Annotated in this window: 781 protein-coding genes, 4 tRNA genes, 1 other RNA gene, 5 pseudogenes and 2 riboswitches (1 of these 793 only partly in view); of the genes and pseudogenes, 318 read left to right on the top strand and 473 right to left on the bottom strand. The window is 47.5% G+C overall.

Annotated elements, in window-relative coordinates; translation table 11 throughout:
• Positions 1-224: 224 nt before the first annotated feature.
• The 7 genes from TSUB_RS07495 to TSUB_RS07465 all read left to right on the top strand — a co-directional run bounded on the left by TSUB_RS07495 (position 225) and on the right by TSUB_RS07465 (position 9,769).
• Positions 225-851: a DUF2760 domain-containing protein gene (locus TSUB_RS07495; RefSeq protein ID WP_087017773.1), complete on the top strand. Its 627-nt coding sequence runs from the start codon at positions 225-227 to the stop codon at positions 849-851.
• Entirely contained in the window at positions 848-2,656 is a 1,809-nt protein-coding gene (locus TSUB_RS07490; protein ID WP_087017775.1) for an Hsp70 family protein, read from the top strand. Before TSUB_RS07495 ends, TSUB_RS07490 begins: the two co-directional genes overlap by 4 nt.
• A 347-nt stretch (positions 2,657-3,003) precedes the next feature.
• The gene (locus tag TSUB_RS07485) at positions 3,004-5,769 is read left to right on the top strand and encodes an Hsp70 family protein (protein ID WP_087017777.1); all 2,766 of its coding nucleotides are present in this window, start codon (positions 3,004-3,006) and stop codon (positions 5,767-5,769) included.
• 404 nt (positions 5,770-6,173) lie between these two features.
• Entirely contained in the window at positions 6,174-7,628 is a 1,455-nt protein-coding gene (locus TSUB_RS07480; RefSeq protein WP_087017778.1) for an alanine/glycine:cation symporter family protein, read from the top strand.
• A 317-nt stretch (positions 7,629-7,945) separates the two neighbouring features.
• Positions 7,946-9,007 carry a 3-deoxy-7-phosphoheptulonate synthase gene (locus TSUB_RS07475; RefSeq protein ID WP_087017780.1) on the top strand — a complete coding sequence of 354 codons (1,062 nt, stop codon included), beginning with the start codon at positions 7,946-7,948 and terminating at the stop codon, positions 9,005-9,007.
• A gap of 13 nt (positions 9,008-9,020) precedes the next feature.
• Positions 9,021-9,506 carry a YajQ family cyclic di-GMP-binding protein gene (locus TSUB_RS07470; RefSeq protein WP_087017782.1) on the top strand — a complete coding sequence of 162 codons (486 nt, stop codon included), beginning with the start codon at positions 9,021-9,023 and terminating at the stop codon, positions 9,504-9,506.
• 186 nt (positions 9,507-9,692) lie between these two features.
• Positions 9,693-9,769, top strand: a tRNA-Pro gene (locus TSUB_RS07465).
• 1 nt (position 9,770) lies between these two features.
• Here TSUB_RS07465 and TSUB_RS07460 read toward each other — a convergent pair.
• On the bottom strand, positions 9,771-12,017 hold the full coding sequence (locus TSUB_RS07460) for a GGDEF/EAL domain-containing response regulator (protein WP_087017784.1): 2,247 nt from the start codon (positions 12,015-12,017) through the stop codon (positions 9,771-9,773).
• Complete coding sequence (locus TSUB_RS07455; RefSeq protein ID WP_087017786.1) at positions 12,017-14,062, bottom strand: sensor histidine kinase; 2,046 nt, start codon at positions 14,060-14,062, stop codon at positions 12,017-12,019. The genes TSUB_RS07460 and TSUB_RS07455 overlap by 1 nt, the downstream gene beginning before the upstream one ends.
• Positions 14,063-14,295: 233 nt before the next feature.
• On the opposite strand from TSUB_RS07455, the gene TSUB_RS07450 reads away from it, so the two are divergent.
• Genes TSUB_RS07450 through TSUB_RS07425 form a run of 6 tightly spaced genes read left to right on the top strand, consistent with a single transcriptional unit; the run spans position 14,296 to position 22,356 of the window.
• Positions 14,296-15,690, top strand: a complete 1,395-nt coding sequence (locus TSUB_RS07450) for an HlyD family type I secretion periplasmic adaptor subunit (protein ID WP_087017788.1) — start codon at positions 14,296-14,298, stop codon at positions 15,688-15,690.
• Positions 15,691-15,693: 3 nt separating this feature from the next.
• A complete protein-coding gene (locus TSUB_RS07445; RefSeq protein ID WP_087017790.1) occupies positions 15,694-17,007 on the top strand; it encodes a TolC family outer membrane protein in 1,314 nt (437 codons plus the stop codon).
• A gap of 10 nt (positions 17,008-17,017) precedes the next feature.
• Complete coding sequence (locus TSUB_RS07440) at positions 17,018-17,614, top strand: OmpA family protein (RefSeq protein ID WP_087017792.1); 597 nt, start codon at positions 17,018-17,020, stop codon at positions 17,612-17,614.
• A gap of 42 nt (positions 17,615-17,656) precedes the next feature.
• The gene (locus tag TSUB_RS07435; protein WP_087017793.1) at positions 17,657-18,307 is read left to right on the top strand and encodes a transglutaminase-like cysteine peptidase; all 651 of its coding nucleotides are present in this window, start codon (positions 17,657-17,659) and stop codon (positions 18,305-18,307) included.
• Between the two features lie 6 nt (positions 18,308-18,313).
• Positions 18,314-20,242, top strand: coding sequence for a bifunctional diguanylate cyclase/phosphodiesterase (locus tag TSUB_RS07430; RefSeq protein WP_087017795.1), 1,929 nt, complete (start codon positions 18,314-18,316; stop codon positions 20,240-20,242).
• Positions 20,242-22,356, top strand: a complete 2,115-nt coding sequence (locus TSUB_RS07425) for a type I secretion system permease/ATPase (RefSeq protein ID WP_087017797.1) — start codon at positions 20,242-20,244, stop codon at positions 22,354-22,356. Before TSUB_RS07430 ends, TSUB_RS07425 begins: the two co-directional genes overlap by 1 nt.
• A gap of 28 nt (positions 22,357-22,384) precedes the next feature.
• Here TSUB_RS07425 and TSUB_RS07420 read toward each other — a convergent pair whose 3' ends face one another.
• Positions 22,385-22,978 carry a TetR/AcrR family transcriptional regulator gene (locus TSUB_RS07420; protein WP_087017799.1) on the bottom strand — a complete coding sequence of 198 codons (594 nt, stop codon included), beginning with the start codon at positions 22,976-22,978 and terminating at the stop codon, positions 22,385-22,387.
• Between the two features lie 109 nt (positions 22,979-23,087).
• Here TSUB_RS07420 and TSUB_RS07415 point away from each other — a divergent pair, with 109 nt between their 5' ends.
• Positions 23,088-24,167, top strand: coding sequence for an efflux RND transporter periplasmic adaptor subunit (locus TSUB_RS07415; RefSeq protein WP_087017801.1), 1,080 nt, complete (start codon positions 23,088-23,090; stop codon positions 24,165-24,167).
• Positions 24,164-27,268: an efflux RND transporter permease subunit gene (locus TSUB_RS07410; RefSeq protein ID WP_087017805.1), complete on the top strand. Its 3,105-nt coding sequence runs from the start codon at positions 24,164-24,166 to the stop codon at positions 27,266-27,268. The genes TSUB_RS07415 and TSUB_RS07410 overlap by 4 nt, the downstream gene beginning before the upstream one ends.
• A 55-nt stretch (positions 27,269-27,323) precedes the next feature.
• Here TSUB_RS07410 and TSUB_RS07405 read toward each other — a convergent pair whose 3' ends face one another.
• Complete coding sequence (locus TSUB_RS07405) at positions 27,324-28,439, bottom strand: hypothetical protein (RefSeq protein WP_087017807.1); 1,116 nt, start codon at positions 28,437-28,439, stop codon at positions 27,324-27,326.
• A 154-nt stretch (positions 28,440-28,593) separates the two neighbouring features.
• Between TSUB_RS07405 and TSUB_RS07400 the strand changes: the two genes are divergently transcribed.
• From TSUB_RS07400 to TSUB_RS07385, 4 genes are all read left to right on the top strand, one after another.
• On the top strand, positions 28,594-29,322 hold the full coding sequence (locus TSUB_RS07400; RefSeq protein ID WP_087017811.1) for a 5-oxoprolinase subunit PxpA: 729 nt from the start codon (positions 28,594-28,596) through the stop codon (positions 29,320-29,322).
• 21 nt (positions 29,323-29,343) lie between these two features.
• Entirely contained in the window at positions 29,344-30,015 is a 672-nt protein-coding gene (locus TSUB_RS07395) for a 5-oxoprolinase subunit B family protein (protein WP_087017812.1), read from the top strand.
• Positions 30,009-30,935, top strand: a complete 927-nt coding sequence (locus tag TSUB_RS07390) for a 5-oxoprolinase subunit C family protein (RefSeq protein WP_087017814.1) — start codon at positions 30,009-30,011, stop codon at positions 30,933-30,935. Before TSUB_RS07395 ends, TSUB_RS07390 begins: the two co-directional genes overlap by 7 nt.
• 119 nt (positions 30,936-31,054) lie before the next feature.
• Positions 31,055-31,137: riboswitch (glycine riboswitch) on the top strand.
• 2 nt (positions 31,138-31,139) lie between these two features.
• Positions 31,140-31,221: riboswitch (glycine riboswitch) on the top strand.
• Positions 31,222-31,314: 93 nt separating this feature from the next.
• Complete coding sequence (locus TSUB_RS07385) at positions 31,315-32,679, top strand: alanine/glycine:cation symporter family protein (RefSeq protein ID WP_087017816.1); 1,365 nt, start codon at positions 31,315-31,317, stop codon at positions 32,677-32,679.
• An 82-nt stretch (positions 32,680-32,761) separates the two neighbouring features.
• On the opposite strand, the gene TSUB_RS07380 is transcribed toward TSUB_RS07385, so the two are convergent.
• Positions 32,762-71,329 carry an Ig-like domain-containing protein gene (locus TSUB_RS07380; protein WP_221274571.1) on the bottom strand — a complete coding sequence of 12,856 codons (38,568 nt, stop codon included), beginning with the start codon at positions 71,327-71,329 and terminating at the stop codon, positions 32,762-32,764.
• A gap of 471 nt (positions 71,330-71,800) precedes the next feature.
• Between TSUB_RS07380 and TSUB_RS07375 the strand changes: the two genes are divergently transcribed.
• A complete protein-coding gene (locus TSUB_RS07375; RefSeq protein ID WP_087017818.1) occupies positions 71,801-72,094 on the top strand; it encodes a high-potential iron-sulfur protein in 294 nt (97 codons plus the stop codon).
• 39 nt (positions 72,095-72,133) lie between these two features.
• On the opposite strand, the gene TSUB_RS07370 is transcribed toward TSUB_RS07375, so the two are convergent.
• The 5 genes from TSUB_RS07370 to ihfA form a co-directional block, all read right to left on the bottom strand.
• Entirely contained in the window at positions 72,134-72,742 is a 609-nt protein-coding gene (locus tag TSUB_RS07370) for a DsbA family protein (RefSeq protein ID WP_087017819.1), read from the bottom strand.
• A 23-nt stretch (positions 72,743-72,765) separates the two neighbouring features.
• Positions 72,766-73,518 carry an ATP-binding cassette domain-containing protein gene (locus TSUB_RS07365; RefSeq protein WP_087017821.1) on the bottom strand — a complete coding sequence of 251 codons (753 nt, stop codon included), beginning with the start codon at positions 73,516-73,518 and terminating at the stop codon, positions 72,766-72,768.
• Positions 73,505-74,506, bottom strand: a complete 1,002-nt coding sequence (gene btuC / locus TSUB_RS07360; RefSeq protein ID WP_087017822.1) for a vitamin B12 ABC transporter permease BtuC — start codon at positions 74,504-74,506, stop codon at positions 73,505-73,507. Before btuC ends, TSUB_RS07365 begins: the two co-directional genes overlap by 14 nt.
• Positions 74,507-74,623: 117 nt before the next feature.
• A complete protein-coding gene (locus TSUB_RS07355; RefSeq protein ID WP_087017824.1) occupies positions 74,624-75,625 on the bottom strand; it encodes a succinylglutamate desuccinylase in 1,002 nt (333 codons plus the stop codon).
• Positions 75,626-75,775: 150 nt separating this feature from the next.
• On the bottom strand, positions 75,776-76,072 hold the full coding sequence (ihfA, locus tag TSUB_RS07350) for an integration host factor subunit alpha (protein ID WP_087017826.1): 297 nt from the start codon (positions 76,070-76,072) through the stop codon (positions 75,776-75,778).
• 650 nt (positions 76,073-76,722) lie between these two features.
• Between ihfA and TSUB_RS07345 the strand changes: the two genes are divergently transcribed.
• Complete coding sequence (locus TSUB_RS07345) at positions 76,723-77,448, top strand: metallophosphoesterase family protein (protein WP_087017828.1); 726 nt, start codon at positions 76,723-76,725, stop codon at positions 77,446-77,448.
• Positions 77,449-77,503: 55 nt separating this feature from the next.
• Here the strand turns inward: TSUB_RS07345 and pheT are convergent, their stop codons facing one another.
• Complete coding sequence (gene pheT / locus TSUB_RS07340) at positions 77,504-79,909, bottom strand: phenylalanine--tRNA ligase subunit beta (RefSeq protein WP_087017830.1); 2,406 nt, start codon at positions 79,907-79,909, stop codon at positions 77,504-77,506.
• 18 nt (positions 79,910-79,927) lie between these two features.
• Positions 79,928-80,911: a phenylalanine--tRNA ligase subunit alpha gene (gene pheS / locus TSUB_RS07335; protein WP_087017832.1), complete on the bottom strand. Its 984-nt coding sequence runs from the start codon at positions 80,909-80,911 to the stop codon at positions 79,928-79,930.
• A 324-nt stretch (positions 80,912-81,235) separates the two neighbouring features.
• Between pheS and TSUB_RS07330 the strand changes: the two genes are divergently transcribed.
• Positions 81,236-82,546 (top strand): polysaccharide deacetylase family protein, encoded by a 1,311-nt coding sequence (locus TSUB_RS07330; RefSeq protein WP_087017834.1) that lies wholly within the window; start codon positions 81,236-81,238, stop codon positions 82,544-82,546.
• A 54-nt stretch (positions 82,547-82,600) separates the two neighbouring features.
• On the opposite strand, the gene rplT is transcribed toward TSUB_RS07330, so the two are convergent.
• The 5 genes from rplT to TSUB_RS07305 form a co-directional block, all read right to left on the bottom strand.
• Positions 82,601-82,954 carry a 50S ribosomal protein L20 gene (rplT, locus tag TSUB_RS07325; RefSeq protein ID WP_086937851.1) on the bottom strand — a complete coding sequence of 118 codons (354 nt, stop codon included), beginning with the start codon at positions 82,952-82,954 and terminating at the stop codon, positions 82,601-82,603.
• A 40-nt stretch (positions 82,955-82,994) separates the two neighbouring features.
• The gene (rpmI, locus tag TSUB_RS07320) at positions 82,995-83,189 is read right to left on the bottom strand and encodes a 50S ribosomal protein L35 (protein WP_087017836.1); all 195 of its coding nucleotides are present in this window, start codon (positions 83,187-83,189) and stop codon (positions 82,995-82,997) included.
• 99 nt (positions 83,190-83,288) lie between these two features.
• Complete coding sequence (gene infC / locus TSUB_RS07315) at positions 83,289-83,840, bottom strand: translation initiation factor IF-3 (protein ID WP_087017837.1); 552 nt, start codon at positions 83,838-83,840, stop codon at positions 83,289-83,291.
• A gap of 3 nt (positions 83,841-83,843) precedes the next feature.
• A complete protein-coding gene (thrS, locus tag TSUB_RS07310; protein ID WP_087017839.1) occupies positions 83,844-85,775 on the bottom strand; it encodes a threonine--tRNA ligase in 1,932 nt (643 codons plus the stop codon).
• Between the two features lie 544 nt (positions 85,776-86,319).
• Positions 86,320-86,520 (bottom strand): hypothetical protein, encoded by a 201-nt coding sequence (locus tag TSUB_RS07305; protein ID WP_159064815.1) that lies wholly within the window; start codon positions 86,518-86,520, stop codon positions 86,320-86,322.
• A 293-nt stretch (positions 86,521-86,813) separates the two neighbouring features.
• Between TSUB_RS07305 and TSUB_RS07300 the strand changes: the two genes are divergently transcribed.
• Positions 86,814-87,677: a fructosamine kinase family protein gene (locus TSUB_RS07300; protein ID WP_087022715.1), complete on the top strand. Its 864-nt coding sequence runs from the start codon at positions 86,814-86,816 to the stop codon at positions 87,675-87,677.
• A gap of 557 nt (positions 87,678-88,234) precedes the next feature.
• Entirely contained in the window at positions 88,235-88,438 is a 204-nt protein-coding gene (locus TSUB_RS07295; protein WP_087025465.1) for a CPXCG motif-containing cysteine-rich protein, read from the top strand.
• 109 nt (positions 88,439-88,547) lie between these two features.
• On the opposite strand, the gene TSUB_RS07290 is transcribed toward TSUB_RS07295, so the two are convergent.
• Positions 88,548-89,159, bottom strand: a complete 612-nt coding sequence (locus TSUB_RS07290; protein WP_087025468.1) for a riboflavin synthase subunit alpha — start codon at positions 89,157-89,159, stop codon at positions 88,548-88,550.
• Between the two features lie 190 nt (positions 89,160-89,349).
• On the opposite strand from TSUB_RS07290, the gene TSUB_RS07285 reads away from it, so the two are divergent.
• Positions 89,350-90,720, top strand: a complete 1,371-nt coding sequence (locus tag TSUB_RS07285) for an MATE family efflux transporter (RefSeq protein WP_087025470.1) — start codon at positions 89,350-89,352, stop codon at positions 90,718-90,720.
• Between the two features lie 36 nt (positions 90,721-90,756).
• Here the strand turns inward: TSUB_RS07285 and TSUB_RS07280 are convergent, their stop codons facing one another.
• Both TSUB_RS07280 and TSUB_RS07275 read right to left on the bottom strand, forming a co-directional pair.
• The gene (locus tag TSUB_RS07280) at positions 90,757-91,392 is read right to left on the bottom strand and encodes a lipase family alpha/beta hydrolase (protein WP_087025473.1); all 636 of its coding nucleotides are present in this window, start codon (positions 91,390-91,392) and stop codon (positions 90,757-90,759) included.
• Positions 91,393-91,406: 14 nt separating this feature from the next.
• Positions 91,407-91,562, bottom strand: a complete 156-nt coding sequence (locus tag TSUB_RS07275) for a hypothetical protein (protein ID WP_159065026.1) — start codon at positions 91,560-91,562, stop codon at positions 91,407-91,409.
• A gap of 335 nt (positions 91,563-91,897) precedes the next feature.
• On the opposite strand from TSUB_RS07275, the gene TSUB_RS07270 reads away from it, so the two are divergent.
• Positions 91,898-92,404 carry a LabA-like NYN domain-containing protein gene (locus TSUB_RS07270; RefSeq protein ID WP_087025476.1) on the top strand — a complete coding sequence of 169 codons (507 nt, stop codon included), beginning with the start codon at positions 91,898-91,900 and terminating at the stop codon, positions 92,402-92,404.
• A gap of 91 nt (positions 92,405-92,495) precedes the next feature.
• Positions 92,496-93,317, top strand: coding sequence for a UDP-2,3-diacylglucosamine diphosphatase (locus tag TSUB_RS07265; RefSeq protein ID WP_087025479.1), 822 nt, complete (start codon positions 92,496-92,498; stop codon positions 93,315-93,317).
• 75 nt (positions 93,318-93,392) lie between these two features.
• On the opposite strand, the gene ydiJ is transcribed toward TSUB_RS07265, so the two are convergent.
• On the bottom strand, positions 93,393-96,434 hold the full coding sequence (gene ydiJ, locus TSUB_RS07260) for a D-2-hydroxyglutarate dehydrogenase YdiJ (RefSeq protein ID WP_087025483.1): 3,042 nt from the start codon (positions 96,432-96,434) through the stop codon (positions 93,393-93,395).
• A 447-nt stretch (positions 96,435-96,881) separates the two neighbouring features.
• Between ydiJ and TSUB_RS07255 the strand changes: the two genes are divergently transcribed.
• On the top strand, positions 96,882-98,123 hold the full coding sequence (locus tag TSUB_RS07255; RefSeq protein WP_087025485.1) for an outer membrane protein transport protein: 1,242 nt from the start codon (positions 96,882-96,884) through the stop codon (positions 98,121-98,123).
• 60 nt (positions 98,124-98,183) lie between these two features.
• Here TSUB_RS07255 and TSUB_RS07250 read toward each other — a convergent pair whose 3' ends face one another.
• The gene (locus TSUB_RS07250; protein WP_087025488.1) at positions 98,184-99,143 is read right to left on the bottom strand and encodes a heme-binding protein; all 960 of its coding nucleotides are present in this window, start codon (positions 99,141-99,143) and stop codon (positions 98,184-98,186) included.
• 337 nt (positions 99,144-99,480) lie between these two features.
• Between TSUB_RS07250 and TSUB_RS07245 the strand changes: the two genes are divergently transcribed.
• Together TSUB_RS07245 and TSUB_RS07240 are read left to right on the top strand one after the other, a co-directional pair.
• Entirely contained in the window at positions 99,481-101,427 is a 1,947-nt protein-coding gene (locus TSUB_RS07245; RefSeq protein ID WP_087025491.1) for a flavin monoamine oxidase family protein, read from the top strand.
• Between the two features lie 10 nt (positions 101,428-101,437).
• Complete coding sequence (locus tag TSUB_RS07240; RefSeq protein ID WP_202819780.1) at positions 101,438-103,228, top strand: alpha-keto acid decarboxylase family protein; 1,791 nt, start codon at positions 101,438-101,440, stop codon at positions 103,226-103,228.
• Positions 103,229-103,285: 57 nt separating this feature from the next.
• On the opposite strand, the gene TSUB_RS07235 is transcribed toward TSUB_RS07240, so the two are convergent.
• Entirely contained in the window at positions 103,286-103,759 is a 474-nt protein-coding gene (locus TSUB_RS07235; protein WP_087025497.1) for a DUF2947 domain-containing protein, read from the bottom strand.
• 543 nt (positions 103,760-104,302) lie between these two features.
• Between TSUB_RS07235 and potA the strand changes: the two genes are divergently transcribed.
• The 10 genes from potA to TSUB_RS07185 all read left to right on the top strand — a co-directional run bounded on the left by potA (position 104,303) and on the right by TSUB_RS07185 (position 114,622).
• Positions 104,303-105,424 carry a spermidine/putrescine ABC transporter ATP-binding protein PotA gene (gene potA / locus TSUB_RS07230; RefSeq protein WP_087025503.1) on the top strand — a complete coding sequence of 374 codons (1,122 nt, stop codon included), beginning with the start codon at positions 104,303-104,305 and terminating at the stop codon, positions 105,422-105,424.
• Positions 105,421-106,278 (top strand): spermidine/putrescine ABC transporter permease PotB, encoded by an 858-nt coding sequence (gene potB / locus TSUB_RS07225; protein WP_087025505.1) that lies wholly within the window; start codon positions 105,421-105,423, stop codon positions 106,276-106,278. The genes potA and potB overlap by 4 nt, the downstream gene beginning before the upstream one ends.
• Positions 106,278-107,069 (top strand): spermidine/putrescine ABC transporter permease PotC, encoded by a 792-nt coding sequence (potC, locus tag TSUB_RS07220; RefSeq protein WP_087025508.1) that lies wholly within the window; start codon positions 106,278-106,280, stop codon positions 107,067-107,069. The genes potB and potC overlap by 1 nt, the downstream gene beginning before the upstream one ends.
• Positions 107,070-107,103: 34 nt before the next feature.
• Positions 107,104-108,114 (top strand): extracellular solute-binding protein, encoded by a 1,011-nt coding sequence (locus TSUB_RS07215; protein ID WP_246616448.1) that lies wholly within the window; start codon positions 107,104-107,106, stop codon positions 108,112-108,114.
• An 887-nt stretch (positions 108,115-109,001) separates the two neighbouring features.
• The gene (locus tag TSUB_RS07210; RefSeq protein WP_087025514.1) at positions 109,002-110,030 is read left to right on the top strand and encodes an amino acid ABC transporter substrate-binding protein; all 1,029 of its coding nucleotides are present in this window, start codon (positions 109,002-109,004) and stop codon (positions 110,028-110,030) included.
• A gap of 73 nt (positions 110,031-110,103) precedes the next feature.
• A complete protein-coding gene (locus TSUB_RS07205; protein WP_087025518.1) occupies positions 110,104-111,318 on the top strand; it encodes an amino acid ABC transporter permease in 1,215 nt (404 codons plus the stop codon).
• Position 111,319: 1 nt separating this feature from the next.
• Positions 111,320-112,417: an amino acid ABC transporter permease gene (locus TSUB_RS07200; protein WP_087025520.1), complete on the top strand. Its 1,098-nt coding sequence runs from the start codon at positions 111,320-111,322 to the stop codon at positions 112,415-112,417.
• Positions 112,418-112,441: 24 nt separating this feature from the next.
• On the top strand, positions 112,442-113,209 hold the full coding sequence (locus TSUB_RS07195) for an amino acid ABC transporter ATP-binding protein (protein WP_159065027.1): 768 nt from the start codon (positions 112,442-112,444) through the stop codon (positions 113,207-113,209).
• Between the two features lie 319 nt (positions 113,210-113,528).
• Positions 113,529-114,194: a Bax inhibitor-1 family protein gene (locus TSUB_RS07190; protein WP_087025523.1), complete on the top strand. Its 666-nt coding sequence runs from the start codon at positions 113,529-113,531 to the stop codon at positions 114,192-114,194.
• 98 nt (positions 114,195-114,292) lie between these two features.
• Positions 114,293-114,622 carry a TusE/DsrC/DsvC family sulfur relay protein gene (locus TSUB_RS07185; RefSeq protein WP_087025526.1) on the top strand — a complete coding sequence of 110 codons (330 nt, stop codon included), beginning with the start codon at positions 114,293-114,295 and terminating at the stop codon, positions 114,620-114,622.
• A 39-nt stretch (positions 114,623-114,661) separates the two neighbouring features.
• Here TSUB_RS07185 and yccX read toward each other — a convergent pair whose 3' ends face one another.
• Positions 114,662-114,934, bottom strand: coding sequence for an acylphosphatase (yccX, locus tag TSUB_RS07180; protein ID WP_087025528.1), 273 nt, complete (start codon positions 114,932-114,934; stop codon positions 114,662-114,664).
• A gap of 109 nt (positions 114,935-115,043) precedes the next feature.
• Between yccX and TSUB_RS07175 the strand changes: the two genes are divergently transcribed.
• The 4 genes from TSUB_RS07175 (at position 115,044) to TSUB_RS07160 (ending at position 120,687) form a co-directional block, all read left to right on the top strand.
• On the top strand, positions 115,044-116,438 hold the full coding sequence (locus tag TSUB_RS07175) for a methyl-accepting chemotaxis protein (RefSeq protein ID WP_087025531.1): 1,395 nt from the start codon (positions 115,044-115,046) through the stop codon (positions 116,436-116,438).
• A gap of 137 nt (positions 116,439-116,575) precedes the next feature.
• Positions 116,576-117,334 carry a phosphatase gene (locus tag TSUB_RS07170; protein ID WP_087025533.1) on the top strand — a complete coding sequence of 253 codons (759 nt, stop codon included), beginning with the start codon at positions 116,576-116,578 and terminating at the stop codon, positions 117,332-117,334.
• Between the two features lie 232 nt (positions 117,335-117,566).
• Entirely contained in the window at positions 117,567-118,688 is a 1,122-nt protein-coding gene (locus TSUB_RS07165; RefSeq protein ID WP_087025536.1) for an ABC transporter substrate-binding protein, read from the top strand.
• Between the two features lie 7 nt (positions 118,689-118,695).
• Positions 118,696-120,687 (top strand): PAS domain-containing sensor histidine kinase, encoded by a 1,992-nt coding sequence (locus TSUB_RS07160; RefSeq protein WP_087025540.1) that lies wholly within the window; start codon positions 118,696-118,698, stop codon positions 120,685-120,687.
• On the opposite strand, the gene TSUB_RS07155 is transcribed toward TSUB_RS07160, so the two are convergent.
• The 3 genes from TSUB_RS07155 to TSUB_RS07145 all read right to left on the bottom strand — a co-directional run bounded on the left by TSUB_RS07155 (position 120,684) and on the right by TSUB_RS07145 (position 125,099).
• Positions 120,684-120,911 (bottom strand): SH3 domain-containing protein, encoded by a 228-nt coding sequence (locus TSUB_RS07155; RefSeq protein WP_087025543.1) that lies wholly within the window; start codon positions 120,909-120,911, stop codon positions 120,684-120,686. The genes TSUB_RS07160 and TSUB_RS07155 overlap by 4 nt on opposite strands.
• A gap of 442 nt (positions 120,912-121,353) precedes the next feature.
• Positions 121,354-123,462, bottom strand: a complete 2,109-nt coding sequence (locus TSUB_RS07150) for an ATP-binding protein (RefSeq protein ID WP_087025546.1) — start codon at positions 123,460-123,462, stop codon at positions 121,354-121,356.
• Between the two features lie 2 nt (positions 123,463-123,464).
• The gene (locus TSUB_RS07145) at positions 123,465-125,099 is read right to left on the bottom strand and encodes an ABC transporter substrate-binding protein (RefSeq protein ID WP_159065028.1); all 1,635 of its coding nucleotides are present in this window, start codon (positions 125,097-125,099) and stop codon (positions 123,465-123,467) included.
• 262 nt (positions 125,100-125,361) lie between these two features.
• Between TSUB_RS07145 and TSUB_RS07140 the strand changes: the two genes are divergently transcribed.
• The 4 genes from TSUB_RS07140 (at position 125,362) to TSUB_RS07125 (ending at position 128,109) form a co-directional block, all read left to right on the top strand.
• Positions 125,362-126,087, top strand: a complete 726-nt coding sequence (locus TSUB_RS07140) for a glycerophosphodiester phosphodiesterase family protein (RefSeq protein ID WP_087025553.1) — start codon at positions 125,362-125,364, stop codon at positions 126,085-126,087.
• Between the two features lie 63 nt (positions 126,088-126,150).
• On the top strand, positions 126,151-126,756 hold the full coding sequence (locus TSUB_RS07135) for an LON peptidase substrate-binding domain-containing protein (protein WP_159065029.1): 606 nt from the start codon (positions 126,151-126,153) through the stop codon (positions 126,754-126,756).
• A gap of 103 nt (positions 126,757-126,859) precedes the next feature.
• Positions 126,860-127,441, top strand: coding sequence for a sigma-70 family RNA polymerase sigma factor (locus TSUB_RS07130; protein WP_246616416.1), 582 nt, complete (start codon positions 126,860-126,862; stop codon positions 127,439-127,441).
• Positions 127,438-128,109, top strand: coding sequence for a ChrR family anti-sigma-E factor (locus TSUB_RS07125; protein ID WP_087025559.1), 672 nt, complete (start codon positions 127,438-127,440; stop codon positions 128,107-128,109). Before TSUB_RS07130 ends, TSUB_RS07125 begins: the two co-directional genes overlap by 4 nt.
• Positions 128,110-128,238: 129 nt before the next feature.
• On the opposite strand, the gene TSUB_RS07120 is transcribed toward TSUB_RS07125, so the two are convergent.
• The 7 genes from TSUB_RS07120 to TSUB_RS07090 all read right to left on the bottom strand — a co-directional run bounded on the left by TSUB_RS07120 (position 128,239) and on the right by TSUB_RS07090 (position 134,859).
• The gene (locus tag TSUB_RS07120) at positions 128,239-128,946 is read right to left on the bottom strand and encodes a class I SAM-dependent methyltransferase (RefSeq protein WP_087025580.1); all 708 of its coding nucleotides are present in this window, start codon (positions 128,944-128,946) and stop codon (positions 128,239-128,241) included.
• A 74-nt stretch (positions 128,947-129,020) separates the two neighbouring features.
• On the bottom strand, positions 129,021-130,205 hold the full coding sequence (locus TSUB_RS07115; protein WP_246616415.1) for a hypothetical protein: 1,185 nt from the start codon (positions 130,203-130,205) through the stop codon (positions 129,021-129,023).
• Complete coding sequence (locus TSUB_RS07110) at positions 130,202-130,885, bottom strand: ABC transporter ATP-binding protein (RefSeq protein WP_087025582.1); 684 nt, start codon at positions 130,883-130,885, stop codon at positions 130,202-130,204. The genes TSUB_RS07115 and TSUB_RS07110 overlap by 4 nt, the downstream gene beginning before the upstream one ends.
• On the bottom strand, positions 130,885-132,120 hold the full coding sequence (locus TSUB_RS07105) for an ABC transporter permease (RefSeq protein ID WP_221274570.1): 1,236 nt from the start codon (positions 132,118-132,120) through the stop codon (positions 130,885-130,887). The genes TSUB_RS07110 and TSUB_RS07105 overlap by 1 nt, the downstream gene beginning before the upstream one ends.
• Positions 132,110-133,342 carry an ABC transporter permease gene (locus tag TSUB_RS07100; RefSeq protein WP_087025588.1) on the bottom strand — a complete coding sequence of 411 codons (1,233 nt, stop codon included), beginning with the start codon at positions 133,340-133,342 and terminating at the stop codon, positions 132,110-132,112. Before TSUB_RS07100 ends, TSUB_RS07105 begins: the two co-directional genes overlap by 11 nt.
• 23 nt (positions 133,343-133,365) lie before the next feature.
• The gene (locus tag TSUB_RS07095; protein ID WP_087025591.1) at positions 133,366-134,103 is read right to left on the bottom strand and encodes an outer membrane lipoprotein-sorting protein; all 738 of its coding nucleotides are present in this window, start codon (positions 134,101-134,103) and stop codon (positions 133,366-133,368) included.
• A 69-nt stretch (positions 134,104-134,172) separates the two neighbouring features.
• Complete coding sequence (locus TSUB_RS07090) at positions 134,173-134,859, bottom strand: TetR/AcrR family transcriptional regulator (protein ID WP_087025594.1); 687 nt, start codon at positions 134,857-134,859, stop codon at positions 134,173-134,175.
• Positions 134,860-135,267: 408 nt separating this feature from the next.
• Here TSUB_RS07090 and TSUB_RS07085 point away from each other — a divergent pair, with 408 nt between their 5' ends.
• Complete coding sequence (locus TSUB_RS07085) at positions 135,268-137,172, top strand: methyl-accepting chemotaxis protein (RefSeq protein WP_087025600.1); 1,905 nt, start codon at positions 135,268-135,270, stop codon at positions 137,170-137,172.
• Between the two features lie 59 nt (positions 137,173-137,231).
• On the opposite strand, the gene TSUB_RS07080 is transcribed toward TSUB_RS07085, so the two are convergent.
• From TSUB_RS07080 to TSUB_RS07050, 7 genes are all read right to left on the bottom strand, one after another.
• Positions 137,232-137,933, bottom strand: coding sequence for a hypothetical protein (locus TSUB_RS07080; RefSeq protein WP_087025603.1), 702 nt, complete (start codon positions 137,931-137,933; stop codon positions 137,232-137,234).
• Between the two features lie 186 nt (positions 137,934-138,119).
• A complete protein-coding gene (locus TSUB_RS07075) occupies positions 138,120-138,917 on the bottom strand; it encodes a hypothetical protein (protein ID WP_087025606.1) in 798 nt (265 codons plus the stop codon).
• A 381-nt stretch (positions 138,918-139,298) separates the two neighbouring features.
• The gene (locus TSUB_RS07070; protein ID WP_087025609.1) at positions 139,299-140,222 is read right to left on the bottom strand and encodes an arginase family protein; all 924 of its coding nucleotides are present in this window, start codon (positions 140,220-140,222) and stop codon (positions 139,299-139,301) included.
• A 351-nt stretch (positions 140,223-140,573) separates the two neighbouring features.
• Positions 140,574-141,710: a GGDEF domain-containing protein gene (locus TSUB_RS07065; RefSeq protein WP_087025612.1), complete on the bottom strand. Its 1,137-nt coding sequence runs from the start codon at positions 141,708-141,710 to the stop codon at positions 140,574-140,576.
• 124 nt (positions 141,711-141,834) lie between these two features.
• Entirely contained in the window at positions 141,835-142,959 is a 1,125-nt protein-coding gene (locus TSUB_RS07060) for a GGDEF domain-containing protein (RefSeq protein WP_087025615.1), read from the bottom strand.
• Between the two features lie 70 nt (positions 142,960-143,029).
• Positions 143,030-144,469 (bottom strand): sensor domain-containing diguanylate cyclase, encoded by a 1,440-nt coding sequence (locus TSUB_RS07055; RefSeq protein ID WP_087025619.1) that lies wholly within the window; start codon positions 144,467-144,469, stop codon positions 143,030-143,032.
• A gap of 4 nt (positions 144,470-144,473) precedes the next feature.
• Complete coding sequence (locus TSUB_RS07050) at positions 144,474-145,604, bottom strand: FIST signal transduction protein (protein WP_159065030.1); 1,131 nt, start codon at positions 145,602-145,604, stop codon at positions 144,474-144,476.
• A gap of 164 nt (positions 145,605-145,768) precedes the next feature.
• Between TSUB_RS07050 and TSUB_RS07045 the strand changes: the two genes are divergently transcribed.
• On the top strand, positions 145,769-146,578 hold the full coding sequence (locus TSUB_RS07045; RefSeq protein WP_087025624.1) for a sterol desaturase family protein: 810 nt from the start codon (positions 145,769-145,771) through the stop codon (positions 146,576-146,578).
• Positions 146,579-147,267: 689 nt separating this feature from the next.
• Positions 147,268-148,131 carry a lipase family protein gene (locus TSUB_RS07040; RefSeq protein WP_087017060.1) on the top strand — a complete coding sequence of 288 codons (864 nt, stop codon included), beginning with the start codon at positions 147,268-147,270 and terminating at the stop codon, positions 148,129-148,131.
• A gap of 51 nt (positions 148,132-148,182) precedes the next feature.
• On the opposite strand, the gene TSUB_RS07035 is transcribed toward TSUB_RS07040, so the two are convergent.
• Together TSUB_RS07035 and TSUB_RS07030 are read right to left on the bottom strand one after the other, a co-directional pair.
• Positions 148,183-149,109 (bottom strand): hypothetical protein, encoded by a 927-nt coding sequence (locus TSUB_RS07035; RefSeq protein ID WP_087017062.1) that lies wholly within the window; start codon positions 149,107-149,109, stop codon positions 148,183-148,185.
• Positions 149,110-149,269: 160 nt separating this feature from the next.
• Positions 149,270-149,947, bottom strand: coding sequence for an ArsR/SmtB family transcription factor (locus tag TSUB_RS07030; RefSeq protein WP_087017064.1), 678 nt, complete (start codon positions 149,945-149,947; stop codon positions 149,270-149,272).
• A 66-nt stretch (positions 149,948-150,013) separates the two neighbouring features.
• Here TSUB_RS07030 and TSUB_RS07025 point away from each other — a divergent pair, with 66 nt between their 5' ends.
• The 3 genes from TSUB_RS07025 to fghA all read left to right on the top strand — a co-directional run bounded on the left by TSUB_RS07025 (position 150,014) and on the right by fghA (position 153,022).
• Positions 150,014-150,496: a DUF2938 domain-containing protein gene (locus tag TSUB_RS07025; RefSeq protein ID WP_087017066.1), complete on the top strand. Its 483-nt coding sequence runs from the start codon at positions 150,014-150,016 to the stop codon at positions 150,494-150,496.
• 412 nt (positions 150,497-150,908) lie between these two features.
• Positions 150,909-152,039, top strand: a complete 1,131-nt coding sequence (locus TSUB_RS07020) for an S-(hydroxymethyl)glutathione dehydrogenase/class III alcohol dehydrogenase (protein ID WP_087017068.1) — start codon at positions 150,909-150,911, stop codon at positions 152,037-152,039.
• A 143-nt stretch (positions 152,040-152,182) separates the two neighbouring features.
• Positions 152,183-153,022, top strand: coding sequence for an S-formylglutathione hydrolase (fghA, locus tag TSUB_RS07015; protein ID WP_087017070.1), 840 nt, complete (start codon positions 152,183-152,185; stop codon positions 153,020-153,022).
• A 19-nt stretch (positions 153,023-153,041) separates the two neighbouring features.
• On the opposite strand, the gene TSUB_RS07010 is transcribed toward fghA, so the two are convergent.
• The 4 genes from TSUB_RS07010 to TSUB_RS06995 form a co-directional block, all read right to left on the bottom strand.
• Positions 153,042-153,653, bottom strand: coding sequence for an HAD family hydrolase (locus tag TSUB_RS07010; RefSeq protein ID WP_087017072.1), 612 nt, complete (start codon positions 153,651-153,653; stop codon positions 153,042-153,044).
• A 101-nt stretch (positions 153,654-153,754) separates the two neighbouring features.
• Positions 153,755-155,806, bottom strand: coding sequence for an EAL domain-containing protein (locus tag TSUB_RS07005; RefSeq protein WP_087017074.1), 2,052 nt, complete (start codon positions 155,804-155,806; stop codon positions 153,755-153,757).
• Positions 155,807-156,014: 208 nt separating this feature from the next.
• Positions 156,015-156,758, bottom strand: a complete 744-nt coding sequence (locus TSUB_RS07000; RefSeq protein WP_087017076.1) for a hypothetical protein — start codon at positions 156,756-156,758, stop codon at positions 156,015-156,017.
• Positions 156,759-156,816: 58 nt separating this feature from the next.
• Positions 156,817-157,737 (bottom strand): SdiA-regulated/phytase-like domain-containing protein, encoded by a 921-nt coding sequence (locus TSUB_RS06995; protein WP_159064788.1) that lies wholly within the window; start codon positions 157,735-157,737, stop codon positions 156,817-156,819.
• Between the two features lie 154 nt (positions 157,738-157,891).
• On the opposite strand from TSUB_RS06995, the gene TSUB_RS06990 reads away from it, so the two are divergent.
• From TSUB_RS06990 to TSUB_RS06970, 5 genes are all read left to right on the top strand, one after another.
• A complete protein-coding gene (locus TSUB_RS06990) occupies positions 157,892-159,706 on the top strand; it encodes an extracellular solute-binding protein (RefSeq protein WP_087017079.1) in 1,815 nt (604 codons plus the stop codon).
• On the top strand, positions 159,706-160,794 hold the full coding sequence (locus TSUB_RS06985; RefSeq protein ID WP_087017081.1) for a microcin C ABC transporter permease YejB: 1,089 nt from the start codon (positions 159,706-159,708) through the stop codon (positions 160,792-160,794). Before TSUB_RS06990 ends, TSUB_RS06985 begins: the two co-directional genes overlap by 1 nt.
• A 9-nt stretch (positions 160,795-160,803) precedes the next feature.
• On the top strand, positions 160,804-161,820 hold the full coding sequence (locus TSUB_RS06980) for an ABC transporter permease (RefSeq protein ID WP_087017083.1): 1,017 nt from the start codon (positions 160,804-160,806) through the stop codon (positions 161,818-161,820).
• Between the two features lie 9 nt (positions 161,821-161,829).
• A complete protein-coding gene (locus TSUB_RS06975) occupies positions 161,830-163,416 on the top strand; it encodes an ABC transporter ATP-binding protein (RefSeq protein ID WP_087017085.1) in 1,587 nt (528 codons plus the stop codon).
• A 175-nt stretch (positions 163,417-163,591) separates the two neighbouring features.
• Positions 163,592-164,227, top strand: coding sequence for a DedA family protein (locus tag TSUB_RS06970; protein WP_087017087.1), 636 nt, complete (start codon positions 163,592-163,594; stop codon positions 164,225-164,227).
• 65 nt (positions 164,228-164,292) lie between these two features.
• Here the strand turns inward: TSUB_RS06970 and queE are convergent, their stop codons facing one another.
• The 6 genes from queE to TSUB_RS06940 all read right to left on the bottom strand — a co-directional run bounded on the left by queE (position 164,293) and on the right by TSUB_RS06940 (position 170,925).
• Positions 164,293-164,991 (bottom strand): 7-carboxy-7-deazaguanine synthase QueE, encoded by a 699-nt coding sequence (gene queE / locus TSUB_RS06965; protein WP_087017089.1) that lies wholly within the window; start codon positions 164,989-164,991, stop codon positions 164,293-164,295.
• On the bottom strand, positions 164,988-165,344 hold the full coding sequence (queD, locus tag TSUB_RS06960) for a 6-carboxytetrahydropterin synthase QueD (RefSeq protein WP_087017091.1): 357 nt from the start codon (positions 165,342-165,344) through the stop codon (positions 164,988-164,990). Before queD ends, queE begins: the two co-directional genes overlap by 4 nt.
• 420 nt (positions 165,345-165,764) lie before the next feature.
• Positions 165,765-165,974 carry a hypothetical protein gene (locus TSUB_RS06955; protein ID WP_087017094.1) on the bottom strand — a complete coding sequence of 70 codons (210 nt, stop codon included), beginning with the start codon at positions 165,972-165,974 and terminating at the stop codon, positions 165,765-165,767.
• A gap of 345 nt (positions 165,975-166,319) precedes the next feature.
• On the bottom strand, positions 166,320-168,368 hold the full coding sequence (locus TSUB_RS06950) for a putative bifunctional diguanylate cyclase/phosphodiesterase (protein WP_087018566.1): 2,049 nt from the start codon (positions 168,366-168,368) through the stop codon (positions 166,320-166,322).
• A complete protein-coding gene (locus tag TSUB_RS06945) occupies positions 168,365-168,886 on the bottom strand; it encodes a YfiR family protein (protein ID WP_087018568.1) in 522 nt (173 codons plus the stop codon). The genes TSUB_RS06950 and TSUB_RS06945 overlap by 4 nt, the downstream gene beginning before the upstream one ends.
• 2 nt (positions 168,887-168,888) lie before the next feature.
• Positions 168,889-170,925: a TonB-dependent receptor plug domain-containing protein gene (locus TSUB_RS06940; RefSeq protein ID WP_159064850.1), complete on the bottom strand. Its 2,037-nt coding sequence runs from the start codon at positions 170,923-170,925 to the stop codon at positions 168,889-168,891.
• Between the two features lie 182 nt (positions 170,926-171,107).
• Between TSUB_RS06940 and TSUB_RS06935 the strand changes: the two genes are divergently transcribed.
• From TSUB_RS06935 to TSUB_RS06910, 6 genes are all read left to right on the top strand, one after another.
• Entirely contained in the window at positions 171,108-171,890 is a 783-nt protein-coding gene (locus TSUB_RS06935; protein WP_087018572.1) for a ParA family protein, read from the top strand.
• A gap of 375 nt (positions 171,891-172,265) precedes the next feature.
• Complete coding sequence (locus TSUB_RS06930; RefSeq protein WP_087018575.1) at positions 172,266-173,087, top strand: phosphate ABC transporter substrate-binding protein; 822 nt, start codon at positions 172,266-172,268, stop codon at positions 173,085-173,087.
• A gap of 76 nt (positions 173,088-173,163) precedes the next feature.
• Positions 173,164-174,078, top strand: coding sequence for a phosphate ABC transporter permease subunit PstC (pstC, locus tag TSUB_RS06925; RefSeq protein ID WP_087018577.1), 915 nt, complete (start codon positions 173,164-173,166; stop codon positions 174,076-174,078).
• A 5-nt stretch (positions 174,079-174,083) separates the two neighbouring features.
• A complete protein-coding gene (gene pstA, locus TSUB_RS06920; protein ID WP_087018579.1) occupies positions 174,084-174,929 on the top strand; it encodes a phosphate ABC transporter permease PstA in 846 nt (281 codons plus the stop codon).
• 12 nt (positions 174,930-174,941) lie between these two features.
• Positions 174,942-175,691, top strand: a complete 750-nt coding sequence (gene pstB / locus TSUB_RS06915; RefSeq protein ID WP_087018581.1) for a phosphate ABC transporter ATP-binding protein PstB — start codon at positions 174,942-174,944, stop codon at positions 175,689-175,691.
• Between the two features lie 473 nt (positions 175,692-176,164).
• Complete coding sequence (locus TSUB_RS06910; RefSeq protein WP_087018583.1) at positions 176,165-176,611, top strand: META domain-containing protein; 447 nt, start codon at positions 176,165-176,167, stop codon at positions 176,609-176,611.
• Positions 176,612-176,619: 8 nt separating this feature from the next.
• On the opposite strand, the gene TSUB_RS06905 is transcribed toward TSUB_RS06910, so the two are convergent.
• Positions 176,620-178,227, bottom strand: coding sequence for a sensor domain-containing diguanylate cyclase (locus TSUB_RS06905; RefSeq protein ID WP_159064851.1), 1,608 nt, complete (start codon positions 178,225-178,227; stop codon positions 176,620-176,622).
• 427 nt (positions 178,228-178,654) lie between these two features.
• Here TSUB_RS06905 and TSUB_RS06900 point away from each other — a divergent pair, with 427 nt between their 5' ends.
• From TSUB_RS06900 to artM, 9 genes are all read left to right on the top strand, one after another.
• Positions 178,655-178,993: a hypothetical protein gene (locus TSUB_RS06900; protein WP_087018587.1), complete on the top strand. Its 339-nt coding sequence runs from the start codon at positions 178,655-178,657 to the stop codon at positions 178,991-178,993.
• A 248-nt stretch (positions 178,994-179,241) separates the two neighbouring features.
• On the top strand, positions 179,242-181,377 hold the full coding sequence (gene lpdA / locus TSUB_RS06895; RefSeq protein ID WP_087018591.1) for a dihydrolipoyl dehydrogenase: 2,136 nt from the start codon (positions 179,242-179,244) through the stop codon (positions 181,375-181,377).
• 96 nt (positions 181,378-181,473) lie between these two features.
• On the top strand, positions 181,474-182,628 hold the full coding sequence (locus tag TSUB_RS06890; protein WP_414718367.1) for an ABC transporter substrate-binding protein: 1,155 nt from the start codon (positions 181,474-181,476) through the stop codon (positions 182,626-182,628).
• Positions 182,629-182,633: 5 nt separating this feature from the next.
• A complete protein-coding gene (locus TSUB_RS06885) occupies positions 182,634-184,313 on the top strand; it encodes an ABC transporter permease (RefSeq protein ID WP_087018593.1) in 1,680 nt (559 codons plus the stop codon).
• The gene (locus TSUB_RS06880) at positions 184,279-184,902 is read left to right on the top strand and encodes an ATP-binding cassette domain-containing protein (RefSeq protein WP_087018595.1); all 624 of its coding nucleotides are present in this window, start codon (positions 184,279-184,281) and stop codon (positions 184,900-184,902) included. Before TSUB_RS06885 ends, TSUB_RS06880 begins: the two co-directional genes overlap by 35 nt.
• Positions 184,903-185,146: 244 nt before the next feature.
• Positions 185,147-185,875, top strand: coding sequence for an arginine ABC transporter ATP-binding protein ArtP (gene artP / locus TSUB_RS06875; RefSeq protein ID WP_281422930.1), 729 nt, complete (start codon positions 185,147-185,149; stop codon positions 185,873-185,875).
• A gap of 17 nt (positions 185,876-185,892) precedes the next feature.
• Complete coding sequence (locus TSUB_RS06870; RefSeq protein ID WP_087018599.1) at positions 185,893-186,609, top strand: arginine ABC transporter substrate-binding protein; 717 nt, start codon at positions 185,893-185,895, stop codon at positions 186,607-186,609.
• Position 186,610: 1 nt separating this feature from the next.
• Positions 186,611-187,291, top strand: a complete 681-nt coding sequence (gene artQ / locus TSUB_RS06865; protein WP_087018601.1) for an arginine ABC transporter permease ArtQ — start codon at positions 186,611-186,613, stop codon at positions 187,289-187,291.
• A complete protein-coding gene (artM, locus tag TSUB_RS06860; RefSeq protein ID WP_087018603.1) occupies positions 187,288-187,956 on the top strand; it encodes an arginine ABC transporter permease ArtM in 669 nt (222 codons plus the stop codon). Before artQ ends, artM begins: the two co-directional genes overlap by 4 nt.
• A gap of 38 nt (positions 187,957-187,994) precedes the next feature.
• On the opposite strand, the gene TSUB_RS06855 is transcribed toward artM, so the two are convergent.
• From TSUB_RS06855 to TSUB_RS06820, 8 genes are all read right to left on the bottom strand, one after another.
• Positions 187,995-188,963, bottom strand: coding sequence for a GGDEF domain-containing protein (locus TSUB_RS06855; protein ID WP_087018605.1), 969 nt, complete (start codon positions 188,961-188,963; stop codon positions 187,995-187,997).
• Between the two features lie 174 nt (positions 188,964-189,137).
• Positions 189,138-190,799, bottom strand: coding sequence for an ABC transporter substrate-binding protein (locus TSUB_RS06850; RefSeq protein WP_087018607.1), 1,662 nt, complete (start codon positions 190,797-190,799; stop codon positions 189,138-189,140).
• 357 nt (positions 190,800-191,156) lie between these two features.
• Entirely contained in the window at positions 191,157-191,675 is a 519-nt protein-coding gene (locus TSUB_RS06845) for a GNAT family N-acetyltransferase (RefSeq protein ID WP_087018609.1), read from the bottom strand.
• An 89-nt stretch (positions 191,676-191,764) separates the two neighbouring features.
• The gene (locus TSUB_RS06840) at positions 191,765-192,883 is read right to left on the bottom strand and encodes a dihydrolipoamide acetyltransferase family protein (protein WP_087018610.1); all 1,119 of its coding nucleotides are present in this window, start codon (positions 192,881-192,883) and stop codon (positions 191,765-191,767) included.
• Between the two features lie 22 nt (positions 192,884-192,905).
• The gene (locus TSUB_RS06835) at positions 192,906-193,877 is read right to left on the bottom strand and encodes an alpha-ketoacid dehydrogenase subunit beta (RefSeq protein ID WP_087018684.1); all 972 of its coding nucleotides are present in this window, start codon (positions 193,875-193,877) and stop codon (positions 192,906-192,908) included.
• A 52-nt stretch (positions 193,878-193,929) separates the two neighbouring features.
• On the bottom strand, positions 193,930-194,997 hold the full coding sequence (gene pdhA / locus TSUB_RS06830) for a pyruvate dehydrogenase (acetyl-transferring) E1 component subunit alpha (RefSeq protein WP_087018612.1): 1,068 nt from the start codon (positions 194,995-194,997) through the stop codon (positions 193,930-193,932).
• A 169-nt stretch (positions 194,998-195,166) separates the two neighbouring features.
• Positions 195,167-196,123: an electron transfer flavoprotein subunit alpha/FixB family protein gene (locus TSUB_RS06825; RefSeq protein WP_087018615.1), complete on the bottom strand. Its 957-nt coding sequence runs from the start codon at positions 196,121-196,123 to the stop codon at positions 195,167-195,169.
• On the bottom strand, positions 196,120-196,878 hold the full coding sequence (locus TSUB_RS06820) for an electron transfer flavoprotein subunit beta/FixA family protein (protein ID WP_087018617.1): 759 nt from the start codon (positions 196,876-196,878) through the stop codon (positions 196,120-196,122). Before TSUB_RS06820 ends, TSUB_RS06825 begins: the two co-directional genes overlap by 4 nt.
• Before the next feature lie 249 nt (positions 196,879-197,127).
• Between TSUB_RS06820 and TSUB_RS06815 the strand changes: the two genes are divergently transcribed.
• Entirely contained in the window at positions 197,128-198,771 is a 1,644-nt protein-coding gene (locus TSUB_RS06815; RefSeq protein WP_087018619.1) for an electron transfer flavoprotein-ubiquinone oxidoreductase, read from the top strand.
• A 49-nt stretch (positions 198,772-198,820) separates the two neighbouring features.
• Here the strand turns inward: TSUB_RS06815 and uxuA are convergent, their stop codons facing one another.
• The 3 genes from uxuA to TSUB_RS06800 form a co-directional block, all read right to left on the bottom strand.
• Positions 198,821-200,005 (bottom strand): mannonate dehydratase, encoded by a 1,185-nt coding sequence (uxuA, locus tag TSUB_RS06810; RefSeq protein ID WP_087018620.1) that lies wholly within the window; start codon positions 200,003-200,005, stop codon positions 198,821-198,823.
• 130 nt (positions 200,006-200,135) lie between these two features.
• Positions 200,136-200,918, bottom strand: coding sequence for an FCD domain-containing protein (locus TSUB_RS06805; protein WP_087018622.1), 783 nt, complete (start codon positions 200,916-200,918; stop codon positions 200,136-200,138).
• A 111-nt stretch (positions 200,919-201,029) separates the two neighbouring features.
• Entirely contained in the window at positions 201,030-202,010 is a 981-nt protein-coding gene (locus tag TSUB_RS06800; protein WP_087018624.1) for a TRAP transporter substrate-binding protein, read from the bottom strand.
• A gap of 278 nt (positions 202,011-202,288) precedes the next feature.
• Between TSUB_RS06800 and TSUB_RS06795 the strand changes: the two genes are divergently transcribed.
• The 5 genes from TSUB_RS06795 (at position 202,289) to TSUB_RS06775 (ending at position 207,911) form a co-directional block, all read left to right on the top strand.
• Positions 202,289-202,795, top strand: coding sequence for a TRAP transporter small permease (locus TSUB_RS06795; protein WP_087018626.1), 507 nt, complete (start codon positions 202,289-202,291; stop codon positions 202,793-202,795).
• Between the two features lie 73 nt (positions 202,796-202,868).
• The gene (locus TSUB_RS06790; RefSeq protein WP_087018628.1) at positions 202,869-204,170 is read left to right on the top strand and encodes a TRAP transporter large permease; all 1,302 of its coding nucleotides are present in this window, start codon (positions 202,869-202,871) and stop codon (positions 204,168-204,170) included.
• A gap of 108 nt (positions 204,171-204,278) precedes the next feature.
• Positions 204,279-205,748, top strand: a complete 1,470-nt coding sequence (locus TSUB_RS06785) for a fructuronate reductase (protein WP_087018630.1) — start codon at positions 204,279-204,281, stop codon at positions 205,746-205,748.
• Between the two features lie 53 nt (positions 205,749-205,801).
• Entirely contained in the window at positions 205,802-207,220 is a 1,419-nt protein-coding gene (uxaC, locus tag TSUB_RS06780; RefSeq protein WP_087018632.1) for a glucuronate isomerase, read from the top strand.
• A 58-nt stretch (positions 207,221-207,278) separates the two neighbouring features.
• Positions 207,279-207,911, top strand: coding sequence for a hypothetical protein (locus TSUB_RS06775; RefSeq protein WP_087018634.1), 633 nt, complete (start codon positions 207,279-207,281; stop codon positions 207,909-207,911).
• A 145-nt stretch (positions 207,912-208,056) separates the two neighbouring features.
• Here the strand turns inward: TSUB_RS06775 and TSUB_RS06770 are convergent, their stop codons facing one another.
• Positions 208,057-209,226, bottom strand: a complete 1,170-nt coding sequence (locus TSUB_RS06770) for a nucleotide sugar dehydrogenase (protein ID WP_087018685.1) — start codon at positions 209,224-209,226, stop codon at positions 208,057-208,059.
• A 100-nt stretch (positions 209,227-209,326) separates the two neighbouring features.
• Positions 209,327-210,391: a hypothetical protein gene (locus tag TSUB_RS06765; protein ID WP_087018637.1), complete on the bottom strand. Its 1,065-nt coding sequence runs from the start codon at positions 210,389-210,391 to the stop codon at positions 209,327-209,329.
• 476 nt (positions 210,392-210,867) lie between these two features.
• Between TSUB_RS06765 and TSUB_RS06760 the strand changes: the two genes are divergently transcribed.
• A complete protein-coding gene (locus tag TSUB_RS06760) occupies positions 210,868-211,254 on the top strand; it encodes a tautomerase family protein (protein WP_087018639.1) in 387 nt (128 codons plus the stop codon).
• 130 nt (positions 211,255-211,384) lie between these two features.
• Positions 211,385-212,020: a DUF1287 domain-containing protein gene (locus TSUB_RS06755; RefSeq protein ID WP_087018641.1), complete on the top strand. Its 636-nt coding sequence runs from the start codon at positions 211,385-211,387 to the stop codon at positions 212,018-212,020.
• Here TSUB_RS06755 and TSUB_RS06750 read toward each other — a convergent pair.
• From TSUB_RS06750 to TSUB_RS06720, 7 genes are all read right to left on the bottom strand, one after another.
• Positions 212,017-212,769: an SDR family oxidoreductase gene (locus tag TSUB_RS06750; RefSeq protein WP_087018643.1), complete on the bottom strand. Its 753-nt coding sequence runs from the start codon at positions 212,767-212,769 to the stop codon at positions 212,017-212,019. The two genes, TSUB_RS06755 and TSUB_RS06750, sit on opposite strands and share 4 nt — an antisense overlap.
• Positions 212,759-213,688 (bottom strand): 3-hydroxyisobutyrate dehydrogenase, encoded by a 930-nt coding sequence (gene mmsB / locus TSUB_RS06745; protein WP_087018645.1) that lies wholly within the window; start codon positions 213,686-213,688, stop codon positions 212,759-212,761. The genes TSUB_RS06750 and mmsB overlap by 11 nt, the downstream gene beginning before the upstream one ends.
• On the bottom strand, positions 213,685-214,851 hold the full coding sequence (locus TSUB_RS06740; protein ID WP_087018647.1) for an enoyl-CoA hydratase/isomerase family protein: 1,167 nt from the start codon (positions 214,849-214,851) through the stop codon (positions 213,685-213,687). The genes mmsB and TSUB_RS06740 overlap by 4 nt, the downstream gene beginning before the upstream one ends.
• Before the next feature lie 78 nt (positions 214,852-214,929).
• A complete protein-coding gene (locus tag TSUB_RS06735) occupies positions 214,930-215,706 on the bottom strand; it encodes an enoyl-CoA hydratase (protein ID WP_087018687.1) in 777 nt (258 codons plus the stop codon).
• A gap of 44 nt (positions 215,707-215,750) precedes the next feature.
• Positions 215,751-216,923 (bottom strand): acyl-CoA dehydrogenase family protein, encoded by a 1,173-nt coding sequence (locus tag TSUB_RS06730; protein WP_087018649.1) that lies wholly within the window; start codon positions 216,921-216,923, stop codon positions 215,751-215,753.
• Positions 216,924-216,969: 46 nt separating this feature from the next.
• The gene (locus tag TSUB_RS06725) at positions 216,970-218,478 is read right to left on the bottom strand and encodes a CoA-acylating methylmalonate-semialdehyde dehydrogenase (RefSeq protein WP_087018651.1); all 1,509 of its coding nucleotides are present in this window, start codon (positions 218,476-218,478) and stop codon (positions 216,970-216,972) included.
• On the bottom strand, positions 218,475-219,638 hold the full coding sequence (locus TSUB_RS06720) for a thiolase family protein (protein ID WP_087018653.1): 1,164 nt from the start codon (positions 219,636-219,638) through the stop codon (positions 218,475-218,477). Before TSUB_RS06720 ends, TSUB_RS06725 begins: the two co-directional genes overlap by 4 nt.
• A gap of 145 nt (positions 219,639-219,783) precedes the next feature.
• Between TSUB_RS06720 and TSUB_RS06715 the strand changes: the two genes are divergently transcribed.
• The 5 genes from TSUB_RS06715 to TSUB_RS06695 all read left to right on the top strand — a co-directional run bounded on the left by TSUB_RS06715 (position 219,784) and on the right by TSUB_RS06695 (position 224,711).
• Positions 219,784-220,155, top strand: a complete 372-nt coding sequence (locus tag TSUB_RS06715) for a MerR family transcriptional regulator (RefSeq protein ID WP_087018655.1) — start codon at positions 219,784-219,786, stop codon at positions 220,153-220,155.
• 22 nt (positions 220,156-220,177) lie between these two features.
• Positions 220,178-221,335 carry an acyl-CoA dehydrogenase family protein gene (locus tag TSUB_RS06710; RefSeq protein ID WP_087018657.1) on the top strand — a complete coding sequence of 386 codons (1,158 nt, stop codon included), beginning with the start codon at positions 220,178-220,180 and terminating at the stop codon, positions 221,333-221,335.
• A gap of 176 nt (positions 221,336-221,511) precedes the next feature.
• Entirely contained in the window at positions 221,512-223,041 is a 1,530-nt protein-coding gene (locus TSUB_RS06705; protein ID WP_087018659.1) for an acyl-CoA carboxylase subunit beta, read from the top strand.
• A gap of 7 nt (positions 223,042-223,048) precedes the next feature.
• Entirely contained in the window at positions 223,049-223,798 is a 750-nt protein-coding gene (locus TSUB_RS06700) for an enoyl-CoA hydratase-related protein (protein WP_159064852.1), read from the top strand.
• On the top strand, positions 223,785-224,711 hold the full coding sequence (locus TSUB_RS06695; RefSeq protein WP_087018664.1) for a hydroxymethylglutaryl-CoA lyase: 927 nt from the start codon (positions 223,785-223,787) through the stop codon (positions 224,709-224,711). Before TSUB_RS06700 ends, TSUB_RS06695 begins: the two co-directional genes overlap by 14 nt.
• Positions 224,712-224,755: 44 nt before the next feature.
• Here the strand turns inward: TSUB_RS06695 and TSUB_RS06690 are convergent, their stop codons facing one another.
• From TSUB_RS06690 to TSUB_RS06665, 6 genes are all read right to left on the bottom strand, one after another.
• A complete protein-coding gene (locus tag TSUB_RS06690; RefSeq protein WP_087018666.1) occupies positions 224,756-225,052 on the bottom strand; it encodes a hypothetical protein in 297 nt (98 codons plus the stop codon).
• 383 nt (positions 225,053-225,435) lie between these two features.
• Complete coding sequence (locus TSUB_RS06685) at positions 225,436-226,908, bottom strand: lytic polysaccharide monooxygenase (protein ID WP_087018668.1); 1,473 nt, start codon at positions 226,906-226,908, stop codon at positions 225,436-225,438.
• Between the two features lie 620 nt (positions 226,909-227,528).
• Complete coding sequence (locus TSUB_RS06680) at positions 227,529-228,554, bottom strand: IS110 family RNA-guided transposase (protein ID WP_087018670.1); 1,026 nt, start codon at positions 228,552-228,554, stop codon at positions 227,529-227,531.
• A 153-nt stretch (positions 228,555-228,707) separates the two neighbouring features.
• Positions 228,708-229,277, bottom strand: coding sequence for a class I SAM-dependent methyltransferase (locus tag TSUB_RS06675; RefSeq protein ID WP_087018672.1), 570 nt, complete (start codon positions 229,275-229,277; stop codon positions 228,708-228,710).
• A 91-nt stretch (positions 229,278-229,368) separates the two neighbouring features.
• Positions 229,369-229,824, bottom strand: a complete 456-nt coding sequence (locus TSUB_RS06670) for a MarR family transcriptional regulator (RefSeq protein ID WP_087018674.1) — start codon at positions 229,822-229,824, stop codon at positions 229,369-229,371.
• Positions 229,825-229,919: 95 nt separating this feature from the next.
• Positions 229,920-230,600 carry an NUDIX hydrolase gene (locus TSUB_RS06665; RefSeq protein WP_246616414.1) on the bottom strand — a complete coding sequence of 227 codons (681 nt, stop codon included), beginning with the start codon at positions 230,598-230,600 and terminating at the stop codon, positions 229,920-229,922.
• Between the two features lie 312 nt (positions 230,601-230,912).
• On the opposite strand from TSUB_RS06665, the gene TSUB_RS06660 reads away from it, so the two are divergent.
• From TSUB_RS06660 to TSUB_RS06645, 4 genes are all read left to right on the top strand, one after another.
• The gene (locus TSUB_RS06660; protein WP_087018678.1) at positions 230,913-231,917 is read left to right on the top strand and encodes an SPFH domain-containing protein; all 1,005 of its coding nucleotides are present in this window, start codon (positions 230,913-230,915) and stop codon (positions 231,915-231,917) included.
• 9 nt (positions 231,918-231,926) lie between these two features.
• Positions 231,927-232,844, top strand: coding sequence for a diacylglycerol kinase catalytic domain-containing protein (locus TSUB_RS06655; protein ID WP_087018680.1), 918 nt, complete (start codon positions 231,927-231,929; stop codon positions 232,842-232,844).
• Between the two features lie 463 nt (positions 232,845-233,307).
• Complete coding sequence (locus TSUB_RS06650) at positions 233,308-234,417, top strand: SPFH domain-containing protein (protein WP_087017470.1); 1,110 nt, start codon at positions 233,308-233,310, stop codon at positions 234,415-234,417.
• Positions 234,418-235,551: a TFIIB-type zinc ribbon-containing protein gene (locus TSUB_RS06645; RefSeq protein ID WP_087017468.1), complete on the top strand. Its 1,134-nt coding sequence runs from the start codon at positions 234,418-234,420 to the stop codon at positions 235,549-235,551.
• A gap of 108 nt (positions 235,552-235,659) precedes the next feature.
• On the opposite strand, the gene TSUB_RS06640 is transcribed toward TSUB_RS06645, so the two are convergent.
• From TSUB_RS06640 to TSUB_RS06630, 3 genes are all read right to left on the bottom strand, one after another.
• Positions 235,660-236,091 carry a hypothetical protein gene (locus tag TSUB_RS06640; RefSeq protein WP_246616413.1) on the bottom strand — a complete coding sequence of 144 codons (432 nt, stop codon included), beginning with the start codon at positions 236,089-236,091 and terminating at the stop codon, positions 235,660-235,662.
• Between the two features lie 859 nt (positions 236,092-236,950).
• On the bottom strand, positions 236,951-238,051 hold the full coding sequence (locus TSUB_RS06635) for an alkene reductase (RefSeq protein WP_087020299.1): 1,101 nt from the start codon (positions 238,049-238,051) through the stop codon (positions 236,951-236,953).
• 175 nt (positions 238,052-238,226) lie between these two features.
• Positions 238,227-239,108 carry a LysR family transcriptional regulator gene (locus TSUB_RS06630; protein ID WP_087020302.1) on the bottom strand — a complete coding sequence of 294 codons (882 nt, stop codon included), beginning with the start codon at positions 239,106-239,108 and terminating at the stop codon, positions 238,227-238,229.
• Positions 239,109-239,182: 74 nt separating this feature from the next.
• On the opposite strand from TSUB_RS06630, the gene TSUB_RS06625 reads away from it, so the two are divergent.
• The gene (locus TSUB_RS06625; protein WP_087020305.1) at positions 239,183-239,422 is read left to right on the top strand and encodes a Rho-binding antiterminator; all 240 of its coding nucleotides are present in this window, start codon (positions 239,183-239,185) and stop codon (positions 239,420-239,422) included.
• 6 nt (positions 239,423-239,428) lie between these two features.
• Here TSUB_RS06625 and TSUB_RS06620 read toward each other — a convergent pair whose 3' ends face one another.
• The 9 genes from TSUB_RS06620 to TSUB_RS06580 form a co-directional block, all read right to left on the bottom strand.
• Positions 239,429-240,376, bottom strand: coding sequence for a thioredoxin fold domain-containing protein (locus TSUB_RS06620; RefSeq protein ID WP_087020308.1), 948 nt, complete (start codon positions 240,374-240,376; stop codon positions 239,429-239,431).
• A 7-nt stretch (positions 240,377-240,383) separates the two neighbouring features.
• Positions 240,384-240,836, bottom strand: a complete 453-nt coding sequence (locus TSUB_RS06615; RefSeq protein WP_087020311.1) for a hypothetical protein — start codon at positions 240,834-240,836, stop codon at positions 240,384-240,386.
• Between the two features lie 37 nt (positions 240,837-240,873).
• The gene (locus TSUB_RS06610; RefSeq protein ID WP_088510816.1) at positions 240,874-250,584 is read right to left on the bottom strand and encodes an Ig-like domain-containing protein; all 9,711 of its coding nucleotides are present in this window, start codon (positions 250,582-250,584) and stop codon (positions 240,874-240,876) included.
• Positions 250,585-250,747: 163 nt separating this feature from the next.
• Positions 250,748-251,212 carry a hypothetical protein gene (locus TSUB_RS06605; protein ID WP_087020314.1) on the bottom strand — a complete coding sequence of 155 codons (465 nt, stop codon included), beginning with the start codon at positions 251,210-251,212 and terminating at the stop codon, positions 250,748-250,750.
• A gap of 28 nt (positions 251,213-251,240) precedes the next feature.
• Complete coding sequence (locus TSUB_RS06600; RefSeq protein WP_087020317.1) at positions 251,241-251,855, bottom strand: hypothetical protein; 615 nt, start codon at positions 251,853-251,855, stop codon at positions 251,241-251,243.
• Positions 251,852-252,502, bottom strand: a complete 651-nt coding sequence (locus TSUB_RS06595; RefSeq protein ID WP_087020320.1) for a hypothetical protein — start codon at positions 252,500-252,502, stop codon at positions 251,852-251,854. The genes TSUB_RS06600 and TSUB_RS06595 overlap by 4 nt, the downstream gene beginning before the upstream one ends.
• A 10-nt stretch (positions 252,503-252,512) precedes the next feature.
• Complete coding sequence (locus TSUB_RS06590) at positions 252,513-256,496, bottom strand: carboxypeptidase regulatory-like domain-containing protein (RefSeq protein WP_087020323.1); 3,984 nt, start codon at positions 256,494-256,496, stop codon at positions 252,513-252,515.
• Positions 256,497-256,867: 371 nt separating this feature from the next.
• Positions 256,868-258,460, bottom strand: coding sequence for an AbgT family transporter (locus TSUB_RS06585; RefSeq protein WP_087020326.1), 1,593 nt, complete (start codon positions 258,458-258,460; stop codon positions 256,868-256,870).
• Between the two features lie 515 nt (positions 258,461-258,975).
• Complete coding sequence (locus tag TSUB_RS06580) at positions 258,976-262,278, bottom strand: M66 family metalloprotease (protein WP_087020328.1); 3,303 nt, start codon at positions 262,276-262,278, stop codon at positions 258,976-258,978.
• 923 nt (positions 262,279-263,201) lie between these two features.
• Here TSUB_RS06580 and TSUB_RS06575 point away from each other — a divergent pair.
• On the top strand, positions 263,202-265,106 hold the full coding sequence (locus tag TSUB_RS06575; RefSeq protein WP_087017376.1) for a methyl-accepting chemotaxis protein: 1,905 nt from the start codon (positions 263,202-263,204) through the stop codon (positions 265,104-265,106).
• A 64-nt stretch (positions 265,107-265,170) separates the two neighbouring features.
• Here TSUB_RS06575 and TSUB_RS06570 read toward each other — a convergent pair whose 3' ends face one another.
• Positions 265,171-265,644 carry a peroxiredoxin family protein gene (locus TSUB_RS06570; RefSeq protein WP_087017378.1) on the bottom strand — a complete coding sequence of 158 codons (474 nt, stop codon included), beginning with the start codon at positions 265,642-265,644 and terminating at the stop codon, positions 265,171-265,173.
• Between the two features lie 335 nt (positions 265,645-265,979).
• Between TSUB_RS06570 and TSUB_RS06565 the strand changes: the two genes are divergently transcribed.
• From TSUB_RS06565 to TSUB_RS06555, 3 genes are all read left to right on the top strand, one after another.
• Entirely contained in the window at positions 265,980-266,486 is a 507-nt protein-coding gene (locus TSUB_RS06565) for a hypothetical protein (protein ID WP_159064803.1), read from the top strand.
• Positions 266,479-266,925: a GNAT family N-acetyltransferase gene (locus tag TSUB_RS06560; protein WP_087017383.1), complete on the top strand. Its 447-nt coding sequence runs from the start codon at positions 266,479-266,481 to the stop codon at positions 266,923-266,925. Before TSUB_RS06565 ends, TSUB_RS06560 begins: the two co-directional genes overlap by 8 nt.
• A 261-nt stretch (positions 266,926-267,186) precedes the next feature.
• Positions 267,187-269,091, top strand: a complete 1,905-nt coding sequence (locus tag TSUB_RS06555; protein WP_087017385.1) for a methyl-accepting chemotaxis protein — start codon at positions 267,187-267,189, stop codon at positions 269,089-269,091.
• Between the two features lie 90 nt (positions 269,092-269,181).
• Here TSUB_RS06555 and TSUB_RS06550 read toward each other — a convergent pair whose 3' ends face one another.
• Positions 269,182-270,393: an MFS transporter gene (locus TSUB_RS06550; protein WP_087017387.1), complete on the bottom strand. Its 1,212-nt coding sequence runs from the start codon at positions 270,391-270,393 to the stop codon at positions 269,182-269,184.
• Positions 270,394-270,473: 80 nt separating this feature from the next.
• Here TSUB_RS06550 and TSUB_RS06545 point away from each other — a divergent pair, with 80 nt between their 5' ends.
• On the top strand, positions 270,474-271,406 hold the full coding sequence (locus TSUB_RS06545) for a LysR family transcriptional regulator (protein WP_087017390.1): 933 nt from the start codon (positions 270,474-270,476) through the stop codon (positions 271,404-271,406).
• Between the two features lie 31 nt (positions 271,407-271,437).
• On the opposite strand, the gene hmpA is transcribed toward TSUB_RS06545, so the two are convergent.
• On the bottom strand, positions 271,438-272,616 hold the full coding sequence (gene hmpA / locus TSUB_RS06540; protein ID WP_087017392.1) for an NO-inducible flavohemoprotein: 1,179 nt from the start codon (positions 272,614-272,616) through the stop codon (positions 271,438-271,440).
• Between the two features lie 252 nt (positions 272,617-272,868).
• Between hmpA and norR the strand changes: the two genes are divergently transcribed.
• Positions 272,869-274,467: a nitric oxide reductase transcriptional regulator NorR gene (gene norR, locus TSUB_RS06535; protein WP_087017394.1), complete on the top strand. Its 1,599-nt coding sequence runs from the start codon at positions 272,869-272,871 to the stop codon at positions 274,465-274,467.
• A 129-nt stretch (positions 274,468-274,596) separates the two neighbouring features.
• Positions 274,597-275,160, top strand: coding sequence for a sugar O-acetyltransferase (locus TSUB_RS06530; protein WP_087017395.1), 564 nt, complete (start codon positions 274,597-274,599; stop codon positions 275,158-275,160).
• A 257-nt stretch (positions 275,161-275,417) separates the two neighbouring features.
• Here TSUB_RS06530 and TSUB_RS06525 read toward each other — a convergent pair whose 3' ends face one another.
• Entirely contained in the window at positions 275,418-276,320 is a 903-nt protein-coding gene (locus TSUB_RS06525) for a hypothetical protein (protein WP_087017397.1), read from the bottom strand.
• Between the two features lie 349 nt (positions 276,321-276,669).
• Between TSUB_RS06525 and TSUB_RS06520 the strand changes: the two genes are divergently transcribed.
• Positions 276,670-277,191 (top strand): hypothetical protein, encoded by a 522-nt coding sequence (locus TSUB_RS06520; protein WP_221274569.1) that lies wholly within the window; start codon positions 276,670-276,672, stop codon positions 277,189-277,191.
• 175 nt (positions 277,192-277,366) lie between these two features.
• Here TSUB_RS06520 and TSUB_RS06515 read toward each other — a convergent pair whose 3' ends face one another.
• Positions 277,367-278,125, bottom strand: coding sequence for an HD domain-containing protein (locus TSUB_RS06515; protein ID WP_087017399.1), 759 nt, complete (start codon positions 278,123-278,125; stop codon positions 277,367-277,369).
• A gap of 89 nt (positions 278,126-278,214) precedes the next feature.
• Between TSUB_RS06515 and TSUB_RS06510 the strand changes: the two genes are divergently transcribed.
• On the top strand, positions 278,215-278,583 hold the full coding sequence (locus tag TSUB_RS06510; protein ID WP_087017402.1) for a winged helix-turn-helix transcriptional regulator: 369 nt from the start codon (positions 278,215-278,217) through the stop codon (positions 278,581-278,583).
• A 36-nt stretch (positions 278,584-278,619) separates the two neighbouring features.
• Positions 278,620-279,090, top strand: coding sequence for an NUDIX domain-containing protein (locus TSUB_RS06505; protein WP_087017404.1), 471 nt, complete (start codon positions 278,620-278,622; stop codon positions 279,088-279,090).
• A 47-nt stretch (positions 279,091-279,137) separates the two neighbouring features.
• Here TSUB_RS06505 and TSUB_RS06500 read toward each other — a convergent pair whose 3' ends face one another.
• Positions 279,138-279,593, bottom strand: coding sequence for a GNAT family N-acetyltransferase (locus tag TSUB_RS06500; RefSeq protein ID WP_087017406.1), 456 nt, complete (start codon positions 279,591-279,593; stop codon positions 279,138-279,140).
• A gap of 127 nt (positions 279,594-279,720) precedes the next feature.
• Between TSUB_RS06500 and TSUB_RS06495 the strand changes: the two genes are divergently transcribed.
• Positions 279,721-280,338, top strand: a complete 618-nt coding sequence (locus TSUB_RS06495; protein ID WP_246616412.1) for a fumarylacetoacetate hydrolase family protein — start codon at positions 279,721-279,723, stop codon at positions 280,336-280,338.
• Positions 280,339-280,350: 12 nt separating this feature from the next.
• Here the strand turns inward: TSUB_RS06495 and TSUB_RS06490 are convergent, their stop codons facing one another.
• A complete protein-coding gene (locus TSUB_RS06490; protein WP_087017408.1) occupies positions 280,351-281,673 on the bottom strand; it encodes an ABC1 kinase family protein in 1,323 nt (440 codons plus the stop codon).
• Between the two features lie 218 nt (positions 281,674-281,891).
• Here TSUB_RS06490 and TSUB_RS06485 point away from each other — a divergent pair, with 218 nt between their 5' ends.
• Positions 281,892-282,671, top strand: a complete 780-nt coding sequence (locus tag TSUB_RS06485; RefSeq protein ID WP_087017409.1) for a substrate-binding periplasmic protein — start codon at positions 281,892-281,894, stop codon at positions 282,669-282,671.
• A 33-nt stretch (positions 282,672-282,704) separates the two neighbouring features.
• On the opposite strand, the gene TSUB_RS06480 is transcribed toward TSUB_RS06485, so the two are convergent.
• Positions 282,705-283,421 carry a Dph6-related ATP pyrophosphatase gene (locus tag TSUB_RS06480; RefSeq protein ID WP_087017411.1) on the bottom strand — a complete coding sequence of 239 codons (717 nt, stop codon included), beginning with the start codon at positions 283,419-283,421 and terminating at the stop codon, positions 282,705-282,707.
• Between the two features lie 375 nt (positions 283,422-283,796).
• Here TSUB_RS06480 and TSUB_RS06475 point away from each other — a divergent pair, with 375 nt between their 5' ends.
• Positions 283,797-284,639 carry a PLAT/LH2 domain-containing protein gene (locus TSUB_RS06475; RefSeq protein ID WP_087017413.1) on the top strand — a complete coding sequence of 281 codons (843 nt, stop codon included), beginning with the start codon at positions 283,797-283,799 and terminating at the stop codon, positions 284,637-284,639.
• A 62-nt stretch (positions 284,640-284,701) separates the two neighbouring features.
• Here TSUB_RS06475 and TSUB_RS06470 read toward each other — a convergent pair whose 3' ends face one another.
• On the bottom strand, positions 284,702-286,216 hold the full coding sequence (locus tag TSUB_RS06470; RefSeq protein ID WP_087017415.1) for a fumarate hydratase: 1,515 nt from the start codon (positions 286,214-286,216) through the stop codon (positions 284,702-284,704).
• 154 nt (positions 286,217-286,370) lie between these two features.
• Between TSUB_RS06470 and pabB the strand changes: the two genes are divergently transcribed.
• On the top strand, positions 286,371-287,738 hold the full coding sequence (gene pabB / locus TSUB_RS06465; protein WP_087017417.1) for an aminodeoxychorismate synthase component 1: 1,368 nt from the start codon (positions 286,371-286,373) through the stop codon (positions 287,736-287,738).
• A 223-nt stretch (positions 287,739-287,961) separates the two neighbouring features.
• Here the strand turns inward: pabB and TSUB_RS06460 are convergent, their stop codons facing one another.
• Positions 287,962-288,729, bottom strand: a complete 768-nt coding sequence (locus tag TSUB_RS06460) for an HAD-IIB family hydrolase (RefSeq protein ID WP_087017418.1) — start codon at positions 288,727-288,729, stop codon at positions 287,962-287,964.
• A gap of 133 nt (positions 288,730-288,862) precedes the next feature.
• Between TSUB_RS06460 and TSUB_RS06455 the strand changes: the two genes are divergently transcribed.
• The 3 genes from TSUB_RS06455 to TSUB_RS06445 all read left to right on the top strand — a co-directional run bounded on the left by TSUB_RS06455 (position 288,863) and on the right by TSUB_RS06445 (position 290,641).
• Positions 288,863-289,699 carry an AraC family transcriptional regulator gene (locus tag TSUB_RS06455; RefSeq protein ID WP_087017420.1) on the top strand — a complete coding sequence of 279 codons (837 nt, stop codon included), beginning with the start codon at positions 288,863-288,865 and terminating at the stop codon, positions 289,697-289,699.
• A 104-nt stretch (positions 289,700-289,803) separates the two neighbouring features.
• Entirely contained in the window at positions 289,804-290,241 is a 438-nt protein-coding gene (locus TSUB_RS06450; protein ID WP_087017422.1) for a DUF3429 domain-containing protein, read from the top strand.
• 13 nt (positions 290,242-290,254) lie between these two features.
• Positions 290,255-290,641: a thiol-disulfide oxidoreductase DCC family protein gene (locus TSUB_RS06445; protein ID WP_087017424.1), complete on the top strand. Its 387-nt coding sequence runs from the start codon at positions 290,255-290,257 to the stop codon at positions 290,639-290,641.
• 60 nt (positions 290,642-290,701) lie between these two features.
• On the opposite strand, the gene TSUB_RS06440 is transcribed toward TSUB_RS06445, so the two are convergent.
• A complete protein-coding gene (locus TSUB_RS06440; RefSeq protein WP_087017426.1) occupies positions 290,702-291,181 on the bottom strand; it encodes a nuclear transport factor 2 family protein in 480 nt (159 codons plus the stop codon).
• 121 nt (positions 291,182-291,302) lie between these two features.
• On the opposite strand from TSUB_RS06440, the gene TSUB_RS06435 reads away from it, so the two are divergent.
• A complete protein-coding gene (locus tag TSUB_RS06435) occupies positions 291,303-291,707 on the top strand; it encodes a winged helix-turn-helix transcriptional regulator (RefSeq protein ID WP_087017428.1) in 405 nt (134 codons plus the stop codon).
• 74 nt (positions 291,708-291,781) lie between these two features.
• On the opposite strand, the gene TSUB_RS06430 is transcribed toward TSUB_RS06435, so the two are convergent.
• The 4 genes from TSUB_RS06430 to TSUB_RS06415 form a co-directional block, all read right to left on the bottom strand.
• Positions 291,782-292,489 (bottom strand): SDR family oxidoreductase, encoded by a 708-nt coding sequence (locus tag TSUB_RS06430; RefSeq protein WP_087017430.1) that lies wholly within the window; start codon positions 292,487-292,489, stop codon positions 291,782-291,784.
• Positions 292,489-294,027 carry a cryptochrome/photolyase family protein gene (locus tag TSUB_RS06425; protein ID WP_087017432.1) on the bottom strand — a complete coding sequence of 513 codons (1,539 nt, stop codon included), beginning with the start codon at positions 294,025-294,027 and terminating at the stop codon, positions 292,489-292,491. Before TSUB_RS06425 ends, TSUB_RS06430 begins: the two co-directional genes overlap by 1 nt.
• 19 nt (positions 294,028-294,046) lie before the next feature.
• Positions 294,047-295,417 (bottom strand): DASH family cryptochrome, encoded by a 1,371-nt coding sequence (locus TSUB_RS06420; protein ID WP_202819730.1) that lies wholly within the window; start codon positions 295,415-295,417, stop codon positions 294,047-294,049.
• 163 nt (positions 295,418-295,580) lie between these two features.
• Positions 295,581-296,780, bottom strand: coding sequence for a quinone-dependent dihydroorotate dehydrogenase (locus TSUB_RS06415; protein ID WP_087017434.1), 1,200 nt, complete (start codon positions 296,778-296,780; stop codon positions 295,581-295,583).
• A 132-nt stretch (positions 296,781-296,912) separates the two neighbouring features.
• Between TSUB_RS06415 and TSUB_RS06410 the strand changes: the two genes are divergently transcribed.
• Entirely contained in the window at positions 296,913-297,608 is a 696-nt protein-coding gene (locus TSUB_RS06410; RefSeq protein WP_087017436.1) for a hypothetical protein, read from the top strand.
• A 97-nt stretch (positions 297,609-297,705) separates the two neighbouring features.
• Here TSUB_RS06410 and phnE (TSUB_RS06405) read toward each other — a convergent pair whose 3' ends face one another.
• From phnE (TSUB_RS06405) to phnD, 4 genes are read right to left on the bottom strand one after another with little or no spacing between them, the layout of a single operon-like run.
• A complete protein-coding gene (phnE, locus tag TSUB_RS06405; protein ID WP_087017438.1) occupies positions 297,706-298,515 on the bottom strand; it encodes a phosphonate ABC transporter, permease protein PhnE in 810 nt (269 codons plus the stop codon).
• Between the two features lie 9 nt (positions 298,516-298,524).
• Positions 298,525-299,340: a phosphonate ABC transporter, permease protein PhnE gene (phnE, locus tag TSUB_RS06400; RefSeq protein ID WP_414718366.1), complete on the bottom strand. Its 816-nt coding sequence runs from the start codon at positions 299,338-299,340 to the stop codon at positions 298,525-298,527.
• Positions 299,319-300,116, bottom strand: coding sequence for a phosphonate ABC transporter ATP-binding protein (phnC, locus tag TSUB_RS06395; RefSeq protein WP_087017442.1), 798 nt, complete (start codon positions 300,114-300,116; stop codon positions 299,319-299,321). Before phnC ends, phnE (TSUB_RS06400) begins: the two co-directional genes overlap by 22 nt.
• A gap of 22 nt (positions 300,117-300,138) precedes the next feature.
• On the bottom strand, positions 300,139-301,089 hold the full coding sequence (phnD, locus tag TSUB_RS06390; protein WP_087017444.1) for a phosphate/phosphite/phosphonate ABC transporter substrate-binding protein: 951 nt from the start codon (positions 301,087-301,089) through the stop codon (positions 300,139-300,141).
• Between the two features lie 539 nt (positions 301,090-301,628).
• On the opposite strand from phnD, the gene TSUB_RS06385 reads away from it, so the two are divergent.
• The 3 genes from TSUB_RS06385 to TSUB_RS06375 all read left to right on the top strand — a co-directional run bounded on the left by TSUB_RS06385 (position 301,629) and on the right by TSUB_RS06375 (position 305,270).
• The gene (locus TSUB_RS06385) at positions 301,629-302,228 is read left to right on the top strand and encodes an NUDIX hydrolase (RefSeq protein ID WP_087017445.1); all 600 of its coding nucleotides are present in this window, start codon (positions 301,629-301,631) and stop codon (positions 302,226-302,228) included.
• Between the two features lie 189 nt (positions 302,229-302,417).
• Complete coding sequence (locus TSUB_RS06380) at positions 302,418-303,671, top strand: aromatic amino acid transport family protein (RefSeq protein ID WP_087017464.1); 1,254 nt, start codon at positions 302,418-302,420, stop codon at positions 303,669-303,671.
• A 237-nt stretch (positions 303,672-303,908) separates the two neighbouring features.
• The gene (locus tag TSUB_RS06375; RefSeq protein ID WP_087017447.1) at positions 303,909-305,270 is read left to right on the top strand and encodes an L-serine ammonia-lyase; all 1,362 of its coding nucleotides are present in this window, start codon (positions 303,909-303,911) and stop codon (positions 305,268-305,270) included.
• Positions 305,271-305,432: 162 nt separating this feature from the next.
• Here TSUB_RS06375 and TSUB_RS06370 read toward each other — a convergent pair whose 3' ends face one another.
• The 4 genes from TSUB_RS06370 to TSUB_RS06355 all read right to left on the bottom strand — a co-directional run bounded on the left by TSUB_RS06370 (position 305,433) and on the right by TSUB_RS06355 (position 309,154).
• Positions 305,433-305,792, bottom strand: a complete 360-nt coding sequence (locus tag TSUB_RS06370; protein WP_221274568.1) for a hypothetical protein — start codon at positions 305,790-305,792, stop codon at positions 305,433-305,435.
• Between the two features lie 371 nt (positions 305,793-306,163).
• On the bottom strand, positions 306,164-307,174 hold the full coding sequence (locus tag TSUB_RS06365; RefSeq protein ID WP_087017449.1) for a hypothetical protein: 1,011 nt from the start codon (positions 307,172-307,174) through the stop codon (positions 306,164-306,166).
• Positions 307,175-307,240: 66 nt separating this feature from the next.
• Entirely contained in the window at positions 307,241-307,966 is a 726-nt protein-coding gene (nfsA, locus tag TSUB_RS06360; RefSeq protein WP_087017451.1) for an oxygen-insensitive NADPH nitroreductase, read from the bottom strand.
• 18 nt (positions 307,967-307,984) lie between these two features.
• On the bottom strand, positions 307,985-309,154 hold the full coding sequence (locus TSUB_RS06355; protein ID WP_087017453.1) for an iron-containing alcohol dehydrogenase: 1,170 nt from the start codon (positions 309,152-309,154) through the stop codon (positions 307,985-307,987).
• Positions 309,155-309,526: 372 nt separating this feature from the next.
• Here TSUB_RS06355 and TSUB_RS06350 point away from each other — a divergent pair, with 372 nt between their 5' ends.
• The 5 genes from TSUB_RS06350 to TSUB_RS06330 all read left to right on the top strand — a co-directional run bounded on the left by TSUB_RS06350 (position 309,527) and on the right by TSUB_RS06330 (position 315,543).
• Complete coding sequence (locus TSUB_RS06350; RefSeq protein WP_087017454.1) at positions 309,527-309,790, top strand: GrxA family glutaredoxin; 264 nt, start codon at positions 309,527-309,529, stop codon at positions 309,788-309,790.
• A gap of 232 nt (positions 309,791-310,022) precedes the next feature.
• A complete protein-coding gene (locus TSUB_RS06345) occupies positions 310,023-311,705 on the top strand; it encodes an aspartate:alanine antiporter (protein ID WP_087017456.1) in 1,683 nt (560 codons plus the stop codon).
• Positions 311,706-311,929: 224 nt separating this feature from the next.
• Positions 311,930-312,604, top strand: coding sequence for a response regulator (locus TSUB_RS06340; protein WP_087017457.1), 675 nt, complete (start codon positions 311,930-311,932; stop codon positions 312,602-312,604).
• Positions 312,601-313,959 (top strand): ATP-binding protein, encoded by a 1,359-nt coding sequence (locus TSUB_RS06335; RefSeq protein WP_087017459.1) that lies wholly within the window; start codon positions 312,601-312,603, stop codon positions 313,957-313,959. The genes TSUB_RS06340 and TSUB_RS06335 overlap by 4 nt, the downstream gene beginning before the upstream one ends.
• Positions 313,960-314,106: 147 nt before the next feature.
• The gene (locus TSUB_RS06330; RefSeq protein ID WP_221274547.1) at positions 314,107-315,543 is read left to right on the top strand and encodes an IS1182 family transposase; all 1,437 of its coding nucleotides are present in this window, start codon (positions 314,107-314,109) and stop codon (positions 315,541-315,543) included.
• A 142-nt stretch (positions 315,544-315,685) separates the two neighbouring features.
• Here TSUB_RS06330 and TSUB_RS06325 read toward each other — a convergent pair whose 3' ends face one another.
• The 6 genes and pseudogenes from TSUB_RS06325 to TSUB_RS06300 all read right to left on the bottom strand — a co-directional run bounded on the left by TSUB_RS06325 (position 315,686) and on the right by TSUB_RS06300 (position 324,828).
• Entirely contained in the window at positions 315,686-316,408 is a 723-nt protein-coding gene (locus TSUB_RS06325) for a YebC/PmpR family DNA-binding transcriptional regulator (protein ID WP_087020467.1), read from the bottom strand.
• A 99-nt stretch (positions 316,409-316,507) separates the two neighbouring features.
• A pseudogene (locus TSUB_RS06320) lies at positions 316,508-317,838 on the bottom strand (IS4 family transposase).
• Positions 317,839-317,968: 130 nt separating this feature from the next.
• Positions 317,969-319,171: an enoyl-ACP reductase FabV gene (gene fabV / locus TSUB_RS06315; RefSeq protein WP_087022793.1), complete on the bottom strand. Its 1,203-nt coding sequence runs from the start codon at positions 319,169-319,171 to the stop codon at positions 317,969-317,971.
• Positions 319,172-319,467: 296 nt separating this feature from the next.
• Positions 319,468-321,729: an acyl-CoA dehydrogenase gene (locus TSUB_RS06310; RefSeq protein WP_087022790.1), complete on the bottom strand. Its 2,262-nt coding sequence runs from the start codon at positions 321,727-321,729 to the stop codon at positions 319,468-319,470.
• Between the two features lie 20 nt (positions 321,730-321,749).
• Positions 321,750-322,424 carry a TetR family transcriptional repressor PsrA gene (gene psrA, locus TSUB_RS06305; RefSeq protein WP_087022787.1) on the bottom strand — a complete coding sequence of 225 codons (675 nt, stop codon included), beginning with the start codon at positions 322,422-322,424 and terminating at the stop codon, positions 321,750-321,752.
• A gap of 532 nt (positions 322,425-322,956) precedes the next feature.
• Positions 322,957-324,828 carry a winged helix-turn-helix domain-containing protein gene (locus tag TSUB_RS06300; protein ID WP_159064942.1) on the bottom strand — a complete coding sequence of 624 codons (1,872 nt, stop codon included), beginning with the start codon at positions 324,826-324,828 and terminating at the stop codon, positions 322,957-322,959.
• Positions 324,829-325,030: 202 nt separating this feature from the next.
• Here TSUB_RS06300 and TSUB_RS06295 point away from each other — a divergent pair, with 202 nt between their 5' ends.
• Complete coding sequence (locus tag TSUB_RS06295; RefSeq protein WP_087022781.1) at positions 325,031-325,816, top strand: alpha/beta fold hydrolase; 786 nt, start codon at positions 325,031-325,033, stop codon at positions 325,814-325,816.
• A gap of 178 nt (positions 325,817-325,994) precedes the next feature.
• Here TSUB_RS06295 and TSUB_RS06290 read toward each other — a convergent pair whose 3' ends face one another.
• Entirely contained in the window at positions 325,995-326,786 is a 792-nt protein-coding gene (locus tag TSUB_RS06290) for an NAD-dependent epimerase/dehydratase family protein (protein WP_087022778.1), read from the bottom strand.
• A gap of 315 nt (positions 326,787-327,101) precedes the next feature.
• Here TSUB_RS06290 and TSUB_RS06285 point away from each other — a divergent pair, with 315 nt between their 5' ends.
• The 3 genes from TSUB_RS06285 (at position 327,102) to TSUB_RS06275 (ending at position 330,093) form a co-directional block, all read left to right on the top strand.
• Positions 327,102-327,956, top strand: coding sequence for a MurR/RpiR family transcriptional regulator (locus TSUB_RS06285; protein WP_087022775.1), 855 nt, complete (start codon positions 327,102-327,104; stop codon positions 327,954-327,956).
• Positions 327,957-328,067: 111 nt separating this feature from the next.
• Positions 328,068-329,513 (top strand): pyruvate kinase, encoded by a 1,446-nt coding sequence (gene pyk / locus TSUB_RS06280; RefSeq protein ID WP_087022771.1) that lies wholly within the window; start codon positions 328,068-328,070, stop codon positions 329,511-329,513.
• A gap of 235 nt (positions 329,514-329,748) precedes the next feature.
• Positions 329,749-330,093, top strand: coding sequence for a hypothetical protein (locus tag TSUB_RS06275; protein ID WP_087022768.1), 345 nt, complete (start codon positions 329,749-329,751; stop codon positions 330,091-330,093).
• A gap of 276 nt (positions 330,094-330,369) precedes the next feature.
• Here the strand turns inward: TSUB_RS06275 and TSUB_RS06270 are convergent, their stop codons facing one another.
• The 8 genes from TSUB_RS06270 to pspA all read right to left on the bottom strand — a co-directional run bounded on the left by TSUB_RS06270 (position 330,370) and on the right by pspA (position 337,145).
• Positions 330,370-330,957 (bottom strand): HD domain-containing protein, encoded by a 588-nt coding sequence (locus tag TSUB_RS06270; RefSeq protein ID WP_087022799.1) that lies wholly within the window; start codon positions 330,955-330,957, stop codon positions 330,370-330,372.
• A gap of 4 nt (positions 330,958-330,961) precedes the next feature.
• A complete protein-coding gene (gene rimJ, locus TSUB_RS06265; protein WP_087022764.1) occupies positions 330,962-331,558 on the bottom strand; it encodes a ribosomal protein S5-alanine N-acetyltransferase in 597 nt (198 codons plus the stop codon).
• A gap of 1 nt (position 331,559) precedes the next feature.
• Positions 331,560-333,122 carry a transcriptional regulator TyrR gene (gene tyrR / locus TSUB_RS06260; protein WP_087022761.1) on the bottom strand — a complete coding sequence of 521 codons (1,563 nt, stop codon included), beginning with the start codon at positions 333,120-333,122 and terminating at the stop codon, positions 331,560-331,562.
• A 245-nt stretch (positions 333,123-333,367) separates the two neighbouring features.
• Complete coding sequence (locus TSUB_RS06255) at positions 333,368-334,393, bottom strand: YcjF family protein (RefSeq protein WP_087022758.1); 1,026 nt, start codon at positions 334,391-334,393, stop codon at positions 333,368-333,370.
• The gene (locus TSUB_RS06250; RefSeq protein ID WP_087022755.1) at positions 334,393-335,787 is read right to left on the bottom strand and encodes a YcjX family GTP-binding protein; all 1,395 of its coding nucleotides are present in this window, start codon (positions 335,785-335,787) and stop codon (positions 334,393-334,395) included. The genes TSUB_RS06255 and TSUB_RS06250 overlap by 1 nt, the downstream gene beginning before the upstream one ends.
• Before the next feature lie 63 nt (positions 335,788-335,850).
• On the bottom strand, positions 335,851-336,249 hold the full coding sequence (gene pspC / locus TSUB_RS06245; protein ID WP_087022752.1) for an envelope stress response membrane protein PspC: 399 nt from the start codon (positions 336,247-336,249) through the stop codon (positions 335,851-335,853).
• Entirely contained in the window at positions 336,246-336,473 is a 228-nt protein-coding gene (gene pspB / locus TSUB_RS06240) for an envelope stress response membrane protein PspB (protein ID WP_087022796.1), read from the bottom strand. The genes pspC and pspB overlap by 4 nt, the downstream gene beginning before the upstream one ends.
• A gap of 6 nt (positions 336,474-336,479) precedes the next feature.
• On the bottom strand, positions 336,480-337,145 hold the full coding sequence (gene pspA, locus TSUB_RS06235; protein ID WP_087022750.1) for a phage shock protein PspA: 666 nt from the start codon (positions 337,143-337,145) through the stop codon (positions 336,480-336,482).
• A 171-nt stretch (positions 337,146-337,316) separates the two neighbouring features.
• Here pspA and pspF point away from each other — a divergent pair, with 171 nt between their 5' ends.
• The 9 genes from pspF to TSUB_RS06190 all read left to right on the top strand — a co-directional run bounded on the left by pspF (position 337,317) and on the right by TSUB_RS06190 (position 347,483).
• Positions 337,317-338,336 (top strand): phage shock protein operon transcriptional activator, encoded by a 1,020-nt coding sequence (pspF, locus tag TSUB_RS06230; RefSeq protein WP_087024425.1) that lies wholly within the window; start codon positions 337,317-337,319, stop codon positions 338,334-338,336.
• Positions 338,337-338,433: 97 nt separating this feature from the next.
• Positions 338,434-339,951: an ABC transporter substrate-binding protein gene (locus TSUB_RS06225; protein ID WP_246616411.1), complete on the top strand. Its 1,518-nt coding sequence runs from the start codon at positions 338,434-338,436 to the stop codon at positions 339,949-339,951.
• A gap of 3 nt (positions 339,952-339,954) precedes the next feature.
• Entirely contained in the window at positions 339,955-340,917 is a 963-nt protein-coding gene (locus TSUB_RS06220; protein ID WP_087024417.1) for an ABC transporter permease, read from the top strand.
• On the top strand, positions 340,904-341,791 hold the full coding sequence (sapC, locus tag TSUB_RS06215) for a putrescine export ABC transporter permease SapC (RefSeq protein WP_087024418.1): 888 nt from the start codon (positions 340,904-340,906) through the stop codon (positions 341,789-341,791). The genes TSUB_RS06220 and sapC overlap by 14 nt, the downstream gene beginning before the upstream one ends.
• On the top strand, positions 341,791-342,795 hold the full coding sequence (locus TSUB_RS06210; RefSeq protein WP_087024421.1) for a peptide ABC transporter ATP-binding protein: 1,005 nt from the start codon (positions 341,791-341,793) through the stop codon (positions 342,793-342,795). Before sapC ends, TSUB_RS06210 begins: the two co-directional genes overlap by 1 nt.
• A complete protein-coding gene (locus TSUB_RS06205) occupies positions 342,792-343,610 on the top strand; it encodes a peptide ABC transporter ATP-binding protein (RefSeq protein ID WP_087024423.1) in 819 nt (272 codons plus the stop codon). The genes TSUB_RS06210 and TSUB_RS06205 overlap by 4 nt, the downstream gene beginning before the upstream one ends.
• A 630-nt stretch (positions 343,611-344,240) precedes the next feature.
• Complete coding sequence (locus TSUB_RS06200; protein ID WP_087017851.1) at positions 344,241-344,786, top strand: DUF4123 domain-containing protein; 546 nt, start codon at positions 344,241-344,243, stop codon at positions 344,784-344,786.
• A gap of 191 nt (positions 344,787-344,977) precedes the next feature.
• Entirely contained in the window at positions 344,978-346,702 is a 1,725-nt protein-coding gene (locus tag TSUB_RS06195) for a chitinase (protein ID WP_107924966.1), read from the top strand.
• 262 nt (positions 346,703-346,964) lie between these two features.
• Positions 346,965-347,483, top strand: a complete 519-nt coding sequence (locus tag TSUB_RS06190; protein WP_087017853.1) for a DUF3833 domain-containing protein — start codon at positions 346,965-346,967, stop codon at positions 347,481-347,483.
• A gap of 66 nt (positions 347,484-347,549) precedes the next feature.
• Here TSUB_RS06190 and pyrF read toward each other — a convergent pair whose 3' ends face one another.
• The 8 genes from pyrF to TSUB_RS06150 form a co-directional block, all read right to left on the bottom strand.
• Positions 347,550-348,248: an orotidine-5'-phosphate decarboxylase gene (gene pyrF, locus TSUB_RS06185; RefSeq protein ID WP_087017878.1), complete on the bottom strand. Its 699-nt coding sequence runs from the start codon at positions 348,246-348,248 to the stop codon at positions 347,550-347,552.
• Between the two features lie 130 nt (positions 348,249-348,378).
• Positions 348,379-349,548, bottom strand: coding sequence for a lipopolysaccharide assembly protein LapB (gene lapB / locus TSUB_RS06180; protein ID WP_087017855.1), 1,170 nt, complete (start codon positions 349,546-349,548; stop codon positions 348,379-348,381).
• Between the two features lie 7 nt (positions 349,549-349,555).
• Positions 349,556-349,867, bottom strand: a complete 312-nt coding sequence (locus tag TSUB_RS06175; RefSeq protein ID WP_087017857.1) for a LapA family protein — start codon at positions 349,865-349,867, stop codon at positions 349,556-349,558.
• Positions 349,868-350,172: 305 nt separating this feature from the next.
• On the bottom strand, positions 350,173-350,451 hold the full coding sequence (gene ihfB / locus TSUB_RS06170) for an integration host factor subunit beta (protein ID WP_087017859.1): 279 nt from the start codon (positions 350,449-350,451) through the stop codon (positions 350,173-350,175).
• Between the two features lie 73 nt (positions 350,452-350,524).
• Positions 350,525-352,195, bottom strand: coding sequence for a 30S ribosomal protein S1 (gene rpsA / locus TSUB_RS06165; RefSeq protein ID WP_087017861.1), 1,671 nt, complete (start codon positions 352,193-352,195; stop codon positions 350,525-350,527).
• Between the two features lie 117 nt (positions 352,196-352,312).
• Positions 352,313-352,996 (bottom strand): (d)CMP kinase, encoded by a 684-nt coding sequence (gene cmk, locus TSUB_RS06160; protein ID WP_087017863.1) that lies wholly within the window; start codon positions 352,994-352,996, stop codon positions 352,313-352,315.
• A gap of 445 nt (positions 352,997-353,441) precedes the next feature.
• Positions 353,442-354,725, bottom strand: a complete 1,284-nt coding sequence (gene aroA / locus TSUB_RS06155; protein ID WP_087017865.1) for a 3-phosphoshikimate 1-carboxyvinyltransferase — start codon at positions 354,723-354,725, stop codon at positions 353,442-353,444.
• A 237-nt stretch (positions 354,726-354,962) separates the two neighbouring features.
• Complete coding sequence (locus TSUB_RS06150) at positions 354,963-356,207, bottom strand: DUF5666 domain-containing protein (protein WP_087017868.1); 1,245 nt, start codon at positions 356,205-356,207, stop codon at positions 354,963-354,965.
• Between the two features lie 99 nt (positions 356,208-356,306).
• Here TSUB_RS06150 and TSUB_RS06145 point away from each other — a divergent pair, with 99 nt between their 5' ends.
• Together TSUB_RS06145 and TSUB_RS06140 are read left to right on the top strand one after the other, a co-directional pair.
• Entirely contained in the window at positions 356,307-356,975 is a 669-nt protein-coding gene (locus tag TSUB_RS06145; RefSeq protein ID WP_087017870.1) for a response regulator transcription factor, read from the top strand.
• 11 nt (positions 356,976-356,986) lie between these two features.
• Entirely contained in the window at positions 356,987-358,204 is a 1,218-nt protein-coding gene (locus TSUB_RS06140; protein ID WP_087017872.1) for a sensor histidine kinase, read from the top strand.
• Positions 358,205-358,214: 10 nt separating this feature from the next.
• Here the strand turns inward: TSUB_RS06140 and TSUB_RS06135 are convergent, their stop codons facing one another.
• The gene (locus TSUB_RS06135; RefSeq protein WP_087017873.1) at positions 358,215-359,192 is read right to left on the bottom strand and encodes a pentapeptide repeat-containing protein; all 978 of its coding nucleotides are present in this window, start codon (positions 359,190-359,192) and stop codon (positions 358,215-358,217) included.
• 368 nt (positions 359,193-359,560) lie between these two features.
• Here TSUB_RS06135 and TSUB_RS06130 point away from each other — a divergent pair, with 368 nt between their 5' ends.
• Entirely contained in the window at positions 359,561-362,299 is a 2,739-nt protein-coding gene (locus TSUB_RS06130) for a M16 family metallopeptidase (protein WP_087017875.1), read from the top strand.
• Between the two features lie 154 nt (positions 362,300-362,453).
• On the opposite strand, the pseudogene TSUB_RS06125 reads toward TSUB_RS06130, so the two are convergent.
• The 3 genes and pseudogenes from TSUB_RS06125 to TSUB_RS06115 form a co-directional block, all read right to left on the bottom strand.
• A pseudogene (locus tag TSUB_RS06125) lies at positions 362,454-363,888 on the bottom strand (IS1182 family transposase).
• Between the two features lie 112 nt (positions 363,889-364,000).
• Positions 364,001-364,510 carry a DUF4234 domain-containing protein gene (locus TSUB_RS06120; RefSeq protein ID WP_221274567.1) on the bottom strand — a complete coding sequence of 170 codons (510 nt, stop codon included), beginning with the start codon at positions 364,508-364,510 and terminating at the stop codon, positions 364,001-364,003.
• A 257-nt stretch (positions 364,511-364,767) separates the two neighbouring features.
• Positions 364,768-365,169, bottom strand: coding sequence for an NUDIX hydrolase (locus tag TSUB_RS06115; RefSeq protein ID WP_087024039.1), 402 nt, complete (start codon positions 365,167-365,169; stop codon positions 364,768-364,770).
• A 384-nt stretch (positions 365,170-365,553) separates the two neighbouring features.
• On the opposite strand from TSUB_RS06115, the gene TSUB_RS06110 reads away from it, so the two are divergent.
• Positions 365,554-366,420 (top strand): DMT family transporter, encoded by an 867-nt coding sequence (locus tag TSUB_RS06110; RefSeq protein WP_087024037.1) that lies wholly within the window; start codon positions 365,554-365,556, stop codon positions 366,418-366,420.
• Positions 366,421-366,452: 32 nt separating this feature from the next.
• Here the strand turns inward: TSUB_RS06110 and TSUB_RS06105 are convergent, their stop codons facing one another.
• The 3 genes from TSUB_RS06105 to TSUB_RS06095 form a co-directional block, all read right to left on the bottom strand.
• Positions 366,453-366,995: a GNAT family N-acetyltransferase gene (locus tag TSUB_RS06105; RefSeq protein ID WP_087024035.1), complete on the bottom strand. Its 543-nt coding sequence runs from the start codon at positions 366,993-366,995 to the stop codon at positions 366,453-366,455.
• A 50-nt stretch (positions 366,996-367,045) separates the two neighbouring features.
• The gene (locus TSUB_RS06100) at positions 367,046-367,327 is read right to left on the bottom strand and encodes a hypothetical protein (protein ID WP_087024033.1); all 282 of its coding nucleotides are present in this window, start codon (positions 367,325-367,327) and stop codon (positions 367,046-367,048) included.
• Positions 367,328-367,534: 207 nt separating this feature from the next.
• A complete protein-coding gene (locus TSUB_RS06095; RefSeq protein ID WP_221274566.1) occupies positions 367,535-368,413 on the bottom strand; it encodes a DMT family transporter in 879 nt (292 codons plus the stop codon).
• A gap of 129 nt (positions 368,414-368,542) precedes the next feature.
• Here TSUB_RS06095 and TSUB_RS06090 point away from each other — a divergent pair, with 129 nt between their 5' ends.
• Positions 368,543-369,451 (top strand): LysR family transcriptional regulator, encoded by a 909-nt coding sequence (locus TSUB_RS06090; protein WP_087024029.1) that lies wholly within the window; start codon positions 368,543-368,545, stop codon positions 369,449-369,451.
• A 164-nt stretch (positions 369,452-369,615) separates the two neighbouring features.
• Here the strand turns inward: TSUB_RS06090 and TSUB_RS06085 are convergent, their stop codons facing one another.
• From TSUB_RS06085 to TSUB_RS06070, 4 genes are all read right to left on the bottom strand, one after another.
• The gene (locus TSUB_RS06085; protein WP_087024027.1) at positions 369,616-370,140 is read right to left on the bottom strand and encodes a DinB family protein; all 525 of its coding nucleotides are present in this window, start codon (positions 370,138-370,140) and stop codon (positions 369,616-369,618) included.
• 231 nt (positions 370,141-370,371) lie between these two features.
• On the bottom strand, positions 370,372-371,454 hold the full coding sequence (serC, locus tag TSUB_RS06080; protein WP_087024025.1) for a 3-phosphoserine/phosphohydroxythreonine transaminase: 1,083 nt from the start codon (positions 371,452-371,454) through the stop codon (positions 370,372-370,374).
• A 184-nt stretch (positions 371,455-371,638) separates the two neighbouring features.
• On the bottom strand, positions 371,639-372,841 hold the full coding sequence (locus TSUB_RS06075) for an ammonium transporter (protein WP_087024023.1): 1,203 nt from the start codon (positions 372,839-372,841) through the stop codon (positions 371,639-371,641).
• 404 nt (positions 372,842-373,245) lie between these two features.
• Entirely contained in the window at positions 373,246-374,145 is a 900-nt protein-coding gene (locus TSUB_RS06070; protein WP_087024020.1) for a LysR family transcriptional regulator, read from the bottom strand.
• Positions 374,146-374,259: 114 nt separating this feature from the next.
• Between TSUB_RS06070 and TSUB_RS06065 the strand changes: the two genes are divergently transcribed.
• A complete protein-coding gene (locus TSUB_RS06065) occupies positions 374,260-374,745 on the top strand; it encodes a GNAT family N-acetyltransferase (RefSeq protein WP_087024018.1) in 486 nt (161 codons plus the stop codon).
• A gap of 131 nt (positions 374,746-374,876) precedes the next feature.
• On the opposite strand, the gene TSUB_RS06060 is transcribed toward TSUB_RS06065, so the two are convergent.
• The 6 genes from TSUB_RS06060 to gyrA all read right to left on the bottom strand — a co-directional run bounded on the left by TSUB_RS06060 (position 374,877) and on the right by gyrA (position 380,281).
• Positions 374,877-375,266 carry a hypothetical protein gene (locus TSUB_RS06060; protein ID WP_087024016.1) on the bottom strand — a complete coding sequence of 130 codons (390 nt, stop codon included), beginning with the start codon at positions 375,264-375,266 and terminating at the stop codon, positions 374,877-374,879.
• A 4-nt stretch (positions 375,267-375,270) separates the two neighbouring features.
• A complete protein-coding gene (locus tag TSUB_RS06055) occupies positions 375,271-375,660 on the bottom strand; it encodes a zinc-ribbon domain-containing protein (protein WP_087024014.1) in 390 nt (129 codons plus the stop codon).
• Positions 375,661-375,723: 63 nt separating this feature from the next.
• Complete coding sequence (locus TSUB_RS06050; RefSeq protein WP_087024012.1) at positions 375,724-375,984, bottom strand: hypothetical protein; 261 nt, start codon at positions 375,982-375,984, stop codon at positions 375,724-375,726.
• 91 nt (positions 375,985-376,075) lie between these two features.
• Entirely contained in the window at positions 376,076-376,549 is a 474-nt protein-coding gene (locus tag TSUB_RS06045; RefSeq protein ID WP_221274565.1) for a hypothetical protein, read from the bottom strand.
• A gap of 176 nt (positions 376,550-376,725) precedes the next feature.
• The gene (locus tag TSUB_RS06040; protein ID WP_221274564.1) at positions 376,726-377,361 is read right to left on the bottom strand and encodes a hypothetical protein; all 636 of its coding nucleotides are present in this window, start codon (positions 377,359-377,361) and stop codon (positions 376,726-376,728) included.
• Positions 377,362-377,644: 283 nt separating this feature from the next.
• Entirely contained in the window at positions 377,645-380,281 is a 2,637-nt protein-coding gene (gene gyrA / locus TSUB_RS06035) for a DNA topoisomerase (ATP-hydrolyzing) subunit A (protein ID WP_087019988.1), read from the bottom strand.
• 393 nt (positions 380,282-380,674) lie between these two features.
• On the opposite strand from gyrA, the gene ubiG reads away from it, so the two are divergent.
• From ubiG to yfaE, 5 genes are all read left to right on the top strand, one after another.
• Complete coding sequence (gene ubiG / locus TSUB_RS06030; protein ID WP_087019991.1) at positions 380,675-381,382, top strand: bifunctional 2-polyprenyl-6-hydroxyphenol methylase/3-demethylubiquinol 3-O-methyltransferase UbiG; 708 nt, start codon at positions 380,675-380,677, stop codon at positions 381,380-381,382.
• Positions 381,383-381,505: 123 nt separating this feature from the next.
• On the top strand, positions 381,506-382,156 hold the full coding sequence (locus tag TSUB_RS06025; RefSeq protein WP_087019995.1) for an HAD family hydrolase: 651 nt from the start codon (positions 381,506-381,508) through the stop codon (positions 382,154-382,156).
• 403 nt (positions 382,157-382,559) lie between these two features.
• On the top strand, positions 382,560-384,824 hold the full coding sequence (gene nrdA, locus TSUB_RS06020; RefSeq protein WP_087019998.1) for a class 1a ribonucleoside-diphosphate reductase subunit alpha: 2,265 nt from the start codon (positions 382,560-382,562) through the stop codon (positions 384,822-384,824).
• Positions 384,825-384,890: 66 nt separating this feature from the next.
• A complete protein-coding gene (nrdB, locus tag TSUB_RS06015) occupies positions 384,891-386,024 on the top strand; it encodes a class Ia ribonucleoside-diphosphate reductase subunit beta (protein ID WP_087020001.1) in 1,134 nt (377 codons plus the stop codon).
• Positions 386,021-386,296: a class I ribonucleotide reductase maintenance protein YfaE gene (yfaE, locus tag TSUB_RS06010; RefSeq protein WP_246616410.1), complete on the top strand. Its 276-nt coding sequence runs from the start codon at positions 386,021-386,023 to the stop codon at positions 386,294-386,296. The genes nrdB and yfaE overlap by 4 nt, the downstream gene beginning before the upstream one ends.
• A 115-nt stretch (positions 386,297-386,411) precedes the next feature.
• Here yfaE and TSUB_RS06005 read toward each other — a convergent pair whose 3' ends face one another.
• Positions 386,412-387,677, bottom strand: a complete 1,266-nt coding sequence (locus TSUB_RS06005; RefSeq protein WP_246616409.1) for a molybdopterin-binding protein — start codon at positions 387,675-387,677, stop codon at positions 386,412-386,414.
• 420 nt (positions 387,678-388,097) lie between these two features.
• Between TSUB_RS06005 and TSUB_RS06000 the strand changes: the two genes are divergently transcribed.
• Both TSUB_RS06000 and TSUB_RS05995 read left to right on the top strand, forming a co-directional pair.
• On the top strand, positions 388,098-389,279 hold the full coding sequence (locus TSUB_RS06000) for an aromatic amino acid transport family protein (protein WP_087020006.1): 1,182 nt from the start codon (positions 388,098-388,100) through the stop codon (positions 389,277-389,279).
• 256 nt (positions 389,280-389,535) lie between these two features.
• Positions 389,536-390,465, top strand: coding sequence for a DUF3943 domain-containing protein (locus TSUB_RS05995; protein WP_087020009.1), 930 nt, complete (start codon positions 389,536-389,538; stop codon positions 390,463-390,465).
• Positions 390,466-390,515: 50 nt separating this feature from the next.
• On the opposite strand, the gene TSUB_RS05990 is transcribed toward TSUB_RS05995, so the two are convergent.
• The 4 genes from TSUB_RS05990 to cysB form a co-directional block, all read right to left on the bottom strand.
• Positions 390,516-391,235, bottom strand: coding sequence for a sulfite exporter TauE/SafE family protein (locus TSUB_RS05990; RefSeq protein ID WP_087020012.1), 720 nt, complete (start codon positions 391,233-391,235; stop codon positions 390,516-390,518).
• A 52-nt stretch (positions 391,236-391,287) separates the two neighbouring features.
• Positions 391,288-392,487: a methyltransferase gene (locus tag TSUB_RS05985; protein ID WP_087020015.1), complete on the bottom strand. Its 1,200-nt coding sequence runs from the start codon at positions 392,485-392,487 to the stop codon at positions 391,288-391,290.
• 171 nt (positions 392,488-392,658) lie between these two features.
• Positions 392,659-393,483: an EAL domain-containing protein gene (locus TSUB_RS05980; RefSeq protein ID WP_087020018.1), complete on the bottom strand. Its 825-nt coding sequence runs from the start codon at positions 393,481-393,483 to the stop codon at positions 392,659-392,661.
• A gap of 64 nt (positions 393,484-393,547) precedes the next feature.
• Positions 393,548-394,522: an HTH-type transcriptional regulator CysB gene (cysB, locus tag TSUB_RS05975; protein ID WP_087020021.1), complete on the bottom strand. Its 975-nt coding sequence runs from the start codon at positions 394,520-394,522 to the stop codon at positions 393,548-393,550.
• Between the two features lie 305 nt (positions 394,523-394,827).
• Here cysB and TSUB_RS05970 point away from each other — a divergent pair, with 305 nt between their 5' ends.
• The 4 genes from TSUB_RS05970 (at position 394,828) to TSUB_RS05955 (ending at position 400,610) form a co-directional block, all read left to right on the top strand.
• A complete protein-coding gene (locus TSUB_RS05970) occupies positions 394,828-395,589 on the top strand; it encodes a DNA repair protein (protein ID WP_087020024.1) in 762 nt (253 codons plus the stop codon).
• Between the two features lie 255 nt (positions 395,590-395,844).
• Positions 395,845-396,615 carry a tRNA isopentenyl-2-thiomethyl-A-37 hydroxylase MiaE gene (gene miaE, locus TSUB_RS05965; protein WP_087020027.1) on the top strand — a complete coding sequence of 257 codons (771 nt, stop codon included), beginning with the start codon at positions 395,845-395,847 and terminating at the stop codon, positions 396,613-396,615.
• 294 nt (positions 396,616-396,909) lie between these two features.
• The gene (locus TSUB_RS05960) at positions 396,910-398,532 is read left to right on the top strand and encodes a methyl-accepting chemotaxis protein (RefSeq protein ID WP_087020030.1); all 1,623 of its coding nucleotides are present in this window, start codon (positions 396,910-396,912) and stop codon (positions 398,530-398,532) included.
• A gap of 671 nt (positions 398,533-399,203) precedes the next feature.
• A complete protein-coding gene (locus tag TSUB_RS05955) occupies positions 399,204-400,610 on the top strand; it encodes an EAL domain-containing protein (protein ID WP_159064886.1) in 1,407 nt (468 codons plus the stop codon).
• On the opposite strand, the gene TSUB_RS05950 is transcribed toward TSUB_RS05955, so the two are convergent.
• Together TSUB_RS05950 and topA are read right to left on the bottom strand one after the other, a co-directional pair.
• The gene (locus TSUB_RS05950; RefSeq protein ID WP_087019837.1) at positions 400,604-401,221 is read right to left on the bottom strand and encodes a CDP-alcohol phosphatidyltransferase family protein; all 618 of its coding nucleotides are present in this window, start codon (positions 401,219-401,221) and stop codon (positions 400,604-400,606) included. The two genes, TSUB_RS05955 and TSUB_RS05950, sit on opposite strands and share 7 nt — an antisense overlap.
• A 117-nt stretch (positions 401,222-401,338) precedes the next feature.
• Positions 401,339-403,975, bottom strand: coding sequence for a type I DNA topoisomerase (topA, locus tag TSUB_RS05945; protein WP_087019835.1), 2,637 nt, complete (start codon positions 403,973-403,975; stop codon positions 401,339-401,341).
• Between the two features lie 375 nt (positions 403,976-404,350).
• Between topA and TSUB_RS05940 the strand changes: the two genes are divergently transcribed.
• Positions 404,351-404,605, top strand: coding sequence for a DUF2498 family protein (locus TSUB_RS05940; protein ID WP_087019832.1), 255 nt, complete (start codon positions 404,351-404,353; stop codon positions 404,603-404,605).
• Positions 404,606-404,776: 171 nt separating this feature from the next.
• Here the strand turns inward: TSUB_RS05940 and sohB are convergent, their stop codons facing one another.
• On the bottom strand, positions 404,777-405,835 hold the full coding sequence (gene sohB / locus TSUB_RS05935) for a protease SohB (RefSeq protein ID WP_087019828.1): 1,059 nt from the start codon (positions 405,833-405,835) through the stop codon (positions 404,777-404,779).
• Between the two features lie 268 nt (positions 405,836-406,103).
• Here sohB and TSUB_RS05930 point away from each other — a divergent pair, with 268 nt between their 5' ends.
• Positions 406,104-406,844 carry a YciK family oxidoreductase gene (locus TSUB_RS05930; protein WP_087019825.1) on the top strand — a complete coding sequence of 247 codons (741 nt, stop codon included), beginning with the start codon at positions 406,104-406,106 and terminating at the stop codon, positions 406,842-406,844.
• 80 nt (positions 406,845-406,924) lie between these two features.
• Here TSUB_RS05930 and TSUB_RS05925 read toward each other — a convergent pair whose 3' ends face one another.
• From TSUB_RS05925 to rnm, 4 genes are all read right to left on the bottom strand, one after another.
• Positions 406,925-408,892, bottom strand: a complete 1,968-nt coding sequence (locus TSUB_RS05925) for a CHASE3 domain-containing protein (protein ID WP_087019822.1) — start codon at positions 408,890-408,892, stop codon at positions 406,925-406,927.
• A gap of 706 nt (positions 408,893-409,598) precedes the next feature.
• Positions 409,599-410,549, bottom strand: a complete 951-nt coding sequence (gene rluB, locus TSUB_RS05920; protein ID WP_087019848.1) for a 23S rRNA pseudouridine(2605) synthase RluB — start codon at positions 410,547-410,549, stop codon at positions 409,599-409,601.
• 186 nt (positions 410,550-410,735) lie between these two features.
• Positions 410,736-411,356 (bottom strand): L-threonylcarbamoyladenylate synthase, encoded by a 621-nt coding sequence (locus TSUB_RS05915; protein WP_087019820.1) that lies wholly within the window; start codon positions 411,354-411,356, stop codon positions 410,736-410,738.
• 10 nt (positions 411,357-411,366) lie between these two features.
• Positions 411,367-412,236 (bottom strand): RNase RNM, encoded by an 870-nt coding sequence (gene rnm, locus TSUB_RS05910; RefSeq protein ID WP_087019817.1) that lies wholly within the window; start codon positions 412,234-412,236, stop codon positions 411,367-411,369.
• A gap of 309 nt (positions 412,237-412,545) precedes the next feature.
• Between rnm and aroF the strand changes: the two genes are divergently transcribed.
• The 14 genes from aroF to TSUB_RS05840 all read left to right on the top strand — a co-directional run bounded on the left by aroF (position 412,546) and on the right by TSUB_RS05840 (position 427,924).
• Positions 412,546-413,559: a 3-deoxy-7-phosphoheptulonate synthase gene (aroF, locus tag TSUB_RS05905; RefSeq protein ID WP_087019814.1), complete on the top strand. Its 1,014-nt coding sequence runs from the start codon at positions 412,546-412,548 to the stop codon at positions 413,557-413,559.
• Positions 413,556-415,130: an anthranilate synthase component 1 gene (locus TSUB_RS05900; RefSeq protein ID WP_087019811.1), complete on the top strand. Its 1,575-nt coding sequence runs from the start codon at positions 413,556-413,558 to the stop codon at positions 415,128-415,130. The genes aroF and TSUB_RS05900 overlap by 4 nt, the downstream gene beginning before the upstream one ends.
• Entirely contained in the window at positions 415,127-415,726 is a 600-nt protein-coding gene (locus TSUB_RS05895; protein ID WP_087019808.1) for an aminodeoxychorismate/anthranilate synthase component II, read from the top strand. Before TSUB_RS05900 ends, TSUB_RS05895 begins: the two co-directional genes overlap by 4 nt.
• Before the next feature lie 11 nt (positions 415,727-415,737).
• A complete protein-coding gene (gene trpD / locus TSUB_RS05890) occupies positions 415,738-416,742 on the top strand; it encodes an anthranilate phosphoribosyltransferase (RefSeq protein WP_087019805.1) in 1,005 nt (334 codons plus the stop codon).
• Positions 416,743-416,744: 2 nt separating this feature from the next.
• Positions 416,745-418,106 (top strand): bifunctional indole-3-glycerol-phosphate synthase TrpC/phosphoribosylanthranilate isomerase TrpF, encoded by a 1,362-nt coding sequence (gene trpCF, locus TSUB_RS05885; RefSeq protein ID WP_087019802.1) that lies wholly within the window; start codon positions 416,745-416,747, stop codon positions 418,104-418,106.
• A 10-nt stretch (positions 418,107-418,116) separates the two neighbouring features.
• Positions 418,117-419,307, top strand: a complete 1,191-nt coding sequence (gene trpB / locus TSUB_RS05880) for a tryptophan synthase subunit beta (RefSeq protein WP_087019799.1) — start codon at positions 418,117-418,119, stop codon at positions 419,305-419,307.
• On the top strand, positions 419,307-420,110 hold the full coding sequence (gene trpA / locus TSUB_RS05875; RefSeq protein ID WP_087019796.1) for a tryptophan synthase subunit alpha: 804 nt from the start codon (positions 419,307-419,309) through the stop codon (positions 420,108-420,110). Before trpB ends, trpA begins: the two co-directional genes overlap by 1 nt.
• Positions 420,111-420,348: 238 nt before the next feature.
• Complete coding sequence (locus TSUB_RS05870; RefSeq protein ID WP_414718374.1) at positions 420,349-421,659, top strand: dicarboxylate/amino acid:cation symporter; 1,311 nt, start codon at positions 420,349-420,351, stop codon at positions 421,657-421,659.
• A 262-nt stretch (positions 421,660-421,921) separates the two neighbouring features.
• Entirely contained in the window at positions 421,922-422,470 is a 549-nt protein-coding gene (locus tag TSUB_RS05865) for a septation protein A (protein WP_087019791.1), read from the top strand.
• 15 nt (positions 422,471-422,485) lie between these two features.
• Positions 422,486-422,875, top strand: a complete 390-nt coding sequence (gene yciA / locus TSUB_RS05860) for an acyl-CoA thioester hydrolase YciA (RefSeq protein ID WP_087019788.1) — start codon at positions 422,486-422,488, stop codon at positions 422,873-422,875.
• Between the two features lie 28 nt (positions 422,876-422,903).
• A complete protein-coding gene (locus tag TSUB_RS05855) occupies positions 422,904-423,203 on the top strand; it encodes a YciI family protein (protein WP_087019786.1) in 300 nt (99 codons plus the stop codon).
• A 1-nt stretch (position 423,204) separates the two neighbouring features.
• The gene (gene gspS2, locus TSUB_RS05850) at positions 423,205-423,579 is read left to right on the top strand and encodes a type II secretion system pilot lipoprotein GspS-beta (RefSeq protein WP_087019783.1); all 375 of its coding nucleotides are present in this window, start codon (positions 423,205-423,207) and stop codon (positions 423,577-423,579) included.
• Between the two features lie 468 nt (positions 423,580-424,047).
• Positions 424,048-426,948, top strand: coding sequence for an Lcl C-terminal domain-containing protein (locus tag TSUB_RS05845; RefSeq protein ID WP_087019780.1), 2,901 nt, complete (start codon positions 424,048-424,050; stop codon positions 426,946-426,948).
• A gap of 13 nt (positions 426,949-426,961) precedes the next feature.
• Positions 426,962-427,924: an Lcl domain-containing protein gene (locus TSUB_RS05840; protein WP_087019777.1), complete on the top strand. Its 963-nt coding sequence runs from the start codon at positions 426,962-426,964 to the stop codon at positions 427,922-427,924.
• Positions 427,925-427,996: 72 nt separating this feature from the next.
• On the opposite strand, the gene TSUB_RS05835 is transcribed toward TSUB_RS05840, so the two are convergent.
• The 3 genes from TSUB_RS05835 to TSUB_RS05825 form a co-directional block, all read right to left on the bottom strand.
• Positions 427,997-428,929 (bottom strand): class I SAM-dependent methyltransferase, encoded by a 933-nt coding sequence (locus tag TSUB_RS05835; protein ID WP_087019774.1) that lies wholly within the window; start codon positions 428,927-428,929, stop codon positions 427,997-427,999.
• Position 428,930: 1 nt separating this feature from the next.
• The gene (locus TSUB_RS05830) at positions 428,931-429,647 is read right to left on the bottom strand and encodes a TIGR01621 family pseudouridine synthase (protein WP_087019770.1); all 717 of its coding nucleotides are present in this window, start codon (positions 429,645-429,647) and stop codon (positions 428,931-428,933) included.
• 159 nt (positions 429,648-429,806) lie between these two features.
• On the bottom strand, positions 429,807-431,156 hold the full coding sequence (locus tag TSUB_RS05825; protein ID WP_087019767.1) for a sodium-dependent transporter: 1,350 nt from the start codon (positions 431,154-431,156) through the stop codon (positions 429,807-429,809).
• Positions 431,157-431,597: 441 nt separating this feature from the next.
• Between TSUB_RS05825 and cls the strand changes: the two genes are divergently transcribed.
• The 3 genes from cls (at position 431,598) to TSUB_RS25185 (ending at position 434,801) form a co-directional block, all read left to right on the top strand.
• Positions 431,598-433,052, top strand: coding sequence for a cardiolipin synthase (gene cls, locus TSUB_RS05820; RefSeq protein ID WP_087019764.1), 1,455 nt, complete (start codon positions 431,598-431,600; stop codon positions 433,050-433,052).
• A gap of 182 nt (positions 433,053-433,234) precedes the next feature.
• Complete coding sequence (locus TSUB_RS05815) at positions 433,235-433,702, top strand: putative pterin-binding protein (RefSeq protein WP_087019761.1); 468 nt, start codon at positions 433,235-433,237, stop codon at positions 433,700-433,702.
• Entirely contained in the window at positions 433,692-434,801 is a 1,110-nt protein-coding gene (locus TSUB_RS25185; RefSeq protein WP_087019758.1) for a GGDEF domain-containing protein, read from the top strand. Before TSUB_RS05815 ends, TSUB_RS25185 begins: the two co-directional genes overlap by 11 nt.
• An 18-nt stretch (positions 434,802-434,819) precedes the next feature.
• Here TSUB_RS25185 and TSUB_RS05805 read toward each other — a convergent pair whose 3' ends face one another.
• Together TSUB_RS05805 and TSUB_RS05800 are read right to left on the bottom strand one after the other, a co-directional pair.
• Positions 434,820-435,197 (bottom strand): VOC family protein, encoded by a 378-nt coding sequence (locus TSUB_RS05805; RefSeq protein ID WP_087019755.1) that lies wholly within the window; start codon positions 435,195-435,197, stop codon positions 434,820-434,822.
• 451 nt (positions 435,198-435,648) lie between these two features.
• Positions 435,649-436,086 carry an Lrp/AsnC family transcriptional regulator gene (locus tag TSUB_RS05800; RefSeq protein WP_087019752.1) on the bottom strand — a complete coding sequence of 146 codons (438 nt, stop codon included), beginning with the start codon at positions 436,084-436,086 and terminating at the stop codon, positions 435,649-435,651.
• A 139-nt stretch (positions 436,087-436,225) separates the two neighbouring features.
• Between TSUB_RS05800 and yjeH the strand changes: the two genes are divergently transcribed.
• Entirely contained in the window at positions 436,226-437,479 is a 1,254-nt protein-coding gene (yjeH, locus tag TSUB_RS05795) for an L-methionine/branched-chain amino acid transporter (protein ID WP_087019749.1), read from the top strand.
• Positions 437,480-437,610: 131 nt separating this feature from the next.
• On the opposite strand, the gene TSUB_RS05790 is transcribed toward yjeH, so the two are convergent.
• The 3 genes from TSUB_RS05790 to TSUB_RS05780 all read right to left on the bottom strand — a co-directional run bounded on the left by TSUB_RS05790 (position 437,611) and on the right by TSUB_RS05780 (position 440,102).
• Positions 437,611-438,384, bottom strand: coding sequence for a phosphotransferase (locus TSUB_RS05790; protein WP_087019746.1), 774 nt, complete (start codon positions 438,382-438,384; stop codon positions 437,611-437,613).
• A gap of 147 nt (positions 438,385-438,531) precedes the next feature.
• Positions 438,532-439,410, bottom strand: coding sequence for a LysR family transcriptional regulator (locus tag TSUB_RS05785; RefSeq protein ID WP_246616441.1), 879 nt, complete (start codon positions 439,408-439,410; stop codon positions 438,532-438,534).
• 362 nt (positions 439,411-439,772) lie between these two features.
• On the bottom strand, positions 439,773-440,102 hold the full coding sequence (locus TSUB_RS05780; RefSeq protein WP_087019740.1) for a hypothetical protein: 330 nt from the start codon (positions 440,100-440,102) through the stop codon (positions 439,773-439,775).
• 303 nt (positions 440,103-440,405) lie between these two features.
• On the opposite strand from TSUB_RS05780, the gene TSUB_RS05775 reads away from it, so the two are divergent.
• Positions 440,406-441,089: a hypothetical protein gene (locus tag TSUB_RS05775; protein ID WP_087019737.1), complete on the top strand. Its 684-nt coding sequence runs from the start codon at positions 440,406-440,408 to the stop codon at positions 441,087-441,089.
• Positions 441,090-441,111: 22 nt separating this feature from the next.
• Here TSUB_RS05775 and TSUB_RS05770 read toward each other — a convergent pair whose 3' ends face one another.
• The 5 genes from TSUB_RS05770 to TSUB_RS05750 form a co-directional block, all read right to left on the bottom strand.
• Positions 441,112-442,083 (bottom strand): helix-turn-helix transcriptional regulator, encoded by a 972-nt coding sequence (locus TSUB_RS05770; protein ID WP_087019733.1) that lies wholly within the window; start codon positions 442,081-442,083, stop codon positions 441,112-441,114.
• Between the two features lie 5 nt (positions 442,084-442,088).
• A complete protein-coding gene (locus TSUB_RS05765; protein ID WP_246616408.1) occupies positions 442,089-442,679 on the bottom strand; it encodes a hypothetical protein in 591 nt (196 codons plus the stop codon).
• 28 nt (positions 442,680-442,707) lie between these two features.
• Positions 442,708-443,433 carry an SDR family NAD(P)-dependent oxidoreductase gene (locus tag TSUB_RS05760; protein WP_087019729.1) on the bottom strand — a complete coding sequence of 242 codons (726 nt, stop codon included), beginning with the start codon at positions 443,431-443,433 and terminating at the stop codon, positions 442,708-442,710.
• Complete coding sequence (locus TSUB_RS05755) at positions 443,434-444,147, bottom strand: hypothetical protein (RefSeq protein WP_087019727.1); 714 nt, start codon at positions 444,145-444,147, stop codon at positions 443,434-443,436.
• Positions 444,148-444,317: 170 nt separating this feature from the next.
• Positions 444,318-444,839, bottom strand: a complete 522-nt coding sequence (locus TSUB_RS05750; protein WP_087019724.1) for a lipocalin family protein — start codon at positions 444,837-444,839, stop codon at positions 444,318-444,320.
• Positions 444,840-445,110: 271 nt separating this feature from the next.
• Here TSUB_RS05750 and TSUB_RS05745 point away from each other — a divergent pair, with 271 nt between their 5' ends.
• The gene (locus TSUB_RS05745) at positions 445,111-446,709 is read left to right on the top strand and encodes a BCCT family transporter (RefSeq protein WP_087019721.1); all 1,599 of its coding nucleotides are present in this window, start codon (positions 445,111-445,113) and stop codon (positions 446,707-446,709) included.
• Positions 446,710-446,933: 224 nt separating this feature from the next.
• Positions 446,934-447,278, top strand: coding sequence for a hypothetical protein (locus TSUB_RS05740; protein WP_087019718.1), 345 nt, complete (start codon positions 446,934-446,936; stop codon positions 447,276-447,278).
• A gap of 259 nt (positions 447,279-447,537) precedes the next feature.
• Here TSUB_RS05740 and TSUB_RS05735 read toward each other — a convergent pair whose 3' ends face one another.
• Complete coding sequence (locus TSUB_RS05735; RefSeq protein WP_087019715.1) at positions 447,538-448,194, bottom strand: N-acyl amino acid synthase FeeM domain-containing protein; 657 nt, start codon at positions 448,192-448,194, stop codon at positions 447,538-447,540.
• Positions 448,195-448,448: 254 nt separating this feature from the next.
• On the opposite strand from TSUB_RS05735, the gene TSUB_RS05730 reads away from it, so the two are divergent.
• The 4 genes from TSUB_RS05730 to secF (TSUB_RS05715) all read left to right on the top strand — a co-directional run bounded on the left by TSUB_RS05730 (position 448,449) and on the right by secF (TSUB_RS05715) (position 453,386).
• A complete protein-coding gene (locus tag TSUB_RS05730; protein WP_159064884.1) occupies positions 448,449-450,014 on the top strand; it encodes an FAD-binding oxidoreductase in 1,566 nt (521 codons plus the stop codon).
• Between the two features lie 129 nt (positions 450,015-450,143).
• Complete coding sequence (locus tag TSUB_RS05725; RefSeq protein ID WP_087019709.1) at positions 450,144-450,566, top strand: hypothetical protein; 423 nt, start codon at positions 450,144-450,146, stop codon at positions 450,564-450,566.
• 109 nt (positions 450,567-450,675) lie between these two features.
• Positions 450,676-452,490: a protein translocase subunit SecD gene (gene secD / locus TSUB_RS05720; RefSeq protein WP_087019706.1), complete on the top strand. Its 1,815-nt coding sequence runs from the start codon at positions 450,676-450,678 to the stop codon at positions 452,488-452,490.
• A 2-nt stretch (positions 452,491-452,492) separates the two neighbouring features.
• Positions 452,493-453,386, top strand: coding sequence for a protein translocase subunit SecF (gene secF, locus TSUB_RS05715; protein ID WP_087019703.1), 894 nt, complete (start codon positions 452,493-452,495; stop codon positions 453,384-453,386).
• An 80-nt stretch (positions 453,387-453,466) separates the two neighbouring features.
• Here the strand turns inward: secF (TSUB_RS05715) and TSUB_RS05710 are convergent, their stop codons facing one another.
• The 12 genes from TSUB_RS05710 to TSUB_RS05655 all read right to left on the bottom strand — a co-directional run bounded on the left by TSUB_RS05710 (position 453,467) and on the right by TSUB_RS05655 (position 468,760).
• Complete coding sequence (locus TSUB_RS05710; RefSeq protein WP_087019700.1) at positions 453,467-454,159, bottom strand: hypothetical protein; 693 nt, start codon at positions 454,157-454,159, stop codon at positions 453,467-453,469.
• A 211-nt stretch (positions 454,160-454,370) separates the two neighbouring features.
• Positions 454,371-455,585 carry a phosphoribosyltransferase family protein gene (locus TSUB_RS05705; RefSeq protein WP_087019697.1) on the bottom strand — a complete coding sequence of 405 codons (1,215 nt, stop codon included), beginning with the start codon at positions 455,583-455,585 and terminating at the stop codon, positions 454,371-454,373.
• A gap of 153 nt (positions 455,586-455,738) precedes the next feature.
• Positions 455,739-456,362, bottom strand: a complete 624-nt coding sequence (locus tag TSUB_RS05700; RefSeq protein WP_159064883.1) for a CbrC family protein — start codon at positions 456,360-456,362, stop codon at positions 455,739-455,741.
• Between the two features lie 414 nt (positions 456,363-456,776).
• On the bottom strand, positions 456,777-457,328 hold the full coding sequence (locus TSUB_RS05695; RefSeq protein WP_202819745.1) for an HNH endonuclease: 552 nt from the start codon (positions 457,326-457,328) through the stop codon (positions 456,777-456,779).
• Between the two features lie 7 nt (positions 457,329-457,335).
• Positions 457,336-457,632: a hypothetical protein gene (locus TSUB_RS05690; protein ID WP_202819744.1), complete on the bottom strand. Its 297-nt coding sequence runs from the start codon at positions 457,630-457,632 to the stop codon at positions 457,336-457,338.
• Positions 457,632-459,050 (bottom strand): AAA family ATPase, encoded by a 1,419-nt coding sequence (locus tag TSUB_RS05685; protein ID WP_246616407.1) that lies wholly within the window; start codon positions 459,048-459,050, stop codon positions 457,632-457,634. Before TSUB_RS05685 ends, TSUB_RS05690 begins: the two co-directional genes overlap by 1 nt.
• Positions 459,051-459,289: 239 nt before the next feature.
• A complete protein-coding gene (locus TSUB_RS05680) occupies positions 459,290-459,970 on the bottom strand; it encodes a M48 family metallopeptidase (RefSeq protein WP_087019691.1) in 681 nt (226 codons plus the stop codon).
• Positions 459,970-463,956 (bottom strand): type I restriction endonuclease subunit R, encoded by a 3,987-nt coding sequence (locus TSUB_RS05675; protein ID WP_087019688.1) that lies wholly within the window; start codon positions 463,954-463,956, stop codon positions 459,970-459,972. The genes TSUB_RS05680 and TSUB_RS05675 overlap by 1 nt, the downstream gene beginning before the upstream one ends.
• A gap of 62 nt (positions 463,957-464,018) precedes the next feature.
• Positions 464,019-465,266 carry a restriction endonuclease subunit S gene (locus TSUB_RS05670; RefSeq protein WP_087019684.1) on the bottom strand — a complete coding sequence of 416 codons (1,248 nt, stop codon included), beginning with the start codon at positions 465,264-465,266 and terminating at the stop codon, positions 464,019-464,021.
• Entirely contained in the window at positions 465,259-467,928 is a 2,670-nt protein-coding gene (locus TSUB_RS05665) for a type I restriction-modification system subunit M (RefSeq protein ID WP_087019681.1), read from the bottom strand. The genes TSUB_RS05670 and TSUB_RS05665 overlap by 8 nt, the downstream gene beginning before the upstream one ends.
• An 86-nt stretch (positions 467,929-468,014) precedes the next feature.
• On the bottom strand, positions 468,015-468,194 hold the full coding sequence (gene mads1 / locus TSUB_RS05660; protein WP_087019678.1) for a methylation-associated defense system helix-turn-helix domain-containing protein MAD1: 180 nt from the start codon (positions 468,192-468,194) through the stop codon (positions 468,015-468,017).
• Positions 468,195-468,370: 176 nt separating this feature from the next.
• On the bottom strand, positions 468,371-468,760 hold the full coding sequence (locus TSUB_RS05655) for a helix-turn-helix domain-containing protein (protein ID WP_087019675.1): 390 nt from the start codon (positions 468,758-468,760) through the stop codon (positions 468,371-468,373).
• A gap of 131 nt (positions 468,761-468,891) precedes the next feature.
• Between TSUB_RS05655 and TSUB_RS05650 the strand changes: the two genes are divergently transcribed.
• Entirely contained in the window at positions 468,892-469,374 is a 483-nt protein-coding gene (locus TSUB_RS05650; RefSeq protein WP_087019672.1) for a lecithin retinol acyltransferase family protein, read from the top strand.
• Between the two features lie 92 nt (positions 469,375-469,466).
• Here TSUB_RS05650 and TSUB_RS05645 read toward each other — a convergent pair.
• The 9 genes from TSUB_RS05645 to bioB all read right to left on the bottom strand — a co-directional run bounded on the left by TSUB_RS05645 (position 469,467) and on the right by bioB (position 483,599).
• Positions 469,467-469,554, bottom strand: a tRNA-Ser gene (locus TSUB_RS05645).
• Positions 469,555-469,744: 190 nt separating this feature from the next.
• On the bottom strand, positions 469,745-470,188 hold the full coding sequence (locus TSUB_RS05640; protein ID WP_281422928.1) for an L-alanine exporter AlaE: 444 nt from the start codon (positions 470,186-470,188) through the stop codon (positions 469,745-469,747).
• 218 nt (positions 470,189-470,406) lie between these two features.
• Positions 470,407-473,079 carry a S8 family serine peptidase gene (locus tag TSUB_RS05635; protein ID WP_087019666.1) on the bottom strand — a complete coding sequence of 891 codons (2,673 nt, stop codon included), beginning with the start codon at positions 473,077-473,079 and terminating at the stop codon, positions 470,407-470,409.
• A 97-nt stretch (positions 473,080-473,176) separates the two neighbouring features.
• Entirely contained in the window at positions 473,177-475,870 is a 2,694-nt protein-coding gene (locus TSUB_RS05630; protein ID WP_087019663.1) for a hypothetical protein, read from the bottom strand.
• 26 nt (positions 475,871-475,896) lie between these two features.
• Complete coding sequence (locus TSUB_RS05625; RefSeq protein ID WP_192867838.1) at positions 475,897-479,319, bottom strand: carboxypeptidase-like regulatory domain-containing protein; 3,423 nt, start codon at positions 479,317-479,319, stop codon at positions 475,897-475,899.
• 611 nt (positions 479,320-479,930) lie between these two features.
• Positions 479,931-480,626, bottom strand: coding sequence for a dethiobiotin synthase (bioD, locus tag TSUB_RS05620; protein ID WP_087018689.1), 696 nt, complete (start codon positions 480,624-480,626; stop codon positions 479,931-479,933).
• The gene (gene bioC / locus TSUB_RS05615; protein WP_087018691.1) at positions 480,619-481,398 is read right to left on the bottom strand and encodes a malonyl-ACP O-methyltransferase BioC; all 780 of its coding nucleotides are present in this window, start codon (positions 481,396-481,398) and stop codon (positions 480,619-480,621) included. The genes bioD and bioC overlap by 8 nt, the downstream gene beginning before the upstream one ends.
• A 36-nt stretch (positions 481,399-481,434) precedes the next feature.
• Positions 481,435-482,550, bottom strand: coding sequence for an 8-amino-7-oxononanoate synthase (locus TSUB_RS05610; RefSeq protein WP_087018693.1), 1,116 nt, complete (start codon positions 482,548-482,550; stop codon positions 481,435-481,437).
• Positions 482,547-483,599, bottom strand: coding sequence for a biotin synthase BioB (gene bioB / locus TSUB_RS05605; protein WP_087018695.1), 1,053 nt, complete (start codon positions 483,597-483,599; stop codon positions 482,547-482,549). The genes TSUB_RS05610 and bioB overlap by 4 nt, the downstream gene beginning before the upstream one ends.
• Positions 483,600-483,716: 117 nt before the next feature.
• Between bioB and bioA the strand changes: the two genes are divergently transcribed.
• Both bioA and TSUB_RS05595 read left to right on the top strand, forming a co-directional pair.
• Positions 483,717-484,991 carry an adenosylmethionine--8-amino-7-oxononanoate transaminase gene (bioA, locus tag TSUB_RS05600; RefSeq protein ID WP_087018701.1) on the top strand — a complete coding sequence of 425 codons (1,275 nt, stop codon included), beginning with the start codon at positions 483,717-483,719 and terminating at the stop codon, positions 484,989-484,991.
• A 230-nt stretch (positions 484,992-485,221) separates the two neighbouring features.
• Positions 485,222-485,800 (top strand): LON peptidase substrate-binding domain-containing protein, encoded by a 579-nt coding sequence (locus tag TSUB_RS05595; protein ID WP_087018697.1) that lies wholly within the window; start codon positions 485,222-485,224, stop codon positions 485,798-485,800.
• 70 nt (positions 485,801-485,870) lie between these two features.
• Here TSUB_RS05595 and mlc read toward each other — a convergent pair whose 3' ends face one another.
• Positions 485,871-487,100: a sugar metabolism global transcriptional regulator Mlc gene (gene mlc, locus TSUB_RS05590; protein WP_087018699.1), complete on the bottom strand. Its 1,230-nt coding sequence runs from the start codon at positions 487,098-487,100 to the stop codon at positions 485,871-485,873.
• Between the two features lie 633 nt (positions 487,101-487,733).
• Here mlc and asnS point away from each other — a divergent pair.
• Both asnS and TSUB_RS05580 read left to right on the top strand, forming a co-directional pair.
• Positions 487,734-489,137 (top strand): asparagine--tRNA ligase, encoded by a 1,404-nt coding sequence (gene asnS, locus TSUB_RS05585; protein WP_087018772.1) that lies wholly within the window; start codon positions 487,734-487,736, stop codon positions 489,135-489,137.
• Between the two features lie 287 nt (positions 489,138-489,424).
• A complete protein-coding gene (locus TSUB_RS05580) occupies positions 489,425-490,615 on the top strand; it encodes an amino acid aminotransferase (protein ID WP_087018810.1) in 1,191 nt (396 codons plus the stop codon).
• A 73-nt stretch (positions 490,616-490,688) separates the two neighbouring features.
• On the opposite strand, the gene TSUB_RS05575 is transcribed toward TSUB_RS05580, so the two are convergent.
• Positions 490,689-491,003, bottom strand: coding sequence for a hypothetical protein (locus tag TSUB_RS05575; RefSeq protein WP_087018774.1), 315 nt, complete (start codon positions 491,001-491,003; stop codon positions 490,689-490,691).
• 254 nt (positions 491,004-491,257) lie between these two features.
• Complete coding sequence (locus TSUB_RS05570) at positions 491,258-491,653, bottom strand: MarR family transcriptional regulator (RefSeq protein WP_087018776.1); 396 nt, start codon at positions 491,651-491,653, stop codon at positions 491,258-491,260.
• A 621-nt stretch (positions 491,654-492,274) separates the two neighbouring features.
• Here TSUB_RS05570 and TSUB_RS05565 point away from each other — a divergent pair.
• A complete protein-coding gene (locus tag TSUB_RS05565; RefSeq protein ID WP_246616343.1) occupies positions 492,275-493,243 on the top strand; it encodes an IS110 family RNA-guided transposase in 969 nt (322 codons plus the stop codon).
• A gap of 255 nt (positions 493,244-493,498) precedes the next feature.
• Positions 493,499-494,212: a DUF2982 domain-containing protein gene (locus TSUB_RS05560; protein ID WP_221274562.1), complete on the top strand. Its 714-nt coding sequence runs from the start codon at positions 493,499-493,501 to the stop codon at positions 494,210-494,212.
• Positions 494,213-494,315: 103 nt separating this feature from the next.
• Here the strand turns inward: TSUB_RS05560 and TSUB_RS05555 are convergent, their stop codons facing one another.
• The 12 genes from TSUB_RS05555 to cmoM all read right to left on the bottom strand — a co-directional run bounded on the left by TSUB_RS05555 (position 494,316) and on the right by cmoM (position 511,040).
• On the bottom strand, positions 494,316-494,969 hold the full coding sequence (locus tag TSUB_RS05555; protein ID WP_087018780.1) for an MBL fold metallo-hydrolase: 654 nt from the start codon (positions 494,967-494,969) through the stop codon (positions 494,316-494,318).
• Between the two features lie 86 nt (positions 494,970-495,055).
• Positions 495,056-496,702, bottom strand: a complete 1,647-nt coding sequence (locus TSUB_RS05550) for a L,D-transpeptidase family protein (protein ID WP_087018782.1) — start codon at positions 496,700-496,702, stop codon at positions 495,056-495,058.
• A gap of 102 nt (positions 496,703-496,804) precedes the next feature.
• Complete coding sequence (locus TSUB_RS05545) at positions 496,805-497,896, bottom strand: DUF1513 domain-containing protein (RefSeq protein WP_087018784.1); 1,092 nt, start codon at positions 497,894-497,896, stop codon at positions 496,805-496,807.
• 6 nt (positions 497,897-497,902) lie between these two features.
• Positions 497,903-498,889 carry an imelysin family protein gene (locus TSUB_RS05540; RefSeq protein WP_087018785.1) on the bottom strand — a complete coding sequence of 329 codons (987 nt, stop codon included), beginning with the start codon at positions 498,887-498,889 and terminating at the stop codon, positions 497,903-497,905.
• A 10-nt stretch (positions 498,890-498,899) separates the two neighbouring features.
• A complete protein-coding gene (locus TSUB_RS05535; protein ID WP_087018787.1) occupies positions 498,900-500,285 on the bottom strand; it encodes a di-heme oxidoreductase family protein in 1,386 nt (461 codons plus the stop codon).
• Between the two features lie 84 nt (positions 500,286-500,369).
• Positions 500,370-501,608 (bottom strand): imelysin family protein, encoded by a 1,239-nt coding sequence (locus TSUB_RS05530; RefSeq protein ID WP_246616440.1) that lies wholly within the window; start codon positions 501,606-501,608, stop codon positions 500,370-500,372.
• Positions 501,609-501,992: 384 nt separating this feature from the next.
• Positions 501,993-502,763, bottom strand: coding sequence for a tetratricopeptide repeat protein (locus TSUB_RS05525; protein ID WP_159064857.1), 771 nt, complete (start codon positions 502,761-502,763; stop codon positions 501,993-501,995).
• Positions 502,764-503,059: 296 nt separating this feature from the next.
• Complete coding sequence (locus TSUB_RS05520; RefSeq protein WP_087018792.1) at positions 503,060-503,551, bottom strand: fasciclin domain-containing protein; 492 nt, start codon at positions 503,549-503,551, stop codon at positions 503,060-503,062.
• 175 nt (positions 503,552-503,726) lie between these two features.
• The gene (gene mukB, locus TSUB_RS05515) at positions 503,727-508,202 is read right to left on the bottom strand and encodes a chromosome partition protein MukB (RefSeq protein ID WP_087018794.1); all 4,476 of its coding nucleotides are present in this window, start codon (positions 508,200-508,202) and stop codon (positions 503,727-503,729) included.
• Positions 508,202-508,909 carry a chromosome partition protein MukE gene (mukE, locus tag TSUB_RS05510; protein ID WP_192867831.1) on the bottom strand — a complete coding sequence of 236 codons (708 nt, stop codon included), beginning with the start codon at positions 508,907-508,909 and terminating at the stop codon, positions 508,202-508,204. Before mukE ends, mukB begins: the two co-directional genes overlap by 1 nt.
• On the bottom strand, positions 508,890-510,212 hold the full coding sequence (mukF, locus tag TSUB_RS05505) for a chromosome partition protein MukF (RefSeq protein WP_087018798.1): 1,323 nt from the start codon (positions 510,210-510,212) through the stop codon (positions 508,890-508,892). Before mukF ends, mukE begins: the two co-directional genes overlap by 20 nt.
• A 12-nt stretch (positions 510,213-510,224) precedes the next feature.
• Positions 510,225-511,040 carry a tRNA uridine 5-oxyacetic acid(34) methyltransferase CmoM gene (gene cmoM, locus TSUB_RS05500; protein WP_107924976.1) on the bottom strand — a complete coding sequence of 272 codons (816 nt, stop codon included), beginning with the start codon at positions 511,038-511,040 and terminating at the stop codon, positions 510,225-510,227.
• Positions 511,041-511,133: 93 nt separating this feature from the next.
• Here cmoM and elyC point away from each other — a divergent pair, with 93 nt between their 5' ends.
• A complete protein-coding gene (gene elyC, locus TSUB_RS05495; RefSeq protein WP_087018800.1) occupies positions 511,134-511,931 on the top strand; it encodes an envelope biogenesis factor ElyC in 798 nt (265 codons plus the stop codon).
• A 65-nt stretch (positions 511,932-511,996) separates the two neighbouring features.
• On the opposite strand, the gene TSUB_RS05490 is transcribed toward elyC, so the two are convergent.
• Positions 511,997-512,581 (bottom strand): TfoX/Sxy family DNA transformation protein, encoded by a 585-nt coding sequence (locus tag TSUB_RS05490; RefSeq protein ID WP_087018802.1) that lies wholly within the window; start codon positions 512,579-512,581, stop codon positions 511,997-511,999.
• A 247-nt stretch (positions 512,582-512,828) separates the two neighbouring features.
• Here TSUB_RS05490 and TSUB_RS05485 point away from each other — a divergent pair, with 247 nt between their 5' ends.
• Both TSUB_RS05485 and TSUB_RS05480 read left to right on the top strand, forming a co-directional pair.
• Positions 512,829-513,398 carry an LON peptidase substrate-binding domain-containing protein gene (locus TSUB_RS05485; protein ID WP_087018803.1) on the top strand — a complete coding sequence of 190 codons (570 nt, stop codon included), beginning with the start codon at positions 512,829-512,831 and terminating at the stop codon, positions 513,396-513,398.
• A 104-nt stretch (positions 513,399-513,502) separates the two neighbouring features.
• Positions 513,503-514,423 (top strand): HDOD domain-containing protein, encoded by a 921-nt coding sequence (locus TSUB_RS05480; RefSeq protein WP_087018805.1) that lies wholly within the window; start codon positions 513,503-513,505, stop codon positions 514,421-514,423.
• 472 nt (positions 514,424-514,895) lie between these two features.
• On the opposite strand, the gene ptsG is transcribed toward TSUB_RS05480, so the two are convergent.
• From ptsG to yceD, 14 genes are all read right to left on the bottom strand, one after another.
• On the bottom strand, positions 514,896-516,332 hold the full coding sequence (ptsG, locus tag TSUB_RS05475) for a PTS glucose transporter subunit IIBC (protein WP_087018807.1): 1,437 nt from the start codon (positions 516,330-516,332) through the stop codon (positions 514,896-514,898).
• A gap of 474 nt (positions 516,333-516,806) precedes the next feature.
• Positions 516,807-517,580 (bottom strand): TatD family hydrolase, encoded by a 774-nt coding sequence (locus tag TSUB_RS05470; protein ID WP_087018172.1) that lies wholly within the window; start codon positions 517,578-517,580, stop codon positions 516,807-516,809.
• Positions 517,570-518,571: a DNA polymerase III subunit delta' C-terminal domain-containing protein gene (locus TSUB_RS05465; protein WP_087018170.1), complete on the bottom strand. Its 1,002-nt coding sequence runs from the start codon at positions 518,569-518,571 to the stop codon at positions 517,570-517,572. Before TSUB_RS05465 ends, TSUB_RS05470 begins: the two co-directional genes overlap by 11 nt.
• The gene (gene tmk / locus TSUB_RS05460) at positions 518,553-519,179 is read right to left on the bottom strand and encodes a dTMP kinase (protein ID WP_087018168.1); all 627 of its coding nucleotides are present in this window, start codon (positions 519,177-519,179) and stop codon (positions 518,553-518,555) included. Before tmk ends, TSUB_RS05465 begins: the two co-directional genes overlap by 19 nt.
• A 6-nt stretch (positions 519,180-519,185) precedes the next feature.
• Positions 519,186-520,199, bottom strand: coding sequence for an endolytic transglycosylase MltG (gene mltG, locus TSUB_RS05455; protein ID WP_087018166.1), 1,014 nt, complete (start codon positions 520,197-520,199; stop codon positions 519,186-519,188).
• Between the two features lie 19 nt (positions 520,200-520,218).
• Positions 520,219-521,040: an aminodeoxychorismate lyase gene (gene pabC / locus TSUB_RS05450; RefSeq protein ID WP_087018163.1), complete on the bottom strand. Its 822-nt coding sequence runs from the start codon at positions 521,038-521,040 to the stop codon at positions 520,219-520,221.
• A gap of 60 nt (positions 521,041-521,100) precedes the next feature.
• Positions 521,101-522,339: a beta-ketoacyl-ACP synthase II gene (fabF, locus tag TSUB_RS05445; protein WP_087018161.1), complete on the bottom strand. Its 1,239-nt coding sequence runs from the start codon at positions 522,337-522,339 to the stop codon at positions 521,101-521,103.
• An 83-nt stretch (positions 522,340-522,422) separates the two neighbouring features.
• Complete coding sequence (gene acpP / locus TSUB_RS05440; protein ID WP_002541727.1) at positions 522,423-522,659, bottom strand: acyl carrier protein; 237 nt, start codon at positions 522,657-522,659, stop codon at positions 522,423-522,425.
• Positions 522,660-522,817: 158 nt separating this feature from the next.
• Positions 522,818-523,552 carry a 3-oxoacyl-ACP reductase FabG gene (fabG, locus tag TSUB_RS05435; protein WP_087018159.1) on the bottom strand — a complete coding sequence of 245 codons (735 nt, stop codon included), beginning with the start codon at positions 523,550-523,552 and terminating at the stop codon, positions 522,818-522,820.
• 16 nt (positions 523,553-523,568) lie between these two features.
• A complete protein-coding gene (gene fabD, locus TSUB_RS05430; RefSeq protein WP_087018157.1) occupies positions 523,569-524,492 on the bottom strand; it encodes an ACP S-malonyltransferase in 924 nt (307 codons plus the stop codon).
• A 13-nt stretch (positions 524,493-524,505) separates the two neighbouring features.
• A complete protein-coding gene (locus TSUB_RS05425) occupies positions 524,506-525,465 on the bottom strand; it encodes a beta-ketoacyl-ACP synthase III (protein WP_087018155.1) in 960 nt (319 codons plus the stop codon).
• A gap of 5 nt (positions 525,466-525,470) precedes the next feature.
• The gene (gene plsX, locus TSUB_RS05420; protein WP_087018153.1) at positions 525,471-526,496 is read right to left on the bottom strand and encodes a phosphate acyltransferase PlsX; all 1,026 of its coding nucleotides are present in this window, start codon (positions 526,494-526,496) and stop codon (positions 525,471-525,473) included.
• Between the two features lie 9 nt (positions 526,497-526,505).
• Positions 526,506-526,676, bottom strand: coding sequence for a 50S ribosomal protein L32 (gene rpmF / locus TSUB_RS05415; protein WP_087018151.1), 171 nt, complete (start codon positions 526,674-526,676; stop codon positions 526,506-526,508).
• A 5-nt stretch (positions 526,677-526,681) separates the two neighbouring features.
• A complete protein-coding gene (yceD, locus tag TSUB_RS05410) occupies positions 526,682-527,212 on the bottom strand; it encodes a 23S rRNA accumulation protein YceD (protein WP_087018149.1) in 531 nt (176 codons plus the stop codon).
• Positions 527,213-527,467: 255 nt separating this feature from the next.
• On the opposite strand from yceD, the gene TSUB_RS05405 reads away from it, so the two are divergent.
• On the top strand, positions 527,468-528,055 hold the full coding sequence (locus TSUB_RS05405) for a Maf family protein (protein WP_087018174.1): 588 nt from the start codon (positions 527,468-527,470) through the stop codon (positions 528,053-528,055).
• 68 nt (positions 528,056-528,123) lie between these two features.
• On the opposite strand, the gene rluC is transcribed toward TSUB_RS05405, so the two are convergent.
• Positions 528,124-529,071 carry a 23S rRNA pseudouridine(955/2504/2580) synthase RluC gene (rluC, locus tag TSUB_RS05400; protein ID WP_087018147.1) on the bottom strand — a complete coding sequence of 316 codons (948 nt, stop codon included), beginning with the start codon at positions 529,069-529,071 and terminating at the stop codon, positions 528,124-528,126.
• Positions 529,072-529,488: 417 nt separating this feature from the next.
• Between rluC and rne the strand changes: the two genes are divergently transcribed.
• Both rne and TSUB_RS05390 read left to right on the top strand, forming a co-directional pair.
• Positions 529,489-532,473: a ribonuclease E gene (rne, locus tag TSUB_RS05395; RefSeq protein WP_087018144.1), complete on the top strand. Its 2,985-nt coding sequence runs from the start codon at positions 529,489-529,491 to the stop codon at positions 532,471-532,473.
• Between the two features lie 118 nt (positions 532,474-532,591).
• Positions 532,592-534,026, top strand: a pseudogene (locus TSUB_RS05390) (IS1182 family transposase).
• A gap of 169 nt (positions 534,027-534,195) precedes the next feature.
• On the opposite strand, the gene TSUB_RS05385 reads toward TSUB_RS05390, so the two are convergent.
• Positions 534,196-534,645, bottom strand: coding sequence for a low molecular weight protein-tyrosine-phosphatase (locus TSUB_RS05385; RefSeq protein ID WP_087021262.1), 450 nt, complete (start codon positions 534,643-534,645; stop codon positions 534,196-534,198).
• 82 nt (positions 534,646-534,727) lie between these two features.
• On the opposite strand from TSUB_RS05385, the gene cobO reads away from it, so the two are divergent.
• Both cobO and TSUB_RS05375 read left to right on the top strand, forming a co-directional pair.
• Complete coding sequence (cobO, locus tag TSUB_RS05380) at positions 534,728-535,321, top strand: cob(I)yrinic acid a,c-diamide adenosyltransferase (protein WP_087021259.1); 594 nt, start codon at positions 534,728-534,730, stop codon at positions 535,319-535,321.
• Between the two features lie 16 nt (positions 535,322-535,337).
• Positions 535,338-535,775: a phosphate-starvation-inducible PsiE family protein gene (locus TSUB_RS05375; RefSeq protein ID WP_087021256.1), complete on the top strand. Its 438-nt coding sequence runs from the start codon at positions 535,338-535,340 to the stop codon at positions 535,773-535,775.
• Positions 535,776-535,885: 110 nt separating this feature from the next.
• On the opposite strand, the gene TSUB_RS05370 is transcribed toward TSUB_RS05375, so the two are convergent.
• A complete protein-coding gene (locus tag TSUB_RS05370) occupies positions 535,886-537,211 on the bottom strand; it encodes an anaerobic C4-dicarboxylate transporter (protein ID WP_087021253.1) in 1,326 nt (441 codons plus the stop codon).
• Between the two features lie 294 nt (positions 537,212-537,505).
• Here TSUB_RS05370 and TSUB_RS05365 point away from each other — a divergent pair, with 294 nt between their 5' ends.
• The gene (locus tag TSUB_RS05365) at positions 537,506-537,955 is read left to right on the top strand and encodes a CBS domain-containing protein (RefSeq protein ID WP_087021250.1); all 450 of its coding nucleotides are present in this window, start codon (positions 537,506-537,508) and stop codon (positions 537,953-537,955) included.
• 38 nt (positions 537,956-537,993) lie between these two features.
• Here TSUB_RS05365 and TSUB_RS05360 read toward each other — a convergent pair whose 3' ends face one another.
• The 3 genes from TSUB_RS05360 to apbC all read right to left on the bottom strand — a co-directional run bounded on the left by TSUB_RS05360 (position 537,994) and on the right by apbC (position 542,406).
• Positions 537,994-540,129 carry an AsmA family protein gene (locus TSUB_RS05360; protein ID WP_087021247.1) on the bottom strand — a complete coding sequence of 712 codons (2,136 nt, stop codon included), beginning with the start codon at positions 540,127-540,129 and terminating at the stop codon, positions 537,994-537,996.
• Positions 540,130-540,600: 471 nt separating this feature from the next.
• Complete coding sequence (udk, locus tag TSUB_RS05355) at positions 540,601-541,245, bottom strand: uridine kinase (protein ID WP_087021244.1); 645 nt, start codon at positions 541,243-541,245, stop codon at positions 540,601-540,603.
• A gap of 114 nt (positions 541,246-541,359) precedes the next feature.
• Positions 541,360-542,406, bottom strand: a complete 1,047-nt coding sequence (gene apbC / locus TSUB_RS05350) for an iron-sulfur cluster carrier protein ApbC (protein ID WP_087021241.1) — start codon at positions 542,404-542,406, stop codon at positions 541,360-541,362.
• 224 nt (positions 542,407-542,630) lie between these two features.
• On the opposite strand from apbC, the gene metG reads away from it, so the two are divergent.
• Entirely contained in the window at positions 542,631-544,679 is a 2,049-nt protein-coding gene (gene metG, locus TSUB_RS05345) for a methionine--tRNA ligase (RefSeq protein WP_087021238.1), read from the top strand.
• A gap of 116 nt (positions 544,680-544,795) precedes the next feature.
• Here metG and TSUB_RS05340 read toward each other — a convergent pair whose 3' ends face one another.
• The 3 genes from TSUB_RS05340 to znuA all read right to left on the bottom strand — a co-directional run bounded on the left by TSUB_RS05340 (position 544,796) and on the right by znuA (position 548,696).
• Positions 544,796-546,184, bottom strand: a complete 1,389-nt coding sequence (locus tag TSUB_RS05340) for a serine hydrolase domain-containing protein (RefSeq protein ID WP_087021235.1) — start codon at positions 546,182-546,184, stop codon at positions 544,796-544,798.
• 285 nt (positions 546,185-546,469) lie between these two features.
• Positions 546,470-547,813 carry a murein DD-endopeptidase MepM gene (gene mepM / locus TSUB_RS05335; protein ID WP_246616406.1) on the bottom strand — a complete coding sequence of 448 codons (1,344 nt, stop codon included), beginning with the start codon at positions 547,811-547,813 and terminating at the stop codon, positions 546,470-546,472.
• A complete protein-coding gene (gene znuA, locus TSUB_RS05330; protein ID WP_087021232.1) occupies positions 547,806-548,696 on the bottom strand; it encodes a zinc ABC transporter substrate-binding protein ZnuA in 891 nt (296 codons plus the stop codon). Before znuA ends, mepM begins: the two co-directional genes overlap by 8 nt.
• 86 nt (positions 548,697-548,782) lie before the next feature.
• On the opposite strand from znuA, the gene znuC reads away from it, so the two are divergent.
• Both znuC and znuB read left to right on the top strand, forming a co-directional pair.
• The gene (znuC, locus tag TSUB_RS05325; RefSeq protein WP_087021229.1) at positions 548,783-549,568 is read left to right on the top strand and encodes a zinc ABC transporter ATP-binding protein ZnuC; all 786 of its coding nucleotides are present in this window, start codon (positions 548,783-548,785) and stop codon (positions 549,566-549,568) included.
• On the top strand, positions 549,565-550,350 hold the full coding sequence (gene znuB / locus TSUB_RS05320; RefSeq protein WP_087021227.1) for a zinc ABC transporter permease subunit ZnuB: 786 nt from the start codon (positions 549,565-549,567) through the stop codon (positions 550,348-550,350). The genes znuC and znuB overlap by 4 nt, the downstream gene beginning before the upstream one ends.
• A gap of 77 nt (positions 550,351-550,427) precedes the next feature.
• Here the strand turns inward: znuB and TSUB_RS05315 are convergent, their stop codons facing one another.
• Complete coding sequence (locus tag TSUB_RS05315) at positions 550,428-551,660, bottom strand: sugar efflux transporter (RefSeq protein ID WP_087021221.1); 1,233 nt, start codon at positions 551,658-551,660, stop codon at positions 550,428-550,430.
• 216 nt (positions 551,661-551,876) lie between these two features.
• Here TSUB_RS05315 and TSUB_RS05310 point away from each other — a divergent pair, with 216 nt between their 5' ends.
• The gene (locus tag TSUB_RS05310) at positions 551,877-552,767 is read left to right on the top strand and encodes a helix-turn-helix transcriptional regulator (RefSeq protein ID WP_087021218.1); all 891 of its coding nucleotides are present in this window, start codon (positions 551,877-551,879) and stop codon (positions 552,765-552,767) included.
• Between the two features lie 44 nt (positions 552,768-552,811).
• On the opposite strand, the gene TSUB_RS05305 is transcribed toward TSUB_RS05310, so the two are convergent.
• On the bottom strand, positions 552,812-553,450 hold the full coding sequence (locus TSUB_RS05305; RefSeq protein WP_087021216.1) for a hypothetical protein: 639 nt from the start codon (positions 553,448-553,450) through the stop codon (positions 552,812-552,814).
• A gap of 330 nt (positions 553,451-553,780) precedes the next feature.
• Here TSUB_RS05305 and TSUB_RS05300 point away from each other — a divergent pair.
• Positions 553,781-553,978: pseudogene (locus TSUB_RS05300) on the top strand (helix-turn-helix domain-containing protein); the annotation flags it as partial.
• Between the two features lie 77 nt (positions 553,979-554,055).
• Here TSUB_RS05300 and TSUB_RS05295 read toward each other — a convergent pair.
• On the bottom strand, positions 554,056-554,301 hold the full coding sequence (locus TSUB_RS05295) for a hypothetical protein (protein WP_087021209.1): 246 nt from the start codon (positions 554,299-554,301) through the stop codon (positions 554,056-554,058).
• A 354-nt stretch (positions 554,302-554,655) separates the two neighbouring features.
• Positions 554,656-555,912 carry a hypothetical protein gene (locus TSUB_RS05290; protein WP_159064913.1) on the bottom strand — a complete coding sequence of 419 codons (1,257 nt, stop codon included), beginning with the start codon at positions 555,910-555,912 and terminating at the stop codon, positions 554,656-554,658.
• Between the two features lie 192 nt (positions 555,913-556,104).
• Between TSUB_RS05290 and TSUB_RS05285 the strand changes: the two genes are divergently transcribed.
• Together TSUB_RS05285 and TSUB_RS05280 are read left to right on the top strand one after the other, a co-directional pair.
• The gene (locus TSUB_RS05285; RefSeq protein ID WP_087016426.1) at positions 556,105-557,313 is read left to right on the top strand and encodes a TonB-dependent receptor; all 1,209 of its coding nucleotides are present in this window, start codon (positions 556,105-556,107) and stop codon (positions 557,311-557,313) included.
• A complete protein-coding gene (locus TSUB_RS05280; RefSeq protein WP_087016427.1) occupies positions 557,303-558,193 on the top strand; it encodes a metal ABC transporter solute-binding protein, Zn/Mn family in 891 nt (296 codons plus the stop codon). The genes TSUB_RS05285 and TSUB_RS05280 overlap by 11 nt, the downstream gene beginning before the upstream one ends.
• 10 nt (positions 558,194-558,203) lie before the next feature.
• Here TSUB_RS05280 and TSUB_RS05275 read toward each other — a convergent pair whose 3' ends face one another.
• The 9 genes from TSUB_RS05275 to sdhC form a co-directional block, all read right to left on the bottom strand.
• A complete protein-coding gene (locus TSUB_RS05275) occupies positions 558,204-559,394 on the bottom strand; it encodes a GGDEF domain-containing protein (RefSeq protein WP_159064757.1) in 1,191 nt (396 codons plus the stop codon).
• 151 nt (positions 559,395-559,545) lie between these two features.
• Positions 559,546-560,418, bottom strand: a complete 873-nt coding sequence (gene sucD / locus TSUB_RS05270) for a succinate--CoA ligase subunit alpha (protein ID WP_087016429.1) — start codon at positions 560,416-560,418, stop codon at positions 559,546-559,548.
• Positions 560,418-561,584, bottom strand: coding sequence for an ADP-forming succinate--CoA ligase subunit beta (gene sucC / locus TSUB_RS05265; protein ID WP_087016430.1), 1,167 nt, complete (start codon positions 561,582-561,584; stop codon positions 560,418-560,420). Before sucC ends, sucD begins: the two co-directional genes overlap by 1 nt.
• A gap of 134 nt (positions 561,585-561,718) precedes the next feature.
• Positions 561,719-562,927, bottom strand: coding sequence for a 2-oxoglutarate dehydrogenase complex dihydrolipoyllysine-residue succinyltransferase (gene odhB, locus TSUB_RS05260; RefSeq protein WP_087016431.1), 1,209 nt, complete (start codon positions 562,925-562,927; stop codon positions 561,719-561,721).
• Positions 562,928-562,939: 12 nt separating this feature from the next.
• The gene (sucA, locus tag TSUB_RS05255) at positions 562,940-565,765 is read right to left on the bottom strand and encodes a 2-oxoglutarate dehydrogenase E1 component (protein WP_087016432.1); all 2,826 of its coding nucleotides are present in this window, start codon (positions 565,763-565,765) and stop codon (positions 562,940-562,942) included.
• Positions 565,766-565,873: 108 nt separating this feature from the next.
• Positions 565,874-566,587: a succinate dehydrogenase iron-sulfur subunit gene (locus TSUB_RS05250; RefSeq protein ID WP_087016433.1), complete on the bottom strand. Its 714-nt coding sequence runs from the start codon at positions 566,585-566,587 to the stop codon at positions 565,874-565,876.
• A gap of 13 nt (positions 566,588-566,600) precedes the next feature.
• Positions 566,601-568,367 carry a succinate dehydrogenase flavoprotein subunit gene (sdhA, locus tag TSUB_RS05245; RefSeq protein ID WP_087016434.1) on the bottom strand — a complete coding sequence of 589 codons (1,767 nt, stop codon included), beginning with the start codon at positions 568,365-568,367 and terminating at the stop codon, positions 566,601-566,603.
• Positions 568,368-568,715, bottom strand: coding sequence for a succinate dehydrogenase, hydrophobic membrane anchor protein (sdhD, locus tag TSUB_RS05240; protein ID WP_087016435.1), 348 nt, complete (start codon positions 568,713-568,715; stop codon positions 568,368-568,370).
• Positions 568,709-569,089 carry a succinate dehydrogenase cytochrome b556 subunit gene (sdhC, locus tag TSUB_RS05235; protein ID WP_087016436.1) on the bottom strand — a complete coding sequence of 127 codons (381 nt, stop codon included), beginning with the start codon at positions 569,087-569,089 and terminating at the stop codon, positions 568,709-568,711. Before sdhC ends, sdhD begins: the two co-directional genes overlap by 7 nt.
• Before the next feature lie 410 nt (positions 569,090-569,499).
• Between sdhC and TSUB_RS05230 the strand changes: the two genes are divergently transcribed.
• Positions 569,500-570,789, top strand: coding sequence for a citrate synthase (locus TSUB_RS05230; RefSeq protein ID WP_087021087.1), 1,290 nt, complete (start codon positions 569,500-569,502; stop codon positions 570,787-570,789).
• Between the two features lie 81 nt (positions 570,790-570,870).
• On the opposite strand, the gene TSUB_RS05225 is transcribed toward TSUB_RS05230, so the two are convergent.
• The 3 genes from TSUB_RS05225 to TSUB_RS05215 form a co-directional block, all read right to left on the bottom strand.
• Positions 570,871-573,624, bottom strand: a complete 2,754-nt coding sequence (locus TSUB_RS05225; protein ID WP_087021084.1) for a cation-translocating P-type ATPase — start codon at positions 573,622-573,624, stop codon at positions 570,871-570,873.
• 392 nt (positions 573,625-574,016) lie between these two features.
• On the bottom strand, positions 574,017-574,775 hold the full coding sequence (locus tag TSUB_RS05220) for a Nif3-like dinuclear metal center hexameric protein (protein WP_087021682.1): 759 nt from the start codon (positions 574,773-574,775) through the stop codon (positions 574,017-574,019).
• Positions 574,776-574,904: 129 nt separating this feature from the next.
• On the bottom strand, positions 574,905-575,105 hold the full coding sequence (locus TSUB_RS05215) for a DUF2517 family protein (RefSeq protein WP_087021685.1): 201 nt from the start codon (positions 575,103-575,105) through the stop codon (positions 574,905-574,907).
• A gap of 120 nt (positions 575,106-575,225) precedes the next feature.
• Between TSUB_RS05215 and TSUB_RS05210 the strand changes: the two genes are divergently transcribed.
• Complete coding sequence (locus TSUB_RS05210; RefSeq protein WP_087021690.1) at positions 575,226-576,005, top strand: DUF1853 family protein; 780 nt, start codon at positions 575,226-575,228, stop codon at positions 576,003-576,005.
• Between the two features lie 31 nt (positions 576,006-576,036).
• On the opposite strand, the gene pgm is transcribed toward TSUB_RS05210, so the two are convergent.
• Entirely contained in the window at positions 576,037-577,683 is a 1,647-nt protein-coding gene (gene pgm, locus TSUB_RS05205) for a phosphoglucomutase (alpha-D-glucose-1,6-bisphosphate-dependent) (protein ID WP_087021693.1), read from the bottom strand.
• Between the two features lie 40 nt (positions 577,684-577,723).
• A complete protein-coding gene (gene seqA, locus TSUB_RS05200) occupies positions 577,724-578,272 on the bottom strand; it encodes a replication initiation negative regulator SeqA (protein ID WP_087021811.1) in 549 nt (182 codons plus the stop codon).
• Between the two features lie 102 nt (positions 578,273-578,374).
• Here seqA and TSUB_RS05195 point away from each other — a divergent pair, with 102 nt between their 5' ends.
• The 4 genes from TSUB_RS05195 (at position 578,375) to fur (ending at position 580,931) form a co-directional block, all read left to right on the top strand.
• On the top strand, positions 578,375-579,145 hold the full coding sequence (locus TSUB_RS05195) for an alpha/beta fold hydrolase (protein WP_087021696.1): 771 nt from the start codon (positions 578,375-578,377) through the stop codon (positions 579,143-579,145).
• Between the two features lie 96 nt (positions 579,146-579,241).
• Positions 579,242-579,460: a DUF2788 domain-containing protein gene (locus TSUB_RS05190; protein ID WP_087021699.1), complete on the top strand. Its 219-nt coding sequence runs from the start codon at positions 579,242-579,244 to the stop codon at positions 579,458-579,460.
• Positions 579,461-579,632: 172 nt separating this feature from the next.
• Entirely contained in the window at positions 579,633-580,154 is a 522-nt protein-coding gene (gene fldA, locus TSUB_RS05185; protein WP_087021703.1) for a flavodoxin FldA, read from the top strand.
• A gap of 324 nt (positions 580,155-580,478) precedes the next feature.
• Entirely contained in the window at positions 580,479-580,931 is a 453-nt protein-coding gene (gene fur / locus TSUB_RS05180) for a ferric iron uptake transcriptional regulator (RefSeq protein WP_087021706.1), read from the top strand.
• 47 nt (positions 580,932-580,978) lie between these two features.
• Here fur and glnS read toward each other — a convergent pair whose 3' ends face one another.
• Both glnS and nagE read right to left on the bottom strand, forming a co-directional pair.
• Positions 580,979-582,643, bottom strand: a complete 1,665-nt coding sequence (gene glnS / locus TSUB_RS05175; protein WP_087021718.1) for a glutamine--tRNA ligase — start codon at positions 582,641-582,643, stop codon at positions 580,979-580,981.
• 351 nt (positions 582,644-582,994) lie between these two features.
• Positions 582,995-584,485, bottom strand: coding sequence for an N-acetylglucosamine-specific PTS transporter subunit IIBC (gene nagE / locus TSUB_RS05170; RefSeq protein WP_087021721.1), 1,491 nt, complete (start codon positions 584,483-584,485; stop codon positions 582,995-582,997).
• A gap of 250 nt (positions 584,486-584,735) precedes the next feature.
• Between nagE and nagB the strand changes: the two genes are divergently transcribed.
• The 5 genes from nagB to asnB all read left to right on the top strand — a co-directional run bounded on the left by nagB (position 584,736) and on the right by asnB (position 592,168).
• Positions 584,736-585,536: a glucosamine-6-phosphate deaminase gene (gene nagB, locus TSUB_RS05165; protein ID WP_087021724.1), complete on the top strand. Its 801-nt coding sequence runs from the start codon at positions 584,736-584,738 to the stop codon at positions 585,534-585,536.
• 9 nt (positions 585,537-585,545) lie between these two features.
• Complete coding sequence (nagA, locus tag TSUB_RS05160; protein WP_087021727.1) at positions 585,546-586,682, top strand: N-acetylglucosamine-6-phosphate deacetylase; 1,137 nt, start codon at positions 585,546-585,548, stop codon at positions 586,680-586,682.
• A gap of 2 nt (positions 586,683-586,684) precedes the next feature.
• Positions 586,685-587,905, top strand: coding sequence for a DNA-binding transcriptional regulator NagC (gene nagC / locus TSUB_RS05155; RefSeq protein ID WP_087021730.1), 1,221 nt, complete (start codon positions 586,685-586,687; stop codon positions 587,903-587,905).
• Between the two features lie 310 nt (positions 587,906-588,215).
• Positions 588,216-589,793 carry a cation:proton antiporter family protein gene (locus TSUB_RS05150; RefSeq protein ID WP_087021735.1) on the top strand — a complete coding sequence of 526 codons (1,578 nt, stop codon included), beginning with the start codon at positions 588,216-588,218 and terminating at the stop codon, positions 589,791-589,793.
• Between the two features lie 707 nt (positions 589,794-590,500).
• Complete coding sequence (gene asnB, locus TSUB_RS05145; protein WP_087021738.1) at positions 590,501-592,168, top strand: asparagine synthase B; 1,668 nt, start codon at positions 590,501-590,503, stop codon at positions 592,166-592,168.
• A gap of 69 nt (positions 592,169-592,237) precedes the next feature.
• On the opposite strand, the gene TSUB_RS05140 is transcribed toward asnB, so the two are convergent.
• The 4 genes from TSUB_RS05140 to htpG form a co-directional block, all read right to left on the bottom strand.
• Complete coding sequence (locus TSUB_RS05140) at positions 592,238-593,542, bottom strand: inosine/guanosine kinase (RefSeq protein ID WP_087021741.1); 1,305 nt, start codon at positions 593,540-593,542, stop codon at positions 592,238-592,240.
• Between the two features lie 116 nt (positions 593,543-593,658).
• On the bottom strand, positions 593,659-594,624 hold the full coding sequence (gene hemH, locus TSUB_RS05135; protein WP_087021744.1) for a ferrochelatase: 966 nt from the start codon (positions 594,622-594,624) through the stop codon (positions 593,659-593,661).
• A gap of 102 nt (positions 594,625-594,726) precedes the next feature.
• Positions 594,727-595,371, bottom strand: a complete 645-nt coding sequence (gene adk, locus TSUB_RS05130; RefSeq protein WP_087021748.1) for an adenylate kinase — start codon at positions 595,369-595,371, stop codon at positions 594,727-594,729.
• A 134-nt stretch (positions 595,372-595,505) separates the two neighbouring features.
• A complete protein-coding gene (gene htpG, locus TSUB_RS05125; protein WP_192867848.1) occupies positions 595,506-597,413 on the bottom strand; it encodes a molecular chaperone HtpG in 1,908 nt (635 codons plus the stop codon).
• 208 nt (positions 597,414-597,621) lie between these two features.
• Between htpG and TSUB_RS05120 the strand changes: the two genes are divergently transcribed.
• Positions 597,622-598,449, top strand: a complete 828-nt coding sequence (locus tag TSUB_RS05120; RefSeq protein WP_087021756.1) for a winged helix-turn-helix domain-containing protein — start codon at positions 597,622-597,624, stop codon at positions 598,447-598,449.
• Positions 598,446-598,994: a regulatory protein ToxS gene (locus tag TSUB_RS05115; protein WP_087021759.1), complete on the top strand. Its 549-nt coding sequence runs from the start codon at positions 598,446-598,448 to the stop codon at positions 598,992-598,994. The genes TSUB_RS05120 and TSUB_RS05115 overlap by 4 nt, the downstream gene beginning before the upstream one ends.
• Before the next feature lie 41 nt (positions 598,995-599,035).
• Here the strand turns inward: TSUB_RS05115 and recR are convergent, their stop codons facing one another.
• From recR to TSUB_RS05090, 5 genes are all read right to left on the bottom strand, one after another.
• Positions 599,036-599,635, bottom strand: a complete 600-nt coding sequence (recR, locus tag TSUB_RS05110) for a recombination mediator RecR (RefSeq protein WP_087021762.1) — start codon at positions 599,633-599,635, stop codon at positions 599,036-599,038.
• Positions 599,636-599,637: 2 nt separating this feature from the next.
• Entirely contained in the window at positions 599,638-599,967 is a 330-nt protein-coding gene (locus tag TSUB_RS05105; RefSeq protein WP_087021765.1) for a YbaB/EbfC family nucleoid-associated protein, read from the bottom strand.
• A 34-nt stretch (positions 599,968-600,001) separates the two neighbouring features.
• Positions 600,002-602,191, bottom strand: coding sequence for a DNA polymerase III subunit gamma/tau (gene dnaX / locus TSUB_RS05100; RefSeq protein ID WP_087021768.1), 2,190 nt, complete (start codon positions 602,189-602,191; stop codon positions 600,002-600,004).
• Between the two features lie 261 nt (positions 602,192-602,452).
• Complete coding sequence (gene apt / locus TSUB_RS05095; protein WP_087021771.1) at positions 602,453-602,998, bottom strand: adenine phosphoribosyltransferase; 546 nt, start codon at positions 602,996-602,998, stop codon at positions 602,453-602,455.
• A gap of 89 nt (positions 602,999-603,087) precedes the next feature.
• Entirely contained in the window at positions 603,088-603,480 is a 393-nt protein-coding gene (locus tag TSUB_RS05090) for a YbaN family protein (RefSeq protein WP_246616405.1), read from the bottom strand.
• A gap of 327 nt (positions 603,481-603,807) precedes the next feature.
• Here TSUB_RS05090 and TSUB_RS05085 point away from each other — a divergent pair, with 327 nt between their 5' ends.
• Entirely contained in the window at positions 603,808-604,161 is a 354-nt protein-coding gene (locus TSUB_RS05085) for a TraR/DksA C4-type zinc finger protein (RefSeq protein WP_087021777.1), read from the top strand.
• A 95-nt stretch (positions 604,162-604,256) separates the two neighbouring features.
• On the opposite strand, the gene TSUB_RS05080 is transcribed toward TSUB_RS05085, so the two are convergent.
• On the bottom strand, positions 604,257-604,886 hold the full coding sequence (locus TSUB_RS05080; protein WP_087021781.1) for a YccT family protein: 630 nt from the start codon (positions 604,884-604,886) through the stop codon (positions 604,257-604,259).
• Between the two features lie 81 nt (positions 604,887-604,967).
• Positions 604,968-605,966: a porin gene (locus TSUB_RS05075; protein WP_087021784.1), complete on the bottom strand. Its 999-nt coding sequence runs from the start codon at positions 605,964-605,966 to the stop codon at positions 604,968-604,970.
• A gap of 545 nt (positions 605,967-606,511) precedes the next feature.
• On the opposite strand from TSUB_RS05075, the gene dinG reads away from it, so the two are divergent.
• The 5 genes from dinG to rsmS are packed head-to-tail and all read left to right on the top strand — an operon-like array spanning position 606,512 to position 611,084.
• Entirely contained in the window at positions 606,512-608,587 is a 2,076-nt protein-coding gene (gene dinG / locus TSUB_RS05070; RefSeq protein WP_087021817.1) for an ATP-dependent DNA helicase DinG, read from the top strand.
• Positions 608,588-608,627: 40 nt separating this feature from the next.
• Positions 608,628-609,401 carry a sulfite exporter TauE/SafE family protein gene (locus TSUB_RS05065; protein WP_087021788.1) on the top strand — a complete coding sequence of 258 codons (774 nt, stop codon included), beginning with the start codon at positions 608,628-608,630 and terminating at the stop codon, positions 609,399-609,401.
• Between the two features lie 8 nt (positions 609,402-609,409).
• On the top strand, positions 609,410-609,955 hold the full coding sequence (locus TSUB_RS05060; protein ID WP_087021790.1) for a primosomal replication protein: 546 nt from the start codon (positions 609,410-609,412) through the stop codon (positions 609,953-609,955).
• Positions 609,948-610,874 (top strand): histone deacetylase family protein, encoded by a 927-nt coding sequence (locus tag TSUB_RS05055; protein WP_087021793.1) that lies wholly within the window; start codon positions 609,948-609,950, stop codon positions 610,872-610,874. Before TSUB_RS05060 ends, TSUB_RS05055 begins: the two co-directional genes overlap by 8 nt.
• Before the next feature lie 42 nt (positions 610,875-610,916).
• The gene (gene rsmS, locus TSUB_RS05050; RefSeq protein ID WP_087021796.1) at positions 610,917-611,084 is read left to right on the top strand and encodes a pleiotropic regulatory protein RsmS; all 168 of its coding nucleotides are present in this window, start codon (positions 610,917-610,919) and stop codon (positions 611,082-611,084) included.
• A 577-nt stretch (positions 611,085-611,661) separates the two neighbouring features.
• Here rsmS and TSUB_RS05045 read toward each other — a convergent pair.
• On the bottom strand, positions 611,662-612,792 hold the full coding sequence (locus tag TSUB_RS05045; RefSeq protein WP_246616404.1) for a sensor domain-containing diguanylate cyclase: 1,131 nt from the start codon (positions 612,790-612,792) through the stop codon (positions 611,662-611,664).
• A 201-nt stretch (positions 612,793-612,993) separates the two neighbouring features.
• Positions 612,994-613,440 carry a GNAT family N-acetyltransferase gene (locus TSUB_RS05040; RefSeq protein ID WP_087021800.1) on the bottom strand — a complete coding sequence of 149 codons (447 nt, stop codon included), beginning with the start codon at positions 613,438-613,440 and terminating at the stop codon, positions 612,994-612,996.
• A 183-nt stretch (positions 613,441-613,623) separates the two neighbouring features.
• On the opposite strand from TSUB_RS05040, the gene TSUB_RS05035 reads away from it, so the two are divergent.
• Positions 613,624-614,895, top strand: coding sequence for an O-acetylhomoserine aminocarboxypropyltransferase/cysteine synthase family protein (locus TSUB_RS05035; RefSeq protein ID WP_087021803.1), 1,272 nt, complete (start codon positions 613,624-613,626; stop codon positions 614,893-614,895).
• 48 nt (positions 614,896-614,943) lie between these two features.
• On the opposite strand, the gene TSUB_RS05030 is transcribed toward TSUB_RS05035, so the two are convergent.
• Positions 614,944-616,812: a methyl-accepting chemotaxis protein gene (locus TSUB_RS05030; RefSeq protein ID WP_087021805.1), complete on the bottom strand. Its 1,869-nt coding sequence runs from the start codon at positions 616,810-616,812 to the stop codon at positions 614,944-614,946.
• A gap of 242 nt (positions 616,813-617,054) precedes the next feature.
• Positions 617,055-618,923, bottom strand: coding sequence for a methyl-accepting chemotaxis protein (locus tag TSUB_RS05025; RefSeq protein WP_087021808.1), 1,869 nt, complete (start codon positions 618,921-618,923; stop codon positions 617,055-617,057).
• 698 nt (positions 618,924-619,621) lie between these two features.
• On the opposite strand from TSUB_RS05025, the gene TSUB_RS05020 reads away from it, so the two are divergent.
• From TSUB_RS05020 to TSUB_RS05005, 4 genes are all read left to right on the top strand, one after another.
• A complete protein-coding gene (locus TSUB_RS05020) occupies positions 619,622-621,016 on the top strand; it encodes a cytochrome-c peroxidase (protein ID WP_414718365.1) in 1,395 nt (464 codons plus the stop codon).
• A 193-nt stretch (positions 621,017-621,209) separates the two neighbouring features.
• The gene (locus tag TSUB_RS05015; protein WP_087017960.1) at positions 621,210-621,743 is read left to right on the top strand and encodes a DMT family transporter; all 534 of its coding nucleotides are present in this window, start codon (positions 621,210-621,212) and stop codon (positions 621,741-621,743) included.
• Between the two features lie 47 nt (positions 621,744-621,790).
• A protein-coding gene (locus TSUB_RS05010) for an IS630 family transposase (RefSeq protein ID WP_221274585.1) occupies positions 621,791-622,826 on the top strand; the annotation gives its coding sequence in 2 pieces (ribosomal slippage) (positions 621,791-622,249 and positions 622,251-622,826; 1,035 coding nt in all).
• A 9-nt stretch (positions 622,827-622,835) separates the two neighbouring features.
• Complete coding sequence (locus TSUB_RS05005; RefSeq protein WP_087019874.1) at positions 622,836-623,240, top strand: EamA family transporter; 405 nt, start codon at positions 622,836-622,838, stop codon at positions 623,238-623,240.
• Positions 623,241-623,259: 19 nt separating this feature from the next.
• Here TSUB_RS05005 and ffs read toward each other — a convergent pair.
• Both ffs and TSUB_RS04995 read right to left on the bottom strand, forming a co-directional pair.
• An RNA gene (gene ffs / locus TSUB_RS05000) (signal recognition particle sRNA small type) lies at positions 623,260-623,356 on the bottom strand.
• Positions 623,357-623,479: 123 nt separating this feature from the next.
• On the bottom strand, positions 623,480-624,211 hold the full coding sequence (locus TSUB_RS04995) for a VP0952 family biofilm-associated protein (RefSeq protein ID WP_087019877.1): 732 nt from the start codon (positions 624,209-624,211) through the stop codon (positions 623,480-623,482).
• A gap of 188 nt (positions 624,212-624,399) precedes the next feature.
• Between TSUB_RS04995 and TSUB_RS04990 the strand changes: the two genes are divergently transcribed.
• Positions 624,400-624,717, top strand: coding sequence for an MGMT family protein (locus tag TSUB_RS04990; protein ID WP_087019977.1), 318 nt, complete (start codon positions 624,400-624,402; stop codon positions 624,715-624,717).
• Here the strand turns inward: TSUB_RS04990 and TSUB_RS04985 are convergent.
• Positions 624,700-625,119: a YbaY family lipoprotein gene (locus TSUB_RS04985; protein WP_087019881.1), complete on the bottom strand. Its 420-nt coding sequence runs from the start codon at positions 625,117-625,119 to the stop codon at positions 624,700-624,702. The two genes, TSUB_RS04990 and TSUB_RS04985, sit on opposite strands and share 18 nt — an antisense overlap.
• A 142-nt stretch (positions 625,120-625,261) precedes the next feature.
• Here TSUB_RS04985 and tesB point away from each other — a divergent pair, with 142 nt between their 5' ends.
• Entirely contained in the window at positions 625,262-626,134 is an 873-nt protein-coding gene (tesB, locus tag TSUB_RS04980; protein ID WP_087019885.1) for an acyl-CoA thioesterase II, read from the top strand.
• 9 nt (positions 626,135-626,143) lie between these two features.
• On the opposite strand, the gene TSUB_RS04975 is transcribed toward tesB, so the two are convergent.
• Positions 626,144-626,602: an Lrp/AsnC family transcriptional regulator gene (locus TSUB_RS04975; protein ID WP_087019980.1), complete on the bottom strand. Its 459-nt coding sequence runs from the start codon at positions 626,600-626,602 to the stop codon at positions 626,144-626,146.
• A 128-nt stretch (positions 626,603-626,730) separates the two neighbouring features.
• Here TSUB_RS04975 and TSUB_RS04970 point away from each other — a divergent pair, with 128 nt between their 5' ends.
• Both TSUB_RS04970 and queC read left to right on the top strand, forming a co-directional pair.
• Positions 626,731-627,777, top strand: a complete 1,047-nt coding sequence (locus tag TSUB_RS04970) for a PLP-dependent cysteine synthase family protein (RefSeq protein WP_087019888.1) — start codon at positions 626,731-626,733, stop codon at positions 627,775-627,777.
• A 53-nt stretch (positions 627,778-627,830) separates the two neighbouring features.
• On the top strand, positions 627,831-628,517 hold the full coding sequence (gene queC, locus TSUB_RS04965; RefSeq protein ID WP_087019892.1) for a 7-cyano-7-deazaguanine synthase QueC: 687 nt from the start codon (positions 627,831-627,833) through the stop codon (positions 628,515-628,517).
• 107 nt (positions 628,518-628,624) lie between these two features.
• Here the strand turns inward: queC and TSUB_RS04960 are convergent, their stop codons facing one another.
• The 9 genes from TSUB_RS04960 to TSUB_RS04920 form a co-directional block, all read right to left on the bottom strand.
• Positions 628,625-628,924 carry a ComEA family DNA-binding protein gene (locus TSUB_RS04960; protein WP_087019895.1) on the bottom strand — a complete coding sequence of 100 codons (300 nt, stop codon included), beginning with the start codon at positions 628,922-628,924 and terminating at the stop codon, positions 628,625-628,627.
• Positions 628,925-629,130: 206 nt separating this feature from the next.
• On the bottom strand, positions 629,131-630,978 hold the full coding sequence (gene ppiD / locus TSUB_RS04955; protein WP_087019898.1) for a peptidylprolyl isomerase: 1,848 nt from the start codon (positions 630,976-630,978) through the stop codon (positions 629,131-629,133).
• Positions 630,979-631,222: 244 nt separating this feature from the next.
• The gene (gene hupB / locus TSUB_RS04950; protein ID WP_087019902.1) at positions 631,223-631,495 is read right to left on the bottom strand and encodes a nucleoid-associated protein HU-beta; all 273 of its coding nucleotides are present in this window, start codon (positions 631,493-631,495) and stop codon (positions 631,223-631,225) included.
• Between the two features lie 168 nt (positions 631,496-631,663).
• The gene (gene lon / locus TSUB_RS04945) at positions 631,664-634,036 is read right to left on the bottom strand and encodes an endopeptidase La (protein WP_087019904.1); all 2,373 of its coding nucleotides are present in this window, start codon (positions 634,034-634,036) and stop codon (positions 631,664-631,666) included.
• 137 nt (positions 634,037-634,173) lie between these two features.
• Positions 634,174-635,454 carry an ATP-dependent protease ATP-binding subunit ClpX gene (gene clpX / locus TSUB_RS04940; protein WP_087019907.1) on the bottom strand — a complete coding sequence of 427 codons (1,281 nt, stop codon included), beginning with the start codon at positions 635,452-635,454 and terminating at the stop codon, positions 634,174-634,176.
• A 98-nt stretch (positions 635,455-635,552) separates the two neighbouring features.
• Positions 635,553-636,182 carry an ATP-dependent Clp endopeptidase proteolytic subunit ClpP gene (gene clpP / locus TSUB_RS04935; RefSeq protein ID WP_087019910.1) on the bottom strand — a complete coding sequence of 210 codons (630 nt, stop codon included), beginning with the start codon at positions 636,180-636,182 and terminating at the stop codon, positions 635,553-635,555.
• 96 nt (positions 636,183-636,278) lie between these two features.
• On the bottom strand, positions 636,279-637,580 hold the full coding sequence (gene tig / locus TSUB_RS04930) for a trigger factor (RefSeq protein ID WP_087019982.1): 1,302 nt from the start codon (positions 637,578-637,580) through the stop codon (positions 636,279-636,281).
• Between the two features lie 364 nt (positions 637,581-637,944).
• Positions 637,945-638,901 carry a hypothetical protein gene (locus TSUB_RS04925; RefSeq protein WP_087019913.1) on the bottom strand — a complete coding sequence of 319 codons (957 nt, stop codon included), beginning with the start codon at positions 638,899-638,901 and terminating at the stop codon, positions 637,945-637,947.
• A gap of 251 nt (positions 638,902-639,152) precedes the next feature.
• Positions 639,153-639,229 (bottom strand) — tRNA-Arg (locus tag TSUB_RS04920).
• A 335-nt stretch (positions 639,230-639,564) separates the two neighbouring features.
• On the opposite strand from TSUB_RS04920, the gene folD reads away from it, so the two are divergent.
• A complete protein-coding gene (gene folD, locus TSUB_RS04915) occupies positions 639,565-640,425 on the top strand; it encodes a bifunctional methylenetetrahydrofolate dehydrogenase/methenyltetrahydrofolate cyclohydrolase FolD (protein ID WP_087019916.1) in 861 nt (286 codons plus the stop codon).
• Positions 640,426-640,506: 81 nt separating this feature from the next.
• Here the strand turns inward: folD and galU are convergent, their stop codons facing one another.
• From galU to TSUB_RS04900, 3 genes are all read right to left on the bottom strand, one after another.
• Entirely contained in the window at positions 640,507-641,409 is a 903-nt protein-coding gene (gene galU, locus TSUB_RS04910) for a UTP--glucose-1-phosphate uridylyltransferase GalU (RefSeq protein WP_087019919.1), read from the bottom strand.
• Between the two features lie 27 nt (positions 641,410-641,436).
• On the bottom strand, positions 641,437-641,925 hold the full coding sequence (gene rfaH, locus TSUB_RS04905; protein ID WP_087019922.1) for a transcription/translation regulatory transformer protein RfaH: 489 nt from the start codon (positions 641,923-641,925) through the stop codon (positions 641,437-641,439).
• 129 nt (positions 641,926-642,054) lie between these two features.
• Positions 642,055-643,104, bottom strand: coding sequence for a response regulator (locus tag TSUB_RS04900; protein ID WP_087019925.1), 1,050 nt, complete (start codon positions 643,102-643,104; stop codon positions 642,055-642,057).
• Between the two features lie 336 nt (positions 643,105-643,440).
• Between TSUB_RS04900 and TSUB_RS04895 the strand changes: the two genes are divergently transcribed.
• Together TSUB_RS04895 and TSUB_RS04890 are read left to right on the top strand one after the other, a co-directional pair.
• Entirely contained in the window at positions 643,441-644,319 is an 879-nt protein-coding gene (locus TSUB_RS04895; protein ID WP_087019929.1) for a LysR family transcriptional regulator, read from the top strand.
• A 235-nt stretch (positions 644,320-644,554) separates the two neighbouring features.
• Complete coding sequence (locus tag TSUB_RS04890; protein WP_087019932.1) at positions 644,555-645,154, top strand: Yip1 family protein; 600 nt, start codon at positions 644,555-644,557, stop codon at positions 645,152-645,154.
• Between the two features lie 72 nt (positions 645,155-645,226).
• Here TSUB_RS04890 and purF read toward each other — a convergent pair whose 3' ends face one another.
• The 12 genes from purF to TSUB_RS04830 all read right to left on the bottom strand — a co-directional run bounded on the left by purF (position 645,227) and on the right by TSUB_RS04830 (position 657,647).
• Positions 645,227-646,747: an amidophosphoribosyltransferase gene (purF, locus tag TSUB_RS04885; RefSeq protein ID WP_087019935.1), complete on the bottom strand. Its 1,521-nt coding sequence runs from the start codon at positions 646,745-646,747 to the stop codon at positions 645,227-645,229.
• A gap of 36 nt (positions 646,748-646,783) precedes the next feature.
• Positions 646,784-647,272: a CvpA family protein gene (locus TSUB_RS04880; protein ID WP_087019937.1), complete on the bottom strand. Its 489-nt coding sequence runs from the start codon at positions 647,270-647,272 to the stop codon at positions 646,784-646,786.
• A 64-nt stretch (positions 647,273-647,336) separates the two neighbouring features.
• Entirely contained in the window at positions 647,337-647,939 is a 603-nt protein-coding gene (locus tag TSUB_RS04875; RefSeq protein ID WP_087019940.1) for an SPOR domain-containing protein, read from the bottom strand.
• Between the two features lie 8 nt (positions 647,940-647,947).
• Entirely contained in the window at positions 647,948-649,198 is a 1,251-nt protein-coding gene (gene folC / locus TSUB_RS04870) for a bifunctional tetrahydrofolate synthase/dihydrofolate synthase (protein WP_087019985.1), read from the bottom strand.
• 72 nt (positions 649,199-649,270) lie between these two features.
• On the bottom strand, positions 649,271-650,200 hold the full coding sequence (accD, locus tag TSUB_RS04865; RefSeq protein ID WP_087019943.1) for an acetyl-CoA carboxylase, carboxyltransferase subunit beta: 930 nt from the start codon (positions 650,198-650,200) through the stop codon (positions 649,271-649,273).
• A 317-nt stretch (positions 650,201-650,517) separates the two neighbouring features.
• Positions 650,518-651,303 (bottom strand): tRNA pseudouridine(38-40) synthase TruA, encoded by a 786-nt coding sequence (gene truA, locus TSUB_RS04860; RefSeq protein ID WP_087019947.1) that lies wholly within the window; start codon positions 651,301-651,303, stop codon positions 650,518-650,520.
• Positions 651,304-651,396: 93 nt separating this feature from the next.
• Positions 651,397-652,080, bottom strand: a complete 684-nt coding sequence (locus TSUB_RS04855) for an ABC transporter permease (RefSeq protein ID WP_087019952.1) — start codon at positions 652,078-652,080, stop codon at positions 651,397-651,399.
• Between the two features lie 2 nt (positions 652,081-652,082).
• The gene (locus tag TSUB_RS04850; protein ID WP_087019955.1) at positions 652,083-652,823 is read right to left on the bottom strand and encodes an ABC transporter permease; all 741 of its coding nucleotides are present in this window, start codon (positions 652,821-652,823) and stop codon (positions 652,083-652,085) included.
• A 64-nt stretch (positions 652,824-652,887) separates the two neighbouring features.
• Positions 652,888-653,661, bottom strand: coding sequence for an ABC transporter substrate-binding protein (locus tag TSUB_RS04845; protein ID WP_087019958.1), 774 nt, complete (start codon positions 653,659-653,661; stop codon positions 652,888-652,890).
• A gap of 72 nt (positions 653,662-653,733) precedes the next feature.
• The gene (locus TSUB_RS04840) at positions 653,734-654,504 is read right to left on the bottom strand and encodes an ABC transporter ATP-binding protein (RefSeq protein ID WP_087019963.1); all 771 of its coding nucleotides are present in this window, start codon (positions 654,502-654,504) and stop codon (positions 653,734-653,736) included.
• 403 nt (positions 654,505-654,907) lie between these two features.
• The gene (locus TSUB_RS04835) at positions 654,908-656,422 is read right to left on the bottom strand and encodes a hypothetical protein (RefSeq protein ID WP_087019966.1); all 1,515 of its coding nucleotides are present in this window, start codon (positions 656,420-656,422) and stop codon (positions 654,908-654,910) included.
• A gap of 145 nt (positions 656,423-656,567) precedes the next feature.
• Positions 656,568-657,647, bottom strand: a complete 1,080-nt coding sequence (locus tag TSUB_RS04830; RefSeq protein WP_087019969.1) for a hypothetical protein — start codon at positions 657,645-657,647, stop codon at positions 656,568-656,570.
• A 645-nt stretch (positions 657,648-658,292) separates the two neighbouring features.
• Here TSUB_RS04830 and TSUB_RS04825 point away from each other — a divergent pair.
• The 6 genes from TSUB_RS04825 (at position 658,293) to TSUB_RS04800 (ending at position 667,015) form a co-directional block, all read left to right on the top strand.
• Complete coding sequence (locus TSUB_RS04825) at positions 658,293-659,837, top strand: DUF3360 family protein (RefSeq protein ID WP_087019972.1); 1,545 nt, start codon at positions 658,293-658,295, stop codon at positions 659,835-659,837.
• Between the two features lie 198 nt (positions 659,838-660,035).
• On the top strand, positions 660,036-662,312 hold the full coding sequence (gene pflB, locus TSUB_RS04820) for a formate C-acetyltransferase (RefSeq protein ID WP_087019974.1): 2,277 nt from the start codon (positions 660,036-660,038) through the stop codon (positions 662,310-662,312).
• A gap of 255 nt (positions 662,313-662,567) precedes the next feature.
• Positions 662,568-663,308, top strand: a complete 741-nt coding sequence (gene pflA, locus TSUB_RS04815; RefSeq protein WP_087023008.1) for a pyruvate formate lyase 1-activating protein — start codon at positions 662,568-662,570, stop codon at positions 663,306-663,308.
• A gap of 133 nt (positions 663,309-663,441) precedes the next feature.
• Positions 663,442-663,879 (top strand): hypothetical protein, encoded by a 438-nt coding sequence (locus tag TSUB_RS04810; RefSeq protein WP_087023006.1) that lies wholly within the window; start codon positions 663,442-663,444, stop codon positions 663,877-663,879.
• On the top strand, positions 663,857-664,978 hold the full coding sequence (locus tag TSUB_RS04805) for a hypothetical protein (RefSeq protein WP_087023004.1): 1,122 nt from the start codon (positions 663,857-663,859) through the stop codon (positions 664,976-664,978). The genes TSUB_RS04810 and TSUB_RS04805 overlap by 23 nt, the downstream gene beginning before the upstream one ends.
• A 282-nt stretch (positions 664,979-665,260) precedes the next feature.
• Positions 665,261-667,015 (top strand): formate--tetrahydrofolate ligase, encoded by a 1,755-nt coding sequence (locus TSUB_RS04800; protein WP_087023002.1) that lies wholly within the window; start codon positions 665,261-665,263, stop codon positions 667,013-667,015.
• Positions 667,016-667,078: 63 nt separating this feature from the next.
• On the opposite strand, the gene TSUB_RS04795 is transcribed toward TSUB_RS04800, so the two are convergent.
• Entirely contained in the window at positions 667,079-667,711 is a 633-nt protein-coding gene (locus TSUB_RS04795; RefSeq protein ID WP_087023000.1) for an energy-coupling factor ABC transporter permease, read from the bottom strand.
• 155 nt (positions 667,712-667,866) lie between these two features.
• Between TSUB_RS04795 and TSUB_RS04790 the strand changes: the two genes are divergently transcribed.
• The 11 genes from TSUB_RS04790 to TSUB_RS04740 all read left to right on the top strand — a co-directional run bounded on the left by TSUB_RS04790 (position 667,867) and on the right by TSUB_RS04740 (position 682,281).
• Positions 667,867-668,367, top strand: a complete 501-nt coding sequence (locus TSUB_RS04790) for a YfbU family protein (RefSeq protein ID WP_087022998.1) — start codon at positions 667,867-667,869, stop codon at positions 668,365-668,367.
• Positions 668,368-668,511: 144 nt separating this feature from the next.
• Positions 668,512-670,854, top strand: a complete 2,343-nt coding sequence (locus TSUB_RS04785) for an ATP-binding protein (RefSeq protein ID WP_087022996.1) — start codon at positions 668,512-668,514, stop codon at positions 670,852-670,854.
• Positions 670,841-672,115 (top strand): sigma-54-dependent transcriptional regulator, encoded by a 1,275-nt coding sequence (locus TSUB_RS04780; RefSeq protein ID WP_087022994.1) that lies wholly within the window; start codon positions 670,841-670,843, stop codon positions 672,113-672,115. The genes TSUB_RS04785 and TSUB_RS04780 overlap by 14 nt, the downstream gene beginning before the upstream one ends.
• Before the next feature lie 141 nt (positions 672,116-672,256).
• Entirely contained in the window at positions 672,257-673,066 is an 810-nt protein-coding gene (gene rlmA, locus TSUB_RS04775) for a 23S rRNA (guanine(745)-N(1))-methyltransferase (RefSeq protein ID WP_087022990.1), read from the top strand.
• 358 nt (positions 673,067-673,424) lie between these two features.
• The gene (locus TSUB_RS04770) at positions 673,425-674,363 is read left to right on the top strand and encodes an ABC transporter substrate-binding protein (protein WP_414718373.1); all 939 of its coding nucleotides are present in this window, start codon (positions 673,425-673,427) and stop codon (positions 674,361-674,363) included.
• A gap of 60 nt (positions 674,364-674,423) precedes the next feature.
• Positions 674,424-675,311, top strand: coding sequence for an ABC transporter permease (locus tag TSUB_RS04765; RefSeq protein ID WP_087021270.1), 888 nt, complete (start codon positions 674,424-674,426; stop codon positions 675,309-675,311).
• A gap of 8 nt (positions 675,312-675,319) precedes the next feature.
• On the top strand, positions 675,320-676,114 hold the full coding sequence (locus TSUB_RS04760) for an ABC transporter ATP-binding protein (protein WP_087021273.1): 795 nt from the start codon (positions 675,320-675,322) through the stop codon (positions 676,112-676,114).
• Positions 676,115-676,247: 133 nt separating this feature from the next.
• Positions 676,248-677,063: a substrate-binding periplasmic protein gene (locus TSUB_RS04755; protein WP_087021276.1), complete on the top strand. Its 816-nt coding sequence runs from the start codon at positions 676,248-676,250 to the stop codon at positions 677,061-677,063.
• Positions 677,064-677,179: 116 nt separating this feature from the next.
• Entirely contained in the window at positions 677,180-678,478 is a 1,299-nt protein-coding gene (locus tag TSUB_RS04750; protein WP_087021279.1) for an efflux RND transporter periplasmic adaptor subunit, read from the top strand.
• Positions 678,478-681,609 (top strand): efflux RND transporter permease subunit, encoded by a 3,132-nt coding sequence (locus TSUB_RS04745; RefSeq protein WP_087021282.1) that lies wholly within the window; start codon positions 678,478-678,480, stop codon positions 681,607-681,609. Before TSUB_RS04750 ends, TSUB_RS04745 begins: the two co-directional genes overlap by 1 nt.
• A gap of 60 nt (positions 681,610-681,669) precedes the next feature.
• Positions 681,670-682,281 (top strand): TetR family transcriptional regulator, encoded by a 612-nt coding sequence (locus TSUB_RS04740; protein ID WP_087021285.1) that lies wholly within the window; start codon positions 681,670-681,672, stop codon positions 682,279-682,281.
• 72 nt (positions 682,282-682,353) lie between these two features.
• On the opposite strand, the gene yfbV is transcribed toward TSUB_RS04740, so the two are convergent.
• Entirely contained in the window at positions 682,354-682,803 is a 450-nt protein-coding gene (gene yfbV, locus TSUB_RS04735; RefSeq protein ID WP_087021612.1) for a terminus macrodomain insulation protein YfbV, read from the bottom strand.
• A gap of 331 nt (positions 682,804-683,134) precedes the next feature.
• Between yfbV and TSUB_RS04730 the strand changes: the two genes are divergently transcribed.
• The gene (locus tag TSUB_RS04730; RefSeq protein ID WP_087021287.1) at positions 683,135-684,331 is read left to right on the top strand and encodes an acetate kinase; all 1,197 of its coding nucleotides are present in this window, start codon (positions 683,135-683,137) and stop codon (positions 684,329-684,331) included.
• 98 nt (positions 684,332-684,429) lie between these two features.
• Positions 684,430-686,583, top strand: coding sequence for a phosphate acetyltransferase (gene pta, locus TSUB_RS04725; protein ID WP_087021290.1), 2,154 nt, complete (start codon positions 684,430-684,432; stop codon positions 686,581-686,583).
• A 183-nt stretch (positions 686,584-686,766) separates the two neighbouring features.
• Here pta and TSUB_RS04720 read toward each other — a convergent pair whose 3' ends face one another.
• The gene (locus TSUB_RS04720) at positions 686,767-687,423 is read right to left on the bottom strand and encodes a LuxR C-terminal-related transcriptional regulator (RefSeq protein WP_159064914.1); all 657 of its coding nucleotides are present in this window, start codon (positions 687,421-687,423) and stop codon (positions 686,767-686,769) included.
• Between the two features lie 286 nt (positions 687,424-687,709).
• Between TSUB_RS04720 and TSUB_RS04715 the strand changes: the two genes are divergently transcribed.
• The 8 genes from TSUB_RS04715 to TSUB_RS04680 all read left to right on the top strand — a co-directional run bounded on the left by TSUB_RS04715 (position 687,710) and on the right by TSUB_RS04680 (position 694,904).
• Positions 687,710-688,204 carry a hypothetical protein gene (locus TSUB_RS04715; RefSeq protein WP_221274561.1) on the top strand — a complete coding sequence of 165 codons (495 nt, stop codon included), beginning with the start codon at positions 687,710-687,712 and terminating at the stop codon, positions 688,202-688,204.
• A 104-nt stretch (positions 688,205-688,308) separates the two neighbouring features.
• Complete coding sequence (locus TSUB_RS04710) at positions 688,309-688,794, top strand: hypothetical protein (protein WP_087021300.1); 486 nt, start codon at positions 688,309-688,311, stop codon at positions 688,792-688,794.
• 62 nt (positions 688,795-688,856) lie between these two features.
• Positions 688,857-689,564 carry a fimbrial biogenesis chaperone gene (locus TSUB_RS04705; RefSeq protein ID WP_087021303.1) on the top strand — a complete coding sequence of 236 codons (708 nt, stop codon included), beginning with the start codon at positions 688,857-688,859 and terminating at the stop codon, positions 689,562-689,564.
• Between the two features lie 27 nt (positions 689,565-689,591).
• Positions 689,592-690,350: a fimbrial biogenesis chaperone gene (locus TSUB_RS04700; protein WP_159064915.1), complete on the top strand. Its 759-nt coding sequence runs from the start codon at positions 689,592-689,594 to the stop codon at positions 690,348-690,350.
• An 8-nt stretch (positions 690,351-690,358) separates the two neighbouring features.
• A complete protein-coding gene (locus TSUB_RS04695) occupies positions 690,359-692,860 on the top strand; it encodes a fimbria/pilus outer membrane usher protein (protein WP_087021308.1) in 2,502 nt (833 codons plus the stop codon).
• A complete protein-coding gene (locus TSUB_RS04690) occupies positions 692,850-693,719 on the top strand; it encodes a hypothetical protein (protein WP_087021311.1) in 870 nt (289 codons plus the stop codon). Before TSUB_RS04695 ends, TSUB_RS04690 begins: the two co-directional genes overlap by 11 nt.
• 146 nt (positions 693,720-693,865) lie before the next feature.
• Positions 693,866-694,627 (top strand): sulfite exporter TauE/SafE family protein, encoded by a 762-nt coding sequence (locus TSUB_RS04685; RefSeq protein WP_087021314.1) that lies wholly within the window; start codon positions 693,866-693,868, stop codon positions 694,625-694,627.
• 1 nt (position 694,628) lies between these two features.
• Positions 694,629-694,904 carry an Rdx family protein gene (locus tag TSUB_RS04680; protein ID WP_087021317.1) on the top strand — a complete coding sequence of 92 codons (276 nt, stop codon included), beginning with the start codon at positions 694,629-694,631 and terminating at the stop codon, positions 694,902-694,904.
• An 86-nt stretch (positions 694,905-694,990) separates the two neighbouring features.
• Here TSUB_RS04680 and yfcE read toward each other — a convergent pair whose 3' ends face one another.
• From yfcE to TSUB_RS04655, 5 genes are all read right to left on the bottom strand, one after another.
• On the bottom strand, positions 694,991-695,536 hold the full coding sequence (yfcE, locus tag TSUB_RS04675; RefSeq protein WP_087021320.1) for a phosphodiesterase: 546 nt from the start codon (positions 695,534-695,536) through the stop codon (positions 694,991-694,993).
• A gap of 69 nt (positions 695,537-695,605) precedes the next feature.
• Positions 695,606-696,031, bottom strand: coding sequence for a CBS domain-containing protein (locus tag TSUB_RS04670; RefSeq protein ID WP_087021323.1), 426 nt, complete (start codon positions 696,029-696,031; stop codon positions 695,606-695,608).
• Positions 696,028-696,378, bottom strand: a complete 351-nt coding sequence (locus TSUB_RS04665; protein ID WP_087021327.1) for a P-II family nitrogen regulator — start codon at positions 696,376-696,378, stop codon at positions 696,028-696,030. The genes TSUB_RS04670 and TSUB_RS04665 overlap by 4 nt, the downstream gene beginning before the upstream one ends.
• Positions 696,368-697,153, bottom strand: a complete 786-nt coding sequence (locus TSUB_RS04660) for a DUF1538 domain-containing protein (protein ID WP_087021331.1) — start codon at positions 697,151-697,153, stop codon at positions 696,368-696,370. Before TSUB_RS04660 ends, TSUB_RS04665 begins: the two co-directional genes overlap by 11 nt.
• Positions 697,150-697,887, bottom strand: a complete 738-nt coding sequence (locus TSUB_RS04655) for a DUF1538 domain-containing protein (RefSeq protein ID WP_087021334.1) — start codon at positions 697,885-697,887, stop codon at positions 697,150-697,152. Before TSUB_RS04655 ends, TSUB_RS04660 begins: the two co-directional genes overlap by 4 nt.
• A gap of 281 nt (positions 697,888-698,168) precedes the next feature.
• Between TSUB_RS04655 and TSUB_RS04650 the strand changes: the two genes are divergently transcribed.
• Entirely contained in the window at positions 698,169-699,068 is a 900-nt protein-coding gene (locus tag TSUB_RS04650) for a TIGR01777 family oxidoreductase (RefSeq protein WP_087021337.1), read from the top strand.
• Positions 699,069-699,388: 320 nt separating this feature from the next.
• Here the strand turns inward: TSUB_RS04650 and TSUB_RS04645 are convergent, their stop codons facing one another.
• Together TSUB_RS04645 and TSUB_RS04640 are read right to left on the bottom strand one after the other, a co-directional pair.
• On the bottom strand, positions 699,389-701,794 hold the full coding sequence (locus tag TSUB_RS04645) for an ABC transporter permease (protein ID WP_202819755.1): 2,406 nt from the start codon (positions 701,792-701,794) through the stop codon (positions 699,389-699,391).
• 1 nt (position 701,795) lies between these two features.
• Positions 701,796-702,482, bottom strand: a complete 687-nt coding sequence (locus tag TSUB_RS04640) for an ABC transporter ATP-binding protein (protein ID WP_087021344.1) — start codon at positions 702,480-702,482, stop codon at positions 701,796-701,798.
• Here TSUB_RS04640 and TSUB_RS04635 point away from each other — a divergent pair.
• The 5 genes from TSUB_RS04635 to TSUB_RS04615 all read left to right on the top strand — a co-directional run bounded on the left by TSUB_RS04635 (position 702,481) and on the right by TSUB_RS04615 (position 706,920).
• Positions 702,481-703,083, top strand: coding sequence for an arylesterase (locus TSUB_RS04635; RefSeq protein ID WP_087021347.1), 603 nt, complete (start codon positions 702,481-702,483; stop codon positions 703,081-703,083). The two genes, TSUB_RS04640 and TSUB_RS04635, sit on opposite strands and share 2 nt — an antisense overlap.
• A 9-nt stretch (positions 703,084-703,092) precedes the next feature.
• On the top strand, positions 703,093-703,920 hold the full coding sequence (locus TSUB_RS04630; RefSeq protein ID WP_087021350.1) for an SDR family oxidoreductase: 828 nt from the start codon (positions 703,093-703,095) through the stop codon (positions 703,918-703,920).
• 534 nt (positions 703,921-704,454) lie between these two features.
• Positions 704,455-705,309 carry a thioredoxin family protein gene (locus tag TSUB_RS04625; protein ID WP_087021356.1) on the top strand — a complete coding sequence of 285 codons (855 nt, stop codon included), beginning with the start codon at positions 704,455-704,457 and terminating at the stop codon, positions 705,307-705,309.
• A gap of 218 nt (positions 705,310-705,527) precedes the next feature.
• Positions 705,528-706,466 (top strand): SPFH domain-containing protein, encoded by a 939-nt coding sequence (locus TSUB_RS04620; RefSeq protein WP_087021359.1) that lies wholly within the window; start codon positions 705,528-705,530, stop codon positions 706,464-706,466.
• Positions 706,459-706,920, top strand: a complete 462-nt coding sequence (locus TSUB_RS04615) for an NfeD family protein (protein ID WP_087021362.1) — start codon at positions 706,459-706,461, stop codon at positions 706,918-706,920. Before TSUB_RS04620 ends, TSUB_RS04615 begins: the two co-directional genes overlap by 8 nt.
• Positions 706,921-706,996: 76 nt before the next feature.
• On the opposite strand, the gene cueR is transcribed toward TSUB_RS04615, so the two are convergent.
• Positions 706,997-707,419 carry a Cu(I)-responsive transcriptional regulator gene (gene cueR, locus TSUB_RS04610; RefSeq protein WP_087021365.1) on the bottom strand — a complete coding sequence of 141 codons (423 nt, stop codon included), beginning with the start codon at positions 707,417-707,419 and terminating at the stop codon, positions 706,997-706,999.
• A gap of 62 nt (positions 707,420-707,481) precedes the next feature.
• On the opposite strand from cueR, the gene TSUB_RS04605 reads away from it, so the two are divergent.
• A complete protein-coding gene (locus TSUB_RS04605; protein WP_087021368.1) occupies positions 707,482-710,223 on the top strand; it encodes a cation transporter in 2,742 nt (913 codons plus the stop codon).
• A 181-nt stretch (positions 710,224-710,404) separates the two neighbouring features.
• Here TSUB_RS04605 and TSUB_RS04600 read toward each other — a convergent pair whose 3' ends face one another.
• On the bottom strand, positions 710,405-711,163 hold the full coding sequence (locus TSUB_RS04600; protein ID WP_087021371.1) for a BUD32 family EKC/KEOPS complex subunit: 759 nt from the start codon (positions 711,161-711,163) through the stop codon (positions 710,405-710,407).
• 611 nt (positions 711,164-711,774) lie between these two features.
• On the opposite strand from TSUB_RS04600, the gene TSUB_RS04595 reads away from it, so the two are divergent.
• The 8 genes from TSUB_RS04595 to TSUB_RS04560 all read left to right on the top strand — a co-directional run bounded on the left by TSUB_RS04595 (position 711,775) and on the right by TSUB_RS04560 (position 718,005).
• The gene (locus TSUB_RS04595; RefSeq protein ID WP_087021373.1) at positions 711,775-712,656 is read left to right on the top strand and encodes a TraB/GumN family protein; all 882 of its coding nucleotides are present in this window, start codon (positions 711,775-711,777) and stop codon (positions 712,654-712,656) included.
• A 172-nt stretch (positions 712,657-712,828) separates the two neighbouring features.
• Entirely contained in the window at positions 712,829-713,713 is an 885-nt protein-coding gene (locus tag TSUB_RS04590; protein ID WP_087021376.1) for a metal ABC transporter substrate-binding protein, read from the top strand.
• The gene (locus TSUB_RS04585; protein WP_087021379.1) at positions 713,706-714,536 is read left to right on the top strand and encodes a metal ABC transporter ATP-binding protein; all 831 of its coding nucleotides are present in this window, start codon (positions 713,706-713,708) and stop codon (positions 714,534-714,536) included. The genes TSUB_RS04590 and TSUB_RS04585 overlap by 8 nt, the downstream gene beginning before the upstream one ends.
• Positions 714,517-715,383: a metal ABC transporter permease gene (locus TSUB_RS04580; RefSeq protein ID WP_087021382.1), complete on the top strand. Its 867-nt coding sequence runs from the start codon at positions 714,517-714,519 to the stop codon at positions 715,381-715,383. The genes TSUB_RS04585 and TSUB_RS04580 overlap by 20 nt, the downstream gene beginning before the upstream one ends.
• Complete coding sequence (locus tag TSUB_RS04575; protein WP_087021385.1) at positions 715,380-716,291, top strand: metal ABC transporter permease; 912 nt, start codon at positions 715,380-715,382, stop codon at positions 716,289-716,291. Before TSUB_RS04580 ends, TSUB_RS04575 begins: the two co-directional genes overlap by 4 nt.
• Positions 716,292-716,347: 56 nt before the next feature.
• Entirely contained in the window at positions 716,348-716,788 is a 441-nt protein-coding gene (locus tag TSUB_RS04570) for a DUF1499 domain-containing protein (protein ID WP_087021388.1), read from the top strand.
• A 136-nt stretch (positions 716,789-716,924) separates the two neighbouring features.
• Entirely contained in the window at positions 716,925-717,548 is a 624-nt protein-coding gene (locus TSUB_RS04565) for a superoxide dismutase (protein WP_087021391.1), read from the top strand.
• A 13-nt stretch (positions 717,549-717,561) separates the two neighbouring features.
• A complete protein-coding gene (locus TSUB_RS04560) occupies positions 717,562-718,005 on the top strand; it encodes a DUF2753 family protein (RefSeq protein ID WP_087021394.1) in 444 nt (147 codons plus the stop codon).
• Between the two features lie 88 nt (positions 718,006-718,093).
• Here TSUB_RS04560 and TSUB_RS04555 read toward each other — a convergent pair whose 3' ends face one another.
• The 3 genes from TSUB_RS04555 to TSUB_RS04545 all read right to left on the bottom strand — a co-directional run bounded on the left by TSUB_RS04555 (position 718,094) and on the right by TSUB_RS04545 (position 719,275).
• Entirely contained in the window at positions 718,094-718,693 is a 600-nt protein-coding gene (locus TSUB_RS04555) for an HAD-IB family hydrolase (RefSeq protein ID WP_087021396.1), read from the bottom strand.
• Positions 718,694-718,699: 6 nt separating this feature from the next.
• Complete coding sequence (locus TSUB_RS04550) at positions 718,700-718,861, bottom strand: hypothetical protein (protein WP_159064916.1); 162 nt, start codon at positions 718,859-718,861, stop codon at positions 718,700-718,702.
• A 69-nt stretch (positions 718,862-718,930) separates the two neighbouring features.
• Positions 718,931-719,275: a hypothetical protein gene (locus TSUB_RS04545; protein ID WP_087021398.1), complete on the bottom strand. Its 345-nt coding sequence runs from the start codon at positions 719,273-719,275 to the stop codon at positions 718,931-718,933.
• A 208-nt stretch (positions 719,276-719,483) separates the two neighbouring features.
• Here TSUB_RS04545 and TSUB_RS04540 point away from each other — a divergent pair, with 208 nt between their 5' ends.
• Positions 719,484-719,666 (top strand): hypothetical protein, encoded by a 183-nt coding sequence (locus TSUB_RS04540; RefSeq protein ID WP_087021401.1) that lies wholly within the window; start codon positions 719,484-719,486, stop codon positions 719,664-719,666.
• Positions 719,667-719,927: 261 nt separating this feature from the next.
• Positions 719,928-720,116, top strand: a complete 189-nt coding sequence (locus tag TSUB_RS04535; RefSeq protein WP_159064917.1) for a hypothetical protein — start codon at positions 719,928-719,930, stop codon at positions 720,114-720,116.
• 22 nt (positions 720,117-720,138) lie between these two features.
• Here TSUB_RS04535 and fadJ read toward each other — a convergent pair whose 3' ends face one another.
• Both fadJ and fadI read right to left on the bottom strand, forming a co-directional pair.
• Positions 720,139-722,262, bottom strand: a complete 2,124-nt coding sequence (gene fadJ, locus TSUB_RS04530; protein ID WP_087021406.1) for a fatty acid oxidation complex subunit alpha FadJ — start codon at positions 722,260-722,262, stop codon at positions 720,139-720,141.
• On the bottom strand, positions 722,259-723,575 hold the full coding sequence (gene fadI / locus TSUB_RS04525) for an acetyl-CoA C-acyltransferase FadI (RefSeq protein WP_087021409.1): 1,317 nt from the start codon (positions 723,573-723,575) through the stop codon (positions 722,259-722,261). Before fadI ends, fadJ begins: the two co-directional genes overlap by 4 nt.
• Positions 723,576-724,180: 605 nt before the next feature.
• Between fadI and TSUB_RS04520 the strand changes: the two genes are divergently transcribed.
• The 3 genes from TSUB_RS04520 to TSUB_RS04510 all read left to right on the top strand — a co-directional run bounded on the left by TSUB_RS04520 (position 724,181) and on the right by TSUB_RS04510 (position 726,971).
• Positions 724,181-724,750: a sigma-70 family RNA polymerase sigma factor gene (locus TSUB_RS04520; protein ID WP_087021412.1), complete on the top strand. Its 570-nt coding sequence runs from the start codon at positions 724,181-724,183 to the stop codon at positions 724,748-724,750.
• Positions 724,737-725,462 carry a DUF3379 family protein gene (locus tag TSUB_RS04515; RefSeq protein ID WP_087021416.1) on the top strand — a complete coding sequence of 242 codons (726 nt, stop codon included), beginning with the start codon at positions 724,737-724,739 and terminating at the stop codon, positions 725,460-725,462. Before TSUB_RS04520 ends, TSUB_RS04515 begins: the two co-directional genes overlap by 14 nt.
• A 243-nt stretch (positions 725,463-725,705) precedes the next feature.
• Positions 725,706-726,971 (top strand): outer membrane protein transport protein, encoded by a 1,266-nt coding sequence (locus TSUB_RS04510; protein WP_087021418.1) that lies wholly within the window; start codon positions 725,706-725,708, stop codon positions 726,969-726,971.
• 58 nt (positions 726,972-727,029) lie between these two features.
• Here TSUB_RS04510 and TSUB_RS04505 read toward each other — a convergent pair whose 3' ends face one another.
• Complete coding sequence (locus TSUB_RS04505) at positions 727,030-727,239, bottom strand: DUF2798 domain-containing protein (RefSeq protein ID WP_087021420.1); 210 nt, start codon at positions 727,237-727,239, stop codon at positions 727,030-727,032.
• Positions 727,240-727,351: 112 nt separating this feature from the next.
• On the opposite strand from TSUB_RS04505, the gene TSUB_RS04500 reads away from it, so the two are divergent.
• Positions 727,352-728,254 carry a LysR family transcriptional regulator gene (locus tag TSUB_RS04500; protein ID WP_087021423.1) on the top strand — a complete coding sequence of 301 codons (903 nt, stop codon included), beginning with the start codon at positions 727,352-727,354 and terminating at the stop codon, positions 728,252-728,254.
• Positions 728,255-728,287: 33 nt separating this feature from the next.
• On the opposite strand, the gene TSUB_RS04495 is transcribed toward TSUB_RS04500, so the two are convergent.
• The 10 genes from TSUB_RS04495 to ccmA form a co-directional block, all read right to left on the bottom strand.
• Complete coding sequence (locus TSUB_RS04495) at positions 728,288-729,040, bottom strand: MlaA family lipoprotein (protein WP_087021426.1); 753 nt, start codon at positions 729,038-729,040, stop codon at positions 728,288-728,290.
• A gap of 75 nt (positions 729,041-729,115) precedes the next feature.
• Positions 729,116-730,327, bottom strand: coding sequence for a c-type cytochrome biogenesis protein CcmI (gene ccmI / locus TSUB_RS04490; protein ID WP_087021429.1), 1,212 nt, complete (start codon positions 730,325-730,327; stop codon positions 729,116-729,118).
• Positions 730,324-730,812 carry a cytochrome c-type biogenesis protein gene (locus TSUB_RS04485; protein WP_414718364.1) on the bottom strand — a complete coding sequence of 163 codons (489 nt, stop codon included), beginning with the start codon at positions 730,810-730,812 and terminating at the stop codon, positions 730,324-730,326. Before TSUB_RS04485 ends, ccmI begins: the two co-directional genes overlap by 4 nt.
• Entirely contained in the window at positions 730,809-731,366 is a 558-nt protein-coding gene (locus TSUB_RS04480) for a DsbE family thiol:disulfide interchange protein (protein WP_087021432.1), read from the bottom strand. Before TSUB_RS04480 ends, TSUB_RS04485 begins: the two co-directional genes overlap by 4 nt.
• On the bottom strand, positions 731,363-733,342 hold the full coding sequence (locus tag TSUB_RS04475; RefSeq protein ID WP_087021436.1) for a heme lyase CcmF/NrfE family subunit: 1,980 nt from the start codon (positions 733,340-733,342) through the stop codon (positions 731,363-731,365). The genes TSUB_RS04480 and TSUB_RS04475 overlap by 4 nt, the downstream gene beginning before the upstream one ends.
• On the bottom strand, positions 733,342-733,824 hold the full coding sequence (gene ccmE / locus TSUB_RS04470) for a cytochrome c maturation protein CcmE (RefSeq protein WP_087021439.1): 483 nt from the start codon (positions 733,822-733,824) through the stop codon (positions 733,342-733,344). Before ccmE ends, TSUB_RS04475 begins: the two co-directional genes overlap by 1 nt.
• Entirely contained in the window at positions 733,821-734,027 is a 207-nt protein-coding gene (ccmD, locus tag TSUB_RS04465) for a heme exporter protein CcmD (RefSeq protein WP_087021442.1), read from the bottom strand. Before ccmD ends, ccmE begins: the two co-directional genes overlap by 4 nt.
• A gap of 7 nt (positions 734,028-734,034) precedes the next feature.
• Positions 734,035-734,766: a heme ABC transporter permease gene (locus tag TSUB_RS04460; protein ID WP_087021445.1), complete on the bottom strand. Its 732-nt coding sequence runs from the start codon at positions 734,764-734,766 to the stop codon at positions 734,035-734,037.
• A 13-nt stretch (positions 734,767-734,779) separates the two neighbouring features.
• Entirely contained in the window at positions 734,780-735,445 is a 666-nt protein-coding gene (ccmB, locus tag TSUB_RS04455; protein ID WP_087021447.1) for a heme exporter protein CcmB, read from the bottom strand.
• Entirely contained in the window at positions 735,442-736,068 is a 627-nt protein-coding gene (gene ccmA, locus TSUB_RS04450; RefSeq protein WP_087021451.1) for a cytochrome c biogenesis heme-transporting ATPase CcmA, read from the bottom strand. The genes ccmB and ccmA overlap by 4 nt, the downstream gene beginning before the upstream one ends.
• Positions 736,069-736,493: 425 nt before the next feature.
• Here ccmA and TSUB_RS04445 point away from each other — a divergent pair, with 425 nt between their 5' ends.
• Positions 736,494-737,273, top strand: a complete 780-nt coding sequence (locus tag TSUB_RS04445; protein ID WP_221274560.1) for a hypothetical protein — start codon at positions 736,494-736,496, stop codon at positions 737,271-737,273.
• Positions 737,270-737,545 carry an EscU/YscU/HrcU family type III secretion system export apparatus switch protein gene (locus TSUB_RS04440; RefSeq protein ID WP_202819756.1) on the top strand — a complete coding sequence of 92 codons (276 nt, stop codon included), beginning with the start codon at positions 737,270-737,272 and terminating at the stop codon, positions 737,543-737,545. Before TSUB_RS04445 ends, TSUB_RS04440 begins: the two co-directional genes overlap by 4 nt.
• Before the next feature lie 14 nt (positions 737,546-737,559).
• On the opposite strand, the gene TSUB_RS04435 is transcribed toward TSUB_RS04440, so the two are convergent.
• The 49 genes from TSUB_RS04435 to TSUB_RS04195 form a co-directional block, all read right to left on the bottom strand.
• The gene (locus TSUB_RS04435) at positions 737,560-737,991 is read right to left on the bottom strand and encodes a DUF2802 domain-containing protein (RefSeq protein ID WP_087021460.1); all 432 of its coding nucleotides are present in this window, start codon (positions 737,989-737,991) and stop codon (positions 737,560-737,562) included.
• Positions 737,991-738,488 (bottom strand): chemotaxis protein CheW, encoded by a 498-nt coding sequence (locus TSUB_RS04430; protein ID WP_087021465.1) that lies wholly within the window; start codon positions 738,486-738,488, stop codon positions 737,991-737,993. Before TSUB_RS04430 ends, TSUB_RS04435 begins: the two co-directional genes overlap by 1 nt.
• Positions 738,489-738,509: 21 nt before the next feature.
• The gene (locus TSUB_RS04425) at positions 738,510-740,132 is read right to left on the bottom strand and encodes a chemotaxis protein CheW (RefSeq protein WP_246616403.1); all 1,623 of its coding nucleotides are present in this window, start codon (positions 740,130-740,132) and stop codon (positions 738,510-738,512) included.
• The gene (locus TSUB_RS04420) at positions 740,122-740,901 is read right to left on the bottom strand and encodes a ParA family protein (protein WP_087021468.1); all 780 of its coding nucleotides are present in this window, start codon (positions 740,899-740,901) and stop codon (positions 740,122-740,124) included. Before TSUB_RS04420 ends, TSUB_RS04425 begins: the two co-directional genes overlap by 11 nt.
• A gap of 9 nt (positions 740,902-740,910) precedes the next feature.
• On the bottom strand, positions 740,911-742,038 hold the full coding sequence (locus tag TSUB_RS04415) for a protein-glutamate methylesterase/protein-glutamine glutaminase (RefSeq protein WP_087021470.1): 1,128 nt from the start codon (positions 742,036-742,038) through the stop codon (positions 740,911-740,913).
• A gap of 21 nt (positions 742,039-742,059) precedes the next feature.
• A complete protein-coding gene (locus TSUB_RS04410) occupies positions 742,060-744,342 on the bottom strand; it encodes a chemotaxis protein CheA (protein WP_087021473.1) in 2,283 nt (760 codons plus the stop codon).
• Positions 744,343-744,352: 10 nt separating this feature from the next.
• A complete protein-coding gene (locus TSUB_RS04405) occupies positions 744,353-745,084 on the bottom strand; it encodes a protein phosphatase CheZ (RefSeq protein ID WP_087021476.1) in 732 nt (243 codons plus the stop codon).
• Positions 745,085-745,120: 36 nt separating this feature from the next.
• Positions 745,121-745,492: a chemotaxis response regulator CheY gene (cheY, locus tag TSUB_RS04400; RefSeq protein ID WP_087021478.1), complete on the bottom strand. Its 372-nt coding sequence runs from the start codon at positions 745,490-745,492 to the stop codon at positions 745,121-745,123.
• Positions 745,493-745,549: 57 nt separating this feature from the next.
• Positions 745,550-746,272 carry an RNA polymerase sigma factor FliA gene (locus TSUB_RS04395; protein WP_087021481.1) on the bottom strand — a complete coding sequence of 241 codons (723 nt, stop codon included), beginning with the start codon at positions 746,270-746,272 and terminating at the stop codon, positions 745,550-745,552.
• The gene (locus TSUB_RS04390) at positions 746,265-747,155 is read right to left on the bottom strand and encodes a MinD/ParA family protein (RefSeq protein ID WP_087021484.1); all 891 of its coding nucleotides are present in this window, start codon (positions 747,153-747,155) and stop codon (positions 746,265-746,267) included. The genes TSUB_RS04395 and TSUB_RS04390 overlap by 8 nt, the downstream gene beginning before the upstream one ends.
• Complete coding sequence (flhF, locus tag TSUB_RS04385; RefSeq protein ID WP_087021487.1) at positions 747,148-748,743, bottom strand: flagellar biosynthesis GTPase FlhF; 1,596 nt, start codon at positions 748,741-748,743, stop codon at positions 747,148-747,150. The genes TSUB_RS04390 and flhF overlap by 8 nt, the downstream gene beginning before the upstream one ends.
• A 48-nt stretch (positions 748,744-748,791) precedes the next feature.
• On the bottom strand, positions 748,792-750,885 hold the full coding sequence (gene flhA, locus TSUB_RS04380; RefSeq protein ID WP_087021489.1) for a flagellar biosynthesis protein FlhA: 2,094 nt from the start codon (positions 750,883-750,885) through the stop codon (positions 748,792-748,794).
• A 127-nt stretch (positions 750,886-751,012) separates the two neighbouring features.
• Positions 751,013-752,149, bottom strand: a complete 1,137-nt coding sequence (flhB, locus tag TSUB_RS04375; protein ID WP_087021492.1) for a flagellar biosynthesis protein FlhB — start codon at positions 752,147-752,149, stop codon at positions 751,013-751,015.
• Positions 752,150-752,159: 10 nt separating this feature from the next.
• Positions 752,160-752,942, bottom strand: coding sequence for a flagellar biosynthetic protein FliR (gene fliR / locus TSUB_RS04370; protein WP_087021495.1), 783 nt, complete (start codon positions 752,940-752,942; stop codon positions 752,160-752,162).
• 32 nt (positions 752,943-752,974) lie between these two features.
• The gene (fliQ, locus tag TSUB_RS04365) at positions 752,975-753,244 is read right to left on the bottom strand and encodes a flagellar biosynthesis protein FliQ (RefSeq protein ID WP_087021498.1); all 270 of its coding nucleotides are present in this window, start codon (positions 753,242-753,244) and stop codon (positions 752,975-752,977) included.
• Between the two features lie 27 nt (positions 753,245-753,271).
• Complete coding sequence (gene fliP / locus TSUB_RS04360; protein WP_414718372.1) at positions 753,272-754,081, bottom strand: flagellar type III secretion system pore protein FliP; 810 nt, start codon at positions 754,079-754,081, stop codon at positions 753,272-753,274.
• Between the two features lie 40 nt (positions 754,082-754,121).
• Entirely contained in the window at positions 754,122-754,508 is a 387-nt protein-coding gene (gene fliO, locus TSUB_RS04355; RefSeq protein WP_414718363.1) for a flagellar biosynthetic protein FliO, read from the bottom strand.
• 1 nt (position 754,509) lies between these two features.
• Complete coding sequence (gene fliN, locus TSUB_RS04350; protein ID WP_087021501.1) at positions 754,510-754,905, bottom strand: flagellar motor switch protein FliN; 396 nt, start codon at positions 754,903-754,905, stop codon at positions 754,510-754,512.
• A 16-nt stretch (positions 754,906-754,921) separates the two neighbouring features.
• Entirely contained in the window at positions 754,922-755,974 is a 1,053-nt protein-coding gene (gene fliM / locus TSUB_RS04345) for a flagellar motor switch protein FliM (protein WP_087021504.1), read from the bottom strand.
• A gap of 9 nt (positions 755,975-755,983) precedes the next feature.
• Complete coding sequence (fliL, locus tag TSUB_RS04340) at positions 755,984-756,487, bottom strand: flagellar basal body-associated protein FliL (protein WP_087021507.1); 504 nt, start codon at positions 756,485-756,487, stop codon at positions 755,984-755,986.
• Positions 756,488-756,572: 85 nt separating this feature from the next.
• Positions 756,573-759,479: a flagellar hook-length control protein FliK gene (locus TSUB_RS04335; RefSeq protein WP_087021510.1), complete on the bottom strand. Its 2,907-nt coding sequence runs from the start codon at positions 759,477-759,479 to the stop codon at positions 756,573-756,575.
• Positions 759,480-759,586: 107 nt separating this feature from the next.
• Positions 759,587-760,033, bottom strand: coding sequence for a flagellar export protein FliJ (fliJ, locus tag TSUB_RS04330; RefSeq protein ID WP_087021513.1), 447 nt, complete (start codon positions 760,031-760,033; stop codon positions 759,587-759,589).
• Between the two features lie 41 nt (positions 760,034-760,074).
• The gene (gene fliI / locus TSUB_RS04325) at positions 760,075-761,403 is read right to left on the bottom strand and encodes a flagellar protein export ATPase FliI (protein WP_087021515.1); all 1,329 of its coding nucleotides are present in this window, start codon (positions 761,401-761,403) and stop codon (positions 760,075-760,077) included.
• Positions 761,400-762,203, bottom strand: coding sequence for a flagellar assembly protein FliH (fliH, locus tag TSUB_RS04320; protein WP_087021518.1), 804 nt, complete (start codon positions 762,201-762,203; stop codon positions 761,400-761,402). The genes fliI and fliH overlap by 4 nt, the downstream gene beginning before the upstream one ends.
• A gap of 11 nt (positions 762,204-762,214) precedes the next feature.
• Positions 762,215-763,261 (bottom strand): flagellar motor switch protein FliG, encoded by a 1,047-nt coding sequence (gene fliG / locus TSUB_RS04315; RefSeq protein WP_087021521.1) that lies wholly within the window; start codon positions 763,259-763,261, stop codon positions 762,215-762,217.
• On the bottom strand, positions 763,254-764,996 hold the full coding sequence (fliF, locus tag TSUB_RS04310; protein ID WP_087021524.1) for a flagellar basal-body MS-ring/collar protein FliF: 1,743 nt from the start codon (positions 764,994-764,996) through the stop codon (positions 763,254-763,256). Before fliF ends, fliG begins: the two co-directional genes overlap by 8 nt.
• Before the next feature lie 51 nt (positions 764,997-765,047).
• A complete protein-coding gene (fliE, locus tag TSUB_RS04305; RefSeq protein WP_087021527.1) occupies positions 765,048-765,359 on the bottom strand; it encodes a flagellar hook-basal body complex protein FliE in 312 nt (103 codons plus the stop codon).
• Positions 765,360-765,477: 118 nt separating this feature from the next.
• The gene (locus TSUB_RS04300) at positions 765,478-766,869 is read right to left on the bottom strand and encodes a sigma-54-dependent transcriptional regulator (protein WP_087021530.1); all 1,392 of its coding nucleotides are present in this window, start codon (positions 766,867-766,869) and stop codon (positions 765,478-765,480) included.
• Entirely contained in the window at positions 766,866-767,834 is a 969-nt protein-coding gene (locus TSUB_RS04295; protein ID WP_087021627.1) for a sensor histidine kinase, read from the bottom strand. Before TSUB_RS04295 ends, TSUB_RS04300 begins: the two co-directional genes overlap by 4 nt.
• A gap of 235 nt (positions 767,835-768,069) precedes the next feature.
• A complete protein-coding gene (locus tag TSUB_RS04290) occupies positions 768,070-769,530 on the bottom strand; it encodes a sigma-54 dependent transcriptional regulator (protein WP_087021533.1) in 1,461 nt (486 codons plus the stop codon).
• 347 nt (positions 769,531-769,877) lie between these two features.
• Complete coding sequence (gene fliS, locus TSUB_RS04285; protein WP_087021631.1) at positions 769,878-770,282, bottom strand: flagellar export chaperone FliS; 405 nt, start codon at positions 770,280-770,282, stop codon at positions 769,878-769,880.
• A gap of 25 nt (positions 770,283-770,307) precedes the next feature.
• The gene (locus TSUB_RS04280; protein ID WP_087021537.1) at positions 770,308-770,601 is read right to left on the bottom strand and encodes a hypothetical protein; all 294 of its coding nucleotides are present in this window, start codon (positions 770,599-770,601) and stop codon (positions 770,308-770,310) included.
• Positions 770,602-770,604: 3 nt separating this feature from the next.
• Positions 770,605-771,981 carry a flagellar filament capping protein FliD gene (fliD, locus tag TSUB_RS04275; protein ID WP_087021540.1) on the bottom strand — a complete coding sequence of 459 codons (1,377 nt, stop codon included), beginning with the start codon at positions 771,979-771,981 and terminating at the stop codon, positions 770,605-770,607.
• 21 nt (positions 771,982-772,002) lie between these two features.
• Positions 772,003-772,452 (bottom strand): flagellar protein FlaG, encoded by a 450-nt coding sequence (locus TSUB_RS04270; protein ID WP_087021543.1) that lies wholly within the window; start codon positions 772,450-772,452, stop codon positions 772,003-772,005.
• Between the two features lie 72 nt (positions 772,453-772,524).
• Positions 772,525-773,688: a flagellin gene (locus tag TSUB_RS04265; protein ID WP_087021546.1), complete on the bottom strand. Its 1,164-nt coding sequence runs from the start codon at positions 773,686-773,688 to the stop codon at positions 772,525-772,527.
• Between the two features lie 411 nt (positions 773,689-774,099).
• Entirely contained in the window at positions 774,100-775,269 is a 1,170-nt protein-coding gene (locus TSUB_RS04260) for a flagellin (protein WP_087021549.1), read from the bottom strand.
• Between the two features lie 289 nt (positions 775,270-775,558).
• Positions 775,559-776,749, bottom strand: a complete 1,191-nt coding sequence (gene flgL / locus TSUB_RS04255) for a flagellar hook-associated protein FlgL (protein ID WP_087021552.1) — start codon at positions 776,747-776,749, stop codon at positions 775,559-775,561.
• A 10-nt stretch (positions 776,750-776,759) separates the two neighbouring features.
• On the bottom strand, positions 776,760-778,637 hold the full coding sequence (gene flgK / locus TSUB_RS04250; RefSeq protein ID WP_087021555.1) for a flagellar hook-associated protein FlgK: 1,878 nt from the start codon (positions 778,635-778,637) through the stop codon (positions 776,760-776,762).
• A 110-nt stretch (positions 778,638-778,747) separates the two neighbouring features.
• Entirely contained in the window at positions 778,748-779,728 is a 981-nt protein-coding gene (flgJ, locus tag TSUB_RS04245) for a flagellar assembly peptidoglycan hydrolase FlgJ (RefSeq protein WP_087021557.1), read from the bottom strand.
• A gap of 8 nt (positions 779,729-779,736) precedes the next feature.
• Positions 779,737-780,834 (bottom strand): flagellar basal body P-ring protein FlgI, encoded by a 1,098-nt coding sequence (locus TSUB_RS04240; protein WP_087021560.1) that lies wholly within the window; start codon positions 780,832-780,834, stop codon positions 779,737-779,739.
• Between the two features lie 37 nt (positions 780,835-780,871).
• Positions 780,872-781,642 (bottom strand): flagellar basal body L-ring protein FlgH, encoded by a 771-nt coding sequence (gene flgH, locus TSUB_RS04235; protein ID WP_087021563.1) that lies wholly within the window; start codon positions 781,640-781,642, stop codon positions 780,872-780,874.
• A gap of 12 nt (positions 781,643-781,654) precedes the next feature.
• The gene (gene flgG / locus TSUB_RS04230; RefSeq protein ID WP_087021566.1) at positions 781,655-782,443 is read right to left on the bottom strand and encodes a flagellar basal-body rod protein FlgG; all 789 of its coding nucleotides are present in this window, start codon (positions 782,441-782,443) and stop codon (positions 781,655-781,657) included.
• Between the two features lie 18 nt (positions 782,444-782,461).
• Positions 782,462-783,211 (bottom strand): flagellar basal-body rod protein FlgF, encoded by a 750-nt coding sequence (gene flgF / locus TSUB_RS04225; protein WP_087021569.1) that lies wholly within the window; start codon positions 783,209-783,211, stop codon positions 782,462-782,464.
• Between the two features lie 191 nt (positions 783,212-783,402).
• Entirely contained in the window at positions 783,403-784,710 is a 1,308-nt protein-coding gene (gene flgE / locus TSUB_RS04220) for a flagellar hook protein FlgE (RefSeq protein ID WP_087021572.1), read from the bottom strand.
• 21 nt (positions 784,711-784,731) lie between these two features.
• Positions 784,732-785,445, bottom strand: a complete 714-nt coding sequence (gene flgD, locus TSUB_RS04215) for a flagellar hook assembly protein FlgD (protein WP_087021575.1) — start codon at positions 785,443-785,445, stop codon at positions 784,732-784,734.
• 16 nt (positions 785,446-785,461) lie between these two features.
• Positions 785,462-785,878: a flagellar basal body rod protein FlgC gene (gene flgC / locus TSUB_RS04210; RefSeq protein WP_087021578.1), complete on the bottom strand. Its 417-nt coding sequence runs from the start codon at positions 785,876-785,878 to the stop codon at positions 785,462-785,464.
• A 3-nt stretch (positions 785,879-785,881) separates the two neighbouring features.
• Entirely contained in the window at positions 785,882-786,280 is a 399-nt protein-coding gene (gene flgB, locus TSUB_RS04205) for a flagellar basal body rod protein FlgB (protein ID WP_087021581.1), read from the bottom strand.
• Positions 786,281-786,550: 270 nt separating this feature from the next.
• Positions 786,551-787,381: a CheR family methyltransferase gene (locus TSUB_RS04200; RefSeq protein ID WP_087021584.1), complete on the bottom strand. Its 831-nt coding sequence runs from the start codon at positions 787,379-787,381 to the stop codon at positions 786,551-786,553.
• Between the two features lie 11 nt (positions 787,382-787,392).
• The gene (locus TSUB_RS04195; protein ID WP_087021588.1) at positions 787,393-788,319 is read right to left on the bottom strand and encodes a chemotaxis protein; all 927 of its coding nucleotides are present in this window, start codon (positions 788,317-788,319) and stop codon (positions 787,393-787,395) included.
• A gap of 127 nt (positions 788,320-788,446) precedes the next feature.
• Between TSUB_RS04195 and flgA the strand changes: the two genes are divergently transcribed.
• The 3 genes from flgA to TSUB_RS04180 all read left to right on the top strand — a co-directional run bounded on the left by flgA (position 788,447) and on the right by TSUB_RS04180 (position 789,996).
• A complete protein-coding gene (gene flgA / locus TSUB_RS04190; RefSeq protein WP_192867847.1) occupies positions 788,447-789,166 on the top strand; it encodes a flagellar basal body P-ring formation chaperone FlgA in 720 nt (239 codons plus the stop codon).
• Positions 789,167-789,240: 74 nt separating this feature from the next.
• Positions 789,241-789,558, top strand: a complete 318-nt coding sequence (gene flgM, locus TSUB_RS04185; protein ID WP_087021593.1) for a flagellar biosynthesis anti-sigma factor FlgM — start codon at positions 789,241-789,243, stop codon at positions 789,556-789,558.
• Positions 789,559-789,573: 15 nt separating this feature from the next.
• On the top strand, positions 789,574-789,996 hold the full coding sequence (locus TSUB_RS04180) for a flagella synthesis protein FlgN (protein WP_087021595.1): 423 nt from the start codon (positions 789,574-789,576) through the stop codon (positions 789,994-789,996).
• A gap of 163 nt (positions 789,997-790,159) precedes the next feature.
• Here TSUB_RS04180 and TSUB_RS04175 read toward each other — a convergent pair whose 3' ends face one another.
• Positions 790,160-790,588, bottom strand: coding sequence for an LPP20 family lipoprotein (locus tag TSUB_RS04175; protein WP_087021634.1), 429 nt, complete (start codon positions 790,586-790,588; stop codon positions 790,160-790,162).
• Positions 790,589-790,602: 14 nt separating this feature from the next.
• Positions 790,603-791,250, bottom strand: coding sequence for a FlgO family outer membrane protein (locus TSUB_RS04170; protein WP_087021598.1), 648 nt, complete (start codon positions 791,248-791,250; stop codon positions 790,603-790,605).
• A gap of 212 nt (positions 791,251-791,462) precedes the next feature.
• Between TSUB_RS04170 and TSUB_RS04165 the strand changes: the two genes are divergently transcribed.
• Complete coding sequence (locus tag TSUB_RS04165; protein ID WP_087021600.1) at positions 791,463-792,596, top strand: flagellar assembly protein FlgT; 1,134 nt, start codon at positions 791,463-791,465, stop codon at positions 792,594-792,596.
• A 68-nt stretch (positions 792,597-792,664) separates the two neighbouring features.
• Positions 792,665-792,740 (top strand) — tRNA-Arg (locus tag TSUB_RS04160).
• Between the two features lie 142 nt (positions 792,741-792,882).
• Here the strand turns inward: TSUB_RS04160 and TSUB_RS04155 are convergent.
• The 17 genes from TSUB_RS04155 to zipA all read right to left on the bottom strand — a co-directional run bounded on the left by TSUB_RS04155 (position 792,883) and on the right by zipA (position 811,179).
• Entirely contained in the window at positions 792,883-793,803 is a 921-nt protein-coding gene (locus tag TSUB_RS04155; RefSeq protein WP_087021603.1) for a competence protein CoiA family protein, read from the bottom strand.
• A gap of 191 nt (positions 793,804-793,994) precedes the next feature.
• Positions 793,995-794,318, bottom strand: a complete 324-nt coding sequence (locus TSUB_RS04150; protein ID WP_087021606.1) for a hypothetical protein — start codon at positions 794,316-794,318, stop codon at positions 793,995-793,997.
• Positions 794,308-794,820, bottom strand: coding sequence for a hypothetical protein (locus TSUB_RS04145; protein WP_159064918.1), 513 nt, complete (start codon positions 794,818-794,820; stop codon positions 794,308-794,310). The genes TSUB_RS04150 and TSUB_RS04145 overlap by 11 nt, the downstream gene beginning before the upstream one ends.
• Positions 794,821-795,274: 454 nt before the next feature.
• The gene (locus TSUB_RS04140; protein ID WP_221274559.1) at positions 795,275-796,156 is read right to left on the bottom strand and encodes a hypothetical protein; all 882 of its coding nucleotides are present in this window, start codon (positions 796,154-796,156) and stop codon (positions 795,275-795,277) included.
• On the bottom strand, positions 796,156-796,950 hold the full coding sequence (locus TSUB_RS04135; RefSeq protein ID WP_221274558.1) for an AAA family ATPase: 795 nt from the start codon (positions 796,948-796,950) through the stop codon (positions 796,156-796,158). The genes TSUB_RS04140 and TSUB_RS04135 overlap by 1 nt, the downstream gene beginning before the upstream one ends.
• Before the next feature lie 139 nt (positions 796,951-797,089).
• Positions 797,090-797,374 carry a hypothetical protein gene (locus TSUB_RS04130; RefSeq protein WP_221274557.1) on the bottom strand — a complete coding sequence of 95 codons (285 nt, stop codon included), beginning with the start codon at positions 797,372-797,374 and terminating at the stop codon, positions 797,090-797,092.
• 96 nt (positions 797,375-797,470) lie between these two features.
• The gene (locus TSUB_RS04125; protein ID WP_221274556.1) at positions 797,471-797,818 is read right to left on the bottom strand and encodes a hypothetical protein; all 348 of its coding nucleotides are present in this window, start codon (positions 797,816-797,818) and stop codon (positions 797,471-797,473) included.
• 745 nt (positions 797,819-798,563) lie between these two features.
• Entirely contained in the window at positions 798,564-801,005 is a 2,442-nt protein-coding gene (locus TSUB_RS25000) for a VapE domain-containing protein (RefSeq protein ID WP_246616402.1), read from the bottom strand.
• Between the two features lie 205 nt (positions 801,006-801,210).
• Complete coding sequence (locus tag TSUB_RS04115; RefSeq protein ID WP_202819724.1) at positions 801,211-801,423, bottom strand: helix-turn-helix domain-containing protein; 213 nt, start codon at positions 801,421-801,423, stop codon at positions 801,211-801,213.
• Positions 801,424-801,584: 161 nt separating this feature from the next.
• Complete coding sequence (locus tag TSUB_RS04110; RefSeq protein ID WP_087017045.1) at positions 801,585-802,271, bottom strand: hypothetical protein; 687 nt, start codon at positions 802,269-802,271, stop codon at positions 801,585-801,587.
• Positions 802,258-803,577, bottom strand: coding sequence for a tyrosine-type recombinase/integrase (locus TSUB_RS04105; RefSeq protein WP_246616401.1), 1,320 nt, complete (start codon positions 803,575-803,577; stop codon positions 802,258-802,260). Before TSUB_RS04105 ends, TSUB_RS04110 begins: the two co-directional genes overlap by 14 nt.
• Before the next feature lie 224 nt (positions 803,578-803,801).
• A complete protein-coding gene (locus TSUB_RS04100; RefSeq protein WP_192867817.1) occupies positions 803,802-803,978 on the bottom strand; it encodes a hypothetical protein in 177 nt (58 codons plus the stop codon).
• A 153-nt stretch (positions 803,979-804,131) separates the two neighbouring features.
• Positions 804,132-805,556 carry a glutamate--tRNA ligase gene (gene gltX, locus TSUB_RS04095; RefSeq protein WP_087017043.1) on the bottom strand — a complete coding sequence of 475 codons (1,425 nt, stop codon included), beginning with the start codon at positions 805,554-805,556 and terminating at the stop codon, positions 804,132-804,134.
• A gap of 122 nt (positions 805,557-805,678) precedes the next feature.
• Positions 805,679-806,365 carry a DUF2057 family protein gene (locus TSUB_RS04090; protein WP_087017041.1) on the bottom strand — a complete coding sequence of 229 codons (687 nt, stop codon included), beginning with the start codon at positions 806,363-806,365 and terminating at the stop codon, positions 805,679-805,681.
• Positions 806,366-806,550: 185 nt separating this feature from the next.
• A complete protein-coding gene (locus TSUB_RS04085) occupies positions 806,551-807,624 on the bottom strand; it encodes a porin (RefSeq protein ID WP_087017039.1) in 1,074 nt (357 codons plus the stop codon).
• 517 nt (positions 807,625-808,141) lie between these two features.
• Positions 808,142-810,151: an NAD-dependent DNA ligase LigA gene (gene ligA, locus TSUB_RS04080; protein ID WP_087017037.1), complete on the bottom strand. Its 2,010-nt coding sequence runs from the start codon at positions 810,149-810,151 to the stop codon at positions 808,142-808,144.
• Between the two features lie 65 nt (positions 810,152-810,216).
• Positions 810,217-811,179, bottom strand: a complete 963-nt coding sequence (gene zipA / locus TSUB_RS04075) for a cell division protein ZipA (RefSeq protein WP_192867818.1) — start codon at positions 811,177-811,179, stop codon at positions 810,217-810,219.
• A gap of 301 nt (positions 811,180-811,480) precedes the next feature.
• Between zipA and cysZ the strand changes: the two are divergent.
• The 7 genes and pseudogenes from cysZ to TSUB_RS04040 form a co-directional block, all read left to right on the top strand.
• Positions 811,481-812,218: pseudogene (cysZ, locus tag TSUB_RS04070) on the top strand (sulfate transporter CysZ); the annotation flags it as partial.
• A gap of 118 nt (positions 812,219-812,336) precedes the next feature.
• Positions 812,337-813,305 (top strand): cysteine synthase A, encoded by a 969-nt coding sequence (gene cysK / locus TSUB_RS04065; protein WP_087017033.1) that lies wholly within the window; start codon positions 812,337-812,339, stop codon positions 813,303-813,305.
• 311 nt (positions 813,306-813,616) lie between these two features.
• Positions 813,617-813,874: a phosphocarrier protein Hpr gene (ptsH, locus tag TSUB_RS04060; protein WP_087017050.1), complete on the top strand. Its 258-nt coding sequence runs from the start codon at positions 813,617-813,619 to the stop codon at positions 813,872-813,874.
• Positions 813,875-813,924: 50 nt separating this feature from the next.
• A complete protein-coding gene (gene ptsI / locus TSUB_RS04055) occupies positions 813,925-815,646 on the top strand; it encodes a phosphoenolpyruvate-protein phosphotransferase PtsI (RefSeq protein WP_087017031.1) in 1,722 nt (573 codons plus the stop codon).
• Positions 815,647-815,684: 38 nt separating this feature from the next.
• A complete protein-coding gene (gene crr / locus TSUB_RS04050; RefSeq protein ID WP_087017029.1) occupies positions 815,685-816,194 on the top strand; it encodes a PTS glucose transporter subunit IIA in 510 nt (169 codons plus the stop codon).
• Positions 816,195-816,200: 6 nt separating this feature from the next.
• On the top strand, positions 816,201-816,395 hold the full coding sequence (locus tag TSUB_RS04045) for a hypothetical protein (protein WP_159064787.1): 195 nt from the start codon (positions 816,201-816,203) through the stop codon (positions 816,393-816,395).
• A gap of 143 nt (positions 816,396-816,538) precedes the next feature.
• Complete coding sequence (locus tag TSUB_RS04040; RefSeq protein WP_087017027.1) at positions 816,539-816,988, top strand: DUF4174 domain-containing protein; 450 nt, start codon at positions 816,539-816,541, stop codon at positions 816,986-816,988.
• Between the two features lie 86 nt (positions 816,989-817,074).
• On the opposite strand, the gene TSUB_RS04035 is transcribed toward TSUB_RS04040, so the two are convergent.
• From TSUB_RS04035 to TSUB_RS04020, 4 genes are all read right to left on the bottom strand, one after another.
• Positions 817,075-819,729 carry a beta-N-acetylhexosaminidase gene (locus TSUB_RS04035; RefSeq protein ID WP_087017025.1) on the bottom strand — a complete coding sequence of 885 codons (2,655 nt, stop codon included), beginning with the start codon at positions 819,727-819,729 and terminating at the stop codon, positions 817,075-817,077.
• A gap of 504 nt (positions 819,730-820,233) precedes the next feature.
• Positions 820,234-821,130 (bottom strand): Dyp-type peroxidase, encoded by an 897-nt coding sequence (locus TSUB_RS04030; protein WP_087017023.1) that lies wholly within the window; start codon positions 821,128-821,130, stop codon positions 820,234-820,236.
• Positions 821,131-821,281: 151 nt separating this feature from the next.
• Positions 821,282-821,677, bottom strand: coding sequence for a hypothetical protein (locus TSUB_RS04025; protein WP_087017021.1), 396 nt, complete (start codon positions 821,675-821,677; stop codon positions 821,282-821,284).
• 12 nt (positions 821,678-821,689) lie between these two features.
• Positions 821,690-822,187 (bottom strand): DUF2919 domain-containing protein, encoded by a 498-nt coding sequence (locus TSUB_RS04020; RefSeq protein ID WP_159064786.1) that lies wholly within the window; start codon positions 822,185-822,187, stop codon positions 821,690-821,692.
• Positions 822,188-822,516: 329 nt separating this feature from the next.
• Between TSUB_RS04020 and TSUB_RS04015 the strand changes: the two genes are divergently transcribed.
• Positions 822,517-822,864, top strand: coding sequence for a DUF2956 domain-containing protein (locus tag TSUB_RS04015; RefSeq protein WP_087017017.1), 348 nt, complete (start codon positions 822,517-822,519; stop codon positions 822,862-822,864).
• A gap of 44 nt (positions 822,865-822,908) precedes the next feature.
• On the opposite strand, the gene napC is transcribed toward TSUB_RS04015, so the two are convergent.
• From napC to napF, 5 genes are all read right to left on the bottom strand, one after another.
• Positions 822,909-823,514 (bottom strand): cytochrome c-type protein NapC, encoded by a 606-nt coding sequence (gene napC / locus TSUB_RS04010; protein WP_087017015.1) that lies wholly within the window; start codon positions 823,512-823,514, stop codon positions 822,909-822,911.
• An 8-nt stretch (positions 823,515-823,522) separates the two neighbouring features.
• Positions 823,523-823,960 carry a nitrate reductase cytochrome c-type subunit gene (locus tag TSUB_RS04005; RefSeq protein WP_246616399.1) on the bottom strand — a complete coding sequence of 146 codons (438 nt, stop codon included), beginning with the start codon at positions 823,958-823,960 and terminating at the stop codon, positions 823,523-823,525.
• 76 nt (positions 823,961-824,036) lie between these two features.
• Complete coding sequence (gene napA / locus TSUB_RS04000; RefSeq protein ID WP_087017013.1) at positions 824,037-826,523, bottom strand: nitrate reductase catalytic subunit NapA; 2,487 nt, start codon at positions 826,521-826,523, stop codon at positions 824,037-824,039.
• Positions 826,524-826,525: 2 nt separating this feature from the next.
• Positions 826,526-826,792 carry a chaperone NapD gene (locus tag TSUB_RS03995; RefSeq protein WP_087017011.1) on the bottom strand — a complete coding sequence of 89 codons (267 nt, stop codon included), beginning with the start codon at positions 826,790-826,792 and terminating at the stop codon, positions 826,526-826,528.
• On the bottom strand, positions 826,789-827,274 hold the full coding sequence (gene napF / locus TSUB_RS03990) for a ferredoxin-type protein NapF (RefSeq protein ID WP_087017009.1): 486 nt from the start codon (positions 827,272-827,274) through the stop codon (positions 826,789-826,791). Before napF ends, TSUB_RS03995 begins: the two co-directional genes overlap by 4 nt.
• Before the next feature lie 180 nt (positions 827,275-827,454).
• On the opposite strand from napF, the gene TSUB_RS03985 reads away from it, so the two are divergent.
• From TSUB_RS03985 to TSUB_RS03975, 3 genes are read left to right on the top strand one after another with little or no spacing between them, the layout of a single operon-like run.
• Complete coding sequence (locus TSUB_RS03985; RefSeq protein WP_159064785.1) at positions 827,455-829,110, top strand: ATP-binding protein; 1,656 nt, start codon at positions 827,455-827,457, stop codon at positions 829,108-829,110.
• Between the two features lie 4 nt (positions 829,111-829,114).
• Positions 829,115-829,729, top strand: coding sequence for a response regulator (locus TSUB_RS03980; RefSeq protein WP_087017006.1), 615 nt, complete (start codon positions 829,115-829,117; stop codon positions 829,727-829,729).
• Positions 829,726-830,049 carry a DUF4156 domain-containing protein gene (locus TSUB_RS03975; RefSeq protein WP_087017005.1) on the top strand — a complete coding sequence of 108 codons (324 nt, stop codon included), beginning with the start codon at positions 829,726-829,728 and terminating at the stop codon, positions 830,047-830,049. Before TSUB_RS03980 ends, TSUB_RS03975 begins: the two co-directional genes overlap by 4 nt.
• 58 nt (positions 830,050-830,107) lie before the next feature.
• Here the strand turns inward: TSUB_RS03975 and TSUB_RS03970 are convergent, their stop codons facing one another.
• Positions 830,108-830,389, bottom strand: a complete 282-nt coding sequence (locus TSUB_RS03970) for a winged helix-turn-helix domain-containing protein (RefSeq protein ID WP_087017003.1) — start codon at positions 830,387-830,389, stop codon at positions 830,108-830,110.
• A gap of 263 nt (positions 830,390-830,652) precedes the next feature.
• On the opposite strand from TSUB_RS03970, the gene TSUB_RS03965 reads away from it, so the two are divergent.
• From TSUB_RS03965 to TSUB_RS03950, 4 genes are all read left to right on the top strand, one after another.
• On the top strand, positions 830,653-831,000 hold the full coding sequence (locus TSUB_RS03965; RefSeq protein WP_087017001.1) for an ArsC family reductase: 348 nt from the start codon (positions 830,653-830,655) through the stop codon (positions 830,998-831,000).
• 9 nt (positions 831,001-831,009) lie between these two features.
• A complete protein-coding gene (dapE, locus tag TSUB_RS03960; protein ID WP_087016999.1) occupies positions 831,010-832,137 on the top strand; it encodes a succinyl-diaminopimelate desuccinylase in 1,128 nt (375 codons plus the stop codon).
• The gene (locus tag TSUB_RS03955; RefSeq protein WP_221274555.1) at positions 832,134-832,793 is read left to right on the top strand and encodes a M15 family metallopeptidase; all 660 of its coding nucleotides are present in this window, start codon (positions 832,134-832,136) and stop codon (positions 832,791-832,793) included. The genes dapE and TSUB_RS03955 overlap by 4 nt, the downstream gene beginning before the upstream one ends.
• 199 nt (positions 832,794-832,992) lie before the next feature.
• Positions 832,993-833,160, top strand: a complete 168-nt coding sequence (locus TSUB_RS03950; protein ID WP_159064784.1) for a DUF2897 family protein — start codon at positions 832,993-832,995, stop codon at positions 833,158-833,160.
• Between the two features lie 150 nt (positions 833,161-833,310).
• Here the strand turns inward: TSUB_RS03950 and TSUB_RS03945 are convergent, their stop codons facing one another.
• The 7 genes from TSUB_RS03945 to TSUB_RS03915 form a co-directional block, all read right to left on the bottom strand.
• On the bottom strand, positions 833,311-834,567 hold the full coding sequence (locus TSUB_RS03945; protein ID WP_087016992.1) for a glutamate-5-semialdehyde dehydrogenase: 1,257 nt from the start codon (positions 834,565-834,567) through the stop codon (positions 833,311-833,313).
• Between the two features lie 298 nt (positions 834,568-834,865).
• A complete protein-coding gene (locus TSUB_RS03940; protein ID WP_221274520.1) occupies positions 834,866-835,891 on the bottom strand; it encodes an IS110 family RNA-guided transposase in 1,026 nt (341 codons plus the stop codon).
• 86 nt (positions 835,892-835,977) lie between these two features.
• Positions 835,978-837,084 carry a glutamate 5-kinase gene (gene proB, locus TSUB_RS03935; RefSeq protein WP_087024933.1) on the bottom strand — a complete coding sequence of 369 codons (1,107 nt, stop codon included), beginning with the start codon at positions 837,082-837,084 and terminating at the stop codon, positions 835,978-835,980.
• An 85-nt stretch (positions 837,085-837,169) separates the two neighbouring features.
• A complete protein-coding gene (gene crl, locus TSUB_RS03930; protein WP_087024931.1) occupies positions 837,170-837,571 on the bottom strand; it encodes a sigma factor-binding protein Crl in 402 nt (133 codons plus the stop codon).
• Positions 837,572-837,695: 124 nt separating this feature from the next.
• Positions 837,696-838,952, bottom strand: coding sequence for an esterase FrsA (gene frsA / locus TSUB_RS03925; protein WP_246616398.1), 1,257 nt, complete (start codon positions 838,950-838,952; stop codon positions 837,696-837,698).
• Positions 838,953-839,101: 149 nt separating this feature from the next.
• Positions 839,102-839,563, bottom strand: coding sequence for a xanthine phosphoribosyltransferase (gpt, locus tag TSUB_RS03920; protein WP_087024929.1), 462 nt, complete (start codon positions 839,561-839,563; stop codon positions 839,102-839,104).
• 63 nt (positions 839,564-839,626) lie between these two features.
• Complete coding sequence (locus TSUB_RS03915) at positions 839,627-840,916, bottom strand: NCS2 family permease (RefSeq protein WP_087024927.1); 1,290 nt, start codon at positions 840,914-840,916, stop codon at positions 839,627-839,629.
• A 1,463-nt stretch (positions 840,917-842,379) separates the two neighbouring features.
• On the opposite strand from TSUB_RS03915, the gene TSUB_RS03910 reads away from it, so the two are divergent.
• Positions 842,380-843,840, top strand: a complete 1,461-nt coding sequence (locus TSUB_RS03910) for an aminoacyl-histidine dipeptidase (protein WP_087024287.1) — start codon at positions 842,380-842,382, stop codon at positions 843,838-843,840.
• A 40-nt stretch (positions 843,841-843,880) separates the two neighbouring features.
• Here the strand turns inward: TSUB_RS03910 and TSUB_RS03905 are convergent, their stop codons facing one another.
• Both TSUB_RS03905 and dinB read right to left on the bottom strand, forming a co-directional pair.
• Positions 843,881-845,083, bottom strand: coding sequence for an EAL domain-containing response regulator (locus tag TSUB_RS03905; RefSeq protein WP_087024288.1), 1,203 nt, complete (start codon positions 845,081-845,083; stop codon positions 843,881-843,883).
• Positions 845,084-845,317: 234 nt separating this feature from the next.
• Entirely contained in the window at positions 845,318-846,397 is a 1,080-nt protein-coding gene (dinB, locus tag TSUB_RS03900; protein WP_087024290.1) for a DNA polymerase IV, read from the bottom strand.
• 122 nt (positions 846,398-846,519) lie between these two features.
• Between dinB and TSUB_RS03895 the strand changes: the two genes are divergently transcribed.
• Positions 846,520-847,731, top strand: a complete 1,212-nt coding sequence (locus tag TSUB_RS03895) for a response regulator (protein WP_087024292.1) — start codon at positions 846,520-846,522, stop codon at positions 847,729-847,731.
• A 55-nt stretch (positions 847,732-847,786) separates the two neighbouring features.
• Here TSUB_RS03895 and nqrM read toward each other — a convergent pair whose 3' ends face one another.
• The 10 genes from nqrM to bolA all read right to left on the bottom strand — a co-directional run bounded on the left by nqrM (position 847,787) and on the right by bolA (position 856,868).
• Positions 847,787-848,008, bottom strand: coding sequence for a (Na+)-NQR maturation NqrM (gene nqrM, locus TSUB_RS03890; protein ID WP_087024294.1), 222 nt, complete (start codon positions 848,006-848,008; stop codon positions 847,787-847,789).
• Positions 848,009-848,019: 11 nt separating this feature from the next.
• Positions 848,020-849,036, bottom strand: coding sequence for an FAD:protein FMN transferase (locus TSUB_RS03885; RefSeq protein ID WP_087024296.1), 1,017 nt, complete (start codon positions 849,034-849,036; stop codon positions 848,020-848,022).
• 73 nt (positions 849,037-849,109) lie between these two features.
• The gene (nqrF, locus tag TSUB_RS03880; RefSeq protein ID WP_087024298.1) at positions 849,110-850,333 is read right to left on the bottom strand and encodes an NADH:ubiquinone reductase (Na(+)-transporting) subunit F; all 1,224 of its coding nucleotides are present in this window, start codon (positions 850,331-850,333) and stop codon (positions 849,110-849,112) included.
• Between the two features lie 21 nt (positions 850,334-850,354).
• Positions 850,355-850,951: an NADH:ubiquinone reductase (Na(+)-transporting) subunit E gene (nqrE, locus tag TSUB_RS03875; RefSeq protein WP_087024300.1), complete on the bottom strand. Its 597-nt coding sequence runs from the start codon at positions 850,949-850,951 to the stop codon at positions 850,355-850,357.
• Positions 850,952-850,958: 7 nt separating this feature from the next.
• On the bottom strand, positions 850,959-851,591 hold the full coding sequence (locus TSUB_RS03870) for an NADH:ubiquinone reductase (Na(+)-transporting) subunit D (RefSeq protein ID WP_087024302.1): 633 nt from the start codon (positions 851,589-851,591) through the stop codon (positions 850,959-850,961).
• Positions 851,584-852,360, bottom strand: coding sequence for a Na(+)-translocating NADH-quinone reductase subunit C (locus TSUB_RS03865; protein ID WP_087024304.1), 777 nt, complete (start codon positions 852,358-852,360; stop codon positions 851,584-851,586). Before TSUB_RS03865 ends, TSUB_RS03870 begins: the two co-directional genes overlap by 8 nt.
• Positions 852,350-853,591 carry an NADH:ubiquinone reductase (Na(+)-transporting) subunit B gene (locus TSUB_RS03860; RefSeq protein WP_087024306.1) on the bottom strand — a complete coding sequence of 414 codons (1,242 nt, stop codon included), beginning with the start codon at positions 853,589-853,591 and terminating at the stop codon, positions 852,350-852,352. The genes TSUB_RS03865 and TSUB_RS03860 overlap by 11 nt, the downstream gene beginning before the upstream one ends.
• A gap of 2 nt (positions 853,592-853,593) precedes the next feature.
• Positions 853,594-854,934: a Na(+)-translocating NADH-quinone reductase subunit A gene (locus TSUB_RS03855; protein WP_087024308.1), complete on the bottom strand. Its 1,341-nt coding sequence runs from the start codon at positions 854,932-854,934 to the stop codon at positions 853,594-853,596.
• A gap of 393 nt (positions 854,935-855,327) precedes the next feature.
• Complete coding sequence (locus TSUB_RS03850) at positions 855,328-856,374, bottom strand: TRAP transporter substrate-binding protein (RefSeq protein WP_159064989.1); 1,047 nt, start codon at positions 856,372-856,374, stop codon at positions 855,328-855,330.
• Positions 856,375-856,547: 173 nt separating this feature from the next.
• Positions 856,548-856,868, bottom strand: coding sequence for a transcriptional regulator BolA (gene bolA / locus TSUB_RS03845; protein ID WP_087024367.1), 321 nt, complete (start codon positions 856,866-856,868; stop codon positions 856,548-856,550).
• 222 nt (positions 856,869-857,090) lie between these two features.
• Here bolA and TSUB_RS03840 point away from each other — a divergent pair, with 222 nt between their 5' ends.
• The 7 genes from TSUB_RS03840 (at position 857,091) to TSUB_RS03810 (ending at position 864,110) form a co-directional block, all read left to right on the top strand.
• Complete coding sequence (locus tag TSUB_RS03840; RefSeq protein ID WP_087024312.1) at positions 857,091-858,242, top strand: methyltransferase; 1,152 nt, start codon at positions 857,091-857,093, stop codon at positions 858,240-858,242.
• Positions 858,239-858,814: a YajG family lipoprotein gene (locus tag TSUB_RS03835; protein ID WP_087024314.1), complete on the top strand. Its 576-nt coding sequence runs from the start codon at positions 858,239-858,241 to the stop codon at positions 858,812-858,814. The genes TSUB_RS03840 and TSUB_RS03835 overlap by 4 nt, the downstream gene beginning before the upstream one ends.
• Positions 858,815-859,369: a peptidylprolyl isomerase gene (locus TSUB_RS03830; protein ID WP_087024316.1), complete on the top strand. Its 555-nt coding sequence runs from the start codon at positions 858,815-858,817 to the stop codon at positions 859,367-859,369.
• A 449-nt stretch (positions 859,370-859,818) separates the two neighbouring features.
• Positions 859,819-861,339 carry an AmpG family muropeptide MFS transporter gene (locus TSUB_RS03825; RefSeq protein WP_087024318.1) on the top strand — a complete coding sequence of 507 codons (1,521 nt, stop codon included), beginning with the start codon at positions 859,819-859,821 and terminating at the stop codon, positions 861,337-861,339.
• A gap of 393 nt (positions 861,340-861,732) precedes the next feature.
• Positions 861,733-862,464, top strand: a complete 732-nt coding sequence (locus tag TSUB_RS03820) for an outer membrane protein OmpK (RefSeq protein WP_087024319.1) — start codon at positions 861,733-861,735, stop codon at positions 862,462-862,464.
• Positions 862,465-862,590: 126 nt separating this feature from the next.
• Positions 862,591-863,475, top strand: coding sequence for a ketopantoate reductase family protein (locus TSUB_RS03815; protein ID WP_087024321.1), 885 nt, complete (start codon positions 862,591-862,593; stop codon positions 863,473-863,475).
• On the top strand, positions 863,472-864,110 hold the full coding sequence (locus TSUB_RS03810; RefSeq protein ID WP_087024323.1) for a DJ-1 family glyoxalase III: 639 nt from the start codon (positions 863,472-863,474) through the stop codon (positions 864,108-864,110). Before TSUB_RS03815 ends, TSUB_RS03810 begins: the two co-directional genes overlap by 4 nt.
• A gap of 83 nt (positions 864,111-864,193) precedes the next feature.
• On the opposite strand, the gene thiI is transcribed toward TSUB_RS03810, so the two are convergent.
• The 3 genes from thiI to pomA all read right to left on the bottom strand — a co-directional run bounded on the left by thiI (position 864,194) and on the right by pomA (position 867,457).
• Positions 864,194-865,642: a tRNA uracil 4-sulfurtransferase ThiI gene (gene thiI / locus TSUB_RS03805; protein ID WP_087024325.1), complete on the bottom strand. Its 1,449-nt coding sequence runs from the start codon at positions 865,640-865,642 to the stop codon at positions 864,194-864,196.
• Positions 865,643-865,756: 114 nt separating this feature from the next.
• Positions 865,757-866,680 carry a flagellar motor protein MotB gene (locus tag TSUB_RS03800; protein ID WP_087024327.1) on the bottom strand — a complete coding sequence of 308 codons (924 nt, stop codon included), beginning with the start codon at positions 866,678-866,680 and terminating at the stop codon, positions 865,757-865,759.
• Between the two features lie 12 nt (positions 866,681-866,692).
• Positions 866,693-867,457, bottom strand: a complete 765-nt coding sequence (pomA, locus tag TSUB_RS03795) for a flagellar motor protein PomA (RefSeq protein ID WP_087024328.1) — start codon at positions 867,455-867,457, stop codon at positions 866,693-866,695.
• Positions 867,458-867,759: 302 nt separating this feature from the next.
• Between pomA and xseB the strand changes: the two genes are divergently transcribed.
• The 3 genes from xseB to dxs are packed head-to-tail and all read left to right on the top strand — an operon-like array spanning position 867,760 to position 870,774.
• Positions 867,760-867,996 (top strand): exodeoxyribonuclease VII small subunit, encoded by a 237-nt coding sequence (xseB, locus tag TSUB_RS03790; protein ID WP_087024330.1) that lies wholly within the window; start codon positions 867,760-867,762, stop codon positions 867,994-867,996.
• A complete protein-coding gene (ispA, locus tag TSUB_RS03785) occupies positions 867,959-868,885 on the top strand; it encodes a (2E,6E)-farnesyl diphosphate synthase (RefSeq protein WP_087024332.1) in 927 nt (308 codons plus the stop codon). Before xseB ends, ispA begins: the two co-directional genes overlap by 38 nt.
• A 26-nt stretch (positions 868,886-868,911) precedes the next feature.
• The gene (dxs, locus tag TSUB_RS03780; RefSeq protein ID WP_087024334.1) at positions 868,912-870,774 is read left to right on the top strand and encodes a 1-deoxy-D-xylulose-5-phosphate synthase; all 1,863 of its coding nucleotides are present in this window, start codon (positions 868,912-868,914) and stop codon (positions 870,772-870,774) included.
• Positions 870,775-870,821: 47 nt separating this feature from the next.
• Here dxs and TSUB_RS03775 read toward each other — a convergent pair whose 3' ends face one another.
• From TSUB_RS03775 to glyA, 10 genes are all read right to left on the bottom strand, one after another.
• Positions 870,822-872,837: a hypothetical protein gene (locus tag TSUB_RS03775; protein WP_087024336.1), complete on the bottom strand. Its 2,016-nt coding sequence runs from the start codon at positions 872,835-872,837 to the stop codon at positions 870,822-870,824.
• A 135-nt stretch (positions 872,838-872,972) separates the two neighbouring features.
• On the bottom strand, positions 872,973-873,452 hold the full coding sequence (gene pgpA / locus TSUB_RS03770; protein WP_087024338.1) for a phosphatidylglycerophosphatase A: 480 nt from the start codon (positions 873,450-873,452) through the stop codon (positions 872,973-872,975).
• Positions 873,442-874,410: a thiamine-phosphate kinase gene (thiL, locus tag TSUB_RS03765; protein WP_087024340.1), complete on the bottom strand. Its 969-nt coding sequence runs from the start codon at positions 874,408-874,410 to the stop codon at positions 873,442-873,444. The genes pgpA and thiL overlap by 11 nt, the downstream gene beginning before the upstream one ends.
• A 63-nt stretch (positions 874,411-874,473) precedes the next feature.
• The gene (gene nusB / locus TSUB_RS03760) at positions 874,474-874,938 is read right to left on the bottom strand and encodes a transcription antitermination factor NusB (RefSeq protein ID WP_087024342.1); all 465 of its coding nucleotides are present in this window, start codon (positions 874,936-874,938) and stop codon (positions 874,474-874,476) included.
• Positions 874,938-875,408, bottom strand: coding sequence for a 6,7-dimethyl-8-ribityllumazine synthase (gene ribH / locus TSUB_RS03755; protein ID WP_087024344.1), 471 nt, complete (start codon positions 875,406-875,408; stop codon positions 874,938-874,940). Before ribH ends, nusB begins: the two co-directional genes overlap by 1 nt.
• A gap of 177 nt (positions 875,409-875,585) precedes the next feature.
• Positions 875,586-876,698: a bifunctional 3,4-dihydroxy-2-butanone-4-phosphate synthase/GTP cyclohydrolase II gene (ribBA, locus tag TSUB_RS03750; RefSeq protein ID WP_087024346.1), complete on the bottom strand. Its 1,113-nt coding sequence runs from the start codon at positions 876,696-876,698 to the stop codon at positions 875,586-875,588.
• A 32-nt stretch (positions 876,699-876,730) separates the two neighbouring features.
• Positions 876,731-877,387: a riboflavin synthase gene (locus tag TSUB_RS03745; RefSeq protein WP_087024347.1), complete on the bottom strand. Its 657-nt coding sequence runs from the start codon at positions 877,385-877,387 to the stop codon at positions 876,731-876,733.
• A gap of 82 nt (positions 877,388-877,469) precedes the next feature.
• Entirely contained in the window at positions 877,470-878,588 is a 1,119-nt protein-coding gene (gene ribD, locus TSUB_RS03740; RefSeq protein WP_087024349.1) for a bifunctional diaminohydroxyphosphoribosylaminopyrimidine deaminase/5-amino-6-(5-phosphoribosylamino)uracil reductase RibD, read from the bottom strand.
• A 9-nt stretch (positions 878,589-878,597) separates the two neighbouring features.
• Complete coding sequence (gene nrdR / locus TSUB_RS03735) at positions 878,598-879,047, bottom strand: transcriptional regulator NrdR (protein ID WP_087024351.1); 450 nt, start codon at positions 879,045-879,047, stop codon at positions 878,598-878,600.
• A gap of 260 nt (positions 879,048-879,307) precedes the next feature.
• Positions 879,308-880,558, bottom strand: coding sequence for a serine hydroxymethyltransferase (gene glyA / locus TSUB_RS03730; protein WP_087024353.1), 1,251 nt, complete (start codon positions 880,556-880,558; stop codon positions 879,308-879,310).
• Between the two features lie 390 nt (positions 880,559-880,948).
• Between glyA and TSUB_RS03725 the strand changes: the two genes are divergently transcribed.
• Positions 880,949-881,566 carry a YitT family protein gene (locus TSUB_RS03725; protein ID WP_087024355.1) on the top strand — a complete coding sequence of 206 codons (618 nt, stop codon included), beginning with the start codon at positions 880,949-880,951 and terminating at the stop codon, positions 881,564-881,566.
• A 71-nt stretch (positions 881,567-881,637) separates the two neighbouring features.
• On the opposite strand, the gene glnB is transcribed toward TSUB_RS03725, so the two are convergent.
• Both glnB and purL read right to left on the bottom strand, forming a co-directional pair.
• Positions 881,638-881,976: a nitrogen regulatory protein P-II gene (gene glnB / locus TSUB_RS03720; protein WP_087024357.1), complete on the bottom strand. Its 339-nt coding sequence runs from the start codon at positions 881,974-881,976 to the stop codon at positions 881,638-881,640.
• A 261-nt stretch (positions 881,977-882,237) separates the two neighbouring features.
• Positions 882,238-886,131 (bottom strand): phosphoribosylformylglycinamidine synthase, encoded by a 3,894-nt coding sequence (gene purL / locus TSUB_RS03715; protein WP_087024369.1) that lies wholly within the window; start codon positions 886,129-886,131, stop codon positions 882,238-882,240.
• 310 nt (positions 886,132-886,441) lie between these two features.
• On the opposite strand from purL, the gene mltF reads away from it, so the two are divergent.
• Positions 886,442-887,953, top strand: coding sequence for a membrane-bound lytic murein transglycosylase MltF (mltF, locus tag TSUB_RS03710; protein WP_087024359.1), 1,512 nt, complete (start codon positions 886,442-886,444; stop codon positions 887,951-887,953).
• Positions 887,954-888,121: 168 nt separating this feature from the next.
• The gene (locus tag TSUB_RS25180) at positions 888,122-888,256 is read left to right on the top strand and encodes a hypothetical protein (RefSeq protein ID WP_281422924.1); all 135 of its coding nucleotides are present in this window, start codon (positions 888,122-888,124) and stop codon (positions 888,254-888,256) included.
• 46 nt (positions 888,257-888,302) lie between these two features.
• Here TSUB_RS25180 and tadA read toward each other — a convergent pair whose 3' ends face one another.
• From tadA to guaB, 6 genes are all read right to left on the bottom strand, one after another.
• Complete coding sequence (gene tadA, locus TSUB_RS03705) at positions 888,303-888,830, bottom strand: tRNA adenosine(34) deaminase TadA (protein ID WP_087024361.1); 528 nt, start codon at positions 888,828-888,830, stop codon at positions 888,303-888,305.
• A gap of 150 nt (positions 888,831-888,980) precedes the next feature.
• Positions 888,981-890,999, bottom strand: coding sequence for a methyl-accepting chemotaxis protein (locus TSUB_RS03700; protein ID WP_159064990.1), 2,019 nt, complete (start codon positions 890,997-890,999; stop codon positions 888,981-888,983).
• Positions 891,000-891,192: 193 nt separating this feature from the next.
• The gene (locus TSUB_RS03695; RefSeq protein ID WP_087024365.1) at positions 891,193-892,752 is read right to left on the bottom strand and encodes an AbgT family transporter; all 1,560 of its coding nucleotides are present in this window, start codon (positions 892,750-892,752) and stop codon (positions 891,193-891,195) included.
• A gap of 446 nt (positions 892,753-893,198) precedes the next feature.
• Positions 893,199-894,758 carry an AbgT family transporter gene (locus tag TSUB_RS03690; RefSeq protein WP_159064943.1) on the bottom strand — a complete coding sequence of 520 codons (1,560 nt, stop codon included), beginning with the start codon at positions 894,756-894,758 and terminating at the stop codon, positions 893,199-893,201.
• Between the two features lie 402 nt (positions 894,759-895,160).
• Positions 895,161-896,714 carry a glutamine-hydrolyzing GMP synthase gene (gene guaA, locus TSUB_RS03685; protein WP_087022804.1) on the bottom strand — a complete coding sequence of 518 codons (1,554 nt, stop codon included), beginning with the start codon at positions 896,712-896,714 and terminating at the stop codon, positions 895,161-895,163.
• Between the two features lie 108 nt (positions 896,715-896,822).
• Positions 896,823-898,286 carry an IMP dehydrogenase gene (gene guaB / locus TSUB_RS03680; protein WP_087022806.1) on the bottom strand — a complete coding sequence of 488 codons (1,464 nt, stop codon included), beginning with the start codon at positions 898,284-898,286 and terminating at the stop codon, positions 896,823-896,825.
• A 285-nt stretch (positions 898,287-898,571) separates the two neighbouring features.
• Between guaB and xseA the strand changes: the two genes are divergently transcribed.
• On the top strand, positions 898,572-899,936 hold the full coding sequence (gene xseA / locus TSUB_RS03675; RefSeq protein WP_087022808.1) for an exodeoxyribonuclease VII large subunit: 1,365 nt from the start codon (positions 898,572-898,574) through the stop codon (positions 899,934-899,936).
• Between the two features lie 37 nt (positions 899,937-899,973).
• Here xseA and TSUB_RS03670 read toward each other — a convergent pair whose 3' ends face one another.
• The 22 genes from TSUB_RS03670 to trmJ form a co-directional block, all read right to left on the bottom strand.
• Positions 899,974-900,207, bottom strand: coding sequence for a zinc ribbon domain-containing protein (locus TSUB_RS03670; RefSeq protein ID WP_087022810.1), 234 nt, complete (start codon positions 900,205-900,207; stop codon positions 899,974-899,976).
• A gap of 332 nt (positions 900,208-900,539) precedes the next feature.
• Positions 900,540-901,436: an alanyl-tRNA editing protein gene (locus TSUB_RS03665; RefSeq protein ID WP_246616396.1), complete on the bottom strand. Its 897-nt coding sequence runs from the start codon at positions 901,434-901,436 to the stop codon at positions 900,540-900,542.
• Between the two features lie 145 nt (positions 901,437-901,581).
• Entirely contained in the window at positions 901,582-903,078 is a 1,497-nt protein-coding gene (gene der, locus TSUB_RS03660; RefSeq protein WP_087022814.1) for a ribosome biogenesis GTPase Der, read from the bottom strand.
• Positions 903,079-903,190: 112 nt separating this feature from the next.
• Positions 903,191-904,348: an outer membrane protein assembly factor BamB gene (gene bamB / locus TSUB_RS03655; RefSeq protein WP_087022816.1), complete on the bottom strand. Its 1,158-nt coding sequence runs from the start codon at positions 904,346-904,348 to the stop codon at positions 903,191-903,193.
• A 15-nt stretch (positions 904,349-904,363) separates the two neighbouring features.
• Positions 904,364-904,966 carry a YfgM family protein gene (locus TSUB_RS03650; protein WP_087022818.1) on the bottom strand — a complete coding sequence of 201 codons (603 nt, stop codon included), beginning with the start codon at positions 904,964-904,966 and terminating at the stop codon, positions 904,364-904,366.
• Between the two features lie 13 nt (positions 904,967-904,979).
• Positions 904,980-906,248 carry a histidine--tRNA ligase gene (gene hisS, locus TSUB_RS03645; protein WP_087022820.1) on the bottom strand — a complete coding sequence of 423 codons (1,269 nt, stop codon included), beginning with the start codon at positions 906,246-906,248 and terminating at the stop codon, positions 904,980-904,982.
• A gap of 48 nt (positions 906,249-906,296) precedes the next feature.
• A complete protein-coding gene (ispG, locus tag TSUB_RS03640; RefSeq protein ID WP_087022822.1) occupies positions 906,297-907,418 on the bottom strand; it encodes a flavodoxin-dependent (E)-4-hydroxy-3-methylbut-2-enyl-diphosphate synthase in 1,122 nt (373 codons plus the stop codon).
• A 9-nt stretch (positions 907,419-907,427) separates the two neighbouring features.
• On the bottom strand, positions 907,428-908,366 hold the full coding sequence (gene rodZ / locus TSUB_RS03635; protein WP_087022824.1) for a cytoskeleton protein RodZ: 939 nt from the start codon (positions 908,364-908,366) through the stop codon (positions 907,428-907,430).
• Positions 908,356-909,111: a type IV pilus biogenesis/stability protein PilW gene (gene pilW / locus TSUB_RS03630; RefSeq protein ID WP_087022826.1), complete on the bottom strand. Its 756-nt coding sequence runs from the start codon at positions 909,109-909,111 to the stop codon at positions 908,356-908,358. Before pilW ends, rodZ begins: the two co-directional genes overlap by 11 nt.
• A 58-nt stretch (positions 909,112-909,169) precedes the next feature.
• Positions 909,170-910,294: a dual-specificity RNA methyltransferase RlmN gene (gene rlmN / locus TSUB_RS03625; RefSeq protein ID WP_087022828.1), complete on the bottom strand. Its 1,125-nt coding sequence runs from the start codon at positions 910,292-910,294 to the stop codon at positions 909,170-909,172.
• Between the two features lie 234 nt (positions 910,295-910,528).
• The gene (ndk, locus tag TSUB_RS03620; protein ID WP_087022830.1) at positions 910,529-910,957 is read right to left on the bottom strand and encodes a nucleoside-diphosphate kinase; all 429 of its coding nucleotides are present in this window, start codon (positions 910,955-910,957) and stop codon (positions 910,529-910,531) included.
• A 59-nt stretch (positions 910,958-911,016) separates the two neighbouring features.
• Complete coding sequence (gene pepB / locus TSUB_RS03615; protein WP_087022877.1) at positions 911,017-912,297, bottom strand: aminopeptidase PepB; 1,281 nt, start codon at positions 912,295-912,297, stop codon at positions 911,017-911,019.
• 3 nt (positions 912,298-912,300) lie between these two features.
• Positions 912,301-913,590, bottom strand: a complete 1,290-nt coding sequence (gene pepB, locus TSUB_RS03610; RefSeq protein WP_087022832.1) for an aminopeptidase PepB — start codon at positions 913,588-913,590, stop codon at positions 912,301-912,303.
• A gap of 343 nt (positions 913,591-913,933) precedes the next feature.
• Positions 913,934-914,134: a Fe-S cluster assembly protein IscX gene (iscX, locus tag TSUB_RS03605; protein ID WP_087022834.1), complete on the bottom strand. Its 201-nt coding sequence runs from the start codon at positions 914,132-914,134 to the stop codon at positions 913,934-913,936.
• A 35-nt stretch (positions 914,135-914,169) separates the two neighbouring features.
• Positions 914,170-914,508, bottom strand: a complete 339-nt coding sequence (gene fdx / locus TSUB_RS03600; RefSeq protein ID WP_087022836.1) for an ISC system 2Fe-2S type ferredoxin — start codon at positions 914,506-914,508, stop codon at positions 914,170-914,172.
• 1 nt (position 914,509) lies between these two features.
• On the bottom strand, positions 914,510-916,360 hold the full coding sequence (hscA, locus tag TSUB_RS03595) for a Fe-S protein assembly chaperone HscA (protein WP_087022838.1): 1,851 nt from the start codon (positions 916,358-916,360) through the stop codon (positions 914,510-914,512).
• A gap of 20 nt (positions 916,361-916,380) precedes the next feature.
• Entirely contained in the window at positions 916,381-916,896 is a 516-nt protein-coding gene (gene hscB, locus TSUB_RS03590) for a co-chaperone HscB (protein ID WP_087022840.1), read from the bottom strand.
• A 38-nt stretch (positions 916,897-916,934) separates the two neighbouring features.
• On the bottom strand, positions 916,935-917,258 hold the full coding sequence (gene iscA / locus TSUB_RS03585) for an iron-sulfur cluster assembly protein IscA (protein WP_087022842.1): 324 nt from the start codon (positions 917,256-917,258) through the stop codon (positions 916,935-916,937).
• A 24-nt stretch (positions 917,259-917,282) separates the two neighbouring features.
• Positions 917,283-917,663, bottom strand: a complete 381-nt coding sequence (gene iscU / locus TSUB_RS03580; protein ID WP_087022844.1) for a Fe-S cluster assembly scaffold IscU — start codon at positions 917,661-917,663, stop codon at positions 917,283-917,285.
• Positions 917,664-917,690: 27 nt separating this feature from the next.
• A complete protein-coding gene (locus TSUB_RS03575) occupies positions 917,691-918,905 on the bottom strand; it encodes an IscS subfamily cysteine desulfurase (protein WP_087022846.1) in 1,215 nt (404 codons plus the stop codon).
• Positions 918,906-918,932: 27 nt separating this feature from the next.
• Complete coding sequence (gene iscR / locus TSUB_RS03570; protein WP_087022848.1) at positions 918,933-919,448, bottom strand: Fe-S cluster assembly transcriptional regulator IscR; 516 nt, start codon at positions 919,446-919,448, stop codon at positions 918,933-918,935.
• 111 nt (positions 919,449-919,559) lie between these two features.
• Positions 919,560-920,291, bottom strand: a complete 732-nt coding sequence (trmJ, locus tag TSUB_RS03565) for a tRNA (cytosine(32)/uridine(32)-2'-O)-methyltransferase TrmJ (RefSeq protein WP_087022850.1) — start codon at positions 920,289-920,291, stop codon at positions 919,560-919,562.
• 282 nt (positions 920,292-920,573) lie between these two features.
• Between trmJ and suhB the strand changes: the two genes are divergently transcribed.
• Positions 920,574-921,377, top strand: a complete 804-nt coding sequence (gene suhB, locus TSUB_RS03560) for an inositol-1-monophosphatase (RefSeq protein ID WP_087022852.1) — start codon at positions 920,574-920,576, stop codon at positions 921,375-921,377.
• Positions 921,378-921,622: 245 nt separating this feature from the next.
• Positions 921,623-922,348, top strand: a complete 726-nt coding sequence (locus TSUB_RS03555) for a GGDEF domain-containing protein (protein ID WP_159064944.1) — start codon at positions 921,623-921,625, stop codon at positions 922,346-922,348.
• Between the two features lie 128 nt (positions 922,349-922,476).
• On the opposite strand, the gene secF (TSUB_RS03550) is transcribed toward TSUB_RS03555, so the two are convergent.
• Positions 922,477-922,746, bottom strand: partial view of a protein translocase subunit SecF gene (secF, locus tag TSUB_RS03550; protein ID WP_087022856.1) — the final stretch only. Its footprint extends 675 nt past the window's final position; only the last 270 of its 945 coding nucleotides appear in the window; the start codon falls outside the window, past its right edge — the gene reads right to left on this strand; the stop codon is at positions 922,477-922,479.

The following is a 922,746-nucleotide window of genomic DNA, read 5'->3' as shown; positions in this document are numbered from 1 at the left end:
ACCTTTACGCCTTCAATGTCACTGGTCATATTCATTGAAGGCGTATCACAACTTCAGACTTCAATTTGCGTGCAGGCTTTAACCAATAAACGTACGCAAATGCTGCTAAAACCCCCATTCAACAAGGAAATTCATGTTAATACAGTATCCATTTAGGCCTTCTGTGTTAACATCGCGTGCATACATATGTCACTGACTGACGAATACTTAGAGAAGATATAGTTATGACTCTGGATTTTTCCCTGATTCCTACTGTTCTCGACGCTGGCCACGCGGGTTTAGCTGGTTTGAGCGTCATCCTACTTGCCCTTTATTTAGGTAAGAAAGGCAAAACGATTGAAGTTGAAAAAGTGGTTGAGAAGCCCGTCGAAAAAATCGTTGAAGTTGAAAAAGTCGTCGAGGTTGAGAAAGTCGTTGAAGTTGAAAAAGTCGTCGAGAAAATCGTCGAGGTTGAACCTCAAGTAAAAACGACGTCTCCTGACTCTGCGTTACAACTGATTGCGCTTTTACAGCAAGAAGCTCGTTTTATCGACTTTGCTCAAGAAGACCTCACCGGATTCCAAGATGCAGAAATTGGTGCCGCTGCGCGTGTCATCCACGAAGGTAGCCAGAAAGTGCTAAAAGAGTACTTCTCGCTTTCACCCATTCGTAACGAAGATGAAGAATCACGTATTACACTGCCAGAAGGTTTTGATAGCCAAGCAGTTCGCCTGAGTGGCAATGTCGTCGGTCAAGCGCCATTTACAGGTACACTACTACACCGTGGTTGGAAGGTTGATAACGTGAATCTCCCTAAGATTGCTGACAGTCATAATACAGCCATCGTTGCCCCGGCAGAGGTTGAGCTATGAGTGAGCGTCAATTCAGTGTTGGTATCGACTTAGGTACGACCCATAGTGTGATCTCCTATTCAATGTTGGATGATGAAGATCATGCGGTTGAAACCCTCGCGATTCCTCAACTGACGGCATTAGGCCAAGTTGAAAGTCGCGCTCAGCTACCTTCATTTATCTACCAATACCACGAAGCTGAAGTGGCCGAAGGCGATCTACGTCTTCCATGGTCAAGCGAGAGTCGTTATCTCACGGGCGCACTAGCGCGCACACTCGGTGCTAAAACCCCTATTCGCTTGGTCGCGAGTGCGAAGAGTTGGCTCTGTCATGGTGGCGTTAACCGTCGTGAAGCCTTCCTTCCTCAAGGTAGCCCAGAAGAAGTCAGCAAGATTTCTCCTTTTGATGCAAGCTTTGCCTATCTAGAGCACATCAAAGCCGCGTGGGAACAAGAATTTCCTGACGCCCCTCTTGCGCAACAAGACGTGACACTAACAGTGCCTGCTTCTTTTGACCCTGCTGCGCGCGATCTTACCGCTGAAGCGGCACGACGCCTAGGTTTACAACACCTGACTCTGCTCGAAGAGCCTCAAGCAGCAGTGTATAGCTGGATCAAAAATCAAGAAGAGAGCTGGCGTGACCAAGTATCAGTGGGTGACACCCTCTTGGTTGTCGATGTTGGCGGCGGCACCACTGACCTCTCTTTGGTGGCAGTAACAGAAGAAGAAGGCAATCTAAGCCTCAACCGAATTGCTGTTGGCGACCATATCCTGCTTGGCGGCGATAACATGGACCTAGCCCTTGCATACCGCCTAAAAATGAAACTGGCGCAAGAAGGCAAGCAACTCCAACCATGGCAAGTGCAAGCAATGACTCAAGCGTGTCGTGATGCGAAAGAAACGCTGCTAGCCGATAACGACGTACAGCGTGTACCGATCGTGGTTCCAAGCCGTGGCTCGAAGTTAATTGGTGGGACATTGCAAACCGAGTTAACTCGCGAAGAAGTCTCCCAATCGCTTGTTGAAGGCTTCTTCCCACGTAACGCGGTTAATGAGCACCCTCAAGAAACGCGTCGTGGTGCCTTAACACAAATGGGTCTGCCCTACGCACAAGATGCTGCAGTCACTCGCCATATTGCAGGTTTCTTAAGTCGACACGCGAGCGCAGTCGAAGGTAGTGAAGAACACGGTTTTGTGCAGCCGACAGCCATATTGCTTAACGGTGGCGTACTCAAGTCAAATCAACTCGCAGAACGTTTGGTTGATACGATTAATAGCTGGCTCTCTGCGGTTGGTGCTACACCGGCAAAACGATTGACAGGAATTGACCTTGACCTGGCTGTATCTTCAGGTGCCGCTTATTTTGGTAATGTTCGCCAAGGTAAAGGCGTACGTATTCGCGGTGGTATTGCCAGTGCCTACTATGTCGGTATTGAAAGTGCTATGCCTGCTATTCCGGGTATGGCGCCACCAATGGAAGCACTGTGTGTTGCCCCATTTGGCATGGAAGAAGGCACATACATTGAGGTGCCGAGCCAAGAGTTTGGCCTCGTCATTGGACACCCTGTGCATTTCCAATTCTATGGTTCAACAACGCGTCGCGAAGATGGAGAAGGTACTCATCTCGATTTTTGGCAGCCAGAAGAGTTAGAAGAGTTACCTGAAATTCAAGTGACCTTACCTGCTTCAGAAGGCCGGAACGAAGGGGACGTAGTGCCAGTGAGACTCGCCTCTTACGTCAGTGATATCGGGACACTGCGCTTAGAAGCCATTGCCATCGATAATGGCCAAAAATGGCAAGTCGAATTCGACGTTCGCGAAGCCTAACGCAACCCTTTAACAAGCGGCCTTTCGAGGCCGCTTGTTTTTATCTAAAACAACCCCAATTACATATATACTCAAACCACCTTACGATGCTTGTTCAGCGAGAATTTATAAGCTTTCAGCAAGGCACTGTTTTGAAGGTCTCGTTGGCGATATCAAAAAACAGTAACGACGGTGGCGAGCCTGTTTCAAGATGCTTTTCAACATAGCTTGTATCCTATTCGCCGCTGCCTATTTTGCTTGGTGTGTCCGTAACATCAATAACAGCATCGCGAATAAGTGCATCTTGACATATTTTGACTATACCGCTTTTTTCTCAGCCTCTGCGCTGATTGAGTCTGGAGCTTTCAATGTCCTCTACTACCCAGTATTTCGTCGGAATTGACCTCGGTACCACGCACTCCGTGATTGCATTCAGCCGTATCGATGATCCGCAGCAAACTATTTCCATTTTTCCGATAGACCAACTTGCTGGTCCCGGTGTTGTGGTGCGCAAGCCTTTGCTACCCAGCTTTCGCTATCACCCCTCTCAGGATGAAATTCGGAAAGAAGACATCGCCTTGCCGTGGCAAAAACAACCCGTTAAGGGAGACTTTGACCACGTCATCGTTGGCGAGTGGGCAAGGGAATTAGGCACCAAGGTTAGCGGTAGGCAGGTCACCAGTGCCAAAAGTTGGCTTTCACATCAAGGCGTAGACCGACAGGCCGCTATTCTACCTTGGAACAGTATCGATGACGTCACCAAAGTATCACCCGTTATTGCGAGTGCCAGTTACCTAAAACATATACACCAGTGCTGGAACTATCATCACGGCGAAACGCCGCTTGCCGATCAGTTCGTTGTCATCACTGTACCGGCCTCATTTGATGAAGCAGCGCGACAGTTTACGCTCGAAGCCGCAAGGCTCGCAGGTTTATCAAAAGTCCATTTACTCGAGGAGCCTCAAGCCGCGTGCTACGACTGGTATCAAAGACACCAAGACAGTGCGCAATCGCAGCTCGCCGAGCATCCACTGGTATTAATTTGCGATGTGGGTGGCGGAACGACCGACTTAAGCCTTATTGCCGCAACGACGGATGATGATGAACAACTGGCCCTTACCCGTATCGGTATCGGCGAGCATTTAATGTTGGGTGGCGATAATATTGACTTAAGTATTGCGCATCATGCAGAGATGTCGATTGCCAATGGTAAGCCTGTCAACGCTGCAAATCTCGCAAAACTGATTCAGCAGACGCGGAAATGTAAAGAGACCCTGCTTAAAATCGATGCCCCAGCCACCAGCAGCATCACCATGCTTGGTCGAGGCGCTAAACTTATTGGCGGAACAAAAACCGTAGAGTTAGATCGCGATACCGTGCAGCCTCTCATCTTGGATGGCTTCATGCCGCCTTGCGAACTGACGGAATATGAAAATAGCAGTCGCTCTGCAATGCAGAACTTTGGGTTGCCCTACGCAGCTAACCCTGCGATCAGTCAACACATTGCTAATTTCTTACTTGCTCACCAAAATGCCGCGAAAGCAGCCCTAGGGCTTGAAAGCGACGAGCTAGTGATGCCGAGTGCGGTCATCTTCAACGGTGGCTTCTTCAATAGCACGCTGCTCAAAGAGCGAACCCTCTCGTGCTTGAATCAGTGGCAAGCCGACCCCATGACAGAGTTGGATAACCCCCACCCTGATCTCGCAGTGGCGAGAGGTGCGGTCTGTTATGGTTTTGCACGCCAAGGACAACTGCTTAAAATCGGCGGCGGTTCAGCGCTCAACTATTTCTTAGAAGTGGAAACGAAGCAAGGAGAGAAGAAAGCGCTGGCCCTGCTAGCGAAAGGCAGCGAAGAAGGGGTGGAATTCCACCTCTCCGGGCGTCAGTTTGCCCTCTCGCTCGGCCAACCCATCAAGTTCAACATTATGACGTCGCGAGACGACTCCCCTATTCAAACCGGTACCTTGACTGAGATAGATGATAGCTTCCACTATCTTCCCCCCTTGATTGTAAGCCTAGAAGATGAGAAAGCCGCACAATCGAGTCAAGACTACCATGAACCCGTCACCCTCGTGAGTCACTACGACGAACTCGGGCTCGTAAAAGTCGCGTGCGTCAGCACCCAAAGAAATGCCAGATGGTTGCTTGAGTTTGAAATTCGCCACAAAGAGGAGAGCCAGCAAAGCGAGAGTAATCCTCAACTCAGTCATAGCTTGGCCTTGATTGACGCTGTGTATGGCGACCGCAACGATACTGACCCAAAAGCGATTAAAACGTTAAGACAACAACTTGAAAAGCAACTCGGCCAACGTGACGAGTGGGACATGGTGACATTGCGCGAATTAGCAACACCACTGCTTGCAGGCAAGAAACGCCGCCGACGTAGCGCGCAACATGAACGCAACTGGTTCAAACTGGCAGGCCAGTGCTTACGACCTGGATTCGGCTTTCCAGCGGATGAATGGCGAATGAAAGAAACATGGAACCTTTATCAACAAGGCATCCAGTTTGCTTCCAGCCAGACGTGGGCAGATTGGTGGGTATTTTGGCGCAAAGTGAGCGGCGGTCTCAATGCTCAACAGCAGAAGCAGATATTTAAAGACATTCGTAAGTATTTGCAGCCGGGAGCAGGTCGCAACAGTAAACTCGCAGCCGAGCGCCAAGAACGCGCTTACGAAGAGATGGTGCGCCTAGCGGCATGCCTTGAGAAAATTGATCTTGATGACAAGATGACAATGATAGAGTGGCTCTTCGGTCATTTACAAAAGTCACAATATCAACAAGCACACTGGTGGGCTATCGGAAGAATTGCATCACGTAGCGCGCTATCCGGCGAGGCGGATAAGCTGATGTCAGCCGCACATACTGAATTTGTGCTCACAGCGTTACTTGAAGAAGACTGGCTAAAGGAGCCTTACATTGGGTTTGCGGCGGTCATGATGAGCCGTAAAACGGGGGATCGTCATCTCGATATTGGTGAAGAGATTCGCCAAGCAGTTATCGCAAAACTAGAAAAGGCGAAAGCACCTGCCTCTTGGGTGACGTTAATTTCAACAACAGGAGAGTTGAGTCAGGCACAATCGCAGCACCTATTTGGCGATAGTTTGCCTACTGGGCTAAAACTTATCGGCTAACCCTCATTATCAAAACTAATCGCCCGGATTACTTTTTTTGTTATTCGGGCATTTTTCAACCTGTGTCACACTCTTTTTCACTTATTCTGGCACGTAAAATAATTGTTAACACGGATTTAGTTTTACGTAAATTCAAGCCCTCTCTTTCTAGATCTAAAGCAAAAATCACAGAAATAATACGCACACGATCCCACAAGCCGCTGTTAACGCGACATACAAATTTATAACAACGTACAATCCATAATCAGAATTGTTAACTGGTTGATCCTTGATTTTTCAAAATTTCATGCTAATTTTCAGCATCGATTACAGATAGTCACCGCTCGGATTAGTTTTATTATTCCGAACATTTTTCGTCCGATTTCGAGTGACTGCGAATTCAAATTGAAAAACAGGAATTGTTTATGAACGCTTTAAGTTCTTCCCTGGTTTCCGTTGTTGATTTTCTTAACGGTATGCTTTGGGGCCACGTGTTGGTTTATCTACTGGTAGGTACAGGTATCTATTTCACCGCCCGACTTGGCTTCATTCAGCTTCGCCAATTTGGCCATGCGGTCAATATTTTGAAAAATGGCAAAGAAGCGGGTACTGGCATTAGCTCATGGCAAGTCTTCTGTACGTCAATGGCTGCACGTGTCGGTACAGGTAACATGGCAGGTGTCGCTGTAGCGATTACTGCGGGTGGTCCAGGCGCGATTTTCTGGATGTGGGCAATTGCGTTACTGGGTATGGCAACCGCGTTTGTTGAGTCGACCCTCGCTCAAGTTTATAAAGAGAAAGACGCCGATGGTCAGTACCGCGGTGGTCCAGCCTACTACATGGAAAAAGGCCTAGGCCAACGCTGGATGGGAACCCTATTCTCCATCTGCTTGATTGTCGCCTTTGGTCTTGTTTTTAACGCTGTACAAGCCAATACCATCGCCGATGCGCTTCACCACTCTTTTGGTATCAACGAAAAAGTTCTTGGCGGTATCCTTGTAGCGGCGTCAGCTTTCTTCATCATGGGCGGTATTAAGTCTGTCGCGAAAGCCTCTTCGAAAATCGTACCCGTGATGGCAATCAGCTACCTTGTACTTGCTCTGATTGTCGTTGTAATGAACATCAGCGCCCTACCAGCGGCACTATCACTGATTGTGAAAAGTGCATTTGGTTGGACTGAAGCAGCGGCTGGTGGTCTTGGTTTCACCGTTGCTCAAGCAATGCGCAGTGGTATCGCACGTGGTTTGTTCTCGAACGAAGCGGGTATGGGTTCAGCAGCAAACATCGCGGCATCAGCAACTCCAAACCCAAACCACCCTGCATCACAAGGTTTTGTTCAAATGCTCGGTGTTTTCGTTGATACTATGGTCATTTGTACAGCGTCTGCCGCAATCATTATGGTTTCTGGCGTACTCGACATGGGTACAGAAGCGCGCGGTATCAGCTTAATCCAACTTGCACTAACTAACGAGCTTGGTGCATGGACCCAGTACTTCATGGCATTTGCGATTATTCTGTTCTGCTTCAGCTCTATCATTGCAAACTACAGTTATGCTGAAACAAACGTCCTCTTCCTCAGTGGCAACAAAAAAGGCGGTCTTCTCCCTTTCCGTGTTGCCGTACTGGGTATGGTGATGTTCGGTTCTGTCGCTTCTTTGCCTGTGGTATGGGACTTGGCCGATGCTTCTATGGGTGTGATGGCAGTGGTGAACATCGTGGCAATGATCTTGCTTTCTGGCCTGGCGATTCGTGTCATCAAAGATTACGAAATGCAGCACAAGGCAGGTAAAGTCCCAACGTTCGACCCAGCTAAGTTCCCTGAGTTAAACGGCGTTAAAGAAGACGCTTGGACAGGTCAACTTGCATCAAGCAAAGAGTAATCCTCGACCTATCTAAACAAGCCGGCGTCAATGCCGGCTTTTTCGTTCTCTATGTATCGAAAAATCAATATACTCAAGCAGCGCGTGCTTTTTCCAAACTTTGTGCTTGATATCCATCCCTTGCCGTGACATTGTCACAACTTAATAATCGACACAAAGCAAGATAACCGCGAGCGTTGTCACTTATTGTCCATAATCTCAGTTATATCTCATGCAAGTCAGATGTAATGGATTTCGCCCCAAACGGCTATTTACCGTTTATTCGTTGCCTAATATTCGGTATCTTATGCGGGTCTTAATTTTCCCATGGCCATAATATGCCTATAAAAACCGATGAATTACGTACACAGGCGATAGAGCGCCTACCGAGCCCGGCTCAACTTATTCAACAGTTGCCTATTGATGATGACACTGCTGCATTTATTAACACGCGACGTGAAGCTGTTGAACGTATTTTGACGGGCGAAGATAACCGACTTCTCGTGATTGTCGGTCCTTGCTCTGTCCACGACACCAAAGCCGCGATGGATTACGCAGCCCGCCTCAGTGCAGTGCAAGCACAATATGAGGATAGCCTGCTGATCGTAATGCGTACCTATTTTGAAAAACCACGCACCGTTGTCGGATGGAAGGGGTTGATTTCAGATCCGCATCTCGATGAGAGTTTCGACATGGCCAGTGGTCTGCGCCAAGCTCGCGAGCTACTTCTCAATATCAATAAAATGGGACTCGCAACGGCGACAGAGTTCCTCGACATGGTCACCGGCCAGTATATCGCTGATCTCATTAGCTGGGGTGCGATCGGTGCACGAACCACTGAATCGCAGATTCACCGCGAAATGGCGTCTGCACTATCCTGCCCAGTCGGCTTTAAGAATGGTACTGACGGCAACGTCCAAATTGCGATCGATGCAATCCGTTCCTCCCGCGCAGCCCATATTTTCTGCTCGCCGGATAAAGAAGGTCAGATGACGATTTATCGTACATCAGGCAACCCGCATGGACATGTTATTCTGCGTGGTGGTAAAGCGCCAAACTTTGATGCTGCCTCAATCGAAGCCTGCTGCGAAGTGTTGTCGCAATTTGATTTGCCAACTCGCTTAGTGGTCGATTTTAGCCATGGCAATTGCTTGAAACAACACGATCGTCAGTTGAATGTTTGTGACGATATTTGTGAGCAAATCGTCTCAGGCTCTAACCATATTGCTGGTATTATGGCAGAAAGCTTTATCGAAGCCGGCAATCAGCCAATTGGGCCTAAAGATACGCTTACCTACGGTAAGTCTATCACCGACCCTTGTTTAAGCTGGGAAAACACTTCGCTACTATTAGACAAACTCGCTTCAGCCCAACGCACACGTTACGCTGAAGCAAAATAAGGACACCACAGTTATGCCATCATTTGACATTATCTCTGAAGTAAACACGGTTGAACTTCGCAACGCAATTGACAACTCCGTTCGTGAGTTATCGACGCGCTTTGATTTTCGCGGTGTAGAAGCCGAAATCAAGTTAGACCAAGAGATTGTTAAACTGACTGCAGAAAACGATTTTCAAGTCGATCAGCTAATTACCATCGTACGTGGAAACTTGGCAAAACGTAACGTCGATCCACGTTCTATTGATAGTCAAGCAACGTCACGTTCAGGGAAGCATTTCCACAAAGATCTTGTCTTCAAGCAAGGTATCGATACCCCTACGGCGAAGAAAATCGTCAAACTGATCAAAGATAACAAGATGAAGGTGCAAGCTTCTATCCAAGGCGACAAAGTGCGTGTAACGGGTAAAAAGCGTGATGACCTGCAAACTGTTATCGCCTTTCTACGTGGCAATGAAGACATTGAACTGCCGTTGCAGTTTGAAAACTTCCGCGACTAAGTGATCAATGAGAACAATAAAGCCTTGCGAATTCGCAAGGCTTTTCATTTTCAGACAAAAATGTCTTGTTCATGTCACAGAAACAACCAACCAGTGATGCCCATTTAGCCACTCGCACTGATCCAGCGCAAAAGAAGTTGACAGCGAAAGCTCCAATTTTCTATAGTGTTTTCAAGAGCTAATTGGCGGGGTATAGCGCAGTCTGGTAGCGCACTTCGCTGGGGGTGAAGTGGTCGCAGGTTCAAATCCTGCTACTCCGACCAATTAGCTCTGCTTTTTCATCAAATCAACAGCTTCTTCCAATTTCATTGGCTTGTAAAATAGATAACCCTGTGCCACGTCTGCACCTGCATCCATCGCGAACGCTTTCTGAGAATCTGTTTCTACCCCTTCAACAATGACCTTTTTGTCCAAATCTTTACAGATAGAAATAATACCCTTGAGTAGAACAGCCGCGTTGTCACTATCATGTAATTGAAGCAAAAACGATCGGTCAATTTTAATCGCGTTTAATGGCATATCAAGCAAATATGAAAGTGAAGAATACCCTGTCCCGAAATCATCTAAGTGGATAAGCCAACCTTTTGATTGCAAGCGCTCCAAGGTGTCGATGACTATGCCTCCTTTTGCCATGGAGTTTTCAGTAATCTCCATCACAATAGCGTCATGCGTGACGCCGTAGCGAGCTAAAAGATTTTCAAGGTCATCAACAAGTTCAGGACGATTCAACGAGTTGGCCGATAAGTTAAAAGCAATACGGGTAAGTTCACTGTGCTCAGAAAGGATTTTACAACACGCCTCTACTACATACATATCAAGCTCGTAGTAAAGTCCTGAACGCTCTGCGACAGGGACAAAGTCATTCGGCGGTATCATCCCTTTTTCTTTGTGCGGCCAACGTACTAGCGCCTCAAAACCCACCACAGTGCCTTCCTCAATCAGGCTCACTTTGGGTTGTAAATACATCACCAACTCGTGGCTTGCTAATGCCTCACGTAACTCACCAAGTAGCTGAATACGCCCTCGACTCTCTGTTGCAAGCGAAGGTGTAAAGGCCTGCCCTCCCCCACGACGTACTTCTTTAGCCAGCTTCAGCGCAATTTCAGCTTGTCGTAACAGCTCTTCCCCAGACAAGTTGTCTTCTGGTAAGAATTGGGATACCCCAACGGAAACGCCAAATCTGAGCTTATCACCATCGACGTGAATGGCTTCGGCACATTGCTTAGCAATAAACTCCATGTCGAGCGGTTTATCGTCAAATACCACCACCGCGAACACATCGCTATGTAAGCGCGCAAAGACGCTATCTGCTGGCAAGATGCTCTGGATTCGATTTGCAAAACTCACAAGCACCTTGTTGCCATACTCAAACCCAAGCGACTCAGTCACTTCATGAAAGTAATCGATATCAAGGATACAGACAGAGAAGATTTCGCCGTTTTTCACCGCGGTATTTAAGCAGCGATCGATAACACCATGTCGTGTGTAGAACTGGGTGAGCATATCGTAATATGCCATCTGGGTTAGCTGGGTAAAGAACTTGGTGTTTTCTAAACCTAAAGAAACATTCATCGCGAAGACAGAAAGCAACTCATAATCGAGCCGTTCTTCATCAATATCTCCCTTGATGAATATCGCCCCCTCCCATTGCGAAGGGGTATTGAGAAACAGACAAATGTACTTGTTAGTAAACTGATGCTCTTTCGACGCTAGCGTACGATGTAATGTCTGCTTGGTCGTAATGTCATCAATATCATCAATCGCTTTTCCAAAATAACTCTTGAAGATATCAGTTGCCGCGACAATGCGATGTTGTTCTGCTTCAAGCGGTGCGACGATCATATCTCTGTCACCCGCAAGGGGGCCAGATGATATGCAAAATATCCCTTCACTGTGAATATTAAACAGTGCGTTAATTTGCAATAGCGCACCTTCTGAAAATTCGCGAATCGAACGCTCTTGGAATAGACTCGCCGACGAATCAATGATCTTTTGCAAACCCAGTTTGCTCTGCTCCATGGCGACAAGATGCTGATAAGTACGTAACGACGTATAGATAGTGCTGAATAATTTCGTTCGGGTAAGCTCGCTTTTCGTTTTGTAATCGTTTATCTCATATTCCGTAATGACGACCTCTTCAGGCGCGTAACCCGGCTGCCCCGTACGGAGAATAATTTGTGTATTATGGTTGCCCAGCTCTTGCCGGATCCGTCGCGCTAGCTGCAAGCCCGCTTCTGGGTTTTCCATCACCACATCAAGTAACACGACGGCAATTTCATCATCGCTACTCAGCAGCTCAAACCCTTCTTTTGCCGAGTAGGCACTAAGGAATTCAATCGGCCGTCCAAGGATTACCATGGAGGACAGCGCCAAACGAGTGACCTGATGGATGCTCTCTTCATCATCAATTATTGCTATCTTCCAAGTCGACGAACTGCCCGATACAACCTCAGCTTCTTGACCTTGGTCCGCACCATCATCATCAATAATATCGATAAAAAAATCGCTCACTACGCAACCTCTTGCTCACTTTGTGGTGCAATGCGTGGGATAGTTATATCAAACAAGACACCAACCTTGCTTTCTACCGAAATGGAACCACCTAAAACCCCTGTAACGATGTTGTGCAGTATATGCAGCCCCATACCAGACCCGCCCTTGCCCAACTTGGTGGTGAAAAATGGATCAAAAATGCGTTTTAAGTTCTCTTGTGGAATACCGTTCCCATCATCAGTATAGATGATGCGCACATCGCTGTGCCCTTCAGTGCGTACCTTTATTTGAATATTCCCGCTATCTTTACCTTCAAAACCATGCAGTAAGGAGTTGTTAATCAAGTTCGTCAGCACTTGGCCTAGTGGCCCGGGATAGCTTTCCAGCATGATATCTTCTGGACAATCAACGCGAATGTTGTAGTTAGTGTTTTTCACTTTATGTTTCAAGGTGACATACACTTCATCAATGTGTTGCTGAAGATCAAAACTGCGACGTTGCTCACTGGTTTGATCGGATGCCACTTGCTTAAAGTTGGCGATCAATTCACTCGCCGAGTTAAGCGACTTCTTCAAGACATCCACAGACTCACCAGACTGCGCTGAAAACGCCTCTAGGTCGGTCTTCTTGATCTGGCCGCTATTCACTTTATCGAGGAACTGCTTGAGGTTATGCTCAAGGGTCGTCGACATGGTCACCGCAACGCCAATCGGGGTGTTTATTTCATGTGCCACGCCCGCAACGAGACTACCCAATGCAGCCAGTTTTTCAGATGCCACCAGCTTTTCTTGCGTCGCTTGCAACGTTTCTAATGTTTCTGAGAGCCTATCTCGCTCGCTCGACAAATGCGCTTGTTGCTTCTCATTGCGTTCACGTAATGCATCCAGCTCAGCAAGTTCAGATTGGAAATCTTTCAAGCTTGCCAATACCCTGCCTAATTCATCATCGCCACTGGAGTTAAACTCGACATCTCGATCACCTGCACGTAGTTTGTCGATCGAGCTAGTAATATCCTGCAAAGGAAGGAAGACGTTACGTCGCACTGAAATATAGATGGAGGCCATCAGCAACAAGCCAACAGCGGCAATCGCCAACATGGTACGGGTGGTGGTGTTAGCCAAACTCTGCAGGCCCTCACTCCGTTCTATCAAGGCATTACTGGATTTGAGCGAGATCTTTTCTAACAGATCTTCCAAAACCCTCAGTTCATTGTGTTCAAAGGAATCGATAAAGCGTAGTGCGTTTTGGCGCTGTAAGTTGTTGTAGGTATCGAATACATCTTCTGCGGTCGTTTTTAGTACATTGAAAAGCCGTTGCACCTCTTTAATCTTCACAATTTCAGCGGGCTTTTGTTCCAGCGGGATTAGTTGGGAGAGGTAGAGTTCGAACTCCAAGGCGTCTTCGAAAAAGGTTTTCTTTGCCCCTGTATCACCGAGCACATATCTGTCTAGCGCCGCTAGCATGTCCCCGACTTCATCTACCAGCTCAAGGTAAAATCGTACTCCCGGTAAGTCATCATTAATAATCTCATCGGTATCTCCTGACGTACCCGCGTCATTGAGCTCTTCGATCTTTAACTCTTCCAACAGATCTTCAAGCGGCCCACCGACTTCGACCAGCAATCGCTCTATCTCCGCACGAGCGCGTGCTTCTATGGTCGGATCATACGTATCAAATACGTTTTTATTCGCGTTTTCCAACATAGCCGAGGAAAGGCGGATAATTTTCGCCAACTCAAAGTCGAACTCTGTATGGTCAGGTACTTTCGCTTGGAAGTACTTTAGTTCGTTGTAATTCTCAACAAACTCTTGACGCTCCTCATATTCACCCTGAGAATACTCCAACAGATTAGCATTCATATCTCCAAGCTCATCCAGCATGGCTAGCGCATTTAACGATGTAGGTAAGTCAATATCACTGAGTTGTGCACTCGATTCTTGAATTCGATTACCAATCGAGATAACGACGACGGTGATAGTGACAATGATGGCGGCAAGAAGTATTAAGATTAAGTTTAAGCGAGTCGCGATACTTTTTGACCCGAAATGCTTATTCAGGAACACAGCTAACCCTTTCAATTCGGAAATATTATCTGTGAGTATAGTGAACTTTCTCAAAAGTGACTTTTTTCTCATTGTTGTTTTTATCACCAAATTAGTGCTGATCTAAAGTAATAATATGTGGAATCAATGTCTCAGTTCTAATAAATCACTTTATTGGGTTTCAAAAGGGTGGCGAATTGAATTAACATTAAGCTATACAGTTAGTTAGCTTTTAATACACGGTCCCTTTTCTAATGACAAAGTCATCATTTAAAAGTGTGAGCGGCCAACAGTCCGATTATATCGACGACAAAACGGCAGCGCTCTTGCTTAACACACCAACGCATGCACGCTTTATGCTGTGGATGATGGTGTTATTTCTTGTCGTGGCTGTCGTTTGGGCCTCGTGGGCTCAGCTCGATAAAGTGACCGTCGGTGCGGGTAAGGTCATTCCGTCAAGCCAACTACAGATTGTACAAAACTTAGAGGGCGGTATCGTTAAAGAGGTGTTAGTCGCGGAAGGGCAAGTCGTTAAAGAAGGTCAACAACTTTTATTAATCGATGATACGCAATTTCAAGCTAACTATCGCGAGACCGCTCAAGAATTGGCTGGCATCCAAGCAGACTCTATTCGACTGCATACCCTAATAGAAGCCGTTCAAGTTAACGACGAACTGGTACAAACAAACTGGCGCCAAAGTGTCTCTATTAGTGAAGAGCCGTTGGCATTTACTGAAGAATTCGAAATTAATAACCCCCGACTTGTCAGACGGCAGCGCTCTGAGTATCGCGGCAAATTGAGTAATCTTCGTAATCAATTGCAATTGCTTGGTCAACAAATTAGTCAGAAAGAACAAGAACTGATTGAAGTGAATGCCCGCGTTCGTAACTTGCGAACGAGCTACGATTACGCGGCAAAAGAGTTGGCAATTACCCGCCCGCTCGCTGAAGAAGGCGTCGTTCCTCGTATAGAGCTTTTGAAGCTTGAGCGTCAGGTTAACGATACTAAACGCGAGTTAACCTCTAGCCGTTTACAGGTACCACTATTGAATGCCGCTATTCAAGAAGCGGTTTTAAAGCGCGTCGATACCGCGCTTCAGTTTCGTTCAGAGCTACAATCTCAGTTGAACGAAACCGATGACCAGTTAGCCGCTATCTCTGAAAGCCGAGTGGGTTTAGCTGATCGCGTGAAGCGGACTGTCGTAACCTCACCCGTATCAGGGACGATTCAGAAGATCCACGTCAATACCCGAGGTGGTGTTATTCAACCCGGTATGGATTTGGTCGAAATTGTACCCAACGAAGATAACTTGTTAGTAGAGGCCAAAATTGCGCCTCAAGATATCGCCTTTCTTCGTCCTGGTTTAACCGCCGTGGTCAAGTTTACCGCTTATGACTTCACCCGCTATGGTGGACTCAACGGTGAGCTTGAACACATCAGCGCCGATACTGAAGAAGATGAAGAAGGTAACAGTTTCTATTTGGTTAGGGTTAGAACCCAAGTCAACCAGTTAGGCACAGAGAGCGAACCTCTGCCTATCATTCCCGGAATGACGACTTCCGTCGACATCATTACCGGAAAGCGCACGGTATTGGACTATTTATTGAATCCGGTACTTCATGCACGTAGTAACGCACTGAGAGAGTAATAGATGTATAGCAAATTTAAGCAGCCACTCATTGCTATTGCACTGAGCTTCTCTGCGGCGCCGAACCTTGCGTCAGCCTATTCATTAGAGCAAGCCGTGGCACAAGCACTGGCCGATCACCCAGAGATCCGCAGCGCCTATCATGATTATCGTTCCCGCGTGGAAGAGGTCGGGATTGCAAAAGGGGACTATCGCCCAAGCATAGATCTTAATGCGGGTGTTGGCGTAGAGAAGTACAATAACGCCAATAACAAAGGCGACTTTGAACCATATGACGTCACCCTCACCTTTCGACAGTTATTGTGGGATGGCTGGGCAACCTCCGCCAACATTGATCGCACCGAGTGGGAAGCTGAAGCGCAACGTTATCAATTGATCGCCGATGCAGAAGATAAAGCCCTGCGCGTGGCCGAAGTCTACATCGAGTCACTCAAAACACGTGAACTACTAGAGCTCGCTGAAGCAAATTTTAAAGTGCACCGACGTATCTACAATGACATTCGCCGCCGTACAGAGTCAGGTATCGGTTCGGTGGCTGACCAAGTTCAAGTCGAAGCCCGTGTCGCTCGCTCTCAAAGTAATCTGCTTGCGGCGAGAAACAATTTGCTTGATAGCGAGAGTAACTATTTGCGCGTCGTTGGACGTCGTCCGCTCGCTGTCGTCAACCCTGAGGTCGATGCCACTAAGTTGCCCGTCTCTTTAGAGGAAGCCCTCTATCTCGCGGAGGAATTTCATCCCCGAGTGAAAGTGGCGACGACTGACATTGAGGCTGCACTTAGTCAGTATGAATCTCGACGTGGTGTGATGATGCCAACCTTCACCATTGAAGCGACTCAACAATGGGGTGAAGATCTTAACGGCAGTGCAGGACGCACAGACGAAACGAGTGCCATGTTACGGATGAACTTCAACCTCTATAATGGCGGTTCTGATAGTGCGCAATCCAAGCAAGCCGCTTACCAAATCGATAAGTCAAAAGATGTTCGAGATAACACATTGCGAATGTTAACAGAAGGCGTCCGCCTGTCTTGGAGTGCATTAGAACTCACCCTTGAACAACGGATATTTTTAGAAGAGCACGTTGATGCAGCGGCAGAAACCGTTATTGCTTACGAAAAGCAATTTAGAATCGGCAAACGTACGCTTCTTGATGTACTCAACACAGAAAACGAGCTATTTGAAGCACGTCAGTCATACATCAACGCATACTACGACGAATTACTTGCCAAGTATCGCGTACTAAACTCAACAGGACGACTCCTTGCATCACTTCGTGTGAAGCTACCCGAAGAGTGGTCAGAATCTGTTGTTGATTAAGGAGTAAGGAATGAAAGGCATAGCATTATTGTTGTCGGTATTCCTGCTAGCTGGATGCAGCTCTAATCAGGAAATTGCCCCCTACAGCTTTTCTAAGCAGCAGAGCGACCTGCGTGATTTTGATAATGACGGCGTAATCAATGAGCGTGATAAGTGCGAAGAAACACCGTCTGAAGCCATTGTAGACAATGATGGCTGTCCTAGCATGGTGCAGGTACAAGAGTCATACAAGTTGCAAGTTTTGTTTGGTAACGGGCAGACTGAGATACCCTCTCAGTATGTTTCTGAAATAAAGCAAATGGCGAACTTTTTACTAAGCTACAGTGATACATCTTTGGAAATTCAAGGATATGCTAGCCCAACAGGCAGCCCAGAACTCAACCTTGAGCTATCCAAAAAGCGAGCTGAAGCCGTTCGTTTGCAACTGATGCGATTTGGCGTGAAACCGAGCCGACTCACCATTGTGGGTTACGGCGACGCAAACCCAATCAACTTAGAAGATAGTGAAGCGGCTCATGCGTTGAGCCGACGTGTGGTAGGCACAGTGGTTGGATTCCGAGGTGATATAGAGAAAGAGTGGACTATTTTTAGTCGCAGGGAAATATAAGCGCTTAGGAACCACGTGCAAAAATACAAACATTGGCGATCAATGCTGTTTTTATTGATCATTTTATGCTCTCAAAGCTCTGCGCTTTCCACCGGCGAGCAAGAGATGATTCGCCAAGTACGAGACTTTTATGGGGAACGGGCCGCCAAGCGTGTAAACGCTTGGCGCCAACTCGTTTCTGAGACACAAGGAAAGTCAGAGGACGCCATTTTAGAAGCAACCAATCGCTTCTTTAACCAGATGTTCTTTGTCGATGATATTCATTTATGGGGAACAAAAGACTATTGGGCAACACCGTTAGAGTTTTTGGGAAGTAGTGCGGGTGATTGTGAAGACTTCAGTATTGCGAAGTATTTCACCTTGAGAGAGTTAGGCATTTCAGATAACAAACTACGTTTAGTTTACGTTAAGTCTCTGACTCTTAACCAGTTTCACATGGTGGTTGCATATTACCCCACCCCGAGTGCCGAGCCTTTGCTGCTTGATAACATAGACGGGGAAATCAAATATGCATCGAAAAGAAAGGACTTGCTACCTATTTACAGCTTCAATGGTAGTAAACTTTGGCTAATGAAAGAACAAGGCTCAGGTCAGGTCGCGGGCAACGCGTCGCGCCTTAGCCTTTGGAATGATTTAAGAGCACGGAATGATGGAAGTCGTCTTAAACGACCACAGATTAACTATGATGAGTAGCGGATTATGACCTTGTATAAGCAGTTGCTGACATGGATGCTTGTAGTATTTTTCTTGCTTATGTCAGCCGTATTTTTTGTCGACCTCACAACAACGCGAAACTTCTTGCTTTCGCAACAAGCGGTCGAAATTTCTAATGCTTCAACCGCAGTCGGGCTTGCCTTATCCCCGTATTTAGAAGCAGGTGATAAAGTGGCAGCCGAATCGGTCATCAATGCCATGTTTGATGGCGGGCTCTACAGCAATGTGACGCTCACCTTCTTGCGTGACAATGAGGTCATTGCCCTCGAGTATGCAACCCAATTTAGCGACGTCCCCTCATGGTTTTCTTCGCTCAATATTTTCTCGCCGTATACCCACACTCAAGTGTTAACAAGCGGATGGTTACAGCTTGGTGAGATCTCAATTACTGGCCATCCAGGCTATGCCTATCGCCAACTTTGGCAGGCGCTTGTCCAACTTTCAATCAGTTTCTTAGTGATCTTTGGGGTGACATCTGTTGTCCTTGCAGCGCTTCTTAGCGTTATATTGCGCCCACTTGAGTCCATTCGCCATCGAGCTAACGAGATGGCAAGAAACAAGTTTGGTGAAGCGCTTGAGTTACCAAAAACGATTGAGTTGCGTGCGGTTGTTAATGCCTTCAACCACATGTCGAATCAGCTTAAGCAATACTTCGAAGAGCAGGCGCGTGAAGCCGATAAGCTTCGCGTTCGCGCCTACCAAGATCAAGTGTCTGGTTTGGGCAATCGAAGCTTTCTCATTAGCCAGCTAGAACCGTGGGCAGCGGACTCGCAAACAGGCGGATTCGCTATTCTCAGCGCCGACCTTATTGAAGAGAGCTATATTAATCACGGCTATGAAGAAGGCGATAAACTCGTTGTGAAGCTAGCTGAGCAACTGGGGCAACTCGTTGAAGCTGAGTACACCATTGCGCGATTATCCCAAAAAGAGTTCGCGATCATTGCACCAAACATTGGCACAGAAGAGCTCCGTTTCTTGGGTCAATCGATGCTTCACATGGTACTCGAACTGCAAAACGACCCGCTTGGTGTTAGTCCACCGCAAGCGGCAGTGGGTTTGGTGCTCAAGGCCAATAAACAGTTACCCGGCGAAATCCTCGCTGAGGCTGATAATGCACTATCGAAGGCACGTCAAACGCCATCTGAACCTATCGCGATGGTGACGGGAAGCGAAAACAAAGCCGATACCCTTGGTAAGCAAGAGTGGAAAGCGCTACTCGAAGAAGCGATTGCCAACCAGTTGTTTACATTTAAATACCAAAAGGCCTGCAACCAAACGGGAGACACGCTGCACCGTGAAGTCTTTGCCAGTATCGAAAAGCAAGGCAAAGTGTACAGTGCAGGGCAATTCTTAGGGGCGGTAGAACAGCTCAACATCGGTGCTGAACTTGACACTCACATCATTAAGGTGATGATCGATAAACTGAAACGCGAACCTGAAACTGGCCCGATCACTGTCAATCTGACGGTAAGTAGCGTCTGTGACACCTCATTCATGCACTGGCTAGCCAATACCATGCGAGCCAACAAAGCGCTTGCTGGCAAGCTGATGTTTGAACTACCCGAAATTGTCTTCGTCAAATACTCTTCTGATGCCACATTGCTGTGTGAAATCATTCATCAAAATGGCTTCCAGTTCGGTATTGACAACTATGGTCATCACTTTAGCTCGCTCGACTATCTTACCAAACTGCGCCCAAGTTATGTGAAGCTCGATTTTGCCTATACCACGCAACTGGATAATCAAACCAAAGCAGACGTATTGGCATCGGTATCGCGCACCGCAATGCAGTTAAACATTATGACGATTGCAACACGCGTTGAGACAGAGAAACAGCTCAACAAACTCTCAGATTTATTCATTAATGGTTTTCAGGGCTTCGTCTTCGAGCGCCCAGAAACTAACGAGGTATAATGAAAGATCCTTTACTGCAGTCACTGGTTTATGTCAGTAAATTTTATGGGTTAGCCAATTCACCCGATGCGTTAATCAGTGACCTCCCCTTGGCTGACGGCTTGCTAACACCGTTTTTGTTTCCGCGAGCCGCGGACAAAGCCGGGCTGCAAGTCACCATGTCAAAAACAAAAGTGGAGCATTTATCTCCACTTTTATTCCCTGTCATCGCCTTGATGAAAGACGGCCAAAGTTGTGTCGTACTCGGTTGTGATCTAGAAAAAGACACCATCGACATCGTGTTACCGCAAAGCGAAGGCATGGAGCAGACCACACCGCTTGCCGATTTTAACAATGAGTACATGGGCGATGTATTCCTCGTTAAGAAGAAGTTCCGTTATGACGAACGTTCGCCAGAAGTCTTAAAAACACGCAAGGGACATTGGTTCTGGTCAACGATATGGCAATCACGCTCGATCTACCGTGACGTACTTATCGCCTCGATTTTGATTAACCTTTTTTCGATTGCCGCACCTCTCTTTTCACGCTTGGTGTATGACAAAATTGTCCCTAACTTGGCGTTCGACTCGCTATGGGTGCTGGCCAGCGGGATCCTCGTCATCTTCCTGTTTGACTTAATCCTGAAATCATCACGTAATTACTTTATCGATATTGCAGGAAAAAAATCGGACATCCTTATTTCATCAAAAATCTTCAGTAAGGTGATGGGAATAAGAATGGAAGCACGTCCCCCTTCCGTGGGAGCGTTTGCCAAACACATGCAAGAGTTTGAGTCGATACGCGAGTTTTTTACCTCAGCAACGGTGTCAGCCCTCATAGATCTCCCTTTCGCACTCTTATTTATGTTTGTCATTTGGTGGGTTGCTGGACCATTGGTTTGGGTGCCTGTCGCTGCGGTGACCTTGTTGATTCTCTATAGTATACTCATCCAGAGGCCGATGCGTGAGTCGATTGAAGAAGGCTCTCGATTAGCCGCTCAGAAACATGCCAACCTGATTGAAAGCTTGTACGGCTTAGATACCGTTAAGTTATTTGGTGCTCAAGCACAATTTCAACACCGCTGGGAAGAAGCCGTCGCACACATGGCAAACTGGGGGTTGAAGACTCGCCGTTTTTCAGACAGCGTCCAAAACACGGCTGGCTTTCTTCAACAAGTCTCTTCTGTGGCGATGATCATTGGTGGTGTTTATCTCATTTCTGAAGGCGATTTAACTATGGGTGGCTTGATTGCGGCCTCAATGTTAACCGCCAAGGCAATTGGCCCACTGGTACAACTCTCTTTGTTGTCAACACGCTATAACCAAGCTAAATCGGCGATGACCATTATCGATGAGATGATGCAGTTACCTACCGAGCAGGAAGAAGACAAACGCTACCTGCACCGCCCTATGATTAAGGGCAAAGTCAGCTTTAATCGAGTCAGTTTCAAATATCCCAACAGTGAGCATGCCGCCTTACGCGACGTCAGCTTTACCGTAAACCCAGGCGAAAAGGTTGGCATCATTGGGCGTATTGGTTCTGGAAAATCAACGATTGAACACTTGATCATGGGGCTCTATCGTGCCACCGAAGGCTCTGTGGCCATTGATGACACGGATGTAAACCAAATCCACCATATTGATGTACGACGTAACATCGGCTGCGTACCACAAGACATCATGCTATTTTTTGGCTCTATCCGTGACAACATCACACTCGGACGTCCATTGAGTGATGACAAAGATGTGCTCAACGCCGCGAGCCGAGCCGGTGTCACTTTCTTTACACAGCAAGATTCAGCCGGTCTAGACCGCCAAGTCGGCGAACGCGGCGCGGCATTGTCTGGCGGTCAACGACAATCTGTCGCCATTGCGCGTGCATTTTTGGGTCGGCCTCCCGTCTTGTTGTTCGATGAGCCAACCAGTAGCATGGACAACCGCTCTGAAGGGTACATTAAACAGCAGTTAGGTAATATGGCGGCGGACGAAACGCTCATTCTAATTACCCATAAGACGTCAATGTTAGAGGTTGTTGATCGGCTTATTATTTTAGAGCAAGGCAGTATCATTGCTGATGGCCCTAAAGATCTTGTCATGCAAAAGCTGCGTGAAGGAAAAATCAATACCGCCGCATAAGCCCTAACCTATTTTAGACCTCACGCATTCAAGCGCCATAATAAGCAAGAAACATGTTTACACACTCTTGTATATAATGGCGCTTTTCTTTATCTGACTCTTTGAGCGTTTGTCCAATTTGGCGATGGATCACCGCTCTCCCGTGACACATCAACAGAAACTGTACCGACGCCTGATGAGTATCAATCCCTTCTCTAAGTTCACGTGCGGCTTGTCGTCGTGTTAGAAACTCAGCAAACCGTTGCCCTGTTCGCTCAGGCCCAGCATTTAAGTAGGCCTTCGCTAAGTTCGGATGAGACTCTTGTTGTGAAACCGCCGCTTTGAATGTCGACTGTGCTTCGTAAGAAAGCATAAACTTATGAAATGCGAGGCCAAATTCAAAAAGGACTTCAGGTAGCAATCGCTCATCACCAAATGCCTCCTCCATGAGATAAATCTGTTGGCACTTATCTGCAATACACACTTCATACAAACTATCTTTATTAGAGAAATGGCTATAAACCGTTTGCTTTGAAACACCAGCTTGTTTTGCAATGTTATCCATAGACACGCCATATCCGTGTTCAATAAAGAGCTTTGTCGCTGCTTCAAGGATAAGCTCTCGCTTCGATTTTGGTTTCAACGCGCACCTCCATTACATCTTAATAACAATCAAACTGGACAGTCTAGTTTGATTGCATTATAGTCATCTGAAACTGTAATGCCAATTGAAAACTTGCTTTTGGTGCCTTATGAAAAAACTACTCGTAATCTCTGTCTGCTCTGCTTTGCTCTTTGGCTGCAACAGTGCCGGACAGTCCGCTTCAACTGACGCCCAAGTCTCTATTCCTGTCGCCAACGTCGCTGCACTAACAGCATCCGATAGTTATGTGATTACCAAAGAGTTCACTGGGATGGTTGAAGCGGCAAATCAAGCCTCACTGGGATTTGAACTCGGTGGCAAAGTCGATAAAGTGTGGGTTAGCACTGGGGACCGCGTCGCTGTGGGTGAGCCACTGCTGCGCCTAGATACCGCGATTTTGCAAACCGAGCAAGCGCAAATTATCGCGCAGAAGAACCAATTAGATGCGCAACTTAATCTTATTGATGCAAATCTAAAGCGCCAACGCACGCTTAAATCCAAAGGGTTCAGTGCTGAAGCAGAAATCGATTCACTGACAAGTGAACGCCGAGTCCTAATTGCCAGCCAAAACCAGTTAGATGCCTCATTAGCGACGGTCAATTTGCGTATCGAAAAATCCACACTTTACGCGCCTTACTCTGGCTTAGTTGCTAACCGTTTTGTCTCTATTGGTGATGTGGTGAATGTCGGGCAAAGTGCCATTTCACTGCTGTCTTCAGAGCAACTTGAAGCGAGTATCGGCTTACCCACAGAGTTGATTGCGAATGTGTTGGGTCAAGATAGTTTTAATCTGCGCATCAATGGCAGCGACTACCCAGCGCAACTGATCCGTCAAGCCGCGCAAATTGATCGGCTCTCGCGTACCCAGATACTCAAGTTCAGTCTGCCTCATGACCAAGGTCTGTTAAATGGCCAACTCGCTTATCTGGCTGTCAAAGAAACGAAAAAGGTGCCCGGCTATTGGGTGCCAGTTTCCGCACTCACTGATGGAGTACGCGGTGTTTGGAACGTGTTTGCCCTAGATAATGACAACAGAATTGAGCGTCGTACGGTCAATGTCATACACGCTAACCAACACAAAGCCTATATTACAGGGGCAATTCATGACGGTGACCAACTGGTCGTTAATGGTCTCCACCGTTTAGTCCCCGGACAGATCATTGAGCCGCGCAGGGAAAGTGACCAATGAACAAAATTCTTGCGAACAGTCGACTACTGATCCTCTGCATCGGTATGCTGTTGGTCTCCGCGCTTGGCGCGATTCAAGCGCTGCCAAGGGCCGAAGATCCCAAGCTTGTCAATCGCTGGGGAAGTGTTTCAACTTACAACCCAGGGAGTAAGCCTGAGCACATTGAAGCTTTGATCACCGAACCCATTGAACTTGCGTTACGTGAGCTAGACGAGATCAAGCTTATCGAGTCTGTATCACGTACTGGCATATCGATTATCAACATCGAGCTCAACGAGACACTGTCCGACACTGAAGCCGCTTGGTCCAAGGTCCGAGATAAGCTTAATGACATCGACGGCAGCCTTCCTGCTGGCACCTCCAAACCCGACTTTGATAACAGCAAGTCACAAGCTTTTACGTCAATTACCGCGCTAAAGTGGGCGCAAGACTCGCCTCCAGATCTCCTCGTGCTTTCTCGTTATGCAGATGAGCTTGCTAATCAACTTCGCAACCTACCCGGCACTGAGTATGTTGAAGTTTATGGCGCGCCGGAAGAAGAGATCATGGTTGAGTTCGATTTAGAAAAAGCAGCCAGCCTTGGGCTCACTGCGGATTCTATTTCGCGCTTGATTCAATCTTCTGATACCAAAACCAGTGCGGGCGAACTCTTCAATGATAGCTACCGATTTCAAGTTGAGTTCTCACAGTCTCTCGATAGTGTCGAAACCGTCCTCAATGCACCTTTACTCACACTTGGTAGTGGCCACCGTGTGACCGTTGGCGATGTCGCAAAGGTTTATCGCAAAGCGAAAACCCCTGATGAACAACGCGCACTTGTCGATGGTGAACCCGCTGTGGTGGTTGCGTCTCGCATGCAGTCAACACTGCGAGTTGACCTATGGACAGACAGAATACACCGTAAATATACTGATTTTCAGGCCGAGTTACCTAGCAATATCAAGATGGTGACACTGTTCGAGCAAAATGGTTACACCACACAGCGGCTAACCGAGTTGCTGAAAAATATGGGAATGGGCTTTGCGCTCATCGTTGTCGTACTGCTCATTACGCTTGGATTGCGCTCAGCCTTTATTGTCGCCATGTCCTTGCCGCTCACTTCGGCATTTACACTGGTGTTGATGAACTTGTTCGATATTCCGATCAACCAAATGTCAGTCACCGGTCTTATCGTAGCTTTGGGAATTATGGTGGATAATGCCATTGTTATGGTCGATACCATTCAAGAAGAGCGAAAAGCAGGGAAAGGTAACTTAGAGAGTGCACTCCATGCTATCCATCATCTGTGGATCCCTCTTCTTGGATCAACATTAACGACGATTCTTGCCTTTGCGCCCATCTTCTTAATGCCGGGCTCTGCAGGCGAGTTTGTCGGCGCTATCGCAATCACGGTTTCCTTCTCTCTCGTCGGTTCTTACCTCATTTCACACACCCTAGTCGCAGGCTTTGCTGGCCGAGTGATTGCGAGCAAAGACATTGACCCACGCTGGTATCACAGTGGTGTTCATCTGCCAAGACTGTCAAATGCCTTTCGACGTTTAGTGATGAAGGCGGTGCAATATCCTATTTTGACCGTTCTCCTGGTCTCATCAGTACCGGGCGTCGGTTTTTGGTCAATTAGCCAACTCACTGAGCAATTTTTCCCCCCTTCTGACCGCGACATGTTTCAAATTCAACTTCATTTGCCATCAAATGCCAGCATTGATGCTACCCACCTTGTCGTTAATCAGGCATCAGAGATTATCCATGAGTTTGAGGGAATTGAAGGTTTGAATTGGGTCATCGGTCGCGACTTTCCGTCGTTTTACTACAATCTCGTCGGCCGACACCAAGGGTCAGCGAACTTTGCTCAAGCGATGGTGAAAACAGATACCTTCAACACGGCAAACACCTTGATACCGAAACTGCAGGTTGCACTTGATACACGCTTACCCCAAGCACAAGCCTTAGTCAGAAAACTAGAACAAGGTCCCCCCTTTAACGCCCCGATCGAAATTCGCGTTTCCGGCCCCAACCTCGATAAGATTCGTAGCCTAAGTGAAGAGATCCGCAGTGTCTTAGCCACTACGCCGTATGTCGTACACACGCGTGAAACTATGCTGCCTGGTGTGCCAACCGTCAACGTGGATGTCAATCTTCATGAAGGCCAAATCAACGCCATGTTGCAGTCAGATATTGCCCGCTACCTTAACGCAAGTCTTTCAGGCGTGACCGGCGGCTACTTAATTGAAGCTACCGAACAAATCCCGATTCGAGTGAGGCTAAGTGCTCAGCAGCGAACGGGCATTGAATCGGTCGATAACATTAAGTTCCCTACTGCAGAACAAGGTAATGGCCAGTTTCAGCCGCTCAGTGCGATAGCACAAACCGAACTTATTCCTGGTATTGGTGCCATACCTCGTCGTGATGGGCGTCGTGTCAACGTCATTGAAGGTTATCTGCAAGCCAATATTCTGCCGCAAACCGCACTCGATATATTCGTAGAGCGTTTAGCCGCCAAAAACATCACTATCCCACCGGGGTACACACTCGAGCTTGGTGGTGAGTCAGCAGAGCGTAACGAATCGGTCAATCAATTGATGTCTAACTTGTTCGTCGTTTTCACTTTGTTGATCGGCGTGGTTGTGCTGTCCTTCAATTCCTTCCGCCTGAGCATCATTATTTTCTTAGTCGGGGGGCAAGCGGCGGGGCTCGGTTTGTTGTCAGTGTGGCTGTTCAACTACCCCTTTGGTTTTACGGTAATCATTGGCTTACTGGGTTTGGTTGGTCTCGCGATTAACGCTGCGATCGTTATCATCGCGGAGTTACGCACTCGTCCACTGGCATTGCAAGGTGACAGAGAAGAGATCGTATCAAGTGTTATGAGTTGCACTCGACATATTACATCGACAACGATTACCACCGTCGGTGGCTTCTTGCCGCTCATCATTGGCGGCGGTGGATTCTGGCCACCGTTTGCTATCGCTATCGCTGGCGGCACTGTGTTTACCACCCTAGTGTCATTCTTCTTTGTCCCCGCTGCATTTAAGTTAGCCCTATTCAAACGTCCTCTGACGATGGCAACATCGGATGTCGCAACTCAGATGAACAACACACAGTAACCCGCATTGAGCCATCGATAAACCTGCCGCATCAATACGATGCGGCAATGTCAAACTAGCGGTTTGTGGCTAAACAGGTTTGCGTATGACGGTTGATTGCTTGAGCAAAATTGGCGTTTGCAAATGATTCCCCATTGATCAGCAGACTGTTACTGTCAAACCAGTTATCCAATGCCGAACCATTTCCATATTGGATCTCGTAGACATGAAAGTTCTCTTGCTGACGGCGATAGGACAAGTTTGGAGAAACTCGTAGCGGTTTGTTAGGCGAATTAAGGTAGAAGTAAAAATTCCCTTCACACCCACGAACAACGTACGACCCTTTCTTACTTTTCACCGCTATGTATGGACGTGCACTTTCTTGATAGCGAAAGTTACCCCACATACCAGCTTGATTGATCGGGTGGATATCAAAGAATTCAGTTGGCAACGTAATCACCTCTGGTTGGGTCTCACTCAACGGTTCCAACTCAATGATGTCGTTTTCAACTGGCTTTTGTGGCCTTACAATTGTTACTGCGCGTTCTTCCTTTGCCTCTTTAGGGGCAATTAACGCCGCAATTTTCTCGCTCACACCCGGCATCGAGCCCAACATGGCGACAACCAAAATGATCCCCAACAGAACCAGTAACCCACTGGCACGCTTTGGACCTCGACGTCTCTGCGGTTCACCCTCTACGGCAACCGCATGTTCACGCTTCTCACGATAGCTATTGTATTCAGCCTCGAGTTTCGCGAACTCTTTTTCTTTGTCTTTAATCTGACGTTTAAGCCGCTTCAACTCGTCATCCGTTTGATGAGAGGCTCGGTCATGGCGACGCTGCTGCGTAAACTGTTCAGCAACTTGATCTTTTAGTTCTTCTTTTAGCTTGTCATTCTCTTTTTGTACTCGGTCGTACGCTTCCTTAAGCTGGCGGTTTTCCTTCTCCAATAAGCGGACTTTCGCTTGCAGTTTACTGACATCCCCTTTTTCAACCGTGACACTATTAAAGACTTCTTTGTTACCATCACCTTTCAATACAAAGTTATAGGACTGCGTCACGATACGCATCAATGCATCAGACCCTCCTTTATCGGGGTGGACGCGCGTCGATATCGATTTATAGCGCTTTTTTACCTCCGTCGCTGACATACTATCGTCGGTACCGAGCATTTCATGAAAGGTTGTCATTGATTGTTATCTTCTCATTGTTTCGTTGATCGTCATTGCCATGTTAGTCATCGCCCAAAAGTGCTAACACTTTAATTTTAGTCTGGATTTCGAGTTTGCTATTTCTCATTGCACTGGTATTGTGAACAAAAAGTAACAAGGGCGTGTTAGCAAAATGAAAATTAACAGCGATGTCGGTGAAAGTTATGGCCCATGGACGCTCGGTAATGATGAAGCACTCTTTCCTTTTCTCAATCAAGCCAACATTGCCTGCGGCTTTCACGCATCTGACCCAGCAACCATGGCGACAACGGTTAAACTGGCCGTGAAGCACCAATTGCTGATAGGTGCTCACCCCGGCTATGACGACAAAGTGGGATTTGGGCGTCGTGCCATACCCCACTCTCTCGATGAGATAAAGGCACTCATCACCTATCAAGTAGGCGCATTGCAAGCATTTTGTCTGCTAGAGAACACCACCGTAGCCTATATAAAGCCCCACGGTGCCTTGTATAATTTAATGATGGAAGACCATGAGGTATTTGAAGCGATAGCATCGACATCTGCGGGGTTAGGATTACCCTTGATGGCACTCGCGACAGAAGAATACCGCGATTACCAACAACTTGCGGATAAACATCAATGTGCACTCATCTACGAAGCATTTGTCGATCGCCACTATGCAGATAATGGCCGTCTACTGCCACGCCAACATGCAGAGGCATTACTCATCTCGGATATTGAGCTGAAATCACGCATTGACGATTTAAAGCAAGGATTTATCACCTCGCATTCTGGAAAGCGTCTGAATTTCCCAATCCATTCACTTTGTGTACATGGCGATACCCCAAAAGCGATCGAGATGGTGAGACAAGTCTCGCACTGGCTAAAATCAGATCAATAGCTTAGGACTCGAAGCAACGCAATGGAACTACAGCAAGTTAACGAAAATAGCGTCCTCATCAAGTTTGGTAATGACATTGATGTCGGTTTACCAAGTCAGATTCAATCTGCTTGCTCAGCCATCAAGCAGCGCTTTGTGCGCAATGTACGTGACCTCACCCCTTCCTATACAACCTTGCTCGTTGAGTTTGTAGAAGTGCCCGACTTGACTGAGCTACGCACTGTCTTAGTCGATGTAGCACAAGCGACTCCAATATCGCCACATTCCCCGCCAGTTGTGATCCCCGGATACTATCACCAAGCAGCCTACACCGATCTTGATAAGACTGCGGCTTCGCTAAAGCTGACCCCCGCGGAACTGATCCATCTACATACGTCTACCCACTACACCGTTTGTGCAATAGGTTTTATGCCGGGATTTGGTTTTATGGCCGAGCTACCTCCCTCGCTTGTTTTGCCGAGGTTATCTACACCAAAGCGTGTTAACGCAGGCAGCATTGCGATCGCTGATCGCCAAACGGCAGTCTATCCTAGCGAGTCGCCCGGAGGCTGGCACGTACTAGGGCTATGCCCACTGCCGCTATTCGACAAACAGAGTCCACAAGATTCGTTACTCAAAGTCGGTATGCAAGTAAGGTTTGAATCTATTTCACGTGAGCAATATTTTGAGCGCTTGGAGGCAGAGAAATGTTAACCGTCCTCCGTGCTGGACCCTCGATTCTTCTGCAAGATCTTGGCCGCTATGGTGTCGCCCACTTTGGGTTAAGCCAAGGTGGTCCTATGGATCTTCACGCATTTTGCTGGGCGAATACCTTACTCAACAACCCACCGAATGCGAGTTGTTTAGAGATCACCTTAGGATTATGTGCTTTTCAATTTCAATCGCCTACAGATTTTACGCTCTGTGGCGCAGACGCAAACAGTAAGCTCAATGACGCCAGCATCCAGCACTGGCAAACTCACCGCGCAAATGCAGGGGATGTGTTAACAATTAGCGGTTTCAAGTCAGGTAATTACCTTTATCTGGCGGTGAAAGACGGGTTTAAAGTTCCTAACACCCTAAACAGCCAGAGTACTGTGATCCGCAATCAATTGGGGGGCTTGTATGGTGATGGCTTGGCCTTGCAAAACCAAGATGAGTTGCCGTACCAAATACATACCCAACCTCTTAAGATGAAAGCGCTCTCCACGCGTCACATACCAAATTACAATGCAAATCTAACGCTTCATGTATTGCCAAGCTATCAGTTCCATCAATTTGAAGCGGAAGCCAAAGCGACTTTTTTTCAATCAGGTTACACCGTCACTCAAAAATGTAATCGTATGGGCTACTGCTTAAATGGCGCCCCCATTAACAGCCACTTAAACGGTGTAATATCTGAAGGTATTGTCCTCGGTGCAATACAAATCACTAACGCTGGCCAACCGATTGTCTTGATGTCTGATCGTCAAACAATCGGCGGCTACCCTAAGATGGGTGTTGTGATGAAAACCGATCTTTTTCGCTTCTCTCAAGCACGCTTCGGACAACAGATTCACTTTAAGCAGGGGCATTTTGACGTGGCTAATTTAAAGTGGCGAAAATTCAGGCAGTTCTTTGGCGTGCAATGTTAATATTTTGCAATAAGGCAGATAATAGTTAGTTAATTAAAAATAAATATGAGATTTATATCTAGTTTTTGAAGACAAGGCGTGATCTTTTTATTACTATCCTCTCGACAATTTGCGTTCCGATGAAGACAGCAGGAGAGAGCATTCGCTCGCCGAAGAAGTAAATCTTTCAGGCGCCTGAAAAGGCAAGGACTGTTGTTGGAGGAACCTCTGGAGAGATCCGTTAAATCGGACGCCGAAGGAGCAAGCCTAGTGATTTAGGTGAAACTCTCAGGCAAAAGGACAGAGGGGATAAGAGCTGGTGTTAATACACCGGATCTCGCCGATCTATTTTCACCAGATCTCTGTCTCCTCCTTTCAAGATGTTTATAAAGGAGGATATGTGCAACAACTACACTCACTTCTCGTTGCTTTCGACAATCTCGTTTGGGGCCCACCACTACTCATCCTACTCGTAGGGACAGGTATCTACCTCACTGTTCGCTTGGGTGCGATTCAAATTCGCCACTTACCCACAGCGTTGAAGTTGGTATTCTCAAAAAATAGTGGAGGTCAGGGCGATGTTTCTAGCTTTGCCGCTTTATGTACTGCGCTTTCGGCAACCATTGGAACAGGTAACATTGTCGGTGTCGCCACTGCAATTAAGCTTGGCGGACCGGGTGCACTGTTTTGGATGTGGCTTGCGGCGTTGTTTGGGATGGCTACCAAATATGCCGAGTGCCTACTCGCCGTAAAATACCGCCAAAAAGATGCCAATGGTGCCATGATTGGTGGCCCAATGTTCTTTATCGAACAGGGTATCGGTAACAAATGGCTCGCTAAGCTTTTTGCGTTCTTCGCACTAGGTGTCGCCTGTTTTGGTATTGGTACTTTCCCACAAGTAAACGCGATTGTGGACGCGGCAGAGCTGGCCTTTTCCGTTCCTAAGTGGATGACAGCGATCGTTCTCACTTGCTTAGTCGCTGCTGTGACGCTTGGTGGCATCCAATCTATTGCCAAAGTCGCGAGTAAAGTCGTTCCATCAATGGCAGTTTTCTATATCGTTGCCTGTCTTATCGTGTTAATTAGCAATGCATCTGCGGTACCAGCAGCAATCAGCCTCGTTATCAGCAGTGCATTTACACAGACAGCAGCAACGGGGGGTTTTCTTGGTGCAGGTATCATGTTAGCCATCCAAGCGGGTGTTGCTCGTGGCGTATTTTCTAATGAATCCGGGTTAGGCAGTGCACCAATGGCTGCAGCGGCTGCGCAAACTTCCTCTCCGGCACGCCAAGGCCTGATCTCCATGACTGGGACATTCTTTGACACCATCATTATTTGTACCATGACGGGACTAACCTTGGTGTTAACGGGTGCTTGGCAGAGTGACTATGCGGGTGCGTCGATGACGACCTATGCATTTGCAGTCGGCTTAAACGCGAACTACTGGGGCCCTCTTTTGGTTTCTATTGGGTTGAGCTTCTTCGCTTTCACGACGATATTAGGCTGGAACTACTATGGTGAGCGTTGCGTCGTTTATCTCTTTGGTATTAAGGCAGTGAAATTCTACAAACTCGTTTTTATTGTTTTAATTGCCTTAGGCGCGTTCTTGCAACTCGATATGATTTGGGTGATCGCCGATATTGTCAATGGTTTAATGGCTATCCCTAACCTGCTCGGCCTGATTATGCTTCGCCATGTCATTGTTGCAGAAACTGAGCTGTTTTTTAATGACCGAAAATCTGCTGCACAAAGCATCAATATATAAGCCAAACCAGTTTAACAAAGCCCAATAGAAAAAGCCGGATATCATCACTATGATATCCGGCTTTCTTTTAGGTCTCAGATCCCTATTTCTCTATTAAACCCGGGTTCGTTGGGTCATAAAGATAATTGGTTAAATCTGCGCTAGACACCCCTTCAAACTCGACAGTGAAAGACTCACCACCTTTATTGACAGTAACCACGGCATTGCCGTCAGCGTCGTCACTAATGTTCAAGTAATTGCTCACCGGATCATTCGGCTGCAAATCAGAGAACAAGTCTGAAAGGTCGAGCTTGTCACCTTCAAGGATACTAAAGTCGGTAATCACATCCGCATCGCCTGTATTACTCGCCCCTAGGCTTCCCAATTCGAAGACAAAGGTATCACTACCCTCTCCGCCAGTGAGAATATCGTTACCCAAGCCACCAAGCAGCAAATCATCGCCTTCACCGCCAATGAGGATATCCGCACCTAAACCACCATCTATAGTATCATCGCCTTGATGACCTAAGATAATGTCGTCTTGGTTTGTTCCCTCGATGACATCATCGCCTGTAGAGGCATTTACCGTATTCAGCACGGCGGCATTTGCTTCATACGATGGGCTAATGTTGACTGACAACAATTGTTCACTCTCATTACCATTGCTGTCAGCGACGGTATAAAGAATTTCCAACCCTACTGCTTCACCTGAATCGATGACAGGCGCACCAGAAATAGGCTGGAAGTAGTAGCTGCCATCTGACTCGATAAGCAAATCACCGTACTGCGTTTCAACTTTCAACTGGCCGTTGATCTCTGAAATAACTGGCTGATTCGAAATATCGTTGCCATTGTTGTCGATCATTTTCAACACTGAGAGCTTATCGACATCGATAACCACTGAAGCCGCGTCTTGACCTGTAATACCAGATGTCAACTGTCCTGCTTGGCCAATGGTTGGCACAAGCTTAGGTAACTCAGTTTTAATCTCTGAATCACTTAAGTAAGTCACGTTGCTAGAGATCAGTGACAGATCATCAAGGCCAGATTTATCTTGGTCATCACGTACGATGCCAACAGCTTGTACATCTTTACCCGCAATGAACTCTTCCCATTCATCTCTCGGCCCAGTGCTGCCGCCACCCCAGCCACCATTACTTTCCCCATCGCTGAGGAAGTAAATCACATCGTTAGTTTCACCCTCAATGCTTGTGATTGTGGTGGACTCGTAGCCACCCATGACAGCATATGCGGCCTCTTCATAATCGGTACCACCTTGAGGTTTGAAGACCCCGGAGTAGTTGTCACCATAAGCAGCAAGCTGATCTTTTGCCGTCGTCAAGGTACTGATAGCATCGTTAACACTGTACCAACCTAGCGAGGTTGCTGATGAATCAGACGAATCACTGTAACGGTCATCGAAATCAACCAGTTGAACAAGTACATCTTCCCAACCTTCTTGCGTTTTGAGGTTCTCAAGCATCGCAATACTTGCTTCTAGAACGATCTCAATCCGCATCTTGTCTTCATCAGGGTGATTATCGACATCATCATAAGGTTCAAAGTCCATACTGCCAGAGGAGTCGATCACTAGAGTAACCAGTGTCGTCGGTGTAGAGCCGCCTTGGTCGACAAAAATGTCATGTGCTGCAGCAGCTTCTTCACTACTTGATGCGGTAGACTCGCTGGCAGTGCCTTGCGTTGATGTTTCGATAGAAGTCGCCGTCACAGTGATATCAACATTCGCATCTTCTGGCGCTCTGACTGCTAGGCCAGAAATAGATACCGACTGCTGTCCATTAACAATCGGGATTGTCCAATTGCCATTACCGTCTGCGCTGCCAACAACATTGCCATTGGCATCAACAATAGATGCCCCATCTGGCAGGCCTGTAATCACGATGCTATCGATCACTTCGCTACCATCGGTGTCCGTCACCGATGCATCGATATCAATGGGGTAATCCAAGAAGGTTTCGGTTGCAAGAACCCACTCACCATTCACATTATGATAAACACCATCGGCAAACTGCAGATACTCAATATCATGCAACGTATCGGTACCTTCGTCATATTCTGAGGTATTGAGATCCGTGACGGTAAACGAGGTCGAACTATAGGTTGTTGGTTTGATCTCATAGTCGGCAAAATTACCCGCATAAACGGCTGTATCGATACCCTCATCACCATACAAGGCATCCCAGCCCTCTTCACCAATCAATATATCGTTCCCAGCGCCAGCATCGAGTGTATCGTTAACCGATATACCAGTGTCGTTATTGCCTAAGATACCGTCATCACCAATCAGGACATCATCCGTAACATTCGCGTGGGTAATCTGAATCGTGTCATTCATGCCGTGGCCAATGTAAAGAATGCCTGTGCTTGAGACACCATCCACCATGTGGTTTTGATTATCGTCACCTTCACGTTTTAGACGGCCATACTCATTCTTAACCGTCGCGAGATCCGTGTAGGTTCGACCCTCAGTGTTACCTGTATATATTTCAACCGTGGTTGGGTTACCAATTGTGATTGAAACATCCGGTGCATCAGCAACAGCAGCAATATCGATATTTGCTGTCGTTTCAACCGAGTGCAATCCATCTGAAATCGTGACATTGAACTCAACTGGCGCACCATCGGCTGTGTGAATATCTTTCGCCGGGGTGAACACTGCACCCGTAATTTGTCCATTCGACTCAGTTAAGGTTAGCTCGCCATATTGCGCATCAACCGTTAGGCCAGTAATGACAATCTCGTCACCATCGGCATCTTGAGCTGCTGAAATGATCTCATTGAGGTCGAGTGTGATCGCAGTGTCTTCTTGAGCAGAATCACTAAACGCGACCACTCCAATTGTCGGTGCATCATTCAAGGCGTCCTTAGTGCTATCGACATCGATAGTTACTGTAGAGCTATGCTCACCTCCATCACTGTCTTTGGCTGTGTAGTCGATAACTTCACTCACCTCAGCATCAACAATATCGATACCTTGGAAAGTAATATTACTGTTCTTACCTGAATCAGCATTAGACGCATCACCCTGTTCTGTGTAGATGCGGATTTCATCAAAACCGTTGCTCGAGGTGACATTAGCGACAAACTCACCAGAACCGTCGTAGTAACCTAGGTCACTATCGTCGAAAATCACTTTCTCGTACTGATTTGTCTCATTGTTAATCAGTAAGACGACAACTTGCGCGTCTGCAACATGACCATCTTCATAGTGAGCCCAAACGCTACCAAAGCTGACATTCGCTTCTGTCACCATGACACCATCTGCGAATTCCACCGCAATGTAGTCTTTCTGCGTGACATCGATTTCTGCGTCGCCAACACCCAAGCCCGTTTCATTGTCTGCGCCATCGTAGTAGAGCTCTTTCGAAGATAAACCGGAACCATAAGGTTCTTGACCTGTAAATCGACCACCGGAAATAACGGTGCCGTTATCCAACGAAATGGTTGATGTCGCTCCATTAACGAAGCCTGCTGGCAGATCTTCTGATGCATCAAAGCTCAAGTAATCGTGGAGGTCATCACGAAGTTGATACTCAACCACAGCGTCATCGTCTAGGACAGTATTTGCATCTATCGGCGTACGCTGATCACCGTCGACGATGTAAAGCGAACCAAACTGACCATCTTCGATATCGACAATGGTTGTCTCCTTCGCGTCGGTGCTGCTGCGATCATCTTCTACATCACTAACATGCTCATCAAACGTAAACTGCACTGAGCCGTCATTGGTGAGTGTTTCGATAAAGGCTTCAGCCGTTGGATTATCATTGGTACCTGTTATGTCGATATGAATGACTTGCTGAACAGTGCCACCTTCTCCATCTGATACTTCGACGGTCACTGAAATACGCTGAGTTTCATTCACCGCCATCGCATCATAGGCAACATCGGTAGTATCGAAGCTCCAATTCCCATCCGCGTCCAGATTGAAACCTGCTGGCGTATTGCCAACAATCGTAAAGGTGAACGCGCCACTATCGACATCAGTAACAGACACTGCTCCGGTTAGACTGCCATTGTCTTCAACCGCATCAAACTCTACGGTTGGTGTGACTACCGGTGTGTCATTCACCGGACTCACGGTCACCGCGATGGTCGCCGTGTCCGTGCCGCCCTTACCATCACTGATGGTGTACGTGATGGTGTCGCTGCCGTTGTAATCGCCGTTTGGCGTGTAGTTTAGCGTGCCGTCGGCGTTGATGGTCACCGTGCCATTTTCGGCGCTTGCGCCTGTCACCGTCAGGGTGTCGCCGTCCGCATCTGTGTCATTGCCCAACACATTGATATTGCTGACTGTAGTGTCTTCCTCTGTGGTGATCGCCGTATCGTCATTCGCCACCGGTGCGTCATTCACCGGATTCACGGTCACCGCGATGGTCGCCGTGTCCGTGCCGCCCTGACCATCACTAATGGTATACGTGATGGTGTCGCTGCCGTTGTAGTCGCCGTTTGGCGTGTAGTTCAGCGTACCGTCGGCGTTGATGGTCACCGTGCCGTTTTCGGCGCTCGCACCTGTCACCGTCAGGGTGTCGCCGTCCACATCCGTGTCATTGCCCAACACATTGATATTGCTGACTGCAGTGTCTTCGTCTGTGGTGATCGCCGTGTCGTCACTCGCCACCGGTGCGTCATTAACTGCAACAACGTTAACCGTCACCGTCGCTGTTGCGCTATCGCCATGCTCATCTGTGATTGTATAGGTGAAATCTGCAACACCATTAAAATCATCATTAGGTGTAAATAGCACATTGCCGTTGCTGTCTAACTCAACCGACCATTGTGCATTAGCTGGTGCTTGTACACTTGTGATGGTAATGGTGTCGCCATTTGGATCACTGTCATTAGCGAGTAACGTTGCTGAATCAATCGTTAAGGCATTGTCTTCATCGGTTGTGAGGACGTTATTCGACAACGTGTATTCATTTAGTGGTTTATAAACAGTGCCGCTCTCTTCGACTTTACCCAGTTCTGGTTTAAAGACATAAGCGCCACCTTGATCGAAATAGATGATCTCGATGTTGTAATAGCCATCTGAAGCAATATCGAATACACCGTGCTCTCGTGTCGTCTGGCTCTGAGTGCCATCATAAATCGCCACGGTTTCACCGTTGATGACAATGGCATAGCCGTCATCCGCAGTGACAGAGAACTTGTAGTCACCTGATTCTAGATAGATCGCGCCTTCTAAATGAATAAACGCATCAGATGTATCACTTGGGTCATTACTCAATGTCGCAGCGTCATCACCAAGGAAGTCTTGCAGACTATCACCTGTACCTAGATTATCTTCGCCACGTTCATAGCTGACTTCCTTAGCGTTAAAGGTAGCGTCAGCTTCGTTTGCCGCCAGATAATCTCGAGCTTCTTGAATAGAGTCTAAATTACTGCCTTGTACCGACTGTTCCCAACCATAGTAGCTACCTTGAAGCCCGAAGGTATCGTTGTTAGCTACAGGCGCATCATTAATTTCGACAGAGTCTTGTGCTGACGCACTTGTGAAGCCTTGATATTGAATCTCTGCCTCAACCGTGAAGTTGTCGAGAGTTGTATTAATCGAAGAGCCATCGACTTCTCGTTCGATACTTCCGTTTTGAATGTCTGCATCTGTCAATGTATAGGGTGCTTGTTCAACGCCATTTAGACTTAATATCAATACGGCACCCGCGACAGCACCTGGTGGCAAACCGATGGTGTACTGCACTTTACCTTCTAGCTCAGTCAACGACAGTGTGTCATCGTCATCACTGATAGTAACAGTAGGAGCGAACAGCTCATCTTTTGTCTTACTACCGTCCGTGAACTCAAAGACTTCAAACTCAATGAAGGTGTTAATATCATTGGAGCCAGTAGTTTCGGTAATAATGATTTCACCATTCGCACCCAGAGTGATTGTTGCATCTGATGAAGCGAAGTTTAGTACCGCGGTGTCAGTACCAGCACCGCCATCAGCAGTGAGCTGGTCATTACTATCGTCATCATTGACATACAGTTTGTCGTCACCCTCACCAAACAACGCATAATCATCTGAGACATCTGTCTGCGCTGGGTTGTAATCACCATGGAAATAGTGGGTTTTGTCTGTTCGGTCGCTCTCATTACCTGCCGCGTCAACCTGTGTGGCTGTGAAGAACTCATTATCATTATCCGGCGTATTCACCAAATCCGAGATATCGTAAGTCCAAGTGCCGTCTGCTGCGACAGTGATCGTCACCGGGCTTCCAGAGCTATCAACATTTACGAGATTATTGTCTTCATCGTAAATGTTAATCGTATTACCAGGCTCACCTGTACCATGCATTGTGACCAGTGAGTAGTCATTAGCAACCGAGTCATCGGTAATGTTTGTGATAGCTGGAGGGGTTGGCGCCTCTGTGTCCGCTGCCAACGCTGTCTCGCTCGCTTCGTCAGAGACGTTACCCGCCGCATCGGTGATTTGTGCGGTCACGGTGCCTTCTGGCGCCACTTCGACTGTCACTTTGCCATCGACGATGTCATCCGCAGACACGGTTTCACCGTTGATGGTCAACGTGTCGGTTTCCGCATTGAAGTCGTCTGGCAAGCTGATGGTCGCCGTCACGGTGCCATCTGTTCCAAGTTCTTCTGCGTTGTACACACCATCGTTATTGGTATCGCCTGCGATGGTGATCGTCGGTGCTTTCACTTCTGTGTCCGCTGCCAACGCTGTCTCGCTCGCTTCGTCAGAGACGTTACCCGCCGCATCGGTGATTTGTGCGGTCACGGTGCCTTCTGGCGCCACTTCGACTGTCACTTTGCCATCGACGATGTCATCCGCAGACACGGTTTCACCGTTGATGGTCAACGTGTCGGTTTCCGCATTGAAGTCGTCTGGCAAGCTGATGGTCGCCGTCACGGTGCCATCTGTTCCAAGTTCTTCTGCGTTGTACACACCATCGTTATTGGTATCGCCTGCGATGGTGATCGTCGGTGCTTTCACTTCTGTGTCCGCTGCCAACGCTGTCTCGCTCGCTTCGTCAGAGACGTTACCCGCCGCATCGGTGATTTGTGCGGTCACGGTGCCTTCTGGCGCCACTTCGACTGTCACTTTGCCATCGACGATGTCATCCGCAGACACGGTTTCACCGTTGATGGTCAACGTGTCGGTTTCCGCATTGAAGTCGTCTGGCAAGCTGATGGTCGCCGTCACGGTGCCATCTGTTCCAAGTTCTTCTGCGTTGTACACACCATCGTTATTGGTATCGCCTGCGATGGTGATCGTCGGTGCTTTCACTTCTGTGTCCGCTGCCAACGCTGTCTCGCTCGCTTCGTCAGAGACGTTACCCGCCGCATCGGTGATTTGTGCGGTCACGGTGCCTTCTGGCGCCACTTCGACTGTCACTTTGCCATCGACGATGTCATCCGCAGACACGGTTTCACCGTTGATGGTCAACGTGTCGGTTTCCGCATTGAAGTCGTCTGGCAAGCTGATGGTCGCCGTCACGGTGCCATCTGTTCCAAGTTCTTCTGCGTTGTACACACCATCGTTATTGGTATCGCCTGCGATGGTGATCGTCGGTGCTTTCACTTCTGTGTCCGCTGCCAACGCTGTCTCGCTCGCTTCGTCAGAGACGTTACCCGCCGCATCGGTGATTTGTGCGGTCACGGTGCCTTCTGGCGCCACTTCGACTGTCACTTTGCCATCGACGATGTCATCCGCAGACACGGTTTCACCGTTGATGGTCAACGTGTCGGTTTCCGCATTGAAGTCGTCTGGCAAGCTGATGGTCGCCGTCACGGTGCCATCTGTTCCAAGTTCTTCTGCGTTGTACACACCATCGTTATTGGTATCGCCTGCGATGGTGATCGTCGGTGCTTTCACTTCTGTGTCCGCTGCCAACGCTGTCTCGCTCGCTTCGTCAGAGACGTTACCCGCCGCATCGGTGATTTGTGCGGTCACGGTGCCTTCTGGCGCCACTTCGACTGTCACTTTGCCATCGACGATGTCATCCGCAGACACGGTTTCACCGTTGATGGTCAACGTGTCGGTTTCCGCATTGAAGTCGTCTGGCAAGCTGATGGTCGCCGTCACGGTGCCATCTGTTCCAAGTTCTTCTGCGTTGTACACACCATCGTTATTGGTATCGCCTGCGATGGTGATCGTCGGTGCTTTCACTTCTGTGTCCGCTGCCAACGCTGTCTCGCTCGCTTCGTCAGAGACGTTACCCGCCGCATCGGTGATTTGTGCGGTCACGGTGCCTTCTGGCGCCACTTCGACTGTCACTTTGCCATCGACGATGTCATCCGCAGACACGGTTTCACCGTTGATGGTCAACGTGTCGGTTTCCGCATTGAAGTCGTCTGGCAAGCTGATGGTCGCCGTCACGGTGCCATCTGTTCCAAGTTCTTCTGCGTTGTACACACCATCGTTATTGGTATCGCCTGCGATGGTGATCGTCGGTGCTTTCACTTCTGTGTCCGCTGCCAACGCTGTCTCGCTCGCTTCGTCAGAGACGTTACCCGCCGCATCGGTGATTTGTGCGGTCACGGTGCCTTCTGGCGCCACTTCGACTGTCACTTTGCCATCGACGATGTCATCCGCAGACACGGTTTCACCGTTGATGGTCAACGTGTCGGTTTCCGCATTGAAGTCGTCTGGCAAGCTGATGGTCGCCGTCACGGTGCCATCTGTTCCAAGTTCTTCTGCGTTGTACACACCATCGTTATTGGTATCGCCTGCGATGGTGATCGTCGGTGCTTTCACTTCTGTGTCCGCTGCCAACGCTGTCTCGCTCGCTTCGTCAGAGACGTTACCCGCCGCATCGGTGATTTGTGCGGTCACGGTGCCTTCTGGCGCCACTTCGACTGTCACTTTGCCATCGACGATGTCATCCGCAGACACGGTTTCACCGTTGATGGTCAACGTGTCGGTTTCCGCATTGAAGTCGTCTGGCAAGCTGATGGTCGCCGTCACGGTGCCATCTGTTCCAAGTTCTTCTGCGTTGTACACACCATCGTTATTGGTATCGCCTGCGATGGTGATCGTCGGTGCTTTCACTTCTGTGTCCGCTGCCAACGCTGTCTCGCTCGCTTCGTCAGAGACGTTACCCGCCGCATCGGTGATTTGTGCGGTCACGGTGCCTTCTGGCGCCACTTCGACTGTCACTTTGCCATCGACGATGTCATCCGCAGACACGGTTTCACCGTTGATGGTCAACGTGTCGGTTTCCGCATTGAAGTCGTCTGGCAAGCTGATGGTCGCCGTCACGGTGCCATCTGTTCCAAGTTCTTCTGCGTTGTACACACCATCGTTATTGGTATCGCCTGCGATGGTGATCGTCGGTGCTTTCACTTCTGTGTCCGCTGCCAACGCTGTCTCGCTCGCTTCGTCAGAGACGTTACCCGCCGCATCGGTGATTTGTGCGGTCACGGTGCCTTCTGGCGCCACTTCGACTGTCACTTTGCCATCGACGATGTCATCCGCAGACACGGTTTCACCGTTGATGGTCAACGTGTCGGTTTCCGCATTGAAGTCGTCTGGCAAGCTGATGGTCGCCGTCACGGTGCCATCTGTTCCAAGTTCTTCTGCGTTGTACACACCATCGTTATTGGTATCGCCTGCGATGGTGATCGTCGGTGCTTTCACTTCTGTGTCCGCTGCCAACGCTGTCTCGCTCGCTTCGTCAGAGACGTTACCCGCCGCATCGGTGATTTGTGCGGTCACGGTGCCTTCTGGCGCCACTTCGACTGTCACTTTGCCATCGACGATGTCATCCGCAGACACGGTTTCACCGTTGATGGTCAACGTGTCGGTTTCCGCATTGAAGTCGTCTGGCAAGCTGATGGTCGCCGTCACGGTGCCATCTGTTCCAAGTTCTTCTGCGTTGTACACACCATCGTTATTGGTATCGCCTGCGATGGTGATCGTCGGTGCTTTCACTTCTGTGTCCGCTGCCAACGCTGTCTCGCTCGCTTCGTCAGAGACGTTACCCGCCGCATCGGTGATTTGTGCGGTCACGGTGCCTTCTGGCGCCACTTCGACTGTCACTTTGCCATCGACGATGTCATCCGCAGACACGGTTTCACCGTTGATGGTCAACGTGTCGGTTTCCGCATTGAAGTCGTCTGGCAAGCTGATGGTCGCCGTCACGGTGCCATCTGTTCCAAGTTCTTCTGCGTTGTACACACCATCGTTATTGGTATCGCCTGCGATGGTGATCGTCGGTGCTTTCACTTCTGTGTCCGCTGCCAACGCTGTCTCGCTCGCTTCGTCAGAGACGTTACCCGCCGCATCGGTGATTTGTGCGGTCACGGTGCCTTCTGGCGCCACTTCGACTGTCACTTTGCCATCGACGATGTCATCCGCAGACACGGTTTCACCGTTGATGGTCAACGTGTCGGTTTCCGCATTGAAGTCGTCTGGCAAGCTGATGGTCGCCGTCACGGTGCCATCTGTTCCAAGTTCTTCTGCGTTGTACACACCATCGTTATTGGTATCGCCTGCGATGGTGATCGTCGGTGCTTTCACTTCTGTGTCCGCTGCCAACGCTGTCTCGCTCGCTTCGTCAGAGACGTTACCCGCCGCATCGGTGATTTGTGCGGTCACGGTGCCTTCTGGCGCCACTTCGACTGTCACTTTGCCATCGACGATGTCATCCGCAGACACGGTTTCACCGTTGATGGTCAACGTGTCGGTTTCCGCATTGAAGTCGTCTGGCAAGCTGATGGTCGCCGTCACGGTGCCATCTGTTCCAAGTTCTTCTGCGTTGTACACACCATCGTTATTGGTATCGCCTGCGATGGTGATCGTCGGTGCTTTCACTTCTGTGTCCGCTGCCAACGCTGTCTCGCTCGCTTCGTCAGAGACGTTACCCGCCGCATCGGTGATTTGTGCGGTCACGGTGCCTTCTGGCGCCACTTCGACTGTCACTTTGCCATCGACGATGTCATCCGCAGACACGGTTTCACCGTTGATGGTCAACGTGTCGGTTTCCGCATTGAAGTCGTCTGGCAAGCTGATGGTCGCCGTCACGGTGCCATCTGTTCCAAGTTCTTCTGCGTTGTACACACCATCGTTATTGGTATCGCCTGCGATGGTGATCGTCGGTGCTTTCACTTCTGTGTCCGCTGCCAACGCTGTCTCGCTCGCTTCGTCAGAGACGTTACCCGCCGCATCGGTGATTTGTGCGGTCACGGTGCCTTCTGGCGCCACTTCGACTGTCACTTTGCCATCGACGATGTCATCCGCAGACACGGTTTCACCGTTGATGGTCAACGTGTCGGTTTCCGCATTGAAGTCGTCTGGCAAGCTGATGGTCGCCGTCACGGTGCCATCTGTTCCAAGTTCTTCTGCGTTGTACACACCATCGTTATTGGTATCGCCTGCGATGGTGATCGTCGGTGCTTTCACTTCTGTGTCCGCTGCCAACGCTGTCTCGCTCGCTTCGTCAGAGACGTTACCCGCCGCATCGGTGATTTGTGCGGTCACGGTGCCTTCTGGCGCCACTTCGACTGTCACTTTGCCATCGACGATGTCATCCGCAGACACGGTTTCACCGTTGATGGTCAACGTGTCGGTTTCCGCATTGAAGTCGTCTGGCAAGCTGATGGTCGCCGTCACGGTGCCATCTGTTCCAAGTTCTTCTGCGTTGTACACACCATCGTTATTGGTATCGCCTGCGATGGTGATCGTCGGTGCTTTCACTTCTGTGTCCGCTGCCAACGCTGTCTCGCTCGCTTCGTCAGAGACGTTACCCGCCGCATCGGTGATTTGTGCGGTCACGGTGCCTTCTGGCGCCACTTCGACTGTCACTTTGCCATCGACGATGTCATCCGCAGACACGGTTTCACCGTTGATGGTCAACGTGTCGGTTTCCGCATTGAAGTCGTCTGGCAAGCTGATGGTCGCCGTCACGGTGCCATCTGTTCCAAGTTCTTCTGCGTTGTACACACCATCGTTATTGGTATCGCCTGCGATGGTGATCGTCGGTGCTTTCACTTCTGTGTCCGCTGCCAACGCTGTCTCGCTCGCTTCGTCAGAGACGTTACCCGCCGCATCGGTGATTTGTGCGGTCACGGTGCCTTCTGGCGCCACTTCGACTGTCACTTTGCCATCGACGATGTCATCCGCAGACACGGTTTCACCGTTGATGGTCAACGTGTCGGTTTCCGCATTGAAGTCGTCTGGCAAGCTGATGGTCGCCGTCACGGTGCCATCTGTTCCAAGTTCTTCTGCGTTGTACACACCATCGTTATTGGTATCGCCTGCGATGGTGATCGTCGGTGCTTTCACTTCTGTGTCCGCTGCCAACGCTGTCTCGCTCGCTTCGTCAGAGACGTTACCCGCCGCATCGGTGATTTGTGCGGTCACGGTGCCTTCTGGCGCCACTTCGACTGTCACTTTGCCATCGACGATGTCATCCGCAGACACGGTTTCACCGTTGATGGTCAACGTGTCGGTTTCCGCATTGAAGTCGTCTGGCAAGCTGATGGTCGCCGTCACGGTGCCATCTGTTCCAAGTTCTTCTGCGTTGTACACACCATCGTTATTGGTATCGCCTGCGATGGTGATCGTCGGTGCTTTCACTTCTGTGTCCGCTGCCAACGCTGTCTCGCTCGCTTCGTCAGAGACGTTACCCGCCGCATCGGTGATTTGTGCGGTCACGGTGCCTTCTGGCGCCACTTCGACTGTCACTTTGCCATCGACGATGTCATCCGCAGACACGGTTTCACCGTTGATGGTCAACGTGTCGGTTTCCGCATTGAAGTCGTCTGGCAAGCTGATGGTCGCCGTCACGGTGCCATCTGTTCCAAGTTCTTCTGCGTTGTACACACCATCGTTATTGGTATCGCCTGCGATGGTGATCGTCGGTGCTTTCACTTCTGTGTCCGCTGCCAACGCTGTCTCGCTCGCTTCGTCAGAGACGTTACCCGCCGCATCGGTGATTTGTGCGGTCACGGTGCCTTCTGGCGCCACTTCGACTGTCACTTTGCCATCGACGATGTCATCCGCAGACACGGTTTCACCGTTGATGGTCAACGTGTCGGTTTCCGCATTGAAGTCGTCTGGCAAGCTGATGGTCGCCGTCACGGTGCCATCTGTTCCAAGTTCTTCTGCGTTGTACACACCATCGTTATTGGTATCGCCTGCGATGGTGATCGTCGGTGCTTTCACTTCTGTGTCCGCTGCCAACGCTGTCTCGCTCGCTTCGTCAGAGACGTTACCCGCCGCATCGGTGATTTGTGCGGTCACGGTGCCTTCTGGCGCCACTTCGACTGTCACTTTGCCATCGACGATGTCATCCGCAGACACGGTTTCACCGTTGATGGTCAACGTGTCGGTTTCCGCATTGAAGTCGTCTGGCAAGCTGATGGTCGCCGTCACGGTGCCATCTGTTCCAAGTTCTTCTGCGTTGTACACACCATCGTTATTGGTATCGCCTGCGATGGTGATCGTCGGTGCTTTCACTTCTGTGTCCGCTGCCAACGCTGTCTCGCTCGCTTCGTCAGAGACGTTACCCGCCGCATCGGTGATTTGTGCGGTCACGGTGCCTTCTGGCGCCACTTCGACTGTCACTTTGCCATCGACGATGTCATCCGCAGACACGGTTTCACCGTTGATGGTCAACGTGTCGGTTTCCGCATTGAAGTCGTCTGGCAAGCTGATGGTCGCCGTCACGGTGCCATCTGTTCCAAGTTCTTCTGCGTTGTACACACCATCGTTATTGGTATCGCCTGCGATGGTGATCGTCGGTGCTTTCACTTCTGTGTCCGCTGCCAACGCTGTCTCGCTCGCTTCGTCAGAGACGTTACCCGCCGCATCGGTGATTTGTGCGGTCACGGTGCCTTCTGGCGCCACTTCGACTGTCACTTTGCCATCGACGATGTCATCCGCAGACACGGTTTCACCGTTGATGGTCAACGTGTCGGTTTCCGCATTGAAGTCGTCTGGCAAGCTGATGGTCGCCGTCACGGTGCCATCTGTTCCAAGTTCTTCTGCGTTGTACACACCATCGTTATTGGTATCGCCTGCGATGGTGATCGTCGGTGCTTTCACTTCTGTGTCCGCTGCCAACGCTGTCTCGCTCGCTTCGTCAGAGACGTTACCCGCCGCATCGGTGATTTGTGCGGTCACGGTGCCTTCTGGCGCCACTTCGACTGTCACTTTGCCATCGACGATGTCATCCGCAGACACGGTTTCACCGTTGATGGTCAACGTGTCGGTTTCCGCATTGAAGTCGTCTGGCAAGCTGATGGTCGCCGTCACGGTGCCATCTGTTCCAAGTTCTTCTGCGTTGTACACACCATCGTTATTGGTATCGCCTGCGATGGTGATCGTCGGTGCTTTCACTTCTGTGTCCGCTGCCAACGCTGTCTCGCTCGCTTCGTCAGAGACGTTACCCGCCGCATCGGTGATTTGTGCGGTCACGGTGCCTTCTGGCGCCACTTCGACTGTCACTTTGCCATCGACGATGTCATCCGCAGACACGGTTTCACCGTTGATGGTCAACGTGTCGGTTTCCGCATTGAAGTCGTCTGGCAAGCTGATGGTCGCCGTCACGGTGCCATCTGTTCCAAGTTCTTCTGCGTTGTACACACCATCGTTATTGGTATCGCCTGCGATGGTGATCGTCGGTGCTTTCACTTCTGTGTCCGCTGCCAACGCTGTCTCGCTCGCTTCGTCAGAGACGTTACCCGCCGCATCGGTGATTTGTGCGGTCACGGTGCCTTCTGGCGCCACTTCGACTGTCACTTTGCCATCGACGATGTCATCCGCAGACACGGTTTCACCGTTGATGGTCAACGTGTCGGTTTCCGCATTGAAGTCGTCTGGCAAGCTGATGGTCGCCGTCACGGTGCCATCTGTTCCAAGTTCTTCTGCGTTGTACACACCATCGTTATTGGTATCGCCTGCGATGGTGATCGTCGGTGCTTTCACTTCTGTGTCCGCTGCCAACGCTGTCTCGCTCGCTTCGTCAGAGACGTTACCCGCCGCATCGGTGATTTGTGCGGTCACGGTGCCTTCTGGCGCCACTTCGACTGTCACTTTGCCATCGACGATGTCATCCGCAGACACGGTTTCACCGTTGATGGTCAACGTGTCGGTTTCCGCATTGAAGTCGTCTGGCAAGCTGATGGTCGCCGTCACGGTGCCATCTGTTCCAAGTTCTTCTGCGTTGTACACACCATCGTTATTGGTATCGCCTGCGATGGTGATCGTCGGTGCTTTCACTTCTGTGTCCGCTGCCAACGCTGTCTCGCTCGCTTCGTCAGAGACGTTACCCGCCGCATCGGTGATTTGTGCGGTCACGGTGCCTTCTGGCGCCACTTCGACTGTCACTTTGCCATCGACGATGTCATCCGCAGACACGGTTTCACCGTTGATGGTCAACGTGTCGGTTTCCGCATTGAAGTCGTCTGGCAAGCTGATGGTCGCCGTCACGGTGCCATCTGTTCCAAGTTCTTCTGCGTTGTACACACCATCGTTATTGGTATCGCCTGCGATGGTGATCGTCGGTGCTTTCACTTCTGTGTCCGCTGCCAACGCTGTCTCGCTCGCTTCGTCAGAGACGTTACCCGCCGCATCGGTGATTTGTGCGGTCACGGTGCCTTCTGGCGCCACTTCGACTGTCACTTTGCCATCGACGATGTCATCCGCAGACACGGTTTCACCGTTGATGGTCAACGTGTCGGTTTCCGCATTGAAGTCGTCTGGCAAGCTGATGGTCGCCGTCACGGTGCCATCTGTTCCAAGTTCTTCTGCGTTGTACACACCATCGTTATTGGTATCGCCTGCGATGGTGATCGTCGGTGCTTTCACTTCTGTGTCCGCTGCCAACGCTGTCTCGCTCGCTTCGTCAGAGACGTTACCCGCCGCATCGGTGATTTGTGCGGTCACGGTGCCTTCTGGCGCCACTTCGACTGTCACTTTGCCATCGACGATGTCATCCGCAGACACGGTTTCACCGTTGATGGTCAACGTGTCGGTTTCCGCATTGAAGTCGTCTGGCAAGCTGATGGTCGCCGTCACGGTGCCATCTGTTCCAAGTTCTTCTGCGTTGTACACACCATCGTTATTGGTATCGCCTGCGATGGTGATCGTCGGTGCTTTCACTTCTGTGTCCGCTGCCAACGCTGTCTCGCTCGCTTCGTCAGAGACGTTACCCGCCGCATCGGTGATTTGTGCGGTCACGGTGCCTTCTGGCGCCACTTCGACTGTCACTTTGCCATCGACGATGTCATCCGCAGACACGGTTTCACCGTTGATGGTCAACGTGTCGGTTTCCGCATTGAAGTCGTCTGGCAAGCTGATGGTCGCCGTCACGGTGCCATCTGTTCCAAGTTCTTCTGCGTTGTACACACCATCGTTATTGGTATCGCCTGCGATGGTGATCGTCGGTGCTTTCACTTCTGTGTCCGCTGCCAACGCTGTCTCGCTCGCTTCGTCAGAGACGTTACCCGCCGCATCGGTGATTTGTGCGGTCACGGTGCCTTCTGGCGCCACTTCGACTGTCACTTTGCCATCGACGATGTCATCCGCAGACACGGTTTCACCGTTGATGGTCAACGTGTCGGTTTCCGCATTGAAGTCGTCTGGCAAGCTGATGGTCGCCGTCACGGTGCCATCTGTTCCAAGTTCTTCTGCGTTGTACACACCATCGTTATTGGTATCGCCTGCGATGGTGATCGTCGGTGCTTTCACTTCTGTGTCCGCTGCCAACGCTGTCTCGCTCGCTTCGTCAGAGACGTTACCCGCCGCATCGGTGATTTGTGCGGTCACGGTGCCTTCTGGCGCCACTTCGACTGTCACTTTGCCATCGACGATGTCATCCGCAGACACGGTTTCACCGTTGATGGTCAACGTGTCGGTTTCCGCATTGAAGTCGTCTGGCAAGCTGATGGTCGCCGTCACGGTGCCATCTGTTCCAAGTTCTTCTGCGTTGTACACACCATCGTTATTGGTATCGCCTGCGATGGTGATCGTCGGTGCTTTCACTTCTGTGTCCGCTGCCAACGCTGTCTCGCTCGCTTCGTCAGAGACGTTACCCGCCGCATCGGTGATTTGTGCGGTCACGGTGCCTTCTGGCGCCACTTCGACTGTCACTTTGCCATCGACGATGTCATCCGCAGACACGGTTTCACCGTTGATGGTCAACGTGTCGGTTTCCGCATTGAAGTCGTCTGGCAAGCTGATGGTCGCCGTCACGGTGCCATCTGTTCCAAGTTCTTCTGCGTTGTACACACCATCGTTATTGGTATCGCCTGCGATGGTGATCGTCGGTGCTTTCACTTCTGTGTCCGCTGCCAACGCTGTCTCGCTCGCTTCGTCAGAGACGTTACCCGCCGCATCGGTGATTTGTGCGGTCACGGTGCCTTCTGGCGCCACTTCGACTGTCACTTTGCCATCGACGATGTCATCCGCAGACACGGTTTCACCGTTGATGGTCAACGTGTCGGTTTCCGCATTGAAGTCGTCTGGCAAGCTGATGGTCGCCGTCACGGTGCCATCTGTTCCAAGTTCTTCTGCGTTGTACACACCATCGTTATTGGTATCGCCTGCGATGGTGATCGTCGGTGCTTTCACTTCTGTGTCCGCTGCCAACGCTGTCTCGCTCGCTTCGTCAGAGACGTTACCCGCCGCATCGGTGATTTGTGCGGTCACGGTGCCTTCTGGCGCCACTTCGACTGTCACTTTGCCATCGACGATGTCATCCGCAGACACGGTTTCACCGTTGATGGTCAACGTGTCGGTTTCCGCATTGAAGTCGTCTGGCAAGCTGATGGTCGCCGTCACGGTGCCATCTGTTCCAAGTTCTTCTGCGTTGTACACACCATCGTTATTGGTATCGCCTGCGATGGTGATCGTCGGTGCTTTCACTTCTGTGTCCGCTGCCAACGCTGTCTCGCTCGCTTCGTCAGAGACGTTACCCGCCGCATCGGTGATTTGTGCGGTCACGGTGCCTTCTGGCGCCACTTCGACTGTCACTTTGCCATCGACGATGTCATCCGCAGACACGGTTTCACCGTTGATGGTCAACGTGTCGGTTTCCGCATTGAAGTCGTCTGGCAAGCTGATGGTCGCCGTCACGGTGCCATCTGTTCCAAGTTCTTCTGCGTTGTACACACCATCGTTATTGGTATCGCCTGCGATGGTGATCGTCGGTGCTTTCACTTCTGTGTCCGCTGCCAACGCTGTCTCGCTCGCTTCGTCAGAGACGTTACCCGCCGCATCGGTGATTTGTGCGGTCACGGTGCCTTCTGGCGCCACTTCGACTGTCACTTTGCCATCGACGATGTCATCCGCAGACACGGTTTCACCGTTGATGGTCAACGTGTCGGTTTCCGCATTGAAGTCGTCTGGCAAGCTGATGGTCGCCGTCACGGTGCCATCTGTTCCAAGTTCTTCTGCGTTGTACACACCATCGTTATTGGTATCGCCTGCGATGGTGATCGTCGGTGCTTTCACTTCTGTGTCCGCTGCCAACGCTGTCTCGCTCGCTTCGTCAGAGACGTTACCCGCCGCATCGGTGATTTGTGCGGTCACGGTGCCTTCTGGCGCCACTTCGACTGTCACTTTGCCATCGACGATGTCATCCGCAGACACGGTTTCACCGTTGATGGTCAACGTGTCGGTTTCCGCATTGAAGTCGTCTGGCAAGCTGATGGTCGCCGTCACGGTGCCATCTGTTCCAAGTTCTTCTGCGTTGTACACACCATCGTTATTGGTATCGCCTGCGATGGTGATCGTCGGTGCTTTCACTTCTGTGTCCGCTGCCAACGCTGTCTCGCTCGCTTCGTCAGAGACGTTACCCGCCGCATCGGTGATTTGTGCGGTCACGGTGCCTTCTGGCGCCACTTCGACTGTCACTTTGCCATCGACGATGTCATCCGCAGACACGGTTTCACCGTTGATGGTCAACGTGTCGGTTTCCGCATTGAAGTCGTCTGGCAAGCTGATGGTCGCCGTCACGGTGCCATCTGTTCCAAGTTCTTCTGCGTTGTACACACCATCGTTATTGGTATCGCCTGCGATGGTGATCGTCGGTGCTTTCACTTCTGTGTCCGCTGCCAACGCTGTCTCGCTCGCTTCGTCAGAGACGTTACCCGCCGCATCGGTGATTTGTGCGGTCACGGTGCCTTCTGGCGCCACTTCGACTGTCACTTTGCCATCGACGATGTCATCCGCAGACACGGTTTCACCGTTGATGGTCAACGTGTCGGTTTCCGCATTGAAGTCGTCTGGCAAGCTGATGGTCGCCGTCACGGTGCCATCTGTTCCAAGTTCTTCTGCGTTGTACACACCATCGTTATTGGTATCGCCTGCGATGGTGATCGTCGGTGCTTTCACTTCTGTGTCCGCTGCCAACGCTGTCTCGCTCGCTTCGTCAGAGACGTTACCCGCCGCATCGGTGATTTGTGCGGTCACGGTGCCTTCTGGCGCCACTTCGACTGTCACTTTGCCATCGACGATGTCATCCGCAGACACGGTTTCACCGTTGATGGTCAACGTGTCGGTTTCCGCATTGAAGTCGTCTGGCAAGCTGATGGTCGCCGTCACGGTGCCATCTGTTCCAAGTTCTTCTGCGTTGTACACACCATCGTTATTGGTATCGCCTGCGATGGTGATCGTCGGTGCTTTCACTTCTGTGTCCGCTGCCAACGCTGTCTCGCTCGCTTCGTCAGAGACGTTACCCGCCGCATCGGTGATTTGTGCGGTCACGGTGCCTTCTGGCGCCACTTCGACTGTCACTTTGCCATCGACGATGTCATCCGCAGACACGGTTTCACCGTTGATGGTCAACGTGTCGGTTTCCGCATTGAAGTCGTCTGGCAAGCTGATGGTCGCCGTCACGGTGCCATCTGTTCCAAGTTCTTCTGCGTTGTACACACCATCGTTATTGGTATCGCCTGCGATGGTGATCGTCGGTGCTTTCACTTCTGTGTCCGCTGCCAACGCTGTCTCGCTCGCTTCGTCAGAGACGTTACCCGCCGCATCGGTGATTTGTGCGGTCACGGTGCCTTCTGGCGCCACTTCGACTGTCACTTTGCCATCGACGATGTCATCCGCAGACACGGTTTCACCGTTGATGGTCAACGTGTCGGTTTCCGCATTGAAGTCGTCTGGCAAGCTGATGGTCGCCGTCACGGTGCCATCTGTTCCAAGTTCTTCTGCGTTGTACACACCATCGTTATTGGTATCGCCTGCGATGGTGATCGTCGGTGCTTTCACTTCTGTGTCCGCTGCCAACGCTGTCTCGCTCGCTTCGTCAGAGACGTTACCCGCCGCATCGGTGATTTGTGCGGTCACGGTGCCTTCTGGCGCCACTTCGACTGTCACTTTGCCATCGACGATGTCATCCGCAGACACGGTTTCACCGTTGATGGTCAACGTGTCGGTTTCCGCATTGAAGTCGTCTGGCAAGCTGATGGTCGCCGTCACGGTGCCATCTGTTCCAAGTTCTTCTGCGTTGTACACACCATCGTTATTGGTATCGCCTGCGATGGTGATCGTCGGTGCTTTCACTTCTGTGTCCGCTGCCAACGCTGTCTCGCTCGCTTCGTCAGAGACGTTACCCGCCGCATCGGTGATTTGTGCGGTCACGGTGCCTTCTGGCGCCACTTCGACTGTCACTTTGCCATCGACGATGTCATCCGCAGACACGGTTTCACCGTTGATGGTCAACGTGTCGGTTTCCGCATTGAAGTCGTCTGGCAAGCTGATGGTCGCCGTCACGGTGCCATCTGTTCCAAGTTCTTCTGCGTTGTACACACCATCGTTATTGGTATCGCCTGCGATGGTGATCGTCGGTGCTTTCACTTCTGTGTCCGCTGCCAACGCTGTCTCGCTCGCTTCGTCAGAGACGTTACCCGCCGCATCGGTGATTTGTGCGGTCACGGTGCCTTCTGGCGCCACTTCGACTGTCACTTTGCCATCGACGATGTCATCCGCAGACACGGTTTCACCGTTGATGGTCAACGTGTCGGTTTCCGCATTGAAGTCGTCTGGCAAGCTGATGGTCGCCGTCACGGTGCCATCTGTTCCAAGTTCTTCTGCGTTGTACACACCATCGTTATTGGTATCGCCTGCGATGGTGATCGTCGGTGCTTTCACTTCTGTGTCCGCTGCCAACGCTGTCTCGCTCGCTTCGTCAGAGACGTTACCCGCCGCATCGGTGATTTGTGCGGTCACGGTGCCTTCTGGCGCCACTTCGACTGTCACTTTGCCATCGACGATGTCATCCGCAGACACGGTTTCACCGTTGATGGTCAACGTGTCGGTTTCCGCATTGAAGTCGTCTGGCAAGCTGATGGTCGCCGTCACGGTGCCATCTGTTCCAAGTTCTTCTGCGTTGTACACACCATCGTTATTGGTATCGCCTGCGATGGTGATCGTCGGTGCTTTCACTTCTGTGTCCGCTGCCAACGCTGTCTCGCTCGCTTCGTCAGAGACGTTACCCGCCGCATCGGTGATTTGTGCGGTCACGGTGCCTTCTGGCGCCACTTCGACTGTCACTTTGCCATCGACGATGTCATCCGCAGACACGGTTTCACCGTTGATGGTCAACGTGTCGGTTTCCGCATTGAAGTCGTCTGGCAAGCTGATGGTCGCCGTCACGGTGCCATCTGTTCCAAGTTCTTCTGCGTTGTACACACCATCGTTATTGGTATCGCCTGCGATGGTGATCGTCGGTGCTTTCACTTCTGTGTCCGCTGCCAACGCTGTCTCGCTCGCTTCGTCAGAGACGTTACCCGCCGCATCGGTGATTTGTGCGGTCACGGTGCCTTCTGGCGCCACTTCGACTGTCACTTTGCCATCGACGATGTCATCCGCAGACACGGTTTCACCGTTGATGGTCAACGTGTCGGTTTCCGCATTGAAGTCGTCTGGCAAGCTGATGGTCGCCGTCACGGTGCCATCTGTTCCAAGTTCTTCTGCGTTGTACACACCATCGTTATTGGTATCGCCTGCGATGGTGATCGTCGGTGCTTTCACTTCTGTGTCCGCTGCCAACGCTGTCTCGCTCGCTTCGTCAGAGACGTTACCCGCCGCATCGGTGATTTGTGCGGTCACGGTGCCTTCTGGCGCCACTTCGACTGTCACTTTGCCATCGACGATGTCATCCGCAGACACGGTTTCACCGTTGATGGTCAACGTGTCGGTTTCCGCATTGAAGTCGTCTGGCAAGCTGATGGTCGCCGTCACGGTGCCATCTGTTCCAAGTTCTTCTGCGTTGTACACACCATCGTTATTGGTATCGCCTGCGATGGTGATCGTCGGTGCTTTCACTTCTGTGTCCGCTGCCAACGCTGTCTCGCTCGCTTCGTCAGAGACGTTACCCGCCGCATCGGTGATTTGTGCGGTCACGGTGCCTTCTGGCGCCACTTCGACTGTCACTTTGCCATCGACGATGTCATCCGCAGACACGGTTTCACCGTTGATGGTCAACGTGTCGGTTTCCGCATTGAAGTCGTCTGGCAAGCTGATGGTCGCCGTCACGGTGCCATCTGTTCCAAGTTCTTCTGCGTTGTACACACCATCGTTATTGGTATCGCCTGCGATGGTGATCGTCGGTGCTTTCACTTCTGTGTCCGCTGCCAACGCTGTCTCGCTCGCTTCGTCAGAGACGTTACCCGCCGCATCGGTGATTTGTGCGGTCACGGTGCCTTCTGGCGCCACTTCGACTGTCACTTTGCCATCGACGATGTCATCCGCAGACACGGTTTCACCGTTGATGGTCAACGTGTCGGTTTCCGCATTGAAGTCGTCTGGCAAGCTGATGGTCGCCGTCACGGTGCCATCTGTTCCAAGTTCTTCTGCGTTGTACACACCATCGTTATTGGTATCGCCTGCGATGGTGATCGTCGGTGCTTTCACTTCTGTGTCCGCTGCCAACGCTGTCTCGCTCGCTTCGTCAGAGACGTTACCCGCCGCATCGGTGATTTGTGCGGTCACGGTGCCTTCTGGCGCCACTTCGACTGTCACTTTGCCATCGACGATGTCATCCGCAGACACGGTTTCACCGTTGATGGTCAACGTGTCGGTTTCCGCATTGAAGTCGTCTGGCAAGCTGATGGTCGCCGTCACGGTGCCATCTGTTCCAAGTTCTTCTGCGTTGTACACACCATCGTTATTGGTATCGCCTGCGATGGTGATCGTCGGTGCTTTCACTTCTGTGTCCGCTGCCAACGCTGTCTCGCTCGCTTCGTCAGAGACGTTACCCGCCGCATCGGTGATTTGTGCGGTCACGGTGCCTTCTGGCGCCACTTCGACTGTCACTTTGCCATCGACGATGTCATCCGCAGACACGGTTTCACCGTTGATGGTCAACGTGTCGGTTTCCGCATTGAAGTCGTCTGGCAAGCTGATGGTCGCCGTCACGGTGCCATCTGTTCCAAGTTCTTCTGCGTTGTACACACCATCGTTATTGGTATCGCCTGCGATGGTGATCGTCGGTGCTTTCACTTCTGTGTCCGCTGCCAACGCTGTCTCGCTCGCTTCGTCAGAGACGTTACCCGCCGCATCGGTGATTTGTGCGGTCACGGTGCCTTCTGGCGCCACTTCGACTGTCACTTTGCCATCGACGATGTCATCCGCAGACACGGTTTCACCGTTGATGGTCAACGTGTCGGTTTCCGCATTGAAGTCGTCTGGCAAGCTGATGGTCGCCGTCACGGTGCCATCTGTTCCAAGTTCTTCTGCGTTGTACACACCATCGTTATTGGTATCGCCTGCGATGGTGATCGTCGGTGCTTTCACTTCTGTGTCCGCTGCCAACGCTGTCTCGCTCGCTTCGTCAGAGACGTTACCCGCCGCATCGGTGATTTGTGCGGTCACGGTGCCTTCTGGCGCCACTTCGACTGTCACTTTGCCATCGACGATGTCATCCGCAGACACGGTTTCACCGTTGATGGTCAACGTGTCGGTTTCCGCATTGAAGTCGTCTGGCAAGCTGATGGTCGCCGTCACGGTGCCATCTGTTCCAAGTTCTTCTGCGTTGTACACACCATCGTTATTGGTATCGCCTGCGATGGTGATCGTCGGTGCTTTCACTTCTGTGTCCGCTGCCAACGCTGTCTCGCTCGCTTCGTCAGAGACGTTACCCGCCGCATCGGTGATTTGTGCGGTCACGGTGCCTTCTGGCGCCACTTCGACTGTCACTTTGCCATCGACGATGTCATCCGCAGACACGGTTTCACCGTTGATGGTCAACGTGTCGGTTTCCGCATTGAAGTCGTCTGGCAAGCTGATGGTCGCCGTCACGGTGCCATCTGTTCCAAGTTCTTCTGCGTTGTACACACCATCGTTATTGGTATCGCCTGCGATGGTGATCGTCGGTGCTTTCACTTCTGTGTCCGCTGCCAACGCTGTCTCGCTCGCTTCGTCAGAGACGTTACCCGCCGCATCGGTGATTTGTGCGGTCACGGTGCCTTCTGGCGCCACTTCGACTGTCACTTTGCCATCGACGATGTCATCCGCAGACACGGTTTCACCGTTGATGGTCAACGTGTCGGTTTCCGCATTGAAGTCGTCTGGCAAGCTGATGGTCGCCGTCACGGTGCCATCTGTTCCAAGTTCTTCTGCGTTGTACACACCATCGTTATTGGTATCGCCTGCGATGGTGATCGTCGGTGCTTTCACTTCTGTGTCCGCTGCCAACGCTGTCTCGCTCGCTTCGTCAGAGACGTTACCCGCCGCATCGGTGATTTGTGCGGTCACGGTGCCTTCTGGCGCCACTTCGACTGTCACTTTGCCATCGACGATGTCATCCGCAGACACGGTTTCACCGTTGATGGTCAACGTGTCGGTTTCCGCATTGAAGTCGTCTGGCAAGCTGATGGTCGCCGTCACGGTGCCATCTGTTCCAAGTTCTTCTGCGTTGTACACACCATCGTTATTGGTATCGCCTGCGATGGTGATCGTCGGTGCTTTCACTTCTGTGTCCGCTGCCAACGCTGTCTCGCTCGCTTCGTCAGAGACGTTACCCGCCGCATCGGTGATTTGTGCGGTCACGGTGCCTTCTGGCGCCACTTCGACTGTCACTTTGCCATCGACGATGTCATCCGCAGACACGGTTTCACCGTTGATGGTCAACGTGTCGGTTTCCGCATTGAAGTCGTCTGGCAAGCTGATGGTCGCCGTCACGGTGCCATCTGTTCCAAGTTCTTCTGCGTTGTACACACCATCGTTATTGGTATCGCCTGCGATGGTGATCGTCGGTGCTTTCACTTCTGTGTCCGCTGCCAACGCTGTCTCGCTCGCTTCGTCAGAGACGTTACCCGCCGCATCGGTGATTTGTGCGGTCACGGTGCCTTCTGGCGCCACTTCGACTGTCACTTTGCCATCGACGATGTCATCCGCAGACACGGTTTCACCGTTGATGGTCAACGTGTCGGTTTCCGCATTGAAGTCGTCTGGCAAGCTGATGGTCGCCGTCACGGTGCCATCTGTTCCAAGTTCTTCTGCGTTGTACACACCATCGTTATTGGTATCGCCTGCGATGGTGATCGTCGGTGCTTTCACTTCTGTGTCCGCTGCCAACGCTGTCTCGCTCGCTTCGTCAGAGACGTTACCCGCCGCATCGGTGATTTGTGCGGTCACGGTGCCTTCTGGCGCCACTTCGACTGTCACTTTGCCATCGACGATGTCATCCGCAGACACGGTTTCACCGTTGATGGTCAACGTGTCGGTTTCCGCATTGAAGTCGTCTGGCAAGCTGATGGTCGCCGTCACGGTGCCATCTGTTCCAAGTTCTTCTGCGTTGTACACACCATCGTTATTGGTATCGCCTGCGATGGTGATCGTCGGTGCTTTCACTTCTGTGTCCGCTGCCAACGCTGTCTCGCTCGCTTCGTCAGAGACGTTACCCGCCGCATCGGTGATTTGTGCGGTCACGGTGCCTTCTGGCGCCACTTCGACTGTCACTTTGCCATCGACGATGTCATCCGCAGACACGGTTTCACCGTTGATGGTCAACGTGTCGGTTTCCGCATTGAAGTCGTCTGGCAAGCTGATGGTCGCCGTCACGGTGCCATCTGTTCCAAGTTCTTCTGCGTTGTACACACCATCGTTATTGGTATCGCCTGCGATGGTGATCGTCGGTGCTTTCACTTCTGTGTCCGCTGCCAACGCTGTCTCGCTCGCTTCGTCAGAGACGTTACCCGCCGCATCGGTGATTTGTGCGGTCACGGTGCCTTCTGGCGCCACTTCGACTGTCACTTTGCCATCGACGATGTCATCCGCAGACACGGTTTCACCGTTGATGGTCAACGTGTCGGTTTCCGCATTGAAGTCGTCTGGCAAGCTGATGGTCGCCGTCACGGTGCCATCTGTTCCAAGTTCTTCTGCGTTGTACACACCATCGTTATTGGTATCGCCTGCGATGGTGATCGTCGGTGCTTTCACTTCTGTGTCCGCTGCCAACGCTGTCTCGCTCGCTTCGTCAGAGACGTTACCCGCCGCATCGGTGATTTGTGCGGTCACGGTGCCTTCTGGCGCCACTTCGACTGTCACTTTGCCATCGACGATGTCATCCGCAGACACGGTTTCACCGTTGATGGTCAACGTGTCGGTTTCCGCATTGAAGTCGTCTGGCAAGCTGATGGTCGCCGTCACGGTGCCATCTGTTCCAAGTTCTTCTGCGTTGTACACACCATCGTTATTGGTATCGCCTGCGATGGTGATCGTCGGTGCTTTCACTTCTGTGTCCGCTGCCAACGCTGTCTCGCTCGCTTCGTCAGAGACGTTACCCGCCGCATCGGTGATTTGTGCGGTCACGGTGCCTTCTGGCGCCACTTCGACTGTCACTTTGCCATCGACGATGTCATCCGCAGACACGGTTTCACCGTTGATGGTCAACGTGTCGGTTTCCGCATTGAAGTCGTCTGGCAAGCTGATGGTCGCCGTCACGGTGCCATCTGTTCCAAGTTCTTCTGCGTTGTACACACCATCGTTATTGGTATCGCCTGCGATGGTGATCGTCGGTGCTTTCACTTCTGTGTCCGCTGCCAACGCTGTCTCGCTCGCTTCGTCAGAGACGTTACCCGCCGCATCGGTGATTTGTGCGGTCACGGTGCCTTCTGGCGCCACTTCGACTGTCACTTTGCCATCGACGATGTCATCCGCAGACACGGTTTCACCGTTGATGGTCAACGTGTCGGTTTCCGCATTGAAGTCGTCTGGCAAGCTGATGGTCGCCGTCACGGTGCCATCTGTTCCAAGTTCTTCTGCGTTGTACACACCATCGTTATTGGTATCGCCTGCGATGGTGATCGTCGGTGCTTTCACTTCTGTGTCCGCTGCCAACGCTGTCTCGCTCGCTTCGTCAGAGACGTTACCCGCCGCATCGGTGATTTGTGCGGTCACGGTGCCTTCTGGCGCCACTTCGACTGTCACTTTGCCATCGACGATGTCATCCGCAGACACGGTTTCACCGTTGATGGTCAACGTGTCGGTTTCCGCATTGAAGTCGTCTGGCAAGCTGATGGTCGCCGTCACGGTGCCATCTGTTCCAAGTTCTTCTGCGTTGTACACACCATCGTTATTGGTATCGCCTGCGATGGTGATCGTCGGTGCTTTCACTTCTGTGTCCGCTGCCAACGCTGTCTCGCTCGCTTCGTCAGAGACGTTACCCGCCGCATCGGTGATTTGTGCGGTCACGGTGCCTTCTGGCGCCACTTCGACTGTCACTTTGCCATCGACGATGTCATCCGCAGACACGGTTTCACCGTTGATGGTCAACGTGTCGGTTTCCGCATTGAAGTCGTCTGGCAAGCTGATGGTCGCCGTCACGGTGCCATCTGTTCCAAGTTCTTCTGCGTTGTACACACCATCGTTATTGGTATCGCCTGCGATGGTGATCGTCGGTGCTTTCACTTCTGTGTCCGCTGCCAACGCTGTCTCGCTCGCTTCGTCAGAGACGTTACCCGCCGCATCGGTGATTTGTGCGGTCACGGTGCCTTCTGGCGCCACTTCGACTGTCACTTTGCCATCGACGATGTCATCCGCAGACACGGTTTCACCGTTGATGGTCAACGTGTCGGTTTCCGCATTGAAGTCGTCTGGCAAGCTGATGGTCGCCGTCACGGTGCCATCTGTTCCAAGTTCTTCTGCGTTGTACACACCATCGTTATTGGTATCGCCTGCGATGGTGATCGTCGGTGCTTTCACTTCTGTGTCCGCTGCCAACGCTGTCTCGCTCGCTTCGTCAGAGACGTTACCCGCCGCATCGGTGATTTGTGCGGTCACGGTGCCTTCTGGCGCCACTTCGACTGTCACTTTGCCATCGACGATGTCATCCGCAGACACGGTTTCACCGTTGATGGTCAACGTGTCGGTTTCCGCATTGAAGTCGTCTGGCAAGCTGATGGTCGCCGTCACGGTGCCATCTGTTCCAAGTTCTTCTGCGTTGTACACACCATCGTTATTGGTATCGCCTGCGATGGTGATCGTCGGTGCTTTCACTTCTGTGTCCGCTGCCAACGCTGTCTCGCTCGCTTCGTCAGAGACGTTACCCGCCGCATCGGTGATTTGTGCGGTCACGGTGCCTTCTGGCGCCACTTCGACTGTCACTTTGCCATCGACGATGTCATCCGCAGACACGGTTTCACCGTTGATGGTCAACGTGTCGGTTTCCGCATTGAAGTCGTCTGGCAAGCTGATGGTCGCCGTCACGGTGCCATCTGTTCCAAGTTCTTCTGCGTTGTACACACCATCGTTATTGGTATCGCCTGCGATGGTGATCGTCGGTGCTTTCACTTCTGTGTCCGCTGCCAACGCTGTCTCGCTCGCTTCGTCAGAGACGTTACCCGCCGCATCGGTGATTTGTGCGGTCACGGTGCCTTCTGGCGCCACTTCGACTGTCACTTTGCCATCGACGATGTCATCCGCAGACACGGTTTCACCGTTGATGGTCAACGTGTCGGTTTCCGCATTGAAGTCGTCTGGCAAGCTGATGGTCGCCGTCACGGTGCCATCTGTTCCAAGTTCTTCTGCGTTGTACACACCATCGTTATTGGTATCGCCTGCGATGGTGATCGTCGGTGCTTTCACTTCTGTGTCCGCTGCCAACGCTGTCTCGCTCGCTTCGTCAGAGACGTTACCCGCCGCATCGGTGATTTGTGCGGTCACGGTGCCTTCTGGCGCCACTTCGACTGTCACTTTGCCATCGACGATGTCATCCGCAGACACGGTTTCACCGTTGATGGTCAACGTGTCGGTTTCCGCATTGAAGTCGTCTGGCAAGCTGATGGTCGCCGTCACGGTGCCATCTGTTCCAAGTTCTTCTGCGTTGTACACACCATCGTTATTGGTATCGCCTGCGATGGTGATCGTCGGTGCTTTCACTTCTGTGTCCGCTGCCAACGCTGTCTCGCTCGCTTCGTCAGAGACGTTACCCGCCGCATCGGTGATTTGTGCGGTCACGGTGCCTTCTGGCGCCACTTCGACTGTCACTTTGCCATCGACGATGTCATCCGCAGACACGGTTTCACCGTTGATGGTCAACGTGTCGGTTTCCGCATTGAAGTCGTCTGGCAAGCTGATGGTCGCCGTCACGGTGCCATCTGTTCCAAGTTCTTCTGCGTTGTACACACCATCGTTATTGGTATCGCCTGCGATGGTGATCGTCGGTGCTTTCACTTCTGTGTCCGCTGCCAACGCTGTCTCGCTCGCTTCGTCAGAGACGTTACCCGCCGCATCGGTGATTTGTGCGGTCACGGTGCCTTCTGGCGCCACTTCGACTGTCACTTTGCCATCGACGATGTCATCCGCAGACACGGTTTCACCGTTGATGGTCAACGTGTCGGTTTCCGCATTGAAGTCGTCTGGCAAGCTGATGGTCGCCGTCACGGTGCCATCTGTTCCAAGTTCTTCTGCGTTGTACACACCATCGTTATTGGTATCGCCTGCGATGGTGATCGTCGGTGCTTTCACTTCTGTGTCCGCTGCCAACGCTGTCTCGCTCGCTTCGTCAGAGACGTTACCCGCCGCATCGGTGATTTGTGCGGTCACGGTGCCTTCTGGCGCCACTTCGACTGTCACTTTGCCATCGACGATGTCATCCGCAGACACGGTTTCACCGTTGATGGTCAACGTGTCGGTTTCCGCATTGAAGTCGTCTGGCAAGCTGATGGTCGCCGTCACGGTGCCATCTGTTCCAAGTTCTTCTGCGTTGTACACACCATCGTTATTGGTATCGCCTGCGATGGTGATCGTCGGTGCTTTCACTTCTGTGTCCGCTGCCAACGCTGTCTCGCTCGCTTCGTCAGAGACGTTACCCGCCGCATCGGTGATTTGTGCGGTCACGGTGCCTTCTGGCGCCACTTCGACTGTCACTTTGCCATCGACGATGTCATCCGCAGACACGGTTTCACCGTTGATGGTCAACGTGTCGGTTTCCGCATTGAAGTCGTCTGGCAAGCTGATGGTCGCCGTCACGGTGCCATCTGTTCCAAGTTCTTCTGCGTTGTACACACCATCGTTATTGGTATCGCCTGCGATGGTGATCGTCGGTGCTTTCACTTCTGTGTCCGCTGCCAACGCTGTCTCGCTCGCTTCGTCAGAGACGTTACCCGCCGCATCGGTGATTTGTGCGGTCACGGTGCCTTCTGGCGCCACTTCGACTGTCACTTTGCCATCGACGATGTCATCCGCAGACACGGTTTCACCGTTGATGGTCAACGTGTCGGTTTCCGCATTGAAGTCGTCTGGCAAGCTGATGGTCGCCGTCACGGTGCCATCTGTTCCAAGTTCTTCTGCGTTGTACACACCATCGTTATTGGTATCGCCTGCGATGGTGATCGTCGGTGCTTTCACTTCTGTGTCCGCTGCCAACGCTGTCTCGCTCGCTTCGTCAGAGACGTTACCCGCCGCATCGGTGATTTGTGCGGTCACGGTGCCTTCTGGCGCCACTTCGACTGTCACTTTGCCATCGACGATGTCATCCGCAGACACGGTTTCACCGTTGATGGTCAACGTGTCGGTTTCCGCATTGAAGTCGTCTGGCAAGCTGATGGTCGCCGTCACGGTGCCATCTGTTCCAAGTTCTTCTGCGTTGTACACACCATCGTTATTGGTATCGCCTGCGATGGTGATCGTCGGTGCTTTCACTTCTGTGTCCGCTGCCAACGCTGTCTCGCTCGCTTCGTCAGAGACGTTACCCGCCGCATCGGTGATTTGTGCGGTCACGGTGCCTTCTGGCGCCACTTCGACTGTCACTTTGCCATCGACGATGTCATCCGCAGACACGGTTTCACCGTTGATGGTCAACGTGTCGGTTTCCGCATTGAAGTCGTCTGGCAAGCTGATGGTCGCCGTCACGGTGCCATCTGTTCCAAGTTCTTCTGCGTTGTACACACCATCGTTATTGGTATCGCCTGCGATGGTGATCGTCGGTGCTTTCACTTCTGTGTCCGCTGCCAACGCTGTCTCGCTCGCTTCGTCAGAGACGTTACCCGCCGCATCGGTGATTTGTGCGGTCACGGTGCCTTCTGGCGCCACTTCGACTGTCACTTTGCCATCGACGATGTCATCCGCAGACACGGTTTCACCGTTGATGGTCAACGTGTCGGTTTCCGCATTGAAGTCGTCTGGCAAGCTGATGGTCGCCGTCACGGTGCCATCTGTTCCAAGTTCTTCTGCGTTGTACACACCATCGTTATTGGTATCGCCTGCGATGGTGATCGTCGGTGCTTTCACTTCTGTGTCCGCTGCCAACGCTGTCTCGCTCGCTTCGTCAGAGACGTTACCCGCCGCATCGGTGATTTGTGCGGTCACGGTGCCTTCTGGCGCCACTTCGACTGTCACTTTGCCATCGACGATGTCATCCGCAGACACGGTTTCACCGTTGATGGTCAACGTGTCGGTTTCCGCATTGAAGTCGTCTGGCAAGCTGATGGTCGCCGTCACGGTGCCATCTGTTCCAAGTTCTTCTGCGTTGTACACACCATCGTTATTGGTATCGCCTGCGATGGTGATCGTCGGTGCTTTCACTTCTGTGTCCGCTGCCAACGCTGTCTCGCTCGCTTCGTCAGAGACGTTACCCGCCGCATCGGTGATTTGTGCGGTCACGGTGCCTTCTGGCGCCACTTCGACTGTCACTTTGCCATCGACGATGTCATCCGCAGACACGGTTTCACCGTTGATGGTCAACGTGTCGGTTTCCGCATTGAAGTCGTCTGGCAAGCTGATGGTCGCCGTCACGGTGCCATCTGTTCCAAGTTCTTCTGCGTTGTACACACCATCGTTATTGGTATCGCCTGCGATGGTGATCGTCGGTGCTTTCACTTCTGTGTCCGCTGCCAACGCTGTCTCGCTCGCTTCGTCAGAGACGTTACCCGCCGCATCGGTGATTTGTGCGGTCACGGTGCCTTCTGGCGCCACTTCGACTGTCACTTTGCCATCGACGATGTCATCCGCAGACACGGTTTCACCGTTGATGGTCAACGTGTCGGTTTCCGCATTGAAGTCGTCTGGCAAGCTGATGGTCGCCGTCACGGTGCCATCTGTTCCAAGTTCTTCTGCGTTGTACACACCATCGTTATTGGTATCGCCTGCGATGGTGATCGTCGGTGCTTTCACTTCTGTGTCCGCTGCCAACGCTGTCTCGCTCGCTTCGTCAGAGACGTTACCCGCCGCATCGGTGATTTGTGCGGTCACGGTGCCTTCTGGCGCCACTTCGACTGTCACTTTGCCATCGACGATGTCATCCGCAGACACGGTTTCACCGTTGATGGTCAACGTGTCGGTTTCCGCATTGAAGTCGTCTGGCAAGCTGATGGTCGCCGTCACGGTGCCATCTGTTCCAAGTTCTTCTGCGTTGTACACACCATCGTTATTGGTATCGCCTGCGATGGTGATCGTCGGTGCTTTCACTTCTGTGTCCGCTGCCAACGCTGTCTCGCTCGCTTCGTCAGAGACGTTACCCGCCGCATCGGTGATTTGTGCGGTCACGGTGCCTTCTGGCGCCACTTCGACTGTCACTTTGCCATCGACGATGTCATCCGCAGACACGGTTTCACCGTTGATGGTCAACGTGTCGGTTTCCGCATTGAAGTCGTCTGGCAAGCTGATGGTCGCCGTCACGGTGCCATCTGTTCCAAGTTCTTCTGCGTTGTACACACCATCGTTATTGGTATCGCCTGCGATGGTGATCGTCGGTGCTTTCACTTCTGTGTCCGCTGCCAACGCTGTCTCGCTCGCTTCGTCAGAGACGTTACCCGCCGCATCGGTGATTTGTGCGGTCACGGTGCCTTCTGGCGCCACTTCGACTGTCACTTTGCCATCGACGATGTCATCCGCAGACACGGTTTCACCGTTGATGGTCAACGTGTCGGTTTCCGCATTGAAGTCGTCTGGCAAGCTGATGGTCGCCGTCACGGTGCCATCTGTTCCAAGTTCTTCTGCGTTGTACACACCATCGTTATTGGTATCGCCTGCGATGGTGATCGTCGGTGCTTTCACTTCTGTGTCCGCTGCCAACGCTGTCTCGCTCGCTTCGTCAGAGACGTTACCCGCCGCATCGGTGATTTGTGCGGTCACGGTGCCTTCTGGCGCCACTTCGACTGTCACTTTGCCATCGACGATGTCATCCGCAGACACGGTTTCACCGTTGATGGTCAACGTGTCGGTTTCCGCATTGAAGTCGTCTGGCAAGCTGATGGTCGCCGTCACGGTGCCATCTGTTCCAAGTTCTTCTGCGTTGTACACACCATCGTTATTGGTATCGCCTGCGATGGTGATCGTCGGTGCTTTCACTTCTGTGTCGGTAATGATTATCAACCGCTCTGCTTCACTAACATTACCCGCATCATCAGTCACCTTCACAGTTACGTTGTAGGTACCATCCGCAAGGTCGCTAATAGGAGTGAATGACCAACTACCATCTTGGGATTGAGTAGCATCGCCCAACTTAGTATCGCCATCGAATACTTCTACAGTAACAACATCACTATCAATGTTTCCTAACGTAAACGTCGGCGTTGTATCGTTGGTCAAATTATCTGTATCACTACTACCACTGTCGCTAGAAGAAACTAAATCAATCGTTGGCTTAGAAACACTAAAATCGTTAACAGTAGGCGTTGCACTGTCAGTCGAGCTGGTATTGCCATCGCTCACGGTTAGATCAACTGCTGGCAGGCTGCCGCCACCATTCACATGGTTCGCACCCGCTTCAGTCAGTGTCACTGTGCCGTTTGGATTGACTTGGTAATAGCCGTTTGGATCGCTACCGTCAGTAATAGTGACCGTTAGCGCGTCGTTCTCTTCATCGCTTGTGACATACGTCGCAACGGTATCACCCGCGTTGGTCGCATCTTCAGTAACACTGCCACCTGTCACCGTGATGGTTGGGGTGTCATTGTTTGCCGTCACTGATGGCGTGGCAGCATCGGTTGAACTGGTATTGCCATCGCTCACGGTTAGATCAACTGCTGGCAGGCTGCCGCCACCATTAACATGGTTCGCACCGGCTTCAGTCAATGTCACTGTGCCGTTTGGATTAACTTGGTAATAACCGTTTGGATCGCTGCCTTCGGTAATAGTGACGGTAACCGCTTCGTTCTCTTCGTCACTGGTGACATACGTTGCTACTGTGTCACCTGTATTGGTCGCATCTTCAATAACACTGCCGCCTGTCACCGTGATGGTTGGGGTGTCATTGTTTGCTGTCACTGATGGCGTTGCACTGTCAGTCGCGCTGGTGTTGCCATCCGTCACGGTTAAATCGACTGCCGGCAACGTGCCGCCGCCATTAACATGGTTCGCACCCGCTTCGGTTAACGTGACTGTTCCATTTGGATTGACTTGGTAATAACCGTTTGGATCGCTGCCATCAGTAATAGTGACCGTTAGCGCGTCGTTCTCTTCATCGCTAGTGACATACGTCGCGACGGTATCACCCGCGTTGGTCGCATCTTCGGTGACAGAACCACCGGTTACCGTGATGGTTGGGGTGTCATTGTTTGGCGTCACCGCTGGCGTTGCACTGTCAGTCGAGCTGGTATTGCCATCCGTCACAGTTAGATCTACTACTGGCAGGCTGCCGCCGCCATTCACATAGTTTGCACCTGCTTCGGTTAACGTGACTGTGCCGTTTGGATTGACTTGGTAGTAGCCGTTTGGATCGCTGCCGTCAGTAATAGTGACCGTTAGCGCGTCGTTCTCTTCATCACTTGTGACATACGTCGCGACGGTATCACCTGCGTTGGTCGCATCTTCAGTAACACTGCCACCTGTCACCGTGATGGTTGGGGTGTCATTGTTTGCTGTCACTGCAGGCGTCGCAGCATCGGTTGAGCTGGTATTGCCATCGCTCACGGTTAGATCAACCGCTGGCAGGCTGCCGCCACCATTGACATGGTTCGCGCCCGCTTCAGTCAGTGTCACTGTGCCGTTTGGATTAACTTGGTAGTAGCCGTTTGGATCGCTGCCGTCAGTAATAGTGACCGTTAGCGCGTCGTTCTCTTCATCGCTAGTGACATACGTCGCGATGGTATCACCCGCGTTGGTCGCATCTTCGGTAACAGAGCCACCGTTTACCGAGATGGTTGGGGTGTCATTGTTTGGCGTCACCGCTGGCGTTGCACTGTCAGTTGAGCTGGTGTTGCCATCAGTCACGGTTAAATCAACCGCCGGTAACGTGCCGCCGCCATTCACATGGTTCGCACCCGCTTCAGTCAGTGTCACTGTGCCGTTTGGATTGACTTGGTAATAGCCGTTTGGATCGCTGCCGTCAGTAATAGTGACCGTTAGCGCGTCGTTCTCTTCATCGCTAGTGACATACGTCGCCACCGCGTCACCCGCATTAGTGGCGTCTTCAGTAACACTCCCACCTGTCACCGTGATGGTTGGGGTGTCATTGTTTGCTGTCACTGCTGGCGTTGCGCTGTCGGTCGAGCTGGTATTGCCATCCGTCACAGTTAGATCAACGGCTGGCAGGCTGTCGCCGCCATTAACATGGTTCGCACCTGCTTCAGTCAGTGTCACTGTACCGTTTGGATTAACTTGGTAGTAGCCGTTTGGATCGCTGCCTTCGGTGATGGTGACGCTAACCGATTCGTTCTCTTCATCGCTAGTGACATACGTCGCGACGGTATCACCCGCGTTGGTCGCATCTTCGGTGACAGAACCACCGGTTACCGTGATGGTTGGGGTGTCATTGTTTGGCGTCACCGCTGGCGTTGCACTGTCGGTCGAGCTGGTATTGCCATCCGTCACAGTTAGATCAACCGCTGGCAGGCTGCCGCCACCATTCACATGGTTCGCACCCGCTTCGGTTAACGTGACTGTGCCGTTTGGATTGACTTGGTAATAACCATTTGGGTCGCTGCCTTCGGTGATAGTGACGGTAACCGCTTCATTTTCTTCGTCACTGGTGACATACGTTGCTACTGTGTCACCTGTATTGGTCGCATCTTCGGTGACAGAGCCACCTATCACCGTGATGGTTGGGGTGTCATTGTTTGGCGTCACCGCTGGCGTTGCACTGTCAGTCGAGCTGGTGTTGCCATCCGTCACGGTTAAATCGACTGCCGGTAACGTGCCGCCGCCATTCACATGGTTCGCACCTGCTTCAGTCAGTGTCACTGTGCCGTTTGGATTGACTTGGTAATAGCCGTTTGGATCGCTGCCTTCGGTAATAGTGACGGTAACTGCGTCGTTCTCTTCGTCACTGGTGACATACGTTGCGACGGTATCACCTGCATTAGTGGCGTCTTCAGTAACACTGCCACCTGTCACCGTGATGGTTGGCGTATCATTGTTTGCCGTCACCGCTGGCGTTGCACTGTCGGTTGAGTTGGTATTGCCATCCGTCACAGTTAGATCAACGGCTGGCAGGCTGCCGCCACCATTCACATGGTTCGCACCCGCTTCAGTCAGTGTCACTGTGCCGTTTGGATTAACTTGGTAGTAGCCGTTTGGATCGCTGCCTTCGGTAATAGTGACGGTAACCGCGTCGTTCTCTTCATCGCTTGTGACATACGTTGCTACTGTGTCACCTATATTGGTCGCATCTTCAGTAACACTGCCACCTGTCACCGTGATGGTTGGCGTGTCATTGTTTGCTGTCACTGATGGCGTGGCAGCATCGGTTGAGCTGGTATTGCCATCGCTCACGGTTAGATCAACTGCTGGCAGGCTACCGCCACCATTCACGTGGCTCGCACCTGCTTCGGTTAACGTGACTGTGCCGTTTGGATTGACTTGATAATAACCATTTGGGTCGCTGCCTTCAGTGATGGTGACGGTAACCGCTTCGTTCTCTTCATCGCTAGTGACATACGTTGCTACTGTGTCACCTGTATTGGTCGCATCTTCCGTAAGACTACCGCCTGTCACCGTGATGGTTGGGGTGTCATTGTTTGGCGTCACCGCTGGCGTTGCACTGTCAGTCGAGCTGGTGTTACCGTCTGTTACGGTTAAATCAACGGCTGGCAGGCTGCCGCCGCCATTAATATGGTTCGCACCTGCTTCGGTCAATGTCACTGTGCCGTTTGGATTGACTTGGTAATAACCGTTTGGATCGCTGCCTTCGGTGATAGTGACGGTAACCGCTTCATTTTCTTCGTCACTGGTGACATACGTTGCTACCGTGTCACCTGTATTGGTCGCATCTTCCGTAAGACTGCCACCTGTCACCGTGATGGTTGGCGTGTCGTTGACTAAGTTGGTTGTTGGTGTCGCTGAAGCTTCACCCGTCAAAGTACCATCTGAAACAACGAGCGAAATTTCAGGTAGCGTACCACCACCATTAACGAAATCGGCGCCCGCTTGAGTCAAGACAACATTGCCATCAGCATCAAGCGCGTAATATCCATCGGCATTGGTACCATCGGCAAAACTTACCGTTAATGTTGCCCCTGCATCCGGATCGTTTGTTGTGACATTTGCAACAACGTCATCTTCAGCAGCATCATTTTCAGTTACACTTTGAGGAGCAATTGAAATCGTAGGTGCATCATTGACAAATACGGTAAAGGTATCTTGCGCAGTAACCGTTCCGGCATCACCAGCACCAGCTGACACAGTGACGGTAAAGTCACCATCAGCCAAAGCTGAATCCTCAGGCAATGTAAATGACCATGTACCATCAGCATTAGGGGTTACGGTGAACTCCTGCTCATTATTATCGGCATCAGTAATCGTCAGCGTAATATCACCAGAAATATTGTCACTGGTACCGGAGAAAGTTGGCGTGTCGGTATCGACAGTATCAGTGTCATCAATGGCAATGGTCGGATCTTCGGAACCTGGCTCCGTTGTGCTAGCTCCAACAATGAGTGCATCAAAGCCAAAATCGATCAGTGAGGTAAACTGCTGCTCTGAGAAACCTAAGTTACTAATGGCCGCCGTATCAAAACCAGCTTCTGCCAATGTGGCTTGACCTGTACGCACAAGTTCAGCCGCAGCAATCAGGCTTGAGCCCTGATTTTCACCCGCCGCTGCAGCGAACTCATCACCCTGCTGCGTCGGGTCCTGTCCCGCCTCAATCGCGGCGATAATTGCCTGTACATCATCCGTAATATCAACCTGACCTGCATCAGTGACACTTTCGATAACAATGTTATCACCGTCAGTTTCAACAATAATGTCACCTTGAATAGCGCCCAGATTGACATCCAAGATGTCCCCTTCCTGGGTAATAATTGCGCGGCTAACATCATTGTTTGCTGTTGATTGGTTCAACTCAGCCATAAGTTTGTACTCCGACACCTAAAATACGCATTGATACACTCAATAGTATACGTGACATTGAGCCCAAAAACATAACAATAAAGCCACAAATAGCAGATTTAAGACTGTTTTTTGACGCTATGTCTCATGTGTGAAACCCGCTCTAACTTAATGAGTAACAAAATAATTTTCAGATCCAAGATCCAACGTAAGGATCTTAGTGACCCTTAACATGTCTGTTTTCTGTCACTTACCAGTTTTCAGTACGAAATACATTCTGTTAACAACAATTAATTCAACAAAGGTGTCATGACAACAAGGCAAAAGCGTGTAATTTTTACTCATCTCACCTTTGCTTCAATGAGAACCGTTATTTTTGCACATGAGCCCGACTCTCTAGACGTGTTCATAAGAAGCAATATGCAAGAAATTTAATCGCTTACTCATGCCTTTCGTATACTTATGAAGAATACAACAATAAAGGAAGTTGCAATGGAAAAGAGCAAGCGCGCATTCTTAAAATATGCATTAGGTAGCGTCATCATTGTCGGTACAGGTGGGTTATCCAGCCAAAAGGCTGTTGCTAGTCCCGCGAAAATCAGCCTTGATGACGCACAAGCCAAGTCCTTGAAATACGTACATAGCTCGAAAATTGAAGGACGAAACTGCGCAAACTGCGCATTAATCCAAGGAAGTGACGGAGATGAATGGCGGCCTTGTGCCATCTTTCCCGGTAAACTCGTTTCTGCAGAGGGATGGTGTTCAGCATGGGTAGCTAAACCTTAGTGATAATAGCGGCTTACCACTCTCAGTAAGCCGTTAATTTTAAAGCAGTACTTCGACCTGATTCAAAATAACTCGCGGCTCTTCATAATTTATCAATAGCGGAAATGCCGTTTGATCTTTTACTAACATTAACGAAGGAAAGCCACTGACATTCGCCTTCTGATAAAAAGCGACCTCCTCAGCCAGTAACGCATCAAGCTCATCACTTTCCATATGCTCTTCGAAAAGTGCTTGATCAAGCCCCAATTCCTCAGCCAGTAAAAGTAAGACTCTGAGCTCAGAAGGGCTTAGTGCGCGCAAGTAGTAGGCCGATTGAATCGCTTCAATCATCTCTTCTTCTTTTCCTTGTACACTTGCAGCGATAACAGCGCGACACGCAGGGTACGTTGATCGCTTGGGAACACAAACATCCCAAAACTGATGATTAAAAGGTCGCCCTAACTGAGCTTCAATCTTTTTCCAAGTTGCGCGAATATAGCCTTCAGTTTCTGTACTCATGCGGACATCAGAATCCGGTGCAAGTCCTCCAAGAATATTCACCACCTCAACCGATTCAGGGAGCGCCTGTTTCACTTGCTCCCAAACAGGTTTAAAACCCCAACACCAACTGCACATTGGATCATGGAAATAGTAGAGTTTTGTTGTCATAGCTTCTCGCTTATAATCAAAATTCACCAAATGAGGTGTGGGCATTCGTTAATCGAGATGCGTTCCGCATCAACGCCAAACACTTGCTTAACTAATGACGGTGTCAACACATCCAAAGGTCTACCATCGGTTATAACACGCCCCGCCTGTAATGCGACGATTTGATGTGCACTTTTGAGCGACTGGTTTATATCGTGGTTAGCAACCACAACCGTACAACCGCTATTTGCCAACTCACCAATCAAATATTCAACATTACACTGGTGCAAAATATCGAGTCCCGTCATAGGTTCATCAAGTAACGCGTAACGAATGTGCTTGTTTAAGCTTGGCCAAACTTGCATAAAATGCGCCAATAATCTTACGCGTTGCCATTCACCGCCTGACAATTGACTCACTTTCTTGTCCAATAATGGCAGGATATGAAGGTATTCATCAAAAAATGGCAACTTTTGATGGTATGCTTGCGCGTTTTCCGGACCAATGCGACTAATGACGGTACTTAAATACTGGTGTACTGACAGATCAAAGGCAGGCTTTGCGTCTTGAGGAAAGTAACCGCGATAAGAAGATAGCTCACTCGCGCTCCAGTTTTTTATGTTCTCCTTAGCCCACTCTACCTTTCCCGAATGGTCAACTAAACCAGAAAGACAAAATAACAAAGAACTTTTGCCACTCCCATTTGCACCGATCAAATGCGTCACTTTGCCAGAAGGAAAAGCTAGACACGCTGAATCGACCCTTCCGAATAATGTAACAGAATCAGCGACTAACATCCGCTTCCCCCCTTAAAAGCAGCCATACAAAGACGGGGGCGCCAATAGAGGCCGTAATAACACCCACGGGTAACTCTGTTGAAGACATCAGAATTCGAGATAATGTGTCAGAAAGGGTTAATAGTCCCGCCCCAGCAACTGCACTCGCAATAACTAAAAAGCGGTGTGAAGGACCAAAGCTCAACCGCAATATGTGTGGGACAACCAGACCAATGAAACCAATAACCCCAGCAAGCGCAACACTTCCCCCAACCAATAAGGCGATAACACCGATCAATTTTATTCGTGTTCGATGGGTATCAATACCAAGTTGCGCGGCTGTCACGTCACCTAACATCAGAAAGTCGAGCACCTTTCCTTGCATACAGAGCCAAACTAATATTGGTACAAGGAAGATTAAAATACTGAGTTGCTGCCATGTCACACCAGAAACACTACCCATCAACCAATACAGCAACTGGCGCAAGTTCATATCGTTGGAAAAGTAGAAAACCCAAGTGACTACCGAGCTGGAAAGTATTCCCAATGCGATACCAATCAGTAACATATTTGGTGTAGATAGCCGACGCCATAAACTCAAGCCAACCAGCAATAGGGTAAACAGCAATGCCCCTATCACAGCAACAGCCATCAGCACGTACGGGTGCGCTACGCTAGGAAATAAAAACAGCAGCAAAATAACAAAAAGACTAGCTCCCCCAGATACCCCTAGAATACCTGGTTCGGCGAGAGGATTGCCCAACACAACCTGAAGAGATACACCCGATGCCGCGAGCATTGCACCAATCGCGACAGTTGAGAGCGCTCGCGGTAATCGCAGCTCCCAAAGTAACATATGCTCAAACTTACTCAACTCACCCAGAGGTAAAAACCATACTTCACCAGCACTCAATGAGAACAGCACTGACAAAAAAAGTAACACGAATAGAACCGCCAACAGTCGACTCCAACGTCTTGACTGACGCTGCTCTAACCCAAGTAAATCCATAAAAAGCCTATCATTTCCAATCGGTATAACCTTACCAGACCTAAAGACAGACTCAATAGCAAGTCATAGAGAATAGGGCAGAAATATGGGCCTTCGCTACGCCACAAACCTGTATACTCAGTTGTCTACTTCGACGACTAATAACGCTGCCCGCTGACCAATAGGCACGTTGGCATTTGGAAAAATTAATCTCTCACCTATCTGTGAGGAAATAGGTTGTTCATGTTCATAGGCAATCACCTCTCCCCCATCAAACAAGGTGAAGTTGGCAGTAGACGCTGGAAAAACAAATCGAAAACTGTCGTCCTGCTTATTCAACACTCGATTCACGCGATACTGTTTAACCTTGAAGCTACCTTGTTCAAGACTGAAAGGGGCATCATTCAATAGGGCAACCAATGCTGCTTTGAACGATTTAATTTCTTGGTGATTATTCTCGCCAAATCTCGCAACACGCCCCAATTCAACGGTTAACGCATTAGCCTGATGATAATGTGCGCTATACCAACTGAATGTTGAGGAAGGTGACTGAGAATGAAGAACGGCAGAGACCCGCCCTTTTGATAACAAGCTCATCAATGGCTGCTTAGCGATCTCAGGCTCTGTGAACGGGCGAACAGCAAAGGCAAAATACTTTGAGTCGCGTATAGCGCTATGCACATCTAAGTGCCATTTCAGCCCTTCCCCTTCGAAGAAAAAGTTGCTAACAACACTATCCAACTGGCGCGCAATATTGAATTCAAGACTGCCATCGTCATCAACTTCTCGCTCAAAAAGGCGATTTAAGTTTGTATCGATAAAACGCTTTCCAGCTTGGATGGCTTGCGGGTGTGCAATGATAAATAATACGCGCGCGCCCAGTTGGTATTTGCCTTGAATCAGCTCAGAAACAAGCTGATTTACCATTTCAATAGGCGCAGTTTCGTCTCCATGAATGCCAGAAGAGATAACGACTCGCTGCGACCAATGAAGCGGAATCACTTCGAGTATACCGGGTTGATGGTAAACAAAGTCACAACCATCAAGTGAGAAATACTGAGGTGAGCTAAAAGTGGTATTGAGTGTTATACCAAGAAAGCCCAAAGCATGAAATTGTTCCACAAAAGAAGCTGTTTGCATACAAAACCTCCATAAAGGCAATATACACAAAGCAGAAACACAAAAATCACATATTGATCACATCGGGTAACTTAGCAAAAGCAAAAATGAATGAGCGGTAGCAGTGATCTCCAAATACAAAAAAGCTCTGCGTCTGCAGAGCTCTTCTAATTAATCATCCAACTTGATATTTTCGACTCGGGCTTTCAGTTTCTGCCCTGGTCTAAATGTCACCACACGACGAGCAGAAATTGGAATGTCCTCGCCGGTCTTGGGATTTCGACCCGGCCTTTCATTTTTTTCTCGTAGATCGAAGTTGCCAAACCCGGAAAGCTTAACTTGCTCTCCATTTTCAAGCGCCTTACGAATCTCTTCAAAGAACACTTCTACCGTCTCCTTGGCGTCCCGTTTGTTCAATCCAACTTTCTCAAACAGGTTCTCAGCCAAATCGGCTTTAGTGAGCGCCATAGATGTTTCCCTCAAGACAATGTTGAACATATGCGCTATCAAGGAGCGCGACTCGTGTTAGCCAGTGTGCAATTGATTTACTAAATAGTTATTCAGCAACAATTTTAACCCACCAGACAACAACTTAACTCAAGTTTATGCCAACCAGCTGATTTCCGCCAACTTTTTTCATCGCCTCTGGTCAAAAAAAACTGATAAATATCAGTGATATCGCTCACAGCAAATGCAAAAAGTTGTACAGCCCGCCCGCGTTTAATGAAATATGATTCTGTCAATGGTGTATATATAGCTAATTTGACTGCATGATTTACACAATCCAGTTAAATTAACCAATTTATCAATATCTTACTGAAAAATGCATTTTAGGCTAAAGAAAGAACGTATTTTCTCGATTATTTCTTCAGAATCAGGCATGTAGTCACTGAATTTTGAGGGGGCTGTATATACACATAAGCCAAATTACGCATTACTCAGTATGCGTATTGGGTGTAGGCTAGTCATTAGAAACTTATCCAAGAAGCCATAAATCAATCCCCCTCTTTCTATATCAAGACACCACTCAGGAAATCAAAACCAAGTTAGAATCCACTCACCAACCAGTGATAGAATCTTCCCAATACACCTCTTCATCAGTCAGCCCTTGAGCAACAATGAGTACAATCTATCAAATCAGTGACTGTCACCTCCATGACGAAACCAGCTATCATCATTTGGCAAAAGCGCTAACACTGGCTAACAACGACAAAGCATCAACTCATATTCTCTTCACCGGTGACATTTGCTGTGGTCCTGTATCAGGCTGCTACCGCACATTCGCTAAATTCGTCTCACAATATGCTCAACAGCAAGCCATGTATGCGATTCCCGGTAATCATGACGACAACCGGCTCATGCAATCTGAGTTAAGAGATACTGCTATCAATGTGACACAAAAGGTAAGAATAGATGAGAGAGACTTTTGCTTCATCGATACAAGCGATAAACCGCTGAGCCCCAGACTTCCACTAGGCTCTGGCCGTGTAAATCGTCGAGAATTGAGCCGTTTACGCAAACAGCTTCAACGCGCAATAAAGCCTGTCGTTGTTCTCCACCACCCTGTATTGCCAGTTGGTGCAGATTGGATGAAAGCGATCCGCCTCGAGAACGATGAGACACTATTAAAAGTATTAGCTAAGTACAGTGTAAAAGAAGTGATATGTGGCCATGGGCATGCCAGCATCGTAGAAAAACGTCACAACGTCACCCAATACATGGCCCCTTCTACCGCCTTTGGGTTTGATCATAGCATTCGCCAATACAACAGAAATGACCGGATTGGTGTTCATAAGATCAACCTAGGTCAAGATGCACTACAGGTAGAATTTATTTCAATTTAAAAAAAACCCTGCCAAATACGCAGGGTTTTTAACTTTCATCTTTATAGTAAAGTGATTAGTCGCGTAGCGTAGCACCAAACTTCTCAGAGACGTGTGCAACAATTGCGTCAACCGCACCCGCGATGTCCGCATCTTCAAGCGTGCGCTCTACTGACTGCAGCGTCAGTGCGATTGCTAGGCTCTTCTTACCTTCTTCAACGCCCTTACCAACGTAAACGTCGAACAGCTTCGCATCTTGTAAGAACTCGCCACCTTGCTCTAGACATGCTGCAACGATGTCGCCAGAAGCGACTGCTTCATCAACAACTACCGCGATGTCACGACGGTTTGATGGGAACTTAGAAAGCTGAACCGCTTCTGGAATCACTTTAGTATTGATTGCAGACCATTCCACTTCGAATACGATAGTGCGACCGTTTAGGCCAAACTTACGCTCAAGCTCTGGGTGAACGGTACCAATCACACCAACTTGCTTGCCATCTACAACGATTGCTGCAGATTGACCAGGGTGAAGCGCTGGGTTCGCTGCTTTATCTTCAGCAGAAAGCGCAGCAAAAGCGTATGCGTTTTTGTTTGCTGTAAGCTCAAGAACCGCTTCTAGATCGCCTTTTAGATCAAAGAAATCAACAGTGTTGGTTTCGATATCCCAATGCTCTTCGCTGCGAGTACCAGCGATAACACCCGCAAGCATAGGCTCTTGGCGCATCCCATTTTCCGCAGACTCACATGGAATGAAACGTAGGCCGTATTCGAATAGACGAACGCGTGGCTGTTGACGTTTCTGGTTGTGAACCACAGTGTTTAGTAGACCTTGGATTAGGCCTAGGCGCATAGCTGACATATCCGCAGAGATTGGGAATGGCAGGATTAGCGGCTCAACACCTGGAACAACAAGCTTTTGCTGCTCTGGCTCAACGAAGCTGTAAGTGATCGCTTCTTGGTAACCACGGTCAACAAGTAGATTACGCACGCGTTTTAGCGGAATGTTCGCTTCAACGTGGTCGTGCATCTTAAGTGCTGCCGCTGGGTTTTGGTTAGGGATGTTATCGTAACCGTAAATACGACCGACTTCTTCAATGAGGTCTTGCTCGATTGCGATATCAAAACGCCATGTTGGTGCTGTCGCTGTCCAACCTGCCTCTGTCGTTTCTACAGTTAGGCCAAGACGCTCAAGGATCTCAACAACATCGCTGTCTGCAATGTGGTGGCCCAGTAGGCTGTCTAGCTTAGTACGACGTAGTGATACTGTGTTTGCTTTTGGTAGGTCAGCTTCTGACTCTACTGCAACAACAGGCGCTACTTCACCGCCACAGATCTCAACTAAAAGCTCTGTTGCACGCTCCATTGCGCTTGTTTGTAGTGCGAAATCGACACCACGCTCAAAACGCATTGAAGAATCCGTGTGTAGACCGTAGCTACGCGCACGGCCACGGATGTGGTCTGGTGCAAAGAACGCACATTCAAGTAGCACGTCTTTAGTCTCAGTGGTTACACCTGACTCTTCACCACCGAAGATACCTGCGATAGCAAGGGCTTTGTTGTGATCTGCGACAACTAGCGTATCTGCGTTTAGCTCAGCTTCGTTACCATCTAGAAGCGTTAGCTTCTCGCCCTGCTCTGCCATACGCACTACGATGCCACCTTCAATCTTAGCAAGATCGAATGCGTGCATTGGCTGGCCTTGCTCTAGAAGAACAAAGTTAGTGATGTCTACAACTGGGTCGATAGAGCGGATACCACAGCGGCGCAGTTTCTCTTGCATCCAAAGTGGTGTTTCAGCTTGAACGTTTACGTTCTTAACCACACGGCCAAGGTAACGTGGACATGCAGCTGTCGCTTTCACTTCGATAGAAACAGTGTCATCGATAACTGGTGCTACTGCGTTTACCGCAGGCTCAGTGACGTCAGCACGGTTTAGAACGCCAACTTCACGCGCCATACCACGGATGCTGAAACAGTCCGCGCGGTTAGCGGTTAGGTCTACGTCTACTGTTACGTCGTCAAGACCTAGGAATTCGCGGAAATCAGTACCGATCGCTGCGTCTTCAGCTAGTTCCATGATGCCATCAGATTCAACGTCGATGCCTAGTTCAGAGAATGAACACAGCATGCCGTGTGATGGTTGACCACGTAGTTTTGCTTTTTTGATTTTGAAATCGCCTGGTAGAACGGCACCAACAGTCGCAACCGCAACTTTGATACCTAGGCGGCAGTTCGATGCGCCACAAACGATGTCTAGAAGTTCTTCAGCGCCAACATCTACTTTAGTTACACGTAGTTTGTCAGCGTCTGGGTGTTGACCACACTCAACCACTTTACCCACTTTAACGCCAGTGAAAGAACCAGCAACAGGTAGTACGTCGTCTACTTCTAGACCCGCCATTGTGATTTGGTGTGTAAGTTCGTCAGTCGATACCGCAGGGTTTACCCACTCACGAAGCCAAGATTCGCTAAATTTCATAGTGATGGTTCCCCTGGATTACTTGAACTGTTTTAGGAAACGAAGATCGTTCTCGAAGAACGCACGAAGATCGTTTACGCCGTAACGAAGCATAGTCAGACGCTCAACGCCCATACCAAATGCGAAGCCAGAGTATTTCTCAGGGTCAATGCCTACGCTGCGAAGTACATTCGGGTGAACCATGCCACAGCCCAGTACTTCAAGCCATTTGCCATTCTTACCTTTCACGTCGACTTCTGCTGAAGGCTCTGTGAATGGGAAGTAAGAAGGACGGAAACGCACTTCCACTTCTTCTTCAAAGAAGTTACATAGGAAGTCGTGCAGGATGCCTTTTAGCTGCGCGAAGTTGACGTTTTCGTCTACTAGCATGCCTTCAACTTGGTGGAACATTGGCGTGTGCGTTTGGTCGTAGTCGTTACGGTAAACACGGCCCGGTGCAATGAAGCGGAATGGTGGTTTGCCATTTTCCATGGTACGGATCTGAACACCAGATGTATGAGTACGAAGCATGAGATCTGGGTTAAAGAAGAACGTGTCGTGGTCAGTACGCGCTGGGTGATCTTCTGCGATATTTAGTGCATCAAAGTTGTGGAATGCATCTTCAATCTCAGGACCAGACTCCGTGTTAAAGCCAAGCTCACCAAAGAACTGTTCAATACGCTCAACAGTACGAGTCACAGGGTGTAAACCACCGTTCTCGATACGACGACCCGGTAGGGTAACGTCGATGGTTTCTGCTGCTAATTTCGCTTCAAGTTCCGCACGTTGTAATGCGTCTTTGCGCGCTGCGATAGCTTGTTGAACCGCACCTTTCGCTTTGTTGATCTCTTGACCAGCAGAGCGACGTTCTTCAGGTGGCAATTTACCTAAACCTTGAAGTTGAAGCGTTAGTTCACCTTTTTTCCCCAGGTACTGGACTCGGACTTCGTCCAGAGTGACCAGCGACTCTGCCTGCTCAATAGCAGTCGTTGCGTTGGCTAAGATCTCGTCTAGTTGTAGCATCATTTCCTCGTCCACTCAGAAGGTGGCATCCATTGGGAGTTTATTTTTTACTTAGCGTTACATAGTAAATAAAAGAGTCGAGTAATCCAAACCGAATCTCAGAAAATTCACCAGTTTGGATAAAAAAAGCACCGCTGAAACAAACAGAGATACGTAAACCACGTGATCGCTATTCCTAATGCGTTGAAAACAGCCGCTGGCATAAAACACAAGAACAATAATTATCTCGCAGCATTGAACACCCCTCCCCCAAATGGAACCTGCTACTCCACTAACACTTCCTACACTCACCCATGCATTCAAACTACAGGGAATTAGATCACTATGCTTCGTAAGACGTTTTCACGCACACAGAGAATTGCCTTTTCGCTCGCAAGTACACTCGTAGCGAGTGCGGCGGTGAGTGGACAAGAAAATGCACCTTTCTATGCGAGTCAAGAGAGCCCCATAGCAACGGTAGTCACACCACAGTTCATTGCCTTGGGATTTGATGACAATGCAGACTATGAGGGCATGATGTTTGTTCGCTCCATCTTATACCGATATCGAAATCCCAGAGGCGATGATAGCCACGCAGGCCAAAGACTCTCTGCAACCTTTTTTAATCATTGTGGAGCGAATGACACAGACCCTACCCTACTTGGTTTATGGTCAGCACTTGTCCATGAAGGTCACGAGGTCGCTAACCACTCACAAACCCATCCTGATGACAAGATCAATTGGGATCCTCTCAACAACTGGATGACCTACGACGACTGGTACGCAGAAATAGCCCAATGTCAAAATCTCATCGAGCAAGTTTATGCCTTCGGTGGAAAACCGATGCCGAACCATACTGGTTTTAGGGCGCCTTATCTCACCTACAGTGATGCCACGTTTGAAGCGCTGATCGCAAATGGCCTCAACTACGATGTCAGCCTACCCGCAGGCATCACCCCCGAAGAAGATGGAACAAACAACTATTGGCCGCACACCCTTGATGACGGTAGCCCTTCACAATGGTTAGCCGGTGGTGTATGGAAACAACCGATAAATACTTATCCCGGCTTTTGGGAAATTCCACTCACGAGTCTGATTGTGCCACCAGATGACTTGATGACTGAGTTCGGGCTTCAGTATTCACTGCGAGACAAAATTGCGAGTCGCGTTAGCTATTTCGATCCGGTATCAGGGAAAGGCGATAACTTCGATTGGAATCTGTATTTCACGCCAGATTGGGGCGCAGCAGGTTTAAACCGAGATGATGTTTTGGCTATCTATAAATACAACCTACAACTTAGACTACAAGGTAACCGTTCGCCGTTAGTACTAGGGCTCCACTCAAATTTATACGGCTTAGTGAATGGCAGTGAAACCTTTGGTACACCAGAGACAACAACGGCGGATCGACAATATGTACTCACCGAGTTTATCGAGTATGCACTCTCCTTCCCTGAGGTACGGTTTGTCACTCATACTGACATGATTGACTGGATGATATCGCCAGAGCCTATCATTTCAGATTGGCAAATGCAGCGACCATATCACGCAGGTGATACTGTATTTTTTAGCGATGAAGTCTGGGAAGCAAACTGGTGGAGTTATAACGAACAACCGACTGCGACAATTCATAGCCCTTGGCGTATCGCAAACTAAACAAACGAAAAAAGGAGCCCGAGGGCTCCTTTCTGAATACCGAACTGTAATAAATTACAGAGCAGCTTTCGCTTTCTCAACAAGTACTGTGAAAGTCGCTTTGTCGAATACTGCGATGTCTGCAAGGATCTTACGATCGATTTCGATAGACGCTTTCTTCAGACCATTGATGAAACGGCTGTAAGACAGACCGTTCTGGCGCGATGCAGCGTTAATACGTGCAATCCACAGTTGACGGAACTGACGCTTACGTTGACGACGGTCACGGTAAGCATATTGACCAGCTTTAGTAACTGCTTGGAACGCTACGCGATACACGCGTGAACGCGCACCGTAGTAACCTTTAGCTTGTTTAAGAACTTTTTTGTGACGTGCACGAGCTTGTACACCACGTTTTACGCGAGCCATGTGAAACTCCTAACTAATTATGTGTAAGACTAAAAACGAATTATGCGTATGGAAGCATACGTGCTACTGCTGCAACTTCACACTTAGGTAGAATTGCATTTGGACGCAGTTGACGTTTGTTCTTAGTAGTACGCTTAGTCAGGATGTGACGTTTGGTTGCGTGCTTGAACTTAAAACCACCACCGGTTTTTTTGAAGCGCTTAGAAGCGCCTTTGTTGGATTTCATCTTAGGCATGATGAGACTCCGCATTGTTAATAAAGTTAATACCAATATAATTAGGCGAAACAAAGGCCTGCTCTTTCAAGCAGGCCTTTATCTACTTGGATGCACTAATTACTTCTTTTTCGGGGCGATAACCATGATCATCTGACGGCCCTCAATGCGCGTCGGGAAGCTTTCAACAACTGCAATTTCAGCTGTGTCTTCCTTCAAACGATTAAGAACGTCAACACCGATGTCTTGGTGCGCCATTTCACGGCCGCGGAAGCGAATCGTTACTTTGACTTTGTTGCCCTCTTCAATGAAGCGAACCAGGTTGCGCAGTTTTACCTGATAGTCGCCCACATCTGTGCCCGGACGGAATTTCACTTCCTTCACTTGGACTTGTTTTTGCTTTTTCTTTTGCTCTTTAGCAGCCTTGCTCTTTTCAAAGAGATATTTGCCATAGTCCATCACGCGACAGACTGGTGGCTCGGCATTAGGACTGATTTCTACCAAATCAACGCCAGCATCATACGCTGCATTCATCGCTTCTTCAATAGACACGACACCGATAGCTTCGCCGTCGACCCCAGTTAGACGTACTTCACGTACACCACGGATCTCTTCATTTAAGCGATGTGCATTTTGTTTTGCTGGCTGTTGGCCTCTTCTTGCGCCTTTAATATCTTATTCCTCCGAAATATTCAGCGTACGACTGCTAACTTCCTGCTGCAGGTGAGCAATAAAGTCATCAATCTTGAATTTACCCAGGTCTTTACCTTTACGGGTACGCACTGCGATTTCCCCAGCTTCTACTTCTTTGTCACCACAAACAAGCATATAAGGGACACGCTTTAATGTGTGTTCGCGAATTTTAAAGCCAATCTTCTCATTTCTCAAGTCTGCATTGACTCTAAATCCAGCTTTTTGCAGTTTTTTCGCCACTTCATGCGCATAATCACCCTGACTATCGGTGATATTCATCACAACAGCTTGCTGAGGCGCTAACCAAGTTGGGAAGAAACCTGCATATTCTTCCATCAAAATACCGATGAAACGCTCAAGTGAACCAAGAATAGCACGGTGAATCATCACAGGTACGTGACGCTCATTATCTTCACCCACGTAAGAAGCACCTAGGCGACCCGGCATAGAGAAGTCTAGCTGGATAGTACCACATTGCCATGCGCGATCTAGGCAGTCGTACAATGTGAACTCAATCTTAGGTCCATAGAACGCACCCTCACCCGGCTGCAATTCAAACTCGAGATTGTTTGCTTTGAGCGCATCTTCCAACGCTTGCTCTGCTTTATCCCAAACCTCTTCTGAACCGACACGCTGCTCTGGACGCGTCGACAACTTAATATCCACATTGTCGAAGCCAAACGTCTTATAGGTATCAAAGACCATCTCAATACAAGAAGAAACCTCTTGTAAAATTTGTTCCTCAGTACAGAAAACGTGTGCGTCATCTTGCGTGAAAGATCGCACACGCATTAGGCCGTGTAGAGAGCCTGAAGGCTCGTTACGGTGAACTAAACCAAACTCCGCCATGCGGTATGGAAGATCACGGTACGACTTTAGACCCTGATTGAAGATCTGCAGATGGCCAGGACAGTTCATCGGCTTAACTGCATACGTGCGCTTCTCAGACTCCGTTGAGAAAATCATATCGCCGTACTTATCCCAGTGACCCGATTTTTCCCACATGCTGACATCTAGGATCAATGGTGCGCGAACTTCTTCGTACTCAAACTTAACAAGTTGGTCGCGAATAAAGTTTTCAAGCGTCTTATAGATTGTCCAACCATCATTGTGCCAGAACACCATACCCGGTGCTTCTTGCTGCATGTGGAATAGGTCTAACTGCTTACCGATTTTACGGTGGTCACGCTTTGCGGCTTCTTCAAGACGCGTTAAATGCGCTTTTAGCGCTTTCTTATCATGGAAAGCGGTACCGTAGATGCGCTGCAGCATTTTATTATCACTGTTGCCACGCCAGTATGCACCAGCCACATTAAGCAGCGTAAAATGCTGACAGAAGCCCATATGTGGAACATGAGGGCCGCGACACATATCAATGTATTCTTCGTGATGGTACAGACCAGGACGATCGTCGCGTGCAACGTTTTCGTCTAAAATTTCAACCTTGTAGGTTTCTCCACGCGACTCGAATGTGTCACGCGCTTCCTGCCAGCTTACCTGTTTCTTGATAACTTGGTATTTGGTCTTCGCAAGCTCTTTCATGCGCTTTTCGATCTTCTCAAGATCTTCTTGCGTCAATGACTCGTCAAGATCAATGTCATAGTAGAAACCATTATCGATCGTCGGACCGATGGCCATTTTCGCTTGCGGATAAAGTTGCTTTAGCGCGTGACCAAGAAGGTGCGCGCAAGAGTGGCGAACGATTTCCAGACCATCAACTTCATCTTTTGCGGTAATGATTTCAAGACTTGCATCGTCTTCGATTAAATCACAAGCATCAACACGGTTGCCGTTAACACGGCCAGCGATCGTCGCTTTTGCAAGACCTGGACCGATTGATTGCGCGACTTCCATTGTAGATACAGAGTTGTCAAATTGACGCTGACTGCCGTCAGGAAGAGTAATTACAGGCATGTAAATATCCTTACAGTGGTGCCACATACCAAGTAGCACATATAATTAATTGTTTTGAAAGGCTTACAGAAGAGTCCTTTCATACTGATTTGCTTGATGGAAAACTTGGCACAAATCAAATTTGCATCACCAAGCAAGGGGATCAATGTTACCTAACTCACAAAAAAATTAAACCCGAAAATCCCCTTTTTCTTAAGATATTCTCTGGTTGCGGTCATGCTATCGAAAGGACCATTCCAGAAGCACGATAAATTGCTCAATCCAACGCCACTAATTAAGAAGGGCGATATAGCCAAGTTACCTAAGGAAGATGGTCATGACAGTGCCAACACTGGTTAATAGCCACAACTTAAACAGCCTGAAAAGCTCGGGGAGTTGGTTGGTATAGAGAAGCAATCACTCACGTCAAACAAACGATATTTGACGAATGAGAACCACAAGCTAACTCTTACAGATTCGCACGGGAAGTTTTTCTAAAGCAGAACAGTCTCTGCACCCAACAAAATCACAATCAGGCGAGGAGAAAAAATAAAGGCCATTTCACTTACTGAAGAAGACTCACCAAACAGTAAGACTTTTCTTCGTCTGAAAGGAAAGGGTTACTCATCACCGAGTCTTTTAGTCGACGCATTGAACTAGGATTAAACTGCTTCGACTGGCTAGAACGCCATCCCATCCATTTGATGTGGTCATCAAAGTAAGCGACGGCTTCCATCAGGGGCATGTCAGGACGATATTGTTGCACTCTACTCACCTAATCTTTGTTTCTTTCAAATCCATTTAATTCGTATTTGATATTAATGCTTATATGAAATTTATCAAGGCAAATAATGTTTGTTTATTGGTATTCTTATCAATCTAGTCAATGATTCTCATTTATTCCAAATAATCAATTATTGAGATCTTAATTGATCAAAATGGATCCCAACTCTAATACAGCTGTATATTTCACTTGAAACGTGGGCAACTGCACAGTCTAGAATAATTGAAATAGACTACTATATAAGCAAGTCCTTTGACTTCCTGAGGGGTGTACATATGTGGCAAGCCGTAGCTCAACAGATCAGCGACGTAACGGGTTTTCCTTTTTCTATCAAAGAGAAAGAAACACTCAGTGGCGAACTAAATGATTGCTATTGCGTAGGCGATGGGGCAACAGCTCGCTATTTTGTCAAACTCAATGTTAAAGCGCACCTCTCTCATTTCGAAGCAGAAGCCGAAGCATTAAAGCAGATCAAACAAACCCACTCAATCATCACACCGAATGTTATCCACGTGGGGACGTGTAAAGAATGTGCCTTCATCGTTCTGGATTATCTCCCAATGCGTTCGTTAGAGCCAGAAAGCGCATTCTATCTTGGACAACAGTTAGCACACATGCATCAATGGGGTGACCAAGCCGATTTTGGCTTTGATAGTGATAACTATATAGGTACGACGATTCAACCTAACAGCTGGCAACGTAAATGGTGCCGCTTCTTCTCAGAGCAGCGTATTGGTTGGCAATTACAACTTGCTAAAGAAAAAGGCTACGACTTCGGTGACATCAACATGATCACCGAAAACGTCCATCAAAGACTATGCCATCATCAACCGAAGCCTTCTCTTCTACACGGTGATTTGTGGATTGGAAACTGCGCATTATCTGTCGATGGTCCCGTCATTTTTGATCCCGCTTCATATTGGGGCGATAGAGAATGCGATATCGCCATGACAGAATTATTCAGCGGATTTCCAGAAGCATTTTTAAACGGCTATAACAGCGTATGGCCGCTCGATAAAGATTACGAGGAACGACGAGATCTCTACAATCTTTACCACTTACTCAATCACCTCAACCTATTTGGGGAAGAGTACCTAGGGCAAGTTCAACGCACCTTTGCCAAATACACTCTCACTTGATAGCAAACCTAGCGGAGCACTGGGCAAGCCTCTTGAGAGGCTTAACATAAAAGTGCCCCATCGGATGCATTCGGTCACATTCGACTCACCAGTTGCCTTCCACATTCAGTTATTAATTAAATATATTGTTTTTGATTTAGTCCACTAGATCTTCAAAACAGTGTCTTGTTGACAAGCCTAGAAACTCTCGCTGAACAAGCATCTTGAGGTGGTTTGAGTATACTTAACTCGTAAAGAAAAATAATCCGCTCCCAACCATCCCCTATAAGCATTATGCCAGTCGTTAAAGACATTAAGAAAAGGCACCTCTACAATAGAAAGTGACAAAACACATAATATGTACATTTTATAACCATTCCGTACATAATAAAAAAGGCAAAAATAACCCACTTTGTTTCATCAACTGAACACAATCGTGACCCGCACTACATGAGACAATCTTTTTTGAGAAAACAGGCAGAAAATGGAGTTATTTTCAGACACAAAACAGCGCCAGCCACTAATATGAAAGTAAGCCCGTTATTCATATTGATAAAAGTGCAAACTAAGGAGTGGTTGTGAATAACTTTAAAGATCAGAGTGTTACGTGCCCACATTGTGGATATAGCATTCGCATGACGTTAGACGCGAGTGCAGGTAGTCAGGATTTTTATGACGATTGCCCTTCCTGCTGCAACGCCATCCATTTACATCTAACCGTGAATGAGGCTCAGAGAAGTATCCAGCTTTTTGTGGATGCTGACGACGAGCAAATTTTCTAACCCTCAACCACTTATACTCAAACTACCGATTAAAAAGCCAGCGCAATTTCGCACTGGCTTTTCTGTTAGCTCTAAACGACGGTGAACCAATAGACTCAATGGGCTGCGGTTAGACGCTTCTTGCATCCATAACGCGCTCAACCGTGTCGACTACGGCTTGCGTCTGAGGATCAATTTCCAAATTAATCTTATCCCCTACTTGCCACTCACCAATATTGGTACGCGCGATGGTCTCTGGAATAATGTGCAAGCTAAACTGATTCTCTTCAACACGCCCGACAGTTAAACTGATTCCATTTACGCCAACAAACCCTTTCGGCAATATATATTTTGCCCAACAAGGTGCAACACGCAAAACGACTTCAAGATTGTTCTCAGAAGGCACGACGGAAACCACTGTTGCCACATCAATAATATGGCCGGACATCAAATGGCCACCAATCTCATCGCCGAACTTTGCGGCTCGTTCAATATTAATGGCGCTACCCACAGTGACCGCGTCCAAGTTCGTTTTTTCAAGCGTTTCATCAATGAGGTCGAAACTTACTCTACTTCCAGAAATCTCGGCAACGGTCAAACAGCATCCATTGTTGGCGACAGATGCACCTAACACGAGCCCTTCCAATAACTCATCACTAAAGTCGAAAGCATGACGACGAAAGTCAGCTTTCTCTTCAATCGCTGCAATAGGCACAGCGCTGTGAACAATACCAGTAAACATCCAGTAACTCCTTGAGCATTAACTGAAACAGATAATCGCTCGCCTAAACAGCAATTTCAAGCGGTGTTGCAAATCCGCGACTTGCAACACCATCTTATTAACAAATTGCTCATGTCATCACGGACAAACTCACAGTACACTTGTGCTCAAGCCACCCTCGCCGTTCGACAAGTCATTAACAGGATACACTTTGCAAAACTACATCATTGAGTCAAAAAAAATTCTCAAACTCTCCGCACCTCTCTTCATCGCACAAGTTGCGCAGACATCAATGGGATTCGTTGATACGGTCATGGCTGGCGGTGTCAGTGCAACAGACATGGCTGCGGTCGCCGTTGCCACAAGCATCTGGCTTCCTACTTTACTATTTGGGTTAGGTGTACTCATGGCATTAACACCTATCATTGCGCAGCTTAACGGCGCAGGAAAACAACAAAAGATACCGTTTCAGGTTCAGCAAGGTGTTTTTCTTTCACTCCTACTCTGCATTCCACTGATGTTGTTACTCGGAAACGCTGTCGTTATTGTCGATTTAATGGATATTGAAACCGTGTTGCGCGATAAGACACTCGGCTATCTTGACACGGTTGTTTGGGCTCTACCTGGCGTTTATCTCTTCACTGTTTTGCGGGGCTATTGTGAGGGACGCTCATTCACAGCGCCCGCCATGTATATCGGTTTTTTAGGTCTACTTGCTAACATCCCACTCAACTGGATCTTTGTTTATGGTGAGTTTGGTGCGCCTCAGCTAGGCGCAGTAGGCTGTGCTGTTGCGACCGTTATTGTCTATTGGTTAATGACCGTCGCCCTTTTCTTTTTTATCCACTTCAATCCGCAGCTAAGTAAATTAAAGCCCTTTTCTTGTTGGCAGAAGCCGCAATACAACACGATAAAACGCCAGTTTTTGCTCGGGCTCCCTGTCGCGCTATCGCTCTTTTTCGAAGTAACGCTGTTTGCTTGTATTGCGATTTTTCTTGCACCTTTGGGTGCGATCGTCGTCGCGGCTCACCAAGTTGCCATGAACTTCTCATCATTGATCTTTATGATTCCATTAAGCATTGGTATGGCAGTGAGCATTCGTGTAGGCCATCAAGTGGGTGAAGAGCGTTTACAAGGGGCAAAAGTTGCTTCCTTCGCTGCGATTGCCATCGGTGTTGCAATCAGTATTGTCACGGCATTTTTCAGTATTACATTTCGTGAGTCCATCGCATTAATCTACAGTGACAACGCCGAAGTGGTGCTGCTCGCTGGGCAACTGATGATCATGGCCGCTATCTATCAGTTCAGCGATGCGATTCAGGTCATTGCTGCTGGTGCACTGCGAGGCTATAAAGATATGAACGCGATTTTCTTGCGCACTCTTTTCGCTTACTGGGGCGTTGGTTTGCCTCTTGGTTACATACTTGGCCGAACTGATTTACTCGTCGAAAGAATGGGCGTCTATGGGTTCTGGGTAGGTACGATAATCGGTCTCACCGTCGCAGCGATACTTTTGGGGCAAAGGCTTCTTTGGTTGCAGCATCGCGACAAAGCATTCTTTGCAACTTTGGCGCAAAAGTAACGGGAAAGGAAAAGGGAAGTTCGCACTTCCCTTTTTTTACATTGACATTTCAGGATTAGGCAAAGGCGACATGTTTGACTCTCGAAAGAGAACGTCAATCACCCAATCAGCCACTTCTTTTGATACCAGCATACTCTCGTGATTTTGGGCGACGACTTTATGCTCCCACATCCCATCTATTTTTGTTTCATCCAATAGCACAGTCCCGTCAGACGCACGTTCAGTACCTTGGAGAATAATGGGCAACACACCAAATGGCAGCCTTCCTGCTAGACTATAGAGCCTCGCTTTATGATGCCATTTTACTTTGCGCGGCATCAAGTAAGGTGCACTTCCACGCAACATCACGTTTCTCAATCCAATGTTGTGGATATATTTTGCAATTTTTGCCCCTTGATGCGGCGTACCTAAAGTCACAACAGCAAGGATGTTTTCATCTTCGGTCGCTTCCAAATATTGGCGCGACATAACACCACCCATGGAGTGACCCACTAAGACCGTTGGCGTATCGCCAGCAAACTCGCGGATCTCAGCAAACATCGCATCCGTGTCCGGTTCAATCGTATTGTACGAAAGGTTAAGCACCTCAAAGCCTGCTTGCTTGATCCGGTTACACAGCGGCATCATCACTAAGCCATTCATGTAGAGACCATGAATAACAACAACCTTCATATCTCACCTTTAGATCAACGAATCAACTCAGAAACCACCAGCACACCGACGCCTAACAGCATCAAACCTAACACAGAGACGAACACCTTTTTTTGCTGAGTGCCACTTAACCGCTTTGTGCCGTAATAGCTGAGCATCAATAGCAGGATAATCACAACTGCTTTTAACATCTTACTCCTCCATTATTAAACACTCACTTTTGATGACATATCACCATAAGCCAGTACCAGTAACGTTTGTTCAAACTGAGCGAATCTCGTCTTACACGTCACTTGTTCATTTGAACCTTGCAAGTCGCAAAAGCGTTTCACAAATTCTTTTCAGCCCCTTTTTCCTTTATACCCTTTTTTTTAGATCACTAACATGGAAACCGAAATCCAACATACTGAAACTAAACAAATCGCAAGTTTGCGAACTCAAAACCACCTAGACTCAGTATATCGCTTTTCGTAAGTCCTTTTTTTGTCTACTATTGTTGGATTAACCATCCGCCTGAAGAGTTCACGTGTCCCATCCTAAAACTAACCAATCACGGCCTCGAGCCGCTATTCTCGTCGATGTTCAAAACATCTATTACACGACGAGAGAACAATATCGAGCCAATTTTGATTACAACGCATTTTGGGCTGAAGCTGCTTCACAGTATGACATTACTTATGCATACGCTTATGCGATCCATAAAGGTGATGAAAAGCAGCGTCAATTCCAAAACATTCTTCGCGGAATAGGCTTTGAAGTAAAACTCAAACCCTTTATTCAACGCTCAGATGGCTCTGCGAAAGGCGATTGGGATGTGGGAATCACGATTGACGCGATACAGTGCGCAAAAGATGTCGATAAGATCATCTTATTGTCCGGAGACGGCGATTTCTCTTTATTGATCGAACACCTGCAAGATGAGCACAGTATTGAGGTTGAAGTTTATGGTGTGCCCAATTTAACCGCCACCAGCCTGATTAGCCAGTGTGATAGATTCAGAGAAATTGAAGACACACTCTTGCTGAGACGCTAGTAACAATTGACACAATCCCTTCACTTTAGCGACAAGCCAACGTCATAAAGCCCTTTTAGTGTGGTATAAACTCACTTCAATCACGTGGCTTATGAAAAAAGTACGCACTTTATGGTTGTCCGATATTCATCTCGGCAACCGTGACTGTAAGACCAACTTCCTGTTGGATTTCCTCCACCATCATCATGCGGAAACCATTGTCTTGGTTGGTGACATCGTTGACCTCTGGGCATTGGAAAAGCGCCACCATTGGCCTGAGAGCCATAATGATATCATTAGCCTTCTCCTTGAACGGGCTCATCAAGGTACCCGTGTCGTTTACGTGCCGGGCAATCATGATGCAACCGTTCGCCAGTTCATCAAGTTCGACTTTGGCAGAATTGAAGTAAAACAGCGCTTTGTGCAAGAGTCCGCCGCGGGTAAAACCATCATGGCGATGCATGGAGACGAATTTGACAGCTATGTGTGCCATTCCAAACTGCACTCTATGATAGGTGACGTTGGCTACGATTTCTTGCTGCTGCTCAATCGCTGGTGGGCAAAGTGTCGACGCGCTGCAGGTCTCCCCTATTGGTCCCTATCTGGTTATCTAAAAAAGCGCGTTGATAAAGCCAATGAAGCTATTGAACGTTTTAAAACCGCCTCCTTTGACTTCGCGGAAAGGCGCAACATTGATGCGATCGTCTGCGGTCACATTCACCACCCAGAAATCGCTGAGCGAGATGGCATACTTTATCTAAACGATGGAGACTGGGTTGAAAACTGTACTGCCCTTGTCGAACAGCTCAATGGGGAAATTAACTTAGTACAGTGGACAGAAACAGAAAAGGTGCTCGATTCAACCCTTGCACTCGGTATTGTCAATGATGACAATTACACCTCTGAATTCATAAAGCCTCACCGTGTCGCTTAACGTATCTCAGGTCGGAACACGCCATCAATAACAAAGGGCAGCGTCAAACGCTGCCCTTTTTCTTTTCATTGCTCACTATGCGAGTCGCAACAGTACCTGAACAGGATGCTTGAGTTTCGCCCCTTCTAAGCGCTTCACTTGACTTCGACAAGAGTAGCCCGTGATCATGGCACGATTGTGTTGCAGCTCCTCCAAGCGAGGTTTCCAACTCAGACCATAGATATCTTTCGACATTTCATAGCGGTTAGCCTCATGACCGAACGTGCCCGCCATACCACAGCAGCCCACCGGCACGCTTTTCATTGACGCGCCAAAATGCTGAAAAATATCGCCCCAAACCTTCTCGGCATTAGGGATTTTGGTTTTTTCTGTACAGTGAGCGAAAAGGAACCAAGGGGCTTCTTCGCGATCTGGGTATGGTTGCCGCTCTTCGAGCACCTTAACTAGCCACTCATGCGATAGCTGTACTTCAAACTCCCCTCGCTCTTCACCCAGTACCTCGTTATATTCATCTCGGTAACAGAGAACAAGCGCTGGGTCGACACCCACCATAGGAATGTTCAGCTCCGCTAGCTGATTCAAAAAGGCTGACGTGTTTTCGGCTGTTTTAGCAAACTCTCGCAAGAAGCCTTTGATATGTTGCGCCTTTCCATTGGGCTTAAATGGCACCAAAATGGGTTTCTTGCCCAACTTCTCAGCCAAATAGACAAAATCACTCACAACCTCTGCATCGTAGTAACTGGTGAAAGGATCTTGAACAATCAATACATAGCGCGCGCGCTCTTCAATCGAAAGCGCTTGCAGCCAAGTCAAATCAAAGCGTGAGGCATGATGGCTCTCAAGCGTCTTCTCCAACGTCGGCACAGAGAGCGCTGGCGTATCACGGTAACCAATGGTTTTTGAAACAATCAATTCTGACCACTTGTTGGTCGCCACTGCATTCACGACATTTGGCACCTTAGCCATCCAAGGCAGTAAGGTTTCTATGTTCGCAACGAGATAATCTTTAACAGGACGCTGGTATCGGCTGTAATAGAGATTAATAAAACGTGAACGGAAACTCGGCACATCAACCTTAATCGGACACTGACTCGCGCATGCTTTACACGCTAGACAACCACTCATCGCGTCCATCACTTCATGAGAAAAGTCGTAGTCTTTTTCCAGATAAGTATTTCTTAACCGTTCAATGAGTTGCTTCACGGACGGCGACGTTTCAATGACTTGTTTTTCGAGTTGCAGCACATCAACATTTTGTTCCGAGAGCTGCCTCAACCATTCCCTGACTAGCCCTGCGCGCCCTTTTGGTGAATGGCGACGGTCAGCGGTCACTTTCATGGAAGGACACATCGGCGAACTCGTGTCGTAGTTAAAACACAAGCCATTACCGTTACATCCCATCGCAACAGAGAAACTATCGCGCACCTCGACATCAATCTGACGATCAAAATAACCGCGCTTAATCGCATCGACCTTAACCAGTTCAGCCTCTGAATCAAGCGGCGTACAAATTTTACCCGGATTCATCTGGTTGTAGGGGTCAAATGCCGCCTTCACACGACGTAATTCGTCAAACAAACGCTCGCCAAAAAACTCAGGTCCGTACTCAGAGCGGTACCCCTTACCATGCTCACCCCACATCAAACCACCATATTTTGCCACTAAGGCAACCACTTGGTCTGAAATGGTCTTCATCAGTTTTTCTTGTTCCGGATCGCACATATCCAGCGCGGGTCTGACATGTAATACGCCAGCATCGACGTGACCAAACATGCCATAATGTAAACCATAGCCATCCAGTAACGCGCGAAACTCAACGATGAAGTCAGCAAGATTTTCCGGCGGCACACAGGTATCTTCTGCGAAAGCGATCGGCTTAGCGTGCCCTTCAGTCGCCCCCAGCAGACCAACCGCTTTTTTGCGCATACCATAAATCTTGTTGATGCCAGCAAGATCATCACAGATCTGAAACCCTAGAATCCCCGCTTCTTCCTTCTCAATCAACGCATTTAAGCGCTCACACAGTGCATCAACTGCCTGTTTGTTTTCATCCGCATCTTGGCTAGCAAACTCTACTATGTTGATGCCTTGAAGCACTTTGCCGGGCACATCGGTGATCAAGTCTTTCACTGTGTGCCAAACAATGTCTTGTTTTGCTAAGTTAAGCACTTTTGAATCGATGGTTTCCACCGACAAGGCATTGGCTTCCACCATCATCGGCGCATTTCGCAACGCCGCATCAAAGCTATCGTACTTAATGTTAACCAGGGTACGCGACGTCGGGATCGGCGTGATATTCAACTTAGCTTCAGTTATAAAACCGAGTGAGCCTTCCGCGCCGCAGAGAATGCGGGTGATATCAAACTGGTCTTCATCAGGAAGATAGGCGTTTTTGAGGTCGTAGCCTGTGAGAAAGCGATTCAGTGGTGGAAACTTAGCGTCGATGTCAGCACGCTTTTCCTTACACACACGCGCGGATACCTGCATTGCTTGCTTCGCATAACCGTGACATTGCGTCTCTTCGAGGGCATCAGCACTCAACGGCTCTGTTTCTAACAACGAGCCATCCGCCAATACCGCCTGCAATGACAGTACATGATCAGACGTCTTACCATATTTCAACGAACCTTGGCCTGATGCGTCAGTATTGATCATGCCGCCAATCGTCGCACGGTTACTGGTAGAGAGATCGGGAGAAAAGAAGAAGCCATGCGGACGTAATGCGTCATTCAATTGGTCTTTCACAACGCCTGTTTGCACTCGGACCCACCCTTGATCAGGGTTCACTTCAAGAATTTTGTTCATGAAGCGCGAGAGGTCAACCACCACGCCGGGGGTTAACGATTGACCATTGGTGCCCGTACCGCCACCTCGTGCAGAAAAACTCACCTCCGTATATTTGGCGGCGAGTTTACCGATTGCGATAACATCGTCGGTTGTTTTTGGAAAGATAACCGCTTGAGGCAACTGCTGATACACACTGTTATCTGTGGCAACAGATAAACGGCTGGCGTAGGTTATGTCCGTTTCACCAGAAAACGAAGTTTGCGATAGGCTATCGAGAAAGCGCAATACAGCCTCATCGACTGTCGCTTGATAGGGAAGAACCGGTAACATTGCTATCCTTTATGCTCAAATGCCATCCTTTGGCATTGTTGATCAAATTCACATTGCTGCCACAAATTTACCCCAAATTGCCCTCTTTCACCAAGCAACAATCTAGTTAAACATCACTTAAACCCCTGTCACAGCGCCGCTTTGAGAACAGTTATCACTTAGAGCCTGATTTTTTAGAGTTTGTACTCAAATATTTGCTTTCATTTCTTACAGTTTGGATCATTATTCATCTTTGCCCCATAACCATGCTCACCCTCACACATCACAGACCCACCACACAGCAATAACAGCATTAACAATAAACCTTACAAAACTGACTAACTTGCTTGATCTAGCGCCAACTTTCAACTGGTCTGAGTTCTAGTAAAAAAACCACTCAATAGACTTGCAGCATCAAATCACCGCACAGAACGGTGATTCCATTACACATACTGAAGTAAGAAGAATATGAATAAGAAGCGTCTGTTAAGCCAAGCGATTGTCGCAGCTCTGGCTATGAGTTCTACCTCTGCCCTCGCGGCAGGTTTTCAACTAAATGCCCAATCAGCAACAGGCCTAGGCCGTGCTTTTGCGGGCGATGCTGTGATTGCAGACAATGCCTCAACGATTGCGCGCAACCCAGCAGCGGCAGCACTGTTTGATCAAAAAGAGATGTCATTAGGTTTCACCGTGATTGATACGGATGTCAACGTAACCAATGGCTCCTGTTCAGGAATGCTATGTCCAAGAGAGGACGGATCGGGACATTTACCTGGACCTATAAAAAGTATTTCTGACCAAAATGATATCGGCTCAACTGCCTTTGTACCCAACTTTTACTTTGTTGCGCCGATCAATGAACAGTGGTCTTGGGGTGTTTCTGCCTACTCTAACTTTGGCACTGGTACAGAATTCTCAGAAGACTTTGAGATCGGCCTATTAGGTGGCAAGACTGACGTGATGAGCATGAACTTCGGTGGTGTCGTCGCGTATCGTATCAACGAGCAATGGAGTTTTGGTGGTGGCCTAGATATTATTTACGGCCAAGGTGAGCTGATGCGCCCAGGCGCTCTCAACGCAGATGCTGATGGTATCGCTGTTGGCTTTAACTTAGGTACGACATTTGAGCTCAATGAAAATCATCGCTTTGGCTTAAGTTACCGTTACAGTCCAACCGTCAAAGCAAAAGGTGATGTGACTAAAGTTGGTGTGACTGCACACGATGACACATTACATCTAGCGCTGCCAGATATGGTTGAGTTCTCTGCTTACCACAAAGTGGCAGAACAATTTGCTGTTCACTACTCAGCACAATGGGTGGGATGGAGCTCATTTGAAAGTGTCGATTCTGATGCTTTTGGTTCGCTGAAAACCTACGAATGGAAAGATGCTGGTCACATCTCTCTTGGGGGTACTTACTACCTGAACAGCAACTGGACGCTGCGCGCTGGCTACATGTATGACATCGCCGCCGTTGACGAGCGTACATCGCTATCTATCCCAGATTCAGATCGTCAATGGTTCTCTGCGGGTGCCAGCTACCACATTAACAGCAACTCATCTGTTGATTTTGGTATTACCATGCTGCGTGGCAAAGATGAGCTTGTCACCGAAGAGATCATTGAAGGCATGCCAATAGGTGGGACAATCACTGCCACTACCCGTGCTGACGCGCTTCTCTTCGGCCTACAGTACAGCCGTAAGTTCTAATTACATTTAGCGTACTGAGATCGATAAACAGCCTGCCGATGCAGGCTGTTTTCGTTTCCGCTAGTCAGTGACTTTCACTAAGGTATTGATACTGACATGTGGCCAACGAATGAGACCGGGCACACCATCAGTCCGCTTAAAGAACTCTAGAAAGACAGTTTGCGAGTACTGTAAACGTAATTTAGGGTTGCCGTTGGCGTCTTTCTCTTTAAGCTCTTGAATCCAAAAGGTCGCATTCAGCTGCGTTGCGTTTGCTTGCTTCGTCACGAAAGGAATGTTGGCGATGCCTCCCGTTTCTACCGTAGTATCAACCGGTAACACCGTCACTTTCTCTATCTCTACGCCTTGATTTGCTTCATTTAGCAACGCGTTCGGATGAACAGGGTCAAACACACCTTCAAATGGGTCACTATGAAAACGCTGATACGGGGCAAAATAAGCATCCTCCAGCGTATCCCCCGTACCAATCGGCAGCCCACTTATGTCTGGCACGCGTGGCATTTCCGGCAACTGACCGCTTCGACCTAAGGCAAGGACAGAATCACCATGAGGGATGGTCGATAGACGCGCAATGTCGACATGGTTCGTTGTCTTGTTCAGCATGTTAAGCCACAAGCCGGGCTCATGGTGAATGATCGAGCCATTAGGGTTCAGCAAATCGCTGCGAGGAAAGTCATCTGTTGCTATCTGTTCAATACGCTGGTCATAAGCCAAAGCAGTAAGAAACTGGTCATCTTCGCGATCATCATTAGACGTCGCTATGCCGCGGTTTGGCACCCCTTTATCTACCAAGTCAAAAGTGAGGGTCTCGTTGTATTGGTTTAACAACAAGCGGTACCCTAAATTGTCACCACCAAACGGAACGGCAATCATGTTCCAGCCACGTCCCGGTAGCTCGGGTTCATTCTTCCATGTCCCCACAAGTTGGCTCAGTGGACCAAGCGTCGATTCCACCTCAGCGCTTGCTTGAGTGATCTGTCTTCCTGCCGCTTTTACTTCGCGAATTAGATTATTGCTCATCGTGTTTTCCTGTCTTTGTTCAGGCAACAACGGAACCACTACTCCTACCTTGATTTAATTATTCACCCAATCTATTGAATTGAGTGCAAGCCTGACTATAAAAACGTGTTTTCTCAGTATTCAAAACCTGTCCAACTGGACAGGTGAAAACAAAAATCAATAAATACAAAGGGTTAAAGCGCAAGTATTTTTACAACTCTATAACATTTGACCAAATTTACAGACATCACTCACAAAAATAGATCATCTAGATTTTGTCTCTTTTACACACACTATAGTTACCTAAACACGGTCAGTCATGACCAAATAGGCAGGCAGAACTCTAAGGGAAGATAAAATGTATAACGTCGATCTTAACCTCATGCGTAAACAACGTTGTATTCCATCAAAAGCCAAAGTGCTCGTGGTAGGTGCTGGCGTCTCTGGGCTATACAGTACATACCGATTGCTTGAAGAAACCGATATTGATGACATTGTTATTCTTGAAAAGAGCAACCGAACGGGTGGTCGCTTAGACTCAGACTTGATTGAGTTTCCAAATGGGCATGTGGTTAAAGAAGAAGAAGGCGGCATGCGTTTTCTGTTCGAGAACATGGACAATTTGATGTCGCTTTTCATGGAGCTAGACTTGGTCAATGACATCGTCCCCTTCCCCATGAACAGCAACGGAAACAATCGTTTATGTTTCCGCGGGGAAAGCTTCACAGCCGAAGAAGCCAAAAGCAACAATTTCGAGATCTGGAGTGAACTCTACAATCTCGCACCCGCCGAGCAAAACATTAATCCTAAACAGATCATCGATACGGTTTTTAATCGCATTCTACAAGCGAACCCGCAGTTTACTGACAGACCCAAAAACAAAGGCCCAGAGTTTTGGCAGAAATTCCGTCTCGATTGCTGCTGGCAAAACGTCCCTCTATACCAATGGTCACTTTGGGATCTGCTCACTGAGATGGGGTATACCAACGAGGCAATTACCCTACTCTATCGCCTACTCGGCTTTAACGGTACTTTCCTATCAAAAATGAATGCGGGTGTGGCTTATCAACTGCTTGAAGATTTCCCTGCCGATGCAGAGTTCCGAACATTTAAAGAAGGCTTTAGTACTCTGCCAAACGCATTGGTAGAGAAAGTTGGCGAAGAGCGTATCCACCTCAATACTTTGGTCACCAATATCAAAGCTACTGACAATGGCGGCTACGTAGTCACTTACCAGTACACGAATCCAGAAGACTGTGCCGAGCCCCAACACTTCACTATCGAGGCTGAAAAGGTCCTGCTGTGTCTACCTCGACTCGCGCTTGAGAAACTCTTCGCACGTTCTGATGCCTTTAATGCACTCCCCGCGGAAAAAGCAGCAAACCTTTGGGACACCCTGCAATCAACGACCAATCAACCACTATTAAAAATTAACCTGTACTATGACTACGCGTGGTGGGGGAACAAACTCAGCAATCAACCTGTTGTTGAATTTGGCCCTAACTTCGCAGACCTCCCCACGGGTTCTATCTATCCATTCTACTCCATCAGTAATGAAGTCACCGCAGGACTACAATACGAGCAAAGTGGCGCTTCACCTAGCCCTGAATTGGAAGCCAAACTCACTAAGATCAGCAACAGTAAGTTTAAGGCACCGGCTGCTTTAACCATCTACTGCGACTACCTCAATATTAACTACTGGAGTGCGCTACAAAATAAAGGCGACAAATACCAGTCACCACTACAAAACAAATATAGCGACAAACAGCCGCAAACAATCTTCCCTGCGTCTCTTGCCGTGGTCAAAGAAGCCACCCGCTACTTTAAGTCCATCTTCAACACCCATTTCGTGCCAGAGCCAGTAATGACCAGTGCGCGAATTTGGGAGGGGTCAGTCAGTTTTGATACCAAGCTTTCTCAACAGTTTGGTTACGGTGTTCACCAATGGGCGATAGGTGCCAATGACCGAGAAGTAATGGCAACCCTCACCGAGCCACTCGATAATCTCTACACCTGTGGTGAAGCCTTCTCTGACTATCAAGGTTGGGTAGAAGGTGCACTGCGCTCTACCGATCTAGTACTAGAAAAAGGCTTCGGTTTGCAGAAGTTCTCAGAGAAGTTCATTAAAGATCATGGAGAGCAACCTTCCTGTGCAATTAAAGAAGCCTATCAAGAAGTGGCCACTGCCTCTATTCGTGAATACATCGACTGCCAATATGAGCCTACAGAGCGCAATCACTGTGATGCTGAGCTCGAGATAGATGAAACCATGTCAATTCGTCTTAGCTACTTCGACAAAGAATAAGGTGATGACTATGACCACTGTCGCATCTTATTTAAAGCAACGCTTAGAAGAGCTAGGACTTGAGCAAATGTTTGGGGTAGCGGGAAACTACACCGCCCCTTTCTTAGACACCATCTTAGCTGACCCCTCCTCACCGATAAAAATCGGAGGTAACGCCAATGAACTCTGTGCGGGTTACGCCGCTGACGCCTATGCTCGCTTTAAGGGCATTGGGGCTGTCTATGTCACCTATAGTGTGGGGGCATTTAGCCTACTTAACACCATTGCAGGCTCGTATGTTGAAAAAGTCCCTGTCGTGTTGATTAATGGCGCCCCGACCAATAAAGAGGATGCTATAGAGAAAAACACCGGACTACTCTACTCACATACCACCGGATACCAGTTAGTCGATATCCATATGTTCCGCCCTGTCACCGCCGCGGCTGAACGCATTACCAATGCCCAGCAGGCGCCTTACCAAATTGATTCAGCGTTAACGGCCATGTTGACTAAGCATCAGCCCGTCTACCTCGAAATCAGTGAAGATGTATGGCGCGAGTGTTGTCACACCCCACAAGGTACACTCGCTTCGGGCACCGGCAAGCAAGTTACTGTCAGTGATGCCGATATCGCCGCACAAGCAACACTGGCACTGATTGAAAAGAAATCCAATGTCTTACTCTGGGCAGGTATCGAGTTGCAGCGCTTTGGTCTACAAGATAAGTTTCTTGCCCTGCTGGAAGCACTCAACACGCACAATCAATCCGACAAACCGATCAAGTTTGTCACCTCTGCCCTGAGTAAGTCCGTGGTAAGTGAGTCGCATCCTGCTTTCGAAGGCTGTGTGACCTTGTCGCAATCAACGTTAAAAGAGCTTGTTGGTGACGATGGCTGTCTCATCGGAATTGGGGCATGGACAACGGGTAAAGATACCAGTAACCAAGACATCCGCAGCGAGCACACCATTTTGGCCGCCCATCAAGGTGTCATTGCGGGTGCCAGCTATTTTCCTTCCGTCGAACTCGATGACTACCTCGATAAAATGATCGAGCTCGTTGAAAAACGACCAGCAATGCGACTAAAAGGGTTGCGTCTTAACGCCTCACTCAAAAAATATCAGTCAGCACCGAAATCACACATTATCAATGAGTCTCTGACTGGCGAAGTCAACTATGACTCACTCTATCGCACACTGGGTCAATGGATTAACCAAGATGATATCTTGGTGGTGGATGCAGGGTTCCCGCTTATCGGCGCTCAATCTGTGCCCATCGAAGCGAGAAACGGATTTGTCGCCCAAGCATCTTGGCTTTCGATTGGTTACTCCGTCGGTGCAGGAACAGGGGTTGGTTTAGCAAACCCAGATAAGCGAGCGATTGTTGTTGTCGGAGATGGCGCGTTTCATGAAACTTGCCAAGCGGTCGCTGATCAGCATGCCTATGGCCTAAACACCGTGGTCTTTGTGATCGCTAACGGCATCTATGGCATAGAGCAATACTTGGTGAACCCCAACCCATTTAGAGAGCCGCCAAAAGATTATAAAGATCCGTTGCTCGATAACGTCTACCAGTATAATAAGCTGCCAAACTGGCAGATTGCCAAGCTCACTGATGGCTTTGGCGGAGAAGGACGCAAAGTTGAAAACCTCGGCCAATTACTTGCCGTCATGGAAGAGATTCGTGCCACGCCAGACAAAAACTTTTTAGTTGAAGTCGTGGTCCCTGAAACTTGCGTACCTGCTGCGATTGCCAAAGAAGCCAACGACGCGGTTGGAGAAGATGAAATAGAGAACCCCAACTGGCCACCAGCCGGTAAGTTCTAATGATCAAAAACGGCCTTGTATCAACAAGGCCGTTTGGCAAACAAGACTCTAAATGCCTTATTCTCGTAGCCCTAACTGCACATAACCTTCAGAGTCAAACCACAAAGCTTCTTTTTTACGACGTCCAATTAGAATCGGCCCATCATCGAAAAACAGGAAATTTTTCCAAGCTTGTTTGAACACGCCCCAGGTAGTCTCTATCACATTGTATTTCTCATAACAGAAATAAACGGGGGTATTATCTTCCCAAGTGATAAACGCAAGTACCTCTTCCGGTAGTTCAGGCTCGTCACTCTCCCATGCCTCTTGCCAAAGCACCGACTCTTTCCAACTCTCTTCTTTTCCTGCCCAGTCATCACTGGCCAAACGATCTGCATCTGGACTCATCGCACTGATATGTTCACGCCAAAGCTGAGAAGAACGCGCTTGAGTAAAAGGCTTAATACTGGCAAGTATGCCCTCAGGAAGCGGCATCGACGCATGGGTGAAGATCCATTTTCGAGGGTATTCATCTAAAGAAAGGTGGTTCATAGGACTCTCTATAATACAGTTCTGACCATATTGTAACTGAGTCATACAACAATCACAGTGTTTAATACGTCTCAAAGTTTTTGGCGCGCACTTTCTGCGCAACCATATTCAAACGATGTCGAGAAGCCGCATTCAAAGCCAGTTAGCGCATCGAGTAAAAAGAAAATGTGGACGAAAGGGAAAAGCTAATCCTTCACACCTTTGCCTTGAACTCGCCGCGCTAGTCTGCTTCTAAACCCTGCACTTTACATGATGATTAATAATAAAATCAGAACGATACCTAACCCTAAAGCAATGAATTTCAATTTCCCGCAACATGACGGCAATTGTCGCTTTTCAAAGTGAAAACAAAACACTACAATGCGCGCCCTCACACAAAAATCTGGGTCTGATTCGACTACACTTTGTGCGTAATACCCTAAAGCTTTTAGCGCATTTCATCGATGGCTTTGGAGTGCAACAAGTCACAGCAACACCAAAGAAACACGCTAGGTTGTCACGGCGCTACAGTAAATTATTTGTTTTTATCAGGAGTCAGGGCCCTTGAACGCAAATCGCCCCCTAACCCCGCCGCTTGTTTCTCTCACAGGATTAACAAAGGCATTTGACGGTAAAACCATCATCCATCAATTCGATCTCGACGTGGGCCACGGTGAATTTGTCACTATTTTGGGTCCGTCGGGATGTGGTAAAACCACTATTCTAAGATTGTTAGCTGGATTCGAAACCGCAGACTCGGGGCAAATTTTACTCGATGGCCAAGATGTGACTCACATGCCATCAGAAAAACGTCCGGTGAACACAGTATTTCAAAGCTATGCCCTTTTTCCTCACATGAGCGTCTTCGACAATGTCGCGTTCGGTTTAAAGATGCAGAATGTGCCCGCGGCAGAGATTCCCAACCGAGTCTTAGACGCATTGAGCATGGTGCAACTCGCTGACTTCGCCAATCGCAAACCGCACCAGCTCTCTGGTGGACAACAGCAACGCGTTGCGATAGCCCGTGCTGTCGTAAATAAACCGAAAGTACTGCTCCTCGATGAATCGCTTTCGGCACTGGATTACAAATTGCGTAAGCAGATGCAGCTTGAACTCAAGCAATTGCAAAGACAACTGGGTATCACCTTTATCTTTGTCACCCACGATCAAGAAGAAGCGCTATCGATGTCTGATCGCATCATCGTAATGCGTGAAGGAAACATCGAGCAAGACGGCTCACCCAAAGCCATCTACGAAGAGCCTAAAAACCTCTTTGTGGCACGTTTTATCGGTGAGATAAACGTTTTCAAGGGCAAAGTCTTAGCGCGTTTAGACGAAAAACGTATTCGTGCCGAGGTCGAAGGGACAGAAACCATACTGCATACCACGCTTGATGTTGCAGAAAGCGATGCCATTAGCGTGCTATTGCGCCCCGAAGATATTCGTTTAGAAGAGATATCTGATGATGCCAAAGTAAACGGAATCACGGGTGCCGTTAAAGATCGTACCTATAAAGGTATGACCCTCGACTCCATTGTTGAACTAGATAGTGGTCAACAGGTGATGGTAAGCGAGTTTTTCAACGAAGATGATCCGGACGTTGATCACTCGTTAGAGCAGCGTGTCGCAGTCACTTGGGTAGAGAGCTGGGAAGTGGTACTTAAAGAGCAGGATATGCGACCATGAGCGAACGTCTCTCACTGAAATCCATCATTCTCACCCTCACAGTGGGGTGGTTATTGGTCTTTGTTTTTATTCCAAATGCCATGATTGTCGTCACCAGTTTTTTAACACGTGATGAAACTAACCTGATAGCGATGACCTTCACGCTAGACAACTACACACGCTTGTTCGACCCCCTATACGCAAAAGTGGTCTGGCACTCTTTTTATATGGCGATCGTGGCCACCCTACTCTGCCTGCTAATAGGCTATCCCTTTGCGTATGCCGTTGCAAAGCTCCCAGAACGGACGCGCCCCTTTATGCTGTTCCTGGTCATCGTCCCCTTTTGGACCAACTCATTAATAAGAACCTATGGTTTGAAACTGTTGTTGGGAACGAAAGGGCTATTAAACAGCACCCTGCTATCCATTGGCCTCATCGATAAGCCATTGCGAATTATGTACACTGAAAACGCCGTCATGATAGGTCTCGTATACATCCTGCTGCCGTTTATGATCTTACCGCTCTACTCCGCCATCGAGAAACTCGACCGGGCGTATATCGAAGCTGCGAGAGATCTTGGCGCCAACGCGCTACAAACGTTTTTCAAGGTCATTCTACCGCTTACTATGCCCGGTATTATTGCAGGTTGCCTGCTAGTACTGCTTCCAGCCTTGGGGATGTTTTATGTCTCTGATCTACTCGGGGGTGCAAAGAACCTCCTTATCGGGAATGTCATTAAGAGCCAAGTACTGAATGCCCGTGATTGGCCTTTCGGCGCTGCAACAAGTATTGCGTTAACGATGGCGATGGCCATCCTACTCTATATCTATTATCGAGCAGGTAAGCTCATGAACCAGAAAGGAGAATGGCAATAATGATGCGCTATCTTCGTCATGGCTACATGGGACTGGTCTACGCTTTCTTGTATATCCCAATCATTGTGTTGATCGTCAACTCTTTTAACGCTAGCAAATTTGGTTTTCGCTGGGACGGCTTTACCTTCAAGTGGTATGAGCAACTGTTTGCTAATGCCGGGCTCATTCAAGCAGCAAAGCACTCGCTCACTATCGCTGTGTTTTCAGCCACGATTGCCGCCGTCATGGGCACGCTGATGGCGATCGCTCTCTTTAGGTATAAGTTCCAGGGAAAAGGCTTCGTTCAAGGTATGCTTTTTATTGTCATGATGTCTCCTGACATCGTCATGGCACTGTCACTGTTGGCCCTTTTTCTCTTTATGGGCGTACAGCTCGGCTTTCTCTCACTACTTGTCGCCCATATCACCTTTTGCTTACCGTTTGTAGTTGTCACTGTCTACAGTCGATTAAATGGTTTTGATGTAAGAATGTTGGAAGCGGCCAAAGATCTCGGCGCGAATGAATGGGTCATATTAAAATCGATCATCCTGCCCCTCGCTAAACCAGCCATTGCCAGCGGTTGGTTGCTCAGCTTTACGCTTTCACTGGATGACGTCATTATCAGTTCATTCGTCACCGGGCCGGGATATAAAATATTACCGTTGAAAATCTACTCTATGGTACGCGTTGGCATCTCACCTGAAGTGAATGCGCTTGCAACCTTAATGTTAATAGTCTCTCTTGTGTTGGTGGCTCTGTCACAATGGATCGCAAGAGAAAAACCTGTCCGGCAATTTGCCGAGCAACCCTAAGGAAAGAGATAAGATGTCACCATTTAAACTATCCATGATTGGCGCCATGTCTTTGGCTTCTGTATCTTTTGTGCAAGCTGAAGAGCTGTACTTCTACAATTGGTCTGAATACATTCCAGCTGAAGTCCTTCAAGAGTTTCAGAAAGAGACAGGTATTAAAGTCATTTACTCGACATACGAGTCAAATGAAACCATGTATGCACGTTTAAAAACACATGGCAGCGGTTACGACCTTGTTGTTCCTTCCACTTATTACGTGTCAAAGATGCGCAATGAAGAGATGCTTCAGAAAATAGATAAGAGCCAATTATCTCACTTTGCGGAACTCGACCCGAACTACCTCAATAAGCCGTTTGATCCCGGTAACGATTACTCTATTCCCTACATTTGGGGTGCAACGGGCATAGGTGTAAACCGCGACTTCGAAGACGGCAACCCCGTCAACGCTTGGGCAGGGCTATGGAATGAAGGCTTCGAAGGTCAGCTAATGATGATGGATGACGCACGTGAGTTTTTCCATATCGGTCTACGTAAACTGGGTTACTCAACCAACACAACCAATGAGACGGAAATTCGTGCCGCCTACGAAGAGCTGAAAAAGCTCATGCCGAATGTCCTTGTATTCAACTCAGACTTCCCCGCCAACCCCTACATGGCGGGTGAAGTGAGTCTGGGTATGCTTTGGAATGGTTCAGCCTATATGGCCCGTCAAGATGGTGCAAACGTTGATATCATCTGGCCAGAGGATGGCGCCATTTTTTGGATGGATAGCCTCGCAATTCCTGCACAAGCGAAAAATGTGGAAGCGGCCCATAAAATGATCGACTTTTTACTTCGTCCTGAAAACGCGGCAAAGATTGCTTTAGAGATTGGCTACCCAACGCCAGTGAAAGGTGCAGTGAGTTTATTGCCTGACGAGTTCAAGAACGATCAAGCGATATTTCCGCCTCAAGACGTATTGGACAAAGGAGAATGGCAAGATGATGTCGGCGCAACGAGTGTCCTCTACGAAGAGCTCTTCCAACGTTTAAAAGCGAACATGTAATCTCGGAAAAGGAGCGCGTTAAGCGCTCCTTATTACTCTACCTTTCATCATCCTCGATAAACGCCATTTTACTGATAAATCAGTTATCTACTACCAACATGCGACACAAAACTGTCTATATATTCGGCAGATGAGTTTTCGTCAAATACCCTTTAGGAACGGAAAATTGCTGAAAACAGCTAAAAAGCACTAATTAATCTTGTGCTTTATGTCACGTTTTAGTTATTTCAGTGAATTCAGCTCTGTAAAAAGCCTCATTTTTCATCGTCAATTGAGACAATTAAATAAGGTAAATCAATCGATTACCCTGCACCAATCCAGCGCATCCCTGCACCACGATTAAACAATAACATTTATGCAACATTTAGATTGCTAGCATTATTCACCAGCTAAAGTAACATTCACAGCATCCTAGCCTGTCGAATAATTTAGGCGACGCTTATCCCATCTAGGGATAAGTCACTATAAAACCCTCCGCTTACGCCGGCGGTAATAAATTCACACCCTACCAACCAAAACAGCAAGTCGAGTCAAATACAACCAATAAAGCAGTGGAAAAGATGACAATTTCCTTAAATTGTCGACTTATTCACTGGTTGAATGCAGCGAACTTTGTTGACTAATCGTGCAACTTTTCATCATTTCTAGTCAATTTCACGCTCACAGAGAATGAAACATGAGAGCTGGTACGTAACTTGCTCAACCGTGAGTGCGCTTTAGAATCGAAGCCAGATAGCAAAAGCTAACGTGACGTTTTGAATTCTCTTTCTATACTCAAAAGGTTACTTGCTTACTGGTCGCATAATTTCTTTCGCGATTAATAAGTTATCTAGCAATCACAACATCAGACCCTTATGGGGAATAAGCTAAAGATAAGGAATCATCAAATGGCGAATAAAGTAAAAGCTGTACTTACTACGCTTGCTGCATCTGTGGCGCTGTACTCTGCTTCTAGTGTCGCAGCTGAAGGCACACTCGATAAAGTGATGAAGCAAGGTTATGTCCAATGCGGTGTAAGTACTGGTCTTCCAGGCTTCTCTAACCCAAACGCGAAAGGTGAATGGGAAGGTTTGGATGTCGAATTCTGCCAAGCTATTGCCGCCGCGACCCTCGGTGACAAATCAAAAGTTAAGTACATCCCTTTGACAGCAAAAGAGCGCTTCACTGCATTGCAATCAGGCGAAATCGACGTTCTTTCACGTAACACAACTTGGACGCTACAACGTGACACCGCACTTGGCTTAAACTTCGCGGGCGTTAACTACTACGACGGCCAAGGCTTCATGGTGAAAAAAGAGCTCGGTGTAACTAGCGCAAAAGAACTTGACGGTGCTGCAGTCTGTGTCCAATCAGGTACGACAACCGAACTTAACCTCGCAGATTACTTCCGTACTATGGGTATGAAGTATGAGCCTGTTGTGTTTGATACCGCCGCTCAAACATCAAAAGGTTTTGACGCCGGCCGTTGTGACGTACTAACAACAGACCAATCAGGCCTTTATGCACTGCGTTTAACCCTTTCTGATCCAAATTCTGCCGCAGTTCTTCCAGAAGTCATCTCTAAAGAACCGCTAGGCCCTGTTGTTCGTCAAGGCGACGACCAGTGGTTCAACATTGTTAAGTGGACGCTGAACGCAATGATTGCTGCGGAAGAGTTCGGCGTTACCTCAGCCAATGTTGACAGCATGAAGAGCTCAAATAACCCAGATATTAAGCGTCTCATCGGACTCGATGGCCCTAAAGGGTCTGGCTTAGGTATCCGAGATGATTGGGGTTACCAAGTGATCAAGCAAGTGGGTAACTACAGTGAAAGCTTCGAGCGTACTGTTGGTTTGGACTCACCACTGCAAATCAGCCGTGGCCTCAATGCGCTATGGAACAACGGCGGTATCCTATTCGCGCCACCAATCCGCTAAACATTATTGAGAAATAGGGGTAGTGCTTGCACTGCCCCACTTTTCATAACAATAAAGGAACTGAGGTTGTTGTATGGCTCCTAAATCACCACACACCCCCACGACACCGGATGTTGAGGCCGCGCCGAAGAAGCACCAAAACCTTTTTTATAATCCCTTATTTCGGGCGGTTGCTTTTCAGATCATTGTCATCGCTGGTTTACTCTTCTTTTTCTATACCATTGTTAATAACGCGCTCAGCAACTTGGATGCGCGTGGGATTGCAACCGGTTTTGACTTTCTAAAACAAGAAGCCGGATTTGGTATTTCACTCACACTTATCGACTATGACGAAACATACAGCTATGGCCGTACTTTCTTCATCGGTTTACTGAACACTGCACTGGTCTCTGTCATCGGGATTATTTTAGCGACCGTGCTGGGTTTTCTTATCGGTATTGCGCGCCTGTCTTCCAACTGGTTGGTCAGCCGTTTTGCTGCCGTCTATATCGAGACATTTCGCAATATCCCACTCCTATTGCAGATATTCTTCTGGTACTTTGCTGTCTTGCAAGCGCTACCCTCGCCACGCCAGAGCCTAAGTCTCGGTGAAGCCATCTTTCTAAATGTGCGAGGCCTCTATCTCCCAGGACCTATCTTTGAGAAAGGCGCTTGGCTCATTGGCGCAGGGCTGATTGTTGGCATCATTGTGACGCTAGGCTATCGCCACTGGGCACATAACAAACAAAAAATAACCGGTCAGCAATCACCAATCGGATTGGTGAGTATCCTTGCACTTATTGGTTTTCCGCTACTCGGGTACTTACTTGGCGGTATGCCAGTAAGCGTTGAATATCCTGCTTTAAAAGGGTTCAACTTTCGCGGTGGTATTACCATCTTACCTGAGTTAGCAGCCTTAGCTCTCGCGCTAACGATTTATACTGCATCATTTATTGCCGAAATCGTTCGTTCAGGCATCAATGCTGTCAGCCATGGACAGACAGAAGCCGCGATGGCGTTGGGGTTACCACGCAGCAAGACGCTCAACCTTGTGGTTATCCCACAAGCATTGCGCATTATCATTCCACCACTTACTAGCCAATACCTCAATTTAACCAAGAATTCCTCCTTGGCGATGGCGATTGGGTACCCTGACCTCGTCTCCGTGTTTTCCGGCACGACACTCAATCAGACAGGACAGGCCATCGAAATCATTGCCATGACAATGGCGGTCTATCTAACGCTGAGCTTATTGACCTCCCTCATCATGAACATCTATAACCGCAAAGTAGCACTGGTGGAGCGATAATATGCGTGTACATAAATTTCAGCCAGATTTGCCGCCACCCGCCAACACCACAGGTGTGATCGGTTGGTTAAAAAAGAACCTCTTTTCCGGTCCAGTCAACTCTATCGTTACCTTGATACTCGCATACTTTGCCATCACGGGGCTCTGGGCTGTCTTTGATTGGACAATTCTTAAAGCTGATTGGATTGGCGAGACCCGAGACGCTTGCAGCCGTGAAGGGGCTTGTTGGGTCTTTATTAATGTTCGCTTTGAGCAGTTCATGTTTGGGTTTTACCCGTCAGAAGAACTCTGGCGGCCAAAACTCTTTTACGCTACATTGGCTATTTTTATCACCTTGCTAGCCGTTGAAAAAACGCCCGGTAGAAAATGGATTTGGCTGTTCTTCGTCAATATCTATCCATTTATTGCCACAGCGTTGCTGTATGGCGGCATTCTAGGTCTACCCGTTGTAGAAACCCACCTTTGGGGTGGCTTGCTCGTTACGCTGGTTATCGCCATCGTCGGCATCGTCGTCTCTCTACCTATAGGTATCGTGCTCGCCCTAGGCCGTCGCTCTGAAATGCCCATTATTCGCAGCTTATGTACTGTTTATATTGAGTTTTGGCGTGGCGTCCCGCTAATTACCGTACTGTTTATGGCTTCCGTCATGCTGCCGCTTTTCCTTCATGCCGAGGCAGAAACAGATAAGCTCCTTCGCGCATTGATCGGTGTTGTCATGTTCAGTGCAGCCTACATGGCAGAGGTCATTCGCGGTGGCCTTCAAGCGATTCCCAAGGGCCAATACGAAGCCGCTGATGCACTCGGCCTCACTTATTGGAAAAAAATGTATCTGATCATCTTGCCACAAGCCTTGAAGATCACCATTCCTTCGATTGTTAACACCTTCATTGGCCTATTTAAAGATACCAGCTTGGTGTTAATCATTGGGATGTTCGATGTACTGGGTGTCGGTCAAGCAGCAAACACCGACCCGGAATGGCTCGGATTCGCCACTGAAAGCTATATCTTTGTCGCCTTAGTGTTTTGGGTGTTCTGTTTCACTATGTCGCGATACAGCATCTATCTAGAAAACAAACTTCACACCGGACACAAGCGTTAGTCGGACCCAACAAAGGAAAGTAATATGTCAGAAGTTAGCCAAACAATTCAGGAAAATGAAGGGCCGATGATTGAGTTGATCGATATGAACAAGTGGTACGGTCAATTTCATGTTCTCAAAAACATCAACTTGTCCGTGCGTCGCGGTGAAAAAATCGTCATTTGTGGCCCTTCTGGGTCTGGTAAGTCAACCATGATCCGTTGTATCAACCGTCTTGAAGAGCATCAGAAAGGTCGCATCATCGTTTCAGGGACAGAACTGACTGATGATCTTAAGAATATCGAGTTAGTGCGTCGCGAGGTTGGCATGTGTTTTCAGCACTTCAACCTTTTCCCCCACCTCACCGTATTACAAAACTGTACTCTTGCGCCAATCTGGGTCAAAAAAATGCCTGAGAAAGAGGCCACGGAAATCGCGATGAAGTACCTTGAGCGCGTTAAAATCCCCGATCAAGCGCATAAGTACCCCGGGCAATTATCTGGCGGACAACAACAACGCGTTGCCATTGCGCGCTCACTTTGCATGAACCCACAGGTGATGCTGTTTGATGAACCCACTTCGGCACTCGACCCGGAAATGGTCCGAGAAGTGCTTGATGTTATGGTTGAACTTGCAGGGGAAGGGATGACGATGCTTTGCGTCACCCATGAGATGGGCTTTGCTCGTGAGGTAGCAGATAGAGTGATCTTTATGGATGCAGGTGAAATCATCGAAGAAAACAACCCAACTGAATTCTTCGATAACCCGCAATCCGACCGTACTCAGCTTTTCTTGAGTCAAATTTTGCACTAGTAACCGTATCACGCTGATCAGGGGCAGGTGACTCTGCCCCTTTCACACACCGCTGCCTACCCAGTGATCGACATGCCGTTGCAAAAAGTAGTATTAAGTGAGTCGCATCACCACACCCAAGCGGTTAACATATGGTTACACATTGTTAATGTACTACAGTTCAATCAACGGTCTGTGTATAATCAGGTGCTTAAGGGCTTAATTAACGCTGAATAAAACGGAAAATTTATCAATTCACAGTTGAAGTTCGGAACAATTTAACCCATATATACTCATAACGATAACGTGTATCGAGATTCAACATCCTAAGGGAGAGAACATGAACGATCCAATGGTTAGCCGCAACCCCTCGTATTCCAGTGCATTGGAAACGAACAAGGTACTGCGCAATACATATTTCTTGCTATCGCTGACACTCGTCTGGTCCGCGATTGTGGCAACGACCTCTATGGTAATGGGACTTCCACATCCCGGCCTCATCATTACACTTGTCGGTTTCTATGGTCTTATGTTCTTGACTGAGAAAAACCGCAACAACAGCATGGGTCTGGTATTTACCTTCGCCTTTACTGGCTTTATCGGTTATACCCTTGGTCCAATTCTAAACGCGTATATTGGTGCAGGAATGGGCTTTGCCATCGTTCCAGCCTTGGGCGGAACTGCGCTAACCTTTATGGTTTGTTCATTCTACGCGTTAACCACTAAGCGTGATCTTTCGTTCCTAAGCGGTATGTTAATGGCAGGTTTCGTCGTGATCCTTGTTGGCTTCGTCGCTAACCTGTTCCTACAGATGCCTATTATTCACTTAGCGCTATCTGGGATTTTCGTGCTCTTTTCTAGCGGCGCGATTCTACTCACGACGCAGAGCATCATTCGTGGTGGCGAGACAAACTACATCTCTGCAACGATCACGCTGTATGTTTCTATCTACAACCTATTCCTAAGCCTACTTCATATCCTAGGCGTAATGGGTGGTGACGACTAATAGATAGTCAAACAGACAAAAAAAGCCGCTCGATAGCGGCTTTTTTTTCGTTTTGCTTTTATGATTAGCACAACTAACGATTGATATAGAAAGACAACATGCTCGAGTTTAATGGTAAACAGATCGAAACCGATAAGCAGGGGTACCTGCTAGACATTAATGACTGGCAAGAAGAGATGGTGCCTTTGCTGGCGCTAGAAGAAGGCATTGAGCTCACTGAGGCGCATTGGGAAGTTGTGCACTTTGTCAGAGAGTTCTACGTCGAATTCAACACTTCACCGGCTATTCGCATGTTAGTGAAAGCAATGGCGAAGAAATATGGCGAAGAAAAAGGCAGTTCCAAGTACCTCTTCAAGCTCTTCCCAAAAGGTCCCGCCAAACAAGCGACAAAGCTTGCTGGTTTACCTAAACCCGCGAAGTGTTTGTAACGCCCCGCTCACTCTATGGACACATAGGGTGAGCCTATTTTAATGCATGGCAAAACCCTCGTAATGTTGCCAAGGTAGTTCTTCTTTTATACAACTATCCACTCTCGCCATCTTCGGCCCTTCCTGCAACCACAATGCTAATCGTTCAATGGATGCTTGACTGCCACAAGCGACAACCTCGACATCACCACTCGGTAAATTTCGAGCATATCCAGTCAGTGTTAACCTAAGTCCTTCATGTGCCGTATGAAATCGAAAACCGACCCCTTGCACTCGTCCCTTTATCAAAAATTTTGCACAATATTGTGACATTGATCACCTCTATAATCGGGTTTTGATACGAATAACCTGTAGAATTGACACAAAATCGTCGTATTAGTAACTCGACAGCAACATTAAAGCCGCATCAGGAAGTCCCATTATGAAAGAAGTCGCTTTTCGATGGATAGACAAATATCTCATTCATCTGAAACTTCAGGAAAAATTTTCTCTTCTCTTTATTTTGCCTATTCTCGCTATTCTCGCTACCACTTTGGTTGTGATCAGTGCTGCAAACAGTCAACGCAGTGAGCTAGCAAATCACGAAGTGGAAACCATTGCGCACCTTTTTAAAGCGCAAAATATCAGCGAGAGCGACGCGAGACGTTTCTTGGCGAGCAGTCCTGTTATGGTGGGTCCGGGTGATTATCAACATGCCGTAGACGGTTACTCACTATCACTTAAGCAACCACCGCATGTGTTGAGCTACTTAGACAATACACATTTAATCATCTTGGCGATTGTACTGGGTGTCATCTTTCTATCGATCTACTACATCATGACCTTTATCGGCGGTGCCATGTATGCAACGCACACCGCACTGCAAAAGCTCGCCCAAGGTGATCTCACCAACCGCTTGAACTACTTCAAAGTGCGTGATGAGTTCAGCACCATTGCGATCACTATCGATCAAGTTGCTGAACGCGAACACCAGTTGGTGATGGCAACTCAAAAAACCACAGCGCTTATTCAGCAGTTGAGTAGCCAACTGCGTCAGCAAAGCGGTCATAGCGAAGCGCTATCTGAACATCAGCGTCAACACCTCGATAGCTTAGCCAGCGCATCCGAAGAGATGGCCTCTTCTATTCGTGAAGTGGCCCAACATGCCCTGACGACCTCGACAGATACGCAGGCAGCTAACACCATGACCGTTAACGGCCAAGCCAAAGTACAAGATACACAGCAATCTATTCAGCAACTGAGCCTTGATGTCAACAATGCCTCTGACGCTGTTAATAATCTTGATAACAGTACGTCTCGCATTGATGAAGTTGTTTCAACAATCAACAGTATCTCAGAACAGACCAACTTACTGGCGTTAAACGCTGCCATTGAGGCTGCGCGCGCAGGTGAGCAAGGGCGAGGGTTTGCCGTCGTCGCTGACGAAGTTCGCACCCTCGCGGGAAGAACCCAAGATGCGACAGTCGAAATCCAGCAGATGATTGAAACTCTCCAAAATGACAGCAAATCACTCTTACAGGTGATGGAGACAACCGTCGAACGAGCACAAAGCAGCGAAAACTTGATATTGGCGGTGGGGAAAGAAATTTCCGATATCGCAGAAAAAAACCAGTATGTTGCTGACCGAAGCACCGAGATTGCCACAGCGGCCGAGCAACAAGGCAGTGTTGCCGATAGCATTGCAAGCAGTGTCGAGCAGGTACGAGAACAAGCCTCTCAAGTCTCGGCTATCATTGCTCAATCTTCTGAAGAGATCGCTCAACTCAACCAACAAGCGCAAGAGCTTGAAGGCTTAATGTCTGCACTTAAAGTGTGATTTCGCTGAGCGTTGCCCACTCTGACTATTTCTCAGAAGTGTGATTTCATTAAAAGTTAACCCCTCTGACTGTTTCTCAGAGGGGAAACGCGATAGTCTAGCTCCTCCCTCCCCCTGATGTTTACATTACTAGACTCATGAAAATACGCGTTGATACTCACAGCCACACCATCGCCAGCACTCACGCATACAGTACTGTTCACGACTATATTGCCATCGCTAAACAAAAAGGCATTGAGCTATTTTGCATTACCGATCATGCCCCCCCTATGCCTGATGCCCCCCACTGGTGGCATTTTGGCAACCTGAAAGTGATCCCACATGTTCATCAAGACATTGCCATCTTGCGAGGCATTGAAGCCAATATCCAAGCCCCTGAAATCGGCTTAGGTTTACCCGATGAACTGAAATGGCGACTTGATTTGGCCATCGCAAGTTTTCACGAACCTGTTTTTCCTCCTGCCTCTTTGGAGCAAAACACGGAAGCCATGATTGCCGCAATTGAGTCTGGTGATTGTCAGATCATTGGTCATCCGGGCAACCCCAACTATCCCATAGACCAAGAAGCCGTTGTGTTGGCCGCGAAAGCGAACAATGTTGCCCTCGAGATAAACAACAGCTCATTTGTCCATTCTCGTACGGGTAGCAAGCCACACTGCGAAAGCTTGCTGCAGCTCATTAAACGGCATAAAGCGCTCATCTCTATTGGCTCAGATGCGCATATCGCTTTTGACCTTGGTGAAGTCAGCGAAAGTCTGCGTGCGATTCAAAAAGCCAATATTGACGAAGCACAGATTGTCACAGCATCGCCGGCCAAGTTCATCGCTTTCCTCACGTCACACGATCGAAAACTCAGCCCAGAATTACTTCAATGGGCGAGCCATCGGCAAGAATGACGTTGGCCAACGTCGTTCACTTTCCCACCGCAATATAAGCTTCATTCACTGCACTGAAACCTAAAAAAGCGGACAGATAATCTCATAATCTGTCTCGCTTTTTCACCTTTGTGTTGCTGTCTTAGTTCGTAAAAAAATTCTTAATTGGTATTCAATGTAACGATCATGAAAAGAACGTCTACTATTAGAATTATCTGAGAACTAGTTACAATGCGAATAGAGAAGCCGTTCTATGTATTTCAAAACACTTCTGTTGCTGTGCGCTATCTTCCTCACGGGCAACGCGATTGCTGATTCCCACAAGTCTGATCTTCACTTCGTTCTGATCACTCAACGTGCTGAAAATGACGCATTCTGGGGACCAACTGAGGAGTTCGCGCGGGCAGTAAATAATAATCTCAACATCACCATCACCATCATGTATGCCCGTAGTAGCAAAGCGAAGATGCTAGAAAATCTGCATAAAGCAAAAAGAATGGGCGCTGATGGCGTTATCTTCCCCAACCTTAAGCGCAGTGCGCTTGATATGCTTGAGCTGGCAGAAGAGCTCGAAATACCGGTTATCCTCTTTAACGCAGACATCAGCGATGAAAACCAAGCATTAGCGGGTAATCCTCAACAAAAATTCAAATACTGGGTCGCCCGGGTGATGCCGGATGACGAAGGCGCGGGCTATTTACTCGCCAAAAGCTTGATTGCGCAGGCAAGACATAAAGGGCTTGCTGACGCCGATGGCCACGTAAAAATTGTTGCGATAAACGGCACCATTACTGATAGCCCTGCTATTCTGCGGGCCGAAGGGCTTTATCGCGCCGTAAAAGAAGACGGGAACGCATCTGTGGTGCAACACGTCCATGCCTTTTGGGAGCAAGATACGGCGCGTTTTAAGGCCGCACGACTCCAAACTCGTTTTCCTGATAGCCGAGCCTACTGGGCTGCAAGTGATTTGATGGCTATCGGGATTAATGAAGCGCTGAACGATCTAGGTTGGCGACAAGGCGCAGATTATGTCACAGGCGGCATTGATTGGTCACAAGAAGGCCTATCTGGTGTGAGTGACAAATCCTTGCATACCTCGATTGGCGGACAATTTACTGAGGCTGCGTGGTGCGCAATTATCTTGCACGACTACCTTCATGATGCGCAGCTTAAAAGTCAAAGTGGCGACTACAACTACCGTTCTCGTATGGAGAACATCGAGCCCGCTCAAGCCGAGCTTCTGCTCCCGCGCATCACCAACAAAGACTGGCAGGGCTTAGACTTTAGATCTCGTTCCGCTAAGTTTAATAGTGATATCAGCCACTATGAACTCGACCCAGCCAGTATCTTTGCTGAACTTCAACCCTTAGAGTAAGGCGTCTATGACACCACTATTGCCGTCCAAATTTAAGGATAGTTTATCACTCCGCCTACTTGGCTACATTCTGCTATGTAGCAGTATCTTGGCTGTGTTGATCACTGCTGTTCAGTTGTTATGGGATTACCGACAAGACGTAGGCGAAATCAAATCGAACATACGCCAAATAGAGGTCAGTTTTGTCGAATCCGTCGCTGTGAGTCTTTGGAACCTCAACGAGAAGCAGCTAGAAGCGCAAATCGATGGAATCATGAACTTACCCAATCTTCAATACGCCGTTGTGAAAGAGAAGATTGGGGACAGTATCTCCGTGATTGTCGAGCAGGGAAATTACAGCAGCACTTATGAGATTCAGCGTCAGTTTGAGTTAACCAACAACGATGAAGTCATCGGTTATCTTGAAGTTTCCGCTTCACTCGAAAAAGTGTACAAACGACTTATCGAAAAATCAGCATTAATCTTAATTACGCAAATCATTAAAACAACGTTGGTATCGTCATTCATTCTCGCCATTATTTACTACATGGTAATCCGACACCTAAACAGGATATCGGCCTATACCAAGCAGTTTGATTTAAATGGAGCCATGCCTCCGCTCACGCTGGAAGGCCGCAAAGAAAACAACGGCACCGAAGACGAACTCGATAACTTATGTACCACCCTCAATCAAATGCAACGACGAATAAGTGCAGAGTTCGCTGCCAGATTAGAGATGAACGAAAAGCTCGAAAATGAACGCGACTTTTCTTCGACCATCATTCATGCCTCTAGTACGATAATCTGTTGCCTTAACCCAGACTATCGTGTCCAAACCATCAACAAGGCAGGCACAGATCTGATCGGAATGAGTGAAACTGATGCTGTTGGCGTGAGCTGGATGAATCTATTTGTAAAGGCAGATCAACACTACGAGTTTGAGCAGGTATTACAAGAAAATCCTTTTCACGAAGAGTATGAATTAGAAATGTTCAACATTGAAGGCAGGACCAAGACGCTCATCTGGCACTTTGTCCCCTTTAGTGAAGGCAGCTCTTTGCGCTACGTTATCGCGTTTGGCTACGATGTCACAGCGCTAAAAGGGATCGAAACTGAGCTTCTCAAACTCAATGAAGACCTCGAAGAGAAAGTCCAGGATAGAACGGCCAGTTTAAATCAAAGCAATGCTGAGCTAAGAAGTGCGTATGCAGAGCTCAAGGAGACGCAAAAGTCATTGCTTGAAGCGGAGAAAATGGCGTCTTTAGGTAGTTTGGTCGCCGGCATTTCTCACGAGATCAACACACCAATTGGCATCAGTGTCACCTCTTCCTCTTTTATGAAAGAAGAAGCCATCAAGCTACAGAAAAGTGTCTCTACCGGAAAAATTTCTAAGAGTGCCTTAGACACCATGGTAGAAAACATAAGTAGCTCGGCAGATCTAGTGTTAAACAGTTTGGAAAAAGCCGCGAAGCTGATCGAAAGCTTCAAGCAAGTTGCCGTCAACCAGACCAACGAACAGCGTGTCTCTTTCAATCTCTCTGACAATATTGAACAGGTGTTAAACTCACTCCAATATCGACTTGTACAGGACAGTGTCGAAGTTAGCCTTAACTGTGACTCAACACTCGTGATCGATAACTACCCCGGACGATTACAACAGGTCTTTACTAACCTTGTCATGAATAGTCTGATCCATGGCTTCAGTAATTGGCATGGCCCTCATCAAATTACCATTACTGTCAACATCGATACTGAGAGTGACATGTTAGCGATTGAATACCACGATAACGGTCGTGGTATTGAGAAAGAAATCAGTGACCGCATCTTCGATCCTTTTGTCACCAGCAAGCTTGGTCAAGGCGGCAGTGGATTGGGGACGCATATTATCTACAATCTTATCGTGCAACTGATGCAAGGTTCTATTGAATGCGACTCTGAACCGGGACACGGCGCGACATTCAAGATGCTCATTCCACTCGATGCCGCCGATGATGGCTTTGTCGATAGACAACAAGCCTAGACAGGGCTTCTTAGGCGAGAGTGAGAGTTCTCGTCTTGTTCAAAAATTTGTATCGGTACCCAACCTGATTTTCCGGATTCTGAACGACAAAAAAACCAGTTATCCCAATCTTCTTCTCCTTCATATCGTTCACCAACATGCAGTTTTTCTCCAGCAGAGAAACAGATCGGATCTGGGTATTCACTGCGATGATTCGCGATTGCGATATAGATACTCACTGGCATAACTTAAGCTCCTTGTCAGTTCGAAAGCAATGATAAAAATACGCTACCCCATAATGCGTTTGCCACGAAGGTTGGATTCAGATGTACGTGATAAGAGATAACACGCTAACCCTTTCCCGCATCATAAGATTGCAAGAGTATATACTCAAGTCACCTCAAGATGCAGGATTCAGAAGCTGACTAGCGCGTCGAGTTCAAGGCAAAGGTGTGAAGGAATGGCTCTCCCCTTTCAAACACATTTAACGCAGAAATCGGTGCGCTAGTCGCTTCCCGAAGGGCGAGTTTTCTAGGCTCGCCACCTTTGTTACTGCTTTTTGATGTAGTCCACTAGATCTTCAAAGCAGTGCCTCGATGGCAAACCTAGAAACTCTCGCTGAACAACCATCTTGAGGTGACTTGAGTATATAAATCAGTAATCGAAGCAACGCTCGCAGATGAAGACTTAAGCAACGACCTCAGGTTCAAGACGCGGAATGGCAATTAAAAACTTCGTTCCCACTCCTTCATAGCTCTCACAATGGATTTGGCCTTCTAACGTGACGTTCACCAAGTTATAGACAATATGCATACCAAGACCACTTCCCCCTTGTCCTAACTTGGTAGTGAAAAACGGGTCAAAAATACGCTCTGCAATGGTCGGCGGCATGCCACGACCATTGTCTCGGTAGTCGAGGACAATATCTCCTCCATCATCAAAAATGGAGATACTTATTTCTCCTCCCGTCCTGTCATCAAAGCCATGCAGTACCGAATTCATTACGAGGTTAGTGACAATTTGAGCAAGTGCGCCAGGATTAGAATAGAGCGTGAGTCCTTCCGGGCAATGAATAGCTAAGGTGTGGCACCCTTTTTTCAAATTAGGTTTCAGACTTGCCACGATTTCTTCGACATACTCTTTAATATCAAACGTGCGGTGATTATCTACCGATTGATCAACAGAGACTTGTTTAAAACTCTGCACAAGGCTAGAAGCACGCTGCAAGTTCGTCATCACCAGTTTAAGCCCTTCTTCAGTATCCTCTAAGTAGCTATTTAAGTAGCTCTTACTTAGACGTCCTTCTTGGCAAGCTTTATGAAACTGCTTAAATATCTCTTGCATATGAGATATCGCGGTCACACCGACGCCAATCGGGGTGTTTATTTCATGAGACACGCCCGCCACAAGCCGTCCAAGCGAAGCCATCTTCTCAGTCGCGACCAGCTGCTGTTGAGTCTCTTTCAAATCATCTATGCTTTGAGAAAGCGCAACCGTGCGTTGCTCTACGCGTTCTTCAAGTTCCGCCTTATGTTGTTTCAACGCTTCGTTAAGTTCTGCTAATCGCTGCTCTTGTTGTTTGCGGCGCGTGATATCACGAATGACGACAACCATACCTTGATTATTCTCATCGAGCGCCAATATAGGTGACAGTGTCACCAGCACAATATAAGACTCTCCTTCCTTGGGTTCTAGTCGAGCTTCGTGAGTAATACTGCCTTCTTCACCTTGCATCAACTCAATAAACTGAATAATTCCTATCTGGGTCTCGTCATTCAAGTCATGTAAGACCATGACATCATCAATCTTTTCATTGCGAACAGATTGACCAGTCCACCCATTTAGCTTTGCCGCAACGGGGTTGTACAATTGAATGCAACCGTGCAGATCGACACTCACGAGGCCATCACCAATGGAATTCATGGTGGTCTGTAAACTTTCCTGCTTATTCTTCAAGGTCGACATGACCGTCGATAAACGTTGTACCGTTTTACGAAATGCTGACGCGAGCGCACCCACTTCGTCTTTCGCATGCACGTCAATGTTGACAGACGCACCTGCTGCGAGAAACTCGGTAATGTTTTGCACTTGACGCGATAAGCGCGTAATAGGATTCGTCAGTTTAACTACGAAACAATAAGCCAAAATGAGCCCGACCAGTAGAATCATGAGTAAATTAGCGAGTAGCTTAGAGCCCACGTTGAAAATATGATCGTTAATGTCTTGCGCGCTGATATTCGCAGATACTATCCAGCCCCATGGGTAAAACAACTCAGAGTAAGACCAGTGTGTCTCTTTTGTCTCTTGGCTCCACTTAGCAACCCAGTCATATTCCAGTAAGGTTTCTTCCTCTTTGAGCGCTGCATTCAGAATCATCTCAAACGGAAACTCGGCTTCGGCATCACCTCTCCCCTCCATCAATGACCGCCCTTCCATATGAGGAAAAGCCGGATAGAGCACCGCTTCCCCTTCAATGTTAAGAATGAATATCTGTTTACTCTCCGCAAACTCTAAGTGACGCAGATAGTCCAATATCTTCTGTTTCGCTTCTCGGCGACTGCGAGGGAAGTCAGGGTCACTGCGCCAGCGAGCCTCTCGAATACCGCGCTCATAGTAATCCATCACTGACACGGCGCTATGAACAACAGAACTTAACGTTGATGTCCGCTCTTCTCGCAGACTTTTCTCTAAGGCGGGTATATAGACCCAATAAATGATGGCAATGAGAACCACGCCAGTGAGAAACACAATACTGGCTAACTTAACGCGAATACTGCTCTGCCATTTCACAATCATGCTTATTGATGCTCCAAGGCTTGCTCGAGTTGCCGATAATCAATGGTTTTGCCTCTCTCCTCTTTAAATAAAGGGGGTGCGGATAGTTCGCTGGCATTCAATCGCGACTCATTTAACGTTTCAATCAACTTACTGACAACGTCCCTAGGTGGCGTCAGTTGGGTAATCAAGGTGTTTTCAATTTGCCACCACTGGTCAACGGTGGTCTGGTAGTCATGAATTTCAAGGCTCTCAGTTAACATTGCGTCTTCATCAAAAGTACGCAGCAACTTAACTAATCCGCCTAGCGCCGTATCCAGAGAGGTCGCTAAATCCGAATGCAGCGTACTCTCTCGGACATAGGATTGGGACACTTGAAACTTTTTTAACGCAACCGACTTAGACGTGACGAACTGCATCCACAACCAGACCGCTCGCTTCTTGTCTGGTGTTAAAGATGAAGGCATGGTCCAGTTCCCGCTTAGCCGGTACCCTTTCGCACTGCCATTTTTCCAAGCGGGCCCTTTGGGCAACGGGGCCGTGCGCCAAACTGGGTCGCCATCTCGCGAGGTTACAGGGCTACTGAGAAGTCGATAGGCCTTCACTTTGGGGTAATATGCTGGCGTCCAATACCAACTTTGCGCCACCTTACCCGCGGCCAAATGTCGACCATGTTCTAGCCACGACTGTTGCGTATACTTTTCCGCCAAGTAGTGCTCAAACAGTGATTGCCAAAAAGCCAAAGCATGGTAAACAATGTGATGATCTTCTGTACGTCCCACGCCCTCAGATAGTGCAAGTCCCCAGCTATCTATACCTGACGAGCCCGACAACTGAGTTGAGTCACTCTTCACTAGTCCAGCGATAGCCAATAACCCGCCAGCAAGTCTCGGTAAATGGGTTTGTGTTATTAACGTAAAGTCTGCATGCCCCTCTGCGTCGACTTCCGTATCATTTGGATTCCTTAACGCTCTGCCATGAAAAAACTCGGCAATGTCAGCGTAAGCAGCCCAATTGACTGGCACACCCAGTGGGTAATCATATTGCGCCTCAAAAGATGCCTGAAGTTCAGGGTTACTGAACCAGTCGTATCGGAACCAATAAACGACCGGATAAGAAAAACCGGGAAGTTGCCAAAGCTCACCTTTTGGCAATTGGGAGGCAGAGAGGAAATCAAAATCATCCAAGTCAAGGTAAGGTGATAAGCTCGATTTACCTTCGTTCTTCATATACTGCGTTAACGAGACAAACTTACCTTGTGGGACAAAAGTGCTCAGTAAGTTGCCATCAATAAGAAAGGCGTCATACTCCTCGACCCCTCGCTCTAACTGCGTGTAGAGTCGGGCAATCAACTCTTCGCGATCAACCACATCATAAGTGACAGAAATACCAGTGATTTCTTCAAAGACGCGCGACAGAAACTGGCTTTCATAATACGTAGCTTCGTTCGCTTCACCGACCACATACAGACGCTGATTGGACAACTCAGCCGAGACATCATGAAACCATGTAAACTCTTCTTTGCGCTGCGATAATGAGAGGACCGATGGCTCAAAGGCTTGTGCCCATTTCTGCACCTCGTCACCCTTTTGCTCAAACGCCTCTACGGAAAAAAGAAACCATGACAGCATTAACCCGACACAAACGCTCTGCCGCATAAGAGGCCCTATCCCCAACATGAACAAATATATTCCTTAATAGCATAGACAGAATATGCGTATCAGAAAACTAATCCGCTGATAAGGCTTATACTCAAGCTAACTTAGACAGAGAAGCGCTATACTCAGGTGGCTTCAAATGATGGAAAAGCTGTTTCATCGGGGCTGTCTTGAAAAAACAATGGCATTATTTGTACAGTGAATCCAGCAATGCTCTTAAAACTATGCTCGAAAAACGATGCTCGGAAAGGAGTGGAAAAGCATGAAGCCAAGAATTATTGGTCATAGAGGCGCAGCAGGCACACATCCAGAAAACACGCTCTCTGCGATAAATGAAGCCATTCGGCTAGGCTTGCATTGGGTAGAAGTTGACATTCAGATGACCGCCGACAAGGTACTCATCGTGTGTCATGACTTCACCGTTGATCGTTGTAGTAACGGTCAAGGGCGAGTCGATAGCTTGACACTTGAAGCGCTGAGACGTTTAGATTTCGGACGCTGGTTTCATCAAGACTTTAAAAATGAGCCGCTTCTTACCTTAGAGATGTTGTTGAGCCTGGGTAAACGACATCGCTTGCGTTTAAATCTCGAACTGAAAACCGACCAAACGGACAATCAAATCTTCATCGATCTCGTCAGCCAGCAGCTTGCTCAGTCGACAATGGACCCTGCTCAAATCTTGCTTTCTAGCTTTGACCACGACCTGATCGAAGCCATCGGACAGCGTTGTCCACAATTTAGACGCGGTTTGATCAGCGACCATTTCAACGAAACCTTACTCAATAGACTTGAACAAGTGGGCGCGTTTAGTTGCCACTTAAATTACAGCCATCTCGATAACGTCGCACTCAAACAACTCCAAGATCACGGTTATGAAGTCTGGTGTTACACGGTCAACAACGCCGATGATTTTCCACTTCTCAAAGAGGTCGACGCTATCTTTACTGACTATCCCGCCACTTTTATCAATACTAACTTGCCAACCTAATTTGATCGCCTTTTCTTCCTCAGTCGTAAAACCCCGTAAACAACAAGACTGAGGAAGCACTAAGTGACGTCGTATAACCCCCTGCTCATGATCCCATTAAAGACCTTGGTTTTGCCCAAAGGGCGACTAAAGTTGCGCTTGCCGTCTGAAGCGTTGCGTCACCATATCACAACGATGATGGCGTCAGGGCAGCCTTTGGTCATTGGGTTAATACTGAGGGGCAACAACAGAACACCGCGAAAATTGGCTAATCATGCAACGTTGGCAAAAGTAATTGATTTTTCAGTTGATGAGAATGGGGCTCTCGCCATCATTGTTGAAGGACAACAGCGGGTGAGTTTAGACACGCACTGGCAGGACACAGATCACCTCTTCTGGGCAGAAACATCGCTACAACCTAACTGGGAGCCCATCATGGTTAACGACCATCACTATCGCTATCTACCTGCAAAACTGCAGCAAGTTGCCAGCGCCTATCCTCAACTGTTGAGCCTCTACGACGAGCACCAATTCGATGATCTCAGTTGGGTTTGCCAACGTTGGTTGGAGCTGTTACCTATTGAAGCTGATACCTTGCCAAGCCTTATTGAGCAAGACAACCTATTACCAGCGATGAGCTTTCTCTTTCAGTACATCCCCAAGTACCGTCAACCCATCACCCTGCATTAGACTATAACGCAGCCTTCAGACCTTTTTATCTGATCTTTTTCTGGGCGACGCGCGTATCAAGAGAGTAGACTAAACAATAACTTTAAAGGCGAGCGACGCTGTTATGGAAAGTGATACAGAAACCCCTGCACATGGGTGGAAAGCCGTCATGTTGCGCATCCAACAAGGCGATAGACAAGCATTTAGCCAGCTATTTAGCTATTACGCGCCACGCTTGAAGCACTATGTGTTTAAACACATCAAGGACGAAGAAGTCGCTGCTGAAGTGGTTCAAGAGACGATGTCCAAAGTATGGCAGAAAGCGAATCAGTTTGACCCTGACAAAAGTAGTCCTTCGACTTGGATATATACGATTGCTCGTAATTTAAGCTATGACCTACTTCGCAAACAACAGAGTCAAGGTAAGACCATATCAACGGACGACATCTACCCGCTCGAGGAGCACTACAAGGAGGAACTTTCTGACCCTTACGCACCCGAGCAGGCGTTGATGCAAGCGAAACTCCGACAATGGTTAGAGGTGCTGCCGGACAACCAAAAAGATGTGGTGAAAGCGGTTTATCTAGAGGATATTCCTCAACAGCAAGTCGCTGAAATGTTTGATCTACCGTTAGGTACGGTGAAGAGCCGATTGCGACTCGCCGTTGAAAAATTACGCGTAACTATGAAGGTGAAATCATTATGAAGCGTCATCCTAGTCTCGCCTTATTGAACGCATACGTCAAAGGCGAGTTGAGCGGCCCTCAAGCGCTCTCAATCACAACCCATATTGAATCGAGCCAGTATTGTAAAGATATCGTCTCCGAGCTAGAAATAGCAGCAGCTGAAGAGGCGTTTTCAGCGCCAGATGAGGTGTTAGCGAGCAGTGACGACGATATGCTGGCCGCCATCCTTGCCTTGCCACAAGAGCAAATTGCTAAGCCGCAAGAAGCTGTCGCGGAGGAGCCAGTCACTATTGAAGTTAACGGTAAATCGTTTGCGGTGCCGAAATCATTGCACAATGTCATGCCGAAGCTGCAAGCATGGAAGAATTACGGTGGACGAGTTTATAGCGCATCGTTTGATACTGATGAAAGCGATAAAATGAGCTTACTTTACATAAAAGCCGGTGTGAAAGTACCTCAACACACCCATAAAGGGCTTGAAACAACGCTTATCTTGCACGGCAGCTTTAAAGACGAGGACGGTGAATACCAAGCAGGTGATTACCTTGTTACCGATGGTGAGGTGAAACATACACCAGAAACAACCACTGAGGATTGCTTGTGTCTCATCGTGATGACAGATCCAATGATCTTCACTCAAGGTTTAGCGCGAGTCTTCAACCGCTTTGGGCAGGGTATGTACCCTTAACGCTTGAAGACGACAGTGGTTTCCGTTTGTGCGCTCCAACGGGTGTTACGCGATAACGGGTCTACGTTGTTGCAGGCTTTCGCCTACTTTCCATGGACAAACGGCGCTCAAAAGGCGCCGTTTTTATAATTAAGCCAACGGTTTAAGACAGCGTACAAAGATAAAGTTTGGATTTGTTGATAGATGTCGATAACGTGCTTCGTCTACTTCTTTCATCGCCTCTGCTGGCTTACCTTCAGTGAGGCCTGAAACCAACATGCCTGCTTCAAACACAGATTGCAAAAGACTTGTCAGTGAACGACGATAGAACTGCACCTCGACGGGCTTGCCAATCGTATCCCACTCTTCGACAATACGCTCAACAGAAAAGTAGTTCCCCGAAGGCGAAACTTCAAAATCAACCAAGGGGTGATGGGTAGAGAAAACGAAGATCCCTCCCGGTTTGAGCACTCTTTCAATCGATACCATTATTGGCGACAAATCTTCCAGATAATGCACCGCGAGCGGACAAATTACACAATCGTACTGGCTATCCGCTTCCTGAGGTAAACCAACGGAAAGATCTTGAGCATATAGCAGCACCGATTCCGGTAATCGTGTCCGCGCCACAGCTAACATAGACTCAGATAAATCTATCCCTGTCACGTGCTTCGCACCGCTGTCTAACAAATACTGTATATAAATCCCAGAACCACACCCGAGATCCAGTACCTTTTTATCCTTTACACAACCTAACAGCGCTTGCAGCGAAGGGCGCTCTAATAGCGCGTTATAAATATTGTCTTGTATTGCTTGATCATACTCGCCTGCATAGCGACTATACATTTCACCACTCATGAGCCATCTCTTTTTCTACGATATTCAAGCCAACTGTGAAGGCCTGATTATACTCAAACGCCATGGTTTTACGCTTAATAGCTCCACTTAATTTGAAAATGCACTGACGTGTTCGCTGTTTGCCCAAATGCTGAATCATCGTCACCATCAAAGTGCTGTAACACCACGCTGGAGGTCCAGTTTTCTGAGAGCGAATAGTGACCATTTAAACCGACATAATAAGACCCATCATCATAATATGTTACTGACGTGGTAACGCGACTCAACGGGTTCAGGTCAAATCCCAGATCCGCATAAGCAGTCCAACGGGTAAAGCTCAGTGTTCTCGCGGTCAATGGCAGCGTTGTCTGCTGGGTTTGTACCGCCATCGGGTGGGAAATATACAGCAGGGCTGTTCGCGTCACCCAGTTTCGACGCCCACCTAAACTGTAATCAACTTCCAATGTTGCAACGGTACTTTCCGTCATTGACACCCCCTGCCATTCATCACGGGTCGGCGAAAAATGGCTTATTTCACCTCGAAATCCCGCGCCTTTTACATCCCCCGCAAACCCAGCGCCTAAAGCATGATCTAAGCCCGTTTTACCTATCAGAACCTGCCAATCCCAGCCCCGATTGTTGCCCAAATACCTTACGGCATAGCGATCTAGCTCACTCTTCTTCGCAGGGCTGAATACCCCTTCAACACCGCTGGCAAAACCCAGTTTCTTTGATAGCATCACCGCGTCACTACCGGCACGCTCTTGATAGTCAAAATCATAAATCGAATAAGCATTGAACCAGTCGTTAGGATTCCATAATGTCGCCATGGCCCAGTTAATACGAAACCGCCCTGCCCGTGCTTGCCAATCTTCTTGATGCCAGGTGATATTCAAACGATCGAGTTGGCTATTTAGTACTCGATTATCGTCCTCGATCCAATTTGTTGTCAGGTCAAAGTAACCACCATCAACATTGAACTGTTTCGCAAAGTCAGGGGTATCAAAGCTATCTCCCCAGAGTAGTCGATTCCGCATGCCGAGGTTAAATCGCCAGTTCACCTCTGACCGATACTCAACGTTCAAACGATGGTGAATCATATTATCCTGCTGACGTTGACGCTGTTTCTGCTCTGACAAGGTGTGCATCGCCGTCACATAGCCGTCGAAATCCCACGCTTTTTCTGGTTCCAGACCGGGGATAGCGGCTGCGATATTTGTACTACTTAGTCCACACAGCAACACGAGGAGGAAGCTGTAACCGTGTCGAGCCGATGTCACTGCCTTCTATCCTCTTTTAAGCATCCATGTTCAAACACAATGACACGCTTCGCACGCTTAATGACACGCGGATCATGAGTAGAGAAGATAAATGTGGTTTGCTCCTTCTCATTAAGCTGCTGCATTATATCGAGTAACTCAGAAGTACTTTGCGCATCAAGGTTTGCAGTCGGTTCATCCGCCATGACAAATCGCGGTCTGGATGCCAATGCGCGTGCGACCGCCACTCGTTGCTGCTGCCCCCCAGATAACTTCGATGGCCGCTTATCTTTCTGAGCAGCCAATCCAACTTGGTCTAACAAGGTGTTGGCGCGCTCTTGGCACTCGGCAGCATGTCGACCTTGCAACTGCATCACAAACTCAACGTTTTCTCTCGCAGTAAGCACAGGTAGCAAACTATAGTCTTGGAAAATAAAGCCAATGTTATCGCGGCGGTAAGCAATCAATGCCCTATCATCAAGTTCAGTCAGTACAACATCATCAATGGTGACAGAACCACTTGTGGGCACATCAATCCCACCAAGCATATTCAATAGGGTCGTTTTGCCGGAACCAGAAGGGCCCATAATGGCAACAAACTCGCCTTTTTCAATTGAGAGATCTAAGGACTGCACCGCGTGTACCGGAAAGTCAGTCTCTTGGTTATACACTTTTCTTAACTGAGAAATTTGAATCGTCATTAATGTTTCTCCGCCATCGCGTCTACGGGACGCTGTTTCAAGACTAGCCTTGCGGGATAAATCGCAGCGATTGCTGCAGCAGTGATCACACTGAAGGTCACTAGGCGATAATCAGCTAAGGTCACATGCGGGTAGATGGTCGTATCGGCACCAAAGGCACCCAGCCCCTCCGCTAACGCGCCAAGCGGTAAGCCATGATTGGCGAGATAAGCGCTGACTAACGCACTGACAGACAACCCTAAACCCACCCCCAAGCCCCCCAAAAATGTCGTCTCAAGTACAATCAAGCTGAAGATGCGATGTTTTTGCATGCCGACGGCCATCAACACACCAAACTCACGCGTGCGTTCGAACACCGACATCAACATGATATTGATGATGCCAAACATCATTGCCACAATGAAAATACCGACCATCACTAGCATGCTGACGCCTGTTTGCGACAGTAGCGAGGCCAACAATGGCTGAATCGTTTGCCAATCGCGAATAAGCAATGATGTACCCTCTTGCCTCTCGCGGTGCTCGATAGCAAATGTACGGCTCTCCTCGCTGTCATTGAGCAAAATCGCAATCTCATGAGCCACTTGCCCCTCTTCACCAGCCAATCCGGTTAGGGCAAACAAGTCGCTACGACGCACAAACACTTGCGACTCATCGAAACCACTCGAGGGCGTCGTGAACAAACCCGCAACACGGAACGCCGCCCCTGAGACTTCTCCACTCACATCACTAAAGGTGAGCACCACTTTCGAACCAAGTCGAAGCTTCAAGCGACTTGCCAACAGTTGAGAAATCAATATCGGGTTACGCCCCGTTTCCGGTAGCCATGTCCCCTCTACAAAGCGGCCATGCACTGGGGTCACTTCGGCCTCTCGATGCGCGTCGACACCATTAATTCTCACTCCGCGAGCACTGCGAGCTGAGGCGATCATGCCATTTGCCAGCAATCTTGGTGTCCATGCCAGTACCCGAGGGTCACTCTCTAACCACGCTTCGACTTCTTGATAGTCAGGCAGCACGTCTGACATTGTCGGGTCGGCAACATACGCTTTGTGATGCAGTTGAACATGGCTCGTTTGAAAGGCAATTGCATTGTTCACCATGCTGTGAATCATGCCTTGCATAAAGCCCACCATCAGCATCACACCCACGAGGCCAAAGATCATCGCGCCAAGCATAATGCTAGTGCGAAGTCGATTACGCCATAAATTACGCCACGCCAATTTAATGAGCATGCGCGCCTCCTTTCAAACTACTCACCACATCTAATCGGTAGGCACGCCAGAGTGGATAGAGAAGACACACAACCACAAGCACACTCACGGTGAAAATCTGTTCCGCAAACAAACCAAACGATAGATGCACAGGGACAATGGGCTCCCAACCCATCTCGAGCATCATCTGGGCATTATCTCCTGTAAACTCGATAGGATTGAAATAGAGCCAAGTTAAGATTGGGAGAGCAAGCAAGGCGCCAGCACCCATGCCAATTGCGGCGATCAGGCTCGACTCAAGCACTAACAATCTCAACAACGTGCAACGAACCATACCGGTTGCGAGCATAACTGCAAACTCACGTTGTCGTTCAAGGGTCATCATTATCAGCGTCGCGAATAGTCCAAATCCGACAATGCCGTAAAGCAAGGACATGACGAACGTATTCCCGACCCTATCCAACGTCATTTGCTGCGCCAACTGCGGTGATAAAGACTGCCAATCCCGCACGTTAACACGTTCACCAAAGACGGTTTGCAGCCGTTGAGTTATCGCCGCAACCTGTGCCACAGTGTCAACATGCAGCACCCAGGCAGTGATCTGATCTTCTGTACTAAAAAGCTGCTGTGCCGCGGGTAAAGATAGGTAGACTAACTGTTTATCCATCTCCGGCATCGGGAAGCGAACAATACCAGCAATGGAGTAAAGACCCGCTGCCGTTTGGCCGCGATAACCTTGCCCGTATAACACCAGCTCATCACCAACCTCAAGACCAAAGCTCCGCGCAAGCCCTTCGCCTACCACCGCACTGGTTGTATCATCATCTTGCATGAATGTTCCCGCTATCAAACGGGAGTCAATACCGGAGTAGGCGATTTCTAAAGACGGCGTCATCCCAAAAATCATCGCACCTTTTGAACGTTCTCCCGCAGCCGCCAAGGCAAATGATTCAATACGGGGTAACCGATGTGTCACCGCCGCCTCTTGCAGCGTCGGCGCGATGAAAGCGTCATCCATACTGACAAGGTCATCGATACTATTACTGTCAGCAAAATCTGGATGCTGCAATTGAATCAATCCCGTGTGAAATCGTGCCGAGTTATCAATATTGGCGCTATAAGATCCTTCCTGCAGACCACGCATCAGCAGGACAAGCAGAAGTGTTGTCGCGATGGAACCCGCCGTCAAAAGTGTCCGACGCTTTTGACGCCATATATTTCGCCAAGCAAGTTTGCATAACATGCTCGCTCTCCTTCCCTAAACAGTTAATCGCGCAGTGCTTTCATCTGTTGCTGTGAGAAAAAATCATCGCTAATATCAAAATCAAACTGCGCGGCATGGGTGATCATCTCTGTCTTTTGATCGGGCTTGTCTGCTGGCACCATCTCCATACGTGTCGCAATCAATCGCCCGCCCATCTCCTGAACGTCATAGGTGCTCATGGTATTCACCAGCTCATCAAACTCATCATAAAAGGCAACTTTACGCTGCAAATAAGAGCTCTCTGAAATCCATAACCTGACGCGCGACCAAACCACAGGCGCGTCCTCTTTTGCAAATGCATCAATCACATACATTACTTCCCCATCAAACGCTTCTTTCTCCACTATCTGATGGTGATAGTCCACGACGATGGATGACTGATTGATTAAGTCGTCATTGGTAAAATCCGAACCCATCCAAGACTGCCCAAGCATAGACGGGGCAATTTTCACGACACGCTCAATACTCGGTAACCAGTTCCACATTTCACGGTATCGCTTGAGCGACGCACTGCCTTTGTCTTTAGCTGGCGCGGTAATTAACACCAAAGAGAGATCTTGCCCTTTGGTCCAACTCTTCATGCTCATCGAACGTGTCCAAGTTGGGCGAACAATCTTCATCGTCGACTCGGTATAGCTGGACTCACCACGCATCTGCTGGTCAGAACGTTCAACAACCTCAAAGGCCGTTAATGCTTCATTGGCATGGGCGTTTGCAGTAAGGCAAGTCAATACAAACATCGATACGAGAACTCGCTTAACACGGTATCTAACTCTAAACATCTCTCTCTCCAAACTGATGGATATCCATTACTCAAACCAAACATCAAGTAGATTTAGATCAACGAGAGGCAAACTGCCCTTCGGCGCGTCGAGGACACGCTCAATCGCCTTCTGGCTTGCATCCACTTTCCTTTTTATGTTTTCAATAACGAGCGTGTTGTTCCCTTCTTGGCAAAGGTAAAAAAGAAAGTCTTCATTGAAAGCATTGAGTATCGCGATAACAATCGCAGCGCTCTCTTGCAGAAACTCAACATCAAAATGCCCTTCATCAATCCCTCGTTGAATAAACTCTGTGAGGTATGGGTTAAACGCTGCGGCACTCTTAGCAACAATCTTTTTGGCAAGGAGTACGTTTTCCTCTTTATGCATGACTTGTGCAAATAGCTTGATGCTCTCTTTTTGCTTCAAATCCATCCGGTGTGTTGTCTCTAGCAACGCTTTCCACAATCCAAAGGTCCCTAAACTTTTATCCGCCATGACCGGGACCAATAGCGCATGATACTGCGCAATCATTCCATCCACTAAGGCTTCAAGGACAGCTTGCTTGCTCTCAAAGTGATGATAGAAGGCCCCTTTTGAGACACCAACGCTCTGAATGATGTCATTCACTGATGTCTCTGCATAACCTCGACTAAAAAACAGCCCCATTGCTGCTTGAACGAGTTCTTGCTTTCTTTCCTCGGCGCTTTTTTTAACACGTTTACTTTCTGTCATGACTACCCATTTCAAACCGACCGTCGGTATGTATTGGAAATAGATTAACGCAATCGTTGAGTTAAAACCGTTCAGACTGAGTAATTAATTGTTAGAATCTGTATACAACTGCAGCCAATCCTTGCCAGCGAAAGACACCCAGGGTGATTCAGGTCACATAAATATTAATTCTTTGAACAAGTAGCACATTTTAAAAAAGAGCCATATCACGAAACAACCAGCTGTTTTAACAAAACTTATCATTTCCCCGCCAGCACAAAACTGCCTGTATACCTCACCAGCTTGGTCTTGATAAATAGGAATACCTTGACCACTTTTAAATAGCGGTTTGACTAGAAAAATCCACAATTCAAACCGAGACATCGCTAGGTACTGTTGGCTGGGTAGAACAAGTAGGAAGAGGTCACTATGAATCTGGGTTTTAAAGCTAGAATTTATCTGTGCGTGGGTTTATTGATATCGCTCGCGTTGATCACCCTCATGATCGTCAATGCCTCCATCATGCGTGAAAAAATGGTACAAGGACTAACCCAGTCGACTGCGAATAAACTCGAGTATCATGTCAATGAAATCCAAGCTTGGATGCAGAGCAACTACTTCGCCGTTGATGCTGCCAGCAAGCAGTTTTCGCAGACATTATCTAGCGCTGAAAATCAACTACGTATTGATCTACTCCAAACCACCACACAGTTATCGAATGTGGCTGTTGTCTATGAAAACGGTGAGCAATACGTTTCACTCGCAAGTGGTCAAACAACCCTCACAACCAATCTGCGTACCAGGCCGTGGTACCGCGCAGTAAAAGTTGATAATCGCACCCAAATCAGTGAAATATATAATGATATTGTATCTGGCTCTCAGGTGATCAGTATTGCTGCGCCTCTGATTGAAAATGGCCAGTTTACTGGTGTTTTGGTCGGTGATGTGTTGTTGACAGATGTGATTGAGCAAGTTAATAACATGCGTTTTGCTGGTGGTGCCGCTGTACTCGCTGACCACAATCATGTTCTTTTTGCCAGCGATGACCCTTCCGATATAGGTCGCACCCCTGCGCAAATCAGTCCGGTCTTTGCACCCATTGAAGCGTCGTTTAAACAAAACGAATCAGGTTTGATTTCATTCCCGTATTTGGGTATCGACTTTGATGGCTACCACAAACGTATCCAATTGAGTGCCGACATGTTTTGGACCCTGATGGTCTTCATTGATAAAGAGACGGCCATGACACCCGTCTGGTCAGCGATCAAGTACAGCGCCGGGGTTGGGCTAGGGTTACTTTGTGTTAGTCTGGCAGCCGTTTACAGTGTTATCCACAACGCTTATCGCCCCCTAATTCGCTTGAAAGAAGCGGTGATTGACCTCTCCTCAGGTAAAGGTGATCTCACCCGTCGGCTCGATGCCAATGGTCATGATGATTTGGCACAAATCAGTCAAGGGTTCAATCGATTCATCGCCGACTTGCAAGAGATGATGCAGCATGTCGCGGAGGCTAGCCGCCATATCCACACCGACGTTGATCAACTCTCCGATACTGCAGTTGATAACGAAAAAATGCTTAAATCCCATCAAGGGGAAACTGAACAGGTCGTTACCGCGATAACAGAAATGGCGGAATCAGCAAAATCTGTTTCAGAAAATGTCGCGACTTCTAATCAGCATACAGAATCAGCCAATAGCGAAGCACAAACCTCCGAAGAGATTGTCAGTAATGCTGTTTCAACCGTCTCGTCACTGGTCGCTGATGTCGAAATGATGTCGGATCGTATCCAAGTCATGAACACCGATGCCAACCAAATCAGCGATGTACTGAATGTCATCGAAGAGATTTCCGAGCAAACGAATCTATTAGCGCTCAATGCAGCGATTGAGGCTGCGCGAGCTGGTGAACAAGGGAGAGGGTTCGCTGTTGTTGCCGATGAAGTCCGTGCTCTCGCCGCCCGCACACAACAAAGCACCACCGATATTTCAGCCATGTTGGCGAAACTTCTCGATGGAACAGAAAGCGTTGTCAACGCCATGGAACTCACCAAACAGCAGTGCAAAACGACTGCCGAGAAAACATCTGAAGTGTCAGTAAGCCTCTCAGCCATGCGCGGCGCGGTTGCTGACATCGACATGCTGACCAGTCATATCGCGACGGCAACCGATGAACAAACATCAGTGACCACGGAAGTTTCGCAAAACATGCTCGCCATTCGCGACATTGTCGCTAGTCTCGTGGCCAGTGGCCAACAGACGGTCTCGGTGACCCAGTCACTCGCTCAAGCCAATCAAGACCTCGATAAGATGGTCGCTAAGTTTAAAATTGCTTAACGCTTCAGCATCGTGCGTCACTAGCAACATACGTAAGCGGACTCTGACCGGAGTCTGCTCTAATTGGAATGGCCTGAGCTGCGTTGAGGATAAAAGCCTTTTAAGCCGGAAAGCAGTAATAAGAAAGTCACAAAGCCGACAACGAGTACAACCATATACTGACCAACACTTCTCAAAACAGCTTTTAATACATGCAAGTAGCTATAACTCACCGACAAAGTGTAAGGGAACCGTTTAGATGCGGCGGTAACCGTTAAACGCTGATTCAGCCAATCGATAGAAGAGTTTGTGGCCTCCTGAGTTCGCGAATAGAGTGCATCATCTTCACCTAACAGAAAGAAGTCGTAGTCTGCTGCTGATAATACTGGCTCAATCCACCCACCTAAAACATGCCTGGGATTGACGTAGCCAAATTCCATCAAAGGACCTGTCCGCTTGCCGATAAAGAACGAAGTCTCCGGAAAATACGCTAGGCTCAAACTCGTGCCGATATAGTAGTTATTCACCTTTTTATAGTGCCAGTTTCGCTCTACGCTACTCGTTTTAACATCTCCAAAGATACTGCACACTTGAAGGCTGTCACGAGCGATATACGCAAAGCCCAACGCCCTCAAGTGGTCGTGTCGGTAAACCACATTTTCATAGTAAGAGATCAACTCTTGATTACACTGCGCCGACATCGAGACTTGGCTCAGTTCATTGATCACCTTTTCTATATGCGAATCAATACTATTGCTCGCTTTTTTTAAGTGATGCTCCATTTCCGCTCTCATTTCACTGACGGAGTAATACAGGCCAGTAAAAAAAAGAAAGATTGATAAGGCAAATACGCCGCGATAACTAATTTCTCTTTTATATATTAAATCCATCTGGTTAGGATATGACTAATTGTCATTTATCTCCGCATGCTGTTAGAAATGATTCATCCCACGAATCTATTCTCTGGGTTACTTGCTGTAAATTTCCCTTTTAGCAGAACCAAACTGAATTAAACCAATCACTGCAATCAATGCCACTAGAATAAGCACTGCAATCACCTTAACCAATCGCTGAGCAAACTCTATGATATGTTCGGCTATTATACCGTAAGACATAGAAACGCTGACACTGTATGGATACTTTTCGGAAGAAAAGTCATTGGTAATTTCTCTGTGACTGAACCCATGCCTGCGGCTTGGCTGTGCTTGCGCCGCTCTTGATAAAATTGGGTGAGAACGATCATCTAAATAGAGCCGGATAGACACGGTTTTTTGAAAAGGTTCTAACCAACGACCTAGCATGATCCGTGGGTTCACTATACCTAAGGTTACGGCCTCGCCGTGGTATTGCCCTATAGCAACAGAAGGATCATCTCGATAAGCGGTCACTTTCAAGAGCCCCATAACATAATCGTCTTTTACCGCAAAATGCCAGAAGTTTGAGTCCAACCGCTGACTGTAACTCCCCAACCCCCCACAAAAGTTTGGAAACTCACCTTCTGGATATCCTACCACTATTGAGCGTAAATCTAGACTGGTATATACCTGACGTTGCGCCCTCAAACGAAACTCGCTACTACATACATCTGGCACGTCACGAAAACCTTCAAGTTCAGCAAACATCGCATCTAGACGTTTATCAATTTCCAAGACCGCAACTTCACCTTGCGCATCTATATCTCGCCAACTAAGAAGAACCTGATATAAAGCACCGAGCAGCAATGTATAAAAAATAATAAGTGTAAAATTGACTAACTTTGAACGCATCTATTAAATACTCATTGTTTTTACACAAGCAGCCACACTCGTTAAAACCTTTATGTCGACAACACAAGAAACTTAACAAGTATAGTACGCGAACAATGTAAGATTCACCATCAGTATTAAGAATGAAATGGTACTCAGTTCAAACTTAACAACTTCTATAACTATAACTAATAACCCTGTGAATTGTTCACAAAGAAATATAACCGAGTGTGAATACATTACAGATTAGGTAACTGTCCACCCAGAAGCGATGTTCAAGCGTTAATGCTTATACTCAAGCCACTTCAACGTGAGGGACTTCAAAGTGGCCTAGCATGTCGAAGTCAAGGTAAAGACACCAAGGTAAAGATGTGAAGGATTGACTTTCCCTTTCAAGCACCTTTAACGTCGAAACCCCCATACAGCATCGATTAGTTTAATAACGCTATGTTTACCCACGCCATTATCATCTAGCTCTGGAAGGTATTCGACAATATCAAAGCCAACGCATTTCTCATCTGATGCTAGCCTATGTACCGCCGTTAATGCTTCACGGAGCGTCATTCCACCGACATTCGGTGTCGCACAAGCGCGATGCTCAATACCATCAAGTACATCGTAATCAAAACTGATATAGAAGCGATCATACTCTTGCAGCTTTAACAATAACTCATCAATCACTGCATTGATCCCACGCGCATCTAACGTTTCCATATCGTAGAAATTCGTCTCGTAGCGTTCAACAACCTCTCGCTCGCTCAGCATCAAGTCTCGAAGACCGATATGAAAAAGGTCTTCCATCTTCAATATTGCGCGACTACTTGGCAGCCAGTCTGACGATTTTTCGTTCAAATTGGTCATGATAGCTAAAGGCTTACCGTGTAAGTTGCCACGCGCTTGGCGGTTCAAGTCGCCATGGGCATCAAACCAAATGACGGCAACCCTCTCGTTGTTATCGGACTGGTAGTAATCCAGTGCAGCCTGTACAGAGCCTAATGCAATACTGTGATCGCCACCGATGATGATCGGAAACTGCCCATTTGCATAGCATTGATACGCCGCATCTCGCAACTGCTGCATATAGTGGTTGGCTCCCTTATCAACCTCGCCAGCAACAAGCAGCGACGCCACATTATCGTCAATATGCAGATCCCCGATATCTTCAATATCCGATTGCCAGTTCCGCGTTCTCACGGCAATCCACTCCTCCAAACAATACCAATCATCGCCATCACAGCGTCGAAGAGGCTCTACCGTATTATTTGCTGTGGGCCGATGCGACGTACGATTAAAAGGTGCGCCCAAAATACGGTACTTTCTCGTCATGCTGATCTCCTCATTGGTATTGATGATTCATGTATACTCAAGCCACCTCAAGATGCAGGCTTCAGAAGCAGACTAGCGCATTGAGTTCAAGGCAAAGGTGTGAAGGAATGGCTTTCCCCTTTCGAGCGCCTTTAACGCAGAAATCGGGGCGCTAGTCGCTTCCCGAAGGGCGAGTTTTCTAGGCTTACTGCCAAGCCTTAATATTTTCGCTGAATGAATTGGCACCTTGAAATTACTTGGATAAACAATCAGTGGAGGAAATGCAACTTAGATTAACGTACTAAACGAAGAGATTATTTTAATTTCGGCGGACTTCACGTTAGGAGAAGTAATTGAAAAGCATTAGCATGCTTACTGAACTGACACAAACGGCGTATCGACCACCTCAAGCCGTGTTTTCACGAGGTCCAAATGACCATCTTGCTCAATCGCCAGTTGGCCTCGGCCATTTCGTTTCGCAAAATACAAGGCGTTGTCTGCCGCATTAAAAAGCCGCACTAAATTCCGTCGCTTTGAGTCTGTCGTCATACCAGCGCTCACCCTCACATGAAAATCACGCACCTGCGTTTCTTTGGGTAAGTTAACGGCGGAAATCACATGCTGTGCCACGCGCATAGCTTGCGTAGAGGATGACGATAGCCAGAACAAACAAAACTCGTCGCCACCAAATCGCCCGAATAACCCTTCCGTGGGCATGGCGGAGTTCACACGTCTGACAATTTCTCTTAGCGCATCGTCCCCGGCAGCGTGACCATAGTTGTCATTTATCTCTTTAAAATAGTCTATGTCGAGAATTAACAGCGAATGGTATTGGTCAGTGCCCTTTTCACGCAGTTTCGTTTGAAGTTCATCTTCAAAGAAGTTGCGATTATAGATACCAGTTAATGAGTCCATGTTTGCTTGGACTTCAAGTCGCGATTTATAACGCATCATTCCATCAATAAACTGCTTTGAAGCCAATATTTGAATGACAATGCTGGTGAAAAACACACTAATGTTCATCAAATACTGCTGCGACTGATCAAGAGTGAATAAAGGTTTGGCCTCAACAACCATATTTAAGGCGAAAAATAGTGTTGTAATGCAGAACAGGCTGAACCTCAGCGTGGAGTTCTTTTCAGGCCAAAACAAGAACCCGATGGGATAGGCCAATAGCAATAGCCAACAAAACCCTGTTTCTATACCGTACAAAAAGAGGCACGTAAACGTCACATAAAGTGAGAACACAGAAATGACCCAGACCTTCGCAAGATCATGCAAACAGATTGCATTAAACCCTATGGTCACACCAAACAGGCTTGCCACGATCAACCAAAACGTGAAAGAAAGTTGGGCGCTCATGTCTACAATTGAATATTGAAAAAGCAAGTTCACAGCAATAACGGGAATGGCGACAAGCGCGAGCATGTTGCACACCTTAATAGACTGCGCTTCAATTTCCGCCGATTTATCAGCTCCAATCATCAATAATGACGAAATAACGGCCATTAATGCCTCACTCGCAACGTACAGCTCTACTGCCTATATGGAAGTATAGACTCCATCATTAGAAAGTGTTTAGTTGCTGAGACTAATCTCAATTAGTACTCACACAAAATGAAGCACTATTGCGTCAAACATTTGATTCTTCGTAATTATCACTCACGTTGACCAAGGTGATTATTTTTCCCTCAGAAACAGCTAAGCAACCACGGCCGCTTCTTTTGGCACGGTACAAGGCATCATTACTCGCATTGAACAGTCGCGCTAGGTCTTTTCTTTGACGTTCGGTCGTCAAACCGGCGCTGATTTGCAATGGAAAAAGCTGGTTGTTGAACTCTACCGACGCGAGATTAATGTTTCTTGCTATATGACTCGCGGTTAACACAGCCTCTTCTTCGGTGTCATTCAACCAAAAGAGACAAAATCGATCGGCATACAAGCGGCCAAGCAATACATCTTCAGGTTTCACCGCCAATATACCATCAACCAGAGATGTTAACGCCTTGTCCCCACCTTCATGGCCAAACTGTTCGTTAATCTGCCTAAAACGATCAAGATCGATGACCATCAGGCTATGACACTCATCACTTCCCTTCCAGCGTAAGGCCTCTTTCATTTTAAATTCAAACTGGACTTTACTTAATACCCCTGTCAATTGGTCGGCATCAGCCTCCTCATCCACCATCTCGCGAAACACCGCGATATCTTGAGTAAACTGCCAAGCCATCAATGATAAGAAGAGTGTAACATTGATAAAGGCAAGTAGATTCACAAATTCACCGGGTTGCTTCACCACTGGTTCAATAGAGTAACTGACTAAGGAGCTACCGATAAACAAAACAAGCACAACGGTTAAAACGATGACTCTGAATCTTTGTTGCTCTCTTCCCCAAATTAAAAACAATAGCGGATAGACGACGACAATATTCCAAATGTAATTACCATGACTGGAGAAAATAAATAAATGCGAAGCAAACACCGTCGATGTATAAATACTAATTAGCCATAATTGAGCAATAAAATTCAGGCCAACACCATTAAGCACTAGCGTCAATCCGAATAAAGAGAACAAAGCAAATAGTCCAACCACGGTCAATGGCATAGGCAGATGATAATGAAAATAAAACAGGACAACATTAACCATAAAAGCAGACATCATAACCAAGCTATATAAATTGGTCATTTTGATACCTTGCAATACGGTAGAAGACTTATTGTGTGTTCCTAATGAGAGTACAACCTGAAAGACTGACATGCTACACCTTAAGACAGCATACGACTAATATCAGTATATAACTAATATACCCAAGCCACCTGCGGAGGCATCATGGATTTAGCTTTCTCACCACCTCATTGGAATGAAGTGCCACAACACGGTTTCTACCTTGGTTCTTAGCAAGATAAAGATTCTTGTCGGCAACTAAAATTAAAGGCTCTAATCTCATCACCCCTTGCTCAGTAGAGGAGACACCAAAACTTGCGGTAATATTGACTGATTGATTCTCGCCCACGGCTATCGCATGTCCTTCAATGGCGGCTCTCAACCTTTCCGCTATCCGTGTTGCACTAATATGTGATGTGTCAGGCAAACCAACAATAAACTCTTCGCCACCATAGCGCCCGAAGAGATCTTGGCTGCGCAACTCTTTAAGCACCACGTTGACGGCAGCCACAATGACATTGTCACCCACCGAGTGGCCATAATTATCATTCACCTGCTTAAAGTGATCTAAATCCATCATGATAATTGCACACGCATGGTGTTGATCAGCGAGAAAAACGCTCATCTTCTCATCAAAAGATCGACGATTATAAATGCCTGTTAAGGGATCCGTTGTCGCCATAATGCGCAACTGCCCTTCCATTGCTATTCGATCGGTGATATCTGTGAAGGTCTGAATGATTTGCTCTTTGTTATCGAACATCACTTTGCTTAAAGACAGACTGACCATAAAGCCAACTTCAGATAAGGCTCTCATCGAGACATCTAACGAACAAGCGGATTTTCCGTCAGAGAGATTTTGCAACTGTTCGAAATACTTCGCTCGGTGCTGAGAAATCAATAACTGCAATGCCGGTATGCCCACTAACTCCTGCTCGGATCGCCCCAATCGGTTGGCCGCATACTGATTCACAAGCGTAATACGATAATTCATGTCTAAAATGACGATACCAACGGGTGCCGCATCAATGACGTCTTGCAGTTGCCGTTGAGAGCGTTGCGATTGAATCAACGCCTGGGCCCGCAGTTGCTCGGCGACAAAATGATCAGTCACATCACGGAATGTCAACAACAAGCTCAGTTTATCAATTCGCCGACAACGCACTTCAACAAACACCGACAACTCATCGTTGACGATACGAATCACCGTATCTTGCGAATCCCCGGTCCTCACCACTTGCTTAACAAGTAGGATGAGATTTTCACTATGCTGAATCAAGATGTTATTCGACATGACTGAATCAACCTCAACCTGTCGAAATACGTTTTTCAGCTCGGATGTGATACGGAAATCATTGATGTAAAGGCTCTCACTGATCAGTAAATAGCTATCAGGAATGGCCTGAAGCACCATCTGTAGATAGTGATTTCGGTCATTCAGCTCTTTCAGACTAATATCAAGCGAGCGCTCTAAAATGGTATGAGCTTCGTCATAATCACTGTAGGCCTGACCGACTAAGTCAATCAGGCGCTGCATCTCATTAGAAACAGGCTCATTAGCAAGACCAATGCGCTTTAGCTGTCGCTTCAATAACCGATGCATTGGTTCAAGACTCTTTGAGGGTCGTAATGGTCATGGTTTGATTGTGAAGCTGTGCATGTTCACCCTTGGCATGCGGCGCAATCTCTCCGTAGGAATAGAAACCCGTTAACATGGTCTCTTCGCCAAGCACATCTTGGACGGCCTCTAACTCATCTTCTACCAATTGCTTGAGCACGTGCTTTCTACCGACACAACTAATCAGAAGCGCGACATCGACATCATCACTGTGATGCTGCATAGCCTGTTTGGCCGCACTTTCAGCACCTTCCACCAGCGAATCAACCGTCGCTTTCATCAACTGAACACTTGCCCCTTTTGGCATCTCCCCTGCGTAGTAAATACTCCCTTTCTCCTCATCCAAACCAACCAAAGTGCGGACAACTGAAGAGGCTTTTTCAGGCGAAAACAGCTGCATGGGATACCTCAAGCCAGAGAAAGGCAATCCTTCGCTCAATGCGCCCAAATAATTCTTATAAACAGAGAGCGCTGGCTCCCCATCAAGGGATATCAGCTCGTTATTTTCAGAGTCAGAAATACGTCGCACAGGACCAAATGCAGACCAACCACCACAGGATCCTACCCCGACTTCCAATACATCACTGTATAAGCCTAGTGCAACAACCTGCTGCGACGCTATCACCTCATTGTGCGCCGTCTTCGTTGTCGAGAAGCGGATATCATCGCCCGCTAACCCGCCAGTAAGGAGGACGTCACTTTTCAGTACTTCATGACACCCTCTAACAAGCTCGCTACCATTAATCACGATCCCTTCTGACAGAATGAAAACCGCTTTGAGTCTGCTATCTTCCAACTGACTGATGAGTTCTCGACCAATTTGGCGAAAGTCACTGCTCGGCTCAACAGCAACACTGATTGTCTTGATCTGTGTCTTTTCAAATTCAATAACCGTCACAACAAGTTCATTCTCTAACGCATCAACACCTTCAATCTCGCCTGCCGTGGTCGCCCCAATAATATGTGCCGTAGGCAATAGCTGTCTCAGTCCCTGTATCGCATGCGGATTATCACCAAGATCACCAAATACCAGCGCTAAAGTATGTTCACCGTCCACCCCTTCAAGTTTTGCCCCCAAATGCCACTCATCACTCTTCCAACGGCTTTGTACTACTTTCATGTTTACCTGCCCCCTAAACTGGTAAATTAATTGTAGGTGAAAAACCTTCATATGCAGGGGTTTGTAATAAAAAGGTGGTAATGAGGTCTAACTATATTCAAGCGCCTCTATGCCACTTACGTACATACATTTACGCGGTTTACCTTCACAAGGAAGCGAAAATAATGCATCAATGGATAGTGACTCACGCCGACACGTTAAGACTGGCCTGTTTTCTCTCACTGTTTCTCCTATTTGCAGTCTTAGAAACCTATTTTGAGCGGCGCCGTCCCCATGTAAAGAAAACCCAGCGCTGGCCGGCCAATCTATCGATTGTGGTGCTCAATAGTCTCGTTCTGAAACTCGCCTTCCCTCTCCTCGCTATTGATGCCGCTTACGTCGCGCAACAATACCAATGGGGTCTATGGCATCAGCTCACGTTTTTGCCGCTTTGGTGGGTTGTCATCGTGACTATTTTACTTATGGATATGGCTATCTACTTTCAGCATCGACTCTTTCATCGGGTTCCTTTGCTATGGCGTTTACATCGCGTTCACCATACCGATGTTGACCTCGATGTGACGAGCGGTGCGCGATTTCATCCCCTTGAAATCCTCCTTTCAATGCTGATTAAAATCGGCTTGGTGTTTCTATTGGGCGCCCCCATCATTGCCGTCATACTGTTTGAAATCGCCCTAAATGGTGCGGCGATGTTTAATCACGCCAATATACGCATTTCAAGCAAGCTAGAACGATTGCTGCGCCCAGTGGTTGTCACCCCTGACATGCATCGTATACACCACTCGATTCTCGGTTATGAAACCCATAAAAATTTTGGCTTTTTCTTGAGTTGTTGGGACAGGTGGTTTCACAGTTATGTCGCACAACCAGAACAAGGGCATCAAGATATTGTGCTTGGACAACAAGACTGTAGGAGAAAAAAAGATATGAAACTTGCAGCATTATTACTGCAACCTTTTAAGTATAGAAATTAGTACAAAGATATAATCATCACTGTGGTGTGTTAGTAAATTTCACAAGCGCACATTGTGAAACGACAAAATACAAGCCCGTTGTATTTTCGGTGCCTCTTTCCCGAGTATTAAATAAGTATCATACTAAAAAGCTCATTTATTAATCTTGCCAAGTTCAAACGTTGCCACCTAGGGCGTTTTCCTATAAATATACTTATCATTACTTATGTGAATATGTGCACAATTTATTATCTATTCCATACAAAAACGTGATTTGACTCCCTTAATAACGTAATTGTTAAACTTAACATCTAGCATTGAGGTAATGAAATTTAGTATTGTAGATCTCATAAATGTTACACTTTTCGCACGAATGAATATTGTAAGGGATTCCATGATACGGATGTATGCAAAATTTTCACAAAATCACCCATGGCTTCATGTCCTACTCTTGTTACTCAGTGCTATGGTGTTTTTTGCTAGCACTTTCATGCTCTTAGTAGAAGAACAAATCATGTTTGGTATTGGTTTACTTAGCCTTTGTTTCCCTCTGTTTCTTTTTGCGAAAGCATCAGACTACAGACGAAAGTTTCTTTCACATCAATAAAGTCCGATGTCGTCACAGCGCACGCAGCAGCTCAGAGCTACGTAAATAGTTCACATTTAAGCTGTAGGATGGATCGAATGGCTCGGTCTGAATACTTAATTTTGTGAAAAATCTAAAGCGATACCAATATGAACGCTATGCAATATTGTGTTTGGCTTCTTACCCAACAACGTTTAACCATTTAAAGTACGGTTTTTCCAGACAAGGCAGAACCGATATAAAGGACAGAGAAGGCAAAACAATCATTCGCGTCCTTTGGTCAGAGACCGGCGATGTGATAGTCGTCTTTAAGGGTTCGCATTCGATGAAAGATTGGCTTATCAATGCAGCCATCTTTCCAAAACGTATCTCAATGGGAAAGGACCGCAAAAAAACGGGGTTTGTACATTTTGGCTTTCACTTTCTCCTCTTCCAACCCAGTTTAAGTCCTCCGCTTAACTTTCAACACACCATCAAAGACATCCCTTCGACATCAACCCACGAACTATTGCTTCATCACTATAGCAATGGCGACGAAAAAATTACTGTCTATCAACAACTGAAGGAGGCGCTCGATCCTCTCATCTCGATGGGCAAACGCGTCTCTTTTACTGGCCATTCATCTGGAGGCGCAATGGCTGTGATTGCTGCTGAACTTTTACAGCATCACTACCCCGATAAAATCAAACGCGTCGTCACCTTTGGTCAACCCGCCATGGGCTTTTGGAGTTTTCGTCAGCATTACTCGCTAGAGAAAAAGACATACCGAATCAGTTGTGATGTTGACATCGTGACCTTTCTACCCGGCATCCCCTTTCTGTTTTGGCATGTCGGGAAACTACTTTGGTTACACAACGATAAGATCTACGAAAACATTCCTACCCCTAAACGCCTCTACATGACATTACGAAGCTGGTTATTTAGGCCTATTGCCTACCACTACATGGAAAAGTACATTCGCCGCAAAAACTACTTTGATCACCACTAATAAAAAAGCCAGTCGAAGATGACTGGCTTTGAATGAAAGATGAACCATCAACTATACAATATCAGTTTGCTTATACTTGTTTTCACTATCAGCGATGATTTTTAGCTGAGCCACTTCAAGCTCTCTTTCCGCAGTTTCCGCTCGAACACTTGCGCGTGCCAGTGCTTGATTGGACGAGTTTAGCGTTGCTTCTAAGGCCGAAAGTTGGGACTGCAATCCCTCAATCACGGCTTCTTTTTCTTCAAGTCGCGCCTCTAACTTCGTCACTTGAATGCTACCCAACTTCTGATACTCGTTTTGCAACGCAGTAATCTGCTGATTGTGCTTCTCTGAATGCTCTTTGCGATCAGCGCGGTGGCGCATGTCTTGGCTCTCCAAATGTGACTGCAAGCTATCTAGCTTTTTCTGTCTATCCGCGAGACTCTCAACAAAGTGATTACACTGCTCTTCCATCTCCGCAATACGCTCACGCTCTTCAACTAACTGAAAACTCAGAGAGTCGGCACGTTTCGTCGCTTCAATTCGCTGCGAATCAATACGCTCAACATTTTCTTTTAAATCCGCTATCACACCCAAGTGATTTCGGATTACTTCCTCAAGCTCACCACGAACACGCGCAAACTCTGCTTCCCGCAAAGCAATTTGTTCTTGCACTTCACTATCGAGTACACCTTTTATTTGTTGAAGTGCGGATTTCATAATGCCTGTTATAGCATCAGGTTTGGCGAGCGTGGCTTCTTGTTGACGCTCAGCTTCCCCTTCTTGCGCTCGACGTTTCGCAAGTTCGTCATTACGACAAGATTCAAGGGCTGCGCGAGCGACAATCACGTCACCGCCTAACACTTGTACAAGATCTTCTTCAGAGATCATTTCAAGGGGACGTTCCTCTCTCATCCAAGCTTGGATTTGTTCAACATAATCCGCCTGAGTAAGCTCTTTCTTATTTGCACGCCCTTTTAACGACAACGGTATTTTCATCGCCCAGTCCTAGCCTAAAATTAACACGCTATCCCCGAAGGGGACGCACGACAATCCCAACCCCAAGGAATTGCGACAGACTTGGCGTTACCAACCAAGTTATCAATGTTTTGCATCGCGAAATATCGAACCCATCATTGTTACCTGTTGCACATACCCGTTAACGTTCGTCACACCGATTAATCGGTAGCCCAGCCTCCTCCCAGCGTAAATAGCCACTTTGCAAGCGCGATACAACATAGCCATCATTGTGAAGCAATTTAGCGGCTTGCTCTGAAAGTCGGCAATAAGGTCCATGGCAATAGGTCACAACCTCTACATCATCAGGCAACTCTGCAAGGCGTTGTGATAGCTCTTCCAAAGGAACATTCATTGCATTCGGCAGGTGTCCCAACCTGTACAAGGTGTTTTCCCGTACATCGAGCAGAATAATCTTTTTTTCTCTTAACTTAGATTCAAGATCACTGCGAGAAATAGCCTTCACTTCTGGCCGATGCTCAAACGCGGCGTCCGACAAAATCTGCAAGCTGTCATCATGGTAAGCACCAAGAGCACATGCTGCGCGAATCAGCTGCGCAATAGGGCCTTCTCCTACCGCATAGACAACATTTTTTCCTTCTCGATGGCTACAAACTAAACGAGCACGCTTTAAGTGCTGAAGGTGCTGAGAGGCATTCGCGATAGTCAATCCTGAGAGCTCGGCAAGTTGTTCAACCGAACGAGGCTGTTCAACAATCATCGACAACAACCCCAAGCGATGGGCGTGTCCAAGTGGCTTTAGTAACTCAGCAAGCGCGGCAAAGCCCGTCAATACCTCTTCACTTTTCATGGTTGACATCAAAGTTACACCCCGTCATCATTCAATTAATCAATTGAATGATAGATTAAATATTAAGGAGATGCGATGAGTTTACTTATTGATGTCATTGTTCTTGGTGTTATCGCGACATTCGTTATGGATAGCTGGGCATGGATTCAGTTAAAACTATTTAACATTCCTTCGTTGAGCTATCCCATGGTTGGGCGCTGGCTGGGGCACCTACCGCAAGGACGCCTCATTCACAACACCATCGCAGACGCTAAGCCGATTCAGGGCGAATCAATCATCGGTTGGACTGCACACTACCTCATTGGTGTTCTCTTTGCCGGACTCTATGCTTGCTGGCTAACCCCTGCTGGGCTGGCCGCTGCCTCTTTTTCTCATGCATTAGGATTTGGTATCGTCACGGTTATTGCACCGTACTTTCTTTTGCAACCTTGTCTCGGTGTTGGCTTAATGGCTCGACGCACGCCAAGACCCAACATCATGCGTTTACGCAGCTTGGTCGCTCACGCTAGTTTCGGGTGTGGCTTATACATTGGCGCAAAGATCCTCGCCCTGTATTAACCTATTAAGCGCTACCTAGCGGCACACCATTGTCGCACCCGCCAGACTCAGGCTTAGATATCAGACATCGATTTACTTTCATGCGCTAAACCCTTGAACATCTACCTATACTCTATACTCAAGCAACCTCAACATGCTTGTTCAGTGAGAAGTGTTAGACATGGCATAAAACGACTGTTTTATACGACCTAGCAAGCCCCTCTAGAAACCGTAAAGAGCGGCAGCGCGTATAGAAAACGCGTTTGACGGGAAAGGCTAAGTCCCCACCATTTCTGCTAGAGACACGTTTGAAAGGGGATCGCCACTCTGCTGCCTTTCGCTCAATGTGCTAGCCCGCATTTGAACTCGGCATCATGAGGTCGCTTGTCTCCATCTCTCTTTTTTAGATGATCGCTGGGTTTAAGGACAGATTATGAGTGAGCAATTTATAAAATCTAAAGCAGCTGTCGCATGGGAAGCAGGCAAACCGCTCTCTATTGAAACAATCGACGTCATGTTACCCAAAGCAGGGGAAGTTTTGGTGCGCATTCTTGCTACGGGGGTTTGCCACACCGATGCGTTTACCCTATCAGGTGACGATCCTGAAGGTGTTTTTCCAGCCGTACTCGGCCATGAAGGTGGCGGCATTGTTGTTCAAGTCGGAGAAGGCGTCACCAGTGTGGCAGTTGGAGACCATGTTATCCCCCTTTACACCCCAGAATGTGGCGAATGTAAGTTTTGTCTATCCGGCAAAACCAATTTATGTCAAAAGATAAGAGAGACACAAGGCAAAGGTTTAATGCCTGATGGCACCACGCGTTTCTACAAAGATGGCCAGCCGATTTATCACTACATGGGCACTTCGACTTTCTCCGAATTTACAGTATTACCTGAAATCTCGTTAGCAAAGATCAACCCAGAAGCCCCCCTCGATGAAGTCTGTCTGCTCGGATGTGGCGTAACAACGGGTATGGGAGCGGTACTCAAAACAGCCAAAGTACAACCTGGTGATTCTGTCGCCATTTTCGGCCTCGGTGGTATTGGCCTATCGGCAATTATTGGTGCAAAGAAAGCAGGGGCAAGTACCATACTGGGTATTGACATTAACACCGATAAATTTGCGCTCGCAGAACAGCTTGGGGCAACACAGTGCATTAATCCCAAAGACCATGACAAGCCCATCCAAGACGTCATTGTTGATATGACCGATGGCGGGGTCGACTTTTCCTTTGAATGCATTGGTAATGTCGATGTGATGCGCTCAGCCTTAGAGTGCTGTCACAAAGGCTGGGGCGAGTCTGTGATTATCGGTGTGGCCGGTGCAGGCCAAGAAATATCAACACGCCCCTTCCAATTAGTGACTGGCCGCGTTTGGCGAGGCTCTGCGTTTGGCGGCGTCAAAGGACGCTCTGAGTTACCTAGTATTGTCGAAGACTACCTTGCGGGCGAGATCCCACTGCAAGCCTTCATCACTCACACCTTGCCATTAGAAGAGATAAATCGCGCTTTTGACCTCATGCATGAAGGCAAAAGTATCAGATCTGTCATAAAGTACGATATATAAACTAAACTCAAGCCACCTTGATTACTGCATTTTGATGTCGTCGACAAGAGCGTCAAAGCAGTACCTCGATAGCAGACCTAGACATTCTTGCTGAGCTAGCATCTTGAGGGGGCTTAAGTATCAACATGTGATTAGAGGTTTTCATGGAGCTCCTTTCTGTACAGCGTTGCCATAGCGGCGAGCAACACCGTTATCAGCATCAATCAGATACGCTTAACTGTGCGATGACCTTCTCCATTTATTTGCCTCAATGTGCAAGTATGGACCACCCAGTACCCACCCTTTACTGGCTCTCTGGTTTGACTTGCAGCGATGAAAACTTTTCAACCAAAGCCGGTGTGCAGCGTGCCGCCAACGAACTCGGTATAGCGCTTGTGATCCCGGACACCAGCCCCCGCGGTGACGATGTCCCTGACAACGAAGCTTATGACCTTGGCCAAGGTGCGGGCTTCTATATCAATGCGATTCAACAACCTTGGGTACACAACTACCAGATGTACGATTACATCGCCGTTGAGCTGCCACATTTGATTGAGTCGCACTTTCCCGTAAACCATCTTCGTAGCATTGCCGGTCATTCAATGGGCGGCCACGGGGCATTGATCATTGGGCTTCATAATCCCCATCGTTACTGCTCTATCTCCGCCTTTAGCCCGATTTGCAATCCAAGTAAAACACCATGGGGACAAAAAGCTTTTCGCCATTACTTGGGCGACGATACCTCGCTATGGGAGGAGTTTGACGCCTGTTGTTTAATCAGTAACGCCAACGCACAAACCCCAATACTGGTTGATCAAGGCGATAAAGATGAGTTCCTCGACACCGAGCTGCACCCTGAGCGTTTAGTCCAAGCTGGTAAACAATACCCTTCTCTCACCGTGCGAACCCAGCATGGCTACGATCACAGCTACTACTTTATCGCCAGCTTCATTGAAGAGCACCTGCACTTTCATGCGAAGTATTTAGATGTGACAGAGAAGTAGTCACAAGGCTATACACTGCTTATGACACCGCTTCACCCGCTTTAATAAAGCGGCTAATCTCGCCATGCTCAACCAAATAGCAGTCCATGCCCGCGGCTTGTGCGGCGCGCACACCAAGTAAGGTGTCTTCAAACACCACACACTTTGCTGGCGCTACTCCCATGTTGTCCGCTGCTTGCAAAAAGGTATCGGGAGCAGGTTTATGGTTCTCAACGTCGTTTGCAGTGACGATGGCATCAAAATGGTCAATCACGCCATTGCTGCTCAGTAGTTCATCGGCATGAATGCGGCGACTCCCTGTACCGATGGCGACCTTCTTTTTACCCAATACAGACAGTAGCACTTGATGGGTACTTGCTATCAAGCTGCCCTTTTGCTCGATGGCCTCATAATGACCGTATTTGGTTTGCACTAGCGTTTCTTCACTCGCCTCAATCGGGTATTTTGCTTTTAACATCACGGCGGTTTTGGTGGTGGGTTGTCCACCTAGTTGATAAAACCACTCGGGTTCAAAAGGAAAATCAAAGGCGGCGGCGGTTTGCTGCCATGCGGCTAAATGTGAGGGCATGGAATCAATTAGGGTGCCGTCCATATCGAAAATCACGGCTTGGTAAGGCGAAAGATCAAGCATAAACAACTCAAACAATGAAAAAGCTCACGCTACCACAGCATCACAACAGAAAAAAGAGAACCGATGGGTTCCAAACGCCCCCGTATTTTAGTGACCGCGTGTTAACTCAGGTGCCTCGCCTCAGGCGGCTGATTATAGGTTTGAACAAATTCGACAAAATGTTCGGGCGAGAGCGATTTTGCGTAGTACCATCCTTGCACAGAAATCGTTGACTCCAACGGGACAAAGTGGAGCTGCTCTGACTCTTCAACCCCCTCCACCACAACATTTAAGGCCAGTGCTTTTGCCACACTGAGCAAGCTATTAAAGACTTTTTGGCCTCGCTCATTCTCTAGGGCGAGAACAAAACTGCGATCAATTTTAATCGCATCGATATCGTAACGATTGAGATAACTCAACGAAGAAAACCCGGTGCCAAAATCATCAATAAAGACCTTAATCCCTGCATTATGAAGCAATGTAAATGCCTGCTTAATGATCACCTCATCGATAAGTAATGACTCTTCGGTAATCTCTACATGCACGAGATGTGCGGCGGGTTTAACAATGTTGACGATGCGATTCACCGTCTTCAACGAGGCCAAGGTTTCTGCGGTAATATTAACACTGATAGGGATATCAACGCCCTGCCCTTGCCACTTTAATGCCTGTGCCGTCACCGTCTTCACCGCCCATAGATCGATCTCTTTCATCATGCCCGCTTTCTCTAACCAAGGCAGGAACTCACCGGGATACTTGACGGTACCTGAACTGTCTATGGCACGAATAAGCGCCTCACTGCCCACCACGTGTTGTGAATGCCGCGCAACTTGCGGCTGATACTCCATCGTGAACTCGTAGGCACTAATACGCTTTAAGTAGCTATCCATCCGCTCTGTGGCCAGCGTCGCCGATTTTGCTTCACTGATAGGGTCTTCTGCCAGCGTCTCCGCTTCTTCCAGACGGCGAGAGAATGTCGTATCAAGCGATGAAAAGTAGATCGAACGACTGATCCGTAATTGATCCAATTTCAGCACAAACGGCAGATAAATCACCATCCCCACAAAGACATTCACTAACTGTAAAGCCACTGCCCCCCAGTCACCACGCGTGGCAATCCAAGCGTTCAATAACACTGGGCTATTAAATGGTGCGGAAACTGAAGGACTGTCTACGAGGCCCATTTGAATCGCTGATAAGCCGACAATGACATTAGCAATGGGTGCCAAGAAAAAGGGAATAAACAACCTTGGATTAAAAATGATCGGCAAGCCAAACAGCAGCAGTTCATTCACGTTGATTAACGCAATGGGGATACTGGCAATGGCAATCACCCGCATAATATCGGTGCGGCTAAATAATAGTATCGCCAGAATCAGTGACATCGTCGCGCCACTGCCGCCTATAAAAACAAATGCGCCCATAAAGGAGAGGTTCATCGGGTAGACCCCCTCCCCACCAGCGATGACTGTTGCGTAATTTAGCGTTACCGCTTCTTCTAGCCCACTCACCAGCGGTAGCAAGGCGTAGTATCCATGGATGCCAACAAACCAAAACAGCGAATTCAACGCAGCAAACACGACGCCAAAAAGGGTTGGCTCATTAGCATAATCGAGATAAATCGGTAGAGAGACATCAAGTAGCGCGACGGCATCATTCAAGAACAGGTTCACCGCAACAATGAAAGCACCGACAATGACCGATGGCATGACGAGATTAAGCGAGTCCCGCACATTGTTACCTGCCGCTGCTTGATCGGTGATTTTCAGCCACTTGATGCGATGTAATCGGGCGATGAGCGGAATAGCATAGAGAGGGGTAACGATAGAGATTAGCAAATAGAATATTAATAGCGCTTGGTCATCTCTAATCAGCGACTTAACTATCACCAAATAGATAATGCACAACAAGGCCAATGGCGGGCGCGGCAATTTCCATTGCATCGCGACCATGTAAGCGATCGATGCCGTTAACAACAGCGGCAACGCCTCATTAATCGCCGCATGTAAACTATAAAGTGCTTGGGTGAAGGGAGTCGCGCCACCTTGGAAAAACTCCAAGATACTGGCAAGAAACAACACTACCGACGACACCATAAGGCAAGGTACCATCCATAGCAGGCCTTCTCGCACCGCCCTGAGTGATGTACCTAGAATACCTTGTTCACCGACCATCAAATACCAACCACCTTAATGAGACGCGATAATTACAATCCACATTTCAGTTTAGTCAGTATTAAGTGATTTACCCGATTTTATAGATAAATTAATCACTAAAGTCGATCAACAAGCGTGTGTTTGACGTGCCGTTCAGAGGGGCGTTGGGCTTTCCATGCCACAGCCTGTAACCAGTAACAAAAAACGGGCGCTCAGCCCGTTTGAATTAGCGAATACGCATATCGCGCTCGTATTGATAAGGGTCAACCGAGTAACTGACTCGATTATTGGTTTGAAAGTCATTAATAAAAGGCATCAAGTCAACGACCAAGCCCAAATGAATACGGTCTTTTTCCATCTCTGCCGCACCTTGGCAATTTAATAGACTGTCCACTAGCAAGCCATTTCTCAACCAACGGCACTGATATTGACCTAAATTGCCATCATCAAACTTTTGTTTTTGCATGTTATTGACGTCAGCGCTGGCAAACAGGGATTCTGATACATTCGGCGCCGTACTGTTCTTCACCACAATCTCATCAATGGTGGCAGAAGCAGGCCAGCGTTTCTCGTAAAGACGCCCAGTGCGCGTCCAACCATATTCTTGGGCATGCTCAGTGCTTCTTAAATTGGTTTTAAAATACTGTTGGTTAAAGCTGTCGTAACCAAAAGCGATGTCGGTAAAACCATGATTGGAGCTTGCACGTCGGCCGTGTTTGAAGTATTCAAACCGTTCCTCTCCACCACTATTTTGATAGGCATATGCCGGGCCACATTCATAATGGCGCGTGAAGCTAAAACGGGAGTCATAACCGTTTTCAGTCGTGAAACCAAAACCTTGTTGATAAACGTCTACTCGTAACCCCGTACTCGGGTCCGTGGTACGTGAGCAACTGCTCCCGTTGGTAATTTCAATCTCACAACCAGACAGCAAGACCATCAACACTGGTATGAACAGTAAAAAGCGCATATCGCCCCCATTTGGGTTTAACAATTTCAAACTCGCGACTATTCTACCGATTTCTGTGTCAAGGTTTGTCAACCAATTGCACAATATTGTTTCTATTCTCAACAGGCTGATTGAGTTGGAAACGCATCAACTTCGCAGGCTGGCGTTTTCGTTGCTCTTGAGCGACAAGAATATCGCCATTCTCCAGCACACAAACGCCTTCAATTTGTCCAGACGGTAGAGAAAATGTCGCTTCGACTTGATAGGCCTCAGAAACAATCGCCAGTTTTGCATTCAGCTCGCCAATCAAACTGGGATGATATCCCACTAAAACAAAACGTTGCCTGACTGCGTCCCAATCAGCACCTGTCACTAGCCAGTGTAAGCCGTCAATCTGTGCCAAAGGGGCAACCGCAGCGGAGGTTTGATCCGCTTCAAGGTGGTACACATGCGTGGTATAACTTTGCCAGCTTTTCGAAAACATGATGAGCCCTACATCGGGGTGATACGTCAACGCTTCCGCATCATAATCGTGCTGGTAAGGCTTCGCTGATTGAAAATCGGCATACTGATAGCTTTGTTTCTCGGGTTTGATTGTCTGTGTTTGCGTATCTCGATTGACTGCATACAGGTGAATGGTGTCAAACTTGCCTCGATTATTGCCGATATCACCAATAATGATCTCTTTGCCTCTCGCCGTCACCGCCTCCCAATCTCGATTTGGAGAAGCAATAGTAAATCGCTGCTCAATTTGACCACGCAAGTTTAACTGATAAAGGGTGGCACTGTTTCCTGAGTCATTGATCGCAAACAACGAGTCCTCTTCACACCACAGTCCGGATATCTCATTGAGTTCTCGAGATAACGTCACTTCACTGACTCGTTCCAATGAGAAATCACTGGCCGCGATGCTGCATGCCGATAGAAGCCCTGACCCGACAATTAGCAGAAGTTTACCCATTTGTTGGCTATATCGTCGAATCTCGGGTCGAATTGACATCTTTCCGCCTTTCTTTTGTGTCAACTTAACCAATTTAATCGCATCCATATTTTGAGACATTATCCGTATTACAATAACTTATTCGCAAAAACTGTCTGATTAGTCGTATATTTATATGAAACCATGACAATTTTTATTTAAACAAGGATAGCTGATGAAGCAGATCGTCTTCACTACTATTTTTATGGCTACCACGCTGAGTGCATACGCTGAAACTCGCGATACGTTACCTGAAAAGCCCGAAGTGACCGTCGTCTCTCATGCCCTTGCCATGCATGACGTTCCCAAATATGACGCCGATTTTCAACACTTTGCTTACGTCAATCCTGACGCACCTAAAGGCGGCACCTTGCGCTTGTCCGCTATCGGTACCTACGACAACTTCAACCGCTATGCATCACGAGGCCTTGCCGCCGAACGCAGCGGTGAGCTTTATGACACCTTGTACACCTCATCCGATGACGAGCTAGGCGTATACTACCCCCTGATCGCAACACAAGCCGAGTACAGTGAAAGCTGGAACTGGGTCGCTGTCGACCTCAATCCCAACGCGCGCTTCCATGATGGAGAGCCTATCACAGCCGAGGACTTCGCCTTCAGCTTTCAGAAATTTCTTGATGAAGGCGTCCCGCAGTTTCGACGCTACTACGCCGATGTCAGCGTCTATGTTGAACACCCTCATCGCCTTATTATTACCATTGCGCAACCTGATAAAGAAAAGTTATTCAGTATCTTGGCCTTACCCGTTTTGCCTGAACACTTCTGGCAGGACAAAGACTTTAGTGAACCCCTATCTGTCCCCCCAGTGGGCAGCAGTGCGTATTACATCAGTGACTACAAGACTGGCCAACAAATCACTTATAGCCTCAAAGAGGATTATTGGGGAGCAGATATCCCCGTTAACAAAGGTCGTTATAACTTCGAGAAGATCATCTATGACTATTATCGCGACAGCAATGTGTCGTTAGAGGCATTTAAAGCGGGTGAATATGACCTCCGCTCAGAAAGCTCGGCGAAAAATTGGGCCACGCTCTATACGGGACCGGCCTTTGATAACAATCAGATCATTAAAGATGTTATCCCGCACTCTATTCCACGGCCTATGAATGCCTTGGTCTTTAACACTGCGAGACCCCTTTTTTCTGATGCGAGGGTGCGAGAAGCTCTTGCCTATGCCTTCGACTTCGAATGGATGAACAAAGCCCTGTTTTACAATGCTTATTCCCGAACTCGAAGCTATTTCCAAAGCAGTCCTTATGAAGCCACTGACTTACCGAGTGAAGAAGAACTACACTACCTCACGCCATTGAAGGCACAGTTACCCGCCCGCGTCTTTACCGAGAGCTACCAGCCGCCTGTCTCCGAGGGGGATGGGCTTATTCGTCGCAATCTGTTGGTTGCGAAGAACTTGTTGGCTGATGCTGGTTGGATAGTCCGCAACCAAAAACTTGTTAATGCTGAGACGGGTGAAGCCTTTACCTTTGAGCTGATGATTTACACCCCAGACCAAGAACGCACTGCGCTTCCCTTTCAAGCGAATTTAAAACGCTTAGGCATTGATATGAACATTCGAATGGTTGATACCTCGCAGTTTACAAACCGGATGCGCAATCAAGACTACGACATGATTGATCGTGGTTTTAATTCCAATCAGTATCCCAGCGGGGGGCTAAAAATCACCTGGCACTCAGAGTTCATGGACTCATCCTATAACGCCGCGTCCGCCAATGAACCTGCCATCGATACGCTCACTGAACTTATTGCACAATCTCAAGGGGATGGAGAAGCACTTGCGGCATTAGGCCCAGCACTCGATCGCGTGTTGCAGTGGCACTTTTATGTCATTCCTAAATGGCACCTCAGCGCCTATTGGGTCGCCTATTGGGACAAGTTCGCTAAGCCTGAAACTCGCCCAGACTACAGCCTTGGTCTGGATACTTGGTGGTCGACAGACGCGGAGAAACGCTAATGGGTGCCTATATTATTCGTCGCCTCCTGTTGGTCATTCCGACCTTGTGGGCGATCATCACATTGAACTTCTTTATCATTCAAATCGCCCCCGGTGGACCCGTTGATCAAGCCATTGCACAGATGGAAGGCACTTCTGGCGGGTTTAGTGAACGCTTTACCGGTTCAACGGGCGAAGCAACGCAACAGTTAGAGAGTCGCAACGAAAACAGTGCGTACCGAGGTGCGAGAGGCTTAGATCCCGAAGTCATCGCAGAAATCGAGAAGCAATTTGGGTTTGATAAGCCCTTGCATGAACGCTATTTCAACATGCTTTGGGACTACTTGCGCTTTGACTTTGGCGATTCCTTGTTTAGAGGCAGTAGTGTGATAGAGCTGATCAAAGATCGTTTGCCCGTCTCTATCTCGTTAGGGCTGTGGACCACCTTAATTGTCTATCTCGTCTCTATCCCACTCGGTATACGCAAAGCCCTCATGCACAACAGTAAGTTTGATGTCTGGACCAGCGCTGCCGTGATTGTTGGCAATGCCATACCGGGCTTCTTGTTCGCTATTCTACTGATCATCGTTTTCTCTGGTGGCTCTTACTTGAGTTGGTTCCCATTACGCGGACTTGTCTCCGATGATTGGGAGACGCTATCGACTGGCGCGAAGATCCTCGACTATCTCTGGCATATGGTGCTGCCTGTTACTGCGATGGTTATTGGGGGGTTCGCATCCTTAACGCTGCTTACCAAAAACAGTTTCCTTGATGAAATACATAAACAATATGTGAGAACGGCCATCGCTAAAGGCCAGAGCGACAATCGCGTGTTGTACGGTCACGTATTTCGTAATGCCATGTTGATTATCATTGCTGGCTTTCCTGCCGCATTTATCGGGATATTTTTTACCGGTTCCATGTTGATAGAGGTGATCTTCTCACTCGATGGATTAGGGCTGCTTGGCTTTGAGTCTACGATACAACGAGATTACCCCGTCATATTTGCTAGCCTGTACATCTTCACCTTACTTGGCTTAATCCTCAGTATCATCAGTGATTTAACCTATACGCTGGTAGATCCGCGTATCGATTTCGAGCAACGTTAGGGAGCGGCAATGACACCATTACAACAAGAGAGATTAGCGCGCTTCAAAGCCAATCGACGTAGCGTTTGGTCACTTTGGATCTTCGCTATACTGTTTGCCCTAAGCTTGTTTGCCGAAATCCTCGCCAACGACAAGCCGATCATCGTGAGTTACGATGGCAATTGGTACTTCCCGATTTGGAACACATACGCAGAGACCACGTTTGGCGGAGAGTTTGAAACAGAAGCCGTCTATCGTGATCCCTATGTCGATGCCTTGATTGATGAAAAAGGCTGGTCAGTCTGGCCACCTATCCGCTACTCCTATCACACCATCAACTATGCTCTTCCCGGCCCTGCACCCTATAAACCGACATTCGATAATTGGCTCGGCACCGATGACAAAGGGCGTGATGTATTAGCCCGACTGATTTATGGCTTTAGGATATCGGTGCTGTTCGGGCTGACATTGAGTATTCTTTCCAGCATTATCGGTGTCACTATTGGCGCAATACAAGGTTACTACGGCGGAAAAATCGATCTTATTGGTCAGCGGTTTATTGAGGTCTGGAGCGGTATGCCACAACTCTTTATGCTGATTATCCTCGCCAGTGTGGTGCAGCCTAATTTCTGGTGGTTACTCTTCATCACCTTGCTCTTTAGTTGGATGGCACTGGTCGGTCTGGTCCGCGCTGAGTTTTTACGTGGACGCAATTTTGCCTATGTCACCGCCGCCCGCGCGCTGGGCGTCAACGACAATACCATCATGCGTCGTCACATTCTGCCTAATGCGTTAGTGGCAACCCTCACCTTCATGCCTTTCATATTGAGCGGCTCTATCACTACCCTCACCTCGCTCGACTTCCTTGGATTTGGATTGCCTGTCGGCTCTCCCTCCTTAGGTGAGTTACTTGCCCAAGGCAAGAACAACCTGCAAGCACCATGGCTGGGGATTTCCGCCTTTTTAGTTTTATCGCTCATGTTGAGTCTTTTAGTCTTTATTGGTGAAGGGGTACGTGATGCCCTCGACCCACGTCGCAGTTATTAAGGAATCGAGATGCCGCATTTACTGTCTATTTCAAACTTGCATGTCGGCTTTCAGAAAGGCGACCACCGCAACGACGTTGTTCACGGCGTGACACTGCATATTGATAAAGGCGAGACACTTGCCCTTGTAGGCGAAAGTGGCTCTGGGAAATCGGTAACAGCGATGTCGATTTTACAGTTACTCCCTCAACCTCAAACGCAGTACCCTCAGGGCCTAATACAGTTTGCGGGCAGAAACACGCTTGCCATGAAGCCCCGAGAGCTTCGCCATCTAAGAGGGAACAAAGTCGGTGTTATTTTTCAAGAACCTATGATGAGTTTAAATCCGCTGCATACCATTGAAAAACAACTGGCGGAAGTACTCGAAATCCACAAAGGATTGACGAAAAAAGATGCCTACCAAAAAGTCTATAGCTGGCTTAAAAAAGTGGAACTGCGTGAGCCAGAAAAGAAAATGAAGGCTTACCCGCATGAGTTATCTGGCGGTGAGCAGCAGCGTGTGATGATCGCAATGGCATTGATTAACGAACCAGAGCTACTCATCGCAGATGAACCTACAACCGCATTGGATGTCACGGTTCAAGACCAAATACTGACACTCATAAAGCAGCTACAGCACGAACTCGGGATGGCGATTCTGTTTATCACTCACGACTTTAATGTTGTCAGGCGCGTCGCAGACCGCATCGCCGTCATGGAACATGGGCGAATAGTGGAAACCGATACAACAGCGCAGATTTTTAATGCCCCCCAACATGACTACACAAAAACGCTACTCAGTGCGGAACCTGACGGACAGGCCGTCGGCACGCCCTCAGAAAATATTTTGCTTGCGGTGGACAACTTACGTGTCTGGTTCCCCATTCAAAAAGGGATATTCAAACGCACGGTTGACTATTTCAAAGCGGTCGATGGGGTAAGCCTCAACATTCACAAAGGGGAAACGGTCGGTATTGTTGGCGAGAGTGGAAGTGGTAAATCGACAACGGCGAATGCCATCTTGCGTTTACTAGATAGCCAAGGGGAAATGCACTTTGCTGGTCAGCGCATTGACAACTTAAACCATAAGGAGATGTTACCTTATCGCAGTAAGATTCAAGTCGTGTTCCAAGATCCCTACGGGAGCTTAAGCCCACGGATGTCTGTCGCGCAGATCATTGGGGAAGGGCTAACCATTCATACCCAACTCACTGCTGAGGCCATTGATGAACGTATTGTCGACGTGATGGCAGAAGTGGGGCTTGATCCAGAGAGTCGTCATCGCTATCCCAATGAATTTTCGGGCGGACAACGCCAACGCATTGCCATTGCCCGCGCCATCGTCCTGCAACCGGAGCTGTTGATTCTTGATGAACCTACCTCTTCGCTTGATCGTTCTGTCCAGTATCAAGTATTGGCCTTGCTAAAAACCCTCCAAGAAACCTATCAACTCAGCTATCTCTTTATCAGCCACGATCTCAAAGTGGTTAAATCCCTTTGTCACCGAGTGATTGTGATGAAAGATGGCAAAGTTGTTGAGGCCGGTGATGTAGAACGTGTGTTTGAAAAGGCGCAAACCGATTACACCCATACATTATTACGTACAGCATTCGCCTAATAGGAAATAATATTCAAGCGTCCGAGCAGGGAGACAGCCCCTGCTCAGCTTTTTCCACTCTGTGAAGCAATTGACACACTTTGCAATCCATCTTTGATAATCGCAATATCTTCCTCGTTTATCTCTCCACTGTAATTGCTATGTTAAAACTCTCATCCCCTACGAGATCTCAACAATGATGGAACTCTTCGCCGCCCTCTGGCACACCGACTATGAATTTTTAATCAACGCGAACCAAATTGGCTTACTCATTATCTGTTTAACCGGTGTTTTATTGCTCGAAAACGGTTTTGTCTTTCTTCCGCTACCTGGGGACAGCCTTGTCATTCTTGCAGGAGGATTGGTTGGATTGGGGATCATTGGGCCAGAAGTCTCCATGATTTACTTACCTTTAGCGGCAGGGCTGGGCGGTGTCTTTTCTTATGAACAAGGACGATGGCTATCAGGTACTCAGTTTATGCATCGTATCGAGCGGTCACTACCCAATGATGTGTTACCTCGCGCCAAAACGCTGTTTGAAAACCATGGTACTTTTGCGATGTTCATCGCGCGGTTCATTCCGTTTGTACGTGCGTTAGTGCCTATGCTCATGGGAGCATCAGAAGTCTCTAGACGTCGCTTTGCGATAGTCAGCTTTGTCAGTGCTTTTTTATGGTCTATGTGTCTCGGGATTGCTGGCGCATTCTTTGTTAGCACCAACCTGTTTGTTAATCACGCAGACTTGGTCACAAAACTCGCCATTTCAGTGCCCGTGCTCCTTTTCATCGGTGCCATTTCAGCAACAGGCTATCGTCTGGCAAAACAGCGTTAATAGACTCAAACCACAAAAAAGCCGGCATCTGCCGGCTTTCGTTTACTACGAACTTCAAGTACTCGCTAAACGCCCGTTTCATTACCCCAAAGATAAACATGAAGCTGAGGTAAAACACGGACATCGAACCAACGCTTCGCAATCACGCGGTCTACCAGCGCACGCATTTGCGCCGCCAGCTCTGCTTGATCTGGCTCTCCTTCAACCTGAGGGTTACACGCCTGCAGATACAGCGGCAGTTGCGGATAAAGCGCCTTCATTTCCTCCGCCCATTGAAAATCTGCTTCATCAGCGATAACAATTTTCATCGTTGTCTGCACGCTATCGCCTGCCATCATCAGTGCGGTATCAAAACGAATCGCATCAAAACGCATTTTTGATGACGGCGGCTTAGGGCTCAACGTGAGATTATCTAGCATTGAGAACCACTCAGCGGCGACGCTCCCTTGCGTCTCCATCGCAAAGCGGTATCCCTTCGCTTTCCCTAGCGCGATAAGCGGGGCGAGATTTTGCGTCGCTGGATTTCCACCCGATAACGTAACCAACATCGGCAAGCCACCACTGAGCTTTTCGACTTCAGCAAACACCTCTTCTGCCGACATATCATTCCACAAGTGGCGGTTCTTGCGATCAACAGCATGCAGGGTGTCGCACCAGCTGCAACGAAAATCACAGCCGCCTGTGCGGACGAATACGGTTGGCTCACCGATGGATGCCCCTTCACCTTGAATGGTCGGGCCGAAAATTTCTGAAATCGTAATCATGGACGATACTCCGCCCACGTTTTTGGCGTTTCTGAAACGGCGACTGCACTTATTTCAGGCCAACGCGACTTACACCATTCATAAAAATGTTTGGCCATACGTTCGGCCGTCGTATTGTCTTCGCCAAGTACGTCATTCAGATGGCGGTGATCAATTTGATCGTCGATATACGATTTGAATTCTGAGAGTTCGCGGTAATCACGGACAAACCCAGTATGGTTTAGCATCTCTGAAGCCAGCTCTACGATCACTTCATAATTGTGCCCATGCAATCGGGTACAAGGGTGATCAGCAGGTAGACCTTGAAGTTGATGAGACGCTGAAAATTGAAAAGACTTTTTGATGCGATACATAGTTGCATTGTTTCCTGTGAATCCGACAATGCAGCACGACACACGGACATCAGTCCGACACAAAAGCATTACAGCGATGTGGTGTTTTTTACCTGGTGCTACGACAGGGCTCCGAAAAGCGGGGCGTAGACTACCACAATGTAGCTACTCACACCAGATTTACCCTATGTTGCAACAGATAAACGTTACGAACATATGCTCAATCCACTTCACAATGCTGTTCTAGAGGCGGTTTAGAAGGCGATTAATGCCCTGAGCACATCAAAAAGAAAGGTATAGCGGGATTTAAAACGAATAAAGTAAGACATCAAAACCAGAATAGCCATATGCACTAAGCCTATATGCACCAAGATTATTTATCCTATCCCGTTCTCGGTATTCTAGCGTCAAAAAAGGCTGACATTCCGTCAGCCTTTTCGATCAAAGATTCATCAAATCTTCGAGGAGATTCTCTGCATCAATGTAGACGTAATCTCTCACTTTTTCTTCTAAGTTCAACGATATATTCGCTTTTCTAAAGCCAAAGTCACCGTTGTTTGGGATAAGGACTTCTGAGACATATCCTATCGCCATTTCTACATCAGAAAAACTGACTCTTTCTGACTGGCAATCAATTTCGCATTTAAACATAGACACCTAACCAATTATCAATAAGTTATTTTTTAATATGCTCTATTTATAGCCAGCAATGAGAATTAACGCAACTATGTTTTACTATTGATAGCAAACTCAGTAATTAGAAATACTCGACGCTGACCAAATATTATTCTGACACTTATTTAACTTATATTTCACATCAATAACACGCATAAGAAAAACAACTAAAAACAACAACTTAAACCACTAAGCAACTGAACACATAACAATTTAAGCTAAAGATGGAGAGAAAAAAACTTATTTTACGTGTTACTAACATTAGCGAAAAAACAAATGAATCTGTCGCTTCTATCACACCTTTACAATGAAAAATCGTCATTATCCCTTGCGATTTGTAAGTTTAAGCACGCCCTGTTTTTCACATATAGATACCAGTAAGGCATCGCCAATTATTGGCAATGAGAATAAATAGCCCTGTCCATAATCACAACCCAATCGATTAAGCACATCTATCTGATTTTGTGTTTCAATGCCTTCCGCAACGACGGCAATTCCCAATGCATGAGACATGGTAATAATTGCCTCACAAATTGCACAGTCATCTTGTGAATCAGCAATTGACTCAACAAAAGAGCGATCAATTTTGAGCAAATCAATGTCAAATTTTCTTAAATACGACAACGAAGAGTAACCCGTGCCAAAGTCATCAATCGCGAGCTGTACTCCAAGACGACGTAAACCACTTAATAAGTCTGAGGTACCTTCATCAACATCCATCAGCAACCCTTCAGTGATCTCAATGATCAACGCTCCTTCTGGCAACCTTAGTCGCATGAAGCGCTTAACATAATCATGGTAATCCTCTGGCTTATCGTTGAATTGCACAGGAGAGATATTGACACTGATCGAAAACCAACGGCCAGTGAGCTCATAGAGCTTGCGACAATAGATTGCAGACTGCATAAACACCCAGCGACCAATCTCAGAGATCATGCCGTTTTCTTCAGCATGAGGCACAAACTCATTCGGATAGATGATACCTCGCGTAGGGTGCTGCCAGCGGAGCAATGCCTCGAGTTTCACCCACTCACCCGTTTTCATATCGACAATGGGTTGATAGTGAATTTCAAACTCGCCACGATTTAATGCCAAGCGCAGGTCTTGGGTTAAATTCATTCTAATAGCAGCAACCGCGCCCATCGATGGTTCGTAATAGCCAACTCGGTTTCGCCCCTTCGATTTCGCCACATACATCGCTTCGTCAGCATTTTTTACCAGTAAGTCACTCTCTCGGCCATCTTTAGGATACTCAGCGACGCCCACGCTAACACTGACATACAGATGGCGATTTTGGAGGACAAATGGGGCGAGAAACTGTTGCCTCAAATGCTCACAGCGGAGTCTTAACTCATGTAAGCTCTGATAGCCAAAATGCATGATAACGAATTCATCGCCACCAAGACGTGCGACGATGTCGTCTTTTCCCATTGCCGAAACAAGCCGATTTGCCGTTTCAACTAACAACTGATCACCAGCTTCATGGCCTAAGTTGTCATTTATCGTTTTGAACTTATCTAGATCAATAAAAAGCAACGCAAAAGGCTCACTTCGGCCAATTTGCGTGTAGTAATCCAACTCCGAGATAAACCGAGACCGATTCGCAAGCTTGGTTAACGGGTCAGTATATGCCAGTTGAAAAAGTTTTTGATTTGAAGCTTCTAACTGTTTGGTGCGTTGCGAGACTTGCTCTTCCATCCACTTATCCCGCTGACTGACTTCATCCATCATCGCATTAAAATACTTGGCTAACTCCCCCACCTCATCCCGCGTATCGATCGATGCGCGCTGCATATACTCTCCAGATTCGGATATCCCCTTCACCACCGACGTGAGTCGCTTGATTGGTGAGCTAATAATGTGTTGAATCGTGTAAGAAAAAATAACCGAAACTAAGATGAAGATAAAAAAGACCGCAACCAATACATTTGAAAAGAGCACAAATTGCTCACCAAGATAGTTCTCACTTTTTGCCACAATTAACGTCGCTAGTAACCTACCATCATCATAAAAGAGACGCTGATAGTACTCTGGTAATATCGCGCCACCCTCAACAGGCACAACCGATATCCCAATATCATGAATAACTCGGTTGTTATGATCGACCACCGCGACATAATCAATGGAGTCTAACGCCCTGAGTGAGGACAAGATATCTTGGATTGTGTCAACATCATCAAACAACAATGCGGCTTTTAAACTTGGACTGACCACATCGACAAGACTATTGAGGTTCGCCTCTTCTGAGGCTTTAACGAGCCCAGTTTCGAACATAAAAAAGAGCCAAAGTAATGCGATGACGACCGTGATGAGCGCGCCATTGACTAACATCATTATCTTGGCGGTGACTGACAACCCTCGGCGTCTCATTGCGGCCCCCCTGATACAACCTTACCCAGACGCAACACAGTCGAGCTAATACTCAATCCGGAGGATCTAAGCTCTTGGGGGTTAATTTCAAACCGTACTTTGCTGCCGACAATAACAAAATTGATATGCCCAAGATGTATCGCGAAGTCATCACTTTCTCCAACGATCAACACATTCTCAGGTAGCGGGGTTGTTTTTCTTGCCTCCCACCATTTAACGTCATCTTCAGAAATAAAAACGACATGACACCCTTTAATATCGTCCTTAACTTGATGCAGCGTAATATAACGACCATTCACTTCTCTTTCGCCAAACACACTGTTGGCAATCGAAATAAATGGTGCACTCGGGCTACAAACCTGAATATTCTCTTTCAACTCTTTCAAACGAGAATAGCGAATGAAATTATAGATATACCCCGCTTTAATCTTATATTCACGCTCAGTGACTTCGCTGTCATCAGCGACAGCTATCCCACTCGTTAAGGTCATTGCGAGAAAGAGCAAAAACAACCGCATCACTAAAACCCTATCACGATTGTTCCCATCACATAGGGCTCAATTTCCGATTGATGAATATAGATATCTGATTGCTTCCCGTACTCAAGTCCATCTACAAACACATTCTTGATAAACAACCCGGCACTGACGCGGTCGCTAAAACGATAGTTCCCTCCTAACGACATACTCCAATAGTCATCGGTGCCATAAATATCACTCTCAGATTCATGCGTTAACATTGCGGAAAAGTTGAAGTTTTCAGCAGACAGATAGGTCATCTTCAGCTTAGATTGGACGATATCATCCGACACACCCAATCCGTAGATCTCGCCTAACAGACCACGGTAGTGCATATCCAATAAACTTACGCCTAACTGCAACCGAAAACGTTCAGAAAGGATCTGTGACAGACTCGCTTCGACGCCATAAATATCAAGCTTGCCTCCACCAACAGACTGAAAGCCAATCCTAAGCTGTTCAATGCGGTTTTGAGCACCACTGATATCGCCAATCTGTGCCAGTGTGACGATACTCTCAATCGCTTGCTGATCGATTTCAATATCGAAGTTTGCACTATTTCTATATGTAGAATAGAAAGCTGAAACGTCCAGGAAGGTATCTTGATCTGGATAATATCGATACCCAGCTTCGATATTTTCAGACCGATCAGCATCAAGCTCATTGTTACTTCGAATTACCGCCTTCACCAAGTAATTGTCAACCTTTGACACGCCAGTAGTATAAATAGAAGAAAAAGGCTGTTGCGCCGAATTTACCTCAATCGAATACTCCCCAAATGTCGGTGTTCGTTCCACTTCAGAATAACCAAGCCAGAAACTGTGATTCTGATTAATGTTTTGCAACAACCTGACTGAAGGTTGAAATCCCCAACCGTGATAATTGTTATGTTCTAGCTTTCCCGCAAACAGCAGTTTGGTTGTTTCCCTCACTGCCCACTCAAATTGCAAAAACGCGCCATAAATATCGAGGTTAGTGTCATTTTCTGACAGTGTGACCAATAAGCCATCATCAGTAAGTACATCGTTATGGCGAATATAAGTACCAAAGTCGAGCCGTTTATTATCCCATGAATGATTGTATTGATAGTCGATATCCCATGACTGGTATTTAATATCAATAGCGATTTGAGGGCGATTACTGTATTGATACGAGACCTGAAACTGCTGAGAGGTATAGGGTGACACATTGTGAACAAGACGTGTCATCATCGATAACCCTTCGCCTTCTATCGTCTCAGCAGTCTTAGGTGTATCGAGCCATTGTGTACGCGTCACTTGCGCAATGTCGCTACGTAACAAGCGCGTATGCCATTGCCACTCAAGCTGAGGCGTCAGACTATAATCCCACCGTAGACCCAATGAAGTCACGCGTCCTTCATCATTTGCGTCGTCAGGTCTATTGGCCTTTTCGTGATTAGTCGTGGTGATACCAATACGAAAATTGACGTCATCACCATAGCCTCCGCCATATTTTAACGCCATCGCATAGCCTGGCAGTGAACTCACTGTCACCCGACCTTCTACACCTTGGGTGTCAAAACTGTGCTTAGTAATAATGTTAACGACACCATTGGTGGCATTTGCCCCCCAAAGCATGCCGCCAGTCCCACGAATCACCTCGATTCGCTCTATGGTATCGATGTCGATATCCAACTCTTCCCACGCGATACCGGCGAAAGTCGGATTATAGACATTCTGTCCATCGACCATCACTAACATGCGACTATAAAACTGACTGGCTGCGAACCGCGTTGATATCGCCCAAACATTATTGTCTATCTGCCTGACAAAGACCCCCGGCACCAACTTCAATGCCTCAGGCACACTGCGAATACCATGCAAATGGAGTTCTTCACTATCAATAACATAAACAGAAGCGGCGGTATCTCGCACTGAGGATGCGCGTTTCAATGCGGTTGTCGCCTGAACATCCATCTGCATGAGTGCATCAAGATCTAAAAAGTCATCATCGGCACCAAAAGAGAAACAACTAAAACCCGAAAGAATCAGAGTGTTAAGGCGAAAATGCAGCGTCATTATATACTCCAAGCACATCTCGTGATTACAGTATAGTCTTGAGTGTATGCAAATGAGGCATAAGCAGGGTTATTGATGCTAAGGAGAATTGAATATACCCAACCCACAACTCCACGACATGTGGCTTGCCATAAAGGATTAAGTTGACTATTTTATTAAACCAAACACATAAGGACGTGATAATGAAAAGAGTCATCTTCAATCAAAAAGGCGGTGTTGGAAAATCGAGCATTGCGTGCAACTTAGCCGCTATCTCGGCTCAGCAAGGGCTCAAAACATTATTGATTGATTTAGATGTCCAAGGAAATGCAAGTCACTATCTGGGCTATGACGTAGCGAAAAGCGAGCAGTTGACCATTGCCGATCTTCTCAACCAAACCGCTGGCTGGTTTACAATGGCAACACCCATCTCACGTTTCCCTCAAGCGACAAACGTCGAAAACCTTAGCCTGATACCTTCAAGCTTTAAACTTGATCAAATTGAGAATGAACTAGAGCGACGATACAAAATTTACAAGCTACGAGATGCCATCAACGAATTAGACAAAGAATTCGACTGTATTTATATCGATACCCCGCCTAACTTCAACTTTTACACCAAATCGGCGTTGATTGCTTGTGAGAAACTCTTAATCCCATTCGATTGCGATACTTTCTCTAAACAGGCCTTAGAAATTCTCCTTGCCAATGTCAGTGAGCTGCGTGAAGACCACAACCAGAAGCTCGTTATCGAAGGTATTATCGTCAATATGTTCAACAGCCAAGCCAACCATCCCAAGCAAATCGTCTCAGAAATAGAACTGTTCGGTATTCCCGTCATCAAACCTTTCATTCCTTCCTCAGTCAAAATGAAAGAATCCCATTACCAAAGACAGCCCCTCACAACCTTTGCGCCTAACCATAAATTGACTCAAGCCTTTGTTGCCATTGCTGAAAACTTAAACGAAATCAAAGCAAACGCATAACCAAGATTGTAAAACAGCACAAAACCGAAATAGCCAATAAATAATACACCCATTAATAGTCGCGCTTAAAACGCGCGCGACAAACAATATGAGTAATCTATAAATTACAGTCAGTTAAGACAGAAAATCAGACACTCACCTTGACTCCTAAGGCACTCTCCTAAACAAAAATCGTCTAACCTTCAAGGCAGCAAGAATCATAAATCAAGCACATAGATGCACATAGATGCACATTTTCGACCAAACCTGCCTTTTTTCAACCGTCACACAGTCTTCAAAGAGATGAAACATTACTGTCATATAACTTTCCTAACCTTTGCCTCGTTCATTTAAACAAGCTCATGGCAAATTCGCCGGATGTTAAAGGATATAAAAATGAAAACTAAGGTTATTAGCGCACTAGCACTAGCTGGCTCAATGGTATTCAACGTTGCAGTAGCAAATGAAACAATCTCTGTTGTTGGTTCAAGCTCTGTATCTCCACTGATGGAAGTATTTGGCGAAACTTACACGAAAGTAAATCCAGATGTTTTTGTTGAAGTTCAAGGCCCAGGCTCTTCTGCTGGTGTTCGTGCTGCGAACGACGGTTCTGCTGACCTAGGTATGAGCTCACGTAACCTAAAAGATTCAGAAAAATCTGATGACCTACAAGAAGTCGTTGTTGCACGTGACGGCATCGCGGTTGTTGTTCACAACACCAACACCATCAAAGGCCTAAAGAAAGAAGATATCACTAAGATCTTCAAAGGCGAAATCACTAACTGGAAAGAAGTCGGTGGTGAAGATAAGCCAATCGTAGCGATTACTCGTGACACTGCATCAGGTACACGTGGTGCTTTCGAAGACATCATGAGCCTTAAGCAAGAAATCAACGGTCAAAAAGTCTCTGCTATCTCGCAACGCGCTCAAGTTGCTTCTGGTAACGGCCAGCTGAAGACCATGGTTGCTAACAACCCATTTGCAATCGGCTACATCTCTCTAGGTACTGTTGATGACACATTGACCGCGCTTGAAGTCGATGGCGTATACCCAACAGTTGAAGCGATCAACGCCGGTGATTACGGTGTACAACGTCCATTCCTCGTTCTTTTCAAGAAGTCTCTAATCAATGACGCTTCTCAAAAGTTTGTTAACTGGACACTGACTTCTGACGCACAGAAGCTAGTTGAAGGTAAAGGTTACATCGCTGTTAAATAAGCAACATTTTTACCCGCCCGGATGCATTGCATCACTTTTGGGCGGGTTCTTTGCCTTTTAGGCACTTGGAGTTTTTATGACCATCGCAAGTGACAAAATTGAAAAACTGAAGGACGGCGGTTCACTGCAATCACAAGAAAGCGTTGATTGGCGTGAGTTGTTCTTCAAATACCTTTTCCTTTCGAGTGCTGCACTCGGAATTATCTCGCTCATTCTAATTGGCTACTTCATTTTTCGAGAAGGTTACGCCGCATTCGCGCAAGCTGGTGTTTCAGGCATCGTGCTAGGCCAACAGTGGCTTCCACCAGCACTCTTTGGTATCGCGCCAATGATTGTTGCCTCGCTTGTTTCAACAGCGGGTGCTGTCATCATCGGCGTCCCCGTCGGCGTCCTGACTGCGATTTTCATTGCAGAAGTCGCGCCTAAACGCCTTGCTGACCTTATCCGCCCAGCCGTTGAGTTGCTGGCAGGTATCCCGTCAGTAGTATACGGTTTCTTTGGTTTGGTGATTATTGTCCCGCTCATTCAAGACATTTTTAATGTGCCAGCGGGTAATACGATTCTGGCAGGTATCATTGTGCTTGCGGTTATGATTTTACCTACGGTCATCACCGTTTCTGAGACGTCGATTCGTGCTGTGCCTCGTACCTACAAAGAAGGTTCGCTAGCACTGGGCGCATCACACATGTTCACCATCTTCAAACTGCTCGTCCCTGCCGCTCGCTCCGGCATCATGACAGGCGTTATCCTCGGTATCGCTCGGGCGCTTGGTGAGACGATGGCCATCATCATGGTCATGGGTAACTCCCCTGCAATGCCTGAAGGCATTTTAGACTCAGCTCGTACCCTAACAGCCAACATTGCTATCGAAATGTCTTATGCAACGGGCATTCACGCAAGTGCTCTATACGCAACGGGGATTGTGCTTCTGGTGTTCATCATGTTGTTGAACGGTGCGCTTCTTTACTTAAACCGTGAGCGTGCGAGGTAATCACTATGCTAACTCAACAAATTAAAGACAAGATTTCTCTATCGGTGATCTGGGCTTCGGCGCTTATCACTGTCGGCTTCCTACTTTGGGTTGTTTGGTACATCCTTTCAAATGGTCTCTCTTATGTAAACTGGGAGTTCATTACATCCAATTACACCTCTATTGGTGAGACATCAGGCATCTGGCCAATGATCGTGTCGACGGTCTACATGGTCGCGGCTTCTATCGGTGTCGCTGCACCAATCGGTATCATGACGGCAATCTACTTGACTGAATACGCAAAGGTGGGCAGTAAAGCGGTTAAGATCATCCGTTTCTGTACCGAGTCGCTCGCGGGTATTCCGTCTATCATCTACGGCCTGTTCGGTATGACGTTCTTTGTTGTCGTACTCGGCTTTGGTTACTCTATTTTGTCAGGTGCTTTGACGCTGAGTATCCTCATCTTGCCGGTTATCATCCGGACAACAGAAGAAGCCCTAATGGCCGTTCCACAAACATATCGCGAAGGATCTTACGCACTTGGCGCATCAAAGATCTACACAATCTGGAAGCTGATTTTGCCAAGTGCAATGCCTGGTATCATTACTTCCGTCATCCTTAGTATCGGTCGCGTGATCGGTGAGTCTGCACCTGTCTTTATGACGGCAGGTATGGTTGCTCGTATTCCTGGCAGCCTATTTGACTCTGGTCGAACGCTTACCGTTCACCTGTATAAGCTCACCACAGAGCTTTACACCGTCCACGAGTGGCACATGGCATACGCCACAGCAACTGTTCTAATCGTTGTTGTACTTGTCATTAACCTTGTTACCAAACTGATTGCTTCTCGCTTCAACACTGCGACCTACTAAGAGAATACTAATATGAACAAATTTGATATCGAAAACCTAGACCTTTATTACGGCGAGAACCAAGCACTTAAGCAAATCACGCTACCGATTCCTTCACGTCAAGTGACGGCACTTATCGGCCCTTCAGGCTGTGGTAAGTCAACGCTACTTCGTTGCCTCAATCGAATGAATGACCTCATCGAAGGTGTGAAAATCGAAGGTAAGCTTCACATGGATAACGAAGATATCTACGGCAACATTGACGTCGCACGTCTTCGCATTAAAGTGGGTATGGTTTTCCAAAAGCCCAACCCTTTCCCAATGAGCATCTATGACAACATCGCCTATGGTCTACGTGCGCAAGGCCTAAAAGATAAGAAATATCTGGATGAAGTCGTCGAGAAGTCGCTACGTGGTGCAGCCCTGTGGGATGAAGTTAAAGATCGCCTTAAATCACACGCATTTGGCCTCTCTGGCGGTCAGCAACAGCGTCTGTGTATCGCTCGTACGATTGCAATGCAGCCTGACGTGATCTTGATGGACGAACCGACTTCTGCACTTGACCCAATCGCGACCAAGAAAATTGAAGATTTAATGGAGTCATTAAAACAAGACTTCACCATCGTCATCGTGACTCACTCAATGCAACAAGCGCGACGAATTTCAGACCGTACAGCGTTTTTCTTAATGGGTGAACTGGTTGAGCACGATGACACGCAAAACATCTTCAATAATCCACAAGATGACCGTACGCGTGGCTATGTGAATGGTGACTTCGGTTAATCAACCTCATTGAACCTGTCGTTCAATACTATAACTCCAATAATATAAAGCGATGGTAAACCTTGCCCCCATGTATTAGGGGGCTTTTTTTATTCTCAGCCTCCTCTTCTCCCCTCTGCGTAACCGATCAACGTGCGATCCTTTGTTGAAGGTCTGATACCCTCTCGACACAAGGATAATCAAACGACAAAGGCGAGCTCGCTTAAGGGAACTGTTCAACAATCTAGCGCTCTATATACTCAAACAAACTTTAGAAACGGGTTCAGCGCGAGTTTCTGGGGTTCTCAGCAGAAGATAGAGTGAACGCAGCCGACGTTTATGGTTGTCTTTGAGAACCGAACTCAATCCTGTAACGCCAAGATTGACTCACCGCTGACAAAGTACAAAATGAACTGAACTTAAATAGTGTGATAACACGCTTTCGCATTAAAAGATTAATACGGGCTTTCAGCCTCAACAGGGATTCAATCACAATGACATTAAAATATTGGCTAGTCGGTCTAGGATTACTTAGCATGGTTGGATGCGGTTCCACTTCCGGACAATCTACGCAAGAAATAACAATGGTCACTGCCGCCGATTTACTGCACCACAACTGGCAGTTACTCAGCATTGACGGTGCACCAGTAACAGCAGACCACAAACTGAATACGCCGCGTTTGGAAGTGGGTGAAGCCCTCAATAGCAACGGTTATGCTGGTTGCAATACCTATATGGGAAAAGCGGAACTGAATGACAGCCAATTTCGCATTGAACAGATGATTATGACAATGAAAGCCTGTTCAGAACAATCGATGGCGACTGAAGCCGCCTTTACCAATACTCTCAATGAATGGAGTGAGATATCCATCGAGGGCGATCTATTGATAATTGAGGGCGTTCATAAGCTCGTGCTGCAGCTTGATGACTGGAAGTATTGAAAAAATCACTAGAGTTGTTGGTAGCGATGTGCATCGCTACCAATCTTGGTAATTTCTACTCGATTCCGACCGTTATTCTTGGCCCTATATAAAGCTTTATCAGCCAGTTGAACGAGTTCTTCACGCTGCATGTCTGTGATCTGATGAACTACAACAGCGCCGATACTCACTGATACGTACCCGCCATCTTCGACACTATCATTCGGGATTCTGTCACGACTAAACGCGTCTAAAATACGTCTTGCCACTGGGAAACCATCATTTGTGTTGGGTAAAATGATCCCAAACTCTTCCCCCCCTATACGCGCGAACAGATCACTGGCTCGATTCAAACTGCTGTTAACGCGGTCAACCACCTGTTTAAGACAGTCATCCCCCATCAAATGACCATACTTATCGTTGTAGGCTTTGAAGTGATCTATATCGACTATCATGACGACGAGTGGCGTTTTCTCTCGACGAGACCGATAAAATTCTTGCTCCAAGTACCGATCAAACATCCGGCGATTAGAGATACCCGTCAATGGGTCAGTGTTCGATAGCATTTCTAGTTTGTGATTGAGCGCCCTCAATCGACTCGTCTTGTCCTCAACGGCCACTTCAATCTCTGCCGTGCGTCGCAGTTGGCTACGCCACAACATCGCTGACACACCCAAAAAGCACACCCCCATGGTCAAGACTAAACTCGTCAACTCGTTGTAATGCTGATCGAGATAGCTCTGCATCGGTACAGCTTCCAACGTCCACAACCGATTACCCAGTTGCAATACCGTCGTTTCTCCTCTTACATCCGCAAGATTTGCAGAGGTCAAGCTATAGCTCGAGGGAAACTGGAACAGCACGACGCGATCATCCTTTGATGCGGAGCCATCTAACAAAGATAAATAAAGGTCTTTTTCTTTTGTCTTGTCCAGTGCCGTCAACACGATTTGCTCTAAGTTGATCACAGCAACAAGCAAGCCTTCAAAGCGCGCGCGTCGTTCATCATCTGGGATGATTTCACGGTCGTAAACAGGTAGCGCCAACAGCACCGCGTCAATCTCTCCCGTGCCATGAATCAACGAAATAGGCTGTGACATCTGCAAGGTACCGTTTGTTTTTGCTCGTTCAAGCACATCAGCATGCAGAGGCTCAGAACCAAAATCTAACCCGAGGGCTCGCTTGTTAGTCGCATAAGGTTCGACATAGTGAATGGGGTAATAAAATGGCCGATTGGCGACTTCTTGCGCTTGGCCTTGATCATCGAACTCGATGATCTTGTAGTCGGGATAGAATTGCTGAATATCGTATTCATAGCTTTGTTTTTGCGAAGCTTCAACTTCTGGTACCCACTCGAGCGCCACTAAGCTGGTCTGGCGTGCAAAAAAACCGCGCGAGAACGCTTGAAATTCTTGGACACTCAGCCCTTGATGGAGGAGGAAATACTGGCGAAGCGCATACAAGGCTTCAGCATTTCGGTGCAATTCGTCATAAATCGAAGTTGCTTTATCTTCAACAACGGCTTGAAAATCAGTCGATATACGATACTGCTCCAACCTATTGAGATAAGAATAAAGCCCAAACAGCAAGATACCGCCACACAACAGGTAGCTGAACAACATCTTATGACTATTCACACCTTATCGCTCTCGTTGCTTCACCTTTACACATTAAAGACCAGAAAGTGCGAGCCTGCCAAACAATCACTTGCTCAAATTAATAGCTAAAACTCATGGCTTATTCCCTTGAATATCCGCTATTAACGCTGGCATCAATTTTAAAAATCAACCGATGCCCCTAAAACTTGTGCCCATCATCGAAACCCTCCTCTTTTATACTCAAGCCATGTAAGCTCAACACACATTCTTTAAGATCGTCAATCACTCCACCGATAAACCAACAGTTTCACAATGATCACTAGGCATATTGCATACATACCTTATTACGCTTTGAAATTAGTCGCACTTTTATTAATAACCCTGAGGTAACTGACGCATTACTGACAATTCAAGGAGTTAATCGCTTAGTATCTTGACTTCATTGTTTCCTTTTGAGTAGCGCAAAATGAAATTTGTATCCCCATTTCCAGACCAACAAGACAACTTGTTTAATGATTCCTTCAACAAATGGCCAGTCATCTTCCACTGCCTTGTTTTTTCTGCGCTACTCATTACATTACTCCCATTCCTATTGGAACTACCGATTCTTTCTCGTCCCAACATCGCTTTGGACGCTATTAGTATTTGGACTGCGCTGCATATCCTACTTTTCTTTTGGGGCGTAATCTTAAAAATTAGAGCAAAAACAATGTGGTATCGAAGTTACCACATAGGAAAAAGCCTGCTTTTACTACTTTTACTCACAATCACTGACCTTTTCATCATTGCTGCACTTACCCTATGAAATTTTCCGCTCAATTCGCAGGTCTTCTCTTGTAACCACTCAACGACACTAAATCTGAACGATTTTTAGCCTGTCAGGCATCTTTACGTTTCGTCATGGGAATTTGTCATAACAAACGGCGAAAAAATCCGTTATAGACAAACATCTTATTGGTTTTTGGGTGTAATCTTTTATTAAGTCGTTACAATTCCGTTATCTTTTGGTTGATATGCCGAATCGATACCTCAGTGACGAAACAAGGGAATAAAATGAATACAAAGAAGATTGTCGTCGCCAGCGCCATTGTTGCACTTATCATCGCATGGTTCGCATTTGACTTAGGAAGTTTACTCACACTTGAAAATGCCAAAGTGCAACAAGCGCAGCTAGCGGACTTCATCGCAGCGAATCCGGTTAAGTCAAGCTTGTCATTTTTCTTGATTTACATCGCTGTTACCGCCTTGTCGCTGCCCGGCGCTGCAATAATGACCCTGCTGGCTGGTGCCCTGTTTGGGTTTGTGTGGGGCTTAGTCATTGTCTCTTTTGCAAGTACGATTGGCGCGACGCTCGCCTTTCTTTTCAGCCGCTTCCTACTCCGCGACTGGGTACAACAGCGTTTTGGGGATCGCCTTAGTGCAATAAACCAAGGTATAGAAAAAGAGGGCAACTTCTATCTTTTCACCTTACGACTCATCCCAGTATTCCCCTTTTTCATGGTGAACTTACTATTGGGTTTAACCCCGTTTAAAACCTTTAATTTTTACTGGGTTAGCCAACTAGGGATGTTGGCTGGCACTGCTGTCTATGTCAATGCAGGCACGCAGCTTGCTGAGATAGAAACACTGTCAGGCATTATTTCGGCACCAATATTGTTGTCATTCGTGCTTCTGGGCATCTTTCCTCTCATCGCGAAATCCATCATCAACCGCGTAAAAGCACAAGCCGTTTACCAGCGTTGGCAGAAGCCAAAAAGCTTCGATACCAACATGGTTGTTATCGGTGCGGGTTCAGGTGGACTGGTCTCGGCCTATATTGCCGCAGCAGTAAAAGCAAAAGTCACTCTCATCGAGCGACATAAAATGGGTGGGGACTGCTTAAACACGGGTTGTGTGCCATCGAAAGCCTTGATTCGTGCCGCCCATACGGTCAAAGAGATAAACCGAGCGGGCCAGTTTGGTATTGAAAGCCAGCAGCCCAATGTCGATTTTTCAGCAGTCATGGCACGAGTCCATAACGTGATTGCCAATATCGAGCCTCATGACTCAGTGGAGCGATACACTTCTCTGGGCGTTGACTGCGTTACCGGTGATGCCAACATCCTTTCTCCTTGGGAAGTTGAAGTCAATGGCAAAACCATTACCACACAGAATATCGTCATCGCAACAGGCGCCCGACCTCTAGTCCCTGCGATACCTGGGCTTGATCAAGTTGAGTTTCTTACCTCTGACACTATTTGGTCCCTGAAAACGCAACCAAAACGTTTACTTGTTCTTGGCGGTGGGCCTATCGGTTGTGAGCTCGCTCAGAGCTTTAGTTTACTCGGGACTGATGTCACCTTAGTTGAAATGGCGCCACAGATCTTGATCAGAGAGGATAGTGACGCCGCATCGCTGGCCGCAGAGCACCTCGTTAAAGATGGTGTTAAGCTACTCACGTCTCAAAAGGCAGACCAGTTTGGTCGAGATGATGATGGGCAATATGCGATCCTCATACATGATGGAAAACAAGAAAAAGTCTATTTTGACAAAGTGTTGCTGGCCCTTGGCAGAACCGCAAATGTCCGCGGCTTTGGTCTAGAATCACTCGGGATAGACGTCAACGAGCGCGGTACAGTAGATGTCAATGACTACCTTCAAACCAAATACCCCAATATCTTTGCCGTTGGCGATGTCGCTGGTCCATTCCAGTTAACTCATGCAGCTGCGCATCAGGCTTGGTATGCGGCTGTAAATGGCTTATTTGGTCAGTTTAAGAAATTCAAAACTGACTATCGTGTCCTCCCTGCCGTCACGTATACCGCCCCTGAAGTTGCTCGGGTTGGCCTCAATGAAAAAGAGGCGATAGCACGAGGGATTGAGTATCAAGTTGCAACATATGGCATTGATGATCTAGATAGAGCAATTACTGACGGCGATGATGTCGGTTTTATTAAAGTGCTCACCCCCAAAAACAAAGATACGATTCTCGGCGTCACTATTGTCGGCGCAAAAGCTGGCGATCTCTTAGCGGAGTTTACCCTTGCCATGAAGCACGGCTTGGGCTTGAACAAGATCCTCGGCACGATTCACCCTTACCCAACAATGAGTGAAGCAGTGAAATACACTGCCGGCGTTTGGAAAAAAGCGAACGCCCCAGAAAAACTCCTCGCATGGGTCGCTCGCTATCACGAATGGCGTCGCCAATAATCAGACGAAAGGTCGAGCGTAACCCTCGACCTTCATTGCCGAAGTAAGGCAACAACCAACAAAGTGGAATTGCACGCCTTTTAAGGAGCAAAAAGAATGAAAAATAGCATGATTGTCGCAGCCCTGATGACAGCAAGCTTTTCAGCAGCAGCGATAACGCCTGAGTCGAGCTGGGAAGAGGTACTGAAAGAGGCAGAAGGTCAAACCGTCTATTTCAATGCTTGGGGCGGAAGCCCCCAAATCAATCAGTATTTGCGTTGGGCAAACCAATCTTTGCAAAGTGAGTACAAAGTTACGCTAGAGCATGTAAAAGTGGGTGATATCGCCGAAACGGTTAACCGACTTTTGGCGGAAAAAACGGCAGGGAAACACACTGGCGGCAGTGTCGATATGGTTTGGATCAATGGTGAAAACTTTAAGTCGATGAAACAACACGCCCTCCTTTGGGGGCCATTTGTTACCATGTTACCCAATTGGCAGTATGTCGATAAAAGCCTGCCTATCGATGTCGATTTCACTGAGCCCACTTTGGGTTTAGAGGCGCCTTGGGGCGTGGGTCAACTGGTGTTTATTCATGATACCGAGCGACTAAAAAAGCCACCGCGATCATTCAACGCTTTACTAGACTATGCGCAAGAAAATCCGGGCCGAATCAGTTATCCTCAACCACCCGAATTCCATGGCAGCTCTTTTTTAAAAGCCGCCTTAATCGAGCTTAGTGGTAATGATGAACGTTTGTATAAGCCCGTAAACCATGATGAGTTTGACACGATTTCCGCGCCACTTTGGCAATACCTAGACGCCTTACACAAAGTAGCGTGGCAAAAGGGGCAACGATTCCCAGCAAGCAGCGCTGAAACCAAGCAACTACTCGACGATGGTCAGCTTGATCTTGCGATCACTTTCAACCCCAATGATGCTAACGCCTCGATTGCCGCCGGTTCGTTAACCCCTTCCGCGCATACTTTCGCGTTCGAAAAAGGAGCACTTTCTAATATCCACTTTATGGGGATTCCATGGAATGCCGAGAATGCGGCTGGTGCATTAGTCGCAATCAACTTTTTAATCAGTCCAGAAGCACAGATTCGTAAATCAGACAGTGAGGTTTGGGGGGACCCAGCCATCATTGATACCAGTAAACTAACAGGTGAGACCCAAGGCTTTGATCTCTTCCCATCCTTACCTGAGCCTCATCCAAGTTGGCAAGTCGCTCTGGAAGAGAGCTGGCAACAACGCTACGGAGTGCAATAGTTTTAATGCGTTACACTTGGGTCTACTGGACAGCGATTTCTCTCATCCTTGTCCCACTCCTTCCCGGCTTTGCGGGCATTTTATTGCCCGCCCTGTCTTACATCCCGACCCTTGGCTATACCGAGTTTAGCGTTTCCGGTTTTATCGCCGTATTTGACTGGCACGGCGTTACGCAGTCTATACATGTCACCCTGCTAACAGGAACCGTGAGCACGCTCTTAGCAGTTTGTCTGAGTTTTTTAATTACACGCAACCTTTGGAATAGCCAGCGCTGGCGTCGACTTCAACATCTATTGACGCCAGTCATCGCATTACCACATGCCGCCTTTGCCATCGGTTTCCTATTTCTGTTTTCTCAAACCGGCTGGCTAGCGAGAATAATTGACCCGATCAGCCTCCCCCTACTCACTCAAGATAAATGGGGTATCGGTTTAATCGTTGTGTTGACGGTAAAAGAGGTGCCCTTTCTCTTGCTCATGAGCCTCAGCGTACTGCAGCGTTTAGATGTGAATAAACAGCTGACCGCCGCGCAAAGTCTCGGCTATTCGCCACAACGAGCGTGGCACGCATTGCTCTTTCCGCAGTGGCTTTCACAAATGCGATTGCCGATTTTTGCCGTGCTCGCCTATGGGCTATCGAATGTCGAGCTCGCCTATATCTTAGGGCCCCAACGTCCCCCTACTTTTGCCGTCTTAGTCTGGCAGTGGTTTAACGAACCAAACCTCGATCTCTTTCCGCGAGCGGCCGCAGGTGCCGCTATCTTGTTAGCCATTGGGCTAACAGGTCTCGCTGTTTGGTGGTGCGCAGAACACGCCTATTTGCGGCTTACGCATCACATGCGCTTGAAAGGTAAACGTCACACCCCGATTTTATCTACTTTTGCCTTTCATCGTCTACTTTGGCTCCCCCTGATTGTGCTACCCACCGTGTTAATATGGTCGTTCACTTTCCGTTGGCGCTTTCCCGATGTTTGGCCTAACCAGCTATCATTTAAGTATTGGCAACAAGAAGTTGCCCATATTCTAGAACTGTCATTTAACAGCTTGGCTATTGCGATACCCACCGCGCTATTCGCTCTAATTTTGGTGGTTGCGATACTCCAGTTCCAACGAAAGCGTATCCCCATGGCGCTGATTGCCATCCCTCTAGTGGTACCACATTTATCCGTGCTGTTCGGTATTCAGGTATTCTCCTATTGGATTGACAGCAGCCAACACTGGCTCTGGGTTTATTGGACACATTTTTTGTTTGTGTTTCCCTATCTCTATCTCAGCCTTCGATCCAGTTGGGATAACATCGATCCTCGTATCGAAATGACGGCAATGAGCCTTGGTCTTTCGCCGTGGCAGGCATGGTGGAAAGTGAAGTTTCACTATCTTCTTCCTGCCATCTGTATTGCTTTTGGCGTCGGGATCAGCGTGAGCTTTGCACTCTATTTACCGACTCAGATGTTGGGGGGTGGACGTATTTCAACTATCACAACCGAAGCTGTTGCACTGGTGAGTGGTGGTGACCGTCGTATTACGGCTATTTACGCACTGCTTCAGGCAACACTGCCTCTCATCGTGTTTGGCATCAGCATCTTAGCCCAGCAAAAATCGCAACAACGCTTGATGCCTCCGAAGCGTCACGCGAAACAGGACACTATCTATGCCCTTAGAACTAAAAAGCCTCACTATAAATAGAGACAATCAACGCTTCATTGGTCCTTTCAACCTTCAGGTCAGCCGCGGAGAGGTGCTGACCATTATGGGGCCTTCTGGATGCGGCAAATCCACATTGCTGAGTGCAATTTCCGGCCACATGAGTGAGATTTTCTCCCTGCAAGGCAGCATCATACTCAACATGCGCTTGTTGAATGCGCTCCCCGCCCACAAACGCAGTGTCGGCATGCTGTTTCAAGATGACCTTCTATTCGCTCACCTTTCTGTATGGGAAAACCTTGCACTATCGCTGCCAGATTCGGAGCAAAACCGAAAAAAGAAAGCACTGTCAGTATTAGAAGAGGTTGACCTTATCGATCTCGCGGATGCTCACCCTGACACTATTTCAGGTGGACAGCGTGCCCGTATCAGTGTGCTGCGCGCTCTACTATCAAATCCTGCGGCACTATTACTCGACGAGCCGTTTAGCAAACTGGATAAACCACTAAGAGCCTCTTTCCGCCAGTTTGTCTATGAACGTATCCAACAAGCCAATATTCCTGCGCTGCTGGTGACACACGACATTGACGATGCCCCCACTAACGGCAAGATATTCAATTGGCCAGAATAACCTCCAAGACGCACTTCACCTCCGCCGCACTATTTAAGGGGGGCTCATTGCGTAGTCATTCATTTTTTGTCTGGCTTTCTTGCCAGCCCCACCGAACAAGTCAACAGCAAACCAACAAACCGGCTACAAATCCGCAAAACAGTACAATAAAAAACCAGTCAATCGCAAATATATACATTTTTCTTGCATAAAAACCCATTATTGTTAGTATCCACTTTAACGGTAATTAATGCAGAAAAATGGCATGGGTATTCAAGCAAAACAGATAAACAAGTTCTACGGTGAGCATCAAGTGCTACATGATGTGAACTTTACTTGCCCATCGGGCAGCACGCTTGTGCTTCTTGGCCCCAGTGGTGCTGGTAAAAGTTCTCTGCTACGTATTCTTAATCTCCTTGAGCATGCTCAAGAAGGTGGCCTGACCATTAATGGCGACGAGTATGACTTCACTGTTGGCGTGACAGAAACACAAGGCCAACAGTTACGCGCTAAAGTCGGCATGGTCTTTCAGCAGTACCATCTTTGGCCTCATAAAAATGTGCTGGACAATCTTATCGAAGCGCCCATCAAAGTCTTGGGTAAATCAAAAGATACCGCCATCGCCAAAGCGAAAAGCTTATTGAAGCAACTACAGCTGTCGGACAAAGCAGACGCATGGCCGCTGCAGTTATCAGGCGGACAGCAACAACGTGTCGCCATCGCTCGCGCTTTAATGATGGAGCCAGAAATTCTGCTCTTTGATGAGCCAACAGCGGCACTTGACCCTGAAATCACCAATCAGGTTGTGAACATCATTCACGAACTGAGTAAAACCGGAATTACGCAAGCAATTGTCACCCACGAAGTTGATTTTGCGAAGAAAGTGGCCAGTCATGTGCTCTATCTTGAGCAAGGCCATGTTGTCGAATTTGGTGACCGTTCGGCATTTGTTAACCCTAAAACTCAACAATTTTCAGACTATCTGTCTCACTAAACGCAAGGAGTTTCGCGATGAGAAAAACAGCACTGGCTATGCTAATGGCACTCACAGCAACCGCAGCAAATGCACAGCAAGAGATCAAATTCGTCATGGAAGCGACTTACGCCCCATTTGAATACATGGATGAGAACAACGAAATTCAAGGTTTCGATGTCGACCTCGCTAACGCGCTTTGTGCAGAGCTAAAAGCGAGCTGTTCTTTCCACAACCAAGCATTTGATAGCCTGATCCCTGCATTGCGCTTTAAGCGTTATGATGCCGCTATCTCAGCCATGGACATCACTGAAGCGCGCTTAGAGCAAGTTGCTTTCACCGATGCCTACTATGATAACGCTGCCGCTTTTGTTGCTCTCCAAGACGCAGCAATCGAAGGTAAACGCGTCGGTGTCCAAAATGGTTCAACACACCAAAGCTACCTGCTTGAGCAGATGAAAGGGGTGACACCTGTCCCATACGGCAGCTATCAAGATGCTTTTATTGACCTCCAGAACGGCCGTATTGATGCCATCTTTGGTGACACAGCCGTGGTAGCCGAGTGGTTCCCTAAGAACGACAAGCTGACTTATGTTGGCGACGCAGTCACTGACAAGGCGTACTTTGGTAATGGTTTTGGTATTGCTGTAAATCAAGACAACCAAGCACTCGTCGACCAGCTTAACCAAGCACTCTCGGCCATCAAGGCGAACGGTCAATATCAAGAAATCTTTGATAAGTACTTCGGTAACTAATATGGCATTAAGCGGGTATCCTTTAACACTTCTCAATGCTGGCTGGATGACAATCCAGCTAGCCTTGGTATCGCTCCTTGTTGGTTTGATCATTGCCCTAGCATTCGCTGCGGGCGAGATGAGCAAATGGCGTTTGGTGTCTTGGCCAACGACACTATTAGTGACACTGCTTCGCGGTTTGCCTGAGCTACTTGTGGTCCTTTTTATCTTCTTTGGGACCTCACATGCCATATTTTTGCTTACTGGCTCGTTTGTCGAGATTGACCCATTCTGGTCGGGAGTCGTGGCCTTGGCATTGATTTTTGCTGCCTATGCGTCGCAATCTATTCGTGGTGCATTGAAGGCGGTACCTAAAGGGCAAGCAGAAGCCGCCTATGCGTTAGGTTTTGGTAAAACCGCGACTTTTTTCAGATTTGTATTGCCGCAAGCAGTACGACACGCGCTACCCGGCCTAACTAACCAATGGCTAGTGTTACTAAAGGATACCGCGCTGGTCTCTTTGATTGGCGTGACCGACCTAATGAAGCAGGCGCAGCTCATTGCGAGTGCAACACATGAAAGCTTCACCTGGTATGCGACGGTTGCCCTGATTTACTTACTTATCACTCTCATCAGTCAGAAGCTAATCAAACGTCTCTCTGTCTATTTTGAACCACCGGGACAACAGAAGGTGAGCGCATGAAACAATCCGACTTACTTCTCCTCCTCGAGGGATTATGGACTAGCCTAGAGTTGACCTTTGTTGCATTGCTGATCGGATGTACTGTTGCACTCTTGTTCACCTTGGTCCTGATCCTTAGAACACCGTTACTACTGCAGGGTGTAAACGGGGTGATTCTTCTTTTTACGGGGACGCCACTGCTAGTGCAAATCTTCTTGATTTACTATGGCCCGGGACAGTTCGAGTGGCTTCGCGAGAGTTTTTTATGGCAGTGGTTGGTACAGCCTTGGTTTTGTGCGATGTTAGCACTGGCGTTAAACACCGCCGCGTACTCGACACTCTTATTTAAAGGTGCCTTTGATGCCATTCCCAAGCAGCAGTGGGAAGCATGTTCAGCGCTGGGAATGAATAAACGTCAAACCTTGTCGGTATTGCTCCCCTATGCGATTCGCCGTGCAATACCTGCTTATTCTAATGAAGTCATTTTAGTCTTCAAAGGGACGTCACTAGCCAGCACGATCACTATCATGGACATCATGGGCTATGCGCAACGCATCAATGCACAAACCTACGACACACTGACAGTGTTCGGTGCGGCAGGCGCTTTTTACCTCACAGTAAACGGGCTGTTAACCCTCATCTTCAGACGTGTCGAGAAACACGCGCTTGCCTTTGAAGCACACTGATTGTTAGCCCAGATCAACCTCGGTCTGGGTCTTTCACCTCAACCCTCTTCATTTTCATCGATATGTACCGTTTTTCGGGCTTTGCATTCCTCAGCGTGATCGCATCCTTCACAACCACGAATCGTCGACGTATGACTGCAGTTCACATACGTTCTACCGCGGCCATGCTTCTTAACGTAGTACAAGGCGTCATCAGCATGTTGAAACAGTAGCGAAGCCGACGACGAGTCTACAGAGCGCGAAGCAACGCCGACAGACACCGAAATTTCCAGCACGCCAACTTGATTCAGCAATTGCAACTCATTACCTATCTCATGCTGTAAACGCTTGCCCAATACATAAGCCTCGTACGTGGTGGTTTCAGGCAATAGCAATACAAACTCATCACCACCGAAACGAAAGCAGTAATCCTCTTGGCGAATATTTGCCATTAACACATCACTGGTATGCTTTAGCACCCTATCGCCAACAGCATGCCCATAGGTATCGTTGATGTTCTTAAAGTTGTCGATGTCTAACACGAGTATCGATAAGATTCGATGATGCCGCTGATGACGGGCGTACTCTTTCTGTAACGTTTGATCAAACTCGGTACGGTTAAGTGCCCCGGTTAGCGCATCGGTTGTCGCTTTGTATCGCCATACAGCAATCTGGTCTAGGTAGTCAGAGATATCAAACGCAACGCCAAGAATGCCACTCACATCACCCGCTGCATCATAAATAGGATGTTTAGACACAAACAGCGCAAGCCTTTCACCATTGAGGTTTACGACCTCTCGCTGAAACGTTACTGACTCACCAGCATCAAATACCTGCCTATCTTCCGCGAGTAATTGGTGCGCTACCGATGGCAAGAAGAAGTCAAAGTCGTTTTTTCCTTTGATCGCGCTGGCGTCAACATGCAAAAACTCACACACTCGCCGATTGCCAAACAGATAATGTCCATTTTTATCTTTGACAAACATAAAGACGTCCGAGTTATACAGCACATCTTCCAAGCGATTCATAATCAAGTACTTCTTTCTTCTAATAATTTGAGACTAGGCTGCGCGAAAAGGGTTATCAACACCACCGCTGTATGTCAAAGCAGGCAACCTTCCGTGTGAAAAAGTGCAACACTATGATTAACGGTCAAAAAAAAGCCAACCCTAAGGTTGGCTTTTTTAGTTACGTTCTCGACTTTAACTAACAGGTTTCAGATCTAAGACATGCAACAGGCGCTCTGGTGTCCCTTCCCAAATCATTGGGCGACCCTTCTGGTTATCTTCATTCCACCAGCCAGTAAACTTCTTGGTGTTAAACTGGTAGAAGTTTGAACCTGACATCACAGGTACCGTCACTTGGTTCTCTGCGATAATGCGTTGGATCTTATGGGCGATGTTCAACTGATCGTCACGACTCGCCGTTTCATAGAAGCTATCCAGTAAGTCATCTAGCTCTTGATTAGACCAGAAGTGCATCGCAAAACGCGGCATACCCTGCTCCGTCTGAAGACGCGAGTGATAGCCACTGTTCCAATACGTGTGTGGCGTCGGTCCATGGAAGTAGTTGGTATAAGCAATGTCATAAGATGCATTCAGCATGTTTTGGTTATACACCGCAAAGTCCGGGGTACGCGCCGCTGCACGAATACCCACTTCTTCTAGTTGCTCAACCGCAAGCATGACAACGTTATTAAAGTCCGTCCAGCCCATTGGCGATTGAATATCGAGCGTAAAGCTCTTGCCGTCTGGTGTTTCGACAAAACCATCACCCGTTTTATCAACAAAACCGGCTTTCTCCAACAAAGCTTTCGCACTCGCGACGTTGTAGGTCATGAACGGTTTAAACTCTTCATGTGTTTTCTTGTCAGACCACGCCTCGAATGCATAACCTAGACCCGATGCAAAGTCATTGACACTACCGTTACCGTAGTTCGCGACATCAACAATCGTTTGACGGTCAATCGCCATCGAGAATGCGCGACGGAAGTCGATGTTATTTAAGACCTCTTGCTTGATCGGATCCGCAGACTTGAAGTTGAACATGAACGCTTGCGTCCCTGCGGCAGGATACCAGTAGCCGTGATTCTTTGATGCAGCAACAAACGTGGTATCAATATCCGGCACAAACGAGCCAGCCCAATCCACTTCCGAGTTAATCAATGAACCCAATACTTGGTCATTGTGGTTAAACTGAGGAACTCGTAAGCAATCCACATCTAGGCTAGCGTTGTCCCAGTAGTTCGGGTTACGACACTGCACAAATAAGGTTGGAGTAAAGACAGCAATCTCAGTGAAGGGGCCCGTACCCACGGGTTGTTGGTTTTCAAATTCAGTGACATTTTTGACATCTTTCCAGATATGCTGCGGCACAACCGGTACCAGTACAATTTCGTAGGCCGCATTCGTGTTCACTTCGTTAAGGTCAAACGTCACTGTATAGTCATCAACCTTACGCACCCCTTTCACCAAGGCGTTAATACCACGGTCATCAATCGCGCCGTGCTCACTGACCATGTCAAAGGTGAATAGCACATCGTCGGCATTGAAGGTTTCGCCATCCGACCACTTAACCCCCTCACGCAGTTTAAACGTGACCGAAAGTAGATCATCGCTAAAGGTATACTCTGTCGCCAAACGGAACTCAGGGACATTCCCTTTTAGCTCATTAAAAATCACTAAAGGCTCGTAGATAAAATCACGTGCGGTATGAAGACGAGACGAGATGTAGGGGTTAAAATTGCGCACCATGGTCGCATTGTGATTTGGAATGATTGTCACTTGTGACATGTTTTCCAAATTGTTGGCCTGAGCCGCTGACGCGCCTAAAAGTGCAGCAAGTAAGGTAAGAGTCGTTTTCATTTTTTATCCTTTTTCTAATACATCAGAACAAGATTTATGTGAAAACGCATGGCTTTCAATACCTCATATCGAAATTTGGATGAGCAAAAATTCGTCAGAAACATTTTGAAATACATCAGCACCGTAAAGAAAGGCCAGTTAAAAAATTACTTTGATCCATCAGCGATTTTTGAGCAAACAATAACGCGACGATTGTCATGTTTTTCCCGGAAACAAAATGCAAACACCTCACCTTGTTAGCGGATGAGAAGTCACTCGCAACTCCATCACACCGCAAACTCGTTTGAAACCAACAAACCACCTTACATTTTACTTCGAGCGACTTCCCAACAACACTGTGACACGTGTCTCCCTTTACTAAGGCCGTTGAAAAGGCTGCCACTCTTCTCTTAGCAAGGCATAAAAGACCTCGTCCCACCAAGTGCCATCGGGTTGGGGCAAGCACTGTTTTGAATGCGCCTCTTTTCGCATCCCTATCTTTTCCATCACACGCCATGATGCCGGATTCTCAGGCTGCGCCGTCGCGATAATACGGTGTAATCGCATTTCACTAAATCCATAATCCATTGCGGCCCGCGCAGCTTCCGACGCATAGCCCTTTCCTTGGTACTTAGGTGCGATAACCCAACCAAGCTCATACGTTTCTTTCACAAACCATGGATGGAATAACAAGTGACCGATTAATCGGCCGTTCAGTAGGGTGATTGAAAAGGTATGTGGATAGGGCTTATCAATGAGCACCTTTACATCATCAAGTGAATGCACGCCACCCGGTAAAAAAGGCGTCACGTCTTCCAATGATAAATAGGCATATAAGGCGGGTAAATCAGAGTGCGTTGTCGGGCGAATACGCAGACGTTGCGTTTCCAAATGCATAGACAGATCCTTTGCGAGTCTTACGACAAGTCAATCAAGCGGTCACCGATGATAAAGAGTGACAGTGTGACATGTTCAAACGCGGTTGCCTATTCGCCTTGCAGATAATGCGTGAGAGCACGCATAAAACGGGCTGCTTCTCCCCCTGTACACGCACGATGGTCGAAGGTCATGGATATCGGTAAACAGTGCTGTGTCACAAGAGAGCGCTGTTCATCTAACGCTAACTGCTCGTGGAGTCGGCCTATACCTATGATTGCCACTTGGGGAGGTGTGATCACGGGTGTCGCATACAAGCCCGCAATCGCGCCAAAATTACTCAAGGTCAATGTCGCCGTTTGGCCTTGATCGTGTCCCAAGCGTCGACTCCGGATACCTTTAACCGTCTCTCGCAACCAACCCCGTATTGCCGCGTCATTCATACTATCGACTGACTTTATTACTGGCACATATAAACCGTGTTCACTGTCGACCGCGATCCCTATCGACACGTTATCATGCATGCAGCGGGTCATGGTTTCTTCATCAAACCAGGCATTGAGAGCGGGCTCTGTCTGGCACGCATGCACCATAGCTTTGATCACCGCAACCGTAATATCATGATGATGCGCTTCCGCCAGTATCGCTTCCTCCGTCAAGGTAACCGATGCGACATGATGATGAGACTCCGCCATCGCTTTCGCCATACTTCGTCTCGCCCCTTTTAATACTTCCGTCCCCGGCAACTGATGCTGGCATTGGTTATAGACGTCGCTATCTAGCACCGTGCCATTCGGGCCGCTGCCCGGTGTTCGATGAAGATCAATACCCAGCTTGCGTGCCAACCGCCGGGCAGAAGGCATGGCAACAACATTGTCTACCAGCTCAGAGTGCGTGACAGCCAATCCAATGGGTTGCTCGGCTTCGACATTGACTGTTGCGGTATGCTGCGAGACCTGCCCGACCACGGTTCCTGCATCACTGCTTGCTGCGGTGCTGGGTTCAATATCGACTAACTTCACGCCGATATGCAGGATATCTCCCACCTTGCCATAACGATGTAAGATGCGGCCTTGATAAGGTGCGGGGACCTCCACGAGCGCCTTCGCCGTTTCTACAGTCAATAAGACCTGATCGGTCTCAACACTGTCGCCCTCATCCACATGCCAAGCAATGATCTCTGCCTCAGCGAGCCCTTCGCCAAGATCGGGTAATCGAAACGTCTTCATCATAGCTCTCCACTCAAGCTTGCTACCAGTCTTCCATCAACTGTGCCGATTTCTCAACAATGTCCCCAACCGAGATCAGGTTGTAAGCCTCGTTCTTTGCATAAGGCATAACGGTATCAAACCCCGTTAAACGAACAGGTGGCGCTTTGAGCAAACACATCCCTTCTTCCGCAACCCGCGCTAATAACTCAGCCCCAACACCGCATGTTTTCACCGCTTCATGGACCACGAGTAAGCGCCCGGTTTTTCGAAGCGATTGCAGAATCGTCGCCATATCAATCGGCTTTATCGAGGCCAAATCAATCACTTCAATATCGATACCCTGATCGGCCATCTGAGTCGCGGCTTGCATTGCTTCCACAACCAATGCACCCCATGTCACTAGGGTGATATCTCGGCCAGCTTTTAGCACAAAGCTTTGACCCAGTGGCAGAGCCAAGCCATTATTTTCAACGGACGATTTCACCGTGCGATAGATACGTTTCGGCTCAAAGAACATCACGGGGTCATTGCTACGGATCGCCGCCAACAGTAATCCATAAGCGCGTTGCGGCGATGAAGGAATCACCACTTGTAATCCCGGTGTATGCGCAAACAACGCTTCGACACTTTCAGAATGGTGCTCTGGGGCGTGAATACCGCCTCCAAACGGCGCGCGGTACACCAATGGACAACTTAACCGACCACGGGTACGATTTCGCAGCCTCGCTGCGTGACAAACAATGTGCTCCATTGCCGGAAAAACAAAGCCTTGAAATTGAAACTCAGCAACGGGCCGCAACCCTTGCGCTGCCATGCCAACCGCAACACCACCGATCATCGCCTCTGCAAGCGGTGTGTCCATGACACGTTTAAAGCCAAATTTCTGCTTCAACCCCTGCGTGGCTCGAAAGACCCCGCCGTTTTCTGCGACATCTTCGCCTAAGACCACCACATTGGGATCCCGAGACATTTCATAATCCAGTGCCATGTTCACTGCCTCAAGTAAGCTCATAGACACAGCTTGTTGCGGCTTAGTATCAGTAGTAGATAAAGAAAGTGGTCGTTCAGCCATCATTGTCGGCCTCCATCCGCATCGCTTTTTGAATCAAGGCGTCACGTTGCTGATGCAGCTCTTGTGGCAACTCAGCGTACAGATGATCGAACGCTGACTCGGGCGCTTGCGGCATCGTGGCGTGGTACTGTGCAACGGCGTCTTCAATCACTCTTCCGCAGCTCTGTTCCCATTCATGCTGTTTCGAATCCGTCCACAAACGTGCGTTGATGAGGTATTGTTTGAGGCGCAACAGTGGTTCTGCTTGCCATGCCGCTTTAAGCTCTTCCTCAGGGCGGTATCGACTCGCGTCGTCGGCCGTTGTGTGATCGCTGAGCCGATAGCTGTGCATCTCAATCACCGTCGCCCCCAGTCCGCGTCGCGCCCGCTGCAAGGCCTCTTTTACACTGTCATAAACCGCAATCACATCATTACCATCTACCGATACACCGGGGATACCCGCGCCTTTTGCTTTGTCGATCAGGGTTAAGGCTGCCGATTGCAGCTTACGCGGCACAGAAATGGCCCACTGGTTGTTGTTAATCACAAACACGACCGGTAGTTGCCAAACCCCCGCCAAGTTGATCGATTCAGAAAAGTCCCCTTTTGATGTCGCACCATCACCAAGGTTTACCAGAACAGCGGATCTTTGATGACGCAGTTTCATTGCAGTAGCAACGCCTACCGCATGTGTGCATTGGGTTGCTATCGGCACGCAAAAGGGAAAATCACCGCTGAGAGAAGGAAAATCGGAACCCCGCTCATCGCCCCCCCAATAAAGTAAGTTGTGAGTCATGGAGACCCCACGCATCCACTGCACTGGCATGTCACGGTAGTAAGGAATGAGTGTGTCGTGGTCCTCAAGGGCTGCACCCGTTCCAATACCGATCGCTTCCGCTCCGAGATGGGATGGATACGTGCCAAGCTGCCCTGTTCGCTGTAAGGCTATCGCTTTCTTGTCGTAGAGTCGTACCAGCACCATGTGCTGGTAGAGTTTTAGCAAATATGCCGATGACATGACTGTCGACCAGTCTTTCACACTGGTGCCATCTAGCGCTAAGTACCGCAGCATCTCGCCCATAAGGCCTCCTCATGGCATCACGCTCTCGGTGTTCCTTGCGTTGAGAACATGACAACGAAGAAACGCGTATTCAATATCGCGACGCATTTCCTTTAGTGTATGCAACGACGTCATCAATCGACAAAAACTGCTTGTTGATAGAGAAGTAAATTTCCCTTTACACACCCAGCTAAAGTCCATCTATGAGTTGAGGTAACACGTCAAATAAGTCGCCAACATAGCCCACATCGGCAACATCAAAGATGGCAGCGTCCGGATCACGGTTAATTGCTATCACGACCCCCGCGTCCTTTATCCCCGCCACATGTTGAATAGCGCCAGAGATACCAATCGCAATATAAAGTTTCGGCGCAATCACTTTGCCGGTTTGCCCCACTTGGTGATCATTACTGATAAAGCCTGCATCGACAGCCGCACGAGATGCCCCAATCGCTGCACCTAGCTTGTCTGCTAACGCCTCCAACAGTTCAAAATGTTCAGCTTGTTGAAACCCCCGCCCTCCAGATACAACAATCTCTGCTGACCCTAATTCAGGCCTCGCCGATTCAAGGAGATGATGTGCCAACCACTTAGTCGATGCCACGCCATTTGATGTCAGCGACAACGGCATCTCTTCACTCGATGCCGCCTTGTCGCCAATCTGTGGCTCAACATCAAATGCACTTACCCTGAGTGTCATCACAATCAGAGGATCACTTGTCGTCATACACGCGAGCGCGTTCCCGGCGTACATAGGACGCACAAACTGCTCACCTCGAATGGCGACGACATCAGAGAGCATGCCAACATCATGCTGTGCAGCAACACGAGAGAGTGTGACTTGATTGTGTTGCCCAGAAGCCGCGACCAAATAGCGATAATTGGGAGCTTGTTGAGACAGAGCGTCGGCACTCGCCACCGCCAATTGAGTATCTTCAGACGGCAGCAATAAAACCTTATTTACAACACCTTGATGCTGAAGCCCTTCAATGCGTGTTTTCTTGCTGTCCTCACCAGCAACAAGAACATCAATCTCTGGTTGTCCGGCGATTTCAGATCGGACGATATCGATTAGCTTTTTGGCTGAAGATAAAGGCGTGTCATGGCACAGATAAACCAAGACCCCCGTTGCATGTGGCTCACTCATACCGCCTCCCTTGCACGTTTAATCGCGGCCAAAAGAACCTCGACAGACTCCACTTTCTCACCCGCAGAACGGGACTTTGGCGGGTAATAGGCGACACACTGATGTCGTTGCTCATAAACGAGGCCTAGATCTTCCAACTGGAGTGTCGAGAGTGGCTTGGTTCGCGCCTTCATAATATTGGGGAGAGAGGTAAAGCGCGGCTCATTCAAGCGAAGATCAACACTGACAACGGCGGGTAGCTGCAGCTCAAGTTCGCACATTCCTTTATCGGACTCTTCCGTTATCCATACTGCGCCGGACGACATGCGTAACTCACTGATCCAGCTTGCCTGCGGCCAGTCTAATAACCCGGCCAACATCGACGGGACTTGGCCGTTATCGCTGTCAATACTTTGCTTACCTAACAACACGAGTTGGGCGTTGTGCGCCTTCACCAAGGCAGCAAACACTTTTGCGACCAATAGCGGCTCAACCGGTTTATCTTCATGTACATGGATGGCATCATCCGCCCCCATCGCCAACCCAGCTCGCAAGGTTTCAACACTGGCCTCATCACCGATAGAAACAACCGTCACCCTCTCTACCAGCCCAGCCTCTTTAAGTTGAATGGCTTGTTCCAGCGCGATTTCACAAAATGGATTGATCACATGCTTGATGTGCTTGGTTTCAATCGTGACCGTCTCTGCGTCACTTTGTTTCAACATCACTTTCGTATAGGGATCGGGAACACGCTTGAGTCCAACAAGTACCTGCATAGTACCTCCAAAACGAGAGAGCAATCGTAGCCAAATCTGTTTCTCCTAAGCGTAGAAAAGTTTACGTTTACGTCAACGTAATAGCCTGTGCCATACTTAACGAAGCGTAAAGATTCCCTGACAGCATAGAAATGGCGATATTCGATTCTGCTTGTTCACCGCGCCTAAGCAGAGTGGTTAAGCAGATAACACAACGCAATGCCCAGTTATGAACTAATAAGTTAATAGATTAAGTCGTGATAGGAGTGAATCATGCGAGAGTCCATCACCTTTGACATCGTGATTGTTGGAGCAGGGCCTGCTGGCTTAAGTGCGGCCTGCCAGATAATGAAACTCGCAAAACTCGAAGATCGTTCGCTGTCTGTTGCCGTCGTTGAAAAGGCAGACGTTGTGGGGGGCCATATTATCTCTGGCGCTATTTTCGACAAACGGCCACTCGAGGAGATGTTTCCCGATTGGAGAGATCTCGACGCGCCTGTCACCCAAGCTGTTACTCATGACAAGCTGGCCTTTTTGGCCAATCACGATTTCGCCATCACAATCCCCAATAGCCTGATCCCGCCTAGCCTTCATAACGACGACCATTTCATTATCAGCCTTGGTGAACTGTGCCAATGGCTTGCCAACCAAGCACAGAGTCTGGGTGTGGAGATCTTCACCGGGTTCAGTGCCGCGTCACTCTGTTACGATGAGTCAGGAAAAGTCGTCGGTGTTACGACGGGTGAAAAAGGCCTAGATAGTCGTCGACAACAAACAAGCAACTATCAAGAAGGTATTGACATACTTGCAACCTACACCCTGCTTGCCGAAGGCTCACGCGGCCATTTAGGCAAAGAGGTTATTTCTCAGTTTACGCTCGATAAACAATGTGAAGTCCAGCATTACGCCCTCGGGTTCAAAGAGCGCTGGCAAGTGCCGCATGCCATTCACGCGGCGGGCTCAGTGCTACATACCATTGGGTATCCACTCTCAGGTAAGGCCAGTGGTGGCGGGTTCTGTTATCAAATTAACGACAATGAAGTTATCGTTGGCCTCATCGTTGACCTCAACTATCGCAACCCTTATCTCAACCCTTACGAAGAGTTTCAGCAACTTAAAAGGCATCCTCAGATCAAAACCTGGCTAGAAGGCGGCGAGAGAGTGAGCTACGGCGCACGAACGCTGACTAAAGGTGGATTACTCTCTCTACCTGAACAGAGTTTTCCCGGCGGGATCCTTATCGGCTGTGATGCGGGTACGTTAGATGTTGCCAGAATCAAAGGCAGCCATTGTGCCATGAAATCTGGCATGATTGCGGCTGAAGCCATTCTTGATGCCTACAAAGAGCCCTCGCTACCAATCCGCCCCGACTATAAGACGTTTTTTGAATCCACATGGCTGTTTGACGAACTTAAACAAACGCAAACATTTGCTGCATCCATCCATCGTTTAGGCCCGGTATTGGCTGGCGGTCTTGCTACCGTCGAACAGTACTTGTTTGAACATACTCCGCCATGGAAATTCAATGACGATTTACCAGATCATCAAGCAACGGAGCGTATTGACCACCACAAGCCGATTGATTATCCCCCTTATGACAATCAATACACCTTCGATCGAGCAAGCTCTGTCTTTCTTACGGGGATCCATCATCCCGAGAATCAACCTTGCCACCTACATCTCACCTGCCCTCAAACACCCATCGATATCAATCTACCCTTGTTCGCCGAACCTGCCCAACGCTATTGTCCCGCGGGCGTGTATGAAATTGTGGATGATGGGGAAGCAGCAAGGTTACAGATCAATGCAGGCAACTGTATTCACTGTAAAACGTGCGATATCAAGGACCCTAACCTCAATATTCGCTGGATGCCCCCTGAAGGTGGCAGTGGGCCAAATTATGGCAAGATGTGAAAAAACCCGAGCACTGCTCGGGTTTTAGTTAATGAATAAGGCGTGAACGCTACTTGTTAAATAAGGCGCGCTTCAAACCGAGTTCTAAACCACGAATTTCTGCTAAACCTTTTAAGCGACCAATACACGAGTAGCCGGGATTGGTTTTCTTGGTTAAATCATCAATCATCTGATGGCCGTGATCAGGACGCATGGGTATTAATCGATGATTGCCCTGTGCGGCTCGGCGTTCCTCTTCGACAAGTATCGCTTTTACGACTTCATACATGTCGACATCGCCATCTAGATGCGCCGCTTCATGGAAAGTCATTGGGTTATCTTCACGCTTGGTAGAACGTAAATGCGTAAAGTAAATACGGTCACCATACTGCTCGATCATATTGACGAGATCATTGTCACCACGGACGCCATAAGATCCCGTACACATAGTGATACCATTCGCACTGCTAGGTACGCGCGTGGTTAGCCATTCAATGTCTTCAATGGTTGAAACAACGCGAGGTAAACCCAGAATCGGCCGTGGCGGATCATCAGGGTGAACCGCCAACTTGATGCCATGCGCTTCACAAGTCGGCATCAAGGCGTCAAGAAACAGCGCCATGTTATTTCGAAGTGTCTCGCGGTCAATCGCTTGATAGCGATCGAGCTGCGCTTGAAACTCGTCTAGCGTATACCCTTCTTCAGCACCCGGTAAACCCGCGATAATATTGGCAGTCAGCTTATCAACGTCACCTTGGCTCATCTGAGCAAAATAGGTCGCGGCTTGATCACGCTCTTCTACCGTATAAGCCTCTGCCGCATTGGGACGTTTTAAAATGTGAAGCTCAAAAGCCGCAAAGGCAATTTGATCGAAACGCAACGCTCTTGAACCATCCGGCATTTCGTACTCAAGGTCCGTACGCGTCCAATCAAGTACTGGCATGAAGTTATAGCAAACGGTATCAATACCGCACGCCGCTAAGTTTTCTAGCGTCGCTTTATAATTATCAATCCAAGTCTCGTAGTGACCACTGCGCGTTTTGATCTCTTCATGCACAGGCACACTTTCGACCACAGACCATGTCAGCCCTTTTTCTTCAATTAAGGCCTTGCGAGCCATAATTTCTTCTTTTGACCACACCTCCCCATTGGGTATGTGGTGTAACGCAGTCACAATCCCTGTCGCACCCGCCTGTTTAATATCGTTTAACGACACGCCATCATTGGGGCCATACCAGCGCCAAGTTTGCTCCATAACAATCACCTTTTTTGAACATGACTGAACCTTCAAACAAACGTTGAATATCAGTACGTATTTATTATTTGGTCATCGAGTGACGTAGTCACCCGACAAAAGCGCAATAAAAACTCAGATTCTGAGTGAATTACTCAGTTACGAGGACAACAGGATTAGAGCTGAACAAGAAGCCATCGAACGATGGGTCGTTCACATCGGAAAGCTCTAACAAACGTTGTTTTACATTTTCAAGGTGTTGCCACATGGCATGTTTGGCCGCAATAGGATCTTTGCGTTGCATCGCCGTCAAGATTTTTGCGTGATCTTCGAGCCAATCCTCTCGGTAAGCTTGATCAATAATATGCGTGTGAAGCTTCTTCCACATTGGGCTGTTTTCTCGCATATCCCAAGAGTGTTTCAGCATTTCAACCAACACAGAGTTCTGAGTCGCTCGGGCGATACAGAGATGAAATTCTTCATCCCCTTTGCTTTCATCAATGCCCTTTTCAAACTCGGATTTCTCCAATGCCAATGCCGCACGCATTTTAGCAATATCGCCGGGTGTTACCTGCATGGCTGCAAACTCAGCGATATTACTCTCTAGCAATTGACGGGCTTGGAGCATCTCAAAGGGACCCGCTTCATCGGAAAATACCGCTTCGCGACCATTTGACTGGTTTGGAATATTAATGACATAAACCCCAGAGCCTTTTTTCACTTCCACCAAGTTTTCGAGCTCTAACATGATGATGGCTTCGCGTACAACCGTACGACTCACATCGAGTTTGTCAGCAATATCTCGTTCAGGAGGCAGTCGATCCCCGACCTTGTACTCACCCTCAGCCAGTTGTTGTCTGAGAATTAAGCCAATTTCTTGATAAGGTCGTTTCGGTTCAAAGGGCATCATAATAAGGTTTTGTATCTGTTCCATCGCTCCAACTAATGCAATCTTAATACGCTATCTAAATTGGTCAATCAATTAATGTGTCTTTTGTGCAATACCTTGAAATTGCTGGCCTACGCCAGCAATTTCAGACCTAACTTATTGAACCGCTTTAATGCGCTCAACCAGTGAGTGCAAGTCAGGGTTGTTAGATTCAATATTCTCATAAATTGGTTGCACCGCTTCGACGAACGCCGTTTTGTTAGGTGACACAAATTCGACACCCATCTTTTCTGCGCGTGCACGCTCTTTTTGCTCTGATTCAGCCCAAAGCGCTTTCATCAGTTCCATCGAGTTGATGGCGGCTGTTTTCAAATGCTCACGGTTTTCTTCCGATAACGCGTCATAAGCTTTGGTCGAAATCACCAATACGTCCGGCACCATAGTATGTTCATCTAAGCTAAAGTACTTCGACACTTCACTGTGACGACTTAGGCTAAATGACGGAATGTTGTTCTCGGCCGCATCCACTACACCTTGCTGCAGCGCGGTATAAAGCTCACCGTAGGCCAACGGGGTTGGACTTCCTCCTAGCGCGTTAACCATATTGATCGCCGATGGGCTTGGCTGCACACGGATTTTCATTCCTTTAAGATCTTCCGGTGTGTTGATGGGCTTCGATGTGTAGAAACTGCGCGCGCCCGCATTGTAATAGGTCACACCTACAAAGCCGCTATCTCGTGAAGACGCAAGAATCTCTTCGCCAATCTCACCTTCTTTAACATTGAAGTAATGGGCTTGGTCGCGGAAAAGGTATGGCAAATTGAATACTGCGTAATCAGGTGCGAACGCTTCGAGCTCGGCAGCGTTAGTCTTCACCATTTCCAGTGCGCCATTTTGCATCAGTTCCATCGATTCTCGCTGAGTACCAAGCTGAGCATCCGGATAAATACGAATACGCACATCGCCATCAGTCAGCTCTTTTACCTCTTTCGCCATCGCAGCCATCGCTTTATGTACAGCATGATCTCGATTGTGGTTGTGGCTCAATTTCAGTGTGGTTGCCGCATAAGCGGAGGTTGCGCCAAAAGTCAGTGCTGCACCAACAAGAGCCGTCAGAACGCGTTTGGATGTCTTCATTATTATCTCCGTAAGATTGGTTATCCAATTTGTAGGGTGTCGCCGTTATTGAGGTCATTATTGGCGGACATCAGGTAACAGTCAAAGACCAAACCACAATTGGTTGACCCAAATCACGAATTTACGCCTGTTTTTGGTCAACCAATTTAAACGTGAGGTCGATCACGTGTATTTTTCTACCCTGAAAACTATACTCAGTGCAGTTTCAAAGCCCCAACGGTCAAGATAGATCAGTAACTCTACAATTGGGCTACCAATTATAAGTAAGGATAACCCCAATGAATAAACTCATCGGCTATGTAAACAAGATGCTCTCTTGGTTTACCGTGTCACTCTCTTCCTTTTTGGTGTTTTGTGTTATCTGGCAGGTGATATCCCGTTATGTTATCGGCAAACCAAGCACCATTACGGATGAACTCGCTCGCTACTTGTTCATGTGGGTCGCACTCATTGGCGCGGCTTACACCACAGGCGTCAAGCGCCACCTAGCAATCGATCTCCTGACAATGAAGCTCAAAGGGAAACGTAAGCTCATCAATGAAATTTTCATTCAACTCGCTATTGCCGCTTTCAGTGCCATCGTACTGGTTTATGGCGGTAGCAACCTCGCAATGAAAACGCTGGCAACAGGGCAAATCACCCCCGCGCTCGGTTGGTCCATGGGCTACATCTATTTCTGTCTACCCATCAGTGGCGCACTCATGATCTTCTACTCTGCGATCTTCGCGACTGAAAAAGTACAACAGTTGATTCACGGGGAAGGTGAAACAGCACAACAACAATAAGTCATACCCACAACGTGTTATTGATGAACACGTTAGTTTAGAAATGATTTCGACTAATTGAAGGAATATCCCTATGGATTGGCAAGTCTTACTCACCCTATTTGGTAGCTTTGGGATCCTACTGCTGCTTGGTATCCCAGTCTCATTTTCAATTGGCCTCGCCAGTTTGGCGACGATTTGCATGTCGTTACCACTGGAGCCCGCGATTGCCGTTGTCGCACAACGCATGGCCGCTGGATTAGATAACTTTGCCCTACTCGCGATCCCATTTTTTATCTTAGCCGGCAACATCATGAACCAAGGCGGCATTGCGATTCGTTTGATCAATTTTGCCAAAGTACTGGGCGGACGACTACCGGGTTCCTTGGCCCACGTCAACGTCATGGCCAACATGATGTTTGGGTCGATTTCTGGTTCTGCTGTTGCCTCCGCTGCCGCAGTGGGTGGCACAATGGCACCATTGCAAAAAAACGATGGCTATGATGAACACTACTCGGCTGCCGTCAATATTACCTCCTGTCCAACAGGCTTATTGATCCCGCCGAGTAACACGCTCATTGTTTTCTCTCTCGTATCAGGCGGTACGTCAATTGCCGCACTTTTCCTTGCTGGCTATCTACCCGGCATCTTGATGGGGCTAAGCCTAATGGCCGTGGCTGGCATTATCGCCAAACGCCGCGGTTACCCAGTCGCAGAGCGCCCAAGCTTAGCCATGGTATGGGATACCACGGTGAAGGCACTGCCTTCTCTACTCCTTATCGTGATCATCATGGGAGGCATCATCGGTGGCGTCTTTACCGCCACAGAAGCATCGGCAATCGCGGTCGTTTATACCTTCATGCTCGCCGTTGTCTTTTATCGCGAAGTGAAGCTGAGAGATTTACCGGGCATCATCCTAGAGTCTGCTGTCACCACCTCGATCGTACTCCTGCTGATTGGTGCCTCAACCGGTATGTCGTGGGCGATGGCCAACGCAGATATCCCTTACATGATTGCTGATGCACTACTGGCTGTTTCTGAAAATCCGATCATTATTTTGCTGATTATCAATTTGATTCTGCTGATAGTGGGCATCTTCATGGATATGACACCAGCGATTTTGATCTTTACCCCTATCTTCTTGCCTATTGCACTTGATATGGGCATCGACCCAGTGCATTTCGGCATCATGATGACATTTAATCTCGCTATCGGTATTTGCACACCGCCTGTCGGTAGTGCGTTATTCATTGGTTGCTCGGTAGCCAAAGTCAATATCGAGAAGATCATTAAGCCGTTACTGCCTTTCTATGCTGCGCTTATCGCCGCATTGGCCGCGGTGACCTTTATTCCTGAAATCAGCCTCTTCTTGCCTCGCCTTGTTTTAGGCTACTAACCAAAAACAGACAATGAAACATTGCGCGCTACCGTCCCTAACCGGTAGGCGCGCTTCACTCAGGTTATACAGATTAACTCTGCCAGCCGCAGAGCTTGGAGAATCAACATGGACAACGTCGCTACGGCTAAGCTAAACCCTCAGGTTCAGCAACCTCAATACGCTCGCCAACACTTAAAATCACGCATCGTTCATCTCGGCTTTGGCGCATTTCATCGTGCGCACCAGGCCCTATTCACTGATGAAATGTTGACCAAAACAGAGAGTGATTGGGGAATCTGTGAAATTAATCTTTTTGGTGGCGAAGCACTCATTACCCAGTTACGTGCCCAAGATCACCTCTATACTGTCGCGGAAAAAGGGGCGGACAAAACCGACATTAAACTGATTGGCGCCGTGACGGAATCCCTTCATCCCACCTTCGAAGGGCAGGAAGCGGTGCTCGAAAAAATGGCCGAGCCTCAAGTCGCCATTGTTTCGATGACCATCACAGAAAAAGGCTACTGCGCGGACCCGGCTTCAGGACGCTTAGACAAAGAAAACCCGCTGATTAAGGCCGATCTCGCTCATCCGCAATCGCCTGACTCTGCCATTGGTTACATTGTAGAAGCGCTTCGCCGCCGCAGGGATCGCAACCTGACCGCCTTTACTGTCATGTCGTGCGATAACGTCCAAGAAAATGGCCATGTTGCTCGCGCCGCTATCATGGATTACGCGCACCTCATTGATACCGAGTTGGCAAGTTGGATTGAGTCAAACGTTACTTTCCCTTGCACTATGGTTGATCGAATTGTGCCTGCCGCCACAGCAGAAACACTCGATGAAATTGCCTCACTTGTCGGCGTTGCTGACCCTTGTGGTATCGCTTGTGAGCCATTTCGTCAGTGGGTGATTGAAGACAACTTTGTGAATGGCCGACCTGATTGGGATATCGCTGGTGCGGAGTTCGTTACTGATGTGGTGCCGTATGAAGAGATGAAATTACGTATGCTCAACGGCAGCCACTCTTTCTTGGCTTACTTAGGTTATCTCGGTGGCTATGCCCACATCTCAGACACGATGACCAATCCACACTATCGACAAGCCGCCTATGACATGATGATGCAAGCGCAAGCGCCGTCGCTCAACATGCCTGAGGGCACAGATTTAGAAAGCTATGCGCGTCTGCTTATCGACCGTTTCACCAACCCAAGCTTAAAGCACCAAACTTGGCAGATTGCGATGGATGGCAGCCAGAAAATTCCTCAACGCTTGGGCGGAAGCTTACGCTATCACCTCGCCAATGGCAGTGAGTTCTCATGGCTAGCTATGGGGGTAGCGGGTTGGATGCGCTACATTGCAGGTCAGGATGAGCAAGGCAACACCATCGATGTTCGCGATCCCATGATTGACCAATTCCAAGCACTTTATGCGCAAGCAGGTATCTCTACCCAAGCTGCACGCCAACTCCTCGCTCTCGAGAGCATATTCGGCACCGACTTACCGAAAGAGGCGAAGTTCGTTAATGCCGTGATTGATGCTTATCAACACCTCTGTGACCATGGTGCTCGACACGCTGTCGCTTCCCTGTGCCAATAATCTAACAACAATCATCACTGCCCCCACATGCTCGTGGGGGCCGAGGAACAACAATGAAAACTTTTCTTTGTGAAGACTTCTTACTTAGCAACGACATTGCGCGCACTCTTTATCACGACTATGCCAAGGCAATGCCCATTTATGACTATCATTGCCATCTCAATCCACAAGAGGTCGCAGACGATCGCCAGTTTGAGAACATGACCCAAATCTGGCTAGAAGGCGATCACTATAAATGGCGAGGGATGCGCGCAGCCGGCATTGATGAATCCCTGATCACAGGTGATACCACCAGCGATTACGAAAAGTTTCAAGCCTGGGCGAAAACTGTCCCTCTGACACTGGGTAATCCACTTTATCACTGGACTCACTTAGAACTACGACGTCCTTTCGGTATTACCGACATGCAGCTCAATAGTGATAGCGCCGAGACTATTTGGCATCAAGCCAAAGAGCGCCTCGCGACCCCAGAGTTCAGCGCTCGCGGTATTATGAAGCAGATGAATGTCGTTATGGCAGGCACAACCGATGACCCTATTCACACACTGGAACATCACAAAAAAATTGCCGACGATAGCCAGTTTGATGTAGAAATTGCACCAAGCTGGCGTCCCGATCGCGCTTTCAAAATTGAGTTAGAGGGTTTTGCCGATTACATGACAGAACTCGGTAAAGCCGCCGATATCGAGATTTCGACATTCCAGCACTTACTTGATGCACTTGAACGCCGTTTGGCACATTTTGCAGCGCACGGCTGTCGCGCGGCAGATCATGGCATCGAAATCGTTCGCTTTGCGGCAATTCCAGATCAGTCAACGCTCGATGATCTCATCGCGCGCCGCCTCAAGGGCGAATCGTTAACCGATACCGAAGTCGCCCAGTTCTCAACGGCGGTTCAGGTTTGGTTGGGTAAACAATACGCAGCGCGAGGTTGGGTCATGCAGCTCCACATTGGCGCGCAGCGCAATAACAGTTCTCGCATGTTTGCATTACTGGGCGCAGACGCAGGCTATGATTCCATTGGCGATCGCCCGTTTGCGTTTGAGCTCGCCAATTTGTTAGATGCCATGGATAACACCAACGAACTGCCGAAAACCATCCTTTACTGCCTCAACCCAAGAGACAATGAGATGATGGCAACCATGGTAGGCAACTTCCAAGGCGGCGGTATAGGGGGCAAAATCCAGTTTGGCTCTGGCTGGTGGTTCAACGACCAAAAAGACGGTATGCAGCGCCAAATGGAGCAGTTGTCTCAGCTTGGGCTTCTGAGCCAGTTTGTCGGTATGCTGACGGACTCACGCAGTTTTCTCTCTTACACACGGCATGAGTACTTCCGCCGTATTCTCTGTAATATGATTGGGCAGTGGGTTCAATATGGCGAAGTGCCCAACGATGAAAAATGGCTCGGCAAACTTGTTCAGGATATCTGTTTCTATAATGCCAAACGCTATTTCTCAATACCCAATGCTTGAGCTTAAGACATCTTCATATTAGGGCTCTTTGTGAGCCCTCATTTTCAATAAGGCCGCTATGAAAATTACCTTTCTCCACACTGTCGACAGTAATATTGGTCACTTTCAACCCTACTTGGCACAACGATCTGACATACTGGCAACCCATAAAGTCATGCCTGAACTACTCCACAATATTGGACGCGACGGATTTCTGCCTAAACATATTCAAGCGACGCAAGCAGCTATTCAATCTCTCGCTACAGCAGAGACCGACCTGGTGGTTTGTACCTGCTCAACGCTGGGCGATATTGCTGAAAACACTGCCGTCGGCCCATCGACAACGGTCATACGGGTCGATAGGCAACTTGCAATTGACACCCAGCCATTTTCGCGCGTCGCCGTGATCGTCGCGGCACCCAGTACGCTAACACCGACGAAACAACTCTTTACTCGACTAAATACCCACAGTCAAATTGATTTCGTACTCTGTGATGACGCATGGAATCACTTTCTTAAAGGCAATACTCAAGCCTATTATCACGCGGTTGCTGAGACGCTAAATCGCCAACAACAGCGTCATGACATTGATGCCATCGCACTCGCTCAACTCTCAATGATCCCAGCGATTACCCAAAGCAATGAGTCCAAAATCCCGCTCCTCCATAGTGTAAAGAGCTTTATGAACAGCAAGATGGTTAACCCGAAATGATGGAAGCGACCTTCATTCTCTTTAATCTCTATACCATTCACTGGCTCTACCAACAGAGCAGCAGCACTGAACAAGAGAAGGTGACTTCCAACCCATAAAAAAATCCCACACTCAGTGGGATTCTTATGTTGATCAATGCATGGCACTAACTATCACTATTAAACAGATCTCGGGTATAGACTTTCTCTACCACATCTTCCAGCTCATCGCTCATCCGGTTAGAAATAATCACATCACTCATCGCTTTAAACGCGTCTAAATCTTTAATCACTTCCGAGTGATAAAAGTGTGATTCATCGAGTGATGGTTCGTAGACGACAACTTGAATACCTTTCGCTTTAATCCGCTTCATGACGCCCTGAATACTTGAACTACGGAAGTTATCAGACCCTGACTTCATCACTAACCGGAATATGCCGACCACGGCGGGATTTTTCTCCCACACTTGGCGGGCGACGAAGTCTTTTCGTGTCGTATTAGCCTCAACAATGGCCGCAATCAGATTGTTTGGCACCTTATCGTAATTCGCCAGTAGTTGTCGGGTATCTTTCGGTAAGCAGTAGCCCCCATAACCAAAAGAAGGATTATTATAATGCTTGCCAATACGCGGATCCAAGCACACCCCTTCAATGATTTCGCGGCTACTCAGATGGTGTGTCTCAGCGTATGTATCTAACTCATTAAAGTACGCCACTCGCATCGCAAGATACGTATTTGAAAAGAGCTTTACGGCTTCCGCTTCCGTTGAGTTAATCAACTTAATGGGGATATCGGTTTTCTCTGCACAATCCGCTAACAGATTGGCAAAGCGCTCTGCTCTGTCTGAAATCTCACCCACAATAATCCGAGATGGGAAGAGATTATCGTAGAGCGCTTTACCCTCTCTTAAAAACTCGGGAGAAAAAACAATGTTTGGGTTGTGATATCTCTCTCGCACTTGTTCCGTGAAACCAACAGGCACGGTTGATTTGATCACCAACACACTGTGCGGCGCATTGTGTGTCACTTCCTCTATCACGCTCTCGACCGAAGAGGTATCAAAATAGTTTGTGTCCGGATCGTAGTTAGTTGGGGTGGCCACAATGACAAAATCCGCGCCTTCATAGGCCAATATTTTGTCTGTCGTCGCCGTCAATCGTAATGACTTTTCGGCCAGATACGCTTCAATTTCAGCATCATGAAACGGTGACTTTCCTTGATTAATCAGCGCTACCCGCTCCTGCGAAACATCGCAGGCAACCACCTCATGCTTTTGCGAAAGTAAGATTGCATTAGATAGCCCAACATACCCACATCCCACAACTGTGATTTTCATACCGTACTCACTCAGTGTCATATAACTTTCATCTTTAAGCGTAGCAGCGCGATATGACATTTTGGGGATGAAATCCCATCAGATTAAAAGAACGATACTCTCAACTTGAAAGTGCTGCTTCGGCTAACGACAAATATCCAATCGACTTAAATACCTTTTCAATTTCAATCGGTTTGCAGCTCTCATCTTTTTCAAACAGTGAGCAAGGTGGGTTTAAATCAAATGCTTTTCCCTGAAAAAGACCCAGCCATGATGCGAAATGATGCTGCGAGTAGCATAAATATTTCGCATTGCGATGTTTGCAACCATGACAGTATTCGGCAGTCTGGGATTTTTTACTTAAACTATGCCCGGTATTCTTTAGCACAATATAGGGCTCACCAAAGCTTGAATTAACTTCTCCAAGGTGATCATTATCGCCAAGGAACTGAAAACAACCCTTCAAACTGGTTGGCATTTCAGAGACAGCGCCTAGCGTAATCACAGTGAGTGCTGACAGCTTCGTTTTGCCTGTTCCGGAGGCTTCTATTTCCGCATACTTTTCGAGCGCTAAGGCTGTCACAAGGCTACCTTTGCTATGCGCGACAATATACTTTATGTTTTGCTTCGATAGCAGTTTAATAATATTGCTTACCTCTAAACAACCCTGTTGAAAATCATTCCTCTGGTTTTGAAAGAAAGTTTTCATTGAAAAGAGATTGGCGTAAGGATTACTGGCATTCCCGACCTTAACCATATGATCGTATAACTGTGACATCCGCTCTGGATGACTAAAGTTGAACCACCCCTCCATCCCTTCACTCACAATATCATCACTACCGTAGCCAACAACAACACCCATCACCTTGCGAATATTAGGATCAAAACTTGCCATATTCTCAAGTACTTCACGAGCGAACGCCGCGGCTCCAAGCGAACTCGAACCAACACCGGGTACAACCAATACTTCCCCGTCGCTGTCCAATTCTTCTACACTATTACAGACTAAAGGGGCTTTATTTTCCTCAACAACAATAAATCCACCTTCTTTCGCTCTTTGCAACTCTTTAATATGTGCTTTGTCTCCCGCTTCTACTGGGTAGAACAGTGCGTCATAATAGTCATTTCCCTTAACCCAAAGTAACGAATAAAACTTGGGCATTGACAACCAAATTAAATTTCTCATTACTGTCTCCTTCTCATTTATACTCAAGTCACCTCAAGATGCAGGATTCAGAAGCTGACTAGTGCGTCGAAGTCAAGGTAAAGATACCAAGGCAAAGATGTAAAGAAATGACTTTCCCCTTTCAAACACATTTAACGCAGAAATCGGGGCGCTAGTCGCCTCCCGAAGGGCGGGTTTTCTAGGCTCGCCACCTTTGTTACTGCTTTTTGATTTAGTCCACTAGAACGTCAAAGCAGTGCCTCGATGGCAAACCTAGACATTCTCGCTGAACAAGCATCTTGAGGTGATTAGAGTATATATATCAATGTAGCTTGATATATTGCTACTACGACCAGAAAACTGTCGAAGTGGGCATTTCATTTGTTTACATTTGAATTATTGAGATGGATTATTATGTAATGGAAGTAAGAACAATAATCAAAACTGTACAAGGTTATGCTTTATCTGGCGCACCATTAAAACTTTAAGGAATAAAAATGATCCTCATCTATGGTATTAAGTCACACCTTAATCCGATCAAGTCCCAACTCTCTGATGTAATTCACCAATGTATGCGAGACGTACTGGGTATGCCAGAAGACAAACGGGCACACCGTTTTCTTCCTCTAGACAAAGAGGATTTCTACTACCCCGGAGGCCGCTCAGATGCCTACACTGTCATCGAGATAAACATGATGGAAGGTAGACGAACTGAGACGAAAAAAGCCCTCATTCATGCGCTCTTTCAAAAAATCGAAGCCGATATTGGGATAGACCCGATTGACATCGAAATCACCCTACACGAGCAGCCTAAACACTGCTGGGGGTTTCGCGGCATAACAGGCGACGAGGCTCAAGATCTTAACTACAAGGTTAATCGGTAGTAAAGACGCGAAAAGCGGCCCATTGTCTTTAGCTTGGTATAGATTAGCTCGCAATATTAAACCATCGAACTTCATCGTACTGTACGAGTCGGTATGCTCTGTGGAACCATAAAACAACCAAGAGAGCGAGATGAAAGACGTACCCGCTTGGAAAACACCACTGATCTGCGTTGCTATCGCGTTGTTTGCCAGTAGCGCATCAGCAGAGATAAACAACAGCAAGGTATCAGCAGATAAGCATGAATACCCTGCCCAGATCGTTGCTGCCGCGTTAGCACGTACAGAACATCATGTTATCTATGATGGGAGCTACGTTAGATTGGACTACCCTAATGGCGATGTCCCATCAGATAGAGGCGTGTGTACAGATGTGGTTATTCGGACATTGAGAGCATTGAATATCGATTTGCAACAACGCGTTCACGAAGACATGCGCGCCAACTTTGCTGACTACCCTTCGAAAAGAATTTGGGGGTTAAGCCGTCCAGATAAGAACATTGACCATCGTAGAGTGCCAAACTTACAAACATACTTTTCGCGACACGGCGTGACGCTGCCAATCACGTCTGATGCGACGCACTACCTTCCAGGTGACATTGTCACGTGGATGCTTCCGGGAAACCTACCGCATATAGGGATTGTCGTCAGTGCGGCAACTAACGCCGAAACCAGCCCCGATATCGTCCACAACATAGGCCGTGGCCCTGAGCGTGAAGCCATGCTATTTGACTACCCCATAACGGGTCACTATCGCTATCCAAACTAAAGCCGCAAACCACCATCGAGCTCCAAGACTCGGCCGCTGAAATAGTCATTCGTAATGATAAACTCAGCGGCTTCTGCGATTTGGCAAGGTGTCGCCATCGAACCTACCGGCACCATTTTTTTGAGTCGATCAATCGCTTCTGGCTTCATTTGAGCCGTCATCGCTGTTTCAACAACCCCAGGTGCAATCGCGCCGACGCGAATACCGTAGCGACCCAGTTCCTTTGCCCACACCACCGTCATTGCCGCAACTGCGGCTTTTGATGCTGAGTAGTTTGTTTGCCCCACATTGCCGGCTTTCGCGACGCTAGAAATATTGATAATGACACCCGACTTTTCTTTTTCAACCATCATGGCTGCAACCGCTCTTCCACACAGAAAAGTGCCATTCACATTCACATCCATCACAGATTGAAACTGCGCTAGGCTCATGGTGGAAACCGTGCCTTCGCTTTTCTTCACCAATAACCCATCTCTCAAGATACCTGCGTTATTAATTAACACATCCGGTATCCCGATCTGGCTTTCTATCTCAGTAAACGTCTCATCAACCTGTCGCTCATCGGTCACATTGCAATGAAAAGCGTGGGCTTTTCCATTGAGCAACTGACACATTTTCTCTGTCTCACCGAGATCAGCAAGATCAAGCAGAGCGACTTCTGCACCTTGTCGGACGAGGTGCAACGCCATCTGCTGCCCCAATCCCTGCCCGGCTCCCGTAATCACGATAATCTTGCCTTCAATCTTCATCTTTCATCTCCTTTGAGGAGGCATAAAATTGATAAAGGCTTGAAAAATCGAGGTCTTGATGAAGCTGAGATAGATGCATGGAGAAAAGTGCCAGTGCTTGTGTTGTCATCGGGGCTTGTTGCACATTTGCGAGAGGCGAACTTTCACAGGCTTCGATTGCCAGCTTAAGATCTTTGACCATCAAGCGTGTCATAAATCCTCGCGAGTAGTCACTCGCTGAAGGGACACCGTCTGAAACGCCCGGACAAGGATTGTATTTTTCCAAAACCCAGTTAGTACCGGAACTTTGCTGAACGATATCACTCAACACTTTGGGATCTAGCCCCAAAGACTTACCCAGCGCCAATCCTTCACAGGTGGCCGCCATGACCGAGCCCAAAATGAGGTTATTGCAGATTTTTGTTAGCTGACCATCACCCACGCCACCAGCATGGTAGATATGCCCACCCATTGCGCTCAATATTGCCTTAGCAGACATAAAGTCTTCGTTAGAGCCACCGACGATAAAGGTCAAGCTACCCGCTTTCGCCCCCGCTATACCGCCTGAAACAGGGGCATCCACAAAACGCATATGCGATTTCTTCGCGTACTCTCCAACTAACTTAGCTGTTTCTGGATCAGTGGTTGAGCAGTCGATCAAGAGGGTATTGGTGGATAGTTCACCCATCATACCCACGTGCCCATCTTCGCCTAGATAAACCTGACGCACTTGCTCCCCAGCCGGTAGCATGGATATCACAACATCCGCGCCTGCGACGGCCTTATGGATGGAATCGAAAGCGCGCGCACCCAATTTTTTCGCAGATTCACGTGCTTTTTCATTAATATCAAAAACCTGCACAATAGCTTCTGTACGAAGAAGATTGTCTAGCATCGGCAAACCCATATTGCCGACACCGATAAAAGCGATAGTAATCATAAACATCTTCCTGGGGACGGCGCCAAGTCAGCCAGCGGATTACGTTCCCATGGTGGAACGAGCAAGCTGTCAATAAAGCTCGACGGCACCTCATCAATCGAAGGAAACAGCCATTGAGGCTCACCACACTTGTCGATTAACCGTGCCCTGACGCCTTCAGCAAAATCACCAATCAGGCCACACTGTACCGACAACACTATTTCTAATTGAAACGCTTCCAGCAACGTCAACTTCCGGTAATCGCGCAGTTGCCGAAAGCAAATGTGCGCGGTAACCGCACTGCCGTTATCAAAACTGGCAATGGCTTTTTCCAACCACACGCTACTGCCATCAATGGCCCTTAAATTGTCTACGCACTCTTTTAGATTACTCGCACTGCACGCGGCTTGAATTTGCGCGAAGAAAGGCATTAATTGATTTGGTGGTAGTTCTGCCTCGGGCATTTCCGCGATAAGTGTCGTCACTTTTTCATGATCATTTTGAAAACCCGTCCACGGCAGTGCGCAGAGTTTTTCTAAAAAGAGGGCTTTATCGTCATTGGCGAAACAGGCATGCGCAAACTGTAAATCCAAACTGTCTGCCGCATTTAACCCCGCGCCAGTCAACCCCAAGAAAAGGCCAACCCCAAGAGGAAGTCGATTCAAAAACCACGTTGCCCCAACATCTGGGTAAAGGCCGATGTTCACTTCTGGCATTGCAAGCAAGCTTTGCGGCGTCACAATACGATGGCGGGCTCCCATAAATAGCCCCATGCCGCCGCCCATCACAATGCCATGTCCCCATGCAATAATGGGCTTAGGATAGGTGTGGATAAGATAGTCACAGCGATATTCGACATCGAAGTAGTGCGTCATCATTGCACTGGCCGTCGGTTGCTGAGACATCTGATACATGGCTTTAACATCCCCGCCTGCACAAAACGCCTTAGGGTTATCACTATGCATTACAACGGCAACAATTTTAGGATCATCGAACCAAAGCAACAGTTGATCATGGATCTGAGACAGCATATCGAGGGTCAGCGCATTCAAGCTATGAGGGTTGTTAAGCGTTATCAGTCCAATCTCAAACCCCTTGTCACAGCGGCGTGTAGCGATCTCAACCAGTGCTTTTATTCGATTTGAGGTCTGTGGGATTGCTTCTCCCAATGTGCTCTTTGTCATCACTGCTCCTTGCTGTCTATGCGGTAACGCTTTCTCTGAAACAACGCCCAAGCCACATTCCCGCGCCTTGTTTATCCATCACTCATTACGCCACTGAGGTTTACGCTTTTCCAAAAACGCTTGTACACCTTCTTGCTGGTCCTTTGAATCAAACAGCTTCATAAACGCTTCCCGCTCTTGTACTTTGCCATCACAACTATCATAGCTCGCATCGATAAGTCGTTTACACGCTGACACCGCGATAGGTGACTGCCATGTCGCATGTTCAGCTTGAATCATCGCCGCGCTCAAGCTTTGTCCCGGCGAGGTCACCTCTTCCACCAAACCAATATCTAGGGCTTGCTGGGCATGGAGCTTTTCTCCACAGAGGATCATTTTCTTCGCCCAACCTTCACCGACCAAGCGCGGTAATTGCTGTGTGCCGCCAGCACAAGGTAACAAGCCAACATGTGTTTCAGGCAAGGCTAAAATGGCATGATGTTCAGCAATACGAATATCGCAGGCCAACGCGGCTTCGAGACCGCCCCCCATTGCATAGCCATTGATGGCGGCAATGGTTACCCCTTTAAAACGTCGAATCGCCTCATACGCGCGGTCAAACTGCAGGGCGATATTCCATGCCACGGATTTATCCCCATCAGCAAACATATCAAGGTCTGCCCCTGCGCTAAAAAATCGCTCCCCTTGGCCAGTGAGAATGAGCGCGTAGACAGTACGATCGACATCCAGCTCAATGACGATGTCTTCCAACTGTTTAAGGCTTGCCAACGTCCATGTATTGGCTGGTGGATTATTAATAGTCAGGATACCAATATGGTCCTTTACCTCGACTTCAATGCGTGCTTGCTCAATCATGGCTACCCCCAATGCTGGCATCTCCAGCCATTCATCTTACCGTTTTAGTCCAAGACTAACGGTTGATACTGCTCACTTAACACATAACGAGCGATGATTACGCGCATGATGTCATTCGCCCCCTCAAGAATCTGATGCACCCGCGTGTCACGAAAGTAACGCTCAATGGGGTACTCATTGATATAACCATAGCCGCCAAACAGCTGCATCGCATGATTGCATACATCAAAACCCACATCGGTCACTTTCCGTTTTGCCATCGCACATCGATACGAGGCTAGCTTTGCATCCGCCTTACCAGCATGCGCTTGATCTAAAGTCCATGCCGCGTGATAGAGAAACTGCCGTGATGCCTCCGTTTCTGTCACCATATCCGCAATACGGAACTGCACACCTTGAAAATCAGCAAGCGGTTGACCAAATTGATGTCGCTCAGCGATATAGCGTCGCGTCTCATTGATTGCCTGTTGTGCCGTCCCCAGAGAGCATGCCGCAATGTTCAATCGGCCTCCATCGAGCCCCTGCATTGCAATTGAAAATCCATCGCCGCCCGTACCAAGCCGATTACTCTTGGGAACCAGTACATTTTCGAAACTGATCGTCCGCGTTGCCTGACAGTGCCACCCCATCTTGGGCTCTTTGCGTCCAAAACTGATCCCTTCTGCCTCAGCCATCACCACAAAAGCACTGATCGCCCCATTCGTTTCTCGCGCCATGACAATGAGCACATCACTGTCTCCTGCGGCCGAAATAAACGCTTTTGCACCATTCAATACAAAGCCATCATCCGTTACCGTCGCAGACGTTTGCAGTGCCGCTGCATCGGATCCCGCGTTCGGCTCCGTTAAGCAATAAGAGCCAAGGTACTCGCCTCGACAGAGCTTTTCAGCTACTTGGTTCAGTTCAGCACTGTGACCAAACGCCCCGACCATCCATGCCACCATGTTGTGAATTGACAAGTAAGCAGAGGTTGATGTGCATCCCATCGAAAGCGCTTCAAAGAGCAAGCAAGTATCTAAACGGGAAAGCGCCATACCGCCACATGCTTGCGGTGAATAGAGGCCAAGAAACCCTAACTCTGCGGCTTGCGCTATCGCCTCTCTGGGAAAGAGAGATAGGTTATCCCACTCAGCGGCGTGAGGACGTAGCACTTTGCTGGCAAACTGCTGTGCGGCATCAACCAGGGCTTGCTGCTCTACGTTCATCGAAAAGTCCATCGCTTACCTCTCTATTCCCGTCAGTCATCGCGAGTTTGCCCATCCACTAGCGCAGTTGAATGGTCATATTCACATCGCCCTCATCGTCGTTTTCATCGTCAAACCAACGAGAAGTAACCGTCTTCGTTTCGGTGTAAAAACGTACCGCCTGTTTGCCGTAGATATGGAGGTCACCGTAGAAACTCTTCTTCCAACCAGTGAAAGAGAAAAAAGGTAGCGGAACAGGTATTGGCACGTTAATACCTACCTGTCCTACCTCAATGCCATGTTGAAACTGTCTAGCCGATTGCCCGGACGACGTAAAAATACTGGTGCCATTGCCACAAGGGTTTGCATTAATCAAAGCCATCGCGGCGGGCAAGTTTTCAGCACGCATATTCAGCAACACAGGGCCAAAGATCTCTTGCTGGTAAATCGCCATTTCAGGCGTCACCTTGTCAAAAATCGTCGGCGCAAGCCAAAACCCTTTAGGCCGCGTTGGATGAACAAATTCACGCCCATCTAACAAGCACTCTGCACCCGCCTCGATTCCAGACGCAATCAACTCACAGACACGCTGTTTTGATTGGGCCGATATCAGTGGTCCAAATGCCGCATTTTCTTCACTAAGACCCGGTTTAACCTCAGCCATTTTCGCGACAACATCGGCTATCCACTCAGCGCTTTTTCCTACCCAGACCACCACGGATATTGCCATGCAACGCTGCCCCGCAGCACCAACAGAGGCGCCGACAATGGCATTAATCACCTCCTCCTTGTTGGCATCTGGCATCACGACAAGATGATTCTTGGCTCCGCCGAGGGCTTGCACGCGTTTTAAAGCCTGCGATGCCCCTCGATAAATCGATTGCGCCCCATCGACGGAGCCAACAAACGATACCGCTTTCACGTCGGGATGTTCATATAAGCACTGCGCTTGGGCGACACCACCATGTACAAGCTGAACGATATCTTGGGGCGCACCCGCCTGATAAAACAACTCGATTAACTTCACCGCAGTAAGGGGAACACGCTCAGACGGTTTTAGTACGAATCCATTGCCACACGCTACGGCTAACGGAAACATCCACAAGGGGATCATGGCGGGAAAGTTGAAGGGGGTAATACCAACGCAGACCCCCAAAGGCTGAATCAAACTGTAACTGTCGATCTCGGCTGCAACGTTTTCGAGATGTTCTCCCATCATCATGGGGGCAACCGCAGTGGCATGCTCCACCACCTCGATCCCTCGCCATACATCACCCATGGCATCGGCCATCACTTTGCCCGTTTCGGAAGCCAAAATGGCCGCAATCTCGGATTGATGCGCTTTTAAAAGGTGTTGATACGCCAACATCACTCGAGCGCGTTCGGATACAGGCGTGTTCCGCCACTGCAGGAAAGCACGGTGTGCCGCGGACACAGCCCGCTCTACTTCGGATTTGGAACACAATGGCACAGTAGCAATGGTTTCTGCTGATGTCGGGTCAACCACGGGCTGCCAACCTGTGGTGGTCGATTGTCGCCACTCGCCATCCACATAGATGGGAACGGGATGGAGATGCGTGTCACTCATAGTGCCTCCTCAGGGATTTCAATCGCGATAGCTGTCGCCTCTCCACCACCAATGCACAGTGCAGCTATCCCTCGACGGACCTGCCTGAGTCGCATGGCGTGAATCAAGGTCACCACAACGCGCGCGCCTGTCGCGCCAAGGGGATGCCCCAAAGCACAAGCGCCGCCATGAACATTGACCTTTTTAGGATCTAGACCCAAACACGTGATGGCATTAAGCGTCACCACCGCAAACGCTTCATTAATTTCCCAAAGATCGACATCCTCTTTGTGCCAACCGAGGTCATGAAGCAGCGCTTCAATGGCATAGACAGGCGCAGTAGTAAACCATTGGGGTTCATGGGCGTACTCGCGGTAGCCGACCACTGTCGCTAACGGCGAGCAACCTAGTCGCTCGCCTTGCGCGGCTGACATCAGCACAACCGCGGCAGCACCATCGGCAATGGCACTGGCATTGGCCGCCGTAATGGTGCCATGCGGGTCAAAAGCCGGTTTTAGCTGCGGTATCTTTTCTAATCGAATGGAAGGAGGGATTTCGTCATGAAGTAGTCCTGCAGTAGGTACTATCTCGTGATCAAAATACCCTAGGCGTTGCGCTTGCTGAGCGCGAGACACGGAGACGGCTGCCCATTCATCCATTTGGGCGCGAGAGATTTTGGTTTCACTGGCCAATCGCTCACCAAAGCGCCCCATTAACTCGCCATCGTCGGCGTTTTCCAAGCCATCAAGAAACATGTGATCTTTAATCTGCCCATGTCCCATCTTAGGCAGATGTCGCGACTGCAAGTAAGGTGCCGCCGACATATTTTCCATACCACCAGCGATGATGAGATCATGACTACCAAGCCGAATCTGATCACACGACAACATCATCGACTTCATTCCCGAGCCGCACACTTTGTTGATCGTGGTCACAGGCACTAGGTCTCCAATGCCCGCAGCACGGCTGGCTTGCCTTGCTGGCGCTTGCCCGACACCGGCTTGCAATACTTGCCCTAGAAACACGCCATCTGGCCTCATGTCTGCCCAATCTTCGAACTGGCCTAATACCGCAGCGGCTAACGCGGGCGCACTCACCTGGCTCAACGTGCCTGCAAACTTACCGAGTGGTGTCCGCGCAGCGTGTGTGATCCAGACCGGCTCAAATTTTGCTGTCACCATGCTTGTTCTCCAAACTTGACGATATCAAAAGCATAGCACTAACCTTTACGTAAACGTCAACTTTGCAGACTAACCATTCAGCAAAGTGATGACGACAACTGTCAACTTATGTTCACTTTTCCAACAAGGGGCGCTAGGGGTATTAATGGAGTGGTTTAGGATCAGCGAGTTATCAAAAGAGTTTGAGGTCTCAACCCGTAGTATTCGTTTCTATGAAGATGAAGGATTGTTAACCCCTCGCAGAGAGGGGCAAACCCGCTGGTTTAATCGCCGCGACAAAGTGCGCTTGAAATTGATTTTACGGGGCAAACGCTTGGGTTTTTCCCTCGCAGAAATTCGTGAACTCTTCGACTTATATGATCACCACGAAAGCAAAACGCAACTAGAAACGATGGTCACATTGATCGATGAAAAACAGCAAGAGTTAGAGAGAAAGCGTCAAGATCTCGATGCAGTGATGGCAGAGCTAACCGCCGCCCGTGAGCGCTGTATAGAGGCACTGACTACGCAAGCGTAAGCAACTGCACCGAGGAGGAAGCATGTATCCTTTTCACCCGCTCGATTTCGGGCTTTCTGATACGCAACAGCAGATTCAATCTGCCGTTGAGGATTTCGCACAGTCCACTATCGCCCCTCTCGCTGAAGAGATCGATAGTCGTAACCAAATGCCTCGCCATCTATGGCAAGAGATGGGGGCATTGGGGATTTTAGGCATCACCGTCAATGAACAGTATGGCGGAGCCAACTGTGACTACCTCACCCATGTGCTCGTCATGGAAGCGATCAGCCGAGCAAGTGCCGCTGTTGGCTTAAGTTATGGCGCGCACTCCAACCTCTGCGTCAATCAGATACACCGCTACGGTAGCGAAACCCAAAAACAGCAATATCTTCCCGCTTTATGCCAAGGAAACGCCATTGGTGCTTTAGCGATGAGTGAACCACAGGCAGGTTCGGATGTTATGGCGATGCAACTGCTCGCCACAGAAGTCGAGCATGGGTTCTCTTTGTCCGGCAATAAAATGTGGATAACCAATGGCCCTTGCGCCGACGTCCTGATTGTTTACGCGCGGACTTCCTCAAACAGCATTAGTGCATTCCTGATAGAAAAAGGCGTCGAGGGTTTTTCTACCGCCCAAAAGCTCGACAAGCTCGGCATGCGCGGTTCCGATACCTGTGAACTGGTGTTTGATAACTGTGTTATCCCCCAATCTCAACTCCTTGGCGAACGCGACAAAGGGGAACAGGTATTAATGAGCGGGCTTGATCTAGAGCGTTTAGTACTTGCAGGTGGCCCGTTGGGGATCATGTCGGCCTGTATGACACTCGCTGCGACTTACGCCAGTGAGCGTAAACAATTCGGCCGACGAATTGGCGACTATCAACTCATCCAAGCCAAGCTCGCCGACATGTATAGCCGTATGATGGCTGCTAGGTGCTATGTTTACACGGTGGCACGCAACTACGATAAACAAGTCACAGCCAAGCAAGACACCGCCGCATGCTTGCTCTTCGCGGCAGAGCACGCTACACAGATGGCACTTGATACCATCCAAGTACTGGGTGGCAACGGTTACATCAATGACTATGCCGCGGGTCGATTACTCAGAGATGCCAAACTCTATGAAATAGGGGCTGGCACCTCTGAAATTCGGCGTTTAATTATTGGCCGAGCACTTGTCAACCACTATGCGCATTAGGCGCTTTTCAGCCGCTTGCTACAGATACCATGGTGTTAGAAGGGCAAAACCTCTTCTCAAAACGTTAGTCTTGACCTCGATGCACGAGTCCACCCCGGAATCGTGCATCTTGAGAGAGCTTGAGTATACTTGATAGAGAGCGACAAGCATGGCACAGAGTTAGGAAGGAGTTTTCCATGCCGACACTCACCAGTCACATTGACACTGAGTCCGCCCGTTTTAAAAGCAATTGCTTGGATACGGCGACTGCATTGGAATCGATTCAAGCAATCTACCGAGATCTTCCGGGCAAAAGTAACCGTTTGTCAGTACGTGCGCGTGTCGCTGCGCTCATGGATAGTCAGCAGAGCTTTCTAGAATTCAGTCGGCTCGCCGCCCATGAGGTTTACCCCGAAGCGGTCCCTGCGGCAGGCATACTGACGGGGCTAGGCCGAGTTGAAGGTCGTGACGTTGTCGTGATCGCCAACGACCCCGCAGTGAAAGGCGGCATCTACTACCCCTTGACCGTAAAAAAACACCTTCGCGCCTTGGAAGTTGCCTTGCAATGTCAACTGCCCGTGGTGTATCTGGTTGATTCAGGTGGTGCTAACCTACAGCGGCAAGATGAAGTTTTTCCTGACAAAGAACATTTCGGCCGCATCTTCTTTTTGCAAGCCCAGTTATCCGCCCTTGCCGTGCCTCAGATTGCCGTTGTATTAGGCCCTTGTACCGCGGGTGGCGCTTACATTCCTGCGATGGCAGACATTGCCATCATGGTGCGTCATCAAAGTCGGCTCTACTTGGCTGGTCCGCCCTTAGTGAAAGCAGCGATTGGTGAAGAAGTTGATGAGGAAACGCTAGGTGGCGCCGATACCCATTGCCGCATCTCCGGTGTAGCAGATTACTTGGCAAAAAACGATGAGGACGCCATTGAGATTGCGAAACAGTGTCTTGCCAGCTATCCCGCAGCGAAGACCTCAAACCAATGCGACGCAACACTACCACCACGCTTTGCCAGTAATGAGCTCAATGGCATTGCCACTGAAAACTTTCGTCAAGCTTCGGATAGTCATGAAATTATTACACGTATTATCGATGATTCTGATTTTGATGAGTTCAAAGCGCTTTACGGCAAAACGCTGATCTGCGGATTTGCGCGTATCGGCGGGGAGCGTGTCGGTATCATTGCCAACAATGGTGTACTCTTTTCAGAAGCAGCGTTAAAAGGCAGCCATTTTATCCAGCTTTGCGACCAACGGCGTGTACCCCTGCTCTTTTTACAAAACATTACGGGCTTCATGGTCGGCAAACGCGCTGAAGCAGAAGGCATTGCCAAGCATGGTGCAAAGATGGTGATGGCTGTCGCCACCGCAACAGTACCCAAGGTTACGATTATCACCGGGGGCTCTTTTGGCGCTGGAAACTACGCCATGTGCGGGCGAGCCTATTCACCGGACTTCCTCTTTTGTTGGCCGACCGCAAAAGTCGCGGTGATGGGCGGGGAACAAGCCGCTGGCGTTTTCCGCCATCTAAAAAGAGCGAGTCAGGAGACCGAGGCTATCACACAGCGTTACCAAGAGCAGAGCGATGCCTTGTATGGGTCCGCACGGTTATGGGACGACGGCATCATCCCCCCTAGCGAAACTCGCGACGTGCTCATACGCTGTTTTTCCATTCTCGCTAGTCGCCCTGAGCAATCACGGCGCCATGGTATTTTTCGTATGTAGGCTAACTATGAGACCGATTAAGCTATCGACTGTGAATGACGTCACCCATATTGAGCTGAACCGCCCCGATCTCCATCATCGCCTCGATGATGAGATGCTGATTGCCCTGATCAATGTCTTTCGCGAACCAGAGTGCCGCGTCTTTGTTATCAGTGCCTTCGGCCCTGTCTTTTGCGCCGGCGCAGACCTTAGATGGATGCTAGACACAGAAAACCAAGACAGCGCCAATTTACTTAGCAGTTTGCTTGAGGTGATGGATCACTGCCCAGTCCCAATCGTGGTTGCTGTTGATGGTGATGTCTTTGGTGGTGGGCTGGGGTTGCTCGCCTGTGCCGACATTGTCTTTGCACAACCTGAGACCCACTTTTGCTTCAGCGAAACCCGTTTAGGCTTAGTTCCCGCAACGATCGCACCTTATGTCCTTCGGGCCGCAGGGATACGACAAGCGCAGCCCTTGATGATCAAAGGCGATAAATTTACCGCTTTTCATGCGGCTCAAATTGGCATTGTTCACCAACTTTCCTCCATGCCGTTGGCCGATGCTTTTCTCTGGGCCCATCAAACAACGGCAGCGGCTCCCAATGCCATCCGTGAAGTGAAGCAACTGTGTCGACAACTCGACCCGATTACCGAGCAGGCGCGTGAGCTGGCAATCGCAACCTTAAACAGAGTAAGAAAGAGCGAAGAAGCGCAGCAAGGCATTGATGCCTTTTTAAATAAACTCCCTCCCCCATGGCACGACGATGACGAGCGATAGCATACTCATTACCGACGTGAGTCCCAGAGACGGCTTGCAGAATTTAGCGCCTCTCTCATTCGAGGCTAAAATCCACTTGATTGAAGGGTTAATTGGGGCTGGCGTACCGCGTATTGAAGTGGGTGCTGTTGTCTCCGCAAAGCAACTGCCTGCGATGATCGATAGCCTGCAGGTCGCAGAATATTTTTGTCAACGTTACCCTCAACCTTCCTCCTCGCGGGCAAGCCATTCTGATTCTATGCCCTCCTCATCTGCTCCTTTATTTTCAATGCTCGTCGCCAACCTGCGAGGTTGTGAGCAAGCGCTTGCGGCTGGGATTAGACATATTGCGATATTCACCGCTGCCTCTGATAGCTTTACGCAAAGAAACATTCATTGCTCCATTAGCGAAAGTCTGCAGCGGCTCTATCCCATCATTGAACTCGCTCATAAGCAGGGTGCCACAGTTAGGGGGTATGTCTCGTGTATTGTGGACTGCCCTTATGAAGGTGCCATCTCACCGTTAAAGTCTGCCGCTGTCGCCGCAGAGTTGTTTGCCATGGGGTGTGATGAAATCAGTTTAGGCGACACGCTGGGCAAAGCGGCACCAACACAAATTGAACGAGTACTCTGCGAAGTACTTAATAATGTGCCTGCTACAGCGCTCGTTGGACATTACCACAACACCTACGGTCTTGCGCTAGCGAACGTTGTCGCATCCTTCGCGCTTGGAATACGTCATTTTGATTGCAGCGCCGCGGGTTTAGGAGGATGTCCGTTTGCCCCCGGCGCTAGCGGAAATTTAGCGACGGAAGAGCTACTTTGGTTGTCTGCGCGTCAAGAATGGGGCACAGGTATTCAACTGAATACCCTGATAGAAAGCAATCGGGAGTGGTGCCTAAACTATGGCATCACTCCCGATTCACGACTTTGACCTTCACTTGTGTATAATGTGTAATTCAGTTTCGACGATGCCTGCTAGAAGGTTTCAAAGTCCTCGAATTCGCTGCGTTTAAAGCGCAACTCCGCTTCTAGTTCACACGCTGCGGCCCAAACCATCTGCTCTTTATCACTGAGCACATTCATTGCCTCTTGGGCTATCTGTTGCCACTTGTCTTCCTGTCCTACGAAGTCGTCCACTTGATTTGCAAACAAGCTTCGAAACTCTTCCGTAGTCGGCATTCTCTGATGCTCTTGTTCAAACTGTTGAAAAATGGCATCCACAGCGAAACTAATGTCTCGCTTGATACCTGAAAAATCGTCAGTTGATATCATGATTGGCTCCTTTTCGACGGGTGGCGACACTCGGCAAAACAACAACGACAACTTACCGTTCCTTCTTCTACTTGATCCCGATAGATTCGGTTCAAGCGATTAAGCACGTCTGCGACGTACTTCAATAAACCCTAGTCGAAGATTTTAACTAATGACACATACTTTAATGACGACAATTTAGACACTGTTCATTTATCTTTCCACTCAAAAGAAAAGACAGCTGAAATCAGTTGCCTAGCCCCTCAATGAAAACGATTACATCAATCACATCGAAAGATGAATAGTTTGACTAATTCCGAAAATAAAGATGATTACTCCAGAAGTGTGGCGATTTTCAATGTCATTCATCGAAAATCGCCATGGTTACCTGATAGGGCTGCGAATTAACGTTTTATCCAAGCATCCGTCCAGTTTGAACCTACACCAGGTTCATAGTGGTTTTGTGCAGCGGTGTAGATACGACACCAACCCTCATAAGGAAAAGGCTTACACTCGTAAATGCCACCATCAGCGCCAAGCACTTTGGTACCGGCTTTATAGATGGCAAGGCCATCTGGGAACACAAAATCGTACTCACCGTTTGATGGTGCAGTTACTGACGTCGTTACACTGCTCAAAGGCCACTCTTTGCCCTCGGCGTCAGTCGCAAAGCTCTCGACTGTGTATGTGCCCGCTTGAGAAACAACAACACTTAACGTTGCCGGTGAGTTGCCGATCTGCTGATCGACCGTTACGCCCTGGCTATCTTTAACCACCAGCGCAATCGGATACACATCTGCGCTAGCAAATGCTGCCTCGATCACCGCTTGGTTATTCGCATCCAAGGTGTAGTTAGGTGCGATACCCGTCACGGTGACATCGGGGGCGACCACTTCAACACGGAGATCCATCGCATAGCTGAACTGGGTGTCCGTTACATAAACCTGATTCGCATACAGATCCGCGGCGTTGAACTGGATGTTACCTTCACCATCTGCAACCCCCACTTGGATTAAACTGCCATGTTGCCCATTTAGCGTTGTCGCAAGTTCTTGCTGCCATTGTGCGATGTTTTGCGCCGTAATCGGCAGTTTTTCAAAGACAAGCTCTGATCCCTGCGCATCAAAGAGACGGAACCACACACTCTCTCCTTCTGATGGCGCAAACCCTGCTTTTAGGAAGGGGCCTATCGCGCTCCATACTGGTGCCGGAGCATCCCCTTCAAAACGAATGTCGCTACAGTTATAAAAGCCTTCACCCGCAGGATCTTCACGTTGCCAACGCACCATTAGTGTCGCATCACCTGTCCTACCCGCTGGCAGAGTGACATCAAACTCATAGTAGCGACCATTGTTCTTGCTGATGACGGGAATATCGCCCACATAACCAATTTGCTCTAAATCATTCCACGTTAAACGCGAACTTTCCGCCCGATAACCCGGCTTAGACAGATAGATTTCCCAGTAACTCGGGTTATGCGGCGCTGTCGCTAAAAACTCGAGCGTAAAGGTTTGCCCAGCCGCCATCGTCGTGCGAGTCCAATGTTCAGACGCAACACTCATACCTGATTTCGAGTTATCGCCCCCAGAACAGATATTGCCATCTTTCACCACTGACTTTACCGCTTCCGGCACATCATAGCGGGCAACATTCGCGGCAAATTCATTGATTTGTACAAAAGGATAAGTGCCACTCTCTTGAAAAGCGGCACGACAACCTAAATTACTGATTGTTGAACCATTTGAGCTACCCCAGTGCCCGCCTTGTTCTGCACAGATAACCTGACGCGCTTTAGGGAACGTGGTGTAACCATGGGCATTAGCAAATAGTGGTGCTAGCGCAAAACAACTTGCTATCCCAATCGTTAACTTGTTCATGATTAAATCCTTTAAATTATTGGCTGATACTTTTCTTATATCCAAGGCTTTCACTTGGGGATGCCTAAACTAGTTCAAACTATTGATAAGAAAGTCAAATTCATGTCAACCGTTGAACTGTCTCCTCATACCGAGACATAGGTTCCAATTACACAGCGGTCATTGGGCCTGCTGAGGGCCCCTATCCCAGCCCGCTATAAACTTGTCAATAATAGAAAGATGTTGAGAAAGTTGGATGGGCAAGTCTTAAAACACGGAAATTGCTCTAGGCAATAAATAGCAAAGTACCGTTTCTTTTCAGTCATACTTGAAGGAGGATCTAACTATTTTAGAAGTGTGAGGCAGGAGAAAGCGCTTATACTCAAATATGGTCTTCCCTCTATTGGCAAGATACCAATGTCGATAAAAGGGACAGGTTGCTTTCATATATCCGGCCTATGCGTGAAGCTCGTGTGGCTTCTGGCCTTGATGACACTTCGCGCATATAGCCCTTATCAAATTAACGGTTTTGGTAAACCTTTGAGTATATCAGGGTCCCTATATGCTGGTCTTACCTGTTTTTCATCTAAACTGCTATCTACGCAATATCTGGTGTGTGACGCTTTATTTAAATCTTTCTGTTAAACCGCCGCTGGCGCTTTATAGCTTTCTCCTCCGCAGATAATGACCCACGCGATACGGATTATCTTATTCGCCAGCGCCACCACAGCCTTGTTAAAACCTCGCCTTTCAACCAGCCGCAATATCCATTGACTAAGCCTGTCTGTTTTGCCATCGGCTCGACTCACAACCGCTCTTGCACCATGAACCACGAGTGACCTTAACTGCTGATTCCCTCGCTTTGTAATGCCAAGCAATACCTCTCGACCTCCCGTGCTAAATTGCTTGGGCACTAAACCTAAGGCTGCTGACGCATCACGCCCTCGTTTAAATTGCTCACCACTTCCCATCCAGGCTCTTAAGGAAAAACTCACCACGGGACCAATGCCTGGCACTTTTATCAAACGCTGACAAACGTCTTTTTGCTTCACTTTTTCAGCCAACCTTTCGTCGTACCACTGTAGCTCTTCGTCGAGCCTTTCGAGTTGTGTGTATTGCCTGAATAAAAGCGCTCGAAATTCGTCGGTTAAGCCGTTCTCAACATCTTCTAGAATAAAAGGCAGCGTTTTACGCAATACCTGACTTCCTCTCGCCAGCACTACCCCATACTCCGCCAGCAGCCCTCTCACATGATTGATTAAGCGCTTTCTGTCACTACTCACGTGTTGACGCATGAGCAAAAAAGTTTGGTCGTCTTGCTGCGCTAGGGATTTGACCGCAACGGGGCGAATCGCACCGTGCTGACACGCTTCTGCGATGGCCTTTGCATCGTTATAGTCATTCTTTTGGCCTCGTAAATAGCCTTTCACATGCTGAGCGGGAAGTAATACAACAGAGTGCCCTAGCTGGCCTATTTTTCGTCCCCAGTAATGCGCTGTACCGCATGCTTCCATCGCAATGACACAAGTCTCTAGCTTCGAGAGATAGCCAATGAGCTGTTGTCGATTTAATTTCTTTCTCTCAACTTGCTTACCCTGTTTGTCCAACATGATGAGGTAAAAAGTATTCTTTGCTAAATCGATACCAATGGTTTTACACTTATTCATGGCCTTCCCTCGTTTTTAGATAGGCGATTTATCAACGCTATCTTGGCACATTGCGATGCCGATTAGTGCGAGGGAAGACCATTACATCAAAAAGACGCCAAAAGCGTCTTTTATCTCATCGCTCTTTGTTAGCTGCATTCCCCCGCCAACCCATCACTCGGCATCTCCTTCTGCGGCTTTGCATAACAAAAATGACTTTGAAAGAAACACTTTCGGCCCGTCTTGAACCTGCATTCCTAACTGGGTTGCCGCTTCTAGATACTCGGGAATACGACGATCAAACCAGAACTCAATCAAAAGTAACTGACCACCTGGCCTTAGCGCAGCGGTGATATCCTTCATCACTTGCGTAACATCACCCACTTCGTGAATAACGTAAAACGCCACGGCGAAGTCGACACTCTCTTGGTACACTTCGCAACCAATCCCTTTACCTTCCTCATAAAGTGAAAATTCGATATTAGCTGCATTGTATGTTTGCTGTGCAATGTTAAGCATCCCTTGCTGACAATCGACGGCCCATACCTCACCAAACTCTCCCGTGAGTCGGTGTAACGCTTGCAAGGCAAAGCCACCCCCGCAACCAAAGTCCATCACCTTCATACCCGGCTTGATATAAGGTGCAAAAAGATCAAATGGGTTCTGCAACCAATGTCGCCAACGGCGGTTTAACCCTTTTGCATGCTCTACTGCCATAGGTGTCCCTGCATGTGCAAATGCCATATGTCCTCCACGCTCTAACACTTCAAAAACAAAATAGTTTAGCTGCTAAACCATCTAACCAAAAACAAGCAGCCATCGCTGCTCATAATATTTATACGCTCTTATCTTGAGCAGAAAATTGCGCGATAAGCGGTGAGAGTTCCGTCATTACGCCATTCAGTCGCCCAAGAAACGCAGGCAACTCATCACCAAAATGATCACTGAACATATTTTCCATTTCCCGATGATAGTCTGCATGATGTTGATACGCGATCTCACCGACTTCGGTGAGTGATATCAGCATCTCTTTTTTTGAATGCGGACTCGGATCGCGCTTCACCAACCCCTTTTTCACTAATTTAGTCACCATTTGACTCGCCGCACCCTTGGTCACCCCCTGCATATGCGCGAGCGACATTAACGTGATTGGCGCACTATCACCGATCGCTTCAACAGAGTGAATTTCAGCGCGGTGTATTAGCATTTCGGTACCAAAATAATTCGGGCGACTCTCGATTTCATGCACACGATTCACCAAGCGCAAAAAACGCTCTATTGTCGTGTCCACTTCTCCATCTCTCTTTTTCACGGGATGCCCAAAAATAGTTTAGCTGCTAAACAAAATACAGAAATCAGGACGATTTGCAAATTATTTATTGCCGTCTAAGCAGAAAGATTGCGCTCAAAATGGGTAATATCGACGCCGGATTTGACCCGATACAACTTGGCTCTTCGGCGTCCTGTTGCAACGTACTCATCTGTTTCTTCCAACATATCCGCGTTTTCTATTCGACGCATCAGAGATTTGCGTTGAATTTCCTTTCCAATAATCGCTTCGATCACGCCTTTCAATGCCCCAACGGTAAAACGCTCAGGTAAACAGTAGACAGGCAGCATCGAATAAAGCGCTTTTTGCTTTAAACGCTCATGCGCATCAACAACAATATGTCGGTGATCAAAGGCCATACTGAGGTCATTCAGCGCAGCGACGTCGATCCACTTAGCATCTTCAACACTCGCTATGTGATGTGAAGCTGCTTGAAAACCGATCAGCGCATAATAAACCAAAGTCACACTGTACCCGCGCGGGTCGCGCTCCGAGCCTGAGTACGTCTTAAGCTGCTCCAAATACGCTGGCACCACCCCCGCTTTTTGCTCCAGCTTTCGTTTCGCGGTTGCATCGGTATCTTTATCCAATGCGATATCAACGTACCCTCCCGGTAAAGACCACAGCCCTTCATAAGGCGCGACGGCGCGTTTAACGAGTAACACTTTTAACTGTTGTTCCACCACAGTGAATAAAACACTGTCGACAGAAAATAGCGGGAGTTCGAACGATTTCACCCTGTTATCCATATGTGACTTTATGACTTATATGTTGACTAATTATCCCACCTAGCCTTCAAGTTCCGTTCCTTCCTGACAAGCCTAAAAACGCGACTGAAAAAACATTTTGAGGTGGTGCGAAGACAGAAGTCTTTCATGAAGAGGGGCACAGCACAAGCAAGCGCTCCCGGTTAGTGACATCAATCGCAAACCCAGAGAAAAACCACTGCAAAACCATCTCGGTTTTACTCTGAGCAAAAAACAACCTTGATTATATGTCACTAAGACACTATTAATATAAGTGTCCCATCGACACATAAGGAGAAAATCATGTTTGGGTTAAATTTTTTTAAGGCAACACCAAGTACCTACGTCATGCTGTTTCGCAACGGGCAACTGACCAAAGAAGGTGCCGGGGCTAACTTCTATTACGCGTCACTCGGCGCATCGATAATCAATGTGCCACTCGCGAGTCGCGAGATTCCTTTTGCTTTTCGCATGAAATCTCAAGATTACCAAGATCTCACTATTCAAGGGCAAATCACCTACCAGATCACTGAGCCCAAACTTGCAGCGAAAATGCTCGATTTCACGGTAAACAATAAAGGGCAATACCTCAGCGAAGACCCTGAGAAAATCGAGGAACGTATCATTCGCTCACTACAAGTCTTGGTCAGAAATGAAATTGAAAAGAGAGATCTGGTTGAAGCATTAAGTTTTGCAAAGGCACTCACAGAAGCGATCCAATCGCAACTGCCAACGCAAAGTGCCATTAATTCAATGGGTATCACCGTCAATGAACTCGCTTTTACCCAGATTCAACCATCGCCAGAGACTGCGAAAGCACTCGAGGCCGAAGCGCGAGAAGAGATGCTCAAACAAGCCGATACCGCCATTTACTCTCGCCGCCTTGCTAGCATCGAGCAAGAGCAACAAGTGAAAGAAAAAGAACTCGACACTGAAAAAGCCATCATGGCAAAACAGCAAAACCTAGAGAAACAAAAACTGCAAGCCAAGCGTGAGCAACAACAAACACAGTTCACCATTGATCAAGAAAAGTTAGAAGCGCAGACGTTGAAAGAAGAGGAGCGCAGTAGGCTGGTCGAGTTAGAAAACACCAATGCGCAATCACGTGCTGATAGTAAAGCTTACGCCATTGAGAAAACCCTCAGGGCCTATGAGAGCATTGATACGGAACGCTTGCGCATTATGAGTATGAGCGGGCAAGCGCCTGAACAACTCATTGCCCAAGCGATTGAGAACCTCACTCAAGGCGAAAATCGCGTCGGCAACTTAAATTTATCGCCTGAGCTACTTCAGTCACTGGTGAAATAAGGAGGCGATATGATCACGGATCGAAAATTCGTTCTTGTCACTCGCAAAACACGGTTGATGGAACTCAAAGAGAAATACTGCACCTTAGGGCAAGCCAAGTTTTATTTAGAGCATCTCGGTGAATCCTTTGACCAATACGAAGACGAACATCAGCAATTTTTAGCGGTTAAACAGAACGTACAACGCACACTCTTCAACCTTGGCAGAGTACTGGAGCTCGACAGGGAGCTCCTCCCTACCTACTTGTTTCAAGCCGACGACATTGTTGTTGTCCTCGGACAAGATGGTTTAGTCGCAAACACCTTAAAATACTTAACGACACAACCCGTGATCGCGATTAACCCATTACCTGCCTTGTTTGATGGCATACTTCTACCGTTCAAGCCTTCGCAAGTACGTGACATCGTATTGGCAACACTCAACCAAGAGGTCCGTATACAAGCGATTACCCTAGCCGAGGCCACAACCAACCTTGGCCACAGCATGCTGGCAGTAAACGACCTTTTCATCGGCCCGCGTAGTCACACGTCGGCCCGCTACCGACTCGAGATTAGCAATGCCAGTGAAGAGCAATGTTCTAGCGGCATTATCGTTTCAACAGGACTTGGCTCAACAGGATGGATGAAAAGCATCATTACGGGCGCATGCGCCATTGCAGGGCAGAACAACAAAGACTCGAAACCCGTGCCATGGGATGAGAAATCTCTGACCTACGCCGTGAGAGAGCCCTTTCCATCAGCAACCAGTCAATGCGCAAAGGTCTTTGGCCGAATAACGCCACGCAACCATCTCACGCTAACATCACGGATGCCGGAGAATGGTGTCATCTTCTCCGATGGCCTAGAGCAAGACGCCATCGCGTTCAATGCCGGTACCGTCGCAACGATCTCAATCAGCGCCAGCAGTGGGAGTTTGGTGTTGGGGTGATAATGATATGTCGAATTTCAATGCAAAGATTAAATCAACCGACAACAATCTTATATTGATACAGCAAATGAGCAACCATCCATTCATACGGAATTATATAAGTAGACTAACATTGTTCAATTTCAATCCTAGAAGCAAATCCCAAATATATAAATTAAGAAACAGATGCGCTCTCTAACTGCTACACAAATAAAGTTACATCCCTCAAAATCGAAACATATACATGGCGGATATTGCATAGCAGTTCGTATACGCGCCAATACAGTAGCATGTTAGTCACATATTTCGACTAGTGAGTATTGCTTAACAAGAAGTTTCAGAATATCCAAACACCGCCGCTGAAAGCAGAGACTAAATAGTCTTTCTGAAGCAGGCTCGAATTTTCAATGCTTACCCTATCTGAACTTCCTTTTGATCAATATAAATAAATGCCTATTAGAAATAATGATAAGGAACTCCATCAATGGGATTTTGGAATAAAATTGTCGGCGAACTCGTCGATATTATCGAGTGGACAGATACCAGTAACAACACCCTTGTTTGGCGATTTGAGCGATATCAAAATGAGATCAAAAATGGTGCGCAGCTCACCGTCCGTCCTGGTCAAGTCGCAATATTCGTCAATGAGGGTCAAATTGCCGATATCTTCGACCCAGGTATGTATACACTCGCCACATCCAACTTACCGATTCTCGCCACTCTGAAAGGCTGGAAACACGGTTTTAACTCGCCATTCAAAGCTGAAGTGTATTTTATTAATACCCGCCTTTATACCGATAACAAATGGGGGACAACCAACCCAATCATGATGCGTGACCAAGAATTTGGAATGGTACGTATTCGTGCATTTGGTAGCTTTGATATTCAAGTGAGCGACCCACGAAAACTGCTAGAGCAAGTCGTTGGTACGAGTGGCTATTTTAGGATAGATGATATCCATAATCAGCTCCGTTCACTTGCGGTATCACGCTTTTCTGATGCAGTTGCTGAAAGTAATATTCCTGTTCTTGATTTAGCTGCAAACTACAATGAATTTTCCTCTTTCATGAAAGAGAAAATGGTTGATGACTTCGATAGCTATGGTTTAACGCTTAGTAAATTTGTTGTCGAAAACATTTCATTGCCTAAAGATGTTGAAGCGGTATTAGACAAGCGTACCTCAATGGGGATTTTAGGCGACCTCAACCAATACACTCAGTATCAGACCGCAAATGCTATCGAAACAGCAGCTGAAAAAGGCGGCAATGCGAGTGCAGGACTCGAGATGGGCATGGGCTTTGCCATGGCTCAAAATATGGCAAATGCCATGAACCCACAAAGTAACACTAGCTCGCCAAGTCCACACTCTGCTCCGCCACCTTTGCCAACACAAACCCTGTATTACATTGCTGTAAATGGCCAACAAACCGGTCCCTTCGGCATCGAACAAATTAAAGCGCAAATCAGCAGCAATACACTCACCCAAGAAACCTTAGTTTGGGCTGAAGGCATGCCAAACTGGCAGAAAGCTAATGAAGTGAGTGCACTAAAAGTACTGTTTTCTGTTGCACCACCACCAATTCCTGGAGCATAAATGTCAAACGTAGCAAGTTGTGAAAACTGTGGTGCTGACCTTCACTTTACGCCTGGTAGTAAGGGATTGACCTGTGGTTACTGTCAGCACTACACCGCCTTTAAATTTGAATCGACATCGCAAAAGGCCAACACAGAGTTAGATCTCACTCGTTACATCAACGGTACAACAACAATTGAAGACGAATATGAGAGCCATACTCTTGACTGCATGACCTGCGGCGCAAAAACAGAACTGGGTGAAGAGACACACTCTACATTGTGCCCTTTTTGCGGTACCCCCTACGTCACAACAAGTACACAATCCTCTCGGCAGATCAAAACTCAAGGTGTACTTCCATTCAAACTGCAACGAAAAGAAGCGAGAGATAATTTTCAAGCATGGATAAGGGGACTTTGGTTCGCCCCTACGAAGCTGAAAAAGCAAATTACCCAACATGATCAATTTCAGGGGGTTTATCTTCCCTATTGGACCTACGATTGTGATACCTACACTGACTATAATGGGCGAAGAGGCGACTACTATTATGAAAATGTCACTCGAACAAACTCAGAAGGTAAAAAAGAAACCAAGCGAGAAAGGCGAACACGTTGGACAAACGTCTCTGGCAAGGTAACCACCAGCTTCGATGATATCCTTATTCCTGCGACACAATCTGTCCCTCAAAAAACGCTTGATAAACTTGAACCTTGGGACCTTACGCAAATAGTGGATTACAACAAGCAATACTTAGTAGGTTTTGTCGCCGAAAACTACCAGATCGATGTACTATCTGGCTATAAACTTGCCCAAAAGAAAATGGATGCCCCAATAGAAAAAGCCGTAAAGCGAAAAATTGGTGGTGATAAGCAGTCTATTTCATCTAAAAATATCACCTATAAGGGGCAAACATTTAAGCACATTTTGCTGCCTGCCTGGATGTCCTCTTATCAGTTCCAAGGTAAGGCTTACCAAATCGTCGTCAATGCACAAACCGGCGAAGTTCAAGGTGACCGCCCGTACTGCAAAATTAAGATTGGCGTCGCACTGTTTTGTTTTGCGATCTTCATTATACTGCTGTTCATCATTAACCCAGAGCTCGCTGGTTATGTGCTTGAAGAGTCTGTTTCAGCAGCTCAACAGTATGTTGAATAAAGCAAATTTCAACCCTCTCCTACACCACACGCTATCACGTCTACTAGACGTGACAGCGCTTTATTCACACATACTGTTTTTTCAAGCTAACACATTTTTAAAACGCATTTACGGTTGACCATTATCTATCTGTTTGGAGGAAAAGTACTCTACACCAAGCACGATGACCAGCGCCATTACTAGCCAAACAAGCCATTTAAATCCATTTTGAACCAAAGAAACATAGAATGGATTTCCAATGGCCCAATCCATCAATGGCTGACGAATTAAAGCACCTTGCAGAGAAAGTAGTATCGCACTTAATACGAAAGCAGCACCAATTTTGCCAAGCTTATACAGCTTTTCCCTAATTAGCATATAGATAACAGTAATTGCGATGCCATATTCAATTGAGGTTATCATCGCAATCTGGCGCACGTCCCATGACGGTATTACTTGCCGCCCCTCCATTTGGCCCGCTACCCATAGATGAACGCTCTCTGCTGCAACGACATGAATAAAAAATCCAGCTGCGGACGCCAAAGCCGCGACGATAAACATTGATATTCCTTTCATTTTAAGCCTTAACGTTTATATGCAGACAGACTCTTGACTGTGCCCGCGGTTAAAAAGTTCAATAAAAATGACGATGGCTTGATAGTAAACAAGTATTGTATGCCATTTTAGATAGGCAGCAGACATTGCACCTTTTTAGAAAAGTATGAATAAAATGAACCACCAGGCATACGATACATGACGCTATACAACGCCGCACGATGAACTATTTTAAATAAAATCTATAGTAGACATACGATTTTATTCACATGACAAACGCGTCTTTTACTCCGAAAATAAAATAGGGAAACATCCTGTCAATATTCCAACAAAGTCTCCCCAACGCTTGATTCATATACATAACGTAAATGGCCTTAAATTGAGAACACCAGCCATAAAATTCACTATACCCATAATGAAACCAAGAATAGCAAGCACTATTCATTTATAATGCCTGGGAGATATACTCGGATGTTAGTTGCATTTATGGAAAATGAAACCACACAGACTCAAAACAACTTTTAATAGTGGAATTACTATGATTAAACTATATGCAAACTTTTCATATAATCATACACGGCTACACTTTTTCATTGTCACCACCTTTTTTGTATTAACTCTGTGCCTTGGTGGCTACGCCTTATTTCATGAATGTATTTCATCAGCGACTGTAATGTCTCTGGGTATTTTGCCGATCGCCTTTTTGGAAAAGCGTCACAATATAAAACTGAGTTTATACACGGATAAATTCAGAATTAATCAAACACCTCATTATTTCGTTTTTGATAAATCAAAATCTTATTGAGGCGGCTTGAGTATAGATAAAAAGGCAACAGCGCACTGATGCGATCAGTGCGCTTTTTGTTTATATATACGTTGGTTGATACGCAGGATAATCAATGTACCCCACCTCGTCACCGCCGTACAGCGTCAGCCGCGCATCTGCATCAAACTCGGCCAATGGCCATTGATGTTTGAATCGTGCAACGAGATCAGGGTTGGTAACAAAAGGCGTACCAAACGCGACTAAATCCGCATACCCTTTTTCAATCAGCTGCTCTGCGCGCTCTTGGGTCAGTTTTCCCGCCACCATAATGGGATTGGGGTAAACAGCTCGAATATCGCGGCGGAACTGTTCATCAACTTCATTATAGCGTGAGATGTTTTCTGAGAAATGCAGGTAAGCCAAGCGGCGTTCTGCCAATGCTTTTGCCACGTCTATCATCAACATTCGCATTTCTGTATCGTCTTCGGCAAAACCTTCAATCACATGCGGCGAAACACGAATTGCGACTTTATCTGCTCCTATTGCATCGATGACGGCATCCACCACTTCTAGCAGCAAGCGCATCCGGTTTTCTCGGCTTCCACCATAGCCATCGTTACGCTGGTTGCTCGACCGACGTAAGAACTGTTCGATGAGATACCCATGCGCGGCGTGAATCTCAACACCATCAAATCCCGCAAGTATCGCATTCTTGGCCGCTTGGGCGAAATCTGCCACAGTCGCGCTAATTTCCTCTAGGGTCAGTGCTCGAGGGGTTTGCGTTTCAATCATGCCAAATCCCCCTTCAGGTAAGGGACCAAATACTTGATCTGGCTCTTTTAACGCTGATGCCGACACAGGTTGTTCACCGGCGATGGATGCGTGGCTGCGACGACCGACATGCCAAAGCTGAATAAAGGCCTTACCCCCTTGCTGCTTAATCGCAGACGTGACCTTCTTCCAACCCGCAATATGTTGTTCGGTATAGATACCCGGTGTCATCGAGTAACCTCGCGCCACCGCGGAAATGGGCGCCCCTTCTGTGATGATTAATCCTGCGCTCGCGCGCTGCTGATAATAGGTCGCCATCATCTCATTCGGCACGTCTCCAGGTTGCGATGTCCGAGATCGCGTCATGGGTGCCATCGCAATACGATTTGCGACACTGAACCCATCAAATTCAAACTCATTGAATAACATAATAAAAGCCCTCTCAATTCAGATACTCAAGCCACCTCAAGATGCTCGAGTAGATTGAGACGCAGTTTATCAACAGACGTAATTTTCATTTATAGCAATAGAGTCAAATCACTTTTGCGAAATCTGCAAACAATCGCAAACCATGCAAGGGGGTTGCGCATCAAGTCAGCGCACCCTATAGCGTTAACCGAGGTTGAATGAAATCGAGAAAGGCGGAAATGCGCCGCGATACAGACGATGAACGATAGTAAACCGCATTGACGTTTTCTCGTTCGGTGCCTCGCAATGTCATTGACGTTAGCACCGGGACAAGCCGTCCGGATTGGATATCTTCATTAACCATAAATCCAGAAAGACAGGCGATGCCATTACCCGCAATCGCCAACTGACGAATAGTTTCACCACTGCTTGCCGCCAATGTAGGGGCAATGAGTTCACTGCCCGGCAGTGGCCAGTGGTTGAGTGACTTGTTGTGGGTAAACCCGATCCGCTCATACTGCATCAAGGCCCCAATCGTGTCAGGAATCCCAAACTTGTCTAAGTAAGTGGGGGACGCGACAAGAAACAGTTTACTCTCCCCGAGTCGTTTAGCATGCAAAGTAGAATCCGTTAATGGGCCGATACGAATCGCGACATCGACGCGTTTTTCAAGTAAATCAACGTAGCCTTCATTGGACGTCAGCTCAAGATCAATATCGGGATAGGCAGTGCTAAAGGCACGGATGTGTGGGACGATTTGATGCAAAATAAACGGAGAGGCGGCATCAATACGCAGCTTGCCACGTGGCTGTTCACCACTAGCGATAACGGCTTCTTCGGCCTGCAGGAGCTGGGCTAATCCCGTACGTACTGTCACTACAAACGCACGACCTTCTTCAGTAAGTTCTAAACGCCGTGTGGTTCGATTCAGCAAGGTCACACCCAACTGAGATTCCACCTTACTGACCGCGCGCGATACCTTCGCGACATGGCTATCCAGCATCTCTGCCGCGGCAGAAAAACTGCCGCAATCCACCACCGTCAGTAATATCGCTAGATCATCAGAACGGGTACGCATCACTTCTCTCCTTCCCAGATTAGCTCAGTACGATATAGTAAAGATTGCTTTCGCTGCAACTGACAGGATTAAAAATGAAATGTGTTGATTTTGATTTTCTTGAAATCGCTTGTATGTATCGCTTAGAGGTATCACTGACACTCACGTCGGGGGAAGTTTATACGGGCGTCGCCAAAGACATTGTAAAAAATCGCCATTTACAACTCCTTGCTAAAGGAACGGAGGTGCTTGTGTCACTCGATCATCTGCAAAAAATGGACGCAATAACAACCAACCCACACTTTAGCACGGTGACATTTTCGACGTCAGCTTGAGTAAACCTACGGTATGCGCTCAAATTGCTGCTTGATTGATTCCGGCACAACGGTATCAAACTGCGCTGGGTTAAGCGCAATCCCTTCCAAATAAAAATGCGGTTGTACCAAAGGGGTTGATGTTCCCGTCAACATCAATATCTCAAGGCGATTTTTACGTCGCTGAGCGGTTTCGTTACCGACACACGCCGCTTCGGCACTACCGCTGAATGTCACGTCGTCCAAACAGCGCGACACCGTATCAAAAACATACCAGTTGAACTCAGTATCGGCCGCAATCGCGGCGCGTTGTGCTTTCAGCAGATCAATATCATCGGGCACCACAACGAGCATAGCTAAATTACCTTGCCGATGCGTATTGGCAGCATGGAACCCGTACCGTGCCAAGGGTAATTGGAGTGGCGAAGCAGTCGGTAAGTAAGTACTAACCTCATTGTTAGGGGCGATGGTGGGTGCGTGTTGTTGACGTTGCAAACCGCTAATTTGCACCCGTTGTCCTGCGTACCAATATTGCGGCACATATCGAGGTTGATAGGCCTCGACCATGCGGTTGTTCTGTTGCCACACGGCCTGAGCGAGATCCTGATGCTGACAATCTGGCACTGCGCGCTGCACCGCCGCCTTTAACACTGTGTCGTTGACTGGCGTTGCACAGCGAAAGAAAGTGGCAACGCGTTGCTCACTCCGTTCGCCCAAAATCGGCGCCCAAAAGAGAAAAACATTGTAGTCATCAAGCTGGTGACGATTCTCAATGGCGCGCAAACAGTATGGGCAAAAGGGATCTTTGAACATCACTAAAACAGGTGCGCCTTCCTGCCAAGGTTTTAACAAGAAGGCGCCATGAGACTCGGGGGTTGGAATGACTTTTAACGGCGTCGTCACTTCTTCCGCGCTTATCACCAAGCTAAGAAAAACCAAACTCAATATGCTCAAAACGCGTTGTAAGCCCGCCATCTCGTGCTCACTCCTTCGATTCAGCCATCATCTGCTTTGCTAACATCAGCATGTCGGCTTTCTGTGCCTCATTCGCCTGCTTTAGCTGCGCTTGCAAATCTGCCATGGCCACCGTGTCGCCTTGAGAACGTGCGTCATCATAGGCCTGAATGAGTTGCTGCATTTGCGCTTGCTGCTGTTGCACACTCTGCGCCAATTTGTCTCGCTGTGCCACGTTGAGTTGTTGCGGTACGACCGGGTAGTTGATCGGCGCACTTGGGTCTGCCGCTTGCAGGAGTTGCTCCGCATTCGGGGAAGCAACCAGCTCCCCCCCGTTTGGTATGGCCGTTTCTGGTGTCACTGCTACAGACTCTGTTGTCAGCCCGGCATTATCGTCATTGATTTGCGGTTCTTCACTGCACCCTACTACCATCAGCGCAATGAGTATGGCTAAGCCACTTCGTCTCGTTGAGTTCGCCATCCCTTCTCCTTTCTGCCTCTCACTTTGGCCAAAAAATCTAGTTCGCTACCGTAAAGATATAGCGGCGAGCGCTGAACTGATTGCGCGCGTTATCGTAGACGCCATTTCCATAACCCACATAGACATCGTAACGGCGTCCTGCCTGTAGACTCGCTGAAGGCGTCAATACCACCGTCGCGTTTCCGTTACTCATGCTCAAGGTCGCAGAGACTTTTTCACCCGCTGTCACATCCCACAGGTAAAGGTTGTCACTGTTGACCCAAGTTGCATCCAGTGCCTCATCAAATACCAGTGTCACCACGGTGTCTGCCGCTACCCCAGTCGCATTGTTGTCCGGGGTGATACTGGTTAGGGTTGGACGCACCAAGTCGGCGGAACTCGCCGTTGTAAAGCTCACGCTGGTTGCCGATTCGATGGCGTTGCCACTGAGGTCCTCTGCGCCGGACACCTGTAACGTGTAAGTGGTCGAAGGCGCGAGCAACTGCTGCGGCGTGAGTAGAAGTTGCTGATGGGCATTATCCCAGCTGTAGTTCACCGCCACATTCGCGCTGCCATCACTTAACGTGACACTGTTTTGTGCAAGATTGCTCATCGGCTCACTGAAGCGAACGGCCAATCGCGCGTTTCTCGCGATGCCGGATGCGCCATCAACCACACTAAAGGCGCTCACCGTTGGTGCGCTAGTATCTTCATCCGCACCTGTGGTGAAGGTAACACCCCTCAAACTGGTACTGTTGCCCGCAATATCCCGAATGCTACTGGTAAAGAAGCTATAGCTTCGGTCTGCGGTCAAGGCTTCCGCTGGCACCAATGAGATCACTGTATTGCCATCCGACAAGCTGACCGTCGTCGGCACAGTGACATTATCCACTCTATCGTAGAGGTAGACACCGCCGGTTAATACACTGGCTGGGTCTAACGGCTCACTGGCCACATGCTTCATCACCACATTTAATGGCACCCCAGTGGCGCCATTGAATGGCACGACATCCACAGACGTTGGAATCGTGGTATCTGGGACACCACTGGTGTTGTAGGTCGCCGAGGCCGCCACAACCGTGTTACCCGCATAGTCAAGGTAAGCACTAACCGTGTCTGTCACTTCACTGTTCGCCGTCAAAGGTTGATTCAAGACAATCCGTAAATCTTTATTGTCTTCACTCAAGAACACTGTGCCGCCAGCTTCAATGACCTGAGCTTGAATCGGATTAATGGACTCATCAAATCGCATGTGACGTTGTGCGTTAATCGCTACACCACTCGTCCCTGATGGCGGACTCATTACCGTCACCGCGGGCGATTGTGTATCCTCTGCCGCATCCTCACTGGTGTTGAACAAGTAGTTAATTGGGTTGACCCCTAAGCCATCCGTATCAAGGACGGTACTACTAATCTGATAGCGGTAGGTGCTGCTCACTACCAACGCGGACTGAGGAACAAGGCGAATCACTTGCTCACCCACCAGAGACACAGTCACCGCAACATTTGCGCCTTCACTGTCTGTCATCGTCACGGTTTCAGCCGACACCGTATCGCCATTCAATGGTTTGTCATAAAGGACTTCAATCACAGGGTTAGTCATCGCAAGGGTTTGATTCCACGTGGGTTGCGTCGCGGTAACAAAGGCACTGCGTTCACTGGTATCTGTGATAGTACGGAAGTAACCCACATAGTTGTACAAGGCATTGCCTGCCGTATCTTCCGCGCTATCCTCGACAAAGATCTGAATCAAGGCGTCACGCTCAAACGGTGCATCTGGCGTAAAGGTTAAGGCTTGGTTTTCGCCGATGATGGTCGCGGTACCCGCCACTAGCTGGCCGTTTTGCGACACATTAAACGCACCGGTTAAGAGATCAGCATTCATGGTTTCGCTGAAGTAAACAACAATACCGGCATCCAAAGGTATATTGCTGGCGCCGTTCGCCGGATACGTCGAGTTCACACGAGGACGAGTACGTTCATCATCCGCACCGGTTGTAAAGGTATAAATCGTGTCTACTAATGGATTGCTAGAAAGATCAGTGACACCGCTGGTCAATACGACACTCACCACACTTGCCTCTGGCAAGTTACCGTTTAATGTGATGGTACGGTTATCACCAGAGCGGCTCACACTGCTGTTGATACGCGAACCATTAGCAAACATGGCAATGTTCTCTGTGGTGATGCTATTCGGGTTCATCGACTCAGAGAAGAGCACCGTGACTGGGGTTGCCGTATCCACATCCATCGCCGAATCGGCCGGGGTTGTTGCGACAACAGTCGGGGCTGTCGCATCAGCTTGATCAACCGTGGTAAACCGCGTTGACGCATACTGACTACTGTTGCCTACGGTATCCAACACACGGTTAATCCCGGCAAAAATTTGCGTATTCCCTGGATAGACTTGCGAAGGCGTAAAGGTCACTGTTGTGGCGGTGGTGGATAAGGTACCGGCGATTCTTGCCCCCGTATTATTGACATAGACATCGACATCATTGCCCGATACAGAGCCCTGATCGATGGTTTCACTGAAGGTGAAGACAATGTCACTGTTCACCGCCACATCCGTGCTGCTATTGGCAGGGGAAATGGTCACTGTCGGTCTAGTGGTATCTTCATCGGTGGTTGCTGCGGTAGTGAAGCTGGTTGAAACCGCAGCAATAGCGTTACCCGCGTAATCACACAAGCCCGAAATTGCCACACTGTACGTGGTATTCGCTGTCAAGTTATTCTCGGTAATAAAGCTGATAGTCATACCATCATTGGCGAGCATCACGCGACCTTCCACATTCACGCCACCGACACTCACAACCACGCTACTGTTGTTGACGCAAAGGCGTCCCACTTGCTCATCTAACTTAATGCGCAAGTTGGCATTTACGGGGACATCCGTCATGCCATCAACCAAGTTCAAGTGTGACACAGTCGGCGCTGTGGCATCCGTAACGGGCGCGGTGACAAAGCTGTAGCTACGACTGCTGACTCGATTCCCTGCTAAGTCATACACAGAGTCATTGTAATTCACGTAGACAGAGTAACGGTGATAAGGCTGCAATGGTGCGTCAGGCACAAACGTTGCCCTCAATCCATCCGCGGCCACAGTTAGCGTTCCCTCGACCGCATCCCCAGCATCATTGTCATAGATGTAGAAAGTGCGCGATGTGATCGTCACAGGATCGATCGCTTGATCAAACTCAACGGCAATTTCAGTGTTGACTGGCACATTCGTCGCTGAGTTTTCTGGCGTAAAGCGTGACACCGACGGACTGAGGAGATCAACACTGTCACCCGTAGTGAAACTGATCGTCTGCGCGGTTGGCAACGGGTTACCCGCCAAGTCTTGCGCTAAACCAATATTGAGCACATAGCTGGTCGTTGTATTGAGTAGTGCCATTGGCGTGAGCGTTAACACACTGTGCGTGTTATCCCAGCTATAACTACTTGGTACCGCATCGCCGTTTAACGTTAAGGTGATGAGTCCTTCACTTAAATGGCTAATTGGCTCACTGAAGGCGACACGAATACGGGTGTTTACTGCAATACCGGTTTGCCCATCCACAAAGGAGGCCAATGTTACCGCAGGCGCGGTTGTATCAGCATCAAAGCCAGTGGTAAAGCGACTTGAGCTGAAGAAAGCTTGGTTACCGCTAACATCTCGAATGCCACTGGCATAGAAATTATGACTTCGACCGACGGCCAACGCAGTTTGCGGCACCAGAGTAATGATTTTGCCATCTTCACTCAAAGTAATGTCTGAAACCAACTGACCCACATTACCGTCATAGAGATAAACCGTATCTTGAGTAATGCTCGCAGGATCGAGCGCTTCATTAGCAACTAACTTAATAACGGGTGACAAAGGCACATCATCAGCACCATTAAACGGCGATGAGTCGACACGCTCAGGACGCGTGGTGTCGGGGCCCGCTTGGGTTTGATAGGTTGCTGAACGCTCGACATTGGCATTGCCCGCATAGTCCGACACATTACTGATGGTATCAGTCACTTCGCTACTCGCAGACAAAGGTAAGTGTGGCACCAATCTGACAGACGTATTGTTCGCATCGAAAAAGAGCGAATGCGAGGCTTCGGTCTGCTGTTCTGCGCGGAAGCTAATGGGGCTAATCGGTTCATCAAAACGAAGATGGCGCTGTGCATTAATGCCGACATCGATCGCGGCATCGGGTGGACTCATGCTGAGCACAGTTGGTGCCTGCGTATCTTCTACCGCCTCTTCCGCGGTGTAGAAGTAGTAACTGAGTCCGCTAAAGGCATTGCCATCCACATCGGTCACACTATTTGTCACGTTGTAACGGTGGAAGCTATTCGCTGCTAATGGGGCGTTCGGTACAATTCGAATCACCTGATCATCAAACACTGTGCTTAACGTAATGGCGACGGCATCCCCATTGTTATCGGTCATGGTGACACTCTCTGCGGTCACGGTGGCAGGGTCTATCGCTTCATGGAACAGAATCTCGATAACCGGATTAGTGGGTAAACCGCGACTCGCAAATGCGGGTTGTGTCGCTATCAGCGTCGGCCCACCCTCATCATTATCATCAACGACGCGGAAGTAACTATTGAAATTATTGAGATTGTTACCATCCAAATCACTTGCTTCATCGGTGACAAAGACTTCCACCAGCGCACCATCATTCCAACGCAAGTCTGGGGTAAAGGTGATGGCTTGACCATTCCCCAAGATTTCGAGCATACCGCCGACACGCACGCCATTTTGAGACACATAGAAAGCATTGGCGATACTCTCTAACGTCATTGCTTCACTGAAGTAAAGGGTAATGGCACTGTTTTGATTGACGTTGGAACTGCCGTTCGATGGGAACACAGACGCAACCGTTGGGCGCTGCGTTTCGTTACCTGCGGCCGTGGTAAAGACGGAAATCCAATCTTGCGCTAATCGATTACCCGACAGATCTTGGATATCCGTGGTCGCGATCACGGCCACTGCTTTACCTTCCGGTAGAGACACATTAAAGGTGACAGTGCGGTTATCTTGTGAACGACTCACACTGCTGCTCAAAGGTACGCCATCGGCAAACAGCGCCAGCGTATCATTGTTCAGCGTATTCGGATCCATCGACTCCGAGAAAAGAATCGAAACAGGCTGTGTTCTTGCCACGTCAACACTGCCATCCATCGGTGTCACCATTGAAACGGTCGGCGCCGTGGTATCTGCTTGGTCAACCGTGGTAAACAGGGTGCTACTGTAGTTATTTGTATTGCCTGCAATATCTCTGACACCTGACACGATCACTCGCACTTGACGGTCACCGGGATAAGGCTGTGCTGGCGTAAACTGCAATTGTGTCGCGGAGTTAAAGCTGAGGGTGCCCGCCAGTCGCGTACCCGAGTTGTTGACATAGGCATAAACAACAGAGCTATTGACTGAGGATTGATCGATCGCTTCCGTGAAATCAAACACGATCGGCGTATCGACGGCCACATCCGTGGCGTTATTGGCTGGTGTAACGACCACAGATGGTCTCGTCGTATCCCCATCCTCGATATCACTGGTAGTGAAGTTGGTCGTGACATCACCCAAGGCATTACCCAGTAGATCACACAAACCACTGACCGTCACGGTATACGCCGTGCTAACCGCAAAGTCCTCATCAGGGGTAAAGGTGACAGTGCGCATATCATTGCTGAGTTGCAAGCTACCCGTTACCGCCGACTCCCCACCAGTGACGGTAGCCGTTGCGCGGCTAACACACGTCGCATTCAGAACATCGTCAAACTGCCAACGAACAGCCCCATTCACAGGCACGTCAGTCGCATCTGCCGCAATGGTTTGATAGATCAAAGTAGCGGCCAGTTCGTCACGCTGCGCACTGGTCACAAAATTAAACGAACGAGAGTTAAAGCGGTTACCTGCGTAATCTTCCGGGTAGTCGTTGTAAACAAAGTAAGCGTAAATCCGATGGAAGGCTTCAAAGTCTTCATCGGGCACAAAAGTCACCGTCAATCCATCTGCAGAGACAGTCACAGTGCCTTTCACTTCACGATTTAAGGTGCTATCCCAAATATAGAGGCGGCCACTACTTAGCGTGACGGGATCAACGGGTTCGGACAAGGCATACTGTATCGCGGTATTCACTGGCACATTCTGTTGGCCACTGAACGGCGAGAAACTCACCACCGAGCCATTCTCAGTATCTTCGGCATCGCCTGAAACAAAGGTGCGAGAAAGCGCGGCAGGGAGCAAATTACCAGAGAGATCCGCAATCGCGCCAAGCTCTATCCGATAGGTGGTATTGGCCGTCAACAGCACGACCGGATCAACAACCATCACTTGTTGATTTGCTTCCCACAACACGTCAATGTCGACCACGGCGTTCGTTTCATGGTTAACCAATTTGACTTCGCTACGGCTAGAGGTCGCGACAGGCTCATCAAAACGTACTCGTAGTAGCGCATTGAGCGGCAAACCCGTTTGCCCTTCAGTGAATGAGAACAGGGCGACAGCCGGACTGTCGTTGTCAGGTGTAAAGCGTGTGGTAAAGTTACTGCCCGTAAACGACAGTGGATTACCAAATCTGTCTGTAATGGCACTTGTTAAATAGATGGTATGGCGGCGGCCAATGGCAAACGCCCCTGCCGGAACAAAACTCAGTACCGTGCCATCATCACTGATTTCAATGCCGCCCGGCACACGCTCACCACTGAAGCCCTCAACCACATAAAAGCTCTCTTCTGTGATAGTTGTGGTATCTATAGGCTCACTCATGACGGCCGACACGATGCTATTCACAGGAACATCGGTGTTGTTTCGTCCCGGATTAAAGGTCGTGACGGTTGGCGGCTCTTCATCCACCAAATTGCCGGTGGTAAAGGTACTGGTAAACGGTGTCGCTATTGGATTCCCGGCGCTGTCACGCACCGCACTGACCGTCACGGTATACTCAGTAAAATCATCAAGAATGGCGATAGGCTTGAACGTCAAGGATAAGCCATCATCACTGAGGGATACGCGGCCATCGGCACTACCACCCTCTTTTGTCAAAGCGACACTAGTATTGTTGATTGAGCGTGCTGACAGTGCTTCATTAAATGTAACCACCACCTCGGTGGTTTCCGGAATATCTTCACTGCCATTGACAGGCGTGACGTCACTTACTTGCGGGGCTGTCACGTCAGGGTTAAGCGGATCTGTTCCCGCATCCACTTCTTCACTGTCACTACGCCCATCTTCATCTGAATCAATCGCATTGGGGTTAGTGCCGATCGCGATCTCTTCACCGTCATTGATGCCGTCATCATCAGAATCAGCATCCGCTGGATCCGTACTGTGAATCTCGGTCTCGGCTTCGTTACCTAATCCATCGCCATCATCATCGGCTTGTATCAACAATGTCACTGCGGTGCCTGAGCCCAAATTACCACCGAGATCTAATGCCTCCACTTCTAAAATGAGCGATTCAGCATCACTTGGCACAGTCAAAGGGACTTGATAGCGCCGCGTGGTATCGGTAAGGGATAACTCGCCATCAATAAAGAAGTTGACCGCGGCCACCGCAACATCATCGGTCGCCACTGCTTCAACAACAATGCTTGAACCTTCAACAACCACATCTTGGTCAGCGTAGTTAGTGATTTGGACTTCAGGTGCAACGCCTAAGTTGTCGTTGATAAGACGGTACTGAGCGATGAATAACCGACTGGTCCCTTCCGCTTTAAAGTCTTGTGCAACAAAAAAACTCTCTTCCGTCACGTAGGTGTAGCTGCTGTCTAGCGCGATACCTGTGCCAGCAAAATCACCAAAAGGAGACAGATCGATCACCCCTTGGAAAATTGCACGATCAGGCTCAATGATGTTGACGTAAGCGACCACATTAGGGAAAAGTTGCTCCGCGAAGAAGGCAAAGTTATCACTCAGTTCAACATCACGTGGGGCAATCACCGCCTCTCCCGCCACCACATTGGGCGCAGTCGGATCACTGATGTCGACCACCTTATAACCGGTACTGTACGCGGCAACATAGGCGTAATTATCTCGAACCACCACATCTTTTACTGGGCCAATATTCACGCTACCTTGCAAGGTTGGCGCGGTCACATCACTGGCATCGACTACTTTCAACGCTTGGTCAGCAACAATGACGACTGTTCCTGTCGATAACGCGATACCACGCACTTGGCCGATGTTCGCCAACACGCCCCGACTGATAGGCAAAGCGGGATCCGAGATATCAATGATCTCGATACCGCCATTACCTAACGCAAGATAGGCATAAAGCAAATCCACGACCAAGTCTTGCGCGATACCTGCCGTATCTAATCCCCCCACCAGTACAGGCATGGTGGGATCAGCAATATCAATAATGACTAACCCTTGCTCACCATCCGCGATATACGCATTGTTACCCACGACCTTGATATCTATCGCAGTACCTTGGGTATCATAGCTGCCAACAATCGTCGGATTCGCACGGTCTGTCACGTCGACCACTTGCAAGCCTGCGGCGCCAGCGGCAACAAACGCGTAGTTTCCAGCAACGTCAACATTGTTGGCATAACCTGGAATATCTAAGGATGCGAGCGCAACGGGAGTAAAGCCCTCCACCAACACACTAACATCAATCTCTAGCGAATTATTGCTAATCGTCAGAACAGCCTCACCTTCAGCACCGGCGAAGATTTCCCCGTCCGTTAAGCCAAAACTGGCAATGGTTAAATCACTCGATAGATAGGTTGTCCCTGTCTCTGACGACGTGAGGTCAATGGTCGTGCCGTCAATCAGATGCCCTGTAACGGTTAATTGCGTACTGGCTTCAGTATTAATCGCGTTAAAAGTTAGCACCACCGCTTCTGGCGCAACGCTCAAGCTATCCAATGCCGCACTGTAATCGACATCACTGGCATCATTCGGATCCGTTCCTGTGACAAGCTCCACACCATCGTTAATGCCGTCGCCATCGGTATCAGTAAGGAGTGGATTGGTGATGACGCCATCTTCACCTTCGACGGTCTCCTCTTGATCGTCAATACCGTCGCGATCGCTGTCAGCCAGATTGGGGTTAGTCCCTAAATTGAACTCTTCTAGCGCTGAAAGGCCATCCCCATCCACATCTTCTAACGCATCAACTGGGTCATTCGGGTTCAAGCCGTTCGCCGTTTCATAGTCATCCGGTAAACCATCACCGTCGGCGTCACCGCCCGCAGAAACAATCACGGTTTTGATGGCGACTAAACCGTCTTTACTGGCCGTAATTAATACCCGACCATTACTTACTGCGGTAATTAAGCCGTCTTCATCAACGGTCACCGTCGCGGGGTTCGAGCTACGATAGTTGATCCCTGTACTCGCCATGGTGACGTTTTCTTCGCTGTCATCCGGGTACGTTGCAATCACAGATAACGGGCGTGTAGCACCAATTTCGCTCAAACTGATATCGCCGAACGTGAAGAAAGAGAGAGAGGAAGGAAGTTGACGCTCAGCATCAAAAACAATATCGCTGACTTCCGTGATTCCGTTGTTAGTGACATTGAAGAACTCACTTTCGCCAGACACCGTTTCACTGGTTTCGGCATCTTGGCATGTGGCACGCGCGCGAATGCGGCCTTGGTTAGAAGGCACATTGGGCAGCGACCAACTCCCATCAGGTGACACCTGTACAGTGCGATTAAGAATATTAACCACACAGTTTTCATCCAACGCTGTCGCTTTGGCAGGTAACAGACATGCATAAGCCACTAATCCGACCGACAATGCTGTTTTGAACAGTGAGAAGTGATTGTTCATCGGTTACACCTTGATAAATCCTGCTATACCGTTTTTTGTGTAGGCTTCTACCTACCCCAGTTCAGGCACTCTACTGCTCGCACCCTGTCGCGCTATTTCCGTTGTCCCGTGACCTTGTTGTATCAACGAGTGTCACGGCCATGTTCTTTTACATCACCCCAATCTAGTTGCCGCGATTGTGATGATTGATGTACATCGCCATTTGCTCACGTAACGCCTTCAACCTTTTATGGTGACCGGGCATCACATCTGCCCCCACCATCACGATGCGCGTTCCCTCGCTATCAACACACAAACACCCAGTATGTTTGTATTGGCCGCTTCCGGTTTCAATCGCTAGCGCGGCATCCGCCATCGGGATCACGTTGCGCTGCTTTAAGTACACATTGCCTTCAAAATGGTTGATTTCACCACTTTCTCTATCGAACTCAGTGCGACGCTTTTTCAAAATAGTGATGGCAAATAACGGCACGCCCACCATTAAAATTCTGCCCAACCAATCCAACTGACCACGGTTGATTTCCAACCCAACCACTAGCAACGCAAAAAGCAAACACAACACCATCATCCCATGCGGATAGTCGGTCACTACCCATCGTTTGTTATCTTCACTATCCACGTTGTACATTCACATTCCTCGTTAAGAATGGGTAGGTTTAACCCTTTGTCGATTCGGCGACGTCTGTTTCAGAGACCCCATGTTGCGCAGCCAGTGCTTGCCGAATTGCCTTGTGCAATGGGGTATTAAAATCACTCGCAGAAAGACGGAACCGCCCTTCCTCCAACGCAAAAGGCAATAATATTTGATTCGCTACACTGCCGTCGGGCTTACGAATTTCAGCTTGTAGCCACACCCGATCCTTAACGACTAGCCATTCAGTCAAATACATTTCACCGTGATTTAACCGCTGCTGATAATAGTTAAAGGTACTGCGCATACTGCGCTCGATTTGGGGATCACTCGCAAAGGCACGACGCGCTTGTTGGTCCCAAATCCCTAACCACCACTCAAAGTTGTTATGCTTGATCGCCGAAAAGAGACTGATGATCTCTTTATCTGGGCCAATGTTTTGTGGCAGTGGCGCTTCCATAAATTCCACTTTGGCTTGGTTGATATAGTGGCGCTGCAAAAACGCATGGTTGTAAACCAAGGTGAAGGATTTATCCTGCACCGGTTCAAAGACAATTTTTCCATCCGCTTGATTGGCGAAGGCAGGCACTAGGGTGAAAATAAAGCCCACTAAAATACAGACGCATTGAGGTATCTTCATGGCAGCGCTACCTCCGTGCGAGAACGTCCTGATACCCAAGGGCTGTGCTGTAATAATGGGTCGCGCCGCAAATCCAATGACACGCGCCATGAAGCGTCCTCTTGTTGTTTAAACACAATCGGATATTCAAAACCGCCACCAATGTCAGTTTTCCTATCTTCCGCCATCACGCGATAAGTGAAGATGACATAGCCTTGGTACTCAATTTGCCGCGCAATCTGAATCACCGAGCGGGAAAACTGCGTTTGCCATAAATCTGTCCAGTAACCTTGGTCACGTCCCATCTGGATTGCTTGTGCTTGAAAAAGCGCTCTAGAGGGCTCATCCCACGCCGCGAGCCACCAGTCATAATCGACATGCTGCAACGCGCTCATTCGTGACATAAACGCCTTAGCAGGCGTGGAATAGTCTGCTTTCTCTTTGTCGATCGTTGGCAAATACGCCGCATCACGTACATTCGATTGGCGATAGTCAAAGTGATACTCGGTTTCCAGTGTCCCTTTCTTCGCTTCTGTTGTTTCAAAGTTAGGCCACACCCACTCATCGCCTTCAGGTAATACCGCATAAGTTAACGAGGTATAGGCCGCGCCAGCCAAACCTCCGACGAGTATCACTAGCGCTTTTAGTGTTTTGCTTGTTGGAACCATTGCATCATCCTTAATCAGGCAATTCATATTCGAAGACAGTGATTGAACCTGAGTTCACTAACTGCAATGTCTCTTGGAAAGCAGTCTCGACCCATGTACCTTCAGCGACGATGAACTTGGCATTGGCTGCGATACCTGTGTGGCCAATTTTGCCGTTTATTTTTTCGCAGTTAACGCCCGCTTGAATGTTAAAGCCGCTTGTCACTGTCCCTTCAACACGCAACACAGCACAATCTTCATTCCCGCGAGGGCCGCATTCTGGCGGTAACGCAGGATTAGGGACTTCCCCGAATAAGCCGCCACCTGCGGTGAACTGACCTCCGACCGAACCGCCCCAGCAATCATCCCCCTGACACTCACGCTCAGTTCGAGTGATATCTACACTGCCCGTGAAGCCTGCTTCGAACTGCACACCATAGGCCACACCTATCGAGCGACCGAAGATAGTAATGGTGTAATCACCGGAATAAGGTGGAATCGTTGGACGCCAGCGACCACTCCAACCCGGGAACACAACCGAACCCTTCCACTCAATTTCATCAGTCATCTCACCATCGCGAGCAACACAGCACACCTCTTTTTCTGTCTTCGCGAAAGCAAACTGCACTTCTGGGATCTTGTCGTCGGAGCCGAGCAAATCGAGGATTTTGTTGACGTCTTTAATGAAGTTAGTCACGCCAGCAAAGCTGATAGAGGTGCTGCCGATCTCGTTATCTGGCACCTTCTTCTCTTCACCGTCTTCACACTCTAGGCAGGCATTCACTCGACCATCTTCACGGTTAGTTACCGCACCATCTTCACAAATTTTACATTCGTTATCAGGCGGGGTATCCGAATCATCATTCACCTGAACAGCACTGCCGTCTTGGCAAGCAGGTGATTTACAGTCGCCTTCGACATCGGTTATGGAGCGGGGTGTCTGGCTGTCATCATTGATGCAGTTACAATCGTCGTCACATGTCTGGCACTCACCGCAATTATAGGTACAACCGCTTCCTCCGGGCTGCGAACCACAGTGCCAACCCGCTTTAATAACCCCGACACCGGGATTGGATTGGACTAAAGCACCGTCTTCACTCACCGTGCCTAGACCAATCGAAACAAACTCTTCTAAGTCATGGTCATAGGAGTACATTTCCACTTGCGCACCGGGGGAGTGTCCATCGACATTCGGTAGTGTAAGACGTGCAGGCGGATCAAAACGTGTCCCTGTCGGTTGGATAGTGACGATGAATTGCGGCTGCATACCATTCGGTGGGGCCATAGGCACTTTTGATGCATTGACCGCCGTCACCGACAGCAAGCCTGATCGCGCGCCATCAGGGAAAGTCACAGAATCTTTCGCTACATCGAGTTGAAAGCCCGGATATTCCTCGAGCGTCAACGAGACATCGCTTGGGCCGACTTCTACTCCCGAGTCCACATCCAGTTTCACCATATAAACGGGCGCAGCAAGCGGGTTCTCAATGCCTGATATCGTCACGATGTTGTAGCTTAAGGTCGGATACTCACCCTCCAAGCTGGTGGTCGAGCCATCCACAATTAGGTGAACAGGTCCGACAGGGGCTTCCGTAATAGTGAACTGGCCTTGTTCATCGGTCGTTGCTTGTCGAGTGGTGCCTTCCACCGTCACCGTTGCCCCCGGAATGGGGTTGTCTTGATTATCGAGAACAACACCCGAAATACTCGTGTCGCCCGCTTCCGTTGGCGTGAATGCCGATGCTGTAAAACCCGCGGTAATCGGCTCTTCAACCGCAGAGTCGAGCAAGGTAGCAACAATGCGTTGCTGGTCTAGCCCTTCAAGATCGCCCAAGGTATAGATCACAGAGACGCGACCATCGCTATCGGTCGTCACAACAACCGTATCACCATCATCACCAAAGGCACCGCCACCTTTTATCACCTTGTATTCCACCCGTGCTCCAGACACCACATTGGCCCCGCTGTCAGTCACCACGGTGACAAACGGCGCTGGTAGCGCTTGATAGGTTGCACCGCGCTGATTGTTGCCAGAGTTAACACTGAGCTTGTTACCCAAGGCTGACGTGCCGGAGGCGGTAAAAATGAGCTCGTCATCATAGCCGACCGCTTGTGCTTTAACTTTGTGGTTTGCCGTACCTACCCGTGCGCCGACTTGGAACTGGGTGGATGCAACGCCTTCCGCATTTGTATCAACCACAACGGCACGCCCAGCGTCATCCGTGCCCACACCGACAACCCCAGAGCCCTGCTCTACACGAAACACAACCGAGGCATTGGCGACGGGGTTGGCATCGTTATCTAACACCCGCACAGTTAGAGGATCTTCCACCTGAGTTTCTATCTCAGCGATTTGCGCTTGCCCAGACACCAACTCGATACGCTGTCCCGTCGGCACACTGTAATTCAAACTGAACTGCAGTGAGTTCTGATTCCCCACTTGGTCAGTGGCGAGAAGGGTGAAATCGTTTTGCCCCGGATTCAATGCCACCCCTTCAATGGCATAACTGCGGTTAGAGATAGACGCCGCTTCACCATTTAGTGTTAATGACGCTTGATCTTCCTCAATCGTGCCGCGGACAATGTCATTGATCAGTCCGGTAATGGTGACGGTCTCCGTTGTCACCGTGTCACCATCGGTGTGAGACTCGAGGGTAATGGTTGGCGGGGTGAGATCGAGCGATACTGAAATAGACGCTGTAGAGACAATGTCACCTTCATCGCTTGGACTGACGATACGCGCGACGATGGTGTTCAACCCTTCTTCCAAAGCGACATCCGCACTGTAACTCCCGCTACCATCCAGTGCGAGGTTAACCCCGTTCAAAGTCAGTGACGCAGCTTGTGCATCCACAGAGCCAGTGACCGTAATGGGTGTAGCACCTACAGTTGCAAGGGTTTCGGGTGTATCTATTGTCACTGTTGGCAATGCACTACGCGCTGGATCATCTGGGTACACGTCAACGCCATTCTCTACGCCATCGCCATCCCGGTCAGGGTCACTATTGTCACCGATACCGTCATTATCTAAATCAGCACTCTCATTCGGGTCATTGGGGAAACGATCGGTTTCATCATTCACGCCATCGTTATCCCGATCTGGATCGGCGTTGTCACCAATACCATCGTTGTCCAAGTCGGCACTTTCGTTGGGATCATTGGGGAAACGGTCCTGATCATTATTAACGTTGTCGCCATCGCGGTCTGGATCGCTGTTATCACCAATGCCGTCACTGTCTAGGTCAGCACTCTCGTTAGGATCATTGGGGAAAATATCGACGTCATCATTCACCTCATCGCCATCACGATCTGGGTCGGCATTATCACCAATGCCATCGCCATCGAGGTCTTGTGACTCCGTACCGTCATCTGGGAATCGGTCGACATTGTTGTTAACACCATCACCATCTCGATCGATATCGGCGGCATCGGGAATGCCATCGTTATCCGAGTCTTTGCTCGCTCCATCCAGGATGTCATCAAAATGTTCGCGAGCTGTGTTCACATCAACGAGGGAAAGGTTTTGGTCTGCAAGCCAATCCATGAGGGCTTGTTGACGATCAAACGCATCAATCGCTTGGTCTAAATCGAGGTTATCGGGAAGAGCATCTAAGCGGGCTTTTTCTAATGTAATCCCGTTGGAGGGGTCGCCATCAGCATCAGCAGTCTGCAATAAGCGAATGATATTGGTCACTTTTGGGTTAGTGCTGTCAGTCGCGCCTTCGACGATATCAATAGGGGTAATGACAGCACCACCGTTAGCCGAACCCAACTCTACATCACCCAGTGAAAAGGTCACGGTTTTGCCGTCTTCATACTCGAACTCACCTGTCGCCGAGGTGGTCCCAGATGTGTCGCCCGACACATAACTCAGCCCCTGTACAGGGCTATCAACGAAGACGCCTTTCTTGATGACAACTGTATCCGGCACATTGCCACTACCGCCATCACCGCCTCCTCCACCGCAGCCTGCCAATAAGATGAAGAACCATGCGTAACGAAATTGCCGAATCATACCCGCTCTGCCTTTTATCACTGTTTTGCATGAGTACAATCGATGAGTCGTACCGCCTAGCGATCAAAGATTGCGATCTTTTCAGCACCATTGAGAATAGCAGTGAATTTGGCCTGAGGAATGAGACATATTTTATCAATACTTAAAAAGCATTATGCAACCTGAAACTATTTTTGCTGCCCAAACCAATAACCCTCTGAATAGCATGGCTTAAAGAGCGCGATGCGACATTATCACTCACAACTCTGACCACTCAAAGAATGTGTAATTAATTCAGAAAAGTACGGTCGTTCGCAGCTTACAGCCACGAAGAGAATCGAAAAAGCACCTGCCAAGGCAGGTGCTTTGAAGAGGGAGTGACGTAATAGCGATTAGCCGTTAACGTTGTAGTAAGTCTCAGCACCTGGACCAACCGGCATGCCTAATACAAATACCCACACGTAGAACAAGATGCTCCAACCCACCATAAAGATCATTGAGTAAGGTAGCATGGTCGCAATCAAGGTACCGATACCAAGGTTACGCACATAGCGACTCGCTACTGCCAGAATCAAACCGAAGTAACTCATCATTGGCGTAATGATGTTGGTTACTGAATCACCAATACGGTATGCAGCCTGAATGGTCTCTGGTGCATAACCGACAAGCATGAGCATAGGGACAAAAATCGGTGCCGTCACCGCCCACTGTGCTGACGCTGAACCAATCGATAGGTTGATCAAACCACACATAATAATGAAGGCGAAGAACAGTGCTGGCCCCGTCAAACCAACCGCTTGCAGGAAGTCAGCGCCTGATACCGCGATAATTTGACCGAAGTTAGTCCACTTAAAGAAGGCAACAAACTGCGCAGCAAAGAACACAAGTACAATGTACATGCCCATTGAGCTCATTGACTTAGACATCGAGTTAATCACATCAACATCTGACTTCATTGTGCCAACTGTACGGCCATACACGTACCCAGGAACACCGAAGAAAATCATGATGAACGCAACGATGCCTTTAAAGAAAGGCGAACCCGCTATCGCATTGGTTTCAGGGTGACGTAGTGGGCCCCACTCAGGCACAATCGTCAGTGCGAGTACGGCAGAAACAACAAGCATTGCAATGCCCGCATTGCGCAGACCACGCTTCTCGATCTCAGTGAGCTTGCCTTCAACGGTTTCGCTCAGATCTTCTGAGGCCATCTCTTTCTTATACTCGCCTAACTTAGGCTCAACAATCTTCTCGGTGATCCAAGCACCCATGATTGAGATGAAGAAGGTAGAGATGAACATGAAGTACCAGTTCACTTCCGGGCCAACGCTATAAGTTGGGTCAATCATCTGTGCAGCAGTTTCTGTGATACCCGAGAGTAGTGGGTCAACTGTACCGAGGAACAGGTTGGCAGAGTAACCACCAGATACACCCGCAAATGCGGCAGCAAGACCTGCCAGAGGGTGACGTCCTAACGAATGGAAAATCATCGCAGCTAGAGGAATCAATACCACATAACCTAGCTCAGACGCGGTGTTGGACACGATACCAGCAAACACGACTGTGAAGGTGACCATACGGCGTGAGGCACCCATCACTAGACCGCGCATTGCCGCAGATAGCAAACCTGAGTGCTCTGCAATTGCCACACCCATCATAGAGACAAGCACTGTACCTAGCGGTGCGAAACCAGTGAAGTTTTTCACTAGGTTCGTCACGATCATCTGCAAGCCTTCTGCGTTGAGTAAGCTTTGCGCATAAATCAGACCGTCCGCCGCACGCCCTTTAGCCCCTTCAGGGCGCGGGTCGACGACGGAAACTTCAAAGTAACCTGCGATACCCGACGCTACCAAGATGGCAATACAAAAAATGGCAAATAGCGTAATTGGGTGAGGTAGCAAATTACCTAACCATTCGACCGTGTCTAAAAATCTAGCAAAAAGGTTCTTTTTACCGTTTTTGCTTTGTGAAGCAGTAGATTGCACCACATTCTCCTTTTTGAACTTATGCCACTCACTCATTGAGCGGCCAAAACGCGGCGCATGTTAAACCAAGGTTACAAACCAATTCAAGAAAATATTTTACAAAATTAACATTGAGCAGAGTAATAAACTACTATTTGACGAAATTTCATACAATGGTTACATCTGATTACAAATAACGTCTCATTTACGTTCACAAAACAAACACCACAATAAAATCCACAAAAACAGCATAATAGAAGGGGTTAATGCCACCCAAGAAAAAGTTACCGTGTTGTTAACAACAGGATTATCTGCAAACCAATCACAGTCAAAAATACTGGCGAACACGACTGAAAATGAAGACTTAGAAGAAAAAGGCACTAATCAAAGCAAAAAAGAATAGACAGACAAGTTCCAGGGGCTCATCTCATGCCACCAAAAAAAGAAACCCGCTTGATTCCGTATCAAGCGGGTTTCTTCATTTATCTACAGAGTTGGACATTTACCTTTTATGTTTAACGTCCAAATAACGCAATTTATTCGCAGTCTGTCACTTTCACCCAAGCCGCTGCGTCTCCAGGCGCTTGACCCGCAGCGATCCAAGCCGACGCGCGCCACTCTGCATTGGCGTGGTGTACTTCATCACCCGCACTGTAGGTGCGTTGACTTTGCCAAAGCGGCATCACATCACTCACTAACTCCCATACCCCCGCGATACCCGGCTCTTCACCCTCGCTGGCATACCACTTATTTTTCCAAACAAGCTGTTGGTGACTCACCAAGGTATTCGCCGTACCGTATGATTGTGGCTGCCATTCAGGATAGTTATCCGCATCTTTATCCGTGGTTGGGCGACAAATGTCGGTGTCAGCTACTGAGACTTCTAATAGAGACGATGCCGTCGTGCTTTGCGCATGTTCGTCGGTCACATCTAGGGTAATCGTATAGTAGGTATCTGCTGTCACCGTCGGCGCAGTCACCGTAATCGTGTCTGTGCCTTGGCCTGTGAAGGTAACATCGTCAGATATTGCCCAATTGAGCGTTACCGCACTACTCGCTTCAATACCAGCCGTGATAGAAAGCGTTTCACCACTTTCGACACGATAAAGATCTTCCAAGTCGATAGATGGCGGAAGATGGCTGTCGACAACAGTTACTTTTACTGTATCAAATGCACTCTGTTCACCTTCTGTGACAGTCAGTTTGAACTGATATTCCGCATTACCGCCATCGACATCAAAGCGAGCAATAGCGCTGTTCGCATCGACAAGTTCAACCGCTGGGCCAGATAACTGTTGCCACTCATAACGAAGTACATCGTCACCTTGTGAGTTTGAACCATCTAGTACTACAGTACCTGCACCATAGATCACTTGGTCAACACCGGCATCAGCAGAGATGCCACCATCAGCCCCTTGAACAACACCATTGATGGTATAGCGCAATGCTTTGGTTGGCTTGCTAATTTCACGGGTGGCCTGAGTCTTACCATCACAAATCACCGTCGCACTCACTGGTTCAAGCGCAGTTTCAACGTTAACGTGGAAGCGGTTCATAAGGCTTGAACTGAAACGTTCATTCTGAAGCTGGTGCTTCTGTTCTGTGCCGTCTTTAAAAACTACAGATAAGTAGCAACCATAGACGGTTTCATCGCCAGAATAGACATGACCATAAGAACCATGCAATCCGGGATAAACATAAGCATCAATTTCCGACTCAGGATCATAAAACCCAAGTAAAGTTGTTACCGGGATGCCTTGCTTTATTGGTGCTTTCTGGTCCAGTTTTACATCTGAATCCGCGTTAATCCAGCTACCATTATTTGAGACAAGATGCAAAGTTTCGCCCTTCGGCACTTCAATGCTCACTTCATCGTTAATCATGATAACAGCGTCACGATTACTATCATTGACGTATTCCAGCACCTTAGAATCATAGTCCGCAGCTTTAGGCATTTCGAGTGGCTTCGGATCAAAAGTGACTCTGACACGTACGACAGAGTTTCTATCAAAATACTCTGAAATTCGCCCTTGATTAACGATATAAATCCACGCATCAACAAAGGGACGGTGCTGGACCATATGCGACCATTCTTCCTCCACTCCCAAATCAAAGTTCCACTTCCTAAAACCCGTTGAAGAATTCTTGTCGAAAATCGCCCTTTTCTCGAAGAAGTACTGGCTTCGAGCCAGTGGCAGCGGCGTATGCAAAGTATAATTATTAACACTTGGAACCATGGGCTGGCCACCAGCCATAGCATCCAACCCGAAGCTACGCCCATCGAGTGGCTCTAAACACTCAAAATCACCCTTGCCCACACTGCCGTTGGTATCAGTTAGAGAGTTATCAACACAAGTCTCTTCATTTGAAATAGTTCGTTCAAAGTTTGGAACAAATAAACGCCTGTTGGCGTCCCAGCCCCAGGTAGAGTTAGGATCTTTAGCAGGGCGATGAACAGAGCCTGCAAAACCGCCGTTATAGTGAGGAAGAGCATAAGAGTGCCCTAACTCATGGCTAAACTCGTTCCCCTTCGAGCTATAAACAACCGCAGAGCCAACTCGGGCATTGTAACCATGTGGCTGAATGCCGTTGGCATAGTTTCCAATTGAGTTTTGTACCGTAGTTTGCGCTGTGTAACCTGGCTCATTCCAAGCTCCAATCCCGGGGCGTGAAGAGTTAACCCCATTGTTAGCATTACCAATACCTAACCCGAAAAGATACATCCCTACATCATTTCGCATATCGCCAGCATACAAGTCACCATTGTCACTTGAATGATCTGTGTACCTTGTACCTTTGGACAAAACAACTTCTTCCAAATGCTGGGGTTCGTATTCAGTCACAACCAATTTACTTACCGGAATTGTCTGGTAATACTGGCGATGGAGCTCTTCATCGTATTGGAAATCAAACTCCCCACGATATGGAGTCAATAGCCCCAAATCAAGCGTCGCTAGTATGAGTTCTGTCGCGGCACCAACATGAAAGTTAGAGAGCTCACCTGACAGCTCACCTGAACTAAACGCAATTGACATATTATTTTGAATAAAGGCGCCGTCTATGTCCGCTGACCAAAAGCGCTCACCATATGCAAATCGGCTGTACGATACTAAGTCCTCAAAATACCAAGAGGAGCCATTGTGGGAAAAGTCTACTTGTTCACCACGTTGTATAGTGACACTATCTTGACCGAAAACAACTTGAGTTGAGAAGCCTGCATCACTTTCTACTGAAATTAGTTTTCCGCCAATACTAGTGGAATCAGGAAAATAGATTTCAGGAATCCATAGACCATCTGCCAGTTTTATTTTTAAACTATTGTGCTGATTTAATATTGATAGAATCTTTGTCCCTTTTGTATCTCCACGGAGCTCCTCAAGCTCACTCTTTGAGTTGATGACATAGTCATACTCCTCCGGCAAATCAACGTCAGGCATATCTCCAGACACAGCACCCGCGATCCCCGGCAATGCGTCAGGCTGCGTCATCTCTGTGCGGTAGAGGACTGCACCCGACCCATCCTTCACCGTCATAACAACGGTTTCAGACGCATCTACATTTTCAGGTTTAAAAAGAACTAAAGTGTCACGCTGCCCAACAAGGTGCTGACGAATATCATCTTCATTGTTCTTTGCTTCGAACAGCACATTTTGACCAAAGATAACCCCACCGCGCAGATTACCTTCCAACATGTTGTCGAGAGATTTCTGGTTAAAGTAAATTGGGCTGTTATCTACATTCACTTCCGCCTCAGCGGCATAAGTTGTATATATTGGCGCAGAGAATACTGCACCGATTAATCCATAACGGATAGACCTAGCTATGACGTTTAAACGCATTTTTATTATCACTTTTTGATGTGGAAATATTCGAAGAAATATTAATGTGAAGTGTGATTTATTTTTATAGTTAAAATAAATTACTTAAGATAAGTTTGACACAAAATCCATAAATCAATAAAACCAATGAAAAACGAACAACAGACCATCAAATTAATAGTAACGGTAGATATTTAAATGCGAACTCATCTGCAATTACAAAATAAATATCAATAGCTCAAGCTTAATCATTTATTTAAGTAATTTATGACAATGCTCTTTCAATATCAGCGACTATCTTAATCAAAGCAATTACTTGTCTCACCAATGAGACAAGAAGAGAATTTCTTTTCCTTTGCGCGATTTCAGCATGTAACACTGGCTCTAGTTGACTACAATGATAGCCTGTTCGAGAAAAACAACTGTCGCCTAAATACCTTATCAGACGCATTAAATTCCTTAAAGGAATTCATTTATTTTTAACAAAGTTCGGAATATAGAACGCTGGACGAAATAATATTTCTCTTTCCCTCCTAATTTAAGAAACATTATTAAGATCGAGTAATAACTCTATATTCAGCCACCCATCATTTATAAACAACCAGAGCCCATCCTTATTGAACCCCAATTTCAAATAAATAGTCTAAGAAATGTTAAATATTCATACCCCAGCATCTATTTAATCCTAAAAATCAAAATAAACGACTATTTTTGACAAATCCGACCGCAGTCAATCTTACAATTAATTACATTTTCACCCATATCGAACCAGTCTAACAACGAAGTCATTTACCCCTTTAAATACATAGACATAGAGCAGAATTATTCACTAGCAAGCATACCAAATAAACAATCAGATGCATATGTAAGTATTACAAATTTATGCCTTACCATTTAGCGGAAAAATAACTAACTTAATTAAATTCAACTTGAGCTGACCATATATGACGTTCGGATTTAGACAGCGGATTCTCTCTGTTGCAACACTATTACTTGTTACCTCATTAGGTATCTCCGTTTTCCTCTCTTACCACTATTTTGCTAAGGATAAAAAAGCTTCAATTGACTATGCCGCTTCGATAAAAGTGGAGTCAATGAGCAATGCCATTGAATCCTGGATGGGAAATGTTAAGCAAAGCCTAATAAAAACGGCCCCCGCTTTTAACGACAATCTTGATGATGCAACGATTGAGCTTCTCGTTAAACAAATAGCAAAAGCCGCCAATGTGACAGACATTGTCGTTGGCTTTGAGGACGGGCGATCTTATGGTTCAAGTACGGGTAAACGCCAGCTATCAAAATACGACCCACGTGTTCGTAGCTGGTACAAAGATGCCAAGGCAAAGCGCTCAACAATCGTAACCGGTATTTATGTTGGTGCGACATCCAAAAAGCTCATGATCAGTGTTGCTGAACCCTTTTACCTTGGAAATCAATTGCACGGCGTATTACTTGCTGACCTAACCTTAGAGATGCTTTCAGAGCTTGTCAGTAAGGATTTAGAATCAACCGCACTGGCAACCCTCTATGATTCTGAGGGCAAAATCATTGCCTCATCGTCAAAAGCACTGACTGCGGGTAAAAGCACCATTCGTGATCAAGAAGGCTTAGCAAACCAAATCCACCAAGTTCTTGGTAATCATTTTGGCTCTTTGACCTTTGTCAGTAACGATCGCAGCCGTATTGGTTTTTATGATGCGATAGACATCAGTGATGATCTTTCATGGCACTACATGGTAAGTGTGGATGAAGAAGAGACCTATTCAAGCCTCAGTGATCTCTTCAGGAGCCTGATGTTTGTCGCGATTCTACTCATTATTGTTTCAACGGCCATTATTGTATTTAGCTTGAACCTGCTCTTTAAACCAATCAACGCGCTCAAGGCCAAAGTCCATGGCCTCACTGAAGGCGATGGCGACTTGACCAAAAAATTGGAAGTGACTAGCCATGACGAGTTAGGCCAAATCGCTAGCAGTATTAATGTCTTCATGGAACAACTTCAAGAACTGATTCGTGAAACCAAACGTTGTGGAGACCAGATCAGCGAAAGCATGGTCTCAACCGTGGAAGGGACAACACAAGCGCAGAACGCCATCGATAGCCAGTTGCAAGAAGTGGATCAACTTGCCGCTGCAATCAATGAAATGTCTGTCAGTGCGACAGAAGTCGCAAGTCACTCTCAAAATGCATCGGTAGTGATTGAGAACACCTTTACCAACATCAATGAAAGCGCCACGCTAGTACAGCAATCATCACAATCGGTTTCAACCTTAGCAGCCAAAGTCGATGAAGCGGCCAATGTCGTAACTGAGCTCGATAGCGCATCAAAAACCATTGAGTCAGTCTTGGAAGTCATTAATGACATTGCCGATCAGACCAACCTGCTTGCACTTAATGCTGCCATTGAAGCTGCGCGAGCCGGTGAATCTGGTCGCGGATTCGCGGTCGTTGCAGATGAAGTTCGCTCACTAGCACAGAAGACACAACGTTCGACTGAAGAGATTGGCCGTACGATTCAAGTTCTCCAATCGGGATCAAAATCAGCCATTACCGTCATGAATGAAAGCCAGTCGGAAGTCAAAGCGACGATGGAACACGCCAGCAGTGCCGATGAGTCTCTGCAATCAATCCGTGAATCCATGGGGCAAATCACCGACATGGTGCACCAAATCGCGTCAGCGGCTGAAGAGCAAAGCTTAGTCAGCGAAGACATTAACCAAAATGCCCAAAAGACCAAAGATCTTTCTGATCAAGTCTCACAGGTTGTGCAACAGACCACAAAGATGATGACGGACCAACAACAGACCGTTCGACATCAAGATGAAGTATTAAGCCGCTTTATTGTCTAGTCGATAACACCCAATAACAAAGAAAGCGCCAACTGGCGCTTTCTTCTTTTCCTCAATCTTGATGTTAGACTTTCAATGCTGCTCGCAACTGACCAACAGAGTTAAAACCACCACTTAAAGACTTGATCGATTTTCCTGACGCATTAATCACTCTAAAATAAGGAACGCCCGGCACACGCATATTGCGATAGCGATCGCCGCCTGCGTCATAAGAAACAGGGAAAGGATATTTTCGCGCATACTCTCTAACCTCAGTGATTGAGTCTTTGCCAATCACCACTTCTACCGGGATCCCTTCTTGGCGCAGTGCATGTACTAAGCTAATGATGGTTGGTCGACGGTTATGACAGTGTGGGCACCAAGGTGCGACATAAACCACGACACACTTAGGCTGACTGCACACCCCTTCTTTCATTTCAACATCTATCAAGGCGATTTCTTCAGGCGTGAGTGTCGGAGGAGTAGGGTCAGGTGGCGACGGTGCCGTTAACACCATCAATACGATCAAGCCAATAACGGCAAGGACGAGTGCTTTCATTGATTAAACTTAACGCTCCATGTCTAATTGTTATTATCTCTACCTAGCCAGTCTATATACTCAAGTTATCTCAAGATGCAGAATTCAGAAGCGGGCTAGCGCGTCGAGTTCAAGGCAAAGGTGACTTGAACATAAACATACAGCGAGCCTATCTTTCTGTGCCAACGCATAACTTCAAGATGCGGGAGAGTTCGCGATTTCAACCCTAGGGGTGCAACAACACTCATTGACGCGATAACTCCATGGCACCTTTCCCAAAAATTAAGACACCGGATCACAATTTAATTTTAGTGATGCTTAAAATTATCATCTCGTTTAGCGCATGGCCCTACTTAATGAAAACCAGTAAACTTCTCAGTATTGTACTCAGTTCACAGATCTTCTTTGTCGTTAGCTGCACTTGCAGTGCTGTTCCAATTAGTAAGTTGCTATCCCATTTAAATACGCCCAAATACAATTATGCACTCGTCCAAGATGGTGATGAGGTAATTTTCCTTGATAATCAATCAACAATTGAAAAGTATCGTTCAAAGCAAGACATCAATCTGCCTGTTAGCTTCCTCATCAATCAAGCACACGGCCAAATGCCCATCGACACTGCTACATCGTTACACTATCAAGTCGAGCAATTAAACGAAAAACAGCGAATCTCTATCAAGATCATTAACGATGATTGGCAAACCACATTCGAATACGATGCCACGCATTCCCAAATTTCCAATATTAATTCTCATCATTGGGCCGTCGGGCATCTATTCGGCGCTTTCCCCTACGCTTTTCTTTTGGCATTGTGTTTATACCTCATTGGAAAAAGACTTCGAGCACAACTATCGCATGTTTAACTATCGCCCTGTCACCCCAACTCACTCGGACTTCATTAGGCTTAGTGGAGAACTAAATGAAGTACTATCAAACATAACGGGCGATTCTGGTGAGCGTTCATTTTCAGCTCAAGACTTTAATCCCTCACGCGATCGTTACATCGTCATTTATGACCAATCAACCCCCATTGGCTGCGGTGGATTTCGCTACCATGAAAAAGGCATATGTGAACTAAAACGCATGTATTCAAAGCGCAAGGGAGGCGGGGCTTACCTACTTACCGCACTCGAAACACTGGCGGTAAATAGAGGTTACCAAACGGCTATTTTGTCGACTCGACGTATCAATCACAGCGCCGTTGAATTCTATCTCCGCTATGGATACATACCATCACCGCCTTATGGTAAATACCAACACGTCGACCATTCCGTCTGCCTACAAAAACAACTTACGGTGTAAATCTGAAGCGAGCTCGCTTCTCAACCCTGCCCATTGCTGACCAATCTTCACCCCAATTACATTTTGTTACTAAAAAACAAATATTCATCCATGTTAACCAAAGATGTTGATAACGTAAAAATTCTTACTAAAAACAGCTGGATATCAATTAACTTACTCAGCTAAATCCTTGATAAGCACTCAATATCATACTTTATGGACTATTCATAGATCTCTACTATGCGCTGCGAGAATGACTGAATAAACAAAGAGCTACCCTTTATGACATTTGGATTTAGACAACGAATACTTTCTGTTGCCACCTTGCTGCTAATGCTATCGCTAGGCATCTCCGTCACCCTTTCTTACAACTACTTTTCGGAAGATAAAAAGCACTCGATTGATTATTCTGCCAGCGTCAAAGTTGAAGCGATGACCGATGCAATTGGCACTTGGATGGAAAACGTCAAGCAGAGCCTGGTAAAAACCGCGCCAACCTTTAGCCAAGATTTTGATGACGACACCTTAGTACTGCTCGTACAGCAAATCACCCACGCGTCACATGTCACCGATATCGTCGTCGGCTTTGAAGACGGCCGATCTTATGGCGCAGCGTCTGGGAAACGAGACCTTGCGAGTTATGACCCTCGCACCCGAGACTGGTACCGAGGTGCCAAATCACGTCGTGGCACCTTTGTCACCGGTATTTATGTCGATGCCCTGACAAATCAGCTGATGATCAGTGTTGCTGAACCTTTCTATCGCAATGGGCGCCTACATGGTGTCTTACTTGCTGACGTGACTTTAGACCGTTTAGAAGCCTTAGTTAGCCACAACTTAGATGGGTCAGCACTCGCCAGCCTTTATGACGCGGAAGGCACCGTGATCGCCTCATCATCACGCCTTGCGACCCCGGGAAAAACACGTATTCATGATATAGCGGAACTTGCTCGCCACAGTCATACCATTCTCTCAAATAGCTACGGGTCTCTTTCCTATGAAAGCAAAAATGGCCCTCGCATCGGCTACTTCGATAGTATTCGGGTCAGTGACGATGTCCATTGGCACTACCTTGTTAGCGTCGACGAAGATGAAGTCTATGCCAGCCTAACGAATTTGTTTACTAACCTCATGGTTGTCTCAGTTGTTCTTCTTCTCGTTTCGGCAGGGATCATTGTCTTCAGTCTGAACTTGCTGTTTAAACCGATTAACGCCTTGAAAACCACGATTCACGGTTTAACAGAAGGTGATGGCGACTTAACGAAGAAGCTCGACGTCACCAGTAACGACGAGCTCGGTCAAATCGCCCACAGCATCAACCTGTTTATGGAACAATTGCAGGCACTGATCCAGCAAACGAAGCAGTGCAGCAATGCCATTTCTGACAATATGTCTGACGCGGTAGCCGGTACGGATCGTGCAAAACAATCCATTGAAAGTCAGCGTATGGAAGTCGACCAGTTAGCTGCGGCCATCAATCAAATGTCAGTGAGCGCAACAGAAGTCGCGAGCCACTCTCAAAACGCCTCAGTGGAGATTGAAAGTGCCTTTAACGGTATCAATGACAGCGCAAATCTCGTACAACAGTCTGCGACGTCAGTGGGCGCACTTGCTGCGAAAGTCGATGAAGCTTCTCGTGTTGTTTCTGAGCTAGATAGCGCGTCTAAGACCATTGCGAGTGTGCTCGAAGTGATCAATGACATCGCAGACCAAACCAATCTTCTAGCGCTCAATGCGGCGATCGAGGCGGCACGAGCCGGTGAATCCGGTCGTGGGTTTGCGGTTGTCGCCGATGAAGTCCGTTCACTTGCTCAAAAGACCCAGCATTCAACAGAAGAAATTGGTAAGACCATTTCCTTACTACAGGCTGGCTCGCAATCAGCGATTGCTGTCATGAATGAGAGTCAAAATGAAGTTGAATCAACACAGGCGCTTGCCGAAAGTGCTGACCAAGCGCTGAAAACTATCCGTGACTCAATGGGTAAAATGACAGACATGATTCATCAAATCGCTTCCGCGGCAGAAGAGCAGAGCCTCGTCAGTGAAGATATCAACCGTAACGCTCAGAAAACCAAAGATCTGTCTGATGAAGTCTCTGTTGTCATTGAACAAACCGCGAATATGATGACTGAGCAAAAATCCACCGTGAAGCGTCAGCATGATGTACTGAGCCGTTTTATTGTTTAACATCCTAAAGATAGCCAAAAAAAACGCCGCGCTTAATAGCGCGGCGTTTTCATTTCAATCATTGTGGTAAGCAACCGTGAGGAATGCACACTAACTGGTTTCATTCGCGAGTGGCGGGCAAAGTTGCAGACAGAACAACGCGCCAATAGCGATCAGCGCACCAACCCACAAAGGTGCGACAAGCGTGTAGCCCAGTTCCAAAGCAAATCCAGCAGCAACGCTACCCAACATAATACCGAGCGTAATCACCGAAGAATGCAGTGTATTCACAAAGGCTCGCTCGCCCTGAGGCAACATCATCAAGCGGCTTACAAGAGCAGGATTCAGACTGACTCCGCATAAGCCAAGTAGTAAAGTACAGGCTACTGCTGTCAACGTGTGACTGGCAAAAAGCGCAAACACTATTAACAGGCAAACAAGAACAGCCACCCCTCCAGCGATCAATGCTTTTGCAAACTGAGCTGCAAATTTTGCCACCCAGTAATTGCCAATTAACATGACGAGACCATAGGCAAAAAGTAATCCAGTCGTCGCTTCAGCACTCAGGCCAGAAAGGTCTGTTAAAATAGGGACAATGTAGCTAAAGGGGGCATATACCGCACCTATCACGAAAAAGCTGGTACCAAACACCCACCAAAGACGTTTATCAAAAACCGCACGAATTTCAGCACTGAGTGACAAAGGCGGCTCAGGTTCCAACACCGGGATCCTTCGTGCAGTGAACAGCGCACTTAACACGGCCATCCCGGTAACAACATAGAAGCTTAAGCGCCAATCTCCCCATTCTGCGATGAGTTTCGCTAAAGGCAGACCAATAATGGTGCCAACCATAATACCCGCCAACACCACACCAACCGCTTTAATCCGTTGAGATACCTCGACTAACCGAGCGCACAAACCAATAGCCGTCCCAAAAAAAGCGCCGGAAACCGCGCCAGTAATCACTCGAGCAATGACGAGTTGACCATAACTTGATGCTACCGCGCCAAGTAGCTCGCCGAAAATAAATACCAAGTACAGCAAAATCAAAGCGCGCTTTGGCGGCAGTTTAGCCAGCAGCAGTGCTAACATGGGACCTCCAATTGCCATACTGGCCGCAAAAACTGAAACGAGATACCCAACGTTTGAGATTGATATGTTCATTGCCGTCGACAGCTGAGGCATCATTCCCAATACCTGAAGCTCACAACTGATCATGATGAAAATCCCAACACTAAGCAGATAAATACTCAATGGCAAAGGACGTTGTTCATCGTTTCCCTCTGCCTCCTCAACGGCAGACAATACACTGGCATCTTGCATGTTTTTTCCTTTTGAATAACAACTTGCCTCAGTATCATTAATGACTTAATGTAAATAAATCGACCAAAATCATTTCAGTAATGACTAATCACATTAATCATCCCGATCTCAATGCCATTCGCTTGTTTGCTAAAGTCGCTGAACTTAAGAGTTTTACTCAAGCAGCAGCTCAACTAAACCTGACTCAATCCGGACTATCTCGTGCAGTGGCAAGATTAGAAAATCAACTTGGTATTACCCTGTTACATCGCAACACGCGGCGTTTGTCTCTCACCTCCGATGGTGCACATTTTCTTGCCCAAGTTAGTCCACTCATCAGCGAGTTAGAAGATGCGCATAACGCGCTACAGTTCCGCGACACTCAACCGAAAGGAAAACTGAAACTAAGTGCCCCGTCTGCCTTTGGCAAAGTAGTACTGATGCCGATCATCAACGAACTCTTGGCACAATACCCTCGGCTTGAGATAGATCTTGTCTTGACGGATCGTCGAGTCAATATGCTGGAGGAAGGGTTCGACGCAGTGATTCGCAGCGGTGATATTGTCGATGAACGCGTGATTGCCTTCCCGCTTAAGGCATCGCGCTGGGTCACTGTTGCATCAGCTAAATATTTAGCGAAACACGGTGTGCCGACAACGCCAAGTGACCTTATCGACCACAACTGTTTGCAAGTACGGAATCTCGCGTCGGGGACCTGTTTTCCATGGCGCTTTTGCTTTTCGGGGCATCCGCTTCCCCAGCCTGTCGCCGGAAACTTGATCCTCGATCATGGCGATCCATTAGCGGATGCTGCGACATTAGGTATGGGTATCGCCCAACTCATGACCTTTTTCGTCCGAGACAAACTGGCCAAGGGTGAATTACAAGAAATACTGGCCGACTTTGCGCCGCCTGCACACAACCTTAATTTACTCTATCTTCCCTCTCGACAACGTTCTGCGAAGATTACTGTATTGAAGGAAGCTTTAGTGACGCATTGGGGTGGATTCGAAAAGGTTAAAAGCGCCTCTTAAAGAGGCGCGAATCAATCGATATCTTGACTGACTATAGCGAGGCGTGCGGCCCAAACACTTCATAGTGAATACGATCACGCGTCACGCCGAGCGCTTCTAATTGCGCCACGACGGAAGTCATGAAGCCCATCGGTCCACACAGATAAAAATCGCCGTCACTAATCGGCAAGTAAGCTTGCACCTCTCCTAACTGCATTTGGCCGTTAAAGTCAGCGCCAGTGCCTTCTTCATACCAACTAAACTGCTGCCAGTCTTGCTCTGCGATTATCTCAGCCGTCTCACTGACAAAGGTGTGTTGAGCCGCATTTTTACAGGCATACAGATAGGTCACGGATTGCTTTTCACGCTCGGCCAAATGGTGCAACATGGCTTGCATCGGCGTAGCACCAACCCCAGCGGAGAGCAAAGCAACAGGACGCGATTTTTCAACATAGAAGAAATCACCTGCAGGTGCGTGAAGTTTTACGGTATCCCCAACATTTACTTCATCATGAAGGTAGTTAGATACCACCCCATGGTGACCTTCATTTTGCTCACGCTTTACCGAAATTCGGTATTGTGACCCGTTCGGACAGTGAGACAGTGAGTATTGACGAATCTCGTTGTAACCTTCGTTACTAGGCTTCACTTCTAGCCCAATGTACTGACCCGGTTCAAAGTCGAGAACGGCGTTGCTATCTGTTGGGCGAAGGTGAAAACTCGTCACGAACTCGGATTCAGCTTTCTTATCTGCCACCACAAAGTCTCGTGCGGCATGCCATCCCCCGACGGCCTGTCTTCGCTGCAGATAGAGCTCCCCTTCTCGATCAATAAATATTTTTGCCAAAAACAGATACGCGGCAGTCCACGCTTCTTCGACATCTTTTGTAAAGGCATCACTCGCCAGCTCTCGCAACGTTTCAATGAGGTGATGGCCAACGATCTGATAATGCTCCGCTTGAATATTGAAGCTCGTATGTTTATGCGCGATACGCTCCACTGCGGTGGTTAATGCGCCTAGGTTGTCGATATTCTTCGCATATGCCGCGACGGCTTCGAACAGTGCAACACCCTGCCGACCGGTGCGCTGATGAGACATGTTAAAGATGTCTTTCAGTTCAGGATTATGATCAAACATGCGTTGATAAAAATGCTGCGTGAGCGCCGGACCGGCACTTTCCAATAGGGGAATCGTGCTCTTTACGACGTCGATATGGCGTTCTTCTAACATACTGGGAGACTCCTTATTACTGACTTTTTCAGCGCTGTCATTGCACCGCCTTTTTTTATTCTCAAACCAGCATCAAATAGCGTATGAGGTTTGAGTTTATACTCACATCAGCACAAAACGTGCCAGAACCACTAACTCACTAATACTCCTAACTTTCAATTAGTTAATCGGCATAAATATGTCAAATTGACCTGATTGAAAAAAGTCAAAATGACACTATCATGTCATAAAACAACATTTCGGAATTCACAAATGAACGACATTACGGTTTCCACATTGGTCGAAATGACTGTGGGGCTAGCCAGTGGCCATGACAATAAAACGCGTTTTGATCGCTTACTCGATGCCATCAGAAAAGCCATTCAATGTGACAGTGTAGTGCTACTTTCACTGCAAGGAGACACTTTGATACCGATGGCTATGCAAGGGTTAACCAACGACACATTGGGTCGGCGATTTGTTGTTAATGAACACCCCAGATTTGCTGAAATTTGCGCGACAACGCAACCGGTTAAATTTGCTGCAGATTCTCCGCTCCCCGACCCCTTTGACGGTTTGCTCCTTGATCACGAAGGTGACCTACCTATGCATTCATGCATGGGATTACCACTCCGTTTTGGTGAACAGTTACTCGGCGTATTGGCATTGGATAGTGTCCAGCCAAAGATGTTTGATGCCATTTCACACCGCACCTTGGACGTCCTGAGTGCTATCGCGAGTTCAACTCTGCAAATGGCGTTGAATTTCTCTCAACTAGAGAGGCAAGCGACACAGGCGCAGCGACAGGTGGACAGCTTGAATGAAGAGGCATGGGAGCAAAAAGGCGGGGAAATCATAGGCAATAGTGAGGCAATGCAGGTCTTGAAGGCCGATATCAGTGTCGTCGCGCCGTCGAATTTCAATATCCTTATTCAAGGTGAAACTGGCGTAGGTAAAGAACTGGTCGCCCGTACCCTTCACCATAACTCCTCCATACATCGCCAAGCGCTCGTGTACGTAAACTGTGCCGCCATACCCGAGAGTTTGGTTGAGAGCGAACTCTTTGGCCACGTGAAAGGGGCATTTACTGGCGCTGATAAACATCGACTAGGTAAGTTTGCCTTAGCCGATGGCGGGACGCTTTTTCTCGACGAAATAGGCGAACTACCACTCGCTGCGCAAAGCAAAATACTGCGTGCGTTGCAAAACAATGAAATTCAACCCGTAGGACAAGACACCATCGACACCGTGTCCGTAAGAGTGCTTGCCGCCACCAATCGCGATTTAAAACAAGAAGTTGATGAAGGACGTTTTCGCGCTGACTTATATCACAGGCTCAGTGTCTACCCCATTACTGTGCCTGCTCTTCGCGATCGAGACGGTGATATTCCATTGCTCGCGGGTTTCTTTCTAGAGCAGGCACGTCGCAGACTCGGCATCACCCAAATAAAACTCAATCGAGATGCCCTTATCTATCTGTGCGACTATCCATGGCCGGGCAATGTCCGAGAGCTTGAACATGTTATCAATAGAGCAGCGCTGAAAGCGCGCGCGAGACTGACGGAGAGCAGCGTCGTGTCGTTAACGATCAGTGATATTGGTCCACTCGATAACCTGCCTGTTCCCAGAAGTAACGTACGTCAGTCTCAGCAGACACAACCTAATCAACACATAGACGTCTCTCTCGGGTTGCGTGCCGCAACAGAACAGTTTCAAAAACAGGCTATTGAGCAAAGTCTAAACCAAGCAGACTTTAACTGGGCGAAAGCGGCACGTTTACTGAAAACAGATAGAGCAAATTTAGTGCGATTGGCAAAACGGCTCGGCATTGTCCTCGAAAAAACAGCGCGGCTCGTAGATGGATCGCGTTAACTCAATTCAATCGTATCTGTGTACTCTTCAATACTATTCACTCACGCGCACAATTTGGTGAGCTCATTCACATAGTGAAACGCATGAGTCAGCTAAGATTTGCTCAAATGTCCGAAGATAAGGTGTAGCGTGACTGAATTTGAAAAGATGTGCCAAGGGCTCGACTATGACGCCTACAGCCCTGAGTTTGATCAACTCCGAAACCAAGCATTCGATCTATTACAGAAGATCAATACGCGCCAGTTTGAGGCCGCCAAACCCTTTGTCGCACAGTTACTCGGGTCGGTTGGCGAAGGCAGTATTATCTGTCCCCCTTTCCAATGTGAATATGGAAAAACGATTACATTGGGCACGGGAAGCTTTATCAATATGGGGGTCACCATGTTAGATAATGCGCCAATTACGCTAGGGAATAACGTCCTCGTCGGGCCAAGTTCGCAATTTTACACCCCGACTCATCCCCTCGATTATCGACAACGCAAGAAATGGGAGATCACCTGTTTACCCATAGTGATCGAAGACGATGTGTGGATAGGCGGTAATGTGGTGATTTGCCAAGGTGTCACGGTTGGCGCACGTTCTGTCGTCGCCGCAGGATCTGTGGTCACGCGTGATGTTCCACCTGACACACTCGTTGGCGGTATGCCTGCCAAGCCAATCAAGGATCTGCGAGAAATCAACGAGACGCAATAACCAAGGCATCGCAGGCCACGTTTTTTCGCCTATGTTCAAGATCTCGACAAGACTAGTTTGAGAGTCTTTGGCGAAGACGAATAGAAAACCAAGAAGCACGGCTCAGAGGTACGACGTGTCTAGCTTAAACTCCAACCGCGCGACACACAGTGTTAGTGAGCCGTGTCTTCTAAGCTAACTTGCTGAGAGCACGGCTTGTGCAGAAGGACTCTCGAATAAGTAGAAGCGCCCTACAAAATTCATTTTAAGTACGCACTTCATAGTTCACTTTCAAAGAAAGGAGCCAACACGTCTCGTAATGGCGGAACTTCTAAGCTCTCATACAAATTAAAGACCATGTCATCTGCCTGACACAACAATGCAATCCCGTCCCGTAGTTTCGAGCAAGTAATATATGCCCTTTCGCCTGATCGTTTAGCGTCAAGTGCGCCTTGAAGTAAAGCGAAATCAGCATCTGCTTCAATTAGCGACCTTGGGATATCATGCCCCTTCAAATAGTAATAAGCGATCACTTCTGCAGGGACAAGTGCCTCCGGATAGTCAGCACCTACCGATTCGCGACTTGATAATATATACCTTTCCGCCAAATACGCTCTTAATCCACTTTCTGAAAACAACTGAATATCACCCAGATCACTACCATTCATCACGCTGTGACACATAGCAATAAACTCGTGGCCACATAAGCGAATGTAAGGGAAAATTGTCATTTCAACTTCGTCATCGAGAATGTTGGAGATTTGCTCAATACATACGTTAATAATTGACTCGCGTCTTGACTCTGCCGCAAAACTCCCTCCCAAGGTCATCGACACTCCGACCTGAAGTTTAGTTACATAAAGCTCTTCGTCATCAGAAGAGAACTGCTTTCCCCAAAGCACACGCTCAAGCAGCTCCTCAGCAAGCTCTTGATAAAGATTCATTTGCGGTCCATCACCCGTTAAATAGGCGTCGGTATAGCGAAACAGGGCATACCGATAAAAGAAATTAACATGATTCGTAAGCACACCTAAGCAATATGCCGGTTCTTCGTGATATTTTTTAATTCGTTCAATAACAGATTGAGGGTCAACATTTAAATGATCAGTGTCATACGACAAGCTTTCATAAAAATAGTTGACATATTTCTTACGGTGTTTCCAAATCGGTGGTCTTTTCATTACCATTTCCTTACATCGACTGCCATATCGCGCTTACCCCCATAGCGGGAGTCTTTTTCGGGTTATAAGTCCATCAAAGTATGCTCTTGTGACAAGGCATATAAAGATAACTTTTGGAACTAATGGTAAAGCTCTCATAATGCGTTATTCTATTCTAACCTGGTGAAAAAAGAAATATACATAAACGAATGGCGAGGAAGATCAACATATACGAGTAATGGCGGCCCGAAAGCTGGCTGCATTCATGTAGCGAAAGTAGATGCCGAGGTTATTCATAACTGGGTTGACGAAAAAACCAGAGTAGTCATCAGTTATCCTTGGTAAACATGGAAAATATTGAGATAAAAATATGCGCCCAAATAAAGCACACTGTTTAAAATACCTGATACTGCCCATTACTCTTTTTTTGACTTTCGTCAGCTATACAATGGCTGACACTTCAAGTATAGAAATGCATATCGGACTCTACAAAATCGATCAAGCATCATGCAAAGCTAACACTAATGTAAAAGATCACTGCGGGAATGACATTTTTATAGAATTAGTAAAAGGACAGTTTATGGGTATCGAAGATCACGAGCTAGCTTTTGTAGTCTGGAGTGGAGACACTAACATTGACCCAGAATTGCAATACACGGCATTTCTAGTTCCTGAGCATTTAAATCGAAGCATCGAAAATGACCAATATATTATTAATAAAGATAATGATTCTCTTGAGCAATTAACCTTCTTTGATGACATATTGGTTGAGTTTAATGCGACATACTTTTCCGATAGTAACAATGTTAAGCATACTGTTTTTTATCAAGTAATACCCACTCAACGAGGAAGACATCCTCAATACAGGATGAATTATCCCGGAAACAAATAATCTCACGCGGGCTCCTAGAGCATAGCTGACTTGCCTTATATACTCAAGCAACATTGAGTTGCTTGAGTATATATCACATTCGCTTTACAGCCTTCGAAGACCATCATTTCCTGCTCAATACGATGGTTTTAAGTGTATAGCAAAGCTTCGATTTAACTTGGCCACTAAACCCAGCCTACTTTTCCAATGGGTTTTTATCCACCAGCCCTTCAAAACCACACGAACAGAGTACTCCAGCATGAGAGCACTTATGGTGTGGTATGTCTGTCATCGTATCCAATATATGCGCTTTAAATCCGTCACGAGAGTAACGCTGATGCACTTTGGCTAACTCTGCTTTGGGAAAGAGAAATTGATAGCCACCTATCACATCCAGTGTCGCGCCTTTCTGCAAACTGCGCGCTTCAATGCTGTTCTGCTTTGCAGAGAGAAACGGATTTAAGTGCTTGGAAATCGCTTCATATAAGGCAATTCGCCATGAGGTACCGTACTCATACTTCTCAGCTAACGCGTATGCTTCCCTCGCGCCAACAACCGCAAAACTGTTTGACGCTGCCTGCGATTGAAAGTCATCCGTTAGCCCGATGTCGTGCATCAGTGACGCCACATAGAGCAACTCTAGGTCGGGTTTTTCTCCTGTAAACTGTGCATACATGGCAGCAAAATAATAGGTGCGTAAGCAATGCAGATAGAGCTCGGGCTTACAACTGACACTTGCCAACAATTGCGCCTCTCTCGCAATTTGGCTGTCAGGTTCAGGAATGCTATCAAGGTTTATGCGCGCTATCGCTTTTTGGTAACCGCCGCACGCCGTCAACAGCTTCTGAATCATCTCATGACATTGCCCACGTACTAACAAACTATAAAACCGCCACTTATCCATACCCATAAGTAACCCATTTGTCTCTTCACTCCAACGATAATCACTGATCATTAATCTCTTTCCCTAAGTCACTTGTATTTTGCAATTCACTACCCTATATGGCAAACTTTCAAAATGCAAGTCACGAATTTGGAGCTCCAATGCACAAGCGTTCAATCTGCCCTCTTGCCAATTGCCTTGATCAAATTGGCGATAAATGGACACTTATTCTTCTCAGAGACATGTACTTAGGTAAGCAGCGCTATGGTGATTTCTTAAGTTCTGATGAGGGCATTACGACGAATATCTTAGCCAGCAGGCTTAAGGAGATGCTAGAGAATGGCTTAATTGAAAAACGGGCTTATCAAGATAAACCCGTACGATACGAGTACTTTCTTTGCGATGCAGGCAAACAACTCCTCCCTGTCGTGCAAGCCATGAGTCAGTGGGCTGAGCAGCACATCTCGGGCTGCCGCCAACCACCTGCCGCTTTTTACGCCCTGTCACCTGACGATCTTGCTACCAAGTAAATATTTAAACATCACAATTAAAAAACAAGGTATCAAATGAGTGCAAGTAAGTACTTAAAGCATTTAAGAGAAAAAGTGGGGATCTTACCACTTATGATCCCAGCTGTTGCAGCGGTTATTTTGAACGAGCGCAATGAGCTATTGTTACAACGGAAAACCGATGGCTCATGGAGCCTACCGGCGGGGATGATCGAGCCAAAGGAATCGCCAGCACAAGCTATAGTGAGAGAAGTATACGAAGAAACGGGATTAACCGCACACGTTGAGCGCATTCTCGGGGTATTTGGGGGCGAAGACTATAGTTTCACTTATCCAAACGGCGACCAAGTTGACTACACCATTGTTCTATTTAAGTGTCGCGTAGAGGATGAAAATACGGCGCCGCGAGATAGAGAAACAGAAAGCTTAGAATGGTTTTCGAAAACGTCACTGCCCGAGCTGGCTCTGCCCTACCCGTTAGCATGTCTGTTTGCGGAAAATACGGATGGCTACTTTGACAAAACATAGTTCCAGCCCTGTATACTCAAGCCCACGCAAGATGCTTGAGTACAGGCTTAAAGCTGCTTTGTCATAAACTTACTGTAAGGATCAGGTTGATAATTGCCAAACGGGCCACAGTATTCAAAGCCGAACTTTTCGTAGAGATGTCGAGCCGGTAGAAAGTAATCCTCCGACCCCGTTTCTAAACTCACCGTAAGGATACCTTGGGACTTCGCAAAATCGAGAACATGCTGCAATAGCCCAGAAGCAACCCCTGCCTGACGAGCGAGATGGATGGTTCGCATTGATTTCAATTCCGCATCATGCTCACTGAGCATTTTTATCGCGACACACCCTAGCAGTTGCCCATCTCGCCATCCGCTAAAAAAGGTGATATCCGGGGCTTTCAAGGCATTTACATCAAGTGCATGTACGCTCTCTGGTGGCGAAGTGGCATACATGTCCGCTAAATGCTCCTCTAACAGCGCAATCACTTCTCCGCCAGTGAGATCATCTTGTTTGATTTCCATATCGATACCTCTATCTGATAAACACTTTATCAACATACGGATTTTTGGCTATTATTCAACAGCCTTGGTGTGCCAATACTCAAACCGCCTCAAGGAGATTAAGTATCCGGCTAGACAAGGAGATCCTGTGCCAAGTATCACATTTGCCAATCAAGAGCGGCAGCCTAACTCACTATTGTGCATCGGTCGCAACTACATGGCGCACATCGAAGAGCTCAATAACGCCGTCCCTGAAGAAATGGTGTTCTTTTTCAAACCTGCCTCTTCTCTATCTGCTGTTTTGAACAGCCAACAAGGTGGCGAACCACTGCATTATGAAGCAGAAATCTGCTTTCTTATCGAAGCGAGCGCGCCCATCGCTGTCGGGATCGGCCTCGACCTGACAAAACGCGCGACACAACAACGACTCAAAGAAAGAGGATTACCTTGGGAGCGTGCTAAAGCATTTTCCGGTGCTGCCGTTTTGAGCCCATTTGTTTCACTACAGAACATTCAGCTCACAAGCCTGCGGTTTGAACTGAGAATTGATGACGACCTTCAGCAACAGGGCGACTACGGTTTAATGATCAATAAGCCCGAAGAGATTTTTCGTGAGCTGAGCCATTTCATCGACTTACAAGATAACGATATTGTGATGACAGGCACGCCCAAAGGCGTGGGCCAAGTGGTATCAGGGGCACGCTATCACGTCTCTCTGTTTAGCGATGACACACTTTTACTAACCCACGAATGGATAGCATTGTAGAGCAACTCCAATTCAGCTCGCTTTGCGTTTTGGTCCTATCAGGTGAACATCAGCAATCGCTTTAAGGTTCACCTGTGCCTTTAGCCGCGCAGCCAGCAAGTACATACCGCCGATTTTTCGGTGAATAAACATCGCATCGACAGGCGGCGAATGCCACTCATCATGGCTTATATGCTCACCAAGCGCTTTCATTCTTTGCACTAAGTCGTGATCAGCAAAATTAAAATCGCCGTCGATGCGCAGCGGTTCACAGGCAATCTCAAACACATCCAAAATCAGCGCCTGTTGACGCGCTGATACAGGCGCGGAGAGAAAACCAATCTGCCTCAAAGCCGCAAGCATTCCTGCTCGATTTCCCGATTGTCCAGCAATCAGTAAACGGCGATAGCCATCAACCACTTGATAGGAAAACGCCCGTGAAGCGCCAAAATCCAACAACACAATCTTATCCGACGCTGTTGCATAGCGATAATTGGCAAAATTGGGGTCCGTTTGCATGAAGTGGAACTCAAACAGTTCTTTAAACAGGAGCTGGTAGAGGCGCGTCACCACGCTGTTTCGAATCGCTTGGTCAGCCATTTCCAATGACTCAATAGGATCACCTTCGACATATGTCATGGCGAGTACATTTTCTGTGGTCAGCGCTTGTTCTACCTCTGGCAGTAAAAAGCCAGCCAACCCTGTGACGCATTGCTGATACTGATGAAGCATGTCGGCTTCTCTGAGGTAATCCGTTTCAGCGTGTAGCTGCTGTTTTGCTTCCTCAATTAACGGCTGAAGATCAACCCCTTTGGGCAGTAAGCCTGTTGCTCTGAGCAATGCAATGACATTATCCACATCGCTATCAATGCTCTCGCGCACGCCCGGATATTGCACCTTTACCGCCAGTGCTTGGCCATCTTCACGATACCCTTTGTGTACTTGTCCAATAGACGCCGCGGCAAATGGCCGCAAATCAAATCCAGACAGTGTCTCCAGCCAGTGCGCTCCCCACTCGCGCTCCATAACACCGACCAGTTGGCCATGTGCCATCGGGTTAGCGCCTTCACGTAGGATGGCCATACATTGAGAAAGCTCGGCGGGCAGTAAATCGCCCCCATCCATAGACAGAAGCTGACCGACTTTCATCGCCGCACCACGCATTTGCGACAATTTCTGAGCGACCTGACTGGCATTCTTGGGCGTCAACAGAAGATCACTCAACTGAGGTTTACGGCCACGGCTTAGCTCTTTCGCGCCATCAGCCAACACATTACCCGCAATTCTACCCGCAAGTCGCCCTAACTTTCCTATCCGTTGTAGTCTTGACTGCGGCACAGCACTGTCTTTTTTCATCGCGAACCCCTTAGTCGTGTTAGCTGACTTATTATATTTTTAAGACAAACAGTTTCTTACGTAGATTTGTCTGAATTGATCACAATTCAAACCACCCAACTGCTCACTTTCTCCTGTTAACACTCAAACACAACCCACGCCATTTAGACTATATTTTTACTGTCTCGATATGCGCAATCAGCATTTTCGTTTAACTTCAATTGTTGGAATTTGTCACTATGCCAATCCACGCTCTCTGCATCATCACCTTGCTTACTGTTTTCGTCTCTCACACCCATGCCCAACAACTCAAAGTGGCATTTGGTGCTGACAAACCACCCTTTGTCTATGAAGAAAACGGCGAAACGAAAGGAATAGAAATTGATATCGTCAGCGAAGCGTTGGCGTACAGCGGATACAGTATTGAAACCATCACCACCATGCCCTACAACCGATTAACGGTAGGCATTGCCAATGGTTACGCCGATATCGTTGCGGGTGTGCAAATAAGTAGCGATAACTACTATTTTTCTGAACCTTATGTCGGATTTGAGAACTACGCGATTACCAAAGAAAGCCAAAACACAGCAATTAGTGCTATTCCCGAATTGAAGCAATACTCGGTCGCAACATGGAAAAATGCACACCAGCATCTAGGTCGCCTATTTGAAGAAATCTACTCGCCTAAATCCGATGTTGAACACAAGGCATACACCGAGTTCGTCGACCAACAAGCGCAAGTCGATTTCTTTTTGCTTAACCGAGCCGATGTCTTACTGATCGATATCTCGATCTTCTACTGGTTTAGAAAGCAGTTTATTGACAACCCTGAACTGAGCGACCGAACTCGCGATGCCGTATTAAATCAAGGCTATGTCTTCCATGAGATATTTCCGAAAACAACGCAGTTTTATGTCAACTTTGCCGACATCAAGCTGAGAGATGACTTCAATCGCGGTCTACGCCATTTAAAAGAGAGTGGTCGGTACAAAGCCATCTATGATAGCTATCATCAATAGGCTATTCCCTACGTCTTTGCAGGCGATGTCCGGTTATTTGCAGGCATCGCCTTCACTTTGACGACAAACCATCGAAAAGCCCAATGCCTCAATATCCATGTAGGCCAAATCCCCCTGATAGCCGATAGCGTACCCTTCGACAGTGATTGCACCACCAAAATCGGGCCCATCCACCACCATGGTGTGGTACTCTCCCTGCTCACCACATAAATCCAGCCCGTTCTTTTCGCTTACCGTACACAAGTCATCAATGGCTGCATCATCAATGGTTCGTCCGACCCAAGAGGCATCAAGCCAACCGGTATGTACGCATGTGATCACTATACGTAACCCGCAATGAATAAAATCATTCAGCAATGTCTGACGATCTCGCCCCCAAAGTGGCGTATGTACCGCCATATCAACCGGGCGACAACGCTCGCGAATCCAATTAGGCGCGCCGTGTACTGGAGCAATATCTCCTGTCACAACGCATTCGATACCCAAGTTATCTTTAAGCCCCTTAAGATGGCACTCATAACTTTGGTCAAACGGGGCTTCTATCGTGAGGATATGATGAGGTAAACCCAGTGCTTCCGCCTGCATATCCATCATGGGAAGAGAATGAGCGAGAAACTGTGGGTCTTTGGGTGCAAAAGTGACCAAGCAGCAGATCTCATAGCCTTGCTGTCTTGCTTCATGCAGCGCTAAAGCTGAGTCTTTACCACCCGTCCATAGAACAGCAGCTCGGATTTTGTTTTCTTTGGTCATAACGACGTCCTATCAAATACGAAACGCACGCAAGCTCGTGATGCTTGATCGTATCATATGACCATCATATCAAACCTTTCTTAGTATCAGCGCATATTGTTCTGTTGTGCTGTTTAAAAATACCCCCAGCAACACCGACTTAAAAAATCACAGAAACCTTACTGCCACTTATTTCTTTCACGCTCACATTCAGCGTAAAAATACATCCTGACTCACCAATGTTTAATCTATGTAAGCTTCAAAATTAACACCTTGCTTTGATTCACAACGAAGTAACATTGCGCGTAATTACTCCTAAATATTCTGTAAAACCAACTAGCCTCCCTATAAACAACACAACAAAAGCGTTCTGATAATAAACATGGAGAAAGTACAATGAGTGAATCTGGATGGGAAATCATTACCATTACCTCTGGCGAAAAAGACTCAGGCAGTGATGCAGATGTGTCCGTATGTATTGGCTATAACGAAGACGCAAACTTCAGCAACTATGTGCTATTAAACCCAATAAAAGACACCGTACACAGTAATGTATTTCAGCGAGGCAATTTCGATAACTTTAACCTCACTTTCAATGTCGAAGATGCAACAGTGCCAACCAGTATCAAAGTGAAAGTAGATGGCAATGATGCTTGGGGAGGACTACGCATCTACGTGATGGAACGTTCGAGTGGCAGAACCTATACCACAGCAGAGTCGCGATTTTTCCTCGAAAAAGGGCAAACAAAAGTGCTACCGCTGATTGCTTGTATTAAAGATCCCGGTAATGTTATGGATGACAGAGATCCTCGAGCAAAAGATTTCACTATCGGTATTGGCACTGCCTCAGCTAATCATGCCGGTACCAATGATTTAATCTATTTTAAATGCATCTCGAAAGATGGAATATCAAGTGAGCTACAGCAAATTCAACGTATTGGCGATGACTGGGAGCCAGGCCAGTCCAATAACTATCTCATGTCATTTCAGCGTTCATTAGCCAGAATTGACTACGTTATTTTATTTAAGAAAGCGAACGATAACTGGTTGCCTAATTTTGTCAGAATGGAACCACAACTGATGGATGGTAAGTTTCAACCAACTGTTGCCAATAACCTGCAAAATGTTTGGCTCGACGGTGACACTGTTGGGCAACAAAACTATCTCGAGATGGCAACAGTAGTGGATGAAACCCGCATCGCCGAACTTCAACAAGCAGACGAAGTCAGTGGTGAGTAACTCACCCAATTAAAAAAGCCGCCTTGGTGAAAGGCGGCTTTGTCTTCAATCACTGATAACGCTTACGCGTCCATTTCAGCAATCTTCACTTTCCACGTATCCGGACCGGTTTTATGGGCATTTTCACCGGTTGAGTCAACCGCTACCGTCACCGGCATATCTTCGACTTCAAACTCGTAAATGGCTTCCATTCCCAAGTCTTCAAAGGCAACAACGCGGGCTTTCTTGATCGCTTTCGCCACCAAGTAAGCAGCACCGCCGACGGCCATTAGGTAAACCGCCTTGTTCTTTTGAATGGACTCAATCGCAGCAGGACCACGCTCTGCTTTACCAATCATCCCTGTTAAGCCAGTCTCTTCCAGCATCATATCGGTGAACTTATCCATACGCGTTGACGTGGTTGGGCCCGCAGGACCGACAACTTCATCACCCACCGCATCAACTGGGCCAACATAGTAGATAAAACGACCGTTGAAATCGACGCCGTCAGGCAAACCTTCACCTTTCGATAGCATGTCTTGAATGCGTTTATGTGCCGCATCACGACCTGTCAGGATTTTGCCAGACAGGAGTACCGTTTCACCGGTCTTCCACGCTTGTACGTCTTCTTTTTTCAGGTCATCGACGTTAACGCGACGAACATTGTCACCCACTTCCCAAGTCACTTCAGGCCACTCTTCCAGTTTAGGCGGTGTCAGCTCTGCCGGACCTGTGCCATCTAACGTAAAGTGAACGTGACGCGTCGCTGCACAGTTTGGAATTAAGCAAACAGGCTTAGATGCAGCGTGCGTTGGGGCCGTTTTGATTTTCACATCAACAACCGTTGTTAAGCCACCTAGGCCTTGTGCGCCAATACCCAGTTTGTTAACACGATTGAAGATATCTAAACGTAACTCTTCTTCTGCGTTTTGCGGGCCACGTTCAATCAGCTCATGGATATCAATGTGTTCCATCAATGACTCTTTCGCCAGTACCGCTGCTTTTTCAGCAGTACCACCGATACCAATACCGATCATACCTGGCGGACACCAGCCTGCCCCCATGGTCGGCAAGGTTTTTTCTACCCACGCAGCGACATCGTCAGAAGGGTTCAACATCACCATCTTGGTTTTGTTTTCCGAACCACCCCCTTTTGCTGCTACTTGAATTTCCACCTTATCGCCCGGCACCATGTCGATATGCACAACAGCAGGCGCATTGTCTTTGGTGTTTTTGCGTGCGCCCGCAGGATCGGCGACAACAGAAGCACGTAGCGGGTTATCTGGGTTGGTATAAGCTTGGCGTACACCTTCGTCGATCATCTCTTGGACGGTGAGATCACTTTCCCACTGAACATTCATGCCAATCTTCACGAAGCAGGTAACAATCCCCGTATCCTGACAGATAGGTCGTCGACCTTCTGCGGACATACGAGAGTTAATAAGAATTTGTGCGATTGCATCTTTCGCGGCTTGACTCTGCTCTTTGTTGTAAGCCTTTTCAAGAGCCTGCACAAAGTCGAGCGGGTGGTAGTAAGAGATATATTGCAGTGCATCCGCCACACTGGCGATGACATCTTCTTTCCGTATTACGGTCATTACATTGCCTCACTTAGTTCATCCATGGCGCCAGGGAAACGTTTGCTTCGAATTTATGATTATGCGCTGGCGTCGAAAAATACTGGGAATATGATACCCTTACGGGCAACTCGCTGCTATGTCGCAGTCGCGCATTTATTACTAAAGTCACACTATGTCTCTTAGCACCAACAATACCATTACAATTCAAGAACTTAATTACCATCCAGAGGCAACAATCGAACTGTTTGATGTTATTTCGAACAAGCCCTGGTCAATGTTGCTTCGCTCTGCATCCACTGCGCATATCAATAGTCGCTTTGATATTTTAGTTGCCGCGCCGAAACTAACACTGGAAACCTATGGTGAGACGACAAAAGTCACTCAGAACGGCAACAGTTATGAAAGCGCTGACGATCCGTTCGCCTTACTCAAAAAGCTGCAAGCCACCCACTTACCCCAGCTTGAATGCCATGACGTATTGCCCTTTTTAGGCGGTGCTCTGGGGTACTTTAGCTACGATTTGGGGCGCCGAGTGGAAACGATGCCAAGCATCGCTGAGCGGGACATTAACGCACCGGATATGGCTGTCGGGTTGTATGATTGGGCGATTGTCGCGGACCATCAAGCTCAGACGCTACACTTGTTAAATCTCGATGCCAACACAGACCGTCTCGCATGGTTACAAGCGCAAGTGGACACTGGCTCTGGTCACTTCACCTTAACCAGCGAATGGCAAAGCAATATGAGCCGCGAGAGTTATGGCAGCAAGTTTGACCAAGTGAAAGCGTACATTCGAGCTGGGGATTGCTATCAAATCAACCTCGCGCAGCGATTCAGTGCTCGCTATCAAGGGGACGAGTGGCAAGCTTACAAGAAGTTGGAGCAAGCGAATCAAGCACCATTCTCCGGATTCATTCGATTGCCTGAGCACGCAATTTTATCCATCTCACCTGAGCGATTCTTAGAGCTCAAAGGCAGTACCATTGAGACCAAACCCATTAAAGGTACCCGACCGCGCCGAGACGACCCCATTGAGGATGAAAAAGAAAAAGCGCTACTCGGCAGCACAGAAAAAGATCGTGCTGAAAACTTGATGATTGTTGACCTACTTCGCAACGATATAGGTCGCGTGGCTAAACCCGGCACCGTTACGGTTCCGAAACTGTTTGATATTGAAAGCTTCCCCGCCGTACATCACCTCGTCAGTACGGTCACAGCTGAACTCAATAGCCAATACAGTGCCGCAGATCTCTTGCGAGCAGGCTTCCCGGGCGGGTCGATAACGGGCGCGCCGAAAGTCAGAGCGATGGAGATCATCGAAGAGCTTGAACCTCATCGCCGCAGTGTCTATTGCGGCAGTATAGGCTATATCAGTAATTGTGGTCGTATGGACTCTAGCATTACGATTCGCACGCTGATCAGCCAAGATAACGTTCTTCATGCATGGGCGGGCGGCGGGCTGGTTTATGACAGTGAAGTTAACAGTGAGTATCAAGAGACACTGGATAAGCTCAATCGTATTTTGCCTACGCTCAAGTAACTACCAAAACAGCAACGGCGCTCAATTTGAGCGCCGTCGCGTCTTGCTTCATAATCTCTCGACATCAAGCTGCTTACGATACCTGTCTTCTCGCTACCGCCAGCATCACAACAATAATACGTTTCATCATGGTCACTCCTTTGAAATAAAAACAGCGTACAATATTTCACTCCAGATAGATAGCGATGATTAATGCATAATTAATGATTAACTTAGAGAATAATTAAAAGGACGGCGCTGTTACCAGAGTTGAGATGAGATCGTCTAGTCGGGTTTGCATGTCATTTTCACTCACGCGGAGACAGGGTGCTGAGAAGTGAAGTTGATCACCGACCACCACCGCACTGGCTGCTGCTTCGAGCATCGCGATATCATTGTGATCATTCCCAAAGCAGGCTGTCTCAGCCATTTGAATACCTGCTGCCTCAAGCGCTGTCAGCTTATTGCATGCTTCTGGGACCATATCAAAGCTATCATCCGACACATGCTCGTAGATTTGAAAGCTGTCTAACATTTGCTCGGCTTCTGCTTCAATTTTCGCTCTCAACGATTTATCTAAAATCAGTAGCTTGGTGATGCCTACTTGCAAGATACACTCAAGTGGTTTCGGCGCACTACCAAGCGCATTAACAAACTCATGAAACGGGTGCGGTACGGATGAAATCGCATAATCATCTTGGCTATCAATCAGATAAGGTATCTCAGCGTCTTGTAGCCATTGAATGAGTGCGCGGATCTGACGAGTTTCAAATCTATTTGCAGACTGCACCTTTCCATAGCGGCTTATCATGGCCCCATTGCAGCCTATGATAAAACCATTTTGCAGATCGGTAGGTAATAGCGGCAAGGTGTCACGAAGTGGTCGGGCTGTGGCAAAAACCACATTCAACCCTTCCTTTTTTGCATGACGCAAAGCCGTCGCTATCGATGCAGACAGAGGTTGTCCTTTAAAAACAAGGGTGCCGTCAAGGTCAAAAACAAGGTTTCTCATTACAGTGCCTATTTTGTGGCTGCTTAGCTTGCAGTCGTGTTGGGATAGGCGTATTCTGCGTGCCACAAAGCCATGGACTAGCGTTTTAAGCTCAACTCATCGTGGTTTTAGCTCACAGAAAAAGGACATTGACATGGCCAAAGCCGCCCCAGTACGTATGCCTGCAACAGGCTCTGTCGCGATAAAACATTTCAGGAATGCGCCGCTCTTATTCGAATGGCATCAACATGATACCTACGAACTCGTGCTGACTCTTGGCGATTCAGGCACCCGTATCATCGGTCACAGTGTCGCGCCCTTTGGCCGTGCTGACCTCGCGTTGATTGCCCCTCATGTTCCCCACACTTGGGATGGTGACGCCCATTACGAGCCTCATCATGAAGTGATTGTTGTCCTTTGGTCAGCCAACCTGTTCCAAAATAGTCCCATTCCTGAATTTCAAGCAATTCAATACTGGCTTGACTCCCTACATCAAGGGGCATCATTCAGTGAAGAGACGGCATACTCACTGGCAGAGACATTGCGCACCTTGGAAGCGAGCGATCCAGCTAATCGCCTAGCAACGCTAATCCAAATATTGTCCCGGTTGAGTCGTGACGATAGCGAAGCGCTCTCCATCAGCATGACCCAGCACCAAGATAGTCGACTCTCAGCCGTGCTCAACTACATTAACGATCATCTGAATAATGCCATCACATTGGAGAAATGTGCAGAAGTTGGCAACTGTAGTATCGCGACATTAAAGCGCTTATTTTCGCAGCAATTGAATAGCAGTTTCAGCGATTACTTAAAGACATGTCGTATTGAAAAAGCCTGTTATCTCCTTGCTACCACGGGCTTACCCATTAACTTGATCGCGGAGCAATCCGGCTATCAAAGCCTACGTCAGTTCAATCATTCCTTTAAGTCGGCAAGATCGATGACGCCGTCACTGTTTCGTAAGCAGCACCATTGGCGGCATACCCACTGACAAAAGAGTATGCGGACAAAGGGGGGCTAGCGATCCTTATGTGAAATACGCTCGTACAAAATAAGTTGTCGCTGTTTTTCACTCTCACGCATTCAGAGGTCGCCATGTACACACTCAATCCGATATCGACGAAACTCGGTTACGCTGGACTCATACCCTTTATCGCCTTCACTGGGCTTGCGTTCTTTTCACATGGCCAATGGCCAGGTCAAACTATCGCCTTCCCGATAACCAGTTTCATCCTATATAGCGGTGTCATTGCCGCTTTTATGGCGGGCACTTTATGGGGAAGGGACATTGAGCAAAAAAAGCCTCGAGCCAGCCTCGCATCGAATGGGCTCGCGTTATTGGCCTTTACGGCCCTTTTACTGCCGACGGCTCAGACAGCGATTGCGTTAGCCATACTCGCATTAGTACACCTCGGGAACTGGTGGGTTGAACGCGAGCTGATTTCACCGTGCAACGCTTATCTTCGTTTACGTATTACCTTAACCAGTGTTGTGGTTGGGACGCATTTACTGATGCTTATCACCCTCTTATAAAAGGAAGCAAGCCATGTCAAACACCCCCCAACTGACCCTGTTTTACGATGGTTATTGCCCACTGTGTGTCGCAGAGATGAACCAACTTCGTGCGCTCACACGCGATATTGTTTGCGAAGATATTCATCAAACTGACTTCCATCTGAAATACCCAAAGATAGACAAAGAAGCCGCCAATCGGATTCTCCACGCCATTACCGTCGATGGGGAGCTTTTGCTCGGCGTCGATGCCAACATTGCGGCTTGGCAGGTTGCAGGGAAAAAGCCATGGCTAAAGGTACTGCGGTGGCCCGGCATTCGCCACGTCGCTGACAAGGGATATCTGTTCTTCGCGCGTCACCGTTATACGATATCTAAACTTCTGACTGGCAAGTCACGTTGTGAGCGTTGCGAACTGTAGTTGTTGTTTCAACCCACCGTGCTTACGATGACAGGCGACTGCGGCACGCCTGTCAGCGCTCTAAAATACACCGTTACTGTTTCTCACTTTACCGCCCACCGCCAAGCTATACAGTCGCATAGAGAAACTGAGCCCTTGGACAGCATCCCAATGTTCAACGAGTTTGCCCTCTTCCAAACGCCACGTATCTATTATGTTAAAACCTTGCGATTCATCGCCACGGTGTTTTGCTTTCAAGGTCACATGAGAATGCAAAATCACAAAGTCGCCATCGACAAAAACCTGTCTGACATCGTAGCTAAACTCGGGAGCATTCTTGACTAAATCACTCACCGTTTCGACCACGCCGTCAATGCCATCCGCCATGTTACGGTTATGTTGAACATACCGATTACCACGATAACGACGTGTAACTTCGTCAAAATCATGGTCATTCATTAGCAACTGTACAAACTCAATCACGGATTCAGCATGACGCTTATCCTGTTGACTCCAATGGGGGTTTAGCAATGATTCTGTGTCAATGTGTGGCTGTGGCATACGCGTGTTCCTCTATCAAAAGTGACCTGACAAAATATTACTTGTATAATGCAAGTTAAATATTTGGATTGCAATATGCAAGTTAAATTCTTGTCAATGTTGCTGTAAAGGAGAAGTACTCATGCAACGCCGTTCCAACTGCCCTATCTCAAACGTCCTCGATATTGTCGGAGACAAGTGGAGCTTGCTCATCGTGCGTGACTTACTCTTTTTTGGGAAACAGACATTCTCTGAAATACAAACCTCTGATGAACGCGTCGCGACAAACATCCTTTCTAGCCGACTCGAAAAACTTGAGAATGATGGGTTGATCACTAAGCAAGCTGACACGCGAGATAAACGAAAGAAAGTCTATCTACTCAGCGAAAAAGGTATCGATATGTTGCCAATCATGCTCGAAATGATCCTTTGGAGCAGCAAGCATGATCCCGATACCAATGCCCCTCAAGATCTGGTCAAACGTATTCAAACTGACAAGATACAATTGATGAGTGAGGTGGTGTCACAATTAAAAAGAGAGGGATAACGTCGCTATTTTGTTAGTGCTAAGTCGATGTCGCAAAAACGCACGCCTTCTGGGTTACTATCAGAGATGGAATATTACCAAGGCAGTTCTTCTCCTGCCCAGTTGTAAAAGCGCCCTGTCTCTTCAGGGGAAAGTTTGCGTATTAGGGCGATAAAATCCTCAGCAACTTGCTGCGTTGAAAACAACTTTTCAGGCGCAACATTGGCTTGGAAAGGTGCAGACAACTGGGTGTCTGTTGTGCCGGGATGTAACGCTACCACACAGCTTTTAGGCATGACTCGCTGCCATTCAATACTGATCCCTTTCATCGCCATGTTAAGGGCAGCCTTAGCACAACGATAGCTATACCAGCCCCCCAATTTATTGTCTTCGATACTGCCCACACGAGCAGAAACAGTCGCAAAACGCGGCGCATCAGATCGTTTGAGATTCTGCTGCAAATACTTTGCAAGTAGCAGTGTGGGCAAGGCATTTACGCGCATATTCTTCATAAAAAATGCACTGTCCACCTGACTCAACCTTTTCTCAGGGTAATGCTCCTCGGTGTGTAACATGCCTACCGCATTGATCACCCAGTCAAGATCCCCGATGGAGCTCGCTAAACGGGCAATATCCTCCTCGTTACTGACATCGACGCTATGCCAATGTATCCCTGGTGATTTTTTGCTCTCTTGCGGTTCATTGCGATACCAAGTTGCGTGAACTTCTGTCGCGAAGGATGCACACACCTTCACAAGCGCAGCACCAATCCCACCGTTACCGCCACAAATTAATATCTTCATTAGAGTGTCTCTAAGTGATTCATGGTGTATGCCGCCGACGACAAAATCGCGTCTTGGTCTTCGGGTGAAGTGCGATCCCATGTTCGGTAGATCATTGCAGTGCGTGGGTTGCGCTCAAACCGCTCTCGATGGGTCTGCATAAAACGCCAGTAGAGACTGTTCATCGGGCACGCACCCTCTCCATGACGCTTTTTCACGTCATACTGACAGGTTTTGCAGTAATCACTCATTTTGTTGATATAATTGCCACTCGCCGCATAGGGCTTAGAGGCGAGCAATCCCCCATCAGCAAACAACGCCATCCCTCTCGTGTTAGGCATTTCCACCCATTCAATCGCATCGATGTAAATACCGAGATACCACGCATCCACTTCATCCGGCGAAATACCCGCCAGCAGTGCAAAATTGCCCGTCACCATCAACCGCTGAATATGATGGGCATAGGCGTAATCGAGAGATTGTTGAATAGCTTGGGAGAGGCAATGCATCTGCGTATCACCCGTCCAAAAGTACGCTGGCAACTTGTTAGCCGCTTGCAGTGCGTTTTTGTTTTGGTACTCAGGCATATTTACCCAGTAGATGCCGCGAACAAACTCTCGCCACCCGAGAATCTGCCGAACGAAACCCTCGACTTGCGCCAAACTTATCACCTCAGGCTCAGCAGAATAGGCGTTAATCGCAGCATTGATCACTTGCAGGGGATGCAGCATCTTCGTATTTAACGCAAACGACAAACGGCTATGGTAGAGACTCCATCGATAAGGTGAATGGGCAGTCATTGCATCTTGATACCGTCCAAACCATGGCAGGCAGTGAGTACAAAAGTAATCGAGCAAGGCCAGTGCTGATTGGCGGCTAGTGGGCCATAACAAAGGCCCGTCCAGCCGCCCAATGGTCTTTACGCCGTGTCTGTTTATTCGTTCTCTGATCGCCGACACCTCTGTTTCAAACATAAGTGGCGCAACCATCTCTTGGATTGCTTTATTGCTTAACTTATTACGGTTTTCAGTATCAAAGCTCCACTTGCCCCCTAGCGGCTGTGCATTTTCATCCAGCAGCAGTTGAAAGCGTTTACGCATCCTTCGATAAAAATGCGCCATCATTTGCGGTTTATCTGCTTTAAACTGTTGGTCAATTTCCTCAAACGGCAGTAAAAAGTGTTCCGTATCCACTTCATACTTTTCGACTGGCATCTCTCGCAACTGCTGTAACAACCGGTATTCATCAGGCCGCTGATAGGCCAAGCATTCACAGCCATGGCTCTGCATTGTGGCGATAATCACCGCCTCTAGATCGGGATAGTCGCGAGTATCATCCAATGTCAGATGTATTACCTGATGTCCAGCCTGTTTCAATCCCGCAGCAAAATTACTCATCGATGCAAAAAAGGCACAAACCTTTTGAAGGTGATGAGGCACATAGTCCGTTTCTTGTTTAAGTTCCGCAATCAAGTAGAAAACATCGGGTGACAGTGCTTTAAACCAAGAATGGTTAGCGTTAAGTTGATCCCCTAATATCAGCCGCAGTGTTCGTCTCATCTAACGATCTCTCTTGTACTCAAGGGTATAAAGGCCAATCTGCCGCATCGACCGTATCAACTCTCGTGACGCCAATATCGCCTTGCCAACGCTTCACATAGTGCCCTTGGCAATCAAAAAGCGCTTGTTGCTTATCTAGATTGAAGTGACGCCCCCCTTTGGCATCACACCCGACCCCAGCAATATACTGCCAGTTACCCCAATTAGACCCTACATCATAGTCAACGAGCTGCTGCTCAAAATAGGCCGCCCCAAACCGCCAATCGACACTGAGCTCGTTAACCAAGCAACTGGCGACTATCTGCCGCCCGCGATTGGAAAGATACCCTGTTTCCCGTAACTCATTCATGCAGGCATTCACGAGTGGATGTGCGGTCTGGCCATTCACCCAACGACGATAGCGCTCAGGGTAAGCACTCAATAAAGGCGGAGTGTCTGCTTGGCCTGAGAACGCATACAGCTGGCTTCCTGCAACCACTGCGTGCCAGAAAAAGAATTCACGCCAAAGTAGCTCAAAATAAATCCAGTACGTAGATTCATTTTCGCCGTGCAGCGCCTCGTAGTCACGGAGTTTGGCAACGATCTGTCTCGGCGACAAGTTACCGTGGGAAAGATATAACGACATCTGGGTGCTGCTTTCACCCGCACCGAGGTGGTTACGCGTCTCTTTGTATCGCGACGGCAACGTGGTTTTAAAATAGCTCGCCAGATGGCATTGCCCATTCAGCTCGCCTGCAATCAGCCCACCGCTGTTAATACCAGAAGCCGGTGTCACACGTGTCCTTTCATTTGCGGGAGAGGGTGGCAGGAACGCCGGCGAGACCACGGGTTTTGCAATAGGTAGGCCCTCGACGTGACGACGAAACTGGCTGAATGTTGGTGCAAAATCATCTAACCCTGCTGCAACAGAGCCGAACAGAGTGAGTTGCTCGTCGCTGACATACTCCAGATACGGGTACTTCGATTTCAAAATCTGCCATTGTTGCCGTTCATATACACCGGCATGACTGGCTCGGTAGACAACCGTTGCGTTATAGCAACGCATGAGTGCGGGAATCATGTCTAGCGCTGGGGCAATTTTCAATAGTAGCTGCTGTCCACGGTCTGCAAGTTGCTCCGATAGTTGGTTGAGTGACTCCATTAAGGCCCGCCAACGATTAGTCGATAGACCAGAGCCCGTGATGTAGCGGTTCGTTCGCAAAAACTGGGGCTCAATGCAGTAGACCAGCACTAATCTGTCGCACTGCTCGCAAGCTTGAGTAAGTAAAGGATTGTCTGCGATACGTTGATCGTTACCAAACCAATAAATGCCTGTTTTGTGGCGTGAAGAGGAGGTCTCTGGCGAGAAATCGGCGTCAAAATACATGGCAATACCCAGCGACTTGGACATGACAATCTTGTACGCGTTGAGAAATAGGTCAGATCAAACAAGGAGAAAAAAGACCCGATTCAGAACGGGTCAACATCTTACCAATGTGGATTCATTCTTCGGTGCATGGCGACACCGAGGTATCAATCCACAAAAAGGTTAGCTAACTCAATGTCAGCGTTACTCAAGCGACCTCAGAGACAGGCGCTTCCTCTACGCGGGTCTCATCGTCGGATTGCGTCTCAGCTTTTAATTTGGGCAGTGGGTTGCGTGACCCTACCGCCTCTTCAATCGAGTTAAACCCATCTTCTTGTAGCAGCTTGACTAAGCCACGATTAATTTCATTGATGTTTTGCGGGCCATCAAAAATCATCGTCGTAATCATGTGTAGCAAACTGGCACCTGAAGTGATCTTCTCGTAGGCATCTCTTGCCGTGAACACACCGCCGACGCCAATGATGGTCAACTCACCTCGAGTGCGGCGGTAAACATGGCGAATCACACTTGTCGATATACGTTGCAGCGGTAATCCACTCATCGCGCCTTTGTGGTAAGGCAATTCGTCTTCGACATACTCTTTGTTGAAAGCCGGCTTGGCCAAATTTGTCAAAACGACCCCATCCATTTTATGCGCAACGCAGGCATCGACGATGACATCAATCTCGTCCAACTCAAGATCGGCCGCCAACTTAACATAAATCGGACGTCCTTCTACTCGGTGCGCATTCACTGCTGTCAGCAAGGCATCTAGATTCTCTCGGTCAACAAAGGGTTCGCCATCTTGCGTATTGGGGCAACTGATATTAATGGTGTAATAATCGCCAATATCTTTGAACAACCGCATCGTCTTGGTGTAGTCATCTATCGACTCTTGTAAGTCAAACTCCGGGGTAATATTAGATTTAGCCGCATTAATGCCCACTCTTAATCGACCAAAATCCGCCCCTTGCAAGCGAGACGAAATTTTCTCTGCGCCTTGATTATTCAGGCCATACCAGACCAAGATTGATTTCGACTTCACCATTCGAAACAGACGTTTTCCTGGATTCCCTGGACAGACTTCACCGGTAAATGACCCAAGTTCAGCGAGCCCAAATCCTAGCGACGGGTAGATACTGGTGAGCTCTCCATCTTTGTCAAAGCCAGCGGATAGTCCGACCGGGTTACGATAACGCACCCCGTCAACTTGGGTGTGCAAACTTGGGTGATTGAAATCGAATAAAAATGAGGTCAAGCCCCGCGTTACACCGTTGGATCCTAAGAACACGCCCACCCGTTTAAACATATAGTGGGCATCTTCTGGATCCATTAAGAAGATGAGCGGGCGTATTATTCGATACAGCACTCTAAAGAGCAGGTTACGTAACCCTATGATAAATCTCATTTATGACTCCTTCCTTTTGATATTAGATTTCTTCTTTACGTGACATTTTTGACCAACATCAATGAGAATAATAATAGGAATCATTATCATTTTGATCTATATTTTGTGAAATCTGTGAGGTAAGGAGACATCATGAGGAAAATAATCAGACACTTTAGGCAGAAACGCCGCGCTGCTGAAACGGTCATTCAATCTTATCAAACTCCGCCTCCGTCGCCTTCTCACTCTCATCGCGCACAGCAAAAAAACACGCAGCAGCAGTGGCAACCTATGGGGCATATCTACTATTTACTCGATACCCTCAAACTCTGTTACCAAAGCAAAGCGGGCTTAGTGACGTATGAACGCATTTCACCCGCCTCCCTCATGGCACTCTGCGAAGAACTATTGGATGGCAAGCTCACTCAGCCTCAGGAAATGCATCAATTATCATCACTCTTCACACTGTCTGTTTGTGGTGTCAGTTGGGAAGAGTTGGGGCATCAAACGCGTGTAAAAGCGATTCCAGAAGCAGCTGCGATGCGTTTTTCCAGTATGGAAAGTCGTCAAACTGAAGCACGTTTCCAATTGGCAAATCGTCGTAGTGACGATGCGATAACGTCTATTACCGAACTGGGAGCGTTAACCAATAGCTTGCAAATTGTCCATAACCTCAGTGTTGAACAGTTCATTGCTATGCTCGAGAAAGCCAATAACGGGGTGCCGGCTACACTATCAAAAGCCATCCCAATTAAGGCCGATAACTTCGCACAAGCCCTCACGCAGTCAGACAAGAAAGCCCTCGCACAAACAATCAAAACCATCGAGTCTCGCTATCTTTATACTTGAGTTGGCCAGAGTATACAGATACTGACATTGTCGTAGGCAAAAAAGCGCACCACTGGGGGTGCGCAAAACGTGCAAGGGTGTTTGGTCAAACGACAGGCTATATCAGTAAATGGCGAACTTTGGCGGATATCCATTCCGAAAATACCACCGTCGTTAAAATGGCCACAAAGATCACCGCGACTTGTGGCCAAGCTAAGGTCGACATGGACTCTTCGAGTTTCAATCCAATGCCCCCTGCGCCCACTAAGCCAAGAATGGTGGATTCTCGAATATTAATGTCCCATCTAAAGATACTAGTCCCAATGAAACTGGGTAACACTTGGGGCACGATGCCATAGTCCAGCACTTGAAGTGGAGACGCCCCCGTTGCTGTAATCGCTGACAGTTGGGTGGTATTCACCTCTTCAATCGCTTCATACATCAACTTGGCGATAAACCCGATTGAACGCAATGCGATAGCAATGATGCCCGCCAGCAAACCCGGTCCTAAAATCGCCACCAGCAGCAGCGCCCAAATCAACGAATTAATGGAACGGCTCGCCGCAATGATATAAAGCGCAATAGGACGAACAAAATGCCGACTGGGTGTGGTATTGCGTGCGGCCAAAAATGCAACTGGCAAGGCAATCACGACACCAAGCGCGGTACCTAGCGTGGCAATGTTTAAGGTGTCCCACAGTGGCTCCCAGAGCTCGTTAAGGTATGACCAACGTGGCGGCCACATACGACCACTAATATCACGAAACTGATTAGGCGCATCGGTCACAAAGTACCACAGCGTATCGCGATTCATCTCTTGCCAACAAAAGACACACAAGGCAACAAAGACGAGCCACGCCACCCAGCGACACAGGCGTACTTGGGGTGAATGCTTTTCCCAGTAAGCAGGGAATACTTCTTTCTTCATGCCCCTCTCCTACTGTAAACGCGTACGAATGACGTTTGAGACAAACTCTGCAATCATCACTAAGCCAATAATGATCAGTAAAATGGCCGCCGCGCTATCGTACTCATAGCGATCCATCGCGGTATTGAGCGTTGCACCAATCCCCCCAGCACCGACAATGCCAATCACAGCGGATTCTCGGAAATTGATATCCAGTCGATACATGCTTAATCCGATAATGCGCGGCAAGACTTGTGGCTGAATGGCATAATTGATCTGTTGCAGCCAGCCTGCTCCGGTAGCACGCATTGCGGTCAACGCGGCGGGATCCGTCGCTTCAATTTCTTCGGCAAACAACTTGGCAAGAAAGCCAACAGTGGCAAATGTCAGGGTAACAAAGCCAGCAAAGGGACCAAAACCAAACAAGGCGACGCATAAGATAGCGATAATGATTTCTTGAAAGCTACGTGCAATCGCGATGAAACTACGACAGAACAAATAGATCCATCGTGGCGCCAAGTTGCGTGCGCTACCCAAAGCAAAGGGTATCGACAACACAACACCAGCGACGGTAGAGGTGAGCGTCATGGTCAAGCTCTCGATTAACCCTTGCGAAATGTTACTCCAGCGACTGGTGAAGTCTGGCTGTAAGAAGGCTTGTACAAATCGCCAGCCACGGTCGAGTCCCTCGTAAACCCGCGACCAGTTAACCTCAACCGACCCCATTGCCAAATAGGTGTAAATGATCACCAACAAGAGTACGCCGTAACGTAGTCCGGCATTTGCAATCAGGGGCGGCTTTCTCCATTGCGTTGGATATTCCATTAGGCCATCGCCTCCACCCATTCTGGGGCGTCATGCTCAGGTGTTGGATTCCAATCTTCCTCACCATAGATAGTCGTCAGCACGCGATCATCCAACGCGTCTGCAGCACCATCAAACACAATCTTCCCGGCATTCAAGCCGATAATGCGTGGCAAAAACTGCTTCGCTAAATTCACATCGTGGATGTTAATGATCGCCGGTAGCTGCTGCTCGGCACAGATGTCCTTAATTAAACGCATTACTTGGCGAGCGGTACGCGGGTCCAAGGCGGCGGTCGGTTCATCAATCAACAATAACTGCGGCTTTTGCGCTAAGGCTCGAGCAATCCCTACCCGCTGCCGTTGGCCGCCTGACAGGGCATCTGCCCGCTTATCTGCATGTTCAATCAGCCCAACACGATCAAGCAAGCGGTAAGCATTGGCAATATCTTTACCCGGGTACTTTCGAAGCAAGCTTCGCCAGAAAGGCACATACCCTAATCGACCAGATAATACATTTTCCATTACCGTAAGACGTTCAATCAACGCGTACTCTTGAAAGATCATCCCGATTTCTCGGCGAGACTGCCTCAGTTGCGTACGATTCAGTGTCACGAGGTTTTCGCCATTAAATCGTATTTCACCAGAGGTAGGTTCGGTGAGGCGGTTAATACAGCGTATTAATGTCGATTTACCCGCACCTGAAGGACCGATAAGGCCAACCACTTCTCCAGCCTCAACCGACAAAGAAACATCACTCAGCGCGATATCTCGCGCTGAGTACTGCTTTGTCACATTCTTTAATTGCAATGTAGACATGATTATTCCAATTCAGTGTGCCTTAGCGGCACTGGTAAGAGACGTCATTAGCTTCATCGATAGTGCGGATCACCGCCCAATGCTCTTGATAAGTAATTGGAATAAACTGCGCTTCACCGTTTCGCTCAAACTCTTCCTGCAATTTCGTGCCAGCCCAATCGAAACTAAAAAATGCCTCTTTAATTTGTGCTTGAAGCTCAGGGTTAAGGTTATGTGCATAACCATAAGCGGTGGTTGGGAAGGTTTGAGACTGATAGATGGTTTTAATGTCAGACGCTTTGACGACTTCTCTGTCTAACATGCGTTTCAAAACAGAGTTTGCCACCGCAGCCGCATCGTAATCTTTATGGGCAACACCGATAATTGAATTATCATGTGCACCTGAAAATGCCGCTGAGAAATCATTGTCTGCGCTTAAACCAAATTCAGCACCCAAAATAGCCGAAGGTGCTTTAAAGCCAGAATTTGACGTCTGCGCAGTAAACGCGACTTTTTTACCTTTTAAGTCTTCGACATTATCAATGCCTGATGCGGGATGGGTGATAATCTCCATTTCATAGCCGAATGAACCATCCTCACCCGCCATAATGGTAAATGGATTAAAGCCTGCGCAGTTAACCGCGAGTGGCGTCGAACCCGTATTAAAACCTGCAATATGCAAGCGGCCAGATCGCATCGCTTCAATTTGCGCAGCATTATTTTGAACGGGGAAGAAACGGACGTTCTTACCTGTTTTCTCGGATAAATGCGCCAAAAACTCGCTCCATACATCAGCATAGACAGAGGGGTCTTCAACAGGCGTATAGGCGAAGATTAAGGTTGATGGGTCTTGCCATTGCGATGTATCTGTTGGTGTATCAGCCACCATATTGCCGCTGCGATCTTCATAGCGAGTATCGAGCGCAACAGCACTATGAGAAACAGTAAGTGCTACCACTGTACCTAATACGAATTTGAATTGATTGACTGCCATTTTTATTTCCATTCATTTGGAGAATCCGGCAATCATTCTTTATTAATCAAATGACTGTTTGGTTTAGATTAAATGACAACCCGTTGACAAGATATTGCGAAATATTAATGGTTAACATGGAGTTATCATTATTCACAACAATGAAACATGGGTATTGATATTCGTGCTAACTCGTACAGTTTTATGCTCAAACCACCTCAAGATGCTTGCTCAGCAAGAATTTCTAAGCTTGTCTACCCAGCAGTACAAAACCCATTTCAAAAACAGACTTTCCATCACATCTAAGCTACAAAAAAGTCACACCATGCACTTTCTTTACCCTGTCAAGTAATAGACGCTGAACAACCGTCTAAAAAAGTCGACACAAACATAGTTAAAAATAACAGACAGGTCTTCCCTATCCCTATATACAAAGGGATTGGCGGTTATTTATCTCCGAAAATTAAGTATGGATTTATTGAGAAAAATATTGGTTATTCCTGTCAAATAGCGCACTTCCGTTATACTTTACAAAAAAGAGAAAATGGCAGAGGCTTCCCGTGACAACACTGACACTTCCCGAAAAATTCATTCTCACTCCCCCTGGCGTCTATGATGAAGCCCATAAAGTGCGAGTCGCTGCAACACGCAACTATCAGAAACCGTTAAAGAAAGCGGCCGTCTTGATTGGTCTCGTCGAACGAGAGTCAGGCTATCACATTGTTTTTACTGAGCGTGCGAAACATCTTCGCCACCATCCTGGACAAGTCTCCTTTCCTGGCGGGCGCTTTGAAGAAAGTCTTGATCAAGATCTCATTGATACTGCAATCCGTGAAACACATGAAGAAACTGGCATCCTCTGTTCACGTGAAAATATCTTGGGCAAATTACCCGAACTCCCCACGGTGACGGGCTTCATTATCCAGCCCTATCTATCGATAGTCTCATCGAGATATGTCCCTAGCATCGACAAAAACGAAGTCGAAAACCTGTTTGAAGCCCCCGCAGAACACGTCCTCAACCCCAGCAACATGCGTCAACAAAGGTTTCTTGTTAAAGGAAAGTACCACACCATCTACTCTGTCCCATACGCCCAATATGCTATCTGGGGGGCGACTGCACAGATGCTAAAGTTACTGTCTTGTCAGCTATGGCATTAAAAAAACTAAGGGTATTAGTTAAAAAGCTGTCTGTTCACCCCACCAATAAAGTGATTTAGATCACTTTTGTCACGGTTTTGTTTCACTAAATTGCATTTTACGATCTAGATCAATATTACGTGCTACAAAAATGAGAGAATGCCCCTGTTCCTTATTTTCCGTTCTGAAATTAATCTGGGTATTACAATTATGCAAACCACTTCGACGCCTGCAGCAACGACTGCAAAGAAAGCTGGCTGGTCATATCAAGACATCACCTGGGCACTCTCACTATTTGGTACCGCTGTCGGTGCCGGTGTGCTTTTCCTTCCAATCAAAGCGGGTGCTGGCGGCTTCTGGCCTCTCGTCATCCTCGCACTTATCGCGCTGCCAATGACTTGGTTCGCTCACAAAGGCCTAGCGCGTTTTGTACTTTCGGCCAAAAACCCTGAAGCAGATATCACTGATACTGTTGAAGAGCACTTCGGTAAAACCGGTGCAAACTTGATCACCTTCGCATACTTTTTCGCGATTTACCCAATCGTTCTCATTTACGGCGTCGGCATCACTAACACTGCAGATTCATTCATGGTGAATCAACTCGGCATGGAATCATTGCCACGCTGGGCTCTGTCTGGTGGTTTAATCACGCTAATGACACTGGGTGTGGTATTCGGCAAAGAGTTGATGCTGAAAGCAACGTCAGCAATGGTATACCCATTGGTATTCATCTTGCTTGCCCTGTCTGTTTACCTTATTCCTGATTGGAACATGTCGATGGCGTCTGTTTCTCCAGAGTGGGGTTCAATGCCAAGCATCGTATGGCTTGCGATTCCTATCATCGTGTTCTCTTTCAACCACAGCCCGATCATCAGCCAGTTTGCGAAAGAGCAACGTCGTGTATACGGTGAAGAGGCATCGAAGAAGACCGACAAAATCACCCTTGGTGCGGCAAGCATGCTAATGGGCTTTGTAATGTTCTTCGTCTTCTCTGTTGTTTTGTCTCTTTCTCCTGAGCAACTTGCTGACGCAGAAGCACAGAACATCAGCGTACTGTCTTACCTTGCAAACGTGCATGACTCTGTTCTTATCTCTTTCATGGGTCCTTTGATTGCTTTCGCTGCGATTACCTCTAGCTATTTTGGTCACTTCCTTGGTGCGCACGAAGGTCTCGTTGGTCTTGCAAAGTCACGTTCAAAAACCCCTGTAAAGACACTGGAAAAAGTCTCTCTTGCCTTCATCGTACTGACTACTTGGATTGTTGCTATTATTAACCCAAGCATCCTAGGTATGATTGAAGACATCGGTGCACCAATGATTGCCGGTATCCTGTTCCTCATGCCTGTGTTCGCTATGTACAAAGTACCAGCAATGGCAAAATACCGTACATCACTGCCAGTAAGTATCTTCACTGTTATGTGTGGTATTGCAGCGATTTCATCTGTAATTTACAGCATGATCTAATATAAACCACTATTTTAGTGTTGATTTACAGTGACGAATGTATGAAAAAACGAATCCGGTTGTTTCCTTTCGAACAAAGTCACGTAAAATAGTGAAAATAAATAAAGAGCAGGGACGGACTCATTCTTCCCTGCTCTTTGTAGTTTTACGTTCTCTCCATGGATAGGGGAAGAGTTATAAAGTTGTAGACAGCTCGGGCACGATTACCGGCTGCTCCCTCTACCTGAGGTTCCTAACATGATCAGTGTTTTTGACATTTATAAAGTTGGTGTTGGTCCTTCCAGCTCTCACACCGTAGGCCCAATGAAGGCGGGTAAAGAATTCATTGATGACTTGCGTGCTTCTAACCAACTCACGTCTGTGACTAAACTGACCGTCGATGTTTACGGCTCTCTTTCACTAACGGGTAAAGGTCACCACACCGATATCGCTATCATTATGGGCTTGGCTGATAACCTGCCAGACACCGTTAATATCGATAGTATCCCCAGTTACATCAAACGTGTTGAAGAGACTGAAACACTCGTTGTCGGTGATAACGAACACACTGTCGCTTTCCCACGTGAAGGCGGAATGAATTTCCACAGCCACAACCTTGAGCTGCACGAGAATGGTATGCAGATCCACGCATGGATCGGTGACGAAAAAGTCTACTCAAAGACATACTACTCGATCGGTGGTGGTTTTATTGTTGATGAAGAGCACTTTGGCGTAGAAGAAGAAGTAACCACACAAGTGCCTTACGAGTTTTCATCAGCGGCTGAGCTTGTTGAGCTTTGTAAAGACAACGCGATCTCAATCAGCTCTCTCGTTATGGCGAATGAGCGTATGTTCCGTAACCAAGACGAGATCAAAGCGCAATACGCGAAAATTTGGCAAACCATGCAAGAGTGTATGGATCGTGGTATGAACACCGAAGGCCTGCTACCAGGTCCTTTGCGCGTGCCACGTCGTGCCGCAAGTTTACGTCAACAACTGGAAACCGCAGAGCGTTTAAGCACTGACCCGATGACGGTTGTTGACTGGGTTAACATGTATGCGTTTGCCGTCAATGAAGAAAACGCAGCAGGTGGCCGTGTCGTTACTGCGCCAACCAACGGTGCCTGTGGCATCATTCCTGCCGTCCTTGCCTACTATGACAAGTTCATTCAACCGGTGACAGAGTCACAATACATTCGTTACTTTGCTGCATCAGGTGCTATCGGTGGCCTGTACAAGCGTAATGCGTCTATCTCTGGTGCGGAAGTTGGCTGTCAAGGTGAGGTCGGTGTCGCTTGTTCAATGGCGGCAGCGGGTCTTGCGGAATTAATGGGCGGCAGCCCAGAGCAAGTTTGTATGGCAGCTGAAATCGCAATGGAACACAACTTGGGCCTCACCTGTGACCCTGTCGCAGGGCAAGTACAAGTACCCTGTATTGAGCGTAACGGTATCGCTGCTGTTAAGGCGATCAACGCGAGTCGTATGGCGCTTCGTCGTTCATCCGACCCACGCGTATCCCTCGATAAAGTAATCGAAACCATGCTAGAAACCGGTAAAGACATGAATGCGAAGTACCGCGAGACGTCTCAAGGCGGTCTAGCCATTAAAGTCATTTGCTAATCGCGATACTTGAATCACTAAAAGCCTCCAGATGGAGGCTTTTTTTTATAATTGAGAAAAGTCTTGGTTCGTTAATGGCAATCTAGATATGAACGCCACTTAAAGAAACACAGCTCAAGAATTCATGCTAATGAAAAACGATATTTTTCACCAGTAAGCCATTTACTCAACCTTCAATACATGATCACTGATCTGGTTTATTATATTGGTATACGCTCCACCGAGGCTCTTCAGACTATGTTTGGATTCAAACTCAATAACCAGTGCTGCAAACTCATCTTGAGAATACTGAAAAATAACTTGCATTGTCGTACTCTCATAGAACCCACTCAAGTCCATGTCTATTTTATTGAGCTCTTTCAATAACTCTTCTTCGTTCAAAGTGAAGTCGTTTAACCTTACCTGCAACTCCTCTACACTCGATACCGCCAGTTCATCGGCAGAAATAGCGTATTCAAAGCCATGGTAAGCGAAAGAGTTCAACAAACCGATACGAAAAACTGCCCATATCAAAAAGCACATAACATCATGCCTTTTATTACTTTATCTATTTTTTCAAACATTAGCTCATCTTCCCTGAAAGCACTGACATATAAATCAAATGAATGAACCATTGCTTTATAACAGCACCGCTTATTCAGCGACAAAATAATAGATAAACACAGTGACATTCATTTAGCTACAAAGCGTTTGGGTATGAATTGAATCCATTCTCCTAAAACACATTACTGCCATTTAGAGATATTTTCTAATAACCTCTTTATTTAAAAGATAATCCTCGCAATTAAATTAACTTCCATACTAAGGTTTCTTAATAGCTCGTGACAGCGTTCAAACATGCAATAAAAAAGCCCCATCGATGGGGCTTTGCTGAATCGAGTTTATTAGAGAGGCTATTTCTGCAAGGCTTCGAGCTGCTTTTTAAGTGCTTCGATTTGCGCGTTTTGCTCACGGATATCAGTGAGGATAGTCTCGACCTGCTTAACAAGATCAAGGTTGCGATAGTCTTTGCCGTTTAATGCCATTGAAAGCGCAAGCAGGTGTTTCTCCATATCTAGGATATAGGCTTCATAACTGTCTCGACTCAAGCCACGCAGATGAACCACAGCTTCAAGCATATGTGTCGCATGGGCAAGCTGGAAGGAGATATCGTTTACCGCTTTATCAATCAACTCAAACGCGCGCGGGGCGTCATCGATTAGGTTTTTTGCATCAGCGATAGCTTTGTCCACAGCAGCAAAGCTCTCAGGCACAAAACTACGTGCATCACGACGACGTAGCTCTCGAGAGATATCTTCCAATGGCGTGATATATATGCGCTTGATGGTTTTCACTTCCAGACTGCGCGCGCGAATCAAAAACTCTTTCTGTTGTTTTAATGCTGGCGCCTCACCTTGTTCATCAAAAATCACATAGAGACGCTCATAAAAACGCTTTAGACGATCATATTCACTACGAAAGTACTCGCGTGCTTCTATCTCATCCAAATAGTGAAGATGTTCAGTGGCTGGTCGTAACGCAATATCAGCCGCTTTTTGCGTTGACATGAGTTCATCATACAGACGCTCGATCTGGGAGATGTCCGCTTGAAAGCGACTATAGTAAGTCTCTGAACCAAAGAACGAAGTCGCATGCAAACGTTCTGGTTTTCCATCAAACTCTTTGTAGTTGCTTTCAACACGAGCCCACAAGGTGTTTAGCGATTGCAGCGTGGCTGGCGAATAGATTGACAAGCTTTCGATATCTTCTAGCTTGTCGCGCCACTCAAGATACACTTGCTCTGCATTGTCTAATAACAATACTTGTTGCGCCCTTTCAGGCTGTGTCGATGTAGCGGTCGAAGTACAAGCGACCAATGAGGCAGCCACAACCAAACTAACGACCACCTTTAAAACTCGATTCATTAAACTTCCCAAGAATAAGGCCGCGAAATATGTGCAGCCTAAAAAACGCATGATTTTAATGTGAAACTAGCGCGTACTAAAGCCTTTTGCGGCTAAAAACGCTTTCATGAAGGGTCTTGCTTCTTTCGTCAGCGTTTTTTGTATCTGTTCTGACCAGCTGTGGGTCACTTGGCCGTTTGTACGTGCACGATAGTACGCTGCCACGTGCTCATCGTAATTACTAAGCAATTTTTGATCCAGTTCTTGATACTGCTCTTCATGTAACATCAACGCGAGTGGCAACCGTGGTTTTTGCTCAGGGTTTTGCGCGGGATATCCCAGACACAGTCCAAATAACGGCAGTACGTGTTCCGGTAACGCTAACAGCTCACTCACTTGCTCAGGCGAGTTTCTTAATCCCCCAATGTAGACGCCACCTAATCCCATCGATTCGGCCGCAGTCAGGCAATTTTGTGCCACCAGCGCTGTATCAACTGCGCCAATCAAGGTTTGCTCTGTAAAGCCCAGCTTTGCATCCGGCACAAGCTGCTGATGACGATGAAAATCGGCGCAGAACACGAGAAACTCAGCGCATTCGGCAACATAGGGTTGATTACCTGCGTACTCGGCCAACTTGGTGCGCTTTGTTGTATCGGTCACTCGCACAATACTGACACACTGAATAAAAGTAGAACTGGAAGCAGCACGACCACAGGCTAATATGGTCTCTAAGTCCGCTCGAGGGATCGGCTCAGCCGTAAACTTACGAATAGAACGGTGTGACAATAGGGTCTCAATCGTGCTGTTGGTCATCTCTTCTTTTTATCCTTTTTAAATTTCTACCGTTGCCGTGCATTGGCAAACTTCAGACAGTATGTGTTCTAGGCGCTCTTTAGTCAGCGGTAACGGATTACCTTTAATGGCTGTCGAGCGCAACGCATCATCCGCAATATCTGTAAACATGGTGCGGCACAGACCATACATCTGTAATGAAGGGATTTCTAGACGAATCAAGGCGTCTTTGACCCAGTCAATTGCCGACGCCGGTTTTGCATTGGCGTCTCCCGTCAACAGCACGCCCAGTTTGCGGTACCGATTTATGACATCATTTCGCCCCATTTGTTCAGCCACTAAGATGTTCTCTGCCATCACGAACGGGGCTAATCGCGCGGTGATCGCGCCATGGGGTGCCGTTAAGCGACCGCCCAATGCAGCAGCTAAGCCGTGCGCAGCACCTAAACTCGCATTGCTGCGTGCCATGCCGCCAAGCATTGCGGCGAAGGACATGTCAGCGCGGGCGCGAAAATCGTCTTCTTCGCAGGCTAAGAACAACGCGTTAGAAAGTTTCTTCAACCCTTCTTCACAAACCATGTCCGAAAACGGATTTGGCGCATTACACACATAGGCTTCCATTAAATGAGTAAAGGCATCCATACCGCTGCGAGCAGACAGTGCTTTATCCATGCCATACGTTAGGGTTGGATCAATAATCGCGACATCGGGTAGCAAGGCTTCGTTACGAATGTTCACCTTGATTTTTTCTTGAGCAGACTTAAGCACCGCATTCCGGGTTACTTCGGAACCTGTGCCAGCGTTGGTGGGAATAGCGATACAAGGCAAAGGCGCATTTTTGAAAGGTAGATTGCGTCCGATGACCTCAACATAATCATAAACGCTACCTTGGTTTGGAATAATCGCGGACAATGCTTTGCCCACATCTAACACACTGCCGCCACCGATGGCGACAATCATATCCGGTTTAAAACGTCGCCCCATCGCAGCGAGCTCTTCAACCATGGCAATAACTGGCTCGCCCCACACCGCCACCTGCTGATAACGCATACCTTGTTGCATCAGGTAGTTGATCACCGGCTCAGCACGCTCACCACCTCGCCCCGTCACCAGTAGCACGCTATATCCATAGCGGCCTAACGTGGTCAGAGATTGATTGAGGGCCCCTTCACCAAAGATTACTTTGTTAGATGTCATAAACTGAAACATTGCATACTCCTTCGCTAAGTCCTATGCCATGCCACCTTCGCATGGTTCGCTATTCAACAGAGTGAATGACACACTGTTTCTCTGTTTTGACTTGGCGCAATATGTCTACGCTCTATGGTAGTTTATACCGCGGGTTTTTGAAGGAGTTCAATGTTCCAATGATTGGCGACCTTACAATGCAAAATATGCCGCAGAAAGCAATATACTCAAGCCACCTCAAGATGCAGGATTCAGAAGCTGACATAAGTTATACAAACTAAGCCTTTGAAAACATCCATAGGTTTTCCCTATCATAGCGAATGATAAAACCGTCTTTCCTCTATCGGGAAATTCAGGCATATTTAGCCCATACAAATTAAGGAGAGAATCACTATGTTCGTTGTTATTTTTGGTCGCCCAGGTTGCCCTTTCTGTGTTCGTGCTAAAGACATCGCTGATGAGCTTAAAGAGACTCGCGAAGACTTCAACTACCGCTACGTTGATATCCACGCAGAAGGCATTTCAAAAGCTGATCTAGAGAAGACCGTCGGTAAGCCGGTAGAAACCGTGCCGCAAATCTTCATCGACCAAGAGCACGTTGGTGGTTGTACTGAATTCGAAGCGTACGCGAAAGATAATCTTGGTCTTTACCAGTAATTATCACTGTGTACCGTAAATGAAAAGCTGCTTCGGCAGCTTTTCTTGTTTTTGTCCGTCTGAAAGCACTTTTATCATGCCATTCGATTGCTCAATCATGCTCATATAACCAAAAATACATTGAGTAATAAGAAATTTTCACCTGAAGCTGACGTTTTCAAGCTGACCCTTTTGACAGATTGCATTAAACTAGAACTTTCAGCTTTACCTCTCCATTTGGAATAGTCACTCAGTGAACATCGACGTCGTTTCGTTACTACATCAGAACAATATTTTGCTGCTATTTGTTGTTCTGGCCATTGGTTTATCCATCGGCAAAATCCGCTTAGGCAGTATTCAACTAGGTAACTCTATTGGTGTGCTCTTGGCCGCCCTGATTCTGGGAGGTTCAGGCTTCACCTTTGATGCCGACGCCCTCAGTATTGGATTTATGCTGTTTATCTATTGTGTTGGTATTGAAGCTGGACCGAACTTTTTCGGTATTTTCTTTCGAGACGGCAAGCACTACTTGATGCTGGCATTAGTGGTACTTATCTCAGCCATTATTCTGACTAAAGTCCTCGCTAAGCAATTTGGTATCGATCTAGGCATTGCGACGGGTATGATGGCAGGCTCACTGACCGCAACCCCGGTCTTAGTGGGTGCTAAAGATGCGCTGAACACGGGATTAAGTTCCGTCACCGATAGCGCACAAATTGCGATCATTATCGAAAACATTAGTGTGGGCTATGCCCTCGCCTATTTGTTTGGTTTGATCAGCTTGATTGCCTTCGCCAAACTGATGCCAAAACTCCAAAAGCACAATCTAAAAGATTCAGCGCTACAAATTGCCCAAGAGCGCGGGATTGGTGAAGTTGCACAGCGAAAAGTTTACCTGCCGATAATCCGCGCTTACCGTGTTGGCCCCGAGCTGATTGAATGGCTAGACGGCAAAAATCTCCGTGAGTTGGGTATTTATCGTCAAACGGGCTGTTACATAGAACGTATCCGTCGCAATGGTATTCTCGCCAATCCCGATGGTGATGCCATTTTACAGCTAGGGGATGAAATCGCACTGGTCGGTTATCCAGATAGCCATGCCCGTCTCGACCCTGCTTTTCGTAATGGCCGCGAAGTTTTCGACCGCGATTTACTCGACCTTCGCGTTGTTGAAGAAGAGATCGTCGTAAAGAATGATAGCGTCGCAGGAAAACGCCTCTCAGAGCTCAACTTGGCAGAATATGGCTGTTTCTTAAACCGAGTGGTACGCGCCCAAATTGAAATGCCCGTAGAGCAAAATATTCTGCTCGCGAAAGGGGATATCTTGCAGGTTAGTGGTGAACGTAGTCGGGTACTTGGACTTGCAGAGCGCATTGGTTTCATCTCGATTCACAGCCAAATCGCCGACCTATTGGCATTCTGTACGTTCTTCATTCTCGGTATGTTGTTCGGGATGATCACCTTTACCTTTGGTCAGGTGACCTTTGGTTTAGGTAATGCCGCAGGCTTATTGCTCTCTGGTATCACCCTTGGTTTCTTGCGTGCCAACCACCCTACCTTTGGTTACGTCCCACAAGGCGCGCTCAATATGAGCAAAGACTTTGGCCTGATGGTCTTCATGGCGGGGATTGGATTAAGTGCGGGTAGTAACGTGCTTGATGCTTTTGCAGAACTTGGCACCCAGCTGATCATCGCCAGCGTCATCATCAGTGTCGTGCCTGTTGTACTGGCTTACCTGTTTGGCGCCTATGTATTAAAAATGAACCGTGCCCTGCTCTTTGGTGCCATTGTCGGCGCGCGCACTTGTGCACCCGCAATGGATATGATCAACGAGCATGCGCGCAGTAATATCCCTGCGCTGGGTTATGCGGGTACTTATGCGATTGCCAACGTGTTATTAACCATTGCAGGCACGCTTTTGATCGTCTTTAGCTAATCAAACAAACCGCAGTCCACATAAACACGGGCAAGCCATGAGGGTATTGCCCGTTTTTTTTGACTAACGCGACTCGCTGACAGACGCGCGATGATAAACCCCGCAAACTCAAAGCAATTTATTGATTAAAGTCGTGAATTTCTGTTCAGGTTTTCAGCTAAGGTTAAGTCTGGCTATACAATAATGTTACAATACTGAACGATATTACGTATTGAGGACACGCCATGCGCATTCTGATTGTTGAAGACGATACTATTCTTAGCCACCACCTAAAAACGCAACTGAGTCAACTTGGCAATCAAGTGCAAGTTGCTGGTACTGCGTCGGAAGGCCTTTTCTTCGCTCAAAACTACCCGAATGATATCGCGATTATCGACTTAGGTTTACCTGACTCTGATGGGATATCACTGATCAAAGAGATCCGAAGCAAAGAAATTCGTATGCCGATCCTCATTCTTACTGCACGTTCAAACTGGCAGGACAAGGTGCAAGGCTTAGATGCGGGTGCCGATGACTATCTTGTAAAACCCTTCCAAAAAGAAGAGATTGTCGCACGCCTTAACGCACTCGTTCGCCGTAGCTCTGGTTTTGTAAAACCAGAAATTGTTGCGGGTGGTATTACGGTCGATTTGCTTGCCAAAGCGGTCTCGGTTGACGGTGAGCCAATGGAGTTGACCGCATTTGAGTATGATTTACTCGAATACTTAATGCGCCATAGCCGCCAGGTGGTATCGAAGCAACGTTTACTCGATGTGCTTTATGAAGATCAAGAAGGCGACCCAAATACCATTGAAGTCATGATTAGCCGCCTACGCAAGAAGTTCACCAAACATGGAATAGATAACCCAATCTCAACCATTCGTGGTCAGGGTTATATCTTTGAGTTATCGACTAAATGATCAAACCAAAACCGACTTTAAGACGTCGAGTGATGATCACATCCGTGATCATCCTTGTCATCATCTCATCGGCAATGGCGGGTGTTATTTACCAGCTATTCCGCCAAAGCCATATTAATGCCTTCTCCAACGACCTCATTAACCAAGCCCCCCTTTTCATTGCCCAGATGCATCAGGCTGGCCTCGTTAGTGATCTTGATACTTGGATAGACAGTGTTGATACCAGTGACCCCAAATACAGCAGCGCACTCTGTAAAGATCAAGAGACCATTTGGGCGTCCGCTGATATAAAAGAAGAAGTAAAACCCCTGTTTTGTAACCGTACTAATGATATCGCAGATGGTTCTCATCTCATTGAGACCCACGAAGGTGAGTTCGTACTGGCCTACATCGCCACATTAGTGCCTCCTAACGGCCGAGCACCTAACCTGACCTATAAAGATCACCGCATCGTCGTTGTAAGGCCGGCAAGCAGTTACATTGAGCAACGTGCTGAAGTCGAGAAAAATACCTTATTTTCGCTGTCAGGTTTCATTGTATTGTCAGTGCTGGCCCTGTTTTTAGCCTTTCATTGGAGTTTTAAACCTCTCAACCAATTGGCGAAAGAGTTGGATGACATTACCGATGGCGAGCAAAACGACCTTAAAGCGCGATATCCTGTTGAGCTGGAGCCCATCACTATCGCCTTGAACCGAATGATTTATCTCAGTAAAGAGCAAGGTCAACGTTACCAGCATGCAATGGACGATCTCGCTCATAGCTTAAAAAGTCGTATCGCTGCGACTCACGCCATCATGGATGAGCCCGAGCAATCTAAGACTGAAATGGTGCAACGTATCGGCGAGCAGACAGCTCAAATGAATGAGTTAGTTCAATACCAGCTCAAACGCGCCACGCTAGGACAACAAGGCTTGACCAAAGAATCGACACCACTTTCAGAGAGTATTGTCGGGCTTGAGCGTATGCTCAGCAAAATCTACATGGATAAACATATCAAGCTGACTCATCGCTACGCGAGCGACGCTACACTGCCGCTCAATAAAAATGACATGATGGAGCTGCTTGGCAATTTGATGGAAAACGCCTACCGCTTTGCGTTGTCAGAGGTACGTGTCTCGACGCACGTGACCAATAAGACCATAACAGTGAAGATCGAAGATGATGGGCCCGGTGTGGATGAAGCGCATCGTGAGGCAATCTTCCAACGTGGTGTTCGCGCTGACCAACTCAATCCTGGTCAAGGTATCGGCTTAGCCGTGTGCCATGAGATTGTGTCTATTTATCAAGGTAAGATCTGGGTAGAAACCGCGGATATCGAAGGTGCCGCGTTTGTGATTGAGCTGCCACTGAGCTAGTGGCACTTTATCCTAACTACGTATCTCTCACGAATGGCAACAATAAAAAAACCGACCTCTTCAGGTCGGTTCAGACTGCTGACAAAGGTCTAGCTTTCGAGCTAGACCTTTGATCTAATAGGGGTATCGAAATATGGACACTCCGTTATGCTTCAAGAGCCTACTCCGCAACAATACGAACTGGAAATGGTGACGATGGAACAGTTAGTTCCTAAAAACCATTTAGTGCGTAAAATCGATAATGCTATCGACTTCGAATTCATTCGAGATGAAGTCGCTCATCTTTACTGTAAAGATAATGGACGCCCACCTGTTGACCCTGTCCGCCTCTTCAAAATCATCTTACTTGGCTACATCTTTGGCATAAAAAGTGAGCGTCAGCTCGTCAAAGAGATTGAAGTGAATGTCGCTTACCGTTGGTTCTTGCGGATGTCATTAACAGAGAAAGTCATTCACGCTTCTACTCTCAGCCAGAACCGCATTCGTCGCTTTAATGGCACGGATGTATTCGAACGTATTTTTATCAATATCGTAGAGCAAGCCATGTCGAAAGGCTTGGTCGCGGGTCAAGAGCTCTTTACGGACAGTACTCATCTCAAAGCGAACGCCAACAAGAATAAACACACCAATAAAGTCACGGCGGTTCGTGCCAGTACCTATCTTGATATGCTGGATGAAGACGTCGCTTTAGACCGAGAAAAAGCAGGTAAGAAGCCACTTAAGGCTCGGGAGTCAGAGCCAAAAACAAAGAATACTAAAACCAGCACCACTGACCCAGAGAGTGGCTTCATGACTCGTGATAATAAGCCTCAAGGCTTCTTTTATCTCGACCATCGAACCGTTGATGGTCAACACGGAATTATTCTCGATACCTACACCACCGCGGGTAACATCAATGACTCACAGCCTTACGTTCAACGCTTAGATTACACGCTTGCCACATTCCAATTGAACCCGATAGCTGTTGGACTGGATGCGGGCTACTTTACTGCTCCAGTGGCGGAGTCACTTGAACGTCGAGCTATTCTTGGCGTGTTCGGTTATCGACGTCCATCTAGAACGAAAAATACGTTCAAAAAGAAGCACTTTACTTACGATGCGCAAAGAGACAGCTACCAATGTCCGAATGGTCAGGAGTTGCTTTATAAAACTACCTCACGCGATGCGTATCGAGAATACCACTCAGCCCCCAAAGAATGTGCGTTCTGTCCAATGAGGGATGACTGTACTCAAAGCAGAAATATGAAGAAAGTGATTACACGGCATATCTATAGTGACGCAGTAGAGAGGGCAAACCAAATGCGGCTCTCTTCCTACGGCAAGAAGACTTATAGACGTCGAAGTGAAACAGTAGAACGTAGCTTTGCAGACGCTAAGCAACATCACGGTCATCGTTATGCTCGCTTCCGCGGTCTAGCCAATGTGCAAATGCAATGTTGGTTGGCAGCGGCAGCCCAAAACATCAAGAAGATAGCGCTGGTGATGAACTATCTCCGAAAAATAGGCTTAAACATGGCAGAAATGAGGCAAATACTTGCTTCTGTATGCCTATGTAATGAACGGAAACTTCTGCGCACGACATAGCAAAAAATATCGCGATCGCGACCTACGGTCGCTTCCAAAAAAGAACCCCGCTTAAAAAGCGGGGTTCGTCATCAATCTGAACCGACCTCTTCAGGTCGGTTTTTTCACTTTCTACTCGCAGGTTTGCCGAAGCAACATCCACTTAAGCAGGAAGCTCTGCGTTATGGTAAACGTTCTGCACGTCATCACAGTCGTTTAGGGCATCCATAAACTTATCAAAAGAAGCCATGTCGTCTTCTGTGATTGGATGTGTCGCTTGAGGAACGAAGCTGATTTCTTCTAGATCCAAAGTGATGTCTGGGAATGCCGCAGACAGGGCATTTTTCGTCTTAAAGAACTCAGTGTGTGGTGCGAAGACGGTGATCACACCTTCTTCAAGCTCGATATCCGCCACATCCACATCTTTCATCATTAGCGCTTCAAGCACGGCTTCTTCGTCATCGCCCTTGAACTGGAAAATCGCTTGATGTTCGAACATGTGTGCTACCGCACCCGGGCCACCAATCTTCGCGTTGTTTTTCACGAAACACTGACGTACGTCCATATAGGTACGGTTGTTGTTGTCAGTCAGACAGTCAACGATGACAGAACAACCACCTGGGCCGAAGCCTTCGTAGCGTGCAGTTTCATAATCTTCACCGCCGCCACCCGTCGCTTTATCAATCGCATTTTTGATAACGTGCGCAGGAACTTGGTCTTTCTTCGCTTTATCCATTAGACGACGAAGTGACAAATTAGCATCTGGATCTGGACCGCCATTTTTGGCGCTCATGTAGATCTCTTTACCGTATTTTGAATAGAGTTTTACTTTTGCGCCCTGCGTCTTTGCCATTGACGCCTTACGGACTTCAAAACTTCTTCCCATGGGATTCTCTCTGTTATAGCAGGGATTTTATCGGCAACGATTATAACCAGTGACCGTATGCCCTACCAGTAAAAAAGCCGCCCAAAAGGCTAACTCCTATCAATTAAGATGTTTGGAGCGAACCATATAGCGAGTTTTACTGATACGAACGGTCCTCGATTTGGGCCGTTTTTTTCGTTCTGGTAAAATATAGCGTTTAACTCTCTCTCGCATTGCCCTCAGCTTCTTGGGTATTGAGCCAGGCGATGCGATTGCACACCACATTAGTTCATCCTGAATGTCCCTTAGCGCCATCATAAAACTGATCCGTAAAGGCGATACGTTAGCTTCTTTTGCTATCCGACTTATTTCCAACCGAACTAGATTGTAGGCAATTAAGATACCCCAGATCTCCTGCTCAACACCTTCGACAGACTGACTTCGAAGCAGAAGTTCGTCCTCAAGCATATCGTGTTTTATCTCTCCGTAACTATTTTCAATTTCCCATCGTTCGAAGTAAACATTAAGTAAATCTTGCAGAGCATATTTTTTGTCTGTTAGGGACGACAAGACCCCTTTTATATGGTTGGGTTGTTCTTTTTCTGGATAAAGCGCAAGCCTTGCTTGCCATTTTTCAGGTAGGTGAGGAGCTTTTTACGAGCTTGTTGCGAAACATTCATTTCAACGATCAAGTCACGGCCGTCTTCATCTAACTGCTCGATGACTGTGTACTTTGTATTGGATTTAATAGGGGTCATCCAGTGGCTAGAATCATGTTGGTTTTGCCAGTTAATCATTAGCTCCGCACCTAAATAACATCGGTCGAAAATAGTCAGAGAGTTGGCTGTTGCAGAGGAAATGAGTTGCTTAGCGTAGCTTTCTTCACCGTTGTAGCTAGGGCCAAAAGCGACGTTATGGATTAGGCGACTTCGAAGGGAGCAAAGCGCACATAACCTTACAACTGGGTATTCAGTATGGCGCGTTTTACCGTGTTTAACATATTGAAAATGCTCTGCAAGAGCTGGGGTATCATGGGTTCTAAATTGTGTTCCATCAACAGAGAAAAGCCTTAATCCAAACCATGTATCATCACTGTCCTCTGTTTGCGTCCAATGCTGTGCTGTTAATGAAAATAGGGCTTCGAGAGGTTTAGCTGTTAACCGTTTTCTTGCTTGGGGGATCGCACTTGGAGCAATGGATTCACCTAGAGAGTTAGAAAGCTTAAGGTCTAATTTATCAAGTACATCGGTAATCGGTCTATCACGGTATAAACCAATACCTACAACCAGCCAGACCACAAGCTCAGCAGGTAACTTCCGTCGCCGTAAGCTTGCTTTGTTGGTGTCATCGAGTGCTTGTTGAATCCACTCAAGCGGCAGCTCTTTCTGAAATAAAGAGAGTGAGTCAGGTGAAGCGAAATCATCAACATCAATAAGCCAATGTGCCAACATAAAAATACCCCCAAACTTAATGTCTGAGGGTATTTTCACTCAACCGTAGGATCATTCAACTGATCAGTGGCTTAACTGATCGGTGTTAGCCCAAAAGGCGGCTTTGTCATATCAACTCAACAAAAAGCGATTAAACGTTTGCAACGTCAAACTCGACAACCGGATTCACATCGGCATCGTAGTCAACGCCTTCGACTTTAAAGCCGAACAGTTGCATGAACTCATCTTTGTATTCTTGATAGTCAGCCACATCGAACAAGTTCTCGTTGGTGACTTGCGGCCAGAGTGCTTGGCAGTGTGCTTGAATGTCTTCGCGTAGTTCCCAGTCATCCAGACGTAAACGGTTTTCATCGTCCACTTCTGCTGCCGAACCATCAGCCTTAAAGAGTCGCGCAGAGAACATACGGAAGATTTGCTCCATGCAGCCTTCGTGCACGCCTTCTTCACGCATCTTCTTGAATACCATCGCAATGTATAATGGCATCACTGGAATCGCCGCACTCGCTTGAGTGATCACACTCTTCAATACTGCAACATTCGCGGTACCACCGATCGCGCTCAGTTTATCGTTAAGGGCCGTTGACGCGCGGTCTAGATCCATCTTCGCTTTACCGAGCGCACCGTGCCAGTAAATTGGCCACGTAATTTCAGTGCCGATATAGCTATACGCAACAGTCTTACAACCTTGAGCTAGAACACCAGCATCAGATAAGGCATTGATCCATAGCTCCCAATCTTCGCCACCCATGACTTTAACTGTGGCATCAACTTCTTCGTCTGTTGCTGGCTCAATCGACGCTTCGATAAGGACGTCTTTGTTGGTATCGACCGCGGTTGCAGTATAAGTTTCACCCATTGGCTTCAATGAAGAACGAATGAGTTCACCTGAGTCTGGCATTTTGCGCACTGGCGAAGCCAGTGAGTAAACAACCATGTCAACTTGGCCGAGATCTTCTTTAATCAACTCGATGGTTTTCTGCTTCATCTCATGAGAGAACGCATCACCATTTAAGCTCTTCGAGTACAGACCCGCATCCTTGGCTGCTGCATCAAAAGCGGCACTATTATACCAACCCGCAGAACCCGGTTTTTTCTCTCTACCCGGTTTTTCCAAGAAAACACCAATTGTGGCTGCATCACTACCGAATGCGGCAGCGATTCGAGAAGACAAGCCATAACCAGTTGAAGAACCGATAACCAGTACTTTTTTAGGGCCATTTTCTAGCTTTGGCTGTGCTTTTGTGTAAGCAATTTGTGCTTCAACATTCTTCTGACAACCCGTTGGGTGAGTCGTTGTACAAATAAATCCACGAATTTTTGGTTGAATAATCATTGTCGATTCCCTTGTTTTGATGCCGCTAGAATAAAAGTTTCATTTAGGTTTCGCATCCGTTTTGTCTCAAAAAGGCGCTTTAAGGCGAGTGGTTGGATCTGTTATCAGTGATTTTGTACAAAAATGCCGCAACCTATTCTTTCACTAGCACGACTTTGCCTACCTAAGAATCCATCAAAGTCAGCGTGCTCGAGACAAGTACGTTCACTATCTAAAGAAGCTTTCTCGTCGCGAATACAAAACAACCCCGACACCATAAAAAGCATCGGGGTTGGTAACTGTAGTTAGAAAGGCGTCTACGCGACGCGACTAACCGGGTTATGGCAATTCATCTGCTCAGAAGTGAATTGGTCAACATTGATCACCTCGCGCCTCAACGCCTCTGCAGATTCAATCTGCGTTTTCTCTTCTTGAGATATAATCCCAGCGCTCACCGCTTGTGCGATCTGCTCCGCCATAGGTAACTTCGCCGTCAGGTCACCTGCTTTGACGGCTTTTGTTATCCGTTTCAATATCGGCGCGGTTTGATACGTCGCAACAAACGCCGCATCGAGCTGACCTAACGCACTCTCTTTTCTTTGCTCAACGCAGAGATGAGTTAACTTGTCACGCTGTTGCCCTGGGGTAGCGACGGCTTTTGCAATCTGCTTGAGCAAGTCATCAGACGGTGCTCGGAAATGATTCCCCAAAGGAAATAGCAGCGCTCGCATTCCCCAAGCGACCGAACGCTGTGGAAAGTTGGCTAAAAAGTCCTCAAAGGCACCGGCACACCGCGCCAAGCAATACTGCGCACCATAATGCACAAAGATGAGGTCTTCTTGACGACGACCCTGTTCTTCGTATCGTTTCAGTACCGCAGATGCAAGATAAAGGTGACTGAGCACGTCCCCTAGTCGAGCAGAAATCATTTCTCGTCGCTTGAGATCACCACCCAAGGAGAGCATTGAGAAATCGGTGGCGACCGCCAATGCCTTACTCATTCTGCCGAGATGACGATAGTACCCTGCGGTTTCACCGCTTACCGGCGAAGAGGCAAAGCGAGACCCCGTAACGGCATGCCCAAAGGCTTTTAGCGCATTCCCAGCGCTATAACGAATGTGCTTCATCAAGAGCTCATCAAACCGATATAACGCTTGGCCATTGTCTCTTTCCGAGGCGACTTCCATCTCTTGCAATATATAAGGATGGCAACGCGTCGCACCTTGGCCAAAAATCATCAAATTTCGGGTCAGGATATTGGCGCCTTCTACGGTAATGGCGACGGGCATACCAAAATAGTGCAGGCCGATATAGTTATTAGGCCCGAGTTGGATCGCTTTACCCGCATGGACATCCATCGCGTCGTTTAGAATGACTCTCGCCAACTCTGTCATATGGTACTTAGCAATTGCCGTGACAATCCCGGGCTTTTCGCCCATGTCTAACGCCGTCGTCGTCAAGCCGCGCGCGGCTTCTAACAGGTAAGTCAAACCACCGATTCGGCCTACCGCCTCAGCAACCCCCTCAAATTGACCGATTTCAGTGCCAAATTGCTTACGCACCATGGCAAACGCACCCGTCGTTCTGGTGGCTAAATGACCAATTGCTGCCCCCAACGCAGGCAGAGAGATGCCTCGCCCTGCGGACAGGCATTCCACCAGCATTCGCCACCCCTTCCCCGCGTAGTCTTGACCTCCAATCAACCAATCGAGAGGGATAAAAACATCTTCGCCACGGGTAGGGCCATTCATAAAGGCCATGTTTAACGGGTTGTGTCTTTCACCGATCTCGACACCGGGGTGATCCGTTGGGATCATGGCACACGTAATACCGATCTCTTCGCTATCACCCAGCAAACCATCGGGGTCATACAACTTGAACGCTAACCCCAATACCGACGCCACTGGCGCTAAGGTGATATAACGCTTGTTCCACGTCAGCGAAATGCCGAGTACTTTTTCACCTTGATAATCACCGTAGGTCACAACACCTTTATCAGGAATACCGCCAGCATCGGAACCCGCTTCTGGTCCTGTCAACGCGAAACAAGGGATCTCGCGACCATCCGCTAATCGGGGCAACCAATAGGACTTTTGATCCTCCGTACCGTAATGGGTTAACAGTTCGCCTGGACCAAGCGAATTCGGCACCATCACAGACACGGCAACACTGAGGCTGCGCGTTGCGATTTTTGAAACAATGGTTGAATTCGCATACGCAGAAAAGGCGAGCCCGCCATATTGTTTGGGGATAATCAGCGAGAAGAACTTCTCACGCTTAAGGTAATCCCAGACCTCATCAGGTAAGTCTTTGCGGTGTTGAACGATATCATCGTCATCAATCATACTGAGTAGCGTCTCGACCTGACCATCGATAAACGCTTGCTCTTCTGGCGTCAAACTCGGTTTCGGATAATCAAGTAAGGTCTGCCATCTCGGTGAGCCCGAAAAAAGCGCACCCTCCCACCAAACACTGCCTGCTTCCATCGCTTCGCGCTCAGTTTGCGATAAAGGCGGCAACTGTTTCTTGAGCAAGTTAAAAACCGGTGTAGTTAAATGCTTAAGACGAAATTGACGCATGACATCCCTCCAACAGGCCTTTAGCCTGCGTTGATGGTTCGCTGATTTATGACCGCCAGTTCTTGGTCGACTTCGGCTCCCACACCAGCAGCCAAGTATGGCACTAGACGATCGAAGATATCTTCGGTTTCCGCACTCCGCCCAAAGTCACTGGCAGCAATTTCACTCAAGGCTTTGCTCGATGCCATGGTGAAAACACACGCTCCCAAGGTAAAGTGGAGTCGCCAGAAAAGCGTTTCTGGATCTAAAGCAGGATTGGCGCGACAAACCGCGGTCGTAAATAAAGAAAGGACATCTTGATAACGCGTGACAATGAACCAGCGTAAGTGCCCTTGGACATCGGTATAGCCTCGCCCGAGCAGTTGCATGAAGATCGCCGCCCCATTGCGACGAAACGCATTTAGCGATAGCAAAGGCGCTTTTAAACAGAGAAAAACCTCTTCCATCGTAAACTCATCACGCGTCATCAATACATCCAGTTCCGCGCGAAGTTGTGGCATAAACGCTTCGAGGTAACGACTCAGCACCGCGCGCACTAGGCTTTTTTTATCACCGTAGTGATAATTCACAGAGGCTAAGTTCACACCAGCTCTGCTGGTAATGGTTCGCAGCGATGTTTCATTAAAGCCATGTTCGGCAAAAAGCAGTTCTGCCGTATCAAGAATCTTGGTTTTGGTATCCTGTCGACCCGCCATTTCAATCACTCAATTCAAACACATGTTTGAATACTAGCGCCACAACACAAATTTAACAAGAGGGAAACATCTTCATTGCTAAACGGACAAAGCGTAACTGCTAGTAAATCAGTCACATAAAGCAAGTTGGAAAGAAGTTGGAAAAAAAATCAAAAAAAAATCGAAACTCTAGGAACTCTTTGTACATGTGTAGGTCTACTTTAATGCCACTGCTTTTTCTTGAAGAAACTCTTCAAAGCCTGTATCCGATATTGGATACAGGTTTTTACTTTTTAGGCAAAGTAAAAGTCCACCTCTTTAAATCCAATAAGTTCAGCGTTTAACCGCATCGAACAAAAAAATGACAAAAAAAGCGAAAAGTTTGGAACCTTTCTGAGAAACCTCAGTCTGATGAAATAAGAGATTTAAATGTAATGCGATACGTGGCCGCGTGGCGCGTTACATGGAACTGAAACTGCTGCTTATTCTCCTTATTGTGTAATGGATTCAGCCCGCGACCTATCGCGGGCCTTTTTTTGTCTTGCGCGCTAGGCTACTGCCATGCAACCCAAGGCAACTCGCCTTCTGACTTAAGCTGATACCGAGCGGTTTGCCTTTGCCACTCTTTAACTTGTTCACTCATCATTGCGGGCGTTGTTTCCATAACCGCTGAAGGCGACACAACTTCCTCAGCCAGTATCAAACGCCATATATCGAGAAGCTGAGCAACATTGCTATACAATGAGTCATCCTTGAGGAAAACACGCCGCTCAATGGCCTCCTCCCCCTGCAATGTTTGCTTAAAGGCGAGGTATGCTTCTAAAAAGTTTATCTGTCCCATCATGACCGCGTCTTGCCGCTGACTTACCATTTTTCGCAATGTTTGAAGTTCTTCTTCGGCATCCATCGTTTGATTGGCATCGATCAACCAGTAAATAAGCTCAAACCGAAGCATCCCTTCCAACCGATAGGACTCCACCCACTGATTAAAGCGCAAGGCTTCTCGTAGTAGGTCCACACGTTGGGCGGATGAATGATGCATCGCGTGCGCATAACGACGAAGTTCAGCCACCAACATTGGGTACTGATGCGATTCACGGACACTGTTCAACTCTGCTTGGCCAGCATATTCCCGCAGCGGACTGCGCGTTAACAACCGAATAACCGATGAACCTGATGGGTTTTCCAGCGTCAGTGCACCCATCGACTGGAGCGTTGCGGCAATCTCGCCACCGTAGGCAAGCCATTGTTGATTCGAGCGAACCGAGTCAGGGTAGCCGCTGGCCTCAAAATGGTAAGTCGCTTGTGAAACATCACCCAACCGAATTTCAATTTCACTTAGCCATAAATGTGCCAAGGTATGCACGACAGCATCGTTAGAGGCGGTCAATATGGATTCAAGCAGCACTTTCGCTGCTTGCTTATCGCCAAGCTCAAACTGACAAATCGCATGTTGAAGCTCACTCCACTCATGCTTGTCATCAATGACGACCGAGGCGGCAAAGTAATGCTGTGCCAACTTGCAACCACGCATTGTCATTGCATGTTGCCCCTTCGCATACTCGTGCATCGCGTTCACTTCAAACGGATAGGGAGCGACTGGGGCCGTTTGAAACTGAGGACGAATTTGCTGATGCAATGCTGCGGCAATGATCGGCATGGACACCGCAAGGTCAGGCTCAACGATATTCCCCTGCTCTTGCTTTCCCCTCTCATCAATCAGGGTATAGGCGAGTTGGTACTCAGATTCAAGCAGGCTCACTTCACCCATAATCAACAGATCCAAATCATGCCTTTGGAGCCAATCGGCTGCATCTGTTCCTGGTTCAAAGCCTCGCCAATCCATTTGCGCTGGAGTCATCACTTCGACGTTAGGATAGAGCATCAAGTCAGTCGCCAACATGTCACTCAAGCCATATCTCACCCACTGGAGAGATGTTTGTGCGGTTGCATTCTCGAAAGGTGCGATCGCAATCCGGAGCAAACTGTCATTGGCAAATTTTTGCGTTTTTGACGGGATCAACAACCAAGTAATGACTAGCGTAATCGCAAGGCTAAGCACCAGAGCGAAATACTTAAAAGAGCGTGATGACTTGCGTTTGATGACTGCTTGCTCTGTTTCAGCAATCCATTGATAGCCTTTATTTGGCACAGTACGAATGAATGAGGGATGACTTGCAGAGTCGCCTAATAGCTTTCGCAATTCCAGAATGGTCTGTGACAGGGCTCGCTCTCGAAACTCGCCCTGATCCCAAACCGCCTGTAGTAAAGTGTCTTTCGACACCACTTCGCCGGGATGTTCGAGAAAGAAAGCTAAAAGCTGAAGTAACTTATGGCGTGTTTGAACTACCACGCCTTTACGAGTCAGTACTTGCTGAGTGGGGTCAAAACAGAACTGACCAAAGCGATATTGATACGACGACAAAATCTCACTCATTCGGCTGAAAAATGTTACAGAACTATAACTTTTTGATTTTTATGTTTCAAACCAACTCCCGCCCCGGCTTTGCACAATAATTTACTGGATTTGATTTCATTTGAAGTGATTTTAACTAATTTGAATTGCAGAAATACGCGCCTAAAGACAAAGATGGAGGAAACAAAGTCACCTAGAACAGGAAAAAACAATGAAAAAATCGCTTATCGCTCTCACACTTACCGCACTTTCAATGTCCGCTTCAGCGACAATGAAATCTCACCTTGTCCTTGTCCACGGGGCGCATTTTGGTGGCGAGTCTTGGCAACAAGTTGAAGCGCAACTGCCCGCATCACTAAACACCATTGCCGTCAATCTACCGGGACGCTCTGAAAAAGAAGATGCGACGCATATTGGCCTTTCCAATACGGCTCAAGCGCTATGTAATACTCTGACCCCGCTCTCCGGCAAAGTACACCTAGCTGCTCACAGCCAAGGCGGCGCAATTGTTAATCATGCACTGGGCATCTGCCCTGAGGTGAATGTTTCGTCGATTACCTATATCTCTGCCGTTGCGCCTCTCATTGGCGAGAAAGCGTTTCAAAACCTCAGTCAACAGGACGAGAACCACTATTTGGCAGCGATTCGCTACAATGAAAACACCCATCGTATGGAGATCTTTGATACACAGCGTTTCTCCGCTGAGTTTGCCCAAGACGCGACGCCAGCTCAAACTCAGCGTCTCATCAACACCGCGATCAATGAACCAGCCCATATCGCAGAAGAGAAAGTCTCATTCAATCAACAGCATTTCAATGCGATAGACAAACACTATGTGTTCACCTTGCAAGACCGCATCATTTCTCTCGCTTCTCAAGTACGCATCGCAAGTCAGATTCACCCGAATCAGATTCACGTCATCGACAGTGGCCATTCGCCAATGGCGACTCACAGTGACGAGTTAGCCGAGATACTCACACTGATCGCCAGTAAGTAGACATCACGTAACAATACATGCACACCAACAAGCCGATGCAATCGCTCAGTGGCGAGCGCTCGGACGCAAGCGCTATAGGGTATCGCTTAACAAGGAGCGTCAAGCGGTATCTCTAAAATTCAATCATCTAGGGCACGATGAAACAGCGCTTGCACTTGTTGGTGTGCCTCGTCAAACGCTATAGTGATTGCAATGACAAACCCAACTGAGCAACGGAGTAGGTTGCATCGATAACTTTCGCGCCTCGCCCTTCATCATCAATAAAGTTAGGCGTGGGTAGACCAAGCTCCGCGGCTTTTCGCGTGTAGTACTCACGCCGACTGGGATGGTCTGCACTCGCTAAATGCAATACTTCACCACTGCCCGCCCCCAGCAAGGCATTAATAATGGCAGTCACGGCGTCTTCCCGCTCAATCAGGTTAACAGGTTGCCCGCCCTGACTGATTTCCGCCTTGCGGACAAGATGCTTCACAGGATGACGTTCGCCACCAATGAGGCCAGACATCCTAATGACCACAACTTGCTCACCCCATGCGGCCAATAACTGCTTTTCGGCCATCAGGTGCGCTTTTCCCGAATCAGTATTAGGTTCACAAGGCGTGCTTTCGGTCACAACACCCGCCACGGCGCCATACACTGACGTTGTGCTAATAAAAACAACCCGCTGACAGCCGGCTTGTTTCGCGGCATCAGACAGCATTTGAATACTGGTCATAAACGCTTCCCCAGATAAAGACTGACGCCTTGGGGGAATATTGATCACCATGGCATCAAACTCTGAAAAGCGTGGCTGAGCAGCGGGCAAGTTAACCACGTGGGCCTCGATGCCCTTTTCGCTCAAGCGTTGCTGTTTTTCCTCAGTCGTCGTGGTACCTAACACGGTTGCACCGGCATCCAGCAGCCGATCGGCGAGGGTTTCACCCAACCAGCCACAACCACAAACTGCGATTTTTTTCCCTTCAAATCTCATTTACATTTCCTACGCGAATGCTGTTGATATCGACTTAGCGTCCATTTGACGGCTTCTTTCCAAACAGAAAATAACTTCCGATTACTTGAAAAAAAGTGACAGAAATAGACCGAATTTCCCGCAATTAATTGCATTTTTCTAGGCAAAAACCACCAAAACTGAAAGTAAAAAACTAGACGTAGCTCAAAATAACACGGCCTAATCAGGTTTTTTTTTCCAAGAAACTGACATTAAGAGGTATAGTTTAAGCATTATATGGTTAACGGTATGTTGTGGCTTTCACAACGATAATCAATCTCGACCGAATATTTCCGAATGAATACCCTCGAAAAAATACAAAAGAATATAGATCAGTTCAGTAAATCTGAACGCAAGGTGGCCGAAGTCATTATTGCTTCACCTCAATCAGCCATCCACTCCAGCATCGCGACGCTTGCGAAGATGGCTGACGTGTCTGAGCCGACAGTGAACCGCTTTTGTCGTCGCCTTGATACCAAAGGCTTCCCTGACTTTAAACTGCACCTCGCCCAAAGCTTGGCGAATGGCACACCTTATGTAAACCGCAATGTCGAAGAGACCGATTCGGCCGAAGCCTATACCAACAAGATTTTCGAATCGACCATGGCGTGCCTTGATGTGGCGAAGAACACTATTGACCCATCGCAAATTAATCGCGCTGTTGACCTATTGACCCAAGCGAAGAAGATTTCCTTCTTCGGCCTCGGTGCGTCAGCGTCGGTTGCGCACGATGCAATGAACAAGTTTTTCCGTTTTAATATTCCGATTATCTGCTTTGATGATGTTGTTATGCAGCGAATGAGTTGTATTAACTGTACGGATGGCGATGTCGTCGTGCTCATTTCTCATACGGGTCGCACAAAAAGCCTTGTCGAAGTCGCACGTGTTGCGCGAGAAAACAACGCGACAGTGATTGGGATTACCGCAAAAGATTCACCGTTAGCCCGCGAGTGCTCGCTGCTTATCACGGTTGAAGCACCAGAAGACACCGACGTCTACATGCCAATGGCTAGCCGTGTTGTACAAATGACGGTAATTGATGTCTTAGCCACCGGCTTTACCCTGCGACGCGGTACCGGCTTTAGAGATAATTTGAGGCGCGTCAAAGACGCGATTAAAGAGTCGCGATTTAGTAAAGAAGACGTGATGTAATCTTAAGCCGCAGCCCAAGAGCTGCGGCTTTTTATCTATACCCAGCGTTCTACGTCAGGGAGTCGTCGACATCAGCGCCGGGATTCCACCATGATTGTCAGGGAGACCGCTATGCCCCATCCGATTCGCCGCACTAAAATTGTCACCACATTAGGCCCCGCTACCGATAAAGATGACGCTGTGCTTGAAGGCATTATTGTCGCAGGCGCTAATGTCGTGAGACTAAATTTTTCTCATGCTACCGCCGAAATTCATAAGCAACGAGCAGAAAAAGTGCGCAAGATTGCGGCTAAATTAGGTAAGCATGTGGCGATCTTAGGCGATCTCCAAGGCCCTAAAATCCGCGTATCGACTTTTAAGGAAGGTCGGATTCAGCTCGACATCGGTGACAAGTTCACCCTCGACAGCGACTTGCCCAAAGGCGAAGGGGATAAAGATGCGGTAGGGCTTGCCTACAAAGATCTCCCTAAAGATGTCCGTACTGGCGATATCTTGCTTCTTGACGATGGGCGCGTACAACTACGTGTCACCAGTGTCGATGGCAACAAAGTCCACACTGAAGTGACTGTTGCAGGCCCCTTATCTGATAACAAAGGAATCAATAAAAAAGGGGGCGGATTATCCGCAGAAGCGCTGACCGAAAAAGACAAGCAAGACATATTAACGGCGGCGGAAATTGGCGTTGATTTTCTTGCCATTAGTTTTCCTCGCAGTGGCGAGGATATGAAGTATGCTCGCTTGCTTGCCCGTGAAGCTGGCCTCAATGCGCAAATGGTCGCGAAAGTTGAGCGTGCCGAAACGGTCGCGACTGATGAGGCATTAGATGACATTGTCAAAGCCTCAGATGTGGTCATGGTGGCTCGAGGTGATTTGGGTGTTGAAATTGGCGATCCCATGCTTGTTGGCGTGCAGAAAAAACTCATCCGCCGCGCGCGTAGTCTTAACCGTACCGTTATTACCGCTACTCAAATGATGGAGTCGATGATTTCCAGCCCTATGCCAACCCGAGCAGAGGTGATGGATGTCGCGAACGCAGTACTCGATGGCACCGATGCGGTCATGCTATCGGCCGAAACGGCAGCAGGCCAATATCCCGTCGAAACGGTGACCTCGATGGCCGAGGTGTGTGTGGGCGCTGAACAGATGAAGAGCGTCAATGTTTCCAATCACCGCATGGACCGTACTTTCCAAAGCATTGAAGAGACCATTGCAATGTCCACTATGTACGCTGCAAACCACCTTGAAGGGGTAAAAGCGATGATATCCCTCACGGAATCTGGTCGCACACCATTGATGATGTCTCGTATCTCTTCTGGGTTGCCTATTTTTGCGCTTTCAAAGAATGAATCCACATTGAATCGCGCTTCACTCTATCGTGGCGTCACACCGGTTTACTTTGACAATGGTGAAAAAGATGGTCTAGCCGCCGCCCAAGATGCCATTGCTACCATTAAAGACAAAGGGCTTATCGACGAAGGGGATACCGTCATTGTCACCCAAGGCGATGTCATGGACACCATGGGCTCAACCAACAAAATGCGTATCTTAACCGCTTAAAACACATACACCTTTACCTCATTTCAAGGGCACATTCATGTGCCCTTTCTTTTGGCTATAGCTTCTGCACTACCCTTCGAGCTAACAAAAAAATCAAAAGAAATTGCGTACAGAATACCAATTAAGTGTTTACAGCATGGCTTAATGCGTATATATTACGCTTAAATTCAACGCAGCACGTATTCGCCGTCTACTACGAGCCTCATCAGTCGGCACTACCAAAAGGGTTAGCTATATGAAAAAAGCCATCTGTTTCTTCTCTCTCTTTAGTCTGTTTGCCGTGCAAGTGAGCGCAGCAACTATCGTTCAACGTCCGAACGGAACGAAAGTCGTGCGTACTCAACCTGTTAAACGTGTTCATGTTCATAAACGCCATATTGGACGCCCTGTGCATCATCGATCTGGCTGGAGCTACTGGGCACACCCACTCGCCACTGCCATCAGTGTCGCGATCATCATGGATGCTGCCGGTAACATGGCGCTAGATGATGATGACCGAGAGTTGATCATCGTGGGTGACGGAAACGAAGTAAAAAATATCTACGAGACACAGAGTCAAGTCGTCATCGTGAAGGGATAACTCAAACAGGTCAGCGAGCTAGGCCAATTTAACTAAAAAGTAGAAATTCCTGAGGGGGAGTATTAAAGCAAGGACGCTTTACTAAGCTAAATGTCACTGCCAATAATTAAGGTGACAGGAGCGCAGTGTTCGCTGTCACTGAGAATCGCATTTAGCTCACTGCACTTTGCTTTTTTCATCGGATTTATTCAGATATTAAAGCACGGGCCTAGGAAGGCCCATTTTTATCTAAAAATGAGCAAGCCTTACAGACTAAAAACACATACCGAATAAACGCTATGCCTTCACCCAGCCTTGTTCAACAGCGTAATCAATCACATGCAACATCTTTTGCCAAAGCACTTCAGAGCCATCTGCGATACGGCCATTCACTGCGACAATTTGATCGCGACTCACACCGTGCTCTACCCAGCTTTGTCCCTGATTATTGTAATTCAGTAACATCGGCATCATGCGATCTAACGCCTTGGCATATTTTGCATCGGCGGTTTTAGCGCTTTCAAATTCTAACCACAGCGATAACAACGCATCAGATTGATCATCGGGTAATAAACCGAATAAACGCTTGGCAGCCGCGAGCTCTTTCTCCTCTTGCTCTGCGCTGGCCGCAGCATCGTAGACAAATGTATCGCCTGCATCGATTTCAACGATGTCATGGATCAAGAGCATTTTAATCACACGGCTAAGATTGACGGGCTCGTTGGCATGTTCTTCTAAAAGAACGGCAAGCAGAGCGACTTGCCAGCTATGCTCAGCGCTGTTTTCACGGCGACCTTCGGCACTTTTTACCTTTGTTTGGCGCAACACAGCTTTGAGTTGATCTATCTCGATGATAAGCGCGAGCTGTTTTTCTAATCGTTGCAATTGTTCAGTCATTCTTCTTATTCCAATCTTGGTTCGTCAATGCCGTTAGGATATGGTCTTCCCATTTTCCATTGATCAACAAATAGTCTTTTGCTTCGCCTTCAATCACAAAGCCTTGCTTAGCCAGCACTTTTGCGCTGCCGTGATTGCGTGGCATGTAACCCGCCATGATTCGATGCAAGTTCTGTTGTTCAAACATCCACTGGTTAGTTGCTGCTAGCGCTTCTGACATCAAGCCTTGACCTTGGCAGTCTTGATCCATCGAGTACCCGACGTAACACGAGTGCATTGGATGACGAAGTACGTTGCTATAGGTAATAACACCGATAATCTCTTTCGCTTCTTTACGGCGAATCACAAAGTAAAATGCCAACTCGTTGCGCTGTAACTCGACGAGTTGGATCATGCGCTGTTGCCAGCCACTCATGGAAAAAAAGTTCTCTTGGCGCTTGGGCTCCCAAGGCGCTAAAAACTCTCGATTTCGAATGTAATACAGACTCAACGCAGAGGCGTCACCTGTGGTTGATAGGGCAACGTGCATTCGTTCTGTATCAAGAATCACAGGTTGTGTTTCGCCACCAAAGCGCAATTTATCCAGCATATTACGACTTATTGATCGCATATTCCCTTAACTTATTGGCAACTGCTGTGTGTGACACTCCTAACCGCTTAGCCAATTTGCGGGTAGAAGGAAATGACTTGTAGAGATTCGAGAGAATCGAGGCTTCATAACGCCCCATGATCTCATCGAGCGTACCATCAAGGGTCGCTTCACTGAGCAAGGTATTACTCTCTACCTCAGGGAGCTGTAAATCGTCAGCATCGAGTTCTCGTCCTTCGACTTGAGAAAGGCTGCGAAGCAAAATATTGCGCAGCTGTCGGATATTGCCCGGCCACGGGTATTGTACGAGCTGCTCTTCTGCTCTTAGGGTAAGCTCTGGCTTTACTTGCTGAAGCTCAGCCGCAAACTGCTTCAAGAACAACTCAGTTAATGGCAAGATATCGGCGTTACGCTCTCGCAATGGCGGCACGGTCAACGACAAGACGTTGAGACGATAGTAGAGATCTTCACGGAACTTTCCTTCTGCAACTAATTCAGACAATTTACGCTGCGTAGAACAGATCACCCGCACATCAACTTTTACCTCTTTCTCTTCGCCAACGCGGCGGAAGGTGCCATCTTGCAGGAAGCGTAAGAGCTTGATCTGTAAATGTGCCGACATCTCGCCGACTTCATAGAGAAATACGGTGCCGCCATCGGCTTGCTCAAAGATACCTTTTTTCGTACTGCCATCTGGCTCAAGGTATCCGAAGAGCTCTGTTTCCGCCGCATTGTCAGGCATTGAGATACTATTGAGCAGTAAGAATGGGCGTTGACTACGTTGTGAACGGTGGTGACAAGCGCGGGCAAGCACTTCTTTACCTGTACCCGTTTCGCCTTGAATGAGCAAAGGCGCATCTAGCAGTGCGAGCTTTTTCGCTTGATTGACGAGCTGTTTGAAGCGGCTAGAGTGCCCAATGAGATGCTCGAACCCGGTATTATCATAGCTCTGGCGCCAAATTGGACGCTGAATACCTGACATCGCCTTTAACAACACCACGGCGCTGGCCAACACTTGCGCTTTGCTTTCATCAGAAACGTAAACAGGCATCACTTCCATGACGTAGTCTAAGCCACCAATCACGACCATTTCGGTATGCATGGGTGCCGTTTCCTGCTCACTCGGTTCATAGTCGCGTTTATGCTGCTCTAACCATTTCGCAAAATTAAACTGACTCAAGTATTGATCAATGGTTTCGCCTTTCATCTCTTCAGAAGGCGTCGAGTAAAGCAGCGATGCCGCCTGATTAGCGAGTGCGACTTTACCGCTCAAATCAACAGAGAACACGGGATCAGGTAGGCTTCCCAATAGAGACTTCAGTTCGCGATGCTCTCGTTCGCCCGGCATAAACTGAATTTTTCGGACATCCAACACGCCATCAATGAGGCGAATTTGTGACATCAATTTACTGAACTGCTCAAACTCTATTTCTGGGCAGTTCAGAAAAATTATCCCCGAGGTATCTATTTCTATCCCACGCAAATCAATCTCTTTTTCAGCGAGGATATCGAGTAACTCACGGGTAAGACCGAGACGGTCTTCACACTGCACTTCAAGACGCATATTGGATGCCTTATCAATTCAATTTCATTAGATTGGGAGATTGAAAACGTGCCCAACCGTTTCCTAGAATGAAAAACTGTCAGCATAAGTTGACAGTCGATAAAGTTTGCGTCGCGCTCAGAGGGGAGTCAAGTCGAGAAGAGTAGAAATATGCGCAACGCAACATCGGTTGCGCATGATTCAACCCATTAGGGGATAATGGGTAACACGATATAGGCAAGTTACCTTAAAATGCTCAGGGTTATTTACTCAGTAGGCTCCTTTCGCCCTTTCAGTAAACGCATCTCTTTCAGCAAATCTTTACGCACGTCACTCATTTTTAACGGTACGTCACCCAGCCAAGGTAAAGGTCTTAGCATTGCCATGGTTTTCAACCCCAATCGTGCCGTTAACAATCCAACACCCAGCCCTTGACCTGCTCGCGCTGAGACTTTACCCGTCAAGTCCATCGACAACATATCCATACTGGCATCAATTGCAATTTCGGTGGCACCCACAAATGCCATGTTTCTTATTAGCTTCTTGATCATCGCAATGCGGGATACATAACTCAGCTCCACACCGTAAAGGTCACAGAGGCGATTAACCATCGAAAACGTTCGCCATGCCACTAGCAACATATCTGCGGTAGCCAGCGGACTGACCGCCACCATTAAGCCGGCTTCCTTTGCATGCTTGGCGACAAGACGCCGCGCCTGCTCATCTTGCTCGCGAAGTACCATGCTATCGAACATTTCCAGTACTTCCCGGTCATTATGGGTGCCCGATAAGGCATGGAGCCATTGATCGTACCCCTCGCCTTTTTTAGCCTCGGCAGACACGATACGCTGACAGTACCCTTTTGCTTCACCAATACCCTCTTTTGCGAGTAAACGCTCTCCCTCTTCGCGCGCAACCTGACGATGACGAAGGCGTTTTAAGTACCACCACTCTCGACCCACTGCCTGTGCGCCCCACAAGGATAAAAAGCCCGCCAAACCACTCCAGCCCAGCGTCAACCAATCTGCTTGCGAGTAGGCAGTAATGACTTGATCAACACTTTGCCAAGCCGCAAGGCCGAGAAAACCCACCAGCGCTGTTTTAAGTGCCCAACGACGTGGCCGTTTTTTCGACGCGGGTTCCGCCGTGACAATCTGGCTCAAGGCTGTCTCACTCTCCTCAGCCATCACTTCAAACTTTGTTTGCTCATCAAAAAGCTGCTGGGTGTTGATCGACACGGTTTCTTCTTCCGGTGTCTGTTGTTCAAAATCAATACGGCCTTTCAATGCCATCAGAACTTATCTCCTAGCAAGTATTGCAGGGCTTTATCCATACGAATATGCGGCAATGGCTCATCACTTTCGATGTTACCGGGACGAAACGGGACAAAATCGAAGCCTTGTTCGTCCCAAAATGCGCTGTTTGGCAAACGCTTGGGGACTTCTCCAGGGAACAGCATCCTAGCCTCACCATCTAAGCCTGTGCCTTGAAGTGCCGCCATCTGTTCACCTTTGTGACTCACAAACCCGGGGGTTGTTGCACTAATTGAAGCCAAACTCATACACTCCATACTGATCCCTTCAAAACTGGCGTGTTGATAGGCTTCATGGATGATCTGCTGCATCAAACTCACCATATGGGGGTGCTGTTCAGGCGTGACATGATCCGCTTTGGTGGCGGCAAATAGCACCTTATCAATGCGAGGAGCAAACAACCGTTTCAGCAGGTTGTTACGACCATAGCGAAAACTGCCCATCAAATGCTCAATGGCTTGGCGCATATCATTAAAGGACTCAGGTCCCGCATTGAGCGGTTGTAAGCAATCAACCAAGATGATCTGGCGATCGAACTTAGAGAAGTGCTGTTTGTAAAATGGCTTGATCACATGCTGTTTGTAATGCTCGAAGCGCGCTTTCAACAAGCCCAACGCGGAATCTTTATCAGCATCCGCCACTTGCTGGGCTGAGACTTGCTCAGGGTCGATAGGAAAGAACTGCAACACTGGCGCGCCAGCAAGTTCACCGGGCAGTACAAAACGCCCCGGTTGCACCCAATGTAAGCCAGCCGCCGATTTGCATTGATAGAGATAATCGGTGTAGTGCTTGGACACCTCGGCGAGCAGCGATTCATCGGCAGCTTGAGACCAGTCACGGTCTCGCATCGATTCGCGCCATGTCGCGGCTAGCGTCTCACGCTTGCCTTTTAGCGAGGCAAACTGTTGTTCCGACCATGCATAAAAATCGAGTTCTAACATGGGTAAGTCAAGCAGCCACTCGCCCGGGTAATCAATGATATCTAAGTAGAGTGTGGCGCTATTTTGCAGATACTTTAATGCCCCTTGTTGCGGCACATATTTCAGCGCCAAGCGTATCTGACTAACGTCATTGGTTGGCTGAGGCCAACTTGGCGGGTCGGAAAGCAGCCGCCCCATTCCTTCGTCGTAACCAAACCTCGCCATACACAAATCTGGCTGAGGGACACGCTTAGCACCTTGCAAAACACCGTCCCGAACTGGCGCAAACAACGGCAGTCTCGGGTTTGTACTTACATGGAGCAACTGATTGACCAGTGAGGTGATAAAAGCTGTTTTACCTGCGGTTGACAAACCTGTCACCGCCAAACGTATGTGCCTGTCTAGGCCTCGGCTCACCCACTTATTTACTTCATCGCCAATACTGACTCGCATAGAGATACAACCACTCCCAAAGAAAAACCGCTGAGGTGAATGAGTCACCTCAGCAAGTTAGATTTATAAGTTATTAAACTCGCGGTCCACTTTGAATCGACTTGAAGTTACATACGCTTCCATTGCTTGTAACTGCTTGTCTTGTCTATCAAAGTCATCTTTCAAACTTTCCAACACTCTGCCCGGCGTACTGCCTGATTGCCAGTTACGCTGCTTCACCGTGTGTGCCGCTTTATGCGTTTGCTTTTTCACTTGTTCTACTGGTGCCTTATCCAAAATTAAACACGCAGCAAAGTATGCGACGAAGGTGAAGAATCCACCGAAGAGGAGGAAGGTAAAGGCGAGAATTCGCACAAACCACACTTCCATTCCCATATAGTCAGCGATGCCCGCACACACACCGCCTATTTTTCCATTTTTGGGGTCACGATAGAGCTTAGGTTTTGATCCTCGGCAACTCATTGTCTTTGTCTCCATCCTGGTGACTCTGCATCAAGGAGCTTTTCTAATGTCACGATACGCTCTTGCATCTGCTCGGCACGTTCGCTGAGCGTCCGCAGTTGGGCTGACTCATCAGCGCTCAGCCCTTGTGCAGTGTGTCGTTTACTTCGGTAATGGAGCACCAGCCAAATTGGTGCCACTACCACGAGAAATACGATTAGCGGAACCGCCAATGCCCATGACATCATAAGTTACTCCTTGTCCTTCATTGCTTGCTTCATTTTCGCCAGTTCTTTTTCGATCTCATCTTGTGCTTGCAAATCAGCGAACTCATCTTCCAATGATTTCCCTTTGCCAATCGACAAACTATCCGCTTCCGCTTCAATTTCATCAATACGACGCTCATACTGTTCAAATTTCGCCATTGCTTCGTCAATTTTACTATTGTCTAGCTGTCGACGAACATCACGACGATTATCCGCAGCTTGATGACGCATGACTAATGCTTGCTGGCGAGCACGTGTTTCAGTGAGTTTGTTTTCTAACTCTGTCACTTCTGATGTCAACTTGGCAATGGTTTCTTCGACCAAGTGCATCTCTTCTTCCAGCGCCAGCGCCAAGTCGGCCACCTTCTGCTTTTCTATCAGTGCGGCGCGTGCCAAGTCTTCACGACCACGCTCTAAAGCAAGCCCCGCCTTCTCTTGCCATTCTGCGACTTGTGCTCGTACGGCACGAATTTTGCGTTCCAACTCTTTCTTGTCCGCCAGTGCGCGGGCTGAAGAGGTGCGAACTTCAACAAGAGTATCTTCCATCTCTTGGATAATCATTCGAACCATTTTTTGTGGGTTTTCAGCTTTGTCCAATAGTGCATTGACGTTTGCGTTCACAATGTCAGCAAATCTTGAAAATACGCCCATAATACGCTCCTAAATGTTATTTCACTTTGATCTGCTTAAGTTTTAGCAGGCTCTGGTTGTTACAATACAAGACGCGTGCCAACTTTTTTTTGACCATTTTTCAAGTAATTACTACGCTTATTGAATAGATTACTGTTATGCTTTGACAAAATTAACCAAAAGTTAGTTATTATGACCAATCCAGCTACGGAAAGTTTAGTCGGCGAATCGGATCTCTTTCTCGCCGTGATTGATCAAGTCTCACGACTGGCGCGCATTAATAAGCCCGTGCTTATTCTCGGCGAGCGTGGGACAGGGAAAGAGTTAATCGCCCAACGCTTACACTACCTGTCGCCGAGATGGAATAACCCTCTGGTATCCATCAACTGTGCCACCATCAGCGAAGGAGTCATGGACAGTGAGATCTTCGGGCACGAATCGGGTTCATTTACGGATGCGAAGCGTCGTCATGCAGGCCGATTTGAACGTGCCGAAGGTGGCAGCCTTTTTCTTGATGAGCTCGCCACTTGCCCCCTTCGCGTCCAAGAAAAGCTCTTAAAAGTGATTGAGTATGGTCAATACGAACGTGTTGGCGGGCAAAAAACTTTACAGGCGGATGTGCGACTCATCTGTGCCACCAATGCGGACTTACCTGCAATGGCTGCTGAAGGCACCTTTCGCGCGGACTTACTCGATCGACTCGCTTTTGATGTGATCCACCTCCCTCCGCTACGCGCACGGCGTGAGGACATTCTATTGCTTGCAGAGTTCTATGCCGTCAAGATGTGTCGAGAGCTCGAGTTTGACTTTTTTCCCGGCTTCAGCCCATCGTTGCAGCAGCAACTACTCGATTACCATTGGCCCGGCAACATTCGTGAGTTGAAGAATGTTATCGAGCGCGCAGTGTTCCACAACCCTGATCCGGAAGCCCCCATCGACATCTTAGAACTCGATCCCTTTCGCCCTCCATGGCAATCCCCCATCGAACATGCGCCGAAAGAGGCAGACGAGAATGCGCTCACTTTCCCTGCCGCCCCATTTGATCTGCGGGCCTTTCAGTCGGATCAAGAGTGTGAAATCGTCAAAGCGACCTTACAACGCTATCACTTCAATCAGCGTAAAACAGCAGATGCATTGCAGCTTAGCTATCATCAACTAAGGGGCTTACTGCGTAAACACCAGCTCTCAACCGAAGGGCATGATGATGAATAATTACCTTATCAAGTGGCTTTTCTTCTGTGTTTCGTTGCTGATGACTGTCGGTTGTAACTCGGGAAGTGCCGACAGGGAGTTAAAAAAGAGAGGGTTCGTGTATTGTGGTGAAGATCTCTTCACCACCCTCAACCCTCAACTCACCTTCGATAATCAATCAGTTAATCATCTCGGTGCGCAGATCTATGAAAGGTTGCTCGACATCGACCCCAACAGCCACCACCCACTCCCCGCATTGGCGAGAAGCTGGGATGTCAGCCCCGATGGTCTTGCCTACACTTTCTATCTTCGCGAAGGCGTCGCCTTCCACCAAAGTCCCGATTTCTCACCAAGCCGCTACCTTAACGCCAACGATGTCGTTTTCACTTTCAACCGCATTCTCGATTTGAATCACCCTTATCACCGTATCTCAGGCGGCCGATATCCTTGGTTCGAAAGCCTTGGCTTCGAACGCATTGTGTCGGAAGTGATTGCGGAAAGTAGCCATGCGGTGACCTTCATCCTCTATCGAACTGACAATGCTTTTTTGTCCATGTTGGCGACCGCACCCGCTGTCATTTTGTCTGAAGAGTATGGGGAGTATTTGCTCCGCGAACAGAAACAAGAGTTTCTTGATACGCGCCCCATTGGCACTGGGCCATTTCGCTTTCGAGAGTTTCAAGAACATAGTCATGTGCGGCTCACGCGTCATTGGGACTATTGGCAAGGGGCGTCAATAATGGAACAAGTGGTGTTTGACCTCTCAACAAAGGGGGTCGGACGTCTTGCAAAATTGCTCACAGGCGAATGCGATATCATCGACTCCCCCCCTGATAGCCAAATCTCTATCATTCATGATGATCCAAGACTCGAACTTCGTCGCCAAAGCGGACTCAATCTGGCTTATCTTGCGATCAATAACCGCAGTCAGGTCCTCCAAGATCCTCTCTTACGCAAAGCCATCATGACGGCCATTGATAAACAAAAGCTCGTGGACACCGTCTATCATGGTGGCGGGCATACCACTGATTCCGTGCTTCCCCCCGCCTCGTGGGCCTACGACGCTCGGCAGGCACGAGTAGGCTATAATCCCGTCATTGCGAAAGCTTACCTAAAAAACAGCGGTTACAACGGCCAAACGCCGATAAGGCTAGCCTTTTTAAGCAACGAGGCTTCCTTCAACCCGCGTGCGCACAAAAGCGCAGAGCTCATTCAGGCCGATTTAGAAGCAGTTGGATTAGAAATTGAGCTAATCCGTATTAATGCTAATGACAATTTTGTGTTAGAAAGCGGATTTAGTTATGATTTGCTCTTAACTGGATGGCGAGCAACCAATGGCGACCCTGACAGCTTCTTGCGCCCCATTTTATCTTGTGACGCGATCAGCGTAGGATCCAACAGCGCCCAATGGTGCAATCTCCAGTTTGATAATCTTTTAGAATTGGCGCTAAAGACAAACCAAGAAAAACAACGCATGAGATATTATCGGCTAGCACAGGAAGTGATTGATGTTGAGACGCCTGTAATCCCGCTCTTACACAGTCACCACTATCAAGCACATCATCGCTCTATTGGCGGGCTACAGCTCAGCCCATTTGGCACACGCTCATTTGCCACTGTGTACCGTAGCGAGTAATTTATGGTCATTTATGCGCTCCGCAAACTCAACTTGTTTGTGGTCACTTTCCTAATGCTCACTTTTGTGAGTTTCAATATTGCAAAGCTGGCCGTTGACGGCCCATGGCATGTGATGCCCATGATGGATGGCTGGATCCTCTATCTAAAGCAGTTGCTCGCATTTGATTTTGGTTTAAATCACCTCGGTAATCCGGTAAGTAAAGACATTCTCTATTATCTGCCAGCAACACTCGAGCTCTGCTTTTTTGCCTTTATCTTTGCATTAATCATCGGTATTCCTCTAGGCACGTTAGCAGGCGTACGAAGTGGTAAATGGCTAGATACGCTAATCAGTTCAGTGACGTTGCTCGGTTTCTCAATCCCTGTATTCTGGTTGGCGATTTTGCTGATCATGCTGCTGGCCTTGCAATTTAATGTTGTGCCTATCTCAGGGAGACACAGCTTACTGTTCGAGGTCCCTCACTACACTGGTGTCGGTATCATAGATACCTTGATGATGGATAAGCCCTACCGGATGGCCGCGCTGCATGACACTTTACTTCACTTAGTCTTGCCGACATTAACCCTAGCGGTTTCGCCGCTGACGGAAATCACTCGCCTAACCCGAGCGTCTGTTGCTGATGTCATGACGCAAAACTATGTCAAGATTGCACCGACGAAAGGGCTTTCTCTGTTCACGATTTTGCATCGCCATGTGATGAAAAACGCCCTGCCTCCCATCGTGCCGAAGTTTGGCTTACAACTCTCGACAATGATTGCTATGACCTTCATTGTGGAATACATCTTTAATTGGCCAGGAATCGGGGCTTGGATGCTGAATTCTCTAGCAGATCAAGACTACATGGCTGTTCAAGCGGGTGTGATATGCATTGCCACTCTCGTACTCGCTGCCAATATTCTCTCCGACCTCATCGGTTCAATGATTAACCCGCACATAAGGAAAGAGTGGCATGCTGTCAAATAACGTTTATGCTGAAGATCGCATTCCGAATCAGTGGGTACGCGCTTGGCTCAACTATAAGCAAAACACCCTCGCGATGTTCGGTCTTTGGAGCCTACTCTTTCTCATGTTGGCGACGATTAGCGCGCCCTTGCTCACCCCTTATAGCGCAACCCAACAACTACCAGAAATTTTGCTTGAGCCTTCTTGGCATCCCAACGGGAAAGTGGAACTCTTCTTTGGTACCGACGACTTAGGCCGTGATCTCTATAGCCGTTTAATGCTAGGCACTCAATTTACCTTTGGAGCCTCACTGCTCGTCGCTTTTGCAGCGAGTTTAGTGGGCATCGCCATCGGCGTACTTGCGGGTATGACTCGCGGGCTACTCTCCAGTACTTTGAATCATATTCTCGATACCATCATGTCTATCCCTTCGCTTTTATTAGCTTTGATCGTCATTGCTTTTATGGGCACAGGATTACCACAGGTCATGTTTGCCGTTTGGTTAGCATTGATTCCGCGGATTATCCGCGCTGTTTATACCGCGGTTCACAATGAGATGGAGAAAGATTACATCATTGCTGCAAGGCTAGATGGGGCGAATAATCTCTACCTTCTCTACCACTCAATTCTGCCAAACATACTGCCAGTCTTCGTCACAGAAGTGACGCGCGCTATCTCAATTGCATTGTTAGATATCGCCGCGCTGGGCTTTTTGCGCCTAGGAGCAGATGCCTCGACGCCAGAGTGGGGGACCATGCTCGGGAACGCGCTAGAATACACCTACATCGCCCCTTGGACAGTAACACTCCCGGGATTGGCCATCACCTTTAGTGTGTTAGTCATTAACTTGGTGGGCGACGGCCTTCGTCAAGCGATCACTGTAGGAATCGACTAATGCCATTACTTGACATACGCCACCTGACCATTGAAATCGACACACCTCAAGGCAAGGTGAAGGCGGTAGATCGCGTGAGCCTGACTTTAAACGAAGGTGAGATTCGCGGTCTTGTAGGCGAATCTGGCTCTGGTAAAAGTCTTGTTGCCAAAGCCATTGCAGGTGTGACCAAAGACAATTGGCGTGTCACCGCTGACCGTTTGCGACTTGGAAATATTGACCTTCTGCGCTTAACACCACGCGAACGCAAAAAAGTCATTGGTAAAGAGTTGGCGATGATTTTCCAAGAACCCGCCAGTTACCTTGACCCCGCAGAACGCATCGCCACCCAGCTAGAAGAAGCCATTCCTAGCGACAGCCATCAGGGCAAGTGGTGGCAGCGTTTTCATTGGCGTCGAAAACAAGCGATCGCCCTCATTCATAAGGTGGGCATAAAAGATCACAAGCGTGTACTCAACAGTTACCCTTATGAATTAACAGATGGTGAAGCGCAAAAAGTCATGATTGCAATGGCGATAGCCAACAGACCTCGCCTTTTGATTGCTGATGAGCCGACTAACGATCTGGATCCGATCACGCAAGCCCATATTTTTAGATTGTTGAGTCGAATGAATCAACTTAACAATACGACTATCCTACTGATCAGTCACGATCTCACTACCGTCACCCAATGGGCGGATCGGATTACAGTCATGTACTGTGGTCAATCCGTAGAATCAGGGAGTCGAAAGCAGATCCTGCAGTCGGCGAAACATCCTTATACGCATGCGCTGCTACAGGCAATGCCAGATTTCAACTTTGATTATTTGCCCCATAAAGGCCGGTTACATACATTGCCCGGAGTTATACCACCACTACAGCATCTGCCTATTGGTTGCCGTTTAGGCCCAAGGTGCCCCCAAGCACAAAGAAAGTGTGTGGAAGTCCCGAAACGTCGCAAGGTTAAAAACCATAAATTCAGCTGTCATTTCCCTCTCAACATGCCGGAGAAAGATAAATCATGAGTAGCTTGTTGGAGGTGGAAAACCTGCGTAAAGTCTACCAGTTTCGTGAAGGCCTCTTTAAACGTCGCGAAGTCGAAGCAGTGAAGCCCGTCTCTTTTTCTCTTAATGCGGGTGAAACAATGGCACTGGTCGGTGAGAATGGCTCGGGCAAGTCAACGTTAGCCAAGATGCTTGCTGGCGTCGAAAAGCCAACTTCTGGCCGTATTCTCGTCAATGAAGAAGAGCTGCATCATGGCGATTATCTGACGCGCTGCAAGCTTATCCGCATGATCTTTCAAGATGCCAACACCTCATTAAACCCAAGGGTGCAGGTTGGGCGCATCTTAGAGGGACCATTAAAGCGAAACACAGAGATGACCCCACACGCCCGTGAAAACCGTGTTAAGCAGATTCTACGGCGTGTAGGCTTGCTCCCAGAGCACGCCTACTTTTATCCTCAGATGCTCGCTACGGGGCAAAAACAACGTGTCTCTTTGGCGAGGGCACTCATCCTGCAGCCTTCAATCATTGTTGCTGATGAAGCGCTGAACGGATTAGACATGTCTATGCGCGCTCAAATGATAAACCTTTTACTCGAGTTGCAAGACGAAATGGGCCTTGCCTATGTCTATGTTTCTCAACATATGGGCATTATCAAACACGTGACTGATAAAGTACTGGTGATGAAACAAGGCGAAGTCGTAGAGCAAGGCGCGACAGAAGATATTTTCGCTAACCCACAGCATGCGCTGACCCAAAAGCTCATTGATAGCCACTTCAATGCGCAAACTTTAGACCGTCATGCGCGTACTGGAGCCGGAGCACAACGACAGTAATAAGCCAATACTTGAGCCACTTCCTCGAATACTCGCGGACAGAAATTGAAGAGTAAATTCAATCTCTGGCCGCAGAATATCGCTAATTTCACTGTATTTCTTGCAACCAAGCACACAAAGTTAATAAGTTTTTATCAGTTACAAATCTTTTCGAGACAGTCTTCAAACTTATTTATTTCAGTACTCGCAATTAATCCTTTTAGGGATAAAATTTTTTCATAAAAATACAATATACGTAAAAAATATTACAAAATCGTATCCACTTCCCTCTAATGTAATCCTTTGCGAGATCACACCGCAGGTTGATGTTAAGCGTCTAACCTGCCGTCAATGCAACCTACAACAGAGATAAGCAGACAGCGATGTATAAATATACCAACAAAAGGCTTGGAGCTAGGCATGGAAGCAAAACTAATACGCGAGGGAGCGTTTACTCTCCCCTGCTCCCGTACAATCGAGTACAGCGTCAAACGCCCCAAGGGGCAATTGGATTCGACAACCCTTCAGCGTCCGCACCGTCCTAGAGCACAAATGCTCAGCGAGGAAAGACTCTTAAAAATGTCACAAGCGGATGCCGCTTTGATTGCTTTGACCCCATCCTAAATTTGCTTCCTGATCAGGAGATAGACTATGGGCATCGCGCAACTTGAATCAGCCAGACTCAAGCATTGGTTAGTGGTTGATACCATCAATGTACCTGCACTTCGTTTTCATTTGAGGGAAGCCGCTATTCACTCTATTGTGCAGCCACTTTTTCTCGGCAGCCAGTTTGAACACCTGCTTGAGCTTGGGCCCGCGCTGATCAAGCTGGACAGCGAGTCCCACTTTCAAACACTAGTGAGCCAAAACCAGCAAATTCGATCCAACGCAATCCTTTTTGCTTTTGAAAGCTCGGTCAATGAAGCGGCGATCTTTATTCATCTCCAGCAGCTACTTTATATTCATATCAACAATCAGCCCGTCCTATTTCGATTTTACAGCCCGCAGTTTTGGCTCAACACAAACGCTGACTTACTCGAAAGCGACAAGCTCACGATTCTCGGTCCAGCGAGAAAATTAATATGGTGTGACGATGAAGAGACAATGAATGCGATTACCAGAGAGGCATCGCAAGGTGGTGCACCACGACTACCATACCATCTAAATTCTCCGGTATTTGACTCATTACTTACTTAATCTAAAAACGCGCGGTTGAATTAGTATGGTGAATTATTGAACCAAGATCTTATTCCAAGTTAAACAAGAAGACAGTGCTAATTCGCGTTGTGAATTATCTTCAAAGTAACTAACTAAACTCTCAAAAAGCACTCCACTCTCCTGAGAAGCATCAATACTATTTTTCGCATGTTTCAAATGGAGAAAAAACTATGCACCAAGCAACACTAAAGTTGGCACTTCTCGCCTCTGTCATTGGCAGTAGTGTCGCGTATGCTGCTGTGCCGTGGGAGAACGGTGTGACCAGCGTACAAAATGGTGACATTGTCAGCTATCAGGGACAGTGTTATATCGCGCAAAATAACCCGGGCGTTTGGGAAACGCCTAGTACCGCTTCCTCTTGGTTTTGGACACAGACCAACTGTGAAACAACTGAGCCGCCCGTTGAGCCACCTGTTGAACCACCAGTCGAGCCACCGGTTGAACCGCCAGTAGAGCCCCCCGTTGAACCGCCTGTCGAGCCACCTGTGACTTCTGCTATTCCTTGGGTACCCGGTCAGACTCAGGTCACTAATGGCGACATCGTTATCTACAACAACCTCTGCTTCCAAGCGAAAAACAGCCCGGGCGTATGGGAGTCACCTACGGCGAGTAACTGGTTCTGGGATGCCGTTGATTGTCCGAGTGATCAAGTGGATCCACCGATTGACCCGCCAATTGATCCACCTATCGATCCACCGATTGATCCGCCAGTGAACCCGGGTGAACTCACCATCATTCCTGATGGTAATGGTGGCTTCCTCATGTCACGTAGCGAACTGAGTGCGATTGAAACCCAGCTAACCAGTAGTGATCTCTTCAGCCTTGTTCGCTCTGATATTGAAACTGCAGATAATGCAATTGTAGAAGCTGTTGCCCCCAACTTAGCCACTAACCCTGACAACGTGCAACGCGCCGAACTGATTGTTGACGAAACCACATGGAACTACTTGTTCCCGCTGCGAAACGAGGCATACACCTATACCCGTTTCCTTCAAGCAATTGCTAAGTTCCCTGCGTTTTGTCGAACTTATACCGATGGACGCAACTCAGATGAAATCTGTAAACGTTCTCTTGCGACCATGTTTGCCCACTTCATTCAAGAAACCGGCGCTAACGCACCTAGCTGGGAAGCCTCTAAGGGTGTTCCTGTCTGGCGTCAAGGTCTCTACTACTTGCGTGAAATCGGTAATACGGAAACCTCTACCAACGGCGCATATAGCGCATGTAGCGGCTGGCAAGGCGAAGCATGGCCTTGTGCTCCAGGTAAGAGTTACTTCGGTCGTGGTGCGAAGCAGCTAAGTTGGAACTACAACTACGGTGCGTTCTCTGAAGCAATGTTTGGCGATAAGCAAGTGCTACTTCAAGACCCTGCACGCGTTGCAGACACTTGGTTGAATCTTGCATCTGCTGTCTTCTTCTATGTCTACCCTCAACCACCTAAGCCAAGCATGCTGCACGTCATTGATGGCACATGGCAACCCAACGCGGCTGATCAAGCGGCTGGCATCAATGCCGGTTTTGGCGCGACCATTATGATCATCAATGGTGGATTTGAGTGTAGCCGAGGTGCTGAAGACTATCGCGCTCAAAATCGTATCGACTACTACCAGCGCATTGCCGAGTTGTTGAACTTGAACATCGCAGGTGAACAGTTAGGGTGTGGTACCATGCAGCCATTCAACAATGAAGGCGCGGGTTCTTTAGAAATCACTTGGGATAAAGACTGGGGATATAACGGTAACAACCCTGGTGGGGCGACATTCGCGTGTAAACTTGTTCCTTACCAATACGCCTACAGCGCCCTGCGACAAGGCGACTACGAGAACTGTGTGAAGACGTTCTTTAATGTGCGTACTTTCGATGACAATGGCCAAATCATTCCTGATAGCCAGTAAGTCAACTGCGGCTGACAAACTTGTCAGCCGCTTTTTTACTCACTCAATTTAAACAACCATCATCCCTCTCCCACCACGCAACCATAATCGTCTTTTCCAATCGGTCCCGTGCTGTTTTTGTCAGCGAGTTTATCCTCATTTCGCCCAAACATTGATCGCACCATCATCAGGATACGTAACTTAAATCATTGAATTAACCTCGCAATATCTCTTGTAGTGTTGACGAAATTGCGCGACGTAAACCCACTAAGGCGAACAATCAATGAGAAAATGGTTAACACTCTCTTCACTGCTCTTTTTATTTGGCTGTTCCACCGCCATCGATGATTACCATCAAACCAACCCGGATTTTGATTTGTTTGAATATTTCGAAGACGAGGTGAAAGTCTGGGGTATGGTCCAAGACTATAAAGGCAAACAGACTCGGCGTTTTGAAGCCACCATCAACGGCACCATAGAAGGAAACACAATAACGCTGGACGAGGCGTTCCGTTTTGATGATGGCGAAATCCAAACCCGTATCTGGGTTATCGAAGATAAAGGCGAAGGCAAATACCAAGGCACTGCAAATGATGTCGTCGGGACCGCTGTTGGGGAGGCGGTAGGTAACGCATTACGTTGGCGTTACAAACTCAGGGTACCCGTCGGTGACAGTGAGTACGTGCTAAGTCTGGATGACTGGCTTTACCGCCAAGATGAAAAACACATGTTCAATAGAACCAGCATGCGCAAATGGGGCATTGAAGTCGGAGAACTCACTCTGTTTTTTCAAAAACAGTAACCCACAAAAAACCCTCTGTGCTGAACACAAAGGGCTTTTTCTAGCTGATGCTTAAAATGCCAAGCTTTACACTGCCAAGCTATCGTTAATGGCCTTCAGTACCGCGGCTGGGTCTTCGGCTTGCGTAATTGGCCTGCCGATAACAAGGTAGTCCGAGCCAGCTGCCACAGCATCAACAGGTGTCATCACACGGCGTTGATCACCTGCTGCACTGCCTGCAGGGCGGATACCTGGGGTAATTAACTTAAACTCCTCACCTAGCGTCGACTTAAGCAACGTCGATTCTTGTGCTGAGCAGACGACCCCGTCCAAGCCACTGTTTTTGGTCAATGTCGCAAGTTTAATCACGTGGTCCTGAGGCGCTGCATCAATCCCAACACCATGAAGATCGGACTGTTCCATGCTCGTCAGTACTGTCACTGCAATGAGCAATGGGCGATCTTTACCGTAAGGCTCGAGAATCTCGCGCGAGGCGGCCATCATACGTTCACCACCGCTTGCATGCACATTGACCATCCAAACACCCAGTTCAGCTGCAGCACGCACCGCACGAGAGCAGGTGTTGGGAATGTCGTGAAATTTAAGATCTAAGAATACTTCGTGGCCACGTTGATGGAGCTGACGCACAAACTCTGGCCCCAGCAAAGTGAACATCTCTTTACCCACTTTCAAACGACAGCTGCCTGGCTCAATACGATCAACAAAGGAGAGGGCTTGATCTTGCGTTGGGTAGTCCAGCGCAACAATTACTTTAGGGTCAAGCACAGAGTGATCTTGCAGGCTTGTGGTAGTCATATAGGCTCCTGATTGTCGAGAGGTGGGACGATTACGAGTGCAATCGATTTACTTGCGGGTGGCGATTATAGAGAAAAGCAGCGCAACTGACCAGCGTTAGTTACTCGCCATCCAAGCCGCGAATAGGCTTAACTGATGCCCACTGCTTACAAGAAGGACACTGCCAGTACAAAGACTTGGCGGTAAAGCCACATTTATGGCATCGATAGTTAGGTTTCAATTTCAGTTGTTCCCCAACGAGCCCACGTAGGCTTGATAAGCTCTCTTTGGCACGGCCTTCTTCCGCTTCTTCTAAATGATAATCCATCAAACGATAGAAGCCTTTCATTGTTGGATTCTTGACTAACTGGCGAGTCAAAAACGTTTGTGCCGTCTCTCCACCTTGCTCTCTGGCAATAAACTCAGCAAGTTTTAGCTCTGTGGTTGCCCCCGCTTTCGCATCAACCGCGGCTTTCAAAAAGCGCATCAAGCCCATTTCATCCCCAAGCCCTTTGTAAGCTTGGGACAGCAATGGAATCGCTTCACTGACAAACTCTACGTCTTGATCAAGAACACCTTCAAGCACTTTTACCGCCGGCTTAAAGCGCTCTTCTGAAAGCAGCAAGCGTGCTTGCATCAAGGTCGCTCTCACACACTGCTTATCCGCGCCAATCGCTTTTTTTAAGTAGCCTCGCGCTTTTTCATTGTCTTCCATTGCCATCGCTTGCATCGCAAGTTCACAATAGAATTGGCCAATGTCGCGCTTTAACTTCTGCTTTCCCGACTTGACCAGTTGCGTTGCCGCTTCGATAGCACGTTCCCACTCACGGGTGCGCTGGAAAATATCAAGCAATTGCTTGAGCGCATGCACACGATGGTCAGGTTCGTCCAATAACTGCTCAAAGATTTTTTCAGCACGATCATAGAAGCCGGCAACAAGATAGTCAGCACCCAGCTGCTGGAGGGCAAGGTTGCGTTGATCGATGGTCAGATTAGGACGAGCAATGAGATTTTGGTGAATGCGGATAGCGCGATCAACCTCACCCCTGCTACGGAAAAGATTACCGAGCGCAAGGTGGGTATCGATTGTTTCACTGTCCACTTGGAGCAAATCGATAAAGACATCGACGGCTTTATCGGACTGATCAGAAAGCAGAAGATTCAGACCTTCAACATATTGTCGAGAGATATGATGCGACTGCTCCTGACGTCGATTTTGCGCGCTTCTGTTACCCATATACCAGCCATAACCTGCTGCTATAGGCAGTAACAGAAACAACAACTCAAACATTAAGTAATTAGTCCTTTGCTACAACCTGCGTTGAAGCTTCAGCGGGAGCGACGCGCAGTTTATCAAGCTCTTGTTGCTGCTTGTCTAACTTCTTCAAAAGACGTTTACGTGCAAAACGTGCTTTCATGTACAAGCTACCGCAAATTAACCAACCTGGTATAAAACCGACTGCAAAGACGATACTCAACAGCACTGACAGACGAATACTTTCAGTTTGCGCTATTAAGTAATTGAAAGTGACTTCCTGCGGATTTTGCGCACCTAAAGCTAAGGCGATGACAAAAAAGGCGATAATTAGCAGAATGCTCACTATTCTCATTGGTAATCCTTTCTGATTAATATGTTCGAGCCCTGATTATGCAGCAATTTCCCTTATCAGACCATGAAAGAAAACTAAAAATAGGCCTGTAAACCAGAAAAATCGCGGTAATCGCACATTGTAGATAATTTGACGTTGGCAACACGTTAATGAGCCGTCGTCGCTATTAACCTTGGTTACAATCTTGAAATCAACAAATTGAAGAAAGGGTAAGAAAAGCGAAGGAAATACGCTCGATAGGAAAACTGTAGGCATAAAAAAACGACATACCTAAGTATGTCGTTTTTTACTCAACAGAGCCGGAATTAAAAATTCACTCGCTCACGAAGCTCCTTACCTGGCTTGAAGTGAGGAACGTACTTGCCGTCCAACTCAACCTTGTCACCAGTTTTCGGATTACGTCCAACGCGTGGCGCGCGGTAATGCAAAGAGAAACTGCCAAAACCCCGGATTTCGATACGATCGCCCTCTTCAAGAGTTGTCGCCATCGTTTCAAGGATTTCCTTGATTGCATCTTCTACCTGTTTGGCAGAAAGATGTGTTTGTTGACTGCACAGTCTTTCGATAAGCTCTGATTTGGTCATAAACACCCCGTTTTTTGTCTATTTCTCAACAGTATAACCGCAAATGGGGGAATTGCTTCCCCCAATGGCAAAATTATTCGCCTTTCGCCGCTTTGAACGCGTCAGCCATAGCATTACCGAACGCGCCGTCTTCTTGCTTGTTCAGTGAAGCCATTGCTTCTTGCTCTTCAGCTTCGTCTTTCGCTTTGATAGAAAGGTTGATTACGCGGTTCTTACGATCAACACCTGTGAACTTCGCTTCAACAGCGTCGCCAACAGATAGGATCAGAGATGCGTCTTCTACACGGTCACGAGAAACTTCAGATGCGCGGATGTAACCCTCAACACCTTCAGCTAGCTCGATTACTGCACCTTTAGCGTCAACTTCAGTCACAGTACCGTTAACTAGAGCACCTTTCTTGTTCACAGAAACGAAACCGTTGAACGGGTCTTCTTCGATCTGCTTAACACCAAGAGAAATACGCTCACGCTCAGCGTCAACTGCAAGAACAACTGCAGTGATTTCGTCGCCTTTCTTGTAATCACGTACTGCATCTTCACCAGATGCGTTCCACGAGATGTCAGATAGGTGAACTAGACCGTCGATGCCGCCGTCAAGACCGATGAAGATACCGAAGTCAGTGATAGACTTGATCTTACCAGTTACGCGATCGCCTTTAGCTTGTGCTTCAGCGAATGACTGCCAAGGGTTAGCTTTACATTGCTTCAGACCTAGGCTGATACGACGACGCTCTTCGTCGATCTCAAGAACCATAACCTCAACTTCGTCGCCAACATTAACAACTTTAGAAGGGTGGATGTTCTTGTTAGTCCAATCCATTTCTGAAACGTGTACTAGACCTTCAACGCCTTCTTCGATTTCAACGAAGCAGCCGTAGTCAGTTAGGTTAGTAACACGACCAGTTAGCTTGGTGTTCTCAGGGTAACGCTTAGCGATTGCTACCCATGGATCTTCGCCTAGTTGCTTAAGACCTAGAGATACACGAGTACGGTCACGGTCGAACTTAAGAACTTTAACGTTGATTTCGTCACCAACATTTACGATCTCAGAAGGGTGCTTAACACGCTTCCAAGCCATGTCAGTGATGTGTAGTAGGCCGTCAACACCGCCTAGGTCTACGAACGCACCGTAATCAGTTAGGTTCTTAACGATACCTTTAACTTCCATACCTTCTTGTAGAGAAGCTAGTAGCTCGTCACGCTCAACACTGTTCTCAGACTCGATAACAGCACGGCGAGAAACAACAACGTTGTTACGCTTCTGATCAAGCTTGATTACTTTGAACTCTAGCTCTTTGCCTTCTAGGTGAGCAGTGTCACGTACTGGGCGAACGTCAACTAGAGAACCTGGTAGGAACGCACGGATACCGTTAAGTTCTACGGTGAAACCGCCCTTAACTTTACCGTTGATAACGCCCATAACAGTCTCAGCGTCTTCGTAAGCTTTCTCAAGAACGATCCAAGCTTCGTGGCGCTTCGCTTTTTCACGAGAAAGTTGAGTCTCACCGAAACCGTCTTCAATCGCGTCTAGAGCTACGTCTACTTCTGCGCCTACTTCAATTTCAAGCTCGCCAGCAGCGTTTTTGAACTGCTCAGCAGGAATTGCAGACTCAGATTTAAGGCCAGCGTCAACAAGAACGAAACCGTTCTCGATAGCAACTACAGTACCTTTAACGATCGCACCAGGGCGTGTTTCTAGTTCTTTCAGAGACTCTTCAAAGAGTTGAGCAAAAGATTCAGTCATTTAATTAATCTTCAATTTGATTAACAACCACGGGTATCCTACCGCATGGGGTTGATAGTAAAGTCAGTGATCATCCTTAATCCTGACACCGTCGACACCGTATTTTGCGAATGCAAACTACGCTATCGATAATTTGGTTTCTATATAAGCGATAGCTTTATCTGTCACTTGTTCAATGTTTAAATCCGTTGAATCAAGGACTAACGCATCTTCAGCAGGTCGTAATGGTGCAACGGCACGGTTACGATCGCGATGGTCGCGCTCTTTAATCTCGCTTAAAAGGGCGTCGAGGTTAACATCTAAGCCCTTATTTTGCAACTGGTTAAAACGACGACGTGCTCGCTCTTCTGCACTTGCATCCAAGAAAATTTTCACTTCCGCTTTTGGAAAAACAACGGTCCCCATATCGCGGCCATCAGCTATCAGCCCCGGCTCTGATGAGAACGCGCGTTGACGGCGTAACAACGCTTCACGAACACGTGGTAGTGCAGCTACTTTTGAAGCCGCCATGCCCGTTTCTTCTTTTCGCAACTCTCGAGAGACATCTTCGCCCTCAAGAATGACTTTTACTAACTCACCTTCGGCGATAAATTGCACATCGAGATTTGCGGCTAAAGGTACAAGTACCTCTTCTGACTCGATATCCACACCGTGATGAATCGCCGCTAGCGCCAAAACACGATAAATCGCGCCTGAATCTAGCAAATTCAAACCTAGCCTTTCTGCCAACAACATGCACAAGGTGCCTTTACCTGCACCACTTGGTCCATCCACAGTGATGATAGGCGCTGAACTTGACATAGTTATCTCCGTTTTAATTTTTCTTTTGACTAATGAGTCGTCCCATCAGCGGGGGCAGATTATATACCCAAACAGCACCTTGATGCGAGCCTCGATACGGCCTCGATCGGCGACACAACCACACAAGCTAGCCAAGGATTTGCAATGAAATAATCTCTTTAGCTTAGCCGCCGATCTAATTTCTTATCGCAAAATAGTTCAGGGCAGGCTAACTGCCTGCGGATAGGACTTAATGGCTTAAAAGGCTAGCGTGCAGATAGGAACAAGCGATGACGAAAAAATGAACTCACGGAGAATATCAGTGAAGTGCGGGACTCAAACCACGTCACGTCCCTGATTTAGCGAGAATTTTTCCGTTTGCCAGCAAGACACTGTTTTGAAGGTCTAGTGGGCTAGATCAAAAAACCCGGCTCTCACCGGGTTTTCAAGACAAAAAGCGTGAACCTTAGTGACTTAATGCTTTCAGACGGTCGAAATAGTCTGGGAAAGTTTTAGACGTACACTTAGGGTCATTAATGGTGACGGGGGTGTCACTCAACGCCACCAGTGAAAAACACATCGCCATACGATGATCGTCATAGGTATCAATGGCGGCGTGCGTCAGCTGCGCTGGCGGTGTTATGGTGATATAGTCTTCACCTTCTTCTACTGTCGCACCCACTTTGCGCAACTCCGTTGCCATTGCCGCTAAGCGATCCGTTTCTTTTACTCGCCAATTGTAGACATTGCGAATCGCAGTCGTACCTTCAGCGAACAGTGCGGTTGTTGCAATGGTCATCGCCGCATCCGGGATATGATTAAAATCCATGTCGACCGCTTTCAACTCGCCACGTCGAGCAATCACATAGTGGTCGCCCCACTCGATCTCAGCCCCCATCGCGGCTAGCGCGTCGGCAAACTGCACATCACCTTGAATCGACTTTTTACCAATACCAGTGACCTTTACTTCACCACCTTTTATCGCTGCTGCGGCTAAGAAGTAAGAGGCTGAGGACGCGTCACCTTCCACAAGGAAGTCACCCGGTGATAGGTATCGCTGCCCTGCGGGCACAACAAACGTTTCGTAGTTATTGTTTTCAACTTCAACGCCAAACTGCGCCATGATATCTAATGTGATGTCGATATAAGGTTTAGACACCAACTCACCTTTAATACGGATCACTGTATTCGTCGTCGCCAAAGGTGCCGACATCAAAAATGCAGTCAGGAACTGGCTGGAAATCGAACCATCAATTTCAACCTCTCCCCCTTTCAGTCCCGTGCCTTTGATCAAAAGCGGCGGATAGTCTTCATTTTCTAGATAAGTGACATCCGCACCGACTTGACGCAATGCATCCACCAAATGGCCAATAGGTCGTTCCTTCATACGAGGCTCACCCGTTAGCGTATATTCACCCTCACCTAAACACAGTGCCGCGGCTAAAGGACGCATCGCGGTTCCGGCATTGCCCAAAAACAGCTCTAAGGCCTGTTCTGGCGTCGAGAATGCTTGGCCTAAACCTTCCACTTCACAAACAGTATTGTTTTCAGATAGCTGATAAGAGACACCTAATGCGTTGAGTGCATTTAACATATGACGAATGTCATCGCTATCGAGAAGATTTGTCAGACGAGTTTTGCCTTTGGCTAACGCGGCGAGCAGCAACGCGCGGTTTGAAACACTTTTTGAGCCGGGCAGATTAATTTCACCATCAATACGATTGATAGGTTGAAGGGTGAGACTTTCCATTTGTGTGCTTGCATTCCTATAGTGTTAGTCTCTCGACTGTACCGAAAACTTATTCGTGATGCCAGCCTCAATTTGGTGAGAAAAGCAGTTTATTTTCACTTGAGTAAATACAGGTATCATGGAGAGTCGCCACCGTAAAATGACAAAAAGAGCGCCAAAAGCGCTCTTTTTGATTCAATGCACCAAAACCGCATAATCTAACCAGTGAATAGTGCTTTGGTGCATTACTTAGCAAGATTAATCATCACAATCGTAAAGTTTGTTTCCTTCAAAATCACAATCTAGATCAACCCAACGGCCTTCGTACTTTCTTAGAGAGTTATCGCCCGCTTGGTAACCCCAGAGGCTGTTATTGTTCACTGGGCCTTCAAGCTCAATGTCATCATCACGATCTTCTTTTTCAATCTCGAAAGCGACAAAGCGGCTATTGATATACTTACCTTCGATCTCTACCCACTGGCCATCAATATTGCTTGGGCGCAATCCATCATCCCACTCCGTTCGGCCATCTGTATCAATAACAATGTCGTTAATGCTAAGTTGATTGTTGCGATACTGCGCTCGACCTTCAACTTCAAACTCACGACCTCGATCGTAGTCGCCGCCATCTTCAAAGTCGATCTCTTCGGCAACTAAGCGGCCTTGACGGAACTCTACCTCGACTTCGACCCAACGCCCTGAAGTCAAATCGCTACGACGACCATCATCAAACTCAGTGTCGTCATCAATTTCAATGCGCAGGCGTCCATTCAGCTCAAACAAGGTGTAATCACTGTTAACCCAAGTCACCATGCCTTCAATTTCAAAGTCATCAAAGTCAGCATCGTCTTCGACCTCAACTTCATAGGCTTTAAAGTTGTTGTTGTCATAGAAATCACCGTAGACTTCTACCCAAGCACCATTTTCAAGTTCATCTCTATCATCAACATCCGCGTTACTGTAATCAACACGCAGGGTGCCAAGGTTAAATTCAGACGATGTTAAACCCGAAACGCGCCCTTCAATCTCGACGCGCGCAATCGGATCAATTTTGGACACAGATGCCACTTCATGACCACCATCCGCATTAGGATAGGTTGTCACCATCACCCAGTCACCTTTACGAATGCCAGCTAAGCCGTTGAACTCAAGTTCAATACCATTAACCGTGAACTTGTTCCCGGAAACCTCGCTCACTTCACCCACCAAGCTCGGGTCAAGCTTCATTTCTGATATCTTATTGTCAGCCACATCAAACTGCGCTCGCATACCATTCGATAAGTCAGCAAACGGAATCGTTTCACCGCGATAGTTAATGTCAGCATGAGTTGCATCAAGCTGATGGCCATTGACACGCAGTGATTGTTGGCTATGGGAAATCTGTTGGATTTGTCCATCTAACCAACCAGTTTTAGACGGGATTGAAGGAGACGAGGATGAGCCTGAACCGCCACAACCAGCAAGCAGTGCCGCCATAGCACTCGCTAAAATAAGCTTTTTCATGGTTAACCTTTTAGATGCGTTAGAATGTGTTCGAAATACGCGATAATTCTATTTTTGGCCGCGTGAAATGTTCGTGAAATCCCAGTCAGGCTATTGTCAATGAAAGTACTTATTGTTGAAGATAATCACTCCGTTGCGGAGACCATCACAGATTTTCTTGAATTGGAACAGATAGAGGTTGACTGCGCGTACCACGGAGAAAGCGCATTACAACTCGTACAACAGCACTATTACGATGTGATTGTCATGGATATTATGATGCCTAAGCTCGATGGCATTTCCACGGTCCATCACCTCCGTCAACAGCACTGCCAAACACCTATTCTCTTTTTAACAGCGAAAGACGGATTAAATGACAAACAAGCCGCTTTTGATGCCGGGGGTGACGACTACTTAGTCAAACCTTTTGCGATGGAAGAGCTCTTAATGCGCTTACGGGCTTTGACTCGACGCGGACCATCAAAAAATGAAACTCAACTGCAGTTCGGCGACCTCACGCTAAACACATCAACCTATGAAGTAAGCCGTGAGGGGAAGGCCATCAAGCTCAATCATACCCAGTTTAAGATACTGGCGCTGCTGATTCAGCGCTCACCAGCCATCGTCAGTCGACAGCAAGTTTCACAACATATTTGGGGCGATGAAACACCGTCCAGCGATGCCCTGCGAAGTCATATCTATGGCCTTCGCCAAGCCATTGATCGAGGGTTTGACCCCGCTTACCTTGATACCATTCATGGCCAAGGTTATCGCCTCAAACTGACTTAAATGGCATCACTATGTACCCGAGTATCTATCGTAAAATCCGCTGGGCGTTTGGTATTCCGACTCTCATCATGTTCGCCATTTTTTGGGCAACCATTTATGTGGCAGAAAACCAACTTGAGATCATTAGCTTAGAGCATTGGCTCGATACTGAATATGCCCGCTATCAGCGCGATTTCCACCAGCTTGGCGATAGTGCCCCCGAACCCAACCCACATGAATTTATCACCTATCAACCGCTAGACACGTTACCAACATGGTTAGCCGCATATCAAAAGCCGGGATTTTATGGACATCGAACTGACGGAGAAACCACGCATTTTCTTGTTCGCCCCCACCCTAGTGGTCAAGGGCTGCTCTATATCGTCTTCCAAGAACACGCTGATGACTATCTCGATGAATATGAAGCTCAACTGCACCTGATGACCTTTATTCTCGGCGCAATTGTCACAGGATGTGTGCTCGTCTATAGCCTCTATTTTATCCGCTCAATCTCTGCGCCCTTAGCCTCCATAGAGAAAAAAATTCCCTATATGGCCCCCGATCAACCTGATTTCGAGGTAGAAAGTCAGTTCAGAGAAACGCGAGAGATAGAAAAAACCTTACTGAAGAGTAAAACCGATATCAGTCGCTACTTTCAGCGGGAGCAAGACTTTGGTCGCTTTGCTTCCCACGAGCTTCGCACTCCGATTACCGTGGTAAAAGGCTCCGCAGAGCTGCTAGAGCGCCTATCTATTGACCATCCACTCGCCAATAAAGCCATCGGTCGAATTCATGCTGCCAGTGAGGAAATGTCGCTGCTCACAGATGCCTTTTTACTCCTAGGGAAAGCTGAAATTGAAGATCAATTCTGGTCAGAGATAGACATCGCCGCAGAGTTACAACGAGTCATTCAAACATTACTCCCACTTTATCCGAGTAGAGCGTGTCTAATTGATACGGCAACCTCTCGTCAGCCACAACTTGCGCCACGTAGCTTTGTCGTGATTGTTCTAAATAATTTAGTTAAGAATGCCCTTGCCTATAGTGACGATGACCTCAAAGTGACACTGACGCTAGAACACCTCATCATCGAGAACAACTACTCCGAGACAGATACCGCAGGGTATGGCTGTGGATTGGTGATTGTAGAGCGAATTTGCGAACGACTTGATTGGTCATTTGAGGTCACAAAGCTCGATTCACGCTATCAGGCTTGCGTGACCTTCCCAGTAATGGCTCAATCAACATGACCCGACCAAATTAGCGGGTCATTTTCTTTACAAATACAACCACGAAAAGCGCGATGGTGAAACTCCCTGTGAATGCCTCTGTTGCGGCGATAAGCCGCGAAAAGCCTATGGGAATAAAGTCGCCGTAGCCCAAGGTAGTGAAGGTCACCACGCTATAGTAAAGGCATTCAACCAAAGCGAGCCCGTTCGCTGACATCGAGGCGGCAGGTGAAAAGCGCACCAAGTTGCCATCAAACTGAATACCGAAAAAGAAGTAGAGAATGGCGCAGGTAAAGATCAGCAGCAGTGAAAACGAGACAACGCGCATCGGGTTTTCACCATAACCGCAAAAGAGGTCAACGACCTTTGACGTTAGCCGCCGCAATGACAACTTTGGCATTTGCATGCGCCGCATGGTGAGCTCTTTTTGAAGGCAGTGACCTGCCATCATAAATATCCCTTGATTCTCCGCCGCTTTTCTCAAGTCACGGTAGATCTCTTCCGCTTGCTCAAAGAAATCCAATGCTTGCTCCGTATGCTTTAAGCGGCTTTCTTCATGCCCTTTTCGCTCTTGAATCAACTGCGCACCGACATCAATATTGTCTATCTTTGCCCCTTTCAGTTTTACGCCAAGCAGATTACAAAATCGTAACTTGGCACAGTGCAAATTGGCTTCCGAGAGATCCGCTTTCATCAAGCTACCGTGCTCAATCCTGACGTTGAAGAGATGCCCTCCACGTAAGTTGGCTCGATAGAAATCGGCATAACTTAAATCATAACCATGCTTACTGTTGTAGTTAACCAGATTGACATGTTCTAGGTTTGCACGTTTCATGCTCACCCCACGTAACAGCCCGCCCTCTTTCGCGTATTGTTCAAATTTTTTCACATCATCAGGATTATTCTTAATGATCTCTGGGTCATGCCAATAGCAATAGTTAGACCCATCTTCACATTTGTTATGACATACATACCCATCAGGATCTTGGTAGTGACAGTGATTCGCCATAGCCGCTTGCTCTACTCGTCATTCGTGAACGGCTTACTGCACATATGATGCCACCCCAAGCAGGACTACAATCAGATAGTTACCGCAATCTGCCGCGCTCAAATTACATAGTAGTCAATAATTAATGCAAACTGAGTCGCAAGCTGCAAACTTTCCTTCAATTTGCATCAATAAACCAGACACCCAATGTGAGGCCGTTCGCATAATTGATAGTCATCAATCGTTAACATCCTATTATCATTGTGATTAACCGCAACTTAGATATTATTGCTTTCGGCCATCGCCCGACCTAGTGACAGAACAGACACAATACTTTTTTCCACATTTTGATGTCGACACCGTTTTGAGCACTAATCAGGGAGAAAACAATGAAAAAATGGCTAGGCCTTGGTGCCACTTTAGTCGTGCTATCGGGATGCGGTACTACCACGACTACACAATTCGAACCCGATCCGAACTGGGTTCAAGGTGAACTTTCAAACGGTTTGTCTTATCACCTCTATCAGAAAGAAGGCGATGCGGTTTCTGTACGCATGGTCGTACATGCTGGTAGCCTGCAAGAAACGTCTAATCAATACGGCTACGCACACTTCTTAGAACACATGGCATTTAATGGCTCTGAGCACTTCTCAGAGAATGATGTGATTCGCTTTTTCGAACAAGCAGGTGTGGCTTTTGGCCCTGACATCAACGCCTTTACCAGCTATGAGCACACTGTCTATCAACTTGAGTTGCCTAAAAACGAGCAGATAGACAAAGCCTTAATGTGGATGGCAGATATCGGCCATCGTTTGTCGCTGGAACCTGAGCAAATTGAAGCGGAGAAAGGCGTTGTACTTGGAGAAATCAGAGTCAGTCGTCCAGACCCCAAGCCTTTCGGCTTTCAAGCTTATGAGTACAGCATTAAAGACACCCCGTTTGAACATGCCGATCCACTCGGTTCCGTCAACAGTGTCAGCAATCTCGATAGAGGCCAGCTCGTTAGCTATTATCAAACATGGTACCAACCTCAGCTCACTGAGATCATCATCACTGGTGACATCGAGCCTACCGCGCTCAAGGCAAGCTTAGAAAAGCACTTTGCTGATTGGCAACGCGGTAACACAGCACTTCGTGCTAAAACGCCATTCGAACCGCAAGAGAAAAAAGGCCTCACCAGTACAACCACTGTCGGCGAGCTTCCATCGATGAGCGTTGCTTTTCTAGAAGGTCAATCTGGTCAAACTACCCTTGAAAAGCAGCAAGACGACTGGATGACTTACCTTAAAAATGAGCTTATTTATCAACGATTGAGTAATGACTTTCAGCTTGCTGGATTGCCCGTATCCCACCTAGGAACCGGCTCTCAAGTCATCGGTGATAAAGTGGCGAGCCATTATCAAGTCATTTACTCAGAAGGTGCGCGAGTCGATGCCCAACAGCAGTTCCTACTCACACTAGGGCAGCTTCGGGATCACGGCATTACCCAGTCTGAACTCGATGCTGTGCTCGGTAACTGGCGACGAAACCTCGACAATCACCAGCAAGATTTTGAACGCATGACAGCAGGACAACTTTCCTCTATGCGTGTGGAGCAAATTCTTGCAGAGCAGCCCACACAGCTTCCAAGCCAACGAGAAAAGAACCTTGCTGATTTTCTTGCCAAGATCAGTGTCAAAAAAGTCAACAGATCAATAAATGATGTGCTGTCTTCTAAGGGCACGTTCTTCAACGGTGGCGAAATGATGCGTGGCCTTGCGACCCCAAGCCAGCTTGCTAATCGTTATCATGTTGACACGGAGAAACCGCTCACGTTAACCACCAGCAGTGAGCTCCCACAACCGACAATGATTGGCGAGATCACCCAGCAACACCAAGATGAGTTTGGTTCAACGTATTGGACGTTAAGTAACGGTATCGAAGTGATGTACCGCCAATTACCTGAAGCGAACAATGAAGTGTTTATGGTGCTGTCGGCAGTTGGCGGTACTCACACCTTACCTTACGAGCTTCAACCTGCCAGTATCCTCTTCCCAGAAGTGATAGTGAGCAGCGGTGTCGGTCCAATGAACGGTGTCGAAACCGACCGCTTTGTGAGAAAGCAGGATCTCTTGTTAGAGCCATTTGTTCATCAAACTTACCACGGTGTCGAAGTTCACGCTGGCAAAAAACAACTCGCCGACGCGTTGAACTTACTGCATCAGGGGTTGGTTAATCCCAAGTTTGATGTAACCCAAATTGAACGCGTAAAACAAGCGCGTGCAAAAGAGTATGCCGTCTTCTTAGATAGCCCAATAGGTAAATCTCTGGCACAGATAGCGAACACCGTCTACGCCAATGATAAAAACTGGTCTTCACTTTATAACGCTGAAGATGTGACCCTAGTTGATGAAGCCAAGCTTCGAGAGGTCTACACGCGTTTGTTCCAAACCACGGACTTCAAACTCACCGTTGTAGGCAGTGCAGAGCCTGAAACCCTTGAGCCCCTGCTCAGAAAATACATCGCGTCTATCCCATTACAAGGCGATGTGGCTCCGCTGTCTAAGTGGCACTTAGACAGCGAGTATCCCGCTGAGCAATCACTTGCCGCCAACCCCGAAAACAAAACCGTTGTCATTATGGGCGCGGTATCAAAACGTAGCGAACCTCGCAGTGCACAAGATGTCTTTTTAGAGGATATGTTGTTGCGCGCAACGTCAGCACGTATGATCACCAACGTCCGCGAAACGCATAGCCTCGATTACAGCCCGGGAGTGGTATCCACTGGCGCCGATAGCAGTGGTGCGCATGTTTGGGAACTCTACAGTACCGTTGACCCAAGCAAAGAACAGCAAGTGAAATCCGTGATGGCAGAAACGATGGCGAGCTTGGCTGAAGGCTTTAGCCAAGAAGAGTTCGATGCGGTTGCATCTCAGCTCTCCGTCGCATTCAATGATCTACACAAAGATCCTATTCAATACACGTGGCAAGTTGCCCGTTACCGTCTCAATGGCTACGGCTATCAGCATCTGTTAGACGGTAAAGCCACTGTCGATAGTGTGAGTAAAGCAGACCTCAATGCGCTCGCCAATGAGGTTTTCGGTAGCGCGGCAAATCACTACACATTCAGTCTACAGCCTGAAAAGTAGTCGTCGGTATTCAAGTCTGCTCAATGATTTAAATAATGTCTTACCATAAAAAAAGAGCCTGCATCCGCAGGCTCTCAGATTGATGACGAACCCCGCTTTTTAAGCGGGGTTCTTTTTTGGAAGCGACCGTAGGTCGCGATCGCGATATTTTTTGCTATGTCGTGCGCAGAAGTTTCCGTTCATTACATAGGCATACAGAAGCAAGTATTTGCCTCATTTCTGCCATGTTTAAGCCTATTTTTCGGAGATAGTTCATCACCAGCGCTATCTTCTTGATGTTTTGGGCTGCCGCTGCCAACCAACATTGCATTTGCACATTGGCTAGACCGCGGAAGCGAGCATAACGATGACCGTGATGTTGCTTAGCGTCTGCAAAGCTACGTTCTACTGTTTCACTTCGACGTCTATAAGTCTTCTTGCCGTAGGAAGAGAGCCGCATTTGGTTTGCCCTCTCTACTGCGTCACTATAGATATGCCGTGTAATCACTTTCTTCATATTTCTGCTTTGAGTACAGTCATCCCTCATTGGACAGAACGCACATTCTTTGGGGGCTGAGTGGTATTCTCGATACGCATCGCGTGAGGTAGTTTTATAAAGCAACTCCTGACCATTCGGACATTGGTAGCTGTCTCTTTGCGCATCGTAAGTAAAGTGCTTCTTTTGAACGTATTTTTCGTTCTAGATGGACGTCGATAACCGAACACGCCAAGAATAGCTCGACGTTCAAGTGACTCCGCCACTGGAGCAGTAAAGTAGCCCGCATCCAGTCCAACAGCTATCGGGTTCAATTGGAATGTGGCAAGCGTGTAATCTAAGCGTTGAACGTAAGGCTGTGAGTCATTGATGTTACCCGCGGTGGTGTAGGTATCGAGAATAATTCCGTGTTGACCATCAACGGTTCGATGGTCGAGATAAAAGAAGCCTTGAGGCTTATTATCACGAGTCATGAAGCCACTCTCTGGGTCAGTGGTGCTGGTTTTAGTATTCTTTGTTTTTGGCTCTGACTCCCGAGCCTTAAGTGGCTTCTTACCTGCTTTTTCTCGGTCTAAAGCGACGTCTTCATCCAGCATATCAAGATAGGTACTGGCACGAACCGCCGTGACTTTATTGGTGTGTTTATTCTTGTTGGCGTTCGCTTTGAGATGAGTACTGTCCGTAAAGAGCTCTTGACCCGCGACCAAGCCTTTCGACATGGCTTGCTCTACGATATTGATAAAAATACGTTCGAATACATCCGTGCCATTAAAGCGACGAATGCGGTTCTGGCTGAGAGTAGAAGCGTGAATGACTTTCTCTGTTAATGACATCCGCAAGAACCAACGGTAAGCGACATTCACTTCAATCTCTTTGACGAGCTGACGCTCACTTTTATGCCAAAGATGTAGCCAAGTAAGATGATTTTGAAGAGGCGGACAGGGTCAACAGGTGGGCGTCCATTATCTTTACAGTAAAGATGAGCGACTTCATCTCGAATGAATTCGAAGTCGATAGCATTATCGATTTTACGCACTAAATGGTTTTTAGGAACTAACTGTTCCATCGTCACCATTTCCAGTTCGTATTGTTGCGGAGTAGGCTCTTGAAGCATAACGGAGTGTCCATATTTCGATACCCCTATTAGATCAAAGGTCTAGCTCGAAAGCTAGACCTTTGTCAGCAGTCTGAGAGCCTGCATCCGCAGGCTCTTTTCACAATCAACACTAGGCATCAAAGCTGAACTCTTGTTTTGCCTCCAACGCCTCACAAATACAGTTCAATTTATAGTTGAAATAAAAAGGAGAACAGAAAAGTGTCCATACTGAACTAAACCAATATGGGCTTCCCTCACTCAAGCTCAATTGCGTATTCATTATGTTTTTTACTTTAAAACACCAGATTAAAGTGACAATGCTAAAAACAAATGAAACCATGTCAGTCACCGCCTCCAACCTCACCCCCCTTTCCGGCTCAATAATCTCGTAAAAGAGAATAACGAGATCCAAGTAACCAAAGATTAGCAATATGTTTCCATATCTTTGTCCAACCGGATCCGGCATTAAGACCTTTCCGCCAACGCCCAGTAAAGTCTGGCGGTTAGATGAAATTGAATCAATTTTTCTTGATTGTTTCTTTACGTAATAACCAAAGTAGATACCCAAAGTGACAATGCTCAGAAAGAAGAGCTTCCATGTTCCAAGCGCTTTTAAACCCAGTACCTCTTCGCGATACACAAAATTTCTCCCTGCAGTGATTATTCCCACAAGCATGCATATAACAATAAACACCACAGAATGAAAAATTAATGCTACAGAAAAGAATGCTATTCTAGACGCATCTCGCAACACATAATGCACTATATGTCAGCACTTTACATGACTATCGCTTTTGACCCGAATAAGATCTCTCCTAAAAGAGCGTGGCGAATTCACTCACTCGCCACTAAGCAAACCAACGAATGGTTTACGTATCCATGATAATTGGTGCTTCTTTAGTTCAGTTTGCCTTGCGACTGCAACCACTCCACGGCAATCCATGCTGCTTTTGAGGTTATCGCTTCATCTTGCGACGAAAGATATCCCATCTCTTCGATTTCAGCTTCTGGCGACAAAGTCCCTTCGTAGTCCGCAAAGTAGCACGTTAATTGCACTTCTACCCCGTCCGCTTTGCCATCTGCTGGTCCCGTAAAGGTTCCCGCATAACGTATCGTCTCTGGTTGAAGGTCAACGTCCAACTCTTCATTGATTTCTCGGCAAAGCGCTTGCTCATCACTCTCACCGTCTTCTCGCTTGCCACCGGGCAGATAGAAAAGTGATTTCCCGATTGAACGTACCGCAAGCAACTCGCCATCTTTTAAATATAACCACGCCAGTTTATCAATTAACTTAGTCATTCCGACCTCAACTATTTATTCGCACTCTGTTTTTTAAAAGCACGCTATTTTATACTCAAACCACCTCAAGATGGAGAATTCAGAAGCGGCCTAGCGCGTCGAAGTCAAGGTAAAGATACCAAGGCAAAGGTGTGAAGGAATGGCTTCCCCCTTTTCAAACACCTTTAACGCAGAAATCGGGGCGCTAGTCGCTTCCCGAAGGGCGAGTTTTCTAGGCTCGCCACCGTCGTTACTGTTTTTTGATTTAGTCCACTAGATCTTCAAAACAGTGTCTTGTTGACAAGCCTAGAAACTCTCGCTGAACAAGCATCTTGAGGTGGTTTGAGTATATAAAGTTCTCAGCAAACTGCTAATATGAACCCCCAATCTAAACAGGGCTATACCATGTCTCCTGAACGTCGCGCCGATATCATCTTAATACTCACCACCATGTTGGCGGCGGCTGGGTGGGTATTTTCAAAGCAAACCATTCAAGGATTACCTCCCTTTGGTTTTATCGGCATGCGTTTCGTGCTGGCTTCCGCCTGCTTACTCCCCTTTTGTATAGGTAATTTTAAGCGGGTAACAAAACCCGATATTGGGAAAGCGATGGGGGTGGGTTGCGCCTTAGCGCTTGCATTACTGTCGTGGATTTATGCGGTCTCGATTAGCGACACCCTCGGTGAGGGCGCTTTTATTATGAGCCTCTCTATGTTGTTTGTCCCTCTCATTGCGTGGGGACTCTTCCAGCAGCAACCACCAAGGATATTTTGGTTCGCTCTCCCTATTGCGGTATTGGGGTTAGCGCTGCTGTCTGTTGGCGACGGCGACTGGCAACTGTCGATAAGTCAGATCGGCTTTTTGGTCGCTGCGGTGATGCTCGCGATTCACTTTAATCTCAATAGCAAATATGCGCGACGACTTCCAACCTTACTGCTCACCTGTCTACAACTTTTTGTCACGGGATGCTTTGGGCTGCTGGCTTCAGGACTCTTCGAAACCTTTCCTGACGATGTCGCGACGGATATTTGGGGCTGGTTCTTACTGAGTACCATTTTAGCAACCAGTTTACGTTACGTGATGCAAACAACAGGGCAAAAAGGCAGTGCGCCGACCAACGCGGCCATCATCATGATATTAGAACCCGTTTGGACAGTGTTGCTCAGTGTCACTACCTACAACGAAGCAATGCCAATAAATAAAATGATCGGCTGTGCGCTCATTTTGCTCTCGCTCGGTGTATTCCGCTTTAATCGCGTCTCGCATAGATAGGGATGAGACATAAACGCATCCTTTATCCCGGCTCAATGCGACACGACACTACGTGTTTTTAGATAGGTTTCTCGATCAATTTGGTAGATATCACAGCATGTCCCCAACACAGTTTGCTGATGGCTGAAGACTTCACCGAGTCGCTCCGCTAGCCGCTTTGATGCATGATTATCAGGATGAATAATACTAATCAACGCTTTCACGCCTAGTTCGTTGAACGCCCATGCCATGGCTGCGCTCGCGGCTTCTGAAGCGTAACCTTTGCCCCAATATGCGGGGTCGATTCCCCAACCTATTTCGGTTTGCGGCCACCCTTCTGGCTCTAACAAACCGACTCGACCAATGAATGCCCCATTGGCTTTCAATTCAACCGCCCAAAGTCCAAAGCCACGCAATACCCAATGGCCTGCCAACATCGCCATCACGCGCCAGCTCTCCTCAGGAGAAAGCGGTTTTCCCGCGCCGATATATCTAACGAAATCAGCATCTGCATTAAGTGCTGCGAGGCTCGTTGCATCGGATTGCTGCCAGCCCCGCAAACGCAATCGCTCTGTTTCAATGACTGGTACTTGCATACATCATCCACGTCTCAAAGTGCGCATCACAAATACGGTGTAGTCTACCTTCATCTTGCTTTACGCAGCGATCGTAAACTCTCACGCACAAAGGTGACTAAACCGCCTATGACAGTCGAGTTGTTATAGTCTTCGATAATATAGGTAAAATGAGATCGGTAATGTTCGATCGCTTCTTCAGGGGTGCTAGCTTCGATGACATTACCGTCGACTTCAAAGCCCGCCTCTAAAAGCTGCGCTTTCTCAGCGAGGAATGTCGATGAGCCCATATCAATATAGGTATACTGCTGGCGCTCTTTTCCTGGTATCGCGAAGAATTGATATTTTTTCATGCTGCTGCTCCTTGTTTATCAAACGTAATAACAAAGTGAGTATTAACAAGTGTTAGCGAGCAGAACGGAGTGAAATAGATTCACTGCGCTAGAGTCATCAATCTAACAACTCTCTTTGTTCATTTGCTTATCAATATGAACCATATGCGAAGAAAATCACATCAAACCTGAATTAACAAACATCGATAACTAATATTATAGACTCAGTTACCCTCTTACTCTTGCGACGGTGCGCATAGAAGCGCGTTTAAAATTAATTAAAAACACCCCTGACATCACCAAACACATACCAATCAGCTGAAATTGATTCGGCAAAGCACCTTGAAAGAGACTGATCAAAACAGCAAAGACAGGCATTAAATTCATCATCGATGATGATTTCTCTGGTCCAACAATTTGCGTTCCTTTAATCCAAATGTAAAAACCAATGACAGTACCAATCGCCGCCATAAAGAGAAAAATAAGACTATCCTTGGTCGTTATTTCAGATAAATGCTGCCAGCTCGTCTCCATAGCCAACGCGTAGAATATTATCGGTGCCGTTCCCGTTAATAGCGTCCACCTAAGCGTTTGCTCGACCGGAATACCTGCCATCCACTTTTTTATAAATACGGTATAAAAAGCGACAGTACAGAGCCCCAGTAAAATCAGCGTGTCACCAAACGAAGCCTGAATTTGGGTAAAATTCCCCCTAGACACAACAAAAATCACGCCTGACACACCGAGTAAAAGCCCTAGGATCTGCTGCCGGGACGGACGAAAGCGCAATACCACCATACTCAATAACATCGCCATCACAGGCAAGTTTGAAAGTATAATGGCCCCATTAACTTCTGTTGTGTAATCCATCGCAGCAAAGATAGCGATATTTTGTCCCGATATCCCCACAACACCTAATATCAACAACTGCCATTTCTGGTTAAACGTCAGAGGCACTGATTTTACCGGAACCAACTTTTGATAAAGTAACAGAATTAGGCACGCTAACGAAAAACGGATCGCAGCAGCTGTAGCAGGCTCTAGCCACGGAGAAAGCGCACGGATTAAACTAAAATGACTAGCCCAACAAAACACACAAAATAGCATCCCAAACCAAATAAACCGTATATTCACCATTCACTCCATCTAATGTGATATTTTAGAAAATCGAGCTTTCATGATAGAAATGGCTACATTCTATGTTAATGCCAGATTTTAAGAAGTGACTTCGCAAATATGAAAAGATATTCCCTTGATGATCTCGCTTTATTCGTCAACCTTTGCCAGTACAGTAGTTTAAGCGAAGCGTCACGTGAGATGGCGATCCCAGTCGCGACCTTAAGTCGGCGGCTAAAACAGCTCGAAGAGGCACTTGATCAAAAACTCATAGACCGCTCCTCAAAGCGTTTCGCATTAACGCCGGCTGGAAAACAATATTTAGAGAGCAGCGCACCACTGCTCACTCAACTACACAAAGTGCACACGCAAATTGAAACATGCCAAGCGCAACTTGAAGGCACTATTCTTGTCACCGCGCCGGTTAATCTCACCTCACTTTGGCTTAAGTACTGTATTTTGGCGTTCTCTCAACACCACCCTGAAATTCGAGTTCAACTGCATGTCGAAGACAACAAAATTGACCTGTATGAAAATGAAGTCGATATTGCTTTTCGAGTCGGAGACGCCGTGGCGCAAGACTGGGTAGCACGGCCATTATGGAAAACGCCTCTCAGCCTTTTTGCTTCCAAAGACTATCTAGGCCAGCACCCTGACATTACCGCTCCCAGTCAATTAGCTGACCACCGTCTCGTATCACATTATATTGACACGCGTTGGCTACTCACCCACCAAGAGACTGGCGAACGCTCAGAAACGGATGTTGAAGCCATATTTAACTGCAATGACTACACGTTAATTCTGGATGCAATCCAAGCCAATTTAGGTATTGGGCTACTGCCACCCTATTATGCCAACCGCGCTCACGTCGAACTCATACCGGTATTACCCGAGTGGCACACTGAAGTAAGAGAAATTAAGATGATGTATCGGCAGAGAAAGAACAAACCTGCACGAATTCAAGCATTTATAGACCACGTTTTAGCATGGCATCAAGCGCAACCCTTGCTAGGTTATATGCCACATTAATCTAAATTTACTGATCAGGGCTGATCCTCAGACGGTGTCAAACGCCCTGATTCGCTGACACGCCAATAAACACCACTTTCAACGCTAAAAGTAAGTCATGGCTAGACAACACCATTCTCACATTGGTAGATAAACGGGTGATAGTGGTGGAAGCTGAATAGGCTTTAGCGCCTTATTAAGGCCAAAAGGTCGGTACAATAACTGCTATCTCCCCATTGGCTCATTAGCGTTGTCACCTGGCCTCGGTGATGCGTTTGATGATTAAAAAAGTGCATCAGAACCTGTGAGAACGGTTCGACAAATAGATTTCCCCCACTATTGGTGTAAGTCAATGTTTGCTCAAACTGACTCTCTTCAATACTGGTCACCCATTCAACAATTAGCGCATCAAGGGGCTCTCGCGCGATCTGCAAGCAGTCCAATGAGGTAAAAAGGTGGTCAAGATTACTACTTGGAACTGGGTATTGTGCCAGTTTATCGGCGAGGTCAACGCGAGAATTCGCATTTGCTAATCGCTCCAACCACATTAAATCACAAGTAAAAATATGGCTTAACGTATGAAAAGCTGAACCGAAAAACGCATGCCTATCATCATATACTTGTGACTCGTTGGCATCCTGAAGTGCCGTGAACAAGTTTCGATTCATCCACTGGTTGTACTCTGCAAGTAAAACAAATGTACTTTTCATTCTTTTCTCCTAAGCCTTTACACTCAAGCGACGTTTAATCACATTGAGTCGCGACGAATCCCCATCCAAGCACGTTTTACTCAGCACAAGTGGTCAGCGGATTGCGACAAGCACCCTCATTGTAAAACCTACCTCAAACGATTCATGACATCCGTTATATTTTGTTAACAACGTCCAATCAAAAAAGAGGCCAAGCGGCCTCTTCAACGAATTGAGCATAATAGCGATGGATTAAGCATGCTGCTTAGCAAACGCGTCCATAAAGCTCACTAAGGCTTCAACCCCTTCTTTTGGCATGGCGTTATAAATAGAAGCACGCATACCACCAACGGCTCTATGGCCTTTTAATGCACGCAGCCCTTTCGCTTCTGCCTGCTCCAAAAATAGGGCATCTAGCTCAGGTTTTGCCAATTGGAACGGGACATTCATCAGTGATCGGTTATCGGCATGGACATCATTGCGATAAAAGTCTGAACTATCGATGTAGTCATATAGCAGTGCCGCTTTGGTTTCGTTATGCGCTTGCATCCCTTCCACGCCACCTTGAGACTTCAACCACTCAAACACTTGACCAGCCACATACCAAGCAAATGTCGGTGGAGTGTTATACATCGACTCTTTCTCGAAAAGTACTTTGTAATTAAACACACTCGGCAGCGTCTCTGTCGCCAGTTCAAGCAAGTCATCACGCACAATAACGATGGTCAAACCTGCTGGGCCAATATTTTTCTGCGCACCCGCGTAAATCACACCGTACTTACTCACATCAAGTGGGCGTGATAAGAAGGTAGAAGACATGTCCGCGACAATCGGCTTATCGGTGTCAGGCAGGTCACGAATTTCTACGCCATCAATCGTCTCATTTGGACAAAAATGCACGTAAGCCGCGTCTTCAGCAATCGGCCATTCAGATGCCGGTAAAATCGCCTTCTTACCATCACGTTCACAGGTGATATCAGCAACATGAGGCTCGCAATAACGCTTGGCTTCCGCGACCGCACTCTGCGCCCAGTAACCACCATCCATATACGAAGCCACTGTCTTATCACCGAGCAAGTTCATTGGCACTGCGGCAAATTGCGCGCGCGCACCACCCTGACAAAACAATACTTTGTAGTTATCTGGAATTGAGAGAAGCTCGCGCAGATCGGACTCTGCTTTCTCTGCAACCGCAAGGAATGGTTTTCCACGATGGCTCACTTCCATCACGGACGTACCGAGATCGTTCCAGTTGGTGAGTTCTTGTTGGACTTTTGCCATCACTGGCTGCGGTAACATTGCTGGTCCCGCGCTAAAATTGAACACCTTCTCCATGATTGGCGACTGCTCCTGCGCTTAATAGTGTGATCATAATCCTTGATTTAACACTGAGCTAACGCAAAAAGAAACCCTCTTTGATGACTTTTTTGCAATAAAAAACAGCTCTCTATCAATAAAGAGCTGTTTTAGAAGCGCTATTTACGCAAACGTTTGCCTTGTGCAATTTCGTTGCTGTTTACTACTTATCCATACTTGTTGCACCGATGCGGTGAATAGAGACATCGGCTCCCAGGTACTCCTGCTCTTCATCTAAACGGAGTGGCATCAACTTCGCGATAACGCCATAAACCACCATCCCGCCCATCAAAGCAACTGCCACGCCAGCCACAGTACCAATCACCTGCGCAGTGAGACTCACTCCACCGAGGCCGCCCAAAGCAGGTAAACCAAAGATACCCGCCGCGATACCGCCCCAAACACCGCATAACCCATGCAGTGGCCATACACCAAGGACATCATCAATCTTTGGACTACGTTGTAGATAAGTAAATACCCAAACAAACAGCGCTCCTGCCACACCGCCAACGACGAACGCGCCAATCGGATGAAATAGATCGGAACCCGCACACACCGCGACTAACCCTGCCAATGGACCATTATGGATAAATCCGGGGTCATTTTTGCCCACAAACAGGGCGATAACAGTACCGCCGACCATGGCAGCCAGTGAGTTCACCGCAACAAGACCGCTGATACCATCCAATGTTTGTGCTGACATCACGTTAAAACCAAACCAGCCGACGGTGAGTACCCACGCCCCTAACGCAAGAAAAGGAATGTTCGACGGCGCAAAGGCTATACCCGGTTTTCGACCTCGACGAGCGCCCAGCAAATAGATGGCGACAAGAGCTAACCATCCCCCCATGCCGTGAACAACAACAGAGCCCGCAAAATCATGGAATCCGTAACCAAAGCTTGCTTCTAGCCAAGCTTGAAAACCAAAGTTGCCATTCCAAATGACGCCTTCAAAAAAGGGATAGACAAACGCGACCAATAAGGCAGAGGCAAGGAGAAACGGCTTAAACTGGCCCCGCTCGGCAATGCCTCCAGAGACAATAGCAGGTATCGCCGCCGCAAAAGTCAACAGAAAGAAGAACTTCACTAAATCATAGCCATTGTTTTCTGCAAGAGTTTCCGCATTGACGAAGAAGTGACTACCATAGGCAATTTGATAACCGATAACAAAGTAAGCGATGGCAGAAAAGCCAAAGTCTGCAATGATTTTCACCAAGGCATTAACCTGATTTTTATGTCGGACCGTACCGACCTCCAAGAAGGCAAAGCCAGCATGCATTGCCAGCACCATAATGGCACCAAGTAAAATAAAGAGAGTGTCGGCACTTTGCGCGATTACAGAGATTGCCTGAGAAATGTTATCCATACGTCTGTCCTTCGATGAACCAATCAGTGTTATCGATGCGCTATTTTGGTGATCTCGTTTTGGTTTGCGCATGCGACTCTTCTCAGATAAAGCAAAGGCTATTCCCAACTTTGCAGCGCTGTAAAACTTTGAAAAGATCAACCAATAGGAAAGTTGTTTAGTAGTGAATGTGACTTTCAAGACAGCAAGTATCTGGCGTTATCTATCGGCCTCTTGGTGGGTTTGAATTTTCGATGCCCCATGGTTCGCACCAAATAAGTGCGCACGATCAACCATCGTGCACCACAGTTAGGCACTCATTGCGCAATAAGGGCACATCGCGCATAAACAGTGCCAATCCATTTCAACGACACGAATCATGACAAAGAACTAGGAACTAGGAACTAGGAACTAGGAACTAGGAACTAGAGATAAAAAGCACGAAATTGCTCAATAAACCAGGTCATCTTCGGGGAACTGCGATACAACTTGTGCCAATAGAGCTGGAGACGATAGTCAGGCACCACTAACGGTAACTCAGAGAAGGCAAGCGGAATTTGTTGCTTTATCATCTCGGCATAGGCGGCAGGGACTGACAATAGATACGGAGATCCCGGCAAAAAGTGAGGGGCACCCAAGACACTTGCCATTTTTAACCCGACTTGTCGTTTCTTTTTCGCCTTCGCCAACGCCAAATCAACGATACCTCGAGATTCATTCCAAGGTGTAACCAGAATATGGGGAAACGAAAGAAATGCGTCTAACGAGACCTCACCTTGAAGCGGATGCGCCGCACAACGACCGCACACGTATCTATCTTCGAACCAAACAAGCGTTTCTAAGGCCTCGCTCATCTCTTCTTGATGAGAGAAGCCAGCAACAAAATCTAGCTCACCTGCGGCTAAGGCTTGCTCAGGTAAGCGTTCTTCCAGCTGTTTAAAAACAACGTGAATAGCAGGGTAATGTTCACTCATCCATGCCACGAATTTACGCATACTCCACGCCGTATAATCCGTAACGGCAATATGAAAGGTATGGCTATCTAATGGAGTAAATGAATCTGAATAATGGAGTGCTTCCGCCAAGGTATTTAAACTTGGAATCACTTGATCCGCGAGGTGTTGCGCGTATGCGGTCGGCAACATCTTATTGTCGACTCGAATAAAGAGGTCATCGCCCAATCGCTCTCTTAGCCGTGTTAAAGCATGGCTGCAAGCAGATTGACTTAACTTCAGTTGCTCAGCCGTTTGGGTTACCGACGCCGTTTGATAGAGACTCGCAAACAGCTTTAACAGATTCAGATCGATGTTAGGAAACTCTGCCATCCTTGCCCTCTAATGCACTCTATTCATAGACAGATTGCAATCTATGCACTTCATTCATTTAACAAGGCAGTTTACACTGGCTCCATTCGTAGTCAATCAAGGAAGTAGTCGCAGATGACACTGCAAATCCGAAAAGCAACCCGTGCTGATGCACCGACCATTCTCCATTTCATACAAGAACTGGCAACATTTGAAAAAGAGCCAAATGCCGTCGTCAATAGCGTTGAAGAAATTGAAAACAAACTCTTCGGCGATGATGTCCATGCCCATGCCATCATTTGCGAATATGAGGGCGAGGCGATCGGCTTTGCGGTCTATTTCTTTAATTACTCCACTTGGGTTGGAAAATATGGTCTCTATTTAGAGGATCTTTACGTCACAACAGAAAAACGCGGGTTAGGAGCAGGTAAATTCATCATGCGCCACCTCGCGCAAATTGCTGTCGCCAAAGACTGTGGGCGCTTTGAGTGGGTTGTGCTCGACTGGAATGAAAAAGCAATGGATTTTTATCATTCCATCGGCGCAGAAGCACAGCGTGAATGGGTGGTTTACCGAATGACGGGAGATAAAATCCAAGCCTTTGCGGAGGGTGTCGAGTAATACCAACCCCCGAGTCTTTTTCGAAGCTTGGGGGATAGTTCGTCAACAACGCCGATATACACATGCCATTCTTGACCCTGCCCTCGCTTTGCATCCTGCAGTTTAAGGTCACTTGAGTATCTAGCGTGATTCTAGTCAGTTCTACCTGTTAATACTTCCCGCCATCGCCATTCAAAGCCTGCGAGAAAACAGACAAATAACGCCTCGCCCGTCACAAATAAAAAGCCCCAAATACTGATCATTTCTCGATAGTAAACGAGTATGACCACACAGATAACCGACCACAGGAGATTACCAAACACCAGCAACTGAATAGCTGCTAAACTGGGGCTCCGGCGATAAGCGAGAGAGAGCGAATAAGCCGCGTAACTCAAATTAGCAACAACAAGCACGTAAATAACAGCGAGCGGTAAACGGTAGAGACCTTCGAGCCACTCGCTCAATATCAATACCAACAAACCCGCCGTCATTGCAGCAATGCCATCTACCCAAAGTATGTTTTTTTGCAGCGTTTGAATCAATTCATCACCCTTTTAACGCGGTCTTTTTAGCGACACCTTCCAAATGCACTCTCCGAGCTTCCGATTTACGAAGCTGCTCTTTCTTGCGGCAGCGTCTACACCGAATCGCGATAGAATCAATCGAGCCTTTGGCGATTTCGTACCACCATTTTTGTTGCTTTGCCGTCCACAATTCATGACTACCACAATCTTTGCAAGTAAAAGGCCGATCGACATAAAACAACGGCATACTTGTGTAAGCAGCGCGGGCATTATGCTGCAATGCTTCTAGGTTCGCCATCACCGCATTGGCAGGCTTGCAGCGCAAATCGAAGCGATTTATCCCTTTGTTCAATTTCGCTTTCGCTCTACGCCGCTCTTTAATTTCAACTCTGCGCTGCTTGCCACTCTTCATAGTAATAACTCGCTATCATACCGCCCAGTTAATTTCATTGACGATAGTGGTTGTGTTTTACTTTTATCCTATAGGCTCAATATCGGTAGGAAACGCGCTTACCGCTTCCCATTGCGCTTCTGAAACGTCATCCTCAATGTCTCTCGTGTTCCACGCTCGGTTTAAATGCGCGTAGATATGAGCAATATGCACGGTATACTCTTCTATCTCTATTTTTTCTTCTTTCACCATTTTAGAGATAAGTTCGCCTAAATGTTCATGCGCATCCTCTAGCTCACCCATTAATAGAGCCCACTCAACAGGGTTACCTTTATAACTGATCATTTTCCTTCTACTTTCGCCGAATAAAAACCTTGTCAAAGATATAACTTCCTCCAACCCACATCAAACATCAGGGCGTAAATTGCTCGAACCATTATAACCATTCGCCCACAACTCCAAAAAATGGGTCTCCAGGAAACGGCTTAACATTATAGTGGTTTACGTAAATCGAATGGATAATTTTCCCGACCTCTACAGCACTAAACTCTTTCAAATTGTATAAGCCATCCTCAGTTTTACTGAACGACCTGCCCTTAATTCCAATGCCTGAGTTTATTAATATTTCAGACACATTAATTCCTTCGCCTTCGACTGAAATATAAGGTCTTTTAACCTTTACTGGATGGTTAATATATCCTATACCTTGAGCAGACAATGTTAACCAGCGATCGACATTTTCGTATTCGTATAGCCTTACGATCGCTGCTATTGTCGCATTGAGTGAATCATTGAACTCTCCGGATGGATGTTCAAAGAAAACCTCATCATACTCCATCTCTTTTACCCCAATAGGTCCCCTTCTGAAGACTAATATTAAAAATAATAGTAATTTAAATCCCACTTTCACAATTTATTTCTCATCGATTGTTAACGAATGACATGGATTGCTAGATATCACTTGAAGTTCTATGACAGTGTCAATTTTCTTTTATATCCTTTTTCTCAGGTGAATAGCTTCCCTAAAGAGTAGACGAACTTGTACAACACCCATGTCATTTGTCGGCTACAAGTCCCTCTTATCAGTCAGCCACTAAACGCATTGGTTAAGTGCTTCATATATTCACCATATTTAGGGATAATTTGGTCTTTGTCTGTGTATTTTGAAAACTCCTCTGCAAAAACAAATAACTCATCAACCTCCCCTTCGCATGCGAGTAGCAAGGGTAATATACGTATACGGTGGGAAAAACTAAAAACAGGCCAAGACTTAACATTATCTGACTTTAATAAGTCAATAACGTCACTTCGATTCCTTAATCTTTCAAGTTCGCCCAAAGAAAAATTAAGGATGTCAGACGAAAGAATTTCAGGCGGTGAATTAACAGAATACAAATTACTAGTTATACTACTCAACATTTTAGAAACTGTATATGTAGCTCGCACGTCTTTAGGCATCGCTTTTTTCAAATCTAAATAATTAACTCCAAATGATGGATTTATAACTCCTATACCAAAATTCAGATGGATCCATTCTTGATCGAGCTTACCAATTTTTCTCTTCCACTGATTGCTGCTTTTAGTTCGTTTGAACCCTAACGGCTCAAGCTCAGAATCTAGTTTCTCAAGATAAATCTGCTGGATTGAAAGTTTCATTGAACTAATACCTAAAATGACATTTAACGCTCCCTCATGAAGACCTTCCTCACTTTGAGTGAGCACTGAAAGCTAATCCCGGGGCTAACTCGCCTTCACAAGCCAGTATCGCGTGCTAAGTAACCCCAACCATAACAAATATGCTATCCATGGGTATAGGGCTAGAAGCTTGTACTGGAAGAAAGCGCGACAGAGTTCAACATGCTTAACGCACTATGAAAGACTAATAAAAGTGGAGCAACAACAATGAATGACACGGTACTCTTCTGTCGATCACAATCACGTTTTACCGACATAAAAAAAGCGTGACTCGAAAGTCACGCTTTTTAAATCATTCTAAAGAGAAGGATTACGCTTCAGATTCGCCTTCATCAGATGAAGGTTGCGCTGCATCAGCTTGAGGTGCTTCGGCGTTTTCGCCTTCTACCGCATCCTCTTCACCTTCTGGCAATGCTTCTTCTTCTGGTTCATCGATGCGTTGCAGACCAACAACGTGCTCGTCTTCGGCTGTTCTGATCAAGGTAACACCTTGCGTATTACGTCCAACACGGCTCACTTCAGCAACACGAGTACGCACTAAGGTACCTGCATCCGTGATCATCATGAACTCGTCACCTTCATCGGCCTGTACTGCACCGACAACGCTACCGTTACGCTCAGAGACTTTAATAGAGACAACACCTTGAGTTGCACGGCTCTTCGCTGGGTATTCAGCGAGCTCAGTACGCTTACCATAACCGTTTTCGGTCACTGTCAGTACATCACCTTCTGAGTGTGGCACGATCAAAGAAACGACGCTGTCACTCTCTGCGAGTTTAATACCACGTACACCTGCCGCGGTACGACCCATGGCACGTACTTGATCTTGGTTAAAGCGTACCACTTTACCCGCTTTCGAGAACAGTAATACGTCTGAACCGTCTTCCGTGATATCGACGCCAATCAATGAGTCACCATCGCGTAGGTTCACAGCAATGATACCGGCGCTACGTGGGCGACTGAAGTCAGTCAATGGCGTTTTCTTCACTGTACCGTCTGCAGTTGCCATGAAGACGTACTTGTCATCTTCATACTCTTTGATCGGTAGGATCGCCGTGATGCGCTCGTTCTCTTCCAGAGGAAGGACGTTCACAATCGGCTTACCACGTGCAGTACGTGTTGCGTGAGGTAGCTGGTATGTCTTCAACCAGTACATACGACCACGGCTTGAGAAACACAGGATCGTGTCGTGAGTATTCGCGACAAGCAGCTTCTCAATGTAGTCTTCATCTTTCATGCGCGTCGCCGCTTTACCCTTACCACCACGACGTTGTGCTTCATACTCAGACAGTAGCTGGTACTTCACGTAACCTTCGTGTGAAAGTGTAACGACCACGTCTTCTTGGTTGATAAGATCTTCCAAGTCAATATCGTGGCTCGCAGCGGTGATTTCAGTGCGACGTACATCGTTGAATTGGTCACGAACCAACTCTAACTCTTCACGGATCACTTCCATCAAACGCTCAGTGCTACCTAAGATTTTCAGTAGTTCTTCAATCTGCTCAAGTAGCGCTTTGTATTCGTCGAGAATCTTCTCGTGCTCTAGGCCAGTCAACTTGTGTAGACGTAGGTCTAGAATCGCTTGTGCTTGCTGCTCAGTTAGGAAGTATTGGCCATCACGGATGCCAAACTCATCTTCTAACCACTCAGGTCGTGCGGCATCAACACCGGCACGCTCAAGCATTGCGGCAACGTCACCCAAATCCCAACCGCGCTGCTGTAGGCCAAGTCTAGCTTCTGCTGGCGTCGGCGCGCGCTTGATGAGTTCGATGATTTCGTCGATATTGGCAAGTGCAATCGCCAAACCTTCTAGGATGTGCGCGCGCTCTCGCGCTTTACGCAGTTCATAGATGGTACGACGAGTCACCACTTCTTGACGGTGGTTAACGAAGCACTTCAGCATCTCTTTCAGGTTGAACAGTTTTGGCTGGCCATTATCCAGCGCAACCATGTTAATACCGAAAGTGGTTTGCAGTTGAGTTTGCGCGTATAGGTTATTGAGTACAACCTCGCCCACGGCATCACGGCGACACTCAATGACAATGCGCATCCCGTCTTTATCAGACTCGTCACGCAGTGCAGAAATGCCTTCGACTTTCTTATCTTTCACAAGCTCGGCGATCTTTTCGATCAAACGCGCTTTGTTCACCTGATAAGGGATTTCAGTGACAATAATGGTTTCTTTACCATTCTTATCTGCTTCAATCTCTGCTTTAGAGCGCAGGTAAATTTTACCGCGGCCCGTTTTATAAGCGTCGATGATGCCTTTGCGACCACTGATCAACGCCGCAGTTGGGAAGTCGGGGCCCGGAATATGTTCGATCAACTCATCGATAGTGATGTCGTTGTTCTCGATATATGCCAAGCAACCATCAATGACTTCACCCAAGTTATGCGGAGGAATGTTGGTCGCCATACCTACCGCGATACCGGACGAACCGTTCACCAATAGGTTTGGAATCTTAGTTGGAAGTACTGCTGGGATTTTTTCCGTGCCGTCGTAGTTATCGACGTAATCCACAGTCTCTTTATCTAGGTCAGCCAAAAGCTCGTGGGCAATTTTTGCCATACGGACTTCGGTATAACGCATTGCTGCCGCTGAGTCGCCATCTACGGAACCGAAGTTACCTTGGCCATCAACCAGCATATAGCGCAGCGCAAACGGCTGAGCCATACGTACAATGGTGTCGTATACCGCACTGTCGCCATGTGGGTGGTATTTACCGATCACATCGCCGACAACACGGGCAGATTTTTTATATGGTTTGTTCCAGTCATTACCCAGTACATTCATCGCGAACAACACGCGACGGTGTACGGGCTTCAGGCCATCACGCACATCCGGTAATGCCCGACCCACGATTACAGACATCGCGTAGTCGAGATACGAAGTTTTAAGCTCTTCTTCGATATTTACGGGCGTGATCTCTTTTGCAAGATCGCTCATGGAGCCAAATTCCCTCAAATAATTTGTCGTATCTATATACGTGCAAGACTTAGCCGTATTTATATACGTGCAAGTCGTGGGAATATAGCACGATTTCGCTGATCAACGCACCTGTTTCATTTAAATGACAAGGTTTATGCCCCACACTTCGAAAAAGGTCACAGCTTCATTGTTGATTCTTTAATCAATTGACCGGATTTTCGGTCATGCCCGTCTTGCCGCTCTCACTTTTTCGCGTCGAGAGAGAGAAGTTGCTAAGTCAGGCGATGCAGAAGTTAATGATGCAAAAAGCAGCATTGCATCCGTGAGGCCATCATTTCTGCACGCTAAGCCTTCTTTCTTATTTCCGACTCACGTTATACTGGCATCAAACTCACGGACAGAAGTAGAACCATGACTCAAGCGAATGTTGATCCTGCTGAAATCGCCAAATTTGAACAGATGGCAGCGCAATGGTGGGATCTTGAAGGTGAATTCAAACCACTACATCAAATCAACCCTCTCCGTCTTAATTACGTTATTGAACGTAGCAATGGTCTGTTTGGAAAAACCGTACTCGATGTTGGCTGTGGCGGCGGTATTCTTGCCGAAAGTATGGCCGTAGCCGGAGCAAATGTGACCGGGATTGATATGGGAAAAGAGCCCCTCAGCGTCGCCCGCTTACATGCATTAGAAACCGGTGCTCAGCTGACTTACCAGCAAACCACTGCCGAGCAACACGCTGAAGAGAATCCTGGCAAATACGATGTTGTCACTTGCATGGAAATGCTAGAGCACGTGCCAGACCCCGCTTCGATCATCCGCGCTTGTTACCAGCTCGTCAAACCCGGTGGGCATGTTTTCTTCTCAACGCTCAATCGCAACGTCAAGTCTTACCTCTTTGCCATTGTTGGCGCAGAACAGGTCATGAAGCTAGTCCCGAAAGGTACCCATGATCATGCGAAGTTCATTCGCCCATCCGAACTCATTGGCTTTATCGACGAGACAGGCTTGGTAGAGCAACATATCACTGGTCTGCATTACAACCCGCTCTTTGATAGTTACAAGCTCGGTACTAACGTCGATGTGAACTACATTGTCCATACCATTAAGCAAAATTAAGCGTGCATTGTGTTTGCACTCACAATGGAAGGTCGGGGTCCCCCGGCCTTTTTTATTTTCATATGCACAGGTAGAGTAAGAAGAACAATGCAACACGTTCGATCAACCATCTAAGGAAGAAAAATGATAGACGCTTTGCTTTTTGATCTCGACGGCACTCTACTCGATACTGCGGGTGATTTATCTAACGCCGCCAATAAGGTTCTCACTGCGCGAGGTTATCCCCTACTTACTGCCGCACAAATCCAAGCGTTTACAAGTTATGGCGCACGCGGCTTGTTTAAAGCTGGATTTGGCGCTGATCTTCAGCAATTCGATCCACGCCAATTGCGCAAAGAATTTCTTCATCACTACGCTAGCCACATTAATGACACAACATGCTTCTATCCTCACATAGAAAACGTGCTCACTCATCTCAACCAACATAAGGTGCCTTGGGGGATTATGACCAACAAGCCGGCGTTTCTCACCGACATGTTGCTACCCGACTACCCCTTGTTAGCAACGGCAAAAATCATTGTCAGTGGCGACACCTTAGAGAAAGCGAAGCCCCATCCAGAACCATTGCTCTACTGTGCTGACGCTATGCAGGTGGATGCATCTCGGGTTGCCTATATCGGTGATATCGAGAATGACATGGTGGCAGCACGCGATGCGAGAATGAAAGGGGTGATTGCAGGCTGGGGCTATATCGGCGCTGACCATCAGCCGCAAAGTTGGCCACACTGGCGATATCTGAAGCAACCGGACGAGCTCCTGTCATTACTCGACTAGCACGAAAAAACACCCAATAAGCGGTTGAATTTCGACCAATTGATGACTTTTTGATTTGTTTCACAAACTTCAAAAAAAGCAATAAAATTAATTTCGAACACCCCTGACAGCTGTCCCTTTTATAAGCAACTGGCTTAAGCCCTCGTTTATCCCGAGGGCAAAAAGTAAGTAAGTACTGACATAATTCGCAACATCCCCAACTTATCCACAATTTCAGCCAAACTGAACGGTTGCAAAACGCCGCGTTGATCACTATCTTGTACGCCATTCCGCAACCAAACCCTATATCTTGTGTTTTAGCGTCAGCAAACCATACTAAATAACGGCACTTGTGCACGAGGAAGTACAAGGGTGAGTGCGGCATTTTTTTCAGTCTTCAATACTATCGGGACCACAATTTACAATGAACCAACAACTTACGGTTACCAAACGCAACGGAAGCGAGGAACTTATCGACCTCGATAAGATCCACCGTGTAATCACCTGGGCCGCAAAAGACCTAGATAATGTGTCAGTCTCTCAAGTAGAACTAAAATCCCACATTCAGTTTTACAACGGAATCAAAACGTCCGACATCCATGAGACCATCATTAAAGCCGCTGCCGACTTGATTTCTGAGCAATCGCCAGATTATCAGTACTTAGCTGCTCGTCTAGCGATCTTCCACCTTCGTAAGAAAGCCTACGGCCAGTTTGAACCACCTAAGTTGTTTGATCACGTTACAAAATTGGTAGAAACCGGTAAGTATGACAAACACCTGCTCGCAGACTACACACAAGCTGAGTTCGAGCAGATGGACGAATTCATTGATCACTGGCGCGATATGGATTTCTCCTACGCCGCGGTGAAGCAACTCGAAGGCAAGTACCTTGTTCAGAACCGCGTGAGTGGTGAAATTTACGAGAGTGCGCAGTTCCTTTACATGATGGTAGCGGCCTGTCTGTTCGCCAACTACCCGAAAGAGACGCGTATGGACTACATCCGTCGCTTCTATGATGCGGTATCTACGTTCAAAATCTCGCTACCAACACCAATCATGTCAGGTGTACGTACCCCTACTCGCCAGTTCAGCTCTTGTGTACTGATCGAGTGTGATGACAGCCTTGATTCCATCAACGCAACAGCGAGCTCTATCGTACGCTACGTCTCTCAACGTGCAGGTATCGGTATCAATGCAGGCCGTATCCGTGCACTTGGCAGTGAAATCCGTGGTGGTGAAGCCTTCCATACTGGCTGTATACCATTCTATAAGTACTTCCAAACTGCGGTGAAGTGTTGTTCTCAAGGTGGTGTACGCGGTGGTGCTGCGACAGTGTTCTACCCTCTCTGGCACGGCGAAGTAGAATCGCTACTCGTTCTTAAGAACAACCGTGGTGTTGAAGAAAACCGTGTTCGTCATATGGACTACGGCGTTCAAATTAACAAGCTAATGTACACGCGCCTGATCAAAGGCGGCGATATCACGCTGTTCTCACCGTCGGATGTACCGGGGCTGTATGATGCGTTCTTCGAAGATCAAGATGAGTTCGAACGCTTGTACGTGAAATACGAGCAAGACAGCAGTATTCGCAAGAAGAGCATTAAAGCAATCGACTTGTTCTCAACCATGATGCAAGAGCGTGCTTCAACGGGTCGTATCTACATCCAGAACGTTGACCACTGTAATACCCACAGTCCGTTCGATGAGAAAGTTGCTCCTGTACGTCAATCGAACCTGTGTATGGAGATTGCCCTGCCAACTCGCCCATTGAACAATGTGGAAGATGAAAACGGTGAGATCGCCCTTTGTACGCTTTCCGCCTTCAACCTAGGCAAGCTTGAATCATTGGATGAGCTCGAAGAGCTTGCAGAGCTCACCGTACGTGCACTTGATGCCCTGCTAGATTACCAAGACTACCCACTACCAGCGGCGAAGATCTCCACCATGAACCGCCGTACTTTGGGTGTAGGTGTCATTAACTACGCATACTACTTAGCGAAGAATGGCGCGAAATACTCAGATGGTAGCGGTAATGCTTTAACCCACCGTACCTTTGAAGCCATTCAGTACTACTTGTTGAAAGCGTCACTTGGTCTCGCAAAAGAGCAAGGTGCTTGCCCTGCATTCAATGAAACCAAGTATGCGAAAGGCATCTTGCCAATCGATACCTATAAGCAAGATCTTGATAAGATTTGTGATGAGCCATTGCACTATGATTGGGAATCACTACGCAGTGAAATCCAAGAGCACGGCCTACGTAACTCGACGCTTTCTGCACTCATGCCGTCTGAGACCTCTTCACAGATCTCAAACGCGACCAATGGCATTGAGCCACCTCGTGGTTATGTTTCAGTCAAAGCATCAAAAGATGGCATTTTGAAGCAAGTCGTCCCTGAGTACAGCAAGTACAAAGACAACTACGAGCTATTGTGGGAGATCGGTCCTAACGACGGTTACTTGCAACTCGTGGGTCTAATGCAGAAGTTTGTTGACCAAGCAATTTCAGCGAACACCAACTATGATCCAGCAGCGCAGCCAGGTGGTAAAGTACCTATGAAGCTGCTACTGAAAGACTTATTGACCGCCTATAAACTCGGCGTGAAAACGCTGTACTACCATAACACCCGCGACGGTGCATCGGACGCGCAATCTGATGACGATTGTGCAGGCGGCGGTTGTAAGATCTAAGCAACGCTAAACCAAGGATAGCAAGGGCCCGAATATCGGGCCCTTTAAGAGTTTTTGAGGATAATCATGGCTTACAGTACTTTTTCTAAGCAGAAAAACGACCAACTTTCAGAACCAATGTTCTTCGGTCAAGCGGTTAACGTTGCCCGTTATGACCAACAAAAATACGAGATTTTTGAAAAGCTGATTGAAAAGCAACTCAGCTTTTTCTGGCGTCCAGAAGAAGTCGATGTCTCAAGTGATCGCATCGACTACGCAGACCTGCCTGATCATGAAAAACACATTTTCATCTCTAACCTAAAGTACCAAACACTACTCGATTCAATCCAAGGTCGTAGCCCAAACGTCGCACTGCTACCGCTTGTTTCTATTCCAGAGTTAGAGACTTGGATTGAGACATGGGCATTTTCTGAGACCATTCACTCACGCTCTTATACCCATATCATCCGTAACATCGTCAAAGACCCATCGGTTGTTTTCGATGACATCGTTGATAACGAATATATCGTTAAGCGTGCGGAAGATATCTCTAAGTTTTACGACGACCTTATCCAAGCGACCAACGATTACCATCGCTTTGGCGAGGGCGAGCATGTCTTAAACGGCGAGACTGTCGTGGTGAACCTACGCGATCTCAAAAAGAAGCTTTACGTCTGTCTCATGTCAGTCAACGCGCTTGAAGCGATCCGTTTTTACGTCAGCTTCGCCTGTTCTTTCGCCTTCGCTGAGCGCGAATTAATGGAAGGTAATGCGAAAATCATTAAGCTAATCGCGCGTGATGAAGCACTGCACCTCACTGGCACCCAGCACATGCTAAACCTGCTGCGCAGCGGTAAAGACGACCCTGATATGGCAGAGATTGCTCGCGAGTGTGAGCAAGAGTGTTTTGACCTGTTTAAAGAAGCCGCTGAACAAGAGAAAGAGTGGGCAGAATACCTGTTCAAAGATGGCTCTATGATCGGCTTGAACAAAGACATTCTTTGCCAGTACGTGGAGTACATTACCAACTTGCGTATGGCTGCTGTTGGCCTGAAACCAGCCTATGACGATGCAGATCAGAACCCAATTCCTTGGATTAACGCATGGTTGTCTTCAGACAATGTACAAGTTGCGCCACAAGAAGCTGAGATCAGCTCATACCTTGTGGGGCAAATTGACAATGATGTCAGTGCGGATGACCTCGGTGACTTCGAGCTTTGATTAAAATCGACATCAACCAAGGGGAAGAGGTGGTTTACCTCGACACTGAGGACAATTTGCTGGAAAGCCTTGCTGAGCAAGGCATAGACGCAGAAGCCCAATGTAAAGATGGCTTCTGCGGCTCTTGCAAATGCACGATGTTAGAAGGTGAAGTGGAATACACTCAATCAGCGCTCGCCTTCGTGATGCCTGATGAAATACTGCCTTGTATCTGCAAGCCATTGACGAGTTTAAAACTCGCCAATGTCACCTATCATATCAAATCGAAATAATGCGAAATCACGTCAAAACGAGTGGCTCATCGCCCTTGGAATGCGCATCTTAGAAAGAGAAACAGGCAGCCACTCGGCTGCCTGTTTTGTACTTTGCCTATGCCAAATGCCAACATCAGTCTTGCGTTGAATCCGCATCGGATGTTTGACTCCCCTCTCTCGGAAGCAGCACTTCGCCCTCGACGGACAAAGACTCATATTCTCCACACAGTGGCAAATCATTCAGGTAACGTCTCAAGATATCGAGCACAAGCGTCGCTACCACCAAACGTTGGTCACTCAAGTTTCGCTTGCGACGTTGGCGAACTAAAATGCCAAACTCACCTTGCACCGTTGCCAACGCAACAGCAACGTAACCGTCAACGTTTGCGCCTGTCGATAAGCCGATATCTGCTCCTGTCTTCTCGCGGCTTGCCGTCGCCATCGCGAGGGCAGCCGCCAACGGATCGGCATCGGCTAAACTCTCGTCAAGTTTAGGTTTCAAGAACCAGCTTTGGATGACATATTGTGACGTCACTTCATTATCATGTAGCTGTGCCGTCACTTGCCCAGCAGTGAACTGTTCGGCAACAGAAACCGACAGCCCATAGTGATCAAGTCGTTCACCGATAGCGGCAATCAGGGGTTGGTTAACGCTCAATACGTTGTCACCTAGACGAGATGCAACCTCATCTCGCAGAGCGGGAAACTGGGGACTTTCAAGATCTGCAAAAATCTTAACTTCAATAAAGGGTAAATAAGAGCGATAGCCAATATCGACCTGATCAGGCAAATTCACATCGCGTAACCTTTCACTAATGCCCGACTCCGATAGCCCAAAAGTGTAAAAACGGTGGCAGCCGCGTACAACACGATTTGCTGCTGCAGGATGGGCCAGAACTTCTGGCAGAATAAGGTCATCCACCATGCGGAAAAACTCGCTCGGTACGCCGGGGGTAAAGTAAAAGTCCGCTTGATTGAGCTTAAGATGAAATCCACACGCCGTGCCAACGGGGTTATCGATAACACGCGCACCGTCAGGCAACATGGCTTGCTTTAGGTTCGTCTCTGGCATTTCGCGCTGCAAACGGCGATATTTTTCCCGCATCTCTTCAAGCCACGCTTCAGACAACACCAGCCCAACATTGGCAGCCATTGCGGCGGCGGCCGCACTCAAATCATCTTCTGTTGGCCCTAATCCACCATTGACGATCACCACGTCACTTTTGCGACTCAATGACAGCATTTCTTCACTGAGTGCCTGAAGCTCATCCCCGACAGTGACGCGACGACAAACACCCACGCCAGCATCAAAACAGCGTTGAGAAAACCATGCGGCGTTGCTGTCGACAATATCGCCATGCAGCACTTCTTCTCCGGTACTTAACATTGTTATGTTCACATCGACTCCTTTACTGTCCGAACTGCTGCACTCGCCCACCGAAAACAAACCTGAGTCATTTAACCCTAGCAAACAAACGCGCCTCAATGTTCTCAAGATACATCACATCAATAAGATCCCCAAGCAACAAAACGCGTCGATTCAAAGCCTTATGCCTATGATTCACTACAAACAAGCTCACTAACTATCCCTGCGCTGGGGAGAGGTTAAAGTCCTCACTCCACACAATGCCCAAAAAAAGTTGTTTCACTGACTATTTTGAGGTGCTCCATCGCGATGAGTGTAAATTTAAAATTACATCACTTGTAACTTCAAGTTGACAATCATTTAAGCCAAAGATAACTTACCCTGCAACACTTCAGCCTGCATAGACAAATAGCAGCAATACAAATCACTAAGTTAGTAAAGTTAGGTGTACAAATGAACCAAAGACAGAAACTCATAGGCAGTACGCTGATCATCGCAGGAACAACAATCGGGGCTGGTATGTTAGCGCTACCTATCGCTTCTGCCGGACTCGGGTTTACGTCTTCTACTATTATGATGATCGCGATTTGGGCGCTAATGGCTTATACCGCCATATTAATGCTGGAAGTTCATCAGCATGCCGATAACACCGCGACCCTGCATACCTTGGCTCAACAGTTTTTGGGCAACAATGGCAAACGTATCGCCACCTTCGCGATGCTGTTTTTGTTTTACGCGCTATGTGCTGCTTACATTGCAGGCGGTGGCGGCCAACTCGCTGCCCGTGTAAACCACCACTCAGATATCGCAGTCACTGCCCAACAGGGCAGCGTCATCTTAACGCTTTTTGTTGCCGCCATTGTGGCGACTGGCGTCAAGCAAGCCGATATCACCAACCGCATCTTGTTTGCGATAAAACTCGTCTTGCTGGTTGTGACATTCAAGTTGCTTGCGCCACAAGTAGAAACCAGCAATTTGCTGCAATCACCCAGTGATAACTTGTTGCTGCTTTCCGCGTTGCCTGTTGTCTTCACCTCATTTGGCTTTCACGGTAGCATTCCGTCTGTCGTCCGTTACCTCGATCTTCCTCCGATGAAGTTGAAAAAAGTCATGGTCATTGGATCCGCGCTACCCTTGCTGATTTACCTGATCTGGCAATGGACGACACAAGGCACACTTTCTAGTGAACAAATTAGTCATAGTGGTGAACTTGATAGTTTTCTCAATTTACTCGCTACCCATAGCCATTCCGGCTGGCTGATGCCTGCATTGCGAAGCTTCGCAGAGCTCGCCCTATTGACTTCCTTTCTCGGTGTAGCACTAGGTTTGTTTGATTTTATTCGTGACATGATAGGTCAAGGCAGCCGCCTTCTCACCGCGCTCATTACTTTCTTACCACCATTAGGGTTTGCACTCTTTTACCCGCAGGGCTTTATCACAGCCTTGGGTTACGCTGCACTCGCACTCGTTGTCCTCGCCATCTTTTTACCGGTTGGCATGGCCCACCGTGCCCGTAAAATGCAACCAGAAATCGCATCTAACTCCATTGGATTGATTATGGCAGCAGCCTGCGGTGTATTGATTGTGACTGCGCAAGTCGCCCAGATGGTCGGGCTATTACCCGCTGTCGGCTAGCGCCATACTTTTTGTGGCTGTTCGGTTTACCTTCGCCAATTCAACGAGCAGCCCTATCCTTCGATCGCTCATCAATAACTGCTTGCTCTCACTGTTACATCGTCGCAACAAGTCAAAAGCAGTTTATTGTGAATCATCGCCGATTTTTCGAAACATCAATCTCTTTGCTGGATAAATGTCAAATTTTGTTATGAAAAATGCGATGGCATAAGTTTTTTATCAGTTAGGCTAGGCTTTTCTATACGGGTGAGCGATAATGCACGACCTTTTTTTAATCAACTGTATTAGCGCCCAGAGGGAGTCCAGATTGAAATCTGTCGTGTTATCCGTCTTAACTGGTCTTTGCTTGTCCACACAAGCACTTGCTTTTAACCCTTCTGCTTGTCAGGGGGTGCATTTCGACTATTGCGATACCAATAGTGATTTGCCGGGTTACCGCTACACTTCCACGCTATCTTATGGACAAGAACTTGACGTGCTGACTGAGGCAGAGCCTCGTTTACCCTTACACCTTCAAGCTAGTCCCGATGAAGATTGGGACTACCTCAAAGAACAAACTTACACCATCCTTGGACTTAGTGTGGCGACAGTTGGTTTTATGACCCTGCTGCCTGAAAGCGTGACGAATTGGGATGAAGACGATCGCGACATGAGCCGTCTTGCGAGCAAGTGGTGGGATAATGTCAGTTCAGGTCCGGTGTGGGATAAAGATGACCACTTTTTAAACTATGTCATGCACCCCTATTTTGGTGGTGTCTACTATACCGCTGCGCGTCATGCTGGGTATGATGAGTGGAAGTCATTCATGTACTCCTTCACAATGTCGACTTTCTTCTGGGAATACGGTGTCGAAGCCTTCGCGGAAGTGCCTTCTATCCAAGATATTATCGTCACCCCAATTTTTGGTGCTGCTGTGGGCGAACTCATGTACCAAAAAGAGCAAGACATTCTCGCCAACGGCGGGGAAGTTTGGGGCTCGAAATCTTTTGGTAGCTTTAACCTCTTCCTTCTCAACCCCGTTGGCCACATCCATTACTGGATCACCGATTGGTGGCAAGACGATGTCGAAGTGAATATGAACTACACGCCTTGGTTCGGTAACCGAGATGCGACCCGCTTCGCGCTCGATGCAGGCGCGCGCTACGATAGCCAATTTGTCGGTATGGAAGTGAAGCTGAAGTGGTAATCAGTCCACATCAATAAACAGTCACGGCGCTCCGTGTTAAGCGCCGTTTTTTATCCCGTGATCCCTTGATGTAACGCCGTTAATCCGGAGATTGAACACAAGATTAAAATAGCCATTCGCATCCACTCCGCTTTTATCAAATGCTGTACCTTTGTTGAAAACCAAATCGCGATCAAGCTTGGTGGCAACATGATCAGCGCATATTTCACATGCCACCAGCTAAAATGCCCAGTGTAACTGAGCATAAACAGCGACAGGATACAGCTAAACAAAAAATACGCGGACAAGTTAGCGCGCAGCTTGCCACCTTCTGCATGTTGCAACACAATCGCCATGGGTGGGCCACCAATACTGGTCGCAGTGCCCATAACACCGGATGCAAACCCAGCCCAAAACAGTGACTGATTAGTTGGCTGAATTTTCACTTTCGACAAACTCACCACCACCGCCAGTAATACACCTCCGCCGAGCACAATCGCTAACTGCTGGCTTGTCATGACCATGAGCAGCCAACCTGCAACCAAAGTCCCCGGTACACGGCCCACAAATGCGGCCCCTAAGCCACGATATGAGATGTGCTTTCTAAGCTGGTAAGTATTTGTACCCGCGAGGATGAGTCCCATAAACGTTAAGGTGCCAGGCACGAAACGTGGTTCGAAAAAGAAAACAATCGGCGCGGCTACAATGGCCATACCAAAACCAATACTACTTTGGACAAAGCAGCCAACAGCGAGCGCAAGTGCGCTAAAAACAAGCACGCTTATTTCCATACGGATTCCTGATTTGTGGCTGAGTGGCGTCGACTGACGACGCGATCAGCAATTACTGTTTAACAGCATGAAGATAGAAATTACGAGGTGTAACTGACTTCTCACAGAAGCGTTGCAGTGAAACACGATACCCTTGCTGCTCCATAAACAGCACTCTATCTAAGATCAACCACAGCTCAAGTGGACGACGAAACAGTTGTCGAACCAATTCCATGCGTTCGACTTTCTTGAATCGGCATTGCCCCTTGGATAGCCAATCATCGTAATTGATGTCATCTTGCAAGGCGATTTGCTTTTTATCCGCAGCCCATTGGCAAAAGTACGCAAACCCTTGGTTGAATATCTGCTTTTTTACATTAGGAATGGGCATATATGCATTGCGATTTCTCAAGTCTCGCTGCAATAAATCGAACCCAAGACGAAAACTCATCTCTGTCGCTCGTAATCGCTCGATTCTCGCGGGCGCAGTGACGGTTTCCTGCAAGGGTAAACGCAAGTCATGTTTAGACAGCGTTATCTCAGATACCTGCGCGACTTGCGATAACGGTTGATAAGTCTTGCTAGGAATGAGGTGATAGCAACAGGGTGAGATGGTCACTTGCTCAGTATTATTTTCGGCTGCCACACGCAATAAACGCATATGGAGTTCCCCACATGCATGTAAGGCGACCGCATGCTGATGCGCTTTGACATATTCTCCAGCCTCATCACTGAAAGCATCACCACACACCATAGTCACGGGCAGTGCATGCTTTTGCGCTTGCTGCTCACCCTGTTCACACAAACTGGCTTGCCACTCGAGACTCGTCACTGACTGTTGGTGTAAATCCGCTAAGAGACGCCCCAAATGTGCTTTACCCGCACACCACTCCAGAAAAGGTAAATTAAGATTCTCAAAGCCTCTCGAAAAAGCGTTGATTTGGTGCCACTTCCGACCGGGAATACCAGCATCTAATCCGCGCTTAGCATCCTGTTGCACTTTTTCTTGCGTCAAAGGCCATTGCAAATCATCCGCTAGGCGACACAAGATGTCTGCCTCAGGAATGAAAGGCGATAACGCCTCAGCGAGCGCAGGCAAGTCGCTTTTCAACTGCACCACATCTTGATCACTCAACTGCTCAAGCCACTGTACCAAGGGTGACGTTTGCTCCCAAAAATACCCTGTTCGCTCGAAAGGTAAAAACTGCCAATATTGGCGTGATGAAACCAACGCCTTATCCAGCGCCTCAAAATGTGTTTTTGTTGAGAACATGAAACCTCCAAGAACTGCAGGCACATTGTAACGTATTGACCGCCGCAGAAAAGGCGCTAATTATTAGCAAATCGCTGGCTAAATGTACGCTCACGATACAAAAAGGCACAAATTACCTAAAGACAGGTCGCTTCGCGACAGTGTTAGCGAAACACAATAGAGGGGATTAGGTTAATTACCGTAATTCTCGCGCTTGGTAACACCTTCATCGATATAAATGCTGATCAGCTTGGGGTGGCCCAGAAAGAAGCCTTGGAACCAATCGATGCCTGCGGCTTTCGCCAATGCCAATTGCTCTTCGGTCTCAATGCCTTCTTGGACTAATGTCGCCTGTGTCGACTTTAACTCTTCGACAAATGCTTGATAGTTTGGGTTGAATAACTCTTCTCGATCGAGCTTAATGATATCTGGCCGAATAGCATGAATCCTCAACCAGGTTAATTCATTATCCTGTACATCATCCAAGGCTAAGTTCACGCCTTCCATCGCACGTCGCCATTGGGTCATGATGGCCAATCGTGATTCAGATTGCGCTTTGTGCTCAAGAATCTCTAATACTAAGTGCGTATTTGCAATCCCTAATTCTCTTAAACGCTGAGCCTGTAGTTGAATGTATTGCTCTTTATCTTTCATTTCGACGATTGAGTCGAACTCATAGTTAATGAACAAATACTGCCCCCTTTCAGGCAAGCGGGCATAATTACGTAAGTGCATAGCGCGGAAAAGGCGATCAATAAACGCCATCTTACCACTGCCTCTAAACAAACTGAGTGCGTCAATCGGAGAGACAGGCTCACCTTGAAAACGCGGTCGAATCAGCGCTTCAAAACCAAGCACGTTTAACTGGCAATCAAATATAGGCTGGAATGCGGACTCTATTTCATACCCGCCATACGCAATGACGTAGCGGCACTCTTTCCACTCAAGGAACTGCTCGAATTGCTGGCGCAATGTTTTCGTATCGACCATCGCCTCATCGACCTCTACGTACTTCATTCTGTAATCATGGTGAAACACAACGCAGTGCGCTGTGTTATTAATGATACAAACAGTTTGCGATTTAACGTACAGGTAAGTCCATATCTTCGAACATGGCTTCGATATCCGTACTATTCTTCAGCGCAACCGCTTGATCAACCACATTACGGGTTAAGTGTGGAGCGAAACGTTCCATAAAGTCGTACATATAGGTACGCAAGAAAGTCCCTTTCTTAAAGCCAATCATGGTCGTACTCGCACCAATGATGTGGCTAGCGTCAATCGCCACTAGGTCTTCATCCTGGATAGGGTCGATCGCCATACTTGCCAATACGCCCACACCGATACCAAGACGGACATAGGTTTTGATCACATCCGCATCCGTTGCGGTAAAGACGATACGCGGTGTGTGCCCCGCTTTGTTAAACGCAGTATCGAGTTCAGAGCGCCCAGTAAAGCCGAACACATAAGTCACTAACGAATACTGAGCCAAATCATCAATGGTCACGTTGCGCTTATTGGCAAGAGGGTGATCTTTGGTCACCACAATAGAACGATTCCAGTGGTAACAAGGCAGCATGATCATATCTTCATAGAGATGGAGTGCTTCAGTCGCGATGGCGAAATCGGCGGTGCCTTTCGAAACAGAATCCGCAATTTGGGTTGGTGTACCCTGATGCATATGCAGTGACACTTTAGGATAGCGCTGGGTAAAGCCTTTGATCACACTCGGCAAGGCGTAGCGAGCTTGGGTATGGGTTGTGGATATATTAAGTTTACCCATTTCCGGATGGGTGTATTCACCGGCAACAGACTTAATGCTTTCAACACGGGAAAGAATATCGCGGGAGATACGCACAATCTCCTGACCTGCGGGGGTCACGGTAGTAAGATGCTTACCACTACGCTCAAAAATTTGAATGCCAAGTTCGTCTTCCAATAACCGAACCTGCTTACTAATTCCTGGCTGAGAAGTATACAAGCTCTCTGCGGTTGAAGAGACATTCAGGTTATGGTTTACAACCTCAACGATATATTTGAGCTGCTGAAGTTTCATCTTGCGCTTAGTCCTTTAAGTCATATGTTAACAACCCTGCAATAGATTAAGTTATAACTAATAATCAGTCACTAAGCCAGCTACCATGGTCGATATAACCAAAATTTTTAATAAAAATCCCCCGATTGAAACGAATTCAATCAAAAAAGAGTGATGTTGGCCGTTGAGTATTGACCAACGTGATAATCCATCTACGCTTAGACGATGATATGCTTTGCAAAATGCATATCTGTGCTATCCCGATATGTTGAGATAGTGTATCTTATCGAGATAGAACTCATTCTGCTGGAAAAACAGACGACTTTATGAATATTCCTCTAATCATTGGCCTTATCGTCATCCTGTTAGCACTTGTTGTTGGCTATAACATCATGTTGCAATATCGCCAGAAAATGGAGAGTGAAAAGCGTCAAGAGATGGCAAAATTTATCGCTGTAATTGATGCCACTGAAGAGCTCATTGGTAATGCCCACCACTTCCCTTATAGCCGCGAACTGCTTATCTGCTTAAATCAACGCATTTACGATGCCCTTGTCGCAATGCAAGAAATTAACCCCGCCGATAAACAATTAGGCCAACGTGTCGCGAATGTAGAGGCACAAATCAAGCATTTGAGTGAAAACTACAACAACAATGATATCGCCAACTTCCGAGTGCCTTCTAGCGACAAACAAGCCATCGCCATGTTGCAACTCGTGAAGCGCCTGCGAAATGTCGTAAAAAGTGAGCACACGAAAGGACGACTTTCTACCCAAATCTACGTCGCAGAAAATGCCCGTTTAGAAAGTATGCAGCTCAAAATCAATATTGAAAACGTCATCAAGCGTGCTAACGACGCAAAGGTCAAAAATCAATTGGGTACCGCCAAGCAGCTGCTTAAAAAAGGCATTGATGTCCTTGGCGCCAAAACCGATGACTACTCAACCGGTGCACTAGAAAAATTAAAAGAGATGCTCGCTGATATTGAAGAAGGGCAAACTCAAGTACAAGATAAGGCGCGTCAAGACATGCTCGACAAAGAGCAAGACGAACTGGATGTGCTCTTCCAACCGAAGAAAAAGTGGTAAAAACACTGCCGAAAATGACAAAGCCGCCAAGTGCGGCTTTTTTATTATCGCCATGTTTGTGGCCCAATCAGGCGATATCGCTATCACTTCACTGCCCTAGTGGCTAATCTCGCCAAGTGACGACTCGCTCAACACAGTGGCCGACTAATTATCGCTGACAAACTAGAAATTCTCGCTGAGCAAGCATCTAGAGGTCACTTGGGTATATAATGACGCTCACAACGATTTATTAGAAAAGTAAAGTCACCCGTCACTATGCCTATTCCATCGCAATACGACAGCCTGCTGGCACCTATTTATCAATTTCTCAAATGCCCGACGCCAGACGCTTGGATAGAAGAAGCTGCCAAAGCTCAGAATTTACCTTTGTTACTGGTCGATCACGTTAACTGTGAGCTAAAAGCGGCACAAACCGCCATGTTGCTCATCCGCAAATATGTCGCCGATCCAGTAACGCAACAATCTTTGCTTGATTGGCTCAAGCCCTATGAAGACTTTATCTACCGTAAGACTGGCTCCCTAGAAACCTTGCTGGCATTAGATGGAGTATCAAAATCATTGGTTGTTAAAAGCGATCAACCCCATGCGCAGATCATCTTGGACAAAATGATCTTGCTGATCAAAGAAGAACTCCACCACTTCACGCAAGTCCTTGAGATCATGGAAGCACGCGGTATTCCCTATCAATCAATACGTGCCGGACGGTATGCTAAAGAGCTCATTACCCAAGTGAGAACCTATGAGCCAGCAACCCTCATTGATAAGTTAATTATTGGCGGTTACATCGAAGCACGTTCCTGCGAACGTTTTGCGGCATTAGCCCCTCATTTAGATGAAGAACTCGCCAAATTCTACATCTCACTGCTGCGCTCAGAAGCCCGCCATTATCAAGACTATCTCCAACTGGCAGAACTGATTGCTGGCGAAAGTGTTCAAGATCGCATTGATGCGATTGGCGAGAAAGAGGCATCACTCATTCTTTCCGCTGATCCAGACTTCAAGTTTCACAGCGGCTTACCTATCTAACGCTATATTCCGTTTAATGACTGTTTAAATATCAGGCAACAACTGCCTGACATTTCATTCACCTTGATGCATACTTAGCAAACATAACATTTACTCATTCAATTCTTCTCAAAAAAACACTTTTCCATTCGTCAAGCCTTTCATACCTGCTAGTCTTGAGAACTGTAACCCCACTGCCATAAATGTGACAAAATCGACCTTTTTCGCATCGATAATTTTCGTTCGGATTGCGTAACCGATACACTTATTTCACAACTAAAAATATATCCGTAGTACTAAAAGGGAGTTGTCGTTATGAAACTAAAAACCAAAGTGTGGCTGATCATCGGTCTCACGCTTGCAGCGCTTGTCGCTGTCTCCATCGTTGGCCTACTCACCATGCGCCACGCCAGTAACTCGGATAACGAAGCACGTATCTATCAACTGCTAAAAAGTACCTTTAATACTGTCGTGCAAATTGAAAAAGCAGTGGCTGCTGGTGAACTGGAAGAAGAGCAAGGTAAACAGTTAGCAATCCGTATCTTACGAGAGAATAAATATAAAGATAATGAGTATGTTTATGTTGCCGATAGCGAAATGATGTTTCTTGCTACGCCGCACGATCCTCAGCTACACGGCACCAGCTTCCATGACTTCAAAGATGGCGATGGTAAAAGTGTCGGGAGTATTTTGCAAAACGCCGTTCGCGGCCAAGCAGCAGGAAAAATTGTCTCCTATGACTGGACATCTCGGGGAGACGATGGCGCGATACACTACTTAAAATCTGTTGCGGTTGTTTCCGATCGTTGGGGATGGGTAGTGGGTACCGGCATTCGCAACACGGAAGTTAACGAGCGCTTCTGGGGTTCAGCGCGTTGGCAGGTGTCATTTAGCCTATTACTCGCGGCGATTATCGGCACTTTGCTGTTCCAAGCTTCGAACCGCTTACTGACCATCCTTGGTAAAGATCCGGACGAGGTACTATCACTTGTCCATTCGGTTGCTGATGGCGACCTTACTAGCGAGACCGATAACAAGGTTGACGGTAAAAGCATCTACGGCTCGGTTGTGAAGATGCAGTCATCGCTGCGCGACATCATCTCCAATGTTGCAACCGCGACCGATCAACTTGAAGAAGAGACGCAGCAAGCACAGCAGCGCGCTGTAAGCGTTAGCCAAATATCGGATGAACAACACGCAGAGACGGACATGGTGGCTACTTCGATGACGGAAATGTCACTCTCAGCTAAAACCGTTGCAGAAAGTGCTAACAATGCAGCGCAAGCAACGCAAGATGCGGACAAAGAAGGCCAAAACGCGCGCGCTGTGGTGGGTAAATCAAGCGAAGCCATAGAGATGCTCGCCGGACAAATTGACGAAGCCGCCAATGTCATTGCTGAACTGGGTCATAATGTCACTGAAATCGTAACCGTATTAGACGTAATACGCGGAATCGCTGAACAGACAAACCTACTTGCACTCAACGCCGCGATTGAAGCAGCACGTGCTGGTGAACAAGGCCGTGGCTTTGCGGTTGTTGCAGATGAAGTACGTAATCTGGCTAAACGCACCCAAGACAGTACCGAAGAAATTCAAGTGATGATTGAGAAACTGGAGCAAGGCTCTGAACGCGCAATTTCAGCCATGACTCAAAGTAAGACGTCGAGTGAAGAATCGGTGACAATGTCAATGCAAGCGTCCGACGCGCTGCAAGTTATTGCAAGCGCACTTGGCACCATCACAGAGATGAACCACCAAATTGCGAGTGCAGCGCAAGAGCAAACCCAAGTTGGTGAGGATATCTCTGAGCGAATTAACCTCATTGCACAGAACTCGTCGCGCGCGTCAGCGCTTGCAGTTGATAACCAAGCCTCGACCGCTCATATCGGTGAGCTTGCAGACATGTTGGAAACGCAGGTCAAACAGTTCTCAATATAGTGCGATGCAATACATTCAATCTAGGCCAGCTTTCGAGCTGGCCTTTTTTTCGTACACACATGATAAACCGTTACTCTCTATGTCTAATTGGTTCATATACTCAAACCACCTCAAGATGCTTGTTCAGCGAGAGTTTCTAGGCTTGTCAACAAGACACTGTTTTGAAGATCTAGTGGACTAAATCAAAAAACAGTAACGACGGTGGCGAGCCTAGAAAACTCGCCCTTCGGGAAGCGACTAGCGCCCCGATTTCTGCGTTAAAGGTGTTTGAAAGGGGGAAGCCATTCCTTCACACCTTTGCCTTGGTATCTTTACCTTGACTTCGACGCGCTAGGCCGCTTCTGAATCCTGCATCTTGAGGTGGTTTGAGTATATAGTAGCTTATAAATATCCATGTATTGGTTAAATCGCACCCCTCAAATGTCAGCCTAAACTGACATTGCGTGATATTGTACCGCTTCGCAACGGTTATGAGTTTAATCAATAGGATTCAACAGGGTTATGCGTTAAGGTGATAGCAGGAACCACTAAAATGACGTTGCAGGATGCAATCTACACCCGCTTCTTCCCAAGTATTTATTCCATTTTGGAAACGGTACCGTTTTGTTTTCACAAGCACTTTAATTGCATTCTGTGTAATTTCGACAATCACCTTTTCTATCAGCGGTGTGATGGCGAACCGAGCGCTCAACATGCTGAATCAAGAGCTCGATGCCAAACAGCAAATGCTTGTGCCTTTCAGCATCGATCCTATAAGCTGCGATAAATCAACACGCCGCGATCTCTTGCAAGCTGTGCTTAGTCACCATGGGGTAAAAGAGATTGGGTTATTTTCGAGCCAAGGGCGTGTTTACTGCGCTAGCAACTATGGTGTCGTCAACATCCCTATCTACGCATCCACCCTAAACCGCATTCACGCTGCAGAGAATCGAACCACACTCATCTATGGCAAAGCGCAGACTAACCGCTTGCCGACGCTGTTTCTTTATGTCGCTAATTCAAAAGGCTACGGGGCGAATGCCTTGATGCGCCCTTTGTCACTTTTTAATACTTACTTTGAGCAATTAGACGAGCTAGGTATTGAAACTCAACTTTCCGTGCATGGCGCGCCAATCAACGCCTTGTCGAGTCACTCTATCTTCACTTTAACACTGTCACTAAAAGCGCTGCCGCTCGAAATCCGATTCTCAATACCTTACTACAGCGCGCTGAGTTGGACACTACTCAACTTATTCTTGGGTCTTTGCATCAGTCTCTTGATAAAAAGGCTAATGGCTTATCAGCAACTTTCTCAACGCCCACCGATTGTCGAGATGATGATTAAAGGCATACGTGAGCAAGAGTTCACCACACATTTTCAACCGATTGTTGATAGCACATCGCACCAAGTCATTGGTTGTGAGGCATTGCTACGATGGCAACCTTCAGAAGGGCCAAGTATTCCTCCCAATCAGTTTATTCCTGCGGCCGAAAAATATGATTTAATTGAGCCTCTCACTGAACAGGTACTCAATGCAGCCATTCGATTACTGTCCAACCCCGCCTACCTCCAAGGCTATGTCGCCATTAACTTAAGTCGCTACTTGCTGCTCCGGGGTAGTTTTGTTCAGAAGCTTCGTCAGCTCGCGAAGCAGCATCCACATATCGCGAAACGTCTGGTACTCGAAGTAACAGAAGAGCGCGCCTATGATGATCAAGAGCTCCATTACATCATTGACCACCTCAAAACGCTCAACCAACACCATTACCGGGTTGCTGTCGATGACTTTGGAACGGGTTACTCAGGCTTAGACTTTATCAGGCGATATCCTTTCGACATTCTAAAAATTGACCGAGTATTTGTTGCCGAGGTTCATAAGCAGCATAAGAACAGTGCGATTCTCGATACCATGGTACAGCTCGCTCATAAGCGTCAAATGACCGTCATTGCTGAGGGCGTGGAAGAGATAGAGGAGATTGCCTTTCTGTCTGAGAAAGGGATACAGGGCTTACAAGGGTTTTATTTTGCCCGTCCTGCGGCAATGGATGACTTTATCGCCTATTGTGAGAAAGCCATCGATAAAGAGAACGATCACTGATTGATCGCTTTCAGCGTTCTGAAACCGTAATAGATTCTTGAAACGATGGTGATCAGGCAAAGCGCGGCAAACAAGTAAGCAATTTCTGCAAAAAGCGCTGGAAACAGGCAAAACAACACAAAACACGTGATGGTTTCGGTCCCTTCAGCAATCCCGCCGAGATAATAGATCGACTTGTTTTCATAGACCGGATTTTCGATACCGTGTTTACCCGCTAAGCTTGCAAAGGCGAGAAAACTCGTTCCTGTACCAATAAAGGTCGTCAACAATACTCCACCCGCGACACCGTTCGCGACAGGATCCGCAATAACAAACGCCAGTGGTATCATGGCATAAAACAGAAAATCTAAACTGATATCTAAAAAGCCACCCGCATCCGTTATACCATGACGGCGAGCAAGCGCCCCATCAAGACCATCCGCAATGCGATTTAATGCAATGAACACCAACCCAACTAGATACGCCTCCATGGCTATCGCAACAAATGCGATCACCCCGATCAGAAACCCTGACACTGTGATTTGATTAGCCGAAAGTGATAAACGATCTGCGGCCGCAGCCATCACTTTCAAAGGATAACGCACAACTTTTACCGCCCAGCGGTCTAACATAACACCTTCCTGTTATTACACACCTTCATCACTAAGCATATACTCAACCTGCTCTGATACTGTGTATCAGACCCGCGTAGACAAAAAAAATGGCAGTGAATCACTGCCATTTCTTAACTATTTTGCTTTTTTGGGTTTCTTCCGTTTATCGGTAATTTCCCACTTACCGTCAATGAAGAGTCCCGTCCAACCCGAAGGCTTGCCCTCTATTTCCGATCGAATGTAGTTTTCTTTGGTCTTACGACTAAAGCGAACAACCGTTTTACGACCATCCGGATCTTCAGTTGGCGCATCAGCTAGATACGTAAACTTCGGTGACAAACGATCTTTAAAACGAGCCAATTCTTCGACCAAAGGTGCACGAGTCTCTCGAGATTTCGGGAAGGTACTCGCGGCCATAAACAACCCCGAGGCCCCATCACGAAGCACAAAATATGCATCTGGATCCTGTGTACACGGTAGCTCTGGCAAATGTACGGGATCTTCCTTCGGTGGCGCAACTTCACCATTCTTCAGTATCTTACGTGTGTTCTTACAACTCTCGTTCGTACAATCCATGTACTTACCGAAGCGGCCGTTTTTCAGCTCCATGTCAGAACCACACTTGTCACACTCGACAACAGGCCCATCGTAACCTTTAAGCTGGAACTCACCTTCTTCGACGATGTAACCATCGCAGTTCGGGTTGTTACCACACACATGAAGTTTGCGTTTCTGATCGATCAGATACGCATCCATTGCCGTTTCACAAATCGGACAACGCTTCTTAGCGCGCAAGGCGGCGGTTTCAACGTCTTCTTCAAGAACGTTTATCACCCCGTCTTCATCACCTAAATTAATGGTGGTTTTACAACGCTCTTTTGGTGGTAAAGCATAACCAGAACATCCTAAGAAAACGCCTGTCGATGCAGTACGAATTCCCATTGGGCGCGAACATGTCGGACATTCAATATCTGTCATCACGATGTGGTTAGGCTGCATACCGCCTTCTGCCTCATCGCCTTCTGCTTTATCCAAATCCGCTGTGAAATGGTTGAAGAAGTTATCCAACACCGCTTTCCACTCCGCATCGCCTTCTGCAATCTTATCCAGATTGCCTTCCATGCGCGCGGTGAAATCGTAGTCCATGAGGTCAGCAAAGCTCTGATCGAGACGGTCAGTCACAATCTCGCCCATCTTTTCAGCGTAGAATCGACGCTGATCAACACGAACATATCCACGATCTTGGATCGTCGAAATGATAGCCGCGTAGGTAGAAGGACGGCCGATGCCACGCTTCTCAAGCTCTTTCACCAATGCCGCTTCCGTGAAACGTGCAGGTGGCTTAGTAAAGTGTTGTTTCGGGTCAAGCTCGACTAACTTCAGCTCATCACCTACAGCAATCGCTGGTAAAATCACATCTTCGTTTTTGCCCATTGGACGCAGTACCGCTGTCCAACCGTCAAACTTCAAAATGCGACCTTTTGCTTTCAGGGTGAAATCGCCTGCAGCCACGGTAATAGTGCTAGAGTCATACTTCGCCGGCGTCATCTGACAGGCAATGAAGTTACGCCAAATCAAGTCGTAAAGTTTCACTGCATCTGCTTCGATGCCTTCAAGATCATCAGGGCGTACATTCACATCAGAAGGACGAATCGCTTCGTGCGCTTCTTGGGCATTCTCTTTGCTACCGTAAACATGCGGTTTACCCGGTAGGTATTGCTCGCCGTGATTCTCTGCAATGTAGCCACGTACCGCTTCAACCGCTTCCTTACTCAGGTTGGTCGAGTCAGTACGCATATAAGTAATGTAACCCGCTTCATAGAGACGCTGTGCTAAGCCCATGGTGCGTTTTACACCATAACCCATACGCGTACTCGCAGCCTGTTGCAAAGTGGACGTAATAAACGGTGCTGGCTGCTTGGAGCTGGTAGGGCGTGATTCACGATCAACGACCTTGTACGTTGCTTTTTCTAACAACGCATTGGCAGCCATCGCTTCCGTTTCACTCACCGGACGGAAGGCTTCGCCATTTTGCTTCGTCACCGCCAAGCGCAGCGCTTCTGCTGAAGCTGACGTCGTATCAGCATGAATATCCCAAAACTCTTCAGGAATAAATGCCTTGATCTCACGCTCGCGCTCAACCAACAGCTTCACAGCAACCGATTGAACTCGTCCTGCAGACAAACCACGCGCGACTTTCTTCCACAGCAATGGAGAAACCATGAAACCCACAACACGGTCTAGGAAACGACGTGCTTGTTGTGCATTGACGCCATTAATATTCAACTCGCTAGGAGTTTCAAATGCCTGTTGAATGGCATTCTTAGTGATCTCGTTAAAAACCACACGCTTATAACGGTCTTCATCACCACCAATAATTTCCCGCAGGTGCCATGCAATGGCCTCCCCTTCGCGGTCCAAATCGGTTGCGAGATAGACTTGGTCAGCGTTCTCAGCAAGCTTCTGTAGCTCAGCGACAACTTTTTCCTTACCCGGTAGCACTTCATAGCGTGCTTCCCAGTCATTGTAAGGATTCACGCCCATTTTATTAATGAGCGCTTTCTTGTCTTTCTCTTTTTTGATGCGTGCCTTTTCTTCGGCGCTCATCCCTTTTGTTGAAACAGGTGCAGCTTTCTTTCCGTCGCTTCGCGCACCAGTCGGCAAATCACGGACGTGACCTACGCTCGACTTCACAATGTAGTCTTTTCCAAGATATTTATTTATTGTTTTAGCCTTGGCGGGAGACTCCACAATTACCAGTGACTTACCCATCTTGCTCTAAACATCCTCGTGCGGTAAAAGCGCTATAAAACTTTTGGTTCTAAAAACTTGTCGGTTTAACCTTTATTACTATATTGGGCGAGTTTTTCTCTAGGTCAACCTCTTTTGCGCTCCATGCGATGTGATTGGTTGCCTTAGCCTCAATTGTTAACAAAACGTTAACCGCATTAAATGATGTCTTACCGTAACCAAACAGTAAGACGCGACATCTTTATCAGCAAATCTTCCCTCTGCCTATTAAGATGAAGATCTTTTTGTTACAGATCACATTTTTTGCCATAATCGCCGATGATGATAGTCCATTCTACTGTTATGTGGCATGAAATTATCACAGCGTCTTTTTAAAAGTAGAGGATTCTTGCCGGAATGAGCGAAAAAAAAGTTATCTCTAACAGTGATTTATTAATGATCGCCAATCAAATCATTCAAGATCACGAACAGTATGTCGAAGGCATCCGCGCTACGTCGGTCGAAGAAAAAGAGGGCGTATTGGTATTCAAGGGCGACTACTTTCTTGATGAAAATGGCCTTCCAACACCAACAACAACCACGGTATTCAACCTTTTTAAACTATTAGCACATCAGCTGTCTCCTGAGTTCACCGTAGAAAAAGAGCGCTAATATACGCAAGCCACCTCAAGGTGCTTGAGTTGAATGCAAAACCGTACTCAAACTCCGTTAAGAGGCCTAACAGGTAAGCTAGTTAGGCTTTTTAACTGGTACTAACAGGCAAAAAAATAAGGACACTCAGGTCCTTACTTTTTGATCCTTTGGGCCTATCGGCCTCACACTTTACATGAAAGGACGCTGGCCTCGGCTCATCCACTTCAAAAGTAGATTGTCAGCTGCATCTGCGGCGGAGCCCGATAGCTTATCTTGCAATGACTTACGTCGAACATACTTCACCGCTAGGACTTCTCTGTCTTTGCACGCTTCCATCACAAGGTCATCACTGGTCGCAATCTTATCGATGAGCCCCAGTTTTAACGCCTGCTGTCCAAACCAATGCTCGCCAGTTGCTACGGTTTCCAGTACCAGTTTTGGTCGATGATCGGCGATAAAATCTTTAAACAGCACATGTGTTTCTTCCAGTTCTTCTTGGAATTTTTCACGCGCTTTGTCAGTATTTTCGCCAAACATGGTTAAGGTACGCTTAAACTCACCCGCAGTCAGCTGTTCAAACTCGATGTTGTTTTTCTTCAATAGCTTATTAAAGTTTGGCAACTGAGCAACAACGCCAATGGAGCCAATAATCGCAAAAGGTGCTGCGACGATATTGTCTGCGACACACGCCATCATGTAACCGCCACTTGCTGCCACTTTATCAACGGCAATTGTCAGGCGAATACCAGCAGTTTTAAGACGGTCAAGTTGTGATGACGCAAGGCCGTATCCATGCACCATGCCACCACCAGACTCTAAACGGAGTAAGACTTCATCACCCGCAACCGCCACCGCTAAAATAGCGCTGATCTCTTCACGCAATGCGCCCACTTCTCGTGCATCAATGCTGCCATTAAAGTCGAGTACAAAGGTGCGTGGTTCACGGCTAGGTTTAATTTCGCCCGTTTTCGCCGCTTTTTTGGCTTCCGTCTCTAACTCTTTATTCTTCTTTTTGTCGCGTTTTTTCTCTTCTTTTTCACGGGCTTTTAGCATCGCTTTGTCAAAAAGATGATGCTCAAGCTGCTCCACCGTATCACGGTGCTTCTTATTGAGATCGGTGATCTCGAGTTCACCCTTGTCACCATGACCGCCTTTGAGGCTCTTAATGACGATCAAGATGCCAACAATCGCGACCACTGCCGTCGCAATTTTGGCTAAAAACAGACCATATTCAAACAGAAATTCCAATTGAGGACCCTCATTCCTACGTTTTTGTTATCCCTTCATTGTAACCAAGTTGTCACCCCAAGGGCTATGCTTAATCCAGTCAGTTAGCATGAAACTGACAGAGAAAGTGTGTGAGGCTACGCATTTAGCTCACAAGGTTTGCATTAAACGGGAAAGCTGGGTAACGTCAAACAACCCTAATCCAGCCCTTTTCATGCTTCACTTATCGCTACTCAAATGGCACAGTATTTTGAAGCACGATGAATGAGAGACACAAAAAGGAATCACAGTGAACTACACCCTTGCTCAAGACGAATTGGAAGGCAAAGTCATCTTAGTCACCGGTGCGGGAGATGGTATCGGAAGGCAAGCCGCGATTAACTATGCACAGCATGGGGCGACGGTCATTCTTCTCGGTCGCACAGTCAGTAAATTAGAAGCGGTCTACGATGAAATAGAAACGCTTACAGGCCGCCAAGCGGCGATTGTGCCACTGGATCTGCAAGGTGCGACAAAACAGCACTATCTTGATATGGCAGAAACCATTGAGGGGCAGTTTGGTCAGCTCGATGGCCTATTACACAACGCGAGTCTATTGGGCACGCTAGGCCCTTTTCATCAGCAAGATGAAGCCCTGTTTGATGAGTTAATGCAAGTTAACGTCAAATCGCAATTTTTAATGACTCAAGCCCTGTTACCATTACTTAAAAAAGCCCCCGCGGGACGTCTCATCTTCACGAGTTCGACCGTGGGTCATGATGGACGTGCATACTGGGGAAATTACAGTATCAGTAAATTTGCCACAGAAGGCATGATGCAGGTCATTGCTGATGAGTATAGCAACACGGCACTGCGCACTAACGCCATTAACCCGGGAGGCACGCGCACGAAAATGAGAGCGACGGCATTTCCAGGAGAAGATCCGCAAACATTGAAAACGCCAACTGACATCATGCCGCTTTATCTCTATCTCATGTCACCAAATTGCGATGAAAATGGTCAGTGCATTGACGCTCAACCGAAAAAATAATCGTCTTAATATACTCAACGTGCGCAACTACAATAAGGAAAAGGGCTGACACGCCCTTTTTCTATTTCGAGTAACGACCACTAGTTGACTTTAAATTGCCCAACAATGGCCCGGAAGTCATCAGACAGCACATTCAGCGACTGACTCGATGCAACGCCATGCTGGGCGTACTCCGCACTTTGGTCAGAAATCTTATTTACGGCAACAACGTTTTTGTTGATCTCTTCCGCGGTGGCGCTTTGCTCTTCCGCTGCGTTGGCGCTTTGTGTATTCATGTCATTGATCTTGGCGATCGATTCGGAAATGGTGTTAAATGCTTCTCCCGATTTATTTGCCTCACGCACGCTACCGCCAACGATCTCGGCACTTTTCTCCATACTCGCCACCACTTCTGTGGTGCCATGTTGTAAACGCTCAATCAACTCTTGAATTTCTGAGGTCGAGTCCTGAGTCCGCTTCGCTAAGCTTCTCACCTCGTCTGCCACAACCGCAAAACCGCGCCCTTGTTCACCCGCCCTCGCCGCCTCAATCGCCGCATTCAAAGCCAATAAGTTTGTTTGATCCGCAATATCACGAATCACATCGAGGATACCGCCGATATTGTTGGCTTGCTCGGCAAGACCGGTTAATCGTTCAGAGGTCTGCTGAATTTCCGCTTCCAATGAGGTGATACTCTCCTTGGTACTTTCAATCACCTGCAATCCATTCTCAGCTTCAGAGTGTGCATCTCGGGCAAACTCGGCAGCACTGACGACGTTTCGAGCGACCTCTTGTACCGATATCGACATTTGATTCATCGCAACGGCAACCTGATCCGTCATGTGTTTTTGCTCTTCTGCGCCTTCACTGGTCTTTGACGTGATAGTACCGAACTGATCAGACGCATCCGTGAGCTGATTACTGGCGTTATCTAAACTGCCAACAATCTCCCGGAAACTTGATGCCGTCGTTTGCAGTGCGGAAAGTAACCGACCAACCTCATTATTGCGATTACCTATCTTCAGATTGAAACTTAAGTCCCCTTCTGACAAACGATGAGCGGCATCAACAGCCTTGGATATCGATACTGAAATACTCTTTGAAATCAATGCGCCAAAACCGAACGTCACTATCGCAGCGACTAAACCACCAATGCCTATCGCCTGAAGCGCTAACGTTCCAGCGCCATCAGCACTCGCCTTACGCTGACTCATCAAGGTTTCTTCCACCTCGACAATCTCTTCCACTTTGGCACGAATCCCGTCCATGAAGGTCTTGCCTTCTTTTTTGGCAACAAAGGCATAAAGATCATTCATGGTTTTGTATTGATTCGCGTCACGGACCAAACCAATCGCCACTTCCGCATACTCTTCAATCCACTGAAACACGCGTTGACGAAGCTGTCCCATAATGCCGGTATTCGAGCGCAACAATCGGTCAATCTCTTGTCGACCCGCAGCATACGGCTCTAAAAATGCTTCGTCTCGATTGAGCATAAAGCCACGCAGCCCTGTCTCCATGTTGATCATTGCGGTGATGACCCGAGGCCCCAAAGTGCCATAGGCGCCTTGGTCGATAAACGCTCTAATCCCATCCATCTTCTGTTTACCGACCCCAGAATCGATCAAGGTGCGCAGGGTTTGATTTACCGCCTCCCCTTCTGCAATATCAGATCGTAAGGCGATCACCTTCTCGGCATAAGACTTCCACTCAGTAGCGTCAGCGGCAACACCGTCGAAACGACGTTGTTGGGCTGGATTGTCACTGGTTAGCTGCTTCACCTCGCTCAAATAACGAGAGAAATGCTCTAAACCCGCATAGTAGGGCTCCAAATAGTCTTTTTGTCCGCCAATAGCAAAACCACGCAAACCTGTCTCTTGATCAACCATGGCGTTTACTAAGCCATTCGATAAATCAATGACTTTGTAAGTGTGCTCCACCATTGCGGACGTTGAATCCATGGTTTTGATTGATCGCCAAACCACGGCACAAAGTACAAAAAGAAGGAAAATGGTAATGATGTTACCGAGGAGTAATTTACTTTTAAGCGAGAAATCAGAAAAATTCATCTTGTCTCCCATACTTCTGCTTCACCAACAACATAATGCGTGAGCTGACAATGGCCGCTCACAATAGTTAACGCTTTTGGTTCACTGCGTCTTACCGATAACTATAGTCAATGTATTACTTTTGAGATGGGTAGAGGCAAATATTTATTCTTTGACCGTCAACATATGGTAAAGAAATAAAAACTATTATTATTAACGCATGCAAAAACATTGGAGATAACGTGATAAAATTCAGCCTCTTAATTTGCATCCAAACAATGGATTGTCAGGCTATACATACATAAGTGCTCGTTTTCAACTGCACTAAATGCGCGGTACTAGCAAAGAAGCCAAGCACCTTACTATCGTTGCTACTAGCAACCGTGGCTGCTGCTAACAAAGGCTGATACTAGCGAGGCTCGCTAGACAGTGACGCGATGACGAGTAGACAAAACGAGGCTTTTCAATCATCACTTCTTGAGTATGTAACCGCAAAGCGTTAAATCTACCTTCGGTATTTAATACCGAGATATTTCTTTTATTAATAAGGTCATCACCTACGCCTACCAAAAAAGATAAGCATCATTATTGAACCAACAAATTTGCAGATAAGAAATAGTTACTCTTTGATTGTCAGCTCACAAATACGCCATCAAACAACAGATAGAAAAAAAGCAGCGTTAGCTGCTTTTTAATAATTCGAAAAAGACCTACGTTCTCTTAATAATCACTTTCGCGAACGAGGCTTAGATGGGCGACGATTATTTTGCTGGCGGCTACCACCAGCAGGTTTATTCGCAGGTTTACCACCACGACGCTGACGACGTCCACCACGCTCTTCCTCAGCACGCTCTTCATGACGACGTACCGCACGGCGAATTTTCTGCGCTTTAGGCTTACGCTTTCGCTGTTCAACAGTGATGACAGATTCCGTCTCTGGCGCAAGCTCTACAGATTCGCGTAGCTTGTTCACTTCAGGTAGTTCTAGCTCCATCCAGCCGCCGCGAGGGAGATCTTTCGTCAGGAAGATATCGCCGTAACGCACACGCTTCAGTCGACTTACGGTCACGCCTTGAGAGTCCCATAAACGACGTACTTCACGGTTACGACCTTCATTGATCACAACATAGAATGTATGTTGATTACCTTCACCACCGGCATAAACCACGTCTTCGAAACGGGCCATACCGTCTTCAAGCTCAACGCCATTGACGAGGTTACGTACCATCTCTTCGTTTACGTCACCAAAGACGCGCACAAGGTATTCACGCTCAACGGTTCGGCTTGGGTGCATCAAACGATTTGCAAGCTCACCATCCGTCGTAAACAACAATAAGCCTGAGGTGTTCGCATCAAGACGACCAACAGACACCCAACGGCCACCTTTCATTCGTGGTAGACGATCAAAAACCGTACGACGCCCTTCTGGGTCGTTACGTGTACACAGCTCCCCTTCCGGCTTGTTGTATACCATCACTCGACAGATATCTTCAGTTGGAGATGGGAGGTCAACAAGGTGACCATCGATGCGTAATTTTACGTCATCAGATTCGATACGATCGCCAAGTTTAACGACCTTACCGTCAATGCTGATACGTCCTTGCGTAATCATTGACTCAATTTCACGGCGAGACCCATGGCCGGCCCGCGCTAATACTTTCTGAATTTTTTCGCTCATTTGTTCAACCTTAATGTCGCCTTCACAGGCGTCGTGTCCCATCTCCCACCTGAGCTAATCTCAAATGGGGGCGGAATTTTACGCCAAAAACCACTGCAACACCAGTATTTAAGCATGCGCCTCTGGCTCTCTGAGAGCAGTGAGTCAGGGGCACCATTAAATCGTACGCCGCGAGGAATTAACGTCTTATTCAAACGGCGTGATATCGCCAGACCCCACACGCAATACCACCGCTTCGCCATCAGTAAAATCAATCACCGACGTTGGCTGCTCCCCAAGGTAACCACCATGCATGATCAAGTCGACGGCATGCTCAAGCTGATCACGGATCTCATCGGGGTCTGCTTCTGCTGTCTCTTTCCCCGGAAGGATCAATGTGGTCGACATCATTGGCTCACCTAAGGCTTCAAGTAGATCCAACGCAATTTGGTTATCGGGGACACGGATACCGATCGTTTTACGCTTCGGATTCATCAACCGACGTGGCACCTCTTTCGTCGCTTTAAAGATAAAAGTATAAGGCCCGGGCGTATGATTACGCAGTAATCGAAATGCCACGTTATCAACACGTGCGTAAAGCGACAGCTCTGAAAGGTCACGACATAATAAGGTAAAATTATGGCTGTCATTTAAACGGCGAATGCGGCAAATACGCTCCATGGCTGACTTGTTTTCCAACAAGCAACCTAAGGCGTACCCTGAATCGGTTGGATAGACCACCACACCACCATTACGAACAATGGCAACAGCCTGATTAATCAAGCGTGTTTGTGGGTTGTCGGGATGAACATAAAAAAATTGACTCATTCTGACTCCTTCACTCTGCTTCCCTACTGAGTGGTTGTTGAAATTCTTTTGACCAGCTTTCCCAAATTGGTTTGACGCCTGCGGGCGCAAACAACCCTCTACCCAACTCAGTCCAAGGTGATGGATAGTGAAAATCCGAACCTTGTGACGCTAACAACGCATAGTCAATCGCGTAGTCAGCGAGGTTACGTCTGTCTTGCGGGGATTGCTGGGGCAGCGTCACTTCCATTGCATCGCCACCTGCTTGTTTAAAATAGTGTAATAGACGCTTCACCCATTTGGCAGTCAACTTGTAACGACCTGGGTGAGCCAGTACTGCTTGTCCACCCGCGGCATGAATCGCCGCTATCGCTTCTTCGATCGGCCCCCAGTTAGGTGGCACATAACCGGGATTGTTTCTGGTAAGGTATTGTTTAAAAACCTGTTGTACCGATTTTGCATAGCCGTTGGCAACGATCCATTGCGCAAAATGAGAACGGGTCAGCGTATTCCCCTCTCCCGCAATCGCACGTGCGCCTTCTAAAGCACCAGGCATGCGATTTTTTTCCAGCCGATGACCAATCAGCGCGGCGCGTTCTTCACGACGTATCTGTTGGCGTTCAACTAACTTGGCTATCGCTTCATGCGCGGGGTCAATATGTAACCCCACAATGTGAATATCTTTGTTTTCCCAGACTGTCGATACCTCGATGCCATCCACCAGTCGGAGTGGCAACTGGTACTCTTCAATCGCCGAATGCGCCGCTGCCAATCCGCCAACCGTATCGTGATCGGTAATCGCTAATACATCAACGCGAAACTGCACGGCACGTTGGACCAATTCCTGTGGAGATAACTTACCGTCTGACGCGGTTGTGTGGCTATGTAAATCAAAAATCATAGTTTTAATGCTTGACACTGCATCACTAAACTAGTTAACTAGTACGCGATTACTGAATTCGATAGGCTTCTGTTTAACAAAGGGTAGACACCATGTTACAGCAATTCACTTCAAACCAAACTATTTCTTGGTGGTGGCAACTCCATTAGCGGGTTGACGGCTGTGTATTGTTTACAGAAGCATCAAAACCCGCACTCAACTGCGGGTTTTTTTATACCCGACGCCAAGAGAGATACGCACACTTGGCCAACAAATTAGCCCGCAACACTGCGCTTCGGGCAAGACAAAAAAGCACTGAAAGGACACATTATGATCATCGTACTAAAACCAGAAGCAACCGAAGCGCAAGCCAAAGAGATCCTAGCTCGTATTGAAGAAGCGGGTCTAAAGCCGCTATTCATGCCCGGTGTGGAGCGCATCGTACTCGGTGCCTTGGGTGATGAACGCATCTTGCAAAAGCTTCACCTCGATGCGTTTCCTTGTGTCGAAACCGTAAAGCCGATTCTGACGAAATATAAGATGGTGAGCCGTGAAGTCCAAGCCCATGACACAGTGGTGCGTTTCGGCAATGCTGCTATTGGTGGTGACAAATTTGCAGTAATTGCTGGCCCTTGCTCTGTGGAGTCTGAGCAACAACTCCTTTCCGTCGCTGAAGTCGTCAAACAGCATGGTGCAGTCGCACTTAGAGGCGGCGCTTACAAGCCTCGCACCAGCCCTTACGATTTTCAAGGCATGGGTGTGGAAGGACTAAAGCTCCTAAAACAGGCCAATCAGCAACTCGGTATTCCGACGGTTTCCGAGGTGATGGAAGTCAGCCAAATGGATGCAATGTGTGAATATGTGGACTGTTTACAGATTGGCGCACGCAATATGCAAAACTACGCGTTGCTTAAAGCGGTAGGAGAAAGTGGCAAACCGGTCTTGCTCAAACGCGGACTTTCCGCCACTATCGAGGAGTTGCTGCTAGCGGCGGAATACATTTTCGATGCGGGGAACCCAAACATCGTTCTTTGTGAGCGTGGTATCCGCACCTATGAAACCGCTACCCGCAACACATTGGACTTAAATGCGGTCGCCTACCTCAAGCAACGTACTCACTTGCCCGTTGTTGTCGACCCAAGCCATGGAACAGGTGTACGCGAGCTGGTTATTCCTCTTTCCCGTGCGGCGGCGGCTGTCGGCGCTGACGGTATTATCGTTGAATCTCACCTAAAGCCAGAAGAAGCGCTTTCTGACGGCCATCAAGCGCTAACAGGTCCAATGTTCGAACAATTAATGCAAGAACTAAAACCGTTCGTAGAAGCGGCAGGGAGAACGCTGTGAGAACCCAACCTTTAGCCCAAGGTGAACTGGATATCCTTAACTTGGATGTTCCTTATGTGGCCGAGCCAACGCAACTGTTTCATGCGGTCTGTGCTAATCACCCATACAACTTATTGTTAGAGTCGGCAGAGATCGACTCTAAACAAGATTTAAAAAGTCTGATGTTGATCGACGCAGCAGTGCGCATCGTCTGTCGCGGCAAAACCGTGACACTTGAGGCGTTATCAGACAACGGCTTTAATGTCCTGTCACACCTTCATGGGCAAGCTGACAACACGACGGTTGCCAGTTTCGATAAAAAGACACTGGTACTGACCTATCCAGAACCAGACAAAGCCCTTGATGAAGACAGCCGCTTACGCCAGCCGTCACCCTTTGATGCACTGCGCCTCATTCGCGAGAGCTTTAAACTCGACTCGCATCCTGAGAATGCACTATTTTTAGGCGGGTTATTTGCCTACGATATCGTGGCTGAGTTCGAGCCACTTCCTGACGTCACCGAAGGTAACCGCTGCCCTGACTACCTCTTTTATATTGCTGAAACACTGTTGGTTATCGACCATCAGCGCCGAAAAGGTAAACTACAAGCCACCCTCTTTGGTGGTGAGCACTATACCGCCAGCTATTATGAGTTGAGCCGCCGTCTACAACATGTAAAAGAAGCGTGTCTTGATCCTGCGCCTGTCCCAGCGGCAACAGCGACCGCTATCACGGAGCCTGAGATCAACATTAGCGATAGTGAGTTTTGCGACATTGTCACCTCATTAAAAGAGTTTGTTGTCGCAGGTGACATTTTCCAAGTCGTGCCATCACGTCAATTCAAGTTACCCTGCCCTTCTCCGCTAAATGCTTATGAAGCGCTAAAAACGGGCAACCCAAGCCCCTATATGTTCTACCTCAACGATGCCGATTTCACCTTATTCGGTGCCTCACCGGAAAGTGCATTGAAATACGGAAAAAACACCAATCAAGTTGAGATCTACCCCATTGCTGGCACCCGTCCGCGCGGCAAAAACAAGGATGGTTCGATCAATCTTGACCTTGATGGGCGCATTGAACTTGAACTGCGCTCAGATATGAAAGAGAACGCCGAGCATATGATGCTGGTCGATCTTGCTCGAAATGATGTGGCACGAATCAGTGAAGCCGGAACACGCTATGTCGCCGACCTGCTCAAAGTTGACCGCTATAGCCACGTGATGCACTTGGTGTCTCGTGTCGTTGGACAACTGCGTAACGACCTTGATGCACTGCATGCCTATCAAGCCTGTATGAACATGGGCACCCTCACCGGCGCACCTAAAATTCGTGCGATGCAACTGATTCGTGATGTCGAGAAAAGCCGACGTGGCACCTATGGCGGTGCGGTTGGCTACATCAACGGCCACGGTGATATGGACACCTGTATCGTCATACGCTCTGCCTATGTCGAAGATGAGGTCGCCACCGTTCAAGCCGGTGCGGGCGTTGTATTTGACTCTGACCCACAAGCTGAAGCCGATGAAACCCGTGGTAAGGCTCAAGCCGTACTCACTGCGATTAAAACAGCCCATCAAGGAGTCTCAGCATGAATATCGTTCTTTTAGATAACTTTGACTCCTTTACTTATAACTTAGTCGACCAATTTCGCTCACTTGGGCATCCTGTGACCATTTACCGCAATAGCCTCAATGCAGAAGATATCGAGGCGGCACTGCTCGCGTTAGACAACCCTGTGCTTGTCCTATCGCCAGGGCCCGGCGCACCTGCCGATGCAGGTTGTATGCCTGCGCTTATCCAGCGTGTTAAAGGTAAAGTCCCGATGATCGGCATCTGCTTAGGTCATCAAGCCCTTGTCGAAGCTTACGGTGGTAAAGTCGAAGGTGCTGGAGAGATTGTGCATGGCAAGTCTTCCCTGATGGCGCACAACGATCACTCGGTATTTAAGGGCTTGTCCAACCCGCTCTCGATTGCCCGCTACCACTCTTTGGTCGCAACGGATGTACCAAATTCTCTGACTGTCATCGCTGAAGTCGATGCGCTGACAATGGCCGTGACACATGACGCACACCGTGTTTGCGGCTTCCAGTTCCACCCTGAATCAATTTTGACGACACAAGGCGCACAGCTATTGGTGAACACCTTAGATTGGGTCACTCAAACCGCGCCAATCAGTGAACCAGCATAAGGATTGTGACAATGGATCTACACGCATTAGCAGAAAAACTATACCGCCAAGAGACGTTAACAGAGGAAGAGAGTCAAACGCTGTTTGACGCCATTATCAAGGGTGAAGTTGACCCTATCTTCTTATCTGCAGTTCTCACCGCGCTGAAAATTAAGGGAGAAGCCCCGGCTGAAATCGCTGGTGCAGCAAAAGCACTACTGGCCAATGCCAACCCCTTCCCGTCACCAGACTATGACTTCGCTGACATTGTAGGTACGGGTGGAGACGGCGCAAATACGATCAATATTTCCACGACAGCCGCCTTTGTTGCTGCCGCCTGCGGACTAAAAGTCGCCAAACACGGTAACCGCGGTGTATCGAGTAAGTCAGGCTCCTCTGATTTGCTTGATAAATTTGGCATCGATTTGGCCATGCCAGCCGAAACCGCGCGAGAGGCGTTGGATGAGCTCGGCGTCTGCTTCTTGTTTGCACCTCAGTATCATGGTGGTGTCCGTCATGCCATGCCAGTGCGCCAAACGCTAAAAACCCGCACCATCTTCAACGTGTTGGGTCCACTCATTAACCCAGCGCGCCCCAACATTGAACTGATGGGGGTGTATGCCGAAGAGCTTGTGCGACCAATCGCCGAGACCATGGCCGCAATGGGCATGAAACGTGCTGCCGTCGTCCATGGCAGTGGCTTAGATGAAGTCGCGATTCATGGTGAAACCCTTGTCGCTGAAATCATCGATGGTGAAATCAAAGAGTACCGCTTGTCGCCGCAAGACTTTGGGGTCGACACATACCCGCTTGAAGCGATCAAAGGCGGAGAGCCGGAAGAGAACCGTGAGATCATCACCCATATCCTGACAGGAAAAGGCACCGATGCTCAACAAGGCGCGGTGGCCGTAAACGTTGCCCTATTAATGCGTCTCTTCGGTCATGAAGACCTGAAAGCTAACACCCAAAAAGCCTTGGATGTCATGGCATCAGGCACAGCCTATCAACTGGTCGAGAAACTGGCGGCGAAAGGATAATCATGGAAACCGTATTAGCAAAAATCGTCGCAGATAAGCGCATCTGGATTGAAGAACGTAAAGCCGCGCAACCACTCGAAAGCTTCCAAACGGAATTGGTTCCGAGTGACCGCAGCTTTACAAAAGCGCTTCGCCAACACAACACAGCGTTCATTTTAGAGTGCAAAAAAGCGTCGCCCTCAAAAGGGTTAATCCGCGATGATTTTGATTTAGATTACATCGCTAGCGTCTATAAAGATTACGCCAGCGCGATCTCGGTCTTAACCGACACCAAGTACTTTCAAGGTGATTTCGAGTTTTTGCCTCAAGTGCGCCGACAAGTCACGCAACCCGTGCTTTGTAAAGACTTTATGGTCGATCCTTATCAGGTCTACTTGGCGCGACACTATCAAGCCGATGCCATTCTACTGATGCTTTCTGTTCTCAATGACGATGAGTATCGTGCCCTCGCGGAGGTCGCCAATACCTTATCTCTCGGCATTTTGACCGAAGTGAGTAATCAAGAAGAACTCGATCGCGCCATTGCGTTAGGTGCTGAAGTGGTCGGCATTAATAATCGCAACTTACGCGATCTCAGTATCGATTTAGACCGTACCAAAGAACTCGCGCCGCAGTTGAGTGAAGACACGATTATCATCTCCGAGTCCGGCATCTATACCCACGAGCAAGTAAAAGATCTCGCCCGATACGCGAACGGCTTCTTAATCGGAAGTTCACTGATGTCACAAGACAACGTTGACCGCGCCGTACGCAAAGTGGTGTTAGGTGAAAACAAAGTCTGTGGTCTAACACGAAGCGAAGACGCTGTTAATGCGCACAAAGCCGGCGCTGCGTTTGGCGGACTGATTTTCGTTGAACAGTCACCGCGTGCGATAACAGTCGAACAAGCAGAGACAGTGATTGCATCTGCACCATTGCAATTTGTCGGTGTGTTCCAAAACCACACTGTAGAAGCGATCGCCACCATCGCCAATCGTCTGGCATTACATGCCATACAACTTCACGGTGATGAAAACGATGCCTTCATTGCGCAGTTACGTGAAGCGATCACCGCAGAGGTCGAAATCTGGAAGGCGTATGGCGTGACAGACACAGTACCTACCCTGCTTGCAAATGCAGACCGCCACCTTCTCGACAGCAAAGTCGGTGAACAAAGTGGTGGAACAGGTCAAGTCTTTGACTGGTCGTTGATCCCGACAGACAGCAGCATCATGCTGGCAGGCGGACTCAATGCCGACAATGCGCTCGCTGCCGCGAAACTGGGTACGCTTGGTCTCGATTTCAATTCAGGTGTTGAAGCCGCTCCGGGAATCAAAGACCCGCAAAAATTACAGGCGGCGTTTGCTGCAATCAGACAATATTAAGGGACAAACCATGACGAAATTAGACGCCTTCTTTGGCGAATTTGGTGGCCAATACGTACCACAAATTCTGGTTCCAGCGCTCGACCAACTTGAACAAGCCTTCATTGATGCGCAACAAGATCCGGCATTCCAAGAGGAGTTTGTCTCGCTCTTGAAAGAGTATGCGGGACGCCCAACATCACTGACCTTGTGTCGTAACCTCACGAAAGGGACAAAAACCAAACTTTACCTCAAGCGCGAAGACCTACTCCACGGTGGCGCACATAAAACTAACCAAGTGCTCGGCCAAGCTCTGCTTGCCAAACGCATGGGTAAAAACGAGATCATTGCGGAAACCGGTGCAGGCCAGCACGGCGTTGCAACAGCCCTCGCCTGTGCGCTGCTTGACTTAAAATGTCGTGTCTATATGGGCGCTAAAGACGTTGAACGTCAAAGCCCGAACGTTTTCCGCATGAAGTTGATGGGCGCAGAAGTGATTCCAGTGCACTCTGGCTCTGCAACCCTTAAAGATGCCTGTAATGAAGCGATGCGTGACTGGTCTGCCAGTTATGACAAAGCCCACTATTTGCTCGGCACCGCAGCAGGCCCACACCCATTCCCAACCATCGTACGTGAATTCCAACGTATGATTGGTGAAGAAGCGAAGGCCCAAGTGCTTGAGCGTGAAGGTCGTCTACCCGACGCGGTTATCGCCTGTGTTGGCGGTGGCTCAAACGCCATCGGTATGTTTGCAGACTTCATTGAAGAGACAGAGGTAAAACTGATCGGTGTTGAACCAGCAGGTAAAGGCCTCGATACCGACATGCACGGTGCACCGCTTAAACACGGCAAACTTGGCATCTTCTTCGGTATGAAAGCGCCACTCATGCAAGACGAGCATGGTCAGGTCGAAGAGTCTTACTCAGTATCAGCAGGCCTTGATTTCCCATCCGTTGGTCCACAGCACGCGCACCTCAATGCGACTGGACGTGCCGAGTACGGTGCCGTCACTGATGATGAAGCGCTAGAGGCTTTCCAAGCACTCGCAAAACATGAAGGCATCATACCTGCCTTAGAATCGGCTCATGCACTGGCTTATGCCTTGAAACTCGTCCACGCGGAGCCTGAGAAAGAGCAACTGCTCGTCGTGAACTTATCGGGTCGTGGTGATAAAGACATCTTCACTGTTCACGATATTTTGAATGAAAAAGGAGCACTGTAATGGATCGTTATCAATCACTCTTCACGGCTTTAGCTGACAAACAAGAAGGCGCTTTCGTCCCATTCGTGACCCTTGGCGATCCTAATCCTGAACTGTCACTGCAAATTATCGACACGCTTGTTGAGGCGGGCGCCGACGCGTTAGAGCTTGGCTTCCCCTTCTCAGATCCATTGGCAGATGGCCCGACGATTCAAGGCGCGAACATTCGCGCACTTGAGGCAGGCACCACACCAGTCACCTGCTTTGAGATGCTAAAAGCGGTTCGAGAAAAACACCCAACGACACCGATTGGGCTACTTATCTACGCCAACTTAGTCTTTGCGAATGGCACTGACGCCTTCTATCAAGCCTGTGCTGAAGCCGGCGTTGACTCAGTGCTTGTTGCTGATGTACCTGTTGACGCATCGGAAGAGTTTCGCGCATCTGCGTTAAAGCATGGCGTCCATCCTATCTTCATTGCGCCACCAAATGCCGATGAAGCAACGCTGGAGAAAGTGTCTCAACTTGGCGGTGGATATACTTATCTGCTCTCACGCGCTGGGGTGACAGGCGCAGAGACCAAAGCGGGCATGCCTATCGACCATTTACTAGCGTCATTGAAAGCACATAATGCTCCACCCGCCGTGCTGGGTTTTGGTATTGCTGAGCCTGAACAGGTGAAAGCAGCCGTTGAAGCAGGCGCTGCAGGGGCGATTTCTGGCTCCGCGGTGGTCAAGATCATCGAAAACAATGCTGATCAGCCAGCGCAAATGTTAAAAACGCTCTCTGACTTTGTCACCAAAATGAAGGCCGCCACTCGCTAATTGCCTTTTTTGCCCTGTTGGAATCCGTTCAACAGGGCAAATTCTTAAATTTCATAAACTTACCCCTTCATTTTGACTATTTCCCTAGACAAACCCGTTAAATCCCTTCTGCGCATTAACTGATCCAGCCCACATTTTGCAACTATCACTTCGTGATCAAATAACAATTTCCCCCTATTTTCCGTTGCGTAATCGTTTAAGTGCTGCCACAATCCCCGCGAAATTAAATATTGCATTCATATTAAATTGCAGATTATTTCACCACTTTTTAACATCAAAACACTATGAGGTAAGGAAAGTGTTAAAAAAAGAAGGATTACTCAGTAACATCGGCGTTCAAGTCGTTATTGCGATGGCGATTGGTACTGCAGTAGGTGCCATGATGGGACCAGCCGCCGCCATGTTTGCGCCGTTAGGTCATATTTTTATTAACCTCATCAAAATGCTAGTTGTGCCACTGGTGGCCGTCGCTATCATCTCTGGTGCTGCGGGCTTAGGTAACAGCCAGTCTGCGGGTAAGATTGGCCTCTCTACCCTAGGTTTCTTCGCGCTAACGTCAGCGGCAGCCGTTGCACTAGCGATTGCGATGGGTAACCTATTCAAGCCGGGCGAAGGCGTTGACCTGACCGACGTGCAAGGCATGTTTGGTACCGTCACTGCTGAGCAAGGTGCGCTACCTACGTTTTGGGAAACCATTGTTGGTATGATCCCGGGCAACGTGTTTGAAGCGCTCACAAGTGCCAACATCCTACAAATTCTTGTTTACTGCCTGTTCTTTGGATTAGCACTTTCTAAGATTGAAAAAACACGTCGTGACCCTATCATCAACGGTATTAACGGCATGGTTGATGCGATGGTTTGGATGATTAACCAAGTGATGAAAATCGCCCCTATCGGTGTCTTTGGTCTTATGGCTGAAGCTGTCGGTACCTTCGGTTTCCAAGCACTTGAAATCATCGCCAACCTAGTTTGGGTTTACATTCTTGCTATCGCTATCTTTGGTTTCTTGTTCTATCCAGCAATTGTCAAACTGCTGGGTAACATGTCGCCGCGTAAATTCCTGACAGCCATGAAAAAGCCGCAAGCGGTTGCACTATCAACAGCATCGTCAATGTCGACTCTGCCCGTCACCATGGATACGTGTGAGAAAGAGCTTGGTATCAGCAAAACAACGTCGTCGTTCGTATTGCCACTGGGCGCAACGATCAATATGTCCGGTAACGCGATCTACTACGGTCTCGTCGCCGTATTCTTTGCTCAAATGTTCCAGATTGAACTCGGTATGAGTGCTTACATCGCGATCATTCTTACCTCGACGCTTGGTGCGGTTGGTCAAGCAGGTGTTCCTGGCCCCTCATTCCTTGTTGTTGCCGTATTGCTTGCAGCGGGTATTCCAATTGAAGGCCTACCACTGCTGTTCGCACTAGACCGTATCTTCGACATGATTCGTACTGCATTGAACATCACAGGTGATGCTGCTTGTGCCGTCATTGTTGAAAACATCGTAGCGAAAGACGAGCTTGCCGCAGCGGAAAAGCAGAACGCTTAATCGCTCGCAACACAACAGGATAAAGTGAACGAAACGGCAACTCTGGTTGCCGTTTTTTTGTGAGCTTTCACACGGGACAAGGCCTACCTCTGTATTCGCCGATAAAAAGCTGTAGACTCAACGATGAATAGCCAGCCAAGATCGCCTCACCGATCTTCGACTGCAAATCATAAAGTTATCCAAAGAGATAACTCGCTTAAGCCGTACTCGATGCTTAAGTCTATCTACAAGCCTTTGCCATGCGAACCAACAAGGAAGTCCTATGAAACAGTTGCTCGATTTTATTCCCCTGATCATCTTCTTCATACTCTATCAACGCTACGATATTTACTTCGCCACGGGTGCCCTCATCGTCGCCACCGCGGTGCAAATGTTAGTCACTTGGGTGCTGTATAAAAAAGTAGAGAAGATGCAGCTTGCCACCTTTGTAATGGTGCTCATTTTTGGCGGAATGACAATCCTGTTTCAGGATGAGGCATTTATTAAATGGAAAGTCACCATTCTGTATGCCGCGTTTGCACTAGGCTTGTGGATTTCGCAGTTAATGAAGAAACCCTTGATCAAATCGATGCTCGGAAAAGAGATCGTACTTGAAGATCAAGCGTGGTTGCGCTTAAATCGCGCTTGGGCAGTTTTCTTCCTGTTCTGCGCCGTATTAAACATCTATGTCTCTTATTCGTTTTCTCTCGACACTTGGGTCAACTTTAAAGTGTTTGGCTTATTGGGGCTCACCTTCATGTTTACGCTTGGAAGTGGGGTATTTCTCTACCGCCATATGTCAAAAGAAGACGAGGACAACAACGATTCGTAAGGTTACAAAATTATAATGAGTTCACACATTCCTCAGGGCCAGCTATTGTCACGCACCCTTGCTATGCCTGCAGATACCAACCCAAACGGTGACATTTTTGGTGGTTGGATAATGTCCCAACTCGACTTAGCAGGTGGCATTCTGGCCAAGGAAATTTCCGGTGGTCGTATCGCCACCGTCTCCGTTGACGGCATTCATTTCAAAGCCCCTGTTAAAGTCGGTGATGTCGTGTGCTGCTACGGTGAGTGTTCTCGCATTGGGAACACGTCGATGAGTATTCATCTCGAAGTTTGGGTAAAACCCGTTAAAGAAGAAGGGATTGGCGAGCGCTATCAAGTCTGTGAAGCGACATTTAACTATGTCGCGATTAACAATGAAGGCCGACCTCGACCAATCAAAAAGTAATCCGTTTTCACCATAAAAGGAACTAATTATGTGGTACGTCATTTTCTCTCAAGACGTTGAAAACAGTCTTGAAAAGCGCATGGGAGTGCGTGAGCAACACCTCGCTCGACTTCGTAATTTACAAGACGAAGGACGCCTGTTGGTTGCTGGACCAATGCCAGCCATTGACAGTGAAAACCCGGGCGATGCGGGCTTCACTGGTTCAACCGTGATCGCCGAATTTGCCTCGCTAGAGCAAGCGCAGGCGTGGGCAGATGCTGACCCCTACATTGAAGCAGGTGTTTACGAGAAAGTGATCGTGAAGCCATTTAAGAAAGTGCTGCCTTAATATGAAAAAGTTACTCTTAAGCTTACTCTGTATTGCCACTATTGCAGGATGCGCTAGCTCGCCAGACGACGAAGCGATGGCTATTGCGCAGTCTCGAGCCAACCGCCTTAATGACCTCATGCCAATGGATGTGGGTAAATACAAATTTATCCGCGCACGTTCGCAAGAAAAGTTTGTCCTCGTCGAAATTCTGTATGGCGGCGGTAGCCGTGTGACCCCTAGCCAATTTTTACGCAATAGTATTGCCACGTACTGTGAAGACCCAACCATTCGCCCAGTATTAGATAAAGGCGTCGGTTATGGCTTTACCATTCGTGATGCGCGTGGACGCCCAATATCTGAACAGGTGATTACGGCTGAGACGTGTAGCCAATAATTCCAAGCGAGAGAACCCAAAACGCACAGCCTAGCACCGCTGTGCGTTTTTTTATTCTTTGCGTAAATAACATCAATTAAATGACACTTTTGTTACAGAAATATTTCACCTTTCTCAGCAAACAATTCCCTTCCATCACTCCACATACACTGCGTTTGCGTGCCTAAGCCCAACGAAGATTAATGAGCCACTTCTGACCCAATTGAATTTTTATGCATTGCCCTCTTTCTACATTTCATGGCAAACAACGATCAACGTCACATAAATGCTAATCATTATCACTTGCATTGGAGGGGCTTTTACATAAGATACTCTCGCACTAGCACATAGATCAAAATATCGACAAAGACCCAATAGGCAAAAGCAAATATCGCCCAACACCTACATGTCGGCATTTAAACAAATTAGATACGCTAGACGCAAACTATTATAAACAGCAAACTATCTTATTATTAATAAGGATTGACGATGACTGCTTTGAAGAAGTCTCTTCTTGGATTATCCGTGACTCTGGCACTCAGTGCCTGCGGTGGCGGCGGTGGTGGCGACACATCAACAGCCCCAAGCACCCCTACAGTGAGTCACTCACTGACGGGCAAAATTTCTGGTCAGTACGACGCAGTCGAAGTACGACTCATGGCTGGGGAAAAACAGCTAGATAGCATAACCATTCAAAACGTTACAAAAACGAATGGGACGAGCTATAGCTTCAACCTTACCAACAAGATGGTTAATGACACCACGCCTCTGCATCTCGACGTACTTGAAGTCGTTTTGAAAGAGAGTAACCCAGCGACAACCAAAGCCGCTTCTGAAGTTGAAAGTGAAACCGCGCTGTACACCATCAACTTAGGCACACGTGCTGCGCTGATTGCTGCTGATAGCAACGAAAATGGCATTATCACTGCAGAAGAAGAGTCGCGACTTTATCTCACCGCGACAACATCCCTGCTGACGGCTTTCCAAACGGGTGGCCACGAAGATTTTAATACTATTGTGCAGCGTATCGGTCGTGAAAAGTTCAACGCACTTAATGCGCTCGTTCATGCGCTAAATGACTCAGTCAAAGTCGACAACACCCCTGTGTTGCTCAAATCATTGGTGCCTAACGCCGATAAGATCCTTTCTGATGAGTATCTCCTTTCGTTAGTCGATCTCATCACGCCGACTGACGCAGAGCCATCAGTCATCAACCGTCTTCTCGCCGCGATTGAAGGCGACTTACCTGCCGCGCCACAACCGGTTGAAGCCCCAAAAGAAGACACCACGACAGAGGCAGTAGCAACGGCAAAATCTCAAGCTGCGGATACGCCAGCCATGCTGAACGTGCCCGAGTTGGTGCGAACGCAAGTCGAGGCCAAAGCAAAATACTTTAAAGATGCCCCTTACAGCGACAGCGCTCGTTTAGTCTTGGATAACACTTATCCTCGCTATAGCCTTACCCTAAAAGGTGAAGTGCTTGATGGCCTTCGCGATCCGCAAGTTTCTTTGCAGATCGGTAATTATCACAACGATCCTTACGCGCCGGATTACTTCAACTACGCAAATAAACCGAAAACACCGTACTTACTGCCCATCGAACTCGACGGACTAGACTACGAAACGATCGATCTCGACGGCACGGCATTTCGCTTTGAATTTGCCCTGCGTGACAATCAAAACACCATGTACACGCCTGAGAACTGTAAACCGATTGCCGCGGGTACCAAGAGCTACAAAGCACGTAACTATCGCTATGACGAAGTACAAGATCTGCTAACACTGGTTGTCTATGACCGCGATACAGGCACGGAAATGCGCTCTGTATTGGGTTCAATGTGTGAACTACTTCCTCTGGCCAATAAAGGCGTGCTAACCCCTAAAGAGCTACCCGCTCTAAACGTCACCCTTGAGCAAGCCGCTCACGCAATTTTGCTCGAACGAAGCGCACATGAAACGTCTACGGCAAACTATTTCTTCCCTACCAGCCTCAAGAGCATTCAGGAAACCTTTGCCAAACATTCGCAAGATAACCTCGAGTTTATGATGACCATCATCGCGATGCAGATCACCGGGGCGGAAACGAAAGCGGGGATCGTCCCCGACAGCGCGGATGACTTCCACAACACCGCTGCCTTGATTATGGGGGTGGATAAGTCTGGTGGCTATCGTAACTGGATCAAAGGCGACGCCAAGAAAGGCTATGCCGACATGCTGTTGGTCTTCAATCAGCTCACACAAATCAACGACGTCTATGTCGGTATGCGTGAACTGGATATGGACTTACCTGAGCTTATCACTGACAGCGCAAAACGCATCGCGGGTATCTCACAGTTTACCTCTGATAAACAGTTGGGTGATGAGTTAGTCGCAAAAATCAACCGCGACGAATCTTGGCTTCCTGAAGTGCCTAAAGAAGGTATCGACATCATCTGTAGCGCCGTGGTCGCAGACGACCAAATTCGCGGTATTGCATTACGCGGTCAAGGCGAAGGCTGGTTAACCATTGGATGGGACAAGTACGACAGCAGCAGCGAGTACACCCTGCATTGGGATACCCAACATTTTGATCGTCCATCACAGGCAGCAAACAGCGTGACGGTGGAAAAACCTATCGCGACAATTGAAAACCTCACCGAATATCAAACGTACTACTTTGCGATTAGTCACAACGGCACTCCTAGCGTGACTTTCCCGGTACGTAAAGGAGACATGGGCTTAAATACGCAACACCTCGACACCAATAATGTCGATTGCGATCAAACGACCGGCCTTGCGGTGAACTCTCATATCAACGGCCAAGGTGCGATGAGCTTCTTGAAGGTAGGCACCAATGGTGACCGCCTCTATCGTCAAGACTTGAACTATCAATCGCTGCCGTTTGCGTGTGTTAATGAACTGAAACATGGCCGCACTTGGGCCATCATGAACGCGGAAGAAGAAGATGGCGATCGCATCCGTCACTGGATGAGTATTGATAACCGCTACGTCAATGGCAGTGGGCTTGAAATTGAAGACAATAAGTTCAATGGCTTCTGTGTGACCAAAGACGGCGATGTGATTCGTGAAAACCTCGCCGAGTCTTGCAACACTGAGATGCTAGTGAAAATGGCCAATGAGGCAGCACACTGCGGCGTGACCGATTGGCGTGTGCCGACGTTTGCCGAGTTGGATAACTTACGCCTCAATAAAGATGGCTTGTTTGATGACAACTTCTTCCCTGGTGCCGATGATGGCCGTACCTACTGGTTAAGCGGCAATAACCCGAACCACGAAGGGCACGGGACAACGGTTCACTATAAGTTTCGACCAAAAGCCACCATCACCAACAACGCCTCACCGCAACAAGTTATGCTTGTCAGTGATGGCCTAAAAATCACCAACCAATAAGAGGAGTGCGACCATGAAATATTCACTACTTACCCTCGCACTGCTATCCACTGGTGCGTCAGCTTGTTTAGAAAACAACGGCCGTTTCGAAAAAACCTCAGTCAACACTGACCAAGGCGAAGTGATTGTTGTTAATGATAAAAAGACTAACCTTCAATGGCTACATTGTCCGCTGGGTCAAACGACTGAACAGTGTATTGGTGATGCCCAAGAGCATACTTTTAAGACTTACTTCCACAAAGATACCGCCACCGCTGCCATTGCTGAGTTCAATGGTAACTTCGCTGAAGAGCAGCACTGGCGCCTCCCTCATACAATGGAACTAGGCACCATTACTGATTACAACTGCGAATTTGGTACTAACTTAGCGCTGTTTTCAATGTCTGTTTCCTCGACAGAATATCGTCAGATGGAAGGTAACCTTAAAGCAGTAAGGGACAGCTATGCGCCCCTTTTACAAGCGATTGACGATGCCAAAGCAGCTTGGCAACACGATCTTGAACACAATCCAGAAGTGATTGCGATCATGGCTGAGATTGAGCGTCTAGAAGCGCTGCGCGAGAAAAAGCCAACAAGGGAGCTCGCGCTTAAGATCCGCGCTCAATGGAGTAAGCTCTACGACAAAGAAGAACTTGTCGTCGATGGCAAAGTGGTTATGGAAGACGGTAAGCCCGTCATGGTGCTCAAATACCCTAACTACTCTGCACAAGGGAAAGCACAATGGGCATTTGATAAGGTCTATCGCAAAGGCGATGAGAGTCAGCGCCTACTCAGCTACGAACAAGAATACCAAGCCGTCAAAGTTCCGATGGCACAGTGGTTTGCCACCACAGGAGGCCTTGGAATCAAGCTACAGAACAGCATGAACTACAGTGTGCACAGTGGTAAAGAAGGCTGGGGATTAGAGCAGATCCATTACTTCAACGGAATTAGCATGTATCTGCGTTTAGTCAGAGAAATTCCTACCGCAGAATAGAAACTTGCTACAAAACACAAGGGCTTCCAACTGGAAGCCCTTTCTTATTCATAACGGGTTCTTACCATCGGCCTATTGAAACACAAGCGCTTTCAAACCACCTTGTTCATCAATGTCTTTAAAGGCATCTGGGTTATCCAACCGATGCTGAAACACCATTGATGGCACTTCGCGTGCCATCTCTTCAATTAGGAAATCGGCACTCAAATGAGGATCATTCACACAAGCGAGCACTTCCCCACCAGTGACCAGCAGATCAGGCAGTCGCCGTAAAATCTTTTGATAATCCTTGGTCAACGCAAAGCTGCCTTTTTGAAACGTCGGTGGATCAATCACAATCAAATCATAGGGCCCGCTCTTTTTGATCTTGCCGAACGATTTGAGAATGTCATGACCTAGAAACTTTACCTTACTCAGATCATGGTTATTGTGGCGATGATTATCACGACCGCGTGACAGGGATGCTTTAGCCATATCGATATTGACCACCAAATCCGCTCCCCCTTCAATGGCGGCCACTGAGAAGCCGCAGGTATAAGCAAACAGATTTAAGACCCGTTTACCGGCACTTCGCGCTTTGACCCAATCACGACCATTACGCATATCAAGGAACAATCCATTATTTTGATTTCGGCCGAGATCAAGCTGATAGGTCAATCCCGACTCCTTGATCAAATGCGAAGACGCAAGCTCACCCCAGATCACGTCTGTGGGCGATCCCGGCTGATCACGATATTGCAATAGCAGCCCACTCGCGTTTTGCGCTTGCCATTGTGGTGTCTCAACCAACTGGTTCAGCATGGTGATCAATGCCTCCGTAAACACCTCAGTCGGCATTTTAAACAGCGACACTAAGCACTGACCACTTAACCAATCCACAGTGATCTGCTCTAACCCACTCCAACAACGACCGCGGCCATGAAAGAGCCGTTCAGCCTCAGTGAGCGGCCGCGAAAGCTGTTCGACCAAATGCTGCTTGAGTACAGGTATTGCTTCAGGCGTCATGTTATCGCGTTCCTTTTGAAGGTCGTGTTGGCTTAATCACTGGCCAAGGTAAGTTTTCTGGGTATTGCCAAGCCGCAACGGCTGCCTGCACCGACGCTGACTGCCATTCGTTGCCAATCGAAGGTGGTGCGACAAAAGCGAGCTGGCGTCCTTGATATTCAAACTGCAATCCATAGGCATGCAGATAACCGCGGTCACACTCTCTGTTTATCGACTGCTGACCATAAATGGGATCACCCAAGATAGCAGCGCCGACACTTTTTAGTGCGACACGGATTTGATGCGTCTTGCCCGTGTGGGGTTTACAAATGAAGATACGTTGGCCTGCGTCTCCCGCAACTGAAAAAAACTGCGTTATCGCAGGATTTTTCTTAGTGGGTAACAACTTCCAACTGCTTCGACGAGAGCGTTCCATATCACCTGAGATCAAACCTTGCTTCTTAGTGGGCTTTTTTTCCCCGATGGCTAGGTAGTACTTCTGCACTAAGCGGTCAGCAAACAGCTTAGAAAGAGAGGCTGCCGCCTCCCCATGGCGGGCTAGCATTAGCAACCCTGACGTCATTTTGTCTAAGCGATGGACGAGATAAAGGTGCTCATCACCAACGGCTTTTGCTACCTCTCCGACCAGCATGGTCTCCCCGTCATCTTTATGGACACTGACATTCGGGTGCTTATCAATAATGACAAAGTCATCATCAACATGAAGAAGGGTAAACATCGAGATCTCCGGTTACACGTTAACTCACTCACGGCGTGAGTTTTTAAGGCGGGCAAGTTTACCACAAAGTTGTCGCGGCAGAGAGGCACAAAAAAAGCAGCTTTATTAAGCTGCTTTTTCATCCTACATCACCAATTACTTTGGCTTTTTCGCTCTCCGTTATGAGAGGAAAACAAAGAGAAGCATGGCAGGGCAAACGACGCGAACGTACCAAGGCCAAATTTTCCAGAACAGACTCGTCTCCATCTCTGGCGCGCCTTGGCGTAACTCACTCAACAAACCATCACGTTTCCATACCCAACCGACGAGCAAGGCAAAAACAACACCTAAAATAGGTTGCGCATACTCAGTTGACGCCACAATCACGGCATCAAACAACCAGCCAAAGTTAAAAATGATGGCCACTGAAAGCACAGAAATCACGCCACCGATCAACCAAGAGGAAGTGCTGCGCGGCAGATTAAGCTCTTCACTTGCCGTTGATACTGGCACTTCAAGCAGTGAGATCGACGACGTCAGTGCCGCTATAACCATCAGCGCAAAGAAAATGATTGAGACCAATAACCCAGCACCGCCCATGGTTTCAAACATGGCTGGCAGGACTTCAAATACCAGATCTCCTGAGCTTTCTAAATTTCCCGCCTCATCAAAAATCTTCACACCATTGTTCTGAGCAACAAACATCGCTGGCATAATCAGCAAACCGGCAATAAAGGCAATCCCCGTATCAATCAGCGCAACTTGACCCGCGGTTTTAGGAAGATCGGCATCTTTACGCAGATATGAACCATAAACCATCATGGTACACGCGCCCAACGAAAGAGAGAAAAACGCTTGACCCATAGCACTGTGAATCATGCCGGAGTCGACTTGGCTAAAATCAGGTACCAAGAACATTTTTAGTCCCGCCATCGCGCCGCTCTGCGTCATGATGTAAGCGATCAAGACTAAGAACAACACCACCAGCACGGGCATTAGGCGTGTTGACCAACGCTCGATCCCTTCAGCCACACCACTTTTTACAATATAAATAGTGGCAGCCATGAATAACCCCATCAACAGCAAGTTACGGCCCGTAGAGAACGTCTCTAACCAAGTCGCTGCCTCTGTAAACCCGACAATTTCAAGCAGTGGGCTGATGAAAAAACCCAATAACCAACCAGCAAGGATGGCATAAAAGCTGAGGATACATGATGCGGTAATCAAGCCAACCACCGCGAGTGCGCGGCCTGAGCCGGCAAGGCCTTTCGGCATGATTGCCCCCGACGACTTTATCGGGTTTGCTTGACTGTAACGGCCAATGGCGAGCTCAGCCACCAACAACGGATACCCCAATAAGAAAACCATAAACAGGTAAATGAGTAGGAATGCGCCTCCACCGTTACTTGCTGCTTGGGTCGGGAACCCCCAAATGTTCCCGAGTCCAACCGCTGAACCTGCAGCGGCTAAAATAAAGCCAATCTTTGAGCTGAATTGTGCTCTTGATTCGCCTGCGACACTCGTTGCCATATTGTTTCTCTCTATTCTGTCTGTCATCGCGACCGTCACAAGGTTTGCGGTGTAATTTTTAGTTTACACTCTATAAGGTGTTAGTTGACGGCTTACGGGTAGCAAGTAAAACAGTTTGCGATTAAAATTGGAAGCGGCAAATTCTATATTCAAACCCATTTCGCCAATTTTTTTCTACGTTGCATAAAATTTGCACACTTATCACCTGTAAATCGATCTACAGTCACTATTCCAAACCAAATCCGACACATCACCGCAACAGTCAGTTACTCCACCGTAACAACAAAACCCGCCTTATTGTGCTGAAAGGCCTTCCTGACTTCCCTACGCCATCGGCGTATGGTTTTTCTACTTTTCTATCAATCCATTAGCACAAGTGATTTTTCTGGTTTGTGTTATCCAAACGCTGTACATTAATTTTGAATCTACCTTGGAGTCACAATGGCCAACTTCTACTCTGTACTCGCTTTAATCAGTGTGGTGCTCTACTACATTCTCGCGATTGGTATCTCGATCCGCGTAGTAGTCAAGCGTCGCGTCGTAGGTGTGTCGCTAGCGTGGCTGATGGTGATTTACTCGTTACCCTTTGTTGGCGTTGCTGCTTACCTGATGTTTGGCGAGTTAAACCTCGGTAGAAAACGCGCAGAGCGTGCCGATCGTATGTTTGAGCCCTATGGCGAATGGTTTAGGGCACTCGACGCATGTGAAGCACATCAACCGACCAAGATCAGCCGAGAAGCCTTGCCGATCCATCAGTTATGCGAGCAGCAACTGAATATTCCTAGCTTGAGTGGTAACACCTTGTCTCTACTGACCGCGCCGGATGAAATCATGCTGGCGATGATCGAAGACATAGAGAAAGCAAAGCACACGATCCACCTCGAGTTCTATATTTGGCATCCCGGTGGCCTCGCCAACGATGTCGGTAAAGCGCTACTTGATGCCGCAGCGCGTGGCGTAAAAATAAAGCTACTACTCGACTCAGCAGGAAGCCTGACTTTCTTTCGCTCCGCATGGCCGAAAACCTTTAAAGCGGCGGGTATCGAAGTGGTTGAAGCGCTCGCTGTGAGTCCGTGGCGAATGTTCTTGCGACGCATGGACTTGAGACAACACCGTAAAATCGTCGTCATAGATAACAAGGTGGGGTATACAGGTTCGATGAATCTTGTCGACCCGCGTTACTTCAAAGCGGACGCTGGTGTCGGTCACTGGGTTGACATCATGGTACGTATTACGGGTCCCAACGTGGCAGTATTAAATGCTATCCAAGCTTGGGACTGGGAAGTGGAAACAGGTAAACGCGCCTTACCACCTATTCCACAATGTGGATTAGAAAAAACCAACGAATATGATGCCATTATGACGATTCCATCCGGGCCCGGTATGCCTGATGCCATCATTCATAAGGTACTCAGCTTGGCCATTTACCAAGCACGTGACAGCATCACCATTACCACGCCTTACTTTGTGCCAAGCGAAGCACTGCATTATGCGTTACTCAATGCCGCTCAACGTGGCGTAGAGGTCAACATCATCCTTCCCAAGCATAATGATTCCATCATGGTGCGTTGGGCGAGCCGCTCATTTTTCCACGACTTACTGAGCGCCGGGGTGACCATTCACCAATTTGATGGTGGGTTGTTGCACACCAAATCGGTTGTTATCGACAAGAAGCACTGCCTGATCGGCACAGTTAACTTGGATATGCGCAGTCTTTGGCTCAATTTCGAGCTGACGTTGGCGATTGACGATCGAGAGTTCACTAAACAGATGATTTGGTTACAGCAAAAGTACATCGACGAATCAGAAACCGTCGATCAAGCGCGTTGGCAATTAAGAACCGTAAAAGACCGTTTCCTCGAACATTTCTTTTATTTGTTTAGCCCACTGCTCTAGCTAAAAATCAGTGACCAACGGCCGAAAAGGTGGCTCTAGCCACCATCAGGGTCTCGATTTCACCACTGCCACCAAGGGCGCAATACATTCACGTAAAATATCTCTGTGAAACAATTGATTGGACAAACGAGCCAAAAAACATACTATACTCTCAAAGCATTGTTAATATCTATGAGGCTAGTATGTATAAATACATCATCGGCGTTGTTGCTAGCTTGCTCCTAGCGTTACCTGCGCAGGCATCGACGCTTATTGTTCGTGGCGACAAAACCCACCTAGTCAAATACAGTGAGATCTCCGCGCTTCCTACTCTAAGCTACGAAACTCCTCTTCCTTGGGTAGATACGACAAGAGAGTACACTGGCGTGACCATTCCGACGCTGTTTGCCCATTTAGAGATGGAAATCCCCGAAACGCTGCATTTTCGAGCATTGAACGATTACACCATTTCGATCAATCGCAATGAGATCCTCGAGTACAAGCCCATTATCGCGTATCTCAATAACGGCGAGCGCATGAAAATTCGGGATAAAGGACCGTACTGGGTCATCTTTTCACTGGTAACGCATCCTGAGCTCGATACCCCAGAGTTTCACTCCAAAATGATTTGGCAACTAAAAGAGATCGGTACCCAAGACGATGGATGGTAAGTTCACTAGCCTCATCACCAGCCGCTACTTACCGCTGGTTAAGTGGTTAGTCGTGACAATTACGTTTGGCTTGTTGATTCTCAACGCGTTCATTCTTTCTCACATGAATGATCTCAACAAGAGCATGTCGTTTCGACAAAATGAAGCGGCGTGGTTTGTCTTTCAACTTAACAAAGAGTACTCCGGCTTACTCAACAACGTTGAACTCCTGATGTACGATCGCGAACGTATTGACGATGTGAGGCTGAGTTATGAACTCACTTGGAGTCGCTTTGATGTGCTGCTGAACAGCAATGAAGCGGCGCATTTTCGTGAGTTTGATAATCTATTAAGCTTCTTTTCGAATGCTTTTTTTCGATTTAAGTTACTTGAACCTCTGGTTGAAGAGGTCGCTGATGGCATCATGAGCCCGAAGCAATTTTACAGTCGGATCGACAAAGAATATGTCATCATTCTCAACGAAATAAATGAGAAGTTTCAACTACGAAATCCGTTGATCCAAAGACAGCAAGATGACATCAATGCCCTTTTCGCCATTCAACGGCTCTCGTCCATTGCGCTCGGCATTTCGATGACAATGATCCTCTGGGTATTTTGGCAAGAGTCTATTTATCATCGCAAAACCGCAAATCATGACCCCCTGACCGGTTTACCGAATCGCCTTGCGATGACGAGTGACCTCGAATCCATGCGACTCACTTCCACCTGTTTTACCTTCATTTGGTTTGACCTCAATGACTTTAAGCAAATCAACGATAATCATGGCCACGCTGCGGGTGATGGGTTATTAATGGCCGTCGCGCGACGACTGCAAGACAAGCTGCCTAATGCGCGAGTCACCTATCGAATCGGTGGGGATGAATTTGCGGTTGTCCTCCGTTCAGTCGAAAAACCGCTACTTGACGATACACTGAGCCTCCTTGAAGAGGTCTTTACCCAGCCGTTTCACGTCGACGATAATGCCTTCGAGGTATCTGCCAGTATCGGCTTTAGCCAGTACCCGCTTGATGGCGATACCATTGACAATGTCATTCACGTTGCTGACCGAAAAATGTATCGCCAAAAGCACAAGCATAAAACGGGGATGCGTTCGGTATGACGCACTTTCGCTCGGTGCTTACTCCGCGACCAAACATACCGCTTCTAAGCGATTGCCATCAGGATCAATCACATAGGCAGCAAAATAGTGTTCACCGTATTCAGCGCGAATACCTGGCTTCCCATTACACCTCGCGCCGCGTGCAATGGCCGTGTGGTAAAACGCGGTCACTGTCTGTTGGCTACTGGCATTAAAAGCAAAATGGCTGCCTACCGCCGTCATCTGAGGTTTGTCGCTTACCGCATTGAGCCAAAACTCAAACTCACTCCCATATGCAGCAGCAACACCCTCAATTAAGTGCGATCGTTGCACATTGAGCGCAGCAAAAACGGCGTCATAAAACGCCACAGCGCGTTGCAAATCAGTCACGCCAACGGACACATGATTCAGTAACATAAGGCCTCTCGAAATACTCATTCTGGCTTATACTCAAGCCACCCCAAGATGCAGGATTCAGAAGCTGGCTAGCGCGTCGAAGTCAAGGTACCAAGGCAAAGGTGTAAAGGAATGGTTTCCTCTTTCGAACACATTTAGCGCAGAAATCGGGCAGCTAGTCGCTTCCCAAAGGGCGAGTTTTTGAGGATCACCATCGTTAATACTGTTTTTTGATTTCGTTGACTAGAACTTCAAAGCAGCGCCTCGATGGCAAACCTAGGCATTCTCGCTGAACAAGCACCTCGGGTGGCTTGAGTGTATCAATGTAGCAAGTTATCAGAATACGCTTCAAAATACTGTTTATTTATACAGCACTTGGCGTTTGTTCGATCGAGATCTTAGTATGTCGAGACTTAAGCCCCTCAAGAGCGAGCGTTTCTAGGCATACAGTATCTACGCTGGTGGCCTAAAATTAAAAACGGCGATTAAAGAAGGTGTTCAGCACAGTATGGGTAATCAAATGACGAAGATAAGGCAATTTTTGCAAGTCATCTCGGATCTGATTCAAACGCTGCATACTTTTGGCCTCTACAAACAACATCATATCTGTCTCTCCGCTGATGATGTCCATCCATTGCACTTCAGGGATCTTTTCGATAATCGCGCTATACTTCTCGCAACTGTAATCGGCATTCGAAGTATCAAAATGCAGCGCCATGTATGCGGTGACTTGACTTTCGGGTCGGGCAACAGTGGCGTGATAACCTAAAATCACGCCTTCTTCTTCTAAACGTTTTATCCTCGCCGTGACAGCAGTACGTGACAGGTTCACCTCCCGCGCAATTTCACTAACAGAGCGTCTACCCGATTTGGTTAAGATCGCGATGATATCCTGATCAAACTTATCCAACTTTCCACCTAGTTGCCACTCAGCAACAATTCGTCATCAATTGCTGTCATTTTAACTAACGATACTGTCACTTTGCCAGATGTGTTATTTGCCAAGTCGCGATAGTCTGAAAAAATGCGTCGAAACACGGAGTGTCGCCATGTCTCAATTAAAAAAAGAAATCACCTTATTGTCGGGAGTTGGGCAATTATCCACCACCTTGCTTGGTACAGGTCTGTTTATGATTCCCGCCCTTGCCGCTACTGTGGCCGGTGAAGATGTCCTTTGGGCGTGGCTGCTACTGCTCATCGCCATCTGCCCCATCGCACTTACTTTTGCCGCATTGGGCAAGCGTTATCCAAACGCAGGCGGTACTGCGCACTTTGTTAATATCGGTTTCAATGACAAACTTGCCAACGCCGTTGGCTGGTTGTTTCTATCATGCATCCCTGTTGGTGTCCCCGCCGCGATTGCGCTTGCCGCTAGCTTTCTGACACCATGGCTCCCCACCCAGATCCAATATCCTTTTGTTGCGGAATGCCTCACCGTTGCCTTATTAGTCGTGGTCAATCTGGCAGGCAGCAAAACCTCTTCTCGCCTACAAACGGTGATTGCAATCGGTTTATTAACCTTAATTGCACTCTTTTTTTGGCGAGGTGACGTTACCCATATCGATATACAGATGCCTGCGATTCAAACGGTAGATTGGGCGGCAATTGGCGCTGCTCTCGCGGTGATGTTCTGGTGTTTCGTCGGTATCGAAGCCTTTGCTCACATGGGGGAAGAGTTCAAAAATCCCCAGCGCGATTTTCCTATTGCGATCATTTTAGGTTGTATCGTGGCAGGGTTGACCTATTGGGCTTGTACTGTGGTTGTACTCAAGTTTTCTGCTTACGGGACACCAGAGATGGATACTGGTGCTTTACCTTGGATAACAGCAATGCTGTTTGGTCAAAGCAGTAAATTATTGGTCAGCTTACTTGGATTTCTCGCCTGTTTTGCCAGCGTCAACCTCTACATGCAGAGCCTATCTCGTATGCTATGGAGCCAAGCCAAGCAAACCAGGACAAACAGCCGCCTAACCCAGATCGATCCACGAGGCGTGCCCCGCAATGCCACCTATGCTGTCACCGCGGTCATCATGCTCTCATTGCTCATTGGCCATGGGATCGGCGTCGACATTCACATGTTTGTTAAGTTAGCGAACGGGGTCTTTGTACTGATTTACCTGCTGGCAATGCTTGCGGCAGTGAAACTACTCAGCGGTGCCACAAAGGCCCTCGCCTATCTAGCACTTGTGCTTTGCATGATTGTTTTTGCATGCCTCGGCTGGGCAAGTCTTTATGCGCTGGGGGTGTTTGGGTTGCTGTTGTTCAATCCCAAAGGTCGGCTAAATCAAAAGCTAGCATCATAGAAAAGGGGCACGCGCTCAAGCCACCTCAACAGGCGGGATTTAGAAACTGTCCAAACAAGGTAAAGGTATTCTAGGAAAAGCTGCGCAGAGATGTCTCTTTCAAAAATGTTCAACGGGCTTCGGCCCGTTTTTCACTTCACCAGTGTGCGCGTAATCGCTTCGCTATTACTTTTCAAATACTCAATATCTTTCTGATAAGCAAGATGATGGCCATCTTCGATATTAGCAATGAATGCCTGATTGCCCTTTTCCGCTTCAAGGTGCATAAAATCAACCAAGGTTTGCAGCCTCGCGATCATGGTTTCAACCAATGCTAAGCGAGCAGCATTATCTAACCCATACGCGTCACAAAAACGACGCGCTCGATCGCTTTGTGAGGTCAAGGTACCCATCGCATCAAAAGGGTGGGTTTTAAAGGGTGCCCATGTGTAAACCGCATAAGCGACATCCCATACACGAGGCCCCGGCGCTGCCAAATCAAAATCAAACATTCCAGTGACCGTTTGACGGGTCAGTGACACATTGTAGGGGGCATAATCGTTGTGGCAGATGACCTCTTGCGGCTCTCGGGGCGGGAGTGCCCATTGATTGGCCTCACGCGATTCATGTAAGAACAACGCCGTCATATCATGATATTTACGTAACAAGGTTGCGGCACTGGTGAGCGCTTCATGGCTTGCCACCGCCCCCGTCAACGGATAATCGTACACATCGCCAACGACATAAGAGAGTAATTCATTGCCTTGCGCATCATACCCAAATGCCATAGGTGCATGTTGAAAACCCTCAAGGTGAAGAAAGTTAAGCAAGCGGTGAATTGCGCCGGATCCATCGCCAGCAGGGCGGATGACTTTATCATCTAAACGCATCACGGTTGTCGCTCGTCCACCTTGTAACTCTTCCATGTACCCTCCATATAAACGTCTCCCCAGCGAGAACATCACTGCGTAGATTACTGGCTCATCAGTAATCTCACAGCAAATTTAGCGATTAGAGATGACTTTTCCGACATAAGCCGCATTTATACGTTCTTTTACAATTATCATTCACCTTTAACGCAGTAGATCTTTCACCAAAGGCTCCAACCACAAATAGCGTTGGATTGATTGACGGTGCGTTTTATAAACCAGATATAGCGGGTCAATACTGGGGACCTTGAGCGGCAACCTCGCAATATCACCCCGCGCTTGCATTGACTCTCCCACCTTCGCAGGTAACGCAGTGAAGCCAAGTCCCGCAGCGACAGGCAGTAATATTTGGTTGATTTGATTGACATAGCCGCGCTGAGGAATCCGTGTCATACCCCGATAGTGATCAGGAAAATTCGCCCCAAGGATTCGATCCAAATAATGGTCTGCATCTGGGTGCGCGATGTACCCCAACAAGGCTAATGCTTCAAAGTCTGCTGTACTAGCATGGCGAGACGGCACAAATAACGTCAGTGGTTGCTCACCAACTTCGATCGCAGTGAAAGCGCTATCATTCGGCTGTTGCGTCACGATGCCAAAAGCAATCTCATTACTTTGCAACATGGCAAAAATGCGCCGATTCGGTGCGGCTTCAACACGAATCTGCAATTCTGGATGCGCGGTTTGCTTCGCTATCAGTGTGGGGTAAATTTGCATTGCCACCGCACCTGAGCAAGCGATCTGGCAAACACCCGCATAGGGATCACTGTCATTCAAGCTATCAAGAAACTGTTGGTGAGACTGGCGCTGTGTCAGCGCGTAGCGATAGAGTTTTTCGCCTTCCAGCGTCAGTTCAAACTGCTTCCCATGACGATTTAACAAGGCATAGCCCAGTGCCGCCTCCAGCTTGTGTACATGCTGAGTCACCCCTGGCTGCGTCATAAAACACTTTTTTGCTGTCTCAGTAAAATGGCCTGTCTCAACAAGTGTGATATACGTATTTAACCAACTTGGATTTAGCATCATTACCCACTGCGATGATCCCACTCATCCCCGCAGTATATACACTATACTCAAGCCACCTCAAGATGCTGGATTCAGAAGCCGACTAGCGCGTCGAAGTCAAGGTAAAGATACCAAGGCAAATGTGTGAAGGAATGGCTTCCCCCTTTCGAACACATTTAACGCAGAAATCGGGGCGCTAGTCGCTTCCCGATGGGCGAGTTTTCTAGGCTCGCCACCTTTGTTACTGCTTTTTGATTTAGTCCACTAGATCTTCAAAGCAGTGCCTCGATGGCAAACCTAGAAACTCTCGCTGAACAAGCACCTTGAGGTGGCTTGAGTATAGCGCCAAGCCACCTCAAGATGCAGGATTCAGAAGCAGCCTATAACCCGAGTTCACCATAACGTGAGTCAATGGCTTCTTCTGCTCGGCGCAGCGCCAAGTGGCAGTAACAAAGGTAGGCGATGAAATCGTTTTTCTTGACCACCGAAAAAGGATTAACAATGTAATCGAGGCACTGCTCGAGTGCAGCTTTGACTTCTGAGTAACTCAACACTTGATTCGCTTCCAAGTCCCCTAAATGATCCGTCAGCACAGAATAACTGCGTTCCAACTGCACCAGTTTTACTTTCACGGCACCACTTGCTAACACGACTTGCTCACGGGCTAAATCAATGCTCGCGAACAACTCATCGATAAATGGTCTCTTCACACCATCGTCTCCACTGAAACTGCGTCCGCTGCACCAAACAATTCGTCCAGAATACTAATTTAGTATTTTCCGATTGTAAATAGTTCCACCTGGAAATAGATGAGTCATTTATGAGACACCTTAAAAACTCATACTTTTCATACTCACCATAGATTTTCACAACCATCACAGAATAATCACATAAAGATACAAAGAACGCATAATGGATTGGCAGAAATATTCAAGGCTTATCGCTTCGCACGGTTTACAGTGGCGTTGATACTTTTTTCAACCAACAATCGATAACCTACCGGAGCGACTAAAGTGCTTAAAACAACGTTACCCATCCTATCCATTTGCTTGGCTACCTTCTCTTTTGCAGCAAACGCGACGTCTCAATTCACGCTGAGTTCTACCTACACAGAGAACCACAAGCGCTATGAGGTCCGTGATTTGACTCAGTCCGTTTACGTCGCCGATATTCATTGGCAGGCCACGGAAATAGACGTCATTGTCACGCAAGGTCATCAAAGCCAACTCGGCAAACTGGTCATCAATGGTGAGCAAGTCAGCGCTTATTCACCACAGGAAGACATACTCTGGCAAGCCCATCGCGGCAACAAACCGCTCTGCCTACCCGAACTGATGCCAGAATTTGCCTTGGCTTATCTTGAAGAACTAAAAGAAGGAGAAGAAATTCGCTGTGATGGCCCCCTGCTTAAGGCAAAGAAGCTAGCACCGTTTACTATCTCATTACATGGCGTCACCGAGCGAGGGTATGAAATCAAGGTAGGACCCGGCTCCATTGGCATGTGGTTCTTCATGGATGCATTTACGTTTGAAATTGACGTGAACCAGAAGACCATGGCACATTTTTCAGGTCTTTTACCCGCGCCTGATCCTCGTGAAGATGAAATGGCTTACCTCTATTACGATGGTCGCTTACACCAAGAGTATGCTATCGCCACCATCCCGCAAGCGGTATTTGAGCATGGAGAAGGCCGCTAGTGCGGCCTGACTTTCTGCTTTTCTATCTAGACTCGCTCATTCTCAAGTATGCTGTGGGCGACATCCCGTTCCACTGCGTAAACATACGCGTAAAATGCGCTTGATCGCTGAACCCGCAGATAAAACCAATTTCAGCGAGGCAATGTTGTTCGTTTAATAGCAATTGCGCAGCATGATTCACCCTTATTTCCTGCACGACTTGCGCAAACTTGGCTTTCTCATGGCGTAAATAGCGTTGTAAAGACCGCGTCGACACATGCAGTGCTTTCGCAACATTTTCCAAGCTGCAATCGAGCATACCAAGATGTTCAATCGCTCTCTCTGTCCTGTCTTTCCAATTTAACGAAGTTTGATGTAGCTGGATATGCGGTTGGTCGCTATTCGTTCGCCAATGCAAAAACCACGTCTCTCTTTTTCTGAGCTGCGACGTCTCCACATGATTACGGGTATAGCAGTAAGTGACGGGCAACTTCGGATCAGCGTGTTGAGATAACACAATGTCCGTCAACCCTAACATGTTGAGCATGGCGCAAAGTACACCGAACACCGCCAAATCTTCTTCTAATGAGGGGGCATCATCTTCTCTAGACAGATGAGAAATCTGCGCACCGCTCTCAGTGAATTTATAATCGATATAGTGATTGCCATGAATATAACGCTCCATCCGCTGCCATTTTCGTAAAAAGGCTTTAGCATCGGATTGATGCAGCAATGCATGCGCAGTAGGTGTATTGGCATGAAAGATCGCACCACGCCCTAGCTTTAACAACAGCGCAAGCCCATAGCGACGCTCTACGGCATTTAAAAACTCTCGCTTCGTCGCCAATGGCACCGTCGCTTGGTTCGGACTCAGGTCCAAATCCGGAATGGCCTGTTGATGCAGCTGTAGGCCTGAACGAAGTACTTGCAGCATAGTGCGGCTCGCAAAAGGCGCTCGATGACCTGTTGCTTGATGAGCGGGCTTTTTCTTGTCTTGATTCAGGGTCGAAGTCATGGTGCTTACGCTATTCCGTTGTCACGTTTATCCAGATCTCGCTTATGCAAAATGGCAGACAGTCTCCTACCAATCCATGGCAACGACATGAGCCAATTAGGTGCCCTTGTGATTAAAGTCACAACAAGGCCAAACCAAACAAGCTTACCTGCAAACACGGCGAAAACCACAGAGAACAAGGCTAAACCTGATAATAAGCTCAGTATAATCATGCTTCGAGGCGGCGTCGGTAACAGTGACATCACAAATAACGCTATCACCCCATACTGAGCAATATAAGACTGTAATGTTTGCCAATGTCCGTACAGCTCATCCCCTTCTACAGGCATCACCGCTTGCGCATAAGTCTCTATACTCAACACGAGTAACGCCAGCACTGAGGCCCCCAAGGCCGCAGCAAACGCAAATGTAAAGGCTATCAGCGCCGCTCTTTGCGGTTGTAGCCAACTCAATAACATCACTGATGTTTGTGTCGGTAACGCAGGCACAAAGAAGTCACCGATTGACAGTGCCCCCATCATAGGCACTGCTTTCGTCTTTTGACCATGGGTTTTTATCCATCGCATCACACGTTGTCCTAAACGTTCTTTTTTCACCGTCGCTCTCCTTAACCTTAAATGTGAACTATGCGCGCAACATTATGCTTTCCGCCAAATTCGGGAAAAGACGTCTTAAGCCCATAAGTACTCTTGTCGCGCCTATCGGGATCTCTGCTTTGCGTTTTTCAGCACCGATCTGTATCCCTCTAGCCGCCTGATTTGCCGAAATTTTTCCTTTCCCACGCCCACGCGTCATATCCGTATCGACTAAAGGTAAAATCGCTTCACACACCGCAACCTTATAGCCGCCGAACTTGGCTTGAGCACGCAGTGACTTACTAAAGGCGCGCAATCCCGCTTTGTTAGCACAATAGACAGGCGAGCTTTGCTTAGGCGCAATTGCCAACCCTGAGCTAACAAACACCCAAGTGCCTTCAACCTGTTGAACATTTTGGAACAGTCGCTCTGTCATCAACATAGGTGCGGTCAGATTCACCATGGTCTCTTGTTCTGCACTGATCTGCTCGTCTTGAGGGGAAAAGTAATTGCGTAGTTGCTGAATGCCAGCATTATGAATCACCACGTCCAATCGCCTGTTCCCCATCGACTCGCAAAAAGTCACAATACTATTGCGGTCAGCAAGGTCACACACATGCCATTCACAACCAGACTCCTTCTCTTTCGCGCGATCCACCGTCGCCCGTCGACTACCGGTGGCAATGACGTGATAACCTTGAACACGATAAAGACGTATCAGCTCAGCGCCAATGCCTCGGGTTCCCCCAGTAATGAGTACCGTTTTCTTATTCATTCACTTCACCACTTCCGTCAAATCAATCGCAGGTTCAAAGGCCATCTCACCGAGATATTCGATGTACTTGCCATTGGGTTTCAGATCTCTCGGCTCCATCAGGCCAACCATCTTGCGCAGTAAGGGTCTATCACGGTTGAAATGCAGATAAGATGACCCAAAAACAAAACGCCAAAACCATTTCTTGGGTGTCACTTTTACAATGAATTCGGGACCACTTTCCCTGCCTGACACTTCAATCTGGGTATGGGCTTGTACCTTCAACACCGCATAGTCAAAGGTCAGTTTTTCGCCTCTCTTTAAAGCATCCCAATGCTTGACGACTTCTAGTGGCAAGCTTGTCAATGACGCAGGGCTCGATGGAAACTGGGTCTGTTTCACCCGCTTGACCATGTCTGTCTTAGGCGCAACTAACTGAAACTCACCTTTACCGTTATCATGAGAAAGCGCGCCACGTTCTTCTAAACTTGGGTTGTGCATCCCCATATGCGTAATACCGTGCGTGCCACTCCATACCAAGGTTTCGCTCGCGATGACTGTATCCCCCACCCCATACCAATCACGCTGGGCTTCCACCTTCCCTTCGGCACTGCGTTGGATCGTGAGCGCCATAGAAAACATGGGACGTCTGTTTTTGAATCGCTTGTCATAGACGAATGCGGTTGTTGCCAGCACCGCATCCGGTTCGGAAGAAAGAAAGGAAAGGTCGCTCATCGTCTGCTCCTAAATAATGGGTTACAGATTCAGATTACTGGCGATAAGCGGTAGATAATTGAATATTTGCGCCAAGATGAAGTGAGGCAAAGCGATCGGATTGGAGAAGGGACAAATAAAACGCCAACCTCTCACTGGCTGGCGTTCAAGCGATGAAGCTAAAGCAAGGATCAATGATTGACATAGATCAGTTGGCTCACATCAAAGCCAATCGCTTCGGCTTTGCGTTGAAAATCGACCACCACTTCTGGTGCAATATCCGGTGTGCGCGACAGCAACCAGAGGTAATCGAGATCAGGGCCGGAGACAAAGGCATACTGATAATTTTCTTCAAGGTCCCAAACGATATATGAGCCATAGAAAGGCCCGAAAAACGAGACTTTAAGGAAGGCTTCATCGGCACTATTCACAAAATACGCCTTACCCACTGCCTCATCCAGCTGGCCAGTTTCAATATCAATGCCCCGATTTACCACTTTCACACCGCCATCACCACGCATAGAATACTCTGCGGTGACACCGTCTAATCCACGCTCGAAAGAGTGATCGAGTCTTGCTATCTCATACCACTTGCCAAGATAACGATCGAGTTCGAAATCCTGCACAGGCTCGACATTTTCGGGTTTACCCAAGCAGCCTGTCATGACCAATGCAGAGAAAAACAGTGTTAGCCCTTTCCATAGGTGTTTCATTACTTGCTCCTGAAGAGTTGATAGTTAGACCTGTTTACGGCATGTCTAGAAAATTGGATCACCTTCACTCTATTTTCAGCGAATCAGGCTGTTTTGCTAGCACAGTTTCTAGGTCTAACATTGAGCCTTCCCAAACTGATTTACGCTTCTAGTATCGTTCAAGATGCCATTCATGCTACAATTTCGTGACGAGCTTCACATGAAAATGAAAACTTATGAAGCAAAACACATGCTGAGTTCCTCTCTCAGCCTTAAAAAAGCGATTTAACTCATGTCCGATATGACTCAAGCCACCAGCAGTGCTGTTTTGGCTGAAAGTCCCTCCGCTCAGGAAACGGCAAACCTTTTTCAGAAACTCCAATTAAGTAACCCTACATTCCAGCTCAGTAGTGCTTTTTTTATTGTTTTTGTTCTATTAGCAGTGACCAACGCACCACTACTATCTACCCTTGTAAACACAGGTTTTAATCTGGCAACCACCTATTTTGGCGCCTTTTGGCAGGTGCTTTTGCTCGCCAACTTTGTCATTGGTATTGCGCTAGCGTTAGGACGCACGGGCGCGGTGCGATTAGGGGGGATTCAAACACCTGAAATCTCCACCTTCAAATGGTTATCGATAGTGCTCTGCACCTTACTCGCCGGAGGCGGCGTGTTTTGGGCCGCAGCGGAACCCATTGCACACTTTGTCTCTACCCCCCCTCTCTTTGGTGAGGTATCGGTAAAGCAATCAGCTATCAATGCCCTATCCCAATCCTTTATGCACTGGGGTTTCCTAGCTTGGGCCATTTTGGGCTGCTTAACGTCGGTAGTGCTAATGCATCTCCACTACGACAAAGGCCTTCCTCTAAAACCTCGAACCCTGCTTTACCCTGTGTTTGGTCAACGCGCCATCGACGGTAAAATCGGCACCCTTACCGATACCTTCTGCGTTATTGCTGTTGCAGCAGGCACTATTGGCCCCATTGGCTTTCTCGGCTTGCAGGTTAGCTATGCGCTAAATAGCTTGTTCGGTCTACCTGATACCTTTGCGACGCAGGTTACCGTTATTCTGTTTGCAATGGCCATGTACACCTTGTCTGCGCTCAGTGGCGTGGGCAGAGGCATTCAACTGGTGAGCCGCTACAACATCATACTTTCCACTCTGCTGATCGGCTTTATTCTGCTATTTGGCCCCTCGGCCTTTATTATTGATGGCTACCTACAAGGGGTCGGTACATTAGTCGATAACTTTGTCGTGATGGCCCTCTATCGCCAAGACACTGGCTGGCTAAGTTGGTGGACAGTCTTTTTCTGGGGATGGTTTATTGGCTATGGGCCAATGATGGCCATTTTCATTGCGCGTATTTCTCGTGGTCGTACCCTGCGTCAGCTAGTCCTTTCCATCAGTATTGTCGCGCCGCTGATTACCTGTTTCTGGTTCAGCGCCATCGGTGGCAGTGGACTGGCGTTTGAAATGGCGAATCCCGGCGTTATTGCTTCTGCGTTTGAAGGGTTTAATCTGCCTGCTGTGTTATTGGCAATTACTGGTCAGTTGCCCGCGCCAGTGTTGGTTTCGATCTTGTTTCTCATCTTGACCACTACCTTTATTGTCACCACTGGCGACTCGATGACCTACACCATCAGCATGGTCATCAGCGGTGACAAAGAGCCCAATGCGATCATCCGTGCTTTTTGGGGCATTACCATGGGGTTGGTCGCCATTGCCTTGATTGCGATGGGAGAAGGTGGCATCAGTGCGCTGCAATCTTTTATCGTCATTACCGCAGTCCCTGTCTCCTTGATCCTGCTGCCTAGCTTATGGCTCGGCCCGCGATTTGCGCAGCAGATGGCGGTCGCGCAAGGTCTATGTTCTAACGACCTCAAGGTGTAGACTTCAGAAGGGCGAGCTTTCTAGGCTCGCCACCTCTGTTGCTTCCTTTTGAAGAAGCCCACTTGACCTTCAAAGCAGCGCTTCGATGCAAGCCTAGAAACTCTCGCTGAACAAGCACCTAGTGGTTGCTCGAATATAAAATAAATAACGAAGCGCGACATCAATGAGGGAATCCGCTAATATTCCCTCACTCCCTCATTCATCCCTACAAGTGATAAATAACTATGAAAATTTCTGTTGATGGCGGGTCATTTCAACTCGCAATTGAAACTGATTTTGAAGGCTTAGTTGGTGAAGCCATCGCTATCTACAAAGAGACCTTTGACCAAGCCGGGGCAAACGACAAAACCCTATTGCGTTTCCTACAAATTATCATCGAGCATGGCGACGAAGATGAAGCGATTGGCTATGCCGTGTTTGGCTTGCTTGGCTGGTATCACCTACACATTAACCCCGTGGAAGATGAAGATATCGTCTTGAATCTGCCAAAGATCATCCCACACTTGATTAATCCCGTCGGTGATATGGTATCCCTCAACCCTAACGCTGCAAATACCTTCAAGCACTAACCTACCATGCTCAAGCTAGCTCAAAAAGCTTGACGATACCCAAGTTTCAATTAGAACCTTGGGTATGATTTATTGACAAAATCGGCGTACTCCCTTTTTAACTCTATGTAGAAATCTCAACCCGAATTTATAAATAGTCGGTAGCGGGAGAGTGCATAGCACTATTAAATAATCGTCATGACCTTCTTTGTAATAACTAATTTGTCAGTATTCCATTGTGCGATATATTAATGCCTTCGCCTTTCCAAAATAGTTATTTCTATACTAGACATTCAATTTGTCGATGATTATCCAACTTTTCTTTCGGGATCGTAGGAATGAGGTTATCGATGGTACTTTGTTTCATTCCACACTGCGTGATATGGCGCTCGAAATCACAATCTTTCACCATTAACGTCAACTCAATCGCTGCATTCGGCCTTGGCGCAAAACCACACATGCTCTTCATACCGTTGCGCTGGTAATAACGTAAGTGGCGTTTACCCGATGCACACACAATGGCTGTACGACCAAACTTAGACATGAAAGAGTAAGGGGCGCACTGTAACGCTTCAATCACAGTTGGCGTTGAGCCCCTGAGATCAGGTAACACCGCAAGTCGTCCCGCTTCAATAATGGCGTCATACTCTTGCTCTAAGGCTAAAAACTCGTCTTCAAACCCAGCGCGGCTGGGAACATCTATCCAGCCGAAAGGACGATGCACGATACTCAGCCGCGTTGTGCCAATAGGTTTCCCATTATCTTTTAGCAAAAAGGTAAAGTTGTTTGGCGCTTCATCGTGCGGATCCGTAAATAAGCCATGAGTATCTGTTGGGTTAAATCCAACATGAGTGTATGCCTGATAACGAATATTATATGCGGTGATTTTTTCTTCTTCTGTTTGGCAATATATATTTTTGAATGTACCGTATTTCATCCTGCCCCTCGCTAGCTTCAAATAACAAAACAGTCAATAATTGAGCGATTAAAGATAAGACACAATAGCCTGTTGTTTGAGGCAAGTTAATATCCGTGTTTTTCTTACACTTCCGAATACATGATTATTGAGTGGCAGATCGCAAATAAATATCTACATGATGTAAATCGACGAAGTAAATATCTATTTGGATTGGCAAGCATATTAATATGCAACCCAGTGAACGCAAACTATTCAGTAAGGGGAATTCAATAATGGCTACTCCGATAATTAATCACCTCAGTGATATATTTTCCACTTCCCAAATCATTCAAGATCACGAAACATTGCAAGAGCAAGGGCTCGCTCTCAACGGCAGTATCCACCCTCCCGTCGCCATTGTTTTTCCAGAATCCGAACAAGAACTTGTCGCTCTAGTCAAAGCCGCCAACCAGCACCAATTTGAGATCCACCCCGTGGCACAGGGCCGAAACTGGGGCTACGGCACATCTCAAGGGACGAAAGCCAATCAAGTTATCGTTAATTTAAGTCGACTTAATCAAACGCTAGAGATCAATGAAGCACATGCGTTTGTACGAGTACAGGCTGGCATTACTCAATCCGAACTCTATCAAGCACTACAAGCAGCAAACTCCAATTTGCAACTGGATGTCACCGCCGCGGGGTTGCACACCAGCGTAGTGGGTAACATTTTGGAGCGCGGTTTCGGCCATACCGATTACAGTGACCGATTTGGTAACGTGCTCTCGATGCGTGTTCTGCTCCCTAATGGCGATATCATTAACACGGGGATGGGCATGTTTGATGAGAGCATTGCCGCTCATCTCTACCCTTATGGTATTGGCCCTGTCGTCAATGGCCTCTTCTCACAGTCGAACTTGGGCATCGTGTTAGAAATGGCCATTGCCGTACAACCTAAACCCGAACATCAAATGACGGTGATGGTGTTGTGCAAAAATGATGAGGATGCCCCGGCGATGGTCTCGACCATTGCCAAGCTTAAACTCGACGGCGTTGTCACCAGCGGCGTACATACCGTGAGTATGGCACGTGCGTTGGGCGACCAAGCGATCAAGGCGCCGGCCGCTTGGGTCCTGACCACCTCATTAGCAGGGCCAAAAGGCATCGTTAAAGCGCGTTTCAAACACTTTAAGAAAGTGATCAGTCGAAGCATCCCTAACTCACGCGTGGTGATGCTGAACGATTTTCGCTGGAAAATACTCAAGAAGATCAATACGTACCTTAAAAACCCAATGATATCGAGCTTGCAACTCATCGTTGATCTGAAGAAAGGCGTACCCTCTGATGATGCAGTCAAAACCTTGCTCGATTATCGCGACGCCCATTCAGAGATGAAGACCTCTGAGTTTCCGGCTTACTTCCGTTGGATATGCGCAATCAGCAGCCCGACACCTGATAGCATCGCCAAAATGATTGCCACCTGCAAAACCGTGTTTGAAAAATATGGCTACGAAGAGCGCTATTCAATGACCAATATCACCGGGCGCGCCGTGGTACTTATTGCCAACATTCGCTATGGCAAAACACCGGAAGAAATTGAAAAAGCCGCCGCTTTTTATCAAGAGGTGGATGATGCCTTGCTTGGCGCGGGTTACTGCCCATACCGCAGTGGCTCAAACCTGTTTGAACCCATTACGCCTTACATTAACCAAGCCAACCGCCAGTTCCTAGCCAATCTCAAACAGGCAATGGACCCCAATAATATTCTATCGCCGGATAAGTATTGGCTTTCTCAGCCTCAAAGCGCCACGTCGAGCACCGAAGCGTCGCACGATTCTGTCGATACTGAAATGGTCTAGCCTCCTCTCAACAAGGTGCCCAATCAAGGGCACCTTCAGATAGAGAAGTGCAACTGTCGTCACATTTTCGCTTGTTCTTCCCGCAAACACGCCATACAATTTCCTTCCCCTTACTGAGAGCATAACAGTATGTTGCTGCGGATTTTCCATATCATTTGGTTTGTTCTGCTGGTAAACGTGTTACCAGCTACGGCACAAGACTATCTGCTATCAGGCGCTCAACACGCGGGAACATCACTGCAGCTTCCCCATAATGCGCCATGGGATATTGGATCCCCTGCGCCCCAATCTGACACCCCCATCACCCCTAACGAACTGGCGGTATTGCCTCAGACACGCGCTTGTGGCCTGCTGAGACAAGTTCGAAGCAGTGACAGTGATGAAGAGCCCACAACACCTCCTTTCCTGACGGCGACCTTTACGCAACACACTGTGGCTGACTCGCTTCAATTCACTGAGGCTCCCTATCGAAGTTATGCCCATCACTTCCGGTTAGCGGGGTGGAAAGAAACCAACGCCCTCTATGTGGCACTCAATAGCCAATTTTCCTGATCCTCTGTGACATCAGAGCGCTCGCTTCTGCGTGCAGCTCGCCACGGTCACACCAGTTTAAATCCCTGATTTTTCTGACTCAGCCCGTACTGAGAGGACAAGAATACCTATGAGAAATGCACGCCCAACGTCGCAGGCATTAAACCGCTACCCGACGTGGAAATATATCATTTTGATCATTGCGATCATCACCCTGACCTTAAGCGCTTTACCCACTTGGTATGGTGAAAAACCCGCCGTATTGCTACCCCATCAATCAACATTCGATATAGGCGCACTGTCACGCACGTTACTCGATAACAACCTAACACCATTGGCTATCGAACAAGATAGCCAAGGTACACAACTGATCTTTGAAGACGAAGATCAACAAGCGAAAGCAGCGGCGTTACTGAACGCAGTATTCAGTGACGATGACAGCTTAACCTTTGGCTATGTCTCCGTTGCCCCTCACTGGTTGCAGCAATTGGGCTTCACCCCCATAAAACTCGGCTTGGACCTACGTGGCGGGGTGCAGTTTCTGTTGAAAGTTGATATCGAAACAGCGCTCTTTGAACAACGTGATGCCATCGAAGATGCACTTCGTGCTGAATTGCGCGCAGAACGCATTACGGGGGTACGTTTTGTGCCTACGGGTGACGAACTCATGTTAGTGAACACCTCAGACAAAGCGCGCGAAATTGTTCACCGCTATCTACGTCAACATCACTCAGGTTGGACTCTCGAACGAGGGTCTCGAGCGCTTGTTGTCGCACCATCAGACGCGTTTATCACCCAATTTACCCGCGATGTCATTCAGCAAAATCTCACGACACTGCGTGAGCGTATTGAAGAACTCGGTATCACCGAAGCACTGGTGCAACGTCAGGGCGAACATCATATCCGTATTGAACTGCCGGGTGTTCAAGATCCAACCCAAGCGAAACAAGTCATTGGCGCAACGGCCAGCCTCGCTTTCTACGAAGTATTGGCTGAGGAAACCCGCTTTAACCGTAGAAACCTGATATTAGACGATGAACAAGGCAACCCTATTGTTCTCGCGCCGCGTCCAATATTGACGGGCGATCATATTGTGAATGCGCAATCCGGCAGTGATGAGATGGGACGTCCTGAGGTCAATATCTCACTCGACAGCGCAGGTGGGCGTGTCATGCAATCACACTCTGGGACGAATATTGGTAAACCGATGGCCACGGTCTATCGTGAATACCACACCAACGAGGATGGCAGCATGGCACTGCAAGAGCGCGTTATCAGTATTGCCACCATCCAAACCCAACTGGGGAGTCAGTTTCGGATCACCGGCGCGGGCTCTCGCCAAGATGCACAACAGCTCGCCTTACTGCTACGGGCGGGTTCGCTCACCGCACCGATTACCATCGTTGAAGAGCGCACGATTGGCGCGTCACTCGGTAGCGAAAACATTCGCAACGGCTTTTCGGCACTGGCTCTGGGCTTATCGCTGACTCTGGCATTTATGGCGTGCTGGTATCGCCGACTTGGCTGGGTAGCGAATGCCGCATTGCTACTCAATATGGTCTCACTACTTGGTCTCATCGCTCTACTACCGGGGACGGTGCTGACCCTTCCCGGTATTGCCGGCATCGTGTTGACTGTGGGTATGGCCGTCGATACCAATGTGCTCATCTTTGAACGAATTCGCGACAAACTCCAATCTGGTCGCAGCTATGCGCAAGCGATTGATCTCGGTTTTTCCAGCGCATTTCGCACCATACTGGATGCCAACTTGACCTCCATGATCACCGCCCTAGTGCTCTTTAGCATTGGTAGCGGCCCCATCAAGGGGTTTGCCTTAACCCTCGGGTTAGGGTTAGTCACCAGCATGTTCACGGGCATCTTTGTATCCCGCGCCGTGATCAATCTACTTTGGGGCCAAGACACCCGCCGAGATGTGAGGATTTAATAATGAACGCTTTCTTTACTCAACACATGCGACGTGTTCGCTTAATCACCGGTTGGTTTTCGGTGATGTTTTTAACCCTCGCACTCATGTCATTAGGCACACGAGGGCTTAACTATGGCCTCGACTTTACTGGCGGCATGATGACGGAAGTTGAAGCGCCACTGCACATTGACAGCGAAACCTTAAAAACGGGTTTTGAGAATGCGCTCGGCGTCAATGCCACCGTCACACCACTTGGCGGTGATGGGCGTTGGGTGATTCGCTACCAAGCACCTAGCGTTGAGATGGCGACGAGTGAAGTGCTGAGCACAATGAGCGACAACATCTCCCTTGTTAGCAATAGCATCGTTGGTGCACAAGTCGGGCAAGACTTGATGGAACAGAGTGGGCTCGCCTTATTTGCGACCCTAATGGCCATCTTAGCCTATCTCAGTTATCGCTTTGAGTGGCGATTGGCGAGCGGTGCTATGATTGCCCTCATCCATGATGTCGTGTTGGTGCTGGGCTTTTTTGCGTTAACGCAAATGGCATTCGACTTAACGGTATTTGCTGCCGTGTTGGCTATCTTAGGCTATTCGCTAAATGACTCGATTATCATTGCTGACCGTATCCGCGAATACCTCACCGCCAAACCTGAGATGGCCATCGGCGAAGTGTGTGATAACGCCGTGCGCAGCACCTTTTCACGTACCGTCGTCACCTCAGGCACAACACTTCTCACCGTTGCCGCACTGTGGTTCATGGGTGGCGAGCCCTTACGCGGTTTTGCCACCGCACTGTTTATCGGCATTGTTTGCGGCACCTGGTCTTCCATCTCCATTGGTACTTTGTTACCGGAATGGCTTAAGCTCGATGCCAAACATTATGCTCCGCCTGTCATCGATGAGATGCCATAAAAGCAAAACGCCGCCCTCGAGAGAGGGCGGCGCTGTTTATCCACAAACATATTGCCAATAAAGGGGTAACTCGACGTACTTTATGAGAACTCGGCCACGACCATCACTTTCTTCAGTTCAGGTTGATAGAAAACAATGCATTCGCCACCACCCTCTAAATAGGTGTCATAGCTAAAGGCGCCCAAGAAAATGAACTCCTTGTCACTCTCTTCGTTAAGATAAGTAATCTCTCGCGTGCTCATATGGTCAAAGTTTTCACCACTTTCTTCGTCCATCACTTCATGATAGTGATCTAACTCAGGGTTATCCCCCATCTCATCATAGAGCACCGCATCCCAGTTTTGCCCTAACGGCGGCTGTCCACCTAGCTCAAACAGCGCCGTTGCCTCACCTTCTTCTAGTCCATAGGTTAAATGACGATTTTCATTGAAAAAAGACACTGCTTTCTGATAATGCTCAGTCATGTACTCTTCTAGCTTGTACTCCAACGCATCGGCATACTCTTCATCAAGTCGCCATCCTTGAGCCGTTTTTGAGTAAGTCAAATACTCATAGTCACCATCAAATGTTCCTTGCACGTTCGGTACCGCGATAAGTATCTGCTCGTTATCCCTTTCATCGAACTGATCATAAGAGAGCAAACCAATCGGCAACAGCGCGTCGCTATCAAACGCGACCTCTTCCTGCGTTGGAAAAGGAATGTATTTCTCATTTTGCTGTGTCATCGCGACGGGCTTTACTTTTAGCTGTGTATCTTTAATTAAAAACGCCATATAACCTTATACCTACTCAAGATAGCTACTTTTCAAAATTTCCTATCAACCATTAACGACCAAATAAATTGATCTTTGAAGCAGACAAGTCTTTGAAATAACCACAGACCAATAAGTCATCGCAAGGGAGATAAAACAAAAAACGGCACAACTTTGATAAGTCTGTGCCGTGATTAACTTACTCGCCCATCATCGGGCGATATGGCCTAAATTAGCCCTTAAGTTCAGATAACTGATCAGAGAACCAAATTTTGCGCTGAAAGCGTGGGTTCTTAGAAGACATATCAATCTTATAAGGGTTTTCTTCTTCTAAACGCGGCGGGATGGCTAAAATTTTGCTCAACTCCTGCGCTAAATACTTCTCGATTTTTAGCACGACCATTTTCTTGCGCAAACGACCTTGCTCATCTCGGTTGAGAATCGTCGGCATGGTATTCAGCGTTAAGATCTCACCCAGTGCAGGATGAGACATACGCTCGCGCCCTTCAGTACTGGCGTAGAAGTGTGAAACCGTAAACACCATACGTTCAGGCTTGAGCTGCTGCAAGAACTGGCACGATTGCACCACTGTTGAGCCAGTGCGAACCATATCGTCAAAGAGTACGATGCTTGGGTTTTCTAATCCTTCGAAGGTATCTTCACTCTCTTTATGCAGGGTGATTTCCACTTTACGCTCTGCCGTGCGCTCTTTATCCAACATGATAAATTTGGCCTTGCTCAAACCAATTCTGTTGTACATCTCTTTAACGAAATCGCGCGCCCCTTTGTCTGGTGCACATAACACCAGCCCTTCACCCTCTGGGCCGTAGTTCAAAATGTTTGAGTTCAATAAATAGTGGGCATAAATCTGATAAGGAATGAGGTTGTAGAAACGGCCACCAAACACGTCGCCAAACATCTTCTGCACCGACTCTGAGTGGTTGTGAACCGTCACCACATCATCAACCCCAGATAGCTTTAATAGTTGCGCGTATAACTGCGCCGTATACGGCTGACCATCAAACTTCTTAATGTCCGCAACAGAACGCTCTCCCCCTGTATCACCGAGCTCTGGACGCGCACCACGATCTTGCGCAGAGAAGAACAAGTCAGGCTCCACCAGCACCACACGGCTGGCACCATTCTCTTTGGCCGCGCGAGCAATGATAAAGTTATGCATCGCTAATTCTTGACGGCTGGTGACTAGATTGCCGGTACTGACGATAACAACCGTCTTACCATCCAAACTGTTTCCGATGCTTTCCATGTCATCTTCATCAGAGATAAAACGGGGGCAAAACTCCGTGTTCATAAAGTGCTTCATACTGATGACATCAGAGATGTCTTCATGCTGCCCCATCGCATAAGCGACATCGATGGCAAAAGGGTTATCGGAAGAGTTACTGACAATCACTATATCGCTAGAGAGTGCGTTTTGGCTGCTCATGGCATTCCTATAGATTCGGAAGTTAGGTGGAGTGTGGCTATTCTAACGGTAGCAGAGCAAAAACGGCAGAGGGAAATGTGAGTTTGTGGTAAAGATGGTGATGGTACGTCAGCGACGGTGTAAAGGTCTGCGTTCATTCTCGTGCCTCCTAAGCTAATCCATGTCGAAGTGAGCATGAAGCTTAGAACACTGTTGGCACCGGAACAGGTATAAATCACAGAGTCCACTATCAATAGCGCTTACCAGCCAACACATATCATCAAAGGGATGCGAAAGGAGACTGTTCAGTGTAGCTTCAATGCTCAGCTTTTTTTCCTCTGCAATTTCAGCTAATTTATCTGAACTACAGTGGCCAAGAAATATGGAAGGTCTCTCGCAACAAAACAGCCATTGCTCACCTTGTGATGTATGGTAGATGGGAGTGCGAGTAAGCTCGATTAAATCAGCAGGTTTGAACTGAACACTGTACCAATGTTCGTCGGGAAACTGAGGATCAACCTCATGAGCAATCAGCGGAAGATCAGGAAGATCATTTGGGTCTAATGGAATCCCATAGGTGCACCCTTTGAGTGAGTCTTCCTTACTCACCATCCCATACTCGGTATCAACCGTATTGCTTCCCTCTCCCGACCTGAAACAAGAAAAGCAAAACTCATTAAACAAAACCGGGGATTCAGCTTTGCAGTGCGAACAATTACCAGCCCCGTCGACTATGGCATCTTCAACGGGTGCTTCAAAAAGAGGGAACTCCATCCCAAGTTCTTTAAAAGTAACCAAATTGACCTCTTACTTTCTATTTCCGGGTAATAGACAAATCGTGGCTTGTGTGAAGACCATAGATTAAGTATCGCTAAACCATATCAAGGAATAATTCGCAACAGATAAAAGTTGAAGAGATACTGCGAGTCAGCACGCAATGCGTCGATCGTCGTCAAATAGCAATTATGTTTTTTCCCCGTTCATCGAACTGAAATCCGTAAGATTTGAAAAATAGAGACAAGGATGGCTACAGTAGAAGATAAAGTAGTTAGCACGCGGGGTAAGCGCCAGAACGAAAAAACCCAGCATTTCTGCTGGGGCTTCGAATTTGGCGAGAGTGAGACATCAGGACTAACCAATTAAACTACTGAAATAAATAGCCATTAAATCAAAATACAATGCATTACCAAAGGTATTACTTCCTGCATCCCATTACAATTCGGACATCAAAGCCATGCACATCACTCTTTCCCAGTGATTAACGAATGGCGATTCGTCAATGGCATTCTGAAAAATCACATTTTTACTAGCCTCTATATCTATTTGAAGATCTAACAGCCCGCGATATTGTGACATTAGTGTGGCAAGCCTTGGACCAGCCTCTTTTGAAAATCTCAATCCTAACTCAAAATCGTTGAAGTGTTTTTCAACTCGGTTTTTATGTTCATCTTCCCAGTGCTCGGGGGGAGAAACAAAGTACTCAATAACCCCTGGTTCAGCATCATTGTTTGCTAGATACCTAGCATGCAGCCACTGTTCATTGAAATAACAATCGTCATCTAGATAAGGGCGTATAATTTGATCAGACTCTGTCGCGGCGAAATCCTCCCCTTTGCCATCCATATTACAGTCTCGACATGAAGGCACTAGATTGACAGGTACAATAGAAAACTGAGCGAAGTGTACTTTAGGTAAATAATGGTCCAAATTTCGAGGGCGTCCAATACCACCACAAAATGGACATTTTTCATCAGCGGCCAACATCAAGGAATCATAGACGGCTCGAGCTGGCTTTTTTCCCCACCATGTAGTTACCGTACAACTTTATCAAGTCAGACTTCCTCAGTCGCCCGATAACAACAGGGTCATCGTCTTCTTGAATTAGAAGAGGTTCGATAGTAAATAACTCACCCGTTGCACCAGAAGCCTCATATGCTTGTGCTTGTTGTTGCAGACTCGTAACCGCCTCATTAACGTTCTGAAGAAGACCTCTATTACCCGTTATGCCATCCCGACATAGAGTAAGTACATCAACGTAATCGTAAAAAGGTTGTTTAAGTTTAAGCATCAGCTCTCGCTCCGTTCTCTGTGCACTACAAGTGCCTTCAATAGCGCTCTAGCTTCTATACCTAGCTGCCCTCCATAATCACGAACAATTTTTTCATAACTATCACCAGCAGCAACAGACTTGACTAATAAGTCATGGAATCCAGATTTTGTTAGCTCTAACCCAAATACTTCTCTCGTCAAAATACCGACATTTTCCCCAAATGTTTCTATAGCGGGTCTACTTGGCTCGGAAGACCGTCGAACACGGTTGATCTTCCATGCACATTGTCGAGGGATCTCTTGAAGAACTACTGGAGAATGCGTTGCAATAATAGATATACCATTGCGATCTAGTAGCAAATCAGACAAAGCTCTAACGAAAGCGGACAGCAATGGCGGATGGAGGTGACTCTCTGGCTCATCAATTAGCACCAGTGTTTTTTCCTCCACTTTAGCAACCAACTGAGTGAGCGTTAATAAGACAACAGCATGACCTGAGCTCATATTTTCTATACGTTTCCGAGCTTTCTTTGTAAATTCTTTGCCTGAAAACTCTGCGAGCTCTTTTAGTTTCATACCCGCAAAATTTTCATCTGACTCCAAAGTGTCTATAGCTTTTAACCAACGCTCCTTTCTCGGCAATTGGCTTAAGCATGTCTTCAGTGCTTTCAAAAAATCAGCATGTAAATCACTCAGTCCTTTCAAAGTATTTTCATCTTTTTTCAAGCCTATATAGAAATAGCAGGTTCCTTTAGAAGGGTCTGGCTGCTCTTGAGGAGGCTCAAAAGAATCAAAGGCACTGAAAGATACCGAAACCAAGCTACTAAAATAGTCATTATCGATTGGAGTAGCATCTCCCCAGCTCTCTAAATCAAAAAACTTTGCATTGGATTGCCCTCTACTCGTAATGGCTTCAATCATGCCATTAAGCAAAGTTGTCTTACCAACACCGTTACGACCAATGAGAGCATGTATATTCGTACTTGGTTTCTGTTCTACTTGAACATCAAATTCGAGTTCAATTCCACCCATTCGATCTTGTGCAGGCCTAACAAACTTGAATTCAAAATTGGTCAGCGGATTACTTCCACTTAGTACGCGTACAAACTGTCCTTTTATTACTGACAAGCTTACATCTCTTAATAAAGAAGTTTTAAAAACCTCTTCATCTTGAGCCATTGAAATTAAACCTGGCTCATGGACGATATCTTTAAGGGAACTTAGCAATGTATCTCTAGTTTTCGGTGTAAGTATAGAAATACGCTGATAGAACTCGACATCTAACCCTACAGAAAAGTATCCATCAGGAAGGGACTCAATAGTTGAATCAAGAGTACTGTAGGTATCTTCCTTAGTAGTTTGACCTTTAAATCCAATCTTGACCCCACCGATTTCATGAAAATCACCTTGCTCATCAAATAGCTTCAAATCAAACATAGTGACGAATGAAAAGTCATTCCAATGGTCGATTTTTTAGATATGCCGTGCTAATGCCACTACTTGGAATAGGCTTACCTCAAGGTACGACTACAATATTCATCAATTTTTTAACTCCATTAGCTTAAGATCCTTTGAATACTAGAACCAGCCCCTGCTCAGGAACACTAAAAGCATGAGTAGCTTTATGTTTTCTAACGATAATTCAAACACTGTAACTTAACTTGTTGTCCGAGAGACTAAAGATCCATCCCTGCGCCATTATGCTTCAACCAAGAAACATGTTTTTGGTAATCAGGCACAATTTTGTCAACAGTGTTCCAAAAATTAGCATTATGATTACGCTCAATCCGATGAGCTAATTCATGCACCACGATGTAATCCAGAACTGCGAGTGGGGCCATCAGACAACGCCAATGAAAGTTCAGGTCGCCTTTTGGTGAACAGGAGGCCCAGTGGTGCTGAAGCTCCATTACTCGGATTGCACGATAATCCACTCCTAGCTTTGGGGCGAAATGCTCTACCCGTTTACTAATGCGAGATAGCCCTTTGGTGCGATAGAAGTGTTTAAATAGCTCGCTACCATATTCCGCTTTATCACGGCGCATGAGGAAGTAACCATTTTTCAGGATCAAGTCTTCTTTCTGCTCGTCCACCAGCTTTAAGCGATAGTTACAGCCCAAGTAGGGAAAACCCTCACCACTCACAAACTCACGCTCGACTTTGGTGCGGTTAAGATCTTCCCACTCTGCAAGGTTGCGATAAATCCAACTGCGTTTTTCCTCAAGGATGCTCTCTACTTTTTCAATATCGTAGCTTTCCGGCGCAAGCACAGTAACGCTCCCATCTCGTTCGATAAGAATACTGGTGGTCTTTCGCTTGCTTTGTTTCAAGCAATATTTGATATCTTTGTAGTGCATTAGTGATTTTTATTCTTATCTTGCTTCGATGAATTGCGGTCACGCAGTTGTTTTAGTGCGTCATCGACTAAGTTCTTTTCTTCGGTATAAGAAACCCCATAGTTCGATTCATCAAGCCCGCGCTCTGCACGATTTCGTTCGATCAACGCTGGCAACTCATTTTTAACTCGCTTTCCTTTTGAAACGATATCTTTAATCGGCGGTCGTCCCTTCAAAGCTGTCGTTTTAATGACATCGTAGATAAAATTGGTCATTAGCCCCACGACAACAGTTATGAACAAACTTCCTTTTTCTGTCTCTTTTAAAGCAACTATAGGCTTGTGTTCAAAATCAGGGAAAGTTAGCTCTGATTGAATTGAAAGAATTATATCGGCAAGAGCTTCTCGAACATCTTCAGCATTAAGTAAAAACTGCTTCCTGACTTCATACGGCAACGATGAATGATGTTCTGCCTCTTCAACATAGTTAATATCGGTTGCTACCTTAATCAACGCTAGCTCATAGAAACTCTCATATTGCTCCAACTCTTGAGCCAAGTATAAGTCAACACCATCCAAGTCATATTTCAGCATAGAGAGATCTGGTTGTTCGATGATTTGTTTTTGCAACGCTTCAAGATCAATCACACGAAGCTTTTCAATAATTTCATCTATACGTTGGTTCAGTGCCTGATCAGACAGAATCAATAGCTCCCGTCTACGCGCCAGCGCCACCACCTCAATCGTTAATTGTTCACGCGCATCTTTCAGTTGCGGTACTTTGCTAAGAATAAAGCGTTTTTTGATGCGCCCTCTCAACTCAGACACTAAGTCCTCACGCTCCCAGAAGTCTAGGCTACTGATATTCTCACCTAGCTCTTCCATAATGGCGTCGACACAGGCTTTCACCTTGTCCAGAGGCTTAATAGGCTCGCCGTTTGGGAACGCAATGCTGACAATCAAATCAAAGAACGGGTCGGAGATTTGCGCGTTAGGGCCGCGTCCGGCGTCGATTTCATCTCGCAAAGCACTTAGCTCTAGGATCATCTTCTCCCAGTTGCCAGAGTGCTTTTTGATTATCTCATCCAGCTTCTCACTCATCTTTTTGTGAAATACTGGGTCATCATCCGCATTCACTTTGCAGTGCTTACGAATAGCATGTTCCATCTCACTGGCTTGCGCTTGTAAGTCCGGTTCTTTTCCCATGTGGGTCATAAACGCATCACTGAACAAGTCGATAGGCTTAACTTTGGGGTTAATACCAAGACTAATCAGGTGTTCATTTACTAGATGACGAATCTTTGCGCCCACACCTTGGAAGCTCATGCTGTCATCTTGATAACGTTGACGCGCTTTCGCTTGAATATGCACAAACTGGTACATCGGCGTTTTGTAAGGATCTGCCAAGGAGTTCGGCATAATGATGTCCATGCTCTGAAGAAACTTCTTCAAGAACACATTGAAACTGTCACGCTGGCGAGGGTCTTCTAAAACAGAAATCGCCTGAAGTTGCACTTGATAGTGCTCATCCACACTAAGTTTCTGGTTCACAAATGCTTCGATATTGTGAACATCGAGTTCGGTAAACAGCTGAAGCAAACGACGATAACGACTTTCCAAAACCGGCACTTCGCTATCAATGTTTTGCAAGCTTTCCAGAATGTCCTCTTGGTCATCCTGCGAGTACATAGACAATGCGTCTCTCAGGTGATGAGCAAGACCAATATAATCGACAATATAGCCACGTTTTTTCTCTTTCGCGGTGCGGTTTACACGGGCAATGGTTTGCAGCAAATTATGCTCTCGCAGTTTCTTGTCGAGATACATCACCTGTTCAATGGGCGCATCGAAGCCCGTTAACAGCATGTCGCAGACAATCAAGAAAGCGACGCCAGTATTTGGCTTGCTGTGATCAAACTTCTTCTTGAAGTTATCGACTGCTTTTAGCTCTTTAGCCTGCTTTCTGGCGTAGGTGAAAGATGCTGCTTCATTGGTGTCATCACTTGAAATCACAACCGCCGTTTTCAAAAACTCAAGGCGCTCAAGCCAAGCTTTATCGATACATTGCTCTGGCTGCTTTTTGTATAGCTCGATTTCTTTCGCCAGTGCCTTTTCAATATAGGTTTGATAGTGAATAGCCGCTTGCTTGGAAGAACACACCACCTGCGCTTTAAAGCCTGCTGGCAGAATCTGCCTTATGTAGTGTTTTACTAGGTCCTCAGCAATTTCCTCAATGCGCTTTTCTGCTTCAAGAATATCCCCTTCCGCACCGTACTTTTTACGGATCTCTCTTAGCTCTTCTTCTGTTCTGTCCGCAAAGAGATCTTCAAACTTGGTATCAAACCCCGCTTTGTCATAAATCGCACTGTCTGCGGTTTTGCCTTCGTAGAGGATTTTTAACGTTGCACCATCATCAACCGCATCCTGAAGTTTGTACTTGTCGATATAGGCTTTTTCTTGATTGACGCCAAAGCGTTTCCAGGTTGGATAAGTGTGGTGATCAGCGATAAGCGGCGTTCCTGTAAATGCCACTCGGGTCGAATTCGGGAAAGCATCAAACAGGTTATCTGAAAGGCTTGGACGGTCTTTACCTCCACGCTGCGTACGATGCGCTTCATCCACTAAGATCAGGACTTTTTCGCCTTCATTGATCTTACCAAAAGGCTGATGCATGACGATCTCTGCATCAAAGTCTGACTCTAGTTCTTCGATACGATCAACATCACCGGCCTCTTTCGCTTCCGCAAGCTGTTTAGACAAAAGCTTACGCACAGACTCCGGTAGGAAACCACTGTCTTGCTCGCGAAACTTATGCACCATCACCATATTGGTATTTGACGTATCGTTTGCTAGTTCTACCTTCGCATCTCTCGTATTTTTAATGACAACGACCTTGTCACCAATTAAAGCCGCTGTATTAGTGAGCTGCTCTTCAAGATCATTTCTGTCGTTGACCATCAGCACTTTGTAGCTTTTCAGCTCAGGATGGCGACGAAGCTTACGCACCAAGAACACCATGGTCAGGCTTTTTCCGCTTCCCTGTGTGTGCCAAACCACACCGGAGCGTTGAATGCCCGTTTCGCCCTGCTCCATACGCTCAATGATTTTCTGCACCGCGCGAAATTGCTGGTAACGGCAAATCACTTTTACGCGAGGGCCGTTGTCGGTATCCATAAACAGGGTAAAACAACGGGTGATATCAAGCAGTCTTTGTGGGTGAAGCATACCCTGAACGAGCTTTTCCTGGCTGCGATGGGTGCCGATTTCCGGTGCGATATAGGGCTCTGTGTCAGGGTAGATGGTTTTCCAGTTGAAGTAGTAATCTTCATTTGAGGTGATGGTGCCCACTTTGCAATCATCACCGAACGTGCTGATCATCAACTGATTGGTAAAGAACAGAGCGGGTTCTCCCTCACGCAGCTTACTGTGTTCAGGCTCACGCAAGTCAGCATAACGACGCAATTGGTCAATGCCAGCTGCCATTGGGTTGCAGCAATGCTGTGACTGCTCTTTACACTCAATCACCACCAGCGGCAGGCCGTTGACGAACAGTACAATGTCAGGGCGAATGTGCTCTTTACCTAGCCCTGGGGTATCAACGCGGAACTGGTTGATGGCAGTGAAAGTGTTGTTTTCCCAGTTATCAAAATCAATCAGCTTAACTACTGGGTCATCCTCATTTTCCAACTCGTTGCGGTCGATCTGCCACTTGTGCAAACGGCTAATAAACTCTTCATTGGCCGCCAGTAATTTGTGAGTACCAAAGTCGGTGACATCATCAAGCAAGATATCCAGTTGGCTATCCGTCAGCCAAGGCTTGCCGTCATCAGTGGTATTAATGCGGTGTACTGCGGTTTTAAAAATGTCTTTTAAAATGACTTCACGAAAAGAGCTGCGAAAGCTGGTGGTAGGGTCGGTCGGCACACCTTGCCCTAAATCCGTTATATCCCAGCCCATGCTTTTAAGCTGGTTTAGCAGCGGCTTTTCAACCAATTGGTACTCTGACATTGTTTGATATCCTTATTGCTGGCAGCGAGGTGTTTGCCTGCTGCCATTTTTCTTATTTTTTGTTATGCGGGTACGGGGACTTTGCCTGTTAAGAGGTCTTGCATTAGGCCAGTCTTTTGAAGTTTCAGCTTGTCCAATAAGATCTGATTAACTTCAATATGATTATTTAAATTTGCATAACGTTCATAGATCACTTTTTGCTCTGCTGACGGGGGAACGACTAGCTTCAGCTTCTTAAGCGTTTGAGACTGGATTGCATCCATAACTCCCCCTTGCGATTCACGCCTAAACCAACTTTCAGCCCAAGGCGAATGGTTCAATTGCCAACAAACTAGTTCAGGTAATATCTGCTTCTTATCAAACGTCATTGTCCATAAATGCTTAGACGATAAAGCCAGCCCTATGGATTCGGGAATAACGCACGATCTTCCGACAGTTCCCATTATCGTAATGACCACGTCTCTTTCTCGAACGGCATAGCGAGATAATTCTCTAAACTTCCGCTCAGTCACAAAGCGCTTATAGTTAGCCTTGAATTGCTCAACAAAAATATTATCTATACCTAATAAGGGAATACCTTCACTGACCAGCTCTTCTTTCAACAGAGCACTACCAAATGGTCCACTTCGCATTGGAGTGGTTACATCATCCAAAAGGTTTTCTAACTCAATAACTTCCCACCCCTCCGGCAACATCCCCAACGGCGTCTCATTATAAAGCTCTGGCGCTTCTTCAAACGTTGGACGAAGAGCTTTGGTTTCAGGGTCGATACCTCGGCTAAACAAATCCGCTATCATGCCTTGCTTAATAGCGGTGTATTTGTCAATGAGGGCTTGAGTGGCGTCGATTTGGTTATCGATCGTCTCAAGGATCTCTCCAATTCGTTGCTGAATTGGAAGCGGAGCATCCCAAATAGTTATTTCACGGAGTTCAGCCTGATTAAGTTTTGCTCTCGTGCCCCCTTTAATGAACGGGATTACGTTCTTATGCTGCAATGAATAAAAAACAAACGAAAAATCATACCCTTCCTTCGTCCTTAAGACGTGCGCATGATTATTAACCCAGGATTTACCCGAAATACGATATGCAATAGGGCGAGTCTGATAATCATCAAAATTACCGCCATCTTCGGCTAAAAGTATTAAATCTTCGTCAAAGATGTACTCACTTATATAGCCTTGAATACCATTCGCTCCACAGTACGGAATATTTCCTTTAATTTTCTCTCGTTCTTCAGAATTGAGAGGTATGCGTAAGTTATCAAGGATATCGCAACACTTACTCACTTTGACCGTAGGTAAATCACTCATAACCAAGCTCCTTCATAAAGCCAGCCAGCTTGCTCGCTTCCAGCTCTCGCTTGGTAATGATACTTTTTGCGGTAACTTGGTACTTGCGATGTAGGTTCTCGATTGCAGCGATACGATCAAGCAACAATGCTCGGACATAGTTTTGGTATTGGCGATCCAACTCGGTTTTGAATCGTTCCAGAATCAGCACTTTCGCTTCTTCTGGTGTAATTGCGTCGCGGGCAATCTCAAGCAGTTCATCACGGCGCTTTTCTGTTTCCTTGATTTCAGCTTTCAGCTGTTTCAACTCATCTTCTAACGCTTTGTGTGCTGCTATTCTTTCCTCGATAGTTTTTACTTCCAAGGCCGCCCTAGTCCCATTTCTAACACTCTCTTTGATAAGGTCGATATTATCTAGAAGCACATCATGCTCAGCCGCCAAAGCAATGATCTCGGTGTGTATTGCAAAATTAAGCTCCTTGGCAGTTAAGCCAGCAGTGTAAGCACTTTGCTTGGTGCCTTTTGGTAGCTTCACCTCTGATTTAATCTGAATAAACGCATCTTTAATCTGCGATATTAATACTTTTAGCCCTGCTGAGATCGTTGCTTTATGCTCCTTCAACTCATCTTTCAGCTGTTTAACATACTCGGACGGCAGCGCAGGGTTTTCATCGGTCGGCTCGTAGTCTTCTTCATCTGCTGCATCCACAAAGGCTTGTAGTTCACTGATGCGCGCCTGTTTGGTCTCCAGTTCTTCCACCACATCTGCGCACTGGCTGGCGAATAGCACTTCGTCAGGAATAAGCTCGGCATTCCAGCCGCTAGCAGCGACAGATTTAAAATCCGCTTCTAGGGTTTTAAACCAATCTGCCAATGCACCACGCACCTTGTATTGGTTCAGCAGTTTGATAGGCATTAGGTGCTTTTCAATGGTATTTAGGGATTCGCGGCGCAGTGCAAATACACCTTCATCACCGAGCTTTTTGTCACCCACTGCTTCAAAGCCAGCAAAGTCTTGCTTCCAATCATCCAAAGCAGCTTGGAAATCAGCATGTTTTTTCAGTACTGCCGGGAAGCTTTCAATGTGCGGCTTGAGCGATGACAGTGCTTCAAACTCACTATCAAAATCTTGGAACTCGTTGTTAGAACGTGGAACGAGCAGGCTTTCTTTCAATCCTGGGTAATCAGTCCAAGTGGTTTGCAGCGCATCTATTTCTTGAGTTGGAATACCACCGTTTAAATGCGCTTTGACGTTTTGAGGCTCAGGTGCTGGGCTGTTATCGACATAACGGCGAACGTTGAAGTTGTAATCTTCGCGCGCCAGCTCATCTTTGTGGACCAGACGCGCATATTTTTCGACGCCTGGTTTTTTTTCATCTTCCAGCATAGCTTTATAGACACTGGTGATTTTCTCTATATCTTCAGGACGTAGGCTGTTTTGGTTTTTGCCTTCGCGATATTCACGTTCAGCATTAATAAACAGCACTGAATCACGGTTTTCGCGTCCAGCTTTGTTCAATACCAACACACAGGCAGGAATGCCCGTACCGTAAAATAAACCTTGTGGCAGGCCAATCACAGCTTCAAGAATGCCACGTTCAATAAAGTCTTGGCGGCAAGTACGCTCTTCTGCGCCACGGAATAATACGCCATGAGGCATCACCACTGCTGCCTTACCGTTCGCTTTGAGCGAGGCCACCATATGCTGCACAAACATCAAATCCCCTTTCTTGCCAGACTCTGGCATAAAGGTGTTGAAGCGTTCTTTGAGCTGCATATCCGCTTTCTTGTAGTTCTGTGAAAACGGAGGGTTGGCAATGACGCGGTCAAAAGGACGTACTTCACCATCTTTAGTTCGGTGCAGTGGTGTGGCTAGAGTGTCACCATTTTCAATGTCTGCGCCGCCTGTTCCGTGCAAGATCATATTCATCTTACAGATAGACCAGGTGCCACCATTGTCTTCTTGGCCGAATAGGTGAATTTTCTTAACGTTACCGCCCGTTTCCTGCACGTAGTTGCGGCTTTGGATCAGCATACCGCCTGAACCACAGGTGGGATCGTAGATCTCCATGCCTTCAGCAGGCTCAAGAATTTCTACCAGCAAGCGCACTACTTCGGCAGGGGTATAAAACTCACCGCCTTTTTTACCCGCACTGTCAGCAAAGTATTTGATCAGGTATTCGTAGGCTGCTCCCAATAGATCGGGGAACTCAAAATCGTCATTTGAGAGAGGGATGCTGTCAAAGTGCTGAATAAACTCAACCAGACGCTCATCAGGGATAGGCTTTTTACCCACCTTACGGTTAAAGTTAATGTGCTTGAGTACGCCTTCCAAGCCTTTCTTGGTATTGCTCTCTTCCAATGCTTCAAGCGCTTTGTTTAGCCCTGAGCCGACATTGGTTTTCAGGTGCTTGAGGTTTTCCCAACGTGCTTTCTCCGGCACGTAGAAATCAAACTGCTCTTCATCTTCTAACAGAAGCTCGATTTCGTCATCGTCATGCCCTTCTGACTTGAGCTCTTTAACCTTCGCTTGGTAATCCTTCAGGAATTGATCCGACATACGCTTAAGGAACAAAATACCAAATATGTATTCCTTGTACTCGGAGGCATCCATTTTTCCCCGTAGGATGTCACAAGCTTTGAATAGCTTACTAGACAGTTTGTTAAGCGTCAGTTTTTGCATAGTTTTCTCAATGATAGTGTTCAGCCAATGCGGAACCGTTGAATTCGATAATGGGTTAAAGATAGAGGGTGATGCTTGCCAACAGGCTATTCAATCACACCTTTTTGCTTTTCTATCCAGGCTTCGAGGTCTTCACGTTTGAAGCGCCAAGAACCGCCAACTTTGAAACCAGGAAGCTTTCCTTCACTTGCTAATCTATATGCTGTTTTTTCGGCCAACTTTAGGTAAGCAGCCACCTCTTTCAAGGTTAAAATTTGGTCTACCATTCAGAGTGTTATCTCATGTTGGTTTTATTCATCAGAATTAATGGTGAGAGAATATGGGAAAATTGGGGAATCGGCAATTGGTAGGGTGGGATTATGAGATTGAGCGCTTATTATTCATACCGCCCTAATAGATGGGCGGCAATTTTAGACTTTTAGATACGTTTTTACTGTGTTTCTTACTTTGATTTACCTGCGAGCCCAATAATCAACGCTCCCAAGGCAGCTCCCGCAATGAAAGTACCTACATTGCTTCCCCCTTCAGACTTCGCTTTTGTTGCGTTACCTCTAAGTTGTGCCTGAACGGACACCTGTTCACTTTCCTTAAGATTGTTAACTGTATTGACAACTGAATTGAAGAGTTCGTCTGGCGCAATAGCAAGCGCTTTGGCACATTCAAACATCTGGTCAACAGAGAATGTTGACTTTCCTGACTCCAGACGGCTGTAGCTAGCTTGTGAGAGGCCCATTTTTTCAGCTAATACGCTCTGCTCTATGCCTAGTTCTTTGCGTTTATTCGCGACGACCACACCCAAAATCGATGAGTAAGAAACCATTTTATCTTGCATTTTCACCACCAATAACAAAATAACACTTGATCAACCAAATGCATAGGTATAGATTAAATGCATTCAGATACGTCTAACGTAAATGAATGCAACATGGGAATTCAGTTACTTTAAAACATAGAGGAAAATTTATGAAGAATAATCTTAGTGTTGGTGATCGACTTTATCGTTCAAAGCTTTTCGTAGAACATACCGGAATCTACCTTGGCGACAGGCGAGTACTTCACAACTCTCCAGATGAAAATGTTGAAATCTGCGCTTTAGAAGAGTATGCGGTGGGAAAACCAGTGAAAGTAGTATTTAGTCGCCTAAGTGAAGAGAAACAAAGTGAACTGCTTAGCCACGCAGAACAATTGATTATAAAGGAAAACAAATATGGGGTGTTAGGTAATAACTGTGAACATTTAGCCTCAAAAATGCTGTACGGTAAGCCGTCAAGTGAGCAATTACAAGGGGCTGCAGTTGGTGCTATTGCAGGCTTACTTTTGGCTCAGTGTAGCCAATCTAAAAACACCTCGCTATATATGGCAGCTGGTGGCCTTATAGGGTGTTTACTTGTCAATGCCACTCGTAACTACGACAGTACTTTGAAACCCGAAAATCATTACCAATAAGTGATCATTAACTATGTTTTACACTAGGTGCCGAGGCTAGTGATGATGCTAGATACGAAAAAACCCCAGCATTTCTGCTGGGGTTTAGAATTTGGCGGTGAGTGAGAGATTCGAACTCTCGATACGTTGCCGTATACACACTTTCCAGGCGTGCTCCTTCAGCCACTCGGACAACTCACCGTATTGTGTTGTGAAACGCTTTGCGTCTCAACGGGGCGCTAATTTAATGATTTCATGCTGCGGGGTCAAGCAACATTTTCAAAAAACACCCCAAAATTCGTCTGTTTGCGCATCCTTTGGGCATCTTGGTGGACATTCGATCATTCTGACCAACCCTACGCCAAGAATCCATCAAGCAGGTGCAGCATCATTACGCTGCGGTGTAGTAACCCGGCACGCGGAACATGCGACGACACAGGTCAAGGAAACGACCATAAACCACACCTAAAGCCCCAGAGACGAGTGCGTTACTGGTTACTGCGGTAACAATCTGATCAAAGTCAGCACCAACGGTCAGCAGAATCGCGGCATACACAGGCGACTGGAACAATACATAAGCCACAAAGTCTGCGATGCTCTTGGTCAAGCTATTGTCAGAAAGGCGTGCTGATTGGCGAATCACAAAATCACGAAACGCGCCATACGGCCAGGCGATCAGAATATTGACTGGGATAGACAACAATCGCGATGCCAGAGACTGCTCAAACGACATGCCACTGATAAAGATTTCAATAGCCATACCCGCTACAAAACCGAAGAAAACCATCGCAAACACGTCTGCCGCCGCATTTCGCACACAAATACGCCCTTTCACCGCAACCTCAAAGACTAAAATTCTAAATAACACCAAATTAAATAGTGCAAATCACTGGGTAAATGACTCACACCCCGAATATGGCGCTATTAAAACAGCTTTAAAGCAAAATGAGCATCTGAATTTCAAGTTTTGTAGTAAATTTACAACTGATTTTAGGGCAGAAAACAGAACGTTATACTGATCACACTTTTTCTGCCCAATTAACGCACTAAAAGTCAGGCTTTTCTCTGCGGCCATTCACGCCCATGTTTTAAACTTCGGCAGCAATGTTTACCTAAGCTCATGATTAGCATGAAGATAACTAATAAGCCAATGAGCTGCCAAGCCTGTGCGAGTGGCATCAACAGCCAGTAAACTGTGCGTGTTAAGGTTGGACTTTTACGGAATTTTTCCACCCAAAGAGGTGAGTTTTCGTAGTAGTAATGCACAAATTCATCACCATAGGGCAGTTTTAACAGAATTTGATCGCGGAACTTTCGTAAATTATCTACTTTTTCAATATCTTGAGCATAAAGGTAAGACGCTACAAAACAGCGACTATCTGGCGCTTCAGCAATATTGGCTTGCGGTGGTGATCCCGCTTCCGTCCGCATACGACTTTCAACCTCGCCGACTGAGCGGTTATGGTCGAACACAGATTGATCTTCGATGCTGAAAGTGACTAAAGCGCGGGTCATTTTACTTGCGGCCTCGGTGGCATTCGCATTCACCCACTCCCCCGACAGATTTTGAAAAGAGAGCGCAAGCAGTTCCGCACTTGTATTGATATTCACTTGTGTTGTCACTGCATCGCCTGTGGTGACAAAGTGCAGTGCCGTGTAGTTATCTGCCTGTACGTGTTCTACGGCACTGAGCTGTCCGCTTTGTGGCGCAATTTCGGCGTTATCTAACCAAGGGACGACCCAAGCATCAGCGACAGTCAATGTGAAGGTGCGGCTATAACGTTTTTCACCCAAGGTGGCGACTAAAGTAAAAGTGCTCTCACCTTCGTTAAAGGGGGTACCGACGATTTGGTTACCATTCACCGCAAGCCCCGCCGGCAAACTGCCATCGGTCAGTACGACACTCTCGACCGTTTGCGAGAAACGCAAAGGCAGTGCGATCTCTTGGTTGATTGGTATCGTTGACCATGTCGTGGTTAGCCAAGGAGAGGTTTCCCAATCGGCAGATACCGGTGCCGTATTGGCTGAATTGCGGTTCACAATCGCATCGGTAAACGGACGCAAGACTTGATGAGAAGCAAACATCCGATAGCGTACACTGCCTGTCGCGGGCGGTAGGTCAAGATACTGGGCGGTGGGCTGCTCAACCGTCGCTAAGAAATCAAACCCTTGGTCGGGCAATGCGCGATAAATGGAGACCGATTTCGCATCGCTCGGCCATGACCAAGTCAGCAACAGTCCTTCATCCTCATTCACCATAAGTGCAAGATTAGAAGGTGATGCAAGGAGCTGCTGGAGATACAGAGTATCCGTATCGCCTTGTTGATTTTGGATGGTGATCATCCCTGCCCCTTTTGGCAACGTCGTCAGTGCCAATGTGGTGCTATTGATGAGGGTAAAGTTCAATGACTCATCACTTAGGTGTACTGCATCGTAATTTATCGATACTGATGCCGCCTCATTCAAGCGATTGCCGATGATCTGCCATTGACTGTTCTGCCAATCGATCCCAAACAACGCAAACGGGTTGGTTTGAAAGGCTTGTAGCGCTTGCGGGCCGTTCGCGACTCCCCCCGTTCTGAGTACGGGCTGCAACTCGCGGCTGACGGTAATATTGTCATTGATGATAGCTCGCAGCTGCTGCGGTGTGGCATTAACATTTTGCTGGCGAATCATCGCAGCTAAAGCGGTGATAAACGGCGCAGACATCGAGGTACCCGTACGCGTGCGCGTATTGTTATTCAAGTCTAGGCTGAAAATACTTGTGCCCGGGGCAGCGATATCAGTACTTGATAACCCATAGTTACTGCGGTTAAACAACTCACCGCTATTATTGGTGTTTGCGACTGAAATAACGCCTCGGTTAGTGCGCGCAAAGTCGGCAGGATAAATGGCAATGGTGTCATTGTTGGTGCCTGAATTACCTGCTGCGACAACATGTAGGATGCCCGCTTCTGTGGCACTCGCCATAATGGTATCAAGAGATTCGGTGTAAGTCGGTGTTGTCCAACTGTGGTTAATGATATGGACGTCATTGTCTATCGCCCATTGTACCGCTTTCACCGCATCAGAAATGTCGCCTCCCCCTGTTGCGTTAAGAAAGCGCAGCGGAATAATGCGTGCATTAATACACGCCCCCTCAAACTGACTACCATGCGCTGCGATAATGCCCGCAACATGAGTGCCATGACCATTTTGATCATCGCCACCCAGTTGCTCGGTAATGCCGTCATAACCTAGCGGTGTACCGCCATTGTCGACAAACCGGCCGGATAGCGCACTGTGTTCAAAATCCACACCAGTATCTAACACCCCAATACGGGTGAGGTCGCACTCACGTTCCGTATTGGTCAATTGATCATAGCCAAGCTGTTGCCAAGGATAGCCCGTTAATGCCGCGGTATTCGCATCACCACTACGCAATGCAGAGATCGTCTTGTCTGAGGGCTCTATTGGCGCGGGTATATCAATCGACGCGTCATATTCGACAAACCGGATAGTTGGCATCCCTAACAGCAGTGGCAATGCTTGCTCAATGTCATCGCCTGAGATTTTTAACAGACGAGCGTGCGCAGATAACACATCAACATCCACCGCAATGTCAGACGAGAGTTGCCATGGGTTTGGCGGTATCTTGGTATCTGAGTGGAGTCCGACCAGATAAGCCGCATGAGAAGTCGTTGATAGGAATAGAAATGAGAAGAGCAGAGAACGTAGTGTTTTCATCACAATCCTTTAAGCAAAAAGTCCCGGACCTTCCTGGCCCGGGATCTAAGTTGACCTTATTTAAGGTCTAGCAGCCGAGGGCAAATTTGCCCAAGTATTATTCAATACCTACCGTACTGCTCACACTGTAATCGATATCAAGGTCTGATGCGTTCAAAGTAAATGGTTGGACACACACTTCAGCTGCCCAATCTTCTACATACGCATCCACGGTGTCGCGAACCTCAGCTTCCATCAGTACGACGCTGTAAACCCAACGGGTCCACTCCTCACCTTCCACATCCATTTCCATCCACTCAGTCTCAACCTCAACGTCCTCGACAAAGACACCAAATTCAAACACGTCTGCTGTGCCGTCTTGGTTAAAGTCGTAGAAGTCATGAAGATCAGCCAGTTCCATGGTGTAGTGGTCGATATCCCACTGTTGTTGCGCCGCTTGGTCTTCTTCCCACTCGATGTTGTTATACACAGTGCGGAACTCCCAATATCTGTCCGCCATTTGCGCATCATCTACCGCATCTTCCAGTGGGCCAAGCACATCGACATTGTCGCTACGTAGGGTTTCGAGCGCGGTGTTTGCTTCGGTGACTTCCGTATCTTTCGCATTCACTAACGCTGCTGCCGCTGTTGCTTCGTCAGACTCTTCGCCAAACTCGTCGACTGCATCCCAGTAGTCTTGCTCCAGCATAGCGAGCTCTTCTTGAAGGGCTTCAAGGTTATCATCCGCTTCGGTAATGCCTAACGAATCCTCTTCCGCTTCTAGTGCTGCTACCGCATCTAGGTAATCCGCGTAAGGGTCTACACCGCCATTGTCGTCGGTAAGATCGGCAAGATCTTGTTGGTATACAGCGATGTTGTCATTGCGCTCAGCAAGGTTCTCTTCCGCACTATCCAGCTGGTCTTGTAGCTGACGCAATGGGCTCCAGTAGTTGTACTGCTCATCTAGCAAGGCACGGTTTAGGTAGCCGCTTTCCCAACGCTCTTCTTCGTAGTTGTAAACATAAGAAGAAGAGTAGTCGACATAACCACCGCTTAAGGTAGTACAAACTGCATCAGCCACTACTGCATCGCCGTCGCCTTCTGAGCCATCGCCTTCTGAACCATCACCTTCTGAACCATCACCTTCACCACCATCGCCTTCATCTTCGACCACTAGCATGTCGAGCATCTTAGTGAGATAGAGGTCAGGGGTGCGCTCGTTCTCTTCAGAACCATCGCGCGTCCCTTCTGAAACGATAACGGCTTCTATCAGCGCACCCGTAATGGTAGAGCCATCAGTAAAGCGATTTTCACTGGCGCCTAACTCGTTCATGAGGACGTCTTTCCAGTTCACCTCATTGCCTTCGTCATCAAAGGTTGACTCGACTTCAGTATCTACCCACGCCACGGTGTAACCACTGTCTACCCACTCTTGAAGTTCTGAATCCCAGTAGCGGATATCTTCTTCATAGTTGATTTCACGCTCAGTGATATTGTCTTCGTCGTCTTCAATGGCTTTTTTGGCATACCCCAGCTCAAGAATCGCTTCAACGATCACTTGCTCATAGACTTCATCAGACTCGTCGGTTTCGAAAGTATCTGTCTCATGGCGTTGCTCTAGACCCCAAGAACCAAGGCTAAGCGCATACTCATTTTTGTCTTCCGCTTCTAAATCCGGATCATACTGTTGAAGCAACCAACCCGGCGTTGCCCACTGCATGTAAGACATACGCTCACAGCCTACAGCCATCATGTCGTCAGGCAGGTCGTCAGCATCGTCACAGCCATACATCATGGCATCATCTTCCGCCATCACCGCATCGCCGCCACCATCACCGCCATCTGAACCATCACCACCGTCAGTGCCATCACCGCCGTCATCGACAGGGACCATTTCAGTGATCAGCATGTCATCATGCCAGTAATCGGATTCAGGGAAGAGTTGCTCTTCATCGCCAGCACCATCTGAGACACGCATCACAGGACGGAAAATAGACGACAAGGCATAATCCCCGCCGCGATTCCAATATCCGCCTGCCAACACAGTATAAGGGCCATTAAAATCACCATCGGCCATGCCGTAGTCAAAAGGCATCGGCAAGGTGTAAGCTGATGGCAAGTGCACACCAATAATGTCATTGGTAATACCAAGCACATCTGCGGCTGTTTGCACACCTTCTTCTTCTGGATCCCAGTCATAGGCCTCTTCACCGACACTGGTTTCGGTATTCAGTAATGCCAGTGGCATCGGAGTTTCAAATGTCCACGTAGCCTCCATCGCGCGCAGTTTCAAGCTATGGTCACCTTCACCAAAGGTGACATACGAAACACTCGTTTCACGCAGTTGGCCGTTGCCGTTATCTATGCGCGCTTCAACACGGTATTTGCCCGGTAGCAGTTCAACCAGCGCCGTTGGGCTTGATGGACTCAGCTCGACTTCGGTTGCAAAGCCACCGCGAAGACCATTACCTGTCTCTTGATAGCAGTCAATCATTTCGCCCATGAACTCGATGTAGTTGTCATCTTGTTCACTACAGGCATCAAGGAGATCCATCGCTTCATCCACAGTACCGACAAGATCGTGACCGTAGAATCGTACGTTGATGTATTGTGAGTCACCAATATACGCTGCTTGTGCATCGCCCGTTGGAAAACGGGCACTAAGTTGCACTGCAGCTACCTCTGATTTGGCCGCTCCACCACCTGCTACATCGGTTACCGACGAAGTGGCTGAACCACCATTACAACCTGCCAAGCTCAGCCCTGCGAGTACCGCAACAGTGAGAGCGCTTAGTTTATTCCTGTTATTCATAACGTTTCCCTTTAATCGTCCGGTTACTATTCGATATCCACGCCCACATTGCCGCTCGCTTCGAAGACTTCAAAGGTGGTCGTTTGGGGTTCCGATTCTTGTCCAAATTCATCAGTGGCAATCACTGACACCGTGTATTGCCCTTCAGCCACACTGCCTGCTGCAAAGCGAATACCTGCTCCATCATTGACTTCAGTAAAGTTCAATGTTGGGGTAACGCTCCACGCAAAGCTCACTTCTGTGTCTGCACGCGCCGCTGCATTCACCGCGATTTCTCCCGGGTTCGTGCCACTTTGGTCAGACTGTTGAAGTTTCGGTGTGACGTTAAGCGTGGTCACTTCAGGCACATCTGGCTCCTCAATCGTCACCGTCGTGGTGTCTGTGGTTGAGGTGTTATTGCCATCCGTCACTTCAAGCGAAAAGGTATAGGTACCAGGGCGAAGGTCGCTACTTGCAACTGTCAGCGTCAATCCATCCGCAGAAGCGGTATTGGTCAGTGTCGGTGACACATTCCAATCCAACTCAAGATCTGCCAACGCGGTTTGGTCATCACTCACGGTTGCTGTGACACTCAAATCAACGAGGCCGCCGCTGCTGGTTGCCGTCAGCAGGTTGCTAGATGCTGTCACATCAACAACAGGTGCGAGGTTGTCTTTCACCTCAAACAGACCTTGCTCTGCTGAAGAAGCAGTACTGTTACCTGGGTTGCCTTGCGCGTCGATATCTTGCACCGTGATCTGTGCGCGATATTGACCGACTGCCAATTGGCCCGGATCGATGCTTGTGACACCCGTATCCTCATCCGTGGTGAGGTTCAAGGTCAGTGCCTCTTCTGCTGCCGTTGACACTTCATCTTCGGTAATACGGAAGATCTGCCATGACTTGTTGAGGACACGACGTGGGGTAAAGTCATCGCTAAAGGCGGCAACAAGCTGGATAGCGTTCGCGACATTTTCACCACCAATGGCGACAATTTCGCTCGGTGAAACCGACACAGACTCAATCACTGGCGCCTTGTCTTCTTCCACTTTCACGACCACATCCCCAGAGACTGTGGCTTTACCGTCACTCACATCCACACTGGCTTCGATATCACCTACACTGCCGGTCGCAAGCGTACAGGTGGCGGTCGTACAGTCACCCACACCGGTCCAAGTGTAAGTGAGTGCATCACCATCGAGATCTTGCGCATTCACGGTCAATGTCGCGGTAGAACCTTCGCGCACTGAGGTTGAATCATCTTCACTATCAAGACGTTCAAACAGGGCGAGATCCTCTTCGCTATCGACATCAGGAATGACCTGTCCCACTTCGAAACCAGAGATGGTCGGTAAGCGGTTATCGGCAGGGTTAACTGTGATAACTTTGGTATCAATGCCAACACCGTTATCAGCATCCCGCACCGTCATCCGTATCGTCACGTCACCCGCAGCATCAAAGTTCATCACGAGTCGGTTACTCGTCAATTCAGACTCTGTTGGGCAGGCACCGTTGTTACACGTCAGTGCTTCTGGCTCGAGTTCAGCGGTGAGGTCATCGGGGTCAAAGGCATTCCAGAACAAGACGTAATCGGCATTAACCTTAGTGCTATCATCTCCTGAGAGTGATACCTGAGGTACGCGATTCTGTTCTTGGAAATCGACCACTTGGCTGCCATCGGCTAGATCTGCGGCGGTAACAGGCTTGGTCTGTAGCAAGGCGCGTACAGATTGGTCGGTACTACAGTTTGCTGCAAAGCGATAATCACCGTCAGCATCCGTGAGCGCTACAGATTGACCACTCGCACCACGCAGCGTCACAACTTCATTGGCGAGTCCATTCCCGCTCGTATCCGTGACCGTACCTGTGATAGAACATGCCCAGTCGTTCTGCATCGTGAAGTTCACTTCATTACAGTTTGCCTCACCGATTTGTAATGGATTCGGGAAGTTATCGACCGGGATGTACTCAGTCACACCCGAACCGACACGCGCATTAAAGACCGACAGACCCCAATTGTTAGGATCAGTCACAACGGCCTCTGCTGAACCAACCGCGATAGTCTTACGGTAGTTACCGTTGTTGACCAACACATTGTCCCAGCCGTTATCCGGCGTTTCGAAGTTCAAGTAACCGTTATAGCGATCACCGATTTCTGATTGGCTCTCAAAATCGATCTTGCCGAAGAAACAGATCTCTTTGATTGAAGTGCGGATCGGCCAATCAAGGTTGATCCAACGTAGCCATTCGTTCGCTTTCGTGACAAAGACTCGCACATAGACTTGCTTGGTCTCGGCGGACATATCCAATGCATTGCTCGTTGCGTCATAGGTCACGCCATCGGCAAAGGCAAAGGCACCACTTTCGGTATATGGCGTAGCCCCTGTGTTGTCCGTTAAGGTACCGTATCCCACAAAGCGCCATTCGCCGCTATACACATAGATAGGGACTTGGAAGTTATTGAGATCTAAGTTGGCATCTTCCGTGATAGTCGGGTAGCTACCTTGCGGTACGCGCATCACGATGATGGCAGGATCATCTGCCGCAGTGGATGCGCTCTCATCAAATTGCAGTGAGTTACCATCTTGGTCTTCGATAACCAATTGGCTAAAGGTCGACGAGATCAACTGATAGGTTTCTGTACCATTGCCATCCGAAACGAGGTCGATACCATCAACGGTCGTATTCGTTTCACCAACCCCTTCAAACTCACCAGGGAAGTTCTGAATATCGCTGGCATCACTCGAATCAAAATGTGCTGCGCGAGTTGTAATCGCTTCGACATCTTCGGCAATCGTGCTGGGAACCAGTGATAAATTCAACAGATCCGCTTCACCGGCAGCAATTGATGCAGGGGCAGCCCCTTCCCGGATTTCGAGTCGACCATCATTGGTTTTAACCAGACTCATGTGCCAACGACCATCACCGTCTGCGGCTAGGACGTTATCGACAATATCTGAACGTTTCACCGTGTTTGTCGCAACAGGGGATAATGGCAACGGAACTTGGGCTGACGCCTGCTGTGAGTCCAACGGAATCACTTTTTCGCCTTCAAGAAAGCCATCTTTTTGATAGGTAACAATCACTTTCGAAGGGGTTGAGGTATAGCTTCCAGGTAGGTCTACTTGATACTGGCCTGAGTCATCGGTTGTCGTGGCTATGGGTGCATCAAGTAACGACGTCCCGCTCGCATCTTGCACGTCCACGGTAACGGTCACCGCATTCTGGGAGGCATCACCAGTACCGGCAGCTTGCACTTTGGGATCAAAGGCTTGGCCGATCACCGTCTTCACGCCTGATGTCAGTGTGATGGGTGTGCCACCACCACCACCACCGCCGCCGCCATCGCCGCCGCCACCTCCGCCATCGCCGCCGCCTCCGACGACGGAATCACTTCCACCTCCACCGCACCCAGCAAGGACAAAGGAAATTGCCGTCGCCAACGTGAGCATCTTGGTCTTTCTGCTCATAGAAAATCCCTCTATTTCGATGCACTATGAATTTTAAATAAAACGAGTCCGCTCATTGTTTAGTGAAACAATAAGTAAAGTTTTAGATTTGCTTTTTATTTACGACTTCTATATTCGAGTTTTTATATATTTACCTGCCAACATGACGAGTGAATTCAGGAGAAGTATAGAAAAAGCTAGAGCATAAGCGCGGCAAATAAGAGACCAAGATCACGTTACATAATCTTACACTTTTGATGGTGATCAATATCACTAATTTAAGTTTTTATTCCATATGAACATGCATTTACCACGATTAAAGTGTAAGAAAATCGCCTTTTCCGTCTCAATAGGAATACCATTGCTTACATATTTTGACAGCGTTACTCAGAAAAGAGAGTGATCGGACTTGTGAAATGTAATCGATTTAATTGCAATCTTTCAATTAGTCGTTAATTTCAGGTGGGAAACTAATAAAACGCTTTTAAAATCAGGAATATTAAAAATTTAGTTTTAATATACGACGTATTCTGTTCTCAATAATATTATCGTGAAGATATGAACAATTTCGACGCTAAACAAACAAAAAACACCGCTAAGTCTTTTACTTAACGGTGTTTTATACTCAGAGATTACTTACTTGTATCATTCGATGCCAATAGAGAGAAGTCAATATAGCTCGACAGATCCCGTTTAGTGATACCCGGCATGTAAGGGATTTCACCCAACTTTTGACCCGGTAGCTTGTCTTCCAGCCACTTAATCACATCCGCATAGTTATCTAATCCCGGGTTAATACGATTGGCAACCCAACCGACAACTTCAAGGCCATCACGTTCTATCGCTTCAGCAGTTAACACTGCATGACTCATACAGCCTAATTTGACCCCAACGACTAAGATGACAGGCAACTTCTGACGCTGGACCCAATCTGAAAGGTAAATCTCATCGGTAACGGGCACACGCCAGCCACCAGCACCTTCGACTAACACCATTTCTGACTTCGATTTTAAGTGCGCGAACGCACTATCAATCACGTCGAACTCAATAGCAATATCTTCTTTGCGTGCAGACAAATGCGGTGAAGATGCTTCAACTAACGTATAAGGGTTTACTTCTTCGTACGTCAGTTCAACATTGGATGCATCTTGTAGATAAAGCGCATCGGTATTTCGGGTACCGACTGGCGTGATCTGGCTGCCCGACGCAACAGGTTTGAACCCGGCGACTTGTACACCTGCAGCGACTGCAGATTGGATAATGGCACGACTACACACAGTCTTGCCCACTTCAGTGTCGGTACCCGCAACAAAAAACGCGTTACTCATTGACGATCACTCCGAAACATACTTGATAGGTCGCAGGCAAAAGGTTGTTGTCGTGGCGATATTGTTGATAAGCCTGCTCGACTTGATCGATCGCTCTGCGCCCAGACAATCCAGGCCGACGCGCTTGAGGTACATGGTTTGCACCAATGCCTTTTAGGTCGCGCATCAACGCTTTTGCACTTGCGTAATATTGAACAATTGGCACAAATTCTACGGGCTCTGCGGAAAGCCCCGCTTGCGCTAACGCAACTTTTATCAACTTTTCTGATAAAAATTCATTGATATGTTGATAAGAATCAACGGAAGCCCAAGCTTCTGACAGTTCCTTTAAGCTACCATCTACGAGAGTAGTAAAAGCAATGATCCCACCGGGGCGCACCACGCGGCGCATCTCTTGCAGTGGGACGCTCAAATCAGAACACCATTGCAAGGCTAAGCTAGAAAACGCGATATCAATCGAATTCGACGGTAGAGGTAAGTTTTCAGCATCCGCCTGAAGGTAATCGACACTTTCACCACAACGCTGATTCGCGACATCCAGCATGGCTTGGCTAAGGTCAACACAGGTCACGTTATGGCCCTTATCACGCAGCTGCGAGGAAAAGTAGCCCGTACCGCAACCGACATCAATCACATGTTGAGGACGATCGAAATAAGGGAGTCGATCAAGTAGTGCATGCCCAACGCGACGCTGAAACTCTGCGCTGGCATCATAGCTCAGCGCCGCTTTTCCAAACGCATTGGCGATGGCTTGTTTTTGTTCAGAGAACATAAGCTCACTCTCTGCTGTTATTGTTATTCCAGTGTGTTACGACAAAATTCGATTCAATGCCTGACAAAGCGCGATAACTTGCTGCGCAGTGTGCGATGCTGTAAGGGTTATCCGTAGTCGTGATGTCGGCACTGTCGGCGGACGTATTGCGCTAACATGAAAACCAAGCCCCTTAAGCTGTTCAGACACCGCTAGGCATTGCACAGTATCCGCTATGATGACAGGCTTAATAGCGGTCTCAGTGATGGGGGCATGAATAGTGCTATCCAGCGTTTCATAGAAACACGCCGACAATGCCTGCAGCTTTTCACGTCGCCAATGTTCAGTTTGCGCGCATTCAATGGCAGCACTGACGGCCATCGCCTGTGCAGGTGGCATCGCCGTTGAATACGTGTAATGACGCGCGTACTGCAACAAATAGTCATACACGAGTTCATCGCATAGAATGGCGGCGCCATGCACGCCGAGTGCTTTACCAAAGGTCACCAAGGTAATGTCGGGGGTGATTTCCGCAGCAGAGCCTTCACCTTGCTCGCCGAGTACACCAATCGCATGAGCGTCATCGACCATTAGCATACTGTCTGCGTCGGCACACAGTTGGGCCATTTCAGTCAATGGCGCTTTATCACCATCCATGCTGAACACACCCTCAGTGATTGTCAGCAAGGGCATGTGTCGCTGAAGACGCTTTTCCAAATCGCGCATATCATTGTGACGAAAACGCCATTGTGTTGCTGGTGACAACTGCCCTGCTTCGAGGAGCGAGGCATGATTCAGCTTATCTTGAAGCACAACATCTTCACGCTGTAACAAGGTAAAAAGCAGCGCTTGATTCGCCGAAAACCCACTACTAAACAGCAGTGCACAGGGTTTGTTTAGCCAATCACACAATTGTGACACCAACTTTTGATGAGCGGGATAGAAACCGGTGACTAACGGGGAGGCACCACTGCCAGCCCCATACTGATTAACGCCTTCTTGAAAGGCGTTTTTAACCGCATCAGCCTGAGATAAACCGAGATAGTCATTGCTCGAAAAGTTAATCACCTGCTGTGACGCAAAGCGGTTTTCCTGCTGACGACGGCGCAACCCTTGTGCTGTCCGCGCATCAAGTTCAGCGCGCCACGCTAACTCTCGGGTGTGCCGACTCATACGCTCGCATCGTAGAAGAGGTCATCTTTGGTTGGACGCGCTGCAACACGCTCGGCAACCTGCTCCATCAATGCTTCTTCTTCGACTTCATCAGGCTTCTGAGACGTCTCTTGCGTATTAATACCCAGCTTCGCGAACAACTGCATGTCTTTATCTTCAGCTGGGTTTGGCGTGGTAAGCAATTTGCAACCATAAAAGACCGAGTTCGCACCTGCCATAAAGCACAGTGTTTGCATCTGCTCGTTCATATTTTCACGACCTGCCGATAATCGCACCGCCGACTCCGGCATTATGATTCGCGCGACCGCAATGATGCGAACGAAATCAAAAGGATCCACATCGTCAACACTTTCTAGTGGTGTACCTTTGACTTTCACCAACATGTTGATAGGGACACTTTCAGGATGGAAGGGCAAGTTCGCGAGTTCAACAAGCAACCCTGCACGGTCATTGGCTGACTCACCCATGCCGATAATACCGCCTGAACAGATCTTCATGCCAGCATCACGCACATGGCTGAGCGTATCAAGGCGATCTTGATAGGTGCGCGTAGTAATGATCTGACCGTAAAACTCTGGCGAGGTGTCGAGGTTATGATTGTAATAGTCGAGACCAGCGTCAGCGAGATCTGTTGCTTGATCCGGCGTCAACATGCCGAGCGTCATACAGGTCTCTAACCCCATCTCTTTCACGCCTTTGATCATCTGTTTTAGATGCGGCATGTCACGCTCTTTCGGGTTTTTCCATGCTGCGCCCATACAGAAGCGAGTTGATCCCGACGACTTGGCCTTTTGAGCAGCATCTAAGACACGTTCAACTTCCATAAGGCGTTCACGCTCGACGTCCGTCGTATAACGCGCGCTCTGCGGACAGTACTTACAGTCTTCAGGACAAGCACCTGTTTTAATCGATAGCAGGGTACTCACTTGTACCTTGTTGGCGGGATGATACTGACGATGCACTTGTTGTGCTTTAAACAGCAGATCCATGAAGGGCAGTTCGAACAGATCGCGTACTTCACCTACTGTCCAGTTGTGACGAATTTCCACCAGCTCACCTTTTATCTTTTTCCATGTGTAATGCTTGGCTAGTCTACGTTTAGTTAGTAGACTGTCAACCAATATCCCATCACCAAGTTAACATCTGGACAAAATTTAACCATGCAGATTGATTTGCAGTTCGACCGTGAGCATCTTTGGCATCCTTATACCTCCACTTTGAACCCGCTCCCCTGCTTTCCTGTCACTCACGCAGAAGGCAATCGACTCTACCTTGAAACAGGTGAAACCTTAATCGATGGCACCGCCTCTTGGTGGTCAGCTATTCATGGCTACAATCACCCGGTGCTGAATGACGTTGCGAAAGCGCAAATCGACAAGATGTCTCATGTAATGTTTGGGGGTATCACCCATGCGCCTGCTGTTGAGCTTGGTAAGAAATTGCTCAGTATGAGTGGCTTCGATCACGTCTTTCTCGCCGACTCTGGATCAGTCTCTGTCGAAGTTGCCCTCAAGATGGCGTTGCAGTACTGGCATTCGCGCGGCCAGAAACGTGCTAAGTTCCTGACTTTACGCCACGGCTACCATGGTGATACTTTTGCCGCGATGTCGGTAACAGATCCAGATACATCGATGCACAGCCTCTATAAAGGCTTTCTCCCTGAGCACGTGTTTGCCGAATCGCCAGAAACCCAATTCTGGGATCAGTGGAACCCAGAAGATATCAACAGTTTTAAAAGCCAGTTAGCTCAGCACCACCAAGATATTGCCGCGGTTATCCTTGAGCCTATCGTGCAAGGAACTGGGGGAATGCGGATTTATCACCCAGAGTATTTGCGCCAAGTCCGTCTGCTTTGCGATGAATATGGCATCTTGCTGATTCTTGATGAAATTGCGACGGGCTTTGGCCGTACGGGTAAGCTGTTTGGTTGTGACCATGCCGGGATCAAGGCTGATATCATGTGTGTAGGTAAGTCGTTGACAGGCGGCTATATGACATTATCAGCTACCATGACCACCAAGCATGTTGCTGACACTGTGTGTGGCGGTGAAGCAGGTTGCTTTATGCATGGACCAACGTTTATGGGTAATCCGTTAGCCTGCGCGGTCGCTAATGCAAGTTTAGGCATGGTGCAAGAAGGCCATTGGCAGCAGGATGTCGCACGCATCGAAGCTAAGTTTGCTGAGTGTTTGGCACCGCTTGCCAAGTACGATTTGGTCGCCGATGTCCGTTGGCTAGGTGCGATTGGGGTTGTCGAACTCACCCACCCTGTCGACATGGTGAAAATCCAGCAGCACTTTGTTGATCTAGGCGTGTGGATTCGCCCCTTTGGCAAGTTGGTTTATATGATGCCGCCTTATATCACCCCAGACAGTGACATCGAAAAACTCTGCATCGCCATTCAAAGCGCTGTCGAGAACGCACTGGTACAAAAAGGGTAATATGGTGAAGATAGCCCACTCCTGCTTGGGCTATCTTGTCTCTCAGGTGAATATTTTTTTCCACTTTTTGCGCCCCCTTGCAGATTCCACTTTCCCAACGGCAATCGACTCGAAGTCACTTTTGCTTGATGATAAAGTAACCAAATTGCATGCCTATTTGTGATCTTGTTTGCCCTTAACGGGTGGGATCCCAATCGTGCGCGACTCAAGCAGATTTCGATGAGGTGCTTATGGGATTAATCATGAATCACTACCTGTTCCCACTGTCCGTTTTCCTTCTTCCCAAAGGGATAACGCAGCTTCGCATCTTTGAGCCTCGCTACTTAAGAATGGTGGAATCTTGCTTAGAACATGAGACAGGCTTCGTGATGGCCATGCAAGAAGGTGAGCGAGTCTGCCAATACGGCACACTGGTCAAGGTCAACGATGTGCGGCCGATGGAAAATGGCACCTTGGGGATCGAAATCAAGGGGATGCACGTTGTAAAAATTCATGAGCCCTATCAAGAAGAGGACGGCTTGTGGACAGCAAAAACAGAGCGCACGGCGGGTTGGCAACCCACAGCCTGTGACGCGCAAATCCATCAACAACTCAGCCAAAAACTGCAGTCGCTTTTTCATAACCACCCTGAACTCAGTAGCCTTTACAAAAAACCGGAGTTTAACGACCCAGCTTGGGTTTGCGCGCGATTTTTAGAGATATCCCAACTCGCGACTAACCAAAAACAGTGGTACCTCGCTCAACCTAACCATCTTGAAGCCATGTCGTATCTCTCCACCATGGTCGTCGGTTCAAGGCAACTCCACTAAACCGAAAGACGACGCATAAAAAAAGCGCGGCATCACTGCCGCGCTCTCAATTTGTCGCATAGACGCTCGATTAACCGTCAATCATCTTCATTAACAACTCACCCGTGTACATGGCTTTCTTCACCAGTGCTGCGCCGGGCATGGTTGCTTGGGTGTAAAAGCAGCTCTCTTCAATCACCAAGTTTTTGGTATATGCAGGTAAAGAACTACTTTCAACACACTCACGAATCGCTGGGTAAAGTACTTTTTTGGCGCGGTTAAATTCCCCACCAATCAAGATTTTCTGCGGGTTAAACAAGTTGACCATAATGGCAATCGCTTGCCCCAAGTTATGACCCAACTCCACGATCACCTGCTTGGCGAGCGGATCACCCGCAACAGCAGCTTCACAAATACGCTCAACCGTAATTGGCCCACCATGTAAAGATGAGGGACGCGGTTCTAGCGGCTTAGCTTCTGCGAGCATCGCTTCAACCTGCGCTTTCACCGCACTTAGGCTAGCCACCGTTTCCAAGCAACCATGGTTGCCACAAAAACACTTTTTCCCAAACGGTTTGATTTGAATATGCCCCATCTCGCCGATATTGCCTAAACGGCCTTGTAACACATTGCCGTCAAGCACGATGCCGGCACCCACACCGTGGTGTACCGACACGAGAATAGAGTTTTCTTCTTCTTGTGAGTTTCCGAACAGTTTTTCGGCCAATGCCCAAGCGTGAGTATCATTCGCTATGAATACAGGCAAACCGATCGCTTCGTGAATACGTGGACCCAGCGGCATGTTATCGACATCGAAGTGAGGCATCTGCATCACAATACCGTCGCCCGCATTCACCAAACCGGGTAGCGATATCGCAATACTTGTCACACGATCAATTTCACTGACGTGGTCGGCAAAAAAGCGATGAATTTCAACTACAAGCTTTTCAATCAATGCGTCTTGATGGCGCTCTGCAATATCTAAACGCTCATCAATTAATAGATCACCACCATGTTCATGTAGCGCAATCGTCATGTAGCCGCGGCCTAAACGAATCGATAGAAACTGCCACCCTTCATTTCGGGTACGTAAACCCACCGCAGGTCGACCACGACTGGCTGGCTCGATGATCTGCGTCTCCTGAATCAGGTGCGCTTCCATCAACTCACGGGTGATTTTGGTGATACTGGCAGGGGCTAACTGGCTCTTTTTCGAGAGTTCTATTCTTGATATCGGGCCATTTTGATCGATCAAGCGATACACGGTGCCCGCATTATTACGCTTAATATGATCGATATGACCTGGTTGGGCAAGATACATCCCGGAACTCCGATTTAAGACAATGAAAGTATTTTTTTACTTTGCGAAGAAATTGTTAAGCCGATTATTATCTGTACGTGATTCCAATCACATTGTTTTACTTTTCTTAGACACGTTTTAAGATGAACAGCCCAATTATCGCATTTTTATAGCTGCTTTATTTTTCATCGAAAAATAATCTAATATCACAGTAGTGACTGAACATTATGCCTTAGACAATAGAAACTTTGCTTCAAGATCACTAAGAAGCATCAATAGTGAGCAATTATTTTCTCAAATTTAGTATGGGATTTATAGATAATTTTAACATTTTGAGAGCATTTACTCGTAGCGCACTGTTTTTTCTCTTTTGTCGCCCCCCTGCTTCTCTCCAGACGACTTCCCTAAGACTCGCTATCGCTTAAGAAAACTGCGAAAAACTCACCATTCGGCGCTGAACCGTCGGCTAGTAAAAATTTCTATCGCATTATTGCCAATTTCGTGCAATCGTTAACCAGTCATTACCCGTTATCACCAACAATTTGCCTTTCTAGACCACACAAGGGTTGAAGCCGCTGGTCAGACAGGTAATATTGCTGGTTTCACACTAAGAAAACTGCACATGTTCGTGCCTCCATGGAGTATAGATTTAGCATGACGACTTACGCGCCTGTAAAAGACGTGCTTAGCGGTAAAATCGCGGTAGACAGTGAAGTCACTGTTCGTGGTTGGATCCGTTCACGTCGAGATTCTAAAGCCGGAATCTCTTTCCTTGCCATTTATGACGGCTCTTGTTTCGACCCGATTCAGGCCGTGGTCCCTAATAATCTGAATAATTACGACGAAGAAGTCCTAAAACTAACAACGGGCTGCTCTGTTGAAGTCACCGGTACCGTCGTCGCTTCACCGGCGAAAGGTCAAGACTTCGAGCTCGCTGCAACGGGTGTTAACGTTGTCGGTTGGGTTGAAGACGCAGAAACCTACCCGATGGCGAAAACCCGCCACTCCATCGAGTACCTTCGTGAAGTCGCGCACCTGCGTCCACGCACGAACGTTATCGGTGCGGTTGCTCGTGTTCGTAACTGCCTATCTCAAGCGATTCACCGTTTTTACCACGAGCAAGGTTACTTCTGGGTCTCTGCGCCGCTAATCACTGCTTCTGATGCGGAAGGTGCCGGTGAAATGTTCCGCGTATCAACGCTAGACATGGAAAACCTGCCTCGCACTGACAAAGGCGATGTGGATTTCAACGAAGACTTCTTCGGCAAAGAGACGTTCTTAACCGTATCTGGCCAGCTAAACGCAGAAGCGTACGCGTGCGCATTGAGCAAGGTTTACACCTTCGGCCCGACGTTCCGTGCTGAAAACTCAAACACTAGCCGCCACCTAGCAGAATTCTGGATGGTTGAGCCTGAGGTAGCGTTCGCTGACCTGGAAGATATCGCTAAGCTATCTGAAGATATGCTGAAGTACGTATTCAAAGCCGTACTGGCTGAATGCCGCGACGATCTTGAGTTCTTCGCGCAACGCATCGACAAAGAAGCCATCACTCGCCTAGAGCAGTTTGTTGCTTCTGACTTTGCACAAGTTGACTACACAGACGCAATCCAAATCCTTCTCGATTCTGGTCGCGAATTCGAATTCCCAGTTGAATGGGGAATCGATATGTCTTCTGAGCACGAGCGTTACCTTGCAGAAGAACACTTCAAAGCGCCTGTTATCGTTAAGAACTACCCGAAAGACATCAAAGCTTTCTACATGCGTTCTAACGACGATGGCAAAACGGTTGCTGCGATGGACGTTCTAGCACCAGGCATCGGTGAAATCATCGGTGGTGCTCAACGTGAAGAGCGTCTAGATATACTCGACGCACGTATGCGTGAAATGGGCATCGACCCTGAGCACATGAGCTGGTACCGTGACTTACGTAAATACGGCACCGTGCCACATGCGGGTTTCGGTCTAGGTTTCGAGCGCCTAGTATCTTACGTAACGGGTATGGGCAACGTGCGTGACGTGATTCCATTCCCACGTACGCCACGTTCTGCAAACTTTTAAACGTCACTCAGACGTTTTAATCCAAAAGGTCGCACAGATGCGGCCTTTTTTATTACATTATCGAAACAAAGCCATTGTTGTATCCCGCGTCCTTGCGACGCTGAAAAGAAATAAACACACCCTCAAATCGCCGCTCAGCCACTAGAAAACGTCTCTTTTCTCCGTTTTGCTCTGCAAGTAACATAAAAATAGAAGATTTACGTAATTTTTGTGACAGACCATTGCGATTTTTCGCGTCCAAAAGTATAAAGGGAGTATCCCCCTTCACTTACGCATGGATGACGCAAATGTTTGAGAAAATCGTAGCCGCTCCCGCCGATCCTATCCTAGGTCTCACGGAAGAGTTTAAGAATGATAGCCGCCCAGAGAAAATTAACTTGGGTGTTGGTATCTACAAAGACGAATCAGGTAACACGCCCGTTTTAGGTACCGTGAAGAAAGCGGAAGCTATCTTACTTGAAAAAGAGACAACCAAGTCTTACCTCAGCATTCCAGGTACCGCTGAGTATGGCCTCGCTGTGCAGCAGCTCTTATTCGGTGCTGACGCAACCATTATTGCTGATAAGCGCGCGCAAACCGCACAAGCACCAGGTGGTACAGGTGCACTTCGCCTTGCTGCTGAATTTATCAAGCGCCAACTTGGTGACGTAAAAGTGTGGATCAGTAACCCGACATGGGCGAACCACAATGGTGTGTTTACGGCTGCTGGCCTCGAAACCGTGCAATACGGCTACTATGATGCAGCAAGCAAAGACATGGACTTTGCCGCTATGCTAAATGACCTGCAAGGTGCATCTGAAGGCGATATCGTTCTGCTGCACGGCTGTTGTCACAACCCAACCGGTATTGACCCTGATGCGGACCAATGGCAACAACTCGCAGCGCTGGTTGCTGAGAAGAAGCTACTACCTCTTTTCGACTTTGCTTATCAAGGCTTTGCCCGTGGTGTTGAAGAGGATGCCGCTGGCCTGCGTATCTTTGCCGCACAATGTGAAGAACTATTAGTCGCCAGTTCTTTCTCTAAGAACTTCGGTCTTTACAACGAGCGCGTTGGTGCCTTTACCCTTGTTGCAAAAGATAACGCAACCGCCACCACAGCATTTAGCCAAGTGAAAAGCATCGCACGTGTTATCTACTCGAACCCGCCCGCTCACGGCGCAGCCATTGTGACGGAAATTCTCAATGACACCGCGCTACGCGCTGAATGGGAGCAAGAAGTCGCCGAGATGCGTGACCGTATCCAAGAGATGCGTACGCTCTTCGTCAGCACCTTGAAAGAGCTCGGTGTCGACGCTGATTTCAGCTTCATCGAGCGCCAAAATGGTATGTTCTCGTTCTCTGGCTTAAACAAAACACAAGTTCAACGCCTAAAAGAAGAGTTCGCTATTTACATTGTTGGATCGGGCCGCATTAGCGTTGCTGGCATGACTAAAGCGAACATGCTACCGCTTTGTAAAGGGATTGCAGCGGTACTCTAATCGCTCATATCACTGACACATAAATAAAAATCCACCCTACTGGGTGGATTTTTTGTATCACACGCATTCTGCGTCAGCCTGAGCGGTCAAAATCAAACGGCAACACGTTGTTGCAGTATAGCTCTCGCTCATATTGCGCTTCTAACTGTGCTCGCCAAGGTCTGTCTGAAACGGGCACTAAGAAGAACTTCTCTCGCCCAGTATCTGTGACAAATGCCATACCGTGTCGCATCAACTCAAAATGAATGTCATTGATGAATTCTTGATTAAATTTTTGACGCCCTGTGAGATGATTAATGTCTTTTCGAGTCAGACTCACGCCCTGCTCATCCTCGCCAAATCGCTGTCTTAGCCAATGGGCGAACTCTTTGGCGCTCACCATAGTCATACATAGCCCCTCTACCGATGCAAATGAACGGTACCTTAAGGTATAGCAAAGAATATGCATCTCAGTGTGGAAAAAAGGCTGGTAGATGAGATCGTTACGGAATAAGTAGTGGGGACAACTGCTTAGCGATACGGTAGCAAATTAGACTAGTAATAGGGGGAAATTGCGTGGAAAAGAGTGGAAAATAACGCTGCTAACGAGAAGGTTGCTCCGCCCTGAACTCATGGTGTCAAGAGTACAAGGCGGACTGACAATTAAGCGGCTTTATATAGCACTTTATTGCCTGCAAGTTGGATACGTTCCACTAGACCTTCTTCGGCCAGTTTCTTTAGCGCACCCGTTGCCCAAGAAGCGGCTTTCGCATCTTCTTGGCCTGCAGCAAGACCAATCCCCTTAGGGTTGATGCCTTCTGCATTTGCGTGGACGATGTCCAACACCTGTTGCTGCTTTGGCGTCAATGCTACTGAGGTAGCTGCTTTCGCTTTAGGCGCGGCTTCAACTACTGGTTCAGCCGCTTTAACTGCTGCTTCTGCTTTTGGCGCTGGTTTTTCAGCTTTAACAGCTGCGCGCACTGGACGAGCTGCAGCATCGGTTAGCTTCAGCTTTTTGTTCAGCTTAAGCTGAACCTTACGTTTGTGAGAAATTCTCATTAAATATTCTACTCCGTTGCTTACTTGCGCCGTGATACAGCGAAAAAGTAAGCGCGTTTTATATCAAAAAACCGATGACGTTTGTAGCGAAAGCGCAGTTTTTGGCGATTCTTTGCACGACATTATGTGAAATTCGCAAGCAAATGAGACCTAAACCACTTTAAGCCCAACAAACTCATCCGTTTCGTCTGTGTTGTCGTAAAGATTAATAAGCGCATGTATGCCGCTCAACGACGAGCATCAAGCGCAACACCAGTTGCAATGTAACCACTTATTAACATATATACTCAAACCACCTCAAGATGCAGGATTCAGAAGCGGCCTAGCGCGTCGAAGTCAAGGTAAAGATACCAAGGCAAAGGTGTGAAGGAATGGCTTCCCCCTTTCAAACACCTTTAACGCAGAAATCGGGGCGCTAGTCGCTTCCCGAAGGGCGAGCCTAGAAACTCTCGCTGAACAAGCATCTTGAGGTGGTTTGATGTAATGGTCTTCCCTCGCACTAATCGGCATCGCAATGTGCCAAGATAGCGTTGATAAATCGCCTATCTAAAAACGAGGGAAGACCATGAATAAGTGTAAAACCATTGGTATCGATTTAGCAAAGAATACTTTTACTTCATCATGTTGGACAAACAGGGTAAGCAAGTTGAGAGAAAGAAATTAAATCGACAACAGCTCATTGGCTATCTCTCGAAGCTAGAGACTTGTGTCATTGCGATGGAAGCATGCGGTACAGCGCATTACTGGGGACGAAAAATAGGCCAGCTAGGGCACTCTGTTGTATTACTTCCCGCTCAGCATGTGAAAGGCTATTTACGAGGCCAAAAGAATGACTATAACGATGCAAAGGCCATCGCAGAAGCGTGTCAGCACGGTGCGATTCGCCCCGTTGCGGTCAAATCCCTAGCGCAGCAAGACGACCAAACTTTTTTGCTCATGCGTCAACACGTGAGTAGTGACAGAAAGCGCTTAATCAATCATGTGAGAGGGTTGCTGGCGGAGTATGGGGTAGTGCTGGCGAGAGGAAGTCAGGTATTGCGTAAATCGCTGCCTTTTATTCTAGAAGATGTTGAGAACGGCTTAACCGACGAATTTCGAGCGCTTTTATTCAGGCAATACACACAACTCGAAAGGCTTGACGAAGAGCTACAGTGGTACGACGAAAGGTTGGCCGAAAAAGTGAAGCAAAAAGACGTTTGTCAGCGTTTGATAAAAGTGCCAGGTATTGGTCCCGTGGTGAGTTTTTCCTTAAGAGCCTGGATGGGAAGTGGTGAGCAATTTAAACGAGGGCGTGATGCGTCAGCAGCCTTAGGTTTAGTGCCCAAGCAATTTAGCACGGGAGGTCGAGAGGTATTGCTTGGCATTACAAAGCGAGGGAATCAGCAGTTAAGGTCATTCGTGGTTCATGGTGCAAGAGCGGTTGTGAGTCGAGCCGATGGCAAAACAGACAGGCTTAGTCAATGGATATTGCGGCTGGTTGAAAGGCGAGGTTTTAACAAGGCTGTGGTGGCGCTGGCGAATAAGATAATCCGTATCGCGTGGGTCATTATCTGTCGAGGAGAAAGCTATAAAGCGCCAGCGGCGGTTTAACAGAAAGATTTAACTAAAGCGTCACACACCAGATATTGCGTAGATAGCAGTTTAGATGAAAAACAGGTAAGACCAGCATATAGGGACCCTGATATACTCAAAGGTTTACCAAAACCGTTAATTTGATAAGGGCTATATGCGCGAAGTGTCATCAAGGCCAGAAGCCACACGAGCTTCACGCATAGGCCGGATATATGAAAGCAACCTGTCCCTTTTATCGACATTGGTATCTTGCCAATAGAGGGAAGACCATATATGAGTATAAATGTGATTGAGTATGAGGACTTTGCCGTGAAAACGCGTCACCTAACCGCTATCCCACCGAGCTTGCATACCTACTTTGCGTGGTTTGCTTTCGGCGTCATGATCTTGCTTTTTGTCGCCCTCATTACCGTGAACATTAATCCGAGCTGGCTCGTCACTGTCATGGTCGCCAGCGCACTCACGTTAGTCTTCATCTATTGGCGCATTCGTTCTCAACCCGCCATTAGCATGACCCTCACCTATATGCACTTACAACTCCATCATCCCTCTGGTGGCTGGAGTGTTCGCTGGCAAGACATACAGCACGTCGAACAGGTTAGCATCGAGCATGATGGATGGTTTGAGCCAATACCTTGGGTTGGGATAAAGTTACGCAGCTATGATCACCTCATGCACAGTATCTCACCTCGCCTCGTCAGCCGTATTTTGACCGACCAGCGCGTGTTACTCATCATGTCATATCGACGTGGAAATCGTGGCAGTGTTGATGTAGAAGACATGCTGTTTGACGACACGCCTTTCACAGACCATCACGGCAATACCTATACGGGTTTGCTTGCCACGTTCGCCAACCGCCTCAAATACAACAACGAGTTATTACACAGCGAACTTCTCATCCCCGAAGAGATGCTTGGATTAGAGTGTGATGAGTTTGTTGGCCTTGCTCGGCGCTATCTCGCGGCGTCTCGACAGGAGCCTGATTAGGCGGCCTGTTCGCTATCAAGAAGGCCAGTGCTAGATATCCAAAAAGGCTAGCTACAAAAAAAGGCGCTCAACGCGCCTTTTCGTTTACTCGAAGAGAGCCGAATTAGTAAAGCGGCATTTCATCAGCAACAAAAGGATTGCTCACTCGCTCTTTACCAAAGGTTGAGATAGGGCCATGACCGGGAACAAAGGTGACATCGTTGCCCAACGGCCACAATTTAAGCTTAATGGAGTCCATCAAATCTTGGTGATTACCTTTCGGAAAGTCTGTTCGACCAATACCACCTTGGAAAAGAACATCGCCGACAAACGCCAATTTATCCGCTTCACTAAACAAAATGACATGGCCCGGTGTATGACCCGGCGTATGCAAGACATCAAACTTCACATTACCCACTTCCACAACCTGCCCTTCTTCTAGCCACTCAGAAGGATCGAATGGTTCCAAATGCGGGAAACCGAACATATTTGCTTGCGCAGGTAAGGCTTGCAGCCAGAAAACATCGTCTTTGTGTGGCCCGACAATCGGCACATTCAAGGCTGCTGCTAACTCGGGTGTTCCGCCGACGTGGTCCATATGACCATGAGTCAAAATAATCTTAGTGACTTGAAGCTCATTCTCGTTAATCACAGCGACAATTTTGTTGATGTCACCACCCGGATCAATCACGGCAGCCTGATTGGTTTCATCACACCACACAACAGAGCAGTTTTGCTGAAAAGAGGTAACAGGCACGATTTGGTATTTAAGACTCATTGTTCTGAATGTCCATATGTTCTCTGAAGAAGGGAGAATATCACTGAGTGTGGCGCAATCCTAGTCATCCACACTCAGTTCTCGGCTTAGATGCCTAACGCCGCTAGCACCTCTTGATCAAAAGGCCAACGTTGGCGCTGATCGTACTTGTAGATATCAGGTCGGAACTGCAAGGTGCCCGTTTCATCATCGACCCATGCCGTTTGGTAGATCGTTTCCACAGGTACAGTGCGACGTACTGAGACAAATTTGGTTTCGACACTCTTACGATAGTCCGCCACTTTGTCAGGCCGCACGCCTGCTCTATCCATCAAGATAGTCGCTAAGTTGTGAGACTGTTCGACGCGTATACAGCCCGAACTTAACGCACGCTCAGAGCGATGAAATAACCCTTTTGCTGGCGTATCGTGAAGATAAATTGCATCCGTACTCGGCATATTAAACTTATAGCGACCAAGGGCGTTGTGGTTGCCTGGGCTTTGACGGAGACGGTAAGGGAATCGTTCTGGGTTCATGGTCTCCCAATCAATACTCTCTACAGCAATTACCTCACTAGAACGCCAACTGGCAAGGATTTCCATGTTGTTGTTGGCAAGGTAATTGGTATCCCGCTTAATCTTTGGAATGATATCTTTTTGGGTGATTGACTCAGGCACATTCCACGATGGGTTAAACACAACCGTATTGAGATGCGACGACAACAAGGGGGTTCTTCGGCTTGGTCGACCAACGATAACGCGGCTTTCAAACTGCACTTCATCATTGCTCCACCATGTCAGAGAATAACCGGGTATATTGACCACCAGTTGGTTGTTTCGTTGTGGTGACCACAAGCGCAAGCGCTCCATATTCAACGCCATGAGGCGCACTTTTTCGCTCGCTGGCTTATTCAGCCAGATGCGGGTTTTCGGCCCCACTGCACCGTCTTGCGCTAGCCCATGACGACCTTGAAAACGTTTCACCGCTTCGACCAAAATCGGGTTGTATTCTATCCCACCCGGTTGACCACGCAGTAACGTCGCCAGCTCTGGTGACAGATCCCCCATGGTCTCAAGCAGCACAATGAGCGGCTCAGGGTTTGGAATCATGTCGCCAGGGCGCAACACGCCACTGTATTCAAACACGGGCAAGTCCCGGGCTTCTAGCGCCTGCAGCGTCAAGATACCATCCAGCATCTGCGCATAAGCATCGCCAAACGGCTTTTTGCCTTCAATCCAAGACAAAAAGTAGTTACCCTTCCAGGCTTCCATCATGCTCTCAATTTCAATGGCATTAGGCGGCAATTTTATTTGCTGTACACCCGCACCAAATAGCCAGCCTTTACCCTGCAGGGCAACGTCTTGACGGTAGCGTAAGAAAGTTAATAGGGTATCCGTTGCCATCACATCGAAGTGACGCCAACGCTGCGCCTGTTGCAGTTGTGACAGCAACTTTGCACGGTCTTCAAACCAAGGGCTGATGTCGGCTAATGCAATCACATTGATCTGCTGCTCAAGGCTCAATCTCACGCGTTCATCTTCCCATATAGGATGTAAACGCGTATGCGTATAGATCGCCTCAACGAGGTCGGGGTACTGCAGTTCAGCCCCTTCAGGGAGGTGAGCAGCGACCCAAGCTTGCGTCACTGGGTTACTGCCAGAATTGGTCTCTAATTTCATTGCCGATACAGACAATGACGCGAAAGCCATCCACAACCAAAGACAATGGCTCAGCGCTCGGTAAGTAACACGCATAGTGATGTTGACTCCAACTTGCCGGGCCTAGAGTTTTAGTATGGCAAACTTCCGCCCGTGCAATCTTTATTATCTTTTTATATTGATAAAGCACTGATTAACCTAGCCTAAAAGAATTTCCCAGTGATTATCCCATGCAACCCCATCTAAGCTTTTTGATGCATATTGTGATGAGGAATGAAAATCTAACATATATCCAAGGCCACTACCAAGTAGCCACCCCTTGCCATTCGCCGCTACAGCACAAACGTCTTTGAGACTCTGCGATGCGGTTAGCGTTTTATCTGCAAGTGATATGATTCCAAAACAATTGCCCCGCGGAGAGGTGACCAAGGCGCGATTTGCGCTACAGCTCACACTTCCGATGTACCCTTTATAACGCAACCATTCAATGGGATCTGCCTTCACAGATACCAACGCCTCACCCTTCTGGTGTATTGCGACAAGTGGCACGCTATCTTGAAAATCACCTTGATGTTGCATTCCGATGACAACGTCACCTCGCGCAGAGACATCAAGGTGACGAATACTGGCTTGTTTTTCGGTTAGCGTGACTTCTTCTAATAATTGACCCGTTCCACAATGAACATATTGCAAACTCGGTGCCATACTCTCGATATTGAGCTTATCTCGTCCACGGGTCTGAATTCCGCCAACAGCAACCACTAGCTCTTCGCTGCTCCGCCACGCCAGCTCGTGAGGTCCTATGCCTTGTATCGGCCATTCACCGACACGCTGCAGTATTTTTTTCTGCTGTTGAACCCGATAGATGCCAATCACGCCTTCACAAGAAGGCGACTTACCTTCAGTGGTATATAGCCACTGACCGTCCTCTGAAAAAACAGCATGACCATAAAAAAAGCGATCGTTCACCGGGGAAAGAGGCTGCCATGGACGGCCATTTTGCGTATCAATCGGCAATAAATAGGCGCCCGGACGTCGCGCAACAACAACCGCTAACGTATTTGAGGGATGCATCGCAATAGCATGCCCTCGCGCGGGTAGAGGCACAGAAAAGCGATAGTTGAGCTGCCGATCTGTTGCAACAGCAAAGAAACGACCACGCTTCTTTGCACACCCCATCACGCCGCGAAACGTCTCTGGCATGACGCTCTCACCCAAAACATACGGCGCAAGCACAGTGCCACTCAGAGCAAGAATAAACTGCCTTCGATTCAGGCTCGGTTGCCACACGATAGACTAATCTCCGTCCGTTGCATTAAAACCAACCGTCACCCCTAATGCAGGGGCAACGTTGACTTCTAATTGCTCTGCAATCCCCGCTAGCTGGGCTTTCATACCGACAACTTTACGATAGCCTTCAGGCTCAGCCAGCAACGACTTCAAACTCTCTTCTTCGGGCCAGTTATCCAACAAACGTCTAAAAACAATGTCGATGCTTTCCGCCGTTTGTCCCTCACCGGCCGCCAACACAGGTGATTCAAGCGCAACACGCCAATACTGATGCATTGCCTCTATCGACGCTTTCAACGTGGCTAATGAGTACTCCGCTCGCCACGACTCTGCCATATATGGGTTCGCTCGCCCCTTTTTGCCGAGCGGCAAGGTTAACTTTTTTATCACTCGGGCTAATTGATCGTTGAGGGCGCCAAAACGCGCTGCCAAGCGCCCCTCAGACGACAGCGTCAACCAATCGGGAGAGAGCCAACCTTGCTGGAAGACCTCCACGGTTGAGAGCAAGTCCGCCGCTTGCGCTTGAGCAACCACACAATGACGTTCACTTGACCAGTCTGCATCTTGATCAAACAAACTCCATTCCAACCCGCCTATGCCGCGCCCAGCGACACTAAAAGCCGCCATCACGTCGGGCGTCAACGCCTCATCATCGCTTAACAACTGCTGCACTTTTCTGCCTGTGGTATTTTTCTTATCAGGCCAAAACTGAATTTGCCAAACCAGCGGTTGTACCGAGAGTGGCATATCTTCTCGACCTTGAAAGACCATCCAAGACCGCGCGACGTTTCGCCAGTGCTGTTGAGCATGCTCGATGCTAGCATCGTTTTTGCATATGGCATCAACCGAAGATTTTAGCGCTTGTGCCGCTTCCTTAAGTTGGATAGAAGCCTGAATGTCGTGCTGCAAGATTGCTGTCTCATACCGTGATAGATCACCCGCCTTTACCTGAAGAGTAACGACAACAAACAGCAATAAACTGAATTTCCACATCACATTTCTCCTACAGCGAGTCTAAAAATGCCAATAGTGCTGCACGCTCCGATGCAGACATCTTTAACACCTGCTGTTTGCTCGCTTCTGCTTCGCCGCCATGCCATAAGATCGCTTCCATCGGATTTCTCGCTCGTCCATCATGAAGCAACTCCGTATGCCCATTAACCTCGTCGGTGTACCCCAATCCCCATAAAGGCGCAGTACGCCACTCTCGGCCATTCGCTAAGTACTCAGGACGATGGTCAGCGAGCCCCTCTCCCATATCATGAAGCAAGAGGTCGGTGTAAGGGTGAATCACTTGGTTCGATAACGCCGGTCGCTCTGGCACCTCACCCGTTTTGATATTTGTTTGATGACATGCAATACAATTGGCACTCGCAAACAAGGCCTCGCCCGCAATCACTTGTGGTTCTTTACTATTGCGTCTTTTCGGCACAGCAAGGTGTTGTGAATAGAACTCAACAAATTCAAGGATTTCATCACTGACTTCCGGCTCGCCCCCATGTGGGAGTTCATGGCAGGCTTTTTGAGCGGGCGTGCAGTCTGTCATAGGGAAAAGATGACTCGTTAAGCCCAGATCACCGTTAAAGGCGGCGGCATTTTGCTGCATTAGCGTGGGCTGTCCCGCTTTCCAACCAAAACGCCCCAGCGCAAAGTCGTTTTTTTCTACATCCCACACCCGGTTGGGCTTACCTGAAACACCCTTATCCGCCGCATGTTGAGCCGCAGCAATCGCGACAATAGTCTGTTCCGGTATGGCTTCCAATAACCCCAGCCCAATCATAGGTGGCGCGATACGGGGTGACATCATGATCTGCTGATGCAAATCGCCATAGTTAAGGTCGACAATCTTAAAGCTCGGCTCACGAAGTTCCACTTTACTGCCATCAGCGAACTCAACTTCAAAATAGCGATAGTTAATCGCTATCTGACCTTCCGGTTTAGCGCCTGGTATTGAAAAGTCTTGCAGTTGGCCACCATAAATCGGATCTGGGACGACACCATCACGCGCTTGCTGCGCTTCCTGCTCAGCATTTTGAGGCGGGATGGAAAGCCGAATAAGCAAGGAAACGGCATTACTGTCTCCCGGTTGCGGCGCGTGCCCACGGCCATCTTTGATATGACAGTTTTGACAGCCGTTAGTATTGAAAAGTGGCCCCAAACCATCTCGTGCATCCGTGCTGGCAGGAGCAGCTACCCAAGGGTTTCGAAAAAAGCTGTTCCCTACACTAAAGTCAATGCGATCGGTCAGAGCGAGGTTCGTTGCAGGTTGAGAAAAGGCGTTGGGTCCTTGTTTACTCGTCGTTGTGTCACCACCACTCTTAACGGTGTTGGTATTTGCAGTGACGGTAAAAGCGACAAAAAGAAGCGTACATCCTAGTGCTTTAAACATTGCTGAATTCCAGAGAGAAAGACAAAAGGCCCGCAGATTGCGGGCCCAGTTTTAAGGGCGAACAGCGCGCTGCCGCTCAAAAATTTAGAACTCGTGATCGGCTGTATCTGGGTTTAAGTTTGAAATACCAAGTAGGTTTGCACTACGCTCAATCGCCACCGTTTGCTTCACTAAGCTATCAATCGTCGTATTCACTAGCTTGTTACCTGCTGCGTTGCTTGAAGCAATCAATTGGTCAAAAAATACGTCATGCTCTTCAGCTGAGGTTTTCAAGGCATAGACTTGACTGCGCGTTGCATCAAATTCTGCTTGGATCTCAGCTGCGGCAACATTATCTTTCTGCGCAACTAACGCGTGAATCCCAGGGCCTTCTAGAATAGAGCCGTCTGTACGCACATAGGTACCGGTGTAGACGTTATAGATACCTTGTTCGTTATAGTAGTGAGAGTTGTGGGTGTTATCTGAGAAACAGTCATGTTCATCCTCGGTTGAATTAGCTTCCAACGCGACTTTCATACGCTCACCGGCTAGCTCACCAAGAGAAAGCGAGCCCATACCAAACAGCATTTTACGAAGCCCCTGCTCGGTTGAATCCGCCAATAACTCGGCACGATAGTTGTCACTCCTTTCTGGCGCCCACTGGTCGACCATCCACGCTAAATCATGTTGCAGTAGCTGGCTCGCTGCCACAATATACTCGCGACGGCGCTCACAATGGCCATTAGTACAATCAGCACCTAATGCAAAGTCACTCGCTGGGCGCTCACCAGCCCCCGCATCAGTGCCGTTGAGATCTTGTCCCCAAAGAAGGAACTCGATGGCGTGATAACCTGTTGCGACGTTGGCTTCCGAACCACCAATCTCGTTCAAGTCTGCGAGCAGTTCAGGGGTAATCTTAGTGACATCCAGTTTCTGGTTGCCGACTTGGACTGCGTTACTCGCAATGATATTTGCGGTCGCACCCTCATTGCCCATTTCATGCTGATAATCCGTCGCGACATAATCAATTAAGCCTTCATCAAGCGGCCACGCATTCAGCTGTCCTTCCCAATCGTCGACAATCGCATTACCAAAACGGAAAACTTCAGACTGTTGATATGGCACGCGGGACGCAATCCAAGCTTGCTTTGCATTTTCAAGCGTCTCATCGGTTGGGTTAGCTAAAAGTTGCTGAATCGCCCCATCTAGCGTCTTTGAGGTTGCCAACGCATCGGCATAGACAGCATGTGCAAGCGTTGCATAATGCTCGACGACTGCTTTTTCAGTAACGGCAGTGCCAGCAAATGCGGGCGCCGCTAAAACGCCTAGCGGCAACCATAACATGTGTTTGTTGAGCATGTTTCTTCCTTGTTCTTCTTTAGTAATAGATATAAGAATCATTATCATTGGCTATTAAAACAAAGAAATTTACAAAATGAAATATCCAAGCGTAACATTTACCCAAAGCACTTAACAAAATTATGGGTTAGTTCATTTTTGGTTCAAAAATAAGACAGCCGTTACTAGCACGAAAAACAATGCTGCTATTTTCACGGCGTACGAGCCGTTTTTAGGAAAAGTAAGACACAAAACGGCACCGAATAGTGCCGTTGGTAAGATCAAAGAAAGGCAGGCTTTTTCACAAGCTATACCTCGATGACAAGCTTTGACATTGTCGCTGAACAAGCATCTAGAGGTGAATTAAGTCTATCTGGGCTTGCGTACAGGTTACTCGTCTATCCACATTTGATGCTGTTTATAGCGTTCTAAACGCTGCTGAAAAGAGACCAATCGTGATGGATCATTCTCTTCTTCAGCGAGGCTATTCAGCGCTTTTTGTTGCGTGTAAATGGCTTTATCAAACTCACCACACGCTGCATAAGCGGCAGCGAGATTATCAAAATCGGTCGCTTCCACTTCTGGTAATCTCGCCATCAGTTGCTTGGCAATTTTTAATGCACGATCCCCATCGCGCTGCGATTCATCCGGGCAGGTGGCATATAGCCAAACAAGATTGCGGCGCGAGTCTAATGATCCTTGTCCTGCCGCCGCTTGAAACCAATCTATCGCGTTTTCACAACGACTATCGGACCTGACAATACCCGTCGCATAGAAGGTGGCGACCGCTTCCATTGCGGCCATATCACCAGAGGTTGCCGCTTTCTTGTACCAATAGAACGCAGCATCGAGATCTTTGGGCAACCCTTCACCGCGGTGAAAAAGCTTGCCAAGTATTAGCTGAACACTAACATCATTTTCGGCCGCCATTTTAAGCCAGTGAAAAGCGCGTAGTGGGTCTTTCTCAATGCCGCTTTCACCGTACAAGTAGGCTTGGCCTAGAAACAGCTGCATCTGACGATCGCCTTCATTGGCTTCTAGCTTAACTAGCGCCAAGGTATCCACTAGGTGGCTGGTCGGCGAGGTGGTGTTAGATGCCAATGTGGCATTACTCAACAACACCATAACGACATAAATCATACCTGAAAGAAATCGATTCATCCTTAAACCGTGTTGACCCATTCTTGCTCCCCTCTCATTGCGACTTTGCTTACAATCTCTTGATTGCACGCCTACGACATAGGGCAGACACTAATGATGAAATGATTAAAAATCAACCAAAAAGTCATGCTTTTTTCGCATCGAAAAACGTAAATCAATTCAGAACATAGGGTTATCAAAAAATGCGCTTTAAGAATAATGAAGATAAGAGAGTTGAATTAGACATATCGTGTATTTGAAAGAAAAAAACCAGCCGCAAAAGCTGGTTTCCTCGAATGTTGAAAAGCGCAATCCGGTTAAGGCAGAATCACTGAGTCGATCACGTGAATAACACCGTTTGACGCCATAATATCCGTTTGGACCACATTCGCCGTGTCTACCATCACCATACCATTCATTGCACTAATGTCTACCGCGTCCCCCTGTACCGTCATCGCACTCTCTAGATTGACAACGTCTTTAGAAATGACTTTGCCGGGCACGACATGGTAGGTCAGTATTGCAACTAACTTATCGCGGTTTTCAGGTTTCAGCAGTGACTCCACCGTCCCTTCTGGCAGCTTCGCAAACGCTGCATCGGTGGGAGCAAAGACAGTAAAAGGTCCGTCACCTTGCAACGTCTCAACCAAACCTGCAACTTGTACGGCTGTCACTAAGGTTGAAAAATTCTCATTGCCTGCAGCAATGGTGACGATGTCATCTTGTGATTTTTTGCCGTAACTTCCACCGCCTGCCACCACCGAAGTCGTAACAAGCAAGGCTGCGAGTGTCATCAGTATTGATTTCATCTTATATCTCTCCCGTTAGGAATAAAAAACTGCGCCGACAACCTTCTGACCAGTCAAATGTCACTGGGCACCAACACCTATTGAACCCAGTTGCTGTTAGTTACGCGCTGAGAGGATTCGAGATCAAAAAAGTCCTGCACACTGGCAGGACTTTTTTGGCGGGCATTGTGAGCTATCAGCTCAAATTCAGGCTCATGGGCTCAGGGTGCTCAGCATTAGGCAGTAAGCCTTGCTCAGCTTTTTCTTGTCCAAAGCCTTTTAAGCCAACGACATGCACATGCTCTCGATCTTTAAAGATTTTTCGCACTAGTTTGTACGTTGTGCCCTTCTCAGGCGAGATATTCTCTGGTGCAGCAATCAATAACTGCATATCCAAACGGTCACATAACTCGAAGAGTGTTGAGATAGATTTAGCATCCAAACGCGCGGCCTCATCAAGGAACAACAAGCGACATGGAATAATATCTTTGCCACGAAGTCGACGAGACTCCTCTTCCCAACTCTGCACAACCATCAGCAAGATGGACTGGCCAGTACCGATCGCTTCACCTGTCGATAGCGCGCCAGATTCCGCTTGCAACCAACCATCACTGCCGCGATTCACTTCCACGCCAAGTTCAAGGTAATTACGATAATCCAGCAACTCCTCACCCAATGTCTGTGGTGAACGCTGACCAACATCAATATGCGGGTTCAAACGTTGGAAGAGTTTCGCCATCGCTTCAGAGAAGGTCAAACGCGGATTCCCAAACAAGTCTTGATGTTGCTCTTGCTGTTCAGCCAAACCAGCTAATAGCATCTCGTGAGTTTCTCGCACTTTTACTGTCAGACGAACCCCATTCACTTGACCGAAAGTGATGTTTTGCAATCCTTGGTTCAGCATCCGAATGCGGTTCTGTTCACGTTGGATAGTCTTGCGAATGATATTAGCGACCGATTCAGAACTGATCGCCAATCGATGTTCTCGCTGAGTCAGCTCTTCTGTGAGGCGTGCCAACTCCACTTCCATCTCTTCGATAGCTTCGACAGGATCATCTGTTCGAATGATATCGTGACGAATACGATCACGCAGATGTTGATAAACAGCGATGTAGAAGTAGACCTTTCGTTCTGGACGTGAAGCATCTTCAGACTGACGCAAACTATCACGTAACTCTTCGTTGTCAGCGACAGCAAGACGCAACGCACCAAGCGCCTTATCCGACAACGAACGCAGTTCATCTGCACTCATGTAAGCCATTTCGCGTCGCTGCAAGCGGCGTTCTACGTCATTTTCTCTGGCGAGACGCATCACGCTGCCCCAGCCCGCTTTGGCATTCACCACAAACTTACGCAGCTCTTGATACTCTTTGTTGAGTTTACGGAGCCGTTTAAGCACACCTTTTTGTTCAAGCTCGATAGAGATAATCCCTTTCTCCAGCTCAGAGCAACGTGTTCGGCTTTGCTGCAAGCGCATTTGCAAGTTATCACGCCGCTCACGTGCGCGATCTTCTGCATCCGTATCAGCATGTACACCCAGTTCCTGCAGCTCACGCACAAACTCTTGCACCGTTTCCTGTTTTGCTTGATGCGCACTCTTCAACGACGCCAATAATTGGTTATATTGGCTGTTTTGTCCCTGCAACTGCTTAAGTTGATCACGGCAACGGGTACGTGTTAACTCGGCGGTCGTCAGCTTGCGCTTCAACTCTTCATTCAGCTCACCACTTTTCGACAAGAGCTGCACAGCATCAGCATAAGCAAAATGCGCTTTACGCTCTTGGAGATCTTCAACGGCAAACAAGGTCGACTTCAGCGCCTGTAAGGCACTGTCTTGCGCCTCATATTCGGCTTTCAACTGCTCAAACTGCTCTGGGTCAGCATCAAGTGCGTTTAGGCGTTGCTCAAGCTGGGTCAGGTTGCGCCCATGCTGCTGGACAAATTGAGAGGCTTCCGTCAATCGCACTAGCTGTTGCTCCAGCTCTTCAAGCTGTGCACTCAAGGTTTCATCTGCAAGTGAATCGATAGAAGAAACGAGACTGTTTAGCTGAGAAACTGCTTCTCGAGCGAGCTGTAATTGCTGCCGTTGCTGAGACTCGCTTTCTGCAAAACCCGATAGCTCTCGATTTAGCTGATTCTGCTTGCCACGCGCAGTAGCCAACGCTTGCTCAGGATCCGCGTCAAACGCAACCGCGAGATGAGTACCCACAAAACGGTTGAAGCTTTGGTAAAGACGTTGCAGTTTTTGCGAATCAAAGGAAGCTTTGGCGTGATCTTCAATCAAGGCTTCTCGCTGTGCTCGCAAATCTTCTAAACGTTTTTCTCGCGCAGCGCGTCCAAACAGCGGTACTTCTGGGAAACGCGAGTAACGCATTTGACGATCATTAAGGTGAACGCAGACTGCCCCTTCCATCTCCTGAGCATCAAAGACACTGTCATCAAAGGCATCAATATCACCTTCAATGATATAGAGATCTTCGGGACAATCTTCGATAGCCACCAACTTCTCTTTGATACCCTTAAGATCCGCAACCACAATCGCATGACGAGCAGGGCCATACATAGCACTGAAGTAAGGCGCATCGTCAATGGTAATGTCATCGTAGATTTCAGACAGTAACACACCACCTAAAGAGTCAGCCAAGCTGCGCAAGCGATGATCATCACTGCCACCCGGTTGCGCGAGCAGTTCAATTTGACGCTCTAAGCGCTGCTTTTCTGTATTAAGGTGGTCTCGACGAGAAGAAACTTCCCGCTCTTGATCTAAGGTGGTTTGCATCGCTGCCATGACAGCTTCGCTATCAGCAAGCGTTTGTTCACACTGGGATGCTAACTGTTGCAGCGCATCATTTGCTGCAATCCAAGCTGGCGCGCGAGCGGTCAGTTGTTGAATTTCAGCCTCAACCGTTTGCAACCCTTGCTTCACCTGACTGCGCTTTTCCGCTGCGCTATCTAAAGATTCGGTTAAGGATTCAATGGTCAACTGTTGTGTTTCTAGCGCTTGCTCGACGTCCGTTTGGTTGGTTAAGCACTCCCTATGACGTTGCTGATAAACATCAACTTTTTGTTGCGTTTGGCGCTGCGTTTCAACCTGACGACTTAGCTCTGCATGTTGACGTTTTAGCATCTCTGACTGATCGCTAATTCGCTGCATTTCGCGACCTTTCACCACGAGTTCACGCGCAATCGCTCCCGCTTTACTACGCTCAACGTCACCTGCGATAGATTTAACTAATGCTAGTCCTTGCTCAAACTGGTTTTGTGCTGCTTGCGCAAGATCCAACTTGTGCTTGTTGCTCAGTAGTGCAGAGGTGAGCGCAGATTCACGCTGCTTTAACTCATTGGCTAATGTTGGTGCATCTTCTGCCTGCAAGCTGGCATCATCTCTCAGTTGGCGCACTTTTTCTAAAGCTTGCGCTGCCTGTTGGTATTGCAGTGCACGGGTCTGCTGTACGTCGAGTGCTTGTTGATAGTCCGCCAGTTGAGACTTGAGGCTATCGACCTCTTCCTCGCTGAACATTGCCGCTTCTTCTGCGGCTGCCAGTTGCTCACTCGCTTCTTCAACGACCATCATCTGCTCTTCGAGGCGCTCGCTCAGCTCAATGAGATCTTCGTTATAGCGTTCAATTTTCTCTTGCTGACGAACCGCAGTTTGAACCAGTTGCAAGTGATCAGAAGCGGCTTGATAGTCAACCTCAAGATGCGATTCGCCCTCTTTTAACTGCGTCAGCTCGCTCTGCATCTCGTTTAACTGAGTCAACTGCGTCGACATACTGGTTTGTAGATGCTGCAGTTCAGCACGCTGCTTTAACGTCGTTTCAACTTTTGTGCGGCGATCGTTTGCGTGACGCATGTAGTCAGCGGCAACATAGGTGGTTGCTTCGCTAATCAAGTGCTTAAACAGATCACGATCATTTTGCGTGACTTTAATCGCTTCTAGCGTCATACGGTTTTCACGCAATGCCGCTTCCATATCTTGGAACGCTTTTTTCACGCCGCCGTTTTGCGGTAACAAATAGTCTCGTAGTGATTTTGTAATCGCACTGGAGATACCCCCATACAACGATGCTTCAATCAGGCGGTAGAACTTCGAACGATCGGAAGTGTTACGCAGCTTTTTCGGTAAAACACCGAAATCAAACATAAAGGAGTGAAACTCGGTGACCGAGTTAAAAGCTTTAAACTGTACTGTTTCGTGCTCAGACACGAATGCTTTCACTTCATTTAACTGACGAACCCGCGCTTGCGTTTTCGAAACCGTCTCAACCAACACTTCCGTTGGGTTCACCCCAGAAGGTAAGCCTTGAATAATGAATGGCTTGATATCAACTTTCTTATCACGACCCGCGACTTGTTGTAGCTTTACACCAAACAGTACACGCTGATTTTTCGAGTTAATCACATCCAGTGCTGAGTAACAGACACCCGGCTTGAGTTTACCGTGCAGACCTTTATCGCGAGACGCATTTGAGCTCCCCGCCTCTGTGGTATTACGAAAGTGCAACAGTGACTGATCTGGGATCAACGTGGTGATAAACGCCGCCATCGTGGTCGATTTACCCGCACCATTGCCACCAGACAGGGTGGTGACAAGATCGTCGATATCAAAGGTTCGGGCAAAAAAGCCGTTCCAGTTGATCATGGTTAGGGATTGGTACTTACCGCGTTCCATTACAGCTCACCTTCTTCTACTGTTTCTTCTTCTTCGCCATTGAGCAGGCTACCTTGTGTAGGAGCCTGTTGGTGAACAACGGCTTCACCATCTCGGATGAGTCGCAACTGCGCTTCTCGAATATCATCACTGGTCCGTACATCTGCACCAAAGCGGAAGACGGCTTCACTTATCCTAAATTTGCCTTCTTCACCTATGGTTAAAATCATCCCTAGGCGACGTAGACGGCGTAGCGAAGTTCGCACTTTTTCTTGTAGCTTTTCGCGATCTAAATCTGAACCAGACGCGCGATTCGTCACCAACTTGAGCAATTTTTGCTCGTCAGCCAGTGCGATCAACTCTTCAAACAACTCTTGATAAGTGAAAATACCTTCGTGCGCTAGACGCTCTGGGCTGAGGTAAAGGAAACAAAGTACTTTCCCCACCAGCATGTCGAGCTCAGACAACACACTGCGGCTGATCAAGGAAGTTGAACGAGGGCGCAAGTAAAAAAAGTTTTCTGGCGCTCGCACTAATTCCGCATTATAGCGTTGATAAAACTGCGCCAGTTCCAGCTCAAACTCAAGCAGATAGGCATGATTATCTAAATCGTCAGAGCCAATGTGACGGCCTGTCCGTAGGAGGTTATCTAGGGCAGGAAAGAGAGGGTTCGCAATCGCTTTTGCCAACTTCTCGGGCATAAATTCTTCAATATTTGTCAATGACATTAGCCTGTACCTTTGCTCCAAAGTCGTTGATTGCTTGCCAGTCGGGTTGAATAGCGTTGAAATCGGCTTCTGAATAGCCAAGACGCACAGCCTGATCTATCACAAGTCGTGCCAAGTCGAAGTGTTGGCTACCTGGATGCTCTGAAAGATAGCGTTTCAACACAATACCCAGATCAATGGGCTCGCCCGTTTCTTTGTGGGTTTGTAAGCGTTCACCAATTTGCTCTGCCAAAGCGTCAGTCACTTGAGTCAGTTCCTCAAACTCCATGGCTTCAGGCACCACGCCGGTGACTTCATCGTCTCGCAGTACCATCGCTTCATCACGCATATCGAGGAGACGATCAGCACTGGCAATCGTCAGGTGCCAAGGCGAATCAAAGTAGTCTTTCACCGATTGGCGTAAGCGTTGGCTAAAGGCGCGGTTCTTATCCATATCGATCGCCGTTCGGATGAACTTGTGAACGTGGCGGTCATAGCCAATCCAAAGATCGATCGACTGTTGCCCCCAATTCACGATGCGATCGAGCTTAGATTGCAGGTTATAAACCATCTCAGTGACAAAGCTCAGCGCCTCAACATGGTGCGTCTGCTCCAAAATGTCGAGCAATTGACTTTGCAACTCGTCACCCGCCGCTTGCAAGGTGTCTTGCAGCTCTTGCAACGTGTTTGATGTTTCGTTCAGCAACTGCTCACAGTTCGCAATCGCCGCCTGCCAGTCTTGGTTTAGCAGCTCTGCAATATTGGTTTTCACCTGCTGTTGCTGCTCGTCCATGGTGCGCTGGTTAAGGTCAATACGATCAAAAATCTCAGCGACCGAGTACTTCAATACGGCATACACGTTTTTGCGCCAATATGCTTCATCACCTTGTAGCATCGCCGCTTGTTTTGCTTTATCTATCTCGTCTGCCACCATGGCCAACTGAATAGAGAGCTTTAAGGACGAATACTCTTTATGACGGGCATAGTAGTCCGCAATGCCTACGGCCAGAGGCGAGAGTCGATAAATACTCACGCCATCCGTCACATCACTGGTAAAACGGGTAATAAGACGTTGCTTGACTAACTCATTGATAGCGTTATTCGCGCGGGTTGTTAGCGTCTCTTTATGTTGCTCAAACTGGTCGCTGACAATGCGGAAGGCGTCTATGAGTTCGCCTTCGTGTAGTTCTTCATCAATACGTTCTTGGCTCAAGATGGCGATGGCCAACAAAAACGCAAGTCGTTCAACCGGGAGCTGTATGCTGAGATCCTGCTGTTTAACCCAGCTGACCAGCTCAGGCACGGTCTGGGACGGCTCACTCATCCAATTTCCTTGTTACTTCAAAATCTGTGCCGGGCACTGTTTTTGGCCCCACACATGTATATATCTTCCCAAAGAGACAAATGGCTCCTCACGACAGAGCTTCTGCTCCATCGCAATCAATTGCGCATCTGAATAGTCACCGAGGTGTTGTGTTTGCATGTAATCATGAAACGTCCTAACCCCAGTTTTCCCTTTTATCGTGACGGCTTCCTGTTCTAAATGGGCGTAAACCTCAGCAGGTACTAGCCCTTGTTGCGGTTGTAGCTTAAATCGTTTCCTATGAGGCATACCTTGTTCAATATGCGTCAAATTACCACAAATTAAATTCTTAAAAAGCAATCCGGTCTGATTATAGAACATCACGGAAGCATAACCATCAGGCCGTAAGCAGGCCAATACTTGGCTTAATCCGTCTAATGGTGCTTTAAGCCACTCCATCACTGCGTGAAAAAGTACGACATCAACTTGATCATCGAGTTCGCTTGCCAGTGCTTGAACACCACAATGAAGGAACTGATACTGCGCTAACAAGCCTTCTCGCTCAACCTCTTCACGGGCAAGTTTGAGCATTTCTTGTGATAAATCGCACAAAATCACATTGTGGCCCAACCTCGCAAGCTGTCTTGATAGCTGTCCAAGGCCACCTCCGGCATCGAGAATGGTCAGGGTTTTGTCTGGAATTTCAGCCAGCATGGCTTCAATATCTTGCCAGACAACGGCTTGACGAATGTCCCCTTTTGCTGAGCCATAGATACTGGCAGCAAATTTGTGGGCTAGGTCGTCGAAATTGCGGTCTTCTTTCACGTTAAGCATTCGATGGTGTAACATTGATGGATTCGCTTATTTTCTCATAAGCTCTCAAGGAATAAAGCACTGAGGTACGCTTTCGCTGCTCAAGTGCTGCTTTTTCGGACGACATTGATGTTTGAATTGAAAAAAATTATCGCGGCGCTCATCATGCCGATGCCCGCTTTACTGATTATCGGCTTTTCTGGGCTACTCTGTTTGTGGTTTTCCCGTCACAAACGTGTCGGTTCAACATTGGCTTCCATCTGTATCATCGGTCTATTTCTGCTCAGCTTTCAGCCCATCTCGAGTCGACTACTGATGCCAATCGAACGCCAACATACTGCATTCATACCAGGGACCGACCAACCCATTAACTACGTATTAGTCTTAGGCCATGGACATGTGGTTGATGATGACCTATCACCTACGGCATCGCTTTCTCGAGCAGCACTCATGCGTTTGACAGAGGGTATTCGAATTCTTCGTCATTACCCCAACGCAACGTTAATTCTATCGGGATACAGTGGCGGGACAGAGATCAGCCACGCGCGTATGCTAGCGAAAGTCGCCATTGCGCTCGGTGTTTCCAAGAACCGCATCGTATTGCTTGAAACCGCCCAAGATACCTGGGAAGAAGCTCGCCAATCGGCGGTTGTTGTCGGCGATAATCCTTTTGTCGTTGTCACATCTGCAAGCCATATGCCCCGTGCGCTAAACGAGTTTCGACAGATGGGCCTTGAGCCCTTAGCAGCCCCAACTAACTACCTCGCAAATCAAGACATTCAACAATTCTGGCACTACACACCACAAGCAAACTACCTAGAGCAAAGCGAACGGTTCTGGTATGAAACCTTAGGCCAATACTGGCAATCATTGCGTGATAAAGTGATTGATATTGAAGACCCGGAGCCGCAACAAACGAGTTTGTAGCATCGGGCGCAACACAACGAAAAAGGGGAGGCTCGCGCCTCCCCTTACTTCTTTCAATTAGTGCATTACGAAACTTGCTGACGCAAACTCTCTTTATAACTGTCTTCTAGTAACGTCCAGTGCTTATTATTGACAGCACCTGCGAACATCCAAAGTAGCTTGATTTCTGCTTCTCCTTGGCACGCTTGAACGCGTTTGTAGACTTCAACGGGTCCCATATCCATAAAGGTTGCAACGTCAGGCACACCTGCTTTCTTCAATATACGCTCCAATGTCAAACGCATATTCGGAAGGTCTCGCAACCTTACATTTTTGCCGGCTTGTTTTGCATCTTTCTCTTTTCGCGCCTGTTGCAATGTTTGTGTGACCAGTTCTCGGCATGTTTCTGGCTGAGAGTCCATCAGCATCGTGATATTGTAGTAGTTAACTTCTGCAGTACTGCTGCGTTTTACGTGGATATACTTCTCACAACCTAGACCTACGTAGCGATCATTTAGCACTTCACCACCGCGCATATACAGAGCATCATCCGTCATGATCGCAAACATCGCGCCTTTATCAAACAACCCTGTTCCTCCGAACATAGAGCGCTGATCAAAGTCACCAAAACTTTCTAGGTATTGCAAAAAATCTTCCTTGAGTACTTGCATGTAGCCTCCATAACAAAGAAATACCTCGAGCCAAATTGTTAACACACTCTAAAGTTTTAATTAATGTGTGTCATGACCTACAGTTTGATTGCAACATCGGTCATATGCAACGTCGTACAAATGGATATGAGATTTAAGACATATTGCGCAAACCAAAATAACTTTGAATGTGACAGTTTTAACCCAACATGACATAGCTCCCAGAATTCACTCGAATTGACAAAAACATCAACTAAGCTTTAAGGATATGAATGTTTATCCTTCAACAACTCACCTCTTACCTGGAGGGCATGCTTCACTGACAGTACCACGTGATCATTCGCGTGATACATTGCCCGCTATTGCTCAAAAAAACGATGTTTTCGTTCTTTGTATGAAAGACAAAGACATGAGTGAGGTAACGACCTTAGCAGCCATTGGTACTGTTGTGAGAATTGCCGATAAAGTGCAACACAGTAATGAAGGTATAAGTCTAGATGTCGAGGGCTGCTACAAAGTTGAGTTGCTTGATCTCACTCGCACAAACGACAATCTGCTATTTGCAGAAATTCGTAGAGCCGCTAACTGGGCGCCTTGCCCTATCTCTCCTTCTTCCGGCATATTGGCGAGCAAGCTTGAAGACTTTCTACTTTCAGTTCCAGAAATCGGCCAACACTATCCCGCGCCTGACTTCAGCGATGCAACTTGGGTAGTACAAAGATGGATAGAGATTTTACCTCTTGATACAGTTCATAAACGAATGCTGATCAGTCAACCAACTTCTGAACTGGCGCAACGCTTTCTTTCTAAGCTGTTGCTGTCAGAAAATTGGATTTAGGTACAAAAATTGACAGATGACTAACTAATTGAGCAGTATCACTTGCAAAACAGGCGTATACTGGACAGAATTTCGTACTGCTTTCAGACTTTTAAAGATTTCACATGAGTCATTTAGCTTTGATGTGGCACACGCCAGAGCATCAACAAATACTGCAAGAAATAGATGGTGAGTTTCAAGCACTCGTCAATACCGCTATTGAGGAGGGCAGGCTGTCTTTGCCTCCCATTCCGGAAGTGGTCATCCGTATTCATAAGATCTGTCAGGCCGACGACAGTACTATCCGAGATATTGCCAATGCACTTGTTGATGATCCTAGCTTAACGGCTTATGTGATTCGCGCGGCAAACTCGGTGATTTTCAGCCCGCGCAATGTCACTTGCCACGACTTAATTACGGCGGTTTCTCGCTTGGGGATGTACCGTGTACGAGATATTGTCACAGCGCAAGCCATTGAAGAATTGAAACGCTCCGCTACTTTCAGCCAAGAGTGTAATCGGCTTCTTGAAGAGAGCGCGCATCAATCTCGATTACTGGCTGGTGCAACAACATTGGTATGTAATGGCGTCCTCAAACACAGTGAACACAAGCTACTTTTAGAGCCTGAAAAAGCATTACTTGCCTGCCTACTTTCTGATATCGGTCTATTTTCACTCATCAAAGAGTACGAGTATTACTTAGAGAAAGGTAACTACCTTGACTTCAACATTGCTAAACAAGTCTTTGCGCAAGGTTGTAATGAAGCAAGCACCCAAATACTGAAGCATTGGGGGTTCGACGAAGATTATCTCGAAGTCGCGGGTAATGACTATTACACGCCAAAAAGTGGCGAAGAAACCCGTTATGTTGATTTGGCACGGATGGCGAATCACCTGTTGTTGTTTAGAAATCAAGATGACGCCTATTACGATTCTGAGATAGAGCTAGATCTTGCGGGTGCGGAAACCATGTATGAACTGAGCAACCTCTCTGATAGCGAGTTTAGTCATTTAGTACAAGAAATTATCCAGAACAGCGGCTTATGAGCTGCTGCTAACTGCCCCAAACAACCAGCAAGTGACAGATTTTTCATTATTGTATGGTCTAAACGCGCTGGTTGGATCGCTTGTCATCTTCCTCTCCTCTTAAGATTCCTCCCTATTGCGCCAGCTCCGCTTTCTGATGCAAACTTACTCAGCGTAGTAATGATTCTCACCATTCTCTCTTTGATGAAGCTATTATACTTTTTTATTTAGTCCACTAGATCTTTTAAGCAGTGCCTCGATGGCAAACCTAGAAACTTTCGCTGAACAAGCACCTTGAGGTGGCTTAAGTATAGTGGCAGGTGCTTCCCTTCGGCGCGTTTTTAGACTTAGCTACTTTAGGTAGGCGTTAACGTTTTACAGACTCATCATTCAAACGCTTGCGATGGCATCCTGGTTTGGTAGACGTAAGTAGTGAAACCCACAACGCAAAAAGGGAAGCCAATGGCTTCCCTTAGATATCAACACAGATTTGTTACGCGTTTTGACCGCGTAGCCACTCATCCATATCTGATTTCAGGTTGTCAGATTTTGTACCGAAGATAGCTTGAACACCACCACCCGCGACAACAACACCTGCAGCACCCAGCTTCTTCAGCTTGTCTTGATCTACCTCTTCTACGCTCGCAACCGCAACACGTAGACGGGTAATACATGCATCTAAACCAGTGATGTTACCCGCACCGCCAAAGGCAGCAACAAGTTCACCCGCCATTTCTGAGCCTGATACTTCAGCGACAGCATCGTCTGAGTCATCTTCACGACCTGGCGTTTTTAAATCAAGCTTAGTGATCGCTAAGCGGAACACGCTGTAGTAAATCGCTGCGTAAGCAAGACCCATAATCGGGAACAGAATGGTCTTCTGTGAGTTACCCATAAGGACAACAAAGTCGATGAAACCGTGTGAGAACGACGTACCGTGTACCATACCAAGCATGTTGGTCATGACGAAGGCACTACCCGCTAATACCGCGTGAATCGCATATAGTACAGGTGCAACGAATAGGAATGCGAACTCAATTGGTTCAGTAATACCTGTTAGGAAAGACGTTAGCGCAGCAGAAATCATGATGCCACCCACTTTGGCACGATTCTCAGGCTTCGCTGAGTGCCAGATTGCAATCGCGGCCGCTGGAAGACCAAACATCTTAAACATGTAACCACCCGCTAGTTGACCGAAGCCATTACCAGCAGCACGCGTTACTTCATCGGCTTCTAGGTAGCAGGTTAAAACGCCGTTACGTAGTTCGCCAGCAGCATTCAGACACTCACCCGCTTCAAAGAAGAAAGGCACGTTCCAGATGTGGTGTAAACCGAATGGGATAAGAGAACGCTCGATAACACCGTAAATACCGAAAGCAACGGTTGGGTTTTGGTTCGCTGCCCAGTCTGAGAACGTAGAGATCCCGCTACCAATTGGAGGCCAAATAACTGAAAGTACAAGACCCGCACCGATGGCGGCGAAACCTGTCACAATAGGAACAAAACGCTTGCCCGCAAAGAAACCTAGATAATCAGGGAGCTGGATACGGAAGAAACGATTAAATGCCCAACCAGCAATAGCACCGACTATAATGCCGCCAAGCACACCAGTATCGATGCCCTCGACGCCAACGACTGTTGCCATCACAGAAAGGGTCGCGGTCATAATGCCGTAGCCAACAATCGCAGCAAGACCGGCTACACCGTCGTTATTGGTAAAGCCTAGTGCAACGCCAACAGCAAAAAGTAGCGGCATTTGACCAAATACGGAACCACCCGCTTGCTCCATAATGCTAGACAGTACATCTGGCATCCAAGAGAAGTTAGCGGCACCAACACCCAACAGAATACCGGCTATTGGCAATACTGATACTGGTAGCATCAGCGCCTTACCGACTTTCTGCATATTCGCAAAAAGGTTCTTAAACATAATGTGCTCCTGAGATAGTTATATTTTTGCTTTTGCAAGCTATCCAGTACCCGCGGTTACCCCCCGTAACCTATTGATGCAGATACCTCGATTTCCATTCCTACACTTTGTGGCTTGAAATCGCCTCAAACTATACCTTGAAGGAAAGCAATTTCGTCACGTTACAAAATTGATCTCTCAAAAAACTCTAAGCCAGTCACAAAACCCTGATTAATTACACGCAGTAAAATAATTAAAACCATTGAATATTAAGACAAAAAGTGCAAATTAGACCCACTTCAAACTTCAAAACATAAAAAACCTAAAAGCATAATGTTAATTTCTTTAACATTGGTAATTAGCCTATTTATTAATTTTACGACATAAAATTAATAGGTAAGTTTGAACATTGTAGTAAGTGTAAGCTGACATTTTAGTTACAGATGTAAAAAAAGAGGCTAAATGCCTCTTTTTTGCCTTACGTGATGCCGGAACTTAATTTCTTTCGATAAATAAGCGAAAGAAATTTTCTGTTGTGACTTTGGCTACTTCATCGCCACTCACGCCCTTGAGTAAACCTATATAATCGGCAACTTCTTTGACATAAGCAGGTTGGTTCTGCTTTCCACGATAGGGAATAGGAGCAAGATACGGTGAATCTGTTTCAACCAGTAATCGCTCAAGTGGCAACTGACTCACGACATGCTTTAACTCGGAAGCCTTGTTGAAAGTGACAATACCGGAAATGGAGATATAGAAACCAAGCTCAATCGCGGCTTCTGCCATTTCGAGGCTCTCGGTAAAACAATGCAACACTCCGCCTACTTTTTCAGCTCCTTCTTCTCGCAAGATGGCTAGCGTATCTTCACGCGCCATTCGCGTATGCACAATGAGTGGCTTGTTAAGTTCTACCGCTAAGCGGACATGTTGACGAAAGGCATCTTGCTGCGCTTGAGCCAACTCGGGCTGATAATGATAATCTAGGCCTGTCTCACCGATAGCTACAACACGCGGATCCGCGGCCATGGCTTTCAGCGTGTCGTAGTCAAATCCACTTTCAATATCGAGTGGATGGACGCCACATGACGCAAACACATTGTTAAATGGCGCGATCATTTCCATCATTGCAGGAAAAGCCGCCATGCTCACTCCCACAGAAAGAAAATGCGTCACCCCGCGTGCTTCCGCTTTCGCAATCACATCGGCGACATCTGTATGTAGGTTCTCGTAATCTAACTTATCGAGGTGGCAATGCGAATCAACTAACACGCATCTCTCCTTGTTGCATAAAGTGGCTCAACCATTCTGCTATCAGCACTTCTTGGTTAAGCCCGGTAAAATCGACAAACTGCTGCTGCAGTTCTTGTAGCCTTTGTAGCTGTGACCATAACAGTTCAGTATGACAAGCATTGGCCACTTGCGTCACAACCGCGTGTGATTCTTGATATGTGCAAAGGGAAAAACAACACCCTTGCTGCACTTTGACTGCATCAAGCAAAAGAGCTTGCACCCAGTACAACGCGTCAAAATCACTCTTTATCATCGCATCGATGCACGACTGCATACCAATGTAGGGTGGATTGACAAACTGTGCGAATGAGCCAATCACGTCGTGGGTTGCTTGCAGCTCTCCAGCCTCAGCTATCGTAAACAACGTCAATGGCGACTGGATATAGAGCCGCTTTAGATCGTCGGAAACACTAAAGGTTTGTGCACTTAGCCACGTTGATATTTCCGCAATAGTAATTTCACGCTGCCGCCACTGACTACAGCGGCTAAGAATAGTGGGTAGCACCGTGTCGGCGCGATCCGCGGTAAGCAAATAGAAACACCCTGATGGTGGTTCCTCTAGCGTCTTAAGAAGCGCATTGGCTGCGGCCTCGCCTAATGCATCAGCGTGCCGGATCTCAATCACTCTCGCCCCCCCGAGTTGTGAGGTTTCCATTGCCCAGCGGTTAGCTTGTCGAATCGCGTCAACACTGATTTTCTTTCCTGCTTCCAGTGGGGCAATCGTATGATAGTCTGGGTGGGTTCCCGCCGCCTTTAATTGGCAACCATGGCAAACCCCACACCCTTCATCGACACCATTTTGACACAATAGCGCTGTCGCCAATGCACGCGTAAGTTGATGTCGACCACTCCCTTGTGGCGCGATCAACAGCACCGCATGATGCAGTCTCTGCTGACGAATCAAATCTCGCCACTGCGACCACAGTTCACTGTGCCAGGGGTAAAGCTCGCTCATTGCGATACTAACCATTCGCTTAGCGCCGCTTCAATCGCATCACCCACCTCACTCACGGTTTGAGATGCATCGATCGTCACGATGCTTTCGTTATTCGCTGCAATTGCTTGATAACGCTCACGGGTGCGTTCAAAGAAAGAGAGATCCATCTGCTCAATGCGATCGAGCTCGCCACGATGACGTGCTCTTGCCAACCCCAACGCCGGATCAATATCCATATAGAGGGTAAAGTCAGGACTAAAACTGCCTAGCGTGGTCTGCTTAATATTGCTCATCAACGCAGCATCAAAACCGCGCCCGCCGCCTTGATAGGCTTGTGATGACATATCATGGCGATCACCAATCACCCACTGGCCTTTTGCCAACGCAGGCTTAATCACATTCTCAACCAACTGCACACGCGCCGCATAAAGAAGCAACAATTCTGCCATGTCAGTGAGCGGTTCATCTGGGTGGCCTTCTTTGACCAAAGCACGCATTTTCTCAGCCAATGGGGTGCCACCCGGCTCTCGGGTCATGACCGTCTCGATATTGTGTTTTGCCAACACCGCTTGTACGCGAGTTATGGCGGTGCTTTTCCCCGCCCCCTCAAGCCCTTCAATTACAATAAACTTACCAGTCATACTTCTTTACTTCTGCGATCGTTCCCATTCGCGATAGACGCGAACAGCTCGGTTATGTTGCTTTAATGTGGTTGAAAATGTGTGGCCGCCTTTGGTATCCGCCACAAAATAGTAGTAGTTACTCACTTCTGGGTTCACCGCCGCCAGTACAGACGCTTGGCTAGGCATCGCAATGGGAGTTGGTGGTAAGCCATCAATTGTATAGGTATTGTACGCCGTCGGCGTTCGAAGTGCAGATCGGGTAATCACACCAGTGTAAGCATCGCCCATACCATAGATGACTGTCGGATCCGTTTGCAACCGCATGCCACGTTTAAGACGATTGTTAAACACAGATGACACTAGACCACGTTCGGACGCAAGTGCGGTCTCTTTCTCAATGATCGAGGCCATAATCAACACTTCATACGGTGACTTTAGCATCAAGGCATCGCTCTTTTGAGACCACGCCTTATCGAGTAACTCGTCCATCGCATCATAGGCACGTTTCAAGATGGTTAAATCTGAATCACCTTGCGTGAAGTAATAGGTCTCTGGCAGTAATAAGCCTTCAAGTTTGTCACCTTCATGCCCCAACTTTTTCGCAATGTCAGCTTCGCTCAACCCTTCTGTCTCGACAAGAAGATCGTCCCTACCTTGAAGCTGCACCAACCAATCAACAAAGCGATCACCTTCAACCAAGGTAATAGAGAACTGATGCTCCCGACCCGAGATAAAATGCTGCAGTGCGGTTTCAACAGTCATATCGGGCGTAACAAGAAAAGTGCCTGCTTTAACCGCAGTCAAGTCGGGACGAAGTACCCGTGCATATTGACGCCAAGGATTGCTTTCAACCCAACCGTTAGCCTCAAGTTGGCGGAAAATAGAGTTAATGTTGCTTCCCGGTCGAATCGTAAGATGGGTAGGCTCTTCAAGCGTCAACGGTGCAAGCACGCTGCGCTTCACTTCTTCCATCGCCCAAAAACCTGCTCCTGCAGCAATCGCTAGCAGGAGTGCTGCAATACTTAAAAAACGTTTCATTTCTTCCCTATTATTGAATTCACTGAAATAACTGTGGTGCAATACGGCAATAGAGAGCTCCTTTTGGATAAACTCTGTTTTCAATCGCGGTTACTGGCACAGCGCCCATGAGGCTATTGCATATGAACAAGGATTCCGCCTCTTCAAGCAAGCTCGATATTGAAGTGTCAACTATCGACACCGACACACCTTGTTCGTTTGCCTTGGCGATCACGACATCGCGCATCACACCAGCGACACCGCTGCGCCCCACATTTGGTGTGAAAAGCTGCTCACTTTTTTCCCAAAAAAGATTCGCTAGGCCAGTTTCAATCACATGGCCGTCAGTATTCGTAACAAGTGCATCTTGCCAACCGTTGGCATCAATTTCGCGACGAATTACTACCTGCTCCAAACGATTTAGGTGCTTCATACCGGCCAACATGGGGCTCACACCCAAAGGTTGTTGGCAAATACCTAGTTGAATTCCACTACGACGTAGTTTCTCGTAATTTGAGGGCATAGGCGCTGACGTTATCACCACATTTGGCTCAAAGTCGTGATCTTGATGATAGGTCGCATAACCTCTTCCCCCTTGCCCGCGGGTAATCACGACTTTAATCACACCTTCGTTAGCAAAGTCTCTTGCTAGCGCCGTGAGCACTGCCGAAATTTCGTTCCAATCAGGGGTTTTAATCGCCAGTCGCTGCAAAGAGTCTTCAAATCGACGCAAGTGCTCTGTCCAATGACACACTTTACCAAACTTCACTGCAATCGTTGAAAAACAACCATCCCCATACTGAAAACCGCGGTCTGTTATCGATATCGTGGCTTCCTGGCCTATTCGAATTTGCGTTGGCATTTTTCACCCATAAAAAAACGGCCTGATAACAATCAGGCCGTCGATAATAGCAAATTTAATTTAGATTTTCTTAAATAGCAGTGAGCCATTTGTACCACCGAATCCAAATGAGTTACAAAGTGCGTACTCAAGATTCGCTTGGCGAGCTTCGCCTGGCACATAATCTAAATCACAACCCTCATCAGGGTTATCTAGGTTGATCGTTGGTGGGACCGCCTGATCAACTAACGTCATTGCAGTAATGATGGCTTCAACTGAGCCCGCAGCACCCAGCAAGTGACCCGTCATCGACTTGGTTGATGAGACCATCACATTATCCGCCGCTGCACCTAGTGCACGACGAATACCCAAGGTTTCAGCAACGTCGCCGGCGGGTGTCGATGTACCGTGAGCATTCACATAGCCCACTTTTTCAGCATCAATACCTGCATCGCGAATAGCGGCTTCCATCGCTAATGCACCACCCGAACCATCAACGCTCGGCGAAGTCATGTGATAAGCGTCACCACTCATGCCGAAACCAACAAGTTCACAGTAGATTTTCGCACCACGCGCTTTAGCGTGCTCGTAATCTTCAAGAACCATCATACCGGCACCATCACCAAGTACGAAACCATCACGATCTTTATCCCACGGACGCGAAGCACCTTGAGGATCATCGTTACGTGTAGATAGCGCTTTTGCTGCTGCAAAACCACCCATACCTAGAGGCGTAGATGCTTTTTCAGCACCACCAGCTAGCATGACATCTGCATCACCATACGCAATCATACGAGCCGCATGACCAATGTTGTGCAGACCTGTCGTACAGGCTGTAGAAATCGCGATATTTGGACCTCGTAGACCGTGCATGATAGACAGGTGACCAGCAATCATATTCACGATAGTAGAAGGAACAAAGAATGGGCTGATTTTACGCGGACCTTTTTCAAGCAGCGCTTGATGGTTCGATTCAATCAATCCAAGACCGCCAATGCCTGAACCAATCGCAACACCTACACGTGGTGCATTCTCTTCAGTCACTTCGATACCCGAGTCTTTTAGCGCTTGAATACCTGCTGCGACACCGTATTGGATGAACAAGTCCATCTTTCGGGCATCTTTCTTTGACATGTATTCTTCACAGTTAAAGTCGTTGACCATACCTGCAAAGCGAGTCGCAAAGCTGCTTGCATCAAAATGTTCGATAGTGCTGATACCACTTGTACCTGCCAATAATGCCTTCCAAGAAGACTCTACTGAGTTGCCGACCGGCGACAGCATACCCATGCCAGTAACTACGACACGACGCTTAGACACGATTTATTACTCCGGGATAGAAAAAAGATGTGATGTTAATAAGAAATCAGGCGGTCATGGTGACCGCCTGGAGGTGTTCTAAATTACTCAGAAGCGCTTACAACGTAGTCGATAGCAGCTTGAACTGTTGTAATTTTTTCAGCTTCTTCGTCAGGAATCTCAGTGTCGAATTCTTCCTCAAGAGCCATTACTAGTTCAACTGTATCTAGTGAGTCAGCGCCTAGATCATCAACGAAAGATGCTTCGTTCTTCACTTCCGCTTCGTCTACGCCTAGTTGTTCAACGATGATTTTTTTTACGCGTTCTTCGATGTTGCTCATACTATTCTATTTCCTTAAAAGAATTCGCTAACTGCGATGTTTCGAGTAGTTTATTCAATACTATAAAAGTTGCAACACCCTTCATGCTGGTCAAACCACGATTTAGGGTAAAAACACGACAAGTTTGACCAAACTCAAGCGTTATTGCAACATTTTGGTTAAATCATGTACATGCCGCCATTGACGTGCAATGTCTCGCCAGTGATGTATCCAGCGTCATTTGACGCCAAAAACGCAACCGCTGCCGCAATTTCACGCGGATCACCAAAACGGTCCGCTGGAATGTTTGCAGACATTGCAGCACGCTGGTCTTCTGACAACGCTTTAGTCATATCAGTTTCAATAAAACCAGGGGCAACTGCGTTAACTGTGATGCCGCGCGAAGCCACTTCACGCGCCATTGATTTAGTGAAACCAACTAGGCCAGCTTTTGCTGCTGCATAGTTAGTTTGACCACCGTTACCCATCGCACCAACGACAGAGCCGATACTAATGATACGACCGTGACGCTTTTTCATCATAGGACGAAGTACTGCTTTTGACAGGCGGAAAATCGATGTCAGGTTAGTATCGATGATGTCTTGCCACTCGTCATCTTTCATACGCATCAGCAGATTATCACGGGTGATACCTGCATTGTTTACAAGAATATCAATCTCGCCAAACTGTGCTTTGATGGTTTTCAGCGTTTCCTCGATCGATTCTGGCGACGTCACGTTAAGTGCCAAGCCGGTGCCATTATCACCTAAGTACTCACTGATTGCTGCAGCACCGTTTTCACTTGTCGCTGTACCTACTACTGTCGCGCCACGCTCCACAAGCAGCTCAGCAATTGCACGACCAATACCACGACTTGCACCTGTTACTAGTGCAACTTTTCCTTCAAGGCTCATTCCTATCCCCTGTAGATTACTTCGCAGATTCTAGGCTGGTTACGTCATTTACCGCAGAACCACCTAGCGCCTTATTAATTCGTTTTGTTAGGCCCGTCAGAACTTTACCTGGACCCACTTCTAATAGTTTCTCTACACCCTCTTCCGCCATACGCTCGACGGATTCCGTCCAACGCACAGGGCTATATAGCTGCTTAACTAAAGCCGCTTTAATCGCTTCAGGTGTGGTTTCTGTCGCAACATCTGCGTTGTTAATCACTGGGATTTCTGGCGCTGAGAAAGTCAACGCCGCTAACGCGTCAGCAAGCTTATCTGCAGCTGGCTTCATCAGTTCACAGTGTGAAGGCACTGATACCGGTAATGGCAATGCACGTTTAGCACCTGCTTCTTTACATAGTGCGCCCGCACGCTCTACTGCCGCTTTGTTACCCGCAATCACAACTTGGCCCGGAGAGTTAAAGTTAACTGGCGAAACCACTTCACCTTGCGCTGCCTCTTCACAAGCTTTTGCGATAGCGTCATTGTCTAGACCGATAATCGCAGACATTGCACCAACACCTGCTGGTACCGCTTCTTGCATCAGTTGACCACGTAGTTCTACCAGCTTGACCGCATCTTTAAATGCGATAACACCCGCACACACGAGCGCTGAGTACTCACCAAGACTATGTCCAGCCAACACAGCAGGTTGCTGACCACCTTCTTGCTGCCACACACGCCAAATTGCCACCGATGCCGACAACAAAGCTGGTTGAGTGCGGAACGTCTGATTTAAGTCTTCCACTGGGCCATTTTGAACAAGTGCCCAAAGGTCATAACCTAGCACTTCTGACGCTTCAGCGAACGTCTCTGTCACGACTGAGTATTTCTCTGCTAACTCAGCCAACATGCCCACAGCTTGTGAGCCTTGACCCGGAAAAACAATTGCAAACTTAGACATATCTCTTCCTTCTTTAGAATTTCACCAGGGCAGAGGCCCAGGTAAAGCCACCACCAAACGCTTCCAGTAACAGCAGTTGACCACGTTGAATTCGGCCATCACGTACTGCTTCGTCTAGGGCGGTCGGCACAGTTGCCGCTGACGTATTGCCGTAGCGATCTAAGTTCATCACAACTTGATCCATCGACATCGACAATTTACGCGCAGTCGCATTAATAATTCGATAATTCGCTTGATGCGGTACAAGCCAGTCTAACGCGGCTTTCTCCAAGCCATTCGCTTCAAGCGTTTCCGTCACCACATTTGCTAGCTGAGTAACGGCAACTTTAAAGACTTCGTTGCCGGCCATATGGAGCCAAGCTTCACTTTCAACAGGTGTATATTCTCGCTTTGGATATTCGAGACTCAGCAAGTCTCCAAATCGGCCGTCCGCATGCATATGCGTTGATAAAATACCCGGCTCTTCACTTGCACCAATCACGACTGCGCCTGCGCCATCACCAAACAAAATGATCGTAGACCGATCTTGAGGATCACAAGTCGCCGCTAATTTGTCGGAACCGATCACCAGTGCATTTTTTGCCATCCCAGATTTAACATATTGGTCTGCAATACTTAGGGCGTAGCAAAAACCTGAACAGGCCGCCGCAATATCAAACGCGGGTGCACCGTGAATATCTAACATACCTTGTACTTGACAGGCTGCAGATGGAAAAGCATGTGTGCCGCTGGTTGTCGCAACAATGATTAAATCAATCTCTTCTTTAGAGATTCCTGCCATATCTATGGCGTTGAGCGCGGCTTGATGTCCCATATAAGCAACGGTTTCTTCTTCCGTTGCAATGCGACGCTCGCGAATACCTGTACGAGTTACGATCCACTCGTCGCTCGTTTCAACCATTTTTTCAAGATCCGCATTGCTACGAACCTGCGCAGGCAGATAGCTACCTGTACCTAGAATCTTGCTATACATAAAGACTAGTAATGCCTCTCGAGTAGGACAGCTTCTAAACGATCACTGATCTTATTGGGGATCTGATGTTGTACTTCGTGAACCGCTTCATTAATGGCATTTGCAAAAGCGGCAATATCTGCTCGACCATGGCTTTTAACAACAATGCCGCGCAATCCTAACAGACTTGCGCCATTGTACTGGTCGGGGTTCAACTGTCTAAACTCAGTGACTAGGTCAGCAAATAGCCATTTAGCCAGCAATCGCCGGAAAAGACCGGGGCCTGCCGCTTTTCTGAGACTGTTGATAAACATGCGCGCAACCCCTTCGCTCGTCTTTAAACAGACATTGCCGACGAAGCCATCGCACACAATCACATCAGCAGATGAGGCATAGATTTGATCGCCTTCCAGATAGCCGATGTAATTCACATCAGGGGAATGTACTAAGAGCTCAGCACACTGTTTAACTAAGTCGTTGCCTTTGATGTCTTCTTCACCAATGTTCAACAAAGCCACAGTCGGTTTCTCGACATCGTGTTGCTCGGCTAGGACCGTTCCCATGACCGCAAACTGGAATAAGGTGTCGGCATCGCAGTTAACATTGGCTCCGAGATCCAGTAACCAGCTGCTACCGCCTGACACGGTTGGCAATTTGGAGACTAATGCAGGCTTATCGACACCCGGCAGCAGTTTCAGTAAATAGCGAGACAAACCAACCAATGCACCGGTATTACCCGCGCTGACGCAGGCATCCGCATCACCTTTGGCGACCAGCTCTAATGCGACGCGCATAGAACTGCCCATACTGCGACGAAGTGCTTTTGCTGGTTGTGTATCATTGGCGATCACATGGTCACAGTGAACGATTTCAATACGTGGATGAGAAGCTTGATTAAGAAGTGATAATTGAGAAGAGATCTCGGCTTGGTCGCCGATTAAAATGACTTTTAGCGCCGGGTTTTGCAACAATGCCTGCACGGCGGCAGGCACTGTTACTTGAGGACCGAAGTCCCCACCCATTGCATCAAGTGCAACGGATAGACGCATCAAGGCTCAACCTTACTTGTTGATAACCTTGCGGCCACGGTAGAAACCGTCTGCAGTCACGTTGTGACGCAGGTGAGTTTCACCGCTAGTTGCATCTACAGAAGTCGCTTGTGTAGTTAGCGCATCGTGTGAGCGACGCATACCACGGCGTGAACGCGTTACTTTATTCTTTTGTACGGCCATTGACCCTACTCCTTGTTACTGTGCTTTAAAGATTCTAAAACGGCAAATGGATTCGGACGCTCATCAGCAGATGGGATCTCTCCAAAAACCAAGTTATCAGAAGAGACTTTACAATCTGCTTCATCATGCATGGCAACTTGTGGTAACTCCACTATGAGCTCATCTTCGATTAGCTCTAGTAGGTTGATCTCACCATTTTCGTCGATTTCTATCGGCTCATAAGCTTCAGGTAACTCATCTGCCTGCTCCGGGTTACGGATCGGACTAAAATGGAATTCAACTTCATAGTGGTGGTTGAATGGTTCGTTGCAACGCTGACACTCTAGAGTGACTGTAACGGACGCTTTACCGTGCACTACAATCAGCTTTTGACTATCAACATCAAAACTTACCGTGACATCCACATCACTATTTACGCTCTGGGTGGACTCATTTAAGCGCTCTAGCAATTCGCTCACAATGTAACCATTGTAATCAGATCGCTTCTGAGCAGCTCGGATGGGGTCAACCGTTAGCGGTAATTTTACCTTTTGCATAGGGCGCGGATTTTATCTGTCTAATCGCTCTGAGTCAAAGAAAAATAGAACAAAATTGAGCCAATCAAGCTGTGGATACAATTTGGATAATTTTCCGCAAACTGTCATCCCTGTCTCTATTATCTTAGCCGGATGTTATAAAACCAATAGATCCGCCGCTTTGAGAGGATCCAAACGAGGATCTTGGCGATCCACTTTGGCAATATTCGCTTATACGTTAAACTTCACGAAACGAAAATCACCGATGAAAACATAATGTCCACGCCACTGATACTAGCCTCAAGCTCACCATTCCGTAAAAGTTTACTCGAAAAGCTCGGTTTAGCTTTTGAAACCCTATCACCTGATTGCGATGAAACTCCGCTCTGCAATGAAGGCGCACTTGAGCTTGTTGAGCGCTTAAGTATAGACAAAGCCAAAGCCTGCGCCGCGACCTACCCAGACCACTGGATTATCGGTTCAGATCAAGTGTGTATTATTAATGGAGAAATCACTGGCAAACCATTAACAGAAGATCGCGCTGTCGCACAACTCAAACGCGCGAGCGGCAATACCATCACCTTTTACACTGGCCTTGCCCTTTACCATTCAAAGACAGAGCAAACCTACAGTCTGGTTGAACCGTTTAAAGTCCACTTCCGTGGCTTAGATGAAGAAGAGATCCGCCGCTATATTAAAAAAGAATCACCACTACACTGCGCGGGCAGTTTTAAGTCTGAAGGTTTAGGTATCGCCTTGTTCCATCGATTGGAAGGACGGGATCCAAATACCTTGATTGGTTTACCTTTAATCGCCTTGAACGAGCTCTTGATAGAAGTTGGTATCAATCCCTTACTTCAATAGCTCAACCCGCATAACGCAAAAAGCCGCAACGAACTCGCTGCGGCTTGCTCTGTTGACAATGACTCACATTATGAGCGTTTACGCAAGTAATCCAACGCACGCACCAACTCTGGGCCCATATCCGCATTTAATTCCATCGACTCATTTGTCGCCGGGTGAACAAAGCGAATATTGGCCGCATGTAAGAAGAGACGTGATAACCCACCTTTAGCGGTATAAGCATCAAAACGACGATCGCCGTAACGATCATCCCATGCAATTGGATGCCCTGCATACTGACAATGCACGCGAATCTGATGCGTTCGCCCTGTCACCGGGCTTGCTTGTACTAACGTAGCATTTGGGTATTTTTCCAACACTTTAAATCGGGTATCAGACGCTTTACCATTCGGATTCACACGTACGATACTGTTCACTTCGTTCTTTAAAAGCGGCGCAGTAATTTTTCGACAGCTCGGTTTCCACTCTCCCATCACTAAAGCAAAATAGTACTTTTGTACTGTCTTTTCCCTGAACTGGGCTTGTAACATTCTCAACGCAGAACGCTTTTTGGCGACCAACAAAATGCCAGAAGTGTCTCTATCAATACGGTGGACTAACTCAAGAAACCGCGCTTGTGGCCGTAATGCGCGTAACGCTTCAATAGCGCCAAACTTAAGACCACTTCCACCATGTACAGCGGTTCCGGATGGTTTATTCAAAACTAGCATATGCTCATCTTCGTAGATGATGCAGTTTTCCAGCTCCGCCACTTTATCTAGTTTGGTACTCACTGGTGCGGCATTTTCTTGTTCCGGAACACGAATAGGTGGGATACGGATCAGATCTCCGGCTTGCAGTTTGTACTCGGGTTTTATACGTTTTTTGTTTACTCGCACTTCACCTTTACGTAAAACGCGATAAATCATACTTTTAGGAACGTTTTTTAGCCTTGCTCGCAAGAAATTATCGATGCGCTGGCCTTCAAAATCGTCAGCAATCTCGATGAATTGCACTTTTGGTTTATCATCTTTCATAGCTTTTCAGTCTAACATGCTCGCAAAGCGGATTGCCGCAAATTTATCTCCCTGCTATCATACCTTATTGGATGGGAAAAATTGCCCATTTAAGCAATCTGGTGAGCAAAATATCACCGAAACGACTGTTATTTACACGGGCTAGATAAAGAGATGCTGCAATTGGCGTAAGACATTCTCGAAACTAGCAGACAATAACGAGTATGAGTGCGTTTTTTTTATCGGTGTCAGAGATGCAACCGCCGACGCGGTGTTCCTCGCTTGCAAAAATCATTGCGACTAAACGAGTGAAGTATAGCCCTAGAGCACCCCTGAATTTCCAGCCGTGAGGCTCTATCACATCAGACTTGGGGTCAGGCAACATTGAGAGAAGAAACGGATTCGACTCGTTAATACAATTAAAATGAGTATAAAAAAATGAAAAGAATGTTGATTAACGCAACTCAGAAGGAAGAGTTGCGCGTCGCATTAGTCGACGGTCAGCGCTTGTACGATCTAGATATCGAAAGCCCTGGTCATGAGTCGAAAAAAGCTAACATCTATAAGGGTAAAATCACCCGTATCGAACCAAGTTTAGAAGCTGCTTTTGTTGATTACGGTGCCGAAAGGCACGGTTTCCTACCTCTTAAAGAGATAGCCAAAGAGTACTTCCCTGACAACTATAGCTATCAAGGTCGCCCCAATATCAAAGAGGTGCTCCATGAAGGTCAGGAAGTCATTGTTCAGGTCGATAAAGAAGAGCGAGGCAACAAAGGCGCCGCACTCACTACCTTCATTTCATTGGCAGGTAGTTACTTGGTTCTCATGCCTAACAACCCTCGTGCCGGCGGTATCTCTCGCCGTATCGAAGGCGATGAACGCACCCAACTTAAAGCAGCGTTAAGCACCCTTGAATTGCCGCAAGGCATGGGACTTATCGTTCGAACTGCGGGTGTCGGCAAGTCAGCGGAAGAGCTAGAGTGGGACTTAAACGTACTCCTGAACCACTGGAGCGCGGTTAAAGAAGTCGCTGAAAGCCACCCTGCACCTTTGCTAATCCATCAAGAAAGTAACGTGATTGCACGTGCTATCCGAGACTACCTACGCCGTGACATTGGCGAAATCTTGATCGACAGCCCGAAAATTTTTGATCGCGCACGTGATCACATCCAATTGGTTCGTCCTGATTTCCTCAATCGCGTTAAACCGTACGAAGGCGAAGTACCGCTATTCAGTCACTACCAGATTGAATCGCAAATCGAATCCGCTTTCCAACGTGAAGTTCGTCTACCTTCTGGTGGTTCAATCGTTATTGACCCAACAGAAGCACTGACCTCTATTGATATCAACTCCGCTCGAGCAACAAAAGGGGGTGATATTGAAGAGACAGCGTTGCAGACTAACTTGGAAGCTGCTGATGAAATCGCTCGACAACTTCGTCTTCGTGACCTAGGTGGCCTTGTTGTTATCGACTTTATCGATATGACACCGGTACGTCACCAACGTGAAGTAGAAAATCGCCTACGTGAAGCGGTACGTATGGATCGCGCACGTGTACAAATTGGCCGTATTTCTCGCTTTGGGTTGTTGGAAATGTCGCGTCAGCGTCTAAGCCCGTCGCTAGCAGAAGCCAGTCATCACGTCTGTCCTCGCTGTAAGGGCACAGGTGTTGTTCGAGATAACGAGTCGTTATCACTGTCTATTTTGCGCCTAATCGAAGAAGAGGCATTGAAAGACAACACGTCGCAAGTACTTGCCGTCGTGCCTGTCGCCATTGCGTCTTACTTATTGAACGAAAAACGACGTTCAGTACAGCACATTGAGAAATACCACAACGTTAAAGTTGTTATTATCCCAAGTGCTGGAATGGAAACACCGCACTTTGACGTATTGCGTATTCGTGGTGGAGAAGAGCAAGATACCCTGTCGTATCATATTCCTAAGCAATTGGAAGAGCTACGCGAAGCAGAACAAGCTGAAGCGCAATCCGATGTACCAGTGAAGAAGCGTGAAGAGCCAGTTTTACAAGGCTTTAGTGCACCAAAAGAGCCTGCCCCTGTCTCTAAACCGGCACCAGCACCTAAGCAGGAAGCCAAGCCGACTGAAGAAAAGCCAAGCTTCTTCTCTCGCCTCTTTAAAGCCCTTGCTGGCATCTTCGCTTCGCCTGAAGAAAAGAAAGAGCCGGAAGAAAAACCAGCTGAGCGCAAAGGCAACCAACCACGCAAGCGTCAACGAGATAACCGCAACCGCAATAATCGTAACCGCAACAATCGTAACGACCGTGGTCAAGATCGTCGCGAAGAACGCAGTGAAGAAGCGAAAGAGCAGCGTCAGCAAAACAACCGACGCCGTAACGATCGCAATAAGCAGAAGCAAGCGGCAGAAACGGGGAATGATAAGCGCCAAGGCCGCCCTGAGAAATCAGCCAAGCCTAAGCAGCAGCGTCAGCCAGTAGAGCAAAACGAAGCGCCGCAACAAGAGAAAAAAGCGGAGAAGGCCAAACAACGTCGCCAACGCCGCAAGCTAGACAAGCAGATTCGTGTGGAACAGCCTAATAAGCAAGAGACACCGAAAAATGCAGATCTAGAACAACAAGGCAAGCAGTTAGCGCAAGAAGCCAAAGCTGAGCAAGTGCCAAATAAAGCGCCTGAGGCGACAGAAGAAAAAGCGGAGAAACAACAACGCCGTAACCGTCGAACGCCTCGTCACCTACGCTCAAGTGGTCAACGCCGCCGTCGTTACCGCGATCGCGATGATCGTAAAGCAAAACCTGCTTACCCGACGCTAAGCAGCGGTGTCGCTTCTCCAGAAATGGCCATGGGCAAAGCATGGCCGAGTGCCGAGTTCCGTGCGGCTCGAGCGCAAGAAGAAGCGAAACCGAGCAGACGCAAGCAGCGTAACAAGAAGCCAACGATCCTAGTATCTGGTGTTGCGCGTCCTGAAATGGCAATGGGTAAAATTGTTCTGCCATATACAGGTAACGCCGTCGCTGCTCAACCTATCGTTGAAGAGGTAGTAGACACCCCCGTTGTTGAACAACAGGTGGTTGCGCAAGCGGTCGCACCGCAACCCGCAGTAGAAGCCCCTGTCGTTGAGACTCCGGTCGTTGAAACGCCAAACGTTGAACCTGTACAGCAGCCGGAAACATCGGAGCAATCCGTTACTCCTGCACCGATCGAAGAGGCACCTGTCGCGCCTACTGCAGATACTGCCGAACCGGTAACAGAATCCGCAGAGCCGATAGTTGTTGCTCGTGGGCACGCTTTTGCACCTATGGCAAAAGCGCCAGGGCCAGCAACTAGCGACGTCGAGATTGACGTGCCAGCGGCCTTGTTCCGAGAACCAACGGAGCAATACCGTCAAGCCGGCAGTCAAGTGGCAACAAGCCACGCGACAGCGCCAATGGCAAAAACCATGGACTAACTGATTGGTTTAGATAAAACAAAGCCCCGCAAACGCGGGGCTCAGACTGCTGACAAAGGTCTAGCTTTCGAGCTAGACCTTTGATCTAATAGGGGTATCGAAATATGGACACTCCGTTATGCTTCAAGAGCCTACTCCGCAACAATACGAACTGGAAATGGTGACGATGGAACAGTTAGTTCCTAAAAACCATTTAGTGCGTAAAATCGATAATGCTATCGACTTCGAATTCATTCGAGATGAAGTCGCTCATCTTTACTGTAAAGATAATGGACGCCCACCTGTTGACCCTGTCCGCCTCTTCAAAATCATCTTACTTGGCTACATCTTTGGCATAAAAGTGAGCGTCAGCTCGTCAAAGAGATTGAAGTGAATGTCGCTTACCGTTGGTTCTTGCGGATGTCATTAACAGAGAAAGTCATTCACGCTTCTACTCTCAGCCAGAACCGCATTCGTCGCTTTAATGGCACGGATGTATTCGAACGTATTTTTATCAATATCGTAGAGCAAGCCATGTCGAAAGGCTTGGTCGCGGGTCAAGAGCTCTTTACGGACAGTACTCATCTCAAAGCGAACGCCAACAAGAATAAACACACCAATAAAGTCACGGCGGTTCGTGCCAGTACCTATCTTGATATGCTGGATGAAGACGTCGCTTTAGACCGAGAAAAAGCAGGTAAGAAGCCACTTAAGGCTCGGGAGTCAGAGCCAAAAACAAAGAATACTAAAACCAGCACCACTGACCCAGAGAGTGGCTTCATGACTCGTGATAATAAGCCTCAAGGCTTCTTTTATCTCGACCATCGAACCGTTGATGGTCAACACGGAATTATTCTCGATACCTACACCACCGCGGGTAACATCAATGACTCACAGCCTTACGTTCAACGCTTAGATTACACGCTTGCCACATTCCAATTGAACCCGATAGCTGTTGGACTGGATGCGGGCTACTTTACTGCTCCAGTGGCGGAGTCACTTGAACGTCGAGCTATTCTTGGCGTGTTCGGTTATCGACGTCCATCTAGAACGAAAAATACGTTCAAAAGAAGCACTTTACTTACGATGCGCAAAGAGACAGCTACCAATGTCCGAATGGTCAGGAGTTGCTTTATAAAACTACCTCACGCGATGCGTATCGAGAATACCACTCAGCCCCCAAAGAATGTGCGTTCTGTCCAATGAGGGATGACTGTACTCAAAGCAGAAATATGAAGAAAGTGATTACACGGCATATCTATAGTGACGCAGTAGAGAGGGCAAACCAAATGCGGCTCTCTTCCTACGGCAAGAAGACTTATAGACGTCGAAGTGAAACAGTAGAACGTAGCTTTGCAGACGCTAAGCAACATCACGGTCATCGTTATGCTCGCTTCCGCGGTCTAGCCAATGTGCAAATGCAATGTTGGTTGGCAGCGGCAGCCCAAAACATCAAGAAGATAGCGCTGGTGATGAACTATCTCCGAAAAATAGGCTTAAACATGGCAGAAATGAGGCAAATACTTGCTTCTGTATGCCTATGTAATGAACGGAAACTTCTGCGCACGACATAGCAAAAAATATCGCGATCGCGACCTACGGTCGCTTCCAAAAAAGAACCCCGCTTAAAAAGCGGGGTTCGTCATCAATCTGAGCCCCGCAAACGCGGGGCTTCTTTTATTTCGGCTATGCCTCGTCTTTCGTTGTTATGACTTCTCAATCATTCAAAGCGTGCTTAATCATTTAAATCGTGTTTAACAACCCTTCAGCAGCTTCTTCTATCAAATCCAGCACTAGCTCGAACCCCTGATCACCACCGTAATAAGGATCAGGCACTTCTTCTTCGCTACCTTGGCTATAACTGAGCATCAGTTTTACTTTATGCCGATAGTGATCCGGACATTGCTGAACAAGGCGGCGGTAATTTTGTTTGTCTGCCGCAAGTATCAAATCAAACTCTGCATAATCTCGCTCGGCTATTTGGCGAGCGCGGATACCGTCAAAATCATAACCACGACGCTCACCCGCTTCTCGACTGCGGCGATCGGGCTGTTCACCGACATGATACGCATCCGTTCCCGCTGAATCGATAACGATATCTTCTCTACCAGCCGTTTTAAACGCCTTTCTTAGGACTGCTTCGGCGGTTGGCGAACGACAAATATTCCCCATACACACAACCAAAATCTGCATTCAGCTTTCCCTCTCTCCCTGCTTATGTTGAAATCATTATACTCAATGTAAACAACAATACTTAAAGTCAGAAAGGATAACCATGAGTGACAACAGCCGCCATCAAGAGAGACAGCAAAAACTGAAAGAAAAGGTCGATGCTCGCGTAGAAGATGCTCAACAAGAACGGGGAATCGTGATTGTCATTACCGGCAACGGCAAAGGTAAATCAACATCAGGCTTTGGGACCATTGCGCGTGCCGTCGGCCATGACCAAAAGTGTGGCGTCGCTCAGTTCATTAAGGGAACCTGGGCGTGTGGAGAGCGAGACTTACTCGAACAGCATGATGTCGATTTTCATGTCATGGCGACGGGGTTTACTTGGGATACACAAGATAAAACGGCTGACACCGTCGCGGCTATTGCCGTTTGGAAAGAAGCCAAGAAAATGCTGGCAGATGACCGCTATGATGTTGTGCTTCTTGATGAGATGACTTACATGATTGCCTACGACTATCTTCCGCTTGACGAAGTGATTGAAGCCATACAAAATCGCCCAGCTGAACAGACGGTCGTGATCACTGGCCGCGCAGCTCATCGCAGCTTAATTGAGATGGCCGATACTGTTTCAGAAGTCAGAAACGTCAAGCATGCCTTTGATAGCGGAATAAAAGCGCGTAGAGGTGTGGATTGGTAACTTAAAAGAGAGAACTATGCCTTCAGAGTTTCCGAAGATCTTAAAAAAACCGTTTTTACGTATCTTCTATCTGTTAGAAGCGATCATTTGCATCGCCATCACGATTGCAACCCTAGTTGCAATGACAACAGAAATCACCAACATCATCATCTTACGTGATATTCAACTCACGGATATCCTATTGATGTTTATCTATCTCGAAGTGTTAGCGATGGTACATCAGTTTGTTGCTATTGGGAAAATCCCCGTTCGCTATCCGATATATATCGCAATAATGGCCATTGCACGCTACATCACCTTGGGCATGAAAGAGTTGGATGGGCCTTATATTGTGTGGCTTTCTTTCGCTGCATTTATCTTAGCGGCTGCAACATTGATTGTTCGGATTGGCCATCACTACTGGCCATACGAAGATGATGTGATACTGGACAAGCAGAAAAGTAAAGTCGAGTAATACGCGCTCAGGCAATGAAAGTGATTGCCCCCGAAATTGGGGCAACGATGAAATAGAAAACGCCCTCGTTAAATGCGAGGGCGTTTAATTTCAAGACTCAACTCAAGTCATTACACGCCAATAATCGCTTTAGAAATCACCATACCAATCACACATGCGGAGATCACGCCAATGAGCCCCGGCATCATAAAGGAGTGGTTGAAGTAGTATTTACCAATCTTAGTCGTACCAGAAACATCAAAGTTGGTGGTGGCGATATCTGATGGGTAGTTAGGAATGAAGAAATAACCATAGGTCGCTGGCATCAATGCAACCAATAGGTAAGGTTCTAGCCCCATCGCAATACCGACAGGTAGCATCATGACCGCTGTAGCGCCCTGACTATTGACCACAACAGATACCACAAACAGAGCAAGGGCAAACGTCCAAGGGTAGTTTTGTACCATCCCCATAATACCGGATTCAAACGCAGGCATCGCAAACTGGAAATAGGTATCACTCATCCACGCAATACCGTAGATCGCTATCGCAGCCACCATACCCGATTTAAACACAACGCCATTCGGGACCTTTTGTACGTTGGTGCGCGTCACTAGCAAAATCAAACCACCAAAGCCCAACATCATCATTTGAATGACGTTCGACATTGATACCGCGCTACCTTCAATGGTGCGTACTGCTGGCACCATAGCAATGAACACAATCGTTACAAGGGCGGCTAAGAAAAGATAGACAGCATGACGCGCTGAGTTCGGTAACGTCTCTCCCAATGTGGAAGCGGTCGTATTCTTAATCTTCTCTGCCCAGTTAGGGTCTTGCAGGCGCGCTTGATATTCTGGATCTTGATCTAACTCTTTACCACGACGCAAGCTGTACAGTGAAACTAAGATAACCCCTAAGAAAGTTGACGTCATAGTGACAGAGAGAATAGTTAGCAGGGTGATATTTGCGTTCAAATCCGCCATTTGGGCGAGATAATAGACCACAGCCGCTGAGATTGGGCTCGCGGTGATCCCCATTTGCGATGCAATCGACGCAGCGGCCATCGGGCGCTCAGGACGAATACCATTTTTTAGCGCAACATCACCAATGATTGGCATCACAGAGTAAACAGCATGACCAGTACCGAGCATGACCGTCATCAACCACGTAGCGATTGGGCCAAGGAAGGTTATCTGCTTTGGATTGCGACGTAATACACGCTCTGTCACTTGCAACATGTATTTCAAGCCACCTGCAGCCTCTAGTATCGACGCACAGGTTACCACCGCTAAAATTATCAACATGACCGTAACAGGCGGTGAAGAAGGCGGCATTCTGAATACGAACACCTCAATCAACAAACCGATACCGGACACAACACCAAGACCAATACCACCAAATCGACTACCGGTGTAGAGAATGGCGAGTAGGAACAAGAACTGCATGTAGAGCACGTTTACTCTCCTTAATCGAAACGTTTTAAACTGCCTTGATACTCACACAAAACACCCACAAACTTTTGATAAATATCAAACAGTAGCACGACTTTTTAGGCACCCCATTAACAGTGTGATGGCGATTTACTCTTTGCGGTCTCGTCTTTACAGATAAAGAACACAATAAAAACCTTTTTCAAACAACAAGAAGATTTGCCGAACACAGTTGTAAAACACCAAAGCAACTCTCACTTTTTGTTTTCCGCTTTCGGTATGCTGAGCGTTAACACAATCAATACATGGAGTGAATGAATGCCAGCAAAAGTCTCTGAGTACATGACGGCAAAAGTAATTTCAGTAAAACCCGATATCGGTGTTAGACAGGCCTATTTCTTAATGCGTGACGAAGCCATTCGCCATCTACCCGTCATTGATGAAGAAAAGAGTTTGATTGGTTTTATTAGTGATCGCGAGTTGCGTCGGCCAAATTGGGCCGATGAGAGCCCTGATATCGCTCACGATTACCATGTCAGTGACGACTTAGCGGTCAGTGATGTTATGTGTACGGATGTCATCCACCTCAATACCTATGACACCTTGACCAAAGCAGTGGGCATTCTGCTCGATAACAAAATCACCGCGGCCCCGGTGTTAGACAAGAACGAAGATCTCGTCGGCATGCTTTCAGCAGTCGACTTATTAGCCGCGTTCCGCGATACCTTAGAAGCACAAAAATCGGCAAAAAAAAGCAGCAAGCGCTAACGCTTACTGCCTTAAGTGATGCAAGCTAACTAGGAGGCTTAGTTAAATAAGCCTCTTAGTAATTTATCTGCTGCATCCTTGACTTCCTCTTTATCTGCACTGTCACCCAGTAGCTTATTGATGCCGCGCTCTATCTCTCTTTGCGCCTTATCTTCTAACTGCTGATTCAAGTTCTGCTTCAGTAACGCTTCAACATCCAACTTGTACGATGGCTGACTCCATGTCCCCCCGAGCGATACCGGGATAATGATATCTTTAAGCTCATCAATCCCTTTCCCACCTTGACCTTTACTTGACTCGACCACAGCGACGTCAAGTTCATAATCAATGCTTTCATCAATTAAGTGAGTTTGCCCTTTACCTTTTACACGCAACAGAGGAGAAGCCAAGCTAAGGTCTTGATTACTCATGACCCCTTTAGAGAGCGACAGCGTCGCTGACATCGCAGAGAAATCCGTTTGACGCACTTCCTCTACATAGTTTGACCCCTCACCTTTAAGCGTCGCACGTGCCTCACGTATCATCTCAGCGACATTAAAGCCTTTCACTGCGCCATCAGAAAGCGAGAGCGCGATTGTGCCAGCAATATTCTTGCGTAATGCGTACTCACTTAACCCGATCCCCTTTACATTGACACGCACATTACCGCGCCCAGAAAGGGTATCGTTTTCGGCAACATCCACCAGCAACGGCTGAATGTGAACATCAGTCAATGATTGCTTCACCTCAAAGCGTGCCGGGGTTTTGCGCGCGTCGAGTTTAATCGAAGCGTCAATTGCCCCTTTGTAAAGCTGGGCTTTTAGCGATGATATCGTCAGCTGACTCTGCTTCAGATCCAACGCAAGCTTCACCTTTGTCATCACGGCGTTGGCTGCTTTAAACTTATCAACCGCGATCGTTCCCGCAATATTGTGGCCTGCTAGCGCAGATAAATCTGGCTCTTGTTTACTTAAGCCTTGTGATGACTCCTTCGCAGACGAAGGCTCACCACTTTCCCCCGCCCCTTTCTCCGAAGGCGCAACGTCTGATTGAGGTAGCCAAGCATCAACATCAATGTCTGGGCTATGTAGATCAAAGCGAATCGCCAACGCTTGTTGGTAGTTCAAAGTCAAGGCCCCATTAAGGTCGACTTCATTCACAGACAACGCCATATCGCGCAGAGCAATCACGGACTTTTCAGGTTCAATATTCACGTCACCTTTTAGCGCACCTTTTAGCGCTTTGCGAGGTAAGCTCTCTCCACTCGCGGTGTAGTTACCCACCATGTCAGTCAACACGACGCTGGTTAAATCCCGAGTCACCGTAAAACCCGTTTTAAGATCTGCGGTCAGCGCGACATCAGATGCCTTAAGGTCAGTTGTTAACGTCACATTACCCGGCTTATCAAACGCAAACTCATCGACTGTTAATGTCAGTTGATTCAATACCGTTTCACCCGATGTCGCATTTGCCTCTACCGAAAGTTCTCGCATCGCATAGTCATCCAAACTCTCAGAGAGCCACAATGACGCTTGTCCTTTCACCGAAGCCTGAGCCTCATCCGCCTTCACGTTTAAATCAAAGGTGAAGGCAGTCCATTCGCCCGGTACAAAGGCAGCCAAGGTAAAGTTTGCTGGTTTCACTTCTAAGCGTGATCCCGCTTGATGATCAACCTTCAAAATCTCAGCATCACGAATTTGAATGCCTTTCAGCGAAATAATCCAATCGTTCCCTTGCTTTGCCGCCTCTGAAGGCGCCTCTGTAGCCGTTGGCTCGGCATCCGCTGCAGCTTGTTGAGTCGTATGTGACTTAAAGCTATCAAGGTTAGTGACCCCACTCTTCAATGTCTCGAGATGTACATGAGGGGCATCAAGCAAGAGCTCACCGACAGAGAGGTGTTTTGAGAAAAGCGGTGCCACTTCCACCGATAACGAGGCTTGTTCGAAACTCAACAGATCAGTCTCTGTAAACCCTTCAGGATTTCTTAGCGCGGTTTTACCTAAACTCAGCCCCAAATTAGGCCAAAACTGCCATGCAAGATCCCCTTCAATCACGAGGGTTTGGCCTGTCGATTCCGCCACTTTTTCCACAATCAGCGGTTTAAATTGATTCGGATTAACCAAGAGAACAAGAGCGACAATCGCAACAATCAGTGTTGCTACGATGCCTCCTAACACTATAAACAGCTTTTTCATCGCATCCTCGCTAGCTGTAAACTTAGAGTAATGATCATGAGTGAGGTAATTCAATTACTCAAGATTGATTTAAAAAGAATTTTCTAGATGAATGGTGAGAGATTAACACACTATAGCGTCCACATTCTGTAAGCAAAGTTACGCAACGCAGGCATCGTATACTCAAACGACCTCAAAATGCAGGAGTCAGAAGCTGACTAGCGTGTTGAGTTCAAGGCAAAGGTGTGAAGGAATGGCTTTCCCCTTTCGAACACAGTTAACGCAGAAATCGGGGCGCTAGTTGCTTCCCGAAGGGCGAGCTTTCTAGGCTCGCCACCTTTGTTACTGCTTTTGATTGAGTCCAAGAGATCTTCAAAACAGTGCCTCGATAGCCAACCTAGACACTCTCGCTGAACAAGCACCTTGAAGTGGCTTGAGTAAAACCATAAAAAAAGGCCGGAAAACCGACCTTTCATACTCAAGCAGTGTGCGTTACGCCTTTAGCAATTTGCCGATGTGCGCTTTTAACACGTCCACGGCGATGCGGTTTTTACCACCGCGTGGGACGATGATATCCGCATACTGTTTTGATGGCTCGATAAACTGCATGAACATTGGGCGTACCGTTTTTTGATACTGTTCAAGCACTGAATCCATCGTACGGCCACGCTCTGCGACATCACGTTGCACGCGGCGCAATAGACAGATATCCAAAGGCGTGTCCATGAATACGCTAGCATGCATGATGTCTCGCAGGCGAGGATCTGTGAGTAACAAGATACCTTCAAGAATGATCACTTTCTTAGGTGTCATTGGCGTGGTATCTGTCGTACGAGTATGCTCAGAATAGCTATACTGAGGCACCGCAACTTCATTGCCCGCAGTCAGAGCTTCAAGGTGTTCACACAATAAATCGTGATCCAAAGCATTCGGATGATCATAGTTTGTCATCGCTCGCTCATCCATGCTCAGATGGCTCTGGTCGCGATAGTAACAATCTTCGGTGATCACACCGATCTGATGGTCGCCAACTTTAGCGCGAAGTTCGTTGTAGATAGTATTGGCGATCAAGCTTTTACCGGACGCAGACGCCCCTGCAATACCGATAATGACACATTGGTGTGACTGTTCAGACATAGTAAAAAACACCTGTAAAGACTACTGGCAAGGTGGAAAATAACCGCCAGATTATAGGCAGTTCATCGTACTGATACCAGAAAAAATCTGACTTTCAGCGCTATTTGCCGCTTTTTATACCTCTTTCACACTAATCTGCTGCGGCACATTTTTTCCTTGCCAGAAAAGCAAGGCCGATACCTGTTGAGCAAGTTGACAATACTTGTCTGCTAAATCAGACGCCGGTTGTGCCACAACAGATGGGCTACCCGCATCAATGTCTGCGCGGATTCGGCGATCTAAAGGCATATCTGCGAGCAACTTCAAACCGTGCTCTGTAGCCAATGCGGCTGCGCCCCCTTCTCCAAAGATAGCCTCTTCGTGACCACATTTTTGACAAACATGAAAGCTCATATTCTCAATAATGCCCAACACGGGTACATTCACTTTATCAAACATCGCTACCCCCTTGCGCACATCAGCCAGCGCGAGGTCTTGTGGCGTCGTGACAACAATGGCACCTGTGACGGGGATCTGTTGAGCCAGCGTTAGTTGAATATCCCCTGTCCCCGGAGGTAAATCCACGACAAGATAATCCACATCAGGCCATTCGGTTTCATTCAACAATTGCATTAACGCCTTGGATGCCATTGGACCGCGCCAGACTGCTGCATCGGCATCATCAATTAAATAGCCGATCGAGTTAGTCGCCAGACCGTGCGCCATCACAGGTTGCATCATTTTGCCATCGCGTGTTTCCGGTCTTGCCTCAAGCTGGCCTAGCATCAATGGAATAGAAGGGCCGTAAATATCCGCATCCAACACGCCGACTTTCGCCCCTTGGGCTTGCAACGCCAAGGCTAAGTTCACAGCCGTTGTCGATTTCCCGACGCCACCTTTCCCTGAACTCACGGCGATGATATTCCGCACGCCTTTGACATGGCGAGGTTGTGACGTTTGCAGCGGCGCGACGACCACAGAGGTATTCAGTGAGACACCTTGATCTATCGCCCAAGCTTTCAACTGCGCCACTATATCCCCTGATACGAACGGCAAAGAGACATTCACACTGTCTTCATCGACTTGCACGTTAATCCGCTCATTCGCCCAGCCATCTGGCAAAAGTGCATGTTGAAAAGTAGAGAGCCAACGCTTGGCGTATGCGGCATTTTCAAACTTCATCGCTGCTATCCCATTTACTGCAAATCTAGTCAATATTTTCTGCAAGCCGTGGTCAATCGACCAAAATAGACTCAGCTTACGGTCTTATTTATATCTTACTGTAATTTTTGGTCGTTTAATCCATGGTATTCGTACTGGCATCCTAGACCCTAGACGGTTGCTGGGCTAATATCTCACCCTAACGAAAATATCCATTTACCCATCAATAAGCGAACGACGTAACTATGACCGCAAATCCAAGAAAAATTCTAGTTACCTGCGCCCTTCCATATGCCAATGGTTCAATCCATTTAGGCCATATGCTTGAGCATATCCAAGCGGATATCTGGGTGCGTTACCAAAGACTGCGTGGCAATGAAGTCCACTTCATTTGTGCTGATGACGCACACGGCACGCCAATCATGCTAAAAGCGCAGCAGATGGGGATTGAACCGGAGCAGATGATCGCAGAAGTGAGCAAAGAGCACCAAGCAGACTTTGCCGGCTTTGATATCAGCTTTGACAATTACCACAGCACGCATTCAGAAGAGAATCGCGAGCTGTCAGCCTTTGTTTATAACCAACTTAAAAACAATGGTTATATTACGAGCCGTACGATTTCTCAGCTCTTCGATCCTGAGAAGGAGATGTTCCTACCGGATCGTTTTGTGAAGGGCGCCTGTCCAAAATGTAAAGCAGAAGACCAGTATGGCGACAACTGTGACAACTGCGGTGAAACTTACAGCCCGACCGATCTGATCGAACCAAAATCTGCTGTCTCTGGCGCGACGCCTGTCATGAAAGACTCGGTTCACTTCTTCTTCGATCTGCCGCAATTTGAATCTATGCTACAAGCGTGGACCAAATCGGGCGCATTGCAGGACGAAACAGCAAACAAGATGCAAGAGTGGTTCGAGTCCGGTCTACAACAGTGGGACATCTCGCGAGATGCACCTTACTTTGGCTTTGAAATTCCAGGTGAAAAAGACAAGTTCTTCTATGTTTGGCTAGACGCCCCGATTGGTTACATGGGCTCGTTCAAAAACCTGTGTGACAAACGCGATGACCTCGACTTTGACGAGTTCTGGAACAAAGACAGCAAAACAGAGCTTTACCACTTCATTGGTAAAGATATTGTCTACTTCCACAGCCTTTTCTGGCCTGCGATGCTGGAAGGTGCGGGACTGCGTAAACCAACCAGTGTTTACGTTCACGGTTATGTCACCGTCAACGGTGCCAAGATGTCGAAGTCAAAAGGCACTTTCATCAAAGCGGCCACCTATCTTGATCACCTCGATCCAGAATGTCTACGATACTACTACGCAGCGAAACTGAACAACCGCATTGATGACCTTGACCTGAATCTTGAAGACTTCACACAACGCGTTAACAGTGATGTCGTCAATAAGATCGTTAACCTTGCTTCACGCAACGCCGGTTTCATTACCAAACGTTTTGAAGGCAAGCTGGCGGATACATTTGCTGAGCCTGAACTCTATGCAGAGTTTGTTGCCGCTGCAGACCGTATTGCTGACCTCTACGAAGCGCGCGAGTTTAGCCGTGCTATTCGTGAAATCACTGCGTTGGCCGATAAAGCGAACCAGTATGTGGATGAGAAAGCGCCTTGGGTTGTCGCTAAGCAAGAAGGTCAAGATGCCGAACTACAAGCAATTTGCTCTGTCGGTATCAACCTCTTCCGTGTCCTCATCACCTACTTGAAGCCAGTCATGCCTGAACTTGCTGCGCGCACTGAAGCTTTCCTCAATGAAACGCTAACATGGGAAGGTATCGCAGCGCCATTGACGGGTCATGAGATCACCAAGTTTAAAGCCCTCTTCAATCGCATCGATCCGAAGAAAGTTGAAGCGATGGTCGAAGCCTCAAAAGAAGATGCAGCAGCAGAAGTGGCTGCTAAAGAGGCAGCAGAGAAAAAAGCGGCTGGGCCACTCGCGGATGAACCTATCGCTGATGAAATTGAGTTCGATGACTTTGCCAAGGTCGATCTACGTATTGCGAAAATCCTTTCATGTGAAGAAGTGCCAAAAGCCAATAAACTGTTGAAGTTCCAATTGGATATTGGTGGTGAAACACGTCAAGTGTTCTCGGGCATCAAGTCTGCTTACAATCCTGAAGATCTGGTAGGCAAACTCACTGTTGTGGTTGCGAACCTAAAACCACGCAAGATGAAGTTTGGTATGTCTGAAGGGATGATTCTTGCTGCGGGCCCAGGTGGTAAAGACCTTTGGCTGCTTGAGCCGCATGAAGGTGCACAACCCGGTATGCGCGTGCTTTAACGCCTATACACAGCACAAAAAAACCGACGTCCCAGACGTCGGTTTTTTATTGGGCTATTTTTGTTGCTTAGTCGCGAGTTCTCAATACAAGGTGCTCAGTACACGTTTATCTCACTCTACTGCAAAGATTGCTGTTTACTGAAAACCGCGCGCCACACCCCTTGCTCTATATTGAAATAAGAGCTGTCAATCCGACCATTTTCATCGAGATCAAAGGTGATCTTAATATCGCTGGCCAATGAGACAAACTCTTGCTGACTATTGCCCATCAAAGTAAAGGGTTTTTGCCCTTCAACATGCCCAACCAAATGACCATGCTCAAAGCGTAACTCAATCCCAAACACCGACTTGTCAGAATGATACATACCCAAATAGGGCTCGGCTTCATCGAGGTTTAGATGGAAATGGCTTGGCATCACTTCATGCAAATCATAACTCATCCCAAAGTAGATCCTTACAGCGCTCTCAATGATGTCATCAAGCTCAATACTCAGTCCATTAGCATGAATCGCTAACGAAATATCCCGCTTGGGAAAGTGCACAAGGTAACAGTGATACCCTTCAATTCTGCCTTTGTGGCCATATCCTAGTTTCCCAACGATATTTTCTTCAAAAATACCGCGCGTATAACCATCTTGCCCGCCAATCATGCGTCGTAAGGAGTGCTCTGAAATGATTTCACCATTAAACAACCCAGCAATGAAGCGCACCTGATCGCTCGGAGAGGCAATGATGCCCCCAGTACCATGCACAACGCTCATCGACCACTCTGCTTTCGCAAGCCACTCTTTACCAACGTAATCATACGAGCGAGCTATCATTTCACAATCTTGATGGTTACCACAGAAACGGGTGCTCCTGAGTCCAAGGGGGCGAGTGATCTTTTCTCTCAAGACGACTTCAAACGGCTTCTCAGTGACGCGCTCCACAATATAGCCCAGCAGCAAGTAGTTTGAGTTAGAGTAATCAAACATCTTTCCGGGACGATGGGTCGATGGCAGCTCGGCTAAACGCGATATCATTTGCGCCTTGGTTTGAAAGTGGTAGCGGTACTCTTCAAATTGCGGATCGTCGGTATAGTCTGCAATGCCTGAGCGATGGGAAAGCAAGTCATCAATGCTGATCACATCTGCATTATGTATCTGCGGAAAAAACTGTGCTAATGGTGTCTCGAGTGACAAAAGCTCATCCTCAATCAACTGGAACACCAAGGCTGCGGTATAAACTTTAGTGATTGAGCCCACTTTATATTGCGTCGCATCAGTCACTAAGTTGACCGTAGAATCCCCTGAGAGGCGACCGTTATCAACACCAAACTGCTTGCTATAAGTGACATGGTTATCTTCGTAAAACGCCACGCTGAACATGGCGCGGTTTTCGTCGGCAAGTGTTGAAAAATAGGTATCGAGATCTGAAGCGGCTAGATTACGATGGGCATGCAGCGATGGGCTAAACACTCCGATAGCAAGGAGACATAATCCAATAATTCTATGCAATAACGACACGCAACCACTTCCTTGAAAAACAGTGTTAGCCAAGTGAAAAGACAACTTTGCCCGAATTACTGAATACGCTCGAAGGACAACCTGAGCAGAAAATAATTCGCAGCACAAATAATCATGGAGATTATCATTTTGCTGACAAGCATATCAACCTTATCGCGGTTTAACGTAAAAGAACGCATAATAATTCACCAAGCAACTGCAATAAATTCAATTGGTTGCACAAAAAAGCCATACTTTGCAATTGCAAAGTATGGCTAAGTAAACCAGATGGGCTCATAAGGTGAGCTAAATAGCAGCCTCGAGTTCTGACTTCACCACATTGACGCGCTTAAGAAATGCGGTACGGTCACCACCAATCAACGGATCCGCTTGTGGTAATGGCACACGCATCGCATCAACTGGGCGATTGTTATGAATTAACTCATAATGCAAATGCGGGCCGGTTGAGCGCCCCGTATTACCACTCAAGGCAATACGCTCCCCCATCCCGACTATATCGCCGACACGCACTAAGAACTTATCTAGGTGCAGATATCGCGTCATATACTCTCGACCATGACGTACCACAATATAGTTCCCCGCAGCATGGTGGTACTCTGCTTTTACAACCACACCTTGGCCTGCCGATAAAACAGGAGTACCAATAGGGGTCGCAAAATCAGTGCCGTTATGAGGTTGTACACGTTTGGTGATCGGGTGTTTGCGGTTCGGGTTAAAAGGCGAACTGATACGGAATGATTTTTCTAACGGGATGCGCATAAATGCGCGGTTTAGGCTCACGCCATCTTCGTCATAGAAATTGCCATCATCATGCTGCATAGCAAAAATAGAACGATTGCCGCTTTGGTACAGTATGCTCGATACCTTGCCGTTTCCTGTCGCCTTACCATCGATGAACTCACGTTCAACAGAAACCGCAAACGTATCACCACGACGAGACTCGCGCCCAAAATCAAACCGCCACTGCAGTGTTTTCACCAAGTTTTGAATCTGATTCGGTGTCATCCCGGCATTCACCGCAGAGGTATAGAAATTGCCTTGCACGCGACCATTAAGAACGACTTGCTGGTATTCACCCTCATTCACAATCTCTTTGTGATCGTAACCCCCAATATCCCAAGTATATAGGTCGGTTGTTTTACGGCTACGCACAACAGAAAACTCTATCACTCGCCCAGTATCACTGTCTTGTACCCACTCGACTTGCTGACCAACCCGAATATTCGACAACCTTTGGTCGACATCGAGCAACTGATACATATTAAGCAGAGGCAAACTATACTGGGTGAAAATCTCCCCAAGCGTTTCTCCATCCGCGACTTTATGCTTTCCTTGTGTATCCGTGGTTGCCAGAATCTGATCCAGTTCATCTTGCTCAATAGCAAACTCTGGCGCGTCTGTTGCAATATACTCGCCAAGCGGCTCGGAGTTTTCTGATGAGAGCGGAATCAGGCTCTCTTCTTCAAGAGGTATAGAGGTGGATATCGGCTGTGTCACAGCGATATCGATATTCGCAGGTTGCCAAAGCAGTGCGATTGAAAGGACGCCTGTCAATCCAGCTAAGGCCAGTTTATGTTGTCGCGGCAAACGACGAAATTGTGCCGCGACACTGAGTTTCTTTTTAATCATGTAAACACTGTAAATATTGCGCAGTCATCTGATCTAAAAATGTAAAATAACTGCCAGGTTGTGCCTCGATATCCCCGCCAACCGGATCAAGCATGCCAACTCGCACGTTAGTGCCGCGCACAACGCTTTGAATCACAGCAGGTTCAAATTGAGGCTCGCGGAACACACATACCGCGGCTTCTTCTTTTAAGCGCGTTTTAATACTGATCAATGTCTTCGCACCTGGACGACGATCCGGTGCAACAGTGAAGTGACCAAGGTTGTTCAATGAAAACTGCGACTCAAAATAGCCATAAGCATCGTGGAAAACAAAATACCCTGCTTCCGCTACAGGTGCCAACGCAGTTTCTATGTCTTGCGTCTTTTTGACAAGCTTGTCCTTAAACGCAGCAAGGTTATCTAGATACGTCTGCTTATGCAAAGGATCTTTTTCAATTAGTGATCGTGCCACAGCATCAGCAATTTGACCCGCCTGCACTGGCCCTAACCAAACATGCGGGTCGATGCCATCATGATCATGATGGTGGTCACCGTGATCTACATGATAACCTTCTTCATACTCGCGGAAAGTGATGTCTTTTTGCTCAGTAATTGCGATTGCCGTTGACAAAGAGGGGGCAATACGGGTAAAAAACTGCTCTAATTCTGGGCCAACCCAGAAAACAACGTCAGCTTGGCGAATCTTCATCACATCTGAAGGGCGCATTGCAAAGTCATGCGGGGAACTGCCTGAAGGTAACAGATACTCAGATTCAGCAGCTCCTTGGCTAATTTCCAAGACGATCATATGTAATGGCTTTATAGTGGATAAGACCTTAATTTGTGCCGATGCAGAAAAGCTGATGCTAAAAAACAGCACAAACAAACCGAATAATCCTTTCATTCACCCCTACCTTAAAAAATTATCGCGCTAAATGGGCGAAAGATGTTACATTATAACAAACCACGATTGCAATCACAGAAACACTCATGTCGTATTTAATTAAGCTCGAACAGGCCACGGTTGAGTTTGGCGGACGTCGCGTACTCGATGGTATCGACCTTAAGCTCGAAGCCGGTGAAATTACTACGTTGATTGGCCCCAATGGAGCGGGCAAATCAACCATGGTAAAAGTTGTCACCGGACTCCAACAAACGACCTCAGGTATTGTGCACCGAAAACCGGGTCTACGTATTGGTTATGTGCCGCAAAAACTTACCCTCAATAGCACATTACCGCTCACTGTTGACCGATTTATGCGTTTGGGTGGCAAATATTCTCAATCCGCCATCGTCGATGCATTAACACAAGTTAGAGCGCAACACCTCCATCACGCGGATATGCATCGTTTATCCGGAGGAGAAACGCAGCGGGTACTGCTTGCAAGAGCCTTACTCCGCAAACCGCACTTACTTGTCCTCGACGAACCTGTCCAAGGTGTCGATGTCAATGGGCAGCTTGAGATGTACTCCTTGATCGCCAATATCCGTACTTCACTGAAGTGCGCAATTTTGATGGTATCCCACGACTTACATCTTGTGATGGCGAAAACCGATCACGTTATCTGCTTACACCATCATATTTGCTGTTCAGGCGCGCCAGATGCGATTAGCCAACACCCAGAATATGTGGCGCTATTTGGTCAACAATCGGCGGAGCAGTTGGCCCTCTACCATCACCACCATAACCATGATCATGACCTTGCTGGCAATACCATCGGTCCCTGCCAACATGAACATGCAGCGCCATCGCATTCAGAGGCTTCACAACAATGATTGAGTTCCTGCTCCCTGCTCTATTAGGTGGCCTTGCTATCGCTATTCTTGCTGGGCCCCTCGGCGCATTCGTGGTTTGGCGTAAGATGGCTTATTTCGGTGATACGCTTGCCCATGCCTCGCTACTGGGTGTCGCACTTGGTTTCTTACTCAATGTGAACCTCAACCTCGCGATTATTTTTTGCTGTTTAATGCTCGCGGTACTGCTTGTTGGCTTACAGCGACAACGGCTTGTAGCGACAGATACCTTACTCGGTATCTTGGCGCACAGTGCCTTATCACTCGGTATGGTCGCGATCAGTTTTATGGATCATGTCCGAGTTGACCTCATGGCCTACTTATTTGGTGACCTACTCGCGATTACCCCGAGTGATCTGGTGTGGATTTTCGTTGGTCTGATTGTAGTACTTGGTATGCTGATTAAAATCTGGCAACCCCTGTTATCAATGACCGTCAGTGAAGAGATGGCCATTGTCGAAGGGGTAAATGTAGAACGATTACGCTTAGTCTTAATGCTGATGGTCGGCTTGGTCATCGCGGTTGCGATGAAATTTGTCGGCGCTTTAATCATTACGTCGCTGTTACTGATTCCTGCGGCGACCGCCAGACGCTTTGCAAAAAGCCCCGAGCAGATGGCAGGACTCGCGTCGGTCATTGGCTGTATTGCTGTCCTCCTTGGTCTTGCGATGTCTTGGCACTATGACACCCCAGCCGGCCCTTCCGTCGTCGTTGCCGCTGCAGCGCTGTTCTTACTAAGCCAAACCGTACGCATGCCACGCTAACGCTTACCTCAATACTCAACAAACTCAGGCCGCCAAATTGGCGGCCTGAGTGTTTGGATTAAAACAGGTCATGGCAATCACATTGACTTGCATTTGACGGTTTTTAGCTCTGCAGACGTCGATTGCAACCTTTCTTCGCGTGGCCTAGACATCCATAGCAGCACCAGCGCGATAACTATCCCTGCAAGGCAAAGGTAGAACGCACTAAAATAGTCATAAAATTGCCCCACAAAGCCTATCGCCAAGCTCGAAACCAACACAGCCCCCTGCATCACATTGGAAAATAGCGTAGAAGCGACACCAAGCTGATCACGCATCAAATCCTGTAGTACCACCATTCCCAAGGTCGCCGCCACACCAATGAAGACACCGTTAAACACTTGAATCACCATCAGTTGCCAAATCTCTGCCGAGTGCAATAAGCCGAAGTAAAACATCGCACCAGAAAGCAAACCGACCGTGAGCACTCGGTGCGCACCATATCGCAAAGACAACCAACCAGCACCGAGCATAATCGGAATTTCACATAGCGCCGCAAATCCAAACAGTGTTCCGACCCACCCCGCTTCAACAACCAGCTCTTGTGATAAGTAAAGCGGCATCACGGTGATATAGAGATTGTTTGCCGAAAACGTCATTAGCATCGCCAACGTAAACAACACAATAGGTGGACGGCGATACCAAGGCGTACCGACATTAGCATCCTCCCTCTCCTCCTGTTCGGCCTGAGCAACATCGCGCACTTCATAGAGAAACAGGGAAATGGTTAGCATAGTGCAGACTGTAATCGCACTCGCGATGAGGAAGGTGACACTGAATCCCCACCAGCCTTTAAAAATGAACGCCAATGGCGGCCCAAACACCCAAGCAACAGCCATGCCCGCGCGCATCGTTGATAGAAAGCTGGTACTGCCTTCTGTCATCTTGTTATCAGCATATTCACGTCCCATCGCGAAGATCTGCCCATAAATAGCACCACTGACACTCCCAAACAGGATCGCAATGGCAACTGCCGCATAGTAATTTCGAATGAACGCGAAGCTTGTGACCGTCACGAAGTAACAGGCAAACGAGACCAACAAAATCGTTTTTCGACGCCAACCTTTATCAGAGTTGTGCGCAATAAACTGGGTGACAACCACAGAGCTGAAAACCGCCAACACCATATATGCGCTCAGCATAACTGGCGATGCACCTAAACCTTCAACAAGAAACAGGCTGGAAAGTGGATAAAAGAAAGAGCCACACAACCCTGTTGCAAAGGTCAGCAAGATATAAAGTAAGGCTGTTCTATCTTTTAGCATAATCATATTCTCTCTAAAGCGTGCTTATCTTCTCTGCCAGATAAGGTAGAGATACCGATCCACGTGGCCACGTTGGAATGGCTGTTAGTCTACTCCGCCATTATTCGTTTGAATGATAAAAATCCGTCGGCTAGTTGTACTATCCCATCAAAATAGGTGCTCTAATTGACAGAAAAGTATCTTCCTCTTTATTCTGGTAGGGTGCGATAAGGAGAGAGCAGCATGCGGCCACACATTGAAAACATCACGAGCGAGCACCACTTCAATTGGAAAATCCGTGAATTTGCCTGCAAGGTAGAAAAGAAAGAGTTCATGTGCCCATGGCACTATCATTCGGAATATGAGCTAGTGATCTACCGCGATGAAGACAGTGTGTTTAACGGCAGTTATTTTGCAGGTGACGCAATAGGCCCTATCGATCACAACACCATGCTGCTCTACGGCCCAGGACTACCCCATATGTTGGGAGGCAGCACCTCAGTCTCGGAACAAAAACCCTATCGCACCTTGATTCTTTGGTTCACACACAGTTGGATAGCGCAGCTTCAAGCCAGTGCACCAGAACTGAAAATGCTCAGCGCATTTATTCGACGCGCCAGCCATGGCTTAAAGTTCAGTAGAGATGCTTCAGAACATGTCTATCAGCTGCTCAGTGGCCATGAATCGCGCCAGCCTCACCACCAACTGCTGCGCATTCTTGAAGCGCTGATGATTATGGCTGAAGATGCAGAGGCGATTGAACTGTCTAAACAAAGCTATAGCTTTAATCAAAACAGCAGTGAAGATGAACAATTTAAACGCGTTGAAGCGGCAAGGCAGTTTATTGAAGATAACTACCAAGCGCCGATTAAGATTAACGATCTATGCCGTAAACTCCACATGAGCGAAAGCTCCGCCTATCGCCTCTTTGAACGTCATTTTTGTGAAAGCTTCTCAGAGCATTTGAAAGGATTTCGTATCGGTAAAGCGTGCGAGCTACTGGTTAACTCACAAGTCCCTGTCTCGCTGGTGGCGGAACAAGTCGGATTTAACAACCTTTCCAACTTCAACCGCCAGTTTAAGATGGTGAAAGGCATGACGCCATCGCATTTTAGAACGCAGTTTAATCGGTGACGAGCAGCGAAAAAGCCTTCCACCCATTAAAACGACCAAAAACATCACTCGATTTTCTCGGCGTACTCGATATTGCCAAAACGATCCATAACAACAATTTTTTCAGCCAAGTTCGTCTCTCTGTAGGCGTCTGGGTAGTCCCAAGCTTGCAGAATGTAAAGCAATCTTTTGTTATCAATTGGTATGTGAATGGTATTTCCGGCCACAGTATATGAACCAATAAACTGATCACTCTCGACCAATATCTCTCTTTCTCCATTTGTGTCGTTCGCCTTTGCAACATAAAAAACCGAACGAGGCCGTTCACCAGACCAATCCTTGGCTAACACCTTGATCAACCAAAACTCATAATAAACGCCACCCACTTCTTCGCGATAGAGATTATGAATTTGATAATTGATCCCCCTGGCTTTAATTCGAAATTGTGCCAAGTAGTTATCAGTCTCTATCCAAGGTCCTGTCCATGAAAGTACCGCCCAAGTATCTGCTAACTTTCTCCACAACGCCTCCTTGCCGCCCTCACGATAGGTCTTTATCCCTTCTTGAATGACCCAATCACCAGCGCTTTTCATGTTGTTAATCATTTTCTGTCTATAAAACTCATCGTCAATCGATGTCGCTTTAACGACACCAGACATTAAAATGCTCAACACCACCAACAAGACCTGAATACTCAGCTTCATCACACTCTACTTTTTAAATTAGCAAGACAATTTGCTCAAACTACCTTAACAACCACCAGTTTAAAACTGGGTAATAGATATACCATCATCGCATATTAATGAATGTAACAAACTCAAACAATAGATACATTCCGTGTGACTTGAGGCATTAATATACATGGTAAGTCAGCTCTTTTTTATAAAATAGGCAGGCAAGTCCATGGCCTAAAAAAAATAGACTCACCAAGTGAACCCAAATGGCTCACTTTAAACGAAGAAGCAATCCACGAGACACCCTTGCTTTATCACCGATAAACAGTGACGGTTCTTAAATAATGGGAGTAAATTCCTTATTTTTGTGAAAGCTTCTCAGAGCATTTGAAAGGATTTCGTATCGGTAAAGCTAGCGAGCTACTGGTTAACTCACAAGTCCCTGTCTCGTTGGTGGCGGAACAAGTCGGATTTAACAACCTTTCCAACTTCAACCGCCAGTTTAAAACGGTGAAAGGCATGACGCCATCGCACTTCAGAGCGCAGTTTAATCGATGACGAGCAGCGTAATAGTTCATGAGATAACCTAAGTTTACGTAGCTACGTTGGAAAGCAAAGACCTAGTTACGCCAGTCTCAAACACTTAAATTAAACAAAGAGCCGGGTCGATAAGAGTCGTTCACGACCGGTGCATCATCAGTAAAAACATCTCCAACCGCTTCAAACAAAGCGCTGACTAATCCAACGCCACTATCAATCAGCGAATCGTCATCAGCACTTGGGTTTGACTTCTCATCCAATTCTTCAACAAGAGCCTCTACAACCGTTGGAACCAAGTTGTATAGAGCAGGAAGCCCCTTTAGCAATAATATTGTTTCCATACTCGACGCTCTTCCCTATTACATTCATATCAAAAATATAAAATACAGTGTTTCATTAACAGGGAGAATACCATTCTCGTTATTAAAGTGAAGATAGATATTGTATTCATGGCTTTAATGCAAGGTGCATCATAAATACAGCGGGTTATACAAAAAAATGTGTTATTACTATCCCATGCATTCGATATCATGAGTGTGTTCTAAAGGCTATATACTCAAGCCACCTCAAGATGCAGGATTTCATCCGCTGTATTAGACAAGATGTGTTGCTTAAGAATGTAGAAACAAAAATCAAAGACTTATAAAAAACGGAGCCGAGGCTCCGTTAATCTATTTGAGGTTTAAGAAGCGCGACTACTTGGCGGTAATCCCGACCCAAACTGCGCTGGTCGGCTGGAAGTCTAGAGCTACTTCTGAGACCTTTCGACCATTTGACGCATTAAACCCTTCAACTTTCTTAGCTGAATATTCTACGAAGTAAACATGGTCATCTGACTTCGAAGTAACCAAACCCCACTTATCCCCCTCTGCATAAGCATCAGTGACTTGGAATCGCTGGCTTGGGGCCCAATTCTGTTTGCTATCAAACACATTCACATACCCTTGGCTATCAAGAACAAAGAAACGCGCACCTTGATAGTCTTGTGTATAGGTCACGTATGCAGCTTGTGCATTCGGGCGCCAGTCAAAGGCTTCTACAGTATCATTAGCAAGATCAATCTTAAGTTGTTGATCACGCGCTAAACCGATAATGGCATTACTATCTGCCGCGCCTTTCAACGTCCAAACCCGCTTGTCAGTTGGGTAGGCCAGTTTCTTGGTTGTATAGCCACCACCCGCTTTAGGCGTGAGTTTCAAAATCCCATCGGCGCAAGCAAAAGCAGCAAAATCTTTGTTGTGGTAACTACCGTGCAAATCGACACATGGCTCTGCATACTTGGCGAGCTCGTGCAAATGATCACCATGAATATCAAAGAGTGCGACCGTATCAGCCATGGTGGTTGTATCCGCTGCATTGGCAGAGCGCAATGTACTGATCAGCTCGTCACCACGCACTAAACCTGTACCATGTTGATGGCTAGGGAACTCATGATGTACCTCATAGGTTTTCGCGGCAATGCTCTCATCTGACAGAATGTAGAGCTTAGCGTTCACCTGCGTCTCTTTATCGCCATCAAAGAACAAAACAACTTTGTCATCAGACACATCAAAGTGTGCGGGCTTAGCACCATCAATCGCGTAGCCTGTAAGCACGGGCTCGTCCGCATGGTCATGGTGATGATCACCATGCGGCTCACGCCACAAACCGCCATCTAGAAACTCGAAACGACCATTCTTTGATTGATTCAAGCCAGCAAAGCGATAGTTAGGGCTGGTACCTAGGCGAACAACAGGGTGCGTCGTCTGAACAGGATTAAAGAACTCGCCTGAGTCCAAATCTAAGATATGTACTTGGTTTTGATTGGACTCGGCAAAGACAATCCGCCCCTTGCTCACCGGCGCTGGCGCTGGGTTATCACCACCGTTCGTCGGGTTGTTACTGCCACTATTACATGCTGATAATAGAGCCATGCTAAGCGCCGAGACCATCACTGTTTTCTTAAACTTCATTGTAACTTGCATTGGACTTCATCTCTCAATTAATAAGAATAGTTATCAATACCTTGATCGGGAGTGATGTTATACTATAACATTCACGTCACGCAAGCAGTTCTGAATTTTCACTCCACTGCAAACAACCTCTCTATATTTCCACAAAAATAGAGAGTATTTACCTGTATTTTTACAATGGATTAAATTCTTATGAAGTATTTATTAACCTCGGCAACCTTATTGGGTTTAAGCATATCTCAGGTTTTTGCGACAGAGATCCCTAGTATTTCTAATCCGGAAATTGGCGTTGTACTTGATGGTTTCTATCAAGATGGCGAGCGTGCTTTTTCAGAGCGTGAAGAAGGATTTGGTCTTGGACATTCCGAATTAGCATTCAGTGCCAATATTGATGACAAGTTTCGTGGCGTGCTTATGGCAGTACTCCACTCTCATCACGGTAAAACAGAATTAGAGCTAGAAGAAGCCTTTATCGAAACAACCTCGTTACCTTGGAGTGCCAAAATTAAGGCGGGTCGTTTCCTGTCAAACTTCGGTTACCTCAATGGTAAACACATGCATGAAGATGCGTTCACTGAACGCCCAGCAGTCTATCGTGCGCTGTTAGGCGGCCACTACTTTGATGATGGCGTGCAAGGTAGCATTCTTTTCCCTACCGATTTCTATCTTGAGCTCAGCGGTGAAGCGCTCGCGGGCAAAAAAATGGATGCAGGTTTTGATAATCCCGGTACGGTCGGCATCGCCACCGCCAAGATAAAAACGGGGATGGATATCAATGAATCTCACTCTTGGATGCTAGGCCTTAGTTACTTACGCAACGGTAACGGCTACATGCAATTCAAAGACGATCATGACCATGCAGGACACGATCATCACGCCCATACCCGCCATGGCGATCACGGTGGCCATGATCATGGCAGTCATGATCACAGTCACGGCCCTAGCTTCACCGGCCGCAACCTCTACGGCATTGATTTTACTTGGAAATGGGCACCTGAAGGCAATTACAAGTACCAGAACTTCCGATTCACTGCTGAGTATCTAAAACTGGACGACCTGTATGAATCACCATTCAGCGAGTTGGAAGGAGCACGCGATAGCATTGATGGTTACTACGCCGCGGCAGTCTATCAATTTACCCCTAATTGGTCGGTCAGTTTGCGTGCTAGCCAGTTTGATCACTTTATTGCGCATGGCGTTCACAGCCACGGCGATCATGCCCACGGTCATTTCCATGATGAAGAAATCACCGAGCTGGATGCAGCGCTAGCTTGGCACAACTCCCACTTCGGTGTTATTCGTGGCCAGTATACACAGCAACGTTACCAAGATAAGACCGATAACATCTTTTCAATTCACTACGTAATGACGTTTGGAGCTCATGGTGCCCATGCTTTCTAAAACTTTGACGGCACTCATACTGGCGCTTTTGGCGGCGCCAGCCAGTGCGATAACTATCTTTGCATGCCAACCTGATTGGGCAGCGCTCGCCAAGGCTCACGCGCCTGATGCGACCATCTATAGCGCAACAACGGCCTTTCAAGACCCGCACTATATCCAAGCGCGGCCGTCATTAATCTCTAAAATGCGCAAAGCTGATCTTGTACTTTGTTCAGGAGCAGAACTCGAGATTGGTTGGCTTCCCGAAATCTTTCGCCAAAGTCGCAATGGCGCGGCTGCCGATCCCGAGCGCGGACTGCTTTACATCGCAATGTTAATTCCATTGTTAGATAAACCGGCCAAAGTCGATCGCGCCATGGGTGATGTCCATGCACATGGTAATCCTCATGTGCAATTTGCCATTGATGATATGCCGCTGTTTTCGGAAAAGTTAGCTGAGCGGTTAGTTCAGCTAGACCCTGACAATGCAGCGCAATACCAGAAAAACGGTATCGTATTTCGAGTCAAGTGGGGGCAAAAACAGCGCGAGTGGCGAGAGAAAGCTGCACCTTTGGCTGGAAAACAGGTCGTTGCTTACCACGCGACCTATCGTTATCTCTTTGAGTGGCTCGGTATTGAGCAAGTGGCAGATTTAGAGCCTAAACCCGGGATTTCACCGACCACGTCACATTTAAATACACTGACGAAACTGAATACTGACGACATTTACGCCATTGTTTACTCAACGCATCAAACGAGTAATGCAGCAGATTGGTTAGGAAAAAAAACGGGACTCCCTCAGCTCGTGTTACCCCAAAGTGTTGGAGGCAGTGAAAGAGCACAAGACCTCTTTACCCTCATCGACGACAGTATCGATAAATTACTCGAGCCAATGGAATAATCATTCTCGGCTAAAACGGTGCAGCCTGTCTCTCGGGCTGCATTTTCAAATGTTCCGATTGATAACGCACGCATGCTCTTCCACTTTTCTTCGCCGCATACAGCGCTTTATCGGCTTCTCTGACCACTAAGATTGGCTGCTTCTTTTCTACCATCGCGACACCAATACTCACAGTGACATTGACCCGAACCTTGTCGAACACAAACTCTGTTTCTGCAATCGCTTTATTTAGCCTTTCCAAGCGTGATGCCAACTCACCCTGTGTTTTCGCGTTCAAACTCATCACAAACTCCTCACCTCCGTAGCGAGCAGCCAATTCATTTGGATGAATATGCGCTCTCATTAGGTTAGCGATCGTCACAATCACTCTATCGCCAGCATCATGGCCGAACGTATCGTTAATCACTTTAAAATGATCGATATCGAGCATCGCAATCGCGTTGATCCCTTTAGGGTTCTGTTTAACCTGTGTATCGATGTTTTCATTAAAGTAACGCCGATTATAGAGTTTACTCAACTCGTCACAGATAGAGCGACGATAATGCCACTCGATCTCTGAAAGTAGAAACAGAGATAGCATCGAGCCGAGGAGTAAAAAGCTCATCATGTTTTGATTGATAATGATCCCACTCACAAAATAGACAGGATCATAGTTAAAGCTCAACATGATTAACGGTAAATAGAGGCTCGCGGTGACGATAATCATGCAGACTAACAAAATAGATTCACCCATGTTCTGCTTGTTTCGATACTTGTTCAGCACATAGAGTGTTTGTGCATTAATTGCACTGTAACTAACGACATTAATGACAACCCGTTCATATAAAGCGTCAGGTTGCCACTGCCACATCAAGGTTTGTACGCAAGTAAACATGACCACGTGAAGAGATGCGAAAAAAACCAATCGCCGTGAAACAGGTAATGAAAACCAGTAGCGCACGCCGATATAAAACATGTATCCAGCGGCATGATAAAGAAAGTTGTTGAGTACCACAGAGTAGCCTAGCGACACCCACTGTCGCATCGCCAAGGTTGCAAATGCCGCGCCGTAGAGCAGAAAGAAAATGAGGAAACAGATCGCGGTGTGCTTTTTATTGCCTACAATATCGCGGCTAACAATATAGAGAAATAGACAGCCAATAATGCTACAAGTGACGTTGTTGACTATGGTAGCAACCTTGATGATTTCAACGTCTAACATCGACTCTCTGACCCTATACATCACATTTACTAATGGCGAGATACTAGCCGATTCATCCTATCAATGCGACAAAGTTCTAAGTTGTGATACAAAAAAACCGCGCTAGTGCGCGGTTTTCGAGGCAAATTTAACTAGTTACATAAGCGTTCGCTTACCAACCAGTGATCTCACGGAGTGCTTTACCGATATCAGCAAGGCTTTTCACTGTTTTAACGCCAGCAGATTCTAGCGCTGTAAATTTATCTTCGGCAGTACCTTTACCACCAGAGATAATTGCACCAGCGTGGCCCATACGCTTACCTGGAGGTGCCGTGACACCAGCAATGTAAGATACAACTGGCTTGGTTACGTTTTCTTTGATGAAAGCGGCAGCTTCTTCTTCCGCTGTACCACCGATTTCACCAATCATTACAATGGCTTCAGTCTCAGGATCATCTTGGAACATCTGCAGAATATCGATGAAGTTAGAGCCTGGGATTGGATCACCACCGATGCCGACACAAGTAGACTGACCGAAACCTTCGTCGGTGGTTTGCTTAACGGCTTCATACGTCAAGGTACCTGAACGAGAGACGATTCCCACTTTACCTTTTTTGTGGATATGACCCGGCATAATACCGATCTTACACTCGTCAGGTGTGATCACGCCCGGACAGTTTGGACCAATCATGCGCACGCCTGACTCATCTAAACGTACTTTAACGTCTAGCATATCAAGTGTTGGGATACCTTCAGTGATGGTAACGATGAGTTCGATACCAGCATCGATAGCTTCCAAAATCGCATCTTTACAGAAAGGAGCAGGTACGTAGATCACAGTCGCGGTTGCGCCTGTTGCTTCTACTGCTTCACGCACTGTATTGAAGACTGGAAGCCCTAAGTGCTCTGTACCACCTTTGCCTGGTGAGACACCACCGACCATCTGCGTACCGTAAGCAATCGCCTGCTCTGAGTGGAAGGTACCTTGACCACCAGTAAAGCCCTGACAGATGACTTTTGTATCTTTGTTAATTAGAACAGACATTATTTGCCCTCCGTAGCGGCAACCACTTTCTGCGCTGCATCAGTCAATGACTCAGCTGCAATGATATCTAAACCGGAATTCGCAAGAACTTCACGGCCCAAGTCCGCGTTAGTCCCTTCCAGACGTACAACAACAGGGACGTTAACACCCACTTCTTTAACCGCACCGATAATACCTTCCGCGATCATGTCACAACGCACGATACCACCGAAGATGTTTACAAGTACTGCCTTTACATTGCTGTCAGAAAGAATGATCTTAAATGCCTCAGCAACACGCTCTTTCGTCGCGCCACCACCTACATCTAAGAAGTTTGCTGGCTTACCGCCGTGTAGATTAACGATATCCATCGTGCCCATTGCTAGGCCCGCACCGTTAACCATGCAACCAACATTACCATCTAGCGCGACATAGTTAAGTTCCCACTGCGCCGCATGTGCTTCGCGCTCATCTTCTTGAGACGGATCATGCATTTCACGTAGTTTAGGCTGACGATACATCGCGTTAGAGTCGATGTTAATCTTGCCATCTAGACACAGTAAGTTGCCTTCGCCAGTGATAACCAGAGGGTTAATCTCTAGCAAAGCAAGATCGTACTGGCTAAACATGTTGCCTAAGCCTAGGAAGATCTTAGTGAACTGTTTAATCTGGTCGCCCTTAAGGCCCAGTTTGAACGCAAGCTCACGACCTTGATAAGCCTGAGGGCCAACCAAAGGATCAATCGCCGCTTTATGAATCAGCTCAGGTGTCTCTTCCGCTACTTTTTCAATCTCCACACCACCTTCAGTCGATGCCATGAAAACGATACGGCGAGTCGCACGGTCAACAACCGCACCGAGATATAACTCGTTGCCAATGTTTGATGCTTCTTCAACAAGGATTTTGCTAACAGGCTGACCATTAGCATCTGTTTGGTAGGTTACAAGGTTCTTGCCAAGCCATTTTTGGGCAAACTCGCGAATGCCATCTTTATTGTCATGGAGCTCGACACCACCTGCTTTACCACGTCCACCCGCGTGAACTTGGCATTTGACTACCCATTTGCTTCCTCCAATTTTGCCTGCTGCTTCAGCCGCTTCCTGTGGAGTATCGCAAGCATATCCTTCTGGTACTGGTAGGCCAAATTCTGCAAATAATTGTTTGGCCTGATATTCATGCAAGTTCATGATGTTCTATCCATTTTGTAACCCAGTACAGGGTTTGTTCTATCTCGGGCAAAACTATGCCCACATACACCTTAAGACAGAGACGCTCACTGGTTGAGCCGTTATCGTGAGCCCCTCTCAAATGTCACTAAGGATTACACATCAAGGAGCAGACGAGTTGGGTCTTCTAGTAGCTCTTTGATAGTAACAAGGTAGCCTACTGACTCCTTACCGTCGATTAAGCGGTGATCATACGACAACGCTAAATACATCATTGGTAGGATTTCAACTTGGCCATTTACCGCCATCGGACGATCTTGAATCTTATGCATGCCCAAGATTGCCGCTTGCGGTGGGTTGATGATAGGCGTCGACATCAGCGAGCCAAATACACCGCCGTTTGTGATAGTGAAGTTACCACCTGTTAATTCATCAACAGTCAGCTTGCCATCACGCCCCTTAATCGCCAGCTCGCGAATACCTTTCTCGATTTCCGCGAGGCTTAGCTTGTCGCAATCACGTAGCACTGGGGTAACCAAGCCGCGTGGCGTTGATACTGCAATACTGACGTCAAAGTAGTTGTGGTAAACAATATCATCACCATCGATTGACGCATTCACTTCAGGGAAACGTTTTAGCGCTTCAACAACCGCTTTAACGTAGAAAGACATAAAGCCCAAACGAATGCCATGGCGCTCTTCGAAGATATCTTTGTACTGCTTGCGCAAGTCCATGATTGGCTTCATGTTCACTTCGTTGAAGGTCGTTAGCATTGCCGTGCTGTTCTTCGCTTCAAGCAGACGCTCAGCAACACGCTTACGTAAACGTGTCATAGGCACACGTTTTTCGCTACGGTGAGCCAGTGGCGCATCAGCTTCAACAACAGGTGCTGCCGGTGCTGACGCTGGTTTGTCTTTTAGATACGCTTCAACATCTTCGCGTGTGATGCGACCGCCAACACCCGTCCCTTTAACAGCACTTGGCGACAGGTCGTTTTCCGCAAGCAGGCGACGAACAGCAGGGCTTAGTGCTTCGTTGCTCTCTTCAGTCAGCGATGCTTTATGACGTTTGTCCGGTGACGCTTCCGCTTCTGCAGGTACATCTTGGGTTGGTTCACCAGCAGCAACGCCCGCTTTCAACTTACCGATAAGTTGTTTACTCAGTACGGTTGTACCTTCACTTTCTACAATCGCTTCAAGTACACCCGCTTCAGGGGCAGGTACTTCCAGTACAACCTTATCTGTTTCGATATCAACGAGTACTTCGTCACGCTCTACAGCATCACCAGGCTGCTTGTGCCAGGTCGCCACTGTGGCATCTGCCACAGATTCAGGTAGGTCTGGAACCAGAATTTCAATTGTCATCTTTCACTTTCCTTATTTTTCTAGTTCTGTGTTCAGGGTAAGGGCATCGGCAACCAGTGCCTTTTGTTGTTTTAGGTGAACGGACATATAGCCAACCGCTGGCGATGCTGAAGCAGGGCGACCTGCATAGCTCAATTTAGCTCCTTCAGGCATCACTGCGCGGAAGTTATGTTGACTACAGTACCAAGCACCTTGGTTTTGCGGTTCTTCCTGACACCATGCAAAGTCTTTAACATGCTCATAATCCTTGAGAATCATGCGCATATCTTCATACGGGAACGGGTACAACTGCTCGATACGAATAATAGCAACTTTGTCGTTTTCATCTTTGCGACGTTGTTCTAATAGGTCGTAGTAGACCTTACCTGAACAGAACACCACACGCTCAACGCCTGCTGGATCGATATCGTCAGTCTCTGCGATAGCTGGTAGGAAGGTGCCGTAGGCCAGTTCATCCATCGTCGAAGTACATAGCGGGTGACGAAGCAGCGACTTCGGAGACATCACGACTAATGGACGACGCATTGGACGTACAACCTGGCGGCGCAGCATGTGATAAACCTGAGCTGGCGTGGATGGCACAATAACTTGCATATTTTGCTCAGCACATAGCTGCAAATAGCGTTCTAAACGCGCTGATGAGTGCTCTGGTCCTTGACCTTCATAACCGTGTGGCAGCAACATGGTTAGGCCACACATACGGCCCCACTTCTGCTCGCCGGAGCTAATAAACTGGTCAACAACAACCTGAGCACCGTTGGCAAAGTCACCAAACTGTGCTTCCCACACCGTCAAGCCACCTGGCTCGGCCGTTGCGTAGCCATACTCAAATGCAAGTACAGCTTCTTCAGAAAGCACTGAGTCAAAGACTTGGAATGGACCTTGTTTGTCATGAATGTTCGCAAGTGGCACATAGGTCGACGCATCACCCTGATTATGCAGCACAGCATGGCGATGGAAGAAAGTACCACGGCCCGAGTCTTGCCCAGTAATACGAATACGCTTGTTATCGTCAACGAGCGTTGCGTAAGCCAACGTCTCAGCCATACCCCAGTCAACCGCTTTCTCTTCTTTGATCATCAACTCACGGTCTTGATAAAGCTTGTTAACACGGCTTTGCAGTTTATGGCTTTCAGGGTACTGACAAACACGGTTTGCGAGTTCTTTCAGACGATCGAGTTCTACTTCGTTGTCCCACTCAATATCCCACTCATGGCCCAAGTAAGGAGACCAATCCACACTGTGCATGGTCATTGGACGCCACTCTTTAACAACGCAGTCACCACGATCTAAATGGTCACGGTACTCGTTGACAAATGCCGTCGCTTCTTCCAAGCCAATCGATTCTTCGTCGGTTAACTTATCAGCATAAATCTTACGTGGCGTTGGATGCTTTTTGATTTTCTGGTACATCAACGGCTGAGTCGCATTCGGCTCATCCGCTTCATTGTGACCATGGCGACGGTAACACACCAAATCAATCACGACGTCACGACGAAACTCATTACGGTAGTCAAGCGCTAAACGAGACACCAAAGCCACAGCTTCTGGGTCATCTGCATTCACGTGGAAAATTGGCGCCTGAACCATTTTCGCAATATCAGTACAGTACTGAGTTGAACGGGTATCTTTTGGATTCGAGGTTGTGAAACCAATTTGGTTGTTCACAACGATACGTACTGTACCACCAACACGATAAGCACGTGATTGAGACATATTAAATGTCTCTGCCACAACGCCTTGACCAGCGATCGCTGAGTCGCCATGAATCGTAATAGGTAACACGTTTGAGCCGTTTTTGTCGCCTAAACGGTCTTGACGAGCGCGTACAGAACCAATAACCACCGGGTTAACAATCTCAAGGTGAGATGGGTTAAAGGCCAAGACAAGGTGAACATCACCGCCCGGTGTAGCAAAGTCGGCAGAGAAACCTTGGTGATACTTCACATCACCCGTACCCCATGTTTCGTCATGCTTACCAGCAAACTCGTCAAAGAGGTCTTGAGGCTTCTTACCAAGAACATTAACCAGCACGTTAAGTCGCCCACGGTGAGCCATACCGATAACGATCTCTTTAATGTCTTGCGTACCACCATGGCGAATAATTTCTTTCACCATTGGAATAAGCGCATCACCACCTTCCAGAGAGAAACGCTTCGCACCTGGGAATTTTGCACCAAGATAGCGCTCTAAACCTTCCGCAGCTGTCAGCTCATCAAGAAACGACAGTTTCTCATCTCGACTAAAAGAGGGTTGTCCCATCACAGATTCTAAACGCTGTTGAATCCAACGTTTTTCTTCTGTGTTGGTAATATGCATGTATTCCGCACCAATCGAACCACAATAGGTTTTTTTCAGTGCATCATAGAGATCACGCAGTCGCATACTCTCTTTACCAATCGCAAACGAACCGACATTGAACTCGGTGTCCATGTCTTCTTCAGTCAGTGAGTGGAAAGAAGGATCAAGCTCAGCGACGCGGTCCTGTTGCCAAAGACCGAGTGGATCCAAATTTGCGTGTTGATGACCACGAAAACGGTAAGCATTGATTAACTGCAATACTTTTACCTGTTTCGCGTCGACCTCAGGGTCGGTGACTGGTGCACTTAGGTAGGTTGTTTCTTTTGCCAATCGTCGGAAGTAATCTCGAACGCGGGAATGTGGTTGCTCGGTCGCATCCTCTTTGACGACTGGAAGGCCATCAAACACATTTCGCCATTCTTCATTTACCGAGTCAGGGTCGCTAAGATACAGCTCGTAGAGATCTTCTACGTAAGTCGCATTGGCGCCAGCCAAGTGTGAAGACTCAAGCCATGCCTTCATAACGCCGTTCTGCATTGTTTTCCCTTAACTACTATCGTTATCGCCAAGTAATACACTCTAAGGCGTATTTTCCGGCCGCCCCGCTAAAGGGCGGCATATCGATATTCATTTCAAACAGACGTTTTAAACTGCCTTTTTAAGCAGCATCGTCTTAATATGCCCGATCGCTTTCGTCGGATTTAATCCTTTAGGACAAACATTTACACAATTCATGATGCCATGGCAACGAAAAACGCTAAACGCATCGTCCAAATCAGACAAACGTTCATCTGTTGCACTATCACGGCTGTCAATCAGCCAGCGATAAGCAGCAAGTAGTCCAGCAGGGCCAACAAACTTATCTGGATTCCACCAGAAAGATGGGCAAGAGGTCGAGCAACAAGCACACATAATGCACTCGTAAAGACCATCTAAATGGGCACGCTCGTCCGGCGACTGAAGGTTCTCGCGAGCAGGCGGTACATTCCCGTCGCTAATTAAGAAAGGCTTCACCTTCGCGTAATTAGTGTAGAACTGCTCCATGTCAATAATCAGGTCACGAATAACAGGGAGACCAGGCAGTGGACGAATCACAATGGTTTTTTGATTGGTAAGTGCAGATAGCGGCGTAATACAAGCGAGACCATTTTGGCCATTCATGTTGATACCGTCTGAACCACATACGCCTTCACGACATGAGCGTCGAAAAGCCAGCGACGGATCCTGCTCTTTCAGCAAGATAAGCGCATCCAACACCATCATGTCAGAACCTTCTGGCACTTCCAGAAGGTAATCTTTCATATAAGGTGCACTGTCTTCATCAGGGTTATAACGGTACACCGAAAAATTAAGTTTCATTTTCTCGTCTCCCTTAGTAAGTTCGTGCTTTAGGTGGGAAAGCTTCACGAGTCACAGGCGCCATATTCACGTCCCGCTTGTTCATCGCTTCTGTCTCAGGGTTGTAGATGGTGTGAACCAACCAGTTCTCATCATCACGTTCTGGATAGTCAAATCGAGAGTGTGCACCGCGGCTTTCTGTACGGAAATTCGCTGCCACAGCCGTTGCGTAGGCTGTCTCCATCAGGTTATCCAGCTCTAAACATTCAATACGTTGTGTATTAAATTCCTGAGAATTATCATCCAAACGCGCTTCTTTTAAGCGCTCACGAATCACTTTCAGCTCTTCCAGGCCTTTCGCCATAGCGTCACCTTCACGGAAGACTGAGAAATTGTTTTGCATGCAAGACTGTAGGTCTTTGCGAATTTGAACAGGATCTTCACCCTGCTGCGTTGTGTTCCAACGGTTTAGACGTGAAAGCGATGCTTCCAAATCAGACTCAGAGGCATCACGCGCTTCAACCTGCGCCGCCAAGGTCTCACCTAGGTGTAGACCCGTTGCGCGACCGAATACCACCAAATCAAGCAGAGAGTTACCACCAAGACGGTTTGCACCATGCACAGATACACTCGCAATTTCACCACACGCGAAGAGTCCCTGCACATCATAGTCTTGGCCTGCGGTATCTTGTGCAATCGCTTGACCAGATACCTGAGTCGGTACGCCACCCATCATGTAGTGGCAAGTAGGAATAACTGGAATCGGCTCTTTCACAGGGTCAACGTGTGCGAAGGTTCTCGACAACTCACAGATACCCGGTAGGCGCGATTCCAACACCTCTTTGCCCAAGTGATCCATTTTCAGCTTGATGTGTGGTCCCCATGGGCCATCACAACCACGACCTTCACGAATTTCAACCATCATGGAACGTGCAACAACATCTCGACCAGCGAGGTCTTTGGCGTTTGGTGCATAGCGCTCCATAAAGCGCTCACCGTTATTATTAAGAAGGTAACCACCTTCACCACGACAACCTTCAGTCACGAGTACACCAGCACCTGCAATACCCGTCGGGTGGAACTGCCACATCTCCATGTCTTGCATTGGTACACCGGCACGTAAAGCCATACCAACACCATCACCAGTATTGATGTGCGCATTGGTCGTCGACGCATAAATACGCCCCGCACCACCCGTTGCTAAGACAGTGGCTTTTGCTTTGAAGTAGCAAACCTCACCTGTCTCCATACAAATAGCGGTCGTACCAACAACGGCGCCATCTTGGTTCTTCACCAGATCCAAGGCATACCACTCTGAGAAAATGGTCGTTTTATGCTTGATGTTTTGCTGGTAGAGCGTGTGCAGTAGCGCATGTCCTGTTCGGTCAGCCGCAGCGGCTGTTCGCGCGGCTTGTTCGCCACCAAACTCTTTTGATTGCCCACCAAACGGACGTTGATAAATTGTGCCGTCTTCGAATCGGGAAAATGGTAAGCCCATGCGCTCAAGCTCAATCACGGACTGCGGGCCGTTCTTACACATGTATTCGATCGCGTTCTGGTCGCCGATATAATCAGATCCCTTCACCGTGTCATACATGTGCCACTGCCAGTTATCTTTGTGAGAGTTACCCAAAGCAACAGTGATACCACCTTGAGCAGAAACCGTGTGAGAACGTGTTGGGAAAACTTTAGAAAGCAGCGCACATGTCAGGCCCTGCTCAGAAATTTGCAGTGCGGCGCGCATACCCGCACCACCAGCACCAATTACGACTGCATCAAATTCACGTACTGGAATAGTCACTTACACACCCCACACAATAAAGAAACCGGAAAGAAGATAGATTAGAAGCATCGCGACAATCGCGAATTGAATGCCAGCCCTTAGGGCTGCCGGCTTTATGTAATCTGTTAACACCTGCCACATACCAATCCACGCGTGGATTAGCACAGAAAACAGCGCCAACATGGTGAAGACCTTCGTGCTGGTTTGTGCGAAGAAACCCGTCCACACTTCATAAGTTAACGTAGGGCCAAAAAGGAAGTAGCCCAACATGTAGAAGGTGTACAGGGTTAAGATAATGGCAGATGCACGAATTAATACGAAATCATGGACGCCATTGCGGCCCACAGAAGATACTGGGTTTACCATACAATCACTCCCGAAATCACAAATAGCACTGCGGTAATAATAAAGCTTACCTTGGCGCTTTTATTTCCTGACTCTAATTCCTCAAAGTAGCCCATATCCATCATTAAATGACGAATACCAACAACCATGTGATATAAGAGCGCAGCCAAAATGCCCCATATAATTAGTTTCACGAAAAAACTATTCATAATGTTGGCGGCTTGATGGAAACCTTCAGGTGACGATAACGATGTACCCAGTAACCATAATAAAATAGCTACAGAGACAAACATTATGACGCCCGAAATTCGGTGAAGAATGGACGCAATCGCAGTAATAGGAAAGCGGATCGTTTGCAGATCTAGGTTAACGGGTCGAGACTTATTTACTTTCACGGTATTTGCTCACTCAGCTCCATTGAGCATGTTTTTTATATACCACTCCCGAATGAATCAGTCAGGGCTGCCTCTCAACACATATTTTTAACATAATTAACATAAATCGATGTTAAGCTGACCGATTTTGGGTTAATTCCGTCTATATTTTTGTCAATGTGCTCAAGTTCTTGAAGCGGCGCTGTCCCAATCATATCGGGACCTCAGAGAACTATACGTGGCGCAACATTTAAAAACAATTCAAGTAACAAAAGTTCCAACATGAGCCACAGTTTTCACGAATTTTTACTCATATTTATTAACAAGCGCACACTCACGAGTACAAAAATTGACTTTAAAGCACCTCAAAGGTACAACTTCAATGCAACCCAATTTCTGGGATAGGACTATAAAAAGCAAAGGAGATTGTTATGTCGGACAAGAAAGCGACTCTTCATATTGAAGGGAAAGCGCCAATCGAATTGCCGATTATTGAAGGAACTATCGGCCCTGAAGTTGTCGACGTGCGCGCGCTAGGTGCTAACGGCTACTTCACTTTCGACCCGGGTTTTCTTGCCACTGCATCATGTGAATCTCAAATTACGTATATTGATGGCGACAAAGGCATTCTGCTGCATCGAGGCTTTCCAATCGATCAGCTCGCGAACAAAGCCGATTACCTTGAAGTATGTTACATCCTATTGTACGGAGAAGTACCAAGCCGCGAAGATTACGAGAAGTTCCGCACTACCGTAACACGTCACACCATGGTACATGAGCAGATTGCCAGCTTCTTCCATGGCTTCCGTCGCGACGCTCACCCTATGGCGATTATGGTCGGTGTTGTCGGAGCACTCGCTGCCTTCTACCATGACTCTTTAGACATCAACAACGACAGTCACCGTGAAATCGCGGCTTTCCGCCTGTTGTCTAAAATGCCGACGCTGGCTGCAATGTGTTACAAGTACTCGATTGGCCAGCCTTTCATCTACCCTCGCAATGACCTCGATTATGCGGAAAACTTCCTACACATGATGTTTGCTACACCATGTGAAGAGTACGAAGTGAGCCCTGTAATCGCCCGTGCTATGGATAAGATTTTCACCTTGCACGCTGACCATGAGCAAAATGCATCGACATCGACCGTTCGTCTAGCAGGCTCTTCTGGTGCAAACCCATTCGCATGTATCGCCGCAGGTATTGCTTCTCTGTGGGGACCTGCGCACGGTGGTGCAAACGAAGCTTGTTTGAAGATGCTCGAAGAGATAGGTAGCGTCGATAACATTCCAGAGTTCATCGAGAAAGCCAAAGACAAGGAAGATCCATTCCGCCTTATGGGCTTTGGTCACCGCGTCTACAAAAACTACGACCCACGTGCGACGGTTATGCGTGAAGCGTGCCATGAAGTCCTTGAGGAACTTAATATTCAAGATCCACTCTTGGATGTGGCAATGGAACTCGAACGTATTGCACTGTCGGATGAGTACTTTGTTGAGAAGAAACTTTACCCGAACGTCGATTTCTACTCAGGTATCATTCTAAAAGCGATTGGCATTCCGGTGTCTATGTTTACCGTTATCTTTGCGATGTCTCGTACCATCGGTTGGATTGCCCACTGGAATGAAATGCATAGTGACCCAGCGGCGCGTATTGGCCGTCCTCGCCAGCTCTACACAGGTAAAGCACTTCGCGAGTTCGATCCTCTACACGAACGCGAATAATCTTTTTCCTATACGTAATGAGAAAAAAGGCTTGCCACTGGCAAGCCTTTTATTTTGGGTTTCATTCCTTGAGGGGATGAATTAGATAAACTTCACTTTGGTCAGTTCTTTCACACCAGAAAGCACAAAGGTCGGTAGTGATGAACCAATGGCAATCAACATCAAGTGCGACATTTCCAGTGCTTCAGTGCTGAATACAAGCTGGCCAAACCCGGTGTAAACCACACCTAGTGACAAGGTCGCTGAAGCGGCCACCGCACCTAACAAGTACTTGTTAGTGAATGGATTTTTACGGAACAAGGTTGTAAAAGTACGACAATCGAACAGATGCCATAGCTGTGCAAAGATCAAGGTCATGAATGCCATTGTCTGTGCGTAGTTCGCTGAGTAACCGTTATCTAATGCCCAAGAGAAGGCAACATAACTTAATGCACCAAGCGCTAAACCACGGGTGATAATACGCTCACCAAGACCCGCAGAGAAGAAACCTTCGTTGCGCTTACGAGGTGCACGCTCCATCAAATCTTTTTCTTCTGGCTCAACACCTAACGCTAGCGCTGGCAAGCCATCCGACACTAAGTTAACCCAAAGAATCATCAGTGGTGTTAACGGAAGAATTGCTTCTGGCCCCATTAGCAAAAATGCAAACAAGATAACCGAGATCTCACCGACATTCGCTGTCAGCTCCTGACGAATAAACTTGCGCAGGTTATCGAAGATTTGGCGTCCTTGGCGAACCGCTTTCACAATCGTACTGAAGTTATCATCCAACAGAATCAGGTCGCCAGAATCCTTCGCCACTGATGTACCAGTAATACCCATGGCAACACCAATGTCTGCGCGACGTAGTGCTGGTGCATCATTCACGCCATCACCGGTCATGGCAGCGACTTCGTTATTGACTTGCTGTGCTTTAACAATGCGTAGTTTGTGTTCTGGGGTTACACGCGCAAATACAGCAACCTCAGGACAGATGTTCTGAAGGTCCTCATCGCTCATCGCATCGAGTTCAGTCCCTGTCACAACACGATCTTTTTCGCTACGAATGATACCGATATCACGTGCAATCGCTGCAGCGGTAACCGCGTGGTCACCCGTAATCATGACAGTTCGAACACCTGCGTTGTAACACTGCTCAACTGCATCACGGACTTCAGGACGAGGTGGATCCATGATGCCGTAAACACCAAGAATAACGACGTCTTTTTCCAGCTCTTCTGGGTCTTTTTTCAGGTCCGCTTCACTTAACTCACGCATACCTACCGCAAGTGTACGCAGTGCATCTTTACCGAAGTTCTCAATCGCTGCTTCGAAGTTCGCGACATACTCAGACGTAGGGTTTGCCTCTAGCGCAAGATTCCCTTCAATCGCCGTGCTGCTGTGGTATACAGGTGCGCCGTCTACCATAAAGCCTGCTGAGTGACGAAGTACCACATCTGGTGCGCCCTTTAGGGCGAGAAAGTGCTTACCCTCAGGGCTCTTAACAATCACTGATGCCATTTTACGCGCAGAATCAAATGGGAACTTCTCAACAATAGAATAACCCCCGGTCGACAGCATTTCTGCTTGTTTCAGACCTGCTTTTGCAGCGGCAACAATCAAAGCCCCTTCAGTTGGGTTACCACGTACACTGAACTTACCACCGTCTTGCACATACTCTGCATCATTACAAAGCGTAGCGACAACGAGACCTTGCATCATTGCCGCACTATCAGTTGCTGCAACGTCATGATTCTCTGGAACAAATTCACCTTTCGGGTCAAAACCTTTACCTGTCACTTCCCAGTATCGACCTTCAGCATCATAGGCCTTCATCACTTGCATCTGGTTTTGTGTCAATGTACCTGTTTTGTCAGAACAAATTACCGTTGTCGAACCTAGCGTTTCAATCGCAGCAAGCTGTTTGGCGAGCGCATTGCTTTTCACCATTTTGGTTGAACCCATGGTCAAAACAATCGTCACAACCGTTGGTAAGCCTTCTGGGATTGCCGCAACTGAGAGCGAGATACCTGTGGTGAGAATGTCTAGCCATGGCATACCGTGATATAGACCAATCGCACAGACCACACCAACAACCGATAGGCCCGCAACCAATAGCATTTTAGCAATGGTATCCATACGCACCTGCATCGGTGTTTTCGTCTCTTCAGTGTTCGCCATCATGTCCGCGATATGACCGACTTCGGTTTTCATACCTGTCCCTGTCACAACGCCAAGGCCATTACCTGTTGTGACAATCGTCGTCATAAAGCCCATGTTTTTCTGATCGCCAAGGCCAACACTTTCGTCAGCGATGATGTCAGTGATTTTATCGACTGGCTCAGACTCCCCGGTCAGGGCAGCTTCATCAATCGCCAACCGGTTTGCTTCTAAAATTCGCACATCAGCCGGTAAGATATCACCCGTACTGATACGAATAACATCCCCAGGCACTAGCTCACGTGCTGGCACATTCAGCCACTCACCACCACGCAGTACTTCTGCCGTTGGCGCAGCCATTTCTTTAAGCGCTTCCATGCCCTTTTGCGCTTTGTATTCTTGCCAAAATGCAATACAGGCATTGATGAAAATGATCGCTGTGATGGCGACTGCATCCACAGTATGACCTGTCATGAACGACACAATCGCGCCAACAGCGAGAATGAAAATCAGTGGGTTTTGAAACTGATGCGCAAACAGTTTCCAAGCTGGCGTACTGTCTTGAGCTTGTAATTCATTGTATCCGAACTCTTCGAGACGACGTGCTACCGTCTCCGAGCTCAGCCCTTTTTCAACCGCGGTGTCATGCTGCTTCAACGTCTCTTCTACAGACGTCGCAAACCATTTTTGGGACATTTTATTCTCCGATCTAATAATCAGTAGTAACTATCACAAACGAGTATTTGCTTATTCGGCTTATCCAATACCGTTACCACTTCAGCAGGCAAAATAAGAGGCACCTTGCCTGCATAAAAACGCAATAATGCACTCATCACTGAGAAATAATTTACCCGACCGGAATGTCCAAATCGTAATTTTTTTACACGAACTCATGTAAGATCGGTGACAGATTTGACAAAAATCAATCATTCCTGAAATTTCTGATCATCTTACCCCGGAATAATGTTTCAAAATATTTTTAATAGTGCGGTTTTTCGGAAATGTTGACTCTTAAATAATGAATATTGAAAGTTTAATACAAAAAGCCTGCGGGAGTCGCAGGCTCAATATTATGCAAAAAATATTCACTATACTGGATTGTCTATATCCACAAATTGCACACTCACGCCATATTCTTTCACCAAGTGTTCTCCGAGCGCTTTTATACCGTAGCGCTCGGTTGCATGGTGACCAGCCGCAAAGTAATCAATCCCGAGTTCTCGCGCACTGTGAGTCGTACGTTCGGATATCTCTCCAGAAATAAACGCATCCAGATTCGCATTTGCTGCCTGTTCAATAAAATCCTGCCCCCCACCGGTGCACCACCCCAGCGTCGTAATCAGTTTATCTGGCTCACTCGCGATATGCAGCGGTTGGCGTGCTAACGCGCTTTCGATACGCTGTGCGAGTGTTTTTGCAGAAATAGGTGGGGTAAAGTGCCCTGTCCCAATTAAGGCACATGGGTTTTCAGGTTCAAGCGTCGTTACCTCTTGCACCCCCAACAACTTACCTAACCGCGCATTGTTTCCCAAGCTAGGATGCACATCGACAGGTAGGTGGTAGGCGTACAGATTAATGCCATTGTCAATCAACGCTTTGATTCGACGAAATTTCATCCCCCGAATCGGCTCTGGTTCACCTTTCCAAAAAAATCCATGGTGAACCAGTAGCGCATCAACTTGCGCTTCTACAGCGCGATCAATCAATGCCTGACAAGCTGTAACGCCAGTCATGATACGTGTCACTTCACTCTTGCCTTCAACCTGTAGCCCATTTGGACAGTAATCTTTGAATAGGTGGCTAGATAATAGGCTATTCAGATGCTTTTCTAATACCAGATTGTTCATCTTCTCATTCCGTGTATTGCACTTCGGCTCATCATACCGCAACAACAAAAAATCGGCAGCGTCTCCGCTGCCGATTACAAAATTCTCACAGTTAATTCAGTGACAATGCCACCAAATTGGCCGTTGCATTTAGAACAATTCTCGGCCACTCTTCTCTGATTGCTTAAGCCAAACTGGTTTAGTACTCGTCTTCACCCACATACGGTGTAGAAAGCTATAAAACTTCGAACGGTTACCCGTGACCAAAACAAAAGGAAATGAAACGACACCGGCCAAAACCACAAATGCTCGACGCAAAACGATATTGGGCAAAGAATATACTTGATACATGGTCGCCTCCAGATAGCTATTTAACTGGTCTTACCATAGATCAAAATGCGTAAATTTACTACACATTTGTGCAAACATTGACCAATTATTCTCTCATACACGCTCTATTCCGTGACAAAAATGAAAAATAACAACTTATTTACCAATGCCGATCATCTCAGCAACCTGAAAGCACTTAAGAACCTACCCGTGCTCTATACCAACCAAGGCAGCGATTTCATTCAACAATATCGCCAAGTACTCGACTGTCACATACCGAACACCCCCTACAGTGGCAATGGACGCTTGGGCTTTTACTATCAATGGCTAATTCAACGTGCTATCGCTGAATCGACGCAGCATCAACTGGTCGCGGAAGAGCTCCAACTAATCTCAGATAAACGTACGCTCGGTGCTATCGATTTTCTAATCAACCACCAAGATGCATTAGAGCACTGGGAAATTGCTGTTAAATTCTATTTTCATATTGACGGGCAATGGCTGGGCCCCAATGCGACAGACTCACTGGACAAAAAAGTCTCACGAATGGCAAATCATCAACTCACACTTTGCCAACAAGACGCTTATCGACAGCAGTATGCCGATAGTTACGGCATCCCGGCCAAAGCCTGTGGTGTGATTCAAGGGATGCTTTACCGCCATATCAGCGAAGCTCGCCCAACACTACCTGTTTGGTGCGAAGACACTGCATTACAGGGCATTTGGGCTTATCGCCATGAAGTTGACACCACCAAATGGCGCGTGCTCACTAAAGCCAACTGGCTTGGCCTGCCCCCCTTTGACGCATGTCCTACCGTACCCGAGGTACTCACTCACCCTATCCAGTGCATTAACCAAATGGGAGAGAGGCTCTTTCTCGTCACGCCCGACTGGCCAAACGAGCACAAAAAAAGCCGCTGAATATCAGCGGCCTTTCATCAACATCACACCGTTATAATCCCGCGTTGGCAAACACTTGATTGACGATCTCTTGTGCTTCTTGCTCGATCTGTTTCAGGTGATCTTCACCTTTAAAGCTCTCACAATAGATTTTATAGATATCTTCAGTGCCTGATGGACGAGCAGCGAACCAACCTGAGTCTGTGGTGACTTTTAAACCACCGATCGCCTCTCCATTCCCTGGTGCGTGAGTCAAACGCGCAGTAATGGCATCTCCGGCTAACGTATCTGCTGTAACCATATCCGCTGACATCTTCTTCAAGATCGCTTTTTGATCACTGTTCGCTACGGCTTGCAAACGATTGTACTGAGACTCACCATGGCGCTCTGCCAACTTTTCGTAGTATTGCTGCGGATTCAAGCCAGTCACCGCGGTAATTTCTGCGGCAAGTAAGCAAAGTAAAATACCGTCTTTGTCTGTTGACCAAGGCGTACCATCTTTACGCAAGAAAGAGGCACCCGCACTCTCTTCGCCACCAAAGCCGAACTCGCCACTATACAACCCATCCACAAACCATTTGAAACCGACAGGCACTTCTTTTAGTGTCCTGCCTAGATCGGCGACAACACGATCAATCAATGCGCTTGAAACCAAAGTTTTGCCGACAGCGACATCTCGTGCCCACTCAGGGCGGTGACGGAATAGATAATCGATGCAAACAGCAAGGTAGTGGTTTGGATTCATCAGCCCTGATGGGGTAACGATGCCATGACGGTCGTAGTCTGGGTCGTTACCAAATGCGAGGTCATAATCATCCTTATACGCCAGCAAACCAGCCATTGCATAAGGCGATGAGCAGTCCATCCGCACGACGCCATCTTTATCTAAAGACATAAAACGGAATGAAGGATCAATACTTTCATCCACTAAGGTGAGATCCAGATTAAAGGCATCGCGAATTTGACGCCAATAGTCAATACCTGAGCCCCCAAGAGGATCAACAGCAATCTTCAAACCTGCCGCTTGAATCGCTTTAACATCAATCACATTTTCAAGATCATCGATGTAAGGCTTCACAAGATCACGTTCGATGATCAAGCCACTTTCTTTAGCCGTCGCGATCGGCAGACGTTTGACCGCGCTCAACCCAGCCGCGATGATCTCATTGGCACGTGCTTCAATCGCATCGGTTAACGCTGCTTCCGCTGGACCACCATGTGGAGGATTATATTTGATGCCCCCATCTTGTGGCGGATTGTGTGAAGGGGTAATGACAATCCCATCAGCTTGAGAAGCATTCGCCTTGTTATGACAAAGAATCGCGTGAGAGATGCCTGGCGTTGGGGTAAAGCCATTATTCTCTTGAACCACGATTTCGACTTGATTTGCCGTTAGCACTTCAAGTGTAGAAATAAATGCAGGTTCAGAAAGCGCGTGGGTATCTTTACCGAGGAATAGCGGGCCGTTGATGCCGTGAGACTGACGAACTTCGGCGACGGCTTGGGCTATCGCCCAAATGTGGTGTTGATTAAACGTTCCCTTGTCTGCCGTACCACGGTGACCCGAAGTACCAAACTGGACACGTTGCGCCGCATTCGCGCTATCAGGTTCGATCAGGAAGTAGTTAGAGACGAGTGCGGGAATATTATGCATATCTTCTTGCTGGGCACGCTGCCCAGCACGAGGATGAATAGCCATAAAAAACAGGTCCTTGTATAAATGCTAAAAGCCAACAAAGTTAAATAGCGGCGCAGACCTTTTCGATAATGTCGCTGTCGAAGCGCATACGCTCCATCAACTGCTCGACCATCTGACGTTTGCGGCCGGTATTCGTATTGGTGATCACCCAGAAAGGTGTTTCCGGGATCGCTTTTGGTTTTGTTGTTTTTCCACTAGCTAGTAACGTCTCTTCATCTGATGCAAAGTAGACGCGGGTACGACCTTTAATCGCGGCAGCATCTGAAAAACCTTGAGGATCGATTCGATACAGAGAGGTTAACACCAACATAAAGCGACCGATCGCTTTATCTTCTTTCGCTAACTCATCGGAGATCAGAAGAGATCGCATCTCTTTCGTTCTATCGATATCAACAGACTTGCCGGCATCTTTACTGACAACAATACCTTGCGATACAGGTTGAACTTCAGGTGCTGCGACTGGTTCAACGGGCTCAGAAGCTGATGCCATAAGAAGACGGCGCAGAATATCAGAAGCGCTTTCGCCGATCTGCTGAGTCTGACTTGCGATGTAACGGTATAACTCTTCGTCTACCTCAATAGTTTTCATCTTGTTATTCATTGTCGTTCCATTCAACTAACTGGACGCGATTATAGCGCGTAAGCGCGTTATACTCTACGCCAAACTATAAAACTACTAGAGAAAAGATCCATGCAGCTGCATTACAAGATAGAAGGAAAGGGACAGCCGATCTTATTGATCCACGGTCTATTTGGCAGTTTATCTAACTTGGGGCTTCTTGCGCGACCACTGAGTGAGCAATACGAAGTGATCTCCGTTGATCTTCGCAACCACGGCCAGTCGCCCAAAAGTGATCGCCATGACTACAATATGATGGCCGAAGATCTCGTCACTTTGATTGAACACCTTTGTTTAGACCAGTTTGATGTCATCGGCCACTCAATGGGGGGAAAAGTCGCAATGAAACTGGCTGACCGCTGCCCAGATAAAGTGAGACGCCTTGTGGTGCTTGATATTGCACCTGTCGCCTATTCTAAAGGACGTCACGACAACGTCTTTGCTGGCCTTAATGAAGTCTCTGCCTACCTCAATACCATCACGAAACGTTCAGAAGCAGAAAGCTATCTTGCCATGCATGTCAACGATCCTGGTGTACGTCAATTCTTACTCAAGTCACTCAAGCGCGAAGGTGACCGTTTTGCTTGGCAATTTAATGTACAAAGTCTTTGGAACAATTATCAACACATTATGGGCTGGCAAGCCATTGAACCTTACCACGGGCCAACTCTCTTTGTGAAAGGTCAAAACTCCGAGTACATCCATCCCGAATATCGCGATGCGACAGCGCGCCAGTTCCCAAATGCACGCGCACATATGGTTGCCAACACAGGACATTGGCTGCACGCAGAAAAACCAGAAACCGTTCATCGCGTCATACAGCGATTTCTGAATGAGAATTAACAGCGTTTGGTTGCCGTGATAAACTACACGGCATCTTCATGAAGAAGTGCTCATCGCGTTGATAAACCAAATTGAGCAAAGGAAAGGAACATCCACATGTTTTACGATCATATGGCACTTTTCGAATCTGTCGGACTCGATTTGCTATTTGCCGCTATTTTCTTTTTTATTGGCATGGCGATTCGTGACGTACTAAACCAAGCAAATGTGCCTCCATTTGGACGAAAAATAGTTTGGCTTGTCCTTTTTTTGGGCTGTGCCGGCTTTATCGCAAAAGGCATGATCCAGTTTTTTTGGGAAGGCGTAGGACTCTAACAGCGCTATCGCATCAGTAAAACGGCATTAAGTTTCGTACCGAAAGTACGTAATCACTTTGAAACAATGCTGAGCACTGAGTTAGAATAATCACAATTGAACGCTTTCTTGATATACGAATTTCGTTCTGTTCAAGCAGTGACCAGAACAGCTTAAACTACGGGTAATAAATATGGCGAGTGTAGGACTCTTTTTCGGCAGTGACACTGGCAACACAGAAGCTGTTGCAAAAATGATTCAAAAACAACTTGGCAAAAGCCTTGTTGATGTTAAAGACATCGCAAAAAGTTCTAAAGAAGATATCGATAACTTCGACCTACTACTAATCGGTATTCCAACTTGGTACTACGGCGAAGCGCAATGTGATTGGGACGACTTCTTCCCTGAATTGGAAGCCATCGACTTCTCTACTAAGTTGGTTGCTATCTTCGGTTGTGGTGACCAAGAAGACTACGCTGAGTACTTCTGTGATGCGATGGGTACCGTACGCGACATTATTGAAGGAAAGGGCGCGACCATTGTTGGCCACACTTCAACAGATGGCTATGAGTTTGAAGCCTCTAAAGCGCTCGTTGGCGATGATTTTGTTGGCCTTTGTATCGACGAAGATCGTCAACCAGAACTCACAGAAGAACGCGTTAACGCATGGTGTAAGCAGCTATTTGAAGAAATGTGCTTAGCTGAACTCGCCTAATGCCTGCCTACTGAATGATACAGCGCCGTTAGCCTTTTCTATCGGCGCTTTTTTGCCCCCATTCCCTATCATACAGAGATAGACTCCCACATCTGAAATATCAGACTTTTCTCGCTCATATTTGTATACAGCACATCTTGACCTTGCAAACTGGTATGACCAGAGCTCTATTGAGTTACAATTGATTAACAAAGTGTCATTTTTGCCCAGTTTCGCGAATAATCCTACAGAATCAAGGTTTATTGTTGCTAAGAGCTCACTTATAATGAATGCTACACTAAAGACTACTACGAACCATTCGTAGCTAGCCAACAGGAAAGTCAAATGTCAGATAATAACCAAGCACTTAAACAAGCTGGCCTGAAAGTTACTCTTCCCCGCTTGAAGATTCTTGAAGTGCTACAAGAACCAGATTGCCAGCACATTAGCGCCGAAGATCTGTATAAAAAGCTGATTGATATTGGTGAAGAGATTGGTCTAGCCACTGTCTATCGCGTTTTGAACCAATTTGATGATGCAGGGATTGTGACCCGTCACCATTTTGAAGGTGGTAAATCTGTCTTTGAACTTGCCACTCAGCATCACCATGATCACTTAGTTTGCTTAGATTGCGGCAAAGTTATTGAGTTTTCAGATGATCTTATCGAGACTCGCCAAAAAGAGATCGCCGCATCGTTTAATGTTCGTCTAACCAACCATAGCCTTTATCTTTATGGCCATTGTATGGAAGGGGATTGCACTCAAGACGACTCACTGCACAATGTGACAAAGAAATAAAAAAACCAGCCATTCGGCTGGTTTTTTACTTTCTGGGCTCAGTCAGCTTAATCGCCAATTTTTGCCCACGTGTCACGCAGGCCAACTGTGCGGTTAAACACCAGTTTGTCTGCTGCTGAGTCTTTGCTATCGACACAGAAATAACCCGTACGCTCAAACTGATAAGCGACCTCAGCTTCTGCATTAACCAGTGACGGTTCTACAACACCTTGTTTGACAATGAGAGACTCTGGGTTGATCACAGCGACAAAGTCATCTTCTGCTGCTGGGTTTGGCACAGTAAACAAACGATCATACAGGCGGATCTCAGCAGGCAAACCTTCGCTTGCACTCACCCAGTGAATGACCCCTTTAACTTTACGACCGTCAGCCGGGTTCTTACCCAAAGTATCAGCATCATAAGTGCAGTAAATCGTGGTAACATTGCCCGCTTCGTCTTTCTCTACGCGCTCTGCTTTCACGACATACGCACCACGTAAGCGAACTTCCTTACCTAAAACAAGACGCTTGTATTTTTTGTTCGCTTCTTCTCGGAAGTCTTCACGCTCGATAAAGACCTCACGAGTGAATGGCACGTTACGTGAACCCATTTCAGGTTTATTCGGATGATTAGCAACAGTCAACTGTTCCGCTTCACCATCGAAGTTCTCAATCACAAGCTTGATCGGATCAAGAACAGCCATCGCGCGTGCAGCATTCTCGTTAAGATCGTCACGAATACAAGATTCAAGCGACCCCATTTCGATCATGTTTTCTTGCTTCGTCACACCGATACGTTTACAAAACTCACGAATCGATGCCGAAGTAAAGCCACGACGACGCAAGCCTGAAATCGTTGGCATACGTGGGTCATCCCAACCAGAAACCAAGTTGTCAGTCACCAGCTGATTCAACTTACGCTTGGACATCACAGTATATTCAAGATTTAGGCGGCTAAACTCATACTGATGAGGCTGGCATTCAATCGAAATGTTTTCCAATACCCAGTCATACAGACGACGGTTGTCTTGGAACTCAAGGGTGCATAGCGAATGTGTAATGCCTTCTAACGCATCAGAAATACAGTGTGTAAAATCGTACATTGGGTAAATGCACCATTTGTCACCCGTCTGATGGTGTTCAGCAAATCGCACTCGATACAACACAGGATCGCGCATCACCATAAACGGTGAAGCCATGTCGATCTTAGCACGCAAGCATGCCGTCCCCTCTTCAAAACCGCCCTCACGCATTTTTTCAAATAGCGCCAAGTTCTCTTCGACAGGACGATCGCGATAAGGACTATGCTTACCCGGTTGTGTTAAGGTGCCACGGTACTCACGAATCTGTTCTGCATTCAGCTCTTCAACGTAAGCTAAGCCCTTTTCAATCAGCTCTACCGCGTAGGCGTATAGCTGATCAAAATAGTTCGATGAGTAGCAGATATCGCCATCCCATTGGAAACCTAACCATTGCACATCACTCTTGATTGACTCAACGTATTCGATATCTTCCTTTTCAGGATTGGTATCGTCAAAACGTAAGTTACATTGACCTTGGTAATCCTGAGCAATACCAAAGTTTAAACAGATGGATTTCGCGTGCCCGATATGAAGATAGCCATTTGGCTCCGGCGGGAAACGAGTATGTACGCTGCTATGTTTGCCACTGTCTAAATCCGCATCAATGATGTTGCGGATAAAGTTGGTTGGACGAGCTTCAGAATCACTCATCAATTACACCTCACGTGTGTCCGTATAGAAATTAAATAATCCCCATATGATCCACAATATTGCAGGATGACTCAACCATTACCCGCGCTTTACACATCATATGGACAAAAAAAACCCGCCTAAAGGCGGGTGGAAAGAAATCGAGGCAATCACAATGAAAGCCAAAAACACAACATTCACTCAGGAATAGACGATTCATCAACATCGAACATGCGTTACAACATTGACACGAAGTTGTCTCGACTTCGCGAAACCCCTATGGAGTAGATACTTCACGGTGGCTTCTTTATGCGCTCAACAACCTTAAGCGCATAAAGAAGCGGTCTCTCGAAAGAGACCGCCGTAGAGCTATTACTGAGGTAGTTTAACTAGGCTCAGATCTTCACCTGCTGGAACGTTTTTCATTTCGCCAGCGATGATTTCAGCTAGAGGACCTAGGATAACTTGTAGGTTATTAGGACCTAGTTTAACAACACCCATTGCACCGAGTGCTTTTAGCGTGCTTTCGTTAACGATGCTTTGATCTTTCAGCGTCAGACGTAGACGAGTGATACAAGCGTCGATGTTAGTTAGGTTCTCGTGACCACCTAGCGCTTTAAGGTACTGCTTCGCTAGTTCACCAGTTTCTTGGTTAGCACCGGCACCTTCAGCCACATCTTCGTCTTCGCGACCCGGAGTCTTAAGACCGAACTTAAGGATTGCCGCGCGGAATACTACGTAGTAGATACCGAAGAAGACTAGACCTTGAACAATCAGCATGTACCACTTGTTCGCTAGTGGGTTCTGTGCAGATAGAACCATATCAACGAGACCTGCAGAGAAGCCGAAGCCCGCAGTCCAGTTCATCATGTCCGCGATGAACAATGAAACACCTGTCAATGCCGCGTGCAGTACGTATAGTGCTGGCGCTAGGAACATGAATGAGAATTCTAGCGGCTCAGTTACACCAGTAAAGAATGATGCGAAACCAGCTGCAATCATGATAGAAGCAACGCGATCTTTGTTCTCTGGCTTAGCCGTGTGGTACATAGCCAATGCCGCACCTGGTAGACCAAACATCATGATTGGGAAGAAACCAGCCATGTAACGACCTGTCTCACCGACTACACCAACACCCGTTTCGATAGCGTTAGGTGTCCACCAGTTACCTAGGTCATTAATGCCCGCCATATCGAACCAGAATACTGAGTTCAGAGCGTGGTGTAGACCAACTGGGATTAATAGACGGTTGAAGAAGCCGTAAAGACCAGAACCTACTTCACCTAGACCAGTGATAGACGTACCGAAGCTCACTAGACCAGAGAAGACTGCAGGCCAGATGTACATAAGTACGAAAGAAAGACCAATACCAGCGAAAGAAGTTAAGATTGGTACTAGGCGCTTACCAGAGAAGAACGCAAGTGCTTTTGGTAGTTCAACTTGGTAGTAACGGTTGTATAGTTCAGCTGCAACAATACCACTCAAGATACCAACAAACTGGTTGTTAATACGGCCAAATGCAGCCTCGCCTTGTGCGTTCAGCTCAACAAGACCAATTGCTTTCACTGTATCTGGGTTAAGTAGTGTCGTGATTACCATGAAACCAACGAAACCCGCAAGTGCTGCTGCACCGTCTTTGTCTTTTGACATACCATATGCAACACCGATTGCAAACAGTACTGACATGTTATCAATAATCGCCGCACCCGCTTTGATTAAGAAAGCAGCCAACGCGTTATTGCCACCCCAACCGGTCGGGTCAATCCAGTACCCGATACCCATTAAGATTGCTGCGGCTGGCAATGTGGCGACTGGCACCATCAAAGCCTTACCGACTTTTTGAAAATATCCAAGAATATTCACCTTTCGTTCCCCCTGTGTTTTCTTAGAATCGGTGGATAACTTATTTTTGTTATCCGATTAAGTTATTTGCAGTGTATTCTTTTAATTTCGCCCCGCAAATTAAAAGGTTTTCATTTGTGATCTTTATCACCAGAGAGGGGCAAAAGGACATGTTTTTGCTAGCCAGATCATAAAACTTATTTTATGATTCGAAATAATCGAGTATAAAAGCTACAATTTTCCTAAAATTCGTTCATCGAGAGGTATCATCGTGAGACTTATTCCGTTACAAAAAGCAAATCAAGTAGGCCTTTGGTCAGCGCGCTACATCGCAGACCGCATCAACGCATTCCAGCCTACTGCTGACCGTCCATTTGTTCTTGGCCTACCAACTGGTGGTACGCCACTAGCGACTTACAAGCGTCTGATTGAGCTTTATAAGCAAGGCGAAGTAAGCTTCAAGCACGTTGTTACTTTCAACATGGACGAGTATATCGGTATTCCTGCTGACCACCCTGAGTCATACCGTAGTTTCATGTACAACAACTTCTTTAATCACATTGATATTCAAGAAGAAAACATCAACCTGCTAGACGGCAACACTGCTGACCACGATGCAGAATGCCAGCGTTACGAAGATAAGATTAAGTCATACGGCCGCATCAACCTTTTCATGGGTGGTGTAGGCAACGACGGCCACATCGCATTCAACGAGCCAGCTTCTTCGCTTTCGTCACGCACGCGCATCAAGACGCTAACAGAAGACACACGTATCGCTAACTCTCGCTTCTTTGATGGCGACATGAACCAAGTACCTAAGTACGCACTGACTATCGGTGTGGGTACATTGCTTGATGCTGAAGAGATCATGATTCTAGTGACTGGCCACAACAAAGCGCTTGCATTAGAAGCCGCTGTTGAAGGCTCTGTAAACCACCTATGGACTGTCTCTGCACTTCAGTTGCATCCTAAGTCGCTTATCGTTTGTGATGAGCCATCGACTCAAGAGCTGAAAGTGAAGACAGTGAAGTACTTCCAAGAGTTGGAAGCAGAAAATATCAATAACCTATAAGGATTCTCCATGTACGCGCTAACCCATTGTCGTATTTATACTGGTAGCGATGTGCTGGATAACCACGCCGTCCTTGTGGACGGCGCTCATATCCACTCAATCGTCAAAGTAGAAGACCTGCCTGCAGGCATTGAAACTATCGATCTTGACGGAGCTAACCTAAGCCCAGGCTTTATCGACCTACAACTGAATGGTTGTGGCGGTGTGATGCTAAACGATGAAATCACACCAGAGACCATGCAGATCATGCATCGCGCAAACCTAAAGTCTGGTTGTACTAGCTTCCTGCCGACACTGATCACTTCTTCTGATGAAGATATGAAACAGGCGATTGAAGCAGCAAAAGCTTATCACGCACAATACGAAAACCAATCGCTAGGTCTTCACCTAGAAGGCCCTTACCTAAACGTATTGAAAAAAGGTATTCATAGTCCTGACTACATTCGTCGATCTGACGACGCGATGATAGATCTTATTTGCGAAAACGCAGAAGTTGTCAGTAAGGTGACGCTTGCACCTGAGCAAACCCCTGCAGAACACATCGAAAAACTCACCCAAGCTGGTGTTGTTGTTTCTGCTGGCCACACGAATGCCACATACGAAGAAGCACGAAAAGGTTTTGACGCAGGTATCTCATTCGCGACTCACCTTTTCAATGCCATGACCCCAATGATGGGCCGTGAACCTGGTGTTGTCGGTGCAATCTATGATACGCCAGAAGTATATACTGGTGTCATCGCTGACGGATTTCATGTCGATTACGCTAACATCCGACTTGCGCATAAGTTGAAAGGCGATAAGCTTGTTTTAGTGACCGATGCCACAGCTCCAGCAGGTGCTGAGATGGATTACTTTATTTTTGTCGGGAAGAAAGTATATTACCGTGATGGCAAGTGCGTCGACGAAAACGGTACACTTGGCGGTTCTGCACTGACAATGATCGAAGCCGTTCAAAACAGTGTTGAACACGTAGGAATCGCACTGGACGAAGCGCTACGAATGGCAACCCTATATGCTGCACGCGCCATTGGCGTCGATAACAAGCTCGGGGCTATCAAGAAAGGCTATGTAGCCAACTTGGCCATTTTCGATCGTGACTTCAATGTCCAAGCGACAGTCGTCAACGGTAATTACGAGAAAAATTAAATATGACTGGCGGACAGATAGGTAATGTAGATTTAGTTAAACAACTTAATAGCGCAGCGGTATACAGGCTTATCGACCAACAAGGTCCCATTTCACGCATCCAAGTCGCTGAAGTGAGCCAACTTGCCCCTGCAAGCGTTACCAAAATCACCCGCCAACTTCTCGAGCGCGGCCTTATTAAAGAGGTCGCGCAACAAGCCTCTACTGGTGGCCGACGCGCCATCTCTCTCACTACCGAGTCAACGCCCTTTCACGCTATTTGTGTGCGCGTTGGACGGAACTATATAGACCTCACGCTTTACGATCTTAGCGGCAAGGCACTGAAAAGCGCGAGCGACAAATTTCATTACGTTGACAGCGGCCAACTTGTCGATGGCCTACTTACGCAAATCTCTGATTTCATTGAAAGTGTCAAAAACGACATCGTTGAACTCGTTGCCATTGGCGTGACCATGCCGGGCCTTATCGATCCTGAATCAGGTATTGTCGAGTACATGCCGAATATTGACGTCGATCGATTACCTCTCGGTGAAGCACTGCGCGACAAGTTCGGCGTAACCTGTTTTGTTGGCAACGACATTCGAGCCTTAGCCCTAGCCGAGCACTATTTTGGCGCGAGCCGTGATTGCCATGACTCTATTCTTGTCAGTGTCCATAACGGGACAGGTGCGGGTATCATCGTCAACGGCCAAGTCTTTCTCGGCCACAACCGCAATGTCGGTGAAATAGGTCACATTCAAATTGACCCTCTGGGTGACAAGTGTCAATGCGGTAATTTTGGCTGTCTTGAGACCGTCGCGGCAAACCCCGCGATCATTGAATCCATCGAGAAAGCACTAGAACAAGGCTTCAACAGTGAGTTGCAATCGCACGAAAGCATTACTATTTCCGGTATTTGCCGCGCTGCGCTGAATGGCGACGAACTGGCATCACAAGTCCTCTTGAAGGTAGGTAACCACCTAGGGAAGGCACTCGCGATGACCATCAATTTATTCAACCCTCAAAAGATTGTTTTGACTGGTGAGATTACTGAGGCAAAAGACCTCCTGTTCCCAGCTATCGAGCGTTGCATCAAAACGCAGTCATTGAGCAATTTCCATGCGAACCTGTCTCTCGCTACTTCTGAGCTATACGGCCAGCGTACTATCGGGTCTTTTTCCATTGTCAAACGAGCCATGTTAAACGGCTTCCTACTGCAAAAAATGCTGGAAGACCAGATCTAGTTCGTTTGAAACCCTTTTTCACAGAAAAACAACCCAGTACTTGAAAGGCAGGTGAAGCAACCTGCCTTTTTTAATGCTATATTTCTTGTCCCCGATCACACTATCAGTAAACTGACAGGAAATCTCGGGGCGCTCAAATAAACAGAATATCTAGAATGTCAGGATAGCTAACGTTAACTATTCCGCGAGACTCATCATGCGGCTCACGTGTTCAAAACCGACCGACGAACTAGCATCACTGAGCCAGGGTGTCACGATCAGAGCCTCGAATAGAACTAGGTGTACAAAAATGTCAGGAAGTTACCTTTAAATGGAATTGATTTTTCTTATTGCCGCGTTTATTGCTGGCTTTATCGCACTGCGTTGCCATTTACCCCCTCTCGTTGGTTTTTTGATCGCGGGTTTTTCTCTCAAATTTGCGGGATACGAATCTACACCATTGCTCAATACGCTGGCTGATCTCGGTGTCACTCTGCTGCTCTTTTCTATCGGTTTAAAACTTGATGTGAAGTCTCTGCTAAACAAAGATATCTGGGGCGGAGCTACATTACACAACATCATTTCAACCCTCTTTTTTGCTGGCTCGATATGGCTGCTTAAGCTTCTTGGCATCAACATGCTACAAGATTTGGCCTTAGAACAACTCTTGCTGCTTGGGTTTGCGCTCTCTTTTTCTAGTACTGTTTTCGCTATCAAAGTCCTTCAAGAAAAAGGGGAACTTAACGCTACTTATGGTGACCTCGCGATCGGAATTCTGGTCATGCAGGATCTGTTTGCTGTTCTCTTCCTCACTATTTCAACGGGTAAGATCCCTGAGCTTACCGCGTTTGCACTGTTTGCTCTCCCGTTAGCAAGACCACTGTTCCACCGCCTATTGGACCAATCTGGCCACGGAGAGATGCTGGTCTTACTCGGTGTTTGCTTTGCCCTTGTATTCGGCGCTGGACTGTTCGATTATGTCGGAATGAAAGCAGACCTCGGCGCTCTGATCATGGGGATGCTACTTGCCGGGCATCGCAAGTCTTCCGAGCTTTCCAAGGCCCTATTCAATATGAAGGAGCTTTTCCTCGTCTGCTTCTTTTTAAACATCGGACTTGCAGAGTCTCCTAGCATTGAGGCCTTCATATTTGCCCTGTTGTTACTTTTACTGTTGCCGATCAAGGGATTGCTTTACTTTTCGATTTTCAGAGCGTGTAAATATCGCCTGCGTACAGCAACGCTAGGCAGCTTAACACTGTTCAACTTCAGCGAATTTGGCCTCATTGTCGGCGGCCTAGCCTACAAAATGGGATGGCTTCCCGGTGAACTGCTTGCCGCCATCGCGCTTGCCGTCTCTTTCTCGTTTATTTTAGCCGCACCACTTAATAACGCTGGCGACATCCTGTACAACCTTGGCCGCCACCGAATTAAAGAACATCAGGCTGACACGCTAAACCCTGCAGACCAACTGATTGATTTGGGTGAAGCCAAGGTCCTTATCTTAGGTATGGGTCGTATCGGTACCGGTGCTTACGATGAACTTAAAGAGCAATTCAACAATCAAATTCTTGGTATCGACAACCGCGAAGACACGGTAGATCATCACCAACGCCATCATCGTAATGTGATTAATGGTGATGCGAATGACCCTGACTTTTGGGAACGCGTAATCACCAAAAAACAAGTCGAACTGATCTTACTTGCCATGCCACATAGCCATGCCAATGCCCACGCACTTGAGCATATTAAATCGAGAAATTACCAAGGGCGAATTGCTGCTATTGCTCAATACAATGAAGATGTTGAAGAGCTACTCGCACTTGGGGTCGATGCTGCCTTTAACGTTTATCGAGAGGCGGGTAGCGGCTTTGCACGACATGTTTGCCAGCAACTGACTCAACGCCAATAGCCCACTCCGCACTTCATACCGATGAAAGCCTTTGATATATACTCAAGCCACCTCAAGATGCTTGTTCAGCGTGAATTTCTAGGTTTGCCATCGAGGCACTGCTTTAAAGATCTAGTGGGCTAAATCAAAAAGCAGTAACAAAGGTGGCAAGCCTAGAAAACTCGCCCTTCGGGAAGCGACTAGCACCCCGATTTCTGCGTTAAAGGTGTTTGAAAGGGGAAAGCCATTCCTTCACACCTTTGCCTTGAACTCGATGCGCTAGTCTGCTTCTGAATCCTGCATCTTGAGGTGGTTTGAGTATAAAGGCTTTCATTATTCTCCTGACTTAGTCCTGCCCCCCTAAAATAGAGTGGCAAACGCACTCTAACGCTTCGTCAGCAAGGCAAAAAACGAGAGCGTCGCGCTCATACTCAGGCCTTTCTCATAACAAGCCTCTTGATATACATAGAAATTCAAACACGCTCTCTTTATCCTCTTTACGGAATGGCATCGTGTGTTCACTATGCATATCTGGTGTTTTTTTGAACCCAATATGGATTTTATTCAGTCAAAGGTGGTTTTAAGTAAAAATAATCCACCACCCGCTTGAGTCAGTTATCTTTTTTTCATTCTAGGGTTGTTTTTTTTGAGCAGAATGGCAAATTAAAAACCAGATAAGAATTAACGCAATCACAACATTTTGCGATACAGAATGAGAGAGGAAGCTTATGTGTTCAATATTTGGTGTTCTAGACATAAAAAGTGATGCAGTAAAACTGCGTGAAACCGCACTTGAGATGTCAAAAAAAATGCGCCATCGCGGCCCTGATTGGTCTGGTATTTATTCCTCTGACAAAGCAATTCTTGTGCACGAGCGTCTCGCGATTGTTGACTTAAACAGCGGTGAACAGCCTCTCTACAACGAAGATAAAAGTCACGCGTTGGCCGTAAACGGCGAGATCTACAACCACAAAGAATTACGCCAAGCGCATGCAGCGGACTATCCGTTTCAAACTGAGTCTGACTGTGAAATCATTCTGGCACTCTACAAAGAAAAAGGCCCTGAGCTTCTTGACTACTTGAACGGTATCTTCGCATTCATTCTCTATGATGCAGACCAAGATGCCTATCTAATCGGTCGTGACCATATTGGTATCATTCCGCTTTACCATGGCTATGACGAGCACGGCAACTACTATGTGTCTTCTGAAATGAAGTCTCTCGTGCCAGTTTGTCGCACCATCAGTGAGTTTCCTCCGGGCAGTTTTGTTTGGTCTAAGGCAGGTAAAGAAGCCCAACGTTACTATAAACGTGAGTGGATGGAGTTTGATGCCGTTAAAGACAACACAACGGATAAAGCAGCATTAAAAGATGCACTAGAAAACGCGGTTAAACGCCAGTTAATGACAGATGTTCCCTACGGTGTGCTGCTTTCTGGCGGACTAGATTCCTCTGTCACCTCAGCAATCACGAAAAAGTTTGCAGCGAAGCGCATCGAAGATGACGAGCAATCCCAAGCATGGTGGCCTACCCTGCACTCTTTTGCGATTGGTCTAGAAGGCGCGCCAGATCTAAAGGCAGCGAAAAAAGTCGCTGACCACTTAGGTACTGTCCACCACGAACTCACTTATACGGTACAAGAAGGGTTAGATGCAATTCGCGATGTGATCTACCACATTGAGACTTACGATGTGACAACCATCCGCGCCTCAACCCCAATGTACCTAATGTCGCGTAAGATACGTGCCATGGGCATTAAAATGGTGCTTTCAGGTGAAGGTGCAGATGAAGTATTCGGCGGCTACCTTTACTTCCACAAAGCGCCTAACGCGCAAGAGTTCCATGAAGAGACGGTACGCAAGCTACTTGCTCTCAACATGTTCGACTGTGCGCGCGCCAACAAATCAATGGCGGCTTGGGGCGTAGAGGCGCGTGTTCCTTTCCTCGACAAAGAATTTTTGGAAGTCGCTATGCGCGTCAACCCGACGGATAAGATGTGTGGCAACGGTAAAATGGAAAAACACATCATCCGTGAATGCTTCGAAGACTACCTGCCTAAAGAAGTGGTATGGCGTCAGAAAGAGCAATTCTCAGATGGCGTCGGCTACAACTGGATCGACTCTCTGCGTGAAGTTGCAGCAGCGAAAGTCACTGACCAACAACTTGAAACAGCCGCGTTCCGTTTCCCTTACAACACGCCGACCACCAAAGAAGGTTACATGTACCGCGAGATCTTTGAAGAGCTTTTCCCACTCGAAGATGCCGCCAAGTGTGTTCCTGGTGGCCCATCCGTCGCGTGCTCAAGTGCAAAAGCTATCGAGTGGGATGAGTCATTTAAGAACAATGCCGACCCATCAGGCCGCGCGGTGAAAGCGGTTCACAACGACGCGTACTAATAGAAGTAGAGATAAAAAACGCGCGGCCATCGGACCGCGCGTTTTTTTGTTCGAGTAAACCGTGGATGCTTAGCGTTCCCAGTAGGCTTCTTCCAAGCTATCTTCTCGTTCCGGTAGACCACGCGAAAGGCGCGGAGAGTGTTGCATCAACACTTCGTAGCTGACTCGATTGGAGTACTTACATACTTGAGAAAATGAAGAGTACGTTAGGAACTCATTCGCATGTTTAGACGATTTCGGCACATTATCACGGTGATAACGATTCGCTGACATGTCGTGTAAGAGTGCAGAAAGCGCACCATCACCCGCGCCGTTTGTATTCTTAATCTTCTCAGGGCCACCCATATAAGGTGAGATGTGCGAGTAAACCTTTATCGGCTTACGACACTTAGCTTTCTCCATTGGGCGGCTGAACTCATACATGTTGAATTCTGGGATTTCTCCCGGAAGCAATGGTAACGATGTTTGACGTTTCACACTATCTTCCGTGTAACCGGCCATGTACAAGCCGACAGGCCCCGCCGTACAGAGCACAAGGTCAACCCACTCCAACGCCTTATCAGAGGCGAGCAACGGATCTTTCTCACCAGTTAGCGCTTCGCCTTCTTCTTCATTCATGGCAACAACAGAAACGTGTTCTTGCAGGAAGTCACGCCACCACTGAACGTTACCTTCGATAACGAACTTCGTCCCTAGTGTTAGTACAACAGGTACATCATGCTTTTTCGCGTATTCAATGGCTTTCATCGTCGCGTCCAGCATTGGTTCACCGTTTTGACAACGCACTAAATACGCAGAAATCACCAAGGCTGATGCTTTTTCGAAAATTTTCTCAGAAATATTTTCGGGACGAAGGTGGTTCATCATGCCGTCATTGATAGCAAAAGTCCGTTCACCATCGTCTGAAATCAATGTAAAACAGCGACCAATAGGGCCATTGATCGGTTGCAGATGATTTAAGTCCATGCGGCTAGAGGTGTTGCAAAGGTAGCGATAGGCATAGCTACCAATCTCGATATCTTGGCACATAACACCAAGCAATATCGACTTATCATCAGCCAGTACCGAATAGTTATGAAGGGTATTACCTATGGTACCACCCGCAAACTCATGGCTGATCAGTTGGTTATCTTTTAGTTCACGATAGAGTTGTTCAGCTTTTTCGTCATCAATGACCAGCGAATGTCCTTTGCTTAATTCATAGCGTTCAACAAACTCTTCATCCACCCGCGCTTCAATATCGACCAAGGTTTGGTCAATACCAATGATGTGGGGACGAGCCAGTTTTTTCTGAGGCTTATTTTGACTCAGAAGCGGATCGCGTGCGTGTACGGGAAAATAGTGCTTTGATTTACGTTGACCGGGAAATTTCATGGTTTTCGTTGTTGATGGCAAAAAAACGACGGGATTCTACCACACAATATAGAACAACCAACCATTCCCTGAACAAATTATTGCTTTTTTCCATACCCCGAATGGCTCTCGGGTAATTACCAGTTCTGCGTTGCCTCTGCAATCACATCACTCAGCAGCTGAATGTGCGCCTCGTCATCGTTCAAACAAGGGACAAGTCGAAGTCGCTCACCACCCGCCTCAATAAAGGCCTCTTGGCACTGCTCTGCAATCTCTTCTAATGTTTCCAAACAATCAGAGGCGAAGGCCGGTGTGATGACATCCAACGTTTTCACCCCTTTTTCTGCAAGGGCAATGATCGTCGCTTCGGTGTACGGCTTTATCCACTCTTCTCGTCCAAAGATAGATTGATAGCTCATGCCAAAACGCGCTTCTGGCAACTGCAAATGCTGATTCAGTAAGGCTGTTGACGCCTGACAATCTTGTGGATACGGGTCACCATTGTCTGCATATCGCTGCGGAATCCCATGATAAGAGCAAAGTAGGTACTCGCTTTCACCCTCTTTTGCCCAAAAGCGCTGTACCGATTCCGCCAAGGCTTTCGCGTAGCCGGGATGTTGATAGTATCGGTTCACTGTGCGCAGTTCTGGCAACGCCGAACGCGTTTTGAGTACTTTGGCTAACTTATCAAAACCCGCCGCCGTAGTCGTTGCTGAGTACTGTGGGTAAAGGGGCAGCACTAAAACCTTATTGCAGCCCTGAGTTTCTAGCTCGGCAAGCCCGCTATCAATAGAGGGATTACCATATGTCATGCCTAGTGCAACTGGTAACCCAGTACTCTGCGCCAATTTGTCTCGCTGACGCTTTGAGTAGACCATCAAGGGCGAACCTTCTTCCATCCAAATACTCTGATAGAGCTTGGCGACTTTCGGCGAACGGAAAGGGAGTACAATGCCGTGTAGCACCGGACACCAAATGAATCGAGTCAAATCAACGACACGTTTATCGTGTAAGAACTCGGCAAGAAACGCTTTGACTGCTTTGGCCGTGGGTGCATCTGGTGTACCTAGGTTAATTAACAGAACGCCTACTTTGTCCGTCATATGCTTTTCATTCCCCGAAAACAGTTGCTATGTCTGTAAGTTTCAAACAAAAAAAGGGCTAATCTAAGATTAGCCCTCGTAGTTTCAATCGATTAGCACTATTTATGCAAGTGCTTTTTCAATCTCAGCGCTTACTTCAGTCACTTGCTTAGTACCGTCAAACTTCAGATACTTCGTTGCGCCTGCATCAGCTTCTTTGTTGTAGTAAGCGATTAGCGGTGCAGTTTGCTCGTGATAAACACCAAGACGCGCGCGAACAGTCTCTTCTTTGTCATCATCACGAACCACTAAGTCTTCACCTGTTACATCATCTTTGCCTTCAACTTTAGGCGGATTGAATACAACATGGTAAGTACGACCAGAGGCAAGGTGAGCACGACGTCCTGCCATACGCTCTACGATTACATCGTCAGCTACATCAAACTCTAATACGTAATCAACCTCTACACCGATCTCTTTCAGACCATCAGCTTGAGGAATCGTGCGCGGGAAACCATCCAGCAGGAAGCCTTTCGCACAATCATCTTGCGCAATACGCTCTTTAACTAGACCAAGAATAATGTCATCTGAAACAAGTTGACCCGCATCGATAACTGCTTTCGCTTGCTTGCCTAGTTCTGTGCCAGCTTTGATTGCTGCACGAAGCATATCGCCAGTAGAAATTTGTGGAATACCAAATTTCTCCATGATGAATTGTGCTTGAGTTCCTTTACCTGCACCTGGAGCGCCCAGAAGAATGATGCGCATTGTAATCCCCTTTAATAAAAGTTGGAGTTTCTCAAAAGCCAGCAAAATACACTGATTAAGCATAGCTATCAAGCCCGGCTGTTTACCGGGCTTGTTGTCAGACCTTATCGTAGCAAACAATAAGTGCTTGTCGATTATACCTTAGTCAACAGTTTGTTGATGGCAGAAAGGAACTGGCTAGGGTCTTCCATTGTGCCACGCTCTGCTAGCATTGCTTGCCCTAGCAGCCACTCAGCCCAGCGTCCAAATTGCTCCTCATCCGCTTCATCCGCCATCATGGTCACTAACGCATGCTCTGGGTTCACTTCAAGAATATACTGCACTTCAGGCGCGTCTTGACCTGCTGCTGCTAGCAACTTCGCCATCTGTGTTCCCATCGCAAATTCATCCGTGACGACCACCGCAGGGGTTTCAGAAAGTTTAAAGGTTGTACGTACTTCTTTTACTCGCTCACCGAAGTAAGTACTCAAGCGCTCAAGTACAGAAGTGAACGCTTCTTCCTTCTCTTTCTGCTCTTCTTTTTCTTGTTCGTCTTCAAACTGGCTGAGATCTAAGTTCGCCTTAGTAATTGACTGGAATGCCTTACCGTCGAACTCATTCAAGTAGTTCATCAACCACTCATCAACACGATCATACATCAGGATCACTTCGATACCTTTAGCTCGGAACTGCTCGAGGTGCGGGCTGTTCTTCGCAGCTTGGTAGCTATCAGCGGTGAGGTAGTAGATCTTATCTTGACCTTCTTTCATGCGCTCAAGGTACGCCGTCAACGCCACAGTTTGGCTTGCACTGTCGCTGTTAGTGGAAGAGAAACGCAGTAACTTGGCAATTTTTTCTTTATTTGCAAAGTCTTCAGCAGGACCTTCTTTCAATACTTGGCCAAACTCATTCCAGAACGATTGATATTTCTCTTCATCATTGTTGCCAAGACGTTCTAGCATCGTCAACGCACGCTTAGTCAATGCATTGCGAAGTGATTGCGTTACCTTTGTATCTTGTAGAATCTCACGAGAAACATTCAATGGTAGATCATTGGAATCAATCAGACCGCGCATAAAGCGCAAATAGCCCGGCATGAACTGGTCAGCATCATCCATAATGAATACGCGTTGAACATAGAGTTTTAGACCATGCTTTTGGTCACGATTGTACATGTCCCAAGGGGCTTTGGTCGGCACATATAACAAGCTAGTGTAATCTTGTTTACCTTCTACGCGGTTATGACTCCAAAGCAGCGGGTCAGCAAAGTCGTGGGCAATATGTTTGTAGAACTCTTTGTATTCGTCTTCGCTAATATCAGATTTGTTACGTGTCCACAGCGCCTGCGCCTTGTTAATTTGCTCCCATTTACTCTCACCTGGGTTGCCTTCTTCATCGACTTCCGTGGTGTAAATAGCAACTGGGATACCAATGTGATCCGAGTATTTGCCAATAATCTCGCGCAAGCGGTAGTCATTTAAAAACTCTTCCTCTTCTTCACGTAGATGAAGGATGATGTCCGTACCACGTGCCGCCTTCTCTATGGTTTCAACGGTGTAATCGCCTTCACCCGCAGAGTGCCACTGTACCGCCTCATCAGCGCTTGCAGTCGCAGCACGCGTTTGCACAGTGACGCTATCTGCAACAATGAATGCGGAATAGAAACCAACACCAAATTGACCGATCAACTGTGAGTCTTTGGTTTGATCGTCTGAAAGCTTACTAAAGAAATCTGCAGTACCCGATTTTGCAATTGTACCTAGGTGCTCAACCACCTCTTCACGGGTCATCCCGATACCATTGTCACTAATAGTCAGGGTTTTCGCGTCTTTATCAAATGACAGCTTCACGCCGAGATCCGCATCGTCACCATATAGCGATGTATCCGATAACGCTTTAAAACGCAGCTTATCAGCAGCATCAGACGCGTTTGAAATCAGTTCGCGTAGAAAAATCTCTTTATTTGAATAGAGAGAATGAATCATCAAATGGAGAAGCTGCTTCACTTCAGACTGAAAGCCACGAGTTTCCTTATTTCCATTCGCCATTGTGTTATCACTCATTTGGACCTCAAATTCAGGGGTTATTTATCGTTTCGTTGATTTACATATGGTCAAAGACGCCGTTTTCAACCTAAAATGTCGTTCTTTATTAAAATCAACAGCTCAATAGGCGACACAGATTACACTTTCAGGTCGAGTTTCTTTATACTTGCCGCTATTAATACCGCTTCGTCTCTGCATGTAATACAAACACAACTTTGAGAAATCAATGACATCTAAGGTTGACAAACTTCTTATTGGCAAACGTTTTCTGTTCGATCCGGCGGACAACAGTCTTATCGACCAACTTGAAGACAACGAACTTATCCGACTCGGCACCAATGAAAGCCGTGCACTGCAACTCTTGGCTGAAGAGCCAGGTGCGGTGATCACCCGCCAGCACCTTCACAACTTTGTCTGGCGACAACAAGGCTTTGAAGTTGATGACTCCAGCATCACCCAAGCGATTTCTACGCTCAGAAAAGCCTTGAAGGATTCGACAAAATCGCCTGAGTTTATTAAAACAGTGCCAAAACGTGGCTATCAAATCATTGCGGATATCGAACCCTATCAAGCGCCAGAAGCACTTGATGAGGTATCAATTCCACTCAATGTCCTGCCATCTACTGAGACGCCTGTGCCATTGACCGCTGATTTGGATGAGACACTGAAGCCTGCAGCAACAGGAGGACGTACTCAGTTTTTCTGGATGAACCTGTTGGTGGTGATCATGTCGGTACTCATTCCAATCTTCGCGTTTAAAACATCACCGACCACATCGTCTTCATTTGATGAGATGTTCGTCGTAGAAGGGATTCCTGTTATCCAACCGAGTAGTCACCCTGATTTCGATCAATGGGAAGCCTTGATCACGCAATGTGTTACCAATTACGCAACCCACCATCCCGATGAGTTGCGCCCGGAAAAAGTGATCGTCACTGATGGACGTAACAATCAGATATTTCTCAATTACATCCATAAACCGCTTCACAGCATCGAGAACATGACGATCCGACTGCTACCGAAAGAAAAAGACAATTCGGAGCTTTGCCAATGAGAACGAATCAAAAATCCAGCGCAATAAAGCAGTGGTGGAGCTTAGGCTTGCTTTTCATGGTCTGTTTAGGGAGCCTTTGGTATTACACGGCAAGTGATATTAAGATTGAGCAAATGCTAAGCGCTCATAAGTGGCAGAGCGTCAGCGTGAGTGAAATTGAACCTCGAGAGCAGACACACTCATCCAATTTGCAGAATCTGCAACGTCTAGAGAGCACCAGCCAGGTGATCTTTCTACCGAACAAGACGTTCTCTCGCTTTACCCATCTCACCCTTGAGAGCGATGACAGTGAAAACGTACTCCAGTTGCACATTTCGGAAACGGGTAACTGGCAAGTCAGTGGTAAGTATTTGCAAACAGAGATTACCGACATCTCTGATGTGGTCAGTGGCAACAATGGTTTGCTCAACCCAGAGGAGCTCGATTACATTCGCCACTATTACATCATCGATAGTAAACAGAGTCGTAAACTCGATGTGTTGAATAACAAAAGTATTTTACTGACTAGCCTCAACAATGGCTCAAGTATCTTAGTCGCCCAATAAGCGCCTGCGACACATAAAAAAACCGCCAACTGGCGGTTTTTTTAGAATTTTTGCCGTCCGGCTAAGGCATGGGACAGCGTTGTTCCATCGACGAGTTCCAATTCTCCACCCATTGGCACGCCATGCGCGATTCGACTCGCTTGAACATCAAAGTGCTGACATAGCTCAGCGATGTATTGGGCCGTTGCTTCGCCTTCTACAGTCGGGTTCGTCGCCAAAATAACCTCTGACAACGTTTCCTCTTCTAAACGGCGCTGCAAGACATCAAGACCGATATCTGACGGCCCGATACCATCGAGCGGCGACAAATGGCCCATCAAAACAAAATAGCGCCCAGAGAACTGGCCCGTTGATTCAATGGCCACAATATCAGCCGGACTTTCAACAACACAAAGTTGACCGCTTTCTTGTCGACGCGGATTAGCGCAAATACCACACACGTCTTGTTCAGTGAAAGTGCGACAATCGCGGCAATGCCCTATCTCAGTCATCGCCTTTTGCAACGTGTCAGCGAGCACCGCACCACCTCGACGATTGCGCTGCAGTAAATGAAAAGCCATGCGCTGCGCTGACTTGGGGCCAACGCCTGGCAAGCATTTCAATGCATCCATAAGCTGCTCAAGTAGTGGGCTAGTTTGCATGTTTAGAACGGCATCTTAAAGCCAGCTGGAAGGTTCATGCCACCTGTCACAGATGCCATCTTCTCTTTCTGTGCTTCTTCAACACGACGTGCTGCGTCGTTAAACGCTGCGGCAATCAAGTCTTCTAGCATATCTTTGTCGTCTTCCATCAATGATTCATCGATATCAACACGACGAACACTATGGCTACCGGTTACGGTAATTTTGACGAGGCCAGCACCAGATTCGCCAGTTACTTCCATATTGGCAATCTCTTCTTGCATCTTCTGCATGCGCTCTTGCATCACTTGCGCCTGCTTCATCATGTTGCCCATTCCACCTTTACCAAACATAGCTGTTCTCTCTTTGCTTCAATCTATTATTCAATTAGATAGGTCTAACGCTTTCATCATCTAAGATAGCGCCAAACCGCTGCTGTAAAAATAAGACATTTTCGTCACCACGCAAACTCATTCGCGCGTGACTCAATTTTTTTAAATAAAGTTGCTCACGTTGCTCTAAAGGTGTCACACCTTCTTCGCTCACTTGAACCGTCAATGTAAGACTTCCCCAATGCGCCTGAAGCGCATCTGCCAGTTGCTCTCTCGCCTTCTCTGTATCTAAATGGGTCTGAGATGGGCGTAAATAAAGGGTCACTTGTTCATTTTGTCGATCAAGCGCCGCATTTAACGCCAGCTGTTGTACCATTCGACCGACATCCAATGACTGAGCTATACGAGACCACTCATCGCGCTTAGCGGTTTCTTCTGCTAACAAGGCCAACATTTCTGGCGTTTTTTCATGCTCTAACGCCGTTTTAACCTCTCGTGGGGTCACATCAGGTATCACATTATCTTCAACCTGTGTCGCCTGCCAGCGATAAGCATCATCGGCGACAGGTAACGGCTCCAAGGTGGGCTGCCCAGGTAACACCGATTCTGGTGTTGCAGCAGGAACCTGATGACGCCGCGCTAAACGGCTTACTGCTGACTCAGGCTGCTGTCGCGGCGCACGAGCTGAGGGACCTGCTGCGGGAACAGCAGGTTCACTCTTTTTTGTATCAGCAGCTCCTCGGCGACTTCGCAACGTGTTTCTTGCCGCCAATATACTACTTGCCGTTGAACTTTGTGCTTGCTGTGCTTGCTGTGCTTGCTGTGCTTGCTGTGCTTGCTGTGCTTGCTGTGCTTGCTGTGCTTGCTGTGCTTGCTGTGCTTGCTGTTCAGCAATTTGCGTGCTCGGCTCACCAACGTCAATAGGCTGTGATGGATATTCCATCGCCTCTGTTGCAGGATTTGATATAGCCACCGTCGGCGCGTCTTGGCCAGCCACTGGCATAGCGTGTTGCGAAGGCTGCTCGCGTTGCGTAGCCAACTGCTGCTTAGCATGCTGCAACCCTTCTTTTGCAACAGGTATTGGCGATGAGATAGCAGGGACAGGTTGCTGAGGCGCGCTAGTAGGCACCTGTATCGACTGCGCCGATAGCGGTGATGCAGCAACAGGACGGAAGGCTAACATGCGCAACAGAACCATCTCTACGGCAACACGCCCCTGCGGTGCCAAGGCGAGATCACGGCGTCCTTGTATTACCATCTGATAATAAAGCTGGATATCCTGTGGCGACAGCGAAGCAGCCAGAGAAAGTATACGGGCTTTATCTGGATCGTCTTGATCTATCGACTCGGCAACAAGTTGCGCCATGGCCACTTTATGTAATGCTTCCGCAAGTTGCACAAAAAGTGCGTCCCACTCAACACCTGCGTTCGCTAGCTCAGCCACAGTATTCAGTAATAAGTTCACATCGTGTTGAATAAACACTTCCAGCAACTTGACCGCATGATCACCTTCTAAGGTGCCCAACATTTGGCTAACTTGCTCGGTAACGACTTCGCCGCCACCCATCGCTATCGATTGGTCAGTTAAACTTAGCGCATCTCGCATACTGCCTTGTGCTGCTCGGGCGATAAGCTGTAAAGCTCTACTCTCATAGGTGCAATTTTCTTGTTCCAACACGTAAGCCAACTGATCTTGGATCAGCTGACTATCAAGGTGTTTCAAGTGGAACTGTAAACAACGCGACAAAATTGTCACAGGTAATTTCTGAGGATCAGTTGTCGCTAACAGGAACTTCACATACTCAGGCGGCTCTTCTAACGTCTTGAGCAGTGCATTGAAGCTGTGTCGCGACAACATATGCACTTCATCGATTAGATAGACTTTGTAACGGCCTCTGGCTGGCTTGTATTGGACATTATCAAGCAGCTCTCGTGTATCTTCGACTTTGGTACGCGACGCTGCATCGATTTCTAACAGATCAACAAAACGCCCCTCATCGATCTCTCGACAGGTATTACATTTACCACACGGAGTAGCAGTGACACCCTGCTCACAATTTAGTCCTTTCGCAAAGATACGTGCAATGGTGGTTTTACCTACACCGCGGGTACCGCTAAATAAGTAGGCGTGATGAAGACGATCTTGTGCCAGACCATTTGAAATGGCGGTTAACACATGTGCTTGCCCGACAACATCTTCGAATCGGTGCGGACGCCACTTTCGTGCTAAAACCTGATAACTCATGAAACTCAACCTAGAGAAGTTCTTAGGAAGACTGCATGCTATCACAAAGAAGAGAGTCGGTGCGAGAAGGTGAAACAACTCTCAGTAATAGCATGCGATAGGACCCGCATCGCAAAGAAGTCTGATTTCTGTTCTTTGATTTCACGAGTCAACACAAATGTACTCAAACCAGCTCAAGATGCAGGATTCAAAAGCAAGCTAGCAAATCGAGAAACGCTCGCTGAACAAGCGCCTTGAATTGGATAGAGTATACAAAGGCTGTTAGTGCCCCGGAAAATCACAGATTGAAAAGACATTCAGATCCATTGCCTTAAGGCGATCTTCACCACCGATGTCAGGCAAGTTGATGACAAATGCGGCGTCAGTCACTTCACCACCAAGCTGACGAACCAACTTTGCGGTCGCCTCTATAGTACCGCCTGTCGCCAATAGATCATCAACCAAGAGTACTTTATCACCAGATGCAATCGCATCGACATGCAACTCTAGAGTATCGGTGCCGTATTCAAGCTCATAGGATTGGGCGATAACTTCACGTGGTAGCTTACCAGGCTTACGAACTGGAATGAAGCCAACACCTAGCGCAAGGGCCAGTGGTGCACCGAACAGGAAACCTCGCGCTTCTGTACCCACTATTTTCGTAATACCCTGATCACGGTACTTCTCGACAAGGATATCGATGGTGGCTTTATAAGCTTGAGGTTTTTCCATCAAGCTAGTGACATCTCGGAATAAAATACCTGGCTTTGGGTAATCAGGAATAGATTTGATGCTATCGGCGATCAAAGTAAGCTGTTCTTGGTTCATTTTACATACCTGGCTGCAGCGAATATGGACAATGCTATCCACAAAAAATAAGAGATAGCTTCTCGCTATCTCTTTGTTTTAATCAAACGCTATATTTTACCACTTTCTTCATAAGGGGCAATCGCCTCGCGCTCAGGAAGACGGTATATCCAGATGAAAAGTACAACCCCCATCACACCTACCGCACTCTTCACTGCAGGTAGGGGCATCATGTAGATACTAAAAGCAAAGCTCAACACTATCATCACAAGCGCACGTTTTTTCACAACTGGGCTTAACGAACGGTGCTCTTGCCAATTCACAATCACTGGCCCAAAGCGGGGATGAGAAATCAACCAATGATGAAGACGCTCTGAGCCTCGCGAAAAACACGCACAGGAAAGCAATATAAATGGGGTGGTTGGCAATAGCGGCAAAACGATACCCACTATGCCTAAGATCAATGCAACGGCACCGAAAAAGCACCATATCGGTTTAGACAATTTCGTTATCCTGTCAGTATTCGGCTCCACATAATTGTGGCAGGTAATGTTGGGACCGCCAACACCACCAACAAGCCAAGAAAGTAAAAAAAGTTATAAGGATCTTTATAGTCATTGCTCATTATGTTGATCTCATTTCACTGCTTCCGGTGAAATGATAGTTTAGTTTACCAAAGCCAAACACCAACAAAAACTAGGGACAAACCCCCTACGTCCACTGCACAAATTAAATATCCGTGGCTAACTCGATAATAATTGATACAAATCAGATTCAGTTTTCATTAAGTATTTAGACTGAATTCATGTTGTTTTACATAAAGGTAGCCGATGAATACGCTAGTTGCGAAACACGACCAGTTATTGCAACGGATTGAAAATGAGTTCGATGACTTGAGTCTTAAGCTCATTGAGAAGCTCACGGAAGAGTCTGACTATAGCCCTGAGCACCTTCGAGCGTGTGACACTGAGCAGCTCATTAAGCTTGGAGAAGGCAGCCTGCATATCGTCACCAGAGATATGGCAAAACGTGTAGAAAAGCTCGACGCAGCGCTCTGTGCAGACAAAATAGGTATGTATGGGACATGCACGGACTGTGAAGAGGCAATCGCTATCTATGATTTAGAGATAGACCCTGCTGAGCCTCGCTGCTTCGAGTGCCGCCAGCGAAAGCTGTCTCAATAGCAACTCTGATGCCCTAATGGATCAGTGAGCGAACACGCCTATTGGGGCCACTGTCCGGTTTTCAAATATTTTAAAAACCGGATCACCGTCACACTTTACTGCTGTGCTAACCAAACTTTGAATTCAACTTTTTCTTCTGCTGACGCCTTTGTGTACCAAAGTTTTAGCTGTGCCACTGCGTCCCCTGTCAGCTCTGCTTCACCGGACTCATTCACTTTTACAACATCATCTTTTAGGTCAAGTACTTTACTGTCGTCAATAATGATGCCGTTCTGCTGGTTATATTTGGCGACCAAGGCAACAGGGTCGTTGTAAGCACCAAACCCTTCACCTCTTAACTCTGACATCGACAGTGTTTTGGATGAACCATTGGCGTAGGTAATTACCCATTCAGGATTACGGAAAAATGCTTGCGCTTGAGACTTAGTACGAATACGTTTCGGCACTGAAATCGTCGCATTTTGACCATTTAGATCTAGATTAAAAATATAGGGCTTAGACGTGAAAACCTCGTCTCGGCTACCACTTTTCACTTCGCCATCAAAACGAATCACAATTTGATTTTCGCCCTCAGGCATCTCTTGAAACTCGAAACGCTCAAGAGAAGAACTCTCTTTCTCTTGGCCATTAACCACCAAAAACTTAATGTTTTCGTCTAGCTTTAACGTCGCAGCGCTCACTGAAGTGGTGAACATCACTGCCGCAGCAATAAGCAACTTTTTCATTCGTGCTCCTTTTGTTGAACCTAAAAAATCTTACCTGATCAAAAAAGCCGCCCAAAGGCGGCTTTTTTAGAAGCAGTTCAATTAGAACTTCACTTCCATACCAACAACGTATGCTACGTCGTCTAGCGCGTCTTTAACATCGCTGTCTAGGAACGCGATCTCACCGTACGCTTTCACGTTTTTGTGAAGCTTCTGAGTTACGTTGAAGTAGATTGAGCTTGCATCAGAGTTATCTGTGCTAGGTTGGATAACTGTGTAACCACCCGCAAAAGTAGTCTTATCCATGGTGTAGTCAGCAGAAATTGCGATTTGATCGAAATCTGACTTACCACCCGCTTTCGCATCTAGCTCACGATTACCGTAAGAAGCAGCAAAGCTCCAATCGCCGAATACGTAGTCAACTTCAAAGTTAAAACCAGTCTCGTCGATGTCTTTGCCAGTAGTGTGCTCACCGTTGTAGAAGTAAACGCGTGCATCTAAGTCGCCAAAACGTGCACCTAGGCGACCGTCAAAAGCTTGAACTTCTTCACCGTTTACATCTTGTCCATTAGGAGCGGTAGCATCAGGAGTACCTTTTTTGCCATCTTCTTTGATAGACGCTGAAACGCCTGCATAGAACTGCCCGTTATCGAATACATACTTAATAGCTTGTGAGCTTTGCGCCACTTCGAAACCTAGCTCGTCACCGCCGAACTCGATGTCTTTTGTGTTACCAAGGTCATCGTTGATGAGTAGTTGACGACCGAAAGTGACAGTACCGAAGTTACCCGCTAGACCGATGAAAAGTTCGTCATTCTTAACGGTTGCATTGTTATCGTAAGTATCTTCAAACTTAAACCCGATACCACCAACTGCCGCTAGGCTGTCAGTTGCTTGTACATTGATGTCGAATTTCAGGTCGCCATCGTCTAGACGGATTTGATCTTCAGCATCTTTCTTAACACCTTTGTAGTACTGAACTTCAGCAGCACCAGATAGGTCAACAGTTACGCCTTTGTCGTCATATAAGTTGATGCCTGCAGTTGCAGAACCTGCCGCTAGTAGTGCTGGCACAGCCAGAGCTAGGATAGTTTTTTTCATGATAGTCCACTGCCTTTTCTTTTATGGTGGAATCCTTTCGGATTTCCTTATCATTTCTCTTTGACGCCGCTTTTCTTTAATTGAAGCAGTCATCAAAAAGCGTCTTAAATTGCGAGACTTATCGTGCAAGAGATCATAATTAGTGTCAAATCATCAAAAAAAAACACAAAAAAATCAAATAAGGCAACTTAAATCAAACACTTATCACTAAAAATAAATGAAACAAGAATGTAATACACTGTTTCTGTGTGATAAATCACTGACCAATATCAATAAGAAAAAACAGATTAATAAACTATATAAATACAATAAGTACCCAACAAATTAGAACATATAACCAACAATACAAATATAAACAGTCAATAATCTAATCCTCAATTATCAAACCAAGATTTATTTGTAAGGTTCAATCTTTTTTTGTGATTAAAGTCACAAAGTGGTCACAAAAGATCGAAATAATTGGCTCAAAATCACATTTGGCATCCGAGCCACCTCATATTCGATCTGTGATATACTCCCGCCTCCTCGACCAAATCCAGAAACTTATGCTGAATAAACCTGTCCAAGATGCCATCCGGCACTGTTATCAAAATTTACAAGCGCAGTTGGACAATTTTATCCCTCGCCGTGCTCAAAATTACCTCGTTGCAGAGATCGCTAAAACACTGGGCGGTAGTTACGATAAAAAAAGACGCATCTTGGTGGCTGAAGCAGGCACTGGGATTGGCAAATCTTTATCCTATTTGATCGGTGCCATCCCGTTGGCGATGGCCAGTAACCGAAAAGTAGTCATCTCTACGGCCACCGTGGCACTTCAAGAGCAATTACTCCACAAAGACTTACCTTTACTCCAGCGTATCTACGAAAAAGAGGTCACTGTTCAACTGGCGAAAGGCAGGCAACGCTATTGCTGCAGTGAAAAGCTCATCGCATTTGCGGAGCCCGATAACAGCCACCAAATCGCATTATGGGAGCAAAAGCCTAAAAGGGCCGATGTAGAACTGGTTAAGCGCTTATTTTCCGCACTAAAAAATCAGAAATGGGATGGTGACAGAGATAGCTGGCCTACTCATATCCCTGATCAGCTTTGGCAACACATCATGGCGGACAAACATAGCTGTCATGCCGGCTTGCCATTGCATCGTCACTGCCCATTTGCCAAAGCTCGGGACGGTTTAGAAACCGCGGATGTCATCATTGCTAACCATGCCCTACTCATGGCAGATGTTGAGCTGGGTGGTGGCGTTATACTCCCTGAACCAGAGTCGACCTTTTACCTCATCGACGAAGCGCACCATCTTCCGCAGGTCGCACGCGATTTTTCTGCAGGCGCAGCCAGTTTAATGGGTGCCGCTAGCTGGCTAGAAAACCTCAATCAACAAGCGAGTAAGATCGCAAACGTCGCAGATATAAAGCAAAGCGGCCGCTTTTTGAATCAACTCCAAGACCAATGCCAGTTTCTCATCCCTGAGCTTAGAGATATTGCTAAGCAAGTCGACCCCGCCGTTTTTGCTGATGATGAAACATACCGCTTCGAACACGGTGAGTTACCTGAGTGGTTGTCTCTGTCTGCCAAGGCAATGGCGGAAAGCAGTAAAAAAGCGCTACAGAGTTTAGGTAAAATTCATGATCTTATTTCAGAGCGCATAAAAACCAATGAGATCGCGCCTCGGCTTGCAGACCCTGCTCTCGCTGAATCTGGTTTTTTTCTGCAACGACTAGAGAATCTCGAGAAGGTCTGGGGATTGATGGCCCAACCCAACAAAGACAAAGGCGCACCGCTTGCGCGCTGGCTATCAAGGAACAAAGAAAAGGATAACGACTATATTGTCGAGGTCTCACCACTCGAAGTGGGATACCGACTCGACAGCATGCTCTGGAGCCGCGCTTGTGGCGCAGTACTCACCTCTGCGACCCTTCGCGCACTCAACCAATTCACGTTTTTCTGTCGCCAAGTCGGTCTCGCTGAAAATGACGGCTCTCAATATCTGGCTTTATCTTCTCCGTTTAACTACACAGAGCAAGGGCGCCTTGTTATTCCAAACATGCGTTACCTTCCACAAGACCAAGGTTTTACCCAAGAACTAGAGGAGAAGGTGCTGGAATACCTTGAAGGCGAAACGGCCAGCCTTGTACTTTTCGCGTCTTACTGGCAGATGAATCAAGTTGCCCAAGCAATAGAGAAAACCTGCATCCAACGCGGGTGGCTGTTATTAGTTCAAGGAAGTGAGTCACGTCAAAGCCTACTAGAAAAACATCGCAACGCCATTGCCAAAGGTAAAACCAGTATTCTTTTTGGCACCGGCAGCTTTTCCGAAGGTCTCGATCTACCAGGTAAGCTATTAGAAAACGTGATTGTCACAAAAATCCCCTTTGCCGTGCCCACCTCGCCGATTGAAGCCGCGCACGCTGAGTACATTGAATCTAAGGGGGGAAATCCTTTTCTTCAAATTACCGTACCAGAAGCCAGTAAGAAGCTGATTCAATCTGTTGGTCGATTACTGCGTAAGGAGCATGATTCTGGTAGAGTTGTCATCCTTGATCGACGTATCATCACAAAACGCTATGGAAAAGCGCTCCTTGATGCCCTTCCCCCATTTACTCGGGTGATAGAGAAATAGCAACAATTCCATAATCGTACCTATATAAATAGAAGAAACTATGATTGATCTGTTTGACCCGAGTGTCATTGCGATATTGGCAACTGTGGCCTTCACTGCTGGTTTTATCGATGCCGTCGCCGGCGGTGGTGGCATGTTAACCATTCCTGCTCTCCTTTGGATAGGTTTACCACCGCATGTTGCACTTGGTACAAACAAGCTCGCAGCGAGTTTTGCCTCCAGCACCGCTGCATTTACTTACTATCGAAAAAAGCTTTTTACCCCCAAGTTCTGGATACTTTCATTTGTCGCGACCCTTTTCGGAGCCATTGCAGGTACCCTTTTTGTCGATATCATTAGTACGGTTTGGTTGGAGAAGGCACTGCCATTGATTATCTTAGCAGTGGCTCTCTATACGCTTTGGCACCCTCAACCCAAAGGAAACAGCCACCAGCTACCTGAGAAAAACAGCGCGTTAACCAAAAAGCAAATCAGTCAAGGTGTCACACTTGGGTTTTATGATGGTGTCGCTGGTCCCGGTACAGGTGCTTTCTGGACAGTTTCAACGATGGCTCTATATAGGATGGATATACTTATCTCATCTGGACTATCTAAAGCGATGAACTTTACGAGTAACATAACCTCTTTCGTCACCTTTGCATTACTTGGGCACGTTAACTGGGCGATTGGACTCACGATGGGAATCTGTTTGATGGCTGGTGCTTGGATTGGCGCTCACTCTGCGATACGTTTTGGTGCTAAATTTATTCGTCCGGTATTCATTACCATGGTTATGGTCCTAGCCGTGAAACTCGCTATTGATGCCTGGTTGTAGGAAAAACAATGAATATTCAGCGCTTTCACCAACACCTTAGTGATTTACGTCAGCAAGCGATAGCACTCGACAGCCAACGCGGTGAGAGCCACAAGCCACTCTTTGACGAGCAACTTTTTTCTGGACATCCCAAGTTGCTTGGCCCTTGTGTTGAACAAGCACAATATCAACTCAGCTTGGTAGAAAAGTGCCTGACATCTGATGCCCCAGATCCCGTTAGGTTGGGATACTTATGTGATCATCTCGCCCTGCAAATCCATGGTTTGCAGCGTGAAATAGCAACCACCAAACTTCGTGCTGTCGAACCAAGAATGAAACCTCGTTTCCACAAATCGCTGGTCACATTACGCCAAGATCTGGCGCAGCACTTAGAATGGGAACGCCGTTTATTGCAGATGTGTAAATCGAAGCAACAAGATGTTGAACATGCCCCCGCCATAGCCGTCGCACAAGAGCAGCAGGCATTACTTGCCGTCGAAGGGCGGCTAGAGCGTTGCCGTGCCGCAAAGTTAAAACTCGAGAAACAGATCCATTACCAAGAGCGCTATGAATAAACCTCTCACTTGCATCTATCACCCGGTTTACTCCTCACTCGCACTGCCTGAGAACCACCGTTATCCCATTCAAAAATATCGATTGCTGTTTGAATCACTGGCTCAACACGAATATTTGCAAGACGGGCTCACCATCATTGAGCCTGAGCCTCTAACTACAGCACAGGTCACACAACTCCACTGCGAACACTATATTGAGGCTCTGTTTAGCGGCAAGCTCCCCGCATCTAAAATGCGTAGAATTGGATTTCCTTGGAGTCAGCAACTCATTGAACGCACCTTGACCTCGGCTGGGGGGACATGGGAAACCGTTAAGCAAGCACTGGCGCACGGATTAGCGATTCACCTTAGCGGCGGCTATCATCATGCGCATCACGATTTTGGTAGCGGATTTTGCTTAATTAACGACCTCGCTATCGCAGCAAACCTCGCGCTCAATGAAGAGAAGATTGAGAAGGTGATGATCATTGATCTCGATGTTCATCATGGGGACGGCACCGCCACAATCACCGATAACACTGACAAAATTATCACGGTGTCAGCACACTGCGAGAAAAACTATCCCGCCCGCAAACCGTCCTCAAGCTACGACTTACCGTTGGATAAACATACTTCAGATCATGAATATCTACAGTTGCTGCATCAATTCATCCCACTCTGGTTAGAGCAACACCAACCCGACCTTGTTATCTATGATGCGGGTGTCGACATTCATATTGATGACGAACTGGGATATTGCGACATTTCAACCAAGGGGCTTTACCAGCGAGATCATTTTATTTTGGCTGAATGCCTACGAAGAGAGATTCCAGTCGCAGCAGTAATCGGTGGTGGTTATCGCACAGAGCAAAGCGCGCTAGTTCCACTGCATCAGCAACTCTTATGTGCTGCAAAACAACTTTGGTATCAAAGCCAATAAAAATCTGTTAGCTTGACGCAGACTTAGAGAAAGGAATTAAACATGTCATCACTGGACCAAGCTCCCGCAGAGATCAAACTCGCTGTCGACCTCATCTATCTATTAGAAACCAATGAAATTGATCCTGAAACCGCATTAAGAGCCATCGAGATTGTCAAAGATGACTTAGAACGAAAGTGTGGCAAAACAGAGAGGGTTGACAACGAATAACCTTCGTTTAGCGAATCACTAAAGCGCCAGTAAACATAATTGCGGTGAGTACCATGAGGGCATTGTAGTATTTCATTGCGGCATCCTTACAAAATCTGAGAAGCTAACTTGGAGAATGCTGCTGATGTTAACTAAGTTATCACTCCCTCGCTAGCGCCAATCCACTAAGTTTCGATGTAACAGCAAACCCTCCCTGCAATCGATTACTTTTTGTGGCAAATTTTGTGAGCTTAATGCGGTTATTGATACGTTTTATGCCTCTAACACCATGTTTTATATTGTTTTTAATCAAAGCGTTCAATTCAGATGCAACAAGTTGCTCCTTAGGTATTAATCACAAACGAACAAAGCATATGGCATCGTGTATGACTTTACCTCACTCAACTCTCGATGACAGCAAGGTTCTTCAACGATTAGAGACTGAATTGAAAAGGGAATTGTACGCTCTGAAAGCAGCTTCAAGCTTGTATAACGGTATTGGGCATACAGAGGAATGAAAACCAAACAAATAACACGCTTTCATCAGTAGCGTTGGCTGCAGTCTCTAGTGTACAAAACCACCGCTTCACACACGGCGCTAACGATCTTCTCTTGGTAGAATTAACTGCTTTTCATCATCCAACTCATATTGATGAAAACGATTCCGCCCTTCAGCTTTCGCTTTGTAAAGGCTTGAGTCGGCATGTGCGACCATAGTGTCAATCAAAGTATCAGTATCGGTGTTAAGATGTTGTGTGAACTTGAAATGGCAAATGCCCATACTAACGGTCAGCATTTCGTCAACAATATCGATATCGGCAATATTATTCATGACACGCCGACAAGCATTCTCGACTTCGAGCTGTGTGGTTTCAGGCAGCCACACTAAGAACTCTTCGCCACCATAACGGGCGACAAAGTCATAATCGCGAAGCGTATTTTTTATCGACTGAGCGACAGCATACAAGACCTCGTCACCGACTTGATGGCCATATTTATCATTCAACTTTTTGAAAAAATCGATATCAATCAACACCAGCGAAGCAAGCTGGCTATTCCGGTTGATTCTGTTTACTTCTTTTCGCAAATACTTGAACATCGAACGACGATTAGGTAGTCGCGTTAAGCTGTCTGTCGAGGCTTGCTCGACCAGCTTTTGATTCAGCAGTTGCAATTCCGTTTCTTGCTGAAGTCGAATCAGCTCGACCCCTATCCAAGACGCCATCAAATTCAATGAATCAATGTCTATCTCATTAAATTGACGAGGGTAAGGCGTTGCACTCGAAAAGTTCAACGTACCATACAGTTCACCTTTACAACGAACAGGAATACCTACATAAGACTCTAATCCAAAGGCTTGATAAGCAGGGTGCGTACCCAACGCATCACTTTCACCGACACGTTCGATGGCAACGGGAGAGTTTGCTTCACAGGTCACTGAACAATAGGTTTTACCCAGCTCAAAGGTATCGCCAGGACGAAGCGGAATATCCGGTGGCGCGATAGTGTGTTCAACAACATACTTATCCCCTTCTATGCGGGACAAAATGGCAATATCTAAATTGAATCGCTCCAACCCCATCGCCAGAAGTGCTCGGATTTGATATTGAAACCCCTTGTCGTAAGCGTTTGTAATCTCATACAGGCGGCGTATGACACGTTCACTTTCGGTGTATTGCAACTCCATAGCATCCCCAATCGATATTTGTACTGACTGTCGCTGTGCCATTATTCACACAATGAACTACTAAATTACTATTTCATTTGGCAACTCATCAAGCTTTATGGCGAAAAATCAGGCAATAAAACCATATTGTTCGCGCTTTTTATGGAGCGACTTCAACTCTAAGCAAGTTACCTTAAGACGAAGAATTCAGCATTGGCCTAGCGCTTCAAGTTTAAGGCAAAAGTAGTGAAGGAATGAACTTCATCACAACTTCAACCCTAACCAAAGCATATCTTGATGCTGTATACCTGCCTCCCAAACGGGGTGAGGATAGTGATCTAAAAAGAAGTTACGAATAACACGTTCCACCCGAAAACCTGCCCGCTGGTAAAACGCTAACTGGTATCCAAACGTCCCCGTCCCCAATCCTAAATAGTAGCCTTTTTGAGCACGCGTCCAATCAATGACATACTCGAGTAATGTCGCACCAATCCCTTTCTTTTGATAATCAGGCGAGACAGCCAAATTAATTAACTCCCATTCACCGACGCGATGAGGCAACAATGCCGCAACGCCAACCTGATTGCCATCTTCCACCGCGACAATAATCCGGCAACGTGGCAGGTAACTCGCGACCTTATCAGGATTTGGATCTGCCTCATACAACAGCTGCAACGGTGCTTGTTCAGCATTGACTTCAATAAAATTCACATAGACACCTCAATTAAGTTCACTCTCAGCATCATACGCTACTCAAAGCGATCCAACGCGCAAGCACCCAGTGTTGCAAGACTCAAAAATAGCGAACCGCGTCGAGTTTTAGACCAACCTTGACTAAAATACCTTCGCTACTTCAAGATACTGTCTAATTTATCACCTTATCAAGGATGTGCTATGAAAGATGAAACCCTCGCGATTCACTTTGGCTACGAGACGGATCCAACCACAAAATCGGTAGCGACCCCTATCTACCAAACGGTGGCTTACGAGTTTGACAACGCACAACACGGTGCAGACCTCTTCAACTTAGAAGTCCCTGGCAACATCTACACCCGGATCATGAACCCCACTAATGATGTACTCGAAAAGAGAATGGCAGCCTTGGAAGGTGGTCTCGCCGCACTTGCGGTGAGCGCGGGAAGTAGCGCCATCCATTATGCTATTCTGACCTTGGCTGAGGCGGGTGATAATATTATTTCTACTCCCCAACTCTATGGCGGTACCTACACGCTTTTTGCGCATATGCTGCCCAAGATGGGGATAGAGGTGCGTTTTGCAAGTGATGACAAACCAGAAACCCTGGCCGCCCTCATTGACGAAAAGACCAAAGCGGTATACTGCGAAAGCATTGGTAACCCAGCGGGTAACATTGTCGATATTGCTGGCATTGCCGACCTAGCCCATGCACAAGGTGTCCCGGTTATCGTTGATAATACAGTGGCAACACCCGCGCTTTGCAAACCGATTGAGTTTGGCGCTGATATTGTTGTTCACTCACTGACGAAATATGTTGGCGGCCACGGCACGACCTTAGGCGGTATTATTGTTGATAGTGGCAAATTCCCATGGGCAACACACAAGACACGCTTCCCAGTACTCAACCAACCTGAGCCGTCATACCACGGTGTTGTCTATACCGAAGCCTTTGGCGAAGCTGCATTTATCGGCCGTGCCCGCACCGTTCCACTCCGAAATACGGGGAGTGCGCTATCACCTATGAATGCTTTTTTACTGATGCAAGGATTGGAAACGCTTTCGTTGCGCATGGAAAGGCATACCGAAAATGCCCTAAAAGTTGCCGAGTACTTAGCAAACCACGATAAAGTAAGTTGGGTAAGTTATGCCGGGTTACCGCAAAGCCCGCACTATTCACTAGCCAAGAAATACATGAATGGCAAACCTTCTGCGATCCTCTCATTCGGACTTAAAGACGGGTACGACGCCGGGGTACGTTTCTACGATGCGCTGCAAATCTTCAAACGTTTAGTCAATATTGGCGATGCAAAGTCACTGGCCTGCCATCCAGCATCAACCACACACCGCCAGCTCAGTGCTGAGGAGCAAGCGCAAGCGGGTGTTTCCCCAGAGATGATCCGTTTGTCTGTTGGGATTGAACATATCGATGACATTCTTGCTGACCTAGAGCAAGCGCTAAATCAAGACTAACCACCAAAACGCATAGCGCTACCCCCCATGTGGCGAGTAGCGCTCATTTTAGACAATAAACTTACCCAAAATCCTATCTTGCTGCTCGACTCTTTCGACCTGCGCTTGCATTTGCACAGACGCTTCTTTAGCGCGATCTGAAACTTGCTGCGATAGATCTTTGATATTGAACGTATTGGTATTAATTTCTTCAGCGACCTGACTTTGCTGCTCTGCTGCAGCCGCAATTTGCAAGTTCATGTCAGAAATCTGCGCAATGGACGCCTTGATCGCACTGAGCGCAGTATTTGCTTCATTTGCCGTCTCTACACTGCTTGAAGCCAACGCCTGACTCTCTCCCATCACGGTTGTCGCTGACTGCGAGCCCGCTTGTAGCTGCTCGATCATATTTCGAATTTCTGTCGTCGATTCTTGAGTACGCTGCGCCAATGTCCGGACTTCATCCGCCACCACAGCGAAGCCGCGACCAGAATCCCCCGCTCGTGCGGCTTCAATCGCCGCGTTCAGTGCCAGCAAGTTGGTCTGCTCGGCAATCCCATTGATCACAACAAGAATAGATTCAATGTTGTTTGTTGCACCTTGCAACTCACTCACAACTTGCACCGCTTGCTCAATCTGCTCACTCAAGGTTGCAATCGCTGCCGTGGTCCCCGACACAATATTGACACCTTGCTCCACCGCGTTGTCAGCTTCTTGCGCCGCATTCGCCGCTCCTTGCGCATTACCGGCAACTTCCATTGATGAGGAGGCCATCTCGTTCATCGCTGTCGCAAGCTGCTCAACTTCTGCTAGCTGTTGATTCATATCGCTCGCAGACTGCTCTGAGCCACTAGAGGTTATGGAGGTACTGGTGCGAATTTCTTCACTGAGCCCCTTCGTTTCGGAAATCAGGCTCTGCAATTTTTCAACGAACGCATTAAAGTTAGTCGCGAGCTCAGAAAATTCGGCATCGGTGTCGGTATCAAGGCGTCGTGTTAAATCACCCTGCCCTGACGCGGCATCTTTCATCGCATCATTCAACAAACCTAGCGGTCGCATCAGCATACCCAGCACGACAAATAGCGCAGCGATAGTAAACACCACACAAAGTACGGTTAACACAATCGCGGAACTTCTGAGCTTATGCACGGAAGACAATGCCTTTTGATAATCTAGCAACACGCCAACATACCAATCCTGATTGTTTATCTTGGTAAACACCAACAACGATTCTCTGCCTTGGTGATCGATCAAGGTCGGCTGAGTTGTAATAGGTTGTCCCCCGAGGAAACTCGACATACCCTCGCCATTTAATGCCGTCTCTGGGTGAGAGATAATGGTGCCCGCACTATCAACCATGAAAACATAACCGGCATCAAAGAGTGATAATGAGTTGATTTTCTTTGCCATTTCGGCAAGGCTCACATCATAAAAAATCGCACCGCTAAACTGACCATTGGTTTTCACCGGAGCCGCCACCGAGACTAATATCTCACCGGTACTCGAGTCGGCATAAGGCGCTGTGATAATCGTAGTATTCGCTTGTTTGGCGTCTTGATACCAAGGACGTTTTCTGGGATCCCAATCTGACGGCGGAATCCAAGTCGGATCATTACCTTGGAACGAGCCGTCCTTCTCAAATCCAATACCCACCAGCAGAAAATTGGATTTCATTACTGGCCTATCAATGATCGCAGCGATCTCGCTGCTGTTTGATTCTCCAGTCAATAAACCTGTCGCGTAGGTCGCTAAGTCTTCTTTTGCTTTGATTTCTTCGTCAACCGTATTTTTCACACCACTGACAATCTCATCAACGCTATGCTGAACTAATGACTCGATCTCATTTTGAACCTGAAAAGCTTGCCATGCCGACATGACTGAAAGCGAAATCAGCACGATAACGGATGAGGTTGCGATGACTTTATGTACGAACTTCATAATCATACCCTAGTGATATTGCACTTAGTGTCAGATTATGCCAATTGAATATGACAAACAAGATTTGAACTAAATATTAATACCGAATTAACAATCTTATTATTTTCTCTTTTGACCCAGAAACACATCATTTGGATGCGCGAACAGGCTGTGAGGCTTAACTATTCACGAGTTATAAAATGAAAAAGGAGCAAATCTGCTCCTTTTTTATCAATAAAAATATTTATAAATGTCTATAAAACCTAAACCGTAAACTGGCTTAGCAGCTTCTCCTGTTGATTCACTCTTTCAACCTGATTCTCGATATTCAATGCCAATGTATCCGCGCTTTGTGTGACTTCGTGAGAGATATCTTTGATGTTCACGGTATTAGTATTAATTTCTTCCGCGACATGACTTTGCTCTTCTGCAGCCGCAGCAATCTGCAGGTTCATATCAGAGATGGCGGCTATCGCCTGCTTAATTTCATCAAGGGCATGATTGGCATGCTGAGCCTGCTCAACACTGGACTCTGCGAGCTCACGGCTCTCTTGCATGGATAGCGTCGCGGACTCAGTTCCCTGCATTAACTGGCTTATCATTGTACTGATCTCAGTAGTCGAGTCTTGTGTACGCTGTGCTAAATTTCGCACTTCATCGGCAACGACGGCAAAACCTCGCCCAGATTCACCCGCGCGGGCAGCCTCAATCGCGGCATTTAACGCGAGCAAGTTGGTCTGCTCTGCAATACCGTTAATCACGGTTAAAATAGATTCGATATTTGCTGAAGCCTCTTGCAATGAGATGACGGCTTGTTCGGAAGAGTGGATTTGGGATGACAGCGTACGAATAGCCTCAGTCGTCGCATCAACGATCTCGGCACCACGACAGGAAGCAACATCCGCTTGTTGGGCTGCTGCCGCTGCATTCTGGGCATTCGCTGCGACTTCCATCGAAGATGATGCCATTTCATTCATCGCTGTCGCCAGCATTTCTACTTCTTCTAACTGACGCCCCATTGCCGCTGCCGCTTGTTGAATTCCCGTAGAGGTTGAAGAGGTGTCATTTCGAATCCCATCAGCGATCGCCATCATCTCACCGATCAATCGCTGTAGCGTTTCCGTAAACTGATTGAAGTTCCCCGCAAGATCTGCAAACTCTAAATCTGTATCCGTTGACAATCGCTGTGTCAGATCACCATGACCGCTTGCTGCATCCTTCATTGCGAGGTTCAACGCGCTCAACGGCGACATTAATTTCTTCAGCACAAAGAACAGAATCACAATCGCAAGTACACTCGCACCCGAAGTGAGTAGAATCGCGTTTAATCGTAAATCCGCTAAAGAGCTGAACACTTTTTCCTCATCCAGCACAACCCCTACATGCCAATCTTGGCTGGCTAAGGTTGTAAATTGGATCAGGTGTTCTTTTCCCTTATAACTGAACGGAGAAAGGGTTTCCGAGTATGGAAGATCACCGACCACATCTTTGATTGAGCGACCATTATAGTTCGCATCTGGATGAGAAATAATGACGCCACTACTATCGACTAAAAAGAGGTATCCAGCATCAAAGAGCGTCACGCGGTTAATGGTCTCTGCCATCTCTTTTAAGCTAACATCAAAAAACATCACGCCAGCAAACTGATTCGCTTGATTCACCGGCATCGCCAACGAGACTAACATTTCACTACCAGATGCGCTTTTATACGGGTTAGTGACGACCAATTTTCCCGCTTGTTCTGCCTCTTTGTACCATGGCCTTTGCCGAGGATCCCAACCCTGAGGTGTGCTCCAAGCAGCGTCATTCACTTGAAAGCGTCCATCAGCATCATAGCCAATGCCTGCATTTAAAAAATTACTTCGTATTTTGGATTTATGAATAATTGAATCAACAAATTCATTCGTCAAATTATCTTCAGCCAACTCCGCAGTAAAAGCCGCTAAATCAAACTTCACGGCCAACTCTTCATCAACCGTATTTTTAACCCCTTCAAGAACCTCATCGACACTTTGGGTAACCAGACTCTCCACTTCGTATTTCACTTGAACATATTGCCATAAAGAGAGACCAACTAATGCGCCTACCAATATGACTACACTTGTAGCAATGACTTTGTTGACGAACTTCATACCAACTCCTTTTTCGTATATGGTACGATCGAATCATTCAACAAATCAATTCTTGTTGAGTATATACATATCCGATATATCTCAATTATTTAACTAAAATCACACATAGGAATCATTAACACTTTCAATACTAAGCACCTTATGGATAAATTAGTCATTAAGGGGCAGCCAATATATTAGGCCGCAGTGATAATAATAGCAGGCAACACTCTCCCCTCACCTTGTTCCCACACAGCATCCCTTACCTCAGATCATGTATAGTTGCCTTAACACCCTTCTGAACCAAAGGTATATATTATTCAGAAACAAAATGATTATCGTCTATATCTTTTGAAATCATATTTCCATTAACTAATACAGCCAAATATATTTTTATCATCTATACTCCAGGAAAAAGAAAGAACAATAGAATCCTCAGAAAGAATAAATAAACACGGTTATTTTAATTGCCTTAGATTATATTAAACACCTCCACATAATGAAGGTTTATTAATTACTAGAGACATGAACGAAAAGCACCCTATCAACAAGCACATCAAACTGCCAAGATTTATCAGCAACTCATTGTTTACAAAAGAATAAATTCGGCCCTCGAAACAATAGAGAAAATAACCACACTTTTTACATGTTTTGAATAGATCTTGCTCACTTTTTATTTTATCTTCCTTTGAAAAATCAATAATTAAGGAGAAATGGAAGTGAAAAAAGCCGCAATAGTGCTAGGCATTGCAGCGAGTGGATATTTGCTCACCGTATATGCGGTCGATAGATTCGACAACAAAATGAGTGTCCTTCGAAAAGAGAATATTGACCTCACACAACACCAAGCTATTACAGCAAGTGCCTTCGATATCATCGCGGATAAAGGCTGTCAGTACTGCCATAGCCAAGACAGTGATATGCCTTTCTATGCAAAAATGCCTGTCGCAAGTCAATTAATGGACGCCGACATCCGTCAGGGCTTGCGCCACTTTGACATCGTACCACTGCTTGAAAACATGGCGACAGGCAACAAAATATCGGAAGTCGATTTAGCCAAAATCGATGGTGTTCTAAATGATGGTAGCATGCCTCCAACCCGATATCTCGCCATGCACTGGCGTTCAAGTTTATCGACTCAAGATAAGAAAACACTTCAAGATTGGATTGCCCATGAACGCAGCCGCCACCATGATCAAACAACGCTAGCAGACGTGCACATCAACAGCCCAGTGCAACCGATTACAACTATATCTGACGTTGATATCGCCAAAGTCTCTCTTGGTGATAAGCTTTATCACGACGTGCGTTTATCTGGCGATGACACCATCTCTTGTGCGAGTTGCCACAGTCTAGATACAGGGGGCGTAGATCGACTCGACAGCTCTGTCGGTGTCGGCGGTGCTGTTGGCCCAATCAACGCGCCTACTGTATTCAATTCTGTATTCAATACGCACCAGTTCTGGGATGGCCGAGCGGCAGATCTACAAGCGCAAGCTGGTGGGCCACCATTAAACCCGATCGAAATGGCATCAGAATCTTGGGAACAAATTACTGGCAAACTTAACCTAGACACGGCACTCGTTGAGGAATTTGCGGCAATCTATCCAGAAGGCATCACTGAACACTCCATTACGGATGCTATCGCAGAGTTTGAAAAGACACTCATCACCCCCAACAGCCGCTTTGACCAATTTTTGCAAGGCAACCAAGATGCACTCAGTGCAAAAGAACAACAAGGTTACGCACTTTTTAATCAATATAAATGCTCAACCTGTCACGTCGGTGAAGCCATGGGGGGGCAATCTTTTGAAATTATGGGTCTGAAAAATGACTACTTTGCAGCTCGCGGCAACGTCACTGACGTCGACTTTGGCCGTTTCAACGTAACAGGACGTGAAGAAGATAAGTATCGATTTAAAACACCAACGTTACGCAATGTGGCACTCACCGCGCCATACTTCCATGATGCTTACGCGCAAACCTTGGAAGAAGCCGTCGACATGATGGCGTTTTATCAGGTGGGTGTGCAACTCAGTCGTGATGAAGTTGAAAAAATTACTGCCTACCTACACACCTTAACTGGTGAATACAAAGGTCAACAACTCCAGTAACCCTATCCTCATCCTAACACGGGCGAGCAAATTCATTGCTCGCCCGACAACGCTCTGACCTCACGGACTCACAAGCAACTTGTTAAATATTCGTAAACAAAATACAGTAAAGCAGGCTAAGTCACTGAGAAGTTTCGCCTAACCAGTCAATATAGATTCTCTTCCGATAGCTTATTTGACGTTAAGGAGCACCATGTCACAAACGACGCCTTTAACTTCTGCTACTCCTATGACCGCTATTCTCTACGCACTTATCGCGACGCTATGTTGGGCAGGCAAGGTTATCAGCGGTGATATCCCACCTCTTGCCCTCGCCTTTTGGCGCTGGCTAGTCGCCACGGTGTTTATTTTACCCTTTGCATTCCATGCTATGTATCATCAGCGCCAGCTAGCAAAACAACACTATTTGTCTATCTTCCTGCTTGCCCTCTTTGGGGTAGCAACCTATAACAGCCTTATCTATATCGCATTAAATGAAACGATGGCAGTCAATGTTGCTATCCTGCAATCGACCAGCCCTTTCGTGATCGTTGTTTTGCAATTTCTATTGCTCGGTCAAGGAATTACCAAGCTGCAAACAATCGCCTTGATGATGTCGAGCCTCGGTATCGCGATTATATTATTAGGGCAACAAACAACGAGCTCGCTGTTTCACACTGGCGATCTTATCACCTTACTCGCGATCTTTGCCTGGGGAGCATACAGCGTGTTATACCAATCTAAGTAAAAATATGATCTAATTGAGGCTGTTACTTCTTCGTGAAAAAAGACGCTATGGACAGCCTCGATACCATTGATTTCAAAAAGCTTGCTAGCCAACAAAAATCTATTCAGATGAAGATGCGATTGCTCGCATTGGCACACTTTAAAGATGGTCACTCTCGAACCCAAATTGCTAAGTTCCTTAAGGTAAGCAGAACGAGTGTGAATAAGTGGGTACAAACATTCCTTGAAGAAGGGCTTGAAGGGCTGCAAGAGAAACCAAGAACGGGTCGCCCAGCATTCCTCAATACTCAGCAACGTGAACAGCTAAGCCTGTTTATAAAGGCGCGTGCCGAAGATTCATCTGGGGGGAGGTTAACAGGTACTGATATTCATGCTTATATCGTGAAAGAGTTTGGTAAACACTACCACCCAGACTCTATCTACTATTTGCTTAGTCACATGGGCTTCTCTTGGATAACATCACGCTCCAAGCACCCTCGTCAATCCCAGCAAATCCAAGACGATTTTAAAAAAATTCAAAATTGAAACGATCCTTAAGATCCCCGGTCACATGGGGCTTGATAACGTCGATGTCTGGTTTCAAGATGAAGCAAGATTTGGTCAGCAAAACACGACAACTCGACTTTGGGCTAAACGTGGATCAAGACCAAGAGCAGTTAAACAGCAGCAGTTTGAATATGCGTATTTGTTTGGCTCAGTATGTCCCGCTAGAGGTATTGGCGAGGCGCTGGTCGTTCCTTGGGTTAACAAGGACATTATGGTTGAGCACCTTAAGCAGATCTCCGCGGTGACCGAAAAAGGTCGTCACGCAGTGATCATTATGGATGGTGCTGGCTGGCATACAAATGACATTGCAGAACAGTTCAGTAATGTCAGTATCATCAAGCTCCCGCCATATTCACCAGAGCTAAACCCGATAGAACAAGTGTGGAGTTGGCTCAGACAACACTATCTTGCCAATCAGAGTTTTACCGACTACGAAGATATTGTGTCGAAAGTATGCACTGCATGGAATCGATTCTTGAAGCGTGCAGATAGAGTGACCAAAATGTGCACCAGAGACTGGATTAAACTGACCAGTTAATTTTCCAGATTGGTATTACTCCAGCGATTACCTGAACCACTCAAAGGCGCCCCCATATTGGGTTACTCCGTTCTATTAGGCACGCTATTGATTTTGCCTTTTTATCTTTGGGAGACAGCGAGCGGGAAAGTGATACCTTTAAACACGCAAAGTGTGAGTACCGTCATCTACACGGGCGTTTTTGCTTCAGCGCTAGCATTTTTGTGCTGGAATCGAGCCGTTTCCATCCTAGGCGCACCGTTCGCGGGTCAGTTCATGCATTGTATCCCCATCTTCACTCTACTCATGGCGACGTGGATACTGAATGAAGAACTCGAACGACAACACTGGGTAGGCATCGGGATAATCATCGCCAGCCTGGGACTCAATCACATCGCGGTAAAGAAAAGAAGCGGTAGTAGCAGAGAGAAATAAAACGCTAGATGGGTGGAAGCCCCACCAGCCACATCCCGGCACACACATCATCCGCTGTGGCTGCTTCCTTCCGGACCTGACCAGATTCACGAACTAGTGTTGCGGGAGGACCAATGGGGCCTCCATAGATTCTGTTTTGAGCCATAGCTCAAGTGGTTGGCATTATGTAAGAATGCAGAGATGATTGCAAGCAAAGTGCCAAAAATGGCGCTTAAGTGCTGAGAGATTAAGCAGATTGACTAAAAATCTTCTTCTGGCTCTTCGAGTAGGTACTCCCCTAGCCAGGCACTACACAAAACCAATAACCAGCAGACTAAAACAGAGTTGGGCACCACAAAACGGGGTGTTACGACCAATGCCGCAAAACTGACCGAGGGTAATATCCAAGCGAGACGTTCTATCCAGTCGGTATGCTTTTGCTGACTAATCCCCTGCAATGCTGCTATCAAGCCGACGACACACAATCCGACTAAGGCAGCATGCGCTGAGCCTGCAACCCAAAGCAGCAGAGCGACAGCGGCAGGAAACCATGGATTACCAGAAATGGGTCGCCAACTGCGCGCGGCAAACCATACCCCCATGACAGATAATACTTGCCAAGCTGTCTGCATAGGCTCACCGCCTAGCTTACCGTCGCGCTGCAAAGCCATTAAACCGCCGTACATCGCAAAGACGATGACCATCATCAGGAGCCCGAGCTGCCAATTACTCTTCTTAGAAAAGACAACAAACAAAACAGGTAAAAGCATCCAGACACTCACTGAGACAGCTAACGGTTGAATGTTCAATGTGGAGCCATATAGCCCAAGCGCTGCCAACATCAGCCACGCTGCAACACGCCCTTGAGGCAGCAACCAAACGGCGGGGATCACCAGTACGAGCAGCGGGATATCAGCCTCCCCCACCCCGAGCGAGAACACGCCGAGAATAGAAACGAAAACACTCACCAAAACGAGTAACGCGGCATACATAGATGCACCTCCTTGCGTGAATTGACCGTTTACCGCACCGTGTGTATTGGATATAAAGAAGCATAGCAACGAATGACACAAAGTGGGCCCCCTTTCTCCAGTGCTCAACCTCCTGTCGAACAGAGTAAACAGCCTGATAGCACGAGAAGGGAAAAGAAAAAGGAACTATCAGTTACATGTCTATTAATATGAACGAATTTGAACAACAAATCTATGCTGCTGTGTATCAAATTCCCTCTGGCTCAGTCGCGACTTATGGTGACATTGCCAAACTGGCGGGCTATCCCGGATACGCGCGTCATGTCGGTAAGGTGTTGAGCAGCTTACCCAAAGACACACAGTTACCTTGGTTTAGGATCATCAATAGTCAAGGGCGTATTTCATTGAAAGGCACAAGCTTAGAAAGGCAAATGGCTCGACTTAGAGAGGAGGGTATTCTTGTCGAGCCCAATGGGAAAATATCGTTAAAAAAGTATCGATGGCGTGAATTAATTGACCTTAATTAACCAAAGTTCGAGTTCTCTTGTTTTATTACTGTCTGTTAATACGCCATTGTGGGTATCGGTAATAAAGAGTAATTCGCCATTTTGCTCAATCCTTGCGCTAACAGAATAACGATGACGCTCGTTAATCGCTTCACGATCAAACTGTAATGCGAACTCGAGTGGCACTTGGTCACCACGCGAAAGGAAACGATGCTGGCTAATGGTTGTCGATTTTACATCCATTTTAGACACATCTTCTAATGTGACAGTAATAACGGCATCATCAGGCAACAACACGCGCTCACGATAATTAACCGTTCCAGTTACTTGCCCTCGCTGACTTTCCGTTATGGCATAGGAAGTACAAGCAGTGATGATCAACGCGGCGATCAATCCTACTGTTAAGGTCAGCACCCTTTTCATTATAAAACCTCAAAACTAAAACTATGCTCTAGAAAGCATAAGGGGGACAAAATACATTCGAATTATTGCGTTTTCGACTAGGGTAAGTTTAGATAGCCATCACGAAATCGCGCAAGATAATAGCACGTTGTAAGGATCAACAATGAGTAAAGAACTGGATGAACTTCTCAATTTACTTAAATTAGAGCGAATCGAACAAGGTTTATACCGAGGACAAAGCGAAAACCTAGGCCTCCCCCAAGTTTATGGTGGGCAAGTTATTGGACAAGCCCTGTCCGCAGCGAAAGAGACAGTCGATCCCTCTCGGTTTGTTCATTCCTTTCACAGCTATTTTTTACTGCCCGGCGATCCTGAAAAGCCGATTATCTACGATGTTGAGACATTGAGAGATGGAAAAAGTTTCAGTACTCGACGAATAAAAGCCATTCAAAATGGGAAGCCGATCTTCTTTTTAACTGCTTCCTATCAGCAAGACGAGTTAGGTTTTAGTCATCAGACGTCGATGCCAAAGATACCGGGCCCAGAAAACTTTCACAGTGAACAAGAACTCGCGAGTGCCATTGCGGATAAACTACCTCGGAAAATTCGTGAAACATTCACCAATGAAAAGCCCGTCGAGGTGAGGCCGGTTAACATCGTCAATCCACTCGCCCCACAAGTTGCGGAGCCAAAGCAATACTTATGGTTTAAAGCAAACGGTGAGATGCCTGATGATCGATTGGTACATCAATATCTCATGGCTTACGCATCCGATTGGGGTTTTTTAGTCACCGCATTGCATCCTCATGAAGTTTCTCTGTTTACACCCGGTATGCAGGTTGCCACGATTGACCATTCAATGTGGTTCCACCGCCCTTTCAAGATGGATGAGTGGTTGTTGTTTGCTATCGAAAGCCCATCGTCGAGCGGCGCAAGAGGTTTTGTACGCGGCGAGATTTTTAACCAGAGAGGCGAGTTAGTTGCCTCCGCGACCCAAGAAGGGCTAATGCGACTCAATGAAAGTACCGATCGCTAACTGCGGATATTAGACACTGATTGCAGTCGTGTATTTAATCGCCTCCATCGCAAAGGTGGAGGTCACATTATTCAAACCACATACCGAGTTCACAAGACGCTTATAGAAGCGGTCGAAGTCTTTCATATCGCTCACTTGGACCTTAAGCAAATAGTCATATTCTCCCGCCATGCGATAGAACTCCATCACTTCCTTGAATTCAGATACCGTTCGACAAAAATTCAGATACCATTCTTCGCTGTGATCAGACGTCGTTATCTGAACATATGCGGTAAAGGCGACGCCGAGCTTTTCCGCATCAAGCAATGCAACCTTAGAACGAATAACGCCAGCCTCTTCAAGGCGCTTAATCCGTTTCCAACAAGGACTTTGACTCAAATTAACTTGCTCTGAAATCACCGCTAGCGACAGCGTCGCATCTTCCTGCAAAAGAGTAAGAATTCTTCTATCTATTGAATCCAAAGAAATATTTTCCAAAACGACACCATATAGAAAAATTTATTTCTCAAATTTAGCCTAATTGGCCGAAATGAAGCAAGGTTTTCTCTCTTAGTCCACGTAATCTAGAACTATCTCGTCGTTTAAGGAAACTCCCTATGTCTTGGGTTAACAACGCTATTCAAAAAATCGAAGCCGATTTTCAACGATCTGCAGACACGCACTTAGTGGCACTCGATCTCCCTTTTCTCGAAGGCATTGACCTTTATCTTAAAGATGAAAGTACTCACCCCACGGGTAGCCTTAAACATCGTTTAGCACGCTCTTTGTTCCTGTATGGACTCTGTAATGGGTGGATCAAAGAGGGAACACCTATCATTGAAGCCTCTTCTGGCTCAACCGCCGTCAGTGAGGCGTATTTCGCTAAACTTCTTCAACTTCCCTTCATTGCCGTCCTTCCAAGAGGCACTGCACAAAAGAAGATAGAGCAGATCGCGTTTTATGGTGGCAAAGTCCATTTTGTTGAAAGCGCTTGCGAGATGGACAGCGTTGCTCGCCAATTAGCGGAAGAGAAACATGGTCACTTTATGGATCAGTTCACTTACGCAGAGCGGGCGACGGATTGGCGCGGTAACAACAATATCGCCAACAGCATCTTTGCGCAGATGTCGAAAGAACGTTTCCCAATTCCGAGTTGGATAGTGATGGGGGCTGGCACAGGGGGCACTTCAGCAACCATTGGCCGCTATATTCGTTATCAACAGCAAACGACTAAACTCCATGTCGTGGACACCGAGCATTCGGTTTTCTACCCCTATTACCAAAGCGGAGACAAAACACTTGCGCTTAAAAAAGGCAGTCGCATCGAAGGCATAGGTCGTCCTCGCGTCGAACCCAGTTTTATCGCCTCCGTTGTCGATGACATGTCTATTGTGCCAGACGCGGCAAGCGTAGCGACCATCCATTGGCTAGAGGGTATACTGGGACGAAAAGTCGGCCCTTCAACGGGTACGAATCTTTGGCAAGCGTTACACCTTGCAATGCAAATGAAAGCGCGAGGCGAGCAAGGTTCGATTGTCACGCTCATCTGTGACAACGGTGACCGTTATTTAGATACCTACTATGATAACAAGTGGGTACAGACACATATTGGCGATATGGCACCTTATCTCGACACCTTATTAACAATGTCACACGCCGTTTGACAGACTCTGAAATGCCATTATCCTAGGCGAGTTAACATTACTCAGAGGTGAATATGCGTAAAGCAGTGGTGGTTTTCAGCGGTGGTCAAGATTCAACGACCTGTTTACTCCATGCAGTAAAACAGTTTGATGAGGTGCACTGCATCACCTTTGATTATGGCCAGCGCCATAAGCTAGAAATAGAGGTCGCCGAGAAGATATGCCAATCACTTAACGTGACAGCTCACAAAGTGATGGATGTCGGCCTTCTCAATGAATTGGCGATCAGTTCATTGACCCGTGACAATATTTCAGTTTCACATGAACTGATGGAGAATGGGCTACCTAATTCCTTTGTTCCGGGACGCAATATTTTGTTCCTGACACTTGCAGGAATCTACGCTTACCAAGTCGGTGCCGAGACCGTCATTACTGGCGTCTGCGAAACCGACTTCTCTGGCTACCCAGACTGTCGTGATGAGTTTGTTAAATCGATCAATCAGTCACTCGTGCTCGGAATGGATAGATCGCTCACGATTGAGACACCACTGATGTGGCTGAATAAAGCAGAGACTTGGGCGATGGCAGATGCGATTGGGGAACTAAGCTTTGTGCGACAACACACGTTGACCTGTTACAACGGTATCATTGGTGATGGCTGTGGTAACTGCCCATCTTGTGATCTCCGCGCAGCGGGGCTTAACGAGTACCTAGATAATAAAGACGCAATCATGGCTGCATACCGAGCCAAAACAGCTTAAGCAAAATAGCCCCGCTCTGGGGCTATTAACTGTCTATATCTTTAACATCTGCGCTAAACGACTCCGAAGAGACAGCCACCGTCTACGCACTTTTAATCACTCAGTGTTTACTCCACTAGGATACGTTCGGCATTTTTCGCGACTGTCGATTTACCAATTCCTTTTACTTTCTGTAGTTCGTCGGCACTGAGAAAGGCACCATGCTCATTGCGATAGTCAATAATAGCCTGTGCTTTGTCAGGCCCAATGCCAATCAACAACTTGTCGAGTTCTTCGAGTGTTGCGGTATTAATATTGACGACAATCTCAAATTCATCGCTTGTCGCGGTTTGTTCCTCAGCAAAAGCCACAGGCATTGTTGTGAAAAACAACGCGAAGATGACACCAAGTAGACCATACTTTTTCATTTGAATATCCTTATCATTGTATTTAATTGCTCACTAATTAAGCGCAATTACATTAACAATTAGAATGTCAAAGGTGACTAACAATTTGCACAAAAAAAGACGCATCTCCAAGGAGATGCGTCTATATGTTTATCGATTACAAATCAGCTGTGATATTGCGTTTTTTTACGTAATACAACTGTAACAGTAGAGCCTGTGTTCACGGCTTAGTTAACGTTGGACGTCACTTTTGCGTTTGATAGTAGTGAGTCCATCACACTTTCAAGGCTTTGCTGACTCAAGCCTTGCAGCATTTGCTGACCAAATGGACGTAAATCATCAGCCACTTGACCTTCTTGAACGCTTTCGACAGAGAATACGATGACATCACCGCCAAACCCAGTTGCAGAACCGTACACTGGGCCTTCTGTTGGCTTAGGCAAACCAAACACAGCGTTTGCGACGACCCAGTTCGGGCCTCGACGAGTAAAGGCTTCAGCGTCACCGAACTCAGCATCAACGGTTTCGCCAGCCTCTAATGCTGCTAGCATCTCTTCGGCTAAACGAGACGCTTCTTCTTGTGCTTTCTGCTGCGTCAGCGTTTCAAGAACGTCAGCTTCTACGTCTTCGAAAGGCAAGACTTCTTCATAACGGAAGTCATCAACACGCACAACAATGGCACGTTCGCTATCTAGCTCAATCACCTCTGAGTTGAAACCATCTTCACGCACGTCTTGGCTAAACAGCGCTTGAATCACACGCGGATCCGCCAATACGCCCGGCGCGTCTGTCTCTGAAATGAAGTCGGTTGTCTGAACGGTCGTCCCTGTCGCTTCCGCAGCATCATCAAGATTATCTGACTTCTCAAACGCCACATCCGCTAGGGTATCTTTCAACTCGAAGAATGAATTAACCGCTAGGTCTTGTTGCAGCGTCGTACGGATCTGCGCTTCTACCTCGGCTAATGGCGTCGCGACGGCACCATCAAGGTCAGTCAGTTTAATGATATGGAAGCCAAAATCAGACTGCACGACCTCAGACACATCGCCAACACTCGCGAGTGCAAACGCGGCATCTTCGAAAGCAGGATCCATCGCGCCTTTCTCGATCCAGTCAAGATCGCCGCCATTCTCGCCACTGAAAGTATCTGCAGAAAGCGCTTTGGCTAAATCCGCAAAGGCTTCGCCAGCATTCAAGCGATCAAGCACAGCTTGTGCTTGCGCTTCACTGCTATCACCTTCAATAAGGATATGGCTGACACGGCGTTTTTCCGTTGAACTGTAACGTGCGATGTTTGCATCATAGTATGCCTGCACATCTTCAGCGCTTACTTCTAATTGATCAGCAAGCAACGCGGCAGACAACTCAATATAGCTCGCTTTAACTTGGTCAGGACGTGTGAAGAGTGTTGAATTCATATCGTAGTACGCTTGTACTTCACTCTGCTCAACCGTCACATCACTCGCGATATCATCCAGTGACAAAGTCACTGTGCGAACCATACGTGTTTGGCTTTCTAACGCGCTAACACCTGCTAGCTCAGAATCCAGTGTAAACTCACTACCCGCCAATGCCGCGAGTAGCTGCTGACGACGCATATCAGAGCGCATACGTTCAGCAAAACCATCTGGCGTTAGACCCATACGGCGCAACGTGGTGTTGTAGAGGTCATTGTCAAAACGGCCATCCACCTGAAAAGCTGGGATGGCAAAGATTTCCTGACGCACTTGCGCATCACTGACACGTAACCCGAGCTGATCAGCATGTTGCTGAATCAGGACATCGTTGATCATTTGATTCAGGATCATTTGACGGAACTGAGCCACATAAGCAGGGTCACCCATCAAATTCAAGAACTGCTCACCGCCTTGCTGCTGCATACGGTTTCGTTCTTGTTGAACCTGTTGTTCAAATTCACGAACATCAATCTCTTCACCATTTACGGTCGCCGCAACCATTTGCCCACCACCTGCAAGGTAGCTGCCAACGCCAGCGAAAACGAAAGAGAGAATAATAAGACTTAAAATAATTTTAACGACAAGGCTGTTAGCGCCTTCACGCAGCCGTTCCATCATAGTTTGACGTATCCCAAGCGAAATTCTGGTTATTTTTCGTCAACCCAGCTGGCTATCGCCGTTGAGGTTGGAACTATTATCAGCAAATCGCTGCCTCAGGCAGCAAAGCTGGCGAAAAATAACACAGTGGTACAAATAAACAAAAAGCGCATCCCGCGATGCGCTTAACATAGACCGTTCTACATCGTGAACGTTCCAACTATAGTGCAGTTTACACTGACAGTGACGAACACGGTAGCCCAGATTAGTTTACTGAGTCTTTCAGCGCTTTACCTGGTTTGAAACCTGGAACTTTAGCCGCAGCGATCTGGATCTCTTTACCCGTTTGTGGGTTACGACCAGTACGTGCAGCACGCTCACGAACAGAGAAAGTACCGAAACCAACTAAAGACACAGCATCACCGTCTTTTAGGCTTTCAGATACAGCTTCAATAAAGGCATCCAATGCACGTCCAGCTGACGCTTTTGACAGTTCTGCATTATCTGCGATTTTATCGACTAGTTGACTTTTGTTCACGATTTATCCCCTTATGAACCTTTCCACTATTGGCAGTGGCAAAATGATTTAAACCCTTCAGCGACTTGTTATCCTAACGTGCGCTGAAGAAAAAAGAGCGTCAATACCTTATAGCGACACAAAAAAACGCTGACAAGACTTTTATCACTATCAGCGTTTTTTGATTCGTTAACTTTGCTTCAAATCACTGTTTTCAGCCTTCACCAGCTCGATACCGGTAGGATTGTTCTGTAATGCGAGTTGCAGCACATCGTCAATCCAGCGGACTGGGTGGATAGCGAGATCCGCTTTCACGTTATCAGGAATCTCTTCCAGATCACGCTCGTTCTCTTTTGGTATCACTACCGTTTTGATTCCACCACGGTGAGCAGCCAAGAGCTTCTCTTTCAAGCCACCGATAGGTAATACTTCACCACGTAGTGTGATTTCACCTGTCATAGCAACGTCAGATTTCACTGGGTTTCCGGTCAAACTAGACACTAACGCGGTACACATCGCGATACCAGCACTCGGGCCGTCTTTTGGTGTCGCACCTTCAGGAACATGCACGTGGATATCACGCTTTTCATAGAAATCTGGATTAATACCTAATTTCTCTGCGCGTGTTCGCACGACTGTCATCGCCGCTTGGATCGACTCCTGCATCACATCACCGAGTGAACCAGTATAGGTAAGCTTACCTTTACCTGGCATTGCCTCAGTTTCGATCGTCAACAAGTCACCACCCACTTCTGTCCACGCAAGGCCGATAACTTGACCAATACGGTTGTTATCTTCCGCTTTACCGTAATCGAAGCGCTGCACGCCAAGGTAATCTTTAAGATTATCCTGTGTGATTGTGACAGTCTTGGTGTCTTTATTGAGAAGAATCTCTTTAACTGCTTTACGACACAATTTAGAGATCTCACGCTCTAGGCTACGAACACCAGCTTCACGGGTGTAATAACGAATGATGCCAATCAGTGCGCTGTCTTCGATCGCAATTTCATGCGCCTTTAACCCATTACGCTGGATCTGCTTCTCAACCAAGTGACGTTTGGCAATGTTCAGCTTCTCGTCTTCGGTGTAACCCGATAAGCGAATCACTTCCATACGATCCAGTAGTGGACCCGGGATATTCATTGAGTTTGATGTCGCAACAAACATCACGTCAGAAAGATCGTAATCGACTTCGAGGTAGTGATCGTTAAACGCGTTGTTTTGCTCTGGATCAAGCACCTCAAGGAGAGCCGATGCAGGATCGCCGCGCATATCAGAAGACATCTTATCGATTTCATCGAGCAAGAAGAGCGGGTTTTTCACTTCGACTTTTGCCATCTTCTGAATGAGCTTACCCGGAAGAGAACCGATGTAAGTGCGACGGTGACCGCGAATTTCAGCTTCATCACGTACGCCACCTAGTGCCATACGCGTATACTTTCTACCCGTCGCCTTAGCGATAGACTGGCCTAGCGAGGTTTTACCCACACCCGGAGGTCCAACAAGACAAAGAATCGGGCCTTTCAGCTTATTAATGCGATTCTGTACCGCGAGATACTCAAGAATACGCTCTTTAACACGCTCTAGACCGTAGTGGTCAGCATTCAGGATCTCTTCGGCTTTCGCTAGATTCTTCTTCACCTTAGAACGCTTGTTCCACGGTACACTTAACATCCAATCGATATAGCTACGAACGACAGTGGCTTCTGCCGACATTGGCGACATCATTTTCAGTTTCTGAAGTTCTTGCTCTGTTTTCTCTTTCGCTTCGGCCGGCATTTTGGCTTCTTCGATTTTCTGTTTCAGAGACTCAAACTCGTCCGGCGCATCATCAAGCTCACCCAGCTCTTTCTGGATCGCTTTCATTTGCTCATTGAGGTAGTACTCGCGCTGGCTCTTCTCCATCTGCTTTTTAACACGACCACGGATACGTTTCTCAACCTGCAGTAGGTCAATTTCCGACTCCATCATCGCCATCAAAAACTCTAGACGTTCAACAATATCTACAATTTCAAGAACTTGTTGTTTATCAGACAGCTTCAAAGGCATGTGCGCCGCAATCGTATCAGCTAAACGCGCTGCTTCCTCAATCCCAGAAAGTGATGTTAATACTTCAGGTGGGATCTTCTTGTTGAGCTTGATAAAACCTTCGAATTGATTGATGGCTGTGCGAACCAAGACTTCTTGCTCACGCTCATCCATTTCAGGCGTGACAAGAAATTGTGCCTCAGCGCGGAAAAACTCATCTTCATAGAGCTCTTCAACTTTTGCACGCTGCTGACCTTCGACGAGCACTTTTACCGTACCATCTGGTAGCTTTAAAAGTTGAAGGATAGTGGCCACTGTACCGACGTCGTACAAATCTTCTAGGGCAGGATCTTCAGTTGCTGCGTCTTTTTGCGCAACCAACAACACTTGCTTGTTGTTATCCATTGCTGTTTCTAGACAGCGGATAGACTTATCACGGCCAACAAACAAAGGAATAACCATATGCGGGTACACCACCACATCTCGCAGTGGCAGAACCGGGATCTCTAGGCGTTCTGAACGCTCCAAGTTCATATTATTCTCTCTTCCATTCGGACTCTTTAAGAAGTATATGGGGCTTTAATCCTAAGATTCAACGTTATCACAGAGATAAAATAAAAAAGGAGGCATTTGCCTCCTTCTTATTCATAAAGCGTTGCTTTTTTAAGCAATTAATCCGCGCCAGCAGCCTGGTTATCTGTGTTTTCATAGATAAGCAGTGGCTCAGATTCACCTTTGATCACCGACTCGTCAATGACAACCTTGCTGACACCCGCTTGCGACGGCAAGTCATACATAGTGTCAAGCAACACAGCTTCAACGATAGAGCGTAATCCACGTGCACCCGTTTTACGTTCCATCGCCTTACGTGCGATGGCAATCAACGCATCATCTCGGAACTCAAGCTCTACACCTTCCAGCTCCAGCAATGCCGCGTACTGCTTAGTCAATGCATTCTTAGGCTCACGTAAGATTTGCACCAGCGCATCTTCATCCAGCTCGCTAAGAATAGCAGTGACAGGAAGACGACCGATGAACTCTGGTATCAAACCATACTTCACCAAATCTTCTGGCTCTACTTTCTCGAATAAATCACCCAACGTCTGGCTTGCATCCTTGGCTCGGATATCGGCACCAAAGCCAATACCTGTTCCCGTTGCGACGCGTTGGTCAATCACTTTGTCTAGACCAGCAAATGCACCACCACAAATGAACAGAATCTTCGAGGTATCGACCTGCAAAAACTCTTGCTGTGGATGCTTACGACCACCTTGAGGCGGCACAGAAGCAATAGTACCTTCAACCATCTTCAACAGGGCTTGTTGAACACCTTCACCAGAAACATCACGGGTGATAGATGGGTTTTCAGACTTGCGTGAAATCTTATCGATTTCGTCAATATAGACGATACCACGCTCTGCTTTCGCGACGTCATAATCACACTTTTGAAGCAACTTCTGGATGATGTTTTCAACATCTTCACCTACGTAGCCCGCTTCAGTTAGTGTTGTTGCATCAGCCATTGTAAAAGGCACATCAAGCATACGCGCCAATGTTTCTGCCAACAGCGTCTTACCGCTACCTGTTGGACCAATCAGCAAAATGTTACTTTTACCTAGCTCAACGCCTTCGCTATTGGTATCACCATTACGTAAGCGCTTGTAGTGGTTGTATACCGCTACTGCCAGAACTTTTTTCGCATGATTCTGCCCAATGACATAATCATCCAAGTTTGCTCTGATTTCCTGTGGAGTAGGAAGTTCACTGCCGTCTCGTTTCGGCATCACTTCTTGCACTTCTTCACGAATAATGTCGTTACAAAGATCGACACACTCATCGCAAATGTAGACAGAAGGGCCGGCGATCAGCTTGCGAACTTCATGTTGGCTTTTTCCGCAGAAAGAACAGTAAAGCAGCTTGCTGCTACCACTCTCTTTTCGCTTGTCCGTCATTCGCTAACCTCTTTTGGACATCAGTCCATTTGTTTCTATGCTATGAGTTTATAACAACTCATCTGACTTTGCGTATCTCAGTTTCGTGACTCTCACCGTTACTCACGAGGCGCAGACGTCAGCACTGCATCAACTAAGCCGTATTCTACTGCTTGCTCTGCAGACAAGAAATTGTCGCGATCTGTATCGCGTTCAATGACTTCAATCGGCTGACCTGTGTGTTGAGACAACAAGGTATTCAACTTGTTCTTAATGGTCAAAATTTCTTGCGCATGAATCTGAATGTCAGATGCTTGCCCTTGGAAACCACCGAGTGGCTGGTGAATCATAACGCGTGAGTTAGGTAGACAGAATCGCTTCCCTTCCGCACCACCAGCCAACAAGAATGCACCCATTGAACACGCTTGCCCTAAACATACTGTGCTCACATTAGGACGAATGTACTGCATGGTGTCGTATATTGACATCCCTGCGGTGACAGACCCACCGGGTGAGTTGATGTAAAGAAAAATGTCCTTCTCAGGATTTTCTGATTCTAGGAACAATAACTGTGCCGCAATCAGGTTCGCCATGTGGTCTTCGACTTGACCAGTCAGAAAGATGATTCGATCTTTCAGTAGGCGGGAATAGATGTCGTACGAACGCTCACCACGTGAGGTCTGCTCGACCACCATAGGCACTAGTGCATCCACAATTGGAGACATAGCATTTTTTTCTTGGTAGCTCATAATCTTATATCCCTAAAATAAATGGCCCGGATGAAGTTCTTCATACGGACCATTGTTAGCAGATGATTTGAACTTATGTCAAACCTTTAGCAGCAATTATGCAGGTTGCTGGTTCATCAGCTCGCTGAAGCCAACTTCTTTTTCAGAAACTTGAGCTTTAGCAAGTAGCGCATCGATCGCTTGCTCTTCTAGAGCAACGTTACGCATGTTGTTCATCAGCTCTTCGTTCTTCTCGTAGTAAGCAACAACTTCCGTTGGATCTTCGTATGCAGAAGCCATGTCAGTGATTAACGCTTTAACACGCTCGTCGTCAGCTTTCAGCTCTTCAGACTTAATCACTTCACCTAATAGTAGACCGACTGAAACGCGACGTTGTGCTTGCTCTTCAAATAGCTCGCGTGGAAGCTCAGGTAAGTTCTTCGCATCACCGCCAAAACGTTGTGCTGCTTGCTGACGCAGAACGTTGATTTCTTGATCGATCAACGCAGCAGGAATAGCGATCTCGTTTTGCTCAACAAGGCCGTTGATCACTTGATCTTTGATACGGGTCTTGATCGCTTGCTTAAGCTCGCGTTCCATGTTCTTACGTACTTCCGCTTTCAGCGCGTCAACACCGCCTTCAGCAACACCGAACTTAGCAACGAACTCGTCGCTCAACTCTGGCAGTTCACGTGCTTCAACTTTGTGAAGTTTGATTTCAAACTTCGCCGCTTTACCTTTTAGGTTCTCAGCGTGGTAGTCTTCAGGGAAGTTCACTTCGATAGTGAATTCGTCACCTGCTTTCTTACCTACGATATCGTCTTCAAAGCCCGGGATCATGCGGCCTTGGCCCATTTCTAGTGGGAAGCCTTCTGCTTTACCACCTTCGAACTCTTCACCGTCGATTGAACCGATAAAGTCGATAGTTACGCGGCTATCAGCAACAGCTTCTGCTTCAACTTCAGCCCAAGTAGATTGCTGCTTACGTAGCGTCTCTAGCATCTCAGCGACATCTTCATCTTTCACTTCAACTGCTGGTTTTTCTACTGCAATTGCGTCAAGACCTTTCAGTTCGATCTCTGGGTAAACTTCGAAAGACGCTTTGAATACTAGGTCTTTGCCCGCTTCAACTTCAACTGGCTCGAAAGTTGGTGCGCCTGCTGGGTTGATTTTTTCTGCAACGATCGCTTCGATGAAATGACGCTGCATCACTTCGCCCATTACGTCTTGACGAACAGAAGCACCGTACATTTGGTTAACTAGCTTCAGTGGCACTTTACCTTTACGGAAACCATCGAAACGACGATTCTTAGCAATGTTGCGCAGCTGTGCAGTTACAGCATCTTCAATGTTCGCTGCTGGCACGGTGATAGTAAGTTGACGACCTAGGCCCTCTGTGGTTTCAACGGTAACTTGCATTTTCTTATAAACCTCAAAAATTAACTCAGGATGACTGAGTAAATAATCGACATGAGTGCCGATCGTGGCATCCTTTCTGTCATGGCATTGCCCTCTTGGCGCAACCATGACACCTGAATTCTATCTAGCGTATCTAAATTCAATCACACGCAGAAACAGGGATGGAAATAGAGACGCGACATTATAGCGATCTCATTCCTCAACGTCGAGACAGCCACTGCGAAACGTGATTTAAACGAATTATTGGGGCGAAAAACTGGGTTTCAAGGAGAATTCAAAAAAAAACTGTAAAAATTAGCGATTATTGCCAAACTTTGCGCATTCTTTCGTCTAAATGCAGCGCTACTCCGCGACATCGTTGCGCTTATACGATGCCGAGTTGTGCTAACTTTTTCCACTCTCTCGACGAAAGTGCAATATTGGTCGTACCCGCTTGCAACGCAATGCAATCGATGCTGTCTTCGTTGCTCTGCACTAAACTCAGTGGTTTAGACTGATCTTGAGATTCACGGCGGCAGACTAAACACGAACGATCACCCTCTCGCCACTGCACAACGACATACTCTTCTTTACAGCCCAATACGACCGTATGGCGCGCGATAGAAGAGAGGGTTGTTTTGGGTTGCGTGATGGTCACACCTTGTTGCCACAAGCGAGACAATCCTCCTCTCGCGTTCGCTTGCCTTACTTCACTACGAAAATGCCCCAACAATGATAAATCGGCATTCCAAGCTTGCTCGACTAGCCAGTATGATTTCGTTTGTTCATCGACCGTTTCAGCACTGGGTCTGGATTGGCAAACATTGATCAACAAGGCGTTAGGTAAAGGTTGGCCAGAATGCCTGCGGGTTTGCTCAGGTAAAGGCACATCTCTGACACGTTTTAATGAATGCATTGGCAGTACATTGTTTTTTACCGCCACTGTCGATTTCCCACCTTGGCGAAGCAATGTCAAAAAATCATCGATGGGATGAGGTTTGTTACGTTGGTATTCGAAAACCATAGACCAATCAGAGAACTGCAGATGAACAGCTTCTCTTTGCCCATTTTGTTCGGTGTACAGCAGTTGCAATGCTGAAATCGGCGCGCGATGCGTTATGAGCTGATGATCATCATAGGTTAGACAGGCAATGTTGTCTTCATAAACAAGACAAACACTGTACGCTTTAGCGTAGTCGCCAAACTTTTGCTTAAACAACAACATCTCATCGGGTTTAGCTAGCCCTTTTACCTGCTCTGCAAGCAACAGCGGTAGCGCTTCTGCTGTGTTAACTTCTTGCTTAAAAAATCCCAAATCACAACGTATTGACTGCGATCGCATGACCTAAACTCCCCCCTATAACCGCTATCCCTTTTACCCCTCGGCGAGACACAAACCCTCCTTGATTCATGAAACGACACACCAAGAGATATTTTCTTACACCCTCTTGATTATGCCTATCGGTTCGAAAACATAACTGGGGTGAGATCATGATTCCTGAGAGTATTTACGCAACTGGAGAAAAAATCAGCAGAGATGGGAAAATGGTGCACAACGCAAAAAGCCAACCCGAAGGTTGGCTTTTCTCAATATGGCACGCCCTACAGGATTCGAACCTGTGACCACATGCTTAGAAGGCACGTGCTCTATCCAACTGAGCTAAGGGCGCATTGTGGGAAGTGATTATACGGGTCGAACTCGTGAGGTCAACGGGCGACCCAGAGAAAATTTCGTTTTTTAGTTCAAGTGATTAAAGTCTGGCCTCTTAGCGCCTAACAATACGGCGATAGCATAAACTTTCCAGAAATTAAGTGGCACCATCCAAATAGTTGCTCCATTTTTTTGCCTACCCTTCTCTCGGTTTATTTACAGTATTGTCAAAAACTTAGCGTTAACATTTCATTTAAATAACCCCCGACGCAAACGTTTGCTTAGTGGATCTTATTAACAATCTCTGCCAAACTATGCGACAAAACGTCAGCCCATGATCACAAAAGGAAAACCATGTCAGCGCAAATTATCGATGGTCGCCTCATTTCTCAAACCGTCCGCCAAGAAGTCGCTGCGCGCGTTAAAGCGCGGACCGATGCCGGTTTAAGGGCGCCAGGACTCGCCGTAGTCCTCGTCGGTGAAGATCCTGCATCGCAAGTGTATGTCGGTAGTAAACGTAGAGCGTGCGAAGAAGTCGGTTTTATCTCTAAATCGTTTGACATGCCACATACGACAACGCAGGAAGAGTTACTGTCTCTGATTGACGAGCTCAATGCAGATGGCACGATAGATGGCATTTTGGTCCAGCTTCCGCTTCCAGCAGGCTTGGATAGCACCGAGATACTGGAACGCATCATTCCTGAAAAGGATGTTGATGGCTTCCACCCATACAATGTCGGGCGTCTTTGCCAACGCATTCCTAAACTACGTTCTTGTACCCCAAAGGGAATTATGACGCTCATCGAGCGTTATAATATTCCGACCCATGGTAAGCATGCCGTTGTGGTTGGCGCATCGAACATTGTCGGTCGTCCCATGACACTAGAGCTATTGCTTGCTGGCTGTACCACAACAACCTGTCACCGCTTTACTCAAGATCTAGAAGGTCATGTACGCCAAGCAGACCTTGTTGTTGTTGCGGTGGGCAAACCGAACTTTATTCCAGGCGATTGGATTAAAGAGGGTGCAATTGTGATTGATGTGGGCATCAATCGTCTCGACGATGGCAGCTTGGTCGGTGATGTTGAATATGATATCGCAGCTCAAAAAGCCTCCCACATTACACCAGTCCCTGGGGGCGTTGGCCCGATGACGGTTGCCACGCTCATCGAGAACACTTTGTTAGCTTGTGAGCAATACCATTCTGACTCTTAAGCTTATAATAAAAAACAGGCCGCAGTTGCGGCCTGTTCTCTATCTAGTTCTTGATGTTTGAAAGAAACGTTATTCAAGCCATCACTTACGGTTCGCCATCAGAGTAGCGAGATAATCTTTGAACGCCGGGCCAATACTCTCATGCCGCAAACCATACTCGACAAACGCCTTCATATAGCCGAGTTTGCTGCCACAATCATGCGATTTACCCGACATATGGAAAGCATTGACCTGCTGTTCTGCCATTAACATATCAATCGCATCGGTCAATTGAATCTCATCACCTGCTCCTGGTGGCGTACGTGTCAGCATATCCCAGATATCAGCAGGCAGAATATAGCGTCCGACAATCGCAAGATTTGAGGGCGCTTTCTCTTGTGCTGGTTTCTCGACAACAGCGGTCATCGCTGAGCTTTCACCTGCATTCAACACAACACCATCAATATCAGCCACACCGTAGCTCGAAACATCTTCCATTGGCACAGGCTCAACCATCACTTGGCTAACACCTGTTTCGTTGAATAACTCAACCATCTTCGCCATGTTGTCTTTTCGCAAGTCACTGGCTGCGTCATCCAAAATCACATCAGGTAGCACGACAGCAAAAGGCTGCTCACCAATTAATGGGCGCGCACAAAGTACTGCATGACCCAAGCCTTTTGCTTGCCCCTGACGCACATGCATGATGGTCACGTCACTCGGGCAGATAGATTGCACGTCTTCTAGCAACTGGCGCTTAACACGCTTCTCTAGCGTTGCTTCTAACTCAAATGAGGTATCAAAGTGGTTCTCAATGGAGTTCTTTGATGAATGTGTAACCAACACAATCTCTTTAATACCCGCCGCTACACACTCATTCACCACATGTTGAATGAGTGGCTTATCGACGATGGGTAGCATCTCTTTTGGTATGGCTTTTGTCGCGGGCAGCATTCTCGTTCCCAATCCTGCAACGGGAATAACGGCCTTCTTAACCTGAGACATATCACGTCCTATTCATTATTTTTGATTTCAAATCGATGTGTTGGGTACGCTCACTTCTACTTGTTTGCCCATCATGGTAACCAGCATGATAGAGCGTTTGTCACCATCTGGCTCTTTGTAGATGGCGTCAAATCCCTCAAATTGACCACTCTGAATCGTACAACGATCCCCTTCTGTCGGCAGGTCATTAAGTTGCTCGCGATAGTCGTCATTATCTTCCTGCGACATCATGGAAAAAATCAGTTCCTTGGCCACTTCTTGGGGGTAAGCGCCAAAACGAACAAAATCAGACACACCACGCGTCGAACGCACTGAGGTAAAGGAGACTTTCTCTAAGTCAAAAGAAACAAACATGTAACAAGGAAACAATGGCTCTTCCACTTGAACCCGTTTACCTCGCTTCATTTTCTCAACGGTCACTTTTGGGTAGTAGCAATCAACCCCTTGACGATTAAGATTAACTGTTGCTCTCGTCTGCTCACTTCGCTTGCAGTATAAAAGGTACCAGGGATTCATTTTTTAACCATTTTCTCTAGCCTAACGAACCGATTATAAGCTCCCGCTATATGAGAGCAAGAAAGAGAACCAAGAAAAAAAGCGAAGTGCCGAAAAATCGACCTTCGCATCACAGTTTTTAATCGGTCTCTAACGGTTAGTTCGACCTATCGTAATACTGAAAGTTGCAGAGCCTAGCTCTGAAAGTGATAGTCGTGCACCAGAATCCGGCAAGAACGTGCGTAATACCGGGTTCTTTTGGGCTGATTTTCCTAGCCAATTCATCGCCGCTACGGGTCGCGTGCCTTCTGCAGTAATAAGATTTGCACCTATGCCTGTTGGCACTATCTGCAATGAGCAATCGCACGCATTAAAAATACCAAAAATACCTTTTACCGGCGTTGCATACCCTGAGTGCATAATGCCATTTTCAAGCACTTTGACTAACTCAGTAATATCATGCTGCTGGGGCAACTGAGTCCGTAAATAGTCATTAAAAAAGGCGCGAATTAACAGCGTTGTTGCCGTACCTGCGTCCTTAGCCGAATCGGAATCAATTAAATAAAACGCCAGCCTGCCATCCATTAACCAAGTATAATCTAGCAATACTGGTGAGACTTCTGCTGATTGCAACACTTGATATCTGAGTTCCCAGTCGCCTTGTTTGGAATGGGTATTTGGCATCAGCCCGACTAATAAGTCTCTTGCGGCTACCGGGTTTTCTTGAAGCTCATTTAGATGACGTTCCAACTCATCGTTTTGAGCCTGCATGCCATTTACGTCAAACCAATGGTGAGAGAAATCATGTTGATGGCTGATGGCATCATCGGCCGTAGACAGCACAGAACTTAACGCTGTTCCCAACGAGCGGATATCGCTCAGCGGCTTGATCAAAAAGTCTTTGACGCCCAACCTTAACGCAGTTGCGACATCCGACATTTTTTCCGTGCCAGACAAGACAACCACAGGTAGCATGGGATATTGAACACTGACTTCTTCCACAAACTCCATACCATTCATCACCGGCATAGAGAGATCGCAAAGCAAGAGATCAGGAATCGAATTACGGAGTGCACGAAGACCTTCGAGGCCATTTTCAGCCTCGCTAATTTGACAACCTTCCGTCTTTAGGTACTGAACAATCATATTGCGAAAAATAGGATCGTCCTCAACAATCAGCACCTCTTTGCCGTCGAGCACCTTCTCTTCCTTACTTAATTCCGACGCATTAGCGGCCCTAAAACTTGGCTGCTCATCGTAGGAAAACTGACCATTGAGAGATTGCCGCATACCACCGCCATAACTATGAAAACGTGTCTAAAGCGTAGTCGCTACCCCACTATCTGTCTCGTTTTCAGCAGAACTCCTCAGCCCAAGTCACATTTTAAGGGGGGGTATATTTATTGATTTGGGTCAATATGTTACCGAATTGACTCACTTCATGATTGAGTAATTGACAAGAAGAGCGAAAAAAACAGTTCTCGTTTACTTTTACTGAGATACAATCGTAGTTTACCTAAATAACACTTGTGCATTATGAAACTGGATGATTTAAACATTTTTCGACTCGTCGTCGAGAACGGCAGTTTTACCGCAGCTTCAAGGAAGACGCAGATTCCAGTTGCGACATTGACACGCCGTATTCAAGCGCTAGAAGAGTCGTTAAACATTCGCGTGTTGAACCGACATGCGCGTAAGCTTTCTCTCACAGAAGGGGGCAAAAAGTTCTACGAAGAGTGCGGACCACTTCTGCAGCAACTGGTTAATAACGCAGAGCATATTAGTGAAGAAGTGCGCGGTGCTTCTGGCAAGCTTCGAATTGCGGGGCCTTTTAACCTCACCAAAACGGTATTGCAGCCAATGCTCAATGCGTTTATGGCCGAACATCCCTCTATCAATATTGAGCTGTCAATTAGCCATTCAGACCAACTCGACCCAACCGACTGGGATCTGATATTCCGTGTGGGTCCACAGCGCGACTCCAGCCTTATTGCACGAAAAATCAGTTCCGTCGAAGACATCTTAGTCGCCAGCCCTGATTACTTAAGAAATAACCCAGAGCCGACCCATGCAAATGATCTGCATGCGCATTCCCTATTGAAAGGCCAGCCTTTATTGCGCTGGCGCTTAACCAATAATGATGGGGAAAGCGTTACCATCAGTGATCGTGGCCGATTTGAAGCGACGCAGCTCAATGTGGTGCGCGAGGCCTGCTGCGATGGACTCGGCATCACTTTGATGCCTCAACCTATGTTGCAAAAGTACATCGATAATGGCCAGATAGTTCGTATTCTCAACGACTGGTCCGCTAACCCACGCGACATTTATCTCATGTACAACCATAGGGATCACCAACCTGAAAAGTTACGGCTTTTCATTGAGTTCGCGAGTGACTATTTCAAATTCTCGCACTAAGGCAGTCATAAAGGAGCTAAATGCTCCTTTTTCTTTGCTCCTCAAAGCTTGCCAGCCCTAGATATCCGGACTAAATGTTATAAATGTGTTAACACTCGCCGCCTCTATCCGACGACATAGTGACTAAAAAGCATGTTGCCAGTGAGACGACGAACTCAGTGATACCTACTTCAAAATAATTCGTACAACACTGATGTTTGAACACACTGGTTAGTTTAAATACACGGAGCACGTTATGTTACTAGATCACTTAGTCGGGCTATACACGCACCCCAAACAAGAATGGCACACCATAGATGAAAAACACGAAGGTATCGGTGCTAGCCTCAGTCACCTGTTAATTGTTGCTATTCTCCCCCCTGTTTGCGCTTACATTTCCAGTGTATTCATTGGCTGGCAGATTGGTGTAGGCGACCCTATTTTCCTCACGGCTGGCAGCGCGATCTTCATGGCCATCGGCATGTACATTGCCCTAGTGAGCGGTGTTTTTGCATTGGGTTACTTAACGTATTGGATGAGTCGTACCTTCGGCTCTGAGCCAGAGTACACGCAATGCTTCGAAGTAGCGGTGTATACAGCAACCCCTCTCTTCATGTCGGCACTGGGCGCTTTCTATCCTCATATTTGGTTTTTAATGATGGTAGGCTTGGTCGGGTTAAGTTTCTCAGTATACCTGCTCTACACCGGTGTTCCGATTCTGATGCACATCCCAGAAGACAGAGGGTTTATCTACGCAAGCTCAGTGGTGACTTGTGGCTTGGTGTTGCTCGTCACTATCATGGCCAGTTCAGTTATCTTGTGGAATTTTGGCTTTGGGCCGCAATTTGTAAGCTGAGCCGAAATAGCAGACACAAAAAAAGAGTGGCGATTTACGCCACTCTTTTTCAATCCGATACGATAGACGCGGTTAAGCCCCTTCGTTATGCAGCTCTAGATTGGCAAGATCTTGCTTAATCTCTTGCATGGTCTTTGAGTCATCATTACGGAGCGAGTCTAGGTAGTCTAAGTAAGCTTGGTCAATATCGTTAGTCACATATTCACCGTTGAAGACAGCGGTTTCAAAGCGCTCGATATCTGTGTTACCCAATTGCACTGCAGCGACAAGGTCATCTAGATCTTGGAAAATCAAACCATCAGCACCAATGATTTCACTGATCTCTTCCACTTCACGACCATGTGCAATCAGCTCGTTAGCACTTGGCATATCGATGCCGTACACATTCGGGAATCGAATTTCTGGTGCCGCCGATGCCATATACACTTTATTTGCACCAGCTTCACGTGCCATTTCGATAATCTGCTCAGACGTTGTACCGCGTACAATCGAGTCATCAACAAGCAGCACATTCTTGCCTTTAAATTCCGAGCGAATAGCATTTAGCTTGCGGCGCACTGATTTGCGACGTAACTGCTGACCCGGCATGATAAAGGTACGGCCTACATAGCGGTTTTTGACAAAACCTTGACGATAAGGTTTATCCAACTCTTGGGCAATTTCTAGCGCAATATCACACGACGTTTCAGGAATAGGAATAACCACATCGATATCCAAGTCATCCCATTGACGCTTGATTTTCGCACCAAGCTTCTTACCCATGTGAACGCGAGCACTGTACACTGAAATCTTATCGATGAATGAATCAGGACGGGCGAAGTAAACAAACTCGAAAATACAAGGATTCAGTGATGGCGATTCTGCACATTGCGCGGTATGTAGTTCACCATCAAAGCTGATATAAACGGCTTCGCCAGGTGCAACATCACGAACAAAATCAAACCCAACCGCATCAAGCGCGACAGACTCTGATGCCACCATGTATTCCGTTTTACCGTCTTCCATCTCACGCTTGCCAAGACAAAGCGGACGGATACCATGTGAATCACGGAACGCCAACAGGCCATGGCCAATCACCATCGCCACAACAGCATATGCGCCACGCACGGTTTTATGTACTTCACGAACAGCGGTAAAGATATCTTCTGCCGTCAATGGCGAGTTACTCGCTTGCTCTAGTTCATAAGCCAGAACATTCAAGAGTACTTCTGAATCAGACGTTGTGTTCACGTGGCGACGCGCTTTTTCAAACAAGGTCTCACGAATCTCAGCAGCATTCGTCAGGTTGCCGTTGTGTGCAAGCGCAATACCATAAGGTGAGTTAACATAGAAAGGCTGAGCTTCTGATGCACTTGAGCTACCCGCGGTTGGATAACGTACGTGACCAATACCCACAGTGCCTTGAAGGCGTTGCATATGCTTAGCTTCAAACACATCCTTTACTAGACCGTTTGCTTTACGCAGACGAAAACGATTGCTATCTATGGTAACAATACCCGCGGCATCTTGGCCGCGATGCTGCAATACGGTTAGCGCATCATAAATAGACTGATTTACCAGGGATGACCCTACGATTCCGACAATACCACACATGCCCTTAAGTCCTCGTCTCGTATTAAAACGGCGCGATTACGCGCCGGGTAAAAAGCTGGATGTCTCTTTTAGGTAAGAGAAGAACCATTCGATGACTACACCAAACCGTGGAATAAGCTGCGACTCTGCCCACCAATCACTGCTGGAGAGGGTCGTAAACGCGTCAGTGGCAAACAGCAACGCGGCAACGATTAAGATGCCCCGCAATCCACCGAACACGATGCCTAGCACACGATCTGTACCTGACAAGCCCGTTTTTTGTACTAACTGACCAATCACATAGTTAACGACTGCACCGACTATTAAAGTGGCGATAAACAAAGCTGCAATAGCTGCGCCATTTCGTACCATTTCATCACTGATGTTAGTGAAGTAAGCGGCAAGCTGGAGATAAAAGTTGCTGGCAACAAAAAATGCCCCAAACCAAATCACCAAAGACAGCGCCTCTTTGACAAATCCACGCACCAAACTCACCAAGGCGGAAAAGCCAATGATCCCTATAATGACGTAATCAATCCAAAGCATATCTTGTTATCACTACCAAGTTGGCGCGTATTCTATCAGAAAAAAACACGACGCAAACGTTTTCCTATGGGTTGAGTGGATTAAATCTAACCAAACGGCCTCTTAATCCCGTTATTTCTTGCAGTGCATCCAGTTGCCCCTCAAGCTTTTGCTTGGAGAGGTCAGGGCCGACTAAGACACGCGCCAACTCGCCTTCGACAGGTTGCTTCGGTAACACATGCGCTTGATAGCCAGCGCCTTTCAATTGCTCCACTAAGCTGCTCGCATTGTTGTAATTGCGAAACACACCCAGTTGAACGGCCCAGCTGGTGTCTGCCAATTGAGGCTTCTCGGGCGCGACTTCAACCGTCGCCAAAGTCTCGATTGGCAGTGCCTGTACATCATCGATAACAAGGTCTTCTTCCCCGCTTGAGCTTACAGGCTTCGCGGGTTGTGCATCGACAATTTCAAACTGCTCCATGACGGGTTCAGGTTCAACAGGCATGACGTCTGGTGGAAGCACATCTTGCTCAACATAAACCGCTTCATACTCAGGCTGAAGCGGAATACTTGCAAACTCCTCTTGGTAATGCGCTTTCTGTCCGTCAAAGAGATCAGGTAGAAAAATGATCCCAATCGCAACAAGAATGATGGTACCAACCAGTCGGCTTTGAAATTTACTGGCCACAGCGTCTCCTAACCTAGTTCGTCGATGATCTGTCCAACAGTGTAAAACGATCCAAACACCAGCACGATATCGTTCTCGTTCGCCGCAGAAACAGCCGCGTGATAGGCCAATACCGGTGAAGGATGAGAAGAGGCCTGTTGCGGCAGATGTGATAGCAGCTCCTCGGCAGATGCTGCCCGCGGGCCTTCCAATGAAGCGGCATACCAATAATCAACCACATCCGTCATCTCTGCCAGTGTCGCTTCAATGTCTTTATCGTGAAGCATGGCGACAACAGCATGTACTTTGCCTTTACCCTGCTTGCGCTTGAGAGAACTTGCCAGATAATTGGCCGAATGTGGATTATGCGCGACATCGAGCACGGTGTAAGGTGATTGGGCAATGACCTGCATACGACCAGCCAATTGCGCATTCTTCAATCCCTCAACGATGTGTTGATCTGAAATATCGAAAGGACTCACGCCTAGCACCATAATTGACGTAGCAGCGTTGGCTAACGGCAAATCAGGGACAGGGAGGTTATTGAGGTCAAACGCGCCACTGCGCCAATGCCACACATCCCCCTGCTGCTGATACTCAAACTGGTAGCCAACTTGATACAAGTTAGCACCGATATCGTCGGCATGGGCTGCGACAGTTGCTGGTGGCAAAGGTTGTCCGCAAATTGCAGGCTTGTTGGCACGGAAAATACCTGCTTTCTCGAAGCCAATCACATTGATGTCATCGCCCAACCAATCAACGTGATCCACGGCTAGGCTGGTAATCACTGAAATATCGTGGTCAACGACATTGGTCGCGTCTAACCGTCCACCCAATCCCACTTCCAGTAACACCACGTCAGGCTGATGCTTTTTAAACAACGCCAATGCCGCTAACGTGCCGAACTCAAAAAAGCTTAAACTGGTTTCACCACGTTGAAATTCAATCTCAGCAAACGCTTCACTGTGCTCTGCCTCGGGAAGCTCTTCACCATTAATACGCACGCGCTCGGCATATCGGATTAGGTGAGGTGAGCTGTACACGCCAACAGAATAGCCTGCGGTGAGTAAGATAGACTCCAACAGCGCGCAGGTAGAGCCTTTGCCGTTTGTACCGGCAACGGTAATCACAAAAGGGCTGGGTTTTGTTAAGGAAGCGCGCTCGGCGACCGCTTGAACACGATCAAGTCCAAGGTCAATCGCACTCGTGTGTAAATTTTCTAAATAAGTAAGCCACGTGGCCAAAGGCGACGTGGCTTGCGGGACAACATTATCTGCCATGAAGTCAGTGTCACTCGGTTGATATTGCAAGGGCTTAACTATATCAGACTTTCCTTGCAACAACGAAGTCACTTACTGTTGGTTTTCGTCTTCGTCAACCAACTCACCTTCTACCGTTTCCACATCAGTTGGTTTTTCAACCGAGACAACTAATGGCGACGGTACATTAGTAAACTTCGCCATCAAGCCGCCGATGCGCTGGCGCATCTCACGACGGTCAACAATCATGTCAATCGCACCGTGCTCTAATAAGAATTCACTGCGTTGAAAACCTTCTGGTAGTTGCTCGCGTACAGTCTGCTCGATAACACGCTGACCAGCAAAGCCGATTAGTGCTTTGGGCTCGCCAATATTCACATCACCTAGCATCGCAAAACTCGCAGAGACACCACCCATGGTTGGGTCCGTCAACACAGAGATGTAAGGTAGGCCTTCTTGTGATAAACGTTCAAGAGCCGCGCTGGTCTTCGCCATCTGCATCAAAGACATTAACGCCTCTTGCATGCGCGCACCACCACTTGCAGAAAAACAGACAAAGCCGCACTTGTTTTCAATCGCAGCTTCAACCGCTTTAACGAAACGTGCTCCCACCACTGATCCCATTGAGCCACCCATAAACTGGAACTCAAAGGCACAAGCAACGATAGGCTGACCCAGCAAGGTACCCTGCATAACAACTAGTGCATCTTTCTCTTCACTGTTCTTCTGCGCAGTCGCGAGGCGATCTTTGTATTTTTTCGAATCACGGAATTTCAGTAGATCTTTAGGCTCTAAATCTGCGCCTAATTCTACTTGATTCTCTTTATCTAAAAATGTTTCTAAGCGGCGGCGAGCTTTCATTCGCATGTGATGATCACACTTAGGGCACACTTCTAGGTTTCGCTCTAACTCGGCATGATAGAGGACTTGATCACATGATGAACACTTGGTCCATACTCCCTCTGGAATTGATGCCTTACGCGAAGACCCAATATTACTCTTAATCTTTTCAAGCCAGCTCATGGACGACCTTATCTCAACATTTACCTGCTCATTTAGCGCAGCAGGTACACAATATTAGTTAATTTCACAACCACGGATTAAAGCACAAAGTGGCAAAACTGTGGACAAAAAACTGGTTGTACCTATTTAAGTCGTGATGATGTTTAAATTTCGGCCGAAACTGTCTAGCAGTTTCAACAAAACTGCAAGCCCAAGCAGAAAGACCGACAATGAACGACATAGCACTCACGTTGCAGTCCTAATTGCCACATTTCCCGTGATTTTTGGCGAAATTAACAAAAAAGCCACTCTATATTGAGCGGCTTCGATATCGTGCCTTAGTCAGCTAAAAATAAGGGACCAATTGGCGCACGTGGTAGTTCAAACTCGGCTGGGTAATCAACATCCACCAAGTAAAGACCTTCGGCTTTTGCTGTCGCACCTGCTAGATTTCTATCTTTTTGAGCAAGCAACCATGCTATCCACTCTGGAGGCTGCTCACCTTTACCTACTACAATCAAGCTGCCCGTAATGTTACGAACCATATGATGGACAAACGCATTTGCCTTAATATCGATAATGACGTATCGCCCCTGACGACTCACATTAAGGTGCATGATATTGCGGCATGGGCTGTGGGACTGGCAATAGGCTGCACGAAAAGCACTAAAGTCATTTTCACCTAATAACGCTTGTCCCGCGGCATGCATTTTATCGGCATCGAGTTCACCATGATAGTGACTGACGCCAGTATGAAGTATCGCTGGGCGAAGGTGGTGATTGTAAATAATGTAGCGATACCTACGTGCGGTTGCGCTGAAGCGCGCATGAAATTCAGCCGGGACTTCTTTTGCCCAACGCACGGCAATATCTTTCGGTAAATTCGCATTCGCCCCCATTTGCCATGCCACCATTTTACGAGCGGTTTCTGTGTCAAAGTGGACAACTTGCCCCGTACCATGGACACCGGCATCCGTGCGCCCAGCACACTGAACATCGACAGGATGATTAGCGATTTTTGACAATGCTGCTTCAAGTTTATTTTGAACACCAATAGTATGATTCTGGCGCTGCCAACCTGAATACTTTGCGCCGTCATACTCAATCCCCAGGGCGACTCGCATGGGCAATACCTCAAGACTTGATTTACTAAGGGCGCGGATTATACACGGAAATGAGAAATAGGGGCATCCCCTTGCCCCTCATGCAGTGCGGTTTTATGAAGACTCAAGCGAACGCATATGCGCTAAAAAACGGCGCTCTAATGTCCTAAACCCCCATAAAATCAGAAACGTGAGTACCATATAAAAAGCGCCCGCCATCAAAAATGATTCAAATGGCGCGTAGTAACGAGAGTTAACGATGCGTGCCGCCCCCGTCAGATCAACAATGGTGACAATACCTGCAACCGCTGAGCCATGAAGCATAAAAATCACCTCGTTGCTGTAAGCGGGCAATGCTCTTCGCATCGCACTCGGAAAGATAATTCGACGAAACGCTTGGCTTTTACTCATGCCATAAGCCAACGCCGCTTCTACTTCACCTTTAGGAATACCGTTAATCGCACCGCGGACTATCTCAGCGGTATAGGCCCCGGTATTCAGTACAAAAGCAACGAGTGCACAAAACCAAGCCTCTTGCCATAAGGTACCTTGCACAGTAATGAGTTGGCTCAGGCCATAGTAAATGAGATAAAGCTGAATCAACAATGGCGTGCCACGAAAGAAATAGATAAATGTCCAAGCTGGCCATGCGAGAAGCCGATAGGCACTATTTCTTGCAACCGCAATTGGCACTGCCACTATCAACCCAATAACTAAAGACAAGGCAACTAACCAAACGGTGGTATATAAACCTTCAAAGTAAATTGGCCACTCTTTGAGGAAAATAGAAAAGTCCATCATTACCTCGTATGAATGCTATATCGACGTTCTGCCCAGCTTAAAGCTGCGGTTGAAATCGAGGTAAAGAACAGAAAAATAAGTGCAATGGCGAAATAGAATGTGAAAGGTTGCTGCGTTGCACCTGCGCCTAATGCGCCTTTGCGAACCATATCATCTAAGCCGATGATCGAGACCAAGGCAGTGGTTTTCAGCAGTACCAGCCAATTGTTCCCAAATCCAGGCAATGCATGGCGAATCATTTGTGGTAACAAGATCCGCCTAAAACTCAAAAAACCACTCATCCCATACGCTTTCGCTGCTTCCAACTCCCCTTTGTCCACAGCAAGAATGGCGCCACGAAACGTTTCCGCCATGTAAGCACCAAAAATAAAACCAATAGTAATAACACCAGCGATGAAAGGGCTGACATCAATATAATCAGGCAAGTAAGACACCCACTCGTGTGATGGGTTTCGGTTGGTCATCCACTCATTTAACCACGAATTGACGCCATATAAGCTATTGTTCAGCAGGATCTGACCACCAAAGAAAATCAGCATCATCAATACCAAATCGGGGATACCACGAATCACTGTGGTATACAGCGTGGCAATCGCCCGAGCCCATCCATAGGGTGAAAGCTTGGCAAGCGCGCCGAGCATCCCTAATGTCATTGCGACCAATAGGGAAAGCAGAGCAACTTCAATTGTTACCCATGCGCCTTCGATCAATGACCATCCATAGCCCTGTAAATCAAACACTTTGCAGACCTCAACTCAGTTAGTCGGGGCAAAATGGGGAGACACCATGTCTCCCCTGTTAGACTTATTCACCGTAAACGTCGTAGTTAAAGTACTTCGCCGCAATCTCTTGATAAATGCCTTGTTCACGAAGGCTCAATATTGCCGCGTCGAGAGCCGCAGTTAAACTTTTGTCCTGTTTGCGAACAGCAATCCCAAAACCATCACCAAACCATTGCGGGTCTGTTAGCGAAGGGCCTACAAAGGTATAGCTATCACCACCGGGTTTATTCAACAACCCCTCTTCAAGCGCCGATGCATCGCCAAGTACCGCTGCAATACGCCCGGCCTTCAAATCTAGATACGCTTCGTCAAATGTGCCATAGCGAACAATATTGACCGATTTAAAGTTATCAGTGAGGTATTTATCATGGGTCGTGGCGCGTTGCACACCAATTTTAACCCCTGCGAGTCCTTCTTCAGTGAAGGTAATTTCAGTGCCTTGTTTAGCAACGAACTTGTTCGGAATCAGTGCGTACTTACCCGTAAAATCAACACGTTGCTTGCGCTCTTCAGTGATAGACATCGCAGCAATAATCGCGTCATATTTTCGCGCCAACAGTGATGGAATAATGCCATCCCAATCTTGAGCCACTAGCACACACTTCACTTTCATCTCTTCACAAAGTGCATTCGCCATATCGACGTCAAAGCCCTTCAAATCGCCGTTTGGCTCTGTCCAACTGAAAGGAGGATAGGCACCTTCGATACCAAAACGCACCACTTTCCACTCTTTTGCGATTGCGGAAGTAGCGCCTAGTGTCGCCATCATAACCGCGGCGATGATCCATTTTTTCATATTCGTCTCCTGTCTGACATCGTCAACCCCACAAACGCATTCCCCAAAATGCTGTGCGGTTGCTGGTAAACCTCAATAAATAGAAGATATAAATTGCTTCAAACGCTCTGTACTTGGATTAGAGAATAGCTTATTTGGCGCACCTTGCTCTTCTACTCGCCCTTGATGTAAAAACATAACGTGGTTCGACACGTCACGCGCAAAGGCCATTTCATGTGTCACAACCAACATAGTGCGCCCTTCATCAGCCAGTTCACGCATGACATTCAGTACCTCTCCTACCAATTCTGGGTCAAGCGCAGAGGTTGGTTCATCGAATAACATCACCTCTGGATCAACGGCTAACGCTCTTGCTATGGCCGCACGTTGCTGCTGCCCACCGGATAAGTGACCAGGAAAGTAATCACGGCGCTCATACAGACCCACTTTTTTTAGCAGTGCTAGCGCTTTTTCTGTCGCTTCTTTTTTAGGCACACCCAAAACATGGACAGGTGCTTCAATGACATTCTCTAATACCGTCATGTGCGACCAAAGATTGAAACCTTGGAAAACCATCGCGAGGCGTGAACGAATACGCTGCACTTGTTTTTCGCTGACTGGCACCGCATCGCCCCGGCCTTTCTGCTTCAATTCAATCAATTCACCATTGACCCAGATTTCGCCTGAGGTAGGGGTTTCGAGAAGATTAATACAACGCAAAAAGGTACTCTTGCCAGATCCTGAAGAGCCGATGATTGATATCACATCACCTTTATGAGCATCGAGCGATACTCCTTTGAGTACTTGATTCGTTCCGAAACTTTTATGAAGATCTTTAACCTGCAGCGCAATGGCCTCACTCATCAAAGCTTACCCCCAGTGTTATGCATCGGCAGTCATTGTTTTTGTCTATTTACTGCGCACCTGTTTGAAAGTAACACCTAAGACCACACGCCGCAACAATTTATTAACCTCGCACAGAGCGATTTATCAATCACTTATACTGAATATTAACGCAAAAACAAAGCAACTAAAGAAAAGCTAGTTAATAAAGTAATGGCACAATCATTCTTCACAAAACTCCATTAACTAGGCTTACTCAACATTCTATCTACCTACTTTAATAGAGTTAATAATTGCCCTTACGGCAGGCTTGGCTGACTATAAAAAACGACAACCTAAGCCGTTCGACGTCGGTTCCCTACTTTCTAGACACAAAAAACCGCGACTGTGAACAGACGCGGTTTTTGAGGTTAAATAGTATCGACTAGTTTGACGTCGACAAACTCAGCTGTACATAGGTATGTGATGCGACTGTCGCTCTATCAGCACTTGCTGTGGCTGGATTACGTAAATAAGCTTTAGACTCATGCTGTGGCTCTTCATGGTTGTTATTCACCGTTTTTGAAGCGTCACCAAACGAAGCAATAAACAGCGGCAGTGTATTTGCTGTCACTTTTGCCAAGCTTGCCTCTTGTCTAAGAATGGTTCCGCCTGAAAATGCAGCATCAAAATCAGTATTGCCCGTTGATGGAATCAACTGACGATCGGCGGGCGGCGCATAGACAGACAACCAGATATCAGCTTGGTTATTTGACGAACGAGCTCGAACAAATGTACGTTGAACATCAAAATCGTTCACCGTCATACTTCCCCTCAGCTCAACACATAAGTTCGTTGCTCCGATAGCACAAGACTGATTAGATTGAAGAGCAGTGTTGGATGGCTTCGTAACCAGTAAAGAAAGGTTATGACCATTCCCGGGACTCGCCATACGCGTATTTTGAACAAAATTCCAACCGCCCGAGACACCTTCAGTACTCGCAAACCAATCGACAGTATTGATTGGTGTGTCATTGGTTGAAGGGTAAGCATAACGATGATCTTCACCCGGCATTTGCATCCAAGGGTAATAGTTTGAACCACTTCTCACCGTGATTGTTGACGTTGGAGCACTATCAAAATCAGTTTCAGTCACTGTCCAATTAACCGGAAAAACATCGCCAGATAGGTCTACATTAGTACCACCGCCTTGCGAATCTGTAAGCTGATTGTATTTCACAAGCGTGTAACCAACTAACGTCTCTTTTCCATCTTGTTCCGTCAATGCAGTCCCCAATACAGACTGATTCACTACAGCAGTTACTGGAATATCCGCAGCGAAAGCGGATTTATCACCCAGTTCAAGTGTCGAACTTGCTCGATATGCTGTAGGCACAACACCGAGTTGAGACGCACTTAAATGTGCAAATCTTGGTTGAGTGTTTGGAATAACTGAAGCGCCACCTAAACAATTGCCATTTCCTTGTTCTTTAATGACATTAAACATCCCTTGATTAATATCACCAATAAAATCTTTGTGGAAAACCTGAACAAAGACATCCCCCTTACCAGAGACCGAGCTACCTTGAGAGTCGATAAAGCCGAGATAACCATCTGCTGGCACACTGTTGACAGGAACTTTAACTACACCGCCACTAGGAATCGCGTAGCGACTTAAAAACGCACCATTGGCATCAAGTGCGACAACTTCCAATCCTTCAACTAGCGTCGGCTTACGGGCGACAACGACATGCTTAACTGTATCGGTCGATTTAACTTCATCATAACCAAAGGTCATACAACTCGAAGCATTCGACTCGAGTGTCGAGTACTGTTCAACAAAGTTAAACGTGTAATAAGTAATAGGTGCACTGCCACCACCACCGCCGCCGCTGTCACCGCCACTACAGCCAATCAATGCCAGAGGCGCAAGCGCCATCAGTGGAATAAGCTTTTTCATAGAATCCCTCGTCAGATATGCCATTCACTGGCAAAATAATTTACTGCCCAGTGTGTAGCAAAATGCTTACCAACTTATTACGCCTGACGTAAAGAAGCTTTTTATCAGTTAAACCAACAACCTGACGAAGCAATGTGCGAGACGATTATTGACTTCTTTGACGCCGAATAAGTGTCAGCCATCCTTGCGCATCGCTATCTGGCGCCATTTCAGCAAGTTGAATGAATGCTTTTTCCGCCTCCTCGAACTGGGCTAGGCGGTAGTGGCCTATGCCTAAGTAACGCCAATATCCCACTTGATAAGGATAGCGACGCGTCGCCTCTGCGGCTAAATTGGTCAGTGCTTGCCAATTTTCCGACGAAGCATGGACATATAAATGGAGGTTTAGCCATTTCAAATCGTCATTTTTTTGACGAAGAGACGATAAGATATACTCAGCTGTCGACCAATCAGCACCGTCAATGGCGTACTGCAACCATATCGCAAGATTGTCAGCCGTTTGATCAATCGCTCCCTGCGATACCCCTTGATGAAACCAATAGTTCGCTTTGAGTGGTTGCTTAGCTTCAGAGAAAAGCGCTGCGATGCGCAGATAATGATACGCCTGATTGCTTTGTCCCATTTGCAATAGCGCTATACGCGTTTCTGCCTCTGAGACTTTTCTATCCTCATTCTGGTATGCCCTCACTCGCTCCTCCAGGTCGGCAACGCTGGAAGAAGAGCTTGGTAAGATTGGCGACGCTGTTACCTCACTATTTGGCGATGACTCCTTCGTTTCAAAGCCACGCTGATCACTCGGTTGTTCGGCGATGGATACAGGCGTTTGCGTCGAAGGTGAGGGGGCAGCCGATTCTGCCTGAATAATGTCGATACTCTCTGCGCCTAACTGGGATTGCCGCCGCCATTGGTTGCACTGTTTTCTTAACGACAGCGCTTCCTCCCCAACGAAGTACCGTTGTGTTAGCGCGTTTTGACACGCCTCTAGAGCGGCATCAAATTGCCTTAATGCGGCATAGTTTAGCCCTTTTAATCGGGCGACATTTGCAGCCTCAGCCGTGGATTCAGGAGATATCGTTGAGAGGGTCGCTAACGCATCATCATAACGCTGCGTGCGCATGGCATGGTCGACATCTCCGAACTTGACATAAATCTCAGGGCGAATAGAAGCCTCAGTTGTCCCCACAAACATCAATAAGGCTATCGCAGTTAAACTGGTACTTTTCATCAAGGCAACCCACAAAAAATAAGTTAAATCATACCATTAGTCCGAATATCACGCACATAATACGCCAATGTTCGAGATGTCACTCCAAAATCCTTTCCCTGACGCTAACGAAAAGTGTCGAAAATAAACTACAAAAAAGTCAATTGGTTAAATCACTCCTTTTTTCCCACCGCAAACCCTATGTTTCATATTTGACACATTATTGAAACTAATGCTTTATTAAATGATTCATCGCGCGGTGCTTTCAAAACTATCCGCGTTGTTGACCACTATTGATGGGCTACACTCTTACATCGCTTATTGACTCGAACACTTAATAACATTAAGAAAAACAAGGACAATAAGCGTATGCACCGAATGTAACAGATACCTGCAAGCACAAGGCTAGACTTAAAAACAAGCGGAAACTATAAAATTTTTTTAGTCTTTTCTCGTTTTTTAGCGCGAGTGATCGAGATCAATTCCCCATAAGCAGGCTATCGGTACACTTCAGTAAAATTCGGTGAAACTTTTTACAACTTGTTGAAAGTATTCTTCACAGATGTAAAACGGCCAATGAGCCATATATAAAACACAAAACAATCTTCACCGAACATTACGACTTTTTTTGAACACTTTTATTGAACACTTATAAACGAGGAACGTATGTCATCAAACGCTAAAGCAGATGGCTTAGACGCAAACGCAGAGAAGAGCTATCAAGAGCTACATCGCCCTGCCTCGGAGTTTGCGAGTCGCTCAGATTATTTGGATCATGAACTTCAAATCATGAAACCACGCCGCTGGGGCTTGAACTTACCTGGCCGTGATTTCCGATTTGAGCTTGAAGATTTAGTACCTGCATTGGCTGGTACCATCGCCATTATCGCTATGTATTCCTCGGTAGCGATGTCTTGGGCTGACGGTTTATCCGCAGCATGGGATCACGTGGAGCTGGGCAAAACCTTTGCAGTAGAAGTTGCCCGTGTAGAGATGCTTATTCCTGCTCTCCTTTTCTGTGTCTTGGCTTCAGGTTTCTTGAACCCTCGCGCAAACCTTGCAGGTAACCACGGCCCAATGATCCCACTGATCGGGGCAATTGCACTGGCTGGTGCTCACCCACTAGCGTTAGCCATCCTGATCGGCGCCTTTGGTCTCCTTCTAAGTTACCTAAAAGGAGGGTCCAAACTGGTTAATTTAACCAGCGAAGGGGTTGCCGGGGGACTACTGGTCTTCCTCGGTTTCACGGGTGCGATGACACAGATTGGCGATATCCAGAGCTGGGCAACCGGATTACAAAATGCGGAATATGCAAAAGGCAGTTTAGGCTACATCGGTCTCATCGTATTAGCCGCTAACATCTGCCTATACGCTTACCTTGCAAAAGTGAACAAGCGTTGGCTAGCGATTCCAGCATGTGCGTTCACTGGTCTTGCGATTTCATTAGGTCTAGGGGCGGGTTTTGACTTAGTGTTCGAAACGCAAACAGGGCTTCCGAACCTAAACCCTGTATATTGGTGGGGTAGCACTGAACAAGGTTGGATGTTAGGACTACCCAATGTTCAACACTTTATCGCATCACTGCCATTTGCCATTCTTGCCGTTGCAATGTGGTCACCCGATTTCTTGGGCCACCGTATTTTCCAAGAAATGAACTACCCACGCGGCACAGAAAAAGTGTTGATGGATGTCGATGATACAATGACAACCTGTTCACTACGCCAAATGGTCGGTACTGCTGTTGGTGGTTGTAACATCACTTCATCGTGGGGTACATACATTATTCCAGCGGGTATCGCGAAGCGTCCAATTCCAGCGGGTGCCATCTTGCTGGGTACTTTTTGTATCGTCGTCGCTATCCTTGGTTTCCCAATGGATGTCGCAGTATGGCCTCCGGTGATGCGCATTGCCCTGCTTGTCGGTGTATTTCTACCGATGCTAGAAGCGGGTGTGCAGATGATTCGTGATAGCAAAGATGCACAAGCAGCAGGTATCTGTGTGTTCGGTGCGATGGTCGCAAACCCAGTACTTGCATGGGCGATGACAATGCTACTGGACAACAACGGTTTGATCGGCAACAAAGAACGTGCGGCTAAGTTGTCTATGATTGACCGCATCGTGATTCCGGCGGGTGCCCTATTGATTTGTTTAGGTGCCATGCTCGCGGTAGGTATGTTGGAAGGCCAATACGGTATCCCAGCACTCCTTTAATTATAAAGAACGGGCAGCTTATTGCTGCCCTGTCTTAAACTGTAACAATAACGCGGTAGCCAGAGCGAGTAACCATACGAATAATGATGTGATAACAGTTCACAGCAATTATTCTTATAGTTATTTTTTCAGAGAGTATCGCCTCTATGTTAGCCAGAGGTTGATACGTGTTTTTTCTACTAAAAAGGTAGGTATGTCATGGCAGAGCAATTTGCTAAAGCATGGGAAGGATTTGTTGCCGGCGAATGGCAAAACGAAGTTAACGTTCGTGATTTCATTCAAAAGAACTACGCACCGTATGAAGGTGACGAGTCATTCCTGGTAACTGAAGGCACTGAAGCGACTAACAAGCTTTGGGCAAAAGTGATGGAAGGCATCAAGCAGGAGAACTCAACACACGCTCCTGTTGATTTCGACACTTCAGTGATCTCTACCATCACTGCACACGATGCGGGTTACATCGAAAAAGATCTAGAAACTATCGTTGGTCTGCAAACTGAAGCACCACTTAAGCGTGCGATCATCCCTAACGGTGGTATCCGCATGGTTGAAGGCTCTTGCAAAGCTTACGGCCGCGAACTAGACCCAACTGTTAAGAAAATCTACTCTGAGTACCGTAAAACGCACAACGCAGGCGTATTCGACATCTACACTCCAGACATCCTGAAGTGTCGTAAGTCTGGCGTTCTGACAGGTCTTCCAGATGCCTACGGCCGTGGTCGTATCATCGGTGACTACCGTCGTGCCGCGCTATACGGTATCGACTTCCTAATGAAGGACAAGCTAGCTCAATTCAACTCTCTACAAGAGCGTTTTGAGAATGGCGAAGACCTACAGATGACCATGCAGCTTCGCGAAGAGATCGCAGAGCAGCATCGTGCACTAGCTCAAATCAAAGAGATGGCAGCGAAATACGGCTACGACATCTCTGCTCCTGCGACTAACGCACAAGAAGCAGTTCAGTGGACTTACTTCGCTTACCTAGCGGCTGTTAAGTCTCAAAACGGTGCAGCAATGTCACTAGGTCGTACTTCAACGTTCCTAGATATCTACATTCAGCGTGACATCGAAGCGGGTATCATCACTGAAGAACAAGCTCAGGAAATGATCGACCACTTCGTCATGAAACTACGTATGGTGCGTTTCCTACGTACTCCTGAGTACGATGAGCTATTCTCTGGCGACCCAATCTGGGCGACTGAGTCTATGGGTGGTATGGGTCTTGACGGTCGTACGCTAGTAACGCGTACTAACTTCCGTTTCCTAAACACGCTATACACCATGGGTCCTTCTCCAGAGCCAAACATCACTGTGCTTTGGTCTGAGCAGCTACCTGACGGCTTCAAGCGTTTCTGTGCGAAAGTATCTATCGATACTTCTTCTATCCAGTACGAAAACGACGACCTAATGCGTCCAGACTTCGAGTCTGATGACTACGCAATTGCATGTTGTGTCTCTCCAATGGTTATTGGTAAGCACATGCAGTTCTTCGGTGCGCGTGCGAACCTCGCTAAGACGCTTCTGTACGTAATCAACGGCGGTGTTGATGAGAAGCTGAAGATGCAGGTTGGTCCTAAGTCTGAGCCAATGCTTGACGAAGTACTAGACTTTGACAAAGTATACGCGGGTCTAGACAACTTCATGGATTGGTTGGCGAAGCAGTACGTCACTGCACTGAACAGCATCCACTTCATGCACGACAAGTACAGCTACGAAGCCTCTCTGATGGCATTCCATGACCGCGACGTACGTCGTACCATGGCTTGTGGTATCGCAGGTCTTTCTGTTGCTGCTGACTCACTGGCTGCAATCAAGTACGCGAAAGTGAAACCAGTACGTGACGAAGATGGCATAGCGATCGACTTCGAGATCGATGGCGATTATCCGAAATTTGGTAACAACGACGCACGCGTAGATGACATCGCTTGTGAGCTTGTTACTACCTTTATGGATAAGATCCGTAAGCTGAAAACTTACCGTGATGCAGTACCAACTCAGTCAATCCTAACCATCACTTCAAACGTGGTATACGGTAAGAAGACGGGTACGACACCAGATGGTCGTAAAGCAGGCGCACCATTCGCTCCAGGTGCTAACCCAATGCACGGCCGTGACGAAAAAGGTGCGGTAGCATCGCTGACTTCTGTAGGTAAACTACCGTTTGCTGACGCAAAAGACGGTATCTCTTACACCTTCTCTATCGTACCTAACGCGCTAGGTAAAGATGAGACGACGCAGAAAGCTAACCTAGCAGGTCTAATGGATGGTTACTTCCACCATGAAGAGACTATCGAAGGTGGTCAGCACTTGAACGTTAACGTTCTAAACCGTGACACCCTAGAAGATGCGGTTAAGCACCCAGAGAAATACCCTCAGCTAACTATCCGCGTTTCAGGCTACGCTGTTCGCTTTAACTCTCTCACTGCTGAGCAGCAAAAAGACGTTATCGCACGTACTTTCACTGAAACACTTTAATCGTTCAGTTTAAATGACTTAAAAACCTCGCTTCGGCGAGGTTTTTTTATTTTTGCAAACCCAATTAATAAGCTTAGTTATCAGCGCACAGCCTTCCACGTTACACACTCATAACCTCTTCGTTACCCCTCATTAAAATCACTTATTGCTTCTGCTTAATAATTCAAAAAGTTGTAAATCCTTGTCTATTGAGGGGAATTCTCATCGCGTTTGTAATACACTGACTCCTAAATTACGCACTGAGCGAGAGATGTAATGACAGCAATTGGTCGAATCCATTCCTTTGAATCCTGCGGCACCGTAGATGGCCCAGGTATCCGCTTTATTGTGTTTATGCAGGGCTGTCTAATGCGCTGCCAATATTGTCACAACCGTGATACTTGGGATCTTCACGACGGTAAAGAAGTCTCTGTTGAAGAAATCATGAAAGAAGTACTCACTTACCGACACTTTATCAATGCATCGGGAGGGGGGGTTACCGCATCAGGAGGTGAAGCGATGTTGCAACCTGAGTTCGTGCGTGACTTCTTCCGTGCAGCCCAAGCAGAAGGTATTCACACTTGTTTAGATACTAATGGCTATATTCGCAAGCATACTGACATTGTCGATGAAGTGCTTGATGTCGCCGACTTAGTGATGCTTGACCTCAAACAGATTGACAATGATGTTCATGAAAATCTGGTGGGTGTGCCCAATAAACGTGTGTTGCAGTTTGCAGAGTACCTGCACAAACGTGGCCAAAAAACGTGGATTCGCTATGTGGTCGTTCCTGGTTTCACCGATGACGAAGCCTCCGCTCATCGCTTAGGTGAATTCATTAAAGACATGGATAACATCGAAAAAGTCGAGCTTCTCCCGTACCACCAGCTCGGTGCGCACAAATGGGAAGCGATGGGCCATGATTACCCTCTCGATGGCGTTTCGCCGCCTCCCAAAGAGACGATGGAAAACATCAAAGCTATTTTGGCAAGCTACGGCCACAATGTCATGTACTGATCACTGTTGCCTCTTCATGATGAAGAGGCTCCCTATTCTTCCAGTCACAAATATCAACTTAATAAGACAAAACTATTGAATTAGTTTCTGTTCGCTTCTACGTTTAATGAGGGCGATATACAGGGATGAAAATTTGTCTTTCTCACTTCGTATCATCACATTCATTTTCTTATTGCTATTGAGCGGCTCCGCCTTCAGTAAAGAAGGTGCATTTGCCATCGTCACTGCCTCCCCAATACCGCCCGCTCAACTCTCATTGCCAAAAGCTAAGCTGCTCTTTTCTGGCAAAACTCGCGCTGTAAAAGGCATTGGACGCGTCAAATTGGCCGACTTCCCCACCGGGAATCCGATACGGGTCGCTTTCTATGACCTTTTCCTCAATAAAAACGAGGCACAAATGAACCGTCTTTGGGCGTCATTAGCATTCTCTGGGCGTGCTCAACCCCCCATTGAAATGGCTGATGATAGTATTGAAACTCTCAAACAGTGGCTAATGGATAACCCAGATGCGGTTGGGTATTTACCATTAGAGCATGCAGGAGGCTTAAATGTATTACTTGAAATTCATTAAGGCCCTACCGCTTGTTATCTCAAGTTTATCCGCTTGGGGCAGCACCCTACCCGAATGGCTTTCTGTCTCCGGTTTTGCGTCTACCGCGGCCGCTAAGAGCGACAACACAGCACCCTACTACTATTCGCGTAACATCTCCGATGAATGGTGCTTTGACTGCGACACTATCGTTGGCCTACAACTCGACGCACATCCGAATGATTGGCTACACCTCTCCGTTCAAGGCGTAAAGCGCCCAGTCGATAATTTCAGTGAACCTGCACTCGAATGGGCGTATGTCGCCTTCTCACCCACGGAGTCTTTTAGCCTGAGAACAGGGCGTTTACGCTCTCCAACCTTCATGTATTCGCAAGTAGTGTTTGTGAATCAGGCTTACCCGTGGTTACGTTTGCCCGCAGAAGTTTACGACACAACAAAAGGCTTTACCCGTTACGATGGACTGGATGCGCGTTATCAAATTGAAACCGACAATGATCTGATCATCACCTTCCATCCCTATATGGCCTATAAATCAACCATTCGTGATAATGAAATCAATAATTATAGCTGGGATGTCTATATTCATGAACACTACGGCTTAAAACTTGATATTGAGGGCATTAACTGGTCAGCCTATCTCAACCATTATCGCGCAGACATTACTGTGACGTCCGACGAACTGTTAGTGCCAAGTGGCTTTCCGGTGCTTCCAACAACACCATTTGTTCCGTTTAAGCAAGATGTCCAAACCAAAAGCTGGACCTATGGCATAAAGTACGATTGGCAAGATTGGACCTTTGTCTTTGAGGGCGCAGGCAGTGATAGCACCTCGTGGGGTGGCTATCTCTCTGCCATCTATACATGGGACAAGTTCACTCCTTATATTGTCTATGGAAAACGCTCTCCGACATCTGATGACAACCCAGAAAAGTCGGACAGCTTCAGCTTGGGACTTCGCTATGACATCAAACCCAACTTATCGATTGTTGGAGAGTGGCACCATACCAAAACTGGCGATGGCAATTACCGAGGCAGCTTTACACCACCCACTATTCAAGAGATAGAAGACCGCTCTGCAAACATTATTTCTATCGGTATTAACTACAGTTTTGCCTTTTAGCGATCGGGACGGATAAGACACCGCCCGATCACGCTATTAAGGCGTCATTCACAAAATCAAATCATCACCGCAACAAATAAAAAACCTAATTGAGTCAAATAATTCCCTTCTCAGGTACCATGAATTTCAGTAATATTCATTTACAGAAATAATCACCAAATAAACCCTTCAGAGCATTTAATTTTATGGTATAAATACCACCGCAAACGATTGCGCAACTGCTTTTGCGCCATTTCTCGCCATATACCACTCACTACGACGTTCCAAAGAGGATAGTGAATAATGAAAAGCGACATTCAAATCTGCCGTGAAGCCACACTGACCCCAATTGAACATATTGCCGCTCAGCATGGCATTCATTCAGACGACTTATCTCCTCAAGGTACGCATAAAGCGAAGATTAAACCTTCCATCCTCCAGCGTCTAAGCACGGAAAAAGAAGGAAAATTGGTCGTAGTGACAGCAATCACACCGACGCCACTTGGTGAAGGTAAAACAGTAACCACCATCGGTCTCGCCCAAGGCTTAAAGAAAATTGGTCGCTCGGTGATGGCCTGTATTCGCCAACCATCAATGGGCCCCGTTTTTGGTGTCAAAGGTGGTGCTGCGGGTGGTGGCTACAGTCAAGTCGCGCCGATGGAACAACTTAACCTTCATCTCACTGGTGATATTCATGCCGTGACTGCGGCACATAACCTTGCTTCTGCCGCACTGGACGCGCGCATTTATCATGAGCAGCGCCATGGTTATGACGCATTCGAAGAGAAAACAGGGCTGACCGCACTGCGCATTGACATGAAGCGTATCGTTTGGAAACGCGTAATCGACCATAATGATCGCGCGCTACGTATGGTAACTGTTGGCAAAAATCAGCCTGGAAAAACCATTAATGGCCTTGAGCGCGAAGACGGTTTCGACATCTCAGCAGCCTCTGAGCTAATGGCTATCCTTGCCCTCTCAAACGACCTGCAAGACATGCGTCAACGTATTGGCAAAGTGGTGCTAGCTTACAACTTGGATGGTCAACCTGTTACCGCGGAAGACTTGCAAGTCGCTGGTGCGATGACCGTAACAATGCGTGAAGCCATCGAGCCCACATTAATGCAGACTTTAGAAGGCGTCCCAACCCTCATCCATGCAGGCCCTTTCGCCAATATTGCTCATGGTAACTCCTCTGTCATTGCCGATCGCATCGCGCTGAAACTGAGTGATTTTACTATCACAGAAGGTGGATTCGGATCTGACATGGGCTTCGAAAAAGCCTGCAACATAAAAGCACAGCAAGCTGGACGCGCCCCGGATTGCGCTGTTGTTGTCGCGACTTTACGTGGATTGAAAGCCAACTCAGGCTTATATGACCTTCGCCCTGGGCAAGCACTGCCAGACACCCTTTTTGAAGAAGATGAAACCGCCCTACTTGCTGGCTTTGAGAATCTAAAATGGCACATTAACAATGCCGCCAAATACGGTGTCCCTGTAGTTGTTGCCATTAACCGCTTCCCGCAAGATACTGACAGTGAGTTGAATCAACTTAAGCAGCTCATCGAAACACTAGAGTGTCGTATGCCTGTCAACGTCGCGATTAGCGAAGCCTTTGGTAAAGGCGGCGAAGGCGCGGCGGAGCTCGCGAAGGCCGTCGTAGCAGCATGTGACACACCGGCGGACTTCCAACCGCTTTACCATCTAGAACAAAGCCTAGAGGAAAAACTGATGGCCGTTGCGGAAGTCGGTTACGGCGCCGCCAACCTTGAACTCAGTGATGAAGCCAACGCGCAACTGGCCCAATTTAAAGCACAAGGCTTCGATAACCTCGCGCTATGTATGGCGAAAACGCCACTGTCAATTACGACAGATCCGAGTAAAAAAGGCGCCCCTACTGGCTTCACTGTACCAGTGCGCGAACTTAAGCTTTGTGCGGGCGCAGGTTTTGTCTACGCCCTATGTGGCAATGTTATGACCATGCCGGGATTACCTGAAAAGCCCGCCTATATGGGGCTCGATATTGATGAGAATGGCGATATCGTTGGACTGAGTTAATCGCAAGAAAACGCTAAAACGGCACCAATCAGGTGCCGTTTTTTGTTGCAGCACCTTGACCTATTAGGAGTAATAATCCTGCTCAGAAAAACTTCGTACCCAGTGCGAGCGATAGATCACTAACAGCGTCATCACCATGCCATTGAGCAAGGCTTCAGGAAATAACAAGACAGGCATAAAAGAGAGGTAGTTATACCAAATGACCGCAAACGCCATATCATGCACCACATATTGCCATCCGCTCACCGCAAGCATGGTTACCACCATCATTAACGCACCATTAAAAAAGGCGGCAACAAACAAATAGATAAACAGATGATGCGCCAAATAACGTCGCGTCAGCTGATAAACCATCTCGCTAAATACGCACGGGATGACCCCATAACAGAGGCCATACAGGCCTATATCTTGCCAACTCACACCTTTAAACACCGCCATCGACAAGGTCGGCACTATCGTCATCCACATAGCGATGCGAAATCCATGGCACAAGGTTAACGCTGTCACCAGAAGAAAGTGAATCGCAAGCCCCTCAACGACACCTGCTTGCAAGCACCAGAGTAGCGTCACCGCCCCAATCGAGCTGTATACAAAGTGCTGGTAAGTCGTGTCTTGACGCAGTTTTGGTAACCACTCTTTTGGGAAGAAGCACAATAAAATCAAAATCCAACCCAGCCAACCCAACACCTGCCACATGATCACCGCCTCCTTATCCTGACTTTCGACGTTACTCTGTGAATACTCAGTGAAATGTTAAGGAAAATACGCAGTGACCCACATCGGGATCATGGTTTTTTTATATCAAGCTGGTACTCTGTCCCCAAATGATAATACCAATGAGGCTATTCAACATGGAAATGACTAACGCTCAACGTTTAATCCTTTCTAATCAATACTATCTGATGTCAAAGTTGACGCCAGAACTCGAAGCAAAATACCGCCGCCTTCAAACCATTGTAGAACGTGGATACGGTCTACAGATGCGCGAGCTAGATAAGGATTTTGGTGAGCTAAACGAAGAAAAGTGCCGCACCATTATCGACTTCATGGAGATGCATCACGCGATGCAGGAGTCGTACAAAATGTTAGCAGCAGAGGATCAAAGCCAAGTTGACGTCCGCCGTTTACAGTTCTTAGGTTTCGATGCGGCGACTGAATCTCAACTGGTTCACTATGTGCGTTTCTTGACCGAAGAAGAGGGGCTATACCCTCAATTTGAAAAATCTGAGCACCATTTCAACAGCCAAGTACCGATGTACGATAAGTACAGCCGAATGCTACAGACTTGGCGTAACTGCCCGCGTCAATATCACCTAAGTTCAACAGAATTGCAGCAAATTCTAGCCGCTTAGAGTGAATGCACACGCATTTAGGGGGTCAAATGTGACCCCTTTTCCTTTATTGATACTTTTTTTATTGGATCAGTCTATTAACCAAAGATCTCAACGTCGATAAACACTACAATATCGCCACATCTTTGATTACTAGTTGAGTTCATGTCTGGCAAAGTACACCCTCCGCGTAACACGATAGGCAACCGCCTCATTCTCTCCGTTGGCTTCATTGCAGGTTTAGCGGTCAGTATTGGCGTTATCGCTTTTATCATTTGGGAAATGCTAGACGACCGTGTTGAACTCCTCGTGGATGAAAAGCTTCCCACACTAACCACGAACTACCAACTCGAACATCACACCGCCCAACTGCATACTTGGCTCAACAGTGTCATGAATAGCCAAGAGCAGGAAGCGCTCCCTGAACTCAACAAACACTTTAATGATAAGTTCTCGCTTATCCATCAGCTCCTTAACGAGAACCCAGATCAACGTGACTTTGCAGTCATTCGCCATCGTTACGATAACGTGCAGAAAAACATCGATCGATTGATTGAACTTCAAGATGAGCTACTGCGTTGCCAAGTAGCATTGAATGCACTCGATCTCCAAGTTTTTGAGCTCAACCAACAAGCGACATCGTTGCTGAGCCAGATTCAGTATGAAATTGATACTCGCCAGCCCAGTGCACAGTTCATCGCGAATGAGTACATTCAGCTACAATACCTGAATCAGCTCCAAGCTAACTTATTTATCGAACTCAACAATGCGATAAAGCAATCATTATCCACCAATCAACCCGTTGATTTTGCGTTTTCGTCGTTGATCGTTGCCGTCTTAGAACGTAGTGAGCGATTCGCGATCTACCCGTCTGGCGATGAATATATCGCGACAATTACGGCCCTCAATGAACTTGCAGGGCAAGAGGGCGAGTTCCTACGTGTACTCAGCAAGATTAAAGAAGCCAAGGTTGAACGACGCTATACCTATCAATTGATCCGCTCACGCTTAGAGCACATCGAAAATCTATTACTGAGCTCGGTGAAGAGTGTCGCCGAAGAGATGTCTGTTCTTAACAACATCGTTTCGCAAATCATCACTGGCGGTAATATCGTTATCTTCATTATGATGTGTGTCACCATCTTTGCGGCCATCTTTGTGGCTATCGACATGATAAGCAAAGGTATCGTGAAGCGACTTAACCAGCTTAGTAACAACTTAATGGTGGTAAACCAAGGCAACCTCACCCAATCCGTGCTGATCGAAGGGGATGATGAGATTGCCGATATCGGTCAACACCTTGAGCATTTCCGACAACAGATGGTCGAGATGGAGCGCACCAACGCCCTCAACCTCATTAACCATACTCAAGCCGCATTAATTACCTGCAGTACTACCGGGCTGATTCTCTCCATTAACCCGAGTGCAATGATGCTTTTTGGTTCCAATGAACCGCTGCAAAAAGTCTATTTATGGCAACTTTTTGATCAAGATATCTTGCCACGCTTACGCGCTATCTTTGCACCAGATAGCAGCCTGATTAAACGCGGTGCCATGACAACCACCTTCCAGTATCAGGAGGAGAACGATGAAAAATATCTCCGCCTTGATTTCCGTCTTTTTGAGCAAAACCGCGGTCAGAGCGTCATAATTACGATTACTGACATCACTGAGCAAGAAAAGACGGCACGTTGGTTAGAAAAAATGGTACAAGAGAAAACTCACTCTTTACTTGAGAATAATGCTCAGTTACAACGTGAAGTAGAAGAACGAAGAAAGACTGAGCTTGAACTTATCAGCACACAGAATGATCTGTTACAAGCGGCTAAAATGGCGACGGTTGGCCAAACGATGACATCGTTGGCCCATGAACTCAATCAACCGCTGTCAGCAATGAGCACTTACCTCTTTAGCTGTCAACTCGCGCTTGAAAATGAGCAATATGACCATGTGCCCAATCAGCTTGAGAAGATTAATGCGATGCTTGAACGTATTAGTTCACAGATCAGTAATCTTCGTAATTTTTCGAAAAAGAATAACGATGTGGCGACCCTTACTCGCGTCAACGCATCAGAAGCAACACGACAAAGCTGGACGATTGTCGAAAGCCGAGCTCGCAGTGCGCAGGTTAAACTCATCAATAACCTGCCCGATGGGCTCCATGTCATCGCCGATTTGGTGCAATTTGAACAAGTACTGGTCAACCTCATGGTCAACAGTATTGATGCCATATCCGCAAAGACTGATCGCTCGATAACCGTCGAAGAGATATTGACCGAGCAAGAGATCACCACCATAGCTGTTAGCGATACAGGCGATGGTTTCAGTGGTGATATCATTAACAATCTCTTCACACCGTTTACCACGACTAAAGACGTTGGACTCGGTCTCGGACTCAATATCTGTCGCAGTATAATGTCGCGACTGCAGGGAAACATTTACCTCGCATCCACTCTTGAACGTGGAGCCTTGGTAGTATTGGAGCTAGAGAGAGATGATGTTGACTGAAGACGTTCAGGTATTACTGATTGATGACGACAATGACGTTCTGGACGCATACCAAAACCTGTTGCAGCTATCTGGATATAAAACCGTAGCCTGCTCTGACCCCACTCAAGTAATGGCAATGATCCCAACCAATTGGGCTGGCGTTGTTGTCAGTGACATGTATATGCCCGGTCTTAGTGGCATGGATTTGTTACAAAAGATCCAACAGTTTGATGAAGAGTTGCCCGTGGTGATTATTACCGGACACGGCGATATCCCGATGGCAGTGGATGCGGTGAAGAAAGGGGCGGTTGATTTTCTCACTAAGCCTCTACAACCACCCGCTTTACTCAAAAAACTGAAAGAGTTACTCGAACAACGCGAAAAGCTAATTGGCCAACGACGTTCCTTGTCAGATCGTGCCAGCACTGAGCTGATTGGCGACACGCCACCTATGCTACAGATAAAACAGCAAATCGCTGACGTCGCAGCACACAGTAAAGATATTCTGTTAGAAGGCGAACCCGGCACTGGGCGTCACAGTGCCGCGCGCCTCATACACAGCGAAAGCAGTGCAAAATACCAGTCTCTGATTTCGGCTTCAGGTCAATCGATTCAAAGTCAAGGTGCGCTACAGCAAGTCTTAAAACAGGCTGCTCGCGGCGGGGTTTTACTCCACAACCCGCAGCTAATGCCTGTTGAGATACAGCGTTGGCTCTGCCATACCTTGCTTGAACAAGAGCGATTAAACCGCAAAGAATATCGCATTTTCGCCATTATCGATGGCAGTGCAGAGCAAGAGGTAGAGCAAAACAGCCTATTGCCTGAGCTCTATTACTACCTATCACAGTGCAAGCTATCGTTGCCTGCGGTGCGTCATCGCATTAAAGACATTGTGCCTTTGTTTAACCACTTTTTGGAACAGAGCTGTATCAAGCTCAACAAAGAGCAACCGCGCGTTGAACAGGCCTATGTAAAACGCCTGCAACAGCACGATTGGCAAGGCAATGTATTAGAAATCAAAAACATTGCTGAACTCTATGCCATTGGTATCGTCAAGCTTGCAGGGAATGAGCGCACCCAGCCCATTGAGCAGATCAGTAGCCCTTTGGATGATCTTATCGATGGCTATGAGAAACAAGTCATCGAAGACGCACTCTTTCTCTTCTCGGGGCGCATCAATGAAGTTGCCTCTTACCTGCAAATTCCGCGTAAGAAGCTTTACCTGCGGATGAAGAAGCACAATCTCGACAAGGCAGAATACAAAGTGCGTGGGAGCTAACCCACTGCAAAACCATACCAAAGCCGACGCACCGTCGGCTTTGTCAATTTTTATCTCCATCAAATACGCCCGGTCACGGTTGCACCCTACTTGAAGAGTTTGTACACTCGCCGCCACTGCTACTCATCGGAACTCTTGGCTATGTCTTACTCTTGTCCTCTTTGCCAGCAAGATTTGATCTTAAACGATCGCACTTGGCGCTGTGAAAACAACCATCAATTCGATGTCGCCAAGGAAGGCTATGTCAACCTCATGCCCGCTCATCATAAAAATTCCAAAAATCCAGGCGATAACGGTGAGATGATGCAAGCAAGGCGACAGTTTCTCGAAGCGGGTGCGTATCAACCGTTGAAAGATGCCCTCATTGCTCAACTTAAGCAACGCCTTGATCAACCCAAGCGCTTACTGGACATTGGTTGTGGTGAAGGCTATTACACAGAGGGATTCACTCAGCTCCCATGTCCTGATCTCGAGGTGTTTGGGTTAGATATTTCTAAAGTGGCAGTTCGATATGCGGCAAAACGGTACCCAGCATGCCACTTCAGCGTTGCCTCTAGCCATCGCCTGCCATTTGGTGATAGTAGCCTTGATGCCATCATTAAAATTTACGCACCGTGCAAACCTGAAGAGCTCTTACGCGCATTGACACCTGACGGGATGCTTATCACTGTGACACCTGGTGCTCGCCACCTTTATCAGTTAAAAGCGTTAATCTACGATACTGTCAACCTGCATGATCCGTCCGCTGAGAATCTCTCTGGCTTTGAACTCGTAGATCGCCAAGACCTGCACTATGTTATGTCGATAAACAATGACATGGCCACTGCGCTGCTACAAATGACCCCCTTTGCTTGGCGTGCGAAACCATCGACATGGGAAGCGCTCCAAAGTAGTACGTCATTCGAGTGTGAAGCGGACTTTTGCATTCGCTTCTACCGACCACAACAATAAGATCGCTATACTCACACTACCTCATGATCGTGGCAACACGCTTTGCCACGATAAACCTCTCCCATTAAGTGTTTCTCAGCACACATTTCACTTTCTGTCGTGCACATTTTCTCAACAAGATCAAAATCCACCAAATTGAACAGAACTAGATTTAGTTACTAAATAAGACCCATAAAATTCAGTTTAGTCACTAAATTGATATAAATATTCAAATCATATCGCCACACGGATGGCAACATCTCATTAACAACACAGTACCTATTTACAGAAAAATACGCTAAAAAGTAGTGACGCAACACAACAGAAAATCATAATAATGAGGTGAGATATGAAAGGAATCAGTACATTATCTGCACTGATGTTAGCATCATCTATGCTACTCGCGCCGACGGCGGCTATTGCGGATACGGTTAAAGTAGCCGTATCACAAATCGTGGAACATCCGGCCCTTGATGCCACACGCCAAGGTCTACTTGATGGTCTGAAAGAGCATGGCTATGTCGAAGGGGAAAACCTCGAGTTTACCTACCAAACCGCGCAAGGTAACCCAGCTATTGCCGTACAAATAGCCAAACAGTTCGTGGGCGAACGACCCGATGTCTTAGTGGGTATCGCCACTCCGACGGCACAAGCACTCGCAGCCTCAACCAAGTCTATTCCCGTTGTTTTCACTGCTGTCACTGATCCCGTTGGTGCGAAACTGGTCTCCAAAATGGAGAAGCCGGGCAAGAATGTTACTGGTCTTTCCGATCTCTCTAATGTGGGTCAACACGTCGAGCTTATGCAAGAAATCCTGCCGGATTTGAAGTCAATTGGCGTGGTCTATAACCCAGGGGAAGCGAACTCGGTCGCACTCGTTGAACTTCTACATGAAGCAGCCAAAGCACGCGGCTTAACTGTTGTTGAAGGCACTGCGCTTAAGTCTGCAGATGTGATGTCAGCCGCGCAGATCGTCGCTTCTAAATCCGACGTTATCTACGCGCCTACCGACAACACGGTCGCTTCGGCAATCGAAGCACTCGTTAATGCAGGCAATCAAGCTAAAACCCCGATTGTTGGTGCTGAAACCTCTTATGTCAACGCAGGTGCATTAGCGGCACTTGGCTTCGATTACTACCAAGTTGGCGTTCAAACAGCCGCCTATGTCGATGCGATCCTCAAGGGAGAAAAGCCAGGTAACCTTGATGTCAAAGTCGCGAAAGGTTCTGACCTTGCTATTAACAAAGGCACCGCAGCCAAAATTGGCATTGTTGTACCAAGTAGCGTACTTGAGCGCGCAACAACCATTAAGGAGTAAACCTCCCACAGAGAGAGGCGTTATCGCCTCTCACTATAATAAGAGAACAAGGAGTTGTTGATGTCTCTATTTGCCTTCCTTGGCACACTGGAAATTGGCTTAATTTACGGGCTAGTCGCACTGGGCGTCTACCTTACATTTCGTGTCCTCGATTTTCCCGATCTCTCCGTCGATGGCAGTTTTCCCATGGGTGCAGCAGTCGCGGCGACAGCCATTGTTGCGGGTGTTAACCCATGGTTAGCAACCGCAATGGCGCTCGTAGCAGGCGCCGCCTGTGGACTCGTCACCGCATTTTTGGCGATTAAATGCGGTATTCTTCACTTACTCGCCAGTATCCTCACCATGATCGCCGCATTTTCAATCAATATTCGTATCATGGGCCGCCCCAATATGGCGCTATTGGGAGAAGAAACTATTTTCTCTCTCCTCCCCGATTGGCAATTTGACCCGACGTATACCCAACTTGGGGTCGTCGCCATACTGGTTATCCTCAGCGGATGGTTTGTCGTACGTTTGCTCAGCAGTGACTTTGGTCTCGCGCTACGCGCAACGGGGGTCAATAGTCGTATGGTTTCCGCGCAAGGCGGTAGCACCGCGTTCATGACCTACTTTGGACTTGCCCTTTCGAACGCCTTTGTCGCGTTTGCTGGTGCGCTCTTTGCTCAAACAAACAGTTTTGCCGATGTCACATCCGGCGTCGGTACCATTGTTGTCGGTCTCGCTGCGGTGATACTGGGGCAAACCTTACTTCCTGGCCGCCGTATTTGGGTCGCCGTGGTTGCTGTCATTCTTGGTTCTATCCTTTACCGCCTCGCGGTTGCCTTTGCACTCAGCAGCGGCATGTTTGGCCTTCAAGCCTCTGACTTGAATCTCATTACCGCTGTGCTCGTCGCGATCGCACTTATTGCGCCGAAGATGAAGTCCGGTATTCAAGCACGCAAAGCGTAGGAGGCAGAATGATTGACATTAACGATATTCAAGTGACCTTTAATCCTGGCACCATCTTAGAAAACCGTGCGCTTCGTGGCGTCTCTTTGCAGGTGCCAGAAAAGCAGTTTGTCACCGTGATTGGCTCGAATGGGGCAGGTAAATCAACGCTATTAGGCGCTGTCAGCGGCGAAACCCCGATTATCGGTGGTAGTGTTAAAATCGATGAGGTTGATGTTACCCGTTGGCCTGTCCATCGCCGTGCACAATACGCGGCACGCGTTTTCCAAGATCCACTCGCGGGTACCTGCGCCTCTCTCACCATTGAAGAGAACATGGCGCTAGCTTACCAACGGGGTAAACAACGCAGTTGGAAACTAGCCTTAAGCAGCCGTCGAAAGCAACTCTTCCAAGAGCGGATCAGTATACTCGGTCTCGGTCTTGAAGATCGCCTTGGTGATAGCATTGGCTTACTTTCAGGAGGCCAACGTCAAGCCGTTAGCCTTGTTATGGCCACCCTCTCCGATAGTCGTCTATTGCTCCTTGATGAGCATACCGCGGCCCTTGATCCGCGCATGGCTGCCTTTGTCATCGCCTTAACTAAAAAAGTCGTCAAGGAGTTTGACCTGACTGTAATGATGGTGACGCATTCCATGAAAGATGCATTAGCCTGTGGCGACCGCACTATCATGCTCCATCAAGGCGAGATTGTGTTAGACGTCGCGGGGCAAGAACGTGCCGAACTCGATGTCCCGCACCTACTGGAAATGTTCAGTAAAGTTCGCGGGGAAGAATTAGCGGATGACAGCCTCCTACTTGGCTAAACGTGATTGACTCTCTCGAGTTTTTACTGCACCTACAGCAAAAGAGCCGACATGATGTTGGCTCTTTTTGTCTCTATTCCCTAACCGCGTTCTATACTCGATCTTAACCAGCTCACCGGGAGATCAGTTCACCATGCTGCGCTTAACCATTGCACGTAACTTATTTGCAAGTACCTTATTAGCTGCGACCGCCACACTCTCTGCAGCCCCACTCACTGAATGTAAGACGATTAAAGTATCTGGTAACTCTGAGTACCCACCCATTTTATGGCGAGACCCAGACGCGCCCGGCACCTTAACAGGCTTAGGACGACAGCTCCTCGAAATGGCATTCCAAGACACAGGCATTCAACTCGAGTTTCTCGACGTGGGGGTTTGGGCACGCGCGCAAAAGGAAGTCAGGGTTGGGCGAGTCGATATGTTGGCCGGCGCATTTATCACCGATGACCGCCAAACTTGGATGGACTATGTTTTCCCCTCTTTCACCGATATCCCAAGCGTGATTTGGACTCGTAAAGAGACACCTATTGGTTTTTTCCAATGGGAAGACCTGAAGGCTTACCAAGGCGGCACGCTGGTCAACAATAGTTTTGGGCAAGATTTCGATGCCTTTGCGAAAGAACAGCTCAACATTGACTACAACAACTCCATTGCCAACGCCTTTCGCATGTTAAATGCCGATCGCTACGACTATGTTGTGTTTGAGTTGTATCAAGGTAAGGCGATTTTGCAAACCCTTGATCTGACCGCACACTTATCCGCACTCTCCCCCCCTATCTCGGTAGAAGGGCTCTATTATACTTTCTCTAAAAACTCGACTTGCAACACGCCCGCACTTCGCGACTACCTCAGTGAGAAAGTGAAAACCATTGTTGCCTCAGACATGTTTGATACCTTGCTCACAGAGCAAACCCACCGTTGGGCAGAGCAGCAAACATCAAAACCATAATTAACCGCGAATACATTCTCAATACAAATTTATTCGTCTTTTGTACGAAATATATTTACATACCCTTCTGCATGTTTATAGAATAGCCCGTCTCCTGTGTGCAAAGGCTAACAAACATGCTAAGAAAACCTCATTTTTGGTGGGTACTACTGCCGCTAATCCTCATTGCGGCAGTGTTTTATCGACTCAACCTCCTGAAACAAAATGCCACTTCAGAAGAAGTCGTCAAACGAACGATAAAAGTCGAAACTATCGTCCTCTCCCCACAGCCATTATCTGCTTGGGTCTTTTCTGAAGGCACAGTACAAGCACACCAGAAAGCGTTCTTAGACTTCGAACTCGGTGGCAAAGTTGAATCCATCGCCACCCTCGCCGATGGCACCCACTTGCGCGAAGGTATCCGCGTCTTTGGGCCTGCTGAAGGAACCCGCCATGGTCAGCTGCTTGCCCAGATCGATAACCGCGATAACCTGGCGGCGGTGCAAAGTTTACAAGCGCGCCTACAAAGCATGCGTGCGCAAAAAAGCGAGGCAGAGACCAAGCTACAGCAAGCAAAAAACGAGCAACGTTTAAGTGAACAGAACTTCTCTCGAATGAAGGAAGTGTATGAGCGCGGCGTTATCTCTCAAGACGAGTTCGATCGCATTAAAACCGCCAATCTCAATGCGCACGCCGCCGTGCAAGGTGCAAGAAGTGGCATTCAATCCATTGAGTCCGAGTTAGCAAGCCTGACGGCCGAACTCAATCGCGCCACACTCAACCTTGAAAAAACCAGCCTCTTTGCCCCTTTTGACGGCGTCATTACGGCGATGAACATTTCAGAAAATAACCACTACTATCCACCAATTAGCAGTAGCAGCGATAAGGAACGAGAAGCAGCATCAGCCATTGTTATCGTCGACGACTCTCAACTAGAGATCCAACTCGAAATCAACGTCAAAGAAGCAGAGCAACTGAAAGAGGGCCTGACTGTCTACCTTGCTAGTGAGGATGAACGTCTCTATGCGGCAGAGCGAAAGCAACGACTCGGTCTTGACGTTACTCAGGGCACTGTGTGGTCGGTAAGTCCTGCGATTAACTTGCAACGCCGCACCCAGACCGTAAAAGTGCGCGTCAAGCAAGAACAAACCTCCCTCAAAGAAGGTCAGTTCGTTCGCGCTTGGATTGAAACTAGCACCTTAGCAGACGCCATTTCTTTGCCACTTCATGCCCTTTCCTTCCGAAACGGTAAACCTTTTGTTTATGTCATAGACCCGCACACGCAGATCGCTGAACGACGTGACATACAGCTCGGATTACAGAGCATTGATCGCGTAGAAATCTTACACGGCCTTATCGCAGGTGAACGGGTTGTTGTCCGCGGACAACATCTACTGGTCAATGGTTCAAGTGTTACCGTCATCGGAGAGAAGTAATGCGTCGACTAGGCTATAAACTCTTTATCGATACCCTTATCGCTCGCTTATTGCTCGGCATGCTATTGCTAGCCGGGGTGCTTAGCTATAACAACATGGTGCGCGAAAACTACCCAGATCTTGAGATCCCATCCGCTATCGTGATGACCTTATGGCCCGGCGGTGCGCCTGAGCAAATCGAAAAGGAGATCACCAAGTATTTGGAAGATGAGATTGTGAGCTTGAAAGGTCTAAAAACCTTTTCTAGCGGTTCGTACAACTCATACTCAATCGTGTCCGTTGAGTTCGATGCCGATATGCCTGTCGCAGAAGCGATGCCATTGCTACGTGCTGCGGTAGATAAAGCGGCAGCCAAATTCCCACCTGGACAAGGCATAGAGAAACCTGAAATCGAAGAGATGTCAGTCTCCAACATGCCCGTCATTAGCTTCGCCTTAAGCGGTGATGTGGACGACATGCTGCTTTCCGATACCGCAAAGCAACTTGAGTCAGCAATGGAAAGCTTGCCTTTGGTGAAGAAAGTCAACATTAGCGGCCTGCGCGAAAAAAGCTTACACGTTCGCTTAAACCCCGCGCAACTGCGAAGCTTGGGGCTATCGCCACTAATCGTTCGTGAACGCTTACAGTCCGCAAACCTAGATATGGCGTGGGGAGAATTTGAAGCCGACGAAAATACGTTTAACCTTTATCTTGCTGGCCGCTTTCAAACGGTTGAACAGTTAAAGCAGTTACCTATTCTCCGTCTTGATGACAAACGCACTGTCCGCCTTGGCGAAGTCGCCGATGTCAGTCTGCGCTTAGATCGCGAAAAAAGCCGCACTTACTTTAGTCTTAACGGCGAACCCTTTTCTCGAAGCGTTACCTTGGATGTCTTAAAACGTCCGGGCGCGGATACGTTTGCCGTCATTGAGCAGACATTAGCGCTCACCGAGTCTTTGACCGCTCAAGATTGGCCCCAAGCCCTGCATTTAACCCACATCAGTGATGACGGGGAGATCATTGAGCTCGCTTTTAACGATATCTCAAGCTCCATGCAGCAAGCAGTCGTCATTGTGTTTGTTGTCCTCATGCTGCTACTCAGCTGGCGAGAAGCCCTCATTGCAGGGCTTGCACTTCCGGTCACTATCCTAGGTGTACTCGCTGTAATGGCGGCAATGGGCTACAGCTTTAACTCCATGATCATGATCGGTATGGTATTAGCGCTCGGGCTCATGGTCGATGTGTTCATTTTGGTGATGGAGGGAATGCACGAAAACCTTTATACCCAAAAGAAACGCTTTCCTGAAGCAGCAATGACGACGGTGAAGCAGTTCATTCTGCCTGCGACAGCTGGACAACTGACGACTATTTTGGCCATGCTCCCGATGATGATGGTGGGCGGCATTGATGGAAAGTTCATTCGTATTCTCCCTATCACCATTACCGTCACCTTGTTAATGAGCTTGGTGGTCGCCTTTTTAATCTGCCTCCCGTTCTCTCAATACTTACTCAAAGAGTCGCAAGCCCAAACCAAACCGCTCCTCATTGATGTCATTGCCGACAAGTATAAACATCGCCTAAGCCAATGGCTGCGTTTCAACGTCGTAAAGCATAAACGCCAAGCTGTTGGGTGGGTAATAGGGGCATTCTCACTGTTTTTTGTTTCGATCTACATTTCAGGTCTATTGCCTTCAGAAATGTACCCTGAAGCGGATGATAGAAAAATTGGCATTTCAATCGAGCTCGCACCCGATGCGACGCTAGCGCAATCACAACGTGTTGCGGATAAAGCCGGTCAGTTTCTCCGTCAGCAAAACTGGATAGAGAAAATGATTGCCTATGTCGGTGCGAAAAGCCCCATGACAACCGCAAACCTTAATGATGCGCTATTGCCCTCAGAGGCCTGGAACCAAGTCGGTTTTAGTCTAACCTTGCACCCGAAAGCCTCGCGAGAAAAGCTCTCTTATGACTACTTACCTGACATTCGTGATGGATTAAATCAGGCCCTTGCAGACGAACCGGGACTCACCATAAAACTGGTGCATATTGGTGGCAACCCTGATACATCCGCCCCGATTCAAGTCGATCTCACAGGCGAAGATTATGGTGTCTTAATCGCGATGGCCGCCGATGTGAAAAACGCGCTCAGTGAGATCCCCGGCAGCAGTGATATTGCAGATAACCTTGGCCCTGCCCTGCATGAGATTCGCTTTACCCCAAAACCCGAAATGCTTTCTTTCCACGGCATCAGTGAAACAGAACTCGCTCAACAAGTACGTATCGCCATGGAGACCGACGAAATCGGCCACTTCAAAGTCGACGGTATTGCGGATGACCCCAAAATTCGCCTCAGTATCGCTTGGCCAAGTCGTCAAGGTGAACTCGGCGGCCCACGTCACTTAGCTGAGTTGAACCTACTCCGCGTGACCAACCAACATGGCACCTCAATTCCCTTTGGCGAATTAGTTAATTTTGAGATCACAGAAATTCCACGTGTCTTTGTCCACCGTGATGGCAAGCGCACCGTCACCATTACGGCACGTGCTGAGGGGCGAACAGCCAGTGAGGTTATCGCAGCGTTGGCTGTACAAATGGAGGACATTTCCGCCCCTTGGCCAAACGGGTATCACTACCAATTTGGCGGCGAGGTAACCAAAGCCGATGATAGCTACGGACAAATGGGAATCGCATTCATCCTAGCTATATTTTCTATCTACATTTTACTGACATTGATGTTTGTGTCTTTTGTTCAGCCTGCGATCATCATTTTGATCGTACCTTTAGCACTTATAGGAACATTCTTGGGGTATTTTCTGTCAGGCACACCGATGTCATTCTCAGGTTTAATCGGCATCGTTTCCTTGGCGGGTATTGCGGTGAACAATGGTATCGTCCTTGTGGACACCATGAACCAGCACCGCAATGCAGGTGAGCGCATCATAGATGCAGCAGCAAAAGGCGCAGCAGACCGATTGCGCCCTATCATCAGCACCAGTTTGACCACCATCCTAAGTTTGTTCCCACTGGCATACAGCGATCCACAATGGTACCCACTCTGTATGGCGATCATTTATGGTTTAATTGCATCGACCATTATCGCTGTGGTGATCATCCCCGCGCTGTATGTACTGTTAACGAAAGAACACAACTAAACGCTGACAGACGCAGGTAAAAACCGTCGCTGTCAGTGCATTCAGGAGTTACTGATAGCGATGGCAAGAAAAAGTAAACAAGAGGCAGAAAAAACCCGCTTACAACTGCTTGATTCAGCTCTTATCGTCATGGCAGAGCGCGGATTAGCGAAAGCAACGCTCGCCCATATCGCGAGCCATGCTGGGGTTACTCGCGGTGCAATCTATTGGCATTTCAAAGATAAAGACGATCTACTCGAGGCACTGTGGCAGCATATCATGTCGCCGTACAAACAGCTGTTTGACCAAGTAGAAGCGACACAAGCAGAACAGTTGCCTAAGCTGATGATCGATATATTGCTTTTGTTGATCACGGAAGTGACGACCAATACACGATTGCAATCCTTAGTCAGACTGAATTACCAAGCGTTCGCTGATACGGAACATTTGACGCGCAACCGCAATAATCGCGAGCAAGAACATAACATTCTCAAGCAAGCATTTATGCGTGTCCAACAAGCAGGACTCTTGCAGCCACACTTGACTGAGCAGGAAGCCTCGATGCTATTTAAGGGTTTTCTCAATGGCATTTACCAGCAATGGATTGTCATGCCCGAGACAGTAGAGAAAGCCAACCATAAAGCGCTCGCCACTAGTTGGCATTTAGCCCTATTTAATACCGCAATGCACTGAACACGGTAATTCAGCGTCAAAACGACAAAACCCGCCGCGGCGGGTTTTGTTACATCAAAGAAAGGCGGAAAACTAAAACCATCGTTCCAAAGAAGAATCATCAAGTTGCTTAAACGCTCGATTCAATACCATGGCGAGCTCTCTATATCGCGGTTGCGCCTTCAATGGTTGTAAGGCATGTCCTTCACTGATGATTTTTTCATGCAACTCGCGGTACCAACCGGCAAGTGATGGTGGCAGTCGCGTTTCACTGCGTTTACCCAACCAAAATAATCCTTGTAATGGCATACTCAGGGCAAAGAACGCGATGACCATAGATTGAGGCAATGCTTGATAGTTATCAAACGCCATCTGCGTCAGTACGGCTATCACCGCAACGGCAGGCATCACTCGAATCGCAAACTGCGTTGCTTTGATGTAGCGGTTCTCAGGAAAAAGCGGGGCAAGCTCCTTTCGAAGTGGCCACACCGACATATATTCCTGCCCCTTACGAAACAAATTGAAGATAGAAGATTGACTCATACGCCACCACTTTTCAAAAAAAGACATAACTTTTCAAAAAATCAGAGAACAAACTTGATTCAAATTAAGTTTCTCTCAAAATCTTTTGTTATAATGCTCAACAATCGCTATCCTTAGCACGCCTATAACTCATTGTTGCCCGTAATTCAGATTACCGCAACTATAGGCATGACCTCAAGGACGAGTCGGAGCATGGGTTCTCCGTGCTTTTTTATACGGATTAGAAGAATTTTTTGACCAAAGATAAGGCAGGCCAATGGCTATTGTCTATTCTATTGGTATTTTTAATACGTTGAATATCAACTCTCAGACAGACTATAGGTAATCTCACATGTCTAAGCTGGTTTTAGTACTAAACTGCGGTAGCTCTTCTCTGAAATTCGCTGTCGTAGACGCTGTATCGGGTGACGAACATCTTACAGGCCTGGCAGAGTGTCTGCACCTGCCTGAAGCACGCATCAAGTGGAAACTTGACGGTAAGCACGAAGCACAACTAGGTGATGGCGCTGCGCACGAAGCCGCACTTAAGTTCATCGTTGACACTATCTTGGCTTCTAAGCCTGAGCTAGCGAAAAACGTTGCTGCTATCGGTCACCGTGTTGTTCACGGTGGTGAGAAATTCACTACCTCTGCACTGATCACTGATGACGTACTGAAAGGTATCGAAGACTGTGCAACGCTTGCACCGCTTCACAACCCTGCAGCGATCGAAGGTATCAAAGCAGCACAAGCGGCTTTCCCAGCACTGAAAAACGTTGCGGTATTCGACACAGCATTCCACCAGACGATGCCTGAAGAAGCTTACCTATACGCGCTACCGTACAAGCTTTACAAAGAGCACGGTATTCGTCGTTACGGCATGCACGGTACCTCTCACCTATTTATCTCTCGCGCTGCAGCAGAGGTACTAGGCAAAGAAGAGAAAGACCTCAACATCATTAACTGTCACCTAGGTAACGGCGCATCTGTCTGTGCAATTAAAGGCGGCAAGTCTGTGGACACTTCAATGGGTCTTACACCGCTTGAAGGTCTTGTGATGGGTACCCGTTGTGGTGATATCGATCCAGCGATCATCTTCCACCTACACGACGCACTCGGTTACTCAGTTGAGCAAATCAACACCATGCTAACCAAAGAGTCTGGCCTAGCCGGTCTCACTGAAGTGACTTCTGACTGTCGTTTCGTTGAAGACAACTACGGTGACAAAGAAGAAGCGACCCGCGCGATGGATGTATTCTGTCACCGCCTAGCGAAGTACATCGCTTCTTACACAGCAACCCTAGACGGTCGCTTAGACGCAGTCGTGTTCACGGGTGGTATCGGTGAAAACTCTGGCCCAATCCGTGAGATGGTACTAAACCGTCTTGGCGTTCTTGGCTTCGACGTTGACGGTGACGCTAACCTGAAAGCACGTTTCGGCGGCGAAGGTAAGATCACCTCTGACAACAGCCGTATCCCAGCTTTCGTTATCTCTACTAACGAAGAATTGGTTATCGCAGAAGATACAGCGCGTCTGACTGACATCTAATCTAGCGATACTTAAACGGCTGGCCTTGAGCCAGCCGTTTTTTAATACTCTTACCCCTGTAACTTAAGTTACATCTCCTTACTCAAGAGGAATCGATCGTGTCTCGTACTATCATGCTTGTTCCTGTAGGCTCTGGCGTTGGTCTTACCAGCGTGAGCCTAGGTGTATTGCGTGCAATGGAGCGCAAAGGTGTTCGCGTTTCGTTTTTCAAACCAATCGCACAACCTCGCCAAGGTGGCGAAGCACCAGATCTTACTACTACCATCATCCGCAAAAACAGCGACATGCAAATCGCTGAACCATTCTCTATGGCGTGTGCGGAAGAGTTGATTCGTAACGACCAGAGCGACGTACTTCTAGAAGACATTGTTGCGCGCTACAAAGAAGCGACAGCAGATGCAGAAGTGACGCTTATCGAAGGTCTAGTGCCAACCCGTAAGCACCCGTTTGCCAACCAAATCAACTACGAAATGGCGAAGACGCTCGACGCAGAGATCGTATTCGTGGTTTCTCCAGGTACTGACAACGCGCCTCAACTGAAAGAGCGCATCGAAGTCGCATGTTCTAACTTCGGTGGCCTAAAGAGCAAGCAGATTGCTGGTGTTATCGTTAACAAACTGAATGCACCGGTTGACGCTGAAGGCCGTACACGCCCTGACCTATCTGAAATGTTCGATGATGCTGACCAAGCAGAGAAAGCGAACGTTGAAGTGATGGAAGTCTTCAACTCTAGCCCGATCCGTGTACTGGGTGTAGCGCCTTGGAGCCCAGAGCTTGTGGCTACGCGTGCTATCGACATGGCACAGCACCTGAATGCGCAAATCATTAACGAAGGTGAAATTTTCACCCGTCGTGTTAAGAGCATCACTTTCTGTGCACGCTCTATTCCACACATGGTTGAGCACTTCCGTCCAGGCTCACTGCTGGTCACATCAGCAGACCGTCCAGACGTTGTTGTGTCTGCATGTCTTGCGGCGATGAACGGTGTTGAAATTGGCGCCCTACTACTAACAGGTGGCTATGAGCTTCCTGACGCTGTGAAAGACCTGTGTAACCGTGCCTTTGAAACGGGCCTACCTGTCATGACGGTGAACGGCAATACGTGGCAAACATCTCTGAACCTTCAGAGCATGAGCCTAGAAGTTCCAGCTGACGATAAAGAGCGTGTAGAATTCGTTAACGAATACATGGCAAGCCACATCAACGGTGACTGGATTGAGTCGCTCACTGAAGGCTCTGCCCGCGAGCGTCGCCTCAGCCCACCAGCGTTCCGTTACCAGCTTACGGAATATGCACGTCGTGCTAACAAGCGTATCGTTCTGCCTGAAGGTGATGAGCCGCGTACCGTTAAAGCGGCAGCGATCTGTGCTGAGCGTAAAATTGCAGAGTGTGTCCTTCTTGGTAATCCGGAAGACATCAAGCGTGTTGCTGAGCAGCAAGGTGTCGTACTGGGTACAGGCGTTGAAATTATCAACCCAGCTGAAGTCCAAGAGCAATACGTTGCGCGTCTTGTTGAGCTTCGTAAGAACAAAGGCATGACTGAAGTGGTTGCTCGTGAGCAGCTCCAAGATACCGTTGTACTTGGCACCATGATGCTTGAAGCGAACGAAGTAGATGGTCTTGTTTCTGGTGCGGTTCACACCACAGCCAACACTATCCGTCCACCGCTGCAAATCATCAAAACAGCGCCAGATGCATCGCTTGTTTCATCGGTGTTCTTCATGCTACTGCCTGACCAAGTATTGGTATACGGCGACTGTGCGATCAACCCAGATCCAAACGCAGAGCAACTTGCTGAGATTGCGATTCAATCCGCTGACTCAGCGAAAGCCTTCGGCATCGAGCCTCGCGTTGCAATGATCTCTTACTCAACAGGTACGTCTGGACAAGGTGCAGATGTTGAGAAAGTCCGTGAGGCAACTGCCATTGCTCAAGCGAAACGTCCAGACCTGATCATTGATGGCCCACTTCAATACGATGCGGCTATCATGGAGAATGTGGCAAAATCAAAAGCGCCAAACTCTCCAGTTGCAGGTAAAGCGACCGTCTTTGTCTTCCCTGACTTGAATACGGGTAACACAACATACAAAGCGGTACAGCGTTCAGCAGACCTCGTTTCTATCGGTCCAATGCTGCAAGGTATGCGTAAGCCTGTCAATGACTTGTCTCGTGGCGCATTGGTAGACGATATCGTCTATACCGTTGCACTGACGGCGATTCAGGCAGGTCAAGCCGAAGAGCAAAACGCGTAATCTCTTTACGTTAAAAACAAGGCCCTGAGAGTCGTGACTCTCAGGGCCTTTTTCTTTTAACGATGGTAAACCTTGCCAGTTCAAAAGTGCTCGCCGCTAACAGCAAAGCACAAACAGATGCCAATACAAACTCAAACCAGCTCAAGATTCCGAGTTCAAACGCGGCTTGAGTATCGCATCTCATTAAGTCAAAGAATCAGAACGCTCAATCTGCTTTGCTTGTCGCACACAACGTATCGCTTCGCTGCGACAGTGTACGTTCATTTTTTTGTATAGCTTGTAGATATGCGTTTTAACGGTACTTTCCGCAACAAACAGCTCATCGGCGATTTCTTGATTTGTCTGGCCACACACTAAACGATCGAGAATCTGTTTCTCACGACGGGTCAAATCATCAAACGGATTATGGGTTGGCAAAGTATACGTACGGTAATGGGAAAGCATCTTCTCCATACAGCTACGGGGTAGCCACATTTCTCCCTTTAGCACCGCATCAACACTGCGCGTAATGTGTGCAATAGGCGCATCACTAAACAGTATTCCTTTTAAGCGCTTCCAAGCAACAAGCTCTTCACTTGGCGTCTCTTTAGGTACGTTGTATATAATTAGGTCAAAATTTAAGGTCTCCGTCATTAAAACATCACGAAATACCTTTTGGTCGAGAAAAGCATAGTCCAGCAAAATAATGTCAATGCCATTAAGTTGAGAAATAAACTTTAACTCACCTACCGATTTTTGTTTTACTTCAAACGATGCATACTTTTTTAATTCTTGTTGCATCAATCGCGCTTGAATGGTGGCATCCCCTAAAAAGAGGACAGCGTTAGAACGGTTATCCATAATTTCACTACTCCAACAAGATACTGAAGCCGAATTAACATTGTGTTGAGCCATCTCAGTCTCTCACTATATACAACGAAGTTCTGTATCGAAATTGATACGAAATCGATTACAAAAACTCACTTTTTAGTAAGACACTGATTTATAAAGGGTGTGTAGGGGTAATTACGAGTAGTAATTCATTGTAAGTACTCACCTAATTTCTTAATTCTAGAATCATACTCATTAATTTCCAGCTAGATTTATAGTTTTATTAGTTCAAGCAAAGCAACGCACTGGCAAGAAAATGAAAATAGAATCTAAATTAGCATGCACTTTTGTCATGCTAATTTCCTTCCCCATTATGGCGAATGACAACTTATCTTTCGCGATACAGGGAGAAATAAAAAGTCGCTGTGACATTTCATTCCCTAAGGGAATAAAGATTACCTTGCATGATCAATGGGAAAGCCAATTACCTTTTAAGGTGAATTGCAATCATCCCTTTGAATTATCACTGAAGTCAGAACAAGGTGGATTAATACTAAGCGAAGGCAATAGCAATAAAAAAAACCTGATCCATCAATACAATCTCGATATATCGATGCCTGACTTGGGACTAACACGCCAATTAAACAGTGCAGACATTAATGACAATAAACTCATTAACTCGACTGAGCAGATTCCTTTTTCTACATACGGGGAACTACGTATTTCACTGCAACAACCACTCATTTATGCGGGGCGGTACGAAGATACGCTATCACTAGATATCTTCCCTCAACTGCTGGTTGGGCAGTAACAACCGAATTCCATACTTAACATGGAATATAAGCCTACTTAAGGCCAAAAACACACTCACTTAGATAAAACATAAGTCAAAACAGTAAGAAACGGAGTTTTACAATGAAAAAGTTAGCTATCTCTACAGCCATTATGACCGCAATGATTGCAGGTAATGCCTTTGCCGCACAGGTAAAGCTAGATGGTGAAGTGGCCAGCACTTGCGAGATCTCGACGCAAGATGTACTCGCTTTTGGTGACCTAACGCAAATTCAAACTCAAACCATTGAGTTCGATGTGCTGTGTAACGACTATGATGGCGCGACAATTTCACTTATCAGTACAGAAGGTGGCCTCGAATCATCGGATGTCGAAGATAAGGTTATTGGCTATGACGCAACCTTTACCCTAGGAGGCGAAGACTTCACCTTAACAACAGGTGTGGCGTCTTATGGCCAAAATGACAAAACGGAAAGTCACGACTATTCAAGCAAAGCAAGCCTAATGGCGTCTGGCGTTAAGGCCTCTTTATTGGCAGTAACAAAAGAAAAAGCAAAATGGGCAGGTTACTACCAAGACCAGCTGACAGTACAAATTACAGCTAATTAACACGCTCGCCTGCTGGAGGAGGGAAACCTCCTCCTTACTCTTTTCTCAGGGTTGCTAAGAAAATGACTACATTCGTTCGCCTACTCTCTGTACTTAGCCTATTGCTATCTGGCTGGGCCAATGCTTATGGTATTAAACCCATGGTTGCGGAGTTAACACCGTCTGGAAAGACATCGCAACTCAGTATGACGATACAAAACAATAATACCAAGCCTATTACTATCGAGATTTTCCCTCTGAAATTATCCATTAATGCATCTGGTGAAGAAAACCTTTCACCAGCAGACAGTGACCTTCTCGTTTTACCCGTGACGGCCATTGTCCAGCCTGGTCAATTCCAATCCGTGATTGTACGTTACATCGGCGCCCCTGAAATTCAGCAGTCTCAAGCCTATCGCATCGCCTTCGAGCAAGCCAATGTTGCCCTCGACGAAAACCAAGGGCCAGGCATTGGCTTGAAGTTCAATATCAGTACTTTACTGAATGTGAAGCCAGCGGAGGCCAAGGCAGACTTGCGAATCGAAAAGATCTATCGAGATGGCGAGCAATGGAAACTGACCATCGAGAATCGTGGCTCATCTTATGCGCGGTTATCAGAGGCTGATTGGCAAATCAACACACCAGATCGTCAACTTACCCTGAGTGACAAAGAGGTCCGTGCACATGTCGATGGCAATCTGATACTGCCACATTCAACACGCACCTTTGCCTTCTCTCCCTTTGGGGATATCAACCCTGAAAAAATGACGATCACCCTCGCGATGCCTTAATGGCAAAGCACGCACATGGAGGCCGTGATGAAAAAGTCCGTTTCCCGACCAATACAGACTGTGCGGCGCGAAATGCATTGGCTTTGGCTGACATTAATGCTTTTTCTTAGTCCCTCTCATGCTGTGTCGATAACCCCTACTGTGTTGACGATGGACATCCAGCACCAACCTCAAATCATTGTCACCAACAACAGTAACCGCCATTTGCCCATTGAAGTGTCACTTTGGGCTATCGACTTTCACTCTATAGAGGGGGCCGCCTCTCCCTACGCACTATCACCCGTCGCCGATGAGCACGTGCTGGTTTTCCCACCCGCATTTATGCTCGCACCACAAACCAGCCAAAGCATTCGTCTACTTTGGCAAAGTGAGCAGCAACTCTCTCACTCGCAAAGTTATTTTGTGCGCTTTTCAGAGCCCCAACTCAAGGTAACCAACAACCAGACTGATGGTGTTGATGTTCAACTTCACTACAACGCCTTAGTCCACATCACCTCAAACGATCAACGTGCAGATCTGCACGTCCTTGAAGCGAGTACTAGCGCCCATAATCTGACACTTAAAGTCGAGAACCGCGGCAATCGCTTTGCGTATTTAGAAGATTATCAACTTAGAACGGCCGAGGACGAACCAATTCTGGCTACCCCTATTGAGCAGAGTCTGGGTAACCTCTTCTTGCCTCCACAGTCGATCAGTCACCTCACCATCCCAATCACGGCAGTGCTTAACAAAACGCTGCGACTAGAGTCAACAACGTTCGCCTTCACCCCCAAAGCTGAAGACTAGAGGCTGAGATGATCAAACGAGGCAGAAAGGTTGGCTTGGGATTGCTGTTACTCATCAGTAGTCACGGCATCGCATTCGGTGAGGAACACCAAAACAGTGGATTTGTTAACCCCCTTGGTCAAACAGTCACCTTACGTACCTTGCTGCGTAGTGGAGAACGGGTGATTGGTGAAGCCGATGTCACGTTTACTGCTGACAATAATATTGAATTACCCAAATCAACGACATTAGCGTTGCTCGCAACTCTGCTCCCTGACGAGGCGTTAGAGCAACTGGCCCGTTCGAATAATGAAGATATCCTCAACATGGCGCATTTCTCGCAAGTCGGCTATCCCCTCTCTGTTGATCCCGCGACTTTTCAAATTGACATCGCGATACCACTCAATGCGACTCGTCTTCAGCGTTTAAGCTTAGCTCGGCGTAATGAGGCACAACACTACTTAATGCCCAGTCCTTTTAATGGTTATCTCAATGTTTACCTATCCGCAAGCTACGACACACTCGCTGAAGCAAACGCGCCTCATCGCCACGCCCATTATCAAGCCCATCGCTTTGAAGGGGGCATTCATCTGATTGGATGGCAGTTTGAGTACGAAAGTGAGCTCGCCAAACCGTCGCAACAACAACTTAACTATCGCCGCACCGCCACACGACTGATTCGCGATTTTCCCGAAGCAGGCACTCGCTTCACCGTCGGTGATCACTCGTTAACTGGCCAACGGTTTCAATCCTATGTCGACATGCTCGGTATCAGTGTTAATCGTAATTTTAATCAGATCTCCACCCGCAACGTCAGACCCACTGCGACACAGCAGTTCACACTGAGCCGAGCGTCATCCGTTGATGTGTTAGTTGGCGGTGTCATCGTGCAACGCCTTACGCTACCACCGGGCCGCTATAACCTCGCAGATATTCCCCTCGCCGCGGGAAATAATGATGTTGTCCTGCAAATTCGAGATGAAGCAGGAAATGAAGAGTCTCTCTCTTTTGCCATCGCAACTGGCCGTGACCTTATCGAGGTGGGGGAATTCGAGTATGCTATCGGCGTGGGTCTCCCTAAAACTCTGTCGACCGATGGCCCCAGCTATCAACGAGACGCGCGTATCGTCCATGGCTATATCGAATATGGCGTCACCCCGGCTTGGACTTTGGGCGTCAATAGTCAGCTACACCAAAGCCTAGGTACCAACAAGGTCATACAGGTTGGCCTGCGGAGTCTCTATGCGTTGCCCTTTGGGATGACAGAGCTCAACTATGCCGTTAGCGAGCATCCCATTTTTCAACGAGGTCAAGCCGTTCGCGTTGCCTACGACACACCCGACAACTGGCAGGCACCTTTTAATACCACCTTCAGTGCCCAGTACGAGTATTTTTCTTCTCACTACACCAATATCAGCCATCATGATGTTGCCCTAAGTGATAACGTGCAACCCATCAAACATGCCCTGCAAGCCCAATTAAACCTAGACCTCTCGGACAGGTTACGTGTCGGCCTCTTTTCTAACTATCAACACGGGTATGACAACCACGACACTTTCCTACAATCGGGAGCAAGTTTCTCTGGCAACCTCTTTCACACCCGAGCCACTTGGGGAGTGAGTGTGAGTTATCGCGATCACAATGTCGACGAAGATACCTTACATGGCAGCGTCACCTTGAGCATTCCTTTCAATCAGCAGCATCGCTTAGTGACGCGGTATCAAACACAGCAAGACAGTAGCCAAGTGAATTACACATTTCGTGATGGCCTCGGCAATGTTGGCGGCCGCTCTGCCTATATAAGCGCAAGGCATGACAGAGACAATGATGCCCAGATCAATGGCGGTTACCGCTATACCGCGAACCGATTCAATATAGCATTTGACCATAGCTCTCGCCTCACCGAGATACAACAGGGGGAAGAGACCCACACAACGCGTATTGATCTCGCAACAGGTCTCGTCTTCAGTGCCAAGGATGATTTTGTTGCGGCTATTTCTCGCCCTGTTGGAGAAAGCTATGCCATCATTCAACGTCATCGCTCTCTCGATCAACACCCCATTGAAATCGCCCCGTCTCACGGTTTTCCTCGCGCGACCATAACGACGGACATGCCTGCGGTTATCCCTGATTTGCTGGCTTACAACGGACAAGTCATCACCTATCAAGTGGATAACTTACCCCCCGGTTATGATCTGGGGGATGGCGTTTTTTCTCTCTATCCCGAGTATGGGCAGAGTTATCTTCTGACCATCGGCTCTGATGCCATCATCACTGTGATAGGTCAGCTCTACGATAAGCACTCAGAGCAACCGATCAGCTTAATCGCCGGCCATGCCCATTGGCTTGGTGATGACGAACAAGCGCCCATTGCATTTTTTACTAACCGACGGGGACAGTTCGCGATTAGCGGCATGAAACCGGGGCAATATCGGCTTCAACTCGTTAATGAAAAAGAACAAGAGATTCTTCTCCATGTTCCCGATGCCGACCCACCACTGGTAAGAAAAGGAGTGATCTATGTGGAATAAATACCGCTCTACCTTCTACCTGACTGTATTACTCGGCTTTCACTTATCGGAAGCGATGGCGTGTGCGCGCTTCGATGAGATAAAGACAAGTCACAGTCACTATGAATACGCCGTTTTCGAAAACTCAGCACAACCACTCGACATCCCTATTGAGGTGGATATAACGCAAACCATTGATTGTGACACCCATGTCCGCTTCGCCACCCTCAATCACGCTAAACAGTTTTCAAAAGCACAGCAGCACCTTGTTTTTGATTGGTACAGCGACGACGGAGAGCCGTTGGGAAATGGATGGGTAAAACCTGCAAACCCTAAGACGAGCACAACCATGACAATCCGGTTTCCCGTCGGACAGTTTGTGATTCATGGCAACTATCAGCAAACGCTGTCAGCCCAGTTGATCAATCAAGATAACGGCCGGATCCTCGATGAACGTCAATTCGATCTAGCGGTAACGGTTGCGCCCAGTGCGCAGTTTCACTTTTACGGCACAACGCAACGGCATATACCCGTCAACCTTGGCGAGCTCAAAAGCCACCATCTCTTCAATACTCTGCCGATACTGTTAGTCAAAAGCACCTCAGAGTACAAAATCACCGCTTATTCAGATCACCAAGGACAACTCAGGCACCTTTCTGGGAGACAGCAATGGGATATTCCCTACCAATTACGCCTTGGCGACACACCACTAGACCTTTCCCAAGATCACGCCGAGTGGCACAGTCTGCACCCAACCCATTCGTATGGAGAGCAGTTACCATTACAATTATCAATCGGTGATGTGAGCCGCCAACCTGCGGGGATATATCATGATGTCATTCACCTTTCTATCGAGCCAGCTCTCGCGTTAGCCCCCTGATTTCATCAAGGTAGCGTGTTTTGATTTAGTCCACTAGACCTTCAAAACAGGGGTTTGTAGGCAAGCCTAGAAATTCTCGCTGAACGAGCATCTTGAGGTGGTTTGAGTATATACTGTCGCCCTGCGAATCAATAAGGACATTGCTAGTGGCGTATCTGGACACGCTTGGTCTCTTTCTCGGCTCTCTGTTTGCCAACACCTTGGCCTCACTCTCTGGTGGCGGTGCTGGACTATTACAGTTTCCACTGCTGATCTTTCTTGGCTTACACTTCTCGGTTGCACTGGCAACACATAAAGTGGCCTCCGTCGCCCTCGGCGTTGGCGCTGCTATTAAGCATATCCGCGCTGGAACCCTGAACTGGGGCCTCACGGTGTATGTCATTGCCGCAGGAACACTTGGCGTCATACTCGGTGCAAATATCATCCTTGATGTCCCCGAGACCGTGGCAGAAAAGCTGCTAGGGGCCATTATTTTGGGTCTTGGCATATACTCGAGGCTGAAAAGTGAGCTTGGTCAAGTCGCCCTTCCTAAGCACCGAGATCTGACGGGGAAACTACTAGGCTGTTTGGGACTCGCGACCATTGGCATCCTTAACGGCTCACTCACGGCAGGGAGTGGCCTTTTTGTTACCCTCTACCTTATCTGGTGGTTTGGCTTTGACTACAAGCAAGCTGTCGCGTTGACTTTAGTCAGTGTTGGCCTCTTTTGGAATGGCATAGGTGCAGGTGCACTCTATGTGGCGGGGGCAGAGATATACTGGCCTTGGATCCCGGTCCTCCTTGCTGGTTCAGCCTTAGGTGGCTATGCTGGGGCGCATTTTGCCACCGTCGGCAGCAACAAAATGATTAAGATTGCCTTCGAAATCCTTACCTTCGTCATTGGCCTGAAACTACTCATAGGGATGTAACATGCTCAAAGCCAACATCGAGATTTACTATTGCCGCCAGTGCAACTGGATGCTACGTGCCACTTGGATGTCACAAGAATTACTGCACACCTTCAGCGAAGAAGTTGCGTCACTAACTCTGCATCCAGACACTGGGGGACGCTTTGAAATACACTGCAACGGCGAGTTGATTTGGGAGCGCAAACGAGATGGTGGTTTCCCTGATGCCAAACAGTTAAAGCAACGGGTTCGCGATATCATCGATCCTGAACGCGATCTCGGTCATGTTGACCGTTAGTGGGCTGAAACGCCGCTGTCTTCGCCCCCCAACAAAAAGACCAGCATCAGATGCTGGTCTTTTTATCTTCAATATACTCAAGCCATTTAAATGTCGGTTGCTGCCAAAACATTGCCTTCAAAGTCCAACACACTGAGTCGATTGTGTTCAAACAAGCCATAACTCGCTTTATGATCACCTCTCGGATAGGTCACCGACCCCGGATTAAAAAAGACATGCTCACCTTGCCATTCCGCGACCGGTAAATGGGTATGTCCATAGGCAACAACATCGCCCTTTCCTAGCGGCGGCAAGTTACCGGGATGGTAAATGTGTCCATGCGTTAAAAACAAGCGACGCCCATTTGGCAACAACACCCAGTTATAGTCCATCATCAACGGAAAATGTAATAACGCTTGGTCGACTTCGCTATCACAATTGCCCCGCACTGCAATTATCTTTTCAGCCAATGGGTTCAATAGCGCAACAACCCCTTGTGGGTCCAAACCCTCAATAATTGGGTTACGCGGGCCAAAGTTGAGAATATCCCCCAACAAGACAAGATAGTCGGCACCAGAAGCTTGGTATGCATCAACAACACGTTGCGCTGCTAGCACATTGCCGTGAATATCGGAGGCAAAAAACAGTTTCACAATAATCTCCCCTCTATTTTCGAGGATATTCTACTCAATCTGCCTTGTGATAGCGACGGTTTCTCGTGTTTAGTCAAAACGATTGAAATTCTCTACCTCAGGTAGCATGCCGTTCAGCACAATGTTGTTGTAGCTGACCATACCGATCACTTCCCCGTTCTCAATCACTGGCGCACGACTAATACCAAAACGTTCAAACAGGCGCGCACAATACTTGACGTTCATGTCCGGTGGCACGCTCAGCGCAGGTTTAGTCATGATCTCGTAAATGTTCGTTCGATCAGCAGCACGATTTTTTGATAGGACTTTTTTTGCGATATCGTTCATTAACACAATACCGTACTCATCGTCATCATCACGCTTATTGACGATAAGCGCTTTGACCATTTCACGCTTCGCAATACGAATCGCTTCTTCTACTGTCGTCAACCCATCAACGCAGGCATAGGTTGGCATCATCACTTGGCGTACCGTTGTGGTCACTTTGTTGCTCATAGGTTTTCCTCCACCACTTTCGACAAGGATTCGACCTGATGGGCAACACCTACCGCATCTTCGATATCAATCTGCACGGCGATACCTTGTCCTGATTCTGAATCTAACTCACCCACCTCTTGAATGCGCTCTAAAATATGCCGTGCAAGGTGCTCTTCCACCACAAACAGCAGCACATCCCGCTGGACTTCCAACGTTAAGCCAAAGAAGGTCTTCTTCTTGTTCAGCCCTTCCCCCCGAGCATTGTTGATAACCGTCGCACCCGTTGCTCCCGCTTGACGCGCAGCATCTAACACAGCGTCGGCTTTCGCATCTTCAACAAAAGCAATGATTAATTTAAAGCGCATGATCGTTTCCTCTGTTTTGACGACGATCTAACCACGCCGTCAATTGGGCATAACCCATCACTGAAATCATTGGAAACAGGCTTGCGAATGCAATTAGCCCGAAACCATCAATCATTGGGTTTCGCCCCGGTACTGTGGAGGCTAACCCTAAACCAAGAGCTGCTACTAAAGGGACAGTAACAGTCGATGTTGTCACTCCGCCGGAATCAAAGGCCAACGGAACAATAAATTTGGGCGCGATAAAGGTTTGGATCACCACAATCACATAGCCAGATATGATGTAGTAGTGAATCGGGTCACCGACCACTATCCGATAACACCCTAGCGAAATGCCAATGGCAACGCCGATAGCCACCGAAATACGCAACCCATTGACTTTAATCGCACCACCCGACACTTGACTGGCTTTAATCGCTACCGCGATCAATGACGGCTCGGCAATCGTCGTACTAAAGCCAATGGCAGCAGCAAAAATATAGACCCAGTAGTAGTGCTTCCAGCTCAGTACCTCATCGGCACTGGTTGCCAAGAAGCTCGGTGCCGTCAACTGCAAGGCCATGTTTTCCCCAAGAGGAAAGAGTGCGAGCTCCAATCCCATCAGAAACAGACTCAACCCAATGATCACATAGACAAAGCCAAGTGCAACCCGCCCCCAATTGGGGACAGCACGCCGTAAAACACCAATTTGAAAACCCATAATAATGGCAGCAATCGGCAACACATCGGTAATCGTCGACAACAAGGTATGAAAAAAGTGAGTCGCAAATGCCATCATGATGCCACCACCATGCCAAAGACCATCACAAACAGCATGGGCAGCAATGAGGCAAAAGCGATAAGCCCAAAGCCATCTGTCATCGGATTTCGCCCTTTAATTGAGGAGGCCAGACCAACACCAAGCGCTGTAACCAAGGGAACAGTGATAGTCGATGTCGTGACGCCACCAGAATCATACGCAATACCGATAATATTCTCTGGTGCGAAAGCAGTCATGAACACCACTAGAATGTATCCGCCGATGATCATCTTTTGAATTGACCACCCCTTTAATATGCGCAGTACGCCCAACACGATGGCTAAGCCAACAGAAAACGCCACCGTAAACCTCAGACCAACGGTATAGCTCGACTGCGCCTGAGCGCTCATTTCTATTACGCCAGCTTCTGCGGCCACTTTGGCCGCTTCGCTAGCCACCGCTGTCAAAGCTGGCTCCGCAATCGTGGTGCCAAACCCTAAACAAAACGCAAATGCCAGCAAGGAGAGCACACTGCCCTTACGCGCAAAGGCATGCGCCATGCTCTCACCGATAGGAAATAACCCCATCTCGAGGCCAAAAATAAAGAAACTTAGCCCCATCACGACCAGCAACAAACCAAGCAAGGTCTGCCCTAAATCGGGTAATGGTTGTTTAAGTACAAAAAGTTGAAAGGAGGCAATAACCAAAATGATAGGTAATAGATCTCGTAAGCTTCCCAGCATGGCCTGCCATAAGGCCAACATTGCGCGCATCCGCTTCTCCCTATCAATCATCGTTATGCTTAGGCTAACGGCTTTAATGTTTTTTTGCCGCTAGATAATAAAAGCTGACTTCACGTCACTTATTCAACCAGTTTGGCAGAATTCTCCCTTTTTTTGCGTGAGCCCAGCATCAAGTTGATAAAGCCACATCAAAAAACGTGCGCGTAAGACGACAAAACTAGCCGCAAACAAAAATTTCACCTTTAATCCCTACTCTTCGTAAATAGGTATAATCTATAGTAAGTAAAACAACATGATAGTGAGGGTTTGCGATGAAAATACTGGTTACCGGGGGAACAGGGCTAATTGGGCGAGCACTGCTGCCACACTTCACACATGATGAAGTAACAATTTTATCGCGAAACTCTGCCAAAGCTTATCAACAACTCGGCCATCACCTGAAAGTCATTGAAAGTCTTAACGCCCTACCTGACCTCAATGCCTATGACGTGGTCATAAACTTAGCCGGTGAGCCCATCGCAAACAAACGCTGGACAACAAAACAGAAAGCGTTGATTAGCCAGAGCCGCTGGGACCTCACAGCTCAACTCGTTGATAAGATCTTAGCCAGTGAGACGCCGCCGCACACCTTCATTAGCGGCTCTGCTGTCGGTTACTATGGTGATCAACAAAGCCAAGAAATCGATGAATCACTAGAAATCGACAGTGACGAATTCGCCCATAAAGTGTGCTCAGAGTGGGAAGAGATAGCCCTAAGAGCACAAACCGCGGATACCCGTGTCTGTCTGCTCCGAACTGGGGTTGTGTTATCCAGACAAGGAGGGGCATTAGCAAAAATGCTCCCTGTTTACCAAATGGGACTAGGTGGCCCCATTGGCAATGGCCGCCAGTATTTTCCTTGGATACATATTCAAGACATGGTGAAGGGCATCCTGTTTTTAATCAAAAACCCACACACAAAAGGTATCTTCAACTTTACCGCCCCAAACACAGTGACCAATCGTGAGTTCAGTACCACATTAGCAAAAGTGCTACGTCGCCCTCATGTATTAATGACCCCGGAGTGGGCGCTAAAACTGAGCTTTGGTGAAGCTGCCTGCCTATTACTTGATAGCCAAAAAGTGCTACCCAAGCGTCTTACTGAAGCGGGCTACAATTTTAGTTTTCCCAAGTTAGAGCCCGCATTGAAAGAGACCCTGTTTGATTACTAACGACAACTCAAATAATTATACTCTAGTTACCTCAAGATGCAGGATTCAGAAGCGGTCTAGCGCGTCGAAGTCAAGGTAAAGATACCAAGGCAAAGGTGTGAAGGAATGGCTTTCCCCTTTCGAACACATTTAACGCAGAAATCGGGGCGCTAGTCGCTTCCCGAAGGGCGAGTTTTCTAGGCTCGCCACCTTTGTTACTGCTTTTTGATGTAGTCGACTAGACCTTCAAAGCAGTGCCGCGATGGCAAACCTAGAAATTCTCGCTGAACAAGCATCTTGAGGTGACTTGAGTATGAAGGCTGCATTCGCAGCCCTTTCGTTTAGGTCAATGGCACCAACAAGCGCCGGATGGCACTACTCAAGCAGGCTAAGACTAATCCAGCACTAACAATGGGTAGTACAAACCACATTTGTGGGTGCAAGTTAAATGTCAGTTCTAAACGCCCCATCACGCCGAACAACGCTAACTCCGCGCCAATTACAGCCAACAATGATGCCACCACCGTCATAACGCCGTACTCATAGACCAAGGTCGCCCGTATCATCTTTTTACTTGCACCCAAGGTACGATAAAGCTTCATCTCCTGTTGGCGCTGCGCGACGCCTAACCTGAGCAGGGTGAAGACGAGTAAAAGACCACTCACCACACCAACCGAAGACAATACAGTCAATGAAGCAGAAACTTGACGCAACAAGCCTTGAACACGATCCACCATGGTACGTAAATCCATGACCGAGACCGTCGGAAACTGACGTGCAATTGCCGGTAAAAATCGACGTTCATCCGCTGGCAGTTTGTAACTCAGCAACCATGTTTGCGGCAAGTCAGCCACCACCGGCTCAGGGAAAATAAAGTAGAAATTCGGGTGCATGTTCCGCCACTCCACTTCCCTTACACTGGTCACTTCAACCTCAAACGGTACACTGTTCACATTAAATGTCAGACGATCGCCCATCCCAACCCCTAGACGCTCTCCAATACCCGCCTCAATGCTGACGCCATGAGTCGCTGTCCACTCCCCCTCCAACAACACATTGTGAGTGGGAATGCCGTCAAACCATGTGAGGTTTAGCTCGCGGCGGCGAGTTTCGTCCGCTTCAGGATAGTCCTTTACCCATTCCGCAATTTCCGTCTCGCCAATATGGGTTAAACGACCACGAATCACGGGATAAGCTTCAGAACGTTCGATATGCGCCTCATCCAGTGCTTGGATATACCCATCTCGCTCCTCGGTTGCGACATTAAGTGCAAAGACATTCGGCGCATCTTGCGGCAATGTTTGTTGCCAATCACTCAACAGTTCGGACTTGAGTAGCCAAATCACGGATAACAGCATCAATGAACACGCCAATGCCGCTAACTGCATAATCGATTGCCAACGCGTACGACGGATACGGCTCAACGCCAACATCAAGGCAGGCCCCATAGCAAAACGCTTCATCCACAGCAAGATAAGATACCCAAGCCCACCGAGTATCAACATCATCGCAACCAATGCCAGTATGACCAGCCACACCAAAGGCTGTGTGCCAAACCAAAGCAACCCGCCCCCAAGTGGGAAAACCAGTAGCCAATAGTCTTTGCGATGAACCACATGTTGTTGAGGCTGCATCACTTCCATCGCTGAGGCACGCAGCAGCCCCAACAAAGGGATCCCCATGGCGGGAATCGCCACAATCAACGCGACAACAATGGCAACAACAGCAGGTAACGCGCCGACACTAGGTAGCGTTTCTGGCAACAGGTGCGTTAACGGCAAGCGCAATGCCCACTCCAAACCGGCACCCAGTAAAATGCCGATCACCGAACCCATTAACAACAAGAAAACACTTTGTCCTAAAAGCCAATTCCGAATCCAAATTCGACTCGCGCCTAGGCTCTTAAGCATCGCAATAATGGGACGACGCGACGAAGAAAAGTACTGGCAAGTCAACGCCAAGGTCGCGGATGCCATAATGACCACTAACACTAAGCTCAATGAGAGATATTGCTTTGCTCTCACCAGAAGATCCGCAGTGCGACCTTCGGTCTCCTCACTCAGCCAACGCCTGCCTGGCTCTGGGGGATAAACCGCTTCAAGACCCGCAAGGCGACTATCATCACCACGGAAATAGGCCCGATAGGACACCCGTCCCCCGAGCTGAACCGCCCCCGTCGCCGCGACATCTTCGCTATGGATTAAAATGGCTGACATCTGATTGAAAGGATTGAAAGAGAGCTCAGGGTCAAAACTGATTTCACCACTGACTTGTAAACGGGCATCACCGACATCAACCCAATCCCCGATCGTCACGGATAACAAATCAAACAAGCGTGGCTCTAACCAAAGCTCCCCCGGCTTTACTTGAGTTTGTATCTGCTCGCTTTGACCCAACAACTTCAACTCACCACGTAATGGGAAGTTTGACTCAACCGCTTTGACACTCACCAACTGCATACCCTCATCACTGAAGGCCATGGTACGAAAGCGTGTCTGCAAACTGATCTCTGCATCTGATGCACGTGCGGCAACGAGCACGTCTTGTGGTATCACCTTGTTATTGACGAGCACCCTATCGGCCGCTAATACAGCTCGCCCTTGCTGAGTCATGACCGTTTCAATGCGCGAAGCAAGCATCGCTAAGGCACAGACGGTGCCGATGATCAGAGACAGGGCCGCCACGACAGACCACAACTGCCCATGCGCAACTTCTCGCCAACTCCAACGCCACAATAATCCTTTCATGTTATGCCTCCAACGCCTCTTCACGAATGCGTCCACCGGCAACATGAATCACGCGATCACAACGTGCCGCCAAAGCAGGATCGTGTGTCACCAACACCAAGGTCGTTCCATGGTCGCGATTCAGTGCAAAGAGCTTCTCAATGATGGTGGCTGCGGTTTGTTGATCCAGATTGCCCGTTGGTTCGTCAGCAAACAGGACTTTAGGCCGGGTCATAAAAGCGCGAGCTAAAGCCACTCGCTGCTGTTCTCCGCCAGAAAGTTGGGTGGGTAGATGACTTTCTCGGCCTGCTAGCCCGACTTCTGCGAGCAACGCCTTTGCACGTGCTTCATCAACACGCTCACCTTTGATCATCTGTGGTAACACCACATTTTCCAACGCGGTTAAGGTCGGTATTAATAGAAAGCTTTGAAAAACAAACCCGACAGAATGACTTCGCAGTTGCGCTCGCTGCTCACCATCCCATGTTGAGATAGGTTCGCCCAGTAACTCAATACGACCATCGCTAGGCAGATCCAACCCCGCCAGTAGTGTCATCAGCGTTGATTTACCCGCACCAGAAACGCCAACAAAAGCAACACTTTGTCCACTCTCGACCTGAAGCGAAACATCCTGCAAAATAGTGAGCTCTGTTGTGGATGTTGTAACACGTTTCGCAACAGCATCGGCTTTGATAACGGGAGATGTCATGAAGAAATTCCTTTTGTATTTATTGTTGTGTCTGTCTAGCCATAGCCTTTGGGCTGACGCTAAGCTACTTATCGTTGGAGATAGCTTGAGTGCCGGATATCGTATGCAAGCCAACGAAAGCTGGCCCTATCTTCTTGATAGTAAATTAGACCCACAAGGGATCACTGTGATCAATGCCAGTATCTCAGGTGACACCACGGGCAATGGCGCCGCACGGTTACCCGAGTTACTCAGCAAGCACCAACCTGACTTCGTCTTTATCGGTCTAGGTGCTAACGATGGCTTACGCGGTTTCAATCCCGCGGTAACGCAAAAACAGCTTACTCAAATGATCGAGGATAGCTTAGCCATTGATGCTGATGTTTTCTTAATGCAAGTCAGAGTGCCACCAAATTACGGCAAACGCTATAGCGACAGATTTGAAAAAATGTATCCAAAATTGAGTGACAAGTTTGATATCCCGCTTGTTCCCTTCTTTCTGGAACACGTCATCATTAACAATGAATGGATGATGGATGATGGCTTGCATCCCAACGCTGATGCCCAACCTTTTATTGCTCAATTCGTCTACGACGAAATTCACCCGCACTTGTCAAAGTAAGGATACGACATGTCTCGATCGATTCTCATCACTGGTTGTTCAACAGGCATTGGCTATGCCTGCGCCCACGCACTCCAAAAGGCTGGGTATCAAGTCATCGCCTCTTGTCGCCAGCAAGCCGATGTCGATAGGCTTATTTCAGAGGGACTAACCTGCCTACAACTGGATCTCGCGAGCAGTGAAAGTATTGCCAACGCAGTGGAAGAAGTGCGCGGCATGACGGAAGGCAAACTCTACGGCTTGTTTAACAATGGGGCATATGGTCAACCGGGGGCGATTGAAGACTTATCCACTGACGCCCTACGAGAGCAGTTTGAAACTAACTTCTTTGGCTGGCATCAACTGACCACCGCGGTACTGCCGATGATGCGCGATCGTGGCGAGGGTCGCATTGTTCAAAATAGCTCAGTACTCGGTTTTGTCGCACTGCGTTATCGAGGTGCCTATAACGCCAGCAAATTTGCTATCGAAGGTTGGAGCGATACACTGCGACTAGAATTAATGGGCAGCAATATCCATATCAGTCTCATCGAACCCGGCCCTATTGAATCTGCATTTCGCAAGAATGCCCTCACGGCAATCAAAAAGCACATCGATATAGAGAACAGCGTACACAGCGCAGAGTATGCCGATCAGTTAGCCCGATTGGGCAAAGAGGATGTGACCAGCAAATATACCTTACCCGCTGAAGCTATTGTCGCCCCACTGCGAGACGCACTGGAAAACCCACGTCCTAAAGCGCGCTACCGCGTGACCACGCCGACTAAAATCAGTGCCGTTTTAAAACGACTCCTACCAACACGCCGTTTAGATGCCATCTTGTATAACAACGACTAATAGTTCAAATGCCTTAAAGGGTTAATCAGCATTATTTTTGCGAGCCATTACACGTTCAGCCAAACGGTAATGGCTTTATAAAACGCAACAAATTTAACCACCCAGTAACACCAAGTCATTCAAACGTGCCGATAATGTCACCTCTAACTGATAAAAATGCCAGCTTTACCTAAAAATGACAAAGAAACAGCCAAAACAGATTAACTTGTCATAATAGTGTCATCTTACATCGTTATTGTGATCCAAGTAGCCTAGGTATAGTCATTTGATATACGGGCATTATGAAACTAGACTAACATCGTCTTTTCATCTTAGAACTTGTACCAAAAAGAAGTAAGAACAAAGGTCACTATATGTCATTGCGCCAAATTAATTTTATCTGTCTCGGCATTGCGCTGGCACTGCTGCTGACATTTTAGTTTTGAAGTTCCCCCCGAAAAGAGAGTGCATTCGCACTCTCTTTTTGTTTGTTTCGCTTGAAACTTTTCCTCACTACCCCCATAAATGGCTGTAAGAATGCAAAGGAACCGACACATGAACAGCCTTCAAACAGTTGCAATCACCGAACAAAATATCGCTCAAGTTATCGAACAATCGATGCAACAACCTGTTGTCATCAACTTCTGGGCGGCTTCCGTACCAGAATCCATTGAAGTCAATCAACTACTGGAAAAGATCGTCGCAGGCTATCCCGGTCTCGTCACCCTTGCCACTCTGGACTGCGAAGAACAGATGATGGTCGCGCAGCAGTTTGGCGTGCGCAGCTTGCCAACAATTGCGGTCTTTAAACAAGGTCAACCAGCCGATGGCATTGCTGGGCCTCAGACAGAAGAGAGTTTACGTGAGCTGCTAAGTCGCCATCTGCCCAACGAAAATGAACTGGCATTTAACGAAGCGAACGCGCTCGCTGAACAGGGCGACTTCCAGCAAGCGATCACTATCTATCGCCGAATTCTGCCTGCACTCCCACAAGATAGCCTCGTCGCACTGGCGTTGATTAATGCTCTTCTCGAAACACAGCAAATCGATGAAGCTGAAACACTACTCGCCACGATTCCAATGCAGGATCAGCAAACTGAATACCGAGCACTGCACTCTAAGCTTGAGCTCCTTAAACAGGCAGGTAACAGCCCAGAGATTCAGCAACTGGAAGCCAAGTTGAGTCAATCGCCGGATGATGAAGCCATTCGTTATGAGTTGGCGGTGCAATATCATCAAGTCAATCGCAATGAAGACGCACTCGAGCTATTGATGGGTTCGCTTCGCAAAGACCTCAATGCCCAAGATGGCCAAGTGAAAAAAGTCTTTATGGATATAGTGACTGCATTAGGGCAAGGTAATCCAATTGCAAATCAATACCGTCGTCAACTGTATACATTACTGTACTGATTGCGAACCGTGTCGCTTTCAAACCCGCTAATGATAGGCGTGACATTGAAAACACTTTATATTGATTAAGTCGTGTTCTCTGTCTCTTGCTGTACACAACATAGGGCACAAGTTTCAATGAACAAAGGTGCCCTTTTTGTTGTCTGCTTTTCGGTAGCAGACAAAATAATGACACGCCTTTGAGTTCAACATAACACCACTCGACTTATGGAGTAAGTATGGAGTACGCAAGTTACATCACCATCGGAATTCTCATCGTTGTTGCACTTTCAACCATAGTTAGTGCAGTAAAAACAGTCCCACAGGGCTATAACTGGACGGTAGAACGCTTCGGGCGCTACACCTCAACCCTACGCCCAGGTTTAAACCTCATTGTGCCTTTCATCGATCGTATTGGTAACCGTATCAATATGATGGAGCGGGTTCTCGATATCCCGGCACAAGAAGTCATCTCCAAAGACAACGCTAGCGTAACGATCGATGCAGTCTGTTTCGTACAAGTTGTCGATGCTGCAAAAGCGGCCTATGAAGTAAACCAAATCGAGCACGCGATTCGTAACCTCACCCTCACCAATATCCGTACAGTACTGGGTTCAATGGAACTTGATGAGATGCTGTCACAACGTGACACCATTAACTCTCGCCTGCTGACCATCGTAGATGAAGCGACCAACCCTTGGGGCGTGAAAGTCACCCGTATAGAGATCAAAGATGTGCAACCACCAGCGGATCTCACCGCGGCGATGAATGCTCAGATGAAAGCAGAGCGGAATAAGCGTGCCGAAGTACTTGAAGCAGAGGGTGTACGTCAAGCCGAAATCCTGAAAGCAGAAGGCCAGAAGCAATCTGAGATCTTGAGAGCTGAAGGTGACAAGCAGAGTGCTATTCTACAAGCAGAAGCCCGCGAGCGTGCCGCAGAAGCAGAAGCGCGCGCAACAGCAATGGTTTCAAAAGCGATTGCGCAAGGTGACCGTCAAGCGATTAACTACTTCGTTGCACAAGGCTACACCGATGCACTGAAGACCATTGGCCAAGCAGAGAACAGCAAAGTTGTGATGATGCCACTTGAGGCAAGTAACCTACTGGGTTCTGTTGCAGGTATTGCAGAGATCTTCAAGGCAAGTAAAGAAACACCAAAGGCTGACCAAGATGTTTGAGACCTTTAGCGCCTGGCACTGGGTCATCATTGGCCTAGCGCTACTCGGTTTAGAACTCACAGGCACGGCTGGTTATCTGATGTGGATGGGCATCTCTGCATTGGTGGTCGCTTTGATCAGTGCACTGCTACCTATCTCTTGGCAACTAGAAGCGATTTGCTTTGTCGGTATTGCGCTCTTTACCACTTGGATATGGTGGCGCTACCAACATCGTAGTGATGTAAAAGAAGATGCGAGTAGTACGCTCAATAAGCGGATGGATCAGTTGATTGGTCAATCAGTGGAGCTCCACGAAGATATCAACGTGGGGAATTGCCGCATTAAATTGGGCGATACCTATTGGAGTGCGATCAGTGACGGCAAGTATAGTGCAGGTACACGCCTGATCATTAAGGATGTCGATGGTACTAAGCTTATCCTCGCCAAACCAACGCCAGTTGAAAGCGCAGAGTAAGCGATAATCAAAGCGAAACAACAAAGGCCACATCGCGTGGCCTTTTTCTTTTGAGCTCCTCGCGTTACCTCATTCCTCAATGACCACACGGTTTACCTGAGAGTACCACCTCATTATCGCTGAGCGCAGACAAGATCGGGCACTGTGGTGAGCCATCACCAGGGCATTGTTGCGTCAGTGCTTGTAAGGTGGTTCGCATCGCTTCGAGCTCGTGTATGCGTTCATCAATCTCTGACAGCTTATCGAGCGCATGTTGCTTAACGTCAGCACTACTGCGCTGGGGATCGCGAGATAGCGACAATAAAGCGCGACACTCATCGAGGCTAAATCCGACCAACTTGGCGCGCTTGATAAGTGATAGTTCAGCAACGTGACTTTCATGGTAGGCGCGATAGCCATTTTCTGCTCGCTCAGGTGCTGTTATCAACGCCTTTTGCTCATAAAAGCGAATCGTTTTTGTCGTCAGTCCTGTGCGTTTCGCCACTTCACTGATATTCATGCTTGACCTTACATTAACTGGAACCTTTATACTCAGCCTATCCTAATCTTCGGGTGAATACCATGCACTATCAACTGCCGCTCGCCGGGCTCAACTGCCAGCGATGCGTAAACAAAGTCTCTGCTGCACTTCGTGATCGCGACGATGTGCAAACATTTGACGTGAGTAAGACTCAACTCTCCGTACAAGGTGGCATACCTCAAACACAATTAATCGCCTTGATCGAATCGCTAGGATTTGCCGTGCCACGCAAGCAAACCCAACATTTCACACTCACAGGGTTAAACTGTGGCCGATGCATTGCAAAAGTCACCGCACTTTTCGATAACCAAGACGATATCAGCGACCTATCTGTCACTAAGGAAAGCCTTGAGTTAACCACCTCTCTCACAGAATCAGAGATCATTGATAAGGTCACGACTGCGGGATTCGGTATTCAACCCAAAGATAAAAAAGCATCCTGTTGTGCAAGCAAACATCCTGACCAATCTCCGAATTCAACAACTGTTCTGACAACCTCAGAAACGCCTCAAGCCACACCCGTTGAAAGCGCGCCCCGCTCAACAGTAGTGAAAACGGATACGCCTGCACAGCAATACCACCTACTCGTCAATAACATGACATGTGCCAGCTGCGTTGCGTCCGTAGAACGTACCTTGACATCTCAACCCCATGTGGCCAACGCCAGTGTCAGTCTTGCAGAACATAGTGCGACGGTATCCACCCATGATGTTGAACAGGTACTGGCTGCACTTGATGAAGCTGGCTATCCTGCGCAAATTGTTATGTCGGAGCAAGAACGGCGTGACACGCTCGCTCAACAGACACAGCAAAAGCAGCGTCGCCACCTCAAAGATACCGCGATAGCGCTGGGCTTAGGTGCGCCAATGATGCTGTACGGGATGTTGGGAGGCTCCATGATGATCACCTCAACCGAACTGCAAATCGGTTGGGGCTTAGCAGGCATCGCCACCTTGATCATGCTGCTCACTGCAGGTCGAGACTTTTTTCTCAACGCGTGGATCGCACTAAAGCATAAACGTGCCACGATGGATTCGCTCGTCGCCTTGGGGACTGGCGCTGCGTGGCTTTATTCGATGATTGTTGTCATTGTTCCATTGGCGTTTCCAGAGCAAGCGCGCCATGTCTATTTTGAAGCATCAGCCATGATCATTGGCCTCATCTCTCTTGGCCATGCCATCGAAACGCGGGCAAAACGTCGCTCATCACAAGCGCTGGAAAAGCTCATCGACTTACAGCCACCCGAAGCTATCGTGCTCGACAACGGGGTTGAACGCCCAACCCCACTCGATGAGATTCAAAGCGGTATGTTGGTGCGTTTAAAGCCAGGGGAAATCGTCGCATTAGATGGCATAGTCACAGAGGGAGACAGTTATCTTGACGAATCTCTGCTCACTGGCGAACCCATGCCGGTCAATAAACAGTCTGGGGATCAGGTTCATGCAGGCACGCAAAACCAACAAGGAAGCTTGATCTATCGCGTTACCGCAACAGGACAAGCCACCATGCTGGCAAAGATCATTGACATGGTACGTTTGGCACAAAACTCCAAACCGGCCTTGGCTCGCCTCGTTGACAAAATAGCCGCCGTGTTTGTGCCGATTGTCATAGCGATTGCGCTGCTAACGGCCTTGATCTGGGGTTTGATTGGGCCAGATCCAAAAATCAGCTACATGTTGGTCACGGCGACGACGGTATTGATCATTGCTTGCCCCTGTGCTCTTGGCCTCGCTACACCAATGTCTCTCAATATCGGCGTTGGTCGTGCCGCAGAATTGGGGATCTTAGTCCGCGATGCCGCAGCACTGCAGCTTATGACGGATACCGATACCCTGGTGCTCGATAAGACAGGTACCATTACCCAAGGCCAACCCGCACTCACACACTTTGACGTATCCCCAACCAGCCCCTTTGACAAGCATGCGTTGCTGTCTGGCATTGCCAGTATTGAAGCCTTATCTGAACACCCGCTTGCGAAGCCAATGTCTCAAGCAAGTCCTTCTCGTCAACCGGTCAGCCACTTCACTGCCCATCCCGGGCTGGGTGTTTCAGGCATCATTGAAGGACAATGTTGGCACATCGGCAACCAGCAACTTATGACACGCCATGAGGTAGATACAATGGCGTTTGCAGAGACCTTTACCCAGTTTGCTAATGAAGGTGCCACCCCAGTCTTTGTTGCCATCGACAATCAACTGGTTGCGATGGTCGGGATCAGTGATCCCTTGCGTGATGACAGCGCAGAGGCGATAAAGCGCTTTAAAGCCATGGGCAAACAGGTTGTGATGCTGACGGGTGACAACGCCCACACGGCAAAAGCAATTGCCGAGCAAACAGGCATTGATGAAGTCATTGCCGGTGTCATGCCTGAACAAAAAGCCGCAGTGATTAATGACCTCGTCAAGCAAGGACGAAAGGTGATTATGGTCGGTGATGGTATCAATGATGCGCCCGCGCTTGCTGCCGCCAATGTCAGCATTGCCATGGGCTCGGGTAGCGACATCGCCAAAGAGAGTGCCCATTTCATTTTGATGCGCCACTCCCTACTGGCCGCGGCAGATACCATCGAGATCGCCAAAGCGACACTCAAGAACATGCATCAAAACCTGTTTGGTGCCTTTATCTACAACACGATAGGCATTCCCGTTGCAGCAGGTATTCTTTACCCGATCACAGGGACATTACTCAACCCCATGATAGCAGGCGCTGCAATGGCACTCTCTTCCATTACTGTGGTGAGCAATGCTAACCGATTGAGGTTATTTAGCACCTCCAAAAGCTAAGTTAAACCGTTAGCTTGAAAACAAAAACACCCGCGAAATGCGGGTGCTTTGAATAAATTCATCAAGACAATAAGTTTTCAAGAGGCATTCAGACCAGATATGAACCTTTATTTAACGTAAAGACAAATAGCCACTCACCTTGTCTCGCACGCTAAATAAGTCGGTTCCTAACAACGTCACATTAAGCTTTATCAATAATAGCCAGCGCGTTTAATATCTGCTTCGATGTGCGATTATCTTTAAATAGTAAAATACCCTTGGCAACAAACTTGAATTTATTGAGTAACTTACCAATTCGCTTCAGCTCTAACCACGCCTTGTCACTCATTGCGCTTTGCCACTCACGCAACCCGGCCAACTTATCTTGCTCGCTGATCGTCGGTAAACGGCACAAGTCCATCAACAACAGAAACATGTCACGAGCCATAAGCTGAGGATGATTACCGATTGTGGACTCTTCAAAGTCAATCAATGTCAGTGAACCATCCTCATTCAATAACATATCACGCATAGCAGGACGGCCATGCACAACATGGTTTCGATGCAATCGTGTAAAAAGCGCGAACACCTTCTGACCGAGGTCGTGAGGCACTTCTTCTGGTTTCAAGCTGTTGAGTGTTCGTCCAGCGTCCGTTGTGACGTAGAAACGGTCTGAAGATGTCACCACCGTCGGCACCGCCACACCTTTATCCGCTAAGGTCGACATCACATCAATTTCACGTGACAAACGATGCTGCGGCGACTGCACCGCATTGGTCTTAAAAAACTGCATTAACTCAAACTGAGCAAGCCAAGCTGAGAAGCGACGAATAACATTGTATTTATCTTCCCCACAGACTTTTATCCAAAACTTCTTATCTTCGATAACAATTGGATAAACACCTGCAGGTTGAGAGTCGGCTAATTGATCACAAGCAACCGATAATTCCTGCTGGTTCATAAGGCATTCATATTAATTTCATATTTGAACACACAGTATTGAAAGCAGAAAAAATGCGCAAGAAAGTTTACGCAATAAAATCAAAAGAAATATAAAGAAAGGTAAATTGAGATGAGATTCGATGATCAAATGTAAATAGTAAATATATTATTTACGCAAAGACTCACAATTATTAACAAACACCACTTTAAACACTTGATGAAAATTAAAATAACACATTTATCGATTATATGAATGATTAATCACAAACTTGCGCATTGCCGACTCAATTAGGTTAAATTTCTGATTCCCTATGGCATCATATACTCAAACCACCTCAAGATGCTTGTTCAGCGAGAGTTTCTAGGCTTGTCAACAAGACACTGTTTTGAAGATCTAGTGGACTAAATCAAAAAACAGTAACGACGATGGCGAGCCTAGAAAACTCGCCCTTCGGGAAGCAACTAGCGCCCCGATTTCTGCGTTAAAGGTGCTTGAAAGGGAAAGCCATTCCTTCACACCTTCGCCTTGAACTCGACGCGCTAGGCCGCTTCTGAATCCTGCATCTTGAGGTGGTTTGAGTATAGACTTCAAGATGTTTGAGTATATATTTGCTTGGGACCTTAACGACCATGATCATCTGGATAAAACGACTTCTCACCTCTGCGCTGTTGGCCTTTCCTTTTGTTAGCCCTCTTTCGGCCGCTTCATCACCCACCTTATGGCTAGCGAATTCTGAAAGCTCTACGTTTCTCCTAATGGGGTCCGTGCATGTTGGTCGCCCTGACATGTATCCATTGCCACAAGAAATCCATGACGCAATGGCACGCAAGTACAGCCTTGTCGTTGAAGCGGATATTTTGTCGGGTATTGTTGACCAAGGCCGCTACACGGGGCCCAAAACAAGCCAAGCGCTTTCAGCGCAACAGCTCGAATCTTTACGTGAGTTAGCATCAAGCCTGCAGATTCCTTTTCCAATGCTTTTACGCAGCCCACCTTGGCAAGTCGCATTGCAGTTACAATTTATGCAAGCGATGAAAATGGGCCTAATGCCACAATGGGGGGTCGATCTGACTCTGTTAAAACAAGCCCAAAAGAAAAATATCCCTATTATCGAGCTGGAGAGTGTCGACTATCAAATGCAACTACTCAAGTCACTACCTGACCACGGCGTACCACTCTTGGTCAATACAATCGATGAGTGGCATCTCGCTGAAAAAGCCATGGCCTGTATTGTCGAAGCATGGAGTGCGGGAGACCTTAGTGCCTTTGATGAACTACTCGCGGCTTCTTCTATAGATAAGGCAACAGATGACGCACTGATTTTTCAGCGCAATCGAAATTGGGCTGAAAAAATTGCTACAGAGTTCCCTGCGGGGGATTACCTTGTGGTCGTCGGTATGATGCACATGGTTGGCCCTAAAGGGCTACCCGCGCTGCTTGAAAAACGGGGTTTCTCGGTCCGCGAAATCTCAGCGCAGCAAAAAGTCGACTGTATAGACGCTTTACTCTAGCCCCCGCTATTTCCCTTCATTGATGCACGGCGTTTTCTGCGCCGTTTTCTCTCCTCTAGTACATACAAACGTGGTGACAAAACCACATTGTTAAAATAATTCACAAAAATCATTTGAAAATGAGAATGATTCTCATTAGTATACAAACATACTCACTTCACAGGGATAAACCATGAAAAAAACTTGGGTCGCAGGTTTAGCACTCTTGCTTAGTACCTTTCCAGCTCTCAGCGCTGAGAAGTTGAAAGTCGTCACCACCTTTACTGTACTGCAAGACATCGTCGCTAACGTTGCTGGCGAACATGCCGATGTTGTCTCAATCACTAAGCCCGGCGCAGAGATTCACGACTACCAACCAACCCCGAAAGATATCGTAAAAGTGCATGATGCCGACCTCATTGTTTGGAATGGTTTAAACCTAGAGCGTTGGTTTGAAAAGTTCTACACCCATCTCCCTAATGTGCCTAGCGTCACTATCAGTGAAGGTGTCGAACCGCTCTCTATTCATGGTGGCCCTTACACAGGTAAACCCAACCCACATGCTTGGATGTCAACCAGTAGCGCGGTTATTTATGTTGATAACATTCAAGCGGCGCTCTCCAAGTATGACCCTGACAATGCCGCGGCCTACGCGAAAAATGCCGCGGACTACAAAGAACAAATTGTTGCGCTAGACAGCCGTGTCAAAGCGGCACTGGATGCTATTCCGGCACAACAGCGCTGGCTAGTCACCAGTGAAGGCGCATTTAGTTATCTTGCCCGAGACTACAACCTGCAAGAAGCCTACCTGTGGCCAATCAACGCCGACGAGCAAGGTACACCGCAGCAAGTTAAATCACTGATTTTAAAAATACGTGATAACAAGATTCCGGTTGTCTTTAGTGAAAGTACGGTGTCTGACAAGCCAGCCAAACAAGTCGCGCGTGAAACGGGCGCACATTATGGTGGCGTACTGTATGTGGATTCACTCAGTACCGCAGAGGGCCCCGTCCCTACTTACTTAGACCTGCTCACAGTCACCGCAGAAACTATCGCTAAAGGCTTTAATCATGACTAACTCGCCAAGTGTCTCAGTGACAAATGTCAGTATGCGCTATCGCAACGGCCATCAGGCGCTGGACAAGGCGAGTTTCACACTCGACGGGGCACAAGTTTGTGCCCTTGTCGGCATGAATGGCAGTGGTAAATCGACACTCTACAAAGCCATGATGGGACTGATTTCACCTCAACAGGGCGAGATTCAGTTCAACGGTATCCCTGTTAAATCTGCACTGAAGTCCTTGTTAGTTGCCTATGTTCCGCAGACTGAAGAAGTCGACTGGCAATTTCCTGTCACGGTTGAAGATGTCGTGATGATGGGACGTTACGGCCACATGAATTTTCTGCGTCGTCCTAAAGCGGTCGATCGTGACATCGTGCAAGCATCACTAGAGCGCCTCAACATTGCCAACCTGAAGCACCGACAAATTGGTGAGCTTTCAGGGGGGCAAAAAAAGCGAGTGTTCCTTGCCCGCGCTTTAGCCCAACAAAGCCCGATTATTCTCTTAGATGAACCTTTCACTGGCATCGATGCGACAACAGAAAACAGCATCATGCAGCTATTGAAATCACTACGCAGTGAGGGGCATCTCATTCTCATTTCTACACATAACCTGGGCACAGTGCCCGATTTCTGTGATCAGGTTGTGTTACTTAATCGCCGTGTCATTGCGGCGGGGCCAACTGAAGATGTCTACAACAGTGACAACCTCAGCTTGGTGTTTGGCGGCGCGTTGCGACAAGTGCAGATCCCGACTTCACCTGTCACCATCATCTCTGATGATGAGCGCCCAGCCATTTTTTCAACCAAGGAGACATCACATGTTCACCACGTTGATTGAACCATTTCAGTTTGAGTATATGCGCAATGCCATTCTCGTTAGTGGTCTAGTGGGAACCCTTTGCGCACTGCTCTCCACCTTCTTGATCCTCAAAGGCTGGTCACTGATTGGCGATGCTCTTTCTCACGCCGTTGTGCCGGGTGTGGCCATCGCTTACTCACTCAATTTTCCCTTTATGGTAGGGGCCGTACTCACGGGTGGCCTCGCCGCTATCGCCATGGCATTGCTAAAGCAGATCACGGCACTCAAGCAAGACGCCATTATTGGACTGGTATTCAGTAGCTTCTTCGCCGCTGGCTTGTTTATCATTTCCCTCAACCCGACGTCTGTCAGTCTCAACTCGGTGATCTTCGGTAACATTTTGGCAATCGCCACGTCCGATGTAGTGCAGATCGCGATCGTAATGGCGGTTGCCTTAGTTATCATGACCCTAAAGTGGCGCGACTTGATGTTGGTTTTCTTCGATGAACATCAAGCAAGCGCGGTTGGCCTCAACGTTAGGCACTACCAATGGCTCTTTTACGTGCTATTGAGTGCAAGCATTCTTGCGGCACTACAAACGGTTGGTGCCATCTTAGTGGTTGCCATGGTCATCACCCCGGGAGCCACCGCCTATCTATTAAGTGACAAGTTCAGCCATGTGCTCATCCTGAGTACCTTACTCGGTATGGTGACCTGTTCACTCGGGGCGTACATCAGCTACTTTAATGACGCTACAACCGGGGCGTTTATCGTCTTATTGCAGACATCGCTCTTTTTACTGGCATTTCTATTCGCGCCGAAGCATGGCCTTATTCGTTTCCAATCTCTGGGCACAAAAGCGAGACTTCAGGAGCGTCGCGTATGAATGAATGGCTGATTACACCGTTCAGTTTTCCCTTTATGCAAGATGCCTTAATTGCCGCCATCGCAACCGCCATCGTCTGCGCCCTGCTCTCTTGCTACCTCGTTCTCAAGGGGTGGGCGATGATGGGCGATGCTATCTCTCACGCCGTATTGCCGGGGGTTGTGCTTGCCGCAGTCCTTGGCATTCCGCTCGCTATTGGGGCTGTACTATCCGGTCTCAGTTGCGCATTGTTGACAGGTTTCGTTAAAAACCACAGTCGCATCAAAGAAGATACTGCAATGGGGATCATGTTCACGGGCTTGTTCAGTCTTGGACTGATCTTGTTTAGCGTTATTGATACCGACCAACATCTGCAACACATTCTGTTTGGTAATTTGATGGGTATTCCCGCGAAAACCCTGCTAACCGTTATCCTGACTGCGGTCGTGACTGTCCTTATCATCGCGCTCAAAGGTAAAGACATTATGTGTTGGTGCTTTGATAATGTGCATGCCAAAAGCATCGGACTTAACACTAGTCTGTTGCACTACGGCTTTTTGGTTATCCTCGCCAGTGCCATTGTCGCCGCGATGCAGGCCGTTGGGGTTGTTCTGGTCGTGGCGATGTTGGTTGCGCCGGGACTCACGGCACAGCTCCTATGTCGGCGCTTTGCTTCAATGCAATTTATCGCAGTCAGCTCAGCAATCATCGCGGTCACGCTTGGTATTGTTCTTAGCTTTCATCTAGATGCGGCGACAGGGCCTACTATCGTATTGGTGCAAACGGCGCTTTTTTGTTTGGCATTGGGCTATCAACGCCTGTCTCTATCAGGCATCTTGATCAAACTGCTCGAAAAAAAATCACTCACACACGGCCAAGCACGTAATCAGCAATCCAAACAGAGTAAAAGTGAGTATAAACTGGGTTAGTCAGACCATGCGCATTCACGCGTTTGGCCACTATAAAAACACCCAAAAGGAACATCATGTGCAAAAAGCTCACTTTGCTCACTTTGATCGTCGCCCTTACTGCTTGCAGCAAGGAGGTCGCCGTGAAAAATGAACAATGGACAAAAAAGGTCGATTTACCCTGTGGTGACAAGCCCAACTGTGTGGCGAGTGTCGATAACCGCGAAAAATATGCTGTCGCTCCTATTGAGGTAAAAGCAGGGACAGTTCTAGCGGACATTGAAGCTATCGCTTTAACGTTACCGGGTGCAAAACTCGCCCACAAAGAAAGTGAATACTTACATATCACCTGTACCAGTAATGTGTTCCGGTTTGTCGATGATCTCGAGATACGCCTCGACGGGCAACAACTTGTACTGCGTTCAGAGTCACGCGTCGGTTACTCCGATTTTGGCGTCAACAGAAAGCGAGTGGCGAAACTCATCGCGTTGTTAAATGAGGGTAATATCATCGAATAGGTCAAGTTAAGGTGCAGACCGTAGGCCAATAAAATTGCGATCTTGCCTCAGGTGTTGAATATTCACACAAACCTCATGGTTGAAACGATAACCATTATCATTTAATAATGGTTATCACTATTCAATGGAGGTAACAATGGCCTATCAATTTCCAGAGCTGCCATACGCGTATGACGCTCTAGAACCACATATCGATGCAAAGACAATGGAAGTGCACTACAGCAAACACCACCGCACTTACTATGACAAGTTCATCGCAGCAATAACAGATACCGACATCAATGGTGAGTCTCTACACACGTTGTTTGAGAAAGTCTCCACGTTACCAGGCGCGATTCGCAACCATGGTGGTGGCTTCTTTAATCACAACTTGTTTTGGCGTTGCATGTCTCCACAAGGTGGCGGCCAACCCAGCGGAATTCTAGCCGAAGCGATTACTCGCCATTTTGGCAGCTTCGAGCAATTTAAACAGGCATTCTCAGACGCAGCAGCAACCCACTTTGGTTCTGGCTTTGTCTGGTTGATTGTCACTGAAGGTCGATTGGAAATCACGTCTACCATTAATCAAGACAACCCATTAATGGATGTTGCTGAGGTACAGGGTGAACCAATCTTGGCATTGGATATTTGGGAACACGCCTACTACCTTAGCTACCAAAACCGCCGTCCTGACTATATTGACGCGTGGTGGCAAGTGGTGGATTGGGCTCAGGTCAGCGAGCACTACCAATCCGTATTGCTCGCGACTCAGAAAGCGTAACGAAGGAGTTAAAATGGACGTCTCACGCTGGGAAGCGCACACGATGCGTGCGATAGAAGAGGAACGTAATCAACGCCCGATGCTCTCAATAGTGCATTATCAACTGGCTTTATCTGAAGCTGAAGCTTTAAATGCGGCGGCGGAAGCACAAGATGATCTTGAAATGCTTCTGACCATTCGCATTGCTTCTTGCCACAACCTTGCTGCATTTTGGCGAAAGGTCGGTGAGCATGATGATGAATTGAAGTACTTACAGCTGGCATCAGAACACGTGTTGAACCTACTGCCTCAATGCCCGAACAAAAAGTGTGATGCGTTCATCTCTTCTTTAGGCTGCTGTAAGGCCGCTTTAGTCAGCTTTTTGAAGCGCCACCCCGATCCTCAGATCGCCAAACAAGTGGAAAACTTCAATCATTACAGCCACTGTGAGTTAATTGCCCGATTCCAAATTCACTAGTGACAGCCATACAGGCTCAACGCGTATCGCACCCCGAGCCCGTTGAGTCCTACACCACTCCAACGCTCTGGTACTGCAGAGCGTTGCTTTAATTGTGACGTTGCCACTGATACCAACCTTGATCGGCAAGCGCCAACATAGGAAAGTCTTCGTGCGTATCGCCATAGGCATACACTGTCGAAAAATCCTCTAGATCAAGATGTTGCTGAATACGCCTAACTTTATTCACTAAACTACAATCCCCATCCACATAGCGCCCAGTCAGCCTTTGACCATTGACAGCCAACTCACTGCAAAGCAACTCCACGCTTTGTTGATGACACCAAACGGATAGATAAGGGTTCAACGATGCCGAGACCACCACAATGCGATCCCCTTGCTGGCGATGCCAATCCAATCTTTCCTTAGCCTCATCTCGGATAACCGCAGGCAACACCTCGTTCGCAAAGCGCGCGCCCAGCTCCATTACCTCGACTGCTTCGCGTCGCCAGAATAGAACCCAAGCCACCAGCGGCCGTGTTTTTGACGCGGGTAACACACCTGCTTTATACAACAAAAACGCCAGTATCAAGCATGGTGCACCTAGCAATAAACGCCAAGGCGTGGCAGCGAAAAAAACAAACCGGGTGAAACAGTCGGCATGGGTTATCGTCCCATCAAAATCAAACAGTGCTAGGTTCTTTGACATTAACCGTTACCCGCGATATTCATATTCAACATACTCCCAATATCCCTTCCCTACCTTACCTACACTGTGCCACCCACGTCGCTTCAATGCGCCGGCCAATACGCGATTAAAAATACCATGTCCGACCAGTAGAACATCACCTTCGTTCTTCACCATGTCGATCAACACATCAGCACCTTCTTCAGCGCGTTGCTTGGTGCATTTGAGTGCTTCACCACGACGAGAAAAGCCTACTAATCAGAACAATCGGAAAAAAATAGACCATTGTAGCAACGTGAGCTTCGGCCATCTCAAGTTGAAATAGGGCATACCCGCTTCTCGAAATCTTGCATCCACTAAGTGGATGTTGTTTACAGTGAATTGACGAGCTGATTCGATACCTCGCAGTAGATCACTGCTAACAATAATGGAAAACGACTTGGCCTTCTCCATCACCGCTTTCGGGGCAAAAGAGTCTAATGCCAATGGCGAATCTTCATACTGGGCCACGATGCACCCAAAGTCTCTCGCAGAATAACGAGTGTTCTTTATTGCATCCAAATCTAACTGTGGTCTGCCATGACGTAGTACTGCAATTCTCATCACCACCTAGTTCCTGTTCGGTTTTTGTTCAGACTACCTGCTTTATACTCAAAAATGAACAGCGTGCAAATCGCACACCTTAACATGACAAAAACTGACAGAATGACTCAAATTAACACAGAAAACTGATACTTATCCCCGCGTGATGGCGTATACAATTTATCCAGCATCGTGGTGAACTTAATCAGGCGTATCGAGAGGAAACGAGATGAAAGACAAAGACTTCTTGCAGCTGATTGAAACCATTGAGCAGTTATCACCTTCAATGAGCAAGCAACAACGCCAGACCTTAATTACTCAACTACGCAGTAACACCTCATCAACCCGACTCTCCGCTCGTGCGTTGCTTTCCGAGGCGGAGCGCGACGCGATTCAGCGCTTGTTTACCTAAGTTTGCACGTCAAGGCCCGAAGCACACATTGTGGCTTAAATTACACACCTTAAGACTGTGCAAGCTAATACGCCTTAATCGACCATCGTGACCTTTTTACTCAGGTTAATGCGATATCGAGATGAAACAACTCACACTTTAACCATACCCTTTGCGAGGCGTATCCAGATATGCTCAGTGAATCAATGTTTTTGACGATCTTCTGACAATTTATTGACGAATCATCAATAAAATAATCATCCAAATTCATAAAAGACAACCATGATGAGTGAACACGAATTTCATCAACTGCAGAAAATCCTCCCTAAGCTCAATGAGCAGCAACGCCGCCAACTGCTCAACTCGCTGATGGAAAACAGCAGTGCGCGTCATCTTCGTTACCCTACACGAAATGGCGCTGCACTGCTCACGGATGCCGAGCTTGATGCACTCAATGGGTTGTTTTCATAACACTATCTGCGCCGTTAGTGTTCTATTGCGAACGGGAGTGGAACGTTTCCCCCGCTTCTGCCATCGTAACCAGACACTGGCATGGCGCAAACCGCTCTCCGTATTTGTTGGCTAACACTTGTAGTTCAACAACCATTTCATTGATCCCCATGTTATCCATGTAGTGGAACGGCCCACCAAGGAAAGGGGGAAAGCCAATACCGAAAATGGCGCCAATATCACCATCTCGCGCAGAGCTGATAACGCCTTCATCAAAACACCGCGCTGCTTCATTCAGCATCATATAGACAGCGCGCTTGGCGATATCGTCAGCGTTCAGAATCGATTGCGGTGATATCGATAGCAGCGGATAGACGGACTTATCCACGGACTTCTTTTTCCCTTTGTAGGAATAGAAACCTTTGTTACTTTTGCGCCCTTTTCGGCCATCCTGTAGCAAGGTGTCAAACAGAGGTGGGGAACGAAAGCGCTCACCCAGTGCCTCAGTCAAAATGGGGCTAATTTTCGCGCCAATATCGATACCGACTTCATCAAGTAACGTGATCGGCCCAACAGGCATGCCAAAGTCGACCAAAGCCTCATCAAGGTGTTCAATCGGCTCTCCTTCAAGCAACATCAATGCCGCCTCGTTCATATAAGGTGCCAATATTCGATTGACATAAAAACCCGCACTGTCTTTGACCACAATCGCCGTTTTACCCTGCTTTTTAGCCAGTGCAACAGTGGTGGCGATAGTTTGCGCCGATGTGCCTTGGTGCGGAATAATTTCAGCCAGTGGCATCTTCTCAACCGGACTAAAATAGTGCAGTCCAATAACATTTTCTGGCCGACTGGCCTTTGCTGCAATGTCGCTGATTGGGATTGATGAGGTATTCGAAGCAAAGATTGTCTCTTCCATCATCGTCGCTTCTATGTCAGCGACCATCTGCTGCTTCAAAGTCAGGTCTTCGAACACGGCTTCAATAACAACATTGGCTTGTTTAAACCCTCGATACTCAAGGTCACCACTCACTTGATGCATTAGTTTTTGCACCTCAGCGCGCGATAAAATGCGCTTCTTACGGCGCTTATCTAAAAGCTTGTAGTGATAGCCAAGCGCATTATTGATGCCTTCTGGATGAATATCTTTTATCCGCACAGGAAGTTTGGCCTTTGCCGCGGTGACATGGGCGATACCTCCTCCCATCAATCCCCCGCCTAATACGGCAACACGCTCAACCGCTTGTGGTTTTGCCTCGGCTCCTGGGTCTTTTTTCATCGCTGTGGTCGCGAAGAAAATACCTCTTAACGCTCGGGATTCAGGCGTGACAACAAGCTCACCAAACGCACGTGACTCGGCTTTCAAGCCCGCTTGATAGCCATGTTCTAATCCTTCTTTCACCACCTCTAAAATCGCTTCCGGCGCTGGGTAGTTACCGCGTGTTTTCTTCAGCACACTTTTTCGTGCTTGATCAAACACCACTGATCGCCCTAGTGGGTTACCGCTTAGCAATCGCTCTTTGAACCCTCTCTTTTTCGTCCGTTTGGCACCCGTCGCCAACTGCTTAGCCACGGTATGCAAGATGGTTTGCGGCACGCATTCATCAACTAACCCCACCTTCTTTGCTTTTTTCGCCCGTAATTGCTTACCTGTCAGCAGCATATCCAATGCCGTACTAATGCCAACCAGTTGCGGTAAACGTTGAGTACCGCCAGAACCCGGTAACAATCCCAGTTGTACTTCTGGTAGCCCTAGGCGGGTTTTATCATCATCACTGCAAACCCGGAAATGACAGGCCATCGCTAGTTCCAACCCACCTCCTAAGCAAGGCCCATGAATGGCCGCGACGACTGGATAGGGTAGCGCTTCGATTCGGTCAAAAATTTTCTGCCCAGACTCGACAATGTGCTGGCCTTGAGCCGCGGTTTCACAGCGGTCTAACATGCGAATGTCCGCACCCGCAATGAAGTTGTCAGGCTTCCCGGAATAGAACACCGCCCCATTAGGTGATGAAGTGCCAAGGTCATCTAATAGCGCTTCAATCTCTGTGACGAATTCGGCTTGCAGAGTATTCATTTTCTCATTGGGAACGTCAAAACAGATCCAAGCGATGCCGTCGTCATCCAGTCTCCAATCAAACACGTTTGCTTGCTCAGTTGCACTCATTGCTCTACCTCCAGAATCATCGCTGCCCCAAGGCCACCAGCTGCACAAGCGGTCGTCAAGCCAAGTCCTCCACCACGACGGCGCAGTTCGTTAAGTGTTTGGGTAATCATTCGCGCCCCCGTCGCTGCAAATGGATGGCCATAAGCAATCGATCCACCAAGCACATTAAACTTATCCATGTCTATCTCGCCGATAGCCTCAGCACGGCCTAACTTTTCTTGTGCAAACTGCTTGCTAGCAAACATTTTCACGTTCGCTAATGTTTGAGCCGCAAACGCCTCGTGCATATCAATTAAGGTCAGGTCACTCAACGAGACGCCAGCCCTATCAAGTGCAATCGGCGTGGCGTAAGAAGGGCCCATTAACATATCCACCTCAACGCCAATGGCCGAGAACGCATACGCGCGCAGATACCCGAGAGGCTTATAGCCAAGCGCTTTTGCTTTATCCTCCCGCATCAGCAACACCGCCGCCGCACCATCAGTTAAAGGGGTGGCGTTGGCGGCTGTCACAGAGCCATGGCGTCGGTCAAACGCGGGGCGTAATTTGGCATACTGTGCTAATTCAGAATCGTGGCGAATATTGTTATCGCTAAGATAGGGCGCGTTAAAAGGGGGGACATACGCCGCCATCACCTCATCATCAAGCAATTTATCTCGCCATGCTTGAGCCGCAAGCTGATGAGAGCGATGAGCCAGCGCATCTTGATCGTGACGGGAGATGCTGTGTGTTTTCGCCATCTGCTCCGCTGTTTGCCCCATCGACAAGCCAGTTGAATACTCGGCAACCGCTGGCGGTGCAGGCGCTAAATCTTTAGGGCGAATCTGGCTTAGCACGGCAAGGCGCTGTTTAAGGCTCCTCGCTTTAGAAAGTTGCAACAGCAACGCGGCCAACTTTTTCGACACGCCGATAGGAAGCACAGAACTGGAGTCAGCCCCGCCTGCAATACCGCATTCAATCGTGCCGGACAAAATACTCTCGGCCACATTGGCCACCGCTTGAAAACTCGTTGCACAAGCACGCGTCACACTGTAGGCATCCGTAGCCACATCCATTTGTGTGCCAAGCACTATTTCACGTGCAATATTTGGCGCTTCAGGCATCTGAATCACCTGCCCAAACACCACCTGATCAATCAAACCAGCGGGGATATCGTGGCGCTGTAACAGCTCATTGACCACCATCTTGCCTAGGTCGACAGCGGGCACATCAGTATAGGCGGTTGATTGGCGAGCAAAGGGGGTACGTAGCCCTTGCACGATGGCAACACGATCACCACTGGCGGTTTTCAATGCTTGACGGGAATGCTTCACACGGCCTCCTTTTAAGGCAACAGGTCTGACCTCCAAATTGTAACCAAGTTGTTAAATAACTCAAACGGGCGTTTAAAAAAACCGTGACCTACGGCAGATTAATCAAATTCAAGCGGACAGATTGCCCGTTAAAGAAGCGAATTTTGCACGTTTGGCATCCAGCTGAGACAAGGCAAGCGCTGAGGTATCAAGAAAAGCGGGAAATGGGTTTAGAAAGTCACGAAATGATTTAGTATTGTTTACAAATTAGTTAATACGCTGAAAGCAGATAAAAAAAACCACACCGAAGGGTGTGGTCTAAAATTACGTGGAAAGCAATCTACGTAGAATCAATCAACGTAAAGCCAATTGTAAATCAGGTAAATCCTGATAGGAGAAAGTAAAGTCAGCCTTCAAAAGGAAGTTGTCATCTTGCTCAACAAACTGTATGTGCTACAGCAACTTACTCTAGAGTAAATGCGTAAAGTAAGCGCACACAGCTAGATGACAGGAGTTATATTATCTTGGATGGCGAGACAGAACTTGAACCAGATCAATTTTATCTTTATTAATCAGTTCTCCGATTGATAAAGCCCGGATCTATCTCGCAAATAATAGGTATGCAGATGGGAATTGCATTTTTTGGTAAGAAATCATCATCAACCCCGGTCAATGATGATATGAATAAGCAAAGACGCTACGAGGCTCTCGTCCGAGCCTGGCATCGAGATTTGTATCGCTACGCGTATTGGCTATGTAAAGATCAGCACATTGCGGAAGATCTTGTGCAAGAAACCTGTTTACGCGCTTGGCGCTCTCTCGATAGTTTACAAGACGACGCTGCGGCAAAATCCTGGCTGATCACCATTCTCCGCCGGGAAAATGCTCGCCGATTTGAACGCAAACAACTTGAACTGGTTGATATTGAAGATCATGCTGTGGCCGATACCAATGCATCGAGCGAAGGTGACGCTGAGCAGACGCAACTGCAAAAAATGATCATGAACCTATCACCTGAATACCGTGAGCCATTGGTGTTGCAAGTCATGTCTGGCTTCAGTGGAGATGAAATTGCGAGTATTTTAGGGCTCAACCGCAATACGGTCATGACAAGACTTTTCAGAGCACGCAACCAACTGAAAGAGCAGCTTGAAAAGCAAGAAGCAAAGGGGGGTATCCAGAATGGACGAGCTTGAATTCCGTCGCCGAGTGATGGCAGATCCGAACGATCTCGATGCCGAGCTGAAAGCGGCGATGCAATCGCCTAGCCATCAAGCCTTTACGGATGAGATGCAGGCACTCGATAAAGAGATCGCCAAAGCACTGAATGATGTCGAAGTGCCCGATGGGTTAGTCGACCGTGTCCTTTTCCATCAAACGGGCCATGAAAAAACACAGCGAACCCATGTCCGCTACCATGTTGCATTAGCTGCATCAGTGGCCTTTGCCTTTGGCATTATGTTGGGTCAATTCAATTGGACGGCCGCCCTGCCTGATGCGAATGCCAACACACTTGAGCAAATTGCCCTTCAACATGTCAACAATGAGTCTGAGTTCGTTGCTGCGATTGATGAGAACGTCACCCTAGCGCAAGTGAACGCGAAATTGGCCCCTTTTGGTAAGCAGTTAAATGATCTGAATGTTGACGGCAGAGTCACTTATGTCAACCACTGTGGTTTTGGTGAGACTGCTGCTATGCACTTAGTGATGAAAACAAGCAAAGGGCATGAAGTCACGGTGTTCTTAGTGCCTCAAGCGAGTCCAGACATGAGCAGCTTTGAAGATGATCGCCATAAGGGTGTCGTGATGCCAATGGAGAACGCGAGCTTGATTGTTGTCGGTGAAAAAGCGCAGCCTTTGTCGCCTATCGTCGACAATATCCGCGCTAATTTGTCACAAAGTATATAAAACCAGCAAAAACAACGCCTTCATACAACGCACTGGCCGGATAAGCGCATTATCCGGTCTTTTTTTATCCAAAAAATGCATCAGTTTCACCATTTTCATTCCTGATAACGCCAAATCGGTCATAAATCCCAACAATTTATAAAAATATCATTTCTGGTCTGATTTGTTGCCCGCAACGAAATACCTACAATCTGCGGCGAATTGTCACAAAGTGCAGTTCAAAATAATATAAAAGGATAAAAAATGAACAAGAAGCGTCTGTTTACTCCCTCACTACTAGCCTTATCGGTAGTTGGAGTAATGAGCCAGCCTGTTTTTGCCGCTGGTTTCCAATTAAATTCTCAATCAGCAACTGGCCTTGGCCGTGCTTTTGCTGGTGATGCCGTTATTGCTGACAATGCCTCAGTGATGTCACGTAACGCTGCGGCAATGAGCCTATTTGATAGCAAGGCTCTCTCGTTGGGCGGCATCGTTTTAAAAACTGACATCAAGGTGAAAGGGGCAAACTACACCAACGTTCTTGGTCAGCCCTCTTCGCTGAATGATGAAGAGATCGGTGGTACTTCTGTGGCACCTAACCTCTATTTCATTGCACCAATTAATGACCAGTTCACTGCGGGTGTCTCGTTGTACAGTAACTTCGGTACCAAAACTGAGTTCTCTGCAGACTACCCAGCCAACGAATTTGGTGGCCTGACAGATCTAAAAAGTTTCAACCTTGGTTTGAGCCTTGCCTATCGCATTGATGAGCAGTGGAGCATCGGTGGTGGCTTGGACGTTATCTATGGTAAAGGTGAACTAAAACGCTCTGCGGATCTCTTCGCTCAACACCCGCAAGCTGGCCTTATCAGTCTTCCAGACACGCCACTACTTGATGTTGATGCGGATGGCTATGCCCTTGGCTTTAACCTCGGTGTTGTCTACGAGCACGACGAAGACAACCGTTTCGGTTTCTCTTACCGCTACAGTCCTGAACTTGAAGCAGAGGGCAAAGTACAAAAGATTAACCCTGCTACGGGTGGAATGACGGAATTCAACAAATTAGTCGTACCGCTACCTGATATGGCAGAATTCTCGGGCTACCACAAAGTCGCAGACCAGTTCGCGGTACACTACTCTGTGCAATGGATCGGCTGGAAAGCCTTCGATAAGCTAGAAACCGCCTCTGGTGAGCATATCAACACCTACGAGTGGCAAAACGGCTGGCACTACTCTATCGGTGGTACTTACTACTTAAACAGTTCTTGGACACTGCGCGCGGGCTACATGTACGACACCAGTGCACAAGACGAAATCACCTCTATCTCTGTGCCTGATTCAGACCGTAACTGGTTCTCTGCCGGCTTTAGCTACCACCTCAGCGAGCAATCAACCTTCGACTTCGGTGCGACCTACCTGATCGGTAAAGACGTGGCGGTGAAAGAGACCTCAGCAATTGGTACTACCATTAGCGCAACAACCCGTGCAAACGCGCTTCTGTTCGGTGCACAATACAGCTACACTTTCTAACTGTTCACTTGTCATGAATAGCAAAAACCTCCCTGGTGGGAGGTTTTTTCTATCTGTGTCAATCTAACAGCCACCGAGTCACCTGCTGTGCAAAGGGTGAGAGAAAGAAAGACACCACAAATGCCGCTGGCCAAGCTTTCGTAAACGCATTCATCCACGCACTGACAAATGTCGCCACCATACCAAGATTGAGATAAGTCACCCATAGCGTCATCAGCAACGACAACAAGCCCGACATGATGACGGTAAACAGTATCCGATGCTTCATCCCATACTCCTTTTGTTTGAATAAACCTTAGACTCAGCCAGATTAGAAGATTGCAATTAATGAATCTATTGATTCTAATAGAAGGATAAAACCCATAAATGGAATCAAGCGAATGTTAGATGACATTGCATTGCTCATCACGGCCGCAGAAGCAGGGAGCTTGAAGAAAACGGCACAAACGCTAAAGCTCCCCTCATCCACCTTAAGTCGACGTATTCAGCATTTAGAAGACAATATTGGCTGCCGCTTACTCAATCGTAATAGCCATCACTTCAGCCTCACCGCAGAAGGAGAAATGCTTGTCAATCAGACGCGATATCATCTACTGACCGCGCAATCTGCCATTGAACAGCTTAAGCAGGACGTAAAAAGCCTCACTGGCGACATCACGGTATTGGCCCCCGTCAACTTAACGACCACCGTGCTCAGCCCGATCTTCGCGCAATTCTCTCTGCGACACCCAGACATCAACCTCAACCTGCAACTGAGTAACGAACTAGAATCCTTTCATGCCGCAAACGCCGACTTTGCCATACGTGTGGGAAGACAAGAAGATTCAGACCTAACACAAGTCCGTCTTGGGCAAGTCGCAGTGCACCTTGTCGCAAGCCCAAAGTATCTCAATGGGCGCAATCCAATCACAACACCACAAGATCTCAGCCTGCATGCGTTGATTCAATGCAAACCGATTGACAAGTGGCACCTAAAACACGCGACAAAAAAAGAGACCACATTTTTTCCGCAACACGCCAAAGTGCGCCTCAATGATTTAATGGCTGCAAAGCAATTTCTCGTCGCGGGTGTGGGGATTGGCTTAATGCCGGAATCTGAAATAAGGCAAGAGCTAGCGCGTGGCGAGCTTGTAGCGGTGTTACCGGAATGGCAAGCAGACCGACGAGACATTTATGCAGTGTGGTACAAACGGCGTTTTCTCTCACATCGCGCCGCGGCGTTGATCGATTACTTGAAAGAAAATGCGGATCAAATCGCACAAGCAGTCACAGGGCAGGCATAAAAAAAGCAGCGTTGCGCTGCTTTTCTTTTATCATCAGTAATCGTCAATTTCATCGAGATAGTCTTCCAAGAAGTCTTCTTCTTCATAGAGAGACGGGTCTACTTTACCGCCTGAAGCGCGGAAATTGCGGTTCTGAATATACGCATCACGGGTGAAGATGTATGGATCAGGTGAGTTCTCTAACATGGCTTCTTGTTGCACTAAGGCGGCTCGAGATTCCATCCCTTGCAATGCCCATTTCGCCAATCCTTGCCAGAAGTTGAGATACACCACCATGGGCATCATCCCGTCAACAAAATCACCCGCGGTTTCACGAACCGTCGATGGGCCATATATCGGATACATCAGATAAGGGCCATTCCCTACCCCATAATATCCAAGCGTGTCACCAAATTCTCGATCACTAGGGTTACCAATCTCTGCCGCTGTCGCGATATCAATCAAACCACCCAAGCCAAAAAAGGTATTGAGCCAAAAGCGATTAAAGTGTGTGACGGCAGCCTCGCCATCCAACACTAATACACTATTGAAAAAACTGACGGGCTCTTCCAGATTCGACAGAAAATTGCCGACACCACTACGCACCGGGCTCGGTACATAATTGACGTACGCCAATGAAGCGGGCCGTGCAATATAAGGGTCAAGCACATCATAGTTGAAGTCCCACATAACGCGGTTAAACCCTTCAAAAGGATCATTGACTTCACTGTGTGCTGACTCTGGGCTCGATGCGCATCCTGCGAGCAACGCGGAGGACAGCAACATCGCGAGTATTCCCTTTCTCATGTTAATCTCGCCTAGCAAATCATTATTCTATTTTAATCTGTGACGATGATAACTTTCTGTCATAAATTGATCCAGTTAGGAACCAAAGTGGTGATCAATCTTTACTTTCACCTCATCTCCTTGTGACACAGTTAACGATTCGCCAAACAAATCGTTCTCTTTCGTCCCAACATTGCCGTCGCTATCAATGCGCACTCTAATCAGCATCTCATCTAAATCCGCTAAGCTACGCCCTTGCATCATGCTGTCGCTATTGCGCAGCGGCACCGTAACGGGAAATGCACTTAAGGGTAAGCGCTTCGCCGCCACTGGCATTGGCGCGCCATCAGATGTGTGTGCAGTCACAATCAACGCACCCTGTGTCGGAATGACGACATCTTCACCGAGCTCTACCTGTACCGAGAGTAAAACAGGGTCGCCCGTCATGCTGCTTTGCGCTTGTGCAATACTACGATCGAGCATGACCGCGCGAGGGTCGTTCACATCCAGTTGCGCCCGCATACGGCTCCAAAGCGCAATAGCGGAAAGAAAATCTTGCTGTTCATAGGCATCAAAGGCGGCAAGAGACAGCACTTGTAAGTTGTGCGGTTCACTTTGCAATAGTTGCGACAACATGCGACGTCCGCGCTCAGAGTCAAAGCTATCACCACTGAGCAGCATGGCTTGCGTGAAGCCAAACTGGGTTTCAAATCTCTCAGGGGCAAGACGCAGCGCATTCTCCATCGAACTGGTGGCCATATCGACATCGCGGCTCGCCATTCCGAGTCGCCCTAACAGTAGCCACCCCATCGCATCATTCGGTTTCTCATGTAATCGAGTGCGCAAAGCAAGCGTTAAATCCGCCAACTCTTGATCACTGAGCGGCTGCTCATCTTCCGTCATCAAACGTTGCGAAAGCTCAGGAAGTCGGGCTGCGGTTTCATGCCATGTTGTCACAGCATTAAAACCACCGACCTGCATATAAATGGCGTAACTGGCGACCACGGCGATAAGACTACATCCCCATAACCACGCTTTACCACCACGTTGCGTTTCAGTTTCTTTGCTCCCCTCTGGCACATCATCTAATAAGGTGCGTTGTAGCTCAGTAATCATGGCAGCTTGATCCGCCACCATGCCCTCTTCATTTTCTTCGTTCAATTCGGCGAGTCGATCTTGATACAAGGCCTTATTAAGTGCATCACGATCAGCTTGTGCTGATGAGGCTTTTTGTCGATAAACAGGGATCGCTACCGACAACAATACGATCAGCACCAAAGCCAAACTGGCTATCCAAAATGTCATCATGGTGCACTATCCTCATCGGTATCTTTTAGTAGTCGTTCCAAACGTTGCTTTTCTTCTTCTGCGATTTCAGCGGCTGCTAAGCGCGATCCTCGGCTGCGATACAACACGCTCGCAACACCGATCAAAATGGCAAGTGCTGGCGCGAGCCATAAGATTAGCGTCGCGGGCGTTAGGGGCGGCTCATAAGTCACAAAGTTGCCATAGCGAGCGACCATATAATCAACGATTTCATCTTCGCTCTGTCCTTCTTGCAACATCTCGTAAACCTTTTGACGCAAGTCTTTCGCCAACTCTGCGTTTGAATCACCAATACTGTTGTTTTGACACTTAGGGCAACGTAAGGTCTTGTTCAACTCATGAAAGGTACGCTCTTGATCAACTGACTCGAACGTATAAGCATCAATATTGGCCCACGCCAAAGGATGGCCTAACCACATCACAAAAACAGCGACACACATGGCCTTTAACCCATTGAAGCGATTCATGACTTCGCATCCTCCAACATTTGCTGGTAGATAGGCTGCAGCCTTGACTGCCAGTTCCGCTCATTCACATCACCGACGTGGCGATGACGAATAATGCCATCGGCATCAATTAAGAAAGTCTCAGGTGCGCCATAAACCCCAAGATCGAGCCCCAGCATGCCGTCCCCATCAAATAAACTGATCAAGTAAGGATTCCCTAACTCTTCTAACCAGCCTACCGCTTTATGACGATCATCTTTATAGTTGAGCCCGATGATTTTGACGCCGCTTGCAGCGAGCTGGTTTAGATATTGATGTTCGGCGTAACAGGTAGGGCACCATGTCGCCCAGACGTTCAACAGCAAAGGTTCGCCACGAAAGATGTCTTGCTCATAGGTTTTGCCCTCATGAACAAGATCTTCTAACGTAAAGTTTGGCACGGTTTTTCCAATCAGCACCGATTCCAGTTCTGTGGGATTATTGGGATTTTCGACATTCATCACTAGCTGCACTGCAAAGATGAGCGCCAAAACAAGAAAGCCCACTAAAGGGATATAGAGATAGGCTTTCTTCATGATGACTGCTCCGCAGATTCAAGAGTGACTTTATTTGTCGATTTTGCACGGAATCGATAACGACGATCGCTGATAGCGAGACCACCGCCCAACGCCATAAGCAAAGACCCAGCCCAAATCCAGTTAACAAACGGTTTGTAGTAGATACGTACCGCCCATGCTTCTCCCTCTAAACGCTCACCTAAGGCGATGTAAAGGTCGCGGGCGATGCCACTATCAATCGCGGCTTCCGTCATCATTGAACGTTGTACCGTATAAAAGCGCTTTTCCGCTTCCAGATGTGTCACTGGCTTGCCATTTCGTGTGATATCAAACACACCGAGGTAGCCATCGTAGTTCGGGCCATCATTATCACGTAGTTCAGTGAAGGTAATCTTGTATCCCTCAATCACCATGTTGTCACCCGGAGCCATGCGGACATCACGCTCAATGTCATAATTACTGACTAAGGTAATGCCGATCACCGTAATCGCTAACCCCATGTGTCCCATCACCATCGCCCAATGGCTGCGAGATAGCTTAGTCAGCCCCACGGCAAAATCATGCCGATGTGTCGCTCGCAAGTAGATCTCGTAACTCTGCAGCAAAATGATCCACGTCGCCATCCATAACCCCAGCGCGGCTAACCATGCGAAGCGATCATAAAAAAGGGCAATCGCACCAATGCTAAACGCGACCGATACCATCGCTGTCACTAACATAGGTTTGGCAATGGTCGATAACTTGTCACGTTTCCAACGCAATAGCGGGCTAACCCCCAAAAAGAACGCAAAAGGAATCATCAACCAAGTAAACAAGGTATTAAAGAAAGGTGCCCCGATGGAGACCGAGCCCAAGCCAATTTGCTTGTGCACTAATGGCATTAAGGTACCGACAAACACCACCACTAATGCTGCAACCAGCAACACATTGTTCATCAGTAAGGCATTTTCTCTCGATAAGAGATCGAAACTGCCCTGAGAGCGAATTTTATGCCCTTGGATGGCGTACAAGAGTAAAGAGCCGCCAATCACGACCAGCAAAAAGGCAAGAATAAACATGCCACGTTCTGGATCAGAGGCGAAAGCATGCACAGAGACTAAGACTCCGGAGCGAACCAAAAATGTCCCGAGTAGACTCAATGAAAATGCGCTTAATGCGAGTAATACTGTCCAAGCTTTGAATGTGCCCCGTTTTTCGGTAACAGATAGCGAGTGCATCAAGGCTGTTCCTGCTAGCCATGGCATGAATGACGCATTCTCAACCGGATCCCAGAACCACCAGCCTCCCCAGCCAAGTTCGTAATACGCCCACCAAGAGCCTAACGCGATACCAACAGTTAAAAATGACCAAGCAGCCAGCGTCCAAGGGCGTGACCAGCGAGCCCATGCGGTATCGAGACGTCCAGTCATCAAGGAAGCAATCGCAAAGGCAAACGCGACTGAGAATCCGACATAGCCCATATAGAGCATAGGGGGGTGAATAATCAGGCCGGGGTCTTGTAATAACGGGTTAAGATCGCGCCCATCTACGGGAAAATAAGGCAAAGTCCGTTCGAACGGGTTAGAGGTCATAATGATGAACAACAGGAAACCGACGTTAATCATCCCCATCACAGCCAAGACACGCGCCACCGAAGAGAGTGGCATACCGCGACTAAACAGGGCCACCGCAAAGGTCCACAGCGCTTGAATCAGCACCCAAAGCAGTAATGAGCCTTCATGCGCGCCCCAGACAGCAGTGATTCGATAGTACCAAGGCAGCTGACTGTTCGAGTTATTCGCCACATACGCAACCGTGAAATCGTTCACATAGAAACGATGACAAAGAATCACGAATGAGAGGGCCAGCAAGGCAAACAACACCGCGCTCAACGGTCGGGCGGTGCGCATTAAACCCTCATTCCCATTTTGCGCGCCGACTAGTGGCAACAGGCTGAGCATCATTGACGCCCCTAGCCCGAGAACAAGCGCGAAATGTCCCAGTTCAGCTATCATCACTGGATTCCTTGTAGTTGATCATCACTATACTCTAGTCGAGCGTGGCCACGATCCATGGCTTCTGCGACTTCTGGTGGCATATATTCTTCATCATGTTTAGCCAACACTTCTGTTGCCTCTAACTCGGTAGGCGATATCAACACACCTTGCGCAACAATCCCTTGGCCTTCACGGAACAGATCCGGAAGAATGCCATCGTAAATCACTGTGATTGCCGGACCAACATCCGCGACACCAAAACGGACTTTTAATGACTGTGAATCGCGTACCACACTGTTCTCAACTACCATGCCACCCACACGGATTCGTTGTCCCACAACGGGCTTAGCACCATCCGCTTTGCCTTCCACTATCTCGGTGGGTGTAAAAAAGAGATCCATGTTTTGGTTTAGCGCATAGAGCATCAGACTCACTGAAGCACCGATACCAAATATCAACGCTGATACTAAAAAAAGGCGCTTTTTTCGTCTCGGGTTCATAGCGTATTCTCCATTTGCTTTGCTTCAGCAATTCGCGCGTCTCTCGCTTGTTGTTGGCGGATAAATTGTTTTACTTGTTTGTTTTGATACCAGCTCACTACCACTATTGCACCAAGTGCCAGTAGCGAGCCTCCGACACCGGCCCAGACATAAGGGGCATACCCCCCCATATTGAGAAAATCAGAAAAAGATTCGAAATGCATAGTGACCTCACTTCACCACCGCTTGCGCCCAAGGACGGCGAGCTTCATGACGGAGAATTTGGCTACGAAAACGCATTAAGGTCACCGCAGCAAAGAAAAAGGCAAACCCCAAGATATTGATGAGCAATGGCCACAACATACGTGTATCCATCGAGGGCTTTTCAAATTTGGTGATCGTCGCGCCTTGGTGCAAGGTGTTCCACCACTCCACCGAGAAGTGAATAATCGGTAAATTCACCACGCCGACAATGGCAAGAATACCGGCGGCTTTCGCTGCGGTTTTGTGATCGCTAAACGCGTTGTACAGCGCCATGACACCGATATAGAGGAATAAAAGAATCAGTTCAGACGTTAATCTCGCGTCCCAAACCCACCAAGTTCCCCACATCGGTTTCCCCCATACTGCACCAGTAAACAGCGCTATCGCGGTAAACACTGCACCGACTGGCGCCATTGCAGAGGCGGCATAATCTGAAAGCTTGATCTGCCACACCAATCCAATGAACGCAGCTATCGCCATTGAAAGGTAAGCACCCATAGACCAAATGGCCGCGGGGACATGAAAGTAAATGAGCCGAAAGCTATCACCCTGTTGGTAATCAGTAGGCGCATAAGCTAGGCCCCATATCGAGCCCGTAAAAAGTAAGATCAATGCTGTCACAGAAAACCAGGGAAGCAAGGTTCCTGCAAGCTGATAACTTTTCTCCGCCTTTGCGTAAGGGTGTAACCATTTCCACATGACGTTGTTTCCTTTATTGCACGCTAACTCGCAATGCCGCTGCAATTGCAAACGGAGTCAGAGTCGTTGCTGCTACCAACATGGCACCAAGCATTGCAAGTTGTCCTTGATATCCCATACCTAAGCTGGCCGCATCAATTGCCGCGGTTGCAAAGATAAGTACAGGAATAAACAGAGGTAGGATTAATAAGCTTAGCAAAACCCCACCTTTCTGGAGTCCAACCGTCAGGGCGACACCTATCGCACCTAACAGGCTCAAAGTGGGAGACCCTAAAAGTAAGGTCAAGACCACCGCAAGCCAGACATCCATAGAGAGTGACAACAAAAGGGCAAGTAAAGGGCTGACAATGATCAAGGGCAAGCCAGTCAATAGCCAATGTGCAAACACTTTTGCCAGTGCGAGCAAAGGCAAAGGCGTCGATTGCAACATCATCTGCTCTAGCGAACCATCGAGATAATCGTCTTTAAAGAGGCGCTCTAGCGCCAATAGTGAGGAAAGTAATGCCGCTACCCAGATGATACCTGGCGCAATCCGCGCCAACAAATTGGGTTCCGGCCCTACTGCAAGCGGGAATAAACTGATCACCAAAATGAAAAACCACAACGGGTTTGACACATCGGTTTTGCGCCTTAACGCGATGGTCAGTTCACGACGAATAAGTAAGCCTAGTTGCTTCACTGAGTCGCTCCCAACACAATGCGCCGTAGCGTGCTATTCCCTTGAAAAAGATCCTGATGACTCGTCAGTATGATACTGCCACCGCGCTGAGCATGGTCTAAAAAAAGCGTTTCCAACACAGAGATGCCACGCTTATCAATCGCCGTTAACGGTTCATCGAGGATCCACAATGCATGTTCACTTAACCACAAACGCGCCAATGCGATACGACGTTGCTGCCCAGCAGAAAGATGGCTTGCCAGCACATCTTCATACCCCGCGAGACCCACGCGCAATATCGCATCCAAAATAGACGCATCATCAGTTTTACTCGACGGAGAAATTTGTGCATAGAAACGTAGGTTTTCGAGCACAGAAAGATCGCGTTTCACGCCCGTTTGATGGCCGAGAAACAGCAGCGAGTGATGGTACTCATCACGCACTGTTCGAATGGGCTCACCATGCCAGAGTATCTCGCCCTCATCTTGACTAAGTAATCCTGTCAAGATGCGTAACAGCGATGTTTTCCCTGAGCCGTTTGGGCCTTCTATCTGAACTAGCTCTCCTTCTTTTACCTGAAAGGAAAGATCAGCAAACAACACCCTATCATCCCTAACGCAGGTAACCTGCCGAGCAGTCAACATTACCCCTTACTTCCTTAATGTTTTTATCGTTGTCGTGGCAATGGTACCACAAGGATTTTTACTTTGGTTAGCGGATACCGCTTACAATCAACACCAATACGTTAATAAATGTTATACACATTTTTTAACAGCCATGATAAATAGACCATACAGTACAAAACCGCCCCCCTATCCTTATCACTAAGCTGCAAGATATTGTTTTATAAGTCTAGTGACCCAATTCATAGATTCACAATATAGCGTCATCACGACCATTCAAGTTGCGAATAATGTGAACTCCAACCACAACATTAACAATTTAAAAACAACACAGTCCTCTGCCAGCTATCGCAAGTGCCGGTTTAACAACTTGGGCGTTAATGACCTCGAAAGGACTGCCAGACCTCGATATACTCAAGAAAGCACGATGAAAAACGAAGGAGCGAATGATGAAGTTGCCCCCGATCTCCCCCGGTCATGACACGCCCAAAATAGTGCACAGCAAAGACTCGTCGCTCTCATCGCCACTGCTTTCAAAACTGATGCCGATAGTATCGAGTCAGACGATGCCACAGTTGATCAACCTATTGCGACTAACACCGTTACTCCCTCTGTTAAGCAGCCAGCTCCAATCAGCGCCCAAAGAGATCCAACAGTTGCTCTCGCAACTATTTTTGCAACTACCTCAACAGGGCACGCCCTTTTCTCCTCAGCAGCAAGCTCAGGTATTATCGCAACTGATCACACAGCTCAAGTCACCAGATAGTGCGCTACACCTTTGGTTACGCAACAATAACCAAGACCCAGAATCTCTACTTACTGTTGTGCGATTGGTCGCAGAGCAACACGTCAGCTTACTGCGCCAACCCCTCGACGAACCTTTCTTACTGTTTGTTTGGGAGCAAAAACAACCGCTCAAGGTGCGGGTTAAAAAACGGACCACGAAACAGCAAGGCCGACAGCAGCGCCAGGTTTGGGAAATATGGGTGCACTTGCCTGTTGCAGACACTTGGATAGAGGCACAAGTGTTATGGCAAGACGGACAGACCGCCATTCATACCTATACCGACTCTGAAAAGCTACAGTCTCAACTCGAACTGGCCGGAAAGCTGATGACCAAGCGCCTTTCCCAGCAAGGCATTACAATGACAGAATGGCAGTGCCATTCGAGTGAGCATTCTCACTTCGACGTTCACGCTCAAACGGGGTTATCGATAAAAGTATGAAGAAAGCCATTTCGCTAAAATATCAACACAATGCGCCTACGGTTACCGCTAAAGGCTATGACGAACTAGCGGAAAAAATGCTTTCCGAAGCAAGAATACAAGGAAAGCTGGTTCATGAAGATGAGCAATTAATGCGCTGGTTGGAAAATCTCGATATTGGTGAAGAGATTCCTGCGGAGGTATATATAGTTATCGCCGAGCTCATCTCATTAAGCTGGTATTTAGAAGGAAAAAACCCTCCAGGATGGGAGGGTGTCAATGCTCTGGTCTGATAAATTCACGCTGTTCAGCGACGACGAGTCATCTTTTGCTGGAGACTCAATAGAAGTTCAGCTTCCGCTTTAGGTAACTCACACTCTTCCATCAGCTCTTCAATATCAGCACCAAGCTCAACCATACGGCTCGCTCGGGAATACAGCTTATTATCAGGATCTTGCTGCATCACAATCTCCCCTTGCCGATCTTCAAGCATATCTAAGTGCTGCCCCATATCAGCGAGCTTCTGGCTCATCCCTATGGTGCCAGCACGAAGCTCATTGAACTGCTTCGCCAAACTTTCTTGTTGTTGACGCGCTGATTTCAGCACTGTCTCAACCGCAGATAAACGTTTTTCAGCTGCTAAGCGCGCAGCCTTTTCTCGCCGTAAAAGGATAGCAGTCACCACAGTGACAGCTATCAACACGACAAGAGGCACCCATTGTAAAATCAGTGCCAGCATTACAAGTAAGCCATTTCATCCCACTCTTCATCAGAGAGGAGCTTATTCAGGTCAACCAAAATAAGAAGTTCACCATCGCGGTTTGAGACGCCTTGGATATACTTAGAGCTCTCATCGGTACCCACACTTGGTGTCGTATCAATCTCTGATGTTTTCAGGTAGACCACTTCAGCCACGCTATCAACGAGGATACCAATCACCTGTTTCTCGGCTTCGATAACCACAATTCGCGTGTTATCTGTCGTTTCACCTTGCAAGACACCAAAACGGGCACGGGTATCAATAACGGTCACGACATTACCGCGAAGATTGATAATACCCAACACATAATCTGGCGCACCAGGCACAGGAGCAATCTCGGTGTAACGAAGCACTTCACGAACCTGCATTACATTAATGCCGTAGGTCTCTTCTTCCAGCTTGAAAGTCACCCACTGTAATACTTGATCATTGCCATCTTCACTTTTGACTTCAGCGACAGTTGTAACCTGTGACATGCTATATCCTCTTCTTTATCATCACGCCATGGCTTTAACATCTAAACCGGCGTTAAGCATAGCTATCAGGGCCTCAACGTGAATTAAGGCACACATTTTTTCTTTAACCATTCCTGCTAGCCAAGGCCGTTTTCCTGCCTGCTCTCGCCAACGGATATTATTTCCAGTTAGCGTTTGCGTTCCTTGTAACGCATCACAAGCCATGCCCCAACGGCTAGCACCTAACATAACTATATAACTATAGTTTTCTTTGTATTCATCACCTATAAGCATATCAGGCATTGCCCAATATGCCGTGTCTACAACATCAAATTGTTGATTACGGGTCGTGTGCAAACCCAAATACCAAGGTGGCTTACCCGGTAAATTGTTTAACTGCTCTAATCGATGGATACCACCTAATTGTGCCAGTGGAACCGCGAAAGTGACATCGTTAACCTCAAAAAACAGCACTTGGAAATCGCCATCTGGCTGAATATTATCCCATTTTGCTGGAGGGGCAGCATTTTGCGTCTCTAACTCGACCGCTGTTTCAGTGTCGGTTTCGGGCTCATTCACTGCCGTATCGATATCAACATCAGGGGCGGCGTAAGCGGTAGTGGCAGGCGTATCAACTAGCGCCTCGACGACAGGTTGAGGTTCTGCAATTTCGACGGCGGGTTCAACAACCGCGATCTCAGGCTCAGCAACCGCCTCTTCCTCTAAAGCTTGATGAATTTCATCAAGTTGCTGATTGAATGCTCTCGCTTCGGCTAAAGCTTCAAGCCGCGCCACTTCCGCAAATTGCGCTTCTAGATCAGCTTCGTCTTCATGGTCATCAACGTACGTCGATGTCTGCATCTCGACAGCCGTTTCGACCTCAACCTCTCGCTCAACGTTGTCTGCCTCGGCTAACTCGAGTTCTTCAGAAACCTCTAATTCAATGTCAGTTTGCGCTGATTCCAGTTGCCCAAGCAGACGTTCTACTTCGGATAGGTCAAAATCAAGAAGCTCAACGTCAGGTTGCACCTCGTCTTCGGCTTCCGCTAATTTCGGTTGAGGTTGATAATGAAGTTCAAACTCATCTTGCTCGTCTTCTTGAATAGACAAGTCTTGCTCACTAAATGGCTCAACTTGGTCATCGACAAGATGAGGCGCAGCTTCACTATCATCCGCTTCAGCTAGCATCTGGCTTACGTCACTATCGGCAACCACTTCTTGCTCTGAAGACTCAAACTCACCCGCCTCAAATTCACTCGGTGTTAAGTCGTCTGGTAATGCAGTCTCTACACTAATCTCTGCATCTGTGCCTGCCTCAACATGGCTAATCTCTACCTCAACATCACTGTCAAACGCCTCTTCTAGCGCTTCTAGCTGCTGTTCGAGGGTTAAAGGCGCAGTGATCTCTTCGCCCGCACCATGAGGAACAGCAATGTCTTCCGGCTCAGCAAAAGGCGCGGACTCGGACGCTGGTTTGGATTCAGTTTCTTGCGGAGGGATCCAATTGTGCGTGACATACGCACTGGAAGGCATCGTAAACTGTTGACTGACGTGGATATCCTGACCGCGAAACGCACTCTTCTCTTCCTCAACATGTTCGTCAAGGAGATCGGTGAAATAGTCTTCTAGCGCTTGCTCGCTAGATAAACGATGGTTAGCGGTCATCTTGATCTAAGCGTCTCAGATAATTTAATAGTGTTTTGTATGCGAACACGCCTCGGCTACCTTTGGCATACATGGAGGGCGGCATATGTTTTAAACTCGCATCTCTAAATTTGGTATCAATTGGAATTGCCGACGCCCATACTTTTTCAGGATAGCGTGTTTTAAGCTCTTGTAACGTCTGCATTGATGCTTTTGTGCGCTTATCGTACATGGTAGGTACGATACACACTTTGAAAGGCGAACTTCGTGACTTTTGCATGATCTGCAAGGTACGAATCATGCGTTCAAGCCCTTTCATCGCCAAAAATTCAGTTTGTACGGGAATCAATATACGGTCGCTAGATGCCAGCGCATTGACCATCATCACCCCTAGTATTGGCGGGCAGTCAATCAGGACATAATCATAATGCTCTCGGATCGACAATAACGCCTTCTTCAATATCAATCCCATACCACCACGGTTACCCATTACGCGATCTAAGGTTGCCAATGACATGTGCGCAGGAATGATATCAATACCCTCGTAAGCGGTCGGCATAACGATAGGCTTCACGGTTGATTCGGTAATATCTGTTAACTGAAAAAGGTCAAAAAGACTTGCTGATACCGTTTCAGTATCGATATTAAGATAGGTTGTGAGAGAGGCATGAGGATCGGTATCGACAAGTAATACACGAGCCCCACGTTCGCACAATAGGCCGGCCAGAGAGACAGTTGTTGTGGTTTTACCGACACCACCTTTTTGGTTGGCTATACTCCAAACTATCACTCCCGCTCCTTACTGCATGCCAAGTTCAACTAAAATTCGCTCCGCAATACGCTCAAGTGGCAAGTCTTCCGTCGACAACCCGGCTTTAGCGACTGCTTGAGGCATACCATATACCACACAGCTGTCTTCATCCTGTGCCCAAATCGTTGCACCTTGATCTTTCAACATCCGAGAGCCTTCACGGCCATCCGCTCCCATGCCCGTCAGTACCATCGATAGTACGCTACTGCCATAGGTCTTTGCCGCAGAACCAAATGTAACGTCTACGCACGGTTTATAATTCATTCGATCACCGCCATCGAGAATTTTCAATCTCGATGCTGGCCCTCGGCCGTCTAGCATCATCTGTTTACCGCCCGGGGCCAGATAAGCATTACCCGGTTGTAACACATCACCATCCTCTGCTTCTTTCACGGAAATCTTACAGAGTGAATTGAGGCGAGAGGCAAATGCAGCGGTAAAAGTCGCTGGCATGTGTTGTACCAACACTATCGGCAAAGGGAAATTCGCCGGTAACTTCGTCAATATCTTTTGTAACGCCACGGGCCCACCCGTCGATGTACCAATGGCAACTAACTTGTACTTCTTACCCGTTGCTTTGAAGCGGCCTATTGACGCTGATCTTACAGGCGCAGTTGGTTTCGCCGTTGGCGCTACCGATCTTGTCCCAGTCTCTCGCGTTGCGGGACGTGCGGGCTCTGGCGCACGCGGGGTAATAGCTGGGCGACGCATGAACGCACGTTTGCGCGACAGTTCCGACACCCGTTGCTGTAGCAGGCTTACTGCTTCGTCACGATTGCGAGCGATATCTTCAAACTTCTTCGGAAGAAAATCGAGCGCACCAGCATCAAGGGCATCAAGCGTCGCTTTTGCTCCATCATGGGTTAGCGACGAAAACATCAAAATCGGCGTAGGAGACGCTTTCATGATCTCACGGACAGCAGTGATGCCATCCATAACGGGCATCTCAATATCCATGGTGATGACATCAGGCTTCAGTGACTTTGCTTTCTCAACAGCTTCTTTGCCGTTAACAGCAATATCAATGACCTCAAGGCGAGGATCACTATTAATGATTTCGCTAACTCGGCGGCGGAAGAAACTAGAGTCATCCACCACCAATACTTTTACTGCCATGTAATTACTCTTGTTATCCGCTTAAACGCGACCAGCGTAGCGTTTCAATAGATTTGGCACGTCGAGGATAAGGGCGATATGACCATCACTTGTGATAGTCGCGCCTGCCATACCTGGCGTACCTTGCAGCAAGTTATCAAGCGGCTTAATCACCACCTCTTCTTGGCCAATCAAGGTATCAACGACAAAACCAATACGCTGATGACCAATATGGACGATAACAACGTGCCCTTTGCTACGATCATTCTTAGGTTTATTCGGTGCAATGAGCCAATCTTGGAGATAGAAAAGCGGAATCGCTTTCTCACGTACTATGATCGTTTGTTGACCATCGACAACGTTCGTTTTCGTCAAATCAAGGTTGAATATTTCACTGACACTGGCGAGCGGTAGAGCAAATGGTTGCTCTGAGACACCAATCATCAAGGTTGGCAAGATAGCTAACGTCAATGGCACCTTAATATCGATACGCGTGCCTTTGCCCAGCTCTGAATCAATGCTAATCGAACCATTAAGCTGATTAATCGTGGTTTTCACCACATCCATGCCGACACCGCGTCCAGAGATATCGGAGATATCTTTTTTGGTCGAGAAACCCGGGGCAAATATAAGGTTAAACGCTTCGGTATCAGACAATCGAGAAGCCGCTTCTGCGTCCATGACGCCACGCTCTACGGCAATACCTTTCAGCTTTTCTGGGTCCATACCACCACCATCATCTTCAATGGTCAGTAGGATATGGTCACCTTCTTGCGATGCACCAAGCAACACGGTACCAATACGTGGCTTACCGTTACTCTCACGTACATCAGGCATCTCAATACCGTGATCGACAGAGTTGCGCACTAAGTGAACCAAAGGATCAGCCAACGCCTCGACAAGGTTTTTGTCAAGATCGGTGTCTTCCCCTTTCATTTCCAGCACAATCTCTTTCTTCAAGCTTCGCGCTAAGTCACGAACGACACGAGGGAAACGGCCAAAAACTTTCTTGATCGGCTGCATGCGCGTCTTCATGACAGCGCCTTGCAGGTCGGCAGTCACCACATCCAATGTCGCAGTCGCTTTCGACATCTCTTCGTCGTTGGTGTTAAGGCCAAGACTCACGAGTCGGTTACGCACCAAGACGAGTTCACCCACCATGTTCATGATGGTATCGAGTGTTGACGTATCAACACGCACCGTTGCTTCTTGTTGAACGGGCTTATTGGCTGGTGCATTGCGCTCTGCTTTTGCCGGCGGAGCAGCTTTTTTCGCCGCAACTGGCGGCGCTTTTTGCGGTTCAGGCGCAGGCTTTGGTGCGGGTTTAGGCGTAGGTGCTACGGCAGCCGGGGCAGGTTTAGGAGCTGCTGGTTTAGGCGCCGGCTTTGCAGGTACAGGCTCGGCCGGACGCGTTGCAAAGTCTAGCTCTTCTGCACTCGGCCCCGGCGCATTGCCGTTACCATGCAGTTCATCTAACAGACGCTCAAACTCGTCGTCTGTCATTAAATCATCACCGCTTCCTGATGCTGCAGGCGCAGCGGGTGGAGGCGTTGGTGTCGCAGCAACCGGTGGAGGTGTCGGCGCATCATTTTCACCCGGCCCCTTACCATTGCCATGCAACTCATCTAACAAGCGCTCGAATTCATCATCGGTAATATCACCCGACTCTGCTTTAATTTGATCAACTACACTGCCTTCAGGCTGCGCAGCAGGTGCAGACGTCGTACCTGCACTTGGGCTGCCGCCAGAACCATGAAGTTCGTCCAACAAGCGTTCGAACTCATCTTCGGTAATCTCATCAACAGAGTTGCCTTCAATCGCTGCACTCGCCGCTGGCTCGGGTACAACTGGGGCCTCTACGACCGGTTCAGGCTCAACCACTGGCGCTTCGATCACTTCAGGTTCAGCCACTTCACCCGCGAGCTCTTCTGCCGTCGGCGGTTGGCTTAAGCGGTGTAAAGCATCGAGAAGTTCTTGATCAGCCGCTTCCAACGGTTCGCGATTTTGAACATGGCCAAACATTTCATTGACCGTATCAAGCGCTTGTAAGATGACATCCATCAAATCAGGTGTCAGCTCTCGCTTATTCGTTCTTAATAAATCGAAGATATTTTCTGCGCCGTGACAGACATCGACAAGTTCTGTCAGAGAAAGGAAACCTGCGCCGCCTTTAACCGTGTGGAATCCTCGGAAGATAGCATTGAGCAGATCAATATCGTCTGGGCTTCGCTCCAGATCGACGAGTTGTTCTGAGAGTAACTCAAGAATTTCGCCAGCTTCAATCAGGAAGTCCTGAAGGATATCTTCATCTAAATCAAAACTCATAAATTATCCTCTAAAAGCCCAGGCTGGATAGCAGATCGTCCACATCATCTTGGGATTCAACCACGTCATCGCGTTGTGATGAATCAATGATGGGACCTTCTGGCGCAGTCGTTGCTTTTTTCTGTTCAGTCGGGGAAATAACCGCTTGAGCTTGGGCTTCATCCAAACCGAAGGCTCGGAGAATCTCTACCAATTGCTCTTCTACTTCCTTGACTAAGTCAATCACTCGACGAATAACCTGTCCGGTCAAATCTTGGAAATCCTGCGCCATCAAAATATCGGTCAGTTGGGTTCGTAACTCACCACCATCTTGCTCAACCTGTTGCAATAACTGATCGATAGTATGGCACAAGGCTTTGAACTCATTGAGTTCAATACGTCCACCCATCAACTTGTCCCACTCAGGGCGGACTTGCTGAAGATGATCGACAAGGCGATCGGCTATCGGAAACGTCTCTTCCACGGCATCCATGGTTTTGTTCGCCGCAACTTCCGTTTTCTCGATAACATATGTTAAGCGATCACGTGCATCAGGGATCTCTGATGTCGCTAAATCGCTAATACGTGGGTCAAGTTGGAAGTTGGTTAAAGAGTCGTGAAGTTGGCGGGTCAGTTTCCCCACTTCCTCAAAGATAGGCTGACGAGTGTCATGAACCCACTGGCCAACCAGCGCGTCAGCTTCCTCTTGGCGCCCATCTTCTAACAGGGTTACAAGCTCTTTGGCCTGGTCGAGTGATACCATTGTTATAATTATCCCTAATTCACAAACGCAGCTAAGTTACTGAATACGTTCGAAGATCTTATCCAGCTTTTCTTTAAGCGTTGCGGCTGTAAATGGTTTAACAATGTATCCATTCACACCTGCTTGCGCAGCTTCAATGATCTGCTCACGCTTCGCTTCCGCTGTGATCATCAGCACAGGTAGGTGCTTCAGCTCATCATCGGCACGGATGTGCTTGAGAAGGTCAATTCCTTGCATTCCAGGCATATTCCAGTCAGTCACGACAAAGTCGAACTCACCTTTCTTAAGCATTGGAAGTGCAGTCAATCCATCATCCGCCTCTTGCGTATTGTTGAAACCAAGGTCTCGAAGCAGGTTCTTCACAATTCGGCGCATTGTTGAAAAATCGTCAACAATGAGGATTTTCATGTTTTTATTCAAAGTTGCCTCCACTGAGGTCCCAGTGTTACTAAAAGTTCAAAGAAACTAGGTGTCCCAAGCCGTAAGCTTGGAGCGTAAACGTTGCATCGCTTGACTGTGAATTTGGCATACACGTGACTCACTCACCCCAAGAACCGCCCCGATCTCTTTCAGGTTGAGCTCTTCGTCATAATACAGCGAGAGTGTCAGTGCTTCGCGCTCTGGCAAAGTGCGAATTGCCTCAGCAAGCGATGTTTTGAAATTATCGTCGACAACATCCTGAAAGGGAAGGTTTTCCTCGCGGTTTTCTTCGTTACAGATGCTATCTTCGGTTACTCCCAAATCCTCAATACCGACTAAACGACCACAGTTAACATCATTTAAGGCTTGATGGTATTGAGAAGTCGACATTTTCAATTCGGTGGCGATCTCTTGGTCTGTCGGGTTTCTTCCCAAAGAGACTTCGAGTTCGGCTATCGCCTGAGCAATCAGGCGACTGTTTTTGTGCACAGAGCGGGGTACCCAGTCACCACGTCGAATTTCGTCGAGCATCGCGCCGCGTATACGAATCCCGGCAAAAGTTTCAAAACTTGCACCTTTTGAGGGATCATAATTTTGCTGCGCTTCGATCAAGCCTATCATTCCGGCTTGGATCATGTCCTCGAGCTGTACGTTCGGTGGTAGACGCCCTATCAAGTGATGGGCAATCCGTTTTACCAACGGTGAATATCGCTCTATAAATGCTTGTGGACTCTGTTGATTGCGCTCGTAGGTTAACGCTTTACTCACCTACATGCTCTCCGGCTTCTTCACTCGGCTTTACCAATAGGCGCTCCACAAAAAATTCCAAGTGGCCACCAGGGTTAGACGGAACTGGCCACGACAAGGCTTTATTAGCCAGTGAACTCAGTGCCAATGCGGCTGGCGAGCGAGGAAAGGCGTCAACGACAATCTTTTGACGTTTAACCGACTGTCTTACCTTGTCATCCAAAGGAATACACGCCACCAACTCTAAGTTAGCGTTAAGAAATCGCTCTGTTACTCTCGTCAGTTTAGCAAACAATTCACGACCTTCACGGTAACTTCTAACCATATTGGCTACTATTTTAAATCTCGGTACATCATACTCTCGCGATAAGATCTTAATCAACGCGTAAGCATCTGTTATTGATGTAGGTTCATCACACACCACCACCACGACATCTTGCGCTGCGCGCGCAAAACTCAGCACCATGTCAGAAATGCCTGCAGCGGTATCGACTAACAGAACATCTACATCTTGCTCCAGTGAACCAAAGGCGCGGATGAGACCAGCATGCTGTGCTGGTGTCAGTTCCACCATAGATTGGGTACCGGAGGCCGCGGGGACGATCTGAACGCCATGTGGCCCTTCCACAATAATGTCTTGCAGCTCGCATTCACCCGATAAGACATGAGAAAGGTTGCGACTGGCACGCAGCCCCAACATCACATCAACATTCGCCAGACCGAGGTCGGCGTCCAATACCATGACGCGCTTACCCTGTTTGGCCATTGCGATTGCGGTACCGAGTGTGACATTGGTTTTGCCAACACCACCTTTGCCACCCGTTACCGTGATAACTTTGGTAGAAGTAATTTGCGTCATTCGACGAAGTCCGCTTGCTTGATCATGCATAGTCGAATTAATCATAGTAATCTGCCGCCTGTGCGTCTGAGGCATCACTGCTCCAGAAATGTTGCTGATGTTTTAGTTCTTGCTCTAATAATTCATTCGCTTTTGCAACAAGATAATTGCCGCTTGCGATTTTTATATCTTCAGGAACACGCTGCCCGTCCGCAATGTAAGCGACTGGAAGCGCATTTTGGATGGTGACATTAATCAGTTCCCCTAAGCTTAAGCACTCGTCAATCTTGGTTACAATGCAACCCGCGAGAGGGATGCGTCGAAAATGCTCAATGGTTTCCTGCAATACACGACGTTGCGCGGTTGCAGGAAGAACTAAGTAGCTTTTAATTTGAGAGCCGCTGCTCTCCATTAGTGCGTCAAGTTGCTCAGACAGGCGTATATCGCGCTGCCCCATCCCTGCCGTGTCCAACAATACCAAACGACGATGACGTAACTGGTATAGTACTTCGGCAAGCTCGTCAGCATCTTTAGCCACTCTTACCGGACATCCCATAATTCGGCCATACGTCGCTAATTGCTCATGTGCGCCGATACGATATGTGTCAGTTGTGACTAATGCGACTTCATCTGGGCCATGTTCCATGGCGGCGCGTGCCGCAAGCTTTGCAATCGTCGTTGTCTTGCCAACACCAGTTGGCCCTAACAAGGCAGCAACGCCGCCGTTTTCTAAAATGCAATCATCTAAGGTGATAATTTGATCCGCGAGCATTTCAAGCAAAACAGGCCATGCTTCTTTTGGCGCGACTTCTTCAGGGATATAGCAAGCTAGCTGATCCGCCAGTTCATCAGATAATCCCATCTTTTCCAGCCGTTTGATCATCATGGCGCGCATTGGCTCTCGACGTTCAACTTCTTGCCACATCAAACCTGACACTTGATGCTCCAGAAGCTTACGAATCGCCGCCATCTCTTCTCGCATACTATCGAGCTCAGCAGGTGATACCTGAGCATTGCGCGAGTCATAGCGGCTTGGATCGAGCTTGGGGGCATTTCGCTCATCATCTCGACGTGGTCGACCAAAGTTTGTATTGCGTTTTGCTTGGCCCGCCGTATTGCCATCGAAAGCAAAGTCATTACTCTCGAAGCGACTCTTTCGTTTAGGTTGCGGCGACGCATTCTTTTGCTGCGTCACACGATTGTCATATTCCTGACGAGAATTATCTCGCGGCGATGACGATGGTGCGGAGAATCCTTGGCGCGTGTCATTATTCTGACGCTTCTGTTGTCGCGCTAATAATGCGCTCAAGCTATCAGCTTCAGTCTCATCGGATGGTGGCGCATCATTAGATTGGAAATGCTGGAGCACTTTCGCAAAACGGCCGCCATTTTTGGGCTGCTGCTGTTGCGAAAGCTCTACACGATCATCAGCCAGTTTTCGTTTAGCTGCATCATAGTTTTTAGAGAGCGCTTGAGACGCTCGACTTGGTGGTGGCGGTGGTGCGGGTTGCGCGTCATTATCTACCGCAGCCACTATTTCGATACCACCTGTCACCTTTTTGTTAGACATGATCACCGCTTCCGCACCGAGCTCTTCTTTCACTTGGCTCAGCGCAGTGCGCATGTCTTTGGCAAAAAAGCGTTTAATCTTCAATATCTTCTTCCTGAACGACAACTACTTACATGGTGTGAGCGTTGCTGATTAATTACCCACTGCATTCACGATGCGAATTTGCTTCTCGTCAGGTACCTCCTGATAAGAAAGCACATGCAAGCTAGGTATCGTGTTCCTCACAAACTGAGCCAGCGTGCTACGCAATACACCAGAAGTCAGCAAAATAGACGGCTCGCCTTTTAACTCTTGCTGCTGCGATGCTTCTGTGAGTGACGATTGCAATCGCTCTGCTAAACCAGGCTCAATACCTGTTGATTCGCCACCTGACGCCTGCATAGTTTTATGCAACATCTGTTCCAACTCTGGCACCAATGTAATCACCGGAATTTCTGGCTCAACCCCGTTGATTTCCTGCACTATCATACGTTTCAGTGAAATACGTACCGCTGCTGTTAAGATGTCGGGATCTTGACTCTTCCCCGCATACTCCGACATTGTCTGCACTATTGTGCGTATGTCTCGAATCGGTATCGCCTCATTGAGTAAGTTTTGCAGAACTTTGACCACAGCGCCTAACTGAAGCTGATCAGGAATGAAATTCTCAACCAGTTTCGGCGCCGATTTCGATAGCATCTCCAACAAATTCTGTACTTCTTCATGCCCGAGTAACAAAGAAGCATGATTCGTCAAAACTTGGCTGAGATGGGTTGCGAGCACAGTCGCTGAATCCACTACCGTGTAGCCTAGCGCCTGTGCATGTTCTCTCTGACTCTCTATGATCCACGTCGCTTCAAGATCAAAGGCAGGGTCTCGCGTCGGCTCACCTTCAATCTGCCCAAAGACTTGTCCAGGGTTTATTGCGAGTTCCATATCCTGACGAATATCCGCTTCACCAAAGGCCACGCCCATTAGCGTGATGCGGTACGAGTTCGGCGGTAACTCTAAGTTATCTCGGATATGAACTGGTGGCACTAAAAAGCCAAAGTCTTGTGATAGCTTCTTACGTACACCTTTCACCCGCTCTAGCAGTTCACCGCCTTGCTCTTTGTCCACCATGGGAATCAAGCGATAGCCAACTTCTAAACCGATGATATCGACAGGCTGAACATCATCCCATGACAGCTCACGCTGCACAGGGGCTTCTGGCAAACTCTCTTCTTGTTCGACAACCGCAAGCGCTTGCGCTTTCTGGCGCTTAGTTTGCCAATAAGCCAAACCGCCAGTACATGCGGCCAATAGCAAGAAAGGTATGTGTGGCATCCCCGGTACAATGCCCATCACAAACAAAATACCGGCGGTAATCATCAGCGCTTTCGGGTTGGCAAACATCTGCATAAACATCTGCTGCCCCATGTCTTCATCTGTATTTTGACGCGTCACCATCATGGCAGCACCAATGGACAACAACAGAGAAGGAATCTGCGCGACGAGACCATCACCAATGGTCAACAAGGTAAAAACTTCAATCGCGGAAGAGAACGGCATGCCATGTTGGCTCATACCGATAATAAGACCGCCCACGATGTTAATAAGTAATATCAGGATGCCGGCAATCGCATCCCCTTTCACAAACTTGGAGGCACCGTCCATTGAACCGTAAAAGTCCGCTTCTTTTGTCACTTCACTACGGCGCAATCTTGCTTGGTCTTGATCTATCAACCCTGCATTCAAGTCTGCATCGATAGCCATCTGTTTACCCGGCAACGCATCCAAGGTAAAACGTGCGCTCACTTCTGAAATACGTCCCGCACCTTTGGTGACAACCATAAAGTTAATGATCATCAAAATCATGAAGACCACAAGACCAACCGCATAGTTACCGCCAATAACGACGCTACCAAAGGCATCAATCACCTGACCTGCAGCACCGGGGCCCGCGTGACCATGCAGTAACACCACCCGCGTTGAAGCGACGTTCAAGGCTAAACGCAATAACGTCGCGATAAGCAGAACAGTGGGAAACGCAGCAAAATCGAGTGGACGACGGGTATAAACCGTGACCAACAGCACCACTAAGGAGAGGGCAATATTGAAGGAAAACGCCATGTCCAATAGCAACGGCGGCATAGGCAGTACCACCATTGCCAGCGTCGCCAAGACAATAATAGGCGCACCGATTGAAGGTAGCGCTTTGAGGCGATCCATTGGCAGTTTGTTAAGAAGAGGCAGAGACGCTTTCATAATGGAGGTATTGCTTTCCTATACTTCACAAAGGGTTAGCAAAGGCTTTCGCCAAGCTTGTGTCAGTTCAGGACTAAACAGGCAAGAATCATGCCCACTTTTGTGATGGAAAGTTGACGCCTGTCGTTTAGTTGTCGTAACGCATATCTGTTGGCGGCTCGAAGTTACGCTCTTTAACGTTCGGACGCTTACCTCGCCCTTTACGGAACTCTTTAAGCTGGAAAACATAAGCAAGTACCTGAGCAACGGCCGTAAACAGACCGTCAGGAATTTGTTGTTCTAATTCAGTAGTGTGGTACAACGCCCGAGCCAAGGGGGGAGCAGGCACAATATCGATCTCATTTTCATTGGCAATTTCTCGAATTTTCAATGCGATATGATCAATACCTTTGGCAACAACAATTGGCGCAGAATCAAGATCTGGGTCATAACGTAATGCGACAGAGAAGTGCTCCGGGTTAGTAATAATGACATCAGCTTGCGGTACTTCAGACATCATCCGACGCTGCGCAGCTTCACGCTGCAACATCCGGATCCGCCCTTTCACTTCAGGTTTACCTTCCGTGTCTTTGTACTCGTCTTTGACTTCTTGCTTGGTCATCTTTAGCTGCTCTGTGTGCTGCCAAATCTGATAGGGAATATCAATCGCCGCCACCACCAGCAACGAGCAACTAATCAGCAACACAAAACGCAATAGCACAGAGAGCGCGTGGAACAGATTATTGGGGAATAGCTCGCGATTGATTTCGAACAGATCTTGCATACTAGCGCGCATCAGCCAAACAGCGACCCCAGCGACCAGAATCACTTTTAAAATCGACTTCACCAGCTCCATCAGGCTCTGCATACCGACCATACGCTTTAAGCCACTGAGTGGATTCATCTTCGACCACTTCGGCATCGCCGCTTCGAGAGACCAGTTAATTCCCCCGATGCCTGCTGCGCCAATAACTGCAGCAACAAACAGTGCACAAAGGATGATCATCAGCGGCCATACGATGTGCCACACCGATTGGGTGAGAACGGTCATGAGCACACTAAAATCGAAGATTTCCTCACGGGTCAGCGTGAACATCCGCCCCATGAACTCCATTAACGCCATGCCAAGAGTGTCACCCATCAACATCATAATGGCAGCACCAGCCACCAACAGCGCGACGGTGGCGAGCTCTTTCGAGCGTGCAACCTGACCTTTTTCTCTTGCCTGTTGCAGTCGCCTCGTCGTGGGGTCTTCCGTGCGTTCTTGACCGTCAGATTCTGCCATCTCAGCCTCCTTAACAGTCCATTCGCACTAGACTACAAATCTGCTCAATGCCGAGCTGCCAATGAAACTCATACTTAGGAATAATCCCCAGCACGATATACCAGCTGATCAGTAGACCAAGTAATAGGGCAAACGAAAAACCCAGTGCAAAGATATTTAATTGTGGCGCGGCACGTGTCATCACACCAAAAGAGAGGTTCACCGTCAGCAAGGCAATAATACCCGCGACAGCCATGGAGAGTCCGGCCTTGAACATGTGTCCAAACCAACCCGCAAGCTGTTGATAGTCAGTTGTTTCGAGCATCAGCTCTCCAACCGGCAAGGTTTGAAAACTCATCACAACCACTTGCAGCATTTCTAGGTGCCCGTTGGTCACCAAAAATAACATCAGCGCCAAGAAGAGAAATAACTGACCCAGCACCGGGGTATTTTGTCCGTTCGAAGGGTCAACCATAGAAGCAAAGCCCAAACTCGATTGCATACCAAGGATCTGGCCCAGCAAAACAAACGTTTGGGTGACAAATTGCGTCACCATACCCATTGCAACACCAATCACCACCTGCTGCGCGGTGATCACAAACCCTTCAACTGAGAACAAAGGGATCTGGACAGGCATTGCTGGTACACCGCCACTTACTGCCAATGTGATCGCGATAGCAAGATAGAGACGAATGCGCGGCGAGACAAACTGAGCACCAAAGAAGGTCATCGCCATCATCATTGATGAGATACGCGTAAACGGCCAAAGCAAATTGGCGAGATACTCAATAATGACGTTAGCGGGATATTCCATACTGGAGCAACACAGTTAATGGGCCACGAGGCTCAATAGAGAAGTAAAGGAATACGTTCGATCAGGCCGAAGAAATACTCCATCAAAGTCTGCGTCATCCAGTGACCAAACAACATAAGAGCCAACAGCGTAACCACAAGACGAGGCAAAAAACTCAATGTCTGTTCATTGATCGAGGTCGCGGCTTGGAAAACCGCCACCAATAGACCAATAAGAAGACCCGGTATGACGATGGCACACACCATCAGCAGTACCATCATCAAGGCATCTTGGAATATTTCTACAAAAGACTCAGGTGTCATCGCACTCCCTCATCATTTCTCCCAAGATCACATGCCAAAGCTGCCTGCCAAAGTCGAAAGGATTAAGTTCCACCCATCCACCAAGACAAACAACATTAACTTAAACGGCAAAGAAACAATCATGGGCGATAGCATCATCATACCCATTGCCATCAAAATAGAAGCGACCACCAAGTCAATCACCAAAAACGGTAAGAAGAGCATGAAACCAATTTGGAAAGCGGTTTTTAACTCTGAGGTGATAAATGCTGGAATCAATACCGTCATCGGTACCTCTTCTGGCGATGTCGCATCACTGCCAGACATACCGACAAAGGTTTCCAGATCTTTTACTCGGGTCTGTTTCAACATAAACGCGCGAAGTGGTTGCTGCGCACTATCAAACGCCTGACGTGCGTTAATCTCTTCATTCATATAAGGTTGCAATGCTTGCTGATTAATTTCGCTAATCACAGGCGACATGATAAAGAAGGTTAAGAACATGGCGATACCAATGATCACCTGATTCGATGGCGTTTGTTGCAAACCCATGGCCTGCCGCAGTATCGACATAACAACAACGATACGGGTAAAGGAGGTCATGAGAATCACGATCGCGGGCAGAAAACCCATTGCAGTCATGATAGCGAGGATCTGCAAACTTACTGAATAGTCTTCACTACCGTCAGGGTTGACAGTCATTGTCACCGCTGGAATACCACCCGGCCCGACATCGAGCATTTGACTGACGCCATCGCCACTTACCGATTGCATCTCACTCACTGTGATATTCTCTTGTGTCGCCGCGGCAGCAGGTACCGCAGCAGCAACCTCTTCTTCTGCAGCAAGAGGCGACATCCACAACAAACAAATAGCCGTCATCATGACAGCAAACCATTTAATCCGTTTCATTTTTCTTCATCAGCTTGGCAAACTGTTTAGCAAACTCAGGTGGCGAATCTTCAGGTAACGGTGTATCAAGTGATTTTAGCAAGGTGATATTGTTGGCCGTAACACCCAACAGTACTTGCTCACCATTCACATCGACCACAACAACACGCTCTTTTTGACCGAGTGGCAGTTGTTTTACAACGCGCAACGGACCTTGATGTCCCGCAATCTGTGGTAAGCGCATGCGTTTCATTAGCCACGCAAGCAAAAAGATCAGCGCGATCACCATGACAAGCGATAACAGCGTCGTGGCGATGTTTAAATCTGGACCAGCAGCAAAAACGGGCATAGAAACCATGCCCGTCAAACAAAGTAATGCTTTGTTATTCCTCATATTATCTAAGCTTCTTGATGCGTTCAGTCTGGCTTATGACATCGGTTAGGCGAATACCAAACTTGTCGTTGACCACAACCACCTCACCATGCGCAATCAAAGTGCCATTGACCAAGACATCTAATGACTCACCGGCAATACGGTCTAACTCAACCACCGAACCTTGGTTAAGTTGCAATAAATTACGAATACTGATTTGCGTGCGACCAACTTCCATTGAGATGGTGACGGGAATATCAAGAATTGAATCAAGTCGCTTACGCTCATCATCACTGATGGGGGCAGGATCATCAACCAGCTCATCAAGTGGTGCAGCTTTCACACTCTCTTCAACTTCTTGTGCGGCTAGTGCGGCAGCCCATTCGTCCGCCATTTGTTGATCGTCATTTTGATCCATGGTGTTACCTATTCAATTAATCATCATGCTCATCGTTCTCAGCACTTAGGGCTTCACCTAAGGCATCACGATCGAGAAACGCCAGATCTGTTTTCACCATATCAGGTCGCTTCAGTTTTTCTGTTACTTTGAGCGCAATATTGTCATTTGACTGACCCATCTTGGCTCTAAATGTCGGTAAATCTTCAATAAAGACGGTTGCCGCTTCGGGCATTTCGACCGGGATGACATCGCCCGGTTGAAGTTCCATCAAGTCCCGAAGGCTAAGATCGACATCCAGCAAAGTCGCGCGAAGATTAACGGGCACATCCATAATTTCATCACGCAGTGCCTTACTCCAACGGACATCTGTTTCCATTTTGTCACTCTGGATACCCGCATCAAGCAGCTCACGGATTGGTTCGACCATGGAGTACGGCATCACGACATGGAAGTCGCCACCGCCACCATCCACCTCAATGTGGAACGAACTCACCACGATAACTTCGGTCGGGCTGACAATGTTAGCCATCGTCGGGTTCACTTCAGAGTCAAGGTACTCAAATTCCACCCCCATTACTGGTGACCACGCCTCGCGATAGTCTTCAAAAACCAGTTTTAGCAGCATTTGAATAATACGGCGCTCGGTTGGCGTGAACTCACGTCCTTCGATTTTGGCATGAAAACGGCCATCGCCACCGAAGAAGTTTTCCACGAGGATAAAGACCAAGCGTGCTTCCATGGTGATCAAGGCCGTTCCTTTCAACGGACGAAAGCGCACCATATTTAAACTAGTGGGTACATAAAGCGTGTTTTGGTACTCACCAAACTTCACCATTTGTACGCCATTAATCGACACTTCGGCTGTTTTGCGCAGCATGTTAAATAAGCTGATTCGCATGTGACGCGCAAAACGTTCATTAATCAGCTCAAGGGTCGGCATCCGACCACGAACAATGCGATCCTGTGACGAGAAATCAAAGACGACGGCACTTTCTAGGTTACTACTGCCACCATCATCTTCATCTTCTACATCATCAACCCCATGAAGTAGCGCATCAATTTCATCTTGGGAGAGAAGATCGCTCACAATAACCCCTTATTGCATTACAAAGCCGGTGAACAACACACGTTCGACGACGTTTTCACCCGCTACTTTACTCATTGCCGATTGCAGCGCCTGCGTTGCGTTAGCTCGTAAATCCATGCGTCCAGTTGGATTGCGCAGCTGCTCGACTGTTGCCGCACCAAATGCAGAAAGCAGTGTCGAGCGAATCAAGGGTAAATGGCTCTTTGCCAACTCTTCATTTGCTTCGCCACGCACAAGTAACTGAACGTTCACTTGGACAAGACGGTCTCTCGAATCGCCAGTCACGTTAAAAATAAACGGCTGAGGCAATGTCACATACAATGCTGGTCCACTGACAATCGGCTCTGGCTCCGCCTCGGCCTCAGTCATCGGCGCAGGCTCACTTGAGCCAAAAAGGAAATAGCCAGCTGCACCGCCCGCGGCAAGTAACACTACACCGAGAATAATGAAAATCAGAATGTTCTTTTTGCCGCCGGAAGGTTTATCTTCCAGCATATCACTGTCATCAGCCATGAACTCTCCTTGAATAATCACTCATGATTCATCTGTTATCTGGTAACGCACCAATGACAACAGTATAAACCACTGCTACCGATTATTATGCATAATAATCAACGCCTTCTTGCCGTTCGTCGACAAAGAGTTCAATCTGCTCATCACTGGCCGCAGTTTGTGTCCAATCCGGTGTACCATTTTGACCACTACCACCTTGATTTCCTTGGTTACCATTGCCATTCGCCATATTCATCATCCCGTTGCCCTGCTGTTGAGACTGACGACCACTGGCATCTTGTTGAACATTACCTTGCGCTAGCTGCAACCCCTGCTGGTTCAACATCTCACGTAGTCGTGGCATGGTTTGCTCTACCACTTCTTTTGCCTGACTAGAACTCACCGTAAACTGCACACTCGCCTGATCTTGGTTGAGATTCAGTTTGATCTGCATTCTACCCAACTCAGGTGGGTCCAAGCGGATATCGACTTGTTTAAGGTTATTAGACAGCATCATCTGCACTTTTTCCGTTATCGCTTGCTGTCCTTCGCCCGGCTGCATATTCATTGGTGGTTGAGCCGCTTCCGCACGGAGCCCCTGTGCCCCTAACGCTTGTTGCAATCCAGCTTGGAACTGCCTTGGCGCGCTTTGCGCAGCATCAGTAGCACCATGTTCATCAGCAACGTGACCGACAGCTCTCGCAGCCGTGGCGGTTTTAATCGTCCTTTCTGCGGCGGCACTCAATGGCTGCGTCGACGCACTGGCTGCTGCCACTGTTGGCGCTGCACGTGCTGCTGTCAGCAGGTCGAGCGATGGCTTTGATTGGGTTTCCATCACATTTTCACTCGTCTTGGCCTGCACCTCGCCATTAGGTTGGCGGAGCATGCCTTGAGTAAGATCTCGGGTTGTCGCTTCATTACTCACTTCTTTGGGTGATAGCGTATTACCGCTGGTCACACTTTGTGCCGTCATATGTGGGCTTGCCGATTGCCGTCCTGCACTCTCGTCCAATGCCGTATCATCAGCCACAACACCAGCACTCATCATGCTACTTGCCGGAGTACCCTTGGTACGCTCTGACGACATCTGGCCAGTAGACACAGTCTGACGCGCAGCCACAGGCGCAGAAACACCCGATGCGACCGCCACAACAGCTGGATCCAAGACATCTGTTGCAACGTCAGATGTCGCAAACTCAGGTTGTTGTTCGCCAATCAGTTCTTCACTACCACCTGTCATCGCGGTAAATGCCTGAGCTGACTGCACCGACGTTGAAGCATCAAGCTCATTGACCTGCCACGGAATGTCATTGTGAGTATTTACTGACGCTGTGACACCCGCCACATCAGCAAGACCTTGGTGCGACTGCGCCCCCAAGCTGTCAACTTCAACATCGAGTTCGGTTGGTATTGGCACGACATTAAGCACATCACCTTGATCAATTACCTGTTTGGGCATCTCCGCTACAGAGGCCACCTCTTTCTCACCTTGGAAAGGCACATGTGCCAATGTTTGCTTTTCCAATGCAGGCCAAGCCAACTCACCACTTTGCATTCGCTGGGCTGGATCAACGTGATTCATCGCCTGTTGTTCCCCCCCAGGGAACTGTTTCGACAAAGAGATCGCTTGAGGCGCAGCTAGCCCAGAATCCACGAAAGGTTGTGTTGACTGTTCCGCGACCAATGGGGTTGCCCCTGCGGCTTGTAGTGGGTTGCGACTGACCGTGTGTCCAAGCTCTCTCTCTGCGATAACGGTTTCAGAAGCAACAGCGTTCGAGGCGACGGTTTGTGATAAGGCCGTTGGTGATAAAGCCGTTTGCGAACCTGCTAAGCGAGCTAATGGCAACTCAGAGTGTTCTGGGAAATCTGTCGTCGCGGCAAGCCCTTTCTCTACATCTGTTTGATGCCACTGCGAGTTCAATGTGCTATCCAGCTTATTACTTTGCGCCCCCTTCTCTGCTAGCGGCTTGATTGTCTCTGCGTCGGACTTAACTGGCTTTGTCTGAAGTGCACGGTCCATCCCGTCGCTATCCAATACGGCAGCAGAAACCACGGCCTTATTTAACGTCTCTGCCTCAAGGTTAGAGGCGTGTCGAGCAGGCTTAAAAGGTGTACCTGTTTCATCAGTGCTGCCAACAGTCCCGTTGTCGCCACTCGTTTTCCCCTGAGTTTTTCCCAGCCCCGATTGCATTGTCATCGCTTGAGCCACACCCGCTTGTAACGCTGACCCTTTTATCGGTGATGAGGTACTTGGTTGAAGCTCTGATGAACTCAACTCAGCGTTCAAAGCGCTCACCCCTTGTTCAGACGGTGAAAGTCGAGAAGAGGATACTAGGTTAGAGCCTGCTGCCACGTTAGCCGCACCTTTTCCGTGCTCACCTTTGACAGGCTTAGACTCGTCCACTGTTGTCATCTCTGCCGGTGTTACAGTGGTCGTTTTACCACCTGGGCTGAGCCATGTGTCATCCGCAACTTGACCCGTAAGCGTTTGACTCGATTGCTCATTCCCTGTTTTTACGCCGACCACAGGCGCGGTGAGATTAGCTTGCGAAGCTTTGTCTCCAACCATTGCCACCTTGGTTTCAGGAGGCAAGCTATTGCCTTTTTGAAGTTGCTTATCTGCCTCTTTTAGGCGATTCAGCACGACTTCTCCTTCTCCCATTGCATCCGACGCGGACGTTTTTGTCACATCAGCGGTCGCAATTTCTGTTGGTTGAGTTATCGTGCCTTTTGCCACCATCGACGCTGATTCACTACTACTGTTGTTCACAGAGGCAACCGTTGATGCGGGAGTATTACTGGAAGGGCTAACTTGTTGAGTAAAAGGCGATTTACTCATATTTTGTTGCCCTTGAGGAGCACTAGACAAAGAGTGAAGTTGAGATGCAAATACGCCCGGAGCAGACTGTGTCCCGGATTGGGAAATAGGGACTGAGGTATTTAATACCGACCCACCCCCACCTGTTTTGGTCGGTACGGATGCATCAGTTGAAAATAGTTTGGCTAGGTCCATCAGACATCTCACTGCAGATTAGTTCACCAACTAAAATGCAAGAATCGAACCAATATACTCACTCCACCTCAATGTGCTTGTTCAGTGGGAGAAAAACTCGATATAACTCAGCGCATCATGATTTTACGCGCCGCTTGAAGGTTAGCGAATTCATCCATCTGACGCTGTTCACGCTGTTGCGCCAACTTGTTTTTTTCCGCTTGTTTCTTTTCCAGCAGCCACTCTACACTGCGCTTTTGTTGACGCTTTTCTTCGAACGCGGCTTGGCACTCCACAACTTGCTCTTCAAAGTGAGCACCCGCTAACTTTTGTTTTGCTAACGTTTCATCCAACTGGTTAATGAAGCGCTGAAGGTGGCTGTATTCGCTTGCAGTCAGTCCAGCCTGACCTCGCGCTGTCATCTGAGAAAAATAATCTAGTCGATACTGTTCGATTTGCGCCACTTGTTCGTGATAGTTCGCTAACTCAACTTTGGCACGCTCTACTGCCAGCAGTGCATCTCTCTCGTCTTGTTCCGCGCGCTCAAGGATAAGTTGTAATGCATTATCTGCCATAGCTTGCTTCTCAATAAGAACCTAAAAACATCATCTCCAACTCAACCAGCAGGTTGAAGCGTGGCCCGCAACATATTGACGCACATTTCGTAATTCACCACCTCTTTCATGCCTTGCTGCAAGTATTGATCCAGTCTCGGCTTGTAGGAGAACGCCTGATCGATCGCTTGGTCTGTACCCGGTTTGTAAGCACCAATCGAGACTAAATCTTGGTTTTTGCGGCAAATGGAAAGAATCTGACGTGAAGCTTTCGCCATCAACATGTGTTCATCATCAACAATATTCGGCATCACACGACTCACCGAACGTTCAACATCAATGGCTGGATAATGCCCCGCATCGGCCATCTCGCGAGACAACACAATATGACCATCCAAAATCGCCCGCGATGCATCTGCAATCGGGTCTTGGAGATCGTCACCTTCCGTTAAAACGGTAAAGAAGGCAGTGATAGAGCCTTGATTTTCATTGCCATTACCAGCCCGTTCGACTAACGCAGGCAGTTTAGCAAACACGGAAGGCGGATAACCCTTGGTTGCGGGAGGCTCACCAACAGACAAGGCGATTTCACGCTGTGCCTGCGCAAAACGGGTCAACGAGTCCATCAGCAATAAAACATCTAAGCCTTGGTCACGAAAATACTCCGCGATCGTCAATGCGGTTTGGCAACCTTTTAAGCGCATCAGAGGTGATGCATCGGCTGGAGCCGCCACAACCACCGCGCGCTCACGACCTTCTGTACCGAGAATTTCATCAATGAATTCTTTTACTTCTCGACCACGCTCACCAATCAGCCCAACCACCACCACCTGTGCGGTGGTACCTCGTGTCATCATGCCGAGCGTGACCGACTTACCGACACCGGAACCCGCAAACAAACCGATACGTTGCCCTTTGCCCACCGTCAGCATGCCATTAATCGCCTTGATGCCCACATCAAGCGGCTCTTTGATCGGCTTCCGTGCTAAGGGGTTAATAGGAACGGCATTGAAACTGGCTTGCTGCTCAGTAAAGATTGGCCCAAGGCCATCTAAAGGCTTACCCACGCCGTCAATAACGCGACCGAGTAGTTCCGGCCCTACCGATAGGCCATGCTCTTCACTGATCGGGGTCACTTTCGCGCCGGGGACAACCCCAGTTAGAGGCTCACTCGGCATCAGGAACAGCGTGTTATCGGCAAACCCAACAACCTCTGCTTCCATTTTCCCACTCAAGGTTTCAACTTGGCATAAGCTACCGACGGGCGCACTGCAACCGACGGCTTCCAAGGTTAAACCAATCACACGGACTAACCGGCCGGAAGCTACCGGTTTGGTAATGAGACTTTCTGTCTTGTAGTTAGCGAGTCGCTGAGCGAGTGTTTGCGTCATACAGCATCTTGTCCCATACCGTTATGACCTAAGAAGTTATGAAGTAGCTCTTTGACGCGATTTGCCATCAAGTAATCGACTTGTGAGTCTTGCGCTTGAACAACCACGTCACCGCGCTGTAAGGCTGGCTCAGCAATCAGCACCCAATTGCGACCTTCGAGGTTGGCTTTGCCATAAGCCTCTTCCACCAATGCCAAATCTTCAGGGTGAAGCTGTAGGCTGGTTTTTCGCCCTGCAATCGGCAAAGAGGCGATCGCTTCACGGAGCGTTTTAAGGATTATCTGTGGATTCGTCTGCAATTCCACTTGGAACAGCTCACTGGCAAGCTGCATGACCAAATTGACCATCTCTTTTTCGACTTGCTCATCCACTTGTGCCATCGGTGCTGCTAGTTTATCCGCTAAGGTAACAAGCTGCTCGGCTTGCGCGGTAATAGTTGCTTGACCTTCTTCAAGACCTTTTTCAAGGCCTTCAGCCTGACCGGTCTCTAGCCCTTTTGCATGCCCTTCAGGCTCACCGGCTTCAAAACCAGCCTGATACCCTTTCGCTTGGCCATCAGCAAACCCCTCATCATAAGCAGACTGACGGATTGTATCGAGATCCGCAGCCGTTAGGGGCGCGGGCATCTCTTCCTGTTCTTCCGGCTCTGGTTCGGGCGCTTGCCAATTAGGATCGTAATTAAGCGCGGTTTCCCGTGGCAGCTCATCCACTTCACCATAATCAGGCAAATCCCACTTAGCGAGCTCTGGGTTTTGCTCTTCCGTGACTCGGATGTAACCGCGACGACGATCAAAGGCCATAACCGCTCACCTTACAAGAATTCATCTGCGCCGCCGCCAGATGCCAGCATAATTTCACCTGCATCGGCCAAGCGTCGAGCAATAGAAAGGATCTCTTTCTGTGCGGCTTCCACATCTGAGACGCGAATAGGCCCCATGGCTTCCAAATCATCAGCCAGCATTTCAGCAGCACGTTTCGACATGTTACGCATGATCTTATCGCGCAAGCCATCATCTGCACCTTTAAGCGCCTTCTGAAGCTGCTCTTGAGGCACATCACGCAGCAAAGCTTGAATGCCACGATCGTCCACTTCGGCAAGGTTTTCGAAGACAAACATCAGGTCTTGAATTTGCGTCGCCATGTCTTCGTCGTTGTCGCGAATCTGCTCCATCAACAAACCTTCGACATTGTTGTCGAGGTAGTTCATGATCTCCGCTGCAGCCTTCAGGCCACCAATTTTCGCCGCTTGCGCACCCGCCTGACCAGCGAACTGCTTCTCCATAATCTCATTCAACTCATGCAATGCCGCAGGTTGAACTTCTTCCAAGTTAGCGATACGCATCATCAAATCGAGGCGGACACGTTCAGGGAACTGAGACATGATTTCGGCCGACTGCTCAGGCTCCAGATAAGAGAGAACAATGGTCTGAATTTGGGGGTGCTCATTAACAATGATGCTGGCAACTTGACGCGGATCCATCCACTTCAATGAATCCAATCCTTTTGAACCACTTCCCATCAGGATTTGGTCAACGAGGTTGCTGGCTTTATCTTCACCCAAGGCAGCAATCAGAGCTTTCTTAACAAAGTCCTCACTGCCCATACCAATTGAGGTGTATTTCTGAATCTCTTCGATAAAGTTGCGATGCACCGCGGCAACTTTACCCTGATTAAGATCTTGCATGGTGGCCATAGCACCACCAACACGCTGTACTTCTTTAGGCTCCAAGTGACGAATGATCGACGCGGCGTCTTCTTCACTCAAGCTCAATAATAGGATCGCTGCGCGGTCAATACCGCTCAAGGTTGCAATATCAAATGGGGCACCTTCTTCGCCCGGTGCTAGATCATCAGCCATCGTTCGTCACCCAACTTTTCACTACTTGTACTGCGAGATCCGGTTCGTTCGCTACCAGCGCCCGTACCGCTTTCAACAAGTCTTCATCTTTATGTAAGTTTGGCAGATCAATTGAGCTGCTGCTAAATTCAAAGCCCTCGATGCCATCAATGTCACTGCCAAGTAGGCTAATTTCGTTGTCTTGTGGCAGAGGGAGACCATCAGGCCCAAGTGGCGTGCCATCTTCAGCCACATTCGGGTAGAGCAGTTTGCGCATGGCAGGACGAATCAGTACCAGTACCACGACAATCATCACTAAGGCGGCTGCAAGCCAGCGTATCCAGTTATTGAAGTTCGGATGATCCCAAATCGGAACATCGCCAATTTGATCCATTTCTGGTGAAACAAACGGCACCGAAATCACTTCAATCATGTCACCACGCATATCTGAGAAGCCGACACCGCCCATCAGCAAGCGACGAATATTCTCTAGCTCAGCTTCTGTGCGTGGCACCATGCTCATTTCGCCCGTTTCAGCGTTCACTTCTGGGCGATAGTTCACCGCAACAGACACGGTTTGACGGTCGATAACGCCTGTTTGACCGCGGCGATGACTAATCGTGGTATCAAGTTCAAAATTTCGGGTCGCTTCACGGTGTACAGAACCACCCGTGCCCGTGCCATTCTGCATATCAATGACATCTTGCGGAATCGACGAATCTACCGGTGGTTGATTACTTAACGCGCCTGGAATACCCGCAACACGGCTGCCGTTGTTGATGTCTTCGAGGGTAAACTCGCTTCGCGTCGCAGGTGTTTCAGGATCAAAGCGTTTGCGCGTCTCCTCGACGGCACTGAAGTCCATCGAGACATCAACCTGCGCGGTGTAATTACCAAGGCCGAGTACAGGGATGAGGATAGAATCTATCTTATCGCGCAAGTTCGCTTCTTGCTTGCGCACCATCTCGTACTCTTTGCGGCGTGCCATTGCAGTGGCATCTTGCGTACCTGAACTTAGCAAACGACCATGTTGGTCAGTCACTGTCACTCTTGCAGGTGTCAGCCCGGGCACGGCTGTAGCCACCATATCAACAATGGAGTCGACTTCCTCTTGGCCTAAGGTTGCCCCTGTGCGTAGGGTAAGAAATACGGTTGCCGATGCATCTTGGTTGTGACGTACGAAGACGCTTTGCTTCGGCATCGCCAATAACACCTGCGCCTTACTGACTTGGCGTATCTGTTCAATGGCGCGCGCTAACTGGCGTTCACGGCTCAACTTAAGGCGTTCTTGCTCTAAACGTTGCGAGACACCAAATCCCATATCGTTAAGCAAGATATCATCACCCGCCTGTGTACGTGTGTTCAGTCCAGCGCGAGTGAGGTTGAGTTGAAGCGAGGCATATTGGTCGACAGGAACACGAATCGTATTGCCATCGATGCTGTATTCAATTTTTTGTTGATCGAGATAGTCGAGAACGGGGATCAGTTCCTCGGTTTCATAAGTCCCGAGCGGACGCATTTCTGGCGTTTTAATCCAGAAGAAGAGCATGACAATCAACGCCACACAGATGGCGACAGAGAGCACCAAGATAATCTGTCTGACGATATCAAGATCACCCAGCAACCCTTCCATCTTAGACGAACTCGTCTCATTGATGTCTAGGTTCTGGCTATCTAGCGTATCGTCGACCGTTGCAGGGACGGCTGCTGCATCGCCAGCCACTGCAAGATCTTGTTTCACCGATTCCTCTGCCACTGCATTCGTCCTAACTCTGACTTAACTACTCAACATGACTAACAATGTCGATTAAACCGGCATGCTCATCAGTTCTTTGTATGCTTCAACTAACTTGTTGCGCACTTCTACCGTGGCTTCAAATGCCACACTAGATTTATTTCGCGCAATCATCACATCTGACAGTGACACTGAGCGATCACCGGAATCAAAACGTGTTTGAAGCTGACTAGATTGCTTTTGATGGTGATTGACCGTGTTGATGGCATTGGACAACAAGTTGCCAAAGTCTTCACTCACTTGCTGGCCTGTTGCTGGGCGCGTTGTACTTTGTGCTTCCAAACGCATGCTTGCCATTTCTGCTTGAAGATCACTCACTTTCATTTTCGCATTCCTTCTAGTGCCAGAACCTTGGCGCTACCGCCTAATACTACTGTTACTGCAATTTTAACGCCAACTTTTTTAAGCGTAATTTGTCCACATAAGATCAACAAATTGCCTGTTAAGCTGGGATATCGATCCCAGCATCACGCATCTTCGCAAGCTTATATCGCAAGGTTCTTGGACTAATCCCCAAGCGTTCTGCCACCTCTTTGCGGCGTCCATCACACGCTTTAATCGCATCAAGAATGATATTGAACTCCTGAGATCGTAATTCGCTACCTAACCCTTCTGCGCCATTGGTTGCTTGAGCGCTCTCTTCTGGGTGAGCAACCGGCGCAACCGTCGGCGCGACACCTGTTGGCGCTGCGACGATAGACTGCTGCCAATCGCCACCTTCTAGCAAAATATGTCCCTGCTCAATCGGGCCATTGCCTGCCAGAATCAAGGCACGCTGCATTACATTATCCAGCTCTCGCACATTGCCCGGCCACGGATATTCGAGCAAAGTGTGTTGCGCACATTCGCTGATAGTGACAATCGCACTGCCTTGCTTGCTGCAATGTCGTTCAATCAAGTGATTAGCCAAGGGTAAGATATCGCCTGGGCGGTCACACAGTGCTGGCCACGTGAGTGGGAATACATTCAAGCGGTAGTAAAGGTCTTCTCGGAAGTTCCCTTCAGCGACGTGTTGGCGTAAATCGCGGTTACTGGTCGCCAGCACCCGTACATCCAACTTGATGGTTTTGCGGCTACCAAGTCGTTCTACTTCGCGCTCTTGAAGCACACGCAGTAGCTTGGCTTGGAGGTTAAGATCCATCTCACTGATCTCATCCAGTAAAATCGTTCCGCCTTGTGCCTGCTCAAACTTACCCGGACAAGCTTGCACCGCGCCGGTAAATGCCCCTTTCTCATAGCCAAACAATGTTGCTTCCAGCATATTGTCAGGGATCGCCGCGCAGTTAATCGCCACAAAAGGCTGTTCTTTACGAGGAGAATGCTGATGTAGATGGCGAGACAGCACCTCTTTACCACTACCACTCGGGCCAAGGACCATGACGCTTGCTTCAGTCGCTGCCACCTTCTCCGCCAAGGCCATTAACTGCAAGCTTTTTGGATCGGCCACCACCGTTTGATGGGTCTCCGTTTTCACTGGCGCATAACGGCTCACCATATTGAGCAACACTTCCGGCGCAAAAGGTTTGGCCATGTAATCAATGGCTCCCTCTTTCATTGCCACCACGGCATCTTGGATGTTGGCATAAGCCGTCATCAACAACACAGGCAGTTTCGGCCAATTGTTTTTAATGGTTCGCAATAGCCCGAGACCATCCATGCCCGCCATCTGTACATCAGAAATCACGATATCGACCGCATGTTGTTTCAATAACACAATCGCTTGTTCTGCACTGTCAGCTTCTATCCATTCATAGCCGGCTAGAGAAAGCGTGTCGACCAGCGCCTCGCGCAAACCTTCATCATCTTCAACAACTAATACACGACTCTGATTCATGACTGACCTCCGGTCTGAATTGACGCAAGTAACGGGAGCGTTAGACGAAATGTTGCGCCTTCCCCGACTTGAGATTGAATTGTTACGACACCTTTATGTGCCTTAGCGACCATCTGCACAACGGCAAGACCTAGTCCTGTTCCCTGTTGGCGCGTTGTAAAAAATGGCTCTAGAATTTTCTCCTGCATTTCAGCCGAAATACCGGGGCCATTATCTATCACTTCAATCAAGAGCTGCTCATTTTTTACAACACAGTGCAAGGCAACGCGACATTCGTTTCCAGCAACTTGAATCGCATTCACAATCAAGTTACTGATCGCACTCGCTAGCGCGTTAACATTGCCTAAAACCTGTTGAGATTCATCATCGCAATCGATGCTGAAATCAACGTTATGACGTGCGATGAGGGCATCGACCATGCTTTCTACTTCATTTAGCAGATCTTCGATGGAAAAAGGTGCAACAACCTTGTTATCGCCCCCTTTTGCGAACAACAACATGTCGTTAACTTGCTTTTCCAGATCATGCAGGCGATCAACTAACTTACCTTGAAAGCGTTGTCTGGTTGGTGCATTGATATTATCTGCCCCTAAATTCTGCGCATAGAGCAACGCACTGGATAAGGGAGTACGAATTTGATGAGCAAGCGAAGCGACCATCCGGCCTAAAGAAGAAAATCGCTGCATGTCACTGACTCTCGCCTGCAGCAAGCGCGTCTCTGTCATATCAGTGATCAAGATCAATTGGCCACTGTTCGACGCCGAAATTGCTAACTTGACCTTTTTGCCATCGCGCAATGAGATTTCATGCCCATCGTCTGCCTTCGGGTCGAAGGAGCGCTGAATGATCTCATACCATTTCTCACCGACAAGTGGCGCACCAAGTAAACGCTCAGCTTCGGGGTTCGCCTCTGATATGCCTCCTTGAGGATCCAGCAAGATAACGCCTGCTGGCATAGCATTCATCACTTGTTGATAGCGCGCAACTTGCGCAGACAACTCATCCAATTGCGTAGCGACTTCCACTCTGACCCCGCGTTCCCATTTTGACACATCTGATTAAGGTCATATTAAGCATGAATCGTACCAACTGAAAAAAGGCTTTTTTTTGATTTAAATACAGAAAGTTACATTTATTAATCACATAAAAAAAGGGAGTCATAAAATTGACTCCCTTATGTAATCATAGCGAAAAATACGCTTAATCTTTGCCGAGTTGGTACTTTCGCATCTTCTCAACTAGCGTTGTTCTACGCATACCCAACATGTCTGCTGCACGTGCAACTACCCAATCTTGAGCTTCAAGCGCCTGAGTGATCATGTCGACTTCTAACTCAGCCAGTAACTCTTTCAAGTTTACCCCTTCTGGAGGTAACTCAGACAGTGACCCAGCGCCACTGAAGTCATCAAACTCATCATCGAAACTATCAGCAAACATATCAGACAGCGCTTCTCGCTCTGCCATTTCCGTATTGCCATAGGGCTCTGGCTCAAAGTCCGGCACATCCCCATAGCGATACTTAGCTGGCAACTGATTAATATCAATCAATCCATCCGGACAGATGATCGACATGCGTTCAATCAGATTTGCTAACTCACGCACATTGCCAGGCCAATCATGAGACATCAGAGATTTAATTGCGCGTTGGCTAAAACGCAGTTGGTTGTTTACCCCTTCCGCTTCCATTCGCGCAAACAGCTCTTGAATGAGCAAAGGAATATCTTCCAATCGCTCACGCAGCGCTGGCATCTCAATCGGGAAGACATTTAATCGATAAAAGAGGTCTTCGCGGAATGTCCCCGCATCGATCATCGTTTCGAGATTGCGATGTGTCGCGGCGACAATACGCACATTGACTTTAATGCTCTTGTTGCCACCCACTCGCTCGAAGGTACGCTCTTGAAGTACACGCAACAGCTTAACCTGCATCGCGGCTGGCATATCACCGATTTCATCGAGAAATAGCGTCCCGCCATCAGCCAGTTCAAAGCGCCCTTTACGTGCAGAAATCGCGCCTGTAAATGCGCCTTTTTCATGACCAAAAAGCTCACTCTCCAGCAGATCTGGGGGAATCGCACCACAATTAACAGGCACAAATGGCCCATCACGACGAGTTGAATGATAGTGCACGTTACGTGCAACCACTTCTTTACCTGTACCAGATTCACCTAAGATAAGCACATTGGCATCACTGCTCGCAACTTGCTCTATCATTTGACGAACTTGGACAATCTGCTCGCTACTTCCCACCATACTACGGAATAACGGAGAACGACGCCCAAGGGTCGGAACTGGGCGAGTCACTTGCCCTAAGAACTCTTGGCAATGACGCAGCGCTTCAGAAAGTTGATGATAGTTCAGTGGACGTTTTAGCTCACCGACATAATTAGAGAGAGAAGAAAGCGTGTCATGATGCTCTTGATAACCAATTAGTGGGATATGCTGTTCTTTGAAAAGCTTCTCCAACGTTGGTATCAATTGCTTTTTCGCGGTGATCTTACCAATGAAACAGGCACACCATGTACGAGTAGATAGCGTCTCATCGACTTGCTGCAACGGCACAGCCTGACACTGCTCACCGACAAAGTCGAATATGACACTCAGATCGTGACGACTTTGTGCATCATCATCGATAACGAGGATCTTTGCTACACCTTGCATTGAAAAAATTTGCCTGCCTTTATTACATTATTTGTTCTTGGCTCGTATATCCAAGTGCGACAAGATACTTTAATTCGGCCACCCAAAATTCGTTATTATCTTATCACTTACTCAGCAATTTGAAGAACGCAGTGACAATCGAGATACACCGTACATTAAAATGAAAACGGCTTCACCTTGAGATAGATATGCCACTGAATTCATTAAGCTGAAGTAACTTGGGTATAATGCTTCAACAAAAAGTCATCAAGTTAATGTCTATTGTAATTAAACAGCGAGATATGGCAACCGAGGACACAAAAAAGCTGTGACCTCAGCTGGATAGATGAAAAATAAAAATTGGACAATTATTCAACAAAATTCGTTAGAGCGTGGTACTCCTCGGGAATTTGATCCCAAGCAGACTTAATTTCACGCAACATTTCAACCACATCATCAATGGGTTGTGGATTATTGTCTTGGTTTGCCAAGGTGATCTGACGAATCATAAAATCATACAGTGCGTCTAGATTTTCAGAAATCTCTCCGCCCTCTTCCATCGACAAACAGGCGCGTAGACTCATCACGATATCCAACGCTTTACCCAGTCTTTCGCCTTTCTGTGCAACCTCGCCCTGTGACATTGCCGCTTTGCCTTGGATCAGACGCTCAATGGCCCCCGCCATCAGCATCTGAATAACGCGATGCGGCGATGCGGATGTCAACTGACTATCAATCGACACCTTCTTGTAGGCCTTTAGGGATCCTCTCATTGCCATAGATTTGGTCCTATCTTTCTTAGCGAAATTTATTGTACAACTTAACCGAACGTTGTCCGTGATTAATCTGCTTTAACTGCGATTTCATCTCGGACTGTTTGACTGACATTGCGGCAACTATCGCTTCAGTGCGTTGCAATGCCTGCTGCCATTCAATCGGATCTACCGTCGGCAGTGCCGCAATCTCATGCAACAACTGTTGCCGACGTTGGATTAACTCCATTAATTTTTCTTGCAAATCTTGTGCCTCTTTTGATTCATTGAGGCAAAGATTTATCTGCTTATCTAACTCAGACAGCTGATTCATTAACATGGACTACTGCCCGCCGTTGCCGGTTGGGAACATACTCTGCATATACGTCAATTGAGAGTTCATTTGACCCATTGCAGAATCCATGGCGGAAAATTGATCGTAAGTGCGCTTTCTGACACTTTCGATCCTGTCATCTAGCTTTGTCTGTTCAGTCAGCAGTCTTGTCTGCTGTTCATTAAGGCTATTTTCGCGTGAACGAATACTCCCCGTGATCCCAGTATAGCTATGGATCAAGTCTTCGACGCGTCGCGCAAAGCCATTTCTCCCACCAAAGAAATCATTTAAACCCGCAAAGTTTTGATTCAACTGACGATCAAGCACGTCATAATCTATCTCTAAGCGCCCTTCTAAGGTGGTCGTAATCCCGAGCTGGCTCAAGGTTTTTAGGCCTTCCGGCGCTTCCTCTACTGGACTGACAAACGCTTCGCGCAACTGATTGGTCGAGCTTCTTACTAAGCTATCCCCCATCAAGGGGCCACCACTTTGCGTTGCTGGATCGTACTTCGACAACTCTTGAGTCACAGAGAAATACTGGTTGTAGGCCATGACAAACTGTTCAAGCGCCATACGTGTGGTATCACGATCATAACTCACAGACAAAGTCGAAGGCTCACCTTCAGAGAGGGCTTTCAGCTCTAAGTCTACACCTTCAATTGCGTCTTTAACTTGATTACTGTCACTGGTAATCACCGCCAGACCATCGAGAACAACCCGCGAATCCAATGCTTGTTGCATTTCATTCATCGGGTTAGAAGCATTACTGGCGTTAAATGAAAAGCGTTGAAGGTCGCTCGCAGGATCAGCATCGACAGAGACGCGCACTTTATTGCTCGCCCCTGTTTTGTCACCACTCAGCACCAAACGTGCACCCAGATCATCTTGAATGACAGACGCCATAATACCTGGATTATCAGGTGCTCGGTTGATCTGCCTTACAATATCAATCAGTTTGTCGTTGCCGGGCTCAATGTCGACATTAAAAGAGGTTGTCCCTAAACCAATGCGCAGCGAACCTGCACCGAAGTTTGTGGATTCATCAATGGAGTTAGAGACAATCTTGTGAGAAGTTGCTAATTGCTGGACATCGACACTGTAGCGGCCGACAGCAGCAGAAGAGGTTGCGGAAACCGAGATTTGGTCTGAATTATCCACATCAGCACGCCTTGCGGCCAATGCGTCGTTATTGCGAAAGTCAGACATCAGAGATTTCATGGTGTCGAGCGACTCTTTTAGACGACCATAAGCGCTGATATCCGTCTGGATATCGCCCATCTGGCGATCTATTCGCTCCTGTTTTGGCGCTTTTTCAGCTTGGACAAGTTTATCAACCATACCGTTGATATCCATGCCTGACGCCAACCCTGACATTTGTATTGCCATAAAAATTCCGATTGTGCTGCTTTACACTTTGGTGGACATCAACCCTCCATGAAATTCTGCTATCTGCTTCGAAAGCTCCAGCATCTCTTCATTCGGAATTTGTCGCACCACATCCCCACTCTTTACCTCATAAACGGTGACTACATTTCGCCCTGACTGTTCGTCGATACGAAACGATAACCCTTTATTAAAAGTAGAGACAAACTCATCCATTCGCTCGACCAATTGTTCTAATTGGTCACGCTGCAATTCTCTTTGTTTATCAAGCTTGTCCATCTGCTCTACTCGACGAGTTTGCAGATCAGCCATATCACTGGCTTGCTTAGTACGCGCTTCACTTAAACGCCGAGAGACCGCGGCCGCGTTATCAGAATTATCTTTAGCAACTTTCGTGCCAGAGGCACTGTCTGTGCCCTGTGTTCCAGTCTGGTACGATGGCACAGATGAAGAGGAAACGGATTTTATGTCCATAATCGTTCACCTTTGCATACTGAGGGGCGGCAAGTTGCCTCTGCCGCCCTTATCATTATGGCTCAGAACTTATTAACCTAACAAGCTCAGTGCTGTCTGCGGCGCTTGTTTCGCTTGCGCCAAGATAGACGTACTTGCTTGTTGTAGGATTTGGTTCTTCGTCATGTTCGTCGTTTCTTTCGCGAAGTCTACGTCACGGATACGACTGTTCGATGCGTTCACATTCTCATTAACGTTGTTCAAGTTGTTAATGGTGTGATTCAAACGGTTTTGCGCAGCACCTAGGTTTGCACGGTTCGAATCGATATACTTCATCGCACCATCAAGTACCGCAACCGCTTTCTGAGCACCACCAACGGATGTGACATCAAGGTCAGCAACCGTCGTTGCCGTGTTCGCACCACCGGTTAGGTCAACAGCAACAGGGGCTGCATCGTTAGGGCCTTGAACATTCAATGCACCAGCAGTGAAGGTAACATCACCAAACTGAGAGAAAATCTGTAGTTCACCGGTTTCAGAAACCGACGCATTCACTTTGTCAGTCTGACCATTAATACGGGTTGCAATCTCTTCAACGTCGTCGCCAGCTTTCAAGCCAACCGTCACATCAATCGCTGTACCACCTGCGTCCACATAATCTGCAAGGTTTAGCGTGACATCTGTATCAGCAGTCAGTGTTTGGTCTGATGCGATAGTGGCACCGGTCGCATAGGTAGTACCACCCATCTTAGATTCATCAGCGCGGATGTTGTTAAACGAGATTTGAACCGCTTCACCAGAGTCAGAACCCACTTGGAACGAGCGTGAGCCAAAGGTGCCGTTCAATAGTTTAGTACCACCGAAAGAGGTTGTTTCCGCAATACGGTTAAGCTCTTTCTGCAATGCACCAATCTCTTCCTGAATTGACACGCGGTCTTCATCAGAGTTTGAGCCGTTAGCGGATTGAAGCGATAGATCACGCATACGTTGCAGGATATTGGTCGACTCTTGCATCGAACCTTCTGCGGTTTGCGCCATTGAGATACCGTCGTTTGCGTTACGAACTGCAACATCCAAACCGCGGCTTTGCGTCATCAAACGGTTCGAGATTTGCAGACCTGCTGCGTCATCTTTTGCCGAGTTGATACGTGAACCTGAAGACAAACGCTCCATAGAACGTGCTGTATTATCAGTTGCTGCGTTAAGAAAGCGCTGAGCGGTCATCGCAGAAACGTTTGTATTTACTGTAACTGCCATAGCAATTCTCCTTGTGTTTCCTGGGTTGGCTTTGACCAGCTCAGCCGGTTAAAACCCGAATTCTAATTCATTCAATTTCTTTAGCGGCGACACCCAAAATATCTTTAGACTTTTTTTCCACTTTTTTTTGCGGAAGACCGCTTGCTTCGAATAAGGGTTTCGGCGGCAAAAAGAAAAAATTGAGCGCTTTTTAAGAAAAAATAGAGATTCTTTGCGACAAGGATCAAAAAAGATCAACAAAGTCAACTGACAAGCAAAAGAAGGCGAAGAACAAAAAGAAGTAACTGACACTTTCTAACAACGACGGTGACGCCGATTTTAGGCGCATGAGGGACAAATCGCGTGATTCAAAGAGCAAAAAAAACGGCAAACTGTTGCCAGTTTGCCGTCTTAAGTCTGAATTGATGAAGCTTACTGTAGCAAGTTCAATGCAGCCTGAGGAACCTGTTTCGCTTGAGCAAGAATCGAGGTTGAAGCTTGCTGAAGGATCTGGTTCTTTGTCATTGTGGTGGTTTCTTTAGCAAAGTCAGTATCACGAATACGGCTGTTAGACGCGTTTACGTTCTCCTGTACGTTTGCCAAGTTATTGATAGTGTGACTGAGACGGTTTTGCTTCGCACCCAAATCAGCACGCTGGCTATCAATGTACTTCAACGCGGAGTCAATGATACCGATAGCTTGTTGCGAACCACCCACTGTTTCAACATTGACTTCACCGACAGTGATAGCACCAGACGTTGCACCACTGGTCAAGATGTCAGCAGCACCACTGGCTGGGTCATCTTTGTCCACCAAGCCTGGAGTGATGTTTGTCGTCCCTTCAATGGTGATGACTTCCCCTTCAGCAAACAGCTGAAGCTCACCATTTTCAGAAACAGAGGCTGCCACTCGGTCAGTCTGACCATTAATACGTGTTGCCACCTCTTCGATATCATCGCCTTCCGGCAGTTCAATCGAGACAAGGTTATCAGGGTTACCTGTATCACCAACATAGAAGGCAACAACGTTGTTCGCGCCTGTTGTCCAGTCGGCATCAGCTTGGCCTGCCCCCACCATGATCTGGCCGCCCATATCATCATAATCAGCACGGATGCTGGTCATGCCCATGATAATGGCTTCACCTGAGTCGGCACCAATTTGGAACGCAGCGTTACCAAAAGTACCATTCAGAAGTTTACGTCCACCAAATGCGGTCGTTTCTGCGATACGGTTAAGTTCGTCTTGCAGATCCGACACCTCTTGCTGAATCGCAACGCGGTCTTCATCTGAGTTCGCGCCGTTAGACGACTGAATAGACAAGTCACGCATACGCTGCAAGATATTGGTTGACTCTTGCATTGCACCTTCGGCTGTCTGCGCAATGGAAATACCATCGTTGGCATTTCGCATCGCCACATCCAAACCACGGCTTTGAGCAACCAAACGGTTCGAAATTTGCAGACCCGCTGCATCATCCTTAGCACTATTGATTTTGCTACCAGACGACAAACGTGTCATCGACTGGTTAAGCCCATCAGTAGACTTATTCAGGTAACGCTGCGCAGTCATCGCAGACACGTTGGTGTTTACTGTTACACCCATTTTGCTCTCCTTTGACTTTTCGCTCAGTGCGAAACAGCCTACCCGCATTCATCGAATGATAGGGACAATGTAGCGGGACCAGCTTTAAGTTTTCACATAGAGGCAAGGAACACTCGCCTCACCCTAATTCACACAAAGCAAACTATATGCCAGTTTTTATTTTCAATAATAATCAGTGATTTAGCTGTACTGATTATTGACTTTATTCCTTTGCGGCAATCCCCTGCCTGCTCTTTTCGTCAAAGCGGCAACGATTTATGCATCGTTGCCGCTTTGTTAATCGGTTTTATTAAATGAAATTAAACAATGTTAGCTCTTTGGTTTTAGCAAAAGCTTGCTGTGATGCTTGCAATGCCAACATATTTTCGTTCAATTCAATCACGGCTTTTGAGTAATCCAAATCTTGAAGGCGACCACGAGATTGTGCCAACACTACTTTAAAGTCTAGATGCATATTTTCCTGACGATCTAAGGTTTGCAATCGTGTGCCTAGCTCCGATCTCACTCGGTTGAGATGCTTGAACGACTCGGACATCACTTCCGCCGCATGATGTAGCTCCGCATTGGCAGAGGCATCATTATTTTCCGCTTCAGAAAGTTCGATCACACGCTTAAACGCATCGAAAATATTGACGTGTTCTTGTCGATTAAAGGTGATGGCATCGCCGTCTTTCATCTCACCTGAAAAATTGAGCTGCAAGGTATTAAACTGAATGCCCGTTTGCGCATCGTAAAGGCCAGATTGTACAGACGCACCATTTTGAAACAGTTCATAGGTCACCCCATTCGGTGTCGTTTGAAACGTCACCTGATATTCACTGTTATCTGCATCGTTACTGTTTTGGCCTTCCACCAACAGCAGGTTCGAGCCCTCAGTCAAGCTGTAACTTGGTTTGTAGTCGCCATATGGATTACGCACTTCGAGAAAGACTTTATCACCGGCATCATTGACGGGAATATCGATAGCTGGGGCAACTTGAGACATACGCTGATAGCTATCGCCAGCATAGGTCACTTGATTCAAATTATCGCGGAAAAAAGGCTGCTTGTTATATTGGGTACCCGCAAACAGATAGTTACCCGATTCATCACGGGTGTTGGCTAAATCCATAAACGAGTTATACAGACCTTGCATATCTTGCTTGTGCGCTTCGCGGTCTGCGGTAGCCAAGGATCCGTTGATCATCAGCATGGTTTTTCGCTTGGCACTGTCGGCAATTTGCTCAGCTTCACTGATCGCCGACTCTGCATTCGTGACGCGATTTCGTCCTAAGGTGATCGCCTTTAGATACTGATCAATCTGAACTTCTTGCTGCTCAAAATTCTGAGTATAGATGGAAGCAACAGGATCATCGCCTGCAGTAAGCAAGCGCTTACCACTTGCGAGCTGTTGTTGATTCTGATGAACATTGAGTTGCTGACGGCCAATATCGGCAGCTGTCGATTTGTAATCGTGAAAACTAGCAATACGATTAATCACTTAGAGCTCCTTAGCGCGTCGAATCCAACAGGGTTTCGAATGTCTTATTGGCAGCGGTCATGATACGAGAAGAGGCCATATAAGCTTGTTGAAACTTCATCAGGTTGGCCGCTTCCTCGTCCAGGTTGACGCCGGAAATTTCCGCGACTTTGCTTTCTGCTGCGGTTTTCTCCACTTCAGCAACATCGCGAAGTCGAGAAGCCGACGCCTTCTGAACACCAATATCCGTTGTTAAACCTTGATAAATATCGATGAAGGTCGACTTGCCATCATTCATCACTTTATCGCGCTGGGTATTTTGCATTCGGATCAAGTTGCCGTTGTCACCTTCCGCGGGATTGAAATGGAAGGCAAACACATCGCCACCTTTTGCACCATCACCGAGCTCGATCACGGTACCATCGACAACAATCGGCGTGGTAGGCGGATACGCCTGAGGCGGCTGCAATATCGTGCCATCACGATCGAGAACGGCAAACTGACTCGCATCCGGGGATACCATCACCTTGAACTCAGAGCGAGAACCAATGGCCGCGACATTGACCTCGGCATTGCCTTGCATGCGCGATTCTGAGCTCAAAAAGCTCTGCGCTGCAATCTGGCTTGCGTCATCCATCGTCACTTGAATCAAACCAGCCGCTGAACGGCTCGGTCGCAATAAGATTTTTTCATCGGTTGCAGGCGGTACGCCGACTTCAACACGTAACCCATCCAACTCAAAACTCGGCGGCGTGCCCGTCGCGACAACTTGTTGGCGATTACCATCAGGCAGGGTCACGGTATAGGTAGTACCATCATATCGCAGCGCATACTCGCCCATTTTGAGCTGGCTAAGGTCATCAATGAAGACACTCATCTGCGCATTGGAACCAGCAGGGATTACAACACGATTGGCTGCGGCATCTGGGTCATTAATGTCATTGAACATGTTAACCCCAACTTCACCATTGAGATCAAGCCCTTGATTTTGCAAGCGGTTCATCGTCTCGGTAAAACCGATTGCTAGGCGGCCTAACTCATCCATCGCTTGTGGAATCGTTTTATCTCGCTGCTCTAATGCCGCCGCTAACTTACCGTCTAGGTCCGCCGTTTGAATCACCTTGGTCGCTTTACCCTCACGCAACGCCAGTCGTGTTTGTTGTGGGTCAGGACTGCCCTCCACCATCAGCAACTCACTGGATTCTGTGCCCGACACCAAAGTGTGGCCAGTACCAATCATGACGTTGTAGCTCTCTTTACCCTTCCGGGTCACCGTCACTTTTGTGTATTGAGAAAGTTCATTGATCAACTGGTTGTGACGGTCGAGTAAGTCGTTATCGGTGGAAGGGCTTTTTACCAACGCTTTATGGATGTCGACAATCTCTGCGCCAATATCGTTGATGCGAGAAAGCGTCGCGGCGAGGCCATCATTGGTGTCTGCGCGCTGGCTGACAAGCTGAGCATAGTTGTGGTTCAAACCACTCGCGACCATACGTGCTTTCTCAAGCACCACTTTTCGCGCCCCCATATCATTCGGGGTATCTGCCAAGCTTTTTACCGCGTCGTACCAATCATTGATATCTTCGGGAATTTTCTTTGCACTGTTTGCTAACGTCGTATCAAGTTGACCAAGCTGAGCCTCGCGCTCTTCGGCATAACTCAAGTTTGTCGTGGCAAGATTTACCTCGTTAGCGGCAAACTGGTCAAAAGAACGACTAACAGCGGCAATATGTGACCCCATGCCGTGCTGATTGCCGCCCCACCATAGGGGGTCATTGGTTTGTTGTATAACAGTTTGACGGCTGTAGCCCTCGGTGTTCACATTACTGATGTTGTGACCCGTGGTATTTAGCTGCCGTTGCGCTGTTAATACACCTTGAGCGCCCAAATTGAGCAGATCAAACCCCATTTTGCCTCCGGAAAAACCCTTCTTCTAGACGGTAAAATGCAAAAAGCGCGCCAACTGTCGTTAGTGCGCTTTCTGAAGATAAAAAACAGAGTTTATTGATTTATTTTCAATCAGTTACTTAGAATTCCATTCACACGATTCATCACACTGATCACCTTCTCTGAATACTTAGGATCCGTTGCATAACCCGCCTTGTGGAGTCCACGAATGAACTGCTCTGGTTGGCTAGATTGTGTCAATGCATCACCGTATCTAGGATTCGTTTTAAGGAAGTGAACATAATCATCAAAGCTCGATTGAAAATCGTCATATGAGCGGAATGCGGCACGCTCTTGCACTGCGACGCCATCGTAGTATTCGAGGGTTTGCGTTGCCATCTTATCGCCCTGCCAACTCGGCTGCGCTTTGATGTTAAATAGGTTGTGACTTGAGCCACGTGCATTGGTGATCACTTTTTTACCCCACCCTGTTTCAAGTGCCGCTTGGGCAATCAAAACAGCAGGGTCAGTGCCCAACGAACGGGCAGCACGTTCCGCATAAGGCTGCATGCGCGTCACAAACTCTTCTGGTGAGTTGAAAGGCCGCGACGGTTCTTCAACAGATGGAGAGCGGCCTTCAACCACCCGCTGCATCGCGGCCCTGACGGCCATTTCGTGATCCGTATCGCTCACTGGTAATTCTTTACGCTCGAACGGTACAGCTGGAGATTGTATATTCAATGGCATCGCTTCAGCAGTCTGCTCAAGTGGAACGGGCTCACCTTGACTCTCTGGACGCTCCATCTCTTCTGCGGCACTCAACTGCTCGACAATCAAATCAGCTAACCCAAGTGAGCCTGTTGAACTCAGCTCTGAGGCCATCTGCTCGTCGTGCATCTGCTCATAAAACTGGGTGTGACGGCCACTGGTTAAGTCAGATTCAAATACACTGTTCGCATCACGCATGGACTTAAACAGCATGTTGGTAAAGATAGCCTCAAACTGGGTGGCCGCTGAGCGCAGTGAGCCATCTTTATCCGTATCAACCCCCGCACGAAGGCGGTCTAAGCTGCTTAAATCATGAATAAAACCAGGATCAATATTATTGTTCATATTGCCACCTAGATAATGATCAACTGGCCTTGAATCGCACCAGCTTTTTTCAACGACTGTAGAATCGCCATGAGATCGGATGGCGCAGCACCCACCTGATTCACCGCTCTGACGAGATCATCTAAGGTAATGCCTGGATCAAATTTGAACATCCGACCATCTTCTTCGGTGACTTCAATTTCTGTATCAGGCACCACAACTGTCTGTCCACCCGCCATCGCGTTTGGTTGGCTGACATTCAAATCTTCACGAATCGTCACCGTCATCCCACCATGTGTCACCGCAGCAGGACGCAACTTGACATTTTGTCCCACAACAATGGTGCCAGTGCGTGAGTTGACAATGATTTTTGCCGCGCCATCAGCAGGCTCAAAGGTGAGATTTTCAATGGTTGAGAGGTAAGCAACACGCTGGCTGATATCACGTGGGGCACGAACACGGATTGACGTCGCATCAACGGCCGCTGCCATTTCTGGACCAAGAAACTCATTGATGGCATCCGCCATACGTTGTGCCGTCGTAAAGTCAGACTCAAAGAGGTTAAACGTCAGGAAGTCGCCGCGACCAAAGGGATTGGCAATTTCTTGCTCGACAATCGCACCATTAGAGATACGGCCTACGGTTGGCGTATTACCGACAACACTTGAACCATCCGCACCTTGCGCGCTGAAGCCACCCACAACGAGGCTCCCTTGCGCTATCGCGTAAACATTACCGTCTAAACCCTTCAAGAAGGTTTGTAGCAAGGTACCACCGCGCAGGCTCTTTGCAGAGCCAATCGAAGAGACGGTGACGTCAATCGTTTGGCCTTGCTTAGTAAAAGGCGGCAACGTGGCATGGACGGCGACGGCGGCAACATTTTTAGTTTTCGGCTTGGTACCTGGCGGCAAAGTGATGCCGAAGTTTTGCAGCATGGCGTTAAAAGACTGATCGGTAAACGGGGTTGATTCCCCAGTCCCTGGTAAACCCACCACTAAACCGTAACCCACTAATTGGTTATCTCGAACCCCTGCTACCGCTGCAATATCTTTAATTCTCGCAGCTTGAGCAGGCATCATGGCAATGGTGAGTAACATTGCGGTGATAAGTTTAAGCGCCTTTTGCATGTCAAAACTCCAACACTTCATCTAACTTAATGGCTTCCTAGAGAGCTACATTGAAGAATCGTGCCAAGAATCCTTGCTCTTGCGTATCTTGTTGATCTCCCGTACCTGAATATTGAATTCGAGCATTTGAGATACGTGTTGAGGCAATCGTATTGTCTGGCGCGATGTCATCCGGACGAATCGTGCCGCTCAAGCGGATGTATTCATCCCCTGTATTGAGGGTTAGCCAACGTTCACCGCGGATCATGAGATTGCCGTTGGGTAACACATCGATCACCTCGACAGAGATGGTGCCTGACATACTGTTACTTTGATTCGCCGACGTCGTGCCACTGAAGGAGTTATCGTTAGACACGGCATAAGACAAAGTACGATCGCCAATGGTGATTTCTTGCCCACCGAGAGAGAGCGGATCCATGGAGAGATCAGTCGTTTTACCTAGGTCAGCAGTTGCGCTCTTTTTCGCTTGCGTTTTCTCTTCCAGCATCACAGTGACGATATCACCCAGCCCACGTGGACGTTTATCATCGTAAAGATCTTGCGAATCGCTCACACTGAACAGTGAACCGGTGGCGGTAGAGTAGTGATCAGGCTTTGATTGAGGACGCACAGGTGCCCAAGCAGGATCGCCAGCAACCGCCTCTTCCCGACTACGCAGTAGGTCAATCAAGCCCGCAGAAGAGCCAGTATCCCCTTCGACCGCGTCTACCTCACTGGTGACTAATTGACTATCATCGCCCACATCTTCCGGTGGTGATGCACAACCTGCCACTAATGCAACCAATCCGATAAAGCACAACTTTTTCATGCTACGCCTCCATTAAAGCTGCTGATTCACATAGCTCAGCATCTGGTCAACGGTTGAAATCACTTTCGAGTTCATCTCGTAGACACGCTGCGCTTCAATCATGTTAACGAGTTCTTCAGTCACGTTAACGTTTGATGTCTCTAGCATGGACTGACGAATCTGTCCTAAACCATCAAGCCCCGGCACACCTTCCTGAGGGTCACCGCTTGCCCCTGTTGGCAAGAATAGGTTCTGTCCAATTGGCTCCATACCGCCTGGATTGATAAAGTTAACCGTAGTGATCTGACCGAGGCCCGCATTCTCTTGTTGGCCACGGATACGCGCTGATACTTCACCATCAACCCCAACCGTGATTGCGACTGCATCTTCCGGCACTACGATTTCTGGTTGCACGACATAGCCCGAACCACTGGTTACAAGCTGGCCTTCCGCATTCACAGTGAACTGACCATTGCGGGTATAACCAATGTTGCCATCAGGCAAGAGGATTTGGAAAAAGCCATCCCCTTCAATCATCATATCAAGGGCGTTATTGGTCGTTTGCGTGTTACCTTGTGTGTGCACTTTCTGTGTCGCCACAACCTTTGAACCCGCACCTAACATCAACCCTGAAGGCAGCTCAGTATCCTGAGTTGACTGAGCTCCGGGTTGGTTAATGTTTTGGTAAAACAGATCTTCAAACACGGCGCGGCTCTTTTTAAAGCCGATCGTGGAGGCGTTAGCCAAGTTGTTCGAGATCGTTGAGATGTTGGTCTGCTGGGCATCAAGACCGGTTTTACTAACCCATAATGCTGGATGCATAGTCTAATTCCTTCTCACTTATCCCATTCTCAACAGAGAAGCTTGCGCTTCATCCATCTCTTCGAGGGTTTTCATCATCTTGACCTGCATTTCAAAATGACGTTGAAGTTCGATCATACTGGTCATTTCACCCACGGCATTCACATTGCTGCCTTCCAAGGCACCAGTTAGCAAGCGTACGCTGCCGTCGGCTTCGAGAAATTGGTTCGGCTCTTTGAGCTTAAAAAGGCCGTTGGTGTCTTTGTAGAGTTCGCGATTATCTGGGCGAACAAGCTTAATTCGGTCAACCAGTTCGATGGCATCTGGTGGCGCACCTTGCGGCAAGATGGAGATAGTGCCATCGCGGCCTACTTCAATTTTGCTGATTGGCAAAGGAATAAAAATCGGCCCGCCATTTTCACCGGCAATGAGATGCCCACTACTATTGGTCAACATCCCAGTTTGGTCGATTTTAAGATGACCTGCGCGGGTATAGGACTCTTGTCCGATGTTATCCACGACGGCAATCCAACCATCACCCTCAACAGCAACATCAAGATCGCGCCCCGTCGTCATCACAGAGCCTTGTGAGAAATCAAATCCTGGACGCTCTGTCATTGAGAACACGCGGCTTGGCATCCCTTCGCCATAGGCTTGCATACTACGCGCTTGTTCCAAGTCCGCACGGAAACCTGTAGTTCGTACGTTAGCCAGGTTATTGGCATGGGCCTGTAACCCGTACATATCTTGTTTTGCGCCGCTCATAGCGAGAAATAGTGCGCGATCCATAATGCTCTCCTCGGTTGACAACCTAGATAAAGCAATAAAGATGCCAGTTTTAAAAGTGATGTAAAACCAAGGGATTAATGGCGTTTTCGGCGACTTTTATCCTGATTCAAGGTAAAGGCTTGCCGGAGAAGAATAAAGAAGAGAGGAAAAATTGCCGCGGCAAGCTTGCCGCGGCAAAGTACAGCAAAGGACTATCGGATTTGCAGTATGTTCTGTTGCAGCTGGTTATCTACATCCAAGGCACGAGAGTTCGCTTGGAAGTTACGCTGCGCGGTGATCAAGTCCACCAGCTCTTGGGTCATATCAATGTTCGACTGTTCCAAGGTACCACTCTTAATCGAACCGAATGCACCTTGTGTCGCTTCACCCCAAATCAGCTCACCCGAGTCTTGGCTGGTTTTCCATTGCGTACCACCTATCTGGCTCAAGCCTTGCTCATTGGCAACACGCCCCATTGCAACACGGCCTAACGTGACGTTCTCGCCGTTACTGTAGGTCGCCACAATGCTGCCTTTCGCATCGATATCCACTTTCGCTAGGAAGCCAGTGGTTGCACCGTTCTCATTGAAACGACGGATTTCAAAAGGTGCCGCGTATTGGGTTGGATCATCAAAGTCCATCGAAATCGTTTGTGTACCATCCGCACCATTTAGGGCGAGGTTGGCACCGTTTGGCCCAAGCTCTTCAGAAATAATTGGCTGGCCCTGGTTAATAGAGGCAACAGAACCATCTGAGTTGAAATCCAGTGTTGAACCACTATGCCCTGTCGCGTTCGACGTTGTACCCGGTAAGATATTTAACGCTTTCTCACCTTCTGCATCCGTCATGGTGTAGAACACATTCCAGCGGTTAGGTGTTAAGTTATCTTTCACATAATAAGTCGTCATCTTGTAAGGCTGACCTAGTGAATCGTAGGTCGTCACCGATGTTGACTTGTTATAGGTTTCTGGATCGCTGAAGTTAAACGCCGCAGGATCTTTAGGTTCCCCTCCCGCTGGCAAGTTTAAACTAATGTTCACCTGCGTAGAGGGACGCGGTTGGCCGTACTTATCTGGTACTTCCAACGCTTTTGGCTCATACGAGATAACTTGATCTGTTGCCTGATCCACGTCATATCCCATTAGGAACTGACCTTCAGAGTTAACAACATAGTTATCTTTGTTGAGGTGGAACGCGCCATTACGTGTCAGGCTATTTTGGTTTGGCTGCAAACGATCATCTGCCACCGCAAAGAAACCTGTGCCTGAAATACGCATATCTAGCGGGTTATTGGTATAGATACTCGAGCCTTCATGGAACTGCTGCGCGACAGTCGAGGTTTGTACACCTTGGCCATTTGTCGTTTTCGCGTTCGAGAAAATCGAGGTTGAATACACATCACCAAACTCAGCACGCGATTGCTTAAAGCCAAAAGTGTTGGCGTTGGCAATGTTATTACTGGTGGTGTTGAGGTCTTTTTGTGCGGCACCTAAACCACTAAGTGAAATATTAAAGCCCATTATTGCCTTCTCCTAAGCTCATTATACCTTGCCAACTTCAAGCACTTCGGCGAGTCGGAATGGTGAATCAAAGCCTGCTAAGTTCAACATGACGTTGCCATCACCCTGGCCCAGCAGCACACTGTTTACGTTCGCATATGTCGACACATCAAAGGATTGGCTTTCGCCATTCACTAGCCCTGAGGCTTTCACGACATATTTACCGGCTGGCAATGGATTGCCGTTGGCATCTTTGCCATCCCACTCGATACGATGCTCACCACCCGGCTTCGCGCCCATATCCAGTGTTTCAATCAACTGTCCTTGTTCATCTTCAATACGGACAAGTAAATTGTTCAATGCTTGCGGCAAGTTCACCATGGCGGCAATGCCACTATCAGCCTGCTTCATCGCAGTGCTGTTTGGCACAAGGACATCACGACCCACTAAGCTTGAAGCTTGTAGCGCCTGATTTGATGTCATTGCCGAGTTAAGGCTGGTGAACTGCTCGTTCATTTTGTTGATGCCGTCGACAGTGGCAAACGAGGCCATCTGCGCGATCATCTGATCATTTTCGACCGGCTTGAACGGATCTTGCTGCGCTAGCTGTTGAGTCAGCAAGGACAGAAAGTCCTCTTGCTTTAACTCATTGGTTGCACTTTTCTCCTGCTTCTCTTGCAGTTGTTTTTCTTGCAACCCTTTGAGTTGATCCATGTAGGATAAGCTAGTTGAGCCGGTGCCGTTTATATCAGCCATGGCGGTTGCTCCTCACTTATTGACCCATTTTCAGGGTCTGCGTCAGCATCTGTTTGCTGGCTTCGGCGACCTGAACATTTGTCTGGTAGGCACGAGAGGCAGAAATCATATTTGCCATCTCTTCCATCACATTGACATTCGGTTTAAAGATATACCCTTCATCGTTCGCTAACGGATGATCAGGGTTGTATTCTGCACGCAGTGGTTTTTTGCTCTCAACGATACCAAGTACTTTCACTGGTACTGACTCGTCGCGGTTGTAGCTGGCACTTTTCAGCTCAGCGGCAAACACAGGGTGGCGTGCGCGATACGTCTCTTGTGCAGAGCTGCTCACACTGTTGGCATTGGCAAGGTTACTTGACGTTGTGTTCAATCTGACCGCTTCTGCGCTCATTGCCGAGCCAGTGACATTAAAGACGTTAAAAAGACTCATAAATTACTGCCCCTTAATGGCTTTGGTCATGTTCTTGAACTTACTACCTAAAAAGTCCAGCGACGCTTGATATTCCAATGCATTCTGCATAAATAGATTTCGCTCCAACTGAGCGTCAACCGTATTGCCATCCCCCGTATCCGGTTGATGTGGCACACGGAACTTCTGTTCTCCGCTACTGCTACGGCTGGAGGCAACAATATGCCGCTCATGCGTGCGAGACATCCCCATTTGACTGCCAGATGTTGCCGCGGTAAGCGCACGTTGAAAGTCGATATCTTTCGCTTTAAAACCCGGTGTATTCGCGTTTGCTAGGTTACTCGCCAGCGTTTCAGCACGCTTAGCACGGATACCTAGTGTGTGTTGGTGTACACCCAACGCTTTATCGAAAGATATGGCCATCGTCTGCCTCCTAAATCACTCTGGGTATATCAATGCAAAGAGAGTGCCAAAAAAAAGATATCGGATGCTAAAAAGAGTCATGTGGTAATGAAGTCCTTAAAAACAATACGATAGAATCAGGTTTCTCACTAATACATAGCGAAAAACGTACCAACCTTGCCGCAGTTCCAGCATGTCGCCTCCATCAAAGCGGCAATGTTCATCCCTTAGAAAAGAAAAGGCCCCGCATTACTGCGAGGCCATCATTCATTTCACTGAGTAGCAGGTTAATTACTTCAATTTGTAGATAATGCCTGGATTGCAACGAATCATCTCAAACTTATCAGTCAGTCCGGTTAAAGATTCAGAAGCACCAAGGATCAAATAACCACCGGGATTAAGACTGGCCGCCATTTGGTTCAATACTTTGGATTTCATTTCCGGAGAGAAATAGATCAAAACGTTACGACAAAAAATGATATCGAATTTACCCAACAGGGCGTAACTGCTCATCAGGTTCTGCGGTCGAAAGTTCACCATGCGGCGTACTTTCTCGACAATACGCATACTGCCACTGCCCGCATCCTCAAAAAACTGGCGCTTGCGCTCAAGGGACAATCCTCGTCCAAGGGCCAATGAGTCGTAGATCCCCGTTTTACAGGTGTCTAGCATCGCCGTCGAAATGTCTGTCCCAGTGATTTGTACGCCCATTGGCAACATGCCCGGCTTTTTAATCTGCGTCTCTAGGGCAACCATGGCGATAGAATACGGCTCTTGTCCAGACGAACTCGCTGAAGACCATATCTTAATTGGGCGCTTATTGGCGGCCAATTCAGGCAGAAGTTTCTCCGCCAACACCGTATAAGGATAAGTATCACGAAACCATAAGGTTTCGTTGGTCGTCATCGCATCCACTGCAGCGACTTTAAGCTCACTGTTGCGTCCGGTGACCACTTGCTTAAGCAGGTCAGAGAGGGTACCGGTCGAAAATCGACTCACTAGTGGGCTAAGGCGACTGCGGACAAGGTATTGCTTACTGTCCCCTAACACAATGCCACATTGTGCCTCTAAAAAACGGCTAAACTCCCGATACTCTTGATCGCTGATCGTTATCGCTGTCATCAATTACTCTTTTACTTCTGGCACTCGGCTAATACCGCCGCGCCCAACTCATCGGGATTGAACTTAGGAATAAAGGCATTCGCGCCAACGCGCTCTACCATCGCCTGATTAAAGACGCCACTTAATGACGTATGCAGAATGACATGCAAATCTTTTAGGTCTGCATGGCCTCGAATTTCAGCGGTAAGCGTGTAGCCATCCATCTCTGGCATTTCAATATCGGATATAATGAGGGCGAGTTGGTCGTAGATGCTACCCTCTTTCGCCATCTCTTTGAGCAGGTCGATGGCTTCTTTGCCGTCTTTTACTAACACACACTCGTAACCAATCGCTTCAACCGCGCGTTGCACCTGTTTGCGCGCGACAGAAGAGTCATCAGCAACAAGGACGCGTTTAACCACTTCGGCATTTTTCTGTGCTTCTGCTGCTTCTTCGACGAGTGCTTCAGAGACTTGTGCTTTGATTGGTGAAATCTCATCGAGAATCTTTTCCACATCCAGAATCTCAACCAGCTCATCATCTATTTCTGTGACTGCAGTAAGGTAATTACTTTTACCCGCCCCATCTGGTGGCGGCAGAATCGCTTCCCAGTTCATATTGATGATACGTTCAACCGACGACACCAAAAATGCCTGCACCGTACGGTTAAACTCTGAAATGATCACGAAACAGTTTTCTAGATCATCGATAGGGCGGCCACCTGTTGCCAGACTCATATCGATAACAGAAACCGTTTGACCACGAATGTGCGCGACACCTTTCACCAATGGATGAAGATTAGGCATAGCAGTCAGTCGAGGGCACTGAAGTACTTCTTTGACTTTAAAAACATTTATGCCGTAGCGCTGACGGCGATTCAGCTTAAATGTTAACAATTCCAAACGGTTCTGGCCCACTAATTGCGTGCGCTGGTTGACCGAATCAAGAATGCCCGACATAGGGAGACTCCATCTAATACATGGTTATAATTACAACAGAAAACCAAGAATTTCGTTCCGATTTCCTTTAGTATGCCTTGTAATTCGAGAATTTAATAATAGTAACTGCAACGAAGGTGTTAACAAAGTGACAAACAAGCCATTAATGCGTTCTTACACTCTCGTTTTCATCATGTTGCTCACGTGCTTCACACGGTTAACGTTAGCTGATACTGAGCAAAACAGTGACAATATCTTAAATCTAGTACAACAACTCGCAGAAAACTATGTTGAAGAGCAAGTGATGTTGCCTGACTATGGCGAACTCAACATTCAAGCAACACAGTTAGACTCACGTTTGCGCCTCAGTGAATGCCAAGTCCCACTCGAGCCCAGTATCCCCGGCCGACAAAACCTCACGCACAGCGTCAACGTGCTCATTCGCTGCCCACAACCCACTTGGCAAATTTATGTCCCAGTGCGTATTCACGTAAAAATGCCGCTCGTTGTCGCGACCAGACCTCTCGGACGAGGCGAAGTTATTCAAGCCAGTGATGTTCAGGTTAGTATGACAGAAAGCCGCTTTCAACGTGGAATGACCTATAACGAGACAGAGTTAGTGGTTGGAGCAAAAGTTCGCCGTGGCTTAAACCCGGGTGAAATCATCAAAGGGAATGATATTTGCTTGGTCTGTCGTAATGACACAGTGCGTATTATTGCCGCTGGTGGTGGACTCAATATCATCACACCGGGTAAAGCCTTAAGTGACGGGCTGCTCGGCGAGCAGATAAAAGTACAAAACAACAAGTCCCGGCGAGTAATTGATGGTAGAATAACCGGCGTTGGGGAAGTTAGCGTTGATTTCTAAAATACTGCTAAAGTTAACCTAGTCAACGCCGATAAATAGACAGTTCAAGAATTTACCATTAGAAGGCTTTCAATATGGCCAGTATCGATCAACTACGTAGTGGGCAGACATACTCTACTCAGCGTAGTGCACAAGAAAAACCGGGAGCATCGCGCAACTCGGGCAGTGAGGCTAGCTCGACAAGCAGCTCACCTCGTAGCGATGCCGTCTCTCTCAGTGCGCAAGGAAAATCTGTGGGTCAGATACATCAACAGCTTGCTGCAGAACCAAGTTTTGACTCTGCGAAGGTTGCATCGATAAAAGAAGCGATTTCAAATGGCTCTTACGTCATCGATGCCGATCGTCTTGCATCGAACATGATGCAATTTGAAGAAGAGTTACGCGGTTTTTAAGTGTAAGGCGTCAGTATGCAACTTTTGACGCTGCTAGAGCAGCAAAAACAATTGCTCAATGACCTCCTCGTCATTCTCGATGCAGAGAAAGACGCTATCGCTGCACGTCAGTCAACCGATATCGAACAGCAAGCCAAAGAGAAGCTGGCCAAGCTTAACCAAATCCAACAGCAAGATGCCATCATCGGACGTCATCCGGATAAAGCGCAACTGAAAGAAGATGACGCGCTCAAAGGCCTTGTCGGCGAACTCGAAGCACTCCTTAATACCTGCCACATGCACAACGAAGTGAATGGTGAAGCACTACAACGTGCTCAACTCAGCTTTCACAAACTGAATAACCTCTTTCAGCAGTCACGCGGCAAATCACAAATGGGTTACAACAGCGAAGGTGTCGCCACCAATATTCGCTCTCTCGGCACCAATATAAAAGCCTAGCCACTACTCCAACTGCGCTTCGAACGATTTCTAGTTGTACTCCCTACATCATTAATAGGCACAATCGATAGACACAAAAAGGCCGTCGAAAAATTGACGGCCTTGTGGTTTTTCTGTCGCTTCTGAAGAGAACGGCTGCGTAAGCGATTCCAAATCCCGAGATTTAGAACATAGTGACCGAATTTTGCGGTATGGAGTGCACTTCAGCATTATCTTTAAGGCGATCCATCATATCGAGATCCAGCGACATCTCTGTCACATAGTTATCACCCACCACATAACTGCGTACCACCTGCGCACCGCGAATCACGCCATCTACAGCACCATCGGTAAACTCAGTACCCAGCTGTTGATCTGTCATATCGGCACGCGCACTTAAGCGCAAACCGTAAATTTGCTCAGTCAGTTCTCGGTAAGCATCTAGCTTGGACGCACGCATTGCACGGATCTTTTTCTCATCTTCTGTGGTACCGCGTTGATCACTGATTGAAGCAAAGCCCACAGCGGTAACGATATTGTTGTTCTGCATCTCTGACAAAGGCTGGCAGGCAACCAATAAAAACATGCTCGCAATCGCGAAGATTCTTCCCATCATGGTTCCCGCTCCTATGGTTTTAAAATCACGTTTCCGCGATCATGGCTATTAACGTCATTGCGAATGATAGAGCCATTCTCAATTCGCATTTTGTTCAAGTTATCGATATCACGTCCAATTCGATCTGCGGGCAAAAAGCCCTGCGCGGATGCAATAACCACGCGTGAACGCATACCGATAATTCTGGCATTGACCAACACGCCTCCGCCTTGGCGAAGCATAGTGCCAGTAAGCACGTAGTCTACAAGTTGTTCACCAGCAAGGTCTTCCCAGTTGCGGCTGACGGCAAAATCCCCTGTCTCGGTCACACGAATGGCACCTGTCGCTTTAAAATCGACCACTGTATATCCACGCTGCTGCATCTGAAACATAAATGCTTCTGAAACACTGTTGCCGAGCCAGTTAGTTTCATCCAGCGCTTGAAGATCAACAAATGACGTCACGGCTAGCGGAGTACGTGCGGTTAAGTACTGATTCGAATCCACCAACTGCTCGGTTAGGCCTTCCACAAAGAAATCCATGGTATGGCGTGGTGTTTCACTCAACATAAAACTACTGCCAGTGTAAGGTTCTTTACCATTATAAATAGGCGCATATGAGCAAGACACAACCAGAATAGAAAGCACAATCACACTTATTCGATAGGTCCAATTTTTCATGTTACCGCTCCAAAGTCATCAATACGGTTTCACAGTTCCCTGTATCGCAGGTCGTTGTTCCGGCTCAATTTAAGGTATAGTCCTTGCATAGCCATCTCAGATTTAACGAGCTGCACCGTTGCGTCAAAATGTTGTTGTCCGTTAAAACTAACTCTGCAGTTTTCTGGATTTTGCTTAGTAAAAGCAATTTTCATACCGAAAATGGATGCCTTATGAAAAAACGATTCTCAGCTTGGCTGCTTGCCTTATGTTGTCACCTTCCAGCACAGGCGACGTGGTTTGAAGTCACCGGACAAGCCGATCTCTTGGAGAGTAACCTTGCCGCCCGCAATAACGCGTTAAAGGATGCCGTATTCCAAGCGATGCAGTACTCAGGGGCAGATCTATCGACCTTTAACTACATGCAGCCCATCCTTGAGCAAGAGCGTGACCAATACCTGTTTTCAGACAGCGAAGTCCGGGAGATTCAAGTCGTAGATGTCAAACGTGGTGGCGGCAAGTACTATGTAACTGCACGTATTGATATCTACCCAACGGCAAAAACTTGCCATAAAACACAGTACAAGAAAGCGGTGCTTATCAGCCAGTTTGGTATGCAAACACCGCAACACGCGGCACTGGGGGGGATTTATCAACTCGGCGATGATTTCAGTGAAGTGCTTAATCGGCAGATTAATCGTCAATCGCAGAGTTTCATCTCACCGGCGGTCACGCGGGTCGATGTCAATCCCAAGTTTCCACAAGCCGCAACCATGCTGGCCCAAGACAATGATGCACAGTACATTGTTGTGGGTAATTTAACAGACCTCTCCGCAACGATAGAAAAACGCACGTTAAGCAAAGACAGAACCAGCCGTCAGTTTGCCGCTTTCATGCAAGTATTGGATGGCAACAATGGTGAAGTAGTTTTCCAGCAGGATTATCGGGACATTGCGGAGTGGCCATTTGAGCGTACAAGCCAAGTCGATACGAAAACGGCCCGTTTCTGGCAATCGTCTTACGGCCAAATGGTATTAAGACTAAGCCGACAGATGATGCTCGATCTGGAAAATCAGCTCGCGTGTCGCGCTAGTCTGCCTGAAGTCGTCAATGCGCATAACAGCATGGCACAAGTGAATGTCGGCAGGATCCATGGAGTAAGAAGTGGCGACCTGCTTATGCTGTGGCACCGTGCCGCCTTTGTTGATCAAAGTGGTATTCCTCGCAGCAGAATGGTGAAATCTGATATTCGTTTAACCGTCGACCGCGTCTATGAATCATCCGCCGAGGTGATCGTAAAACAGCCTGAACTCGCTGGCAGCATCCAAGTTGGCGATGTGGTTACGAAAGTCGTGTCGGGGAAATAAGTCGCGAGATTTCAGTTGAATAGGGAGTTTATAAGCAGCTGATTTTGTTATAAACTCCCCAACTATGCGTTCCTATAGCTCAACAGGATAGAGCAGTCGCCTCCTAAGCGATCGATCGGGGTTCGAGTCCCTGTGGGAACGCCACTCAACCAAATTAAACCTTAAAAATCAGCAACTTAACAAAACCACTTTCACACCAGCCCAACTAAAGCCCAAGCCTGACAAATTGTCTTTATCGCTATTCGGATTAGAATAAATCAAGTGAATCGGCATTTGTGTGGTTATATCACTCTTCAAGCACTTTGGTATAAAGATAGGTTTTACAGTTTGGGCAATAGCGGTGGCTATCCCCTTCCCAACACTCACCACACTCTTCACAGTAAAAGATGCACTTAGTTGAAGTCACCTTTCGTTGGGGTCCATGGAGAAAATCAACAAACTCTGCGTATCGTTGGTTATCACTCACCTCCTCTTGGCCTGAAAACAAGAGCTGGTAATCGGCATTATGCTCAGAGACCTGAGCGTGCAGTGCTGACTGCGCTGCTTTCAGGCATTTATCATAACGCGGATGATAGACCCAGCGTTTAAACTCGGTGCCTTCTTTCAAGAACTCGATTAACACATCTTTGTATGTTGTCTCTTTGCTTTTCTTCTCTTGAAACAGCGCGAGGGTTTCACACAATTCAATCGCTACCACGCCACACTTTTCATGATGAGGCGGCACCAACGACCAAGGAACGGATCGCCCTTGGTAAGTACAATAAAAAACTATCGTGTAATCACCAACATTTGCCACCGCATCCACACTTGTGCCTTCAAACTGGGTGTCAGATTGAACGTTCGTTACCGTGACGGTTTTACTCTCTGTTATTGGGAAAGTATGGGTAAGTTGGCGACCTGTGAGTGTCGAGTGTTCTTCTATCGTATCTTCGTAGCTAGGAAGCGTGATATCCAACTGGCCTTGCAGCAATTGATGCAGCATCAAACGCACAGACACCGGAAATGAATACTCACACTCTTTCTCTGTTTTGTCGTTTACCGCTTTCGTCGCGTGAGCAAAGTGCCATTCGTTAACATCACCCTGCCTCGCTGTCAGTGGCGTTTTACAGGAGGGGCAAATACAGCCACTCTTGCGCCCTCGCGGCACTTCATGGACATCCACAAGTTCTTGATCTGCTTCTCGCAATGCAAAAGGAATGAGCGTCATACCAACTACCGATACCCTGACAAAGAAAAATGTATTTTTAAACACTGCTATCTATAAGGTTATACAAAAATACATACCAATACGTAGTGACTTAGCGCAATATTGTCTTAAATCTCGGCATTGAGATGAATAGCAGTGATGTATCAGAGAAAGGTTAGTGTAGGTTCATAAGCTTAATTTAACTTTAAATCTCAAAACCCATTCGCGGCTTCTAGAAAGCGCATCTTCCATCGCAACTTTCGGGCTTGTACGCAAAGAAAGTAATGCTGTTTATCATCTTTAAGTTGACGAATGATGGCTTTTCGAACCTCTTTCGTCAACCAGCTAGAAGGATTTGCACCGACTGGCATCGGTCTTGGTACTAAGTCCATAAGATCCGAGCATTTTTTAGATTCTTCTAGCATCAAAAAAGTAACATCAAACATTTTTTCGTTTATTGGCCATTGCTGAGCTTCCACTCCCCAAAGTTGAATAAGAAAAGCTTTTAACTCATGTTTTTCGTTCTCAGTTAGCATCGTGCATCCTTAATTGGTTAACTAGGTTCTGGTAAAGCTCTTCATCGCGAGTAACTTCGATTCTTTGCACCGAATGGTTTGAAATCATGAAGAGATGACCCGTGTTTTCTGATTTGGAGAAAAAGTAATAAACATGTACATCTTCAATTGAAAAGTTATCGACGGGCAAGGTAATGCCGAAAGCTTCACGCTGTTCTTTTGCTAGCGCTATCATCCAATCAGGAAGTGTTTCCAAAACTTCAGGCTTAAAAAGAGCACTAAAAAAATGAGGAGTCACACCAGTAAGGTTGATTGTTGGGGCAAACACCCTCTCTGGATCAATATGCTCATGCATTATAGAGCCCTTATCAAAGCGCATAAGTAAAGCACTCATAGTATGAACAACTGAGTTTGGCTCTGAGAGTGTAAGAGTAATCTTTGGTGTTAGTTTTAGATCCATATCTGCCAATGAAGGAGAACTAGCCAACAAGAGAAGTAACCCAAGAAAAATACTGCGCATCATCGCAACCCTAAATCAAGAAGAGATAGCGACTATGATATTCAGATTCTTACTTTCTTCTTTATCTCTAACGTTGTTTTTGAGGATATTGCGCAAAATTTTGTATTGCTCGTTAGCATTGCACTGGCTAGCCGGAGAAGCGTCACATAGAAAGCACTACTCTGTTCCACATGTCTAGCACGCTTCTCGTCAGTATTGGTAACAGGTAGCGTAAATCATAAATGTATAACAGAATTCATTTTATTAATAAGTGCAATTTAGTTAGCTTAAGCCTCAAAAACAACTCAACGCTTCATCCAAAACTAGTGTTATAAACATACCGTAGTGATTATCGCAGCTATATAAATCTAACCCTAGCGAAGAAAAACACCGCCTTCACTGCCTACTAACTCTCATACAAAAATATAATCTAAAGAGCGATGTTCGTCAGCAATCTTTCCCCAGTAAGTTTTTAAAATCAAATATCCAGTTCAACCTTCTTCCTTATTTTTCTTTTGGGTTTTGCATTAACACCTTTAAGACTATTCAGATACTGCATGTATTCATGATGTTTCAATACGCTTGTGTATAAAGAGCTCTTCCAATCCCTACATCTTTCTTCATCAGATCTCTCATCAATACGAGTTTGCAGTGCAGCGGAAATATCAAAGTCTGATGCTTTCAAAGCATTCTCCCAACGTTTCATTGTTCTGGCACTGTATTTAATTATTCTACTCTTTATTTTAAGTGCTTTAAAATGTGATAATATCCTCCTTTGATCTTTCTTTGAAAGATTATTTGGAATAACAATCTTAGGCAAGAAATTAATAGATTTTACCTCTTCATTAAACTCAATTTTTATCTTAAACTCGACAAAAGAAAGCAATTTACTAAATATTGGATTTAGAAATATGGCATGTCCATTATCGCTGTGATAATCATCGCCTTTGATTGGAGCACATTCTTTACATTGAGGCACCAAGTTATTTTGTAAAATGGAATATTCAGGCCAACTATTTTTAGGTATAAAGTGGTCCAACGTCCCAGGAGATACAGGCTTGCCACAAAATGGGCATTCGTTTAAACCATGATTATGTCGTCTATCACAAATTAAAGAATCAAGATTGCTTGGTGGTTTATTGTAAAAATCAAGCAATACAGTATAATTATCTTTTAATTTAGATTGAGAGAACTTACTTCTATAGCTTCTCACTTTACTATTGTACTTTCTGTAGTCTTCTAATAAAGGTTTCTCAATATCATATAAAAGTATAGCCCGCTTCTTTTTAGATGATTTTGCCAAATCGAACCAATCTTTACACTCTGTTGCTTTTACTTTAAGATTATCTAGGTATTTCATTATTTTCTCACAATCTCAATTTCATCTTCATCTTCATTTGAATTGATATATGCAAGAGCTTCATCTCCAAACTCGCGAGAAGAATCAGATATTAAGGTCTGAAGATTTTTTCCCGATTTTTTTAACCCGTCTATCTCATACTGGAATGGCTTATGAGTACTATAGTCATCAAATGCTTCACCAATTATCACTTCTAGTGATTCACCAAATGTTTGTATTTCTGCTGGGTGAACTGTAGTGAAACCCTCATTTCTTCTCAGTATCTTCACCCCATCTTCCGAAACTTCACGAGTAATCAGCGCAGAGTGAGTTGCAATTATAGCTGAAGAATTGGTATCTTCTAAGAGGTGTTTTAACATGTTGATCAACCCGATTTCCAAAGTGGGGTGGAGATAGAGCTCAGGCTCATCAATTATAACTAAACTTTCCTCTTCAATTTCAGCAGCTAGTGATGGGATCATATAAGAGAATATTTCCTGCCCAGAGCTTAGAGTTATCGACTCATCATCCTTGATAAAAAACAAGCCCTCTTTTTCATTAATATCATTTTTTATTTGATTGAATTCTATGTAAGGGTTGTCTTTGATTATATATAATTCCCCACTTTTCATCTTGACAGCAATATCATCAAATTTAATACTTAGAGATAGCGTATCTTTTAAAATGTGTAGCCTAGTTTGCTCTTTCCACCAATTCTCTTCTCTATCATATTTAATTATAGACTTCAAAGATTTTACGCTAAGTTCTTTTGGCCAGTTAAGATCAAATTTATTCTTGTTATTTTTAAACCCCAAGTACGCATATTTATTGATGTGAAAGTTTCTTCTACTTCTGTCTGATTTATTAGATCTGGGTTTGTTTTTTTCTTGTCTAATAAATCTAAAATTTCTTCTTTAGTGTGAAAGTTTTCAAATGGAGAGTATGACGTGATGATTAGTTTATGAAAAAAGGCCAATCACTGGAATTCTCTTCAATCCCCAGCATCACTTCAGATATTTTCTTTAAAATATGTGTTTTTCCTGTTCCATTTTCCCCTATGATTAAATTAATATTTGTTCTTGCAATTTCTTTAGATATGTCAAAGTTAAATGTTATTGGTGAAATTGTAGGAAGCGGGGCATCTAAACGAAGCTCAAATGATTGCTCTCTTTGATATGTCCCCAGTGCAATGTGGTAGCCCTTTTTTATAAGGGTTTTTGCTGTCTCACCATCACGCATAATAGTATTCTGATAACCTTCATATCTAGAGTATTCCGGCTCTTTCGATATTTGGTAGCTAGCATCATGCAAAGAATATAGTAATGTTTCAATTTTTCATTTATTTCCTTCAAGAACGAAATTTATCTTTTGGTAATAACTAGCACTTTCTCCTAAGGAAACTGCTTCTAACGTACTAAGCAAAGATGTAATATTAGATATTTTCTTTGATACCAAGTCTCCCTTAGGGAAAAGAAAGTCCGTCGTGTCCATTTCACCATTGATCAACAGTTTGATGGAAGTAATTTTAGTAACTGCACTATCTAAGACATGATAAAGCCAAAATGTCACATAGTAGCCATAATCATTCCATGGGTGGGGATGGTTTGTTCCTATGTGATCTTGGACCAAATGGAAGCCATCATATTCATTAATAGCTAAAGTTTTTGATATGTAGATTTTCATTATAGAAGTTGCTCAACTTACTACGGTTTATTCAATACTCTACCTGATGCCTAACTAGAAAGAAAGCTGACTGAATTACAAATCGACATCTTATCATCAAAGCAAGGTCGTTAGATTACTAAGAGATACACTGTTAATTTGATAGCGTGAACTCGGTTTAACTCTTTTCAGAGGAAACTCACAATTACAACATGAAAATTTACTCTGAGTGATTATGGGGAAAAGGCAAGTTAGCAAAACCTAACTGACTCGCGGTAAAAAATCACTTCCAGAAAATCATACATTAGCAATCACTGAACTAGTACGAGTAAGGATAACCGTCTAGTTCTGCGTATAACAAAAGTGATACGGATAAATATCTACTCCTTTCATACTTCTACCAAGACACTCAAGCCCACCTCCCCGCTTCTATGACCACTGGAAGAGAAGAACGAATCTGCTAGAGTACCTACCTTTCATTCACCCATTCACCACTTATTTATAATCAAAGACTTAAGTAGAGTGAATGACGAATTTCAATCCCTTTCTTTCACCACTTATTCACCATTTTTCGCCTATCATCTGGTGAAAGAGTATTTGAGCCAACTCATTCACCACCTCATTCACCACACCTAAACCCATGATTTTATTAAAAGTGGTGAATGGATGAATGAGATTTGGCAACTTAAGGGAAATGAGGTTGTTGAGGTTAAAAAAAGCCCCGCAATTGGGGGCAAGTCGAAGGCTTCTTTCTCAGTGGTTGCTTTCAAGGATGATGACTTTCAGCGATTACAGGGATTTCATAGTACGTCGCACGAGAACGGCGCTGCTCTGATTTAATCATGCCGTCAGCGGCGAGAACCTTGAGTGCTTTGCCAACCTGACGGCAGTAGCTTTGCTGAATCTCAAAATAGCCGCATACTTGCGCTGAAGTCATCCACGTCAGGTAACGCCCTTCCATGTCTTCAATATCCAGCTTATCTTCCAAGAACTCTTGCCAGTTCGTTTTCACGTTATGCCGCTTGTTAATGGCAGAGATCATTTCTAGCTCTGCGTCGGTGAGATGCCACGAGGCACCGTCGTCATACATGGCTTTAATCTCTAACCAGAACTGTTTCAGCTCTTGAGGGGCGACCAAAGTCACGCGCCCATCTCGGTATTCATAACCTAATAGGCTATTTACCGCATCCATATCCACCGCGCTTAACAGTTCAATCACCGCATAGCGGCTTGAACCCGTATCATCACTTAGAAACTCTGAGCCGTTAACCGTGGCGATAAAGGTTGTTTGCCGTGCTTTCTTGATGTCTGCTCGCGCATAAGGTGGCCGGACAGTATCCAAGATCTTAGTAATGAAGGCTTTTAAGCTCCCTTGTGAGTTCTTGGAGGTACGTTCAAGCTCTCCCAGTTCAACCACCCAGCTTTTGATGCACGATAGCACTGAGTCCTTGTTATCAGGGTTTAGCTCTGCCCCTTCTAAGAACGCCCCGTACAGTAAGTTGGCAAACCGACTGATAAACGCCGTTTTCTTAAATGATTGCCCGCCCTGCAATACCGGAACAATCTTGCAACTAAACTGCGCTTCATAGATTGCAGCGACACAGGCGACCAACCACTTCACCATAACCGCTTGCGCTAAGTTGCTGTCTTTGGCGTTCATGGCATCAATCAAGCGGCTAACACGTTGTTGGCCGTCCCATTCGTCGCCTTCTAAGTAAGCGGCAACAGGGTGATACTCATCTGACTCACACAAGGCAACAAGGTGGTCATCAATTGCCGCCTTCGGCATACCGGCTTTTAGGCACTCACTGACTAACAAACTTCGCTTCACTTCGAAGCTCACCGCCAAAGGTTTGCCATCTTCCAGTAGCTCACACTCTAGATTCATTTTATTGAGTGCGGGCATAAAGCCGAGTTCATCAAGAAGTACTTTTAGGTTTGCTGCTGTTCCTAACGGTTTCGCATTTTCGTTGAGGTCGGGGAAGCTCATGTATTTAGACAATTTCGAACGGCTATAACCGCTTGAAGCCGTATTATCACTCGCTTCAGTATTCGTATTATTTTCAGCATCACTGGCTTGGCTAGCCGACGCTAAGCCGCTTGAAGCCGCGTCATTACTGGCTTGAGCTGTTTCTGACGTAACCGAATCATTCGGCTTAGAAGCCGAGCTTAAGCCGCTATCCGTGTTCGGCTTCTTCGGCTTACTTTCCGGTTTAACTGCTGCTGGGGAAACCTGTGTTTGCTGGGCTTCGTTCGCCTTTAACCGTTCGTCCACTGCATCTTTGATGCTATAACCTAACTGACGGTAGTCATCCCAATCCGTACCTTCATCATCATGCGAAAAAGGTGGGGCAATGACTGCCTCACCCTCTATGCTTGCCGCATTAGCCCCTCTTAGTCCGGCTTCATCTTTATCTGCTAGAAACGTCATAGGCAATCCTAGCCCCCTAAGTTCACTGCCTATCGCCTTTAAGTTTCCGGCATCAAAGCCGATTGCAACATGCTCTTGCCTGTCGTAGGCAAGCCAAACCGCGATAGCGGTGGCATACCCTTCACAGACAAAGACTCTTGTCGGCTTCAAGCCGCTTAGAATCTGGTTACAGCCTTGCTTTAAACCGCCTTTAAGGTAGCGTTTTTCTCCTTTACCGTTGATGAGTTGCAGGTTCATCAGTTCGTGGGCTTTAAACAGTGGAACCAATAAATCTCCTGCTTCAAAGCGAACACCACCGACAAAGTAAGGCGCTGATAACACTTCAGCTTCAACACCTTTTAGATCACGGCAAGCCAAATACTCAGGATCAAGCTGAGTTTTCGCGGCTTGCCATAATGTCAACGCGGTTTTAGCCACAGAGAGATGTTGTTCAGTAACGTCTACGGGGTCGGTTTGTTCGGCTTTGGAAGGCGGGTGTTCCCCGCCTTGATAACCTATAGGTTCAATATTGCCGGAAACACTTTGAATCGCCTGTGCAGCCTGCTTGGGGTCGTTGCCATAGCACTTGGTAATCAAATCAAAGCAATCACCGCCACCGCATACACGGCAGTTGTGTAACCACTTATCTTTGACCGTCCACGTAAAACGGTCATGGCCTTCACCACAGGCAGGACAGGGAGCTGCAAGTTTAGGTTTAGAGGGAACATTGATGCCCAAGGCGTTTAATGTGGGCAGTTCGCAGCCATTGAGATTGCGGCGAATGTCTTGAAAATTCATGCGCCACCTCCCCAAAAGCCAAATAGGACTTTCGGTAATTCAATTTTCATCATATTATTTCCTTGTAGCTGTGATGAGTTCGGACGCCAATCTTCGTCATCACAGCGTGGGTTAACCCTGTTGCTTTCGAGTAGCGGGGTTTTCTTTTTTTAGCCGTATTTCATAGTCACCTTGTAAGTTAATGAGCTTTAGGACACCCATGAGCCTAAAAGGTCTGAGTTTGAATGTTGTTCTCCATGAAGGCATCAAGGTCAGATAGGCGGTAGAACACCCTATGGCCAACCTTAATAAAGGGTAATTTGTTTCGCCCTGTCGAAGCCCAAGTAGCAAGGGTGTTTTCCTTGATACCTAGATATTCTGCTGCTTCACGTCGTGTCATTTTGTCGCCGAATTTACCTTGTGTACGAGAGTGGATCATGATGTTTTCTCCTTTGGGTTGTTGAATCATTCTCGATGTAGCTATTGTTGATTAGCCAAACATATCTCGCAATTAGATCGCGGGGACGGAAATTACACCTGCCCATTCACTTACCTCCGCCAATCCCGCATAAACAAAGGCTTCAACACAGGGACGGATTTTTATCCCCGCTTGTTTTTTAATTTTTTGACCTGTTCAGAAAGGGCTTTAGCTGTCAATTTATTCACTTCTGTAACCGTCTGTGTACCGTCTTTGAGCGTCACAGTCAGCTCTATATGATCACCACCTTCAGCCGCTTTATTCGCCTCATCTCCCTCTAGCGTTCGGCCAAGATAATAACGGCGATAGTTGTTCCTCACTCGCTCTGCGCCTTTGGCGCTGTATTGACCTTCAAAGCAAATGGTCAGATACAAGATAAACGGCCCTGTCACGGTAATGGTGTTTTCTCTCCCTCCGGCACACCAGATTTTGGTGAGCGCATCAAAGCGGCGGAAGTTCTTACTTTTGGGCGTTACAACCCTCGTATGATGCCCACCTTTCTCATCCGTCGTTTGCATGGCTGTGGCCTCAAAATAATCGAGTGTTGACCCTATCGCTGCGGCTTGCTGTGCGAGCTGATCACCCGAAATGAAACACCCCGCGTTAATGTCATGCATCAGCATTGGGTCTTCGTGCTCTAGGGTGAGCGCTGCTTTCGCGGCCTTTTCCAAGCTAGTCTTTAACTGCTGTAGTTGCTGCTTGTTCGGGGTTTCAGGGATGACATCCAGAATAATGCTAATGTCATTGCATTCATGCTCTGATAGCCCCAATCCTGTTAACTCTTGAATTTGACTCTCACTCAATGGCATAGCCTTGATCCAACTCCGTTTGAATAAATTCCAATAACCGTTGTTTGTCTTCGTTCGATAACACGGAAGCGCGATGCATCGCTTGTTCTAGCGGCGTGAGTAACGTTTGCTCGCCAAACATGGCATTTACGGCTTGCTCTACACTACCGCGAACATGATCAACGTTGAGGTGGGCATAGGCGCGATCAGTCACAGAGATATCACCATGGCCGAGCATATCGCTTGCTACTTGAATTGAACCGCCTTGCTGCACTGTCCAACTCGCCAAGGTACGCCTGAGATCATGCACCCTTAGATTTTTATCTGCATTCTCGTCATACAGCCCCGCTCGCGTAATAACGCGTCGCCAAAAACCCCCTTTAGAGGTCTTTTCCGAGATATGGCCGGAGCGACTTCGCTCACTGGGGAAGACAAACGGCGACTCTGTATTGCGCTCATGAAAACGCCTTTCCAAGATCGCCATCACTTCATCAACCAGTGGTAAGGTGTGCGGCTTTTTCGCTTTCATCTTTGAGGTTGGGATTGTCCATGAACGGTTATCCCAATTGATTTCTCTCCACTCCATCGACAACACACACATCTTGCGCTGTCCGGTAAAAAGCAAAACAAAGATAACGTCTTGGTAAATCTGGTCTTCAAACTGAATCGCTTCAAAGAGCTTGTTCACTTCCTCACGATTGAGATAGCGATCTCTCGCCATACCACTGTCGTCAATCTTCTTAAGGTTACTAAAAGGGTTTTGGATGTCAGCACGTGTAAACATACTTTTCAGTAACGAAAGACAATGGTTATGGATGGCGTAGGAATTCTTGGATTTGAGTCCAGCCATGAATTTTCTAGCCTTGGCCGAGGTGAAGGACATCGCATCACTTTTGCCTAGTGATGGTTGTATATGAATGCGGTAGTTTCGTTTGGAAGCATCAAGGCTAGATGCTCTGCGTTTCTTTGCCGCAATATCAGCTTCAAAATCTACGCAGTACGCCTCAAAGAGCTGATCAAATGTCAGTATTTCCTCTTCTTCAGGCTTCTCATTTGGGTCAATGCCTTGCGCGATCTGTAATGCCGCTTCACGGGCAAGGTTTCGGGCGTTTTCAACCGTCAAAATAGGAAAATCACCAAGGTAAACCTCATTGTACTTTCCTTTATAGAACTTACGGTAGTAGAACGCCTTTTTACCGGATGAGTAAACGCGAAGCATCAAGCCGGGAATAGAAAGATTTGAGCCACTGTCCTTGTACCTGACCCTTTTGTCAGTTGGCGCTATACTTTCGATGGCTCTTTTGGTGAAGGGAAATTCATTTTTCACAATCCGTTAGCCTTTCATGTCTGCTTTTTAAACAGCTTACCAGAATTGGCCCTGCTAAAGCCCAAGTTCTGAATGAAATTGGGGCTAGGATTAGCTATATTTATATAACTAGGCCAAACCCCAAATAAAAGCTAACTCAATGTAAATAAAGAAAAATTTCATTGGATAGAAAATAACATGTGGGCCCGAGTCACTACCTGTGGGAACGCCACATCTTACTTCTTCTATAAGACCTCATGCCCACCGTTTTGGGTGCAGCTATGCAATGGCTGATAATCGACTTTTCCGTTGGATAGCTCACAGTTTACCCAAGGGCCTAACGCGGATGCACCTTCTCCAGCAAATGTCGGCGCGGAAAAAGCAAAGAGCAGTGCGAGGGTGAATGTTGTTAACGTTTTCATAGTTACCTCTTTAGTTTTCTTTTCGAAAACAAATGTTGTGTTGTAAGAGGCATGCCTACTTTAAAAGACCTTGGCAAAAGCGGGAGATTTCAAAATACGCGAATAAAAAAGGCCGCTTTAAAAGCGGCCTTAAGTATCAGTTAACTAGCTAGCTTACTGCTGAGCTTCTCGCGCAGCAATAAATGCTAGTGCTTTTTCGATACGTGCAACAACACGATCCTTACCCACCAGCTTCATCACGGCATCCACTGAAGGCGACTGACCAAGACCCGTTACCGCAACGCGCAATGGCATGCCTACTTTGCCCATGCCAAGCTCAAGCTCTTCGCATGTCTCTTTGATAACATTATGCAGCGCTTCTGTTTCCCAGTTCTCTAGGGCAGCAACTTTGCATTTAGCCAGTTCCAACGCTTCTTTCGCGACGGGACGAAGATGCTTCTTCGCTGCGCCCGCATCAAACTCTTCATAATCTTCGTAGAAGTAGCGAGACTGCTCTGCTAGTTCAATCAACGTATTGCAACGCTCACCCACCAACTGAATCACGTCTTTAATATCTGGGCCATTAGTAATATCAATCTGCTTCTGATCGAGGTGCCATTGCAAGTGCTCTGCCACATAAGCAGGATCCGCAGTCTTTATGTAGTGGTTGTTCAACCAAAGAAGCTTATCGGTGTTGAATGCCGAGGCTGACTTACTAATCGAGGTGAGCCTGAAGAGGTCAATCATCTCTTGCTGCGAGAAGACTTCCTGGTCGCCATGAGACCAACCCAGACGTACAAGGTAGTTCAGAAGTGCTTGCGGCAGATAACCGTCATCACGATACTGCATCACGCTCACTGCGCCGTGACGCTTCGATAGTTTAGCGCCGTCATCACCAAGAATCATCGCACAGTGTGCAAACGTCGGTACTGGAGCACCAAGCGCGTCATAGATATTTATCTGACGCGGTGTGTTGTTAATGTGGTCTTCACCACGAACAACGTGAGAGATACCCATATCCCAGTCATCAACAACAACACAGAAGTTGTACGTTGGGCTACCGTCAGTACGGCGAATAATCAAGTCATCAAGCTCACTGTTAGCAATTTCGATGCGACCACGCACTTGATCTTCAAAGACAACCGTACCTTCTTTTGGATTGCGGAAACGGATCACAAAAGGCGAAGCCTCAGTCGCGGCATCATTCGCAGCTTTGATTTTTGGATGATTCGCATCGTAACGCGGCTTGACACCTGCAGCCATCTGCTCTTCACGCACCTCGTCCAAGATCTCTTTCGGGCAGTAGCATTGATACGCTTTGTCTTCAGCAAGCAATTGATCGATAAGTTGGTTGTAACGATCAAAACGCTTGGTCTGATAGTACGGACCTTCATCCCAATTCAAACCTAACCACTCCATGCCTTCAAGAATGGCATCGTTCGCTTCTTGTGTAGAACGTTCAAGGTCGGTGTCTTCAATACGCAATACGAACTCGCCACTTTGGCCTTTCGCGTATAACCAAGAATAGAGTGCAGTACGTGCACCACCTACGTGTAAGAAGCCCGTCGGGCTAGGAGCAAAACGTGTTTTCACCGTCATGTTATGAATCGCCTCAAAAAGAAAGTGCAGCGATACGCTGCACTTAGGATGTCTAATCTCTGTATTCTACCATTGCTGACGAGATGTACAATTTCGTTGCGATAGAATCAACGCAATTAATCTTACTGCTGTTTCGCCCAGTCGAGGAACATGCGTTTTTGCACTTCAGACAAACGAAGGAAGTCTGCTTGGATAAGAATCATGGCGTTATCACCGGAAACAGGTGCTGAAGTGGTCACTGGCGCACTTGCTTGCACAGCGACAGGCGCTGCGGCTTGGACTGCGGCGGTGGTAGGTGTCAATATGCGCTCTTCAACCTGCCCACTTGGAATATAAACCGCTGCACCACCAGTGGCATTGTAACGCGCAAGCTCATCCTCAGGATCAGTGAAGACATTAAACCCTTCTGCTTCAAAATAGTCGTGTTCATGCGGGAAGGCCTGACCATTTTTTGTCAATTCAATGGTTGGTTGAACATTGTAGTTAATACCGTGACGAACAGTATCTAGTCTCACAGGAACCGACATTTCTAAAGACGTATCATATGCATCAAAAAGGACGACTTGCCAATGAGAGTTAAACTTCTTTCTCACACCACTCTCATGTACTATTGCAGAAACTCGATAAAAAACTTGAGAAGTACCATTATCCAACGTTAACTCTCTATTGCCCATAAAACCAACATCAACTTCCTGCCCATTGACTAGTTTAATATCAATCTCACGATCAAAGGTCAGCGTCACGCTGGCTTGTGCTGTAAAACCTAGCGCAAGCATAGCGCTAGCGACTAGAACTTGTTTTAACTTCATGATTGTTCCTTTCTACTTAAATCCTCTACAGGATGTTTTACCTTGCTTTTGCGCCAAGAGCAATCCACTAGGATCAAAGAATAAAAAAATCAAAAAAATAGAAAAAAGCGGCAGCGGCAAAGGCGAATAAAAAGAACGGGCACTAGGCCCGTTCAAAATTTGGCAGTTTATATCTTTGAGTACAATTAGAAGTAGTACTCTACACCGATACCCCAACGAGTGGCGTCTTTATCTTTGGTGTTACCGTTCATGTCGTAAGAACGGATATCAGAGTAAATTACTGCTGATGGGTCTACGAAGTACATGATACGCGCAGTGATCGCTTGGTCATCAGTTTCAGCAACTTTAGAGCCGCCAGACTTAAGCTTGTCAGTGTACGCATAGCCTAGTTTGTACAACCAGTCACCTGTTACGTACTGAGCAGTAACAGAGTAAGAGTTTTGGCTCTCTTTATTGTCGCTAACTACAACACCTGGAGCAACTTCGTACTTAGACTGCATGCCTTTCCACGCACCCACTACAGAGAAACCGTTCTCAAAGTGGAACTCAACACCTGCTACAATAGTTTGACGATCTGCAGTTTTCCATAAAGTTTCTTGAGTTGTACCTGCAGCATCATACTTGTCATTCTTGATACCGTTATCAAGTTGGAAGCCTAGGTGACCGGTAAAGATACCTTTGGTGTAGTGCGCCGCTGCACCATAGAAGAACTCATCAGTCGTGTTGGTGTCATGTGCACCAAACGCTAGGTCGTAGCTAAAGCCGTTATAGTTTGCAGAATCAAAGCGGAACTGATCGCCATGACGGTCGTGGTGTGCACCCGCCATAATATCTGTGTTCCAGTCAAATACTGGACCTAGACCTGGGTTAGTGTAAGGCCAGTCAATGATCTCGTATGCAGGTGTCAGTACGCGACCAAAGCGGAAACGCGCACCATTATCCCACTCAAAACCACCGAAGGTATCACGCGCACCAAAACGGCCGTCTTTACCTTCATCGCCTACGTTGCCGCTCTCCATTTGCCAAATGAATTTTGGGCCAAAGTTTTTGAACTGCTTAGAACCGCGGAAACCAATACGAGATTCGTTATCAACATCAGTAGAAGTTTTAGCGCCTTCAGCTTTGCTGTCGATTACCCAGTAAGAGATTGCTGCTTGACCGTAAATTTCTACATTATCATTCGCCATTGCAGGCGCTGCTACTACTGAAGCTGCTGCGATTGCCGCACCTACCAGTGAACGTTTAAACATTTTTTCCATGGAAATAACTCCTGAACTAACTCGCTGTTATTATGATTTGCACCTAAAAGGTTGGCCGCCGTAGGTAACAAATCATCTCCTCAAAATCTCAGTCTTTCTTATCCGTAATAAAAAAATGACTAAAATCTGAATTTCTGCGGAACTTAACCTCCGCTGACAGCTCTAAGACTACGTTTGCGACGAAAAACATCAATAGGATCTTTATTTGCGAAGTGAAAAATATGAGGCATCGCAAAGTTTTCCCGCTTCAGTGATCTAGATCTCCTTTCTCTTGCTAAAGTTAACGAAACACAAAATACCCCATACATAACAACAAGTTATGGTTATCCGTATTTTCTTTATGAGATCGCCGTCACTATATTGTTAATTTTGTTCGCAGTCGTTGCTTGCTCCGTTATCAAAGCAAGCAAACGATTACCCCGCATGTTAATACGCACCGAAAAGATACCTCAAAGCCATATATGCGCACAAAAAAAGCACCACAAGGGTGCTCTTCATAAACAAAAAACCACAGAAATTAACGCAGCATGGATTGAAGCTTCTCTTCATCCCAGATTTCAATCCCGAGATCTTGCGCCTTAGTCAGCTTTGAGCCCGCAGCTTCACCCGCGACGAGAATATCTGTCTTCTTCGACACGCTACCTGTCACCTTAGCGCCAAGCGCTTGCAATGCAGCCTTAGCATCACCACGACTCATGCTCGATAAAGTACCCGTCAATACGACAACTTTGTCAGCTAAAGGCTGTGGCGCATCCTCAGGCACATCTTCGATGTCTGGCCAACAAACCCCAACATCGAGCAACTGCTTAACGACTTCCGCGTTGTGACTATCGGCAAAAAACCGCAAGAGATGCGCAGCCACAATCTGACCAACATCGGCCACCTCAAGTAATGCTGCTTCATCAGCAGCGCAAATTGCCTCAAGGCGCTTAAAGTGATTAGCCAAATTTTGTGCGGTCGCTTCGCCGACTTCACGAATACCCAATGAATAGATAAAGCGCGCTAACGTTGTCTGTTTAGACTGCTCTAAAGCATTGACCACATTCTGTGCCGATTTTGGCCCCATGCGTTCAAGGATGGTTAACTTACCAGCGGTTAGCTTATAAAGATCGGCTGGTGTCTCCACCATCTCTTTATCAACCAGCTGCTCAATCACCTTTTCCCCTAAGCCATCAACATCTAACGCTTTTCGCGAAACAAAGTGTTTTAACGCTTCTTTACGTTGTGCCTGACAGAAAAGGCCTGCGACACATCGGGCGACCGCTTCACCTTCAATGCGCTCGACAGGGGAGTCACAAACCGGACATTGCGAAGGAAACTTAATAGCTTTTGCATCAGCTGGGCGACGTGAAAGTACCACTGATGTCACTTGTGGAATCACATCACCTGCGCGGCGAATCACAACGGTATCGCCAATCATCACCCCTAAACGGGCAATTTCATCCCCGTTGTGCAAAGTCGCATTGCTCACAGTTACGCCACCGACAAAAACAGGGTCGAGTTTTGCGACGGGGGTAATCGCGCCGGTGCGCCCGACCTGGAACTCGACGTTTTCCAGTAACGTCATCTCTTCCTGAGCCGGAAATTTGTAAGCGATAGCCCAACGAGGCGCGCGCGCGACAAAACCTAGCGTTGATTGCTGGGAAACGCTATCGACTTTGATCACCACACCATCAATTTCGTATTCGAGCGATTCACGTTTATCACCAATCCCCTGATAATAAGCGATCACTTCATCTAAGCCTTGCACCGCTCTCACTTCTGGCCCCATCGGTAAGCCCCACGCTTTAAGTTGCACAAGCGCGTCATATTGGCTATCGGGCATGTCATAACCTTCAACGACACCATATGAATAAGCATAGAAACTCAATGGACGCGTTGCGGTAATGCGCGAGTCCAACTGGCGTAAGCTCCCTGCCGCCGCATTACGAGGATTAGCAAACGTCTTCTCACCCTTCTTTAACGCCTTTTCATTTAGCGCATCAAACCCCGCTTTGGGCATAAATATCTCACCACGCACTTCAAGACGGGCTGGCCAGCCTTCACCGCGCAGCCGCAGTGGGATCGCACCGATCGTACGTACATTCTCGGTAATATTTTCCCCCGTAGAGCCATCCCCACGAGTTGCCGCCTGCACCAATACGCCATTTTCATACATCAAGCTCACCGCGATGCCATCAAGCTTAGGCTCACAGCAGTAAGTCAATGTCTCTGCGATGCCTAAGCGATCCAACAGGCGCTTTTCAAAGGCTTGTAGCATGTCGTCGTCAAATGCATTGTCCAATGACAGCATCGGAACTTCATGCGCAACTTGTTCAAACCCCTCTAATGGCGCACCACCGACTCGTTGACTCGGGGAGTCTGGCGTAACCAGCTCGGGGTACTCAGCTTCTAGCGCTAGAAGTTGCTGCATCAAGCGGTCATACTCAGCGTCAGGGACTTCAGGCGCATCTTCAACGTAATAAAGGTAACCATGATGGTTAAGCTGCGCGCGCAGTGAGGAAAGTAGTTGTTCTGGTGTAGACATAGTGATTACCTAAAATAAAGCAGGCCCCAATAAAGGAGCCTGATTGTTATTGCTTAATGGGAAAATTATGCGGATTGATAACGCTTTATTTTCTCTCGATAGCTATCCAGTTTTTGTGGGGTGATCATGTGGCGCTGATCATCCATCACCAGGCCACCCAAGTCATCGGCGATCTGCTGCGCGGTTTGTAGCATTAGCTTAAAGTTTTGATCCGCTTTGCCATAACACGGCAATGTCATAAAGAATGAAATGCCAGGAGTTTCAAACTCTACATTCTGGTGAAACACGCCTGGTTTGACGATATTTGCCACACTAAAGATCACTTTTGAGCTAGCCGTTTCGTCGACATGACGGTGGTAGATGTTCATATCACCAAACGTGAGCCCATACTGCTCCATCGAATTGATCAAGCGAGTGCCTTTAAAAATCTCGCCTTGGTTCGCATGAACATGCAGCACCAATACTTCCGGCTCTTGCTCTGGCTCGGCCTCTGAAACAACAGGCTCGCTCTCAGCCAACGCAGGCTCAACCTGTGGCGCCTCTTCAATTTCAGGCTCAACCTCTATAGGCTGCGATTTCTCTTCTTCTATATAAGGAGAAGAATCAACGGTAACGGGCTCAGCGCTCCGTTCTACAACCGCTTCTGCATTGTCTGTTGGTGGTTTTGACGATGGCGCTTCAACAGCAGCTTCTGTCGCACTAAAAGAGAGGACAGGCTCGGAAGCGGGCTGCACGTCTTGTTGAGCTGGTGGTGTCTCTTGTGGTTGCTCTAGCAGAGGATCATGAGAAAGGGACTCACCAAAACTGAATTCTGGTTCCTGACGTTTCTCTTGATTACGAGTGACGACTCGTACCTCACCGATACCGTCTTGATCAAAGCCTTGGTCATCCACATCAGACATCTTCTTCAGTGGTTTTTCGCCAAACTTTGCGGGCTGTTCTTTCCGGCTTGTCCATAAACCATGAATCAATAGTGCGGCAATCGCTAACACACCTACGACTATCAGAACTAAGCGCAATTCCTGCATCACATTATCTCTGCTGTTGTTGTCCTTAAACGCATTCATCATGAAGATGACAATGAGGCGCTTTCAAACTGTTACCCTACTCAACTAACGTGTCGGTCAGGTCTAAATCTAACTATGGCTGTTAATGTACCAAATCTCTCTACAGAAATAGAACCTCTATCTCACTATTCGAACCCGAATGTGTTCGTCCGTTCAAAAAATATTCATTGTTTAACAAGGATTTTGGACAGAGTGATTATGGGTTGAGAGACAATTCGCTAACCGTTACCATGTTAAAAATTGTTACAAAGCTGATACTACTAAGAAGAGCATGTCTGGATTTCAATACTTTTTAAAAGGTTTTTCCCTTGCAACCTTGCCAGGGATACGCCGCTTCGTCATATTACCGCTCGTCGTCAACCTCTTCCTTTTCGGCGTTGCCTTCTACTTCCTATTCTCAACCCTCAGTGAGAAGCTCAACAGCCTAATACTCAGTTGGCTACCCGAGATGCTCCATTTTCTCTCCTTTATAATAGAGCCTCTTGCTTTTATTGCCATTCTGGTTGTCTTCGCCTACTTCTTCAGCACAATCGCCAACCTCATTGCCGCACCTTTCAATGGATTATTGGCCGAACAACTTGAAGCGAAGTTAACCGGAAAACCTTTACCGAACGAAAGTCTCAAAGACCTTTTAAAAGACTTACCCCGCATCATTAAACGCGAATGGCAAAAACTGGCCTATTACATTCCTAAGGCTATAGGGCTACTACTGTTACTGCTCATTCCAGCCATTGGTCAAACAGCTGGGCCTGTGCTGTGGTTTTTGTTTAGCGGATGGATGATGGCGATTCAATATCTTGATTACCCTTTTGACAATCACAAAGTCCCTTTTAGAGAGATGCGTGATCAACTTGCCTCCCCTTACTCAACGAGTATCAGTTTCGGCACCTGTGTATTGCTATGCACCATGATCCCCGTGCTCAATCTGGTCGTAATGCCCGTCGCGGTCTGCGGCGCAACCGCACTCTGGGTAGACAAATATAAAGCAGAATCAGTATGACACAGGCGAATTTATTGTCTTAATACAACAATAACATATAACCATTTGTTCCTTCGCAAAACACGGATTCCGAGTATGCTAAAACCTACTTATCCCGTGTAACGAAGGAACGAATTCAATGAGCAAGATCTACGAAGATAATTCTCACACTATTGGTAACACTCCTCTTGTAAAACTTAACCGTGTAAGCAAAGGCAAAGTCCTGGCTAAAGTTGAAGCCCGTAACCCAAGCTTCAGCGTTAAGTGTCGTATCGGCGCAAACATGATTTGGGACGCAGAGAAAAGTGGTAAGTTGAAGCCAGGCGTCGAGCTCGTAGAACCTACCAGTGGTAACACAGGTATCGCGCTCGCTTTCGTTGCTGCGGCACGTGGCTACAAACTCACACTGACGATGCCTGAAAGCATGAGCCTTGAGCGCCGTAAATTGCTTAAAGCGCTAGGTGCAAACCTTGTGCTGACAGAAGCGCCTAAAGGTATGAAAGGTGCGATTGCAAAAGCTGAAGAGATTGTTGCTCAAGACCCGTCAAAATTCTACATGCTGCAACAGTTTAATAACCCAGCAAACCCAGAAATCCACGAGAAAACCACTGGTCCAGAGATCTGGGATGCGACCGATGGTGAAGTTGATATCTTCGTTGCGGGTGTCGGGACAGGTGGCACAATCACGGGTGTAAGCCGCTATATTAAGCAACAAAAAGGCAAACAAATCACGTCTGTGGCGGTAGAGCCAAGTGAGTCACCTGTTATCACTCAAGCGCGTGCTGGCGATGAGATTCAACCCGCTCCACACAAAATCCAAGGTATTGGTGCAGGTTTCATCCCTGGCAACCTCGACCTAGATCTTGTCGATGAAGTGGCGCAAGTTTCGTCTGAAGATGCGATTGAAATGGCACGTCGTCTAATGGAAGAAGAAGGTATTCTAGCGGGTATTTCTTCTGGTGCCGCGGTCGTTGCAGCAAATCGCCTAGCAGAACTACCTGAAAACGCTGGAAAAACCATCGTTGTCATCCTACCAAGTTCTGGTGAACGTTACCTATCAAGCGCACTCTTCGCTGGTATTTTCACAGAGCAAGAACTGCAGCAATAATCATTACAACCGCATCAGCAACTGGTTGCGAGCGGATATTCAAAAGTGTGACGAAAGCCCCTTTTTTGGGGCTTTTTTATTGCTTTTTTATGACCGTGAGCTTATAACGAGGGGGATTTATTTTCAGGCTCGAAATAAACTTGTTGTCTCCGACAAGATCAGTTTTGTGACGACTTGCTCACAAAATAAAGGTCTGAAATAAGTACAAATCGGGTAAGATTCTAACACAGAAATTCGCTGCGACGCCAAAATGCGTTATGCTACATCAAGCGAATCATAATAAAGATTTTATTAACAATCGGGGTGAAAAAATGTATCAGAAACAAGTTGAAATCACTGCAGAAAACGGCCTACACACTCGTCCTGCTGCACAGTTCGTAAAAGAAGCAAAAGGCTTCGACGCAGACATCACTGTTACCTCTAACGGTAAAAGCGCTTCTGCAAAGAGCCTATTCAAGCTTCAAACTCTAGGTCTAGTTAAAGGCACTGTTGTTACTATTTCTGCTGAAGGTGCTCAAGCTCAAGCAGCTGTTGACCACCTAGTCGCATTGATGGATGAGCTGCACTAAGCAGCTCTTTTACATCACTTACACTTGTTTTTTTTAATTAAGGTACAGTTATGATTTCAGGAATTCCGGCCTCTCCGGGCATTGCTTTCGGAAAAGCCTTGCTGCTGAAAGAAGAAGAGATTGTTTTAAACCAGTCTCCTATCAGCGACGTAGAGAGTGAAATTCAACGTTTCTATGATGCGCGTAGCAAATCTTCTGAGCAGCTAGAAGCGATCAAAGAAAAGGCGCGTGAAACTTTCGGTGAAGAAAAAGAAGCTATCTTCGAAGGCCACATCATGTTGCTTGAAGATGAAGAGCTGGAAGAAGAAATCATTGCATTCATCAAAGAGAACAACGCAAGTGCAGACCTCGCGATCCACTCTGTGATCGAAGAGCAAGCAACAACGCTTGAGTCTCTAGATGATGAGTACCTTAAAGAGCGTGCGACCGATATTCGCGATATCGGTTCACGCTTTGTTAAAAACGCACTCGGCATTAACATCGTCTCGCTAAGCGCGATTAACGAAGAAGTTATCCTTGTTGCTAACGACCTAACACCTTCAGAAACAGCGCAGATTAACCTGCAGTATGTTCTAGGTTTTATTACCGATATCGGTGGTCGTACATCTCATACCTCAATCATGGCACGTTCACTAGAACTTCCTGCCATCGTTGGTACTAACGACATCACTCAGCAAGTTCAGAATGGCGATATGCTTGTTCTTGACGCACTTAACAACCAAATTGTTGTTAACCCAAGCGATGCTGAGCTAGACAAATTCAAAGCGATTCGCGACCAACACAACGCGGAAAAAGAAGAGCTTGCAAAACTGAAAGATTTGCCAGCTATCACACTTGACGGTCACCAAGTCGAAGTATGCGGTAACATCGGTACTGTAAAAGACTGTGACGGCATCAACCGCAATGGTGGCGAAGGCGTCGGCCTTTACCGTACTGAATTCCTGTTCATGGATCGCGACGCGCTTCCAACAGAAGAAGAGCAGTACCAGGCATATAAAGAAGTCGCAGAAGCGATGCATGGCGAGCCAGTGATCATCCGTACTATGGATATCGGTGGTGATAAAGATCTACCTTACATGGATCTGCCACAAGAAATGAACCCATTCTTGGGTTGGCGTGCAGTGCGTATCAGCCTTGACCGCCGTGAAATCCTGCGTGACCAGCTTCGTGGTATTCTACGAGCATCTGCGCACGGTAAACTTCGCATCATGTTCCCAATGATCATCTCTGTTGAAGAGATTCGTGAACTGAAAAAAGCGATTGAAGAATATAAAGCAGAGCTTCGAGCTGAAGGTCTTGCATTTGATGAAAACGTTGAAATCGGTGTAATGGTAGAAACCCCTGCTGCTGCAGCGATTGCTCACCATCTGGCGAAAGAAGTTGCTTTCTTCAGTATTGGTACGAACGACTTAACTCAGTATACTCTAGCGGTAGACCGCGGTAACGAGCTGATTTCACACCTATACAACCCGCTGTCTCCAGCTGTACTGACAGTGATCAAACAGGTCATCGACGCTTCTCATAAAGAAGGTAAGTGGACTGGTATGTGTGGTGAGCTAGCTGGCGACGAGCGTGCAACCCTGCTTCTTCTAGGTATGGGTCTGGATGAGTTCAGTATGTCTGGCATTTCAATTCCACGTGTTAAGAAGATTATCCGTAACGCAAACTTCGCTGAAGTGAAGCAAATGGCGGATGAAGCATTGGCAATGCCAACTGCAGCTGAAATCGAAGCACACGTAGAAAAATTTATCGCAGAGAAAACTATCTGCTAATATACCAGCAGATAAAATAATCGCTTAGGAGCAACATAATGGGTCTGTTTGACAAACTAAAAAAGCTAGTTTCGGACGATAGCGCAAACACAGGTGCAATTGAAATCATCGCGCCACTTTCAGGTGAAATCGTAAACATCGAAGATGTGCCTGATGTCGTATTCGCAGAGAAAATCGTTGGTGACGGTATCGCAATCAAACCAGCTGGTGACAAAATGGTTGCACCAGTAAGCGGTACTATCGGTAAAATCTTCGAAACGAACCACGCATTCTCTATCGAGTCTGATGACGGCATCGAGCTTTTCGTTCACTTCGGTATTGATACTGTTGAACTAAAAGGTGAAGGTTTCGAGCGCATTGCTGAAGAAGGTCAAACAGTTAAAGCTGGCGACACAGTGATCAAATTCGACCTAGCGCTACTAGAAGAGAAAGCGAAATCAACGCTGACACCTGTTGTTATCTCTAACATGGACGAAATCAAAGAGCTAACTAAGCTTTCTGGTGCTGTTAATGTTGGTGAAACTGCAGTACTTAAAGTAACTAAGTAAGATTCAATGGTTACTGACAAAACGCCGCTTTCTGCGGCGTTTTTTGTTTCTGTCGACCTTTCTCCGTCGTCTTTCTATCGCACGACACTTACCCCACTACGAAAGGGAGCACTTTCTAAACACTCTCCAATACCGGACGTCTCAATCCACCATGTCTCTATCCACAACGCCTCAAAGCCAATCGGCACCGAATGGCTATAACCAGTCTCTGAGTGCTTTTTACCCAAAACTATCAGAACCTTAGTGGTTAACCTTTCTGCTACATCAAACTTGATACACCGTTTAACTCGCTGGCATGAATCTAACTGTCTAAGCTTTGCGTAGACACTAAGAGGAGGACTGCTATGCGTACCTTTATTATCCTGACCTTTTTGGTGCTACTACCGGGTATCACCGCGGCGTACCCCCATCACTCACTCCACTGGAATGCGCGTACTCTGGTATTCTTTTTACCGGAAGATGTCGCCCAGCAAAGGCAGCTGATGAAAGAGGTGCTGTTTAACCAGTGCCAACTCACGGCCAGAGATGTTGACATCTATCTTGCTGACAATAACAACACTTCGCCAAAAGAGCTGCTCGTCAACAAACAGCGACAAACCACACTACCTGACAACTTTCACGCCCTAAAACTGTCCTCACCTGACTATCAAGCCGTACTGATCGGCAAAGATGGAGAAGTAAAACATCGATGGCAACATGCCATTGACTGGCAAGAGCTCAATACCATCATTGACGCTATGCCCATGCGGAAAAGAGAAATCCAAAATGGCCAACGTCGGCATTGCAACATCTAAAGTGGGACGACCCATTAACGTAAAAAACCCTGGCGGCCAAACCAGGGTTTCGTTATTGCTTTATCGGAACAGCTCGATTAAATCGCTTATTTCACGTCAATCACTCGACTGTGACGTTCACCCGATGCTGAGATTGAACGTACAGATACGTTACCTTCAACCTTTGGTCTCTCAGCACTGTTGTAGTCCAGCCATTGCTTACCGTCTAGAGAATACTGTAGCGCTACCCCTGGGAACTGCACATTCATCTCTAGTTGGCCATTCTCAATACGCGCACCCGGTACAGGTAGGCGATAATCAATGCCCGATTTCTCCAATTTAGCGAGTTCGCGCTGACCCATGACATTTGCGAAGCGTGTCCAATCATCATGAAGCGCAGCTTTGTTTACTAACTCTGACTCTTGTGAGTATTCCACACCGACTTGATAGTCATTTTCCCACTCAGCACGGTGCCAGGCGCGTTCCGCAGCGGCAAGTACGCGAGGGAATACCATGTACTCATACTGCTCGTCAGTACGGACAGTCTCAGACCAGAGCTGCGCTGAAAGACCATAGAATGGAGCACTTTCCACTTCGCCTTTACCAGTGAAGCCATTCCCATCGCGATCTAGCGAAGTTTCTGCATTCTGAGGCAAGTTCTCTGGTGCAAATCCAAACATCTTACGCGTATCTGTTGCACGCGTCGCCCAGTAATAACCACGCTCTTTCGGGTCGATTTCATAAGGCATATCCATGTAGACATAGTCTGGATTAGATACAATCACATCATAGCCATTTGCAGACCACTCATATGCAGAACTCGTCCCGCCCCAGTAAAGCACATCCCAGAAGTTGACACGTGTGTCAGCCGTCGCGAAGGCATCAGCACCTTCACTGTACTTCAGGCCATCTTGCCAAGCTTGAAATGCGGGAATACCTTTTTCAGCCACAATACCCGACACCTGCTCAGCAAAGTAACTAGGTAAGTAACCCGCATCTTTTACCGTGCCTTCAGCGATCAAAGTCTGGCATTGTGGTGAACGCGCAAACGGCTTATCTTGTTTGCTAAGATCAATATTGCCTTTCCAAGCCACTGGATCTTCCGCATTGATATCTTGAAGCCCAGCACCAAGCTTAATGTTCTTCGCTTCATCGCCACCAAAGTGCCACGTATTCAAAGGCACACCCGCTTCTTGGTGCATCGCAGCCACTTCGCTGATCACCTTATCGACAAAACGAACGGATGAATCTAGACAAGGGTTAATGAAGCTATGACGGTCATAGAACTGTACTGTCGTCACATTAGAAGTATCTTGCGGATCCAACAAACGATAAGCTTCCGCAGCGGCTTGATCACCTTCGGCCATGTATTTGTCATAACGCGCTTCCATCGACATCACAGCAGCACGCGCATGCGCTGGCATATCGATCTCAGGAATCACTTCAATATGACGAGCCCGTGCGTAGTTTAGAATTTCAATATAGTCTTCTCGGCTGAAGTAGCCGCTACCAAAGTTATCCGTTGTCGCCCCCGAGCCAAGTTGAGGTAGTAGGCAATGCTGCTCTTCTAAGTCAAAGCAACGTTTCGCACCTACCTCGGTCAACTCTGGCAGACCCGGAATTTCTAAACGCCAACCTTCATCATCGGTTAGGTGAAGATGCAGCTTATTGAGCTTGTAGGCCGCCATTTGATCAAGAGTAGCGAGAATAGCGTCTTTCGAATGGAAGTTACGGGCAACGTCAACCATCACACCACGGTAGTCAAAGCGTGGCGCATCTTTGATAGAAACCGTCGGAACAACAGTCGGATTGGTGCTATCAATCAACCCAAACAGAGATTGCACCGCGTAAAATGCGCCGACACTATCAAAAGCAATCACCTCCACTGCCTCTGACGTAACATCTAACCGATAAGCGCCAGAACGTGCGGTGTCATCAGAAAAAGCACCAGGTTTAAGTGTCACATTAACAGGAACGGTACCATCGATATCGACACCAATAACGTCCGCACGCGCTTCAATGGCAGCTAGGTGATCTGTTGAAAACACCCCTTCTTTGATCGCCAAGCCCTGAGTAATCGAAAGCTCTCCCCCTGTTGCTTCGCTATGAAGTGGGGTCGGGATAACCGCAGTACGGACATCCTGTTGTACAACATCAGCATTTTTCTCAAAACGCGTGGCAGCAGTAGCAAAGATATTGTTATCGTCTGGCGTGCGTTTTAAGTTATCACCCTCTAATCCACTCACGAAGCTCGCCACATCTTCAGTATCTAACGCGACAATTTGCTTCGGCTCTGAGTTAGGTGCTGTTACAAAGGCCCCCGGCATAAAGTCCGTTTCAAACAGTTGCCAGAACTCGCCGATCAGTGGCAGCTCAATCTTTTCACCGGCTTCGAAGCCAGTAAATTTCTCGGTCGGCGTCAATTTATGTAGATCGCCTGTTACACGGCTAACGGTAAAGAGATCACTGTCGATATCTAGAATTAAACGGATGCTATGGAAGTAGATCACCCAGTCGTGACCTTCGACCGCTTGTCCTTGATTCTCCAATGTCATTATCACTTGATTACAAGACGCCCACTCGGCACCGAGGGCCTGACAAGCTAAGCCATCATTTGCGCCATGGTTGGTCACTACTTGATAATGAATATCCAAATTCTCTGCTATGGCATTAACACGCTGTTGTTCGGTTAACTCTGGTGTTGATGTACATGCAGACAGAGTCGCTATAATCGAAGTGGCTAATAGGGTTTGTTTTAACATCTTCCGTATCCTAATCATTCCGGTAACGAGAGTCGTGACGCTGACTCATTCCAACTGGCGATAGATTAAGCCCAGTTATTTCCTTGCGCGAAATTAATCAATACAGAAAGTGATCTGGTTCAAATCAGACATTAAAGGGAGGAAATTAATCCATTAAAAACAGAAAGTTAAGTAAAACGTCAAAACTGAGAATATAAAAATGACGTAAAAACTCGATCTGAGTCACGTTAGATGTGGGATTTGAAGTGATTTTAAGTGATCTAAATCACTTAGTATTTATCCGTTATTCTAGGATTAAATATTTTCGCGTTTTAAATAATGGCTTGAGATCACACTTTTCAACGTTAAAACTCGTTAAATTGCGTCGTCAAAAGTACTTTGACGTGTTTATTTTTAATGAAAATTAAATCAAAACAACCGTGTAAACCCCATAAATAAAGGCCTCGAAGAGTAACCCTTCAAGGCCCTATGGTGCTTACAGTCAGGAAATATTCTCTTTAGGAATTATTCAGCGAGAATGGCAGCCAACATTTCATTCGAAGGCGCAAAATAGTAACCGCCAGTTACCGCTGTAGTGAAATCTAACAAGCGATCTGTCACGCCATCCACTTCACCGTACATACTTTCTAGCATCTGCTTGAAATTATGCTGCGTATTACAGTACGCAATAAACAGCAAACCGTGAGGACCACTAACGGAGCCGTATGGCAGACTGTGGCGGACCAGTTTGAGTCCTTTTCCTTTTTCTTTGATATCGACACGGCCCACATGAGAATTGTTTGGCACGTCATCTAACTCAATCGAGTCAGCTTTAGTTCGTCCTACTGCCGCTTCTTGTTGAGCAATCCCCATTTTGTTCCAAGCTGGCAAATTGTGCTCAAAGCGTTGCAACATAACGAAACTGCCACCGGCTAAATCGCCCGATGCAATAGCAGCAACCTCTTGGCGTTGAGCGTCTTCCTTTGGATTCTCGGTCCCATCAACAAAGTCGGTCATATCGCGACTGTCTAAGTAACGATAGCCATAGGTTTCGTCGGTTATCGTAACGACATCAGCGATAGGTGCCAAAAACTTGCGCAGAGCAAGAAAATGTAAATCATGTCGTGTCGAGTGAATATGTATTAATACATCCGCTTCTGTCGCTGGCGCAGTCACCTTACCCGCACCCAGCGGCTTAAAGGTATCGAACGACGTCCCTTGATATAGCTGCTGCCAACATTGCTGACCAAAACTCAATGTTGCACATAGATCCGCTTGATACTGGTCATTAATATCAGCGATAAGACGGTGAAAGTGACCAAGCTGCGCTTTTACTGCGTCAGTGAGGTTCTCAACATTCAGGGTTACATACAGTGCAAAAGGCCCTGCATTCGGCAAAATACCTGGCTGCATCGTTGCCATAGTTTTGTTCCTTTTATTATTAAGACAAAGCTCACCACTTAGTGTACACAAACCGCTTTAAAAGATATTGATTTCGTATGGTGTTGTGGTTTGAGTAAGAAAGAAAAAACCTTCCAGACGGAAGGTTTCTAAGTGCTAAGTTGCGCGAGACTTAATGGGAAGAGACAGAGATTGCTAAGTTCAATGTTTGCTGGTTATCATCATCCGCTATGGCGATCTCAGCAGGCGTATCAATGCCCGTCGACACTATCGGCTTGGCAAAAGTCACCCAGTCGCCATTGTCCGCAAGTTGCTCGACGGTGAAAGCGACGGTTACCGTCTCTGCGTTGACATCGAGCAGTTCAGCACTGCCTCTCAGCGGTAGCTCGCTACTAGAAGACTCTAAGAAGATCGCTTCTTCACCCGGCGACAAATGAATGGAAGACTGACTCGTTTGCTCACCGACGGGCGCACTGAACTGCAAATCCACATTGAGCTGCCAATCCGCCATCGCCAATGGACTGAGCAGGGCACTGAATAGTATTAAACCTTTACTTAACTCTTGCATATCTCTAACTCATTAATTGTCGTTGACGCCTCTCCCCTCTTCCTTTCTAGAAGCATCTGATGGAATCATTGTAAACGTCATGTCGACACGCCAGCTTCTCACTAAATACAGGGCAAACCAGAGTGTCAGTACTGCCGTGACTAGCATCGGCAATGTTGCGGTTAACGGCGCATTGGCGATGGCGTAGCCTTGAATAACAAAATCGCTCACTAGTACCACTAGTGTTATCCCTCTGCCTTTTTGCCAGACTCTGAGCAACCAAGGAGGCAGCTTGTGTCGCAAGCCCGACAGCCACATAAACACCACCACCGGGGCAGCGAGTGCCATCTGCTGGTATAGCTCCATCTGCTTGGGGTAAAACAGTTCAAGCAGTGCAGCACCCTGCTCTCTGCTCACCCCTGCAATGACAACCAACCACCAGCTACGCGAAAGCAATACCCAGCCGAGCCAAAGCCATATCGGAGGCACAAACCAACCGTGATTATCCAAATGAGCCATCCAATGCTTCACTTCTTACCTCTACATTGCGATTTCTTAATAAAGCACTAACTATGAGTGACTGAGAAGAAAAAGAGAAGTCATTACGACAGCACCTTTGCAAAAACGCTACTAACACCTTGATAGTGAAGATGTTAAGCCGTGCAGTTTACGCAGGTATAGCATCCATCGTATGTAACAGCGCGTAGAGATTCGAGCAAATCATGGGAAAACTGTGCAGTTGTACATTTTTGATACATAAATTCGTGCACTAAGTCACACCAGCTGTAACGGGTTGAATAGGCGGGAAAAGTCATCGATTCTTGATACAATAGCGCTAAGACTAGTCAATAGGACACACTATGGCGAACCCAAAGACCTCCCCCAAAACACAACAAGAAGCCATGGCTATCGCGAAGGCGACGCAAAAGCCGGGACAAACGAAAGAGCAGACGAAACTGATTGCCGCAGGTATTCAAAAAGGCATAGAGCAGTACAAAAAACAACACAAAGCCAAAGCACGTGAGCGAGACAAGGCTCAAAAGAAAAGGCAGAAAGCAAAAGCAACACAGGTAGAGACTGCCCCTTCAGTCGCGCCAGACACCACTGCAGAGGTAACACATATTGAAACGCATGCCCCTTCTAAACTTCCTTGGATCTTATTGGCACTATCATGGGTGGGATTTATTGCATACTTTTTGAGTCAGTAAATAGACGCAACTGGCAAGAAGGCGCCTTGCCAGTTGCTATCCTGCTATTGACCCGATGAAGTCAGGTCAGGGAACTCGCGAACGACTTCATGGCCTTTCGGCAATTTATGTGCAATCCCTTTGTGACAGTCGATACATGTCTGGCCATTTTCTTCTGCTAAGTCATGAAGTTGCGCGGCGACTGTGCGTTGCGCCGTGAAGTCCATATACTCAAAGTTATGACAGTTTCGACACTCCTGTGAATCGTTCGCCTCCATCCGCGCCCATTCACGTTCAGCCATTTTTAACCGATGATCCTCAAACTTTTGCGGGGTATCAATCAGGCCAAACACCTTACCGTACAACTCTTTCGATGCTTGAATTTTACGAATCATCTTTGGCGTCCACTCTTTAGGGACGTGACAATCTGGACAGGTTGCACGTACACCGGAGCGATTGGTGTAATGAATCGTGGTGACATACTCTTCGTAGACATTCACTTCCATTTCATGGCAACTAATACAGAACGCTTCTGTGTTGCTCATCTCCATCCCGGTATTAAAGCCCCCCCAAAAAATGATACCCGCCACGAAGCCTAAACTGAGTAAGGTGCCAACAGCGACATTGACGGGTTTCCTAAACCAGCGCCAAAAGCGTTTAATCAATCCCATGTTGCCTCCTATTCACCGAATTTACCTGCGGGGACAAAATCGTTGCCAATAAGAGGCTGAGTATCACTCTGCGTTACATGGCACTGTAAGCAGAAGTAACGACGCGGTGCGACCTCGGTCAACATAACATCATTGCGATCCATGTAATGGGTCGGACTGATCCTTGGCGCACCAGTCTGACGATAAGTATCGACATCATGACACTGCAAACACGCATTATTCGCTTGATTGATTTGATAGTTTTCTACCGCATGCGGCACCAGCGGCGGCTGATTAACATAGTCCAACGCGTACTTATCATGCTGCTTCGGTACCACCTTAATACTTGGTGCCGTATTCGTATCACCAATATCTTGATTACCGCGCAACGATTGCACTTGTGCCATCACTACCGCAGAAACGCTGCCCAGCATCAGCAGCACTAGGATCATTCGTTTCATCATCATTCGTGACTCCCTAAGAGCGTTTAAATCAAAACAGTTTTGCCTATCCTCACCAACCGTTATCGATAGGCAGAATGAGTTAGGCTTTCATCACTTTTACCGCACACTTCTTAAAGTCGGTCTCTTTAGAAAGTGGGTCAGTGGCATCGAGTGTCACTTTATTTACCAACTGGCCAGCATCGAAGAAAGGCATATATACCAACCCCTGCGGTACTTTGTTGCGGCCGCGTGTTTCGAGATGCGTTTCTACTTCACCACGACGGGAAACCAGTTTGACCTTATCGCCACGACGCAAGCCGCGAGCTTTCGCATCTAGCGGGTGCATATACAGCACAGCATCAGGGAAGGAGCGATAGAGTTCGGGCACGCGACGGGTCATGGTGCCGGTGTGCCAATGTTCGAGCACACGCCCTGTCGAGAGCCACAAGTCATACTCAGCATCTGGTGATTCCGCAGCGGGTTCAAAGGGTAATGCAAAGATCACGGCTTTCTTATCAGGCTTACCATAGAACGCGAATCCATCCCCTTTTTCCACGTAGGGATCATGCCCTTCGGCATAACGCCACAATGTTTCTTTGCCATCGACAACAGGCCAACGCATACCGCGCGATTCGTGGTACATATCAAAAGGAGCAAGATCATGGGCGTGATCGCGTCCAAAGTAGGCATACTCTTCAAACAAGCCTTTTTGAACGTAGAAGCCAAAGTGGCGAGCGTCGTCATTGAGGCGATCATCTGGGATCTCATCAAGCTTAAATTGATCGGCTTTTCCATTAGCATACAGCACGTCATAAAGCGTTTTACCGCGAAGCTCTGGCTTCTTAGCAAGCAGATCTTCAGGCCAAACCTCTTCAACCGTGAAACGCTTAGAGAACTCCATCAACTGCCAAAGATCAGATTTTGACTCGCCAGGTGCTTTCACCTGTTGGTGCCAAAACTGTGTTCGGCGCTCGGCGTTACCGTAGGCTCCCTCTTTCTCAACCCACATAGCCGTCGGCAAGATCAAGTCCGACGCCATGGCCGTGACGGTTGGATAGGGGTCAGAAGTGACAATAAAGTTTTCTGGATCGCGATAACCAGGCAAACGCTCTTCATTGATATTTGGCCCCGCCTGCATATTGTTGTTACACATCACCCAATACGCATTCAACTTACGATCTTTCAGCATTCGATCCTGCAAAATTGCGTGATAACCCGGTTTATCAGGAATGGTACCGGCCGGAATGTTCCACTGTGTCTCACACATTTCGCGATGCTTTGGATTCATCACTACCATGTCTGCAGGCAGGCGGTGTGCAAAAGTCCCCACTTCACGGGCGGTACCACAGGCAGAAGGTTGACCCGTCAATGAAAATGGGCCATTCCCGGGCTGAGAAATTTTACCTGTTAGCAGGTGAATGTTATAAACCAAGTTATTACACCACACACCACGCGTGTGCTGGTTGAATCCCATGGTCCAGTAAGAGACAACTTTCACTTTTGGTTCAGCGTACATCTCGGCGAGCGCGATCAGTTGATCTTCTGGCACCCCCGACATTTTTGAGACCGTTTTCACATCGTAATCGGCGACAAACTTTGCAAACGCTTCAAAGCTAATTGGCGTTGCACTGCCGTCATTCGGATTCGCTGCTGCTTTCTCCAGAGGGTGATCTGGGCGCAAGCCATACCCGATATCTGTCGCGCCTTTCACCAGGTTGCAGTGTTTTTCAACAAAGTCTTTGTTCACTTTGTCGTTGCTGATGATGTAGTGGGCAATAAAGTTAAGAATGGCGAGATCAGATTGCGGGGTAAAAATGATCGCATTGTCAGCAAGTTCAAAACTGCGATGTTCAAACGTTGACAGTACCGCGACTTTAACGTGTTTCGCAGAAAGGCGACGATCGGTCAGGCGAGACCAAAGCACTGGGTGCATTTCTGCCATGTTTGCTCCCCATAGGACAAACGCGTCAGCTTGCTCCAGATCGTCATAACAGCCCATCGGCTCATCCATACCAAAGGTGCGGCCAAACCCCACAACTGCCGACGCCATACAGTGACGCGCATTTGGATCAATATTGTTAGAACGAAAGCCAGCTTTATAAAGCTTCGCAGCGGCGTAACCTTCCCATACCGTCCATTGTCCAGAGCCAAACATCCCCACCGCCGTTGGGCCTTTCTCTTTCAATGCCGCTTTAAACTTATCCGCCATCACATCAAAGGCTTCATCCCAACTGACCGGAGTAAATTCGCCATTTTTATCGTATACCCCATCCTTTTTGCGCAGCATAGGTTGGTTCAGACGATCTTCTCCGTACATGATCTTGGGTAAAAAGTAACCTTTAATACAGTTCAACCCCTTATTAACCGGGGCATGTGGGTCTCCTTGAGACGCAACGACTCGGCCATTTTGTGTTCCCACCAGCACACCACATCCAGTACCACAAAAACGGCAAGGTGCTTTATCCCACTTCACCGAATTGTCGCCTTCAGCAGCTTGCGCTATCGCAGTTGGAAGCGATACACCCGCTACCGATGCTGCCGCGACTGCGGCATTCGCTTTTAAGAAACTTCGACGCGATACTGTCATGGCTACACTCCTCTGGCTGGCTCAGCCAACGAATTATCTTGTTGATGGAAGACCAAGGTGGCAGCAAGTACCCCTGGTAACTGGCGAATGGTTTCAAATTGATCAACGAGGCACTGGCGACTATCACCTTCAACCACGACGACCATTTTGCCCACCTCACTTACCGCCGGTACTTCTGTCCCCGGCATTGCTTCTAACTGGCGCTTTAGTGTTTCGACTTGATCCGTTGCAGCATGAACAACCAAGCTGCTCACGTGATATTCACTCATGCTGATACCACCTCAATTGCGTTTGTCGGGCATACAGAGACACAGCTACCGCACCCAGTACATTGATTTATATCTATTTCCGGCGTCGCTTCCTGCTTTAACTGTAACTGGAATCGAATTGCTCTCGTCTCACAGCTATCACTGCAACTGCGACAAGTCACTTGCTGATAGGGCAGGCAGACAGCATCAAGCACTTGGACCTTATGCTGCCAAGGTGTCTCGGACTGAGAAGAAAACAAACCATCAACGTCACAATGTGCTGCGCAGGCATAGCAGAAAGTGCATTCACCTTGTGATAAATCGACCACAGGAAAGCCGCCATCACCGACCTTGATAACAGCCGTTTCACAAGCATCAACACACGCTCGGCAGCGTGTGCATCGCTCTGTGAAGTCCGCCTGCGTCCACGGCAAACTCACTTCATTTGGCGACCGTTTTTGACCGAGCGCGCGCTTCCAAAATTGACGTTTTGAAGAATCCATGACACCGCGATTGATAAATCGCTCAAGAAATTGATCATTACTCTCTAGTCTAGAGGGCAAAGAAAAAGGAGATATAACCCCAAAGGGGTATTTGTAGGGTAGACTTGTACTAGGTCAAAGAATTTAACCGATTGAGATCACATATTTAACGTATTAAAAATGAATAGTCGGACGCCACGCATGGCCAAGAGAGGAATCACCGCAAGATTGGCGATGATGCTCTTCAGTATTATTGGTTTCTCTACGATTACCGTCGTTATTGCGATCACTTTCTATCTCTCCAGCATCAATGATGCTGAAGCAATTAACGTCGCGGGTTCACTGCGAATGCAGAGCTACCGCCTCGCCCACTCCTTTACGTACCATCCAGAACTATTGGTTGAATACCAGCGAACGATGTCGGCCAGTTTTACGCATCTGGGCGAAATCATTGATGTTATTGCCCCCGATAGCATCCATCACCAGTATCAAGCGCTACATGCACAATGGTTTGCACTGCTCGATGTTATCCAAGCGCAAGACTATGCCAAGTACAATCAATACTTACCGCTATTTGTGGATCAAATTGACGCTTTTGTGCTGCAACTTCAGCAACATACTAATCAAAAACTCCATATTTTGGCGGCAATGGGCGGAGGAACGCTTCTCTTGATTGTTCTGACTGTCATCACGACTTTGCAGTTCTCCAAACGCCATATCGTCGCGCCTCTCCATCAAATGGTCGCAGCAAGCAAATCACTTTCCGAAGGCGATTTCTCAACGCAACTCCACTTACCCAATCATTTCGAGTTAACAGAGTTAGCCAATACCATGAACACCATGTCGACCTCACTGGCGCAGCTCTATAACGAACTGGAGATGAAAGTAGAGGAAAAGACACACCGACTCGCCCACAGCAACCATACGCTACAGCTATTGTATGAGTGCTCGGCGGCCATGGCACAACACCCGATAAAAGTTGATCACTTCGATCTCGTGCTAGACAAACTAATGATGATCGAGGGCATTCGAGCACTTAAGCTCACCATCATCACCCCGAACACGTGGACATTGACTAAAGGCGCCCCTAGCTCAACAAAATGGCAGCTCGCGCCAATCTATGCAGAAGGACGCCACCTTGGCGATCTCCAGTGGCAGTTTGATCTACCCTGTCCGGATCAAGCGCAACTTCTCCACGCCTGTCAACTACTCGCGCGGAGTGTCCTGATCACTGAAAGTCAGCATAACGCGCAACATCTTGCCATGATGGAAGAGCGCAGCCATATCGCCAGAGAACTTCATGATTCGCTAGCACAATCACTCTCTTTCTTGAAAATCCAAGTGTCGCTACTAAAGCGGCATTACAGTGCACCACCTGATGCCCTCTTGCAGTTAGAGCAAGGGCTGAATGACGCTTATACCCAACTGCGCGAGCTACTCACCGCGTTTAGACTCTCTCTCGAAGATACACCTTTTGCTATCGCGCTCAGCCAAATGCTCTCGCCCTATCAACAGCAAGGCAACCTCATCATTGAAAATCAGGTAAGCCAGCTCACGTTAGATAAAGCAACACAACCACATTTACTGCATATCATTCGTGAAGCGGTCGCGAATGCTATCCATCACGCAAATGCATCTGAAATAACCGTCAACATTCATCAATCAACAAGTACTTTAACCGCAGAGATCACAGATAACGGGATCGGCTTTGACCCTCGGATTCCCGTCGATAAACATTATGGCCTGACGATTATGAATGAACGCGCCGCCTTAGTCGGGGCGAATATCGCGATTGAGAGTGACAAAGGGCAAGGGACAAAGATTACAATTACCTGCCCCATCAATGAGGAGCAATAAAACAATGTGGCAAGTCTTAATTGTCGATGATCATCCCCTATTACGAAAAGGGCTACGTCAACTTTTAAATGCTGAGCCTGATTTTGAGGTATGCGGTGATCTTGCCAGTGGTGATGAAGCCATGCAATTTACGCAACCCTATGACCTCGTGTTACTTGATCTCAACATGCGCGGCCTGAATGGCTTAGAGACATTAAAAAAGATCAAAGACATTAACCCAACGACTTGGGTCGTTATCCTCACCGTCTCCGATGATGCCAGTGATATTCGTCAAATTGTTCAAGCGGGCGCGGATGGCTATTTACTTAAGGATGACAACCCTGATGATATGATCACCCAACTGCGCCAACTCATGACACACGGAAACCACGCTTATAGTGCGTCGGTAAAAGCGCAACTCACCGACATCCTCAATGCACACCCTCAGCTTCCTGAGCTGACCAAGCGAGAAACAGAAGTACTGAGATTTGTCGCGGAGGGCTTTCGCAACAAAGAGATCGCCGATAAACTCTTCATCTCTGAATCAACAGTCAAAGTCCACGTCAAAAGTGTCTTGAAAAAGCTTAATGCACCCTCAAGAGTGGCGGCAACTTTACTCTATCTGGAGTCACAAAAATGAAGAAAGGCCTTTTGGGGGTCTTTTGCTTGGCGGTGGTGGGGTGTTCTGTTACCCCGCTAGAGTCTGGCGCAGAGAATGTCACCATCGTGTTTGATAACACCGTTACCCCTCAGTCATGCGAACCCATCGACACTTGGGTCGGCTCTGAAGGCCACTGGTACAGCTATTGGTTTATTACAAACTTCAACCTCACCACAGGGGCGCTAAACCAGCTTCGAAACCATGCCATACATATTGGTGGCAATCGTATCGAAATTTCGCCTCAAATGGAGTTCGAAACCTCTGTGACCTTCATTGGTCACATCTATGATTGCCCATAATGGTCAGTCAAAAGCGCAAAAAGCCAGCTTTCGCTGGCTTTCTCATCTCGATATGCCTTTAAGTAAACAGGGTGTTTTCAATCAAGGCTTGTCTGTCGCTGACCCAATCTTGATCAAATGGCCCCCAGTCACACAACTGATAGTACCCATCATTATGGCGTTTGCCATCTTGAATAAAGGTCAGTTCGATACCAATTCCTGGCAAAGCCTTTAAGACATCTTGGATGGTACGACGTGGCCAGCCTGTGCACTCTATTAACTTAGGCACATTCGGACGCTCAATCTTGTTGACCAACAGTGCTAGATAAAGACGACGAGCAAAAACAGGATTCAGTTCCATTGAGACCTCCAACAATCATATAAGTCACATTATTCAGACTTCCGCTATCAAGATGTTGAGTTTGATCAATGGAGTGACGGTTTCATTACCAAGAAAAGTGCGCATTTTTACTGACATTCAATACCTATTCATAGCAGTAGTCGTTTTGTAACCATCCATATACACCGCAGAGGGTAACGAGAAAAAGTGGTGACAAATTTGTGATCCATACCGATTATCGTTATAACTGTGGCATCAAAAACCGAACAGACCGAGTGAACAAAATGGAAGTCACCATGTATGGCATCGCTAACTGCGATACCATCAAAAAAGCCAAGAAATGGCTAGAAGCCGAATCCGTTGCGTACCAATTTCACGACTACCGCAAACAAGGCATAGATGAAGCGTTACTGCGCTCTTTTGTTGATGCGTTAGGCTGGGAAATCCTGCTCAATAAACGTGGAACAACGTATCGTCAGCTAGACGAAGCCGATAAAGAGAATATTGATACGGAAAAAGCGATATCTCTGATGCTTGCTGCACCGGCGATGATTAAACGCCCAGTGCTCAAAGTAGGCGAGCAACTCCATGTAGGCTTTAAGGCCGACCAATACCAGACGCTGTTTAAGTAAGGAACACGAATGTCAGCTGTAATCGAACTCGCGAAAGAGTTCATCTCGAGAGAATCCGTCACGCCGGAAGATGCCGGATGTCAACAAGTCATGATTGAACGCCTAGAAGCACTAGGGTTCAAAATAGAGGTCATGGTATTTGAAGATACCACTAACCTTTGGGCTCGTCGTGGTACTGAAGCCCCTTTATTTGCCTTTGCTGGACACACCGATGTCGTCCCAGCTGGCGATCTAGCCCAATGGCATACCCCACCTTTTGAGCCAACCGAAATTGATGGCTACTTACATGGTCGCGGTGCTGCCGATATGAAGGGGTCACTGGCCTGTATGATTGTGGCCGTGGAGCGATTTCTCGCTGAACACCCAAATCATCAAGGCTCTATCGGCTTTTTAATCACCTCGGATGAAGAAGGTCCTTTCATCAACGGGACAACACGCGTAGTTGACACCTTGATGGCTCGTGATGAGATCATCGACATGTGTATTGTCGGTGAGCCTTCAAGTACGCACTATGTTGGCGACGTTGTAAAAAATGGCCGTCGTGGCTCTATCACGGGCGACTTAATCGTTCATGGTACCCAAGGACATGTCGCTTACCCGCACCTTGCCAATAACCCTGTTCACCAAGCGCTCCCCGCTCTTGCCGAACTTGCGGCAGCAAAATGGGACAATGGTAATGCCTACTTCCCTCCGACCAGTTTCCAAATCCCCAACGTGGCGGCGGGAACAGGCGCATCAAATGTGATTCCTGGGGATTTTTCAGTCCAGTTTAACTTCCGTTTTAGTACCGAACTGACCGACACCGAGATTCGTCGCAAAGTACATTCTGTACTGGATGCTCACGGGCTAGATTACACCCTCAACTGGACCTTAAGTGGCCAACCTTTCTTAACCGATGCAGGTAGCCTACTTGATGCGGTTGTCGATGCTGTAGAAACAGTCAATCATAAGAAGCCAGAACTCCTGACTACGGGCGGGACGTCCGATGGCCGCTTCATTGCACAGATGGGTGGACAGGTCATTGAGCTTGGTCCCGTCAACGCAACGATTCACAAAGTGAACGAGTGTGTCAGCATCGCTGATTTAGAAAAGCTGACTGATATGTACCAAAATGTCTTGGCAAATTTGCTGAAATGACCCCAGCACAGCTCGCCGGGCTCGATGACAGCCACTTAGAGAAAGAGAGCCGCCTCCATCCAGAGGCGGCAACGGCATTTCGTGCCATGTGTGATGCAGCGAGGCGGGATAACATTCATATCGATCTCGCCAGTGGTTATCGAAACTTTCACCGCCAATGTGCCATTTGGAACGGCAAGTTTAACGGCGAGCGCCCACTTCTTGACGCCCACTCTCACCCTATTGATGCCTTAAGCTTAGAGATTGGCGAACGTGTCCATGCGATCTTGCGTTGGTCAGCACTGCCAGGTGCTAGCCGTCATCACTGGGGGACGGATATCGATGTCTATTCAAAAGCACTGTTACCCACAGACACAAAGCTGCAACTGGAGCCTTGGGAGTACCAGAAAGGCGGCCACCAATACCCTTTATCCCAATGGTTAGCCAACTACGCGCACCAATTTGGTTTCTTTTTTCCTTATCGTATCGACTTGGGTGGTGTTGGTATCGAGCCTTGGCACCTTTCTTATGCCCCTATCAGTAAAAAGTGCCTTTCCCAACTCACTCCAACTTTCCTTAAAAATCTATTGGCAACCGAGAATATTGCGGGAAAAGACTGGTTAATCAATCACCTAAATGATGTATACCAGCGTTACATTTGTAATATTTCCGAATGACGAGTTTTGCAAACATTGTTTACTTTACCGATCTATCAAAAATAAAACCATCTAAATAACAATAAGTTAAAAAATAAACCTTTCTTTTATTGTGGTTAAAAATGCCAACTCACGCCCGAAATCAAATTTACATATTCGCCCAATCAGAAAAACCTTGTTACAGTTAGTTTAAATAACAAACAAAGTGAGGCAGATGATTATGGCGCTACTATTCAACCCTTGGGTACTCAGTATTGTTGTGATCAGTGTTCTGGTCGGCAATATAATGGCGTTAAAATACACAGCAAATATGACGGTACTTCCAAAGAACCGAGAGCTGGATGCGTTGTTAGCAGCAGACAAGAAAAAGTACTCTGCCAAACACTAAACTCCGTACTACCCTACATATAATAAGCCTCTTCGACCTCATTCTTGGATTAGAGTGAGTGCAGAACAAAGGCAGTCAACATCGCAAAAAAAAGGAGCCAATGGGCTCCTTTTTTGTTTCCAAGTTCACGTGATTTCCAAGCTCGCATGACTAACTGCGAATTAAATAGTCAGCTTGACCCACCCACTTGTAACTCGTCAGCTCCGTTAACCCCATCGGGCCTCGTGCATGCAGTTTTTGAGTAGACACCGCGACTTCGGCACCCAGGCCAAACTGAGCGCCATCGGTAAAACGTGTAGACGCATTAACATAAACGGCCGCAGACCCAGCTGCATTCACGAAACGTTCTGCAACCCCAATATCATTCGTCAATACGGCATCCGAGTGGCTCGCATTATGCTCTCGCATGTGCGTCACTGCTTCTTCGACACCATCAACCAGTTTGATGCCCAAGGTAAAGCTGAGCCACTCTGTATCAAAATCTCCCGCTTCGGCGAGACGCAAGGTATCTGCCTTACCCTCTAGCAGCCCAAATGCCTCTTCAGTCGCAACGAGGGTCACAGATTTTTCATTCATACGGCTAGTCAGCAGCGGTAAGAACTCTGCGGCGACAGCGCGATCGACCAAAAGGGTATCGAGCGCATTACATGCCGACGGACGTTGCGTCTTACTGTTATCCACTACGTCTAAAGCGCGTGGCAAATCTGCACTTTTATCGACATAAATATGGCTTATTCCAAACCCGCCAATGATGACGGGGATGGTGCTATTTTCCTTACACATCTGATGTAAGCCTGCACCGCCGCGCGGAATAATCATGTCGACATATTGATCCATTTTGAGCAACTGGGAAACCAGCTCACGATCAGGGCGACTGATATACTGGACAGATGCCATCGGTAGCGCGGCTTTCTCAAGAGCGGTTTGAATCACCGCCACCAGCGCCATGTTGGAATGAAAGGTCTCTTTACCGCCACGAAGGATACTCGCATTACCTGTTTTTAAACAAAGCGCTGCAATGTCGATAGTGACATTCGGGCGCGCTTCGTAAATCACACCAACCACACCTAAAGGGACGCGGCGACGTACCAGCTTCATCCCATTTTCAAGGATACGTCCATCGAGCTCTTCACCGACAGGGTCAGGCAATGCAACAACATTACGGACATCGTCAGCAATGCCTTGCAAACGCTCAGTGTTCAACATTAAACGATCGAGCATTGCTGCGGGGATCCCAGCCGCCTCTGCTGCTGTTAAATCTTTCGCATTGGCCGCGAGAATGGTCTCCGCATTTGCTTCCAGTTCATCCGCAATAATCAACAGTGCTTTGTTTTTCTGAGCGGTTGAAGCAGTGGCAAGTTCAAAAGCGGCTTGTTGGGCGGCTTGCCCCATAGTAATCAGATCCACGATGTCTCCTTGCATGTGTTAATTCACTTTAATATATACTCATATATGGTCTTCCCTCTATTGGCAAGATACCAATGTCGATAAAAGGGACAGGTTGCTTTCATATATCCGGCCTATGCGTGAAGCTCGTGTGGCTTCTGGCCTTGATGACACTTCGCGCATATAGCCCTTATCAAATTAACGGTTTTGGTAAACCTTTGAGTATATCAGGGTCCCTATATGCTGGTCTTACCTGTTTTTCATCTAAACTGCTATCTACGCAATATCTGGTGTGTGACGCTTTAGTTAAATCTTTCTGTTAAACCGCCGCTGGCGCTTTATAGCTTTCTCCTCGACAGATAATGACCCACGCGATACGGATTATCTTATTCGCCAGCGCCACCACAGCCTTGTTAAAACCTCGCCTTTCAACCAGCCGCAATATCCATTGACTAAGCCTGTCTGTTTTGCCATCGGCTCGACTCACAACCGCTCTTGCACCATGAACCACGAATGACCTTAACTGCTGATTCCCTCGCTTTGTAATGCCAAGCAATACCTCTCGACCTCCCGTGCTAAATTGCTTGGGCACTAAACCTAAGGCTGCTGACGCATCACGCCCTCGTTTAAATTGCTCACCACTTCCCATCCAGGCTCTTAAGGAAAAACTCACCACGGGACCAATACCTGGCACTTTTATCAAACGCTGACAAACGTCTTTTTGCTTCACTTTTTCGGCCAACCTTTCGTCGTACCACTGTAGCTCTTCGTCAAGCCTTTCGAGTTGTGTGTATTGCCTGAATAAAAGCGCTCGAAATTCGTCGGTTAAGCCGTTCTCAACATCTTCTAGAATAAAAGGCAGCGATTTACGCAATACCTGACTTCCTCTCGCCAGCACTACCCCATACTCCGCCAGCAACCCTCTCACATGATTGATTAAGCGCTTTCTGTCACTACTCACGTGTTGACGCATGAGCAAAAAAGTTTGGTCGTCTTGCTGCGCTAGGGATTTGACCGCAACGGGGCGAATCGCACCGTGCTGACACGCTTCTGCGATGGCCTTTGCATCGTTATAGTCATTCTTTTGGCCTCGTAAATAGCCTTTCACATGCTGAGCGGGAAGTAATACAACAGAGTGCCCTAGCTGGCCTATTTTTCGTCCCCAGTAATGCGCTGTACCGCATGCTTCCATCGCAATGACACAAGTCTCTAGCTTCGAGAGATAGCCAATGAGCTGTTGTCGATTTAATTTCTTTCTCTCAACTTGCTTACCCTGTTTGTCCAACATGATGAAGTAAAAAGTATTCTTTGCTAAATCGATACCAATGGTTTTACACTTATTCATGGTCTTCCCTCGTTTTTAGATAGGCGATTTATCAACGCTATCTTGGCACATTGCGATGCCGATTAGTGCGAGGGAAGACCATTACATCAAATCACGACCATATCATCGCGATGAATCGCCGCTGGCCCATACTCATAACCTAAAGTTTCTACGATATCTTGGCTATGCTTTCCAGCTATCTTACTCAAGTCTTCAGAGCCGTAACGGCTAATACCGCGCGCGACTGTTTGACCCGTTGAGGTGTTCACATGTACGACTTCACCACGTGCAAACTGCCCACTGACAGCAACGATACCTTTGGCCAGCAAACTACTCCCACGTTGGGTGACAGCAGTCACGGCCCCCGCATCAATAATTAACTGACCTTGTACTGCGGGACCACCGAGTATCCAACGCTTACGGCTCTCAAGCGGCGATTCCAACGGTAAAAAACGTGTCCCTACCGCTTCTCCAGCGGCAATATCGGTAATGACATCAGGACGACTTCCCGCGGCAATAGTGACTTCAATACCTGCACGCCTTGCAACGTCGGCAGCTTGCAGCTTTGTCGCCATGCCGCCGGTGCCAAGGTTTGTACCACTGCCACCCGCCAACTTGTGCAGCGTTTCATCAATCGTATGCACTTCTCGAATCAGCTCTGCTTCTGGGTTATTTCTCGGATCGGCGGTAAAGAGCCCTAGCTGATCAGTTAACAGTAACAATTGGTCCGCTTCAGCGAGAATCGCGACCAATGCGGATAGATTGTCGTTGTCACCCACTTTTATCTCTGTGGTTGCAACAGCGTCATTCTCATTAACCACAGGGATAATGCCGTGTTCAAGCAAGGTTTGAATCATATCTCGTGCATTCAGATAACGCTCGCGATCATCAAGATCTGCCCTTGTTAACAGCATTTGACCGACATTGAGGCCATAAATAGCAAACAGATGTTCCCATTCTTGGATAAGGCGAGATTGACCAACTGAAGCCAACATCTGCTTTGTTGCGATGGTATTGGGTAAGGCGGGGTAATTGAGATGCTCTCGGCCAGCGGCAATTGCGCCTGAGGAAACGATAACCACTTTGTGGCCTTGGCGTTGTAGCATTGCACATTGGCGAACCAGCTCAACCATATGGGCACGATCAACTTTTTGCGTACCCCCAGTTAACACACTGGTTCCCAATTTTACGACAATAGTGTGACTGCGCATCATTGGAATCAATATTATTAAGAAAACCTAGCTTTCTTTTATCAATCCCAGCGAGAAATCACAAGAAAATACCGCGTTTAAGCGAAAATTAGCTCGATATCGCTAATTCTTGCAATCTATTCTCGTCAGCCTCCGTTGCTTTTGGCATTTGAATGTTAAAATGTTCTAACATTCCCGCTGAAAGTAGTTTTTCGAACTCCGCCAAGTTGGCTTCAACCTCTTCAACCACATTTTTAGGTAGCGGATCTGATTGCCAATCACCACTCAAGTCATAACGACCGAAACCATATTGCGCGACAAAGTTTTCATCCTTGGTATCCAAAATTAACCACCAGCCCCAGAACTCACGCTCTTCGGGTGGCTTCTTCGCATTGACACAGCTAACTAGGGAGTCAAAGAAATAGCGCTCTTTTTGACTACGTTTGTCGCGCAAATAAGGGCCAATCGCAGCCAACTTAATCATCAAGCGCCCATGTGTTGGAGTCGTCATATTCCCTTCCTTAGGCTTAATAGCACAAAATTACAGCAGTTATTGATTATCTACGTTGTATTTATACTATTTCAGTATGCGTATATCCATGTGTTGCGCAAGTGGTATTAGTCAAGTTTGGTGGTTAACGCAATTTTTCTTGTAACCATTGAGTAACGGCCGTCATACAACGATGGTATCCCGTATTCAATGGTGAGTCAGGCAAAATGATGGCTTTACCATCACGACTAGACGCAGCCAGCAGATGGTTGTCCGATGGCGGACAGAAGCTATCCCCTTCCAAACTTACCCCTAACATAGGCACAGAACAGGCGCGTCGCCCTAATAACCCTTGCTGTTTCAATGAAAAAGTACAGAGCTGACTCACCAACGTTGACTTTGGAATCGTCGTTTTACCCAAACGAGAGGCAAACACATCAAAATACATCCGAGGTAATGTATCGAGTCGATGTCCCCCCGTATAGAAATCGTGTAGGGTGCCACCTAAACTGACTGCGGCTTTAATCTTATTACTCGCTAGGAAGGCGAGTCTGATAGCGGCATTCGCACCAACTCGAGTACCAAAGGTGGCGATATTATTTTGATCAACCCAAGCGACCTTTTGTAACTCTTCGAGCAGGGTCATGTGTAAAACACTCGTATCTTCATTAAACGGGCAGTTATGGCTATGTCCCATTGATGGCATATCGAGTGTCACCATTGCAATCTCGGCTGGCGCAAAGTAATCGGTATAGGTTTTCCAAAGTTCCGTTTGAAGCGTATCCAACCCGCCACTGGCGATCACCGTAGGTAACGCTTTATCAGTGCGCGGCAAATGCAGATAAGCCTGAACCGCTTTACCCTTGTAATTGAACTCAATTGTTTTAATTGTTTGATGCATTAAGGACATGGCATGTCGGTAGGCTTGCATCGCTAATACATCCGCTTGCATTGCCAGCTCATCACCACGGAGGTGCGGATACGCTGCGATACCGTAATGTGTACTTGCTCTTAACCAGAGTGACGCGACTTTCTCGGGATCAAATCCAGCTTGCTCCTCAGCGTGCATCGCCTCTTTTTGATAACGCATCCCAAGCTGCACCCACTCGTAATTCCAGTTACCGTGGTGATAATCTTTCACTGTATCGATCAAACGCTCATCACTTCGTTCGTGTTCAGACGCAGACATTGAAGCAAAAATCGCTTCCATTTCTACCGGGTCAACCCCTTCCCATGCCCAAAGTGGTCGCTTCAATACCCGATAAAATCCGCGCCCATCATCATGGCTAGTCGACTCATGACACGGGGTATCTGGCGCACCCTCTACACGAATAATTGTCGACGTCTCTTTCTTCGATTTAGTGGGCTTAAACAGCACTTCAGACAGGTTACTCGTAGGCATAATTAGAACTCGGCGAGAAATAAAAAGAATAAAATCGATAACGGTCAAAGCACTATAGGCGATTTTGCCGTTGCTTGAAAAGTGATGTTACAAAAAAGCCCCCACCTAAAGTAGGTGAGGGCTTGCAAACTTAGATTGTGTTTTATCAATTAGCTGCGCTTGCTCACAGGCTCTACGTAGCTGATACCCATATCCCAAGGTTGTTCAATCCAAGTATCTTGTGGAATGTCAACAACATACTCGTCCACCAAGTGCTTACCTGCTGGCTTAGCACATACAGTAATGAACTTTGCCTTCGGGTACATATTGCGAATGACTTCTGCAGTACCACCGGTATCCACAAGATCATCGACGACAAGGAAGCCTTCACCATCACCTTCTGCTTGCTTCAACACTTTCATATCGCGCTGGTGATCGTGATCATAACTTGAGATACACACGGTATCGACATAACGAATACCGAGTTCACGGGCTAAGATCGCCGCAGGAACCAAACCACCACGGCTTACCGCAATGATACCTTTCCATTGATCAGCAGGAAGTTGCTTTTCTGCTAATTGGCGGGTGTACACTTGCATGTTGTCCCAAGTGATCACGAATTTATTACTCATAACTACAACCTCAAAAGCGATAGGTAATATCGGCGAAAAATTTGGCTAATAATAAAGAACCAACTATGAGAAAGCCAGTTTAGCTGCAAACAATGCTGCAATGATCCACACACTGATATTCACATCACGGCCTTTACCACTTAGTAGCTTAATCAGAGCATAAGCGATGAAACCTAAACCGATACCATCAGCAATAGAGTAAGTCAGTGGAATTAGCAAGCAAGTGACCATCACAGGTGCGGCTTCAGTGAGATCACGCCAGTCAATACTCACCAAACCTGACATCATCAAAATAGCGACATAGAACAGCGCACCTGCTGTTGCGTAAGCTGGGATCATGCCTGCTAGTGGCGCAAAGAAAAGTGACAGAATAAACAGCACACCCACGGTTACCGCGGTAAGACCAGTACGACCACCAACAGCAACACCAGAGACACTCTCAATGTATGACGTGGTGTTTGAGGTACCAAACAGAGCACCAATAGAAGTCGCAGAACTGTCTGCTAACAGCGCGCGGTTAAGGCGAGGAATGTTACCTTTTTCATCAACAAGATCCGCTTTTTGCGCAACGCCGACGAGCGTACCCGCAGTATCGAAAAGGTCGACAAAGAGGAAAGCAAAAACAATAGACACAATACCAACTTCAAACGCACCAGCAAAATCAAGTTGCATGAAGGTTGGCGCAACACTTGGTGGTAAAGAGACAATGCCAGCGTACTCTTGATAACCAAACAAGACACTAATCGCAGTTACCGCGAGAATGGCAATCATCACGCCACCTTTCACGCCACGAACCACTAACGCAATCGTCAAGAAGAAGCTCAGAGCCGCCATGATAGCGCCCCACGCTTTCATGTCACCCAAACCCACTAACGTCGCAGGGTTGTCAACAACAATGCCAGAGTTCTGAAGGGCAATGAAAGCCAAAAACAGACCGATACCCGCTGAGATACCGGTGCGCATAGAAAGCGGAATCGCGTTAATAAGCCACTCGCGTACTTTTAAAACACTGAGGATGATAAAGCAGATACCAGAAAGGAAGACCGCGGCGAGTGCGACTTGCCATGTATGCCCCATTCCCAAAACAACGCCATAAGTAAAGAAGGCATTCAGGCCCATACCTGGCGCTTGCGCAACGGGGTAGTTTGCCGCTAGACCCATCACAATACAGCCAACAGCGGCTGCAAGACAGGTCGCAACAAACACTGCGCCATGGTCCATGCCAGTTGCAGACAACATGCTTGGGTTAACAAAAATGATATATGCCATGGTGAGGAAGGTTGTCACCCCGGCTAAGATCTCGGTACGTACAGTCGTACCGTGTTCCTTAAGTTTAAATAGTTGCTCTAGCATCGACCTATCATCCAATATGAAATTAAACTGCTATCAAACAAGCACGCAATCGTTTGTGGAAAACGTTTGCGTGCCTTTTAAAAATTGGCCGAGATTATATTCTCAAGATAAGAAGATTTCCAGTTTATCGACTCTTTACTCAATTAATTAAAGGCAAACGTTTGCGTCAACATTAATAAAAACAAAATCTTTAAAATACAGTAAATTAAAAGCAAATCACTTTTTCATAGACCTAATATTCAAGGCACTTTATCTAGAAAATTATTCGCATTAACTGGCCAAATAATCTATGTAATCGAATACATGAGTGAAATAGAGGCAGTAGATACGGCATTATTTGCGATCAAATGTTGTCACTTTAGTAAATAACGCAAGAAACCGTTTTCACCTTCAACATAATAGTAAAACATCTTGATATGCATTTAATTTACAAGTAATCCTGCTAAGTCACAGAGCCGTAAATGCCAGTTGGCATTTCTCTCCTTTACAAGGGGGCATTTACTCAAGGGACTTCCTTTAGGGAAGATGCACATTGGCGTAAGAAGGGAGGACGAGTATACTCAAACCACCTCAAGATGCTTGTTCAGCGAGAGTTTCTAGGCTTGTCAACAAGGCACTGTTTTGAAGATCTAGTGGACTAAATCAAAAAACAGTAACGACGGTGGCGAGCCTAGAAAACTCGCCCTTCGGGAAGCGACTAGCGCCCCGATTTCTGCGTTAAAGGTGTTTGAAAGGGAAAGCCATTCCTTCACACCTTTGCCTTGAACTCGACGCGCTAGGCCGCTTCTGAATCCTGCATCTTGAGGTGGTTTGAGTATAAAGATAAAAAAACACCGGCAAACATAGGCCGGTGTCAGAAAAAGTTATTCAAACATCGCAATAGAATAACAAAAGGGGGAAAAGTTTAGGCCAATTTAACGAATTGGCGAACTGATTGGCTGTGGGTACTTAAAGTTATTGGTGTAGTTAGTCGCGTGCCATACAGTTTTAAGCGTCATTGTTTGCATATCATCACCTATCTTTACGCTAGCGGTTTCAGTTATCGAAGCGCGTTAACAATTCATCGACAAGTCGTACTACTCGGTTCCATGGAGGCGATGGTTTTTCGGGTTCATCCTGAACAAAAGAGCTTATCTTTAACAAGTCTGTGCACTATACCCACACCGTAATTAAATTACAACCAAAAAATGATCAAGTTCACAAAAACGTGTTTTATCATCATGATTATTCCGTCAATAAATAATAACCCTGCACAAAATGTAATTAAATTACCAAAAACACCAAGGACAAAACTAATCCGTATGCATATCCAAACGCAGAACAGAAGCGCTACCCCTCCCTCACCAACAGTGGTAAACTTGGCACATAAAAATTTTGTTGTAATTTTGTTCTAAAACGAAACTTATAGGCAAACAATTATTCTGGACATTCATTGCCCATTCACAGGCTAAAAGGAAAATACCGTGTCTGAGATCAGCCAACTAACACCGCAAATCATCTGGCATTACTTCGATAAAATCTGCAGCATCCCTCATCCGTCCTATCATGAAGAGCAACTTGCCCACTACATTGTTGAGCAAGCCAAAGAGAAAGGTCTTGAGGTACGCCGCGATAAAGTCGGCAACATTATTATCAAGAAAGCCGCTACCGCAGGTATGGAGAACCGCCGTGGTGTTGTCCTTCAAGCACACTTAGATATGGTGCCACAAAAAAATGAAGGCACTGACCATGACTTTACCCAAGACCCAATTCAAGCTTATGTCGATGGCGACTGGGTAACCGCCAAAGGGACAACGTTAGGCGCGGACAATGGCATGGGTATGGCCGCTTGTCTTGCTGTCGCCTTTTCTGATGATATTGAACACGGCCCACTCGAAGTCCTGCTGACCATGAACGAAGAAGCCGGCATGGATGGCGCATTTGGTCTCGAAGCGGGTTGGCTAGAAGGCGACGTCCTTCTCAACACGGATTCAGAGCAAGAAGGCGAAATTTACATGGGATGTGCCGGAGGCATTGATGCCGAACTCAGTTTCGTACATGAAACCGAATCCGCGCCTGCTGACCAAGCATTTTTAACCTTAACCGTTAAAGGTCTGAAAGGGGGTCACTCTGGGTGCGATATCCATACAGGACGCGCCAACGCCAACAAACTGCTGGCACACTTCCTGTTTGAAAATGGCCCAGCACTCGATATTAAACTCATCGACTTTAAGGGCGGGACGTTGCGTAATGCCATTCCTCGTGAAGCCAAGGTCACCATGGCATTACCACAAGCGAATGTAGAGCAACTTCACCATCTCGTGAAGCAATACGAATCAACTTGGCAAGAGACCTTAGGTAAAGTGGAAACGTCACTGGTTTGCTTGCTTGAAGAAGTAGAAGCGACGGAACAAGTTTGGACGCCGGCCCTTCAACAGCGCTTCATCGCCGCACTTCATGCTTGTCCGAATGGCGTGATTCGCATGAGTGATGACATTCAAGGTGTTGTTGAAACCTCACTGAATGTCGGTGTTATCTCTGTAGAAGAAGGAAAAGTCAACATCCTCTGCTTGGTGCGCTCTCTCATTGATGCTGGCCGAGAGCATGTCGAAAGCCTGCTCAAAGCGACCGCACAACTTTCCGATGCAGAAATCAGCTTTAGTGGTGCCTACCCAGGCTGGAAGCCAAACCCTGATTCAGAAATCATGGCACTGTTCCGTGAAACCTATGAAGGTATCTATGGACGCCTCCCTAATATCATGGTTATTCATGCAGGCTTAGAGTGCGGTTTGTTCAAAAAGCCATACCCTGACATGGACATGATTTCATTTGGACCAACGATCAAATTCCCTCACTCTCCTGATGAGAAGGTAGAGATAGCCTCCGTTGGCCTATTCTGGGAGCAGATGATTGCTATTCTAAAGGCGATTCCGGTTAAGCAGTAATAGTGATCGACTCATGCTGATTGAGTCCATGCTAATCCCCTCAAGCGCTGGCAACATTGGCTTGCCAGCTCTTATACCAGAGTTTTAAACTCTCCAAAGGTTTCGGCGTACACATCAAAAACCCTTGCAAAGACAAACGCTCATAGTGATTGGAAAGATAGTCCAACTCACCAATATGTTCGATACCTTCCGCGACAAGATCTGCATTGATCTCTTCGGCGATCTCCGCCACTGATTTCACCACCAATTGCGAGAAACCATCCTTATCGATATCAACAATCAAAGAGCGATCAATTTTAATCTCACTGAACGGCAAACTGCGCAATTGCTGTAAGTTAGTGAAACCCGTACCGTAATCATCCATAGAAAGCCCATAGCCAGCCATTCGTAAACGATTTAACGATTCCAATTGTTCTGTGCTTTTCAGTGCAAACTCTTCCGTTATTTCAAGCACAATCGAGCTAGTGGGAATGGTATTTGAATCGAGCAACACCTTTAAACGCTTCGGAAAACTCAAATCAGTCAGTTGCGTGGGGCATAAGTTAAAACTGATTTTAAAATCATACCCAAACAAGTCACTGAGTTCACGGTAATCTTGTACCGTTTTTTCGATAAGCTGCATGGTCAGCAAATCCATCAAGTTATGGCTATTTGCTACTGGAATAAAACACCCCGGTAAAATGGCATCTGGACACCCCGGTTTCACGATCCGCGCCAAGACTTCAACACCTTTCACTCTGTTCGTTAAGACATCGAGCTTTGGTTGGTAATATGGCACCACTTCTTTGTTGCAGATATGCTCAATAAGTTCAGCTTCACTGATTTTTCGATAATTAGAAAAATTAAGCTGCTTGAACTGATCAAGCTTGTTCATCATGCGGCGCAAATCATCCACAGCCACCGGCTTACTGATGCTACCCAGCAAGGCTGTTTTATGTTTTTTAGCAATTTCACAGGCAAGCGAAACAATACGCTCATCAATACCTGAAATAATGCCAACGCCACCTTGGTAGCCAATTTCCCCTAAGAAGCGAATCACCTGCATGCCATCCATTTGGGGCATATGTAAATCGGTCAGCACAGCCGCGTATTTTTCAGGGCTCCGAGAGATGGCATTCATTGATTTAGAAGGGGAATCAGAGGTTACAACATATTGAAAGCCAAGCTCTGTGAGTAACGCTTTGATATGCATTAGCACAGACTTCGAGTCATCGATTACAACGATCCATTTGCCATCATTCATGAGTCAATCTACCACAGTGAAATTCTTACCGAAGTAAATGTGCTTACTCGCACATCACTCAGCCAACTAGCAGCCGCTGATTTCACTTTTCTAGTCAATATAACCAGAAGGAGGACTAAAGTTGAAACAACACAGCGTTGGGAGCCTAGATGCTATCCCTTTTTATGAGACTAGTTGAGTTTCATTTGCTGTGCAAAAACGAAATAAAGAAGGTGTTGAGCGTACGACATTATTCTATAACGACAGCATCAATTGCTCAGCATCCGCTTTCGGCTTCAGGCCCGCAAAAATACCCAGTAGGCGAATTTCCCGTTGGTGTTGCCGCGCGATTGCTTGAGACAAGAGGTGTCGAAAAGGCTCCAGCTCTAGCTGCGTGTAGTGATGCTCTACCGTCGTTTGCTGAAAGTCGGCAAACTTCATCTTTACTCCAAGTTTAGTGATGGTTCTATCAACCAATTTTGGGGCCAAGCGACGCTCCAACTCCGCAAAATGCCCCTCGATGAATGCCCAGCACTCATCAAACGAACAAATGTTCTTAGAAAACGTACGTTCGATGCCGACCGATTTAGGATCCCTAACGGTGACAACATCGCGAGTATCGATACCGTGTGCTCGCTCCCACAGGGATTCACCAAATTTACCCAACTGCATGACCAGATTGTCACGCCCATACTCTTGCACATCGGCACCACATCGCAATCCCATTGCATGTAGCTTTCTAATCGTCACCTTACCCACACCGGGAATTTTGCTCAGCGCCAGCCTCTCGACAAATGCCCCGACTTCCTCCGGTGTCACGATATACATTCCGTTAGGTTTATTGAGATCAGAGGCAATCTTGGCGATGAACTTCACTGGCGCAACACCTGCGGACGCGGTAAGCGCTAGCTCATCATAAATATTCTCTCGGATAGCTTTGGCAATGAGTGTCGCTGAACCACTATATAACCCAGAGTCAGTCACGTCTAAATAGGCTTCATCTAAAGAGAGAGGCTCTATTTTGTCGGTATAGCGTTCGAATATCGCACGAATTTGCTTAGAGACTTGTCGATAAACCTCCATCCTCCCTGGCACAACGACAAGATCAGGACAGAGCTTCATCGCCTGTCCCGTCGGCATCGCAGAGCGCACACCAAAACGGCGTGCTTGATAATTACACGTACTTAGCACGCCACGCCGATCGGATGGGCCACCAATCGCAAGCGGTACCTCACGATAAGCTGGGTTATCGCGCATTTCGACGGCAGCAAAAAAGCAATCCATATCAATATGGATGATTTTTTTTGATGAAGGGTAGAGATCAGAATTGCACATAGCTGTATATAATTACAGTTCTGTCTCAAAGTCAATTCAGATTTACTGCAGGAATAAATTGATAACCATCTATTCACAATCTACTATTAAGCTACTTAATTGTTAATTGTTGAGGTCTTTAAGTGCTTGATAAAGTGCTTGTTGTAGAGGACAGCCGTGCATTTCGAAAACTGCTAGAAAATCAACTGATTGATGCAGGCTTTGTCCCAGTACTTTGTGAGTCCTATGCGGAAGTCAAACGATTGCTCCAAGAGCACGATGATTACCTGTGCGCGGTGCTCGACTATTGTTTACCAGATGCTCAGGATGGCGAGATCATTGACCTTGTTTTAAGTTATGAGATCAAGTCAATTGTGCTGACCGCGAACATGGATTCAACCATCCGTGACCGCGTGCTTGGCAAAGGCGTCATTGATTACATTCTTAAAGATAGCCCAGCCTCAATATCCTACTTACCCGTATTACTTCGTCGACTCAGTGCTAACCGCCAGCACAAAGTATTAGTCGTAGATGATTCACGCACCGTTCGCTCACATCTCGAAGCGCTTCTGAATCGCCAATACCTGACTTGCCTAACGGCAGAAAACGGCCAGCAAGCCCTTAATGTGTTGGCACGGGAAAAAGATATCGATTTTGTCATTACCGACCATGATATGCCCGGCAAAGATGGCATAGCCCTCACTTGGGAAATTCGTCAACAACACGATCGCAGCAGCATGATCATTCTGGGATTATCAGGTAGCAACGACAAAACCATGACCGCTCGATTCATTAAAGCGGGTGCCAATGACTTCCTCTACAAACCCTTTAACCCAGAAGAGTTTTACTGTCGAATACATCAGCTGCTCGATATCAAAGAAGCCACGTCTGAGCTCTATAAGTTAGCCAATCAAGATGCATTAACTAACCTTTGGAACCGACGCTACTTTTTCACCCATGCGGAAGAAGCAAGCGGCTACCATATTGCGATGATGGATATCGACTTCTTCAAATCCATCAATGATACCTATGGTCATGATGGTGGCGATATGGTGCTGATTTATGTTTCGAAGTTGCTGAAAAAACACTTCCCCCAAGATGTGGTTGCGCGGTTTGGTGGAGAAGAGTTTGCTATCTGTTCGACCCAAAACCTTGCTGAGTTTAAGCAGCGCTTAGAGTTGTTTAGAGAAACCATTCAAGAAAGTGTGGTCAATTATGGTGACAAAGAAATCCAGTTCACGCTGAGTATCGGCATCGCGACTGGTGACGGATGTGTAGATAGTTTGCTAAAAGTGGCTGATAACCATCTTTATACAGCAAAAGAGACGGGCAGAAACCGCATCGTCTACGACTAGCTGCCCATTCGAAAACCGCTGACACTAAAAAGCCGGCTCAATGGCCGGCTTTCATTTATAAGATACGATCTTTTTCCCACTGCGCTTTTATCGCCGCTTTGGCTTCGCGCGCTTTTCGCTTGTCACACGGCTCTGGACAGTCGCACTCTTTCTCAATGCCTACCGCACCCAATCCACCACAGCTACCACTGATGGTTTTTTTCTGGATGATATAACCGATAGCCATCGCGGTAATCACCAGCAAAAAAACACCAAAGGTCGAGAGAAACATCACCATACATCACCTCACTATTGCACAAATGGCTTAAAGCCTTCTGACATATAGCTTTCGTAACCATTGTCAGTTTTTCTAATTAAGTACACGTTAAGACCGTGCTTGTCTGCGATCGCTTGCGCTTTTTCTGGCCCAACAATCATTAAGCCTGTCGACAACGCATCTGCCGTCATATTGGATGGATGAATCACGGTCACAGAAACCAGACGATGGTCGATCGGCTTAGCGGTTTGAGGATCAATCATGTGTGAATAGCGTACGCCTTCAAACTCATGATAGTTTCGGTAATCACCAGAGGTTGCAATGGAGTTGTCGCCAAGGCTAACAATTTCTTGCACCGTACGGCCTTCTTCAACTGGCTTTTCAATTGCGATTCGCCAACCGATACCTTCAGAATTCAACCCTTTAACTCGCAGTTCACCACCAATCTCAACGAGGAAATTATCAATGCCCAATGACGTCAAGTAATCGGCCACTTTGTCAACACCATAGCCTTTTGCAATGGACGAGAGGTCCACGTAAAGCTCAGGAATTGATTTGTGCAACTCATTGCCATCAACGTGTAATTTTTCAATCCCCGTCACAGCACGTCGTGCAGCAATTTCCTCTGTCGATGGCACCTTCTCAGGCTTCGCTTCTGGACCAAAACCCCATAGGTTCACTAACGGTCCTACCGTCACATCTAGCGCGCCTTCAGTCACCGCATTAATGCGAATCGCTTCCGTCACCACTTTCGCGGTCGCATCAGAAACAGCAAAGCCTTCAGCACCACGATGCTGGTTAAATTGACTCAACTCAGAATCTGGACGGTAAGTCGACATCTGATCATTAACGAGCTCAAGCACGTCATCGATGCCCGCTTTAATGGCTTTATTATTTGGTAAATCATCCTGTTCGATAAACTTCACGACGTAGTAAGTTCCCATCGTTTTTCCGTCTATCTGAACCATTGCTGCTTTGTTATCGCTACAAGCAACAATAAAAATCGTTGTCAAAACAAGAGTTAATGATTTGAACAGCTTAGTCAGCATTTGCTCACCCTAAATGAGAAAAAGGCTGATCGTCGAAACGATCAGCCACTACCTTAGTCAGATGGTCCAGCGATTAACCGCCGAAGTCATCCAGTAGGATGTTTTCATCCTCAACACCAAGATCTTTCAGCATACCGATTACTGCTGCGTTCATCATTGGTGGACCACACATGTAGTACTCACAGTCTTCAGGCGCTTCGTGATCTTTGAGATAGTTCTCGTAGATGACGTTGTGAATGAAGCCAGTGTAACCATCCCAATTATCCTCTGGCTGAGGATCAGAGAGCGCGACATGCCACTGGAAGTTGTCATTTTCTGCTTGTAGGCCGTCGAAATCTTCTACATAGAACATTTCGCGCTTAGAACGTGCACCATACCAGAATGACATCTTACGATCTGAGTTGAGACGCTTAAGTTGGTCGAAGATGTGTGAACGCATCGGCGCCATACCTGCACCACCACCGATAAAGACCATCTCATTGTCAGTGTCTTTCGCGAAGAACTCACCAAATGGGCCAGAAATCGTACACTTGTCACCCTCTTTCAGCGACCAAATGTAAGAAGACATGATACCTGGTGGTACATCCGGATTATTAGGTGGCGGCGTAGCAATACGCACGTTCAACATAATAATACCTTCTTCTTCCGGGTAGTTTGCCATCGAGTAAGCACGGATAGACTCTTCATTCACGATTGACTCGTAACGGAACAGGTTAAACTTGTCCCAGTCTTCACGATACTCTTCTGGCACGTCGAAATCTGCGTATTTAACGTGGTGAGCTGGTGCTTCAATCTGAATGTAACCACCCGCACGGAATGGAACAGACTCACCATCAGGGATCTGCAGTTTAAGCTCTTTAATGAAGGTCGCTTTGTTATCATTAGAGATAACGCTACATTCCCACTTCTTAACACCGAAGATCTCTTCTGGAAGTTCGATTTCCATGTCAGATTTCACGTTAACCTGACAGGCTAGACGCTCACCTTCACGGGCTTCACCTTTCGAGATGTGATCAAGCTCAGTCGGTAGAATATCACCACCACCTGATTTCACTTTAACGCGACACTGACCACAAGAGCCACCGCCACCACACGCCGATGAAACGAAAATACCAGAACCTGCAAGTGCGCCCAGCAGTTTGCTGCCCGCTGCAGTTGCGATCGCTTTCTCAGGATCGCCGTTTACTGAAATAGTGATGTCACCTGATGGTACCAGCTTGGATTTAGCGAACAGAATCACTAAAACCAGTGCCAGGATAATCAGAGTAAACATTACTACGCCAAGAATAATATCCATTGACCTTTCCTCTTATCCTGATTACAGCTGAACGCCAGAGAATGACATAAAGCCGAGTGCCATTAGACCAACCGTGATAAAGGTAATACCTAGACCACGAAGACCTGCTGGTACGTCAGAATACTTCATCTTCTCACGCAGACCTGCTAGCGCAACAATCGCTAGCATCCAACCGATACCTGAACCGATACCGTATACCACTGACTCAGCGAAGTTGTAATCACGCTGAACCATGAAAGATACGCCACCGAAAATCGCACAGTTAACGGTAATCAGCGGTAGGAAGATACCTAACGCGTTGTATAGCGGCGGGAAGAAGCGATCTAGAATCATCTCTAGAATCTGCACCAATGCCGCGATAACACCGATAAACGTGATGAAGTTCAGGAAGCTCAGATCAACACCTTGAACTAGCACACCATCGCGTAGGATCAAGTTGTAAATCAGGTTATTCACTGGTACTGCAATAGCAAGAACGAATGTAACCGCAACACCTAGACCGAAAGAAGTTTTCACCTTCTTTGAAACTGCTAGGAAAGTACACATCCCTAGGAAGAAGGAAAGCGCAAGGTTCTCGATGAAAATCGAGCGAACCAGCAAGCTAATGTAATGTTCCATTAGTAAATTACTCCTTCGCTTCTACTTGCTCTGGGCGAATCGTACGAATAGCCCAAATCATAAAGCCAATCAGGAAGAATGCTGACGGTGCAAGTAGCATCATACCATTCGGCTGATACCAACCACCTTCAGCCACTGTAGGTAGCACTTGCATACCGAACAGTTGACCTGCACCGAATAGTTCACGGAAGAAACCAACGGTGATAAGAACGAAACCGTAACCAAGACCGTTACCGATACCATCCATTAATGATGGCAATGGTGCAGACTTCATTGCGTACGCTTCAGCACGACCCATAACGATACAGTTCGTGATGATCAGACCAACGAATACCGAAAGCTGCTTAGAAATTTCATAAACAAACGCTTTCAACACCTGGTCAACCAGGATTACCAGAGAAGCGATAATCGCCATCTGACAAATGATACGCACACTGTTTGGAATGTGGTTACGAATCATCGACACGAACAAGTTAGAGAACGCGGTAACGAAAACAACCGCAATCGTCATAACAAATGCAGTTTCAAGCTTTGTGGTCACCGCTAGCGCTGAACACACACCAAGAACTTGAAGTGCAATCGGGTTATTGTCGACTAGTGGCGCAAACAGCACCTTTTTCATTTCTTTAGAATCAGCCATTGTTCAGGCCTCCCTCACGTACTTTAGCCAGGAACGGACCAAAGCCATTCTCGCCTAGCCAGAAATCGAAGGTATTTTGAACACCGTTAGCGGTTAGCGTCGCACCAGACAGACCGTCTACTGCATGTCTATCGCCTTCAGGAGCGCCACCTTTTACTACGCGAATAGCAGGTTGGCCTTTAGCGTCAAACAACTCTTTACCTACGAACTGACCACGCCAGCGTGGGTTCTCTACTTCACCACCAAGTCCAGGGGTCTCACCCTGCTCGTAGTAGGTGATGCCTGCGATAGTGTTACCGTCAGTCTCGATTGCAACAAATGCGTACATCATCGACCACAGACCGTTACCGTGAACAGGCAGGATGATTTTGTCAGTTTTGTCGCCATCTTTTACTAAGTAGATTTTTGCTAGGTTTGAACGACGACCGATTTTCGCGATGTCGTCTGCACCAAGCGCAATAGACGTAGCAGGATCTTTCGCTGAAGCGCGCTGATCAAACGTTGCTGCATCAATAGACGTGTCTACTTCACCTGTCTCTAGATTGATAAGCACAGGCTCAATGTTCGCGTCGAATGTCTCAGCGATGTCAATGCCAGCTTCGTACAAGCCCGCAACAGAAAGAATGTTGCGCTGTACATCTTCTACGGCGTTTTTCTGCTGCATTGGACGCAATGCAACCGCTGCACCGGATACCACGATTGAACACACTAGGCTCAATGCGATAACAACGGTCAGCGTTTTCTTCATGCTATCGTTATTACTTGCCATAGCGAGCGAGTCTCCGTTTCACGTTGCCCTGAACAACCAAGTAGTCAAATACAGGCGCAAACAGGTTTGCAAACAGGATGGCTAGCATCATGCCTTCCGGATAAGCTGGGTTGACGACACGAATCATCACACACATCGCACCAATGAGTACGCCGTATGCCCACTTACCTTTGTTAGTAAATGCTGCAGAAACAGGGTCCGTCGCCATGAACATCATACCGAATGCAAAACCACCGAGAACAAGGTGCCAGTGCCAAGGCATGCTGAACATTGCATTTGTTTCAGAACCAATGATGTTAAACAGTGTCGCCGTTGCCGCCATACCCACTAGGGTACCGAGAATGATGCGCCATGAAGCAATGCCCATGTAAACGATCATCGCACCACCAAGAATGATAGCTAGCGTAGAGACTTCACCGATTGAACCCGGTACGTTACCGATGAACGCATCCATCCACGTCACCGCTTCGCCAGTCACGTTATGAATAACGCCACCTTGACCTGCATTTGCCCACTGGCCAAGCGCTGTTGCACCTGAGAAGCCATCAGCGGCTGTCCACACAAGATCACCAGAGATCTGTGCAGGGTAAGCAAAGAATAGGAATGCACGACCAGCCAGTGCTGGGTTCAAGAAGTTACGGCCTGTACCACCAAAGACTTCTTTTGCCACAACAACACCGAAAGTAATACCCAGTGCTGCTTGCCATAATGGCAGCGTTGGCGGAACAATTAGCGCGAAAAGAATCGAGGTAACAAAGAAACCTTCGTTCACTTCGTGCTTACGCACCATACAGAAAAGGACTTCCCAGAAGCCACCGACTGCAAATACCACCGCGTAGATAGGCAAGAAGTAGGTCGCACCTAGCAACATCTTCGTACCCCAACCTGCTTCGGTTAGGCTACCTGCTACCATTTCGGTCAACCAGTAGTGCCAGTTGCCAGCGATAACAGTCGCGAGTTCGTTACCAGCATAGAGGTGAGTCAGCGCTGTGATAGATTGGTGACCAGTGTTGTACATACCCCAGAACATCGCTGGGAATACTGCAAACCACACCATAATCATGATACGTTTTAGGTCAACGCTATCACGTACGTGTGATTTTGCTTTGGTCACTGTACCTGGGGTGTACATTAGGGTTGCAAACGCTTCATACAGCGCAAACCAACGCTCATGTTTACCGCCCGGCTCAAATTGATGCTCGATTTTCTCGAGGAAATGCTTGAGGCTCATGATTACCCATCCTTCTCAATTGTGTCCAAACACTCACGCAGCATCGGACCAAAATCGTACTTACCAGGGCAAACGAACGTACACAGTGCTAGATCTTCTTCATCCAGCTCTAATGCACCCAGCGTCTGAGCGCTGTCTATATCGCCGGCACACAGATCACGCAATAGCAGTGTCGGTTCGATATCCAATGGCATGACTTTCTCATAGTTACCGATTGGCACCATGGCACGATCACTACCGTTAGTGGTGGTTGTCATATTAAACAACTGACCGCTAAACAAGTGACTCAAGAAAGAACGGGTAATAGAGAACTTATTCTTACCTGGCGCAATCCAGCCGAACAGCTCTTTTTCACGGCCTTCGCGTAGTGCAGAAATCTGCAGCGCGTAACGACCAAGGTAAGCATGGGCATCATCTGCACGCACACCGCAAAGCACTGAACCCGCGATCATACGCACTTCACCTGGCATCAGCTCACGATCAGTCAATTCAGTGATAGACGCACCACGAATTGTCTTGAGCAGACGAGGATTGTTAACAACAGGACCACCCAGAGAAACCACACGATCAGTGTAAATTTCGCCGGTGAGGAAAAGTTGACCATAAGCAATCACATCTTGATAGTTGATGTGCCAAGCTTGGTTTTCGATGTTAACTGGGTATAGGAAGTGCATGTGAGTACCGACTAGACCCGCTGGGTGCGGACCGTTAAATACATGCTCTTCAACATTGGCTTGATCAGCGCGAGGCAGGCTGCTACCCGCTTTACACACGTAAACCTTACCTTCAGTCAGGCGAGACAATACTGTCAAACCTGCCGCGAAAGCTTCTGCGTTCGCGTTGATAATCACTTCAGGATTTGCAGCCAGCGGATTGGTATCAATCGCTGTTACAAAAATCGCCTGAGTGGTCGCATCAACAGCAGGAACTTTGCTGAAAGGACGGGTACGTAAAGCAGCCCATTCACCTGACTCAGTCAGCTGAGAAACGATCGCTGCACGATCTAAACCCGCTAACTGTTCACGTGAATAAGCGTCGAAAGTGATTTGCTCTTCACCTTCAACTTCGATCACGACCGATTGCAACACACGCTTTTCACCACGATTAATCTCTATCACTTTACCGCTAACAGGAGCCGTGAATTTAACGCCTGGGTTCTTTTTGTCTTCAAAAAGTACCTGACCTTTTTTCACTACATCCTCAACGCGAACATGCATTTTGGGACGCATCCCAACATACTCTTCGCCAAGCAAAGCGACGCGCTTGATGGCATTACCATCACTAATCACCTGAGTTGGAGCACCCGCGATTGGGATATCCAAGCCCTTTTTTATTGTAATCATACGCACTTGCACTACATTTTATGGATAAAAGGAATTCTGTTGTACATCTAAGGCACGACATTGAGACCATGCCGCATTAAATTCCATCCTCGGCTGGTCTCATTAAGGCCTCTACAAAACAAAAAATTTTTGTAGAGATTAAATTTGAGTCGGGATGATAACATCAATCACCGTGAGCTTGCTATGACCGAAAACGCTATTCGGTGCCAAAATCATCAAACCTCACGCTTGACTTGAAAATAATCACCACTTCCTTGAGCTAGCGCACGTTTATCGCAATTAAAGCCGCTATTTAGGCTTGCATAATTGCCCACTAGTTTTTGTATGAAACTTCACCAATTTGGCAGTAAACGTACGAGTATCCTGTGCGGTTTTGAAGAAAAATGTCTTAAGTCACATGCTTAACACAAAGCTTCTTAATTTACGTAGTTTACCTGTATGTGCGCTGTACGACATATAAATCTTGTGAAACTGTGGGTCATGCCCTGCCAATGAGAGTAACAGTCTTTTTGTGTGTTGTTGAAGTGACTGCAGTACCTCCGGCGGAAATGCCCTCAAGACAACACCGTGCTCTTTCAGCAAAACCTCGAGTGCTTGTTGATTCTTCACCAAGTAATGTGCTTGCATTTGATTATTTACCGCATCCATCGCATCAACTAAGAGCTGCTGGAGATCGTCTGGCAATGCATCAAAGGCAGACTGATTAACAATAAACTCCATCTGGGTGCTAGGTTCATGCCAAGCGGGGTAGTAGTAATATCGGCCCATTTTATAGAGCCCAAACGCTAAATCGTTGTATGGACCTATCCACTCGATCGCATCCAATAGGTTATTTTGAAATGCATCGGGTATATCTGTTGCGGCCAATGAGATCGGAATCCCGCCCACACTCTTTACGACACCTGCACCAAACCCAGGAATACGCATTTTCAAACCCAGCCAGTCTTCCATTGACTCAATAGGCCGGTTAAACCAGCCGCCCATTTGAGGACCACTGTTCCCTCCAGGAAAAGGTAGCACCCCATAGGGCTGATAGAGTTCTTGCCACAACGCCATCCCATCAGCCTCATAAAGCCAACTTGTCATTTCAGTGGCATTCATCCCAAACGGGACCGCTGAAAAAAAGGCGGCTGCAGGGAGCTCATCTTGCCAGTAGTAAGCACTGGAATGGCCCATTTCAACTGCACGATTTGATACCGCCTTAAAGAGGTCAAACGCAGGCACAATTTCTCCCGCACCATACACCGTAATGACAAACCGTCCATTACTCGCTACGTTGACGCGCTCCGCAAGCTGGCGCGGTGCATCCCCTACCCCTGGAAACCCCGTCGGCCACGCGGTAGAAAGACGCCACTCATACTCCACAGGGCTTGAAGTTGGTGACTGCTCACTACACCCCAACAAACTGAGTACAAGTAAAAGCATGCCAACAGCGCGCATTCGATCTCTCTTTACTGCATAAAGTTGCCAATAAGCATAGACGCATGATGCCATTTTGGTATGAGGTTTTTGCGAATATGCTATTAAGCGCAGCACACATCGCGTAAAACTGCATGCGACAGGCAATAAAAAAGCCGCTCCATGAGCGGCTTTATCGAATCTTGTTACCTTGTTTAGGTTTCCGTCAGTTTTGCCCCACCTCGACAAGACGGTGAATTTGGTGCACCTTGATACAAATTTTGCCACTCATTTCCCGTATAGGTATGGATAGCAAGTGCATGAATGTGGTCACTTAACTCCGTCGCCAAAATCGTGTTTATGGCGCGATGGCGTTGTAACAGACGTTGTCCATCAAACTCATCACTCACTACAACGACTTTAAAATGACTCTCTGCACCCGCAGGGACATTATGCATGTAGCTTTCGTTTACGACCTCTAAGTGGCTGGGCGTAAACGCATCTAACAGCTTCTGTTCAATAGTTTCTTTAATCATATTACCTACCACAACAAATAATTGAACACGCCCGTGTTGAGCCCTTACTGTCGCTTTCACTGCACAGTGAAACACGATGCAAAATGCTCTAGAACAACATCTAACGCTCTCTACGCTTCAAAATGAAAGCGTTTGTAGTGCCTTAGTCATGTTTTCTATTGCAGTTGATTTTTCTTCTGCGACAATGACCGAGTCCTTAAAAATAGCGTAAAGAACCAGAGAATGAAACCGATACTCAGCATTCAAAACGAGGAGCTCATCTTACAACGCTACCCCGCTCGTGAGAATGACACGTTACAAGCATGGGATTCAGCGGACGAATACCTGATCAACACTTTGGCAGAGCGGAATCTAGACCCAACAAGGCCGATATTAATTTTTAATGACAGTTTTGGCGCATTAAGTAACTGGCTATCAACACGTGGTTGTATCTATAACATTAGCGACTCTTTTATCGCTCAACAAGCTTGTCGAGAGAACCTAAAAGAAAACGCTAAGGCCAGCATTAACTACTTGAACTGTCGAGATTCTTTGCCGAAAAACCCGCAAGCCGTCATCATAAAAATCCCGAAAAACAATCGCTTGCTAAAATGGCAGCTCGACCAAATAGCGCAAGTTGTTTCCGCAGATTGTGATGTGATAGCCGGAGCAAAAACCAAGGAAATTCATACCTCAACACTACGTTTGTTCGAGCAAAAGTTAGGGGAAACCCACACATCGCTGGCGGTAAAAAAATCACGACTGATTTTCTGTCGGCCTAACTCACACCGACCTTCAAACCCATCAACCGAGCAAGCAACTATTTGGTCGGTGCCGGAATATAACTTCACACTGTTCAACCACGTCAATGTCTTTGCCGGGGAAAAACTCGATATTGGGGCACGCTTTTTTCTAGAGCACTTACCTCAAGACCCTGCCGCCGAACATATCATTGATTTGGGCTGTGGTAATGGTGTCATCGGCTTACAGTGCGCAAGGCTCAACCCTGATGCGCGCGTTACCTGTGTCGATGAAAGTGATATGGCTGTTGCCTCTGCACGAGAAAATGCTGACAGGAACCTAACCAACCCCGATCAACTCAATGCGATGATGAACAACTGCTTAACGGGTATGCAGCCAGAAACAGCAGATTGGGTCGTTTGCAACCCGCCGTTCCACCAGCAGAACACCATTACCGATCATATTGCTTGGCAAATGTTCTGTGATGCAAAACATGTTCTTAAAATGAAAGGAAAACTTCGTATTATTGGAAACCGTCATTTAGGCTATCATGTTAAACTTAAACGCCTCTTTGGCAACGTCACGACTATTGCTTCAAACAATAAGTTCGTTATTCTTGAGGCAGAAAAAAGACCAACAAGGACGACATCATGATCAAAAAGCTAGTACTGACTCTGGGTCTGGCCGTACTCATAACTGCTTGCTCAGCGCCACGAGAGCCTCAGTTGAACTTAACGCTTCAACCCTATTCAGGCGCTTCATCAATGGGACAAGGTACCGCAATCAGCCTCGAGACCCAGGATTTGCGCAGTGCCCAGTTTATTGCCCTCGTTGATACTGGCCGTGAGCAGAAGCAACCAGTCCATGCACAGCAAAACCTTCGCGTTGCATTCGAGCAAGCCTTAACGCGCCAACTTACAGCACAAGGATATGTTGTGAGTGATAACAGCCGCGGTACCATGCGTGTTGACATTCTCGATACGTTACTCAATGTTCGCCATAGCGTGATGAAGCATGAAATGGAAGCAACCGCTAACGTACAGGTCGTTGTTGAAAGCCCACGAGGGAAGTTTGTGAAACGCTTCACTGGACGTTCTTCCGCTTCAGGTATGACAAGTGCCTCAGTAGAAGACATGGAAGTGATCGTCAACGATCTCCTCAACAATGTCCTTGCTGAAATTGGCAATGACCGCGAACTCAATGTGTACATTCTGGAGAACCTCTAAATGCGTCTCGCCTCTCTTTTGCTCGTTGGCCTGCTCAGCAGTGCCACTGCATTTGCCGCGCAAGTGGAAGTAAAAACTAACTTGGGCAGCTTTGTCGTCGATTTAAACGAAGAGAAAGCCCCTGCAAGTACCCAGAACTTTCTCCGTTATGTAAAAGATGGCAGTTACGAAGGGACTATTTTCCACCGCGTTATTCCCAACTTTATGGTGCAGGGCGGTGGGTTTGACACAGAGCTGAATCAAGTCGATACCTACTCACCAATCAAAAATGAGTCTGCGAATGGGCTGAGTAACAAACGCGCTACCATTGCGATGGCTCGCACGCAAATTGTTGATTCAGCGACACGCCAGTTCTATATCAATGTGGTCGATAACCCTTACTTAGACGGTAGTCAAAGCAAGCCGGGTTATGCGGTGTTTGGTGAAGTGGTTAGCGGCATGAATGTGATCGATGCCATTGCCGGTAAACCGACGACAACAATCAGCAGCAAACACATGCAAAATGTACCGATAGAACCGATTATTATTGAATCGGTAACGCTGCTCGAAGAGTAATCACCCTTCTTAAAAAGCCACCCAGTGTGGCTTTTTTCATATATTTACAAACAATTAAGCGAAGAAATTTCTGAGTTAAGATATACTCAAACCGCCTCAAGATGCAGGATTCAGAAGCGGCCTAGCGCGTCGAGTTCAAGGCAAAGGTGTGAAGGAATGGCTTTCCCCTTTCAAACACCTTTAACGCAGAAATCGGGGCGCTAGTCGCTTCCCGAAGGGCGAGTTTTCTAGGCTCGCCACCGTCGTTACTGTTTTTTGATTTAGTCCACTAGATCTTCAAAACAGTGTCTTGTTGACAAGCCTAGAAACTCTCGCTGAACAAGCATCTTGAGGTGGCTTGAGTATACTGCTATCAAGTGCTATTGAACTCGCTCTCCCTTCATCGGTCTTATCAGCGATTTCAACGTAAACTCGCAACACCAGCGATTCTCGCTGACAAAGGAATGAACATGGTATCAGCAAACACCCCGTCCGCTTGGCGTGTCTACTTAGAAAAGAAAGTGCTCATCATGCTTGCGCTGGGTTTTTCTTCAGGGCTCCCCATCTTACTTGTCTTTGGTACCTTGTCATTCTGGCTCCGTGAAGCCGATGTCAGCCGAACAGAAATTGGTTTTTTCAGCTGGGTTGGCCTTGCGTACGGCTTTAAATGGATCTGGTCGCCGCTAGTCGACCGTTTCCCTCTCCCTGGTCTCGCTAAGCTTTTTGGTCGGCGCCGCAGTTGGCTATTGCTTTCGCAGGTACTTATCGCTGCCGCCTTAGTGGGCATGGCGACAACAGATCCCAATAAACACCTCGCCTTACTCGCTATCTTTGCCGTCATTGTCGCCTTTTCATCGGCAACGCAAGATATTGTGGTTGATGCCTATCGTATTGAACTCGCCGAAGAAAGATTACAAGCCGCACTGGCAGCAAGCTATATGACGGGTTACCGCTTGGCAATGATCCTTGCTGGCGCAGGTGCATTGTCTATCTCGGCTTTTGTGGGTTCCGATGCAGAATACGTTATCGCCGGGTGGCGGATCTCTTACCTCGTGATGGCAGGCTTTATGTCAGTCGGGATCATCACCACCCTACTCATTAAAGAGCCAAAAATTGATATGGCAGAGATCGCCGGACAAGAGCAACAGGTGCGTCAGTCGATGCTCAATCGAGGCGTGCACCCGCAACTCGCTAAACTGGGTGCTTGGTTCTTCAGTGCCGCCATGATGCCATTCATTGATTTCTTTAAACGTTATGGCAAGAGTGCACTTCTTATTCTTGCTCTCATTGCAACTTATCGTATCTCAGATGTGGTGATGGGTGTCATGGCCTACGCCTTTTACGTTGATGTTGGCTTCACCAAAACAGAAGTTGCTTCTATTTCAAAAGTCTACGGCGTTATCATGACGCTGCTCGGCGCTGGTCTGGGTGGCATATTAGTCACGAAATTTGGTACGTTACGTATTCTTGCCGCGGGTGCCATCATCGCAGCAATTACCAATGCACTCTTTGTCGTCCTTTCCTATACAGTCGATGCTAACTTGCTTGATTACCTTACCCAATATACAGGCAACAGCGAACTTCTGATCTCTTTCGCTAACTATGTCAATAACAGCCCTGCTCTCTACAACATCTTGCACCTACTCGGTGATAAGCGCTCCTTGTTGATCGCGGTGATCAGTGCCGACAACCTCGGGGCAGGCATTGCAACAGCGGCCTTTATCACCTACATTTCGAGCCTCACAAACGTGGCTTTCTCAGCCACTCAATATGCCGTGTTCAGCTCCATCATGTTACTTTTCCCTAAGTTTGTTGCTGGTTTTTCAGGGCTGTTTGTTGATCAATTTGGCTACGATGTCTTCTTCCTGTGCTCAGCACTGATCGGCTTCCCTGTGCTCGTTCTCATTTATCTGGTTAGCCGACTCCCTACCCACACTTCATCAGGCGATGATCAAGGTAAAGAATCAGCCCAAAATAAGCTCGCCACTTAATCAACACACGTAAACTGGGGGAATATCACTTCCCCCACCTCAACATAGACAGTAATCATTCCACTTTTTAGACGGCCATTCGCCCTCTTCTTGTTTAAAACATCCGCAAACGCCATTTCTCTATTCAAAAAAAAGCCCTCACTGCTGTCCAAAATCGAGCCGGCTTAGTCATCGACTGCAAATATTTGTTCAATCAATAAGCAAAAAACATGACACGCATCACTATTTTTTCGGATTTGAAATCGATTACAGTCGATCTAGATCACATTTAGAAATCGTTTGCGCAATCGTTACATTCCAATTTGTGACTTTCCACCATAGAATGCCCAGCACCTATTCAGGGTACGGATACTCCTGAACGAAACTCCCTATTGAACTGATGAGACAAGCACTATGCGTAAAACACTTTTAGCTATGAGCCTAATGGCAGCCACTGCTGCTGTACCTGCACACGCTGAATACCTATACGGTTTCGGTAGCCTAAGCGTTAACCACCTAGATTGGTCTAAAGGAACAGAAGAGCGCGCTGGCGGCTTCAAAGAAGATTTCCTTTACGTTGAAATTGAAGGCGGCGCAGGTTTTGATTGGGGTGAGCTTTACGGCTTCTTCGATGTAGAAAATGTTCAAGATGGCTCTAGCGAAACACGTGTTGCAAGCAAAGGCTCTATCACTTACAAAACTGGCCTAGATGAGCTACGTCTATACGCTCACTCTTACTCGACCGAAAACGGTGGCTGGCACATCCGTAACACCGTTACTGGTCTATCGTACAGCTTTGCTGGCGAAGGTTGGTTCTTCAACCCATTCATCGGTTTCCACCACACTAACACTGCTGGTTATGTTGGCATGAACGGTGGTATGGCTGGTTGGGTTGGTGGCTACAACTTTGACGCATTCGGTCAAAGCTTCAGCATCAGCAACTGGAACGAAATCGAGTTCAGCCGCAAAGATGAGTACCTAGCCCTGAGCGAGAAAGACAGCACAGGTCTTAACGGTGCACTTGCACTTTGGTGGAACGTGACTGAAGACGTAACCACTGGTGTTCAGTACCGTTACTCTAACAACAAGCTAGGTCAAGAAAACTACGCGAACGCGTTGATCTACACAGTGAAGTACAACTTCTAATCGAAGTCACTACTGCCCTTTTCAATGCCTCAGCTCGCACTGGGGCATTGTTGTATTTGTGATAAGCTGTGCCTATTAACCTCATGACATACCCACGCTAATTAACATGGGAATAGAGAGATAAGCATGAAAATCACCGTTGTTGGCGCAGGGGCAGTTGGGTGCCTGTTTGCTTGCCAACTTCAAGAAGCTGGCCATCAAGTGCACCTTTGGACAAGGCGTACCCCAGTCACTTCGCTCAGCTTCACCGCGCTAACAGAGCAAGAAACAACCTATACCTTTGCCAGTAATGATCCCCAAGCGCTCACCGCCAGCGAGATGGTGCTCATTTGTGTTAAGGCCTTCCAAGTAAACGCCGCTATCAGTGCTATTCGGCACTACCTCAACGCACACGCCATTGTCGTTGTCAGTCATAATGGCATGGGCACAACCGCTGATTTACTCCAAGCGCTGCCACACCACCCACTACTCTTTGCCACCACATCGCAAGGGGCACTCAAACCTCAACAAGCGAAAATTATACATACGGGTCAAGGTCCGACGTTTCTGGGAGCGCTAAATACGGCAGGAGAACAACCGCAACTCGCGGCGCTTTTCCATCAAGCGACTGGGCACTGTGAATGGCAAGCAGATATTCACGCGAAACTCTGGCAGAAACTGGCGATCAATTGTGCAATTAACCCACTCACAGCACTCGAACAAGTCGCTAATGGCGAGCTTGCCGCATCACAATACCGGGGTCAACTCATCGCTCTCTGTGAGGAGATAGCTTCTGTCATGGATAAAGAAGGTTACCCGACATCCGTCGAGTCTTTAATGACCACCGTACTGAGCGTTATCAAAGCTACAGCAGCCAACTATTCCTCAATGAATCGCGACATTCATCACCACCGACAGACCGAAATCGACTATATTAGCGGTTATCTGATCCAATGTGCGCACCAACACGCCCTTTCCGTGCCAAACAACAAGGCACTTTGGCGCGCCATCAAGCAACGAGAACAAGTATGACAACACCGCAACCTGACACCCAATCTACCGCAATCAACGTGGCGGTATGTATCGCGCCTGGCACTGAAGAGATGGAAGCGATCAACACTATCGATATGCTTATCCGCGCCGGATTTCGCGTGACGATTGCCAGTGTAGCGTCAAATGGCGAGCTCATTATGCCGGGCTCGAGAGGGATTAAACTCGTCGCGGATACACGTCTTGTTGATATCGCGGATGAGCAGTTTGATGCCGTGGTGTTACCGGGCGGTAAACCGGGCGCAGAGTGTTTCCGTGACAATCCCCTATTAGTGGAATTTGTTACCCAACATAAGTATGACGGCAAACTCATCGCTGCTATTTGCGCAGCCCCAGCTCTCGTATTAGAGCACCACCAGCTGTTCCCTGAAGCGATTATGACCTGCCACCCTGACTTCATGGCAATGATTCCCAAAGCACGCTGTCGCACAAAGCGTGTCTTCTTTGATGTGAACTTTAACCTCTTAACCAGCCAAGGGCCGGGCACATCTCAGGAGTTTGCACTCGAAATCATTGTTCGTCTTGCAGGTAAAGATAAGGCGGCCGAGGTCGCTAAGCCGATGGTGGTATGGCCTAACATGAATTACGATATTTTAGGCAAGGAATACCAAGTGTAAGTCACCTCTTAGGCAACTTTTCACAATAAAAAAACCCGGCGCGATGCGTCGGGTTTTCTTTAGCAACAGAATCATCAAAGCGCTTAAGGACGGTACACCTTCACGTTCGCAAAACCGTTTTCCTGTAGGTACAACGCCTGTAAACGACTCATGACACCACGATCACAGTAGAGCAAATAGGTTTTCGATTGATCCAGATCGCCGAACTGTGTTGCCAATTTGTAGAAAGGAATGTGTTTCACTTCAACGCCATCGATCTCTAATGGGCTTTCATCTTCCTCATCCGGGCTTCGGATATCCAGCACCACTTCTTGATCGGTGATCTCCTCAACCATTTCAATCTCAGGTGCTTGCTCTTGGCTCTCTTTCTCGATGGTACGAATATCGATAATCCGAGCATCTTGAACCACTTGTTCTAGCAAGCCAAAGTCGAACTTCGCTTCTTCTGTCTCTAACTTTTCTTTCACTGCTTTAACAGTCGGATTTTTGGAAATAACGCCACAGAACTCTGGCATTGTTTTCGCAAAATCTTCCGTACCGATATCGCGCGCAAGGTTGATGATGTCGTTCTTATCCCAGTTGATTAACGGGCGCAGAATCAAACTATCGGTAACACCATCGATGTGACGCAGGTTAGTCAAGGTTTGGCTTGATACTTGCCCTAATGCTTCACCTGTCACCAGTGCTTGGATACCAAAACGCTCAGCGACCATACCAGCGGCGCGCATGAACATTCGCTTCAGTACCACACCCATTTGACCATCGTCGATTTTCTCTAGAATTTCAGCGACAACGGGCTCAAAATCAATCGAGATAAACTTCACTTTTGCAGATGAGCCGTACTTATTCCAAAGGAATGAAGAGACTTGCTTTACACCAATCTCGTGAGCTGGGCCGCCAAGGTTAAAGAAACAATAGTGAACCTTACTACCGCGCTTAATGTGTAAGTAGCTTGATACCCCAGAATCGAAACCACCAGAGATAAGGCTAAGTACGTCTTCTTGTGTCCCTAGAGGGAAGCCACCAAGGCCTTCATAACGTGCCAGTACTTGGTTTAGCTTTTCGTTATCAACCTCAATGTTTACCGTAACATCAGGCTTCTTCAGTTTCACTGATGCAGAGGCAACTGCCTGATTTAGGCCACCACCAACATATCGCTCTAGCTCAATCGAGGTAAAGTCATGCTTACCGCGTCGCTTAGCACGCACACAGAAGGTTTTGCCTTCCAACTGCGGGGCAACCAGCGCTAGCGTCTGCTCATAAATATCATGGAGGTCGGTGAACTCAGTTTGTTGCACTTCCAATACATGGTGAATACCCGGTGTGTTGGTCAGCACTTCAAGGACAGTTTCACGCAGTGAAGCTTGTTTAGGAACCACTTCAATGTGATCACGACGGTTATACACCGCTACCGCATCCGTTTTGCGCTTAAGAATAATTCGGATATTACATTCCAGAATTTTAGTGAAACGCTTACGAACTGAATCACTTTTTACAAAAATTTCTGGGTGCGGCTTAACAATAAATTTCATGTCACATTCGCTAGTTGGTTCAAGAAGAAAGGCGCGGATTATACAACAAGCGTAGGATGGGGTGAACTGATCACACAATAAAAACAGGGCCGATATTGTCGACCCTGTTATCTATCAAGAAGATGGCTCACTCGTCACTTCATCGGAAAAGTGCGGTTTACCTTGGTTTACCGCTATTTCTACTCGTCGATTGGCTCGACGGCCTTCTTCCGTTTTATTGTCTTCAAGAGGCATAGTATCTGCCATTCCGACAACGCGTAAGCGGCTATGATCAAAGCCTCGTACCCCTTCCATCTCTTGCGCCACCGAGACTGCACGTTGTGCGGAGAGATCCCAGTTTGAACGATAAAGTTCTGAATCTAAAGGGCCGCTGTCGGTATGCCCGGTCACGGTGACTTCACCGGGAACATCTTTAACCAACTCAGCTATCTGACGGACAAGTGGACGAAACTTGGGTTGCAAGAACGCAGATCCAGAAGGAAAGGCACCTTTCTCTTTGATACGAATCACCAACTGCTGACCAAGGCTTTCTAGCTCAATGGCCCCTTCGACGATCTCGCGTTCTAATGCTTGTTGAATCACTTGCATGAGTTGCTCTTGCGCCTGATCCATTTCAGATTCACTGTTTTCATTCTGCTGAGTCGCGACCGTTTGCGATTGACCACCCGTCAACTTACCCTGCTCACGCTGCGTACCACTCGCACGATCGGTTTCCCCTTCATGAAAATCCAGCGAACGCTGCGTCATATCGATCGTTTGCTGCATGATCACTTCAATCGGAGTTGGCTCAGGACGGCCCGGACGAAACTCTTGGGCAATGACGCTGGTGCCTTTGGGAATGTCTTTTACTTCCAACATGTTTTGCACACCAAAAGCAAATTTCATGGAGCCCGCAATTTGCTTAAACTTCAATACATCCATCTCTGAAAACGAGAGCAGAAGTACGAAGAAGCACATCAACAAGGTTGCCAAATCGGCAAAGGTCGCCATCCAAAGCGGTGCACCGGGTGGGCATTTACAATTGTCTTCTTCTTCCATCTCTGCGCTCCGTTAACCCGCGTCCGCATCAACGGTTCGTTTTTTCTCGTTGAGATAATTTTTCAAGAAACTATCGATCACTCTGGGGTTCTGACCATCTTGTATCGCTAGCACACCATCCATGATCAGACGCCGATTAAGCTTTTCCTCCTCTTTGCGAAGCATCAGCTTATCCGCAATAGGCAGACAAACCATGTTGGCAAACATTGAACCGTAGAGTGTTGTTAAAAGTGCAACGGCCATTGCCGGACCGATCGATTTCGGGTCATCCATGTTCGAAAGCATCGCAACCAGACCGATAAGCGTACCGATCATGCCCATCGCTGGCGCGACATCGCCTAACGCCGACCAGATACCTGCGCCCGTTTCGTGACGCTCCGTGGTCATGGTAATGTCTTTAGAGAGCGCATTACGAACAACATCGGCATCATGACCATCCACTAACAAGTCGATGCCTTTTTGCATGAAGCTATTCGTAATCTCCATCTCTTCCAGCGCCAAAAAGCCACCTTTACGTGCAGCATCGGCCATCTCTACAATCTTAGCGATCAGATCTTCGGGCTTGTCCGTTTTAAACATGAACGCCTTACCCATGATCTTAAACCCGCCTAAGAACTGGCCAAGGTTATATTTCATTAGGGCAACGAACAAACTACCACCAAATACGATCAAGACTGACGGTATATCGATGAACATCGAGAGACTACCGCCGAGTAACATCGCCATGATGATGAAACCGAACGCTCCCAGCATCCCTAACAGCGTAGCTAAATCCACACTTATTCCCCTTACGTGACGCGCGTAAAACTCGTATTCTTAAATTACCCTAACTGATTCATACCGATCAGTTTCTGAATAGAAACGAGATCTTAGAGTAATCACAACCTTTTTATATTACCGATTATTCGCTCTATCGGCAGTAGCTATTCGCAGTTTAGTTATTTTCCTGTCAATCGGTTAACTTTGCGACGTTTTGCGTATGAATCATTGCAGCATCTCTCTTATTAACTGCGATACAATTTACATTTTAAGATCACTACGATAAATTTTCCGCACTTTGACCAAAACGAAACGAGACTATGGCGAGTAAAAAACCCGAAAACATGAGCTTTGAAGCAGCAGTCACCGAGTTGGAACAGATCGTGGCGCAGCTCGAGTCCGGAGACCTGCCCCTCGATGACGCTTTGAAGAAATTTGAGCGCGGCATTGCTTTGGCTCGCCACAGCCAGCAAACCTTGAGTAGCGCGCAACAAAAGATTGATATTTTGATGCAAGCTGATGATACCGCTCCGCTCGAAGAGTACCAACGTGACTGATATTACGGATTTCAAAGCACACTTATCGCAATACCAGCAACGTAACAATCAACAGTTGCTTGCTTGGTTAGATGCCCAGCCTCATCAGGACAATGCGTTAATCGACGCAATGCGCCATGGCGCGCTTCTGGGTGGAAAGCGCGCCCGCCCTTACCTCGTCTATTGTGTCGGCGAGATGCTTGGCACGGCAATAGAAGATCTTGATGCGCCCGCCGCTGCCATTGAATGCATTCACGCGTACTCCTTGATCCATGATGATTTACCCGCAATGGATGACGATGACCTCCGCCGAGGGCAACCGACTTGCCACAAAGCATTTGATGAAGCGACGGCCATTTTAGCGGGAGACGCGTTGCAATCGTTGGCCTTTGAGATTCTCGCCGATGGCACAATGCGTCAAGATGCGAAGCGTATACAAATGGTCAGTGCACTATCGCGCGCTGCGGGCTCATCCGGCATGTGCCTTGGCCAAGCGCTCGATTTACAAGCAGAAGGCCATCAAGTTGGCTTAGACGCACTAGAACAAATTCACATCAACAAAACTGGCGCGCTGATTCGTTGTGCCGTAAAGCTTGGGGCGCTTGCAAGCGGTGACATCTCGAGTGACGTCATATCGCATCTCGATCGTTACGCCTATGCCATTGGCTTAGCATTTCAAGTTCAAGACGACATTCTCGATATTGTTGGCGATACTGAAACACTCGGTAAACCGCAAGGTTCTGATTTAGAGGCAGAGAAAAGTACCTACCCTGCCCTGTTAGGATTGGAGCAAGCGCAACAAAAAGCGCAAAACCTCTACAAAGAAGCGCTACACGCTTTGACTCAGATCCCTTACAATACCGAACCACTGGAAGTTTTTGCCCGATACGTCATCGAGCGTAACAATTAAACCCACAATAAACAGCGCTGTAATATATGACATTGGATATTTCTAAATACCCGACATTGGCTCTGGCCAATACACCAGACGAGTTGCGATTAATGCCTCGAGAGTCACTGCCGGGTCTTTGCGACGAGCTACGTGCTTATTTGCTCAACTCCGTCAGCCAATCAAGTGGCCACTTGGCTTCTGGTCTCGGTGTCGTCGAGCTGACCGTTGCGCTGCATTATGTCTACAACACCCCATTTGACCATCTGGTTTGGGATGTGGGTCATCAAGCTTATCCACACAAGATTCTGACAGGTCGACGCGATGCGATGCCGACCATTCGCCAAAAAAATGGCTTACACCCTTTCCCATGGCGTGAAGAAAGTGAATACGATGTGCTGTCTGTCGGCCACTCATCGACCTCCATTAGCGCAGGCTTAGGAATGGCGATTGCCGCCGCGGCAGAAGGCAAAGGACGTAAAGTCGTCAGCGTTATTGGTGACGGTGCGATCACAGCGGGCATGGCCTTCGAAGCCATGAACCATGCGGGCGACGTTCACGAAGACATGCTTGTTATCCTCAATGACAATGAAATGTCTATCTCTGAAAACGTCGGCGCATTGAACAACCGTCTCGCACAAGTGTTATCCGGCAGCACCTATGCCAGCATCCGCGAAGGCGGTAAGAAAGTGCTTTCCGGCGCGCCACCAATCAAAGAATTGGTACGACGCGCCGAAGAGCATTTGAAAGGCATGGTTGTACCAGGCACGCTATTTGAGGAGCTCGGCTTTAACTATATCGGCCCAATTGATGGACACGACGTTGAAGAGCTAGTCAAAACCCTGAAGAACATGCGCAACCTAAAAGGCCCGCAGTTCTTACATGTGATGACCAAAAAAGGCAAAGGCTACGCGCCAGCAGAGAAAGATCCTATCGGCTATCATGGTGTACCGAAGTTTGATCCCAAAGCGGATTCACTGCCTAAGTCGGCCGGTAAACCTACCTTTTCCAATGTGTTTGGTGACTGGCTATGTGATATGGCCGCACAGGATGAGAAGCTGATGGCGATCACGCCAGCGATGCGAGAAGGCTCTGGCATGGTACGTTTCTCAAAAGCGTACCCTAAGCAGTATTTTGATGCCGCGATTGCCGAACAGCACGCTGTTACGCTGGCTACTGGCATGGCGATTGGAGGGTACCACCCTGTGGTGGCTATCTACTCGACCTTCTTGCAACGCGCTTACGATCAGCTGATCCATGATGTGGCGATCATGAACCTCCCCGTCATGTTTGCGATTGACCGAGGCGGTTTAGTCGGCGCAGACGGTCAAACACACCAAGGCGCATTCGACCTCAGCTTCATGCGATGCATCCCTAACATGGTGATCATGACGCCGAGTGACGAAAATGAGTGCCGCCAGATGCTCTACACTGGCCACCAACATCAAGGCCCTTCTGCGGTGCGTTATCCTCGTGGTAGTGGTTGCGGCGCTGATATCCAACAAGAGATGACCGCGCTTGAGATCGGAAAAGGCCGTCTCATCCGTGAAGGTGAGCGTATTGCAATACTCAATTTCGGCACCTTCTTGCCGAGTGCGCTCGCGGCGGCAGAAGCCCTCAATGCGAGCGTTGCTGATATGCGGTTTGTTAAGCCTCTCGATGAAGAACTCATCACCAAGCTGGCCGAGACTCATGATGTCATCGTCACCTTGGAAGAGAACGCGGTAAAAGGTGGCGCGGGCAGTGGCGTTATTGAACACTTAATGGCGACCAAACAGCCTAAGCCTGTATTGACACTTGGCCTACCTGACCATTTCATCGAACAAGGCACTCAGCAAGAGCTTTACGCTATGCTCGGCCTCGATAGCGAAGGGATCGAGCGACAGATTCGTGACTATCTCGCAGATTAGTGCCTAATCAAACGATGCTTTAAATGCCTGCAAGTTGCAGGCATTTTTTATTTCACCAGTACCGCTCCTTCATAGGGTGACAGCGTTAACGTATCGCTGGCCTCATCAACACTGCCATCCCAGTTCACGCGACGGTATCGCGCTGGCAACAGCAAGGTCTGTGGTTCAGTTTGCAGTGCACGTTTATCAGCTCGGCTAGCACCGGCAAAATACACCACGAGCCCGTTCTCAAACTGCCTTGCTATCGCGCGAGCAGGTTCGGACCAAGGCCAAGCTTTTTCCCCTGCAATCCAAAACCAACCGGAAGGCTGCTGTTGTAACAAGACACCGACTTGCTCCGCTTCTTGTCGATCTTTGAGTACCCAAGGCACAGGATCACGCTTTGTTAAAACAGGTTTGCCTAAGTCATGTTCTAGCATGGCGGTCGGTCGATACGCTTGATTTTTCGCGATACCTGTTTGATACCAATTGCGGTTATCTGTTGGGCCACTACCGTAATAAAAGGTCTGATTCCAACTGTGGTAATAAGTGAGTTCGGGATGGTGGAACAGGTAATACAATGCGAGTCCGGTCGCGATATCTTGATGCCATACTTGCTCGCCCTGCTTTTCTTGAGCACTGCGGCTAAAGCGGGTGGTTGTCATCAACAAGCTTTTATCGCCCAATGCCGTCAGGGCAAAATGTTCCCATCGTCGCTGCAATGCGTGTAACCCCATTCCCGGATAGAGATAGTGTTCGCGCAGCCACACGTCAAAGACTTCTCGCAACTCGGCAGGCCAGTGGCGATATCGCCATAGGTTTAACTCGGAGATATTGGCCGCGAGTTGTACCTCAGGAAGCTGTTGCTTGAGCTGCGTGAAAAACCGTGCCATCTGTTTCGCATATTCAACGGCAGCTTCATCGGTGCCTAATGGGGTGGTCATTTCAGCAATCGTCCCCCCCTGAATCACCGCGAACTGATTTCGCCCGAGTAGCTTAGCCATATCATCATTGTACGCACCACTGAGCCCTTGACGCTGCCAGTCATATTGATACCAAGCTTGATGTACTCGATTGACCTGTGGATGACTAAAGTTAGTCCGCATCCAACATGTTCCGGGCCACATATAACCCACGGGCAATAGACGTGCTTGAGAGGCAAATCTTGCTGACGCCTGGGTATTCACCCGTTGCGCATACTCTTCATCATCCAAATAGCCATCGCCATCCAAGTCATTACGCCAGTCCCAGCCGGGAATGAAGAGTTGTTGCTGCCCTATACGTCGCACGCCATAATCAATAGTCAGACGATCGACAACGATACGCTGCGACCAACTCAGCCGCGCAACATACACGGGCATTTGTGCGCTTAACGCCACATGACCGGTATTAAACACAAACTCTCCGACACGCGGATTGACTGCCATCATGCGGTCACTTAACCACCACAACTGCCGTTTACTGTCTCCTTCGTCGGCCAAGATCTCCCCTGTTAAAGGTTGCCAACCACTGATCTCATCGCCCGGCTTTGCTGCTAAAGCGGCGGTAACAGTCAGCGCTTCAGGCATGACGGTGTCAATGGCGAGGAAAGGCTGTCCTGACACGAGGATTAAAGCTTCATCTGCGGCTAATTGGAGGGGTAAACGCGCAGTACGCAGCACTCGCCCTTTTTGAATCATCAGATGAAGCGGCTTACCTGCAATAAATGCATCAGCACGGGTAGACAGCGCGTCAAAGGCAAGTACCGTGTCAACGCCTGCATGAAGATAAAGATGCTCAGGATTAATTTCTTGTTGCCACAGCTTGCGATGCAGCCATGCTTCTTGCTCTCCCGCTAAACAGTCGAGTTTTTGGGCATACATGTAACCGAGCGCAGTGGTCTGTCGGTTCAAGGCAACATCTTGCAAACTCCCGAACACCATGTCGCTGTTCTCTGCTTCCCACTGTTTGACCGCCTCAGCGCGCTGTCCTAGCTTCTCCCATCCTCCGGGTAGCACCAAGCCATACTTGGGCGCTGCATTAGCGCTGCTATATAGAAAGCCGATTGAAACAAGAAGTATTAACTTGATGATAAGTCGTGCCATTTTGTCATCCCCCGCATCATGAGTGTAGACGCATGTGACGCCAACCAAGAGACGACTGAGTAGCTAGAAAGAAAAAAGCCAGCAAGTGGTCGCTTGCTGGCTCTATCTTTTACCAAATTTAGGCCGCACAGGGCATTACCACCAATAGTGGTCGAGACCCCACAAGCAAACGGCCGTCATCACACCAGCAACGATATCATCAATCATGATGCCAAAACCGCCATGTACATGGCGATCAATCCAACCTATTGGCCAAGGCTTCGCCATATCAAAAATACGAAATAGGAGGAAGCCTGCCAAAATCCATTGCCAGTTCACAACAGGGACAAACGCCATGGCAAGCCAAAAACCGACAAACTCATCCCAGACGATACTACCATGATCATGGACCCCCATATCATCCGCCGTTTTTCCGCATATTCGAATACCTATCACACCCGTGATAATCACAATGGCAAGATAGATAAACAACGGCAGCTTTACTAAAAGGAGGTAGAAAGGAATGGCAGCCAAGGTCCCCATAGTGCCCGGAATAATTGGAGACAAGCCACTACCAAACCCAACCGCTAAAAGGTGCCATGGATTGCTTAACTTTAGTTTCTGCTTAGGATTCATCTGTTTTTCCAAAATGATCATAGCCCTTCAGTGGCCAAGTAACTGGCTTTCCAGCCGTGGTTATCTCAAGATGTGCCGAGTCGGTAATATGTCCAATGCAATGCACGGGTAGATCATGGAGTTCGAGCGCTGCTGGTGCGGTAAAGCACAAGGCATATTCTTCGCCACTCGCCAGTGCCATCTGCTTCGCACGTTGCTCATCCCCCTCACAATGGGTAATCAACTCAGCACTCAGTGGCAGCTTATCCGCATCGATAACAGCGCCAACTTGTGATGCCTTTAGAATATGACCAAGGTCTGCGATCAGCCCATCCGAGATATCAAGCGCACAACAAATCTTACCGCTAAGAGATTTAACCAAAGACAGTGGAGGATAACGTCTGAAATGACGTGAGAGCAATGTCGATTTCACATCGCTTTCTAAACGAGGATCCAGAACATAATCTAATCCTGCTTGACTATCGCCAAGTTCAGCAGAGACATAAATCTTGTCTCCTACTTTCGCATTGCACCGCAGCCAAGCTTCTCCACGAGGCACAGTACCATGAATGGTGACGGTAATGGCTAATGGGCCACTCGTGGTGTCCCCCCCCACTAATGTCACGTTGTAGTCCTTGGCCAACGTAAAAAAGCCATCGCAAAAGCCTTGCAGCCACTGCTCATCAATGGCTGGCAAGGTCAACGCTAGAGAGACCCAAGTCGGCGTTGCGCCCATCGCGATAATATCGCTCAAATTAGAGCTCAATGCTTTATGCCCAACCCAAGCGGGGTCTGCATCAGATAAAAAATGCGTTCCGAGTACCATGGTGTCGGTACTGACCACTAACTGGTGACCATCAGGCACCGTCATCAAGGCGCCATCATCACCAATCGCGAGATCCACGTCTTCTCGATGGCTTCCTTGTTGATTGAAGTAGGTCTCGATTAACCCGAACTCCGTTTTCACTGCGCTCGTCATGCACCTTAATCCCGACGATTAAAAAAGGCCAGCAATGCTGGCCTTCCATCAACTACTCTGTGCTTATTTGCGGATAGAAACCGCAACTTTATCCAGCACACCATTTACAAATTTGTGGCTGTCTTCTGCACCGAAGGCTTTCGCAAGTTCGATACACTCATTAATAACCACTTTGTAAGGTACGTCTTCACGTTTGATCATTTCATAAATGGCCATACGTAACAGCGCCAGCTCCATCTGATCCAGATCTTGCAGCGGACGAGACAGGTATGGACGCATCTTGCTATCCAACTCAGTGTGGCACTGTACAACGCCCACTAGTAGGTCACGGAAGTAGTTCACATCCGTTTGCGGCTCTGCTAATGCAGGGGCATCCGCTTGATGCTCTTCTTCTTCAAAATTGTCACCCGATAGGAAGTGTTGCTCGATGTTTGCAACATTTTCCTGAGTGATTTGCCAAGAGTAAATAGCTTGCGCAGCAAATTGACGCGCATTTCGACGTGCGGCTGGTTTCACACTAACCCCCATTAGGATTCAATTTGGGACAGGACATTAACCATTTCAAGCGCGCTCAGTGCAGCCTCTGCCCCTTTATTACCAGCCTTGGTTCCAGCACGCTCGATGGCTTGTTCGATAGTATCAACCGTCAGTACACCGAAGGCAACTGGCGTGTTGAACTCCAGCGCAACCTGCGCCAGACCTTTATTACATTCACCGGCAACGTAATCAAAATGTGGTGTACCACCACGGATCACTGAGCCTAATGCTACGATCGCATCGTAACGATCACTTTTCGCAACTTGCTGAACAACCAAAGGCAACTCGTAAGCACCAGGACAACGCACTACGGTGATATTGTCATCGCTCACCTGACCTTGACGTTTTAGTGCATCTAGCGCACCTTCAAGCAGGCTTTCGTTGATAAAGCTGTTGAAACGAGAAATAACAATCGCAACTTTCGCATTTGGTGCCGCAATGGCGCCTTCAATTACCTTCATGGGCCTTCCTGTGACGTTTTCCGGTGAAGAATAGAGCCCGATAGAATAGTGCTACCGGGAAACCGCGGGAGTCTATCACATTTTGACAGACTCCGGCTATAACCAATTAAGTAGGCAGCCGCTTCTCATGACGGCTGCCACGTTGAGCAAATAACTTAGCAGACGCGTCGACTGCTATTACTCACAAATATATTCAACAATTTCAAGACCAAAGCCTGATAGCGAGTGATAACGCTGATTCGCTGACGAAATCAACCGCATTTTAGTGACCCCCAGATCGGCCAGGATCTGAGACCCGACACCCACTTGGCGGCTAGTATCTTTCGGATTGGTCTTGATTTGTGGTTGTTGCTTATCTTGATCGGCATACCACTGAATCTTACTGACGATGTTCTCTTGTGACTCTTCGCGACCGATAATCACTAAAACACCATTCTCTTCAGCAATTCGTGCCATCGCTTTTGGCAGCGTCCATTGACTACCATTGCCTCGCTCTGAGTGCAGCAGATCCTTGAAGACATCTTGCAGATGAACACGTACCAATGTTTCACCTTCAGAGCTGACCTCACCTTTACGCATCGCGTAGTGAAGTTGATTATCAATGGTGTCACGATAAGTAATCAGATCAAAATCGCCAAACTCCGTCGGAAGCTTACACTCGCCAATGCGCTCGATCGTGGTTTCGTTAGCAATACGATACTCAATCAAGTCAGCAATCGTACCCAGCTTTAAGCCGTGCTCTTTGGCAAACACTTCTAAGTCTGGTCGACGCGCCATCGTGCCATCTTCATTCAAAATCTCAACGATCACACTGGATGGTTCACACCCTGCAAGACGTGCGATATCACAGCCGGCTTCGGTATGACCTGCACGCGTTAGTACACCACCTTCTTGTGCTTCCAACGGGAAAATGTGCCCCGGCATCACAATATCAGCTGGGCTCGCCTCTTTTGCTACCGCCGCTTGAACGGTTACGGCACGATCTGCCGCAGAGATGCCCGTTGTCACACCTTTCGCCGCTTCAATCGAAACGGTAAAGTTTGTGCTGTACTGCTCTGTGTTGTCTTGCACCATCAGAGGCAAATTAAGCTGCTTACAACGCGCTTTCGTCAGTGTGAGACAAATCAAGCCACGACCATAACGCGCCATAAAGTTAATCGCTTCTGGTGTAACCTTTTCTGATGCCATGATCAGATCGCCTTCATTCTCGCGATCTTCATCATCCATCAAAATAACCATTTTTCCCTGACGAATATCTTCAATGATTTCGGCAGCACTGCTTAAAGCCATGGCAACAACCTCAATTAACTGTTATTTGATTATTAGCGTAAAAAACCACTGCGAGCGAGTAAGTCCATGGAAACATCCGATTCAGACTTCTCAGTTGCTCTGCCTAGCATTAAACGCTCTAGATAGCGGGCAATCACATCAACTTCCAAGTTGATCTCTCTGCCTGCAACAAAAGATTCTATTGTTGTCTCTGACGCCGTGTGCGGTACGATCGTCAACTTAAACTGATCGCCTTTCACTTCATTCACGGTCAAGCTGATACCATCCACCGCGACCGAGCCTTTGTGGGCAATGTATTTACTGAGCTCCGCTGGCGCTTCAATCCAAAACTCAATCGCACGACCTAACGTATTGCGCTCACGCACCGTCGCGATACCATCCACATGGCCCGACACCATATGACCACCAAAACGTGTCGTCGGTAACATGGCTTTTTCCAAGTTGACTTGTTGACCCACTTTATAGTGGCGAAACGCAGTAAGATTTAGCGTCTCTAACGATAAGTCGGCCGTGTAACTGGTTGCGGTTTGACTCACGACAGTCAAGCACACCCCATTCGTCGCTATACTATCGCCTAACTTGACGTCAGACATATCGAGATGATGAGACTCCACCGTCACCGAGACATCTTCACCTTTAGGGGTAATGGCAGTAATTGTTCCTACCGCTTCAACTATTCCAGTAAACATACTTATCCTGACGTTAGTCCTCTCGTGTACCAACACGAAAGTCATTAGCTATCTATAAATGGCTCTGCATCTTACCGCAGAATCAATCGGAATAAACAGGGGTGGCGATAATTCGAATATCCTTGCCGACCATGCGTAGGTCTTTAATCTCAAGGTCGACCACGTCACTCATTGCTGAGAGGTTAAGCGCCCCTATCAAACTTCGGCTGTCACCCCCCATCAGTTTAGGCGCCAAATAGAGGATCAGTTCGTCCACGGCTTTTGCCGCGAGTAGCTCACCAGCAAATCTTGCTCCAGCTTCAACAAAAACTTGATTAAGGTCAGCTCGACTTAAGGCCGCTAATACACTCTCAATGGAGTCATCCTGCAATGCTAACCATGATGTATGGGGATGATCTCGCCAGTGTGGATTCTCTGCTTGGCTTGCTATTCTCACCTCACCCTGCTGAGTGCAACGATGCGCTGATGTGACACGCTGATGGCGATCGACAATCACTTTGATCGGTTGGCGGAGATCCGCTTGAGGATACTGCGCCTGAATTGAAGGGGCCAATTGCTCCCAGCGCACGTTTAACTGCGGGTCGTCAGCCAGTACCGTCCCACTGGTTGAAAGAATCGCATCTGCTTGCGCGCGTAAAGATTGCACATCTTGGCGCGCAGCCGCAGAGGTTATCCATTTGGATTCCCCATTTGCTAGTGCTGTCTTGCCATCCAAACTCGCCGCCAACTTCAATTGAACAAAAGGACGGTTTTGGGTCATCTTTTTGATAAAACCGGGATTCAATGCCAAGGCTTCTGCTTCGAAAAGACCACTCTGTGTAGCGATCCCAGCAGCTTCCAACATGCGTAAACCACGACCAGAAACTTGGGGATTAGGATCGACCATGGCGCACACCACGCGATCCACCTTGGCTTTGATCAACGCCTCAGCACAGGGCGGCGTGAGTCCATAATGGGAACATGGCTCTAACGTAACATAGGCCGTCGCACCTTCTGCTTTTGCCGCTGCCTGACGAAGCGCAAACACTTCGGCGTGAGGCTCACCAGCTCGATAGTGCGTACCTTCCCCGACAATGTGATCACCGTGCGCAATCACGCAACCCACACGAGGATTCGGTGAAGTGGTATAACGACCGCGCTCAGCCAGAGCCAACGCACGCAGCATCATCTGTTTATCTAACGCAGTAAAAGCGGATGTCATCCTTAGACCCTATTTTTCAAGTCGAGCGATCTCTTCGCCGAATTCGCGGATATCTTCAAAGCTACGATACACAGACGCAAACCGAATATAAGCGACTTTATCGAGCTCTTTAAGCGCTTCCATGATCAAATTACCGATCATCTCTGAGCCAACTTCACGCTCACCTGTTGCGCGTAATCGCGACTTAATGGCATTGATGGCACGTTCCACATCATCGGTGCTCACCGGACGCTTCTCCAAAGCGCGGGCAATGCCATTACGCATCTTGTCTTCATCAAAAGGTTCACGATTGCCGTTAGTTTTAATCACCTTCGGCATCAATAGCTCAGCAGTTTCAAATGTGGTGTAACGCTCGTTACATGCCAAACACTGGCGACGGCGGCGTACTTGGTGACCATCAGCAACCAGTCGTGAATCAATCACTTTAGTATCGGTCGCCGCGCAGAACGGACAATGCATATGACCTCCTATTTTTTGCACAGTATATCAAACCACTGGCCTCACTTAAGAAAAATGGGGACAAAATGCTAAATTTCACCCCTATTTCTAGCGAAATCATCAATAGTTGGCAAAAAGACATCACACTGCCCGCTGTTTCTGCTTGAATGTCAGGCTTAGGAACAACATAACCTGATGAAAAACAGGGACTAGAATGACTTTTTAGCGACAAAAAAACGGCGCCCTGAGGCACCGTTTTTAAATTACTAACGCGTGAGTGATTAAGCGTATACTGGAAGGCGCTGACAGATTTCCAACACTTTCGCTTTGGTCGCTTCGATCACAGCTTGATCTTCAATGTTATCAAGCACGTCACACATCCAACCTGCTAGGTTTTTCGCATCTTCTACCGAGAAACCACGGCGAGTAATCGCAGGTGTGCCCACACGAATACCAGAGGTTACGAATGGGCTACGTGGGTCATTCGGTACACTGTTTTTGTTCACGGTGATGTTCGCGGCACCCAAAGCGGCATCCGCTTCTTTACCTGTGATGTTCTTATCGATCAGATCAACAAGGAACAGGTGATTTTCGGTGCTACCAGACACGATGTTGTAACCACGAGATAGGAACGTCTCCACCATGGCTTTTGCATTTTCAACAACGCGTGCTTGGTACTCTTTGAACTCAGGCTCCATCGCTTCTTTGAAAGCAACAGCTTTCGCGGCGATAACATGCATCAGTGGGCCACCTTGACCGCCTGGGAATACCGCAGAGTTCAGTTTCTTGTAGAAGTCTTCACCTTCGTTCGAAAGGATAAGACCACCACGAGGACCCGCGAGCGTTTTGTGTGTTGTGGTTGTCACAACGTGCGCATGTGGTACTGGCGTCGGGTAGACACCGGCGGCAATCAGGCCAGCTACGTGTGCCATATCAACGAAGAAGTAAGCGCCAACTTTGTCAGCAATCTCACGCATCTTCGCCCAATCAACAATTTGAGAGTACGCAGAGAAGCCACCGATGATCATCTTAGGCTTATGCTCTAGCGCCAACGCTTCCACTTCCGCGTAGTCAATTTGACCTTGCTCATCGATACCGTAAGGAATGACGTTGTAAAGCTTACCCGAGAAGTTAACAGGAGAACCGTGAGTTAAGTGACCGCCGTGTGCGAGGCTCATGCCCAATACCGTATCGCCTGCATTCAGTAGCGCCATGTATACCGCATTGTTTGCTTGAGAGCCTGAGTGTGGCTGAACGTTGGCATATTCTGCACCAAACAACTCACACGCTCGGTCGATAGCTAGCTGCTCGGCTTTATCGACATACTCACAACCACCGTAGTAACGCTTACCAGGGTAACCTTCCGCGTATTTGTTAGTCAGCTGAGAACCCTGTGCTTCCATTACACGTGGGCTAGTGTAGTTTTCGGAAGCAATCAGTTCGATATGCTCTTCCTGACGCGCCGTCTCTTCCTGAATCGCAGTAAACAGTTCTGCATCATAATCGGCAATATTCATATCACGCTTTAACATCTGTCTCTCCTGACTAAGAGTTATTTTGTTAAAAAAGAGTACCAAGAAAGCACACAATTCGACAAGCCAGTAATTACGGGCACGCAAACGTTTGCGTCACTCTCAACATTTGACCGACATTCTACATAATTTGATCTAAGTCAGGTAGCTTTTCTGTAAAATTTGTCACAAGCTTCATTGTTTTTTCTTCAGGTTCACCATGAAATAACTTCATGATCACACTCTGAGTATAAATACAGACACCGTGCGGCCTGCAGACCGTAAAGATAAAACACCATTTTCCGTAACTGAGCCCTGACAATTCACTTTCTGCGACTTACGCCGCAATTCTTCGTCTAACCCGCTGTTTTAGGTAAAATTCGTGCCTCATGAAATAGGAGAGCATTACCAGTGAAACAACGTAAACACACCCTAGTTGAAGATTGTATCGCGATACTGACCGCAACCTTCGTTGTCGCACAGGGTGTCTTCTTTTTACAACAGGGCGGCCTACTCACCGGTGGCACAACAGGTTTGGCGCTATTAGCAAGCGAATTTGTTGGCTTATCATTTGGTACCCTGTACTTCCTATTCAACTGCCCATTTTACCTCATGGCTTGGTTCCGTATGGGTAAGAGCTTCGCGATCACCAGCATCATTTCAGGTGGACTTGTCTCTGTGATGGCAGATCATATCCCGTTGTTCTTTAGTGTGGATAGCTTAGATCCGCTCTATTGCGCCATGATTGGCGGCATTTTGATGGGCGTCGGTATGCTTATGCTGTTTCGTCATCAAACGAGCCTAGGTGGCTTCAATGTGCTGTGCCTTTACTGCCAAGAACGCTTTGGAATCTCTGCAGGTAAAATGCAGATGGGTATCGATTGCGCTATCTTGATTGCGTCATTCTTTATGTTAACCCCAATCATGCTTGCGTATTCAGTCGTTGGCGCAGTACTACTGAACATGGTGTTGACCATGAACCATAAACCGGGACGCTATTCAGGAAATCACCCGATCCCGCAACCATAAACATAAAGTACAAGCATCCGATAAAACAAAAGCGCCTCTGATGGGCGCTTTTGTTGTATTACCGACGACAATTAAATCGCCTCTTCATCTTCCTCACCGGTACGGATGCGTACTACACGCTCAACGTCGGTAACAAAGATCTTGCCATCACCAATTTTACCTGTTTGGGCCGTCTCGATAATGGTGTCTAGGCACTGATCAACCACATCATCAGCAACCACAATTTCTAGTTTCACCTTTGGTAGAAAGTCCACCATGTACTCAGCACCACGATAGAGCTCAGTATGGCCTTTCTGGCGACCAAAGCCTTTGACTTCTGAGACCGTCATGCCTGTGATGCCGACCTCAGCCAGCGCTTCGCGCACGTCATCAAGTTTAAAGGGTTTGATAATGGCATCAATTTTTTTCATGTTCGCATTCCTTTCGTAAAGAGGCCGATCCGACATCCTGAAATCATCTTCGGCAATTATCACAAATTATAGACAAGCCGACAATCACTGGCAGTAAGAAGCCATGAAAATCAAAAACATAAATAACGCGGATTCTCGGCAATATCCAGTCATTGCCATCACAAGCCAACAAGAAAGCAAAAAAAACCGCTGCCGAAGCAGCGGTTTGGTTTTTTACGTACTGTCGAGGTAACGCAAAATTCTTGTGACAGACGAAGCGGATTAACCGATGTTAACGCGCGCGTTACGGAACATACGCATCCATGGGCTATCTTCACTCCACTCGTCCGGACGCCATGAGTTCGCCACTGCACGGAATACACGTTCAGGGTGAGGCATCATGATAGTTACACGACCATCGGTTGTGGTTAGGCCAGTAATACCATTTGGAGAACCATTCGGGTTAGCAGGGTAATCTTGGGTCACATCACCGTAGTTGTTGATATAACGCAGTGCCACAGTACCCGACTGCTCGATACCTGCTAGGTGCGCATCATCACGCACTTCGACACGGCCTTCACCGTGAGAAACGGCGATTGGCATGCGCGATCCAGCCATACCATTAAAGAACAGCGATTGAGACTCTTGCACTTCTACTAAGCTAAAGCGCGCTTCAAAACGCTCTGATTCGTTACGTACGAAACGCGGCCATAGGTCTGCACCTGGGATAAGTTCGCGCAAGTTCGAGATCATCTGACAACCATTACACACACCCAGTGCAAAGGTATCTTCACGCTTGAAGAAGCCTTCAAATTGGTCACGGGCATTGTTGTTGAACAGAATCGACTTCGCCCAACCTTCACCGGCACCCAGTACGTCACCGTACGAGAAACCGCCACAGGCGACAAGGCCGTTAAAGCCGTCAAGTTGAACGCGGCCTGACAAGATGTCTGACATGTGCACATCTTTGGCATCAAAGCCAGCGCGGTCAAATGCTGCCGCCATCTCAACATGGGAGTTTACGCCCTGCTCACGCAGGATCGCCATTTGAGGCTTCGCTCCTGTCGCAATGAACGGCGCTGCAACATCTTCATTGATGTCGAAGCTTAGGCGAGTATTTAGACCAGGATCGTTGTTGTCTTTCTTGGCTTCAAACTCTTGATCCGCGCCTTTCGGGTTATCACGCAGTGCTTGCATCTTATGCGTCAGCTCCGCCCAGATAGCACGTAGCGCTGTACGGTTTTGATCAAGTAGCGTTTCAGTGCCACGGTTGATGCGCAGTGCATCTTCAGTGGTCACTTTACCAATCACATGACTGCAAGCCGCAAGACCATGTGCAGCAAGTACCGCTTTCACGCTTTCAAGCTCAGCATCAGAAACTTGAAGTACTGCACCCAACTCTTCGTTGAAGAGTGCCGCTAGTGTGTCTTCACTCAATGCAGAAATATCGGCATTGATACCACAGTGGCCCGCAAATGCCATCTCTGCGAGAGTGGTGTAAAGGCCGCCATCTGAACGGTCATGGTAAGCAATCACTTTACCATCACGCACTAGGCTTTGAACCGCATTGAAGAAGCCTTTCAGTAGCTCTGGGCTATCGACATCTGCCGCTTTGTCACCCAACTGCTTGTAAACCTGCGCCAGTGCTGTCGCACCTAGACGGTTTTGACCGTTACCTAGATCGATAAGAACAAGGCTAGAATCACCTTTATCGGTGCGAAGCTGAGGCGTCACTGTGTTGCGAACATCTTCAACACGACCAAACGCAGTGATAATCAGTGATAGCGGCGCCGTGACTTCACGCTGCTCACCATCCTGCTCCCACTTGGTCTTCATCGACATTGAGTCTTTACCAACAGGAATCGTAAGGCCAAGTGCAGGACATAGCTCTTCACCTACCGCTTTCACCGCTTCGTAAAGACCTGCATCTTCACCTGGGTGACCCGCTGCAGACATCCAGTTTGCAGACAGTTTAATGCGGTTAAGGTCACCAATATCAGCTGAGGCGATGTTGGTAAGTGCTTCACCCACGGCCATACGTGCAGACGCGCCGAAATCAAGCAGTGCAGATGGCGTGCGCTCACCCATCGACATGGCTTCACCGTGATACGTGTCGTAACTTGCTGCGGTTACCGCACAGTTAGCGACCGGTACCTGCCATGGGCCAACCATTTGGTCACGAGCAACAAGGCCCGTCACGGTGCGGTCACCAATGGTGATAAGGAATGTCTTCTCTGCAACAGCAGGTAGACGCAATACGCGGTGGGTTGCTTCTTCTAGCTCAATACCGCTGCGATCTAATTCAATACCTTCTGCTTTTTGTGTCGTTACGTCACGGTGCATCTTAGGCGGCTTGCCGAGTAGGATGTCCATTGGCATATCGATTGGCGTATTGTCGAAGTGTGAATCTTCTAACGTTAGGTGACGCTCTTCAATTGCTTCCCCAACCACCGCATAAGGTGCCCGCTCACGCTGACAAATCGCATCGAATACGTCCATATTCTCTGGCGCAACCGCCATTACGTAACGCTCTTGAGACTCGTTACACCAAATTTCTAGCGGGCTCATACCCGGCTCATCGTTTGGTACATCACGTAACTGGAACTTACCGCCACGCTCACCATCGTCCACGAGCTCAGGCAATGCGTTAGAAATACCACCTGCACCTACATCGTGAATAAAGGCGATTGGGTTATCGTCACCCAACTGCCAACAACGGTCGATCACTTCCTGACAACGACGCTCCATTTCTGGGTTTTCACGTTGTACAGAGGCAAAATCAAGATCTTCTGCTGATTGACCTGATGCCATTGAAGACGCTGCACCACCACCAAGACCGATGTTCATCGCTGGGCCACCGAGTACGATCAGTTTCGCACCCACTGGGATCTCTTTCTTCTGAACATGATCTTCACGAATATTACCCATACCACCCGCAATCATGATTGGCTTGTGGTAACCACGAATCTCTTCACCGTTGTGAGAAGTGACCTTCTCTTCGTAAGTACGGAAGTAACCCAGTAGGTTTGGACGACCAAATTCGTTGTTGAATGCTGCACCACCGAGTGGGCCTTCTAGCATAATATCCAAAGCATTTACGATACGACCTGGCTTACCGAAATCGGTTTCCCAAGGCTGTTCGAAGCCTGGCACACGTAGGTTTGATACGGTGAAACCAACAAGGCCCGCTTTTGGCTTACCACCGATACCGGTTGCGCCTTCATCACGGATTTCACCACCACTACCCGTTGACGCGCCCGGCCACGGAGAAATTGCAGTTGGGTGGTTGTGCGTTTCAACCTTCATCAGAATATGGGCATTTTCCTGATGGTAGTTGTATTGACGGTTTTCAGCGTCAGGGAAGAAACGGCCAACTTTAGAGCCTTCCATGACCGCTGCATTATCTTTATATGCAGACAAAACGTAGTCACTGTTGGTCTCGTAGGTGTTTTTGATCATCTTGAACAGAGATTTCTCTTGTTCAACACCATCGATGGTCCAATCTGCATTGAAAATCTTATGACGACAGTGCTCTGAGTTTGCCTGTGCAAACATCATTAACTCAATGTCATTCGGGTTACGACCAAGCTTGGTGAAACTCTCAACCAAGTAGTCAATTTCATCTTCTGCCAACGCAAGGCCCAAAGATACGTTCGCCGCTTCTAGCGCCTGACGACCACCTTCAAGAATATCAACACTGGTGTGTGGTGCTGGCTCAGCTTGAGCAAACAACGCTTGTGCTGCTTCTAGCTCAGTGAATACCGCTTCCATCATGCGGTCATGGATTAATCCCTTCAATTCCACTAGCTGCGCTGCGCTTAGGTCCGCAGACGTCTCAACATAGTAAGCGGTACCGCGCTCTAGGCGTTTAACTTGAGCAAGACCACAGTTGTGGGCGATGTCGGTAGATTTAGAAGACCATGGAGAGATAGTGCCCGGACGTGGCGTGACAACCAATAAAGTACCAGTAGGTGCATGTTCAGCGATGGTAGGGCCATATTGTAGCAGGCTAGCCAGTTTGCTTTGCTCTTCGGCATTAAGCGGGGCTGAAAGATCTGCAAAGTGCATGAATTCGGCATAGATACCAGTGACAGGCAGGTCAAGTTCGCGACAGCGCTCAAGTAGCTTGTTAACGCGGAACTCAGACAGTGCGGGTGAACCTCGCAAAATTTCCATGTGCATACATCTCTCGATTAGCAGTTGAAGAAAGGGGATAGTGCAATAATGTCTGAGAAAAGACGCAGATAAACGCCAAAACGCAAACCTTATGGCACTAGCCTCTATTTGCGGCGGTATTATAGGGGAAAAAGTGTGGGGGCGTAACACTAAAAGCAAACGTTTGCGCTATTTTTTTCCTCTCACGAGAAAAAAGAGTAAGTTATCAGCAAATTTTAGGTAAGTTTTTGAATGCACTTTGCTCGACTGTAAGGGCTTTGGTATAAAGACTCTCAGAATAGAAACAAGAGTATATCGATTGAAATATTCCATGACCAGATTCTGGCTACGCAAACTAACAAGCCTGATCGCCTTCTTACTCTTACTTGCAGGCTGTGAATACCCTACACAACAGCAGAGCAAAGTGGAAGAGATTCGTCAGCAAGGTGTTCTCAGAGTGGGTACTCTCAATAACCAACTCTCCTACTATATCGGGCAAGACGGTCCGACAGGACTTGACTACGAGTTAGCCGCAATGCTTGCCGACGAGCTTGGTGTCACACTTGAAATGCGTCCAATCTTCGGGTTGTCGGGCCTTTTCCCTGCACTTGACCGAGGTGAAATCGACCTCATTGCTGCCGGCCTGACAATTACACCTGAACGCATGGCGCATTATGCCCCTGCCCCTGCCTACTACTTCGCTAGCCAAGTGTTAGTTTATAAAAATGGCCAATGGCGCCCTCGCAGCATTGAAGACCTCGCATCAAGGGATGCCACATTAAAAGTGACCACGAATTCCAGTCATGAAGCGACGCTCAATGCACTTATAGTCGAGCACCCAGAACTGAGTTGGGAGACCACGGATAACCAAGATGGTGATGAGCTACTCAAAATGGTGGCAGAAGGGACACTCGATTACACTATCGCTGACTCTGTCGATGTCGCCATCATGCAACGCACTTTTCCTGAGATTGCCGTCGCGTTGGAGCTCAGTGAAGATCAGCCAATTGGTTGGTATTTAGAAAAAGGCGGTGACGATAGCCTGCATGCCCTGATCATTGAGTTTTTCGGTGAACTAAAGCAGTCCGGTGGTCTTGCCAAACTAGAAGAGCGATATTTCGGCCATGTCGATACCTTTGACTATGTCGATACGCGTGCCTTTATTCGCGCTTTAGAAGATAAGTTACCCGAGTGGCAACCCTTGTTTGAAAAGTACGCCGGTGAGTTTGATTGGAAATTGATTGCTGCACTGGCTTACCAAGAATCACACTGGAATCCGAACGCTGTCTCGCCGACAGGCGTTCGTGGCATGATGATGCTGACCCTGCCAACAGCAAAATCTGTCGGGGTAAAAAACCGTTTGGATCCTGAAGAGAGCATTCGTGGTGGTGCCCTCTATCTGAGCAAGCTCATAAAGCGTATTCCCGACAGTATCGATGAGCATGAAAAAGTATGGTTTGCGCTTGCTTCCTACAATGTTGGCTTTGGTCATGTGATGGATGCTCGTCGTCTTACTCGCGCACAAGGCGGCGATCCTGATGCATGGGCAGACGTAAAACAGCGCTTACCGCTGCTGCGAAAACGCCAGTACTACAGCCAGACGCGCTACGGCTATGCAAGGGGTGATGAAGCCTTAAAATATGTGGAAAATATTCGTCGCTACTATCAAAGCATCACGGGCTACTTCAAAGTGCAAGAACCTGTCATTGAAGAGGTCAATATTGATGATATTGAAACCATCTCACCTGTCTCTGCTGCGTTAGCAACATCCGCAGCGGTCAGTGCGGCCACCAGCGCCTCATCGCCGACAGACAATCAAAGTGATGAAAATAGCAGCAACTAGGTACGTAAATTGCATCATTTGCCCAAGTTAGACCAAAAGCGCTGGTAATCCGCCAACGCCTCCGGTAATAAAGAGTGGTGCGATGCCCTATCGCACCACAACTGACAACGCTCATTCGCGATATTAAATGCCGATAGGCGCTGCCAGTGTGAGAATGGGAGATGTAGAATGAAAAGAAAAAATACGGCGTTTAAACGCTCACATCGTACTGCCGCGACCCGTCGCAAAAGAATGATGACAAATAACCACAAGAAAGTGCTTTGGCGTCAACGTGCGGCCTTCGTCGCAGCGTCAGAAGACTAACTGCCCCGCTGTGCGGTGATTCTGCTGCACAGCCTATATCCCTCTGCTATTTTTCCTCTTGCTGTTGCGCTAGCTTAGCGGCTTGCTTGGCTGCCTTCTTCTCTTTGCGTCGACGTTGGAAAAAGGCTTGTAGTTGAGCGCGACACGCATCTTCAAGCACACCACCTTGCGCAACCACAATATGGTTGGCTTCTGGATAATCCAATAGGTTCATCACGGTGCCCGCTGCACCTGTTTTGAGATCCGGTGCACCATAATACACCTTGCAAATTCGAGCATGAATCATGGCAGACGCACACATAGGGCAAGGCTCAAGGGTGACATACAGCTCTGCATCCAACAGACGGTAATTACTGACAACTTTACCCGCTTGTCGTAGCGCCATAATTTCGGCATGAGCCGTCGCATCATGCTGGCCGATTGAACGATTCCAACCTTCACCGATGACCTTACCATCCAATACAACGACTGCGCCAACAGGGACTTCACCTTCTTGCTCAGCGCGTGTTGCGAGCTCCATTGCATAACGCATAAATTCTTCGTTCAAGATGGCTTCCTCGTTGGTGGTACTCATTCAGCGCAGGAGTATATACGCAAGTCACCTCAAGAGGTAGGCTTCAGAAGCAGACTAGCACGTCGAGATGCCGCTAGCGCGTTCGAGAGGAAAAATGAAAACAGGTGGCTCCACAGAGACCACCTGCTAATTAGAGACGCAATCTTCGCACTATGCGAGACGGAACTTCGCCACGAGTTGACTTAGTTGCTCAGCTTTTGAGCTCATATCAGACGCCGATTGTGCCGCCATACTTGAAACGGATACCGACTCTGTCGCAGCATGGCTAATGCTACTAATGTCATTCGCCATCTCATTGGCGGTAGCTGACTGCTGTTCAGATGCCGCTGCAATCGAGGTGATCATCGATTTCAGCCCTTCGGTGCCTTCCACTATGGTACTTAACGACTCACCCGCACTTTGCGCCTGCTTCACCCCTTCTTCCACTTGCTCCGTTACTTCACTCATGCGCGTCACTGCAACTTGCGTCCCACTTTGAATCGCCGTAATGGAATCGGTAACCTCTTGCGTCGCTTTACTGGTTCGCTCTGCTAGAGCACGGACTTCATCCGCAACCACGGCAAAACCACGTCCAGCCTCACCGGCTCGGGCGGCCTCAATCGCCGCATTCAGCGCCAGCAGGTTAGTCTGTTCAGCAATATCGTTAATCACCCGAATCACTTCACTGATTTGCGAACTTTGCGTACCGAGGTTGTCGACCGTTTCGGCAGTTTCACTCACAATCGCAGCAATCGCATTGATTCTCTCTACGGTGGCATTGACGACATTGCCCCCCACATTGGCTTGCTCACCCGCCTGCATTGCATTATCAGCCGCATTCGAGCTCTGCCCCGCAACCTCGTTCGAGGTTAGACTCATCTCTTCGACCGCTGTCGCAATTTGCTCAGCTTTCTGCGCTTGCGAACCGTTGGCATGCTCCATCTGCTGGCACGAATCAAGGATCTCTTTCGACGAGTCGGTGACTTGCATCGCCACCGCGTTCACCTCTTTTAACAGGCTATTGAGTGATTTCTGCATATCTCCCATCGCAACCGCAAGCTCACCAATTTCATCACCACTTTCATCTTTCTTGATATCACTGGTTAAATCACCGGATGCAATCGCATTTGCGATCCCCAATACCGTAGAAACACGCGTATTGATAGAGTTAGCGAGAAAGTAAGCAATAGCAATCGCGATCAAAACAGCGATAGGAACGACAACAATGATCAACGTAATCACACCATTGAGATCAGCGACAACGGTATCTAACGCTTTGGTGGCATCTGCTTTCTCCTCTTGCGCTGAAACAAAGAGAATTTCTTCAACAATGCTGTAAACGTCATGTTCGAGCTGATCGACGGTTTGAATCGCCGCAGCACGACTCAATGGGTTGTATCGTGCAAAGACCTGCTCTGCCCCACCCACAATCTCATTGTACAGTTGATCGATTTCACGCTGTGCGGCAACTTCTGCAGGCTTTTGCTCTAACGGCTTTAGCCTTTCAAAGTATTGGCTAAACTCAGCGGCATTCCTGCGTACCGCATCGATTTCATCCGCTTCTCCCGTCACGTATTCAGTCAAAGAGGCGAGAATATCGCCCGATTCATCAACAAGCTCCAAATAATAACGTACACCGGGCAGGTCATCGTTCACGGTTTCTCGAATGTCTGTCTCTTTCAAGGCATCATTGAACTCTTGTTCACTCAGCCTTTCCAAAATGCCTTCTAGCTTGGCACCTTGTTCATTTTCAAGTTTATCAATGAACTCATACGCCCATTTTTCGTCATCCGGGTTATAGCGTCCAAACACATCACGAACAACCACGTTGTAGTACTCGTTCACTTTTGACTCGATCAGATCCATTTTTTGTTGATCGGAGGGCTTTGCATACTCAAGAGGCTTTAAAATGGCGAACTCGCGCTGAAATAGCTGGTAGTTTTGTTTGAAGTTGTCAACTTCATCCGTTTCCCCCGCTAAATACTCGAGCACATTGGACTGCATCGCACCAACAACATTGAGGACATTGAGGTAATGAATAACGCCCGGAACGTCATCTGCATTGACTTCTTGCGCGATTTTTTCAATGGCATTCGCTTTAGACCAGACCACGACACTGACGAACAACATTAACGCGATTATAGCGAGAAAGCCCGCATACAGTTTTTGATTCAACTTCATCTTGAACATGACAGATACTCTCGTGAACATCTAGGTATATAGAGATATGTATCAATAAAAGTAGTACAGGAAGTCGCAATAGTTGAAGATGTCATCCTAAAAAAACAACAAAAAATTGCATATGAGAATCAAGTTCAGCACTAAATAACTAAAAAAGCTGGCACTAGGGCCAGCTTGTATTTGCAAATATTGAATGAATCGTTTAGAAGCCGAGTGGGATACCGAAGGCAAAGAAACCCACCAGCAAACCAGTCCATGCCAGCAAGAAGGCTGTCGAGTAAGGGACCATCATCGCAATCACATCACCGAAAGTCAGCTCAGGCTTGTACTTGCGCATAAAGGCAAGAATAACACCGGCATAGGTCATCATCGGCGTAATGATGTTGGTAGATGAATCTGCAACTCGGTAAGCTGCTGCTACCATATCAGGGGTCATATCCGGGTTTACTTGGTACAACATAGGAACAAAAATTGGACCTAATAGCATCCACTTCGACGTCATACCACCAACAAACAAGTTGATGACTGCGGTTGTAATAACAAAACCGATAATCAACAAGATTGGGAATGATTGCAGACCTAATGCGCCGAGGAAGGTCGCGCCTAGGTATGTAATGTAAGTACCGAGGCCAGAATGGTTCATCAAACCAAGGAAGTTGTAACAGAAGAAAGTGAGTACCAGAACGTAACCCATGGTGTTCATCTGCTTCACCATCGAAGTCACGACATCTTGCACATTCTTAAATTTGCCCGCTGCAACACCGAAAAAGACACCAACGATAATAAACGTCATTGCGATCAACAAGATCACATTATCAAGGTAAGGCGTGACGGTTCGACCTGCATCATTGGTGTAGGGAGCTAAAGGCCCCATTGCCAACCCAACGATCACAGCAATAGAAACTAAAAGACCAACACCTGCGGCTTTGATACCACGGTTTTCTTCTGGAGAAACAGAGAAGTCATCAAGATTCATGTCTTCAGGAATGGTGTAAGACATTTTCTCCAAACGTGGACCCACGTATTTTGCCGTTACCCAAGCACCTAAACCAGCCAAAAGGAATGTTGACGCAAAGATAAAGTAGTAGTGCATGGTGGCAGGATTGAGCTCAACGCCCGCACTGTTAGCAAAAGGGATATTCTGAGCTTCAGCAAATACGCGCGCATTGTTACCAATGATGACATCAATCGGCGTTGCTGGAATTAAGTTAGCAGAGAAACCAGCCGAGACACCCGCAAACGCTGCCGCCATACCCGTCAGTGGGTTCTTACCAAGACCAGCGTATAGCATACCTGCCAGTGGAATCAGAACCAGATAGCCCGCATCCGTTGCAACCGAACTCATGATACCCAAGAACACCACCAGCATAGGCAGATACTTGTCGTTAATCTTCAGGCCCACTTTCTTAATCACAGCTGAGAGCATGCCTGAATTTTCAGCCACACCGACACCGAGCATGACAATCATGATGACACCTAGGACACCACCACCAAATGAAAGCCAGTTAGCTAAAATTGCGTTGTCAAAAATCCAGCGGACGTTTTCCGTCGCCAGCATGTTCTTAATGGTGTACTCGGTGGTGCCGCCACTGGTGTTCGCCAGCTCAAACTGCATACCGCCAATCAAGCCTGTCAACAGCAAACAGAAGGCAAATAAGAACATGAAAATAATGACAGGATCAGGAATCCGTTTACCTGCTCGTTCGATGAACCCAATCACACCACGACTCGGTGTTTTGGCTTCATGTGATACATCGCTCATTCTCTACTCCCTTTATAGAAATGAATTTTGTGTTATTGACAAAAAATAGCATGACACACCATAAATCAAAAACTCACAAACTCTTCACTAAATAAAAACTTAAACCATAAAAGTAGAGTTATGTCGCACATTAATCCATAAAAAGCAATCAATACAGTCAAATAAACCAATATACAAAGCATTTAAAAGATGATCACAAACAACATTAAAATTCAACTTTTACCACAAAAACAATATTTATTAACAAAACAAGAACACCACCAACGCAATCAAACTACAGATGAAACAGGTATGCAATAGGCGACCAAGAAATTGGACAAAGAATAGGCAACAAGAGTAAGCGGTGTGTTGAATGGGGTCGCGTTGAAAATACTCGCTGAGAGAAAAACACCTAGAGACAACAAAGCCTCGCAACTTGCGAGGCTTTGATAACAGGATACCCGAACTTACATGGTGTAAGTGTAAGGCGCTTGAATACCTAGTGGGATACCAACGAACCAGTAAAGAAGTAAGAAGGCAGTCCAGCCAATCAGCATGGCGATAGAGTAAGGCATCATCATAGAGGCCAATGAGCCGATACCTGAGTTCTTCACGTAGCGCTGCATGTAAACAACCACAAGCGGGAAGAACACCATCATTGGCGAAATAATGTTGGAGACTGAGTCACCAACACGGTATGCCGCTTGAGTCAGCTCAGGCGAAATACCCACAGCCATTAGCATTGGAACCATAATTGGACCAATCAATGCCCATTTTGCTGATGCAGAACCAACCAATAGGTTTACGAATGCAGTCAACAGAATCATACCGACGATAGTCACCTGACCAGGGAGGTTTAGCGCTTGTAGACCTTGTGCGCCCGATAAAGCCAATAGCGTACCTAGATTAGAGTCTGTAAAGGCCACAAGGAACTGCGCAATGAAGAAGGCCATCACCATGAAGCCACCCATACCCGCCATCGTTTTCGACATCGCTTTAATCACATCGTCTGAGGCTTTAAACGTGCCTGCGACTTTGCCGTACACTACGCCAGGGATTACAAACAAGATGAAAATGAGTGGAACGATAGACTGCATCACCGGTGCAGCAAAAGAAGTGATCTGACCGTCCGGTGCACGTAGCGGTGACGTCTCAGGAATCAGCGCAACAACAAGCGCTACGATACCCGCTAGCATCGCCCAACCTGCACGTGAGAAGGCTTTACTTTCGATGGCAGTGAATGAGCCCATATCCGGTGCTTCTTCTGCATCATCATCGATTGGCGTGTTCGCTAGACGAGGTTCAATGATCTTCTCAGTCACATACCAACCGATACCGACAATGATGATTGAAGACATACCAGTGAAGTAAAGGTTAGCGAGAGGGTTAACCACATAGTCAGGGTCAAGGATAGCCGCGGCTTCTTGCGTAAAGCCCGCGAGCAGTGGATCAATACCTGACGGGATAAAGTTAGCCGCGAAACCACCGGATACACCGGCAAATGCTGCCGCAATACCCGCTAGAGGGTGACGACCTGCTGCGTGGAAAATGATACCACCAAGAGGGATAACCAGTACGTAACCAGCATCAGCAGCGGTGTGCGATACAATCGCAACCAAAATCAGCATTGGTGTCACGAACTTCGCAGGTGTGACCATCAGCATTTTTTTCAGGCCCGTGTTAATGAAACCTGAGGCTTCCGCAACACCTACACCAAGCATGGCAACCAATACGATACCCAGTGGCGCAAAGCCTGTGAAGTTGCCGACCATAGTCGCAAGGAAATTCGCGAACCCTTCACCAGTCAAAAGGTTATTAACTTGAACTGCGGTACCAGTAACAGGGTGGATTAAATCAAATTCAAAGCGTGACAGGATGGCTGAAAGAACCCATACCGTGACGAGTCCCCAGAAAAATAGCAGAGCAGGATCTGGGATTTTGTTACCTGCTTTCTCAATAAAATTCAGAAACTTATCCATAGCACCCTGAGATGGTGCTGGCATAGCCTGAGTATCTTGTTTGCTCATAGGAGCTCCATTTGTGTAGTGGCTTTGTTGTGTACGACGTCTATCGCGTCAACATTCAGACCTATCACCTGAATGCCGTTGCATTATATCGTTTAATGAACTCTAAAAAGTAGAATTAGCTATCATTTTACCAAAGAGCCAAATCACATATCGAGAAAAATATTTAAAGCAAAATATTTCACTAATAAAATTACAACGACAATATCACACGATATCAACATACGGAGCGCGTTTGTAGCACGTCAATTACAACAATTCCATTCCTCCTACAATCTTCAACAGGGTGCAGTTGGCAACTTTTCTGTACTGATGATTTTATCGAACACGAAATAGGTAAAACAGAGCAAAAAAAAGCGCCTTGCGGCGCTTTTCACTGAAACAGTTGAGGACATTGGAGTGCGATTATTCCCACTCAATGGTCGCAGGTGGCTTACCTGAAATATCGTAAACTACACGGGAAATACCGTCGACTTCATTGATGATGCGGTTAGAGACCTTACCTAGGAAGTCGTATGGCAAGTGAGCCCAGTGCGCGGTCATAAAGTCGATCGTTTCTACTGCACGCAGTGAGACAACCCAGTCGTACTTACGACCATCACCCATCACACCAACAGAACGCACTGGCAAGAATACAGTGAACGCTTGAGAGACTTTGTTGTAAAGATCTGCAGCGTGTAGCTCTTCAATGAAGATCGCATCTGCACGACGTAGCAAATCACAGTACTCTTTCTTGATTTCGCCAAGAACACGAACACCTAAACCAGGACCCGGGAATGGGTGACGGTAAAGCATGTTGTATGGCAAACCTAACTCAAGGCCAATCTTGCGCACTTCGTCTTTGAACAGCTCACGCAGTGGCTCAACAAGTCCCATTTCCATATCATCTGGCAGACCGCCCACGTTGTGGTGCGACTTGATCACATGTGCTTTACCTGTCTTAGAGGCCGCAGATTCGATCACGTCAGGATAGATGGTACCCTGCGCTAGCCACTTGGCATTCTTTAGTTTCTTCGATTCTTCATCGAACACGTCGACAAACACGTGACCAATGATCTTACGTTTCTCTTCAGGATCCGATTTGCCTTCTAGTGCCGCAAGGAAGCGCTCTTCAGCATCAACTTTGATAATGTTTAGGCCGAACTTATCGCCGAACATGTCCATCACTTGCTGACCTTCGTTAAGACGAAGTAGGCCGTTATCAACAAATACACAAGTTAGCTTATCACCGATGGCGCGGTGCACTAGCATCGCAACGACTGATGAATCGACACCGCCCGATAGGCCAAGAATCACTTCATCGTCACCCACTTGCTCTTTAATTCGAGCAACGGCGTCTTCAATAATTGATTCAGAAGTCCATAGACGATCACAACCACAGACACCAAGAACAAAGTTCTCTAGCATTTGTAGGCCTTGCTTAGTGTGTGTTACCTCTGGGTGGAACTGAACACCGTAGTACTTCTTCTCTTCGTTCGCCATTGCTGCGTAAGGACACGTATCCGTTTCGCCAACTTTAACGAAGTCTGCTGGGATCTCGACAACTTTGTCGCCGTGGCTCATCCAAACGTCTTGCGTCGCTTCTAGATCTTTAAACAGTGCAGACTCGCCCGACACTTTCACTTGTGCGTAGCCAAATTCACGCTCTGTAGAACCGGCAACTTTACCACCTAACTGCTCTGCCATGGTTTGCATGCCGTAACAGACACCAAGCACAGGCACACCAGAGTCAAAAACATATTGTGGCGCACGTGGTGAGTTATCTTCTGTCACGCTCTCTGGGCCACCAGATAGGATGATACCGTCTGGATTGAATTCACGAATATCCGCTTCTTCAACGTCCCAGCTCCACAGTTCACAGTAAACACCGATTTCACGTACACGGCGCGCAACTAGCTGAGTGTACTGAGATCCGAAGTCCAAGATCAGAATGCGTTGGTCATGGATATTTGTGGTCATAATCGAACAATCTCAAAATTAAGTTATAAAAAGGGGGCTGGAACGCAGCCCCGCGATTATAGGGTGAAGCAATCGATTTCGCTATGTAAATTAGCGACCGTCTTTGATTTAGCCTAGACGGTAGTTCGGCGCTTCTTTAGTGATAGTCACGTCGTGTACGTGTGATTCGTTCATACCCGCACCAGTAATGCGAACAAACTCCGCCTTGGTACGCATATCTTCAATCGTTGCAGAACCCGTTAGACCCATGCTTGAGCGTAGACCGCCCATTTGCTGGTGAACGATCTCTTTTAGGCGGCCTTTATAAGCAATACGTCCTTCGATACCTTCTGGTACGAGCTTGTCTGCAGCATTGTCCGTCTGGAAGTAGCGGTCAGAAGAACCTTGTGACATCGCGCCCAGAGATCCCATACCACGATACGCTTTGTATGAGCGGCCGTTATAGAGAATAACTTCGCCTGGTGCTTCTTCTGTACCTGCAAACATAGAGCCCACCATGACACAAGATGCGCCAGCAGCAATCGCTTTACAGATATCGCCAGAGAAACGGATACCACCATCAGCAATAACTGGAATGCCGTGCTCGTTCGCCACTTCAGCAGCGTCCGCGATAGCGGTGACTTGAGGTACACCAACACCAGTTACGATACGTGTCGTACAGATTGAACCTGGGCCGATACCCACCTTCACCGCACTCACACCAGCGTCGATCAAGGCTTTAGCGCCTGCACCTGTGGCAACGTTGCCGCCAATGATATTCAGATCTGGGTACGCTTCGCGTGTTTCACGAATTCGGTTTAGTACACCTTCAGAGTGGCCATGTGAAGAGTCGATAAGCAGTACATCAACGCCAGCTTCGACTAACGCTTTGACACGCTCTTCGTTACCTGCACCCGCGCCCACTGCAGCCCCTACGCGAAGACGACCCAACTCATCTTTACATGCGTTTGGTTTGCGCTCCGCTTTTTGGAAATCTTTCGCTGTGATCATGCCGCGCAGTTGGAAGTCATCGTTAACGACCAATACTTTTTCGACACGATGCTCTTGCATCACAGCTTCGACTTCTTCACGGCAAGCGCCTTCTTTTACTTTCGCTAGACGCGCTTTTGGTGTCATCACTTCAGACACCTTTTTGCTTAGGTCTGTGACAAAGCGTGTATCGCGGCCAGTGATAATACCCACTAGCTCGTGATTATCATCAACCACTGGGTAACCAGCAAAGCCATTTTCTAGGGTTAAACGCTTCACATCTTCAATGGTGTTTTCTGGACGAACAGTGACTGGGTCGGAAACCACACCAGCTTCGAACTTTTTCACCATGCGAACTTGGTCAGCTTGCGCTTCAATCGACATGTTTTTGTGAATGAAGCCAATACCACCTTCTTGCGCTAACGCAATAGCCAAACGACCTTCAGTCACGGTATCCATCGATGCAGAAATCATAGGGATGTTGAGACTGATGTCTTTAGTTAGACGAGTGCGAAGATCCGCAGTGTTAGGCAGTACAGTTGAGTGGGCTGGAACCAGCAGGACATCATCGAAAGTCAAAGCTTCTTGTTTGATTCGTAACATTGCAATATCTCACACTAAGTTAATAATCGGTGTCAGTGAATACAGGCCGATCCGCAGAGGGATAATAGAGGTTTATTGGCCTGTACCTTTATATTGCGGAGGGATTATACGTTCAGGCCAATCGTTTGGCTACACATTTTTTTTATTTTTTTATTGACATTTAGATCTTGATAACTATAATCCGTCGGTTAATTATCCGGTGCTGCGGTCAGTCTTCTGGCTATTGATCTGTCTTACAGAAATCCGTATTCTCAGCAACACCTTCTTTACGCCGGAAACCTTCTTGTGACAACATCCCTGTCTCAGCAAAACTCTCGTATTTTCACTGTGTCAGCGCTTAATGCTGAAGTCCGTCTGTTACTCGAAAATGAAATGGGTATCGTTTGGTTAGTCGGCGAACTCTCTAATCTCTCAATGCCAGTTTCTGGTCATTGGTATTTCACTCTGAAAGACAGCCGCGCCCAAGTGAAGTGTGCCATGTTCAAAGGGCACAATCGTCGCGTTAACTTCAAGCCTGTGGCAGGTAATCAAGTGCTCGTAAAAGCGCGCCTCTCTCTTTACGAGCCCAGAGGCGACTATCAGCTTATCGTTGAAAGTATGCAGCCGGAGGGCGATGGCCGTCTCCAACAACAGTTTGAAGTACTCAAGACCCAACTAGCACAAGAAGGCCTGTTTGCACAAAGTCTCAAGCAACCTCTCCCAACAAACCCGCAACGCGTCGGTATCATCACCTCTAAATCGGGCGCTGCGCTGCAAGATATCTTAAACGTGCTCGAACGACGTGATCCTGGACTGCCCATCGTGATCTATCCCACCATGGTGCAAGGAGAAGGGGCGGCGATTAGCATTGCACAAGCCATTGGGAATGCGAACGTCCGCAATGAGTGTGATGTGTTGATTGTGGGGCGCGGTGGTGGCGCTTTAGAAGATCTTTGGTGCTTTAATGAAGAAATCGTTGCTCGTACCATCGCATCCAGCCAAATCCCGATCATCAGTGCTGTAGGACACGAGGTCGATGTCACTATTGCCGATTTTGTCGCGGATATGCGTGCCCCAACCCCTTCCGCGGCGGCGGAGTTAGTCAGCCGAGATCAAAGCGAGCAAAAACAGAAGATTTTTCACGTCAAATCTCGTCTCCAACAAGCTATCCGTCTCTATATTACTGAGCAGCAACAAACCGTGCTGCAACAGTTTAGGCAGTTAGAGCAGCAACACCCGCAGCGTCGCTTAATGCAACAGGCCCAACAAGTTGACGAGCTCAGTGGACGCTTGCAGCAAAGCATCTATAAGCGCAGCCAACAAGAACTGCGTAAACTCACACAACTGAGTCATCAGCTGACAGCGGCGTCACCCGCTTATACCTTGCCAGTTCAACAAAGTAATATGACAGCACTGGCGCAACGCCTCAACGATGCGATGCAACAGCAACTCAAACAGACTCAACACCGATTTTCTGTCGCTGCGACGACGCTAGATGCAGTTAGCCCCCTCGCAGTGCTTGCGCGTGGTTTTAGTATCACCACGGACGCGAAAGGCAAACCCATCGTCAGTGCTGAAACACTTAAAACTGGTGACACCATTATCACTCGCCTTCAACAAGGAGAGGTTGTGTCTACCGTCAATCAAACACGTGATGCCAAGGCACAATGAAGGGATACAAAAACGCCAAGGTCTCCCTTGGCGTTACTTAGTTTGTGAGTGCAACCCAGTATCGTTTAGCACGAGACTTAGATTTAAGCTCATTGCAATGATTGCAAAAATAGCTCGCACTCCCACAAGCTTGCAGCTTTTCAAGCATTTGCCCACAGTCTGGACAATCCGCTTCACGTTTATAGGCTTGTTGGCACGGCTCACAATAGTAGTGACCTGACGCCCAAACCAACTCCCCCTCACAAGACGGACAACGATTCTCACTTGTCATCTCTCAGCTCCTCGATTCAATCAGCGATAAGCTGATATCAACACTCCGTAATTTTGCCAACATTTTTTCATGCTTCCGATATACTCAGTCAATAAACTGTCGATATTCTGATCAGATAACGGTTGATCATCGTGAAAATAAGCAATGATCAGCGATCTGCTCCCTAAAGAACATTTATCAACACACATCCCGAAAGCATAAGTTACATGTTCTGCATTTGGATTTTTAAAAGGATAAAAATCCAAACATACCAATTAAAAACGTAAGATCCAACATTTGGTAAAAGTCTAACTACAGTCCATGATGACACTGGCTGGCCACAAATCAACGACTTAAAACGACTTTCGCCCTTTTGCTATCGTGACCATTTTTATTTGTTGTGGGTCATCTAAAAGTAAAGAGACAGTGATTGATTCATACGTTGATAAATGTGAGACATGTGTCCCGCCACATGGCATGACCGCGAGACCATCATTGTGTAACTCACACTGCCAATAACGAGAATCTGTCAATCCAGCCCCTTCACAGCGCAGTGTGACCGCAGTCGGCATACTAAGCCAGTTCTTCAGCTGTTGATTGACTCTTCTCTCTATCTCTTGAAGATCACTCACCATATCGGCAGCATTCAAGCCGCGCTTTCGCAATGTTTTACCCAAGCGATAAGTATCTTCACAACGATCTTCAGTCACAGAACTCGCTTGCTGTGCGTAGCTATTAAAATCAGGTGAACCGATAGGATCTCTCCTCTCTGCTTCTTTTCGCCAATAGCCATCGGCTAACACTTTATTCAATGCGATAGAGGCTAAATGCCCAGCTGTATGACCCCGACTTAGACTGTCTTGATAACCTTTATCTACTTTTAGCACGATAGATGCGCCAGACAAAATCGGTTGATTGACCCGATGGATAACAACAAATACCCAATCGGGTTCCCCTCTTCGCGCAGTGATCGCGCGACCGATCTGCACCTCACCGGACTCAGTATTCACTGCGCCTACTTGGCAGTCGATCACAGGGATTTCCTCTTTACCAACACTAACCATGCCACGATCTGCCGGGTGATCTGGCCATAGATGACTCACAGGATGAAAGGGCGTGGTGTCTGCCACGAACCAGTACTGGTCTTCGTATTCGCCGTCAAGCAAGACGGTTGCTACAGCATGCTCTGTGGCTTGCGGAAAGGAAACTTGAGTTTGATAAAGCGACTGCAATTCGTTGTTCGTGCTCATAATTCTGACTCTAAAAATAGCAGCCTCTATTGTAACGCCATAACGCACCAAGGTGCAGAATCTGTGTGCAATTGAAGCAACGTTAACGCCGCACCTAGGGCTGAAGGACGAGCACAAAAAAGCCCGACTATGTCGGGCTTCAGGGTTACTCGCTGCGACGGTTTTTCACCATCGTCATCATTCGTTTACGCTGTCGCTCTTGCGATAGCGTCAGTTTTCCGCCTTGATTCTCATACGGGTTGTCGCTGCTCTGGAACTGGATACGGATCGGTGTCCCCATCATCTCAAGGGAACGGCGATAGTAGTTCATCAAATAACGTTTATAAGAGTTAGGCAGTTCATGGACCAAGTTACCATGGATCACGATAATCGGCGGATTGTAGCCACCAGCGTGTGCATACTTGAGTTTCACACGCCGGCCACGAACCATAGGCGGTTGGTGATCATCTTGTGCCATCTGCATAATCCGCGTCAACATTGAAGTACTGATACGCTTGGTCGCAGACTCATACGCTTCGCGCACAGACTCAAATAAGTGACCAACGCCAGTGCCGTGCAGTGCAGAAATAAAGTGGACACGGGCAAAATCCACAAAGCCAAGACGGCGGTCTAGCTCTGACTTCACACGGTCTTTCACTTCTGTGGACAATCCATCCCATTTGTTAACCGCAATCACAATTGAACGCCCGGCGTTCAAGGCATAACCTAAAAGTGACAGATCTTGATCATTGATATTATCGCGTGCATCAATCACTAAAAGCACCACGTTGGCATCTTCGATCGCTTTTAAGGTTTGGATAACAGAGAATTTTTCTACCGTCTCATGCACTTTACCACGACGGCGAATACCTGCGGTATCAATCAACACATACTCACGATCATCACGCTCCATTGGGACGTAAATAGAGTCGCGAGTGGTGCCAGGCATGTCATAAACGACGACACGATCTTCACCAAGAATTCGGTTAGTTAGCGTTGACTTACCCACATTAGGACGACCGATAATCGCCATTTTGATCGGTTTATCTTGGAGTGCTTTGTAGGCGGCTTCTGCATCTTCTTCAGTCAGCTCGCTAGCCGCTTCGATTTCTTCAACCGAGCTATAGCCTTCATCATCAATCTCATTACCATCAAGATCTTGCTTCAAGCTATCGGCAAAGGGGGTCAATGCTCGATTCACTAACGCTGACACGCCACGGTTTTGTGCTGCCGCGATTTGGTGCATTTCATCGACACCGAGTTTCCAGAAATCCGCACACGCACTGTCAGCATCAATGCCATCAATCTTGTTCACAACAAGATAGGTTGGCTTGTTACGAGAGCGTAGGTGTTTGGCAATGGCTTCATCCGCCGCGGTCAAACCTGCTCGGCCATCAACCAAAAACAGTACGACATCAGCTTCTTCAATCGCAGCCAATGACTGTTCAGCCATTTTTGTCTCAACACCTTCTTCAGTACCGTCGATACCACCCGTGTCGATAACAATAAAATCATGCTCTTCAAAAGAGGCCTTACCGTATTTACGATCCCGTGTTAAGCCAGGGAAATCCGCAACCAAGGCATCCCGTGTGCGAGTTAAGCGGTTGAAGAGTGTCGATTTTCCGACATTGGGGCGACCGACTAAGGCAACAACAGGAATCATACAGACCTCTTAAAAGTACTATTCATTTCTAACAACATCGGCTCCAGATCATTATAGATCTGGAGCCGAGGGCGGGATAATAACACTAATTGTGATTGTGATCACCAGAAGGTTATGGCAATTGCATTCGCTTTACTTGACCATCACGGGTCATAAACAAATAACTTGCACCGACTTCAATCGGCGCATGCGCAACACCACTACTGCTTACCATCTGCTGTGCAGAAAACTCACCATTGCGAGTATCCAACCAGTGCATGTAGCCTTCACTGTCGGTGACAACAACATGGTTATCGATGACAGCCGGAGGCGTTAACAAACGATACTCAAGTGACGAGTTTCGCCACAACTCCGTGCCGCTACGGGTATCAACAGCAACAACATGATCTTGGTCAGTCACTAAGAAAAGGCGTTGGCCCTGAATAGCGAAGTCTTTCGACGAAGAGTATGCGCGCTTCCAAGCCGGTTGGCCCGTTTGCAGTTCAATAGACACCAACTCACCGTTGAATCCAACGGCGTAAAGGCGATCGCCGACAATCACAGGTGTCGCATCAACATCAACTAAACGATCAATCTCTGTCGCACCTTTCGGACTTGCAATAGGTTGTTGCCATAGCATCTGGCCTGCTTCAGCAAGTGCGGCGCCTAGCCTGCCGTTAGACATACCCCAGAAAATACCACCACCAACAGAGACTGGCGAGCTATCACCACGCAATGTTAAGTTCGGGACTTCCGTACCAATCTGCCAACGGCTTTCACCCGTTGTCGCGTCAAACGCTTCAAGGATACCTCGGCTGGTGTTGACGACCACAAGTGTACTTTCTGCAAGTGGACGAGACAGTACTTCTCCTTGGGTTTTGGCGCGCCAAAGGAGCTCCCCGGTTTCTTCATCCAGTGCAATTAAGTCCGCATTTTCAGTACCAATGAAAATACGGTTATAGGCTGCTGTAATACCGCCGGATAAACGCGCAGGCTTATCCTCTTCAACGTCAGTTTCCCAAATCACTTTTCCGGTGTCTGGCGATAGCGCTTTAATCACGCCATCACGATCGGCCGCAAAGATCTTGCCGTAACGATAGGTAGGAGTGAGCTGAGTAAAGTATTGGCCTAAGCCACTACCGACTTGGGTTGACCACAATTGATTTGGGGTAAACTCAGATTCGACAACAGGGAGCGGCGCCATCTGCACCGCTTCCTCTTCACTGGCACACCCCGCCAGCATCGCGAGCAGCGCTAACGCTCCAACTACGCGTTTGTTCTTCCCTTTCATGCGATGCCTCATCAATTACTGGGCCAAATCATCCAACTTCATTCGAACAACAGGATCATTACCTGCTGCCAATGCTTCGGTGTACGCTGCGCGCGCAGCGTCGTGATCACCGCGTTGAACCGCAATATCACCGCGCAAAGAGGCGACATTTGCTTTCCAACTCTCCGCTGTTACCGCGGCCAACGCGCTCTCGGCAGCATCAAAGTTTTCTAGTGCAATCTCAACACGTGCTAGGCGTACGTTTGCCAACGCTTTCAATGCGTCATCTTTGCTGTTAGCAACGACCCACTTCAACTGCTCTACGGCTGCACTTAGGTTGTCATTCTCAACCTGTGCTTTCGCTAATTGCATAGCGGCTAACGTGGCGTACTCACTGCTGCTGTTTTCGGTTACAAATTGCTTAACCGCATCGAGATCACCCGCGATAAGTTGCTCTTGTGCTTTGGAATAAGCATCAGACGCAGCCTCTTGAGATGACAATACATTTGCTTGGTAAGCGCGCCAGCCAAATAGGCCGCCAAGACCGATTACCGCGCCGAGAATGATGGACTTACCATTTTCCTTCCACCATTTTTTAATCGCTTCGACTTGTTGTTCTTCTGTTTCGTAGGCTTCCACGACACGTCCTCTGTTAAATCAATTCTTTCAGCTTTTCAATTGCATCAGCAACGGAGACAGTATTTTGCTCACCACCTCGAAGGTCCTTCACAGTAACCTGCCCCGCTTCAATTTCAGATTCTGCCAGCACTAGCGCATACGCAGCACCAACAGCATCTGCACGTTTAAACTGTTTCTTAAAGTTACCACCACCAAAGTGATTCATAACACGCACACCCGGGATAGCATCCCGAACTTGTTCCGCTAACTGCATCCCCGCTTGTACACTGCCTTCACCCATAGTGACAACATAGGCATCAACACGGCGACGAACCTCAGTTTGCTCAAGTGCTTCCATAAGAAGGACTAAGCGTTCCAAGCCCATTGCAAAACCCACTGCTGGCGTACCTTTGCCGCCCAACTGCTCGACGAGGCCGTCATAGCGACCACCACCACACACCGTACCTTGGGCACCTAGGCTTTCAGTGATCCACTCGAACACAGTGCGGTTATAGTAATCTAATCCACGCACTAATCGTTGATTAACCGTGTATTCGATACCTGCAGCGTCTAAGAGTTCACACAAACCCGCAAAATGTGCCTTCGACTCTTCATCTAAGTAGTCAACCAACTCTGGCGCATCGACAAGAATCGCTTGCACATCTGGGTTCTTGCTATCTAACACACGTAATGGATTGGTGTGCATACGACGTTTGCAGTCTTCATCAAGCACATCAATATGCTGCTCTAGGAACGCAATCAACGCATCGCGGTAGGTGTGACGCGCTTCCAAGGAGCCAATGGAGTTGAGCTCTAAGCGAACGTGCTTATCAATGCCCAACTCTTTCCATAAGCGCGCTGTCATGATGATCAACTCAGCATCGACATCTGGGCCATTTAAGCCAAAGACTTCAACACCAACTTGATGGAACTGACGATAGCGACCTTTCTGCGGGCGCTCATGGCGGAACATGGGTCCCATATACCACAGACGCTGCTCTTGGTTATACAGCAGACCGTGTTGAATACCCGCACGGACACAGCTCGCAGTCCCTTCCGGGCGAAGTGAAAGACTGTCACCGTTGCGATCATCAAAGGTGTACATCTCTTTCTCAACAACATCAGTGACTTCGCCAATCGCGCGTTTGAACAGATGGGTCATCTCGACGATAGGCATGCGAATTTCGTTATAGCCATAAGCGCTGACAACACGTGTTACGCACGCTTCAACTTTTTGCCATAGTGGAGTTTGAGTCGGTAGGCAGTCATTCATGCCTCGAATTGCTTGGATTTGTTTCGCCACTTTTTCACTCGTTCAGCTAATAGGCTGTTATCAATCACAGCCTTAAAATTAATCTTGTTTAATATCGATATTGATGCGGTTTGACTCGTCTAGCATGGATGCCTTAGCACGAATCTTCGTCTCTAGTTGATCAATCAGCGCTTCGTTATCAAAGCGCTCTTTTTGACGTTTTCCGTCATCATAATAAGCGCTCTTCTTATTGCCGCCAGCAACACCCAGATGAGACACTTCCGCTTCTCCTGGACCATTGACCACACAACCAATAATGGAAACATCCATTGGAATCACAACGTCTTCTAAGCGTTCTTCTAATGCGTTAACAGTGCCAATCACATCAAATTCTTGACGCGAACAGGTTGGACACGCAATGAAGTTAACACCACGAGAACGAATACGCAGTGATTTGAGGATATCAAAACCTACTTTGATCTCTTCGACAGGATCAGCCGCAAGCGAGACACGTAACGTGTCGCCAATGCCTTCGGCCAATAACATGCCAAGGCCAACCGCGGATTTTACGGAGCCTGCTCGCGCACCGCCCGCTTCGGTAATACCAAGGTGTAGCGGTTGATCGATTTTCTTGGCAAGCTGGCGATAAGATTCCACGGCAAGAAAAACATCCGATGCTTTTACGCTCACTTTAAACTGGTCAAAGTTAAGGCGATCGAGAATATCCACGTGGCGCATCGCCGATTCCACCAGCGCAGCTGGGGTGGGTTCACCGTACTTAACTTGAAGATCTTTCTCTAGCGAGCCGCCGTTCACACCAATTCGAATCGGAATATTGTTGTGACGAGCGCAATCAACAACACTACGGATACGCTCTTCTTTACCGATGTTACCGGGGTTAATACGCAAACAGTCGACGCCATACTCTGCAACTTTAAGTGCTATGCGGTAGTCAAAATGAATATCGGCCACCAGTGGCACATTCACTTGCTGCTTGATCTGCTTGAACGCTTCGGCTGCATCCATGGTTGGCACTGACACACGCACAATGTCGGCGCCCACTTTCTCCAGTGCTTGAATTTGAGCAACGGTCGCGGCTACATCGGTAGTTCGCGTGTTTGTCATGGATTGGACAGCAATTGGCGCACCATCGCCAACTGGCACGTCGCCAACGTAAATGCGCGTCGATTTACGACGCACAATAGGTGATTCTGTATGCATGGGAAACTCTTAAAGAGGAAGGTTAAAGCGCGCGACTTTACCTGCCCCAAATTGACTCATATCGACGACTTCGCCTTGATAACGCAGTTCTACCACATCCGGTGCACCCAGTACCAGTTTAAATGGCTCTTGCCCTTCTAGCTGGATACTCTCGCCTTGCTTCTTGATACCGGTGACCAAACGTTTCCCCGTTGCGTCACGGATATCAACCCAGCAGTCGCCTTTAAAGCTGATCGACAACATTTCAGCAGCGTCACTTTGCGGTGCTGGCTCATCTGCTACAGGAGAGACCTCAGGCGCGTCAACAACAGCGGGCGAATCGACATCGGCTACCGCCTCTTGTTCTACGGGCTGGACTTGCTCCTGCTCAGCAACTGGCTCAACAGGTGTTGCGCTAACAGGCTCTACCTCTTCAACAGGCACAACCAACTCAGGCAAACTATTATCTAGTGGCGCATCAGGTAGATCATCTGTACTGGTTACGATCTCGGTGGCGGGGGAGTTTGTTACGATGTCGATATTGTCGCCATCAAGCTGTACGCTTTGCCACCACCAAATGGCCGTGACACCGAGTACACCAGCCGCGATCACCCAAGTTAGTCGCATCACGCGGTTATCATGAGCTTCGCGTTTAGTGCGTCGAGAAAAGCTGTGCATCTTCTGATCAGCGCTTTCGAGGTTGTCAACGCCATTTAGATAAGAGAGCACTTGGTCTTCGTCCAAGTTCACACACTTGGCAAACGAACGAATATAGCCACGAGTAAACGTGGCTTGTTTAGTGTCAAAAATATTGTTTTCGATATCTGCAATCACAGTCGTGCGCAGACGGAGGCGGTTTGCCACATCTTCTTGCGACATACCGAGACGCTCACGCGCCTCCCGGAGGATATCACCCGGTCCTGTCGTATCGATCTTTAGTTCTTGTTCTTCGTTGTGGTCAGTAGTCATTTGCTAAATATTGTTGATATTGCGTGGATTCTGGATACTGACTGGCTAACAGTTTCACGTAGCGATCACGCTCTTGTGTTCTGCCCGCTTTCTCTTCCAATTGTATAAGAAGAAACAGGCTATCAGGTTTGTATCCATACTGCTTATTAAATTTCATCAAATTTGCTCTAGCTTGAGCAAATTCGCCTGCATCTATCTGTAAACGCGACAACTGTAACACCGACATAGGTCGATTCTGGTCGTGCGATAAGGCGCGCGTTAAGAAAGCCTTTGCCGCTTCAGTGTCGTTTTGTCCAATGGCACATAAACCTGCGTTTTCAAAGCTCGAAGCAACCTGGTTGTAATCCGGCTGCTCGACTGCCCTTTCAAACATACGGATCGCTTCTTCGTACTTTTTCTCACGGCACAAGAAGACACCGTAGTTGTTAAGCACATCACCGTTACGCGGGTTTTTACGCAGTGCCATTTTATAGTAGCTTTCTGCTTGCTCGGGCTCATTCACCTGCTGATAGTAGTAAGCCATCGAGAGCAGACTACGATAATAGTCTGGGGCTAATGTCAGCGCTTGTTGAAAATTATCCCTTGCTCGGGGCATATCACGTTGAGATAAATATTGAACCCCAAGCGCAATACGCTTATCCGCCGCTTCTACAGGATTATAGCGTTGATTTCCAACTGACTCTTCTACGGAGACACAACCGACCAACAAAAGGGCGGCAAAAATTACAGACGACAAGCGCAACATGACTATTAAACATCCTTATTCTTTGTTTTATTGTCAAAAACCGTCCCTTACCCTCTCACTAGACTGCTTTAATTGCAATTGGTTCCCCTTTTGCAGCACGCTCTCGTTCAGTTCGTTTGGTACGGTCGATCACATCACCTACAAGTTGACCACAAGCCGCATCAATATCATCGCCACGTGTCTTACGCACAGTGACAGTGAAATCATACTCCATCAGCGTTTTCATGAAACGATCGATGCGAGAATTACTTGGCTTACCATATGGTGAACCAGGATACGGGTTAAAAGGAATTAAATTTACTTTTGCTGGGGTATCTTTTAGCGTCTCTGCGAGCTGTCTAGCATGTTGCATGTCATCATTGACGTGATCGAGCAAAATGTACTCAACCGTCACACGGCCACGGTTCGCATTAGACTGATCAATATAACGTCGCACCGCATCTAAGAAGGTATCGATGTCATACTTATCGTTGATCGGCATAAAACTGCTGCGCAGATCATCGGTAGGTGCATGAAGCGAAATCGCCAACGCCACATCAATTTTACCAATCATCTGATTGAGCCCTGAAACCACACCGGACGTCGAAACTGTCACGCGACGCTTTGATAAGCCGTAACCGAGATCATCGAGCATCAGTTCCAGTGCTGGAATGAGGTTTTTCATGTTCAATAACGGCTCACCCATCCCCATCATCACAACGTTAGTGATAGGTCGACGGCCAGTCTCTTTCTCTAGACCAATCTCTTTTGCCGCACGCCAAACCTGGCCGATAATCTCTGAAACCGACAGGTTACGGTTAAAGCCTTGACGACCTGTTGAGCAGAATTTGCAATCCAGCGCACAGCCCACTTGAGAAGAGACACATAATGTTGCGCGATCATCTTCAGGAATGTAGACCGTTTCGACATCTTGGTCGCCCACTCGCATAGCAAACTTGATTGTGCCATCTGTCGAGTACTGCGCATCAGCCACTGTCGGCGCTTTAATTTCAGCAACGCGCTTAAGCTTCTCTCGTAACTTCTTATTGATGTTGTTCATCTCATCGAAGTCATCACAACCGAAGTGATAGATCCATTTCATGACCTGATCGGCACGAAAAGCCTTCTCCCCCAGCTCTTCGACAAAATACTGGCGAAGTCCCTGACGGTTAAAATCCATCAAATTCACTTTGACTGCTGACATTGCGGTGTTGCCTCATTTAAATTGAACATGCTTGCGCTGAATCTATCCATCTCTTACTCAATAGTCTGCGCTTGTTTTAGTGTAGGAGACATGGAAATTCAAGGCGCGAAATTGTACAGCCTTTGCGCATGACTTTCCACCGCGGTTTCGCAGGGTTAATACAGAAAGAGTGTCTATTAGGAGGGAAATGTCAGAGACATGAAAGACATTGCCTCTGACAAAAAAATCTACGGATTAAGCACGTGGACAAATTTCACTGTCTGCGAAGAAGTAAGCGATTTCGCGCGCGGCAGATTCCGCGCTATCGGCACCATGCACCGAGTTATGACGCATCGACTTAGCGTAATCGTGACGCAGTGTCCCCATTGCGGCATTTTCCGGGTTTGTGCTCCCCATCAACTCACGGTAGTTGGCCACCGCATTTTCACCTTCGAGCACCTGAACCATCACAGGACCAGATGTCATATACGCGACAAGATCATCGAAAAAGGGCTTACCTTGATGCTCTGCGTAGAAGCCTTGTGCTTGTTGTGTTGTAAGGTGAAGCATTTTAGCCGCGATAATACGCAGCCCAGATTGTTCGATTCGGTGGTAAATTTCCCCGATTAAGTCACGCTCTACGGCGTCTGGCTTCACGATTGAAAACGTGCGCTCAATTGTCATTATTATCTTTCCTTTTGAATGTGGGATCTGCCATTGCTGGCAGATCCAGACTGTTCAGCTTAAGCGATAAGCAGCGCAGCAATATGGGCTATCCCCAACCCGGTGGCACCGGCTGCCCAGCGAGCTCCACCACTGTCTCTGAAACAGCCCGCTAAATCAACATGTAACCAACCTTTTCCATCCTCTCTCACAAATCGAGATAAGAAGCCAGCTGCATTTGACGCACCGCCCATACCGCCCCCTTTGACAGGACGGCTATTGGCCGTATCAGCATAAGGAGATGGACACTGCTGTTGGTGCCATTTCTCTAGCGGTAATGGCCATGCTGGCTCATTGACAAGATTCGACAACTGTTGACTGCGCATTAGCAGCTCTGCATCTAAACTAAACAGCGCATTGTAGTCTTCACCGACGGCCATCATTGCAGCTCCCGTCAATGTTGCTGCGTCGATAATTAAAGGGGCATTCGTTTCAGAAGCGGCAAGCAAACCATCTGCTAAGACTAAACGACCTTCCGCATCGGTGTTTAATATCTCAACTGACACACCATTTTTATATGTCAGTACGTCACCTAGCTTATAAGCATTACCCGCAATCAGGTTCTCTGCACAGCATAGAATCAGTTTAACGCGTTTATTTAGCCCTTGCGCAATCGCGTAACCCAAAGCGGCAGTCACGGTTGCGGCGCCCCCCATGTCACACTTCATTGCCACCATGCCAGCGGATGTTTTGATCGAGTAACCGCCCGAGTCAAACGTGATACCTTTACCGACTAAACACGCTGCAACAGGCGCATCAGCATCGCCACTTGGATTGTAGTCAATGGTCAGCATCACTGGTGGACGAACACTGGCACGGCCAACGTTCCATACGCCTACCCAGCCTTGCTCTGCCAGTGCTTCACCTTTGATCACATCGACACTGATGTTGTCGCCAGCCAGCCCCGTTAAGAAATCAACCGCTTCTTGAGCGAGTGATTCTGGGTACATCTCTTCTGGCGTTGCATTGATCATGCGACGCGCCCAATCATGGGCATGGCGACGTGCGTTGAGCAATTCGAGCTCATCTTCATCCGTACTCGCCCATTTCAGAGTGACATCACCACGTGTTGGCGCGTAGCCGCAGTAAAACGCCCACTGACGCTCATAGCTCCAACCTTCACCTTCAAGCGCAACCGCACTCACCCCTTGTGATTGCAATTGGCGGCCCGCTTGCTGAATGCGTCGTGAAGGGTAATCACCTTCAAAGAAAATAGTCGCTTCTGATTCGCCATAGCCAATCAGTGCATTGTCGCCCCAAACGCCTTCATTTTTGCCTTGCTTAAGTACTACATTCAGCATCACTTATTCTCCTTTGAGGATCAGGTTGCCGAGTGTGCGTACACCCATTCCTGTCGCACCAGCAGCCCATTTGTCTGTCGGTGATTTACGGAAGGTACCGCTCGCATCAACGTGCAGCCAACCGGTTTGATACTCGTCGACAAAATGAGAGAGGAACGCAGCCGCGGTTGTGGCACCTGGCGCAAAATCACCACTCGCAATGTTAGAAAGATCCGCATACTGAGAAGGCAGCATGTCACGGTGGAACTCTTCTAATGGCAGTGGCCACATACCTTCATTCTCTTCTTTGGCAGAAGCTAATGCATCAGCGGTAAAACTTTCATCAAAGCTCATGATGGCATGGTAGTCATTACCCAGCGCCATTTTTGCTGCGCCCGTCAGCGTAGCGACATCAATCACACGTTGCGGATTTTGGGTGTTCGCGTAAATAAGGCCGTCAGCCATAACCAAACGACCTTCAGCATCTGTGTTCTGCACTTCAACCGTTTTGTCGTTCTTATACTTGATGATGTCGCCAAGCTTATAAGCACTACTTGAGATCATGTTCTCAGCACAACACAACACCAACTTAACGCGTTTGTTGAGACCACGAGAAATAGCAAATGCTAGCGCACCTGTTGCCAATGCGGCACCGCCCATGTCGGCTTTCATTGCCATCATGCCTGCTGAAGGTTTTAAGCTGTAGCCGCCCGTATCAAAGGTAATGCCTTTACCGACCAATACCGTGTGTACTGGGGCGTCTTCATCCCCTGTCGGGTTGAAATCAAGACGCAACATCGATGGCGAACGCTTTGAACCACGACCTACGGTGTAGATGCCACTCCAACCTTCATCTAAAAGATCGACACCCTTAATGATCTTGTATTTCACCTGCTCTGGTGCCAAAGATTTAATCAACTCTGCAGCACGCGATGCTAATTGTCTCGGTGCGACTTCATCACCAGGTTGGTTGATAATATCCCTTACCCAGTCGGTAATTTGAATTCGGCTATCAAGCTCTTTTTGATCAGCATCTTCGAACTGAGGAAGCGTCAGCGTATTGCTCTTCTTCGCATTGCGATAACCTTGAACAAAGGCCCAAGCCGCCTCTAGATCCCAGTTATCACCCGCCAGTGTGACTGTCTTAATGCCTTGGTTATCGAGCTTGCGCGCCGCACGCTGGATCGCAGCCAATGGCGACTGTTTGGTGAGGTGAATTTGTGCACCAGATTCGGTGAAAGATAACAGCGCTTTGGCGCCCCACTGTGGGGCAGCAGCGTCATTAGTCAGAAAAACAGACATCTCTACAGACATGTTCGACTCCTTGAATTGTAAGAGTTTGATATACCCAAAGTACACCAGACTGCGCTTTTCAGCGAATCTCCCTTCGCCACTCAACGTGCGTCGCTGCGGTATGTTGTTTCTGCCTCTTCGCGACTATTAGGGCAACAAGCGTCGGCGCCTATTGGGTATACATAAAAGCGGACCAAAAACCTGACGTCTTTGATCCGCTTAAACTGAAACGTAACAACTTCGTTTCTTTTTCTATAAACTACCGTACAGAGTAGCGATTTGCACTATCTTTTGGATAAGTTTCGGGAGTTGATCAACCCAGAACTACCATTTGAAGCATAGTCTCTCTTTATGAAAGTAAGAATTAATCCCACTCATCCATCCACATTAAGATCACAGCTTCGAGCACTTTCTCACCACAATGTTTAGGATCGTCATCAAACGCTTCAAGCGCCAATATCCAATCCTTAAGGTCAGTAAAACGCACTGTCTTAGGGTCTACGTCTGGATAGGCATCCATCAATTCAATCGCAATTTCGCGAGAATCAACCCATTTTAGTCCCATTGCTTCCTCCCTCTAGCAGTCAGATGTCTGGCTGATTAGTGATTTTCCGCCGCATGATTGAGCGTGTATTTCGGGATCTCAATCACTAAGTCTTCATCAGCAACATGAATCTGGCAACTCAAGCGTGACTCTGGCTCTAAGCCCCATGCTTTATCAAGCATGTCATCTTCCAGCTCATCACTCTCTTCTAGCGAATCAAATCCTTCGCGCACAATACAGTGGCAAGTAGTACACGCACATGACTTTTCACACGCATGCTCAATCGAAATGCCAGCACGCAGCGCGACATCGAGAACCATATCGCCTTCATTGGCTTCTAAAACCGCCCCTTCAGGACAGAGATCTTCATGAGGAAGTACGACTATTTTTGGCATTTTAAACCTCGTCTATCGAATGACCCGCCAATGCCTGACGAATCGAGTTGTCCATACGGCGCGACGCAAACTCTTGACTAGCTTGATCAGTAGCTTTGATAGCTGCTTCAATTGCGCGTACATCGTTTCCATTTCTTGCATTCACTAGTGCCATCATTGACGCTTCAAGTAACTCGCGCTCTTCTTTGGATAGCAAAGTGTCGCCATCTTGCTGCAAAGCAACAATCAGGCCTTCCAATACGCGATCCGCTTCAACTTGTTGTTCAGCGAGTGCACGCGCATCTTTATCTTCTTGGGCAAATGCCATTGAGTCTTTAATCATGGTGGCAATTTCATTGTCGCTTAAGCCATACGATGGTTTGACTTCAATTGACGATTGCACCTTGGTGCTTTTTTCCATTGCCGTGACAGACAACAAGCCATCTGCATCCACCTGATAAGTCACACGAATGTGTGCAGCCCCTGCTGCCATTGGCGGAATACCTTTTAGCGTAAATCGAGCCAATGAACGGCAATCACTGACCATTTCACGTTCACCTTGCACCACGTGGACCATCATTGCCGTTTGTCCATCTTTAAACGTGGTAAATTCTTGGGCTTTCGCGACAGGGATTGTCGTATTTCGCGGAATGATCTTCTCAATCATGCCACCCATGGTTTCGATGCCCAGAGACAGCGGAATCACATCGAGAAGCAGCATGTCAGAGTCAGGCTTGTTACCAACCAATATGTCAGCCTGAACCGCTGCGCCAATTGCCACGACTTTATCTGGGTCGATCGAGGTTAGCGGGGTTTTCCCAAAGAACTCTGCAGACATTTCACGCACCAGAGGAACACGTGTCGACCCGCCAACCATGACAGTATCAAGCACATCCTCTTTGCTGACACCCGCATCTTTCAATGCTCGGCGGCAAGCCAGCAGGCTCTTTTTCACTAACGGGCGAATAAGATCATTGAACTGCTCGCGGGTGAGCGTTAATGCGATATCATCAACGCTGATCTCAGCCGATTCATTATCAGTCAATGCAATTTTAGCTGCGATTGCCGCATCGAGCACAGCTCGCTCAAACACAGCCCCAGACTGTTGAGTCGACGATGCTTGCTTGATCCAATCGGCAATGAGGTGATCAAAATCATCACCACCCAGCGCGGAGTCACCACCAGTCGCTAAGACTTCAAAGACACCTTTCGATAAACGCAGGATAGAGATATCAAAAGTACCACCACCCAAATCGTAGACCGCAATTACCCCTTCTTGGCCGCTGTCTAGCCCGTAGGCAATTGCCGCCGCTGTCGGTTCATTCAGCAAGCGAAGAACATTTAGGCCAGCAAGCGCAGCCGCATCTTTGGTGCCTGCACGCTGTGCATCATCAAAATAGGCCGGCACGGTGATAACCACACCATCTAGCTCGCCGCCAAGGTTTGCTTGAGCTCGTGAAGCGAGTGTCTTTAGAATCTCAGAAGACACTTGAATAGGGTTAACGGCACCTTGCGCCGTATTGAGAACAGGAAGTCCCGATGCTGAAGCACTGAACTGATAGGGAAGCGATGGGTAGCGTTGCTGGATATCTTCCAATGCACGACCTAACAAACGCTTTGCAGAACTGATCGTATTAACCGGGTCTTGTACTGCGTTGTCACGCGCATCATAACCGACATCCACAGCCTCTTGGCCATAGTGAACAACCGAAGGAAGAATTGCACGTCCTTGCTCATCATTCAGGGTCGTTGGTTGTCCGCTGCGAACGGCAGCAACAAGAGAATTGGTGGTACCTAGGTCGATACCCACAGCGAGTTTGTGCTGATGCGGCGCAGCGCTCTGCCCCGGTTCAGCAATCTGTAACAAAGCCATATGTCTTCCTTCAACACCTCTTAGCCAAGCAGGGTGTCTTCTAATCGTTCTACTTCTTCTTGGAGCTTAACAACAAACTTCAAACGGCGCACCACATCTGCTGCCTCTTCCCAATTGCCTTGGTGATAGAGTTCAACAAAATGCTTCTCTTGCTGGCGATAAAGCGCTTGCACATGATCATCAAACTCAGCCAACGCAGTATCAGGATCAGCGCTAGCCGGAATGTCTTCCAACTCTTCACGCAGTTCCATTTGTGCCATCAGAAATTCAGGATCTTGCATGGTTTGTTGCTCAGCGCGTAGTTCGATGCCTTGCAATAACAAGAGATATTCAGCGCGAGGTAGCGCTAATTTTAACGTTTGGAAAGCGTCGTTGATTTCCGCCGCTTTTTGCACTGCCATCAAGCGATCACGCTCTGAAGCTGTAGCAAATTTATCCGGGTGGAATTGACGTTGAAGTTCGCGAAAGCGCTCAGAAAGAAGATTGCCGTCGACATTAAAGTCACACGGCAATCCAAATAGTTCAAAATGATTCATCTCACTCACAGAGTCGTTTGTGAAGGTGGGGGTGATGATTAAACGTGGAAACTCTCACCACAACCACACTCACTGCTAACGTTAGGGTTGTTGAACTTAAAGCCTTCATTCAATCCTTCTTTGGTGAAGTCTAGCTCCGTGCCTTCGAGATAGATTAAGCTTTTCGCATCAACGATGACTTTGATATCAAAATACTCAAAAACTTCATCGCCTTCTTGCAGTTCATCAACGAACTCGAGTACATAGGCCATTCCAGAACAGCCAGACGTTCGGACACCTAATCGTAATCCCAGTCCTTTGCCTCGATTCTCTAGAAAGTTAGCAACACGCTGTGCAGCGGCTTCTGTTACTGTTACGGCCATGGTACTCCAACCCTTCTGTCTTAATTATTGATGTTTCTTTTTGTAGTCAGTTACCGCAGCTTTAATCGCATCTTCAGCAAGAATAGAGCAGTGAACTTTTACTGGTGGAAGTGCTAACTCTTCAGCAATTTCAGCGTTCTTAATCGCTGCTGCTTCGTCAAGTGTTTTGCCTTTTACCCACTCAGTGACTAACGAACTCGAAGCGATAGCACTACCGCAACCGTACGTTTTAAACTTTGCGTCCTCAATGATACCTTCATCGCTGACTTTAATCTGCAATTTCATTACATCGCCACACGCAGGGGCGCCGACCATGCCGCTACCGACATTAGGATCGTTCTTATCGAAGGCACCTACGTTACGTGGGTTTTCGTAATGATCAATGACTTTTTCGCTGTATGCCATGATGACTTCCTCACATTCCTTACTTTATTAGTGGTGAGCCCACTCAACGGTATTCAAATCGATACCTTCTTTGTACATATCCCAAAGCGGCGACATTTCGCGTAGCTTGGTAACCGCTTGTTGGATTTGGCCAATCGCGTGGTCGATATCTGCTTCCGTCGTGAATCGACCAAACGAGAAACGAATTGAGCTGTGTGCCAACTCGTCGTCCAAACCTAGTGCACGTAGTACATAAGATGGCTCTAGGCTTGCAGATGTACAGGCTGAACCTGAAGAAACCGCAAGGTCTTTCAGCGCCATCAGCAATGACTCGCCTTCAACAAACGCGAAGCTTACATTTAGGTTATGCGGTACACGCTGATCAAGATCACCATTGATGGTGACCGCTTCCATATCTTTGATGCCATCTAAGAGGCGATCACGTAACGCCAACGCATGTTGATAATCTTTCTCACGCTCTAATTTTGCTAAACGGAAGGCTTCACCCATCCCAACAATTTGGTGAGTAGGCAGTGTACCTGAACGCATACCACGCTCATGACCGCCACCGTGCATTTGTGCTTCAAGGCGAATGCGCGGCTTACGGCGAACATAAAGTGCACCGATGCCTTTAGGACCGTAAATCTTGTGTGATGTCAGAGAAACAAGGTCAACTTTCACTGATTGTGTGTCTAGCGGGATTTTGCCTGCTGATTGTGCTGCATCAACATGGAAAACGATCTTTCGCTCTCGGCAAAGTTCGCCGATTGCAGCAATGTCTTGAATGACACCAATTTCGTTGTTGACGTGCATAATAGACACTAGAGCCGTGTCTTCACGCATCGCATTGCGCAGTTTATCAAGATCGATCAAGCCGTTTGATTCAGGCTCAAGATAAGTCACTTCAAAACCTTCACGCTCGAGCTGACGACATGGGTCGAGTACAGCTTTGTGCTCAGTTTTACAAGTAATAACGTGCTTGCCTTTCTTGCTGTAGAAGTGCGCGGCACCTTTAATTGCCAGGTTGTCAGATTCAGTCGCACCTGAAGTGAAGACGATCTCGCGAGGATCTGCATTCAGCAGATCGGCGATATTTTCACGTGCAGTATCAACCGCTTCTTCCGCTTGCCAACCAAAACGGTGAGAGCGAGATGCAGGGTTACCGAATGTGCCATCCATGGTCATGTACTGCATCATTTTTTCAGCAACGCGAGGGTCCACCGGACAAGTTGCTGAGTAATCTAAATAAATTGGCAATTTCATATGGTTCTCCGAAACGTATCCCTTAAACTACGAACGCGCGTTAGCGGTCAATTGGCTCATTGGGGTAGTGCTTTGTCCGAAGCTGTTTCTCAGCAAGCTAGCTTCCAGGGTATTGTCCTGACGATCGGCCACTTCCTGTACTTCGTTATTTTTCATAAGTTCACCCAACGTGATATTGTCGAGAAAACCACTGATACGGCTACTCAAATCACGCCATAGCGCATGGGTGAGGCAGCGAGTGCCGCCTTGGCAATCCGCTTTACCTTGACACTTTGTTGCGTCAACAGATTCATCAACAGCGGCGATGACCGTTCCGACAGCGATGTTATCAGCTTCATCACCCAGTCGATATCCGCCGCCCGGACCACGTACACTCGCCACTAGGCCAGCTTTACGTAGACGCGAAAACAATTGCTCGAGATAAGACAACGAAATACCTTGTCGTTCAGAAATCTCGGCCAGTGGCACAGGGCCTTCTTGAGAGTGCAGCGCCACATCGAGCATAGCGGTGACTGCGTATCTTCCTTTAGAAGTCAACCTCATAACATCGTTACCTGTCTATTGATTTGACAAGCATGGTCGCATACCCGACTAAAACGGTCAAGTATTTACCTGACTATTTTACTAGGTTTTTTAGCCCGACGCTTTATGGGGTTAACGCTTAAGGCCTGCAAAGGTTTTTTCTATCGAAGAAAGCATCCCTCGCAGGATATTTAGCTCATGAGATTCAGGTCTTGCGCGATTGAACATACGACGCAATTTGTTCATCACCTGACCTTGGTGCTGCTTATTGATAAATTGGGAATCATGTAACACTTTTTCAAGGTGTTCATAAAAACGTTCTAAGTCAGCATTCAATGGGTAGGGTTCGTGGGCAGACTCACCTTCATAAGCCTGTGAAGCCAAAAATGCCATTCTGACTTCGTAGCTCAATGTCTGCACTGCCATTGCCAGATTCAAAGAGCTGTATTCTGGATTTGCAGGAATGCAAACGTGAAAATGACATTTCTGAAGTTCTTCATTTGTTAGGCCAGTGCGCTCGCGACCAAAAACAATTGCCACTTTGCTTTCTTCACCTTCGGCGACAATCTTCTCTCCAAATTCACGCATCTCTAGCTGCGGCCACTGTAGAGTACGTGAACGCGCACTTGACGCCACAACAAGAGAACAATCGGCAATAGCATCATCGAGCGTCTCAACAACACGAGCATTATTGGCAATATCGCTCGCACCTGCCGCTAACGCGATCGTCTGGCCATCAACGCTACATTCAGGTGCAACTAATACCAGATTACTCAGCCCCATCACCTTCATTGCTCGCGCAGCAGAGCCAATATTTCCTGAATGAGAGGTACCAACTAAAATGATACGTACATTGTCTAACATCGCTTTTTACCTACTATTTACCGAGGGCGAGGAGTTTAACATATACTCAAGCGACCTCAAGATGGAGTTACACTCACTCGCTGCAAGATGCTTGCTCAGCAAGAATGTCTAGGTTTACCCTCGAGGCATTGCCTTATACTCTGGATGTAAAGCCAAATTGACGAACCTATCAACCTATACCGCTAGAACCGAATGACCAAAAAATAATCACTTCCCTTTTTAATAATACTTGGTATACTTCGCGCCGCTTTTTCGTTCTTTAACATCCATTGGGAAGATTTTATGCATCCGATGCTAAACATCGCCATTCGCGCTGCGCGAAAGGCTGGCAACCATATTGCAAAGTCACTAGAAAAGACTGATTCAATCCACGTCTCATCTAAAGGTCTAAATGATCTGGTGACGAATATCGATAAAGAAGCAGAAGCTATCATTATTGAAACTATTAAAGCGTCATACCCTGATCACTGCTTTGCTGGTGAAGAGCTAGGGTTGGCTGAAGGCCGTGATAAAGAGTGTCAATGGATTATCGACCCACTGGATGGTACCGCTAACTTCGTTCGTGGCTTACCTCACTACGCTGTTTCTATCGCGCTTAAGATGCGCGGCCGTATGGAAGTCGCCTGTGTATATGACCCAATGCGTAACGAACTCTTCACTGCAACACGCGGCCAAGGCGCTCAGCTTAATAGCCAACGCATCCGCGCGTCTCAGCCACGTGATCTCACTGGCACTATCATAGCAACAGGCTTCCCATTCAAAGCCAAGCAACATTCAGAAAGCTACATAAACATTCTAGGTAGCGTATTCGCTGACTGCGCAGATGTACGTCGTGCAGGCTCAGCAGCCCTTGACCTATGCTACGTAGCCGCAGGCCGTGTTGATGGTTTCTTTGAGTTTGGCCTAAAGCCTTGGGACATCGCAGCGGGTGATCTCATTGCACGTGAAGCTGGTGCGATTGTTACTGACTTCTCTGGTAACACAAACTACCTCGCCTCAGGCAACATTGTGTGTGGTAACGCACGCGTCGTTAAGCCGCTGCTCAGCAAGATTCGAGCACACGGCAACGAAGGTATGCTTAAGTAAGCAAACAACAGAAACAGGGAGGCAATCGCCTCCCTGTTTCTTATGCAAGAAATATCGTCCTTCGCCACTAGTACAAGGTCACACAAACCTGTATAGCTCGCTGTAAATGATCGCCATCTATCTCTAACGAAAGCTCAGTGATGTCTCAAAATGCACAGTGGCATGCCTATTCTTGCAAAAAATACTACTCATCCAAATTCCGCAAATACTATAGTTGTTACAGCATTGTAGTCACTGGTAGCCCTTTGAAGCACTCTTATAAACAGCTCCTCAAGCGCACTCTTGTTATCGATTTGATTGTGGTCTTCGCAATCAATGTACTCCTGTTGACCGTGTTTATTCGGGTCGAGTTTCTGGAGTGGTTTTATGACGTTTCGCGCAAATACGAAGACTGGGAGCTAGATGAAGTGTTTTCCATTCTTATGAGTCTTGGAATCAGCCTTATTTACTTTGCGGTAAGACGCTGGCGAGAAAGTCAAAAAGTAGTAGATACACTGCAACACTACCTCAGCCACGATTACCTCACCGATCTGTTTAATCGACGTTACTTTGATGAAAAACTCCGAAAGCGTGCTCGTGTTTTTCCGGTTGGGGTTATTTTGCTCGACCTCGACAATTTTAAACTCATCAACGATCAACATGGTCACCAGACAGGCGATGACGTACTTAAGCGTGTTGCACGTACTATCGAACCCCTATTAATTGGCCGAGAGTTAGCAGCCCGTTGGGGCGGAGAAGAGTTCTGTATCTTAACGACGTTAGAAGAGCCTAGCCGCACAGAGCAGTTGGCTGAAGAGGTCAGAATCGCACTCATCAATGACAGAATGCTATCTCGCTTTCATGTCTCAGCGAGTATCGGCTTCGGCACTTTTACCCAGGGCACCGATCCTGATGACATCTTCCGTCAAGTTGATCACGCGCTGTACAGTGCGAAAAATGCAGGTAAGAACTGCACGAAAAAAGCGAGTTAAGTGACCTTTGGATTTTGCTGTGAACAGTCGAATAGGTTATCTCCGCCTGATCCAAATTTCATTCGATACCGGAAAGTTGGATCAAAAAAAACCTGCTCGAAAGCAGGTTTTTTTATCTTAGGTAACCATTAAGGCATTTGTTCGAACTCTTCGTCCGTCTCAATTTGCGGCGGCATTAAGTGCTCACGCACAACACCGAGTTTCAACGCAAGCGCCGAAGCAACATAAATAGAAGAATACGTACCGACCGTAATACCAATCAGCAACGCGGTAGCGAAACCATGAATGTTGGCGCCACCAACAACAAACAGCGCGATAACAACAAACAAGGTGGTTCCCGAGGTGATCAAGGTACGGCTCAATGTTTGGGTGATTGAGCTGTTAATGACTTCAGGCGA

Source organism: Thaumasiovibrio subtropicus, assembly GCF_019703835.1.
GTDB classification, from domain to species: Bacteria; Pseudomonadota; Gammaproteobacteria; order Enterobacterales; family Vibrionaceae; genus Thaumasiovibrio; species Thaumasiovibrio subtropicus.
This window is presented reverse-complemented; position numbering and strand designations above follow the sequence as displayed.

Bases quoted from the DNA above. Each gene is read 5' to 3' on its own strand.
- cobO (WP_087021259.1), top strand. From the start codon at position 534,728: ATGAGTGACAACAGCCGCCATCAAGAGAGACAGCAAAAACTGAAAGAA.
- sucA (WP_087016432.1), bottom strand. From the start codon at position 565,765: ATGCAGAACGGCGTTATGAAGGCATGGCTTGAGTCTTCACACTTGGCT.
- TSUB_RS07100 (WP_087025588.1), bottom strand. From the start codon at position 133,342: ATGTTATGCAAACTTGCTTGGCGAAATATATGGCGTCAAAAGCGTCGG.
- yceD (WP_087018149.1), bottom strand. From the start codon at position 527,212: ATGCAAAAGGTAAAATTACCGCTAACGGTTGACCCCATCCGAGCTGCT.
- pspF (WP_087024425.1), top strand. From the start codon at position 337,317: ATGACCAATCCAGCTACGGAAAGTTTAGTCGGCGAATCGGATCTCTTT.
- rluC (WP_087018147.1), bottom strand. From the start codon at position 529,071: ATGAAAGATGATAAACCAAAAGTGCAATTCATCGAGATTGCTGACGAT.
- TSUB_RS04805 (WP_087023004.1), top strand. From the start codon at position 663,857: ATGTATTACTTGAAATTCATTAAGGCCCTACCGCTTGTTATCTCAAGT.
- TSUB_RS06430 (WP_087017430.1), bottom strand. From the start codon at position 292,489: ATGAAGATATTAATTTGTGGCGGTAACGGTGGGATTGGTGCTGCGCTT.
- TSUB_RS07240 (WP_202819780.1), top strand. From the start codon at position 101,438: ATGACCACTGTCGCATCTTATTTAAAGCAACGCTTAGAAGAGCTAGGA.
- TSUB_RS03855 (WP_087024308.1), bottom strand. From the start codon at position 854,934: ATGATTACAATAAAAAAGGGCTTGGATATCCCAATCGCGGGTGCTCCA.
- mltF (WP_087024359.1), top strand. From the start codon at position 886,442: ATGACCAGATTCTGGCTACGCAAACTAACAAGCCTGATCGCCTTCTTA.
- TSUB_RS06545 (WP_087017390.1), top strand. From the start codon at position 270,474: ATGACTAATCACATTAATCATCCCGATCTCAATGCCATTCGCTTGTTT.
- guaA (WP_087022804.1), bottom strand. From the start codon at position 896,714: ATGACCACAAATATCCATGACCAACGCATTCTGATCTTGGACTTCGGA.
- TSUB_RS04520 (WP_087021412.1), top strand. From the start codon at position 724,181: ATGGGAATTGCATTTTTTGGTAAGAAATCATCATCAACCCCGGTCAAT.
- TSUB_RS04300 (WP_087021530.1), bottom strand. From the start codon at position 766,869: ATGAATCAGAGTCGTGTATTAGTTGTTGAAGATGATGAAGGTTTGCGC.
- TSUB_RS06560 (WP_087017383.1), top strand. From the start codon at position 266,479: ATGTTTAACTATCGCCCTGTCACCCCAACTCACTCGGACTTCATTAGG.
- TSUB_RS07245 (WP_087025491.1), top strand. From the start codon at position 99,481: ATGTATAACGTCGATCTTAACCTCATGCGTAAACAACGTTGTATTCCA.
- clpP (WP_087019910.1), bottom strand. From the start codon at position 636,182: ATGAGCTACCAAGAAAAAAATGCTATGTCTCCAATTGTGGATGCACTA.
- TSUB_RS04170 (WP_087021598.1), bottom strand. From the start codon at position 791,250: ATGAAAAATTGGACCTATCGAATAAGTGTGATTGTGCTTTCTATTCTG.
- TSUB_RS06610 (WP_088510816.1), bottom strand. From the start codon at position 250,584: ATGAACAATCACTTCTCACTGTTCAAAACAGCATTGTCGGTCGGATTA.
- TSUB_RS06660 (WP_087018678.1), top strand. From the start codon at position 230,913: ATGTTTGGGTTAAATTTTTTTAAGGCAACACCAAGTACCTACGTCATG.
- TSUB_RS06195 (WP_107924966.1), top strand. From the start codon at position 344,978: ATGCACCAAGCAACACTAAAGTTGGCACTTCTCGCCTCTGTCATTGGC.
- TSUB_RS06900 (WP_087018587.1), top strand. From the start codon at position 178,655: ATGAAATTTGTATCCCCATTTCCAGACCAACAAGACAACTTGTTTAAT.
- TSUB_RS05315 (WP_087021221.1), bottom strand. From the start codon at position 551,660: ATGATTATGCTAAAAGATAGAACAGCCTTACTTTATATCTTGCTGACC.
- pspB (WP_087022796.1), bottom strand. From the start codon at position 336,473: ATGTCATGGGCATTGGCGGTTCCGCTAATCGTATTTCTCGTGGTAGTG.
- TSUB_RS06570 (WP_087017378.1), bottom strand. From the start codon at position 265,644: ATGAAAGCACTCGTCCTTGCCGTTATTGGCTTGATCGTATTGATGGTG.
- ccmD (WP_087021442.1), bottom strand. From the start codon at position 734,027: ATGCATTTCGAATCTTTTTCTGATTTTCTCAATATGGGGGGGTATGCC.
- TSUB_RS06480 (WP_087017411.1), bottom strand. From the start codon at position 283,421: ATGACCAAAGAAAACAAAATCCGAGCTGCTGTTCTATGGACGGGTGGT.
- bolA (WP_087024367.1), bottom strand. From the start codon at position 856,868: ATGATTAAAGAAACTATTGAACAGAAGCTGTTAGATGCGTTTACGCCC.
- TSUB_RS05055 (WP_087021793.1), top strand. From the start codon at position 609,948: ATGAATAAACCTCTCACTTGCATCTATCACCCGGTTTACTCCTCACTC.
- TSUB_RS07050 (WP_159065030.1), bottom strand. From the start codon at position 145,604: ATGAAAGTAGTACAAAGCCGTTGGAAGAGTGATGAGTGGCATTTGGGG.
- TSUB_RS04500 (WP_087021423.1), top strand. From the start codon at position 727,352: ATGTTAGATGACATTGCATTGCTCATCACGGCCGCAGAAGCAGGGAGC.
- glnB (WP_087024357.1), bottom strand. From the start codon at position 881,976: ATGAAAAAAATTGATGCCATTATCAAACCCTTTAAACTTGATGACGTG.
- clpX (WP_087019907.1), bottom strand. From the start codon at position 635,454: ATGACGGACAAGCGAAAAGAGAGTGGTAGCAGCAAGCTGCTTTACTGT.
- TSUB_RS04640 (WP_087021344.1), bottom strand. From the start codon at position 702,482: ATGACATCTCCCGTTATCAAAGCCGATGCTGTTGCGAAACGTGTTACA.
- pilW (WP_087022826.1), bottom strand. From the start codon at position 909,111: ATGTTGCGCTTGTCGTCTGTAATTTTTGCCGCCCTTTTGTTGGTCGGT.
- pabB (WP_087017417.1), top strand. From the start codon at position 286,371: ATGTCTCTTAGCACCAACAATACCATTACAATTCAAGAACTTAATTAC.
- cmoM (WP_107924976.1), bottom strand. From the start codon at position 511,040: ATGTTACACCATCGAATGCTTAACGTGAAAGAAGACCGCAATTTCGAC.
- rluB (WP_087019848.1), bottom strand. From the start codon at position 410,549: ATGAGCGAAAAAATTCAGAAAGTATTAGCGCGGGCCGGCCATGGGTCT.
- pheS (WP_087017832.1), bottom strand. From the start codon at position 80,911: ATGCTACAACTAGACGAGATCTTAGCCAACGCAACGACTGCTATTGAG.
- flgE (WP_087021572.1), bottom strand. From the start codon at position 784,710: ATGGGCTTTAATATTTCACTTAGTGGTTTAGGTGCCGCACAAAAAGAC.
- TSUB_RS06380 (WP_087017464.1), top strand. From the start codon at position 302,418: ATGCAAACCACTTCGACGCCTGCAGCAACGACTGCAAAGAAAGCTGGC.
- TSUB_RS06365 (WP_087017449.1), bottom strand. From the start codon at position 307,174: ATGAATCGAGTTTTAAAGGTGGTCGTTAGTTTGGTTGTGGCTGCCTCA.
- TSUB_RS06295 (WP_087022781.1), top strand. From the start codon at position 325,031: ATGAAAAAATCGCTTATCGCTCTCACACTTACCGCACTTTCAATGTCC.
- TSUB_RS05075 (WP_087021784.1), bottom strand. From the start codon at position 605,966: ATGAAAAAAACTATCCTAGCTCTGGCTGTGCCAGCACTACTAGCGGCA.
- TSUB_RS06590 (WP_087020323.1), bottom strand. From the start codon at position 256,496: ATGATTCGGCAATTTCGTTACGCATGGTTCTTCATCTTATTGGCAGGC.
- TSUB_RS06485 (WP_087017409.1), top strand. From the start codon at position 281,892: ATGCCAATCCACGCTCTCTGCATCATCACCTTGCTTACTGTTTTCGTC.
- TSUB_RS07405 (WP_087017807.1), bottom strand. From the start codon at position 28,439: ATGACAACCTTTCATGAAATGCTCGGTACCGACGATAGTATGTCAGCG.
- TSUB_RS06370 (WP_221274568.1), bottom strand. From the start codon at position 305,792: ATGTGCTTTTTGATATGGGCAGTTTTTCGTATCGGTTTGTTGAACTCT.
- TSUB_RS04645 (WP_202819755.1), bottom strand. From the start codon at position 701,794: ATGAAAGGATTATTGTGGCGTTGGAGTTGGCGAGAAGTTGCGCATGGG.
- secD (WP_087019706.1), top strand. From the start codon at position 450,676: ATGAGAAATGCACGCCCAACGTCGCAGGCATTAAACCGCTACCCGACG.
- mukF (WP_087018798.1), bottom strand. From the start codon at position 510,212: ATGAGTGAGCCGTCCCAGACCGTGCCTGAGCTGGTCAGCTGGGTTAAA.
- asnS (WP_087018772.1), top strand. From the start codon at position 487,734: ATGACGACTTACGCGCCTGTAAAAGACGTGCTTAGCGGTAAAATCGCG.
- TSUB_RS04535 (WP_159064917.1), top strand. From the start codon at position 719,928: ATGATGAGTGAACACGAATTTCATCAACTGCAGAAAATCCTCCCTAAG.
- TSUB_RS05735 (WP_087019715.1), bottom strand. From the start codon at position 448,194: ATGAAATACGGTACATTCAAAAATATATATTGCCAAACAGAAGAAGAA.
- iscX (WP_087022834.1), bottom strand. From the start codon at position 914,134: ATGGGACTAAAATGGGTTGATTCTCGCGAAATTGCGATTGAATTGATG.
- lpdA (WP_087018591.1), top strand. From the start codon at position 179,242: ATGAATACAAAGAAGATTGTCGTCGCCAGCGCCATTGTTGCACTTATC.
- TSUB_RS04830 (WP_087019969.1), bottom strand. From the start codon at position 657,647: ATGAAAAGTACCAGTTTAACTGCGATAGCCTTATTGATGTTTGTGGGG.
- TSUB_RS07210 (WP_087025514.1), top strand. From the start codon at position 109,002: ATGGCGAATAAAGTAAAAGCTGTACTTACTACGCTTGCTGCATCTGTG.
- TSUB_RS07370 (WP_087017819.1), bottom strand. From the start codon at position 72,742: ATGACAACAAAACTCTACTATTTCCATGATCCAATGTGCAGTTGGTGT.
- TSUB_RS07005 (WP_087017074.1), bottom strand. From the start codon at position 155,806: ATGGTCGGTGAACAAGGTATTCTAGGTACATCACTCAGGGCGGTGCGA.
- TSUB_RS04295 (WP_087021627.1), bottom strand. From the start codon at position 767,834: ATGAATGCTATGCCAGCAGGCGTTATCTTGCTGGATCCTCAAGGAGGC.
- TSUB_RS03970 (WP_087017003.1), bottom strand. From the start codon at position 830,389: ATGGAACTGAATCCTGTTTTTGCTCGTCGTCTTTATCTAGCACTGTTG.
- TSUB_RS06515 (WP_087017399.1), bottom strand. From the start codon at position 278,125: ATGATCAGTGATTATCGTTGGAGTGAAGAGACAAATGGGTTACTTATG.
- pheT (WP_087017830.1), bottom strand. From the start codon at position 79,909: ATGAAATTTAGCGAATCTTGGCTTCGTGAGTGGGTAAACCCTGCGGTA.
- TSUB_RS04665 (WP_087021327.1), bottom strand. From the start codon at position 696,378: ATGCGCTTTAAATTAATCATTGCTTTTGTTGAAGATGCGAAAGCCGAC.
- TSUB_RS04825 (WP_087019972.1), top strand. From the start codon at position 658,293: ATGTCATCAAACGCTAAAGCAGATGGCTTAGACGCAAACGCAGAGAAG.
- norR (WP_087017394.1), top strand. From the start codon at position 272,869: ATGAACGACATTACGGTTTCCACATTGGTCGAAATGACTGTGGGGCTA.
- uxaC (WP_087018632.1), top strand. From the start codon at position 205,802: ATGAAAACTTTTCTTTGTGAAGACTTCTTACTTAGCAACGACATTGCG.
- flgB (WP_087021581.1), bottom strand. From the start codon at position 786,280: ATGGCCATATCTTTCGATAAAGCGTTGGGTGTACACCAACACACACTA.
- TSUB_RS06085 (WP_087024027.1), bottom strand. From the start codon at position 370,140: ATGAAAAGTACATTTGTTTTACTTGCAGAGTACAACCAGTGGATGAAT.
- TSUB_RS04475 (WP_087021436.1), bottom strand. From the start codon at position 733,342: ATGATAGCTGAACTGGGACATTTCGCGCTTGTTCTCGGGCTAGGGGCG.
- TSUB_RS04595 (WP_087021373.1), top strand. From the start codon at position 711,775: ATGATCATCTGGATAAAACGACTTCTCACCTCTGCGCTGTTGGCCTTT.
- TSUB_RS05760 (WP_087019729.1), bottom strand. From the start codon at position 443,433: ATGAATAAGAAAACGGTACTCATTACTGGGGGAACCCGAGGCATTGGC.
- TSUB_RS06760 (WP_087018639.1), top strand. From the start codon at position 210,868: ATGATCCTCATCTATGGTATTAAGTCACACCTTAATCCGATCAAGTCC.
- mepM (WP_246616406.1), bottom strand. From the start codon at position 547,813: ATGATTAAAAAGAAACTCAGTGTCGCGGCACAATTTCGTCGTTTGCCG.
- TSUB_RS04840 (WP_087019963.1), bottom strand. From the start codon at position 654,504: ATGAGTGAGGCCATTGCGCTGCAGGTTAAAGATCTTCATAAAAGTTTC.
- TSUB_RS03575 (WP_087022846.1), bottom strand. From the start codon at position 918,905: ATGAAATTGCCAATTTATTTAGATTACTCAGCAACTTGTCCGGTGGAC.
- TSUB_RS06705 (WP_087018659.1), top strand. From the start codon at position 221,512: ATGCCGACACTCACCAGTCACATTGACACTGAGTCCGCCCGTTTTAAA.
- TSUB_RS06635 (WP_087020299.1), bottom strand. From the start codon at position 238,051: ATGTTATTCAATGAGTTTGAATTTGATGGGTTCAGTGTCGCAAATCGT.
- TSUB_RS03980 (WP_087017006.1), top strand. From the start codon at position 829,115: ATGTGGCAAGTCTTAATTGTCGATGATCATCCCCTATTACGAAAAGGG.
- TSUB_RS04165 (WP_087021600.1), top strand. From the start codon at position 791,463: ATGAAAAAACGATTCTCAGCTTGGCTGCTTGCCTTATGTTGTCACCTT.
- ribH (WP_087024344.1), bottom strand. From the start codon at position 875,408: ATGAAGGTAATTGAAGGCGCCATTGCGGCACCAAATGCGAAAGTTGCG.
- yciA (WP_087019788.1), top strand. From the start codon at position 422,486: ATGAGTTCACACATTCCTCAGGGCCAGCTATTGTCACGCACCCTTGCT.
- thiL (WP_087024340.1), bottom strand. From the start codon at position 874,410: ATGACGAGCGCAGTGAAAACGGAGTTCGGGTTAATCGAGACCTACTTC.
- aroF (WP_087019814.1), top strand. From the start codon at position 412,546: ATGATCATCGTACTAAAACCAGAAGCAACCGAAGCGCAAGCCAAAGAG.
- TSUB_RS06765 (WP_087018637.1), bottom strand. From the start codon at position 210,391: ATGAGAAATTTAATTTGGTTGTCAATGCCCAAGTTTTATTCGTTACTT.
- psrA (WP_087022787.1), bottom strand. From the start codon at position 322,424: ATGGCGGGTCGACAGGATACCAAAACCAAGATTCTTGATACGGCAGAA.
- TSUB_RS03905 (WP_087024288.1), bottom strand. From the start codon at position 845,083: ATGAATGATGGCAAATGGATCGTTGTAATCGATGACTCGAAGTCTGTG.
- TSUB_RS04125 (WP_221274556.1), bottom strand. From the start codon at position 797,818: ATGAAAATCTACATATCAAAAACTTTAGCTATTAATGAATATGATGGC.
- ptsI (WP_087017031.1), top strand. From the start codon at position 813,925: ATGATTTCAGGAATTCCGGCCTCTCCGGGCATTGCTTTCGGAAAAGCC.
- TSUB_RS04740 (WP_087021285.1), top strand. From the start codon at position 681,670: ATGGCAAGAAAAAGTAAACAAGAGGCAGAAAAAACCCGCTTACAACTG.
- TSUB_RS07105 (WP_221274570.1), bottom strand. From the start codon at position 132,120: ATGCTCATTAAATTGGCGTGGCGTAATTTATGGCGTAATCGACTTCGC.
- gspS2 (WP_087019783.1), top strand. From the start codon at position 423,205: ATGAAAAAGTTACTCTTAAGCTTACTCTGTATTGCCACTATTGCAGGA.
- purL (WP_087024369.1), bottom strand. From the start codon at position 886,131: ATGGAAATTTTGCGAGGTTCACCCGCACTGTCTGAGTTCCGCGTTAAC.
- TSUB_RS05465 (WP_087018170.1), bottom strand. From the start codon at position 518,571: ATGGTTAGTATCGCAATGAGCGAGCTTTACCCCTGGCACAGTGAACTG.
- TSUB_RS07480 (WP_087017778.1), top strand. From the start codon at position 6,174: ATGAACGCTTTAAGTTCTTCCCTGGTTTCCGTTGTTGATTTTCTTAAC.
- TSUB_RS05550 (WP_087018782.1), bottom strand. From the start codon at position 496,702: ATGCGTGTTACTTACCGAGCGCTGAGCCATTGTCTTTGGTTGTGGATG.
- TSUB_RS05610 (WP_087018693.1), bottom strand. From the start codon at position 482,550: ATGAGTCGGCACACCCGAGAGTTAGCGTGGCGCGCTGAACTTGATGCG.
- xseB (WP_087024330.1), top strand. From the start codon at position 867,760: ATGGCGAGTAAAAAACCCGAAAACATGAGCTTTGAAGCAGCAGTCACC.
- pgm (WP_087021693.1), bottom strand. From the start codon at position 577,683: ATGGCTATTCATCCTCGTGCTGGGCAGCGTGCCCAGCAAGAAGATATG.
- TSUB_RS06145 (WP_087017870.1), top strand. From the start codon at position 356,307: ATGAAAGTACTTATTGTTGAAGATAATCACTCCGTTGCGGAGACCATC.
- lon (WP_087019904.1), bottom strand. From the start codon at position 634,036: ATGAACTTGGAGCGTTCAGAACGCCTAGAGATCCCGGTTCTGCCACTG.
- TSUB_RS04995 (WP_087019877.1), bottom strand. From the start codon at position 624,211: ATGTATGCCGCGTTACTCGTTTTGGTGAGTGTTTTCGTTTCTATTCTC.
- TSUB_RS05025 (WP_087021808.1), bottom strand. From the start codon at position 618,923: ATGAAGTTCGTCAACAAAGTCATTGCTACAAGTGTAGTCATATTGGTA.
- TSUB_RS06690 (WP_087018666.1), bottom strand. From the start codon at position 225,052: ATGATATCAACTGACGATTTTTCAGGTATCAAGCGAGACATTAGTTTC.
- TSUB_RS03915 (WP_087024927.1), bottom strand. From the start codon at position 840,916: ATGCTAGAGCAACTATTTAAACTTAAGGAACACGGTACGACTGTACGT.
- TSUB_RS07070 (WP_087025609.1), bottom strand. From the start codon at position 140,222: ATGACGAGAAAGTACCGTATTTTGGGCGCACCTTTTAATCGTACGTCG.
- cueR (WP_087021365.1), bottom strand. From the start codon at position 707,419: ATGAATATCAGTGAAGTGGCGAAACGCACAGGACTGACGACAAAAACG.
- ccmI (WP_087021429.1), bottom strand. From the start codon at position 730,327: ATGATGACATTTTGGATAGCCAGTTTGGCTTTGGTGCTGATCGTATTG.
- TSUB_RS04800 (WP_087023002.1), top strand. From the start codon at position 665,261: ATGAAAAGCGACATTCAAATCTGCCGTGAAGCCACACTGACCCCAATT.
- mukB (WP_087018794.1), bottom strand. From the start codon at position 508,202: ATGGAACGCGGTAAGTACCAATCCCTAACCATGATCAACTGGAACGGC.
- TSUB_RS06575 (WP_087017376.1), top strand. From the start codon at position 263,202: ATGACGTTCGGATTTAGACAGCGGATTCTCTCTGTTGCAACACTATTA.
- flgF (WP_087021569.1), bottom strand. From the start codon at position 783,211: ATGGATCGCGCACTATTTCTCGCTATGAGCGGCGCAAAACAAGATATG.
- TSUB_RS04540 (WP_087021401.1), top strand. From the start codon at position 719,484: ATGAAAGACAAAGACTTCTTGCAGCTGATTGAAACCATTGAGCAGTTA.
- TSUB_RS04790 (WP_087022998.1), top strand. From the start codon at position 667,867: ATGGAAATGACTAACGCTCAACGTTTAATCCTTTCTAATCAATACTAT.
- TSUB_RS06700 (WP_159064852.1), top strand. From the start codon at position 223,049: ATGAGACCGATTAAGCTATCGACTGTGAATGACGTCACCCATATTGAG.
- sapC (WP_087024418.1), top strand. From the start codon at position 340,904: ATGCTGTCAAATAACGTTTATGCTGAAGATCGCATTCCGAATCAGTGG.
- ptsG (WP_087018807.1), bottom strand. From the start codon at position 516,332: ATGTTTAAGAACCTTTTTGCGAATATGCAGAAAGTCGGTAAGGCGCTG.
- TSUB_RS05120 (WP_087021756.1), top strand. From the start codon at position 597,622: ATGACATCTAAGGTTGACAAACTTCTTATTGGCAAACGTTTTCTGTTC.
- rlmA (WP_087022990.1), top strand. From the start codon at position 672,257: ATGTCTTACTCTTGTCCTCTTTGCCAGCAAGATTTGATCTTAAACGAT.
- TSUB_RS04035 (WP_087017025.1), bottom strand. From the start codon at position 819,729: ATGTTAAAACAAACCCTATTAGCCACTTCGATTATAGCGACTCTGTCT.
- TSUB_RS03850 (WP_159064989.1), bottom strand. From the start codon at position 856,374: ATGCGCGCTGTTGGCATGCTTTTACTTGTACTCAGTTTGTTGGGGTGT.
- pspC (WP_087022752.1), bottom strand. From the start codon at position 336,249: ATGAGTTGCCGAGGATCAAAACCTAAGCTCTATCGTGACCCCAAAAAT.
- thiI (WP_087024325.1), bottom strand. From the start codon at position 865,642: ATGAAATTTATTGTTAAGCCGCACCCAGAAATTTTTGTAAAAAGTGAT.
- fadJ (WP_087021406.1), bottom strand. From the start codon at position 722,262: ATGAGTGCAACTGAGCAAGCAAACGTGTTTGATTGGAGACTGGATGAC.
- cysK (WP_087017033.1), top strand. From the start codon at position 812,337: ATGAGCAAGATCTACGAAGATAATTCTCACACTATTGGTAACACTCCT.
- TSUB_RS03885 (WP_087024296.1), bottom strand. From the start codon at position 849,036: ATGCTGACTAAGCTGTTCAAATCATTAACTCTTGTTTTGACAACGATT.
- TSUB_RS04795 (WP_087023000.1), bottom strand. From the start codon at position 667,711: ATGTGGCAGGTGTTGGGTTGGCTGGGTTGGATTTTGATTTTATTGTGC.
- TSUB_RS06510 (WP_087017402.1), top strand. From the start codon at position 278,215: ATGCACAAGCGTTCAATCTGCCCTCTTGCCAATTGCCTTGATCAAATT.
- TSUB_RS04565 (WP_087021391.1), top strand. From the start codon at position 716,925: ATGGCCTATCAATTTCCAGAGCTGCCATACGCGTATGACGCTCTAGAA.
- hscB (WP_087022840.1), bottom strand. From the start codon at position 916,896: ATGAATCATTTTGAACTATTTGGATTGCCGTGTGACTTTAATGTCGAC.
- TSUB_RS06580 (WP_087020328.1), bottom strand. From the start codon at position 262,278: ATGCGTTTAAACGTCATAGCTAGGTCTATCCGTTATGGATTAATCGGT.
- dinB (WP_087024290.1), bottom strand. From the start codon at position 846,397: ATGTGCAATTCTGATCTCTACCCTTCATCAAAAAAAATCATCCATATT.
- tmk (WP_087018168.1), bottom strand. From the start codon at position 519,179: ATGACTGGTAAGTTTATTGTAATTGAAGGGCTTGAGGGGGCGGGGAAA.
- TSUB_RS04605 (WP_087021368.1), top strand. From the start codon at position 707,482: ATGCACTATCAACTGCCGCTCGCCGGGCTCAACTGCCAGCGATGCGTA.
- TSUB_RS03955 (WP_221274555.1), top strand. From the start codon at position 832,134: ATGACCCCAGCACAGCTCGCCGGGCTCGATGACAGCCACTTAGAGAAA.
- TSUB_RS06620 (WP_087020308.1), bottom strand. From the start codon at position 240,376: ATGGCGGGCTTACAACGCGTTTTGAGCATATTGAGTTTGGTTTTTCTT.
- TSUB_RS04150 (WP_087021606.1), bottom strand. From the start codon at position 794,318: ATGCTAACTGAGAACGAAAAACATGAGTTAAAAGCTTTTCTTATTCAA.
- ihfB (WP_087017859.1), bottom strand. From the start codon at position 350,451: ATGACCAAATCAGAGCTTATCGAAAGACTGTGCAGTCAACAAACACAT.
- TSUB_RS05740 (WP_087019718.1), top strand. From the start codon at position 446,934: ATGAAAATTTCTGTTGATGGCGGGTCATTTCAACTCGCAATTGAAACT.
- ppiD (WP_087019898.1), bottom strand. From the start codon at position 630,978: ATGATGGAACGGCTGCGTGAAGGCGCTAACAGCCTTGTCGTTAAAATT.
- TSUB_RS05805 (WP_087019755.1), bottom strand. From the start codon at position 435,197: ATGTTACTGAATCATGTGTCCGTTGGCGTGACTGATTTGCAACGCGCT.
- fliD (WP_087021540.1), bottom strand. From the start codon at position 771,981: ATGGCAATACAAATGTCAGGGTTGGCGTCAGGCATGGATATCAACGGT.
- TSUB_RS04085 (WP_087017039.1), bottom strand. From the start codon at position 807,624: ATGGAAAAAATGTTTAAACGTTCACTGGTAGGTGCGGCAATCGCAGCA.
- TSUB_RS06435 (WP_087017428.1), top strand. From the start codon at position 291,303: ATGCAACGCCGTTCCAACTGCCCTATCTCAAACGTCCTCGATATTGTC.
- TSUB_RS06740 (WP_087018647.1), bottom strand. From the start codon at position 214,851: ATGACAAAGAGCACATTGGGAGAAGCAATCCCACAGACCTCAAATCGA.
- TSUB_RS07425 (WP_087017797.1), top strand. From the start codon at position 20,242: ATGAAAGATCCTTTACTGCAGTCACTGGTTTATGTCAGTAAATTTTAT.
- TSUB_RS06790 (WP_087018628.1), top strand. From the start codon at position 202,869: ATGGATTGGCAAGTCTTACTCACCCTATTTGGTAGCTTTGGGATCCTA.
- TSUB_RS06935 (WP_087018572.1), top strand. From the start codon at position 171,108: ATGAAAAGAGTCATCTTCAATCAAAAAGGCGGTGTTGGAAAATCGAGC.
- fabG (WP_087018159.1), bottom strand. From the start codon at position 523,552: ATGAGCCTTGAAGGAAAAGTTGCACTAGTAACAGGTGCAAGTCGTGGT.
- TSUB_RS05940 (WP_087019832.1), top strand. From the start codon at position 404,351: ATGAGCGAAAAAAAAGTTATCTCTAACAGTGATTTATTAATGATCGCC.
- fliG (WP_087021521.1), bottom strand. From the start codon at position 763,261: ATGGCTGATGATCTAGCACCGGGCGAAGAAGGTGCCCCATTTGATATT.
- TSUB_RS06835 (WP_087018684.1), bottom strand. From the start codon at position 193,877: ATGAGCTTACTTGAGGCAGTGAACATGGCACTGGATTATGAAATGTCT.
- TSUB_RS07395 (WP_087017812.1), top strand. From the start codon at position 29,344: ATGGAACTACAGCAAGTTAACGAAAATAGCGTCCTCATCAAGTTTGGT.
- TSUB_RS06285 (WP_087022775.1), top strand. From the start codon at position 327,102: ATGAATACCCTCGAAAAAATACAAAAGAATATAGATCAGTTCAGTAAA.
- TSUB_RS03820 (WP_087024319.1), top strand. From the start codon at position 861,733: ATGCGTAAAACACTTTTAGCTATGAGCCTAATGGCAGCCACTGCTGCT.
- TSUB_RS04635 (WP_087021347.1), top strand. From the start codon at position 702,481: ATGAAGAAATTCCTTTTGTATTTATTGTTGTGTCTGTCTAGCCATAGC.
- trpCF (WP_087019802.1), top strand. From the start codon at position 416,745: ATGGAAACCGTATTAGCAAAAATCGTCGCAGATAAGCGCATCTGGATT.
- TSUB_RS04710 (WP_087021300.1), top strand. From the start codon at position 688,309: ATGAAAAAGTTAGCTATCTCTACAGCCATTATGACCGCAATGATTGCA.
- pstA (WP_087018579.1), top strand. From the start codon at position 174,084: ATGCTAACTCAACAAATTAAAGACAAGATTTCTCTATCGGTGATCTGG.
- TSUB_RS04655 (WP_087021334.1), bottom strand. From the start codon at position 697,887: ATGCGCGCAATGTTGGCCTTATGGCAGGCCATGCTGGGAAGCTTACGA.
- TSUB_RS07190 (WP_087025523.1), top strand. From the start codon at position 113,529: ATGAACGATCCAATGGTTAGCCGCAACCCCTCGTATTCCAGTGCATTG.
- TSUB_RS06640 (WP_246616413.1), bottom strand. From the start codon at position 236,091: ATGTTTATCGTCGCGGCTTTGGCGTCCGCAGCTGGATTTTTTATTCAT.
- suhB (WP_087022852.1), top strand. From the start codon at position 920,574: ATGCATCCGATGCTAAACATCGCCATTCGCGCTGCGCGAAAGGCTGGC.
- TSUB_RS07410 (WP_087017805.1), top strand. From the start codon at position 24,164: ATGAACAAAATTCTTGCGAACAGTCGACTACTGATCCTCTGCATCGGT.
- TSUB_RS06715 (WP_087018655.1), top strand. From the start codon at position 219,784: ATGGAGTGGTTTAGGATCAGCGAGTTATCAAAAGAGTTTGAGGTCTCA.
- fabD (WP_087018157.1), bottom strand. From the start codon at position 524,492: ATGTCTAAGTTTGCAATTGTTTTTCCGGGTCAAGGCTCACAAGCTGTG.
- TSUB_RS05950 (WP_087019837.1), bottom strand. From the start codon at position 401,221: ATGTTAGACCGCTGGGCGGTAAAAGTTGTGCGTTATCCTTTGAAAGTG.
- TSUB_RS04335 (WP_087021510.1), bottom strand. From the start codon at position 759,479: ATGGACCTAGCCAAACTATTTTCAACTGATGCATCCGTACCGACCAAA.
- TSUB_RS05560 (WP_221274562.1), top strand. From the start codon at position 493,499: ATGAGTATAAATGTGATTGAGTATGAGGACTTTGCCGTGAAAACGCGT.
- rpsA (WP_087017861.1), bottom strand. From the start codon at position 352,195: ATGACTGAATCTTTTGCTCAACTCTTTGAAGAGTCTCTGAAAGAACTA.
- zipA (WP_192867818.1), bottom strand. From the start codon at position 811,179: ATGCAGGAATTGCGCTTAGTTCTGATAGTCGTAGGTGTGTTAGCGATT.
- TSUB_RS03775 (WP_087024336.1), bottom strand. From the start codon at position 872,837: ATGGCACGACTTATCATCAAGTTAATACTTCTTGTTTCAATCGGCTTT.
- TSUB_RS04615 (WP_087021362.1), top strand. From the start codon at position 706,459: ATGTTTGAGACCTTTAGCGCCTGGCACTGGGTCATCATTGGCCTAGCG.
- frsA (WP_246616398.1), bottom strand. From the start codon at position 838,952: ATGCCTACGAGTAACCTGTCTGAAGTGCTGTTTAAGCCCACTAAATCG.
- TSUB_RS06785 (WP_087018630.1), top strand. From the start codon at position 204,279: ATGGACAACGTCGCTACGGCTAAGCTAAACCCTCAGGTTCAGCAACCT.
- TSUB_RS04545 (WP_087021398.1), bottom strand. From the start codon at position 719,275: ATGAGAATTGCAGTACTACGTCATGGCAGACCACAGTTAGATTTGGAT.
- TSUB_RS05215 (WP_087021685.1), bottom strand. From the start codon at position 575,105: ATGTATCAAGTATATTCTTTGCCCAATATCGTTTTGCGTCGAGCATTT.
- TSUB_RS05540 (WP_087018785.1), bottom strand. From the start codon at position 498,889: ATGTGGAAATTCAGTTTATTGCTGTTTGTTGTCGTTACTCTTCAGGTA.
- TSUB_RS05080 (WP_087021781.1), bottom strand. From the start codon at position 604,886: ATGAAAAAGTTGCTTATTGCTGCGGCAGTGATGTTCACCACTTCAGTG.
- TSUB_RS04515 (WP_087021416.1), top strand. From the start codon at position 724,737: ATGGACGAGCTTGAATTCCGTCGCCGAGTGATGGCAGATCCGAACGAT.
- TSUB_RS03670 (WP_087022810.1), bottom strand. From the start codon at position 900,207: ATGACAAGTGAGAATCGTTGTCCGTCTTGTGAGGGGGAGTTGGTTTGG.
- odhB (WP_087016431.1), bottom strand. From the start codon at position 562,927: ATGACAATTGAAATTCTGGTTCCAGACCTACCTGAATCTGTGGCAGAT.
- TSUB_RS04880 (WP_087019937.1), bottom strand. From the start codon at position 647,272: ATGCTTTGGATTGATTACGTCATTATAGGGATCATTGGCTTTTCCGCC.
- TSUB_RS04845 (WP_087019958.1), bottom strand. From the start codon at position 653,661: ATGAAAAAATGGATCATCGCCGCGGTTATGATGGCGACACTAGGCGCT.
- TSUB_RS05705 (WP_087019697.1), bottom strand. From the start codon at position 455,585: ATGAGCAGCCAAAACGCACTCTCTAGCGATATAGTGATTGTCAGTAAC.
- TSUB_RS04835 (WP_087019966.1), bottom strand. From the start codon at position 656,422: ATGAAAAAGCTTATTCCACTGATGGCGCTTGCGCCTCTGGCATTGATT.
- TSUB_RS06325 (WP_087020467.1), bottom strand. From the start codon at position 316,408: ATGGGAAGAAGTTTTGAAGTCCGTAAGGCGTCAATGGCAAAGACGCAG.
- TSUB_RS06355 (WP_087017453.1), bottom strand. From the start codon at position 309,154: ATGTTTCAGTTTATGACATCTAACAAAGTAATCTTTGGTGAAGGGGCC.
- TSUB_RS07155 (WP_087025543.1), bottom strand. From the start codon at position 120,911: ATGCCAGTGAGTATCTATATCGCAATCGCGAATCATCGCAGTGAATAC.
- TSUB_RS07045 (WP_087025624.1), top strand. From the start codon at position 145,769: ATGCATCAATGGATAGTGACTCACGCCGACACGTTAAGACTGGCCTGT.
- TSUB_RS07000 (WP_087017076.1), bottom strand. From the start codon at position 156,758: ATGCGCTTTTTACTGTTCATACCAGTGTTGATGGTCTTGCTGTCTGGT.
- TSUB_RS05115 (WP_087021759.1), top strand. From the start codon at position 598,446: ATGAGAACGAATCAAAAATCCAGCGCAATAAAGCAGTGGTGGAGCTTA.
- TSUB_RS07010 (WP_087017072.1), bottom strand. From the start codon at position 153,653: ATGCTTGATCTTTCGCCTTACCAAGCCGTGATTTTCGATATGGACGGC.
- gpt (WP_087024929.1), bottom strand. From the start codon at position 839,563: ATGAGTAATAAATTCGTGATCACTTGGGACAACATGCAAGTGTACACC.
- htpG (WP_192867848.1), bottom strand. From the start codon at position 597,413: ATGAGTGATAACACAATGGCGAATGGAAATAAGGAAACTCGTGGCTTT.
- pdhA (WP_087018612.1), bottom strand. From the start codon at position 194,997: ATGGGCGAGATGCTGCGGTACTTAGCGCTAGATGGCACCAGTGTGAAA.
- TSUB_RS07120 (WP_087025580.1), bottom strand. From the start codon at position 128,946: ATGAGTGGTGAAATGTATAGTCGCTATGCAGGCGAGTATGATCAAGCA.
- TSUB_RS06945 (WP_087018568.1), bottom strand. From the start codon at position 168,886: ATGCGGTTGTTTTTGCTCTTTCTCGCAATGACCTTAACGAGTGGGATA.
- TSUB_RS03860 (WP_087024306.1), bottom strand. From the start codon at position 853,591: ATGAGCCTCAAGCATTTCCTCGAGAAAATCGAGCATCAATTTGAGCCG.
- ccmE (WP_087021439.1), bottom strand. From the start codon at position 733,824: ATGAACCCGAGACGAAAAAAGCGCCTTTTTTTAGTATCAGCGTTGATA.
- TSUB_RS06890 (WP_414718367.1), top strand. From the start codon at position 181,474: ATGAAAAATAGCATGATTGTCGCAGCCCTGATGACAGCAAGCTTTTCA.
- TSUB_RS06130 (WP_087017875.1), top strand. From the start codon at position 359,561: ATGAAAAAATGGCTAGGCCTTGGTGCCACTTTAGTCGTGCTATCGGGA.
- TSUB_RS04405 (WP_087021476.1), bottom strand. From the start codon at position 745,084: ATGGTATCACTCGACCAGGCCAAAGAGCTTGTAACCCTGTTAGAAGAT.
- TSUB_RS06375 (WP_087017447.1), top strand. From the start codon at position 303,909: ATGATCAGTGTTTTTGACATTTATAAAGTTGGTGTTGGTCCTTCCAGC.
- TSUB_RS07170 (WP_087025533.1), top strand. From the start codon at position 116,576: ATGAAAATACGCGTTGATACTCACAGCCACACCATCGCCAGCACTCAC.
- TSUB_RS05685 (WP_246616407.1), bottom strand. From the start codon at position 459,050: ATGTTTGATTTGAAGCTATTTGATGAGCAAGGTGATTTTCATGAAATC.
- TSUB_RS07150 (WP_087025546.1), bottom strand. From the start codon at position 123,462: ATGATTGTGAAATGGCAGAGCAGTATTCGCGTTAAGTTAGCCAGTATT.
- nrdA (WP_087019998.1), top strand. From the start codon at position 382,560: ATGAACCAACAACTTACGGTTACCAAACGCAACGGAAGCGAGGAACTT.
- TSUB_RS03940 (WP_221274520.1), bottom strand. From the start codon at position 835,891: ATGAATAAGTGTAAAACCATTGGTATCGATTTAGCAAAGAATACTTTT.
- bioD (WP_087018689.1), bottom strand. From the start codon at position 480,626: ATGAGTAACGCGTTTTTTGTTGCGGGTACCGACACTGAAGTGGGCAAG.
- TSUB_RS03825 (WP_087024318.1), top strand. From the start codon at position 859,819: ATGGTATCAGCAAACACCCCGTCCGCTTGGCGTGTCTACTTAGAAAAG.
- TSUB_RS03870 (WP_087024302.1), bottom strand. From the start codon at position 851,591: ATGGCTGATTCTAAAGAAATGAAAAAGGTGCTGTTTGCGCCACTAGTC.
- TSUB_RS07060 (WP_087025615.1), bottom strand. From the start codon at position 142,959: ATGTCAGTCTTTCAGGTTGTACTCTCATTAGGAACACACAATAAGTCT.
- TSUB_RS06805 (WP_087018622.1), bottom strand. From the start codon at position 200,918: ATGGAACAGATACAAAACCTTATTATGATGCCCTTTGAACCGAAACGA.
- fabV (WP_087022793.1), bottom strand. From the start codon at position 319,171: ATGATTATTCAACCAAAAATTCGTGGATTTATTTGTACAACGACTCAC.
- TSUB_RS07365 (WP_087017821.1), bottom strand. From the start codon at position 73,518: ATGTTAGTCGCTGATTCTGTTACATTATTCGGAAGGGTCGATTCAGCG.
- TSUB_RS05105 (WP_087021765.1), bottom strand. From the start codon at position 599,967: ATGTTTGGTAAAGGTGGAATGGGCAACATGATGAAGCAGGCGCAAGTG.
- TSUB_RS06850 (WP_087018607.1), bottom strand. From the start codon at position 190,799: ATGAAAACGACTCTTACCTTACTTGCTGCACTTTTAGGCGCGTCAGCG.
- TSUB_RS06450 (WP_087017422.1), top strand. From the start codon at position 289,804: ATGTACACACTCAATCCGATATCGACGAAACTCGGTTACGCTGGACTC.
- TSUB_RS06650 (WP_087017470.1), top strand. From the start codon at position 233,308: ATGGGATTTTGGAATAAAATTGTCGGCGAACTCGTCGATATTATCGAG.
- TSUB_RS07035 (WP_087017062.1), bottom strand. From the start codon at position 149,109: ATGAAAATACCGTTGTCGTTAAAAGGGCGTGCAAATAAGAAAGAGCTT.
- crr (WP_087017029.1), top strand. From the start codon at position 815,685: ATGGGTCTGTTTGACAAACTAAAAAAGCTAGTTTCGGACGATAGCGCA.
- galU (WP_087019919.1), bottom strand. From the start codon at position 641,409: ATGTCTCAGGTTAAGAAGGCCGTTATTCCCGTTGCAGGATTGGGAACG.
- TSUB_RS07415 (WP_087017801.1), top strand. From the start codon at position 23,088: ATGAAAAAACTACTCGTAATCTCTGTCTGCTCTGCTTTGCTCTTTGGC.
- TSUB_RS04140 (WP_221274559.1), bottom strand. From the start codon at position 796,156: ATGAAATACCTAGATAATCTTAAAGTAAAAGCAACAGAGTGTAAAGAT.
- TSUB_RS04445 (WP_221274560.1), top strand. From the start codon at position 736,494: ATGATGAAGTTGCCCCCGATCTCCCCCGGTCATGACACGCCCAAAATA.
- TSUB_RS06445 (WP_087017424.1), top strand. From the start codon at position 290,255: ATGTCAAACACCCCCCAACTGACCCTGTTTTACGATGGTTATTGCCCA.
- TSUB_RS05730 (WP_159064884.1), top strand. From the start codon at position 448,449: ATGGCTACTCCGATAATTAATCACCTCAGTGATATATTTTCCACTTCC.
- TSUB_RS04750 (WP_087021279.1), top strand. From the start codon at position 677,180: ATGCTAAGAAAACCTCATTTTTGGTGGGTACTACTGCCGCTAATCCTC.
- TSUB_RS07475 (WP_087017780.1), top strand. From the start codon at position 7,946: ATGCCTATAAAAACCGATGAATTACGTACACAGGCGATAGAGCGCCTA.
- TSUB_RS04660 (WP_087021331.1), bottom strand. From the start codon at position 697,153: ATGATGGCATTTGCGACTCACTTTTTTCATACCTTGTTGTCGACGATT.
- TSUB_RS04175 (WP_087021634.1), bottom strand. From the start codon at position 790,588: ATGGGAAGAATCTTCGCGATTGCGAGCATGTTTTTATTGGTTGCCTGC.
- TSUB_RS03665 (WP_246616396.1), bottom strand. From the start codon at position 901,436: ATGAGCACGAACAACGAATTGCAGTCGCTTTATCAAACTCAAGTTTCC.
- TSUB_RS04625 (WP_087021356.1), top strand. From the start codon at position 704,455: ATGAACAGCCTTCAAACAGTTGCAATCACCGAACAAAATATCGCTCAA.
- TSUB_RS04440 (WP_202819756.1), top strand. From the start codon at position 737,270: ATGAAGAAAGCCATTTCGCTAAAATATCAACACAATGCGCCTACGGTT.
- trpB (WP_087019799.1), top strand. From the start codon at position 418,117: ATGACGAAATTAGACGCCTTCTTTGGCGAATTTGGTGGCCAATACGTA.
- TSUB_RS25180 (WP_281422924.1), top strand. From the start codon at position 888,122: ATGAAAAGAAAAAATACGGCGTTTAAACGCTCACATCGTACTGCCGCG.
- pyk (WP_087022771.1), top strand. From the start codon at position 328,068: ATGCCCCATCCGATTCGCCGCACTAAAATTGTCACCACATTAGGCCCC.
- TSUB_RS06475 (WP_087017413.1), top strand. From the start codon at position 283,797: ATGAGTGAATCTGGATGGGAAATCATTACCATTACCTCTGGCGAAAAA.
- sucC (WP_087016430.1), bottom strand. From the start codon at position 561,584: ATGAACTTGCATGAATATCAGGCCAAACAATTATTTGCAGAATTTGGC.
- TSUB_RS03835 (WP_087024314.1), top strand. From the start codon at position 858,239: ATGATCAAAAAGCTAGTACTGACTCTGGGTCTGGCCGTACTCATAACT.
- hscA (WP_087022838.1), bottom strand. From the start codon at position 916,360: ATGGCTTTGTTACAGATTGCTGAACCGGGGCAGAGCGCTGCGCCGCAT.
- TSUB_RS06340 (WP_087017457.1), top strand. From the start codon at position 311,930: ATGCGCATTCTGATTGTTGAAGACGATACTATTCTTAGCCACCACCTA.
- TSUB_RS06975 (WP_087017085.1), top strand. From the start codon at position 161,830: ATGCCGCATTTACTGTCTATTTCAAACTTGCATGTCGGCTTTCAGAAA.
- TSUB_RS06550 (WP_087017387.1), bottom strand. From the start codon at position 270,393: ATGCAAGATGCCAGTGTATTGTCTGCCGTTGAGGAGGCAGAGGGAAAC.
- rimJ (WP_087022764.1), bottom strand. From the start codon at position 331,558: ATGCTGGATAAATTGCGCTTTGGTGGCGAAACACAACCTGTGATTCTT.
- proB (WP_087024933.1), bottom strand. From the start codon at position 837,084: ATGATGCGCAGTCACACTATTGTCGTAAAATTGGGAACCAGTGTGTTA.
- TSUB_RS05985 (WP_087020015.1), bottom strand. From the start codon at position 392,487: ATGTTCTCAACAAAAACACATTTTGAGGCGCTGGATAAGGCGTTGGTT.
- TSUB_RS06655 (WP_087018680.1), top strand. From the start codon at position 231,927: ATGATCACGGATCGAAAATTCGTTCTTGTCACTCGCAAAACACGGTTG.
- TSUB_RS05980 (WP_087020018.1), bottom strand. From the start codon at position 393,483: ATGAAGTACGTAGAGGTCGATGAGGCGATGGTCGATACGAAAACATTG.
- TSUB_RS06565 (WP_159064803.1), top strand. From the start codon at position 265,980: ATGAAAACCAGTAAACTTCTCAGTATTGTACTCAGTTCACAGATCTTC.
- TSUB_RS06615 (WP_087020311.1), bottom strand. From the start codon at position 240,836: ATGGCGAACTCAACGAGACGAAGTGGCTTAGCCATACTCATTGCGCTG.
- TSUB_RS05035 (WP_087021803.1), top strand. From the start codon at position 613,624: ATGAAAGATGAAACCCTCGCGATTCACTTTGGCTACGAGACGGATCCA.
- TSUB_RS04780 (WP_087022994.1), top strand. From the start codon at position 670,841: ATGATGTTGACTGAAGACGTTCAGGTATTACTGATTGATGACGACAAT.
- flgC (WP_087021578.1), bottom strand. From the start codon at position 785,878: ATGAGTCTTTTTAACGTCTTTAATGTCACTGGCTCGGCAATGAGCGCA.
- TSUB_RS07400 (WP_087017811.1), top strand. From the start codon at position 28,594: ATGAAAATTAACAGCGATGTCGGTGAAAGTTATGGCCCATGGACGCTC.
- rne (WP_087018144.1), top strand. From the start codon at position 529,489: ATGAAAAGAATGTTGATTAACGCAACTCAGAAGGAAGAGTTGCGCGTC.
- queD (WP_087017091.1), bottom strand. From the start codon at position 165,344: ATGTATCGCATCAAAAAGTCTTTTCAATTTTCAGCGTCTCATCAACTT.
- TSUB_RS05490 (WP_087018802.1), bottom strand. From the start codon at position 512,581: ATGCAAGTACTCAAGGAAGATTTTTTGCAATACCTAGAAAGTTTTGGT.
- TSUB_RS07380 (WP_221274571.1), bottom strand. From the start codon at position 71,329: ATGGCTGAGTTGAACCAATCAACAGCAAACAATGATGTTAGCCGCGCA.
- TSUB_RS03865 (WP_087024304.1), bottom strand. From the start codon at position 852,360: ATGGCAAGTAATAACGATAGCATGAAGAAAACGCTGACCGTTGTTATC.
- flgJ (WP_087021557.1), bottom strand. From the start codon at position 779,728: ATGAACAATAATATTGATCCTGGTTTTATTCATGATTTAAGCAGCTTA.
- TSUB_RS05150 (WP_087021735.1), top strand. From the start codon at position 588,216: ATGGAATTGATTTTTCTTATTGCCGCGTTTATTGCTGGCTTTATCGCA.
- TSUB_RS06105 (WP_087024035.1), bottom strand. From the start codon at position 366,995: ATGCAAGTACCAGTCATTGAAACAGAGCGATTGCGTTTGCGGGGCTGG.
- pepB (WP_087022877.1), bottom strand. From the start codon at position 912,297: ATGCTGAATGTAGTACTTAAGCAAGGCAAAAATGAAGGCGTTTGGGGC.
- TSUB_RS25185 (WP_087019758.1), top strand. From the start codon at position 433,692: ATGGATGGTAAGTTCACTAGCCTCATCACCAGCCGCTACTTACCGCTG.
- TSUB_RS04690 (WP_087021311.1), top strand. From the start codon at position 692,850: ATGTGGAATAAATACCGCTCTACCTTCTACCTGACTGTATTACTCGGC.
- TSUB_RS05990 (WP_087020012.1), bottom strand. From the start codon at position 391,235: ATGGAAATAAGCGTGCTTGTTTTTAGCGCACTTGCGCTCGCTGTTGGC.
- ubiG (WP_087019991.1), top strand. From the start codon at position 380,675: ATGACTCAAGCGAATGTTGATCCTGCTGAAATCGCCAAATTTGAACAG.
- der (WP_087022814.1), bottom strand. From the start codon at position 903,078: ATGATTCCTGTTGTTGCCTTAGTCGGTCGCCCCAATGTCGGAAAATCG.
- TSUB_RS06505 (WP_087017404.1), top strand. From the start codon at position 278,620: ATGAGTGCAAGTAAGTACTTAAAGCATTTAAGAGAAAAAGTGGGGATC.
- TSUB_RS06985 (WP_087017081.1), top strand. From the start codon at position 159,706: ATGGGTGCCTATATTATTCGTCGCCTCCTGTTGGTCATTCCGACCTTG.
- znuB (WP_087021227.1), top strand. From the start codon at position 549,565: ATGATTGAGTTCCTGCTCCCTGCTCTATTAGGTGGCCTTGCTATCGCT.
- TSUB_RS06885 (WP_087018593.1), top strand. From the start codon at position 182,634: ATGCGTTACACTTGGGTCTACTGGACAGCGATTTCTCTCATCCTTGTC.
- TSUB_RS06930 (WP_087018575.1), top strand. From the start codon at position 172,266: ATGAAAACTAAGGTTATTAGCGCACTAGCACTAGCTGGCTCAATGGTA.
- TSUB_RS06000 (WP_087020006.1), top strand. From the start codon at position 388,098: ATGAACCAAAGACAGAAACTCATAGGCAGTACGCTGATCATCGCAGGA.
- TSUB_RS04460 (WP_087021445.1), bottom strand. From the start codon at position 734,766: ATGTGGAAATGGTTACACCCTTACGCAAAGGCGGAGAAAAGTTATCAG.
- TSUB_RS06685 (WP_087018668.1), bottom strand. From the start codon at position 226,908: ATGAACAAGTTAACGATTGGGATAGCAAGTTGTTTTGCGCTAGCACCA.
- phnE (WP_414718366.1), bottom strand. From the start codon at position 299,340: ATGGGTGGAGGCGATGGCCTAATGGAATATCCAACGCAATGGAGAAAG.
- TSUB_RS04570 (WP_087021388.1), top strand. From the start codon at position 716,348: ATGTGCAAAAAGCTCACTTTGCTCACTTTGATCGTCGCCCTTACTGCT.
- TSUB_RS06750 (WP_087018643.1), bottom strand. From the start codon at position 212,769: ATGAAGATTGAAGGCAAGATTATCGTGATTACGGGAGCCGGGCAGGGA.
- znuA (WP_087021232.1), bottom strand. From the start codon at position 548,696: ATGAAAGGATTATTCGGTTTGTTTGTGCTGTTTTTTAGCATCAGCTTT.
- TSUB_RS05835 (WP_087019774.1), bottom strand. From the start codon at position 428,929: ATGACGCCTGAAGCAATACCTGTACTCAAGCAGCATTTGGTCGAACAG.
- TSUB_RS06840 (WP_087018610.1), bottom strand. From the start codon at position 192,883: ATGAAGACGTTTCGATTACCCGATCTTGGCGAAGGGCTCGCTGAGGCA.
- TSUB_RS05725 (WP_087019709.1), top strand. From the start codon at position 450,144: ATGTTGCTGCGGATTTTCCATATCATTTGGTTTGTTCTGCTGGTAAAC.
- TSUB_RS05285 (WP_087016426.1), top strand. From the start codon at position 556,105: ATGAAGTATTTATTAACCTCGGCAACCTTATTGGGTTTAAGCATATCT.
- iscU (WP_087022844.1), bottom strand. From the start codon at position 917,663: ATGGCATACAGCGAAAAAGTCATTGATCATTACGAAAACCCACGTAAC.
- cmk (WP_087017863.1), bottom strand. From the start codon at position 352,996: ATGTCAAGTTCAGCGCCTATCATCACTGTGGATGGACCAAGTGGTGCA.
- folD (WP_087019916.1), top strand. From the start codon at position 639,565: ATGTCAGCGCAAATTATCGATGGTCGCCTCATTTCTCAAACCGTCCGC.
- cheY (WP_087021478.1), bottom strand. From the start codon at position 745,492: ATGAAAATCCTCATTGTTGACGATTTTTCAACAATGCGCCGAATTGTG.
- TSUB_RS06210 (WP_087024421.1), top strand. From the start codon at position 341,791: ATGCCATTACTTGACATACGCCACCTGACCATTGAAATCGACACACCT.
- TSUB_RS06955 (WP_087017094.1), bottom strand. From the start codon at position 165,974: ATGTTTAAATGCGAAATTGATTGCCAGTCAGAAAGAGTCAGTTTTTCT.
- flgG (WP_087021566.1), bottom strand. From the start codon at position 782,443: ATGCATCCAGCATTATGGGTTAGTAAAACCGGTCTTGATGCCCAGCAG.
- TSUB_RS05360 (WP_087021247.1), bottom strand. From the start codon at position 540,129: ATGAAAAAGCTGTTTATAGTGTTAGGAGGCATCGTAGCAACACTGATT.
- TSUB_RS03745 (WP_087024347.1), bottom strand. From the start codon at position 877,387: ATGTTTACTGGAATAGTTGAAGCGGTAGGAACAATTACTGCCATTACC.
- accD (WP_087019943.1), bottom strand. From the start codon at position 650,200: ATGAGCTGGCTTGAAAAGATTAAGAGTAATATTGGGTCTTCGCGTAAG.
- TSUB_RS07495 (WP_087017773.1), top strand. From the start codon at position 225: ATGACTCTGGATTTTTCCCTGATTCCTACTGTTCTCGACGCTGGCCAC.
- TSUB_RS06220 (WP_087024417.1), top strand. From the start codon at position 339,955: ATGGTCATTTATGCGCTCCGCAAACTCAACTTGTTTGTGGTCACTTTC.
- TSUB_RS05385 (WP_087021262.1), bottom strand. From the start codon at position 534,645: ATGCAGATTTTGGTTGTGTGTATGGGGAATATTTGTCGTTCGCCAACC.
- folC (WP_087019985.1), bottom strand. From the start codon at position 649,198: ATGGCAGATAATGTTGTCCCGCAAGCCACGTCGCCTTTGGCCACGTGG.
- TSUB_RS05960 (WP_087020030.1), top strand. From the start codon at position 396,910: ATGAAACTAAAAACCAAAGTGTGGCTGATCATCGGTCTCACGCTTGCA.
- elyC (WP_087018800.1), top strand. From the start codon at position 511,134: ATGTTTGAATTGAAAAAAATTATCGCGGCGCTCATCATGCCGATGCCC.
- uxuA (WP_087018620.1), bottom strand. From the start codon at position 200,005: ATGGAGCAAACTTGGCGCTGGTATGGCCCCAATGATGGCGTGTCGTTA.
- TSUB_RS05365 (WP_087021250.1), top strand. From the start codon at position 537,506: ATGCCAGCAAAAGTCTCTGAGTACATGACGGCAAAAGTAATTTCAGTA.
- TSUB_RS06050 (WP_087024012.1), bottom strand. From the start codon at position 375,984: ATGATCAGTTATAAAGGTAACCCTGTTGAGTGGGCTCTATTAATGGGT.
- apbC (WP_087021241.1), bottom strand. From the start codon at position 542,406: ATGAAGTTTGAAAATGCCGCATACGCCAAGCGTTGGCTCTCTACTTTT.
- recR (WP_087021762.1), bottom strand. From the start codon at position 599,635: ATGCAAACTAGCCCACTACTTGAGCAGCTTATGGATGCATTGAAATGC.
- TSUB_RS05140 (WP_087021741.1), bottom strand. From the start codon at position 593,542: ATGAAATTTCCCGGTCAACGTAAATCAAAGCACTATTTTCCCGTACAC.
- TSUB_RS06275 (WP_087022768.1), top strand. From the start codon at position 329,749: ATGAAAAAAGCCATCTGTTTCTTCTCTCTCTTTAGTCTGTTTGCCGTG.
- adk (WP_087021748.1), bottom strand. From the start codon at position 595,371: ATGCGCATCATTCTTCTGGGCGCTCCAGGTGCAGGTAAAGGAACTCAA.
- TSUB_RS06995 (WP_159064788.1), bottom strand. From the start codon at position 157,737: ATGTCAATTCGACCCGAGATTCGACGATATAGCCAACAAATGGGTAAA.
- TSUB_RS04155 (WP_087021603.1), bottom strand. From the start codon at position 793,803: ATGACGCTCATTCCTTTTGCATTGCGAGAAGCAGATCAAGAACTTGTG.
- TSUB_RS05650 (WP_087019672.1), top strand. From the start codon at position 468,892: ATGAAGAATAATCTTAGTGTTGGTGATCGACTTTATCGTTCAAAGCTT.
- fliJ (WP_087021513.1), bottom strand. From the start codon at position 760,033: ATGGCAGATAATGCATTACAACTTATCCTTGAGCGCGCGGAACAAGAC.
- TSUB_RS07440 (WP_087017792.1), top strand. From the start codon at position 17,018: ATGAAAGGCATAGCATTATTGTTGTCGGTATTCCTGCTAGCTGGATGC.
- TSUB_RS07065 (WP_087025612.1), bottom strand. From the start codon at position 141,710: ATGGCCGTTATTTCGTCATTATTGATGATTGGAGCTGATAAATCGGCG.
- sucD (WP_087016429.1), bottom strand. From the start codon at position 560,418: ATGTCTGTTCTAATTAACAAAGATACAAAAGTCATCTGTCAGGGCTTT.
- tig (WP_087019982.1), bottom strand. From the start codon at position 637,580: ATGCAAGTTACCGTTGAAACCACAGAGGGCCTAGGTCGTCAACTTACT.
- TSUB_RS04495 (WP_087021426.1), bottom strand. From the start codon at position 729,040: ATGAGAAAGGGAATACTCGCGATGTTGCTGTCCTCCGCGTTGCTCGCA.
- TSUB_RS05210 (WP_087021690.1), top strand. From the start codon at position 575,226: ATGAAAAATAACAACTTATTTACCAATGCCGATCATCTCAGCAACCTG.
- TSUB_RS05915 (WP_087019820.1), bottom strand. From the start codon at position 411,356: ATGAGTCAATTTTTTTATGTTCATCCCGACAACCCACAAACACGCTTG.
- fliR (WP_087021495.1), bottom strand. From the start codon at position 752,942: ATGGAATATCCCGCTAACGTCATTATTGAGTATCTCGCCAATTTGCTT.
- napF (WP_087017009.1), bottom strand. From the start codon at position 827,274: ATGGATTCTTCAAAACGTCAATTTTGGAAGCGCGCGCTCGGTCAAAAA.
- seqA (WP_087021811.1), bottom strand. From the start codon at position 578,272: ATGAAAACTATTGAGGTAGACGAAGAGTTATACCGTTACATCGCAAGT.
- phnC (WP_087017442.1), bottom strand. From the start codon at position 300,116: ATGTCTACATTGCAATTAAAGAATGTGACAAAGCAGTACTCAGCGCGA.
- TSUB_RS03965 (WP_087017001.1), top strand. From the start codon at position 830,653: ATGGAAGTCACCATGTATGGCATCGCTAACTGCGATACCATCAAAAAA.
- TSUB_RS06135 (WP_087017873.1), bottom strand. From the start codon at position 359,192: ATGGCGAATCACTGTCACTACCAAGATCCTGATGGGTATGTATGTCAT.
- TSUB_RS04705 (WP_087021303.1), top strand. From the start codon at position 688,857: ATGACTACATTCGTTCGCCTACTCTCTGTACTTAGCCTATTGCTATCT.
- TSUB_RS05530 (WP_246616440.1), bottom strand. From the start codon at position 501,608: ATGTTATGGTTGCCGCTAGGCGTTTTAGCGGCGCCCGCATTTGCTGGC.
- TSUB_RS06695 (WP_087018664.1), top strand. From the start codon at position 223,785: ATGACGAGCGATAGCATACTCATTACCGACGTGAGTCCCAGAGACGGC.
- pflB (WP_087019974.1), top strand. From the start codon at position 660,036: ATGGCAGAGCAATTTGCTAAAGCATGGGAAGGATTTGTTGCCGGCGAA.
- TSUB_RS04650 (WP_087021337.1), top strand. From the start codon at position 698,169: ATGAAAATACTGGTTACCGGGGGAACAGGGCTAATTGGGCGAGCACTG.
- TSUB_RS05275 (WP_159064757.1), bottom strand. From the start codon at position 559,394: ATGTTAGACGTTGAAATCATCAAGGTTGCTACCATAGTCAACAACGTC.
- TSUB_RS07025 (WP_087017066.1), top strand. From the start codon at position 150,014: ATGAGTTTACTTATTGATGTCATTGTTCTTGGTGTTATCGCGACATTC.
- potC (WP_087025508.1), top strand. From the start codon at position 106,278: ATGATGCGCTATCTTCGTCATGGCTACATGGGACTGGTCTACGCTTTC.
- tadA (WP_087024361.1), bottom strand. From the start codon at position 888,830: ATGAGTACCACCAACGAGGAAGCCATCTTGAACGAAGAATTTATGCGT.
- TSUB_RS04100 (WP_192867817.1), bottom strand. From the start codon at position 803,978: ATGAAAACGTTAACAACATTCACCCTCGCACTGCTCTTTGCTTTTTCC.
- TSUB_RS05030 (WP_087021805.1), bottom strand. From the start codon at position 616,812: ATGAAGTTCGTACATAAAGTCATCGCAACCTCATCCGTTATCGTGCTG.
- TSUB_RS06175 (WP_087017857.1), bottom strand. From the start codon at position 349,867: ATGAGAATAGTGAGCATTCTGCTAATTATCGCCTTTTTTGTCATCGCC.
- TSUB_RS05895 (WP_087019808.1), top strand. From the start codon at position 415,127: ATGAATATCGTTCTTTTAGATAACTTTGACTCCTTTACTTATAACTTA.
- TSUB_RS05375 (WP_087021256.1), top strand. From the start codon at position 535,338: ATGCCTTCAGAGTTTCCGAAGATCTTAAAAAAACCGTTTTTACGTATC.
- TSUB_RS03830 (WP_087024316.1), top strand. From the start codon at position 858,815: ATGCGTCTCGCCTCTCTTTTGCTCGTTGGCCTGCTCAGCAGTGCCACT.
- ydiJ (WP_087025483.1), bottom strand. From the start codon at position 96,434: ATGTTACCGGTTCTTCCCTATCAAGCGACAGTCGATGAGGCTGTATTG.
- ribBA (WP_087024346.1), bottom strand. From the start codon at position 876,698: ATGGCTTTAAGCAGTGCTGCCGAAATCATTGAAGATATTCGTCAGGGA.
- flgM (WP_087021593.1), top strand. From the start codon at position 789,241: ATGGCCAGTATCGATCAACTACGTAGTGGGCAGACATACTCTACTCAG.
- TSUB_RS06910 (WP_087018583.1), top strand. From the start codon at position 176,165: ATGACATTAAAATATTGGCTAGTCGGTCTAGGATTACTTAGCATGGTT.
- rpmI (WP_087017836.1), bottom strand. From the start codon at position 83,189: ATGCCTAAGATGAAATCCAACAAAGGCGCTTCTAAGCGCTTCAAAAAA.
- mltG (WP_087018166.1), bottom strand. From the start codon at position 520,199: ATGAAACGTTTTTTAAGTATTGCAGCACTCCTGCTAGCGATTGCTGCA.
- TSUB_RS06800 (WP_087018624.1), bottom strand. From the start codon at position 202,010: ATGAAGACATCCAAACGCGTTCTGACGGCTCTTGTTGGTGCAGCACTG.
- bamB (WP_087022816.1), bottom strand. From the start codon at position 904,348: ATGAAAGGGAAGAACAAACGCGTAGTTGGAGCGTTAGCGCTGCTCGCG.
- TSUB_RS04670 (WP_087021323.1), bottom strand. From the start codon at position 696,031: ATGAGCAACAAAGTGACCACAACGGTACGCCAAGTGATGATGCCAACC.
- TSUB_RS06950 (WP_087018566.1), bottom strand. From the start codon at position 168,368: ATGAGACGCCGAGGGTTGTCAGTCACCGCCAAGATAATGATGTTAGTC.
- yccX (WP_087025528.1), bottom strand. From the start codon at position 114,934: ATGTCACAATATTGTGCAAAATTTTTGATAAAGGGACGAGTGCAAGGG.
- TSUB_RS06595 (WP_087020320.1), bottom strand. From the start codon at position 252,502: ATGGTTCCAACAAGCAAAACACTAAAAGCGCTAGTGATACTCGTCGGA.
- TSUB_RS05310 (WP_087021218.1), top strand. From the start codon at position 551,877: ATGCGGCCACACATTGAAAACATCACGAGCGAGCACCACTTCAATTGG.
- TSUB_RS07355 (WP_087017824.1), bottom strand. From the start codon at position 75,625: ATGCAAACAGCTTCTTTTGTGGAACAATTTCATGCTTTGGGCTTTCTT.
- TSUB_RS04720 (WP_159064914.1), bottom strand. From the start codon at position 687,423: ATGGATAACCGTTCTAACGCTGTCCTCTTTTTAGGGGATGCCACCATT.
- cls (WP_087019764.1), top strand. From the start codon at position 431,598: ATGGCCAACTTCTACTCTGTACTCGCTTTAATCAGTGTGGTGCTCTAC.
- TSUB_RS07235 (WP_087025497.1), bottom strand. From the start codon at position 103,759: ATGAACCACCTTTCTTTAGATGAATACCCTCGAAAATGGATCTTCACC.
- TSUB_RS06255 (WP_087022758.1), bottom strand. From the start codon at position 334,393: ATGGCATTGAAAGGCCGTATTGATTTTGAACAACAGACACCGGAAGAA.
- TSUB_RS06770 (WP_087018685.1), bottom strand. From the start codon at position 209,226: ATGAAAATCACAGTTGTGGGATGTGGGTATGTTGGGCTATCTAATGCA.
- TSUB_RS04560 (WP_087021394.1), top strand. From the start codon at position 717,562: ATGGACGTCTCACGCTGGGAAGCGCACACGATGCGTGCGATAGAAGAG.
- asnB (WP_087021738.1), top strand. From the start codon at position 590,501: ATGTGTTCAATATTTGGTGTTCTAGACATAAAAAGTGATGCAGTAAAA.
- trmJ (WP_087022850.1), bottom strand. From the start codon at position 920,291: ATGTTAGACAATGTACGTATCATTTTAGTTGGTACCTCTCATTCAGGA.
- TSUB_RS06455 (WP_087017420.1), top strand. From the start codon at position 288,863: ATGGCCAAAGCCGCCCCAGTACGTATGCCTGCAACAGGCTCTGTCGCG.
- TSUB_RS05630 (WP_087019663.1), bottom strand. From the start codon at position 475,870: ATGAATAACAGGAATAAACTAAGCGCTCTCACTGTTGCGGTACTCGCA.
- TSUB_RS07165 (WP_087025536.1), top strand. From the start codon at position 117,567: ATGTATTTCAAAACACTTCTGTTGCTGTGCGCTATCTTCCTCACGGGC.
- TSUB_RS06470 (WP_087017415.1), bottom strand. From the start codon at position 286,216: ATGACCGTAATACGGAAAGAAGATGTCATCGCCAGTGTGGCGGATGCA.
- fliP (WP_414718372.1), bottom strand. From the start codon at position 754,081: ATGTCGCCTCTTGCTGCAGAAGAAGAGGTTGCTGCTGCGGTACCTGCT.
- TSUB_RS05745 (WP_087019721.1), top strand. From the start codon at position 445,111: ATGTCCGATATGACTCAAGCCACCAGCAGTGCTGTTTTGGCTGAAAGT.
- TSUB_RS04045 (WP_159064787.1), top strand. From the start codon at position 816,201: ATGGTTACTGACAAAACGCCGCTTTCTGCGGCGTTTTTTGTTTCTGTC.
- ribD (WP_087024349.1), bottom strand. From the start codon at position 878,588: ATGACATCCGCTTTTACTGCGTTAGATAAACAGATGATGCTGCGTGCG.
- TSUB_RS06825 (WP_087018615.1), bottom strand. From the start codon at position 196,123: ATGAGTGAGCCACATGCAACGGGGGTCTTGGTTTATCTGTGCCATGAC.
- TSUB_RS06055 (WP_087024014.1), bottom strand. From the start codon at position 375,660: ATGAAGAGTGGCAAGCAGCGCAGAGTTGAAATTAAAGAGCGGCGTAGA.
- secF (WP_087019703.1), top strand. From the start codon at position 452,493: ATGAACGCTTTCTTTACTCAACACATGCGACGTGTTCGCTTAATCACC.
- flgH (WP_087021563.1), bottom strand. From the start codon at position 781,642: ATGAAAAAGTTGTGCTTTATCGGATTGGTTGCATTAGTGGCAGGTTGT.
- TSUB_RS07085 (WP_087025600.1), top strand. From the start codon at position 135,268: ATGAATCTGGGTTTTAAAGCTAGAATTTATCTGTGCGTGGGTTTATTG.
- TSUB_RS05830 (WP_087019770.1), bottom strand. From the start codon at position 429,647: ATGTTTACCCTTCTTCATGTTGATGATGACTTTGTCATTATTGATAAG.
- TSUB_RS03985 (WP_159064785.1), top strand. From the start codon at position 827,455: ATGGCCAAGAGAGGAATCACCGCAAGATTGGCGATGATGCTCTTCAGT.
- TSUB_RS06725 (WP_087018651.1), bottom strand. From the start codon at position 218,478: ATGAGTGACACGCATCTCCATCCCGTTCCCATCTATGTGGATGGCGAG.
- TSUB_RS05680 (WP_087019691.1), bottom strand. From the start codon at position 459,970: ATGCACTACAAAGATATCAAATATTGCTTGAAACAAAGCAAGCGAAAG.
- TSUB_RS06095 (WP_221274566.1), bottom strand. From the start codon at position 368,413: ATGCTATTTTGTGTGTTTTGTTGGGCTAGTCATTTTAGTTTAATCCGT.
- TSUB_RS04755 (WP_087021276.1), top strand. From the start codon at position 676,248: ATGCTGCGCTTAACCATTGCACGTAACTTATTTGCAAGTACCTTATTA.
- TSUB_RS05565 (WP_246616343.1), top strand. From the start codon at position 492,275: ATGTTGGACAAACAGGGTAAGCAAGTTGAGAGAAAGAAATTAAATCGA.
- yjeH (WP_087019749.1), top strand. From the start codon at position 436,226: ATGTCTCAATTAAAAAAAGAAATCACCTTATTGTCGGGAGTTGGGCAA.
- TSUB_RS05060 (WP_087021790.1), top strand. From the start codon at position 609,410: ATGAATATTCAGCGCTTTCACCAACACCTTAGTGATTTACGTCAGCAA.
- TSUB_RS05290 (WP_159064913.1), bottom strand. From the start codon at position 555,912: ATGAAGTTTAAGAAAACAGTGATGGTCTCGGCGCTTAGCATGGCTCTA.
- metG (WP_087021238.1), top strand. From the start codon at position 542,631: ATGACCGCAAATCCAAGAAAAATTCTAGTTACCTGCGCCCTTCCATAT.
- TSUB_RS05480 (WP_087018805.1), top strand. From the start codon at position 513,503: ATGAGTCATTTAGCTTTGATGTGGCACACGCCAGAGCATCAACAAATA.
- TSUB_RS05955 (WP_159064886.1), top strand. From the start codon at position 399,204: ATGGCGAACCGAGCGCTCAACATGCTGAATCAAGAGCTCGATGCCAAA.
- TSUB_RS04785 (WP_087022996.1), top strand. From the start codon at position 668,512: ATGTCTGGCAAAGTACACCCTCCGCGTAACACGATAGGCAACCGCCTC.
- TSUB_RS03810 (WP_087024323.1), top strand. From the start codon at position 863,472: ATGACAACACCGCAACCTGACACCCAATCTACCGCAATCAACGTGGCG.
- phnE (WP_087017438.1), bottom strand. From the start codon at position 298,515: ATGAAGAAAGAAGTATTCCCTGCTTACTGGGAAAAGCATTCACCCCAA.
- TSUB_RS06290 (WP_087022778.1), bottom strand. From the start codon at position 326,786: ATGAGATTTGAAGGGAAAAAAATCGCAGTTTGTGGTTGTGGCTGGTTG.
- TSUB_RS05845 (WP_087019780.1), top strand. From the start codon at position 424,048: ATGACTGCTTTGAAGAAGTCTCTTCTTGGATTATCCGTGACTCTGGCA.
- yfbV (WP_087021612.1), bottom strand. From the start codon at position 682,803: ATGAGTCAATCTTCTATCTTCAATTTGTTTCGTAAGGGGCAGGAATAT.
- TSUB_RS04005 (WP_246616399.1), bottom strand. From the start codon at position 823,960: ATGATGATGAAACGAATGATCCTAGTGCTGCTGATGCTGGGCAGCGTT.
- tyrR (WP_087022761.1), bottom strand. From the start codon at position 333,122: ATGCGTCTTGAAGTGCAGTGTGAAGACCGTCTCGGTCTTACCCGTGAG.
- TSUB_RS05770 (WP_087019733.1), bottom strand. From the start codon at position 442,083: ATGACTTCGACCCTGAATCAAGACAAGAAAAAGCCCGCTCATCAAGCA.
- TSUB_RS05785 (WP_246616441.1), bottom strand. From the start codon at position 439,410: ATGCTAAATCCAAGTTGGTTAAATACGTATATCACACTTGTTGAGACA.
- TSUB_RS05655 (WP_087019675.1), bottom strand. From the start codon at position 468,760: ATGCAAGATAAAATGGTTTCTTACTCATCGATTTTGGGTGTGGTCGTC.
- TSUB_RS05535 (WP_087018787.1), bottom strand. From the start codon at position 500,285: ATGTTTAAAGCACTAGGATGTACGCTTCTTTTTGTCGCTTTTACCGTC.
- rfaH (WP_087019922.1), bottom strand. From the start codon at position 641,925: ATGAATCCCTGGTACCTTTTATACTGCAAGCGAAGTGAGCAGACGAGA.
- TSUB_RS05825 (WP_087019767.1), bottom strand. From the start codon at position 431,156: ATGGCAACGAGTGTCGCAGGCGAATCAAGAGCACAATTCAGCTCAAAG.
- TSUB_RS06150 (WP_087017868.1), bottom strand. From the start codon at position 356,207: ATGAAAAAGCTTATTTTAGCGAGTGCTATGGCGGCACTGCTTGCTGGT.
- TSUB_RS05665 (WP_087019681.1), bottom strand. From the start codon at position 467,928: ATGCAAAAACTGACGCTTAACAAACTGTCTAGTAAGCTATTCAAAGCT.
- TSUB_RS05570 (WP_087018776.1), bottom strand. From the start codon at position 491,653: ATGAGAATTTCTCACAAACGTAAGGTTCAGCTTAAGCTGAACAAAAAG.
- TSUB_RS04765 (WP_087021270.1), top strand. From the start codon at position 674,424: ATGTCTCTATTTGCCTTCCTTGGCACACTGGAAATTGGCTTAATTTAC.
- TSUB_RS04265 (WP_087021546.1), bottom strand. From the start codon at position 773,688: ATGGCAGTTACAGTAAATACAAACGTTTCTGCGATGACCGCTCAGCGC.
- TSUB_RS06250 (WP_087022755.1), bottom strand. From the start codon at position 335,787: ATGCGAGTCAGTATTGGCGATGAAGTAAATAAGTGGGTGAGCCGAGGC.
- TSUB_RS06440 (WP_087017426.1), bottom strand. From the start codon at position 291,181: ATGCCACAGCCACACATTGACACAGAATCATTGCTAAACCCCCATTGG.
- TSUB_RS03950 (WP_159064784.1), top strand. From the start codon at position 832,993: ATGGCGCTACTATTCAACCCTTGGGTACTCAGTATTGTTGTGATCAGT.
- hemH (WP_087021744.1), bottom strand. From the start codon at position 594,624: ATGACGGACAAAGTAGGCGTTCTGTTAATTAACCTAGGTACACCAGAT.
- cysB (WP_087020021.1), bottom strand. From the start codon at position 394,522: ATGAAACTTCAGCAGCTCAAATATATCGTTGAGGTTGTAAACCATAAC.
- fliH (WP_087021518.1), bottom strand. From the start codon at position 762,203: ATGGCCTTTGATCGTCGTCGCGGTTACATCCGAGTCACGGAAGAGCAA.
- TSUB_RS05085 (WP_087021777.1), top strand. From the start codon at position 603,808: ATGAATACGCTAGTTGCGAAACACGACCAGTTATTGCAACGGATTGAA.
- TSUB_RS07375 (WP_087017818.1), top strand. From the start codon at position 71,801: ATGGAAAAGAGCAAGCGCGCATTCTTAAAATATGCATTAGGTAGCGTC.
- TSUB_RS05865 (WP_087019791.1), top strand. From the start codon at position 421,922: ATGAAACAGTTGCTCGATTTTATTCCCCTGATCATCTTCTTCATACTC.
- TSUB_RS06625 (WP_087020305.1), top strand. From the start codon at position 239,183: ATGAAATGTGTTGATTTTGATTTTCTTGAAATCGCTTGTATGTATCGC.
- nrdB (WP_087020001.1), top strand. From the start codon at position 384,891: ATGGCTTACAGTACTTTTTCTAAGCAGAAAAACGACCAACTTTCAGAA.
- nfsA (WP_087017451.1), bottom strand. From the start codon at position 307,966: ATGACCAACAGCACGATTGAGACCCTATTGTCACACCGTTCTATTCGT.
- artM (WP_087018603.1), top strand. From the start codon at position 187,288: ATGAAACAATCCGACTTACTTCTCCTCCTCGAGGGATTATGGACTAGC.
- TSUB_RS06630 (WP_087020302.1), bottom strand. From the start codon at position 239,108: ATGCGTACCCGTTCTGATGATCTAGCGATATTACTGACGGTGGTGGAT.
- ccmA (WP_087021451.1), bottom strand. From the start codon at position 736,068: ATGTTGACTGCTCGGCAGGTTACCTGCGTTAGGGATGATAGGGTGTTG.
- pepB (WP_087022832.1), bottom strand. From the start codon at position 913,590: ATGTCTGTAGAGATGTCTGTTTTTCTGACTAATGACGCTGCTGCCCCA.
- TSUB_RS04925 (WP_087019913.1), bottom strand. From the start codon at position 638,901: ATGCGATCGCAGTCAATACGTTGTGATTTGGGATTTTTTAAGCAAGAA.
- TSUB_RS07200 (WP_087025520.1), top strand. From the start codon at position 111,320: ATGCGTGTACATAAATTTCAGCCAGATTTGCCGCCACCCGCCAACACC.
- TSUB_RS04590 (WP_087021376.1), top strand. From the start codon at position 712,829: ATGAAAAAAACTTGGGTCGCAGGTTTAGCACTCTTGCTTAGTACCTTT.
- TSUB_RS04115 (WP_202819724.1), bottom strand. From the start codon at position 801,423: ATGATCCACTCTCGTACACAAGGTAAATTCGGCGACAAAATGACACGA.
- TSUB_RS06350 (WP_087017454.1), top strand. From the start codon at position 309,527: ATGTTCGTTGTTATTTTTGGTCGCCCAGGTTGCCCTTTCTGTGTTCGT.
- fliQ (WP_087021498.1), bottom strand. From the start codon at position 753,244: ATGACACCTGAGTCTTTTGTAGAAATATTCCAAGATGCCTTGATGATG.
- TSUB_RS06075 (WP_087024023.1), bottom strand. From the start codon at position 372,841: ATGGATAACATTTCTCAGGCAATCTCTGTAATCGCGCAAAGTGCCGAC.
- guaB (WP_087022806.1), bottom strand. From the start codon at position 898,286: ATGTTACGAATCAAACAAGAAGCTTTGACTTTCGATGATGTCCTGCTG.
- TSUB_RS07250 (WP_087025488.1), bottom strand. From the start codon at position 99,143: ATGAGCAATAATCTAATTCGCGAAGTAAAAGCGGCAGGAAGACAGATC.
- TSUB_RS07090 (WP_087025594.1), bottom strand. From the start codon at position 134,859: ATGACAGAAAGTAAACGTGTTAAAAAAAGCGCCGAGGAAAGAAAGCAA.
- hmpA (WP_087017392.1), bottom strand. From the start codon at position 272,616: ATGTTAGAAGAACGCCATATCGACGTCGTAAAGAGCACGATTCCCCTA.
- TSUB_RS07160 (WP_087025540.1), top strand. From the start codon at position 118,696: ATGACACCACTATTGCCGTCCAAATTTAAGGATAGTTTATCACTCCGC.
- rplT (WP_086937851.1), bottom strand. From the start codon at position 82,954: ATGGCTCGCGTAAAACGTGGTGTACAAGCTCGTGCACGTCACAAAAAA.
- mmsB (WP_087018645.1), bottom strand. From the start codon at position 213,688: ATGATTACTATCGCTTTTATCGGTGTCGGCAATATGGGTTTGCCGATG.
- flgD (WP_087021575.1), bottom strand. From the start codon at position 785,445: ATGGCTGATATAAACGGCACCGGCTCAACTAGCTTATCCTACATGGAT.
- TSUB_RS05690 (WP_202819744.1), bottom strand. From the start codon at position 457,632: ATGCTTAAACTTAAACAACCTTTTTACGATTACGTTGATGTACTTACT.
- nqrM (WP_087024294.1), bottom strand. From the start codon at position 848,008: ATGGTGATGTTTCTCTCGACCTTTGGTGTTTTTTTGCTGGTGATTACC.
- rsmS (WP_087021796.1), top strand. From the start codon at position 610,917: ATGTCATCACTGGACCAAGCTCCCGCAGAGATCAAACTCGCTGTCGAC.
- TSUB_RS06870 (WP_087018599.1), top strand. From the start codon at position 185,893: ATGAGAAAAACAGCACTGGCTATGCTAATGGCACTCACAGCAACCGCA.
- TSUB_RS07345 (WP_087017828.1), top strand. From the start codon at position 76,723: ATGAGTACAATCTATCAAATCAGTGACTGTCACCTCCATGACGAAACC.
- fliN (WP_087021501.1), bottom strand. From the start codon at position 754,905: ATGGATCAAAATGACGATCAACAAATGGCGGACGAATGGGCTGCCGCA.
- TSUB_RS06090 (WP_087024029.1), top strand. From the start codon at position 368,543: ATGAAAAGATATTCCCTTGATGATCTCGCTTTATTCGTCAACCTTTGC.
- TSUB_RS05595 (WP_087018697.1), top strand. From the start codon at position 485,222: ATGGGATTAATCATGAATCACTACCTGTTCCCACTGTCCGTTTTCCTT.
- TSUB_RS06845 (WP_087018609.1), bottom strand. From the start codon at position 191,675: ATGCATTTGGAAACGCAACGTCTGCGTATTCGCCCGACAACGCACTCT.
- TSUB_RS06205 (WP_087024423.1), top strand. From the start codon at position 342,792: ATGAGTAGCTTGTTGGAGGTGGAAAACCTGCGTAAAGTCTACCAGTTT.
- fghA (WP_087017070.1), top strand. From the start codon at position 152,183: ATGGAGCTCCTTTCTGTACAGCGTTGCCATAGCGGCGAGCAACACCGT.
- pstB (WP_087018581.1), top strand. From the start codon at position 174,942: ATGAACAAATTTGATATCGAAAACCTAGACCTTTATTACGGCGAGAAC.
- TSUB_RS06820 (WP_087018617.1), bottom strand. From the start codon at position 196,878: ATGCAGGTACTTGTTGGACTCAAGCGTGTTCCCGATCCCTATACGAAA.
- fliL (WP_087021507.1), bottom strand. From the start codon at position 756,487: ATGGCTGATGACAGTGATATGCTGGAAGATAAACCTTCCGGCGGCAAA.
- TSUB_RS03815 (WP_087024321.1), top strand. From the start codon at position 862,591: ATGAAAATCACCGTTGTTGGCGCAGGGGCAGTTGGGTGCCTGTTTGCT.
- artP (WP_281422930.1), top strand. From the start codon at position 185,147: ATGGGTATTCAAGCAAAACAGATAAACAAGTTCTACGGTGAGCATCAA.
- TSUB_RS06775 (WP_087018634.1), top strand. From the start codon at position 207,279: ATGAAAATTACCTTTCTCCACACTGTCGACAGTAATATTGGTCACTTT.
- TSUB_RS06555 (WP_087017385.1), top strand. From the start codon at position 267,187: ATGACATTTGGATTTAGACAACGAATACTTTCTGTTGCCACCTTGCTG.
- TSUB_RS07205 (WP_087025518.1), top strand. From the start codon at position 110,104: ATGGCTCCTAAATCACCACACACCCCCACGACACCGGATGTTGAGGCC.
- thrS (WP_087017839.1), bottom strand. From the start codon at position 85,775: ATGCCTGTAATTACTCTTCCTGACGGCAGTCAGCGTCAATTTGACAAC.
- truA (WP_087019947.1), bottom strand. From the start codon at position 651,303: ATGCGAGTCGCCCTGGGGATTGAGTATGACGGCGCAAAGTATTCAGGT.
- TSUB_RS04430 (WP_087021465.1), bottom strand. From the start codon at position 738,488: ATGTCACAGGTTACAACTGTCGCTGAAGTCAAAAGTGAAGATGGCAAT.
- TSUB_RS06525 (WP_087017397.1), bottom strand. From the start codon at position 276,320: ATGAAAAGACCACCGATTTGGAAACACCGTAAGAAATATGTCAACTAT.
- TSUB_RS04110 (WP_087017045.1), bottom strand. From the start codon at position 802,271: ATGCCATTGAGTGAGAGTCAAATTCAAGAGTTAACAGGATTGGGGCTA.
- queC (WP_087019892.1), top strand. From the start codon at position 627,831: ATGCGTAAAGCAGTGGTGGTTTTCAGCGGTGGTCAAGATTCAACGACC.
- TSUB_RS05750 (WP_087019724.1), bottom strand. From the start codon at position 444,839: ATGAAACACCTATGGAAAGGGCTAACACTGTTTTTCTCTGCATTGGTC.
- flhB (WP_087021492.1), bottom strand. From the start codon at position 752,149: ATGGCAGAATCTGACGGTCAAGAACGCACGGAAGACCCCACGACGAGG.
- tesB (WP_087019885.1), top strand. From the start codon at position 625,262: ATGAGTAAAGAACTGGATGAACTTCTCAATTTACTTAAATTAGAGCGA.
- TSUB_RS07175 (WP_087025531.1), top strand. From the start codon at position 115,044: ATGAAAGAAGTCGCTTTTCGATGGATAGACAAATATCTCATTCATCTG.
- TSUB_RS06520 (WP_221274569.1), top strand. From the start codon at position 276,670: ATGCGCCCAAATAAAGCACACTGTTTAAAATACCTGATACTGCCCATT.
- TSUB_RS04630 (WP_087021350.1), top strand. From the start codon at position 703,093: ATGTCTCGATCGATTCTCATCACTGGTTGTTCAACAGGCATTGGCTAT.
- mlc (WP_087018699.1), bottom strand. From the start codon at position 487,100: ATGTATCTTGCCCAACCAGGTCATATCGATCATATTAAGCGTAATAAT.
- TSUB_RS05225 (WP_087021084.1), bottom strand. From the start codon at position 573,624: ATGTCCCAAAAATGGTTTGCGACGTCTGTAGAAGAGACGTTGAAGCAG.
- TSUB_RS06680 (WP_087018670.1), bottom strand. From the start codon at position 228,554: ATGAATAAGTGTAAAACCATTGGTATCGATTTAGCAAAGAATACTTTT.
- TSUB_RS04425 (WP_246616403.1), bottom strand. From the start codon at position 740,132: ATGACCGCTAACCATCGTTTATCTAGCGAGCAAGCGCTAGAAGACTAT.
- ndk (WP_087022830.1), bottom strand. From the start codon at position 910,957: ATGACAATTGAGCGCACGTTTTCAATCGTGAAGCCAGACGCCGTAGAG.
- fliE (WP_087021527.1), bottom strand. From the start codon at position 765,359: ATGAAAGTGAGTGATCTTCAAGCAGAAATGGCAAGCATGCGTTTGGAA.
- TSUB_RS06100 (WP_087024033.1), bottom strand. From the start codon at position 367,327: ATGAAAAAATATCAATTCTTCGCGATACCAGGAAAAGAGCGCCAGCAG.
- TSUB_RS06710 (WP_087018657.1), top strand. From the start codon at position 220,178: ATGTATCCTTTTCACCCGCTCGATTTCGGGCTTTCTGATACGCAACAG.
- pabC (WP_087018163.1), bottom strand. From the start codon at position 521,040: ATGCCAACGCAAATTCGAATAGGCCAGGAAGCCACGATATCGATAACA.
- TSUB_RS06600 (WP_087020317.1), bottom strand. From the start codon at position 251,855: ATGAAGATACCTCAATGCGTCTGTATTTTAGTGGGCTTTATTTTCACC.
- iscR (WP_087022848.1), bottom strand. From the start codon at position 919,448: ATGAGGTTGACTTCTAAAGGAAGATACGCAGTCACCGCTATGCTCGAT.
- pstC (WP_087018577.1), top strand. From the start codon at position 173,164: ATGACCATCGCAAGTGACAAAATTGAAAAACTGAAGGACGGCGGTTCA.
- TSUB_RS04770 (WP_414718373.1), top strand. From the start codon at position 673,425: ATGTTAGCATCATCTATGCTACTCGCGCCGACGGCGGCTATTGCGGAT.
- TSUB_RS04960 (WP_087019895.1), bottom strand. From the start codon at position 628,924: ATGAAAAAGTATGGTCTACTTGGTGTCATCTTCGCGTTGTTTTTCACA.
- TSUB_RS04745 (WP_087021282.1), top strand. From the start codon at position 678,478: ATGCGTCGACTAGGCTATAAACTCTTTATCGATACCCTTATCGCTCGC.
- TSUB_RS06675 (WP_087018672.1), bottom strand. From the start codon at position 229,277: ATGGCATTTGCACATGCAGGGACACCTATGGCAGTAGAGCATGCAAAA.
- fliO (WP_414718363.1), bottom strand. From the start codon at position 754,508: ATGAGGAATAACAAAGCATTACTTTGTTTGACGGGCATGGTTTCTATG.
- TSUB_RS04760 (WP_087021273.1), top strand. From the start codon at position 675,320: ATGATTGACATTAACGATATTCAAGTGACCTTTAATCCTGGCACCATC.
- TSUB_RS05625 (WP_192867838.1), bottom strand. From the start codon at position 479,319: ATGAGCAGAAAGACCAAGATGCTCACGTTGGCGACGGCAATTTCCTTT.
- gyrA (WP_087019988.1), bottom strand. From the start codon at position 380,281: ATGAGCGATCTTGCAAAAGAGATCACGCCCGTAAATATCGAAGAAGAG.
- TSUB_RS04890 (WP_087019932.1), top strand. From the start codon at position 644,555: ATGTTACTAGATCACTTAGTCGGGCTATACACGCACCCCAAACAAGAA.
- TSUB_RS05305 (WP_087021216.1), bottom strand. From the start codon at position 553,450: ATGAAGCTGAGTATTCAGGTCTTGTTGGTGGTGTTGAGCATTTTAATG.
- ihfA (WP_087017826.1), bottom strand. From the start codon at position 76,072: ATGGCGCTCACTAAAGCCGATTTGGCTGAGAACCTGTTTGAGAAAGTT.
- TSUB_RS07255 (WP_087025485.1), top strand. From the start codon at position 96,882: ATGAATAAGAAGCGTCTGTTAAGCCAAGCGATTGTCGCAGCTCTGGCT.
- TSUB_RS05280 (WP_087016427.1), top strand. From the start codon at position 557,303: ATGCTTTCTAAAACTTTGACGGCACTCATACTGGCGCTTTTGGCGGCG.
- napC (WP_087017015.1), bottom strand. From the start codon at position 823,514: ATGGGATTGATTAAACGCTTTTGGCGCTGGTTTAGGAAACCCGTCAAT.
- TSUB_RS04585 (WP_087021379.1), top strand. From the start codon at position 713,706: ATGACTAACTCGCCAAGTGTCTCAGTGACAAATGTCAGTATGCGCTAT.
- rpmF (WP_087018151.1), bottom strand. From the start codon at position 526,676: ATGGCCGTACAAAAGAATAAAGTAACGCGTTCACGCCGTGGTATGCGT.
- TSUB_RS06980 (WP_087017083.1), top strand. From the start codon at position 160,804: ATGACACCATTACAACAAGAGAGATTAGCGCGCTTCAAAGCCAATCGA.
- TSUB_RS06855 (WP_087018605.1), bottom strand. From the start codon at position 188,963: ATGAATCGCTTGGAAGATGTGCTGTATAACTCGGACGTCTTTATGTTT.
- TSUB_RS05190 (WP_087021699.1), top strand. From the start codon at position 579,242: ATGTTTTACGATCATATGGCACTTTTCGAATCTGTCGGACTCGATTTG.
- TSUB_RS06140 (WP_087017872.1), top strand. From the start codon at position 356,987: ATGTACCCGAGTATCTATCGTAAAATCCGCTGGGCGTTTGGTATTCCG.
- iscA (WP_087022842.1), bottom strand. From the start codon at position 917,258: ATGGCCGTAACAGTAACAGAAGCCGCTGCACAGCGTGTTGCTAACTTT.
- TSUB_RS04195 (WP_087021588.1), bottom strand. From the start codon at position 788,319: ATGTCGGGCATTCTTGATTCGGTCAACCAGCGCACGCAATTAGTGGGC.
- queE (WP_087017089.1), bottom strand. From the start codon at position 164,991: ATGATTACGATTTCAGAAATTTTCGGCCCGACCATTCAAGGTGAAGGG.
- dnaX (WP_087021768.1), bottom strand. From the start codon at position 602,191: ATGAGTTATCAGGTTTTAGCACGAAAGTGGCGTCCGCACCGATTCGAA.
- TSUB_RS03995 (WP_087017011.1), bottom strand. From the start codon at position 826,792: ATGAGTGAATATCACGTGAGCAGCTTGGTTGTTCATGCTGCAACGGAT.
- rlmN (WP_087022828.1), bottom strand. From the start codon at position 910,294: ATGTCAGCAGTCAAAGTGAATTTGATGGATTTTAACCGTCAGGGACTT.
- pflA (WP_087023008.1), top strand. From the start codon at position 662,568: ATGACAGCAATTGGTCGAATCCATTCCTTTGAATCCTGCGGCACCGTA.
- TSUB_RS07130 (WP_246616416.1), top strand. From the start codon at position 126,860: ATGGAAAGTGATACAGAAACCCCTGCACATGGGTGGAAAGCCGTCATG.
- TSUB_RS07055 (WP_087025619.1), bottom strand. From the start codon at position 144,469: ATGCATCGGTTATTGAAGCGACAGCTAAAGCGCATTGGTCTTGCTAAT.
- TSUB_RS05925 (WP_087019822.1), bottom strand. From the start codon at position 408,892: ATGAATTTTTCTGATTTCTCGCTTAAAAGTAAATTACTCCTCGGTAAC.
- potB (WP_087025505.1), top strand. From the start codon at position 105,421: ATGAGCGAACGTCTCTCACTGAAATCCATCATTCTCACCCTCACAGTG.
- TSUB_RS07275 (WP_159065026.1), bottom strand. From the start codon at position 91,562: ATGTTAAAAGCAGTTGTGATTATCCTGCTATTGATGCTCAGCTATTAC.
- napA (WP_087017013.1), bottom strand. From the start codon at position 826,523: ATGACAGTATCGCGTCGAAGTTTCTTAAAAGCGAATGCCGCAGTCGCG.
- TSUB_RS06190 (WP_087017853.1), top strand. From the start codon at position 346,965: ATGAGAAAATGGTTAACACTCTCTTCACTGCTCTTTTTATTTGGCTGT.
- TSUB_RS04510 (WP_087021418.1), top strand. From the start codon at position 725,706: ATGAACAAGAAGCGTCTGTTTACTCCCTCACTACTAGCCTTATCGGTA.
- serC (WP_087024025.1), bottom strand. From the start codon at position 371,454: ATGGAGAAGGTGTTCAATTTTAGCGCGGGACCAGCAATGTTACCGCAG.
- TSUB_RS07280 (WP_087025473.1), bottom strand. From the start codon at position 91,392: ATGAAGGTTGTTGTTATTCATGGTCTCTACATGAATGGCTTAGTGATG.
- TSUB_RS06420 (WP_202819730.1), bottom strand. From the start codon at position 295,417: ATGTCCAAGTCGCTGGGTATTGCCATGTATTTTGACGCCGATTTCTCG.
- TSUB_RS05840 (WP_087019777.1), top strand. From the start codon at position 426,962: ATGAAATATTCACTACTTACCCTCGCACTGCTATCCACTGGTGCGTCA.
- TSUB_RS06065 (WP_087024018.1), top strand. From the start codon at position 374,260: ATGACACTGCAAATCCGAAAAGCAACCCGTGCTGATGCACCGACCATT.
- trpA (WP_087019796.1), top strand. From the start codon at position 419,307: ATGGATCGTTATCAATCACTCTTCACGGCTTTAGCTGACAAACAAGAA.
- TSUB_RS06425 (WP_087017432.1), bottom strand. From the start codon at position 294,027: ATGAGACGAACACTGCGGCTGATATTAGGGGATCAACTTAACGCTAAC.
- TSUB_RS07430 (WP_087017795.1), top strand. From the start codon at position 18,314: ATGACCTTGTATAAGCAGTTGCTGACATGGATGCTTGTAGTATTTTTC.
- TSUB_RS07080 (WP_087025603.1), bottom strand. From the start codon at position 137,933: ATGGAGCATCACTTAAAAAAAGCGAGCAATAGTATTGATTCGCATATA.
- TSUB_RS04410 (WP_087021473.1), bottom strand. From the start codon at position 744,342: ATGAGTTTTGATTTAGATGAAGATATCCTTCAGGACTTCCTGATTGAA.
- TSUB_RS05425 (WP_087018155.1), bottom strand. From the start codon at position 525,465: ATGTATAGCAAGATTCTAGGTACAGGTAGCTATCTGCCTGCGCAGGTT.
- topA (WP_087019835.1), bottom strand. From the start codon at position 403,975: ATGGGTAAGTCACTGGTAATTGTGGAGTCTCCCGCCAAGGCTAAAACA.
- TSUB_RS04270 (WP_087021543.1), bottom strand. From the start codon at position 772,452: ATGGACATAAAATCCGTTTCCTCTTCATCTGTGCCATCGTACCAGACT.
- TSUB_RS03690 (WP_159064943.1), bottom strand. From the start codon at position 894,758: ATGAGCAAACAAGATACTCAGGCTATGCCAGCACCATCTCAGGGTGCT.
- TSUB_RS05250 (WP_087016433.1), bottom strand. From the start codon at position 566,587: ATGAAACTTAATTTTTCGGTGTACCGTTATAACCCTGATGAAGACAGT.
- TSUB_RS07075 (WP_087025606.1), bottom strand. From the start codon at position 138,917: ATGCGTTCAAAGTTAGTCAATTTTACACTTATTATTTTTTATACATTG.
- artQ (WP_087018601.1), top strand. From the start codon at position 186,611: ATGGCATTAAGCGGGTATCCTTTAACACTTCTCAATGCTGGCTGGATG.
- TSUB_RS06795 (WP_087018626.1), top strand. From the start codon at position 202,289: ATGAATAAACTCATCGGCTATGTAAACAAGATGCTCTCTTGGTTTACC.
- miaE (WP_087020027.1), top strand. From the start codon at position 395,845: ATGCCTATTCCATCGCAATACGACAGCCTGCTGGCACCTATTTATCAA.
- TSUB_RS25000 (WP_246616402.1), bottom strand. From the start codon at position 801,005: ATGAATTTTCAAGACATTCGCCGCAATCTCAATGGCTGCGAACTGCCC.
- nrdR (WP_087024351.1), bottom strand. From the start codon at position 879,047: ATGCATTGTCCGTTCTGCGCGGCGACCGATACTAAAGTGATTGATTCA.
- TSUB_RS04700 (WP_159064915.1), top strand. From the start codon at position 689,592: ATGAAAAAGTCCGTTTCCCGACCAATACAGACTGTGCGGCGCGAAATG.
- TSUB_RS04030 (WP_087017023.1), bottom strand. From the start codon at position 821,130: ATGGCAACGATGCAGCCAGGTATTTTGCCGAATGCAGGGCCTTTTGCA.
- rodZ (WP_087022824.1), bottom strand. From the start codon at position 908,366: ATGACTACTGACCACAACGAAGAACAAGAACTAAAGATCGATACGACA.
- TSUB_RS05295 (WP_087021209.1), bottom strand. From the start codon at position 554,301: ATGGAAACAATATTATTGCTAAAGGGGCTTCCTGCTCTATACAACTTG.
- TSUB_RS05970 (WP_087020024.1), top strand. From the start codon at position 394,828: ATGAATATTCCTCTAATCATTGGCCTTATCGTCATCCTGTTAGCACTT.
- fur (WP_087021706.1), top strand. From the start codon at position 580,479: ATGTCAGATAATAACCAAGCACTTAAACAAGCTGGCCTGAAAGTTACT.
- TSUB_RS07300 (WP_087022715.1), top strand. From the start codon at position 86,814: ATGTGGCAAGCCGTAGCTCAACAGATCAGCGACGTAACGGGTTTTCCT.
- TSUB_RS07470 (WP_087017782.1), top strand. From the start codon at position 9,021: ATGCCATCATTTGACATTATCTCTGAAGTAAACACGGTTGAACTTCGC.
- TSUB_RS06970 (WP_087017087.1), top strand. From the start codon at position 163,592: ATGATGGAACTCTTCGCCGCCCTCTGGCACACCGACTATGAATTTTTA.
- crl (WP_087024931.1), bottom strand. From the start codon at position 837,571: ATGACGACTCCAACACATGGGCGCTTGATGATTAAGTTGGCTGCGATT.
- ptsH (WP_087017050.1), top strand. From the start codon at position 813,617: ATGTATCAGAAACAAGTTGAAATCACTGCAGAAAACGGCCTACACACT.
- acpP (WP_002541727.1), bottom strand. From the start codon at position 522,659: ATGAGCAACATCGAAGAACGCGTAAAAAAAATCATCGTTGAACAACTA.
- TSUB_RS03800 (WP_087024327.1), bottom strand. From the start codon at position 866,680: ATGGAAGAAGAAGACAATTGTAAATGCCCACCCGGTGCACCGCTTTGG.
- TSUB_RS04680 (WP_087021317.1), top strand. From the start codon at position 694,629: ATGCTCAAAGCCAACATCGAGATTTACTATTGCCGCCAGTGCAACTGG.
- TSUB_RS05755 (WP_087019727.1), bottom strand. From the start codon at position 444,147: ATGAGCGACCTTTCCTTTCTTTCTTCCGAACCGGATGCGGTGCTGGCA.
- bioC (WP_087018691.1), bottom strand. From the start codon at position 481,398: ATGTTCTCTGAACAAAAACAAGCCATCGCCAATGCGTTTGGAAAAGCG.
- TSUB_RS04260 (WP_087021549.1), bottom strand. From the start codon at position 775,269: ATGGGTGTAACAGTAAACACCAACGTGTCTGCGATGACTGCGCAGCGT.
- TSUB_RS05220 (WP_087021682.1), bottom strand. From the start codon at position 574,775: ATGAACAATCTGGTATTAGAAAAGCATCTGAATAGCCTATTATCTAGC.
- TSUB_RS07020 (WP_087017068.1), top strand. From the start codon at position 150,909: ATGAGTGAGCAATTTATAAAATCTAAAGCAGCTGTCGCATGGGAAGCA.
- TSUB_RS06605 (WP_087020314.1), bottom strand. From the start codon at position 251,212: ATGTACAACGTGGATAGTGAAGATAACAAACGATGGGTAGTGACCGAC.
- TSUB_RS05575 (WP_087018774.1), bottom strand. From the start codon at position 491,003: ATGACTATGGTGAGCGCCAAAGAGTTCGCCCATTGGCTAAGACAGCGA.
- dxs (WP_087024334.1), top strand. From the start codon at position 868,912: ATGACATTGGATATTTCTAAATACCCGACATTGGCTCTGGCCAATACA.
- TSUB_RS06110 (WP_087024037.1), top strand. From the start codon at position 365,554: ATGTCTCCTGAACGTCGCGCCGATATCATCTTAATACTCACCACCATG.
- TSUB_RS07330 (WP_087017834.1), top strand. From the start codon at position 81,236: ATGCTTCGTAAGACGTTTTCACGCACACAGAGAATTGCCTTTTCGCTC.
- TSUB_RS04990 (WP_087019977.1), top strand. From the start codon at position 624,400: ATGAACGAATTTGAACAACAAATCTATGCTGCTGTGTATCAAATTCCC.
- TSUB_RS05695 (WP_202819745.1), bottom strand. From the start codon at position 457,328: ATGTTGGCCGCTGATGAAAAATGTCCATTTTGTGGTGGTATTGGACGC.
- TSUB_RS07030 (WP_087017064.1), bottom strand. From the start codon at position 149,947: ATGTCAACCATGAAAAGTGAAGAGGTATTGACGGGCTTTGCCGCGCTT.
- TSUB_RS07185 (WP_087025526.1), top strand. From the start codon at position 114,293: ATGCTCGAGTTTAATGGTAAACAGATCGAAACCGATAAGCAGGGGTAC.
- TSUB_RS05555 (WP_087018780.1), bottom strand. From the start codon at position 494,969: ATGAGTCTTAAATACCAAATCGTGCCTGTTACCTCTTTTCAGCAAAAC.
- TSUB_RS04480 (WP_087021432.1), bottom strand. From the start codon at position 731,366: ATGAAGAAAGCCTATCTCTATATCCCTTTAGTGGGCTTTCTTGTTTTG.
- ligA (WP_087017037.1), bottom strand. From the start codon at position 810,151: ATGTCTACACCAGAACAACTACTTTCCTCACTGCGCGCGCAGCTTAAC.
- TSUB_RS04555 (WP_087021396.1), bottom strand. From the start codon at position 718,693: ATGTCAAAGAACCTAGCACTGTTTGATTTTGATGGGACGATAACCCAT.
- TSUB_RS03840 (WP_087024312.1), top strand. From the start codon at position 857,091: ATGAAACCGATACTCAGCATTCAAAACGAGGAGCTCATCTTACAACGC.
- TSUB_RS05635 (WP_087019666.1), bottom strand. From the start codon at position 473,079: ATGAAAACACTACGTTCTCTGCTCTTCTCATTTCTATTCCTATCAACG.
- TSUB_RS04895 (WP_087019929.1), top strand. From the start codon at position 643,441: ATGAAACTGGATGATTTAAACATTTTTCGACTCGTCGTCGAGAACGGC.
- TSUB_RS04715 (WP_221274561.1), top strand. From the start codon at position 687,710: ATGAAAATAGAATCTAAATTAGCATGCACTTTTGTCATGCTAATTTCC.
- TSUB_RS06880 (WP_087018595.1), top strand. From the start codon at position 184,279: ATGCCCTTAGAACTAAAAAGCCTCACTATAAATAGAGACAATCAACGC.
- TSUB_RS05525 (WP_159064857.1), bottom strand. From the start codon at position 502,763: ATGAATCGATTTCTTTCAGGTATGATTTATGTCGTTATGGTGTTGTTG.
- TSUB_RS05670 (WP_087019684.1), bottom strand. From the start codon at position 465,266: ATGAGTGATTTACCTACGGTCAAAGTGAGTAAGTGTTGCGATATCCTT.
- TSUB_RS04240 (WP_087021560.1), bottom strand. From the start codon at position 780,834: ATGCAAAAGGCGCTTAAACTTATCACCGCAATGTTACTCACCATTGCC.
- TSUB_RS06730 (WP_087018649.1), bottom strand. From the start codon at position 216,923: ATGGACTTTTCGATGAACGTAGAGCAGCAAGCCCTGGTTGATGCCGCA.
- nusB (WP_087024342.1), bottom strand. From the start codon at position 874,938: ATGGGGGTTAGTGTGAAACCAGCCGCACGTCGAAATGCGCGTCAATTT.
- TSUB_RS04015 (WP_087017017.1), top strand. From the start codon at position 822,517: ATGGCGAACCCAAAGACCTCCCCCAAAACACAACAAGAAGCCATGGCT.
- TSUB_RS07435 (WP_087017793.1), top strand. From the start codon at position 17,657: ATGCTGTTTTTATTGATCATTTTATGCTCTCAAAGCTCTGCGCTTTCC.
- TSUB_RS07195 (WP_159065027.1), top strand. From the start codon at position 112,442: ATGTCAGAAGTTAGCCAAACAATTCAGGAAAATGAAGGGCCGATGATT.
- TSUB_RS04580 (WP_087021382.1), top strand. From the start codon at position 714,517: ATGTTCACCACGTTGATTGAACCATTTCAGTTTGAGTATATGCGCAAT.
- flgK (WP_087021555.1), bottom strand. From the start codon at position 778,637: ATGGGGTTTGATCTGCTCAATTTGGGCGCTCAAGGTGTATTAACAGCG.
- pspA (WP_087022750.1), bottom strand. From the start codon at position 337,145: ATGGGCGTATTTTCAAGATTTGCTGACATTGTGAACGCAAACGTCAAT.
- fldA (WP_087021703.1), top strand. From the start codon at position 579,633: ATGGCGAGTGTAGGACTCTTTTTCGGCAGTGACACTGGCAACACAGAA.
- TSUB_RS05065 (WP_087021788.1), top strand. From the start codon at position 608,628: ATGATTGATCTGTTTGACCCGAGTGTCATTGCGATATTGGCAACTGTG.
- TSUB_RS07145 (WP_159065028.1), bottom strand. From the start codon at position 125,099: ATGCGGCAGAGCGTTTGTGTCGGGTTAATGCTGTCATGGTTTCTTTTT.
- trpD (WP_087019805.1), top strand. From the start codon at position 415,738: ATGGATCTACACGCATTAGCAGAAAAACTATACCGCCAAGAGACGTTA.
- lapB (WP_087017855.1), bottom strand. From the start codon at position 349,548: ATGTTTGAGTTGTTGTTTCTGTTACTGCCTATAGCAGCAGGTTATGGC.
- nagA (WP_087021727.1), top strand. From the start codon at position 585,546: ATGTACGCGCTAACCCATTGTCGTATTTATACTGGTAGCGATGTGCTG.
- TSUB_RS05015 (WP_087017960.1), top strand. From the start codon at position 621,210: ATGTCACAAACGACGCCTTTAACTTCTGCTACTCCTATGACCGCTATT.
- TSUB_RS05045 (WP_246616404.1), bottom strand. From the start codon at position 612,792: ATGGCACAGCGACAGTCAGTACAAATATCGATTGGGGATGCTATGGAG.
- TSUB_RS06335 (WP_087017459.1), top strand. From the start codon at position 312,601: ATGATCAAACCAAAACCGACTTTAAGACGTCGAGTGATGATCACATCC.
- TSUB_RS04200 (WP_087021584.1), bottom strand. From the start codon at position 787,381: ATGACAGCGATAACGATCAGCGATCAAGAGTATCGGGAGTTTAGCCGT.
- rnm (WP_087019817.1), bottom strand. From the start codon at position 412,236: ATGATTTTTGATTTACATAGCCACACAACCGCGTCAGACGGTAAGTTA.
- TSUB_RS04290 (WP_087021533.1), bottom strand. From the start codon at position 769,530: ATGCAAGGTGTAGCAAAGATCCTCGTTATCGATGATGATGCACAAAGT.
- TSUB_RS07490 (WP_087017775.1), top strand. From the start codon at position 848: ATGAGTGAGCGTCAATTCAGTGTTGGTATCGACTTAGGTACGACCCAT.
- udk (WP_087021244.1), bottom strand. From the start codon at position 541,245: ATGTCTGAACAGTCACACCAATGTGTCATTATCGGTATTGCAGGGGCG.
- TSUB_RS04600 (WP_087021371.1), bottom strand. From the start codon at position 711,163: ATGAACCAGCAGGAATTATCGGTTGCTTGTGATCAATTAGCCGACTCT.
- TSUB_RS05675 (WP_087019688.1), bottom strand. From the start codon at position 463,956: ATGTCAGAGTACCAATTGGTTGAAAAGCCGCTGCTAAACCAGCTTAAA.
- TSUB_RS04145 (WP_159064918.1), bottom strand. From the start codon at position 794,820: ATGATGCGCAGTATTTTTCTTGGGTTACTTCTCTTGTTGGCTAGTTCT.
- gltX (WP_087017043.1), bottom strand. From the start codon at position 805,556: ATGACGGTGAAAACACGTTTTGCTCCTAGCCCGACGGGCTTCTTACAC.
- TSUB_RS04130 (WP_221274557.1), bottom strand. From the start codon at position 797,374: ATGCGTGATGGTGAGACAGCAAAAACCCTTATAAAAAAGGGCTACCAC.
- glnS (WP_087021718.1), bottom strand. From the start codon at position 582,643: ATGAGTGATTCTGAAGCTCGTCCAACCAACTTTATCCGCAACATCATT.
- TSUB_RS07290 (WP_087025468.1), bottom strand. From the start codon at position 89,159: ATGTTTACTGGTATTGTTCACAGCGCTGTGCCTATTGCAGCGATTGAA.
- nagC (WP_087021730.1), top strand. From the start codon at position 586,685: ATGACTGGCGGACAGATAGGTAATGTAGATTTAGTTAAACAACTTAAT.
- dinG (WP_087021817.1), top strand. From the start codon at position 606,512: ATGCTGAATAAACCTGTCCAAGATGCCATCCGGCACTGTTATCAAAAT.
- TSUB_RS06070 (WP_087024020.1), bottom strand. From the start codon at position 374,145: ATGGCAGAGTTTCCTAACATCGATCTGAATCTGTTAAAGCTGTTTGCG.
- TSUB_RS04025 (WP_087017021.1), bottom strand. From the start codon at position 821,677: ATGCAAGAGTTAAGTAAAGGTTTAATACTATTCAGTGCCCTGCTCAGT.
- TSUB_RS04180 (WP_087021595.1), top strand. From the start codon at position 789,574: ATGCAACTTTTGACGCTGCTAGAGCAGCAAAAACAATTGCTCAATGAC.
- TSUB_RS05195 (WP_087021696.1), top strand. From the start codon at position 578,375: ATGCAGCTGCATTACAAGATAGAAGGAAAGGGACAGCCGATCTTATTG.
- TSUB_RS05580 (WP_087018810.1), top strand. From the start codon at position 489,425: ATGTTTGAGAAAATCGTAGCCGCTCCCGCCGATCCTATCCTAGGTCTC.
- TSUB_RS06720 (WP_087018653.1), bottom strand. From the start codon at position 219,638: ATGGTGACAGCAAAATTTGAGCCGGTCTGGATCACACACGCTGCGCGG.
- ispA (WP_087024332.1), top strand. From the start codon at position 867,959: ATGATACCGCTCCGCTCGAAGAGTACCAACGTGACTGATATTACGGAT.
- TSUB_RS05485 (WP_087018803.1), top strand. From the start codon at position 512,829: ATGAATGTTTATCCTTCAACAACTCACCTCTTACCTGGAGGGCATGCT.
- mukE (WP_192867831.1), bottom strand. From the start codon at position 508,909: ATGTCATTGACAAATATTGAAGAATTTATGCCCGAGAAGTTGGCAAAA.
- nqrF (WP_087024298.1), bottom strand. From the start codon at position 850,333: ATGGATATTATTCTTGGCGTAGTAATGTTTACTCTGATTATCCTGGCA.
- TSUB_RS07265 (WP_087025479.1), top strand. From the start codon at position 92,496: ATGAAAAAAGTACGCACTTTATGGTTGTCCGATATTCATCTCGGCAAC.
- TSUB_RS07125 (WP_087025559.1), top strand. From the start codon at position 127,438: ATGAAGCGTCATCCTAGTCTCGCCTTATTGAACGCATACGTCAAAGGC.
- TSUB_RS04505 (WP_087021420.1), bottom strand. From the start codon at position 727,239: ATGAAGCATCGGATACTGTTTACCGTCATCATGTCGGGCTTGTTGTCG.
- TSUB_RS04435 (WP_087021460.1), bottom strand. From the start codon at position 737,991: ATGCTGGCACTGATTTTACAATGGGTGCCTCTTGTCGTGTTGATAGCT.
- TSUB_RS05710 (WP_087019700.1), bottom strand. From the start codon at position 454,159: ATGGCGTTTTTAATTAAAGATACACAGCTAAAAGTAAAGCCCGTCGCG.
- fliS (WP_087021631.1), bottom strand. From the start codon at position 770,282: ATGAGAGGATCCCTAAAGGCCTACAAGAAGGTGTCGATTGATAGTCAG.
- aroA (WP_087017865.1), bottom strand. From the start codon at position 354,725: ATGGAAAGTCTCACCCTTCAACCTATCAATCGTATTGATGGTGAAATT.
- TSUB_RS04695 (WP_087021308.1), top strand. From the start codon at position 690,359: ATGATCAAACGAGGCAGAAAGGTTGGCTTGGGATTGCTGTTACTCATC.
- TSUB_RS07095 (WP_087025591.1), bottom strand. From the start codon at position 134,103: ATGTTTGTATTGACTTGCCTTACTGCAAACGCCCATGCCAATGAAGCA.
- TSUB_RS04415 (WP_087021470.1), bottom strand. From the start codon at position 742,038: ATGGCAGTAAAAGTATTGGTGGTGGATGACTCTAGTTTCTTCCGCCGC.
- TSUB_RS07445 (WP_087017790.1), top strand. From the start codon at position 15,694: ATGTATAGCAAATTTAAGCAGCCACTCATTGCTATTGCACTGAGCTTC.
- TSUB_RS06410 (WP_087017436.1), top strand. From the start codon at position 296,913: ATGAGGAAAATAATCAGACACTTTAGGCAGAAACGCCGCGCTGCTGAA.
- TSUB_RS06645 (WP_087017468.1), top strand. From the start codon at position 234,418: ATGTCAAACGTAGCAAGTTGTGAAAACTGTGGTGCTGACCTTCACTTT.
- TSUB_RS05230 (WP_087021087.1), top strand. From the start codon at position 569,500: ATGTCGGACAAGAAAGCGACTCTTCATATTGAAGGGAAAGCGCCAATC.
- TSUB_RS04730 (WP_087021287.1), top strand. From the start codon at position 683,135: ATGTCTAAGCTGGTTTTAGTACTAAACTGCGGTAGCTCTTCTCTGAAA.
- TSUB_RS06735 (WP_087018687.1), bottom strand. From the start codon at position 215,706: ATGATTGAGCAAGCACGCATTGAAGTCGAGGTAAAGGACCATATTGGT.
- TSUB_RS06755 (WP_087018641.1), top strand. From the start codon at position 211,385: ATGAAAGACGTACCCGCTTGGAAAACACCACTGATCTGCGTTGCTATC.
- sdhD (WP_087016435.1), bottom strand. From the start codon at position 568,715: ATGGTAAACCCAGTATCTTCTGTGGGCCGCAATGGCGTCCATGATTTC.
- TSUB_RS06310 (WP_087022790.1), bottom strand. From the start codon at position 321,729: ATGCGTCAATTTCGTCTTAAGCATTTAACTACACCGGTTTTTAACTTG.
- TSUB_RS05815 (WP_087019761.1), top strand. From the start codon at position 433,235: ATGTATAAATACATCATCGGCGTTGTTGCTAGCTTGCTCCTAGCGTTA.
- TSUB_RS07390 (WP_087017814.1), top strand. From the start codon at position 30,009: ATGTTAACCGTCCTCCGTGCTGGACCCTCGATTCTTCTGCAAGATCTT.
- purF (WP_087019935.1), bottom strand. From the start codon at position 646,747: ATGTGTGGTATTGTCGGAATCGTAGGGTCATCCCTGGTAAATCAGTCT.
- TSUB_RS05790 (WP_087019746.1), bottom strand. From the start codon at position 438,384: ATGGAAGAGTTACAAGGTGGACGAGCGACAACCGTGATGCGTTTAGAT.
- TSUB_RS06500 (WP_087017406.1), bottom strand. From the start codon at position 279,593: ATGGAAATCAAACAAGATGATCTCACTGGCGGAGAAGTGATTGCGCTG.
- znuC (WP_087021229.1), top strand. From the start codon at position 548,783: ATGTCGTATTTAATTAAGCTCGAACAGGCCACGGTTGAGTTTGGCGGA.
- TSUB_RS04040 (WP_087017027.1), top strand. From the start codon at position 816,539: ATGCGTACCTTTATTATCCTGACCTTTTTGGTGCTACTACCGGGTATC.
- TSUB_RS07450 (WP_087017788.1), top strand. From the start codon at position 14,296: ATGACAAAGTCATCATTTAAAAGTGTGAGCGGCCAACAGTCCGATTAT.
- btuC (WP_087017822.1), bottom strand. From the start codon at position 74,506: ATGGATTTACTTGGGTTAGAGCAGCGTCAGTCAAGACGTTGGAGTCGA.
- TSUB_RS04575 (WP_087021385.1), top strand. From the start codon at position 715,380: ATGAATGAATGGCTGATTACACCGTTCAGTTTTCCCTTTATGCAAGAT.
- TSUB_RS07110 (WP_087025582.1), bottom strand. From the start codon at position 130,885: ATGACGATTCAAATTTCTCAGTTAAGAAAAGTGTATAACCAAGAGACT.
- TSUB_RS05520 (WP_087018792.1), bottom strand. From the start codon at position 503,551: ATGAAATCAATACTGATGACACTCGCAGCCTTGCTTGTTACGACTTCG.
- ispG (WP_087022822.1), bottom strand. From the start codon at position 907,418: ATGCATACAGAATCACCTATTGTGCGTCGTAAATCGACGCGCATTTAC.
- TSUB_RS05855 (WP_087019786.1), top strand. From the start codon at position 422,904: ATGTGGTACGTCATTTTCTCTCAAGACGTTGAAAACAGTCTTGAAAAG.
- glyA (WP_087024353.1), bottom strand. From the start codon at position 880,558: ATGTTAAAGCGTGATATGAATATTGCCGATTATGATGCAGAACTGTTT.
- TSUB_RS06415 (WP_087017434.1), bottom strand. From the start codon at position 296,780: ATGAGATTTATCATAGGGTTACGTAACCTGCTCTTTAGAGTGCTGTAT.
- TSUB_RS04985 (WP_087019881.1), bottom strand. From the start codon at position 625,119: ATGAAAAGGGTGCTGACCTTAACAGTAGGATTGATCGCCGCGTTGATC.
- TSUB_RS04485 (WP_414718364.1), bottom strand. From the start codon at position 730,812: ATGAATCGCTTCAATGGGTTAAAGGCCATGTGTGTCGCTGTTTTTGTG.
- apt (WP_087021771.1), bottom strand. From the start codon at position 602,998: ATGAACCAAGAACAGCTTACTTTGATCGCCGATAGCATCAAATCTATT.
- TSUB_RS06330 (WP_221274547.1), top strand. From the start codon at position 314,107: ATGCTTCAAGAGCCTACTCCGCAACAATACGAACTGGAAATGGTGACG.
- TSUB_RS04620 (WP_087021359.1), top strand. From the start codon at position 705,528: ATGGAGTACGCAAGTTACATCACCATCGGAATTCTCATCGTTGTTGCA.
- pgpA (WP_087024338.1), bottom strand. From the start codon at position 873,452: ATGAATCCTAAGCAGAAACTAAAGTTAAGCAATCCATGGCACCTTTTA.
- TSUB_RS07140 (WP_087025553.1), top strand. From the start codon at position 125,362: ATGAAGCCAAGAATTATTGGTCATAGAGGCGCAGCAGGCACACATCCA.
- nqrE (WP_087024300.1), bottom strand. From the start codon at position 850,951: ATGGAACATTACATTAGCTTGCTGGTTCGCTCGATTTTCATCGAGAAC.
- TSUB_RS03700 (WP_159064990.1), bottom strand. From the start codon at position 890,999: ATGTTCAAGATGAAGTTGAATCAAAAACTGTATGCGGGCTTTCTCGCT.
- TSUB_RS07485 (WP_087017777.1), top strand. From the start codon at position 3,004: ATGTCCTCTACTACCCAGTATTTCGTCGGAATTGACCTCGGTACCACG.
- mads1 (WP_087019678.1), bottom strand. From the start codon at position 468,194: ATGGTAGACCAAATTTTAACCTTGAAAGAGGTGGCTGCTTACCTAAAG.
- TSUB_RS05995 (WP_087020009.1), top strand. From the start codon at position 389,536: ATGCACGACCTTTTTTTAATCAACTGTATTAGCGCCCAGAGGGAGTCC.
- TSUB_RS04855 (WP_087019952.1), bottom strand. From the start codon at position 652,080: ATGGACTTTTCTATTTTCCTCAAAGAGTGGCCAATTTACTTTGAAGGT.
- TSUB_RS04390 (WP_087021484.1), bottom strand. From the start codon at position 747,155: ATGATTAATTCGACTATGCATGATCAAGCAAGCGGACTTCGTCGAATG.
- TSUB_RS05405 (WP_087018174.1), top strand. From the start codon at position 527,468: ATGTCCACGCCACTGATACTAGCCTCAAGCTCACCATTCCGTAAAAGT.
- TSUB_RS06490 (WP_087017408.1), bottom strand. From the start codon at position 281,673: ATGAAAAAAGACAGTGCTGTGCCGCAGTCAAGACTACAACGGATAGGA.
- dapE (WP_087016999.1), top strand. From the start codon at position 831,010: ATGTCAGCTGTAATCGAACTCGCGAAAGAGTTCATCTCGAGAGAATCC.
- flhA (WP_087021489.1), bottom strand. From the start codon at position 750,885: ATGAAAGCGTCTCTGCCTCTTCTTAACAAACTGCCAATGGATCGCCTC.
- fliI (WP_087021515.1), bottom strand. From the start codon at position 761,403: ATGACGCAAACACTCGCTCAGCGACTCGCTAACTACAAGACAGAAAGT.
- TSUB_RS04090 (WP_087017041.1), bottom strand. From the start codon at position 806,365: ATGAAGTTAAAACAAGTTCTAGTCGCTAGCGCTATGCTTGCGCTAGGT.
- TSUB_RS03975 (WP_087017005.1), top strand. From the start codon at position 829,726: ATGAAGAAAGGCCTTTTGGGGGTCTTTTGCTTGGCGGTGGTGGGGTGT.
- TSUB_RS06460 (WP_087017418.1), bottom strand. From the start codon at position 288,729: ATGAGAAACCTTGTTTTTGACCTTGACGGCACCCTTGTTTTTAAAGGA.
- TSUB_RS06940 (WP_159064850.1), bottom strand. From the start codon at position 170,925: ATGACGCTGCATTTTCGCCTTAACACTCTGATTCTTTCGGGTTTTAGT.
- TSUB_RS06200 (WP_087017851.1), top strand. From the start codon at position 344,241: ATGGGCATCGCGCAACTTGAATCAGCCAGACTCAAGCATTGGTTAGTG.
- TSUB_RS06115 (WP_087024039.1), bottom strand. From the start codon at position 365,169: ATGACTAAGTTAATTGATAAACTGGCGTGGTTATATTTAAAAGATGGC.
- TSUB_RS07215 (WP_246616448.1), top strand. From the start codon at position 107,104: ATGATTGGCGCCATGTCTTTGGCTTCTGTATCTTTTGTGCAAGCTGAA.
- fdx (WP_087022836.1), bottom strand. From the start codon at position 914,508: ATGCCAAAAATAGTCGTACTTCCTCATGAAGATCTCTGTCCTGAAGGG.
- TSUB_RS04970 (WP_087019888.1), top strand. From the start codon at position 626,731: ATGTCTTGGGTTAACAACGCTATTCAAAAAATCGAAGCCGATTTTCAA.
- TSUB_RS04280 (WP_087021537.1), bottom strand. From the start codon at position 770,601: ATGTTAATGAATCAGCTGTCTGAGTTAGATAAGCAGATAAATCTTTGC.
- TSUB_RS06025 (WP_087019995.1), top strand. From the start codon at position 381,506: ATGATAGACGCTTTGCTTTTTGATCTCGACGGCACTCTACTCGATACT.
- TSUB_RS06990 (WP_087017079.1), top strand. From the start codon at position 157,892: ATGAAGCAGATCGTCTTCACTACTATTTTTATGGCTACCACGCTGAGT.
- phnD (WP_087017444.1), bottom strand. From the start codon at position 301,089: ATGGCAGTCAATCAATTCAAATTCGTATTAGGTACAGTGGTAGCACTT.
- TSUB_RS03695 (WP_087024365.1), bottom strand. From the start codon at position 892,752: ATGAGCGATGTATCACATGAAGCCAAAACACCGAGTCGTGGTGTGATT.